The following is a 909,688-nucleotide window of genomic DNA, read 5'->3' on the forward strand; positions in this document are numbered from 1 at the left end:
TGCTCGACCTGACCTACAGCGCACGGATGCCGGCGGGCTCGCCGTACGCCGACACGGCCTTCCAGCCCGCGATCGGTCCGATCCACGCCGGTGACGACATCGACATCCTCGTGAACGACTCGCTGTACGGCTCCGACGTCCCGCCGATGTCGTCGTACTGGGTGCAGGTGAACGTCACCCACCCGCCGTCGAACACGACGGTGCCGCCGACCGGCCAGTACCACACCTACTTCCACCCCGACCCGGGACCGTGGGGCGGGTTCGACGACCCGGTGCTGGTCGCGTGGGGCACCGTGAACGTGCTGCGCGACAGCGCGTACGAGTTCACCGACCTGAGCGCCGGCGACGACATCGTGGTGCGGCATCCGTCCACCGCCACGGTGATCTCGTTCGATGTCATCTCGAACGTGGACGCGACCCTGACGAGCATGCGGTTCCCGCAGCTGTCGTACTCGACGCAGGACTTCGACGGCGAGATCACCCTTCTCACGAACGGCGAGATCTACGACTACGAGACGATCGCCGATCTGCGGGTGGGCACGATCACCTCGACGGCGGACGACGTCACGCTGCAGACCGCGCAGAGCACCGCGTCGATCCTCGACGAGGGCACGATCGACGACGGCACCCCGCGCGTCGCCGGGCGTGACATCGTGCTGATCGCTGGCCTCGACTCGGGACGCATCGGCGGCTACGACCTCGACGGGTTCTTCGACATCGCCCCCGACTTCCTCGAGATCCAGTCCTCGCTGTCGGGCCGCGGCAGCGTCACGGCATTCGCGGGCGGCGACATCCTGCTGGACCAGGTGGCGCGGAACCTCTGGGTGCGGTACGCGCTCGCGATCGACGGCGACGTGTCGCTGCGCACTCGCAGCGGCAGCATCCTCGCCGACGTCGAGGACGGCGCCACCCGCGTGGTCGCCGGAGACCTCGACGGCGACGGCGCCGGCGGCGCGATCGACCTCATCGCCGTGGGCGGCAGGATCGGCGACGACAGCCCCGACCGCTCGGCCGACCTCGTCATCGACACCGCCGACGGCGCGCGGCTCTACGCGCACTCGAGCGACGGCCGCACCGGCGTCTTCGTCACCGAGGCCACCGGGTCGCTCGTCGTGCTGCGCGCCGAGGCCGAGACCGGCGATGTGCGCCTCACGGTGCCGTTCACGGCCGGCGGCCCCGATGAGTCCCTGTTCCTCATCGTCGACCCCGACGGACGCACGATCGACGAGCTCGTCGACTTCGCCGAGGGGCGCATCGCGGCCGGCCGTCACGTGACGCTGCTCGTCGGCCAGGACGTGATCGCACCCGCCGACACTGTGATCGTGGGCGACACCGTGACCATCCGCGCCTCGTTCGGCAAGACGTCGCCGCTGCAGGGCGGATCGCTCCTCTACTTCGCCGGCGAAGTCACCGGGCACGCGACGCAGATCTTCGGCGGCATGGCCGACGACGACTTCCTCTTCGACGGCACGCTCCTGGGCGGGCACACGATCGTCTACGGCAGCGCGTCGAACAAGCCCGGCGACACCGACACCGGCGACCGCTTCTTCGTCTGGCGGCTGCAGTCGATGACGGGCAGCCACCTCGCGGCGCCGGGCGACGACTTCGCCGGCACCGAGGTGCGCGACGCGCTCGTGCTGTTCGGCCACGCGGGCGACAACACGTTCGAGATCCAGACGTGGGGTGCCGACGACCCCGTGGGCCACGACTACCGGGTGATCGTGCGGGGCGGCGGCGTGCGCTCCGGGATCGACACCCTCTGGATCGACGGCTCGACGGCGGACGACCTGTTCGTGTTCCGTGCGCTCGCCGCGATCGCCGAGCACCCCGACGCGCGCCGTCCGGGCGTCGTGGCGAGCGTGAACCTCGCCGCCGGCACGGTCGAGCGCATCGCGTACGACGAGGGCGTCAACGGACGGCTGACGGTCAACGGCGACGAGGGCGACGACCTGTTCGTCTTCGACGACAACAGCACGCTCACCACGGTGTACGGCGGCGACGGCGCCGACACGTTCGTCGTCGGCCAGTTCTTCGCGACGCCGCGCATCGAGCCCGACGTGCAGCCGGGCGACGCGTTCCCGACGGTCCACACCGAGCTCGGGCACGCGAGCATCGGCATCTCCTTCCCGGCGGTGCTGTACGGCGGCGCCGGCGACGACCGCTTCTTCGTCAACGGCCACGCCGCCGAGCTGCGGGTCGAGGCGACGACGGGCGCCGATCAGTTCCGCGTCCTCGCCGTGCGCCTCGCCGACGGTGCGACCTATCGCCCCAACGGCCTCCTGTCGCTGGACGGCGGCGCGCACATCTCGCTGGTGACGGTGCTGACGGCGGGGCTCGCCGCCGATATCTTGACGGATGCCGCTGCCGCGGTCACCGGCGGCGGGCTCGACATCGAGCTGCACGGGGTCGCCGCGCCGACGATCCTGGCGGCCCCGATCATCCCCGTCGCGCCGCGCGGGCTGCCGGGCGACGCGCTGCCCCCGCCCGTGCCGCTCGTGATCGTGCCGCCCGCCCAGCCAGGCGGCGCCGGCGAGGTCGTCATCGTCGAATCGGGTGGCGCGACCACCCTCGAGACCGGCGTGAAGGAGACGGACTCCTACACGATCGCGTTGACGACGCCGCCCACAGCGCGGGTGTACATCACGCTCTCGGCGAGCTACGCCGGCGGCACCCCGTATGCGCAGATCTCCATCGACGGCGGACTCACGTTTCACGACCGCGTCGTGCTGATCTTCGAGATCGGAGAGACCGGGCCGAAGACGGTCATCGTGCGCCTCGTGCCCACGACCGCACCCCACCCGTTCGAGCTGCTGGCGCTCGTGCCGACCGCGGAACCGGGCCCCGGCATGGTCACCGAGACCGTGAGCCACGCGGTGTGGAGCGAAGACCCGCTGTACGACCACGCCGCGGCGCGCAACGTGTACATCAACGGGGGAGCGGTCGAACCGGAAGAGCCGGAGGAACCGGGTGAGCCCGGCGAACCCGGCGAGCCGGGCCAGCCGGGCCAGCCCGGGCAGCCCGGCCAGCCGGGTCAGGGCACGAGCGGCCACCCCGCAGGCGCAGCGGGCGATCGTGGCGACGCGCTCGCCGAGACGGGCTCGGCGGGTCTGCCCGCCTGGCTGCTGCTCGCACTGGGACTGATGCTGCTGGGTGGCGGGCTGCTCGCCGCGCGCCGCCGCGAGGTGTGACGGCGCGTGCTCGCCGCCTCCGGGCCGACGTACGCTGGTGCCATGCCGCTGACCGGAGAGTACAAGCCGTCCACGTCCGAATGGGCCCGCAAGCAGGCCGAGACGTTCGAGCAGACCAACGGCGAGAAGGCCAACACCCTGCGCGGCGTGCCGATCATCGTGCTGACCACGGTGGGCGCGAAGAGCGGGGCCCTGCGCAAGACCGCACTCATGCGCGTCGAGCACGACGGCCGGTACGCCGTCGTCGCGTCGAAGGGCGGAGCACCCGACGAGCCCAAGTGGGCCGAGAACATGCGTCGCCAGCCCCACGTCGAGCTGCAGGACGGCGACGTCCGCCGTGACTACACGGCACGCGAGCTGTCGGGCGACGAGCGCACCGAATGGTGGGCGCGGGCGACCGCCGTGTGGCCGGACTACGACAACTACCAGACGAAGACCGACCGCCAGATCGCGATCTTCGTGCTGGAGCCCCGCGACGGGTGACCGACATCGAGCTCGCCCGCATCGCGGGCGGCACGGTGACGCTGCACGACGCGCGCCGGAAGGCCCGCTGGAGCGTCGACCTGGAGCCGTTCGAGCTCGGCGTGTATGCCGTGACGCAGGCGCAGCTCGCCGAGCTGCTGGGCGAGGCAGCGTCGCACCCAAGGCGCCCCGCGACCGACGTCAGCTGGCTGCGGGCGATCCGGTTCTGCAACGCGGCGTCGGAGTGGGAAGGGCTGGATCCGGCGTACACGTTCGACGGTGTGGACGTCACCTGGCACGTCGATGCCGACGGCTTCCGCCTGCCGACCGAGGCCGAGTGGGAGCACGCGTGCCGCGCCGGCTCCACCGGCCCGCAGTACGGGCCTCTGGCCGAGATCGCCTGGACGAGCGCCGACGGCGTGACCGCCCCGCAGAACGTCGGCGGCAAGCTCCCCAACCTCAACGGCCTGTTCGACACGCTCGGGAACGTGTGGGAGTGGTGCTGGGATCTGCTCGATCCGGCCCGATATGCCGATTACCGGGTGTTCCGCGGCGGCGGCTTCGCCGACGACGCCTGGAGCGTGCGAGCCTCGACCCGCCGCGGCGGCGCACCGCGCATGCACCACGACGATGTGGGCTTCCGTGTGGCGCGAGGCGGATTCGACGCCGTGGATGCCGCGCAGGGCTGGTCGGCGCAGGCCGACGCCGAGCGGGCCGCGTACGACGGCCCGACGCCGCCCGGCTGGACTCCACTGCGCTGACCCGCATCCGAGAGCCGTGGCAGCGGGGACGGCGAAGGGGACGGATGCCGCTGGTCGCGGCATCCGTCCCCTTCGGTGTCTCAGCCGAGCAGGGTCTCGAGCGGTCCGCGCGCGAAGTAGAGCACGAAGCCGGCCGCGACGATCCACAGCAGCGGGCTGATCTCGCGCGCCTTGCCCGACAGCGAGCGCACCACGACCCACGCGATGAACCCCGCGCCGATGCCGTTGGCGATCGAGTACGTCAGCGGCATGACCGTGACCGCGAGGAACACCGGCAGCAGGATGGAGAAGTCCGAGAAGTCGATGAACCGGATCTGCGACATCATCAGCGCGCCCACGATGACCAGCGCGGATGCCGCGACCTCGGTCGGGACGATCGAGACGAGCGGCGTGAAGAACATGGCGACGAGGAACAGCGCACCGGTCACGACGTTCGCGAAGCCCGTGCGGGCGCCTTCGCCGATGCCGGCGCCCGACTCGATGAACACGGTGTTCGACGAGCTCGACGTGAAGCCACCCGCCACCGCGCCGACGCCCTCGACGATCAGCGCCGACTTGATGCGGGGGAAGTCGCCCCTCTCATTGGCGAGGCCGGCCTCCTTCGACAGACCCGTCATGGTGCCCATCGCGTCGAAGAAGTTCGTGAACACGAGCGTGAAGACCAGCATCAGCGCGGCGAGCACGCCGATGCGCTCGAACGAGCCGAACGAGACCTGGCCGACGAGCGACAGGTCGGGCACGCTCACGAGCGACGCCGGCAGTTCGGGAACCGACAGGCCCCAGCCGCCCGGGTTGACCTCGTCGCCGTCGAACTTCGGGCCGATGTTCCAGATCGCCTCGACGACCAGGGCGACGACGGTGCCGGTGACGAGGCCGATGAGGATGCCGCCCTTGACCTTGCGGGCGACCAGGACGCCGGTGAGCAGCAGCGTGAAGACGAAGATCAGGGTCGGCACGGTGGCGACCGAGCCGTTGACGCCGAGGCCGACCGGGGGAGAGGAGGCCCCCGTCGAGGTGACGAAGCCGGCGTCGACGAAGCCGATGAAGGCGATGAAGAGGCCGATGCCGACGGTGATCGCGAGCTTCAGCTGGATCGGCACGGCGTCGAAGATCATGCGCCGGAGGCCCGTGGCGGCCAGCAGCACGATGATCAGGCCGTTGATGACGACGAGGCCCATCGCCTCGGGCCAGGTGACCTGGCCGACGACCGACACGGCGAGGAACGAGTTGATGCCGAGGCCCGCCGCGAACGCGAACGGCAGGCGGGTGACGAGGCCGAACAGCACCGTCATGACACCGGCGGTGAGGGCCGTCGTCGCGGCGACCTGGGCGAAGCCGAGGGTGTCGCCCGCGACATCAGTTCCGCTGGAGAGGATGATCGGGTTCAGGATGACGATGTACGCCATCGTCACGAAGGTCACCACACCGCCGCGGACCTCGGTGCCGATGGTCGAACCGCGACGCGTGATCTCGAAGAACCTGTCGAAGCCGTTCTTCGGCTGCGGAGACTCGGGGTTCTCGGGTGCTTCCGGCGCGTTCGATGCCGAGGACGGGGCTGTGCTCATGTCTGTGGACCTCCGACCTGAAACGTTAGTCGTTCGCGCGCGAAGCTGAGGATTCGCTGGACGGATGCCGCACCACGGCGCGGACGCGCCCGGGACGGCGCCGCCCCTCGAAGTAGGGTCGATGGCGCATGCATCGCCTCATCGTCGCCCTCCTTGCCGCCGTCGACGCCGCCATCGCGGTCGCCGTCGGCCTTGCCGCGACCCTCGCGCCGCTCACCCTGCTGTGGGTCTTCGGGTTCGGCGGCGAAGCGGACTGGGGAGTGCTGTGGCCGTCCGCGGTGTCGGTGTGGCAGCTGGGCAACCTCGTGCCCCTGCACATCGCCCTGCCGCCCGAGTACCTGGCGGCGACCGGCATCAGCGGGGACGCGGCACACTTCGTCCTGTCGCTCGCCCCGCTGGCGTTCGCCGGGTTCACGGCGATCTTCGCCGCCCGCTCGGGCGCCCGCGCCTCGCACGCGGACGCCTGGCTCACGGGCGTGGCGACGTCCACCGTCGTTTTCGCGGCCCTGGCGACGGGCGCGGCCCTGTCGGGCGCGAACGATGTCGCGCACGCCGAGACGTGGCAGGCGATCCTGATCCCGACGCTCGTCTTCGCCCTTCCCGCGCTCGTCGCGGCGGTCGTGACGGAGTGGTCGGAAGCCGGCTCCGGGGCGATCGCACGGCTGCGCGACCGGGCCGAGACCCTTCCCCATGGATGGGGCGCGGTGCCCGCGCTGATCGCGCGCGGCTCCGCCGTCGTGCTCGTGAGCCTCATCGGCGTGGGCGCCGCGATCGCCGCCGTGGCGCTGTTCGCGCGCGCAGGCCAGATCGTCGCGCTCTTCCAGGCCGGCGACGTCGATGCGCTCGGCGCCTCGGTGCTCACGCTGGCGCAGCTCGCCTACGTCCCGACTCTCGCGGTGTGGGGGCTGAGCTTCGTCGCGGGCCCGGGATTCGCGGTCGGCGAGGGCACCTCGGTGTCGCCCGCCGGCACGCAGGTGGGCGTGGTGCCGGGGCTTCCCGCACTGGGCGCCGTGCCGGACTCGACGACGTCGTGGCTGCTGCTGCTCGGGCTGCTGCCGGTCGCCATCGGCGCGTTCGCCGGGTGGATCGCACGTTCGCGGCTGCTGCACCCGAGCGGGACGTGGACGGAGAAGTCCCGCCAGCCCTCGACCTCGCCGGGAGCGACGGCATCCTCCCCTCTCGACCCGTCGCGGACGGCGGCTCTCAGCGGGCTGCTCTCGAGCTCGCTGCCGGCCGACAGGGTGCCGGCCGCCCCTGTCGATCGCGAGCCCCCTCCGGAGGATCCGATCGGCGCGCGCGTCGTCGTGACGGGGGGAATCGCCCTGGTCGCCGGCGGTGCGGCCGCGCTCCTCGCCTTCGCCGCCTCCGGCTCGCTCGGCCCCGGCCGGCTCAGCACGTTCGGGCCGGAGCCCGGCCCGGTCGCTCTGGCCGTGGGGCTGGAGGTGCTGCTCGGCGCCGCGATCCTGCTGCTCGCGCCACGGAGCGTGCGCGGAGAGCGCAGCGCGGCCGACGCGGCGCCCGCGCCTGCGGCGTCCGACGAGGCCACGTCCGTCGAGTCGCCGGCCGCAGGGGAACCGGCACCGTCGGCGCTCGCCGGCGCATGGACCGGTCGCCGTGCCGTCGACGAGGCGTCGGACCGGCCGACGACCGATGCGGGCGGCGAGGCCGCACCGCAGCCGATCCCCGGTGTCGCCGCGGCGGACGCGCGGACCGAGCCGATCGACCTGCCACCGCTGCCGCCACGCGGTGATCGGGACCGCTCAGAGTGACCCCGCCCGGCGCGCGAGATGGTTCCCACTAAACTAGGCGGGTGCTCACGGTCGCCGTCCTCATCTCGGGCACAGGGTCGAATCTGCGTGCTCTGCTCGACGCGGCGGCCGATCCCGAGTTCCCCGCCCGCGTCGTCGCCGTCGGCGCCGATCGTGAGGCCGAAGGCTTCGCGCATGCCGAGGAGTACGGCATCCCGACGTTCATGGTCCCGTTCTCGCGATTCGCGAGCCGCGAGGAGTGGGGGGCCGAGCTCGGCGCTCAGCTCGACGTCTGGCGGCCCGACCTCGTGGTGCTGAGCGGCCTGATGCGGCTGCTTCCCGCCGACCTGGTCGACGCCTGGTCGCCGCGCATCGTCAACACGCACCCGGCGTACCTGCCCGAGTTCCCCGGCGCGCACGGCGTCCGCGACGCGCTCGCGGCCGGAGTGGCGCAGACCGGCGCCAGCGTCATCATCGTCGACAACGGCGTCGACTCGGGGCCGATCCTCGCCCAGGAGCGCGTGCCCGTGCTTCCCGGCGACGACGAGCATGCGCTCCACGACCGCATCAAGCCCGTCGAGCGCCGCCTGCTCATCGACGTGGTGCGCCGCGTCGCGACCGGCGACCTCGATCTCGCGGCCGTGTCCGCCGACGCCCAGCTCTGAACCCCTATCCCACCGAGGAGATCCGCCATGGCCGGACCGAGCCACGACCCCGCCCTGTACCGCTCCCGCGACGTCGTCCCGGTGCGCCGTGCCCTCGTCTCGGTGAGCGACAAGACCGATCTGCTGGCCCTCGGCGAGGCGCTCGCCGGGGCGGGCGTCGAGATCGTGTCCACGGGCGGCTCGGCGACCCTGCTGCGTGAGGCGGGTCACCCCGTCACCGACGTGTCGAGCATCACCGGCTTCCCGGAGTCGCTCGACGGCCGGGTGAAGACGCTGCACCCGAGCGTGCACGCCGGCCTTCTCGCCGACTTGCGGCTCGAAGACCACGAGCGCCAGCTGGACGAGCTCGACATCGCGCCGTTCGAGCTCGTCGTGGTCAACCTGTACCCGTTCGTCGAGACGGTGCGCTCCGGCGCTCAGGGCGACGACGTCGTCGAGCAGATCGACATCGGCGGCCCGGCCATGGTGCGGGCCTCCGCGAAGAACTACGCCAACGTCGCGATCGTCGTGTCGCCGTCTTCATACCCGGCCGTCATCGAGGCGGTGCGCGCCGGTGGCACGAACCTGGTGCAGCGTCGCGAGCTCGCCGCCCGCGCCTTCGCGCACACGGCCGAGTACGACCGCGCCGTCGCGACCTGGTTCTCGGAGGGCACACTCACCCAGGCCGACCTGCCCGCCCACCTGACGATCAAGGCGGAGCGCCTGGCCACCCTCCGGTACGGCGAGAACGCGCACCAGCGTGCCGCGATCTACACCCGCAACGGCGGCCACGGGATCGCCCAGGCCACGCAGCTGCAGGGCAAGGAGATGTCGTACAACAACTACGTCGACGCAGACGCCGCGCTGCGCGCCGCGTTCGACATGGTCAAGCCCGCCGTCGCGATCATCAAGCACGCGAACCCGTGCGGCATCGCGGTCACGGCGCCCAACGCGCTCGACCCGATCGCCAGCGCGCACCTGCGCGCGCACGAGTGCGACCCGGTGTCGGCATACGGCGGAGTGATCGCGGCCAACGGCACCGTCACCCTCAAGATGGCGGAGAACCTCAAGGACATCTTCACCGAGGTCATCGTCGCCCCGTCGTTCGAGCCGGCGGCGCTGGAGGTCTTCAAGGCGAAGAAGAACCTGCGCCTGCTGCAGCTGCCCGAGGACTGGCAGCAGGAGCGCATGGACGTGCGCCTGGTGTCGGGCGGCCTGCTGCTCCAGGACGCCGACCGCTTCCCCGACGACATCGAATCGGTCGCGAAGGACTGGCAGCTCGTCTCAGGCGAGCGCCCGGCCGACGAGGACATGACGAACCTCATCTTCGCGTGGAAGGCGTGCCGCGCCGTGAAGTCGAACGCCATCGTGCTCGCGAAGAACTCCGCGACCGTCGGCATCGGCATGGGCCAGGTCAACCGCGTCGACTCGTGCCGGCTCGCGGTCGAGCGGGCCGGCGACCGCGCCGCCGGCTCGGTTGCGGCATCCGACGCGTTCTTCCCGTTCGCCGACGGACCCCAGATCCTGCTCGACGCCGGCATCTCGGCGATCATCCAGCCGGGCGGCTCCGTGCGCGACGACGAGGTGATCGCCGCGGCGAAGGCCGCGAACGTCACGATGTTCTTCACCGGGGAGCGTCACTTCTTCCACTGAGACCGCCGTCGCTCGCGACGCCGTCGGCGCCCGGTTCACGGCGGCATGGGTCCATTTCCCCATGTCCCCGCTCCGGGCGGGAGCCGCGCTGTCGGCCGGATAGGGTCGATGCGGAGCGTTCGCCAGGAGGATCCGGTGATTTGGGAGATCGACGACTCGACACACACCGTCGAGGGCCTCGATGGACGTGGTCGGCCGAGGCCGGAGTATGCCGCGTCCCTCGGGTTGCGCATGGCGCCCTTCGGGCGGCGCGTGCTGGCGACATCGATCGAGCTGGGCATCCTCGTGGTGCTCCAGCTTCCGCTGCTGCTCGTCTCGCTTCCGGTGCTCCTCGCCGCCGCCGCGTCCGCCGATCCGGCCGCGGCGCTCACGGACGCCGGCAACCTCGGCCTCGTCATCGCGTGCGCGGCCGTGTCATCGGCCCTGACGACCGCGTTCGTCGTCCTGCAGCTGATCCTCCACGGGCGCAAGGGCACCACTGTGGGCAAAGCCGCGACCGGCATCCGCTCGGTCAACGTGCGGACGCTGGAGCGGCCCGGATTCTGGCGGGGCGCGGTCGTGCGGTACCTGGTGCTCGGGGCCTGCTTCCTCGTCCCCGTCGTCGGGCCCGTCCTCGTGATCGCCTGCTCCCCGCTGTTCGACCCGGAGCGCCGCGGCCGGGGCTGGGCCGACATGGCGGGCGCCACCTGGTTCGTGGACGTGCGCAAGGGCCTCAACCCCTACGACGTGAAGCGCATGCGGATCGCCCGCAAGACGGCGGCGACGGATCTCGCCGACGAGCGCAATGAGCTGCCGTCCCTCGCGACCTCCGCGGTGGCCCCCGGCGCGGGCGCCTACATCCCCGTCACCCGCAGCAGCGGGGGTGTCGTCGGCGCGCCCCGCGGGGAGGCGCAACCCGCCGGCACCGCGCCGGGCGGAGCGGGTGCCGCGGCCGTCGCACCGGGCGCAGCGGCCGTGGATCCTGGTGCCCCCGCGGCGGGAGCTCCCGCACCAGGGACCCGTGCGCCGATCCCACCCACCGTCGCCTCGTCGGCGGCGGCAGCGGCGCCGGGCCCCGGTATCCCCTGGACACCGCCGCGGCTCATGCCGGACGCGGCGCCGCCCGCCGGGCCGCCGCTGCCCGCCGCGGCGCGTCCTGCCACGCCGGCACGCCCGGGCACGCCGCCCGTCGCCGCGCCGCTCGTGGCCGATGCGTCGTCCCCGGCCGTCGTGCTGGAGTTCGACACCGGCGCGCGCATCGCCCTCCCCGGCGCCGGCATCCTGATCGGCCGCGATCCCTCGCCCGCGGCGGGCGACAACGGGCTCACCCTCGTCCCGATCGAGGACCCGACCAAGTCGATCTCCAAGACCCATCTCGCGCTGCTGCGCACGGGCGGCGCCATCATCGCCGTGGACCGTGCATCGACGAACGGCAGCGCGCTCATCCGCGATGGCGCGGAGCACTCCCTTCCGCCCGGTCAGGGGGTCACGGTCCGCAGCGGCGACACGCTCCTGCTGGGCGACCGGCGAGCCCTCATCCGCATCGGCTGACGCAGACCCCGAGGACAACGCATGAGACTCAGACTCACACTCCAGCGGCGAGACGCGCAGCAGATCGACATCGTCGTCACCTCCGACACGACGGCGACCGTGCAGGACGTGGCCCGGCACATCGTCGAGACCGACCCGGCGCGCGAGACGTCCGCCTCTCCGCGTGACGTGCTGACGCTCAAGGTGGCACCGCCCACCTCGTCCACCTTCACCATGCTCGCTCCCGACATGCTGATCAGCGACGCCGCGGTCGGCTCGGGCTTCATCGCATCGATCGTGAACCTCGGAGAGGACTACGTGGCGTCGCGGGCGGTCGGCGGCCCGCCGGCCGCCATCCTCTCGGTCGTCGGCGGCCCGCTCGTCGGACGCGAGTTTCCGCTGCCGCGCGGCCACTTCACAATCGGGCGCGCCGCAGGCAACGACATCGTGCTCGATGACCCGCTGATCTCCAAGGTGCATGCGCGCATCGAGGTCGGCGGTTCGGTGGAACTCGTCGACCTGAACTCGGCCAACGGCATCGTGGTCGACGGCGGTCTGGTCCAGCGCCTCCGCGTCATCCCGGGGCAGCGGTTCTCGCTCGGCGACACCGACGTGGTCGTCCGCATGGTCCAGGACTTCGCCCCGGTCGAGCAGGACCCGGTGCTCGAGCGCGGCGGATCGCTGCTGTTCAACCGCAGCCCGCGCGTCGAGCCTCGCTACATCGGCGAAGAGCTCCCGGAGCCGCGGATGCCGAAAGATCCGGTCACGCGGCTGTTCCCGTGGCCGATGCTGGTCGCACCGCTCATCCTCGGGATGGCGCTGTACGCGATGAACGGCAACCCCCGGTCGCTCCTCGTCGTCATCATGTCGCCGCTGATGCTGCTCGGCAACTTCATCTCCCAGCGCACCCAGGTGGGCCAGCGCGCCCGCAAAGAGACGGAGATCTTCGAGCGCACGTTCGAAGAGCTCGAAGAGACGCTCTACCGCGAGCGCCCGCGCGAGCGCGAGATCCGCAACGCAGAGGCCCCGCCGGTGGCGGTGGTGTTCGAGGAGGCGATGCGACTCGGCCCGATGCTGTGGACACGACGCCCCGAGCACTGGAACTTCCTCTCGGTGCGGCTCGGCATCACCGAGGCCCCCTCGCGCACGACGGTCAAGCGGTCCGAGACGCCGGAGGCGCTGCAGGAGTTCGTCGATCGCGTCGACCGACTGCGCGACCGCTACCGCACCATCGACGGCGTCCCGGTGCTGGAGTCGCTGCAGAGCGTGGGGGTGATCGGCGTCGCCGGCGGGGATCGCGAGGCCGCCGATGCGCTGCGCGGCCTCTGCGTTCAGCTGTTCGGCCTGCACTCTCCCAACGAGCTGGTCGCCATCGCGCTGACCGAGCCCCGGTGGGCGACCCAGCTGGAGTGGCTGAAGTGGCTGCCCCACACCTCCAGCGAGCGCAGCCCGTTCCGCGACCTGCCGCTGTCGGACTCGGCGTCGAGCGGCGCGGCGCTGCTGTCGGGCCTGGAGGAACTGGTGATGCAGCGGTCGAAGGCGGCGTCGTCGCCCCGACTGCCCCTCGCCGACGACTGGGATCCGATGCGCTACGGCACCGACGTGCGCCGCGCCGCTGAAGAGGCCACCTTTCCCGGCCAGACGGCGGTGGTCGTCATCGTCACCGCCGACGCGCCCGTCGACCGGGCCCGACTGACCCAGGTGCTCGAGCGCGGGGCCGACGTCGGCGTGTACGGACTGTTCGTCGCCCCGATGGTCGATGCACTCCCGGCGGTGTGCCGGAGCTTCCTCGACGTCACGAACGGTCTCGAGCGCGCGCGCGCCGGGACGGTCCGCAGCGGCGTGGACTATCCCGACACGGCGGTGGAGGGCGTCTCGAACGAGCTGATGACGGTCCTCGCGAAGCGGCTCGCGCCGGTGGTGGACTCCAGCACCGTCATCGAGGACGCGTCCGACATCCCGAACTCCGTGATGTTCCTCTCCCTGGTCGGATCCGAGATGGCCTCGGACCCCGCGTTCGCGATCGAGCGCTGGCGCGAGAACAACACCATTCTGGACCGCTCGGGCGCCGCTCTGCCCCGGCTGAAGAAGGCGGGCACGCTGCGCGCGATCGTCGGCCAGGGCCCCACGGACGCGATGGCGCTCGACCTGCGGACACAGGGCCCGCACGCCCTGGTGGGCGGCACCACCGGAGCAGGTAAGTCCGAGTTCCTGCAGGCGTGGGTGCTGGGCATGGCGGCGGCTCACAGCCCCGACCGGGTCACGTTCCTCTTCGTCGACTACAAGGGCGGCTCGGCGTTCGCCGACTGCGTCGACCTGCCGCACTGCGTGGGCCTCGTGACCGACCTGAGCCCGCACCTCGTCCGCCGCGCGCTGACGAGCCTGCGCGCCGAGCTGCACCACCGCGAGCACCTGTTCAACCGCAAGAAGGCCAAGGATCTCCTCGAGCTGGAGAAGCGGCGCGATCCCGACACCCCGCCCGCGCTGGTCCTCGTCATCGACGAGTTCGCCGCGCTCGCAGGCGAGGTGCCGGAGTTCGTCGACGGTGTCGTCGACATCGCCCAGCGCGGCCGATCGCTCGGCATCCACCTGATCATGGCCACCCAGCGCCCCGCCGGCGTGATCAAGGACAACCTGCGCGCCAACACCAACCTGCGGGTCGCGCTGCGCATGGCCGACGAGTCCGACTCGAAGGACGTCGTCGGCGATCCGGTGGCTGCGCGCTTCGACCCCGGCATCCCCGGCCGCGGGATCGCCAAGACCGGACCGGGTCGTCTCGTGTCGTTCCAGTCCGCCTACGCCGGCGGATGGAGCAGCGATCAGGCACCCGCGGCGGACGTCGCCGTCGCACAGCTGCGGTTCGGGTCGGTGCAGCGATGGGAGCTCCCCGACTCGGGTGAGTCCGACTCGCACGACGTCGACCCCGGCCCCAACGACCAGAAGCGCATCGTGGCGACGCTCGTGGCGGCTGCCGACGTGGCGCGCATCCCCGCGCCGCGCCGCCCGTGGCTCGACGACCTCGAGACCACGGTCGACATCCGCCAGCTGCGGGCCGGGCGCTCCGGTTTCATCCTGCTCGGCAAGCGCGACGTCCCCGAGCGTCAGCTGCAGGAGCCGGTGTACTTCGAGCCCGACCGCGACGGGTCGCTCCTCGTGTACGGCACCAGCGGTTCGGGCAAGTCGACGGTGCTGCGCACCGTCGCGATCGCGGCGGCGACGGGCCGCCGCCCGGAGAACGTGGCCGTGTACGGGCTCGACTTCGGCGCCGGCGCGCTGAAGAGCCTCGAGGTGCTGCCGCACGTCGGCTCCATCATCCCCGGGGACGACGCCGAGCGCGTGCAGCGCATCATGCGCTCGCTGGGCGCCATCCTCGACGACCGGGGCAAGCGCTTCAGCGCCGCCAACGCTTCGAGCATCGCCGAATACCGCCAGCTGACCGGTCGCGACGAGGCGCGCATCATCGTGCTCCTGGACGGCCTGCCGCAGTTCCGCGCAGAGTGGGAGTCCACGACCGCACGGATGCCGTTCTACCAGGCGTTCATGCGCATCCTGGGCGAGGGCCGCCCCCTCGGTGTGCACGTCGTCGCCACGGCCGACCGGTCGGGATCGGTGCCGACCGCCATCAGCTCGAACGTGTCCCGCCGGGTCGTGCTGCGACTCTCGGACGAGAACGCCTACGCCCTGCTCAACGCGCCCAAGGACGTCCTCGACGAGCGCTCGGCGCCCGGGCGGGCCATCGTGGACGGCTTCGAGACCCAGATCGCCGTGCTCGGCGGCACGCCGAACGTGGCGGAGCAGACCAAGCTGCTCACCCAGTGGGCGCAGGATCTCCGTGCCGCGGGCGCCCGCGAGGTCGAGGAGATCGGGTCGCTTCCCACACGACTGCAGGCCACCGCCATGCCGGATCGCATCGGCGACTTCCCCGCGCTGGGTGTCGCCGAGGACACCCTCGCGGCGCGCGACTTCGATCCGATCGGCACCTTCGTGGTGACGGGACCGCCGCTGTCGGGCAAGACGAACGCGATGAAGGCGCTGATCACGTCGATGACCCGCTTCGACCCCGGCGTGCGGCTGTTCCACTTCGGCGGCCGCCGCTCGCAGCTCAAGGAGTTCGCGCCGTGGATGCGCAGTGCGACGACTCCCGACGAGGCGAAGGATCTGGCGACCGAGCTCGCCGACCTGGTCGGCGACGAATCGCTGGATGCCAGACTCCTGATCGTGATCGAGGACGTCCCCCAGTTCGCCGACACGCCGGCGGAGCGCCCGCTCAAGGCGCTGTTCCAGGCGGTCAACCGCAGCGAGCACCTGCTGATCGGCGATGCCGACGTCAGTCAGATCGCGAGCGGGTTCGGGCTCATCGGCGACTTCAAGGGCGGCCGCAAGGGCATCGTGCTGCGTCCGGACGCGTTCGACGGTGACGCCATCTTCAAGGTGCCGTTCCCGAAGGTCAAGCGCTCCGACTTCCCGGAGGGCCGCGGAATCTTCGTCCAGTCGGGGCGCGCCGTCACGGTGCAGATGCCGCTCGTCGAGGGAACCACCCTGGAGGTGCCGCAGACCGCGGTCCAGCGATGACCTGGGGACCGGCATGGGGAATGGTCCCCATCGTGGTCGCAGGCGGGGTTTCGCTAGCTTGGAGTCATCGGCCCGGGGTGGGTCGGGAATCTGAGTGAGGGAGTTGACGATGGCCGATTTCGGTGCTTCGTATGCGGAGATGGAGCAGGTGGCGTCGTCGCTGTCGCAGGCTCGTGATGACATCCAGGGCCAGTTGGATTCGCTGAAGAGCCAGGTGGACACGCTGCTGGGTGAGGACTTCAAGACGCAGCACGCTTCGGGCAAGTTCGGTGAGGGGTACTCGGAGCTGACGACGGGTCTGAAGGGTGCGGTGGACGGCATCAACGACATGTCGGAGTCGCTGCTCGGCATGATGCGCGCGATCCAGGACCTCGACCAGCAGCTCGCCGGCGGCTGAACCACCTCCATCGCCGGTGCGGCGGGCTTCGCGCCTGCCCGCCGCACGGCGACGGTGACCGCGGCGCACGAATTTGAGGAGAGACGGTGGGGGTCAAGGTCAGCTATGACGATCTCGGCGACCTGAGCACGCAGCTCAAGCACATCATCGACGAGTTCGAGAGCGCGGGCAGCAGGCGACGGGATCTCGAGGACGCTGTCGACACGCCGTACGACAAGGACGACCTGAAGGACGCGGCCCACGACTTCGAGGGTCGCTGGGACGACCGTCGCAAGCGGCTCATGGACAACTGCAAGGGCGTCGCAGAGCACCTCGACGGCGTGATCGCCGCCTTCAAGGGCTTCGACGAAGACGCGGCACGCAAGTCAGAGAACGGATGACGGAATGACCACGCCTTACATGCCGTCGCACACGCCGGCAGGCACCCTGATCGAGAAGCTGCGCGGCGACGCCGGAGACGTCCAGACGCGCGGCCAGCAGATCGTCGATCTCGCGAGCGACATGTCCAGCGCATGGAACCTCATCTCCCGGCTCGTCGATGACGGCGCCGACATGGAGGGGAAGTCGATCGAGAAGCTCCGCGAGCTGTGCGGCAAGGTCAGCAGCGATCTGTCCCAGGCAGCCGAGCTCTACGACTCCGTCGGGCCGCACATCCTCACCTACGGCAAGGAGCTCGAGACGTCGAAGGGCGTCATCGACCCGCTCGTGTCGGATCTGCTGGAGCTGTGGGAGGAGTACTACAGCCTCAGTCGCACCGCCGACACCGCCGAGGGCGCGGTGCCGAACGAGCCCGATGACGACGCGGACGCGGACGAGCAGTCGGCGTACGACACCGCCTCGGCGAACGCCGATGAGAAGCGGGGCCTCGCCACCGCGAAGCACGCGGACTGGGTCGAGAAGGCGGGGGAGTACGACACCGCCTGGGACAGCTGGTTCGAAGCCTTCGACACCGCCGCCAAGAACATCCGGGAGGGCGTGAGCGGCAAGATCGAGGACGACTGGAAGGACAACCTCCGCGGCGCGCTCGACTTCCTCGCGAACGTCCTGGCCGTCGCCGGGATCGTGCTTGCGGTCCTTGCCATCGTGATCGGCGGTCCGCTCATCCTGGCCCTCGCTGCGATCGTGGCGGTCGCGACCCTCGCCGTCGCACTCACCCGCAAGCTCGCCTTCGACGACGGCAGCTGGTGGGATGTCGCCTTCGGCGTGATCGGCGTCATCCCGTTCCTGGGCCCCGCCGCCCGCACCATCCGCGGCCTCGGCTCGGCATCCGGATGGAGCGCGCTGGGGACGAAGTTCGGCGACGATGCCGTGCGACTGGCCGGCTTGCGTGCCACGTCCTTCGAGGACTGGGGGTCGAGCCTCATCGGGCTGCGCGGCACGACATTCGCAGACAAGGCCGCGGACTTCTCGGCCCAGCTGTTCTCGGGCAAGCACGTCGACGACTGGGCGCGGATGGGCTCCACGGCCCGCGACGGGGCGGCCATCGTCGGCACCGTCTGGGTCGCACAGTTCCAGATCGTCGGCCAGATCAAGGATGCCGCGTCCGGTTCCTTCTCCGGCTCGTTCGACCCTGACCAGAACCCCTTCTCGTGACCGGCACCGTGCGGGATCGCACGGCGCGGATCGGGGAGCCGGTGATGGGAGACTTGTCGGGTGAGTGACCTGCGCGCTGAGTTGAGGGGCACGGTGTCCCCTGCCGTCCCGCAGTATCGGATGCTGCTGCCGCTGGGCTGGCAGTCGTACGACCTGACCGCGGATACCGAGCGAGAGCTGCTCGGCGCATCGCGGACGCGACTGGCGCAGGCCGGTCGACCGGATCTCGCGTCGGGTCTCGCCGTCCAGGTCGGGGACGCCCTGCGCAGCCTTCGCGCGCAGGACGCCTTCGCCTTCGCGCTGGCGGGCGAGACGGCGCCGTCCTGGGCGCTGGGGGCGGCGAGCCTCGTGGGGCTCCGGCGCAAGGCGACGCCCGAGATCCCGCTGGACGCCGTCGTCGAGGACGCCGTCCGCAACCGCGGCGGCATCGCGATCGGCGAAGGGCATCGCATGGTGCGCTGGACCGAGCGTCGCCCGGTCACCGTCGAGGGCGTCGCCGCCGTCTCGTTCCTCATCAACTACCTCATCCCGATCCCCGGAACCCGGCGGACGCAGGCCGTGCAATGGACCGCGACCGTCGCCCATGCGGCCGACATGGCCGAGGACGACCCGGTGCTGCTGGCGTGGGTGGCGCTCTTCGACCACCACGTCGCCACCTTCACGTGGAGCACGCGCTGACATGCAGATCAATCTTCGACACGATCCCGAGCGGAGCCTCCCCGTCCCGCACGTCGAGCAGTCCGCCGAAGAGCGCGCACGCTGGGCGCGGGAGACCGCCTACGCCTTCGCCGCGCGCGAGGGATTCGAGGATGCCACGGCCGAGCGCATCACCGCGGCGCTGAGCGACATCGCCGACGCGACCGGCGAGGACCGCCGGAACCTGCTCCTCATCGGGGCGGAGGGACGCGTCCTGGCGCCGTTCACGGTGTTCGCGGCATCCGAACCGCTGGCCGAGCCCGAGCAGGCCGCCTTCCTGTGGTCGGCCTCGGCGCTGCTGCCGCCGACCACCGAGGTGGTGGAGTCGGCGCAGCTGGGCGCCGGATTCTCGGTGACCCTGCTCGAGCGTCACGACGACCACGACTTCGGGTTCCGGCGCTGGCTCTTCGTCGGGCAGAACGCCACTCTCGGCGCCGTGCTCGGCCCCGTCGCCCCGTACGGCCTCCCCTTCGTGGAGGGTGTTGCCGGCGACATCCTGCACGAGTCGGTCCTCGAGGGCTTCCTGCCCGCCGCCGACCGCGCGCGGGTGGAAGCGCTCGACACCGCGGTGGTGCGAGCGGGAGAGGACTGGCCGCTGTGAGCGATCGCACCCTGACCAGCCTGGTCGACGAGACCGACGAGTGGGGTCCGCTCGAGTGGTGGCGGCTCGAGCTGCGCTCGTTCGCCAGGGCGCCGTACGCGCAGCACACACTCGTCATGCTGGCCCCGAAGGAGGCGGTGCGCGCGGAGCACCCGGGCATCAGCGCGGGGAGCTGCCTGCAATCGCTCGCATACATGTTCCTGCTGGTCGCCCCGCTCGTCGGCGCCGCGGCGATGCTCCGCTGGGTCGTCGGCGGAAGCGCTTTCGACTTCCCGCTGGCGTTCGCCGGCGTGCTCACGCTCATCTCGTTCCTCGCCACGGCATGGAGCCAGTACCAGCGCTTCCGTCGTCCGCGCGCCGTCTCGCAGGCGGGGATCCGCACCACCTCGCTGATGCACATCGTGCCCGGCCTGTTCACGGCGCTCGTCGCCATCACTGCGGGTCGCGAGCTGCTGGACGGCGGCACCTGGGTCTGGCTCGTCGTCGTCCTGGCCGACGTGGTCGCCTACGCGGCGATCCTCATTCGCGGCGCGACCATCAAGGGCGGTCCGCAGAACCCGCACGACAACGTCGACCAGAGCATGAAGGAGATCCCGCCCTCGACGCTGAGCGAGATCCTGGCCGAGCGGGATGCCGCGATCGACCTGCTCGCGGCGCGCGGCAAGATCACGCCCGACGTCGCGGCAGAGGCCCGTGCCACGGCACCGGGGCGGCTCGCGCTGACGGTCGCACCGGAGGGCGGCTCCGCCTACTACCGCCCTGATCAGGCCTGAATCGCCGCATGGGGAATGGTCCCCATGGGCTGATCGCGTCATGCCGGTTAGCGTGGAGTCATCGGCCCGGGGTGGGTCGGGAATCTGAGTGAGGGAGTTGACGATGGCCGATTTCGGTGCTTCGTATGCGGAGATGGAGCAGGTGGCGTCGTCGCTGTCGCAGGCTCGTGATGACATCCAGGGCCAGTTGGATTCGCTGAAGAGCCAGGTGGACACGCTGCTGGGTGAGGACTTCAAGACGCAGCACGCTTCGGGCAAGTTCGGTGAGGGGTACTCGGAGCTGACGACGGGTCTGAAGGGTGCGGTGGACGGCATCAACGACATGTCGGAGTCGTTGCTCGGCATGATGCGCGCGATCCAGGACCTCGACCAGCAGCTCGCCGGCGGCTGAGCCGCGCTCACGTCACAAAGCTCGAGAGCCTGACCGGAGCGCCGCGCGCAGCGGCCTCCGGTCAGGCCGTTTCGGAGGGAATGCGATGACCGATGTGCGGATCGACTTCGACGCGATGAGTGCGAGCCGGCATGCATACGCCAACATGCGGACGATGCTGGAAGACGCCACCGGCGCGCTCGCGAACGTGTCGGGTTCGGCGGTGCCGCAGGACGAGCTGCGTCGGCGACTGGAAGACCTTCACGGGTCGTGGGGCGGCGGCATGAAGAAGCTCGCGCGCTACGCGGAGGACGCCGGTGCCGGCCTCGAGGGCATCCTCGAGGCGTTCCAGGGACTCGACTCCGAGCTCGGCGCGAGCATGGTGCCGCAGGAAGGAAGCTCGGCGTGACCGATTTCACCGCGCTCGGCTTCGATCCCGCACCGGGCGACATCGCGACGCTCGAGGGTTATCTCGACGCACTGTCGGCGGGCTGCGACGGCGTCGACGACGCTCTGTCGACGCTCGACGGTGGCGACGACGCCGACTGGGTCGGCCTCTCCGCCACCGCGTTCCGCGCCTCGATGAGCGAGGATTTCCGGCCGCAGCTGTCGGACACCGGCGAGGCCCTGCGCACCTCGCGCGACGCGCTTCGCACCTGGACCACCCAGCTCACCTCCTTCCAGCAGCGCGCGCGCGTGCTCGCCGAAGAGGCGGATGCCGCCGCGAACCGGCTCGCGTCGTGCGAGAACGCGCATGCCACAGCGATGGAGCACAAGGACGACGACGACGCCGATCCCGACGCGGTGTCGGATGCGGCGCTCGCGCTCGGCAGCGCCGGCGCCGAGCTCGACGAGATCCGCGCCGCAGCGCGGTCTCTGAAGACCGAGGTCGATGACGAGGCCGCCGCGGCCGCTCGTTCTCTGAACGACGCGGGCGGGATCCTCGACGGCTACGCGGGCAACGCGTTCTCGAACTTCTTCGGCGACGCCGGGGAGTGGCTCGCCGACACCGGCGCCTGGCTCATGGACAACGTAGTGCCGATCCTCGAGGACATCCTCCGGGCGGCGCTTCCGGTCATCGCGATCCTGTCGCTCTTCTTCCCGGCTCTGGGCGCGGTCGCCCTGGTCATGTCGGGCATCCTGGTCGCGATCGACGGGCTTCAGGCGCTCACCGGGCGCGGGGACTGGACCGACTTCGCGGTCGGCGCTCTCGGCATGCTCGCGGGCGGCGCCCTCGGCATGGCGGCGAAGTCGCTCATCGGCCCCGGCGGGCAGGTGCTCATCCCCTCGATCCAGCGCATGACCCCTGCGCTGGCCGGCGGCGGGACCGCGGCCGGATCGCTCGCCGTCGCACTCAACGTCAACATGCAGAACCTGGTCTCGAACACCTACTGGACGATGTCGCAGGCCAAGGACGCGCACGACAACGGACAGAGCTTCGTCGAGAGCCTGAGCGGTCCGTGGCAGAACCTGGGGGAGCGCGTGGACAACACGATCCGCGGCAACGGGCCCCGCACCGACGAGGAGCTCTGATCCCATGACTCGGACGACTGGTGACCGGGTCTGGCAGCGGCTGCCGCAGGGCTGGATCGAGTTCCGGGCGTTCGGCGACCGCACCCCCGACGAATGGCTGGAGTGGTATCTCGCGAGCGGCGAGGGCTGGCTCCCCGAAGAGGCGCGGACGTCGATCGTCGAGGGCTTCCGTTCGGGCGTCGCCGCCTTCGCGGGAACCGACTTCGACTTCGCAGGCGTCTCGCTGACCGCGGGCGAGCGACCCGCCGCATCGTTCCTCTGCACCAATGTGGTGCGCGCGGCGCCCGGCGTCGACGTGCCGACCACGCCCTTCCACCGGCTGTTCCCCCTCGTGCGCTTCGGCGACGAGGCGGGCGCCGAGACCTTCACCGCGCCGGACGGCCGCGTCGGAACGGTCGCCAGCGGCCGGCTGGTCACAGGCGGCATCCCGAACGTGGTGACCGTCGGCGAGCTGCTCCTGCCGGATGACGGCGGCACCGTCCTCGTGATGGGCATGTGCTCGGATCCCTCGCAGCGCGCAGAGCTGGCGCTGCTGACCGCCTTCGCCCTGTCGACGACGCAGGTGCTGCCCGAGGGTGTCGAGCCGGCGCTGCCGCTGCCCGATTCCGGCTCCGCGCAGCGCACCGCGTAACCTGACGTGCATGGCTTTCACCCTCATCCGGCCGGAATCTCGCCCGTGGATTGGCGGCGCGACGGCGGATGACGTCACCGTGGCGGAGGCCGACCGCGTCGCGCTGCTGCTCCGCGGCGACTACGAACGGTGGTCGCGATGGGCCTTCGGGCTCGCCGCGTTCGTGGTCACGGCGGCCGGCGTGTTCGTCGGCCTGGGGATGGTCGATGCGATCGTGCAGCGGGGAGGTCCCCCGGCGCTCGTGGACGTGGTGGCGACGGTCGTCGCGGCGATCCTCGCCGCCGTCGCAGCGTTCGGGCTCGTGCGGCTGTGGCTCACCGGACGCGCGCTCACGACGAGCGCCACCGCGTGGCTGCGCGCACCGTTCCGGGCGGGTTCTCGGCAGCGCCGCGCCGGCGGGTGGGTGCAGGCGCGAACCGTCTACCTCGAACCGCGCAACCTCGTGAGGCTGCTGACGTCCTCGTTGGCGTTCCTCACCGCGATCTTCGGAATCGCGGCCGCGGTCCGCGACCTCGCGGCGGGTGACTTCAGCGGCCTGTCGGCCGCCGCCGGCCTCATCGGTGTGATCGCGCTCGCGTGCGGGCTCGGCCAGATGGGCGGTGTGCTCCGCATCGGCTCCGGTGTCGCCGAGGGCGATCCGCTCTGGCACCGCATCCGCTCCGCCTTCGCTCCGCGCTGAGCGTCGGCCCGTCCCGGAGCGGCCGAACAGCCGTGTCCGATTCCCGCCAGCGGGTGTCGGGGGAGCGTGTCAGGCTAGGGACATGAGCCTGACCATGACGGCCGACGCAGCGGGCGTGGCATCCATGTCATTCGATGAGCGCTACCGCGCGATCGACTCGCGTGACGTCCGCTTCGACGGGCAGTTCGTCACGGCGGTGCGCTCCACCGGGATCTACTGCCGCCCGAGCTGCCCCGCCCGCACCCCCAAGCCGTCGAACGTGACGTTCTACCCGACGAGCGCCGCCGCTCACGAGGCGGGTTACCGGGCCTGCAAGCGCTGCCTGCCCGAGGCCGCGCCGGGGTCACCGCAGTGGAACCTCCGCGGCGACACCGCCGGTCGCGCCATGCGGCTCATCGCCGACGGGGTCGTCGAGCGCGAGGGCGTCCCCGGCCTCGCTCGGCGGCTCGGATACTCGCCGCGGCACCTCACGCGACTGCTCACGACCGAACTCGGCGCCGGGCCCCTGGCGCTCAGCCGTGCGCACCGGGCGCAGACGGCCCGCATGCTGCTCGTCGGCACCGACCTGCCCGCCGCCGACGTCGCGTTCTCGTCGGGGTTCGCGAGCGTGCGTCAGTTCAACGACACCATCCGGGAAGTGTTCGGGATGCCGCCGCTCGAGCTGCGCGCGCGACGCCGGCCGGCGCGGCCCGGCGAGCGGCGCTCCGCCACCGCCGCACAGGCCGCGCCCGGGGTCACGATCGACCTCGCGCTCCCGCACCGGGGCGCGCTCGACGCCGCGGGACTGTTCGCGTGGATGGCGGCTCGCGCGGTGTCGGGTGCCGAGGCCGCGACCGCCTCGACCTTCGCCCGCACGCTGCGGCTGCCGCACGGGCCCGTGTGGTTCGAGCTCCGCCTCGACGATCTGGGCCGCGTGCGGCTGCGCGCCGCGCTGACGAACCTCGCCGACCTCTCGACCCTCGTCACCCGCGCGCGGCGACTGTTCGATCTCGATGCCGACCCCGACGCGGTGGACCAGTCGCTGTCGCGGCATCCCGCGCTCGCGCCGCTCATCGCCGCGCTGCCCGGCATCCGGGTTCCGGGCGCTGCCGATCCGCACGAGATGCTCATCCGCGCGATGGTCGGCCAGCAGATCACCGTCGTCGCCGCGCGCACCGCCCTCACGGCCCTGACCGCGGCGCTCGGGGAGGAGGTGCCCGTCTTCGCGAGGACGCTCCCGGCTGCCGGCGTGGCCGGCGCGAGTTCGACGAGCGCGGAGGCGCAGGCGGCGGGGGAGGCATCCACCCCCGTCCGCCTGTTCCCGACGATGGCGGCGATCGCGGAGCGCGGCCACGAGGTGCTGCGCGGTCCCGCCGCCCGCATCCGCGCGATCACGGGTGCCGCGGCCGCCCTCGCTGACGGCACGCTCACGCTCACCCCCGGCGACGACGGGGCCGAGCAGCGTGCCGCGCTCCTGGCGATGCCCGGCATCGGCCCGTGGACCGCGGACTACGTGCGCATGCGCGTGCTCGCCGATCCCGACGTCTTCCTTCCCGGCGACGTCGCCGTGCGCTCCGGGGCTGCCGCGATCGGCCTTCCTGCCGAGCCGCGCGCGCTCGATGTCTGGGCCGCCGGCACCGCGCCGTGGCGCAGCTACCTCACCGCGCACCTGTGGCGCGCCGTGCCACCCAGGGCACCCCACTCCCGCAAGAAGTCCGACCGATCCCTCAAGGCCGCCGGCTCATCCGAGAACAACACCGGCCCGTCCGACACCACCACCGGAGGCATGTCATGACCACCGCGACCATCCAGACCATCGACACCCCCGACGGGGCCTTCACGATCCTCTCCGACGACTCCGCGCGCGTGCTGGCCTCGGGCTGGACCGCAGACCCCGCCACGATCCTCGCCCGCCTCTCGGCGCGCGATCGTCCGTCGGTCGTCGAGAGCAGCGGACGGACGGATGCCGCCGCCGCCGTCCTCGCGTACTACGACGGCGAACTCGCCGCCATCGACGACGTCGCCGTGTCCCAGCGCGGCACCGCGATGCAGCTCGCCGGGTGGGGAGCGCTCCGCCGTATCGCTCCGGGTCGCCCGTTGACGTACAGCGAGTTCGCGGCTCTGCTCGGCTCTCCGAGCGCGGTGCGTGCCGCGGCATCCATCTGCGCCCGCAACGCCCCGGCGCTCTTCGTCCCCTGCCATCGCGTGCTGCGCACCGACGGCAGTCTCGGCGGGTTCGCGTGGGGACTGCCGGTGAAGCAGCGGCTGCTCGACCGTGAGGCGGGCGTGCCCGCGCTCGTCTGAGCCTCGGCGTCCCGGGCCGTCTGCCGACGGCCCGGGACACCGTGCGGGTGCGGCCCCGCGGGCTTCTTCCGGGGAGGCGGAAAGCGCTTGTTGCGCTCAGGGATTTCCCAGGTATAGGCTGGAGGGCTGGCGTGTCGTTTCGGCGATCGCCAGTCCCCGTCCCACGTTCAAGGAGGAAGCCATGTCTCAGGCCGTCGTCACCACGAAGCCGATTGTCTTCCTGCCTGTTCTCGGGACGCTGCGCGTCGCCCTCGAGGGATAGTCCCCGGGCCGACCTCCGCCGATCCGCCGCGTCCGCGGCGCCGCCGCTCGCCACACCGCGCGGCATAGGATCACGAGCTCCCGCGTTCTGGCACACAGGACGCCTCTCCGGCGACCCCGCACGCTGTCTGTGCGGTGCGCCGTCCCCCGCCGTTCCCGCGGCATCGAAGCACCCCCGCCACACCACTCGCCAAGGATCATGACTACGTCTTCCGCTGAGAGACTCTCCACTCCCCGCGCGCTCGCGCGCCTTCTTCCCTTCGCCAAACCCGTGCTGCCGCGATTGACGATGGGCGCCGTCAGTGCGCTCTTCGCCAGCCTGCTCGCGCTGGCCATCCCGCTCGTGCTCGAGCAGATCGTCCAGGGCCCCATCGCCTCGGGTGACGTCACCGCCATCTGGTGGGGGGCGGGAGCGATCCTGCTCCTCGGCCTCGCCGAAGCCGGCATGGTCTGGCTGCGCCGCTGGTTCGTGCTCGCGCCGGCGACGCTCGTCGAGTACGACCTGCGCCAGACCTTCTACTCGCGCCTGCAGCGCCTTCCCGTCGCCTTCCACGACCGCTGGCAGTCGGGTCAGCTGCTCAGCCGCATGATGCAGGACATCAGCATGCTGCGCCGCTGGCTGGCGTTCGGTCTCGTGCTGCTGGTGGTGAACGTCCTCACGATCGCCGTGGGAACGGCGCTGCTGTTCCGCTGGCACTGGCTGCTCGGCACCATCTTCCTCGTCACCTCCGCGCCGCTCTGGTACGCGGGCTACCGGTTCGAGAAGGCCTACGGCACGCTCGCACGGGAGTCCCAGGACCAGGCGGGCGACCTCGCCACGTCCGTCGAGGAGAGCGTCCACGGCATCCGCGTCCTCAAGGCGTTCGGCCGGGGCAAGCATGCGCTCCAGAACTTCACGCGCCAGGCCGAGACGCTGCGCGAGACCGAGCTGCGCAAGGCACGCGCGGTCGGCTGGATCTGGTTCTGGCTGGTGCTGCTTCCCGACATCGCCTTCGCGCTGTGCCTGGGTGCCGGGATCTACCTGACGGCGATCGGGCAGCTGCAGGGGGCGGAGCTCATCGCGTTCTTCGCGATGGCCACCGTGCTGCGCTGGCCGATGGAGTCGATCGGCTTCCTGTTCTCGTTCCTGCTGGACGCGCGAACCGCGACCGACCGCCTCTTCGAGGTGTTCGACGAGGAGAACACGATCGTCGACCCCGAAAACCCGGTCTCGATCGAGCGCCCGCAGGGCGAGCTCGCCTTCGAGGGCGCGCGCTTCCGCTACCAGGATGCGGCGTCCCACGAACGGGATCTGCTCGACGGCATCGACCTGGTGCTCCGTCCGGGCGAGACCATGGCGCTCGTGGGCCTGACCGGGTCGGGCAAGACGACGCTCACGACACTGCCGACGCGCCTCTACGACGTGACCGGCGGCCGGGTGACGCTCGACGGCGTCGACGTGCGCGACCTCACGCTGAAAGAGCTGCGCCGGCACATCGGCATGGCCTTCGAGGACGCGACGCTGTTCTCGCAGAGCGTGCGGGACAACGTGCTGCTCGGACGCGAGGACCTCGTCCCGCACAGCGACGAGGCCGAGCGCGTTCTGCGCGAGGCGCTCGGCGTCGCGCAGGCGGGGTTCGTCGACGATCTGCCCGACGGCGTCGACACGATCATCGGCGAGGAGGGGCTGTCCCTCTCCGGCGGTCAGCGTCAGCGGCTCGCGCTCGCGCGCGCCGTCGCGGCTCGTCCGGCGGTGCTCGTGCTCGACGACCCGCTGTCGGCGCTCGACGTCGACACCGAGGCCCTCGTCGAAGATGCCCTTCGCCAGGTCCTGTCTGAGACGACCGCGCTGGTGGTGGCTCACCGTCCCTCGACGGTGATGCTCGCCGATCGCGTGGCGCTGCTCGAGGCCGGGCGCGTGACGGCGGTCGGCACGCACTCCGAGTTGCTGCGCACCAGCAGCCACTACCGACACGTGATCTCGAGTCTCGAGGTCGAGGAAGCGCGCATGCAGGCAGCCCGACAAGCTCACGAACCGATGGGGGAGGTGACCCTGTGAGCACCACAGTGACCGGAACGAGCGGCGAAGACCGCTCCGACTACACCCGTGCCGAGAGCAAGGAGATCCGCCGGCGCTCGCTGCGCCTGCTGGGCTCGCTCATCACTCCGGTGCGCGGGCAGCTGATCCTCGCCGGCGTCGTGCTGGTGGTCTCGACGGCGCTCCGCGTCGCCGGTCCCTGGCTGATCGGCATCGGCATCAACAACGCCCTGCCCGCCGCGGTGGAGCGGATGGACTGGATGCCGACCATCCTCGTCGTGCTGGTCTACTTGGTGACAGCGATCGGCGGCGCGGCCCTCATCGGCTGGTATGTCGTGGTGGCCGCACGCCTCACGCAGGCGGTCATGCTCGACCTGCGCAAGCGCATCTTCCTGCACACGCAGCGGCTGAGCCTGGAGTTCCACGAGTCCTACACGTCGGGCCGCATCATCTCCCGTCAGACGAGCGACCTCGACACGATCCGCGAGCTGCTCGACGGCGGCCTGAACGAGCTCGTCTCGGGCATCCTGTACGGCGCGTTCACGCTGGCGGCGCTGTACATCGTGGACTGGCAGTCCGGCGTGATCCTGACCGTGATGGGCATTCCGCTGTACCTGCTGATGCGCTGGTTCTACTCGCGCTCGCAGCTGGTGTACCGCGAGTCGCGCGTCATCAGCGCCAAGGTGATCGTCAAGTTCGTCGAGACGATGACGGGCGTCCGCGCCGTGAAGGCCTTCCGCAAGGAGGATCGCAACGACGAAGAGTTCGGCGCCGTGGCGATGGACTACCGCGACGTCAACATGCGCTCGATCCGCCTGTTCGGCACCTTCGAGCCGGGGCTCATGGCCGTGGCATCGGTGACGCTCGCGGTCGTGATCGCATGGGGCGGCATCCGTGTCGTCGACGGGGCGATGGAGATCGGCTTCCTGCTGTCCGCCGTGCTCTACGTGCGGAACTTCTTCTCGCCGCTGCAGGAGGTCGCGTTCTTCCTGAACTCGTACCAGTCGGCGACGGCGGCGCTCGAGAAGGTGTCGGGCGTGCTGGAGGAGGAGCCCACGGTTCCCGACCCGAAGCACCCGGTCGACCTCTGGACGGCGAAGGGCCACCTCGAGTTCCGTGATGTGGAGTTCGGCTACGGCAACGGGCGCACCATCCTGCCCGACTTCTCGCTCGACATCCCCGCCGGGCAGACGATCGCACTCGTCGGCACGACGGGAGCCGGCAAGTCGACGCTCGCCAAGCTCGTGTCGCGGTTCTACGACCCGACGAGGGGCACGGTGACTCTCGACGACGTCGACCTGCGCTCGCTGCACCCGAAGGACCTCCGCCGTGCGATCGTCATGGTCACGCAGGAGGCCTACCTGTTCAGCGGCACGGTCGCCGACAACATCGCACTCGGCAAGCCCGACGCGACGCTCGACGAGATCAGGGCCGCCGCGAAGGCGGTGGGGGCGGATGCCTTCATCGAGGCCCTTCCCGACGGCTACGACACCGACGTGAACAAGCGCGGCGGCCGCGTGTCGGCGGGGCAGCGTCAGCTGATCTCGTTCGCGCGCGCCTTCCTCGCGAACCCGGCGGTGCTCATCCTCGATGAGGCGACGGCGTCGCTCGACATGCCGTCCGAGCGACAGATCCAGGATGCCCTGCAGACGCTGCTCGCCGACCGCACCGCGATCATCATCGCGCACCGTCTGTCGACGGTCGCGATCGCCGATCGCGTGCTCGTCATGGAGCACGGCCGCATCATCGAGGACGACGCCCCGGAGGCGCTGATCGCCGGCGCCGGCAAGTTCGCCCAGCTCCACAGTGCCTGGAGAGAGTCGCTGGTCTGACCCTCGAGTCCTCGCCCGGGAGGCGTTCGGCGGGCTCCGGCCAGCGACCCCGGGCCTGGAGGGAGTCGCTGGTCTGACCGGCCTCACTCCTCGCAAAGACCCGGATGCCCCGGCCCACCTGTCCACACAGGGCCGGGGCATCCGTCTTCGTCGTGGGCGGGCGTCAGACCTGCGCGACCGAGACGGCGTGGGCGAGCGGATGCCCCGCCTCGAGGCCCGCGAGGGCGACGGCGCCGTCGATGCCGAGGCCGCGGGGCTCGACGAGCGTGACGTCGAGTTCGCTCGCCCGGATGTGCGAGGCGAACGCCTCGTGCAGCTGCGGGGAGCGGAACACGCCGCCGATGGCGCACGCCGCGAAGTGCTCGTCAGGATCGTCGGAACGCACCCGCCGCAGCGCCGTCTCGACGCTGTGGGCGAGCTCTCCGCCGGCGCGCACGGTGATGTGCTGCGACACGGCGTCGCCGTCGGAGGCCAGCCGGGCGACCTGCTCGGCGAACGAGGCGACGACGCTCACGCGGTCGTCGGCGGACTGCAGGTGGATGTACGCCTGCCCGAGGTCGGGCCACCGCTCCTCGGCGACGGCGCGCAGCCGCGTCGCGGGACCGCGCCCGTCGAACTCGCGCATCACGGCGTCGAGCGCTTCGCGCCCGATCCAGTAGCCGCTGCCGGCGTCGCCCATGAGGTAGCCCCACCCGTCGACGCGGGCCACGCGCTCCGCGCCGACGGCGAGCGTCACGACGCCGGTGCCCGCGGCCACGACCGCGCCGCGGGTGTCGCCGAGAGCGCCGAGGAACGACGTCGTCGAGTCGTGCGCGAGGATGACCTCGCGCACCGTGGGATCGCCGATGCGGGCGAGGAACTCGGCGGCATCCGCCTCCTGGGTGGTGAGCCCTGACACCCCGGCGCTCACGACCGACACCTCGGCGCCCGTCCGCTCGATCGCGGCGTGCGCGACCGCCGTGAGCTGGGGCAGCAGCGGCTCGTGGGTGCGGATGCCGGGAAAGACCATGTCATGGCCCCGGAGGCGCACCTTGATGCCGGTCTGCCCGGCATCGATCGCCAGTACTGTGCTCATGCGGCTGTCGCCCCTTCTTCCCGCAGAGTCGGTCGTGCCCGTGCCGGCGCCGGCGCCCGACGCCGTGCCCTCGACGGAGCCGTCCCCGTCGTGCCGGCCGTCGCCGGCCGGCGTGGCCGGTGTCCCGTCCCAGGATGATGCTCCACCTGTCGGGGCCTCCGCGGATACCCCTGTCGCCGTGTGCTCGGTCATGGCAGCTGCGGCATCCTCGCCTGGCCCGCGCGCCGGCGGTACGCCTCGCGGAGGAACTCCCCGGCCGGCTTGCCGTACGGGCAGTAGTCGTCGTTGCCCGCCGCCGTCTCGGCGGCGTACAGCCGGGGCGGCCAGTCCCACAGCATGAAGCCGCGCACCCAGGGGCGTCCGTCGCACGCCGCGAACATCGCCTCGTAGTAGCGGAGCTGCTCGTCGCCCGAAGGGGCGCCCGGCAGCGACCAGTCGTTGGGGCGGTCGGGCGAGCCCTCGCGCGAGGGGCATCCGGCCTCCATGAAGAAGAACGGCTTGCCCGTCGCGGCCACGGCCCGCTCGATCCGGTCGAGCTCGGCATCCCAGCGGTCGATCGGGTAGTAGCCGCTGGACGTGACGACGTCCACGGCGTCCCACCAGCCCAGGCGGTCTTCCTGGTACTTGTCGCAGTTGTACGTCACGACGCCGGAGTAGACGGTGCGTACCGCGGCGACGAGCTCGCGCCACTCCGCCTCGCGGGCATCGGCGCGCACCATCTCGCAGCCGATGCAGAGCATCTCGCAGCCCTCGGCCTCGGCGATGCCGGCCGCGTGCAGGATGAACTCGCGGTACGAGGCGAACCACTCGCCCCACGTCGGCTCGCCCGGCACATCCCGGTCGAAGAACCCGATATGGGCGCGCCACGTTCCGTCGGCCACGTTCACCACGGGCTTCAGGCACACCTTCAGCCCGAGGGCCCGCGCTTCGCGGATCGCCCACACGATCTCGTCGTCGGTGACCGTCGGCTCCTCGCGGAACCGCACCTCGGTCGACTGCGCGGTCTCCTGCAGGGCCGAGTACGCGATCGCCGTCCAGTTCACGCCGTGGTCGGCCATCTCACGGAGGGACTCGGATGCCTCGGCCGTCGCCCACGTGCCGCGCACGCCCGTCCAACCCCAGGTCATCCCGGCCACGTACGGCTCGAGCGCCTGGGTGGGCTCGGCGGTCACGAGGCGACCAGTTCGTTGGCGGTCCGCAGGACCCGCGGATCCGAGAGCGCGGATGCCGCGAGCGGGTCGCCGTCGTGGCGTACGAGCAGCGTCGTGCTCTCGCCGGGCAGCAGGGTCACGAGCGCGTCGGACGCGACGGCGCCGGGGTCGACCTTGTCGACGAGCAGGGTGAGGTCCCGCACCAAGGAGCTCGCGGTGAGCGAGACGAGCGTGCCGTCCGCGGCCGGCTCCGTGCGGACCTCCACCTGCGCCGCGCCGAGCGCCGAGTCGCGCGGCTCCGCGAAGAACCAGTGGCCACGCAGCTCGCCGACGCCGGCGACGACGAGCTCGCTCGCCGCGTCGCCCGCCGCGGCGACCTCGGCGGGCAGGGGCACGGTGATCGTCTCCCGGGGCGCAAGCGTGATCGTCGAGGTGAACCGCGCGAGCTCGTCGCCCGAGAAGCCGACGCGGCGTGCCACGACCTCGCCGTCCCACGTGTCGGCGGTGTCGTTCACGAGCACGGCGGCGAGTCCGCCGTCGCGGGGCTGCACGGTCACGACCCGGGGTGCGAATGCGTTCTTCAGCGCGTAGTACAGCGGCTTCGGGCGCTCGTCGCCGTCGATCGCCGCCCATGAGGTGACCGGCCAGCAGTCGTTGAGCTGCCAGACGATGGCGCCCTGCGTGTGCGGCGCCCACGAGCGGAAGTGCTCGAGCGCGGTGCGCACGGCCAGCGCCTGGTTGAGCTGCATGGCCCAGTGCCAGTCCTCCATGGCCTCCGGCATCCGGAAATGCGGGATCAGCCCGTTCGTGAGCTTGGTGTTGCCCTCCATCGCCTTCTGGTGCACGATCATGCCGGGCGATTCGGGCGTGAGCGGGGCGTCCGAGACGGAGCGGACGAGCGTGCTCCACGCGGGCGGTCCCTGCCAGCCGAACTCGGCGACGAACCGCGGCCGGTGATCGCGGTAAGTGGGCCAGTCGAGCCGGTTCCACTGCTCCCACAGGTGCATCGAGCCGTGCTGCTCGTCGTTGGGATGGGGGCCCGTCTGAGCCTCGCCGTCCCAGCCGGCACCGGGGCTGAACGGGCTTCCGGGGGCATACGGCACGTGCGGGGCGAGCTCGGCCACGAGGGCCGGGAACAGCTCGTAGTAGTAGTGCGCGCCCCACGTCTTGCCGTCCAGGCGCAGCTTCCACCCCCAGTCCTCGTAGCCCCAGAGGTTCTCGTTGTTGCCGGTGAGCAGCACCAGCGAGGCGTGGTGACCGAGCCGCACGATGTTCTCGCGCGCCTCGGCCTCGATCTCGGAGCGCAGCGGCTCCTCCTCGGCATACGCGGCGCACGCGAACAGGAAGTCCTGCCACACGAGCAGGCCCATCTCGTCGGCGAGCTCGTAGAAGTCGTCGGACTCGTACAGTCCGCCGCCCCAGACGCGGATGAGGTTGAGGTTCGCGTCGAGCGCCTGCTCGAACCGGCGGCGCAGGCGGTCGCGCGTCACCCGCACGGTCAGGGCGTCGTCGGGGATCCAGTTGACCCCCTTCACGAAGATCGGCTGGTCGTTGACGACGAGCGTGAACGGCGTGCCGGCGTCGTCGGGCGTCGTGTCCCAGCGCACATCGCGGACGCCGACGACGCGGTGCGCGGCATCCAGCGGATCCGGGCCGTCGCCACCCTGCAGACGCACGTCGACGACGTAGAGCGGCTGCTCGCCGTAGCCCGCCGGCCACCAGCGCTCCGCGGAGGCGAGCTCGAGTCGGACCGTAGCCCGGTCGCCGGCGAGCTCGACGGTGGCCCCCTGCAGCTCCTTCTCGCTCACACCGGGCCCGTTCACCGTCGCGTGGACGGAGAGGGGAACGGATGCCGCACCCGGTGCCCGCTCGACCTCCACCTCGACGGTGATCGTGCCGCCGTCGCCCGCCGGCGTCGCGACCACACGCGTCTGCGCCAGGCGGGCCACCGACCAGGACTCCAGTCCGACCGGCTTGACGATGCCGCTGGTGTAGGTCGCGATGCCCCAGTCCCACCCGAAGCTGCATGCCGACTTGCGGATGGCGTCGTAGGGGAGGGGGTACGGACGCTGGCGTGCGCCCAGTGCGACGCTCTGCTCGTTGGCGTACTTGACGGGGGAGCGGAACCGCACCACGAGCTCGTTCTCGCCGGCGACGAGCGCGTCACGCACATCGAGCCGGTACGAACGGTGCTGGTTCGCGGTCGAACCGACCTCCCGACCGTTGAGCAGGATCGTCGTCACGGTGTCCAGGCCCTCGAACACCAGGTCTGTGCGGTCGGCGTCGTCCGGTGCCCACGTGAAGGATGTCGCGTAGGTCCAGTCGACCAGCCCGATCCACGCCAGCGCCGACTCATTGTCGTCGAGGAACGGGTCGGGGATCAGGCCGGCGGCGAGCAGGTCGGTGTGCACGCAGCCGGGGACGACGGCATCCACCGGCGCATCGAAGCCGTCCGGCGCGGGTCCGGCGGCGGCCCGGAGGGTCCAGCCCGAGTCGAGGGGGCGGAACGAGAGAGCAGTGGTCACTTGACGGCTCCTGAGGTGAGGCCCTTGTAGATCCAGCGCTGCAGCAGCAGGAAGGCGATGAGGGTCGGGATGATGACGAGGACGGTGCCGGCCGAGATGACCTCCCACTGCGCGCCGAACGGTCCCTTGAACCGGAACAGCGACGTCGAGATGAGCCCTTCGGACGGCAGATAGAGGAACGGGGCGTAGAACTCGTTGTACACCGCGATGCCCTTGATGATGACGACCGTCGCGATCGCGGGTCGCAGCAGCGGCAGCACGATGCGCCAGTAGATCGTCCAGCGGTTCGCGCCGTCGATCATCGCCGCTTCATCGAGCGAGACCGGGATCGACTGCATGAACTGGATGAACAGGTAGATCGCGATGATGTCCGTGCCCATGAACAGCAGGATCAGCGCGGCCTTGGTGTCGTAGAGGCCGAGCCCGTTGATGAGCTGGAAGGTCGCGACCTGGCTCGTGACGCTCGGGATGAGCGTCGCGACGAGGAACAGGGCGAACACGAGCTTCTTGCCCCGGAACGCGAACCGGTCGAGCGCGTAGGCGGCCATCGTGCCGATGAAGATCGTGCCGGCGAGCGACACGACGAGCACGATGGACGTGTTGACGAAGCCCTCGAGCATCTTGCCGCTCGTGAACGCGGTCACGAAGTTGTCGAAGTTGAGCCAGTTCTCGGGCGGGTCGAACGGCCCGGTCTGCGCGTACTCGGGCGCGGTCTTCAGGCTCGCGAACAGGAGCACCGACAGCGGGAGCAGGGTGAGGATCGACGCGATGATCAGGCTGAGGTACTTCGCGGTCGTCGCGCTGACGCCTCGGAGGCGCTCGCGCGCGGTCCGGCCCCGGATGGTGCGAGGCGGGCTCGTGCGCAACGGCATCGTCTGCAGCGGTTCGGTGGTGGTCATGTCAGGTCGACCTTCTCGTCGGGGAACACCTTGCGCTGGATCCACGTGATCACCAGCACGATCGCCAGCAGCACCACGGCCATCGCGGATGCGAGACCCACTTGCCGGAAGGTGAACGCGGTCTGCAGCGTCTGGATGACGAACGTGGCGGATCCGTTGGCGCCGCCGGTCATGATGAACGGGATCTCGAAGACGCTGAGGCTGCCGGCGATCGCCAGGATGAACGACAGGCCCACCACGCGGCGGATGCCCGGGAAGATGATCGCCCAGAACTGCTGCCAGCGGCTCGCGCCGTCGAGGTCCGCCGCTTCGTAGAGCTCGTGCGGGATGGACTGGATCGCGCCCAGGAAGAGCACGAAGTTCATACCGGTGTAGCGCCACACCGAGGTGCCGGCCAGCGACCAGTTGACGACGTCGGGATTGCCGAGCCACTGCGGGGGATCCGCGACGCCGAACCAGCTCAGCACCGTGTCGAGCGTGCCGCCGGGCTGGAAGAGGTAGAGGAACACGAACCCGATCGCGACCCCGTTGATGAGGTACGGGAAGAACAGGATGCCGCGGAACAGGTTCGAGAAGCGCGTCGAGAAGCTGAGCAGCGTGGCGAAGTACAGCGCGATCGCCATCTGCGCGAACGACGCGAAGAAGTAGTAGAGGCTGACGCCGAACACCGAGAAGATCCGCGGGTCGGTGAAGACCTGCACGTAGTTGTCGAGCCCGACGAAGTTCTTCTCGAGGTCGATGCCGTCCCAGTCGGTGACGCTGAAATAGAACAGGTTCAGCGCCGGCCAGTAGGTGAACAGCAGCAGCAGTCCCACTGCCGCGGCCAGGAAGAACCAGGGGGTGAGGTGCTGCAGGACGTTGCGTCCTGCGGAGCCGCCCCGCCGGCGGTCGGTCCGGCGGGACGACCCGCCGAACCGACGCGCCCGCGCGGGGGCCGAGAGGACGGCAGGGGCATCCGCCGGTGCCGCACCCGGAGTTGCGATGGCCATGTCTCTGCCGTCCTCCCGGTCAGCCTGCGAGCTTCTCGACCGAGGCGCCCCAGCGCTCGTTCAGCTCGGCGAAGTAGCTCTCCTTGTCGCCGTCGGCGGCGCCGCGGGCGATGTCGACGAGCTTCTGGCGGTAGATCGGACCGTACAGGTCGACCTGCGAGTCATCGGCGACGTTGTTGATGAGGCCTTCCTTGCCCGCCGGGGCGGGGTTGATCTCCATCAGCTCGACGCCCGCCTCTTCGAAGCCCTGCAGGTTCTCGGGAAGCGGCTTGTCGAGCACCGGCGAGATCATGCCCTGCGCCTCGGTGTAGCCCGAGTCCTCGACGACCCACTGGATCCACGCCCACGCGGCGGCCTTGGCCTTGGAGTGCTTGCTCACGGCCAGGTTGTAGTCGCCGCCGATGACAGCGAGCTGCGTGCCGTCCACGTTCGCCGGGAACGCCATGTAGCCGATGTCGTCCGCCGATCCGCCGTTCTCCTCGGCGGCGGCCTGCATCTGAGAGATCGCCCACGAACCGAGCGGCATGGTGGCGATCTTTCCGGTGCCGAGGTCGACCTTCGACTGCTCCCAGTTCGTGGTGAGCGGGTCGTCCTCGGTCAGGCCGGCCGCCACGGTGTCGTACAGCAGGCCGTCGATCGCGTAGACGTCCGTGCCCTCGGTCCAGGGGGCGGGGTCCTCCGCCATCGTGATCGGCGCGTCGGGGTCGTCGGTGATGGCGCCCAGGTTGCCGAAGCTCTGCGTGAGCGGCCAGCCGTCCTTGTAGTTGGTGTACATCGGGATGGCGTCGGTGTTGTCCTTGACCTTCTGCAGCGCGTCCAGCCACTCGTCGTGGCTCGTGGGAAGCTCGGTGACACCCGCCTCCTCGAAGATCTTCTTGTTGTAGACGACGCCGTTGGCGTTGCCGCCCCAGGCGATGCCGTACTGTGTGCCGTCGTAGCTCGCGGCCGGAAGGAAGCGGTACGTGTCCTCGAAGTCGGTCGTCTCGCCGAGCGGCTCGAGGAACTGCTCGTACTGGTCGGGCTTGATGGCCGGGATGCCGATGACGTCGCCGTAGTTCGTCGTGCTCATGCGGGTGAGCATCTCGCCCGCGTAGTCGGTGATGCCCTCGAACGTGACCTTGACGTCGGGGTACTCCTTGTTGAACTCCTCGGCGTACTTCTCGAACGTGCCGTCCTCGACCAGGTCGGTGCGCCAGGTGACGACCTTGATGTCGCCCTTGACCTCTCCGTCGATCGTGTTGTCCGCGTCGCTCGCGCCGCCGCCGGCGCAGCCGCTGATCGCGACCGCGGCCGTGGCCAGCAGCGCGATGCCCGCGAATGCCTTCTTCGCCATGTGATGTCTCCTTGTCAGGTTCGCCCTTGAACTGCCGGTGCGCGTCGTCGCACCGTTGCGTGGTTCGTCGCGCCGTCAGATTAGACACACTCGAAACGGTTCCGCAAGCGTTCGATGTCAGCGCTGTCTTGTCGTGTCCGATCCGAACAGGCGAACTGTAAAATGCCCTTTACCAGGCATAAATCCCGGGCAAGGAATCTCCAGCGTCGGCCAATGTCCGTGGAATGTCCCACGTGGACATTGCGGGCGATCCAGTGCTACCGTGAACCGGCACGGCAAGGAGGCCCAGACCGATGACGGTTCAGCAGCGCGCGACACTCGAAGACGTCGCCCGGCTCGCGGGAGTGAGCTCGAAGACGGTGTCCCGCGTCTTCACGCACCGCGACCTCGTCGCGCCCGACACCGTCGACCGCGTGCTCGCGGCGGCCAAGCGGCTGCGCTTCCGTCCCAACCCGCTCGCGCGCAACCTGCGCCGCGGGGGACCGACGAACACGATCGGCTTCATCATGGGCGAGCTGAGCAACCCGTTCTACTACAAGCTCGCCGCCGGCATCGAGCGCGAGCTGGCGGCGAGCGGGTACTCGCTCGTCGTCGCCACCACCGACGACACGGCGGAGGGCGAGGAGCGGGTCGCTGACGCGCTGCTCAGCCAGCGCCTGGGCGCGCTCCTGCTGATCCCCGTGGCCGACGACCAGTCCTATCTCGAGGGCGAGCGGCACCTCGGCACGCCGATCATCGCGATCGACCGTCCGGCACGCAACCTCGTCGCCGACTCGATCGTCCTCGAGAACCACAAAGGCGTCTTCGAGGCGACGACGCGCCTGCTCGAGCGGGGCCATCGCCGTATCGGCTACATCTGCAATCCGGCATCCGTCTACACGCAGACCGAGCGTCTGCGCGGCTATCGGGATGCGCTCGCCGCGTACGGCATCTCCGACTCGTCGAGGTGGGAGCGCCTGGCCGACGATCTCGCCACGCCTGCCGACGGCTTCATCGACGACCTGCTCGACCGGGACGACGCGCCGACGGCGATCATCACCGGCAACAACCGGGTGACGGTGGCTGCACTGCGAGTGCTGCGCGATCGGCACGACGCCGAGACGGCGCTGATCGGCTTCGACGACTTCGACACCGCCGATGTGCTCGGCGTGACCGTCATCAGCTACGACCCGCTGGCGCTCGGCCGCGCCGCTGCGACGCTCGCCATCGAGCGCATGCAGGACCCGGCCGGCTTCACGCGCCAGCTCGAGATGCCGACGTGGCTGGTGCCGCGCGGCACCGGCGAACGACCCCCCGCTGAGAGGACCACCGCATGACTTCCGGCTTCATCCGTCTCGAGAACGAGGGCGTCGGCGTGATCGTCGACGCCCGCGGCGCGGGTCTGCCGCGCGTGCTGCACTGGGGCGCGCCGGTCGGGCGGATCACGGATGCCGATGCCGAGGCGCTCGCCCACGCGCTGAGCCGGCAGAGCTCGCCGGGCAGCCTGGATGCCGCGTGGCAGCTGTCGCTCTCACCGCAGGAGGGCGACGGGTGGAGCGGCCGCCCGGGCATGCAGCTGCGCCGTGACGGCGTGCTGTATCACGCGCGCTGGAGGGTCGACGGGATCGAATCCTCCGACGCCGCGCTGACGGTTCAGGCCTGGGATGCGGCATCCGGTCTGCGGCTGTCGATCACGATCGGCATCGAAGCGGGCGGAGTCGTGTGGGTGGAGCACGCGCTGGCGCACGAGGGCGGAGCCGAGGCGGCGGCCATCGACGTCGATTGGCTCGAGGCGACGCTGCCGGTGCCGTCCACGACCGACACGCTGCTGACCTTCGACGGCCGCTGGACGCGCGAGAAGCGCCCCGTCGCGACCCCGATGCCCGCCGGCGCCACGGTGCGGCAGTCACGGCGCGGTCGGCCCGGACACGACAGCCCCGTCGCCGCGATCGCCGCGATCGGGGCGCCGCGCTGGCAGGACGGCGCTTTGTGGGGTGTGCACCTCGCATGGTCGAGCGATCTCACGACCCGCGTCGACCGCGTCACCGACGCGGTGACCCTGATCGGTGCCGGCGAGCTGCTGCGTCCCGGCGAGATCCGGCTCGCTCCGGGCGACGAGTACCGCACGCCGCGAGCGGCGTTCGTGCACAGCACCGCCGGGCTCGACGGTTTCTCGCACCGCGTGCACACATGGCTGCGGGCTCGGCCGCAGCATCCGTCATCGCCCCGGCCCCTCGTGCTCAACACGTGGGAGGCCGTGTACTTCGACCACGATCCCGCCCGTCTCGCCGCGCTCGCCGACCGCGCGGCCGAGGTGGGGATCGAGCGGTTCGTGCTCGACGACGGCTGGTTCCAGGGCCGCCGCGACGACTCGACCAGCCTCGGCGACTGGACCGTCGACCGGTCGGTCTGGCCGGACGGCCTGCGCCCGCTCGCCGAGCGCGTGCACGGGCACGGCATGCAGTTCGGCCTGTGGTTCGAGCCCGAGATGATCAGCCTCGACTCGGACGTCGCCCGCGCGCACCCCGACTGGCTGCTGCACGACCCCGGCCACTTCGATCACGACGAGGACATCTCGTGGCGGGGGCAGTACGTCATGGATCTGGCGAACCCGGATGCCTACGCCCACGTCTTCGGCCAGATCGACGCGCTCGTGACCGAGCTCGGCATCGACTTCATCAAGTGGGACCACAACCGCGACCTCGTCGAGAGCGTCCACGCCGGACGCCCCGGCGGGCACGCGCAGATGACGGCGGTGTACGCGCTGCTGGCCGAGCTGAAGGCGGCGCACCCGGCGCTCGAGATCGAGTCGTGCTCGAGCGGCGGCGCGCGCACCGACCTCGGGATCCTCGACGTCACCGACCGCGTGTGGGCGAGCGATTCCAACGACCCGGTGGAGCGGCAGGACATCCAGCGGTGGACCGGCCTGCTGCTGCCGCCCGAACTCGTCGGAGCCCACGTCGGCCCGACGACCTCGCACTCGTCGGGCCGCACCACGGCGCTGTCGTACCGCATGGCCACGAGCCTCATGGGCTCCGCGGGCTTCGAGTGGGACATCCTGTCGTGCGACGAGGCGGAGACCGAGGCGATCGCGCGCTTCGCGGCGCTCTACAAAGAGCTGCGGCCAGTCGTGCACGGCGGACGGGTGATGCACCCGGAACTGCGGGATCCGGCCTGGCGCGCGACGGCATTCGTCGGCGCGACGGCGGCCGTCGTGGTCGTAGCGACGGTGGCCAGTCTCGAGGACGCCCGAGCCGAGCGCCTGCGGCTGCCCGGCCTCGACCCGGACCGCCGCTATCGCGTGCGCGTGCGGCGGGAGATCGGCACGGCCGAGTACGGGTGGATCGCGCCCGAGTGGTTCACGGCCGGCGCGATCGAGCTGCCGGGCGCGCTCCTCGCCGAGGTGGGCCTGCAGCTGCCGACGCTCTGGCCCGTGCAGGCCTTCGTCCTCCACCTCGAGGCCGTCTGACGCAGCGCGCCGCTCGGAGACACCCTTTCGCGACTCCGCTGACCGGGAATCGAGAAAGGTTGTGTTTCCGCTTGCGTCAGAGGAGGTCGCCGAGGAAGGCGGCCTGCTTCGGGAACTGGAACGCCTGACCGCCCTCGTGGCCGTTGTGGGTGTAGACCTCGATGCGCTTGTCGTCCGTGTCGTGGCGGTTGAACGCGGCGTAGACGGTCGACGGTGGGCAGATGGTGTCCATGAGGGCGACGGAGTACAGGGCTGCGGCATCCGCCCGCTTCGCCATGTTCACGCCGTCGAAGTACGACAGCGTCTCGAACACGCGCTCGTCGGCGCCGCGGTGCACCGCCAGGTAGCGCACGACCTCCTGGTAGGGGTCGTCGCCGGTGAGGCCCACCGCGCGCTCGAAGTGGCAGAGGAACGGCACATCGGGCATGACGGCCACGAGGCCGTCGGAGAGACCTGCCGCCGCGATCGCGATGCCACCGCCCTGGCTGGCGCCGCACACCGACACCCGGTCGGCGTCGACCTGCGGGAGCGTGCGGACGGCGTCGACCGCGCGCACGGCATCCGTGAAGACCCGGCGGTAGTAGTACGTCGCGGGGTCCTCGATGCCGCGCGTCATGAAGCCGGACGACGAGGGGCCGGTGCCGTGCGGATCGAGCGTGTCTCCGCCCGAACCCCACATCGACCCCTGGCCGCGCGTGTCCATGAAGAGGTGGGCGTACCCGGCGGCGGCCCAGCCGATCCGCTCGCCGGGAAGACCGCGCCCGCCACCGTAGCCCTGGAACTCGACGACGGCCGGCAGCGGCCCCTCGGCGCCGGCCGGCAGGGTGAGCCACGCCTTGACCGGGTCGCCGTCGAAGCCGGGGAAGGTGACGTCGAAGACGTCGACCAGCGTGTACGGCGTGTCGAGCAGCGTGACCTCGGGTGCGGCATCCCACTGTCGCGACATCGCGATCGTGGCCGTCCAGAAGTCGTCGAAATCAGCGGGCTCGCGGACCTCGGGAGCGTAGGTCGCGAGGTCGGCGGGGGACAGGTCGAATCTCGGCACTGCCTCACACTAGCGGTTCGCCCGCAAGCGTTTCGACGAGGGAACGAGAAGGCGACGAGGCCTCGATGGGGGAGGGGTATTCGAGGCCCCGCCGCCGGTCTCTGGGGCGCCCGAGGGCGCTGCGTGGGGAAAGCTGTCGGTCTGTGTGTCAGAGACGGATCTCTGCAATGACTTCACCGTACTCGGTCTCGCCGACTGGTGTGAAGCCTACGCGCTCGAAGAATTGCTGCGGGCCGCCTTCTCCGGCTTCGTAGATGACGCAGAGGTGGTCCATGCCGCGGTTGCGCGCCTCTTCGATGAGGCCTTTCACGGCGAAGCGGCCGACGCCGCGGCCCTGGTCGTCGGCGTCGACGTTGATGCGCCACAGCACCGAGCGGAAGTGATCGACCGGGTTGTCGGGGTCGAAGTTGGCGCTCACGAAGGCGACCACCTCTTCGCCGTCGAGCACGACGCGCTGCCAGGTGGTCTGCGGGTTCACCACGGTCGCCGCGATGCCGTAGCTGACGGGGGAGAGGTACTCCTCCTGGCCGGGCTTGAGCGACAGATTGTTGACCGCCACGATGGTCGCGGCGGACAGTTCGACGAGTCGCAGATCACCCATGGGGCCCAGGCTAGCCCGGATGACGACATCCAGCACTGTGCGGGTTCGGGATTTACACGGTGTTCACGCGAGACATCGGCTCGGTCTCGCGCGGTGACATCGGCCCGGAACCGCAGAAAGACGGCTGTGCCACGAGCAGAGATCTCTTGACGTCGAGATATCTCGAGTGCTTGCGATAGGCTGATGGCCGACCCGCAAGAAGGACGTGACAGGTGACCGACTCCACCATCATCTACACCTACACCGACGAGGCTCCGGCCCTCGCGACCGCATCGTTCCTGCCGATCGTGCAGGCCGTGACCCGCCAGGCGGGGGTGGATGTCGAGACACGTGACATCTCGCTCGCCGGCCGCATCCTCGCGGCGTTCCCGCAGAACCTGACGCCTGAGCAGCAGGTCGGCGACGCGCTCGCCGAGCTCGGCGGACTGGCGACGCTGCCCGAGGCGAACATCATCAAGCTGCCGAACATCTCGGCATCGATCCCCCAGCTGAAGGCCGCGATCGCCGAGCTGCAGTCGCAGGGCTACGACATCCCGGACTACCCGGACGAAGCGCAGTCCCTCGAAGACAAGGACGTCCGCGCGCGGTACGACCGCATCAAGGGCTCGGCTGTCAACCCCGTCCTGCGCGAGGGCAACAGCGACCGCCGCGCGCCGCTCTCGGTGAAGAACTACGCCCGCAAGCACCCGCACCGCAACAAGCCTTTCCCGCAGGGCTCCAAGACCCGTGTCGCCACCATGGGGCACGACGACTTCCGTTCGAACGAGAAGTCCTTCGTCTCCTCCGGCGACGACGTGCTCACCATCCAGCACGTGGCCGCCGACGGCACGGTCACCGAGCTCAAGACCGGTCTGAAGGTGCTGCCGGGCGAGATCATCGACGCGACCTTCCTCTCGGCCGCCGAGCTCGACGCGTTCCTGGCGCAGACGCTGAAAGATGCCGCAGCCGACGACGTGCTCTACTCGGTGCACCTCAAGGCGACCATGATGAAGGTCAGCGACCCGATCGTCTTCGGCCACGTCGTCAAGGCGTACTTCGCCGACGTGTTCGAGAAGTACGGCGACAAGATCGCCGAGGCGGGCCTGACGCCCAACGACGGCCTCGGCGCCATCCTCGCCGGCCTCCCGTCGGTCGAGGGCGGCGAAGAGATCGCCGCGGCCATCACGGCCGACCTCGAGCGCGGACCCCGCCTCTCGTACACGAACTCCGACAAGGGCCTCACGAATCTGCACGTGCCGTCCGATGTGATCGTGGATGCCTCGATGCCGGCGCTCATCCGCAACGGCGGAAAGCTCTGGGGCGTCGACGGCGGCGAAGACGACACGCTCGCCGTCATCCCGGACTCCTCATACGCGAGCGTCTTCCAGACGGTCATCGACGACGTCAACGCGCACGGGCCGCTGGACCCCGCGACGATCGGCTCGGTGCCGAACGTCGGCCTCATGGCCCAGGCGGCCGAGGAGTACGGCAGCCACGACAAGACGTTCGAGATCGCCGCCCCGGGCGTCGTGCAGGTGCGCAACGCCGCCGGCGACGTGCTGCTCGAGCACGACGTGCAGCCGGGTGACATCTGGCGCGCCACGCAGACCAAGGACATCGCCATCCGCGACTGGGTGAAGCTCGCCGTCACGCGCGCCCGCGCGAGCGGCGCCCCCGCGGTGTTCTGGCTCGACGAGACGCGCGCGCATGACGCGGAGCTCATCGCCAAGGTGAAGACCTACCTCGCCGACCACGACACCGAGGGCCTCACGATCGAGATCCTCGCCCCGGCGGCGGCGACGCAGTACTCGCTCGATCGCCTGCGCAAGGGCGAGGACACGATCTCGGTGACCGGGAACGTGCTCCGCGACTACAACACCGACCTCTTCCCGATCCTCGAGGTGGGCACGAGCGCCAAGATGCTCTCGATCGTCCCGCTGCTCTCCGGCGGCGGACTGTTCGAGACCGGTGCCGGGGGATCGGCGCCCAAGCACGTCCAGCAGCTCGTGGCTGAGAACTACCTGCGCTGGGACTCGCTCGGCGAGTTCTTCGCGCTCGCCGCATCGCTCGAGCATCTCGCCGACTACACCGGCAACGTGAAGGCGCAGGTGCTGGCCGACACGCTGGATGCCGCGACCGGCACGTTCCTCGAGAACGACAAGTCGCCGGGGCGCGCGCTCGGGACGATCGACAACCGCGGCAGCCACTTCTACCTGACCCTGTACTGGGCACAGGAGCTGGCGAAGCAGCAGGCCGACCCGGAGCTCGCGGCGACCTTCGCCCCCGTCGCCGAGGCGCTGGCTGCGGCCGAGGAGCAGATCGTCGAAGAGCTCGTCGCGGTGCAGGGCTCACCGGTCGACATCGGCGGCTACTACCGTCCCGATGCCGAGCTCGTGACCGGCGTGATGCGTCCGTCCGCCACGTTCAACGCGGTGATCGACGCTCTCTGACCCGCATGACATGAGAAGAGCGGATGCCCCGGCCCGGGGCATCCGCTCTTTTCATGTGTCGAGGTGCGTCGGTCAGGCCTGCACGCGCACCTCGGTGCCGTTCGGCGCCCACGAGTAGAGGGACTCCGCCGTGCCGAGGGGCAGGTTGACGCAGCCGTGGCTCATCCGGTTGCCGAAATTGTTGTGCCAGTACGTGCCGTGGAAGCCCTGATCGCCGTTGAAGTACATCACCCACGGCACGTCTTCGGTGCAGTAGCTGTTGACGGCGTTCGGGTTGTAGCAGAGGGCACCCATGTCCTGCACCCGGACGTGCGAATTGATGCGGAAGTTGCCGGTGTGCGTGGGGGTGGCAGCCGTACCCGACGAGATCAGGAAGCTGTTGACCACCTGCCCGTTCTCGTAGATGTAGGTGCGCTGCTCGCTGAGGTCGACGACGATGTTGCGCGCCAGCGTGGTCGTGCTGACCGGCACCTCGGCGACCGGCAGCTTGAACACGGCGTCGCCGGAGCCCAGCTGCGTGGCGAAGGCGGCGGCGATGCCCGTGGCGTCGCCGAGCTGCCGCCCGGACTGGCCTGCCGCGATCGTCTTGAGCACCTTGCCGCCGGTGTCGGTGATGACGACGGCGTTCTGGGGCGCGCGGTCCACCGCGGCCGCCAGGGTGTCGACGACCGGCTGGATCGCAGCGGGGTCGGCCGTGATCGCGAACTTGTCACCCTGAGGGGCGATGGAGAGCCAGGATGCCGCGACCGCGCGATCGACCGGCACCGTGCGCTCCTCGCCGATGTAGAAGCCGACCGTGTCGAGCATGCCGTTCAGCTGCGCCACCGTGGCGTCGGCGGTCTCGGTCGGGATGGCGGCCGGGATCGGGGCGGGGACGGGTTCCACCTGAACGCGTGTCTGGCCTGCCGCGAAGGCCGCCTGGATCGCCGCCTGGACGGTCGCGACGTCGACGCCGGCACCGGGGACGGCGGGCGTGGTCACGTACGACGCGGTCGCGGCATCGAAGGCGAGGGTCGCATCGACCGGATCGGTGTACAGCTGGGGGGCGGCATCGTGCAGTGCCTCGGTCGCCGTCGCGGCGTCGAGTGCGACTTCGGCCTCGTCGGCCGCGAACCACGCCGTCGGGTTCCACATCGGGTGCTCGGCGAAGGCCGCGTCTGCCAGCGCCTGGGCGTCCACTGTGGCGCCGAGCTCGGCGCCGGTGATCTCCGCCTCCTCGCCGGTGCCGGTCAGCACGACCGTGGTCTCGGCGAGTCGCTGTTCGATGGCCTCAGCCGCGGCGCCGGGGGTCATCCAGCCGACAGAGACGCCGGCCACGGCGGTGCCCGGGGCGATCAGCAGCAGTGACGTGACGACGAGGCCGACCACCACGACGCCTGCGGCCGCGCTGATCCAGAGTGCGGTGCGCTTCCGCTTCGGCTTCGGCTCTGCAGGGGCCCACGCGTACACGGAGCCATCCGCTGCCGTTCCGGCGGTCGGGGGGACGAATCCGGGGGAGGGCGTGGGGTTCGGAACGGTTGAGGGCGCAAGAGGGGCCACCCCCGCCGGGGCGAGCACGGCGGTCGCCATCGCGACCGTCTCGAGGTCGGCGCCGGAGGTGCTCTCGGCGTCCGCGGCGATGGAGTCGGTCTCGGCGTGGGCGTCGGCGTCGGCGTCGTCCGAGGTCGGGGCGTCGGCGGCTTCGGCTTCCGGCTCTGCGGCAGCTTCCGGCTCGGGCTCTGCAGTGCCTTCGGGCTCCGGCTCGGGTTCTGCGATGGCTTCGGGCTCGGCGTCGGCGTCCACGTCGGCTTCACCGACGGGAGCGTCGTCGTCGGCCGGAGCGGCCTCGGATGCCTCTGCCTCGGATGCCTCGGCCTCGGGCGCGTCCGCTTCGGCCGCGTCCGCCTCGGCCTCAGGCGCGTCAGCCTCAGCCTCAGCCGCAGGCGCGTCAGAGTCCGGTGCCGCGGCCTCGGGCTCAGGCGCGTCGGCCTCGGCTTCGGGGTCGTCTGCCTCGGGCGCCTCCGCCTCAGGCGCGTCGGCCTCGGGCGCATCCGCCTCAGGCACGTCGGCCTCGGGCGCGTCCGCCTCAGCCGCAGGCGCGTCAGCCTCCGGTGCCTCGGCTTCAGCCTCCGGCGCGTCGGACTCGGCCTCAGGGGCATCGGACTCGGCCTCAGCCGCGTGCGCCTCAGCGTGCGGCGCCTCCGCTTCGGCCTCCGACACGTCAGCCTGGGCGTCCGCGTCGGCCGCGGGGGGCACCTCGGAGCCCTCTGCGGGCGCGACGGAATCCTCCGTGACGGCGTCCGCCTGAGTCACGGCATTCTGTTCGTCCGAAGCGGCCGACGGCTCGAAATCGGCCGCGGCGGTCGCGTCCTTGTCGACGTCCTGCTCAGTGTCGACGGCGTCATCCCCGGACGCCTTTCCGGCATGTGGCTGGGTCGCCAGATCTGTCACGCCTCACCCCCGAATGTGATCAACGCGTTCCCTTATGGTAAGGGACGCGCACCCGTCCCGAGGTCACGGCCTCATCACAGACGAATCGCCGGTCACGCGGCGAAACCCGCGGACCGCGTCGAAATCTGGCGGGACACGCAGGTCACGGTTTTGTAAAGCATCCGTTCAAATGCGGTGGAAGACTTGCGAAAAGGGAGTTCGTAAGGTCTACTAACAAACATGTCACCCATGGAAGCGCAGCGCGGCCCTTCCCTCGTCCACGCGCCGCACACCGCGAATGCCCGAGCTTTCGCCCCCGGGCGCACCCTGCGTCAGGGTACGAAAGTACTTCCCGAGCACGCCCGCGGTCACAACCGTGCCCTCGTCCTGCAGACGCTGTTCCACCAGGGAGCGATGAGCCGGGCCGACCTGTCCCGCGAGACCGGGCTCACCCGCGTCACGATCTCCGATCTGGTCGCCGAGCTGATCGCGGACGGCTTCGTCGCCGAGATGGGTGTGCGCGAGGCGTCCGGCCCCGGCAAGCCGGCCATCCTCGTCGACCTCGACCACGCCGGGCACCGCATCATCGGGCTCGACCTGTCGGGCAGCGACACCTTCATCGGCGCGGTGCTGACGCTCGACGGCAGCATCGTCGCCCGTCGCGAGGTCGCCCTCCCCGCCGACGAGGACGTCGTCTCGACCGTGGTCGAGCTCGCTCGTGGTCTCGTCGCGGACTCCCACGCCCCCGTGCTCGGGATCGGCGTCGGCACGCCCGGTGTCGTCGACGACCGCGGCGTGATCCTCACGGCGCCGAACTTCGGCTGGGCGGGCTTCGATCTCGAGGGCGCGCTGCGCAGCGCCCTCGGCGTTCCCGTCCTGGTCGCCAACGACGCCAACGCGGCGGTGCTGGCGGAGTACACGTTCGGCGGCGCTCCGGACGACGTGCTGCTCGTCAAGGTCGGGCGCGGCGTCGGCTCGGGGCTGCTGCTCGCCGGCCAGCCCATGCGCGGCAGCCGCTTCGCGGCCGGTGAGATCGGCCACGTCACCGTCGGCACCGACGGCGGTCCCCAATGCGCGTGCGGGAAGGTGGGATGCCTCGAAGCCTGGCTGTCGGTGCCCTCGCTGTCGTCGCGCTTGGGTGCGGCATCCGATTCCGAAGCGCGTGAGGGGATCCTCCGCGATGCGGGGGAGCGGCTCGGCATCGCGCTCGCCCCCGTGGTCGGCGCACTCGATGTGTCGGAGATCGTGCTCTCCGGCCCCCCTGAACTTCTCGGCGGTTCCCTCGCGGAGCAGACCGTCGAGACCCTCCGCGCGCGCACACTCGCGCCGTCCGTCGACGAAGGCGTGCGCGTGCGGATGACGGAGCAAGGCCAGGACATCGTCCTGCGCGGCGCGGCCGTCATGGTCCTGTCAGGACAACTCGGGGTGTCCTGACGCAGCGCCATCGCTCCGGAGGTTCCCCAGGAAGCGACTGGTCACACCGTCCGGGCCGACGCCCGGAACCCCGGTTCCCCCCGGATGGGTCACCCGGCCCACCCGAACACCCACAGAAGACACGAAAGAAGACACCATGAAGAAGACGCTCGGAGCCGTAGCGCTCATCGGCGCCTCGGCACTGGTGCTCGCCGGCTGCGCCGGCGGGACCACCCCCGGTGGATCGGACGACGCCTCGGGGTTCGACCCCGAAGGCGCCGAGAACCAGGACATCACGTTCTGGGTCATGGGTGGCGACACCCCCGATGAGCTGCGCGAGTACCTGAAGGACGAGTACAACGCAGCCACCGGCGGCACCCTCACCATCGAGGAGCAGTCGTGGGGCGACGCGCTGACCAAGCTGGCCAACCAGCTTCCCGACGCCAAGAACACCCCTGACGTCACCGAGATCGGCAACACCTGGTCGCCGACCTTCACCACCTCGGGCGCCTTCAGCGACCTGAGCGGCATCTACGACGACCTCGGCGGCGACGACCTGCTCCAGTCGTTCGTCGACGTCGGCACGGTCGACGGCGCGCAGTACGCGCTGCCGTACTACTTCGGCTCGCGCTACATCACGTACCGCAAGGACATCTGGGAGGCCGCAGGCCTCGAGGTGCCCACCACGCTCGAAGAGTTCAACGAGGACGTCAAGACGCTCCGCACGGACGACCAGTCGGGCTTCTACATCGGCGGCGAGGACTGGCGCAACGGCGTCTCGTGGATCTTCGCGAACGGCGGCGAGCTCGCCACCAAGGACGGCGACAAGTGGGTCTCGACGCTGAGCGACGAGAAGACCATCACCGGCCTCGAGCAGTTCCAGGACCTGTTCCAGAACGCCTCGAACGCTCCCGCGACCGAGGACGACAGCACGCCGTGGGTCAACATCAACAACGACAAGACCGGCAACCCGCCGACGGCCGCCACGATCATCGCACCCGGCTGGGCGCACTGGTCGATCGGCGACTTCGTCGAGGAGAAGACCGCTGACGACGGCACCGTGTCGGAGGTCCGCGAGTGGAACGACGACACGTTCGGCGTCTTCCCGCTCCCCGGCACGACCGCGGGTGAGGCGGCTCCCGTCTTCGCCGGCGGCTCGAACGTCGGAGTCTCGGCGAAGAGCGAGAAGCAGGCGGGCGCCAAGGAGCTGCTGCGCATCATCTTCTCCGACGAGTACCAGCAGATGCTCGGCGAGAACGGCCTGGGCCCGGCGAACACGAAGTTCGTCGACTCGCTCGGCGACGACATCTTCGCCAACGCGCTCATCGACTCGGCGCTGAACTCGAAGCTCACCCCGGCCGCGCCCGGCTGGGCCGCGGTCGAGGGCCAGAAGATCCTCGAGGAGTTCTTCGGCAAGGTCGCGGCGGGTGGCGACATCCCCGCGCTGGCCGAGGAGTACGACGAGAAGATCGACGCCATCATCAACGGCTGAGACCTTCAGCAATCCCGGGGTCGCGGACACGCGTCCGCGACCCCGGTCCCCTGCGACACCCCTTGAAGGAGGCGGGCATGGCTGTTCCTGCCCCCACCACCCTGAAGCCGAAAGGCAAGCTCCGCGCCGGCCGCGTCGAGCACGGCGGCCCCTCCGACGAATCCGTCGGAGCCCGGCGCCGCACACCGGTTCCCCTCTTCCTGCTGATCCCGGCGATCGCCATCCTGCTGTTCGGCATGGGCTATCCCGTCGTCTGGCAGATCATCACGTCCTTCCAGAAGTACGGCGCCCTCCAGCAGCTCGGCGGCAAGGCCCCCGACTTCGTCGGCCTCGACAACTACATCGCTGTCGCCACGAGCCCCACGTTCTGGGAAGTCGCCATCCGCTCGGTGCTGTTCTGCCTCGTCACGGCGCTGATCACGGTCGTCGTCGGCATGGCGCTCGCCCTGCTGATGACCCGCGTCCCCTCGGGCGTGCGCATCACGCTGCAGATCGCCCTGCTGCTCGCCTGGGCGATGCCCGTCGTCGCGGCGATGACGGTGTGGATCTGGCTGTTCGACCGCCGTCGCGGCGTCGTCAACTACCTGCTCGACCTCATCCCGGGCGTCGACATGAACCAGTTCAACTGGATCGGCGGCGAGCCGTTCATCTTCTTCATCGTCGCCTCGATCATCGTGACGTGGATGTCGGTGCCCTTCGTCGCGTTCTCGGCCTACGCCGGTCTCACCCAGGTCTCGACCGAGATGGTCGAGGCCAGCCAGCTGGACGGCGCGACCGGCTGGCAGCGCCTGCGCTTCATCGTGCTGCCGATCATCCGCCCGGTCATCATGATCGTGCTGCTCCTCAACCTCATCTGGGACCTGCGCGTGTTCACGCAGATCACGATGCTCCAGGACGCCGGGTCGAACTCCAGCGACTACGACCTGCTGGGCACCTACATCTACAAGATGGGCGTCGCCGGCCTGAACTTCGGTCAGGGCGCCGCGATGGCGATCTTCGTGCTCGCCCTGACGATCGTCCTCAGCTGGTTCTACATCCGCAGTCTCTTGAAGGAGGACCAGGTCTGATGTCCGCGTCCGCACAACTCGCGTCTCCGCCGAGGCCCACCCGGCCGGCAGCCACCCGGGCCTCCGCACCGGCTCCGAAGCGTCGGCGCCGCGGCTCGGCCGCGACCTGGGGCTGGAGCATCCTCGCGATCCTCGTCGCCCTGATCTGGGTGTTCCCGGTCTACTGGATGGTCAACTCGTCGCTGCTGTCGTCGGCCACCCTGGAGTCGTTCACGCCCACGTTCCTGCCGTTCGGCGGCTCGTTCGCCAACTACCGCGGCGTCGTCGACGGCTCGTTCTTCGGCGCGCTCGGCATCAGCGTCGCCGTCACGCTGATCGCGGTGTTCTTCTGCCTGCTGTTCGCGTTCCTCGCGTCGGTCGCGATCAGCCGGTTCCGCTTCCGCGGCCGCACCACCTTCGTGCTGGCCATCCTGATCATCCAGATGCTGCCGGCCGAGGGCCTGTTCATCGCGCAGTACAAGATGATGAGCGAGCTGGGGCTGCTCTCCAACGTCTTCGGCCTGAGCCTGCTCTACATCGCGGCCGTCGTGCCGTTCACGGTGTGGATGCTCCGCGGCTTCGTCACGGGTGTTCCGGTCGAGCTGGAGGAGGCGGCGATGGTCGACGGCCTCAGCCGCACCCAGGCCTTCATGCGCATCACACTGCCGCTGCTCGCACCGGGGCTCGTGGCATCCGGCGTCTTCGCCTTCCTGCAGTGCTGGAACGAGTTCACGGTCGCGCTGGTGATCATGAACGCCGAGAACCAGACGCTGCCGCTGTGGCTGCGCGGCTTCGTGCAGCAGAGCTCGAGCCGCGCGATCGACTGGGGCGAGGTGATGGCCGCATCGACCATCGTCGCGATCCCGGTCATCGTGTTCTTCGTGATCGTCCAGGGCCGCATGACCAGCGGACTCGTCGCGGGGGCGGTCAAGGGCTGATGCGCGCGCAGCAGGACACGGCCTCCCGTGGGGAGGCCGGCCGATGAAGGTCGGGCTGGACATCGGCGGCACCAAGACCGACGCGGTCGCGGTCGACGGCACGGGGGCGATCGCCGGACGCATCCGCATGGCGACCGGCTGGGGACCGGATGCCGTGGGTCAGACGGTCGTCGACGCGGTGCGCTCGCTCGGAACCCAAGCAGGTGTGGACCTCTCGGCCGTGCGGTCGGTGGGCGTCGGCATCCCCGGTCAGATCGAGCCCGGTTCCGGTCGCGTCGTGCACGCGGTGAACCTCGGCGTCGACGAGATGGACCTGGCGGCCATGGTCGCGCCGCAGCTGCGCGCTGTCGCCCCGGGACTGCGGCTGCCCGTGCAGGTCGAGAACGACGTCAAGGCGGCCGCCCTCGGCGCACAGGCCCTGCACACCCGCAACGGCTCGCCGGCGCCCGGTTCGATGGCCTACCTGAACCTCGGCACCGGCATCGCGGCGGGAATCGTGTCGGACGGCGTGCTGTGGCGCGGCGCGCGCGGCACCGCCGGCGAGGTCGGGCACATCTCGGTGGACCCGAACGGCCCGCTGTGCCGCTGCGGTCAGCGCGGCTGCATCGAGGCGTTCGCGGGCGGGGGAGCGATCGCCGAGCGGTGGGCGAAGCGTTCGGCGCTGCCGGTGCGCGACGTCTTCGACGCCGCCGATGAGGGCGATCCGTCGGCCCGGCAGCTGCGGGCGGGGCTCGCACGCGGCGTGGCGGCCGCGGTCAGGGTACTGGTGCTGACGGCCGACGTCGATATCGTGGTCCTCGGAGGGGGTGTGACGGCCTTGGGCGATCGACTGATGACGGATGTCGCAGCCGAGCTGTCTGCCAGTGCCGAGGCATCCCCGTTCATGCGCTCGCTGCATCTGACCGACCGGGTCGAGCTGCTGCCGCCGGGTTCACCGGCCGCGGCTCTCGGCGCGGCACTGGTGGGTGCGGAGGGTGACGCCACACACGACGCCCAGGAGGCATTGGTTCATGGCTGAGATCGTCATCGTCCGAGACAAGGCAGCCGCGGGGGCGCTCGTCGCCGACCACATCGCGGGTCTGCTCCGCGCGAACCCCGAGTCGGTGCTGGGCCTTGCCACCGGCTCGACGCCGGTGCCGGTCTACGAGGCGCTGCGCTCACGCCTCGAGGGCGTCGACGTGTCACGTGTGCGCGGGTTCGCGCTCGACGAGTACGTGGGCATCGACCCGGCACACCCCGAGAGCTACCGCTCGGTCATCACGCGCGAGGTCGTCGAGCCGCTCGGACTCGACCCGTCGCGCATCCGCACGCCGGACGGCACGCCCGAGGGCATCGAGCACCACGGCGAGGAGTACGAGGCTGCCATCCGCGAGGCGGGCGGCATCGACCTGCAGATCCTCGGCATCGGCACCGACGGCCACATCGGGTTCAACGAACCCGGTTCGTCGTTCGCGTCGCACACCCGCGTCAAGACCCTGACCGAGCAGACACGCCGCGACAACGCGCGCTTCTTCGACTCCATCGACGATGTGCCCATGCACTGCATCACGCAGGGCCTCGGCACCATCCTCCGTGCGCGGCACCTCGTGCTGCTGGCGTTCGGCGAGGGCAAGGCCGCCGCCGTCGCGGGAGCCGTCGAGGGCCCGCTGTCGGCGTCGCTGCCCGGTTCGGCGATCCAGCTGCACCCTCGCGCGACCGTGGTGGTCGACGAAGCCGCGGCGTCGCAGCTCACACGCGCCGACTACTACCGCTACGCCTACGACAACAAGCCCGACTGGCAGGGCATCTGAGTCGTAGGCTGACGGCATGACGGATGCCGCCGACGGCGTGACGGTCCCCCCACCCGTTCCAGAGGACACCGGCGCGCCGGGAGATGTCGCCGGCCCGACGGGCCCGGCGCGGGCGCGGCCCGGGCTGGGGCGGACCCTCATGGTCGGCGGTGTGCTCCTCATCGTGAGTGCTGTCGCCGCGTTCGCGGCCCCGAATGCGTTCGGGGCGAGTCTGCCGTTCCACACCGTCCTCTACTGGGCTGCGGTCGTCGCGTTCTCGATGAGCGTGCTCGTCTTCGCCTTCGGAATCGGGCGCGGCGGCAGCATCGTCGAACGACGCCCACTGGGCGTGACGGCTGCGCTCGTCCTCGCGCTGTGGCCGTTCGCGGAGCGACTGCTGACGTGGGCGATGCCCTTCGAGGAGAGCACGACCGAGTTCTATCAGGTCTGGGGCTACGTCTCGCTGACCGTGAAGATCGCGGCGGCGATCGTGCTCGTGGTGCAGATCGCGCGCGCCGGAGTCGTGACCGGACGGTTGCGCTGGGCACCCGCGTGGGCGCTCGCCGCCGTCGTGGTGCCGCAGATCCTCGCCCAGGTGCTGCTGATCGCGATGGGGATCGACCAGAGCAGGACCGAGGTCGACGGGGTGATCCTGCTCTTCGGGGTGGGACAGCTCGCCTCGTTCGCGGCGCCGGTGACCCTCGGCATCCTGGCCATCGTCCTTGCGCAGCGTGCCCCGGCACCGTCCGGCGAACCCGTGCAGATCTATCCGCCCGCAGCGTGACGCGCAGCGCTCGCGCCGCCCGGTGAACGCCGGCTGCGGGGTCAGGGGGCGAAGACCTTGCCGGGGTTGAGGATGCCCTGCGGGTCGAAGACGCGAGCGATCTGCCGCTGCAGCTCCCACTGATCGTCGCCGAGCTCGTCGGCGAGCCAGCGGCGCTTCAGCACACCCACGCCGTGTTCGCCGGTGAGGGTGCCGCCCAGGCGCAGTGCCGCGCGGAAGAGGTCGTCGGCAGCGGCCCAGATGTGCTCGGGCGCCTCGACGACGCCGAACTCGTCGGGCTCGCCCGCGAAGATGAAGTTCGGGTGCAGGTTGCCGTCGCCTGCGTGGGCGACCGTCGGGATGACGATGCCGTGCTCGCGCTCCACGCGCGCGATCTCGTCGAACATCTCGGGAAGGGCGCTGCGCGGCACCGAGACGTCTTCGATGAGCGCCGTGCCGAGCGACTCCATGGCGGGGTGCATCGCGCGGCGGATCGCGAGCAGCCTCTCACCCTCCGCAGGGTCGTGCGAGACGGCCACGTTCCCGCCGGCGCTGCGCAGCACCGCGGCGATGGCGTCGGCCTCGGCGACCGCCGCCGCCCCGTCCGTCTGGATCGTGAGCTGCGCGGCACCCGGCGTGGGCGCGTCCAGCGACAGCAGTGCGTGCACGGCCGCCAGGGAAGCGGCATCCATCAGCTCCATGATCGCCGGCTGCGCGCCGGACGCGGTGACGGCGGCGGATGCCTCGGCCGCCGTACGCACGTCGGGGAAGGTCGCAGCGATCGTGCAGACCTGCCCGGGCACCAGTCGGCGCAGCTTCAGCGTCGCGCCGACGACGACACCGAGTGTGCCCTCGGAGCCGATGACGAGCGACGTCAGGTCGAGACCGGTCACGCCCTTCACGGTGCGGTGTCCGAGGCGCAGCAGGCGGCCGTCGGCGAGCACCAGATCGACGCCCAGCACCGCATCGCGCACCACGCCGTACTTCGCGCAGAGGAGGCCGCCGGCGCCGGTCGCGATGTTGCCGCCGACCGTCGAGATCGCCCGGCTCGCGGGGTCCGGCGCCCACCAGAGTCCGTGCGGCTGGAGCGCGGCGTTGAGATCGGCGTTCAGGATGCCGGGCTCCACGACGGCGAGGAGGTCGTCGGGACGCACCTCGACGATGCGGTCCATGCCGCGCACCGAGAGGGCGATCTCGCCGTGTCCCGCGTTCGCGCCGCCTGCGAGTCCGGTGCCGGCGCCGCGCGTGACGACCGGTGTGCCGGTGCGGCTCGCGATGCGGAGGGTGTGCTGCACGTCTTCGACGCTGCCGGCATGGACGACGGCGATCGGCTGCCCGGATGCCGCGTGCCCCGACTTGTCGGCGCGTGCGGCGGCGAGCGACGCCGGCGACGTGTCGACGCGGTCGCCGAGTGCCGTGCGCAGCTGGGCGAGCGCGTCCGCGCGCGGAATCACGACAGGCGGCGGCGGCCGGCGATGACCCCCGCGGTGACGGCGACGACACCGAATGCGACGCCGATCCAGGCGTTGCCCATCGACCACCACGCGATCGTCGCCGACGCGTACACGAGCAGCTCGACGATCGCCCGTACGAACGGGTGCACCGCGAACACCGCGCGCGGCGACACGAACAGCGCCCAGAGCAGGATGGCGACCGCCGGTGCCGCGATTCCGGCGACGATGTTCCACGGGAAGGGCCACATCGTGAAGCCCCACAGCGCGAGCGTGCCGAAGGCGAGGATCTCGCAGACGAAGGCCACCAGATCGACCGCCGAGAGCGGTGCGCGGGTTCCCGGTGCCGGTTCGGCAGGGGGGACGGGCGTGACATTCGGCGTGTCGGACATGGCCTCCAGTCTACGGCGGCGGGCTAGCGCGTCGCGGCCTCGGGGAGCTCGGGCAGCACTGCGGCCGAGTGGACGGCGCCGTCCTCGAGGGGTGCCGCGGCCGTCGGCAGAACCGCCGCAGCCGCGGGGGCGCCGGGGTCGGAAGCCCGGGTCCGGGACGCCGCCACGGACGCGGCTGCGGAATTCTCGCTCTCCGACGGGATCGGAGTCGCGGGTGCGGCAGAGGCTCCCTCGGCAGCGGGGGTCGCTGGGGCGGCCGGCTCCGCCGGTTCGGCGGGTGTCGCCGGGATGGCCGGTGTCGCGGGAGTCGCGGGAGTCGCGGGGGTGGCCGGAGTTGCGGCCGCAGCGGGGGTCGCCGGGGTCCCGGCTGAACCGGGTGCGGCCGGTGTGGCGGTCGCCGGGTTCGCCGAGTTCGCCGGGGAGGCCGTTGCCACGGGCGTCGTCGGGGCTGCCGGCGTGGTGGCGCGGCCGGAGGCGGCGAAGGCTGAGCGCGTCGCGGAGCGGCCGGCTGCGGCATCCGTGCTCGCATCCTCCTGAGGAGGACCGACCGGCGCCGCCGTCGTCGCTGCGGCAGCTGCGCCAGGTACGGCGGTACGGGTGGAACGGAGCCCCTGCGTGGAGCGCAACGCGCGGGGCGTGGCCGTGGTGTCGACGGAGAGGATCACGGCGTCGGTGTCGGTCGTCGCCGGCGCGTCGGGCACCGCGGCCATCCCGTACGCGTTCGCGTGGCCGCTGCTCATCCGCGACGCGTGAAGCTTGCCGTTCACCGCGCCGCTGCCGGTGTTCGTCGGGGGCGTGCCCTTGCCGGTCGTGCCGTCCTTGCCGGTGGTCCCGTCGTTGCCGGTGTTCCCGCCGTTGCCGTTGCCCGTCCCGTTCGGCGGCGTGCCGTTGCCGGTCGTGCCGTCGTTGCCGGTGGTCCCGCCGTTGCCGTTGCCCGTGCCGTTCGTCGGCGTGCCGTTGCCGGTGCCCCCGCTCTCGCCGGTCGCGCCGTTGCCGCTCCCGGTTCCCGGGTCGGTGACAGCGTCGGCATCGTCACCGCCGTCGCCGTTCTCCGCCGCCGGTGCTTCACCGCCGGCCTTCGGACCGCCCGAACCGCGAGTGTCGCTCGGGCCGATTCCCGCGCCCTTTCCGCCCGCGGTATCGCTGTCGGTGATCACCGGGATGTCAGCGGGGCCGGGGCCGGGCTCGGAGAGCTCGAGCGGCGACTCGGAACTGTCGTCGGTGATTCCGGGCACTCCGGCCGGAGTGGGCGCGGTGACGTCGACCTTGCTCGTGGGGGCGGGCTCCGGGGTCGTCGGTGGGAGGGCCACGGCCGCCGCGACGACGCCGCCGACCACGACGAGACTCGCCGCTGCCAGCCCGGATGCCGCTCCGATTCCCGCGAACGCCGCTCCGCCCGCCGCCGCCGCCGTCACCGCCGTCGTACCGGCCGCGGTCGCCGCCGCGCCGGCTCCGGCGGCAGCGCCCGCTCCGGCGGCGGCGGCGCCGGCTCCGGCGCTCGAGCCGATCGCGGCCGCACCGCCACCGATGCCGGAGCCTGCGGCGGCTGTGCTGCCCGCGGCAGCACCGGTGCCCGCGACGGTGGTCGATCCTGCCGCGCCGACCATGCCCACCGGGCTGCCCGCGGCCGCGCCATGCACGACCGCCGACGGCATCGCCGGCATCGACGCCAGCGCGACCAGCGGGGCGCCGCCGCCCTGCACGCTCGCCAGGTACCCGGCGGTGCCGGCGGCGCCGAGAGCGAGGGGGAGGAGCACCAGCGCCAGGCGGCCCGACACCTCTTTGGCCTCGCTCGCGACGATCGAGCAGCGCACGCAGCCGGCGAGGTGGTGCTCGAGCTTCGCGTGGTCGCGGCGGCCGAGATTGCGGCGGGCGTAGGCGCCGAGGCGCTCGATGGTCCACTGGCAGTCCGACCCGTCCGCCACCGAGCGCAGGTGCGCCTGGATCCACGCTTCACGCAGCCCCTCGCGCGCGCGGAACGTGAGCTGGGCGACCGCGGTGGGCTTCATCCCCAGGAGGGGCGCGATCTCGGCGGGCTTCATCTGCTCGATCTCGGAGTACCAGAGCACTTCCTGCCAGCGCGTCGGAAGGCTCCGGAACGCCCGATGCGTGAGGCTGCGGTCGAGTGCGGCCTCGCTCTCGTGCTCGACGGCCGACAGGTCCTCGACGCCGTCGAGCTCGTCGTAGGCCGTCTCGCGTCGCGCGCGGCCCCAGGCTGCGGCGGTGTTGCGGATGCTGGTGAAGAGGTACGCCCGGAACGACCCGGTCGGGCCGCCGCCGTTGATGATGGAGTGATAGATCCGCGTGTACGCCTCTTGCACGAGGTCGTCGGCATCCAGGCTCGAGGTCATGTTGCGGGCCACGGTGACGCCGGCGCGGTAGTGGCGCCGCCACAGCTCGCCGAATGCGGAGGTGTCGCCCGAGCGCGTGCGCAGCACCAGGTCGGTGTCTGCGACGACGTCGGGATCGTGCTCGCGCACTTCCTCGTGATCCATGGGTCCCCCAGCTCGGCGGGCGCTCGCGATCGCGATGCACACCGGGTTCGCGACGCGATGCGCGGCGCGATCGTTCCATTGTCGTCGCCACCGTGCGATTTGGCCAGTGGTCTGCGATTGTCGGCACCGCTGCCGTCGGAGCGGCCCCCGGCGTCGGCTCCAGAAAATTCTCAGGAACTCGCGTAATAGAACCGCGGTCGCGCGGTCTCTTTCGTCAGAGTGGCTGGCCGCCCATTGTGTGGGGCACGACGGCGGCCGCCCTACCGCGTCGAATTCGCGGGCTTGGCGGGGCTCGAAGGTATCTCGGGGGAGGGACCTTCGGCCCCGCCTTCACGTGTCCGCGTGACGCGATCGTCAGAGGTCGCGGCCGGCCACCCACACCCGACGCACTGTCAGGTCATCGTTCAGCAGCACCGCGTCCGCCAGTGCGCCGATGTCGAGGCGCCCGAGGTCGTCTCGCCCGATCGCGTGCGCAGGCTGGGCGCCGAGCGCGTGCGCGACGACCTCGAGGGGCACTCCCGCGCTCGCCACGTTGCGCAGCGCCACGTCCTGCGTGAGGGTCGAGCCCGCGATCGCGCCCCCCTGCTCCAGTCGCGCCACGCCGTCGGTCACCTGCACGGCGAGACCGCCGAGATCGTAGCGGCCGTCCTGTGATCCTGCGGCCGCCATCGCATCCGTGATGAGCGCGATCCGGTCGCCGGCGACGGCGAAGAGCGTCGCGATCAGCTCGAGGTCGACGTGCACACCGTCGGCGATGACCTCGAGCGTCACGCGGTGGTCGCGCAGGGCCGGGACGACCGGACCCGGAGCGCGGTGATGGATGCCGGGCATCGCGTTGAACGCGTGCGTGAGCAGCGTCGCCCCGGCGTCGAACGCCCGGCGTGTGGTTTCGGCATCCGCGTCGGTGTGCCCGACCGCGACCTTCACACCCGCCTCGACGAAGCGGTGGATCGCTTCGAACGCCCCCGGTCGTTCGGGTGCCAACGTCACCTGGCGGATCGTGCCGCGCCCCGCCTCGAGGAGTCGGTCGACGGATGCCGCATCCGGCGCCCGCAGCAGGGACTCGGTGTGCGCGCCCTTGTGGCCGGGGTCGAGGAAGGGTCCTTCGAGGTGCGAGCCGAGGATCGTGGGATCGGCGTCGCAGAGATCGGCGACCATGGACACGCGCGCCGCGAGCACGTCGATCGGCGCGGTGATGAGCGACAGCACGGCGCGGGTGGTTCCGTGTGCACGGTGGATGGCGCGCGCGGCGGCGATGGCTTCCGGACCGTTGTCGAAGCCCGCCCCGCCACCGCCGTGCCCGTGGATGTCGATGAAGCCGGGGACGAGGCATCCGCCCCCGCCGTCCACCGTCTCGTCGGCGCGCGGGGGTGTGCCGCTGGTGCCCGTCGCCGCGACTCGGCCGTCGTCGAACAGCGCCCACGAATCGCCCCGATCGCTGTCGACCGACGCAGAACCGAGCAGGCGGATGGCGTGGACGAGGGTGCTCATGCGGTGCTCCGGATCACTCGGTGGTGGTGGCGGCGAACGTCATTCGGTGGCCCAGGGGATCTCCTCGGACGGGTGGAAGCCGACGCCCATGCTGGTCCACAGGGGACCGAGCGCGCCGACGCGTTCACGGAAGGATGCCCACGTGCGCAGGTCGCTGGCGCCGGTCGCCGGCGACCAGGCGGCCTCCGCCGCGGCCGCGGCACGGGGGAAGGCCATGGTGTCGATGTCGGCCGCGGTGCGGATCGTCTCGGTCCACAGCGGCGCCTCGACGCCGAGGATGCCCGAATCGTCGACCCCGGCGACGATGTCCGACGGCTCCCACGTGTAGGCGCGCTCGATGCTCGTCGGGCCGTTGGCCCACGTGAGGCCGAGTTCCGGACCGTTCGGGTACTTCATGTCGAGGTAGATCGCGTCGGCGGGGGAGAGGATCAGCTGCCCGCCGTTGTCGACGAACGCGCGGGCCTTGTCGGCCACGCCTTCCTGCGGGGCGAGGAAGCCCCAGTACTGCCCGATCGTGGTGTCCGTGAGGCCCGTTGCCGCTCCGGCCTCGTGCCACGCGACCGGCGTCTTGCCGAGGTCCGCGATGATCTGACTGGTACGGGCGACGAAGACCGCGAAGTCCTCGTCGGTGGTCGAGAGCGACTCGTCGCCGCCGAAGTGGAGGTACGGTCCCGGTGTCATGGCGGCGAGCTCGCCGAACACGTCCGCGACGAAGTCGTACGTCGCCTCGTCACGCGTCTTCAGCGACGAGAAGCCGACAGCCATGCCCTCGTACGGAACGCCGGGGCGCGGCTCCTCACCGCCGTAGTCGCGGATGATCTCGCGCATGTGGTCGCTGATGGTCGGCTCTTCGGCGAGTTCGGGGTAGGCGAGGCCGACCGCATGTGTATGGCCCGGCATGTCGATCTCGGGCACCACGATCATGTGACGGGATGCCGCGTACTCGACGATCTCGCGATAGTCCGCCTTCGTGAAGAAGCCACCGGGCGTGCCCTGGCCCTCGGTGCTGTCTCCGCCCACCGACGTGCCCGAGGCCCGTTCGGTGAGCTCCGGCCGCGACTCGAGCTGGATGCGCCATCCCTGATCGTCGGTGAGGTGCAGGTGCAGCGCGTTCAGCTTCAGCGACGCCGCGCGGTCGATGTAGCCCTTGACCGTCTCGACCGGGTGGAAGTGGCGGGCGACGTCGAGCATCGCACCGCGGTAGGCGAAGCGCGGCGCATCTTCGATCGTGACCGCCGGCACCGTCCACTCGGCATCCTGCTGGCCGCCGGCGCTGTCGCGGGCGATCAGCTGGCCGAGCGTCTGCACGCCGTAGAACAGGCCGGCCGCGTCGGCGCCGGTGACGACGACGGATGCCTCATCCACGGCGATCCGGTAGGACTCCGCCGCACCCGACCCCGGGTCGATCCGCAGGTCGATGCCGGATTCGCTTCCCTCCGTCGCCGGCGTCAGGGCCGTGCGGGCTTCGACGATCGCCGCGAGGGCGGCCACAGCATCCGCTTCTCCGGTCACCGTCGTATCTGAGGTGAGCCGGAACGGCGCACCGGAACCCGCATCGATGGAGGCGGGAGCGGGGACCACGGCAGGAAGCGACACAGTGTCTCCATTCTGTGCGACCGGCGCGCAGCCGGCCAGCAGCGAGGCGGCGAGGATCGCCACCGTGGCGGTGCGTCCTCGTCGACGATTCATGTAAAGAGTCCTAACAAAAGGAATGGGACTCAGCCTAGCGGGTCGTGTTCGGTTATGCTCGGGTTGTCGCGACTGGCGTTGAGGTGGGTCACCACCGGGGAGCGACGGACTACGGCATTCGACCGCACGCCTGGGCCGATGTGATTCCCGGCACCCCGTGCCGCGCACCCCGAAAGCCGCAGTCAAGGAGATCGTCATGACCGATCAGTACTTCAACGCCCCGCTCGCCGAGGTCGATCCCGAGATCGCGCAGGTGCTCGAGCGCGAACTCGAGCGTCAGCGCGGCTACCTCGAGATGATCGCCTCCGAGAACTTCGTTCCGGTCTCGGTGCTGCAGTCGCAGGGATCGGTGCTCACCAACAAGTACGCCGAGGGATACCCGGGCCGTCGCTACTACGGCGGGTGCGAAGAGGTCGACGTGGCGGAAGAGCTCGCGATCGAGCGTGCCAAGTCGCTGTTCGGCTCCGAGTTCGCCAACGTCCAGCCGCACTCCGGCGCCTCGGCCAACGCCGCCGTGCTGCACGCGATCGCGCGCCCCGGCGACACGCTGCTCGGCCTGTCGCTCGACCAGGGCGGCCACCTCACGCACGGCATGAAGATCAACTTCTCGGGCCGTCTCTACAACATCGTCGCCTACGGCGTGAATCCCGAGACGAGCACGATCGACATGGACGAGGTGCGCCGTCTCGCGGTCGAGCACCAGCCCAAGGTCATCATCGCGGGATGGTCGGCCTACCCGCGTCAGCTCGATTTCGCCGCGTTCCGCGCGATCGCGGACGAGGTCGGGGCGCTGCTCTGGGTCGACATGGCACACTTCGCCGGCCTCGTCGCGGCCGGGCTGCACCCGAACCCGGTACCCCACGCCCACGTCGTCTCGTCGACCGTGCACAAGACGATCGGCGGCCCCCGCTCGGGCTTCATCCTCACGAACGACGCCGACATCGCGAAGAAGATCAACTCGGCGGTGTTCCCGGGCCAGCAGGGCGGTCCGCTGATGCACGTGATCGCCGCCAAGGCGACCGCGTTCAAGCTCGCGGCGACGCCGGAGTTCAAGGAGCGCCAGGAGCGGGTGCTCAGCGGTGCGCACATCATCGCCGAGCGGCTGTCCCAGCAGGACGTCAAGGATGCCGGCATCTCGATCCGCTCCGGCGGCACCGACGTGCACCTCGTGCTCGTCGACCTCCGCAACGCCGCGATCGACGGCAAGCAGGCCGAGGACCTCCTGCACGAGATCCACATCACCGTGAACCGCAACGCGGTGCCGAACGACCCGCGGCCGCCCATGGTCACCTCGGGCCTGCGGATCGGCACCCCCGCTCTCGCGACGCGCGGCTTCGGCGACGCGGAGTTCACGGAGGTCGCCGACGTGATCGCGCTGGCGCTGCTTCCCGGCGCCGACGTCGAGGCGCTGCGCAGCCGCGTGGCCGCCCTGACCGCCGCCTTCCCGCTCTACCCGGGGCTGCAGCAGTGACCGCGCAGAAGCTCGACGGGCGCGCCGCCGCGGCCCGGATCAAGGAGGAGCTGCGCGAACGCGTCGCGGCGCTGCAGGCTCGGGGCATCACCCCCGGCATCGCCACGGTGCTCGTCGGGGCCGACCCGGCGTCGCAGCTGTACGTCGGCATGAAGCACCGCGAGTCCGAGTCCATCGGCATGAACTCGATCCAGCGCGAGCTGCCCGCGGACGCCACGCAGGCCGACGTCGAGGCGCTGATCGACGAGCTCAACGCCGACCCCGAGTGCCACGGCTACATCGTGCAGCTGCCGATGCCGAAGCACATCGACACCGACGCGATCCTCGAGCGCATCGACCCCGCGAAGGACGCCGACGGCCTGCACCCGACCAACCTCGGCCGACTCGTGCTCAACGTCAACGGCCCGATCACGACGCCGCTGCCGTGCACGCCGCGCGGCGTGATCGAGCTGCTGCTGCGCAACGACTACGACCTCAAGGGCAAGGATGTCGTCGTCGTCGGACGAGGCGTCACGATCGGCCGGTCGATCGGGCTGCTGCTGACCCGCCGCGAGATCAACGCGACGGTCACCCTGACCCACACCGGCACGACCGACCTGTCGCACCACCTGCGTCAGGCCGACGTGATCGTGGCGGCGGCGGGCGTCAAGCACATCGTCCGCCCCGAGGACGTCAAGCCCGGCGCGGCCGTGCTCGACGTGGGCGTCACCCGTGAGGAAGACCCCGAGACCGGCAAGTCCAAGGTGTACGGCGACGTGCATCCCGACGTCGCCGAGGTCGCGGGCTACCTGTCGCCCAACCCGGGTGGCGTCGGGCCCATGACGGTGGCGCTGCTGATGACGAACGTCGTCGAGGCTGCGGAGCGCGCATGACGCCCCGCGCGGGCCTGTAAGGAGAGCGCGTGCGCGCGGTGGTCTACGAACGATACGGCGGCCCCGAGGCTCTCACGCTGCGCGAAGTCCCCACACCGATTCCGTCGCGCGGTGAGGTGATCGTCGAAGTCGTGGCGACCTCGGTCAATCTCTCGGATTGGGAGGGACTGCGCGGCCGTCCCGGCTATGCGCGCATCGGCGGACTCATCCGACCCGTGCATCAGACTCTGGGTTCCGACATCGCCGGTCGAATCGTCGCCGTCGGCGATGGCGTGAGCCGTTTCGTCGTCGGCGACGAGGTGTTCGGCGACAACCTCGCACGCAAAGGGGGATTCGCCGAGTACGCGGTGGCGCCGGAGTCTGCGCTGACACACAAGCCGAAGGAGCTCTCGTTCGCCGAGGCGTCGACGATCCCTCAGGCGGGGGCGATCGCGTCGCAGGCCGTTGCCCTTGCGACTCCCGGGTCGCGAATGCTGATCAACGGCGCCGGCGGCGGGTCGGGCTCGTTCATGGTTCAGCTGGCGAGCGCGAAGGGAGTGCACGTCACGGCGGTCGACAATGCCGGCAAGCAGGACTTCCTGAGGGTGCTCGGCGCCGACGCGACCCTCGACTACCGACGCGATGACTTCACACGCACGGGTCCGTACGACCTGATCGTCGACCTCGTCGCCAGTCGATCGATCTTCGCTTTTCGGCGCGCGCTCGCGAAGGGCGGGCGCTGCGTCGTGATCGGCGGCACCAGCCGCGCCGTTCTCCGGATGGTCACGGTCGGGCGGCTGCTCGGCGTGCTGACCCGCGCGCAGCTCGGCCTGCTCATCGTTCGGCAGGGTCCCGCAGGCTTCGCTTCGGTGGCGAGATCATGCGCGAGCGGTGAACTCGACATCCACATCGATCGGGTCTTCAGTCTGAGCGAGGTGCCTGCTGCGCTGGCCTGGCACGGAGAAGGGCGAGCGCGCGGAAAGGTCGTCGTAGCCGTTCGAGAAGGCTGAGGCCCCCGGGAGGCTCGTCCGGCGCACGTCACGCCGGGACGAGCTCCTCGCTCTCGCGCGCGACCACGGTTGCGGCATCCGTCGCCCCGAGGGAAGCCATGCCGCGCACCCAGCGCTCGCGGTCGGCATCGCTGCGGTGGCGTACCTCGGCGAGCCGCGTGACGCCGCGCACGCGGATGCCGCAGAACTCGAGAGTCGCGTTGCGCAGCGACCGGACGGCAGCGTTGCGGTAGACCCAGGCGTTCCAGATCTTCGGGGAGTCCATCGTCATCACGATGCGCGCCGTGCGGCCGGCGAGCAGCTTGTCCCACAGGCGCCCCGTGGCGCGGTAGCGGTAGGCGAAGCCCGACAGGAAGACCCGGTCGATCCAGGTCTTGAGCGCTGCCGGGTACGAGCCCCACCACTGCGGGAAGAAGAAGACCAGGTGATCCGCCCAGTCGACGTCGGCGACGTAGGCGGCGACCGCGGGGGTGAGCGGAACGTCGGAGTCGGTGCGAGGGAGGCGGACCTCGTTGCGCTCTGACGGATGCGCCGGGACGGTGTCGCGGGCGAGGTCGATGAGGCGCACCTCGGCGCCCGCGGTGCGCGCGGCGTCGGCGTACGAGTGTGCGAGCGCGTGGTTGAGGCTGCCGGCGAGCGGCGTGCCGATCACCACGAGGATGCGAGGGGCGTTCATGCGGGGATCTCCTCGGGGATGGCCGTGCGCCCGCTGGGCGACGGCCGCTGCTTGATGAAGGCCGTGAGGGCGACGAGCTGTGCGTTCAGACGGGGCGCGTCGATCGGGTCGTCGCCGAGCGCCGGGTCGGTGAGCATCGCAGCGAAGTGGCGCTCGAGCGCAGCGCCCGCGTCTCGCACCAGTTCGGTGCTCTTGGACGTGAGGGACAGCAGGATGCTGCGGCCCGCGCCCCGCGGGGACTGCGCCGTGATCCATCCGTCCTCGACGAGGGCGGGGACGCGCTTGCTGACCGCGGCCTTCGTGACTCCGAGGCAGTGCGCGAGCGTCGTCATGTCGGCGGGCTCCGCGTCGTACAGCACGGCGAGGAACTGGAAGTGGTTGAAGGTGACGCCGTAGCCGGATCGCAGTGCGGAGTCCGCGAAGGCGTCGAGCTCCGCGAGGAGCTCGTGGAGGGTGAAGGTCAGCCGGTCGGACACGCTACTGAGTAAACCAGTTGACTCGCTGTGAGTCAACATGTTTACTCATTCACTCACGGGCTGACGTGAGCACCGGCCGTGGGAGGGGAATGGATGCCGGGTCCACCGCGTCAGCCCAGCCTGGCCTCCGCGGCGGCCAGCGCGGCCCGTGCACCGTCCGTCGGTGCGATGGCGACGAGGCCGCGGTAGAGCTTCACCAAGGCCTCGACGTCCACCGCGCCGGTGCGGGCGCGGTCGCAGTGCACCGCCTGGATCGCCGCCTCGAGCTGGAAACGGCCGAGCGGGCGCCCGAGGGCGGAGGCGCGCCGCAGCAGCGCGGCGCCCTCGGCGATGAGCGCGCGATCCCAGAGCGCCGGATCCTGCTGATCGAGCGGCGGCCACGGCGCCTCCGCTCGCGCGGGTGCCCGTGACTGCGCGTACGTGAGGAGCGCGGCGAGCCCCCACGCCTCCGGCTCGTCGCCGAGGAGCGTCGCGGTGAGCACCGCGAGCCAGCGCGCCTCGTCGGCGAGGGATTCGCGCGGCTCCTCGCCCTGGTCGAGCCAGCCGATCGCGTAGGCGCCGTAGATCGCCTCGAGCACCGCGGGCAGCCGTGCGGGCATGTCGGTGCGCGTGGGGATGCGGAACGGGATGCCGGCGTCGCGGATGCGGCGCTTCGCCCGCACGAGGCGCTGCGCCATCGCCCCCTGTTCGACGCCGAACGCGCCCGCGATGGCGGCGGCGTCGAACCCGAGCACGGACTGCAGCATGAGCGGGGTGCGGACGCTCGGGTCGATCGCCGGGTGCGCGCACGCGAAGAGCAGCTCCAGCCGTCTGTCGGGGATGGCCTCGCTCTGCTCGAGCGCCGTGAGTGCATCGACAGCGCGCTCGTCGGCACGAGCCGCGGCGATCCCGTCGTCGAGCGGAACACCGCGGCGGTGCGATGCCGAGCCCAGTGCGTCGCGCAGGCGGTTGCGAGCCACGGTGACCAGCCACCCTTCGGGATTGGCGGGGATGCCGGCATCCGGCCACGTGCGCAGGGCACGCTCGAAGGCGTCGGCCAAGGCGTCCTCGGCGAGCGAGAGGTCGTTCGTCTGAGCGGCGACGACGGACAGGATGCGGCCGTAGGACGCCCGTGCGGCGCGCTCGGCGGCCGCGCGGGCGTCCTCGGCGGTGGGCATCAGTGGGCGAAGGCGGTCCAGGCGCCGTCGCGGAAGTAGGTCGCGCTCGGACGCACCTCGACGGCGCCCCAGCCCGCCGACGGCGCCTTGCCCGCCCATTCGATCGCGGCATCGAGGTCGGGCACCTCGATGATGAAGCTGCCCCCGAGCTGCTCTCTGGTGTCGGCGAAGGGGCCGTCCTGCACGCGGAGGCTCCCGTCGGCCGCGGTCACGGTGGTGGTGACCGCTGAGGGCTGGAGCACCTCGGCGGAGATCAGCACGCCGGAGGCATCGAGCGCCTTCGCGTACTCGTCGAACTCGCGCATGCCTTCGGCCAGCCCTTCAGGGCCGAGCTCCTCAGGGGTCATCTCGGGGTAGTGCAGAAGCAGTGCGTACCGCATGGCGTCGTCCTTTCTGGTGGGATCACGACACCCCTATGACGATCTCCGCCGTCTCCGATCGACAGGTCCGATCGAATCAGCCCTTGCCGAGTTCGTCCAGCATGCGGCGCTGCTCGTCGGTGAGGCCGTCGTCGAGCTCTCGCCGGCCTGCGTCGGTCGCCGGCGCCGCACCCGGATAGGCGCGTGACGTGCCGGCCGGGGAGGCCGAGGTCGCGGCATCCGTTGTCACGGTCTTCGTCCCCGTCGCCCGGTCGTAGAGGGCGCCCGCGTGACCTTCCACCTTGTCGTCGATGGCGCCGTAGATCGCCCAGCCGATGAGGAGGAAGACCGGGGGCAGCACCCAGCCCCAGAAGGCGCCGAAGATGCCGCCGCCGATCGAGACGCCGGTGAAGACCACCGTGGCGATCCACACCAGGAAGGCGACGGCGAAGGCGAGGAAGAACTCCACCAGCTTCTCGCCGGCCTTGGTGCGCTGCCCGGACGACTTGGACGCCATCGAGCGGAACCACTTCTCGACGAGCGGCTTGATCCAGATGACGAGCGCGGTCAGGACGATGCCGGCCCACACCGCGGCCCAGCCCACGCGGGCGGGCGTGAGCCAGCCGACGACCAGGAGCACGAGGATGTTGAACACCAGCAGCGACGCGAACCGCACGACCCACTTCTTCATGCGTTCACTGTGCCACGTTCCGTCGGCAGGACGGAAACGCCGGGGTGCGGATGCGCGAAAGGTTCGATCTCCGCCGCTCCAGCGTGCGGAAGACCGCCCGTTCGCGATGGCCGGCGGCGATCAGTACGACGAGCGCTTGTCGTCGTCGGATGCCGCGACCCAGCGGGCCGCGAGGGCTTCGGACCCGCGGGCGAGGAGCGCGACGTCGGCGCCGACGAGGATGAAGTCTGCACCGGCCTCGAGGTACGCGTCGGCGGCGGCGGGGTCGAACGCGTTGACCCCGACCTTCTTGCCGGCGCCGTGCACGGCGTCGAACGTCCGGAGCGCGGCGGCGACGACATCCGGATGCGTCTGCTGACCGAGGACTCCCATCGACGCCGCAAGGTCGGACGGCCCGACGAAGACGCCGTCCACGCCGTCGACCGCGGCGATCCCGGCTGCCGCCTCGACGCCGGCGGCCGTCTCGATCTGGACGAACAGCGACACGTGCGCGTCGGCGTCGGCCAGGTACCCGTCGACCCGGTTCCACCGCGCCGACCTGGCGAGTGCCGAGCCCACGCCCCTCGTGCCCCGTGGGGGGTAGCGCACGGCGGCGACGGCGGCCTCGGCATCCGTCTTCGAAGAGACCATGGGCACGAGCAGGTTCTGGGCTCCGAGGTCGAGCACCTGCTTGATCGTCACGACGTCGCCGATCGGCACGCGCACCACCGGCGTCACCGGGTAGGCACCCACCGCCTGCAGCTGCGCGAGCACCGACTCCAGACCGTTGGGCGAGTGCTCCATGTCGATGAGCACCCAGTCCAGACCCGACCCGGCGCAGATCTCGGCGACGAGCGGCGACCCCGAGCACACCCACATGCCCGCGAGGGGACGGGATGCCTCGGCCAGCGTCGCGCGGAAGGTCGGGCTCAGACGAAGCGACATGTGATGGTTCCCATCGGTCCGTAGTCGCACAGCACGCTATCGCCTCGCGACACCCACATGGGGCGGGTGAACGATCCGGCGAGGATGATCTCGCCCGCCTCGAGCCGTCCGCCGTGCTGATGGAACTTGTTCGCGAGCCACGCCACGCCGGTCGCCGGGTGGCCGAGCACGCCCGCGGCCACCCCGGTCTCTTCGATCTCGCCGTTGCGGCTCAGGACCCCCGGGACCCAGCGCAGGTCGATCTCGTCGGGCCGCTTGCGCACGTCGCCGAGCACCATCGCGCCGTACGCGGCGTTGTCGGCGATCGTGTCGACGATGGTGCGGCCCTCGAGCTCGATGTGGGAGTTCAGCACCTCGAGCGCCGGAACGGCGTAGTCGATCGCGGCGAGGGCGTCGTCGAGGGTGCAGTCGGGGCCCTCGAGCGGCGCCTTCAGCACGAACGCGAGCTCGACCTCGATGCGCACGTTCGAGAACTGCGCGACCGGGATCTCGGCGCCCGAGTCGTACACGGTGTCGTCGAACATCACGCCGTAGTCCGGCTCGGTGATGCCGGTCGCCTGCTGCATCGCCTTGGACGTCAGCCCGATCTTGCGCCCGACGAGCCGGCGGCCCGCGGCGACGTTCGCATCGCGCCAGACGCCTTGGATCGCGTAGGAGTCCTCCACGGTCGCGTCGGGGTACCGCGCCGTGATGCGCGGGATCACGCCGTGCGTGCGGTCGGCCTCGGCCAGCTCATCCGCGAGCTGCCGGATCACCTCGGGTGGAAGCATCCGTCTCCCTTTCGTGTCTTGTGCGCTCGAGTCGTTTCGTCTCGCTCGTTCCTCGCTCGCTCAACGACCGGAAGCGAGGCATCGGGCGGTCCGTCTCACTCGCTCAACGATCGAGATCCCGGTCGTTGAGCGAGCGAAGCGAGACGAAGCGCGTCACAGCTGGTGGCCCAGCTTGTACTCACCCTGCTTCCAGCTGGGCAGCTCCTCGGCCTTGTCGTCGGGGCGGGTGTACGAGAAGCCGTCGGCGCCGATCGTCACCGCCATCTCGGACGCGTCGGTGCGCGCCACGACGGGCTGCGGGTTGCCGTCCAGGTCGAGCACGAGGGATGCCTCGGTGTACCACGACGGCACCACGGGGTTGCCCCACCAGTCGCGGCGCTGGTTGTCGTGCACGTCCCACGTGACCACCGGGTTGTCGGGGTCGCCGGTGTAGTAGTCCTGCGTGTAGATCTCGACGCGGTGTCCGTCGGGGTCGCGCAGGTACAGGTAGAACGCGTTCGAGACGCCGTGGCGGCCGGGGCCGCGCTCGATCGCGTCGGAGCGGCGGAGCGCCCCGAGCTTGTCGCAGATCGCGAGGATGTTGTGCTTCTCGTGGGTGGCGAACGCGACGTGGTGCATGCGCGGACCGTCGCCGCCGGTCATCGCCGTGTCGTGCACGGTCGGCTTGCGGCGCATCCAGGCGGCGTAGACGGTGCCCTCCTCGTCCTGGATGTCTTCGGTGACGCGGAAGCCCAGCGACTGCATGAAGTTCACCGCGCGCGGCACGTCGGGGGTGACCTGGTTGAAGTGGTCCAGCCGCACGAGCTCACCCGGGGTGTGCAGGTCGTACCGCCACGACAGCCGCTCGACGTGGTCGGTCTGGTGGAAGAACTCGTAGGGGAAGCCGAGCGGGTCGGTCACGCGCACGGCGTCGCCGATGCCCTTCACGAAGCCCTCCGCGCGGCGCTCGACCCGGCACCCGAGCTCCTCGTAGAACGCGACCGCCTTGTCGAGGTCTTCGGGCGTCCGGACGCGGTACGAGAACGCGGCGACGGCGGCCACCGGGCCCTGCCGCAGCACGAGGTTGTGGTGGATGAACTCCTCCGTCGAGCGCAGGTAGATCGCCTCGCCGTCCTCTTCGGTGACGTAGAGGCCGAGCACGTCGACGTAGAAGGTGCGCGACGCGGCGAGATCGGTGACCACGAGCTCCATGTACGCGCAGCGCAGGATGTCGGGGGCCGGGCTCGTCGGCGTGGGCACCGGGTCGTCGGTGTGGATGGGCGCCTCCTGGCTCACGTAGAAGCCCGAGGAGGTGAGGGTCATGTCGTCACGGTGGGTCATGTCGCGTCCTTGCGTTGCTCGGATGGTCGGGGCGTTTCGTCTCGCTCGTTCCTCGCTCGCTCAACGACCGAGATCGCGGTCGTTGAGCGAGGGAGCGAAGCGACCGAGACGAAACGTCAGCGCGGGTCGGGATCGTCGAGGTCGGTCGGCTCGTGTGGGTCGGCCTTGCCGAAGGTCGGGTTGTGCGCCGGACCGAGCGTGATGTGCACGGCCTGCTGGTCGGTGTAGAAGTCGATCGAGCGGTAGCCGCCCTCGTGGCCGAGGCCCGAGGCCTTGACACCCCCGAACGGCGTCCGCAGATCGCGGACGTTGTTCGAGTTGAGCCAGACCATGCCGGCTTCGATCGCCTGCGAGAAGTTGTGCGCGCGCTTGAGGTCGTTCGTCCAGACGTAGGCCGCCAGTCCGTACTTCACGCCGTTGGCAAGCTCCAGCGCCTCTTCGTCGGTGTCGAAGGGTGTGATCGCCACCACCGGTCCGAAGATCTCCTCCTGGAAGATGCGGGCGTCGGGCGCGACATCGGCGAACACCGTCGGGCGCACGAAGTTGCCGCCGTCGAACCCCTCGGGGCGGCCGCCGCCGGCCACCAGGCGGGCCTCGCGCTTGCCGATCTCGATGTAGCTCATCACCTTGTCGTAGTGCTCGGGGTGCACGAGCGCCCCGACCTCGGTCTTCGGGTCGTGCGGGTAGCCGACCACGACGCGCTCGGCCTGCGCGGCATAGCGCTCGACGAACTCGTCGTACACCGACCGCTCCACGAGGATGCGCGAGCCGGCGGTGCAGCGCTCGCCGTTGAGCGAGAAGACGCCGAAGATCGTGGCGTCGATCGCCGCCTCGAGGTCGGCGTCCGCGAAGACCACCGCGGGGGACTTGCCGCCGAGCTCCATCGACAGCCCCTTCAGGAACGGCGCGGCGTTGCCGAAGATGAGCTGGCCGGTGCGGCTCTCGCCCGTGAACGAGATGAGCGGGACGTCGGGATGCTTCACCAGCGCGTCGCCGGCATCCTCACCCAGTCCGTTCACGAGGTTGAACACGCCCTGCGGCAGCCCCGCCTCTTCGAAGATGCCGGCCCACAGCGACGCCGACAGCGGCGTGAACTCGGCGGGCTTGAGCACGACGGTGTTGCCGGTCGCGAGGGCCGGGCCGAGCTTCCAGGACTCGAGCATGAACGGCGTGTTCCACGGCGTGATGAGCCCGGCGACGCCGATCGGCTTGCGGTTGACGTAGTTCATCTGACGGCCCGGCACCTTGTAGGCGTCGTCGGCCTGCGCGACGATCAGGTCGGCGAAGAACCGGAAGTTCTCGGCCGCGCGCCGCGCCTGTCCCAGCGCCTGCGTGATCGGCAGCCCCGAGTCGAAGGACTCCAGCTCGGCGAGCCGGGCGTCGCGGGACTCGACGATGTCGGCGATGCGGTGCAGCACGCGCGAGCGTTCGCGTGGCAGCATCCGCGGCCAGGGTCCGTCGGTGAACGCGCGCCGCGCGGCGGCCACGGCCCGGTCGATGTCGGCCTTCTTGCCGGCAGCGGCCCGCACGTACGTCTCGTTCGTCACCGGGTCGAGCACGTCGAACGTGTCGCCGTCGGCCGAGTCGACGAACGCGCCGTCGATGTAGTGCTGGATGCGCTCGGGCAGGCCCTCGGGCACGCGGCGCGTCTCCGCGGTGGTGGCGGTGTCGGTCATTGCTGCTCCTTCGTCGGAGGTCGTGATCCGGATGCCGGTGGTTCCGGCAGCCGGAAGGTTCAGAACGCCGGGAGGCCCAGGGCCTCGTCGGGGTGCTCGTGGATCATGTAGGCATCGAGCGTCGCCGAGCGATGCCGCCGCGCGGCCTTCTCGATCTCGCCGAGAGGTGCGCCGGTCTCGATCAGCTGCAGGATGTTCTCGTGCTCGCGCACCGATTCCGCCGCGCGGCCGGGGACGAAGCTGAACGTCGAATCGCGCAGGTGTCCGAGCCGGCCCCACTCCGCTTCGACGAGCTCGAGCATGCGCGGGTTCGCGCACTTCGAGTACAGCGCCGCGTGGAACTCCTGGTTCAGCCCGGTGAACGCGCGCGGGTCGAAGTGCTCGAGCGTCTCGATCATGAGCTCGTTGATCCGCCGTGCCGCACGCACGTCGTCGGCTGTGAGCCGGCGCGCCGCCAGGGCGGTGGCGGCGCCCTCGAGGATCGACAGCGACTGCATGCTCGAGCGGTACTGCGAGTCGTCGACCATGGACACCCGCGCGCCGACGTTGCGCTCGAACGTCACAAGCCCCTCGGCCTCGAGCTGGCGGATCGCCTCGCGCACCGGCACGACGCTCATGTCGAGGTCGCCCGCGATGCTGCCGAGCACGAGCCGGTAGCCGGGGGTGAACTCCTGACGCGCGATGCGCTCCTTGATCCAGCGGTAGGCGAGCTGCGATTTGCTGAGCGTCGCGGCGGTCTCGGGGGTCATCGTGCGGTCTCCCCGGCCTCGAGCGCTGCCGATTCCTGCGACGGCTGCGTCTGTGTCGACGAGCGCTCGCCCGAGATGGCTGGGGTGGCCTCGCGGTCGGCTTCGTACCGCGCCCGCCACTCGGCGTTCATCGGGAAGAGCCCGTCGACCGGATGCCCCTCCGCGACGCGCTCGGCGATCCAGGCGTCCTCGTCCTCCTGGGAGAGCGCCGCGTCGACGACCTCCTCGGCGATGTCCGCCGGGATCACCACGACCCCGTCGGCGTCGCCGACGATGACGTCGCCCGGCTGGACCGTCGCGCCGCCGCAGGCGATGGTGAGGTCGGCGTCCCACGGCACGTGCTTGCGGCCGAGGACGGCCGGGTGGGCGCCGGACGAGTAGACCGGGATGCCGACGGCCGCGACGGCTGCGGCATCCCTGACTCCTCCGTCGGTGACGATGCCCGCGGCACCGCGGGCGTGTGCGCGGATCGCGAGGATGTCGCCCAGGGTGCCGGAGCCGGCGTCGCCGCGCGCCTCGATCACGACGACCTCGCCGTCGCCGACCGCGTCGAACACGCGCTTCTGCGCGTTGTAGCCGCCGCCGTGCGAGGCGAACAGGTCTTCACGGTTCGGCACGAAGCGGAGCGTCCGCGCGGTGCCCACCAGCTTCGATTCCCTCTCCGGCGAGTCTGCAGCGCGCAGCGGCCGCACGCCGTCGATGTGCACGTTGTTCAGCCCGCGCTTGCGCAGCTGCGCCGAGAGCCCCGCGACCGGGACGGCCTCGAGCTTGGCTCGCAGAGCGGCGCCCAGAACAGGTGTTCCGGCGGAGGGAGGAGTTTCTGCCGCCGATGCTCCTGCGCTCGCCGGATCACCTGTTGCCGGCGACGCCGCGGCGGGGAGGCCGGCGGCCTCGCGGGATCCCCATGCCTCGGCGCGCTGCAGATCGTCGGCTTCGGGGAGCGAGCCGAGGTCGGGGTCGAACGGCTCCGACCCCTGCACGACGGTGGTGACGAGCCGGCCGGAGGACGGCCCGCCGGGCACGTCGACCTCGACCTCGACCACGTCGCCCGGCTGGGTGACCGAGGATCCGGCCGGTGTCCCGGTGAGGATCACATCGCCGGGCTCGAGCGTGAAGTGCTGCGACAGGTCGGCGACGAGCTGCGCGAGGGGGAAGATCATGCCGGCGGCCGTGTCGTCCTGAACCAGGGCGCCGTTCAGCCAGGTGCGCACGCGCAGGGCGTCAGGGTGGATCGCCCGGGCGTCGAGCAACGACGGGCCGATCGGCGTGTAGCCGTCGCCGCCCTTGGAGCGGACGTTCGACCCCTTGTCGTTGGCCCGCAGGTCGTAGAGCCCGAAGTCGTTCGCCGCGGTGACCCCCGCGACGTGCTCCCACGCCTCCGCGAGCGGCACGCGGTGGGCGGCCGAGCCGATCACGAGCGCGATCTCGCCCTCGAAGGCGAGCAGTTCGGTGCCGCCGGGCCGCTCGATGGTGCTTCCCGAGGCGGCGACAGAGCTCGACGGCTTGAAGAAGTACGACGGATGCTGCGGCCGGCGCCCGCGCTGATCCGCTCGCGACGCGTAGCTGAGGTGGACGGCGACGATCTTGCCGGGTCGGGCGGGGAGGGCCGCGAAGCGGGGATCGGCCGAGGATCCGGGCACCCCCGCGGCGACGGCATCCGTCTTCTCATCCATTCGAGCTCCCTCACTCTTGCGTCGTATGCGAAATCGTATATGATCGTCGCACATCCGGCAACCGCCTCAGTTCGCCGGAGACGATGACGTCACCCGACACAGGAGTCACGAATGAGCAGCTCACAGCCCCCACAGGGTTTCACGCCCACCGGCACCATCGCCAGCCCCGTCGATCGCCGTCGGGTGGTCTTCGCGACCGTCGTCGGCACCACCGTCGAGTGGTACGACTTCTTCATCTACGCCACGGCCGTCGGCCTGGTGTTCGGTCAGCTGTTCTTCGCGCCGCTGGGCGCGAACAGCGCGATCGTGGCGTTCGCGACCGTCGGCGTGAGCTTCCTGTTCCGTCCGCTCGGCGCGTTCCTCGCCGGCCACTTCGGCGACAAGTACGGTCGCAAGGTCGTGCTGATGTGGACGCTCATCCTGATGGGTGCCGCGACGGCCCTGATCGGCGTGCTGCCCACCTACGAGGCCATCGGTGTCTGGGCGCCGATCTTCCTGGTGCTGCTGCGCATCCTGCAGGGCATCTCGGCGGGCGGCGAGTGGGGCGGCGCGGTGCTGATGGCCGTCGAGCACGCCCCGCGCACCCGACGCGGCGCCTTCGGCGCCTCCCCGCAGATCGGCGTGCCGCTCGGCCTGCTGCTCGCCTCGGGCGTGATGGCGCTGATGGCGATGATCGCGCCCGGCGACGCGTTCCTGGTGTGGGGGTGGCGTGTGCCGTTCCTGCTCAGCGTGGTGCTGATCCTCGTCGGCTACTACGTGCGCCGCCGGGTCGAGGAGAGCCCGGTGTTCGCCGAGCTGGCGGAGCGCAAAGAGAAGGCACGGATGCCGATCATCACGCTGTTCCGCAAGCACACGCTGCTCGTCTTCATCGCCGCGCTGGTCTTCGCCGGCAACAACGCCGTCGGCTACATGACCACCGGCGGCTACATCCAGGGCTACTCCACCAACCCCGAAGGTCCGCTCGCCCTCGAGCGGGGACCCGTGCTCTGGGCCGTCGCCGGCTCCGCGGTGACCTGGCTGCTGTCGACCCTCGCGGCCGGTTTCGTGTCGGACCGGATCGGCCGTCGCACGACCTACATCATCGGCTGGATCCTGCAGCTCGTCGGCGTCTTCCTGCTGTTCCCGCTCGTGAACACCGGCAACATCTGGCTGCTGTTCCTGGGTCTGGCGATCCTCACGTTCGGCCTGGGCTTCACCTACGGGCCGCAGGCCGCGCTGTACTCCGAACTGTTCCCGGCATCCATCCGCTTCTCGGGCGTCTCGATCTCGTACGCGATCGGCGCGATCCTCGGCGGCGCGTTCGCCCCGACCATCGCGACGGCGCTGGTGCAGGCGACCGGCTCGACGGTGTCGGTCACCTGGTACCTCGCCGGCATGACCGTCATCGGCCTCCTCGCCACGCTGCTGCTGCGCGACCGCTCCGGCATCCCCCTCGGCCCCGACCACGAAGCCGAACAGTCCGTCAGCCCGATCTACGGCATGGCGAAGGCCTGACACTCAGCTCGGCGGATGCCGCGCCCCGAGCGCCTGTGCAGGCTCGGGGCGCGGCATCCGTCGTTCTTCGGTGCGGAAAGCCGGGTGGGGCGCGCTGCGGTCAGCGGGTGCGCATGCCGTCGAGGACCACCGTGACGACGTCTTGCGCGAGGCGCTCACGATCGACCGGGCCCGCGGGCCGGTACCACTCGACGATCGAGTTCACCATGCCGAAGAGGAGGCGAGTGGCGACCGCGCCGTCGACGTCGGTGCGCACCTGGCCGGCGCGTTGCGCCTCGACGACCAGCGCCGTGACGCGGTGGTCGAACGCGCGACGCCGCTCGAGCGCGGCCCGTTCGACGTCGCTGTTGCCGCGCACCCGGAGGAGGAGCGTGACGTAGGGGAGCTTGTCGACCAGCACCCGCACCGCACCGCGCAGCACGGCGGCGAGCCGCTCGGCCGGATCGTCGGTCTCGGCGTCCGAAGCGTCGAGCATGCCCTCGAGTTCTCCGAGCGCCTCGTCGAGGGCGAGCGCGAGCAGCTGCTCCTTCGAGTCGAAGTGGTGGTAGAGCGCCGACTTGGTGAGACCGAGCCGCGAGGCGAGGTCGGCGACCGACGTGGCGTCGTAGCCCTGCTCGTTGAAGAGCGCCACGGCGACCGCGAGCACCTGGTCGCGGTCGTAGCCCGGGCGTCCGCGCCGCGCGGGGGTCGGCTCTCCGTTCGCGGGGCTCGTCAGGGCGGACATGCGCCCCAGTCTGGCACCGCCGCCCGGGTCGGTGCGCAGGCTCGCGCCAGTCCGCCGGGATTACTGAACGATTGTTAGGTAATATGGGCGGCGACCGCGAGGGAGCGGATCGAGAGGATGCCGATGCCAGGGTGGAGTGCCGGGTCGAGTGGCGGGTCGGGTGCGGGGCCGCTGCAGATCCAGCGTCGCGCGGATCGCGTCGTCGCCACGCTGACGCGTCCCGAGGTGCGCAACGCCATCGATCAGGACATGATCGATCGGCTGCACGAGCTCTGCGAAGAGCTGGAGCGCGAGCCGCGCACCCTGATCCTGACCGGCTCCGACGGCGTGTTCGCCTCGGGCGCCGACATCGCGCAGCTGCGGGAGCGCCGCGGTGCCGATGCCCGCCGCGGCATCAACACCCGCGCCTTCCAGCGGGTGCGCAAGCTCCCGATGCCGGTGGTCGCCGCGATCGACGGCTACGCGCTCGGGGGAGGCGCCGAACTCGCGTACGCGGCCGACATCCGCATCGGCACGCCCGCACTGCAGATCGGCAATCCCGAGACGGGCCTCGGCATCATCGCGGCGGCCGGCGCCACGTGGCGGCTGCCCGAGATCGTGGGGGAGGCGCGGGCGGCCGAAATGCTGCTGACGGGCCGGATCCTGGATGCCGACACCGCCGTCTCCTGGGGGCTCGTGTCGTCGCTGTACGAACCGGCCGACCTGCTTGCGGCGGCCCACGCGATCGCGGACCGCATCGCCCGGAACGATCCCCTTGCGACCCGCTCCACGAAGACGGCGCTGCTGGCCCCCCGCGCCGCGCACCCCGAGATCGAGCTCGAACTGCAGGCGAAGCTGTTCGACAGCCCCGAGAAGGACCGGCGCATGGCCGCGTTCCTCGAGAGCCGCAAGCGATGAGCGTGCCGCAGCGCGTCGGGGTGATCGGCGGCGGCCGCATGGGCGCGGGAATCGCCCACGCGTTCGTGCTCGCCGGCGCCGAGGTGGTCGTCGTCGAGCGCGACGCGGACGCGGCGGCTGCGGCATCCGCTCGGCTGCTCGAGACCGTGCGGCGCAGCGTCGAGCGCGGCGCGACAGCCCGCGGGTACGACACGCTGGCCGCGGCGATCGAGACGGCGACGGATGCTGAGGCCCTCGCCGGGTGCCGGCTCGTGGTCGAGGCGGTGCCCGAGGAGAGGGATGTGAAGATCGCGGCCCTGGCGCGCGCGGAGCGGGTGCTCTCGCCCGACGCGGCACTGGCGACCAACACGTCCTCCATCTCCATCGACGACCTGGCGTCGACGCTGGCTCGGCCGGAGCGCTTTCTCGGGCTGCACTTCTTCAACCCCGTGCCCGCCTCGCAGCTCGTGGAGATCGTGACCGGTGCCGCCACCGAGCCCGGGCTCGTCGACGAGGCGCGGTCGTGGATCGACGCGCTCGGCAAGACGCCGATCGTCGTCCGCGACAGTCCGGGCTTCGCATCGAGCCGCCTCGGCATCGCCCTCGGGCTGGAGGCGATCCGGATGCTCGAGGAGGGCGTCGGCTCGGCCGCCGACATCGACGCGGCGATGGAGCTCGGCTACCGGCATCCGATGGGTCCGCTGCGCACCACCGACCTGGTCGGCCTGGATGTGCGGCTCGGGATCGCCGATGAGCTGCACCGCACGCTGGGGGAGCGGTTCGCGCCCCCGCCGCTGCTGCGGCGTCTCGTCGCCGAAGGACACCTTGGCCGAAAGTCCGGCCGCGGCTTCTACGAATGGAGTGATCAGCGATGATCGAGCAGACAGGGACCATCGAGCAGGCGGGGACGATCGAACCGCCCCGCACCGGCATCCTCCCCAGCTATCTGCGCGACGAGTGGTGGATCCCCGATACCGGCGACGACGCGACGCCCGTGCTCGACGCCTCGACCGGCGAGGTGGTCACGTACCTGAGCACGCAGGGCGTCGATCTCTCCGCGGCGATCGCCCACGCCCGCACCGTGGGGCAGGCGAACCTCGGTGCGCTCACGTTCCACCAGCGCGCGCTGCTGCTCAAGGAGATCGCCAAGGCCCTCACCGCGCGCAAAGAGGAGCTGTACGAGCTGTCGAAGCGCGCCGGCGCCACCGTGCGCGACTCGCTCAACGACATCGACGGCGGCATCGGCGTGCTCTTCACGTACTCGTCGAAGGGGCGCCGCGAGCTGCCGAACGGCCAGGTGTACCTCGACGGGCCGGTCGAATCGCTGTCGAAGGACGGCTCGTTCCTCGGTCGTCACGTCTACACGCGGCTGCCCGGCGTCGCCGTGCAGATCAACGCCTTCAACTTCCCCATGTGGGGCGCACTCGAGAAGTTCGCGCCGGCCTTCCTCGCCGGCGTGCCGACGATCGTGAAGCCGGCGTCACCGACCGCGTACGTCGCCGAGGCGTGGGTGCGCATCCTCGTCGAGACCGGGCTGCTTCCCGCCGGGTCGCTGCAGCTGGTGAGCGGTGCGGTGCCGGGTCTCTTCGAGCACCTCGGGCTCGGCGACCTGGTCGGCTTCACCGGCAGCGCCTCGACGGCGGAGCGACTGCGCGTACAGGCCGCGCCCGGGGTGCGCTTCACGCGCGAGACCGACTCCATCAACGCGTCGGTGCTCGGACCTGATGCGGCGCCGGGCACGCCCGAGTTCGATGCCTACGTGAAGCAGCTGATGGTCGAGCTGACGACGAAGGCCGGACAGAAGTGCACCGCTATCCGCCGTGCCATCGTGCCTGCGGACTCCGTCGAGCCGCTCGTGGAGGCGCTGCGGGCGAAGATCGCCGAGCGTGTCGTCGTCGGCGACCCGCGCGCCGACGCCGTCACGATGGGCCCGCTGGTCTCGCTCGCGCAGCGCGATGAAGTGCTGCGCGCGGTCGGCGCTCTCGAGACCGCCGGCGGCCGCATCATGCTCGGAACGACGGATGCCCCGGAAGTGACGCATGCCGACGGCACCACCGGCCCCGCCCCGGAGGGGGCGTTCGTCGTCCCGATCCTCGTCGGGTTCGACGGCCCGGCGGATGCCCTGCCCGACGCGGTGCACGACGTCGAGGCGTTCGGCCCGGTGGCCAGCGTGCTCGCGTACCGCACCGTGGACGAGGCTGCGGATCTCGTCGGCCGCGGTGGCGGGTCGCTCGTGACCAGCGTCGCCACCTCCGACCCCGCTGTCGCCGCCACCCTCCTGGCGCGCACGGCGGCGTACAACGGCCGGCTGCTGTTCCTCGACCGCGACGACGCCCGCACCTCCACGGGCCACGGCGCGCCCGTGCCGCACCTCGTCCACGGCGGTCCGGGCCGGGCCGGCGGCGGTGAGGAGCTGGGCGGCATCCGTGCGGTGCTGCACCACATGCAGCGCACCGCTGTGCAGGGCTCGCCCGCGATGCTGACCGCCCTGACCGGCGTCTGGCACCAGGGCGCGGCATCCCGATCCGACCGGCATCCGTTCCGCAAGTCGCTCGCCGAACTCGCCGTCGGCGACCAGCTCGCGTCGCCCTCGCGCGCCGTCACGCTCGCCGACATCGAGACGTTCGCGAACTTCACCGGCGACCTCTTCTACGCTCACATGAATGAGGAGGCCGCCGCCGCGAACCCGTTCTTCCCGGGCCGGGTCGCGCACGGCTACCTTCTCGTCTCGTGGGCCGCCGGGCTCTTCGTGGACCCGGATCCCGGCCCCGTGCTCGCCAACTACGGGCTCGAGAACCTGCGGTTCATGACCCCGGTGTCACCCGACGACGAGATCCGCGTCGTGCTGACCGCGAAGCAGATCACCCCGCGTGAGACGGATGAGTACGGCGAGGTGCGCTGGGACGCCGTCATCCTCAACCAGCGCGATGAGATCGTCGCGACCTACGATGTGCTCACGCTGGTGGCGAAGACGGCGGAGGCGCCGGACGCGGCAACCGCAGACCCCGTGTCGGCAGAGGCCGGGGCGTGACGGATCCTGCCGAGCACTTCGCCGGGCAGCGGCGCATGCTCCAGCGCGATCGCGCGTCGGCGGCGCTGGGCATGGTGGTCGAACGCGACGAGCCCGGAGAGGCGGTCGTGTCGATGCGCATCCGTGACGACATGACCAACGGCTTCGCGATCACGCACGGCGGATTGGTGTTCGCGCTCGCCGACACGGCGTTCGCGATGGCCTGCAACGCCGTGGGCACCGGCGAAGCGGACACGGATGCCGACATCACGGTCGCGGCCGGCGCCGACATCTCGTTCCTCAAGGCGACGCGCGCGGGGCAGACGTTGACCGCCCACGCACGCCGCCGCGCGCTCACCGGCCGCAGCGGGCTGTACGACGTGACGGTGACGGACGAGACCGGGGACGTGGTGGCGGAGTTCCGCGGACGCTCGTTCACCACCCGCCGCGCCGAGCCCGGTACCACCGGCTGACGGCGGCGGCGGCATCCGTCCTGGGTGAGAAGTCCCCATCGCGGCCGGGCGCCGTGGACGGGGCATCCGTCCTGGGTTAGACTTACTGAACGAACGGTCTGTAATCCTTCGACAGGCTCAGGAGCCGGAACGTCCAGGCGCCGGAGCTGGGGGGACACAGGCTCAGGATCCGGAACGGAGTCGATGATGACGACCGATGTGCTGATCGACGAGGCTGCCGAGCAGGCGGCTTTCGACGCGATCATCGAGGCCGACTCGCGCATCGAGCCGCGGGATTGGATGCCGCCGGCCTATCGCAAGACGCTGATCCGGCAGATCTCGCAGCACGCGCACTCCGAGATCATCGGGATGCAGCCGGAGGGCAACTGGATCACGCGCGCGCCGAGCCTCAAGCGCAAGGCGATTCTGATGGCGAAGGTGCAGGACGAGGCCGGGCACGGGCTGTACCTGTACTCCGCGGCGCAGACCCTCGGCATCACGCGCGACGAGATGACCGAGCAGCTCATCACCGGCCGGGCGAAGTACTCGTCGATCTTCAACTACCCCACCCCCACCTGGGCCGACATGGGCGCGATCGGCTGGCTCGTGGACGGCGCCGCCATCTGCAACCAGGTGCCACTCTGCCGTGCGTCGTACGGCCCGTACGGCCGCGCGATGGTGCGCATCTGCAAGGAGGAGTCGTTCCACCAGCGGCAGGGCTTCGAGATCCTGCTGACCCTCATGCAGGGCTCGCCGGCCCAGCAGCGAATGGCACAGGATGCCGTGGACCGCTGGTACTGGCCCTCGCTCATGATGTTCGGGCCCCCGGATGAGGCGTCGCCCAACTCAGCCCAGTCGATGGCGTGGAAGATCAAGCGCTTCTCGAACGACGACCTCCGGCAGCGGTTCATCGGGATGCTGGTGCCCCAGGCCGAGGTGCTGGGCGTGACGCTCCCCGACCCCGAGCTGCGCTGGGACGAAGAGGCGCAGCGCTGGCACACGAGCGAGATCGACTGGAGCGAGCTGCAGGAGGTGATCGCCGGCCGCGGCGCGATGAACGGCGAGCGCATCCGCAACCGGCGCAACGCGCACGAGGACGGCGCCTGGGTACGTGAGGCAGCCGCCGAATACGCCCGCAAGCAGGCCGGCATCCGCTCGCTGAGCGACGAGCGCGCCGCCGGACGCGACCCCCGGTCGTTGAGCGAGCGAGGAACGCGGTCGTTGAGCGAGCCCGCGAGTCGAAACGCAGAGACGAAACGCAGTGAGTCCGCGACGGACGTCGATCGCGTGTCGTCTGGCTTCGCTCGCTCAACGACCGGAGACGAGGTGGCGCGATGACGACCTCAGGCGCTTCGCCGCGCGAGTCCTGGCCCCTGTGGGAGGTGTTCGTCCGCGCCGGGCGCGGGCTCAGCCACGTGCACGCCGGCTCGCTGCACGCCCCCGACGCGGAGTTCGCGCTGCGCAACGCCCGCGACGTCTACACGCGTCGCGGCGAGGGCACCTCGATCTGGGTGGTGCCTGCCGATGCGATCACCACGAGCGACCCCGACTCCAAGGGCGCGTTCTTCGAGAGCCCCGCCGGCAAGAACTACCGTCACGCCACGTACTACACGGCGTCGGAGGGGGTGCCGCACCTGTGACCCTTCGACAAGCTCAGGCACCGGTCGGACCCGGCGGCGGCCAGCCCACCACCGATCCGCACGGCGAGGTGACCGTCGAGCGGGTCGAGCTGTCGGCCGAGCTCGCCGGCGGGGAGGGGCGTGCCGCCTCCGCCGACGTCGCGGAGTACGCCCTGTGGCTGGGTGACGACGCGCTGATCCTCTCCCAGCAGCTCGGAGCATGGATCGCGCGTGCCCCCGAACTCGAGGAGGACGTCGCGCTGGCCAACATCGCGCTCGACCTGCTCGGTCATGCGCGCTCGTTCCTGCGCTACGCGGGCACCTACGACGACCGCAGCGAGGACGACCTCGCCTACTGGCGCGACGAGCCGGAGTTCCGGTCCGCCTGGCTCTTCGAGCAGCCCAACGGAGACTTCGCGCAGACGATCGCGCGCCAGCTGGCGGCATCCGTCTATCTCTTCGAGCTGTACACGGCACTGCAGGGCTCGTCCGACGTGACGCTGGCCGCGATCGCGGCCAAGGCCGTCAAGGAGGTCGAGTACCACCGCGACCACGCCGTGCAGTGGACGCTGCGGCTCGCCGGCGGCACCGACGAATCGCGCCGCCGCATGATCCGGGCGGTGGGCGATGTCTGGCCGTACGTGGCCGAGCTGTTCCGCGACGAGCCGCTCATCGACCGGCTCGACGGCGTGGCCGTTCGCCCGTCGACGCTGCAGCCGGCGTTCGACGCGGTCATCGCCGCTGTGTTCGCCGAGGCCGAGCTGGAGTTTCCGACCGGGCCGACGTCTTCGGCCGGCGGGCGGAACGGGCATCACTTCTCGACGCTGGGCTTTCTCCTCGCCGAGATGCAGGTGCTCGCGCGGCAGCATCCGGGGGCGACGTGGTGATGCTTCGACAGGCTCAGCGACCGGTGGGGGCGGCTCGGCAACCGGTGGGGGCGGCTCGGCAACCGGCGGGGACGCAGCGGCCCGTTGCCGCGGATGCGGCGACCCGACGCGCGTGGCAGGCTGCGGCATCCGTTCTCGACCCGGAAGTGCCCGTGCTCACGATCGAGGACCTCGGCGTGCTGCGTGACGTCCAGGTGGTCGCCGACGAGTCCGGCGAGGCGCGCCGGGTCACGGTGACGATCACGCCGACCTACTCGGGCTGCCCGGCGATGGATGCCATCCGCGACGATGTCATGCTCGCTCTCACAGCCGCCGGGTTCGACGACGTCGACGTGCGTCTCGTGCTCGCGCCGGCGTGGACGACGGACTGGATGACGGATGCCGGCAAGCGCAAGCTCGTCGACTACGGCATCGCTCCGCCGAACGGGCGTGCCGCGGTCGCGGGTCCGATCCGTGTGCAGCTGTCGGTGCGGTGCCCGCGCTGCGGGTCGCTCGACACCCGAGAGCTCGCGCGGTTCGGCTCGACGTCGTGCAAGGCGCTGTACGAGTGCCGCGCCTGTCTGGAGCCGTTCGACCACTTCAAGGTGCACTGATGGAACGCGAGGGCAACCGCGGGCTGAATGACGAGGTCGCGGCGGGCGAGAACCAGCGCATCGCCGAGACGCTGCTCACCACCTCGGTGGGCGGACCGCGGGGCAGCCGGCATCGCGCGCGGTTCCACACGCTCCGGGTCGCAGCGGTCCGGCCGCTGACCGACGCCGCGGTCGAGGTGACGTTCGCGATCCCCGAAGAGGTGCGCGGCGAGTTCGACTACCTCGCCGGCCAGCACGTGGCACTGCGGACGGTGCTCGACGGGCAGGAGCTGCGCCGCTCGTACTCGCTGTGCCGTGCAGAGGATGCGGGCGGGGGCGGTGATGGTCCCCGCACGATCAGCGTCGCGATCAAGCGCGACCAGGGCGGCCGCTTCTCGACGTGGGCGCAGACCGAGCTGCATGCGGGCGACCGGATCGACGTCATGAGCCCGCAGGGCACCTTCACCTCGAAGCTCGCCGACCTCGACGGCGCGCATGTCGCCGGCATCGCGGCGGGCTCCGGCATCACGCCGCTCATGGCGCTCGCCGCGACGGTGCTCGCGCGGTCCGCCACGTCGCGGTTCACGCTCGTCTACACGAACCGTTCGAGCCTCGACGTGATGTTCCTCGACGAGCTCTCCGATCTGAAGGACCGGTATCCGACGCGGCTGGCGCTGCACCATGTGCTCTCGCGCGAGCAGCGCACGGCACCGCTGCTGTCGGGGCGCATCGACGAGCCGCGCCTGCGGCGCATCCTCGACGAGCTCGTACTGCCCGACACCGTCGACGAATGGTTCCTCTGCGGACCGTTCGAGCTGGTGCAGCTCTGCCGCGACACCCTCGCCGACATCGGGGTCGACTCCGCGCACGTGCGCTACGAGCTGTTCACCACCGGCGAGGGCGAGCGCGCCGAGCCGTCTGCCGGTCGCCCGGTGGTCGTCGCCCCCGACGAGCCCGTGCGTCGCATCGAGTTCACCCTCGACGGCCAGTCGCAGGCGGTCGAGAGCCCTGTCGCGGCGCACGAGTCGATCCTCAACGCGGCACTGCGTGTGCGCCCCGATGTGCCGTTCGCCTGCGCCGGCGGGGTCTGCGGCACGTGCCGCGCGAGGCTGCTGGAGGGCTCGGTGACGATGACCGAGAATTATGCCCTCGAGCCCGACGAGCTCGAGCGCGGCTACGTGCTCACCTGCCAATCCCACCCGACGACCGATACCGTCGTCGTCGACTACGACGTCTAGCCCTTTCGAACGCGGAGGAACGAGATGATCGAGCTGTCCATCACCGGCGATGTCGCCGAGGTCGTCCTGAACGCCCCCGAGAAGCTCAACGCCCTCTCACTGCGGGCGCTGGGGGAGATGGATGCCGCCTACCGCACCGCCGAGGAGTCCGGCGTGCGGGCGCTGCTGCTGCGGGCCGAAGGCCGGGCGTTCTGTGCCGGGCGCGACATCGCCGGCGTCGACCCCGAGACCGACGACGTGCCCGAGTACCTCGCGGGCGTCGAGACGCTCATGCGGCGGATCGCCGCGTTCCCCGCTCCGACCTTCGCGGCCGTGCACGGCGCCTGCCTCGGAGTGGGTCTGGGGCTCGCTATCGCGACCGACGTGGTCTACGTCGCCGACGACGCCAAGATCGGCTCGCCGTTCGCGAGCCTGGGCGCGATGCTCGACTCCGGCGGCCACGCCCTGCTCTACGAGCGACTCGGCGCGCACCGGGCGCTCGACCTCATCTACACCGGCGACATGCTGAGCGGCGCGGAGGCGGTAACGGCGGGCCTGTTCAGCCGCGCCATGCCCGTCGAGGAGGTGTTCGACTTCGCGTGGCAGCGTGCGACGGTGGCGGCATCCGGCCCCACCGCCGCGTTCCTCGCCTCGAAGCGGCTGATTGCGCGCCTTCGCGACGAGAAGCTGTGGGATGCCGTCGCCCAGGAGGCGCGCGGGCAGGAGGCGCTGCGCACCACCGCCGACTACCGCGAGGGCTTCGCCGCCTTCCAGCAGAAGCGCAAGCCCGACTTCACGGGGGAGTGACGCGCAGAGGCCGGTCGGACTCTCGCCGAGGGTCAGGAGTTCACGCGGATGATCTCGCGCTGATACGGCGCGACGACCTCGCCCGAGATGCGGCAGTCGAGCACCAGGAACGGGCGGGATGCCTCGGGCTCCGCCACCCACGTCGCCAGGCGCTCCAGATCATCGAGGCTGTGCACGACGACCCCTTCGGCGCCGACGCCCGCTGCGAGGGCGGCGAAGTCGACCTCCGGGATGCGCATGGGCTCCTCGGCGAGGCCCTTCAGCCCGTACAGGTGCACCTCGGCGCCGTACGCCGCGTCGTTCCACACGACGGCGAGCCCGCGGCCGCGCGCGACACGGACGGCAGTCTCGAGGTCGGCGAGCGCCATGAGCCCGCCGCCGTCGCCCGTCGTCAGCACGACCGTGGCTGAGGGCTTCGCGAGGGCGGCGCCGGGCACGGAGGGCCAGCCGAGTCCGATCGACTGGAAGGCGGTGCCGACCATCATCATCCGGTCGGGCGAGGCGACGGGCCAGAACATGTTCGCCCAGCCGATGAAGTGGCCGCCGTCCGACACCACGACGCGGTCCTCGGGCAGGAGCTCGGCGATGCGTGCGGCGACCGAACGCGGGTCGAGCCGGCCGTCGGGTGCCATCCCGTCCCCGGCGTCATGCCTGCGGGCCGCGGCTGCGTCGACCGACTCGCGCCAGTCGGTCGGCTCCGCTGCGATCCTCCGCACCTCGTGCCCGATCGCCTCCGCGACCAGGCGCGCGTCGCCCCGCACGTACCCGCCGACGTGGGAATGCGTCGCGGTGGGCGCGATGTCCACCTGGAAGACCCGCGTGCCGGGCGCGAACAGGTCCCCGAAGCGCATCGTGAACTGGTTGAGAGACGCCCCGAACACCACGGCGACGTCGGCCTCGCGCACGAGCTCCATCGCGCTCTCCGCCCCGAATCCGCCGGTCACCCCGAGGTCGAACTCGGCCTTCGGAAAGACGCCACGGCCGAGCGCGGTCGAGGCGGTGAGGGCTCCGGTCGCGTCAGCGAGGGCGCCGAGAGCGGCGCCGGCGCCCGAGATCCACGCCCCGCGCCCGGCGAGCAGGAACGGCCGGCGCGCGCCGGCGAGCGCCTCGGCGATCTCCCGCACCGCGGCGCGCGAGAACTCCCCGATCGGGGCGAGCGGAGCGGGAAGCCGCGGCTGCGGCGCCTCGGGCACCGGGCCGGCGTCGCGCGCGGCGACGTCGTAGGGGATCGCGAGCACGGTCGGCACCCGGTAGGTGAGGGCGTGCTCGATGGCGATCACCGTCGTGGCCGCGGCATCCGCTCGCCCGACGGTATAGGTGCGCGCACCGACGGCCGACGCGAGGGCGATCTGGTCGACGTCCCACGGGCGCGGACCCGAGGTCGGCTCGTCGCCGACGACGAGCACCAGTGGCACGTGCGCCTGCACCGCCTCGGCGAGGGCGGTGATGGTGTTGGTGAAGCCGGCGCCGTACGTGGCGGTTGCCGCAGCGAGACGCCCCGAGGCGCGGTGGTACGCGTCGGCGGCGACGACCCCGCCGGCCTCGTGCCGCACCGCGGTGAACTGCACGTCGGTGGACCGCTCGAGCGCGTCGAGGAAGTACGCGTTGCCGTTGCCCATCACACCGAAGACGTGGTCGATGTGGCGGGCGAGGGTGAGGGCGACGTGCGCGGAGACGGTGCTCAGAGCCGGATGGGCGGGCATGGCGAAGCCTTTCGAGACAGGGACGGATGCGGAAGCCGTATGTGTCTCGCGCGTGCGCGCTGCGTGCCCATTTTTCGAGCACCGGCGGGGTCGTTCCCGTCGGACGAGTCCGAGTATAGGACTTCCGCCAAGATGGGAGTCATGAAGACGATCCAGCTGCGCCGGTACACGCTCGTCGAGGGGGAGTACGACGCGTTCGTCTCCTGGTGGGGTGAGTGGATGCCGAAGGTGCGGCCCGCGGCGGGCTTCGCGATCGAGTTCGCCTACGGCCTCCCCGAGACGAACGAGTTCGTGTGGGCGGTCAGCGCCGAGGGCGACGAAGAGGCCTTCCTCGCGCTGGAGAAGGTGTACATGGCATCGGACGCACGCGCCGAGGCGTTCGCCGGCGTCCCGCAGCGCGTCGCCGAGCACAACATCCGCTTCGTGCAGGAGTTCTTCCCCGGTCGTTGAGCGAGCGAAGCGAGACGAAACGCCACGGGCCTGGCGCAGAGCAGGGTTCGTCGTGAGTTCGCTGCGTTTCGTCTCGCTCGTTCCTCGCTCGCTCAACGACCGGCAGACCGACGCCGGTCCTTGAGCAGAGCGAGACCTGACGGCTCACCCTCCGAGCGCGTCGCGGATCGCCGCCGACGACCCGGCCAGGCGCGCGGCGATCTCCTCATCGGTGTGCGCGCTCGCCACGAAGACGACGGCGATCGCCGCCGGCCCGCGCCCGCGCACGACCAGCGGCACGGCGACGGCCCGGAGGCTCGGGATGACCTCGTCGTGGCTGGTCGCGAAACCGCGGGCCGCGGCATCCGTCACCTCCGCAGCCAGCTGCGGCGACACACCGGTGGGCCAGGACGCCTCGGGCATGAGCGACAGGATCGCCTTGCCAGGGGCGCCGCGGGTCACCGGATGCCGCGTTCCCGGCCGCTGCGCCACCGGGTTCACGGCGTGGCGCGGCTCGACGCTCGACAGCGTCACGCACTCGTCGTGATCGAGCACGGCGAGGAAGCAGGTCATACCGAGGTCGCCGGCGACCGCCGTGAGCTCGGGCAGCGCCTCGGCCTGCAGGTCGTGCGCGACGCCCGCGGCCAGGGCCGCCATTCGCGCACCGAGTTCGATCAAACCGGCTGAGTCGCGCTCGACGAGCCCGTGGTCTTCGAGCGTGCGCAGCAGCCGGTACGCCACCGACCGATGCACGTCGAGCCGCCGCGCGATCTCGTCGATCGAGAGCGGTGCGCGCGCGTCGGCGAGCACTTCGAGGATCCGGATGCCGCGGCTCAGCGTCTGCGAAGCGGGAGCGGGGCGGTCCGTCCCCTGCCGAGACTTCACATATGTCATCGTGCGGGGTCCTTTCGCGGACATTCGTGAAGTTTCGCGCCCCGGGGACAGGGCGGCCTTGCCCACGACGGCACGGGTCGTATACGATCTGTTCAATAGTAGAACGGTGCGTTCGAATATAGAACACACGTCTCCCAGGCCACAAGCCCTCGACACCGTCGTCCGAGGAGGACACCGATGCAGTTCCACCACCACGGCTACGTCTCGGGTGACCCGCGCGTGCAGGATGGCGCCGGCACCGGCATCGACCGCCCGGCTGACCTCCCCGACGAGATGGACGTGCTCGTCGTCGGCTCGGGTCCCGCGGGCATGCTGCTCGCGGCGCAGATGTCGCAGTTCCCGGGCGTGACGACGCGGATCATCGAGCGCCGCGACGGGCGGCTCGTGCTCGGTCAGGCCGACGGCATCCAGCCGCGCAGCGTCGAGACCTTCCAGGCATTCGGGTTCGCGGAGCGCATCATCACGGAGGCGTACAACATCGCCTGGATGAACTTCTGGGGGCCCGACCCCGAGAACCCGCGCAACATCGTGCGCACCGCGCGCACCGAGGACTACGCGTTCAAGATCAGCGAGTTCCCGCACCTCATCGTCAACCAGGCGCGGGTGCTCGACTACTTCGCCGAGGCCGCGGCCAAAGGCCCGGGGCGGATCGTGCCCGACTACGGCATCGAGTTCGTCGGTCTCACGATGCACGACGGCGCCGACCCCAGCGCCGGGGAGTACCCGGTCGAGGTGCGCGTGAAGTACGTGGCGGGGCAGCGCGCCGGCGAGGAGCGCACCGTGCGCGCCAAGTACGTCGTCGGCTCGGACGGCGCGCGCAGCGGTGTGCGCGAGGCGATCGGCCGCAAGCACGTCGGGCAGTTCGCAGCCCACGCGTGGGGCGTCATGGACGTGCTCGTCAACACCGACTTCCCCGACTGGCGCACCAAGTGCGCCATCAACTCCACCGCCGGGAACATCCTCCACATCCCGCGCGAGGGCGGCTACCTCAGCCGCATGTACATCGATCTGGGCGAGGTGGCCGCCGACGACGACCACCGTGTGCGCCAGACCCCGATCGACGAGATCATCCGCCGCGCGAACGAGATCCTGCACCCGTACTCGCTCGACGTGAAGCAGGTCGCCTGGCACAGCGTGTACGAGGTGGGCCATCGCGTCACCGACAAGTTCGACGACGTCAACCCCGACCAGGGACACGCCCCGCGGGTCTTCCTCACCGGCGACGCGTGCCACACGCACAGTGCGAAGGCCGGCCAGGGCATGAACGTCTCGATGCAGGACGGCTTCAACCTCGGCTGGAAGCTCGGGCACGTCCTCACCGGCCTCAGCCCCGCGTCGCTGCTCGAGACGTACTCCGCCGAGCGGCAGCCGGTGGCCCAGCAGCTCATCGACTTCGACCGGGAGTGGTCGGCCCTCATGGCGCGCAAGCCCGAGGAGATCTCCGACCCGCAGGAGCTCGCCACGTTCTACCTCGGCACGGCCGAGTTCCCGTCCGGCTTCATGACCCAGTACGGGCCGTCGATGATCGTGACGGATGCCGCGCACCAAGGGCTCGCCGAAGGCTTCCCGCTGGGCAAGCGCTTCAAGTCGGTCGAGGTGGTCCGCGTGTGCGACGGCAACCCCGTCCACCTCGGGCACCACGCCCGGGCCGACGGGCGCTGGCGCGTCTATGCCTTCGCCGACGCGCGCGCGGCGGGGGAGGCATCCGTCCTCTCGGAGTGGGCCGCGTTCATGGCGTCACCCGAGTCGCCCGTCCTCCGGTGCACCCCGGAAGGCGCCGACGTCGACGGGGTGTTCGACGTGAAGGTCGTGTATCAGCAGCGGCATGAAGACGTGGACCTCACCCGGGTGCCCGAGTTCTTCCTGCCGAAGACGGGACCGCTCGGGCTCACCGACTGGGAGAAGGTCTACGCCGCCGCTCCCAGCGCGTGGACGACCGACGACATCTTCGAGGAACGAGGGCTGTCGCGCAACGGCGTGGTCGTGGTCGTGCGCCCCGACCAGTATGTCGCCGGGGTCTTCCCGCTCGAGGCGACGGACGAGCTGTCGGCGTTCTTCGCGCAGGCGTTCCTGCCTCAGCGGCAGACCGCCACCATCGCGGGCTGAGCAACTCCGCGACGGCGAAAGACCCTGCTCAGCTGTACAGCACGTATATCGGCCGCTCCGGCGGCGACGGGCAGAATTGCCCGTAGACATCGACAGGAGCGGATGCCGCAGGCAGCTCGCATCCGGAACCGACAAGGGAGTCCCCGTGACCACGACGATCACCGAAACCCGTGAGAGCGAACTGCTCGCGTCCGTGCCCGACGGCCTGTTCATCGGCGGCCGGTGGCGCGCAGCATCCGGCGACAAGACACTGAAGGTCTACGACCCCAGCAACGGCGAGGTCGTCAAGGAGATCGCGAACGCGTCGCCCGAGGACGGCAAGGCGGCGCTCGACGCGGCCGTCGACGCGTTCCCGGCATGGGCGGCGACGCCGGCGCGCGAGCGGGCCGAGATCCTGCGCCGCGCGTTCGACCTGCTGCAGGAGCGCAAGGAGGACTTCGCGCTGCTGATGACGATCGAGATGGGCAAGCCGTTGGCCGAGGCACGCGGCGAGGTCGCGTACGGCGGCGAGTTCCTGCGCTGGTTCAGCGAAGAGACCGCTCGCGTGCAGGGCCGCTACGGCGCGAACCCCGAGGGCACGGGCCGCATGATCGTGTCGCAGCACCCCGTCGGCCCCTGCTTCCTCATCACGCCCTGGAACTTCCCGCTCGCGATGGCCACGCGCAAGATCGCGCCCGCGCTCGCCGCCGGCTGCACCGTGGTGATCAAGCCCGCCGAGCTGACGCCGCTGACGACCCTGTTCTTCGCGAAGCTGCTCGAAGATGCCGGCCTGCCGAAGGGCGTCGTCAACGTCTTCACCACGTCGACCTCGGGCGCCGTGTCCGAGCCGATCATCCGCGACCCGCGCCTGCGCAAGCTGTCGTTCACCGGATCGACGCAGGTCGGTCAGCGTCTGCTCGAGCAGGCATCGCAGGGCGTGCTGCGCACGTCGATGGAGCTCGGCGGCAACGCGCCGTTCGTCGTCTTCGACGACGCCGACCTCGACAAGGCGGTCGACGGCGCGATGCTCGCGAAGTTCCGCAACATCGGCCAGGCCTGCACCGCGGCGAACCGCTTCATCGTGCACCGCTCCGTCGCCGACGAGTTCGCGCGGCGGGTGACCGAGCGCGTCAACGGCTTCACCGTCGGCCGCGGCACCGAAGACGGCGTGACCATCGGCCCGCTCATCGACGACCGCGCCGTCGCCAAGGCGTCGCAGCTGGTGCAGGATGCCGTCGACCGCGGCGCGAAGGTCGCCACCGGCGGCAACGAGATCGACGGGCCGGGAACGTTCTACGAGCCCACCGTCGTCACCGACGTGCAGCCGGGCTCCGACATCCTGCGCGAGGAGATCTTCGGGCCGGTGCTCGCCATCATCCCGTTCGACACCGAGGACGACGCGGTGCGCCTCGCGAACGACACCGAGTACGGCCTCGTCTCGTACGTCTTCACCGAGAGCCTCTCCCGCGGGCAGCGGATGATCGAGCGCCTCGAGACCGGCATGATGGGCCTCAACATGGGCGTCGTCTCCAACGCGGCCGCGCCGTTCGGCGGCTGGAAGATGTCGGGCCTGGGACGCGAGGGCGGCGCCGAGGGCATCCACGAGTACCTGCAGACGAAGTACACCCTGACGCCGAACCCGTTCTGAATCCCTGCCTGGATCGATGACATGAGATGAGCGGATGCCCCGGGAGGGGGCATCCGCTCATCTTCTCGTGGGGGAGATCGGCCCGCCGGCGGGTCGGTGTGTGGCGTGGCGGACGGCGTGCGCGGGCTGCGGTCGGCGAACACGGGATAATGGGGCGCATGTCTTCCTCCGTCGAACCCCGTTCCAATCCGACTGCTTGGGCCGCGTTCTGGTTCGCCCTCGCCGGCCTCGTGCTCATGCCCATCCCCCTGTTCATCGGGCTGATCGTGGGCGGCGGCCTTTCCATCATCGCCGCAGTCCTCGCGGTGATCGGCCTCCTCAAGGGACTGGCGCGCGGCGGCAAGGGCATCGCTCCCGTCGTCTTCGCCGCGATCTTCATCGCGCTGACGTGGGGCGGCATCTCGCTCGGCGGCGGCACCATCTGGTAAGTGCACCAGTCCCGTCGCGGCCGCCCAGCTTGCGTTTCGATGCCATGAGCCAGACGGACGTGGATCTAGCGCCGGGGCGGTCCAACGCGTACCGGCGGCTCGTCGCAGACGCCGCCTTTCGCTTTCGCGTGCTGACGATCGGCAATACGGCCAATGTGGTCGTCTCAGCCCTCGCTTGGGTGATGTCCATGGCTTCGGGGCCGTCGGAAGCGTGGGCATGGCTGCAGCTGCTCTTTCCTGTCGTGTGGGCGGCCGCCGGGGCTCCGATCCTCTGCGTCGGCATCACCGCATTCGCCGCCGGGATGTCGCTGCTGGCGCTGTTCAAGAGTCCACCCGGACAACGAGGGCTTGCGTGGTTGCGAGCGTTTACGGGGTGGGGTGCGGTCGTTCTGTCGCTTGCTTTTCTCCTCGGGGTGCTCCTCTTGTCGAGCCGAGCGCTGGAAACTCTCTAGGGTCCCTCCCTACTCGAGCTCAGCTGTGCCGCACCGTCATGATCACCGCTGGTGAAGGGAGCAGGCGTGGAGGTTGTCGACGGCCCGCGTCTCGAGCATCGGGGTTCGCGGCCCACGTTGGGGATCCGAATACGCACTCCGTTTCGGGGGATGCTCGCAGAACGCGATCGCCTGCTCGCCGAGCTGATCGACTGGATGACGGATCGCGGTGTCCAGCCGGCCGGTTCGTTCTATCTGCGGCTGCACACGGTCGACATGGCCGGCGAGATGGAGATCGAAGTCGGCGCCTTCGCGACAGCACCCGGTGATGAGAGGGTCACGCAAGGCGCGATGCCCGGCGGCGACTACGTCGTGCTGCGCTACATCAATCACTCGATGCGCGCGCACCGGCTCCTCTTCGAATGGGCGGAAGCGCAGCAGATCCGATTCGACATCGACGAATCGGATGTCGGCACCAGGTGGGCCGGGCGATTCGAGATCTACGTCACCGATCCGCGCACCGAGCCGCGCAAGACCCGGTGGGAGACCGAACTCGCGTTGCTCACACGCTGATGTGCGGACGAGCGGTGACCGCCTAAGCCGACGCGTCGTCGAGGAATCCGACGACCACGTCACGGACCAGGTCGGTTCGCGCGAGCCCGAAGAAATGGGTCGTGCCCGGGAACACCGCGAGCTGGGATGCCGGAACACCGACGAAATCGCCGTTCACGTCGCCGCCGCGAAGGCGCAGGAACTCGACGGCATGCTCGAGCGAGACCATGTCGGCGTCACCCACTGTGATGAGCGTCGGCGCCGCGATCGCGCGGATCTCGGCTTCGGTGCGATCCGGGAACCCGCCCGCGTAGGTCGCGCCGAGCTTGTCGAGGAGCACTTGGAGATGCTGAAGGTCGGGGTGTGGTGATTTCGCGAGATAGGCGGCTTCCATCGGCGTGCCGGCGATCATGTCGACGGTCATCCCGCCCACGGCATCCGCGTTCTCGGACCCGCGCATGCCGGACGCGGCGAACGACGTCGACGAGACGATGAGCTGCCTCACTCGTTCCGGGTGGTCGATGGCGAGGTCGAGCGCGACGGCCCCGCCGACGCTGAAACCGAAGATGTCCGCGCGCCCGATGCCGAGATGGTCGAGCACCCCCAGCACATCCTCCGCGAACGCCGCCGCCGAGAACGGCCGGTCGATGTCGTTCGTACGCCCGTGCCCCTGGAAGTCCACCGCCACGACTCCCCGCCCGACCGCGAGGTCGGGGATGAGCGCACCGAACTGCTGCTCGATGTCGAACAGACCGCCGTGGAGCAGTACCAGCGGCGTGCCGACGGCGACATCCCCGTGGACCTCGTAGTACATGCGAAGCTGCCCGAGTTCCACGTAGCCGGTCTCGGCCGTGGGACCGGAGGATGTCTGATCCGTCATGCAAGTACCGTCGCAGAGACCCGCCGGGACATCAACCTCCGCGCGGTTCCGCGCGGCTCCGCGCCTCGGCACTGCTTCAGCCCGCCGGTTCAGGTGCGCGGTGCGCGGGTCTTCGACAGAGAGAGCGCTCAGCCGGCGATCTACCTGACGCGCCGCAACCCGGTCACTTGTCGATGGAGACCATGTTGGCTTCGTCGTGTCGCTCTCCGGCAGCGGGTTCGAGCGCGGTCAGGCGGTCGGCCTGGTCCGCCGTGAGTTCCACCGTGTCGGCGGCGATGTTCTCCTCCACGCGCGCCACTCGACGAGTGCCCGGGATGGGGGCGATGTCGTCGCCGCGGGTGAGAATCCACGCCAGCGCCGTCTGCGCAGGAGTCGCGCCGATCTCAGCACCGATCGCACGGACCTCATCCACGAGGCGGAGATTGCGTTCGAAGTTCGCGCCCACGAACCGCGGGTTGGTCTTGCGCCAGTCATCGTCGGGAATGTCGGCTGCGGATCGGATCTGTCCCGTCAGCAGACCATGCCCGAGGGGCGAATAGGGGACGAAGCCGATGCCGAGCTCTCGGAGCACGGGCAGGATGTGCGCTTCCACGTCGCGAGTCCACAGCGAGTACTCGGTCTGCAGGGCTGAGACCGGCTGTACCGCATGTGCCCGGCGAATCGTAGCGGCCGACGCTTCAGAGAGGCCGAAGTGGAGCACCTTGCCTTCGGCGATCAGCTCGGCGACCGCGCTCGCGGTCTCCTCGATCGGCGTCTTCGGATCGACGCGGTGCTGGTAGTAGAGATCGATGTAGTCGGTCCCGAGGCGCCGCAGCGAACCCTCGACGGCGGCTTTCACATTCGCCGCGGCGCTGTCCGTCACGCCCGGTCCGCCGCCGGAGTGGGAGACGAGCCCGAACTTGGTGGCGATCTTCACCTGATCGCGGCGGCCACGGATGGCCTGGCCGACGATCTCCTCACTGAGGTTGGGGCCGTAGATCTCGGCGGTGTCGATGTGGGTGACGCCAAGGCCCAGTGCGCGGTGAATAGTGCGAATGGACTCGTCGTTGTCGAGGCCGCCACCGGTCGTGTACGTGCCGGCCATCGTCATGGCGCCGAGCCCGATACGGGATACTTCGAGGCTGCCGAGGTGTGCGTTCTTCATGAGGTGTTCTCCGTTCCGGACGTTCCGGGGCCCGCGAGGTGAGCATGGCCCACAGATTCGTGATGGTGAGAGTCAACGCTTCTCAGCCGGAGTCAGCGCGGCCCTACCTACAGGTGCCCCGACAGGGACCCCTTGCGTGCACCGAGTCGGCGTAGTTTCGATGGCATGGACACCTCGGACTCGATCAGCGAGTTCCTCACCACGCGGCGCGCGAAGCTCACTCCGTCGCAGGTGGGGCTGCCGGACTTCGGCGGTCGCCGCCGGGTTCCGGGATTGCGTCGGGAGGAGGTCGCGCTGGTGGCGGGTATGAGCGCGGAGTATTACAAGCGTCTCGAACGGGGTAACGCGGCCGGGGTCTCCGGAGCCGTCATCGAGGGCGTCAGCCGCGCTCTGCAACTGGATGAAGCCGAGCGCGCGCATCTGTACGACCTGATCCGCGCCGCCAACGCCGGCGCACACCCGCAGCGACGAGCAGGGGCCACCCGCAAGACGCAACTCACACCCGGCATGAGGCAGACCATCGACGCCATGTCGACGGTGCCCGTCTTCATTCAGAACGGCCGCCTTGATGCGGTCGCCACCAACCGGCTCGGGGCAGCGCTCTTCTCGGAGATGTTCGACGGCGCTCGCCCACCTGTCAACGCCGCGCGATTCATCTTCCTCGAACCGCGCGCCCAGATCTTCTACCGTGAATGGGAAGCGCAGGCCCGCCAGATCGTGGGCGTGCTCCGCGCCGAAGCGGGCCGCTCGCCGTACGATCGCCAGTTGACGGACCTGGTCGGCGAGCTGTCCACCCGCAGCGAACTATTCCGAAAGCTGTGGGGAGCCCACGACGTCCGCGAGCACCGCACCGGGCTCAAACTCGTCCACCATCCCGCGGTCGGCGACCTGGACCTCACCTTCCAGGCGATGGACCTCGCCTCCGACCGCGGGCTCCAGATGGTCGTCTTCTCGGCTGAAGCAGGATCAGCCAGCCAAGAACGCCTGCAACTCCTCGCGAATATGGCCGAAACGGCCGTGCCGAACGCGCACGTCTAGGTAGCGCCCGTCGAAACGCGACCCGAGCGCTTCAGCGCCTGGTTATCGTTGCTCGAGTGATCAGTGATAGCCGGTTGCGAGAGATGACAGACCAACTCGTCGGCGTGCGGGGCGTGCGGGCAGTGGCTCTGGGTGGGAGCCGCGCCCGCGGAACTCACCGTCCGGACTCGGATGTCGATCTCGGCCTCTATTACGACCGGGGATCGCTCGATGTCGATGCTCTCGCGGCTCTCGCACGACGCTGGGTCGGGGGTCGAGTCGACATCGCGCCGCCCGGAGATTGGGGGCCGTGGGTCGACGGCGGCGCGTGGCTTTCGGTCGACGGCGTGGACGTGGACTGGATTCTGCGCGATGTCGACCGCGTCCTCGAACAGTGTCAGCGCGCACGGGCGGGGGAGTTCGCGTTCTTCGCGCAGCCTGGTCACCCCTTCGGCTTCCTCGACGTCGCTTACGCCGGCGAAGTGGCGAATGCCATGCCACTCGAGGATCCGGACGCCATCCTGGCGGGCATGAGGGCACTGCTCACGCCCTTTCCCGCGGCGCTGCGATCAGCGTTACTCCGCAACCTCTGGCAGGTGGACTTTCTGCTGGACGGCGCGGCGAAGGGGGCGAAGCGAGGTGACGTCGCCTACGTGGCGCTCTGCGCGTCTCACGCCGTGATGCTCATCGCGCATGCGTGGCATGGCGCGGCCGGCGAGTGGGCGGTCAACGAGAAGGGACTCGTTCTCAACGTCGACCGTCTCACGATCGACTCCCGAGGATTCACGGGTTCTGCAACGGCCATCCTCCAGAATCTGGGGAGTGAACCCGCTCAACTCGCCCTCGCCATTCACGAGCTCCGCGAGCTTCCCCGGCCCGACTCCGCGGCTCGGTGACCGACCCGCCTCCGTCCGAGAATTCACGCTCCGGACCCTCGCCAGCGCATGGGGCGGCGCAATAGGATCACAGCACCCTGACCTAGAGTCCGGAAGCGACCGACCGGCCGTTCTCGGAGATCAATTGAAGGAGAGATCCATGGGTACGCAGAACCTCGCACTGGTAGTCGGCTCGTACGACGACACGGCCTCCGCGGCGGACGACTACCAAGCCCTCCGCAGCGGCCAGGACGCCGGCGGGTACGAGATCATCGGCGCCGTGGTGCTCGTCCGCGACAAGGACGGCAAAGTCGAAGTGAGGGAGCATGGCGACAAGTCCGTAGGACGCGGCGCGGCCTGGGGCGCTGGCGCCGGAGTGGTGGTCGGCCTGTTCGCGCCGCCGCTGCTGGCGGCCACCGCGGTCGGCGCCGGCATCGGTGCGATCCTCGGGAAGATCAAGAAGAACCGCGAGGAGAAGCAGTTCGGCGTCGATGTCGACGAGTACCTCGCGCCCGGGACCTCCGCCGTCGTGGCGGTCGTCGACGACAAGTGGGCCGACAACGTCGAGAAGGCCCTGACCAGGGCCGACAAGCGCATCAGCAAAGCGATCGACTCCGACGATTACGAGAAGCTGCGCAAGGCGATCGAGGAGTCGGCGGACGACGTCGTCGAGCAGATCAACTCCTGACTGCTGTTGAAGAGGCCCGGCGCGAGCGCCGGGCCTCTCTGTCGCCGCCTACGTGAGAAGCGCGACAATGGGAGGTGTTCGCGCACCGACTTCGACCACGTGACAGGAGGAGCGCGCCCGGCTCGGTAGAGTGCGTTCCATGACGACGGACGTGAGCCTCTACATCGGCCCGGAGACGGTTTACAAGAAGTTCCGGTTCACCGATGCGAAGGCGTGGCAAGCCGTTCACTCGCAGATCCTCGCTGCCATGAACGCGGGCAAGGGCACGATCGAGATCGCGTGGAAGGGCGACAAGATCGTCTACGTGTACAGCCCGTATCTCATGGTGACGTGGGTCGAGAAGGGCACGGAGTAGCAGCAGCCGCGGTCGCGTCGGCCGTTACGCCGGCTCGGTGGCGCGGATGAGGCCGCAGTTCACGCACGACCACGCGACGAGAAAGCGCTCGTCGTCGAGGATCTCGAAGCTCAGGGGATCGCCGCAGGTCGGGCAGACTCTCGGGTCCACAGCATCCGACGTCATTCCGTCAGCTTACGGACCCGCGCCGCGGCCCGGGTCGTCGGGGCCGAAGCTCTCACGGGCTAGCCGCAGTTCGGACGGCAGCCGCGCTGGGTGACGGCGTCGACCAGTACCGTGCCGATGTCGGTCGGCTGCAGCGCCTGATACGCCGCACCGTCGGTGGCCGCGGCGATCTGCTCCAGGGCGGCCTGGTCGGTGTCGGGCCCGTAGCCGATCGCGATGACGGCGACCGGTTTCGCGGGATCCCGCAGCGCCTCGAGCTGCGTGAGCAGGCCCGGCAGGTCGAGGCCGTCATCGTCCTCGTTGTACCCGTCGGTATTGAGCAGGACCAGGTTGATCTGACCCGGGACATACGCGTCGCGCATGTACTGCACCGCTGCCAGCACGCTGTCGTACAGCCCCGTCCCGCCGCCCACGAGGCTGTCGAGCCCGTTCGCCGTGTCGATCGTGCGCTGTTTGTGAGCCGGATCGCCCAGCGGACCGAACGGGACGATCTCCTGCCAGTCCTGGCCGCCGATCCGCCGGCTGGAGAACACCCACGTGGCAAGAGACGAGTCGGGCGAGAGGGAGTTGACGGCGCGGACCGCGGCCTGTTCGAACAGGTCGATGCGCCGCATGTCGGCGGTCGCCGGCTGGAGCATGGAGCCCGAGACATCGTTGAGGGAGAGCATCCGCGACGGCGCAGTGAGCACCTGCCAGGTGCGGAGCACCTCTGCCTGGTTCGCGCCGTCGCTCGGCTCGGCCGCTGCATCGGGGGCCTCGGCAGCTTCCGGGGTGGAGCCCGGAGCGTTGCCCTCCGCGTCCCGCAGTCCGTATTCGGCGAGCTGGTCTCCGGCGTCCGTGATGGCAGCGGCGAGTGCATCCACAGCCATGAGCGTGTCGCCCGACGCTTCGGCGAGCGTCACGAGCGGCACGCTCACCTCCGGCTTCACGTCGGCGGGGTAGACCGGCACGAGGGGCGCCGCCGCGTCATCGCCCTGCTCGAGCACCGCCTGTTCGGTCGTCACGGCGATCGTCGGCGTCGTTGCGGCCGAGGCCGTGGCGAGTGCGTCGGTCGTGGTGGGGACGACGCCGGTGTCGAGCGCGAGCGCGAGCGCGGTGAACGACCGCGCGTCTCCACCGAGCGCCGTCTGCAGAGCCAGCAGCGCGGCGGAGCTCGCAGCGACCGTCGCGGGGTCCGGCAGTACGGCGGCGACAGTCCGCCCGGCGAGGCTCGCGAAGCCCGCGCCCTCGGTCTGCAGCGCGGTCGCGGTGGGCTCGGTGGCCGCGAAGACGACCGGGGTGGTGGCCACGGTGGCTCCGACCACGAGGTCTGCCGCGTCGACGCCCGTCAGTTCCGCCTGGCCGGTCACCCGCGCCGGCCACATCGCGGAATCGGGAACCCAGACGTCGAAGTCCGGCGCCGATCCCGCGGCCAGCGCGGCCGCCGTGACGGCACTGTCCTCGGCACGGACCGTGACGTCCGGGCAGTTCGACCCGGACCCCGGCAGGTCGGCGACGATCGCCTCGAGCGCCTCGGCGACCGCGGGATCCGCGGTGACGCGAAGACCCGACGGCAGACACTCGTCAGCCGACGGGGGCGCTGTCTGGGGTTCATCCGCGGCTCCGCGCAGGAACAGGATGCCGAGCACGACGGCGATCGCGACGGCCAGCGACAGGATGACGGCCAGGAGGATCAGTGAGCGCTTCCGGTGCTGCGCGGCACGAGCGGCCGCGCGTGTGGGGATGTTCTCGCCGGCGGGCGTGTTCGGCTGCATTCGAACCACTGCACTCCGATGGACGGCGGGCGGGGGCCCGCTTGGGGGATACGACGTCGTATCGAGAGATACGGCATCGTACGTCGGGGGACTTCAGTGGAGTCTAGGCGACGGCGGAGGAGGGCCGAAAGGCACTGCGCGCCCAGTGGCCCGCGCTTCCCGGCACGACGCGTCGGTCGGGCGCGATGGGCGCAGTCCCGCGGCGATGGACCCCGCAGTGCGCCGCCCGGTGCGTGCTGTGCCGCTAGCCCAGGTGCCTGCCGAGAGCCTCGAGGAGGCCGCGCGTGCCTTCCTCTCGGTTGGGCGCGTCGGCCCAGAACTGGTCGAAGAAGACTCCGTGCTCGGCATGGGTGAGCCGGGTGCCCTCGGGGATCTGCTCGAACTCGAACGCCGCCACAGACGTCGACATGTGGGCCCCGTCCAGCCACATGTCGTAGGTCGTGACGATGCGGACGTGCTCGACAATGTCGGTGTAGACGGCCTCATACCGAGACACCGGCCCACCGTGGAACTGCGCCTCATCGATATCGCGCCCGCCGACTCGGAAGTCGAACGCCCACTCCCGGGGCTCGAAGGCGTCGCCGTCTCCGATCCAGTTGCGCTTCTGCTCTTCGTCGGCGAAGGCGCGCCAGACTCTTTCGACAGGAACGGGATAGTCGCGCGTGAGCGTGAACCCGGCGTGGGCGAGTCGCCGCTCGATCGTCATCGCCGTGCCTCTCGGGTGAAGGTGACGTGGATCGTGCCGCTCTCGGCGACCTCGGTCCGAACCGCGTGCGTGTGCTCGAGGCCGCGGAGGTCGTCCCAGACACGGTTGCCCCGGCCGAGCACGATGGGTGCGATCGCAACGTGCAGGTCGTCGACGAGCCCGGCGCGAAGGAACTCCTGGGCGGTGCGCACACCCCCGCCCACCCGGATGTCGCGACCGCCGGCCGCGGCGGTCGCCTCCGCGAGCACGTCCTCGAGGGCGCCGCTGCGGAAGTGGAACGTCGTGCCGCCGTCCATCGCGATCGACGGGCGGGGCGCCGCGTGGGTCAGCACGTAGACCGGGTAGCCGAACGGCGGCTCGTCGCCCCACCACCCCTTCCACTCCGGGTCGTCGGGATTCGCGTGCAGACCGAACATGGCTGCGCCCATGATCTCGGCGCCGACACCTGAGAAGTACGCGGAGGCATACGCCTCGTCGATGCCGGTCGTTCCTGCGCCGCTGGTGTCGCCGAGGACCTTCTGCCGGAACGTGCGCGTCGCTCCGTATGCCGCCGTGAGCGGTCCCCAGTCCTCGCCCATGGGATTGCCAGCGGACGGATCGGGCGCGGCGGTGTAGCCATCGAGCGATGAGAACAGGCCGATGCGAACTCGGGTCATTGCGAGGTCTCCTTGGTGATTGCGCGGGCGAGATGGATGCCGAGGCGGTCTGCCTGACGCTCGGCGGGCGTGCGCTGCTCGCCGAGCCACAGATGGAGCACGTCGAGCGAGCCTGGTCGCAGGCTCACGGTGCGGACTCGTCCCTGCTTGTTCGACGTGACGACTCCCGCGTCCTCGAGGATGCGCAGGTGCTGCAGCAGCGACGGCAGCGTCATCGAGACCAGTCCCAGGAGGTCGGACACGACCGCCGGAGACTTCGCGAGGCGCTCCACCACCGTCCGTCGCGTCGGATCCGCGAGCGCGCGCAGCACCGCATCCAACTCGTCGGAATAGTTAGGCATATGCCTAACTATTCCGCGCCGGAGGCGGCACGTCAAGAGAAGGAGATGAGCGGATGCCGCGGGCCGCGGCATCCGCTCACCCGACGTCCGCGGTCTGCGCCATGATGGGCGCATGATCCGCACGCCCTCTCCCGCGGCCGGAGCTTCCCGCGGCACAGGTCCGGTCTCGGCGCTGCGCAGCGAACGGCTGCGGTCGCATCGACTGAGCGCTCCGGCGTCGACCGTCGCTGAGGCGGCGCGCCACATGCTGGCCACGCAGGGGCAGGAGTTCTGGGGAGGGCGCTGGGCGATCGCGGCGCGTACGACCGGCCGCACCACCATCCGCGATGTCGACGCCGCGTTCGAGCGCGGCGAGATCGTGCGGTCGTGGACGATGCGCGGCACGATCCACGTCATCCCGGCAGAGGACCTGGCGTGGGTGCTCTCGATCACAGCGGAGCGGCAGCACCGCCAGGCTGCGGCGGTGCACCGGGCCGAACGCATCGACGCGTCGGAGGTGGACCGCGCCGAGACGGCGGTGCGCGCCGCCCTAGGCGGTGGCAATCGCCTCGCGCGCAAGGAGATCTTCGAGGTTCTCGAGCAGGCCGGCGTGTCGACGGTCAAGCAGCGCGGCTACCACCTGCTCGTCGCGATGTCGCTGCGCGGCGTCATCTGCCAGGGACCCGTCGTGCCCCGCGAGAGCGGCCCAAGCCGCGAGCAGTACTTCGTGCTCCTCGACGAATGGGTGCGCGAGCCTGCGACTCCCGCTGATCCGCTGAGCGAGTACTTCGTCCGCTACATCGCCTCGCACGGGCCTGCCGGCGCGCGCGACTTCGCATGGTGGTCCTCACTGCCACTCGGGACCGCCCGCACGGCGGCGGAGGCGGCATCCGATCGCCTTCTCGTCGTCGGCGACGAACCCGAGCCGCAGTACGTCGTGGCCGGCGCGCGGCCGCGGCGCAACCCGGCGGCGCCCGAGGTCGTCGCCCTCCCGCCGTTCGAGGAGTACTACATCTCGTACGCAGATCGCACGGTGGCCTGCGCGCCGGAGTTTCTCACGGCGATCGGTCCGTCGATGAACGGGATCGTGCGGCCCATCATCGTCGCCCGCGGCGAGATCGTCGGCGTGTGGACCCATTCGGTCGCGGTCGGCCGCCACGCCGATGATCCCGTTCCCGAGCTGTTCACGACGGATGCTGCCACCGACGCGGAAGTCGCCGCCGCACTGGACCGCTACCGCGACTTCATCACGGCCTGACGGCAGAGCGTGATCAACCGGGCTCCGCACCGAGTCGTGGGGCGAGGACGCAACGAGCGAGACGGAATCCGTGGCACTCAGGCGTGGCGGTCGAGGAAGTCGTAGACCTCGTTGTCGTCCACGCCGGGGAAGGCGCCGCGGGGGAGCGGCGAGAACATCTGCATGTGCACGCGCGCGCTCGGCCAGGCCTTGCCCGACCAGCGCTCGGAGACGTCGGAGGCGACGCGGCGGCAGCACGACTCGTCCGGGCAGGTGGAGGTGGCGCGCTTCTGCGTCTCGCGTCCGCGGAACCAGCGCGCGTCGTCGAACGGCACGCCCACGGTGATGGAGAACTCGCCGTCGGACGTGCTGCCCGTCTGCGTGGAGCACCAGTACGTGCCGGCAGGGGTGTCGGTGTACTGGTAGTGCTCGGTGGTGCGGTTCTGCTCCGAGAAGGCGGCGCGCGCCGAGAACCTGCGGCAGGCGATCTGCCCGTCGACGGCGCCGGTCACGTCCATGGGCAGCGGCAGGTCGTCGTTCTCGTACACCCTGGTGATCGCGCCCGACCCGTCGACCCGGAGGAAGTGCAGACGGATGCCGAGGTGCTGCGTGGCGAGATTCGTCAGCCGCATCCCCGCAGCCTCGTGCGTCACGCCGAACGCGTCGCGGAAGTCCTCCACCGCGAGGTTGCGGTCCTTCTTGGCCTGCTGCAGGAACCCGACCGACGCGGTCTCGGGCATGAGGCAGCACGCGGCGTAGTAGTTGATCTCGAGTCGCTGCTGCAGGAAGTCGGCGTAGTCGGTGGGCCGTTTGTGGCCGAGCAGCCGGTGCGCCATCGCCTGCAGCGCCATCGACCGCAGGCCGTGACCGCCGGGGATGGATGCCGGGGGCAGATAGATGCGGCCGTGCTCGAGGTCGGTCACCGAGCGGGTCGAGTGCGGCAGGTCGTTGACGTAGAGGAGCTCGAAACCGAGTTTCTCGGCCATGATGCTGACGGTGCGGTGGGTGAGGGCGCCCGAGACGTGCCCGGCGGCCTTGAGCTGCTTCTCGGCGAGCTTCTCGATGTCGGGCAGGTAGTTGTCGCGGTCGCGCATCATGAGCCGCAGCTCCGTGTTGGCCCGACGCGCCTCTTCCGGGGTCGCGATCGCCTCGCGCTCACGGCGCTGCAGCTCGCGGTGCAGGCCCAGGATCGACTCGATCGTGTCGTCGCTCATGCCCTTCGAGACCTTGATCGGCGGGACGCCCAGCTGACGGAAGACCGAGCTGGTCTGAGCGCGCTCGAGCTCGATCTCGAGCGCCGCACGACGATTCGGCGGCTCGGTCGACAGCAGGTCGCCGACATCCACGCCGGTCGCCGTCGCGATCGCCTGCAGTAGAGAGAGCTTCGGCTCGCGCTTGCCGTTCTCGATGAGGCTGAGCTGACTCCCGGCGACGCCGACCACGGCTCCCAGCTCATCGAGCGTGTAGCCATGGGCGAGACGCTGATGACGGATGCGGTGGCCCAGAGTCGACAGTTCGAGGGAGGTCGGCGGCATTCCTTGATGCTAGCGAAAGAATTGCAACTTTTGACACCAGATTTCGTGGGAAGAGGCATCCATCACGGCCGAAAGTAGAGGAAGAGCACGAATCTGCATCGTCGAAACCATCTGACGGTCGAATCAACGAGGAGCGACACCATGGCCCTTGCCGACATCTTCACCCGGACTGAAGGCGCTGGATCCGCACGTCCCACCGGCGCCCCCAGCGGCACCGTGCGGACGTATGGCGAACTGCCGACCGTTCAGGGCGAGGGCATGGTGGCACTGCGCGCCTGGGTCGACGAGATCGCCGCGCTCACCCGTCCTGCGCGGGTGCACTGGGTCGAAGGCTCTCGCGCCGAGAACGACGCGCTGCTGCGCGAGATGGTGGACGAGGGCAAGCTCATCAAGCTCAACCCCGAGTGGCGCCCCGGCTCGTACCTCGCGCGCTCCCACCCCAGCGACGTCGCCCGCACCGAGGCGCGCACCTTCATCGCCTCCGAGCGCGAAGAGGACGCCGGCCCGACCAACAACTGGGCCGCGCCCGACGAGATCCGTGCCACGATCACGCCGCTCTTCGAGGGGTCGATGGTCGGCCGCACGATGTACGTCGTGCCGTTCTCGATGGGCCCGGTCGGCGGTCCGCTGTCGCACATCGGCGTGCAGGTCACCGACAGCGCCTACGCCGTCACCTCGATCGGCATCATGACGCGCGTGGGCACCGAGGTGCTGCGCGAGATCGCCGGCGGCGCCCCGTGGGTGAAGACGGTGCACTCCGTCGGCGCTCCGCTGCAGCCGGGCGAGAAGGATGTCGCGTGGCCCTGCAACGACGAGAAGTACATCGTGCACTTCCCCGACACCCTCGAGGTGTGGTCGTACGGATCGGGCTACGGCGGCAACGCGATCCTCGCCAAGAAGTGCTTCGCCCTGCGAATCGCCTCGGTGATCGGCCGCAACGAGGGGTGGCTGGCCGAGCACATGCTGCTCATCCGCGTGATCGACCCCGCCGGGCGCGCGTACCACCTGGCCGCCGCCTTCCCGTCGGCGTGCGGCAAGACGAACCTCGCGATGCTCCGCCCGACGATCCCGGGCTGGCGCGTCGAGACCCTCGGCGACGACATCGCATGGCTGCGTCCGGGTGAGGACGGCCGCCTCTGGGCGATCAACCCCGAGGCGGGCTTCTTCGGCGTGGCGCCGGGCACCGGCGCCTCCACCAACGTGACGGCCGTCGAGACGCTCTGGGGCAACACGATCTTCACCAATGTCGCGCTCCGGCCCGACGGCGACGTCTGGTGGGAGGGCCTCACCGACGACCCGCCGGCAGAGCTCACCGACTGGGAGGGCAAGCCCTGGACGCCGGCATCCGGTCGTCCCGCCGCCCACCCGAACTCGCGCTTCACCGTCGCCGCCGCGCAGTGCCCGCAGATCGCGGACGACTGGGATGCCCCGCAGGGCGTGCCGCTCGACGCCATCCTGTTCGGCGGGCGGCGCGCCACCAACGTGCCGCTCGTCGTCGAGGCGACCGACTGGACGCACGGCGTGTTCATGGGCTCGAACGTGTCGTCCGAGCGCACCGCCGCCGCCGAGGGCACCGTCGGAGAGCTCCGTCGCGATCCGTTCGCGATGCTCCCCTTCTGCGGCTACAACATGGCCGACTACTTCGCGCACTGGCTCAAGGTCGGGCAGAAGCTGCGGTTCGACCGTGCGCCCCGCATCTTCCAGGTGAACTGGTTCCGCAAGGGCTCGGACGGCCGCTTCCTGTGGCCCGGGTTCGGCGACAACTCGCGCGTGATCGACTGGATCATCCGCCGCATCGAGGGTGAGGTCGGCGCCGTCGAGAGCCCGATCGGACGCCTGCCGCGCTCGGAGGACCTGGACATCTCGGACCTGGATGTCTCACAGGACGACCTCGACGAGCTGTTCGCGGTCGACCCGCAGCTGTGGCTGCAGGAGGCCGACCTCACCGAGGAGTTCTACCGCACCTTCGAGGGCCGCGTTCCGGCGCCGCTGTGGGCCGAGCTGGCCGCGCTGCGGTACCGCCTGCAGCGCGCCTGATCCCAGACCGGCGCCCGCTTCGTCTTCTTGGCAGAACGGGCGGGCGCCTGCACGACCCGGGGCATTTCCTGCCCACCGGTCGCAGCGGATGCCCCGGCCTCACTTGTGCGGTGGCCGGGGCATCCGTCATCGGTGCCCGCGCTCAGACCAGCAGCTGGTGCTTGGCGAGGTCGCGGTACAGCGGCGTGGTCTGCACGAGCTCGGAGTGCGTGCCCTGGCCGACGACCCGGCCGTGATCCATCACGACGATGTGGTCGCTGTCGACGACGGTCGAGAGGCGGTGCGCGATCACGATGAGCGTGCGGCCCGCGGCCACCGCGTCGATCGCCTCGCGCATACGCTGCTCGTTGAGCCCGTCGAGCGACGACGTCGACTCGTCGAGCAGCAGGATCGGGGGAGCGGCCAGCAGCGCCCGCGCGATCGCGAGGCGCTGGCGCTCACCGCCCGAGAGCATGACGCCGGCCTCGCCGACCGGCGCATCGACGCCGAGCGGGTTGCGGTCGAGGACGTCGCCGAGGTTCACGGCGCGCAGCACCGCCTCGCACTCGGGATCGGATGCCCCGGGCGAAGCGAGACGCAGATTGTCGCCGATCGTGCCGGCCAGCGTCGGGGCGTCCTGCTCGACATAGCCGAGCTGCGCACGCAGCGCGTCGCGGTCCAGCGCCCGCACGTCGGTGCCGTCCAGGAGGATCGCACCGTCCGTCGGGTCGTAGAAGCGCTCGATGAGCGCCAGGGTCGTGCTCTTGCCGGCGCCGGAGGGCCCGACGAGGGCGACGCGCGCGCCGCGCGGCACCGAGAACGACACGCCCCGGAGCACGTCGGCATCCGCGGAGCGCGAAGTCGCGGCATCCGCCCGTCCGTCGCCGTCCGCGGTCGCACCGGCGTCGCTGACGACGATGGTGGAGGTGTCGACATGGGCGTTCTCGAGCACCGCGCGCGCCTCGGACTCGGCCTTGCGACGAGCCTCGACGACGTTCTCGGGGTACCGGAACCGCACATCGCGGAACTCGATCGCCGCCGTGGCGCCGTCTGCCGGTCGCTGAGTCTGTCCGAGGGCCGACGCAGCGGCGACACGCGCGGCGACGGCGTCGTCGTCCTGCGACTCGGTCGGAAGATCCAGCACCTCCTGGATGCGGCCGAGCGCGCCGAGCGCCTGGCTCACCGACGTGATCGCGCCGAAGAACGAGCCGAGCGGGGCGATGAGCATGAACAGGAACATGATGAAGGTCACGAGGCTGGCGATCGAGAGCGCCCCGGTCGCGACGCGGAAGCCGCCGAGGCCGATCACGACGAGCAGCGAGACCTGCAGGGCGATGCCGGCGATCGGCACGACGAGCGCCGACACCTTGGCGATGCGGACGCCCACGGTGTAGGCATCCGTCGCCTGCGCGGTGACCGACTCGACCTCGCGCTCCGTCGCGCCCGACGCGCGCACGGTGCGGATCGACCCCACCGCGCGCTCGACGCCAGAGGCGAGTGCGCCCACCTTCTCCTGCTGCTCGGTGGACGCGGTGCGGATGCGGCCGCTGAGGGCCGTGACTCCGAGCACCGAGATGCCGATCACGAGCACGATGATGCCGAGCAGCACCGGATCGATGACCGCCATCGCGATCAGCGCGCCGGCGAACAGCAGCGCGTTGCCGACGGAGTCGGCGAGGCCCTGGGTGAGCGCCGAATAGAGGAGGGTCGTGTCGCTGCCGACGCGCGAGACGATGTCGCCGGTGCGACGGGCGTCGAACTCGCTGATCGGCAGATGCAGGATGCGGGCGATGAGCCGGCGCCGGCTCGAGTACACGACGGCGGTGCCGGTGCGCTGCAGCAGATAGTGCTGCCAGCCCGAGATGAGGGACGAGAGCACCACGAACCCGACGAGCGCCCAGATCAGCAGGCCGAGGTCGAGGTTCTCCTGCACCCGCGTGATGACTTCACCGACCAGCAGCGGCTGCACCAGCGACGTACCCGCGCTCAGGATGCTGAGCACGACCACCACGGCGAGGGTGCGCTTGTGCTCGAAGAGGTACGGCAGCAGCTGTCCGAAGCTGGCGCGGGGACCCTCGTCGGTCTTGCCGCGACGTCCGCGGCCGCGCGCGGCGCGAGGGGCGGGCGCCGCAGGTGCGGCGGCGGGGGCTTCGTCGAGTTCGGCGGAGGGCATGGGTGTACCTCGTTCGTGAAAGGGGCTTACCTTCGACCGTACTTCTTGTGGACGGCCTGTCTGCTCACGCCCAGGGCGCTCGCGATCGCCTGCCACGAGAAGCCGAGGTTGCGGGCCTTCCGCACCTGCACCTCCTCGGCGCGCGCTAGCTCGCGGCGCACCTCGGCGAGACGGTGCAGCTCGGCGAGCGGCTCGCGTGCGTCCGCGGCGCCGATCAGGGTGCGCAGGTCGTCTCCGCTCATCGCGTCGCCTCCCGTGGTGGCCGCCCATCGGACGATGAGCGGCCGGATCACGGATGCCGCGGCTGCGGCATCCGTCGTCAACCGTAGTTGACGCTCGAGCATCTGTCAACGTGCATTGACACTCCTGGCCCCACCGGGTCCGCTTGCCCGCCTCGCCCGCCTTGCCCGCCTCACCATCCCTGTTCACTTGCGCTAGATGTACACCGCGCTGGGCGTGTCGCGTACGTTTAGCGCAAGTCAACAGGTGCGGCGGGGGAGGTGCCGACGCTGTGCGGTGTCCGAACCGGGCGTTAGGGTAGTCCGGTGCCTGCGCCCGTGATCACCGCCGAGAACCTCGTCAAGGCCTACAAGGTCAAGGGGAAGCCCGACTTCCTCGCCGTCGACGGACTGTCGTTCGAGGTGGCGCCCGGCGAGTCGTTCGGCCTCCTCGGTCCGAACGGCGCCGGCAAGTCCACGACGATGAAGATGGTCGGCGCCGTCTCGACGCGCAGCAGCGGTGAGCTGTCGATCCTCGGGCTCGACCCCGACCGGTACGGCCCCGAGATCCGTTCGCGTCTCGGGGTGGTGCCCCAGCAGGACAACCTCGACGGCGAGCTCAACGCGCGCGAGAACCTCTACATCTACGGCCGCTACTTCGGCCTTCCCGGCAAGGTGTGCCACCAGAAGGCCGACGAGCTGCTCGCGTTCGCCCAGCTCGAAGACAAGGCGAAGAGCAAGGTCGAACAGCTCTCGGGCGGCATGAAGCGGCGCCTGACGATCGCGCGCGGCCTGATCAACGACCCGCGCATCCTGCTGCTCGACGAGCCGACCACCGGCCTCGACCCGCAGGCGCGCCACGTGCTGTGGGACCGCCTGTTCCGCCTCAAAGAGCGCGGCACGACCCTCGTGCTCACGACGCACTACATGGACGAGGCCGAGCAGCTCTGCGACCGGCTCATCGTCGTCGACAAGGGCCGCATCATGGCCGAGGGGACCCCCGCGTCGCTCATCCGGGAGCACTCCAGCCGCGAGGTGCTGGAGGTGCGCTTCGGCTCGGACCGCAACGAGCAGGTGGCGCCGCAGCTCGAGGGCATCGGCGAGCGCGTCGAGGTGCTGCCCGACCGCATCCTGGTCTACACCCGCGACGGCGAGGCGGCGCTCGAAGCCGTGACGCAGCGCGGCCTCACCCCGATCACGTCGCTCGTGCGGCGCTCCAGCCTCGAGGACGTGTTCCTGCGCCTCACCGGAAGGTCGCTGATCGAATGACCGCGGTACCCGAAGACGCTCACCCGTCGGGGGAGCCGGTGGAATCACGGATGCCGCTTCCCGGTGCGTCCGGCCGGCCCGGCGCGTCCGGCGGGCACGCATCGGCGACCGTCACGCAGCTGTCGCTCGACGAGCTGCGCGCCGAAGCGATGCAGTGGGGCCGCAAGCCCCGCGCGTTCGGGACGTTCTACGTCACCGAGCACATGGTGCGGGCGATGCGCGCCTACGGCTGGACCATCGTGGTCGGCGCCCTCGGGCAGCCGATCCTCTACCTGCTGGGTCTCGCCGTCGGCCTCGCGGCGCTCATCGACGCGCCCATCGTGCAGAACGGCGTCGAGGTGTCGTACCTCGTCTTCGTGGCGCCGGCCCTGCTCATGACGGCGGCGATCTCGGTGGCGTCCGAGGAGTTCTCGTACCCGGTGATCGCCGGGTTCAAGTGGCGCCGCTACTTCTTCGGCTTCAGTGCCACGGGCCTGTCGCCGGGCCAGATCGCCGGCGGCGTCGTGACCGGGGCGTCCGCGCGCATCGTGGTCGTCGTCCTCGCCTACTACCTGTTCCTCTGGCTGTTCCAGGCGGTGCCCGACCCGGCGACGGGCTGGCTCACCATTCCCATCGGCCTGCTCGCGGGCCTCGCCTTCGGCATCCCGTACATGGCGTACTCCGCGTCGATCACCGACGACAAGGGCCAGGTCGCCATGGTGCAGCGCTTCATCTTCATGCCCATGTTCCTGTTCTCCGGCACCTTCTACCCGCTGGACACGCTGCCGCTGTGGCTGCAGTGGATCGGATGGGTCTCGCCGCTGTGGCACGCGACCGAGCTCGGGCGCATCGCCACCTACGGCATGCCTGCCGAGCCGTTCGCCGTCGTGATCCACATCACCTACCTGCTCGTGCTGTCGATCGGTGCGTACCTGATCGGGCGGCGGGTCTTCCAGAGGAGGCTCGGCGAATGAGCGTCGCGACCGGAACCGAGACCGCCGTCAGGCGTGCCGGCGGCGTGCGCGCGCTGTGGGCGGGCAACCCGCAAGCCGTCGTGCAGCGCGGTGTCATCGCGGCGCGCTCCTCGAGCTGGGGCGTGGTGCTGTCGGGCTTCTTCGAGCCGGTGTTCTATCTCGCCTCGATGGGGATCGGCCTGGGCGCCCTCATCGGCGACGTGCAGACCTCGAGCGGGATCGAGGTGCCGTATGCGGCCTTCATCGCGCCCGCCCTGCTCGCCGTCTCGGCGATGAACGGCGCGATCTACGACTCCACGTGGAACGTGTTCTTCCGGCTCAACTACGGCAAGCTCTACGAGGGCATGCTGGCCACCTCGCTCGGCCCGCTGGACGTCGCCCTCGGCGAGATCCTCTACGCGCTGCTGCGCGGACTGCTCTACGCGACCGGGTTCATGGTCATCATGCAGATCCTGGGGCTCAACCTGGCGTGGACCGCGATCCTGGCGCTTCCGGCGGTGATGCTCATCGCCTTCGGCTTCGCCAGCGTCGGCATGGCGGTCACGAGCTACATGAAGACGTTCCAGCAGATGGACTGGATCAACTTCGTGCTGCTGCCGATGTTCCTGTTCTCGGCGACGCTGTACCCGATCACGATCTACCCCGAGTGGGTGCAGCACATCATCATGGCGTTCCCGCTGTGGCACGGGGTCGAGCTGGTGCGCGGACTGACCACCGGCATCCTGACCCCCGCCATGTGGTGGCACGTGCTCTACTACGTCGTCATGATCGCGATCGGCCTGGTGTTCACGACGAAGCGCCTGCGCGTGCTGTTCCTCGACTGACACCGTTCCGCGCAACGCAAGATGCCGCAGCCCATACCGGCTGCGGCATCTCGCGTTCGTAGGGCTGAGGGTCAGAGCGAGCCGGTCGCTCCCACACCCAGGTCGGCGTCGTAGTCGATGTCCTTCGTCTCGGGCGCCAGGATCAGCGCGATGAAGGTGAGCACGCTCATCGCCGACAGGTAGAGGCCGACCAGCACCGGGCTTCCGCCCGCCGACGCCCACAGCCACACCGCGACGATCGGCGCGAGCGCGGCGCCCAGGATCGACGACACGTTGTACGAGATGGCCGAGCCGGAGTACCGCACGTTCGTCGGGAAGAGCTCCGGGAGCACCGCGCCCATCGGGCCGAAGGTCGAGCCCATCAGCATGAAGCCGAACACCAGGAACGCCTGGACGAGCGCGCCGGTGAACTTCGGGTCGACCTGCGGCAGCAGGAAGATGTTGAAGGTCAGGCCGAACACGATGATGAGTCCGGTCACCCACAGCAGCAGGCGTCGTCGCCCGATCGCGTCGGCGATCGGGCCCGACAGCAGCGTGAAGATGCCGAAGAACACCACGCCGATGATCTGCATCACCACGAAGTCGGTGTAGCCGAAGCCGAGGCCCGGGTAGAACTGGGCCGCGAACGCGGAGGCGTCGAACGGGTTGCCCGCCGCTTCTGCGGCGGCCTGGGCGGCGGCGGAGGCCGTCTCGAGGTCGGCCGCCTTGGTGCCGTACGAGAGGGTGAAGTTCGTCATCAGGTAGAACAGCACGTACGTCGCCAGCATGATGAACGTGCCGAGGATCAGGTGCCACCAGTGGTGGCGGAGCACGGTGCCGAGCGGGAACTTGCGGATCGCGCCCTTCTCCTCCGCTTTCACGAACGTCTCGGACTCGACGAGGCGCAGTCGCACCCACAGGCCGATGATGACCATGACGGCCGAGAACAGGAACGGCACGCGCCAGCCCCACGCCAGGAACTCCTCCGACCGCTGCCCGGCGCCGTCGGGGTGGGGGAGCAGGTAGTTGATGGCGAGGAACACCGAGTTCGCGATGATGAAGCCGAGGGGCGCTCCGAGCTGGGGGAACGTGCCGTACCAGGCGCGCTTGCCCTTCGGGGCGTTCTCGGTCGCGACGAGTGCGGCACCCGACCACTCGCCGCCGAGCGCGAAGCCCTGCGCGAGGCGCAGCACGAGCAGCAGCACGGCCGCCCACACGCCGATCTCGTTGTAGGTGGGCAGGCACCCGATGAGGAAGGTCGCGATACCCATCGTGAGGAGCGAGGCGACCAGTGTGGCCTTGCGGCCGAAGCGATCGCCGAAGTGACCGAAGACGATCGCACCCAGCGGGCGGGCGACCATGGCCGCACCAAACACGCTGAACGAGAGCAGCAGCGACGTGGTGTCGTTGCCAGTGGGGAAGAAGAGGATGGGGAAGACCAGGACGGCGGCGGTCGCGTAGACGTAGAAGTCGTAGAACTCGATCGTCGTGCCGACGAGGCTGGCCAGGATGACGCGGGAACGGGGATTGGCGGGGGCCGCGGGGGTGGCGGCGGTGGTTGAGGAGGAGGTCAATTTTCACCTGGGCATGCGCGGGGCGGGGCATCCTGGTGGGATGCGGCGGTGGGCGTCCGCAAGGCGCAGGGTGACGCGTCAGGCGGCACTGCACTGGATCACCGTGGGCGCGGGCGTTGTCGCCCGGCACGAGCATCGAGTCTACTCCGGCGAATCGGCGGCGGCTCCGGATGCGGAAAGCGGATGCCGCGGCACTGGGCGACTGCTCAGGGCCGCGGCATCCGCTCGCACTTCTGCGGGTGGTGTCAGCGCCAGATGACCGCGATGGCGGCGTTCGTGAGCGTCAGCACGCCGACCGCCCAGAACATGGCGGGCGGAAGCGTTCCGGTCTTGCGCTGGCGGCCGCGGCCGATGCCGAGGAGCGCGCCGATGATGACCAGGATCACGAGCTTTACGCCGAGCTTGACGTAGTTGAGGTCGTACTCGATGCCCCACGGCGCGGCGAGGATGAGTCCGGCGACGGCGGCGATGGCGAGACCCCAGTCCATCACGCGGGTGAAGCGCCGCTTGCCGTTCACCGCCTCCACCACCCAGGCGCCGAACAGCACGGCGAAGCCGACCAGGTGAATGAGCACGACGACGTGGCGGAGGGTTTCCATGCCATCAGTCTAGCTGAAGGTTGGCCGATCACCAGGGGCCCGGTCGTTGAGCCAGCGAGGAACGAGTGAGACGAAACGTCCCAGGCGTTTCGTCTCGCTTCGCTCGCTCAACGACCGACGTGCGTCAGGCGCGAAGCTCCCGCAGCACGACGGCGGTGCGGATCGCGGCATCCGCTGCTTCATGACCCTTGTCTTCGATCGACCCGGGAAGGCCCGCGCGTGCGATGCCCTGATCCTCGTCGTCAAGCGTCAGCACGCCGAAGCCGACCGGCTTGCCGGTGTCCAGCGCCACGCGCGTGAGGCCGTCGGTGGCTGCGTTCGAGACGAACTCGAAATGAGGTGTCCCGCCGCGGATGATGACGCCCAGCGCGACCACCGCATCGGCGCCGGCATCCAGTGCCGCCTTCGCGACGACGGGCAGCTCGAAGGATCCGGGCACCCGCACGATGCGGTGTGACGCGCCGGCGGCCTTCACGGCGCGCTCGGCACCGGCGATGAGGCCGTCGGTGATGGTCTCGTGCCACGTCCCCGCGACCACGACGACGTCGAGTCCCGTGCCGTCGACGGTGCCGGTGGCCTGGGGTGCGCCCTTGCCGCTCATCGTTATGCTCCCTCGTGCATGTGGGCGATCGCGTCGGCGAGGTCCGCCTCCGCGATGATGTGACCCATGCGGTCACGCTTCGTCGCCAGGTACTGGTGGTTGTTCGGGCCGACGCCGACCAGCAGGGGTACCTGCTCGACGATGTCGAGGCCCAGTTCGCGCAGCTGCTTCACCTTGTCGGTGTTGTTGGTCAGCAGGCGCACGCGCTCGACGCCGAGATCCGAGAGGATGCCGGCAGCCGCTGCGTAGTCCCGCGCGTCGGCGGGAAGGCCCAGCGCGAGATTGGCGTCGACGGTGTCGAGCCCGCGCTCCTGCAGCGAGTAGGCGCGCAGCTTGTTGATGAGCCCGATGCCGCGGCCCTCGTGACCCCGCATGTAGATGACCACGCCGCCGTCCTGCTCGATCGCGTCGAGCGCCGCCTCCAGCTGCGGACCGCACTCGCACTTGAGAGAGCCGAACGCTTCGCCGGTCAGGCACTCGGAGTGCACGCGGACCAGCGGCGCGTCGCCCAGCTCGCCCGACACGACAGCGATGTGGTCGGTGCCCGTGACGCGGTCCTTGTACGCCAGGAACCGGAAGGCGCCGTGCGAGGTGGGCACGTTCGCCTCGGCGCGCAGGCTCACGCGACGCTTGTGGGCGTTGCGCGTCGCGGGGTCGCAGGGGTCGTGCTCGTCGAGGTACGCCGTCAGCAGCTCGATCGTGATGACCGGGATGTCGTACTCGGCGCCCAGCTCCTGAAGCGCCGGCAGGCGCATCATGCTGCCGTCATCGGCGACGACCTCTCCGATCACGCCGACCGGCGCGAGACCGGCGAGCTTCATGAGCTCGACGGCGGCTTCGGTGTGGCCGGCGCGCTCGCGCACGCCGCCGTCGACGGCGCGCAGCGGCAGGATGTGGCCGGGACGGATCACGCTCGAGGGCTTCGACTCGGGGTCGGCCAGCACGTTGAGCGTGTGCGCACGGTCGGTGGCGCTGATGCCGGTCGAGACCTTGTCCGCCGCGTCGACGCTGACCGTGTAGGCCGTGCCCCGCGCGTCTTCGTTGACCTCGACCATCGGCGGCAGATCCAGCCGGTCCGCCCAGTCCGCGGGCATGGGGGCGCACAGGAACCCGCTCGTCCATCGCACCGTCCACGCGACCCACTCCGGACTGGCGAGCTGGGCCGACAGGATGACGTCGCCCTCGTTCTCGCGGTTCTCATCGTCGGCGACGATGACCGGCCGTCCGGCGCGCAGCGCCTCGATGGCCTCGGGGATGGTGGAAAGGCTCATTCGGAGCCTCCTTCCGTCGGTGCGGACGCGTCCGCGGGGAAAGCACTGTCGGCGGAACCGGGCGCGGGTGCGGCCGGAGCCGGGAATGCGAGCAGCCGCTGCACGTGGCGCGCGAGGATGTCGGTCTCGAGGTTGACGCGGTCGCCGGGCGCACGAGCGCCGAGGGTGGTGGCGGCGAGGGTCTCGGGGATGAGCGACACCTCGAACCATGCCTGCGCCGGGGCTCCTGAGCTTGTCGAAGGCGCAGGGCTCGCATTGCTGACCGTGAGCGAGACGCCGTCCACGGCGATCGATCCCTTGTCGACGACGAGCGGTGCCAGCTCCGCGGGAAGCGAGATGCGCAGCACCTGCCACTCGGCCCCGGGACGCACGTCGAGCACCTCGCCGGTGCCGTCGATGTGGCCCTGCACGATGTGCCCGCCGAGGCGGCCGTGGGCGGCCATCGCCCGCTCCAGGTTCACGACGCGACCGGGGGCGACGCCGTCGAGCGTCGACATGTCGAGCGTCTGCTTCATGACGTCTGCGGTGAACCAGTCGTCGCCCTGCCCGACCACGGTGAGGCACACGCCGCTGACCGAGATCGAGTCGCCGTGTCCGGCATCCGACACCGACTTCGGTCCGCGCACCGTCAGGCGCACGCCGTCGCCCGACGGCTCCACGGCGGTGACCTCGCCGATCTCTTCGATGATTCCGGTGAACATCACTCGTCTCCTTCCGACGACGGGGTACCCACGCGTCCGCGCTCTGCGCGCGGCGCGCCTGCGCCGGCGAGATCGGGCGTGGGATGGGCGACGAACAGCAGATCGTCGCCGAGTGGGGTGACGGATGCCACGGCCAGGCGCTGCGCTTCGCCGATGGTCGTGACGCCGATGTCGTGCAGCGCGAGTCGCTCGCCGCCGAGCAGGACGGGTGCGACGTAGACGAGCAGCTCGTCGGCGAGCCGTTCGCGCAGGAACGAGGCCGCGACGGTCGGGCCGCCTTCGACGAACACCCGCTGCACGCCGCGCCGGCGCAGGTCTTCGAGTGCGGCGGCCAGTCCGCCCGACGCGGGGTCGCCCGGATACTGGAGGAACGCGTGAGGGTGTCGCCGCAGCGCCGCGCCGTCGGGGACCGGCCGGGTGCCGATCACGACGGGCACCGGCTGGTGGGGCAGCAGCGATCCGGCGTCGTCGCGCGCGGTGAGGGCGGGGTCGTCGGCCAGCACGGTGCCGGTTCCCGCGACGATGGCATCGGCCTGGGCGCGCCGGCGATGCACATCGGAGCGTGCCGTCGGTCCGGTGATCCACTGGCTCGTGCCGTCCGATGCCGCGGCCCGGCCGTCGAGGCTCTGCGCCCACTTGACGGTGACGTGCGGGCGTCCGAGCCGCTGGACGGTGAGCCACGAGTCGAGGAGCGCCGTCGCCTCCTCGGCGAGGACACCCGCCTCGACGTCGACGCCCGCCGCCCGCAGCCGTGTGCCGCCGCCCGAGGAGTGATCGCCCGGATCGGCGATCGCGTAGACGACCCGCGTCACGCCGGCGGCGATAAGGGCCTCGGAGCAGGGACCGGTGCGGCCGGTGTGGTTGCAGGGCTCGAGGGTGACGATCGCCGTCGCGCCGCGCGCCGCGCCCGGGGCGAGCTGCGACAGCGCGTCGACCTCGGCGTGCGGCGTGCCGGCGCCCCGGTGCCAGCCCTCGGCGATGATCTCGCCGTCGGGCGAGAGGAGCACGGCGCCCACCTGCGGATTCACACCGCGCGGACCGCGCAACGCGTTCGCGAGTGCCCGACGCATCGCGTCGTGTTCCGCCGTGCCGGCCATCCGCCCCTCGTCTCGTGATCTCGAGGCTCCGGGGCAGGGGAAGCGGCGACGCGCGCGGCGTCGCTGTGTGCTGCCTCCCATCCGGACTAGCGACCACGCTCCCGAAGGAACCACGTCGCATCACCGTCGGTTCCGGAATTCCACCGGATCGGCCAGGGCGTCATCCGAAACGGATGCTGAAGCCTTGGCTCGCGGACTGTCACCGCCGGTTCGGATTCTCACCGACCCCGGAGCACGTTGATGCTCTCGAGTGTAGTCAACGCGGCATCCGCCCAGACATTCCATGTCGGTGCATGAAGTGCCGGAGCGCGCATACGACCGGTGTCGCGCGTCCCGATGTCCCTGCGCGGACGTAGCCTGGGAGGGGATGGTGAGGCGATGAGCACGGTGGGTCCGATGCGGGCATTCGAAGAGCTGAAGGCGCGTCCGTATGCCGACGTGCTGATCATCGGCGGCGGCATCAACGGACTCGCCACCTTCCGGGATCTCGCACTGCAGGGCGTCGATGTCGCGCTCGTCGAGCGCGACGACTTCATCAGCGGCGCCTCCGCCGCGTCGTCGCACATGATCCACGGCGGCATCCGCTATCTCGAGAACGGCGAGTTCCGCCTCGTGCAGGAGGCCGTCACCGAGCGCAACGCCCTGCTGAAGACCGCGCCCCACTACGTGCGTCCGCTGCAGACGACCATCCCGATCTTCTCGACCTTCTCGGGTGTCCTCTCGGCGCCCCTGCGCTTCCTCCGTCACGGCGGGGGGAAGCACCGCGAGCGCGGAGCGGTGCTGATCAAGGTCGGGCTCGTGATCTACGACTCGTTCTCGCGCGGCGGCGGGCTGTTCGGAACCGCAACCGTGCCGCGGCACACGTTCCACGGACGCCGGCGATCGCTCGCTCAGCTGCCGCAGCTGAACCCCGACGTGAAGTACACCGCGACCTACTGGGACGCCTCGCTGCACGACCCCGAGCGCCTCGCGATCGACGTGCTGCGCGACGGGCGCTCGGCCGGCGGCGCCCGCGCCCGTGCGGCGAACTACACCGCAGCGGTGGGCGTCGAGGACGGCGGCGTGCTGCTGCGTGACGCCGTCACCGGCGAGAAGACACGGTTCGCGGCATCCGTCATCGTCAACGCCAGCGGCCCGTGGACGGATGAGACCAATCTCGCGCTGGGGGACCCCACCCGCTACATGGGCGGCACGAAGGGATCCCACATCGTGCTCGACCATCCGGAGCTTCTCGCGGCGACGGGCGGGAGAGAGCTGTTCTTCGAGAACGAGGACGGCCGCATCGTGCTCATCTATCCCCTGAAGGGGCGCGTGCTCGTCGGCACGACCGACCTCGAGCACGACATGGCGGAGCCGATCGTCTGCACCGAGGCCGAGGTCGACTACTTCATCGAGCTCATCGGGCAGGTGCTTCCCGCGATCCCGGTGGAGCGTGCGCAGATCGTCTACCGCTTCGCCGGGGTGCGGCCGCTGCCGGGCCACGGCGAGGTGTCGCCGGGCTTCGTCTCGCGCGACTACCGCGTCGAGTCGGCGCCGCTCGGCGACGACGACGCCCCGGCGCCGGGGACGGTCTCTCACCGCACGAGCGCGACCGTGCTGAGCCTCGTCGGGGGCAAGTGGACGACGTTCCGGTCCTCGGCCGAGCACCTGGCCGACCGCGTCCTCGCGCTGCTGGCGATGCCGCGCCGCCGCTCGACCAGAGGTATGCCGATCGGCGGGGGCCGCGGCTATCCCACGACCGAACGCGCCCGCCAGCAGTGGATCGCGGCGCACGCCGTCGACCTGCCGGCTGCGCGCGTCGCGACGCTGCTCGACCGCTACGGCACGGTGGCGGAGGCGGTGGTCGACGCCGTCGCCGCCGATCCCGATGACGCCTCGCTGCGGTTCCTCCCCGACTACAGCTCGGGGGAGCTGCGCCACCTCGCGGCGACCGAGGACGTGGTCCATCTCGCCGACATCCTGCTGCGGCGCACCAGCATCGCCTTCATCGGCGCCGCGACGGAGGAGGCGCTGGCCGAGGTGGCCGATGCGATCGCGCCGGTGCTCGGCTGGGATGCCGACCGGGCAGCGATCGAGGTCGTCCGCGCGCTCGACCACGTCCACGCCGCGGACCCGACGTGGTCCCCGGCGTCCGCGCGATAGCCTGACCGCACCCGCGCCCCGCGCGCGACCACCGCGGGCGCCGCCGCCCGCCGAGGAAGGAGACGACGGTGCCCGAACACGTGCTGTCCATCGATCAGGGCACGACATCCACGCGCGCGATCCTCTTCGATGCCGCGGGTGCCGTCGTCGCCGTCTCGCAGCGCGAGCACGAGCAGATCTTCCCCCGCGCGGGGCAGGTGGAGCACGACCCGGTGGAGATCTGGACGAACACCGAATGGGTGATCGCCTCATGTCTGACGCGCGCCCGGATCAGCGCAGCCGACGTCGCCGGCATCGGCGTCACCAACCAGCGCGAGACGGCCATCGTCTGGGAGAAGCGCACGGGCCGGCCGGTGCACAACGCGCTCGTCTGGCAGGACACGCGCACGCAGCCGCGCATCGACGAGATGACGAAGGCCGGCGGGCCCGACCGGTTCGCCGACACGACGGGACTGCCGCTGGCGACGTACTTCTCGGCGTCGAAGGTCGAATGGATCCTCGACCACGTCCCCGGTGCACGCGCGGCGGCCGAGGCCGGCGACCTGCTGTTCGGCACACCCGACACCTGGGTGGTGTGGAACCTCACCGGCGGCGCCCGCGGCGGGATCCACGTCACCGACGTGACGAACGCCTCGCGCACGCTGCTGATGGACCTGCGCACGCTCGACTGGTCCGACGAGCTTCTGGAGACCTGGCGCATCCCGCGGGCGATGATGCCCGCCATCCGTTCCTCGTCCGAGGTCGTCGGGCATTCGCAGCTGCCGTCGGTGCTCGACGGCGTGCCGATCGCGGGCATCCTCGGCGACCAGCAGGCGGCGACGTTCGGGCAGGCGGCGTTCGACGCGGGCGAGTCGAAGAACACCTACGGCACCGGCAATTTCCTCCTCGTGAACACCGGCACCGAGATCGTGCGCTCGCGCAGTGGCCTCATCACCACGGTCGGCTACCGGATCGGCGACGAGCCCGCGCGGTACGCGCTCGAGGGCTCGATCGCGGTCACCGGATCGCTCGTGCAGTGGCTGCGCGACAACCTCGGCATCATCCAGCGGTCGGAAGACGTCGAGACCCTGGCCGCGACGGTCGACGACAACGGCGGCGCCTACTTCGTGCCCGCGTTCTCGGGGTTGTTCGCCCCGTACTGGCGGCCCGACGCGCGCGGCGCGCTGGTCGGCCTCACGCGGTACGTCAACAAGGCGCACATCGCGCGCGCAGCCCTCGAATCCACGGCGTTCCAGACCCGGGACGTCATCGAGGCGGTCGTCGGCGACACCGGCCGCACGCTCGACGAGCTGCGCGTCGACGGCGGCATGACGCGCGACGACCTGCTCATGCAGTTCCAGGCCGACATCCTCGGCATCCCGGTCGTCCGTCCCAAGGTCGTGGAGACGACCGCCCTCGGCGCCGCCTACGCGGCCGGGCTCGCGACGGGCGTGTGGAGCGGCCTGGACGAGCTGCGGGCGCACTGGCAGGAAGACGTGCGCTTCGAACCGCGGATGCCGGAGGACGAGCGTGAGCGGCGGTTCCGGCAGTGGCGCAAAGCCGTGTCGAAGTCCCTGGACTGGGTCGACGACGATGCGCGGATCCTCATGGACACCGTCGAGGGCTGAGGCGTTCCGAACGAGCAACGCGTCGCTCCCGGTTCGGGCGCCGGTCGTTGAGCGAGCGAGGAACGCGGTCGTTGAGCGAGCTTGCGAGTCGAAACGCAGAGACGAAACGCCCCGGGCACTCCCGCCTACTTCAGCAGTCGCGACAGCCGGCGGTCGGCGAGGATCTTGCCGCCGGTCTGGCACGTCGGGCAGTACTCCAGCGAGTTGTCGGCGAAGAAGACGCTGCGCACCTCGTCGCCGCAGACCGGGCAGGTCTCACCGCGACGGCCGTGCACCTGCATGCCCCGACGCTTGGCATCCTTGAGCTCGGCCGGGGGCTTGCCGGATGCCTCGGCGACGGCGTCCGCCAGCGTCTCGGTCATCGCCTCGAAGAGCCGGGTGACCTCGTCGTCGGTGAGCGAGGTCGCGAGGGCGTAGGGCGACATCTTCGCCGCGTGCAGGATCTCGTCGGAGTACGCGTTGCCGACCCCCGCGATCGTCGCCTGGTCGCGCAGCACGCCCTTGATCTGCGTGCGGCGTCCCTCCAACAGCCCGGCGAGCGTGTCGCGCGTGAAGGCCGGGTCGAGCGGGTCGGGCCCGAGTCGTGCGATACCGGGGACGTCGGCGGGGTCTCGAACCACATACACCGCCAGCGACTTCTTGGTGCCCGCCTCGGTGAGGTCGAATCCGGCCCCGTCCGAGAGCGCGACGCGCAGGGCGATCGGCGTCTTGCCCGGCCGGATGATCGTCTTCGGCAGCTCGTCGTACCAGCGCAGCCACCCCGCCTTGGCGAGGTGAAAGACCAGATGCGGACCCGTGGTCGAGAGGTCGACGAACTTGCCGTGTCGCGCAGCGCCGGTGATCTCGGCATCCGCCAGCGACTCGATCGGCGGGTCGTACGTCTTCAGCGCCGCGATGTTGGCGACCGTCGCCCGGGTGATGCGCACCCCGGTCAGCCGCTCGCGGAGGAAGTCGACGAGCCCCTGCACCTCGGGCATCTCGGGCATGCGCTCATCCTGCCACGCGGCGGCGACACGTGGCATCCCACGGGGGAGGCGGTGGTCCGCCCTGCGGTGGTCAGTCCAGCATGGGCCAGGGTTGCGGCAAGCGGTCGTCGGTGGCGAGGACGCCGGCGATCCAGCCGTCGTCGCGGCCGTGCGAGCCGACGAGCGCCTGCCGCAGCGTGCCCTCGTAGCGGAAGCCGAGTGTGCGCGCGGCGCGTGCCGAGCCGATGTTGCCCACGACGGCACGCCACTCGATGCGATCGAGGCCCAATCCGTCCGGCGAGAAGCCCCAGTCGATCACAGCGCGGGCGGCCTCGACCGAGAGACCGCGCCGGCGCGACCACGGCGACACCCAGTATCCGAGTTCCCCGGAGCCGCGTCCGTCGAGGCGGTACAGCCCGATCATGCCGGCCAGCACCGAGCCCTCCCGCATCGCCCAGCTGACATGGGCTCCGCTGCGCCAGTCGGCGGCGACACGCGGTACGAACTCCTCGGCGTGCCGGCGTTCGTAGGGCGAGGGAACCGGCGTGTAGCGCTGGATCTCGGCATCCTGGCACGCCTCGTAGATCGCGTCGACGTCGCCGTCAACCGGCAACGACAGTTCGAGGCGGTCCGTTCGCAGGATGGAGGGCTCCATCCCGCCCACGCTACCGGCCCCGCGCCCTGGCTCAGCGGGCCCGGCGGAGGAGGCCGACCTTGTCGTAGACGTCGTTGAGCGTGCGGTTCGCGACCTCTTCGGCCTTGGCCGCGTTCGCGGCCAGCACGCGGTCGAGCTCGGCCGGATCGTCGAGCAGCTGCAGGGCACGCTCGCGGACGGGACCGAACTCGTTCACCACGACCTCGGCGAGGCCCTTCTTGAAGTCGCCGTAGCCGCGGCCGGCGTACTCGTCCTCGATCGAGGGGATCTGCCGGCCGGTGAGGGCCGCGTAGATCACCAGCAGGTTCGAGACGCCGGGCTTGGCCTCGCGGTCGTAGCGCACCGAACCCTCCGAGTCGGTGACGGCGCGCATGACCTTCTTCGCCGACACGGCCGGGTCGTCCAGCATCCACAGCACGCCGGCATCCGACTCCGCCGACTTCGACATCTTCGCCGTCGGGTTCTGAAGGTCGTAGATGCGCGCGGTCTCCTGCTGGATCACCGGCATCGGAACGGCGAACGTCCGGCCGTAGCGGCTGTTGAAGCGCTCGGCGAGGTCACGCGTGAGCTCGACGTGCTGCTTCTGGTCGTCGCCGACCGGGACGATGTCGGTCTGGTAGAGCAGGATGTCGGCCGCCATCAGCACCGGGTACGTGAAGAGCCCGACCGAGGTGACGTCCGAGCCGTAGCGCTGCGACTTGTCCTTGAACTGCGTCATGCGCCCGGCCTCGCCGAAACCCGTGACCGTCGACAGGATCCACGCCAGCTCGGCGTGCGCCGGCACGTGGGACTGCACGTACAGCGCCGACTTCGACGGCTCGATGCCGGCGGCGATGTACTGCGCCGCGGTACGGCGCGTCTTCTCTCGGAGCTCCGCCGGATCGTTCGGCTGCGTCAGCGCGTGGAGGTCGACCACGGAGAAGAACGCGTCGTAGGACTCCTGCAGATCGCGCCACTGCATGAGCGCCCCGATGTAGTTGCCGATCTGGAGCGAGTCGGCGGAGGGCTGCATGCCGGAGTACAGGCGCGGTTTGCTCATCCGTCAAGTCTATTGAACGGATGCCGCGGCCCCGCGCCGGCCGGGGGCCGGGCGGCGCACCTCGGCGCCGGCCGCCGCGGACGGGGCGCTCAGTGCCCGATCGTGTAGTCCGCCACGACGGGGGAGTGGTCGCTCCAGCGGGTGTCCCACGACGGTGCGCGCACGACGCGGTAGTCGACGACCCGCCCGCCGAGCTCCGGCGTCGCGAGGTGGTAGTCGATCCGCCACCCGGCGTCGTTGTCGAACGCGCGTCCGCGCATCGACCACCAGGTGTACGGGCCGTCGACGTCGCCGTGGAAGCGGCGTCCGATGTCGACCCAGCCGAGACCGGCGCCCCGGGATCCGTCGGCACCGGTCACTTCGGCGCCCTCCTCGCCGAAGAAGCGATCGAAGTACGCGCGCTCGCGCGGCAGGAAGCCGGCCTTCTTGATGTTGCCCTTCCAGTTGCGGATGTCGAGCTCGCGGTGGCCGACATTGAGGTCGCCCATGACGAGCGCCAGTGGCGACGCGGCCTTGAGCTGCGGCATCCGCTTCTCCATCGCGTCGAGGAAGGCCCACTTCGCGTCCTGCTTGGGAGTGTCCGCCTCACCGGTGTGCACGTAGGCGCTCACGACGATGAGCCGTTCGCCGTCGATGTCGAAGTCGGCCTCGATCCAGCGGCCGGCGCTGTCCAGGACTTCTGCTGCGTCCTCCGCGGCCGGTCCGAGCACGCGGCGCACCTCGATCGAGGGGATGCGGCTGGCCACGGCGACGCCGGCCCGCCCCTTCGAGAGGGCCTCGTCGTTGACGATCTCCCAGCCGGGCAGGGCCGCCCGCAGCTCCTCCTCGGTGGCCCGCACCTCCTGCAGGGCCATCACGTCGATGTCCGCGGCATCGAGCCAGTCGTTCATGCCCTTGCGGGTGGCGGCACGGATTCCGTTGACGTTGACAGAGGCGATGCGAACACGGCGAGACACGACGGCAAGACTATCCGCCACCGCCGACACTCATTCGAACAGGCTGCCGGCCTTCTTCTTGCGTGCCGGGGGAGTGGCGGCCTCGACCTGCGCCAGCTCCTGCTCTGCGGCACGAACCGCACGGTCCGCGGCGAACAGGCGGTACCACGGCGCGGTCTCGCGCGCCTCGCGCGCGGTGCGCAGGCGCACCCGGGCGGCCACCAGCAGCGCGGCATGCTCCTCCGCGAGCCGGTCGGCCTCGGTCTGGGGGAGCAGCGGGACCTCGTCGTCCTTCGCCGCGACCGCGACCCATGCGGCCGCGACGAGCATGATGATGCCGATGATGCGGAACCAGAGCAGGAGGCCGACGAAGATCGCGAAAGTGGCCAGCAGCGCGTTGGTCGGCGTGTAGACGAACAGCCAGCCGGTGAACAGCTGCAGCACGGTGATCGCTCCGCCGCCGAGGAGGGCACCCGGCCAGATGCGCCGCCACGGCAGTTGGGTACCCGTGAGGTACCGGATCAGCCCGGCGAGCGCCGCGCTGAAGATCACGAACGAGATCAGGATGGATCCGACGCTGGTGGTGACTCCCACCCAGCGCGACGCATTGCTCCACCCGAGCAAGGAGAACAGCCAGTTCAGCGCCCATGTGCCGAGCGTCGTCGCGGCGAATCCGACCACGAGGGCGAGCGCGAAGACTCCCGCGCCGATGAGATCGCGCGCCTTGAGGTAGAAGTAGCTGCGCAGGTCGGGTGGCAGGCCGAAGATGTCGCGCACCGCGCGGCGCGTGAAGGTCACGAAGCCGATGGCCGTCCAGATGAGGGTGCCGAGGGCGATGATGCCGGTGACGCCGAGCACGCCGGCATTGCTCGTCGCGACCTCGGTGACCTGCGCGGGGGTGAACAGCCCGTCTTCGCTGATCAGGCCCGGGATGTAGCTGTTGATGAGGCTGATGAGCCCGGCGACGGCCTCCGAGCTTCCGCCCAGCCACAGCCCGGTGATCGCGAATGCCACGTAGATCGCGGCGAACGTCGCGAACAGCGCCTGGTAGCTCACGCCCGCGGCGAGCAGGAACCCGTTGTGCTGCAGGAAGTGACGCCACACCCGCACCGGGAACCACGCGAGGGTGCGCTGGGTGATCGCGGTCGCCCTGCTGATGGGCTGGTCGAAGCGCTCCCGCAGGCCCTCCTGCGTCGCCTCCCAGCGGGCGCGGAGAGACTCCTCCTCCCGCTGTGCGGCATCCGCCTGATCCCGGGCCACCTCGTGGCCCTGAGCGCGAGTGGGGCCTCGGCCGTCGGAGTCGTCCCGTTCACTCACGGAAGTCACACTATCGACAGACGGATGCCGCATCGCGCTGCGATGCGGCATCCGTCTGTGAAAGCTGTCGAGGTGCTTACGCGCGTCCGCGCAGGACCGCCTGCTTGACCTCGGCGATCGCCTTCGTCACCTCGATGCCGCGGGGGCACGCCTCGGTGCAGTTGAAGGTGGTGCGGCAGCGCCACACGCCCTCCTTGTCGTTGAGGATGTCGAGGCGCACGTCGCCCGCGTCGTCGCGCGAGTCGAAGATGAAGCGGTGCGCGTTGACGATCGCGGCAGGGCCGAAGTACTGGCCGTCGGTCCAGAACACGGGGCACGACGACGTGCACGCTGCGCACAGGATGCACTTCGTGGTGTCGTCGAAGACCTCGCGGTCGACGATCGACTGGACGCGCTCCTTGCCGGGCTCGGGCTTCGAGCTCGCGATGAGGAAGGGCTGCACCTCGCGGTACGACGCGAAGAAGGGCTCCATGTCGACGACGAGGTCCTTCTCGAGCGGCAGGCCCTTGATCGCCTCGACGTAGATCGGCTGCGAGATGTCGAGATCCTTGATGAGCGTCTTGCAGGCGAGCCGGTTGCGGCCGTTGATGCGCATCGCATCGGACCCGCAGATGCCGTGGGCGCACGAGCGGCGGAACGTCAGCGACCCGTCGACCTCCCACTTGATCTTGTGCAGGGCGTCCAGCACGCGGTCGGTCGAGTACAGCTCGACGTCGTAGTCGACCCAGCGCGGCTCTTCGTCGACCTCCGGGTTGAACCGGCGGATGATGAAGGTGACCAGGAACGATTGGATGCCGGTGTCGTTCGCGGACTCCTCCGCGCGGACGGGTGCGTCGGCGTCGGTGCGCTCGATGACGTCGGTGACCGAGGTCGACATCAGTACTTCCTCTCCAACGGTGGGTAGCGCAATTCGCCCGCCTCGTTCTTCGTGAAGACGACGGGTTTCCAGTCGAGGCGGATGTGGTCCTCCGAATGCGAGGACCCGGGGTCGCCCGACAGGTACGCCATGGTGTGCTTCATGTAGTTCTCGTCGTCGCGCGTGGAGTAGTCGTCGCGCATATGACCGCCACGGCTCTCCTTGCGGTTCTTCGCGGTCACGACCACGACCTCGGCGATGTCGAGGAGGAACCCGAGCTCGACGGCCTCGAGCAGGTCGGTGTTGAACCGCTTGCCCTTGTCGTCGACGTGCACGTTCTTGAAGCGCTCGCGCAGCTCGGAGATGACCTCGAGCACCTCGCTCAGCGACTCGTCGGTGCGGAACACCTGGGCCTTGCGGTCCATCTCGTCCTGCAGCGTCTTGCGCAGCACGGCGATGCGCTCGGTGCCCTGGTTGTTGCGCAGGCCCTCGATGAGGGTGCGCACCTCGGCGGCCGGGTCATCGGGCAGCGCGACGAAGTCGGCGGTCTTGACGTACTCGACGGCATTGCGCCCGGCGCGCTTGCCGAACACGTTGATGTCGAGCAGCGAGTTGGTGCCGAGGCGGTTCGAGCCGTGCACCGAGACGCACGCGCACTCGCCGGCGGCGTACAGGCCCGGCACGACGGTCGTGTTGTCGCTCAGCACCTGCGCGTCGTTGTTGGTCGGGATGCCGCCCATCGCGTAGTGCGCGGTCGGCATGACGGGCACCGGCTCGACCACCGGGTCGACGCCCAGGTACGTGCGCGCGAACTCGGTGATGTCGGGGAGCTTGGTCTCGAGCACCTCGGCGCCCAGGTGCGTGCAGTCCAGCAGCACGTAGTCGCGGTGCGGGCCGGCGCCGCGGCCTTCGGCGACCTCCTGCACCATGCAGCGGCTGACGATGTCGCGCGGCGCCAGGTCTTTGATGGTCGGCGCGTAGCGCTCCATGAAGCGCTCGCCCGAGGCGTTGCGCAGGATCGCGCCTTCGCCGCGGGCGCCTTCGGTGAGAAGGATGCCGAGCCCGGCCAGGCCGGTCGGGTGGAACTGGAAGAACTCCATGTCTTCCAGCGGCAGGCCCTTGCGCCAGATGATGCCCACGCCGTCACCGGTGAGGGTGTGCGCGTTGGAGGTGGTCTTGAAGATCTTGCCGAAGCCGCCGGTCGCGAAGATCACGGCCTTGGACTGGAAGACGTGCAGCTCGCCGGTGGCGAGCTCGTAGGCGACGACGCCCGCGATCTGCTGGTCCTTGCCTTCGCCCACCGTGATGAGGTCGAGCACGTAGAACTCGTTGAAGAAGTTGATGCCGAGCTTCACGCAGTTCTGGAAGAGCGTCTGCAGAATCATGTGACCGGTGCGGTCGGCGGCGTAGCACGCGCGGCGCACGGGAGTCTTGCCGTGATCGGCGGTGTGGCCGCCGAAGCGGCGCTGATCGATCTTGCCCTCGGGCGTGCGGTTGAACGGCAGGCCCATGTTCTCGAGGTCGATGACCGCGTCGATGGCCTCTCTGGCGAGGATCTCGGCGGCATCCTGGTCGACGAGGTAGTCGCCGCCCTTGACGGTGTCGAAGGTGTGCCACTCCCACGAGTCCTCTTCGACGTTGGCCAATGCCGCCGCCATGCCGCCCTGGGCAGCACCCGTGTGCGAGCGGGTGGGGTACAGCTTCGAGATGACCGCCGTCCGTGCTCCGGGGCCGGCCTCGATGGCCGCCCGCATGCCGGCGCCGCCGGCGCCCACGATGACGATGTCGAACTGGTGGTAGTGGACGCCATCCTTGACGTAGCTTGCAATGCTCTCGGTGCCGGCAGGGGTCTCAGTGCTCACGCTGGATGCTTTCGGTGGTCGATGCTCGGGGGACGCGCCCGAACGCTAGGCGCAGATGCTGACGATGAGGTCGGACGCGGTCTCGGCGTCGAAGCCGAGGCAGGGGTCGAAGGTGAAGACGACCAGCGTGCCGAGCACGATGAGGAACGCCGCGGCGAGCCAGAGGGCCCACACCAGCACGCGGCGCGTCGTCGGGTGGGTGACGTAGTCGTTGACGATCGTGCGCATGCCGTTGGCGCCGTGGATCAGTGCGAGCCACAGCATCAGCACGTCCCACCACTGCCAGAACGGCGTGGCGAACTTTCCGGCGACGAAGGCGAAGTCGATGCCGTGGATGCCCTCGCCGAGCATGAGGTTGACGAAGAGGTGGCCGAAGATGAGGACGACGAGCAGCACGCCGGAGGCGCGCATGTAGATCCAGCCCCACTTCTCGAGGTTGGGGCCCTTGCGCCGGGCGGGGGCGTGCGGGGCGCGGGGTTCGGCGATGGCGGTCATCAGTGGCCTCCTCCCGGAGCGAACGCGAGCATGAGGTGGCGCGGCGCGAAGCCCAGCATCGTCACGACCCACAGGCCCAGGACGCCCCACCACAGCTGGCGCTGGTGCCGCGTGGCCCACGACCAGAAGTCGACCAGGATGATGCGCAGGCCGTTGTAGGCGTGGTACGCGATGGCGCCGACGAGGGCGACCTCGCCGAGGGCCATCACCCAGTTCTTGTAGGTGCCGATCACCGCGTCGTACGCCTCGGGGGAGACCCGGATGAGAGCGGTGTCGAGGATGTGGACCAGCAGGAAGAAGAAGATCGCGACGCCGGTGATGCGGTGCAGCACCCACGACCACATGCCTTCGTTTCCGCGGTACAGGGTGCCGCGGGGAACTCGGGAGGTGGTCTCGGATACCGACGGTGTGACGCGTGCTGGTGCAGACACGGCCGTCCTCCTTGGATCGAAACACGGTGGGGCCGGCCTCGACTGCTGAGGACGTCCCCCGAAGTGGGCCCGGAACAAGTGCGCTTCGGGCCGTCGGCGTCACGCGGGCGCTGCGACCATCCTATTCCCGTCGCGCGGGCATGGGTGATTAGGCGGGCCTAACTTCTCTCGACATCGAGAGATCTCGGCTGCTGCGGCGCCCATGGTGGAAAACGCTCCGAAACCTTTTGCCCTTGCCGGAAGCCCCGCCTAGCGTTTGTTGCACGCAAGAACATATGTGCCGCACAGGCGGCTCACATGTGCCGACAACGATGTCAGGAGTTCCCATGCGCCGATCGATCCGATCACTTCTGGTGGCCACCGCCGCCGCCGCCCTCGTGCTGCCCCTGTGGGGCGCGACCGCGGCCGGTGCCGCCCCGCCCGGAATCAGCAACGCCGACAAGGACGCCCTCCGCAACCAGGCGCCGCGCGACCTCGCCATCGGCAGCGCGGTCTGGGGCCAGCGCGACCTCATCGAGTACGACCGCTCCGCCCCCACGGAGTACCAGCAGGTGCTCAGCGCGCAGTTCTCGTCTCTCACGCCCGAGAACGACATGAAATGGGATGCCGTTCACCCGGCTCCGGACGTGTACGACTTCACCTCCGCCGATGCGCTCGTCGCCTTCGCCGAGGCGAACCACCAGCAGGTGCGCGGTCACACGCTGCTCTGGCACAGCCAGAACCCGGCGTGGGTCACCGCGGCGAGCCAGACATGGACGTGCGACCAGGCACGTGCCGTGCTCGAGGACCACATCCGCACCGTGGTGGGCCACTTCAAGGGCCAGATCTACGAGTGGGACGTCGCGAACGAGATCTTCCAGGACACGTGGGACAACGGCGGCGTGCGTCTGCGCACCGAGGCCAATCCGTTCCTGCGGGCGTGCGCCGACGACCCCATCGCGCTCATCGAAGACGCGTTCCGCTGGGCGCACGAAGCCGACCCCGACGCGGTGCTGTTCCTCAACGACTACAACGCGGAGGGCATCAACGAGAAGACGGACGCCTACTACGCGCTGGCGCAGCGGATGCTGGCCGACGGCGTCCCGCTGGGCGGCTTCGGCGCCCAGGGCCACCTCAGCCTCCTGTACGGCTTCGACACCTCCATCCAGGCGAACTTCGAGCGCTTCGCGGCACTCGGCCTGAAGGTCGCCGTGACCGAGGCGGACGTGCGCATCCCGCTGCAGGCCGGCGAGACGGGGCCGACGCCCGAGCAGGTGGCGGTGCAGGCCGAGCGCTACGACGCGATGCTCGAGGCGTGCCTCAACGTGCCGGCGTGCTCGTCCTTCACGGTGTGGGGCTTCCCGGACGCGAACTCCTGGGTCCCCGACGTCTTCCCGGGTGAGGGCTGGGCGACGATCTTCGAGGACGACTTCACCCCGAAGCCCGCCTTCGACGCGATGCTCCAGTCGCTGACCGACGCCACACCGGGCACCTCCCCGCGGCGCGGCTGATCCAGGCGCGACGATGGCGGGGCGCGAGGCGCCCCGCCGTCGTCGCACGGAGGATCTGCGGGTAGCCTCGACAGCATGTCAGGACCCATCGACGACTTCTACGCCGTGATCCCCGCCGGCGGCATCGGCAGCCGACTCTGGCCGCTGTCGCGTGCCGACGCACCGAAGTTCCTCCACGACCTCACCGGGTCGGGGCAGACGCTGCTCCGCGACACGTGGGACCGCCTGGCACCCCTCGCCGGCACCGACCGCATCGCCGTGGTCACCGGGCGCGCGCACCGCGGAGCGGTCGAGCGGGAGCTGCCCGGCATCGCCGACAAGAACGTCTTCCTCGAGTCCGAGCCGCGCGACTCGACGGCGGCGATCGGCCTGGCCGCCGCGATCCTCTCGCGACGCGAGCCCGACGTCATCATCGGCTCGTTCGCCGCAGACCACGTCATCCGCGTGCCGCAGCTGTTCGAGTGGGCCGTGAACCAGGCGGTCGCGACGGCGCGCCAGGGATACATCTGCACCATCGGCATCCAGCCGTCCGAGCCGTCCGTCGGATTCGGCTACATCAAGAAGAGCGACGCGCTGTCTGTGGAAGGAGCGCCCGAGGCGGCTCTCGTCCAGAGCTTCGTGGAGAAGCCGGATCTCGACACCGCGAAGGAGTACTTCGCCGACCGCAACTACCTGTGGAACGCGGGCATGTTCATCTCCCGCGCCGACGTGCTGCTCGCCGAGATCGCCGAGAACGAGCCGGAGCTCTACGCCGGGCTCATGGAGCTCGCCGAGGCGTGGGACGACCGCGAGGAGCGCGGGCCGGTCGTGGACCAGGTGTGGCCGACGCTCAAGAAGATCGCGATCGACTACGCCGTCGCCGAGCCCGCGGCCGCGAAGGGTCGCCTCGCTGTCATCCCGGGCCATTTCGACTGGGACGACGTGGGCGACTTCGCGAGCCTCGCCAAGCTCAACTCGCACGGCCGCATGAACGATCTGGCGATCCTCGGCGAGAACGCCCGCATCCTGTCCGACGCCGCCAGCGGCATCGTGGTCAGCCAGACGCGGCGCGTCATCAGCCTGATCGGCGTGCGCGACATCGTCGTGGTCGACACCGAGGACGCGCTCCTCGTGACCACGAGCGAGCACGCCCAGCGGGTGAAGGGCGTCGTCGACGCGCTCAAGCTGAGCGGGCGCGGCGAGGTGCTCTGACGGATGCCGCGGCGGCGGCATCCGTTTTCCTCATCGACTTCTCATCGCGCCGCAGATTGCGTCTTTGTAACCTTTCGCGCACAGGGCCCCCTGGAGCAGGCAACCGCGCCGTCACAGTAGGTAACTTTGTCCAGTCCCCGTGAAGGACGCGGGCGAACGTAGTGGAGGCTGAGTTGACCATCTCACGCACCAAGAAGCTCATCGGCGTCACAGCCGCCGCGGGCCTGCTGATCGCACTCGCGGGCTGCGGCTCCGCTCCGGAGGAGACGGATCCGACCGGTGACGCCGGCAACGTCGTCGACGGCTTCACGCCCTGTCTCGTCTCGGACGACGGCGGGTTCAACGACAAGTCGTTCAACCAGTCGGCCCTCGAGGGCATGGAGCGCGCGGCCGAGGAGCTCGGCGTCGAACCGATCGAGGTGGAGTCCAGCTCGGCCAACGACTACGCGCCCAACCTCGAGAACCTGATCGCCGAAGGCTGCACGTTCATCGTCTCGGTCGGCTTCAAGCTCTCGGCCGACACGATCGCCTCTGCGAACGCGAACCCCGACGTGAACTACGCGATCATCGACGACTGGGCCGACAACACCGGCGCCAAGGACGACGACGGCAAGGACATCGGCGACGGCGAGACCGACGCCCCCAACATCAAGCCGCTCATGTTCGACACGGTCCAGGCCGCGTACCTCGGCGGCTACGCCGCGGCCGCGTGGTCGGCGCAGGCCGGCGTCAACAAGGTCGGCACGTTCGGCGGCATCCCGATCCCGCCGGTCACCATCTTCATGGACGGCTTCGTCGACGGCGTCGAGAAGTACAACGAAGACAAGGGCGGCACCGTCGAGACCTACGGGTGGGACGTCGCGGCGCAGCAGGGCTCGATGACCGGTGGCTTCCAGGCGAACGACACCGCGAAGCAGACCGCGCAGGGCATCCTCGACCAGGGTGTCGACGTGATCCTGCCCGTCGGCGGCCCGATCTACCAGAGCGCGCGTGACGCGATCACCGACGGCGGCACCGGCACCGTCATGCTCGGCGTCGACTCCGACCTCGCCGCGGCCGACCCGTCGGTCGCCGACATGGTGCTCGTCTCGATCATGAAGCGCATCGACGAGGCCGTCTACCAGGCCACCCTGGAGGCCTCGACCGGCGAGTTCGACGTCACGCCGTACATCGGCACGCTCGAGAACGAGGGCGTCGGCCTGTCCGGCTTCGGCTCCTTCGAGGCGGAGCTGCCGGAGGGCCTGACCGACGAGCTCGACGCGCTGCGCGAGCAGATCATCTCGGGCGAGCTCGAGGTCACCTCGCCCAGCTCGCCGTAACGGCAGCACGACGACAGGACGCGGCCGGGTGGACGAAACTCCACCCGGCCCGCGTTCGTCCGGCGCGGTGATGCCGATGAGCCGCGGCCGATGGGATGGGCGGCGCCGCCGCCCCGGATATTTCTGCCGCGGCCTCCTGGATATATATAAGGTGCAGTTATGAAGCTCGAGCTCCGTGGCATCACGAAGCGTTTCGGGTCTCTCGTCGCGAACGACCACATCGATCTCGTGGTCCAGCCCGGTGAGATCCACGCCCTTCTCGGGGAGAACGGCGCCGGCAAGTCCACGCTCATGAACGTGCTCTACGGCCTGTACCAGGCCGACGAGGGGGAGATCCTCCTGGACGACGACGTCCAGCACTTCCGCGGACCCGGTGACGCCATGAACGCGGGCATCGGCATGGTGCATCAGCACTTCATGCTCATCCCCGTCTTCACCGTCGCCGAGAACGTCATGCTCGGGCATGAAGACACCAAAGCGCTCGGCGCCCTCGACCTCGCCAAGGCGCGTCAGCACGTGCGCGACGTCGCCGACCGGTTCGGCTTCGAGGTCGACCCCGACGCGGTCGTCGGAGACCTTCCCGTCGGGGTGCAGCAGCGCGTGGAGATCATCAAGGCGCTCTCGCGCGACGCGAAAGTGCTCGTGTTCGACGAGCCCACCGCCGTGCTGACGCCTCAGGAGACCGACGAGCTCATGGCCATCATGCGCCAGCTGCGCGACGAGGGCACGTCGATCGTCTTCATCACCCACAAGCTGCGCGAGGTCCGCGCCGTCGCGGACCGCATCACGGTCATCCGCCTCGGCAAGGTCGTCGGCGAGGCCGCACCCACCGCGTCCAACGCGGAGCTGGCCTCTCTCATGGTCGGACGCGCCGTCGAGCTGACCGTGCACAAAGGCCCGCCGAATCCCGGGGCGGGCGGCCTCGAGGTGCGTGACCTGCGTGTCGTGACCACGAACGGCACAGTGGTCGTCGACGACGTGAGCTTCGATGTCCGCCCGGGTGAGATCCTGGCGGTCGCAGGAGTCCAGGGCAACGGCCAGACCGAGCTGATCGAGGCGATGGTCGGACTGGCGGACCGGGTCAGCGGCTCCATCGAGCTCGACGGGATCGAGCTCGTGGGCAAGAGCGTGCGCGGCATCCTCGACGAAGGCGTCGGGTTCGTCCCCGAGGACCGCACCGAGGACGGCCTCGTCGGCACCTTCTCGGTGGCCGAGAACCTCATCCTCGACCGCTCCGGCGACTCCGCGTTCGTCTCCGGCGGAACGATCCGCCGCGGCGTGCTCGACGACTTCGCCAAGGCGCGCATCACCGAGTACGACATCCGGACGCAGGGCCCCGACGTCCCGGCCGGCACGCTGTCGGGCGGCAACCAGCAGAAGGTCGTCATCGCGCGCGAGATGAGCCGCGAGCTCAAGCTGCTCGTCGCCGCGCAGCCCACACGCGGCGTCGACGTCGGCTCGATCGAGTTCATCCACAAGCGCATCGTCGAGACGCGGGATGCCGGCATCCCCGTCGTCGTCGTCTCCACCGAGCTGGACGAGGTCGCCGCCCTCGCCGACCGCATCGTCGTGATGTACCGCGGCGCGATCGTGGGCATCGTCCCCGGCGACACCCCCCGTGACGTTCTCGGCCTCATGATGGCCGGCGAGAAGCCAGAGGAGGCGGTCGCGTGAGCGGTCAGATCCCCGCCGCGAGCGGCGAACCGCTGAAGGGCCTGCCACCCGAGCAGCTCCCGAGCGTCTCGGGGCCCCTCACAGGCTCACCGGACGTCCCCGCGCCCACCCCCGACGCGCCCGGCGCCGTCGACGGCGAGGTGCCGCCGCCACCGCGGCAGAACGTCTTCATCAAGGACCTCCTGCGCAGCAACTGGGTCACGACGGTCCTCGCGATCGTCGTGGCGATGATCGTCGGCGGCATCCTCATGGCGCTCACCGACGAAGACGTCCAGGAAGCCTCGGGCTACTTCTTCGCCCGCCCCGGCGACACCTTCGGCGCCATCTGGAGCGCGGTGTACGGCGGCTACGAGGCGATGTTCCGCGGTGCCGTCTTCAACCCCCGCGCCAACGACTTCGCCACGCAGATCCGGCCGCTCACGAACACGCTCGGATTCGCCGCGCCGCTCATCGCGGCCGGGCTGGGTGTCGCGCTCGCCTTCCGCGTGGGCCTCTTCAACATCGGTGGCCGCGGTCAGATCCTGATCGCGTGCGCGACCGCGGCGCTCCTGACGTTCAACCTGAACCTGCCGATCTTCCTCCAGCTGCCGCTGACGCTCGCCGCGGGTATCGCGGGCGGTGCGATCTGGGGTGGCATCGTCGGTGTGCTGAAAGCCCGCACCGGCGCGCACGAGGTGATCCTCACGATCATGCTCAACTACGTCGCGTTCTACCTCGTGACGTGGATGGTGCGCACCCCCGGCATCCTGCAGCGTCCCGCCGGCGATCAGCCGATCTCCGAAGGCACCCCCGCCAACGCCCAGTTCCCCGAGCTTCTCGGGCCCCGCTTCCCGCTGCTGGATTGGGGCTTCATCATCGTGATCGGCGCCACCGTGTTCGTGTGGTGGCTGGTCGAGCGCTCGAGCCTCGGCTTCCGCCTGCGGGCGGTGGGCGAGAACCCGCACGCAGCCCGGGCATCGGGCATCTCGGTGCAGCGGATGTACATCTACGCGATGCTGTTCGCCGGAGGCCTGGCGGGCCTCGCCGGCATGAATCAGATCCAGGGGTCGGTGACCACCGGCTTCGACGGCCTCATCGACGCCGGCATCGGCTTCGACGCCATCACGGTGGCGCTCCTCGGCCGCAGCAGGGCATGGGGCGTGTTCGCAGCCGGCATCCTGTTCGGCGCGCTCAAGGCGGGCTCGTTCACGATGCAGGCGTCGCAGGGCATCCCGGTCGACATCGTGCTCGTTGTGCAGTCGCTCATCGTGCTGTTCATCGCGGCCCCGCCGCTCATCCGCACGATCTTCTTCCTGCCGAAGACCGATGCCGAGAAGGCCGCCAAGGCGAGAGCCAAGGCCGCGAAGAAGGCGGTGTCCGCATGACCACGCTCGCTCCCGCGCCGGCCGCCGGCGGAACGATCCAGCTCGCCACCGTGAAGGTGCGCCACTTCAAGCTGCCCGTCACCCTCGCGATCGCGACGGCGCTGGTCGCCCTGCTGTTCCTCCTGGTTCCGCGTGACGGCGTCAGCACGTTCCGCCTCGGCGACCCCGGATCGTCGATCGCACTGCCCAACGTGAGCGTTCCGACCGCGCTGACCTGCTGGATCGTGGTCGCGCTGCTGGTCCTGCTCACGCTGTGGGCGTTCTGGGACGCGATCTCGTACCGCCGCACCGGGATCTGGCTGCCGATCGTGTTCGGCTTCCTCGCCATCTTCGCGTTCCTTGTGTGGGCTTCGGCGGGCGGTCTGGTGCCGGTCACCGGGCTGCTGTTCGGTTCGCTCTCGCTCTCGGTGCCCCTCATCTTCGGTGCGCTGGGCGGTGTCATCGGCGAGCGGGTCGGCGTCGTCAACGTGGCGATCGAGGGGCAGTTCCTCTTCGGCGCCTTCAGTGCCGCACTCCTGGCGAGCATCACGCAGAACCCCTTCGTCGGGCTCATCGGCGCGATGATCGGCGGCGTGCTGGTCGCGTTCGTCCTGGCGGCGTTCTCGATCAAGTACCTCGTCGACCAGGTGATCGTCGGCGTCGTGCTCAACGTTCTCGTCACCGGTCTCACCGGGTTCCTCTACGGTGCGCTGCTCGTTCCGAACGAGGCGGAGCTGAACCGGCCGGTGCGCTTCACCCGTTGGGAGATCCCCGTCCTCAGCGAGATCCCCATCATCGGCCCGGTGCTCTTCAATCAGACCTTCATCGTCTACCTCATGTACGTCACCGTGGCGCTGGTCGCGTGGGGGCTGTACCGCACGCGCTGGGGCCTGCGCCTCCGCGCCGTCGGCGAGCACCCGCAGGCAGCCGACACCGTGGGCATCAAGGTCAACACGAGCCGCTTCTGGAACGTCTCGCTCGCCGGCGCGATCGCCGGCATCGGCGGCGCCTACTTCACGCTCGTATCGGTGGGGCAGTTCACCAAGGAGATGACCGCGGGCCTGGGCTTCATCGCCTTGGCGGCTGTGATCTTCGGTCGATGGGATCCGATCCGGGCGACGCTCGCCGCCCTGCTCTTCGGCTTCGCCACGAACCTGCAGAACCTGCTGACCGTGCTGCGGACGCCGATCCCCAGCGAGTTCATGCTGATGCTGCCCTACGTCGTGACGATCATCGCCGTCGCCGGTTTCGCAGGCCAGATCCGCGGCCCTGCGGCGGCCGGCAAGCCCTATATCAAGGGCTGACCATGCCCGCCGAGACCCTGACGAGGGACGGATGCCGAGCCGCGGCATCCGGACCCGCCGTCGCCGACCCTCCGGATACCGGCGCAGTCGGGCGCTTGCCCCGACGGGCTCGACGGAACGGCGGCGGACCCCTGTGACGCTTTCCCTCACCGTGAACGGAGTCCTGAAGTGACCGATATCGACTGGGACGAGCTGCGCGCCGCGGCGACCGAGGCCATGCAGCGCGCCTATGCGCCCTACTCGCGCTACAAGGTGGGCGCGGCCGCGCTCGTGACCGACGGCCGCATCGTCACCGGCTGCAACGTCGAGAACGCGTCGTACGGCGTGGGACTGTGCGCCGAGTGCGGCCTGGTCAGCGAACTCCAGATGTCGGGCGGGGGAGGCCTGGTGGCCTTCGTGTGCGTCAACGGCCACGGCGACACGATCATGCCGTGCGGCCGCTGCCGGCAGCTGCTCAACGAGTTCGCGATGCCGGGCATGCTGCTCGAGACCGTGTCGGGCATCCGCACGATCGATGAGGTGCTCCCCGACGCGTTCGGGCCCCGCGACCTCGAGGAGGCGGCGCGATGACGGATGCCGCGGCGGAGCCGCTCAACGCCGTGGAGCCGTTCGACGCGGTGGATGTCATCCGAGCCAAGCGTGACGGCGGTGCGGTGCCCGAGCAGGCGCTGCGCTGGATGGTCGACGCCTACACCCGCGGCTACGTCGCGGATTCGCAGATGGCGGCGTTCGCGATGGCGGTGCTGCTCAACGGCATGGCGCGTGACGAGATCCGCGTCATGACCGACGCGATGATCCGTTCCGGGGAGCGTATGGGCTTCGCAGGCCTCGGCAAGCCGACGGTCGACAAGCACTCCACGGGCGGCGTCGGCGACAAGATCACGCTGCCGCTGGCCCCGCTGGTCGCCTCGTTCGGCGTCGCGGTGCCGCAGCTCTCGGGCCGCGGGCTCGGCCACACCGGCGGCACGCTCGACAAGCTCGAGTCCATTCCCGGGTGGCGCGCGGCGCTGTCGAACGACGAGATGTTCGCGCAGCTGCGCGACGTCGGCGCGGTCATCTGCGCCGCGGGGTCCGGGCTCGCGCCCGCCGACAAGAAGCTGTACGCCCTGCGCGACGTCACCGGCACCGTCGAGGCGATCCCGCTCATCGCGTCGAGCATCATGTCGAAGAAGATCGCCGAGGGAACCGACTCGCTCGTCCTCGACGTGAAGTTCGGCTCCGGTGCGTTCATGCGCGACGTCGACAAGGCGCGCGAACTGGCGCGCACGATGGTGGCGCTCGGCACCGACTCGGGCGTGGCGACGACCGCGCTCCTCACCGACATGAACACCCCGCTCGGTCTCGCCATCGGCAACGCGAACGAGGTCCGCGAATCGGTCGAGGTGCTCGCCGGCGGCGGCCCCGCCGACGTGGTCGAACTGACGGTCGCGCTCGCACGTGAGATGCTCGCGCTCGCCGGGCAGCCCGACGCGGACGTCGAGGCGGCACTGCAGGACGGCCGTGCCATGGACGCCTGGCGCGCCATGATCCGCGCACAGGACGGCGACCCGGATGCCGCCCTCCCGGCCCCGAACGAGACCCACACGGTCACCGCCGCGCAGGCCGGATACGTGACCGGCATGGAGGCGCTGCCGTTCGGCATCGCCGCATGGCGTCTGGGCGCCGGGCGTGCGCGGGCGCAGGATCCCGTGCTGCACGCCGCCGGCATCGACCTCCACGTCAAGCCGGGCGACGAGGTGGCGGTCGGACAGCCGCTGTTCACCCTGCTCGGCGAGGATGACTCGCGCTTCGAGCGTGCGCTCGAGGCGGTCGACGGCGCGCTGCGGATCGGCGCCCAGGCGCCGGCTGCCGCTCCTCTCGTCCTGGAACGCATCACCGCCTAGGCTGGGTCAGTCCCGCGCCGGGGCTCCGGTGCGGCGCCGGGTCGCGGCATCCGTCCCACATCCCCACTCGCGATCGCAACGAGGAGAAATCCATGCCCATCGACCAGCACGGCGACGCCATTCTCGATGGCGTGTCGCTCCGCAGCCTGCCCAAGGTGTCGCTGCACGATCACCTCGACGGTGGTGTGCGACCGGCGACGATCATCGAGCTGGCCGACGCGATCGGGCTCGAGGTGCCGCAGTCCGAGCCGGACGACCTGGCGGACTGGTTCGCCGAGAAGAGCGACTCGGGTTCGCTGGTCGAGTACCTGAAGACCTTCGACCTGACGACCGGCGTGATGCAGACCCGCGAAGGACTCACGCGCGTCGCACGCGAGTTCGTCGAGGATCTGGCCGCCGACGGCGTGATCTACGGCGAGGTGCGGTGGGCGCCCGAGCAGCACCTGACGCGCGGGTTGTCGCTCGACGAGGTCGTCACCGCGGTCCAGGAGGGCATCGAGGAGGGCGAGGATGCCGCGGAGCGTCGCGGGCACGACATCCGCGTCGGGCAGCTCATCACCGCGATGCGCCACACCGACCGGTCGCTCGAGATCGCCCGGCTCGCCGTCGAGTGGCGCAACCGCGGGGCGGTCGGCTTCGACATCGCCGGACCCGAGGACGGCTTCCCGGCTTCGAACCACCGCGACGCCTTCGACTACCTGGCGTCCGAGTTCTTCCCGGCGACCGTGCACGCCGGTGAGGCGGCCGGGCTCGAGTCGATCCGTTCGGCGCTCATCGACGGCCGTGCACTGCGTCTCGGTCACGGCGTGCGCCTCGCCGAAGACCTCGAGGTCGTGTCGCGCGCGGGCGAAGAGGTGCTGGTGCAGTTCGGCGACCTCGCGCGCTGGGTGCGCGACCGTGAGATCCCGCTGGAGCTGTCGCCGTCGTCGAACCTGCAGACAGGCGCGATCGAGCGCTGGGGCACCACGATGGAGGACCACCCCTTCGACCTGCTGTACCAGCTCGGCTTCTCGGTGACCGTGAACGTCGACAACCGCACGATGAGCCGCACGTCGCTGACGCGCGAGCTGGCGCTGCTCTCCGAGACCTTCGAGTACGGCCTCGACGACCTCGAGACCTTCCAGCTCAACGCCGCGGCCGGCGCCTTCCTCCCCGTGGAGGAGCGCGAGGAGCTCATCGACCTCATCGCCGAGGGCTTCGAGGCCTAGCCGCCGGCGCCCCGCTGCCGGGTTCACCTGCAGAACTCCACGGGATCAGTGCGCGGCGCGCCTCGACACTGAGCCCAGGGGCGCTACCCCCACGGATTGCGTGGATTTCTGCAGGCGAGGGTGACTCACCACCGCCTTCATCGTCGCGAGGACTTCGTCGGGGCGGTAATAGATGTCCTCGGCGAGCGGGCGCACAGTGGTGTAGCCCAGCGCGGCTGCCGCGAGGTCGCGACGACGGTCGCGCTTCTGTGCGTACCAGCCCTCGTGAAAGGCCTGGCTGTCGCATTCGACGATGAGCCATCCATCCACCATGAGATCCACGCGTCCGACGCCCGGGACCTTGACCTGAATCTCGACTCGGCAGCCGAGCCCGCGGAGCAGCAATCGCATCAAGGTCTCCGCGCCCGATTCGCTGCGGCGATCGAGCAGCTGCCGCAGTGACCTGTACCGGCGGGGGAGGCGGGCGAAAATCTCAGCAATGGCCTGCTCGTCCACAAGCCCGTGATGCCATGCGCTGTCGAGCGTCGCCACCGCATCGCGCGGCGTCAGGCAACGGCAAGCTTGCGTCAGTGCCTCGGTCAATTCGGCCGCGAGACCGGCACGCTCGCCTGACGTATGGCGCCAGTGCGCTGTCACCCCCATGGGTCGCGGTGGGAGGCGCGTCGTACCCGGCGTGAACTGCACGTGCGGTGCCGTCGGCTTGTGGCGGACGAAGACCCCGATCGCCGAGAGGAGGGACACGCAGTCGAGCCTTCCTCCGAGTCGACCCGCCGTCACCAGATCAGGGTGCAGATCAGCCGGGATGTACCGACCGTTGCGAAGCCTGACAAGCCGGCCGTCTTTCACCAGGCAGCTGACCCGATATCGGCCCAGTCCCATCGCGGTCAACGCCGCGGGGCTCAGAAAGGTTGCCGGCAGGATGAGGCGCGCCGCATCCCAGATCTCCCCCGTGGCCATACGTCGATGAGACGCCCTCTGATGCGGGGCCGTGCGGTTCGAAGGCCGGTCCGTGGAGAAGGCGACCCCGACCGGCGCTGTGGAGGAACCTGCAGAACTCCACGGATGCTGAGCTGCGGGCGGGTGTCCGCCCCTCTTGAGCTGCCGAAGGCTCGGGATCCGTGGAGTTTCGCAGGCGCGTCACATGAGTCAGGAGCGGCGGGCGACGCCGGGGTGGGTATCGAGGTAGGCCTCGAACGCCTCGGCCGAGGTCTTCGCGGGCGTGTAGCCGAAGTCGCGCTTGAGGGCGTCGTTCGCGAGCACCGGGCGGTAGCGCAGGAAGCCCACCTGCTCGGGCCCGTGCACAGTCAGGCGCAGCATCCGTCCGATCCGCAGCGCGAATCCGAGAAGCCCGGCCGACACGGTCACGACCGGCTTGCCGAGGCGGCGGGCGATCTCGGGCACCGTCACGCGCCCGTCGCCGGCCACGTTGTAGACGCCGGAAGGCCCGTCGGTCGCGGCGCGGGCCATCGCGCCGGCGACGTCGTCGACCCACACGAACACGAACGGCGACACCGAGCCGCGCACCGCCAGCACCGCACGGCCGTTCCAGAGTGCCGTGATCTGGTTCTGCACGGTCGGTCCGAGGATCGTGCCGATGCGGAACACCACCTGCTCGAGCTCGGGGTGCGCGACGCGGTAGGCGGCGAGCAGCTGCTCGACGAGGCGCTTGTGCTTGGAGTAGGCGAACTCGTCGTTGCCGCGCACCGGGTCGGACTCACGGAGCCACTCGGGGCTGTCGGGGTGGTAGCCGTAGGCGGCGCCCGATGACGACACCACGATGCGTCGCACGCCCGCCTCCACGCAGGCCTCGAGCACGTGGCGGGAGCCGTCGACGTCGACGCGGTACTCGAGCTCGTGGTCGCGGCCGGGGTTCACGATCGCGGCCAGATGCACGACCACGTCGATGCCGTGGCGCTCGAGCAGCGGCACCAGCCCGGCGGCGCGGGTCACGTCGCACTCGTCGTAGACGACGCCCTCGATCGGATGCTCCGGCCGCCGCACGTCGCCTGCCACGACCAGCTCCACGTCGGGGCGGGCGACGAGCGCTGCGGCCACGTGGGATCCGAGGAACCCGGCGCCTCCGGTGACCAGCACCCGCACGCGCTCGTTCGCGGACTCCCGCGTGGCGCGATCGACGACCGTGATCGGCTGGGTCGAGAGACTGCTGAGCGCGGCCGCGGCGCGCGCGGCACCGGTGTGCCCTGTGCGGCTCACTCCGGCGCTCCCGTGGGTGCCTCGGAACCCGCGCCGGACCCCGAGCCGGACCCCGAGCCGGAACCCGCGCCGGACCCCGACCCCGCGTCCGAGTCCCGGCCCACGGCATCGGTTGCCCGGCGTGAGGCGTCGCCCTTGGCGGAACCGGTCCGGCGGCGGGTGTGCCGGGCCCACAGCGCGGCGACCGCGAGGCCGGCGATGATGTCCCAGATGCCCCACCAGCCGGCGACGATGGCCATGCCGCCGAGGCCGCCGAAGAAGGTGAAGACGAGCCCGAGGCCGAGGCCGGCGTTGCGGATGCCCACCTCGAACGTCATGGCCTTGCGCTCGCGCGTGCCGAGGCCGCCGACGACGGCGGTGGTGTAGCCGATGCCCAGGGCGACCGCGTCGTGGATGGTGACGACCAGCACGATGATGCCGAGGAACGCCACGAAGAACGTCCAGTTGCCGGCGAGGGCCGCCACGATGAAGCCGACGAGCGCGAGCAGCGAGAACCACTTCACCCACGGCTGCACCCTGCGGGCGAAGGCGGGGAAGCGGTGCCGGATGAACAGGCCGAGGGCGAACGGCACGCCGATGATGAGCAGGATGTCGCCGAGCATCACCCAGGGGTTGAGCTCGACGGCGACCAGCAGCTCGCTCGCGGTCGGGTGCAGCGACCCCCAGAAGGCGACCGAGAGCGGCAGCACGAAGATGTAGAGGAGGTTCGACACCGCCGTCATCGACACCGACAGGGCGACGTTGCCGCCGGAGCGGTGCGTCAGCACCTGCGAGATGTTCCCGGGCGGGCAGCACGCGACGAGGATCATGCCGAGCGCCATGGACGGCGTCACCGGCAGGATCAGGGTGAGCCCGAACGTCACGGCCGGCAGCACGACGAGCTGAGCGATGATCGCGATGACGAACGGCTTCGGCTTGCGGGCGACGACCTTGAAGTCGTCGATCGTCGTGTCGAGTGCGATGCCGAACATGATCAGCCCGAGCACCACGTTGAGCAGGACGAGCGTGCCCGGATTGAAGTTGAGGAGCACGTCGTCCGGGTTCATGCCGTCACCTTCTTCGAGGAGGGCGTGCGCATGGACGCCGACTTCGTCCGGTGCCTGAGCCTGTCGAGGGCGCCGCGCCGCGACGCCGGCGCTGCGGCATCCGTCTTCAGCATCCGCGTGGCGGCGCGCACCGCACCGCGGTAGGCATCCTTGTTCACGTAGTACGACATGCGCTCGAGGCCGAGGTAGCGGTAGCCGCCGGTGAGGTCGGGCCACGGCTCGTCGGCGACCCGCCTGCGGAAGGCCGCGGCACGCTCGGGGTGCTTCTCCAGCGCCGCAAGGTACGCGGCGATGAGCTCGGCCTGCTCGTAGCGGCCCTGCCAGCCGATTCCGGATGCCTCGATCATGCCCATCACGTACAGCCCGTTGAACAACGGGGTGAACGCGTTGAGGTACAGGTGCGGCGCCATGCCGGTCCAGGCGAGCTCGCTGCGAGCGACGAACGGGTAGTCGAGCTTGTAGCCCGTCGCGAGGATCACCGTGTCGTACTCCGCGGAGGACCTGTCGCGGAAATGGACTGTGGATCCGTCGAAGCGGTCGATGTCGGGCACGATGCGCAGGTCGCCCTGGCCGAGGTGGTTGAGGATCAGGGTGTTGACGATGGGGTGCGACTCGTAGATCTTGTAGTCGGGCTTCGGGAAGCCGAACCGCACCGGGTCGCCCGTGAAGGCACGGAGCACGCGGGTGTCGACGAACTGCTTGATCCGTGCGGGCAGCGGTCGTCCCTGGTTGAGCGTGTCGGACGGCTTGCCGAAGAGGTACCGCGGCACGAAGTAGTAGCCCCGGCGCACACTCATGTCGACGGAGGCCGCGTGGTGCACCGCGTCGACCGCGATGTCGCAGCCGGAGTTGCCGGCGCCGATGATGAGCACGCGCTTGCCGCTGAGCTGCGACGCCGACTTGTACGCGCTGGTGTGCAGCAGCTCGCCGGTGAACTCGCCTCGGAAAGAGGGGACGTTCGGCTCGGCGAGCGTGCCGTTGGCGAGGATGACGCCCTCGTAGCGCTGCTTCACCGGCTCGACGGCGCCGGAACCGGAGGCGGGACCGGTGGCTTCCAGCATCCATCCGCCGTCGTCGGTGCGTTCGAGGGAGGTGACCTTCGTGTCGAAGCGGAACCGCTCGGTGAGCCCGAAGCGGTCGGCGAAGTCGCGGAAGTACGCGATGAGCTCGCGGTGGCTCGGATAGTCGGCGGTCGTCCGCATGGGGAACTCGGCGAACTCGGTCGTGGTCCGCGACGAGATGAGGTGGGCCGACTCGTACATGGTCGAGCGCGGGTTCTCGATGTCCCAGAGGCCGCCGACCCCGCGGGACGACTCGAAGCCGTCGAACTCGATGCCGGCCTTCTGCAGGGCACGGGCAGCAGACAGGCCCGAGGGGCCGGCGCCGATGACGGCGTAGCGATGGTCGCTCATTGATCCTCACGTTCGTCGATGCGCACGTCCTCGTGCCGGCGTGACGATTCCGCCGACAGAACACTAAGCGTGAAGCGGCATTAACCGAAATCGACGGTGCTCACGCCGAAGCTCGTTCGGCATGGCCGGCGTCGGATGCGGAACCGGTCATAGGAAGAGTGCCAGGATGCCGCGCACCAGCACCACTGTCGCTCCGGCCCAGGCGAGCACGAGCATGGCGGCTCGGGCGATCCGCGGCGAGACGTTGCGGGAGAGGATCGTGCCGATCGCGATGCCGGCGATCGTCGCGACGACGAGGGTGCCGACATCCTGGGCGGGGGAGACCGGAAGCCCGCGCAGCGCCACGGACACCACGCCGAATACGGTGAAGATCAGCTGCGAGCTCGCCGCGAAGCTGCGCTGCGGCCAGCGGTCGCCGACCGCATAGGCGGCGAGCGGCGGACCCGACAGGCCGCTCGCGACGTGCATGAACCCCGCCGCCGAGCCCGAGACCACGGCGCCCATGCGTCCCGTCAGCGACGCGGAGAGGGCGGAGATGCGTCCCGCCAGCAGCGCGAGGAACGCCATCGCCGCGATGAGGAGCAGGAGGGCGGCGTCGGGCAGCAGGTGCACGAGCAGCGCACCGAACGGCGCCGCGACGATACCGGGCCAGATGAGCCACCACGAGCGGCCCCAGTCGATCTGCCGCCACACGAGCGGGATGGCGACGAGCGACGCGACCAGTGCGAGCAGCACGGCGAGGGTGACCCCCTCGACCGGTCCGTACAGCAGGACGATGGGGCCGACCAGCACCAGCACGAAGCCGAGCCCGGTGATGCGCTGGATGACGGCAGCGACGAAGGCTGCGATCGCCGCGAGGATGACGGTCACGGGATTCCAGTCTAGGCGGGGGCTGCCGGTCGTCGAGCCCGCTGTAGCGCGTCGGCTCAAGGCGTTTCGTCTCGGTCGCTGGCGCTCCCTCGCTCAACGACCGGGACCTTTCCTGCCGGTCGTTGAGCGAGCGAGGAACGAGCGAGACGAAACGCCCTGGACGCGGTCGAGACGTCAGCCGTTTCAGTTTCGGGCGCGAAAGCGCCTTCCGGTCAGCGACCGCCGGTGGCCAGGGCGAACGGGCCGACGAGTTCGGTGAGCTCGTCGCGCATGTCGTCGTCCGCGATCGTGGGAGTGCCGTCGCCCGGCTGCGGGCCGTAGTCCCCGAACGACGCGTGGCTCGCACCCTCGATCTCGTGCATCTGCGCGTCGTCGGGGAGCAGGGGCCGCGCGTCGGCGATCTTGTCGGGCGTCGACAGCCCGTCCTCGCTGCCTGCGACGCTGATCACCGGCAGTCCCGACGCCGAGAGGTCGTTCGCGCAGTACGACCCGAACAGGGCGAGGCCGTCGGCGTCGGCCGCCAGCTGGCACGCCCGCACGCCGCCGAGCGAATGCCCGCCCACGAGCCAGGTGTCGACGCCCGTGGCGAGGTCCGTGAAGGCCGACAGCGGCCGCAGGTCGAAGAACGCGAGATTCAGCCACGGCTTCGTGATGACGACGGTGAGGCCGTCCTCGGCGACGAGTCCCGAGAGCTTGTCGGCGTAGGCCCAGGGGTCGACCTTCGCGCCCGGCACGTAGACGAGGCCGACGTCGGCCGACTCCCCGGCGGGTGCGAGCACGATGCCCGTGTCGGTGTCGGTGATCTCGATCGCGGCGTTCGACCGTACCTCGGCGAGCGGCTCGGGCTCGGCGGCCATGACGCCGATCTGGCTCCAGATGACGATGCCGACGATGCCGAGCACGATGAGGCCGCCGAGAGAGCCGATGATCCACCAGAGCACCCGGAGGCCGCGCCGGCGGGTCTTGACGACGGCGACGGCTGCGGGGGCGGCGGATCCCGTGTGCACGTCGGGTCGGGTATCGGTGGAGGGGGCGCTCGGGGTCACCGGAAGAGCGTAGCCGCGCCCGAGCGGCCGAACCTGCGAACGCGGTCAGCCTGCGAGTTCGGCCTGCCGCGCCGCGACGACGGCCTCGACCCTCGGGAAGAGCGGATGCCCCGGCTCGAGGCCCGTGACCGACGCGGTGAAGGTCGCGGCATCCTGTTCACGCAGCATCCGCTGCAGATCCACTGACTGAGCGTCCTCACTGTCGTCGAACGCCAGCGCTGCGCCGATCGCGGCGACGAGCGCATCGACGCCGAGTCCGCGCTCCGCCGCTTCGGCGGCGGGACCGACGAACCGCTCATGCCGCGACAGTTTGCGCAGCGGCTGCCGGCCGACGCGCCACACCGTGTCGGGGAGGGCCGTGTTGCGGAAGCGGCTCAGGATCGTGGCGCGGTATGCGGCGAGCTCGTCCGCGTCGAGCCCGTGCTTGGCTTCGAGGAGCGCCGAGGTCTCTTCGAGAGCCGCCTCCACTCGCGCGGCGAGCGCGGGGTCGGACAGCGCCTGGGCGATGCCCTCGACCCCCGCCTGGGCGCCGAAGTACGCGGTCGCGGCGTGCCCGGTGTTGACCGTGAACAGCTTGCGCTCGATGTAGGGCGCCAGGTCGTCGACGAAGTGGGCACCCGGGATGCGCGGCGGGTCGTCGCCGAACGGCGGCCGCTCGATCGCCCATTCGAAGAACGGCTCGACCGTGACGTCCACCCCTCCGCCTTCGGGCTGAGCGGGCACGATGCGGTCGACGGCCGTGTTCGCGAACACGGCGCGCGAGGCGAGCGCGTCCCACGCATCGCCGGCGAGCAGCCTGACCTCGTCACGGAGCAGGTCGGTGGCGTTGATGGCGTTCTCGCAGGCCATGATCTGCAGCGGCGGACTCGACGGATTGCGCAGCGCCAGCCCGGCGACGATGTGAGGCGCGACGAACTTCAGGATCGTCGGCCCGACCGCCGTCGTGACGACGTTCGCGCTCGCGACCTCCTCGACGACGGGTTCGGGCTGCTCGGCGCTGTTGATCGCCCGGAAGCCGGTGACGACGGTGTCCCTGCCGCCCTCGCCCACCTCGTGCACCGTGTAGCGGGACGCGTGGTTGATCGCGTCGACGAGCGGGGCGGCGACATCCGAGAAGACGAGCTCGTACCCGCCCTCGTGCAGCAGCAGGCCGACGAAGCCGCGGCCGATGTTGCCGGCGCCGAAGTGGACGGCCTTCATCAGACGCCTGCCGCGGACACCAGGCCGTACAGCTCTTCCGGCGTCTGCGCCTGCTTGAGGCGGGCGACGTCGTCCTCTTCCGAGAAGAGGATCGCGATCTGCGACAGGATCTCGAGGTGCTCGTCGCCCTTGCCGGCGATGCCGACGACGAAGGTCACCGGATTGCCGTCCCAGTCCACGCCGCCGTCGTAGCGCACCACCGACAGCGCGGACTCGAGGATCTCGCCCTTCGTCTCGTTCGTGCCGTGCGGGATGGCGAGCTCGTTGCCCATGTACGTCGACACGGTCTGCTCGCGCTGCAGCATGGCGTCGTAGTACGCCCCCGTGACGGCGCCGGCGGTCTGCAGGATGTCGGCGGCCTCCTTCATCGCCTCGTTGCGCGTGGCGCTGCCGGAGTGGATGCGCACCTGGCCGATGCTCAGAACGTCGCGTGCCATGTCTTCGCCTTTCCCGCTGTCTTGTCGTACTGGCTGTCGTGTTCGCTTGTCATGCTCGGAGGAGCGGATGCCGCCCCCGCCGTTCGCCCCGGCGGCCGAGTGGCGGCGCGGCCGGAGCGAGGGCGATGGGGCCGAGGGCATGAAGCGCCCGCCCGGCCCCACCGCGGTCTCAGTTACGCACCATCCTCGTGCTGCGTGCGGACCAGGTCCACGACCTCGTCGTAGCGGGGCGAGTTCATGAAGTTGTCCACCGACACGTGCACCGCGCCGGGCGTCTTCTGCCGCGCCCGGTCGGTGAGCTGGTTCTGCGTGATGACCAGGTCGGCCGAGGCATCCAGGTTCGCGATCGCCTTGTTGACGACCGTGACGTCCTCGATGCCCGCCTTCTTGATCTTGTTGCGCAGCACGCTGGCGCCCATCGCCGACGAGCCCATGCCGGCGTCGCACGCGAACACGATGCTCTTGATCTCGCGCTCGGTCATCGTCGCCGGCTCGATGCCGCCGTCGACTCCGCTCGCGGCACCGCCGCGCAGCCCCGCGAGGGCGTCGGAGGACTTGCCCTTGGCCGCCTCGGTCTGCGTGATCGCGGCGCCGAAGGCGTCGTCGGTCGCCGCCATCGCCGCGAGGTCGCGTTTGCGCGAGGCCCGCAGGATGAGGGCGGCGATCAGGAACGTGACGGCAGCCGACAGGACGACCGACAGGATCACCGCGAAGTATGCACCCTGCGCGGTCTGTGCGAGCACCGCGATGATGCTGCCCGGGGCCGCCGGCGCGCGCAGCGCACCGCCCAGCAGCATGTTGGTGGTGACACCGGTCATGCCTCCGCCGATCAGGGCGAGGATCAGGATCGGCTTCATCAGCGCGTAGGGGAAGTACACCTCGTGGATGCCGCCGAAGAACTGGATCACGGCCGCGCCCGGTGCCGAGGCGCGTGCGGCGCCGAGGCCGAAGAACGTGAACGCGAGCAGCAGGCCGACACCAGGTCCGGGGTTCGCCTCGAGCAGGAACAGGATCGACGAGCCGGTGTCGGCGGCTTCCGAGACGCCGAGCGGCGTCAGCACGCCGTGGTTGATGGCGTTGTTCAGGAAGAACACCTTCGCCGGCTCGATGATGATGCTCGTGAGCGGCAGCAGGTTGTAGTCGACCAGCCAGTTCACGGCGTTGCTGAGCACCTGCATGATCCCGTTGACGAGCCAGGCGATCGGGTAGAACCCGACGATGGCCATCACGAAGCCCCAGATGCCGGCCGAGAACATGTTGACGAGCATCTCGAAGCCCGCCTTGATCTTGCCCTCCCACACGCTGTCGAGCCACTTCATGGAGTAGGCGGCGATCGGCGCCATGATCATCGCGCCGATGAACATGTGCACCTGGCCGAGCTGGTTGTCGGCGGGCAGGTCCGCGTTGATCTGCGCGATCAGCAGGTCGGAGCCGGCGATCGCGCCCATCGTGGCGATCGACGCCACCACGCCGCCGCGGATGCCGTAGATGATGCTTCCGCCCGTGTAGGCGATCAGCAGCGGAAGCAGGTAGTGGATGAACGGTCCGACGATCGTCGCGAGGTCGGCGTTCGGCGTCCAGCCGACTCCGATGAAGAACGCCGTGAAGATGCCCCACGCGATCAGCGCGGGGATGTTCGGCATGATCATGCCGGACAGGAACGTGCCGAAGCGCTGGACTCCGACCCGCGCCTTGCTGGTGCCCGATGCGGGCACTGACGCCGTTGTCATTTTGCTGTCTCCTTCTCTCGTTGCCGCAGTTGCGGGCGGCCTATCGGGTGGCCGCCGTCTGGGCGGTGGTGGGGATGGTGCCGCTCGCAGCCTGTTGCGCGGCGAGCCGAGCGGATGCCGCGTCCGACGCGGCGACGGCGGCGGCGGCGATGTCGCGCGCCTGGTCGAGGGTGTGCTTCAGCAGGGTGGCGCGCACGTCGGCGAGCGCCGTGGGAGCCATCGACAGGCTCGTGGCGCCAAGGCCCACGAGCACCACGGCCAGGAGCGGATCCGCCGCCGCCTCGCCGCAGATGCCGACGGGCTTGCCGTGCGCCCGGCCGGCGTCGCCGACCTCCCGGATGAGCCGCAGCACGGCGGGGTGCCACGGGTCCTGCAGCGCGGCGACCGAGCCGAGCAGCCGGTCGGCGGCCATCGTGTACTGCGTGAGGTCGTTGGTGCCGATCGACGCGAAGTCGGTGTACGACAGGATCCGGTCGGCGAGCAGCGCGGACGAGGGCACCTCGACCATGACCCCGGCGGTCTTGATGCCGTAGTCGCGGGCGACGTCGGTGAAGTACTCGGCCTCTTCGACGGTCGCCACCATCGGCGCCATCACCCAGAGGTCGGCGTCGGTGGCGGCATCCGCGTCGGCCAGTGCCGTGAGCTGCTCGCGCAGGATGTCCTCACTGGCCCGCAGGGCCCGGATGCCGCGGAGCCCGAGCGCCGGGTTCTCCTCGTGGGCGTCGTTGAGGAAGGCCAGCGGCTTGTCGGCGCCGGCGTCGAGCACCCGCACGACCACCTTCTTGCCGGGGAACGCGGAGAGGAGCTTCGTGTACGCCTCGCGCTGCTGCTCGACCGTGGGAGCCTGCGCCGAGCTCAGGAAGAGGAACTCCGTGCGGAACAGCCCGACCCCCTCGGCGCCGAGCGCGACTGCGTCGATGGCGCCCTCCGGCTTGCCGAGGTTGGCGAGCAGCGGCACCGGCGTGCCGTCCGCGAGCGCGCCGTCGGTGATCGGCGCCGACGACGCGGACGCGCGGTCTTCGGCGCGGCGCAGCGCCCGCTCGAGCTCGTCGGGCGTGGGCGCGGTCGTGACGACGCCGGCCGCGGCATCCACGATCACCGTCTCGCCGTCGCGGAGGTCCTTGGCGTCGACCGCGCCGACGATCGCGACGATCGACTTCTCGCGGGCGAGGATCGCCGTGTGAGAGGTCGGGCCGCCCTCGGTGGTCACCAGGGCCAGCACCTTGTCGAGGTCGAGGAGGGCGGTGTCGGCCGGTGCGAGATCCTTCGCGACGAGGACGAACGGATGCCCCGGGTCGGGCACACCGGGAGCAGGCTCGCCGCGCAGCCGGGCGATGACGCGCTGCGCCACGTCGTCGAGGTCGGCCGCGCGCTCGCCGAGGTAGCCGCCGAGCGCCGTGAGCTGATCGCGGAACGACGCGAAGGCGTCGAACACGGCGAACTCGCCCGTCTTGCCCTGGGCGATGCGGGCGTCCACCTCGTCGGCGAGGCTGGGGTCCTCGGCCATCATCGCCTGCGCCTCGAGCACCTCCTGCGCGGCGCCGCCGGCCTGCTGGCCGCGCGCCTCGAGCTCGCGCGCGACGGTGGCCACGGCATCCGCCACCCGTGCCTTCTCTTCGTCGGCGCTCAGCGTGCTGGGCGCGTCAGTCGGAGCCGGCGCCGGCTCCGCCATGCGTGCGACAGGCCCCTGGGCGACGCCCAGGCCGATTCCCACACCTCGCAGCTCGGTCATGGTCACGCCTCCGCGTCGTGGTCGGTGGTCAGGAGTTCGGCGAGCGTGTCGAGCGTCGCCTCCGCGTTGTCGCCGTCGGCGGTGAGCGTCACGTAGTCGCCCCGCTCGACGCCCAGCGCGATCACGCCGAGGATGCTCGCCGCGTTCACCGGGCTGCCCGCATCCTTCGCGATCGTGATCGGGATGCCGGCGTCCTTCGCCGCCTGCGCGAACAGCTTCGCCGGCCGGGCGTGCAGGCCGTGCGCCGATCCGATGCGGACGGTGCGGGAGATGGGTGGCATGTCGTCGACCCCTTTTCTGGATTCTGGTTCAGGACTGCTCTGTCGGTGCGGGTCTGTCTGCGCGCTGTGTCTGGGCGGTAGGTCAGTCCGGGCCTTCGCGCCCTGCCGCGTCCGCGGCCGGGAGCGGCCCCCCGGAGCTGCCGGTGGCGGCGCGGACCAGCGCGAGGGTGCGGGTGCCGTCTCGATCTCCGAAGATGTCGGACGGAAGCAGCACCACCGTCGTGCCCCGTGCGGCGGCATCCCGTTCGATGCGCTCCAGCGCATGCGCGAGATGAGGCCCGACGAGGACGACGTCCGCGGCATCGAGGTCGATGGGCAGCGACTGCTCGGTGCCGGCGAAGGCGGAGTAGTCGAGGCCCTCGGCATGCGCGGCATGGCGCACACGCTGAGCGACGAAGGTGCTCGAGGCACCCGCTCCGCAGACCACAAGGATCCTCATCGACCCGCCTCCTCAAGGGCCATTCTTGTGAGAACGCTGGGAGGGGACAACCACTCCTTCTTCCGCGGGGGAGGAAACGCCGCCATGCGGAGCACCGCGCAGCCGCCGTTCCCGCGCCGGAGCATGGCAGCCGTGGTTGACTGGGCAGGTGACCCGGGCCCGGCAGGATCGTGTGCTCGGACTGCTCCTGCGCGACGGCGACTGGGTGACCGCATCCGCCCTCGCGGACGCCCTCGGCGTCACCCCTCGCAGCATCCGGTCGTACGTGACCGCGGCGAACGCCCGCGTCGCCCCGGGGGTCGCGGTCGAGTCGGGTCCGCAGGGATACCGGGCCGGTTCCGAGGCCGCCGCCGCGCTCCGGGCGGGCAGCGACGCCGGCACGCCGCGCGACCGCCTGCACACGCTGGTGCGGGCGCTCCTCGACGCGGCCGACGGCATCGATGTGTTCGAGACCGCCGATACCCTGCACGTCTCGCCGGCGACACTCGACGCCGACCTCGCGCGGGTGCGTGGCCTGCTCGGCGGAACAGAGCTGACCCTCGAGCGCTCCGCATCGCGCGCCCGGCTGCGCGGCACCGAGGGTGCCCAGCGCCGGCTCCTCAGCAAACTCGCGCATGACGAGATGGATGCCGGATCCTTCGACCTCGCGGCCCTCCGGCGCACGCTCGGCGAGGGGTCGGTCGGTGCCCAGGCGTTCGGGCCGTTCAAGACCGAGCTCGTCGCGCGACTGGGGGAGCTGGGCTGGTTCGTCAACGAGTTCGGCATCGCCGACGTGGTCATGCACATCGCGATCGCGGCCGACCGCACCGCGCGGGACCGCCCGCTCGACGCCATCGGCACCGAGGGCGCTGCCGCCCGTGACCGGCCTACGCAGACCCAGGTGGCGGCGATCATCGCCGACCTGTCGGAGCGGCACCTCCAGGTGCACCTCGGCAGTGCCGACCTGCAGCATCTCGCCACCCTCGTGCTGACCCGGGTCGTCGCACCGGACGGGCTCGAGGGCGCGGCATCCGCCACCGCGCCGTCCACCCTCGATCCTGAGGTCGAGGCCGCGGTGCACGACGTCGTGACCGCCGCCGCCGAGGAATTCCTCGTCGACATCGCCCACGACGACTTCGTAGCGCGGCTGGCCCTGCACGTGCAGAACCTGCTGCACCGCGCCCGCGAGCAGGCCTGGTCGCGCAACCCGCTCACGCGGTCGCTCAAGTCGACGTACCCGATGATCTTCGAGGTGGCGGTCTTCATCGCGAGCCGCCTGCAGCAGCGCCTGGGCATCCCGCTGCCCGACGACGAGATCGCCTACATCGCGATGCACGTCGGCGGCCGCCTCGAGCGCAGCCGCCGCGCCGACCAGCTGCTGACCGCGACCATCGTGTGCCCGGGCTACTACGACCTGCACGAGTTGCTGCGCTCGAGCGTCGACCGCTCGCTCGGCCAGGCCATCGAGGTCGTCGGCGTCGAGACGCGCGTCGATCCGGACTGGGCGTCGATCGACACCGACCTGGTGCTGACGACCATCGATCCGCCCGTGACGAACGAGCGGATCGTCCGCATCCAGCCGTTCCTGACCGACACCGACGTCGAACGCGTGCAGGCGGCCGCGGGCCGCATCCGCCGCTCGCGGCGGCTGGCGCGGCTGCGGGCCGAGCTCGAGCGCTACTTCGAGCCGTCGGCCTTCCTGCGAGGGCTCGACGACGCGGCGGTCGCCGGCGAGGAGGGCGTGATCCGGACGCTCGGCGCGCTGCTCCTGGAGCGCGGTGTCATCGACGCCGAGTACATCGAGCGCACGATCGAGCGCGAGCGGCTCTCGTCCACGGCGTTCACCGATGCCCTGGCCGTGCCGCATGCGCTCGAGATGACGGCATCCCGCACCGCGATCGCCATCGGCATCGCCGACCCCTCGATCGCGTGGGGCGACGGGCGCGTGCAGGTCGTGGCCCTCGTCGCCTTCTCCGAGACCGACCGCGAGGCGTTCCAGACCGTGTTCGAGCAGTTCGTCGAGGTGTTCAGCGAGCGCGACAGCGTGCAGCGCATCGTCCGCCGCGGAACGGACTTCAACGCCTTCCTGGACGAGCTCGTCGCCGTCATCGACGGCTGACCCCATCGCATCCGCGGTTCTTCTCAGGTTCGGGGCGCATTTCCTCCGTCGGGGCGCAGAGTCTGCGCCCCAACGGAGAGAACGCGCCCCGAACCTGGTGAGTAGGGGCGAGCGGTCCGGTCCGTGGGCGGCGGCGGGCTCAGCACAGAGGGTGGATGCCGAACGCCGCGAGCCGTGCGCCCAGGTGGGCGGCCGTGCGCAGGTGCGGCCACCCCCAGCGGGCGAAGCGGCGCTGGGTCGTCCCGCGGATCCAGTCCTCTCGCTGCTTCTCTTCATCGAGTGCCTGCGACGACGTGCGCCCGTCGAGGAGTCGGCCGTTCACGTACTTGATCGCACCGTCGAACTCTCCGAGCGCGGCGATGTCCTCAAGGCCGAAGTCGACGAAGTAGGCCGTGTTCCGTGGTCCTGCCACCGCCACCTGCAGCTGAATTGCTCGGAACCCCAGGTCGTGCAGGCGGATGCGACTGATGCTCTCGCCCGGAAGCTGCGCACGCCCGTCGGCGAAATCGAGCACACGCCGTGCGCGCGTCTGCCCGTGCGCTGCTCGTCGCACGATCTCGAACACCCTCTGCCGGAAGTCCTCGGCGCCGTCGAAGTCGTACCGACCGGGGCCGGTGACGAACTGCTGGCGCAGCGCCGCGTCGGTGATGGTCACCCCCTGCTCGAAGGTGGTGGTGCGCGCGACATCGGCCACCGTGCGCAGGAGCGAGGTGACGCGCATGCCCTCCAGCACGACGACGTGGTCGTCGGGGAGTTCCCCGCGATGGCGTACGACCCCTGCGGCGGCACCAGGGCGCCCGGTGGCGGCGATCACATGGACGCGATCCCGGTCATCCGCGCGATACAGGGGCAGACCGTGCACAGCGGCCGCCGTCTCGTGGGACACGACCGGCGGGGTCGTTGAGACCGCCGTCAGTGCCTGGGCCCGTGCCACGGAGCGGGCTTCGGGTTTGGCTGCGTTCCACGCGTCGCCGCGCACGAACACCCCGGGCCGAACCTTGACCACTGATCCCGCACGAAGCGCGGCCGCCAGCCGGCGCGGGCTCATACCGAGCAGGACGAGATCGTGGTGACGGAGCAGGCGCATCGGTGGCATGCGTCGAGCCTGCTCACAGCCCGCGCGCGGTGCGGACTCCCGTGGCGCCGACCGTGGAGAAGCGGCCGACGAGCCGCGAATGGCCGGGGTCGGGAGGAGCGGGTGTTGCGGTGGCGGGGCGCAGCATCCGTCCCTCCTCTGGTTCGGGGCGCAAAATCTCAGTTGGGGCGGAGATTCTGCGCCCCAACGGAGAGAACGCGCCCCAAACCCGACAAGGTCCCGGGGGAGGGGCCGAGGAGGCGAGGAAGGGCCGGGCGGGACGGATGCCGGTGCGGCGGGTCAGCCGCGGGCGAGGCGCTCGGTGAGGCCGAGGCGCACCGCCGGCCACTCGTGGGGGAGGATCGAGAAGACCACGGTGTCGCGCAGCGTGCCGTCGGGCCCGAGGCGGTGGTTGCGCAGCACGCCGTCCTGTCGGGCACCGAGGCGGGCGATGGCCGCGCGCGACTGGAGGTTGTGCCAGTGGGTGCGAAACTCGACAGCGATCGCATCGCACGCCTCGAACGCATGGCCGAGCAGCAGCAGCTTCGACGCCGTGTTCACCGCGGTGCGCTGCGCCTCTCGTCCGATCCAGGTGTGGCCGATCTCGACGTGGCGGTTGGGCTGGTCGATGTTGCAGAAGGTGGTGGTCCCCACCACGCGTCCGGTGTCGAGGTTGCGCACCGCCCAGGGATTCATATGGCCCTCGTCGCGCCATGCCAGACGCCGCGCGATGTCGGCGCCGACCCCCTCGGCACGCGGCACCGAGGTGTACCAGGTGTGCTCGAGGCCGACGGCCGCCGCCGCGAGATCGGCTTCGTGCTCGGGCGCGAGCGGCTCGAGGCGCACGTACTCGTTCTCCAGCGCGATGGGCAGGGTGAGCAGCATGCTCCGAGCCTAGGGCTCGATGTGCATGTCACAGCGCCGACATACTTCGCAATTGTTCTGCCGATCGAAGCCTCGCTCGCACGGGCCGACCTAGGCTCGAACGGTGCGTTCATTCGGGCGCATGCACAGCGAAGAGGACTCGAACCACGATGAAGACCCAAGAGCTCGTAAAGACGAGACGGCGAGTGATCGCCCCCATCGCACTGGCACTGGCGGCGACCATCGGACTGGCCGCGTGCGCGCAGGGCGACGCGGCACCTGAGACGACCGGCGCCGAGGCGACCGGCCAGCTCACCTACGCGATCGCGAGCGACCCGACCTCGCTCAACCCGATCAATGTCGCCGACCGCTGGGGTCTGACCGTCACCAACCTCGTCTACTCGCCGCTCGCGCGGGTCGAGGGCGACGGCACGGTCGTGAACGAGCTGGCCGAGTCCATCGAGCCGGCCGATGACGGCCTGTCGGTCACGGTCACCCTCAAGGAGGACCTCAAGTGGTCCGACGGAGAGCCCCTGACCGCCGACGACGTCGTCTTCACCTACACGAACAAGGCGGTGCGTGAGAACGGCAACGCCGACCTGCTGTACGTCGGCGACCAGCCCATCACGGCCGAGGCGGCCGACGAGCGCACCGTCGTCTTCAACCTGCCGAGCGTGAGCGCGGCGGCCCTCAGCAACATCGCGACCGAGACGTACATCATCCCCGAGCACGTGTACGGCGACGTCACCGACTTCTCGGTGTCGGAGCTCGACCCGATCGCGGTCGGCTCGGGACCCTACAAGCTCACGGAGTACGAGCGCGGCCAGTACCTCACGTTCGAGGCGAACGAGAACTACTACGGCGAGGCGCCGAACATCCCCGAGGTCACGCTGCGGATCGTGGCCGACGCCGACACGGTCAAGACGGCGTTGCAGACCGGTGAGGTGGACGCCTCGTTCGCGACGCCCGCCCAGATCACCGAGCTCGAGGGCGCCGGCCTGAACGTCTACCCGTACGCAGAGGGACGCGTCGCCTACGTCGGCCTCAACGCCGCCAAGCTCACCGACCCGAAGGTGCGCCAGGCGATCTTCTTCGCCCTCGACCGCGAAGAGATCAACACCGGGGCGTTCCTGAGCGACGAGTACTACGAGAACGCGTACACGATCCTCCCGCCGAGCAACGCGTTCGCGACGGAGGACGTCGAGAAGTACGAGCAGGACACGGATGCCTCGGCGGCCCTCCTCGAAGAGGCCGGCGTCTCGGACCTCTCGATCACGCTGGCGTACGCCGGTGCAGATCCGGCGCAGACCACGGAGGCGACGCTCATCCAGCAGCAGCTGCAGGATGCCGGGATCACGGTCGAGCTCGCCGGCATCGAGCCCGCGGCGGTCTTCGAGGAGATCCAGAAGGGCGCCGAGTCGCAGTACGACGCATTCCTCGGCGGTTACATCATGGGTCAGGACCCCGACGCGTACAGCCTGCTGTACCGCACCGGCGCCTCGGCCAACTACTTCTCGTACTCGAACCCGGCCACGGACGCGCTGTTCGACCAGGGCGCCGTCGAGCTCGACCCCGAGGCCCGCGCGGCGGTCTACGCCGAGCTGCAGGCGCAGATCGCCGAGGACGCGGTGGTCTTCCCGCTCGCCGACAACCTCAAGATCCTCGCGGTGAACCCGCGGATCGGCGGCGTCGACGAGGCGAAGCTCGTGCCCATCTACACGCTGGAGAACTTCGGGCTGCTCACCGAGCAGTAAGGGACGAATGGATGCCGGCGGCCGAGGTTCGGCCGCCGGCATCCGTTTCATCGTCCGCCCGAAAGGAGAACCGATGGCGGTCTACATCCTGCGCCGTCTGCTGCAGGTCCTTCCGATGCTGCTGCTGGTGACGTTCGTCGTCTTCCTGCTGCTGCACGCGGCGCCGTACGACGTCGTCGACACGATCACGACGCCGCAGATGTCGGAGGAGACCCAGGCGGCGATACGCGCCCGCTACGGTCTCGACCAGCCCATCGTCGTGCAGTACGGGCTCTGGCTGGCCAACGTGGTGCAGGGCGATCTCGGCTACTCGCTGGTGAGCCGGCAACCCATCGCCGAGGAGCTGGCCGCCCGCATCCCGAACACGATCCTGCTCGTGGCTCCGGCCTACTTCGCCGCTCTTGTCATCGCCGTGGTGCTCGGCCTGATCGCCGGCTCCCGTCGCGGCACCCTCGTCGACAAGACGATCGACGGCATCGCCGGCATCGGCATCGCCACACCGTCATTCTGGTTCGCGCTGCTGGTCATCTACGTCTTCGGGTACCAGCTGCGGTGGTTCCCCATCATCGGCATGCACTCCGTGGGCAAGCAGGGCGACCCCGTCGACTTCCTCCTGCACTTCGTGATGCCGTTCCTGGTGCTCGTGGTGGCGTTCTTCCCCGAGCTCGCCCGCTACGTGCGGGCGGCCACGATCAGTCAGCTCTCGCAGGACTACGTGCTCGTGCAGCGCGGTTTCGGCGCTTCGCGTGGTCAGGTGCTCACGCGCCATGTCGGCCGCAACGTGATGCTTCCGATCATCACCCAGCTGGGCCTCGCCCTCCCGATCCTCGTGACCGGTGCCATCGTCACCGAGTCGATCTTCGGCTGGCCGGGGATCGGGCCGTACTTCCTGACCGCGACCCGCAGCCTCGACTACCCGGTCGTGCTCGCCGTGCTGCTGCTGTCGGCGGTGCTCGTGATCCTGGGCAACCTCATCGCCGACATCCTGTACGTGGTCGTCGACCCGCGCATCCGGATCGGAGGGGGCTCATGACCGCCACCACGCCCAACGTCGCCGCCGCCATCGATGCGACTGCCCTGGTGCACCGCACCCGCTCGTTCCGCTCGGTCGCGTCGCTGCTGGCGATCGCGTTCCTCGTCGTGGTCGGTGCCGTGTCGCTCCTCGCACCGCTGCTCCCGCTGGATCCGACCTCGACCGACCTTGCGATCCGCTGGCAGCCGCCGAGCGCCGCCCACTGGTTCGGCACCGACGAGCTCGGCCGCGACTATTTCTCGCGCGTCGTCTACGGCGGGCGCATCTCGCTGACCGTCGGCATCCTGGCGATGACGGCGGCCACCGCGATCGGCGTCGTCGTGGGTCTCGTCGCAGGATACGCCGGCGGGCGGATCGACGACCTCCTCATGCGGTTCGTCGACTTCCTGTCGTCGATCCCATGGATGGTGCTCGTGATCGTCGCCAGCGTGTTCCTCAAGCCGGGGCTCTGGACCATCATCTTCGTGATCGGCGTGTTCTCGTGGATGGCGACGGCCCGCCTCGTGCGCGCCGAGACGCTGACCCTGCGGGAGCGCGCGTTCGTGCGGTACGCCCGCTACATCGGCGTACGACGCGAGCTCGTGATGTGGCGGCACGTGGTGCCCGATGCCGCGCCGACGATCATCGTCGCCGCGACGGCCAGCATCTCGACCGCGATCCTCACCGAGTCGGCGCTGAGCTTCCTCGGCCTCGGCATCCAGCCGCCGATGGCGTCGTGGGGGAGTCTCCTCGAATCGGCACAGGGCAGCCTGCAGACCGCGCCGTACCTGGCGCTGATCCCCGGCATCCTGATCCTGCTCACGGTGCTGTCGTTCAACGTCCTCGGCGATGCCCTGCGGCAATCGGTCAGCGAAGGAGGAGCGGCATGACGGTCCCCGATCCCGCGACCGCGCCGACGGGTGCCCACGGCGCAGCCGACGACGTGCTGCTGAGCGTCGAGGGGCTCGACGTCGATCTGCCCGGCCGCACCGGCGGCCGCGTCCGCGTCCTCGACGACGTCTCGTTCGCGGTGCCGCGCGGCCGCGTCGTCGGGATCGTCGGCGAGTCCGGCTCGGGCAAGACGATGCTGCTGCGCGCGCTCCTCGGCATCCTTCCCGACGGCGCGACGCGCGGGTGGCGGCGCGTCGTCCTCGACGGCCGTGACATCACCGCCGCGGCGTCGAGCGAGCGGCTGCCGGCGGCGATGGTCTTCCAGGACCCGATGACCTCGTTCAATCCGCTCGTGCGGATCGGTGCGCATCTGGTCGAGGTCGCGCGGCGATTCCAGCGGGTCGGGCGCCGCCAAGCGACGGCGCTCGCGCGCGAGGCGCTCGTCGCGGTGCGCATCCCCGACCCCGACCGCGTGCTCTCGCGCTACCCGCACGAGCTGTCGGGCGGCATGCGCCAGCGCGCGATGATCGCGATGGCGCTTCTCGCGCAGCCGGAGCTGCTCCTCGCGGACGAGCCGACGACGGCGCTGGATGCCACGATCCAGGCGCAGATCCTCGCGCTGCTGCGCGCGCTGCAGGCCGAGCGCGCGCTGACCGTGCTCATCGTGACGCACGACCTGGCCGTCGTCGCCGCCGTGTGCGACGACGTGCTCGTGATGAAGGACGGCCGCATCGTCGAGTCGGGCGACGTGGATCGCGTCTTCCGCGAGCCGCAGCATCCGTACACCCGAGAGCTGCTGGATGCCGCACCGGGCGGACCGTCGACGCTCGGGGAGGAGGACGCATGAGCGCGCACATGACAGACGACCTCGTGCGGGTCGACGGGCTCGTCAAGACCTTCCCCGTTCGCAACGCGTGGGGTCGCACGACCGGGACGGTCCGGGCCGTCGACGGCGTCGACCTCACCATCCGCCGCGGCGAGACCCTCGCCCTGGTGGGGGAGTCGGGAAGCGGCAAGTCGACGCTCGGGCGCAGCATCCTGCAGATGGAAGAGCCGACGAGCGGCACCGTCACGTACGACGGCGTCGACCTCACCTCACTCCCGCGCGCCCGCCGAGCGCCGTACCACCGATCGATGCAGGTCATCTTCCAGGACCCGTTCTCGTCGCTGAACCCGCACCGCACCGCGCTGCAGAACGTCATGGAGCCGCTCACCGTGCTCGCCCCCGACGCCGACCCTCGCGCGCAGGCGATCGAGGCGCTCGCCGCGGTGGGGATCGACGGGGATGCCGTCCACCGGCGCCCGCGCGCGTTCTCGGGAGGTCAGCGCCAGCGCATCGTGATCGCGCGCGCCATCGCCGTGCGCCCCGGGTTCGTCGTGTGCGACGAGCCGCTCTCGGCCCTCGACATGTCGATCCAGGCGCAGGTCACCGAGCTGCTGCTGCGGCTGCAGCGGGAGCTGGCGCTCACCTACCTCTTCATCTCGCACGACCTCTCCGTCGTGCGCGAGATCGCCACGCGCACCGCGGTCATGAACCGCGGGCGCGTGGTCGAGCTCGGGCCGACGGCGGAGGTCTTCGCGTCGCCGCAGCACGCCTACACGCGCCATCTGCTCGATGCCGCGCTGTCGACCGACCCGGCGCAGGCACGGCGCCGGCTGGAGCGCATCTCGACGCGACCCGAGCCGGTCGGCCTCGAGCCCGACGGCACCGAGCTCGCCGAGGTCTCACCCGGTCACTTCGTCCTCCGCTGACTCCTCCCGCGCGGTCGTCGGGCGTGTTTCGTCTCGCTTCGCTCGCTCAACGACCGGGGGTGAAGTTCCGGGTCGTTGAGCGAGGGAGCGCAGGCGACCGAGACGAAACGCGCTGAAGTCTTCGTGATCGTCAGCGGCGTTTCGTCTCGCTCGTTCCTCGCTCGCTCAACGACCGGAGTCGGCGCGTCAGCCGCCGTACTCGGCGAGGAGTGCCCGGGCGCCGTCCGCGAGCGCCCCGATGCGTGCCCCGGCGTCGTCGCGAGACTCGCCGCGCACGTCGAGGTACAGCTTGAGCTTCGGCTCGGTGCCGCTCGGGCGCACGACGACGCGCGAGCCGTCGGCGAGCCACAGCCGCAGCACGTCGCCGGGCGGCAGGTCATCGACGCCTTCTTGCAGGTCGTCGACGCGATCGACCGCGACCTGTCCGACGGATTCCGGATGCCGCGCCCGGAGCGCGGCCATGATGCCCGAGATCTGCGACACGTCGTCGACGCGGATCGAGATCTGGTCGCTCGCGAAGGCGCCGAACTGCTCTTCGAACTCGGCGAGGAGGTCGGCGAGCGTCGCGCCCCGGCCGCGCGCCTCGGTCACCATGCCGAGCATCGCGACCGCCGCAGAGATGCCGTCCTTGTCGCGCACGGTGCCGGGGTTCACGAGGTAGCCGAGCGCCTCCTCGAACCCGAACACGAGGCCGGGAGCGCGAGAGATCCACTTGAAGCCCGTGAGCGTCGCGTGGAAGCCGAGCCCGTAGTGCTCCGCGACGGTCTGCAGGCCGGGCGAGGAGACCAGCGAGCAGGCGAGAGACGCACCCTCGGGCGTCGCGCCGCCGGCAGTCGCAAGCTGCGCCGCTCGCCAGCCCAGCAGCAGCCCGACTTCGTTGCCGGTCAAACGCCGCCAGCCGCCCTCGGCCGACTCGTCGGGCAGGGCGACCGCGAGCCGGTCGGCGTCGGGGTCATTGGCGATCACCAGCTCCGCGCCGGCCTCGCGCGCGGCTTCGAAGGCGAGGTCCATCGCGCCGGGTTCCTCGGGATTCGGGAACGCCACGGTCGGGAACTCGCCGTCGGGCTCCAGCTGCGCCGGCACCGGCACCGGTGCGGGGTAGCCGGCCGCGTCGAGGATGCGCGACAGGGTCTCCCACCCGACGCCGTGCATCGCGGTGTACACCCAAGTCAGGCCGTCCGCGCCGGCGGGAGCCGGAGCGACGGCCGCGGTGGCCGCGACGTACTCGTCGACGACGCCCTCGGTGGCCAGCTCGAAGGCGAGCGAGCGGGGGAGCGTGCTGATGTCGGCGCCCTCGGCGACCCGGGCGATGTGCGCCGCGATGTCCGCGTCGGCCGGCGACACGATCTGCGAGCCGTCGTCGTCTCCGCCGAGGTACACCTTGTAGCCGTTGTCGGCCGGCGGGTTGTGGCTCGCCGTGACCATGACACCGGCGGCGGCGCCGAAGTGGCGGACCGCGAACGCCAGCACCGGCGTCGGCAGCAGGCGCGGGAGGAGGATCGCGCGCAGCCCCGCGCCGGCGAAGATCTCGGCAGAGTCGCGGGCGAACACGTCGGAGTTGCGGCGCCCGTCGTACCCGATGACGACGATCGGCGCATCGTCGAGGATCCCGGGAACCTCCGGACCCTCCGCCTCGAGCGCGTCCGCCGAGGGTGCGTCGGTGAGCTCGGGCGCGTCCGGCAGATCGGAGGCCGCGTGCTGAGCCCCGTCCGTCGCCGGCGATCCGCCCTCGGTGCCTGCACCCCCGTCGGCTGACTCCGTCGTCGGCACGGCGACATCCGGGTCGGACGACGCATCGTGTGCCGCGGCGCCGGGCTCGGCATCCGTGCCGGCGTCCGGGCCCTCCCCAGGCGTCTCGGCTCGCGCCGCATCCGCCGTACCGGGCTCCGCCTCGGCATCCGCCGCACCAGCCTCAGCTTCGGCGTCTGTCGCACCCTCGCCCGGCGCTTCCGCGCGTGCATCCGCGTCCGGCGCTTCTGCGCCCAACGGAGGCAGCCCGGCCTGCTCGCGCACGTAGGCGGCCAGCCCCGCGGCGGCCTGGGCGACCAGGACGCGGTTCATGCGGTTGCTGCCGGCGCCCAGCGCGCCTCGGAGCCCGGCGGTGCCGAACGCGAGCCGCGTCGAGAATCGGTCTTCGAGTTCGTCCGCGGCGAGCTGGTCGCCGGCCTCGGCGGCCTCGATCAGAGCACGCAGCTCGGTGCGGGTCTCGCCGTCGGGGTCCTGCGCGAGCCACGCGCGCGCGCGTTCGAGGATGTCGGCGGCGGCGTCCGAGCCCGCCGGGACCTTGTCGGGTGCCGGCTCCTGCACGTCGGGGCTGGCTGCCGGCACCTCCTCCGCGCCGTTCACAGCGCGCCGATCACGCGCGCGAGGAGCGACGAGATGACCGGCTCGGCCTCGCGGCCGGCGTCGAGCACCTCCTGGTGGCTGAGGGGAGTCTTCTGGATGCCGGCGGCCATGTTCGTGATGAGCGAGAAGCCGAGGATCTCCATGCCGGCCTGGCGTGCGGCGATCGCCTCGAGAGCGGTCGACATGCCGACGATGTGCCCGCCGATCGCCTTCGCCATCTGCACCTCGGCCGGAGTCTCGTACTGCGGCCCCCGGAACTGGCAGTAGACGCCCTCGTCGAGGCTCGGGTCGATGGAGCGCGCGAGGTCGCGCAGGCGGAGCGAGTAGAGGTCGGTGAGGTCGATGAACGTCGCGCCCTCGAGCGGCGAGTCGCCGGTGAGGTTGATGTGGTCGCTGATCAGCACGGGTCGCCCCGGCGTCCACGTGTGCTTGATGCCGCCCGCGCCGTTGGTGAGCACCATCGTGCGCGCCCCCGCGGCGGCCGCGGTGCGCACGCTGTGCACGACCCGGCGCACGCCGTAGCCCTCGTAGTAGTGGGTGCGGGCGCCGATCACCAGCACGCGGCGGCCCTTCGGCGTGACGATGCTGCGCAGGGTGCCGACATGACCGCTGAGCGCCGGAGCGCTGAAGCCCGTCACCTGGGTGGCGGGGAATGTCGCCGTCGTCTCGCCGAGCAGCTCCGCGGCCTTGCCCCAGCCGCTGCCGAGGGTCAGCGCGATGTCGTGGCGCTCGACGCGGGTGATGCGGGCGATGTCCTCCGCGGCGGCGGCGGCGACCGCGAAGGGGTCGGCCGTGGGGTCGTCGAGAGGATTGCCGGTGGTGTCTGACATGCCACCACTTTAGGAACCCCCGGGTCCAAGAGCCAGCGCGGGCGCTTCCGCCCCGCAGCCGGGAGTGTCGCCGGATGTGTCGTGGTGGCGTCGTCCGGCAGGGAAGAATGGAATCCATGTCGATCAGCTTCGAGACCACCCAGAGCGTCGCGATCCTCGGCGGCGGCCCCGGAGGCTACGAAGCGGCGCTGGCCGCCGCCCAGCTCGGAGCCGAGGTGACGGTGGTCGAGCGAGCCGGCATCGGCGGCTCTGCGGTCATCACCGACGTCGTTCCGTCGAAGTCGCTCATCGCGACCGCCGACGCGGCCGTCGCGATCGCCGGCGCCGGCGACCTGGGCGTGCAGCTGTTCGCCAAGGGCAAGGACGGCAAGCCGCTGAAGCCCGAGATCGCGATCAACCTGAGCGCCGTCAACAAGCGCCTCCTCACCCTTGCGCGGCAGCAGTCCGACGACATGCGCGCCTCCCTGGTCGAGGCGGGCGTCCGCATCATCTCCGGCCACGGGCGGCTCGAGGGCGACCACGCCGTCGTGGTATCGACCGGCCCCGGCGGCACGGACTTCGACCGCATCGAGGCCGACACGCTCGTCGTCTCCACCGGCTCCTCGCCGCGCGAGCTGGCGAGCGCCAAGCCCGACGGCGAGCGCATCCTCACCTGGACGCAGCTGTACAACATGAGCGCGCTGCCTGAGCACCTCATCGTCGTGGGATCGGGTGTGACCGGCGCCGAGTTCGCCGGCGCGTACATGAACCTGGGCGCCAAGGTCACGCTGGTGTCCAGCCGGGACCAGGTTCTTCCGGGCGAGGACAAGGATGCCGCGGCCGTCCTGGAGCGCGTCTTCAAGCGCGGCGGCATGAAGCTGCTGTCGAAGTCGCGGGCCGCGAAGGTCGAGAACACCGGCGACCAGGTCGTGGTGACCCTGTCGGACGGCCGCACCGTCGAAGGCAGCCACTGCCTCATGGCCGTCGGCTCGGTGCCGAACACCGCGGGCATCGGCCTCGAAGAGGCGGGCATCCAGATGACCGAGTCGGGCAACATCCAGGTCAACCGCGTGGCACGCACGTCGGTGCCCAACATCTACGCCGCCGGCGACTGCACCTCCTTCGTGCCGCTCGCCTCGGTCGCCTCGATGCAGGGCCGCACGGCCATCTTCCACGCGCTGGGCGACGTCGTCATCCCGCTCGAGCACCGCCGCATCACATCGAACATCTTCACCGCCCCCGAGATCGCGACGATCGGCTGGCAGGAGAAGGACATCGAGGACGGCCACATCAACGGCGTCGTGCACAAGCTGCCGCTCGCGGCCAACCCGCGCGCCAAGATGATGGGCATCAAGGACGGCTTCGTGAAGATCATCGCCCGCGAGGGCAGCGGCACCGTCATCGGTGGCGTCATCGTCGCCCCGCGCGCCTCGGAGCTCATCTACCCGATCGCGATCGCGGTCGAGCGCCGCCTCACCGTCGACCAGGTCTCGCGCGTCTTCGCGGTCTACCCGTCGCTGTCGGGCAGCATCACGGACGCCGCCCGCGCCATGCACGTCGTCGACCACAACGTCTACGGCGGCTGACCTCGAGCGGTCCCCGAGCCTGTCGAAGGACGGATGCCGCGGCCTGCGGCATCCGTCTTCGTCTCGCTAATCGAGTCCGGTGCTGGCGGCCCAGAGCTCTGCGGCACGGTGCGCGCCCGCGTCGACGAGTGCGCGCAGCTCGGGCCGGTCGGGCATCGCGAAGGACACGTACGCTCCCCGCCCACCCGCGACCGGGCGGCCGTAGGCCTTGACCGCCAGGCTGTGGTCCGGCAGCAGCCGCACCGTCAGGGTCTGCAGCTCGAACTCCTCGCCGCGCCGGGTGTCGTGCCAGCGCAGCTCGGGCGGGATCACGACGTTGATCGCCGCCGCAGACACTTCGGGAGAGGGGGGTGAGGCATCCATGCCGCCATCCTGCCCCGGGCACGTGCCCGGGGGGAACGGGCGTCAGGAGATCGTCAGGAGCTGGTGACCGGCCGACACCGTCGTGCCGGGGTTCGCGTTGATCGCACCGATGACGCCGTCCTTGTGCGCCTGGATCGGCTGCTCCATCTTCATCGCCTCGAGCACCACCACGAGGTCGCCCTTGACGACCTGCTGGCCCTCCTCGACGGCGAGCTTGACGATCGTCGCCTGCATCGGGGACTTGACCGCGTCGCCCGAGGCGCCGGCCACGACCGTCGGAGCGTGCGAACGCCGCGACGGCGGCACGGCGGCGGGACGCCCCGCGACACCGGGCGCGGCGACCACGCGGTCGGGAAGGCTCACTTCGAGGCGCTTGCCGGCGACCTCGACGACGACGGTGTGCCGCGCCTCTGCCGGCGCCGGGGCGTCGAGCTCGCCGTCCCACGGCGGGATGTCGTTCACGAACTCGGTCTCGATCCAGCGCGTGTACACGCCGAATCGGCCGTCCTCGGCGGTGAATGCGGGGTCGCGCACGACCGCGCGGTGGAACGGGAGGACGGTGGGGAGCCCCGAGACCTCGAACTCGTCGAGGGCCCGGCGCGAGCGCTCGAGCGCCTCGGCGCGGTCGCGGCCGGTGACGATGATCTTCGCGAGCAGTGAGTCGAACGCCCCCGACACGCTGTCGCCCGCGGTGACGCCGGAGTCGAGACGGATGCCGGGACCGCCGAACGTCTTGAACACGTGGATCGGCCCGGGCTGGGGGAGGAACCCGCGGCCCGGGTCTTCGCCGTTGATGCGGAACTCGATCGAGTGGCCCTCGGGCTTCGGGTCGTCGTAGCCGAGCTCGGCGCCCTCGGCGAGGCGGAACTGCTCGCGCACCAGGTCGATGCCGGTCACTTCCTCCGACACCGGGTGCTCCACCTGAAGGCGCGTGTTCACCTCGAGGAACGAGATGGTGCCGTCCGCGCCGATCAGGAACTCGCAGGTCCCCGCGCCGACGTATCGCACTTCGCGCAGGATCGCCTTCGACGAGTCGTAGAGGATCCGGTTCTGCTCGTCGGAGAGGAACGGCGCCGGCGCCTCTTCCACCAGCTTCTGGTGACGGCGCTGCAGCGAGCAGTCGCGCGTGGAGACGACGACGACGTTGCCGGCGGCATCCGCGAGGCACTGCGTCTCGACGTGACGCGGCTGGTCGAGGTACTTCTCGACGAAGCACTCCCCACGACCGAAGGCGGTGATCGCCTCGCGCGTCGCGGATTCGAACATCTCGGGCACCTCGTCGATGGTGCGTGCGACCTTGAGGCCTCGCCCGCCGCCGCCGTACGCCGCCTTGATGGCGATGGGAAGGCCCACCTGCTCGGCGAACGCGACGACCTCGTCGGCGCCCGCGACGGGCCCGGGAGTGCCCGGTGCGAGGGGGGCTCCGACCTTCTCGGCGACCGCACGGGCGGTCACCTTGTCGCCGAGGGCCTCGATCGCTTCGGGCGAGGGGCCGATCCACACGAGCCCCGCCGCGATCACGGCGCGGGCGAAGCCGGCGTTCTCGGCGAGGAATCCGTAGCCCGGGTGCACGGCGTCGGCGCCCGAGCGGCGCGCGACCGAGAGGATCTTGTCGATCGACAGGTACGTCTCGGCGCTGGTCGAGCCGTCCAGGGCGTACGCCTCGTCGGCGAGGCGGGTGTGCAGGGCGTCGCGGTCCTGGTCGGCGTAGACGGCGACAGACGACTTCCCGGCATCGCGGGCGGCGCGTATGACGCGGACGGCGATCTCGCCGCGGTTGGCAATGAGAACCTTGGCGATCTGGGGCATGGATGCCAGCCTACCGACGGCATCCCGGCTGCTTTTGAGCGGTTCATACAAGAACCGATCAGAAACGTGGGATTCCTACTACAAGCCCGGTCGGCCATCGGAGGCGGCACCGTGACGGCGGTCCCGCCGGCGTGCGCTCTCCCACACGAGGGTCGTCAGAGCGTGGGCGGCTCGGTGTCCGACGGCCGGAGCGACGGATCGGTGACGTTCCACAGCGACGCCCAGTCGACCCCGACCTCGCGCACCAGCCGGCGCAGCGTCGACACCGACATGCCGACCACCGTCGAGGGGTCCCCTTCGACGCGCTCGATGAACGCGCCGCCCAGGCTGTCGACGGTGAAGGCTCCGGCCACGTGCAGCGGTTCGCCGGTCGCGACATACGCCTCGATCTCGGCATCCGTCACGTCCTCGACGAACGAGACGGATGCCGCAGCCGTCCCGTGCACCTCGCGCGGGGGCGCGCCCGGCTCGATGCGCACGACGGCGTGGCCCGAATGCAGCACGCCGGTGCGACCGCGCATCGCCTGCCACCGGGCGACGGCGTTCTCGGCGGTGTAGGGCTTACCGAGCACCTCGCCGTCGAGCTCGAACATCGAGTCGCCGCCGATGACGATGCCGTCGAAGTCGGGGATGTCGTCGCGCAGCCGCGCCGCCACATCGGCGGCCTTCCGCCGAGCGAGCAGCAGCACATGCTCGTCGGGCTCCAGGACGCGGCCCTCGGCCGCCTCGACCGCGGCGATGACTTCCTCTTCGTCGACGTCGGGGGCGATGGTGAGGGGACGGATGCCGAACTGCGCCAGCAGCATGAGCCGGGCGGGCGAGGTCGAGGCGAGGCAGACGCGCATGCCCCCACGGTACGCGGCCGAGCCGTAGGCTCGACGGATGAGCGGAACCGGCGACCTCCTCGACCTCGACATCACGGGCGTCGCCCACGGGGGCGTCTTCGTCGCCCGGCACGAGGGCCGGGTGGTGTTCGTGCCCGACACCATCCCGGGGGAGCGGGTGCGCGTGCGGCTCACCGACACGGCCAAGAGCTCGTTCTGGCGCGCCGAGACGCTCGAGGTGCTCGAGGCCTCGCCGCATCGCCAGCTGCACGTGTGGCGGCAGGCCGACGTCGACGTTCCGCCCGAGCAGCGCCCGGGTGGCGCAGACTTCGGGCACATCGACCTCGCACATCAGCGCGCCCTCAAGCTCGAGGTGCTGCTCGACGCGCTGCAGCGCTTCGGCGGCATCGCCGTGCCGACCGCGACGATGAGCCCGGTCTCAGCCCCGCCGACGGCCGGCTCGGACGCCGGCGACGAGGACGCCGACGGCGAGACGGTCGACGGCACCGCGTGGCGCACGCGCGTCAGCCTGCACGTCGACGACGACGGCAACGTCGGCCAGTACGCCGCGCGCAGCCACCGCGTCGTGCCGCTCGAAGACCTGCCGCTCGCGACCGCGGCGGTCGAGCGGATCGCGCTCGAGCTGCGTGGCGGCGAGCCCGGACGCATCGATCTCGTCCAGCCCGCCGACGGTCGCGTGCGCGTGCTGCCGCGTCCCCAGATCGATCGGGATGCCAACGCCCGTCGCGGGCGCGGCGCACGGCCGGCGTCCGCCAGGCGCGGCAAGGCCCCGACGCGCGAAGTGGTCGTCGAACGCGTCGGCGGACGGGAGTTCCGCGTCGACGCCGGGGGCTTCTGGCAGGTGCACCGCCTCGCGGCGCACACGCTCACGACCGCGGTGTCGGCCGCGCTCCGGGGTGAGCCGGGAGGGTCTGCCGTCGACCCCGAGGCCTCGCACCTGGACCTCTACGGCGGGGTCGGCCTGTTCGCCGCGACGCTCGGCGAGCTCGGCGGACCGTCGACGCGTGTGACCAGCGTCGAGTCCGACCCGCGTGCCACCGAGCACGCCGGCGAGAACCTCGCCGAGTGGGTCGGCGCACGTGCCGAGACCGGTCGCGTCGACCGGTGGCTGACGCGGCTCGGGGCCGAGGCATCCGCTTCCGAACGCGAACGGCTGTCGCGAGGCGTCGTGCTCATCGATCCGCCCCGCTCGGGCGCCGGGCGAGAGGTCGTGGAGCAGATCACGGCGCTCTCGCCGGCCGCGGTCGTGTACGTGGCGTGCGATCCCGTGGCGCTGGCGCGCGACATCGCGACCTTCCGGGCAGGGGGCTACGACCTCGCCCGGGTCGACGCGCTGGATCTCTTCCCCAACTCGCATCACGTCGAAGCCGTGGCGGTTCTCACCCGCGGGTGACGCACGTGGCTAGGCTGGCGGAATGACGCGCGTGGCCTTCATCGACGACCACGAGTCGGTACGGCTCGGGCTCGAGGCGGCCTGCCTCCGCGCGGACGCGATGAACGTCGCGTTCTCGGGCAGCACGGTCACCGAGTACGTCGACTGGCGTGCCTTCTCGCGCCAGCCCCCGGCCGACGTCGTCGTGCTCGATCTCACCCTCGGCGACGGCACCACGGTGACCGAGAACGTCCGGCGTCTCGTGCTGGACGGGTCGAGCGTGATCATCCACAGCGTCGCCGACCGGCCCGCAGCGGTGCGCGAGGCGCTCGCCGCGGGGGCGGCCGGCGTCGTGAGCAAGTCCTCGCCCATCGGCGACGTGATCGCGGCCGTGCGCACGGTGGCGCGTGGCGAGCCGCTCAACAACGTGGAGTGGGCCAGCGCCGTCGAGGGAGACCGTGCGTTCGCCGACGCCCAGCTCTCGGCCCGCGAGCGGGACGTGCTGCGGCTCTACGCCGCCGGGCTCCCGCTGAAGGTCGTCGCCGACCGCCTCGGGGTCGCGTACTCGACGGCGAAGGAGAACATCACGCGCATCCGCGTCAAGTACGTCGAGGTCGGGCGCCCCGCTCCGACCAAGATCGACCTGCTGCACCGCGCCGTCGAGGATGGGATCCTCGTCGAGCCGTCGGCGGACCCGGGAGACCGCCCGCGTGGCCGTTGACGCCCAGACCGGCCTGCTCGACACGGCGTGGGGTCAGATCCCGCACTCACCGCAGGCCACCGCGGGTATCGGATCGTTCACGCGATCCCGGGTGGAGCGCATCATCTCGCTCGTCGGCGGCGCGTTCAGCCCGCTGGTCCTCGGCCTGCAGGCGTTCCTGACGGGCTTCGGCTCGACCGACGAGCGGCCGGGCTGGCACGAGGCCCTGATGATCTCGGTGTTCGGCACCCTGGCGGTCATGATCCTCGCCTGCGTGATCGGACGCGGCGTCCGCGTGGCCGCCGGCGCTTTCGCGCTCGTCTACGTGCTCGCGCTGGTCGCCTGGCCGATCGCGACTGCGGAGATACCGCCCACGTCCGGCGAGGAGCCGTGGATCTGGTATCTGCTCAATCTGTCGACCCTCGCGGCCGTGCTGGCCTTCCCCTTTCCGCTGCAGATCGGGTGGACGATCCTCGCCCCCGTCCTCTTCGGGGTGGTCCGGCTGATGCAGCTGGGCTTCTCCAGCGACTACTGGGTCACCGTCGGGCTGGACGTGTCGTTCGCGCTGATCCTCGGCGGTGTCATCGTCACCCTCGGGTGGCTGTTCCGCTCGATGGCGGTCAACGTCGACGAGACGCGTGCCCGAGCGGTCGCCTCGTACGCGCGGGCGGCGGCGGCGGATGCTGCGGAACAGGAGCGCGTCGCAGTGGCGGCGCTGATGCACGACAGCGTGCTCGCGGCGCTCATCGCCGCAGAGCGCGCGAGCACGCCCCGTGAGCGCACGCTCGCGGCGTCGATGGCGCGCGAAGCGCTGACCCGGCTGGCCAACACCGAGCAGGATGCGCACGAGGGCACCGACGAGCCGTGGGACGTCGCGGCGCTCGCGGCCGAGATCGATGCCGCCGCCGGCGAGCTCGGCGTCGACGTCGACGTGCAGCGCGAGTTCGACGATGCCGGCTCGCTGATCCCCGGACGCGTCGCCCGCGCGCTCGCGCTGGCCGCCACGCAGGCGGTGGCGAATGCGCTGCAGCACGCCGGGGGAGCGGGGCTCGGTGTCGCGGTGATGGAGGCGGGCGGCCGCGTGCGCGTCGAGGTGCACGACGCCGGCGAGGGCTTCGACCTCGAAGCCGTCCCGGACGACCGGCTGGGCATCCGCGCCTCCATCATGGCGCGCGTCGCCGCCGTCGGCGGGCATGCCGACCTCGAGACGGGCCCCCACGGCACGGTCGTGCGGCTCACCTGGCAGGAGACCGCCGCGTGATCAGCGTCAAGAATGTGCTCGTCGTGCTCGCGGTCGCCTTCACGGCCTATCTCGCGGCGCGCGGTCTGTCGTGGACCGGGACGGTCGCGCAGCCCCTCGTCGTCGTCATCACCCTCGCCTTCTACCTGGCGACCACCTGGCTCTGCATCTTCTGGGAGCCGGCGTCGGTCCGTGACGCACCCCGTGCGGGTGAGGCGCAGGCCCCGGGAGCGCACACGGAAGACGGCGCGAAGGCGCTGGTCGACGGCATCCGTGGTCCTGTTCCCCTTCCTGCGATCGCCCAGATCCTGGCCCTTTCGTGCGCGGTCCTCGTGCCGAGTGCGATCTCGGTCGCGGTGGGGGCGGCGTCGCGCACGGCGCCGTTCGCCACCTGGTACCTGGGCGGGATCGGCGCCCTCATGACGATCGTCATGGTGCGTCGCCGGCCCTGGACGGCATGGACCGGGATCCTCGCGCTCACTGTCGCGTCGATGCTCTGGATGGGTCCCCTCAACGCTCTCGCGCTCGGGCTGGTCGGCTCGATCGTGTGGGTGACCTGCGCTCAGCTGCTCGTGTACTCGATGGACCGGGCGGCCCGCGACACCTCGCGTCTGACCCGGTTGCAGCGCGCCGCGACCGGGTGGCAGACGTCGCAGGTCGTCCGCCAGCGCGAACGCCGCGTGCAGGTGCAGAAGGCCCTGGCCGTCGCCGGCCCCGTGCTCACGCGCACGGTCGCGCACGCGGGCATGCTCACCGACGCCGACCGTCTGGAGGCGCGGATCGCCGAGGGCAAGCTGCGTGACGAGATGCGTGGGCCCCGGCTGCTCGACGACGAGGTGCGTGGGGAGCTCGAACGCCTACGCCGTCGCGGCGCCAACGTCACGGTGCTCGACGAGGGCGGACTCGACGACGTCGACGAGGATCAGCTCGGCGTCATCCGCGCCCAGCTCGCCGACGCGCTGCGGTCGGCGGCATCCGATCGGCTCTATATCCGCACGTCGCCCGACGAACGCGTCGCCGTCACCGTCGTCGGGCGTTCACCGTCGGTGGGCGGGCCGAGCGACGAGGACTCGGTCGACCTGTGGCTTGAGATCCCGCATCCCGGCAGGGTCTGAGGCGGTACTGCCCGGCGGCATCTCGCTCCCCGCCCGGAGGGGGAGGGATACCAGGCGGGGAACGGAATCGAAGGAGGCGAGGGGCGGCGAAGCCGCCCGCCCCTCGCCTGCGCGGACGGTTACCCGAAAACCGTCCGCATGGCCGGATCCGAGGAAGCCGCAGAGCGGATTCGGATCGGCCGAACGCAGAAGCGTTCCAGCGGATCCAGTATCTCCAGACCGCAAGTGGTGTGTCTGTAGGTATTTCGGGGGACAAAACCGACGAAGGCGTCCCCCACCGCTTCAGCCGAAGCGGCCCCAGCCCAGATCCCGGTCGAGCGGCTGCCGGAGCGCGCGCTGCGAGAGTTCCCAGCCGGTGCGACGCACGCGATCCTCGGCGACCGCTTCCGCGGCCTCGCCGGTGTAGGCCTCGGTCACGACCGCGATCAGCGCCGCAAGCTCCTCCTCGGTGGGAGTGCCGCGCAGCACGTCGATCGCGATGCTCTCGCGCGCAGACGAATCCGTGCCGGCCGTCGGCGCCGTCTCGCCGTCCGCGGCGCTCACAGCGGGATGTTCCCGTGCTTCTTGGGCGGCAGGCTCGCGCGCTTGCCGCGCAGCGCACGCAGCGCCTTGGCGATCGACACGCGCGTCTGCGCCGGCTCGATGATGCCGTCGAGCTCGCCCCGCTCCGCGGCGAGGAAGGGCGAGGCCACGTTGTAGGTGTACTCGTTGGCGAGGCGCGTGCGTACCGCCGCGACATCCTCGCCGGCCTCTTCCGCGCGCTTGATCTCGCCGCGGTAGAGGATGTTCACGGCGCCCTGGCCGCCCATGACGGCGATCTCGGCCGTCGGCCACGCGAGGTTCACGTCGGCGCCCAGCTGCTTGGAGCCCATCACGATGTAGGCGCCGCCGTAGGCCTTGCGGAGGATCACGGTGACCAGCGGCACGGTCGCCTCGGCGTAGGCGTACAGCAGCTTCGCGCCGCGGCGGATGACACCCGTCCACTCCTGGTCGGTGCCGGGAAGGTATCCCGGCACATCGACGAGCGTCACGATCGGGATCGAGAACGCGTCGCAGAAGCGCACGAACCGGCTGGCCTTCTCGCCCGCTTCGATGTTGAGCGTGCCGGCCATCTGCGACGGCTGGTTGGCGATGATGCCCACCGAGCGTCCCTCGATGCGTCCGAAGCCGATCACGATGTTGGGCGCGAACAGCGGCTGCACCTCGAGGAAGTCCTCGGAGTCGACGATGCCGCGGATCACCTGGTGGATGTCGTACGGCTGGTTGGGCGAGTCGGGGATGATCGCGTTCAGTGCGCGGTCGGCATCCGTCGTCTCGAACTCGAAGCCGCTCTCGTAGACCGGCAGCTCCGCCATGTTGTTGTCGGGGAGGAAGCCGAGCATCGAGCGGACGTAGTCGATCGCGTCGTCCTCGTCCTCGGCGAGGTAGTGCGCGACGCCCGAGCGGGTGTTGTGCGTGTAGGCGCCGCCGAGCTCCTCCATGCCGACGTCCTCGCCGGTCACGGTCTTGATCACATCGGGTCCGGTGACGAACATCTGGCTGGTCTTGTCGACCATGACCACGAAGTCGGTCAGGGCGGGGGAGTAGACCGCACCGCCGGCGGCCGGTCCCATGATGATCGAGATCTGCGGGATGACGCCGGACGCCCGGGTGTTGAGACGGAAGATCTCGCCGTACTTGCCGAGGGCGACGACGCCCTCCTGGATGCGGGCGCCGCCGGAGTCCAGGATTCCCACGATGGGGATGCCGGAGCGCAGCGCGAACTCCATGACCTTGATGATCTTCTCGCCGGCGACCTCGCCGAGCGATCCGCCGAACGTCGAGAAGTCCTGGGAGTACACCGCGACGGTGCGGCCGTGGATCGTGCCGACGCCGCTGACGACCGAGTCGCCGTAGGGGCGCGAGCGGTCCATGCCGAAGGCGGTGGTGCGATGGCGCACGTATTCGTCGAGTTCGACGAAGCTCCCGGTGTCGAGGAGCATGTCGATGCGCTCGCGCGCGGTGCCCTTGCCCTTGGCGTGCTGCTTCTCCTTGGCGACCTCCTCGGGATCGAGGACGGCCTCCTGGAAGCGTGCGCGGAGGTCGGCGATCTTGCCGGCGGTCGTCGAGAGGTCGGGCTGATCGGTCACGGATTCCACCCTATCGGCGGGTTCGAGGGATCTGTTGGAGGGTTGGTACAAGGGGTCGCGACATCCACTGTGTGTCCTCGGCGAAGGATCTGCCGGGATCTCGCGCCGACCGGCTCGCGGCGCCGCCGGCAGGCGTAGCCCGTGTCCGGCGGCGGCCTGCGCCGGGCCGCGCCGGGCGCGTAGCGTGAGCACCATGTCCTACTCGTCCGAGGGGTTCCCGCTCACCGCCGCCGTGAGCCCGCGGGTCCAGGTCGTGGAGACCACCGACTCCACCAACGCCGATGTCGTGCGTCACGTCGTCGATGCGCCGCACGAGTGGCCCCATCTGTCGCTGCTGCTCACCACCGACCAGCGCGCCGGGCGCGGACGCCTCGACCGCACCTGGGTGGCGCCGCCGGGCACCGCGCTCGCCGTCTCGGTCGTCGTCGACGCGTCCGCGATCCCGGCAACGGCGCGCGGCTGGGTCCCGCTGCTGGCCGGCGCCGCCATGACCCGCGCGATCGCCGCGCAGCTCACCGGCACCGTGCACACCGCCACACTGAAGTGGCCGAACGACGTGCTGCTCGATGGCGGGAAGGTCTGCGGCATCCTCGCGGAGGTGGTGCCGGCGCATCCCGATGTCGTCGTCATCGGAGCGGGTGTGAACACACGGATGCCGCGCGCCGATCTTCCCGTCGACACGGCGATGTCGTTCGCCGCCGTCGGCCTGACGTGCGACGAGGACCGCCTGCTGGCCGACTACCTGACCGCGCTCGACGAGCAGCTGACGGCGATCGCCACCGCCGGAGGGGACGCCGCCGCGTCGGGCGTGCTCGCCGAGGTCGAAGCGCTCTGCAGCACGCTCGGAAGCGACGTCGCCGTGTCGCTGCCGGACGGCCAGACGCTGTGGGGGCGCGCGCAGCGCATCGACAGCGACGGACGCCTGGTGGTCGTGCAGGACGGCGAGTACGAGAGCGTGGTGTCGGCCGGCGACGTCGTGCACGTGAGGGCGCGTCCCGTCGCCTCTTGAGACCCGGTCGTTGAGCGAGCGAGGAACGAGCGAGACGAAACGCCTGCACCGGCGCACACGCCGGGCCCGAGGCATCCGGTGTCCCGGTCGTTGAGCGAGCGAGGAACGAGCGAGACGAAACGCCTGCACCCGGCGCACACCCGGGCCCGAGGCATCCGGTGTCCCGGTCGTTGAGCGAGCGAGGAACGAGCGAGACGAAACGCCTGCACCCGGCGCACACGCCGGGCCAGGTATCCGGATCCCAATCTTGAGCGGGCGCGAGCGGGACAAAACGACCCGGCATGACGGAAAACGGCGGGTGCGCCCCGAAGTGTCTGCGGCTCGTCGCACAATGGGGACATGACGCAGCCGACGAGCTACGGCGGCAGACCGCTCACGCCGGCCCCCGGCGCACCGACGCCGGAGCTGCTCGTCGCGCGGTTCCGCCCGCACGCGCGGCGGCTCGCGTGGTCGGCGCTGGTGCTCATGGCGGTGGCCGCCGCCTGCGGGTACTTCTACGGCAACCTTCCGGCGCCCTTCGAGAACTGGATGCTGCTGGCCGCGGCTGCGAGTGTCGTGCTGGTGCTCGTCATCCTTCCGTATCTCGTGTGGTCGGGGCACGTGTACACGATCACGACGCGACGCGTGATGGAGCGTCGCGGGGTGTTCGCGGTGAAGCGCCGCGAACTCGCCCACGTGCGGGGGTACACGCTCAAGGTGCACCGCGGTCTGCTCCAGCGCATCTGGGGTGCCGGAACGATCACCCTCAGCAACGGCATCGACGAGCCGCTGCGGCTCGCCAACATCCCCAGCGCCGACCTCGTGCACGAGGCGCTCGTCGATCAGGTCGAGGTGAACCAGATCCTCGCGCACCGCGACGCTCAGCCGTTGCCGCCGGGCGCGCCGCCCGCAGTTCCGCCGCGGCCGCCCCTCCCGCGGGCCTGACCTCGGCTCGTCGCTCGCCCCACCGTGCGGGATGATGGAGGGAGCTTCAAGCCGAGAGGGAGAGTGCATGGCGCTGCGAGTCGGAGTCGTCGGGGGCGGGCAGCTGGCCCGCATGATGATCGCGCCGGCGGTCGAGCTCGGAGTCGAGCTGCGGGTGCTCGCCGAAGACCAGGGGATGTCGGCGTCCCTCGCCGCGACCGCTGTCGGCGACTACCGCGACGCCGACACCGTGCTCGCGTTCGCGCGCGACGTCGACGTCGTGACCTTCGACCATGAGCACGTTCCGCAGGACGTCCTCACCGCCCTCGTCGGCGAGGGGGTAGCGGTCCACCCCGGCCCCGACGCACTGAAGTTCGCGCAGGACAAGCTCGTCATGCGGGCCCGCCTGCAGGAGCTCGGGATGCCGCAGCCCGACTGGGCGGCCGTCACCGACGCCGACGAGCTGCAGGCCTTCATCGACGATCACGGCGGCCGCGCCGTCGTCAAGACCCCGCGCGGCGGCTACGACGGCAAGGGCGTCCGCGTGGTGTCGACGGGCACCGAAGCCGACGACTGGTTCGCGACGCTCGCCGAGGACGCCCACGGCGGCGCCCTTCTGGTCGAAGAGCTCGTCGACTTCACGCGCGAGCTCGCTCAGCAGGTGGCCCGGCGACCTTCCGGCGCGATGAGGGCATACCCGGTCGTCGAGACCGTGCAGCGCGACGGCGTCTGCGCCGAGGTGATCGCGCCGGCGCCGCACTCGAGCGGACGGCTGCAGCAGGTGGCCGCCGGCATCGGGGCGTCCATCGCCGAGGGCCTCGGCGTGACCGGGATGCTGGCGGTCGAGCTGTTCGAGACCACCGACGAACGCCTCCTGGTGAACGAGCTGGCGATGCGCCCGCACAACAGCGGGCACTGGAGCCAGGACGGCGCCGTCACGAGCCAGTTCGAGCAGCACCTCCGCGCCGTGCTCGACCTTCCGCTCGGCGGGACCGAGCCGGTCGCCGAGTGGGCGGTGATGGTGAACATCCTGGGGGGCCCGAGCGAGGATCCTCTCGACGCGCGCTTCACCGCGGCGATGCAGGAGCACCCGCAGGCGAAGGTCCACACCTACGGCAAGGCGCCCCGCCCGGGGCGCAAAGTCGGGCACATCAACGTCGTCGGCGACGACCTCGATGATGTGGCGTACCAGGCCCGGGCGGCGGCATCCTTCTTCCAGGACTGATCCCGCGGCGGGCAGAAGCGCGCCGTTGCGGGGATCTTCCAGCCTTCGCCCCTACCCTTGACGAGTGACTGCGCCCTCTGCTGAATCGCGGCCCCTCCATTCCTCCGAGACGCCGCTCGTCGGCGTCGTCATGGGCTCCGACTCGGACTGGCGGGTCATGAGCGACGCCTCGCAGGCGCTCACGGACTTCGGGATCCCGCACGAGGTCGAAGTCGTCTCGGCGCACCGCACCCCCGACAAGCTGCTGCGTTACGGCCGTGACGCGCGCTCGCGCGGCCTGCGTGTCATCATCGCCGGCGCCGGCGGGGCCGCACATCTTCCCGGCATGCTGGCCTCGCTCACCGCACTTCCCGTCGTCGGCGTCCCCGTGCAGCTCGCGACCCTCGACGGGATGGACTCGCTGCTCAGCATCGTGCAGATGCCCGCCGGCATCCCGGTCGCCACCGTCTCGATCAACGGCGCCAAGAACGCCGGACTGCTCGCCGCTCGGATCCTCGGGGCCGCCGACGACGCCATCGCTGATCGCGTCGAGGCGTATGCCCGAGACCTCGAAGCGCAGGTCGAGCAGAAGAACCGGCGGCTCAAGGAGTCCCTGTGAGCGTGACGAGCCCGCCGAGCGCCCAGGCACGCCCGGTTCGACCGGGCGTCGTCGAGGAGCGTCCGATGCGGAATCCGGATGCCTCCTCCCGCGCGCTCATGACGCGCCGCGGGTGGTGGCTGGTCGCGCTGAACTTCCTCATCCCCGGGTCCGCGCAGGTGCTCGCCGGCAACCGCAGGCTCGGACGCTTCGGCATCGGTGCGACGCTGCTGATGTGGGTGCTCCTCGTCATCGCCGTGCTGTTCGCGCTGCTCGCCCCGACCGCGGGACTGAGCATCGTCACGAGCGCGTGGCTGCCGGACTGGCTTGCGCTGCTGCGACCGATCCCGCTGCTGCTCGCGCAAGGTCTGCTCATCGGGTACGCCGTGCTCTGGGCTGTGCTCACGATCGACACACTGCGCCTCGTGCGCTTGGTCAAGACCGGGCGCCGCGCCCGCTTCGCGATCGCCCTCGTGGCCATCGGGCTGATGGTGGTCGCCAGCGGAACCGCGGGGTACGCCGCGACCACCGTCGGCGCGGTGCGCAGCACCATCAGCACCGTCTTCGGCGCCAGCGGGCCGACCGTGGCGCCGTCCAACGGCTACTACAACATCCTGCTGCTGGGCGCCGACAGTGGCGAGGGCCGCGACTCGATGAGGTTCGACAGCATCTCGGTGGTGTCGGTCAACGCCGAGACGGGCGCGACCACGATCACCGGCATCCCTCGGGACATGCCGAACTTCCCGTTCGCGGAAGGGCCCCTGCAGGACAGGTACCCCGACGGCCACGAGGGCCACGCCGACCCGACCTGCGGGTGGGGGAGCGGGATCAACCAGCTCCGCACCGAGGTCGAGGTCTGCGAGGACGGGAAGACGCTGTATCCGGATGCCGAGGCCCAGGGCTCGGAGCCGGGCATCGAGGCGACGAAGGACGCCGCCGAGGGGATCCTCGGCATCGAGATCCCGTACTACGTCTTCGTCGACATGCACGGCTTCGCAGCGCTCGTGGATGCGCTCGGCGGCGTCGACATCAATGTCACCGAGCGCCTGCCGAAGGGCGGTGGCCCTTCATACCCCGGTGAGCCCGCGGAGGATTGGGCGATCGGCTGGATCGAGCCGGGTCAGCAGCGCATGGACGGCGACACGGCCCAGTGGTACGCCCGCTCGCGTTACACGACCAGTGACTTCGATCGCATGAGGCGTCAGCGGGAGCTGCAGGAGGCGATCCTCGCGCAGTTCACGCCGCAGGTCGTGCTCACGCGGTTCCAGGATGTCGCCACCGCGGGATCGGACCTCGTCAAGACCGATCTGCCGCAGTCGTTCATCCCGACGCTCGTCGACCTCGGATTGAAGGCCAAGGAGCAGCCGGTGCAGACCATCGAGCTGACCCCCGCGGAGGGCATCGACGAGTTCAACCCCGACTACGCGTACATCGCCGGCCTCGTGCAGACGACCCTCCACCCGCCGACCCCCACGCCGGAGGGCTGACCCGTGGTGGCAACGCTGCGCGTCGTGCTCGACCAGCTCGTCGCGCCGACCGAGCCCGAGCTCGCCGAGGCGTCGCGCGAGCTCGCGCGGGCGCTCGTGATCGGCGCGCCCTCCGGCTGCGAGGTCGAGGCCATCGCGCCGGCCGGCGGTTCGGATGAGGCCTTGGCCGCCGTCACGGGGCTGGCGGGTGTGCGACGCACAGCGCTGCCCCGTCGCGAGCTGTCGGCCGCGCTGCAGCTCGGGGTGGGAACCGGCATCGGCGGCGGCATGATCCACGCGCCGTCGCTCTTCGCGCCGCTCGTGCGTCATGACCGCCTGCACGACAACGATCAGACCGTGGTGACCGTGTGGGATCTGCGCCCCTGGGAATCGCCCGCTGAGCTGCCGCGCCCGGTCGTCGCGTGGCACAAGGCGATGCTCAAGCGCGCGGTGAAGCACGCCGACGCCGTGGTGGTGCCGACGCACTCGCTCGCGGGCCGGCTGCTCGAGATCGCGCCCCTCGGTGACCGCGTGCGGGTCATCTCCGGCGCGTCGCCACTGGGCTTCTCCGTCCCGACGGACGAGGTCGGCCGCCGCCGCGAGCTGGGCCTGCCGGATGGGTTCATCCTCTTGGCCGGTGGGCCGCTGGGCTCGGAAGGGCTGGATGCCGGACTCGCCGCAGTGGCGGCATCCGGTGTCGATCTGCCGGTCGTGGTGATCGACGTCGAAGAGGGGCACGAGCCGGCGGTGGCGGATCTCGCCTCAGCTGCCGGGATCCCCGAACGCGCGCTGCACGTGCGCGGAGTGCTGTCGGCGGTGGACCGTGCCGCGGTGTTCGGCGCGGCCGTCGCGTTCGTCGCGCCGTCGCGGCGAGCGGCATTCCCCTGGCGCGTCGTCGACGCACTGACGCTGGGCGTGCCGGTCATCGCCGCGTCCTCCGCGGTGCACAGCGACGTCGTCGCCGAGGGCGGGGTCCTCATCGCGGGCACCGATGCGTCGAGCCTTGTCGACGGCCTGGGCGCGGCGCTGTCCGCGTCGCTCGGGTCGACGGCGGCCGCGGAGCGGCTGGGCGTGCTGGCGGGTGACCGCGGGCGCGCGTTCTCGTGGCGTGAAGCCGCCGACAAGGTGTGGATGCTGCACGCGGAGCTGTAGCGGTTCGACCGGTCGATTCACCGGATTCCACCGTGCACTGGTCAGAGTGAATCACATACGCCACACTGGTCACATGCCGGGGGGTATGAAACACCGCTTTGCCCAACGATCTCGATCGACGATCGCGTTGATTGCGACGCTCGGGTTGCTCGTCGGGGTGGTCCCTGCCCTGACGGCGGTTGCGACGCCGGCGGCCCCCGCCGCAGCCGTGGTGGCGTCCGACTTCCACGCTGAGACAGGAGTCGTCCGGGCCGCGGATCTGTCGCTGTTCCAGTCAGGGAACATCATCGCTGACGCGGTGTTCTTCAATCGCGACACGATGACTGAGGCGCAGATCCAGACCTTCTTGGAACAACGGGTCCCGCGCTGCGAAGCCGGCTATACGTGCCTCAAGGACTGGTACGACACGTCGCGCACGACGAACCCCGATGCCATGTGCGGTGGATATTCCGGGGGCATGCGCGAGCGCGCCTCTCGGATCATCTATCGCGTAGCGCAGGCGTGCGGCATCAACCCGCAAGTGATCCTCGCGACGCTTCAGAAGGAGCAGGGTCTCGTCAACCACGTCTGGCCCAGTGACTGGCGCTACACGATCGCGATGGGGCAAGGTTGCCCCGATACCGCCGCCTGCGACACCCGGTACTACGGCTTTTTCAACCAGGTGTACGGCGCCGCATGGCAGCTCAAGCGCTACGCGAACCCGCCGGGAACGAGCCAGTACTTCACCTGGTACGCGCCTGGCAAGACGTGGAACGTGCGTTGGCATCCGAACGCCGCGTGCGGCTCGTCGCCGGTTCACATCCAGAACCAGGCGACTGCGAACCTCTACTACTACACGCCCTACCAGCCCAATGCTGCGGCGCTTCGCGCCGGGTACGGCGAGGGCGACGGATGCTCCAGCTACGGCAACCGGAACTTCTTCCAGTACTTCACGGACTGGTTCGGATCGACTCAGGCCCCGAATCCGTGCCAGCCGCCGCCAGACAGTCAGGTCACCCCCGCAAGCGGCGAGTACATGGTGAACGTTGCTTCCCTCAATGCCCGCAAGGCACCGACCCAGAGTTGCGGCGAGGGCGTCGTGAGCCTCGCTCAGGGAACGAAGGTGCTCAAGCTCGGCGAGTACGGCTCGTGGTGGAAGGTGAGTGTGAATGGGGGTGCCTACTGGGTTGCCTCCGAATACCTTCTCTATGTCACGCCGAAGGATGTCGACTCATTCCTCCAGGCCGTTTACATCGATGTGTTGGGGCGGCAGGCAGGGACGGGGGAGCGGGCGGGATGGGGTCAGGCGATCGCCAACGGCATGCCGCGTCTGCAGGTCGTGTACGGCTTCGTCAACAGCGATGAGTTCCGCATGCTGAAGATCACCGAGGCATACCGTGAGGTCCTGGGGCGGGCTCCCGAGGACGGCGGCATGACGGCCTGGCTGAACGGGATGCGAGGGGGCGTGCTCGCACCCGACGATGCGTACCGCGCCTTCCTGCGGTCCGATGAGTACTACATGTTGACCGGGGGAACCGACGCCCGGTTCGTCGCGGCAGTCTACGAGAAGATCCTGCATCGCGCGGCGGGTCAGGAGGAGATCGAAGGATGGTCTCGGGTTGTGGCTGCTGTCGGTCGAGCAGCCGTGGTCGACAGCATATGGACTTCAGTGGAGACGGCTCGAGCGCGCGTGGCCGTGATGTACAGGGCCTACCTGGGGCGCGAGCCGGACCAGGCCGCCCTGGAGGGCTGGGGCGACCATGATCTGCGATATGGGCACAACGCCGTCCGAATGGGGATCCTCGGCAGCGCCGAGTACCAATCCCGAGCAGCGACCCGGTTCCCCTGACGCGTCAGGGGAACCGGGTGCGGATGTCATTCGAATCCGCGGAGCCGTTTCTCGTCGAGCAGGCTCGACTCGATCCGCTCGTTGAGCAGTTCCTCACCTGGCGTTCCCTCGAAGTCGTAGATGGTGAAACCGGCGCACTCCTGCACGGACTTCGGCGGTCCGAGCGGTGCGACCGAGTCTTCAGTGACGAAGCCCCACGGGTCTGCCACGACGAAGGTGAAGCGCTGGTCATCGTAGCTCGCCAGGTTGATCATCCACGGATACACCGTCAGGTCGGAATTGACCTGAAGAATCGCTTCATCGTGTGTGCCGTAGAGATCCCAATTGCGCGTCAGCCAGAATGTCCCTACTCCAGACTCGGCGTCCGCGGGAAGATCGGCCGTACAGCTGGCGCCGGAGCGTTCCTCCGAGAACGCCAGCACCGAAGCTCGGTGGACGGACAGCGCTCCTCCGATGATGATCAGAAGACCCATCCCCGACGCGAAGATCATTCCGTACACGACGAGGCTGCGCCTCACGCGCTCATCGCGTACCGATGCGAGGGTCAGTCGCAGGAACCGCACCGCCTCGTAGGAGGCGGAGAGCAATGGGAAGACGAAGAACGGTTCGAGGTAGCGCGTCGTCATCGTGCCCGTGACGACCATCCCGACGAGCAGCGACGTCACGCTCGCCCACGAGAAGATGGCGAGGATCAGCTCGGCAGACGTGACGTGCCAGCGAAGATCTGAGTGACGCGAGCCGATCAGAGCTCTGGCGATGGGCAGCGCGGTGATGAGCAGCGCCACCGAGGCGATGAGAAGCTTGAGGAAACCGTGCGGGGTGGCGAGCAGGTCACCGGTGACCCGGTTCAGCAACGCGAGCGATTCTCCGATCATCGAAGGATTGAAGTAGCTGCCTACACTCCGCGAGCCGAAGCGTTCCAGGAGCTGGCGGAGAACGTACCCGGCCATCACAGTGGCGACGATGACGATGGCCAGCGTCCAGAACCACCGGCGCGGGATCCGACGAAGCAGCACAGCGATGACCAACGTGACGCTGAAAGGCGCGAGAACCTGCATCCAGAACAGAGGGTTGGAGGCGCCCGTCAAGGCGCCGAGCACCACGAACAGCACTGTGAACACTGCCGTTCGAGGCGCGCGCACGGGTGGATCGGTGAAGCTGTGTGTCACCCAGAGGGTGAGGCCGATCGCCGTCAGGCCGGAGAGGACCACACCCGGGTAGTACGAGACGAGCAGGAAGAGGCTCGCAATCGCCGTCCCGTTGATGTCGGAAACCGGCTCCAGCAGCACGTAGACGATGTACGTGGCCGTCGCGCCCAGCGCGACGCACACCTCCACGAGGCGGTGTCGAGAGTGCCGGAAAAGAAGCCGTGTGCACCAACGAAGGAGTACGTAGAGCAGGACGAGATTCAGCACCGCGAGCCCCGCGAGCGCGGCACGCGGGTTGTCGGTGAAGCTGCTGACGATCCAATAGAGCACGCCCTCGGGAAAGAGGAACAACTGCGACGAGAACACCCACTCGAAAGGCTCGCCCGCCAGCACGGACTCTCGGAGCAGAGGAAGCACGAGTGAGTCACCGCTATAGAGGAGGTTGATCTCCCAGTCGGTATTGATCCATCGGGCGAGGATGATCAAGCTCGCCGCGATGACGATCACGACCGCGAGAAGTTCGACGCCCGCGCGCGCCCACCACGGGAACCGGGGTGGCGCAGGTGAGAGGGGTGGTCTGACAGCAGTCTCGCTAGACATTTCCGCGCGCCGCCCGGATACGCGGGACCAGAACGAAGTTCTGGATGAGCGTGTTGCGCGGGATCTTCGATTCCCCATTGGTCCTGTCGAAGAAGACGATGGGGAGTTCGACGACTCGCTTCGCGGCGAGCAGCGCACGGTACTTCAGCACGAGGATGAATCCGTAGCCAGTCGCCGATATGGTCTGCGGCTGGATGCGGCGCAGGACCTCACTCGAGAACATGTTGAACCCGCCGGTGTAGTCGGTGATCTGCCGGCTGAGCACAGTCCGGGCATAGATGTTTCCTCCGCGGCTGAGGAACTTGCGACGAAACGACCAGTCGGGCGTGCCGCCCCCGGGGATGTATCGGGAGGCGACGACGAACGGTGTGCCTGCCTGCGCCTGGTGGATGAACCCCGAAATGTACTTGGGGTCGTGGGAGAGGTCAGCGTCCATCTGTAGGATGTGGTCGAACTCCTCACTCAGGATGAGCGCGAAGCCGTGGATATAGGCTGCTCCGAGTCCTTCCTTCGTCGGCTTCACGATGACTCGCACAGCGAAGTTGTCCCGCTCGAGGGACGGGGCCACTTGTTCGACGAAGGAGGCAGTGCCATCTGGGGAGGAATCATCCAGGACGAAGAGCGTGATCGAGGTGTCGGGATGCTGAGAACTGACGCGCGAGATCGACTCGATCAGCGCCTCAACGTTGTTGACCTCGTTGTACGTGGGCACGGCGATGGCGAGCTTGAGCATGGTTGTGAAGGATACCCCAATAGGTGAAGAGGCTTCTGTCGAACGAGAAGGTTCGATTCCTGGTGGCGGGGTGTGTCAACACGGCGCTCGACTTCGTGCTACTCAACGTGCTGGTGTTCGCCTTCGGGACCCCGACCCTCGTCGCGAACGCGATCTCGGTCACGGTCGGCATCTGCGTCTCCTATCTGTTGAATCACTTCTTCGTCTTCCGCTACCAGGAGCCGATCTCTCTGAAGCGATTCGGGATGTTCTTCCTGGTGACGGGGTTCAGCTCGCTCATCCTGCAGAATGCGGTCATCCTCGGGTTCGAGCTCCTGTTCGACACAGAGTTCGGTCGTTCACTTCTGTTCCTGCCGAGTGAGGACGGCAAGCACTTCGTCGCGATCAACATCGCGAAGGCGGCCGCCGTGCTGCTCGGCCTGATCTGGAACTTCCTCTTCTACAAGTTCGTCATCTTCCGCTCTCGACAGGCGGCCTCTTCAGAGGAGCCCGCCGTCGAGGCGGCGCCCGCAGCCGGCACGGCAGTCGCCGATCCGCCCGCCGTGTGATCGACGCGCTCGCACTCCTCGTATAGTGGTCCCCGTGCTTTTTTCCTCGCGCGGCGCAATCGCGCCGCGCGATCGTGCAGCCGCAGTCCGCGGGCACGGCGGGCGCTCGGTGGCGACGCAGCTCGGGCTGGCCGCAGCCACCGGCGTCATTGCGCTCGTCGTGGCGTGGTTCGCGCTCGGGCTCACCTTCGATGTCATGGCGATGCGGTGGGCCTCGGGCGCCACCGGCGACCAGATGCTGCACTACATCGTCTCTGCGGCCGCCGTCGACCATTCGCTGCTCACGCCGAACCCGCGGCTCGGATTCCCGGAGTACCAGAATCTCTTTTTCGCGCCGATGTACGACTTCGCATCGGCTCTCGTGCTGGCGGCCGGCTCACTTCTCATCCAAGACCCCGTCGTCCTACTGAACGCATACCAGCTCCTCGGCTTCTTCATGACGGGGTTCGCCGGTTTCCTGATGTTCCGCGCGCTTCGCCTGCGGAACATCACGGCGGTCGTCTTCGGCACCGTGTTCGCGCTCGCCCCGTTCCACTTCGAGCGGGTCGCCCTCGGCCATGCGTTCGTCGCGAACTACTGGGGTGTCGCAGTCCTGGTGGTGCTGGTGCTCATCGCAGGTGGACAACGCACAGACCCCATCGCTGCATGGGCGGATGCGGCGCCGACGCGAGCCGGGAGAATCACCCGCCGACTCGTCCCCATCCTGGTGATGACGCTGGCGCTCTCTCTGACGAACTCCTACTATTTCGTCTTCGCCGCGATCATCCTCGGATGCGTGATCGCGGTCCGCGCCATCGTCTGCCTGATCTGCCGTGACGGCCTGCGCGGACTGCTGTGGCCCGTCGTCACGCTCGGTTCCCTTGTCGTGTTCGTAGCGATCCAGCTCGCAGTCCTCTCGCTCAACTTCGGTGACCGCTACCAGAAGTACTTCTCGGAACGGAGTCCGATCGAGTCCGAGCAGCATTCCGGCAAGATCACGACTCTCCTTCTTCCATGGCCCGGGTCGGGCATCCCGGGAGTCGGCGATCGCGTACGCGCGTACGCGGCGCAGACAACGGTGTCTCCGTACGCGGAACCTACGGGGATGTCTGCGCTGGCGATCGCCGGACTCGTGCTGCTCGTCGTCTGGACGCTCGCCCGGCTCGTCGTCCCGCTCGGCGAGCGTCGTCCGCAGGCGTTGGCGGATCAACGATTGTCGGTTCTCGCGCTCTCGTTCTGGGTCGGTTTGCTCTTCTACGCAGTGGGCGGTCTGGGGTTCTTGTTCGCAGCCCTCGTCACGTCCGAGATCCGAGCCTGGGTGCGGATGAGCATCGTGCTCGCGACCTTCGGACTTGCCGTCCTCGCCATCCTCATCGAGACGGCCTTCAGGCGGCATCTGTCGCTCTGGATCGCGCTGGGGCTGGTCGTGATAGTCGCGTTCGTGGACCAGATCGCCGGCGTGGGCGAAGAGGTCGATCTGCAGCCGACAGCCGATGCCGAGCTCCGGAGCCTGATCTCGAGCGCCGACGTGGCACTCGACCCCGAGTGCGGTCTCGCCCAACTGCCGGTGAAGAGCTTCCCCGAATCCGGTCCGATCGGCGGCCTCGGCGACTATGACCTGGCACTGCCGTACGTGGTCGGCGGCGACCAGTCGACGCTCCGATGGAGTTACGGCGCAGTCTCGGGAACACGTGCCGGTGATTTCTGGAGCGAGGCGCAATCGCCTGCGTTGTTCGCGGATGCGGTCGACGCGTCCGACGCGTGCGGCGTCTACATCGACCGTCGTGCATACGCGGACGACTCGGAGTGGCTCCCGTTCGTCGAGGCGGCGTATGGCGAGGACTGGACTTTCTTGGGCTCATCGACCGGGGCTCAGGTCATCGTCATCCCGCGGTAGGGAGGGCTCGCAACCCGCCGCGCCGGGTTCCACCTTGTGTCGAGGACCCCAACGATGTCGGGTCGATGCCGGTTTGGCAATGCAACGGCGATGCTCAAGACTAGAGGGATGCGCGGCATCATCCTCGCCGGTGGCACCGGCTCCAGGCTTCACCCGATCACACGGGGCATCTCGAAGCAGCTGGTTCCGGTCTATGACAAGCCGATGATCTATTACCCGCTCTCTACCCTGATCCTCGCGGGTATCCGAGACATCCTGGTCATCACGACCCCTCAAGATGCCGAGCAGTTCCGTCGTCTTCTCGGCGACGGCACGGTATTCGGCGTGTCGATCACGTACAAGACCCAGCCGTCACCCGATGGCCTTGCGCAGGCGTTCATCCTCGGCGAGGAGCACATCGGATCCGAACCCGTGGCTCTCGTGCTCGGCGACAACATCTTCTACGGACAGGGAATGGGCACCCGGCTGCGCCAGTATGCCGATCTCCAGGGTGGTGTGGTCTTCGGATACTGGGTGGATGACCCCAGTGCGTACGGCGTCGTGGAGTTCGACGCCGACGGCCGCGTCGTGTCCCTCGCGGAGAAGCCGGCGTCGCCGAAGAGCAACTACGCGGTTCCGGGTCTGTATTTCTATGACAACGACGTCATCGAGATCGCAAAGGGACTTTCGCCGTCTCCGCGCGGTGAGCTCGAGATCACCGACGTGAATCTCGCGTACCTCCATCGTGGCGACCTGAAGGTGGAGCTGCTGCCCCGGGGTACCGCATGGCTCGACACGGGAACGTTCGACTCGCTGAGCGAGGCGACCGACTTCATCCGCACCGTCGAGAAGCGGCAGGGGCTCTCGATCGGCTGCCCTGAGGAGGTCGCGTGGCGAATGGGATTCCTCACCGACGACGAGCTTCGTGAACGGGCCGAGCCTCTCGTCAAGAGCGGTTACGGCGCGTACCTGCTGAAGGCTCTCGAGCAAGGTCGCGCGTGAACGTCGGAGTCTCCTGATGCCCGCTACGGGCAGCGGGCCGCTCGTCGACGACGTCCATACGGGCCTGCGCAGGCTGATCGTCTACGTCATCTGGGACCGACGCGGTGACGTCGAGGACTATGTCGCCCATGCACTGGGAGGTCTCCGGGAGCACGCCGCTCACATCATGGTGGTCGTGAACGGTGCCCTGACAGACGCGGGGCGCGCCACGCTCGAGCCTCTGGCAGACGAGATCCTCGTTCGCGAGAATCGCGGGTTCGATATCTGGGGCCATAAGCACGCCCTCGACCATCTCGGACCCCGCATCGAAGAGTTCGATGAGCTGATCCTGACCAACGACACGTGGTTCGGGCCTGTCCGCCCCTATGGTCCGGTCTTCACGCGGATGGATGCGAGTCCCGTCGACTTCTGGGGCATGACGGATCACGCGCGAGAGGAGCCGAACCCGTTCACCGGCGAGGGTGTCCTCTTCTATCACCTGCAGTCGTTCTGGATCGCGGTCAGGCGCAGGATGTTCATGTCCGCGCAGTGGGGTGCCTATTGGCAGCGACTGCCGGAGATGCCGGGCTACTTCGATGCCGTTCTGCGGCATGAGGCGATCTTCACCGAGCACTTCGCGAACGCGGGCTTCCGCCATGACGTCGCGTTCCCCTCGGCCGAGTATCCGACGGATCATCCGGCGCTCTTCAACCCCGACCTTCTGCTCCGTGATGGATGCCCACTGCTCAAGCGCCGGCCGTTCTTCCACTACCCCCCGTTCCTCGATCGCCACGCGGTGATCGGCCGAGAGCTGCTCGGCGAGGTGGAAGGCTATGGATACCCGACCGGGGTGATCTGGCAGGATGTCGCGCGCAACGTGGCTCCGAGAGTCGCGAACACGAATGCCGGAGCCCTCGAGGTCCTGTGGGATCGAGCCCTGCCGGACGAGACGGTCAGCGCCGTTCCACGGCTCGCCGTGATCGTCCACGTCGTCGACGAACAGGCGCTGGACGACATCGGTGCCCATGTCCGGAATCTCCCGGCATCGAGCGATCTGATCGTCACGGCTCCGCCGCACATCGATTCGGCGCGTATCCGCGAGCGGCTCGGGCGCGATGGCGCCCCGCGGTTCGCGCGCATCGACGTACGCACGCTACCCCGTCCGGAAGTGAACCATATGAGCGCGTTGCTCATCGGATGTCGCGACGTGCTGCTCGATGGAAGCTACGACATCGTGGTCAAGCTCATCGCGGCCAGTCCTCGTCGCAGATCGTTCAACGCGGACCGCTATCTCGCTCGGCATCAGTTCGACAATCTGCTGAACTCGCCTGGCTACGTGGCCAATCTCATGGCTCTGTTCCGGCGCGAGCCGGGGCTTGGCGCGGTCTTTCCGCCGACGGTGTTGCTCGGAAGCTCACACTTGGGCGCCGGATGGGGGCGTCTTCGGCCACGCGCAGAGTCGCTCGCGAAGAAACTGCGGATCAGCGTGCCGTTCGACGACGTATCGCCGCTTGCTCCCTTCGGCGGGATGATGGTGTTCCGACCGGAGGCCCTCCGGCTTCTCACGGAGCATGCCTGGCAGTACTCCGACTACGCGCCCGCCTCCCCGTTCCCGGACGCACCGCTCGCCGACACGCAGGAGCTCCTCATCGCCTACGCCATGGGTGAGCGGGGATTCCACTGCCGGACCGTCCTCGCGAGGGAGTATGCCGACATCAGCCATACCGCGCTGGAGTTCACGCTCGACCAGCTGTCCTCGACCACACCGGGATACCCCGTCGAGCAGATCCAGTATCTCCACCGCGCGGGACGGGTGGGTCGCGGGAGTGCGCTGGATCTCGCGCGCATGTATCTTCGCCTGAACCACCCGCAGGCTACCGCTGCGGTCGCCTCGGCGGCCCGCAGCGCTGTCCATCGGCTGACATCGCTCGGGCGACGCAGAGGAGATGTCCGATGACCGACGCCGATCTGGCCGGGACGCGCCCCCGCCGTCTCGTCGTCTATGCCGTGTGGGATAGACGGGGTGGGATCGAGGACTTCATTCCGTATGCGTTGGCGCGGTTGCGTCCTCATGCGGAGCGGATCGTCGTCGTCGTGAACGGCTCGCTCACGGCTGCCGGCCGGGCGAAGCTCGCCGACGTGTGCGACGAGGTGCTCGTCCGAGAGAACCGCGGCTATGACATCTGGGCTCATAAGCATGCGATCGATCACCTCGGCGCCCGAATCGACGAATTCGACGAGGTGATTCTGACCAACGACACCTGGTTCGGGCCCGTCCGTGAGTTCGATTCCGTCCTCGAACGCATGGATCTCAGCAGCGCGGACTTCTGGGGCATGACGGATCATCCGCGCGAGGCGCCGAACCCGTTCACGAAGTCAGGTGTGCTCCCGTATCACCTGCAGTCGTATTGGATCGCCGTCCGTCGCCGCATGGTCCGGTCCGAGGCGTGGGCGAAGTACTGGCGGGATCTTCCGCAGATGCCCGACTACCTCGACGCCGTCCTCACTCATGAAGCAGTCTTCACCGAGCACTTCACAACCCGGGGCTTCACCTCCGATGTCGCATTCCCGACGACCGCGTATCCGACGAACCATCCGGCCCTCTTCAATCCCGATCTGCTTCTGCGAGACGGATGTCCGACGCTCAAGCGACGGCCGCTCTTCCACTGGCCGCCGTTCCTCGACCGGCACGCCGTGGTGGGTCGATGGATCATCGAGCAAGTGGAGCAGTACGGCTACCCGGTCGAGCTGATCTGGAGAAACCTCGCTCGCACGGTGGAGCCGAGAGTGCTCAACGCCAATGCCGCACTGCATGAGGTGCTCCCGGATACCGACGTCGCATATGACCCGGCGAGTCCTTTCCGCATCGTTGCGCTCCTGCACATCTTCTATCCGGAGATGACGGACGAGATGCTCGACTTGGCGGACAATCTGCCCGGCCGATATGACCTGGTCATCACGACTCCTGATGCCGGAAGGGCGGCCGAGATCAGCGACATCGTCTCGCGCAGGGAGCAGCGCGGAGACGTCGACGTGCGGGTGCTTGCCTCCAACGACGGCAGAGACCAGAGCGCCTTCCTGATCGGGTGTCGGGATGTGCTTCTCGGCGATCGCTACGATCTCGTGGTCAAGCTGCACTCGAAGAAAACGCCTCAAGACGGCTTCAACGTCGGCCGTCACTTCAAGCGCCAGCAGTTCTCGAACCTTCTCGCAAGCCGGGGATACGTCGCAAATCTGCTCGCCCTCTTCCAGAAGGAGCCTGGGCTCGGACTCGTGTACCCGCCCATGATCCACATCGGCTATCCGACGATGGGACGAGGATGGTGGTCGAACAAGCCGGGCTTCGCGAAGTACTGCGAACGTCTGGGGATCCACGTGCCGCTCGATGAGATCTCTCCCTTGGCGCCTTTCGGCTCCATGTACATCGCCCGCCCGGAGTCGCTGCGTCTTCTCACCGAGCACGACTGGACGTACGGCGACTTCGGTGGCGCCGAGGCATACCGCGACGGGGGACTGGCCCATATCCTCGAACGCATGCCGTCCTATGCGGCGGCGGAGCTCGGCTACCACACGCGCACAGTCTCCACCGCGGAATACCTGTCGATCAGCCACACGTCGATGGAGTTCAATCTCGATCATCTCTCGGCGACCACCACAGGTGACAGCGTCGACAGGATCATGCTGCTCAAGCAGGCCGGGTATGTCGGAACCGGGCGCCCAGGAGACTTCGTGCGCATGTACTTCGGTTTGCACCCTCGAGTCGGCCGGCTGCTGGGATGGAGCATCGCCGGGGCAGTCCGCGGCAAACAGGCCGTGAGCAGGCTTCGGTCGCGGAGAGGCTGACGGATGCGATCTGCGCGCCGATGCTGTGAGGTCCCGCGATGATCGTCGCCGTGGTGGCGACCGAGTCGTGCGCTTCGGCTGCGCGCGAGACCGTCCGGGCGGTGCTGGCCGCGGATCCTGACAGCCGGTGCGAGGTGCTCGATCTGGACGGTCGGTATCGCCCCAACGGGCCCGAGAAGGTCCGGACCCCCGACGATGCCGGCCTTCATCTCGGGGCGATCCGCCTCACGCATGACGACGAGACGCTCCTGACCTCGCTGACCGCGGTCTGGAGTGCTCATCTCCTCGACAGCGGCGAACCGGTGCTCGGGGTCGTCGCCGGGGTCATGCTCCGAGGCCGACCTGACTGGGACGCCGACCCGAGCATCACCGTCGGCCTCGCCAGGGCCGTCGATCCGACCTCGATGGGGGAGCCCCAGGCATCCATCCTCGCGAACGAGCTCTTCATACTCGGCACGGACGCACTCCCGCACCGGTCGGATCTCCACCGACTCGCTGCCGATTGGCGCACGGCGGACCGGTGGCTCGATCTCTTCATCGCGCGCGTCCCCCACCGGATCGTGGTCGACGACGCCGCATTCGTCTCGAGCGCCAACTCGGGACCGGAGACGATCCTCGGCATCGACGACGACGGCCGGCTCGTGCGGGCCGGCAGACCTGTCGTGGCGCTCGACCTCGTCGGCCTGATCCCGAATCGGCCGTGGCTTTTCGACGGTCGCCCCGGCCGCTCGTCGGGTCCGCTCCTGAGTCGCAACCCGGCGCTCGTGACGTTGTTGGACGACCTCGCGTCACGCCAGGCGCCCGACATCGTCTCAGCCGAGGTTCGACGCCCCGATCGGAATGTCATCCGAGACATCGCCAGAACCGCGGCGGAGGCCGGAGAGACTCTGGATCAGGCGCTCTCGGATCTCGATGAGTGGCTGCTTCAGCTGCTCTCTCCCGATGACCGGACACCTGTCACCCGATATCTCGCCGGAGTGCATCGAGCACGGCCCGATCTCGTTCGCACGTTCCCCGATGTGCCGGGCAGGGACGCGGGTAAGCTCGCGCGCTGGGCCCTGGACCACGGCGTCCACGAGCCGGGCTACGATCCCGATCTGCTCCGTCGCGCAGCCGACCTCACGCTCGCCGCCCAGCCGGCGCCGGAGAAGACCAACAACAAGCGGCCGCGAGGTGTCAACCTCGTCGGTTATCTTTCCGGCGAGCTGGGGATCGGCACGTCGGCACGTCTGATGGACGCTGCCCTCGAAGCGGCTCACATTCCGACCAGCACATTCTCGGCCAGCGTGCATCTTCAGTCGCGAGCCACCGCTGCCTATCGACGGTCGGATGGCACTCGCTATGACACGTCGCTGATCGCGGTCAATGCCGACCAGACGCAGACGGTGGCAGAGTCGCTGGCGGACGTCGTGGCCAGGAGCTACCGCATCGGCATGTGGTACTGGGAGGTCGAGTCGTTTCCCGCTTCGCGGGACGCCGCCTTCTCCCATGTCGACGAGGTCTGGGTCGCGACGGATTTCATACGGGACGCGATCGCCCAGCGCGCCACCGTACCCGTGCGGACGGTGACGCCTCCTCTTCCGCAGCGAACGTCTGTCTCACCGCCCGAAGTCGCCCCCCGGCTCGGAATTCCGGTCGATAGGCCTTGGTTCTTCTTCGCGTTCGACTACCTGAGCACGATCGAACGCAAGAATCCGCTCGGCCTGATCGAGGCATTCGCGCGCGCCTTCTCGCCGGACGACGCCGAGGGGCCGGTTCTCGTCATCAAGACCCTCAACGCCGGCCGCCGGGTGGGGGACGCAGAGCGACTTCGTCTCGCCGCCGCGCGTCGACCCGACGTCATCGTGATCGACGAGTATCTGGAACCCGACGAACTCACGGCGCTCATGGCGAGGTGCACCGCATACGTGTCCCTGCACCGGGCAGAGGGCCTCGGGCTCACGATCGCAGAGGCCATGGCCTGGGGGCGACCAGTGGTCGTGAGCGCCTATTCGGGCAACATGCAATTCACGAACAGTCGGAATGCGTTCCTCGTCCCCTGCACGATGACGACCATTCCGATGGACGCCGAGCCCTACCCGCCCGGAACCCGGTGGGGCGATCCCGATCTGGATCAGGCAGCCGCGGTACTTCGTCGAATCATCGACGAGCCGGCGGCCGCATCGGCGGTGGGCGTTCGAGCCGCAGAAGACGTGCGCGTCCTGCACTCGCCTGCTGCCGCGGGGGAGCGTGTGAACGAGGCGCTTCGTGCCGCATGGGACCGACGCGACCGACTGCGCGCCCGCAGGGCGCTCGCCCCGCTGCGGGCGTACCTGCGCCGGCTGCGGTCACGGGTTCTCCGCGCGTAGCCCGGCGCTCACAGGACCGGCGCCGCCGCTACCGCCTGCCGATCCCTGCGAGCGCGAGAACCGAGTCGATCGAGTTCGTCGGCACGGTGGCTACGCTGCCGCTACTACGGCAGCATCGCATTCCACAGCTCGCGCGAGTACTGATCCCAACTCGTTCGCGGACGGCTCTCCGCCTCGCTTCGCAGGCGGTCGAGGGTGTCTTCCTCGGTGAGCAAGGTGCGCATGGCGGAGGTCAGGTCATCGTCGTCACGCGGATCGACGAGGATGGCACCGCCGTCTTCAGCGATCTCGGCGGTGCTTCCGAAGTCGGACGTGATGACCGGCGTTCCCACCGCCAGGGATTCCGCCACGGGCAGCCCGAAGCCTTCGTTGAGGGAGGGGAAGACGGTGAAGCGCGCAAGTCGATAGGCCGCCCAGAGCAGAGTGTCGCTGGCCCGGGTGATCGACTCGACGGGACGTCCTTGGTCCTGCAGCTGCCTGAGACGATCGTGGTATTCGTCGCCCCGCCACGAACGACTCCCGATGAAGCTCAGCGAGAACGAGTGACCCTCCCTCCACAGGATCTCCGCCGCCTGGAGGATGGCCAGGTGGTTCTTGCGCGGTTCATGGCTGCCCACCACGAGTATCAACGGCATCCTGCCGATGACCAGTCTCTCCCTCGCCGCATTCAGCGCCGCGTCGTCGGAGTCGCCGACTGACGCGGGCAGCAGCACCGGAACGATGTCGGGTCCGGGCACGCCTGCTGCGGGAAGCATCTCGCGCCACCCTCGATACTCGACGGCTGTGGCCCGCGAGATGGTCGAGACACGATCGAAGTACTTGAGGGCGGCCATGTAGTGCGCGAACACGCCGGTCATCCCCGGCGAGGCCGTTTCGCTCGAGGTCACCGGGATGAGGTCGTAGCACAGCGCCGCAGTCCGGCACCCACTGAAGCGAGCCAATGCGCGGATGCGTTCGGAGCGCGGCGGCTCGGCCGAGACCTCCAGCAGAATGTAGGTCGTGCGCCAGGGGACGACGACGACGTCGGCGATCGCCTCATCCTCGTCCTCCGTGCGCGGGGCCCCGCGCTGGATCCGCCCCATCTCCGATGCTTCGAGGTCGCGCAGCGATTGCCAGTCCTTCGTCCAGCCGGTGAAGCGCACGGTTTCGATCGCGGCCCACCGTTTGGCGACTTCACGAACGACGCGCTGAATCCCCGTTGCGAGCGTCGACGTCGACGTGTCGGCCACGTCGACGAGAGTCTTCTCACGCTCGACGACGACCTTCCACGCGGCGCTCTCTCGGGTGGTCTCGCGGCGAACCGCTTGGAAGAGCGCGCGGGGGTCGATCTCGGATGAGCGGGCGGTCTCGAGGACGAGCGATTCCCCGGGGAAGCGGCCGGTGAGCACGGACAGGGCGAGCCACACCTCGCTGCGATCTCTGGCGTTGATCAACGCACCGAGGGCCGCCGCGAAACTCGCCTCATCCCGAGCGGGGAGGTGGTCACGGCCCAACGCCTCCGCAAGGCTCGGCAGACGCGAGAGCCAGACCGCGACCATCGGCGTGGATCGTCTGCGCGTGATCACGTCGTCACCTCCAGATCGGCGACGAGGAAGTCCCAGAGCGCGGTGGCGTACTCATCCCACGAAACTCGCGGTCGTTCGCCTGCTTCGAGCGCCAGCGATTGCCGCAGTTCGGGTTCGGTGACCAGACGGCGCAGCGCAGTCACGATGGACTCCTCATCTCGGGGGTCCGCCGTCAGACAGCCTCCGTCACGGGCGATCTCTCCCTGGCTCCCGTACGACGTCGTCAGCACCGGCGTGCCGACCGCGAGTGCTTCGACCACGGGCAGTCCGTAGCCCTCGTGAAGCGAAAGGAACACGACAGCGTCGGCATCCGCCAGCTCGTTCCAGAGATCCTCCTCGGACACTCTGCCGAGGTCGACGAGCGAGCGTCCCGCCGCCTTGAGGCGGGTGATGGTGTCACCGAGGTGGCGGTCGGTCCAGCCATTGCCGCCCACCAGGCGGATCTCGAAGTCCAATCCTTCTTCCCAAAGACGCTCTGCCGCGTACAGAACGGCATCGTGGTTCTTGTGCGGCTCACGGGTGCCCGACACGACGATGCGCGGGGTGGCGTGGGCGACCCGCGCCGCCCGCGTGAACCAGCTCGGCGGCATGGTTGCGGGGAGTCGGATCTCCTCCACCTCTGGACCCGGAAGTCCTTGTGCCGAGAGCATCCGCGCGAACCCTTTGAACTCGGCCGTGGCCGAACTCGAGATCCCCGCGATGCGGTGGGCGCTCTTCAGCGGCACGAGCCACTCGCCGGCGGCCGTCGACTCGTGCAGCGGTCGCGTCTCGGCGCTCGTGATCGGGATCAGGTCGTACCCGATCGCAGTGAGCAGATTTCCGGAGCACTGGGCGATTCCGGTGAGCACCTCGGCAGGGCTGCCGAGCGGAACATCGGGCAGCACGACGACGGTGTCCCAGGGCACGATCAACTCCTGCTCGTACGGTGCGTCGTCGACGCCGGCGATGAATTCACCGCCGAATCGGGTCACACGCCCGACTTCACGAGGGGCTGCGGATCGCATGACCTTGTGCGTGTCGTCCCAGATGGCGAGCTCGACGGTGTGCTGCTGAACCCAGCGGGAGACGGTCTCGCGAACGACGCGGTGAATCCCGGACTGATAGTCGGATCGCCCCGACGTGTCGACGTCGATGACAGGACAGGTGACGATCCGCATGGGCAGATCGATCCGGCTCCTGCTCGCCGTCTCGGTCGCTATGGACAGCACGAGGCGCTCGACCTCTTCGGGTGGGTCGAGCCGGAGCGACCTCCGAACACGGCGCACCGTGTCGGCCGCAGGGAATCTGCCGGTGACGGCGGTCAGGATCAGCCACATCGCCGGCTGACTCATGGTCGCCCTCGCGTGGTCGAGTAACTCGGGAAGCAGGGTCGCGGTCGCGTAGCCGGGGGCACGGCCCGACTCGAGGGATCGAGTCGGCAACAGGACCTGCGACGCTGCGGCGACGCGCTGATCCACGGCCTCCAGGAGACGCTCGGACGCAGACGATCCTGCGCTCAAAGTACGCGCCCGATCATTCGGCGCGCCGATCGCAGCGGCTCAGTGACGCGCCAGGACAGGCTTCCGTGCAACCCATCCAGCTCGCGGGCGATGCGCTCGCTGTCCGCCGTGGCGGCGGCGGCGATCTCCGCCCATTCGATGAGTGCCTTGTGCCGCCATCGGGTGAGCTGGCGCTCTGCGTCCTCAAGCTGATCCTGAAGCTGTTCGATGTCGCGCTGCAGCTGCTCCTGCTTGAGAGGGATGTAGTGGTCGAGCACGCCCGCGGGGTACGACAGCGACGCCTCCAAGGTCTCCCGATGCTCGGCGGCGACGTAGAACCTCGACAGGCCGTCGAACAGGCAGAACGAATATCCGGCCGCGATCAGGGAATCCTCCCACTCCTCATGGGTGGGAACCATCGAGTTCGGTTGAGTGGCTTCGACCACGAGGATCCAGGGTCGCCATCTCTGCAGGTCGAGTCCGCTCAGCGCTTGCCCCTCGGCGCCCTCGAGGTCGATGACCATGAAGTGGATCTCGTCGAAGTCATCGCCGGCATCGTCGAGAATCCGCGTCAGCGTCCGCGCTTCCACCTCGATGTCCTCAACCGTCCAACCGTCCATCCGATTGCGCTCGTCCACCTCATTCACGATGGTCGAAAGCCCGGTGCCGGGCACCGAATGGAGGGTCATCGCGTCGGAGTCGGCTTCGGCCGCGGCCGCCTGCACTTGGATGTCGCGTGGTCGCTCGGCACGCTGGAGGGCCACGAAGTCACCCAGCGGCTCGACGGTGATGCCTCGCCAGCCTCGCTCGTAGAACGCTCGGGTGACCGAGTCGGTGCGGGGGTGGTTCGCGCCCACATCGACGTAGCGACCCTCCTTGACGTGCCCGAGAGTACGCCAGAGGACGACATCTTCCGCGTTCTGGGCGTACGAAACGAATGGGATGTCCGACATGACGCCGATCATATCCGGGCGCGATGTGAGGTCTTCGTCAGCGCACGGCTCTCCGCCCGGTGCGAGCATCGTCTGGTATCGACCAGCCGACACGACTCGAGCTCCTTCGGTCTCGAATCCCCGTGACGGCCGCCCGGTGATGACGTCGGGGAGTGCATCCATCGCCGCCACGTTCGCAGTACAGCTCCGGCAAGGGCTCTCGCTAGGCTGGAGTGATGCGCAGACTCGTCGTCACCGGCGGCGCCGGATTCATCGGCTCCAACTTCGTCCATCATGTGATCGAGCACACAGACGACCATGTGACGGTGCTCGACAAGCTCACCTACGCGGGCAACCGTGCATCGCTCGACGGCCTTCCGGAGGACCGTCTCACGTTCGTGCACGGCGACATCGCCGACGCGTCCGTCGTGGACGAGCTCGTCGCCGACGCCGATGCGGTCGTGCACTACGCCGCGGAGTCGCACAACGACAATTCGCTGCACGACCCCCGCCCGTTCCTCGACACGAACATCATCGGCACGTACACGCTCCTTGAGGCTGTGCGCCGCCACGGCACCCGCTTCCACCACATCTCCACCGACGAGGTCTACGGCGACCTCGCGCTCGACGATCCGGCTCGCTTCTCGGAGTCGACGCCCTACAACCCCTCCAGTCCTTACTCCTCGACCAAAGCGGGCAGCGACCTCCTTGTGCGCGCCTGGGTCCGTTCCTTCGGAGTGCAGGCGACCATCTCGAACTGCTCCAACAACTACGGTCCTTACCAGCACGTCGAGAAGTTCATCCCGCGGCAGATCACGAACGTCATCCGAGGCATCCGTCCGAAGCTCTACGGCGCGGGTGAGAACGTGCGCGATTGGATCCACGCAGAGGACCACTCGTCGGCCGTCCTGACGATTCTCGACAAGGGGGTCATCGGCGAGACGTATCTGATCGGTGCCGACGGCGAGAAGGACAACAAGACCGTGGTGGAACTGATCCTCGAGCTCATGGGGGAACGTGCCGATGCGTACGACCATGTGACGGATCGGGCCGGCCACGACCTCCGGTACGCGATCGACTCGACGAAGCTGCGCACCGAGCTCGGATGGACACCGAGGTTCCGGGATTTCGAGGCCGGTCTCGCCGACACGGTCCGCTGGTATCGCGATCATGAGTCCTGGTGGGCGGGTGCCAAGGACGGCGTCGAGGCGTTCTACGCAGCGAAGGGTCAGTGATGACCGAATTCCGCAAGGCGCTGTCCGCCGCGCCGACGGGAATCCCAGGGCTCGTCATCTGGGAGCTCCCCGTCCACGGCGACAGCCGCGGCTGGTTCAAGGAGAACTGGCAGCGGGAGAAGATGACGGCAGCCGGTCTTCCCGACTTCGGGCCGGTGCAGAACAACATCTCCTTCAACGATGCGGTGGGAACGACGCGCGGCATCCACGCCGAGCCCTGGGACAAGTTCGTGTCTGTCGCGACCGGCCGGATCTTCGGCGCCTGGGTGGACCTCCGCGAGGGACCCACGTTCGGTGCGGTGTTCACGGCCGAGATCGATCCGTCCCGGGCGATCTTCGTTCCCCGCGGCGTCGGCAATTCCTACCAGACCCTCGAGCCGGACACCGCTTACGCGTATCTCGTCAACGACCACTGGTCGCCGGATGCGGAGTACACCTTCCTCAACCTCGCGGACGAGACGGTGGCGATCCCCTGGCCGATTCCTCTCGACCAGGTCGAGATCTCGGAGAAAGACCTCGCGCACCCGCGTCTCGGCGATGTCGTTGCGATGACCCCGCGCAGGACGCTCGTCGTGGGCGCGAACGGCCAGCTCGGGCGGGCGCTTCGCGCAGAATTCGCGGATGCCTCGCACGTCGAGTTCGCCACGCGCGACGACCTCGATCTCGCTTCGGCGGATTTCGCGACGGCGCGCCGGTGGCGTGACTACGACACGATCATCAATGCGGCGGCGTACACGGCGGTCGACGTGGCCGAGACGCCCGCGGGTCGTGCGGATGCGTGGGCAGCCAATGTCGGCGGCGTGACCGCTCTGGCGCGCGTCGCCGCGGCGAACGACATCACGCTCGTGCATGTTTCGAGCGACTACGTGTTCGACGGGACGGCCGACCGGCCGTACGCCGAAGAGGATCCGCTCGCGCCCCTCGGCGTATACGGCCAGACGAAGGCGGCGGGCGACGCGGTCGTCGCGACCGTGCCCCGCCACTACATCGTGCGCACCTCCTGGGTGATCGGCGACGGGAAGAACTTCGTCGCGACCATGGCCTCGCTCGCCGAGCGCGGCATCGATCCGAAGGTGGTCGACGATCAGATCGGACGACTCACGTTCACGGATGAGATCGCGCGAGGCATCCGACACCTGCTGGAGACCGATGCCTCGCCTGGCGTCTACAACCTGACCGGCTCGGGAGACCCGCTGTCGTGGGCAGACGTCGCGCGCCACGTATTCAACCTCTCGGGACACGATCCGGCGCGGGTCAGCGGCGTGACGACCGACGAGTACTTCTCGACGGCGGCGGGGCCGGTTGCGCCACGCCCGCGCAACAGCGTCCTCAGCCTCTCGAAGATCGAGGCAGCGGGGTTCGTCACGCGGGATCATCGTGACGGGCTGCGCGAGTACCTCCAGCACTAGAGGGACCGGGCGGGGGATCGAAATCCCTCGTGCCTGAGGGCGAGCCGACGTCGAGGCTAAGATGTTCTGGGCCTATTCGAATCTGGAGACACACCAATGGCAGACACACGCCGCGCGCTGATCACGGGAATCACAGGACAGGACGGCGGACATCTCGCGCAGTTGCTCCACGAGAAGGGCTACGAGGTATTCGGCCTCATGCGGGGGCAACACAATCCCCGGAGATCAGAGGTCGAGCGCGACATGCCGTTCGTCCACCTGATCGAGGGCGACCTGACCGATCCCACGTCGCTGGTTCGTGCCGTCGAGACGAGTGATCCTGACGAGCTCTACAACCTCGCGGCCGTGAGCCATGTCGGATACTCGTTCAAGAACCCGTCTCTGACCGCCGACGTGACGGCGAAGGGTGTCCTGAACGTTCTCGAAGCCGTACGCGTCACCGGACGCGAGCGAACCACTCGCATTTATCAGGCGTCCACGTCTGAGATGTTCGGGGGCCTCGACTACAACCGTCCCGGTGCCGGCTACAACGAGAACTCGCTTTTCCACCCGCGCAGCCCTTACGGCGTCGCGAAGCTCTACGGACATTGGATTGCGAAGAACTATCGCGAGAGCTACGGCATGTTCGTCTCCTGCGGCATCCTCTTCAACCACGAGGGCGAGCGACGCGGCGTCGAATTCGTCACTCGCAAGATCACCCACGCCGTCGCGCGAATCAAGCTCGGGCTGCAGCCGAACATCGAACTCGGAGATCTCTGGCCGAAGCGCGACTGGGGCTACGCGGGCGACTTCGTCGAGGGCATGTGGCGGATGCTGCAGCACAGCGAGCCGGACGACTTCGTGCTTGCGACGGGTGAGACCCACTCGATCGAGGAGTTCCTCACGCTTGCCTTCGCAGAGGTCGACATCGACGACTGGCGTCCGTATGTCGTGCAGAACCCGGCTTTCATGCGACCGGCGGAAGTCGACATCCTCCTCGGCGATCCCTCCAAGGCGGAGCAGGTGCTCGGCTGGGAGCGCAAGGTCGACTTCCCTGGACTGGTGAGTCTCATGGTGGCCCATGATCTCCGCGTCGCGGAGATTCAGCGACAGACGGTATGACCCGTCGCCTGGTCGTCACGGGGGTAGACGGGTTCGTCGGGCGACACCTCGCCCGCATCGCCGCTGAGTCCGGACTGGACGTGTTCGGCATCTCTCGAAATCCCGAGCCCGACCCCGACCTGCTCGCGACCCTCGCCGGCTACACGGGCGCCGATCTGCGCCAGGAGTGGCCGCAGGGGCTGCCTCAGGATGCCGATGTCATCCACCTTGCCGGGCTCGCGGCGGTCGGCCCGTCGTTCGATCGACCCCAGGACTACATCGCGGGCAACAGCGCCATCGTGACGAACATGTGCGAAGGGCTCGTTGCTTCGGGCTTCACGGGTCGCGTCGTCGGCGTCTCGACCGGTGCGGTATATGCGCAGAAGGAGGGTGAGGACCCGCGCACCGAGCGCGACGCCGTCGCTTACACATCCCCTTATGTCGTCAGCAAGATCCTGGTCGAGAATCTGCTCGCGTACTATTCGCGACGGGGCCTGCGGACCGTCGTGGCGCGCCCGTTCAATCACATCGGCCCCCACCAGGGGCCGGGCTTCCTCCTGCCGGATCTTCTTCGCCAGTTGCGCTCGTCTCCACCGGATCGACCCCTCCGGGTCGGCAACCTCGAGACGCGTCGGGACTACACCGACGTGCGAGACGTCGCGAGGGCGTATGTCGCTCTCGCAACCGCGCCCGAGCTGACCCACGATGTGTACAACGTGGCGTCCGGCTCGTCGCACTCCGGCCTGGAGATTCTCGAGGCGTTGTCGGCTGCGCTGGGCAGACCGACCCCACCCCTCGAGGTCGACGAGTCGCTCATCCGGGCAACCGACCCGCCCATCATCGTCGGGGATGCCTCGCGTCTCAGATCTGACACCGGCTGGTCGCCGACGGTGCCGTTCGCTGCGACGATCGCCGATACGGTCGCCGCAGCTTCCTGACGCCGGCCGGATCCGCCTGCGGAAAGTAGAGGGGTATCGATCAGGGAGAATGGGGGAGTGGATTCCGACCCGAAATTTCATGTCGCGGCTGTGGTGCTGACGTATCAGCCCGACCCAGACGTCGTGTCCAACATCGATGCCGTGTCTGCTCAAGTCGCGCGAGTGTACGTCGTGAACAACTCTCCCGGAGACGCGTCCGCCCGGATCCTCAGCCCCCTCTCGGGGCGAGACGATGTCGTCATCCTCGACCAACCGGGGAACGTGGGTGTCGCGACAGGGTTCAACGCCGGCATCCGGGCCGCGCTCGCGTCGGGTTTCGACGACGTGTGGATCTTCGACCAGGACAGCACCGTGACGGACGGCTCCCTGCGGCGACTGCTCGAAGCGCGTGATGCGGCGGGCGACCGCGCCGGGATAGTTGCTCCGGCGCTGCGTTCGAATGCGACAGGCGTCGTCTACGCACGCGAGACCGGTGTCGGCGCAGAGGAGGTCGATGTGCTGATCAGCTCCGGCTCGCTCTTCTCCCGGTCGCTTCTGGACGAGATCGGCCTGCATGACCAGCCACTCTTCATCGACTATGTCGACCACGACATCTGTCTTCGCGCTCGCGGGCGAGGCTTCCGCAACTTCAAGGTCTACGACGCGATCTTGGACCACAGCTTCGGCGACTCCGACCCCGTGACGATCTTCGGTCGCCGCGTGTACCGTGCGAACTATTCGCCGATGCGGCACTTCCATGCAGCCCGCAACCGCATCATCGTCATCCGCCGCCACGGATTCGGGCGCTGGTTCTGGGAGGATGTCTGGTTCACGTCCAAGGCATGGGCCAAGGTCCTTCTTCTGGAGCGTGACAAGCGCCGGAAGATCGCCGCCGCACTCCGAGGCGCGTGGGCGGGGCTGCGTTATCCCGCCCGCGAGCTGAGATGGTGATCGCGGCCCTTGACTTCGGGGTGCGAAGGGGCGTGTACGAGCGCCCGCATCACTGGGGGGATTCGCACATCCGTGCAGGTATAGTGAGTCGCTGTTCTCAGCAAGAAAGTCAAGGTATCAATTGACCGACAGTGCTCTCAACCGGTTCGAGCGACTCAGTGAACAGCCGTTCATCGCTCCAACGGGCAAGGTGGGGATCGTAGGCACCTGGGGTGCGATGAAGGCGGTCTTCGACCACCGTCAGCTGCTCAGCCTTCTTGTACGGCGAGACGTCAAGGCCCGCTACAAAGACAGTGCGCTCGGCGTGCTGTGGACGCTGATCAATCCGATCGTCCAGCTGGTCGTCTACTACGTCGTGATGGGGCAGATTCTCGGCGCCGCGCGCGGCATCGAGGACTTCGCGATCTACGTCTTCTCCGGTCTGACGATCTTCGGCCTGATGTCCGAGGCGTTGACGGGCACGACGGGCTCGATCATCGCGAACGCCGGGCTCGTGAAGAAGGTCTACGTGCCTCGCGAGGTCTTCCCGCTGGCTTCGATGGGCTCCGCGCTGTTCACGTTCAGCGTGCAGGTCGTCGTTCTCATCGCCGGTTGCCTGATCCTCGGGGCGCCTCCGTTCACGTCGGGATTCGTCTACTTCATCCCCGCGGTCGCTCTCATCGTGCTGTACGCCGCGGCGATGGGCATCCTCTTCTCCGCTCTCAACGTCTATCTGCGCGACATCCAGTACCTCGTGCAGATCCTCTTGACGCTCTCGATGTGGGCCGCACCGATCGTCTACGGATGGAAGATGGTGCAGGACGTGTTCGCGCTCTACAACCTCCCGAGCTGGCTGCTGGAGGTCTACACGAACAACCCGTTGACGTTGGCGGTACTCGGGTTCCATCGAGCTTTCTGGACCGCCGGTACGGACGCCGACTACCCGCCGAATCTCGGCCTGAGGATGCTCGTGGCGTTCTTGGTCGGCCTCGTGGTCCTTTGGCTCTGCCAGCGTGTGTTCGCCCGCTTGCAGGGCAACTTCGCGCAGGAGCTGTGAATATGTTGACAACTGATCGTGGCAAGGATGCCGAGGGCCCCGAGGTCGTGCGCGTGGATCACGTCTCGAAGTCGTTTGTCATCCGAAAAGACAACTCGCTCAAGGAGCGGGTGGTGACGCTCGGCCGACGCGGCCGTGCTCATCAGGAGTCGTTCGACGCACTCAAGGACGTGTCCTTCTCGATCCGGGCAGGTTCCTCCATCGGCCTCCTGGGCTCGAACGGCTCCGGAAAGAGCACACTGCTGAAGGTCATCGGCGGCATAATCGACCCTTCGTCGGGATCCGTCGAGCGCCGCGGTCGCCTCGCCGCCCTCCTCGAACTCGGCGCGGGCTTTCATCCTGATCTTTCGGGGCGCGAGAACGTCTACCTGAACGCCGCGATTCTCGGGCTGTCGAAGGAGGAGACCAACGCGGAGTTCGAGAGCATCCTCGCGTTCTCGGAGATCGGTGACTTCATCGATACACAGGTGAAGTTCTACTCCTCGGGGATGTACGTCCGGCTGGCGTTCGCCGTCGCCGTCCACACCAATCCCGACGTGCTCCTGGTCGATGAGGTGCTCGCCGTGGGAGATGAGGCATTCCAGCGGAAGTGCATGGACAAGATCCGGCAGTTCCAGCGGGAGGGGCGCACCATCGTCTTGGTCTCGCACTCCGCTGAGCAGGTCATGGAAGTCTGCGATCGAGGTCTCGTGCTCAGCCACGGAGAAGTGGCCTTCATCGGCTCCGCGGTGGAAGCGACTCGGGTGCACCGTGAGATTCTCGAGGGCAACCGCAAGTCCGTTGCCGAGGCCGCCGCAGCCGGCGCCGAGGCCGCCGTGGTACCCCAGATCAAGTCGATCGCTGTCCGCAACGCGGCAGGCGAGATCGTCGAGAGCGCCTCGACGGGTGATGAACTCTCGATCGATGTCGAAGTCGAACTCCCGCATGACATCGACGAGTGGCACTCGAGCCTCAGCATCGACACGCCCAACGGTCAGCAAGTGTTCGGCACAGGTACCCGCCGACACGAGACGAGTCATGGGCCCAACGTCGCCGGGCAGATCACGGTGAGCTACAAGTTCCCGAGTCTTCCGCTCGCGGGCGGAAAGTACTTCGTCAATGCGGAGGTGCTCGCCGCCGACGGTCACCCGTTCGACATCCAATGGCAGGGAGCGACGTTCTCCGTGCCGGCGTCGCCGACCCAGACGGGATCCGTGTTCGCGGACGCGGCGATCTCGGTCGGATAGGTGTGCAGACGAAGGTGCGGGTGATGGCCCCTCTCGGCGGAAGCGCGCCGATCTGCGCGCCTAGACTCATTCCGTGATGATAGCTACGGTCGGCGCGCCCGGATCCCCCCGACGCTATCTCCACTCACTGTGGCTGCTCTCGGCACGTGATCTGCGCGTGCGCTACGCGACCAGCGCATTGGGCTATCTGTGGTCGGTGCTGGATCCGCTCGTCATGAGTGCGATCTACTGGTTCGTCTTCACGCAGATCTTCCAGCGCACCGTCGGCCACGAACCGTACATCGTGTTCCTCATCACGGCCCTGCTGCCGTGGGTCTGGTTCAACGCCGCGGTCTCGGACTTCACGAAGGCGTTCAGCAAGGACGCGCGACTGGTTCGGTCGACCGCCATCCCGCGCTCGATCTGGGTGAACCGCATCGTGCTGTCGAAAGGGATCGAGTTCCTCTGCTCGCTCCCCGTGCTCGGACTCTTCGTCGTGATCGCGCAGGTGGGCGGCTCTACGCCCCTCCACCTCAACTGGGGACTCTTGTGGTTCCCGGTGGCGGTCCTGTTGCAGACGGTGCTGCTGGTGGGGTTGGGGCTGCTGGTGGCGCCCCTGTGCGTGCTGTTCACGGATCTCGAGCGCACGACGCGGCTCATCCTCCGCGCGCTCTTCTATGCGTCGCCCGTGATCTACGGAGTCTCCGACCTGCCCGGTGCGTTCGAGACCCTCGCAGCATTCAACCCGCTCGCGGGCATCTTCGCCCTCTACAGAGTCGGGTTCTTCCCCGAGGAGTGGGACCCGTGGGTGGTGGGCATCGGCGCCGTCATGTCGCTCGTCATCCTCGCCCTCGGGCTGTGGGGCTTCCGCAGCCTCGAGCGACCCGTACTGAAGGAGCTGTGATGTCGGACGCTCCCGCCATCGTCGTCGAGCGGCTCGGCGTGCAGTTTCGTCGCAACCGCCGCGGACGCCGCAGCTTCAAGGACCTCTTCGCGGGATCGGCACGCCGAGCCCGCCCCGACGCGTTCTGGGCGCTTCGTGACGTCACGTTCGATGTCTCGCCCGGGGAATCGATCGGTGTGGTCGGGCGCAACGGGCAGGGCAAGTCGACGCTCCTGAGGCTGGTGGCCGGCGTCCTGCTGCCAGACGAGGGGAGCGTCACCGTACACGGCGGCGTTGCGCCCCTCATCGAGATCACCGGCGGCTTCGTCGGCGACCTCACGGTGCGCGAGAACGTCCGCCTGACGGCAGGGCTGCATGGGATGCCGCGAGCCGAGGTGGCGCGTCGGTTCGATGACATCATCGGTTTCGCCGAGCTCGCCGATTTCGTCGACACTCCTTACAAGCACCTCAGCAACGGCATGAAGGTGAGACTCGCGTTCTCGGTCGTGTCACAGCTCGAGGAACCGATCCTCCTCGTCGACGAAGTGCTCGCCGTGGGCGACAAGGCGTTCCGCGAGAAATGCTATCGCCGGATCGATGAGCTGCTCGCCGACGGCCGCACGCTCTTCTTCGTTTCGCACAGCGAGCGGGACCTCCGCCGCTTCTGCACCAGAGGCCTCTATCTCGACAAGCACAGGCTCGTGATGGATGCCCCGATCGCCGAGGTGCTGGACCGTTACAACGCCGACCATCCAGCGGGGTGAGCAGAGGCGGATTCACCCGCGTGGATGCGACGCTTACACGCGGGAGAGGGCGGGTTCCCCAACGGTGGACGGCAGTGCCGCGGTGCGCCGCTCGCGGGTCGGGCGTCGTTTGACGATCCAGATCGAGACGAGCATCGCTCCGAACGCGACGGAGCCGGCGACCCAGACGACCAGCGGCTCCGGGGCACCGGCCCACCACCACCCGGCAGACGCGCCCGTATCGACGGCGTCGTCGCCGCCGCCCGAGGTGTAGCGAGAGATGTTCTGGCGCATCGCGATCGTCAGAGCGATCCACAGGCACGCGGCCGCGGCGGCGAACCGGAATCCATCCCAGGCTCGCTCCGCGTCCGGTCGCAGGCTGGCGACGCCGACGGCGATCAGCATCAACGGCAGCAGGTAGCGCGGTTGAACGGTGTTCCCCACCACGGCATTCGACTGCGCCAACATGACGAACGGAACCGCCCACATCGCAAGCAATGACAGCGTGATCGCGATCATCCGGCGACGGGTCGGTCGGCGGATGCCGACGAAGAGCGCTCCCGCGAATGCCGTCGTCGCAAGCACCCACACGGCGGCCGACATCCGCGTGTCGAACCAGCCGAGGTTCGCCTGGCCGAGGGCCCCCGTCCAGAGCGCGGGGATCTCGAGCAGGTTCCAGATGTGCTGAGAAAGGGTCAGAGGGTTCTGCGAAGGGTCGAGTCCGCCGAAGGCGGCTCCACCCTGCCCGGCGCTGAGATAGAAGGCGGCGCTGATGATGCAGATCAGGATTCCGGTCGCGATCGGCACCATCTGGCGCCGTACCGTCCGCACACCGAGCAGCAGCGCGAGAGCGACGCCGTAGACAGCGAAGATGGCCGCGTCGGCTCGTGCGCCGGCGCCGAGGACAGCACCGATCACTGCCAGCGCACACAGCACCCAGCGACGCCTGCCCGACGCCCTGGTGGCGCCGTACAGCGAGGTCCACACGGTGGCAGCCGACAGCATCGCCCACGACGATGGATTGGTCGAGGCGTAGATGAAGACCCCGAGCGGAACGGATGTGGCGAGAACCGAGATGAGGAGCGCGGGTCGCACCGAACGAGGCAGGGCGAAGCAGACCGCGCTGAGGAAGGCCACAGCGAAGGCGGAGTTGGCGAGGCGGATCGCGAGCACCGACAACTGGGGGTCGCTGCTCGCGAACACCGAGGCCGCCGAATAGAACAGCGGCGGATACAGGTTGTCGACGTTGGCGCGGGCGACGAGCGCCAGCTCTTCGACCGTCGGGTCCCAACAGCTCGCAGCCTGCTCGGGCTTGAATGCGAAGCAGGGCGCATTCACCAGCGCGGCCGGAACCAAGCGCGATGTCGGCTCGGCATCCGACTCATCGGGAATCTCACACAGTCCTGGCCGCTCTCCGAGCCCGCACCAGATCGAAGCGAGATGGAAGTCGTCGTCCGGGCTGGAGCCGACGGGAGACGCGAAGGACCATGCGCACAGCGTGAGGAAGGCGAACAGGGGGATCGCGACGATCGCCAGCCACCTCTGCGAGGGTCGAGGCACTGATTTCACTGCACCATCGTAGTCGGCCGGGGTTCCCGGCTCAGTCACGCGTGAACCGCCCCATAGAATGGCGGATTGTGACACAACAGACCCGATCCGTATTGGTCATCGTGCCGGCATGGAACGAGGAGAAGAACGTCGGTCACACGGTCCGCGAGATCCTGACGGCCGGGGACGATTATGACGTCGTCGTCGTCGACGACGGCTCGACCGACGGCACGGCGACCGTGGCCCGCGACGCGGGTGCGACCGTCGTCTCGCTCCCGTTCAACATGGGCGTCGGCGGGGCCATGAAGACCGGCTTCACTTACGCTCAGCGGCACGGCTACCAGAGCGCCGTGCAGGTGGATGCGGACGGGCAGCATAATCCTGCGGATATCGCGAAGGTCCTGGAAGGACTCGACCGCGCCGACATCTCGATCGGTGCTCGATTCGCCGACGTCGGGAACTACGAAGCTCGCGGCCCTCGGCGATGGGCGATGGTGTTCCTCGCGACGGTGCTGACGAACGTCGCGAAGGTACGGCTTACCGATGTCACGAGCGGTTTCCGTGCCGCGAACGCCCGTGCGATCGATCAGTATGTCGTGTATTACCCGGCCGAGTATCTGGGAGATACCGTCGACTCGCTCGTCGCCGCCATCCACGCGGGGCTGTCGGTGACGCAGATCCCGGTCGCGATGCGTGCGCGAATGCACGGTCGCCCGAGTCAAGGTGCGATCGGCTCGACGATCTACCTCCTCAGATCGGTGTTCGCGCTCGCACTGGCTCTGATGCGCGGTGGCCTGACGAAGAAGTTGCGATCGTGATCGTCGTTCTCGGCATCGCCTTCGCGCTCGGTGTGCTGGGCGTGATCTTCTGGCTCCTGCTGACGCGCCGGCTCCGCGAGAAGTATGCGGTGCTCTGGTTCATCATCGGTCTCGCCATTCTCGTCCTCACGGTCTTCCCCGGACTTCTCGACGGCCTGGCGACGCTGGTCGGGGTGGAGCTGCCGGCGAATCTGCTCTTCATCCTTGCTCTCGCCCTCCTCATCGGCGTGACGCTGCACCAGTCCTGGGAACTCTCGACCGCAGAGGATGAGATCAGAAGGGTTGCGGAGGAGGTGGCGATCCTCCGCGCGGAGGTCGAGCGGCTCGATCGCGTCCTTGATGAAGCGCCCCAGCGTGGTGGTGACGAAGGTGGTGACCACCGGTCGGACTGAATCGCGCGGTCTGGTTCTGATCCTCGGCGCGACAGCGCTGGCAGGTGTCAGCGGATACGCGATCCAGCTGCTCGCCGCCGCCCTCATCCCGTCAGCCGACGGCTACGTCCTCTTCAGTGCGTTCTGGTCGGCCATGTTCCTGCTCGGCTCCGCCGTGGGTGGCGTCCAGCAGGAAGTCGCGCGCGCAACGCACGTCTGGACTGAGGGCGACGAGCCCCGGAGATCCTTGAAGCCGTTCCTGCTCGGCGCCGTCGTCGTCGTTGCCGTGGTGGGAGGCGTTCTCGCCGTCCTGACAGGCCAGATCGCATTCACGACCGACCATGTGATGCTCGATCTGGCCATGGTGACGGGCTTGGTCGGATATGTCCTCACTTCGATCGCGACAGGGCTCTTCTACGGGGTGCACCGCCTGGCTGCGGTCGCTGCGCTGGTGGCCATCGATGCCGCCGTTCGAGGCGTCGCCGTCGTGACGGGGTTGATCGTCGGGGCGCCCCTTTCCGTCCTGGCCTTCGCGATCGCGGTGCCGTTCGGGCTGGCGGTGGGAGCGGTGTGGCTCGCAGTTCGATCTCGGTTGCGCGGCAGATACACCGTCGACGTCTCCACCCGGAGGCTCGCGCGCAACGCGCTCCACACGGTCGTCGCAGCGGCGGCGATCGGCCTGATGGTGACCGGGATGCCGCTCGTGTTCCGGGTCGCGCTCGCGGACGCGTCCGCAGTGACGGTCGCTTCCCTGACGCTGCTCGTCACGCTTTCTCGAGCGCCGTTCATCATCCCGGTGATGGCGCTGCAGAGTTACCTCATCGTGTCCTTCCGTTCATCGGACGCTCGTGGCCTTCTGCCGCCTCGCTGGTGGGTCGCGATCGCAGCGGGTGCCGTCGCCGCGGTGGCGCTCGCGTGGTTCGTCGGGCCGTGGGCCGTCAGTCTCGTGTCCTCCGGTCAGTACGACGTCGACGGGCTCACCAGTTCGCTCGTGGTCTTGAGCGCGGTGCTCGTAGGGCTCATGTGCGTCACCGGGCCCGCCCTCCTGGCCCGGAGCGATCACCGCGTCTACGCCCTCGGCTGGCTGCTCGCAGCCGCGTCGACGTTGGCATGCTTCCTGCTCCCGCTCGAGCCGGTGGCACTCGTCCTCGTGGCGCTGATCACAGGCCCCGTGGTCGGTCTCGTCGTGCATGGTGTGGCGATCGTGCGGGGTCCCGCATCCCGTGCCGACACCGGATCCCGTCGATGACGGGTGGTTCAGCGGCCTGCGGCCAGTAGCCAGGTGGCCCTTCTCGAGGCGGTCGACCCGGCCGTGATCGTCTGAGGCAACTGCGTCAGCGCATGCAAGCGGGACATCGGCCGAAGGCGTGCCGCCGCGGCCGCTCGACGCCAGCCGCGGGCTTCGGCGCGAGCTGCGGTCTCACGATAGAAGCGGCGCTCGTCCTCGAAGCGGGTCCCGTCGCGCAGCGTCGTCTGGGAGAGGCTTGCAGCGTGGCGGCGATATGCGAAGCATTCCACGTCCGTGTAACGCAGTCTGCCGCCTGCGAATGCGATGTCGATCAAGAGCGCGAGGTCGAGGATGATCGGCAGTCCATCGCGGAATCCGATGCTCGACGCCGTCTCTGTTCGGAGGGCGAGCGACGGCCAGTACAGCCAGTTGCCCCGCAGAAGCGTTGCGGCCATCGACTCGCCTTCGAACTCCGTCGGATGCTTCGGCGTCAGGAGACCGAGCTTCACCGCGTCAGCGAGTGAGCGCGCCGGTTGACCGTCACCGTCGATGACCCGCACCCTCGGCTGGATCACGTCGACGAGGGGATCCTCCGCGATGGTCGCGCGGATGTGCTCGACATATCCCGGGAGCAGGAGGTCATCCGATCCGAGCACCACGACGTGAGAACCCTCGGCAGCGGCGATCGCGCGCCGGAAGTTCTCGATGATCCCCGCATTCAGGTGGTTTCGCCGATACCGGATCCGCGGATCTGCGATCGATGCGACGTGTTCGGCGATCGCCTCTCCCGGATAGCCGTCGTCGATGATCGTGAGCCGCCACCGAGGATCCGTCTGCCTTCTGACCGACTCGATGGTCCGGATGAACATCGCCGGATCGCCCCAGTAGGGAACGCAGATGTCGAGGTCCATACGACCATCTTCGCTCACCGACCCGAGCTGCCGTCACGGATACAATTGCCAGGCAACCGTTGGTCACCCCCCCAATCCCAGATCGGTCAGAGCCATGGATCTCCTCATCGTCGGCTCCGGCTTCTTCGGTCTCACGATCGCCGAGCGGGCAGCGGCATCCGGTCGGAAAGTGACCGTCATCGATCGTCGGAACCACATCGGCGGGAATGCGTACAGCGAGAAGGAGCCCGAGACGGGCATCGAGGTGCACCGTTACGGAGCACACCTGTTCCACACGTCGAATCCCTCCGTGTGGGAGTACGTCAACCGCTTCACCGCCTTCACGAGCTACGTCCATCGCGTCTACACGACGCACAAGGGCGTCGTCTATCCCTTGCCGATCAATCTCGGCACGATCAACCAGTTCTTCCAGGCCGCCTACTCACCCTCGGAGGCCCGCGCTCTCGTGCACGAACAGGCGGGCGAGTACGACGCGCAGCATGCCGCGAACCTCGAGGAGAAAGGCATCGCGCTGATCGGGCGGCCGCTGTACCAGGCGTTCATCCGCGACTACACCGCGAAGCAGTGGCAGACCGAGCCGACGGAGCTCCCGGCGGAAGTCATCAGCAGGCTGCCCGTGCGTTACACGTACGACAACCGGTACTTCAACGACACGTGGGAAGGGCTCCCCGTCGACGGTTACACGGCGTGGCTCGAGCGGATGGCCGATCACCCGAACATCGACGTGAAGCTCTCGACGGACTTCTTCGACGACGCGCAACCGCTCAACAAGCAGGCGACCGTCGGGCAGGTCCCCGTGGTCTACACGGGTCCCGTGGACCGGTACTTCGACTACGCCGAGGGCGCGCTGTCGTGGCGGACCCTCGACTTCGAGCAGGAGGTCCTGCAGGTCGGCGACTTCCAGGGGACGTCGGTGATGAACTACGCGGATGCCGACACGCCCTTCACCCGCATCCACGAGTTCAAGCATTTCCACCCCGAGCGCGCCGACCGATACCCCACGGACAAGACGGTCATCGTCCGCGAATACTCGCGCTTCGCCGGGACGGGCGACGAACCGTACTACCCCGTCAACACGCCGGCAGATCGCAACGGTCTGCTCGCGTATCGGGAGCTTGCGAAGAGCGAGCAGGGCGTCCTGTTCGGCGGCCGACTCGGCACGTATCAGTATCTCGACATGCACATGGCCATCGGCTCCGCGCTCTCGATGTGGAACAACCAGCTCAGCTGACTTGGAGCGCCTGCGGGATCGTCTACCCTGTTTGAGGTCGTCAGCGCCTGATAGGCCGCAGAATGCCGCCATCAGAGGAGAGCGCACGTGTCCGGAGTCACCCCACCCTGGGCACGCATCGCGTGGATGGCATCTGCGGCGTCCCTGCTGGTGGCGGGACTGCTCCTCTTCGTGCTCGGCATCACGCCGTGGCTCGCGCCATTCGCGGTGCTGTTCTGCCTCTTTCTCGCGATAGGCCAGCGGACGTCATGGCCCTTCGCGATCGCGGCCAGCGTGATCGTCGAGATCGCCCTCATCGCTCTCATGGTGCGGTTCGCACCGTCGCTCGGGCTCGGGTTGGTGCCGGGTGCGGCGATCATCCTCGGACTTCTGGGTGTGGCCGGCCTCGTGGCGTTCGCCGTGGTCCGCTCCCCACGCGTGATCGGCGGGAGGGCCCTGCGGGTGGGCGTGCCGATCATCGTGGTCCCGGTGGCGCTGATGGTCGTCGTCGCCGTGCGAAGCGTCAACTCGGGCGATCTCGAGTGGGCCATGCACAACGATGCGGTGTGGAATCTGATCTCCACGCGGCTCATCGTGGCGGACGGCGGACTCGACGCGATCGCGCACCCGAACCCGTCTCCGCTGACCCCTGGACTGCTCGCGGTGGCCATCGCAGTCGGACGCGACGCGGTCGCACCGGCTGATCTCCTCCGTCACGACGTCTCCGGTGTCGCGGTCTTCTGGCTGCTTGCGAGTCTGGGTGCGGCATTGCTGGCGGCGCTCATCGGCGCGCGGAGCGTTCACGGCGGCACACGGACCGCGCGAATCGCCGGCGCGGTCATCGCGGCATTGATGCCGCTGACATGGTTCACCTTCGGCTTCGCGTCGCAGTTCGGCTTCTACAACGCGACTTTCACGCTCCTGCTGCTTCTTGCGAGCTGGCTCGCCTGGCTCGAGGCTCGCGTCGCGCCCATCGCCGCCGCCGCCACGTTGAGCCTCGCGACCGTCGCGCTCCTCTCGACCTGGGCGCCGCTCGCCATCATCCCGTTCGCTCTCGCGGCGGTCGCGATCGTTTCGCGGACGGCCTCGCTTCACCGGTCTCGGACCGGGGATCGTCGGTGGTTCGCACTGGTGCTCGCGGTCCTCCCCGTGCCGCTCTACGTGGCCTTCGTGACCTTGCCCGATCTGCGCCGCGACGGCGCGGCGCTCGCAGTGGACGGCGGCATCATGCAACTGCGTCCGGCAGTGGTTCTGGCCATCATGAGCGTGACGGTCGCGGTGGCGATCCTCAACGCCGTGCAGCGCGGTCAACGGCACAACCTCGTCGGTGTGCTCGCGGTCTGCGCGGGCGCGGTCGTCGCGGGAGCGTATCTCATCGGTCAGCGCGCGGGCGCCGGAGCCTCGCTCTGGGGCTATTACCCGGTGAAGTTCGCGTGGCTGTTCGTATCGCTCCTGATCGTGGTGCTCGCTGCCTCGCTCGCGGGAGAGATGGCGGGCCTGCGCGGTCGACCGATCGCCGCATCCGGGGTCGCAGTCGCCGCGCTCGCGGTCCCGACATCACTCATGCTCCTCGTCCCGCCGCCGACGCAGCTCTTCCACTCCCTGCTCACGCCGGTCGCGATTGCGACCGCCTCCGGGACCGCAGGGGGATCACCGGCCGCTCGTACACTGTTCGATCTGGCGGAGCCCGGTCACCCGACCATCGCGGTCGATCATCTGGGACCGTCCGGCGACAGGTTCCTCAACAGCTGGCTGCTCCAGCTCGAGTCCACGTCGGCGTCCGAGCCGATCCGTCTCTACTCCTACATCCTCGACCCGGAGAACCCTGCCCAGGCGTGCGAAGCGGCCGCATCCTGGGGTCGCCAGGTGCGGATCGTCACGAGTGCCGAGAGCACAGCGGACGAGCTCTCCGAGCTCTGCACGGACGCTGACGTCGTGATCGAGGTTCGTCCGTGAGCGCTCCTCGATCCCACGCCGGTGCCTGAGGCGACGCGCTTCCCTCAGGCCACCGCCTCGAGCGGCGGCATGGGGCGCCACGAGGCATCCTTCGCGATCTTCTTCCCATCGCGCAGGCCTCGGAACAGATTCGACGTGCCGCGGAAGGTGTGCTCCACAGCGACGAGACGGATGAGCTCCTTGCCGAAGGTCAGGGCCGTGCCCAGCCCGAAGGCCACCGGGTTGTAGATCCCGACCGACCGGTAGTACTGCTTGATGTGCGCGCGGTTGCGCATGATGTAGTACCGATAGGCGTTCGAGGATGCGTTCATGTGGCGGATGCCCATGTCCCACTGCTTGATCTCGCGGGTGCGACGCAGCACGAACTCGTCGACGATCACCGCCTTCGTCTTGCGTGAGGCGAGCCAGCCGTACGTCTGGTCGTCCCAGTAGATGAAGAAGCGCGGGTCGGGCAGGCCGATCTGCTGCACGATGTCGCGGTGGATGAACATGCCCTCGAAGCATCCGGAGTTCATCGGCTTGAAGCCCGACTCGTCGAACGCGGCGGGAGCGAAGGGGATCGGGATGCCGAGGGGCTCGGCGATGCGGTACTGCCAGTAGAACTCGCTGCCGTCGTAGTCATAACGGCGGCCCTGGATGCTCTTGAACCGAGGTGCCCACTTGCCCATCTTCGCGAGGCCGTCCGGCAGCACCTCGACGTCGTCGTCCATCAGCCAGATCCACTGGGAGCCGAGCTCGTATGCGACCCGCATTCCCTCGCTGAACCCGCCGGAGCCGCCGGTGTTGGTCTCCATGCGACGGTAGACGAGCGTGGCGGGCTCGAGGCTCTCACGGAACGACTCGACGACGTCGGTCGTGTCGTCGGTCGACGCGTTGTCGATGATCACGACGTGACCGGGCTTGGGATCCATCTCCGTGATGCTGGTGAGCAGGCGCGTCAGAAGTCCCGAGCGGTTGTAGGTCACGACGGCGATGGTCGCGGTGGCGGGATCGAACTGCACGGAGGCGGACGGAACGTGGGTCACGGGGGCTGATCTCCGGAGAAAGGCGGCGGGCGCCGAGACGTCGGGCCGGAGAGAAGCCTACCTTGCCGCACTCTCCCATCCCTGAGCCAGACGTCACCCTTGGGCCTGCGGCGGCTCATCCGGGGCGTGAGGAAGCCCCGCCGCCCCTTCTCCCTGGGCATGCGGCAACCCGGACGCCTCCGCAGGCCCGCCGCCGCCGGCATCCGTGCCGCTGTCCAGCCGCTCGCGCCACGACCGCGACTGTCCCGCCCGCACCGCGCACAGCACGAGCATGAGCCAGCCGAGCCCGCTCAGCACGAAGCTCTCGAACATGGAGTCGATGAGAAGGGTGACGAGAATGAGCGGCGTCCAGGCGTAGACGACGGAGCGGCGCTCGCCGGCGACGAGCCAGGATCGCGCCAGTGCCAACGCCCCGACCGCGAGGAACAGCACGAGACCCAGCCACCCGAGTTGCAGCGCCACGTCGAAGTAGGCGTTGAGGCCCGTGGCGTGGTCGGTGCCGAGCCAGAAGTTGATGGCGTTGAACGGGTACTCGCGCTGGTTCCAGACGCCGAACCAGCCGAAGCCCTGCACCGGCTTCTGACGGAGGATGTCGACCATGAAGTTCCACAGTTCGACGCGCATCGAGAAGTCGGTGCCGGCGCCCAGCAGCGCGATGATCGGATGCCGCGCGGCGTAGCCGACGAACACCCCGACGACGACGAGAGCGCCGAGTGCGAGCTGCAGGGCGGCACGGCGCTCGGCGCGAGCGTGGCGCACGAGCGCGAGGGCGCCGACGGCGAGGCCGACGCCGAGCGCGAGCACGACGACGGTGGGGGAGTCGCTGAGCGCCGCCAGGCCTCCGGCCAGCACGACCGAGGCCACCGAGACGCCGGGCCGCACCGACTGCGTCCGGTACTCGATGAGGAAGGTGATGAGCGCGATCACGGCGACGAAGCCGAGCAGGTTGCGGGTGCCGAAGATGCCCTGCACCGGCCCCAGCTGGGCGATGTTGCCCTGGATCCCGAGGAAGGTGAAGGGGATGTCCAGAAGCACGCCCGACAGCACCTCGACTGCGAGCGAGAGGCTGAGGAGCAGCCGCAGGACGTCCCCGAGCGCGCGGACGGTCTGCAGGGTGTCCCGCACGTGTCCGATGACGACGGCGAGGAACGCCAGCGCCGCCATCGACACCCAGCTCCAGAACGATGCGCTCGCGTCGCTGCTCCACGCGACGCTGGCGAGTGCCCACCCGATGAAGATCAGCACGGTCGTGGGCACCAGCCGCAGCAGCGAGATCTCGCGGCGGCGGGCGATCATGACCGCCAGACCCAGGACGCACAGTCCGGCCACGATGGTCACGTAGGTGACGTGGCCGGCGATCCGCTCGATCGCGTGAGCGGAGAAGACGGTGGCGAAGACGATGAGGGTGAAGGCGCGGGCGAAGGATGCCGAGTCCAGCAGCGCGCCCAGCCACCCGGGCGATCCGGAGCGCGGTGTGTCGGTCACGCGTCGCGCCCTGCCGGGCGGCTTCCCGCCGTCATCGCGCCGGCCCCGGAGCCGGGCTCCCTGCCGGCGGGCTCGTCGCGCTCGACGGCGTCGCCGCGCTCGATCGCGGCGCTCTGCTCGGCGGGTCCCACGCCGACGTGCGGGGACTGCTTGATCTTGGCGCCGAGCATGACGACGAAGAGCCACCCCCAGAGCAGCAGCGGGCTGGACTCGGCGAGGCCCTGCACGAGAAGGATCGCACCGACGAGCGTGGGCAGGAGCGTGAGGGGCGAGTAGGGGCGGTCGGCGCGGAGATCCCAGCGCGGCCGGTCGACCGCGAAGAACCAGGCGCGCCACACGAAGGCGAGGTAGAGGAGCGCCAGCAGCACGACGCCGATGATCCCGAGCTGCATCCTGACGTCGACCCACATGTTGTGGGCCTGCATGACGGTCTGACCGTGGTCGATGATCCATTCGTCGAACGCGGGATCCGAGGGCACCCACGGCGTCGCGAATCCCCAGCCGGTCCAGGGACGCTCGGCCGCGCGGGCGAGAACGTCCTCCCAGATGCCCTCCCGGCCGGTCAGGTCGCCGCTGCGGCCGAGGGCGGTGAAGATCGCATCGCGCAGCAGCCACAGTCCGAGGAGCCCGCCGATGCCGACCACCGCGTAGCCGACGTAGTACTTGGTGCGCTCACCGGGCTTGGTGGCGGTGCGCATGAGGAGCACCGTGACGAGGACGACGGCGACCGCGCCGGCGGTGAGGTAGGCGGTCGCCGATCCCGCGCGCAGGAACAGGAACGCCGAGAGCCCGATCCAGATCCACAGGAACGTCCGCCGGGGCGCCCCGGAAGCGAGACGGATGCCGAACACGATGATCGCGAGCAGCGCCACGGGAGCCAGCAGATTGGCGTTGCCCATGATGCCCTGGATGCGCTTGTCCCACTCGAAGAGGTTGTTGCGCGACCAGTACTCGATCGGGTCGTCCGCCGTCTCGACGACGAAGCCGGGCATCAGCGGTGCGCGCACGAAGACCCACACCCACAGCTCGAACAGGAACGACAGCGCCATCGTCCACTTGAGCGCCGATGCGACCGCGCGCACGAGCTCGCGCCAGGTGAGCACGCTGCCGACGAACATCGCCTGCAGGGTCGTGATCCACAGCAGCAGAAGGGTGAGTGCACTCGCCGCCGGCCACGCCGACCAGGCGATCGACAGCGTCGCCCACGCCACGTACGCGACCACGAACCAGGGGAGGCGCCGCCACTGCACGGGAGGGCGCACGATGATCCACAGCACGGCCGACAGCACGCCGCCGGCGATGGTGATCACGGTGGCGGTGAGTTCGCCGAACGCGTGCACCCAGGCGGTGCCGGACAGCGACATGAACAGCACGAAGATGCACCAGCCGCGCAGCATGAGGTGGCCGGTCTTCTCGCGGACCGGCGGTCCCGGCGGCGCCGACGCCGGATGCTTCGAGTGGACGGCCATCGCTCTCAGGGTACAGCGCGGCCCTGGCGTATCCGGGTCGTCGAGCGAGCGAGAGACGGGTGAGACGAAGCGCGCTGAGCCGTCGAGGAAGCCCGGGCGTATCGAGTCGCTTCGCTCGATCGGCGACCAGACGCAGACGAGTGCCCCGTCATAGGCTGTCCGGGTGCTGATTCCGCTTGCCAATGACCCCCGCGACTACGCATGGGGCTCGCTCTCCCTGCTCGCCGAACTCGAGGGACGCGCGGCGTCCGGCCGCCCCGAGGCGGAGGTGTGGTTCGGGGATCACCCGGGCGACCCGGCCGAGACGCCCGACGGCCGCACGCTCGACCGCTGGATCGCCGACGACGGGGCGGCATCGGGCATCGAGGAGCCGCTGCCGTATCTGCTGAAGCTGCTGGCGGCGGCATCCGCTCTCTCCATTCAGGCCCACCCGTCGAAGACGCAGGCCGAGGCCGGCTTCGCGCGCGAGGAGGCCGCGGGGATCCCGCGCGACGCCGCCGACCGCACCTACCGCGACGCGAACCACAAGCCCGAGCTGATCGTGGCGCTGAGCGACACGTTCCGCGCGCTGGCCGGGCTGCGCGAACTCGATGCCACGCGCCGCCTCGTCGCCGGGCTCGGAACGCGTGCGGTGCCGCTCGCGCAACAGCTGGAGGGGGCGGATGCCTCGCTCTCGGCCGTCATCGGCTGGCTCCTGTCCGATGGTGCCGACGCCGCGCGCGAGGTGATCGCCGCCGCTGTCGCGGCCGAGTCCGACGAGTTCGCCGCCGAGCTGGAGCTGGCACGGACGCTGGATGCCGGCTTCCCCGGCGATCCCGGGATCGTGGTGGCGCTGCTCATGAACCTCGTGACGCTTCGTCGCGGTGAGGGGCTGTTCGTGCCCGCCGGCGTCCTGCACGCCTACCTCGACGGTCTCGGGGTGGAGCTGATGGCAGCGAGCGACAACGTGCTGCGGGGCGGTCTCACGCCGAAGCACGTCGATGCGGCCGAGCTCGTGAGCGTGCTCGACCCCACACCGGGAGTGCCGCCCGTGATCCACGCGCGGGCGCTGGGTCACGGCATCCGTCAGTACGACGTGCCCGTCGAGGACTTCGCGCTGCTCGCCGTGACCTCTGCCCCGGAGGGTGTCGAGGTGCCGCTGGCCGGACCGGCGATCGCCGTCGCCACCAGCGGGACACCGCAGGTGACGGGCCTGGCATCGGGCGGCGTCGCCGCGTTGGCTCCGGGGGCGGCCGTCCTCGTCACCCCCGACGAAGGTGGCCTCCGGGTGGCGGGGCAGGGTGAGCTCTTCATCGCTCTCCCGGGGCGCTGACCGCGCGCTCGACGCGCTTTCTCATCGGACCGTTATCACAGCGCGACACGCCGTCGGCGCGTCGTGAAGGTTCAAGACTTGGTTGAGCGTTTAGTATCTGCGACTTGACCTCGGTGAACTACACGGGTGTAATTATCCGTACACGCACCAGCGTGGAGCAGGATCACGGGGGGTGAGAACGACATGACGGTTTCTCAATACCGTTCCGGCGTTCCCGACGACTGGTTCGTCGATCCGGTTCAACTGGGGGTACCGGGGGTTCGCCGCAACATCGACGCGGAAGAGGACAATCCGCTCGCATGGCAGACCGACGCACTGTGTGCGCAGACCGATCCGGAGGCGTTCTTCCCTGAGAAGGGCGGCTCCACGCGTGATGCGAAGCGCATCTGCACGTCGTGCGACGTGCGAGGCGAATGCCTCGAGTATGCGCTGCAGAACGACGAGCGGTTCGGCATCTGGGGCGGTCTCAGCGAGCGCGAGCGTCGCAAGCTCAAGCGTCGAGCGGGCTGAAACGCACGCCGGTCGGCCGGTTCGATCCGGCCGACCCGGCGCGTTCGCCCGGGGTGAGGGACCAGCGCGCCTAGGCTGACCAGGACATGCCCACCGCTGCACCGACCCCTGTGCCGCCGACCAGTCCGTCGTCGGACGGTGACACGTCGAACGCGTTCGCGCAGCGCAACGGCTCCTCGGAGACCGCCCGCTCCGCTGCCGCCCCGTCGCGTGCCGAGGGGTCGAATCGGATTCACGCCGTTCTCGTGGTGCGACCGGACGGACGCACGCCCGCGGCGTTCCACCTGCGACGCACTCTCGCCGCGGTCGCGGACCAGTCGCGGCCCGTGGACGTCCTCACGATCGTGGTCTGCGGCGGCGACGACCATCTTTTCGAGCTCGCGGATGCCGCGGGCGCCGAGTCCGTCGTGAGGGCGCCGGCCTCGACGGGCTTCGCCGCGGCGACCGCCCTCGTGCCACCTGGCGGCGAGGACGCCGCGTTGTGGCTGCTCGCGCAGGACACCGCGCCGGAGCCGGACGCGCTCGCGCGGCTGGCGGGGGCGCTCGAGCTCTCGCCGTCGGTCGCCTTCGTGGCGCCGAAGCTGGTGCGCTGGGACGACCGCTCCGAGATCGTCTCGCTGGGCGTGAGCATGACCCGGTTCGGCCGCACGGTGGGTCTCGCCGACGACGAGCTCGACCAAGGTCAGCACGACGCCCAGGAGGATGTGCTCGGCGCGGACGTGCGCGGCATCCTCGTCCGCGCCGACGCCTGGCACCGGCTCGGCGGGCTGGACCGCGGGCTGGCCGGCGCCGATGAGGGCCTCGACCTCGGTGTGAGGGCGCGACTGGCCGGCGGCCGCGTGTCGCTCGTGCCGAGCGCCCTCGTCGCCACGGCGGGCGACGGTGTCGCCGGCCTGCCCGTGCCGCTCACCCCGCAGCGCCGACGACGTGCGGTCTACGCCGAGCGGGTCGCCCAGCTGCGTCGACGGTTGGCGTACGCACCGGGCTTCGCCACACCGTTGCACTGGCTGTCACTGCTGCCGCTCGCCCTGTGGCGCACGATCGTCGACCTGGTGCGCAAGCAGCCGGGCCGCATCCCCTCGGAATGGGCTGCCGCGGCGGTGGCCCTCATCGGCATCGTGCCGGTATGGCGCGCCCGTCGGCGGATCGCGCACGCCCGTGCGGCGTCGTGGGCGCAGCTTGTTCCGCTGCGGACGACGCAGGCGGAGCTGCGTGAGAGGCTCGACGACGATCCCGAGGTCACGATCGGCGGCCATCGGCGCAGCGACCTGCGGTTCTTCGCCGGCGGCGGCGCATGGCTCGTCCTCGCTGCGCTCGCCGTCTCGGTCGCCGCGTTCCCGGCGCTGTTGGCCTGGCCCGTGCTCGGCGGGGGCGCGCTCCAGCCGCTCGCGACGACGGTCGGACAGCTGTGGAACGACGCCGCGTACGGGCAGCGCGCACTGGGACTCGACACGATCGGGCCGGCTGATCCGTTCTCGGCGGTGGTAGCCGTGCTCGGTTCGCTCTGGCCGTGGGCGCCCTCGCGGGCACTCGTGCTGCTGTGGGTCCTCGCGCTTCCGCTCGCGGCGCTCGGCGGATGGTTCGCCGCGACCCGTGTCACCGAGCGGCCGAGCCTGCGGTTGCTCGGCGGCGCGGTGTGGGCGCTGTCGCCCGCGCTCCTCGTCGCACTCACCCAGGGGCGCTCCACCGGCGTGCTCCTTCACCTGCTGCTGCCCTGGCTGTTCTACGCGGGTGCCGTCGCGCATCGGTCGTGGGCCGGCGCCGGTGCGGCCTCCCTCCTGCTCGCCGCGGTGCTCGCGACCGCACCGTCGCTCGCGCCGGCGACGCTGGTGCTGTGGTTCGGTGCCGTGCTCCTCGCCGTCTTCTATCGGGCCGGCCGCGGCGTCGCCCGGCTCGTGTGGACGCTCATCCCCACCGTGGCACTGGCGCTCCCGCTCGTCTGGAACGCGCTGGAGCATGCCGGCGCGTGGGGGCTCGTCGCGGATCCCGGTGTGCCATGGCCGGGACCTCAGGTCGCCCCGGACGCCTCGGGCCGCGCCCTCCTGGCCGCCGGCATCCCCACCTCCGACCTCGCGGGATGGGCGACCCTGCTGCCGGAAGGGCCGACGTGGTGGGTGCCGCTGCTGAGCGTGCCGCTCGCCTTGCTCGCGCTCGCCGCGCCGTTGACGCAACGGTGGGCAGCCGGCATCGGGCTGCTGGTGATCACGGCGCTCGGCCTCGGCACGGCGTTCGCCGCGGTGGGGGTGTCGGTGTCGTTCGTGCAATCGCTCACCGTGCCGCTGTGGCCCGGAACCGGGCTCAGCCTGGCGTGGCTCGGCGCGCTCGGAGGCGCCCTCGTCGCTCTCGACGCCGGCCTCGCCCCGCGGGTCGCGCTGGTGCGGGGCCTCGTGGCCACTCTCGTCTTCGCCGCCGCTGTGACCCTCGCGATGCCGTCGCTCACGGCGTTCGCACGCGGCACCGCGACGATCGCGAACGGCCCGGCGAGCACGCTTCCCGCCTTCGTGGCCGCCGAAGGACGCGAGGATCCGGATGTGGGCACGATCGTGCTCACGCCGCAGCCGGACGTCGGGATCGCCGCCCAGGTCGTGTGGGGTGCGAGCGAGACCATCGGCGGTCAGACCACCACGCTGTCCACGCGCACCACGCCGACCCCGCAGGACGAGGAGCTCGCCGCACTCGCCGCCGATCTGGTCACGCCGTCGTCGGAGGATGTGGTGGCCGAGCTCGCCGACCGCGGCGTCGGGTTCATCCTGCTGGCGCCGACCACACCGCCCGAGAGCGATGCCGCCCGTACGATGCGGCTGTCGGCGACGACGGCGCTCGCTCAGCGCGACACGCTCGTCGTCGTCGGCGACACCGCGAAGGGCGAGCTCTGGCGGGTCGTGGACCAGATTGCGCCGCGACCGGAGGAACCGGCATCCGTCACCGGCCTTGGGCGCTGGATCGCATTCGGCCAGCTCGCGATCCTCGGCATCGCCCTGCTGCTCGCGCTGCCGACGGCGACCTCGATCCGCGAGGCCCGGCGGACGCCGCGCGTCGTGGGACCTCACTGGCAGGAGGGTCGATGAGCGACCGACGCGTGTTCCGCTGGGCGACGACGAGCGCCCGCCTGCTCATCGGCACCGCTGTGTCGATCGTCGCGGTCATCGCCGTCGTCACGGCCGTCTCGGTGCCCTGGCCGACGCTGGTGCGCGAACCGCTGAGTGTGCCGGCCACTCCGGCGCCTGCGGCGTCGGTGATCGCCTGCGACGGCGCCCTGCTGGCCATCGGGCGCAATCCGGCGGATGCCGCCGCCATCACGGTCGCCGCCCCCCAGTCCGTCGTCGTCGGGGTGGGCGAGGGCCCGCCGCCGGCGGAGCAGCGGCTCGAGACGACCGACGTCGGGCCCGGCCCCCTGGCGTTCACCGCCCCGCCGATCGGCGAGCGGGCGATCGACGTGGCGGCGATCGGCGCTGCGACGGCATCGGCCGACGACCTTTCCGGCTTCGCAGCCTCTGCATGCCGCCCGCCGCTCCTGGACTCATGGCTTGTCGGCGGCTCGGGTGCCACCGGCGCCGCCGACCTCGTGCTTTTGACGAACCCGGGGACGGTTCCGGCGACCGTGCAGCTGACGGTGTACGGCGCAGCCGGGGCGCAGACCCCGCCGGGAGGTGTGGATCTCGTGATCCCGCCCGGCACGCAGCGCGTGGTCCCGCTCGCGGGCATCGCGCTCGGCGAGGAGACGCCGGTGGTGCGCGTCTCCGCCGTGGGCGCGCCGATCCGGGCCTCGTTGCAGGCGAGCATCACCCGCACGCTCACGCCCGGGGGTGTCGATCAGGTCGGTCCGGTCGCGCAGGCCGCGACATCGGACGTCATCACCGGCATCACCGTGGTGCGTCGGTCGGCCGAGGAAGGCGCGGCCGGCGACGAGGGCGGCGCCCTGGACGCGGCGGCCGACGACGTGACGGTGCTGCGGATGCTGGCGCCTTCGGCCGCGGCGACGGCCCGTGTCACGGTGACCGCAGTGGGCACCGGCGAGCCGGTGCGGGAACCCGAGGAGGTGGCGCTCGAGGCCGGCAAGCCGCTCGAACTGGCGCTGAACGCCCTTCTCGCAGGGTCGTACACTGTCGCGATCGACGCCGACGTGCCCGTCGTCGCCGCGGTGCGGCAGGCGACCGGCGTCCGCGCGGGCGACGACTTCGCCTGGTACACGCCGGCGCCTGAGGTATCGGTGGGATCCCTGTTCGCCACGCCCGGAGGGCCGACGCCGTCGCTCTCCGTGGTCAATCCGTCGGGCGAACCGGTCGCCGTCGCGGTCACCGCGATCGACGGCGGGTCGCCGATCACGCTCACGGTGCCCGCTGAGGGGTCTATCGCGGTGAGACTCTCGCCGCGCACCGTGTACCGGCTCGAGCCCGAGGCGCCGGTGCATGCCGGCCTGTCGTTCGCGGGCGACGGCGCGCTCGCGGGCGTGCCGGTATGGCCCGCGGACATCGCGACTCCCGAGGTCGTCGTCTACCCCTGAGGCGAGCTTCCCGGCGCCCCGCCGTCGTGGGTTTCGACTCGCTTCGCTCGCTCAACCTTGACCCGGCTCGCATCGACGCTCGCTGGCGCTCGCATTGATCCGGGCCGCGTCAAAAGTACCGGAAGCGCTCCGGGCCGAGGTCCCACGGGTCGCGATCGAGGTACTCGGCCGCCGCCCGGAAGACGGCGCCCTCGACGAGCATGCGCCGGTGCAGTTCGTCATCGCGATGCAGGTGGCTGAGGCGCTCGATCGGCAGGCGGTACAGGATGATGCGGCCCGCGTCGGGCAGCACCGTCCATCGGGGGATGCCGTCGTCGTCCGTCGCGGCCGGCATGTCGGCCACCTCGAACCGCACGTCGCGCAGTTCCGGCCACGCCGAGCGGAGGAACTCCGCCGCAGTGCCGACCGAGAGGTCGAAGCGATCGACCCGTGTGTCGAGCGGTGGCAGGGGAGGCCGCACGACGGGGCTGCGTCCTTCCCGGCCGTGGCGTCCGTGACGGGACGCACGCGGCTGCGTGCGTTCGCTGGTCCGGGTACGCCGCCACGCCATGCTCCCCATCCTAGAACCGGTCCGCCGACCTGCTCCGTCCGGCTCAGGCCCAAGGTCTCCGAGCTGTCCGAGAGGTGGGCCGGGGACGCTGCGGCGCGGCATCCGTCCCCGCGTCACCTGTGCACGATAGCGTCGACCCGATGCGCGAGAGAGTCTGCTCCAAGGTCGGCTGCGCCCGTGAGGCGGTGTCGACGCTCACCTACGACTACGGCGACCAGATGGCGGCTCTGGGGCCGCTCGGCGCCGGGGGAGATCCTCACGCGCACGACCTCTGCGCCATCCACACCGACCGCCTGTCGGTGCCCAAGGGCTGGGTGGTCGTGCGGCACGAGACGCTCCGCGCCTGAGCCGGCGTGGGAGAATGGGCGGATGCCGACCCACACGCCTGCCGCCACGCTCTCCACCTCTGCAGTCTCCGACTCCGTTGAGGGGTTCGAGTACGAGGTCGCCGATCTCTCGCTGGCCGAAGCAGGACGGCATCAGCTGCGCCTCGCCGAGAACGAGATGCCGGGCCTCATGGCCCTGCGCGAGGAGTTCGGTGCGTCGCAGCCGCTGAAGGGTGCGCGGATCGCCGGGTCGCTCCATATGACCGTGCAGACCGCGGTGCTCATCGAGACCCTCGTCGCTCTGGGCGCCCAGGTGCGGTGGGCGAGCTGCAACATCTTCTCGACGCAGGACGAAGCCGCCGCGGCCGTGGTCGTCGGCCCGGACGGCACGGTCGACGCTCCGGCCGGCGTGCCGGTGTTCGCGTGGAAGGGCGAGACCCTCGAGGAGTACTGGCGCCTCGCCGACCGCATCTTCGACTGGTCGGCCGAGGGCTTCGACGGTCCGAACATGATCCTCGACGACGGCGGTGACGCCACCCTCCTCGTGCACAAGGGCGTCGAGTTCGAGAAGGCGGGCGCGGTTCCGGATGCCGTCGCCGACGACAACGCCGAGTACCGCATCATCCTCGACACGCTGCGCGTCAGCCTCGCCCGCGACCCGCAGCGCTTCACGCGCATGGCGGCGGACCTCCTCGGCGTGACCGAGGAGACGACCACCGGCGTCCACCGGCTGTACGAACTGGCGGCGGCAGGCGAACTGCTCTTCCCCGCGATCAACGTGAACGACTCGGTCACGAAGTCGAAGTTCGACAACAAGTACGGCATCCGCCACTCCCTTCCCGACGGCATCAACCGCGCCACCGACGTCCTCATGGGCGGCAAGGTGGCCTTCGTGTGCGGCTACGGCGATGTCGGCAAGGGCGCTGCCGAGGCGCTCCGGGGCCAGGGCGCGCGCGTCATCGTGAGCGAGGTCGACCCGATCTGCGCGCTGCAGGCGGCGATGGACGGCTATCAGGTGGCGCGCCTGGCGGATGTCGCCGGCCAGGTCGACATCGTCATCACGGGGACCGGAAACAAGGACGTCGTCACCACCGACGATCTGCTGAAGCTCAAGCACCTCGCCATCGTCGGCAACGTCGGCCACTTCGACAACGAGATCGACATGGCCGCGCTGGAGTCGCTCTCCGGCGTCGAGAAGGTCGAGATCAAGCCGCAGGTGCACGAATGGCGCCTGCCGAACGGACGCAGCGTGCTCGTGCTGAGCGAAGGCCGGCTGCTGAACCTCGGCAATGCGACGGGGCATCCGTCGTTCGTCATGAGCGCCTCGTTCACGAACCAGGTGCTCGCCCAGATCGAGCTGTTCACCAAGCGCGACGAGTACCCGACCGCCGTCTACACGCTGCCCAAGCACCTCGATGAGAAGGTCGCGCGACTGCACCTCGACGCGCTCGGCGTGCAGCTCACGGAGCTGACCCCCGAGCAGGCGGCCTACATCGGCGTGCCGGTCGAGGGCCCGTACAAGCTCGACCACTACCGCTACTGACGGCTCACCCGGTCGCCCTGCGGGCGCCGGGAGGCGCCTCACCGCTCCGGGAACCCGCGCGGCGCGGACCCCACGGGACCCGCCAGCGCATCCGCACGCGCGGTCTCGAGCTGCAGCGCCCGCAGCTCTCGCTCGCGTCGCACGGCGACGACGCCGATGAGGAACGTCTCGTCGTCGACGGCCGGCACAGGTGACACGTGCTCGGCCGCCTCCTGCGCGAGGGATGCCGCGACCCGCGCGCGTGCGGACGGCTCCATGTTCACCGCCGAACGTGCGAACTGCGCCAGGCGCCGCGAGAGCCGCTCCGGCAAGCGTGCGACGTCCGCCACCGCCGCCCACTCGGCGAGGATCGGAGGGATGCCGAGGTTGACGTCGGGCAGTCGCGGGGTTCGCGTGCGCTCGGAGTAGGTGCCGGCGAGCAGGTCGCCCAGCCGCTGCGAGCGCGGTGTGAAGGCGCCGACCAGCGCGGCGACGGCGCCGACCGTGAACCACAGCTCGAAGACGCCGACGAGTGCCCGGATGAAGGCGTGGCGAAAACCCGCCGCTCCGCCGTCGACGCGGACGATGCGCCCGCCGACCGCGAGGCGTCCGAGGCTGCGCCCGCGGGTGGTCGTCTCGACCACCGTGGGAATCACGACCATGACCAGCACCAGGACGACGATCGTGAGGATCGGCACCACGGCGGGATCCACGGCGTCCATGCTCAGCAGCCATCCGACGCCCCAGGCGAACAGGAGCAGCACGACGACGCCGAGCACCATGTCGATCAGCACGCCGAGCGCCCGAAGGAAGTAGCCGAGCGGCTGCACGTCCAGCGCGACGGCCTCGCCGGTGAGCACCTCGTCCTGATGGATGTCGACGATCGCGGGGCGCTCAGCGGTCATGGCTACAGTGAAACACATGGATCTCGACGCGCTCACGGCCGCCCGCCGCGAGGAGTGGGAGCGACTCGACGAACTCAGCCGATCCCGGCGTCTCTCGGGCGCAGAGGTCGACGAGCTCGTCACGCGCTATCGAGCGGCATCGGCCGACCTGGCCGACGCGAAGACATCGGCGGGACGCAGCATCCAGGGCGACCACATCTCGACCATGCTCGGGCGGGCGCGGCTGCGACTCACCGGCGCACCCGAGAACGTCATGCGTCAGATCCCGCGATTCTTCGCGCTGCAGCTCCCGGCCGCGTTGTACCGCGTGCGCTGGGCGACATTGGCCATCGCTCTGGGTTTCGTGGCGGTCGCCGGCGTCGTGGCGCTGTGGGTGGCCGGCGACCCGGCGCTGGTCGCGAGTCTCGGCAGCGAGGCCCAACTCGAGCAGTACGCCGAGAACGAGTTCACGGAGTACTACAGCGAGAACCCTGCGGCGGTGTTCGCCGGCACGGTCTGGACCAACAACGCCTGGATCGCCGCGCAGTGCGTGCTGTTCGGCATCACCGGGGTGTGGCCCGTCATGGTGCTCGTGCAGAACGCGGTCGGCGTCGGCACGGCCGCGGCGATCATGACCGCCTTCGATCGCGGTGACGTCTTCGTGCTGTACATCCTCCCGCACGGCCTGCTCGAGCTCACCTGCATCTTCGTGGCCGGGGCGGCAGGGCTGCAGATCTTCTGGGCCTGGGTCGCGCCGGGTCCGCGCTCGCGGGGCGAGTCGCTGGCGGCGGCGGGCCGGTCGCTCGCGACGATCGCGATCGGGCTCGTCATCGCCCTCGGCGTTTCGGGCATCATCGAGGGCTTCGTGACCGCGCAGCCGTGGCCGTGGCCGCTCAAGATCGGGATCGGCGCGGCGGCGCTCGCGCTGTTCCTCGTCTACATGCTGGTGGTGGGCCGCCGCGCGCACCGCCTGGGTGAGAGCGGCGACCTCACCGAGTACGAGGCGGGCACCCCGACCCTCGTCGCGGGCTGACTCCCGGCATCCATGCGCCACCACTTCCCACCCGCCGCCTGCGGCCTTCATCCCTGTTCACTTGCGCTGAACGTACGCTCCGCGGCGGGAATCGCGTACGTTCAGCGCAAGTGAACGCCCGGGGGAGGGGCGACGAATGGCGCATATCACTGTTTTGAATGGATCAAAACAACGGTAGGCTGAAGGCATGCCCGCCCACTCCACCGTCGACAGCCACGCGGTCGACACGGCGGCACGACTGCGCGCGGCCGGGCTGCGGGTCACCGAGTCACGGCGCGCGGTCGTCGAGGCCCTCGTCGAGCGCCCTCACGCGAGCGCCGACGAACTGTTCGGCATCGTGGCGCGGACGATTCCCGGCACGAGCCTGCAGTCGGTGTACAACGCGCTCGGCGACTTCGTCGACGCCGGGCTCGCGCGCCGCATCGAGCCCGCGGGCCGCCCCGGCCTGTTCGAGCTGCGCGTCGACGACAACCACCACCACCTCGTCTGCTGCGAGTGCGGCGCCGTGCAGGACGTCGACTGCGTCGTGGGCGAGGCGCCCTGCCTGACGCCGTCCGACGCGCACGGCTACGCCCTGCAGGCCGCCGAGGTGACTTTCTGGGGCGTGTGCCCCGCCTGCGTGACGGCCCGGGCGAGCGCCACGGAGCCGGTCGCCGCCACGCGCCCCTGACACCCTGCCCGACCCTCTGATAGCCCATCCCGATTGGAAGGAAGCTCATGACCGACACCAACGACACGATCCCGGAGATCGGCGAGAACCCCACCGACGCCGACCAGGCGGTCACGCCGATCGACACGCCGGTCGACGAGCGCGCGGACGGCGAGACGCGCCCGCGCCCGAACGAGTCCGAGAGCTGCCCGGTGATCCACGGCGGTCAGCCGCACCCGACCACCGGCAACGCGAACAGCGTGTGGTGGCCCAACCAGCTGAACCTCAAGATCCTGGCCAAGAACCCCGCGGTCGCGAACCCCCTCGGCGAGGACTTCGACTACAAGGCGGCGTTCGAGGCGCTCGACCTCGCTGCGGTCAAGGCCGACATCGCCCAGACGCTCACCACGTCGCAGGACTGGTGGCCCGCGGACTTCGGCAACTACGGTCCGCTCATGATCCGCATGGCCTGGCACAGCGCCGGCACCTACCGCGTCACCGACGGTCGTGGAGGCGGCGGGGCCGGTCAGCAGCGCTTCGCTCCGCTCAACAGCTGGCCCGACAACGTCAACCTCGACAAGGCCCGCCGCCTGCTGTGGCCCGTCAAGAAGAAGTACGGCCAGTCCCTGTCGTGGGCCGACCTCATGATCCTCGCGGGCAACGTCGCGCTCGAGTCGATGGGCTTCGAGACGTTCGGCTACGCGGGCGGTCGCGTCGACGTGTGGGAGCCCGACGCCGACGTCTACTGGGGCCCTGAGACCACCTGGCTGGACGACGAGCGATACTCGGGCGACCGGGAGCTGGAGAAGCCTCTCGCGGCCGTGCAGATGGGCCTGATCTACGTGAACCCCGAGGGCCCCAACGGCAACCCCGACCCGCTGGCCTCGGCCCGCGACATCCGTGAGACCTTCGGCCGGATGGCGATGGACGACGAGGAGACCGTCGCGCTCATCGCGGGCGGCCACACGTTCGGCAAGACGCACGGCGCCGCACCCGACACGAACATCGAGGACAACCCCGAGGCGGCCGGCCTCGAGCAGCAGGGCCTCGGCTGGAAGAACAACCACGGCACCGGGCACGGCGACGACACCATCACCTCGGGCCTCGAGGTGACGTGGACCTACCACCCCACCCGCTGGGACAACGAGTTCTTCCACATCCTCTACGCGTACGAGTGGGAGCTCATGCGCAGCCCCGGCGGCGGTCACCAGTGGCGCCCGATCAACAACGGCGGCGCCGACATGGTGCCGCTGGCGCACTCGAACGGCCGTCGCGAGCCGCGCATGCTGACGAGCGACCTGGCTCTCCGCACCGATCCCGCATACGACGCCATCTCGCGCCGCTTCAAGGACGACCCCGAGGCGTTCGCCGACGCGTTCGCCCGCGCCTGGTTCAAGCTGACGCACCGTGACATGGGTCCGATCGACCGCTACCTCGGACCCGAGGTGCCGGCCGAGGAGCTGCTGTGGCAGGACCGCGTTCCCGCCGTCGAGCACGACCTGATCGACGCCGACGATGCGGCGGCGCTCAAGGCGCAGATCCTCGCGTCGGGCCTGAGCATCTCGGAGCTCGTCGAGACGACGTGGGCGGCGGCATCCTCGTTCCGCGGCAGCGACAAGCGCGGCGGCGTCAACGGCGCCCGCATCCGCCTGGCCCCGCAGAAGGACTGGGAGGCGAACAAGCCCGCTCAGCTGCAGACGGTGCTGGCGAAGCTCGAGCAGATCCAGGCGTCGTTCAACGACGGCCGCACCGACGGCAAGAAGGTGTCGCTGGCCGACCTCATCGTGCTCGCGGGCAACGCGGCGGTCGAGAAGGCAGCCGCGGACGCGGGCGTCGAAGCGGAGGTGGTCTTCCACCCGGGCCGCACCGACGCCACGCAGGAGCAGACCGACGAGCAGTCGTTCGCGTTCCTCGAGCCGATCACCGACGGTTTCCGCAACTACTACGGGCCGCGCGCGTTCATGCCCGAGGAGCACCACCTCATCGACCGGGCGAACCTGCTCACGCTGAGTGCTCCCGAGCTCACGGTGCTCGTCGGCGGCCTCCGCGTGCTCGGCGCGAACTGGGACGACTCGGACTACGGCGTCTTCACCGACCGCAAGGGCGTGCTGACGAACGACTTCTTCGTCAACCTGCTCGACCTCGGCACCACGTGGAAGCCGCTGGACCCGGGAGCCCACGCGTTCTCGGGCGCCAAGGACGGCTCGGGCGAGCCCGTCGGCATCGGCACCCGCGTCGACCTGCTGTTCAGCTCGAACTCCGAGCTGCGCGCGGTCGCCGAGGTGTACGCCTCGGACGACGCGAACGAGAAGTTCGTGCGCGACTTCGTCAAGGCATGGGGCAAGGTGACCGAGCTCGATCGCTTCGATCTCGTCTGACCTCGCGTCACGCAAGAGCGGCCCGTCCCCGGAAGGGGACGGGCCGCTCTGCGATGCGTGCCGTGCCTAGGGGAGGCGCGCGGTGGCCTGCACCGGCGGCAGGGTGCCCTTGGGCTCGAAGAGCGCGCGGTGCAGGACGCCGGCGAGGAGGCCGCCGACGATCGGGAATACGATGAACACCCACAGCTGCGAGAGCGGCTCGAGGCCGCCGTAGATCGCCGCCGCGATCGAACGTGCCGGGTTCACCGACGTGTTGTCGATCGGGATCGAGATGAGGTGGATGAGGGTGAGCGTCAGGCCGATGGCGAGAGGTGCGAGTGCCGCGGTGCCGCGCGTCGAGTGGGTGACACCCAGGATGATGAGCACGAAGATCGCCGTCAGCAGCACCTCGGCGATGATGGCAGCCCCGAGACCGAAACCGCCGGGGGAGCCGAATTCGCCGGTGCCGTAGCCGTTGGAGGCGAACCCGCCGTCCTGGGCGTTCGCGAGCCAGTCGTCCGTGCCGAAGATGCCGATCAGCACGATGAGCGTCGTGCCGAGCGCGCCGCCGATCAGCTGCGCGATGATGTAGCCGATCGTGTTCTTCCACTCGAAGCGGCCGGCGGCGGCGAGTCCGAGCGTGATCGCGGGGTTGAAGTGGCCGCCCGAGACCGGACCCCACGCGTAGGCACCGACGACGACGGTCAGGCCGAACGCGAGCGCGACGCCGACGAACCCGACACCGAGCGGGTTGCTCTCGGCGTCCGCCGGGAAGTTGGCCGCGAACAGCGCGGTGCCGACACCGCCGAAGACGAGCAGAAACGTTCCCAGAGCCTCCGCGACGAGCCTGTTCACCGCGGTGGGCGGGATGGTGGTATCCGACATGGCGGACTCCTTTCCTCGTCGTGAGGCTAGCGTTCCACCCAGCGGATTCCCAGGAACCGCGCGCGGAGTGTCTGAGTGTGGCGCGTGATCTCGCCAGTTTTCCCATCGTGTTCAGGCATTCGTCGCCGGCTGTTCGGCGTCCTTCCGCGTTTGGGGCGCGTGAGAGGCGTTCGGGGCGTGGGTCGTGCGCCCCAAACGTGCGCGGCGCGCCCCAAACGGGTGATCGGATACGAACCGCCCGGTCGCCGACTCAGAGGCGTCCGGCCGCCTTGAGCGCGAGGTAGCGGTCGGCGATGCGGGGTGGCAGGTCCTCGGGCGTGGCGGCGATGGCCTCGCCGCCTGCACGGCCGATCGCCGCAGCGACGACGGCGGCATCATGCGCCGCGCGCTCGATCGCCGCGGCGCGATACACGTCGGTGGCGTCCGGCCGCTCGGGCAGCGGGTCCTGCTCGTCGGTGACCGCGCCGACGAGCACGTGCGCGCCGTGGGCGAGCGCCGGCAGCGACCCGAGGAAACCGCGGGCGGCCTCCGCGGCGTCCTGCGCCGTCAGGAGCACGACGAGCGACGGGCGGGAGGTGAGCAGCCGCACCTGGGCGAACGCGGCGTCCCAGTCGGTGTCGATGAGCTGCGGCTCCACCGGAGCCATGGCGTCGACGAGCGCCGGCAGCAGACCCGGGCCGTCGACGCGCGTGACGCGGGCGCGGATGGTGCGGTCGAACATCAGCAGGTGGACGTGGTCGCCGGCCCGCGTCGCGAGGGCGGCCAGCAGCAGCGCCGCCTCCATCGCGGCATCCATCCGCACGCCGTCGCCGACCCGGGCGGCCGCGGTGCGTCCCGTGTCGATCACGATCACCACGTGTCGGTCTCGCTCGGGGCGCCAGGTGCGCAGCATCGTCGTGCTCGACCGCGCCGTCGCGCGCCAGTCGATCGAGCGCACGTCGTCGCCGCGCACGTACTCCCGGAGGGAGTCGAACTCGGTACCCTGTCCGCGCACCTGCACGCTCGTGTTGCCGTCGAGCTCGCGCAGCCGTGCGAGCCGCGAGGGAAGATGACGCCGCGCGGTGAACGGCGGGAGCACTCGCAATGCGCCGGGCTCGTCGAGCCGCGCCTGGCGTCCGGCGAGCCGCAGCGGGCCGTCCGAGCGCACCACGACGAACCGCGAGCGCAGTTCGCCGCGACGGCGGGGCAGCAGCGGGATGGCGATCGTCCGCGACTCGCCCGGCGGGATGTCGATCGCCGGGCGCTCCGCCGGCGCACCGGCGGTCGGCTGCCAGGCATCACGCACGCGCCCGCGCACGGCGCGGCCGCTCGCGCTGGTCTGATCGGCACCGTTGCGCAGCACCAGCTCTGCGCGCACGGCCTGGCCGAGAAGCACGCGGCGCGGCAGCCGTCGCTGCACCGTGATCCGGCGGGGGTCCGGCGCTGCCGCCGCATCTGCGAGCGCCGCCACCAGGCACAGCAGCATCCACCCTGCCGCCGCGAGCCACGCGTCGACGCCCGCCGCCGAGAGCAGCACGACGGGCACCGCTCCGACGGCGAGGAGCAGCGGCAGGCGACCGGTCAGGTACATCAGGCGTCGTTCCGTTCGGCGCGTTTCGTCTCGCTCGTTCCTCGCTCGCTCAACGACCGGCTCCTAGATCGGGACGCGCGTCTGCTGCAGGACCGAGCCGAGTACGGCGTCGACCGAGACGCCCTCGAGCTCCGCGTCGGGCCGCAGCCGGATGCGGTGCCGCCAGGTCGGCAGCAGCATCGTCTGCACGTGGTCGGGGGTGATCGCGGGATACGCGCCGAGCCACGCCCAGGCCTTCGACGCCGCGAGGAGTGCGGTCGCCGCCCGCGGGCTGACGCCGAGCTGCACCGAAGGACTGCTGCGGGTGGCCTGTGCGAGATCCACGATGTAGCCGAGCACGTCGTCCGAGACGGTGACGGATGCCGCGGCCCGCTGCGCCGCGCGGATCTCGGCGGCGCTGGCGGCGCGGCCGAGACCCGCGCCGGCGAGGTCACGGGGGTCGAAGCCGCTCGCGTGGCGGCGGAGGACCGCGAGCTCGGCATCCCGTGCCGGCACGTCGACGATGAGCTTCAGCAGGAAGCGGTCGAGTTGGGCCTCAGGCAGTGTGTAGGTGCCCTCGTGCTCGATCGGGTTCTGCGTGGCCGCGACGAGGAACGGGTCGGGGAGCGACCGCGTCACGCCGTCGGTCGAAACCTGACGCTCCTCCATGGCCTCGAGCAGTGCGGCCTGCGTCTTGGGGGGCGTGCGGTTGATCTCGTCGGCGAGCACGACGTTCGTGAAGACCGGGCCCTCTCGGAACTCGAATTCGCCGGTCTTCGCGTCGTAGACGAGCGAGCCCGATACATCGCCCGGCATCAGGTCGGGCGTGAACTGGATGCGCGTGGTGCCGAGGCCGAGCGCGGTCGAGAACGCCCGCACGAGCAGTGTCTTGGCGACACCCGGAACGCCTTCGAGCAGCACGTGCCCGCGCGCGAGCAGGGCGATCAGGAGGCCGGTCACGGTGCCGTCCTGGCCGATGACCGCCTTGCCGACCTCGAGGCGCACGCGGTTCATCGCCTCGCGGAGCGCGGCGTCGTCGAGCGCCTCAGGTGCGGGCGTGCGGGCGGGCCCGTCGGGGGTGGTCGTGCTCGGCGCCGGTGGCGTATCCGTCATCGGGGACTCCTTTCGGGGCGGACGGCCGCGCGGGCGGCGTCCTCGAGGTCTCTCAGGCGTGTGCTCAGGGCGACGAGGTCGGCGTCGCTGCGGGGGATCTCATCGAGCAGGATGCCCCGCACCGCCCGGCGATCGAGGCCGGTGCGGCCGGCGACGGCGTCGGCGATCTCGGGGGCGGCGGCGTTCGCGGCCAGCCCGAGCAGGGTGGCGAGGCGCCGCAGCGCGCCGATCCGGAGCCGGTCCGCGGCGTGCAGAGGATCTCCGGCGCGGGCATAAAGGCGCGCGCGGCCCTCGGTCGTCTCGGACGCCCGGACCGTCACCGGCAGGCGCTCGGCGACGAGCGGGCCGAACCGGCGGCCGCGCCAGATGCCCGCGGCAACGCCCGCGACGAGCAGCAGCACGATCACGGGGCTCACCCACGGCGGGGTGAGATCACCCAGAGACGGGTTCGCGTCGGCGAGGTCGGTGTCGCCCAGGCCGGGGATGTACCAGACGACGAGCGGATGCCGCCCCATCAGGTTCGCGGCGAGTGCGGCGTTGCCGTTCTCGGCGAGGTGCTCGTTCGTGAAGAGGGCGGCCGCGTCGACGGCGGCGACGCGGCCGCCGTCGCCCGTCCGGACGAGGAGGCCGAAGCCGTCGGCGGCCGGATAGCAGGCGGCTGTGCCGTCGCCCGCGCTGTAGAGGCCGCCCGGGGTCACGGGGCCGGCACGGACGGCGTCCTGCACTTCGCAGTCCGGCTCGAGGCTCGCGGCATCGGCGCCGCCCGGAGCGACGCCGGCAGGTGCCGAGCCCGGCAGCAGGAGGTCGAGCGTCCGCGCCCGCGGTTCGATGAGCACGACATCGTCGGCGGCCCCGGCGAGGCCGGCCACGGCGTCATCGGACAGTGCGGGCGCGTCGGGCAGCACGAGGCTCGCCGGGCCCCCTTCGAGGGCCTCGGACGCCGCCGCCCGATCGCGCGCGACGACGACGTCCACGCCGTGATCGCGCAGGACCTCGACGATGCCGCGCATTCCGTCGGGGCCGCTGGAGTCGGGGTCCAGTGCACCGCGCTGGGCCCACTGATTCGCCGCCGACACCGCGCCGCCGATGCCGCCCACCACGAGAAGGACGAACGCGATGGCGACCCATGCCGTTACCCGGCGGCGGCGGGAGGGCGCCGGCGGGGCGGTGGCGCCGGGCAGCCCGGTGTCGGGCAGCGGGGGAGTGGCCGTCGCGCTCACGCCGGCACCTCCTCACGCGCCGCCGGTCGCGCCGAGACGACGGCGTCGTCGACGGCGGCGACGAGGCGGTAGAGCTCCGCCGTGCCGGGGCGCCGCAGGTAGCGGACATCGTCGAACGCCGCCGCGGCGTCTTCGAGTCGGGTGGCGAGCGCAGGGAAGGCACGTGCCGCTGCCCGCGCGAAGGCGTGCACGGTCGCGCCGGGGGGCGGGTCGACGACGCCGCGTTCCAGGCAGCCGCGGGCGAGGGCGCGGAACCTCAGCACGATGGCCACGTCCCAGTCGGACGCCCGGGCGCGCTCGGCGGCGGCGCCGCGCAGCTCGGCCGCAGAGCGGTGCTCGGTGTCGCCGAACAGCAGGGGCGTGCGCGGGGCCGAACGGCGGGTCACCCGCGGCACGCCCCACACCAGGAACGCCGCGACGATGATCACCACGACCACGATCGCGGCGACCAGCGCGAAGGTCGAGCCCCACCCCCCGGACACATCCGGGTTCAGCAGCGAGCCGATGAAGTCGCCGATCGCACGCGCGATCCGGTCGAACGGCGTCGGCTCGGCGATGTCATAGGAAGGGTCCGACAGTTCCTCCTCCGCCCAGCGCCGCGCCTCGTCGCCGTCCGGCGTCAGCGGCGGCACGGCGTCGGTGGGACGCTGCAGCGCCGACCGTGCGGAGGTCAGGCTCACGGCGCGTCGCGGTCGGTGCCGCCGGGAGCTGCGCCAGGAGCGGTCCAGGCGGTGGACGAGGGCGGCTCTGCGGGCGGGACGGCGTCGGGGGAGTCCGCGGTCGCGTCGGCCGGCAGACCGGAGCCCTCGGTCTGAGCCCTGTGTACGGGAGGCGTCGGCGCTGCGCCGTACGCCGGTGGCGGCCCATAGGCGGGCGGTGCCCCGTAGGCGGGCGGTGCCCCGTAGGCGGGCGGTGCCCCGTAGGCGGGCGGTGCGCCGTAGACCGGCGGTGCGCCGTACCCGGGGTGGGGCCCATAGCCGGGCTGCGTGCCGGCGGGCGGCGTTCCGTACGCGGCCGTGGAGCCCGGAAGCGGGTATCCGGGCGGATACGGGTACCCCGCGTACCCGGGGAACGTGCCGGGAACGCCGCGCGGCGCGATCGCACGCCCGATGTGCTCGCGATAGGGGTCGGCGAGGCCGGGGGCTCCGGCATCCCGTCGCTCCACATACGCCAGCAGGTCGAGATCGAGTCCTTCGCGCCGCATGCGGCAGTCGATGTAGATGAGGGCGGTCGCGGTCGACTGCACGACGACCGCGACGGACTGGAGCAGCAGGGTGAGCACCTGCGTCAGCAGGGCCGCCGCGATGAAGCCGATGATCGCGGTCGGCTCGGGGTCTCCGGTCGGCGCGATGATCGTGGTCAGGCCCATCGACAGGAAGCTCATCGGCAGGCTCACGACCTGCGCCACGGCGGCGAAGATGACGCTGATGACGATGATGACCCCGAGGGCGGGCCAGAAGCGCCGGCGCGTCAGCGTCCAGGATCGCGAGACGGCCTGCAGGATCGTGGCGTGCTCGATGATGATCACCGCGGGCACGAGCAGCAGCTTGATCATGAGCCACCACGTGAGCGGGATCGCCGCGAGGATGACCAGGATCGTGAGCCCGATCGCCGCAGGCAGCGCGGCCATCGCGATGCCCACGATCGCGAGCACGACGACCGTGACGAGAGCTGCGACGGCGAGGATCACCAGCAGCGAGTACCCGATGAGCCGCCACGCGATCGGCTTGACCTGTCGCCACAGCGCGCCGAGCGAGAGCTTCTCCGCGACCGCCGCATGCGTCACTTCGACGACCACGATGCCCTGCACGATGACGCTGAGGGCGCCGGCCGCGAGCGACAGCACGATGCCCGCGATCGCGGTCAGGGCGATCGAGCCGGCCAGGATCGTGTCGTACTCCTCGGTGCCCTCCGGCACCGTGTCCAGGCGCGAGAACGTCGCCCACGTCACGGCGAGCACTCCGCCGAGGACCACCACGTAAGCCAGGGTCTGCACCACCAGTGCGAAGCCGAGGAGCACGCGCGGGTTCTGGCGCAGGGCAGCGAACGAACGGCCGAGGATCGTGCCGAACGACAGCGGGTGCAGTGGGATGATCCCGGGGCGGGACGCCGGCGTCCAAGCCGGGTACGCGGTCACGGTTCCCCTCTCCGTCGGCGCCGGGCGGTCGGTGCGCGGCGATGGTCGGCTTGTTCCCTATCGTTCCACATCGACCGGATGCCGCACCCGCCGCGCGCGAGGCACTCCCGGCGTGTGTTCGGGCGAGGTACGGCCGGTGCACAGGCCGTGTCGACTACTCTGTGTGAAGCGCATGGGGACGGCGCGTGCCGTCTGTGCCTGGAGAGAAGGAACGAACGCGCGCGATGACTTCACGCATCCTGGTGGTCGACGATGACACCGCCCTGGCCGAGATGATCGGCATCGTGCTGCGCACGGAGGGATTCGAGACGGTCTTCTGCGCGGACGGCGCCCAGGCGGTCGACGTCTGGCGCACCGAGCGGCCAGACCTCATCCTGCTCGATCTCATGCTTCCCGGCATCGACGGCATCGAGATCTGCACCCGCATCCGCGCCGAGTCCGGCATCCCGATCATCATGCTGACCGCGCGCACCGACACGGCTGATGTCGTGAAGGGCCTCGAGTCCGGCGCCGACGACTACATCGTCAAGCCGTTCAACCCGAAGGAGCTGGTCGCGCGCATCCGCACGCGGCTGCGTCCCGCGAGCCAGCAGTCCAACGACTCGCTGCGGATCGGCGACCTCACCGTCGATGTCGCCGCGCACGAGGTCCGTCGCGGCGACGGCCCGATCGCGCTCACGCCCCTCGAGTTCGAGCTGCTCGTCGCGCTCGCATCGAAGCCGCAGCAGGTGTTCTCGCGGGAGATGCTCCTCGAGCAGGTCTGGGGCTACCACTACAAGGCCGACACCCGCCTGGTGAACGTGCATGTGCAGCGCCTGCGGGCGAAGGTCGAGAAGGACCCCGACAATCCCAAGATTGTGACGACGGTGCGCGGCGTCGGATACCGCGCCGGCGCCGTCGTCTGAGGAACATGGTGACGGCGCCGATCACGGGCGTGAGCCAGACGCGTGCGCGCGTCGCGTGGTGGCGCCTGTGGCGGGCGTGGCCGGGCGACATCGCCGGCCTCTGGCGACGATCGCTGCGCTTTCGAACCCTGCTCGTGACCATCGGCCTCACCGCGCTCGCCGTGGTCGTGGCGTGCGTCTGGATGGGGCTGGCGATCCAGAACGACCTCTTCGCGTCGCGCAAGGACCAGGTGCTCATCGACGCCGAGCAGGCGCGCGCGGCGGCGCAGCGCACGCTCGATGCGGCGGTGCAGAGCGACGCCGTGCAGATGCAGAACGTGATGACCCTCGCGTTCACCGCTCTGGGCAACCAGTCGTCGGCCGACATGGTCGCCGCGTACCGGATCGGGCCGCCGGTGCCCAACGCGCCCCAGGACTTCAGCACCGCCGAGGCTGTGATGCCCGACCTGCTGACGTCGTCCATGCGCGCCCTCGTGCGGACGAACCCCGACCAGCAGATCTGGCAGTCGGTCGCGCTTCCCGACGGCGCCGACACGAGCGTGCCCGGCATCATGGTGGGCCAGCAGCTCACCATCGAGGGCGTCGCCTCGTACGAGCTCTATCTCGCCTACGACCTGGCGAACGCGCCCGAGACCCTCACCTTCGTGCAGCGGACCCTGTGGGTCGTGGGCATCGGTCTGGTGCTGCTGATCAGCGGCATCGCGTGGTTCGTGCTGCGATCCGTGACCGCCCCGATCAGCGAGGCGGCCGACACCAGTGCGAAGCTGGCGGCCGGGCAGCTCGACGTGCGACTCCCGGTGCACGGCGAGGACGAGCTCGCGACCCTCGGTCGTTCGTTCAACGCGATGGCCGACAGCATCGAGTCGCAGATCAAGGAGCTGGCCGAGCTGTCGCTCGTGCAGCAGCGCTTCGTCTCGGACGTGTCCCACGAGCTGCGCACCCCGATGACCACGATCCGCCTGGCCGCCGACATGATCAACGACCAGCGCGACGACTTCGACCCGGCGACCGCCCGCGCGGCGGAACTGCTGAACGCCCAGGTGCAGCGGTTCGAGACGCTCCTGACCGACCTGCTCGAGATCAGCCGGTACGACGCCGGATCGGTGCAGCTCGAGCTCGAGCCGACGAGCCTCGCGCACCTCGCCGAGGACGTCATCGGGTCGATGGAGCACCTGGCCGAGCAGCACGGCACCGACGTGCGTCTCGTCGCGCCCGGAGGGTACTCGCCCGTCGAGATGGACCCGCGGCGCGTACGCCGCATCGTCCGCAACCTGCTCGGCAACGCGATCGAGCACGGCGAGGGGCGCCCGATCGTGGTGACCGTCGACAGCAACCAGCAGGCGGTCGCCATCGGCGTGCGCGACTTCGGTCTGGGCATGAAGTCCGAAGAGGTCGAGCACGTGTTCGACAGGTTCTGGCGTGCCGACCCGTCGCGCAAGCGCACGATCGGCGGCACCGGCCTCGGCCTGTCGATCGCGCTGGGCGATGCGAAGCTGCACGGCGGCGAGCTGGCCCTGTGGTCGGAGCCCGGCCGGGGCACCAACTTCGTGCTCACTCTGCCGCGGCAGGGCACGCCCCTGGACGGAGCGTCGCCGATCCCCGTCGATCCGGGCGACGACGCGGTCGCGCCCCTCGAAGACCTCGGGCTCACCGCGCCCATCGAGGTGCCGCACCGCGTCGGGCCCGGAGGCGCCGGCGACCCGGGACAGACCGCGCCGCAGGGAGGAATCGCATGACCCGCGCTCGCGGCATCCTGGCCCTCCTGCTGGCGGTGTGCGCGGTGGTCGTGACCGGCTGCGCGGGCTTCGCGACCGGCGGGCCGCCCGAATACGGGCTGCAGAACGGCGAAGCCGACAACGGCTCGCAGAACCTCGTCTTCATCCCGAACCGCCCGCAGCCGGGCGCCACGCCGCAGCAGATCGTCGAGGGCTTCATCGACGCCGGCTCCGGACCGGGTGTCGCCGGCAACTGGACCGTCGCCCGCGAGTTCCTCGCCCCCGAGATCCGGGACGACTGGATGCCGGAGGCAGGCGTCATCATCGATGAGCGCGCTGAACGGGATTATGTCGAGACGCAGGAGGGCGTGGTCGACTTCGCCTCGGAGGTCGTCGCGTCGGTCGACGACAAGGGCGCGTACCAGCGTGCGGACATCTCGCCGGGGAGCTGGCCGTTCCGCCTCGAGAAGCAGTCGGACGGCGAGTGGCGCATCACCGAGGCGCCCCCCGGCATCTGGCTCGATGAGGCGCAGTTCCCGAGGGTCTTCAACCGCTACCCGCTGATGTACTTCGATCCGTCGTGGCAGTTTCTCGTGCCCGATGTGCGCTGGTTCCCGGTGACGAACGCGGCGGGCAGCATCGCGGCCGCGCTGGTGAACAAGCCGCGGACCGAGTGGCTGGCGGAATCCGTCGACTCCGCCTTTCCCGACGGTGTGACCGCAGTGCCCTCCGTCCTCGTCGACGACGAGGGAGTGGCCGAGGTCGCACTCACGGAGGAGCTGCTCAGCGCGAATCCGGAGGCGCTCGACCGCATGCTCACGCAACTGGAGGAGAGCCTGAGGACGGCGGGCGTGACCGAGGTCGTGATGACCGTGGACTCGACGCCGGTCGACGCCCAGCCGGTGGCGGTGCGCTCGACGCGCGTGCCGGCCGCGCCGCTCGTGCTGACCGAGGCGGGATTCGGCTTCCTGACGGGCGACGAGATCGACCAGATCCCCGGGCTCTCGGCGGCCGTGCAGACAGCGGCCCCCGTGAGCGTGCAGGTCGGTGCGGAGCGCGACCTCGCCGCGGCGAAGCTCGCCTCGGGGCAGGTCGTGCGGCTGAACGCCGCCGGCACGGATCCGGAGCCTCTCGACGCGCGTGCCGGACTGGTGGACCCCGTCATCGACAACGCCGGCGCGGTGTGGAGCGTTCCGCAGGAGCAGCCCTCCGCGCTGCGGGTCTTCCTGCCGAACGGGGATGCGATCGACATCGCCGACGCCTGGAGCGGTGCGACCGCCATCGGGGGCATGGCGCTCTCGCGCGACGGCACCCGTATCGCCGCCGTCGTGAGCGAGGGCGGCCGCAGCGTGCTGTCGGTGGCCGGCGTGATCCGCGAGGACGGCGTGCCCGTGCGGCTCGGTCAGCCGATGCAGCTGGCTGCCGTCGGCGGCGCGGTGGTCGGCGTCACGCAGATCGGCGTCACCTGGATCGATGACGCGAACGTCGGAGTGCTCGCGGGTGCGGAGTCCGACTCCACCGTCGTGGAGCAGGTCGTCGGCGGACCGACATCGCTGTCGACGACGGCCTCGGGCATGGCGTCGATCGCGGGCGGCACCGGCATCTCGACCCTGCGCCTGCGGGCCGAGGATGGCACCCTCTACGTGAAGCGCGGCACGGCCTGGCAGCCGACCGCGACGGGCATCCTCCTCCTCGCGACGCAGCAGGGCGCGCCGCAGTAGGCCTCCTCCCCAACGAGACGGTCGGCCGGATTCTCCACCGGTGGCCGCGATCGGCCACCCACGTGCGGCCGCCGGTGGCCAGGCTGATCCCGTGATGAGGGAATTCGTGACCGCGCTGCGCGAGGGGTGCGCCGACACGCTGGCGCTGCTCCTGCCGGTCTGGTGTGCGGGCTGCGACGAGCCCGACGTCGCGCTCTGCGAGCGCTGCGCGCTCGCCCTGCAGCCCGACGTCCGCCGTCGGGTCGTGGCGGCGCCCGGGGGAGCGGTCGACGTGTGGAGCGGGCTCGTGTTCGACGGTGTCGCCGCGCGGGTGCTGCGGGCGATCAAGGAGGACGGCCGCACCGGGCTCGCCGCCGCACTGGCGCCGCCGCTCGCCGCGGCGCTGGATCGGGCCGGCGCGGCCGGCTGCCTGGTGGTGCCGATGCCCACCTCGCGTGCGGCGTACCGCCGGCGCGGGTACCGGGTGCCCGAGCTCCTCCTCCGCCGTGCAGGGCGCCCCGGCCGTCGGCTGCTGCGCCACGCCCGCCGTACGGCCGACCAGCGCGGCCTCGATCGCGACGCGCGGCGCCGCAACGTCGCGCACAGCATGGTCGCGACCATGTCCGCGATGACGTCGCTGCGTGGCGCGATCCCGGAGGAATCCGAGCACGCCGCGTCGCGAGCGCCCCTGAGGGTGGTGGTGTTCGACGACGTCGTGACGACGGGTGCCAGCCTCGCCGAGGCGGTGCGGGCGCTGCGAGCGGCGGGCATCGAGGTGGTCGCAGCGGTCGCCCTCGCAGCGACCCCGCGGCGGCAGGGCATACCCGGATGAACGGGTTCCGTCGCATTCGAAACTCACAGGTGACAGAGTCCGGACGCGGGGCTACCGTGGGGAAGACAAGGCGACTGATGGTCCGCCCTTGGCCGGGCGGACCGGAACAAGGAGGCAGGTATGGAAACCAGCATCGTCGGCGTGGGAGTGGGGATCACGGATCGCTTCCGCGGGGTCGTCGAAGAGAAGGCCGCCCGCATCGAGAATCTCGCCCCCCGCGCGCAACGCGTGGATGTCAAGGTCACGCATCGCGCCTATCACAACGGCCGCGTCGAAGACGAGACAGTGGAGCTCACCGTCAACGGCAAGGGCCCCGTGATCAGGGCGGAGGCGACGGACGGCGACAAGTTCACCGCTCTGGACCTCGCGGTCGACAAGTTGTGCGAGCAGCTGCGTCGTGCGAAGGACAAGCGCGTCGACGCGCGCAATCACCCTCGCGGAGCCAAGTTCGAGAAGGGCAGCGGCGCGATCCAGGGGATCGATCTGCAGCCGGCGTCCGTCGATGTGCTCCGTGCCGTCGCGACCGGCGAGATCCCGATCGTCACCGGCAACGAGGAAGAAGAAGGCTACACGCCGGTCGTCATCCGGACGAAGGAGTTCCACCCGGAATGGATGTCGGTGGAGGAGGCCGTCGACCGCATGGAGCTGGTCGGGCATGACTTCTTCCTCTTCATCGATGCCCGCAGTGACCACCCGAGCGTCGTATACCGCCGCAAGGGCTGGGACTACGGTGTCATCTCGCTGACCACGCAGGCGCAGCCCGAGGAGCTGGCCTCCTGAGCCGGCGCCGGTCCATCGGACCGGCGGTGTGCTGAGGGCGGAACGACCTGACGGAGAATGAAGGGGTGCGGCCGGTTCGGCCGCACCCCTCGCGCTGTCGGCGCACGCGGACCCGGCCTCAGGCCGCACCGCCGCCGGCGGCATCCCCTTCCGGAAGGACTCTCCGTGATCATCCGCAACGCGCGCCCGTGGGGCGCTGACGCCGCCGACATCGTCATCGAAGGCGGCCGCATCGCCGCGATCGCGCCTCACGACGCGTCGACGGGACCGGCGACGGACGACGTCGACGGGCGGGGACGCCTGGTCCTCCCATCGTTCAGCGACGTGCACGTGCATCTCGACTCCTCGCGCATCGGCCTCCCCTTCCGTCCGCACACCGGGGCGCCGGGCGTGTGGGGGATGATGCTCAACGACCGGAACAACTGGCGTCACACCGACGTGCCGCACGCCGAGATCGTGGCGGGCACGCTCGAGCAGATGATCGCGAAGGGCACGACGCGCGTGCGCACGTACGCGCAGGTGGATGTCGACTGCAAGCTCGAGAAGTTCGACTCGGTGCTGGCCGCGAAGGAGAAGTTCCGCGGCCACGCCGACGTGCAGATCATGACGTTCCCGCAGGCCGGCATCCTGCGCGAAACCGGCACGGTGGACTACCTCGAGGAATCACTCAAGCAGGGTGCCGACGTCATGGGGGGCATCGATCCGAGCCAGCTCGACCGTGACCCGGTCAGGCACCTCGACATCGTGTTCGGGCTGGCCGAGAAGTACCAGGTGGAGGTCGACATCCACCTCCATGAGCCGGGCGCCCTCGGCGTGTTCAGCACGGAGCTCGTGCTCGAGCGCACGCGTGCGCTCGGCATGCAGGGGAAGGTGACGATCTCGCACGCCTACGACCTCGGTTCGGTGTCGGAGGCCGTGAGCCGGCGTCTCATCGACGAGTTCGCCGAGCTGGATGTCGCGATGGCCACCGTCGCCCCCTCGACGACCGGGCACCTGCGTCTGATCGACCTGGTCGAGGCCGGGGTTCGTGTGGGGCTCGGCGAAGACGGTCAGCGCGACTACTGGAGCCCTTACGGCAACTGCGACATGCTCGACCGCACGTGGCAGCTCGCGTTCGTCAACGGCTTCCGTCGCGACGACCACATCGAACTCGCGCTCGCCGTCGCCACGATGGGCGGGGCCTCGATCATGAGCCATGCCTCGCCGCGGGTGACGGGCGTCGGCGATCGTCCCGGCGTCACGGTCGGCGACCGCGCCGACCTCGTGCTCGTCGACGGCGAGACCCCGACGAGCGCCGTGATGGATCGCAGTGCCGACCGCACCGTGCTCCACGACGGCCGGGTGGTCGCCGACCGCCTGCGCGTCGTCCCGGTCTGACCGGCGGCGCGACGTCGTGGATGGCGGCTGAGCGGACACGCTCGAAGATTCGCGCCGTGCGCCGGCGCTCCCCTGTGCGGGCGGTCAGTCGATGAAGCCGTCGAGGAGGCTGCCGATCACCAGACCGCCGAGGATGCCCCCCATGAGGTCGCTGCCGCCGCTGCGGCGGCCGCCGCCCCAGCCCTGCTGGCCGTAGCCCTGCTGACCGAAGCCCGGCGCGCCCCACTGCTCGGGCTGCGGTCGGGCGGCGTCGATGTCGCGCTGGGCCAGCTGCAGTGCCTCGCTCGCGAGGAACGCCGCGCGGCGGGCCATGGCGAACGCCTGTTCGCGGTGGTCCTCGTCGATCGCCGTGACGGCGGCGGCCGAGGCGCCGAGGTAGCGATCGAGGTCGAGGCGCACGCGCTCGGCCTCCGCGAAGCGGGTACGGGCATCGGCGCCGATCCAGCCGCGGTGCCCTGCGATCACGTCGCGCGACACGGCCAGCTGGCGGTCGGCGTCGTCGATCGCGTGCCGCACGTGCTCGAGCGGAGGAATCGGGCGCGCGGCGCGCTCGCGGGCCTTCGCGATCGCGGCGTCCAGCCCGGCATTCGCCTCTCGCAGGAGGGTCAGCTGCTCGAACGGATCGGTGTTGACCCCGGCAGCGGGCAGTGCGGCGAGGGCGGCCTGGAGCTCGCTGATCGCGGCGCTGACAGCGGGGGACTGGGGCTCTCTGAGGGCGACCACGAGGTCGCCGCGCGAGTCCTCGACGATGGCGGCGAGCGTCGACTCGGCGCGCAGCGCCTCGACCTCGAACGTCTCGACGGCGTCGAGCAGCGTCTCGGCTCGGCGCACCGACTCGGTGGCGGCCTCGAGGGCCATGTTCGCCTGCTCGCGCTGCCCGGCCTCGCGGCGCCGCTCGGCCACGCCGGCGCTGTGCTCGGCGAAGCCGAGCAGCTGCTCCGCCTCCGCCGGGTTCGCGTCGATCTGCGCGAGAGCGTGCGACGAGTAGCGGACCGCCAGGCGCTCGACGGTCGAGCGGGCATCCGGAAGACGCAACCGCAGCCGCGCGGCATCCGCACGTACCCGCGCGATGATCTCGGGAGCACGACGCGCCCGCTCGATCTGCGCCGCGAGCGTCTCTGTCCGGTCGTCGAGCAGATCCTCGGCCCACTCGCAGAGCTGGGCGATGCGCGCGTTGCGCGTCCGGAGCTCTTCGGGGGTGTCGGGGATCTCGTCGTGGTTGAGCTGGTGCAGGTGGAACGCCTCCTGCAGGTGCGTGCGCACGGCCTCCACCGCCTCGCGGAGATCCGACGTGGGACCGGCGCCGAGTTCGGCCTCGGCGAAGGCGAGCTCGTCGGTGGTGAGTCGCAGGCGCTCGTCCGCAGCGACCAGCGCCTGCTGCGCCCGGCGCGCCAGATCGGCGTCCTGCGTGTTCAGCTCTTCCAGCTCGCGCTTGCGTTTGCCCCAGAATCCGGCCATGGATCGATCCTACGGGCGCCGCTGGGAGCAACCTGAAGCGGGCGGGGCCGCGGGGTGGGATGTTCGCGCACAGCGTGGGGGAACGGCATCGGGACGGGCGTTCGGCGACGGCTGCGGCATCCGTCGCCGTCCGTTGTATCAATCCGTGGCCGGGAACACTCTCGCAACCGGGTGGGGCGCGTCCGTGCGCCCCCGGGGAGAAACGGAAACACCATGATCCGCAAGATCATCGGGGCCACGGCCCTGAGTGCCGCGCTCGTCTTCGCCGGCGCGGGCGTCGCATCGGCGCACGAGTGCTACATCCCGCACCGCTCCGACGAGGGCAACGCGGCTGCCGGCCATTCGAAGAACTGGGTGACGCTCGACATCTCGGAGCTGTTCGTGGGCGCGCATGAATTCCTCGGCGGGGAGGCGCTCACGCCCGAGCAGGTGCAGGAGGCCGTGGCGATGACCGCGGCACAGGGCATCCCGACGTCGCTCACGACGTTCGCGCGCGACACCCTGCCCAAGGGCAATGCGCCGGAATCGCACTCGACCGACGGGAAGGGCATCGACCACTACTTCCACGCGTTCGAGGACGACCTGATCAACATCTTCTTCACGGTGCGCGGCGACATCTGACGCGACGACGCGAAAGGCGGGCGGGGCCATGTGGTCCCGCCCGCCTTTCGCGCGCTGTCGCGCACGGCGTGACTCCTCGCCCGATCCGCCGTCACGTACGGGGATGGACGACGGATGCCTCAGCCGTCGGTGCGCTTGTGCCGGGGCTTGCGCGCCGGACGGTCGTCGTACGAGCCGCGTGCCGCCGAGTCGCCGTAGCCGCGGCTGCTGGAACCGCGGTCGTCGCGGGGGCGGGACGCCCCATCGGTCCGGCGCTGCGGGCGCCCGCTGTCGGGACGCAGCTCGATGAGCTGCCCCGAGATGCGGGTGTCGGCCAGCCGGTCGAGAGCTTCACGCGGCAGGTTCGCGGGCAGCTCGACCAGCGAGAAGTCGGGCATGATCTTGATCGCGCCGAAGTCGTCACGGCGGAGGCCGCCCTCGTTCGCGAGCGCACCCACGATCTGGCGGGGCTCGACGCGCTGACGCTTGCCGACGGCGATGCGGTACGTCGCGAAGCCCTCGCGCGGCGGGCGGCGCTCGCCGCGCTCGGGACGGTCGCCGCGGTCGGGGCGCTCGGTGCGCTCTCGCGGCGCGGGCGCGGCGTCGGGCTCGAGGAGCAGCGGCGTGTCGCCCTGCGCCACCACGGCGAGGGCGGCGGCCACGTCGGCCTCGGGCACGTCGTGGTTGCGGACGTAGTGGGCGACGATGTCGCGGAACGCCTCGATGCGCTCGGCCTCGCCGAGGGCCGCGGTGATGCGGTCGTCGAAGCGTGAGAGACGCGTCACGTTGACCTCGTCGACGCTCGGCAGCGGGATCTCGGTGAGCTGCTGACGGGTGGCGCGCTCGATCATCTTGACCAGGCCGCGCTCGCGCGGCGTGACGAAGCTGATGGCGTCGCCCGTGCGGCCGGCGCGACCGGTGCGGCCGATGCGGTGGACGTAGGACTCGGCATCCGTCGGGATGTCGTAGTTCACGACGTGCGAGACGCGCTCGACGTCGAGGCCGCGGGCGGCGACGTCGGTCGCGACCAGGATGTCGAGCTTGCCCGACTTCAGCTGGTTGACCGTCTTCTCGCGCTGCGGCTGGGCGATGTCCCCGTTGATGGCGGCGGCGGAGTAGCCGCGGGCGCGGAGCTTCTCGGCGATCTCTTCGGTGACGCTGCGCGTGCGGCCGAAGACGATCATGCCGTCGAAGTTCTCGACCTCGAGGATGCGCGTGAGGGCGTCCATCTTCTGCTGCCACGCGGTGATGAGGTAGCGCTGCGAGATGTTCGCCGAGGTCTGGGTCTTGGACTTGACCGTGATCTCTTCGGGGTCGCGAAGGTACTGGGACGCGATGCGTCGGATCTGGGCCGGCATGGTCGCCGAGAAGAGCGCGACCTGCTTGGTGGCGGGAGTCTCGGCGAGGATGGTCTCGACATCCTCGGCGAAGCCCATCTTGAGCATCTCGTCGGCCTCGTCGAGCACCAGGTACTGGAGCGCGGAGAGGTCGAGGGTGCCCTTCTCGAGGTGGTCGATGATGCGGCCGGGCGTTCCGACGACGATGTGCACGCCGCGTCGGAGGGCCGACAGCTGCACGCCGTAGCCCTGGCCGCCGTAGACGGGGAGGACGTGCACGTCCTTCAGGTGGCCGGCGTACTTCTCGAACGCCTCGCACACCTGCAGCGCGAGCTCGCGCGTGGGGGCGAGCACGAGGGCCTGCGGGGTCTTCTGCGACAGGTCGAGGCGATCGATGATCGGCAGCGCGAACGCGGCGGTCTTGCCCGTTCCGGTCTGCGCCATGCCCACCACATCGCGGCCGCCCAGCAGCGTCGGGATGGTCGCCGCCTGGATCGCCGAGGGAGTCTCGTAGCCGATGCCCTTCAGCGCCTTGAGGACGGGCTGGCTCAGCCCGAGGTCGGAGAAGGTCATCGCTGCGGGCTCGGTCTGAGCCTCGTCTTCGATCTGGTCGGCGTTCGTGTGCACAGTTAAGCGTAGCGGGACGCGCCTGTGAGGCGACAGGATGCCGCACCATCAGGCGATCTCAGCGGCCTGAGGCCCGGCATCCGCCGTATCGGTGCGAGCGTGGGGCGAACGCCGTCACGTGATCGCGGTGCGGCGGGTGAGGTCGGGGCGCCGCGGCGGCACGAGCCAGTTGACGAGTGCGATCGCCAGCGACAGGCCGACGCAGAACAGCCCCAGGATCTGCCAGGGGATGTCGCCGAGCAGAAGCGTGCCCCGCGACTGGATCGCGAAGCCGATGGGCGGAAGCACACCGGCGATGGCGCCGGCCATGGTGCCGAAGCCGGCGATGATGAGGCCCTGCCAGAATCCGATGTTCCGCCGAAGAACCGGCGTACCGCCGACCGCGGAGAGGGTCGCGTCGTCGGGCCGGCGCTCGAAGCGGGCGAGGCCCAGCGCCACGGCGCTCGCGCCGAGCACGAGGACGCCGACGACCGACAGCAGAGGGACCATCCACGTGGCGTCGCTCGGCGGCCCGGCCTCGAAGCTGTGCGACAGCATGAAATCGTCACCGCTCGCGAGATCGACCTGCGCCTGCAGGCGATCGCGCTCCTGGGTCGACGGCGGCGCCTCGAGCGAGGCGATCACGCGCTCGGGAACGGCGGCGAGGCCCAGCCGGGCTGCGGTCGCGGGGGCGATGGCGATCGCGGTCGGCTGCATCGGGGCGTCGACGACGATCGCGTCCATCCGCTCCTCCCACGCCGGGTCGGCGATGCGCTGACCGGTCCAGGGGATCCACACGTTGCTGGGCATCCCGTCGACCAGGTCGCCGCCGGACCACGCCGCGATCGAGATCTCACCGTCCGTGACGAAGCGGCGGTCTGCGACGATCGCCGCGCCGTCGCGGTAAGCGGCACGCTCGCCGGGTGTCAGCGTGATGCCGAGCACCGTCTCGAGGTCTTCGGGGCGCACCACCGACAGCGGATTGTCGGGATCCTGGCCGTTCGAGGTGAAGCTGTCGTCGATCTCGGGGTCGAGCAGGTGCTCCGCCGGAAGCAGTGCGATCGCGAGAGTGAGCTCGTCCGGCACCTCCTCGGCCGAGCTGTAGTTCCAGTGGGTGGGCTGCTGTCGCGCGATGACGGCGGTCCCGGTGGCTCCCGCGCCCTCCGCCACGTCGAGCGCGGCGGCCGCACCGGTCTGGGCAGCATCCGGGTCGACCACCCCCATCGTGCTGCCGGCACCCGGCCAGATGCTGATCGAGAGACTCCCGAGCGGGGCCGCGTAGTACCAGGTGCGGGCGTTCTGAGCCGTCTGCATCGAAGACTGCCCGACCGCGAACACCCCGATGAAGACCGTCGCCGCGATCGCCGCGAAAGCCGGCACCGTGCGACCCGCGTTGGCCGCGGCATCCCGGGACGCGATCCTGGCCGCGAGTCCGACGCGCGAGAGGAGGCGTGACGTCGTCCACAGGAGCCAGCCGCCCGACATGAGGATGCCCACCTGGGTGAGGATCGGACCGACGACGATGCCGAGGGCGGGGATGTATCGCAGCGGGGAGTCGCCGGTGAGGTCGGAGACGTTCACAGCTGCGACGACGAAGGCGCACGCGATCGTCGTCACGATGCCGACGAGCAGCACGATGGATCCCCACACCGGCCGCGCCACTCCCGGCTTCTGCGGGCGGCGGGCGCCTCGCAGCGCGCGGAGCGGGTCGGTGCGTGCGACCGTGCGCGACGGAACCAGGGCGGACGCCGTGCCGACCACCACCGCGAAGACGAAGATCGCAGCGAGGCCCGGCCAGGGCACGTGGAAACCCCAGTACTGCGTGGCGCTGCCGTCGGCCGTGACGGCGACGACCAGCGCGGCCACTCCGACGCCGAGGATCAGTCCCGTCACGCCCCCGAGGGCGCCGAGGGTCGTGCCCTGGAGGAGGACGATCCGCGACAGGTCGCCGCGATTCGCCCCGACGCTGGCTGCCACGGCGAGCGACCGCTGCTGACGGCGCGCCGCGACCGCGAAGGCGGCGCCGGCCAGCATGACGACCACGTACGCGGCGAACAGGCCGCCGGCCGCCACGACGAGGACGGTGGGCCAGACGCTCGCCCACTGGTCGAGCACCGAGCCACGCACCTCTTTGCGCAGGGCGGTCGGCGGATCGAGCACGACGGCACGCGAGTAGGCCACGACGCCCTCTTCGTTGAGCGCCTGCACGTCCTCCCACGACAGGGCGGGCTCGGGCAGATACCACCTTCGCTCGCCGCCGATCACGCCGCGCAGTTCGGCGGTGCCCGGCAGGAACACCCCGCTGGCGGAGTCGGGCAGGGTCGCGGCATCCAGCGTTCCGACGATCTCGAAGGTCCCGCCGCCTTCGGCGAGCGTCAGGTCTCCGCCGATCAGGACGCCCAGCCGCTCGAGGGTCGCGGGGGTCACCATCGCCTCGGTGGCGCGGGTGGGACGCTCGCCGTCGACGAGGTCGAAGGCGCCGGAGAATCGAGGATCCCAGGCGTCGCCGGTCCACGCGGCGACGAGGCCCAGGCCGTCGCGCGTCTCGACGCGAGCCGTGGCGCTCGTCAGCAGGATCGTCTCGGTGCCCGGCGGCAGCGCGCCGATCGGGTCGTCGGGGATCGTGCCGTCGGGCACCTCCCAGCTGTCGTCCGCGCCCGCCGGATATCCGGTCCACTGCGGCTGGGTGGGAGCCTGCCAGAACCCCTCGCCCGGGACGCCCGCCGGGGTGATCCAGGCCTGCATCGCACCCAGTTCGGCCCGCACCCGGTCTTCCGGTGTGCCGAGGGTGCTCGCCGCGAAGACGCCGTAGGCGGTCATCGCCGCGATGGGAAGCGCCACGAGTATCACGACGAGCAGGCTCGAAAGCTTCGTGCGGACCACCTGCCGGCGGGCGAGCCGGATCGCCACGCGCCACCGGCCGGCGGCGGAGCCGAGGGTCGCGGTGACCGGCCGTGCCGGCGCGCCGCTCACCTTCGGCGCCTCGAGCACCGCGGTCACCGGGCCGTCCGTCACCGCACGCCCGACAGCAGCGTCTCGGCGCCCTGACGGCGCGACTCGTCGATGATCCGCCCGTCTCGGAGGAACACGATGCGGTCCGCGAAGGCGGCATGGCGGGCTTCGTGGGTGACCAGGATGCCGGCCGCTCCGGCATCCACTCGCGCACGCAGCACCTTCAGCACCATCTCGCCCGTGACCGAGTCGAGTGCGCCGGTCGGTTCGTCGGCGAGGATCAGCCGCCGCCCGCCGACGACGGCGCGCGCGATCGCGACGCGCTGCTGCTGACCGCCCGACAGGTCGTCGGGGTACGCGTCCGCCTTGGCTTCGAGCCCCACCGAGGCCAGCGCATCGCGGCCCGCGCGGCGGGCGACCCGCAGGCGGAAGCCGTCGAGCTCGAGGGGGAGCGTCACGTTCTCCAGCGCCGTGAGCGTCGGGATGAGGTTGAAGTCCTGGAAGACGAAGCCCAGCGACCGCCGCCGCAGCCGGGCGAGCTCCCCTGGCGACTGCTCGCTGAGATAGGCGCCCTCGATCACGACCTCGCCCGTCGTCGGGATCGCCAGCCCGCCGGCGATCGTGAGCAGGGTCGACTTGCCGGACCCGGAGGGCCCCATCACGGCGACGAGCTCGCCCGGCTGCACCTCGAAGTCAACGCCCGACAGTGCCGAGACCGCGGTCGCGCCGGTGCCGTACTGCTGCGTCACGCCGATCAGGCGCAGCACCGGATCCTGTGCCTCGACGGGCTCCTCAACCGGTCGGAGGGCGGTCATCGCCCCGCGCCCGTGGCCGTCGGGGTGTCGTCGCGCTTCGCTCGCCCGACGACGGCGGGCTCCTTGACGGGGCGTCCGCGCTTGGGCTTGTCGGTCGACAGCTCCAGCGCCATGGCGTGATCGGGATGCAGCGCCAGGCGCTGCTCGGAGTGATCCAGCCAGCGCACCTCGGCCTCGGCGGCGAAGATCATCGAGTCGACGACGAGCGACCAGGCGAGTTCCTCCGGGCCGTCCGGATTGGCGCCGGCGTACTTCGCGCGGTTGAGCTCCTGCAGCTGCGCGAGCGACGCCCGGCGCTGCGTCTGGACGATGTCCGCCACGTCGACCCCCGGCAGCGTCGCCGCAACGGCGAGCTTGATCGCCAGCTCGTCGCGCGTGCCGTGCCCGCGCTGGACCGGCGAGGCCAGCCACGACCGCACCTCGTCGGCCCCGGCATCCGTGATCTCCCAGTAGACGTGACCGTGCTCGTCGATGTCGCCCTTCTCGACGAGGCCGTCGCGTTCGAGGCGGTCGAGCGTGTTGTAGATCTGCCCGACGTTGAGCGGCCACGTCGAGCCGGTGCGGCGGTCGAACTCCGCGCGCAGCTGATAGCCGTAGCACGGCCCCTGATCCAGGATGGCGAGCAGACTCTGACGAACGGACATGGGGTTCTCCTTCGGGATGGAGCGTCGGCGCCTCCGCTAGAAGCGCAGCGCGTCGATCACGTTCGAGCGGACGGCGACGAGGGCGGGGATGAAGCCGGCGAGGGCGCCGATCGCGACGGCGGCGACGAGGCCGATGACGGCGGCGCGCATCGGGAACGGAGGGATGTCCTGCATGCCCTGGAACATGTCGAGGACGAACGGGGCCTTCAGGATCGCGACCGCGATCGCGATGCCCACGATGCCTGCGACCGCGGTCGCCACGACGGACTCGAGCATGACCGACGAGAAGATGCGGCTTCCGGTCGCCCCGAAGCTGCGCCGCACGCCGATCTCGCGGATGCGCTGGCGCATGGCGACGAGCTGGATGTTGACGAGCCCGAGCCCGCCGAGCAGAAGCACGAGCCCCGCGATCCCGCCGGTGACCAGCTCGAACGTCTGGGCGTACTGGGCCTGATCCGGTCGAGATGCCCAGTCGGTGCGGCTCACCATGACGTCGACGCCGTCGAGACCCGCGCGGAGATCGGCCGCCAGTGCCGGGCCGATCTCCGCCGCCATGTCCTCGGGCACCCACGCCTCCCACATGACCCCCATGTCGGGGGGAAGGATGCCACGGCGCGCGGTGTAGTCGCCGTACAGCATCGTCACGTGCTTGTCCTCGTCGCCGACGTACTCCCGCGGCGTCACGCCGACCACGGTGTACGACCCGCCGACGTCACCCTGGATCTGCAGCGCGAAGCCCGTGGCGAGCGAGGGCCTGCCGTACACGTCCCACAGTGACTCGGTGATGACGACCGGGGGAGAGGCGAGGTCGGTGTCGGCCTCGGTGAACCAGCGCCCCTCGAGGAGCGGCGTGCGGTGGATCACCGGATAGGCCGGGTCGACGAGGCGCGTCGACACCTGTCGCACCTGCTCCGGAGTCTGCAGCGGCAGCATGACGGGGTCGACGATCCGAGTGAAATGCGAGAACTCGTACCGCTCGGCCACACGATCGACGTGGGCCCCGAACTCCTCCCAGTCCATCGGCGCGCCGTCGGTGCTGTTCGCCATGAACTGGATGGTCGCGGGACGACCGCCGAACCGGTCGGACTGCTCCGTCATCTGCTGCTGCTGGTACTCGCTGAGCGCGACGACCGCGGTGATCGCCCCGACCGAAACCGCGATGCCGATGAGGCTCAGCAGCACGCGCAGCTTGTGATGGCGGATCTCGGACCACGCCTCGCCCAGGGCGCCGACCAGGCCGCTCACGAGGCCACCTCGAGCGGGTGTGCCGTGAGTCCGGGGTCGGGCTCTGCGCCGTCGGGGCCGGGCTCGGCGCCGTCGGGCTGGGGCTCGGCGCCCGGCCGCTCCTCGACGCTCGCGGAGAGCCCCGACGCGTCCGCTGCGGCGGCGTTGGCGGGCAGGTCGAGCGCGAAGGCGGTGAGCACGCCGGCGTCCAGGCGGTAGTGGCGACGGGCGCGGGCGGCGACGTTCAGGTCGTGGGTGATGGTGACCAGCGCGGCGTCGACCTCGGAGGCGATCTCATCGAGGAGGGACATCACGGATGCCCCGGTCTCGACGTCGAGCGCACCGGTGGGCTCGTCCGCCAGGATGAGCGCCGGCCGGCGCACCAGTGCCCGTGCGATCGCGACGCGCTGCTGCTCGCCGCCGGAGAGCTGCTCCGGGGTGGATTCGATGCGGTGGCCGAGGCCGACGCGCTCGAGCATGCGGGTCGCGGCCGTGCGGCGCGTCCAGAAGTCGCGACCGCGGGCGTACCCGAGCGGCATCATCACGTTCTCGAGCGCGGTGCGGCCGGCGAGCAGGTTGAACTGCTGGAAGACGAAGCCGACGTTGCGTCCGCGCAGCCGGTCGAGCCGGGCCTTGCGCATGCGCCGCACCGGCTCGCCGCGGAACGCGACGCTGCCCTCCGAGGGCGCGTCGAGCATGCCCATCAGGTTGAGGAGGGTGGACTTGCCCGAGCCGCTGCGTCCGACGATGGCCACGTGATCTCCCGCCGCGATCTCGAGGTCGATGTCGCGGAGGATGTCGAGGCGCGAGTCGTCGGGCAGGATGACGTGCTTGGCGACCCCCTCGAGCCGGACGAGGCTCACCAGTTCCATCCCTGCGGCTCGCAGTACTCGCCGCCCATGCCGTCGTCATAGCAGACCGGTTCGTCGTCGGCGGCGATCCCGGGCACGTATTGGCGTACCTGCTCGCCCTCCTGCAGGCCGCTCGTGACCTCGACGATGGTGCCGTCGTTCACGCCGAGCGCGACATCCCGCTCCTCCAGCTCACCCTCGCCGGCGTCGACCCACACGACTCCGGTGCCGTCGCCGCCCTTCACCGCGGTCGTCGGGACGACCAGCACGTCCGACACCGTGCCGAGGTCGATGTCGAGCTGCGTCTGGAGCCCCGCGAACACGGTCTGATCGGCGGGCACCGCGCACGTCACGGTGGTGGTGCCGTCCTCGGCGACCTCGACCCTCAGCCCCGTGCAGGTGAACGGCGCGGGCCCGCCCTGGATCGTCACCGACCCCTCGGCAGGCGCTCCCTGCAGGCGGTACAGCTGCACCGGCTCGACCGTGGCCTGCACGTGGTAGCGCGCCGGCGTGAGCTTCGCCAGCTCACCCCCGATCGACGCGGGCTGGCCCTTGACGACGGCGAGCTCGCTCACGTCTCCCGCCTCGGCCGCGACGACGTCGACGTTCTTCACGGGGTCGGCCTGCTTGATGGTGAACAGCTTCTGCCCGGCCGCGACCGCCTGGCCGTTGGCGACGTGCACGGCGGTGACCGTTCCGTCGATCTCGGAGCGGACCGGGTAGGCGGCATCCCTGGCGATCGTCCCCGGCAGGGTCAGCGCGTTGGCGACCTCGGCGCGCTCCACGGCCACCACCGGATCGGCGATCTGCGCCGAGGGCGTGACGGCGGCGGCCGGTGCGGCATCCGGGAAGAACGCGATCTTCACGAGGGCGGCAGCTGCCGCCCCGAGGATGACCACCATCAGGATCGGGAAGATCCATCGCCGCCAGACAACCATGTCGTACCTTTCGGTCAGGGCATACCCAGTATGTAGTCACCGAGTATATGCATACCCGGAATGCAATGACATCGCGGGATTCCCGGCGCGTCGCGCGGCGGAGGACGAGTCCACACCCAGCGCACACCAAGGTCACGGGTGGATAACATAGGCAGGTATGCCTGGGGCCATGCGCCCGGGCAGCATCGGCGGCGTCGCAGCCGCACCCCGAAGCCTGAAGATGGAGACACTCCGTGGCCAACCCCCTCGAGAAACTGCTTCGCGCCGGTGAGGGTCGCATCCTCCGGCGGCTCCAGCAGGTCGTGAAGGCCGTCGGCGCCCTGGAAGAGGACTACGAGCACCTCACCGACGAAGAGCTCCGGGGCGAGACCGCCGAGCTGCGGGCCCGATACGAGGCCGGCGAGACACTCGACCAGCTCATGCCCGAGGCGTTCGCCGCCGTCCGCGAGGCGGCCAAGCGCACGCTGGGCCAGCGCGCCTACGACGTGCAGATCATGGGCGGCGCGGCACTGCACCTCGGAAACATCGCCGAGATGAAGACCGGTGAGGGCAAGACGCTCACCGGCGCCTTCCCCGTCTACCTCAACGCGATCGCCGGCCAGGGCGTCCACGTCGTCACCGTCAACGACTACCTCGCGTCGTACCAGTCCGAACTCATGGGCCGCATCTACCGCGCGCTCGGCATGACCACCGGCACGATCGTCGCCGGGCAGACACCGGAAGTGCGCCGCGAGCAGTACAACTCGGACATCACCTACGGCACCAACAACGAGTTCGGCTTCGACTACCTGCGCGACAACATGGCGTGGCGCAAGGAAGACCTCGTGCAGCGCGGGCACTTCTACGCGATCGTCGACGAGGTCGACTCGATCCTCATCGACGAGGCGCGCACCCCGCTCATCATCTCGGGTCCGTCGTCGGGTGAGGCGAACCGCTGGTTCGTCGAGTTCGCGAAGATCGCCAAGACCCTCGAGGCGGGCGTGGACTACGAGGTCGACGAGAAGAAGCGCACGATCGGCGTCCTCGAGCCCGGCATCGAGAAGGTCGAGGACTACCTCGGCATCGACAACCTGTACGAGTCGGCGAACACGCCGCTCATCTCGTTCCTGAACAACTCGATCAAGGCGCTCGCGCTCTTCAAGCGCGACACCGACTACGTCGTCATGAACGACGAGGTCATGATCGTCGACGAGCACACCGGCCGCATCCTGGTCGGCCGCCGCTACAACGAGGGCATCCACCAGGCGATCGAGGCCAAGGAGGCCGTGCCGGTCAAGGCCGAGAACCAGACGCTCGCCACCGTCACGCTGCAGAACTACTTCCGCCTGTACGACAAGCTCGCCGGCATGACCGGTACCGCCGAGACCGAGGCGGCCGAGTTCATGTCGACCTACCAGCTCGGCGTCGTGCCGATCCCGACGAACAAGCCGATGATCCGCAAGGACCAGGCCGACCTCGTCTACAAGAACGAGACGGCGAAGTTCGCCCAGGTCGTCGAAGACATCGCCCGCCGGCACGAGTCCGGCCAGCCGGTGCTGGTCGGCACCGTGAGCGTCGAGAAGAGCGAGTACCTGTCGCGACTGCTCGCGAAGAAGGGCATCAAGCACGAGGTCCTGAACGCGAAGAACCACGCGCGCGAGGCCGAGATCGTCGCCCGCGCCGGGCGCCTGGGCTCCGTGACCGTCGCGACCAACATGGCCGGCCGCGGCACCGACATCATGCTCGGCGGAAACGCCGAGTTCCTGGCGGTGCAGGAGCTCAAGGCCAAGGGGCTCGACCCGGAGGAGACTCCGGAGGAGTACGAGGCTGCGTGGGGCTCCGTCTACGAGGCGACCCGCGACCTCGTGGCGTCCGAGGCGACCAAGGTCGTCGAGGCCGGCGGCCTCTACGTGCTCGGCACCGAGCGCCATGAGTCGCGCCGCATCGACAACCAGCTGCGCGGTCGCTCCGGCCGTCAGGGCGACCCGGGCGAGAGCCGCTTCTACCTCTCGCTGACGGACGACCTCATGCGGCTGTTCCAGTCGGGCGCGGCCGAGGCGATCATCGCCCGCACGAACTTCCCCGACGACGTCGCGATCGAATCCGGCATGGTCACGCGCGCGATCAAGTCCGCGCAGAGCCAGGTCGAGGCGCGCAACGCCGAGATCCGCAAGAACGTCCTCAAGTACGATGACGTCCTCAACCGGCAGCGCGAGGCGATCTACTCCGACCGCCGCCACATCCTGCAGGGCGACGACATCGCCGACCGCGTGCAGCACTTCATCGAAGACGCGATCAACACCGTCATCGACGACCACACCGGGTCGGGTCACAGCGAGAACTGGGACTTCGACGCGCTGTGGACCGAGCTGAAGACGCTCTACCCGGTCGGTGTGACGATCGACGAGGTCGTCGCCGAGGCCGCGGGACGCAAGGGCGGCATCACGGCGGAAGGGCTCAAGCGCGAGATCCTCTCCGACGCGCGCATCGCGTACGAGACGCGCCAGAACACGCTCGGTGAGGCGGCGACCCGTGAACTCGAGCGCCGCGTGGTGCTGCAGGTGCTCGACCGCCGCTGGCGCGACCACCTGTACGAGATGGACTACCTCAAGGACGGCATCGGCCTGCGCGCCATGGCCCAGCGCGACCCGCTGATCGAGTACCAGCGCGAGGGCTACCAGATGTTCCAGGCCATGATGGGGCAGATCAAGGAGGAGTCGGTCGGCTACCTCTACAACCTCGAGGTCGAGGTGCGCCGTCAGGGCGAGGCCGGCGCCGAGCAGGTCACCCAGGTCGAGGCCAAGGGCCTCGGTGCGCAGCCGGTCGAGAGCCAGCGCCTGCAGTACACCGCGGCGAACGACGCCGGCGAGGTCGAGGTGCGCAACGACCGCGGGCAGGTCGAGCAGGCGGCGACGCGGCTGCGTCAGGCCGCGGCCGCTGCTGCCGCCACGCCGGCGCAGCAGCAGGCCCCCGCGGCCGAGCCGCAGCGCGGCGCCTTCGGCCAGCGGACGGATGCCGACGCCCCGGCGGCGCAGCAGGCTCCGCTGAACCGCGCCCAGCGCCGCGCTGCCGAGCAGCGCAAGAAGTAGCGGCGTCGCGGCCCGGCGTGAACGCCGGGCCGCGGCATCCGCTCGCCCGCAACAGGTGTTCCGGCGTAGGCAGGACGATCTCGCGCAGAGCGACGTGTACTCGCCGGAACACCTGCTCTCGGTGAGGGGCGTGGGCGTCGGCCGAGCCACGGGGCGTCCATTGGCCCTCGGCGGCCGCGGATATCCTGAAGCGATGAGTCCCCTCCGCACCCTCGATCAGTCGAGCAAGCTCCAGAACGTTCTCTATGAGATCCGTGGGCAGGCGCTGGCCGAGGCCGACCGGCTGGAGGACGAGGGCTACACGATCCTCAAGCTCAACACCGGCAATCCGGCGGTGTTCGGCTTCGAGGCGCCCTTCCAGATCGTGCGCGACATGATCGAGGCGGTCCCGCACGCCCACGGCTACAGCGACAGCAAGGGCATCATGTCGGCCCGGCGCGCCGTCGTCTCTCGGTACGAGCAGGTGCCCGGCTTCCCGCAGTTCGACCCCGACGACGTGTACCTGGGCAACGGCGTCTCCGAGCTCATCACGATGACGATGCAGGCGCTGCTCGACGAGGGCGACGAGGTCCTCATCCCGGCGCCGGACTACCCGCTGTGGACCGCGATGACGAGCCTCGCCGGCGGCACGCCGGTGCACTACCGCTGCGATCCCGACGACGACTGGCAGCCCGATCTCGAGGACATCCGCGCGAAGGTGACGCCGCGCACCAAGGCGATCGTGGTGATCAACCCCAACAACCCCACGGGCGCGGTGTACACCCGCGAAGTGCTCCAGGGGATCGTCGAGATCGCGCGCGAGAACTCGCTGCTGCTGCTCTCGGACGAGATCTACGACCGGATCCTCTTCGACGATGCAGAGCACATCCCGCTCGCCACGCTCGCGCCCGACCTCCTGTGCCTGACCTTCAACGGCCTCTCGAAGACCTATCGGGTCGCGGGCTATCGGTCGGGCTGGCTCGTGATCACCGGCCCCAAGAGGCATGCGGCGGGTTTTCTCGAGGGCATCCAGCTGCTCGCCTCGACCCGGCTGTGCCCGAACGTCCCCGCTCAGCACGCGGTGCAGGCGGCCTTGTCGGGGGTGCAGTCGATCGACGCGCTCATCGCCCCCGAGGGCCGGCTCCACGAACAGCGGGATGCCGCGTGGGCAGGCCTCGAGCGCATCCCCGGCGTGACCTGCTCCAAGCCGAAGGGCGCGCTCTACGCCTTCCCCCGTCTCGACCCGAACGTGTATGAGATCCGCGACGACGCCAAACTCGTCTACGACTTCCTCGTCGCCGAGCATGTGCTCCTCGTGCAGGGGACGGGCTTCAACTGGCCCACCCCCGATCATCTGCGCATCGTCACGCTCCCGGAGGCCCGGGTGCTCTCGGAGGCGATCGAGCGGCTCGGCAACTTCCTGTCGTCCTACAAGCAATGAGGCTGCGGGTCTGCTCGGCGAGCGGGCCCGCAGATGAGCTGGGGGAGAGGATGCCGCGGGCCGCGGCATCCGTCAAGAGCCTCGCCGACAGCCGGCCGTCGACATAGCGTCGCAGCATGTCCATCGAACTGAACCAGCCGGCGCTGCGCCACGCGCGAGCGCTCATCCGGGACGGCAAGGTCGTGCGCGACGAACGCGACGATTGGTCGGAAGCGGCACCCACAGCCGACGAGGAGAACTCGTTCATCGAGCGAGAAGGATGGACCCAGTACTCCCACTGGCATCTCGGGGTCGACCGACGTGAGAACGATGAGACCAAGAAGGCGTACTCGTTCCCCTTCGGCGACTTCACGCGCGTGCATCGATCCGGCGTGATCTCGGCCGAGAGCCGCGCCGGCCAATACGACCACTACGAGATCCGCGACGCGCTGCGGGCGCTCCTCGAGCTCATCGACAAGGACAAGGGGGACTGACGGCGGGGCCGGCCGCATCGTCGAGGCCGGCTCCGCCGCCGGGTCAGCTGCCGCGTGGTCCGCGGCGGAGGGTGCGCGCTCTCAGAGGAGCGCGAGCGATGTCGCGCGCCAGCGCCCGTCCATGCCCTCGATGCGCACCGCGAGCGCTCGAGTGCGCGCGGGACCCCGCACGACGACGACCGCTTCGATGATGCCGTCGGCGGGCGAGGACTCGTGCACCGACAGGATCGTGTGCACCGGTCGCCTGGCCGCGACGCCGCGCGCGCTGCGCGCTCTGGCCGCCAGGTTCGCCCGGGCGACGAGCTTGCGGTACGCGTCCTCGGTGAGCCAGCGTGCCAGCTGGTCGACCTCGCGTACACCGGCGAAGACCTCGAGCACGCCGACGGTGAGGTTGCGCAGGAAGGGCTCCGGCACGGGGAGCGCTGTGGAGGGCGTCCGCTGCGGCGCGAAGAACTCCGCGAGCTGCGTACTGCGGAACGCGTGGGGTGCGCGGGCGGGGCCCGCGGGCATCGTTGCCATGGGTTCCTATCTCGACAGGGGGGATGTCTTCCGCACAGTAGAACACACGGCGAACTCACAGGAAAATCGGCCCGGCTCGCCTGTGGATAACTCGCCGGGCGAATCCGTGGCCTGCCCTACTCTCACTGAGTGCGCTGGGACCGATTCTTCGACGACCTCGAGGATCAGCTCGCGTCCGAGTGGGAGGCCGAGCGCGCCGCCCTCGATACGGAGGCCGAGCGTCTGCGTCTCTCGCGCGTGCAGCTCGCGGAGCGGCTGACCCTGCTCACGGCACGGGACACGCCCGCCCCTGTCGTGGCGTCGTTCGACCTCGCGGACGGCGCGACCGTGCGCGCCGTGGTCACGGGAGTGGGCGCCGACTGGGTGGCGCTTGCGCTGGCGGAGGGTCCCGGCGGCGCGGTGATCGTGCCGTTCCCGGCGATCTCGTCGATCGGGATGCCGCATGCCGACCTCCTTCGCACCGCACGGCCGGCGCCGCCTCGATCGCCGCTCGCCGACCGGCTGACCTTCGGGTTCGTGCTGCGCGACCTCGTACGGCGCCGTGCCGGAGTTGCCGTGCACCTCGTCTCGGGGCGCCTGCTCACGGGCACGATCGATCGCGCCGGCGCCGACCACCTGGACCTGGCGCTGCACGAGGCCGGAGCGCCACGGCGGAGCGACGCCGTCGCGGGCTACCGCCTGGTGCCGTTCAGTTCGATCGCCTGGATCCGGGCCGACGAGGCGCCCTCGCTTCCCTGACCGACCATCGGATCGCCCCCGGGCGGCGTCGGCAGCCACACCGGGAGATGCGCCGCCTCAGTCCTGCTTGCGGACGAAGCCGCTGCCCCACAGTTCCGGGAAGCTGGCGGTCTGCGACTGCCGCCACAGCGCCATCCGCCGCGCCTCCTCGGCCTGCTCGTCGAGGTATTCGCTCACGCTCGCCGCCTCCACGCGCCAGCGTGCGGGAGCACCCACCCGAAGGCCGCGCAGGCGACCTTCCAGCACGAGTGCCATGACCTCGTCGACGGAGACGCCGAGCACCTCGCCCACCTGGGCGGGGGCGAGCAGACGCACGTTCGACGTCGGGTCATCGGACATGCCCCCATTATGGACCCGCCTCCTTGATGAGGCTCCGGGCCCCCGCGCCCTGTGGATAACGGCCGACGTCGTCTGGCCGAGTCGAGGACGATGGATCCATGACGGCCCACAGCGACCCTGTCCGAACCCCGCGACGCGCCTTCTGGGGCGACGCGCGCTTCTTTCTCGGCGTGCTCCTCGTGGCGGCATCCGTGATCGGCGTGTGGCTCGTGGTCTCGGCCGCACGGCAGACGGTGCCGGTGTACGCGGCCGCCCACACGATCGTGCCCGGCGAGGCGATCGGCGCCGGCGACTTCACGGTGGTCGACGTCGCGCTCGGGCCGCTGGCGGGCACCTACCTCACCGCCGACGACCTCGACGGGGCGCAGGTCGCGACGCGCACGATCGAGGCGGGCGAGCTGGTGCCGGCGGCATCCGTCGGCGATCCGTCCGACGCGCGCACCACGAGCGTCGTCGTCCGCAGCGCCGTCGACGTGCCGGCGTCCGTCGAGGCAGGCACCGTCGTCGAGCTGTGGTCCGCTCCGCTCCTCGAGCAGGGCGCCTACGACGAGCCGCGCATCCTCGTCGCGGATGCGACCGTGGTGTCGGTGACGCGCGACGAGTCGATGATGGGCGGCGGTGCTGCCGCGCTCGAACTGGTCATCCCCCGGGCGGACGTGCCGGCGACGCTCGCCGCGATGTCCGACGAGTCGGCCCTCTCGATCGTGCCGACCATGGGCGCCGGCTCATGAGGGTCGTCGTGGCGGTGGACGACGCGGGGCTGCTGGTCGACGGACTGCGCCGCGAGGGCATCGACGTGATCGCGGTGGTCGCGGCCGCGGCACCCGCCCTCGCCGCGGCGGACGGGATGCTGGGCATCGACGCCGAGACGCTGCTGCGCGCCCTCGCCGACGCCGACGCCCTGGTCGTCTCGGTGTCGCGCGCGACCATATCGCCGACCGTCGTCGCCCTCTGCGACCGTGCGGGCACGCGCGTTCTGCCGCTGGTCGAGGATGCGGCGGGGGAGCGGGTCGCCGCGGCGTGCGGGCTGGAAGCCCCGCTCAGCAGGCAGATCGAGCCGTGGCGCATCGCCGAGGCGCTCTCGGCCGCACCGGCTGCGTCGGCGCCCTCGCCCGCACCCCGCGCGCAGCCGCGCGTGATCGCCGTCTGGGGAGCGGCCGGCGCCCCCGGGCGTTCCACGGTCGCCACCGAGCTCGCCGTCGAGCTCGCACGCGGGGGCCGCCACGTGGCGCTGGTCGACGCCGACACCCACGCGCCGTCGCTCGCGCTCACGCTGGGCCTCGCCGACGAGGGGCCGGGCTTCGCCGCGGCCTGCCGGCAGGCCGAGCTCGGCGGCCTCGACGCCCGCGAGCTCACCCGCATCGCGGTGCCGCTCGGCCGCACCGGTGTCGACGTCCTCACCGGCATCAACCGACCGTCGCGCTGGCCCGAGCTGAGCGACCGGCGCGTGGCCGCGGCGCTCGCCGCCTGCCGCGAATGGGCGGACTACACGGTGGTCGACGTGGCATCGTCGCTCGAGCGCGACGAAGAGATCGTGAGCGACCTCGACGGTCCCCGGCGAAACGCCGCCACCCTCGCCGCGTTGCGCAGCGCGGATCTCGTCGTCGCGGTCGTGGCCGCCGATCCCGTCGGCATCGCCCGGTTCCTGCGCGGTCACGCAGATCTGCGCGCGACCATCGGGGCGACCCCTGTGGCCGTCGTGGCGAACCGCCTGCGGCCTGGCACCCTCGGCATCGACGCCCGCGGGCAGGTGCGGCGCACCCTCGACCGGTTCGGCGGCATCGAAGACGTCTGGTTCCTGCCGCAGGATGCCAGATCGACGGATGCCGCGATCCTCGCATCGCTGCCGATCGCCGAGGTCGCGCCGCGCGCGCCGCTCACCCTGGCGGTGCGTCGCTTCGTGGGCGAGGCGGTCGTGCCCGCGCCCGAGCCGCAGCGGGCGGCGAGCGGCGGCCGCCGCGGCGTCGGCAGGGGGCGCAGCCGTCGCGCCGCGCGGCCCGGCGCCGACGAGGTCGCTCGTGTCGGCGCGCCGGTGGGGTGAGTCCGGCGCTCTAGGCTGGATGCGTGTCGACCCTCAGCGATCTCGTCTACGCCCAGGGCCGCTCCAGCGAAGAAGACGTGGAGTGGCTGCACCGTCTCGCGGGGGATGGTCAGCTCCTCGCCGATCTGGCGTTCGCCGACATCGTGCTCTGGGTGCCGACATCCGACGACTCGTTCGTCGCCGTCGCCCACACTCGGCCGGGGGGCGCGGCCACGCTCTTCTACCGCGACATCGTCGGCGACCGGGTGCGGCCGCAGTGGCGCACGCAGGTGCGCGAGGCGTTCCAGTCCGGCGGCATCGTCGACTCCTCCTCGCCCGACTGGTTCGAAGAGACGCCGACGCGGGTGCGCGCCGTTCCCGTCACGCGCAAGCGCGGCACAGCCGCGATGGTGATCGGGGTGCTCACCCGGCACACGAACCTCGGCGAGGCGCGCATCCCCTCGCGCCAGCAGATCACGTTCAACGACTGCGCGGACGACCTGTTCGGGATGATCGCGTCGGGCGACTTCCCCGACCTCGCCGCGCCCACTTCGCCGCGCCGCGGCGCCCCTCGCGCATCCGACGGCCTGGTGCGGCTCGACGTGGACGGCATCACGACGTTCGCGAGCCCCAACGCGCTGTCGGCCTTCAACCGGCTCGGGTTCGACGATGAGCTCGAGGGGGAGTCGCTCGTCGAGGTCGTCACCGCCATCCTGCCGACGAAGCGCCAGTTCGACGAGTCGCTGCCGGTCGTCGTGACCGGCCGCGCGCCCTGGCGCGCCGACCTCGAGGCACGGGGCGTGACGGTGTCGCTGCGCACCATCCCGCTGCGCGATCACGGCACGCGAATCGGCGCCATCGTGCTGTGCCGCGACGTGACCGAGATCCGCCACCAGGAGCAGGAGCTCATCACCAAGGACGCCACGATCCGCGAGATCCACCACCGCGTCAAGAACAACCTGCAGACCGTCGCGTCGCTGCTGCGCATCCAGGCGCGTCGCTCGCATTCCGAAGAGGCGCGCGAAGCGCTCACGCAGGCGATGCGCCGCGTGTCGGCCATCGCCGTCGTGCACGACACCCTGTCCGAGGGACTGGCGCAGAACGTCGATTTTGACGAGGTGTTCGCCCGCGTCCTGAAGCTCGTGGCCGAAGTCGCGGCGGCTCCCAACACTCGGGCCCGCACGCACTCGTCCGGACGCTTCGGCACCCTTCCGAGCGAGTACGCCACGCCCCTCGCACTCGCCCTCACCGAGCTCGTCACCAACGCGGTCGAGCACGGGCTGGCCGGCCAGGAGGGCGACGTCGAGATCATCGCCGAACGCGGCGACGAGCGGCTCGAGGTGCGCGTGCGCGACACGGGCTCGGGGCTTCCGGAAGGCCAGGTCGGCCGGGGTCTCGGCACCCAGATCGTGCGCACGCTGATCCAGGGCGAGCTCGGCGGCACGATCGACTGGCACACGATCATGGGCAGCGGCACCGAAGTGACGATCGACATTCCGCTGCGCTACATCGACCGCACCCCCGGCTGAGCGCGAGAAACGGATGCCGCTGCGCCCGGTGGCGCCGCGTTCGGCGAGCCTCGGGCCGGCGTGGCACGACCCCGGTGTGCCAGCCCGGCGTCAGCCTGCGCCGCCGGCATCCGTCGGTGTTGGTTCTCCTCACCGAGCCAGGGGATGAGCGGCGAGACCCGGGACATCGCCCTCGGTTTGGACGGAAATCTCCGGGTTCGCCAAGCAGCGGCCTCGGCAGCAGGAGCGTGGACGCTCCGGTGCGCGCCGGCCGCACACGCGACGACACCCGGCCGCCGAGGCGGCCGGGTGTCGTCGTGAGAATGCGTCAGGAGGCGCGGCGGGCGCGAGCGGCGCGGCGCTTCAGGGCGCGGCGCTCGTCCTCGGAGAGGCCTCCCCACACGCCCGAGTCCTGTCCGGTCTCGAGGGCGTATTGCAGGCAGATCTCGGTGACTGTGCATCGAGCACACACCGACTTGGCCTTCTCGATCTGATCGACGGCCGGACCGGTGTTCCCAACGGGGAAGAACAGTTCGGGGTCGACGGTCAGGCAGGCGGCCTTGTCGCGCCAGTCCATGGTGGTGCTCCTTGTAACAGAGGGGTGGGATTCGGGTTCGGTTCGGGTCCGATACCCTGTGGGATGTGCGAGATTGACTCGCCCCACGTCGCTGTGGGAGCACACGGCTTCACCAATCGTCCCATAGCGGTTTACCTGAATCAAGGGTTGATCGGCGGGTTTGTGTAGGACTTGCTGAGTGTTCCCCATGTGGTGTGGAGGGTTCGCACAAATCACTGACCGGCGCGAGAGGGAGTCGACGGAGAATGCGGACAAACGTGTCCGGAAGGATCGCCGCGGTGCTGGTCGGGCTCGAGGGACTGGGCCTGACGGCGCTCACGGTGCGCGAGATCGTCGCGATCGCGGCGGGCGACACCGGCTCGATCGCGAGTGCGATCGCGCTCGCCGTGCTGACACTCGTGGGCGCCGCGGCCGTGCTCGCCTTCGCCGTGGCCATCTGGCGCGGCCAGTCGTGGGGTCGCTCCGGCGGCATCGTGACACAGCTGCTGATCCTGGCGGTCGCCTTCGGTGCCGCCACCGGCAGCTTCGCCGATCCGTCGACAGCTTGGGCGCTCGCCATCCCGGCGCTCATCGTGCTGGTGCTGCTCGTGCTGGCCGTGCGCGACGCCGGACGTGCAGCACGCCGGCAGGACGGCCGCGAGACCGACGGCGATGCGCCGAGTGCGGCATCCCGCTGATCCCGGCACCGCACCGACGGCTCTGCCGCCGTCGCGCAGAGTGAGGCGTCAGACGCCGAGGAGTGCGCGGACGCGAGCCACGTGACCGGTCGCGCGCACGTTGTACAGCGCGTGTGCGATGCGTCCCTTCTCATCGATCACGAAGGTGGAACGGATGACCCCCATGAACGTCTTGCCGTAGTTGACCTTCTCGCCCCAGACGGCGTACTTCTCGTGCACCTTGTGGTCGGGGTCGCTGAGGAGGTCGTAGGTCAGGCGGTCGCGCTCGCGGAATCGCCGGAGCTTCTCGGGCTGGTCGCGCGAGATGCCGAGGATCGTGTAGCCGGCCGCCTGCAGCGGAGCGAGGCTGTCGCGGAAGTCGCAGGCCTCCTTGGTGCAGCCGGGCGTCATCGCCTCGGGATAGAAGAAGAGGATCACCGGCCCGCCCCGGAGGTCCTTCAGCGTCACGGCCCGCTCATCCTGGTCGACGAGGGTGAAGGCGGGGGCGAGGGAGCCGGGTTCGAGGCGCGTCGTGGTCACCGTTCCACTCTAGGCGCGGGCCCGTCGGCGAATGGCTGAGCCGGCCGGGGAGGTGGGGCGGCCGCCTACGAGCTGGTCTTGTGCGACTTCTCGGCGAACGTCTCGAGGAGTCGCTGCAGGGAGTCGAGGCGTGCCGGCCCGCCGGGGCCGAGACGTCCCTCTTCGACGGCCTCGACGATGGCGCAGTCGGGGGCGTCCGGCAGGTGCGTGCAGCCGCGGGGGCACTCCTCGGCGACCTCGGCGAGGTCGGTGAACGCGCGCAGGATGTTGGCGGGATCGACGTGGCCGAGGCCGAACGAGCGGACCCCGGGTGTGTCGATCACCCAGCCGTTGCCGCCCTCGCCCCGATAGCGCAGCGACACGGTGGAGCTGGAGGTGTGACGCCCGCGCCCGGTCACCACGTTGACGTGTCCGGTCGCGCGTCGCGCGTCCGGCACGAGGGCGTTGACGAGCGTCGACTTGCCGACGCCCGAGTGCCCGACGAACACGGTCGAGTGCCCCTCGAGCGCTGCGCCGATCCGCCCGAGGGGCATCTCGTCGCGCCCGCTCGTGAACACCACGAGGTCCAGCCCTTCGAAGTGCGAGAGGAACGCCGCGGGGTCGGCGATGTCGGTCTTCGTCACGACAAGAAGCGGACGGATGCCGGCATCCAGCGCCGCCACGAGGTAGCGGTCGACGAGCCGCGGGCGGGGTTCGGGGTCTGCGGCGGCGACCACGACGAGCATCTGGTCGGCGTTGGCGACGACGACGCGCTCCACCTGGTCGGTGTCGTCGGCGCTGCGCCGCAGCAGCGATGTGCGCTCCTCGATGCCGACGATGCGCGCGAGGGTGCCCTCGTCGCCCGTGGCGTCGCCCACGACGCGAGCACGGTCGCCCGTGACGATCGGGCTCTTGCGCAGCTCCCGCGCGCGGACGGCGAGCACGGTCCGCTCATCGGGCAGGTCCTCGTCGAGGAGAACCGTGTAGCGACCGCGGTCGACGCCGAGTACGCGGGCGATCTGGGCGTCGCTGTGCGCCGGCCGCCGCTTCGTGCGAGGGCGGTTGGCCTTGGGGTTGGGTCGCACCCGGATGTCGGCCTCGTCGAACTCGGAATCGTCGTCGTCGTCGAGGTCGTCGAGCCAGCTCATGCCGTCGTCCTGGGTCGCTTCACCGTGTCACCCCGATCGCTCCGCCACCGACTCCGCTGCCGCTCACGAGGCGCGCATCGTCTCCTCGGAGACGCCGTCCGCGTGCTCGCCGTCGAGCATGCGCTGCCAGATCTGCGGGAACTCCGGCATCGTCTTCGCCGTGGTGCCGATGTCGTCGACCTCGACGCCGGGCACGGCGAGTCCGATGAGCGCACCGGTCGTCGCCATGCGGTGGTCGTGCATGGCATGCCACACGCCGCCGCGCAGCGGCCGCGGCACGATGCGGATGCCGTCGGGCAGCTCTTCCGCCTCGCCGCCGAGGCCACGCAGTTCGGCGACCAGTGCCGCGATCCGGTCGGTCTCGTGCCCGCGGATGTGACCGATGCCGTGGAGGGTCGAGGGCGACTCGGCGAAGGCCGCGAGCGCGAAGATCGTCGGGGTGAGCTCGCCCGCCGCCGACAGGTCGAGGTCGACGCCCTGGATGCCGGTGCCCCCGGTGACGGTGAGTGCGCCGCCGCGACGGACGACGCGGGCGCCCATCAGCGACAGGATCTCGGTGAGCATGGCGCCGGGCTGGGTGGAGTGGGCCGGCCAACCGGTGACCGACACGGATCCGCCGACGATCATCGCCGCAGCGAGGAACGGCGCCGCGTTGGACAGGTCGGGTTCGATCGCGACATCCTTGCCGCGGACGGGACCTGCCGGCACGATCCACTCGCCGACGCCCGGACGCTCGACGTGCACACCGCGGTGCGCGAGGGCCTCGACGGTCATGTCGATGTGCGGAATGCTCGGAAGCCGCTCGCCCGCGTGGCGCAGCTGCAGACCGACGTCGAAGCGCGGCGCGGCGAGCAGCAGGCCCGAGACGAACTGGCTCGAGGCGCTGGCGTCGATGGTGACCTCGCCCCCGCGCACGTGGCCGTGCCCGCGGATGATGAAGGGCAGGGCCCAGTGGCCGCCGTCGTCGATGTCGACGCCGACGTCGCGCAGCGCGGTGATCATGGCGCCCATGGGGCGGTGGAGGGCGCTCTCGTGCGCGGTGAGCGTGACATCGCCGCGGGCGAAACCGCCCAGCCCGGCGACGAACCGCATGACGGTGCCGGCCTGACCGCAGTCCACCTCGGTGTCGCCGTGCATCGGCCACACCGGGGTCACCTCGATGTCGTCGCCGTACAGTCCGGTGCCGGGAACGAGCTCGATGCCGACGCCGAGCGAACGCAGGGCGTCGATCATGCGCGCCGAATCGTCGGAGTGCAGCGGCGCGATGAGGCGGCTCGGGGCGTCGGCGAGTGCGGCGAGGATGAGCTCGCGATTCGTCAGGGATTTCGAGGCGGGGACGGTCACCGTCGCATGCAGCGGGCCGTCTGCGACGGGAGCGTGCCAATGGCCGCGCTCGATCGGCGCGGAGGTCGGGGAATACGCGTCGGCTGTCATCGGGTTCTACCCTACTGAACGGCTCCGGAACGACGCGTAATGCACGTCGACACGGGCCGCGAGCCACCCACCGAACGGAGCTGGATGTTCGCCACTCTCGACCGCCTCGACCTCGAGGCGCCGCTGCTGCACAGCGGGCCCGTCGCGCCGGTCCCCGGCGGCCTGGAGGCCGCCGCCGTAGACTGGCGCGTGATGAGCGACCCGATCGACCAGACGGACCAGGTGCAGGATCCGCGCGCGCAGTTCGAAGAGCAGGCACTGCCCTTCATGGACCAGCTGTACGCCGCCGCCATGCGCATGACTCGCAACCCCGCGGACGCGGCCGACCTCGTGCAGGAGACCTTCGTCAAGGCTTTCGCCTCGTGGAAGACGTTCACGCAGGGCACGAACCTCAAGGCGTGGCTGTACCGCATCCTGACCAACACCTACATCAACACCTATCGCAAGAAGCAGCGCGAGCCGTACCAGGGCACGATCGATGACCTCGAGGACTGGCAGCTCGGCGGTGCCGAGTCGACCACTGCGTCGAGCACCCGCTCGGCCGAGGCCGAGGCGATCGACCACATGCCCGCGTCGGTCGTGAAGGACGCGCTGCAGTCCATCCCGGAGGATTTCCGGCTGGCGGTGTACCTCGCCGACGTCGAGGGCTTCGCCTACCAGGAGATCGCCGACATCATGAAGACCCCCATCGGCACGGTCATGAGCCGTCTGCATCGTGGCAGGCGGATGCTTCGTGAACTGCTGGCCGACTACGCAAAAGAGCGCGGCATCGCGACTGCCGCCACGAGGAGCACGAAATGACCGACTGCGGCTGTGAGAAGGCCCGGCGCGACCTGGAGGAGTACCTGCGCCACGAGGTCTGCAAGACCGAACAGGGCGACATCGCCGAGCACCTCGAGAACTGTGCGAGCTGCCGCGACGAGGCTCTCGTCGCACGGACCCTGACCGAGGTGGTCGCCCGGGCCTGCAAGGAGAGCGCACCCGAAGAGCTGCGCGATCAGGTGCTGGCCAAGCTGCGGGCGGTTCAGGCGACGCACTGACGGCTGGCGTTCGCCGCGGTGCGGCGGGCACGGTGGTGCCGGCCGTCAGCCGGCCGGGGTGAAGATCGTGAGCGCGCCGGGCACCACGTCGACCCTGAGCGGCAGGGCCCCTATGGGGTCGCCGTCCGCGTACGCGGTGACGCCCGGCGAAGACAGTCGCACCGCGCGCACGCGCCGGATCGACACCTCGGCAACCCCGCCGTGCGTGCCGCGGTACACCCGCGGCAGCAGCCGAAGCAGACGCAGGCGGCCGGCGGGGCGCACCAGCACCAGATCGAGCAGCCCGTCCGCCGGGTCGGCGTCCGGGCAGATCGGGATGCCGCCCCCGTAGGTGCGCCCGTTGCCGACCGTCGCCATCACGAGGTCGCCGCTCAGGTTTTCTCGTGTGCCGTCGGCCAGCTCGAGTTCGACCTCGTACGGGATGCCGGCGAGCGTCAGGAACTCGACGAGGATCGCGATGTTGTACCGCGAGCCGCCGCGCGGCCATCGCATCGCGTTGGCGCGGTCGTTGACCTTCGAATCGAAGCCGCTGGCCAGCACCGAGCCGAAGTACTGCGTCGAGCCGTCGCTGCGGGTCACGCGGGCGAGGTCGACCCGCCGAGTGCGACCGCCGGCGATGGTGTCGGCCGCAGCCGTGACGTCGAGTTCGCGCAGCCCCAGGGTGGCCGCGAAGTCGTTGCCGCTGCCGGAGGGGACGATGCCCAGAGGGATGCCGGTCCCCGCGACCTCCTGGATCGCGAGGTTGACGGTGCCGTCGCCCCCCGCGACCGCGACGGCGTCCACGCCGACCTGGATCGCGGCGCGCAGCAGGGCGGAGGACTCGGCCGCGCTGCCGCCGCTCAAGATCGATGTCTGCACACCGCGGGTGCGCAGGTGCTCGGCCGCGCGCGTCGCGGCGCCCGTGTGCGCCCCGGCGCGTGCAGCGGGATTGACGAGAAGCGCGACCTTCATGCGCGGTCGGCCGGTTCGGCCGCCGGGGTCACGAGGGCGCCCGGGTTCATGATGCCGGTCGGATCGAGGACGCGCTTCACCGCGCGGAGCACCTCGACCCCGAGTGCGCCGATCTCCGCCTCGAGGTAGGGGCGGTGGTCGCGCCCTACGGCATGGTGGTGGGTGATCGTGCCGTGCGTCTCTCCGATCGCGCGGGACGCGGCATCCTTCGCCCTCGCCCACCGGGTCTGCGGATCATCGGTGAGTGCGGCGACGACGGTGAAGTACAGCGAGGCGCCTGCCGGATAGACGTGCGAGATGTGGCAGAGCACGAGGGGCTTGGTGCCGGTCGCGGTGAGACTCTCGGTCAGCGCGGCCGTGACGGCGTGCTTCAGAGCGGGCAGGTGCGTCCAGGTCGCCGCGGTCTCGAGGGTCTCGGCGAGGATGCCGCTGTCCATGAGGGTGTCGCGCAGCGCCGGAGAGGCGAAACGGCCGCGCTCCCACGATCGGGCAGGGTCTTCGCCGCGCGAGGTGGCGCCGTGTGCGGTGCACACCGCGGCGAGGTCGTCTCGCGTGGCTTCGGCCTCGGCGGGGGCCGCGCCCTCGAAGGTCGCGACGGCCAGGCATCCGCGCAGACGGGTGAGATGGCCGCCCAACGCGGCGTTCACGCGCGTCTCGGTCTCGTCGCTCAGCCGCAGCACGGTGGGACGGATGCCGCGCTGCGTGGCTTCGCGGAACGCCGACGCGCCACTGGCGAAGTCCGGGAAGGACCATGCGCCGTAGGCGGTCGCCGCCGGGGTCGGGCGGACGCGGACGGTGACCTCGGTGAGAACGCCGAAGGCACCCTCGGATCCGAGGAAGAGCTGGCGGAGGTCGGGGCCGGCGGCGCTCGCGGGGGAGCGGCCGAGGGCGAGATCACCGGCCGGCGTGGCTACGCGGAGCGCGTGGACGAGGTCGTCGAAGCGGCCGTAGCCGCGCGACGCCTGACCGCTCGACCGCGTCGCCGCATACCCGCCCAGCGAGGCGTAGGCGAAGCTCTGCGGGAAGTGGCCGAGGGTGAGGCCGCGCGCTCCGAGCAGCTCCTCGGCCTGCGGACCGGTGGTGCCGGCGCCGAACGTCGCGAGGAGCGAGACCTCGTCGAGCGCGAGGAGGGCGGCGGTGCGGGTGAGGTCGAGCGCGATGACGGCGCGGTGCTCTCCCCTCGCGGGGTCGACGCCGCCGACGACCGACGTGCCCCCGCCGAAGGGGATGACGGCGATGCCGCGCTCCGCGCAGACGCTCAGCACCGCGGCGACCTCGTCGTGGTCGGCGGGCGAGGCGACGGCGTCGGGAGCGGCCTGGGGGTCGTCCAGCCGGCGGTGCAGCAGGTCCGCGGTGCTCTTGCCTCCGAGGTGCAGCAGCCGCACCTCGTCGTCGCGCGTCACGTGATCGCGGCCCACGACCCGGGCGAGGGCGTCGAGGTCGGCGTCCGACAGCAGCGGCGGCGTCAGGGCCGGCACGGCGCGCCGTCGCACGGGGTGCGCCTTGCCGGGGAGGACGGTCGCGATGATCGCTTTCGCCGCGGCGGGCAGGCGGGCGGCTTCCGAGCCCCAGGCGTCCCACGCACCGCGGGGTCGCAGCGTGGGCACTGCGAGGGGACGCGCCGGGGGAGCAGGTTCGCCGGGAGGATCGGTGTGCGCCATCGCAGCCATGGCGACAGTATGACACGTTCTGTATGGTTGTCACATGGCCGATGGAGTGCCCGACACCGAGACCGCGATCCTCGACGCTGCGCTCGCCGAGGTGCTGGCGCACGGGATACGCCGGACGACGGCATCCGATATCGCCCGCCGCTGCGGGATCGCGCGGCAGACGCTCTACCGCTATTGGCCGGACGCGCAGGCGGTGTTCGCCGCGCTCGTCACCCGCGAGCTGGTCGCGGCGCTCCCCGCCGAGCAGGGGGAGTGCGCCGATCTCGACGAGCTTGCCGGCCTTCTCGCCGAGACCGCCGACCGCGTACGCCGGCTGCCCCTGGTCGATCGGCTGCGCGACACGGATCCCGAGCTCTTCGCGCGGTACATCCTCGACCGGCTCGGAGCGAGCCAGCGCGCGATCCTCGCCGAGACCGCGCGGCGCATCGCCGCGGGGCAGCGGGCCGGGTTCGTGCGCCCGGCAGATCCGCAGCAGCTCGCCGCGATGGTGCTGCTGATCGCCCAATCCGCGGTGCAGTCCGCACCGCTCGTGGCCGAGTGGCTGCCTGAGGGCGCATGGCGCACCGAGCTCGGGCATGCGCTGCGCGGGTACCTCGGATACGGGACCGAGGCGGCGTGAACGCCAGGAGGCCGGGGCTGCATCATGTAGCCGAAATACTGTGTTCGATATTCACCATGTCGAGTCCTGAGCGATGAACGCGCGCATCGTCGGGCGCACGCCCTTCCCCTCGGCCCTCACCGCCGCGCGGCGCGCGCGAGAACTCGAGGCGCTCGCCGACGAGCGCGAGATCGATCTGCTCGTCATCGGCGGCGGAATCACCGGGGTGGGGATCGCATTGGATGCCGCGAGCCGCGGCCTGCGCACCGTCCTGGTCGAACGGCACGACCTCGCGCACGGCACGAGCCGCTTCAGCTCGAAGCTCGTGCACGGGGGCCTGCGCTACCTCGCCTCCGGGCAGGTGGGCATCGCGCGTGAGAGCGCGCTCGAGCGGCACATCCTCCTCACCCGCACGGCGCCGCACCTCACGCGCGCGCTCGCGCAGGTCGTGCCGCTGCACGGGCGGGGCCATGTCGCACGCGGCGCCTACATCGGCCTCGGCTACGAACTGGGCGACGGCCTGCGCCGCGCCGTCGGGACGCCGGGCGCGCTCCTGCCGGGCCCCGGCGCGATCAGTCCCGGCGAGACACTGCGACTCGCCCCCGCCGTGCGCGCAGATGACCTGCGCGGCGGCGTGCGCGGCTGGGACGGTCAGCTCATCGACGACGCCCGGCTCGTCGTCGCCGTCGCGCGGACGGCCGCCGGGCACGGGGCATCCATTCTCACCCGCGTCGAGGCCGTCTCGGTCACAGGCCGGACGGCGACGCTGCGCGACCGAGTCACCGGCGCGTTCGTCGACCTCCGTGCTCGTGCCGCCGTGAGCGCGACCGGCGTGTGGGCGGGAGAACTCGACCCCGAGGTGCGGCTGCGGCCCAGCCGCGGCACCCACCTCGTGGTGTCGACCGCGCGGCTCGGCGGCTCAGACGTCTCGCTGACGGTGCCGATCCCCGGGTCGACGGGCCGCTTCGTCTTCACCCTGCCGGCCCAACACGGACGCACCTACATCGGCCTCACCGACGTGCCCGCCGACGGGCCGATCCCGCAGGTGGCGCACGCGACCGAGGCCGAGATCGACACGCTTCTGGGCACCGTGAACACGGTCCTCGCCGATCCGCTCGACCGCGGGGACGTGCTCGCGACGTTCGCCGGCCTGCGTCCGCTGCTGGCGGGTGCGGACGACGACACCAGCGACCTCTCGCGCCGTCACGCGATCATCGAGTCGACGTCGGGCGCGCTCAGCATCGTCGGCGGCAAACTCACCACCTATCGACGTATGGCCGAGGATGCCGTCGATGCCGTGATCCGCCGCGATCCGGGCCTGCCCTCGCGTCCCTCGCGGACGCGCGCGATCCCGCTCGTCGGAGCGTGGCCCCGGCACCGGCTGGGCGAGATCGCGGCGCCCGGCCGCCTGGTGCGCCGGTTCGGCGCCGAGGCGCCGTATGCGGCGTCGCTCCCCGACGGCCCCGGCGGGGCGCGCGGTGTGACGGCGCAGGAGCTTCAGTGGGGCGTCGCGGTCGAGGGCGCACTGGGCATCGCGGATCTGATCGACCGTCGCACGCGTCTCGGCCTGGTCCCGACCGACGGCGAAGAATCGACGGATGCCGCGGCCGCCGCCTTCGATCGCGCCGGCGTGGAGCCGATCGAGGAGTGAGCGGAGCCGCCGTGGCGCGATCCTCAACCGAGGACTTGAGCAGAGATACGGGGCGACGCGCCGGATGAGGATCCTCATCTCGGCTCAGCTCCTCATTCGAGGACGGGACCGTTCTCCTCGAGCGAGGAGACGGCGGCACCGGTGTGACGACACCGGCCCCGGACGCACCCGCGAAGAGGGGCGTCCGGGGCCGGACCGACGGAACGCGTCGCTTAGACGGTGAGCGCCTGCTGCATGATGGCGGCCTGCTCGGCGGCGTGCACCTTCGGCGAACCGGTGGCGGTGGATGCCGCGGAGGCACGGGAGACGCGGCTGATGGTGCGACCGCGCAGATGCTTGACGACCTCGAGCGCGATGAACGGCCAGGCGCCCTGGTTCTCGGGCTCGTCCTGCACCCACACCAGCTCGGCGTTCGGGTACGAGTCGATGACGGCGTTGAGCTCGTCGACCGGTGCCGGGTAGTACTGCTCGAGCCGCACCAGCGCAACTGCGGGGTTCGGGTTCTTTTCGAGCTCGGCGCGCAGATCCCAGTGGATCTTGCCGGCGTGCAGCAGCACCCGCTTGACGGCCGACTTGTCCAGGGCGCGACTGTCGTCGAGCACCGGCTCGAACTTGCCGTTGAGGAAGTCCTCGACGGGGCTGGTCGCACCGCGCAGGCGCAGCATCGCCTTCGGCGTGAAGACGATGAGCGGGCGGCGGGGGCGGGCGTACGCCTGGCGGCGCAGCAGGTGGAAGTACGACGCCGGCGTCGAGGGGCGCGCGACGGTCATGTTGTCCTGCGCGCACATCTGCAGATAGCGCTCGATGCGGGCCGACGAGTGGTCGGGGCCCTGGCCCTCGTAGCCGTGGGGCAGGAGCAGCACGACGCTCGACTGCTGGCCCCACTTCTGCTCCGCCGACGAGATGAACTCGTCGACGACCGACTGCGCGCCGTTGCCGAAGTCGCCGAACTGCGCCTCCCACAGCACCAGCGAGTCGGCGCGCTCGACCGAGTAGCCGTACTCGAACGCCATCGCCGCGTACTCGCTGAGCAGCGAGTCGTAGATGTAGAAGCGACCCTGATCCTCGCTGAGGTTCGTCAGCGGGATCCACTCCTGGCCGTTCGAGCGGTCGTGGAGCACGGCGTGGCGCTGCACGAAGGTGCCACGACGGGAGTCCTGGCCGGCAAGGCGGACGTTGGTCTTCTCGAGCAGCAGCGAGCCGAACGCCAGCAGCTCTCCGAAGCCCCAGTCGATCGAGCCGTTCCGGCTCATGTCGAGGCGCTTGTCGAGCAGCTGCTGCAGCTTGTTGTGCACGGTGAAGCCGCCGGGCTTGTTCACGAAGGTCTCGCCGATGAGGCCGATCATCTCGCGCGAGACGCCGGTGGTCTCGGGCTCACCGGCCGCCGGCTCTTCCGCGGCATCCGGGACGACCACCGGTGACGACCCGGTCTCGGCCGCGTGCGTCTCGGCGAAGGCGATCTCGAGGCGGTTCTGGAAGTCCTGCTTCGCCTTCTGGTACTCCTCCTCGGTGATGTCACCGCGGCCGACGAGGGCCTCGGTGTACAGCCGGCGGACCGAGCGCTTCGCCTCGATGAGGTTGGTCATGAGCGGCTGCGTCATCGACGGGTCGTCGCCCTCGTTGTGTCCGCGGCGGCGGTAGCAGACGAGATCGACGACGACGTCGCGGTGGAAGCGCTCGCGGTACGCGAAGGCCAGCTGGGCCACGCGCGTCACGGCCTCGGGGTCGTCGCCGTTCACGTGGAAGATCGGCGCCTGGATCGTCTTCGCGACATCGGTGGCGTAGACCGAGGTGCGCGCGTCGGTGGGCGTGGTGGTGAAGCCGACCTGGTTGTTGACGACCACGTGCACCGTGCCGCCCGTGCGGTAGCCGCGCAGCTGCGACATCTGCAGCGTCTCGACCACGACGCCCTGGCCCGAGAAGGCGGCGTCGCCGTGCACCAGGATCGGCAGCCAGGTGAAGGTGCCGATCGGCTTGCGATCCTGCTTCGCCCGGACGATGCCCTCGAGCACTCCGTCGACCGTCTCGAGGTGCGAGGGGTTCGCGGCGAGGTACACCGGCAGTTCGGACTTGTTGTCGGCGACGAACGTGCCCTCGGTGCCGAGGTGGTACTTCACGTCGCCCGACCCGCTCTTCGAGCCGATGGCGACGGATCCCTCGAACTCGCGGAAGACCTGGCCGTAGGTCTTGCCCGCGATGTTGGTCAGCACGTTGAGGCGGCCGCGGTGGGCCATGCCGATCGCGGCGCCGTCGAGACCGGCTTCGGCCGCGCCCTGCAGGATCTCGTCGAGGAGGGGGATCAGCGACTCGCCGCCCTCGAGGCTGAAGCGCTTCTGCCCGACGTACTTCGTCTGCAGGAACGTCTCGAACGCCTCGGCCTGGTTGAGCTTGTCGAGGATGCGCAGCTGCTCGTCGTGACCGGGCTTCTGATACTTGATCTCGACGTTCTCCTGGAACCACGCACGCTGCCCGGGGTCCTGGATGTGCATGTACTCGATGCCGATCGTGCGGCAGTACGAGTCGCGCAGCACGCCGAGGATGTCGCGGAGCTTCATCTGGCGCTTGCCGCCGAACCCGTTCGTGACGAACTCGCGGTCGAGGTCCCAGAAGGTGAGCCCGTGGTTCTCGATCTCGAGATCCGGGTGGGTGCGCTGCACGTATTCCAGCGGGTCGGTGTCGGCCATCAGGTGGCCGCGCACGCGGAAGGAGTTGATGAGCTCCTGCACGCGGGCGGTCTTGTCGACGCGCTCGGCGAGGTCGACGTTGATGTCGGCGGCCCAGTGGATCGGCGCGTACGGGATGCGCAGCGCCGCGAAGATGTCGTCGTAGAAGCCGCGCTGGCCGATGAGCAGCTCGTGCACCTTCTTGAGGAACTCGCCCGAGCCCGCACCCTGGATGACGCGGTGGTCGTAGGTGCTGGTGAGCGTGATCGTCTTGCCGATGGCGAGTTCGTTGAGCGTCTTGTCGCTCGCGCCCTGGAACTCGGCGGGGTACTCGAGGGCGCCGGCACCGACGATGCAGCCCTGGCCCTTCATGAGGCGCGGCACCGAGTGGACGGTGCCGATGCCGCCCGGGTTGGTGAGCGAGATCGTGGTGCCCTGGAAGTCCGCTGCGGTGAGCTTGTTGCCGCGGGCGCGGGTGACGAGGTCCTCGTACGTCGTGAGGTACTCGTTGAACGTCAGCCGGTCGGCGCGCTTGATGCTCGGCACCAGCAGCGCCCGGGTGCCGTCGGGCCGCGGCAGGTCGATCGCGATGCCGAGGTTGATGTGCGCCGGCGCGACGACCGACGGCTTGCCGTCGATCTCGGCGTAGAACACGTTCTGGCTGGGGAACTCCTTGAGCGCCTGGATGATCGCCCACCCGATGAGGTGCGTGAAGCTCACCTTGCCGCCACGCGTGCGCGCCATGTGGTTGTTGATGACGATGCGATTGTCGATCATCAGCTTCGCCGGGACGGTGCGGACGCTGGTCGCGGTCGGGACGGTCAGCGACTCGTCCATGTTGGCCGCGAGGGTCTTCGGCATGCCGCGCAGTGTCGTGACGACGTCGGCCTCGGCCTCGGCCTCGGCCTGCGACGGCTGGGACTTCGGCGCCTGCGCCGGGATGGGCTGCGGGGCGGCCGGCCGAGCCGTGGTGCGTGCCACGGGCTGCGCGCCGATCACCGGAATCGGCGCGGTCACCGGACGGGGCTCGGATGCCGCAGCCGGCGCTGCCGGCGCTGCCGCAGGCGCTGCGGCTGCCGCAGGCGCTGCGGCTGCCGCAGCTGCCGCGGGCGCGGCTGCTGCCGGCGCTGCTGCTTCCGGCGCGGGGGGCGCCGTCGGTGCTGCGCCGTCGGCAGGGTGGTAGGCCTCGAGAACGGGCCACCACGCCTTGTCGACGGAGTTCCGGTCGATTTTGAACTGTTCGTACAGTTCCTCGACGAGCCACTCGTTGGCTCCGAACTCTCCCTCGTTCGAAACCCCGACGCCCGTCACCTGGCTCGACACGCTGAATCGCCTGCTTTCATCGGTGAAGTTCTGGGATGCGCGCGGGGCTTGCGAGCCCGCACACGCGACGGTTAAGCCTAGCCCAGTCTGCGCAGGCCGTTCCGGCCTGAAGGGGTGAGGCTGCTGAAAGAACCCGCATGATTATCCGCACAGGAACTGTCACTACCCTTGGCGGTCATGGAGTTCTACGGCGAAACACCCGACGTCGACCTGACCTACTCGGACGTCTTCCTGGTCCCCCGGCATTCGGCGATCACCAGCCGCCTCGACGTCGACCTCTCGCCCGGCGACGGCACGACGGCCACGCTGCCGCTGGTGTCGGCCAACATGAACTCCGTCACCGGTGCACGCCTGGCAGCCACCCTGGCTCGTCGCGGCGGTCTCGGCGTGCTGCCGCAGGACATGCCGCTGCAGGAGCTGGATGCCGCGATCCGCTGGGTGAAGGCGCAGCCGGTCGAGTGGGACACGCCCCTCGTCCTGCCCGCCGATGCGACGGTCGCCGATGCCGCCCGGCTGCTGCCCGCGACGGACGGCCACGGCATCGTGGTCGCCGACGCCGCCGCCGGGCGGTTGGACGCGGACGACATCCTCGGCATCGTTCCGGCCACGCGGCTCGGCACGGCCCTGCCCGACGCGCGCCTGGGCGACCTCGCACGCGGGCGCGCGGCATCCGTCGACGCCGAGGACATCGAGAGCGCGCGCCACGCGTTCGACGTCATCGTCGCCGCCGAGGCGGAGACGGTGTGCGTGCTGCACCACGGCCACCTGGTCGGAACGCTCTCGCGCCGCAGCGCCCTGCGCTCGACGCTCTACCGGCCCGCGGTCGACGCATCGGGCCGCCTCATCGTCGCCGCCGCGGTCGGCATCAACGGCGACGTGGCCGCGAAGGCTCGAGCGCTCGCCGCGGCCGGGGTCGACGTACTCGTCGTCGACACCGCGCACGGGCACCAGGAGGGCATGCTGCGCGCGCTGCGCACGGTGGCGGACCTCGACCTCGGCATCCCGATCGCCGCCGGCAACGTCGTGACCGCCGAGGGCGTGCACGATCTCGTCACCGCCGGTGCGACGATCCTCAAGGTCGGCGTCGGACCGGGCGCGATGTGCACGACCCGCATGATGACGGCCGTCGGCCGGCCGCAGTTCTCGGCCGTCCTCGAGACGGCCGAAGCCGCGCGGCTGATGGGCGCGCACGTGTGGGCGGACGGCGGCGTGCGGTACCCGCGCGACGTGGCGCTGGCGCTCGCGGCGGGCGCGGCATCCGTGATGATCGGCTCGTGGTTCGCCGGCACCATCGAGGCGCCGGGCGAGCTGCAGGTCGACGAGGCCGGCCGCTCCTACAAGGAGTCGTGGGGCATGGCCTCGACGAAGGCCGTCCACGAGCGGTTCGGCCGGCTCGACCCCTACGAGCTCGCCCGCAAAGAGCTGTTCGCCGAGGGCATCTCGTCGTCGAAGATCTACCTCGACCCGTTGCGTCCGGGCCTCGAGGACCTCCTCGACATGATCACCTCGGGGGTGCGCTCGTCGTTCACCTACGCCGGTGCGTCGACCGTCGCGGAGTTCCACGACCGGGCCCGCGTCGGTCTGCAGTCCGCCGCCGGCTACGAAGAGGGCAAGGCGCTCCCCGTCAGCTGGTGACACTGCGGACCCGGTCGCCATCACGTCCGGCCGGGATTGCGGCCGGCCTCCTCCGCGCCGCGATCGCGCCGTCGGTCCTGATCGGTGTCGCCGTCGCCCGCTGAATCTTCGTCGTCTCCGTACTGACTGCGGATGGCGCGGCCTTCCTCGACGTCCTTGCGTGCCTTCTCGGCGGCCTTGTCGCTCTTGCGCGTGTCGCGGGGCGGCAACTGGATGTCCTCTTCGGCGGCGATGCCCGCCTGCAGCTGCCGGCCTCGCTCCAGCTCAGCATCGAACTCCGCGCCGAACAGCAGGGCGATGTTCGCGATCCACAGCCACAGCAGGAAGACGATGACGCCCGCGAGCGAACCGTAGGTGCGGTCGTAGTTCGAGAAGTTCGCGACATAGAGGCCGAAGGCCACCGACGCGATGACGAGGACGAGGATGGCCAGAAGCGACCCGAGGCTGATCCACCGGAACTTCGGCTGCTTCGCGTTGGGGGTGGCGTAGAAGAGGATCGCGACCATCACCACGACGATCGCCGCGAGCACCGGCCATTTGACGATCTCCCACACGGTCGTGGCGACCTCCCCGAGCCCGAGTGCCGACCCGACGGCGTCGGCCACCGGCCCCGACACGACGAGGATCACCAGGGCGACGACGATCAGTGCCACGCCGATCAGGGTGATGAGGATCTGCGCCGGCTTCAGTTTCCAGAACGGTCGGCCCTCCTCGATCTCGTAGACGCGGTTCATCGCGCGGCTGAAGGCGCCCACGTACCCGGATGCCGACCAGATCGCCAGCGCCAGGCCGAGGATGAGGCCCCAGCCTGCGGCGGGGGAGTCCGCCGCCTGCTCGAGCGGACCTCGCAGGGTGTCCGCCGCATCGGGTGCGACGCCGTCGACGATGCCGATGAGCGCATCGGTGGCCTCGCCGTTGCGGGCGATCAGCCCGAAGATCGAGAACACCGCGACCAAGCCCGGGAAGATCGCCAGCACCGAGTAGTAGGTCAGGGCGGCGGCGATGTCGGTGCACTCGTCGGCCGAGAACTCGCGTGCGGTCTTGACGAAGACGTACTTCCAGGATCGCTTCTTGATCTCACGCGGGGTGTCGGGTTTGTCGGCGTGCTCGGGATCGGGTGCGCGGCGCCCATCGCGTTCCTGGTCCGTCGTGGTCATGGCGTCCTCATCCCTTCTGCCCACCGGCGCGAACCGCCGGAAGGGCCATCGTGCGAGGGCACGGCGAAGGCGGCGAGGGGCTTGACAGCGGCCCGTCGGGCGCCGCACCCCTGCCGTAGACTTGTCGGCACGATGGACGACCCTCCTAGTTGCAGACAATCGCCCCACCGACCCGCTTCCCGATCCCAGGGGGGTGATGCGTGATGGATTACGTCATGTTGGGCGTGGGGCTTCTGCTCACGATCGGCACCGGCCTCTTCGTGGCGAGCGAGTTCGCGCTCGTCAACCTCGACCGGGCCGATCTCGAATCCCGCCAGGAGGCGGGCGAGACCCGGCTCTCGCTCACGATCAGCGCGCTGCGGATCACATCCACCCACCTCTCCAGCGCGCAGCTGGGCATCACGCTCACCACGCTCCTGACCGGTTACACGATGGAGCCGGCGATCTCGAACCTGCTGGCGCCCGTCTTCGACGCGTGGGGCATCCCCTCCGGCGTGGCACGGCCTCTCGCGGCCGTCATCGGCGTGTCGATCGCGACGGTGTTCTCGATGATCCTCGGCGAGCTCGTGCCCAAGAACTTCGCGCTCGCGATTCCGCGCCAGACCGCGAAGCTCGTCATGCCGTTCCAGGTGGCGTTCACGACGGTGTTCCGTCCCGCGGTGGTCGTGCTCAACGGCAGCGCGAACGGCGTGCTGCGCGCGGTCGGCATCGAACCCAAGGAGGAGCTGTCGGGCGCCCGCACGGCCGAGGAGCTGTCGAGCCTGGTCCGGCGCTCGGCCAGCGCCGGCGTGCTCGAGGAGGACACCGCGTCCCTCCTCGACCGCAGCCTCACCTTCGCCCGCCTGTCGGCGGCCGATGTGATGACGCCGCGGCCCAGCATCCACGCCCTCGCGGCCGACGACTCGGCCGAGGACGTCATCCAGCTCGCCCGCCGCACCGGGCACAGCCGGTTCCCCGTGTACGGCGAGGATATGGACGACATCACCGGCATCGTGCACCTGAAGGCCGCCGTCGGCGTGCCCCGCGAGCGCCGGGCCGACGTTCCGGCCGCCGCGCTCGCGACCGAGCCGCTGCGCTTTCCCGAGGCGGTCCACCTCGATGCGCTCGTCGCCGAGCTGCGCGCCCGGGGGTACCAGATGGCCGTCGTCGTCGACGAGTATGGCGGCACCGCCGGCGTCGTCACGCTCGAGGACCTCGTCGAGGAGATCGTCGGCGAGGTGCTCGACGAGCACGACCGCCGTCGCGCGGGCATCGTGCGGGTCGACGACACCGTCATCTTCCCCGGCGAGCTGCGGCCCGACGAGGTGCGCGATCGCACCGGCATCCGCATCCCGGAAGGCGATGTCTACGACACCGTCGGCGGCTACATCATGAGCGTGCTCGAACGCATTCCCGTGGCGGGCGACACCCTCGAGATCGAGGACGGCTCTCTCGAAGTGCAGCGGATGGAAGGACGCAGGGTGGACCGCGTGCGGTTCACGCCCACGCCGATGCCGAACGACGGCGCGACCACCGAGGCGGGTGATCGCCGATGAACGACTGGGCCGGAATCGCCTGGCTGGTGGTGCTGCTCATCGCCAACGCCTTCTTCGTCGGCGCCGAGTTCGCCGTCATCTCGGCTCGCCGCTCGCAGATCGAGCCGCTCGCCGAGAAGGGCTCGCGGTCGGCCAAGACCGCGCTGTACGCGATGGAGCACGCGACGCTCATGCTGGCGACGAGCCAGCTCGGCATCACGATCTGCTCGCTGCTGATCCTGAACGTGTCGGAGCCCGCCATCCACCACCTGCTCGCCGAGCCCTTGGGTCTCACCGGCTGGTCGGAGGCCGTCGTGGACGGCGTCGCGTTCGCCGTGGCGCTCGTGGTGGTGTCGTACCTGCACGTCGTGTTCGGCGAGATGGTGCCGAAGAACCTCGCGTTCTCGGTGCCCGATCGCGCGGTGCTGATGCTCGCGACGCCGCTGGTATGGGTGTCGAAGCTGTTCCATCCGATCATCGTGAGCCTCAACTGGATCGCGAACCACGTGGTGCGCCTGTTCGGTGTCGAGCCGAAGGACGAGGCCGCCTCGACCTTCACGCTCGAGGAGGTCGCGACGATCGTGAACCAGTCGCGCATCGAGGGTGTGCTCGACGACGCGGCGGGCACCGTGTCGGCCGCGCTGGAGTTCACCGACAAGAAGGCCGCCGACGTCGCGGTGCCCCTGTCGCAGCTCGTGACGCTGCCCGAGACCACGACCCCCGCCGAAATCGAACGCGCGGTCGCCAAGCACGGCTTCTCGCGCTACGTGATCGTCGACGAGGGCGGTGTGCCGGTCGGCTACGTGCACCTCAAGGACATCCTGCGGGCGGCGGAAGGACCGGATGCCGCGACCGACGTCACCCTCCCGATCCCGACCAAGCGCATCCACCACATGGTGCCCGTGCTCGAGTCGACCGATCTCGAGGACGCGCTCGCGGTCATGCGCCGCGCCGGCCGTCACCTCGCGCAGGTGCGCGACGAGGCCGGAGAGATCACCGCGGTGCTCTTCCTCGAGGACATCATCGAGGAGCTCATCGGAGAGGTGCAGGACGCGACCCGCCGACGCGGCTTCTGAGTCCGCGACCGGTCGTTGAGCAAGGAGCTCAGCGACGTGACAAACGCCCCGAGCCCGGCGCACTGCGCCGGGCTCGGGGCGTTTCTCTCGCACGTTCCTCGCTTGCTCAACGACCGAGGTCATGGTCGGGGGCGGACGGGCTCAGCGCCGGGCGCGGAGGTACTGCTTCGGCCAGTAGTCGATGTCGGCGCCGAGCTCCGCGGCGGCCCGCAGCGCGTAATGCGGGTCACGCAGCCATTCGCGGCCGGCCATGACGGCGTCGGCCGCGTCCTCGGCGAGCACGCGCTCGGCGTGGGCGGCGTCGTCGATCATGCCGACGGCGTTCACCGGCACGCCGGCTTCGCGTCGCACCCGGGCGGCGAGGTCGACCTGGTAGCCCGGACCGGTGGTGAGCTGCTGGTGGGCGACGAGTCCGCCGCTGGAGATGTCGAAGAAGTCGGCGCCCCGCTCGGCCGCCCAGCCCGCGACGGTGGCGGTCTCGTCGGCATCCCACCCGCCGTCGGCCCAGTCGGTGGCGGAGAATCTCACGATCACCGGAACGCCGGGGGCGGCATCCGTCACCGCATCCAGCGCCCGCAGTACGAGCCGTGCGCGGTTCTCGAGCGAGCCGCCGTACTCGTCGTTACGGTGGTTCGACAGGGGCGAGAGGAACTGGTGCAGCAGGTAGCCGTGCGCGGCATGCAGCTCGAGCACCTGGAACCCCGCGGCCACGGCGCGGCGGGCCGCCGCGGCGAAGTCGGCGACGACGCGGTCGATGCCGTCGAGGTCGAGGGCGACCGGCTCGGCGAAGCCGTCGAACGCGATCGCCGACGGGGCCACGGTCGTCCAGCCGCCGTCCGACGCTGCCACGCTTCCGCGCCGGCCCGAGAACGGCGGCCAGGTGGAGGCCTTGCGTCCGGCGTGCGCGAGCTGCACGCCAGCCACTGCGCCGCGGCGGCGTATCGCGTCGACGATCGGCGCCCACGCGTCGCGCTGCTCGTCGTTCCACAGGCCGGTGTCGTCGGCGGAGATCCGACCCTCCGGCGACACCGCCGTCGCCTCGGCCACGATGAGCCCCGCGCCGCCCGACGCGAACTGCGCGAGATGGGTGTGGTGCCACTCCAGCGGCACGCCCTCGACCGCGCTGTACTGGCACATCGGCGAGACCCACAGACGGTTGCGCACCGTCACGTCGCGCAGGCTGAGAGGGGTGAAAAGGCGGCTCATCGGGTCTCCGGATCGGATCGGGGGCGCGGTACTGTGACCACATGGTGAGGACGTGGACGCGGGCGGACGCCGCCCACGCCCTGCGCAGGCCAACGGCCGACGACGACAAGTATTCCCGAGGCGTACTGGGTATGCGGACGGGCTCCCAGCCGTATCCGGGTGCGGCGGTACTCGGTGTCGAGGCCGCGTGGCGCACCGGAATCGGCATGGTGCGGTACCTCGGCCCCGATCGTCCGAGCGATCTGGTGCTCGCCCGCCGGCCCGAAACGGTGACGGCGGACGGCCGCGTACAGGCGTGGGTGATCGGATCGGGAACGGATGCCGCCGCCCGGCCGCCCGGCGAAGCGGATGCGCTGCGGTCCCTGCTGTCCGACACCGACCCCGTCGTGGTCGACGCGGGCGCGCTGGATCTGGCCGCCGAGGCCACCGCGCCGCGCATCCTCACGCCGCACGACCGCGAGCACGCGCGGCTGCGATCGGCTCTCGGGCTCGGGCACGCGCCCGCGGATCGCGCCGCTGCGGCGCGCGAGACGGCTGAAGCCACCGGCGCGGTCGTGCTGCTCAAGGGTGCGGTGACGGTCGTGGTCGCGCCCGACGGCTGGACCGCGACCATCCAGTCGGGCACGCCGTGGCTCGCCACGGCGGGCACGGGCGACGTCCTCGCCGGGGTCATCGGCGCGCTGGTCGCCGGCGCTGTCGCGCGCGGGGAATCGACGGACGCCGCGTCTCTCGCGGCCCTCGCCGCCTCCGGTGCCTGGCTGCACGGGCGAGCGGGGGCCGTCGCGGCCACCGGTGCGAGCGTCGCCCGCGCGCCGAGCTCGCCGCCGTTCGGCGACGGACCCATCACGGCGCTGGACGTCGCGGAGGCGTTGCCGCGCGCCGTCGCCGAGACGCTCGCGCACTGAGTCGCCCCGCCGGCCACGCAGCGCCCCGGGTCTGCGGGAGGCGCCGGGTCGCGGCATCCGGAATCGCCTGCCGCCTGCGATCCGATTCGGTGTGTCGTCGGCGTGGCGGGCGGCACGGCGGCGCGTCCCTAGGATGGTGGGGTGTCTCGGCGGGCGGTGGTGTGGATCGCGTTCGCCCTCGTGCACGCCGTGGTGATCTGGCTCGGCTTCGCGGGCGATCACGCCGCCTCGTGGGACGTCGACCAGCTGTACCGGTGGTGGGCGGGGCGCGCACTCACGGGCGAGGCGGTCCTCGGCATCACCGAGGACTGGATCTACCCGGCACTGGCGCTCGTGCCGATCGTCACGGTCGGCGCGCTCTCTCCGCTGCTCGACTACACGCTCGGCTGGGGCCTGCTCATCACGGCCCTCGACGCTGCGGCGTTCGCGGTGCTCGTCGGTCGAGGGCGGTCTCGCGGTCGGATGCTCGCCGCATGGTTCTGGCTCGCCGCGATCCTGGCGCTCGGCGGTGTGGGCATGTTCCGCCTCGACGCCGTGACCGTGCCGCTCGCCGTCGCGGGCTCGCTCTGGCTCGTCGGTCGTCCGTGGCTCGGATCGGCGCTTCTGGCGGTGGCGACCTGGATCAAGGTGTGGCCGGCGGCGATCCTGGCGGCCGCGGTGATCGCCGTACGCCGGCGGCTGGCGATCCTCGGCGGCGCGGCGATCGTGTCAACCGCCGTCGCTGCCGCCGTCGTCATCGCCGGCGGCGGCGCCCATCTGCTCAGCTTCGTCGGCGACCAGACGTCGCGCGGGATTCAGATCGAGGCGCCCGTCGGCACGGTGTACATGCTGCTGGCGGCGGCAGGACGGTCGGGCGCGGCGGTCGTGTACGACGCGGATCTGATCGCGTTCCAAGTGGCGGGCCCCGGCACGGAAGCGGTGATCGCGGCGATGACACCGCTGCTCATCGCCGGGATGCTGGCGATCGCCGCCGTCGGTGGCGTCAAGGCCTGGCTCGGAGCCACGTTCGTCGCGCTGTTCCCTCCGCTCGCCGCGGCGCTCGTGCTCGGTTTCATCGTGCTCAACAAGGTCGGGTCGCCGCAGTACATGACCTGGCTGATCGCCCCGGTCGTGGTGGGTCTCGTCCTCGACCGGCGGCGCTGGCTGCGCCCGGCGGTGCTCACGGTGGTGATCCTCGCCCTCACGCAGCTGATCTTCCCGTTCTGGTACGACGCCATCCTCGTGCTGATGCCCGGCGCGGTCGCACTCCTCGTCGTTCGCAACGTGCTCCTCGTCGCGCTCTTCGTCTGGGTCGTGGTGCGTCTCGCGCGCGTCGGCGTGCACCGGCCGGCGCGATCGCGCGTGCCAGAGTAGACGTCGGCGGCGGCATCCGTCGCCGCCCTGAAAGCCCCCTCGAGAACCGGAGGTTCGCCATGCTCGTCGCCTTCTCCGTCGCACCCAGCGGAACCGGCAACGCCGACGGATCGGTGCACGACGCCGTGGCCGCCGCGGTGCGGGTGGTCCGCGACAGCGGTCTGCCGCATCGCACGACCTCGATGTTCACCGAGATCGAAGGGGAGTGGGACGAGGTCTTCGACGTCGTCAAGCGCGCCACCGACGCCGTGGCGCCCTACGGCTCGCGGGTGTCGCTCGTGCTCAAGGCCGACATCCGCCCCGGGTACTCGGGCGAGCTCGACGGCAAGATCGAGCGCCTCGAAGCGGCGGTGGACCGGCAGCAGGCCGCAGGCGAGCTCGGCTGACCGCCGGCGGCATCTCTCGGCGCCCGTGACGTCCGGTTCCGAATCGATTCGACAGCGGACGATGCCGCCGCTAACGTGACGGGGTGCCCTCCTCGAATCTGACGACTCCCGCGCTGTCGAAGAAGGCGGCGATGTGGGCGCTCCTCTCCCTCGCCGTGGGCAGCTTCGGCATCGGGATGACGGAATTCGTCGTCATGGGCCTGCTGCCGAACATCGCGGAGGACCTGCTGCCGTCGCTGTGGGCGACGCGGTCCGAAGACGCGATCGCGCAGGCCGGCTGGCTCATCTCGCTGTACGCGCTCGGCGTCGTGGTCGGTGCGCCGACGATCGCGGGCGCGGTGGCGAAGTATCCGCGTCATCGCGTCATGATCGGGCTCGCGCTGGCGCTCACGGTGTTCAACGCACTGACATTCCTCGCGCCGACGTTCGAATGGGTCGCGGCATCCCGCTTCCTCGCCGGACTGCCGCACGGCGCGTACTTCGGCATCGGCGCTCTGGTCGCCGCCGAGGTGCTCGGCCCCGGCATGCGGGCGAAGGGCGTGGCGTTCGTCCTGACCGGCCTCACCGTCGCCAACGTGGTGGGCGTGCCGCTCGGCACCTACCTGGGGCAGCAGGTGGGCTGGCGCGCCGCGTTCATGGTGGTCGCGGCGATCTTCGCCGCGGCGACGATCCTCATCGCGTTCTTCGTGCCGGAGCACCCCGGCGACCCGAGCCGGACCATGCGTGCCGAGCTCAAGGTCTTCCGGATCGGGCAGGTGTGGCTCGCGCTCGGTGTCGGCGCGATCGGCTTCGGAGGCTTCTTCGCGGTCTACAGCTACGTGGCTCCGCTGGTGACCGAGGTCGCGGGCTCGCCCGAGTGGGTGGTGCCCATCGTGCTGGTGGTCATGGGCCTCGGTATGACCGTCGGAAACCTCGTCGGCGGACACCTGGCCGACGTCGACCTCAAGCGCACCCTGGTCGGCGGCCTCATGGGGCTCGCCGTCGTGCTGGCCCTCCTGGCCCTGACGGCGCCGTGGATCTGGGCTCTCGGGTTCTTCGTGTTCGCGACCGGTTTCGTCGCGTCGGCGCTCAGCCCGACGATCCAGACCCGTCTGATGGACGTCGCGCAGGACAACCAGTCGATCGCTGCGGCGCTCAACCATTCCGCGCTCAACATCGGCAACAGCCTGGGCGCGTTCCTCGGCGGCGTCGTGATCGCCGCGGGCTGGGGCTTCATCGCGCCCGCGTGGGTGGGCGTGGCGCTCGCCGGTGCCGGTCTCGTGCTCGCCGTGGCGAGCATCGCGGCCGAGCGGCGCCGAGCCCTCGTCGCGGTCTGAGGCCCCCGCCGGCCGCGCCCCTCGCAGCGAGCGTGCTGAGTAGAGTGAGCGGATGCCGCAGCCGACGCCCGCCGACCGCGCGCTGCAGGCGCTGAACGACTCGATCGGCGGCGCCCGCACGCGTCGTCCCGCGGACGCGACCGACCCCGCGATCCCCGTCGCCGCGACGGTGGTGCTGCTCCGCGACAGCAGTCGCGGGCTCGAGGTGCTCATGATCGAGCGGCCCGACCGCGGGTCCTTCGCCGGTGCCTGGGTGTTTCCGGGCGGCAAGCTCGAGGTCGACGACCGCGGCGCGGCGGACGAACCCGAAGAGGCGACCGCGCGGGCGGCGGCCGTGCGCGAGACGCGCGAGGAGACCGGCCTCGCCGTCGACCCGGGCACGCTCGTGACGCTGTCGTGCTGGGACCCGCCGCCGGGACTGGCGCTGCGGATCCGCACCTGGTTCTTCGTGGCGCCGGCCGCGGTGGGCGTGCTCGCGCTGTCGCCCGACGAGGCGGTCGCGTCCGAGTGGGTGCGTCCTGCCGACGCGCTGGCACGGCACGGCCGCGGCGAGTTCACGCTCTACCCGCCGACGTGGGTGACGCTGCACGGCCTGGCCGGTCACTCCGACACGGCTTCGGTGCTCGGTGCCGCGCGGCTGGGCGGCGTCCAGCGCTTCGAGACGGTCGCGCACCGCGGCGGCGACGGACCCGTGCTGCTGTGGCAGGGGGACGACGAATGGGACCCGGATGCCGCGGCTGCGGCATCCGGATCCCGTCATCGCCTCGAGATCGGCGCCCTTCCGTGGCGCTACGAGCGCACGGACGGAGCCGGCCTCAGGCGCCGATGATGTCGGCGACCCGGACGAGGTCGGCGAACGTGAACGCTCCGGGCGCGGCGCCCCGCGTCGGGATGAACGAGACGTTCAGCATCGAGAGCGCGTCACGGCGCAGCAGGGTGACGAACGTGTCGGCCACGATCTTCGCCCCGAGGGGTCCCAGATGCTCGCCGCCCGTGGCGACCATCGCCTCGCGCAGCACGTAGTACCAGAGCGGGGTCTTCTCGAGGAGCAGGCCGTTCTGCTGCTGCAGCACCGCGATCTCGTCGGCGGGGAGCCCGTCGGTGAGCTGCGCCTCGCTGAGCACCGGCACCCCGAACGCCGCCGCCGTCGCCTGCCCGCTGGGCAGACCCAGCACGAGGCCGCGCAGCAGGTTGCGCGTCGCGAGGATGCTCATGAGCGCGTTGGTACCGCTGCCGTCGAGGTCCTCGAGTGCGCTGGCGAGGACGCTGTCGATCTTGCGCGCGTTGTTGAACACGGGAACGGCGAAGCCGGTCTCGAAGAACGCGTTGAAGTCGACGACCCAGTTCGAGCGGACCGGCAGGTGCGGTTCGTGGATGAACGCGAAGACGTCCGACATGGGCTTGTTGCGCAGCTCGAAGTTCAGCCAGTACTCGTCGCGGATCATGCTGTGCCCGAACCGGTACGCGGCGACCGAGAACTCCACGGGCATCTGGAACGGGCTGTTCGGCTTCGCCTTGACGTTCGCCAGGGCGTCATCGACCGCAGCCTGACCGCAGATGCGCGGCAGGAAGTCGTGCAGCACGGCCCACTGATAGTGCAGCGTCGCCTCCCGCTTCGCCTCGACGAAGATGTCGCCGGTGAACCCGGAGGCGATCAAGTCGTCGACGATCGCGTTGTGGAAGCGCAGCATCGCGTGGTGCAGCTGCGACACGATGAGGTTCTCGTTGTTGCGCGGGTCGCCGATGATCGCCGTGAGCGCCGAGGTGCGCGGCACGTCGAAGTCGGTGTGCGCGATGATGCCGTTGCCGCCGGACGCTCCGCCCGCGCCGCCCGGGCCGCTGGGCAGATTCGTGCCGAGCAGCATCCGGAACGCGGATGCCGGTTCCCCGGGCGCCGGCGCGGCGTAGAGGAACGCGTCGACCGCGGGACCCCGGCCGTAGACGCTGTCGAGATCGAGCATCGGCGAGCGCATGTTGTTGATGACGCTCGCGTCGACGAGAGCCGGTGCGTCCAGCGCCGACGACACGTCGAGGGTGATGTCGTGGTCGACGAACTGCCCGACGTAGGTGTACCCCGACGGTGTCGCCGAGTCCGCGGCGGTCTCGCGGCCGCTGTTCGCCATCAGGTCGCCGAGCTGGCTCAGCAGGGCGCGCGTGGCGTCGTCCAGCGGCAGCCGGCTGGCAGCGCGCACCTTGGCCTTCGTCATGTACCCGAACTTGTCGGCCGCCGACGAGAACACCTCGTGCGCGGGGAAGTACCCGAGCGAGAACTTCGCGCCGTGGAACCTCCCGTGCTCCGGTCGTACCGCCTCCAGCGACGAGCGGATGTCGACGGGAAGGCGCGGCGCCTGCCGCTTCTCGCCCGGCGACCTCTCGCGTGTGCCGTTCAGGCCGAGCTGCTCTCGCAGGAAGGGCTGCGCGGCGAAGGCGTCTTCGGGCGACTCGGCACCCGATCTGGTATCAGTGCTCATGATTCCCTCCTTGGGACATTGCCCAGTGGGAGGACCGCGTTGCGGGCGCTGATACCGCCGTGACGGGATTCAGGACTCGAGCAGGCGCCGCAGGTGCGCGCCCACGGCGTGCGTCTCGATGAGGAAGCCGTCGTGGCCGAAGTCGCTGGAGAGCACGACGGCGCGATCGCCGTCGAGCGTGTGACGGATGCCGCGCGCGATCCGGTGCTGTCCGTCGATGGGGAACAGCCGGTCGCTGTCGATGCCGAGCACGAGCGTCGTCGCGGTGACGCGGGCGAGGGCGTCCTCGACGCCGCCGCGGTCGCGGCCGACATCGTGCGAGTTCATCGCCTCGACGAGCGTGATGTAGGAGTTCGCGTCGAAGCGGCGCGTGAACTTGTTGCCGTGGAAGTCGAGGTAGGACTCGACGGCGAAGCGCCCGCCGTGGCCGAGCGGGCTCACGCCGGACTGCCAGCTGCGCTGGAACCGCTGGTTGAGCTCGGTGGGGGAGCGATAGTTCAGCAGAGCCATGCGACGCGCCAGTGCCAGACCGCGGTTCGGGCCGTCGCCGTCGCCGGCGTCGTAGTACTCGCCGCCCTGGAAGCGCGGGTCGATCCGGATGGCCTCGAGCTGCACCGAGTTGAGCGCGACCTGGTCGGCGGTGTTCACCGGAGGCGACGACAGGATGCCGACACGCGCCACGCGCTCCGGATCCATGACGGCCCACTCCAGCGCATGCATACCGCCCATGGAGCCGCCCACCACGGCCGCCCAGACGTCGATGCCGAGCGCATCGGCGAGCCGCCGCTGGGCCGAGACCTGGTCGCGGATCGTCAGGTAGGGGAAGCGCGAGGCCCACTCGTAGCCGTCGGGACCGATGGATGCCGGACCCGTCGATCCCTGGCATCCACCGAGCATGTTCGGGGCGATGACGAACCAGCGGTCCGTGTCGATGGGAGCGCCCGGGCCGACGATGTCGTCCCACCAGCCCGACGTCGGATGCCCCGCACCGGCCGGCCCGCGCAGGTGGCTGTCGCCGGTGAGGGCGTGGAGCACGAGCACGGCGTTGTCCCGCGCGGCGTTGAGCTCGCCCCACGTCTCGTACGCGAGGCGATAGGCGGGAAGCTCGCGACCGCCCTCGGTGCGGAAAGAGCCGAACGCGGCGAAATGGCGCTCGCCGACCGGATCGCCGTCGCGCCAGGCGCCGGTCGCCGGCGGGCGGCCGAGCAGTAGCCGGGCATCGGCCTCCGTCACGGGTGCGCTCGGCACCGTGTCTTCGGAGGTCTGCCAGTCCATCCGTCCATTCTCGCTTGCCGGTGGGGCGGCATACGGTCTGTTACGGGTGGGTGCAGGCCCGCCGACATCAGCCGTGCACCCGCGCATGCCAGAATGCGCGCATGTCCAGCGCTGAGCCCTTCATGCCCGCCCACGAGCCTCGGGCACCGCTTCCTCCGCAGGAGCACGACATCGACCACGACGTCGACGTCCTCTTCGATCCGGCCGGGCCCGGCGCCGGTGGCGGCGAGCCGGCAGAGCCGTGGCACACCGACGCCGCGGCGTCGCCGCTGCGGCGTCCGGTGCCGGGCGAGCACCTCACGGCTGAGCAGCTCGCCGCCGACCTCGCCGCCGACCAGGCGGAATGAGTGATGCCGTGTCCCGACGCAGTGCGTCGGGACACGGCATCCGCTCTTCGACAGGCTCAGGGACCGTCGAGGAGGAGGGCTGTCAGGCGCGAGCGGCCTCCGACACGCGCCGGGCCGCCGCGAGCGCCTGCTCGAGGTCGGCCTTGAGGTCGTCGATGTTCTCGAGGCCGACCGAGAGGCGCACGAGGCCCGGCGTCACACCGGTCGTGAGCTGCTGCTCGGGCGTGAGCTGCGAGTGTGTCGTCGACGCGGGGTGGATGACGAGCGAGCGCACGTCGCCGATGTTGGCCAGGTGGCTGAAGAGCGAGAGCGAGTTGACGAACTCGCGTCCCGCCTCGACACCGCCCTTGAGCTCGAACGACAGCACCGCGCCGACGCCCTTGGGCGCGTAGTTGTTGGCGGCGGCGTACCACGGCGAGGTCGGCAGGCCGGAGTAGTTGACCGACGCGACGTCGGCGTGGTTCTCGAGCCACTCCGCGATCTCCTGCGCGTTCTGCACGTGGCGCTCGACGCGCAGCGACAGCGTCTCGATGCCCTGGATGAGCAGCCAGGCGCTGTTCGGCGAGATCGCGGCACCGAGGTCGCGCAGCAGCTGGACGCGCGCCTTGATGATGTACGCGAGACCGTCGCCGACCGCCGCGGTGTACGACGCGCCGTGGTACGACGGGTCGGGAACCGTGAGGCCCGGGAACTTCTCGACGTTCTTCGACCACTCGAACGTGCCGCCGTCGACGATCACGCCGCCGATGGTGGTGCCGTGGCCGCCGAGGAACTTCGTCGCGGAGTGGACGATGATGTCGGCGCCGTGCTCGAACGGCTTGATGAGGTACGGGGTGGCGATCGTGTTGTCGACGATGAGCGGCACGCCGTTCTCGTGCGCGACGTCGGCGACGGCGCGGATGTCGAGCACGTTGATCTTCGGGTTGCCGATGGTCTCGGCGAAGAAGAGCTTGGTGTTCGGCCGCACGGCGCGGCGCCACTCCTCGGGGTCGTCCTGGTTCTCGACGAACGTCGTCTCGATGCCGAGCTTGGCCAGCGTGTACTTGAAGAGGTTGTAGGTGCCGCCGTAGATCGAGCTCGACGACACGATGTGGTCGCCGGACTCCGCGATGTTGAGGACGGCGGAGGTGGCGGCCGCCTGGCCGCTCGCGAGCAGCAGCGCACCGGTGCCGCCCTCGAGTGCGGCGAGGCGCTCCTCGACGACGGCCTGCGTCGGGTTCTGGATGCGCGTGTAGATGTTGCCGAACTCCGCGAGCGCGAAGAGGTTCGCCGCGTGGTCGGCGTTGTCGAAGACGTACGACGTCGTCTGGTAGATCGGGGTCGCGCGAGCCTTCGTCACCGGGTCGGGCTGGGCGCCCGAGTGGATCTGCTTGGTCTCGAAACGCCAGTTCTCGGGTGCGGACATGGCTTGCTCCTGCGGGTTCGGATGCCGGGAGCAGGCGCCCCCAGCCGCGTTCGACAGTACGGACCGCGCCGTGTTGTCAACAACATGCGGGAAATGTGACGTAACCTCCCCGCTTGCCTTCCCCACCCTCGCGAGCGAACGAGTGTGGGCGCAGGCACCCGGGTGGGTAGCGTGGAGGCATGGCGAACAGGCGTGCAGTGGTGACCGGCGCGAGCTCGGGGATCGGCGAGGCGGCGGTGCGCGCGCTGCGCGACACCGGGTGGGACGTGGTCGGGGTCGCGCGACGCGCCGACCGCCTCGCCGCGCTCGAGGCCGACACCGGTGCGGTCGCCTTCGCGGCCGACCTCACGAGCGACCCCGACGTCGAGGCGCTCGCCGGCTTCCTCGCCGAGACGGGGCCGGTCCACGCGCTCGTCCACGTCGCCGGTGGCGCGCGCGGTACCGATCGCGTCGAGGACGGCCGCGTCGAGGACTGGCAGTGGATGTTCGACGTCAACGTGCTCTCCGCCCAGCGGCTGGTCTCGGCGCTGCTGCCCCAGCTGCGGCGAGCCGCGGCATCCGACGGCCACGCCGACACCCTCTTCGTGACCTCGACCGCCGCGCAGACGGCGTACGCCGGCGGCGCCGGCTACAACGCGGCGAAGGCGGGCGAGGCGATGCTCGCGCACGCGCTGCGTCTCGAGCTCAACGGCGAGCCGATCCGCGTCGTGGAGGTCGCGCCAGGCATGGTGCAGACGCCGGAGTTCACGCTGAACCGGCTCGGCGGCGACAGCGCGGCCGCGGAACGCGTGTACGACGGCGTGGAGAATCCCCTGACGGCGGGCGACGTGGCCGATGTCATCGCCTTCGCACTGAACGCGCCCGGCCACGTCAATCTCGACCTCGTCACGATGCGGCCCGTCGCCCAGTCGGCGCAGTTCCTGCTGGCGCGCGGCCCGCTCCGTTCGCGCAGCACGGAGGAGCTCTGATGCCCACCGGCACAGTGCGCGTCCGCAGCGCCGCGCTCGGCACGGTGACGGCGATCCGGGCACGGGTGTGATGGCGCTGACACTGCCCGAGCTCGCCGACGCCGGCCTGATCGACCCGGACTGGTCGACGGCGCTCGCGCCCGTCGGCCCCGACATCGCCGCGCTGGGCGACCGGCTGCGTGCCGAGGTCGCCGAGGGGCGCCCGTACCTGCCGGCGGGCGACCGCGTGCTGCGGGCGTTCCAGCGCCCGCTGCCGGACGTCAAGGTCCTCATCGTCGGACAGGACCCGTACCCGACCCCGGGGCATCCCATCGGACTCTCGTTCGCCGTCGACGCCGACGTGCGGCCGCTGCCGCGGAGCCTTGCCAACATCTACCAGGAGCTCGAGGCCGACCTCGGCATCCCGCGGGCGGCCCACGGCGACCTGTCGGCGTGGAGCGACCAGGGCGTCATGCTGCTGAACCGCGTGCTGACCGTGGCGCCCGGGGCGCCGGCGTCCCACCGCGGGTGGGGCTGGGAGAAGGTGACCGAGCACGCCATCCGCACGCTCGTGGCGCGTGACCGGCCGCTCGTCGCGATCCTGTGGGGGCGGGATGCCGCGAATCTGCGGCCGCTTCTCGGCACGACGCCGATCATCGAATCCGCCCACCCGTCTCCGCTGTCGGCCACGCGGGGGTTCTTCGGTTCGCGACCCTTCTCGCGCGCCAATGAACTGCTCGCGGAGCAGGGAGCACCGCCCGTCGACTGGCGGCTGCCCGGCTAGGGCGCGACGCACACAACCCAGGAGGAGTGCATGCTCGAGGAGGAATACGAGAAGGATCGGCGCCGGCTGCCTCGCCATCTGCAGCGCCAGCCCGAGCCCGAGCGCCCCTTCGCCTTCACGATCCGGCCCGTCGAAGACCGTGACATTCCCGACATCCGAGAGATCTACAACTACTACGTCACCAACTCGGTGGTGACGTTCGACGAAGAGATCTGGTCGGTCCGCCAGTGGCGCAAGAAGCGGGACGGCCTTGCCGCGCAGGGGTTGCCGTTCCTCGTGGCCGAATCCCCGTCCGGTCAGATCCTCGGCTACGCGCTGGTGCAGCCGATGTCGAGCAAGTCGGCCTATCGGTTCTCGGTCGAGAACTCGATCTACCTCGGGCAGGCGGCCACCGGAAAGGGCCTCGGCAAGGCCCTGCTGGAGGCGCTCATCGAGGCGAGCGAGGCGGTCGGCATCCGTCAGATGGTCGCGGTGATCAGCGACAAGGGCGCCGATGGCTCCATCGCCCTCCACGAGAAGCTCGGGTTCGTCGAGGTGGGCCGGATGGGCCGGGTGGGGTTCAAGTTCGGCCGGTGGCTCGGAACGATCTACATGCAGAAGGCTCTCAACCCGGTCAAGAAGAAGGGCATCTTCACCCGCTGAGCATCAGCGACCGGCACGCTCGGATCCGGAGGACCCGCTCTGGCGGCTCCAGTCGCGGACCGCGTCGACGAGCTCGCGCCAGGCGCCGACGAGCGCGTCGTCGGGCAGTTCCGCCTCCCGCGGATCCGCCCCCGACCACGTGGCCCGGATGATCCACACGAAGCCGTCCGGCATCGGCGTGCGCGCCGGCGCGGTCGGCGAGGACGGCGTGTCCTCGGCAGCGGCCGGTGCATCGGTCGTGCTCAGCGGTCGATCCGTCGCCGGGGCCCTCGCGGCCCGATCCTCCGCTGGGGCGTCGTCCGCGCCGGCCGGGGAGGGCGCCTCGCTCCACGGGCAGCGGTCGATGAGCGAGATCCACTCGGATGCCTCGGACTCCGGCGGCTGGGCCGACCACCGGCGCGTGATGCCGGCGATGCCCCCGGTGCGCGCGACATCGACCTCGACGGCGGGCGTCGGGTCGGTCGCGTGAGGCCCGTCGTGGCTGGGCGCGTCAGGGTTGGGTAACTGTGTCATCCGGGATCACGCCGACCCCCGCCCACCCGGCGCGGACGGCGTCGACCTCCTCCGAGTTCTCACCGTACTCCGCGGCCGCCGCCGTCAGGGTGGCGCGGGCGAACGTCGTGAAGTCCGCCGTGGACGGGAGGGTGCCGGCGGTCAGCGTGCGGTACCAGATGAGTCCGGCACGCTCCCAGGCGCGGCCGCCCAGCGCGGTGGCCGCGAGGTAGAAGGCGTGGTTCGGGATGCCGGAGTTGATGTGCACGCCGCCGTTGTCGTCGCGCGTGAGGACGAAGTCGCGCATGTGCGCCGGCTGCGGATCCTTGCCGAGCACGTCGTCGTCGTACGCTGTGCCGGGCGCGGCGAGGGATCGGAGCGCGCGCCCCTGCACGGCATCCGTGAAGATGCCCTCGCCGATCAGCCAGGTCGCCTCGTCTGCGGCCTGCCCTTCGTGGTGCTGCTCGGCGAGGGCGCCGAAGACGTCGGAGATCGACTCGTTGAGCGCACCCGACTGCCCGCGGTAGAGCAGCCCGCCCTCGTCCTCGACGACGCCGTGGGCCAGCTCGTGGGCGATGACGCTGAGCGACCCGGTGAAGCCCCGGAACACTTCGCCGTCGCCGTCGCCGAACACCATGCGCTCGCCGTTCCAGAACGCGTTGTCGTAGTCGCGGCCGTAGTGCACGGTGGCCAGCAGCGAGCTGCCCGACCCGTCGATGCTGTCGCGGGCGAACGCGTCCCACCAGAGGTCGTAGGTCGCTCCGAGCCCGTCGAACGCCTGGTCGACGGCCGCGTCGCCGGTCGCCGGATCGTCTTCGCCGCGCACCCGGACGCCGGGAAGGACCTCGCGCTGCTGCGCGTCGGAGACCTCACGGTCGGGCGCAGGCGTGGTCTCGGCGACGAGCGTTCCCGGCTCCTGGATCGACAGGCGCAGCCGCGACCTCACCGGGCGGTACTCGCGGGGCGCGTCGAGCGTCGAGCGTGCCGCCTCGGCGGCGCGCGCCCAGCCCTCCTCCTGCGCGGCGGCGATGCGGGCGAGCAGGTACGGCGGAACGATTCCCGGGGACATGCTCCGAACCTATCGGCGACCGCCGACGCACGCTCCCGCCCCGCCGACGCGCCCCGACACATCCCTGTGCCGCGCTACGCCTCACCGGATCGCCGCACGTTTTGGCGAGTCGCCAAGAGCTGCCGGCATCTTCGTCGTTCTTGGCGAGTCGCCCGGGTCGACCCGAGGTACACGCGGCCGAGTCGCCAAGGATGGCGGGCTTGGGCCCACCTTGTTGGCGAGTCGCCAAAAAAGGGGCCGAGGCCGGGGTGGGTGTTCAGGGGTCGGGGGCGGGCAGCCGCGGCCGACTCTCCAGGGTCGACCCGAGGCACACGCGGCCGAGTCGCCCGGGTCGCCCCTAGGTACACGCGGCCGAGTCGCCAAGGATCGCGGGCTGGGGCCCACCTTGTTGGCGAGTCGCCAAAAAAGGGGGGCCGGAGGCGGAGCGCGTGGGGCGGGGCGGCAGGGGCCTAGCTCAGGGCGCGCCCGCGTCGATGACGGGGATGGATGCCAGCAGCCGGCGCGTGTACGCCACCTGGGGCTGCAGCAGCACCTTCTCGGTCGGTCCCTCCTCGACGATGCGGCCGTCCTTCATGACCACGACCTCGTCGCACAGGTTCTGCACGACGCCGATATCGTGCGAGACCAGGAGCAGTGTGAGCCCGTCGCGCCGGCGCAGTTCACCCAGCAGCTCGAGGATCTGCGCCCGCACCGTGACATCGAGCGCCGACAGCGGCTCGTCGCCGACGAGCAGACGGGGGCGGTGCACGATCGCGCGCGCGAGCGCGACGCGCTGCCGCTGACCTCCCGAGAACTCATGAGGGAACCGGTCGGCCATCCCCGCCTCGAGTCCGACGTCCTCCAGCACCTCGCGCACGCGGGCGCGCCGATCGCCGTCGATCCCCAGCGCCCACAGCGGCTCGCCGACGATGCGCCCGACGCTCATGCGCGGGTCGAGTGACGCGTAGGGATCCTGGAACACGATCCCCGTCTGCCGGCGCAGCCAGTGCAGCGACCGCGCCGAAGCCCTCGCGTCCACCGGGCGTCCGTCGAACTCGACGGTGCCGGCCGAGGGCGTGTCGAGACCCAGCAGCAGGCGCATGAGGGTGGACTTGCCCGAGCCCGACTCGCCGATGAGCCCGACCGACGAGCCCTCGCGCACGTCGATGTCGGCATCCTCCAGCCCCGTCGTGAAAGCTCGTCTGCCGAACAGCTGCGCCTTCGGAGCAGGGTAGCGCCGCGTCAGCGCACGCCCACGGATCAGCACCGTCATGCTGTGCCCTCCGTGATCCCGCCTCGGGCCGGCGGCTCGTCGGCGCGGCCCTCCGGGCGCCACAGCGTGGCGGTCGCGTCGCGCAGCAGTTCCTGCGTGACGACGGATGCCGGTGCCGAGAGCAGCTGCGCCACGGGCGCCTGCTCGACAACCCGTCCGTGCTCGAGCACCACGCCGTGCGTGGCGATCTGCGACAGCACGGCGAGGTCGTGCGTGATGAAGACCAGGGACATGCCGTCGTCGCGCGCGAGCGACAGCAGGAGCTCGAGGATCTCGGCCTGGATGGTGACGTCGAGCGCCGTGGTCGGCTCGTCGGCGATGAGCAGCCGGGGGCGGCAGGCGAGGGCCATCGCGATCGCGACGCGCTGTCGCTGCCCGCCCGAGAGCTGATGCGGGTAGCGGCCCACCAGGCGGTCGGGATCGGGCAGGGAGACACGGGATGCCTCGGCCACGGCGCGCGCGGCGGCATCCCGTTTCGACAGTCCCTGGTGGATGCGGATCGACTCGGCGATCTGCCGGCCGACGGTGCGGATGGGGTTGAGCGCCGTCCGCGGCTCCTGGAACACGATGCCGATCTCGTCGCCGCGGAGCTGTGCGAGCTCGGCGTCGGCGAGGCCGAGGATCTCGCGGCCGTTCCAGCGCACGCTGCCTCCGGCGGCGGCCCCGTCGGGGAGGAGCCCCAGGATGGCGAGGGCCGTCAGCGACTTGCCCGACCCGGACTCGCCGATGAGGCCGATCCGCGCGCCGTCGGGCACTGCGAAGGAGACGCCGTCGACGACACGGCGCCCGCCGATGTCGATCGTGAGGTCATGCACCTCGAGGCTCATGACACCACCTCGGGGATGTGCAGGCGCGCGCGCCGCGTCGCGAAGGGGCTGCGCGAGAGCGTGGGGTCGGTCGCCTCGCGCAGGCCGTCGCCGAGCAGGTTGAGGCCGAGCACGGTGAGCGTGATGGCGAGACCGGGCCACACCACCGACAGCGGGTGCACCGCGATGAACTGCTGCAGCTGCGCCAGCAGCAGGCCCCAGGACGGCTCGGTCACCGGCGCGCCGAAGCCCAGGTACGAGAGTCCCGCCTCGGCGAGCACGGCGACCGCCATGCCCCACGACAGCTGCACGATGAACACCGGGGCGACGTTGGGGAGGAGGTGGCGCCAGAGGTTCTGCGCAGGGGTGAGACCCGATGCCCGGCCCGCGAGCACGAAGTCGCTCTGCAGCACGCGTCGCAGCTCCGGCCGGGTCACCCGCGCGATGTTCACGCCGAACCCGATGCCCACCGCCCAGATCACGACCCAGAGCGACCCGCCCCAGACCGCCGAGATCATCATCGCGATGATCAGCACCGGGAAGGCGATGAGGATGTCGACGAACACCGCCACCGACTCGCGGACCCACCGCACGGTGAGCGCGCCGAGCGCGGCGAGCGAGATGCCGATCACGGTGGCGACGATGCCGGCGCCGACGGCCACCCACACCGTGGTGCGGGCACCGGCCATCAGCAGGCTCAGGATGTCGCGGCCCGATCCGTCGGTGCCGAGCAGGTGCGGCCAGCCCGGCGGCTCCCAGCGCTCCGAGATCTCGACCTGCTGCGGATCGAAGGGCGTCCAGAACCGGGCGACGACGGCGGTGAGGACGACCACCGCGACGACGATCAGACCGAACCGGCCCGTCGACAGCGCCCAGAGGCGTCGTAGCCACGCCCAGCGGGACGGACGCCGCGAGGGCGACGGCGCCGGGGCTCCGGCATCCGTGTCCGCTCCATGTCCCGAATCCCTCACCGCATGTCCCGAAATCGATCGATCCGCATCACCCGGAGCGACCGAAACGGGGACAGGGTCCTCGTGGCCACCGGTCCCTGAGCTCGTCGAAGGGCTCACGACGCCTCCCGCTGACGGGGATCGATCACGCGGTGCAGCAAGTCGACGACGAAGCCGACGATCAGCACGAACCCGGTGAGCGCGAGCAGCTCGCCCTGCACCTTCGGCAGGTCGCGGGCGGCGACGTCGGCGACCAGCATGCGGCCGATGCCGGGGAGCGAGAACAGCTGCTCGATGACGACGGCGCCCACGATGATCCCGGCGACCTGCAGCCCGAGCACGGTGATCACCGAGAGGCCGACCACCGGCAGGCCGTGGCGGATGAGGGCCTGGTCGCGGGTGAGCCCCTTCGCCGCGGCGGTGCGCACGAAGTCCTGCCCTACCGCCTGCAGGGTCGCGCTGCGCACGAATCGCAGCAGCATGGCCCCTTCGACGATGCCGATCGTGAGCGCCGGCAGGATCAGGGAGCGCAGCGCCGCCCACGGATCGTTCCAGCCGGCGCGCGGGAACCCCTGCGCGGGCAGCCACCCGAGCCAGACCGCGAAGACCACGACGAGCATCATGCCGGCCCAGACGACGGGGACGGCGGCCAGCGCCTGCGCCCCGACGCTCAGCGCCGTGCCGTCGGCGCGTCCCCGGCGCATCGCCGAGAGCACCCCGAGCGGCACGCTGATCACGACGGCGATGAGAAGCGACAGGATGCCGAGGGGCACCGTCACCTCAGCCTTCTGGGCGAGTTCGTCGACGACGCTGGTGCCCGTGAGGAGCGATGTTCCGAGATCGCCCCGGAACAGGCCGCCGATCCAGTCGAGGTACTGCGCCGGAAGCGGCCGGTCGAGGCCCAGCCGCTCCCGGATCGCGTCCTGCTGCTCGGTGCTGGAGCCGACGCCCGCGATGAGCGACGCGATGTCACCGGGGAGCACCCGGAGGGTGACGAAGATCAGCACGCTGGCGACGAGAAGCCCGAGCAGAAGCAGGGCGAGTCGGGTCAGCGTGTACCGGATCACCCGTTGCTCTTGGCGATCTCGACGATGCTGAGGCGCTCGTTCACGTTGATCGAGGGCATACCGGTGATGTTAGTGCCGACCGCGATCACGGACGCGCCGTTGTACAGCCAGTCGGCGGCGTGGTCTTCGGCGACGAGGCGGCCCGCCTGCTGCAGCAGATCGGCGGCCTCCGCCTCGTCGGTGGCCGCGAGCGACTGGGCGTACAGGTCCTGCACCTCGGGGTTGTCGTAGGTGAAGTAGTAGTCCGGGTCGGCCCAGTTCTCGAAGTCGCGCGCCTCGGTGTGGAGCACGAAGCTCAGCTCGTAGTCCTTGTTCGTGTAGACGTCGGTGAGCCAGGTCGTGAAGTCGACGGAGTTCACGTCGAGCGTGATGCCGACCTCGTCGAGGTCCGACACGAGGATCTGCGGAATGGTCGTCGAGTAGAAGCTCGGGATCGTGAGCGTGAGCTCGAGGTCCTCGGCGTCCGCCTCGGCCAGCAGCTCCCGGGCGGCCTCGGGATCGTAGGGGGCGACATCCGACAGGTCCTCGTAGCCGGGGTCGAGCTCGGGGATCGGCCCGTACTGGGTCTGTCCCGACGCGAGCGCCTCGATGATGGCGTCGTGGTCGATCGCCTGGCGGATGGCCTGGCGCACGCGCTTGTCGGCGAGCGGGCCCGAGGTCTGGTTGAACGCCAGCGTGCCCTTGTCGGTGGACTGACCGAGCTCGAGGGCGAAGTCGCCGTTCGCCTCGACCTGCTCCTGCAGGTTCGCGTCGAATCCGGTGAGCACGTCGACCTCGCCCGCCAGCGCCGCGTTGAGGGCCGCCTGGTTGTCGGGGATGTAGTCGAACACGACCTCCGCGGCCGCCGCGGGGTCGCCCCAGTAGGCGTCGTTCCGGGTGAAGACGATGCTGTCGCCTTGGCGCCAGTCCGAGAGCACGAACGGGCCGGTGCCGTTCGCCTTGGTCTTGTAGTCGACGGTGTCGCCCTCCTTGAGGACGATGCCGGCGCGCCCGGTGAGGTTCCACAGCAGCGTCGAGTCGGGTGCGCTCAGCGTGAGGCTGACGTCCTGCCCATCGGCCGCGATCGAGGTCACGTTCGCGAGCCGAGCCGAGTCGCGCCAGCCGGGGGTATCGCGGCGGGTGGTCAGCGACCAGACGACGTCCTGCGGCGTCAGCGGCTGCCCATCGTGGAAGGTGACGCCCTCGCGCAGCGTGAACGTGTAGGTCAGACCATCGGGTGACACTGTCCAGTCACTCGCGAGCGCGGGCACGATGTCCTGCTCCGGGGTGCGGGCGACGAGTCCCTGGTAGATGTTGTCGACGAGGATCTGATCCAGCGCCGAGCCCGCCGTCTCGCGGATGTCGAGGTTGCCCGGCTCCAGCACCAGCCGGATCGCGACCGATGCATCGGGGTCGGGCTCGCCCGTCGACGTGGGCGCGGTTTCGCCGCCGCCGCCGGTGCAGGCGGTGAGGGCGAGGAGGCCGGCGGCCAGGAGCGCGGCGGTGGCGAGAGTGGTGCGGCGGAGCATGAGGTCCTTTCGGGAGGGTCCCGGTGCTGTGCGGCGACTGCTGGTATGCGGTGACGGGCCGATCGGGGCGGCACCGTGCGGGTAACAGCCTAGGGATATCGCGGGGCGAGGCGAGAACCCGCTACCCGCAACGCAACAGAAGCGTTAGGGCTTCCCGAGCGCTGGGAGCGGCTCCTGCGTCCCGGTCGTTGAGCGAGCGAGGAACGAGCGAGACGAAACGCCTGCACCCGGCGCCGACCGTCAGTTCGGGGCGTTTCGTCTCGGTCGCTCGCGCTCCCTCGCGCAACGACCGGAGCGAGACGGGTCCCGGTCAGCTCTCGCCGGCCAGCGTCCGCAGGCGCCCGCCGAGCTCGAGGGGGATCTCCTCCTGCACGTTGTGCCCCGACGGGACGGTGACGACGGATGCCTCGGGGACGCGTCGCAGGAACTCCGCCGCATCCTCTTCCGTCACGTAGCCGCGGTCGCCGCGGATGAGCGTCGTCGGCACCGCGACGGTGGCGAGATCCTCCCAGCCGGCCTCGCCGAGCACCGAGGCGACGGCATCCTGCCCTTCGACAGACTCCGGGGTCGAAGGCTGCTCGGATACGGGTCGCTGAGCCTGTCGAAGCGCGGGAGCGGCCGACGCGGCGTTCGCCAGGTGCGCGAAATGGTGCTTCCACTCCACGCGACCGTCCGGGCGCACACGCGAGTTGAAGTACACACCGCGCTCGGCCTTGCGCCTGGTGCCGCCGCCGAGCCCGAACGACAGGGCCCGGTCGACGAGTTCGTCGCGCGAGGCCCAGTCCACCGGTCCGGCGAAGAAGTCGCGGATCTGCGTCGGACCCGCGTTCGAGTCGATGCCGGGCGTGATGTCGATGACGACCAGCTCGCGAACGAGATCCGGACGGGATGCCGCCACCGCCGCCGCGGTCAGCCCGCCGAGCGACTGACCGACGATCAGCTGCGGCGCGTCGGTCCACGTCGCGATGCCCTCGGCCACATCCGGGGCGAGCACACGGGCGACGTAGGCCGCGTCGTCGCGCCAGGACGAGTCGCCGTGACCGGGCAGGTCGAGCGCCAGCGCGGGCAGGCCGAGCGCCAGGATCGTCGTGTCCCAGGTGTGGGCGTTGAGGCCGGCGCCGTGCAGGAAGGTCACGACGGGTGCGGCATCCGGCGCATCGGCGGGGGAGTAGCGCAGCGCGCTCAGCGTGCGGCCGCTGGCAAGGGAGAGGGTGAGGCGCTCGCCGCGGGGAGGAGGAGCGTCGATGCCGGCCTCGGCCGCCTGCTCGGAAAGGAACGAGAACTCGTCGATGGGGTCGCTCACCCGCTCATCATGCCGCACAGCGAGGGCGTTCGGCCCGGCGCCGCCCGCCCGTCGGTAGTCTGGCGTCATGACGGCAGAACACCGCGTGCACCTCTCGCGAGCGGCGCGACCCGCCTACCAGGCGCTCTCCGCGTTCTCGAAGACCGTGGGCGGCATCGCCGCCGAGAACGGCATCGACGACCGGCTCAAAGAGCTCGTGCAGATCCATGCCTCGCAGCTCAACGGCTGCGCCTACTGCGTGCGCGTCCACGTCGAGCGGGCCGTCGCCGCCGGGATCACCGCCGACGACATCGCGCAGCTCCCGGTATGGCGCGAGTCCGGCGTGTTCTCCGATCGGGAGCGGGCGGGGCTCGAGCTCGCCGAGGCCTACGTGTACATCCACGACGAGGGCATCCCCGACGAGGTCTACGACAGTGTCGGCGGCGTGCTGAGCGAGAAGGAGTACGTCGCGCTCAGCTGGATCCTCGTGTCGATCAACGCGTTCAACCGCATCGCGATCGCGGGCCGCTACAGCACTCCGCCGCGCGACGACCTCGTCGGCGAAGACAAGGACGCCGCCGCGGGCGCCGCGTGGTGACAGAACCTGTGCCCGGCGACGCCCCGCCGCGGGACCCGTTCGTCTCCGGCGCGATGAACCTCCGCGACGTCGGCGGCCTGCGCGCAGGATCCGGGTCGACGCGCCACGGCGTGCTGTTCCGGTCGGGCAACCTCGCACGGCTGGATGCCAAGGGCACCCGTGCGCTCGCGGAGCTCCGGCTGCGGCGCATCATCGACCTGCGCGCCGACGACGAGGTGGAGCGTGAGCCCAGCCGCATCGCCGGGCTCGACGTCGTCACCCAGCGCGTGCCCCTCTTCCTCGGTTCGGTCGAGTCGTTCTTCCGCGACGACCTCAGCCTCGACGAGATGTACCGGCGCCTCGTCGACGACTCGTCGGAGGGCGTGGTCGCGGTCGTGCGCGGCATCCTCGCCGATCAGCCGGTGCTGGTGCACTGCACCGTCGGCAAGGACCGCACCGGCGTGACGATCGCGCTGACGCTCGCTGCCGCGGGCGTCGACCCCGAAGCCGTCGTGGGGGACTACGCGCGCACCGAGGGCCTGCTGCCGCCCCGTCGCAACCGCCGCATCGTCGAGATGCTTCGAACGATGCACCCGGAGGCGGTGCACCTCGAGGACCTCGCGACGCGTTCTCCGGCGCCCGTCATGCGCGCTCTGCTCGACGATGTGACCCACCGCTACGGATCGGCGGAGGAGTACCTGCGCGCCCACGGGCTGGCCGACGACGAGATCGTCGAGCTCCGCCGCGTGCTGCTGAAGTCCGGCGCCTGAGCCGCGGCATCCGGCCGCGTGTGTCGCGGTGTATCACGAACGGTGTATCAGTGAGGTAAGGCAACCCTTCTTAGTGCGTATACTGGAGGAGCCATGCCCCACACCACCCAGCCTCAGGCCGTCGCGCACAACGCGTCGGCGTGCCGTGCGTCGCGTCACACGCGCGTGCAGCACCTGATCACCGCCGACGAGTCCTCGCTGGCCGAGCTCGAAGCCGTGCTGGCGACCCTGCCGATCTGCTCGACGGGCCGGGTCTTCGTCGAGATCCCGGACGCCTCGTGGCAGGCCGACATCACCGCGCCGAGCCGAATGGTCGTGACGTGGCTCGATCGCTCGCAGCGCTCCGGCGCTCCCGGCACGGGCCGCGGGTGCGGATCGGGCGAGGCGCTCTCGCGCGCCGTGACCGCCTGGGCCGACGAGATGCTCTGCGCCGAAGAGGACCAGACGCGCATCCACCTGCTCGGCGGCTACCTGGGCACGGCCGACATCGTCGACCACCTCGTCGATCTCGGCGTCCGTGCGGAATCGATCCACGCGCCCGAGCAGTACGGTCTGACGACCGCCCGCTGACCCTCTCGCGCGCAGCGCTTCCTCTTGAAAAGAGGCCCGCAGAGGAGTTCGATGGCCCCGCGGGCGACCGCGCCCGCTGATCCACAGGGGGAGGGGTGCATCATGCGTAGGAAGTTCATGCTGGGCGTCGCGGTGGGGGCCGTGCTCGTGCTCGGCTCCGCGGGCGGGGCGTTCGCGGGAGAGTTCAACGGGAACGGCGAGCCGACGGGAGGACCCAGCCACGCGAATTCTCCGTGCGCGTATTCCGGGTTGGAGGACCACGAGACCGACGGCTCTGGGGTGGAGCCTGGCTCCACGCAGAACTGGGGTCAATTCGACCAGGCAGACCGCAAGGCTTTCAGCGAGCGGGGAGGTGGCGCTTCCGACGTCCTCATCCCCGGACTCGGGGAATGGGGCTGCAACGCCAACCTTCACGGAATGAAGTGATCATCTAGGCGCGACCGGAAACCCGAACCGGTCGCGCCGGATCAGGCGTCGCCGCGGGGAACGTAGTTGCCGTCGGCCAGCCCGGCCTCGATCTCGAATCGGTTCCGGAGCGGATTCCGTCCTGCCAGCAGATACAGCAGCGGCATCAGCAGCCCGTAGCGCTGCCATTGACGCTTGTGCGCGGCTTCGTGGCGCAGCAGTGCATCGCTGAGGCGGCCGTCGCCGGTGAGGAAGCATCCGCCGACGCACGAGCCGCCCCGCGGAAAAGTCCACCGCGGCATCCCGCGGAACACCCACAGCCCCTCGCGCTTCTCGATGGGGCCGGTGCTCCAGAGCGTCCCCCAGATCCACCCGACGGCGCAGCCGTACCAGTACCCGACGCGGCTGATGGGCGAGTCCAGCAGGAACGAGGGGATGAGCTCGTCCAGGCGCCGGCCGCGGAGCACGGCGCGCTCGGCGGCAGCGCGCCAGCCCGGCGGCGGCGTGGCGATCGGACTCACGCAAGCGCTCCGATCACGCGCAGGATCGCCCCGAGATCGTCGGTGGCTGCTGCTGCCGACGCGGGGGAGTAGCCGGCGAGGGATGCCCCCACCATGGGCACCCGCGCACGTAGGCGGGCGATCGCCGAGGTCAGCTCGACGACGGTGACGCCGAACGGCTCGGGGTGGGCGTTCCCGGCGATCTCGGCCGGATCGAGGGCGTCGATGTCGACGTGGATGTAGACGGCGTCGGCACCGGTGGCGAGCACCGCATCCGCGAGGGCGTCGGTATCGCGCAGCGCCTCCACCGTGAGCGCGGTGATGCCGAACTCCTCCACGGCGGCGAGTTCCGGATCGTCGTACGAGCGCGCCCCGCCGACGACCACCCTGTCGCCTCCGACCGCCCCGTCCAGTGAGAGCTCCGGAACCCCATCGCCGATCACCGCGCGCAGCACCATGCCGGCGAACGCGCCGGACGGCGACGTGTCGGGCGAGTTGAGATCGGGGTGGGCGTCGATCCACACCACCGCCAAGCCGGGCGAGCGGCGTGCCGCGTGCGCGATCGGCGCGAGGGCGACGCCGCAGTCGCCGCCGATCGTGAGGACGGGCTCCTCGGGAGCGTCCGCGTCATGCGCGGCCAGCGCGTCGGCCACGAGCCCCCGTACGCGCTGCAGGGCGCTGAGACGGTGGATGCCGGTGCCCAGCGCCTCGCCGGCCTCCATGGGCACGTCCAGCACGGTGGTCGAGGATCGGGGCAGGTCTCCCGCGATCGCGTGGGCGCCGTCGATGAGCTGCATCGCACGGGAGGACGGGCTTCCCTGCCACTGCGGAACCACGAGATATTGCGTCATCCCCTCATCTTCGCGCACCGCGCCGGCCCGCGGCATTCGTATCCCGCAGCAGCCGCACGCTGCCGGCGAACAGGCCCCGGCCCCGCACGCCGAAGGGCGCCGGATCCGTGCGGACCCGGCGCCCTTCTCGTTGAACGGGAATCAGTTCTCGATGGCAGCCTGCACCGGCGCACCGCCGGTCTTGAGCGCCGCGAGACGCGCCTCGACCTCGGTCAGCTCGCCGACGTCCTCGAGGGCGTTGAACTGCGCGTCGAGGCTCGACGCGGCGAGCTCCTGCTTGCCGGCGGCCAGGGCCTCCTGGCGACGCACCTTGTCTTCGAACCGGCCGAGCTCGCTCGTCGGGTCGAGCACGTCGATCGACTTGACCGCGTCGTGCACCTTGTTCTGCGCCTCGGCGGTCTTGGCACGCGCGAGCAGCTCGGAGCGCTTGGACCTCAGCTGCTCGAGCTTCTGCTTCATGCCGTTGAGGCCCTCTTTGAGCTTCTCGACGACCTCGTTCTGCGTCGCGATGGTCGGCGCGATCGCCCGCGCCTCGTTCTCCTCGCTGATCTGGCGCTGCAGCGCGATCTTGGCGAGGTTGTCGAACTTGTCGGCGTCGGTGGTGTTGCCGGCCTTGCGCAGCTCGTCGGCCTTGCGGCTGGCGGCGAGGGCCTTGTTGCCCCACTCGGTGGCCGCCTGGACGTCCTCCTGGTGGTCGCGCTCGAGCAGGCGCAGGTTGCCGATCGTCTCGGCGATGGCCGACTCGGCGTCGGCGATCGAGTTCGTGTAGTCGCGCACGAGCTGGTCGAGCATCTTCTGCGGGTCCTCGGCAGAGTCGAGGAGTGCGTTGATGTTCGCCTTCATGAGGGTCGAGATGCGACCGAAGATGGACTGCTTCGCCATCGGATTTCCTTCCTATCGGACTTCAGTTCCAGGTGTGTGGTGAGTCTGTGCGGTGGTGAGTCTGGTCTGGGGATGGATGCCGCGCGCCACGCGTGCGGTCGGCTCCGGGTGGAGGGGTCAGAAGCGGCCACCTCCTCGACGGGCGCGTGTGCCGCCGCCTCCGAAGCTACCGGGTCGCATCCCGCCGCCGGAGGATCGGCCGCCGCCGCCCAGCATGCCGCCGAGCCCGCCGAGCCCGCCGCCGGAGGAGCGGCCACCGCTCAGCACGGAGTTGAGCACGATGCCGCCCAGTACCGCGCCGAGCATGCCGCCGCCGGACTGACCGCCGCCCTGCGGGCTGCCGAACATGCCGCCCATGCCTCCGCCGTCGAAGGCGCCGACGTCGTTCTGCGCGAGCTGGATCGCCTGTCCTGCGAGCTGATCGGCGCGCTGGGCCTGCAGCAGCGCCTGCTGCGGGTCGCCCGCCTGGAGTGCGTGCGCACGGGCGAGCGAAGCGCCCGCCTCCGCGAGACGCGTGCGGGCCTGTGCTCCGACCGCGCCGCGGCGCGCGGTGATGTAGTCCTCCGCGGCCGACACCTGGGCTTGAGCCTGCATCATGACCTGGCCGACCATCTGGCGTGCGCGCTCGGCCTGGGCTGCGGCATCCCGCACCCCCTGCACGAGCGAGTCGATCTGGGCGTTGGCCGCCTCGAGGCTCTGCAGCGCGGCGAGCGGTCGCCGTGCGGTGCCGGTCAGCTGCGTGCGTGCGGCGTCGAGCTGCTGCCGCGTGGCGGCGATGACGCTCGCGATGCGCCCGTCGGCGTCGGGGAGGGCCGCTGCCGCGGCGATGTCGCTTTCGAGCTCGGCGACCAGCGCCGTCGCATTGCGCTCACCGGCGGAGAGATCGGCCGCGAGCTTCTCGATGGCGTCCTCGAGGAGTGTGGCCTGCCCGACCGCCTCTTCGGCGGCTCGGATGCCGACCGCGGCCTCACCGCCGTCGCCGGCGCCGATCGCGGTCTGCGCGGCGCCGAGCTGCTCGTCGGCGAACGCCAGGCGCTGCCGCGCCTGCGCGGGATTGTCGACGACCGTCGCGAGCGCCTCGGGCGCGTAGGCCGACTGCAGCTGCTGCAGCTGCGCGGTGGCTTGATCCAGGGATGCCGCGGCCTTCGCCCGCTCCTCCTGCACACGTGCGAGCGCCTCGGGCGCGTTCTGCTCGAGCTTGCGCAGCTCGTCGAAGGCGGCCGCCTTCTCGTCGAGCAGGGTGTTGGACGCCTCGCAGAGCGCGATGATGCGCTCGTTCCAGGCGCGGGTGTCGGCCTCGGAGTCGGGATCGGCGTCGTCGAGCTTCTGCTTGAGCCCGAACGCCTCGTCGAGGTTCTGCTGCGCGGTCGCCAGCGCCGCCTCGAACTCCGCGGTGGCGGCATCGCCGAACTGCGCCTTGGCGAACCCGAGCTCCTGGCCGCTGGTCTTGAGCGCGTCGTCGGTCTCGACGAGGAGCGACGCCGCGCGCCTCTCGAGCTCTTCGATGCTCGGCTGCGGCGGGCCGCTCGGTGAACCCGGCACCGCGGCGCGCGTGCGCCGGCGGCGCAGGAACATCACGAGCAGCACGACGCCCACCCCGACGGCCACGATGACGAGGAGCCACGTGATCCACGATCCGCCGCCCGAGGTGCCGGAGTCGAGGGCGCCCGACCCGCCGCCGGCGGCGTCGGTGACGCCGTCGGCCGCGGCATCCACCGCACCGAGCCAGTCGTCCTGCGCGAGCGCCGGCTGGATCCGCTGCTGCTCGATCGCGGCGACCTGGTCCTCGCTGAGAGGACCGGCCGGGTCGGCCGAGAGGTAGTACTGGCGTCCCTCGGTGGCGACGGCGAGAAGGTACTGCGTGACCCCGAGTCCGTTGTCGTCGGCGGTCTGGTTCGCCCAGTCCGCCGCGTCGGCGGGGTCGGTGAAGTCGTCGACGTAGACGACCCAAAGGTCGAGGCCGGTGTCGGACTTCAGCTGCTCGAGGCGGCTCTGCGCCTCGGCCTCCTCTGTCGCCGACAGCACGTCCGCGTCGTCGAGCACGAAGCCCGAGGGGAGCGAAACGGGTGGAGTCGCCTGCGCGATCCCGCCGCCGATCGCCGTGACCGCGACCACCGCAACGGACGCCAGCGCTGCAGCCCATCGCAGTCGCATCGATCCCCCCTCTGGGATTCGGGTTCCCCTCCGGCGAGTCTATTCAGCCGCGGGGATACGACGATAGCCCACGGCCCCCTTCGCGGATGTGTGTTCGCCGTGAACGTACCCGTCCACCCCAGCCCTCTGCGACGCCGCCGCACCTCCGCACCCCTGCGCTCGTTGAGTTGTCGTACATGTACGCCGAACCCGGCGTGTCGCGTACATCTGGGGCAGGTCGACCGCGAGCTGCGTGCGGCCGGGCGCCGGGGTGCGGGTCGCTGCCGGCCCCGGCGCCCCGCTGCGGGTAGCCTGCCCATCCGGAGGAGGACCATGGACGATCGCTACAGCGGGGATGTGCTCGCCGCGGGCTGGAAGGGCCACGGGGTGCGCGAGGTGCCGCGGGTGCCGGCATCCCGCGATCTCGTCGTCGAGGTGGCGGACGACGGATTCTGCGGCGCTGTGGTCGGCGTCTCGGGCGGGCTGGTCGAGCTGGAGGACCGCACCGGTCGACGGCGCCTGTTCCCGCTGGGCCCCGGGTTCCTCATCGAGGGCAGGGACGTCGTGCTCGGCCCGCCCGTCGCCGCACCGGTGCGCACCGGCCCGCAGCGGACGGCGTCGGGGTCGTTCGCCGCCGCCGACGCCCGTGCGCGCACCGCGCGCGCCAGCCGCATCCTGGTGGAGGGCCGGCACGACGCCGAGCTCGTGGAGCGGGTGTGGGGCGACGACCTGCGAGCCGAGGGCGTCGTCGTGGAGTACCTCCAGGGCATCGATCTGCTGGATGCCGCACTCGACGAGGAGCCGCCCTCTGCGCAGCGCCGCTACGGCGTGCTCGTCGACCACCTGGTGCCGGGCTCGAAGGAATCGCGTGTCGCCGACGCCATCGCGCGAGGCCGCCACGGTGCGCACGTGCTGATCGTCGGTCACCCGTGGATCGACGTGTGGCAGTGCGTCACCCCCCGCGCCATGGGCATCGAGCGCTGGCCCGAGGTGCCGCGGGGCATCGAGTTCAAGGTGGGGGTGTGCCGCGCGCTCGGCTGGCCCGCGCAGGACCAGGCCGACATCGCGCGCGCCTGGCAGCGCATCCTGGCGTCGGTGAAGACCTACCGGGACCTCGAGCCCGCGTTCCTCGGCCGGGTCGAGGAGCTCATCGACTTCGTCACCGTCCCGCAGTAGAGCGGCGCCGGCTTCCCGTCCGTGACCGCGCACGTCTCCGCGACGGCTGCGTCCGGGACCGCCGCGCTCGCCGGGCGCTGCCGCGCACGACGGAGCGGCGGCGTCGGGCGGGCTGGGTAGCCTGGTGGGGTGACCGATGCCGCCACGCCGACCCCTGAGCCCCGTGCCTTCCGCGAGAAGCCGGTGTCGTTCGTGCGCCGGAGCGGCCGGATGTCGGAGGCGCAGGACCGCGCCTGGAGCGAGCTCGCGCCGCATTACGTGATCGACGTGCCGCGCGATCTGGCGGTGACCAGCATCCTGCCCGGATCGCCGATCGACCCGGTCGCGGTGTGGGGACGCGAGGCGCCCCTCATCGTCGAGATCGGATCGGGCCAGGGGCACGCCATCGTGCACGCCGCGACCTCGCGGCCCGGTGACGACTTCCTCGCGATCGAGGTCTTCCGGGCGGGGCTCGCCCGCACCATGCTCGATGCCGACCGCGCCGGCGCGCGCAATCTGCGGCTGGTCGAGGCGAACGCGCCCGAGGTGCTGCAGCACCTGCTGCCGGCGGCATCCGTTGACGAGCTGTGGGTCTTCTTCCCCGACCCGTGGCACAAGAAGAAGCACACGAAGCGCCGCCTCGTGGCCGAGGGGTTCGCCGAGATCGCGGCGACCGCGCTGCGGGACGGCGGCGTTCTGCGCCTCGCCACCGACTGGGAGGACTACGCCCTGCAGATGCGCGCGGTCCTGGCCGCGGCGCCGGAGTTCGAGCCGACCTTCGAGGGGGAGTGGGCTCCCCGCTTCGAGGGCCGGGTGCTCACGGCGTTCGAGCGCAAGGGCGCGCGCGTGGGACGCGACATCCGCGATCTGTCGTACCGCCGCGCCGCGAGGTCATGAGCGCCGGCCCGGGGCCCGCGACGGGGCCGGTCCCAGGGCCCGATCCGATGCCCGATGTCGCGCCGGCCCCTCGCCGCGACCGCTGGCGGTTCGTGCGCCCGCTCGCGCACCGCGACTTCCGCATGCTGTTCGGCGCGGTCGTGCTGTCGATCTTCGGCGCCGGCATGTGGGCCGTCGTGATGGTCTACACCGTGATCGACGCGGGCGGCGGTCCGGTGGATCTCTCGCTCGTCGCCGCGGCGAACGCCGTCGGGCTGCTGGTGTGCGCGATCCCGGGAGGCATCGCCGCCGACCGCATACCCCGGCGCCTGCTGCTGCGCGTGGTCGAGCTGCTGAACCTCGTCGCCATCACATCCGTCGCGGCGGCCGGCGTGCTCGGGGCCGTGACGATCCCGCACCTCGCGATCGTCGCCTTCGTGCTGGGAGCCGGCGCCGGCTTCTTCTTCCCCGCCTACAGCGCGATCCTGCCCCGCATCCTGCCGCCGGCTCAGCTGCTCGCGGCGAACGGGCTCGAGGGTGCGATCCGCCCGGCGCTGCAGCAGGCCGCCGGCCCCGCGGCGGCGGGCATGATCGTGGCGGCCGTCCTCGCACCCGCCCACGCGGCGTGGGGCGTGGTCGCCGCGCATGCGCTGGCGCTGGTGCTGCTGATGTTCGTGCGGCCGGAGCCGCCCGTCGCGGAGGGCGAGGAGCACGAGCCGGCCGCCGGCGTGCGGGGCGTGCTGCACGACCTGCGCGAAGCCGTCGCGTTCACCGTGCGGACGCCCTGGCTGCTCTGGACCCTGCTGTTCGCGACGGGCTGGGTGCTGGTGTTCCTCGGACCCGAGGAGGTGCTGCTGCCGTTCCTCACCCGCGAGCGGATCGGCGAGGACCCGCGGCTGTTCGGGTTCCTCCTCGCGATCTACGGCATCGGCGGTGTGCTGGGCTCGATCGTGGTGTCGTCGATGAAGCTGCCCCGGCGCTACCTGACGGTGATGATCGGGGTCTGGTCGGTCAGCACGCTGCCCTTCGCCGTCGTGGGCGTCACGCACGAGTACTGGGTGATGGCTCTGTGCCTGTTCCTCGTGGGGTTCGGGTTCAGCTACGGGAACGTGATCTGGGGCACGCTGCTGCAGCGGCGCGTGCCCCGCCGCATGCTCGGACGCATCTCGAGCCTCGACTTCTTCGTGTCGCTCGCGCTGATGCCGCTGTCGATGGCGCTCGCCGGTCCTCTCGCCGAGGTGGTGCCCATCGAGGCGATCTTCATCGCGGCGGGCGTGATACCGCTGGTGCTCGGCGTGCTGGCGTACCTCGTGGCGCGGATGCCCGAGGATGAGATCGCGCACCCGCTCGATCGCTGATTCCCCGACTCCGGAGCCGCCCCGCATGCCTGCACACCCCGACGCCCCACCCGCGCCGGTCGTCGCCGCGTGGTCGTGGCGACTCGTGCCCGCCCTCCTCGTATGCCTGGCCGCCCCGGCCTTCTTCGTCGTGCGCGTGCCGTGGCTCGGCTGGCTGCTGCTCGCGGCCGGGCTCGCGACCGCGCTGCTGATAGAGCGGACGCTCCCCACGCCCTCTCCACGCATCGCCGGCGCACCGCGTGGAGCCTCCGAGCGCCTGAGCCCCGGCGCAGCCGCGGCGCCGGCCGACGCGGTGCATGCGGGCTCGAGGGTGGACACGACGACGGCCACCGGCATCCGTCCGCCATCGCTCTTGCGCGACCTGTCGCTTATCGCCGTGGGGCTGCTCATCGTGAGCGCCATCCCGCTCAAGGCCGAGCTCGACAACCTCGCGATCCTGCGGTTCGCCCTCGCGCTGGGCGGCGCCGTAGCAGTGCCCTACGTCATCTCGCGGTGGGTGTACCGGGACGGAGCCGCGCAGCGGGGGGCGATCCGCTTCCCCTGGCGCGGCGGCGGGCGGTGGACCAGATTCCAATGGACCTGGCTGGTCGCGGTCCTGCTCCTCGGCTGGCTGATCCTTCCGTTCTACTTCATCACCTCAGGGGTGTACCTCAACTGGCCCGTCGTGAACACCCCTGAGCTCATCGCGCGGCTCTTCGTGGGCGTGGGTGCGGTGGGCATCTGGGACGAGCTGTTCTTCATCTGCACCTGCTTCGCGCTGCTGCGTCGGCACTTCCCGTTCTGGCAGGCGAACGTGCTGCAGTCCGTGGTGTTCGTCTCGTTCCTGTGGGAGCTCGGGTACCAGGCGTGGGGCCCGCTACTCACGATCCCGTTCGCGCTGCTGCAGGGCTTCATCTTCATGAAGACGCGCTCGCTCGCCTACGTGGTGACGGTGCACCTGCTCTTCGACGCCGTCGTGTTCCTCGTGCTCGTGCACGCGCACAACCCGGGGATGCTCGACGCGCTGTTCCTGGTGTGACCGCTGCCCAGGGCGTGCCCAGGGGGAGCGGCTAGGGTGGGTCGTGGATCCTCGACCGGATCCCCGGACGACGGATCAGTACCCGGTGGGCGACAAGACTGGCCAGGAGCACAGTCATGTCGTGGGTCGTTCTCATCGTCTCCGGAATCCTCGAGGCCGTCTGGGCCACCGCGCTGGGTAAGAGCGAGGGCTTCACCAAGCTCTGGCCGACCGTCGTCTTCGGCGTCTCGCTGCTGCTGAGCATGGGCGGTCTCGCGTGGGCCATGCGCGACATCTCCACCGGCACCGCGTATGCGGTGTGGGTGGGGATCGGTGCGTCGCTCACCGTCGCGTACGCCATGATCACGGGCGACGAGGCGTTCTCGATCGTCAAGATGCTGCTGATCCTCGGGCTGGTGGGCTGCGTCGTCGGCCTGAAGCTCGTGGGGCACGAGTAGACCCCGCTCCGTATCACGACACGACGGACCGGATGCTACGGCATCCGGTCCGTCGTCTTCCGAGGGCGTTCCCGGATGAGGGCTGGATGAATCCGCCCGCAAACCCTGGCACTCCGCGACGCAGTGTGGGAGCATCCCCGGAAGAATGCCGATGCCAAGGGGTCATCGGCGGAAAGGCACCACCATGCCGAAGAGAACCAGGCGCACCTGGGCCATCGCCACCGCGGCGGCCCTGACCGGCGCCGTCGCACTCGCAGGCCCCGCGTACGCGGCACCGAACAACAATTCGGTGGAGAAGATCACGAAGGCCGTGACGCTCGACGGCGTCATGGATCACCTCGAGGCATTCCAGGCGATCGCCGACGAGCACGGCGACCGTGCCGCCGGACGGCCCGGCTACGCGGCATCGCGCGACTACGTCGTCGCGCAGCTCGAGGCGGCGGGGTACACGCCCGAGGTGCAGGCGTTCCCCTTCGAGTACTTCGACGAGAACAACGTGCTCACCCGCACCGTGGGTGGGACGACCACGACGTACGTCGACGGCGACGACTTCGTGCGCAACCGGTTCGACACCGGCAGCCCCGAGGGGACCGCGACCGGGACGCTCGTCCTCGTCGACCTGCCGTCGGCAGACAACACGAGCGGCTGCACCCTCGGCGACTACGGCATGCTTCCGGCGAATTCCGTGGTGCTCGTCCAGCGCGGCGGCTGCGGCTTCGCCGTGAAGGCTGTCACCGCGCAGCAGGCGGGCGCCGCAGCCGTCATCGTGATGGGCAACGACAACGACGAGACGCTTATCAACATGATCGGCGCGGCAGCCGGACTGACCATCCCCGCGGTCTTCGTGCCGTACTCCGTCGGCGCAGACCTCGCCTCCACGCCGGGGGCGACGGTGACGGTCACCGTGGACTACGACGCCGAGATCCGCACCACCTGGAACGTGCTGGCCGAGACCGCGAACGGCAACGACGACAACGTCGTGATGGCCGGAGCGCACCTCGACAGCGTGCAGGACGGCGCCGGCATCAATGACAACGGCTCCGGCAGCGCAGGGCTGCTGGAGACGGCGATCCAGATGCAGAAGACCAAGCCCAACAACACCGTGCGTTTCGCATGGTGGGGCGCCGAGGAGGAGGGTCTGGTCGGTTCGGAGCACTACGTCGGTGCACTGTCGGAGGACGAGGTGGACGACATCGCGCTCTACCTCAACTTCGACATGATCGCGTCGCCGAACTACATGTTCGGCATCTACGACGGTGACAACTCGGGCGGCACCGCCGCGCCGGGCTTCATCCCGGAGGGTTCCGCAGAGATCGAGGACGTCTTCGAGGCGTTCTACGACAGCCGCGGGCTGGCTTCGCAGGACAGCGAGTTCTCAGGACGTTCGGACTACGGTCCGTTCATCGCCGTCGACATCCCGGCGGGAGGACTGTTCACCGGAGCCGAGGTGCAGAAGAAGCCCGCTGAGGTTCTGCTGTACGGCGGTGTGGCGGGTGCGTCCTACGACCCGTGCTACCACCAGCCGTGCGACAACCTCACGGGGGCCGGCCAGAACGTGGCGCTGTACGACGCGCTCCGCGAGGACTACGACCTCGTGGGCAACATCAACACGTTCGCGCTCGACGTGAACGCGGATGCCGTCGCCGCGGCGGTCGTCACGTTCGCATTCGACACATCGACCGTCAACGACGTCCAGACGCCGGGGAAGTCTCACGGTGCGGGCAAGAGCATGGACGCGATGAAGGAGCGCTTCGCGGAGTGACGCGGCTACGGTGCGTCGCGCACCGCTGACCATGCGTAAGACGACCGCCCCAGGCCATCCCGGGGCGGTCGTCTGCGCGGCGCCTGCCGGCGGGCGCCGGATTCCTCACCCTCAACCTCACGTCGACGTGACTTGCGCGTGAACGCTTGACGGCACCCGTGGCGGGGGAGGACATTCGGTGGCTGTGCGCCAGCGTCGCCGGGGCTCGAGTACGAAGCCGGAGCCCCGGCGAGGCTGGCTCGGCGGCGCGCCCTGCGCCCCTATCCTGACGGGGTGGATTTCAGCACCTTCCTGAGCACGCCGATCACGTGGTGGCAGGTGCTCTGGGCGGTGCTGTCCCTGGTCGCGGGCTGGGTCGCCTCGCGGTTCGCCAAGCGCGGCGTCGTCGATCTGATGGGCCACGTGCCGACGGCCACGCCTGCGGCCACGCGGTTCGCCGCCCGCCTCGCGCAGTACACGCTGCTGCTGCTGGGCGTCGGCGTCGCCCTGGCGTTCCTCGGCGCCAACGTGCAGCCGGTGCTCGCCGTCGTGCTGGTGCTGGCGGTCGTCGCGGCGCTGGTGCTGCGCGGCGTGGCCGACAACTTCGCCGCGAGCGTGCTGATCGCCACCCGCAAGCCCGTCGTGCTGGGCGAGGAGATCACGGTGGAAGGGCCCGACGGCGAGCCCCTGACCGGCACCGTCATCGAGCTGAACTCCCGCGCCGTGGTCTTCACGACGCCCGACGGACGCACCGCCCACGTGCCGAACGCGAAGCTGCTCGCCGAGACGCTCGTCAACAACTCCCGGCACGGGGGCCGGCGCAGCGAGGTGCAGGTGCGCGTGGAACGTGCCGATGCGAGCCTCGCCGACATCACCGTGGCGCTGACGGATGCCGCAGCCGCCGTCGACGGCGTGCTCCCCGAGCCCGCGGCGGTCGTGCTGGTGTCCGCCGTCTCCGACGCGCGCGTCACCGCACGAGTCCAGTTCTGGCACGCGGCGACGAGCGGGCTCGGCGTGACGTCGGCGGTGGTGGCGGCCCTGACCGCGGGCCTTGCGGACCGGGGATGGACGGCGACCGTCACCAGCGAGGCCGTCGGTCCGCCGCTCGTGCCGGGCGATCGGGTGTGATGCGGCCCCGCCGTGCCAAGGTGGAGACGATCGTTCCCTCCCCACGCCCCTCAGGAGCCGGCATGCAACGACCTCTCGCGGGGTTGACCAGGCACAATCTCGTCACGGAGCTGACGGCCGGCGTCACCCTTCTCGCGATCGCGATCCCCCTGAACATCGGATACGCCCAGATCGCGGGGCTCCCGCCGACGGCGGGCCTGTACGCGCTCATCGTGCCGACGATCATCTATGCGCTCATCGTGTCGTCGCGGCAGCTGGTCGTGTCGCCGGATGCCGCCGCCGCGGCGCTCGTGGCCTCGTCGATCGGCGGTCTCGCGGCCGCAGGCAGCGCCGGATACGCGACCCTCGCCCTGGCGCAGGCCATCATCAGCGGCATCCTGTTCCTGCTCATGGCCGTGTTCAAGCTCGGCTTCCTCGCAAGCTTCCTCTCCAAGCCGATCCTGGTGGGCTTCGTCGGCGGCCTCGCGCTGGACATCATGGTGAGCCAGATCGCCAAGATGCTCGGGGTGAAGATCGACTCCGGCGGCGAGTTCGTCGAGAAGGTCGCGGGGCTCATCCTGGGGCTGAACACATTCAACCCGTGGTCGCTCGGCGTCGCCGCCGCCTCGGTCGCGGTGCTGCTGCTCGGTCGACGCTTCGTGCCGAAGATCCCGTGGGCCCTGGTGGTGCTGATCGTCTCGACGATCGTCGTCGTGGTGGCGGATCTCGACGACCGGGGCGTGGACGTGCTGGGCGCGGTGCCGGCGGGTCCGCCCGCGCTGACGTGGCCCGTCCTCGACTGGACCATGTGGTTCGCACTCGTCCCGTCCGCGATCGCGCTCACCCTGGTGACCACCGCCGAGGGCCTTCTCGTGTCGCGCTCGTACGCCGAGAAGCGCGGCTATCCGTTCCACGCGAACCGCGATCTGCTCGCGTTCGGCCTCGGCAACATCGCGGCCGGCGCCCAGGGCAGCTTCGCGATGGGCTCCTCGACATCCCGCACCGCGGCGATGGACCAGGCCGGCTCCCGCACTCAACTGCCGTCGCTCGTGCTCGCCGTCGGAACGCTGCTGCTGCTGCTGTTCGGCACGGCGCTGCTCGCCGACATCCCGTCGCCGGCCATCGGCGCCGTGGTCGGCGTCGCGATCCTGCCGCTGCTGGGCATCCGCGAGTTCCGGCAGCTGTGGCGTCAGGACCGCTTCGAGTTCGCCGTCGCGGCGACATGCTTCCTCGTCACCCTCTTCGTCGGCGCGATCCCCGGCATCCTGGTCGCATTCGTGCTCGCGCTCATCAACCTCGCCCAGCGCGCGGCGAATCCGACGATCGACGTGCTCGAGGCGAACGACGACGCCAAGCAGTCCCTGCTGGAGGATGCCCCCCACGGGGCCACGACCGCGCCCGGCCTTGTCGTCATCCGGATGGCCGCCCCACTCTTCTTCGCCAACGGCGCCGTCTTCACCTCGGCGGTCAAGCGCGCGGTCACCGGCGCCGACCAGCCGGTGCACCACGTGGTCATCGACATGGAAGCCGTCACCGACATCGACGTCACCGGCGCCGAGGCGTTCGAATCCCTCGAGCACTGGCTCCGCGACCACGACGTGACGCTCGCGTTCAGCCGTGTCCGGCCGCCCACCAGAGCCCGCCTGGAGGAGCTCGGACTGCTCGCTGACCAGGCATTCTTTGCGACCAACCGGGCGGCCGTCACGGCGCTTGCCGACCGCGACGAGAAGCCGCAGGACTGACGAGGCCGCAAGACTGAGCATCGGTCGCCCGACCGGCAGGAAGGGGAGAAGCACATGCAGCAGCGCGAACCGGAAGCGTCGATCAGGCAGGCCCACCGACACGCCGCTGCAGCTGACACTGTCGAAGACGCGCCTGATCCAGCTGGCGGGTGGTGACACCGAGAGCGCGGGCGTCGAGGTGCGCGGCGATGCGGGCGTCCTGCAGCAGATCCTCGGCGTGCTCGACCAGGCCGATCCGAATTTCGAGATCGTCCTCCCGTAACCCGCTCCCGGATCGCCGGCATCGCCACCGCGATGCCGGCGATTTGCGATAGCAGTCACCGCAGAAGGGGTCAAGGCGCTCCCCGCCTCCCGCCCCACCCGCAAGACTCGAAGCATGAAGCGGTGGCGACGCGTGTGCTGCGTGCCCCTGCTGGTGATCGCGCTGAGCGCGGCAGGATGCGGCGTCACGGTGCCGACCGACCCCCAGGGCACTCTGGAGCGCGTCCGCGGGGGAGTGCTTCACGCGGGCGCCTCGGCGTCCGGCGAACTCGTCACCATCGACGGCCCGGAGGTGGGCGGCACGCTCGCCGAGATCGTCGAGGACTTCGCGGAGACGGTCGACGCGCGGGTCGAATGGACAGTGGGCAGCGAGGAGGACCTCGTCGACGGGCTCGAGAGCGGCGACCTCGACGTGGCGATCGGCGGGATGACCGACGCCACGCCGTGGTCGGATCGCGTCGCGGTGACGCGTTCCTATGACACCATCCCCGGATCGCGCGGTCCCGTCGTGCTGCTCGTGCCCTTGGGTGAGAACGCCTGGCAGGCGCAGCTCGAGGGCTATCTCGACCGCGAGGTGGCGCCGTGAAGTCGATGGGACGCACGGATCTGCCGCCGGAACAGCAGAGGGCGCTGCGCAGCGCCATCCGCTGGGAGTGGTTCACCATCGGCTACACCGTGGTGACGATCGGCCTCATCGCCCTCGTCGTGGGCGGATCGCAGGCGATGAAGACCGCGTGGATCGAGGACATGCTGTCGCTGATCCCGCAGATCTCATTCCTCGTCGCCCTGATCTTCATCCGTCGCCGTCCGACCCGCGCCTTCCCGTTCGGGTTGCACCGCATGATGGGGGTCGGGCATCTGGTCGCCGGCGTCGCGCTGCTCGCGGTCGGCGGCAACCTCGCATACGAGGCGATCAGCGGACTCGTCCGCGCCGAGCATCCCTCGATCGGCACGGTGTTCCTGTTCGGCCAGACGATCTGGCTCGGCTGGTTCATGGTGGCGGTGATGAGCGTGATCGTCATCGGCCCGTTGTTCTACGGGCGCGCGAAGGCGAAGCTGGCACCCACGCTGCACAACAAGGTGCTGTACGCGGATGCCGACATGGCCAAGGCCGACTGGACCTCCACGGTCGCCTCGATCGTCGGCGTGCTCGGTGTCGGCATCGGCCTGTGGTGGCTCGACGGCGCCGCCGCGCTGTTCATCTCGCTCGGGATCATGTGGGACGGCTGGCGCAACTCCCGCGGGGCGGTGCGCGATCTGATCGATCAGCGCGCGCGCACCGAGGACGACGCCCGCCCGCATCCCCTCATCGCGCGCATCGCCGACCGTGTGCAGGAGTTCGGATGGGTGCGTGAGAGCGGCGTGCGCATGCGCGACATGGGTCAGGTGTTCCACGTCGAGGTCTTCGTGGTGCCGACCCGCGACGAGGTCCGTCTGGATGAGATCGAGGACGTGCGCGCGGCGGTCGCGCAACTCGACTGGAAGGTGCAGGACGTCGTGGTGATCGTGACCGCCAGCCTGCCGGACGAAGCCGAGCCGGCCACGCGACAGGAATCGCACAGCGACGCCTGAGCGGCATTCGCCGGGGCTACGGCATCCGCCCCGTCGTTCTGCTGTTCAGTCGGTCACCTGGGGAAGGCCGTCGGACCACTCTCCATCCGGCGAGGCTGCGGGATCCTCCTCGGGCACCGGAACGACGGCCAGCGGAACGCCGGGAGACAGCAGCAGCAGAGCCCTGCGCATCGCGCCCTCGCCGTCGTTGACCTCGAGCCAGTAGGTTCCCGCCGCGAGCCCTGCCTCGATCTCCGCTCGGAGGTCTTCGATTCGGCGCCCGCCGACGCTGTAGTGATCGCCGCCGTAGTAGATGTCGATCCGTTTCATGATCGCTCCCATCTGCGGCTCCACCGTCGCACCGGAGGCGGGGCGACGGCCAAAGCCTTGACAAAGCCCGTGGGTTGCCGTAGCTCGGTTCAGCCGAGCAGTTCCTGCTCCGGCTCATGCTCCGGTGCGGCCACGGGTGCCGGCTGAGCAGGTTCGGGCACCAGGTACAGTCCGGACGGCGAGTTCGCCGTGTGGGTGAGAGCGTCGATCCAGGCGGGGTTCAGCTGGGGAGTGCGACTGCCGTAGAACTTGTAGACGAGGGAGCAGCGGGGGTGCACCCAGATGGTGGTGCGGCCGTCGCCGATGCTGACGTCGTCGCGCCACGTGAAGTGGAAGGGTTCGCCGCGCCGGAGCTTGGTGCCGATCACCAGCTGCAGATGTGCGAGGGTCCGATCATCGAAATCGACCTTCACCGTCCCCTCGTAAGTGAGTTTGCCCATCGTGCGCCTCCGCTCTGGGGATGCCGGCGAACGTAGCGCTGGGGTGGCTCAGGGGCGGACGCCGATCACGAACACCTTCGATCCTCGCGGGTGGGCGTCGTCGCGGGCCAGGCCTTGACAGCCGTCGTCGGATGCACCAAGGGGCGCCCGTTCCGATGCGCCGGCGTCGGGGTGCTCGAGCGGATCGCGGCGCTGTGCGCAGCGGCGACCGCCGTGAAGGACCGCGCCGCCGGGATGGTAGTCTCGATCGGCACGCCTCCGTAGCTCAGGGGATAGAGCGTTGGTTTCCGGTACCAAAGGTCGCAGGTTCGATTCCTGTCGGGGGCACGAAAAAGAATCCCAGGTTCGCCTGGGATTCTTCGTTTCCCGGTGGCGCCCGAGCTGACCACGCCGGTCAGGGTGCGACGGGGTCCTCGTCGTGCGGGGCATCCGCCACGATCGCGGGCTGGAGCTCCATCGCCTCGATCGCGTCGGCGACCCGAGCCGCGAGGTAGGCGTGGCCGTCCGTCGAGGGGTGGTCGCGACCGATCGGGCCGGTGTCGATGACCTCGAGGTAGTTGGCCGCGGTGATCCAGCCCTCGGCGATCGGCGAGATGTACCACCAGCCGCGCGCGGCGGCGAGCTCGGCCAGCTCCGTGTCGATGCTGCTGGTCGGGCTCTCGACCGGCAGCACCTGCGGCGAAGGACCGAGGATGACGATCGCGGCGTCGGGGTAACGGGCCTCGAGTGCGTCCCACGCGGCGGTGACGGCATTCCGATATCCCGCCGGGTACAGCCTGCGGTCGTTGATGGACCCCTCGACGACGATCAGGTCCGGATCGAGCGCCGGGTCGAGTGCGGCGATGCGCTCGCCGTATGCCGGACCATCGAGCCCGGGCTTGAGATAGCCGCTGCCGCGAACCCCGTCCACGACGGTCTCGACGCCGAGCTCGTCGGCGAGCCGGTACGCGAAGCCGAGTGTCGGCACGGTGGCGGCGGAGCCGTAGACCCACGAGTCGCCGAAGACGAGCACGCGCGCGCCTTCTTCGAGGACGAGGGGCGCGGGCGGGACGGATGCCGCGACGGCCGCATTCCCTTCGGCGACGGCGACGGGGGCCACCGGTTCAGGTGCGCCCCAGGGGCGGAGCACGGCCACGGCGCACACCGCAGCCACGGCGAGCGCCGCGCCGAGGAGGGCGAGCCATCCCCGCACCCCTGCCACCCGCGGCCGGCGCGCCCAGCGGGGCGCCTGGGCGCCTGGGCCCAGCCGCCGTGCGCGGAAGCGGCCGGGCGCGTGCATGAGAAGAGGGTAAGTCATCGATCGGCGAACACCGAACACAGGCCCTGAACTGGGCAATATGCGCGGCGGATCCCGAGGTTCGGACCCTCTTCGCGGTGCCCGCGGGCGACCCTGTGGACGTCCGCACGGCGCAGTCATCGGGGCATGCGAGGATACTTCGGTGCAACGCATCGTGACCGCTGAGATGGACCTCGAACTCGGGGCATCCGTCGACCTCATCTTCCAGATCGCAGCCGCTCAGGCGGTGCCGATCTCGAATGAGCAGCTGACGTTCACGCAGGGCGATCGTGTGTACACCCCGACCGAGATCGTCGACCAGTCGGGAAGCCGGCTGCACCGCCTGACGGGCGAGCCCGGACCCCTCGAGATCCGGTACGAGGCGACGGTCGACGGCCAGGCCGCCACGAGTCGCACCAGCGACCTGGAGGCGATCACGTACCTCCGTCCGAGCCGGTATGCGCAGTCCGACGAGGTGTTCCAGCAGGCGCGCCGTCAGTTCAAGGGGCTCTCGGGTCACGACCTCATCGCGGCGGTGTCCGAGTTCGTCTCGACGAGCACGACCTACACGCCGGGACTCAGCCAGGGCACCGACAGCGCGGTCACCACTCTCATGACCGGCCAGGGCGTCTGCCGCGACTACGCGCACGTCGTCATCGCGCTGCTGCGGGCGATGGACATGCCGGCGCGCTATGCCGCGTGCTTCGCACCGGGGCTGCAGCCGATGGACTTCCATGCCGTGGCGGAGGCCTACCTCGACGGCTCCTGGTACGTCATCGACGCGACGCGTCTGGCGAATCGCCGCTCGCTCGTGCGCATCGCGACCGGACGCGATGCCGCCGACTGCGCGTTCCTCAGCTACCACGGCGGCTACGTCGGGCTGCAGCGGCTGCGCGTCGACGCCTGGGTCGTTCCGGATGCCGCCACCGGCGAGGGGCTCGAGCCGGCCGCGGATGGCGCCTATCCGCATCAGGATCCTTTCGACCCGTCGCTCGACGACTTCACCGCCCTGGTGCAGCTGGCCTGACGTCCTCGGCCGGATATATCAGGCCTTGTTTATATCATCAGGCGCTGATATGAATGGGCTATGCACGCACTCGATGTCCTGGGAGACCCGGTCCGGCGACGACTCGTCGAGCTGCTCGCCCGCGGTGATCGCGCATCGGGGGACCTCACCGAGGTGATCCGCGCCGAGTTCGGCATCAGCCAGCCGGCGGTGTCGAACCATCTCCGGGTGCTCAGGGAAGCGGGCTTCGCGCACAGCAGCGCCGAAGGGTCGCGCCGCATCTACTCCCTCGACGGGGAGCGGATGACCGAAGTGCAGGACTGGGTCGAGGAGCACCTCGGCTTCTGGACGAATCGACTCGACGCGCTCGGGACCGAGCTGCGCCGCAACCGCACGGAGGAACGATGAACACCGCAGACCCCTTCATCCGAGCACTCACCGGCGACGAGGCCGAGCAGACCGTCACGCTGGTGCGCAGCTACCCCGCCGCCGCCGCGGACGTCTGGAACGCACTGACCACCCCGGAGCGGATCGCGAGGTGGTACGGCACGATCGTCGGCACGCCGCCGCGCGCGGTCGGCGACGAGTTCGAGGTCGAGATCGGCCAGGGGATGGTCCGGAGGGCGCACCTCGAGAGCTGCGCGGCGCCGTCCGGGCTCTCGTACACGTGGTGGTCGGGCGACGGCGATCCCGGCCTCGTGACCATCCGGCTCGACGCGATCGCCGATGACGAGACGCGCCTGACGGTCCAGCACGACCGACTGCGACCGCACCGCATGACCCAGTACGGCGGAGGGTGGGAGCAGAACCTGGTCGCCCTCGCGGACGTGCTCGGTGCAACGGGCGAGGCCGACGAGGACGGCGACGCGCGTGTCGGCCGGTGGGAGCTGCTGGGCGATCGTCCGCTGGATGTCCGGCTCGCGATCGACGCACCGGTGGAGCGGGTGTGGCGGGCATGGTCCAGCGCCGAGGGGCTGGCCTCCTGGTGGTGGGCGCACTGGGGCGACGTCGCCGTGGCGGCCGATGTCCGCGTCGGCGGCGAATACCGCATCGAGGCGCCGGGGCAGGGGCTCGCCGTGGCGGGGGAGTACCTCGTGGTCGAACCCGGGCGCCGGCTCGCGTTCACGTGGACGTGGACGGACGATGAAGGCCAGAGCCGCGATGAAGCGGTCGAGGTGCGGTTCACCGCAGCGGATGCCGGCACCGTCGTCTCGGTGCGGCACACCGGTCCGTGGGAGGACGAGGCGCCCGTGGACGCGTACCGGCAGGGGTGGGGATTCGTGCTGGCCCAACTCGCGAGCTCTGTGCACTGAGCCCCGCGCAGCCGGGCGCGCGATCCCGGCGAATAGACTGGTGCGGTTATGAATCCTGAAGCCCTCTCCGCCGCCCTGCTCGCCGTTGTCGCCCCGCTCGCCGAGGCGCGACGCCCCGGTGCGACGGATGGGCTCACCCCGGCGGACCTGCCGCTCGAGCGCCCCAAGAACCGCGATCACGGCGACTGGGCATCGAATGCGGCGCTGAAGCTCGCGAAGGCCGTCGGCGCGAACCCGCGCGAGTTCGCCGCGGAGATCGCCGCCGGGCTCGCCGAGGTCGACGGTGTCGCGGGTGTCGAGGTGGCCGGTCCCGGATTCATCAACATCCGGCTGGATGCCGCAGCCGCCGGTGCGCTCGCGAAGACCATCGTCGACGCCGGCGCGGCCTACGGCACGAATGACTCACAGCGCGGCAACACGATCAACCTGGAGTTCGTCAGCGCGAACCCCACAGGTCCGATGCACATCGGCCACACCCGGTGGGCCGCACTCGGCGACTCCATGGCGCGCCTGCTGCTGGCCAGCGGCGCGACGCTCGTCCGCGAGTTCTACGTCAACGACGCCGGCGCGCAGATGGATCGATTCGGCCTTTCCGTACTGGCAGCGGCCAAGGGCGAGCCCACTCCCGAGGACGGCTATCCGGGCTCGTACATCGACGACCTCGCTCAGCGGGTCCTCTCCGCGGTGCCGGACCTCCTGTCGCTCCCGGCCGACGAGCAGCTCGTCGTCGCGCGTGACCGGGCGTACGCGTTGCAGCTCGGGGACCTGCAGGCGTCCTTGGAGAAGTTCAACGTCCACTTCGACGTCTTCTTCAGCGAGCGGACGCTCCACGCCAAGGGCTCGAACGGCGAGCCCAGCCTCGTCGACGAGGCCGTCGACCGCTTGCGGGAGCAGGGTCACGTCTTCGACGAGGACGGCGCGGTGTGGGTGCGCACGACCGACTTCGGCGATGACAAGGATCGCGTCATCCGTCGTTCCAACGGCGAATACACCTATTTCGCCGCTGACGCCGCCTACTACCTCAACAAGGGCGACCGCGGCTTCGCGCACAAGATCTACCTGCTCGGCGCCGACCACCACGGCTACGTGCACCGCCTCAAGGCGCTCGCCGGCGCGGCCGGGGACGACCCCGACAAGGACATCGAGGTGCTCATCGGGCAGCTCGTGTCGATCAACGGCGCGCGGCTGTCCAAGCGCGCGGGCAACATCATCGAGCTCGATGACCTCCGCGAGTGGATCGGCACCGACGCGCTGCGCTACTCGCTCGCGCGGTATCCCGCTGACTCGCCGCTGACGCTCGATCCCGAGATCCTCCGCAAGCGCACGAACGACAACCCCGTCTTCTATGTGCAGTACGCCCACGCGCGCACCCACAACGTCGGACGCCATGCCGCGGCATCCGGCGTCGACCGCTCGGCGTTCGCCCCCGAGCTGCTCGCGCACGAGACGGAGTCCGCGCTCCTCGGCGCGCTCCAGGAGTTCCCGCGCATCGTCGGATTCGCCGCCGAGGTGCGCGAGCCCCACCGCGTCGCCCGCTACCTCGAGGAACTCGCCGGGCTCTATCACCGCTGGTACGACAACTGCCGCGTCATCCCGCTCGGCGACGAGCCCGTCGAGCCCGTTCACCGCACCCGCCTGTGGCTCAACGACGCCACCGGGCAGGTGCTGCGCAACGGCCTCGATCTGCTGGGCGTCACCGCCCCGGAGCGGATGTAGACATGGCCTACGGCGACACGCAGGCGACCGAGCCGCTCCCCGACGACATGCTGCCTGCGCCGCCGCCACTGCGTCGCCGCCGGGCATGGCCCTGGATCGTGGCCTTCGCCATCGTCGCGGTGCTGGCGGTCGCCGCGTGGTTCGCCGCTGAGGCGATCGCCCGTCAGATCGTCACCGGCGTGGTGCGCGACCAGGTGCGCACGCAGCTGGCGCTGCCCGCCGACCAGCAGATCGATGTCGAGATCGCCGGTGCCGTGCTCCCGCAGCTCATCGGAGGCAGCCTCGACGAGCTCACGATCGCTTCGGACGACGTGACCCTCGGTGAGGTCACGGGCGATGTCACCGTCATCGCCCACGATGTGGCGGTGCGAGGCAGCGGCGAGATGAGCGGCGCAACGGCGACCGTGTCGCTCGATCAGGCTCAGCTGCAGACGCTGCTGGCGACCATCGATGAGTTCCCCGCTGACACGGTCGCTCTCGACGCACCGAACGTCACGATGTCGCTCGATCTGACGCTGTTCGGCGCCGCGATTCCCGTCGGCGTCGCCCTCACTCCGTCGGCGGCGGAGGGCGAGATCGTGCTGACGCCCGCGTCGTTGCAGCTCGGGGGTTCCGAGGTCACCGCCGATGCGCTGCGCGACCAGTTCGGCAGGCTGTCCGACGCGGTGCTCCAGGACTGGAACGTGTGCGTCGCGCAGTACCTGCCCGCGGGCGTCACCCTCACCGGCGTCGAGGTCGACGGGACGCTGCTCGTGGCGGACTTCGACGTCGACGGCGCCTTCGCCACGGATCTCGCGCTGCAGGAGAACGGCACCTGCGCCTGAGACGCCGCGCGGCGTCACACGGCACGGGGGCCCCGAGCCGCGTGCCCTAGACTTCTAGCACCGCTGGAGATCCGTGTCGCTGCCAGAGCGTGACCTCTCCGGCCGGCAGAGCCGTACCACCATCCCCGGACGGCCACGCGTCGCAGCTCCCACCGATTGGTCCACCGTGTCCGCCGACCCGCATACCCGTTCCGTCGCTCCTGCGTGGCTCGAACGTCCCGCCGACGCGAACGGGCTCGCCCCGGCCGTCTGGCCGATCTCGGCGAGCCGCGACGACGCCGGTGTGCTCACGCTCGGCGGCATCCCGGCGACCGCGCTGCGCAGCCGCTTCGGCACACCGCTCTACGTCATCGACGAGGACGAGGTGCGTGCCACCGCACGGCGCACGCTCGACGCCTTCCGGGCGGCCGCCGCCCTCCACGGCGTGCAGGCGCGCGTGTATTACGCCGGCAAGGCCCTGCTGACGACCGAGGTCGTGCGCTGGGTCACCGACGAGGGACTCGCGGTCGACGTCTGCACCGGCGGTGAGCTGGCCGTGGCGCTGGCGGCGGGCGCGGATCCCGCGCGCCTCGGCTTCCACGGGAACAACAAGTCGGTGGCCGAGCTCGAGCGCGCCGTCGACGCGGGCGTCGGGTCCATCGTCATCGACAGCCTCATCGAGATCGAGCGGCTCGCGGCGATCGTCGGGCGCCGCGGTGCAGCGCAGGCGGTGCTGCTGCGGGTGAACAGCGGCGTGCACGCCGAGACGCACGACTTCCTCGCGACGGCCCACGAAGACCAGAAGTTCGGCTTCACGCTCACGGATGCCCCCGCCGCGGTCGCCCGCATCCGCGAGCTCGAGGGCCTCGAGCTCGTGGGTCTGCACTGCCACATCGGGTCACAGATCTTCGGCACCGCCGGCTTCGAGGAGTCCGCGGCGCGGATCGTCGAGCTGTACGCAGAGCTTCGCCAGGGCGGCGAACTGCCGGTGCTCAACCTCGGCGGCGGCTTCGGCATCGCCTACACCTCGGTCGACGACCCCACCCCCATCGAGCAGCTGGCGGCGGGCATCGCGGAGGCCGTGGCGCGCCAGTGCGAGGTGCGCGGCATCCCGGTTCCGAATCTCGCGTTCGAGCCGGGCCGCGCCATCGTCGGCCGCGCCGGCGTGACCCTGTACGAGGTCGGAACGACCAAGCCGGTGGCGCTCGGCAGTTCTGACGACACTGCCGACGAAGCCCCCGGTGACACGCGCCTGTACGTCAGCGTCGACGGCGGGATGAGCGACAACGCCCGCCCTGCCCTGTACGGTGCGCAGTTCTCGGCGAGGATCGCGTCGCGCACGAGCGACGCCGAGCCGGCGCTCGCGAGGGTGGTCGGAAAGCACTGCGAGTCGGGTGACATCGTGGTCGACGCCGAGTACCTTCCTGCCGATGTGTCGCCCGGCGACCTGCTCGCCGTCCCGGCGACCGGCGCCTACTGCTTCTCGCTCGCGAGCAACTACAACTACGTGCCCCGCCCGCCCGTCGTGGCGCTGCGCGGGGGAGAGGCCCGCGTCATCGTGCGCGGCGAGACGATCGACGATCTTCTCGCCCGCGACGCCGGCGTCGATACCGCTGTGTTCGAAGCTGGGCGCCCCTCCGGGGGCGCACCGATGGAAGGGAAACAACGTATGCCCGTACTGAGCGAGCGAAGCGAGTCGAAGTGACCGACTACCGCCGCCTCCGCGTCGCGCTGCTGGGAGCCGGAGCCGTGGGCTCGCAGGTCGCGGCGCTGCTGCGCCAGCACGCCGACGAGCTCGCCGACCGGGCGGGAGCGCGACTGGAGCTGGTCGGCATCGCGGTGCGCGACGTCGACGCCAAGCGCGACGTCGAGCTGCCTCAGGAGCTCTTCACGACGGACGCCGACGCGCTCATCGTCGGCTCCGACATCGTCATCGAGCTGATGGGCGGCATCGAGCCGGCACGTACCTACCTGCTGCACGCGATCAACTCGGGCGCCGACGTCGTGACCGCCAACAAGGCGCTCCTGGCGACGCACGGCCCTGAGATCTTCGACGCCGCCGACCAGGTGGGCGCCGAGGTCTACTACGAGGCCGCCGCCGCCGGCGCCATCCCGATCATCCGCCCGCTGCGCGACTCGCTGGCCGGCGACCGCGTGCAGCGCATCATGGGCATCGTCAACGGCACCACGAACTACATCCTCGACCGCATGGACACCGAGGGCGCCGAGTTCTCGGACGTGCTCGCCGACGCGCAGCGCCTCGGGTACGCCGAGGCGGATCCGACGGCCGATGTCGAGGGCTACGACGCCGCCCAGAAGGCCGCGATCCTCGCGAGCCTCGCCTTCCACACGACGGTGCCGCTCGAGGCGGTGCACCGCGAGGGCATCACCGCGATCGACTCGTCGATGATGGATGCCGCGCGCCACGCCGGCTACGTCATCAAACTGCTGGCGGTCTGCGAGCGGCTGACCGAGGAATCCGGCGAGTCCATCTCGGTGCGCGTCTATCCCGCGCTCATCGACCGCGCCCACCCGCTCGCCAGCGTGCACGGAGCCAACAACGCGGTGTTCGTGCAGGCCGAGGCCGCCGGCAACCTGATGTTCTACGGCGCGGGCGCCGGCGGCGTGCAGACCGCATCCGCGGTGCTCGGTGACGTCGTGTCGGCGGCCCGCCGCCACATCGCCGGCGGTGTCGGCGTCGGCGAGTCGACGCTGGCCAACCTCCCCATCGTGCCCGTGGGCCGCGTCACGACGCGCTACCAGATCACGCTCGAGGTCGACGACCAGCCGGGCGTGCTCGCGACGGTCGCCGGCATCCTCAGCGACGGTCGTGTCTCGATCGCCACCGTCGAGCAGACCGTCGAGCAGACGGTGGCGCAGGCAGTCGGGGACGCGCGCGACAGCGAGGGCGGCGTCGCGCGACTGGTGATCGGCACGCACAAGGCGTTGGAGCAGGACCTGAGCGAGACGGTGGACCGACTGGCCGCCAGCGGCGTCGTGGAGCGCGTCGTCTCGGTCCTGCGGGTCGAAGGCAATTGAGGGTCTGAAGGAGACTGACATGGCACATGTTTGGCGCGGAGTCCTCCGCGAGTACGCAGATCGTCTGGGCGTGACGGATGCCTCGACCGTGGTCACCCTGGGTGAAGGCGGGACGCCGCTCCTGCCCGCCCCGGCGCTGTCGCGCCGCACCGGCACGGACGTGTGGGTGAAGTTCGAGGGCATGAACCCCACCGGCTCGTTCAAGGACCGCGGCATGACCGTCGCGGTGTCGCGTGCGATCGATCACGGCGCCAAGGCGGTGATCTGCGCGTCGACCGGCAACACGTCCGCCTCGGCCGCGGCCTACGCCGCGCACGCCGGCATCACGGCCGCCGTGCTCGTGCCCGAGGGCAAGATCGCGATGGGCAAGCTGAGCCAGGCCGTCGCCCACAACGGCCGCCTCATCCAGATCCGCGGCAACTTCGACGACTGCCTCGAGATCGCCCGCGAACTGGCCGACAACTACCCCGTGCACCTCGTCAACTCGGTCAACCCCGACCGCATCGACGGCCAGAAGACGGCCGCGTACGAGGTCGTCGAGCAGCTGGGCGACGCGCCCGACTTCCACTTCATCCCCGTCGGCAACGCCGGCAACTACACCGCCTACACGCGCGGCTACACCGAAGAGGCCGCGGCGAACGTCTCGACCCGCGTGCCGCGCATGTTCGGCTTCCAGGCCGAGGGCTCGGCACCGCTCGTGCGCGGCGAGGTCGTGAAGCACCCGGAGACGGTGGCGAGCGCCATCCGCATCGGCAACCCGGCGTCGTGGGACCTCGCGCTCGAGGCCCGCGCGGCGACCGACGGCTACTTCGGGGCCATCGACGACGACCGCATCCTCGCGGCGCAGAAGCTCCTGTCCGGTGAGGTCGGGATCTTCGTCGAGCCGGCGTCGGCCATCAGCGTGGCAGGGCTCCTGGACCGCGTCGAGGCGGGCGTCGTGCCGCAGGGCGCGCGCGTCGTGCTGACGGTCACGGGCCACGGGCTCAAGGACCCGCACTGGGCGCTGCGCAACGCGGACGGCTCGGAGGTCGAGCCCACCGTCGTCGACGCGACCACGTCGGAAGTGGCATCCGTTCTCGACCTCGTCCGCGCCGCCGAATCCGTCGACGCGCCGGGACCGCGCGCGTGACTGCAGCCGTCGTGCCCGCGCCCGTCACGGACGCCCGCGAGGGGCGCCGGGTCGTGGTGCGGGTTCCGGCGACGAGCGCCAACCTCGGGCCCGGTTTCGACACCCTCGGCCTCGCGCTGAGCGTGTACGACGAGCTCGATGTCACGGCGCTCCCCGAAGGGCAGCTCGAGATCGAGGTCGAGGGGGCCGGCGCGGCCGACGTTCCTCGCGACGCCTCGCACCTGGTGGTGCGGGCCATCGCGTACGCCTTCGAATCCGTGGGACGGCGGATGCCGGGGCTGCGCCTCGTCGCCAGGAACGTCATCCCGCACGGGCGCGGACTGGGCTCGTCGGGCGCGGCGGTGGTGTCGGGCCTGCTGGCCGCGAAGGGCCTGCTCGAGGGCGACGTGGAGCTCGGCCCGGACGCCCTGCTGCGGCTCGCGACCGAGCTCGAGGGACACCCCGACAACGTCGCGCCGGCGCTGTTCGGCGGTCTCACGATCGCCTGGGTCGACGACGGCGGCCCGCAGCACAAGAAGCTGCTGGTGCACCGCGGCGTGTCGCCCCTCGTGCTCGTGCCGGAGTTCACCATGTCGACGCAGCTCGCCCGGAGCCTGCAGCCCACGCAGGTGCCCCGTGAGGACGCCGTCTTCAACGTGTCCCGCTCGGCGCTGCTCATCGCGGCGCTCACGCAGAGCCCTGAGCTGCTGCAGGCGGCCACCGAGGACAAGCTCCACCAGAACTACCGCGCGAGCGCCATGCCCGACACCGACGCCCTCGTGCGGACGCTGCGCGCCCAGGGCTTCGCGGCGGTCGTTTCCGGAGCGGGCCCGAGCGTGCTCGTGCTCGCCGACGGACCCGGGCGACGGCTCGAAGCGGCGGCGCTCGCCGCGGCCACGACCGACACCCCGTGGGAGGCGCTCATGCTCGCCGTCGACTTCAAGGGTGGTACAGTGAGGGAGTACGCGGAGGGTTCCACGTAATACGTGAATCTGGCCTCCGTCGCAAATCTGCGAAACCACCGCACGGCATTCTGACCTGCCGACGTCCGCTGAGCACCCTCGCGGTCCCTCACCCCGTCGGCGGGAGTTTCGACAGGCGTGACAACTGATCGAGACGGGCAGACGCCACCCGCAGTGCTGTGCGAGTCGTGCACATTCGTTCGTTTTTCACAAGGGAGAACTCGTGGAGTCCATCTCCGAGGTCCATGCCGACGTTCCGGCCGACGAGCGCGCGGAAGCGCCCGAGGCTGTCGAGAACGCCGAGACCATCGAAGCCGCGGCTGAGGAAGCCGTGATCGAGGCCGTCGTGGCCGACACCGTCGCCGATGAGGCCGTCGTCGAGGCCGTCGCTGCAGAGGAGGCCGCCGAGGAGGCGGTCGCCGAGGCGATCGTCGCCGAGGACGCCGGTGACCCGGCGGCCGCCGCGGCTGCCGAAGCCGTCGCCGAAGAAGCCGTCGCCGAGGCCCTCGTGGCCGACGCCGTCGCCGAGGAAGCGGTCGCCGAAGCGGTCGTGGCCGACGCCGTGGCGGCGGAAGTCGTCGCGGAGGAGGTTCCGGCGGCACCGGTCAAGGCGCCGCGCAAGCGCGCGCCGCGCCGTGCCAAGAGCACCGACGTCCCGCCGGCCGAGCCCGTCGAGGCACCGGCCGAGGCTGCTGCCACCGAGACGCCGGCCGAGACCGCACCTGCCGAGGCCGCGCCGGCCGAGAGCGCACCCGCCGAGGCGGCGCCTGCCGAGGGCGACGCCCAGGCAGCAGATGACGCTGCGGAGGCGGCATCCGCCCCCGCAGGCGACGCCGAGGCACCCGCCGAAGCAGCCGAGCAGTCCGCCGAGGGCGAGGCCGAGGGCACCGACACGCCGGCTCGTGGCCGCAGCCGCAGCCGCAGCCGCAGCCGCAACCGGAACGCGCAGGGCGGTCAGAACCAGAACGCCCAGAACTCCAACGCCCAGGGCGGTCAGGGCGCGCAGGCGCAGAACGCCCAGGGCGGTCAGAACCAGAACGCGCAGCCTGCCGTGGCCGAGCCCGCCAAGGCCGAGACGCCCGAGGACGACCAGCAGTCGCAGGGCAACGGCCGGGGCCGCCAGCGCAACAAGCGCCGTGGCACCCAGACGACCGGCGACGAGTTCGACACCGAGATCGGCGAGGACGACGTCCTCATCCCGATCGCCGGCATCCTCGACGTGCTCGACAACTACGCGTTCGTCCGCACCTCCGGCTACCTGCCCGGCCCGAGCGACGTCTACGTCTCGCTCGGCCAGGTCAAGAAGTACAACCTCCGCAAGGGCGACGCCGTCGTCGGCGCCATCAAGCAGCCGCGCGAGGGCGAGCAGTCCAGCCGCCAGAAGTACAACGCGCTCGTCAAGGTCGATGCCGTGAACGGCCTCTCGGTCGACGACGCCGCGACGCGTGTCGAGTTCGGCAAGCTGACGCCGCTGTACCCGCAGGAGCGCCTGCGCCTCGAGACGGGTCCCGAGAAGCTGACCCAGCGCATCATCGACCTGGTCGCGCCGATCGGCAAGGGGCAGCGCGGACTCATCGTCGCCCCGCCGAAGGCCGGCAAGACGATCGTGCTGCAGCAGATCGCCAACGCGATCTCGATCAACAACCCCGAGGTCCACCTCATGGTCGTGCTGGTCGACGAGCGGCCCGAAGAGGTCACCGACATGCAGCGCACGGTGAAGGGCGAGGTCATCGCCTCGACCTTCGACCGTCCCGCCGAGGACCACACCACGGTCGCCGAGCTCGCCATCGAGCGCGCCAAGCGCCTCGTGGAGCTCGGTCGAGACGTCGTCGTTCTCCTGGACTCGATCACGCGTCTGGGCCGTGCGTACAACATCTCGGCGCCGACCTCGGGCCGCGTGCTCACCGGTGGCGTCGACGCGTCGGCGCTGTACCCGCCCAAGCGCTTCTTCGGCGCCGCGCGCAACATCGAGAACGGCGGATCGCTCACGATCCTCGCGACCGCGCTCGTCGAGACCGGCTCCAAGATGGACGACGTCATCTTCGAGGAGTTCAAGGGCACCGGCAACAGCGAGCTGCGCCTGTCGCGCCAGCTGGCCGACAAGCGCATCTTCCCGGCCGTCGACGTCAACGCGTCGAGCACCCGCCGCGAAGAGATGCTGCTGTCGCCCGACGAGGTCAAGATCACGTGGAAGCTGCGTCGCGCGCTGGCGGGTCTCGACCCGCAGCAGGCCCTCGAGGTCGTGCTCGGCAAGCTCAAGGAGACGTCGTCCAACGTCGAGTTCCTCGTGCAGATGCAGAAGTCGATCCCGGCTCCGACCACCGGTCACAGCGGCGGACGCAGCCACGCGGACGACAACAGCATCCGCTGATCCCCCATGGGCGAACCCGCGATGTTCGATTCCGTCCGGGCGCTGATCGACGAGCACCGCGCGGTGCAGGAGGAGCTCTCCGACCCCGCGGTGCACGCCGATGCGGCGCGCGCGAAGCGGGTCAACCGGCGCTACGCCGAGCTGTCGCGCATCGTGAAGGCGCACGAGGACTGGCTGGCGGCATCCGATGATCTGGATGCCGCCCGCGAGCTCGCCCGTGAAGACGAGGCGTTCGCCGAAGAGGTGCCGGCACTCGAGGCGCGCCTGGTTGAGGCGCACGAACGACTGCGACGGCTGCTGATCCCGCGGGACCCGGACGACGCGCGCGACGTGATCATGGAGATCAAGCAGGGCGAGGGCGGCGCCGAATCGGCGCTGTTCGCGGCCGACCTCCTGCGCATGTACCTGCAGTACGCCGCGTCGAAGGGCTGGAAGACGGAGCTCCTCGAGCGCAACGAGTCCGACCTCGGCGGCTACAAGGACGTCCAGGTCGCGATCAAGGGCTCCTCATCCGATCCCGCGCAAGGGGTGTGGGCGCACCTGAAGTACGAGGGCGGCGTGCATCGCGTGCAGCGCGTGCCGGCGACCGAGTCGCAGGGGCGGATCCACACCTCGACCACCGGCGTGCTGGTGTTCCCCGAGGTCGACGAGCCCGAAGAGATCCACATCGACCCAAACGACCTCAAGATCGACGTGTTCCGGTCGTCGGGTCCCGGCGGGCAGTCGGTCAACACGACCGACTCCGCGGTGCGCATCACGCACGTGCCGACGGGGATCGTGGTCTCGATGCAGAACGAGAAGTCGCAGCTGCAGAACCGCGAGGCCGGCATGCGCGTGCTGCGTGCGCGCCTGCTCGCCAAGCAGCAGGAGGAGCTCGACGCGGCGGCATCCGACGCCCGCCGCTCACAGATCCGCGGCATGGACCGGTCCGAGCGCATCCGCACCTACAACTTCCCCGAGAACCGCATCGCCGACCACCGCACCGGCTACAAGTCGTACAACCTCGACCAGGTCATGGACGGCGCGCTCGAGCCGATCATCGAGTCGGCGATCACCGCCGACGAAGAGGCGCGGCTCGCCGCCCTCGGCGGCGACGCCTGACCCCGGTCTTCGGCCACGCCCCCGCCCCCCCCGCGCGCCTCGCCTTCCCCCGCGCGCCTCGCCTTCCCCCGCGGGGACCGTTCAACCCTGTTCACTTGCGCTGAACGTACGCGAAATCGGGCGATCGGTGTACGTTCAGCGCAAGTGAACTGGATCGGATCGCCTGCGGAGCGGCCAAGCGACGGGGACTGTGGATAATTCAACGGATGCCCCGCCGCGAAGTGGCAAGGTTCACAGATGCCCGCGATCGACGGTCCGGCCTTTCGTGTCGGGGATGCGCTCCGTTCTGGCATGCCGCGTCGAGCGGTGGACGCCCGCACACTTGACCGGCCGTTCGCCGGGCTGCGGGCGCATCCCGCCGCTGATAGCGACCAAGAGGGGCGGCATCCGCTCGAGGTCGCGCGAGACGCGCATCGCCGCGCAGCGCGGCAGTTCACCACGCACATGCATGTCCACGAGTTCTTCTCGCACGCCACGGCGGCGCTGTTGTGGGACCTGCCCCTGCCGTCGGTGCCGGATGGCATCGACGTGTCGGTCATCGCCCCCCATCGCGCGCCATCAGGCCGAGGGGTGCGAGGTCACCAGCTCGCCGGCGCGCAGGTCACGACGACAGAGCACGACGAGGGTTTCTCGATCACCTCTCCCGGGTCGACATGGGCGCAGCTCGGCGCGGCCGTCAAGCACCCGTACGACCTCACAGCGCTCGCGGACGCGGTGATCCGTACGCCGCGCATCCCCGGTCCGCACGGGCGTCTGCTGAGAGCCGCGCACTCGACGGTCGCCGAGCTCGCCGTCGAACTGGGACGGGGCCGGCGGATCGGAATACGCAGCCTCGAGGAGGCCCTGCACCGCGCGCGGCCCGGCGCAGCGTCGCGCCCTGAGACGTGGACCCGGCTGACCATCGTCGACGCGGGGTTGCCGGAGCCGACGCTCGACCATGACGTGTACGACGAGCGGGGCGTCTTCATCGGCTGCGTCGACCTCGCCTACGTCGCGCTGAAGATCGCCATCGAGTACGAGGGCGACCACCACCGCGTCGAGGCTGCGCAGTGGGCGCGCGACATCCAGAAGCACGATCGACTCGCAGAGCTCGGATGGCGGGTGATCCGCGTCACCCGGGCGGACGTGTTCGAGCACCCAGGAGAACTGGTCGGCCGGGTCCGCAGCGCCCTCCGTTCACGCGCCTGACGCGCCCGACTGCGCGCCCGGCCGCCATCAGCGGAGCATCGTCGCAGTTCACTTGCGCTGAACGTACGCAGAAACGGGCCTCCGGCGTACGTTCAGCGCAAGTGAACCATGCCGCGGAGGAAGCACCGCGCGCGGGGACGGACGCCGGGGCACGGATGCCGGGGGCGGGGGATGCCGCGGCGCTAGGCTTCGAGCGTGCTCACGTTCCTGATCCGCGCTCTGATCTTCCTCGTGTCGGCGGCACTCGGCCTCATCGTGGCCGACCTGATCCTGCCGGGCTTCTCGCTGCACTGGGACGACTGGTGGGGGATCCTCCTCGCGGTGGTGATCTTCGCGGTGCTGCAGAGCATCCTGGCGCCGTGGCTGTTCAAGATCACCCGGCGGCATGCCAACGCGCTCATCGGCGGCATCGGCCTGCTCTCGACGTTCGTCGCACTGCTCATCGCGGTGCTCATCCCGGCGGCCGGCATCGGCATCGACGGGCCGGTGGCGTGGATCATCGGCACGCTGATCGTCTGGCTCGTCACGGCGCTCGCGACGTGGCTTCTGCCACCCCTGTTCATCAAGAACAAGGTGCAGGACCGCCGCGGCTGACGACGCGAAGATAGGGATTTCGCCCGATCCGCCCCGAGCGCCGGGGGCACCAGGCTGGTGGGATGATGGGCGGTATGCAGATCGGCCGGGTTCCTCTCGTCGGCCGTCAGGCGGATCTCGACGCGCTGCGCGCGGAGATCGCCGCCGTGGATGCGCACGGACGCGCCGTGGTGGTGTCGGGCGACGCGGGTATGGGCAAGACGCGCCTGCTGCGCGATTTCACGGAGGGCCTCGACGACGACGTCGTCGTCGTCCGCGGCGCCTCGGTCGACTCCGGCTCGGGCCCCGCCCCGCTGACCGCGATCACCGACCTCGTGCGCGACCTCGTGGATCAGCTGGGCCCGGAGGCGGTGCGCGAGGCGGCGGGCCCCGCGGTCGACGCGCTGGGCGTGCTCGTCCCCACGCTGGCGGAGGCTCCGGGCGATACCGAGCGGCTCGCCGATGTCGTGGTGGAGCTGTTCTCGAACCTCGCGCGGACGCATCGCCTGGTCGTGATCATCGAGGACCTCCACTGGTCCGACAGCACCACGTGCGAGATCGCGGCACGCCTGGTGCGCCGCACTGCCGCCCTCCCGCTGTTCGTGCTGGTGTCGTACCGCACCGATGACGTGGGCCGCGGGCACCCGCTTCGCCCTGTCCTCGCTGAGCTCGACCGCGCGCGACTGCTGACGCATCGCCCGCTCGCACGGCTCAGCCCGGCCGAGGTGGGTGCGCTCGCCACGGCGGTGCATGGCGACACGCTCGCCGCCGAGGTGCTGAACGACATCGCGGCCCGCAGCGACGGCATCCCGTTCTATGTCGAAGAGCTGGCGAGCTTCTCGGGCGAGCGGCTGCCGGTTTCGCTGCGCGACGTCCTGCTGCTGCGTTACGAGCGATTGGATGCCGAGGCCCGCCGTTTCACCCGCGTGCTGGCGACCGGCGGGGTCGAGGTGCCCGACCCGGTGCTCCGGGCCGTCTTCGATGGCAATGAGCCGGTGCTGGAGTCGGCGGTGCGCTCCGCCGTCGACGCGCAGATCGTCGTGATCAGGGGCGATGCGTACGCGTTCCGCCACGCGCTCATGCAGGAGGCGGTGTACGCCGAGCTGCTTCCGACGGAGCGTACGCGGCTGCACACCGCCTACGCGGTGGCGCTCGAGGCGGCCGCCCCCACCGCGCGCGTGCTCGCCGACATCGCCCACCACTGGCGGGCTGCCCACGTCCCCGACCGGGCGCTGGCTGCTGCGGTCGCCGCGCAGCGTGCCGCGAGCGGAGCGTCGGCGTGGTCGACGGCTGCGGAGGCGGGGGAGCGGGCCATGGAGCTGTGGGATGCCGTGCCCGATCCCGAGACGGTCAGCGGGATGCCGCGCGTCGATGTGCTGCGGAGCACCTCTGCGGCGCTCCTCGCCGCCAACCGGAACGATCGCGCGCTCGCGTTCGCGCGGGAGGCGGTCGGCCTCTGGCCGGAGGAGGACGTCGTCGGGCGCGCGGAGATGCTCGGGGACCTGGCCACGATCGAGTTCCAGGCCGGTGTGTCGGACGGGGTGGAGAGCCTCGACCAGGCGCTCGCAATCCTCGGCGACGATCCGCGACACGATGTGCAGCGTGCCGGGCTCCTGCTCAGCTCTGCCCGAGCCCACATGCTCAACGGGCGCCATGGCCTGGGCACCGAGGTGGCGGCGCGCGCCGGTGCCACCGCTGAGGCTGCCGCCGCGGCCGGAGACCGAGACGCCGCCGAGATCCTCGTACAGGCGCTGCTCATCGCGGCGACCTGCCGGACCACCACCGGCGACGTCGGCGGTCTCGCGCTGTTCGAGCAGGCCCGTGCGCGTGCGGACGGGTTCGTCCGCGCCATGATGCGGTACTTCATCAACTGCTCCAACGCCCTCATGCTGCTCGGTCGGTATGACGACGCGGTCGCGGTGGCGCAGGAGGGGCAGGAGTACGGCCGCACCCACGTGGCGGACCTCGGCCCGCTCATGATGATCCAGGCCAACATGATCGAGGCGCACATCTACGCCGGCCGGCTGCGCGAGGCGGAGGAGCTGGGAGGGCTGCTCCCGCTGGTCGAGCCGGGCCTGTACTCGGCCTTCCTGCGCGAGCGCCTGGTATGGCTCGCGATCTGGCGGGGGCATGTCGACGACGCCCAGGCCGCGCTCGCGTCCGCCCGCCGCGAGCTCGACATGTTCGGCGCCTACGAGTTCCAGACCCGGTTCGGCATGGCGTACGACCTCGGCGAGCTGGCGCTCGCGCGCGGCGACGCGCACGAGGCGCTGTCGCACGCGCGGGCCGCGTGGGAGACGCCCGCCGGCGGCGTGCTCGCACTGCCGCTGACGGCCGTCGCGGCGCGTGCCGTCGCGATGCTCCGCGAGAGCGGCGAGGGCGGCGAGGACGCCGACATCGAGCCGTACCGCGCGGTGTTGGGCAGGTTCGCCGACTGGCCGGTGACGCCGCTGTGGGCGGCCGTGTTCGCGGCGGAGCTCGGCGAGAATTCCTGGGCCCCGGCCGTCGACGCCGTCGGCCCGGCGTACATCCGCGCCTATGCCCGCGTGCGGCACGGCGAGGAACTGCTGGCCGAGGGCGACCGGACGGCGGCGCGCGAGGCGCTCGCGGCGGCAGCATCCTTCGCCGAGGAGCTCGGCGCGGACGGCCTCGTCGCGCGTGCCCGCGCGGTGATGACGGATGCCGGACTCGCCGGCGAGACGCCGCGCTCCCTGCTCACCTCGCGCGAGGAGCAGGTGCTCGAGCTGGTCGCCGAGGGACTCACCAACGGCCAGATCGCGGAGCGCCTGTACATCAGTGTGAAGACCGTCTCAGTGCACGTGTCGGCAATCCTGCGCAAGCTCGACGCGCCGTCACGCACCGCCGCCGCGGCGATCCATCGGCGCAACGCGGCCTGACCCGGCCGGCTCACGCCCGGCACGACGATCGCGCCGGCGGCGAGTGGCTCGGCGCCGCCAGGGCCCCCGGGCAGCGCCCGCGTCAGATGTGGTACTCGGGTGTCGTCAGCAGGGCGCGCGTGTCCTCGCCGCTGCGGCGGGCTCGCGGCTTGGCGGGCACGCCGACCAGCACGGAGTCGGCCGGAGCGTCCTTGGTCACGACGGCATTGGCGCCGACGACGGATCCCGCGCCGATCGTGATGGGCCCAAGGATCTTCGCGCCCGCGCCGACGGCGACGCCGTCCTCGAGCGTGGGGTGCCGCTTGCCACCCTCGCGCTGCCGGCCGCCGAGCGTCACGCCGTGGTAGAGCATGACGTCGTCGCCGACCTCGGCGGTCTCGCCGATCACGACGCCCATGCCGTGGTCGATGAAGAAGCGGCGGCCGATGGTGGCCCCGGGGTGGATCTCGATGCCGGTGAGCCAGCGCGTGACCTGGGAGCCTGCACGGGCCACGAACCGCACGTCCCGGGACCACAGGGCGTGCCACACCCGGTGCGCCCAGATGGCGTGCAGGCCCGGGTACAGCACGGCGATCTCGAGGCCGCCGCGTGCGGCGGGATCGCGCAGCTTGGCTGCGGCGACGTCCTCGCGCACGCGCGCGACGAATCCGATGCGCTCGTCGGTCATTTCGACTCCTCCTCGGGGTCGCGCAGGTGCGCATACAGTGCCGTCGACAGGTAGCGCTCGCCCGAATCGGGCACGATCACGACGATGCGCTGACCGGCGGCCTCGGGGCGTGCCGCGATCTGGAGTGCGGCCCACACGGCCGCGCCCGCCGACATCCCACCGAGGATGCCCTCGCGGGTTGCCAGCTCGCGCGCGACGCTGATGGCGTCGTCGAACTCCACGTCGAAGATCTCGTCGACGACCGAGCGGTCGAGCACGTCGGGCACGAAGTTCGGGCCGATGCCCTGGATGCGGTGGCCGCCCGCGCGGCCCTCGGTGAGGACGGGGGAGTCCTTGGGCTCGACGAGGACGATCTTGACGGCGGGGTTGCGCTCCTTCAGCACCTGGCCGACGCCGGTGATCGTCCCGCCCGTGCCCGAGCCTGCGACGAACCAGTCGACATGGCCGTCGGTATCGCGCCAGATCTCCTCTGCCGTGGTCTGTCGATGGATCGCCGCGTTCGCCTCGTGCTCGAACTGGCGGGCGAGGATCGCGCCGGGCGTCTCATCGACGATGCGCTTGGCGGCGTCGACCGCCTCGGTCATGCCCTTGTACGGGTCGGTCAGCACGAGCTCGGCGCCGAAGGCCTTCAGCAGCGTGCGGCGCTCCTTCGACATCGAGGCGGGCATCGTGAGGATGACCTTGTAGCCGCGGGCCGCGCCGATGAGGGCGAGCGCGATGCCGGTGTTGCCGCTGGTGGACTCGACGATCGTGCCGCCCGGCTGCAGTTCTCCGGACGACTCGGCGGCCTCGACCAGCGCGTAGCCCAGACGGTCCTTCACCGACGAGCCGGGGTTGTAGAACTCGAGCTTCGCGAGCACCTCCGCGCCGAGACCCTCCGTGAGCGCGTTGAGGCGCACGAGCGGGGTCTCACCGAACGCGGTGGTGATGTCGGGATGGATGCCGGGCACGTGGTGCTCCTCGGTTCGGGCGGCGCGGGGACGACGGCGACGGCGCGCCGGCACCCGAACGGGTCGGGGTGCCGGCGCGCCGTCGTGACGTGTCAATCTTCGCGCAGATCCTCGAACAGCGCGGTCGAGAGGTAGCGCTCGCCGAACGACGGGATGATGACGACGATGTTCTTGCCCTCGGCCTCGGGGCGGGCGGCGACCTGGAGGGCCGCCCAGATCGCGGCGCCGGACGAGATGCCGACGAGGATGCCGTCCTTCTCGCCCACCGCACGAGCAGTGGCGATGGCGTCGGGGAATTCGACGTCGATGACCTCGTCGATGACGCTCTGGTCGAGGATCTCGGGGATGAAGTTCGGACCGATGCCCTGGATCTTGTGAGGCCCCGGGGTGCCCTTGGTGAGCAGCGGCGAGTCGGCTGGCTCGACGGCGATGACCTTGGCTCCCGGCACGCGCTCCTTGAGCACCTGCCCGACGCCGGTGATGGTGCCGCCCGTGCCGATGCCGGCGACGAAGTAGTCGACCTGGCCGTCGGTGTCGCGGAGGATCTCCTCGGCGGTGGTCTTGCGGTGGATCTCGGGGTTCGCCTCGTTCTCGAACTGCCGCGCGAGCACGGCGCCGGGGATGTCGGCGACGAGCTCCTCGGCCTTCGCGACGGCGCCCTTCATGCCGCCGGCGGGGTCGGTCAGCACGAGCTCCGCGCCGTAGCCCTTGAGCAGCAGGCGGCGCTCGATCGACATCGAAGAGGGCATGGCGAGCACGACGCGGTAGCCGCGGGCGGCGCCGACCATGGCCAGTGCGATGCCGGTGTTGCCGCTGGTCGCCTCGACGATGGTGCCCCCGGGCTGCAGCTGGCCCGATGCCTCGGCCGCGTCGACGATGGCGATGCCCAGGCGGTCCTTCACGCTGGAGGCCGGGTTGTAGAACTCGAGCTTCGCCAGGACGGTCCCGCCGACACCCTCCGCGATGCGGTTCAGGCGCACGAGCGGCGTGTTGCCGAAGGCGGAGGTGATATCGGGATGAATGCCGGTCATTTCGGGGCCTTTCGCGGGTTCACGGCTGGTCGAGCAACAGCCTATGGTGCACGTTTTCCTGTGAGTCCTTCTGTGACGACGGGCTGGTCTCACGGGGGTACCCTTCCCGCCCCGCCTTCACCCGAGGGGTCGGGATCTCCCGCGGCGCGGGGAGTGCCGCATCCCGAAATAGAGTGGACCGGTCATGAACACCCCCGCACCGTCTGTCGCCGACGCGCTCCGCTCCGCCGCCGATCGCCTCGCCGCGGCCGGCATCGCCGACCCGGCGGTCGACGCCGAGCTGCTCGCCGCCTTCGTGCTCGGCAGCGGGCGCGGGGGAGTGCAGGCCGCCGCCATCCGCGGCGACGCGCTGACGCAGGCAGACTCCGACCGCCTCGAGCAGCTGGTCACCCGGCGCGCCACCCGCGAGCCGCTGCAGCACATCACCGGCACGGCGCCTTTCCGCCACCTCGAGCTGCGCGTCGGGCCGGGCGTGTTCGTGCCGCGCCCCGAGACCGAGATGGTCGCGCAGCTGGCGATCGACGCGCTGCGGGCCGCGGCATCCGCTTCTCCCGTGGCCGTCGATCTCGGCACCGGCAGCGGCGCGATCGCCCTCGCGATGGCGACCGAGGTGCCCCACGCGCAGGTGTTCGCCGCCGAGAACTCCGTCGACGCCTACGTCTGGACGAAGGAGAACTTCGCGCACGTCGGCGCCGACAACGCGACCCTCGCCTTCATCGACCTCGCCCACGCGTTCCCCGAGCTCGACGGAACGGTCTCGGTCGTGGCATCCAACCCGCCGTATGTTCCGGATGCCGCCATCCCGCGCGACCCGGAGGTGCGGTTCTTCGACCCGCCGGCCGCTCTCTACGGCGGTGAGGACGGCCTCGACGTCGTCCGCGTGCTGAGCCGGGTGGGCCTGCGCCTGGCGCACCCGGGCGGCACGCTCGTGATCGAGCACGGCGAGTGGCAGGGCGAGGCGATCCGCGCCATCCTGACCGCCGACGGCTGGCGCGCGGCGGCGACGCACCCCGATCTCACGCAGCGCGACCGCGCCACGACCGCCCTGCGCCCCTGACCACGCCGTCTCGCATCGTTCCTGCCGGACGCCCAATTAGACTGTCGGGCGACATGTCCCCCATCTTCGACTGCCGTGACGAGGCGCAGCTTCTCACCGGCATGCGCCAGGCGCGCCAGGCCATCGCCCGTGGCGAGCTCGTCGTCGTTCCCACCGACACCGTCTACGGTGTCGCCGCGGACGCCTTCGACCATCAGGCGGTCGCCCGCCTGCTCGCCGCGAAGGGTCGGGGGCGCCAGTCGCCGCCCCCGGTGCTCGTCGCCGGGATCACGACGCTCCGCGCGCTCGTGGCCGAGGTGCCCGAGCCGGTCGAGCGCCTCGTCCAGGAGTTCTGGCCGGGCGGGCTCACCATCGTGCTGCCGTCGCAGCCGTCGCTGTCCTGGGACCTGGGCGAGACGCGGGGAACCGTCGCCGTGCGCATGCCCGCCCACCGCATCGCCCTCGAGCTCCTCGAAGAGACCGGGCCGCTCGCCGTCTCGAGCGCCAACCTCACCGGCATGGCCGCCGGCATCACCGCCGAGGACGCACAGGGGATGCTGCAGGACAGCGTCGCCGTCTACCTCGGCGACGGCCCCTCGAAGACCGGCATCCCGTCGACGATCATCGACGCCACCAGTCTGGTCGGCGGGGACGAACCGCGCGTGCGCGTGCTGCGCGAGGGCGCCGTGAGCCGAGCGCAGCTGCGCGACGTGCTCGGCGACCTGCTCGAGCCCGACCCCGGTACTGAGCCGGAGTCCGAGCCGGAGCGGGACGGCGGGTCCGTCTCCGAACCCGAGTCCGAGCTCGAGCGCGACGGGGGCTCCTCCGAGCCTGGTGAGTCCGTCTCCGGGTCGCAGGATGAGACCGGCTCCGGGCCCGAGACCGGCGACGCCACGGAGACGCCTGCCGTGCCCGGTGCGGCCCCCGTTTCGGAAGCGGCGGCCGCGTCCGAGGCGCCGGAACCCGGTCGCTCGTGAAGCAATACGTCTTCACGATCCTCCTCACGGCGGCCGTCACCTTCATCCTGTCGTGGGCGGTGTGGCGACTCAGCCTGAGATACAAGCTGTATCCCGGCATCCGCGAACGCGACGTCCACAAGACGCCGACACCACGCCTCGGCGGCATCGCCATGTTCCTCGGCGTGCTGGCGGCGTTCGCCATGTCGTCGGCGCACCCCTACTTCTCCATCGTCTGGTCCAACCCCCAGCAGATGTATGCGCTGCTGGGCGCGACTGCGCTCATCGTGGTCGTCGGCGTGCTGGACGACCTGTGGGACCTGGACTGGATGATCAAGCTCGGTGCGCAGTTCCTCGCCGCCGGCGTGATCGCGTGGTTCGGGCAGCTGCAGATCTACACCTTGCCGCTCGGCGGCATGACGATCTTCTCGAGCTGGGCGAGCTTCACCCTCACCGTGTTCTCGATCGTCGTGGTGATGAACGCCGTGAACTTCGTCGACGGGCTCGACGGTCTCGTCGCCGGCGTGTGCCTGATCGCGAACGCGGTGTTCTTCGCGTACTCGTACATGGTCTTCCGCGACTTCGGCTCGAGCACCTACTTCACGCTGTCCTCCCTCATCGCGGCGGTGCTCGTCGGCGCGTGCATCGGCTTCCTCCCGCTGAACTGGAGCCCCGCGCGACTGTTCATGGGGGATGCCGGCGCCCTCATGCTGGGTCTCCTCATGGCGTGCTCGGCGATCTCGATCACGGGCAACTTCGACCCCGCGATGGTCGCCGACAACGACGCGTTCGGCCGCTCGCAGCTGCTCGGTGCGTTCATCCCGATCCTGCTGCCGGTCGTGGTGGTGCTGCTGCCGCTGCTGGACTTCGGCCTCGCCGTGGTGCGGCGCATGAGCCGCGGCAAGTCGCCGTTCTCGCCCGACCGCAAGCACCTGCACCACCGCATGCTCGACATGGGGCACACCGACCGCGCCGCCGTGCTGATCTTCTACGCCTGGACCGCGCTGGTCAGCCTGTCGGTGCTGCTCATGTACATCGGCACCACCCTCGAGTGGCCGGGGGACTACCTCTTCGGCGTGCTCTACGGCGCGGTCGGCATCGCCGCCTGCCTCGTCGTGACGTTCCTTCCCTCCCACCGCCGTGCCGCGCGTCCGTCGCCCGCGCCCGCATCACCCGAACCGCAGCCCGATCCTGCGCCCGCCCAGGAGGACGCCCGATGAGCGCCAGCCCCGTATCCAGCACCCCGATCCTGCGCACCGTCCTGGTGTGGTCCGGGGCCGTGACGGCGGTCCTCGCCGTCGTCGGCGCCGTCGTCGGCTTCCTCGTCGCCGGCACCGACGGCCTGTGGAGCGCGCTCGCCGGAGTGGTCATCGCGGCGCTGTTCCTCGCGATCACCGCGGCCAGCATCCTGATCGCGAACCGCTGGTTCGGAGACGCGCTCTACGTGCCGATCTTCTTCGGCATCGTGCTCGGCGGATGGATCCTGAAGTTCGTCGTCTTCCTCATCGCGCTGTTCGTGCTCCGTGACCAGCCGTGGATCGTCGGCCCGGTCTTCTTCCTCGCCCTCGTCGCGAGCGTCCTGGCGTCGCTCGCGATCGATGTCGTGGTCCTGATGAGGATGCGGGTGCCGCATGTGAGCGATGTCGCGCTTCCGACGGATCCGGATGCCGGCGACCGCAGGGACGACGCGCCCGGCGCGATCTGAGCCCGCCCCGCGCGGATTCAGCGTGCTCACAAGTTTGATAGGCTGAACGAGCGCCCGCCCGCTCGCCTTGTGAGCGCTTGCGGAGTGACGCTCACCGACCATCGTCGCAACGGTCTTTACCGGTGCCCCGAAGCTGGAGCCAGCGCTGTCTATACATGCTGCGACCCTGATCGCCCCCTTTGCCGCGGATGAACCGCCCGTGTTCCACGGACCTTCCGTCGAAGAGTTCTTCCCTGAGGTCCTCTTCAACGCGTTCGGTGTTGTTCCCGTCACGCGCATCCACCTGATCCAGTTCCTGGCGACGATCGCCATCGTGGTGATCTTCTGGCTCGGCACGCGGCGCATGCGCGTCGTCCCCGGCCGGTTCCAGAGCCTCGTCGAGATGGGCCTGGACTTCGTCCGCGTCAACATCGGCGAAGACCTCCTGGGCAAGAAGGACGCCCAGCGCTTCCTTCCGATCCTCACCACGATCTTCTTCATGGTGCTGTTCATGAACATCACGGGCATCATCCCGTTCCTGAACATCGCCGGCACGAGCATCATCGCCGTGCCGCTCACGCTCGCCGTCGTGAGCTACGTCACCTTCATCTACGCCGGCATCAAGAAGAGCCCGGCGAACTTCTTCAAGAACTCGCTGTTCCCGTCGGGTGTGCCCTGGCCCATCTACATCATCGTGACGCCGATCGAGCTCATCTCGACCTTCATCATCCGGCCGGTCACGCTGACACTGCGACTCCTGATGAACATGATGGTCGGCCACCTGCTGCTGGTGCTGTTCTTCGCCGCGACGCAGTTCTTCATCGTCGACCTCGGCGGCTGGTGGACCGTGCTCGGCGCGGGCAGCCTCGCGTTCGGCTTCGTCTTCACCCTGTTCGAAATCCTGGTGGCTGTCCTCCAGGCGTACGTCTTCGCCCTTCTCACCGCGGTCTACATCCAGCTCGCGGTCGCCGAAGAGCACTGATACGGGACGGCCGGAAGGCCGCCCACAACCGAAAGGAAACACCCCCGTGGACGCAACTACGGTTCTCGCAGAGCTCAGCGGCAACGTCGCGACGATGGGCTACGGCCTCGCCGCGATCGGTCCCGCCATCGGCGTGGGTATCGTCGTCGGCAAGACGATCGAGGGCGTCGCCCGTCAGCCCGAGCTCGCCGGTCGCCTGCAGGTGCTCATGTGGATCGGTATCGCCTTCACCGAGGCGCTCGCCTTCATCGGCATCGCGACCTACTTCATCTTCGTCTGATCGCCGATACACAGTCCTAAGGAGACAGGATGCTGAACGCTCTTGTCGCGTACGCGGCGGAAGAGGGGGAGACTCACAATCCCCTCATCCCCGCCTGGTACGACATCATCTGGTCGTCGGTGTGTTTCATCGTCATCCTCTTCATCTTCTGGAAGGTCGCCCTTCCCCGCATGAAGAAGCTGCTCGATGAGCGCTCTGCGGCGATCGAGGGCAACATCGCCAAGGCCGACGAGGCTCAGCGAAAGGCCGAGGCGGCACTGGTGGAGTACACCGCCCAGCTCGCCGAGGCTCGCCAGGAGGCCGGTGAGATCCGCGATGCCGCCCGTGAGGACGGCAAGAAGATCGTCGCCGAGGCCAAGGAGACCGCTGCGGCGGAAGCCACGCGCCTGACGACCACGGCACACGCCCAGATCGAGGCCGAGCGCCAGACCGCTCTCGTCTCGCTGCGCAGCGAGGTGGGCACGCTCGCCCTCGACCTCGCCGGCGGTGTCATCGGCGAGACGCTGTCCGACGACAAGAAGGCCCAGGCCGTCGTCGACCGCTTCCTCGCCGAGCTCGAAGAGTCCGAAGGGGCGAAGGCGTAATGGGCAGCGCGTCCACTCAGGCCCTGGCGGCGACGACCGCGGCGCTGCGCGCCGCGTCGGGCGTCGACCTCGACGTGGCAGGCGAGCTGTTCGCCGTGGCGCGCGCCGTGGGCGACTCGTCGCAGCTGAGCGGCGCGCTCGCCGACTCCGCCGCGCCCGACGAGGCCCGCCGACAGGTCGTCGCCGACGTGTTCGGCGCGGCCGTGAGCCCCACGACCGCGTCGCTGCTGACCACCGCCGTCGCACAGCGCTGGTCGTCGGCCGACGACCTCGTCGACGCCATCGAGGAGCTCGCGGTGCGGGCAGCTGCGGTGGCGGATGGGCAGGCCGACGTCGAGGCCGAGCTCTTCGCCTTCACGCGCACCGTGGCCGACAACCCCGAGCTCGAGCTGGCGCTGGGAAGCCGGCTGGGCGACCCGGCAGCGAAGGGGGCGCTCGTCGAGACCCTGCTGCAGGGCCGCGCGAGCGCGGGGGCGACGCTCATCGCGTCATCCCTGGTCCGCGAGCCGCGGGAGCGGCGCGTCCGGCAGCTGCTGACGCGCGCGACGCGAATCGTCGCCGATCAGCGCAACCGCGCGGTGGCGACGGTCGTCGCTGCCGCGCCCCTGAGCGCCGCACAGAGCGAGCGGCTCACGGCGGCGCTGTCCAAGCGCTACGGCACCCCGGTGTCGCTGAACACCATCGTCGACCCGACCGTCGTGGGCGGCGTGCGCGTGCAGATCGCGGACGACGTGATCGACGCCAGCGTGTCGGCGCGACTGGCCGACCTCCGTCAGCGGCTCGCCGGCTGACACAGACTTCCCGCACGGGGCCGAGACAGGAACCGCGCGGAGCTTTCGGGGCCGAGGCCCCATGAACGAAGGAAAACAATGGCAGATCTCTCTATCAGCCCCGACGTCATCCGTGACGCGCTGAAGGACTTCGTCGCCGCTTACGAGCCCACCGGGGCTGCGGCCACCGAGGTCGGCACCGTCGTCGACGCCGCGGACGGCATCGCCCACGTCGAGGGCCTGCCCGGCGTCATGGCGAACGAGCTCGTGACGTTCGCCGACGGCACGAGCGGCCTCGCGCTGAACCTCGACGAGCACGAGATCGGTGTCGTCGTCCTCGGCGAGTTCTCGGGCGTCGAGGCCGGCCAGCAGGTCACCCGCACGGGTGAGGTGCTCTCGGTCGCCGTCGGCGACGGCTACCTGGGCCGCGTCGTCGACCCGCTCGGCAACCCGATCGACGGACTCGGCGAGGTCGCCACCGTCGGCCGTCGCGCCCTCGAGCTTCAGGCGCCCGGCGTCATGCAGCGCAAGAGCGTGCACGAGCCGCTGCAGACCGGCATCAAGGCGATCGACGCGATGATCCCGGTCGGCCGCGGCCAGCGCCAGCTCATCATCGGCGACCGCCAGACCGGCAAGACGGCCATCGCGATCGACACGATCATCAACCAGAAGGCCAACTGGGAGTCGGGCGACGTCAGCAAGCAGGTCCGCTGCATCTATGTCGCGATCGGCCAGAAGGGCTCCACGATCGCGGCCGTCAAGGGCGCCCTCGAGGACGCCGGTGCGATGGAGTACACCACCATCGTCGCCGCCCCCGCGTCGGACCCCGCCGGCTTCAAGTACCTGGCGCCGTACACCGGCTCGGCCATCGGCCAGCACTGGATGTACGAGGGCAAGCACGTCCTCGTCATCTTCGACGACCTGACCAAGCAGGCCGAGGCCTACCGTGCCGTCTCGCTGCTGCTGCGCCGCCCGCCGGGCCGCGAGGCCTACCCGGGCGACGTCTTCTACCTGCACTCGCGTCTGCTCGAGCGCTGCGCGAAGCTGTCGGACGAGCTGGGTGCGGGCTCGATGACGGGCCTGCCCATCATCGAGACGAAGGCCAACGACGTCTCGGCGTACATCCCGACCAACGTGATCTCGATCACCGACGGCCAGATCTTCCTGCAGTCCGACCTCTTCAACGCCAACCAGCGCCCCGCGGTCGACGTCGGCATCTCGGTGTCCCGCGTCGGCGGCGACGCCCAGGTGAAGTCGATCAAGAAGGTGTCGGGCACGCTCAAGCTCGAGCTCGCCCAGTACCGCTCGCTCGAGGCGTTCGCGATGTTCGCGAGCGACCTGGATGCGGCATCCCGTCGCCAGCTCGCCCGCGGCGCGCGTCTGACCGAGCTGCTCAAGCAGCCGCAGTACTCGCCGTACCCGGTGGAGGAGCAGGTCGTCTCGATCTGGGCCGGCACCAACGGCAAGCTGGACTCGATCGAGGTCGAGGACGTGCTGTCGTTCGAGCGCGAGCTGCTGGACTACCTCCGCCGCAACACCACGATCCTCGACACGCTCCGCGACACGAACGTCCTCGACGACGACACCGTCGCCGAGCTCACCAAGCGGACCGACGACTTCATCCTCGAATTCCAGGCCGGCAAGGGCCAGGCGATCGGCAAGCCGGGGCACGAAGAGGTCGCGGCAGCCGAGGCCGAGGACGTCAACCAGGAGAAGATCGTCAAGGGCCGCCGCTAAGGCGACACCGGACTACCACAATGGGCGCACAACTCCGGGTCTACAAGCAGAAGATCAGCACTGCTCAGACGACCAAGAAGATCACGAAGGCGATGGAACTCATCGCGGCTTCGCGCATCCAGAAGGCGATGGCGCGCGTGCGCGCGTCCTCGCCCTTCGCGCGGGCTGTGACGCGTGCCGTCTCCGCCGTGGCGACGCACTCCAACGTCGACCATCCGCTCACCGTCGAACGAGAGACGATCCGCCGCTCCGCGGTCGTGATCTTCTCGTCCGACCGCGGCCTCGCGGGCGCATTCAACTCGCAGATCCTCCGCGAGGGTCTCGAGCTGGCTGAGCTGATCCGCCGGCAGGGCAAGGAGCCGGTGTTCTACCTCGTCGGGCGCAAGGCCGTCGGCTTCTTCCAGTTCCGTCGCATGGAAAGCGCGGCGGAGTGGACGGGCGACACCGACACGCCGCACTTCACGACGGCCGAGGAGATCGCCGCCACCCTGCTCGACGCGTACGACCGCGGCGGCGACGAGAACGGCGTCGACGAGATCCACCTCGTCTACAACCGCTTCGTCAGCATGATGACGCAGTCGCCCGAGACGGTCCGCCTGCTTCCGCTCGAGGTCGTCGAGGCCGAGGAGCAGTCGTCGGCGCAGGTGTACCCGCTGTACGAGTTCGAGCCGGACGCCGAGACCGTGCTCGACGCGCTGCTGCCGGTGTACATCCAGAGCCGCGTCTTCAACGCCCTCCTGCAGTCGTCGGCCGCGAAGCACGCCGCGACGCAGAAGGCGATGAAGTCGGCCAGCGACAACGCCGACAAGCTCATCACCGACTACACCCGCCTGCGCAACAACGCGCGCCAGGCCGAGATCACGCAGCAGATCGCCGAGATCGTCGGCGGCGCCGACGCCCTTTCCTCGGGCAAGTAGCGCTGCTGCGACGTCAGACCACACGAAAGAGAAGAAGCCATGAGCCTCACCGCTGACAAGACCGAGACGGCGGTCGTCGGGCGCGTCGCCCGCGTCACCGGCCCCGTCGTCGACATCGAGTTCCCGCACGACTCGATCCCCGACATCTACAACGCGCTGAAGACGACGATCGCGATCGGCGACGAGCGCACCGAGATCACGCTCGAGGTCGCGCAGCACCTCGGCGACGACCTCGTCCGCGCCATCTCCCTGAAGCCGACCGACGGCATGGTCCGCGGCCAGGAGGTGCGCGACACCGGCGGCCCCATCACGGTCCCCGTCGGCGACGTCACCAAGGGCAAGGTGTTCAACGTCACGGGTGACGTGCTGAACGGTGCGCCGGGCGAGACGATCGAGGTCACCGAGCGCTGGGGCATCCACCGCAAGGCCCCCGCGTTCGACCAGCTCGAGTCGAAGACCGAGATGTTCGAGACCGGCATCAAGAGCATCGACCTGCTCACCCCGTACGTGCAGGGTGGAAAGATCGGCCTCTTCGGCGGTGCCGGCGTGGGCAAGACCGTCCTCATCCAGGAGATGATCCAGCGCGTCGCGCAGGACCACGGTGGCGTGTCGGTGTTCGCCGGTGTCGGCGAGCGCACCCGTGAGGGCAACGACCTCATCGGCGAGATGGAGGAGGCGGGCGTCTTCGACAAGACCGCACTCGTCTTCGGCCAGATGGATGAGCCGCCGGGCACGCGTCTGCGCGTCGCCCTCTCGGCCCTCACGATGGCGGAGTACTTCCGCGACGTGCAGAAGCAGGACGTGCTGCTCTTCATCGACAACATCTTCCGCTTCACGCAGGCCGGTTCCGAGGTCTCGACGCTGCTCGGCCGCATGCCGTCCGCGGTGGGCTACCAGCCGAACCTCGCCGACGAGATGGGTGTGCTCCAGGAGCGCATCACGTCGACGCGCGGTCACTCGATCACCTCGCTGCAGGCGATCTACGTGCCCGCCGACGACTACACCGACCCGGCGCCGGCCACCACGTTCGCGCACCTCGACGCGACCACCGAGCTGTCGCGCGAGATCGCGTCGAAGGGCCTGTACCCGGCCATCGACCCGCTCACGTCGACGAGCCGCATCCTGGACCCCCGCTACATCGGCGACGACCACTACCGCGTGGCCACCGCCGTGAAGCAGATCCTCCAGAAGAACAAGGAACTGCAGGAGATCATCGCGATCCTCGGTGTCGATGAGCTGTCCGAAGAGGACAAGATCGTCGTGTCCCGTGCGCGCCGCATCCAGCAGTTCCTGTCGCAGAACACGTACATGGCGAAGAAGTTCACCGGTGTCGAGGGTTCGACGGTTCCGATCAAGGAGACCATCGAGTCGTTCGACGCGATCGTCAAGGGCGACTTCGACCACGTCGCCGAGCAGGCGTTCTTCAACGTCGGCGGCATCTCGGACGTCGAAGAGCAGTGGGCGCGCATCCAGAAGGAGAACGGCTGACATGCCGCTCAAGGTGAGCCTCGTCTCCGCGGACGCGGAGGTCTGGTCGGGTGAGGCGTCGCTCGTCGTCGCCAAGACCGTCGAGGGCGAGATCGGCTTCATGTCCGGTCACGAGCCGGTGCTCGCGATCCTCGCCGAGGGTCAGGTGCGCATCACCGAGACCTCGGGCACCAAGATCATCGCCAACGCGCAGGACGGCTTCCTGTCGATGGAGGGTGACGACCTCACCATCGTCGCCGGAAACGCCGCGCTGATCTCCTGACACACCAGCGTTCGAACTCGGCCGGTCCCCTCGGGGGCCGGCCGAGTCGTTTCCCCGCATCGCCGTCCGTCGCGTCGGCGCGCACGACCCACGGAGAGTCATGCTGATCCTTCTCCCACCGTCCGAGACCAAGCGGGCGGGTGGTTCGCGGCGCCCCCTGGACGCGGCGGGCCTGGCGCTTCCGCAGCTGACGGCGCAGCGCGAAGCGGTGATCGCCGCGCTCGTCGGCCTGTCCGCCGACGCCGACGAGGCGGCCCGCGTGCTGAAGCTGGGCCCGACCCAACGCGGCGAGATCGCCGTCAACGCCGCGCTGCGCGAGGCGCCGACGATGCCCGCGATCGATCGCTACACCGGTGTGCTCTACGACGCGCTGGATGCGGCATCCGTCTCGGCCGCCGGTCGTCGCTGGCTGGGTGCGCACGTGCTCGTGCATTCGGCCCCGTTCGGCCCCGTGGGCGCCCTCGACGCCATCCCGGCCTACCGCCTCGGCGCCGCCACCTCGGTGCCGGGCATCGCGCCGCTGCGGCGGCTGTGGGCGCAGGGGGTCTCCGCCGCGATCGAGGGTCTCGACCCCCGCTTCGTCCTCGACCTCCGCTCCGAGGCGTACGTGGGACTCGGGCCGGTACCGGCCGGCACCGCGTCGCGCTACGTCCGCGTCGTGAGCGAGGCACCCGACGGTGCGGTGCGCGCGCTGAACCACTTCAACAAGCACGCCAAGGGGGCACTCGTGCGCCGGCTCGCCGAGGATCGCCCGCGCATCGGGTCTGCCGCGGCTTTCGTACGGTGGGCGGATGCCGCGGGTCTGCGTGTGCGCGACATCGGCGGCGGTGAGCTCCAGCTCTTCGCCTGAGCCCGGCTACGCCGGCGTGCGCACCGCAGCGAACCGGTTGCGGCGCCGCAGCGCGAACCCGAGGCGCTCATAGGCCGCGATCGCGCCGACGTTGGACGCGGCGGCGTGCAGCAGCGCCCGATCCCCGCGTTCCTGGATGTGGAAGGCGACGTCCAGCACCAGGCGCGACCCGAGGCCCTGCCGTCGGTGATCGGCATCCACGGCGACGGCGCTGATCTCGGTCCACCCCTCGGGATGCAGACGCTCGCCGGCCATCGCGATCAGCCGACCCTCCCGGCGGATGCCGACATAGCGGCCGAGTTCGTAGGTGCGGGGCCGGAACGGGCCGGGCTGGTTGCGCTCGACGATGGCGAGCATGTCGGCCACGTCATCGGCCCCCAGCAGGATCGCCTCGGGATCAGGGCGCGGCCGGAGCGTGTCTGTCTCGACCAGCTGCACGCCCTCGCCCTCTCCGACGACCTCCCAGCCGTCGGGGAGGTCGCCGTCATACCCGGACAGGCCGATCTCGGTACCGGGACCGACGAGCTCGGCGAGCGCCGGCCAGACGCGCGGATGGTCCCAGGTGCGCACCGCGACGAAGGGGGCGACCTCCTCGGGGTACCGGCGCACCAGGTCGTCGCCGATCGCTAACGAGGCGTGCGGCCCCGTCAGCGCGTGCCAGGGCGCGTTGTCGAGAACCGTGGCGTCGGCGTGGGGAACGTCGAGGATCGTGGCGGGGGCGGGATCAGGCATCCGTCCACTCTGCACCTCCTGCCCGAGGGTCGCAAAACGCCGCCCGTCGCCGCCCGGGGTGGGCGTCTCTGCCGCGGGGGCGAGGACGCTGCCGCGGGGCGACGACGAGGCGGTGGACCAGCGTGCGGCGCTCAGCGCCGGGTGTGCTGTGCGGTGCGCTCGGTGTTCTCGGCGATCGCGATGAGGGCGACCACGGCCTCGATGATGAACCGGAGCATGATGATCGCGAGGAACGTCAGCACCGGTACGACGATGATCGTCGCGACGAGGCCGCTGATGCCGGCGCCGACGTCGAACCACATGATCGAGACGGCGCCCATGATCCCGCCGACGAAATAGACGATGAAGCCGATGGCGATGGCGATCAGCCCCACGAAGTAGAACACGCTGGCGAGGCGCCGCGTGATGAACGTGCGGAACGACAGGTCGAACAGGGCCGCGAAGAAGCCCTTGCCGACGTCGGCCGCCTCGCCGCGGACGGTCGGGACGCCGGTGTCGTCGGGGTCGGCGCCGCGGGCCGCCTCCGCGGCGGATTGCGGCGGCAGCGGCGGGGGAGTGGGAGCGGAAGGAGTCTGGTCGGTCATGGCGGCCCTTCGATCGGGTTGTGTGCTCAGGCTATCCACCGGCACCCGAGGGGGTCATCCCCCCGATATGACCTCAATGCTGACAGGAAGCTGTGAGCGTCGCTAGCATGTGTCGAGCGGAGCAGGGGCTCCGCGGGCGCGTCCCGATGCGTCACGAATCGACTCTCTCGGAGGTCGCTCCACCATGGCCATGGACTACAACGACGGCGGCGGCGCGGGAGCGCTCATCGCCTGGCTCGTGCTCGCTCCCTTCTTCTTCCTGCTCGCCATCGCCGGATACGTCATCGGCTCGTGGTTCCTGATGAAGATCTTCGACAAGGCGGGAGTGCAGGGCCGCTGGCGCGCGTGGGTGCCGGTCTACAACACCCTGATCTTCGTCAAGCTCGGCGACCTCAACCCGTGGTGGCTGCTGGTGCTGTGGGGTGGCGGGATCGTGCTCGGCTGGGTGCCGGTGCTCGGCTCGCTGATCGGCCTCGCCGCCTTCCTCTACACGCTCCTGGCCGCCTGGCGGGTGGGGCTGAAGCTGCAGAAGGAAGCCGTCTGGCTGATCCTCTACTTCTTCCTGGCCATCGTCTGGCTCGGCATCAACGCGTTCGACCGCTCGCGGTGGAACACCGCCATCCCGGCGGCGCCGTGGGCGGGCAACTTCCTCGCCGACACCACCGTGTGGTCGGGCGTCCCCTCGCAGACATCGGCCGCGGGCTACCCCGCCGCCCCGGCGAGCGCGCCCGGCTACGGTGCTCCTGCGGGCTACCAGCCGCCCGCGGGATACACCCCGCCGCCGGCCCCGCCGGCCGGGTACACCGCGCCGCCGGCCCCGCCCGCCGGCTACACGCCGCCGCCCGCCGCTCCGGCTGCGCCCGCTGCACCGGTGCCGCCACCCGCCGCTCCGGCCGCGCCGCCCGCGGCTGCGGAGCCGCCCGTGTCTCCGCCCACCCAGCCGGACGCACCGTCCGCTCCCGAGCCGCCGGCCACCCAGCCTCCGGCACCGGAGGCTCCCAAGCAGTAGCACTCCACGACAGCCCCCGCCGCCCGGCGAGGGGCTGTCGTGCTGTGCGCCGCCGGCGGTCGGCACGGGGGATCGGCCGGTCGGAGCTGTGCCTGTCGTCCGCGCCCGGGCAGCGGCATCCGTGTGCGGGGATAACGTGGACGCATGACCTCGACTGTTCCGCTGCGCCGGGCCGGCGCGTCCGGCCTCCTCGTCTCCGCTGTCGGCCTCGGCTGCAACAACTTCGGGCGCGACGGCACGCGCACCGAGACGCTCGAGGGCACCCGCGCCGTGCTGGATGCCGCGATCGACGCCGGCGTGACCTTCCTCGACACGGCCGACATGTACGGCGGCGAGCCGGGCCAGTCCGAGACCCTCATGGGCGAGGCGCTCCGCGGCCGTCGCGATCAGGTCACCCTGGCGACCAAGTTCGGGCATCCCGGTCGCGACATGGGCTACCCGCCGTCGGGTGCGAAGGGCTCGCGGTCGTACGTGCGGCGCGCGGTCGAGGCATCCCTCACACGTCTGCAGACCGACTGGATCGACCTGTACCAGCTGCACGTGCCGGACGACGACACCCCGCTCGAAGAGACCCTCGACGCGCTCGGCGACCTGGTGCGGGAGGGCAAGGTGCGCTACATCGGCCACTCGAACTTCGCGGGGTGGCAGATCGCCGAGGGACACTTCGCCGCGCTCATGCGCCACGGTGTGCCGTTCGTCTCGGCGCAGAACCAGTACAGCCTGCTCTCGCGCGGCGCGGAGCGCGACGTGCTGCGCGCGGTCGAGCGGTACCGCCTGGGGTTCTTCCCCTACTTCCCGCTGCACAACGGACTGCTGACGGGCAAGTTCACGCGGGATGTCGCACCCGCCGACACGCGCATCATCCGGCAGCGCCGCCACCTCTACGACGACGCGCCCTGGGACGCGCTCGAGGCGTTCCAGGCGTTCTGCGACGACCGTGGCATCACGATGCTCGAGGCCACCTTCGGGTGGCTGCTGTCGCACCCCGCGCTCTCGAGCGTCATCGCCGGCGCGACGACACCCGAGCAGGTGCGGGCCAACGCGGCAGCGGCCTCGGCATGGACGCCGTCGCAGGCCGACCTCGACGCGATCGACGCGCTGTTCCCGGTTCCCGAGAGCACCTGACCGCCACGACGACGGCGCAGATCGTCGTGGAAGCACTCGCCGAGTCCGAGGACGCCGCGGAGTAACCCACTAGTATGTGATGACGCGGGGGCGAAGGGCCACCGTGCACCGGACGGGGAGGACACCGCGTGCCCGAGGTTTCCACCGAGTCTCTCGCCGTCCCGGTTCCCGGTGGTGTGTTGGAGCTCTCGTGGGCCGCCGTGACCGACACCGGTCGCCGGCGCGAGGTGAACCAGGACGCGATGTTCGCGTCGTACCCGCTCTTCGTCGTCGCCGACGGAATGGGCGGGCACGTCGGCGGCGAGATCGCCAGTGCGAGCACGATCGATCGCCTCCGCGCAGTCGCCGACGGCGGCCAGGTGTCGCCGAAGACGATCGAGAAGGCGCTGGCTCGGGCGGTCAAAGACATCGCGTCGCATCCGGAGGCCACCGACGACGGCACCGGCACCACCGTGACGGGGGTCTTCCTCGACACCACGGGGGAGGCCGCGCACTGGGTGACCCTCAACATCGGCGACTCGCGCGTGTACCTGCTCCGCGACGGTGCGATCGTCCAGATCACGACCGACCACTCCGTCGTGCAGGAACTGGTTGCGGCCGGCCGGCTCAGTCCGGAAGAGGCCGAGAACCATCCGTACGGCAACGTGATCACGCGCGCCGTGGGGCCGAGCGAGGGCGTCACGCCCGACTACGTCCGCCTCGACGTGACCGAGGGCGACCGGTTCGTCATCTGCTCGGACGGGCTGACGAAAGAGCTCACCGACTACGGCATCCGTCACTTCCTGGAAGAGAATTCCGATCCCGCCGACGCCGCGTCCGCCATGCTCGAGGCGGCACTCGAGAACGGCGGGCGCGACAACATCACGATCATCGTGCTCGACGTCGGTCGTCCGGTGGATGCCGCGGCCCAGCGCGATTCGACGGCTGACGACGACTCCTCCCCAGCGGGGGAGTGAGCAGGGGGATCCACAGATCCCCGTCTTCGCCGTCCACGGCAGCCGTGGCGGCGATGGACTGGGCGCATGCGCTCGACCGCTTTCCCGACCCTCGGGGCCGCCACCGCCACCGCCACGGGCACCGCTGCCGTCTCTGTCGCCGACGACGAACCGCTGACGCTTCCCGCAGCATGGCGGCCGCCCGCACGCCCGCCGCTGCCCATCGTGGCGGCCGTCGTCCCCGTGGTCGGCGCGGTGGCCCTCTGGCTCGTCACCGGCTCGGTGTACTCGCTCTGGTTCGCACTGCTGGGGCCGGTGATCGCGGCGGCGACGGTGCTGGACGCACACCGCGCAGCCAGAAAAGACGGCAGGCGCGCCGCGGCAGAGGCCGCCCACGCCCGCGACGCCGTCGCATCGGCCGTCGCCGCGCGCCACACCGGCGAGCGTGCGCAGTTGTGGACCCTGCATCCCGATGTCGCCCGCCTCGTCGCCGGCGGCGGCGACATCTGGCGCAGCGGTCGCGCCGCCTCGATCGTGGTGGGCGAGGGGGAACGCACGAGCAGCGTGCGCGTCACCGGCGGCGACGGAGACCGGGATGCCGCAGACCTGCGCCGCCGCGCCGGTCGCTTGACGGGTGCGCCTGTCACGCTGCCGCTCTCGGCGGGAATCGCCGTCGTCGGCGGCGAAACGCTCGCCGTCGCGGTGCAGCGGGCCCTGGTGCTGCAGCTGTGCCTGGCGCTCGCGCCGGGCGATCTGCGCATCGTGGGAGCGCTCGGCCCGGCGCTCGAGTGGATCGAGGCGCTTCCACATCGCGGCGCAGGCGGCGGTGCGGCGCTCGCGGTGATCGGTCCGGGCGAGCTCGCGCCGGCTGAAGCCGACATCGTCATCGCACGATGCCGCCCGGGCGAACCGCTGCCGCCGCGGTGCCAGGCGGTCCTGACCGTGGCCGCACCGGGTGTCGCGCGGATGGAACACGCCGGCGAGGCGCTGCCGTTGCACGTCGAGGCCGTCGCCCGGGCACAGGCGGAGGACATCGCCGCTGACCTCGCAGCCCGGGCGGAGAGCAGTCTCGGCCTCGTCCGCGACGGCGGCGAACCCCTCGCGCTCGCGCCTCTTCTCGAAGGCGTTCCCCAGACGACGCGAGGTCTTCCCGCGCCGATCGGCGTCGGCGGTGGGCGGACGGCCGTCATCGATCTCGTGGCGGACGGGCCGCATGCGGTGGTCGCGGGGGTCACCGGCGCAGGCAAGAGCGAGCTGCTCATCACCTGGATCCTCTCGCTGTGCGCGACCCGCACCACCGACGAGGTGACCTTCCTGCTCGCGGACTTCAAGGGCGGCACCGCCTTCGACGGCCTCGCCGGCGTGCCGCACGTCACCGGCGTCATCACCGATCTCGACGGCTCGGGAGCGCGACGGGCGATCGACAGCCTGCGAGCCGAGCTGCGCCGCCGGGAGGCCACCATCGCCGCGGCCGGGGCCCGCGACATCGCGGACCCCCGGGTGCGGCTCCCGCGGCTGGTGGTTGTGGTCGACGAGTTCGCCGCGCTGCTCGCCGACCAGCCCGAGCTGCACGGGCTCTTCGCCGACATCGCGGCGCGCGGCCGCGCGCTCGGCATCCATCTCATCCTCGGCACGCAGCGGGCTGCGGGTGTGATCCGCGACAATCTGCTCGCGAACTGCCCCTTGCGGATCAGCCTGCGCGTCACGGATCCCGCCGACAGCCGGGCGCTGCTGGGCACCGACGACGCCGCTCGACTGCCGGGCGGAGCGGCCGGGCGGGGAGCCGCGTTCGTGCGGCGCGCCGGCGACGCCGCGCCGCAACAGGTGCGCATCGCCCTGTCGGATGCCCGGGACGTCGCGGCCGCGGCTCTCCGCACCGGGCATCGCGCCCCCACGCGTCCGTGGTTGCCCGCGCTTCCCCCGCTGATGACGGTCGACGAGCTCGCCGCACGCGCCGCGACGGGCAGGGAGGCTCCGCCACCGGGAGGCGTGGTCCTCGGCCTGGCGGACGAGCCCGAGCGCCAGCGGCAGCCGGTCGCCTTCGTGGGTGCGGCCGACCGCGCGCTGCTCGTGCTCGGCGGACCGGGATCCGGCGTCTCCAACGTGCTCGAGGTCATCGCGATGCAGACCCAGGGTCACACCGTGCGGGTGCCGGCACACCCGGAACGCCTGTGGGACGCGGTCTCCGCCCTGCACGACGAGCTGCCCCCGCCGGGGTCCGTCGTGCTGATCGACGACCTCGACGCCGTCGCGCTGCGCCTGCCCCCCGAGTACGCGCACGTGGTGCTCGAACGCATCGAGGGTCTCGTCCGCCGCGCCGGCGACGCCGGGGTGCTCGTCGTGGCCGGCGCCCACCGCATGACAGGCCCGGTGTCGCGGCTCGCCGAACTCTTCGCGCGACGGCTCGTGCTGCCGTACCCCACGCGCGTCGACCACGCCGCAGCAGGTGGCGATCCCTCGACGTTCGACCCTGCGGCGCCGCCGGGCCGCGGGCGGCTCGACGGGCGTGCGGTGCAGATCGCCGCGGCCCCGGCGGCGTCGCCCCTGCCTGCGCCCGTGGAGGAGCAGTGGATGCCGGCGGCCCGGCTCACCGGTGTGGTCGCGCGCCGATCACCGGCGGGCCGGCGGGCGCTCGCCGTCTGGCGGCAGCAGGGCGTGCGGGTGCTGGAGGTCGACGACTACGTGGTGGATCCGGCATCCACGGCGGACGCGCGCGTCGTCATCGTGGGCGAGCCGGACGACTGGCAGCGCCATTGGCGTCTGCTCGCCGATGTGCGGGGCGACCACGACCTGGTCATCGACACGTCCTGCGCCGCGGAACTGCGGGTCGTTGCGGGGTACCGCGGCGTGCCGCCCTACTGCGAGCCCGGCGCGGGGCGCGCCTGGCTCATCGCGGCGGGAGCGGAGCCCGTGCGCATTGTCCTTCCCTCCGGCGATGTCCGGCCGAACCGTCGGGGCGCTGTGTTGACCGGCTCTTCGCCCACCGCTTAGCGTCGCTCTGTGGCTACAACCCCGATCGATCTGCAACGGCCTGAGGGCAAGGGACTCGCCGCCGGCACGCTGGGTCTGTGGGGCTCCACCGTCATCGGCCTCGCGTCCACCGCTCCGGTCTACTCCCTGGTGGCGACCCTCGGGTTCGTCGTCCTCGCCGTCGGGGCCCAGGCGCCCATCGCGTTCGTCATCGCGTTCATCCCGATGCTCTTCATCGCGTTCGCCTACCGCGAGCTCAACAACGCCGTGCCGGACTGCGGCACCACGTTCACGTGGGGCACGAAGGCGTTCGGTCCGTGGGTGGGCTGGATGGGCGGATGGGGCGTCGCCGTCGCGGGCATGGTCGTGCTCGCCAACCTCGCGCAGATCGCGGGCATCTACTTCTGGGCGCTCGTCGACGGGATCGTGGGCAGCGCCGAGGACGCACTCCTCTCGGACAACGTCCCCCTCGTCACGGCGACCGGTGTCGCGTTCATCGCGGCGATGACCTGGGTCAGCTGGCGCGGGGTCGAGATCGGCGAGCGGATCCAGAACATCCTGCTCGGCATCCAGTACCTCGCTCTGGCCATCTTCGTCGTCGCCGCGCTGTGGCACTTCTTCGCCGGCACCGCTCCGGACCCGACCCCGTTCGACTGGTCGTGGTTCAACCCCTTCGCGTTCACCGAGTGGGGCGGATTCGTCGAGTCGATCCTCCTCGCGCTCTTCATCTACTGGGGCTGGGACACCTGTCTCGCGCTCAACGAGGAGACCAAGGACCCCAAGCGCATCCCCGGTCGGGCGGCGCTGCTGACCACGGTGATCCTGCTGGTGACCTACGTCGGTGTCACCGTCGCAGCGATGATGTACGCCGGGCTCGGCAGCGAGGGCACGGGCCTGGGCAACGAGGCGAATGCCGACGACTTCTTCCTTGCGATCAAGGACGGACTCCTCGGCCCCCTCGGCTGGGTGCTGGTGGTCGCGGTCATGATCTCGGCGATCTCGTCGACGCAGACCACGATCCTGCCCACGGCGCGGGGAACGCTGTCGATGGCGGCCTACAAGGCGCTCCCGCGGCGGTTCGCCTCGGTGCACCCGCGGTACAAGACGCCGTCGTTCTCCACGCTCGTCATGGGCATCGTCGCCTCGCTCTACTACATCGGGATGACCCTGATCAGCGACAACATCCTGCAGGACTCCATCCTCTCGCTCGGACTGGCCATCGCGTTCTACTACGCGATCACCGGCTATGCCTGCGTCTGGTACTTCCGCCGCGAGCTGTTCACGTCGGCGCGGAACTTCTTCTACCGGTTCCTGTTCCCGCTGCTGGGGGCGCTCATGCTGACCTACGCGTTCGTGCAGTCGGCGATCGACATGTACGACGTCGACTACGGCTACACCGTCCTCCTCGGAATCGGCGGCACGTTCGTCCTCGGAATCGGCTCACTCGCGTTCGGCGTGCTGCTGATGTTCCTGTGGTTCGCCTTCCCGCGCGCCAAGCCGTTCTTCCGCGGCGAGAGCCTGAACCGCGACACCGAGGTGCTCGTGCCGGAGGATCCCGCCGATTTCTCCCGGTCGATCGACGGCGGGCTCGCCTGAGCTGAGTGGGAGCCTGGCCCCGCCGGTCGCGGGGCGCAGCGCGTCGGCGTCCCGGGGGGCGTGACGGCCGGGGCGTCAGGGGCCGAGGTGCGCTCCGCAGCCCACGTCGTACGCCTCGCGCAGCCAGGAGGCGACGGTCTCGTCGAACTCGCTCTCGTCGGCGAGGCGGAACTGGTGCACGAAGAGTCGCCGCCCGTAGGGTGAGGCGCCGAGGATCCTCGGGTCGGGCGGCAGTTCGCGCATCAGGTCGAAGTAGCCGCGCACCCCCTGGCGCATCGGCCGGGCGCCCGCGAACCCGCGCCGAGGACCGCGGAAGGTGATCGTGGTCTTCGCCACCGAGTGCGTCACCGGGCCGAAAGAGCCGATCAGCTCGTCGATGCGGTGCCACAGGCGAACGGCGTCGGGATCGGCGCCTCGCAGATGGTCCTCCACCGTCCATTCCCGGTCGTCCGTCATCACACCAGTGTCGCGCGAGCCACCGACGTAGGCAGCCCGCCGCGGACCTCGGCGCAGCCCGCCGCGGACCTCGGTGCCCGCGACGGCACAGGCAGGAGCACCGGACGGACAGAGCAGAAGCCCCGGACGCGAGGCATCCGGGGCTTCTGCTGTGCGCTCAGACGAGTGCGACGTCCAGCGGTGCGAGCTCGAGATCGTGCGCCGTCGCGACGCCCGCGTTCGCGACGTGGCCGCCGACGGTGTTGAGGCCCGCCGCGAGGGCGGCGTCCGACCGCAGCGCCGCCTGCCACCCATGCCGGGCGATCTGGCGGACATAGGGGAGCGTCGCGTTCGTGAGCGCCGAGGTCGACGTGTTCGGGACGGCGCCGGGCATGTTGGCCACGCAGTAGAAGATGCTCCCGTGCACGGGGAACGTCGGGTCGGCGTGCGTCGTCGGGTGCGTGTCTTCGAAGCAGCCGCCCTGGTCGACCGCGATGTCGACGAGCACCGACCCCGGCCGCATGCGCGCGACCATGTCGTTGGTGACGAGCTTCGGGGCCTTGGCCCCGGGGATCAGCACGGATCCGATGACGAGGTCCGAAGCCACGACCGCGCGGTCGAGATCGAGCGGGTTGGAGGCCGCGGTCTTCACCCGGCCCTGGAAGTGGTCGTCGAGGTAACGGAGCCGCTGGACGTTGGTGTCGAACACGGTGACGTCGGCGCCCAGCCCGACTGCGATGACGGCCGCGTTCGCGCCCGCGACACCGCCGCCGATGACGGTCACCGTCGCCGGCCGCGTGCCGGGCACTCCCGACATCAACAGGCCGAGGCCGCCCGCGGAGCGCATCAGCGTCGCGGCGCCGACGGTCGGTGCGAGCCGGCCGGCGACCTCGCTCATCGGCGCGAGGAGCGGCAGCCCGCCGCCCGGAAGCTGCACCGTCTCGTACGCGATGGCGGTGACCCGGTCGGAGACCAGGCGCTCGGTGAGCGGGCGGTCGGCGGCGAGGTGCAGGTAGGTGAACAGCACGAGGTCGTCGCGGAAGTAGCCGTACTCGCTCGCGATCGGCTCCTTGACCTTCAGCAGCAGCTCCGCCCGCGCCCACACCTCCGCGGCCTCGTCGAGCATGACCGCTCCGGCCGCCTCGTACTCGGCGTCCGGCATGGACGAGCCCGCGCCGGCGCCGCGCTGCACGAACACCTCGTGGCCGGAGGCCACCAGATCGTGCACTCCCGCGGGGGTGAGGGCGACCCGGTATTCGTTGTTCTTGATCTCGGTGGGGACGCTGATCCGCATCGTGTGATCCTTTCCGCTCCGCCGTTGGAGCGCTCGGGCTCCTCGTGGGAGCGCCTCTAGAAGGCGGGGCGGATGGCCCCGACGTCCTGTCCGCCGCCGGTGACGGTCAGCGGAAGCTTCGACAGCGTGTCGGCGACGTCGGCGGACGCGAGCGCGCCGTGGCGCTCCAGCAGCCGCAGAGCGACGGCGGTCGCGGCGCGACCGCTGCCGTCCAGCATCTTGAGCGTCACCGTGGTGCCGTTGGGGGCCACCATCACCATGACGCCCTCGGCCCCGCCCTTGGCGAAGACGCCCAGCCGCTCGATGGCGATCGTGTCGGCGCGTCCGGGCCCGTCGATCGTCCAGGGGTTCGCGCGCACGGCGTCGACGAGCGCGCCGGCGCTGCGATGCAGCGCGAACGGCGAGGTGGTCGAGGAGTTGCCGATGCGGTGGATGGCGCGGGCCAGCCCGAAGAGGGTCGTGGCGTACACGGGGGCCCCGCAGCCGTCGACGGCGGTGGCGGCGATCTTCTCGCCGATGAGACGCTCGATGGTCTCGCGGATGAGGATCTGCACCGGATGCCCCGGCGCGAGGTAGCCGTCAGTATCCCAGCCGTTCACGACGCTGGTGAGGAGCATGGTGGCGTGCTTGCCCGAGCAGTTCATGCGGATGCGTGCCGGCTGACCGAGCTCGCGCACCAGCTCGTCGCGGGTGGCGGTGTCGCCGGGCCACGCGGGCGGACACCCGAGATCCTCCTCGCTCAGCTGGGCGAGCGAGAGGATGTCGCGCACGACCGCGACGTGACGGTCGGTGCCCGAGTGGCTCGCCGTGGAGAGTCCGAGCTTCTCGCCCTCCAGCGGCGCGCCGGCCGAGAGGCACGCGAGCGCTTGGAGGGGCTTGAGGCTCGAGCGGGGGAGGATCAGTGCCGACGGATCGCCCAGCTTCTCGGCGATGGTGCCGTCGGCGGCCAGCACGATGGCGATGCCCGCGTGTCGCGACTCGATGAAACCGCTGCGTTCGACAACGGCGAGTTCGACGGCGTCGGCTGCGGCGAAGGTCTGCGGCACCTCGTCAGCCTACCGCCGGAGTCGACCTCGGCCTGCATGACAGACTGTGCTCATGTGGGGCGAGCATCGATACTCCGTCCGGACGACCTGGACGGGTGACCGCGGCACCGGCACCTCCGGCTACCGGGACTACGACCGGGCCGTGACGATCGAGATCGACGGCAAGCCCGCCCTGCAGGCCTCTGCTGACAAGCCGTTCCGGGGCGATCCCTCCCGCTGGAACCCCGAGGACATGCTGCTCGCCGCTCTCAGCGAGTGCCATCTGCTGTCGTATCTCCACGCCTGCGTGCAGGCGGGCGTGGTGGTCGTCGGCTACGAGGACGAGGCATCCGGTCTGATGGTCGAAGACGGCCGCGGGGGCGGCGCCTTCCGTGAGGTCGTGCTGCGGCCTCGCGTGACCGTCGCGGATGCATCGATGACGGATGCCGCGACCGCCGCGCATGCGCAGGCGAACGAGTGGTGCTTCATCGCGAACTCGGTGAACTTCCCGGTGCGCCACGAGCCCACGACCCTCGTCGCCGGCGCCTGACTGCCGGCCGCCGCGCTCGACGACCGGTGGGATCGGCCGGGGGAGCCACGCCTCAGCGTCGCTCGTGCGGGAGGACCTGCTTGATGCGGTCGATCGGGTTCTGCGCCGGGACCTCGTTGTAGGCGTTGGCGAGCTCCTGCCCCGACAGGGCGTGGATCGCGGCCATGATCTCGTCGGTGGCGAGCCGGCGGGCCTTGCCCGACGAGGCCGGCCCGTGGTGTGCCAGGTCGAGCGGTTCGCCGAACCTGACCGTGATGCGGTGGCTGAGCGAAGGCATCTTCGCACCGACCGGCATCACGTCGTCGGTGCCGATGAGTCCGACGGGGACGACCGGCGCGCCGGTCTGCAGCGCGAGGAAGGCCACGCCCGTCCGCCCCTTGTAGAGGCGGCCGTCCAGCGATCGCGTGCCCTCGGGGTACAGCGCGACGGCGCTGCCCTCTTCGAGCAGGGTGCGCTGCTGATCGAGAGCGTCGAGCGCCGCCTGCCCGGCGCCGCGCTGGACCGGGATGGCTCCGATGGCGGTGAAGAACCAGCGGGAGAGGCCCGTCTCGAAATAGCTCGCCTTGGCAAGGAAATGCACGGGCCGGGGTGAGGCCACGGGGATCGCGATCGAGTCGATGAACGACAGGTGATTGCTGGCGAAGATGACCGGTCCCGACTTCGGGACGTTCGCCTTCCCGTCCACACGAGGGCGGTACACGATGCGCGCGAGGGGCCGGATGATCTGGCGTCCCAGAGCGTAGGTGAAGCCCATCCGGCGAGCCGGAGCGGCGGAGGATTCGGGCGCTTCCGGCGATTCGCCGGCGTTGTCATCGGCGCCGGGTACGAGGTCGGAAGTCACCCGTAGAGGGTACCCCCGATTGCATTCCGGTATCGGCATAGGGCTTTCTCAGCGCGAACGGAGCAAAGATGCGAAAAGATGGAGACTTCCCTTCCACGTCTCGAGGTTGTTCCGTGCGCATTCGCCCGCTCGCCGCCCTGTCCGTCGCCGCGATGTCGGCCCTCCTGCTGGCCGGCTGCGCCGGCTCCGCCGAGCCGGACGCCACTCCCAGCCCGTCGTCGAGTGCGGCCGCCTCGGACTGCGGACTCGATCCGCAGCCCGGCGCCGACTCCGACGCGATCACCGTCTCCGGAGCCGCCCCCGAACTCGCGGCCGAGGTCCCGGCCGATCTCGAGTTCGCGGAGCTCCAGCGGACCATCGCGGAAGATAGTGACGGTGAAGAGCTCGCGGTCGGGGAGCTCGTCTCCGGCCAGTACCTCATCATCGACCCGGCCACGGGCGAGGTCCTGCTCGACTCGGCCACCACCACGCCTGACGACTCGGGCCTGGTTCCGATCATCGTCGACGGCAACGGCATCTTCGGCAGCAGCGTGCTCTGCACGCCGCTCGGCTCCTCCACGGCGTTCACCATCCCCGGCTCCATGCTGGGCGAGGGCGCCGCCAATGCCGTCGTCATCGCGCAGTCGATCGACCAGCTGCCCACCGTCGCCACCGGCGCGGAGCAGGACCCGGTGGAAGGGATGCCGGAGGTCGAGCTCGACGATGACGGCGCGCCGACGATCACGGTTCCCGACGAGGAGCCGCCGGCCGAGGTGCAGATGGCCGATCTCAAGCTCGGTGAGGGCGCGACCGTGGAGTCGGGCGACACCGTGTTCGTCCAGTACCGCGGCGTCAAGTGGTCGGACGGCACCGAGTTCGACTCCAGCTGGAGCCGCGGAACGCCCGCGCAGTTCCAGACGACCGGCGTGGTCGCGGGCTTCCAGCAGGCGCTCGAGGGTCAGACGGTCGGCTCGCAGGTGCTCGTGGTGATCCCGCCGGCGGCCGGCTACGGCGAGGGCGAGATCAACGACCAGGACCTCAAGGGCGAGACGCTCGTCTTCGTCATCGACATCCTGGGCGTTCAGCGCGCCGCCGCCGCCGAGTAGTCGACCCGCAGAGACGGCGACCGCATCCGGCCCGGCGATAGGCTGGCCGGATGCGGCGCGTCCTGATCCTCGGCTCGACCGGTTCCATCGGCACGCAGGCGCTCGACGTCGTGCGGGCCAACCCCCGGCGGTTCGAGATCGTCGGCCTGGCTGCGGGCTCGGATCGCGCCGGGCTCGACGCGCAGGCGGCTGAGTTCGGAGTCGACAGCACGGCCCTTGGCGCGGTGGAGGCCGAGCAGCTGGTCCGCGATGTCGAGGCCGATGTCGTGCTCAACGGCATCACCGGCTCCGTCGGCCTCGGCCCGACTCTCGCGGCCCTCGAGACGGGCCGCATCCTCGCGCTCGCGAACAAGGAGTCGCTGATCGTGGGCGGCGACCTCGTCACCGCACTCGCGCGCCCCGGACAGATCGTGCCGGTCGACTCCGAGCACTCGGCGATCGCACAGGCGCTGCGGTCCGGCGAGCGCGGCGAGGTGCGCCGGCTCGTGCTGACGGCATCCGGCGGTCCGTTCCGGGGCCGCAGCCGCGCTTCGCTCGACGCCGTCACGCCCGCCGAGGCGCTCGCACATCCCACCTGGGACATGGGCCGCGTCGTGACGACGAATTCGGCGACGCTCGTCAACAAAGGGCTCGAGGTGATCGAGGCGCACCTTCTCTTCGGCGTCTCCTACTCGGACATCGACGTGGTGGTGCACCCGCAGTCGATCGTGCACTCGATGGTCGAGTTCGTCGACGGATCCACGATCGCGCAGGCCTCGCCGCCCGACATGCGCCTGCCGATCTCGCTAGGGCTCGACTGGCCGAACCGCATCGCGGGTGTCGGCCGGCCGCTGGACTGGACGACGGCGACCTCGTGGACGTTCGAGCCCCTCGACGGCGCCGCGTTCCCCGCGGTGCGCCTGGCGAAGCAGGTCGGTCGCGCCGGCGGAACCTACCCCGCCGTGTTCAACGCCGCCAACGAGCAGGCCGTGGATGCCTTCCACGAGGGCCGGCTGAGCTTCCTCGGGATCATCGATGTCATCGAGCGCGTCGTCGACGCCCACGACGCACCTGACGCGCTGACGCGGGCCGCGCTCGCCGACGCCGAGGATTGGGCTCGCCGCGCCGCCGACAAGGCGATCGCCGCAGCAGCCTGATCCCACGTCTCCAGAGAGGGGAAGGGAACGCCTCAGGCGTCGGGATACACCGGGCGGAGGGGGTCGGATGCCGGGGTCTCGTGCTCCGGGTACGGCACCGACCAGTGCGGCTCGGGCACGGGCCAGCCGGCCTCGCGCAAGGCGCGACGGGCCAGCTCCCGCGCCGAGTAGGGCGTGCGGACGCCGCGGATGTCGCGATAGTCCTGGTGTCCGGGTCCGGCCCACAGGATCGCGTCGCCGTCGCCGACCAGGGCGACGGCCTCGATGATCGCGCGCTCGGGTGGGGAGTACTCGTGGATCTCGGCATCCGGCTGCGCCCGGCGTGCGCCCTCGACGAGGGTCGCGCGGATCGAATCGGGATCCTCGTGGCGCGGGTGGTGGTCGGTGATGACGAGGATGTCGCTGCCCTCGACCCCCGTGCGCCCCATGTCGTGCCGCTTCGTGGCGTCGCGGTCGCCGTCGGCGCCGAACAGCATGACGACCTTGCCGGGTGTCACCCGGCGCACCGCGGCGAGCGTCTTCTCGAACGCGTCGGGCGAGTGCCCGAAGTCGACGTAGACAGCCGGGCCCGTCTCTCCCGAGACCAGCTCGGTGCGCCCCGGCAGGTAGGCCTCGATGCGCTCGCCGTCGAGCGCCGCCACGAGCCGCTCCCATGCGTAGCCGCCCTCCAGGATCATCACGATCGCGAGGCCGGCGTTGGCGGCCATGTGGCGTCCGATCACCGGGACGAGGGTCGTCAGGGTGCGGCCGTCGCGGGCCGTGAGGCGGAACTCGGTGCCGACCTGTCGCTCGTCGAGGATGTCGACGACCCAGTCCGCGGCGGCCGCGGCATCCGGATCCGAGGCGAGGGCGGGCGTGCCCACCGTGACCGTCGGTACCTCGCTGCGCGCCACGACCTCCGCGCCGGGTTCCGAGTCGATGCAGACGACGGCGCGGCGCGCGCGGTCGGGACGGAAGAGCGGCAGCTTCGCCTCGAAGTACTCGCGCATGTCGGCGTAGTCGTCGAGGTGGTCGTGGGTGAGGTTGGTGAAGCCGGCCACGTCGAACACGATGCCGTCGACGCGACGGCGGCTGAGCGCCTGCGCGCTCACCTCGACCGCGACGGCCTCGACGCCGCGCTCGCGCATGAGGGCGAGGAGGGCGTGCATCTCGTAGGCCTCGGGCGTCGTCAGCCGCGAGACCACGATCTGGCCGGCGATGTGGCGTTCGGCGGTGGAGGAGAGGCCGGTGGTCGCCCCGAGCTGGCCGAGGATGCCCTCGAGCAGGTGCGAGACGCTCGTCTTGCCGTTGGTGCCGGTCGTGCCGAACAGGAGGGGCAGGTCGTCGTCGCGGCCCGTGCTGTACACCCACGCCGACAGCTCGCCGAGCAGACCTCGGGGGTTGTCGACCAGCACCACCGGCAGCCCGCTCGCGGCGGCGACGTCGGCGCCGGCGGCGTCGGTCACGACCGCGACGGCGCCCTTCTCAGCCGCCATCGCGGCGAACTCCGCGCCGTGGCGATTGACGCCCTGGACGGCGACGAAGACGTCGCCCGGGCGAAGATCGGCGGTGGCGAGGGTGATGCCGGTGAGTGCGACGTCGGCGAGGTCGCCGCGGACATCGACGGCGAAGCGCGCCGCGAGATCCGCGAGGGAGTGAGTCGGCGGCGCGTCGGGGCGGAGTACCGGGGGCAGGTTGGAAGGCGCGTCGGTCGGCATGGCGCATCCATCTTCGCACGGCGCCCGCGCCCCGACGGGCGTCGGATCGAGGGCGTGGGGGAGGCGGCGAGACAAAACGCCTCGAGTCAACGGACTGCGCCGGGTGCGGGGCGTTTCGTCTCGCTCGTTCCTCGCTCGCTCAACGACCGGGGCCAGTTGCAGCGTCTCGTTTCGCTCGCTCAACGACCGGGGCCCGTGCAGCGTTTCGTCCCCCCGCCCGACGACCGGGAAGCCCCCGCGGGCCACGGCGTGGCACCGCGGGGGCTCGGGCGGGTCAGGCCTTTCGGCGTCCGCGCACCAGGACGATCACGAGCGCTGCGAGTCCGGCGGCGAGCCCGCCGGCGGCGAGCCAGCGCGCCACCGGGTCGGGGGAGGAGACGGATGCCGCATCCCCCGTACCCGACGAGGCCGCGGCATCCTCGTCGGACGTGTGCTCGGTGGCCCCGGCGGTGTCGTGGCCGGTGTCGGCCGCGACGGCGCCCACCTCGACCAGCGGCGCCGGCGCGTCGAGGTCGTCAGGATCCTCCCCCTCTTCGGCGATCTGCGTCCACGCCGTCTCGCCCTCGGCGCACGTCTGGGTCACCGGGAAGGCGAGCGTCGTGCCGGCCGCGTCCTCGGTGAAGAGCACATCCATCGAGACGGTCGCCTTGAGGCCGTCCTCGACGGGAGTGGCGGCGGTGTAGACGACGCGGGTCGGCACGCCGTCCGCGCCGAGTTCGCGCGTGATGCTCCAGCCGCCCTGGACAGCCGGCGTCACGTTGCCGACTCCGTCGGGGATGTCGATGGCAAGCGCGGTCGTGGGGGAGCCGTCGCAGCCGTGCGAGAACGAGAACGCGAGCGTCTCGGTGCCGCCGGCGGACGCCGTCCCGGGGTTCACGTGGACGTGCGCGGAGGCGGCGAGCGGAACACCGAGCGCCAGGGCGAGACCGGCGGTCGCACCGATCGCGATGCGGCGGCTGCGGGACAGGGGGGAGTGCATGGTCATGAGTGTGCTTTCGTCTTTCGTCGGGGTGGTCGGCGCGGACGGCCGACCGACGCATCGCGGCGAGTGCGCGTACGCGAGTGAACCCGGCGCGCGCATCGGACGCGGCCGGCGACGGGTGCGGCGCGCGAGGCGCCGCTCAGACGAAGGCGGGCGGTCCGCGCCGGGAGACGTCGGACAGGAGGATGCGCGGAGGCGCGCCGAGGGCGCGTGACTGCGAGGCAGTGAGCCTGGGCGCGGCCACGCGCGGCGCGATGCCCCGGAGCCGCGTGAAGATCGATCGGATGCCGCTGCCCAGGGCGCGCAGCATCCGCTCTCCGCCGTGGAGTGCCAGGAGGGTGCCGAACGCGGCGAGCACATGGGCGGCGAGCATCGGGGCGTCGGGGACGACGACGGCGCTCAGATCGCCGCCGAGGTGGGTCACATGGTGCCCGTGCAGGGCCGCCGCATCCGCGTCTGCCGTGACGGCGAAGGCGAGGTGGAAGAGCGCCTGGCTCGCCAGCACGGTCGCACCCACCCGCCACGCGGACAGGCGCCGCCCGATCACGCCGACCGCGAACGGCGAGGCGAGGACGCCGACGGCGGCCACCAGCGCGGGGGAGGGCGCTCCGCCGCCCGCGAGCGTGTGGGCGGTGGCGGCGACGACGGTCGCACCCCAGGCGGCGGCAGTGCCGCGCAGCGCGCGCACATGGCGTGGGGTCACGGCTCCTCCTCGTCTCGAGCCTAGGGGAGGAGCGCGACACCGCTCGCGTGCACCGTCACACCCAACTCAAAGCATCACGCGGGTACCGTGGGCGTGTGGAGATCCTCGCGTTCGTCATCGGTGTCGTGCTCATGGTCGTGGGCCTCGCCGTGTCGATCGCGCTGCACGAGCTCGGCCACCTGTGGCCCGCCAAGAAGTTCGGCGTCCGCGTCGGTCAGTACATGATCGGCTTCGGGCCCACGCTGTGGTCGCGCCGCTTCCGCGGCACCGAGTACGGCTTCAAGGCCTTCCCGCTGGGCGGCTACATCTCGATGGCGGGGATGTATCCGCCCTCTCCCCAGGCCGCGACCCGAGGTGGACGCGCCGCCGGCGGCTTCTTCGCCACGATGGTGCAGGACGCCCGCGACGCCAACGACGAAACGGTGCACGGGGACGACGACGCACACGTCTTCTACCGGCTGCCCGTCTGGAAGCGCATCGTCGTGATGCTCGGCGGCCCGACCATGAACCTCCTGTTCGCGATGGTCCTGTTCGCGATCCTCCTGACCGGCATCGGCGTGCAGACCGCGACGACCACCGTGGCCCGGCTCTCGGAGTGCGTCCCGACGACGAGCTCGAGCGAATGCGCCGAGTCCGCGCCGGCCGCCCCCGCCGAGGAGGCGGGCATCCAGGCCGGCGACACGATCGTGTCCATCGACGGGGAGCCGGTCGCCGACTTCGACGAGGCGTCCGCCATCATCCGCTCCTCACCCGGCGAGCAGCTGACGTTCGTCGTCGAGCGCGACGGCACCGAGCAGACCCTGCAGGTGACGCCCGCGACGATCCAGGCCGAGGTGACCTCAGCCGACGGCACGACGACCACCGAGGAGGTCGGCTTCGTCGGCATCGGCCCATCCGTCGACTACGTCACGCAGCCGATCTGGGCCGGACCGCAGATGGCGCTGCAGAACGTCGGAGCCGTCGCGGGGATCATCTGGCAGCTTCCCGCGAAGGTGTGGGAGACGGGCGTCGACCTCGTCACCGGCGAAGAGCGCGACCCGAACGGCCCGCTCAGCATCGTGGGGGCCGGGCGGCTCTCGGGCGAGGTGGCCGCAGCGGACTCGCCGGTCCTGAACCGGGTCGCCGGCTTCCTCTCGCTCCTGGCGTCGCTCAACATCGCCCTCTTCGTCTTCAACCTCATCCCGCTGCTGCCGCTGGACGGCGGGCACGTCGCCGTCGCGCTGTGGGACGGTCTCAAGCGCGCATGGGCGAAGCTGTTCAACCGGCCGCCGCCGAAGCCGGTCGATGCGACCAAGCTCGTGCCGGTCACCTTCGCCGTCTTCATCGCGCTGCTCGTCATGGGCGGCATCCTGATCCTCGCCGACCTCTTCAACCCGGTCTCGCTGATCTGACGCCGGGTGCCTCGGCCTTCCTGAGGATCTTCGCCTGCGTTCTGAGGAATCTTCGTCGTCCTGTCGAAATCGGCCTTGTCCGTTCGCTGTGGGGATGCAACGGTTCCACTGATGAAAGGACGACGACCGTGAAGTACGTGATCATGTTCACCTCGACACCGGAGCTCGACGACGCCGTGCCCGAGGAACGCGCCAAAGAGGTGTACGGGCGGATCTGGGACTGGTTCCAGACCAACTCCGACAAGATCTCCGACGGCGGCGCCGAGCTGATGCCGGTCTCGACGGCGACGACCGTGAAGTACGGGCCGGACGGGCCGGTCGTCGTCGACGGCCCGTTCTCGGAGGCCAAGGAGGTCGTCGGCGGGTTCAGCGTGCTGGACGTTCCCGACCTCGACGACGCGATCGCCCTGGTCAAGACCTGGCCCTCGATGGAGCTGCCCGGCATCGCGATCGAGATCCGCCCCATGGTGACCGACTACAGCCAGTTCGAGTGATGGCCGAACGGGTCCCCGCGCCTCCTCCGGACGCCGCCGGCGCGCCGTACGGAGATCCCGGGCGCGTGGGCCCGGCCGCGGTCGGCCCGCACGCGGATGACCCGGACGCGGGGGAGCACGTCGCGGCATCCGACCGCCTGCTCGCCGCGGTGGTGCGCGAGGAGTCCGCGCGCATCACCGCGGCGCTCACCCTGTCGTTCGGCAGCTTCGACATCGCCGAGGAGGCCGTGGCCGAGGCGGTGGAGGAGGGGCTGCGCGACTGGCGGGCGCGGGGCATCCCGCCGAAGCCCGGCGCCTGGCTGATGCAGGCGGCACGGCACAACGCGCTGGATCGGGTCCGCCGGGACCGCGTGCTGCGAGACCGCGTGCTGCCGGACCGCGCCACGCTGCTCGCACCGGGGACGTCGGCCGGCGGGGCGGCGGCCGACGAGCGGCTGCCGCTGCTGTTCGGCTGCTGCCACCCGGCGCTCGCACCTGATGCGCAGCTCGCCCTGACCCTGCGGGCGGTGTGCGGGCTGACCACCGCGCAGATCGCCCGGGCGACGTTCTCGACCGAGGCGACCACCGGACAGCGGATCTCGCGCGCGAAGCGCAAGATCGCCGCCAGCGGCATCCCGCTGCGGGTTCCCGAAGGGGCGGACGCCGCCGCGCGGCTCGACCTCGTGCTCACCATCGTGTCGGTGATGTACAGCGAGGCGCACTTCGTGCCGGGAGCGGATGCCGCGGCCGACCGCGATCTCGCCGATGACGCGCTGTGGCTGGCGCGGGTGGTCGCCGAGGCCCTGCCGCGTGCCGCCGAGGCGCAGGGCGTCCTGGCGCTCCTGCAGTTCCATCGCGCCCGGGAATCCGCGCGGTCGGTGGACGGGGAGCTGGTGCTCCTGGCCGACCAGGACCGCTCGCGGTGGGACGCCGCACTCCTCCGGAAGGCGCATGAGTCCCTCGAGCGCGCCGCACGGCTGCGCCGTCCGGGACGCTGGCAGCTGCACGCGGCGATCGCCGCGTGCCACGCGGATGCCCCGGACGCACCGTCGACCGACTGGCTGCAGGTGCTGACGCTCTACGACATGCTGCTCGCCTACGATCGCTCGCCGGTGGTGCGGCTCAATCGCGCCGTCGCGCTGGCCCGGGTCGAGGGGCCGGCCGTCGCACTCGCCGAGGTCGAGGGGCTGGAGGCTCCGCTGGCGCGGTCGCACCTCTGGCACGCCCTGCGCGCGTCGCTGCTGCGGGAGCTCGGCCGCGACGACGAAGCTCTCGCTGCGGACGTCCGCGCGCTCGAGCTCACGGCGAACGAGGCCGAGCGGCGCCTGCTCGCAGCCCGCGCCGGCCGCTGAGCCGCGGCATCCGTCTGCCTCGCGCGTCGTCGGCGCGCACGACCGGGGCCGAACGGACGGCGGATGCCTCGGCTCAGGCGCTGACGGGCGTGAGCGCCTGTGCGACCAGGCGCTGCAGCGTCGTCATGCCGTCGCGCGACAGGATCGACTCCAGGTGGCCCTGCACGGACGCGAAGCCCGGTCCGCGCAGCGCGTAGACATCGCCCATGGCATCGGCCGCGATCTCCGCCTCGCCGGCGCGCGTGGTGCCGGCGGGCACACGGGCCGTGAAGGTGTTGTAGAAGCCGATGGATGCCGGCGTCCCGAAGACGTCGACGGACTTCTGCAGTCCCTGGTGCGGCGCGTCGAGCGGTGCGAGACCGATCCCGAAGGTGTCGGCGAGGATCTGGTGGCTGAGGCACACGGCGAGGAGCGGCCGGCCGGCTTCGCGTCGTCGCGCGACGACCTCCCGCATACGACGGATGCGAGGGCTCGACGCGTCCCGCGGGTCGCCCGGCCCCGGTCCGGAGACCAGCAGCTCGGCGCCATCGACCTGGGAGTCGGTGACCGCGTCCCACGGCGCGATCTCGACGTCGAGTCCGAGATGGCGGAGCTGGTGCGCGAGCATCGTGGTGAAGCGATCCTCGGCGTCCACGACGAGTGCCGACCGGCCCGCGAACGGTGCGGGGCCGTCGGCGCCCTGCGGGTTCAGCCAGAACTCGGCGAGGCGCCCGTTGCGCGAGGCCAGCAGCTCGGCGATCGCCGGGTCGTCTGCGAGCCGGCGCGGGGCGGGAGCAGGGGCGTCCTCGTCGATGACGTAGGCCGCCGCCGCATCCGCCACGGCGACGTTCGTCACCGCGGCGACGGCGGCTTCTGCCGCCGCGTCACGGGGAACGGCGCCGATCGCGCCGAGCACTCCGGCCGCCTTCCCGTGCGTCTCGCCGACCTCGCCGTAGGGGTCGGAGTGGCGGACCAGCGTCGCGCCCACCGGGACGCGCAGGCGGCCGTCCTGGAGGTAGGCGGTGCGGATCAGGATCGGGGCGTCGAGGTCGTGCGTCGCCTCGTCGGCGGCGAGTGTCAGGCGCGGGGTGAACAGCGCCGCCACGCCGGAGTAGTAGCCGCGGGGCGTCGTCTCGTGCCGGCTGATGACGGTGCAGGCGTTCTGCATCGGGGAGCCGGTCACGGTCGGCGCGAACATCGTCTCGCGGAGGATGTCGCGGGGATCCAGCCGGCTGCGTCCCCGCAGGACGTACTCGGTGTGTGTGAGCCGCGACATCTCCTTGAGATGCGGGCCGGTGATGCGGCCGCCGTCGGAGCAGACGGCGCTCATCATCTTGAGCTCCTCGTCGACGACCATGAACAGCTCCTCGGTCTCCTTCGTGGAGCGGAGGAACTCGGTGAGCGTCTCGGCGGTCGCGCCCCCGGCCGGGTGGCGGAACGTCCCCGAGATCGGGTTCATGGTGACGACGCCGTCACGGGCGCTGACATGCGCCTCGGGGCTCGCGCCGACGGCGACATGGCCCGGGGTGACGACCGCGAAGGTCCAGTAGGCGCCCCGCTCGTGCTCGAGGAGAGCCCGGAACCACGTGAGGGCGGCGGTGGCGGCATCCGTCGACACGCCCGCGGTGAAGTCGCGGCGGATGACGAAATTGGCGCCCTCGCCCCGCCCGATCTCGTCGGCGATCACCCGCCGGACGATGTCGGCGTACTCCTCGTCGGCGATGTCGAAGCCCGCGTCCTGCAGGGCCACCGGCTCGGTCGGCAGCTGCGCGAGCGCCTCCTCACGGGGGAGCGCCGTCCGCTCGCGGACGATGAGGCAGCGCAGCGGCGCGCCGTCGTCGTGGCACTCGAACCCGCGCTCGCGGACTTGGCGGAACGGCACCAGCGCCAGCACCTCTCGGGGTGCTCCCGTGTCATCGGCGAGCGGGATGTCGGACAGCAGGTCGACGTCGACGACGTCTCCCGTGAGCAGCTCGACGGTCGCGTCATCACGGGCGATGAGGGCGAAGGGGATGCCGCGGTCGGCGATCTCGCGGAGCGAGGGGTGGGCGGGCCCGGTCATGGCTGTGGTTCTTTCGTCGTGGGGGAGGCATCCCTTACGAAGAAGAAGACCGCCCCGAGGGCGGTCTGGGTCGCGCGAAACCCACCGCCTATGCGGTGAGCCACCAGGTGGTGAGGCGTGCGGACATGCGCCGAACCTACCACACCGCCCATGGCCCTCGTCGGCCGCCGTCGCGGACGTCACGTCTGCCGCGCGCGCTCCAGGATCTCGGCACCGTGACGCCAGCCGATCGTCTCGTAGCCGACCACCACCACGGCGGGCGCGCACGCGATGAGCAGCAGCGCCACTCCGAGTGACGCGCCCGCCAACACGGCGATGACGCTCGCGGCGAGGAACGCGACCGAGCCCACGTAGAGCCAGATGTGGAACGGATCGAACTGCATGACGGTCAGCGCGTAGATGCCGAACAGGAACGTCTCGTAGACGAGCACCGGGATCGCGATGCTCAGCACGGCGAACGTCTCATCGACGTGCGCGTGGTGTGAGATGACGTTCGCGGCGACGTGGAGTCCGGCGCCGACGGCGATCAGCGACCCGAAGACGAAGAGGTGCAGATATCCCCACGGGAACCCGCGCCAGCGATGATGCGTGAGCACCTCGCCGAACGGGATGACGAAGTAGCTCCACCACATGCCGAACGCCAGCGCGGTCCCGGCGAAGGCGATGAGGGCGGCCTCCATTGACCAGACGTCGTCCTGCACGACGGCGGAGATCGCGAGGATGGTGCCGAGGATCACCTCGCCCAGGGTGATGATGACGAGCAGGCCGTAGCGCTCCGCGATGTGGTGGGCATGCCAGGGCGTGGGTCCGAACCGCTTCTCGGCGAACAGCGGTCCCGCGAGTTCGAACAGCATGAGCAGCGTGGTGAACACCAGCGTCGTGCCGACGGGCAGGTTCAGGAAGATCAGCACGATCCAGCCGAGTTGGGCGATCGACACGTTGACGATGTACGCCAGACAGGTCTTGCGGCGCTTCTCGTCCTGCACGGCAGCGCGGATCCAGAGCGCGATGGTCGCCACGCGCATGACGACGTACCCGACCACCATGACGGTGTTGTCCAGGTAGTGGCCCTCGTCGATCGAGTGGAACACGTCCGGCACGCCGAGCGCCACGATCAGCACGCCGACCATCACGACCAGCGTCGAGACGCGGAAGTAGGCGTCGTCGGTGTCGTAGGCCGACGCCAGCCACGAGTAGTTGATCCACGCCCACGTGACGGCGAATGTCGAGAAGGCGAAGCCGATGAGGGCCGACGAGACGTGGCCGAGCTCCAGGTAGTGGGCCATCTGCGACGAGATCTGGCTGAAGGCGACGACGAACGTCAGGTCGAACAGCAGCTCCAGCGGGGTCGCTGCCCGATGGGCCTCGTTCGGGTCCCTGCCGGTCATGCGTCCGAGGTGGTGGCTCAGGCTCATGGCGGGAAAGATACACCGTCTGCGCGACGCACCTGCACGCGAGCGGGTCTCGTCGATCGCGGCATCCGCTCAGCACTTCGGCAGGCTCCTCCCCGGCGACGCCGGGCCTGGCGGGCTCCGCGCCGCGTAGGCTGGGGGCGTGCCAGCCGTCAATCTCGGGATGCCCAAGGTCCCCGAAACGCTCGCCCCCCGCCGCAAGACCCGCCAGATCAAGGTGGGCAAAGTGCTGGTGGGCGGCGACGCCCCGGTGAGCGTGCAGTCGATGACGACGACGCCCACGACCAACATCAACGCGACGCTCCAGCAGATCGCCGAGCTCACCGCCTCGGGCTGCGAGATCGTGCGCGTCGCGGTGCCGTCGCAGGACGACGCCGATGTGCTGCACATCATCGCGGCGAAGAGCCAGATCCCGGTGATCGCCGACATCCACTTCCAGCCCAAGTACGTGTTCCAGGCCATCGACGCCGGCTGCGGCGCGGTGCGCGTGAACCCGGGCAACATCCGCAAGTTCGACGATCAGGTGGGTGCGATCGCCGCCGCGGCGAAGGCCGCCGGGGTGTCGCTGCGCATCGGCGTCAACGCCGGTTCGCTCGACCGGCGCCTGCTGGAGAAGTACGGCAAGGCGACTCCCGAGGCGCTCGTCGAGAGCGCCGTGTGGGAGGCGTCCCTCTTCGAGGAGCACGACTTCCACGACTTCAAGATCTCGGTCAAGCACAACGACCCGATCGTCATGGTGAAGGCCTACCGGCTGCTCGCCGAGCGGGGCGACTGGCCGCTCCACCTCGGCGTGACCGAGGCCGGCCCCGCATTCCAGGGCACCATCAAGTCCGCGACGGCGTTCGGCATCCTGCTCTCCGAGGGCATCGGCGACACGATCCGGGTCTCGCTGTCGGCGCCGCCCGCCGAAGAGGTCAAGGTCGGCCACCAGATCCTGCAGTCCCTCAATCTGCGCGAGCGCAAGCTCGAGATCGTCTCGTGCCCGTCCTGCGGGCGTGCCCAGGTCGACGTCTACACGCTGGCCGACAACGTCACCGAGGGCCTCAAGGACATGACCGTGCCGCTGCGCGTGGCCGTCATGGGCTGCGTCGTCAACGGGCCGGGCGAAGCGCGCGAGGCCGACCTCGGCGTCGCCTCGGGCAACGGCAAGGGCCAGATCTTCGTGAAGGGGCAGGTCATCAAGACCGTGCCCGAGGCCGACATCGTCGCCACCCTCATCGAAGAGGCGAACCGCCTCGCCGCCGAGATGGGGCCTGACGCGGCGATCGGCACGGCGCAGGTCGTCACGTCCTGACGGTCTCGGCGAACTGATGGGCCTCGACCGGCTGTCGCTCGTGCAGCGGAGTCTGGTCGACGAGTGGATGCCGGGAGCCGAGGTCGTCGCCGACCTCAGCTGGAACCAGGTGGAGACGGTCGTCCTCCGGGTCCGCCACGGCGAGCGGGACCTGATCGTCAAGGCGTCCGGCGACGCCGACCACCACCTGGGCCGCGAGCTCGACGCTCACGAGGGCGGCTTCGTCGCGCCGTGGCAGCACGGCGGCGATGCGGCGCGTCTGCGGCACGCCGACCGCGCAGCACGTGTGCTGGTGCTCGACTGGCTGCCCGGCGTGCTCGCGTACCGGACGCCCGCGGGAGTGGACCCCGAGGTGCACCGGCGTGCGGGAGAGCTCCTGCGGCGGTTCCACGATCAGGCTTGCCGCCCGTCGGACGGAACGGATGCCGCGGCCACGCGCCGCGCCCTGCTCTGGCTCGACACAACCGACGCCATCGAGCCGGACATGCAGGTACGGCTGCGTCACGCGCTCGCCGCACTGCCGCCGGCCGAGGACGACCTCGTTCCGACGCACGGGGACTGGCAGCCTCGCAACTGGCTCGTCGACGGCGGCGTCGTGCGGGTGATCGACTTCGGGAGGTTCGCCTTCCGCCCCGCCGCGACGGACTTCGTGCGGCTCGCGGCACAGGAGTGGCGTGAGAGCCCCGCCTGCGAGACCGCGTTCTTCGAGGGATACGGCGACGATCCGAGGTTCGGCTCCGGCGCGTCCGACCGAGCCTCCGGGACGCCGCACTGGCTCCTCCTGCGGCTGCGCGAAGCCATCGGCACCGCCTGCTGGGCGCACCAGGTGGGCGACGCGGCGTTCGAGGCGCAGGGTCACCGGATGATCGCCGACGCGCTCGCCGAGTTCGAGCGCTGACGTCCGCTCTCGCTCCGCAGCCGTGGCATGATCCGAAGGTGCCCCTCGACCGGATCGCCGTCATCTCCGACGTCCATGGCAACCTGACTGCGCTGGAGGCGGTGCTCGGCGACATCGCCGGGCGCGGCATCCGACAGATCGTCAATCTCGGCGACAACATCGGCAAGGGCCCGCGGGGTGCGGCGGCCACCGACCGGGTGCGCGAGGCGTGCGAGGTCAACATCCGCGGCAACTGGGACGACTTCATCGATGCCGTCGGCGACGACCAGCCGGAGGAGATGCGCTGGTGGCGGGACGAGCTCTCGGTCGACCAGCGGCAGTGGCTCGGTGGTCTCGCGCTCAGCCACGACCTCGTGATGAGCGGCCGGCGCATCCGGCTGTTCCACGCGTCGGCCGAGAGCCCGCATGTCCGGGTGCACTTCCATCACACCGACGAGGAGTTCGACGGCATGTTCCGCGCCACCCCGATGACCGGCGACGGCCCCGCGCCGACGGTCGTCGGCTACGGCGACATCCACGATGCGTACATCGAGTCGCGCGACGGCCGCACCCTCTTCAACACCGGAAGCGTCGGCAATCCGCTCGACGAGCCGACGCCGAGCTATGTGATCCTCGAGGGCATCCGCGGCGCGACCGCCCCCGCGCCGTTCGAGGTGCGCTTCGTGCGGGTGCCGTACGACGTCGACGCCGAGATCGCCGTCGCGCACCAGGTCGGGATGCCCGCACGCGACGTCTGGGAGGTCGAGCTCCGCACCGCCGTCTACCGCGGACGGCAGAACGCATGAGCACCGCCGTGCCCGCGCCCCCGGACGCCGGCGCGCCGCTCTCGCGCCCCATCGTCGCGGGCATCGTGACCGCGCTGGTGGGTGTCACGAGCTCGTTCGCGGTCGTGCTGACGGGACTCGACGCTGTCGGCGCCACGCGTGCCCAGGCGGCGAGCGGACTGCTGGTGCTGTGCCTCACCATGGGCGCCTCAGCCATCCTGCTCGCCTGGCGGTACCGGATGCCGATCACGGTCGCCTGGTCCACGCCCGGGGCCGCCGTGCTCGCCGCGACGGGCTCGGTCGAGGGAGGATGGCCGGCGGCCGTGGGAGCCTTCCTCGTGACGTCGGCGCTCATCCTGCTGACGGCGCTGTGGCCGCAGTTGGGCCGGCTCATTGCCCGGATCCCGCCGTCCATCGCCCAGGCGATGCTCGCGGGTGTGCTGCTGCCGCTCTGCCTGGCACCGGTCAGCGGAATCGTGGTGAATCCGTGGGGCGTCATCCCCGTCCTGATCACCTGGCTGGTGTTCGTGCGGATCGCCCCCCGATGGGCCGTGCCGCTCGCGTTCGTCGCGGCATCCGTCGTCGTGGGAGTGGATGTCGCCCTCACGGGCGCGACGATCGACCCGGCGCTCCTCGTGCCGCGGCTCGAGTTCACGGCGCCCACGCTCACCTTCGGAGCCGTCGCCGGGCTGGCGCTGCCGCTCTTCCTCGTGACGATGGCATCGCAGAACGTGCCGGGTGTCGCGATCATGCGCAGCTTCGGCTATGCGGTGCCGTGGCGGCCGGCGATGCTCGTGACCGGCGTCGGCACCGCCATCGGCGCGACGGCGGGCGGGCACGCGATCAACCTCGCGGCGATCAGCGCCGCGCTCGCCGCGGCGCCCGACGCCGATCCCGACCCGAAGCGACGGTGGGTCGCCGGTGTGTCGACCGGTGCCGCCGGCATCGTGCTCGGCGGGCTTTCGGCGGCGCTGGTCGCGCTGGTGGTGGTGGCTCCGGCGGCCGTGATCCCGGCGGTCGCCGGCATCGCGCTGTTCGGTGCGTTCGGCTCGGCGGTGCAGCAGGCGATCGACGACCCGGGGGAGCGGCTGCCGGCTGTGGTGACATTCCTCGTCGCCGCATCGGGCATCGCGATCGCGGGCGTCAGCGCGGCGTTCTGGGCGCTGGTGGGCGGGCTCGTGGTGCGCGAAGTGCTCCATGCGGGGCGCCGCTCGCGCTGACGGCGGCGGGCGTCAGTGGAGCGTGCCGCCCGGCGTGGCGGCGTCGGCCGCCACCTCGACGCTCGTCCGCACGGCGATCTCGAGCCCCTGGGCGATGTCGGCGAGGGGGAGAGCGGCGGAATCGGCCGCCGGCGCGTGCTCCGCCGACCAGGGGACATGGACGAATCCGGCGCGGGTTCCGGTTGCCGCCGCTTCGAGCGCCGTGAAGAACACGTGGTTGCAGACGAACGTGCCCGCCGAGTACGACACCTCGGCAGGGATCCCCGCGGCGGCGATGCGCCGAGCGATCTCCTTCACCGGCAGCGTGGCGAAGTGCGCCGCCGCGGCGCCCGGCACGCTCGGCACGTCGACCGGCTGCTCGCCGTCGTTGTCGGGGATGCGGGCATCCACCAGGTTCACGGCGACCCGCTCCACCCCGATCGCTGCTCGTCCACCGGCGAGGCCGGCGCCGAGCACGATGTCGGGTCGGTGCGCGGCGAGGAGCTCCCTGAGGCGCCCCGCCGCACCGGCGAAGGTGACCGGCAGAACGGCGGTGACGAGCACGTCGGGTCCCTCCCAGCGGGAGGCGACGCGGTGGACCGCCTCCCCGGACGGGTTGACGGCGTCGCCGCCGAAGGGCTCGAACCCGGTCAGCAGCACGGTGGTCACGACACCACGCTAGGCGCTCGGCTCCAGGACGATCGCACCCGTCGCGATCGAGGCGCTTGTGAGACGCAGGTGCACGGTCTCTCCCGGAGCGGCGTCGAGCCCGCTCACCTTCGCCGTCACCGGAGGATCGGTCAGCTGAACGCGGGCGCCGTCGTTGCGCCGACCGAGCACCACCGCCTCGAAGACCTGCCCTTCATGCCGTGAGAGCAGCGCGGCCTCGACCCTGTCGAGCGTGGCGGCATCCAGCCGGTTCGCCACGCCGTCGCTGCGCGCCATGATCTTCGGAACGCTGGGAAGGCTCTCGCGCACCCACGCCGGAACCTCACGTTCATTCGCCAGCGCTTCGCACGTGACGAGAGACCAGCGATCGACCAGCCGGCGCAGGGGAGCGGTGGCGTGCGCGTACGGCGCGCCGATCGCGGCCTGCAGCGGGTCGGCGGGCGGTTCGCCGTCGAATGACACGTACCCGGCGCCGCGGAAAAGTCCGGCGGCGGCGTCCAGGATCGCCAGCGCGGCGGGCAGATCCCGGTCGAGCGCACGCAGATAGTCGCCGTACGAGACGTCTGCCGGCCAGGGGATGCCGAGCGCCACCGTCTGCGCACGGAACGCGGTGACGTCCTCGGGCTCGGCAGCAGGCATGGTGCGGAGGATGCCGACGCCGCCCCGGAGCATGAACTCTGCGGCCGCCATGCCCGTCAGCAGGGAGGCCTGCGCGTTCCAGTCCTCCACCGCCAACGGCGCCTCCCGTTCGAGGCGGTAGCCATCATCGTCGGCGACGATGCGGGCTTGCGGCACGTTGAGGCTCACACCGCCGCGCTCCGCCTCGCGTTCCCGGCGCAGCGGCCCGAACCAGGCGAGCGCCCGCAGCGCTTCCGGTGCGGTACCCGTGTCGATCGCGGCCTGCGCATCCACGTAGGTCCACTGAGCGCGCGAGCGGATCACCGCGCGGCGCAGGGTGGTCTCGACCGGTCGTGCGCCGTCGTCGAGCACGAAGCGCCAGACGAACGCGCGCCGCTCCCGCCCGGGCAGCAGCGAGGCGGCGTCCTCGCTGAGGGCGACGGGATGCAGCGGGATCCTGCCGTCGGCCGCGTACAGCGTCTGCCCCCGCAGACGCGCTTCGCCGTCGACGGCGCCGCCCGGTGTCACGAACGCCGGCAGATCGGCGATGGCGTAGTGGAGCACCGCCCCGGTCGCCGTGCGCTCGAGATGCAGCGCCTGATCGAGATCGGTGGAGCCCGCGGGGTCGATCGTGAGGAACTCGACGTCGCGCAGGTCGTCGAGGTGCGCGAGGGCCGGTTCGGTCGGGACGCTTGCCACCGCCTGCTGTGCCTCGGCCTCGACCTCCACCGGGAAGCCGGCCAGGAGATCGAGCTCCGTCCGCAGCTGCGCGAGCGATTCGATCAGGTCGTCGTGGGCCCGTGCCGGGACCACCCTTGGGCGACGTGCGGTCACCCGCTCAGTGTAGGCAGACGACAGGCCGCGTGCCTCCGCACCCTGCGGGTGGCCCAGCAGTCTGCGCTCGTCGCTCGGTGGGATATGAACCATCCACGCGAACGCGGACACTACAGAGTATGGAAGATGACGACGCCTCCCTCTGGGAGCGGGTCCTCGCCGGCGACGAGGCCGCGCTGGCGATGCTGTTCGACCGCCATGAGGCACGTCTCTTCCGGCACGCCCGCCGTCTGCTGACCGCGCGGGAGGATGCCAAGGATGCGGTGACTCTCGGGTTCTTCGAGCTCTGGCGCAAGCGCGAATCGGTGCGCCTCGTGGACGGCTCGCCACTGCCGTGGCTGCTGAACACCGTCTCGAACTGCGCCCGCAATCTCGAGCGCTCCGGCCGCCGCTACCGGTCGCTCCTGGCCCGGACGCCGGTCGCCGCGAACCCCGGAGCACCCGATGGACCGGACGAGACCGGTGTGCTCGCCGCCCTGAAGAGGCTGCCCGCCCGCGAGCAGAGCGTCGTCGTGCTGACCGTCCTCGAGGGTTATCCCGACCGGGCGGCGGCGGAGACGCTCGGCATCCCTGTGGGCACCGTGAAGTCGCGGCTGGCCCGCGCCAAGGCCAAGCTACGCGAAGACATGGCTTCGATCGAGGGAGCATGGGCATGAACGACGACCTCACCCCGAGCGAGCGCATCGAGATGCGCGATCTCGTTCTGGCGGGCGCCCAGCGCATCCGCCCCGCGGGCAAGCGCCAGATGCGCATCGCCGCCGGCGCGATCGCGCTCGTGCTGATCGGCGTCGTGAGCGGGGGAGCCATCACGACGGCCGCACTGCTCGGCTCGGACGCGCGGCCGGCGCCCGCGCCCACGACGAGCGAGACCCGGCCGGCGCCGTCTCCGTCTCCGTCGCCGACCCTCGAGACGACGCCCACCCCGACCCCCACTCCGACACCCGCACCCAGCACTCCGGCGGCACCGGCCGCCGGCGTCACTCCGTTCGGCGGAGAATGTGGGAATGCCCTCGAGGAGGCGGACGTGGAGGCGGTCGCCAAGATCGACATGATGCTGTCGGACTACCGCTGGAAGACCGGCGCCAACGAGGTTCTCGGGGGAATCGACTGCGTCTGGGTCTCGGACGGCGTGTACCTGGCGGCCACCGCACACCTGATGGCCTATCCCGAGGCCGTGGTCGGCGACGCTCTGCGGTCGGGCACTGCGACCGGGTGCGTGCCCGTCACGGCGGACGGGACGCGCGTCGAGTGCACGGAGGCGGGCGTCGTCGGCGGCACATGGATGGTCGTCCGAGCCGGCGGCGAGAAGGATTCCGTGACGGCGGCTGGTGTCGCCGGGCTCTTCGGCGAGGCGTCGCGCAGGCTGGCCGATCACCCGGCCCCGAGCCCCGCGGCCCGCACGGCCGAGTGGTGGGCGCTGCCCGACTGCACCGCGATCGCCGCAGCGATCGACCCGGCGGTCTACGGCTTCGAGCGGATCGCACTGCTCGGGCAGAGCAGTGCCGGCGAGGCGACCGAGCGACTGGAGGGCATCGCGCTGTTCGCGGGAGTCACGAACTGGTGCGAGCTGCATTTCACCTCGGGGAGCGGAGACGCGACCTCGGGTGAGGTGGTTCGGATCGACGTCGTCCCCGGCGGCGCGATCGCCTTCCAGACGGCGCTCGATGCGACGGACGCTCAGCCGGTGACGGTCGACGGGGCACAGGGCGCCGTCGTCGCCCCCGGACTCGACCGTTACGAGGGATCCGGCTCCGTGATCGTCGCGACCGACGGCGTCAACGTCCTCATGGTGACTCCCGACATCATCCGGAGCACGACCGACGCACTGCCGCTCACCGCGGCGGTGCTCGCGCTGATGCGTCCCTGACTCCGGGAGGCGCCGAGGCGTACCCGCGGTGCGGGGAGAGGCCGCGGCATCCGCTCGCCCTAGACTTGACCCTCGTGGTCACCCGTCTGTCGCACTTCTTCCTCCGCACGCTCCGTGAAGACCCCGCCGACGCGGAGGTCACGAGCCACCGGCTGCTCGTGCGCGCCGGCTACATCCGGCGGGCCGCGCCCGGCATCTTCACCTGGCTGCCGCTGGGGCTCAAGGTCAAGGCCAAGATCGAGAAGGTCATCCGCGACGAGATGACCAGCGCGGGCGCCTACGAGGTGCACTTCCCGGCTCTGCTGCCGCGCGAGCCCTACGAGGCCTCGGGCCGCTGGACCTCCTACGGCGACGGCATCTTCCGGCTGCAGGACCGCAGAGGCGCCGACTATCTCCTCGCGCCGACCCACGAGGAGATGTTCACGCTCCTCGTGAAGGACCTGTACTCGTCGTACAAGGACCTCCCGCTGACGATCTACCAGATCCAGGACAAGTACCGCGACGAGGCCCGCCCTCGCGCCGGACTCCTGCGCGGCCGCGAGTTCACGATGAAGGACGCGTACTCGTTCGATTACACCGACGAGGGACAGGATGCCTCGTACCAGTCGCAGCGCGACGCCTACGAGCGGATCTTCCAGAAGCTCGGACTGGAATACGTCATCGTCGCGGCCGACAACGGCTTGATGGGCGGCGCGCGGTCGGAGGAGTTCCTGCACCCGACCCCGGTCGGCGAGGACACCTTCGTCCGCTCAGCCGGCGGCTACGCCGCCAACGTGGAGGCCTATACGACGACCCCGCCCGCGTCGATCCCGTTCGACGGGCTGGGCGCACCGGTGATCTTCGACTCGCCCGACACGCCCACCATCCAGACGCTCGTCGACCACGCCAACGCCCACCTCGACGACCCCGCGTCGGGGATCGCCGGACCGGCGACCGACGGCGCCCAGTCGTGGACGGCGGCGCACACCCTCAAGAACGTGGTGCTCGCCCTCACCCACCTCGACGGCACGAGGGAGCTCGTGATCGTCGGCGTGCCCGGTGATCGCGACATCGACGACAAGCGCGCCGAGGTCGCCTTCGCGCCCGCCGCCGTGGAGCCCGCCACCGACCAGGACTTCGAGAAGCACCCGCTGCTCGTCAAGGGCTACATCGGCCCGTGGTCCGAGACCGGCGCGGTGCTCGGCGAGGAGTCGGCCACCGGCATCCGCTTCCTGCTCGACCCGCGCGTGGCGGACGGCACCGCGTGGATCACCGGCGCCAACATCGACCAGAAGCACGTCCACACGCTGGTGGCCGGACGGGACTTCGCCGGCGATGGCTTCGTCGAGGTCGCGAACGTGCGCGCGGGGGATCCCGCACCCGACGGTTCCGGCCCGGTCGAGCTCGCTCGCGGCATGGAGATCGGGCACGTCTTCCAGCTCGGCCGCTTCTTCGCCGAGACGCTGGGCCTCAAGGTCCTGGACGAGAACGGCAAGCTCGTCACCGTCACGATGGGCTCTTACGGCATCGGCGTCACCCGCATCCTCGCGATCATCGCCGAGCTCAACAACGACGACAAGGGCCTCATCTGGCCGGCGTCGGTGGCGCCGTTCGACGTCCACGTGGTCGCTGCAGGTCGCGACGCTGTCGTGTTCGACGTCGCTGCGCAGCTGTCGGCCGATCTCGAGGCATCCGGTCTGGACGTGCTCTACGACGACCGCCCCAAGGTCTCGCCGGGTGTGAAGTTCGGCGATGCCGAGCTCGTCGGCGTGCCGAAGATCGTCATCGTCGGCCGCGGGGCCGCCGAGGGGCAGGTCGAGCTCTGGGACCGCAGCACCGGTGACCGCGAGGTCGTTCCGGCCGCCGAGGTCGTCGCCCGCCTCCGCGGCTGATCCGCACCGCCTGATCAGCGGCGGCTGATCAGGTCGGCGTCGCGCCGCGGCATCAGGAATCGGTGGACCCCTGGCGCGCGGTCCTCGCGACCCGCCAGGATGACCACCATGGGTAGGTTCCTGCTCACCGCGATGCCGTTCACCGGGCACGTCGCACCGCTGACGGCGATCGCGCGGCAGCTGGTGGAGCGCGGGCACGATGTGCGCTTCTACACGGGATCCCGGTTCCGCTCTCGGGTGGAGGCGACGGGTGCGCGCCTGGTGCCGTGGCGCGAGGCACCCGATTTCGACGAGAACGACGTGTCCGCCACGTTCCCGCGCCTCGTGGGCAAGAAAGGCATGCGGCAGCTCTTCATCAACGTGATCGACTGCTTCATCGGTACCGCCCCGGCGCAGGTCGCCGACCTCACGGGGGAGTGGGAGCGTGAGCCGTGGGAGGTGCTCGCCGCCGACGAGATGTCGCTCGGCGCGGTGCTCTTCAGCGAGCGGATTCGGATGCCGTGGGCCACGGTCGCGGTGCTCCCGCTGAATCTGCCCGGGCCGGCCGGCCCGCCGAGCGGCATGGGGCTGCGGCCGGGGACCAACGCTCTCACGCGGGTGCGCGACGCCGCGCTGCGCGGGCTGGTTCCGCTCATCTCGCGGCCGCTCACCGGCGCGATCGCCGACGCCGAGCGCGCGGTGGGGCTCACTCCACGCGGCCTCACCATGGACCGGCTGGTCTTCTCGCCCACGCTCATCGCGGCGAGCGGCGCGCCGGTCCTCGACTATGGGCGCACCGATCGTCCGAGGCACGTCCATTTCGTCGGCGAGCTGGCGGGGCGTTCGGCGTCGGCGGGGCCCGACGGGCTGCCGTCGTGGTGGGGTGATCTGGACGGGCGCCGCGTCGTGCTGTTGACCCAGGGCACGCACAACATCGACCCGGAGGACCTCGTGCGCCCGGCCCTGGAAACGCTGAAGGAGCGCGACGTGCTCGTCGTGGCGACGACCGGGGTGGCCGGACGTGACGCGTTCCCCTTTCCGGTGCCGTCGAATGCTCGCGTCATCGGGTTCGCCCCGTTCGCCGCCCTGCTGCCGCGTGTCGAGCTGGCGATCACGAACGGCGGGTGGGGCGGCACGATCGCCGCGCTCAGGCAGGGCGTCCCGCTCGTCATCGCCGGCGGCGACCTGGACAAGCCCGAAGTGGCGTCCCGGGTGGCGTGGAGCGGGGCAGGTGTGAACCTCCGCACCGGCACGCCGTCTGCGGCGGCGGTCGGCGCGGCGGTCGACCGCGTGCTCGCCGCCCCGTCGTTCCGCGAGTCGGCCTCCCGCGTCCGCGCCGAGCTGCAGTCGCTCGGCGGCGCCGCGCGCGCCGCGGAGCTTCTGGAGAGCATGCGCTGATGCCGGCGCCGGCTGCAACGGGCTCGAGCCCATCCCGCCGGCCGCGTGCAGATTCGACCTCACCGGCACGCGAATTCGCGGTGCTGCGGCATCCGTTGTTCAGACGTCGCTCACCGCGCAGCCGCTGATCGTGGCACGCTGGCGTCATGGGCCAGAGCGACACGGGAACCATCTCGCACACCGTCACCGAGGAGCTGCGCGCGACCATCGCCGCGGCGGGGATCACCGAGAACGAGGATCTCATCGCGAGGATCCTCGCGACCGGCATCGGCCTGGGGCTGGACCACGCCGACCGGCTCGATCTGAAGATCGCAAGCTCCGCGCTCACCGAGATGCGCGCAGCCTTCCGGCTCTTCGCACCCTATGAGGACGTGCCGAAGGTCACGATCTTCGGATCTGCCCGCACGCTTCCCGAGGACGCGCTCTACCGGCAGGCGTCGGATGTCGCGGCGGCGCTCGCCCAGCACGGCTGGATGGTCGTCACCGGCGCCGGCCCCGGCATCATGCAGGCCGCGGCGGAGGGCGCGGGACCGCACAACTCGCTCGGCGTCTCGATCCGGCTGCCCTTCGAGGAGAAGCCGAACGCGATCGTCGGCGAGAACGCCCGCAACGTCGCGATGAAGTACTTCTTCACCCGCAAGCTCATGCTCGTGAAGGAGTCGAGCGGCTTCGTCTGCGTGCCCGGCGGCTTCGGCACGCTGGATGAGATGTTCGAGCTGTTGACTCTCCAGCAGACCGGCAAGGCGGATCCCACGCCCATCGTGCTGCTCGATGCCCCCGGCGGCACGTTCTGGTCGGGACTGCGGCGCTTCATCGACGACCACCTTCGCCCGGGCGGCGTCATCTCCGACGGCGACTTCGATCGCGTGCTCGTCACCGATTCGGTGACGGAGGCGGTCGAGGAGCTCTCCGGGTTCTACCGCAACTACTCGTCGCTGCGGTGGGTCGGCAAGCGGCTCGTGCTGCGGCTGAAGGCCGAGCCGACGGATGCCGAGGTCGAGGCGCTCAACGCCGCGTTCGGCGATCTCGTGATCGAGGGCGCCATCGAACGGCGCGGACCGCTGCGGGTCGAGGTCGAGGACGAGGACCAGCTCGAGCTGCCTCGCCTGGTGCTGCGGCTCAACCAGTTCCGTGTGGGCGAGCTTCACCGTCTGATCCGGGCGATCAACGCGCTCCCTTCGGCGCCTCAGGACTGATCCGCGGGGCAGGCCACCTCTGCCGCGGCATCCGTCGTCGATGAGTCCGTTCTCATCCGCTGGTCGCCCGTCGTTCATCTGCGGTTACCGCGGGTGTCGCCGCACCGGACGATGCTGGCGCCACCCCGACCGACCGTCATGCACGCAGAGAGGACGATCGTGAGCATCGTCGAAGGATTCCGCCGTTCACTTCCCATGGCCGACCACGTGCGCGGCAAGCGACTCGCCGCCACCTGCCAGTACAAGTGCGCCAACGCGTGCCTCGGCCCCGAGTGCAACTCCTCGCACAACGAGACCTTCCAGGAGGTCGCCGCGGCCGCACTGTCGCGCCGCGCGCTGCTCGGTCTCGGTGCGGCCGGTGCCGTCGCGATCGCCGTGGGCGGGCTGCGGCAGCCGGCCCCTCTGTCAGCGCCCGGCTCGGCCGGTGTCGGCGGCGCCGGAGCCGCGTTCGCGCGTCCGGCCGGCGGCAGCCTCCCGTTCGACGCGATCGCGCCGGTGAACCGCTTCGTGGACGACTTCGTCGTTCCCCAGGGGTACCGCTGGCAGCCCATCATCCGCTGGGGCGACCCGCTCTTCTCGAATGCGCCGGTGTTCGACTTCAACGGCCAGACCCCCGCCGCACAGGCGCTGCAGTTCGGCTACAACGCCGACTACCTCGACATCGTCGCCGACCCGAGCGGCAAGACCGGCGTGCTCGTGAACAACCACGAGTACTGCAACCCCGGCATCATGTTCCCGCCCTCGAGCGACCCCGCGGAGCTGCAGCGGCGCGGCGACATCTTCAAGGCGGCGCAGGGCATGTCGGTGGTCGAGATCACACGCAAGCGCACCGGCGCGCCCTGGTCGTACGTCGTCGACGGCAAGCGCAACCGCCGCATCACCGTCGAGACCGTGTTCGAGCTCACCGGCCCGGCCGCCGGCAGCGACCTCGTCAAGACCGCCGCGGACCCCGAGGGCCGCTGGGTGCACGGCACGCTCGGCAACTGCGCCGGCGGCACGACCCCGTGGGGCACGATCCTCTCGGGCGAGGAGAACTTCAACGGCTACTTCGCGTGGGCTGCCGACACCCCCGCGCAGAAGCGCTACCAGTCCACGTCGTCGACCTCGACCGAGACGGGCTGGGACAAGTACGACCCCCGCTTCAACGCGCACAACCCGGACTTCGTCAACGAGCCCAACCGCTTCGGATACATCGTCGAGATCGACCCGCAGGATCCCACCTCGACGCCGCGCAAGCACACCGCGATGGGCCGGTTCAAGCACGAGGGCGCGAACGTGATCGTCGGCGAGGACGGCCATGTCGTCGCCTACATGGGCGACGACGAGCGCAACGACTACCTCTACAAGTTCGTGTCGAAGAACAAGATCTCGGGCTCGCGCAAGAAGAACCTCGAGCTGCTGAGCGAGGGCGACCTGTACGTCGCGAAGTTCGCGGGCAACTCCCCGGCCGGGGAGATCCTCGGCACGGGTGCGCTCCCGGCGGACGGCGCCTTCGACGGCTCGGGCACCTGGATCCCGCTCACCCGCAACGGCGAGTCCGTCGTCGCAGGCTTCACGACCGAGCAGGTGCTGGTCTACACGCGTCTCGCGGCGGATGCCGTGGGCGCGACGAAGATGGACCGCCCCGAGGACGTCGAGCCCAGCCCCCAGACCGGCAAGGTCTACCTGGCGCTCACGAACAACTCGGCCCGCTCTGTCGCCACCCTGGACGAGGCCAACCCCGTCACCGGCAACCGCTACGGCCACGTCATCGAGATGACGGAGACCGCGGGCCAGTCCGGCACGACGTTCGGCTGGAGCATCCTCCTCCTCTGCGGGGACCCCGCGGTGTTCGCGAACACCTACTTCGCGGGCTTCCCGAAGGAGCTCGTCTCGCCGATCTCGTGCCCCGACAATGTCGCGTTCGACTCGGCGGGCAACCTGTGGGTCTCGACCGACGGCGCGCCCAGCACGATCGGCTACAACGACGGACTGTTCCTCGTCCCGCTCGAGGGTGCGGAACGCGGACACGTGCAGCAGTTCCTCGCGGTCCCGCGCGAGGCCGAGACGTGCGGCCCCGTGATCCACGACAAGGACGGCATGGTCTTCGTCGCGGTCCAGCACCCGGGCGAGGGCGGCACGTTCGCCGCGCCGACGTCGCTGTTCCCCGACTACGGGTCGGCAGAGCCCGGCGACGCGCCGAACGCGCCGCGCCCGTCGGTCGTGCAGGTCTATCGCGCCTGACCCCGCCCCGGCGGATCCCCGTGACGACGCCGCGCCGCCCCTCAGCAGGGCGGCGCGGCGTCGTTCTTCGAGACCGAGTCAGGAGGCGCCCGGTGCTCGGGGATCGGCGATGCCGGTGCCGCCGGGCGTCAGGATTCGGGGTTGGGGTCGCCGAGGATCCACGGTGGGCCGAGGGGCACCACGCGGCGTCCGATGGTGCGCCAGTAGAACTTCTCGACGAGAAGGTACGCCGCGAGCGCCGACGCCACGAGCAGGATGATCGAACCGGTGATCGCGAGGGCTTCGGCGTCGGCGAACGCCGCGACGGACTGGAAGCCGAGTCCCAGCGAGACAGCCAGCAGCGTGACGGGCAGCACGGTGTTGTGCACGGCGCCCGCGGGCGTGAACAGCAGGGCGAGGATCGCGAACACGAGCGAGAACAGTCCGCGCGCCTGAGCGGTGACCTCGAAGAAGCCCAGCTCCTCACCGAGGAGGAAGCCCGGCACCACGATCCAATACCACCCGAACGCGTTGTACACGATGAAGTGGAAGTTGTCGCCCGCGAAGTACGACAGCATGCCGGCCGTCACCTGCACGACACCGCCGAAGACGGCGCCCACCCAGAACACCGGGGCGTCGTCCTGCAGGCCCAGATGAGCGAGCTGGGCGGTCACCGTGGCGATCACGAAGCCCAGCAGCCCGATCAGCCCGGGATCGGCGACCCGCAGTCCGCCGCCGGGGGGCACGCGCAGGGCGTCGGTGATGGCGATGTTGGTCGTGCCGTCGGTCATGGTGTGCCTCTCGTGCGTCGTCACCCGCGTCTCGCCCAGTATGGCGAGGACGCGGGGCTGCGCCGGGTCGGCTCGCGGCGGCCGATGGGTGTCAGCAGGTGACCTTGCCGTGCGACATCGTGTCGTCGGGCGTGTCCTTCGTCACCAGCGCCTTCAGCATGCCGGCGGCTGCGACGAGCTTGCCGTGCTTCGGCTCCCAGAACTCGCACTCCACCGGGGTCACGCGCAGCAGAACGATCCCAGGGGTGTCCAGGCCGTCCTCGAACCAGATGTCGAGGTCGGGGGAGTAGAGCTCCTTCATCTTCGCCTCGTCGCGGATCACTTCGGCGCGACCCGCGACCGAGACATAGCGGTGACCCTTCGGGTCCAGGTACGACAGACCGACATCGTGCTGGGGGTCGGCCTGGGCCTCGGCGACCTTGGCGGTTCCGGCGAGGGTGAAGAACCAGATGTCGCCCGCGTCGTCCATCTGCCGCGTGCTCATCGGCCGGCTGACGAGATTTCCGGAGGCGTCCCGGGTGGTCAGCATCGTGAAGTCGATGTCTTCGACGAGTTCCTTGACCCGGGCGATCGCCTCGGGGCCGGTGACGAGATCTTCCTCTGTGTGCGTCATACCCCCAGCCTCGGCGCCGCGGCGTGCCGTGGCCAGACCATTGACAGCACGGATGCCGCCCCGCAAGGTTCGCTCCCGTGCGATCACATCCGCGCGAACCGCGCGCGGGCGACGGTGAAGACCGCGTAGGCGAGGAAACCGAGGCCGACCATCCAGGCGAGCGCAGGACCCAGGAACAGGTCGAGGAGCGCGTCCACCGCGCCGTCCAGCCCGCCGGCGACGTCGGAGTCGGTGCCCACCGCTGCCACCAGGAGCAGCACTCCCACGATGATGAGGGCGATGCCCTTCGCGACGAAGCCGACGATCCCGAGCACCGTGATGCCGCGTCCGAGCTTGCCGTCGGGAGTGCGGATGCGGTTGCGGAAGCTCCGTCGCACCCCCATGACGACGAAGGAGATCCCGCCGATGCCGATGCCGAGCCCGATGAGCCCGAGGACGATCGACCCACCCCAGATCCGGAGCAGCACCTCGCTCGCGGCCTCGGCGGCCTCCTCGCCGTTCGGCCGTGCTCCCATCGCCACCGCCGCCGAGATCGCCCCGAGCGCGACGAACACCAGGGCCTGCCCCCAGTCGGCGAGCCGCCGCCCCCACTTGCGTGCAGCGCCCTTGACGTCGCCCGACAGATCGCGGGCGAGGAGCCCTTCGGCCGTGCGCCACACAGCCAGCGCCCACAGTCCGATCGCGACGAGCCACAGGACGACGAAGCCCGCGGGCGCTCCGGCGACCGCCTTCATCGCGCCCGCCTGGTCGCCCTCGCCGTCCCCTCCCGCCGCGATCACGATGACGATGACCCCGATCAGGGCGTGGATGACGCCGTTGGCGACGTACCCCGCACGAGCCATCGCCTCGAAGACGGAGTTGGCCTCCGCTTCGCGGGCAAGCTGCTTCGCGTTCGCTTTCACGCCCTCACGCTAGACTGCCGGCCCGCCGCAGAGAGGGGGTTGACGCGGACCACGCGTGACGGCGGGCGTCCGCGTCAGCCTCTCGAGCCTGCGAGGAGCGCGCTCACGTGAGCCTCGGAACGCGCATCTATGATGGGGCGGATGATCCGCGAGGGCCGTCGACCTCCCGTCTCCGGGTGGAGCGTGGTGCCGCGGCTCGTGCGCGGGGCTCCTCCGGTGGTGCTCGTCGTGGTGGGCGCGCTGGCGCTGCTGGTCGGTCTTCTCATCGTCACCCGCCCCCTCACGTCTCTGGTCCTGCTGACGGTCTATGTGGGGCTCAGCGCCATCTTCTCCGGCATCGCACGGATGCTGGCCGCCCCCGAGACCGCGCTGTGGTCGCGGATCGGCTTCGGGTCGCTGTGGATCGCGCTGGGCCTCGCGATCCTCCTCGGTCTCGGGCGAACCCTCGAGCTCCTGCCCGAGATCATCGCGGTGCTTCTCGTGCTCGGCGGCCTGGCATCGATCTACGACGCGGTGCGGCGCGGCAGCGTCAGCCAGCGTGTGCTGGCCGGCGTCTGGGGCGGGGCTCAGATCGCGTTCGGCATCCTGTCGTACGCGTGGCCCGATGTGACCGTGCTCGTGGTCGCCCTGATCTTCGGCGTCCGCACCGTGATCTTCGGCGCGTCGCTGCTCGTCCGCGCGGTGCGGGCGTTCGTCGAGGGGCGGCGATCGGTCCCGGCGACGGGGGAGCCCGTCCAGGACACCGGGGGGACGGATGCCGCGGCCCCCGTTTCCGCGTCCGGGGCAGCCGAAGCGGCCCGGCGCCGTCGGGCGCGCGCTGCCTGGCTGGCCACCGGGCGCTACGCCCTCGCCTCGCTGCTCGTGGCGCTCGCCGTGGGCGGGTGGTGGGCGAACTCGTGGTTCCAGGACGGCGCCCAGGTCGTGGACGCGTTCTACGATCCGCCTGCCGTCGTGCCGTACGAGCATGGGCACCTCATCCGCACGGACGACTTCTCGGGACAGAAGCCCGCCGGCGCCGACGTCCGGCGGATCCTGTACACGACCCGCGACGCCAATGGTCAGCCGGCGGTGGCGAGTGCACTCGTGATCATGCCGCGTGAGGCCCCGCCCGGGCCGCGTCCGGTCGTCTCCTGGAATCACGGGACGACCGGTGTCGCGCGGGGCTGCGCGCCGAGCCTGCGTGACGCGTCGGCGACCAGGTGGGCGATCCCGGGTCTCGACGAGGCGATCGCCCGGGGATGGGTGGTCGTCGCCTCGGACTACTCGGGTCAGGGCGCACCGGGCGTGTTCCCGTACCTCATCGGTCGAGGTGAGGCGCGATCGTCCCTCGATGCGGTGCTGGCCGCGCGCGAGATCGAGGGCCTCAACCTGTCGCGTCGCACCGCCGTGTGGGGGCACTCGCAGGGGGGCCACGCCGCCCTGTGGACGTCGCAGATCGCCGGCGACTACGCGCCGGACATCGATGTGCGCGGAACCGGGCTGCTGGCACCCGTCGCCGAGCCGATCGCGCTCGCCGAGGAGCTCACCAGTGGCGAGGCGAACGTCATGCTGTCGATCCTCATCTCCTGGGTGCTGGTGCCGTACGCGGACACCTACGCGGACATCGACCTCACGCGCTACATCGCGCCCGGCTCCGAGGCGATCGTGCGCGAGATGACGCAGCGCTGCCCCTCCGAGCCGGGCGTGATCGTGTCCGTGGCGACGGCGCTCGGCGTCTCGGAGGACCGCCCGCTGTTCGTGGGCAACCTCACCGCGGGCGCGCTCGGCCGCCGGCTGGCGGACAACACGCCGACCGGTCCGTGGGTCCAGCCGATGCTCATCGGCTGGGGCGACGAGGACGAGGTCATTCCGCCGCACCTCCAGCACGAGTTCGTCGAGCAGCTGTGCGCCGACGGCAACCAGGTGCGGTTCCTCGAGTACCGCGGCTACGACCATCTGGGCGTCCTCCTGCCCGGATCCCACTTCGTCCCCGTGCTCGTCGACTGGACCGATGCGAGGTTCCGTCACGCCGACACGCACGTCGACGACTGCCCGGCCTGACCACGATCAGCGGCGCCGACGGATGCCGGAACCGTGCGCCGCGGCATCCGGTAATGTTGGAGGGTTCCGGCGTGCGTCGACGCGCCGGTGAGAGCTGAATACGGAGGCCACTGTGGACATCGATCTCGGACTGCTGCGAACTGTCGAGCGCGAGAAGGAGATCCCCTTCGAGGAGCTCGTGCGCATCATCGAACAGGCGATCCTGACCGCCTACGCCAGGCACACCTCGCCCACCGGCGAGCTGCCCGAGGGCGCGCGCTCTGAACTGGATCGCAAGACCGGTCACGTGGCCGTGTTCATCCCGCTGCTCGACGACGAGGGCGCCGTCATCGGCGAAGAGGAATCGACCCCCGAGGACTTCGGTCGCATCGCGGCGTTCGCCGCCAAGCAGGTCATCAGCCAGCGGCTGCGCGACATCGCCGACGACGCCGTGCTGGGGGAGTTCCGCGGCAAAGAGGGAGACATCGTCGCCGGCATCGTGCAGCAGGGCCCCAACCCCCGCATGGTGCACGTGGATCTGGGCTCGGTGGAGGCGATCCTTCCCCCCGAGGAGCAGGTGCCGACCGAGGACTACGCGCACGGCGCCCGCCTGCGCGTCTACGTGACGTCGGTGGCCAAGGGCACCAAGGGGCCGCAGATCACCGTGTCGCGCACCCACCCGGGGCTCGTGCGCAAGCTGTTCGCGCTCGAGGTTCCCGAGATCCCCGCCGGACTCGTCGAGATCGTCTCGCTCGCTCGCGAGGCCGGCCACCGAACGAAGATCGCGGTGAAGGCCAACGACCCGTCGATCAACGCCAAGGGCGCGTGCATCGGCGAGCTCGGCCGCCGCGTGCGGGCCGTCACCGAGGAGCTCGGCGGCGAGAAGATCGACATCGTCGACTACGACCCCGAGCTGGCGAAGTTCGTCGCGAATGCGCTGTCGCCCGCCAAGGTGACGTCGAGCTTCGTGCTGGATGCCTCGAACAAGGCCGTCCGCGCGCTCGTGCCCGACTACCAGCTGTCGCTCGCCATCGGCAAGGAGGGCCAGAACGCCCGCCTGGCCGCCAAGCTCACCGGCGCCAAGATCGACATCCAGCCCGACAGCATCCTCGAGGAGAACTGACCCGCGGGCGCTCACCTCAGTCGCTCGCTGCCAAGAAGGGGTCCGAGGCCTATCGCCCCGGTGGTATCAGAAGGGGGTCCGGGGCATACCGCCCCGGTGATAAGATGGAACCTGTACGAACGTGCGTCGGATGCCGCACGCGTGCTCCCCGGTCCGCCCTCCTCAGGGTGGTCTCCATCGATTCCGTCCTCGTCCTCGACGAGCGCGCATCGATGCCCGGACGAGGCGCGTGGGTGCACAAGACGCCGGAGTGCATGGATGCCGCGCTTCGGCGCCGTGCCTTCGTACGAGCATTGCGTGTGTCAGGCCCGCTTGACACGCAGACCATCGACCAGTACCTACAGCGAACAAAAGGCTGAACGGCTATGGAAACAAAGTGAACGGCTCGAAATGAGACCCGTCCGCGATTAACGGTCTGCCCTGTCTGGGTGGACCCAGACAGGAGAATTTGTGGCTGCCAAACCACGCGTGCACGAGATCGCTTCCGAGCTCGGCGTCGACAGCAAGGTCGCGCTCGAGAAGCTGAAGGCGCTCGGCGAATACGTCAAGAGCCCCTCGTCCACCATCGAACCCCCCGTGGCGCGAAAGCTTCGCGCCGCTCTCGAGGCCGACGGCCAGAGCAAGTCGGCTGACGCCGCACCTGCGGCCAAGCCGGCGGCGTCGCCCGCCGCAGGCGGAGCGAAGCCCGGTGCATCCGCGGCCAAGCCCGGTCCCGCGGTGAAGCCCGGTCCGGCGCGCCCGGCCGCCGCTCCGGCGGCGCCCGCCGCACCGGCCCCCGCCGCCGCACCTGCTCCGGCTCCTGCGGCGAAGGCTCCGGCGGCTCCGGCCGCTCCGGCGGCTCCGGCCGCGGACGCTCCCGCCGCTCCGGCTGCTCCCGGCGCCCCCAAGCCGGGCCCCGGCGCACCGACGCCGGCCACGCCCGCCTCGCAGGCGCCGCGTCCGGGCGGCACGCCGCGCCCCGGCAACAACCCCTTCGCGTCGTCGCAGGGCATGGGTCAGCGTCCCGCCGGCCCCCGTCCGGGCAACAACCCCTTCGCGTCGGCGCAGGGCATGGGCCAGCGCCCGAGCCCCGGCAACATCCCGCGTCCCCAGGCTCCGCGCCCGGGTGCTCCTCGCCCCGGCGCTCCGCGTCAGGGTGGTGCGGGTCGCCCCGGTGGCGGCGGTCGTCCCGGCGCGCCGTTCCAGCAGCGTCCCGGCGGTCCCGGTCGTCCCGGCGGTGCCGGCGGCGGTGGCTTCCAGCGTCCCGGCGGCGCTCCCGGTGGAGCGCCCGCGGGCGGCTTCGCCGGTCGTCCCGGCGGTGGTGGCGGTCGTGGCCGTGGCCCCGGCGGTGGCACCGCGGGTGCCTTCGGCAAGGGCGGCGGCAAGTCGAAGCAGCGCAAGTCGCGTCGTGCGAAGCGGCAGGAATTCGAGATGCGGTCGGCGCCGGTCGTCGGCGGCGTCAACGTCTCGAAGGGCAACGGCGAGATCATCCGCTTGCGCCGCGGCGCATCCATCGCCGACTTCGCCGACAAGCTCGAGGCGCTGCGCGGCTACACCGTGCAGCCCGGCACGCTCGTCACCATCCTGTTCAACCTGGGTGAGATGGCGACCGCGACCGAGTCGCTCGACGAGGCCACCTTCGAGGTGCTCGGCGCCGAGCTGGGCTACAAGATCCAGATGGTCTCGCCCGAGGACGAGGACAAGGAGCTCCTCGAGGGCTTCGGTCTCGATCTCGAGGCCGAGCTGGAGGCGGAGAACGAGGAAGACCTCGAGATCCGGCCTCCCGTCGTGACCGTCATGGGTCACGTCGACCACGGTAAGACGCGACTGCTCGACGCCATCCGCCAGACCAACGTGGTCGCGGGCGAGGCCGGCGGCATCACGCAGCACATCGGTGCGTACCAGGTCTGGACCGAGCACGAGGGCATCGAGCGCGCGATCACCTTCATCGACACCCCGGGTCACGAGGCGTTCACCGCCATGCGTGCCCGCGGTGCGCAGGTGACCGACCTCGCGATCCTCGTGGTCGCCGCCGACGACGGCATCATGCCGCAGACGGTGGAGGCGCTCAACCACGCCCAGGCGGCGAACGTGCCGATCGTGGTCGCGGTGAACAAGGTCGACAAGCCCGACGCCAACCCGGCCAAGGTGCGCCAGCAGCTCACCGAGTACGGGCTCGTGGCCGAGGAGTACGGCGGCGACGTCATGTTCGTGGATGTCTCTGCTCGTCAGAACACCGGCATCCAGGAGCTCCTCGACGCGGTCCTGCTGACCGCGGACGCGGGTCTGGACCTCACGGCGAACCCGAACAAGGACGCGCGCGGTGTCGCGATCGAAGCGAAGCTCGACAAGGGTCGCGGTTCGGTCGCCACGGTGCTCATCCAGTCCGGAACGCTGCGGGTCGGTGACGCGATCGTCGCCGGTACGGCCTACGGTCGTGTGCGTGCGATGGCCGATGAGAACGGCGACGCCGTCGAAGAGGCCTACCCGTCGCGTCCCGTGCAGGTGCAGGGTCTGAACTCGGTGCCGCGTGCCGGCGACACGTTCATCGTGACCGAAGAGGACCGCACGGCCCGCCAGATCGCCGAGAAGCGTGAAGCGGCCGAGCGCAACGCCCAGCTGGCCAAGGCCCGCAAGCGCATCTCGCTCGAGGACTTCACCCGTGCTCTCGAAGAGGGCAAGGTCGAGTCGCTCAACCTCATCATCAAGGGCGACGTCTCGGGTGCCGTCGAGGCCCTCGAGGAGTCGCTGCTCAAGATCGAGGTCGACGACTCCGTCCAACTGCGGATCATCCACCGCGGTGTGGGTGCGGTCACCGAGTCCGACATCAACCTCGCGACGATCGACAACGCGATCGTCATCGGCTTCAACGTCCGTCCCGACACGAAGGCGCGCGAGCGCGCCGCCCGTGAAGGTGTGGATGTCCGGTTCTACTCGGTCATCTACAACGCGATCGACGATGTCGAGCAGTCGCTCAAGGGCCTGCTCAAGCCGGAGTACGAAGAGGTCCAGTCGGGTGTCGCCGAGATCCGCGAGGTGTTCCGCTCCTCGAAGTTCGGCAACATCGCCGGTGTCATCGTCCGCTCGGGCACGATCACGCGCAACGCCAAGGCGCGCGTCATCCGCGACGGCGTGGTCCTGGCCGATGGCCTGGCCATCGAGTCGCTGCGCCGGTTCAAGGACGACGTCACCGAGGTCCGCACGGACTTCGAAGCCGGTATCGGCCTCGGCAAGTTCAACGACATCCAGGTGGGCGACGAGATCGAGACCACCGAGATGATCGAGAAGCCCCGCGGCTGAGTCCGCGTGACGTGATTCCGGATGCCTCGCGCCGAGGCATCCGGAATCATCCCCTTAAGGAGCAATCATGGCCAGCGAACGTCAGGCCCGGCTGGGCGACCGTATTCGTGTGATCCTCGCCGAACGGCTCGAGAAGGGCCTGCGCGACCCGCGGCTCGGATTCGTGACCATCACCGATGTGCGCGTGACCGGTGACCTTCAGCACGCCTCCGTGTTCTACACGGTGCTGGGTTCCCCCGAGGAGCGCGAAGGATCGGCGGCGGCGCTGAAGTCGGCGACCGGGATGCTGCGCTCGGAGGTGGGCAAGCACCTCAACGTGCGTCTCACCCCGTCGCTCGAGTTCATCCCCGACGCGATCCCCGAGAACGCCGGTCACATCGCCGACCTGCTCCGCGAAGCGCAGGAGCGGGATGCCGCAGTGGCAGGTCTCGCCTCCTCGGCGACGTACGCCGGCGAAGCCGACCCGTACGTCAAGCCGCGCGAGCTCGACGGCGAGGACTGACTCCTCGCCGGATTCGACACGCCGCGACCGGTCCGCCGGTCGCGGCGTCTGTCGTCTGACGGGTTCCCCGGCCTGAGTTCGTGCTCAGTAAGAGTGCTCAGCGCGGCAGCCGCAGGAGACCCTCGGAAGCCTCGGCCAGCCCGTCGGCGATGAGCGAGTCGATGGCGCGGTCGCGCTGGAGAGGATCCGGCCAGTCGGGCACCACCTCGGCGAGCGGGACCGCGTGGGCCGCGGCATCCCGCAGGATCTTGAGCACCGCCCCGCGGGCCTGCCGGTCGCTGCCTTCGTAGCGTGCCTGCTTGCGGCGCTCGTCGCCGGTGTCGGGGAACCCCGCCGCCCGCCATGCGCAGCGGTCCCGCAGCGGGCACGCGTCGCAGCGCGGTGTCCGGGCGATGCAGACGACCGCTCCGAGCTCCATCGCGGCCGCATTCACCACGGCGGCCGTCTCGCGCTCACGGGGGAGCATCGCCGCCATCGCCTCGAGATCGCGCCGCGACGGCGGGCCCGGCTGAGACCTGCCGTCGATCGCGCGCGCCAGCACGCGCCGCGTGTTGGTGTCGACCACAGGATGCCGGTCGCCGTAGGCGAAGACGGCCACCGCGCGTGCGGTGTAGTCGCCGATGCCGGTCAGGGCGAGGAGCTCGTCGACGTCACGCGGCACGACCCCGCGGTGGCGGTCGCGGATCTCGACGGCCGCGCGATGCAGCCACAGGGCCCGCCGCGGATAGCCGAGGTTCGCCCACTGCCGCACCGCGTCGGCGGGCGCGGCGGCGGCGAGATCCGACGGCGTCGGCCACCGGGCGAGCCACGCCTCGAGATGGGGGATCACCCGGTTCACCGGCGTCTGCTGCAGCATGAACTCGCTCACCAGCACGCCCCACGCCCCGAATCCCGGCCGACGCCAGGGCAGGTCCCGGGCGTTCGCTCCGTACCACTCCACGAGCGGGGGAGCGAGATCAGGCATGCGCTCCAGCGTAGGCGCGCGGCGGAGCCGGCGGTGTCGTCGCCGTAGGCTGGATGCATGCGCCTTCCCGTCACGCCGACCACGACGCTGTGGCGGGGACTGCGCGACCGTGTGCGGCGGCAGAACGCCGGGGGCCGCGTGATCGTGGCGGTCGACGGCCTGGACGGCGCCGGCAAGACGGTGTTCGCCGACGGGCTCGCGGAGGTGTTCGCCGAGACCGGCGATGCGGTCTTCCGCGCAAGCATCGACGGCTTCCACCGTCCCCGGAGCGAGCGCTACCTCCGCGGCCGCAACAGCCCCGAGGGCTTCTACCGTGATTCGTTCGACTATGCGACCTTCCGGCGCGTGCTGATCGACCCGTTCCGCGACGGCGCGCAGACCGCCGGCACAACCGGCTTCCAGCTGGCGGCGTTCGACGTCGTCCGCGATGCTCCCGTCGAGTCGCAGTGGGTCACCGCGCCTCTGGATGCGGTGCTCGTGGTGGACGGCGTCTTCCTGCACCGGCCCGAGCTTCGAGACCTGTGGGACTGGTCGATCTGGCTCGAGGTGCCGTTCGAGGTGTCCTACGCCCGCATGGCGCTGCGCGACGGCAGCGATCCCGACCCGGACGCGCCCTCGAACTCCCGCTACCGGGAGGGACAGGAGATCTACCTGCGCGAGGCGCGACCTCGGGAGGCGGCATCCGTCATCGTCGACAACGCCGACCTCGCTCACCCACGGATCGTCGGAGGCGGCTGATGGCGGCACCCGGACTGCTGCTGGTCGACAAACCCGGCGGCATCACCTCGCACGACGTGGTCGCCCGGGCGCGGCGCGCGCGGGGCACGCGCAAGATCGGCCACGCCGGCACGCTCGACCCGATGGCGACCGGCCTGCTGGTGCTGGGCGTCGAGGGCGCGACGCGGCTGCTCACGTTCATCGTCGGTCTCGACAAGACCTATGAGGCGACCATCCGGCTGGGCGTCGCGACCGACACCGATGACGCAGAGGGGCAGATCGTGGCGGTGACGGATGCCTCGTCCCTCGAGTCCCCGGCCATCGCGCCCGGCATCGCGGCTCTCACCGGTCGCATCTCGCAGGTTCCCAGCACGTATTCGGCGATCAAGGTCGACGGGCGCCGGGCGTACGACCTCGCCCGCGCGGGCCAGGAGGTGCAGCTCAAGGCCCGCGAGGTCACGGTGTCGCGGTTCGAGGTCCTCGCCGAGCGACGCCTCTCGACGGGCTCGGAGGCCGGGCCCGCGACAGCGGGTTCGGCGATGCCGGGCGTCATCGACCTCGATGTCGTCGTGGACTGTTCGAGCGGCACGTACATCCGTTCGCTCGCCCGTGACCTGGGCGCCGCGCTCGGCGTGGGCGGGCACCTCACGGCTCTGCGGCGCACCCGCATCGGCCCGTTCGAGGTGGCGGGAGCGCCCGGCGTCGCAGACCTCGCCGACGCGACGCTGCTGAGCCCTGCGACGGCAGCGGATGCGGTGCTGGGCCGGTTCGACGTGTCCGCCGACGAGGCGCGAGACCTTCGTCACGGCAAGCGGCTGCTCGGCGCCGCCGAACGGCTGCTCGCGACGCCGGCGGCGGCGATCGATCCCGACGGCCGGCTGGTCGGCGTCGTCGAGCGCCGGGGTGACGACGTGAAGAGCGCGATGAACATGCCCGAGGAGGCCGCCCGATGATCCTGTGGTTCACGATCGCCCAGGTGATCGTCGCGGTCGCGGCGGGTCTCTTCTGCGTCATCGCCGGGCTCGCCGGCCGGCGTCCGAGCGACTGGACCGTCGGCTCGCTCGCCCTGGTCGAACTCCTGCTCCTGGCTCAGGTCGTCATCGCGATCGTCGCGCCGTTCGCGGGCAATCCGCCGTCGGGGAGCCTGCTGGAGTTCTGGGTCTACCTCGTCTCGGCTGTGCTGCTGCCCGTCGCCGCCGTCGCGTGGGCGCTGCTCGAGCGCAGCCGGTGGAGCACCGTGATCATGGGCATCGCCGCGCTCTCCATCGCGGTGATGGTGTGGCGCATGCAGGTGATCTGGACCGTTCAGGTCGCCTGAGCGCCGGCGGGCACGGCAAGCGTCCGCGGCAAGAACTAAACTCGTCTGGTTATGTCGTCTTCCGCCCGCCCCCGCATGACCGGCATCGGCCGCGTGCTCGTGATCGTCTACGCGATCATGGCCCTCGGTGCCACCGGTCGGTCCTTCGTGCAGATCGTCGAGCGCTTCGACGAGGCGCCGCTCGCCTATACGCTGTCCGCGCTTTCGGCGCTCGTGTACATCGTGGCCACGCTCGCGCTGGTGTTCGCGGGCAGCCGCGGGTGGTACCTCGTGGCGTGGGTGGCGATCGTGTTCGAGCTCGCGGGCGTGCTGATCGTCGGCACCCTGAGCTTCGTGATGCCCGAGCTGTTCGCGCATCCGACGGTGTGGTCCTGGTTCGGCTCCGGCTACCTGTTCGTGCCGCTCGTGCTGCCGTTCCTGGGCCTCTGGTGGCTGGCGACGCATCGTCCCGTCGCGCAGCCCGCGTCGACGGCACCGGCGGCGGTGGCATCGTGATCGTCTTCCGGGATCCTCGCGACGTGCCCGCGGGCTTCGGCCCGTCCGTCGTCGCGATCGGCAAGTTCGACGGCGTCCACTCGGGGCACCGCGCGGTCATCGACCGGGCACGGGTGGATGCCGAGGCCTCCGGCGCGCGCGTCGTCGCCGTGACGTTCGACCGCAACCCGCTGGCGCTGCTGCGGCCCGAGCTGTGCCCCGCGAGCCTGGTCGGCGTCGACCAGAAGCTGCGCCTCCTCGCCGATGCGGGTGTGGACGCGACGCTGATGCTGACCTTCGACCGCGCACTGGCCGACCTGGGTGCCCGCGAGTTCGTCGAGCATGTGCTCGTCGGCGCACTGGGCGTGCGGATCGTGATGGTCGGCGCCGACTTCCGCTTCGGCCGCGGCGGTGCGGGCAACCCCGAACTCCTCCGCGAACTGGGTCGCGAGTTCGGCTTCGACGTCGACGTCGTCGACGACGTGCGTGCGATCGACGCCGGGCGCCGCGTGTCGTCGACGTGGGTGCGCGAGCTTCTCGATGCCGGAGATGTCGCCGGTGCCTCCCGCCTGCTCGGGCGCCCGCACGCCGTGCGCGGCGAGGTGGTGCACGGGCTCAAGCGGGGGCGCGACCTCGGCTTCCCCACGGCGAATCTGTCGCCGGCGCTCGAGGGCTTCGTGCCCGCCGAGGGCGTCTACGCCGGTTGGCTGGTCGACGAAGGGATGCCGCAGGACGGCGCATCCGCACCGCGGAGCAGCGTGCGCTACCCGGCCGCGATCAGCATCGGCACGAACCCCACGTTCGACGACATCGATGTGCGCCAGGTCGAGGCGTACGTGCTGGACGAGACGGACCTCGACCTCTACGGACACGTCGTCGAGATCGAGTTCGTGGCGAGGATTCGCGGTATGGTCGCGTTCGAGGGGGTCGAGCCGCTCATCGAGACGATGACCGCCGACGTCGCGAAGGTGCGTGAGGAGCTGACATGACGGATCCGGCGGGCCGGACGCGAACGCCTGTGTCGCTCGCCCGCCGTGTCATCGTCGCCGTCATCGTCGTGTCGTTCGGCGTCGCCGCCATCAGCGGCATCGTCGTGCTGCTCGGCGCCGAAATGGGGCCCACGGCGTGGCGGGTTCTCAGCACGACCTCCGTAGTGGGGGCGTTCAGCGTCGCTGTGCTGTGCTGCGTCTCCCTCGTGGGGCGGCGTCTGCAGACGTTCGGTTTCGTCGGGGCGGGCGTCTCGGTCGTCGGGGCGGTGCTCGTGCTCGTCGCCCTGTGGGCCCAGCCCACGTGGGAGGCGGAGGCGTTCTGGGATTCGCTGTGGACGGCGGTGGCGGCATCCGTCGGCTTCTCGTTCGCCTCCTTGCTCCTGCTGCTGGCGGACCGGCGCAGGACTGCGGTTCGGGTGGGACTCATCGTGACGCTCGCGCTCTTCGCGATCGTCTTCGTGATGGTGATCTTCCCGGTGTGGACCGACGAGTACGGAGGGGAGTACTACGCCCGCGTCCTCGGGATCGTGTCGATCCTCGCCGCACTCGGTGCCATCGTGCTCCCCGTGCTGTCACTGCTCCTGCGCGACCGCCAGAGCCCCGCGGGCGACGGGACGGGTGACGCCTCGCTGTCGCCTGCGTCGTTCGAACTGCTGCGAGCGGAGGCCGAGCGGCGCGGCGTCACGCCTGACGAACTGGTGGGCGCGTTGCTGCGACCGGTGTCCGTGGGTGCCGCTCCTGCGTACGAGCAGCCGCCGGCGTACGAGCCGCCTCCCGCGTACCAGCCGCCTCCCGCGTACGAGCCGCCGCCCGCGCAACGCCCGTAGACGGCGTAGGTGGTCCGCCCTACGATCGAGGCGTGCACGCGCTGGTCCTGATGGCCGCCGACGCCGCGGCCTCCGACTCCCCGAACATCTGGGGCGCCCTCGGGTGCGCGGTCGCGTTCTCGGCGTCCCTGTTGGCCACCCTCGACGCGTTCGCCGACCTGATCCTCGCCCGCGGCGACTCGCCGGCAGGTCGCCTCACCCCTGGGATCGGTATGAAGTTCGCGTCCAAGCTGATTGCCGCTGCCATCGCGGTGGTGTCTGCCGCGATTGTGCTCGCACTCGATGACAACTGGTTCGCCTTCACGACGCTGTCGATCGCCTTCGTGGTCGTCGTCGGCATCGGCGTGATCGTGCTGCTGCGTCAGGCGAAGGCGGCCGCCGCCGCGCCGGCCGCCGCCCAAGCCGGTGGATGAAGTCGCGGTCCGGGCATCGACCAGCGCGAGGTGCGGGCGACAGAAAGCCGATCTCACGGCTGCTCATCTGAGCAAGATTCGTGCAGATGTTGGCGCGCCGCGCCTCCGTGTGTCAGCCTTGTGGAGGACGACGGAGGGAGGATCGTGGACGCCGTCGACGAACTTCTCTCGATCCGGGCCGCCGAGCTCTACTACGAAGAGAACCTCACGCAGGAGGAGATCGGCCGCAATCTGCAGATCACCCGCTGGAAGGTGGGGCGCCTGCTCACCCAGGCCAAGGACGAGGGATTCGTCCGCATCGAGATCCTGCATTCCCGCGCTCGCCGTCCGCAGCTCGAGCGGCGCCTCCGCGACGAACGCGGCGTCGCGGCGATCGTGGTCTCGCGCGCGGGGGTCCGCAACGAGGACGAGCTGCAGCAGCGCGTCACGCAGGCGGCGGCCGACCACCTCACGGCGCTGCGGCCGAGCCCGCGCGTGCTCGGTGTCAGCTGGGGACGCACGCTGTCCGACATCGCGCACCACCTTCGCGACGGCTGGTCCTCGGGCACGGACGTCGTGCAGATCAACGGCGGTGTGAGCATGAGCCAGCGCCCGGGCACCGCGGCCGCCACGGCGGTCAGCATCGCGCAGAAGGGCGGCGGCGCCGCGGCACTGCTGCCGAGTCCCGCGATCCTCGAGCACCGGGCGACGAAGGAGGCGATCGAGGCCGACCGCGTCGTCGCCCGCATCCTCGAGACCGCAGGGTCCGCCGACGCGTACCTGTTCAGCGCCGGTGCGGCCGATCACCGCTCGGTCCACGTCGACAGCGGCTACCTCACGCCGAACGACATCGACCGCCTGGTCGCGGCCGGTGCGGTCGGCGACGTGGTCGGGCGCTACATCGGCGCCGACGGCCGCATCGTCGACCACGACCTCGATGCCCGCACCGTCGGCATCTCCCTCGACGCCCTCCGCCGCGCCGACGTGGCCATCGCCGTCATCGCGGGCGAGGCCAAGCGCGCGATCGCGGACGCCGTGGTCGCCTCGGGCCTCTGCTCGCTGCTCGTCACCGACGAATCGACGGCACATCACCTGCTCGACAGGTGACGCCGAGCCGCGGCATCCGTTTTCACATCCCTTCCCACGAAAGCCAGGTCAGCACATGTCAGGCACCTCCATCGTGACGCTCCCCGAGCGGGCCGTCGAGCTGCTCGGCGGGCAGCCCGACGACACCACCCTCCGGCGCTATCTGCACGGTCTCCCCGGCGTCGACGCCGTCGGCCTCGAGCAGCGGGCCGCCTCGCTCGGCACCCGCTCGATCAAGACCACCTCCAAGGCGTGGGCGCTCGACAAGATCATCGAGCTGATCGACCTCACCACCCTCGAGGGCGCCGACACACCCGGCAAGGTGCGCTCGCTCGTCGCGAAGGCGCTGAACCCGGATGCCTCCGACCCGACCTGTCCGCGCGTGGCGGCCGTCTGCGTGTACGGCGACATGGTGCCCTCCGCGGTGGAGGCGCTCGGATCGGCGCACGGCGACCCCGATGAGGGGGGAGTGAGTGTGGCCGCGGTCGCCACCGCGTTCCCGAGCGGTCGCGCGTCGCTCGACATCAAGCTCGCCGACACCGCCGATGCCGTCGCCCACGGCGCGGACGAGATCGACATGGTCATCGACCGCGGGGCGTTCCTCGCCGGGCGCTACGGACTCGTCTTCGACCAGATCGCGCGGGTCAAGCAGGCCTGCCGCCGCGAGGACGGCACGTACGCCTCCCTCAAGGTGATCCTCGAGACGGGTGAGCTCAACACCTACGACAACATCAAGCGCGCGTCGTGGCTGGCCATCCTCGCGGGCGGCGACTTCATCAAGACCTCGACCGGCAAGGTGCAGCCGGCGGCGACCCTGCCGGTCACGCTCCTCATGCTCGAGGTGGTGCGCGACTGGCACCGTGCGACCGGTGAGAAGGTCGGCGTCAAGCCGGCGGGCGGCATCCGCACGTCGAAGGACGCCATCAAGTACCTCGTGACCGTCGCCGAGACCGTGGGCGAGGAATGGCTGCAGCCGCACCTGTTCCGCTACGGGGCATCGAGCCTCCTCAACGACGTACTGCTGCAGCGCCAGAAGCTGAAGACCGGTCACTACTCCGGTGCCGACTACGTGACCATCGACTGAGCCGGGAAGAAGACATGAGTTTCCTCGAATACGCGCCCGCCCCCGAGTCCCGCGCGATCCTGTCCCTCAAGCCCGAGTACGGGCTGTTCATCGACGGTGACTTCCGCGCCGGGTCGGGCGAGCCGTTCGCCACGATCTCGCCGGCGGACGAGAAGCACATCGCCACGATCGCCTCGGCGAGCGAAGCGGATGTCGATGCCGCCGTCGCCGCGGCGCGCCGCGCCTACGACAAGACGTGGTCGAAGATGAGCGGGCGCGACCGCGGCAAGTACCTCTTCCGGATCGCCCGGCTCGTGCAGGAGCGCGCGCGGGAGCTCGCCGTCGCCGAGAGCCTCGACAACGGCAAGCCGATCAAGGAGAGCCGCGATGTCGACGTGCCGCTCGTCGCCGCATGGTTCTTCTACTACGCCGGGTGGGCCGACAAGCTCGACTACGCGGGCCTCGGCGCCGACCCGCGAGCCCTCGGGGTCGCCGGGCAGATCATTCCCTGGAACTTCCCGCTGCTGATGCTGGCGTGGAAGATCGCCCCGGCGCTCGCCGCCGGCAACACCGTCGTCCTGAAGCCCGCCGAGACGACGCCGCTGTCGGCGCTCATCTTCGCCGAGATCCTGCAGCAGGCGGACCTGCCGCCGGGCGTGGTCAACATCGTGACAGGCGCCGGGCCGACCGGTGCGGCCCTGGTGCGGCATCCCGACGTGAACAAGGTCGCCTTCACGGGTTCCACCGCCGTCGGGCGCGAGATCGCGAAGGCGGTAGCCGGCACCGACAAGAAGCTCACCCTCGAACTCGGCGGCAAGGCCGCGAACATCGTGTTCGAAGACGCGCCGATCGACCAGGCGATCGAGGGCATCGTCAACGGCATCTTCTTCAACCAGGGGCACGTGTGCTGCGCCGGCAGCCGTCTGCTGGTGCAGGAGTCGGTCCACGACGAGGTCGTCGATCGCCTGAAGTCCCGCCTGTCGACGCTGCGCCTGGGCGACCCGCTCGACAAGAACACCGACATCGGTGCGATCAACTCGCGCGCGCAGCTCGACCGCATCCGCGAGCTCAGCAAGGTCGGCGAGGACGAGGGCGCCGAGCGCTGGAGCGCGCCGTGCGTCATTCCCGACAACGGCTTCTGGTTCGCCCCGACGATCTTCACGAACGTGCAGGCCAGCCATCGCATCGCCCGCGACGAGATCTTCGGACCGGTGCTGTCGGTGCTGACCTTCCGCACGCCCGCCGAGGCGATCGAGAAGGCGAACAACACCCCGTACGGCCTCTCGGCCGGCATCTGGACCGACAAGGGCTCGCGCATCCTCGCCGTCGCCGACCGCCTGCGGGCCGGTGTGGTCTGGGCGAACACCTTCAACCGGTTCGACCCGTCGTCGCCGTTCGGCGGCTACAAGGAATCGGGCTACGGCCGCGAGGGCGGTCGCCACGGGCTGGCGGCGTATCTCAAGGGCGCGGCATCCGTATCCCCCCGGTCGTTGAGCGAGCGAGGAACGAGCGAGACGAAACGCGAATCCGCCCGCTCGAAGAAGGAGGTCTCCGCATGAGCAAGCGACTGACCGTGCCGAAGACGTACAAGCTCTACATCGGCGGTGCCTTCCCCCGCAGCGAGTCAGGGCGCACCTACGAGGTCGCGACGCCGAAGGGCGACTTCCTCGCGAACGCCGCACTCGCCTCGCGCAAGGATGCCCGGGATGCCGTCGTCGCCGCGCGCGGCGCCATCAAGGGCTGGTCGGGGGCCACCGCCTACAACCGCGGCCAGGTGCTGTACCGGGTCGCGGAGGTGCTCGAGGGCCGTCGCGCCCAGTTCGTGGACGAGATCGTGCAGCAGACGGGGGCTTCGGCATCCGTCGCCGCCGCCGAGGTCGACGAGGCCATCGACCGCTGGGTCTGGTACGCCGGCTGGTGCGACAAGTTCGCTCAGGTCGTCGGCAACGGCAACCCCGTCGCCGGACCGTACTTCAACATCTCGGTGCCCGAGCCCACCGGCGTCGTCGGGGTCATCGCCCCGCAGGACACGGCGCTCGTCGGACTCGTGTCGGCGATCGCCCCGGCTCTGGTGGCCGGCAATGCGGTGGTCGTCGTGGCGTCGCAGCGCTACCCGCTGTCGGCGATCTCGCTCGCCGAGGTGCTGGCCACGAGCGACGTGCCCGGGGGAGTGGTCAACGTGCTGACCGGCTCGCCCGCCGAGATCGCCCCGTGGCTGGCCTCCCACCCCGACGTGCACGCGCTCGACCTCGTGGGCGCGGGCGATCTCGACTGGGTCGACCTGCAGATCGCCGCGGCCGAGACGCTCACCCGCGTGCTCCCACCCGAGAACGGCACGGATGCCGCGGCCCCGAGCCTCTCCCGCATCACGGCGTTCACCGAGACCAAGACGGTGTGGCACACCAAGAGCCTCGTCTGACGCCAGTCGAGGGACCCGACGAAACGCCTCGGACTCCGCTGCCGCGGAAGTTCGAGGCGTTTCGTCTCGCTCGTTCCTCGCTCGCTCAACGACCGGGGTGAGGGGAACCGGTCGTTGAGCGAGGGAGCGCCAGCGACCGAGACGAAACGCCTCGGACGTGGCGCAGACCTCGGCCGCCGCTCCTACTCGAGCGCGAGTCCGCCCCACTCGCCCGGGTTCGTCAGCTCGCCGTAGTGGACGTCCACGTCGCCCGCTGACACCGATGCCACGCAGGCGAGGAGCGACAGCGTCGGGTAGCCGTAGGGGCGGTTGTCGCGGATGATGGCGCGGTCGTCGGTGGCGGGGAGTTCGGCGGATCGCTCGAGCACCTCGACCCACGGCATCCACCAGCGTCCTTCGTCCGAGGGCTCGGCCGACCGGAACTCGCCCAGCCAGCGGGCGATGCGCGGGGTGCCGGTGTCGTCGACGTCGTCGTGGGCGATCATGTGGGTTCCGGGTTCCAGCTCGACCGTGCGCAGCGTGACGCCGTCCCACGTGAGCACCCGCGCGTGCGCTCCGTCGACCTCGACGAGGTTGAAGCCGTGGGTCGGCGGCTCGCCGCCCGGCGAGCGGCCCGCGACGGAGTCGAGCACGATGCCGCCCCGCGAGACCAGCTCGGACTCGGGGCGCGTCGACTCGTCCGCGCGGTTGAGGAGCACGGCGAGCCGGCCGGCAGCGGGGTCGGCCGCGAGCCACGCGCCGCCGGCGCGGACGTCGCGCACCCCCACGACCCCGTCGTGCGCTTCCGGCCACCAGCGGCCGAGCGGATTCCACGGCCGCTCCGGATCCTCGTCGCGGATCGCGAGCACACGTGTGGGCTCGTCGGCCGAGGCCGGGACGCGGATCACAACGGTGCACATGCAGATGCTCCTCGGGGGTGTCATCCGGCCGGTGGAGCCGGGGAGTCGGGCGGGCGTGCCAAGATCGGAGGGTGTTCGTCGTAGTCGGGGTCACGGGTGGCATCGCCGCCTACAAGACGGTGCAGCTCGTGCGCCTGCTGGTCAAGGCGGGGCACGAGGTGCATGTCGTCCCGACGGACGACGCCCTCCGGTTCGTCGGGCTGCCGACGTGGGAGGCGATCAGCCGTCATCCCGTGACGACCTCCGTCCACGATGACGTCGCGCGGGTCCGTCACGTCGCACTCGGCCAGGCGGCCGACCTCGTGATCGTGGCGCCCGCGACGGCGAACACCCTGGCGAAGATGACCGCAGGACTCGCGGACGACCTCCTCGGAACGACCCTACTCGCCACCACGGCACCGGTCGTCGTGGCTCCGGCGATGCACACCGAGATGTGGCGCCACCCCTCGACCGTCCACAACATGGCGACCCTGCGCGAGCGCGGGGTCATCGTGGTCGGCCCCGAGAGCGGTGAGCTGACCGGCGGCGACAGCGGACCGGGACGGATGTCGGAGCCCGAGGCGATCCTCGACGCCGCGCTCGCCGCGGCCCGGGGCCGCGCCGCCGACCTCGACGGGCTCCGTGTGGTGGTGAGCGCCGGTGGCACGCGGGAGCCGATCGATCCGGTGCGCTACATCGGCAATCGCTCGAGCGGCCGCCAGGGCGTGGCCGTGGCGCTGTCGGCCGCCGAGCGCGGCGCAAACGTCGTGCTCGTCGCCGCCCATGTCGACGACGGCGTGCTGGCCGCGGCATCCGCTGTCCCGCGTATGCGGGTCGTGCGCGCCGGTACCGCGGCGGAACTCGGTGCCGCCGTCGAGGCGGAGGCCGGCGCCGCCGACGTCATCGTCATGGCAGCCGCCGTCGCCGACTACCGCGTGGCCGAGGTGTCACCGCTCAAGCGCTCCAAGGAGTCCGCCGGAGGCGACGGGATCACCCTCGACCTCATCGAGAACGACGACATCCTCGCCGGACTCGTCCGCCGCCGCCGGGAGGGCCAGACCATCGTCGGGTTCGCCGCCGAGACGCCCGGCGACGGTGAGACGCTGCTCGACCGCGGACGACGCAAGGCCGCCCGCAAGGGCACCGACCTGCTGGCGGTGAACGAGGTCGGCTGGGCGAAGGGATTCGAGGCCGCCGACAACGCGGTGACCGTCATCGACGTCGGCGGCGAGGTCGTCGCGGCGCGCCGGGGCAGCAAGAGCGACGTCGCCGAGGCGCTCTGGGATGCTGTGCTCGTCGTGAGGCGAACCAGCGGGAATCCAAAGTAACGAAACAGTAACGGCGCATGTAGAGTGGTCCGCACCCCGTCGACGGCGACGTGGTGTACGACCCTCGGAGGACATGCCCGATGCCCTACCCCGCGGCACCCGATCGCGCCCGCGACCGGACCCACGCCCTGTCCGTCATGTGCGTGCTCGCCATCGCGAGCGTCGTCATCGCCATCCTCGGTGCCACGCCCGCACGCGTCAGCTCGAGCGAGCTCATGGGCGACGAGCGGACGCCCGGTGATGCCGCGTTCATCGCGAGCCATCGCGGCGGGGCCGCCACCGCGCCCGAGAACACCCTGCCCGCCGTCACCGCCGCGCTCGACGCCGGCTTCGAGTACGTCGAGGTCGACGTCGCCCTCACCGCCGATCGCCACCCGGTGCTGATGCACGACAAGTCCGTGGACCGCACCACCGACGGCCGCGGGCGCCTCGCCTCTCTCACGCTCGCCGAGGTGCGCGCGCTGGATGCGGGCTCCTGGTTCGACGCCGTCTACGCGGGGACCCCGGTGCCGACCTTCACCGAGTTCCTGGACGTGCTCGTCGCGGCCGATGCCCGGGCCATCGTGGAGCTGAAGGGCGGATGGGATGCCGCCGCCATCGACGCGGCGGTCGCCGAGGTCGCCGCCCGCAGTCTCGAGCGGCGCATCGTGTTCGCCAGCTTCGACGCTCGCACCCTCGCCCTGACCGCGGCGGAGTCGGAGGTGCTGTCGCGGCTGCTGATCCTGAAGCACCTGCCCTCCGACGTCGTGAGTGCGGTGGCCGAGTCCGGCGCGCGCGGCGTGGTGGTGAGCCGCAAGGCGGTGCTGGCGCGCCCGGGCATCGTCGACGAGCTGCACGCGGTGGGGGCGCGCGTCGTCGTGTACACGCTCAACAGCGACACGCAGTGGGATGCCGTCACCGCGCTCGGAGTCGACGGCATCGTGACCGACGACCCCCACACGCTCTCCGAGTGGCAGAGCGCCTACGCACGACCCTGAGCGCCGGCGACCTTGGTGCGCCGTGCGGCGTGGCCGCCGGCATCCATTCGTCCTCGTCATTAGGGTCGGTATCGCGCACCTGCGGGTGGCGCGAGAGGATGGTGACGTGGGAACGGTCGAGCAGAGCCGGTGGAAGCGGGTCGCGGTCGGGTGCGTCGCGCTGGTCCTGCTCGCGTCGGTCGTCACGGGGTGCCGCCCCGAGCCCGCCGTCACTCCCTCCAGCAGCCCGTCGCCCTCGCCCACGATGAAGGACACGACGCCCGGGCCGTCGGTCTCGCCGATCGAGACCGAGGAGCCGCAGTCCTCGTTCGAGCTGCCCACCGCGTGCGAGCAGATCTACTCCGCGTCCATGCTCGCCGGGCTGCAGTCCGCCAATCCGCCTCTCAACGATCCCGGCGTCACGATGCTGTCCACCGAGAACGCCGAGCTGCTCGAGATCATCCACGGTGGCGCCCCGACGCTGCGGTGCTCGTGGGGGCAGCCCAGCGAGTACGGCCTGGCGACCAACGTGACCGAGATCGACGGCGGCCAGGCGACGGCCATCCTCGAGGCGCTGCCGGCTGCCGGATTCGGCTGCGAGGCGCTCGGCGACGGCACCGTGTGCCGCATCGAGCAGAGGGGCGTCACACTCGATGACGAGGAGTACACCCGCGGTGAGACGCACTACGTCGGCGACGGCGCGGTGGTGACCACGGCGTGGATCAACTTCGCGCCCGAGGGCTACACGGAAGACGTGGTCGCGACCCTCTGGGGTTGAGGCCCTCAGCCCCTTATCTCGAATACGCATCCGTTCGGCGGGCCTACTTCCCCGGATGGGGGAGTCGTCCCGTAGAATGGCTCCAGGGAAGAACCACCGACGACGTCGCAGCTCGCAGAAGCGAGTGCCCGCGACCGCCGGCGGAGAGTCCCCGATCCCGCGTTCGCGACGGCGTTCGCGCCGCCCGCGGGAGCACGCACAACCATCGGTGTCATCCGATCTTCGCCGGTCCCGAGCCGGCACTCACGCTCAGGAGGAGCATGCCGCCCACGGCAACCGCCCAGACGGCGCAGCGTCGCCGCAAGACCTCGTCCGCGCGTCGCGACGACGAGGCCCCCATCATCCCGATCCTCGCCCGCAAGGTGCGCGAGGTCGAGGCCAAGGCCCAGCGCGGAAAGCTCGGGCCGACCAACCGCGTCAAGTTCCAGGTCATCGCGTTCCTGGTGCGCGAAGAGCGCGCCCGGGTGAAGGGCGACACCGAGCTGACGGATGCCGCCCGCGCCGAGCTGCTGAAGCGGCTCGACGGCGTCGCGACCATCCTCGCGAAGACCGCTGCCCGCGACACCTCTCTCATCCAGCTGCTCGAGGTCGATCAGGCCGCCTCGCCCGTCGCGCGCCGCATGCGCCGCGACTGGCTGCTGGAGTCAGGCGCCGAGCTCGCCCCCGACGAGCTCATCATCACCGACGTCGCGCCCGTCTCGGCGCCGGTCGTGCCGGCCGCGCTCGTCGAGCGCCAGGTGGTGCCGCAGCAGGTGGTGGCGCGCCGCGAGGCGAACCCCTTCCTCGCGCCCGACCTCTCGGCTCGCCCCTCCAAAGAGACGCCGCGTCGGCGCCTGGACAGCTGGGAGCTCATGGGCCCGCTCTACAAGGCGTTCGAGACCGGCGCCGGCGGTGGCAGCGCCACCATGGACCTGCCGCCCGTCCCCGAGTTCGATCGGCTGTCGCCCAGGGGCCTCGAGGTCATGCCGCACCAGTCGCGGTTCCTCGAGTCCGTGCGCGCCGGTCACCGTGCCTTCCTCCTCGCCGACGAGCCGGGCCTCGGCAAGACGGCGGAGTCGGTGCTCGCGGCATCCGTCGCGGGCGCCTACCCGCTCCTCGCGGTCGTCCCGAACGTCGTGAAGATGAACTGGGCGCGCGAGGTGGAGCGGTGGACGCCCCAGCGCCGCGCCACGGTGATCCAGGGCGACGGCGAGAACATCGACGCGTTCGCCGACGTGTTCATCGTCAACTACGAGATCCTCGACCGCCACCTGTCATGGCTCAGCTCGATCGGGCTGAAGGGCATGGTCGTCGACGAGGCGCACTTCATCAAGAACCTCGGATCGCAGCGGTCGCAGAACGTGCTCGCGCTGGCCACCCGCATCCGCGAGCAGGTGCGCGATCCGCTGCTGCTGGCCCTCACCGGCACGCCGCTCATCAACGACGTCGAGGACTTCGACGCGATCTGGCGCTTCCTCGGATGGACCAACGGCGAGAAGCCCGGCCCGGTGCTGATGGAGAAGCTCGACGAGACTGGTCTGACGCCGGCCGACAAGGCGTTCTATCCCGAGGCCCGCGACGCGGTCATCTCGATGGGCATCGTGCGGCGCAAGAAGAAGGATGTCGCGGCCGACCTTCCCGACAAGCTCATCGCCGACCTCCCCGTGGAGCTCGACGACGAATTCGGCCGGTCGATCCGCCAGGCAGAGCGCGAACTCGGCGAGCGGCTCGCGGCGAAGTACCGTCGCATCATCCAGGCGCGTGGCGACCGGGGCCTCGCTCCCGGCGAGGTGGACGAGGACATCGTCCGGCTGGTCGCGCACAACGAGCTCGAGGAGTCGAAGGCCGCCGGCACGGGGTCGGAGAACGTCTTCACCATGGTGCGCAAGATCGGCCAGGCCAAGGCCCTGCTCGCCGCGGACTACGCGGTGCAGCTGCAGCGCTCGGTCGGCAAGGTCGTGTTCTTCGCCAAGCACATCGACGTCATGGACGCCGCCGAGGCGCACTTCGCCGCGGCGGGACTGAAGACGGTGTCGCTGCGCGGCGATCAGGCCACGGCCGCCCGCCAGCAGGCGATCGACGAGTTCAACAACGATCCCGCCGTCGGCATCGCAGTCTGCTCGCTGACCGCCGCCGGCGTCGGCGTGAACATGCAGGCGTCGTCGAACGTCGTGCTCGCCGAGCTGTCGTGGACGGCGGCCGAGCAGACGCAGGCGATCGACCGCGTGCACCGCATCGGTCAGGACGAGCCGGTCACCGCGTGGCGCATCATCGCGGCGCACACGATCGACACCAAGATCGCCGAGCTGATCGACTCGAAGCAGGGGCTCGCCGCACGGGCCCTCGACGGCGAGGCCGTCGATCCGCAGTCGAGCGACTCGGTGCAGCTGTCGGCGCTCATGCATGTGCTGCGGCAGGCGCTCGGCGCGGCGTAAAGCCCGTATCGGGGGAGGGCGGCGCGAATTCGCGCCGCCCTCCGTCGTCTCCGCGGACCCGCCAGGCGTGTGGCAGCCGGACGCGTCCGGCACTAATGTCGGGGGAGGCAGCGTCGCCGACTCTCTTCACCCGACAGCGAGGAACACAGCTATGAAGATCGGCATCCTGACGAGCGGCGGCGATTGCCCCGGGCTCAACGCGGTCATCCGCGGCGTCGTGCTCAAGGGGACGACGACCTACGACCTGGAGTTCGTCGGCATCCGCGACGGCTGGCGCGGTGTGGTCGACGGCGACTTCTTCCCGCTCACGCGGCACGAGGTGAAGGGGCTGTCCAAAGTCGGCGGCACCATCCTCGGCACCAGCCGCACCAACCCGTACGAGGGCCCGCGCGGCGGCGCCGAGAACATCGCCAAGACGATGTACGGCCACCGCATCGACGGCATCATCGCGATCGGCGGCGAGGGCACGCTGGCAGCCGCGAACCGCCTTGCGAACGACGGCATCAACGTGCTGGGCGTCCCGAAGACGATCGACAACGACCTGCGTGCGACGGACTACTCCTTCGGCTTCGACACCGCCGTCAACATCGCCACCGACGCGATGGACCGCCTGCGCACCACCGGCGACTCGCACCAGCGCTGCATGGTCGCCGAGGTCATGGGACGCCACGTCGGCTGGATCGCCCTGCACGCCGGCATGGCCGCCGGCGCGCACGCCATCTGCATCCCCGAGGTGCCCATGTCGATCGACGACATCTGCGCCCAGGTGACGAAGGCGCACGACCGCGGTCGCGCGCCGCTGGTCGTGGTCTCGGAGGGCTTCACACTCACCGGCATGGACGAGGCGTTCAGCGACAAGGGCCTCGACGCCTTCAACCGTCCGCGCCTCGGCGGCATCAGCGAGGTCCTCGCGCCCGAGATCGAGCGCATCACCGGCATCGAGACGCGCTCCACCGTCCTCGGCCACATCCAGCGCGGCGGCTCGCCCTCGGGCTTCGACCGTGTGCTGGCGACCCGCCTGGGCCTGCACGCCGCCGACGCCGTCGTCGACGGCGCCTGGGGTCAGATGGTCGCCATGCGCGGCACCGACATCGTGCGCGTGCCCTTCGCTGAGGCGCTGGGCGAGCTCAACACCGTCCCCCTCTACCGCTACGAAGAGGCCGCCGCCCTCTTCGGCTGACCCCAGCAGCTGCAACCTCAAGCCTCCCGACCTTGCAACGTTTGCCGAGAACAGGTGTTCTGGCGAGCGCAGGGCGTTTCGGCATCCATCGTCCTGTGTGCGCCGGATCACCTGTTGTGGGCAAACGGTCAGTCCTGACGGATGCCACGGACGCCGGCTCGCGGGCTGGCTCCGGTTGCCGGGAAAAGGTGTTCTGGCGGGGACAGGGCGTTTCGGCATCCGTCGTCCTGTGTGCGCCGGATCACCTGTTGTGGCCAACGGGTCTCCGGTGCGCGCCCTGTGCGATGGCGGTGAGCACGGTGTCCAGCACCTGGTCCCAGTCGAAGAGGATCTGCTGATAGTCGAACCGGAGGACCACGTAACCGCGGGTGATGAGTCGGGCGTCCGCCGCGAGGTCACGGCGGCGATCCGCCGCGGAGCTGTGATGCGCGAACCCATCGATCTGAATGACCAGTGACTCGCCGATGAGGCCGTCCGCGGGATGGCCGTCGACCCAGACTTGCTGATTCACCGTCACTCCAGCGGCGCGCATTCCGTGCGTGAAGCGGGTCTCCAGGCCGGAATCCGAGAGAGAAGAGACCAGTACCGCGATCTCGGCTGCGGCGGCGCGACGCCACGCGACCCGCCGCAGCACCGCCGCGTCGGTGAGTCCCTTCTTGACTGCCGAGTCCCATACAGCGAGGGCGTCCCGTAGGGGCAGGCAGTGTGCGACGTGGAAAAGGACGTTCAGTATCGGCTCTTCTGTCATGTTCCTTCCCGTTGGTGCCGGACCCGTCGCCCAATGCAGGATGGAGCCATCGGATCCGTGCCGTGATGAGGTTCCCGGAACAGCCACGTGAACAGGGTCAGCGCCGGCGGGCTCGAGGGGAGGTGGCATCCATAGTCCGAGCTGCGCAGCAGCGCTCACGCACGTCACGCGGCCACCGTGGGATGCGGCGACGACGCGCCTGCGATCGCACTCCGGCGTGACGAGCCAGGATCGGCGGACCCGGCGGAGATCGCCCGCGTCGACCGCAGCGGCGACCTCGTAGCGGCTGAAACCCGCCGCTCTGGCGTCGGAGCTGTGCGAAACACCATGCCTCCGACCGATCCACGAGATCAAAGCGCGACGACGAGCGACGAGATGCGTTTCGGTGATCTGCAGCACGCTCCGACCCTCGCGCTTCGCCCAGCCCTCAGACGCGCACAGCTCGGCATCCGTGGATGGAAGCCGGAGCCGACGGTGCTGTGGAGGAGCCGTTGTGGCTGACGCGGGTTGCTGAAAACAGGTGTTCTGGCGAGGACAGGCTGGCTTGACGGCTGTCGTCCTGTCTACGCCAGAACACCTGTTTTGGGCGAGGGGTGGGGGCTAACGGTCGAGCTCGACGACGACGGCAACGACGGCAACGACGACGACGGCGAGGCGACGGCGAACGGATGCCTCGGTCCGAGGCATCCGTTCGCTCGGCGCAGGGGCGCTCGGCCGGCCAGCAGGACGTCTAGCCCGGCATGTCCCACTGTGGTTCGCGTAGCCGACGCCGTGAGGCACAAAGTGGGACGACGGCGCGAAAGCGGGACACGCTCAGGCGTCGGCGACGCCGAGCACGTCCAGCAGCCAGGCGAGCTCGAAGGCGCGCTCGCGCCAGGCGTTGTAGCGTCCGCTGACGCCGCCGTGGCCGGCGACCATCTCGCACTTGAGCAGAGCGTCGGCGCCCACTTCGCGCAGGCGCGCCACCCACTTCGCCGGCTCGACGTACAGCACGCGGGTGTCGTTGAGCGACGTGACGGCGAGGATGCGGGGGTACTCGGCATCCGTCCGCACGTTCTCGTACGGCGAGTACGACTTCATGTAGGCGTAGACGTCGGCGTTGTGCAGCGGGTCGCCCCACTCGTCCCATTCGATGACCGTGAGCGGCAGCGACGGGTCGAGGATCGTGGTGAGCGCGTCGACGAACGGCACGTCGGCGAGGATCCCGGCGAAGAGCTCGGGCGCGAGGTTCGCGACGGCGCCCATGAGCAGCCCACCCGCCGAGCCGCCCTCGGCGACGAGGCGATCGGGCGTCGTGTAGCCGTGGTCGATCAGGTGCAGGGCGCAGTCCACGAAGTCCGTGAAGGTGTTGCGCTTGCTGAGCAGCTTGCCGTCCTCGTACCACTGGCGGCCCATCTCGCCGCCGCCGCGCACGTGCGCCACCGCGAACACGACGCCCCGGTCGAGCTCCGACAGGCGGGCGACGGAGAAGCCGGGCTCGATCGAGTGCTCGTACGACCCGTAGCCGTACAGGTGCACCGGCCGCGGCGCGGCGCCGGCGTCGCCGAACGACCGCTTGTACACCAGCGAGATCGGGACCTGCGTGCCGTCCTGCGCGGTCGCCCAGACCCGCTCCTGGGCGTACTCCGACGGCTCGTACCCGCCGAGCACCGGCTGGCGCTTGCGCAGGTGCAGCTCGCGGGTCGCGACGTCGAGGTCGTACACGGTGCCGGGCGTGACGAAGGAGCCGTAGCCCAGCCGCAGCAGCGGGGGAGCCCACTCCGGGTTGCCGCCGGTGCCCACGGAGTACAGCGGCTCGTCGAAGACGATCTCGCTGACCTCGTCGGTCGAGTAGTCGAGCATGCCGAGGCGGGCGAGACCACCGCGGCGGTAGCCGACCACGCCCCAGTCGCGGAACGTCGACACGCCCAGCAGACGCTCGCCGGGACGGTGGGGGATCACGACCGCACGCTCTCCGGACGGGTCGGATGCCGCCACCCGCACCAGCTCGAAGTCCAGGGCGCCGTCGTTGTGGAGGATGAATAGCACGTCCTCGCCGTCGACGACCGCATGCTCGGAGTCGTACTCGACCCCTTCGGTGCGCGGCCACACGACGCGCGGCTCGCCGCGCAGGTCGTCGGCATCCAGCAGCCATTCTTCGGAGGTGATCGACGACCCGAGTCCGATCACCAGGAAGCGGTCGCTGCGCGTGAAGCCCGCGCCGACCCAGAATTTCTCGTCGGGCTCGTGGAAGAGCTTCGCGTCGTCGGCGACCGCCGTGCCCAGCTCGTGCAGCCACACGGTGTCGGGGCGCCACGCGTCGTCGACGGTCGTGTAGACGATGAAGCGGCCGTCGGGCGAGAAGGTCGCGCCGGCGAACGTGTCGGGGATCTCATCGGCCAGCTGCTCGCCGGTTGAGAGATCGCGCACGCGCACCGTGTAGCGCTCGTCGCCGGCCACATCCACGCCGTAGAGCATGAGGGTGCCGTCGTTCGAGACCTCGAAGCTGCCGAGCGAGAAGAACTCGTGACCATCCGCCTCGATGTTGCCGTCGAGCAGGACCTGCTCGCCGGGCACCTCGACGTCGGGGGAGAGCTCGGGCGGCGTCCAGTCGTCGGGCGAGGCGAGCGGCGCGCGGCACTGGATGCCGTACTGCTTGCCCTCGACCGTGCGGCCGTAGTACCACCAGTCGCCGCGGCGCGTCGGCACCGACAGGTCGGTCTCGAGCGTCCGGCCCTTGATCTCGCCGAAGATCCGCTCGCGGAGGCCCTCCAGATGGGCGGTGCGCTGCTGCGTGTAGGCGTTCTCGGCCTCGAGGTGGGCGATGACCGCCGCGTCCTCCTTCTCGCGGAACCACTCGTAGCGGTCCTCGACGTCGTCGCCGTGGTGCGAGCGCACGGTGATTCTGCTGTCGGCGACCGGAGGGATACTGCTGTCGGCGAGCGGGGGACGGATGCCGGCGGCCGGGGTGGACGCGGCGGGTACGGAGTCGCTGAGAGTCACCGTTCCACGCTAGTCGCCTCCGAGTTGACCGTCAGGGTCGCCGATGTAGGATTCTTCTGGCCGGTTGCCGGTTCCTGAATTCTTGGTGAACTGTTCGTTCGTCGCGCCGATCCCGTCGGCACCATCTCTCCACTCCTCCTCACCGAAAGCGAACGGTGGAAACCGCAACCCTCATCACCGTCGTGCTGGTGATCGTCCTGGCGCTGTTCTTCGACTTCACGAACGGGTTCCACGACACCGCCAACGCCATGGCGACGCCCATCGCCACCGGCGCCCTCAAGCCGAAGACCGCGGTGCTGCTCGCGGCCGCGCTCAACCTCGTCGGCGCATTCCTGTCGACTGAGGTCGCGAAGACCATCTCGGGCGGCATCATCTACGAGGACCAGATCTCGGAGTCGGTCTTTCCCGCCGTCATCCTTGCGGGGCTCATCGGCGCCATCACCTGGAACATGCTCACCTGGCTGCTCGGTCTGCCGTCGTCGTCGTCGCACGCGCTGTTCGGCGGGCTGATCGGCGCCACGATCGTCGGTGTCGGCTTCTCGGCCGTCAACTTCGGCGTCGTGATGTCGAAGGTCATCCTTCCCGCGCTGATCGCGCCGGTGACCGCGGGCATCATCGCGTTCACGGTCACCAAGCTCGCGTATGTCCTCACACGCCGCTACGACAGCAAGCCGGACGGTCGCGACGGGTTCCGCGTGGGACAGATCTTCACGTCGTCGCTCGTGGCGCTTGCTCACGGCACCAACGACGCGCAGAAGACGATGGGGATCATCACGCTCCTGCTGATCACGGTCGGACTGCAGGACCACCCCGAGCCCGAGTTCTGGGTGATCTTCGCGTGTGCCTTCACGATCGCGCTGGGCACCTACATGGGCGGTTGGCGCATCATCCGCACCCTCGGCAAGGGCCTCACCGAGGTCAAGCCCGCGCAGGGATTCGCCGCTGAGAGCTCCACGGCATCCACCATCCTCGCCTCGAGCGCACTCGGGTTCGCGCTGTCGACCACGCAGGTCGCCTCGGGCTCGGTCATCGGCTCGGGCCTCGGCCGCCGTGGCTCGCAGGTGCGGTGGCGCACCGCCGGACGCATCATGGTCGGCTGGATCCTCACGCTTCCCGCCGCGGGCGGCGTCGGCGCCCTGGCCGCGCTCGTCGTCACCTGGCTCGGATTCTGGGGCATCGTCATCGACTCGGCGCTCGCAGCAGCCGTGATCCTCGCCATCTTCGTGCGCTCGCGCCGCAACGAGGTGACGGCATCCAACGCGATGAGCGAGGTCGCCGAGTCCGGCCGCGCGGTCAAGGTGAAGCGCAACCCGCCGCCCACCCGCCGCCAGCGCGCGATCGCCCGCGAGGAGGCACGCCGCGAGGCCGCCGCCGCCGCGGCCGCGAAGCGAGCAGCGAAGGCGGACAAGGCTGCGAAAGCAGGCAAGGGTGCGCCGGCCGGAGGCCCCGCTGCGACGGGTGTCACAGAGAAGCCGACGAAGCAATCGCCCTCGCGCTCGACGGACGGAGGTGCGCGATGACCATCGACTGGTTCGCCTTCGTGCAGGTGTTCCTGGCGGCGATCACCGCGGCGGTGCTCGTCGTCGGGTTCTACGCGCTGGGCCTGCGGCTCCTCGTGCGTGCCGGCCGGGCGCCGGTCGTCGCCCCGGCCGAGTTCACCGACGCCATCACCGTGATCTCCGAGAAAGAGGCACGCCGCGCCGAGAAGGCCGCAGCGAAGGCCGCCAAGCGCAGTCCGCTGACCGATGCCCAGAAGCGCGTGGCGCTCGCGGCCGCCTACCTCTGCTTCGCGGTGTGCGCGGCCGCCGTCCTCGGCGGGCTCCTTCTGATCGTCTTCAACCACTGAGGTCGCCCCGATCACAAGCGCCTGAGCCCGTGCGCCGCGTGAGGCCTGTCGGAGCGAGCGCCTAGGCTGAGGCCATGGTGTCCACGACCCCTGCCGGCGCTGCCGGCGCGTCCCCCGGAGCATCGGTCCGGGTGGGCCCGGCCGTGCCCGTCCAGTTCGGTCAGCACCCGCCGGCGCGGCGCACGCTGCTGCACGTGAGCGACACGCATCTGCTCGCCGGCCACGCGCTCCTCGGGGGACGCTTCGACACCGCTGCCAATCTCGCCCGGACGCTCGACGCCGTCGAGGCCATCGGCATCCGTCCCGACGCGATCGTGTTCACCGGCGACCTCGCCGATCTCGGTGAGCCCGAGGCGTACGCCGCGCTGCGTGCGGCGGTCGAACCGGTCGCGGAGCGGCTCGGGGCGCCCGTCGTGTGGCTGGCCGGCAACCACGACGAGCGGCCGGCGATGCGCCGCGACCTGCTCGGGCTCGAGCCGACGCAGGAGCCCGTCACCGGCGTGTGGGATCTCGGCGGGCTGCGCCTGATCGGGCTGGACTCGACGGTGCCCGGCTGGCACCACGGCGATCTGGACTCCGCGCAGCTCGACTGGCTCCGCGACGAGCTCGCGACGCCCGCCCCGCTGGGCACGCTCCTCGCCCTGCATCACCCGCCGCTGCCGTCCCACGTGCCGCTGTTCGACATCCTCGAGCTCCGCGACCAAGGCCGCCTCGCCGAGGTCATCGCCGGCACCGACGTGCGCGCGATCCTCGCCGGCCACCTGCACTATTCGACGAGCGGCACCTTCGCGGGCGTTCCCGTGAGCGTCGCCGCCGCCACCTGCTACACGATGAACCTGGCGCGGGCCGCCGTCGACGTGAACGGCATGGACGCCGGCCAGTCCTTCCACCTCGTGCACGTGTACGACGACACGATCACCCACGCCGTCGTCCCGGTCGTCGATGCTCCCACCGCCGACGTGTTCTCGGCGGAATGGGTCGAGCGGATGTCGCGACTCACGCCCGAGCAGCGGCTCGAGGCGTTCTCGCGCAAGCCCCACTGACACGGCTCGAGCGCCTCGTCGCAGCCGCCCGCGTGTACGCCGGGGCCCGGGTCGCTGTACGCGGCGTATAGGTCGGCGGGTCGGGGTCGCGAGTAGGCTCGAAGCATCCCGGCACACCGCTGTGAACGACCCACGAGGACACCACACACATGGCACTGGACGCAATGACGCGCACCCGCATCGAGACCGATTCCCTCGGATCCCTGGAGATCCCCGCCGACGCGTACTGGGGCATCCACACCGCTCGCGCGCTGGAGAACTTCCCGATCTCGAAGCGGCCCATCTCGGTCTACCCCGACCTGGTGCGAGCGCTGGCGATGGTGAAGCAGGCCTCCGCCCGCGCCAACCGCGAGATCGGGGTCCTGGATGCCGCGAAGGCCGACCTCATCGATCGTGCGGCGCAGCTCGTCATCGAGGGGCAGTTCCACGACCAGTTCGTCGTCGGTGTGATCCAGGGCGGCGCCGGCACCTCGACGAACATGAACGCGAACGAGGTCATCACCAACATCGCGCTCGAGCTCGCGGGGCGGCCGAAGGGTGACTACGCGTTCCTGTCGCCGATCGACGACACGAACCGGAGCCAGTCGACCAACGACGTGTACCCGACCGCGGTGAAGGTGGGCCTCGGTCTCGACCTCAAGACCCTGCTCGAGGAGCTCGACCTGCTGCGACGGGCGTTCCTGGCCAAGGCGGTGGAGTTCCACGACGTCCTGAAGGTCGGCCGTACGCAGCTGCAGGACGCCGTGCCGATGACCCTCGGCCAGGAGTTCAACGGCTTCGCGACCACGCTGGGCTACGACCACCAGCGCCTCACCGAGAACGCGTACCTCCTCTATGAGATCAATATGGGTGCGACAGCCATCGGAACGGGCATCACCACCGACCCGTCCTACGCGCCCGCGGTGCTGCGGCATCTGCGGGAGATCTCGGGCCTCGATCTCGCCACGGCGAACGACCTCGTGGAGGCGACGAGCGACACCGGCTCGTTCATGTCGTTCTCGGCCTCGCTGAAGCGCAACGCCATCAAGCTCTCGAAGATCTGCAACGACCTGCGGCTGCTGTCGTCGGGCCCGCAGGCCGGCTTCGGCGAGATCAACCTGCCCGCGCGCCAGGCAGGGTCGAGCATCATGCCCGGCAAGGTCAACCCGGTCATCCCCGAGGTCGTGAATCAGGTCGCGTTCGCCATCGCGGGCGCCGACCTGACCGTGACGATGGCGGTCGAGGGCGGCCAGCTGCAGCTGAACGCCTTCGAGCCGGTCATCGCGCACTCGATCTTCCAGTCGATCACCTGGCTGCGACAGTCCATCCTCACCCTCCGGGTCAACTGCGTCGAGGGCATCACCGCGAACCGCGAACGGCTCGGGGCCATGGTGGGCAACAGCGTTGGTGTGATCACGGCGCTGACGCCGTTCATCGGCTACGCCGCCGCGGCGGCGCTCGCCAAGACCGCCCTGCTGACCGGCCACAGCGTCGCCGACCTCGTCGTCGAGGCGGGCCTGATGTCGCGCGACGAGGTCGCCAAGCAGCTGTCACCTGCGCGGCTGTCGGGGCTCGAGACGGTGACCGCAGCCATCCCGATCCAGCAGGCGCCGGAAGACGTCGTGGTCGAGAGGCGCGCCGAGTCTCGTTGAGCGGTTGCCGCGGGCGGCTCCCGATCGATAACGTCGGGGAGACTCGAACGAAAGGCGAGAAATGACCGATCCGCAGAACCCGGCCGCACCCGAGCCGCCTCAGCAGCCCGCGGGAGAGCCGACTGCGACTCAGCCGCCCGCCGATGCGTACCCCGCAGCGGCCCCCGCCGAGCCCGAGTACACCGCCCCGGCTGCTGAGCCCGAGTACGCGGCCGCGCCGGCGGCCGCCCAGCCCACGGGCACGACACCTCCCCCCGCGTACGAGGCGGCCCCGCCCGCGTACCCCGCAGCGGCCCCCGCCTACCCGACCGCACCGCCGGCGGCGTACGGCGCACCGGCCGACGCTCCCGTCCCGGGCAAGACGCTCGGCATCGTCGCGTTCATCCTGTCGTTCTTCGTCTCGCTGGTCGGCCTCATCCTCGGCATCGTGGCGCTCGTGCAGAGCCGCAAGGCGGGCGTCAAGAACGGCTGGGCGGTGGCGGCGATCATCGTGGGTGCCGTGCTGCTGGTGCTCAGCATCATCTTGACCGTCGTCATCGTGTCGCTCGTGGTGGGCGGCCTCGCCGCGGCCTGCGCCGAACTCGGCCCGGGCGTCTGGGATCTGGAGAACGGCGGCACGATCACCTGCAACTGACGCAGGCGACGGCAGCCGGCTGAAACCGCCGACGAGGGGCGGGTCCGCATCGCGGATCCGCCCCTCGTCCGTCCGCCGGTCGGCCTCAGTCGAGAATGCGGCAGTGGGTCGTGAGGGCGCCGATGCCGTCGATCCCCACGGTCACCGTCGAACGGTCGCGCAGGAACACCTGCGGATCCCGCGAGTAGCCGGCGCCGCCGGGGCTGCCGGTCGAGATGAGGGTGCCGGGCAGGAGCGTCGCCGACTTCGACAGATGCGAGATGAGCGCCGCCACAGGACGCACCATCTGGCCGGTGGTGGCGTCCTGCAGCGTGCTGCCGTCGAGCACCGTCCAGATGTGGAGGTCCTGCGGGTCGGGAACCTCGTCGGCCGTGACCACGAACGGGCCGGTGGGCGTGAAGCCGTCGAACGACTTGCAGCGCGACCACTGGGCTTCGGAGTACTGGATGTCGCGCGCGGTGATGTCGTTGACCACCGTGTATCCCCACACATGGTCCAGGGCATCGTCCGGCTCGACGTCCTTCGCCGGTGTGCCGATGATGACGCCGAGTTCCGCCTCGTAGTCGACCGACTCGCTCAGCGAGCGCGGCCAGGTCGTCGTGTGGTCGTGGCCGGCGAGCGAGTTCGGCCACAGCACGAACACGGTGGGCGTGGAGTCGGTCTTGAGCCCCAGCTCGCTGGAATGCGCCGCGTAGTTGAGGCCGATCGCGAGGATCACGGGCGGGGTGAGGACTGCTGACGCGAAGCGCATCGAGTCGAGCGGATGCCGTGGCCCCTGGCCGACGGCATCCCTGACTCGTGCCAGCATCGCGTCGCCGCCCGCGATCAGCTCCTCCAGCACGCGAGGGGCCCCGTCGAACAGCGTCTCGACGATGACAGCCTCGTCGCCGTCGATCAGTGCGAGCCTCGGCCCGCCCGACTCCGGCGGCACGACATGGGCGAAGCGCATTCCCCCAACCTAGCCGGAGGGGTGCGCGGGAGGGCCACGGCGGCGTGCGCGACGCATGAGTCCTGTGCAGCCTTAGGCTGTGCGCATGACGCACGACCCCGGTGCCGCCAGGCCGCGGCCCTCGCTCACGCCGCCCGAGTTCGCCTCGGCTCTCGCGCAGCCCCGGCACGCCGCCGCGGCGCCGATCACGCCACCTGCGACCTCGCCCGCTCCCGTGCAGATACCGACCACCGCGGTGCCCCGCAGGGGACGCACGGCGTCCATCTGGATCGTCGGGGTCCTCGTGCTGATCCTGATCGGACTCGTCGGATACTTCCTGAACGCCCTGGGTCCCGGTGCCTCGCTGATCGGGATGCTGCTGGCACTGGTTCCGCTCGTCGGCGTGCTGTTCGCCGTGCGCATCGTCGACCGCTGGGAGCCGGAGCCACGCGGACTGCTGGTGCTGGCGATCGCGTGGGGCGCCATCGCCGCCGTGGGCATCGCGCTCGGGATCGACCTGCTCCTGTCGATCGTGTTCGGCCCCGCCACCGGCGCCCGCGAGGTGCTGCAGACGGTCGTGCAGGCGCCGGTCGTCGAGGAGTTCGCGAAGGGGCTGGGGGTGTTCCTCATCTTCGCGACCGCACGCCGCGCGTTCGACGGCCCGGTCGACGGCATCGTGTACGGCGCGCTGGTCGGCGCCGGCTTCGCGTTCACCGAGAACATCCAGTACTTCGCGGTGAGCTTCATCCAGGGGGGAGCGGCAGAGACCTCCATGACGTTCTTCCTGCGCGGCATCCTGTCGCCCTTCGCCCACGTGATGTTCACGAGTGTCACCGGCTTCGTCCTCGGCCTCGCCGCGCGACGCGGACTTTCGACGGGTCAAGCGATCGGCCCGTGGCTCGTGGGGCTGGCCGGGGCGATCGCGCTGCACGCGTTCTGGAACGGCTCCGCGGTGTTCGGCGACTTCTTCGCGCTCTACCTCACGCTGCAGGTGCCGCTGTTCATCGGCTTCATCCTCGGCATCGTCGCCCTGCGGCGCGAGGAGTCCCGGCTCACCCGGCGCCGGCTGGGCGACTACGCCGCCGCGGGATGGTTCACACCGCAGGAGGTCGACATGCTCGCCACCTCCGCCGGGCGCAAGGCGGCGCTGGCCTGGGCCCGCACGCTGCGGGGCGATCGCACAGCGCTCATGAAGAGCTTCATCACCGACGCCACCGCGCTCGCCGCGACGCGCCAGCGCGCCATCACCGGCCGCGATCCGCACGCCGCAGCGGAGGAGCAGGAGCTGCTGGCGAAGGCGGCGACGACCCGGGCGGCGATGTTCGCGCCCTGACCCGACAGCCACCCACGACAAGACTCAGCGCTCGGTGCCGCGGCGATGCCTGCGTGTCAACCGAGCGCTGAGTTGGTCTGCGACCAGGATGCCGGGGGCGCGCGCGAGTGTCAAGAGAGCCGCCGCCGGTTCCCCTGACGGCGAACTCCCTGGGCCTCCGGGACCGCGGGATGGTTGGATGGGTGTCATGACTGACGACCGCACCAAGCCCGAGATCGACGCACCTGCCGGCCCGGCGCCGGCAGATCTGGTCGTCCGCGACATCGTCGTGGGCGAGGGTGCCGAGGCGAAGCCCGGCGACACCGTGACCGTCCACTACGTGGGCGTCGAGTACGAGACCGGCGAGGAGTTCGACTCGTCCTGGAACCGCGGCGAGAGCATCCAGTTCCCGCTCCGCGGCCTCATCCAGGGGTGGCAGGACGGCATCCCGGGCATGAAGGAGGGCGGTCGTCGCGAACTCGTGATCCCGCCCGACCTCGCCTACGGCCCCGCCGGCGGCCACTTCCTCGGCGGCAAGACGCTGATCTTCGTCATCGACCTCGTCAAGGTCGGCTGAGCCCTTCGAAGCCTGACGTCGACATTCAGGGAGCGGATGCTGCGGCATCCGCTCCCTTCGTCATGTCCGGCGTCTCTCGCGCTCGACCGATCGGCATGCGTGACAAATCTTTCATTCACGGGAATAGATCTGCCCGCGCGCCGCGTTTACACCCATCGAGCCCGTCGCCGCGCCCGCAGCGACCCATCAACCACGGAGGACGACCATGACCGACACCACCACGATCGACGTTCCCGGCTACAAGGCCGGCACCTGGGTGCTCGACCCCGCGCACAGCGAGGTGACGTTCAGCGTCCGCCACATGATGATCTCGAAGGTGCGCGGCACCTTCGGCATGAAGAGCGCCACGCTGATCGCCCCCGAGAACCCGCTCGACGCGCAGGTCGAGGCGAGCGTCGACGTGACCTCGGTCGACACCAAGGACGAGGGTCGCGACAACCACCTCCGCTCCGGTGACTTCTTCGACGTCGAGAACCACCCCACCATGGAGTTCCGCTCGACCGGCGCGCGCATCGCGGACGGCGACTTCCTCGTCGACGGCGACCTCACCATCCGCGGTGTCACCAAGCCGGTGACCTTCGAGTTCGAGTTCGGCGGCTTCGGCACCGACCCGTGGGGCAACTACAAGGCCGGCGCGACCGCCAAGACGGTCGTCAACCGCGAGGACTTCGATCTCACGTGGAACGCCGCGCTCGAGACCGGCGGCGTCCTGGTCGGCAAGGACGTCACCATCACGCTCGACCTGCAGGGCGCGCTCCAGCAGGACTGATCCCCCAACCGCCGAAGAAGAGCGGATGCCTCGACTCGAGGCATCCGCTTTTCTCGGCTTTCGGCCGTTCCGTGCGGCGTCTCAGCCCGAGACGGAGACCGTCTCGCGCACCCGGCCGGGATTCTCGACGAGCTCCGCATGGACCTGCGCCACGCCGCGCCGTGCCACCTTGTTGCGACGGATCGTGCCGTCGGTCGACGAGAAGTGCTCGGGCGAGTCGCCGTCGGTGAGGTACACCGGCTGCACGATGGTCCAGTCGAGTTCCGATCCCCGCAGCACGCCCTCCTGGATCTCGGAGTCGATGATCTGCGGGCGGATGAGCAGCGCGAACATGATGCGGTCGGTGAGGCGCAGCAGGGAGCGCGTGTCGCCGACCCCGTAGGAAGACTGCACCACGAGCCGGCGCACGCCCGCACGGCGAGCGGCCGCCACGATCGCCGCGGTGCCCTTCGAGCGGACGTCGTCGGGCGTGCTCTTCGCGCCGCGCAGTCGCACGCGCATGACCGGCTCGGAGATGCCGAGGGTCACGACGATGGCGTCGTGTCCCGGGAGGACCGCGTCGAGCACGGACGCCCGGGTGGCATCGCCGTCCACGCGGTCGAGGCCCGCACGGGCGGGAAGCGACGAGGCGTGCCGGGCGAGCGCGGTGACGGTGTGGCCGCGCTCGAGCAGGGCGTCGCAGACGGCACGGCCGGATCCGCCGGTGGCTCCGATGACGAGGATGTTCATGGGGTGCTCCCTTCGTTGGTGATCCCACCCTCGCAGCGACGGTCAGGATGATCTATCGTCAGAAGTACGCATTTCTTGATCGATCGTCCGGAGGGCGCCATGACCGTCATGCCGTGGGACAGCGAGGACGCACTCACCGCCGCCCTCTACCAGGTGCGCATGCGCGGCGCGTTCTACTCGTGGACCGAAGCGTCGGTGGAGTGCTCCGTGGCGATGCCGCAGTTCCCCGGCACCTTGAGCTTCCACATCGTGGCCCACGGCACGGCGTACCTCGAGGTCGACGGCGCCGAGACGGTCCGGCTGGATGCCGGGAAGCTCGCTCTCGTGCCCCGGGGGATCGGCCATCGCGTCTCGACCGCGCCGGGTGCCCAGGTCGTGGGGCGGGCCGATCTGCTGCCCCAGGCCATGCTGGGCGATGCCTTCTCGGTCCTTCGGATCGGTCCCGAGGGGTCCGACCCACCACTGGCGATGCTGTGCGGCGTCGTGGCCTTCGATTCGCCGGCCGTCGACGACATGCTCGCCGTACTGCCGCCGATCGTGACGGTCGACTCCGCGCGCCATCCCGTCATGGCCGCGCTGCTGCCGCTGCTCGCGCGCGAGCTCCGCGAGCCGATGCCCGGCGGTGACGCGGTCGCGACGCGCTTGGCCGATGTGCTCGTGGTGGAGACGATCCGCGCCTGGCTGGCCGATGAGCAGGCGGAGTCCGGCGGGTGGCTCGCGGCGCTGCGCGATCCACAGCTCGGTGCGGCCCTTGCCGCCGTCCACCGCGACCCGGGGCATCCCTGGACTCTCGAGGCGCTCGCGCGCCGGGCGACCATGTCGCGGTCGGCGTTCTCGGCCCGGTTCACCGCCGTGGTCGGCATGCCGCCGATGGCCTACGTGTCGGCGGCGCGTATGCGCGCGGCGCGAGCGATGCTCGCCGAGGGGCGCAGTGTCGCGGCCGTCGCGGCCGCGCACGGCTACGGCTCGGAGGCCGCGTTCAGTCGCGCCTTCGCGCGGGTCACCGGTGAGACCCCGGGGCGCGTCCGCCGCAGTGCGGCGTGAGGCGCCCGCGGGTCTTCGTCAGGGTCGAGCCCGCCGGCGGAGTCGATCCTGGGCGAGGAGGATGCCCAGGAAGACGACGAGCGCGCCGATCGGCTCGTTCCACGTGATCGTCTCGCCGAGGATCAGGATGCCGAGGATGACGCCCACCACGGGGGTGATGTAGGTCACGGTCGAGGCGCGGGTGGGCCCCCAGGCGCGCACGGTGTTCTGGTTCCAGACATATGCGATCCCGGTGCCGAGGCATCCCAGCAGCACGAGGCTGACGACGATCGGCGCGTCCAGTCGCACTGGCGTCAGCACGAGGAACGGCGTGAGCACGACCATCACCGCGCCGGCCATGGCGATGTAGCCGAACGTGAACGCGAGGGCCGACATCCCGGTGTTCGACACGAACCGTCGCATGTAGGCGAGGCTGAAGCCGTAGCTCGCGGTCGCGCCGAGGATGGCGAGCTCGGCGACCAGGCTGCCGTCGAAGGCGATGCCCTGCCACGGAGCGATGATGACGACCACGCCCAGGATGCCGACGCCGATGCCGGCGACCTGCACGTTCTTGAGCTTCTCCACGCGGAAGACGAGCCAGGCCATGATCGCGGTCATGATCGGCGTGGTGGCGTTGAAGATGCTGGCGACGCCCGAGGTGACATACTGCTGCGCCCACGAGAACAGCAGGAACGGGATGACGCAGAACGTGAGGCCCAGCACGAGAAGGTGCGCCCACACGCGGAGACTGCGCGACAGTCGCTCGCGGCGCAGCAGCACGAGAGCTCCAAGCGTGAGGGCGCCGAGGAGGATGCGGGTCCACGCCACCTGCGCGGGCGAGATGCCGGTCAGCGACACCTTCATGAAGAGGAAGCTCGCTCCCCACACGGTGCCGGCGAGCACGAACTGCACCGTGATCCAGCGCGCGGAGGGCAGTCGATCTGCGCGCGTCACCGGGGTCGTGTCGGTCGTCGTAGCCACGTGGCCACCCTACGGTCGCCCTACGACGCAGAGTCGCGCCGTCGGGTGCGACGTCCGAAATCCGCCGGTCTGCGACGGTTCGGCTACGGTGTCGTGCCGGTCAGGGCGCGGGGTTCTCGGCATCGTACGCGCGAAAGCGCGGGCTGGCGCGCACCAGCATCGCCACCAGCGCGATGATCACGAAGCCGCCGAGCAGCGGTGGGAACCACAGCGCCGTGAGCGTCGCGAGCGTGCCCGCGTAGAGGGCGCCGAGGCGCGGGCCGCCGGCGACCACGACGATGAAGATGCCCTGCAGCCGGCCACGGATCGCATCGGGCACGGCCGCCTGCACCATGGTGTTGCGGAAGATCGAGCTGATGTTGTCGGCGGCACCCGACACTGCGAGCACGATGCACGCGAGTGCGATGAGAGCGACGTTCGGGGTATCGGCATCGACCCCGACCGGAGCCAGCCAGCCGAGTGCGGCCGCCCCGAGCACCATGCCGAGCGCGGCGATCGAGACGCCGTACACGATGATGGCGCGCTCGATGCCCAGCCCCTGGCGGCGGATCGCGCCGACGCGGCCCGAGAACAGGCTGGACGCGAACGCGCCCGCGGCGACCGAGGCGGTGAGGAGGCCCGTGGTGATCGGCCCGCCGCCGAGCAGCACGGCGCCGATGGCGGGGAACAGCGCCAGCGGCTGGCCGAACGTCATCGCGATGATGTCGAGGATGAACTGCAGACGGATGTTCGATGCGCGCCGGAGGAACCGCCACCCGTCTCGCAGCGACTCGAGTCCGGGGCGGACGACGTCGCCCTCCGGACGCAGGGACGGCAGGGTCCACAGGCCCAGGAACAGCGAGGTCATCAGGATCACGTCGAGCGTGTACGTCCAGGCGTAGCCGGTCAGCGCCACCAGCACGCCGGCGAGCGCGGGACCGGCCATCACCATGATGCCGACGGTGATGCCGCCGAGGGCGGACGCGGCCGGCAGCAGCTCGCGGGGGAGCAGGCGCGGCACGATCGCCTGGCGGGTCGCCAGCACGATCGAGTTGGCGGCGGAGTTGACGATGCTCAGCGCGTACAGCCACCACACGGTCTCGAGGTTCGCCCAGGTGAGGGTGGCCAGGACCGCCGTCGAGCCGAAGGTCACCGTGGCGGCGATCAGCGCGACGGCCCGGCGGTCGAAGGCGTCGGCGAGCATGCCGCCGTAGATCCCGGCGATGATCATCGGCACGAGGCCTGCGACGGCGATCATCGAGACGGCGAATGTCGACTCGGTCAAGTCGTACATCTGCAGCATGATCGTCACGATGGTGAGCTGGCCGCCCAGGCCGGCGAGCGTCGATCCGATCCACAGCCGCGCGAACGCAGGACTGGAGCGGAAAGGGCGCAGGTCGATGAAGTGGCTGCGGTGCTGCTCGGCGGTCACTCGCCGACCTCGGCCGGTGCTCCGCGGCGGCTCGGCGGCTCTACGCGGAGGGGGTGGGACACGGATTCGAGCGTACCCGGGCGCAGCGGGAGCGCGTTCGCCGCGGCATCCGTTCGCTGGTAGACTCTTCAGGTTGCCGTTGGATCGGCCGCGGAGAAAGAGAGCTCGCACATCGGGTGACGGGCACCGCGCAACAAGCAGAGAGGGGATCACCTATGGCACTGGAATCAGACGTCAAGAAGGCGATCATCGAAGAGTACGCGACGCACCCCGGTGACACCGGATCCCCCGAGGTGCAGGTCGCGATGCTGACGCAGCGCATCAAGGACCTCACCGAGCACCTCAAGGAGCACAAGCACGACCACCATTCGCGTCGTGGGCTGTTCCTGCTCGTTGGTCAGCGCCGTCGTCTGCTCGGCTACCTCCAGGACATCGACATCAACCGTTACCGGTCGCTGATCGAGCGTCTCGGACTCCGCCGCTAATCGCAGCCAGCGTACAATCGCGCGGAACATTCTTGGAAGGCCTCCCCACGGTGTGGGGAGGCCTTCACCTTTTCCCGCTCACGACGTGCCAGGCGAGCCGGCGGTTCGTGACAGGCGCGCGGATGCCGCGGCCGCCTCGAACCCCAGCGGAAGCTGTGACACGGGGTCGAGCCCGGTGAGGGTCACCCAGCCGTCGGCCAGGAGTGCGGCGTCGCTGCCCGGCTCGGGGGTGTTGGGCAGGTCCTCGACGGCCAGGCGGATGTGGCCGGCGTCCCGCTCGCTCAACGTCGTCTGCACGATTCCGAACGGGGCGAGAGCCGCCTCGACGATCCCGCGGTTCGCCGCGGAGTTCGGCGCGTTGAGGTTCAACACTGTGCCCCGCGGCCGCTCGAGCAGGAACGGCAGGACGCCGATCGTGGCCGTGGCCGCGGCATCCCAATGGAACTGCGTCGGATTCATGCCGACGTCCAGCGACACCGCGACAGCCCACGCACCGTTCAGCCCGCCGGTCAGCGCGGCGCCGACGGTGCCGGAGTGCAGGATGGCCCGGCCGACGTTGGCCCCGTGGTTCACCCCCGACAGCACGAGCTCGGCCGGGTCGCCGAAGGCGCCGTGGGCCGCGATGAGCGCGATGAGGCCCGGCCCGCCGCGCACCGCGTAGGCCGCGATGCCCTCGAGCCCGGTCAGTTCCCGCCGCTCGATCGCGATGCGTCCGTCCTCCTCGGCGGCGATGATCGACGCGCTGGATCCGCTGGACTGCCGCGCCGGCGCCGCGATGATGACCTCGAGGCCGGCGTCACGGGCGGCGCGGGCGAGGACGTGCAGCCCCGGGGCGTCGATGCCGTCGTCGTTGGTGATCAGGGTGCGCGTCATCGCTGCGCTCCTGGCTGCTCAGGCGCCGCCGGCTCCGCGAGGGCGGCGAGCCCGTCGGGACTGACATGGCCGGTCACCGGCTGCGCCATCCCCGCCTCGGCATCGTCGACGAGCTCCCGCACCGTCACGGCCGCGCGCAGTGCGGCGATGGTCTCGGGGTCGCCGGTGCCGAGGCCGTGCCGGGTCACGTTGAGGGCTGCCGCGGCGGCGCCGGTCACGATCGCCTCCCGCACGCTCTCGCCGCGGGCGATGCCGGCCGCCACGCCGGCGGTCAGCGAGTCGCCGGCGCCGCGGGTGTCGGCGACCTCCAGACGGGGAGCGTTCACCTCCAGGAGTCCGGCCGCGTCGAGCAGGAGCGCCGGCTCGGACGAGCGCGAGACGATCACCGCGCCCGCTCCGCCGTCGTGCAGTCGACGCATCGCGGCGATGATCGCGGCGGGGGAGTCGTCGGCGACCCGCCCGTCGTGCACGAGCTCGTCGCCACTCACCTTGAGCACGTCGACGCCGCCTTCCAGCGCCGCGTCGAGGCGGGCGCCGGCGAGATCGACGACGACCTTCGCGCCGCCGGCCCGCAGGTCGGCCGCGAGCCTGCGGTAGGTGTTGGCGGGGAGCGCTTCGTCGCCGGCCGGTCCGCTCAGGATGGACAGCCCCGAGGCGAGCCCTTCGCGCAGGGTCACGCCGTAGAGTTCGTCGAGGTCGTGGCGCGCCAGCGGCTCGCCCCCTGTCTCGGCGATGATCTGGCGCTCGCCGCCCCGGCGGTCGTGCACGTACGCAGAGCCCTTCCCCGGTCGCTCGACGCCGGCGACGGTGACACCTTCGTCTTCGAGGAGGTGGCGCAGCATCCGTCCGATCTCGCCGGTGAGGCTGCAGCACACGGTCACCGAGGCTCCCAGCCGCAGCAGCATGCGCGCCTGCCAGACGCCCTGGCCGCCGGCGTGCACATGCACGTCGGGCTGCGCGTCGTGCTCCTCTACGGTCACGGTGAGCGTCGGGGAGGGCGCGAAGATCGTCACGTCGCTCATACCGCCACGCTAGGCAGGGCGTCGAACGCTCCGGCACCCCCTTGCACCGGCGGGGGAGACCTGCAAGAAGGATGTCAGGCGGATGCCGCAGCCCGGGCCGCGACGAGATCCGCATGGTGGATCGCGGCGACGTCGGGATGCGCGCGCAGTCGCGACTTGAGTGCGTTCTCGCCGTACAGCGCGTGGATCGGGTTCGCCGGGTCCTGCGTGACCCCGCGTGCCTGCGCCGCGAGCTCGGCCGGGAGCTCGATCAGCGGCAGGCGCTTGTCGAGCGCCGGGTTGAAGAAGAACGGGACCGAGATGCGGTCGTCGGGGTACGTCGGAGAGATGACCCGGTGCTTCGTGGCGATCAGGTAGCCCTGCGTCGCATACTCGAGCAGCTCGCCGATGTTGACGACGAATGCGCCGGGAACCGGGGGAGCGTCGACCCAGTGGCCATTCCGCTCGACCTGGAGCCCGCCCTTGCCGGGCTCGACCCAGAGCAGCGTCAGCACGCCGGAGTCCTTGTGCGCGCCGACGCCCTGCTGGGGCGTGGGGTCCTCTTTGCCGGGGTACCGGACGATCTTGATGAGGGTCGACGGCTCGCCGAAGTGCTCGTCGAAGTAGTTCTCGGGGGCGCCGAGCGACAGCGCCCACGCCCGCAGCAGCCGGCGCGCGACGCCCGACAAGTGGTCGTGCCATTCCGAGACGACCTCCCGAAGCTCGGGGTGCGCGTCGGGCCAGAGGTTCGGGCCGATGAGCCGCGCGAAGTCCGGGGCGTCGGCATCCGACACCGCCTCTCGCTCGGGGCCGATGTCGATCTGCTCCCGCCAGTCGACCTTGCCCTGCGTGCGCTCGCCGCCGATGCGCGTGTAACCCCGGAAGTGCGGGCTGTTGACGTTCTCGATGGCGAGCTTGTCGGCTTCGGGGAGGGCGAAGAAGTCGCGCGCGGCGCGGTGCAGGCGCGCTTCCAGCTCGGGTGACACGCCCGTCCCGGTCAGGTAGAAGAAGCCGACGTCGTGCGTCGCCGCGCGCAGATCGTCGCGGAACTGCGCGGCCGCCTCCGGTCCTTCGTCGAGCCGCGAGAGATCGAGGATCGGCAGGTTCAGCTCGGTCATGAGGCGAGGGTAGACGGATGCCGAGGCATCCGCTCTGTTTGTTGCCTCCCGTTTCCTCGCCGTACGCGGTGCCGTCTGCTTCCCGCGTTCACTTGCGCTGGATGTACGGCACGGCGGGCGTGTCGCGTACATCCAGCGCAAGTGAACGTGAGGCGGAGGGAAGCGCGGGGAATCAGGGGCGGGCGAAGAAGGCGCGGATGTCGCCGACCACCAGCTCCGGAACCTCGAGGGCGGCGTAGTGGCCACCCCGTTCGAAGCGGCTCCAGTGGACGATGTTCGAGTTGTCGCGCTCGGCGAACACCTTGATCGTCTGGAAGTCGTCCTTGAAGACGGCCACGCCGGTGCGCGCGCCGCTCACCCGGGGCTCGGCCTCCGCCAGCGCGTTGTCGCGGTAGGCGCGGCTCATCCCCGCCGACGCGTTGGCGAACCACGCGACGCTCACCTCGGTGAGGATCGCGTCGAGCGGCACGAGAGCGGTGCCGTTGCCGAACGAGTTGAAGAGCTCGGCGTACGCGAGGTGACCGACGGGGGAGTCCGACAGCGCGGCGGCGATCGTCTGCGGACGGGCGGCGTTCATCGTGTTGTAGGCGCCCACCGACTGGAACCACTGCATGTGCTCGAGGCCGGCGTAGTCCTGCGGCTCGAGCTTCTCGAACTCGGCCGGGTCGCCCGACGGGAACGAGAACAGCTGCAGCACGTGCAGGCCGAGGAACCCCTCAGGGTCCAGGAGGCCGAGCTCGCGGGCGACCATCGCCCCGTTGTCGCTGCCGTGGATGCCGTAGGACTCGTAGCCGAGCCGGCGCATGAGCGTGTCGTACGCTGCGGCGACCCGGCCGACCGTCCAGCCGGAGTCGGTGACCGGCTGGCTGAAGCCGAAGCCGGGCGCGTCGGGCACGACGACGTCGAAGGCGTCCTCGGCGCGGCCGCCGTGCGCGACCGGGTCGACGAGCGGCCCGATCATGTCCAGGTAGTCGACGAAGGATCCCGGGTAGGTGTGGGCGAGGATCAGCGGCGTCGCGCCCTCGTGCGGGGAGCGGACGTGCAGGAAGTGGATGATCTGCCCGTCGATCTCGGTGGTGAAGTGCGGGAACTCGTTCATGCGCGCCTCGGCGGCACGCCAGTCGAACCCGTCCCGCCAGCGCTCGACGGCTTCGGTGAGATACGAGTTCGGCGTTCCCGAGTCCCAGTCGTCGGACGGCGCGGGCTGGGGCAGACGGGTGCGTGCGAGGCGGTCGGCGAGGTCATCGAGCGCTGCCTGCGGCACGTCGATGCGGAAGGGGCGGATGTCGGCGGTGGAGGTGGTTGCGGTGTTCATGTCTTCGACATTACGGTCGAAACAGGCACGTTCTCTTCCTGTTATCTCCCTCCGTCGAATCGAGTTCGTGATGGCCGACACATCCGCCCGGATGCTTGCCCTGCTTGCCCTGCTCCAGAGCCGCCCGCGGTGGCCGGGGCCCGAGCTCGCCGCCCGCCTGGACGTGTCGGCGCGGACCGTCCGCAACGACATCGAGCGGCTGCGCACGCTCGGCTATCCGGTGGAGGCGGAGCGCGGCCGCGCCGGGTCGTACCGGCTCGCGGCCGGCGGCAAGCTGCCGCCGCTCCTGCTCGACGACGACGAGGCGGTCGCCGTGGCGATCGGACTTCGGGTGGCGCGCGGCGTGGCGGGCGTCGAGGAGGCCGGCGCCCGCGCCCTGGCGAAGCTGCTGCAGGTGCTGCCCGAGCGGCTGCGGCCGACCGTCGACGCGGTCGCCGCCACGGTGGACAGCGGTCCCGAGAACATCGGGACGGACGCACCGGATCCGGAGGTCGACCCGCATGTGCTCAGCGCCGTCGCCCAGGCCGTGCACGCTCGGGAATGGCTGAGATTCGACGATCGCGGTGTCCCGCGAAGGGTCGAGCCGTACCGCCTGCTCAGCTGGCAGCGCCGCTGGTACCTCGTGGCGCGCGATCCCGACACCGACGAGTGGGAGACGTTCCGCCTCGACTGGATCGAGCCGCGAATGCCCACTCGGCGCCCCTTCGAGCCGGTGCCGGTGCCGGGCGGCGATTTCACCTCGTTCGCCCTGCGGTCCATCGCGGCGGGCGGCTGGAAGGTGCACGCGCGCCTGCGGATCGCGGCGCCCGCCGACAGGGTGATCGCACGGATCAATCCCACGGTCGGCGTCGTGGAGGCGGTGGATCCGGCGACCTCGGTGCTCGTGACGGGTGCCGACAGCCTCGAGACGATCGCCGCGTACATCGGCATGCTCGGCATGGACTTCACCGTCGACTCGCCGGCAGAACTGGTGCCGCATCTTCTGCGCCTTGCCGACCGGTACACACGGGCGGCCGGCTGAGCGTCGGGGCGTCGTCACGGAATGGACAATGCGCCACAGTGTCCGGTAGCGTCCAAGGTAAGGCTCACCTTACGTTGAACCGCCGCGTGCACGAGACCGCAGGACTGCCGAGGCGCAACGGGGCGCCGCTTCCGCCGCATCCATCTTGGGAAACCCGTTGCTCGCCACCTTCCTCATCGGCCTGCGTGAAGGCCTCGAGGCCGCGCTCGTCGTCGGCATCCTCGTCGCCTACCTCTCGAAGCTGGGCCGTCGCGACGTGCTGCCGCGCCTGTGGGCGGGCGTCGGGCTCGCCATCGCGCTGGCCCTCATCATCGGCGCCGTCCTCACCTTCGGCGCCTACTCACTGACGTTCGAGGCGCAGGAGCTGCTCGGCGGCACGCTGTCCCTGCTCGCCGTGGCCATGGTCACCTGGATGATCTTCTGGATGCAGCGGACCGCCCGGACGCTGAAGCGCACGCTCGAGGGAGGTGTCGACCGCGCGCTCGCCACCGGCGGGTTATGGGGCCTGGTCGCCATCGGCTTCGTTTCCGTCGCGCGCGAAGGCGTTGAAACGACCCTGCTGCTCTGGTCGATGGTGCAGTCCTTCGGCGATGCGCCCGCGGCGCTCGCGGGCGCGCTGCTGGGCCTCGCGGCTGCGGTGATCCTCGGCTGGGCGCTCGCCCGCGGCATGCTGCGACTGGACCTGCGCGTCTTCTTCGGCTGGACCGGCGCCTTCCTCGTGATCGTCGCCGCCGGCGTGCTGGCGTATGCCATCCACGACCTGCAGGAGGCGGGCGCCCTTCCCGGGCCGTTCACCACGGCGGCGCCGATCGACCCGGCCACCGGCGATGTCGCGGTCGGGTGGGCGGCATTCCCGTTCGGCTGGGCCTTCGACGTCACCGCCGCCATCCCGCCCGGGGGTCCGCTCGCCGCGATCCTGCAGGCCACCGTCGGATTCATGCCGCGCATGTCCTGGCTGCAGGTCGTCGCCTGGGTGCTCTACGTGGGCATCGTCGGCGGCATCTGGCTGCGCGGCCAGCTGCGCTCGCGCCCGGCCGCCCGACCGGCGCCCGTCGAGGCCGCATCCGCCCACCCGGCGGCCGCGTCGCCGGTCACTGTTCCTCCGGGCTCGCCCACCATCCCATCCCCACAAGGAGAAGCATGACCCCCCGTCGTCTCATTCCGGCATTCGCCTTCGCCGGCCTCGGCGCCCTCGTTCTGTCCGGTTGCGTCGCCAAGAGCGACGTCGCCTCGGCCGACACCCTCGCGGTGTCGTCGACCGCTGCCGGCTGCGAGGTGTCGGGCGACTCCGCGACCAGCGGGACGCTGACCTTCGACGTTCGCAACGACGGCGACGAGGTGACCGAGTTCTACCTGCTCGCCGATGACGGGCTCCGCATCGTGGGCGAGGTGGAGAACATCGCGCCGGGCGCGTCACGCACGCTCACGGTCGTCGCGCAGCCGGGCGACTACTACACGCTGTGCAAGCCCGGCATGATCGGCGACGGCGTGGGCCGCGCCGGATTCGCGGTGTCCGGCGATGCGGTCGAGCTCTCGGGCGAGGATGCCGAGCAGAAGCAGCAGGCGGTGGACCTGTACGCCGCCTTCGTCAAGGACCAGGTAGGGCAGCTCGCGCCCGCGGTCTCCGAGTTCGTCGCCGCGTACGAGTCCGGCGACGACGAGACCGCGCGCTCCGCGTTCCCCGTCGTCCGTGCCTACTACGAGCGCATCGAGCCGGTCGCCGAGGCGCTCGGCGACCTCGACCCGCGCATCGACTACCGCGAGGTCGACGCGGTTGCCGAGGGGCTGGACTGGACCGGTTTCCACCGCATCGAGAAGGACCTGTGGGTGCCTGCCGCGGACGCGCTGAATGCGGACGGCGAGACGCCCGCGTGGCAGGAATGGGCGCCCTCCACCGAGACGGAGCGTGCGGCGTTCGGCGACCAGCTGATCGCCGACGTCCAGGAGCTGTACGACTACGTGCACTCCGCCGACTTCCAGGACTCGCTGGACGCGCAGGGCATCGCGGGCATCTCCAACGGTGCGATCGCGCTCCTCGACGAAGTCGCCACCGGCAAGATCCAGGGCGAGGAGGACTGGTGGTCGGGCACTGACCTCTCGGACTTCGCCGCGAACGTCGAAGGCTCGAAGATGGCGTTCTCGCTGGTGCGCGACTTCGCCGCGGCGCAGGGCGACGAGGGCGCCGCGCTCGCCGAGGAGATCGACGGCGGGTATGCCGACCTCGAGGAGGCTCTGGCGCAGTACGGCTCGCTCGAGAGCGGCTTCGTGGTGTACACCGCGCTCACTGACGACGACAAGCGCGAGCTGACAGACCTGATCAACGCGCTCGCCGAGCCCCTCGCGCAGCTCACGAACACGGTGCTGGCGTAACGTGACCGACCCCTCGTCGACCGCGCCCGCCGGTGCTCCCGCCCCCGCGGAGGCGCCAGCGGGTGCGGGACTGTCGCGTCGCGGCGTTCTTGGGCTCGCACTCGGCGCGGGCGCCGCAGGCCTCGCGCTCGGCGCGGGAGCCGGCGCGACCGCGGGGGTCGCCGTCGGGCGGGCGCGGGAACAGGATGCCGCAGCATCCGTCTACGACTTCTACGGCCCCCATCAGGCCGGCGTGACCACCCCCGTGCAGGACCACCTGCACTTCGCGTCGTTCGACATGACGGCCCGCACGGACCGCGACGACCTGGTGACGCTCCTCGAGGACTGGTCGTACGCATCGGCTCGCATGACGCAGGGGCTCGACGTCAGCGCGACCGGGGCCGTGGGCGGCCCGCCGGAAGCTCCGCCGGACGACACGGGCGAGGCGCTGGGCCTCGCCGCGAGCGGCCTCACGATCACCTTCGGCTTCGGCCCGTCGCTGTTCGAGAACGACGAAGGCGATCGCTACGGCATCGCGGCGCAGCGGCCGGCGCAGCTCGAGAAGCTGCCGGCGTTCCTCGGCGACGACCTCGACCCGGCGCTCTCGGGTGGCGACCTGTGCATCCAGGCGTGCGCCGACGACCCGCAGGTCGCGGTGCACGCGATCCGCAATCTCAGCCGCATCGCCTTCGGCCGTGCGCGGCTGCGGTGGTCGCAGCTGGGGTTCGGTCGCACCTCCCGCACGACGGCGGCGCAGGCGACGCCGCGGAACTTGTTCGGGTTCAAGGACGGCACTGCGAACGTCCTGGCCACCGACGATGTTTCGCTCGCCGACCACGTGTGGGTGGGCGCGCCGGACCAGCCGGCATGGATGGTGGGCGGGTCCTATCTCGTCGCGCGCAAGATCGCGATGCTGATCGAGACGTGGGACCGCGTGCGGCTGTCGGAGCAGGAATCGATCGTCGGCCGCACGAAGGGTGCGGGGGCGCCGCTCTCTGGCGGCGACGAATTCACGGAGCCCGACTTCGAGGCGACCGGCACGGACGGCACGCCGGTGCTCGCGGCGACGAGCCACGTGCGGCTCGCCCACCCGGACTCGAACGACGGGACGCGGATCCTGCGCCGCGGGTACAACTTCGTCGACGGCAACAACGAACTGGGCCGTCTCGATGCGGGCCTCTTCTTCCTGTCCTACCAGCGCTCGCCGGAGCAGTTCGTGCGGCTGCAGCGGTCGCTGTCCACAGACACGTTGAACGAGTACATCCGTCACGTCGGCTCAGGTCTGTGGGCGGTGCCCGCGGGTGCGCAGCCCGGCTCGTTCGTCGGCGCCGGCCTCTTCTCCTGAACCCCGCCGCTGGATCCGGCACAGAATCGGAGGTCCTGTGCGACACGCCGCCAAGGGCGGTCTGCCGCACGGCGTGTCACCGAAACCTCCGACGCTGTGACCCCAGCGGTGAGCCGCCCGCACGTGCGTCCGGGGGCCCCCATGCCGGGCGTCGGAAACGAAGGCTCAGCCGTTCTGGCGAGGGTCTGGCCGTGGCATCCGCGGTTCCTCCCGCGGCCGGCGCGAGCCTGTGGGGTCGCTGCGCCGGCCCTCTCGTCGCGCGAGCGTGGGATCGGCGAACAGCCACGCGGGGCGCGGCTCGACGAGCGGGCGGAACAACCGCCGCACGGGTCTGGTGGCAAGTCCCAGGGCGATGAGCACCGACCCCACGATCACGAGCGGCAGCCACAGCCACGTCGGCTCGGCGTTGCGCAGCAGGCCGCTCTCGCGGAACGGATAGAGCACGAACGAATGCAGCAGATAGACGTACATCGTGTACTGACCGAAGTGCGTCCACCAGTGGGTGCCGCGCGGCAGGAGCGCGAAGAACGCCGTCGACAGCAGCACCGCGACGATCATGAGCGCCAGCCTCACGCCGCCGGCCCACCACTGCGTGCCCCCGATGGAGGCGTAGTTCTCGTCGTAGAACAACCATTCGCGCAGGTTCATCGCGCGCCACTCGTCGACGAAGAACCAGGCGGCCCACGCGGCGACTGCGAACAGGCCCAGGCCGCCTGCGAACACCCACCACGGGCGCCGGTCCAGGAGGCGCAGACGCGCGACGATGTCGTGCTCGCGCAGCCACCAGCCGAGCGTGAAGAACGGGAGCAGGCCGAGCGTCCGCGACAGCGAGAACGTCGAGTCGATGTTGGGCAGATACCCGGCGCCGATCGAGATCACGACCGTCCACACGAGCGGCCAGCGCAGCAGCGCGAGGTAGGGGAGTACGACGCGGAAGATGCCGAGCGCCAGCAGGAACCACAGCGTCCACGACGGCTGCGTGAGGTTGGGGTTCGCCTGCCCCTCGACGAGCCACTTCGTGAGCGTCCACAGCCCCTCGAAGACCACGTACGGCACGAGGATGTCGGTGATGACGCGAGCCATCTGCCTTCTGGTCGGCGCGTCGGACTTCGAGAAGTACCCCGAGATCACCGCGAACGCCGGCATGTGGAAGGCGTAGACGAGGAGGTAGAGGCTGAGCGCGATATCGGAGTCGTAGATCAGCCGCTGCACGGCGTGGCCGAGCACCACGAGGACGATGCACGCGAACCGCGCGTTGTCCCAGAACGGCGTGCGCCGTCGCGGGCGGGCGACCTGCCCCGCCGGGGTGGTCGCCGTGGGGGGAGCGCTGCTGCCGGTCATCGTCACCTCTCGCCGGGGCGCTGACCAGACTAGCCGGGCCGACCCGGCTGCACCCTCGCTTGACACTGAGTGCCGCACTGGCTGAGTCTGAGTGCGAGCGTGCGACGGTGCCCGCCAAGAGGGGATGACATGACGGATGCCGCGACCGAAGCCCCGTCCGCCACGCCCGCGTCGGCAGCGCCCGTGGTCACGGTGAGCGGGGGCACCCTCCGCGGCACCCGCGAGGGCGGGATCGACCGCTTCCTCGGCATCCCGTACGCGGCTCCGCCGGTCGGCGATCTGCGCTTCGCTCCTCCGGTGCCTCCACCCGCATGGGACGACGAGCGGGATGCCTCCTCCTTCGGTCCCACGGCGCCGCAGCGCCCGTACGCACCGGCGATCGCGACCTACCTCGCCACCGTCGAGGTGCCGGGGGACGACATCCTGACGGTCAATGTGTGGACGCCCGCCGATCGCCCGCCGGCGGCGGCGCTTCCGGTGCTGGTGTTCGTGCACGGCGGCGCGCTGACGCGCGGCACAGCGGCGCTGCCCACCTACGACGGCGAGCGGTTCGCCCGCCACGGCATCGTGTTCGTGTCGATCCAGTACCGCCTCGGCCAGGAGGGCTTCGCGGTGCTCGACGACGTGCCGCAGAATCTCGGCGTCCTCGACCAGGAGGCGGCGCTGCGCTGGGTGCGCCGCGAGATCGCGGCGTTCGGCGGAGACGCGGGCCGGGTCACCGTCATGGGGCACTCCGCCGGCGCCAACACGCTGACCGCGCTCCTCGCGCAGCCGTATGCGAAGGAGCTGTTCGACCGGGCGATCCTCCAGTCCGGGCCACTGGTCGCGCAGCCCCCGAAGAGGGCCGGGCGCATGACGCGCGAGATCGCGAAGCGGCTCGACGTCGCGGCGACCCGTGCGGGGTTCGCCGCCGTGCACGCGGACGATCTGGTGGCGCAGCAGACGGCGGTGGCGGCGGGAGGATCGCCCCTCGGCGGCGGTCCGACGGTGGCCCTCGCGATCGGGGGCGAGGCCGTGCCGCGCAATCCGCTGGACGCGCTGCTGGCGGGGGCGGGTCGCGGCATCCCGGTCCTCATCGGGTGCACGAGCGAGGAGTACCGGCTGTGGCTCGTGCCCTCGGGTGCGGTCGACAAGGCGACGTGGCTCACCGTGACCGTGGCGCGGCTCGCGGCCCGGGTTCCCGCGCGCATCGTGCGTGCGCATCGCGCGCGACGGCCGGATGCCTCGCCGGGTGAGGTGCTCGGCGAAGTGATGACCGACATGCTGCTGCGGGGGCCGATCACGCGGTTCGCCGACAGTCGGGTGTCGGTGGGCGATTCAGCGACCTGGGTCTACGAGTTCCGGTGGCGGAGCCCTGTCGACCGGCTCGGCGCCGCGCACGTCATGGAGCTCGGGTTCGTGTTCGACCGCCTCGGGCAGGCGGATGCGATCGGCATCGGCGGTCCGGACGGTCCCCAGGTGCTCGCCGATGCCATGCACCGCGCCTGGGTCTCGTTCGTCGTGGGCGGCGACCCGGGCTGGGAGGCGTGGTCGTCGCGCCGACCGGTGCAGGCGTTCGACGCCGACGGCGGCCACATCGACTACGCGCCGCGTCAGGAGGAACTCGACGGCCTTCCCGAGCGGTAGTCTCACAGTCGCGATGACGACGATCGACGACGCGCTCGAGCGCGACCAGGGCATCCCCGACCTCGACTGGCATCTGTTCCCCGCCGGCACCGAGCGCGATGTGTTCGCCGCCCCCAGTGGCGGTCTCGCGCGGGTGCGCCTGGGCGACAGCGACGCGCCGCGCGTGGTGCTCGTCCCCGGTGTCGTCGGGTCCAAGGAGGACTTCGTCCTCCTCTTCCCGTTGCTGGCGGCGGCCGGCTATCGCGTCGAGTCCTACGACATCGCCGGTCACTACGAGTCCATCGGCGCCGGGCCGCAGCACCTCGATCCGCCGCGCGAATCCTACGACTACCCGCTGTTCGTCGACGACCTCATCGCGATCCTCGAAGACGGCGGAGGGCCGGCGCACGTGCTCGGCTACAGCTTCGCGGGCCTCGTCACCGAGCTCGCGCTCGTCGCGCGCCCCGACCTCTTCCGCAGCCTCACCCTGATGGCGGCACCGCCGGCGACCGGCCAGGTGTTCCGCGGGGTCAAGCACATCGGGCCCATCTCCGACATGACGCCGCACCGGGCGGCGGGGCTCATCCTCTGGGGCATCCGCTACAACCTCAACCGCACGCCCCCGGGGCGCATCGCGTTCGTGCGCGAGCGGCTGGCGGTGACCGGGCGCGACTGCATCGACGACGTCGTCGGGCTCATGATGGCGACCCCCGACTTCGCGGAGGACGTGGCGGCGATCGACATCCCGAAGCTCATCGCCGTCGGCGAGCACGACCTGTGGCCGCAGGCGCAGCACGACGCCTATGCAGCGCGCATCGGCGCCCGCGTCGCCACCTACGCGACCGGGCATGCGCCCTGCGAGACCGCGCCGCATCAGCTCGTGCGGGACATGCTGCACCTGTTCGCCGACGCGGCGTAGTGTGACGGGATGGCAGCGGCCGAGACTCCGAACGACCCGCCCGCGTGGTGGACCGGCGCCGTCGTCTACCAGATCTATCCGCGCTCGTTCCAGGACTCCGATGGCGACGGCGTCGGCGACCTGCGGGGCGTGCTGCGCCGCATCGACCATCTCGTGGAACTCGGCGTCGACGTGGTGTGGTTCTCGCCGATCTACCGCAGTCCGCAGGACGACAACGGCTACGACATCAGCGACTACCGCGACGTCGACCCGCTCTTCGGCACACTGGCCGACCTCGACGAGGTCATCGCCGCGCTGCATGAGCGGGGCATCCGCGTCGTGATGGATCTGGTGGTCAATCACACCAGCGACGAGCACCCGTGGTTCGTCGAGTCGCGATCGTCGAAGGACTCCGCCCGGCGCGACTGGTACTGGTGGCGCCCGGCGCGCGAGGGCATGGAGCCGGGGGCACCCGGCGCCGAGCCGACGAACTGGGCCTCCGCGTTCTCGGGCCCTGCCTGGGAGCTCGACGAGGCGACAGGGGAGTACTACCTGCACCTGTTCAGCCGCAAGCAGCCCGACCTCAACTGGGAGAACCCCGATGTGCGGGCAGCCGTCTACGACATGATGCGGTGGTGGCTCGACCGCGGCGTCGACGGCTTCCGGATGGACGTGATCAACTTCATCTCGAAGGTCGTCGGCGAGGACGGATCGCTCGCCGACGGCGTGGTCGTCGAGGGCCGCTTCGGCGACAGCCGTCTCCAGACGGTCAACGGCCCGCGGCTGCACGAGTTCCTGCAGGAGATGCACCGCGAGGTGTTCGAGGGTCGCCGAGAGGCGCTGCTGCTGGTGGGCGAGACTCCCGGTGCCACCGTGGAGGACGGCCGCCTGTTCACCGACCCGTCGCGCCTCGAACTCGACATGGTGTTCACGTTCGAGCACGTGCACATCGACCACGGCCCCGGCGGGCGGTTCGACCTGCAGCCCCTCGACCTGCGAGAGCTCAAGGCCACGATGGCGCGCTGGCAGCACGGGCTCTTCGATGCCGGCTGGAACGCGCTGTACTGGGAGAACCACGACCAGCCCCGCAGCGTGTCGCGGTTCGGCGACGACGGGGCGTATCGCCGGGAGTCGGCGACGATGCTCGCCACGGTGCTGCATCTGCACCGCGGCACGCCGTACGTCTACCAGGGCGAGGAGCTCGGGATGACGAACGCGCACTTCCGTGAGCTCTCGGACTATCGCGACATCGAGTCGCTCCGATTTGCGGCCGAGGTGCGCGCCCATGGCCGCTTGACCGACGCGCAGCTGGTCGACGCGCTCGGCAGCGGCAGTCGCGACAACGCCCGCACGCCGGTGCAGTGGGATGCGACCGCGGCGGCCGGCTTCACGACCGGCGAACCATGGATCGGGGTGAACCCGAACCATGTGACCGTCAATGCCGAGGCCGAGCGTGCGGACGCGGCATCCGTGTTCCATCACCATCGCCGGCTCATCGCGCTGCGCCACGAGGATCCGGTCGTGCGGCTCGGCGACTTCGCGCTCGTCGCACCGGAGCACCCGCATGTGTACGCCTTCACCCGATCAGGTGGCGGGCCGACGCTCTTCGTCGCCGGCAACTTCACCGGCGACCCGCAGCAGGTCGAGATCGCCGGCGTCGAACCCGACACAGCCGAACTCGTCACCGGCAATTACGACGGCGCCCCCGATGTCGCCGGCGATGTGCTGCGGCTTCGGCCGTGGGAGGCCGTGGTGCTGCGTGCGGGGGCCGCTCGGCAGGGGTGATCATGGAGGGGGAGCGGATGCTGAGTCTTCGGCATCCGCTCGGGAATAACATCGGTGCGCACGCGTTGCACGAGATACATTCATTTGCATAGATTCGCCCGCGACGGAGATCCCGCACGGCGAAAGAGCGGAGAAGCGATCGTGAGCGACAGCACCACGTGGTCGGGAATGCAGTTCGGCATCTTCACGGTGAGCGACATCACCCAGGACCCGACGGACGGCACCACGCCCAGTGAGGCCGAGAGGATCCAGGCGACGCTTCGCATCGCCAAGCACGCCGAAGAGGTGGGCCTCGACGTCTTCGCGCTGGGCGAGCACCACAACCCTCCGTTCTGGTCCTCCTCGCCGACGACGACCCTCGCCTACATCGCCGCGCAGACCGAGCGCCTCATCCTCTCGACCGCGACGACCCTCATCACGACGAACGACCCGGTGAAGATCGCCGAGGACTACGCGATGCTCCAGCACGTCTCGGGCGGTCGCACCGATCTCATGATCGGCCGCGGCAACACCGGCCCGGTGTACCCGTGGTTCGGCAAGGACATCCGCCAGGGCCTGCCCCTCGCGATCGAGAACTACAACCTGCTGCACCGCCTGTGGCGCGAGGACGTCGTCGACTGGGAAGGCCAGTTCCGGACGCCCCTGCAGGGCTTCACCTCGACCCCGCGTCCGCTGGACGGCGTCGCCCCGTTCGTGTGGCACGGCTCCATCCGCACTCCCGAGATCGCCGAGCAGGCCGCGTACTACGGCGACGGCTTCTTCGCGAACAACATCTTCTGGCCGAAGGAGCACTACCAGCGCCTGATCCAGCTGTACCGCCAGCGCTACGCGCACTACGGCCACGGCACGCCCGAGCAGGCGATCGTCGGTCTCGGCGGCCAGGTGTTCATGGCGGCGAAGTCGCAGGACGCGGTGAAGGCGTTCCGCCCGTACTTCGACAACGCGCCGGTCTACGGCCACGGTCCGTCGCTCGAGGACTTCAGTGAGATGACCCCGCTCACAGTGGGGTCGCCGCAGCAGGTCATCGACCGCTACGCCGCCATGCGCGACACGTACGGCGACTACCAGCGTCAGCTGTTCCTCATGGACCACGCCGGCCTGCCGCTGAAGACCGTGCTCGAGCAGCTCGACATCCTCGGCGGCGAGGTGGTGCCGGTGCTCCGCAAGGAGCTGCAGAAGAACCGGGCGCCGGAGGTTCCGGATGCCCCGACGCACGCGAACCTCGTCGCCGCGGCCTACGGCGACCAGGCGCCTCGCCAGGCGGTGCCGGGAGCCAACCGCGGCGACAACCTCGTGGGCGCGAGCCCGTACCAGGACAGCGCAGCGCCCGCGGGCGCCGCGTTCGGCCTCGGCCGGAAGGAGGCGTGACATGACCGCTCGTCGCATCGCGGTGATCTCGGCAGGTCTGTCGAACCCGTCCTCGACGCGCATGCTCGCCGATCGGCTCGCCGCGGCGACGACGAAGCAGCTGTCGGAGCGCGGCATCGAGATCGAGGTCGACGTGTTCGAGCTGCGCGACTACGCGCACGACATCACGAACAACCTCCTGACGGGGTTCGCTCCGCCGGCCCTCGAGTCCGTGATCAACGCCGTCGTCTCGGCCGACGCAATCATCGCGGTCACGCCGATCTTCTCCACCAGCTACTCGGGGCTTTTCAAGTCGTTCATCGACGTGCTCGACCCCGATGCCCTCACCGGCAAGCCGGTGCTGATCGGCGCGAACGCCGGCACGGCCCGCCACTCCCTGGCGATCGACTACGCGATCCGCCCGCTGTTCACGTACCTGCACGCCGAGCCGGTCTCGACCGGCGTGTTCGCCGCGTCGAGCGACTGGGGGGCCTCGGCCGACAACATCGCCCCGCTCGCCGAGCGGATCGACCGCGGGGCGCGGGAGCTCGCCGAGGCGATCGCGCGTCGGGAGCCCGCCACGGACTCCGACCCGTTCGACCCCGCCAACTACCTCGGCGAGGGCCGCTCGTTCGGACACCTGCTGGGCGGTCTCGCGGGGGAGTAGCCCTCAGCCCAGCACGATGTCCTCCGGTGCGCGGAGGGGACGCCAGGCGTCCTCTCCGCGCACCGGTCGGTCGGTGAGCCTGTTGAAGCGCGGCAGCACGTCGGCCGCGACGAGCGCCCCGAAGTCGACTCCGGCAAGGGCCTCGATGTCCGCGATCGGCACCTGGAAGGTGCGGAACGCGCCGAGCGGCGGCACCGCGAGCGCCCCCTGGCTCACGTCGATGAGCTCCGACTGGTCGAGGAGGAAGCCGGCGGCCGCCAGGCTCGGAGACCCCGCATCCCCGGGCGCCCACGCGGCGACCTTGAAGAAGCGACGGGGAATGCGGATGCCGCGGTACGGCGGGTCGTCGTCGGCGAGCACCGGTGCGGTGAACACGCTGAGCCGCTCATCGGTCGTGTCGGCGAACCCCAGCACGTGGTCCTCGAGGCCGAGCCACAGCTCCTTCGACTGGTTGAACCCGCTCGCCTGCGGCGCCGCGTTGGGATAGGTGAAGGTGGCCTCCATCGCGCGGCGGGCCTCCGCCGTCGAACCCCATCCCGGATCGCGGCGGCGCACCAGGTGCCCGCGGTCGAGGTCGTTCGAGGCATAGACGGCCGGCCCCGCCTGCTCGGCAGCGGGGATCCGCGCATCCAGCTCCCACTCGCCCGTCCGCGGCAGATCGTGCAGCGCCGAGCCGTCGATGTTCACCGCCGTCACGACGGCGAGCCGCCGCTCCGGCTCGAGCAGCACCGTGAACCGCGGGTATGTCAGGTCGCGTACCTCTCGGCCGTCCGCGGGACGGGGGAGCGGAAGCGGGATGCCGAGGAAGAAGTCGTCGTATGCGTCGGGGTTCGGGTCTGCCACGCCTCCATCCTGACTGCAGTCCGGCCCGCGCCGCGCACCATCGGATCCTCTGGCGCGCAGATCCCCGCCGACATGCGGGTGCGGGCTGCCATGCCCCGGCGTGTCGCGGGCGCGGGCCGCTGCTGCGGACCCGACGTCGTGCACGAAGCTGTCGGTCACCGGCCGCTGCGCAGACGCCGGGCGAGCACCGCGTCGATCGCGAGGCCGAGCCCGACCGCCAGTGCGACAGAGGCGACGACGGCGACCACCGGGCCGCCGGGAAGGATCGCGGCCACCACCGCGCCGATCAGCGCCTGGTACGCCGACCACGCAAGGGCCGCGAGCCCCGCGATCGTCAGGAAACGCGGTGCGGTGACTCCGGTCGCGCCCGCGGTGAGGTTGACGGCGAGCCGCGCGAACGGGATGAACCGCGCGGTGAAGAGCACGAGCGCGGCGCGCCGCTCGAGCCGTGCGCGCGCCCAGGCGAACGCGGTGCGCACGCGGGGCGTCCGCATCCAGCGCCACCGTTCGAGTCCCACGGTCCGCCCGATGACGTAGCACGCGGCGTCGCCGGTGACCGCCGCCACCGCGGCGACGACGATCACGGCTCCGACGGCGGGCTCACCCTGCGACACCGCCAGCGCGCCCATGGCCGTCACCGCGGCCTCGCCCGGGATCACCACGAGGAACGCGTCGCCCACCACGAGCACGAAGAGCAGCGGCAGCGCCCACGGACTCCGCGCGACCTCGGCCAGCAGTTCCTCGACCACCCCTCCTTGGTAGCCGCCCGCGGTGAACGGCGACGGAACGGGGCACGTCCGGTGACCTGCCGCGGTGCATCGGGTGAACACTTGCGCGCAGGCGCCGGTTCGCGGCTTCCGTCCGTGTCTGCGCCGTCACCCTGGAGGCGTGAGAGTCGCACTGCTCGCCGAATCGTTCCTGCCCCACATGAACGGGGTGACGGGGTCGGTGCTCCACGTGCTGCGCCATCTCGCGGCCGAAGGCCACGAGACGCTCGTCATCGCGCCGCGCGCCGGAGAGATCACCACCGACCTCCACGGCGCCCGCACGGAGCTGCTGCGGTCGACGCCGCTGCCGTCGTATCCCGAGGTGCGCATCGTCTTCGCCCGAGCCGCACGGCTGACGGCGATCCTCCGCGAGTTCCGGCCGGACGTCGTGCACCTGGCATCGCCGTTCGTCCTCGGCTGGCAGGGTCTCGCGGCGGCCGATGCGCTCCGCGTTCCCGCCGTCGCCGTGTACCAGACGGACGTCGTCGCGTACGCGCAGAAGTACGGGATGCCGCAGGCAGCAGTGCTCGTCGGCCGCCACGTCGCCCGGCTGCACCGGCGGGCGACCCTCACTCTGGCTCCGTCGACGGCATCCCTGCAGCAGCTCGAGGCCCTCGGCGTGGATCGGCTGCGGCGATGGGGGCGCGGGGTCGACACCGCCCGCTTCGGGCCGGAGCGGTGCAGCGACGCATGGCGCGCGCGTGTCGCGCCGGGCAGGACCATCGTCGGGTACGTCGGTCGTCTCGCGCCCGAGAAGCAGGTCGAAGACCTCGCGGCGCTCGCCGGTCTCGACGGCACGCGACTCGTGATCGTCGGCGACGGCCCGGCGCGGCCGGCGCTCGAGCGAGCGCTGCCCGATGCGGTGTTCACGGGCCACCTCAGCGGCGGCGCGCTCGCCGAGGCGCTGGCCGGCTTCGACGTGTTCGTGCACCCGGGCGAGAGCGAGACGTTCGGCCAGACGATCCAGGAGGCGCTCGCCAGCGGCGTCCCGGTGGTGGCGACCGGCACCGGGGGACCGGTCGACCTGGTGCGCTCGAGCGTGGACGGCTGGCTCTACCGCCCTGGCGATCTTCGCGACCTGCGGGCACGGGTCGCCGACCTCGCGGGAGACCCGGGCAAGCGCCGTGCCTTCGCGGTCGCGGCACGGGAGTCGGTGCGGGACCGTTCGTGGGATGCCCTGTGCCGTCAACTCGTCAGTCACTACGAGGACGCACGGATGCTGCGCCCCATCGACGACGCGCAGCGCCGGCGAGCCGGCATCCGTCCGTCCACGCCCACGGTCGCGGCTGACGCACCACCGCGCTGGACGCGGTACGTGGCGCTCGGCGACTCGCTCACCGAGGGGCTCTGCGACACGTCGCGGATGCCGGTGGGACAGTACCGGGGATGGGCGGACCGGCTGGCGCAGCTGCTCGCGCACGAGGCATCCGGCCGTGAGCCGTTCCGCTACGCGAACCTCGCCGTCCGCAGTCGCCGTGTGAGCCACCTGACCGCCGAGCAGCTTCCGCAGGCGCTGGCCCTGCGGCCCGATCTCGTGTCGATCCTCATGGGGGCCAACGACCTCGTCGGCCGGCGTGTCGACATCACCCGGCTCGCCGCCGAGGTCGAGGCAGCCGTCCGCGCGCTGCGAGACGCCGGCGTCGACGTGCTCCTCGTCACGCCGTTCCTCCCGCGCCGCCGCGCGGCGGTGGTGTTCGAGCGCAGGTTCGCCGCCTTCGCCTCGGAGCTCCGGCGCATCGCCGCCGCGACGGGAGCCATGCTGCTCGACCTCGACGCGATGCCGGCGATCGGAGACCTCGACCTCTGGGCGTCCGATCGGGTGCACCTGCGCTCGCGGGGGCACCGCTTTCTGGGCTATCGCGCCGCCGAGGTGCTGGGCGTCCGCGACGCCGAGGCACTCGGCGGACTGGATGCCGCCCTGCACGCCGACGACGACCCCGTGGCGCACGGAACCTGGCTCAGCAGGGACGTGCTCCCGTGGGCCTGGCGGCGCCTGCGCGGACGCACGGCGGGTGACGGCATCGCACCGAAGCACACCGGCTACGTCGTCATCGGCGGCCGCGGCGACGTGCGCGCGCCGACCCGGGCATAGCGCCGTCCGTCCTTCGAGGGGAGCCGGCCCGTCCCGACGGTGCGCCTCACGCCTCGTCGCGCCAGGCGTATTCCGACTCGGGTCGTCCGGGAGCGCCGTAGCGCGGTGAACGGCGGAGGCGCCCGGCCTCGACGAGATGCTCGAGGTACCGGCGCGCGGCGACCCGCGACATCCCGAGCCGTGCGGCGCATTCCACGGCCGACACGGGGCCGTACGCGCGGACGTCCGCGGTCACCTTCGCCAGGGTCTCGGGCGAGAGGCCCTTGGGCAGCGCCACCGGGACCGAGGGACGGAAGGCGCCGAGCAGCGCATCGATCTCGGATTGGGTCGGTGTCCCGGCCGCCTCCGCCGCGCGCTCCCGGTAACCGCGGTACTGCTCGAGCCGTTCCCTGAAGACGCTGAACGGGAAGGGCTTCACGAGGTACTGGAAGACGCCGAGGCTCACCATCTGCCGCACGACGTCGGCATCGCGCACCCCCGTGACGGCGATGACGTCGACGTCGGACGCCCGTGCGCGGAGGTGCCGGAGCACGTCGAGGCCTGAGCCGTCGGGCATCGTGACGTCGAGCAGGACGAGGTCGATCTGGCCCGGCCGTTCCAGGATCGCGGCGACCGCGGCCCTCGCCCCGCTGCACTCGGCCACCACGCGGAAACCTTCCAGCCTCTCGACGTACGTGCGATGCAGTTCGAGCGTCAGTGCCTCGTCATCGACGAGCAGCACGCCGATCACGGTCGCCTCGCGGGGAGGAGGACTGTGAACGTCGTCGGGGCGAAGGCGATCGAGACGACGCCGCCCGCATCCCGAACGATCGAGCGTACGAGGCTGAGCCCGACGCCGCGTCCGTCGGCTCCCGCCGGCTTCGTCGAGAACCCGTGCTCGAAAACGCGCTCGAGGAGCTCATCCGGGATGCCGGACCCGCTGTCCGACACGACGATCCGAAGCACGTCGGGCTCGGCCGGCTCGAGCGCGACGCGCACCCAGCGCGGCGGCTCACCCGCCGTCGCGGCATCCAGGGCGTTGTCGATCAGGTTGCCGACCACCGAGACCGCGTCCACGGGGGAGAGCACGCTGCGCGGTGCGGCGGGATCGATCTCGGCGCTCCACTGCACGCCGTGCTCGCGCGCCTGTGCGGCCTTGCCCAGCAGCAGCGCGCCCACGGTCGGATCGCCGTCACGCCGTGCGGCGACCTGGTCGACCAGGGCCTGACTCTGCCGCGACGTCTCGGTGAGGATGTCGATGGCCTCGCGCGTGCGGCCGAGCTCGAGCAGTGACACTGCCGTGTGCATGCGGTTGCCGTGCTCGTGGGTCTGCGCGCGGAGCGCCTCGCCCAGGGTGCGGACGGACTCGTACGATGCGACGGCATCGCGGATGCTGCCGGCGGGCAGGTCACCGGCGAGCCGGCGTGTCGTGCGCCTGGCGATGAGCGCCCCGGCGAGACCGGCGACGAGCACCGCCAGCGCGATCACGACGATGAACGGCAATCGGGGAACGAGATCCGACGCGATGCTGCCCACCGTGCGGCCCACCGACACCCAGCCGACGAGCTCACCGTCGGTCTCGATCGGCACGATCGTCCGCACCGACGGACCCAGTGTCCCCGTGAACTCCTCGGTCAGCGGCGTCCGCTCCACGGGGATCGTGCCGAGGTAGGCCCGCCCGATCTCGCCAGGATCGCGATGGGCGACGCGGATGCCGTCCGGCGTCATGATCGTGACGAAGTCCACGCCGGCATCCGTCATGATGTCGTGGGCGAGCGGCTGCAGGCTGACGGTCGGCTCGTCATCGCCGAGCGCGGCGGCGACGGACGGCGTCACGGCGATCGAGGTCGCCACGCCGCGGGTCACCTCCTCGGCCTCGACGCGCGCGGACCGCTGCGCGTCGAGCACGAGGAGCACGGCGAGCACCACCACCAGGATCGCCACCGCGGCGGCCACGGCGAAGAAGACGAGCGAGGCGGCGCTCGCTCGGCGGGCGTCTGCGCGCATGCGACCTCCTCGTTGCGGTGCTGGCTCCATCCTCCCCGGTCGAGGGTGAGTCCGGGCCGGGCGTCCTGCGACCAATACGACCACAACTCGCCCGCTGTCGAGGCGGCGCGCACTCTGAGGACACGGCCGACCCGATCGGGTTCGGCATGGACAACGGCTGTTCACCTCAGGAGGCGATGATGGCTCTTTCGACCCGGACGACTTCGTTCACCCTTCCCGGCTTCAACTGGCGCCGCGGCAAGCAGGCATGGGACAAGCACACCTGGCTCTACCTGGCGGTGATCCTCGCGGTCGTGCTGGGCGCCGCCGTGGGGCTCATCTGGCCGGACGTCGGCGTCGCGCTCAAGCCGCTCGGCGAGGCGTTCGTGGGCCTCATCAAGATGATGATCGCCCCGATCATCTTCTGCACGATCGTCGTGGGCGTCGGCTCGATCGCCAAAGCGGCGACCGTGGGGAAGATCGGCGGGCTGGCGCTGCTGTACTTCATGGTGATGTCGACGTTCGCGCTCGCCATCGGCCTCGTCGTCGGCAACCTGCTCCATCCGGGCGAGGGCCTCAACATGGCGAATTCGACCTATGAGGCGACCGCGGAGGCCAAGACGACCCAGGAGTTCATCCTCGGGATCATCCCGACCACGTTCTTCTCGGCCTTCACCGGCGAGAGCGTGCTGCAGGTGCTCTTCATCGCCCTGCTCGTCGGCTTCGCGCTCCAGCAGATGGGCGAGAAGGGCCAGCCGATCATGAACGCGGTCAAGCACCTGCAGGCGCTGGTGTTCCGCATCCTCGGCATGATCCTGTGGCTCGCCCCGGTCGGTGCCTTCGGCGCCATCGCCGCGGTCGTCGGCAACACCGGGATCGCCGCGATCTGGGCGCTCGGCGCTCTCATGATCGCGTTCTACATCACCTGCCTCGTGTTCATCGTCGGCGTGCTCGGCACGCTCCTGTACGCCGTCACACGCGTCAACATCTTCAGCCTCGTGAAGTACCTGGCACGCGAGTACCTCCTGATCGTGGGCACGTCGTCGTCCGAGTCGGCGCTGCCGCGCCTGATCGCCAAGATGGAGCACCTCGGCGTCTCCAAGCCGGTTGTGGGCATCACTGTGCCGACCGGATATTCGTTCAACCTCGACGGGACGGCGATCTATCTCACGATGGCCTCGCTGTTCATCGCGAGCGGCATGGGCGCGCCGATGTCGATCGGCGAGCAGATCGGACTGCTGGTCTTCATGATCATCGCGTCGAAGGGCGCGGCGGGCGTCACCGGCGCCGGACTGGCCACGCTGGCCGGGGGCCTCCAGGCCTACCGCCCCGACCTCGTCAACGGCGTGGGGGTCATCGTGGGCATCGACCGCTTCATGTCCGAGGGCCGGGCGCTGACGAACTTCACGGGCAATGCCGTCGCGACGTTGCTGATCGGATCGTGGACCAAGGAGTTCGACGCGGGGCGCGCCCGCCGGGTTCTCGCGGGCGACCTCCCGTTCGATGAGAACACGCTGTCGGGCACCGATCACGACGGCATGTCGGCGGCGCCCGATGCCGTCGGCGTCCAGGGACTCGAGGAGGCCGCCGTCGCCGAGGCCGACGCCAAGCAGCGGCGTGCGCGCGAGCGCGAGGCTCAGTTCACCGGCTGACCGGCCACGTCTGCGTCCCGTCGCCCCGGCGTCGGGGCGCAGACGCGTCGGCGGCGGGGTAGGATGGGGGTGATAGGCGAACTCTCATTCGTCTCGCCCCGGCTGTGTGGTAACGGTCGGGGCTTCCTTTTTGCCCTCGCACTGTGCGAGCGCGTCGCCGACAACGTGGACGTCGTCATGCCCGGCCATGGCCCAGTGGACAGGGAAGAAGAACGCGGGCAGGCCGGCGCTTACGCGTCGGTGTCGATCTCGCCGGACTCGATCGCCGACTCCCGCTCCTCGAGATCGAGCTCGTCGACCTGCTCCTCGACGGACTCCATCGGATCGAGCGTCGCGGGAGGCAGCTCGAACTCGGCGTCGTCGTCGAGCGGGACGTCGCGGTCGTCGTCGGGGATCCGCTCACGGAAGTCGCTCATGGTCGCCTTCGACCGTCAGCCGCTCTTGCGGCGGAACTCGCGCTTCGTCACGGCCCCGTGGGTCCCGTGGATCGAGGAGTCGCCGTCGAGGTGCGATTCTCCTTCGCGGTGCTGCGCGTTCTTCTTGTCGAGTGCTTCCTTGAACTTGCGCTTCATCTCATCGGACGCCGCGCCCGCCGGCTTCTCGTCGGTGCTCATGACTCCCACCCTACGCACGCCCGACGACGATGTCATGCGGTGGTTCCCGGTGGTGCCACCGGCAGTGGGGCCGGGAGGGGCACCACTGATAGGATCGGACAGGCTGCCCTCGGGCATCCGCTCAATTCAACATGAGCTCACGGAGCAGGCCGGCAGCTAGCTGGTCCCCTGTGGTGGTCTCCTCGTCGCGTCGGCGCCGGGTGGATTTCTACTGGTGGCCAGTGCTGGCGCGAATCGCGGCACAGCCGCGCGCCGAGATCTGCCTGTTCCTGCTCCTTCGCACAAGCTCGTGCGCGAAACGCGCGTGCGAGCCTAAACAAAGAAGGAGAGACCTCTTGGAAGGTCCTGAAATCACCGCCGCTGAAGCCGTTCTCGACAACGGCCGCTTCGGCACCCGCACCGTCCGGTTCGAGACCGGGCGACTCGCGCAGCAGGCACAGGGTGCCGTCGCCGCGTACCTCGATGAGGAGACGATGCTCCTCTCGGCCACCAGCGCCGGCAAGCACCCGCGCGAAGGCTTCGACTTCTTCCCGCTGACCGTCGACGTCGAAGAGCGCTCGTACGCCGCCGGCAAGATCCCCGGCTCGTTCTTCCGTCGCGAAGGTCGTCCCTCGACCGAGGCGATCCTCGTCTGCCGTCTCATCGACCGCCCGCTGCGTCCGTCGTTCGTCGACGGCCTCCGCAACGAGGTGCAGATCGTCGTGACCGTGCTCTCGATCGCACCCGGCGAGTTCTACGACGCGCTCGCGATCAACGCGGCCTCGCTGTCGACGCAGATCTCGGGTCTGCCGTTCTCCGGCCCGATCGCCGGTGTGCGCCTCGCGCTGATCCCCGGCCACGGTGACAACGCCGATCAGTGGATCGCGTTCCCGACCGTCTCGCAGCTCGAGGAGGCCGTCTTCGACCTCATCGTCGCCGGTCGCGTCATCACCGACGCCGACGGCAACGAGGATGTCGCGATCATGATGGTCGAGGCCGAGGCCACCGAGGGTTCGTGGAACCTCATCAAGGCCGGCGCCGTCAAGCCGAACGAGCAGGTCGTGGCCGAAGGCCTCGAGGCCTCGAAGCCCTTCATCAAGCAGCTCGTGGCCGCGCAGAACGTCGTCGCGAACACCGCGGCGAAGGAGATCAAGGAATTCCCGGTCTTCCTGCCGTACAGCCAGCAGACCTACGACTTCGTCGCCCACCGCGCCTACGACAAGCTCGTCCCGATCTACCAGATCGCCGACAAGCAGGACCGTCAGAACGCCGACGACGAGCTGAAGGATGCCGTCAAGGCAGAGCTGCTCGCCGCCGTCGAGTCGGGTGAGCTGCCGTCCGTCGCGACGCTCGAGTTCTCGGCCGCGTACAAGTCGGTCACCAAGACGATCGTCCGCGGTCGGATCCTCGCCGAGGGCGTCCGCATGGACGGCCGCGGCCTGGCCGACATCCGTCCGCTCGACGCCGAGGTGCAGGTCATCCCGCGCGTCCACGGCTCGGCGATCTTCCAGCGCGGCGAGACCCAGATCCTGGGTGTCACCACGCTGAACATGCTCAAGATGGAGCAGCAGATCGACTCGCTGTCGCCGGTCACGCACAAGCGCTACATGCACCACTACAACTTCCCGCCCTACTCGACCGGTGAGACCGGCCGTGTGGGTTCGCCGAAGCGTCGCGAGATCGGGCACGGCTTCCTCGCCGAGCGCGCGCTCGTGCCGGTGCTGCCCAGCCGCGAGGAGTTCCCCTACGCGATCCGTCAGGTGTCCGAGGCTCTCGGCTCCAACGGCTCGACGTCGATGGGCTCGGTCTGCGCGTCCACGCTGTCGCTGCTGAATGCGGGTGTGCCGCTGCGCGCCCCCGTCGCCGGCATCGCGATGGGTCTCGTGTCGGACGAGGTGGACGGACAGACGCGCTACGCCGCACTGACCGACATCCTCGGCGCCGAGGACGCCCTCGGTGACATGGACTTCAAGGTCGCCGGCACGAGCGAGTTCGTCACCGCGATCCAGCTCGACACGAAGCTCGACGGCATCCCGTCGTCGGTGCTGACCGCCGCGCTGCAGCAGGCTCGCGAGGCCCGCCTCACCATCCTCGGCGTGCTCAACGCGGCGATCGACGGTCCTGATGAGATGGCGCCCACCGCGCCCCGCGTCATCAGCGTCCAGATCCCCGTCGACAAGATCGGCGAGCTGATCGGCCCGAAGGGCAAGACGATCAACGCCATCCAGGACGAGACCGGCGCGCAGATCTCCATCGAGGAGGACGGCACCGTCTACATCGGCGCGACCGACGGCCCGTCGGCCGAGGCCGCCCGCGCCCAGGTCAACGCGATCGCCAACCCCACCAACCCGGAGGTCGGCGAGCAGTTCCTCGGAACGGTCGTGAAGATCGCGACGTTCGGCGCGTTCATCTCGCTCCTGCCCGGCAAGGACGGCCTGCTGCACGTCAGCGAGGTCCGCAAGCTCGCCGGCGGCAAGCGCGTCGAGAACGTCGAAGACGTGCTCGGCGTCGGTCAGAAGCTCCTCGTGAAGATCACGAAGATCGACGACCGCGGCAAGCTCTCGCTCGAGCCCGTGCTCGAAGAGGCTGCGGACCAGGAGGGTCGCGCCGCGGCCAGCGAGGGCCCGGAGGCTCCCGCCGAAGGCTGAAAGTTCCCGCCCCACGGCTCTTCCGCCGGCTGAATCCGTTCAGCAAGGTCGAGACCGAAGGCTCACGGATGCCCGCCCCTCACCGAGGGGCGGGCATTCGTCGTCCGGTCGGCGAAACGCCCCGACTTGTCCCCCGAATGGGGGACAAAACCGCGAGGTTCAGCGGTTCGTGATCAAAGCGTTATGTAATGTTTATCGACAGTTCGCCTCAGTGACCGGAGTGCTGTCCGGACTGTCCTAGCCTGTGAGTACGCGCCGGGGGGCGCGTGGACAGTGATCACGAAGCCCCGCGGGGAATCGTGGGGGGTGGCACATGGCGTACTTCGGCGTTGACTCGACGCTCCCGCCGGCGAGCCCCGATGCCGCCGTCGCCGCGCCCCAGGCTCCCACGGTGCCGGGCCAGCACCCGTCTGCGCCGATCCCGGTGCAGGGTCCCGCCGTCGGCAGCAGCATCCGTGTCGCGCTCGGCGAGAGCGGGGCCGACGTGTTCCCGCTGATCCTCGGCGGCGCCGAGTTCGGGTGGAACGTCGACCTCGAGTCGAGCCACGCGATCCTCGATGCCTACGCCGAACTGGGCGGCAACGCCGTTCACACCGCCGACAGCTACTCGAGCGGCCGGAGCGAGCACATCATCGGCCAGTGGCTGCAGTCGCGCGGGCTGCGCGACGACATCGTGCTCGCGGTGCGAGTGGGCGGCCACGCCGACAATCCCGGCCTCGGTCCGGTCAATCTCGTGCGCGCGGTCGAGGCGTCGCTGACACGGCTGCACACTGACCGGATCGACGTGCTCTACCTCGACGCGACGACAGACCCGGGCTCATCGCTCGAAGACACCCTGGCCACCGCCGAGTGGCTCGTGGGGGCCGGCAAGGTCCGAGCGATCGGCGTGATCGGCTACAGCGCCGCGCAGCTGGTCGAGGCGCGGATCTTCGCGTCGGCGGGCTATCCGCGCATCACCGTGCTCGACGTCCCCTTCAACGTGCTGCGCCGGCATGAGTTCGACGCCGACCTGCGCCTCGTCGCGGGTGCGCAGGGGATGGCGGTGACGCCGTCGCATGCGCTCGAGCACGGGTTCCTCGCGGGCCGGCAGCGTTCCCGGCTCCGCGGCGCCCTGTCGGTGCGCGGCGCCCAGCTGGCGGCGAATCTCAACCGTCGCGGCAACCGCACGCTGCGCGCGCTCGACGCCGTCGGCGCCGAGCTCGGCGTGCCCGACGCGGCCGTCGCCCTGGCATGGCTGCTCGCGCAGAAGCTCGTCGTCGCACCGATCGTGAACGCGTACGCTCCGCAGCACGTCGAAGAGCTCGTGCAGGGTGTCGGGGTTCGCCTCAGCCGCAGTCAGCTGTCCGACATCGCTCGCGCATCGGAATAGGACCCCGGCGCACGCACCTCGGCCGACGCGCCCGTCCACCACAGCTCATGGGCGGCGGCGACGCGGTGTCGTAGTGTGGAGGAGGTGCCTTTCCCCCGGGCACGTGACCCCGACGGAGTGAGCTGCGTGACGCACTACATCTATCTCGTGCGGCACGGCGAACATCAGGACGCGCAGCACGGACTGGTCGACGGACCGCTGTCGCCGCGCGGACGCCGGCAGGCGGCCCTGCTCGCCGACCGGCTGTCGGGAGTGCCGTTCGACGCGGTGTGGCACTCGCCGCTCGAGCGGGCGAGCCAGACCGCACGCGCCGTCGCCGAGCGGATGCCGTCACTCTCGCCTGAGCCGTCGGCGCTGCTCTTCGACTGCGTGCCCACCGGCATGACCGACGCGACCCCGGCGGCTTTCGAGCCGTTCTTCGGCTCGGTGACGGAGGCCGAGGTCGAGGCCGGTCGAGCGCAGATGTCGGATGCGACGAGCGAGTTCCTCGCGCGAAAGCGCGGCGACGTGCACGAGCTGCTCATCACCCACAACTTCGTGATCGCGTGGTTCGTGCGAGAGGTGCTGCAGGCTCCGGAGTGGCGCTGGATGACGCTGAACCAGGCGCACTGCGGCCTGAGCGTGATCGCCCAGAAGCAGGGCCGACCGTGGACGCTGCTGTCCCACAACGACATGGGCCATCTGCCGGTCGAACTGCGCACCGGCCTCCCTGAGGTCTACCCGGTCTGACGCGCGCGGTGGCTCAGAGCGCCTTGCCGTACCAGCGGGAGGCGTTCGCATCTGTTAGATTCCGTACCCATGGGGACACATGAGGTTCGAGCGGCGCTGTATCTGCGCATCTCGAAAGACGATGCGCAGACAGGACTAGCGGTCGAGCGTCAGCGCGAGGAATGTATGCGGGTCATCGAGCGCGAGGGATTCGAGCTTGTCGAGACGTACGCGGACAACGGAGTATCGGCGTACTCGCGGAACGTGAAGAGGCCAGCGTTCGACAGGATGACCGGGGACTACGAAGCGGGCAGGTTCGATGTCGTCGTGTGTTGGGACATGGACAGGTTTAGCCGTCAGCCGATCCAGCTTGAGCACTGGATCGAGCTAGGGGAGACGCGCGGACTGCGCATCCTCACGCCGACTGAGACAACGGACCTAGGCACCGACAACGGACGCATGTTCGCCCGCATGAAGGCGACTATCGCCCGTGCAGAGGTTGAGCGGAAGAGCGCCCGTCAGAAAGCCCAGACCGCTCAAGCCAAAGCCAACGGCACATTCAGAGGCCGGATCGGCTACGACGATTCCGACGTGATCCGGCGCATCTTCGCCAGCCTGCTGGGCGGCACAGGTCCCTATCAGATCGCGAAGACGCTCAACGCTGAAGGGCGAACCACAGTCCCCGGCAATCCGTGGTCAGGGCAGGCTGTGCGCCGCGTAGCGATGTCAGGGCGGCACCGGGGGAGCCTCATCCCAGAATCAGACTTCGACGCCGTACAGGCGATTCTGAAGCGTGGTCAGCGCGTCGGCGCGAAGGCTAAGGGACGGTACTCCGGGGTCGCGCGGTGCGTCACCTGCGATGCGGCGATGACGGCATCCGGGGATCGGTACGTCTGTTCGTGGGCGACAAATCATCCGGGGGAGCACGGGCACATGACAGTGCCCCGGAAAGCTATGGATGCCGTCATCGATGCCGCGCTCACGGATGCTCTCGTGGGCGGTGCGTTCCTGCTGGATGAGGACCCCGCGAGCGCCAATCTGGCGAGCGTGCAGGCGCAACTAGCCCGCGTGATCCGTGACAAGGAAGAGACCACGGAGAACCGACGCAAGTACAACTTGCCGTGGTCGGCGGTCGCGCCGGACCTTGACCGGCTGGACCGGGAAGAGAAGAGACTGACCGCTCAGCGGGATCGGATTCTCGCCCAGTCCACGCACGCGGCGATCCTGGCGGGCATCGTGAGCGACACGCTCGGGGATGACGGCGTGCGACTGCTCACGATGCCGCCCAGTGAGGCGACGGGGACGATTCTCATGCGCGTGCACCTGCTGGACGCGGACAAGCGCCGAGACCTGGCGCGCGGCCTGCTGGATGTTCGTATCGTCGCCGGTCGGGGAGCGGAGCGCGTGAAGGCTAAGCGCCGGAAGGAAGCGAAGAGCGCCGACACGGTGACAACTACAGCCGGGCTTACGACACGCGGATAGCTGAGAGCTTGCCGCGAGAATTTTCCACAGCCCAAACCCAGAAATTACTGCTCAGGGCAAAGAAATTGTCAGGAGCGATCACTTCGTGGCCATATGTGGACATCGGGGTTACACGGGCGTAGTTATCCACAGGCCTACCCACATGGTGCGACCCTGCAATGTCCGACAGGTCATCTATCGTCGTAATCGCAGGCATGAGAAAAGACCCCGGCTCACTGACAAGGGCGAAACACGGGGCCTATCTCAACTGAAGTCAGCCGTGACGGCTGGCGGGCGACCTTTGCCAACAGCGGTGCGCGCTGGCGGCAGGGCCACTGAACCCCCTGGGAGCGCCAACTCTCGGGGGGTTCTGTTTTGTTGTGCGTGATCCGCTGTGGATCACGGTAACCCTAGGTTACGACATTGCCTAGGTGGGTGGCTGTAGTGATCGGCGGTCCCCCCTGCCAGGGGTTCATCGTCAAGGAGGGCCGCGCCGACCACAACAACCAGTGGGCCGACATCATGCCGCAGTGCTTCAAGTACTACGGCGAGATGATCGAGTTCTACTTGAGAACGTCCCCGGCATAGCCGACATCCTCAAGCGGCGTAGACACTCACCTAGCCTTCGATGTCGGATCGCACTCATACTCTGGTTGCGTGTCGGAAACTGTCGCGGTCGCGCTCATCACTGGTGGCTTCACCCTCGTATCCGGCATCATCGCCGTTGCGCTGACCCATCGGTACTCGAAGGCGCAGGCAGATGCCACGCGCCGGGAGGATCGTAGGCGCGATGCGCGTGCCCTGATCGCGTCCCTTGTAGAGGCGGGCACGCAGTGGGCGTCCATGAACGAAACCCTCGTCCCCTCCTACTACAAGGCGGCGACTGACAAGGCTTTCTGGTTGGAGTGGCCGGACACTGATTCCGGAAAGGCTCTTCGCGAGCACGCCCTCACCATTGGGAGGACCGCCGGGGAGCTTCGTCTCATCCTCAGCGATGATGTGCTCTTGGACCGCATCTCAGCGGCGCAGGCTCTCATGACAGACGGCAGTGCGATGCAAGCCCTCCTCGATGAGGGCAGACGTACGAACGGGGGTACCTGGGAGGGCGATGTCATGGTGAACGCCTTCGCGTATCACCGACGCGTCGGGAACGCATTCCGTGCCGTGGAGTCTCGTGCCGCTGAACTCCTCAGAGGAACGCTCTAGTAGGCGCTGTACGGCTTCAGAGCGTCGCGATCACCCGGTAGAGGGTGGCGGGAGAGATGTCCACCATGCGCGCGATGTCGGCGCGACTGTGGTCCCCGGACGCCACAAGCTTCTTGATCGTCGCGAGCTTCTTTGCATCCACCACGGACGGACGCCCGCCGATTTTGCCCTTTGCCTTCGCGGCCTGGAGTCCCGCGCGGGTGCGCTCTGCGATGGTGTCGCGCTCAAGCTGGGCGAATGCGGCCATGATCGTGAGCATCGCCTGTCCCATCGGGCCTGACGTGTCGATCTGCTCCGTCAGGCTACGGAACGTAGCTCCCTTGTCCGTGATGGTCTTCACGGCTTCCAGGACGTTCATCGTGTTGCGTCCGATCCTGTCGAACTTCCAAACGATGACCTCATCGCCCTCTTCGAGTCGATCAATCAGCCGGTCCCAGTCCGGACGGGATGCCAGCGTGCCGCTTACGCCTTCGTCAGCGTAGACGCGCTTGATCCCGTCGATCTTGGCGATTGCATCTCGCTGAAGGTCGGCGTTCTGATCCTTGGTGCTGGTGCGGATGTAGGCGTAGCGGCTCATGTCTCAATACTCTCAAAACCCATCTGTCTTAACAAGAGGTTGTGAGAGCTATTTTTGAGATAGTGAGTTGGACCTAGTCGCGGGTATCAGCACGCTCTCACCCGACCATCGTTTTTGATAGAGACATCCCCCGTCCGGGCGATGAACTAGAAGGACCGGACGGGGGATGCTTTGCCGCTCCCTGCGAGGCGGCAGTCTGATTAGCCGCTCCGAGCTTCCTCGGCGGCGATCCTGCTGAGTCGATCTACCTCGCCGCGCTCCTCGGCGGTGTAGATGTGGTGTTCACCACGGAGGAGGCGCTCCGACTCTGGATTGTCGAAAATGCCTCGGATGGCTTCCTCCGTCCAAGACTCGCCGGCAGGCGTGTAGTCCGCTTCGATAGCCCTCATGTCTGCGATGAGCGCTCGTAGCTGTGCGTTCTCGTCGGCGCTCATGGTCTTTCCCCGGCAATCCTGGCGAGCGTGTAAAGCGCGCGATTCAGCGCTTCAACATCGGAAAGGGAGAGTCGAAGCTCGCCCGCGTGGATTTCATCGAGCACATCGAGGAGGGCCAACATCGCTTCGTCAGTGCGTCTCGTCTTCGGGGTCGTGTTTTGGAAACCGCTGGCAAGATTCACGGCCAGATACTCTCTCATCTCAAAATCCTGTCGAGGTCTGGGCGATTGGGCGGAGGACCGATCCGTATTCGGCGCTCACCTCGGCAAGCGCGGCGGCACGCTCGGCAGGGTCGCTGATCTGCTGGGCATACTCGCGAGCGGCAAGACCCTGCTTATAGCGGTAGCCCTCATCGTCATCACCTACAGCGATGTCGTCAGGGCGAGTCCCCGGCAAGAACTTGATATGGCCGTAGCGGCGCGTCTGCTCCTCGGGCGTGAGGTCGAGCCAACTCTCCCCGTTGCGGTCGAGCGTTTCGGCGTACAACTCGGGCGTCACTTCAAACTCCTCACCGCGCCTCAGGACGCGGCCCGTTGCCGTGCCTCCAGACGCGGCAGGGACGCCGGGTAGCGTGAGCCCACTGGCGTTGACGTAGTAAATGCCTGTTGCGGTCATCGTGTCTTCCTCAATCTGCGCTGGAGCGCGTCTACGAGTTGGGCGAGGGCAGGATGCGCCCTCATGGTCCGCAGGAGTGAGCGAGTGCTGTCCGGGTCGCTCGTCGCGTGGTCGGCCAGCGCTTCGAGGAGAACTTGCGTCTCCTCGAATGTCTTCTCGGCGGCAGTGTCATCGATCCCGAGCCGGTCAATCACGACTGTGAGCGCTTCGGCCTCAACCTTGATTGCCCTCGCGCGAGCAACAGGCGTCGCGTTGAGTTGCTTCGTTCGGCGTCGAAGATCGCGAGCGTCATCCGCAATCTCGATGCTGCGGAGGATCACATCAGTGGTGCTCGGCTCCCCATCTACGAGCTTCGCGAGGTCGGACTTTCGAGAAATTGCGAAGCGGCTCAAGCTGGAGACAGACAGCCCTGTCCAGGTGCGAATGGACTCGTATGTTTCGCCAGCGTCTAGAGCCTCTTCGATCCGTCCGCGAAGAGCGTGCGTCTCCACAGATGATGGTCTTCCCGTCCTGCTCATACCCGTACTTCCCTTGAAATCTGTGGCGTAGTAGTGCAGAGAAGCCCAGTTTTCGACCAGCACATCGTTAAGGAGTTCCTACGAAACACGATGTGATCGACGCTCTGCACTACCCGCCATTAGTTACTATCGCACTTTCGAGAAGTGCCTCAATTCTCGGTTTGTTTCGCGAACGGAATAGGCACAGGTGTGCTTAAGCCCTAGGCGAAGAGTGCATTCATCACATCTCATTCTCATGATTTGAACGAAGATTCATTTTCATGTTCTGAGGGTTTCTATCGGGTGCTCAAGGTGGTGATAATCCCCCCTGTGATGAATCAACAAGAGGATTCATCACAAGAGGGATGCAGAGCTTCAAGTCTGGAGCCAGCACCCCGCGTCAGTAGACGCCCTACGGGTACACGTGCCTCAAATCATGTCGGTGCGTGGATGCTGGGTAGGCGGGGCAACATCCGATCTGAGGCTCAGTGAACGATGCCCCTCTAACGGACACCCTCACGAGTATTAATCGTGGCTCTTTTGATAATGCGGAAGACCTACCGCAGGCAATGCACCTGTGGCCGATTTGGGTCTGGCCGGACCTACTGGAGTTTTCTCAACAGTTTGTCTGGGACCTGGCGATGCCCGGGAGCTAGTCGGAGGGTAAAGCTTGTCAATTCCATTGTGACGACTCTGAGAGGCGGCACGGCCGGAACTAGATTAGAAAACCTGCGACATCTCTCATAAATGGCGCAGGTATGCGTGTATTCATTATCGAGAAATGAAGAATCTCCCGCGCTGAATTGGTGACAAGCCTTACCCGCGCGGGAGATGCCTCCATTGTACGCGACGCGCGACTATTCCTCGCCCGATTCTGCATCTTTGTTCATTCGCGCCTTCCTCATCTGCCCGTAGTCGCGCATTGCGGCAGTGCAAGGCTCACACCGACAGCCCCAGTTGTATGTACCGAGGATTCCGTGCCTCCGGTTTTTACCGATCCCCTCTGCGCGCTTCCGCTTTGTCCCGGCATCCGGATTGCGGGGCTTCACGTAGCGCACGCGCACCGGGCGGGGTTCAGGGAACCGCATGCCGTCCGCGTCCACGACAGAGCGCGAGAGAGGCGCTGGAGGCTTCTGCGGGGCATCCTCCTCGGCCTCCCGCGCGCGCATTGCGGCCAGGCGAGTGCTGTAGTCGGCGCTCACCGCGTCCCGCGCCGCGTCCTCTTCGGCGCGTGCTCGATACACGATGCGGCGAACTTCGGCAGGGTCGGGAGTCGCCTGGATGCGGCGGCATAGCTCGGCGCGCCGCTGTGCGGGGAGGTCGAGGGAACGGAGGGCGGCTAGGGCATCTTCATGGTTCACGTAGATACATATCGATCAAAGCGCCATAGCCTCCTGTATGCGCTGAGATTCACGCACACGTGCGCCTATGTATGCCCTGGCGGGCGCGCACTGCCGCTAGGCGAGAACCTTACGTAACCACACAGAAGCGTTGGGGTTGTCGTTGTAGGGCTCGATCGCTGCGAAGCCGGTGCGTGCGTAGAGGGCACCGGCCGCCTCGAGTGAGTGGTGCGTGTCGAGCACAAGCTCGGCCGCGCCGAACTCGCGGGCGCGCCGCTCGAGGTCTTCGACGAGCAGGCGTCCCCAGCCCCGGCCGCGTGTCGCGGGGCGGAGGTAGAGATGCTTGAGCTCGTAGCGGGTGCCGAGCGGCCCTTCCGGGATGAGACGGATGCCGCCGCAGCCCTGTGCGACCCCCTCGCCGTCGTCGAGCACGACGAACACGCCTGCGGGCGGGACGAACGCGGCGGGGTCGGGAAAGGTTGTGCGATACGTGACGCCCTGAACCGCGAATCCCTCGGTGCGGATCTGGAAGTACTCGGCCAGCAGGACGTGAGCATCGGGTGCGTCGACGGGGGAGGAGCGCAGTTTCACCACCCTTCCAGGGTAGGCGGCCGCGGGGGCGCCACCGGCCGGGAGGGGCCTACGGGACCCGCCTAGGATGGATCCATGACGACACGCGTGGCCATCGTGGGCGGCACCGGAAAGCTCGGCGCGATCATCCGCGACGTGGTCGATGCCGAACCGGGGTTCGAGGTCTCGGGTGTGCTGTCGTCGCGGTCCGAGCTGTCAGAGCTCGAGGGCGCCGACCTCGTGGTCGACGCCTCGACGCCGGCGGTGTCGATCGACGTCGTGCGTGCGGCGATCGAGCGGGGCATCAACGTGCTGGTCGGCACCTCCGGCTGGTCGTCCGAGCGCATCGCGCTCGTCCGCCCGCTCGTCGAGGCCGCCGGCACCGGCGTGGTGTTCATCCCCAACTTCTCGATCGGCTCGGTGCTCGGCTCTGCTCTAGCCGCGGCCGCGGCCCCGTTCTTCCCCTCGATCGAGATCGTCGAGGCCCACCGCGAGACCAAGATCGACTCGCCGAGCGGCACGGCCGTGCGCACGGCGGAGCTCATCGCGGCCGCACGGACATCGGTCGGGCCCGTCGAATCGCCCCACGTCGACCAGCGTGCCCGCGGTCAGCAGGTCGCGAGCGTGCCGATCCACTCGCTGCGCCGCCCGGGCGTCGTCGCCCGGCAGGAGACGATTCTCTCGGGGATGGGTGAGTCGCTCACGATCGTGCACGACACGGTGGAACCGGCCCAGGCGTATGGCCCCGGCATCCGTCTCGCCCTCGCGGCAGCGCGCGACGCCACGGGCGTGGTCGTCGGCCTCGACAGCCTGATCGACATCGGCATCGGCCGCCGCACCGCGCCGACCGAGGCTTCGCCTGTCGACGAGGGCGGAGTGCCCGGCCAGGTCGCTCGCACCACCGGCGCATGACCGCCCGCATCGGCGTCGTCATCATGGCGGCGCTGCTCGCGCTGTACATCGTGCTCGTCGGGCAGCGGGCGTGGCTGTTGATCGTGAGCGGCGATCCGATCGGCGTCACGATGGGCATCGCGCTCATCGTGCTGCCGGTCATCGCCGCGTGGGCGCTCGGCCGCGAGCTGTGGTTCGGCGTGCGGGCCCAGCAGCTCGGACGGCGGCTGGAGTCCGAGGGCGGACTGCCGGCGGACGAGGTTGCGGTGCGCCCGAGCGGGCGCGTGATGCGCGAAGACGGGGATGCCGTCTTCCCGGCGTACCGCGCCGATGCCGAAGCCCACCCCGACGACTGGCGGGCGTGGTACCGGCTGGGCCTCGCGTACGATGCGGCGGGCGATCGGCGCCGCGCACGCGAGGCGGTGCGCACCGCCATCCGTCTCGAGCCCGGCGACCGCACTCCAGGCCGCGGCTGACGCGCCGTCCACGTGCCGCCGCCGCGAGCCGCGGCTGAGCCGGTCAGGATGCGGCGGGCACGACCGCCGCGACGGCATCCTCGACGGTCGGGTGCGAGAACACGAAGCCCGACTGCTGGAGCACCTCGGGGACGACATGCGCGTCTGTGGTGAGGAGGGCATCGGTGGCGTCGGGTCCGAGCACGAGCTTCATGCCCCAGACCGGGGCGCGCAGCAGGAACGGCCGGTTCATCCGCACCGCGAGGGCGAAGCCGAGATCGTTCGCCGTGGCGCGGGTGGGGCCCGTGAGGTTCACGGCGCCGGTGAGGCGCGCGGCGATCACGTGGCGGATCGCGCGCACCTCGTCGTCGAGCGAGATCCACGGCCAGGCCTGCGTCCCCCGTCCGATCGGCCCGCTGAGCCCGGCCTTCGTGAGCAGGAGCAGCGGTTTCAGCACGCCCTGTGGATGCACGATCGGGGCGGTGCGGAGCACGGCCACCGCGGCATCCTCGCCCGCGCCGAACGCTGCGGCTTCCCACTCCCCGCACAGATCCGCGAGGAACGACTCGCCGCGCGCAGCATCCTCGTCGAGCTGCACGCCCGGCCGGGAGCCGTAGTAGCCGACGGCCGAGGCCGACACGAAGTGCGGGGCATCCGCTCCCAGTTCACGCACGGCGCGGGCGAGCGCGCGGGTCGGCGAGATGCGCGACCACAGCAGCGTGTTCTTGTACGAGCCTGTCCAGGGGAAGCGGCCGATGCTCGCGCCGTTGAGTCCGACGACGGCGTCGGCGCCGGCGAGCACCGCCGGGTCGAGCGGCTCGGCCGTCGTCAGCCACTCGACTTCGTCGGCGGCTTCGGCCGGCCGGCGCACGAGGGTCGTCACCGAGAAGCCGTCGGCGCGGAGGCTCTCGACGAGAGCCCCGCCGATGAGTCCGGACGCCCCCGCGACGACGATCCGCCGACCGCCGTCAGCGGGCGGTCGGCTCTCCGTCGAGCGGCCTTCAGGCAAGCGTCGCCTCGAGGGTGATCTCGATGCCGGCGAGCGCCTGCGAGACCGGGCAGCCGACCTTCGCACCCTGCGCGATGCGCTCGAAGTCCTCCGGCTCGAGGCCCGGCACGACGGCGTTGACGTTGAGGTGGCTGCCGGTGATGCCGGTGCCCGGCTTGAACGTCACCGACGCGGTGGTGTCGATCGACTCCGGGGGAGTGCCGTTCTCGGCCAGCGCGAGCGACAGCGCCATGCTGAAGCACGAGGAGTGCGCTGCGGCGATGAGCTCCTCGGGCGTGGTGACCGAGGTGGATCCCTCGCTGCGCGCCTTCCAGTTGACGGGATAGGTGCCGAGGCCCGATGACACGAGGCTGACCTCGCCGGATCCGTCGAACAGAGCGCCCTTCCAGGCGGTGCTGGCTTCGCTGGTGACGGTCATGAGGGCCTCCTCGCTCGCGGTGCGCCCGGGTGGTGGGCGTCTCGCGTCAGCCTAAAGCGTCGGATGCCGCGCCGCGACGGTTCGTTCGGCTCGTGTCGCGACGCTCTTGTCCCTCTTCGACAAAGGCCGTCAGGCTCGCCTCCTCCGACGCCGGGCGTCAGGCCGCGGCGGGACGCGCGCGTCCGACGATCCCCGCACGCTGCAGCAGGAGGTAGAGCTGGCAGCCGAGGCAGAGCCCGAACACGGCGTTGAGGAAGGCGGCGACGAAGGCGGCCGCAGCCGCGATCGTGAGACCCCACGGAACGCCGAGCAGGTGCAGCACGAGCCCGATGACGGAGACGAACAGCCCGACGCCCTGCGCGAAGCGCGGCGGGCGCGGATCTTCCAGCTCAGTCGGCGGTGAGAGACGCGGCGCCACCACCTTGCGGTACAGCACGCCCCACGGTGCGGTGCGCGGCGACACGACTCCCCACAGGAACAGGAGTGCGACCACGAGCAGGAGAAGGAAGGCGGGGTCGAAGAACCGCTGCGCCGGGGAGGTGAACGTGATGAGCCAGGGGATCCCGCCTGACACGAACGCGAAGTCGACCGACTGGTCGCCCAACCAGCCGAAGGGAACCAAGACGGGTCCCATGAGGTGTGCCGTCGACAGTCCCGTCAGCCCGAGGAACACCACGACGAGCAGCAGCACCGAGGTGATCGCCGCGGCGAAGCGGGGGCCGCGGGGATCGATACCGCGCGGGGCTGCGGCATGGGTGTCAGACACTCGCGTCCTCTGCGATCAGCCGGTTGAGCTCGAGCTCCAGCACATCGCGGCTCGGAGCGCCGCCGAAGCGGGTCTGCACGACGCCGTCGCGGTCGAGCACGAGCGTGGTCGGCGTCTGCAGCACGTGGAAGTGCTTGGCGATGTCGGGGCGATGCGTGAGATCGACGTCGAGGTGGCGCACACCGACGTGACCGTCGGCGATGTCGGAGAGCGTGCGGTGCACGCCGGGGCAGCGCGCGCACATCTCGGTGCTGAACTGCAGGAGCGTCGCGACTTCGCCGAGCCCGTCGGCGCCGAGGCGGGCGGGCTCGATGACCTCGTGCTCGACGTTGTGGCGCGCGTGCGACTGGCGCCAGTTCAGGAAGACGCCGAGCGCCACCGTCGCCGCGAGCAGCACGGCTAGGGCGATGAGGGCTCCGACCAGGGTCACAGCAGATCAGGCTAACCCTTTTCGCCTGTCAAGGGGCCGTATGTGTGTGAATAAGTCCCGTTCGCCACAACACGGCGGTCGTGTCGGCCGGCGCGGCGCGGCCCCGGCCCGCACGCCGTGGGGCGCGGGTATCGTGGCAGCCGTGACGACGCCGATCCCCACTCCGTACGAGGACCTGCTGCGAGACGTGCTCGAGAACGGCACGCACAAGGACGACCGCACCGGCACCGGCACGACCAGTGCGTTCGGCCGGCAGATCCGGTTCGACCTGTCCGAGGGGTTCCCCCTCATCACCACGAAGCGCGTGCACTTCAAGTCGATCGCGTACGAGCTGCTGTGGTTCCTGCGGGGCGAGTCCAACGTCGCGTGGCTGCAGGAGAACGGCGTCTCGATCTGGGACGAGTGGGCGGATGCCGCGGGCGAGCTGGGCCCCGTCTACGGCGTGCAGTGGCGCTCCTGGCCGACGCCGTCGGGCGAGACCATCGATCAGATCGCGCTCGTGCTCGACCAGATCCGCGCGAACCCGGACTCCCGGCGGCTGATCGTCTCGGCGTGGAATCCCGCCGACATCCCCGACATGGCGCTCGCGCCCTGCCACGCGCTGTTCCAGTTCTACGTCGCCGACGGCAAGCTGTCGTGCCAGCTCTATCAGCGCAGCGCCGACCTGTTCCTCGGCGTCCCGTTCAACATCGCCTCCTATGCGCTGCTGACCCTCATGGTGGCGCAGCAGGCCGGGCTCGAGCCGGGCGACTTCGTCTGGACCGGCGGCGACTGCCACATCTACGACAACCATCTCGAGCAGGTGCGAGAGCAGTTGACCCGAGACCCGTACCCGTACCCCACGCTGCGCATCGCCCGCACGCCGGACTCGATCTTCGAATACCGCTACGAGGACTTCGTGGTCGAGGACTACCAGCACCACCCCGCGATCCGCGGCGCCGTCGCGGTATGACGACGCCCATCGCGCGGGAGGACAGAGGTGCAGGCCGCATCGGCGTCCGCCGGATCGGCCTGATCTGGGCCGAGGCGCACCACGGCGTCATCGGCGCGCAGGGCGGCATGCCCTGGCACGTTCCCGAAGACCTCGCCCACTTCAAGACCCTGACACTCGGGGCGCCGGTCGTCATGGGCCGCCGCACCTGGGAGTCGTTTCCGGACCGATTCCGCCCGCTGCCGGGCCGGCGCAACATCGTGATCACCCGGCGGTCCGACTGGAACGATGCCGGTGCCGAGCGCGCGGCGTCGCTCGAGTCGGCACTGGCGCTGGCCGCCGAGGGCGACCCGGAGCGGATCTGGGTGATCGGCGGAGGCGAGCTGTTCCGCGAGGCGATCGATCTGGCCGACCTGCTGGAGGTCACCGAGCTCGACCTCGAGGTCCCGGGCGACACGCAGGCGCCCGACCGCGCCGGCTGGTGCACGATGTCGACGGACCCGGTGGAAGGGTGGCACACCTCGAGCTCCGGCATCCGTTATCGGTTCCTGCGACTTGCGCCGCCCGACCCGCCGTCCGAAGGCCCTCGCCAATAGGCTGACGCGCATGGCGAAGACGGCGCTCATCACCGGTGCGAGTTCGGGGCTCGGCGCCGAGTACGCGAGACAGCTGGCGGCGAGGGGCGCGCACCTGGTGCTCGTCGCCCGCGACAAGCAGGCGCTCGATCGGCTCGCGGTGGGGCTGCGGTCGACGTACGGGGTGGAAGTCGAGGTCGTCGTCGCCGACCTGTTGAAGCCTCGCCAGCGCGAGCGGGTGGAGGCACGCGTCGCCGATGAGGCGCGGCCGATCGAGATCCTCGTGAACAATGCCGGGTTCGGCCTGCCGCTGGCGTTCGAGCGCAACGACGTCGACGACGAGGTCCGGCATCTGCAGCTGCACGTCGAGGTGCCGATGCGGCTGACCCATGCCGCACTAGGCCCCATGCTGGCGCGCGGCCACGGCCGGATCGTGAACGTGGCGTCGGTCGCGGCGTTCATCCCGCGCTCGACGTACGGCGCCTGCAAGGGCTGGCTCGTGAGCTTCAGCCGGTGGGCGAACGGGCGGTACGGCCCTCGCGGCGTGACCGTCACCGCGGTGTGCCCGGGGTACACGCACACGAACTTCCACGAGCGGCTCGGGCTGCCCCGCGGCGAGGGGGCGTGCCCGATCGGATGTGGCTCGACGCCCGCGATGTGGTGACGGATTCGCTGCGCGACGTCGCCCGCGGCCGGGCGGTGTCGATCCCGTCGCGCCGCTACAAGGCTCTCGTCGCGCTGGCACGCTTCGCGCCGTCGTCCCTGGTGGCCCGCATCGGCGAGCGCGGCCGGTAGGTCACGCGGCGTCCTCTTCATCGTCGTCGGGGAGGGGCCGGCGCTGCGATCGACGCAGCACGTCGGAGAGGGCGGTGGGCACGGACGACGTCCCTCCCACCATCAGGCGGTAGCCGACGCCGCGCACCGAGACGATCCGAATGCCTGGACGCCCGGCGAGACGGCGACGGAGCCTCTTGATCGCGGAGTTCACGTGCTCGCGATCCCCCAGGTAGTCCGTTTGCCAGACCTGTGCCGTGAGGTCTTCGAACGACCAGACACGGTGGGTGTCGGAGGCGAGGGCGGCGAGCAGGTCGAATTCCTGCGCCGATAGGTGCACACGGATGCCGGCCACGGACACCTCACGGGAGGCCGACGCGATGCGCAGCGTCCCGATGATGAGCGGTGCCGCGGGGCCGGCGGCGGGGGTGTCGAATGCCGAAGGGACGACCGCGGGCGGTGGCTGAGCTGCCGGATCGGCCTGATCGGCGTGGACGTCCCCCAGCAGCGTGAGCGCGCCCTCGACATCGGGTGCCGCAACGACGACCGCGAGGTCGCGGAGGAGCTTCGCGAGCTCTCCGACATGCCGGAGCGGCATTCCCACGCAGAGCACCATCACCTCGTCCGCCTCCTGCACCACTCCGCTCGACACGCCACGTCCTTTCCGCCGATGAAGACCTGACCTGTCTAGCAGTCGAGTGTTTCATCTGCCTCATGCCACATTCCCGCGGGTTAACGATTCCATGAGAGCGCTCTCATGGACCGGCGGCGACAGAAAGTTTTCGCCCACGAGCCGACCCCGAACCGCCCTTGTCGCCCGACTCGCGGCGGGCCCAGCATGAGCGTCATCCCCTCAACCGGATTCGCCGTCGGCGCCGCGCATCGTCGGCGCCCCGACCGAAGGACCCTCGTGCGTCATCCCCTCCAGCGCAGACCACGCGCGGCCGCCGCCGTCCTCGCCGCCGCGACCCTCGTCGCCACCCTCCTCGGATCGCCGCCGGCCGCGGCGACCCAGCCGTCTCCGCCCGTACTGCCGGACGGTCAGGCGGGGGCGGACGCATGGCGGCACGGCATCCTGCCCGACGCCGGCACGCCGACGGACGACGCGGCGCTCGAGAAGCTGACCGACGAGGCTGAATCGCAGCTGACCGAGGCGGGGGCCGCGTCGTTCTGGGTGCGCTTCGCCGACCGAGCGGACCTCGCAGCAGCCTCGGCCATCGCGGACTGGGACAAGCGGGGTGCCGCGGTGCGGGACACGCTGCGCGCGCACGCCGAGGAGTCTCAGGCCACGGTGATCGCGGAGCTGGATGCGGCCGGCGCCGCCTACACATCGTTCTGGGTGTCGAATGCGGTGCTGGTCACGGGCGGTGATCTCGCGCTCGCGACGACGCTCGCTGCGCACAGCGAGGTGTCGCAGATCCGCGAGGTCACGACCTACGCCCACGCGGAGCCGGTCGAATCGGTCCCGGCCGCGGCAGGCGAGGGCGCGAACATCGACGGCGTCGCATGGGGCGTCGACGAGATCGGCGCGCCTGCCGTCTGGGAGCAGGGGATCACCGGCGAGGGGATCGTCGTCGCCAACATCGACAGCGGCGTCGATGTGACGCATCCATCGCTGCACGACCGCTTCCGCGGGCTGCAGGCCGACGGGTCGATGGAGCTCGACTACAACTGGCTCGACATCGACCGCTGGTGCGGGTCGGCGTACGGGCCGTGCGATCCCGACGGTCATGGTACGCACACCATGGGGACGATCACCGGGGACGGCGGCGAGGGTGAACGCATCGGCGTCGCACCCGGAGCCACCTGGATCGCGGCCAACGGCTGCGTCAAGTGCACGCAGACGGGTCTCATGCTCTCGGCGCAGTGGATGCTCGCCCCGACCGATACCTCCGAGGACTGGGCGAACGGCGACCCGTCGAAGCGGCCGCACATCGTGAACAACTCCTGGGGCGACCCCGCGTCGAAGGACCCGTTCTTCGACGACATCATCGCGGCGTGGAACGCGTCCGGCATCTTCAGCGCGTGGTCGGTCGGCAACTCCGGCCCGGCGTGCGACACCGCCGGCAACCCCGGCTCGCAGCAGGTCACCTACTCGGTGGGCGCGTACGGGGAAGACGGCGACATCGGCTACTTCTCCTCCCGTGGCCCCGGGCAGGACGGCGACGTGAAGCCGAACATCTCCGCGCCGGGCGTGCGGATCCGCTCGGCCGCGGTAGGGGGCGGCTACCGTCTGGAGACCGGCACGTCGATGGCCGCACCGCACCTGGCGGGCGCCGTCGCGCTGCTCTGGAGCGCCGCGCCGGCGCTCGTGGGCGACATCCCTGCCACTCGTGAACTGCTGGATCGCACCGCGCGTGACGTGGACGACACGCGCTGCGGCGGCGACGCCGACGACAACGCGGTGTGGGGTGAGGGCAAGCTGGATGCCGCGGCGCTCATCGCCGCCGCTCCCACCGGCGCCGGCACACTCGCGGGCACGGTGACGGATGCCGACGGTGCGCCGCTGGTGGGCGTCGACGTCGTGGCCGACGGCGAGTTCGGCCGCGCGACGAAGACGGCGGACGACGGCACGTTCGCTCTGCCGCTGGTGCCGGGCGCGTACGACGTCACCCTCGAGTCGTTCGGCTACGCCGCCCGCACCGTCGAGGTCACCATCGCCGACGGCGAGACGTCGGACGCCTCGGCGAGCCTTGCCGCAGCGACCCGTCACACCGTCTCGGGCACGCTGACGGATGCCGCGGGCGACCCGATCGCAGGGCTCGAGGTCGCGCTGAACGGGCCGCTCCCGGCCTCGACGACCGACGCCGCCGGCCGGTACCGGATCGAGGACGTGCCGACCGGTTCGTTCACGCTCACCACGACCGGAGATCGCTGCGTCGCGCCACTGGAGCGGACTCTCGTGGTCGACGGCGAAGAGACGGTGGATGCCGCGCTCGAGCGCGTCGCCTTCTCGGGCGGGTACTCGTGCACGTCGACCGAGGCCCCGCTCCCCACGGGAAGCCAGGTGCTCGACATCCGCGCGAACGGGGGCTCCACGGCGATCGAGCTGCCGTTCGCCTTCCCCTCGTTCGACGACCGCTACTCGACCGCCTACGTCTCCGCGAACGGATTCCTCTCGTTCGCGTCCTTCGAGGGGGAGTGGACCGGGCAGCGACCGATCCCGTACCCGGGTGGCGTCATCCCCGGCGGTGTCATCGCGCCGTTCTGGATGCTCCTCGATCTCGACGGCGCCTCCGCTGTCCTCTCGGCCGAGACGACCGTCGACGGCACACCCGCGGTGACGATCGAGTGGCGCAACGTGTTCCTCATCTTCTCTCCCGACCAGCGGCTCACCTTCTCGACGACCTTGGTCGCGAACGGCGACGTCCTGTTCTCCTACGGGGAGGGCGTGGGAGCCGACGCCGAACGCGCCGGCTGGAACGCGTCGGTCGGTATCGAGGCCGAGGGCTCCCAGGTCGGCGCCCAGTACTCGCGGTACGAGCCCGTCCTGCAGGCGGGGCGGCAGATCCGCTTCACCCGAGACGAACGGGCCTGGCTCACGGGCACGGTGACCGACGCGAACGACGGCGCTGCCGTCGCCGGCGCCACCGTGGCCGCCGCGGGCGCGGACGGAACGACGGTGACCGCATCGACCTCGGGCGACGGCACGTACGAGCTCGCCGTCCCCGTCGGCACCGTGGAGGTGACCGTGACCGCGCCGAACTACGCGGCCGACTCGCAGACCGTCGAGTCGGCCTCGTGGAAGGATGCCGCATCCTTCTCGCCCGCACTGAAGACCGGCGTCGTGACGCTGTCGACGTCGCAGCTGTCGCTCACGTCCGATGGGCGCGGGAACGACTCGGTCGAGGTCACCGTGAAGAACTCGGGCTCCGCGCCGCTGCACCTGTCGTTCGACGAGATGCCGCGCGATCCGCAGCTCTCTGCGCCGGAGGCGGGCATGCCGGTCGAAGGCGTCTGGACCGCCATGCCGGTCTCGAGCGCCTTCGGTGTCGGGTACGACGGCCGGCTCTGGGTCTCGGACTGGAAGGAGCAGCGCAACGCGCTCTACTCCGTCACCGGGGAACGCCTCGGCGACGCCCCGCACGTCGCCGAGATGGACGGCGCCGACCGGCTCGAGCTGGCGTTCGACAGTCGATCGGGCGACATGTGCCAGATCGTGAACGGCGGCGACTGGAGCATCCACTGCTTCGATCGTGCGTCCGGAGACCAGACAAGGGTCATCACGGGGTATTGGGCCGATCAGCAGGCCTACAACGCGCTCGCCTACAACCCGGTCGACGACGTGTTCTACCTCGGCAGCGGCTACGTCGGCACCGTGCTCACCGTCGCGGGGTCCACCCATGCCCAGCCGGGCAAGGTGGTGAACGCCTGTGCCGTGCCCGAGCCGGCGCTCGGGTTCGCCTACAACGTCGGTTCCGACACGCTCTGGTACTCCACCTTGGGCGGGGAGGCGCCGCAGTTGGTGCAGATCGATCCGGACTCGCCGGCGACGTGCACGCGGTATCGCACCGTCGACACCTTCCTCTCTCCGCAGGGCGCCGCCGGCATGGAGTTCGACGAGGCGGGCAACCTCTGGGTCGTCGACATGAACAACGCCCTCATGTGGCGGCTCAATGTGGAGGATCCCACGTTCGCGGACGTCCCGTGGATCGATCCGAACCAGGACGCCGCGACCCTCAAGCCCGGCGGCAGCAAGACGTTCAAGGTCAAGGTCCAGGGCTCCCTCGCGGCGACGGGCGCCAACGCGGCGACCCTGCTCGTCGACTCGGACGCGGGCCGCGCGAGCCGCACCTATCTGCCGGTCGACCTCACCCGGTCGGCTCGGTGACCGCCGGCGAACCCGCCGGCAGCTTCCACCCCACAACTGGAGGAAAAATGCAACGCCCCGCGAAACTCGCCGCGTGCTCGGCGCTGGTGGGCACGGCTCTCGTGCTCGCCGCCGTCGTCCCCGCCGCGGCATCCGGTCCTGCCCCTTCCGCGGCCGCCGCTCCGGCCGCCTCGGCGCCGGAGTCCGACACGCCGAAGCTGATCGACGGCATCGCCGAGCCGACCGACGCCCAGGGACCCGCCGACAAGGCCGCCCTGGCACACCTCAAGGCGAAGAAGGACCGCTACCACATCCCGTCGGCCGAGACGAATCTCGTCGTGACCGACGTGACCGAGGTCGGCAGCGACGAGACCGTGCGCTTCACACAGCAGCACGGAGGCGTCGAGGTGCTCGGCGGACAGTACATCGTGCGCATGAAGAAGAAGGATGCCGAGCGGATCGTCACGGGAACCTCGGGGCAGTACTTCACCGACCTGACCGTCGGCGTCGAACCCAAGATCTCCTCGGAACTCGCCGTGGCGCGTGCGGTTCAGGCGGTGCAGTACGGCGGGAAGGCCGCGGGCACCGTCGGCGGCGAGACGAAGGCTACGCTCACCGGGTCGGACCAGGGTCTGGTCGTGCTGCCGCAGGGTGCGGGCGTCCTCACGCGACACGTGACCGTGCGCGGCACGGATGCCACGGGCGCCCCGGTCGTGCAGGAGGTGTACATCGAGGCGACGACCGGCTTCCCGACGCTGCAGTACAGCGGCATCCAGACCTTCGGAATCGCGGGGGCCGCCGCCCCCGCCGCTGCGGTCACAGCCGCGACCGACGAGGGCACCGGGGCGGACGGCACGGGCACGCTGCTCACCGGTGTCGATGTGCCGGTCAACCTCACCCAGGACGCGGCGAGCGGCGCGTTCCTGCTGCGCGACACGACCCGCCCGGGCACCCCCATCGAGACGTACGACGCCTCGGGCGTCGTGGGCTACTCGTACCCGAACGGAACGATCCCCGCCGGTGCCGCGCTCGCCTCGTCGCCGACGGCAGCGCTCGGGGCCGAGCTGACCACCATGGGGGCCGTCGATGCCCACTGGGGCGCCGGTCAGGTGTACGACTACTTCAAGAACCGCCTCGGGCGCGACAGCATCGACGGCAAAGGCCAGGAGATCCGCTCGATCGTCGGCCTCGTCGAGTGGGAGGGCGGGACGACCTGGAACCAGGCCTACTGGGACGGGTACCAGATGGCGTACGGCGCCGGCGACGGCTGGAGCTTCAAACCGTTCACGGCCGACCTCGACGTGCAGGGCCACGAGCTCACCCACGGCGTCGTCCAGCACACGGCGGGACTCGTGTACGTCGGTCAGTCCGGTGCCCTGAACGAGGCGTTCGCCGACTACTTCGGCAATGCGATCGACGTCGATGCGACGGGCACGCCCCTCAGCGACCCGAACGCGAGCCTCCTCGGCGAAGACCTCTGCTACGCCGCGTCGCCGACGGCGTGCGCGCTGCGCGACCTCGACGACGGCGCCGGCATCGACAACTTCGCCGGCTACCCGTACTTCTACGATGCGGGCGGCGTCCACCTGAACTCGACGATCTTCGGCGGCGCGCTGTGGGACATCCGCGAGGCGCTCGGCGGCGAGACGGCGGACCCGATCGTGTACCGCGCCCTCACGGACTACCTGACTCCGCTCGACGGATTCACCCAGGCCCGCGATGCCGTGCTCGCGGCGGCGAAGGCTCAGGGTCTGAAGGGCAAGAACCTGAAGTCGGTGCAGGCGGCGTTCGACTCCCGGGGCATCGTGACCGGCTGGGAGAAGGAGCTCGGACGCGACGGGACCGTCCTCTTCGAGAACCTCACCGACTACCGGGGGGTCTCGTGGGCGGGGGCCGGCGGCGGCTGGTGGACCATCGCGGACGTGCCGAGCCTCGACGGCTCGGGCTATCTCGGCATCTACGCGGGCACGATCGACCGCAAGGTCAAGCCGGCCCTCGTGAGCACACCCGGAGAGTGGACCGATGTCTACCCCGACACCGACGGCAAGACCGTCGTGTGGATCCGGTTCTCGCCGGCAGGATCCCAGGTGATGGCGAAGTCGCTCGCGGGCGGCCCCGAGCGGGTCGTCTACACGACCCCGACGACCCTGTTCAATGTGCGCGTATCCGACGGTGTCGTGGCGTGGGACGGCCTCGACGAAGAAGGGGCCCGCCGAGTGGGCTTCGCGAAACTCGGCAGCGGCACCGCCACGCTCCTGCCCGGCACCGCGACCGGAGTGCCCGACATCACGGCCGGCAAGCTCGCGTACGCTCGCGAGTTCCCGACCGAGGTGTCGCTGCCCGACGGCACCTACACGCGGATCTTCACCGCGGTGGAGGTGCTCGACGTCAACACCGGCGCGGTGATCGAGGTCGGCCCCCGGACGCAGGGGTCGATCATCCGTCCGACCATCGCGGGCGAGTCGGTCGTCTGGGGTGCCGACGACCGCAACGACCCCTACAGCGCGATCCGCAAGGCCCCGGTCGCGGGCGGCACGTGGAGCGACATCGTGCCGGAGAGCAACGTCGGCGGACTGCACATCCACGATCTCGTCGCGACGTCGACGACGATCACGGTGACGTCCGAGGGTGACAGCGAGCGCCTGGGCGGCGGGGTTCCGGCCCTGCTGCAGTACACGCTCGACGGAAAGTCGCTCGGCAAGGTGACGTGCAGCTCGGGCTTCACCGACCGTGCCGCCGCCGATACCGGCTCGACGGTCGTCTGGGTCGACACGGCCACGTCGTACGACACGCTCGTGATGCGGACCACTCCGGCAGGCACCTGCTCCTGATCCGCTGACACCGGAGGGGATGGATGCCGCGCCCCGCGGCATCCATCCCCTTCGCATGCGTGCGGGCACGCAGACCGAGGGAGGAGTGGCGAGCCTCCGAGCCGATAACCTGAAGGCATGACGCATACGGGAAACCCATTCGGACAGGTTCTCGTCGCGCTCGTCACTCCGATGACGGCCGACGGCGAAGTCGATTGGCCCGCTGTCGAGAAGCACATCGACGACGTCATCGGCGCGGGCGCCGACGGCATCGTCGTCACCGGCACCACGGGCGAGACGTCGACCCTCACCGACGCGGAGAAGATCCGTCTCGTCGAGGTCGGCAAGGATGTCGCAGCGGGGCGGGCCAAGATCATCACCGGCGGCGGCTCCAACGAGACGGCGCACGCGATCGAGCTCTACAAGGCCAGCGAGAAGGCCGGCGCCGACGCCATCATGATCGTGACGCCGTACTACAACAAGCCCACGCAGGCCGGAATCCTCACGCACTTCCGCCTCGTCGCCGACGCCACCGATCTGCCCGTGATCCTCTACGACATCCCGGGCCGCACGGGCGTGCCGATCCGGTACGAGACGATCCTGCGCCTCGCCAAGCACCCGAACATCCTCGCCATCAAGGATGCCAAGGGCGACTTCAGCGAGGTCAGCCGCGTGCTCAACCAGACCGACCTGATGTACTTCTCGGGCGACGACCCCAACGTGCTGCCGCACCTCGCGATCGGCGCGGTGGGTCTCATCGGCGTCACCGCGAACATCGCGCCGGCGCCGTACCGTGCCATCGTCGATGCCGTGAACGCCGGCGACCTGAAGACGGCGACCGCGGCGCACATGCAGCTCGAGCCCCTCGTGCGCGCTGTCATGACGCACGTGCCCGGCACCGTGTCGGCGAAGTACATCCTGCACGGCCTCGGCCGCATCGGCAGTCCGCGCGTGCGCCTGCCGCTCGTGGGGCCGGAGGAGTGGGAGGCCGCCAAGATCGAGGACGAGCTCGCCCTCGTGACGGGTGTCCCCGGCGCAGATTTCTCGAATTTCCGTCCCGACCGCAACGCCGCCGCCGGCGGCGCCCTGCCGAAGGTCTCAGGCACGACGAGATGACGAAGTGCCGTCGCCGATCGGGCGACGGCGCGATGATGAACGGATGCCGCGGCATCCGGAGGAGGCTTCACAATGCCCACCACCCCGTACGACCCGCCGGAGCTCGAAGCGGGCACCCTCCGGGTCGTCCCGCTCGGCGGCCTCGGCGAGGTCGGCCGCAACATGACCGTCTTCGAGTACGGCGGCAAGCTGCTGGTGGTCGACTGCGGCGTGCTGTTCCCTGAGGAGCACCAGCCCGGCGTCGACCTGATCCTGCCGGATTTCGAGCCCATCAAGGGGCGCCTCGACGACATCGTCGGCGTCGTGCTCACGCACGGCCACGAGGACCACATCGGCGCCGTGCCCTACCTGCTGAAGCTCAAGAGCGACATCCCCATCGTGGGCTCGGGCCTGACCCTGGCGCTGACCGAGGCGAAGCTCAAGGAGCACCGTATCCGGCCCTACAGCCTCACGGTCGCCGAGGGCCAGCGCGAGAACCTCGGCCCGTTCGAGCTCGAGTTCATCGCGGTGAACCACTCGATCCCCGATGCACTGGCCGTCGCGATCCGCACCCCCGCGGGCACCGTGCTCGCGACCGGCGACTTCAAGATGGACCAGCTGCCGCTCGACGGCCGCCTCACCGACCTGCGCGCGTTCGCGCGGCTGGGGGAGGAGGGCGTGGACCTGTTCCTCGTCGACTCCACGAACGCCGACGTTCCCGGCTTCACGCCGCTGGAGCGCTCGATCGGGCCCGTGCTCGACCAGGTCATCGGCAAGGCGCCGCGCCGGGTGATCGTGGCGAGCTTCTCCAGCCACGTGCACCGCGTGCAGCAGGTTCTCGACGCCGCGGCCGCCCACGGCCGGCGCGTGGCCCTGCTCGGCCGCAGCATGCTCCGCAACATGACGATCGCCGAGGACCTCGGCTACCTGCACGTGCCTGAGGGCGTGCTCATCGACTACAAGAAGGCGCGCGACCTCCCCGACGACCGGATCGTCTACATGTCGACCGGCTCGCAGGGCGAGCCGATGGCCGTGCTCAGCCGCATGGCGAACCTCGACCACGCGATCGAGCCCGGTCCGGGCGACACCGTCATCCTGGCGTCGAGCCTCATCCCGGGCAACGAGAACGCGGTCTACCGCGTCATCGACGGCCTCACCAAGCTGGGTGCGAACGTCGTGCACAAGGGCAATGCCAAGGTGCACGTCTCCGGCCACGCCGCCGCCGGCGAACTGCTGTACTGCTACAACATCCTGAAGCCGAAGAACGTGCTGCCCGTGCACGGCGAGTACCGCCACCTCATGGCGAACGCGCGCCTCGCCCAGGACACCGGTATCGCGCCCGAGCGCACTCTGCTCGCCGAGAACGGCACCGTCATCGACCTCAAGGACGGCGAGGCCCGCATGGTCGGCCAGCTCGACCTCGGGTTCGTCTACGTCGACGGGTCGACCGTCGGCGAGATCACGGATGCCGACCTCAAGGATCGCCGGATCCTCGGCGAAGAGGGCTTCATCTCGGTGATCGTGGTGGTCGACGCCTCGACCGGCAAGGTCATCTCGGGTCCCGAGATCCACGCGCGCGGGTTCGCCGAGGACGATGCGGTGTTCGAAGCCGTCAAGCCGAAGATCGCCGCAGCCCTCACCGAGGCTGCTCAGTCGGGCGTCCGCGATCCGCACGCGCTGTCGCAGATCGTGCGCCGCACGATCGGCCGCTGGGTCAACCAGTCCCTGCGCCGCCGGCCGATGATCGTCCCGCTCGTGATCGAAGCGTAGCGAGATCACCATCGGGCGGAGTATCGAAGCGTAGGCCTCGGCCTCGCCGAGACCGGGGATTCTCGCCGAGACAGAGGGCGTCGCCCTCGGTCTGGCCCGGATTCCCCGGTCTCGGCCGCGGCGACGTCGCCACGAGTGTCATCGCCTGTAACACACGCGCCGTAGCATCAGCCTCGTGGCCTCTTCGTTCCGCATCCGCCCCGCCGTGGCGGCCGACGGCGCGTTCCTCGGCGACATGGTGGTCGAGGCCGCGAACTGGCGCCAGGGCGGTGCGCGACCGCGACACGAGGTGATGGACGGCGCGGATCACCGTCGCTACGTCGCCGGCTGGACACGGCCCGGCGACGCGGGGTTCGTCGCGGAGGACTCCATCGGGCAGCCGGTGGGGGCGGCGTGGTACCGGATGCTGCCCCGCAGCGACCCGGGATTCGGATACGTCGGCACGGGTGTGCCCGAGCTCATCATCGGCGTGCGCCCCATCTGGCGGGCGCACGGCGTGGGTCGTGCCCTGCTGCAGGAGCTCTGCGAGCACGCGCGATCAGCCGGCTACGCGCGCATCAGCCTGAGTGTCGAGCGGGGCAACTTCGCGTCGACGCTCTATCGCAGCGAAGGCTTCGCGGTCGTCCGCAGCGGCGTCGGCCGCGACACGATGGTGAAGCGTCTGCGCTGAGAATCCGCGGCATCCCGGCGCCCCGCGGGGTCGCGGGTCGGGCGGCGTGGTTGCCGCCGAATGTCGGCGGACCGGCCTACCGTGGGGGGATGGCCAGGAGCTCAAGCCCGACCAAGGGGTCGCGCGCGTCTTCGAGCGCATCGACGAACACGCGCGCGAGCGCGTCGTCGACCGCGCGCAAGCCCGCCGCGAAGCCGGCACCCGCGCCCAAGCGCTACGTCGATCAGCCGGAGCGGCCTCCCGTCATCGTGCGGGCCTGGCTGGGGCTCGCCCATGCGACCGGCGGCCTCTTCCGTGCGTTCGGTCCCGAGACCCTCGAGAAAGAACAGCGCCGCGACGGCTTCCCGTTCCTGCTCGTGCTGCTGGCGATCGCCGGCGCCGTCGACGAGTGGTTCTTCATCGGCAACGAGGTCGCCGCGACCATCAGCGCCTACACGGTGGGTGCGGCCCTCGGCCGCGAGGCGTTCGTGCTCCCGGTGCTCCTGCTCATGCTCGCCGGCTGGATGTTCCGCCATCCGTCGTCGGTGCACGACAACGGGCGGGTCGGCATCGGCTTCGGGCTGCTCCTGGTCACGATCGCCGGCTTCTGCCATGTCGCCGGGGGCCGTCCCCAGCCGAATGCGGGACTCCCGGCGCTGAGTGAGGCGGGCGGGCTGTTCGGCTGGATGCTGGGCGAGCCCCTCGCTCTCATGCTCACCGACGTGGGCGCCTACATCGTGCTGTCGGTGCTGGCGGTGCTCAGCATCCTGATCATCACAAAGACGCCGCCGAATCGCATCGGCCGCCGCCTGGGCGAGCTGTACTCCTGGATGTTCGGCGCCGAGCTGCGGGAAGAGAAGTCGCCGGATGCCGCCGCCGCGGTGTCGGAAGACGAGGGCGACCCGTCCCTCCCGTTCTGGCGCCGCAACAAGACGGGCCGCGAGAAGGACCCGGTGGGCGGGCTCGGATCCCAGGATCTCACCGAGCTGCTGCCGGCGGGTGCGACCCAGGGCGGCTTCGAGCAGGCGATCGTGCCGCCCGTCACGCCTCCGCCCGCGCCGGCGACCGACGCGCTCACCGAGGTCATCGACCCCGCGGTGCTGTCGGCCGCCAAAGCGGCCACCTCGTCGCGCACGTCGCTGCGCGACGACGCCCAGATCATCGAGGACGACGGCACGCTTCCGGGCCTCGACGGCATCGGCTCCGCCACCGCGGTCGATTCGCCCGCAGCCCCGTATCGGCTGCCTTCGGTCAACTCCCTCGCCGCCGGCTCGCCTCACGTGGCGCGCTCGCAGGCGAACGACGACACGGTGCGGGCGATCACGAGCGTGCTCGATCAGTTCTCCGTCGACGCGCGGGTGACGGGCTTCTCGCGCGGACCGACCGTGACGCAGTACGAGATCTCACTCGGCCCCGGCGTCAAGGTCGAGCGCATCACCGCGCTCACCAACAACATCGCGTACGCGGTCGCGTCGAACGAGGTGCGCATCCTCGCGCCCATCCCGGGCAAGAGCGCCATCGGCGTCGAGATCCCGAACGTCGACCGTGAGATCGTGACGCTCGGCGACGTGCTGCGCTCGACCACCGCCGCCAACCAGACGCACCCGATGACCATCGGCGTGGGCAAGGACGTGGGCGGCGGCTACGTGGTCGCGAACCTGGCCAAGATGCCCCACCTGCTCGTCGCGGGGTCGACCGGCTCCGGCAAGTCGAGCTTCGTGAACTCGATGATCACAAGCCTCCTCATGCGCGCCAAGCCCGCCGACGTGCGCATGGTGCTCATCGACCCCAAGCGGGTCGAACTGACGTCGTACGCGGGCGTGCCGCACCTCATCACCCCCATCATCACGAACCCCAAGAAGGCCGCCGAGGCTCTGCAGTGGGTCGTGAAGGAGATGGACATGAGGTACGACGACCTCGCGTCCTTCGGCTTCCGTCACATCGACGACTTCAACAAGGCGGTCGTGGCGGGCGAGATCACGCTGCCTCCGGGCAGCGAGCGGGTCCTGAAGCCGTACCCCTACCTGCTCGTCGTCGTCGACGAGCTCGCCGACCTGATGATGGTCGCGCCGCGCGACGTCGAGGACTCGATCGTCCGCATCACCCAGCTCGCCCGGGCCAGCGGCATCCATCTCGTCCTCGCGACGCAGCGTCCGTCGGTCGACGTCGTCACCGGCCTCATCAAGGCCAACGTGCCGTCGCGGCTCGCGTTCGCGGTGACGAGCGTCACCGACTCCCGGGTCATCCTCGATCAGCCCGGCGCCGACCGTCTGATCGGCCAGGGCGACGGCTTGTTCCTCCCGATGGGCGCGTCGAAGGCGATCCGCGTGCAGGGCGCGTGGGTGAGCGAGAAGGAGATCGAGTCGGTCGTCAAGCACGTGACGATGCAGGCGCGCCCCGAGTACCGCGCGGACGTCGCCGCGGTGACCGAGAAGAAAGAGATCGATGCCGACATCGGCGACGATCTCGAGCTGCTGCTGGCCGCCGCCGAGCTCGTGGTCTCGAGTCAGTTCGGCTCGACCTCGATGCTGCAGCGCAAGCTCCGCGTCGGCTTCGCCAAGGCAGGCCGACTCATGGACCTGCTCGAGTCGCGCGAGATCGTCGGGCCGTCCGAGGGCTCCAAGGCGCGGGACGTGCTGGTGACCGTCGAGCAGCTGCCGTCGGTGCTCGCGCGCATGCGCGGCGACGACGTGCCGGCGGCGGCGCCTGCTCCAGCGGTGCCCCCGCCGGCGGACGACCCCTATGGGACGGATGCCGTGACCTCGCAGTACGACGGCTATCCCGTGGTCGAGAGCGACGATGGCTCCGAGGACGCCTGGGGACTCACCGGCCGAGACTGAGGCGCTGTGCAGCGTCCGGCGCGGCCGGCGCCCTGCGCGCCGATAGGCTCGGGCCATGGCCATCCCGCGGCAGCTGCCCAACGCGATCACGATCGTGCGCATCCTGTGCGCGCCGGTCTTCCTGTGGCTTCTCCTCGCCGACGGGGGAGCGGACGGCGCGCTGCGCTGGTGGGCGGCGGCACTGTTCATCGTCGCTATCGCGACCGACGGGATCGACGGCTATCTCGCCCGCCGGCATGACATCGTCACGGATCTGGGCAAGCTGCTCGATCCCATCGCCGACAAGGTCCTCACCGGGTTCGCATTCGTCGGACTGTCGATCCTCGGCGAGCTTCCCTGGTGGATCACGATCGTCGTCCTCATTCGCGAGATCGGCATCACGGTGTACCGGTTCATGGTGGTGAGCGACCACGTCCTCGCTGCGGCGTGGATGGGCAAGCTCAAGACACTCGCCCAGGGCATCGCGCTGTCGCTCGCGCTGCTGCCGCTGTGGACGCTCGTCGGCGAATGGATCTTCTGGGTGAACGGTGTGCTCATGACGATCGCCGTGATCCTCACGATCGCGAGCGGCATCGACTACATCGTGACCGAGCTGCGTGCCGCGCGCGCGAAGCGGAGGAACGCGTGACGGATGCCTCGTCGCCCGGCACGGTGGACGAGCATGGCGTCGGTGAGACGCCGCCTCGCCCCGACGCCGTCGCGGTGCTGCGGGGCCTCGACGGACGCGGCTGGTCGATCGCCGCGGCCGAGTCGCTCACCGGCGGCCGCGTCACGGCTGCGCTCGTCGACGTGCCGGGGGCCTCGGCGCACGTTCGCGGAGGAATCGTCGCGTACGCGACCGATGTGAAGGCGAGCCGGCTGGGCGTCGATGCCGAGCTCCTCGCGGCACGCGGCCCGGTAGATCCGGACGTGGCCGTGCAGATGGCGCAGGGCGTGCGAGGCGCGCTGCGCGCGGACGTCGGCCTCGCGACGACCGGCGTCGCCGGCCCCGACCCGCAGGACGACAAGCCCGTCGGCACGGTGCACATCGCCGTCGCGACGCCCGAGACGGTGGTCGTCTCATCGCTCGCCCTCTCCGGATCGCGTGACCAGATCCGCACGCAGACCGTGCAGCGCGTGCTGGAGCTGGCGCTCACCGTGCTGTGAGGCATCCGGGGTCCGTGGTCGTTCGGGCCGGGAACAGACGGTGTTTCGTCTCGGTTACATTCGGTGATTCCCACCCATTGCCCAGTTGTCGGGATTAGATTGGCATCATCCGGTGCTGTACTGTTGGGCACCCGGAAGACGGTGGAATCAGAAGTGAGGAGGGGCCCTGATGATCCTGGTACGTCAAGAGATCGGTGAAGTGCTTCGTGATTTCCGCCAGCAGAAGGGACGCACCCTCCGCCAGGTCGCGGGACGCGCGAGCGTCGCACTCGGCTACCTGAGCGAGGTCGAGCGCGGCCAGAAGGAGGCCTCGAGCGAGATCCTCGCCTCGGTGGCCGAAGCGCTGGACGTCCCCATCTCGACGATCATGCGCGAAGTGGGCGACCGCATCTCGGTGCTCGAGGGAATCCAGACCTTCCCCGACGTGGTTCCCGACGACCTCGTGGCCTCGGTCGACGCCGAGCTCTCGCTGCGCTGACACCGTTCCGTCCTCGAGGAACCGTCGATCGCCATGCGTCGCAGTGAGTTCGACCGCGCTGTCGCGGACGAATTCGGCGCGCGTGCGAACGCCGTCGTGACCGATCTGTTCCTGTCGCAGGTCGGCGGGCGCACCGCCGCCGAGGCGATCGCGGCGGGTGTCGATCCGCGCGAGGTCTGGCTCGCACTCTGCGACGAGCTCGACGTCCCGCCCGAGCGCCGCTACGGCGTGGGACGACTGGAACCGCGTCGTCGCTGAGCGCTTCGGCGCCGTTCTCCGTTCGCGCGGCGGTCGTCGCTTCGTGCGATGACACGCGGCGTGTCATCGAAGAAGTGTTCGAGAACGGCGTAGGCTCCTGCACAGCAGGTGTCGAGAGCGTGTTTTCCACGGACGCGGGGGGAGCGAAGGCCGATGTCGGAGCCCTTCCCTAACGTGAACAGCGTCGAACGACACCTCACGCCTTGTCGCAGCATCCGTCCCACCGGGCCGGAGCGCGACAGCCTACAGGCGACGGAACGCGAGCATAGAGGAGCACGTCATGCCATCACCCGTTGACCGCGAGAAGGCCCTGGAATCGGCCCTCGCCCAGATCGACCGGCAGTTCGGAAAGGGCTCGGTGATGCGCCTCGGCAGCGACGAGCGCGCCCCCGTCGAGGTCGTGCCCACCGGCTCGATCGCCCTCGATGTCGCGCTCGGCATCGGCGGACTCCCGCGCGGCCGCATCATCGAGATCTACGGTCCGGAGTCGTCGGGTAAGACGACGCTCACGCTCCACGCGATCGCCAACGCGCAGCGCGCCGGCGGCATCGCCGCGTTCATCGACGCGGAGCACGCACTCGACCCCGACTACGCGCAGAAGCTCGGCGTCGACATCGACGCCCTGCTCGTGTCGCAGCCCGACACCGGCGAGCAGGCGCTCGAGATCGCCGACATGCTGGTGCGTTCCGGCGCCATCGACCTCATCGTGATCGACTCGGTCGCGGCGCTCGTGCCCAAGGCCGAGATCGAGGGCGAGATGGGCGACTCGCACGTGGGTCTGCAGGCGCGCCTCATGTCGCAGGCGCTCCGCAAGCTCACGGGTGGCCTCAACCAGACCAACACCACGATGATCTTCATCAACCAGCTGCGCGAGAAGATCGGCGTGTTCTTCGGCTCGCCCGAGACCACCGCGGGCGGCAAGGCGCTGAAGTTCTACGCGTCGGTGCGTCTCGACATCCGCCGCATCGAGACCCTCAAGGACGGCACCGAGGCGGTCGGAAACCGCACGCGCGTCAAGGTGGTCAAGAACAAGATGGCACCGCCCTTCAAGCAGGCCGAGTTCGACATCCTGTACGGCGTGGGCATCTCGCGCGAGGGCAGCCTCATCGACTTCGGCGTGGAGCACGCCATCGTCAAGAAGTCCGGTGCCTGGTACACCTACGAGGGCGAGCAGCTCGGCCAGGGCAAAGAGAACGCGCGCAACTTCCTCATCAAGAACGAGGATGTCGCGACCGAGATCGAGTCGAAGATCAAGACGAAGCTCGGCATCGGCGTTCCCAAGGGTGCCGTCGAGGGCTCGGTCGAAGACGAGCTCGCGGCACGCCGTCCGGCCTGATGGTCCGATTCGTCGATAGCGGGGACGAGTCCGACGTCGGAACCGACGACGGACTCGCCCCCGTGACGCCGCTCTTCGGCGGTGGGGGAGCGCGCTCCTATCCCGCGACCGCCGCCGAGGTTCAGCGGGCGCTCGAGGATCGTCTCCAGACGAGCATCGACGCCGTACCCTCTCCGCGCTCGGTAGCGGGGGCATGGACAGATCTGATGCCCGAGGATGTCCCGCCGCTGACGCCGGATGTCACGCCGGCCTCCGAGAGCGCCGCGCCGATCGACCTGGCCGCCGAGCGGACCGACCGGGCGAACTCGGCCGGACGCGGCCGGCGACGCGCGCCCGCCGGCGCAGGTGCCGGTGACGATGCCGACGAGGTGGCGATCGCCGAGCGGGGTCTCGTGAAGAAGCTCCGCGGGCGGCAGCTGTCCGTGTCGGAGGCCAAGACCTACCTCGGCCAGTACGACCTCGATGCGGACGCCGTCGCGGCCCTCCTCGACGCCTTTCTCGAGCGCGGGTATCTCGACGACGCGCGCCTGGCCGAGCAGGTCGTGCATTCCGGCGTCGACCGAAAGGGCCAGGGGCGCCAGGTCATCTCCCAGAGCCTCGCCAAGCGCGGCGTGCCCCGCGACGTGGCCGACGCGGCGCTCGCGGAGCTTCCCGATGACGATGCCGAGCGCGCACTCGAGTTCGCCAGGTCGAAAGCCGGCTCACTGCGTGGGCTCGAACGCGATGTCGCGCTCCGCCGACTGGCGGGGCAACTCGCCCGGCGGGGATACGGCGGCTCCATGGCGCTGAACGCCGCGCGGACGGCTCTCGAAGAGACCATGCGTCCCGCCGGCCGGGTGAGGTTCGAAGAGACCTGAGCCGGTGCCGTCCGAGACAGTCACCGTCGGGGCGCGGTGGCCGCTGCCTGGCAGCGACGCGCGGTGACGCTGGGCATCCGCGGGCGCGCCGGGGCCGGCATCCGTCCACAGTCTCCGTGCCGGCGCACGGCTCGTAGAATGGCGGGATCATGTCTTCGCCTTCCGCTACTCCGACTCTCATCGCGCCGTCACCGGCTGCGAACGACGTCGACGGCCGCGCCCGCACCTACGAGGTGCGCACGTTCGGCTGCCAGATGAACGTGCACGACTCCGAGCGCCTCTCCGGTTCGCTCGAGAGCGCGGGCTACGTCCGGGCAGAGGCGGGCGAAGAGGCCGACGTCGTCGTCATCAACACCTGCGCCGTCCGCGACAACGCCGCAGGCAAGCTGTACGGCACGCTCGGTCACCTCAAGTCCCGCAAGGACAAGCACGAGGGCATGCAGATCGCCGTCGGCGGATGCCTGGCGCAGATGGACAAGGACACGGTGCAGCAGAAGGCGCCCTGGGTGGATGTCGTCTTCGGCACCCACAACATGGGATCGCTGCCGAGCCTGCTCGAGCGTGCACGCCACAACGGCGAGGCGGAGCTCGAGATCCTCGAATCGCTCGAGATCTTCCCTTCGACCCTTCCCACCAAGCGCGACAGCATCTACAGCGGGTGGGTGTCGATCTCGGTCGGCTGCAACAACACGTGCACGTTCTGCATCGTGCCCAGCCTGCGTGGCAAAGAGAAGGACCGTCGCCCCGGCGACATCCTCAACGAGATCCGCCTCCTGGTCGACGACGGCGCGATGGAGGTCACCCTCCTCGGCCAGAACGTCAACTCGTACGGCGTCGAGTTCGGCGACCGCCAGGCGTTCGGCAAGCTGCTGCGTGCCGCGGGCGCGATCGAGGGCCTGGAGCGCATCCGCTTCACCAGCCCGCACCCTGCCGCGTTCACCGACGACGTCATCGATGCGATGGCCGAGACGCCCGCCGTCATGCCGCAGCTGCACATGCCGCTGCAGTCCGGCAGTGACCGCATCCTGAAGGCGATGCGCCGGTCGTACCGCAGCGAGCGGTTCCTCGGCATCCTCGATCGGGTGCGCGCGAAGATGCCCGACGCGGCGATCACCACCGACATCATCGTCGGGTTCCCGGGCGAGACCGACGAAGACTTCGAAGACACCATGCGGGTCGTGGAGCAGGCGCGCTTCGCCAGTGCGTTCACCTTCCAGTATTCGATCCGCGAGGGCACACCGGCGGCCACGATGCCCGACCAGGTGCCCAAGGAGGTCGTGCAGGAGCGCTACCAGCGCCTGATCGCCCTCCAGGAGCGCATCTCGCTGGAGGAGAACGAGAAGCAGCTCGGCCGCGAGCTGCAGGTGCTCGTGTCCTCGGCCGAGGGCAAGAAGGACGCCGAGACCCACCGGCTCACCGGCAGGGCCGAAGACAACCGTCTCGTGCACTTCGAGGTTCCGGCGGGCTCCGTGGTCCCTCGCCCGGGCGACGTCGTGTCGGTGGTGGTGACGCATGCCGCGCCGTTCCACCTGCTCGCGGACGCGTCCGACGGCGCGCCGCTGCGCATCCGCCGGACGCGGTCGGGCGACGCGTGGGACCGTGCGCAGGCCGAGTCGTGCGCCGTGCCCGCGCCGGCGGGCTCAGCAGGCGCACCGCGCTCCGTGTCGCTCGGACTGCCGACGCTCCGCCTCGGCGTCTGAGCCCCACGGTGAGCCCCCGGCCCCCGGAGGACGAAGCCGCGGCCGCGCAGCCGCAGCTGTGGGCCGTGGTCGGCGCCACGGGTACCGGCAAGACCGCGCTGTCGCTCGACCTCGCCGAGGCTCTCAAGGCCCGCGGGCGGCCGGCGGAGATCGTCAATGCCGATGCCATGCAGCTCTACCGCGGCATGGACATCGGCACCGCCAAGCTGCCCGAACGCGAGCGGCGCGGCATCCCGCATCACCTCTTCGACGTGCTCGAGGTCACCGACGACGCGGCGGTCGCCTGGTATCAGGATGCCGCGCGCACCGCCATCCGCGAGATCCACGGCCGCGGCGCCGACGCCGTGCTGGTGGGCGGGTCGGGGCTGTACGTGTCGAGCGTGCTCTTCGACTTCCGCTTCCCGCCCCGCGATGAGCTGTTGCGAGCGCGGCTGGAGGCGGAACTGGACGCGCACGGTCCCGGTGCGCTGTACACGCGGCTGCGAGAGATCGACCCGGCCACGGCGGCCAAGGTCGACCCGCGCAACGGCCGCCGGGTGGTGCGGGCCCTCGAGGTCCTCGAGCTCGGCGAGCACACACACGGCGCGGTGCTGCCCGAGGAGCCCGTGCTCTGGCACGACGCCACCCGGATCTTCGGCGTGGCCGTGCCCCGCGAGGAGCTCGTCGCCCGCCTGGACACCCGCGTCGAGGGGATGTGGCGCGACGGAATCCTCGACGAGGTGCGCGCGCTGCGCGACCAAGGGCTCGAGCGAGGCGTCACCGCCCGCCGCGCGATCGGCTACGCGCAAGCCCGCGCCCAGCTGTCGGGGCAGATGGCCGAAGGCGAGGCGATCGCGGAGACCCAGGCGCTCACACGCCGGTATGCCCGCCGCCAGGTGTCGTGGTTCCGCCGCTACGCTGCGCTGCGCTGGGTGGAATCCGGAGTGGATGCCGCAGTGCTGGCAGACTCGTCGGCATGAGCATCGCGATCCGGTCCTTCGCCCTGGCCGACACCGAAGCCGTCGTCTCGCTGTGGCAGGCGACGGGGCTGACCCGCCCGTGGAACAACCCGTACCAGGACATCAGCCGCAAGCTCTCGGTCCAACCGGAGCTGTTCCTCGTCGGCGTCGATGCCGGCTCGATCGTCGGTTCCGTCATGGCCGGATACGACGGACACCGCGGGTGGCTCTACTACCTGGCGAGCGCTCCTGACCGGCGGGGGCAGGGCATCGGCAGGCTGCTGGTCGAGGAAGCCGAGGAGCGTCTGCTCGCGATGGGGTGTCCGAAGGTGCAGCTCATGGTGCGCCCCGACAACAACGCCGCGCAGGGCTTCTATCGCGAGCTCGGTTATGAGCCGTTCGAGACCTGGACGACCGGCAAGCGGCTCATCGCCGACTGATCGGACCGACGACCTCCCGACTGCTGTCACCTGACTCCTCCTCGGCGCGCTCGGGCTCGAGGGGGCCTCCGATGTAGTAGCTGCGCAGACTCTGACGCAGCCGCTGTGCCAGCGGGCCGACAGTGCTGCCGGTCGCCCGGCGATCCGCCGGCGGCGCACCGTCGGGCGTGGCGAGCCGCGCCCGCTCGGTCTCGTCGAGCGGCTGGTGGATCTCGACGTACTCACCGCCGGGAAGGCGGACGATCCGCCCCGTCTCGTAGCCGTGGCGGAGCAGTCCGGCGTCCTTCCGCTGCAGGCCGAAGCAGATGCGGCGAGCCACCGTGAAGGCCACGAACGGCCCGACGACGAGTGCCACTTGCAGGGCCGTGATCACGTGCTCGATGCTCATCGAGAACGCCGTGGCGATGATATCGGCGCCGCCCGCGGCCCAGAGGACGCCTACGAATACCAGGCCGGCGACTCCGAGCCCGGTGCGCGTCGGGGCGTGGCGCGGCCGGTCCAGGAGGTGGTGGTCGCCGCGGTCGCCCGTGACCCCCTCCTCGAGGAACGGGTAGGCGGCGACGAACGCGAAGAAGGCGCCGACGATGGCCAGCGGGGCGAGGATAGCCAGCGTCCACGTACGGCCCAGCCACACGACCTCCCAGCCGGGCGGCACGAGGCGCAGGGCGCCGTCGAGGAACCCGGTGTACCAGTCCGGCTGGCTCCCCGCCCCGGCGTTACCCGGGTCGGCAGGGCCGTAGAGCCAGATGGGGCTCACCGTGACCGTCGCCGAGATGAGCAGCAGCAGGCCGGTGACGACGAGGAACAGCCCGCCCGCCCGCGTGACGGCCGTCGGGATGAGTGCGACGCCGACGACGTTCTCGGGAGTACGACCCCGCCCGGGGAACTGCGGCGGGCCGTGCTGCCACGCCCCGAGGGCTCGCAGCGCCACCAGCAGGAGGAGTGCGCCGGGGAACACCACGACGTGCAGCGGGTACAGGTTCTCGATGATGCGGCCGGGAAAGGGCCCGCCGAAGAGGACCGACGCGAGCCACGTGCCGATGACGGGGATGCCGAGGAGAATGCCCTCGACGATGCGCAGGCCGGTGCCGGAGAGCATGTCGTCGGGCAGCGCGTAGCCGCTCCATCCGCTCGCGAGGGCGGCGATCAGGGCGAGGAGCAGCAGCACCCACAGGGCGCGCCGCGGCCGCCGGAAGGCGCCGGTGAAGAAGGTCGCCGCCAGCTGGACGACGATCGCTGCGGGCAGCAGCAGCGCGGCCCAGTGATGCGCTTGTCGCAGCACCACGCCGCCGGGCACGTCGAACGTCACCCGCATCGTCGAGGCGAACGCCTGCGACACCGTGGCGCCGTGCAGCGGCGCGTACGACCCGTCGTACACGGTGGCCTCGCTCGAGGGCGTGTAGAAGAACATCAGCAGGATGCCGGTCACGGTCACGACGACGATGGATGCCACGGTGACGATGCCGAACAGGTTCGTCCAGTGAGTGGGGACGCGGCGCCGCCGGAGTGCCGCCCACGTGTCATCGACGCGGTGACCGAGCACCGTGATCCTCCCGATGCGCTCGGCGGCTCGGTCCGTCACGGATCGACGGCGCCGACCCCGGTCGCCCGTCCGCTCGGTCTCGCTCGCGATCCTGCGCATGCCGTCTCCTCGTGATGGTCCTATCCACAAGACACCGCGGGGCTGCCGGATGTGACAGCGGCCACCTCCGGCGCCGAGGAGGAGGGTGCGCCGACGACCGTAGACTGTGACGATGCCGCAGACGATCGCGTTCACCAAGGGCCACGGCACGGGCAACGACTTCGTGATCGTCCCCGACCCCGATGGGACGCTCGATCTCACCGACGACCAGGTCGCGGTGCTGTGCGACCGGCGCTTCGGCATCGGCGGCGACGGCATCCTTCGAGTGGTGCGCGCGAGCGCGATCGCCGAGGGGGCCGAAGCGGCGGGCTTCGGCGCCGAGTGGTTCATGGACTACCGCAACGCCGACGGCTCGAAGGCCGAGATGTGCGGCAACGGCATCCGGGTCTTCGTGCGCTACCTCGTGGACGTCGGATGGGCCGATGTCGACGCGGCGCCGCTCGCCATCGGCACCCGGGCGGGCGTCAAGACCGTCACCCGCAGTGACGGCACACTCGGCGAGAAGGGCTTCGAGGTCGACCTCGGCCGTTTCGCCGTCGACGACTCGGGGGTGCTGGTGCGCACCCGTGCCGGGGGTGCTCCCCGTCCCGGGATCGGGATCGACGTCGGCAACCCGCACGTCGTCGTGGCGCTGCCCGACGACGCGGAACTCGAGGGCCTCGACCTCGCGGCCCAGCCGCAGCTGCACCCCGAGCCGCCGCACGGCGCCAACATCGAATTCGTGGTCCCCAGCGACCCGCTCGTGCACGAGGGCGTCGGATCGATCCGTATGCGCGTGTTCGAGCGGGGGGTCGGCGAGACGCTCAGCTGTGGCACGGGCGTCGCCGCGGCGGCGCTGGCAGTGCGGCATTGGGCGGGCCCCGCGGCCCCCGACCACTGGGTCGTGGATGTGCCCGGCGGCACCCTCGGCGTGCGGATGCCGGAGGTCGACGGCGAGCGGCACGTGCTGCTGTCCGGGCCGGCGACCCTGGTCTACACCGGCGAAGTCACCCTCGCCTGACGGCTCTCAGATCTCCGGCAGCGAGATCGGCTCGCTCTGGGGCGAGCCGTGGCGCCGCACCTTGAGCACGCGGAACCCGCGGGCGGTGGCCGCACGGTACACGCTGAAGCGGCGATCGAGCGTCGATGCGAGCCATCGCTGCAGCGAGTCCGAGCCGAGATTGCGCTGCACCACGAGCCAGGCGTCCGCCCGCTCGTCGAGGCGGGGAATCCACCGCTCGAGCAGTCCGTGCAGCTCGTTCTTGCCGACGCGGATAGGCGGATTCGAGCGGATGGTGCGGAAGACGATGTCGTCGGGAACATCGTCGGGCAGCGCGGCGTTGACATTGTCGAGTCCGAGGTCGGCGGCATTGCGTCGCACGAGGTCCAGTGCTCGCTCGTTCACGTCGACGGCCCACACGGTCGCGTGCGGGGCGTCGAGTGCCAGGGTGAGTGCGATCGGTCCCCACCCGCAGCCGAGGTCGAGGAAGTTCCCGCCGGCCGGTGGCGGGGGAGTGTTCGTCAGCAGCACCGCGGTTCCCGCATCCACGTGGTCGGGGCTGAAGACGCCCCCGGCGGTCGTGACTTCGAGGTCGCGTCCGGCGAGCGAGACGCGGATGCGGCGCAGGTTCTCGGGGCTGGCGGGCGTCGCACTGAAGTAGTGGTCGCTCCCCATGGCTGACGAGCCTAGCGGAGGTGCTCCCCGGGAGGGGAGCGTAGAATTCACGGACGCCGCGAACCGGCCGATGAGCGCCGGAAAAGGCATCCCGAAAGGAACACATGACGGATACGACGACACCCCAGAGCACCGACGATACGCCGGTCGACCCGGTGGATCGCGTGCTGGCGCGCGCTGAAGCGCGCTCGGGGGTGCACGTCTTCGGAGCCGCCCAGGCGCTCCAGGACGAGACCACGATCGGGCGTGCGGACACCGACGGCGAGCAGTGGGACCGCGAGGAGCGCGCCGCGCTGCGTCGCGTTCCCGGGCTGTCCACCGAGCTCGAGGACGTCACCGAGGTCGAGTACCGACAGCTGCGACTCGAGAACGTCGTGCTGGTCGGCGTGCACGCGCAGGGCGAGACGGAGGATGCCGAGAACTCGCTGCGCGAGCTCTCGGCGCTGGCAGAGACCGCCGGCGCCGTCGTGCTCGACGGCGTGCTGCAGCGGCGGCCCCACCCGGACCCCGCGACCTACGTCGGCCGCGGCAAGGCCGAGGAGCTGCGCGACATCGTGGCCGCGGTCGGCGCGGACACGGTGATCGCCGACACCGAGCTGGCGCCCAGCCAGCGACGTGCGCTCGAGGACGTCGTGAAGGTCAAGGTGATCGACCGCACCACCGTGATCCTGGACATCTTCAGCCAGCACGCCAAGAGCCGAGAGGGCAAGGCGCAGGTCGAACTCGCCCAGCTCGAGTACCTGCTCCCGCGCCTGCGCGGATGGGGTGACTCGATGAGCCGGCAGGCCGGTGGCCAGGTCGGTGCCGGCGGTGCGGGCATGGGTTCGCGCGGACCCGGTGAGACGAAGATCGAGCTCGACCGCCGCCGCATCCGCACGAGGATGGCGATGCTGCGTCGCCAGATCCGCGAGTTCACGCCCGCCCGCGACGCCAAGCGAGCCGAGCGCAAGCGGAACACGATCCCGTCGGTCGCGATCGCCGGGTACACGAACGCCGGCAAGTCGTCGCTGCTGAACCGGCTGACGAGCGCCGGGGTGCTGGTCGAGAACGCGCTGTTCGCGACGCTGGATGCCACCGTCCGGCGCAGCGAGACGAGCGACGGCCGCGTCTACACGCTGACCGACACCGTGGGCTTCGTGCGCAATCTGCCTCACCAGCTGGTCGAGGCGTTCCGCTCGACGCTCGAGGAGGTCGGCGACGCCGACGTCATCGTGCACGTCGTCGACGGGTCCCACCCCGACCCCGCCGCACAGCTCGCGACGGTACGGGATGTCATCGGCGATGTGGGAGCGCGTGACGTTCCCGAGCTGATCGTGTTCAACAAGGCCGATCTCGTCGACGACGACACGCGTCTGCTGCTGCGCGGTCTCGAGCCGAAGGCGATCTTCGCGTCGTCCCGCACCGGCGAGGGCATCGACGAGCTGCGGACCGCGATCGAGGAGGCGCTGCCGCTCCCGGCCGTGGAGGTGCATGCTCTCGTGCCGTACGACCGCGGCGACCTCGTGTCGGCGATCCACGAGCAGGGCATGATCCTCTCGCAGGCGCACGAAGAGGGCGGCACGGCCGTGCACGCCCGCGTGGGGCAGCATCTCGCCGCGCGTCTCGCACCTTTCGAGGTCTGAGAGCCGACGCTTCTCGTCGGTCCGGGGCGTTTCGTCTCGCTCGTTCCTCGCTCGCTCAACGACCGGGACTCAGAGCTCGCTCGCTCAACGACCGGGACGCAGAGCTCGCTCGCTCAACGACCGGGACTCAGAGCTCGCTCGTTCGACGGCCGGACTCAGAGCTCGCTCGCTCGACGACCGGGACTCAGAGCCCGCTCGCTCAACGACCGGGACTCAGCGTCCCGGTCGTCGAGCGCGGCGTGCGCGCTCGCGCCCGGCGACGACACGCAGGAGCGCGGCGTACGCCTCACTCCAGCTCGAGCGGCGGCACCCCCGGCGTCTCGAAGCCGAGCACCTGACCGAGGAACGCGAGCTCGGCCTCCATCGTGCGGACGAGGGTCGCAGCGCCGCGGAATCCGTGCCCTTCGCCCTCGAAGGCCAGATAGGCGTGGGCGATGCCGTTCGCGGCGAGGGCGTCCCGCACCGCCTCCGACTGCGACGGCGGCACGACCAGGTCGTCGAGGCCCTGCTCGATCAGCAGCGGCGTCCGCATCCGGTCGAGGTGCGTCAGCGGTGACCGCTCGACGTACAGCGCCTCGGCCGACGGCAGCGGCCCCACCATGCCGTCGAGGTAGCGGGCCTCGAAGTCGTGGGTGTCCGCGGCGAGGCGCCGCAGATCCGCGACGCCGTAGCGACTGATGCCCGCGGCGAAGACGTCGGAGTTCGCAAGCGCGCACAGCACGGTCCAGCCGCCGGCCGAGCCGCCGGCGATCGCGAGCCGGCGGGCGTCGGCCGCTCCCGAGGCGGCGAGCCCCTGCGCCGCGGCGACGACGTCGTCAACGTCCACGACACCCCACTGCCCCAGCAGACGCTCGCGGTAGACGCGGCCGTACCCGCTCGAGCCGCCGTAGTTGACGTCGAGCACGCCGATGCCGCGGCTCGTCAGGTAGGCGATCTTCCCGGATGCCGCGCCGCCGACATGGTCGGTGGGCCCGCCGTGGACGAACACGACGTAAGGGGGCTTCTCGTCATCGGGTCCCACCACGCCCGGGTTCGTCGGCGGGTAGTCGAAGGCGTGCACCGGGCCGTGCGGCCCGGGCATGGTGACGGCGCGGGGCTGCGGCATCCATTCCGCGCCCCAGGGCGAGCCGCCGCCGGCGATCAGCTGCGTCGCAGCCGGGTCGTCGACGTCCAGCTCCCAGAGCCCGGCGCCGCCGGAGCCTGCGCCGGAGATCAGCACGCGCCGCCCGCGGGCGTCCTCGATCGAGAGCCGCGTGACGGCATCGAGCGGCAGGATGCGCGTGGCCCCGGTGGGCTCGATCAGCACGAGGTGGTCGGCGCCGTTCGTGCGGGCGGCGACGACCCGCCCATCGTCCAGCGCCGCGAACCAGCGGGTCCCGAGCACCCACAGCGGGCCGCCGGTGTCGGCATCGGCCGGCGCGAACGGCTCGTGGTGCAGGTCGGCCGTGAGCCGGAGGCGCCAGAGGTTCCACCTCCCGGTCGGATCGTCGGCGTAGAGCAGGTCGTCGTCGCCGACCCACACCGGCTGCAGCGGGGAATGGAAATCGCCGTCGGACGACTCGCCCCCGGCCACGGTGGTCCATTCCACGACCTCGCCGTCCTCGAGCCGGCCGATCCGAAGCTCGGCGCGGTCCCACGCCATGTGCGGGTGATCCCAGGCGATCCACGCCAGGCGGGTGCCGTCGGGCGACAGCGCGGGATGGGCGACGAAGTCGCTGCCGCCGGCCAGCGATGTCAGCCGTGAAGGATGCTCCGCTGCCGAGCCGTCGAGCGGAACGTCGACGATGTCGCGCACCGGCGCGGCTCCCGCCCTGTGGTCTTCGCGCACTGCCAGCAGTCGGCCGTGCTGCAGCGTCAACCCGCCGTAGCGGACATCGCCGGCATCGGGCGTGAGGGGGCGCGGCTCCTCACCCCGGGCGAGACTCCAGATGCGCTGGTCGGCCTTCTCCACGAAGAGCAGCACGCCATGGTCGTCGGCGGTCCAGGATCCGCCGCCGTACTCGTGCACCCGCGATCGCGCACTCCACGGGGCGGGAAGGACATCCACGACCGCTCCGGATGCCTCCCGCCGGCGCACGGTGGAACGGCCGCCCTCCTCGGGCACCGACTCGCCCCACCACACGTCGCCCCGCCTCGTCCGGGCCGCGGCGCCGCCGGTCTCCCCGGGCCGCACCTCACCGGCGCGGACGAAGCGGGCGCCTTCGATGCGCGACGACCCCGCCGACACCTCGGCGGCGGAGATGGGGGATGGCCAGCTGCCATAGGGAAGAACATCGCGGGTCGTCACGCCCCCACGCTACGACCAACGGGTGCGCGATGCGATCGAAACAGTACGTCACAGGCGGTTCCGCACGGACATGCTCCGCTACCGTGGACGCATCGACGCCCGGTCGTCCGCGAGGACGCCCCCGAACCTCGGGGTGCCGGGCAGGAGCGACAGCCGAGCCCGGCACCCGCCCGCGATGACACCCCTTCTGCCACGCATGTCATGAACAGCGCGGCGGAGGAGAGGTGCCGCGGCCGACCGGGTCCTCCCGTTCGGCTGAGCCCGATTCCGATCCTGAGAAGCAGGCCCATGTCCATCGACCTGAGCACTCCTCCCGTGCCGATCTCGTTCGAGGTGTATCCGCCCCGATCCGAGGCCGGCGTCGCCGCGCTGCACGAGACCATCCGCCATCTGGCGTCGGTGGACCCCAGGTTCATCTCCGTCACGTACGGCGCGGGCGGATCCACCGGCGGCCGGTCCCTGGAGCTTCTGACCCACATCCTCCGCGAGACCCACGTCGAGCCGCTCGCCCACCTCACGTGCGTGGGGAACACCTACGCCGGCGCCAACACGCTGATCCGCGAATTCCTGGATGCCGGGATCACGAGCTTCCTCGCCCTCCGCGGCGACCCGCCGGCCGGGGCATCCGAGGACGACGCCTTCCTGGGCGATCTCGCAAGCGCCGCGGAGCTCGTGCAGCTGATCGACCGCGTGCAGGCGGAGCGCGAGCCGTACACCGAGGCACCCATCCCGGGCGTGCCCGGCGCCGCGCGGGTCGAGAAGCGGCCCCGGGTCGACATCGCGGTCGCCGCGTTCCCGAACGGACATCCCCGCTCCCGCCACGCGTTCGAGGACATCGACGCGCTCCTCGCGAAGCAGGCGGCGGGCGCCACCCTCGCGATCACCCAGCTGTTCTTCCACGCCGACGACTACCTCGCGTTCGTGGCGCGTTCGCGCGACGCCGGCGTCACCATCCCGATCCTGCCGGGCATCATGCCGATCACCTCCAGCACCCGGCTGCGGCGCGTGCTCGAGCTCAGCGGCGAGGCGCTTCCGGCCGACCTCGCGATCGCGCTCGACGTCGAGCCGACGGTCGAGGGGCAGCGCGACATCGGCATCGCCCATGCCGCGCGCCTCGCCCGCGAGGTTCTCGACGGCGGTGCTCCGGGCATCCATCTCTACGCGTTCAACAACCACGACACGGTCCTCGCGGTGCTGCGCGAAGCCGGCGTGCTCGTCTCGGCGACGCGAATGTCCCACGCCGTCCACTGATCCGGACGCCACGATCCGTCGGCTGGCCCGACGGTCTCTTCGGCGACCCCGAAACCCCAGTCCCAGATCCACGAAGCGAAAGAGAGAGCACGATGACCGAACCCCGCATCACCTTCCCCCACGGCACGATCCTGGGCTATCCCCGGATCGGGCGCCGCCGCGAGCTGAAGCGCGCGGTCGAGGCGTATTGGGCCGGCAGGACCGACGCCGAGACCCTCGAGCAGACGGCGGCCGACCTGCGCCGCGCGACGCGCGAGCGCCTCGCCGAGCTCGGCCTCGGCCGCGACGACTCGTCGATCCCGGAGTCGTTCTCGTTCTACGACCAGGTGCACGACGCGGCCGTCGCGGTCGGCGCGCTGCCCGACCGGTTCGCCACGCTTCGCGATGCCGACGGCGGCATCGGCCTGGACGCGTACTTCACCGCCGCGCGCGGCGCGGGCGAGGACGCACCCCTCGAGATGACCAAGTGGTTCGACACGAACTACCACTACCTCGTGCCCGAGGTCGGCCCCGAGACGGTCTTCGCCCTCTCGAGCGACCGCTTCGCGCGCCAGGTGGCAGAGGCGAAGGCCGACGGATTCACCGTTCGTCCGGTGATCGTGGGCCCGGTGACGCTCCTCGCGCTCGCCAAGGCGACGGATGCCGCGCCCCAGGGCTTCGACCCGCTCAGCCGGCTCGACGACCTGCTGCCGGTGTACACGGAGCTGCTCGCGAGTCTGCGGGCCGCGGGTGCGGAGTGGGTGCAGCTGGACGAGCCTGCGCTCGTCAGTGAGAGTCTGCGGGCCGATGCGGCCACGCTGGCAGATGCCGCGGCCCGCGCATATGCCGCGCTCGGGGTTCGTGGTGACCGGCCCGCGATCCTGGTCGCGGCCGGCTACGCGCAGCTGTCGACCGAGGCGTGGACGGCGCTCGCGGCGGCTCCCATCGAGGCGGTCGCCATCGACCTGACCCGTGGTGCGGTGCCCGAGGCCGCGCCGGGACTGGACCGCAAGACGCTCGTGGGCGGGGTCATCGACGGACGCAACGTGTGGCGAGGCGATCTCGACGCCGCGTGGGAGCGACTGCAGGCGCTGAACGCGCTCGGAGCGTCGGAGATCAGCACCGGCACCTCGACCTCGCTGCAGCACGTGCCGCACGACGTCGCCGACGAGTCGGCCCTGGATCCGCGCCTCGCGTCGTGGCTCGCGTTCGCCGACCAGAAGGTCGGGCAGGTGGTGACCCTCGCGCGCGGCCTGGTCGACGGCCGTCCCGCCATCGCGGAGGCGCTGGCCGAGGCATCCGCCGCCCTCGCCGACCGTCGCCATGCGCCGGGTGTCCGCGACGGGGCGGTGCGGGAGAGGGCGTCGGCGCTCGCCGCGGACGACTTCGCCCGCGGCGACTACGACGATCGGGTCGCCGCTCAGGAGGCCGAGCTCGCGCTCCCCGTGCTGCCGACGACCACGATCGGATCGTTCCCGCAGACCGGCGAGATCCGGCGCGCGCGTGCGCGCCACGGCCGTGGCGAGCTCAGCGCCGACGAGTACGAGAGCTTCCTGCGCGACGAGATCGCGCAGGTGGTGACGCTGCAGGAGGACATCGGCCTCGACGTCCTGGTGCACGGCGAGGCCGAGCGCAACGACATGGTGCAGTACTTCGCCGAGAACCTCGACGGCTTCGCCGTCACCGAGAACGGCTGGGTGCAGTCGTACGGCTCGCGGGCGACCCGTCCGTCGATCCTCTGGGGCGACGTCGCACGTCCCGAGGCGATCACCGTCACATGGTCGGCGTTCGCGCAGTCGCTCACCGACAAGCCGATGAAGGGCATGCTGACCGGCCCGGTGACGATCCTGGCGTGGTCGTTCGTCCGCGACGACCAGCCGCTGGGGGAGACCGCGAACCAGGTGGCCCTCGCCCTCCGCGACGAGATCGCCGACCTCGAGGAGGCGGGCATCCGCGTCATCCAGGTCGACGAGCCGGCGCTGCGCGAACTCCTGCCGCTCAAGCGCGCCGATCAGGCCGCGTACCTGGAGTGGTCGGTCGGCTCATTCCGCCTCGCCACTGCAGGCGCTGCCCCGGCCACACAGGTGCACACCCACCTCTGCTACTCGGAATTCGACGTCGTAATCGAGGCGATCGCGGCGCTGGACGCCGACGTGACCTCGATCGAGGCCGCGCGCAGCCGCGGCGAGGTGATCGGGGACATCGCCACGTCCGGCTTCGCCGCCGGCATCGGACCCGGCGTGTACGACATCCACTCGCCGCGCGTGCCGTCCGTCGGCGAGATCACCGAGCTCCTCGACCGCACGGTTGCCGAATTGCCGCTGCGCCGCGTCTGGGTCAACCCGGACTGCGGGCTGAAGACCCGCGGGTACGACGAGACCGTCGCGTCGCTGAAGAACCTCGTGGCGGCGACGCAGGCGGTGCGCGCGGTGGTTCCGGCCTAGGGGCGCTTCTTCGATCCGGGTGCCGCGGCCGTCTCGGTCGCGGCACCCCTCGTCTCGGGCGTGAGGTCGCGCGTCGGGGTCTCGTCGGCGAGCAGGATCTCCACCGTGGGATTGGCGTCGTCGGCCCCGATGGGTACGCCGCTGTAGAGCAGGTCCGTGTCGCTGACCGCGGTCACCTCCTCGGGGCGTCGCTGCAGCAGTTCGAGGATCCAGGCGACGCCGAATGCGACGACAGCCACGAGTACGATGTCGCCGACCGACAGCGGCCGCAGCAAGAAGAGCCAGATCACCGCGAGCACGGCGATGAGGGTCCGCACCAGGACGCGCTGCCGGCCGAGCCACAGGCCGAACGAATCGGTGTCGAGTCCTCGCCGGGCCAGCTCGCGCCGCCCCGACGCATTCATGCTGTCGATGGCACTGCGCACGCCGCGTGCCGGAGCCGACCTGCCGGTCACCCAGCCCAGAATCGCGATGAAGACACCGAGGAACGCGACGACGAGCGCGGTCTGCTGCATGTTGCCGACCAGCTGTTCGTAGATGACGTTCAGCGCGTCGGGAGAGAGGCCGAGTACCCCCGCCGTGACGCCCATGGCGGAATCGCCGATCGCGAGCATGATGGCCAGGGCCACGCCGCCAAGGGCTAATCCGATGCCCGTCCCGAGGACGGCGGCGCTGCGGCGGCGGGCGATCAGGATGCCGAGCCCGAACAGCGCGATCGCGATGATCGGCAGCCAGAGCCCGAGCGTGTTCGCGGCGGCGTAACTGGTGCGGATCGTCGCGAGGTTGTCGCCTTCGCCGAGGATGATGACGCGATCGACGGTGGGGATCAGCTCAGCGGCACCCAGGCCCCGATCGACGAGGTTCTGCTTCACGCGCTCGACGACCGCGCCCAACTGGATCCCCACCCCCTCGTCGGTGCGGACGATGAGTCCGCCGCCGTCGGACGTGGACACGCCCACCAGGGCGCGATGGGCGGCGCGCGTCGCAGTGGCCCACACTTCAGCGAAGGCATCGGACTCGACCACTCGAGTGACCGTCGTCGTCACGAGGCTCTCGAGGCCGTTGGCAGCCGGCGCCTCCAGGAGCTGGAGGGCGTCGGCGGCGCGGGGCGGAAGTCCGAGGCCGGCGATGCCGTCGAAGACGTCCGCGGTGATCTGGTCGAAGTCGACCTGGGCGTTGACCGCCTCCATGGACTCGTCGATGATCATCGACTGCACCGCGGGATCGTCCACCAGCGGCGCCAGCGTGGCGACGAAGGCGTCCTCGTCGGTCAGCTGTACACGGGCCCACGCGCCGACGATCGACACCGGGACGAGGATGGCGGCGATGGTGATGCACAGAGCCGAGAGCAGCGAGCGCCACCATCCATTGCGAGTGCGTGAGGGGGGTGCGGCCTCATCCGGAGCGACCGCGCCCGCCCGGAGTGCTTCGTTCTCGGCCCGCAACGCGGCGAGTTCGGCCTGCAGGTCGACGGTGACTGGCTCGCTCATGAGGCCTCCTCTAGCCGGATGCACTCATTGTGTCGTAGATGCAGCGTCCGGCATCACCCATTCCGTTGGGAATCGTCCGACGCCGGTCAGACGGCTCGCAGCACCGCCACGACCTTGCCGAGCACGGTGGCTTCATCGCCGAGGATCGGCTCGAACGCGGAGTTGCGCGGGAGCAGCCAGGTGTGACCGTCGCGCTGGCGGAACGTCTTGACGGTCGCCTCGCCGTCGAGCATCGCGGCCACGATCTCACCGTTGTCGGCCGTCGCCTGCGACCGGACGACGACCCAGTCGCCGTCGCAGATGGCGGCGTCGATCATCGACTCGCCCGAGACCTTCAGCATGAAGAGGTCGCCCTTGCCCACCAGCTGGCGGGGGAGAGGGAAGATCTCCTCGACCTGCTGCTCGGCCGTGATGGGAACGCCGGCGGCGATGCGCCCGACGAGCGGGACGAGGGCGGCATCACCCACGGAGGGGGAGGCGTCCGCCGGGCTCTCGGTCGCCGTGCCGGGCAGGTCGATCAGCACTTCCATCGCGCGCGTCTTACCCGCATCGCGCCGCAGGTAGCCGCTCAGCTCCAGCTGGTTGAGCTGGTGAGTGACGCTGGAGAGCGACTTCAGGCCGACGGCGTCGCCGATCTCCCGCATGCTCGGCGGGTAGCCGTGACGCGCGATCGAGCGCTGGATCACCTCGAGGATCGCCAGCTGCTTGTCGCTCAGGCTCTTGCGCCGACGAGTCTGGGGCTTTTCGCGCCCGGCCGCGTCGCTCATCTTCCGGCTCCGTCCTGCGCTCGGCGAGGGAGCGCTGTTTCTTCGAATGTCGGAGGCCCGTGGTGGGGTTCTCTTATCGAAACCGTATCCGGATCGCGGGCTTCTGGGGAACATCTCAGCCGCGTGTCGCGTTCGAGAGATCGCCGCCCGGAACCGGTATTGACATCGTACAGACTCGAAGATAGCTTCGGAAGAGAGATTCGCATTCACCGCTCCCGGCCGAGTGGTGAATGCGAATCTCTCCCCAGCACGAGGAGCCCAGCATGACCGCGATCGACTTCACGACCTCCGTCCCGTCGCCGTCCCGCGCCGCGCGTGTCGCGGTGCAGCGGGTGCACAGCTCGGCGCGACAGCTGGCCGGCGGTGCTCCTGTGCCGCTGGGCGCGCAGTCGGCGTCGGGGCGCTCCACGCGGCTCCGCCTGACCCTGCGCGGGCGACGTGTCCTCGCCGTCCTCGCCGCACTGCCGGCCGTGATCGCGCTGACCGCCGCCGTGATCGGCGGGGGAGCGGCACTCGCCTCCCGTGAAGCGGGAGCCCCGGCGGGCTCCTTCCGCACGGTGACGGTGGCTGCCGGCGACTCGCTCTGGAGCATCGCCGAAGAGGTCGCGCCCGAGCGCGATCCACGCGACGTGGTCGACGAGATCGTGCGGTTGAACGCGCTCGACACCGTGGTCGTGCAGGCCGGTCAGAGCATCGCGATCCCCGCGGCGTACGACGACGGCCGCTGACGCGCCGGCGGCTCCGGCGGCTGCCCGCACGGCGATCGACCATCGGACCACGCCTGCCTGTCCCGCCACGTCACGCGGGCCTGCCCGGTCTCGCGACGTCACGCCGGCCTCGCCTGTCTCGCGACGTCACGCGGCGCCGGCGCAGTCGGCCGCGGGCCTAGCATGGGAGAGGTGAGTGCACGTCTCGAAGACCTCCCCTTGCGCGCCGATCTCCGCGGTCAGAAGCCGTACGGTGCTCCGCAGGCGCCGTTGCCGGTGGCCCTGAACGTGAACGAGAACACGCATCCTGTTCCGGCGGAGGTCGCGGACGACATCCTCGACTCGATCGCCCGGGCGCTGAGCGACGTGAACCGCTACCCCGACCGTGAGTTCACGGCACTGCGCGAGGGCTTCGCCGACTATCTGGGTCACGGTCTCACGCGCGACGAGATCTGGGCCGCCAACGGCTCGAACGAGGTCCTGCAGCACATCCTGCAGGCCTTCGCAGGACCGGGCCGGACGGCATTCGGCTTCACGCCCACGTATTCGATGTACCCGCTGCTCACCCGCGGCACGGGCGCCGAGTGGATCTCCGGCACCCGATCGGCTGAGTATTCGATCACGGCGGACGATGCGGCATCCCAGATCGCGGATGCCGCGCCCGACGTGGTGTTCCTCTGCTCGCCCAACAACCCCACCGGCACCCCGCTCGGGCTCGACGTCGTCGAGGCAGCCTACGAGGCGACGGACGGGATCGTGATCGTCGACGAGGCCTATTTCGAGTTCGCTCCGCACGACGAGCGGTCGGCGCTCACGCTGCTGCCGGGACGTGAGCGGCTCGTGGTCTCCCGCACGATGAGCAAGGCGTTCGCCTTCGCGGGCGCCCGCGTCGGGTACATGGCCGCCGACCCCGCGCTCATCGACGCACTTCGCCTGGTGCGCCTGCCGTACCACCTGAGTGCGCTCACGCAGGCCGCCGCGACGGCCGCGCTGCGCCACGCGCCCATCATGCTGGGCATGGTCGACGAGATCGTCACGCAGCGCGACCGCATCTCGGCGACGGTCGAGGCACTGGGCTACACGGCGCACGAGTCGTGGACGAACTTCGTCCTGTTCGGGGGAGTGGCCGATCCTGCCGCCACATGGCAGGCGCTCTACGACCAGGGCGTACTCATCCGCGACGTCGGGATCCCTGCGCACCTGCGGGTGACGGCGGGCACGGCGGACGAGACGACGGCCTTCCTCGACGCGCTGGCCTCGGTAGGATCGGCGGCATGAGCGCCGCACCACGCACCGCAACGCTGCGACGGGCGACGAGCGAGTCGACCGTCGAGCTCGAACTCGATCTGGACGGCACCGGCCGCAGCCGCATCGACACGACGGTGCCGTTCTTCGATCACCTGCTGACGGCGTTCGCGAAGCACTCGCTGACGGATCTGACGGTGCGCGCATCCGGCGACACCGACATCGACGCCCACCACACCGTCGAGGACATCTCGATCGTGCTCGGCCAGGCGATTCGCCAGGCACTCGGAGACAAATCCGGCATCGCGCGCTACGGCGATGCGCTGGTTCCGCTCGACGAGGCGCTGGCCCAGGCCGTCGTCGACATCAGCGGCCGCCCCTACCTCGTTCACGAGGGCGAGCCCGCGGGCTTCGAGCACCACCTCATCGGCGGGCACTTCACGGGTTCGCTGGTGCGGCACACGTTCGAGGCGATCGCGCACAACGCCGCCCTCACGGTGCACGTGCGCGTGCTGTCGGGGCGCGATCCGCACCACATCGCCGAGGCCGAGTACAAGGCGCTCGCGCGGGCGTTCCGCCAGGCGAAGGCGCTCGACCCACTGGTCGAGGGCATTCCCAGCACGAAAGGCGCCCTGTGAGCGAAAGCGCGCCCATGGAAGGCGACCGGCCGCTCGTCGCCGTCCTCGACTACGGTTCCGGGAACGTGCACTCGGCGGTGAAGGCGCTCATCGCCGCCGGCGCCGACGCGCGGCTGACCGCCGACCGCGGCCTCGTCCGCGACGCCGACGGGCTCTTCGTCCCCGGCGTGGGCGCGTTCCGCGCCGTCGCCGAGGCGCTCCGGGCCAGCCGCGGCGACGAGCTCATCGAGCGCCGTCTCGCCGGTGGACGCCCGGTTCTCGGCGTCTGCGTCGGCATGCAGATCTTCTTCGAGCGCGGCGTGGAGCGCGGCGTCGACACCGAGGGGCTCGGTGAATGGCCGGGCGTCGTGACAGAGCTCGACGCTCCGGTCCTGCCGCACATGGGCTGGAACACCGTCGAGCCGGGCGAGGGCACGCGCCTCTTCCGCGGCATCGAGCACGAGCGGTTCTACTTCGTCCACTCCTTCGCCGCGCAGAAGTGGCTGCTCGACGTGCAGCCGCCGTTCCCCGAGCCTGTCCTCACGTGGTGCGACTACGGCGCGCCGTTCCTCGCCGCGGTCGAGAACGGGCCGCTTTCTGCCACCCAGTTCCACCCCGAGAAGTCGGGGGATGCCGGCATCCGTCTGCTGACGAATTGGATCGACGGGCTTCGCAGGGCTACCCTCTGAGACCGTGCCATCTGCGGGAGCGCGTGCTTCCCGGATCCGCCACCCACAGTTTTCGATGCCTGAGCCAGGAGCCATGAACGATTTCGCGTCCACACCCAAACTCGTCCTCCTGCCCGCCGTCGACGTCGCCGACGGCAAGGCCGTCCGCCTGACGCAGGGCGAGGCGGGCACCGAGACGAGCTACGGCGATCCCGTCGACGCCGCGCTGGACTTCGCGCGGCAGGGCGCCGAGTGGATCCACCTCGTCGACCTCGACGCCGCGTTCGGCCGCGGCAGCAACGCGGGGGTCCTCCGCAAGGTCATCAAGCAGGTCAAGGGCGTGCAGGTCGAGCTGTCGGGCGGAATCCGCGACGACCGCACGCTCGAGGCGGCGCTCGAGAGCGGCGCGTCCCGCATCAACCTGGGCACCGCGGCGCTCGAGAACCCCGAATGGGCCGCGGACGTGATCGGTCGCTACGGCGACGCGATCGCCGTGGGTCTCGACGTGCGCGGCACCACGCTCGCCGCCCGCGGCTGGACGCGCGAGGGCGGCGACCTGTGGACGGTCCTCGACCGGCTCGAGTCGGCGGGCTGCAGCCGCTACGTGGTCACCGACGTCACCAAGGACGGCACCCTTCAGGGCCCGAACCTCGACCTGCTGCGGGAGCTCACCGCGCGCACGCCGAAGCCGATCGTGGCGTCGGGCGGCGTGTCGAGCCTCGACGACATCGTGGCGCTCCGCGACCTCGTCCCGCTCGGCGTAGAGGGCGCGATCGTGGGCAAGGCGCTGTACGCCGGCGCGTTCACGCTCGCCGAGGCGCTGGATGTCGCCGGATACTGACCCTCACGCCGCCGGTCACGGCCACGCGCACGGCCACGGACCGGGCGGCGACTCCGCGGGCGTGCCCTGGGAGGGACGCAGCTTCCAGGCGAACCCGCATGCCTCGGACGACGGCTCCGCGGACCCCGCGCTCCTCGCCGCGCTCATGGCGTTCCGCGCCGGTGCGGGCGGCCAGCGCGAGGTGATCGACGCCTACCGCTCTGCGCGGCTGCTGATCCCGCTCGTCGCCGAGAAGGGCGAGCACGGCATCGGCGCGCACGGCCTCGAAGTCGACAAGACGCAGGAGCTGTCGATCGTCACCGTCGCCGCGCCCGACGGGCGTCGCGTGCTGCCGGTCTTCTCGTCGGTCGAAGCGATGCGGCGATGGGATGCCGCGGCCCGGCCGGTTCCCGCCGACGGCGTCCGCACTGCGCTGTCGGCCGCCGCCGACGACACCGACCTCATCGTGCTCGACCCGGGATCGCACACCGAGTTCGTCATCCGTCGCCCGGCGGTCTGGGCGATCGGCCGAGGGCAGCCCTGGGAGCCGAGCTTCCTCTCGCCCGAGGTGTTCACCGGCCTCCAGGACAGCGTCGGGGGAGAGCTCGCTGTCATCGACCTCTCCGTGGAGCCCGGGGATCCCGACGCCCGCCTGCGCGGGCCCGAGCTCGTGGTGCGCCTGCACCTCATGGACGGACTCGAGAAGGCCGAGCTCGATGCGGTGCTGGCGCGGCTCGCGGCGCGCTGGGCTGCCGACGACCGCATCGCGGTGCTCGTCGACTCGCTCACCGTGAAGCTCGTCCGGGCCTGAGACGCGACGCATCTCACGGCACACTTCGCCGCTCGCCGGCAGGGGACGCTTGCGGCGCGCCCCGCAGCGGCGGATGATCGGCTCCGCGGAGGTGGCTCGATGGACGACGATGCGATGGACGAGTCCGCGACGGACGACCCCTATCGAAGCGCGTTGGAGGCCGCGCACGACCGCGCGCTGAGCTGGCTGGATTCGCTCGCCGAGCGCCCGATCCGGCCGGAGCTCGATGTCGATGGCGTGCTGGGGCGGCTCGACGTCCGCCTCGGCGATCAGAGCACGGACCCGCGTGCCGTCGTCGAGGAGCTGGCCGCGGCATCCGAGCCCGGACTGATGGCGATGGGTTCGCCGCGCTTCTACGGCTTCGTGATCGGGGGGACCTATCCGGCCGCGCTGGCGGCCGACTGGCTCGTGTCGGCGTGGGACCAGAACACCGGATCGCGGCAGCCCACGCCGGCGACCGCCGCGGTCGAGGAAATCGCGGGCGCGTGGTTGCTCGACCTGCTCGGTCTCCCGCGCGAGAGCGGCGTCGGATTCGTCACGGGCGGGACGATGGCCAACTTCTCGTGTCTGGTCACCGCCCGGGATTCGGTCCTGCGCCGAGCGGGAGCGGATCCCGCACGGGGGCTGCAGCACGCCCCGCCGATCCGCTTCCTGGCTGGCGACGCCGTCCACACCTCGATGGTGCTGGCGGGCCGGCTCGCCGGTCTCGGCGCGCCGACGACCGTCGGGGCCGACAGCGAGGGCCGCATCGACGTCGTCGGGCTCGAGCGCGCGCTGGCCCGGGGCGACGGCCCGGCGATCGTCGCGCTCCAGGCGGGTGACGTCCACTCCGGGGCATTCGACGACTTCGCCGCTGCGGTCGGCGTCGCCCACGGTGCAGGGGCGTGGGTGCACGTCGACGGCGCGTTCGGCCTCTGGGCGGCCGCCAGTCCGCGGCTGCGGCACCTGGTCGCCGGGCTCGCGGACGCCGACTCGTGGGCGACCGATGCGCACAAGACCCTCAATGTGCCCTACGACTGCGGGGTGGCGATCGTCCGCGACGAGGCCGCCATGGCCGCCGCGCTCGGCGCGCATGCGGCGTACCTTCCGGCGGTGGCCAGCATCTCCGACCCCTACGACCGCACACCCGAGCTCTCCCGTCGCGCCCGCGGGGTCCCGGTGTGGGCGGCGCTGCGGTCGGTCGGCAGGGCGGGCGTCGTGGGTCTGGTCGAAGGGCTGGCGGATGCCGCGACCGGCCTCGCGACCGGGTTCGAGGGCATCGCGGGCCTCGAGGTGCTCAACGACGTCGTCTTCACCCAGGTGTGCGTGGCCGCGCCGACGGACGCCGAGACGGCGGCGCTGGGGGAGTGGCTGCGCGAGGAGGGCACGGTGTGGGCGTCGTCCTCGACGTGGCGAGGTCGCACCGTGGTGCGCTTCGCCGTGAGCAACCGCGGCACCGACGCCGAGGCGGTGCGCCGGACGGTCGACGCCGTGGCGCGCGGCGTGGCCGCGCTGGGCATCGACGGGCGAGCCGGCATCGCGCGTCCCCCGGGCTAGCTAGCTGTGCTGTCCAGGCAGGTTGGTCAATCTGCTGATGGGTGGGTGGCCGCCGATCGCGGTGTGGGGCCTGTGGTGATTGTAGGAGTGCAGCCAGGTCGGGAGCGCGTTGCGGCGGGCTGACTCGGAGTTGTAGTGCCGTGAGTAGGCCCAGCCGTCGGCGAGCGTGCGGTGGAATCGTTCGATCTTCCCGTTCGTCTGTGGCCGGTAGGGGCGTGTGCGTTTCGGTCGAATGCTGAGTTCGGCGCAGGCGTCCCGCCAAGCGAAGGAGCGGTACGCGGAGCCGTTGTCGGAGAGGACGCGCTCGACGGTGACGCCGCGGGCAGCGAACCAGCCGACCGCGCGTCGCAGAACAGCGACGGCTGTGGCTGCGGTCTCGTCGTCGTGGATCTCGGCGTAGGCGACGCGGGAGTGGTCGTCGATGACGGTGTGGATGAACGCTGTCCCGGTGACCATGTCGCCGGCGATGCCACGTCTTCCGGTCCGTTTGGCGGTGACCGCTCGGTTGCGGTCGCCTTGGAACCGGCCGACGTAGCGCCACCCGCCGCCGTCGGGGATGTTGCCGAGCTTCTTCACGTCGACGTGGATCAACGAGCCGGGATGCTCGTGCTCGTAGCGGCGGGCGGGCTCGCCGGTGCGAACGTCGACGTGGCTGAGCCGATTCACCCGGCAACGCGTCAGGATCGCATGGACGGTCGACGCCGGCATCCCCAGCTGAGCGCCGATTCCGACCGGACCGAGCCGCTTCTTCCACCGCAGATGCACGACCTTCCGCACCACCGGCCGGGGCGTCCTGTTCGGACTCGAGTGCGGCCTGGAGGAGCGGTCCTGCATCCCCGCCTCACCCATCTCGACATAGCGGCGCGCCCACCGTTCCGCGGTCCGCCACGACACCCGGAAGTAGCTCGCAGCCGCAGCGACGGACCAGCCGTCATCGACGACCTGTCGGGCGAGCCGGAGGCGTTGGCGAGGGGTCAGCGCAGCGTTAGCGTGGGTCACGAGGACCTCCTTGGTCTCGAGTGCGGGAACTAGACAGCTCCACTCTCGACCGGGAGGTCCTCACCCGTCTATCGCGTCACACCTCAACCAACGTCCCTGGGCAGCACAGCTAGCGGGCGCTGATCAGGTGGTCCGTGTCCCGAAATCCGCCGTGTGGACGCCCGTTCGCGGCCGAATCCGGAACATGAAGGCTGGAAAGTGGGACACGGGGGCGGGGGTGGTCAGGTGACCGGGCCCGTCCACTTCTCGCCCGGACCCTTGCCGATCGGGTCGGGAATCACGGATGCCTCGCGGAAGGCGAGCTGCACCGAGCGCAGCCCGTCGCGCAGCGAGCGGGCGTGCATGTCGCTGATCTCCGGGGCGCCGGCCGTGATGAGGCCGGCCAGGGCGTTGATGAGCTTGCGGGCCTCGTCGAGGTCGGTCTGCGTCGCGGGATCGTCGGCGAGCCCGACCTTGACGGCGGCGGCGCTCAGCAGGTGCACGGCGGCGGTCGTGATGACCTCGACGGCCGGCACCTCGGCGATGTCGCGCGAGGCCGATGCGGCCGCACGCTCCTGCTCCTCCCAGCGGGCCTGACGCTCGGCATCCACCGCCGTCGTGCTCGTCGTTTCGCCGTCCTGGTCTCGAATCGTGTCCACGCCGTTCTCTCTGATAGACTGCTGCGGTCTCCGGTGCGTTCTGTACCGGATCGGAAAGTGGATCACATCCCACCCGCGCTTGCCGTTCCAGGCTACCGGGTCATGCACTCCGCCCCGACCGTCCTGCGGCCACGCAGATACGGGAGGGGTAGCCGCCAGGGCAACCGCGCGGGAGCTCCGTCACCGGAGAGGGTGCAGGAAGTCGGCGCTCGAAGCGTCTGACGGGTGGAGTGGATCTTCCTCCGCCCGCGACATGAACATGTGTCGCGGTGGTCCAGCCCATAAACCCAAGGAGTTCCGCATCAGCGATCCCCGCACCAACGACCGCATCCGCGTCCCCGAGGTCCGCCTCGTCGGACCCGCGGGTGAGCAGGTCGGCGTCGTCCGCATCGAGGTGGCGCTGCGCCTGGCCCAGGAGGCCGACCTCGATCTCGTCGAGGTGGCCCCGAACTCGAAGCCCCCCGTGGTCAAGATCATGGACTACGGCAAGTTCAAGTACGAGGCTGCGCAGAAGGCCAAGGAAGCGCGTCGCAATCAGGCGAACACCGTCCTCAAGGAGGTCCGGTTCCGTCTGAAGATCGAGGCCCACGACTACATCACCAAGCTCAAGCGCGCCGAGGGCTTCCTCCAGGCGGGCGACAAGGTCAAGGCGATGATCCTGTTCCGTGGCCGCGAGCAGTCGCGCCCCGAGCAGGGTGTCCGTCTCCTCCGCAAGTTCGCGGAAGACGTCGCCGAGTTCGGCACGGTCGAGTCGAACCCGACGATCGACGGCCGCAACATGGTGATGGTGGTCGCCCCGCACAAGAACAAGTCCGAGGTGAAGACCGAGCAGAACGCGCAGCGTGCCGCCAACAAGGAGGCAGCGCGTTCCGCCCGCACCGGCAGTGGCCCGCAGGGCGACGCCGACTCGGGCAGCTCCGACACCGCAGCCGAGACCCCGGCCGCCGAGTCCGAGACCGCCACGGCCGAATAGGCCCCCACACACTCCCGCACCGCGGGATACCGACTCCCGCCTGGGCGGGAAGTGAAACGAAGGAAGAAGAGATGCCGAAGCAGAAGACCCACTCGGGCGCCAAGAAGCGCTTCAAGGTCACAGGCAGCGGGAAGCTCATGAAGCAGCAGGCGAACCTTCGCCACAACTTCGAGGGCAAGTCCAGCCGCCGCACCCGTCGCCTGTCGCAGGAGCAGGTCCTCGCGAAGGGCGACGCCAAGGTCGCCAAGAAGCTCCTCGGTATCTGAGCGCCGACGCAGGAATAGGAATCAATCGAAATGGCTAGAGTCAAGCGGGCCGTCAACGCCCACAAGAAGCGTCGCGTCATCCTCGAGCGCGCCTCCGGTTACCGGGGCCAGCGCTCGCGTCTGTACCGCAAGGCGAAGGAGCAGGTCACCCACTCGCTCGTCTACGCGTACCGCGACCGTCGCAAGCGCAAGGGCGACTTCCGCCGTCTGTGGATCCAGCGCATCAACGCCGCTGCCCGTCAGAACGGCATCACGTACAACCGCTTCATCCAGGGCCTCGGCCTCGCGGGTGTGCAGGTCGACCGTCGCATGCTCGCCGAGCTCGCGGTGAACGAGCCCAAGACGTTCGCGTCGCTCGTCCAGACCGCCAAGAAGGCGCTGCCCGAGAACGTCAACGCTCCGAAGAGCGCCTGACCCGCGGCATCCGCTGTCTCGAAAGAGGCGCCCTCCTCACGGAGGGCGCCTCTTTTCGTCTCGCCGGGGTGCCGGTTCGTGCAGAATGCGTGCCGGGGGACGGATGCCGCGACCCTAGACTGATGCCGTGCTCGAGAACCCTCGCTCTCCGCGTGTCCGCGCCGTCGCGAAGCTGACCAAGCGCAGCGCGCGGCAGGAGACCGGGCTCTTCCTCCTCGAAGGTCCGCAGGCCGCGCGCGAGGCGCTCGCGTACCGGCCCGACACCCTCGTGGAGCTGTTCGCGACGCCGTCGGCGCTCGAGAGGCATGCCGACGTGCGCGATGCCGCGAAGGATGCCGGCCTCGAGGTCGTCTACACGACCGAGGCCGTGCTCGACGCGATGGCCGACACGGTGACGCCGCAGGGGATCGTCGCGGTGGCACGGCAGTCGCCCACGTCGCTGCGCGACATCTTCGCGGCCGAGCCCCGGCTCGTCGCGATCTGCGAGGAGGTCCGCGACCCGGGCAACCTCGGCACCATCATCCGCGCGGCCGACGCCGCGGGAGCGGACGCCGTCATCCTCACCGGTCGCACCGTCGACCCGTACAACCCGAAGGTGGTGCGCGCCACGACCGGTTCGCTCTTCCACGTTCCGGTCGCCGTCGGCGTCGACCTCGCCTCGGCCGTCGAGAAGGCCCGGGCCGCCGGCGTGCGCGTCATCGCCGCCGACGTCGGGGGAGGCGACTTCCTCGCCGCAAGAGACGTGCTCGCCGAGCCGACCGCCTGGCTCTTCGGCAACGAGGCCCGCGGTCTGGACGACGAGGCGCTGGCGCTCGTCGACCTCTCGCTGCGGCTGCCGATCTTCGGCGCCGCGGAATCGCTGAACCTGGCGACGGCCGCCAGCGTGTGCCTCTACGAGACCGCGTTCGCGCAGCGCGCCGCCGGCTGAGCGGCGCGCGTTCCGACCCTGTTACGGAACGGTAAAGGCTCGCGGGTCCACTGGCAGTGTGTCGCCGCTCGCCCCTAGGGTGAGGGACATGGCGACACCTGATGCCCCGGCGCCGGCGCCCCGGACTTCCAACATCTCGGTGCGACGAGGTGAGCCGCTCGTGGTCGTGGATCACGTCGACAAGCACTTCGGCGACCTGCACGTCCTGAAGGACATCAACACGGTGGTCAATCGCGGCGAAGTCGTCGTCGTCATCGGCCCCTCCGGATCCGGCAAGTCGACGCTCTGCCGTGCGATCAACCGACTCGAGACGATCGACTCGGGCAAGATCACGATCGACGGCCACCCGCTGCCGGAAGAGGGCAAGGCGCTCGCGCACCTGCGCGCCGATGTCGGCATGGTGTTCCAGTCCTTCAACCTCTTCGCGCACAAGACCGTGCTCGAGAACGTCACGCTCGGGCCGATCCGTGTACGAGGCATGAAGAAGAAGGATGCCGACGACAAGGCGATGCAGCTGCTCGACCGCGTCGGCGTGGCCAACCAGGCCAAGAAGATGCCCAGCCAGCTCTCCGGCGGGCAGCAGCAGCGTGTCGCCATCGCGCGATCGCTCGCGATGACGCCCAAGCTGATCCTGATGGACGAGCCTACGAGCGCGCTCGACCCCGAAATGATCAACGAGGTGCTCGACGTGATGATCGGTCTCGCGGCCGACGGCATGACCATGATCGTCGTCACGCACGAGATGGGCTTCGCCCGCAAGGCGGCCGACCGCGTCCTCTTCATGGCCGACGGCGCGATCGTCGAAGAGGCGACGCCCGAGGAGTTCTTCACGAATCCGCAGAGCGAGAGGGCGAAGGACTTCCTGTCCAAGATCCTCGAGCACTGATCCGCACGTCCGGCCGTCGCAGCAATACGGCCGGGATCCGAGAGGCCGTCACGAGCGGTCCCCACAGCAAAGGACGAAAACATGAAGCGAATGCGACTTCCGCTGATCGCGCTGGCAGCAGCCGGCGCGCTCGCGCTGTCGGCGTGCGCCACCGGTGGCACCCCGGGCGGCGAAGAGACGACGACCCCTGAGCCCGAGCCCACGTTCGAGGCCGGCACGACGATGGCAGAGCTCGCCGAGGCAGGCTCGATCACCATCGGCACCAAGTTCGACCAGCCGCTGTTCGGTCTGATGGGACCGTCGGGTGTGCCGGAGGGCTTCGACGTCGAGATCGGCAAGATCATCGCGTCCGAGCTCGGCATCGCCGAAGACGACATCGAGTGGAAGGAATCGGTCTCCGCCAACCGCGAGCCGTTCATCCAGAACGGCGAGGTCGACATCGTCATCGCGACGTACACCATCAACGACAAGCGCAAGGAGGTCGTCTCCTTCGCGGGCCCGTACTACATGGCCGGACAGTCGATCCTGGTGCTCGCGGACAACGAGGACATCGAGAGCGAAGACGACCTGGTCGGACAGCCGGTGTGCTCCGTGACGGGCTCCACGCCCGCTGCCAAGCTCGCCGAGCTCGGCGCGGAGCCGGTGCTGACCGACACGTACTCGAACTGCCTCGAGCCGCTGCGCAACGGGCAGGTCGTCGCCGTCTCGACCGACAACGTCATCCTCGCCGGCCTGGCCGCGCAGAACGAGGGCGAGTTCAAGGTCGTCGGAGAGCCCTTCACCGAGGAGCCCTACGGCATCGGACTGGCGCTCGAAGACACCGAGTTCCGCGACTGGATCAACGACGTGCTGGAAGAGGCGTACGAGGACGGCCGCTACGAAGAGGCATGGAACTCGACGGCCGGCACAGTGCTGCCCTTCGTCGACCCGCCGACGCCCGATCGCTACTGACGATCATCGCCGACCCGGTCCGTCCACGAGGCGGACCGGGTCGGCGTCAGCCCCCGTACCACGAGCAAGGAAGGAGAGCCCATGGAGCAGCTCTGGTCGCTGATGCCGACGTTCCTCGAAGGCTTCCGCGTGACGCTCATCCTCCTGCTGGTGTCGGGAGTGAGCGCGCTGGTGCTCGGCACCGTCATCGCTGCGATGCGGATCTCACCCGTCGGCGCGCTGCGCGGGTTCGCCGCGTTCTGGACCGAGATCGCGCGGAACACCCCGCTCACCCTGGTGTTCTTCTTCACCGCATTCGTGATGCCGATGCTCGGTCTTCGTGCTCCGTACCTCCTTCTGGCATTCGTCGCACTGACCTACTACACCTCCCCGTTCGTGGCCGAAGCCCTCCGCTCGGGCATCAACGGGGTACCACTGGGTCAGGCCGAGGCTGCGCGCAGCATCGGCCTCGCGTTCGGGCAGACGGTCTCACTGGTCGTGCTTCCACAGGCTTTCCGGATGACGATCCCGCCGCTCATCAACGTCTTCATCGCCCTCACGAAGAACACGTCCGTCGCCGGCGGCTTCTTCGTCGTCGAGCTCTTCGCCACCACGCGGCAGCTGGCGAACGACAACGGCAACATCGTGATCCCGATCCTCCTCACCGCCGCCGCCTTGTACCTCGTCATCACCATCCCCCTCGGCTTCCTGGCCGGCCGACTCGAGAAGCGCTGGGTGGTGAAGCGATGAGCACGTCCGTCCTGTTCGACGCGCCGGGGCCGCGCGCGCGCCGGTTCTCACTGATCCTCTCGCTGGTCTCGCTGGTGCTCATCGCGGCACTGGCCGTGTGGGTCTTCATGCTGCTGGCCGCCCCGAGGGAGTCGGGAGGCATCACGCTTCCCGGCATGTTCGACGCGAGCCGGTGGGACATCTTCGCCGATCCCGAGGTCTGGGCCTCGATCGGCCGCGGCGTGATCGCCACACTCCAGGCGGCGGCTGTCGCGGCTGTCGGCGCGATCATCCTCGGCATCCTCTTCTCGCTGCTGAGAAGCTCGGCCATCGGCTGGGTACGCGTACCGACGGCGTGGCTCATCGAGTTCCTGCGCGGCATGCCCGTGCTGCTGATGATGCTGTTCATCCTGCTCGTCGCTTCCACGGGTGCCTTCTGGGCCGTCGTCATCGCGCTCATCCTCTACAACGGCACGCTCATCGGTGAGATCCTGCGCGCCGGCCTGGTCGCCCTCCCGCGCGGTCAGCGCGAGGCGGCGCTGAGCGTGGGAATGCGCGAGTTCCAGTCGAAGATGCTCGTGGAGTTCCCGCAGGCATTCCGGCAGATGCTGCCGATCATCGTCGCCCAGTTGGTCGTCCTGCTGAAGGACACCTCGCTCGGCTACATCGTGGGCTACAACGAGATCATCCGTAACAACATGAACAACCTGCTGAGCTTCTTCGGCAACCGGTACATGTTCTCGATGTTCGTCGTGACGCTCGCGATCTACCTCGTCATCAACCTCTCGCTCTCGTGGTTCGCGCGCTGGCTGGCGCGGCGGACCGCAAGCGGGACCGGCAAAGCGCGTCGCGGCAAGGCGATCGATCCGATGAACCCCGCTGCGCTCCTCGAGGTGGAGGCGAAAGCGGACCTCATGGCGGCGAACAAGGGACTCGGCCGGCACGACGGCACCGCGGTATAGCGTCGGGCCGGGGCACTGCGCCGCCGTCGGTAGACTCGACTCTCGTGTCAGACGCTCCCGAGAACACCGAGATCACGCCCGAGGCGGTGAACGCCGCCGTCGACGCCGCCCTCGCCGCGATCGCCGGCTCGGCCGACACCGCGGCGTTGAAGGCCGCACGGTCCGCGCACGCCGCCGAGGGCTCGCCGCTGGCGAAGCTCAACGCGCGCCTGCGCGACGTGCCGAACGACAAGAAGGCCGAGTTCGGCAAGCTCGTCGGGCAGGCCCGCGGCCGGGTGAACCAGGCGTTCGCAGCACGCGAAGCGGAGCTCGCCGCGGCGGAGACCGCCGCTCAGCTCGAGGCAGAGCGCGTGGACATCACCGCCTTGGCCGCCCGCGCGCGCGTCGGGGCGCGGCATCCGATCTCCCTGCTCCAGGAGCAGATCGCCGACATCTTCGTAGGCATGGGCTGGGAGATCGCGGAGGGCCCCGAGCTCGAGCACGAGTGGTTCAACTTCGACGCGCTGAACTTCGACGTCGACCACCCGGCGCGTCAGATGCAGGACACGTTCTTCGTCGACCCGGTGGAGCGCCACCTCGTCATGCGCACGCACACGAGCCCTGTCCAGGTGCGCTCGATGCTCGAGCGCGACCTGCCGCTCTATGTGCTGTGCCCCGGTCGCGTCTACCGCACCGACGAGTACGACGCGACGCACCTGCCGGTATTCACCCAGTTCGAGGGCATCGTCGTCGACAAGGGCATCACCATGGCGAACCTCAAGGGCACGCTCGACCACGCCGCCAAGGTGCTGTTCGGCCCCGAGGCGAAGACGCGGTTCCGGGCGAACTTCTTCCCCTTCACCGAGCCGTCCGCCGAGCTCGACCTCTGGCACCCCACGTTCAAGGGCGGCGCCCGGTGGATCGAGTGGGGCGGTTGCGGCATGATCAACCCGAACGTGCTCCGCGCCGCCGGGATCGACCCTGAGGAGTACTCGGGCTTCGCATTCGGCATGGGCGTCGAGCGGACGCTCATGTTCCGCAGCGATGTCCAGGACATGCGCGACATGGCCGAGGGCGATGTCCGCTTCAGCGAGCAGTTCGGAATGGTGGTCTGATGCGCGTCCCGCTCTCATGGTTGCGTGAGTACGTCGACGTTCCGGCGGATGCCTCGCCCGAGGACGTCCTCGCGGCGCTCGTGCGCGTCGGCTTCGAAGAGGAGGACGTCCACCGCTTCGAGCTGCAGGGTCCCATCGTCGTCGGCGAGGTGCTCGAGTTCGTCGAGGAGCCGCAGTCCAACGGCAAGACGATCCGCTGGTGCCAGGTGCGCGTCGCGCCTGAGGGCGAGACGGCGGCCGACGGCGGCGACGCCGTGCACGGCATCGTCTGCGGCGCCCGCAACTTCTTCGCCGGCGACAAGGTCGTGGTGACGCTTCCGGGCGCCGTGCTTCCGGGACCGTTCCCGATCGCCGCGCGCAAGACGTACGGTCACGTGTCGGACGGCATGATCGCCTCCGCCCGCGAGCTTGGGCTGGGGGAGGAGCACAACGGCATCCTGCGCCTCGTCGAGCTCGGCATCGACGCGCCCGTCGGCACCGACGCGATCTCGCTGCTGGGCCTCGACGATGTCGCCGTCGAGATCAACGTCACCCCCGACCGCGGCTATGCGCTGTCGATCCGCGGTGTCGCCCGCGAGTACTCGCACTCGACGGGCGCGGCGTTCCGCGACCCCGCGGAGCGACCGTGGGACGAGGTCGCGCCGGGGCAGGGCTTCACCGTCACCGCGGAGGACCTCGCCCCGATCCGCGGTCGTGCGGGCGTCACCGAGTTCGTGGCGCGCGTCGTGCGCGACGTCGACCCGACGAAGCCCACGCCGGCATGGATGATCGCGCGCCTGTCGCTCGCGGGCATCCGTTCGCTCGGCATCCTGATCGACATCACCAACTACGTGATGCTCGAGCTCGGCCAGCCCATCCACGGCTACGACCTCGACAAGCTGCAGGGCGGGATCACGGTGCGCCGCGCCACTGCCGGCGAGAAGCTCGAGACGCTCGACGGCAAGGTGCGCACGCTCCACCCCGAAGACCTGCTGATCACGGACGATTCCGGGCCGATCGGTCTGGCCGGTGTCATGGGCGGCGGCGCCACCGAGATGGGCGACGCGACGCGCAACGTGCTCATCGAGGCTGCGACGTTCGACACCGTGTCGATCGCCCGCACGGCTCGTCGGCACAAGCTGCCCAGCGAGGCCTCCCGTCGCTTCGAACGCGGCGTCGACCCCCTCGTGCCCTTCGTCGCCGCGCGCCGCGTGGCCGACCTGATGGAGGAATACGCCGGCGGCACGAGCGACGACGCCTACGGCGCCGCGCTCTTCGCCGAGGTGTTCATGCCCGGCATCGAGCTTCCGCCGCTTTTCGTCCAGCACCTCATCGGCGTCGACTACACGCCCGGGCAGATCGAGGCGGCGCTGCGCCTCATCGGCTGCGAGGTCGTGCCCAACGAGGATGACGCCGCCGGCTGGCAGGTCATCCCGCCGTCGTGGCGCCCCGACCTCACCGACAAGTGGACGCTCGCCGAGGAGGTCGCCCGCATCGAGGGCTACGACCGCATCCCGTCGGTGCTGCCGCTGCCGCCGTCGGGTCGCGGCCTGACCCCCGCCCAGCAGGGACGGAGCCGGGTGGCCAACGCGCTCGCCGCCGCCGGCTACGTCGAGACGCCGTCCTTCGGATTCACCACTGAGGAGCAGAACGACCTGCACGGCTCGCCTTCCGGCGCGCACGTGCCCAGCATCAAGCTCGCCAACCCGCTCGACGGTCAGTCGCCGTTCCTGCGCCGCTCGCTCGTGCCGGGGCTGCTGCAGGTCGCGCACCGCAACGTGTCGCGCGGGCTGACCGATCTCTCGCTATTCGAAACCGGCGTCGTGTTCCTCCCCGAACCCGGCGTGCAGTACGGCACGCCGCACGTCCCGCCGTTGGCGGTGCGGCCGGATGCCGCCAGCCTCGCCGAACTCGACGCATCGATCCCGCCGCAGCGCCGGCACATCGCGGTGCTGCTCACCGGCAACCTCGTGGCCAAGCAGCCCGGCGTCGCGCCGGTGACCGCCGGCCTCGGCGACGCGCTCGACGCCGTCCGGACCATCGCCGCCGCCGCGGGCGTCACGATCGACGTCGTGCAGGGCGAGCGAGCGGCGCTGCACCCCGGCCGCACCGGCGTGCTGTCGGTCGCCGCGACCACCTCGTCGGCCCCCGTCGAGGTGGGCTACGTCGGCGAGCTGCTGCCGGCGGTGGCCGAGGCATCCGATCTTCCCGGTCGTGTGATCGTCGCCGAACTCGATCTCGATCTCGTGCTGTCGCTGGCGGGTGAGAAGGTCGTCGCCGCGTCGCTGTCGGGCTTCCCCGCCGCGACCCAGGACGTGTCGCTCGTGCTGCAGGCCGACGTGCCGGCCGCCGAGGTGCAGGCGGCGCTCGCCGAGGGCGCGGGGGACCTGCTGGAGTCCGTGCGGCTGGTGGACGACTACCGCGGCCCGGGAGTGCCCGAGGGGCAGAAGAGCCTGACGTTCGCGCTGCGCTTCCGCGCCGTGGACCGCACCCTCACGGCCGCCGAGGCGACCGAGGCCAAGCTGGCCGGCGTCGCCGTGGCATCCGAGCGCTTCGGAGCGACGCTGCGCGAGTAAGCGCCCCGCCGTCCGCACAGATCGGTCGAGAGCCCGTGTTCTCACCGAACGCCCACGTTCTGAACCGAGGACGACGTGGGCTTTCGGTGGAAGCTCGGGCTCTCACCGTTCCGGATGAAGATGTCGCCAGCAGACCGTCACCCAGCGATCGGTCCGGAAGCTACGGTCGCGGAGTCGCTGCGGCGATCACGGCGCCGAGGCGCAGGATCGCCTCGACGACGGCCTCGTCGTCGATGTCGCCGAAGCCGAGGACGAGGGCGGGCGGGAGGTCGCGCCGGTGACGGGTGAACGCCGCCAGGCCGGTGACGCGGAGGGAGGCGTCCCCGGCGGCTGTGACGACGCGATCTTCGGAAACCCCGGGCGGAAGCGGCAGGACACCGTGGAATCCGGCCACCAGGCCGGTCAGGGTCAGGCCGGGAGAGACCCGGTCGAGCGTCTGGAGGACGACTGCTCGGCGCGCGGCGTACACGCCGCGCATGGTGCGCACGTGGCGATCATGGCGCCCGGACTGGAGCAGTGCCGCGAACGCCAGCTGGTCGATCACCGGTCCGCCGCGGTCCGCCGCGACCCTCCGCACGGCCAGATCGCCGACCAGCTCGCCCGGAACCGCCATCCACGCCACCCGCACACCAGGCGCATGCGTCTTGCTCGCCGAGCCGATCAGCACGACGCGGTCGGGTGCGAGGCCCTGGACCGCGCCGATCGGCTGACGGTCGTACCGGAACTCCGAGTCGTAGTCGTCCTCGATGATCCATCCGTCCCTCCGGCCGGCCCACTCCACCAGCTCCACGCGCCGGGAGGCCGACAGGACGACCCCGGTGGGGGACTGGTGCGCCGGAGTGACGAGCACCGCGTGGGCGCCCGCCGAGCCGAGCAGGTCGGTGCGGATGCCGTGCGCGTCCACCGGGATGGGCGCGAGCTCGATCCCGGCGACGGCGGCCGCCTCGTCGACGGCCCGGTCACCCGGGTCTTCCACGGCGAGCACACGGACCCCCCGCGCGGCGAGTGTGGGCAGGACGAGGGCGAGCCCCTGGGCGAAGCCTTGGCAGAGGACGACATGGTCGGCATCGGTCGACGCAGCGCGGATCCGACGGAGATGGCCCGCGACAGCCTCGCGCGCTGCCGGATGCCCGAGCCCGTCGCCGTAGTCAAGATCGTGCGAGCCGGCGCTGCGCGCCGCCCTCGCGTAGGCCCACGCCCAATCATCGGCGGGAAACCGGCGAAGATCCGAGATCCCGGGGCGCAGATCCGCGCCGGACGGAGCCGCCGCCCGCGGCGAGGGAGGAGCGCCGCCCGGCGGGACGGCACGCGACGAGACACGCGTGCGGCCGCCCGGGCGGGCGACGAGGTAGCCCTCGGCGCCGAGCTGCTCGTAGACACGGACGACGGTGCCGCGCGCGACTCCCAACGCTGCGGCGAGGTCACGCGTGGACGGCAGAGAGTCGCCGTCATCGAGCACGCCCCGCCGAACCGCATCCCGCAGCGCGGTCTGCAGCCGCTCGCCGGGCCGTCGGCCGGGTGGAAGCGCCAGTGCGAGCGCCAGATCGGAAGTGGTCCAACTCTGAGCCATCACGCTGGACCATATCACTGGGCCACTTTCGCCATACGCTCCTGAAAGCCGGACCGACCGGCGGTATTCGGAAGGAACGGCTCATGGGTTCGACGGTGCTGTACGTCTCGGTTTCGGTCGATGGATACGCGGCCGCGCCCGGCGACGACCTCTCGCGGATCCACCGCTGGCTCGAGGACACCGCCCCACCCGACGAGGACGACGTCGCCGTGGAGCTGATCGAGCGATTCCGCAACGCGGGCGCGGTCATCTTCGGGCGACGCACCTGGGACGCCGGCCAGGAGCCGTGGGGCGACGACGACGTGTTCTCGAGTCCGGTCTTCGTGATGACGCACGAGCAGCGGCCGCCCGAGGTGAAGAACGGGACGGTCTTCACCTTCGTGTCCGGGGAGCCGGCGGCGGCGCTCGCGCTGGCACAGGAAGCCGCCGGAGGGGGCGAGGTGATCATCATGGGCAGCCCGAACACCGCCCAGCAGTTCCTCCGCGACAAGCTCGTCGACGAGCTGCTGCTGCACATCGTGCCCGTCCTCCTCGGGGGAGGCATCCCGCTCTTCGACGGGTTGCCGGCACCTGCCGAGCTGCGGCTGCTCTCGTCGCGTCGCGCCCGGGAGGTGACGGCCGTGAACTTCGCGGTGCTCTCGGACGCGCTCCACTGACCCGCATCCGCCGTCGGCGGCGACGGATGCCGCGACCCGGCGCGTCTGGTTGGCTGGTGACATGACCGACGTACTGGTGCTGGGCGGGACGGGCTGGCTGAGCGGGCGCATCGCCGAGAGATGGGCGGATGCCGGAGCCGCCGTCACCTGCCTGGCCCGGGGTGGACGCGAAGCGCCGTACGGCACGACGCTCGTCGTCGCCGACCGAGACCATCCCGGCGCGTACGACGCGGTCGCCGGTCGCGACTGGGATGCGGTCGTGGACATCTCGTCGAACCCCGTGCACGTCGCGGCAGCCGTGACCGCTCTGGGGGAGCGCGCCAAGCACTGGACCTACGTCTCCACCGTGTCGGTGTACGCCGCGAACGACGACCCCGGTGCCGACGAGACCGCAGAGCTGCTGGCGCCGGCCGGCCCGGACGAAGAAGACGACTACGGGCAGGCGAAGGTGCGGGCCGAGGCATCCGTCCGTGCCGCGCTCGGCTACCGCGCCGCCATCGTTCGCCCCGGCCTGATCGTGGGCCCCGGCGATCCCACCGACCGGTTCGGCTACTGGGTCGGGCGTCTCGCGCTCGCCGCAGACGGCGACGTGCTGGTGCCCGACACGACGGACCGCGGCGCGCAGGTGATCGACGTGGACGACCTCGCCGAGTTCGTCCAGGCGATCGGCCGAGAGCGGTGGACAGGGGTGGTGAACGCCGTCGGAGACCCGATGGAGTTCGCCGAGGTGCTGAGGCTCGCCCGCGAGGTGGCCGGCCACACCGGCGCCCTGGTCACCGCATCCGACGAGTGGCTAGAGGCGCACGACGTGGCCTACTGGGCCGGCCCCCGGTCGCTTCCGCTCTGGCTTCCCGCCGGTATGCCGGGCTTCTGGACGCGATCCCACGCCGCCTTCCGCCTTCTCGGCGGTCGCCTGCGTCCGCTGCGCGCGACGCTCGAGCGCACGCTCGACGACGAGCGGTCACGTGGTCTGGACCGCGACCGTCGCGCGGGCCTCACGCGGTCCGACGAGCTCGCGCTGCTCACCGAGCTCGTCGCGTAGTCTCCTCCGCCGAGATCGTGTGCGCTCGCCGAATCGACATGATCGGCGAGCCACGAGACGTGTGATCTCGACGAGAGCACATGACGTCCGGCGTCACGTTGATTTGCGGATGCCGCGGGCGGGCGGCTATCGTCGGCGCATGCCTTCGGCTGCCCAGGGATTCGCGACGCTCGTTCCGAGCGTCGTTCCCGCGCGCCGACGCCGTCTGGGCGACCGCCGACTCTAGGCGACCCTGCGCACCTTCTGAGGAGGGCAGCTGCGGGCGTCGCCGTCTCCGGCCCCTGCACCCAGACTCTAAGGTGGAATCCATGACATATTCGGTCGCCGTCTCCGGCGCATCCGGCTATGCGGGCGGCGAGATCCTGCGGATCCTCGCCGCGCATCCCGACGTCGAGATCCGCACCGTGACCGCGCACTCCAACGCGGGACAGCCGCTCATCCAGCACCAGCCGCACCTGCGGTCGCTCGCTCACCTCACCCTCTCCGAGACGACGCCGGACGTGCTCGCGGGCCATGACATCGTCTTCCTGGCGCTGCCGCACGGACAGTCCGGGCAGTACACCGACGCGCTCGGCGACACGCCGCTCGTGATCGATGCCGGCGCCGACCACCGTCTCGAGTCGGTCGCCGACTGGGACAGCTTCTACGGCGGCGACTTCCACGACCCCTGGGTGTACGGCGTCCCGGAGCTCCCGGTCGCGGGCTCGAAGCAGCGTGACCGGCTCGTCGGCGCGACGCGCATCGCCGCCCCCGGCTGCAACGCCTCGACGGTGAGCCTCAGCCTCGCTCCCGGCGTCGCCGCCGGCGTCATCGATCCGTCCGACATCGTGACGGTGCTGGCGGTGGGCCCCTCGGGCGCCGGCAAGAGTCTCAAGACCAACCTCCTCGCCAGCGAGGTCCTGGGCACGGCCAACCCCTACGCGGTCGGAGGGACGCACCGGCACATCCCCGAGATCCGTCAGGCGCTCGCCGCCGCGCGCCCTTCGACCGGCTCAGGGACCGAGGGGACGGATGCCGCGGACCAAGGCATCCGCATCTCGTTCACGCCCGTTCTGGTCCCGATGTCGCGGGGCATCCTCGCGACGTCCACGGCACCCATCGCGCCCGGCGCCACCGACGCCGAGATCCGCGCGGCGTGGGAGGCCGCCTACGGCGACGAGACCTTCGTGCAGCTGCTGCCCGAGGGCCAGTTCCCCCGTACGGCCGACGTGCTGGGCGCGAACACGGCGCTGCTGGGTCTCGCGATCGATCGCGCCGCGAACCGCGTGGTCGTGGTGACCGCCGTCGACAACCTCGTCAAGGGCACGGCCGGAGCGGCCGTCCAGTCCCTGAACATCGCACTGGGCCTCGCCGAAGGCACCGCGCTCACCGTGAACGGAGTCGCCCCGTGAGCGTCACCACGCCCCAGGGATTCGCCGCAGCCGGCGTCGCCGTCGGACTCAAGTCGTCGGGCAAGCCCGACGTGGCCGTCGTCGTCAACCGCGGCCCGCTCAAGGTGGGCGCGGCCGTCTTCACGAGCAACCGCGCGAAGGCGAACCCGATCCTCTGGTCGCAGGAGGTCGTCCGTGACGGCGTCGTGGAGGCGATCGTCCTCAACTCCGGCGGGGCGAACTGCTTCACGGGCTCGTTCGGCTTCCAGACGACGCACCAGACCGCCGAGAAGGCGGCGGAGCTGCTCGACGTGAGCGCGGGGGACATCCTGGTGTGCTCGACCGGTCTCATCGGCACGGGCGACGAGGTGTTCCGTGCGAAGGTCCTGGCCGGCACCGAGCAGGGTATCGCCGAGCTCTCCGCAGACGGCGGGGAAGCGGCATCCCTCGCAATCATGACGACCGACTCCCGTCCCAAGCGCTCCGCCGTGACGAAGGACGGCTGGTCGATCGGCGGCATGGCGAAGGGCGCGGGGATGCTCGCGCCCGGCCTCGCGACGATGCTCGTGGTGATCACGACCGACGCGGTCCTCGACGCGGCGCAGGCCGACGCCGCGCTGCGTCGGGCCACCGGTCGCACGTTCGACCGGCTCGACTCGGACGGCTGCATGTCGACGAACGACCAGGTCACGCTCATGGTCAGCGGTGCCTCGGGCATCACCCCCGACGCCGACGCGTTCGCCGCTGCGCTCGCCGAGGTCTGCCAGGATCTCGCGAAGCAGCTGCAGGGCGATGCCGAAGGCTCGAGCCACGACATCACCATCGAGGTCGTCAACGCGGCCTCCGAGGAGGACGCCGTGGAGGTCGGCCGCTCGGTCGCCCGAAACAACCTATTCAAGGCGGCGGTCTTCGGCAACGACCCGAACTGGGGCCGCGTGCTCGCGGCGATCGGGACCACCCAGGCGGCCTTCGACCCGTATGACGTCGACGTGTGGATGAACGGCGTGCGTGTGTGCAGCGCCGGCGGCCCCGACGCGCCCCGCGAGGCTGTCGACCTGACGCCCCGCGCCACCGACCTCGTCATCGACCTGAAGGTCGGCGTCGCGACGGCGACGATCCTGACCAACGACCTCACCCACGATTACGTTCACGAGAACAGCGCGTACTCCTCATGAAGAAGCAGGCCTCATGACTGATCTGCAAGAGACCGATCCCGGCAAGGCCAGCGCGCGGGCCGTGACGCTCATCGAGTCGCTGCCCTGGCTCAAGCGCTTCCGCGACCAGATCGTCGTCGTGAAGTACGGCGGCAACGCGATGGTGAGCGAGGAGCTGCAGGATGCCTTCGCCGCCGACATCGCCTACCTCCGCTACGTCGGGGTGAAGCCGGTCGTCGTCCACGGCGGTGGCCCTCAGATCTCGTCGATGCTCGACCGCCTGGAGATTCCGAGCGAGTTCAAGGGCGGCTACCGCGTCACTTCCACCGAGGCGATCTCGGTGGTGCGCATGGTGCTCACCGGGCAGATCAACCCGCAGCTCGTGTCGAAGATCAATGCCCACGGCCCGGTGGCCACCGGTCTCAGCGGCGAGGATGCGGGCCTGTTCGGCGGACGCCGCCGCGGCGTCGTGATCGAGGGCGTCGAGCACGACCTCGGCCGGGTCGGGGACGTCGTCGAGGTGGATCCGCAGCCGGTGCTCGACCAGATCGCCGCCGGCCGCATCCCGGTCGTGTCGAGCATCGCGCCCGACCTCGACCACCCGGGGCACTCCTTGAACGTGAACGCGGATGCCGCGGCATCCGCGCTCGCCGTGGCGCTGGGAGCCGCGAAGCTCGTGGTGCTCACCGACGTGGCCGGGCTCTACGCCGACTGGCCCAACCGCGACTCGCTCGTGTCGCACCTGACCTCGACCGAGCTGCGCGCGATGCTGCCCACGCTCGAGTCGGGCATGATCCCGAAGATGGCGGCGTGCCTGGAGGCCGTCGAGGGCGGCGTCGAGACCGCGGCCATCATCGACGGGCGGGTGCCGCACTCGGTGCTCGTGGAGATCTTCACCAGCAAGGGAATCGGAACAGAGGTGGTGCACGGATGAGTTGGCACGATGACGCAGGACGCGATCTCGTCCGCAGCTTCGGCGAGCGGATGGCGTTGTTCGTCCGAGGCGAGGGCTCCTACCTTTGGGACGCCGACGGCAAGCGGTACCTCGACTTCCTGGCGGGCATCGCGGTGGACTCGCTGGGTCACGCCCACCCGGTGTTCGTGGACGCCATCGCGACCCAGGCGGCGACGCTGGCGCACGTGTCGAACTACTTCGCGACGCCGCCGCAGCTCGCGCTCGCGTCGACGCTGAAGCGTCTCGCGGGCACCGGCGACGAGGGTCGCGTGTACTTCGGCAACTCCGGCGCCGAGGCGAACGAGGCGGCGTTCAAGCTCGCGCGCCTGCACGGAGGCACCGAGCGCCCGCGGATCCTTGCGCTGAAAGACGCCTTCCACGGCCGCACGATGGGCACGCTCGCCCTCACCGGCAAGCCGTACATGCAGGAGCCCTTCCTGCCGATGACGCCGGGCGTCGAGTTCATCGACTCCACGGTCGAGGCGCTCGAGGCGGCGATCGACGACCGCGTCGCGGCGCTGTTCGTCGAGCCCGTCAAGGGCGAGGCGGGCGTGCTGCCGCTGCCAGAGGGATACCTCGCCGCGGCCCGCGAGATCACCGAGCGCCAGGGAGCGCTGCTGATCATCGACGAGATCCAGACCGGCGCCGGTCGCACGGGGGAGTGGTTCGCCTTCCAGCACGAGGGCATCACCCCCGACGCGATCACGGTCGCCAAGGGCATCGGCGGCGGGTTCCCGATCGGCGCGCTGATCACCTTCGGCAGCGCCAGCGACCTGTTCTACCCGGGCACGCACGGCTCGACCTTCGGCGGCAACGCGCTCGGCACCGCCGTCGCCGGCGCCGTCCTCGGTGAGATCGAGCGCGCCGACCTCGTCCGCAACGCCGCCGAGCGCGGAGCGCAGCTGCGCGAGGCGATCTCGGGCATCGACTCGGAGCTGATCACCGGATGCCGCGGCGCGGGGCTGCTGATCGGCGTGGGGCTGCGGCATCCCGTCGCCAAGGCGCTCGTCGCGGCCGCGCAGGAGCACGGCCTCGTCATCAACGCGCCCAACGACGAGACCATCCGGCTGGTTCCCGCCCTCACGATCGGCGACGTCGAGATCGACGAGTTCGTCGAGCTCTTCACGGCTGCGATCCGCACGGTGGAAGACGCCCTGGTGCTCGAGACCCCCACGGAGGTTCCCGCATGACCCGCCACCTGCTGCGTGACGACGACCTGACGCATGCCGAGCAGGACGAGATCCTCGATCTCGCCGTCGCGCTGAAGAAAGATCGCTGGAAGCTCAAGACGCTCGAGGGCCCCCAGACGGTCGCGGTCATCTTCGACAAGTCCTCGACGCGGACGCGCGTCTCTTTCGCCGTCGGCATCGCCGATCTGGGCGGCTCGCCGCTGATCATCTCGACCGCCAACAGCCAGCTCGGCGGCAAGGAGACGCCCGCCGACACGGCGCGCGTGCTCGAGCGCCAGGTCGCGGCCATCGTCTGGCGCACCTACGCACAGGCAGGGCTCGAGCAGATGGCCGAAGGCACGCGCGTGCCGGTCATCAACGCGCTCAGCGATGACTTCCACCCCTGCCAGCTGCTCGCCGACCTGCTCACCATCAAGGAGCACAAGGGCGACTTGAAGGGCCTGACGCTGGCGTTCTTCGGCGACGGCAAGTCCAACATGGCGCACTCCTACGTGCTGGCCGGCGTCACCGCGGGCATGCACGTGCGCGTGGCTTCGCCCGAGACGTATGCGCCGCGCGACGACGTCATCGCGGACGCGGATCGACGGGCGGCGGAGACCGGCGGATCGGTCACCCTCTACACCGACGCCAACGAGGCGGCCGCCGGAGCCGACGTGATCGTCACCGACACGTGGGTGTCGATGGGCAAGGAGGAGGAGAAGCTCGAGCGGCTGCGCGACCTGGGCGGGTACAAGGTGACCCAGGAGCTCATGGCGCTCGCGCAGGACGACGCGATCTTCATCCACTGCCTGCCCGCCGACCGGGGCTACGAGGTCGACGCGGAGGTCATCGACGGACCGCAGAGCGTGGTCTGGGATGAGGCCGAGAACCGGCTGCACGCCCAGAAGGCCCTGCTCGTCTGGCTCCTCCGCCAGGACTGAGCGCGGCGGCGCGGAAGAGCCCCGGTCGTTGAGCGAGCGAAGCGAGACGAAACGCGCCGAGCCGCGCCACGACGGCTGGCTCGGGTCGCGCTGGGGGCGTCTCAACGGTCCGAGCCGCGTCGCCGGCGTCGATCTGGCGCGAGGGCTCGCGGTGCTCGGCATGTTCGCAGCGCACCTGCTGTGGATCAGCGGGCCCTTCGACGCGACGCAGCCCGACACCTGGATCACGGTGGTTCAGGGCCGCTCGTCGATCCTGTTCGCGACGCTCGCCGGCGTCTCGATCGGCCTCATGACGGGCGGGCGGGTCCCGCTGCCGGCGTCCCGCATGGCGACGGCACGCGGGCGGCTCGCCGTGCGAGCGGGCCTGCTGTGGGTGCTCGGCATCCTCCTCATCGCCACCGGCGTGCCGGTGTACGTGATCCTCCCCGCGTACGCGCTGATGTTCCTGCTGGCGCTCCCGTTGACGTCCCTGCCTGCCCGCGTGCTGCTGCCGCTCGCGGGCGCGCTGGCCCTGATCATGCCGTTCGTGCAGATCGTCCTCGACGCGCCGCTGTTCTGGAGCACGCCCGTCGGCAACGCGGTGTCGGTGGGACTCGGCTGGCACTACCCGTTCACCACTTGGATCGCGTTCGTGGTGGCCGGACTCGGCGTCGCCCGCGCCGACGTGACGCGACTGCGCACGCAGGTGTGGCTGGTCGTCGCCGGCGCATGCCTCGCCCTGGTCGGCTACGGAACGGATGCCGCCACCGGCGCCGGTCCAGAAGCCGAGACGGCGTCGTACCTCGGGGCGCTGTGGACGGCCCGCCCCCACTCCACGGGGCTGCTCGAGGTCATCGGGTCGGGCGGCTTCGCGCTCGCGGTACTCGGGGCCTGCCTGCTGCTTTGCCGCACCGTACTCAGGTGGGTCGTGCTGCCCCTGCGCGCCGTCGGTGCGATGCCGCTGACCGCCTACACGCTGCAGCTCGTGGTGTGGGCGGCGATCGCCGCCGCGACGCTCGACCGCGTCGGCGACCTCTCCGGCTTCCGCGCGCTGGAGCCGTTCTGGCCGCTGACGATCGGCACGATCGTGCTGTGCACCGCGTGGGCGCTTCTGGTGGGCCGCGGCCCGCTCGAGACGGCACTGGATGCCGCGTCCCGCTTCGCGGTCCCCGGTGACCGCCGACCCGTGGGTCCGGCGACGTCGCCCACACGCTGACAGAGGCCGGATGAGCCCTCGATCGCCGCTGACACGGAGCGAGTGCGCGGGGGACCGGCGGATAGGCTGGTCGGGTGAGTGAATCGAAGGCTGACGGCACCAACGAAGGCGCACTGTGGGGAGCCCGTTTCGCGACGGGACCGTCCCCGGAGCTGGCCGAGCTCAGCCGATCGACGCATTTCGACTGGGATCTGGCGCTCTACGACATCGCCGGCTCGCACGCCCACGCCAAGGCGCTCGCCGCCGCGGGCTACCTCACCGCCGACGAGGAGCGCGCCATGCACGACGGGCTCGATGTGCTCGCACGCGGCGTGACCGACGGCACACTCCGCCCCGCGGCATCCGATGAAGACGTCCACGGCGCTCTCGAGCAGGCGCTGATCGGCGTCGTCGGCGCCGAGCTGGGCGGCAAGCTGCGCGCCGGACGCAGTCGCAACGACCAGATCGCCACGCTCGTGCGCATGTATCTGCTCGACCACTCGCGCACCATCGCGCGGGAGATCCTCCGCCTCGTCGACGCCCTCGTGGCGCAGGCCGAGGCGCACCCCGAAGCGGTCATACCGGGCCGCACCCACCTGCAGCACGCGCAGCCGGTGCTGCTGGCCCACCATCTGCAGGCTCACGCGTGGCCGCTGGTGCGCGACCTGGAGCGCCTGCGCGACTGGTCCGCGCGAGCCGCGGTCTCTCCGTACGGCGGTGGCGCGCTCGCCGGCTCGACGCTGGGCCTCGATCCGCAGCTGGTCGCCCGGGAACTGGGGCTCGACCGCCCCGCCGAGAACTCGCTCGACGGCACGTCGGCGCGCGACGTCGTCGCCGAGTTCGCGTTCATCACGGCGATGGTCGGCATCGACGTCTCGCGCTTCGCGGAGGAGATCATCCTCTGGAACACGCGCGAGTTCGGCTTCGTGACCCTCGACGACGGGTATTCGACCGGCTCGAGCATCATGCCGCAGAAGAAGAACCCCGACATCGCTGAACTGGCGCGCGGCAAGGCCGGGCGGCTCATCGGCAACCTCACCGGACTGCTCGCCACCCTCAAGGCGCTCCCGCTCGCGTACAACCGCGACCTGCAGGAGGACAAGGAGCCGGTGTTCGACTCGGTGCGCACGCTCGAGACGGTGCTGCCCGCCTTCGCCGGCATGGTCGCGACGCTGCGCTTCGACACCGACCGCATGGCGGCGCTCGCACCGCAGGGCTTCTCCCTGGCGACGGACGTCGCCGAGTGGCTCGTGAAGCGCGGCGTGCCTTTCCGCGATGCGCACGAGATCTCCGGCCACTTGGTGCGGGTGTGCGAAGAGAACGGGATCGAGCTGCACGAGGTCACCGATGAGCAGCTCGCATCGGTCTCGCCGCACCTCACGCCCGAGGTGCGGGACGTGCTGACCGTCGAGGGCTCCGTCGCGAGCCGCACCGGCGCAGGCGGGACGGCGCCGGTCAGGGTCGCCGAGCAGCGTACCGAGCTGATCGAGCGCGTGCAGGCGGCCGCGCACGCCCTCGGGCTCTAGACCGCTCCAGTCAGGGCGACGCGGCGGCGATCACCAGATCGCGAGGCGCACCAGCGCGGCGACGATGCATGCCCAGACCAGGCTGGCGAGCGTGCCGATGATGAATCTCTCTCGCGCTTCGGCGCTGGCCAGCTCCGAGAATCGGCCGATGCCCTTGAGCGCGACCACCACGGCGATCGCCTCGGGGAAGCCGGCGATGATCCCGAGCGCCACCGCCACGCGTTCCAGATAGCCGATCGTGGTACCTCCGCGCATCACCTCGCGTACGACGCCTTCGCCGGCGACCGCTCCGGGCAGGGACGGCGCACGGAGCAGAATGCCGCCGTTGTCGCCTTCTTCCACACGACCGTGGCTGGCGATGTCGAGCACCCGGCGGGTGACGGGGTTGCCGCCGAGCACGGCCAGGGCGGTTCCCAGCAGGGCGATGCCGAGTCCGATGAGCAGCGGGACGTTCACCGGTGACACCGTCACGGCGAGCAGGCACAGCACCACCAGCACGCCCGCGACGATGAGCGGGATGTCGGTCGGCTTCCGCAGGCTGAGGACCACCAGCACGAGTGCTCCGCACAGGGCGACGAACAGGAAGATCGACAGCACGGCGACAAGGAGCACGTCCGGGAAGACCATGGCGTCAGTCTGACACGGCGTCCGGATCGAGGCCGGAGAGCACGCGGATCAGGGCGGGCACGGAGGCTTCCTCCGTCCGCAGTCCGGCGGACCTGACGCGCAGGCTGACCGCGGCCTCCGAGATGCCGAGCCGCGCCGCCGCCTCGCGCTGCGTGATGCCCTCGGCAAGGAGGTCGTACACCTCCCAGCCTTCGGCGGTGCGGCGATCGCGCAGCTCGATGAGCAGGCGCACCAACGCCTCAGCATCCGCACCACCCTCCGGCGCAGTGATCGCGACCCGTGTCGTGGCCTTCTTGGCGCGGTCCACGGCGTCGCGCGCGTTGAGGAACGCCTCGCCCCTGGCCGCGCGGACGCTGTCCGGCAGCGGGGTCTCTACGTCGCCGACGCCCACGCCGACACTCCACCGGCCGGCCCGCGTGAGGTCGAGGAGGATCGCGAGCACGGCCGCGGCGTCGGTGACCGCCACCTGCACCTCGTCGCCCGCCGTCCGCTCGGGCGCGAGCGCGGCGCCCCTGGGGGCGTGCGTCGCGACCGCCGAGAGGGCCGCGGGCACCAGATCGGCGCTGGTGCGGCTGTCGCGCTGATCACTGGTGATCACGTACATGGCTCCACCCTTATGCATCAGAACTTAATTCATGCACACTTTAGTCTGTGCGCTTCAGTCAAACAAGGCTATGGACTGAAGTCGAACGACTTCAGTCCATAGCCTCAACGCGGCCGGTGCGATCACGCCGGACCTGCCTCGAAGCGCGCGCCGCCGACCTCGGGGCGGGTCGCCGGCGAAAAAGCGCCGCCATCCGCGCTGATAGCCTGGCTCGCGTGTCAGAAACCGTCGTGAGCACGACTGCGCCCGCGATCGACCCCTCATTCGAGAATGTGTGGGACGAGATCGTGTGGCGTGGACTCGTGCATGTGTCCACCGATCAGGAGGCGCTGCGCGCCCTTCTCGCCGGGGACCCGATCACGTATTACTGCGGCTTCGACCCGACTGCGCCGAGTCTGCATCTCGGCAACCTGGTGCAGCTGCTCACGATGCGCCGCCTGCAGCTCGCCGGCCACCGTCCGCTGGGCCTGGTCGGCGGATCGACCGGCCTCATCGGCGACCCCCGCCCGTCGGCCGAGCGCACGCTGAACACCAAAGAGACGGTCGGGGAGTGGGTCGGCTACCTGCAGTCGCAGGTCGAGCGGTTCCTGAGCTTCGACGGGGACAACGCCGCGCGCATCGTCAACAACCTCGACTGGACGGCGCCGATGAGCGCCATCGACTTCCTCCGCGACATCGGCAAGCACTACCGGGTCGGCACGATGCTCAAGAAGGATGCGGTCGCGGCGCGCCTGAACTCCGAGGCCGGCATCAGCTACACCGAGTTCAGCTACCAGATCCTGCAGGGCATGGACTACCTCGAGCTGTACCGGCAGTACGGCTGCGTGCTGCAGACGGGCGGCAGCGACCAGTGGGGCAACCTCACCAGCGGCACCGACCTCATCCACCGCGTCGAGGGCGTCTCGGTCCACGCGATCGGCACGCCGCTGATCACGAACAGCGACGGCACCAAGTTCGGCAAGAGCGAGGGCAACGCGATCTGGCTCGACGCCGCGATGTGCAGCCCGTACCGGATGTACCAGTTCTGGCTCAACACCGACGACGCCGACGTCATCGAGCGTCTCAAGATCTTCACCTTCCTCACGCGTGCCGAGATCGAGGAGTACGAACGACTCGTCGCCGCGGAGCCGTTCCGTCGCGCCGCGCAGAAGCGCCTCGCGATGGAGGTCACCGGCCTCGTGCACGGGGTGGATGCCGCGGCCGCCGTGATCGCGGCATCCGAGGCCCTCTTCGGTCAGGGCGACCTCGCGGCGCTCGATGCGACGACGCTCCGTCACGCGCTGGAGGAACTGCCCAACGCCACGGTCGCCGCCGGCACGCCGGTGGTGCAGGCGCTCATCGACACCGGGCTCGTCTCGAGTCTGTCGGAGGGCCGGCGCGCGATCGCCCAGGGCGGGGTCTCGCTGGACGGTACGAAGATCGAGGACGATGCGGCGACGGTGTCGGGCGCACTGCCCGGCGGGGTCTCTGTGCTCCGGCGCGGCAAGAAGACGCTCGCGGGCGTATTCGTCGGCTGACGGGCGGCTTGTGACCACGGCCATCGCGCCGACAGAGGAGTGACGGATGCCGTTCACCCCGAGTCATGCGGTGATCGCGCTGCCGTTCGTGCGCACGCCCCTTGTTCCGGCGGCGATCGCCATCGGGGCGATGGCGCCGGACCTGCCGTTGTTCGTCCGCGGGCTGCCGTTGCACTACGGGGTCACCCACTCGCTCGCGTGGCTTCCTGCGACGGTCGCCCTGGCGCTGGCGCTGCTGGTCGTCTGGAGGTGCGTGCTTCGGCCGGCCGCGCGTGAGCTCTCACCGCGATGGCTCGCGGCGCGACTGCCGGCGCAGTGGGATGCCGGTGCCGGCGCCGCGCTGCGCGAGACGTTCGCCGGATCTCCGGCGGGCGAGCAGCGTGTGTCCCTGCGGGGGATGCTGCTCCTCGTCGTCTCGTTGCTGCTCGGCGTCGTGAGCCACATCGTGTGGGACCTCTTCACGCACGAGGGCCGGTGGGGCACGACGGCGATCCCCGTGCTGGGGGCAGATTGGGGACCGCTGCCCGGGTACAAGTGGCTCCAGCACGGCTCGAGCGTCATCGGGCTCGCGATCCTCGCCGTGTGGATGCTCCTGTGGATGCGTCGGCGTAGCGCCGAGGCATCCGTCCCGCGCGTGCTGCCCGATGCGGTCCGCTGGATCTGGTGGGCGTCGCTGCCTCTCGCGCTCGCACTGGCATGGGCATGGGGCATGGCCGTCCTGGGTCCCCTGGATGCCGAGTTCACCGCCGCGCATCTCGCGTACCGCGTGCTGCCGCCGGCGTGCGCGGTCTGGGGCGCCGCGACCGTGTCGCTCTGCATCGCGGTGCAGGTGATGCGCGCACGATCTGTCGCGAACGTGTGACCGACGGCGTCCGGTCGCCGGGCAGCTGACCGCCGGTCTCCGCGCGGCGCCCAAGCGCTGTGGTCGCGTGATTCCTCATGCGCCGATCGGCCGGCGGCGCGCGCACGATACCGCGCTCGACGGCATCGGGCCAGGGTCTGCGCTGTCGGCCGGGGTGGTCGTAGCGTGCCGGCATGGACGTGGAACGGCCCGGTGCGGAGCAGTGGGTGCCGGCGGACGCCGACGTCGACCACCTGCGCGAGGCGGTGCAGGGATGCCGCGGCTGCGAACTCTGGTGAGACGCGACACAGGCGGTGTTCGGTGACGGGGAAGCGCCGGCGCGGATGATGCTGGTGGGGGAGCAGCCAGGCGACAAGGAGGACCTCGCCGGCGAGCCGTTCGTCGGACCGGCCGGACGCGTGCTCGCGCAGGCGCTCGACGAAGCGGGAATCCCGCGGGAGCGCGTCTACCTCACGAACGCGGTGAAGCACTTCCGGTTCGAGCAGCGGGGCAAGCGCAGGATCCACCAGCGCCCTGATGCAGGGAACATCTCGGCGTGCCGGCCGTGGCTCGAGGCGGAGTTAGCCGCCGTCCGGCCGGCAGTCATCGTCTGTCTCGGTGCGACGGCGGCCAGAGCGGTCCTCGGCAGGGTGGTGAAGATCGGCGCAGAACGAGGGCGTCCGATCGAGGCCGAGGGGAGGACGGTTGTGATCACGATCCATCCGTCCGCCGTGCTGCGCTTGCGCGATTCGTCCGAACGAACCGCGGCCGTGGCCGCGCTCGCGGCCGATCTGAGGACAGCGGCGAAGGTGGCGACGAGCGCACATTCCGCGTGATTCCGGGGGTGTGGGGGTGCGACACGCCCGGGGTGCGGGCTGGATTCGACGGGTGGCGGCGTCGCACGTAAAGTATTACTTGTTCGCCCCAAAGGGTAGAGCGGAAGGCCGGAAGGCCTGGCTCCCCTCAAGCAGTGAACAACCCCATCCGATGTGCTCCTGGTGAGTCGGCCGGTTTCGGCTTAGGATGGGTGTCTTCCACTTTCGTGTGCGTCGGTCTGCGACTGCGGTGGGGTCTTGTGCCTCGCCGCTTCGATTTGACAGGCGGGACGGGATGTGTAAGATAGAGAAGTTGCCCAGCGGCGAAGGTTGAGAGACCGGAACGCTGGTGCGTCCGATCTTTGAGAACTCAACAGCGTGCACTTGTCAAATGCCAATTTTTGTATCCTCGCTGACCTTTTGGTTGGTGGGGGTCCTTTTTGGATCAATTCATGGATGTCAGTTTGATATTCGTTTTTGGTCATGGTTGAACTCGCTGCTTTCGACTCGTTTTCCCGGGTTGTGAGTGGTTTTCATTTTTTATGGAGAGTTTGATCCTGGCTCAGGATGAACGCTGGCGGCGTGCTTAACACATGCAAGTCGAACGGTGAAGCCCAGCTTGCTGGGTGGATCAGTGGCGAACGGGTGAGTAACACGTGAGCAACCTGCCCCTGACTCTGGGATAAGCGCTGGAAACGGCGTCTAATACTGGATACGAACCACAGTCGCATGGCTGGTGGTTGGAAAGATTTTTTGGTTGGGGATGGGCTCGCGGCCTATCAGCTTGTTGGTGAGGTAATGGCTCACCAAGGCGTCGACGGGTAGCCGGCCTGAGAGGGTGACCGGCCACACTGGGACTGAGACACGGCCCAGACTCCTACGGGAGGCAGCAGTGGGGAATATTGCACAATGGGCGCAAGCCTGATGCAGCAACGCCGCGTGAGGGATGACGGCCTTCGGGTTGTAAACCTCTTTTAGCAAGGAAGAAGCGAAAGTGACGGTACTTGCAGAAAAAGCGCCGGCTAACTACGTGCCAGCAGCCGCGGTAATACGTAGGGCGCAAGCGTTATCCGGAATTATTGGGCGTAAAGAGCTCGTAGGCGGTTTGTCGCGTCTGCTGTGAAATCCCGAGGCTCAACCTCGGGTCTGCAGTGGGTACGGGCAGACTAGAGTGCGGTAGGGGAGATTGGAATTCCTGGTGTAGCGGTGGAATGCGCAGATATCAGGAGGAACACCGATGGCGAAGGCAGATCTCTGGGCCGTAACTGACGCTGAGGAGCGAAAGGGTGGGGAGCAAACAGGCTTAGATACCCTGGTAGTCCACCCCGTAAACGTTGGGAACTAGTTGTGGGGTCCTTTCCACGGATTCCGTGACGCAGCTAACGCATTAAGTTCCCCGCCTGGGGAGTACGGCCGCAAGGCTAAAACTCAAAGGAATTGACGGGGACCCGCACAAGCGGCGGAGCATGCGGATTAATTCGATGCAACGCGAAGAACCTTACCAAGGCTTGACATACACGAGAACACCCTAGAAATAGGGGACTCTTTGGACACTCGTGAACAGGTGGTGCATGGTTGTCGTCAGCTCGTGTCGTGAGATGTTGGGTTAAGTCCCGCAACGAGCGCAACCCTCGTTCTATGTTGCCAGCACGTAATGGTGGGAACTCATGGGATACTGCCGGGGTCAACTCGGAGGAAGGTGGGGATGACGTCAAATCATCATGCCCCTTATGTCTTGGGCTTCACGCATGCTACAATGGCCGGTACAAAGGGCTGCAATACCGTGAGGTGGAGCGAATCCCAAAAAGCCGGTCCCAGTTCGGATTGAGGTCTGCAACTCGACCTCATGAAGTCGGAGTCGCTAGTAATCGCAGATCAGCAACGCTGCGGTGAATACGTTCCCGGGTCTTGTACACACCGCCCGTCAAGTCATGAAAGTCGGTAACACCTGAAGCCGGTGGCCCAACCCTTGTGGAGGGAGCCGTCGAAGGTGGGATCGGTAATTAGGACTAAGTCGTAACAAGGTAGCCGTACCGGAAGGTGCGGCTGGATCACCTCCTTTCTAAGGAGCACTTGGACCTCTTCGGGGGTTCCAGGACCCAGTACCACACCGTTCGTGTGTGGCTGGGGCTCGTGGGTGGAACATTTGACATGGCGTCAGCGCAGCTGGGGTCCACTAGTACGCCGCATCCTTTCGGGGGTGTGGTTGGAGGGTGGGTTCTGGTGAGCGGGGCGCCGGCACGCTGTTGGGTCCTGAGGGACCGGACGCTGCTTCTGCTGCCTTTCGGGGTGGTGGGGGTGGGGGACACTCCTCTTGGGCCTTCTGATTCCTGCGCCGTTTGGCGGGTGGGGTTGGGGGGTACCGCCCGTACTTTGAGAACTACACAGTGGACGCGAGCATCTTCGAGATGATCCTTCGGGGTCGTCTTGTTATAGATGATCTTAAAGATCATTAGTCAATTTCGCCCGGACCTTTTGGTTCGGGTTCGATTCTTGATGAAACTCATGTGATTTCAAGTCTTTAAGAGCAAACGGTGGATGCCTTGGCATCTGGAGCCGAAGAAGGACGTAGCAATCTGCGATAAGCCTCGGGGAACTGATAAGCAAGTTTTGATCCGAGGGTGTCCGAATGGGGAAACCCCGCCAGGGCGCGTGCGTACCTGGTGACTCCCGCCTGAATATATAGGGCGGGTAGAGGGAACGTGGGGAAGTGAAACATCTCAGTACCCACAGGAAGAGAAAACAACAGTGATTCCGTGAGTAGTGGCGAGCGAAATCGGATCAGGCTAAACCTCATGTGTGTGAGAGCCGGCAGGCGTTGCATGTGGGGGGTTGCGGGACTTTCCGGACCATTCTGCCGAGTGGTCGACGTGACAGAAGCGTATAGACGAACCGTCTTGAAAGGCGGGCCAGAGTGGGTGACAGCCCCGTAGTCGAAATGCGTGTTCTGACGTGGAGAGTATCCCAAGTATCACGGGGCCCGAGAAATCCCGTGTGAATCTGTCAGGACCACCTGATAAGCCTAAATACTCCCAGATGACCGATAGCGGACAAGTACCGTGAGGGAAAGGTGAAAAGTACCCCGGGAGGGGAGTGAAATAGTACCTGAAACCGTTTGCTTACAAACCGTTGGAGCCTCCTTAGTAGGGGTGACAGCGTGCCTTTTGAAGAATGAGCCTGCGAGTTAGCGATATGTGGCGAGGTTAACCCGGGTGGGGTAGCCGTAGCGAAAGCGAGTCTGAATAGGGCGATTCAGTCGCATGTCCTAGACCCGAAGCGAAGTGATCTATCCATGGCCAGGCTGAAGCGACGGTAAGACGTCGTGGAGGGCCGAACCCACTTAGGTTGAAAACTGAGGGGATGAGCTGTGGATAGGGGTGAAAGGCCAATCAAACTTCGTGATAGCTGGTTCTCTCCGAAATGCATTTAGGTGCAGCGTTGCGTGTTTCTTGCCGGAGGTAGAGCTACTGGATGGCCGATGGGCCCTACAAGGTTACTGACGTCAGCCAAACTCCGAATGCCGGTAAGTGAGAGCGCAGCAGTGAGACTGTGGGGGATAAGCTTCATAGTCGAGAGGGAAACAACCCAGACCACCATCTAAGGTCCCTAAGCGCGTGCTAAGTGGGAAAGGATGTGGAGTTGCTTAGACAACCAGGAGGTTGGCTTAGAAGCAGCCACCCTTGAAAGAGTGCGTAATAGCTCACTGGTCAAGTGATTCCGCGCCGACAATGTAACGGGGCTCAAGCACGCCACCGAAGTTGTGGCATTGACATTATTGGTAGGCCTTCGTGGTCCAGCCGTGTTGATGGGTAGGAGAGCGTCGTGTGGCGAGTGAAGCGGCGGGGTGACCCAGCCGTGGACGCCACACGAGTGAGAATGCAGGCATGAGTAGCGAAAGACGTGTGAGAAACACGTCCTCCGAAAGACCAAGGGTTCCAGGGTCAAGCTAATCTTCCCTGGGTAAGTCGGGACCTAAGGCGAGGCCGACAGGCGTAGTCGATGGACAACGGGTTGATATTCCCGTACCGGCGAAGAACCGCCCAAACTAATCCAGTAGTGCTAAGTGTCTGAATCCCATTGACGGATCCCTTCGGGGTGAAGCTGTGGGCCTAGCGCACGACCCCATTCTGGTGCGGTTAGCGTATTAACAGGTGTGACGCAGGAAGGTAGCCCATCCCGGGCGATGGTTGTCCCGGGGCAAGTGCGTAGGCCGAGTCATAGGCAAATCCGTGACTCATACAGGCTGAGACACGATGCGGATGAAAAGTGGGTGATCCTATGCTGCCAAGAAAAGCATCGACGCGAGGTTCTAGCCGCCCGTACCCCAAACCGACTCAGGTGGTCAGGTAGAGAATACCAAGGAGATCGAGAGAATCGTGGTTAAGGAACTCGGCAAAATGCCCCCGTAACTTCGGGAGAAGGGGGGCCATCCACTTATATGAGCTTGCCTCAAAAAGGGTGTGGTGGCCGCAGAGACTAGTGGGTAGCGACTGTTTACTAAAAACACAGGTCCGTGCCAAGTCGCAAGACGATGTATACGGACTGACGCCTGCCCGGTGCTGGAAGGTTAAGAGGACCGGTTAGCCGCAAGGCGAAGCTGAGAATTTAAGCCCCAGTAAACGGCGGTGGTAACTATAACCATCCTAAGGTAGCGAAATTCCTTGTCGGGTAAGTTCCGACCTGCACGAATGGCGTAACGACTTCCCAACTGTCTCAACCGCGAACTCGGCGAAATTGCATTACGAGTAAAGATGCTCGTTACGCGCAGCAGGACGGAAAGACCCCGTGACCTTTACTACAGCTTGGTATTGGTGTTCGGTGTGGCTTGTGTAGGATAGGTGGGAGACTGTGAAGCGGATACGCCAGTATTCGTGGAGTCATTGTTGAAATACCACTCTGGTCACTCTGGATATCTAACTTCGAACCGTAATCCGGTTCAGGGACAGTGCCTGGTGGGTAGTTTAACTGGGGCGGTTGCCTCCCAAAAAGTAACGGAGGCGCCCAAAGGTTCCCTCAACCTGGTTGGCAATCAGGTGGCGAGTGTAAGTGCACAAGGGAGCTTGACTGTGAGACTGACAGGTCGAGCAGGGACGAAAGTCGGGACTAGTGATCCGGCAGTGGCTTGTGGAAGCGCTGTCGCTCAACGGATAAAAGGTACCTCGGGGATAACAGGCTGATCTTGCCCAAGAGTCCATATCGACGGCATGGTTTGGCACCTCGATGTCGGCTCGTCGCATCCTGGGGCTGGAGTAGGTCCCAAGGGTTGGGCTGTTCGCCCATTAAAGCGGTACGCGAGCTGGGTTTAGAACGTCGTGAGACAGTTCGGTCCCTATCCGCTGCGCGCGTAGGAAGTTTGAGAGGATCTGACCCTAGTACGAGAGGACCGGGTTGGACGAACCTCTGGTGTGCCAGTTGTACTGCCAAGTGCACCGCTGGTTAGCTACGTTCGGGATGGATAACCGCTGAAAGCATCTAAGCGGGAAGCCGGCCTCAAGATGAGACTTCCATACCTTCGGGTGAGAGGCTCCCAGCCAGACTACTGGGTTGATAGGCCAGATGTGGAAGCGCAGCAATGCGTGCAGCTGACTGGTACTAATAAGCCGATGACTTGATAACACACCGTTTCTGGTGCTTGCGTCCACTGAGTGGTTCCCGATGTACGGTCGGGAACACAACAGAACATAGATTTTTTCACGTTGTGAAGACTGAAACATCAAGAGAGTTTCGGCGGCCATAGCGAGAGGGAAACGCCCGGTCCCATTCCGAACCCGGAAGCTAAGCCTCTCAGCGCCGATGGTACTGCAGGGGGGACCCTGTGGGAGAGTAGGACACCGCCGGACACCCATTCACGTAATGGCCACCCCCCAAGGGTGGCCATTACGCGTTAACACGGTGGATTGCCGAGGCAGACCACATCCAGGAGGATCGAATAATGGCAGAGCAGGAGCCGCGCGACGACAGACGCGCGCCGCGCGAACGATCCGACGGGAAGCAGTCGCCGGCAGGAGCCGATCGCAAGCCGTACCAGAAGCGTGACGGCGACCGGAAGCCGTACCAGAAGCGCGAGGGCGACCGTCCGTACGCACCCCGCGACGGTGATCGGAAGCCGTATCAGAAGCGTGACGGTGACCGTCCGTACGCTGCTCGCGACGGCGACCGCAAGCCGTACCAGAAGCGTGACGGTGACCGTCCGTACGCTGCTCGTGACGGCGACCGCAAGCAGTACCAGAAGCGTGATGGCGACCGCCCATACGCCCCCCGCGATGGCGACCGCAAACCGTACCAGAAGCGCGACGGTGACCGTCCGTACGCGTCTCGCGACGGTGAGCGCAGCTACACCCCGCGTGAGGGCGGTGACCGCAAGCCGTACCAGAAGCGTGATGGCGACCGCCCGTACGCACCGCGCGACGGCGATCGCAAGCCGTATCAGAAGCGTGACGGTGACCGCCCGTACGCCCCCCGCGACAGCGACCGCAAGCCGTACCAGAAGCGCGACGGCGACCGCCCGTACGCGCCTCGAGACAGCGAGCGTTCTCATCCGCCGCGCGACGGCGGTGACCGGAAGCCGTACCAGAAGCGTGATGGCGACCGTTCTTACGCACCCCGCGACGGCGACCGGAAGCCCTACACGCCGCGCGACGGCGGGGACCGTAAGCCGTACCAGAAGCGCGACGGCGACCGTTCGTACCCTCCGCGCGACGGAGACCGCACTTACGCACCCCGCGACGGCGACCGCAAGCCTTACACGCCGCGCGACGGCGGGGACCGGAAGCCCTACCAGAAGCGCGAAGGCGACCGCACGTATGCACCTCGCGACGGCGATCGGAAGCCCTACACGCCGCGCGACGGCGGAGACCGCAAGCCTTACCAGAAGCGCGACGGCGACCGTTCGTACCCTCCGCGTGATGGCGACCGCAAGCCCTATGAGCGCAGCGCGCGTCCGACGCGCGGCGGTGCCAATCGGCCCGATCGGGAGGTCCGCGAGGGGGAGATCCGTGCGGTCCGCGTTCGGCACGACGACCCGTTCATCCCGGATGACGTCACTCCGCAGGACCTGCCGACGGCCGCGCGCAACGAGCTGAAGACGCTGAGCAAGGAGAACGCCGACGAGGTCGCGCGCCACCTGGCGATGGCGTCGGAGCTCATCGACGAGGACCCTGCGCTGGCGCACCAGCATGCACTGTCGGCGTCTCGACGTGCCGGGCGCATTGCGATCGTCCGGGAGACGCTCGCGATCACGGCCTATGCGACGGGCGATTTCGCTCTCGCGCTGCGTGAGCTGCGCACATATCGGCGCATCTCGGGACGCGACGACCAGATCGCACTCATGGTCGACAGCGAGCGGGGCGTCGGCCGCGCCGACCGCGCCCTGGAGGTCGGACGCTCGGTGGACCGCGCCACGCTGGACACTTCGGTCCGCGTGGAGCTGGCGATCGCCATGTCTGGGGCTCGTCTCGACCTCGGCGAGCCCGAGCGCGCACTTCAGGAGCTGGACATCCCTGAGCTCGACCCCGATCGCGCCTTCGAATGGAGCCCGGGGCTGTTCGCTGCGCGCGCGGCCGTGCTCGAAGAGCTGGGTCGCACCGACGAGGCGGCGCAGTGGCAGCATCGCGCGGTCGTCGCTGGAGAGGCCATCGACGCGGCGGCGGGTCTGGACGACCTGGAGACGATGCTCGTCGAGGAAGTCATCGAGGAAGACATCGACGACGTGGTGGACGAGGACGAGTCGTTCCAGGACGACCGGGACGACGAACACGACGCCCAGGACGACGACCAGGACGACGACGACGATCAGGGCGACGACGACCACGATGACCGGGACGACGAGGTCGACCTGGAAGACCAGGTCGAGGCGTCCGACGAGGCCGACGACATGGCCGCGGCTGAGGCGGAGCTGGAGCTGAGCCCCCAGGAGGAGCTCTCGGTCGCCGACGAGGTCGCCGAGATCCTGGTCGAGGCCGGCGTCGACGAGCCACAGCCCGAAGCCGACGCAGCCGCGGACGCGGAGGCGGACGCCGACACCGACGAGGCCCAGCGCTGATGGCGCTGTTCGGGCGGCGGGCTGTGACGCCCGCCCCGCTCGACGGCGTGGATGTCGTGCTCGCCGACCTCGACGGCGTCGTCTACGCCGGCCCCGGAGCGCTGCCGCACGCGGTCGAGAGCCTCAATCGTGCGCGGGACGGCCGTGCCATCGCCTACATCACCAACAACGCGGCACGCACGGATGCCTCGGTGGCGGCGCACCTGAGCGAGCTCGGCCTGGCGACGGCTCCGAGTGATGTCGTCACCAGCCCGCAGGCGGCGATGCGGCTGCTCGCCGAGAAGATCGCCCCGGGGTCGACCATCCTCGTCGTCGGCGGCGACGGGCTCGTGGTCGAGGTCGAGAAAGCTGGATTCGTCGTCACGCGCAGCGCGGACGACGCACCGGCGGCCGTCGTGCAGGGATTCGCTCCTGAGGTCGGCTGGACGCAGCTCGCCGAGGCCGCCTTCGCGCTCAAGACGCCCGAGGAGGAGGGCGGGATCCCGTGGGTCGCCACGAACACGGACTGGACCATCCCGCAGTCCCGGGGCATCGCTCCCGGCAACGGCACGCTCGTGTCCGCCGTGCACACGGCGGTGGGCCGGCTCGCCACGGTGGCCGGTAAGCCCGAGACGCCGATCTTCCAGGAGGCCGTCGCGCGGTTCGGCGCGCAGCATCCGCTCTTCCTGGGCGACCGGCTCGACACCGACATCCTCGGGGCGAACCGCGCCGGCATCGCATCGGCGCTCGTGCTGACGGGGATCGACCGACCTAAGCACGTGCTGGCCGCCCCGGAGAATTCTCGGCCGACGTACATCCTGGGTGACCTGCGCGAACTGCACGAGCCATATCCCGAGGTGCACGTGAAGGACGGCGTCGCCACCGTGCGCGACGCGCGCGTGGCGATCGACGGCGCCGACATCCGGATCCTGAGCGAGGGCGGTCGCCCGATCGATCTGGTGCGAGCCGGTGCCGCAGTGGTCTGGGCGAGCGGTCGGGCGATCTTCGGCTTCCGTGTGCCGGAGCGGCTGTACGCCGACCCGTTCCACCGCCCCTGACCCGTCACGCCGCCTCGAATCCGGACGACTGTCGCGGTGCCCCCGTAGTCTGGGTGAATGGACCAGGCCAGCCCGCGTGACGACGAGACCGGCGACCTCCTCTCGACTCTCGAAGTGATCGAGGCGCAGCCGCTGGCCACTCGCGCCGACGCGTACGACTCCCTGCACGACACGCTCGCCCGTCGCCTCGAGGCGACGCCCGGCTCCCCGTCATGACGAGCCGGCTCGACGCCGCTCTCGCCGCCCGCGGTCTCGCGCGCTCCCGCACGCACGCCGCGACACTCATCGCCGAAGGACTGGTGACCGTCGACGGCCGCCCGGTGGTGAAAGCCTCGACCCCGGTAGGCGACGAGACCGTGATCGAGGTGGCCGGTGCCGATCACTACGTCAGCCGCGCGGCGCACAAGCTGATCGCCGGCCTGGACGCCTTCGACCTCGACGTGCGGGGCCGCGTGGCGCTCGACATGGGCGCCTCCACCGGCGGGTTCACGCAGGTGCTCCGCGAGCGCGGCGCCGAGCCGGTGATCGCGGTGGATGTCGGACACGGCCAGCTTGCGGCATCCGTCGCCGACGACCCCGGCGTCATATCGATCGAAGGGTTCAACGTCCGCTACATGACTCCCGACTCGCTTGCCGAGGCGAGCGGCGTGGCGGCCGCACCGTCGATCGTGACGGGCGATCTCTCGTTCATCTCGCTGTCGCACGTGCTGCCGGCCGCCCGGGCGGTGGCGGCGTCCGATGCGGATCTCGTGCTGCTCGTGAAGCCGCAGTTCGAGGTCGGCCGCACCGCGGTGAAGGGCGGACTCGTGACCAACCCGGTGCTGCGAGCCGACGCAGTCGCGCGCGTGCTGTGGGCGGCGTGGGACGTGGGGCTCGGCACATGCGGCCTCGTCTCCTCCCCGATCGCCGGCACGCACGGCAATTCCGAGTTCATCGCGCACCTCGCGCCGGGCCGGGGGAGCAATCCGACAGAATGGTCAGGCACTGTGAACCGACTGGCGGGGAGCCGATGAACAACGCCGACGCACCGCACGACCTGCAGGTTCAGGCGCAGACCGGGCGCAGCATCCTGGTCGTGGCCCACGCGCATCGCGCGGAGACCGTGACCGCCGCCGAGCGCGTCGTGGCCGCCCTCCGAGCCGCAGGCGCGCAGCCGGTGTTCGCGCCGGACGATGCCGAGGAGCTGCTCGCCGCGGGCGCGTCGATCGGCGACGTCGCGCTGCTGGGCGCGGATGCCCCGGTCGGCGAGATCGAGCTGGCGATCGTGCTCGGCGGAGACGGCACCATCCTGCGCGCCGCGGAACTCGTCAGGGACGGTCGTGCCCCGGTGCTCGGGATCAACATGGGCCACGTCGGCTTCCTCGCCGAGACGGAGCGGGATGACATGGACGAGGCCGTTCGCCGCGTCATCGCCCGCGAATACGAGGTCGAGGAGCGCATGGCGCTCCAGGTGCGGGTGAAGGACACCGCCGACTCCGTGATCTACGAGACGTGGGCTCTCAATGAGGCGACGGTCGAGAAGGCGAGCCGCGAGCGCATGCTCGAGGTCGTCGTCGAGATCGACGGGCGACCGCTGTCGACATTCGGGTGCGACGGCATGGTGGTGTCGACGCCCACCGGCTCGACCGCCTACAACTTCTCGGCGGGCGGTCCGGTCATCTGGCCGACGGTCGAGGCGATCGCCGTGGTGCCGCTGTCGGCGCACGCGCTCTTCGCCAAGCCGCTCGTCGTCGGACCCGAGCACTCGGTCGCGATCGAGGTGCTCGAACGCACGAACGGCACCGGGATCCTCTGGTGCGACGGTCGTCGCTCGCACGACCTGCCCCCCGGCGCCCGCGTGGTGGTGCGACGCTCCGATCGCCCGGTGCGTTTGGCCCGTCTGCATCCCGCGCAGTTCACCGATCGCCTCGTGCGCAAGTTCCGTCTTCCCGTCGAGGGCTGGCGCGGGCCTGCGGCGATCACCGGGCTGCTGCCCGTCACGTCCGAGGTGGCGCCGTGATCGAGGAGATGCGCCTGCGCGACCTCGGTGTGATCGCCGAGGCGACACTGCCGATCGGCGCGGGCTTCACGGCGATCACGGGGGAGACCGGCGCGGGCAAGACGATGGTGGTCACCGGTCTCGGCCTGCTGCTCGGCCAGCGGGCCGACTCGGGCGCCGTGCGGGCGGGCGCGTCCCAGGCCACGGTGGACGGCGTGTGGATCGTGCCCGAGGACGGGCCCGTCGCCGCACGCGTGCGGGAGGCCGGCGGCGACGTCGAGCCCATCGGCGGCGGACGGGCCGAGCTGTACATCGGGCGCTCCATCTCGAGCGAGGGACGCGGGCGCGCCTCCGTCGGCGGGCGTGCCGCGCCGGCCGGGGTGCTCGCCGACCTCGCCGACGAGCTCGTCGTGGTGCACGGGCAGTCCGACCAGCTGCGACTGCGCTCTGCCGCGGCGCAGCGCGACGCGCTGGACCGCTTCGGCGGCGAGACCGTCCAGAGCGCCCGAGACGCGTACCGGCGCGCGTTCGAGCACTGGCGCGCGATCGACCGCGAGCTGTCGCAGCTCACAGACGATCGCGACGCGCGTGCCCGTGAGGCCGACGACCTCCGGATGCAGCTCGCCGAGATCGAGCAGGCCGCCCCGCAGCCGGGCGAGGATGCTGAGCTGGCCGCGCGCGCGGAGCGCCTCGCGAACGCCGAGGAGCTGCGGGTCGCCGCCGCGACCGCCCACGACGGCCTCTCGGGCGAAGGCGACGAGCCCGACGCAGCCATGCTGCTCGCCGAGTCGCGCCGCGTCCTCGAGCGCGTTCACGATCCGGTGCTGGAAGAGCTCGCGGGCCAGCTGGCCGACCTCGGCTATCGCGTCGCAGATGTCGCCGCCGCACTCGCCGGCTATCTCGCCGACCTCGACGAGTCGGGCCCGCACGAGCTGGCCGCCGTCGAGGAGCGGCGCGCGGTGCTCGCGGGACTCGTGCGCGCGCACGGCACGCTCGACGCCGCGATCGAACTGCTCGACACGGGGTCTGCCCGCCTCGCCGAGCTCGACGACGACTCCGGGCGCATCGAACGGCTGACCGAGGAGCGGGATGCCGCGGCCGCCGCCCTCGACGAGACCGCCGCCGTGCTGACCGCGGCGCGGACCGAGGCGGCCGCGCGCCTGGGCGCGGCGGTGACCGCCGAGCTGCGGGCCCTGGCGATGCCGGACGCCCGACTCGAGGTGGCCGTCACCGCGGGGGCCGAGACGGCATCGGGCCGCGACGACGTCGCGATCCTGCTCGCGCCGCACCCCGGCGCCGAGCCGCGCGCGGTCTCCCGCGGCGCCAGCGGGGGAGAGCTGAGCCGCGTCATGCTCGCCATCGAGGTCGTGATCGCGGCCGTCGACCCGGTGCCGACATTCGTGTTCGACGAGGTGGATGCCGGCATCGGCGGCGCCGCGGCGATCGAGGTGGGACGGCGCCTCGCCCGTCTGTCGGAGTCGTCGCAGGTGATCGCCGTGACCCATCTCGCGCAGGTGGCTGCGTTCGCCGCCAACCACCTGACCGTCGTGAAGGCGAACGACGGCTCGGTCACGGCATCCGATGTCCGCCGCCTCGACGGAGCGGATCGCGAGGCCGAGATGGCACGCCTGCTGTCGGGCATGCCCGACTCCGACGCCGCACTGACACACGCCCGCGAGTTGCTGGGCCTTCGCACCGAAGTCGACTGATAGGATAAAAGCCCGTGATGCAGACTTCTGGTTCTTCCCGCGGCGACAATTCGAACGACACCACCAAGCACATCTTCGTGACGGGTGGTGTCGTTTCCTCTTTGGGTAAGGGCCTCACTGCCGCGAGCCTCGGAAACCTTCTGACGGCGCGGGGACTTCACGTCGTGATGCAGAAGCTCGACCCGTATCTGAACGTGGATCCGGGCACGATGAACCCGTTCCAGCACGGCGAGGTCTTCGTGACCGACGACGGCGCCGAGACCGATCTCGACATCGGGCACTACGAGCGCTTCCTCGACATCGAGCTGAGCCAGGCGGCCAACGTCACGACCGGCCAGATCTATTCGCAGGTGATCGCCAAGGAGCGTCGCGGCGAGTACCTCGGCGACACCGTGCAGGTGATCCCGCACATCACCGACGAGATCAAGCGCCGCATGCGTCTGCAGGCCGACGAGTCGCCCAAGCCGGACGTCATCATCACCGAGATCGGCGGGACGGTCGGCGACATCGAGTCGCAGCCGTTCATCGAGTCGGCCCGCCAGATCCGTCATGAGCTCGGCCGCAACAACGTCTTCTTCGTGCACGTGTCGCTCGTCCCGTTCATGGGGGCGTCGGGTGAGCAGAAGACGAAGCCCACGCAGCACTCCGTGGCCACGCTCCGCTCCATCGGCATCCAGCCCGACGCGCTCGTGCTGCGCAGCGACCGCCCCGTCACCGAGGCGAACAAGCGCAAGATCGCGCTGATGTGCGACGTCGACGAGGGCGCCGTCGTGAACGCCGTCGACGTGCCGAGCATCTACGACATCCCGTCGATGCTCAACGAGCAGGGGCTCGACGAGTACATCGTGCGCACCCTCGGCCTGTCGAAGGCCGACGGCGTGGACTGGTCTCGCTGGGAGCGTGTGCTGAACGCGGTGCACAACCCCAAGCACGAGGTCACTATCGGCCTCGTGGGCAAGTACATCGACCTGCCGGATGCCTACCTCTCGGTCACCGAGGCGCTCAAGGCCGGTGGATTCGCGCAGGAGACGCACGTCAACATCCGGTGGATCCCGTCCGACGAGTGCCAGACGCCGGAGGGCGCCGCCAAGGCGCTCGCGCCGCTCGACGGCATCGTCATCCCCGGCGGCTTCGGCATCCGCGGGATCGAGGGCAAGATCGGCGCACTGAAGTTCGCACGCGAGCAGGGCATCCCGACGCTCGGCATCTGCCTCGGACTGCAGTGCATCGTCATCGAGTACGCGCGTCACGTCGCCGGCATCGAGGACGCGTCGTCGAGCGAGTTCGATCCCGACACCGAGCACCCCGTGATCGCGACGATGGAGGAGCAGGTCGACATCCTCGACCGCGGCGACATGGGCGGCACGATGCGCCTCGGCCTCTACCCGGCCGAGCTGGCGGAAGGCTCGATCGCCGCCGAGGTGTACGGCTCGAGCCGCGCATCGGAGCGCCACCGCCACCGCTACGAGGTGAACAACCGCTATCGCGACCGGATCGCCGAGGCCGGCCTGGTGTTCTCGGGGATCAACCCGGATCTCGACCTCGTCGAGTACGTGGAGCTGCCCCGCGACGTCCACCCGTACTACATCGCGACCCAGGCGCACCCCGAGCTGCGCTCGCGCCCCACGGACGCCAACCCGCTCTTCCGCGGACTGGTCGGCGCGGCGCTCGAGCGTCACCGCTCGAGCGAGCTGTTCGAGGTGGAGCCGTTCGAAGAGCTCGCGGGCCGCTGACGTGACCGACGAGCGGTCGCCCCGGCCGGGCGCTCCGGCGACTCCCACGCCGGCGCTCCTCGCAGACGAGCCCGTCGATGCCCCCATCCTCGAGAGCGAGCTGGTCTACGAGGGACGCGTCTGGGACGTGCGCAGCGACACCGTCGCATACGGCGACGGCCGGATCGTGCGCCAGTACGTCGATCACCCGGGGGCCGCCGCGGTGGTCGCGGTGGATGAGGACGGCCGGGTGCTGCTGATCCAGCAGTACCGGCATCCGATCCGCCTTCGCGACTGGGAGATCCCGGCGGGGCTGCTCGACATCGCCGGCGAAGCGCCGCTCGAGACGGCGCGCCGTGAGCTCGCCGAGGAGGTCGACCTGGTCGCCTCCTCGTGGGAGCCGCTGGTGAGCATCTTCACCACGCCCGGCGGAAACGACGAGATCGTCCACCTCTTCCTCGCACGCGGCCTGTCGCCGGCCGACGACGTGCACGCACGGGAGGACGAGGAGGCCGACATCCGCCTCGAGTGGGTGCCGATCGCCGATGCCGTCGCGGGCATCTTCGCCGGGCGGCTGCGCAACGGGATCCTCGCCGTGGGCGTCCTGGCCGCAGCCGAGCGTCTTCGAGGCGCCACGGAGCAGTCGGTCGGCTGACATGAAGATCGCCTGACGTGAAGATCGCCTGACATGGAAATCGATCGTGCGGTGGACGCCTACCTGCGCCACGTCGCGATCGAGCGCGGCCTGTCGGAGAACACGGTCGCCGCGTACCGGCGCGATCTCGCCGGCTATGCCGGCTGGCTGCGCGAGCAGGGGATCGCCGAGACCAGCGCGGTCACCTCGGTGACCCTCGCCAGCTTCATCGCCGACCGGGCGGCCGGCGACCCTCCGATCGCGGCGTCATCGCTCGCCCGGCTGCAGTCGTCGGTACGGGGACTGCACCGGTTCCTCGCACGTGAGGGCATCGAGCAGGCCGACCCGTCGTCGAACCTGCGGCCGCCGAAGCAGGCGCGGCGCCTTCCGAAGGCGCTCACGATCGAGCAGGTCGAGAAGCTGCTGGATGCCTCCGGTCCGGCGCCGTCGACCGATGCCGACGTCTCGGGCACCGGGGGCGGCGCGGCGGGCGACGTGGTCGGCACGCGAGATCGGGCGCTCCTCGAGCTGCTGTACGCGACCGGCGCCCGTGTGTCGGAGATCGTGCAGCTGGACGTCGACGACGTCGCTCACGGCGACGTGCTGCGTGTGCGCGGAAAGGGCTCGAAGGAGCGGATCGTGCCGGTCGGCTCGTACGCCCGCGCCGCCGTGGACGCCTACCTCATCCGCGCCCGACCCGAGCTGTCGCTTCGCGGCCGCGCCACGCCGAAGCTGTTCCTCGGGGCGCGGGGGGCGCCCCTGTCGCGGCAGAGCGCCTGGCTGATCATCCAGGCGGCGGCCGACCGTGCCCACCTCACCGCACACGTGTCGCCGCACACCCTTCGGCACTCGTTCGCCACGCACCTGCTGCAGGGCGGCGCCGACGTCCGCGTCGTGCAGGAGCTGCTCGGGCACGCTTCGGTGGCGACCACCCAGATCTACACGTATGTGTCGGTCGAAGCGCTGCGCGACGTGTACGCCACATCGCACCCGCGGGCGCAGTAGGGGGTCTCCGACGGGCTGATGTGGCGGACATCTCCTGATGCCGCGGCGCTTTGCTGAAGGATTTCGCCTACGGCCCACTAGGATCGAGCGAGCACGAGGAAGCGGGAGCACGGTGGCTGACAGCACGGCGAAGACCAGATCGGGGAAGGCCTCGGAGTACGAGGTTCCCATCGGGCCGACCGGGCGTCCCTACCAGGGGTTCCCTACACCGCCGAAGCTCGACGGTCACGGGCCGGCTCGCATCATCGCCCTCTGCAACCAGAAGGGCGGCGTCGGCAAGACGACGACCACCATCAACCTGGCCGCCGCGCTCGCGAACTACGGACGCAAGGTGCTCGCGGTCGACTTCGACCCGCAGGGCGCGCTCTCGGCGGGTCTCGGCATTCAGACGCACGAGATCCCCACGATCTACGACCTGCTGCTCGACAGCAAGCGCGATCCCCACGAGGTCGTCGTCCACACGCGCGTGCCGAACCTCGACGTGATCCCGGCGAACATCGACCTGTCGGCCGCCGAGGTCCACCTCGTCAACGAGGTCGCCCGCGAGCAGACGCTCTCTCGCGCGCTGCGGAAGGTCAGCCCCGATTACGACGTGGTGCTCATCGACTGCCAGCCGTCGCTGGGCCTCCTCACCGTCAACGCGCTCACCGCCAGCCACGGCGTCGTCATCCCGCTCGAGTGCGAGTTCTTCGCCCTCCGCGGCGTCGCGATGCTGATCGAGACGATCGACAAGGTGCGCGACCGCCTCAACCCGACGATCACGCTCGACGGCGTGCTCGCGACGATGTACGACGCGCGCACCCTGCACTCGCGCGAGGTGCTCGAGCGTGTGGTCGACGCGTTCGGCGACGACGTCCTCGAGACGGTCATCGGCCGTACCGTCAAGTTCCCGGATGCCTCGGTCTCAGGCATGCCGATCACCGAGTTCGCGCCCGAGCACGCTGCCGCGCAGGCCTACCTGCGGCTGGCGCGAGAGCTGGTCGCCCGTGGCGCTGTCGCCTGACCCTTCGACAAGCTCAGGGACCGGTGAGGGCTCAGGGACCGATGGGGTCTCCGCGGCCGAGCCCGGGTTCCGGGTCGCGCTGTCCAACTTCGACGGACCCTTCGACCTGCTGCTGACCCTGATCTCGAAGCACGAGCTCGACATCACCGAGGTCTCGCTGTCGCTGGTGACCAACGAGTTCATCGCGTACCTGCGCGAACTGGGTCCGGACGAGGACCTGGACGAGGCATCCGAGTTCCTCGTCGTCGCCGCGACCCTGCTCGACATGAAGGTCGCGGGGCTCCTGCCGCAGGGCGAGCTGGTCGATGCCGAGTCGGTCGCGCTCCTCGAGGCACGCGACCTGCTGTTCGCGCGCCTGCTGCAGTATCGCGCGTTCAAAGAGGTGTCGACGTGGTTCGAGCGGTGCCTCCGGCGGGAGAGCGTGCGGCACACGCGTGCGGTGCGGCTCGATGAGAAGTACCGTCAGGCCGTCCCCGAGCTGGTGTGGTCGCTGAGTCCCGACGATTTCGCCGCACTGGCGCTGGTGGCGATGACGCCCAAGGAGCTTCCGCGCATCGGGTTCGACCATCTGCACGCCCCGCTCATCAGCATCCGCGAGCAGGCGGCGATCGTGGTGACACTGCTGAGGGATGCCGGTTCGCTGACGTTCCGCGAGCTCATCGCCGGCGTCGCGCAATCCGGCGTGGTCGTCGCACGGTTCCTCTCGGTGCTCGAGCTGTACCGTCACGCCGCGCTGTCGTTCGAACAGCTCGAGCCGCTCGGCGAGCTGACCCTCCGCTGGAGCGCGCAGCGCTGGAGCGATGAGAACCTCGCCACTTTGGGAGCCGACTATGACCGATGATGCTTCGACAAGCTCAGCAACCGGGGGTGGGAGCTCCGCAGCCGCGGGTGCGCCCCCCGCTGTGACGACCACCGATGTCGCGCGACGGCTGGAGGCGATCCTGCTGATCGTCGAGGAGCCGCAGAGCCTCGTGAGCCTCGCGGCGGCGGTCGGCGCGCCCGTGCCGGCGGTGCGCCAGGCGATCGAGTCGCTCGTCGACGACTACGACGGCAAGTCCGCCGGGCCGGTGCGCGGCTTCGAGCTGCGCGAGGTCGGCGGCGGCTGGCGGCTGTACGTGCGCGAGGAGCTCGACGACCTCGTCAGCGAGTTCGTCGGCGGGCAGGCGCCGTCGCGGCTGTCGCAGGCGGCGCTCGAGACACTCGCCGTGATCGCGTACAAGCAGCCGGTCACGCGCAGCCAGGTCGCGTCCATCCGCGCGGTCAACGTCGACTCGGTCGTGCGCACGCTGCTCGCGCGCGGGCTCATCACCGAGCTGTTCGCGGATGCCGAGACCGGCGCCATCAACTACGGCACCACCGATGCGCTGCTCGTGCATCTCGGCATCAACTCCCTGGATGAACTGCCCCACATCTCCCCGCTCTTGGACGGTGCCGATGAGGTGTCGAGGGCGGATGAGGTCGGCGGCGGCCTGGACGAAGGGATACGCCGATGAGATCGACGAACGCCCGGTCCGCAGCATCCATGTCCCGATCCTTTGCCCTGATGTCCCGATTCCGGTCGTTCCCGGCCGCGGGAGCGACCGAAAGTGGGACACGATGACCTCGCACGACAAGACCGCGACCGGCTCGGGCGGTGACGCCGAGGGCGTGCGCCTGCAGAAGGTCCTCGCGAACGCCGGCGTCGCGTCCCGACGCGTCGCCGAGGATCTCATCGTCGCGGGCCGGGTGCGCGTCAACGGCGAGGTCGTGACAGAGCTCGGCTCACGCATCGATCCCGAGAACGACCTGGTCGACGTCGACGGCACCGCCATCCAGCTCGACCAGTCGAAGCGCTACGTCATGCTCAACAAGCCCACCGGCGTCGTGAGCTCCATGAAGGACGACCGCGGTCGCCCCGATCTGCGCCGCTTCACGAAGGACTGGGACGAGCGGCTCTACAACGTGGGCCGATTGGATGCCGAGACCAGCGGCCTGCTCGTGCTCACGAACGACGGCGAGCTCGCGCATGTGCTCGCCCATCCCTCGTTCGGCGTCACCAAGGTGTACATCGCAAAGGTGGAGGGGCGCGTCACACCGCAGACCATCCAGAAGCTCCTGCGCGGGGTCGACCTCGAGGACGGCCCGATCGCGGCCGACAAGGCCCGTTTGCTGTCCTCGTCCGCTGAGGGCGGGGGGTCGCTCGTCGAGCTCACCCTGCACTCCGGGCGCAACCGCATCGTGCGGCGGATGATGGCTGCGGTGGGGCATCCGGTCGTCGAACTCGTCCGCCGGCAGTTCGGGCCGCTCCACCTGGGAACCCTGCCAGCCGGGCGCGCCCGCGAGTTGACTAAAGTGGAGCGGGGCGCTCTGCTGACTCTCGCGCGCAGTGCGACATCTTCCACGCTGGCGGAGGACGCGCCCGACTCCCGCGATGGCGATCCGTCTGCGGAGTGAAGATGCCTCCCTGCGGGGCGAACAGGAGACGCAAGTGACCGACACGAGGCCGACCTCGGCGCGCGAGCGCGCCGGTGAGTCCGCGCTCGCCCCGCGCGTGCGGGGCACGGTGCGGATCGTCGGCGCAGGGCTCCTCGGGGCCAGCATCGGTCACGCGCTGACCGCTCGCGGCGTCGACGTCGCACTCGACGACACCTCGCCGTCGCAGCTGCGCCTCGCCGTGGACTACGGCGCCGGTCGTCACGCCACCGACACCGACGACCCGTCGCTGGTCGTCGTCGCAGTGCCGCCGGACGTCACGGCGGACGTCATCGAGCGCGAGCTCGCCCGCTACCCGCGCGCGGTCGTCACGGATGTCGCGAGCGTGAAGCTCGAGCCGCTCCACACGCTGCGCGAGCGCGGCGTCGACCTCACGCACTACATCGGCTCGCACCCGCTGGCCGGACGCGAGCGCGGGGGAGCGATCTCGGCGCGCGCCGACATCTTCGTCGGGCGGCCGTGGGTGGTGTGCCGCGACGAGGAGACCCCGTCGGCCGACCTCGCCCTCGTCGAGGGCCTCGCGCTCGATCTCGGTGCGACGCCGCTCGAGATGACCCCCGAAGACCACGACCGCGCGGTCGCACTCGTCTCTCACGTCCCGCAGCTGGTCGCGAGCCTGCTCGCCGGGCGCTTCGTCGACGCGCCCGACGGCTCGCTGCGCCTCGCGGGCCAGGGCGTGCGCGACACGACCCGCATCGCGGCATCCGCCCCCGAACTGTGGGTGCAGATCCTCGGCGCCAACGCGGCGCCCGTCGTCGACGTCCTCGACCTGCTGGCCGCCGACCTCACCGCCGTCGCCGACGCGCTGCGCGCGCCCGACGCCCCCGGCTCTCGTCGCGCCGTCGCCGACACGATCCGCCGCGGCAACGACGGCGTCGAGCGCCTGCCCGGCAAGCATGGACAGAACCGCCGCTTCGAGCAGGTCGTCGTCATGGTCGACGACACCCCCGGCCAGCTGGGTCGTCTTTTCGGCGAGCTCGGCGACCTCGGCGTCAACGTCGAAGACCTGCGCCTCGAGCACTCGCCGGGCGCCCAGTTCGGCCTCGCCGAGATCAGCGTCGTGCCGAGCGCGGTCCGCCGCGCCGTGGACGGCCTCGAATCGCGCGGCTGGAAGATTGCGAGCACCACCAATGACTGACCCTTCGACCCCCTCGGCAGGTTCGGGGAGCGACGCGGGTACCGGAAGCGGGCCGGCTGACGCACCCCGGCCGGTCGTCGTCGCGATCGACGGGCCGGCCGGCAGCGGCAAGTCCAGCGTCTCCAAGCAGGTCGCACGTCACCTCGGCTACGGCTACCTCGACACCGGTGCCGCGTACCGGGCACTGGCGTGGCACGCCCTCGAGCACGGTATCGACACGTCGGACGCGGCATCCGTTCTCGACGTCGCGAGCGCTTTCGACTACGCGATCTCGCTCGATCCCGATGCCTACTGGGTGCGCGTCGGCCCCGCCGACGTGACGGACGCCATTCGCGAGCCGCGTGTCTCGGATGCCGTCAGCGGCGTCGCGCGCGTGCCCGCGGTGCGTGAATCGGTGAACCGGCTGTTCCGTTCGCTGGTGGACGCCTCCGGGCGTCCCGGCGTCGTCGTCGAAGGCCGCGACATCACGACGGTGGTCGCCCCCGACGCCCCCGTGCGCATCCTCCTCACGGCGGCACCGGAGGTGCGGGCGGCGCGTCGCAGCGCCGAAGTGACGACGCAGGATGCCGCAGCCGTCGCCGCCGCGCTCCACCAGCGGGACGCCTCGGACTCGGCCGTCGTCGACTTCCTCACCGCCGCGCCCGGCGTCGAGGTCGTCGACTCGACCTCCCTTGATTTCGACCAGACCGTGGACGCCGTGCTCGGCGTGATCCGGGCGGCAGAGTCCGCCCCGATGATCCGGAGCACGCCCGCGGTCGACCCCCAGCAGACAGGAGCCTGAGATGGCCGCTGACAACACCACCGATTTCGACGAGTTCGAAGAGACCGGCGACGACCAGCTCGCCGAGAACCTCGCCGCACTCGACGACGACCTCGCCGACCAGCGTGCCGCCGCTCTGCGCGCCGGCCTCGAGGACTACGACCTCGACGAGGAAGACGCCGAGCTGCTCGAGGGTCTCGTGCGCGGCGAGGACGGCATCGAGTTCCTCCCGGCGCTCCCGGTCGTCGCGATCGTCGGCCGGCCCAACGTCGGCAAGTCCGCCCTGGTGAACCGCATCCTCGGCCGCCGCGAGGCGGTCGTCGAGGACACTCCCGGCGTGACCCGCGACCGCGTCACGTACAAGGCGGAGTGGATGGACCGCCGGTTCACCATCGTCGACACCGGTGGCTGGGAGCCCGACGCCAAGGGCATCGACCGCTCCGTGGCGCTGCAGGCCGAGGTCGCCATCGACCTGTCGGACGTCGTCATGTTCGTCGTCGACGCGATGGTCGGCGCCACCTCGACCGACGAGCACGTCGTGCGTCTGCTGCGCAAGGCCGGCAAGCCCGTCTTCCTGGTCGCCAACAAGATCGACGACGCGCGCCAGGAGCCCGAAGCCGCCGCTCTCTGGAACCTCGGCCTCGGCGAGCCGTACCCGGTCTCGGCGATCCACGGTCGCGGTGTCGCCGACCTGCTCGACGAGATCGTCAAGGTGCTCCCCGATGTGTCGGCGGTCGCCAAGCACGAGATCGGCGGCCCGCGTCGCGTCGCGATCCTCGGGCGCCCCAACGTCGGCAAGTCGTCGCTGCTGAACAAGGCCGCGGGCGAAGAGCGCGTCGTGGTGAACGAGCTCGCCGGCACCACCCGCGATCCCGTCGACGAGATCGTCGAGGTCGGCGGCAAGCTGTGGCGCTTCGTCGACACCGCCGGCATCCGTCGCCGCGTGCACCTGCAGCAGGGCGCCGACTTCTACGCCTCGCTGCGCACGTCGGCCGCACTTGAGAAGGCGGAGGTCGCGGTCGTGGTGCTCGACGTCACGCAGCCGCTCAGCGAGCAGGACGTCCGCATCATCGACCTCGTGCTCGAGTCGGGACGCGCGCTCGTGCTGGCGTTCAACAAGTGGGACCGCCTCAACGACGACGACATGGACGGGCAGGACCGCCGCCGCTACCTCGAGCGCGAGATCGAGCAGGACCTCGCGCACGTCGCCTGGGCGCCTCGCGTGAACATCTCCGCGCGCACCGGCCGCCACCTCGACAAGCTCGTGCCTGCGCTTGAGACCGCGCTCGAGTCGTGGGATCAGCGCATCCCCACGGGCAAGTTCAACGCCTTCCTGTCCGAGCTCATCGCCGAACACCCGCACCCGCTCCGGGGCGGAAAGCAGCCGCGCATCCTGTTCGGCACGCAGGCCTCGACCCGCCCGCCGACCTTCGTGCTGTTCACGACGGGCTTCCTCGACCCGGGCTACCGCCGCTTCATCCAGCGACGCCTGCGCGAGCTCTACGGCTTCGAGGGCACGCCGATCGTCATCAACATGCGGGTGCGCGAGCGCCGCCAGCGCTGATCGCGGGACATCACCGTCACCCGCCGGTGCGGTGGGCGAACGCCGGCCGCACCATGGCGGTCTGGTCCGGCTCGGCGAAGCCGAACTGCCGGTACAGGCCGTGCGCGTCGCCGGTGAACAGCGTCCAGCGCAGATCGCGGCCGGGACCGTCGTCGATCATGAGCTGCAGCAGCCGCTTGCCGAGGCCGTGCCCGCGGTGCGCGTCGAGCACGAAGACGTCCGCGAGGTAGGCGAACGCGACGCCGTCCGACACGGCACGGGCGAAACCGACCTGCTCGCCGGTGTCGCGGCGGTACGCGCCGACGACGCGCCACGCATTGTCGATCTGCGTCTCGACATCGGCACGGCTGCGCCAGCGTCCCCAGTAGGCCTCGGTCGAGAGCCACGCCCACACGACGTCGTGCTGTATGCGCGAGGGTTCGTCGTCGACGTCGTAGTCCATGGGCTCTATTGTGGCGAGTCATCGCGTGACGGCCGGCGGTCCGGTCCTCGGCCGGTGGCTCGGTGGTATGACAGGCTGGCGGTGAACGAAAGGCCGGCACTGTGACGATCGAGCCCCCCGCTCCTGGAGAGCCCCGGCGCCCCCACGGGCCGCGCGATTCGGGCGACGCCTGGGTGGTCGCACCCACGGGGGAGCGGTACTGGGGTCGCTTCGGTGCCGCCGGCCTGCTCGCGGTGGATGCCGAGCGCGGCGTGCTGCTGCAGCACCGCGTGTCGTGGAGCCATTTCGGCGACACGTGGGCACTGCCCGGAGGAGCGCGCCACGAGGGGGAGTCCGCATGCGACGGCGCCCTGCGCGAAGCCGCTGAGGAGGCAGGTGTTCCCGACGCAGCGGTGCAGGCGCGCGTGCTGAGTGTGCTCGACCTGGGCTACTGGAGCTACACCACGGTCGTCGGCGATGTCATCCGGCCGTTCGAGCCCGTCATCAGCGATCCCGAGAGCCGAGAGCTGGCGTGGGTGCCGGTCGGCGACGTCGACGCGTATCCGCTCCACCCCGGCTTCGCAGCATCCTGGGAGGGGCTGCGAGGCCTGCTCGACGTGCGACCGGCGGTGATCGTCGACGTCGCGAATGTGATGGGGTCGGTCCCCGACGGCTGGTGGAACGACCGTGCGGGGGCGGCGTCGCGTCTCATCGGGCGCATCGCGGACCTTGCGGTGCGCGGAGTGCCGGCATCCGTTCTCGAGCTGCCCGAGCACACGTGGTACCCCGAATGGACGGCGGTCGTCGAGGGTCAGGCGCGAACGGCCGCAGACGGTGACGGTGTCGACGTGGTGCGGGCCGAGGCATCCGGTGACGACGCGATCGTCGCCGCCGCACAGCAGGCGGTCGCGCGAGGACGTGTCGTGACGGTCGTCACGAGCGATCGCGAGCTTGCGCAGAGGTCGACGGATGCCGGAGCCGCCGTCCGCGGTGCGCGCTGGCTGCTCGACCTGCTCGAGACCTGACGAACCTGTCGGCACGCCATCCGCGCCGGACGGAAGGTCTCGACGCGGCTCGCGCCTTGCGGCGGGCGTCTCGGCGGCGGTACGTTTCGCGCAGGATCCGGCGGGCGCCGGCCCGAGGTCGCGACACGACCGACGGGGGAGCGACATGATCATCTCCAGCGACGTGGACGCCGGTCGAAAGGCGGCGGCGGATCGCCGCTGGGCGGACGCACTGGAGCTGCTCGCGCGGGTCGATGCGCGCGGTCAGCTCGGGGCATCCGATCTGGAAGTGCTCGCGACGGCGGCACTGCTCCGCGGTGAGCCCCGAGCAGCCGTCGACGCGCTGTCGCGGGCCTACTCGGCGCACCTGGGTCTGGAGGACACTGCTGGCGCTGCGCGCTCGGCGGGGTGGCTGGCGCTCGACCTCATCGAGCAGGGCGACTTCACCAACAGCGTGATGTGGGCCGCGCGCGCGATGCGGATCGTGGGGGCGATGGCCGAGCCCGGCGCCCTGGCCGGCTTCGTCCGGCTGGCGCCGGCTGTCGGGCAGCTCGGCAGTGGGAACGCCGCCGAGGCGATCCGCTCCTTCGAGGAGATCCTCGATGTCGCCGAGCGCGCGGACGACCGGGAGCTTGCGGCGTTCACGAGGCTCGGTCTCGGCAAGTCTCTGATCGAAGCGGGGTCCTCGGTCGACGGCTTCGCATGCCTGGACCTGGCGATGGGTGCCGTCGCAGCTGGCGACGTCCCGCCGCTGCCGAGCGGGGTGATCGCCTGTGCCTCCATCTCGGACGCCCTGCTCGCCTTCGACGTGGAGCGCGCGGAATCGTGGACGGCTGTGCTCGACCGGTGGTGCGGCGAGCAGCCGCAGCTGATCGCCTTCAGCGGCCAGTGCCAGGCGCTCGAGGCGGCGCTGTTCCTGGTGCGGGGTGAGTGGGCGGAGGCGTCGACGGCCGTCGACTTCGCCCTGGCGCGCTTCCGAGCAGGGGACTACCGCGCGATCTGGGGCGCGCCCTACCAGGCGGCGGAGCTCGCTCGGCTGCGCGGCGCCTTCCACTCCGCCGAGGAGTCGTACCGCCGCGCAGCCGAGTCCGGATGGGAAGCGCAGCCCGGCGTCGCCCTTCTGCACCTCGCACTCGGGCGCACGGCGAGGGCGCAGGAGGAGATCCGTCGGAGCGTGGCCGGCGCCGACCCCGTCACCCGACGGTCCCTGCTGCCCGCGCTCGTCGAGATCGAGGTCGCAGCGGGTGATCCCGTATCCGCGCGTCGCGCGGTGGAGGAGCTTCGGCATGCGACACCTGGCACGGCTACCCCGATGCTCGACGCCACCGTCGACACGGCGGACGCGAGGGTGCTGCTCGCGGACGGCCGCGCAGCGGACGCGCTCGAGGCGGCACGAGCCGCCGCGCACGCGTGGAAGGTGGTCGGCGCGCCGTACGAGGCAGCCCGCAGCCGAGTGCTGGCGGGGCGTGCGCTTCGCGCGCTGGGAGAGGCCGAGGACGCAAGAGCGGATCTCGAGGCGGCACGCGCGGTGTTCGTCGAGCTCGGTGCGGAACCCGCTCTCGCGGACCTGGCCGCGCTGATGGGTGATCGCCGCGCGGGCGCCCTTACCCCGCGGGAGCTCGAGGTGCTCCGCCTCGTGTCCACGGGCCTCACGAACCGGGGCATCGGCGCGAAGCTGTCGCTGAGCGAGAAGACGGTCGCACGGCACCTGGCCAACATCTTCGGCAAGCTCGGCATCTCCAGCCGCGCCGCCGCGACCGCCTACGCGTACGAGAACGGGCTGGTCTGACCGGTCGGGCCCCGGCAGCGGATCTACACACAATGACCCATGCGCCGCACCCGGCGAAGATGGGCTCTTCGCCCGACGCGGCGCGCGGACCCCTGCACCTATCGTGGCGCTATGGACATCCCGCTGATCGCAGGCACGGTCTCGACCGTCGTGTTCGCAGTCAGCAACCTGCCCATGCTCCGCAAGGCCCTGCGCACAGGCGACGTCTCGTCGTACAGCCTGGCGAGCATCGCGATGATCAACGCCGCGAACGTCGTCTACTCGCTCTACGTCTTCAGCCTGCCGCTCGGTCCGATCTGGGCGCTGCACACGTTCTACGTCGTCTCGTGCGCCATCATGCTGGTGCTGTGCCTCGTGCAGCGCCGCGCCGCCGGAAGGAGCGAGGCGTCGAGTGGCGTATCGGTGATTTCCGTCACGGAGGGTGTGGAGCGGCTCACTCGCGTCCCCGGAGGCGGTCGATCTCGCGCCGTTCGCGCTTCGTCGGACGCCCGGCGCCGCGATCGCGCTGCGCCATGATCGGCGTCGGGTCGCGCGGGGGTGTGCGGTCCTCCATGGCGGTGGCGACGAGCGGGGCGCCGACGCGCTTCGAGATCGGCTGCTTCACGACGAGCATCCGGTCGAACCCGTCGATGCGCACGCGGATCTCGTCTCCGATCCGCACCGGCTGCGCCGCCTTCGCGCGCTCGCCGCCGACCCGCACGTGCCCCGCGCGGCAGGCGGTCGTTGCCGCCGAGCGGGTCTTGTAGATCCGCACCGCCCAGAGCCAGGCATCCACCCGCACGGCCTTGCCCGCGGGCGCCGCATCGGTCATGCCGTCACCGGCGTCACGGCCGCGTGCCGTGCGCGAACGCTGACCAGCACGCCCGCGGCGATGAGTCCCTGGCCGAGGCAGTACGTGAGCATGACGAGCGGGCTCGTCCAGCCCGGCATGGCCTCTGGCAGGAAGAGCCGGAACGCGAGCACGGAGTCGGACGCCAGGAAGAACACGCTGCCCCAGACGACGAGCGGATGGCAGCGGGATGCCGCGACCGCCGTGCCGCCGAGCACCAGTCCGTATGCGGCGACGGCGACGGCGAGCCCGCCGAGGTGCGGCCACAGCACGGCGAGCAGCGCGATCCACCAGACGCCGTAGACCGCCGCCCACGGGGGTACCCGACGGGCGGCGAGCCTCCGCCAGAACAACCAGATGTAGCAGAGGTGCGCGAATCCGAAGAAGAGCAGCATCATGGGCACGGTGGGCAGCCACGGCACGAAGACCCCGGCGCCGTCGCCGAGCCAGGAGAGCATGATCGCCGCGACGAGGAGCGTGTGCGACGCCGTCCATCCTGTCCCTCGCGCGCCCCAGGCGACGGCGAGGAGCAGCAGCGGCATGAGTGCGAGCTTGGTCGGCGCGGCGATGGCCGGGGAGTCGGCGGCGAGCGCCGACACGTGGACGATCGACACCACGATGTACGGCACGAAGCCGATCCACAGCCGATGCATGATCCTCCTCGAAACGCCGGCAGACACCATCGTCGCACGAGGCTGCCGCACGCCCTGACGGCGTCGGCGTCGCTCAGGCCGCGAGATCGAGTGCGACGATCGCGACGTGGGGCTTGGGTCGTGCCACTTCGCGGAACCCGGCCTCCTGGAACGTCGACAGCACGCCGTGATAGAGGTCGTTCGCGGGGATCTTCCTGCCCGCGTCCGGGTCGAGCGGGTATGCCTCGATCACACGTGCCCCGCTCGCGCGGGCGTACTCGATCGCGGCGTCGAGCAGGCGCGCATTGAGGCCCTGCTTGCGCTGCTCTTTGCGGACGACGAAGCAGCTCACCGTCCAGACCGACTCGTCGTCCCACGGCTCTTCCGAGTTCGCCGCGTAGTCACGCGTCCGCGCGAGACGAATCTGTCGGGTGCGCGGGCCGACCCTCACCCAGCCGGCCGCCTCGCCGTCGACGTAGGCGATGAGTGCGGGGAAGGGGGTCGCGTCCATCTCGTCGCGGAGCATGCCCTCCCGCTGCTCTCTCGACGTCTTCTGCCACTCGCTGTTCGGCATCATCCACCACTGGCATTGGCAGCCGTACCCGTCGCCGCCGCCGCTGAGGGCGTGCTGCGCGTCGTCGAAGCGATCTGCAGTGGCCGGTTCGATGGTGATGGTGGTCATGCCGCGACGCTACTGGCTCCCGCAGACACCGGCAAAGGACGGATGCCACGCCCGGGCGCACGCCGGTTCGCGACGCCACCGCTGAGCGGGTAGGATGGGGGAGTTGTCCACGCGTCAGCGGGGCCAACGGGATGTGGCGCAGCTTGGTAGCGCACTTGACTGGGGGTCAAGGGGTCGCAGGTTCAAATCCTGTCATCCCGACAGTTCAAAAAAATCCCCGGTGAGATAGCAAAAATCTCACCGGGGATTTCTCATTCCTGAGAGTGTTGCTGGTTGCACTGCATGTGAATCTAAGCAACCCGTGGTGTTGCGGCCCTTGGAGTGCCTCGCTTCCGCGATTCCGGGGGAGAAGGTGGAGCAGCGGAAGCCCGGCGTTCCACGTCGCGATGCGAGGTGGGGAGAGTCCGTGCTTCCCGGAGGGATGCGAACAGGCGCTCGCCGTGAATGACGTGGGCATCTGCGAGGTGATGCCGCCGACACGATTCTGAGACGTCCGAAATGGCGTCACACAGGTGGCTCCTGATCAACGCTCGGTGTTGCGATCAATCGCATGAAGACCTCGAGCAGCGGCAGCACGTCCTGATCGGGATCCATCAGTGCCTGGATGCGGAGGCCGTCGATCATCGCCGCCAGCATCGTGACCTTGTCGTCGGCGCTGAGTTCCTCGCCGTCCTCGTCCGTGCCGAAGCGTCGGCTCGACAGGTGTAACCGCATCCGCTCGCGCCGCGCGACGAAGAAGTCGTGGGCGGGATGCTCGGGATTGGTCGCTGCGACGGTGATCGCCAGCCAGTTGCGCCCCTGCTCGGGGTGGGAGAACTCGTTCCTCAGAACGGCGGACAGCACCTGCTCGGCGGGGACGCGCGATTCCATGATGCGTCGTGCGAACTCCTCGTCGTCGGCGTCGCGCTGGGCGAGTGCCGCGACGAGGAGTTCGCCCTTGTCAGCGAAGTGGCGCAGCAGTGCGGCATGCGTGACGTCGGCGCGAGCGGCGATGTCGCGGAGCGAGGCTCGCTCGTAGCCGTGCTCGGCGATGCTCGCGAGGGCCGCGCGCACGATCTGCGCTCGCCGCGCAGGGGTCGTCGCGTATGGGCCTCGCCTGCGAGGCTGTTCGCTCGCGGGCGCCGTCGCCGAGGCATCCATGCCGTTCATCTCCACCCTCCCGAGTGTTCCATCCCAACGGTCGGCTTGCTAATTGTAACCGGGATGGTTACTCTTCAGGAAAGATAACCATGGCGGTTACATTTGGCGAACCCTGGCTTGCCCGCGATCACGCGCGGCAGCGGGATCGGATCACACGATGAAGGAGTCACGGTGACCAACAACCTCACGGAGCGGGACGAGGCGACTGCTCCCGGCGGACCCGGATCCGAGCCCCAACAATCGATGAGCCGGAGCTACATCCTCTGGCTGATGCTCGCCAGCTTCGGCGCCTCCATGGCGATGATGGTCCCGCTGTCGTACGGCATCGCGGTGCGCATCACCGAGCTCGCCCCGGGCCACGAAGAGGTGCTGGGCTACATCACGGGCTCGGCGCAGCTTGTCTACCTCGTCATCAGCCCGCTCATCGGGATCTGGAGCGACCGCACCCGCTCGCGGTTCGGGCGGCGCACCCCGTTCCTCTATCTCGGCACGGCGATCGGCCTTGTGGGCCTCGTGGTGATCGGCCTCGCGCCGAGCCTCTTGATCGTCGGCGCCGGCTGGGTCCTCGGAATGACCGGCTGGTCGATCGCGGGCGCCGCGCTCCAGACCCTGCAGGCTGACAAGCTTCCCGAGGCCCAGCGCGGAAAGGTCTCTGCGCTCACCGGGCTGATGACCCAGATAGCTCCCGTGCTCGGCATCGGTGTCGCCTACGCGGTGTCCTCCAGCACCCTGCTGATCTTCGTCGTCCCCGGTGTCATCGGCGCACTGCTGCTCGCCCTGTTCCCTCTCATCAAGCCCGAGGGCAGTTCGAAGGACCTTCCCGACGCGGACCACGTCACCGTGAAGTCTGTCGTGACCAGTTACGGCTTCAATGTGCGCAAGTACCCCGACTTCGCCTGGAACTGGCTCGGCCGCTTCGTGTTCTTCGTCGGTCTGTACTTCAACACGACGTTCGGCACCTTCTTCTACGCACAGCGCCTCGACCTGCCCGTGCGCGAGGTGGCGGGAATCGTCGCCACCGTCGGCATGATCGGCGTCCTCGCCGCTGCCACGGGCGCCCTCGTCGGCGGCTTCCTCTCCGACAAGCTCCAGCGCCGTCGCCTGTTCGTCATGATCGCCGCGCTGCTGTTCGTGGTCGGTGCCGTCGCCGAGGCGACCGCGTGGTCGCTGCCGCAGATCATCATCGGTGCCGTCCTGATGCAGTTGGCCATCGCGGTGTTCGCGACCGTCGACCAGGCGATCGTCTACGCGATCATTCCCGACCGCGATCAGGCGGGCCGCTACATGGCGGTGATCCAGTTCGCGCAGAAGATCCCCAGCGCCGTCGCCCCGCTCATCGCGGGAGTCGTGATCACGATCGGCGCGGTGGGTGATGTGAAGAACTACACACTTCTCTACCTGACCGGTGCCGTCTTCGCCCTGATCGGCGGACTCATCATCCTGCTCAAGGTCAAGTCTGTCCGCTGATCCACCCCGTCGGAGGAAGCACCCTCATGTCGCGCAACGCCCCCTCTGCCCTGTCGGTCGACAGTGGCGGCGATGAGTTCGTCGTCACCGGCGATCGCCCCCGTCTGTCGTTCGTGAGCGCCGGCTCGGACAGTCACGTCATCGAGGCATCGATCGACGGTGGCGCCCCGGTCACCGCCGAGATCACCGGTCACCGTTTTGTGGAGTGGCCGTTCGAGCCGCTGCGCAGCGGCGCCCGCGTGACGTGGCGAGTAAGGCGAGCTGTCGCGGATGGTGCATGGTCGAAGCGTGCCGTGTTCGAGGTGGGTCTTCTCGACGCCGATTGGACGGCCGAGTGGATCTCGCCGGTCGAAGCGGCTGACCCCGGATACGGCGAGCGTCCCACGCACGTGCTCGCGGGGACGTTCGCCCTCCCTTCGAGGATCGAGTCGGCGCGTCTGTACGCGACAGCGCTCGGCGTCTACACCGCGACGGCGAACGGATCCCGCGTGGGCGGCGACGAGCTCGCGCCCGGGTCGACGTCGTACGACCGGACGCTCTACGCCCAGGCGCACGACGTCACCGCACTCCTCGAGGTCGGGGCGAATCGACTCGAGATCGAACTGTCGGACGGCTGGTACCGCGGCCAGGTCGGCGCCTTCCGGCTGCCCGCCGGCTGGGGAACCACGCTCGGTGTGCGGGCGGAGCTGCATGTGCGGCTCGCCGACGGCGTGACGCAGGTGATCGTCACCGACGGCAGCTGGACGAGCGCGCCGACGACTACGACCCGTGCGGACCTCATGGCAGGTCAGACTGTCGACTTCACCGCGGCGCCCGGCACTCCGACCGCGGCACGCGTCGGTGCCGTCGTCGACGCGCCGGCGATAGCCTGGTCGCCGGCTCCGCCCGTGCGCGTGCTCGAATCGCGCGCCCCCGTCGCTGTCGCCCAGGTCGCCGAGGGCGTCACCGTCGTGGACTTCGGCCAGAACGCCTCCGGCTGGGTGCGGCTCACCGATCTCGGTGCTCCGGGCACGCGCACGGTGATCGAGTACGGCGAGTACGTGGATGCCTCGGGCGACCTGTCGACGACCCACCTCGACTCCGAGCGACCAGAGGGCCGCATGGCCTTCGTTCAGCGCGACGAGGTCGTGGCGGGCGCTCCAGGTGAGGTGTTCGAGCCGCGCCACACGGTGCACGGCTTCCAGTACGCCCGCATCACACGCACGGGCGCACCGCTGGACGCGGCATCCGTGACCATGCAGATCTTGCACAGCGACCTGAAGCGAACGGGCTCGTTCGAGAGCAGCGACGAGCACCTCAACCGTCTGCACGAGATCGCCGAGTGGAGCTTCCGCGGCAACGCCGTCGACGTGCCCACCGACTGCCCGACGCGCGAGCGTCTCGCGTGGACCGGCGACTACCAGGTGTTCGCGCCGACGGCGACGCGCCTGTACGACGTGCTCGGATTCACCCGCAAGTGGCTGCAGTCGGTGCGAGACGACCAGCTCGACGACGGACGCATCGCGAACTTCTCGCCCGACGGACGCCGGATCAAGCACCACCTCGACGACCAGTTCGCCATGATGACGGGGTCTTCGGGGTGGGGCGATGCGATCGTCGCCGTGCCGTGGGAGATGTACCTGACGTACGGCGACCGCGCGGTGCTCGAGGAGAACTACGACGCCATGGTGCGCTGGGTGGAGTGGGCGCTCGAGAAGGCGCGCACCACGCGACACCACGCCCGCGTGCAGGCCTCTCCCGAACCCGAGCCGTTCGAGCAGTATCTGTGGGACGGCACGTTCCACTGGGGTGAATGGACCGAGCCCCGGGAGCGGGATGCCGAGGGCAACCGCATCGACCCCATCAAACACAACCCGATGGCCTGGTTCATGGCGGACAAGGGAGAGGTCGGCACGGCATACCTGCACCGCTCGACTGCGATGCTCGCCCGGATCGCCGAGATCATCGGACTGGAGACGCATGCTGCGCGCTACGCCGAGACCGCCGAACGGGTCGCCGACGCCTGGCGCCAGGCGTACCTGAATAGCGACGGCACCACGGTGACTGACACTCAGGCCGCATACGTGCGTGCGCTCGCGTTCGGACTCGTGCCCGCCGACCTTCGCGCCGCCGCGCTCGGCCGGCTCGTCGAGCTGATCGAGGCGAGCGACACGCACCTGGCCACCGGCTTCCTCGCGACGGCCGACCTGCTCCCTGTGCTCGCAGACGGCGGCCGCGCCGACGTCGCATACGCACTGCTCGCCCAGCGCACTGCGCCTTCATGGATGTACATGGTCGACCGCGGTGCGACAACGATCTGGGAGGACTGGGAGGGGATCGACGAGAACGGCGATGCCCACGAGTCGCTAAACCACTACAGCAAGGGCGCGGTGATCCGGTTCCTTCACACCCACACGCTCGGGCTCCGGCAGGATGCCGACTCGATCGCGTGGGAGAAAGTCACGATCGCTCCGCTGCCTGCGCCCGGCATGACCTGGGCGCGGGGAGCGCATAACGGCCCGCAGGGCGAGATCGCCGTCGAGTGGCGCATCGAGGGCGACAGCATCCGCATCGCCGCTGACATCCCCGCCGGCACCACCGCGCGCATCGTCTTCCCCGACGGCACCGTCCACGCCGCGGGTCCGGGCCGTTTCGACCAGATCATCGCACTACCGGCATCCACCCTCGCCGTCGCCGCCCGGTGACGCGCATCCGACGCATCGACGCGAAAGAGAGAACGACATGACCAGCTTCCCCGACGGCTTCCTCTGGGGTGCGGCTACCGCCGGCCACCAGATCGAGGGCAACAATGTGAACAGCGACTGGTGGGCGCGCGAGCAGATGATGCCGGGCATGGAGCTGTCGGGCGACGCCGTCGACAGCTACCACCGCTACCGCGAAGACATCCAATTGCTCGCCGATGCCGGTCTCACCTCGTACCGGTTCAGCCTCGAATGGTCGCGCATCGAGCCGGTGCGCGGGCACTTCTCGAAAGCCGAGCTCGCCCACTACCGCCGCATGATCGACTTCTGCCTCGAGCGGGGTGTGACCCCGGTCGTCACGCTGCAGCACTTCACCACCCCGCAGTGGTTCGCAGCCCTCGGTGGGTGGGACGGCCCCGAGGCGCAGGAGCTCTTCTGCGCGTTCGTCGAGCAGGCCTGCACCATCCTCGACGGGGTTGAGTGGGTCGTCACGATGAACGAGCCCAACATGCAGGCCGCCATCATGACCGCGATGCGCCACCTCGCGGCCTCCGGCGGCGAGTGGACGAGCCCGACCGTCGAGGCTGAGGGTGACCAGGAGAAGAAGCAGACTCACAGCGAGTTCCTCACCTACGCCGACCCCGAGATCGGCCGTCTGTTTACGCGCATCCACCACGCCGCCCGTGCGATCGTCCGCGACCGCACGGGTGCGAAGGTCGGCTGGACCATCGCCGCCGGCGCCCTCACCGCAGCCCCGGGCGGGGAGGAAAAGCTTCTCCAGATCCGCTACGGCAAGGAGGACGTGTACTGGGAGGGCAGCCGCGGCGACGACTTCGTCGGCGTGCAGGCCTACAGCTCGCAGCAGGTCGACGCCAACGGGCTGGTCCCTCACCCGCCGCACCCTGACAACACCCTCGTCGGCACGGCCTTCCGTCCCGACTCGCTTGCGATGGCCGTGCGCCACGCATGGGAGGTCAGCGAGCACACGCCGATTCTGATCACCGAGAACGGCATCGCCACGGCTGACGACACCCAGCGCATCCGCTACACCGACGAGGCGCTCCAGGGCCTGCTCGGCACGATCGCCGACGGCATCGATGTCCGCGGGTACCTGCACTGGTCACTGCTCGACAACTTCGAGTGGGGCCACTGGGAGCCGACCTTCGGTCTCATCGCCGTCGACCGTGACACGTTCGCACGCACAGCGAAGCCCAGTCTCGGCTGGCTCGGCGAGGTGGCGCAGCGCAACGCGCTGTCGCGGGAGGGCTGACCGATGAAGATCTCGGGCAAGACGTTCGTCGTCACCGGCGCCGGTAACGGCATCGGCCGCGAGGTGACGCTTCAACTCCTCGCCGCCGGCGCTTCGGTCGCAGGCGTCGACCTCAATGAAGCCGGACTTCAGAAGACCGCAGAGCTCGCCGATGCCGGTTCCCGGTTCACGGCGCATGTCGTGAACATCACTGACCGGGACGCCGTGGAGGCACTGCCTGCGCAGGTCGAGGCTTCCCAGGGCCCCGCCGACGCCGTGATCAATGTCGCCGGGGTGATCCAGAAGTTCGTGAAGGTCGCCGATCTGCCCTACTCGGAGATCGAGAAGGTCATGAACGTGAACTTCTGGGGGACCATGAACATGGTCAAGGCGTTCCTGCCCGTTCTGACCTCGCGTCCTGAAGCCGCTCTCGTGAATGTCGCCAGCATGGGCGCCTACGCACCGGTCCCCGGCCAGGCCGTCTACGGCGCCTCCAAGGCGGCCGTCAAGGTGCTCACCGAGGCGCTCTACGCCGAGCTTCTCGACACGTCCGTCGCGGTGACGGTGATCTTCCCGGGCGCGATCGGCACAGATATCGCCGCGAACTCGGGCGTTGCGCTGTCGGACGGGTCGCAGGACGCGCCCGCGTACAAGACGACCCCGCCTTCTGCTGCGGCGGCGGTCATCGTCGACGCCGTGATCAAGGGCAGGTACCGCGCGACCATCGGGGGCGACGCGGCGGCGATGGACAAGCTCTCGCGCCTCAGCCCCAAGCGGGCCACCACGCTCATCGCCAAGCAGATGGGAGCTCTGCTCAACTGACGACATCGGGCGCCCGACGAAGGGCTCGCCGGGCGCCCGACCTCGAGCCCTCAGACCACACCGCTGACCACAGCACGCAAAGGAGCACACATGTCTTTCCCGTTCGCCGACGTTTCGGACCGTCCGCTTTCCGATCTTCTCTCGCTGGGCGGGCGGCGCGCCGTCGTGACCGGTGCTGCCCAGGGCCTGGGCAAGGCCATCGCCTCGCGCCTGGCTGAGGCCGGCGCTGACCTTCTGCTGATAGACCTCAATGCCGACGCCGCCGATGCCGCGGCCGCGGAACTGTCGGAGCGGTACGGGGTTCGGGTGGTGAGCACGGGCGCCGACGTCGCCGATGCCGCGTCCGTCGCCGCCGCGGCCGACCTCGCCGTCGCCGAACTCGGCGGCATCGATGTCTGGGTCAACAACGCGGGAATCTTCCCGAACGCGCCCGTGACGATCATGCCCGACGAGATGTGGGATTCCACCTTCGCCGTCAACGCCCGCGGTGTCTTCCTCGGAGCACGTGAGGCCGCACGACGGATGTCGGCGGACGGTTCGGGCGGGGTCATCGTGAATATCATCTCCACGGCGGGCGTGCAGGTGGCGTTCCCGGGAATGGCCGCCTACGTCGGCTCGAAGCACGCGGCGCTCGGCATGACCAAGTCGCTCGCGGTCGACCTCGCCCCCCTCGGCATCCGCGTGCTCGGCGTGGCGCCGAGCTTCGTGCCGACCGAGGGCAACCTCGCCGCTGCGAAGGCCGGCGCCGAGGCGGCTGCCGCGGCGGGCATCGAGATGCCCCCGCTGGAGGTCATGAACAAGAGCATGATCGGCCGAATGGGCACCCCCGACGACATTGCCCGCGTCGTGCTCTTCGCCGCCAGCGACCTCTCTATGATCATGACGGGCAGCACCCTCATGGCCGACGCCGGCGAGACGATCTAGGGTGACAGCCTCCGGGCGGCCGCTGCGCGCGATCCAGCAGATCCAGATCGGCCAGGTCACCTCCACCGAAAGCCAGGCACGTGACACCCTCGCGCGACTGGCGTCCGCCGGGTACGAGGGGATCGAACTCAACGGCTTCATGACCCGCCCGACGCCGCTCTTCGTGCGCGCGCTCACGAAGGCCGCCGGCATGCCGGTCGGGCGCGGTGGGCGGCTGGACTGGCCGCGCCTGGTCGCGGAGTCGGGGTTGTCGGTCGTCGCGGTGCACGAGGATCTTGGCGCCATCGAGTCCGAGACGATGGCGGTTGCCGCTCGGGCCGCCGGGTTCGGCACTCGCACCGTCGTGGTCACCGGCATGTATCGGTTCGACTACGGCGACGACAGCGCTGTCACGCGGCTGGCGCGGCGGTTGGACGCCGCCGGTCGTGCTCTCGCCGCCGAGGGCATGCGCCTGCTCTACCACAACCACACGGCGGAGTTCCGGCGCCTCGGCTCGGGTCGCGCCGCGTGGGAAGTGCTGGTGGAGCAGACCGATTCCGATGCCGTGGGGTTCGAGCTCGACTGCTTCTGGGCGGTCACTGCGGGCGCTGATCCGCTGGCGCTGCTCGATCGGTTCGGCGAACGGGTGCGCCTGCTCCACATCACCGACCGCGGCTCGCGCGTCACCGGACCCACGATGACCCCGATCGTCAAGGTCGACAGCGTGGAGCTGGGTACCGGCAACATGGCCGTCGACGCGATCATCACGCGCTCGGCATCTCTACACGTCGATGCTGTCGTGGTCGAGACCCACAAGAACTGGATCGACGGGTCGCCGCTGCGCAGCGCCGAGGTCAGTGGCGAAGTGCTTCGGCGCCTCCTTCCCTGACACGCTCAACCGACACCGACCCGAATCCAGCGGCGCCCAAGGCGTCAGGACGAAAGGAGCGTGGATGCTCACATGGGGGATCATCGGCACAGGCGACATCTCCGAGCGGCTGGTGGCCGACCTCGCCGCGCTGCCGGGCGCAACCGTCACCGCGGTGTGGGGGAGGTCGGCCGAACGCGCCGACGACTTCGCACGGGCTCACGCCATCGCGTTCGCGACGGTGTCGCGCGACGAGCTCTTCGCCCGCGAGGACGTCGACGTGGTCTACATCGCCACGCCGGCGCACACGCACGCCGACATCGCGGTCGAGGCGCTCCGGGCCGGCAAGCATGTACTCATCGAGAAGCCGATCGCCACGAGCGCCGACGAGGCCGAGCGCGTGTACACGGCGGCGACGACGGCCAGGCGCTTCGCGATGGAGGCGATGTGGATGCGGTTCAATCCGCTCCATGTCGAGGTGATCGACCGCGTTCGCGGCGGGCTCCTCGGCCCCGCGAACAGCGTTCGCGCGAGCTTCGGGACACCGTTTCAGGCACGCGGACGCGTGCTCACACCGGCGCAGGGCGGCAGCATCCTCAGAGATCGAGGCATCTACCCCGTCACCCTCGCGCACTGGTTCCTCGGCGAGCCGACCTCGCTTGCGGCATCCGGTGTCTTCGATGACGGCACCGACATCGAGGGCCACGCCACGCTCGAATACCGCCTGGCCTTCGCGCAGCTCGCGTGGTCGGGTATCCGCTTCCTCGATCTCACCGCGACGGTCAGTGGAGACCGGGGGTGGATCACCATCGACCCGATGTTCTGGGCCGGATCGCGCGCACGCGTGCACGCAGGATCGGCGGAGCGGATCTTCGGCGCCCCCGAGGTGATCGAGTATCCCCGCCAGGGGAACGGCTACGGCCCGATGCTCGCCGCGGTCACCGACGCCATTGGGAGCGGGCGTCTCGAGCATCCCTGGCACTCGCATGCGGACTCGCTCGCGATCACCCGCACGCTCGACGCGGTGCTGGCGGGGATGTCGGCCGCACGCTGAGCTGCGACGTAGCCGAACACGCGCGCCGCATTGCTGCTGTTCGTGACGATTCAGTTCTATTCCGCGTGTGATGAGGCGTCTTAGCATTGCGGTCGTCTCAGACGCCCGACGTGGATCGACTCCCGTCTTCGGCCGTGAGAGTATCCCCAAAGGAGTGTGAAACGCGATGGCGCGTAACCCGAAACCGACAGCCAGCGAAGCCGACGGCGTGACGTACCGTCGTGCCCGCACCTGGGAGATCGCCTTCTCACAGTTGAACAACGGCTCGGCGATGATCTTCTATGTCCTGGTCGGCCTGATGAGCTACCTGCAGAACGCGGGCTACGGCATCGCCGTGGCCGTCGCCGGCATCATCCTGACCGTCACCCGCGTCTTTGACGGCGTGATCGATCCGCTGGTCGGCCTCGTCATCGAGAAGGTGCGCTTCCGGTTCGGCAAGCTGCGATTCTTCATGCTCACCGGCTGGGCGATCCGATCGCTCGCGATCCTCATGCTGTTCGTCTGGGGATCGAACGCCGGCCTCGGCGCTGTGTTCTTCATCGCTCTGTATCTGGTGTACATCATCGGGTCCTCGATGAACGACATCGCCGGTCAGATGTCGGGTCCTGTCCTCACAAACGATCCTCGCCAGCGGCCGACGGTCCAGGTGTGGGCGACGGTGTACGCCTACTTGATCCCCTCGATCTTCACGATCGTGTCGACCGTCGTCTTCCTGCCGCGTCATGGCAACGAGTTCACGGTCGGGATGCTCAGCGAGACCGCCATCACCTACGTGGCCTGCTCCCTCGTCTTCCAGATCCTCGCCTGCATCGGCGTCGCGCGCGTCGACAAGCCGGAGAGTTTCGTCCACCTCGCGGTGACGAAGGAGGATGCCGAGGTCTCGGTCCGCGACATGTGGAATGTGCTCGCCCACAACGGCTCGTTCATGCGATACCTCGTCAGCGGCGCGTCCGACAAGCTCGCTCAGGTGGTGAAGTCGCAGGCCGTGATCGGAACCCTGATGTGGGGCATCCTGCTTGGCAACATGCAGCTGGGCACGACTCTCAGCCTGATCGCCATCCTTCCGGGCATCGTGTTCGCGATCTTCGGTGCGCGGTACACGGGCAAGCACGGGTCGAAGGCCGCGACTGTGACGTGGACATGGATCTGCATCATCCTCGCCCTCGTGCTCGCCGCGTTCTGCCTGGTCGTGGACCTGAGCTCGGTGCTCGGCAGCCTGCCCCTCACCATCGTGTTCTTCCTCGTGTACCTGCTCCTCAATGGCGCGTCGATGGTTGTCACGGTGGCCTCGGGTGCGATGCGCGCCGACGTCATCGACTACGAGCTCGACCGCTCCGGTAAGTTCCTTCCTGCGACTGTCACCGCCACCTACAACTTCGTGGACCAGATCATCTCGTCGCTCGGCTCGACCCTTGCACTGGGAGCCGTCGCGCTGATCGGCTTCTCGACGGTCATGCCGCAGCCGACCGACAGCCCGAACACGGCGATCCTCCTCATGACGATGCTGCTCTTCTTCGGGCTGCCGATCCTCGGCTGGGTCTGCACGCTGATCGCCATGCACGGCTACAAGCTGAACCGCGGCGAGATGATCGCCGTTCAGAAGCGCATCGCCAGCCGCAAAGCTGAGCTGACGACGGACGTCCCGGCGGAGGCGCTGGCCTGATACGCCGTAGTTCCGAGATGACGGCCCTGGGTGCCGGCGTGGCAGCGCCGGTACCCAGGGCCATCGTCATGTCCCGTGCTGGTCGCGATACGCTGTCGGCGTCATGCCATATTCGGCACGGAACACCTTGACGAAGTAGTTGGCGTCGTCGTACCCGACGAACATCGCGATGTCGCGCACACCCTGCGTGGTCGTGGCGAGCAGCCGCGCGGCGCGCTCGGCCCGCCGCTGGGCGACATACCCGGCGACGGTCGTCCCCGTGGCTTCTTTGAACCGCCGCGCCAGCGTCGAAGCCGACACCCCGAGGCGCTCAGCGAGTTCGGTGGTTGAAACCTGATGGCTGAGATGCAGTTCGATCTCGTCGGTCACGCGCCGCACAAGGGCAGGGTAGCCGCGCAGTCGATGGCGTCTCACCGCTTCGCAGAAGTCGGTGACCATCTGGGAGATGAAGCCCAGCGCACGTCGCGTGTCGGAGCTGTGGCCGACCCGGTGCAGCCGCTGGGCGTACTCCTGCGAGATCGCGTCGATCGTCACCGGCGGCAGGCCCCCACGCTGGGCGGCGACCCGGGCCATGATGCGGAGGATCGTCGCTCCGAGGAACGGGGTGTTCAGATAGCCGCTGATGCGCGGCATCCCCGATAGGCCCTGAAGTGCGGCGAGCGCCCGATCGGTTGCGCCGTCGGCGACGGCATCCATGAAGTCCTGCTCGTGGCGATAGCGCTCCTCGATCACGGCGAACGACGCGGACTGCGGGGCGTCGCCCAGGCCAGGCGAGATGGATCCGCCCTCCGCCTTCACATGCTGGAGGGTACCTGCGGTGTCCTCGCCACCGCCTGCACGCAGGATCGCGGAGGCGCTGCGATGCACGTACTCGGCGTCGACGATCGCGTAGCGGGTGCGATAGAGCTTGTACAGGGACAGGTGGGCGGTCGGGATCCCGAGCCGACTCATCACCTCTTCGGCGGTCCCGGGATACATCGGCGTGTGCGTGTACGGGCCGATGAGGAGGAGCCGATCGTCCCAGCGCGCGACGGCCACCGCCATCCCGAGCGGCTCCTCGACCTCGTGGATGACCTGCGCGGGCATTGCGAGAACGAATTCGCGGAGTGCGGCGGCGGTGAACGCCGGCTGGATCTGCGGGTTGAGGCAGTGCGCGTCCTGGAACGCCGTCAGCGCGTCGGCGATGTCGGAGGTGACGGTCACCGAGCAGCTCAGCACGTCCGCGAGGACGCCGACGATCGTACCGAGGCCGTCGGGGGCCCCTGTGGTTCTCGCCGTCGTCATCATGATCCTTGGTTGGCGTTTCACTCGTGCGCAACGAGTGCTGTTCCTGCTTTTCCAGTTCTATTGTGGACCCTCCGTGTGGTCATAACGTGAAACGAGCCCGGCACCTGCCGGTGCGCTGTGCGCCGAAGGAGACCACAATGACGCAGCCTCCCACCCCTTCCCTCCGCCGGGTCACGTCCCTCCTCGAGGACTGGGCTTACGCCCCTGAGGCGCTGCCGGATGCGAGCTGGGACGAGGTCGCCGCGGCCGGGTCGACGGTCAGCCTGCCGCACACGTGGAACGCCGCGGACGGGTACGCGGGCGGCGGGTACCGACGCGGCCGCTCGACGTATGCGCGGCGGGTGACCGCCGACGTCGGCGCCATCGAGACGTGGGTCGAGTTCGCCGGAGTGAACTCGACAGCCGAGGTGCACGTCGACGGCCAGCTCCTGGCACGCCACCACGGCGGATACTCCACGTTCCGCGTGAACGTGACCGAGTATCTCGTCGAGGGCGCCGCGACCATCGTGGTCGTCGTCGACAACACGGCGAACGAGAGCGTCTACCCGCAGCAGGCCGACTTCACCTTCTACGGCGGCATCTACCGGGAGGTCCGGCAGATCAGCGTCGGCGCGACGCACTTCGCCCTCGACGGAGACGGCGGACCGGGACTGACGGTCACGCCGCGTCTCGCCGATCGGGGCGCCGTCGTCTCGGTGAACGCCGGCGTGTCCGGGGTCGCTGCCGCCGAGGCATCCGTTCGCTTCGTCATCGACGGCGAGGTTGCCGTCACGGTGCCCGTCATCGGTGGTGAGGCCCAGGCTGATCTGACGATCGAGCAGGTTCGCCGGTGGCACGGCCTGCGCGACCCGCACCTCTACACGGCCCGCGCCGAGCTCCTCGACGGAGATGTCCTCGTCGACGTGGTCGAGCTGCGATTCGGATGCCGGGAGTTCGAGGTCAACCCGCAGCGCGGGTTTCTGCTCAATGGGGAGGAGTATCCGCTCCGCGGCGTCTCGAGGCACCAGGACTTCGAGGGTGCGGGCAATGCGATCACCGAAGCGATGCAGCAGACCGACCTCGCCCTGATCCGCGAGATCGGGGCGACCACCGTCCGGCTCGCGCACTACCAGCACGACCAGCGCTTCTACGACCTGTGCGACGAGGCAGGGCTCGTGGTGTGGGCCGAGATCCCGCAGATCACGGTGTTCCTGCCCGGTGCCGTCGACAACGCCCGCGACCAGCTCACCGAGCTGATCGTGCAGAACCGCCACCACGCGAGCATCGTCTGCTGGGGCCTGTCGAACGAGATCACCCTCGCCGGTGCCGGCGACGACGTGGTGGCCGCGCACCGCGATCTCAACGACCTCGCCCATCGCCTTGACCCCATGCGTCTGACGGCCATGGCGAACCTGTTCCTGCTCGAGACCGACCACCCGCTCGTCACGCTGCCGGACGTCATGTCGTACAACCTCTACTTCGGCTGGTACGTCGGAGATTCCGCCGACAACGACACGTGGCTCGACGACTTCCACACCGCGTACCCCGGCATCGCGATCGGTCTCTCGGAGTACGGAGCCGACGCCAACCCGCAGTACCAGTCCGCCGACCCCGCGAAGGGCGACTACTCCGAGACCTATCAGGCGCTCTACCACGAGCACATGGTCGAGATGATCGAAGAGCGGCCGTGGCTGTGGGCCACGCACGTGTGGAACCTCGCCGACTTCGGCTCTGCCGGCCGTGACGAGGGCGGCGTCGCCGGGCGCAACCAGAAGGGTCTGGTCTCGTTCGACCGCACGCTCAAGAAGGACGCGTTCTACGTCTACAAGGCGGCATGGGCGACCGAGCCCTTCGTCCACGTGGCCGGGCGGCGCCGCGCAGAACGTGCGGAGGAGGTGACCGAGGTCGTCGTGTACTCCAACCAGCCCGAGGTGACGCTGCTCGTCGACGGCGCCGAGGTGGGCACCGTCGCGGGTTCGCGGGCTTTCCGGTTCGAGGTGCCGCTCACCGGCGAGCACGAGGTCACCGCCCGCGCTGGCGACAAAACTGACACGATCAGCCTGCGCAAGGTCGACGAGGTGCCAGAGGCATCCATCATGCCCACCACCGCCATAGCCAACTGGTTCGACGCCGCGCCACTGCCGGCACCAGAGGGTTTCTTCTCGATCCAGGACTCGCTGGGCGACATCAAGCGGTCGGAGGAGGGAACGCGCGTGATCGCGTCCGTGCTCGAGGCGGTCTCTACCAGCCGCGGCGAAGTGGGGCGCGGGGTTGAGATCCCGCCCGCGATGCAGGCGATCGTCGACCGCATGAGCGTCCAGAAGCTCATCACGCAGGCCGGGGGAGTGCCGATCGAACAGGTCGCGGCGCTCAATGCCCAGCTCAACCTCATCTCGAAATGAAACCTCCGTCGGTGGACCGTCGACTCTTCCCCTCGGATGAGAGGGTGCGCGAACTTGCGGCCGAACTGCACGCCGAGGTCGCAGACGCCCCCATCATCTCGCCGCACGGACATGTCGATCCGCGGCTGCTCGCCGAGGACATCCCGTTCAGCGACCCCGCCGACCTGTTCCTCACGCGCGATCACTACGTGACACGCCTCCTGCACGCGAGCGGGGTGCCCCTCGGTGACCTCGGTCTCGACTGCGATCGCGCCGTCGATCCGCGCGAGGCCTGGCGCATCCTCGCGGCGAATTGGCACCGCTTCGCCGGGACAGCCAGCGGATATTGGTTGACCGGCGAGCTCGCGACGCTCTTCGGCGTCCACGACGAGCTCTCCGCGGAGACCTCCGATCGCATATACGACCGCGTGGCCGCAGCGTTGGCCGAGCCCGGGTTCCGACCCCGCGCCCTCTTCGACAGGTTCCGTATCGACGTGCTCGCCACGACCGACGACCCCCTCGACGATCTGGCACCGCACACACGGCTCGCCGCCGATCCGGCCGTTCGCGGACGAGTACTCCCGACCTTCCGCCCGGATGCGTATCTGGATCCGGAGGCGCCCGGGTTCGTCGACCGGGTCGGCCGGCTGCTTGCGGCGACCGGACGGCGGGCGACTTTCGCGGGGTATCTCGAGGCGCTGCAGGCGCGTCGAGACTACTTCATCGACCACGGGGCGGTCTCTGCGGACCACGGGGTGGTCGAGCCGTTCACGACGGATCTGGATCCGGGGACCGCTGAGGAGCTGTTCCGGACGGCGCTGGCCGGGACGGCGGATTCCGCGGCCGCCCGGGTGTTCCGGGGACACATGCTGTTCCAGATGGCCCGCATGAGCGTCTCGGACGGGCTCGTCATGACGGTGCACCCCGGAGTGCACCGCAACCACCATCGGCCGACGTTCGAACGATTCGGACCGGACACGGGACACGACATCCCGGTGCGCACCGAGTACACCCGGAACCTTCGCCCGCTGCTGAACGCCTTCGGCACGGCAGCGGGATTCCACCTCGTCCTGTTCGCCGTGGACGAGACCGTGTACTCGCGAGAGGTGGCACCGCTCGCTGGCTTCTACCCGAGCGTGTTCATCGGTGCACCATGGTGGTTCCTCGATGCGCCGGACGCGATCCAGCGGTGGCGGTCCGCGGTCACCGAGACCGCGGGCTTCTACCGGTCGAGCGGCTTCATCGACGACACGCGCGCCTTCCTGTCCATCCCCGCGCGGCACGACACGGCACGCCGATCGGACGCTGCGTTCCTCGCGCGACTCGTCGTCGAGGGGCGCGTCAGCCTTCCGACCGCGCGCCGGATCGTCCGGGACCTCGTCGACGCGATCCCGCGAGAGGTCTTCAAACTGTGAGCCCCACACCTCTCACCCGCGACGAGCTCGCCCGACGCAGCGGCGACGCGGCCGCCACCCCGGCTCCGGTGCGGATCGTCCATCTGGGCCTCGGGCACTTCTTCCGCGCTCACCAGGCCTGGTACACCGCCCATGCTGCCGATGCAGCGCGATGGGGGATCGCAGCATTCACCGGGCGCAGCATCGCGAGCGCCGAGGCCCTCAACCGGCAAGACGGACTCTTCACGCTGGTCGAGCGTGGCCCCCACACCGATCGACTCGAGGTGATCGGAAGCGTCGTGGAGGCCGTCGCGGGGCAGGACGTGCAGCGCCTCGAGGCTCTTGCCCGTGACCCGCAGGTTGCCGTCATCACCCTCACCGTGACCGAGAGCGGCTACCGGCTGACCACCGCCGGGCTGCCCGATCTCGACGACCCGGACGTGCGCGCAGACCTCGAAGCGCTGCGCGCCGGCGCGTCGGCCGCGTCGACGGTGCTCGGCCGATTGACGACCGCCTTCCGTGCACGACGCGACGCAGACGCAGGGCCGATCGCGGTCGTTCCCTGCGACAACATCCCCGGCAACGGCGAGTTCGTCGCCCAGGGCGTCATCGCGTTCGCTGAGCGGGTCGACCCGACCCTCGCCGCGTGGGTCACGGCGAACGTGTCGTTCGTGAGCACATCGGTCGACCGCATCACTCCCCACACCAACGAGGTCCCCGCTGTCGTGTCGAGTGCGGGCTGGCTCGACGACCTGACGGTGATCACCGAGCCGTTCTCGGACTGGGTGCTCGCGGGCGACTTCCCCGCGGGAAGGCCCGACTGGGAGAGCGCCGGTGCCCGGTTCGTCGACGACATCGAACCGTGGGAGAACCGGAAGCTGTGGCTGCTCAACGGCGCCCACAGTCTCCTCACGTTCGCGGGGATGCCGCGCGGGCTCCATACGGTCGCCGAAGCGATCGCCGACCCCGAGTGCCGTGCCCTCGTCGAGTCCTTCTGGGACGAAGCCGTCGCCTGCCTTCCCGACGGCACGGAGCACGTGCAGTACCGGAGCCAGCTCATCGAGCGCTTCGCGAATCCTCGAATCGTCCACCGGCTCGCGCAGATCGCCGCCGAGGCGACGACGAAGGTGGAGTTTCGATTCGCGGCCGTCGCCGAGCGCTCGATCGCAGCAGGTCGGGACACCTCGGCAAGCGCGCGCGCTCTCGCGACATGGATCGCCTGGCTGCGAACGGATCCCGGCGCCGTCGACGTGCGAGCCGACGCGGTCGCCGCTGCCGAGGCATCCGACGACCCCGTCTCGTCGCTCGTCGGACTTGTCTCACCGAAACTCGCAGCCCTTCCCGGCTTCGTCGATGACGTCCGGCAACTCGTCCCGGACGTGTCCACAGATCAGACTCCCGCTCTCGGTCGATGACCGAACAGGGCATGCGCTCATTCCACTGTTCTAAAGGAGAACCCCATGATCATCGAAAAGGCTGAGGTCATCGTGACCAGCCCTGATCGCAACTTCGTCACGTTGAAGCTGACGACCGACGAAGGGCACACGGGTCTCGGCGACGCAACCCTGAACGGGCGTGAACTGGCGGTCGTCGCGTATCTCACCGAGCACGTGGTGCCGCTTCTCATCGGGTCGGATGCCTCGAAGATCGAGGACACCTGGCAGTTCCTTTACCGGTCGGCGTACTGGCGACGTGGCCCGGTGACGATGGCGGCCAGCGCAGCGGTCGACATGGCGCTGTGGGACATCAAGGGCAAGGCCGCCGGGATGCCGGTGTACCAGCTGCTGGGTGGCGCGAGCCGCAGTGGGCTGATGGCGTACGGGCACGCGTCCGGCAAGGAACTCCCCGAGTTGTTTGACTCGATCCGCGCGCACCAGGAGCAGGGCTACAAGGCGATCCGGGTGCAGACCGGCGTGCCGACGCTGAAGGCGATCTACGGCATCGCGGCGCAGGGTGCCGACGTCGGCGACGCGACAGTCCGGTACGACCACGAGCCCGCCCGCCGCGGTGCGAAGCCGGTGGAGGAGGACTGGGACACCCGGGCCTACCTCAACCACCTCCCCGGCGTCTTCGAGGCCGTCCGCAACGAGTTCGGCCCCGACATCCCGCTGCTCCACGACGGTCACCACCGGATGACGCCCATCCAGGCCGCCCGGCTCGGCAAGGACCTCGAGCCGTACGACCTGTTCTGGCTCGAGGACTGCACGCCTGCCGAGAACCAGGAGGCGCTGCGGCTGGTGCGCCAGCACACCACGACGCCGCTGGCGATCGGCGAGATCTTCAACACCGTTTGGGACTTCAAGGACATCATCCGCGATCAGCTCATCGACTACGTGCGCGGCGCCGTCACCCACATGGGCGGGATCAGTCCCCTCAAGAAGACGCTCGACTACGCCGCGATGTACCAGATCAAGTCGGGCATGCACGGACCCACTGACATCTCCCCGGTCGGCATGGCCGCTGCGATGCACCTGGGGCTCAGCATCCACAACTTCGGCATCCAGGAGTACATGCGCCACGGTGCGAAGACCGATCAGGTCTTCGAGCAGTCCTTCACCTGGACGGACGGTTACCTCCACCCCGGCGAGAACCCTGGCCTCGGCGTCGAGCTCAACGTCGATGAGGCAGGCAAGTATCCGTACGAGCAGGCGTACCTGCCCTACAACCGCCTGCTCGACGGCACCGTCCACGACTGGTGAGCGACACGGATGCCGCGGCTGGCGCGCCGGAATGGCCGGTTGCGGTCGTCGTGATGGGGGTGGCGGGCGCCGGAAAGTCGACGCTCGCCGTCGCCATCGCGGAACGACTCGACGCGGCCTTCATCGAAGCTGACGATCTTCACTCTGCGGAGGCGAAGGCGCAGATGGCGGCGGGGGTGCCGGCGAGATGCTCCAACGTTGCCAGCTGCGAGGCGAGCATCGATGCGGGCATGAAATGCCCCGTTCGCTCAACGCGAGATCTGCGCGTCTGTCGTCGCCGCGACGACATCTCCGCGATCAGCTGGGCCGTGTCAGAGTACGGGGCCCAGCCGGCGCGAGTCGCGCTCCGCGGCAATCGGGGGTGAGGCGGAGGCGTCATGCCGCGGGCATCGCGGCATGACCATCGCGTTCAGAGCACGCTGACCAGCTGGTCGAGGTCGTCGTTGGGCAGTTCGTCGGCGACGGCGGTGACAGAGATCTCGACGAGCTCGGCCCTGCCCGACAGGACGTTGAGGAAGGCGGTGTCGGCCGCATCCCGGCCGGTGGCGATTCTGACGAGCGTCGACCGCGGCGCGAGGGCGCTGGCGTCGACCGCCCGCCACGCACCATCCACCCACGCCTCGGCGACGGCGTGGAAATCCATCGGGTCCAGCCCGGGCGCGTACACGGCCACAGATCTAGCCGGCACACCTTGTGCGCGGAGCAGTGCCACGCACAGGTGCGAATAGTCACGGCACACGCCGCGCCGGGCGAGCAGCGTCCGCACCGCACCGTCGGTCGGGAGGGAAGAGCCCGGCATGTAGCTCAGGCGCGTCCCGACCCACGATGACACCGCCGTCAGCAGCTCGGCGGCACCCTGGATGCCGCGGAACTCGGCTGCGGAGGTCTCGGCGAGCGCGTCCGACTCGGCGTATCTGCTGGGGCGCAGATAGGTCAAGAGCTCGACGTCGTCGCGGGCCATCGGCGACGCCGTGCCCTCGATGGTGGCGTCGTAGCTCATCACCAGCCTGCCGACGCCGCTCTGCACCCGATGCAGCCGGGTGGCGTGGACGTCGGTGAGCTCGGCGATCGAGACGGGTGCCCCGTCCAGGGTCGCGGTCACGTGCTCCGTGCTGAGGTCGTAGTCGCCGGCCGCCGCGATCGAGAAGACCAGGTCGGCGGGTTCGGTGATGTCGAGGACGATGGTGCTGCTGACCGTGCGCTGCATTGCCCAAGCCTGCCCTGAACGCGGCGAGAAAGCGAAAGCTTCGGCGAACGCTCAGGTCCAGGCGGTCTCGATCGGGATGTCGTACCCCAGCACGCGCGACGCTACGCGGTGTCCGGAGCACATCGCCGCGGTCACGGTTGCGGGGTCGTCGGTCCACGTCGCCTCGCCCGCGAGGTGCAGGACGCCCCCGATCGGCGTGGCGAGGTCGTCGTGGTCGGCGGTCGTGGATCCGACGGTCATGTAGGCGTAGGAGCCGTGCGACCACGGGTCGTCCTGCCAGTCCGTGACATGCACATGCGTCGGCCGGTCCACGCGATCGCCGTACAGGCGACGCAGCTGCGTGAGCACCGAGTCGACGATCTCCTCCTCGGTCCAGTCGCGGGTCTCGATGGCGGCCGGCCCGGCCGCGAACGTCAGCAGGGTCGGCGTGTCGTGCAGCGCCGTGAGGTCGTACCACGAGTGCCACCAGCGGCTCTCGGGGCCTTGCTGCCGGATCGCATAGACGTCGTCGTCCCAGAACTTCGTCGGAAACCGCAGGAACACCTTCTCGAAGGCGTTCATGCTCAGCCGGGCCAGGGCTCCGGAGACCGGCTCGGGCAGGGCCGGCTCGATGACGAAGTCGTCGGACTGGAGCACGCCGACCGGCACCGTGACGATCGCACCGTCGGCGGCGAAAGCACCATGGTCGGTCGTGACGACGACGCCCTCGGCAGACCACTGCACGCGAGAGACGACATGGATGAGGCGGATGTCGAGCCCCTCGGCGAGTCGCCGGGGAAGGCGGTCGTACCCATCGGGGAACACCACCTCGTCGCCCTCGACGACATCGTCGTCGAGGCCGTGCGCGGCGAGGTCCTCGATCCACACGCCGTACTGCTCCTCGGACCGGTGCTCGAAGTACTCCCGCACGCGCTGCGTCCGTTCGGCGTCCCACCCCTGCGCGGCGAGCGCCACCTCGGTGACGTCGCGATACGAGGCGTCCGGAGCGGACGCGGCGACCGCGTCGAGCAGCGCGGCATCGGCGGCGTGGATGTCGGCGATGAACGCCTGGGCTGCGGCATCCGTCAATCGCCTCCCATCGGGGCCGTAGTACGCGATCGGCCGGCTGTCGGGCTGGTAGCCGCCGACGGTGAACTCGACGGCGGGCATGCCGAAGGCCTCCGCTGCGGCAGCCACCGGCGAGTCCGTGATGCCGTGGATCCAGGATGCACCCATGTCGGTGGCGAGGCCGAAGCGCCGGTCGGTCGACACGCGCCCGCCCACGCGGTCGCGGGCTTCGAGCACGACGACATCGCGCCCCGCCTCGACGAGCAGCCGGGCCGCGGTGAGCCCCGCGACCCCCGCGCCGACGATGATCGTGTCGAAATGATCCATGTGCACCGTCCTCCTGCGCGCAGCGCCGCGCGCTCCGACGCTATCGGCACGGGGGCGGGGGCGCGAACGGAATCCGGGCGAGACACCGCTCTACCCCTCGTCGGGGCCCGGTGGGACGATGAACCATGGCGACTGGGGCCGAGCACTTCGACGACGCCGGCGAGGCCCGCGGCGACGCGGCGCTCGCCCGCAGACTGCAGATCCTCGCCACCGAGCACTGGGGACTGCTCGCCGCGCGCAGCACCGCGCAGAACGAGGTGCTCACCCGCATCAGCATCTACCTCACGCTCGTGTCGGCAGGCCTCGTCACCATCGGCCTGCTCGGGCAGGCCACCGAGTTCGGATCGTGGTTCCCGGTCGCCGCGCTCGCGATCCTCGGCTTTCTGACCGTGGTCGGCCTGCTGACTTTGATCCGCATGCTCACGGTCTCCGAGGAGGACATGATGTTCGTCCTCGCGATGAACCGGATCCGGGGCGGCTACGCCGACGTCGACCCGGCCGCAGCCGAGTACTTCCTCGCTTCCACCCACGACGACTTCGTCGGAATGGCCGTCACGTATTCGTTCCTCCGGCATCGCGGCGGATTCGAGCAGGTGCTCGGCTCGTCTTTGATCATGAGCGCGCTCGTCACGGGCTCCGTGGGCGGGATGTTCGCCGGCGGCCTGTGCGCCGCGCTGGGCATGCCCACCGGCGGGGCCGTGACCATCGGCATCATCGTGGGGCTGGCGATCGTCGCCGCCACCGCATGGTACGGCGGCTATCGCTTCAGGGGGGCCTGGCAGACCTACACCCCGCGGCGCCCGAGCGCGGGGCTGCCGGCGCAATGGGGATCGCGCTGAGGCCACCGCCCACCGCCCACCGCCCACCGCCCACCGCCCACCGCCCCGCGAGGCCGTGGGACTCACGAGGCCGTGAGGGTGTGGTGCCCGTGGCATCGCCTGCTCCGCTCCCGTCGCACGGCCCGGCTCTCGTCATCCGCCAGGAGGAGCGAGCGGATGCCGAGGCCGACCTCGAGCGATCCGTCGAGCTCCTGCGCGCCGTCGCCACGGGCGTGATCGCGCACGATCGCGTGGTGCGGCTCTACGCCCCTGCGCCCACCGTCGCGATGAGCCGGCGAGAGAGCCGGCTGCCCGGCTTCGCGACGGCATGCCAGACGTCGATCGAGCGCGGCTTCGCGCCGGTCATCCGCCCCACCGGCGGCCGCGCCGTCGCCTACGACGAGACGTGCATCGTGTTCGACGTGATCGCCCGCGAGGAGGACGGCGCCATCGACCAGGTGCGGTTCTTCCGTGAGATCGGCGAGGCGCTCGCCGCGGCGCTGCGCGGGCTCGGCGTGGACGCCCGGGTCGGCGACGTGCCGGGGGAGTACTGCCCGGGCGAGTTCAGCATCAACGCGCGCGGCGCGGTGAAGCTGATCGGCACCTCGCAGCGGGCGGTGCGCGGTGGGCGGCTGCTCAGCGGGATGCTGCCGCTCGCCGGAGTCGAGCGCTTCACCGACGTGCTCCTCGCGGTCAACGCGGCCCTCGGTCTGGACTGGGACCCGGCGACCTTCGGCAGCCTCGGCGCCGAGACGGCGGGGATCCCGCGCGCCGCCGCGGAGGACGCGCTGATCGCCGCGCTCGCCGAGGGGTGATCGGCCGGTCCGCGCCGATCGAGCCGAGCGACCGCCGGACGTCACCGGCGGGACGGAGTGCCCGGGCGCGATCCTCCCGACTCCCCGACGCCGTCCCGTGATTCGGCCGACGTCACTAGCGCGGTGATCCGGCATCGTCAACCGGGTCGATGCGCGGGAACGCCCGACCTAGCGTCGGACACCGAGGAAAGGAGTCGACATGAGCGATGCACAGCGAGGCAACACGAAGCACGGACCGAACCTCGACGAGCAGCTCGAGCAGGAGACACGCGGGATGGTGCAGGGCCACGGCGGTGCCGCGCACGCGGAGCCCTTCCGCGAGACCGAGCCGCTGCCCGACGACACCGACGCGCCTGACACGGAGCGGGCCTTCCGGCACGATATGCCCGACGGGAGCCCGCATGACTGACCGCAGCGACTTTGCGGAGCTGCTGGCCCAGCCCGGCCCGTGGACCTCCGCCTACATCGACGGTCCTGGTGATCAGCCGACGGGGACGGAGGAGTCCCGACAGCGATCGGTCCGCGAACGCCTGCGGGAGGCGGGTGCGCCTGAGGCCGATGTCGAGGCGATGGCGGACGTGCTCGGCGCCTCGACGGGCGTTCCGAGCCCTTCCGCGCGGTGCGTGCTGGTCCGTGCGGGGCGTGTCGAGGTGGACGAGTCCTTCGCCGACGCGCGCCGCGGCCCGGAGCGGTTCCACCACGGACCGATTCCGGAGGTGCTGCCGCTCCTGCGCCATCGTGAGACGGAACTCGCCTATCTCGTGGTCGAGGCGGGGCGCGAGGGCGCCGAGATCCGCCTCGAGAGAGCGGGGCGGCGCGCGCCGGAAGAGGAGATCGAGGTCGAGGGCGACACCGGCAGGCTCGCCAAGGTGAAGGCCGGCAACATGTCGCAGGCTCGGCTGCAGCGGCGTGCGGAGAACGTGTGGATGCACAACATGGCGGAGGTGGCGGATGCCGTCGACCGGCTGGTGCGCGATCACCGGCCGTCGTTCGTCGTCTTGGCCGGCGACATCCGTGCACGACAGCTTCTCCGAGAGCGCCTCGCCCCGGCGAGCAGTGAGCTGGTCGTGGACGTCGACGCCCACACCCGCGCGCCGGGTGCGGACGACGACGCGCTCGAGGAGACGATCGCAGCCAGCGTGAACAGCCGGCTCCAGGAGCGGATCTCGGAAGCGGAGGATCGTGCGGCGGCCGACGGCGGCAGCCGCGGCGCTCGCGGTACCACGGCCGTGCTGGCCGCGCTGCAGCAGGCCCAGGTCGACGAGCTGCTCCTCGACGCGAAGCTGCTGGATTCCGGCGAAGAGCTCGAGGCGCTCGATGCGCCGCCGTGGCTGGCGGATGGGAGCGGATTCGCCGGCGAGGCCACGAGCCTGGGTGCCGTCCCCGCGGCCGAAGCGCTCGCCCGCGCGGCGCTGGTGACCGGGGCGAGCGTGCTCGTGGTGGAGGAGGACGAGCCCGATCCGGGCGAGGAACGCGACGAGCGACCGCCCCGCGAGCCCGTGGCCGTGCTGCGCTGGCCGAAGGACGAGTCGGCGCCGGCGTAGGCCGGCGGTCGGGGTGCGCGCGGTCAGGCGCCGGTGGATCCGAGCGGCTGCGGGATGCCGCCTCCCGCCGGCCGCAGCGTGCGCGCGTAGTCCTCCTTGAGCACCGCGAGGTGGAACCACGCCTCGACGTTCGCCACGCCGGGGATCGCCCGGATGCGTTCGAGGCTCGCGTACAGCGCGCCGGCGGAGGGCTCGACGAGCGTCGTGACCACGTCGAAGCGTCCGAGCGTGCGCGCAGCGAAGTCCACGCCGCGCCAGGTGCGCAGGGCCTCGGTCACACGATCGTCCGCCCCGGCCAGATTGAGGCCGACGCCCATGGAGAGCTGCCGGTGCGCGAGCCCGCGAGCCTCGACCGCGCTGATCTTGATGACGCCGCCGGTGACGAGCCGCTGCACCCGGGTCGTCACCGCGGAGGGCGAGAGGCGCACGGCCTCACCGAGCGCGCGATAGCTCGTGCGTCCGTCGCGCTGCAGCTGCTCGATGAGCGCGGTGTCGATGGCGTCGATGGTGACGTCGCCGTGGTACTCCGAGACGAAGAACCCCTTCACCACGTCGGTGTAGATGAGCGTGTTGATGTCGGCTACCCCGGGAAGGGCGCGGATCTCGGCCAGCAGATCGTGCAGGGCCGGCATCGAGCCGAGCCGCACCTCGGTGACGAGGTCGTGGGCTCCGCCGACGGCCGACACCAGCACCGTCTCGCTGAGACCGCGCAGGTGCTGCGCGACGGGCTCGACGCCGCCGCGGGTGCGGATCGACACGTGTGCCAGCACGTGCTGCCCGAGGAACACCGGGTCGACGGCGGCGACCACTCGCACCGTGCCGTCGGCCAGCATCGCGTTCAGGCGCGCCGATACCGCGGCGCGCGACTGGCCCAGCCGCCCCGCCAGCGCATGGATGCTCGCCCGGCCGTCGATCTGCAGCTCACGGATCAGCTCGGCGTCGAAATCCATGGCGATCCTCGATTCGGCGATTTTCCCGCGATCGCACGCGGTGATGTGCAGAAGTCGAGTGTAGGCCGCTTTCGGCACGATGTCATGTGGTGATGTGTGCGATTCGGTCGACAGAACCCCAGTTCGACGGGCGGATGGCTGGAGTTCTGCCCTTGCCAGCGGCATCCGTCGTCCCTAGCATCGCTCCCATCCCGACACATCCGCAAAGGAGCGGTCATGACAACCACCAGCAGCAGGGCGCGGCGCGCCGGCATCGCCGCCTTCGTGGGGACCACCATCGAGTGGTACGACTTCTACGTCTACGCGACCGCGGCGGCGCTCGTGTTCGGACCCCTGTTCTTCCCGAGCGGCGACCCCCTCGCCGAGACGGCTGCGGCGTTCGCGACCTTCGCGGTGGCGTTCCTCGTCCGCCCGCTCGGCGGCATCATCTTCGGTCACATCGGCGACAAGCTCGGGCGGCGCGTCTCGCTCGTGATCACGCTGCTGCTGATGGGCATCTCGACGGTGCTCGTCGGCTGCCTTCCGACCTACGAGACGATCGGCATCGTCGCCCCGATCCTGCTGATCCTGCTGCGGGCGATGCAGGGCCTCGCCGTCGGCGGCGAGTGGGGCGGCGCGGTGCTGATGAGCGTCGAGCACGCGCCCGAGGGCAAGAAGACGTTCTACGGCGGCTTCACGCAGCTGGGCAACCCCGCCGGCGCGCTGCTGGCCTCCGGCATCTTCGCGATCATGTCGCGCTTCGGCGACGACTTCATCATGAGCGGCGGCTGGCGCATCCCGTTCCTCCTGTCGATCGTGCTGATCGCCGTCGGCTTCTGGGTGCGCTACCGCGTCGAGGAGTCGCCGGTGTTCGAGCAGAAGGTCGAGGGCCGCAAGCAGAGCATGCCGCTCGCCTTCGCGCTGCGCGTCAACTGGAAGCCGATCCTCCTCGGCATCGGCCTGCTGCCGATCTCGACCGGCGGCTACTACCTCGCGACGACGTTCGCGACGGCGTACGCGACCGGCGAGCAGATCGGCATGAGCTCGCAGCTGATCCTCGACGCCATGACGATCGCATCGTTCATCGAGTTCGTGGTGACCTTGCCGGTGGCGTGGCTCGGCGACAAGTGGGGCCGCAAGAACGTCATGTACATCGGACTGGTGACGTCGGTGCTGACCTTCGTGCCGTTCATGCTCCTGCTGCCCGGCAAGATCGAGCCGGTCATCTTCCTCATGGCGTCGCTGGTGCGCATCGCGATGAGCTTCACCTACGCCCCGATCGCCGCGATCCTGGCGCAGATGTTCCGTCCGCAGGCCCGCTACACCTCCATCGCGCTGTCGTACGGCGTGGGGGCGGCGATCTGGGCCGGCTTCTCGCCCTGGTTCGCGACGCAGCTGATCGCGTGGACGGGCAGCATCTGGTCGGTGCTCGCGATGTTCACCGGCATGGCTCTTCTCGCCGGGCTCTGCACGTGGCTGGCGCCGCAGCACTCCGACGAGGCCCCGGTGACGGACTCGTTCACGCCGCGCACCGACACCACGGCATCGCGCACCGCCTGAGACGGCGCCGCGGCGCGCCCGACAGATCCCTCCCGGCACGACCCGACACCCGAGGAAGACATGCGCAAGCTCGTCCCGTTCGACCGCCCCGCGCAGCAGACCCCGCGTCTGCTGACGGCGGCCGCGATCCACACCGTCGACGCGCGCGATCGCACGGCCACCGCGATGCTGACCGATCGCGGCCGGATCGTCGCGATCGGCACGGCGGAGGAGATGCGGGATGCCGCGGCCGCCGCGGGGCTGGACCCCGAGGTGGTCGACCTCGGCGACGCGGTCGTCGTGCCCGGCTTCGTCGACGCGCACGCCCACCCGCTCATGTACGGGCAGCTCATGACGTGGGTGGATTGCGGGCCCGAGAAGGCCGGCAGCATCCCCGAGATCGTGGCGCTGCTGCAGGCCGCCGCAGCCGACCTGCCCGAGGGGCGGCCGGTGCGCGGGTACGGCTACGAGCACCGCAACCTCGCCGAGCAGCGGCATCCGACCCGGTTCGAGCTCGACGAGGTCGCGAGCGACCGCGAGGTGTACCTCATGAACGCGTCGGGCCACGGCGGGGTCGTGAACTCGTACACGTTCGAGCGGAACGGCATCGATCGGGATACCCCGAGCCCGGACGGCGGCGAGATCTTCCGCGACGCCGACGGGGAGCTGACCGGCGAGATCTCGGATGCCGCGTGCAACATGCTCACGGGCGTGCACGGCGTGAAGATCGGCCACCACGGCCCGAACTTCCATCTCGCCGACGAGCCGGAGGAGCACCTGCGACAGTTGGATGCCGCGACGCAGCGCTTCCTCGCCGGGGGAGTGACGACGCTGGGCGACGCGCAGGTGTCACGACGCGAGTTCGACATGTATCTGCGGCTCGCTGAAGCCGGGCGTCTGGACCTGCGGGTCTCGATGTACCTGCTGTCGCACCTGCTCGACGAAGCGCTCGAGATGGGCCTCGTCGGCCAGTTCGGCAACGCGCATCTGAGCTTCGCCGGCATCAAGCTCTACGCCGACGGCACCCTCGGCGGCTGGACGGCGTACTTCCCCGACGGCTACGTCGGCGACCCGTGCCGCACCGGCCAGCTCTACCACGAGCCCGCCGAGTACGCCGAGCTGATCCGCAAGGCGCACGCGGCGGGGCTGCAGACGGCCACGCACGCGCAGTCCCCGGCGGCGATCGAGATGGTCGTGTCGGCGATCGAGGCGGCCCTCGCCGAGCGGCCCGACGACGACGCGCGCCACCGCATCGAGCACTGCGGGCTGCCCACACCGGAGCAGATCCGGCGGATGGCGGCAGCCGGCATCCGTCCCGTGAACCAGACCCAGCACTACTTCAACTGGGGCGAGGGTGTGGAGCAGGCGATCGGCACGCCGGGGGAGCGGTTCAACCCGCTCGGTGAGTTCGAGGTGGCGGGCGTGCCCTTCACCATCTCGTCGGACGCGCCGGTCGCCGAGCCGATTCCGCTCGAGGCGATCCAGACCGCCGTCACGCGGGTCACCCGCCGCGGCCACATGCTCGGGCCGGACGAGCTGCGGGTCTCGGCGCGCGCCGCATTGCGCGCGCACACCATCGAAGGCGCCGTGTCGCTCGGCCGCGAGGACGACCTCGGCTCGCTCGAGGCCGGCAAGTACGCCGACTTCGCGGTGCTCGGCGGCGACCCGCTCGCCGTCGAGGCATCCGCGATCTCGCAGATCCCGGTGCTCGAGACGTGGGTCGGCGGCGAGCGCCGGTTCGCGGCATCCTGAGGCGAGGGGGAGACATGCATGTGACTGACACCGACGCACCCGGCGGGCGCACACACGACTCGCACGCAGGCGAGGACGTCGCCGCGCCGTACGCCGACACGACCGGTCGGGCGGTGCTCGAGACGGTGCGCAACTACGGCGTGACAGCCGTCTTCGGCATCCCCGGCACGCACAACCTCGAGCTTTACCGGCCGCTCGCAGACCTCGGCATCCGCGCCGTCACCAATCGGCACGAGCAGGGCTCGGGGTACGGTGCCGACGGGTGGGCGCAGCAGACGGGCTTGCCGGGCGTCGTGATCACCACGTCCGGACCGGGGCTGCAGAACGCGATGAGCGCTATCGGCACGGCGTTCTGCGAGTCGCGGCCACTGCTGGTGATCTCGCCCGGCGTGGCGCTCGGCGCCGAGTTCCGCGACGTCGGCACCCTCCACGAGACGAAGGATGCCACCGCGATGGTCGGCGCGATCGCGGAGTGGTCGCGACGCGTGGCGAGCGGGGCGGATGCCGTCGACGCGGTGCACGACGCGTTCGCGCTGTTCCGCACCGGGCGCCCCCGGCCGGTGCACATCGAGATCCCGCTGGACGTCCTCGAGTCCGCGGCGGACGTGCCCGCCACCGCCCGCGCGGCCCGGCCCGAGCCGGCTCCCGCGCGCGGCGATGAGGCGGCGGTGGAGGCCGCGGTTGCACTCCTCGCCGGTGCCGAGCGCCCCGTGATCGTCGCCGGCGGCGGCGCCACGCGCGCCGGCCGTGCCGTGACGGCGCTCGCCGAGCGTCTCGGAGCGCCGGTGCTCACGACGCTCAACGGAAAAGCGACAGTGGACGAGCACCACCCGCTGTCGCTCGGGTCGAATCTGCGGCTGGAAGCGGCCCGATCGGTCGCCGAGGACGCCGACGTGCTCCTCGTGCTCGGGTCGAAGCTGGGCGAGGCGGAGCTGTGGGCGCCTGCGCTCGCCGCGCGCGGCGCCGTCGTGCGGGTCGACATCTCGCCGGCGCAGCTGCACAAGAACCTCGACGCGGCCGTGGGTATCGTGGGCGACTGCGGAGCGGTCGTCGAGGATCTGCTGGCCGCGCTGCCCGGCACCGGCCGGAGGCCGCGGGGTCTCGAGGCGGAGCGCGCCGCGATCGCCGAGGAGACCCGGGCCATCCTTCCCGAGACCGTCGCGCTCGCCGAGGCCATTGCGTCCGCGCTGCCGCGCGACGCCATCGTGGCCGGCGACTCCTCGCAGATCGTCTACATGGCGCTGGCCAACGTGCTGCGCCAGTCGCGTCCGCACTCGCTGCTGTACACGCCGACCTACGCGACCCTCGGCTACGGGCTTCCCGCCGCGATCGGCGCGCGTGTCGCGCAGCCGGCCGGCGCCGGCCGGCACGTCGTCGCCGTGGTCGGCGACGGTGCGCTCATGTTCTGCGTCAACGAGCTGGCGACCGCGGTGGAGCAGCGCCTCGATCTCACCGTGGTGTGCGTCGACAACGGCGGATACGCCGAGATCAAGCAGAACGAGGTGGACCGCGGCATCCGTCCCATCGGCGTCGATCTCGTACAGCCCGACTGGGTCGCGCTCGCGAACGCCTTCGGGGCGACGGGGCGACGCGCCGAGACGCCGGACGAGATCGAACCTGCGCTCGTCGCGGCGATCGCGGCCGGCGGCGTGCAGTTGGTGCACCTTCCTCAGACCCTCGGTGCTCAGAGCGCCGCCCCCGCCACCCCCGCCACCCCGAGAGGTGATTCATGACCGAGCACGACGAGAACCCGCAGCCCCACGAGCCCGTCGGTCCGGTCGACGCCTCGGTCAACCCGCGCTACGCGGGCATCGCGACGTTCGCACGCCTGCCCCGCATCGAGGACGTGCCGCGCGCCGACGTCGCGATCGTCGGCATCCCGTTCGACACCGGCGTGAGCTACCGGCCCGGCGCACGGTTCGGCCCCTCGCACGTGCGCGAGTCGTCCCGGCTGCTGCGCCCCTATAACCCGGCACAGGACGTCTCGCCGTTCGCCGAGGCGCAGGTCGTCGACGCGGGCGACATCCCGGCGAATCCGTTCGACATCGGCGAGGCGGTCGCCGACATCGAGACCGCGGCGACCGACCTCGGCGCCCGCGTCGACCGCATCGTCTCGGTCGGCGGCGACCACACGATCGCCCTCCCGCTGCTGCGGGCCCTGACCAAGAAGCACGGCCCCGTCGCCGTGCTGCACTTCGACGCGCATCTCGACACGTGGGACACGTACTTCGGCGCGCCCATCACGCATGGCACCCCCTTCCGGCGGGCGAGCGAGGAGGGTTTGATCGACCTCACCGCGAGCTGCCATGTCGGCACGCGCGGCCCGCTGTACTCGAAGCAGGACCTCGACGACGATGAGCGTCTCGGGTTCTCGATCGTCTCGAGCGTCGACATCGAGGAGCGCGGGATCGAGGCGGCGATCGAACGCGTGCGGCGCCGTGTCGGCGACCGGCCGCTGTACATCTCCATCGACATCGACGTGCTCGACCCCGCGCACGCCCCGGGCACCGGAACACCCGAGGCCGGCGGCATGACGAGCCGGGAACTGCTCCGGATGCTGCGTGCCCTGAGCGATCTCGACGTCGTCGGCGCGGACGTGGTCGAGGTGTCGCCCGCGTACGACCACGCACAGCTCACCGGCATCGCGGCGAGCCATGTGGTCTACGAGCTGGTCACCCTGATGGCGGCCCGGGTCGGCGCCGGCCGACGCGGCGGCAGCCAGGGCTAGCGTGCCCGCTCCTCGTCTGCAACCCCCTGCACACGCCGCGGCGCCGGTCAGAGGGTGGAAGCACATGCAGAGGAGGGCGCAATGAGCGGCTATGCAGACGATGCGCGCAACCCGGACCAGACCATGGGCACCGGCGACGCGACCAGGGGCTCGACGGGCGCCGAGGAGTACGCGGCGACGACCCGCGCCTCGGACGCGACCGCGGGTGTGACGCGAGACCCGTCGAGCGGTGTCACACCCGGTGAGACGCCGACGGCGATGACAGGCGCGACGACGGAGACCCACGAGTACAGCGGCACGACGGATCATGAGCTGATCCGCAGGTGGGCCGAAGATCGGCACGCGACACCGGCGACGGTCGGCGGCGAGGAGGGCGACGGCGTGACCGGCGAGCTCCGTCTGGACTTCGACTTCGGCAACGATCTCGAAGACCTGCGCGAGGTCACCTGGGACGAGTGGTTCAGGGCCTTCGACGAGCGCGGGGTGGAGTTCGTCTACCAGGACACCACGCGCGCGGACGGGTCACGCTCGAACGACTTCCACCTCGAGCAGCGCCGCGCCGTCTGAGCGGAACCGACATCCCGGCCCTGACTGACGCTGCGGTCCGGACATCGCAGGAATCTCGCCTTGCGGGGCCTGCGATACCTGGACCGCGCCCGTCGTCCGGGTCCGCTGGCGCGCTGCGCGGGTCGGTCGACGGATGCGGGGCCGGCAGGCTGGTGCGCAAGACTGAGGGCATGGGTTTCACGCGCGCCGAACTGCAGTCGTACCACGGGCGCAGCATCCCCGACATGATGCCCGAGCATCCGCGGCTCGTGTTCGCGGGGATCAACCCGGGCCTCTGGACCGCGGCGACCGGCGTGCCCTTCGCCTACCCCGGCAACCGCTTCTACCCGGCGCTGTTCGCGGCCGGCATCATTCCGCGGATGCCGCACATCGACGTCGACGGCATGGCCGAGGCCGATCGTCGGATGATCCTCGACGCGGGTATCGGGATCACGAGCGTCGTGCGCCGCGCGACCGCACGGGCCGACGAGCTCACCCGGGCGGAACTGCGCGAGGGTGCCGAGAGGCTGGCACGCGACGTTACCGGCTGGCGGGCCAGCGTCGTGGCGATCGCCGGGCTCACGGCGTACCGGCAGGGGTTCGAGCGCCCGCGCGCGGTCGCCGGCCGGCAGACGGAGCGCCTGGGCGATGCAGAACTCTGGGTGGTTCCCAACCCGAGCGGCCTGAACGCCCACGCCACCGTGGCCACGCTTGCCGCAGCCTATGCGGAACCCGCCCGCGCGGCCGGAGTCATCGCGTGAGCGCCGATATCGGTGGTGCCGGAACGCCCCCGACCGACCCGGATGCTCGCATCAGCGCCGACATCGAGGACGCGAGCACGGCGCCGGGCCCGCGGCCCGGCATCCGCCGTCGTGTGATCGCGGCCGTGCTGCTGATCGCGACCATCGGTGCCGGACTGCTCGTGCACGCTGCACTGCCGGATACGGCGGCGACCGACATCGCGGGCGACGCGCTGTACGCCGTCGCCGCGTACCTCGCCGTGGTGCTGGTCGCCCCGCGGCTGCCACCTCTGGTCGTGGGCGCGATCGCGGCGGCCTGGTGCACGGCGGTCGAGCTGTTCCAGCTCACCGGTCTGCCGCTCGCCTGGGGCGCGCAGTTCTCGCCCGTCATGCTCGTGCTCGGCACCGTGTTCGATGTGCGTGACCTCGTCGTGTATCTCGTGACGATCGCCCTGGTCACGGCGCTCGACGCCGGCATCCACGCAGCCCGGCACGCCCGCCGCTGAGTCTTCCCGCGCGCCTGACCCGGTCGCGAGCGCTTCGGGCGGTGAACGGGCGGATGCGGCGGCTCAGGGTGCGGCATCCGTCCCCGTGGGTGCCGCGCGGGCGCGTGCGACCACGATTCCGCGCTGTGACGTCGGGAACCGGTCGAGCATCGCGCGGAGTTCTGCCGCGTCGACATCGGCGCCGAACGCCTCGGCGCCCGGCTCGAGCATGATGCCGGCGGAGAGGGGGCCGGCGAGCACGGGGTCGAACCCCACGTCGTCCACGAGGCGCATGACCGCCGCGACGGCGGCCGGGTCGTCGCCGGCGATCCCGATCGCCTTTCGTCCCGTGGCTCCGGCCGGCCGCGCCTCGTCGTCGAGGTCGCGGTAGCCCATGTGGTTGAACGCCTTCACCACCTGCGCGTCCGGAAGGAAGCGCTGCACGGTCTCGCTGGTCGAGGTGCGCAGGTCTCCGAAGTCCGACCGGAGTCCGTCGACCTCCCACCAGTAGTTCATCGCATCGATGACGAGCGCGCCCCGCAGTGCGTCGACGGGGAGGGTGTGGTGCTGGGGGAGCGGCAACGCAAGGAGGACCGCATCGGCGTCGCGTGCGACGACGGATGCCGAGGCCGCCGTCGCGCCGGGAGCAGCGGCGGCGAGGGTGGCGGTGATCCGGGCGGGGTCCCCGGATCCGGCGACGAGCACCCGGTACCCGGCGGCGGTGGCGAGGCGCGCGAGCACCAGGCCCACCCGTCCCGCTCCGATGATGCCCAGGACGCGGATCGTGCGTTCTCCGCCGTCAGTGCTCACCGGCTCAGGCTAACGACAGGCGCGCGGTTGCGGCATCCATCATCGCGGCCGACCATGGAGAAATGGGGGATGCCGAGACAGACGACCCGACCGCGGTCGGGGCCGTCGAACCCCGGGGGGAGCCGGAGGCTCGGGCAGCCGAACCGGCGAACGCGGAGGTGCCGGCGGACGCGACGCCGACGCGCTCGCGCCGGCCGGTGCGCGTCTGGCTGCTGGCCGCGCTCGCCGCGGTGGTGGTCGCCGGCGGGCTCGCGGCGGTGTGGCTGCTGCTGCCACCCATGACCGAGGCATCCGCTCCTCCGGTGCCGTCGGCGACGACCGCGGCGACCGCCGATCCCACTCCGACGACGACCCCCACGCCGACGCCCACCGCCGCCCCGACGCCCGCCGGCTTCGCGGCGAACACCGCGGCGTACGACGTGACGACCCTGCCGCAGGTCAATGTGTTCGCCGTCGTCCCCGGGCTGCCCGTCGACGATGCCGCCTTCGCGGCCCCACTGCCCGCGCAGGCGACCGCCCACGGCATCGGCGCTCCGATCTGGGCCGATCCGACCGGGCAGCCGGTGGCGTACCTGCCTCACGAGTTCCCGTACGACGGCACTGCCGTGCCGGTCGTCGAAGAGCAGGAGCACTGGGTGAAGGTGCTGCTGACCGGGCGCCAGGCGGTGCCGTCGCAGGGCAACCCGGCGCAGGTCAGCGGGTGGCTGCGCAAGAGCGACGTGCAGCTCGCGCCGAGCGACACGAGCGTCGTGGTGAGCATCTCGGGCCGCACGATCGACATCGTCCGCGGTGGGGTGGCGGAGCGGGTCGCGACCGACTTCGCCTGGGGCACGGACCGCACGCCGACCCCGCTCGGTCGCGCGTTCATCATGACCACCCGGGTCGTGCCCGAATACGGGTACACGCGCGGGCACCCCATCGTTTACCTGTCGGTGCAGTCGCCGACCCTCGACGGCTTCGGCGGGGCGGATGTCGCGGTCACGGCGTTCCACTATCACGATGCCCGCTCGGGCCCGATCTCCAACGGGTGTCTGCGGGTCGACCCGGCGGCGATCACCAAGCTCGCGGAGCTGCCCCTCGGGACGCCGGTGATCGTCAATCCGTGAGCCGACCGCTCCCGGTCGCGGGCGGGATCAGACGAACGGTCGAGTGACGTCGATGATGCGGCGCAGGCACAGCTCGACCGCGGCGCCCGCGGCCAGCTCGGTGCGGCTTCCCGCCGCCGGGGTGCCCAGCGCGCTCTGATACTCGGCGAGGGCCTCGCTCGCGCCGCGGAACCGATCGGATGCCGCCGGGTCGCCGAGCGGAGTGGCGATGAGATCGGCGGATTGCCGGATCGCATGGGCGAGGCGGTCGCGCACGGCGTCGGTCAGCGCGACGTCGTCGGACGACTCCAGTTCGACCAGCAGGTCGATGAGCTCGCGGGTGAGGAACGCCGTGCGCTCGAGTGCGGCCATGCGGCGCGCGTTCTCTTCCCGCTCGTCCTGGTGGCGCCGGCGGCGGGGATTCGCGCGAGCGCTCTCGTCCGCTTCGTCGACCGCTTCGGTCACCGCCGACCGCGTGAGGCCGAGATCGTCCAGCGCCGCACGGAAGCGGTCGGGATCCAGTCGGTCGTCGGCCACGGCATCCGCCGCGTCCCGCAGCAGCGTCGTGACGGTGTCGCGCAGCGCCGACAGCCGCTCGCTCGCGCGGCGGAGATACAGGGGCGGCACGACGATGAGGTTCACGGCGATCCCCACCACCACACCGAACGCCGTCGTGCCGAGGTACGAGATCGAGAAGCCTTCGGGGTCGCCGCCGGCCGCCAGCAGGACGAAGAGCGCTGCAAGAGCCACCCAGTCGGCGCCGGCTCCGAGCAGCCGCCACCCGCCGAGCAGCACGCCGACGCCGATCACGACGCCCAGCACCACACCGCTGGGCACGCCGAGCCGGAGAGCTGCGATGCCGCACAGGCTGAGCGCGATGCCCAGTGCGAGTCCGGCCAGCACCTGAACGCCCACCTGTGCGGAGCGTGCGATCGTCGGGTGCATCGTGACGAGTGCGCCGAGGGGTGCGTAGTACGAGTACTGATCCTCGGTGAACGGGATGAGCGGCGCCAGATACCACGCGAGCACCGCCGCGAGAGACGTCTTGATCGCGAGCAGCAGGCGCGGCTGATCGGCGAGTCGCGCGGTGTAAGAGACGGCGCGGCGCAGCGGCCGGGTGTGCTCGGCGATGGCAGCCTCCTGAGGTGGGTCGCAGGCAAACGTACCCGCTGCCGCAAACTGCGTACCGGACTTGCGCCGACCGGCGCCTGCCGGTAGCCGGTGGAGTGCGTCGCCGCCCGGCTCCACCCCCTCGCACCGTGGGATGCTGGAGGCATCCCGTTCCGCACTCGAAGGATCCTCATGCAGCAGCGCGCACTCGGCCGCACCGGACGCTCCGTCTCGGCCATCGGCCTCGGCACCTGGCAGCTCGGCGCCGACTGGGGCGCGGTGTCGGAGGAGGACGCGACCGCGGTGCTCGCGGCATCCGCCGACAACGGCGTCACCCTCTTCGACACGGCCGATGTCTACGGCGACGGACGGAGCGAGTCGATCATCGGCCGGTTCCTCGCCGCACGGCCGGATCACGGCATCACCGTCGCCACCAAGATGGGTCGGCGCCTGGCGCAGGAGCCCGAGAACTACACGCCCGAGAACTTCCGCGCGTGGACGGATCGCTCGCGCCGCAACCTCGGCGTCGACACGCTCGATCTCGTGCAGCTGCACTGCCCGCCCACCGCGGTGATCGAAGCCGACGCGACCTACGACGCCCTCGACGAGCTCGTCGAGAGCGGTGCGATCGCCGCCTACGGTGTGTCGGTCGAGACGGTCGCACAGGCGCTCGCCGCGATCTCGCGACCGAACGTCACCAACGTCCAGATCATCTTCAACCCGTTCCGGCTCAAGCCGCTGGATGAGGTGCTGCCGGCGGCAGAGGGAGCGGGCGTGGCGATCTTCGCCCGCGTGCCGCTCGCGTCGGGCCTGCTGTCGGGCAAGTACACGGCGCAGACGACGTTCGCCGCCGACGACCACCGCACGTACAACCGCCACGGCGCGGCGTTCGACCGCGGCGAGACGTTCTCGGGCGTCGACTTCGAGACCGGTGTCGCCGCGGCGGCCGAGCTCGCCGCCGCCCTGCCCGACGGAGTTTCGCTGCCGGCGGCGACCCTCGCGTGGATCGCTGCGCAGCCGGGCGTGACGAGCGTCATCCCCGGCGCGCGCAACGTGCGCCAGGCGTCATCGAACGCGGATGCCGCAGCCCTCCTCGACGGTCCGCAGCAGCAGAACGGCTTCGACCTCGCCGCATTCGACCGCGTGATCCGCGACGTGTACGACCGCGACCTGCGGGAAGCCATCCACCCGCTCTGGTGAGCTCCGGGCGTTTCGTCTCGCTTTGCTCGCTCAACGACCGCCTGAGTTCCGGTCGTTGAGCGAGCGAGGAACGAGCGAGACGAAACGCCTCGAGTGTCCGCGAGGCGCCCGGCGCGTTTCGTCTCGCTTCGCTCGCTCCACGGCCGGCGCATCCGGCCTGCTCCGCGCGTCAGGTGCGCTTCATCTCCCGGCCGTGCACGATCAGCGCGTAGATCACGATGATGTCGAGCAGGATCATGATGAGGGACCACAGGGGCTGAACGCCGAGCAGTCCCATCTGGCTGATCGCGTTGATCGACACGAGCACGACGCCGACCATGCGCGCCCAGGTGGCGCCCCGCAGCACGAAGACGCCGACCAGGACGATGGCGGCGCCGATGATCAGGTGCCACCAGCCCCAGCCCGCCGCGTCGAGCAGGATCACCGCTTCATCCGTGAGGAACAGGTACTCGTTCGAAGGCAGCAGGATCGCCGTCAACCCCAGGAGGGCATCGAACGCGCCCGCGATGATCATGACGATCCCGCCGAACATCACCCATCCGGTCCAGTTCTGCTCGTCCACAGCGGCCATGGCGTTCTCCGTTCCCGAAGGCCCGCGCGACTGTGTGCGGGCGGTTGCTCGAATGGTAGATCCGAACCGCCCCGCCGCACAGGATGACGGATGCCTCGGCCCTCGCGTGTCGCGTGGGCCGAGGCATCCGTTCCGGTCGTTGAGCGAGCGAGGAACGAGCGAGACGAAACGCCCTGGGCGTGCGAGGGGCGCCTGCGGCGTTTCGTCTCGCTTCGCTCGCTCAACGACCGAGCCGGTTACGGCAGCGGGTAGTCCACCACGAACTGTGGGGTGCCCGTGTTCGTGTTGTCCGCCTGCCCGCCGATGCCGTTGACGACGTGCTGGACCGTGCCCGCCGACAGGTTCACCGTCATGATGTGGTGCAGCTGCACGCCCGGCGTCTCGGGCACCTCGAACCCGTTCGCCGTCAGGATCGACGGGTTGTTCTGGTTGAACACGTAGACGCCGGCGCCGTCGAGACGGTGCGTGGTGACGTCGTCCGCGACCTTGTACCCGGGGTAGCCGAGCGTGCCGTTCGGCTGCGTCCAGTCGGCCTGCGTCGGCGGGTCGTACGGCAGCTCGTTCTGGTACAGCACGACGCGGCCGTTCTCGCCGTTCCAGAGCGTGTTGTACGTCTGGAAGTGCTCGACGAACAGCCCGGTCGCGGTGACGTCGTCGCCGTTGACGATGACGCCGACCGTGCCGGTGTTGGTCGCCCAGCGCTGGTTGTCGCCGTTGACGCCGTCGTTCGGGTCGAAGCCCTCGACTCCGTGGTCGCCGCGCCACACCCACGTGTGGTCGATGAGCACGTCGTCGGCGTTCACCTCGAGCGCAGTCGTCGTCTTGCCGATGTGCGGCCCGCCGACGCGGAAGTACACGTCGCTGAGCGTGATCGGGTTGGCCGGGTCGAGCACCTTGTCGCTGTCGGCCGCGCCGACGCGCAGCAGCACGGGCGAGAGCTCGGTGCCGGCGTCGATGGTGACGCCCGCGACGACGATGCCGTCGGCATCTTTCACCTCGAGCGGAACCGCGCCGCCCACGGCCGTGAGCGTCGCGTGGCCGAGGCCGAGCACCACCGTGTTCTCGCGCTTGACCTTGATCGTCTGGTCGACGTCGTACACACCGGGCGTGAGGATCAGGTGCTGACCGCGCGCGAGCGCGTTGTTGATGTCCTGCACCGAGTCGTCCGGCGTCGCGATGAAGAACTCCGTGATCGGGATGCTGCGGCCCGCGGTCTCGCCGTCGGCCCAGGTGATTCCGCGCGAGTCCTGCTGCGCCGCGGGCACGCGCACGTTGTAGCGGCCCTCGTCGTCGACGTACAGGTAGGGCTTCTCACGGCTGAGCGGGGTCTCGTCGAGGGTCGTGTACGGCGGGTCGGGGAAGGTCGCGTCATCGGGTGCCCCGACGACTCCCGAGAACACCTGGTTCCAGACGGCGTTCGTCCAGTTGCCGACGACGCTGTTGCGGGTGAGCCACTGCTGCTGCGAGCCGTTGATCACGGTGGGCATCCGCGAGTCGGCGATGAATCCGCCGCTCGCGTACTGCGGGCCGGCGGTGCAGTAGTCCATCAGCGACAGGTTGCCGCCCGAGACGTCGAGGCGGCGCATCGAGACCGCCTGCGACACGGCCCAGAAGTTGGTGCCGGTGCGGCAGCCGCGGTCGGCGGCCTGGATGTCGATCGACAGATTCGAGATCGTGCGCCAGAAGTTGACGAGCGCGAGGCAGTTGCCTGTGCCGCCGTCGGCGAGGCAGCGGTTGTAGACCTCCACCGCGCCGTGGACGGTGACGTCCTCGGGCGAGGCGCCCAGGCCCGAGATCTCGGTGTAGTAGCCGACCTTCACCTGCAGGGGGTCGGCGGCCGAGCCGTACTCGCCGGGCAGGAAGTACACCGCCTGGCGCTCTGCGCTCATCTCGGCATCGACCTGCTGTGCGTGCAAGGCGTCGAGTTCGGCACGGATGTCGGCGACCGGGGTGTCGGGGGAGTAGATCGTGACGTTGGGGCCGAAGTCCGGGTCGAACGGGTCGACCGCGCGTGGTGGCGCCGCGGTCGCAGGTGCGGCCAGCAGGGCGCTCGCGATGAGCGCGGTGCCGGTGGCCACCGCGGCGATGCGCACGATTCGCGCGGTTCGCCCGGTGCGCGCGATCGGCGCCGTGGAGCGGGGAACGGGTGCGGGCATGAGAAGTCCTCTCCGTTGAGGGATGACCGCGGCGGATGCCGCTTACTTACCGGACTGTAACCAAACGTGAGAGCGGTCTCAACCACCAGTTTCGGGAGAGCGGTTGCTGTGTGTCAGAAGTCGAGGCGCATGACGAGACGCCGCTTGGTCGGGTGCGACACCTCGCGGAAGCCGGCCGCGAGGAACGGGCCGAGGGGTCCCACGTTGAGCTCGTCCCAGGTGACGTTGCCGCCTCCGGTCAGCAGCGGGTAGCCCTCGACGGCCGACGCGCCGCGGGAACGGGCGTGCTCGGCCGCCGCCGCGACCAGCGGATACGTGAGACCCTCGCGCCGATGACCTTTGCGCACGATCAGGCACGCGATGGCCCAGACGGTCTCGTCGTCGGGGTCTTCGTCACGTCCCTGCCAGGGCACGGGTGACCCGCGCAGGCGTCCGTACACGCCGCGCCGGTCGACCGCACACCATGCGACGGGCTCGTCGTCCTGGTAGCCCACGATGCCGATCGTCTCGGTGGCACGCGGGTCGTCGCAGTGGGTCTCCGCACGGAGGATCGCGGCGCGTTCCGATTCGGGCATGTACCACCAGTCGTGGTCTCCCAGGCGCTGGCGCTGACATTGACAGCGTCCCGCGACGCCCGTGAGGATCGCCTGCAGGTCATCCCAGGACGCCTCGTTCGCGGGTATGAAACGCAGTCCGCTCATGTCGGCACAGTAGCGCCGCGCGCCGACAGCCCGGGAGTAGGGTGTCGCTTGTGTCCCTCCCCCCTCGCGTGGCCGTGGTCATTCCGTGCCGGAATGACGCGGAGTATCTCGATGCGTGCCTGTCCGCCCTTGCCGTGCAGACGCACCCGGCGGACGTCGTGATCGTCGTCGACAACGCCAGCACGGATGCCTCCGCCGCCGTCGCCCGCGCGCACGAGGCGGTCGTCGTGCACGAGTCGTCGATCGGCATCTGGCCGGCGGCGGCGCGCGGGTACGACGAGGCGCTGGAGCGGGCCGACATCATCGGGCGGCTCGACGCCGACTCGCGGCCGCATCCCGACTGGATCGCGAAGCTGGTGCGCGCGTTCGTCTCCGATCCGACGCTCGGGGTGCTGACCGGCGGCGCGGAGTTCTACGGCGGCACGCCGCTGCAGAACTACCTGGGCGAGCACTGGTACATCGGCGGCGGGCATTACTGGATCAAGAAGTGGCTCGGCATCCCGCTCGTCTTCGGGTCGAACTTCGCGATGCGCGCGCGGGTATGGGAGCGGGTGCGCGAGCAGGTCGACCGCGACAACGCCCGCATCCATGACGACCTCGACCTGACCATCCGCCTGCGACCTTCCGACGGCGTCCGCTATGACCCGCAGCTGCGCATGCCGGTGTCGGCGCGTCCGGTGCAGACGGTCTCGGGCCTGTCGCGTCGGGTCTTCAAGGTCGCGTCGACCTTCGCCGTCAGCTGGCCGGAGGGTGCGGCATGGCGTCGCGCACAGCCTTCGGCGACCGGTGCCGCACCGGCTGCCGAGTGGATCCGCGACGGCGACGATTGGGCGCCAGGCTACGGTCGCTGACCCTTCCCGTCCGCGGCATCCACGCGCTGATCCGGGAGCGCCCGACGCAGAGTTGTCAACCCCCACTTCTCGCCGTCGGGTGCGGACGTAGCGTCAGGCGTGGGAGGGGTCTTCGGCGTTCACGGACACATCGCGTGCGCGTCGAGCACGCGGCGTCGGCGACCTCGGGGGAGGGAAATCCGATGTCATACGTTGGCATGAATTCACCACGGCGGGCTCGTAGAGTGCGCGCGGCGCATGCGATACGCGAGGACTGTCGCGGTCCGAGTGTGAGATCTATCGCGCAGGGCGGTGGGGCACTCGCGATAGCTGCGGCGCTGGTGTTCTCGGGGATGTCTGTCGCGTCCGCCGACGAGGGCGCCGAAGGCGCCGGGGTCACTTCGGCGCAGGTCGCGGCGGGGGAGTCGTCCGGTCCACCCGAGGGTGCTCCGGGCGGAGCTGCGCCGCCGGCCGGTCCGCCTGCGGCGCCGCCGGCTGCGGAACCCGCTGAGCCACCCACTGCCGAGAGCGGGCCGCCTGCCGACGTGGGCGCCGCGCCTCCGGCAGAAGAGACGGGGGGATCGGTCGAGACGGCGGGGCCGCCCGCCGATGTGACCGAAGCGGTGCCCGGCGGCGACCAGCCGGCCGGGCCGCAAGTGGTGGTCGAAGACACGGCCGCGGACAAGTCGCAGAAGGCGCCGGTCGCAGTCCAGGCTGACAACGACCAGGTGTGCGAGGGCCTCAGCACAGGCAAGCAAGACGTTGACGGCAATCAGACCTCGATCACGATCACCGCACCGGAAGGCCAGCTGATCGACAGGTACTGCGTGAAAGCCGGTTCTGCTGAGCAGGGCGAAGGGCCGCTATACGTGGAGGTAGTACCTCCGGCCGCGTCGGTGACGATCACCTACCCGGGAGGCAAGGACATCTCGCACTACTCCGTGTCGTACGTCGCGAAGCCTCCTGTGACCCCGCCCCCGCCTCCGCCGCCTCCGCCGGGTCCGCCGCCTGCGGGTCCGCCGCCTGCCGGTCCGCCGCCGGCTGGACCGCCCGCGGCCGCACCGCCTGTGGCCCCGCCCGTGGCCCCGGCACAGGCTCCGGTGACGGCAGACGCTCCGGTGACGCAGCCGCTCGCCGCAACCGGCGCGACGATCACATGGGTGCGCCTGGTCGCTGCCGCTGCGACGCTGCTGCTGGCGGCCGGCGTCATGCTGATCGTGCATGCACGCCGAGCAGCGGTCGAGCGGATCTGAGTGAAGACCGTTCGGGCGTCACCGCAGGCGGCGCCCGAACGGACACCCACCGGTCGTGAGAACGGCGACCCCGGGGCGGAGCATCCGATGCTTCGCACCGGGGTCGTTCTCCGCGAGGTGGGCAGAAGCGATCGCCGTGTGATGGTCAGGCCAGAGGTGGGCCGGCCGCGGTGTACACGGCGGCCGCGAGCACGAGAACGTTCACTCCGACCGTGCCCCAGAACGCGCGCCGGAACGACCGCTTGCGGGTCTTGTGACGGAACAGCTGCTGCGCGACCAAGGCTCCCGGCCATCCGCCGACGAGTCCGAGCAGGAGCAGCGTCTGTTCCGAGATGCGTGTGGCCCCGCGTCGGGCGGCGGACTTGTCGATGCCGTAGGCCGCGAACGTGACGAGGCTCGCGGCGCCATAGAGAACCGGCACCCACCATGCCAGGCCGAGCACGAGGTACGCGACGGCGAATCCGATGGCGAAGACGAGCAGCGTGGTCCAGCTCAGTGCCGGCGGCAGCGGCTTCGAGAGGTCTCGACCCGGCCGGTCGGGTGTCGCGAGGGTTGGCCGGGGGTGCGCGTTCGACATGCGCTCGATCCTAGGGGGAGGGGGCGGCGTACCGTGTGAGCATGCATGAGCTCACGGAAGAGGCGCTGGTGGCGGCATCCGTCGATGTCGTGTGGCACGAGTTCACAGTCGCCGACCGGCTCGCGGAGTGGTTCTGGCCGTCGCGCTTCGAGACCGCCGCTGTCGTCGAGTTGCGCGAGCTAGGCCGTTGGGAGGTGCGGTCGCTCGCCGCCGACCTCACCGTGGAGGCGACCGTGCTCACCTTCGAGGCGCCGCGCGCGCTGCGGCTCGCGTGGCGGTGGGAGGGCGAGGAGCACCCGACCGACGTCGAGATCGAGCTGCAATCGGCAGCGGATGCCGCGACCCGCGTGATCGTGCGTCAGTCGGGTTTCGCGAGTGCCGAGGAGCGGGATCTGCACGTGGACGGCTGGTCGACCTGCCTGCAGCGCCTGGTGGACCGGCATGGTGGGGCTCCGGGGGAGCATCTGTGACGCATTCCGAAGTCTGCGAGTGCCGGCCCGATGGCGGCGTCGGGCTGACGGCTGTCGTGTGTCGCGACTTCGTAAGCGATAACAAGGACGACTCTTAGTATCAGTTATTGACGTATCTGATGATAAAGTCGCGATGTGACTGCAGATGTTCGGCCACGAGAAGGCGAGACGCCGATCGAGGTTCCCGCCGTGCAGTGGCAACGCCACGACTGGCGGCCGCGCGCACCCGAGATCTTTTCCAGGGCCCAAGTCGCGCGTCAAACGGGGGTCTACGAGTCGGCCGTCCCGGGATCGCTCGCGTCGTGGTCTCCCCGGGTGGGAACGGAGGACGCCGCGGACTTCGAGGACGCAACCCTGGCCATCCACGAGTTCGATCGGTACGCACTGGGCCGACTGGGGTCGAGCGATCCGGCATTCGCCCCGATGTCGGCGATCCTGCTGCGAACCGAGAGCGCCTCGAGCAGTCAGATCGAACAGCTCACGACATCCGCGAAGCAGTTGGCGCTCGCCGAGATCGACGAAGGCGACAAAGCGAACGCGCTGACGGTCGTCGGCAACGTCCGCTCGATGGAAGCCGCGCTGCGCCTGGCCGACAGGCTCGATGAGGCCAGCGTGCTCACGATGCATCGCGAGTTGATGTCGACGCAGGTCGGCATGGAACACGAGGCCGGACGGTTCCGGCGTGAACTGGTCTGGATCGGAGGGCGAGACAACGCCGGCCCGATCGGCGCCGACTTCATCGCCCCTCAGCACGACCTCGTGCCGTCAGCCATGCGCGATGTTCTCGCATTCGCGCAGCGCGTCGACGTGCCGATTCTCGCCCAGATCGCCGTGGCACACGCGCAATTCGAGACCATTCACCCGTTCGTGGACGGCAATGGCCGGACGGGGCGAGCACTGGCGCAGGCGATGCTCCGTGCGAAAGGACTGTCGGTGCACACCGCCATCCCGATCTCGGCCGGCCTGCTCGCGGACCTCTCCGGATACTTCCGCGCCCTCACCGCTTTTCGCAACGGAGACTCCGGCCCCATCATCCGGCGATTCGCCGATGCATCCCGTTTCGCCGCCGTCACCGGCCGCGTGCTCGTCGACGGACTGGTCGACCAGGTGGAGTCGTCTCGCGAAAAGCTCGCGGGCGTGCGTGCCGATTCCACGGCGTGGAAAGTGCTCCCGCGACTCGTCGGCCAGCCGATCGTGAACACGAAATACCTGGTGTCGGCCTTGGGGCTCAGTCGGCTCGCGGCCCTGCGTGCGGTAGACGCCCTGGTCGACCGAGGTGTGATGAGCGAGCGCACGGGGCGTGCGCGCAACCGCATCTGGCAGCACGACGGCATCCTGGGCGTGCTCGACGACTACGCCGCGACGATTCGACGCAGCCTGCACCACTGACCTGGCCGGGGCGAGGTCAGCGGGGTCAGCCCGTGCGTGTCGCCGGCCGGCGGTAGCGTCGGTGGGGTGATCATCGAGTTCGACAGCGATGTGTTCCGCTGGGCGGCGCGGGAGGACTCCTCCTGGTTCTTCACCGCCGTTCCGCCCGAGCTGAGCGAGGAGATCCGCGAGATCCCGCGGCCGTACCGCGGATTCGGCTCGGTGCGCGTGCGAGCGCGGGTCGGTGGCAGCGAGTGGACGACATCGATCTTCCCGTCGTCGGACTCGGGCTCGTACGTGCTGCCGCTGAAGAAGGCGGTGCGGGATGCCGCGCAGCTCGTCGACGGTGGCCCGGTGACCGTGCGCCTCGAGGTGCTGGACGGCTGAGTCCGGCAGAGGCGCGCACACCCGCAAGGTGCCAGCGTCTCCCGTGATACTGCCAGTCCCATTGGTCCGGTAAGTTGGCCCCGGGGAGAATCATTCTGCTGGGGAGCATGATGTCGGACGGGTCTCAGGGGAGACCACTGCCGGGCTGGTACACGGACGCGTCGCGCGCCGACCACCTGCGGTGGTGGGACGGCGCTGCCTGGACCGACGACTTCCGTCCGGCGATGACGGATGCCGCAGCCGCCGCCGAGCCGGTGGTCGAGGCTTCGTTCGCCCCGGTACCGACCAGGCGGGTGCGGCGCGGGGTTTTCCCGGCTCCCACCACGGGAACGGAGCCCCCGCCTGCGGACGCCGCGCCTGCGGAGCCTCCACCGGTGGGGCCTCCACCGGTGGGGTCGGATTCGAGCCCGTCGACCCGTCGCAGTACGCGGTCGCGCCCGACGGCGGCGGAGGAGCCGAGCATCACGCTCGAGGCAGATGGGCCGCAGACCGTTACGGCGGCGGAGCCTGTCGCGTCGATCGACGCCTCGCGGGCTGAAGGGGTCCCGCACGCTGCGCACGTGTGGCCGGCGCCTTCGTCCCTGGCGGACGCGGCCGCACCGGGCGACTCGGCAGCTGTCACTCCTGACGCCGCGGTGTCGGTATCCGGATCCTCTGCGGCTGACGTCCCCGTGCCGGACGCCGCCTCTTCGACACCCCGGACCCGGCCGGGTCTGCCCCGGCGGGCGAGCACCGACTCCTTCCCCGACCAGATCGTGCAGCGCCGGCCGCCGCCGTCTGTGGATCGGCCGGCGACGCCGATCGTGTACCAGCCGGTCGCGAGTTCATCCATCGGGGCGATGCGGCCGCCGCCGCCCGAGGCTCGTCCGCGCAACGTGCCGGCAATCGCGTCGATCGTGCTGCTGGCCCTGGCTGCGATCGGCGGGCTTGCAGTGGTGATCAGGCTGGCGGGCTGGAATCAGACGATTGCCGGACTGGTCAGTCTGGTGAGCATCGCGTTCGCTGCCGGCGCGTTCTTCCTCGCGATCGGCGGGCTGATCGTCGCTGGCCAGCGCCGCACCGGTCGGGCGATGTCGGCCGTAGCGCTTGTGGTGTCCGTCGTACTTGTCGCCTGGCTCGCGTTCGTCGCTACTGAACAGGCGCTCGCCATTCTCAGATGATGAAAAGAGGAAGCTTCCGCTGGGCTCCGCGGGGTGGTGGCTACAGCTCGTCAACCGACCGCACGGTGATGTCGTCGTGGCTGATGTCGCATGCTTGGGCGAGCTCCTTTCGGACGGCGTCGGGAGCTCGCGTGTAAATCGTCACGCCAGGCATGCGCGCGAGCACGGTGCACACCTGGACAGGCTCCACGCCCGGATAGTCAACGGAAGCACGCCGTCCTTGATAGCCGGGGAAAGCCACCATGCGCAGCGGGATGTCCCCGTACGCATTACCACCGTTGGTGACGATCACGCGGTAGTCGACGATGGCTTCGTCGGGGTTGCCTGAGCGCCAAAGGAACCCGAGGTGGTCGGGCTGTGCGAGTTTGAGAAAGAGATCGACCGACTTCTCGCCTTCGGCCCACTGTGTTCCCGCGAGCACCGCCACGGGCGGCTGTCTGCGCCAGGTGGAGTCATCGAGCCCCGGAGCGGTGGGTGCGATCGCGGCCGCGATCACCAGCGCAGTAGTGACGGCCACAGCGGAACCTATTGTTGCGACGGAACGAACTCGGACTCGACTGAGCAGGCCGACCACGACGGCCGCTGCGATGGTGAACATCACCGCGCAGAGGAAGTACATCAGTTTGGTCGGGTAATACCCACTGAGCGCGTCGGCATCCCCGACGGTGAAGACGAGCACAACCGACATCGCCACGGCCGCGCCGGCCACGACGCTGACCGATGACGGCAACACCCACGACGGCAGCAGTCGCCGGCCGAAGATTGCTCCCGCGACCGCAGTTACTGAGGCGAGCACAAGCCCTAGCCACATCGATGGCAACCCATGTCCTTCGATGGTCAGCGCGTTGCCGGCGCTGGAGGTTCTGTTGAGGTAGTTGGATCCGAAGATCAGCAGGAACTGCGAAACAGCAGCGCACACGACGACGAGCCGGAAGCCGCGAAGGTGACGCACTTCCCGACGAACGCGCCATGCGATCGTCAGCGCCGCGACACCAGGAAGCGCGGCGAGAGGCTCCCAGCTCAACCAGAGGACACTCATGACAACGGCGAGAACGACGATCGTCGCGAAGGGGCGGCGGCGCGACTCGCTCAGCGCCAGCCATGTCAGCAGAGCCACGGGGATCGCAACGTTGGCGTTGACGTAGCCCCACTCCATTGCCAACCCGCCCATGAGCGCAGTCAAGGGCAGCATGGATCCCGCCGCCGCGACCACCACGGTCGTGGTGCGGGATGTCGACGGAACCAGTCCCGACATCACGCCGCCGGCGATGATGCACCACATCGCGAGTTGAAGTGCCCATGCCAGAACGAGCGCGTAGACCTCGCTGCCGATAGTTTCCCCGGACAACTCGATTGCTCCGAACGGAGACGCCGTCAGGGTGAGAATCGCATAGGGGATCCTCGCCAATCCGGGCTCGGGCTGCGCCAGGCTTCGTCCCACAGCTTCGAGCTGCAGCAAACCGTCGCCGTTCAGCACCCACCCGATGCGCGCCGCCCCCGGCAGGATCTGCGAGATTGCCACGACCGCAACCCACAGAATCCCGCCGGCGGATGCTGAAACCCACGTGCGTGCGATGTCTCGCGACCACCCCACCCGGCGGCGCCGCGCGATCAAGAGAGCGAGCCCCGAGACAAACAGAAGCAGAACGACACCACCGTGCATCACCGCCAGCGGAGCGTCTAAGAGCGCTGCCAGCGGCCGCGGTGCGGTCAACGACAGTAGTGTGCCCGCTGTTGCGCCCGCGACCGCCAACCGGTGTGGCACCCACGTGCCGAGCACGAACGACCACACCACGATCGTCGCTACTAGCGCGACCGTCATCCCCAGAGCCCCAGCGATCATCGGCGCAACTGTAATCGACGAACAACGCGCAAACTGACCGTGGCGAACCCGAGCATCCCAGGCCTTACCAAGTCGTGAGGGTCGGTTGTTCCTTGAGCAATTCTTGAGCGAACGCTATATGCGCGCGCATTGACACCGAGTTTGTCAGGTCGCACGCTCGTACTTGGGAGGGGATTCACGCCTGCGCGTGTGTCTCGAACCCAGCTCTGATAGAAGCTGGGCATTCATTACTGGGGATGTTCAAGCGCGGCGTTTGGTGCGTCGGTTGGTCGGAGCTGACCTGTTCAATTCACACTGGGGAGACAACGCGCCATGCGTGCAACCATCAAGAACTACATCGAGGCCGCCAAGCGCCGCCACGAAGAAGAGGGCGACGCCGAGGGTGGCTTCTCCCTCATCGAGCTCATTATCGTCGTCGTGATCCTCGGCATTCTCGTCGCCATCGCGATTCCCGTCTTTGGTTCGATCCAGACAACCGCTCGACAGAACGCGCTGTCGGCTGCCGCAGCGAACGCTGCCACGGCCGTGGCAGCCGCTATCGCGGATTCTGACGCTACTTCGACGCAGGCAGACGCGCTCACAAACGCGTCCGCTGGCGAGTTTGCGGTGGCGACCATCCCCGCTGGCTCTACATTCACTAACGTCGACGACATCTGTGTTCGAGCAGTGCCGGACGGTTCAGCGACGACTCCGTGGGCCCAGGCCGGTCCGGGTTGCACGGGCGCCGCTCACAGTTGGACGCCTTGATCTAGGTCTCACCACGACACGAGGGCCGACGCAAACGTATCGGCCCTCGTGTCATGATTGGCTCGGGGCTTCTGCCACTGGGGAGGTGGGCGGATGAGGGTTCGTGGTGCTGATGCTGCGGGGTTCAGCCTTGTCGAAGTAGTCATCGCGATGTTTCTGTTGGGCATCATCGCTGTGGCGATCCTTCCTGCTCTGTGGCAGGGAATCACGTACTCGTCACAGCAGTCCGCAGTCGCGACCGCGACTCGGCATCTCAACGGGCTCATAGAGCAGGCTCGCCAAGACGCCGCTTGTGGCCGCACCGTCCTGCGACCGGCTTCAGCTCCTCCGAGCGTCCCGGCCGATATTCCCGCCGTCCCGAACGCAGCGGCGTTCCTGGCGTTGAACTCTGCATGGAATGGGGTCGACTTCGAGGATGGAAAGGGCGAGGCATACACCGTCGTAGCTCACGGGGCCGTCGGCGCGGGCGGAGTTCGAGCTTCGTACGCCTGCGTGCCGAACGCGATTACAGAGATCGAACTTCAGGCGCTCGACTCGGCTGGGCGTGAGGTCGCGGTTGTGACGGCCAAGATCCTGATGGGCCCGTGATGCAGGCACCATCCTTGACTCCCTGCCACGAGGAATCCGGCCTCACCCTCATCGAACTCATCATCGCGCTGGTCGTGTCAGCCATCGTCGTCGCTGCTGCGGCGACAATCCTCGTGAACTCCTGGCTTGCCCAAGAGGATGTCACTTCCACCACCGAAGCGACGACCCGCGGCCAGCTGATGGGCTCAACGATCGAACGCGCCATGCGCAACGCGAAGGACTTCACCGTCGCGCCGAACGATGATGACGGAACCGAGTTGCGTGTTTGGACATCCCTGGGCGGCAGCCTCACCTGTCAGGGGTTTCAACTCGCCGTTGGAGAAGCGCGCATCGCTACGTCCTCTGGCAGTCTCCCCGTCGTCGGCAACTGGGGAGTTTGGGATGTGGGCGTCGCCAAGCAGGGATCGAAGCCCTTCCTTCAGCGGTCGGGTAATACCGTCACGTACAGCTTCGAACTCGCCACCGATTCGGCACCTGTGCCGATCTCCGGCCAGGCGAAGATGAGAACCATCAAGGACTCGGGAGAGGTTTCGCCATGCTGGCCATAGTCAGGCCCCCGCACCGACCCCGGCGTGATGAAAACGGCGCGGTGCTCGTCACGATCGTCATAGTGATGCTCGTCGGATTTGTGATCGCGAGCATCATCGCGGCGTCTGTGCTGTTCACGATCCGGGCCAATGGCAGCAACCGAAGCCAGACTCAGGCCTTCATCGCCGCCGAGTCTGGCCGAGACGTGGCGGTTGCCGCGATTCCGACATGTGCGGCGACCACGCACTTCATTGGCACCGCACCGACGTATGACACGACGATCTACAAGTCCGACACCGATGGCATCCGGCCGGCGACGTCCGACGGCTTGATCGAAGGGTGCCCTACGGCCGCGACGGATTACGTCGTGATCAAGTCGAAAGGGACGGGCCCAGACGGGTCGACAATGACCATCGACGCCGTCTATCCGTGGCAGGTCACGTACTCGCAGCAGCCGGGGGGAGTCGTCACGTACTTCTCCGGCGGATTCACAGCCGGAGTATCTCACTACACCGGTGACCTGGTGCTCCGCGACGGCGACTACACCTGCAACAACTCCGGGACGCTGACCGGCGACCTGTACGTCTTGGACGGCTACGTCAAATTCAGCAATGACTGCGTGATCCAGGGAGACATCTGGGCGGACGGCTACGTTGAGAATGGCAGCCAGAGCGCCCAGATCACCGGTTCGATTACTACAAATGGGTACGTGTCGCTGAGTGCGAACGGGTCGACATCCGTCGACGGCGACGTGAACGCGCTGGGTGACGTAACACTGACTGACCAGGGAAACAATGCGGCTTCTGTCGGTGGAGCAATACGCAGCCGGACTACGCCCAGCGTCGGATCTGATTGGACCGTGGGTGGCGTGGCGAACCCGGCGATCGCAGCGATTCCCGGCTTTACGCCAACGTTCGAGCCGACCCTGGACTGGCTCAAGGCCGCGACGAAGTGGATCGACCTGAACAACACGTCGAACTGGGGCGCCAGCCCGAGCGCCGCTTACCCGACACCGTGCAGTCTCCTGGCGAACAACGCCAACCCGACATTCAAAAGCGTTCTGGAGACGGTCGGTCCGAGATTGGTTCTCGACTTCACGAACTGCGGTGGTGGTGGCAACGGCCAGGTGACTATCGACATCGCACTGGAAAACGTGTCGCTGGTGCGGGACGCGGTATTCATCGTCAAGCCCAGTGCCACCATGAAGGTCGCCTTGACAGGGCAACTGTCGTCCACAACGGGCACACGCCAGCTGATGTTCATCCATTCCGACAGCTCGACCGCCTACACCAACGGCGAACCGGCGCCCGATTGCGGCAACGGCGGCAACGGCACAGGTATGAAGAACGACACGTTCAACGTCAGCGGCACGCAAACCGGAGACGTTCGCGTAATGGTCTACTCGCCCTGCGGTCTCACCGGGACAGTGACGTCGTCCTTCAGTGGTCAGCTGTACACGAACCAGAGCGTCAATCTGCACTCCGCCGGCAATATCCAAACGGCGTACACGTGCAAAGACATGTCGTGGTCTCCCTCCTTCGATCAGCTCGGATGCAAGATCAAGGGCTCTGGCGGGATCGGCCAGGCAACGATGGTCCAGAGGCTCGGCCAACTGGTCTTCCAGACAGAGCGCTAGCGGATGACGCCACTCACCATCTTCCTCGTCGTCGTCGCAGGGATCCTCGGACTCCTCATCGGATCGTTCCTCAACGTCGTCGCCTACCGCGTGCCTGCAAAGATCTCGCTGGTGCGCGAGAGTCGCTGCCCGCACTGCGACGCGGTCATCAAGCCGTGGCATAACGTTCCGGTGATCGGCTGGCTCGCCCTGCGCGGCAAATGCGCGAACTGCAAGGCCCCAATCTCTGCGCGCTATCCGATCGTCGAAGCCCTGACGGGCGTCACATTCGCGGTCGTGACCTGGTGGGGGCTCGCGGTCTACGCCCCTTCGACAGGCTCAGGGACCGGTGGGGGCGAGACGTTGGTGACGTACCTCGAGTCACCCGCCTGGGACGGTATCGTCTACCCGGCCGACGTCTGGACCTACGTCCTCGTGATCGTCGCGTTCCTGTACTTCGCGGCGATCTCGATCGTGCTGACGCTCATCGACCTTGACACGCACCGGCTGCCGAACAGCATCGTGCTGCCCAGCTACCTCGTGGCCGGCATCCTGTTCACCATCGCCGCCTGGCTGACCAACGAATGGGAACTGCTGCTGCGTGCCGCGATCGGCATGGTCGTGCTCTATGCGTTCTATGCGCTCCTGCGGTTCGTGCGCCCTGGTGGGATGGGCGGGGGAGACGTAAAGCTCGCCGGAGTCATCGGCATCTATCTCGGCTGGTTGGGCTGGGGAGCCCTCGCCGTCGGCGCGTTCGCCGCATTCCTCTACGGGGGAGTGTTCGGGCTCGCACTGCTGCTTCTGCGCCGCGCAGGGCGCAAGACCGCCATCCCGTTCGGTCCGTGGATGATCCTCGGCGCCTGGACCGGGGTGTTCGCCGGCGAAGCCGTCGGCCGGTGGTACGTGAATCTTTTCGTCGGCGCCTGAGCGCCGACGGTCTTGGGGAAGGGAAGATCATGGCGAAGACGATCGTGGGGCTGGAGGTGACCGAAGAGAGCGTCCGCGCTGCGGAACTCTCACTCGGTCGCAAGCCCCAGCTCATCGCGTACGGCGAGGTGCCGTTGCCACCTGATGCTGCGAAGGACTCGGAGGTGCTCGACGCGGGCGCCGTCGCCGTAGCACTCCGGCAGCTGTGGACCGGCGCGAGATTCAAGAGCAAGGATGCCGTGCTCGGCGTCGCCAGCCGCCGCATCCTGGTGCGCGAATACACGACCCAGGCGATGCGGCCCGATCTGCTGCGGGAAGCCTTGCCGTACCAGGTGCAGGACCTGCTGCCGGTTCCCGCCAGCCAGGCGGTGCTGGACTTCTTCCCGCTGTCGCAGCAGGGCGACCAGGTGTCGGGCCTGCTCGTCGCCGCCGTGTCGGAGAGCATCGAGCAGATCATCTCGACGCTCGCCAAAGTCAAGGTGCGCGCCCAGGCGGTCGACCTCGCCGCCTTCGGACTCGCCCGTGCCACGGCTTCACTCGCCGCACCGGACGAGGTCGTGGCGACCATCAACATCGGCGACCACACCACGCAGGTCGTGATCTCGCGCGGCGGCGTACCGCTGTTCGTGCGTCTGCTGCCCATCGACGTCGCGACCGCCGCAACGCGCCGGCACAACGCGGAGATCGCCGAGCCGGAACTCCAGCTCGCGGCCGCGACGGGTAACGGCGCCGGCGTCGCGGCTGCGGGACGCACCCGTGGCGCCATGCGCGCCGCCACACCCCCCGGAGCCTCCGACCTCGCCGCCCGCGTGCGCAGCACTCTGGCGTTCTTCGGCAGCCGATCCGGCGCCGCCCCGCTGACGCGAGTCTTCGTCACGGGGGCCGGTGCCGCAGTCGAAGGCGTGATGGCGGCGCTCACTGCGGCCATCGACACCCAAATGACCATCGTGTCGGCCGGCGACGTCGTCGCGATCGTAACGCCGCCGCCTGCCGGCGACGTGTCGCTGAACCTCGTCGGCACCATCGGTATCGCACTCGGGGAGGCCGGCCGATGACCGTCATTCCTGTGGCCGCTCCGGTCGCTGTTCCCGCACCCGTCCCGTTCTCGGGAGTACCCCGCGTCAACCTCATGCCGCGCAGCGAGGTCGTTCGCCGCGAACGCGACAAGCTGGTGCGCCTGTGGGTGTGGATCGTGCTCGGCGCCATCCTCGTCGCGTGTCTCATCATCGCGGGCGCCTTCGCCTTCAAATTCCTCGCCGACCAACGCTTGGCGGCTGAGCAGACACAGACGAACGCCCTCCTCACCGAGATCGCCGCGCTCTCCGAGGTCAGCCAGGCGCTGGCGACGGAGTCGGAACTGACCGACTACCGCACCGAGGCCATGGTCGCCGACCTCGCCTGGACGCCCGTGATCGCCAAGATCTTCGGCATCCTGCCAGCGGAGACCACCCTGACGGGCTTCGACTTCACCGTCGGTGGCGCCGCGCAGGGCGACGACCCGACCGCCGAGCAGGGCATCGTCGGCACCGTCACCATCGACAGCCTGACGCCGCTCGACATCGTCGCGATCATCCGGTCGCTCCGCGGCGTCGAGGGCGTGCTCTACGCCGACGGCCAGTCGGTGACGTCGAGCCAGGTCTCGGCGGATCGCTTCGCCTACCTGCTCAACGTCGAGTTCGACCAGACCGTCTACTCGAACGAGTACGCGGCCGAAGAAGGGAGCGAGTGATGCCCAAGCAGCTCGTCACCGTGCTTGGACTCGTCGCCTCGCTGGGCGTCATCGCCCTCGGCGTGTTCCTCGTCGCCCTGCCGCTGTACTTCCAGGCCGTCGGCGTCGACGCGCAGACTGCCACGGTCGCGAACACCAACGCGATCTTCCAGGCGCAAGTCGACAACCTCACCGCCGAGGCGGAGAACCTCGATCAGATCAACGCGGACGTCGCCGGACTGCGCTCGCAGATTCCCGCGAGCGGGCAGCTCGACGACGTCTTCGAGGTCGTCGCACGTGCAGCCGAGGCATCCGGAGTATCCCTCACCGCGATCACCGCCGGCGAGCAGGTCGCGTTCACGTCCCGCACAGGCGCGACCGAGGGCAATGCCGCTGTGGTCGCCCCCGCCCCCGAGCCGACGCCGGCGCCAACAGAAGGGGCGACCGACCCCGCGACAGGAACGACGGATGCCGCAGCCCCGGTCGACCCGATCGTCAACGCCGGGCGTCAGCAGGTCGATTTCGTGATCAGCGCGCAGGCGGCCGACATTGCCCAGGCCACCGCGTTCCTCGACGCGCTGCGCGCTGGACCCCGCCTGCTCAACAGCATCACAGCGACCACGACGCAGAGCGGCGAGGGCACGTTCGACGTGCAGATCTCGGCGCTGACCTTCGTGGACGCGGAAGGGTGACGGCCATGGAAGACCTGGACTTCGATACGCTCCTCGCGCGCGGCGCGCGCCACCGCGCGTCGGACGTGCACATCACCGCGGGCGCGCCTCCGCTGTTCCGTGTCGACGGCGACCTCGTGCCCGTGCCCGGCTACCCCGACGCGCTGTCGGAGGAGTGGGTGGAGCGCACGGCGTTTGAACTCATGGGCGATGGTCAGCGCCAGGAGTTCCTGGAGCACGGCGAGGTCGACCTCGCCCACGCCACGGCCGGCATCGGACGCTTCCGCACGAACGTGTACCGGCAGCTCGGGTCGATCGCGATCGCGCTGCGCTACATCCCCGACCGCGTGTACTCGCTCGAGGAATTGGGGGCTCCGGCGATCGCCCGCGACCTCGCGCTGCGCCCTCGGGGGCTCGTGCTGCTGACGGGCCCCACGGGATCCGGCAAGTCGACGACCCTCACGGCAATGGTCGACATCGTCAACCAGCTGGTGCCGGCGCACATCATCACGATCGAAGACCCGATCGAGTTCCACCACCAGTCCAAGCGCGCACTGATCCATCAGCGTGAGGTGGGGCGTGACACCAATTCGTTCGCCGAGGCCCTGCGTCGCGTGCTGCGACAGGACCCCGATGTGGTGCTCATCGGCGAGCTGCGCGACCCCGAGTCGATCTCGACCGCCCTCTCGGCCGCCGAGACAGGCCACCTCGTGCTCTCGACCCTGCACACCCAGGGCGCCGCAAAGAGCATCAACCGCATCATCGACGTGTTCCCCGCCGACCAGCAGCACCAGATCCGCACCCAGCTGGGCGACACGCTGCAGGGCATCATCAGCCAGACGCTGCTGCCGCTCGCGCAGACGAACGGCCGCACGATCGCCACCGAGGTGCTCATCAACACCCCGGCGGTCGCCAACATGATCCGCGAGGGTCAGGTCGCGCAGATCTACTCGGCGATGCAGGCGGGTTCGGAGCTCGGCATGCACACGCTCGATCAGGACCTGCGCCGCCTCGTCTCCGAGGGCACCATCGCCCGCAACGTCGCGATGGACTTCGCGGTCGACCCCAAGAGCCTCGACGGCGTCTACGTCAGGCCGCGGGAACTCGACGCCGAGGAGTGGGCGCACCACGCCGGCGAATGGCGGCAGGCGGATGCCGCGGCATCCGTCCCCGCGAATGCCGCCGCCGGAACGGGCATCGGCATGGGCTCGCGCTTCGGGTCGCCGACGGTGGGCGGCCGCGTCGACCCGACCGCACGCGACGTCGACTGGTCCGGCTCTGACGACGAGGCGTATCTGAACGATGCCGACTCGTGGGCCGAACTAGGCCTGCCGGCGCCCGAGAAGGAGGCCTGAGATGGCCGTCGTACAGGAGTTCGTCTACCGGGCCGTCGATCCGCGCGGCGGATCGGTCGTCAAGGGCACGATCGAGGCGGCCAGCGAGTCCGCCGTCACCGGCAAGCTCAAGGCGCAGGGGCTCACGCCCCTCGAGGTCACACTCAAGTCCAACACAGGGCTGAATCGCGACATCAAGCTGCCTGGAGCGACCAAGACCGTCTCGGCACGCACACTCGCCGTGTTCTCGCGCCAGATGGCCGGCCTCATCAACGCCGGCCTGCCGCTCATGCGGACGCTGGCGATCCTCATCGAGCAGACCGACGACAAGCGCCTGCAGCCCGCGCTCGTTCAGGTGCAGGCCGATGTCGAATCGGGCTCGTCGTTCTCGGCGGCGCTCGCGAGGCATCCGCAGACCTTCCCGCCCCTCATGCTCAGCATCGTGAAGGTGGGTGAGGCCGGCGGCTTCCTCGGCAGCGCCCTGACGTCGATCGCCGACAACTACCAGCGCGACGCCGAGCTGCAGAACAAGATCCGCGCGGCCATCACCTACCCTGCGATCGTCCTCTTCATCGCGATTGTCGGCGTGCTCGTCATGGTGACGTTCGTCGTGCCGATCTTCGAGGGCATGTTCAAGGGGCTGGGCAGCTCGCTGCCGCTGCCGACGCAGATCCTCGTGACCATCTCGAACAACATGTGGTGGATGATTCCCGCCCTCGTGCTCGTTGTGATCGTCGCGGTGATCTGGTGGCGCACCAATCGCCACACGCTGCAGTACCGGAAGGTCGTCGACCCCATCAAGCTGAAGATGCCGGTCTTCGGCAAGCTCACCACCAAGATCGCGGTCGCGCGCTTCGCGCGCAACCTGTCGATGATGCTCAACGCGGGTGTGCCGATCATCCAGGCGCTCTCGATCGTCGGACAGGCGTCGAACAACTGGAAGATCGAAGAGGCTGTGCGCGACGTGCAGGAGTCGATCCGTCAGGGTCGCTCATTCGCTGCACCTCTCGCGAAAGCCGACGTGTTTCCGGCGATGGTGCCGCAGATGGTCTCGGTCGGCGAGGAGTCGGGCACGCTCGTCGACATGCTGTCGTCGATCGCCGACTTCTATGAGGACGAAGTCGAGACCGCGACCGCGCAGCTCTCGTCGACCATCGAGCCGATCCTCATCGTGGGGCTCGGCATCGTGATCGGCGGCATGGTGATCTCGCTCTACCTGCCGATCTTCACCCTCTACGGCGAGCTCGCCAACCAGTAGCAGCGGGCGTTTCGTGGGGCCAGACGACTGCGCCAGATGCGGGCGTTTCGTCTCGCTCGTTCCTCGCTCGCTCAACGACCGAAACCCCGGTCGTTGAGCGAGGGAGCGGCAGCGACCGAGACGAAACGCGTCGGACCGCGAGTCTGCGCCGGGTGCGGGCGTTTCGTCTCGCTCGTTCCTCGCTCGCTCAACGACCGGGGGAGAGGTCGTGGTGCTCCGGGTCACACGGTGACGCGGAGCACCTCTTCGATCGTGGTGAGGCCCTGCGTGACCTTCGACCAGCCGTCCTGACGCAGCGACACCATGCCCTGCTCCAGGGCGACCTGGCGGATCTCGCTGCCCGTCGAACGGGTCACGACGAGCGTCTCGATCTCGTCGCTGAGCGTCATGATCTCGTGGAGTGCGACGCGCCCGCGGTATCCGGTGCTGGAGCAGGCGGGGCATCCCACCGCCTTGTACAGCTGCGGGGGATCGGCCGGGTCGTGCGGAAAGTCCAGACTTGTCAGCACTTCGCTCGTCTCGACGAGCGGCTCGCGGCACCGCATGCACAGTCGGCGCGAGAGCCGCTGCGCGATTACGGCCGACAGCGCGGTGGCGACGAGGAACGGCTCGCAGCCGATCTCGGTCAGCCGCGTGAGCGCTGACGGCGCGTCGTTGGTGTGGAGCGTCGAGAGCACGAGGTGACCGGTGAGGGCCGCCTCGATCGAGATGTTGGCGGTCTCGAAGTCGCGGATCTCACCCACGAGCACGACGTCGGGGTCGGAGCGGAGGATCGACCGCAGCGCCGTCGCGAACGTCAGGCCGGCGCGGTTGTTCACCTGTACCTGGTTGATGCCGCCGATGCGGTACTCGACCGGGTCTTCGACGGTGATGACGTTGATCTTCGGGTTCGCGATCGAACGGAGCGCCGTATAGAGCGTCGTCGACTTGCCCGAACCGGTGGGGCCGGTGGCGAGGATCATGCCGTGAGGCTTCGTGATCGCCTCGCGGAACCGCTTCTCGTTGGTGGGCGAGAACAGCAGGTCGCGCATCCCCATGGTCTGACCGGTGTTGTCGAGGATGCGCATGACGATCTTCTCGCCCCACACGGTGGGAAGCGTCGCCACGCGAAGGTCGACGGTGCGGTTCTCGTGCGTGACCGAGAGGCGGCCGTCCTGCGGCTTGCGCTTCTCGGCGATGTCGATCGACGACATGATCTTGAGGCGCGAGATGATGCCGTCCTGGATCGCCCGGTCGGCCTTCTGCATCTCGTGCAGCACGCCGTCGATGCGGAACCGCACGGTGAGCTGCTTCTCGCCCGGCTCGACGTGGATGTCGCTCGCACGGTCGTTGATCGCCTGCGCGATGAGCAGGTTCACGAAGCGGACGATCGGTGCGGTGTCGTCCTGCTCTTCGAGGCTCTCGGTGAAGGCGGTCTGATTCGCCTCGCTCGACTCCTCGATCGACGTCGAGAGCTCGCTGAGCTCCTCGTCTGAGCGCAGGAACCGCTCGAACATCTGCGTCAGCGCGTCCTCTGCGACGACGACCGGTTCGACGAAGAGATCGGTGATGCTGGCGACGTCGTCGAGGGCGACGATGTCGGTCGGGTCGAGCACGCCCACGGTGAGTCGTTCGCCGCGGAGGTCGACGGGAATGAGACCGTACTTGCGGCACAGATTGCCGGGTACCAGCCCGACCACGTTCGGGTCGAGCGGCATGTTCGCGAGGTCGACGTAGCGGTGCCCGGTGTGCAGGGCGATCGCCTCGGCGAGCTGCGCCTCGGTCACGAGCCTCGCGTTCACGAGTGCGCGCTGCAGCTCCGGTCCATCACCCACCTCCGCCATCGCGGCGGACACATCGGCGGCTCGTACGGCTCCGGTGAGCACGAGCGTCTGTGCAAGACCTCTCACGGCAATTCCCCAATCCCCACTCGACATACTATGTGCCGCACGTCAACCCTGCGCCTCACCCCGAATCGCACTCGATAGGGTGGCGCCATGGCGGACCTGATCGCGAGGCTGACGGCCTGGGCCCTGTCACTGCGACTGGTGCGGATGTGGCTGCACTACGCCGAACGCCGCGGTCCCATGCTGTCGGACAGCATCACCTACCGCTCGCTGTTCTCGGTGTTCGCCGGTGTCCTCCTCGGCTTCTCGTTCGCGGCGATCTGGCTCCGCGACAACCCCGCGGCATGGCAGTCGCTGGTGGAGGCGGTGGATGCTGCGATTCCGGGCCTCGTCGGCGAGGGCGGGCTCGTCGACGTCTCTGCCATCGAGGCACCGGCAGGGTTGACCGTCGCGGGGATCATCGCCCTCGTCGCCCTGGTCGGAGCGGCGATCGGCGCGATCGGATCGCTCCGGGTCGCCCTGCGGACCCTCGCCGACAGGGTGCACGACGACGTCTTCTTTGTCTGGGTGCTGCTGCGCAACCTGTTGCTCGCCATCGCCATCGGCGGCGGTTTCGTGCTCTCGGCGGGCGCGACGTTCGTAGGCACCTCGTTCGTCGGTGCGGTGCTCGACTGGGCGGGCATCACACAGGACGCCTTCGCGACCTTCGCGACCCGCAGCGTGTCGATCATCGTCGTGTTCCTGCTCGACATGGCGCTCGTCGCGCTCGCTTTCGTCACGCTGAGCGGCGTGCGGGCGCGTGCCCGCACCCTGTGGACCGGCGCTCTCCTCGGCGCGGTCGGACTCATCGTCCTGCAGCAGCTGTCGGGGCTCTTCGTCTCGGGGGCAGGGTCGAACCCCCTGCTCGCCACGTTCGCCAGCCTCATCGCGCTGCTGTTGTGGCTCAACCTGTCGGCCCAGGTGATCATGCTGGCGTCGACCTGGATCATCGTCAGCGAGCGCGAGCATGTCGATCGCGTGCGCGAGCGGTTCGGCTCGCCGACGTTCGTGCTGCGGCGGGTGCGGCAGGCGGAGGATGCCGTGCGCGTCGCCACCGAAGAGCTCGAGCACGCTCGCGCCGACGCCGAGAAGGAACGCGCCGCGCGGCAGAAGGCCGACGAGAAGGCCGCCCGCTCGAAGGCGAACGAGGGAACGGCCGGAAAGGAGCCCTCGTGAGCGCGCGCGTGCCGATCTATACCGCGGAGCAGATCCGCGCTGCCGAACGCCCACTGCTCGAGGAAGGGGTGCCGCTCATGCAGCGCGCCGCTGCCGCCCTCGCGGCTGTCGTCCGCGATGAGCTGGCGACGCCGCACATCGACCCGACGATGACCGGCGCGCTGGAACCCGTGGCCTCGGACGACCCCGGCGATCCACGCCCCCGCGTGCTGATCCTCGTCGGCAGCGGCGACAACGGCGGCGACGCCCTCTACGCCGCCGCCCAGGTGACCGACGTTGCCGACGTCGATGCGCTGCTCGTCTCCGACCGCTTCCACGAGGCGGCTCTGGCGGCTGCCGTCGGTGCGGGCGTGCGTCGGGTGGATGTCACCGAGATCGCCGACGTGGGGCGCCACTACACCCTCGTCGTCGACGGCATCCTGGGCATCGGAGCCTCGCGCGAACCGGCGCTCCGCGGCACCGCGCGGGAGGCGGTGACGGCGCTGCTCTCCATCGCGCGCAGCGGCGGGCGGATGCCGCGGGTCGTGGCCGTCGACATCCCGAGCGGCCTGCACCCCGACACCGGCGCCGCGGACGACGCCGTGCTCCCGGCATCCGTCACCGTCACGTTCGGCGCTGTGAAAGCCGGACTCGTGGGTGGACGCGGGCCCGAGTACGCGGGAGACATCGTGCTCGTCGACATCGGGCTCGGCGCGGCCCTGGCGTCCGCCGAACCGGCGGGCGAGGCATCCGTGTCTCGAGTCGTGGTGGCGCCGACCGGCTGAGAGCCGTCGCCCCAGACGCGGCGCCCGTCCTTCGCGGTGCTACTCGCCCTCGTCCCGCCCGCCGTTGTTGCCGGGGAAGTCGGGGGAGTCCTTGTCGTGCCCGAAGGCGTTGCCGCGGCCATTGTTCCCGGGTCCGTCGGCGTGCTTCTCGTCCTTCGCGTCGCGGTTGCCCGGGAAGTCGGGGGAGTCCTTGTCGTGCCCGAACGCGTTGCCGTTGCCCCGGCCGTTCCCTTCGCCCTCGTCCCCCTTGTTGCCGGGGAAGTCGGGGGAGTCCTTGTCGTGCCCGAACGCGTTCCCGCGCCCGTTGCCGGGTCCGTCGTCGGGTGCGACCTCGGTGGATACCGGGAAGACCTGCGGAAGCGGTGCGCCCGCCGCGACGCTCGGCACGACGATCGCGGCCGCAGCCACGACGGCGATCGCGGCACCCGCGAGGAGCAGTTTCTTCGAACCCATGACACACCTCGGTTTCCGGCGGCGGAGGCAGCCGGTGCCCGGAGCGTACCACCGCCGAGGCGCCCTGCGTAGGGCTGGGCTCAGCGGGCGTAGCGCGTGACGAACGTCCGCAGCATGCGGCTCGGGTGCGAGACCGCCGCCCGCCGCACCGCGGCGAGGGTGAGCTCGAGCTCGTCGGCGGCGAAATAGCCGTGGCCGGCGTACGCGTGGATGCGCGTCGTGATGCCCTCGACGTCGAGCTCGGGGTGGAACTGCGTCGCGTAGACGTTCTCGCCGACCCGGAACATCTGCACCGGGCATCCGGGCGAAGAGGCCAGCAGCGTCGCTGACGCCGGCAGCTGCGAGATCGCCTCCTTGTGTCCGACGAACGCCTCGAAAGTCTCCGGTATCCCTTCGAGCAGGGGATCGGATTCCCCGGCCGCCGTCGTCGTCACGGGCACCACGCTGATCGGCTCGCCGTGGCGGCGGTCGATCACCGCACCCTGGTGGGCGCCGAGCGTGCCGATGCCGTAGCAGGCGCCGAGGAACGGGAAGTCGCGTGCCACGACCTCGTCGAGCAGCGTCGCGAACTCGGCCTCGACGCGTCGCTGAGCCGCCGACTTCTTCTCGAGCGGATCCGACGCGTTGAACGGCCCGCCACCCACGAAGATCCCCGACAGGTCGTCGAGGTCGAAGCGCGGCATCGGCTCCGCCTCGAGTCGCACCCGCACGAGCTCGTCGGGCGAGAGACCGGTGTACCGCAGGAAGAGCGCGTACTCCTCGTCGGCCGGCCCGTCCTCGGCCCGGGTCGCAAGGAGGACGAACGGCTTCACCGCACCAGCCTACGTGCGCGGCGCAGGACGTTTCGTCGCGCTTCGCTCGCTCGACCGAAGTCCCGGTCCCTCTACCCGCGGTCGTTGGGCGAGTGAGCGCCAGCGACCGAGTCGAAAGGCGCCGAGCCGACGCGGTGCGCCGGGTGCAGGCGTTTCGTCTCGCTCGTTCCTCGCTCGCTCAACGACCGTTCCTTCACCCCGCGGTCGTTGAGCGAGGGAGCGCCAGCGACCGAGTCGAAACGCGCCGAGCCGACGTGGTGCGCCGGGTGCGGGGCGTTTCGTCTCGCTTCGCTCGCTCAACGACCGGTCCCTCGACCCGCGGTCGTTGAGCGAGGGAGCGCCAGCGACCGAGTCGAAACGCGCCGAGCCGACGTGGTGCGCCGGGTGCAGGCGTTTCGTCTCGCTCGTTCCTCGCTCGCTCAACGACCGTTCCTTCAACCCGCGGTCGTTGAGCGAGGGAGCGCCAGCGACCGAGACGAAACGCGTCGAGCCGACGTGGTGCGCCGGGTGCGGGACGTTTCGTCTCGCTCGTTCCTCGCTCGCTCAACGACCGGTCCCTCGACCCACGGTCGTTGAGCGAGGGAGCGCCAGCGACCGAGTCGAAATACGCCGAGCCGACGTGGTGCGCCGGGTGCAGGCGTTTCGTCTCGCTCGTTCCTCGCTCGCTCAACGACCGGTTCCTCGACCCGCGGTCGTTGAGCGAGGGAGCGCCAGCGACCGAGTCGAAACGCGCCGAGACGATGCACAGCGGCCGGGTGCAGGCGTTTCGTCTCGCTCGTTCCTCGCTCGCTCAACGACCGGGAGGACAGTCTTCGGAGTGTCCTCCACAGGTGAGGCAATCCGGCGGCACTCCACCGACTCGGTCGGTCGGCGTCTCGTCGGACAGATCCGGCGAGAGCATGCTCGCATGGCATTCGCATACGTGCTCCGGTGCGTCGACGGGACGTACTACGTCGGCAGCACGATCGACCTCTCTCGGAGGATCGAGCAGCACAACGCCGGATGCGGTTCCGCGTACACGCGGAGACGACTCCCCGTGGAGCTCGTCTGGTCTGCGGATTTCGACGGCATCGCGGAGGCGTTCGCCTGGGAGAAGCGGATTCAGGGCTGGAGCCACGCGAAGCGCGAAGCGTTCATCGAGGGCGGCATCGACGCGGTATTGGGCTGGAGCAAGCGCGAGCGCCTGCGACGCACCGACAATTGACGACCCGCCGTCGCGTTTCGTCTCGCTTCGCTCGCTCAACGACCGGTCCCTCGACCCGCGGTCGTTGAGCGAGGGAGCGCCAGCGACCGAGACGAAACGCGCCGAGCCCCCCGCGTGCGCCGGGTGTGGGGCGTTTCGTCTCGCTTCGCTCGCTCAACGATCGGGGGAGGTGGGAAGACGGATGCCCCGGCCCGGCGCAGTGCGCCGGGCCGGGGCATCCGTTCGCCCTTGTGTCAGTCGTCGGCGCTGAACGCGTGCGTCCAGGTCGACACCGCACCGGCGGCGACCGCGAAGCCGGCCTTCGGCACCGCCGTCACACGGACGTCCGAACCGGCGGGCACCTTGACGAGCGGCTTCTCGGCCTTCACGCCGTTGACGTAGTAGTCGAACGACGGGTCGGGCGCGACCACCACATGGTCGGATGCCGAACCGCTCGGGTTCACGAACTTCGGCTCGTGCGGGGTCGCCGCGGTCGTGCGAACCGGCACGTTCGCGAAGTCCATGTCGCTGGCGAGGTAGTAGCTCGTGTACGACGGCTGGTTGTAGGTGGTGTTTTGGCGGGCGACCTCGGCACGGTACTGCACGTCGTGCATCAGCGTCGGCAGCTTGTGCGCCGTCACCTCGCTGCTCGTGAAGATGCGCAGCGCGCTCGAGTCGGCGGTGCGCACGAGCAGCTCCTCACGCCAGTCGCCCAGCACGTCGGCGACGAGCGAGGGGTTGCCCTTCGTGCCGTTGTTCGTGCGGGTGCCGTCGGCGGTCAGCAGCCGGCCGCGCGTCCAGTCGTCGATCATGACGTTCTGGTCGCCGCTGCCGTTGACGATCTGCGTCGTGAGGTCGGCGGCCCAGCGGATCGACTGGTTCGTGCCCGGAATCGCCGAGCCGAGGATTCCTCCCGACGCGCTCAGCAGTCCCGAGGCCTCGGTGCCGCCCGGCATGCTCGCCCAGACCTCGATCCCGGGCACGTCGGCACGGACGTCGCCGATCATGCTGCGTCCCGTATCGCGGCCCGAGTACGCGCCGAACAGCACCTCGCCGGTGGCGGCATCCCTCATCGCCGACCCGTAGGGAGCGAACGTTCCGCCCTCGTGCGCGGTCCAGATCTCGAGGCCGGGACGGTTGGGGTCGATGTCGGTGACGTGCATCGCATCGCCGTGGCCGAGGCGCACGGTCTCGCCGGGGGCGGCGCTGCCGGCGGGCAGCTCGTCGAACGAGCTGTACAGCAGTCCGCCGTCGTCGTCGATCGTGGCCGCGCCGTAGACGATCTCGTGCTTGCCGTCGCCGTCGACGTCGGCAGCGCTCAGGGAGTGGAAGCCCTGCGTCGTGATGGTGCCGAACTCGGGGTCGGTGCCGTCACGGCCGTGAGGGCCGTCGTTGAACGGGTTGGTCATCGGCACGTGGCCGCTGTCGACGAACCAGCGGGTGCTGAGGTGCTCGCCGTCCCAGTCGTACGCCGCGATCGTCGAGCGCGTGTAGTAGCCGCGGGCGAAGACCGCCGACGGGTGCGTGCCGTCGAGATAGGCCACGCCGGCGAGGAAGCGGTCGACGCGGTTGCCCGGCTCGATGCGGGCCATCGCGTAGTCGCCCCACAGCAGGCCGTCGTCGTCGCGACCCGGCTCGTAGCGGACCGTCTCGAGCTCTTCGCCCGTCGCCGAATCGAACACCGTGAGGTACTCCGGCCCGTCGACGATGAAGCCCTCGAAGTTCGTGAGGTCGTTGCGGGCGCTCCGCGACGGAGCGTAGGTGGTGATGAAGTAGTCCACGAGCTCGGTGGCCGACGCCTCCGAGAGCGGGTACTCGTGCGCGATCGGGATGCCGAACGCCTCCTCGAGCGTCGCGGGCCAGTTGCCGGCGACGACCTCCGGGTGCTCCGACCAGCCTTCGAAGACCTCGATGAGGTGCGCGCGGTAGTCCGCGGCGCTCATGCGGTAGTCGTCGGTGTGCTTGTACCCGGCAGCGAGGTCTTCGGCGAGCATGGTGATGTTCACCGGCGCCTGCGCCGTGCCGTCGGCGTTGTAGCGGGTGGAGGTCGTGCCCGGTGCCGTCTTGAGCATCGTCTCGGACCGGCCGTCGCCGTCGAAGTCGTAGACCATGAACTGCGTGTAGTGCGCGCCTGCGCGGATGTTGACACCCAGATCGATGCGGTTGAGCAGCGTGCCGTCGAGCTCGTACGTGTCGACGTACACCGGACCGGTGTAGCCCTTCTGCGACACGTCCTTCGAGTTCGACGGATCCCACTTCACGACGAACTCGTACGCGCCGTCGCCGTCGACGTCGGCCACCGCAGCGTCGTTCGCGGAGTAGGTGTACGGCTCGCCGGCAGGAAACGCCACACTCTTCGGCGCGACGCCGTCGGCGGGCTTCTGCAGCGGCAGGTCGTAGAACCCGTCGCCCCACACCGACACCGGTGCGGACTGCTCGCCGGTCACGTCGTGCCATGCCGGGGCGACCGTGTAGACGGATGCCGCAGACCCGGCCGGATCGGCATAGTTCGTGCTGTCGTCGACCGTGGCGATGCGCTCACCGTCGCGGAACACCGCGAACGACGGGCCGCTGACACCGCTCTCGGTCGACGGTCCCGCCTCGGTCGCGAGGAGGCGCCAGCTGAGGAACACGCCTTCGCCGGTCGACACCGCGACCAGGCCGCGATCGAGCGCTTCGAGCTGGGCCCCGGCGGGTGGGACCTCTTCGGCCAGCGCCGGTTGCGCCAACCCCAGGCTGAGCGCGCAGGCCGCGGCGCCGGCCGTGACTGCGCGGATGCAGGTGTTGCGGAGGTTCATCGTCGAATCGCTCTCCCGAGTCGGTGGCCGCGTGGGGTGCGAGCCGTGCGTCGTTGCAAACGTAGGGAATACGTTTTCCGCAGCGACGGTAACCCCGATGCGCGGGTCGGGTCAAGGATTCGGGCGAGATTATTGGAACGATTTAATGCAGGATGGCCCGTTTCACCGGGCGCGAGCCTTTCGACTCGCTTCGTTCGCTCAACGACCGAAGCCCCCGGTCGTTGAGCGAGGAGCGCCAGCGACCGAGACGAAACGCGTCGGACATCGCGTGTGCGCCGGGTGCGGGCGTTTCGTCTCGCTCGTTCCTCGCTCGCTCAACGACCGGGGAAGAGCTTCGGTCGTTGAGCGAGGGAGCGCCAGCGACCGAGACGAAACGCCTCGGACCTCGCGTGTGCGCCGTGTGCGGGCGTTTCGTCTCGCTCGTTCCTCGCTCGCTCAACGACCGGGGGCGTGTGCGGGCGTTTCGTCTCGCTCGTTCCTCGCTCGCTCAACGACCGGAGGCCGAGGCATCCGTGATCCGTGTCTTACGAGGCGTAGGTGACGAGCCCGAGCTCGACCGGCGACACCAGCTGCGGGTGCGTCGGTCGCACGCGGACGGTGTACCCGAAGGTGCCCGTCACCGTGAGCGGCAGCGTGCCGGTGAAGGTGCGCACCCCGTCGACGCCGTCGGCGGGGGAGAGGCGGTGCACGGAGTGCTCGCCTGCGAGCGCGTCGTCCTCGTCGGTGCGGCCGTACAGCAGCTCGACGGCGACGTCGTCGGGCGAGAGCCCGTCGAGGCGGACGTCGGCGCGGACCTCGAGCGCATCGCCGGCCTGCGCCTGCGCCGGGATGCCCGAGCTGTCGACGCTCGCGATCGAGATGCGGCCCCAGGCGCTCCGGACGCGCCCGACGAACGCGGCGACCTGGCGCGCCTGGGCGAACCCGTCGGCGCGCAGCGCCACGTCGTGAGCGGCAGCCGGCACGTACAGTCGCCGGACATAGTCCTGCACCATGCGGTCGCTCGTAGCCTTCTTGCCGAGCTCGGTCATGGTGTGGCGCACCATGCTGAGCCACGCGGTGGGGATGCCGCCCTCCCGCTCGTAGAACTTCGGCACGAGCTGGTGCTCGATCAGGTCGTACAGGGCGGCCGCCTCTGCATCGTCGCGCTCTTCATCGTTCGCCGCGGTGTCGGCGGTGGGTATGGCCCAGCCGTTCTCGCCGTCGTACCACTCGTCCCACCACCCGTCGAGGATCGACAGGTTGAGCGCGCCGTTGAGCGCGGCCTTCATGCCGCTCGTGCCGCACGCCTCGAGCGGGCGCAGGGGATTGTTGAGCCAGACGTCGCAGCCGGGGTACAGGTCTTTCGCGAGGGTGATGTCGTAGTCGGGCAGGAAGACGATCCGTCCGCGCACCTTCGGATCGCGGCTGAACCGCACGAGCTGCTGGATGAGGATCTTGCCCGAGTCGTCGGCCGGGTGCGACTTGCCGCCGATGACGATCTGCACGGGGCGCTCGGGATCGGTCAGCAGTCGTGTGAGCCGCTCGGGATCGCGCAGCATCAGCGTGAGCCGCTTGTACGTCGGCACGCGTCGCGCGAAGCCGATCGTGAGCACCTCGGGGTCGAGCAGATCCTCGACCCACGATGGCGTGTGCCCGTTGCCGATGGATGCCGCGACCCGCCGCCGCGCCTCCGCGACGAGCCCGCCCTTCATCTGCTGACGCACGCCCCAGAGCTCGGCATCCGTCACGGCCGCACGGTCGGTCCAGTCGTGCGTGTCGGTGTGCGCGTCGCCCCACGCCCGCTCGCTCACGGCCTTGAGCGCAGGGTGCACCCAGGTCGGAGCGTGGACGCCGTTGGTGATCGACGTGATGGGCACCTCGGCGGTGTCGACGCCGGGCCACAGCATGCCGAACATGCCGCGGCTCACCTCGCCGTGCAGCACCGAGACGCCGTTGGCGTGCTGTCCGAGGTGCAGGCCGAGGACGGCCATGTTGAAGACCCCCTGGTCGCCGCCGTCCCACGTCTCGAGGCCGAGCGCGATCGCGCGGCCGGCGTCCAGACCCTGGAAGAGCCCGCTCGTGAGGAAGTCCGCGATGAGCTCGCGAGAGAAGCGGTCGATGCCGGCCGGCACGGGAGTGTGGGTCGTGAAGACCGTGCCCGCTCGCACCTGCGCCAGGGCCTCGTCGAAGTCGAGGCCGTCGTGCATGATGAGCTCCGACATCCGCTCCAGACCCTGGAATCCGGCGTGGCCCTCGTTCGTGTGGTAGACGTCCGGACTGGGACGGCCGGTGAGGTCCGAGAAGGCCCGCACCGCCCGCACGCCGCCGACGCCGAGCAGCAGCTCCTGCAGCAGGCGGTGCTCGCCGCCGCCGCCGTACAGACGATCGGTGACGCGGCGCATCTCGTCGGTGTTCGACGGCGTCTCGGAGTCGAGCAGGAGCAGGGGCACGCGGCCGATGTCGGCAACCCAGACGCGCGCATGCAGGCGACGGTCGCCCGGCAGGTCGAGCGCGATCTCGACCGGCGCGCCCGCGCGGTCGCGGAGCAGCGTCAGTCCGAGGCCGTACGGATCGAGCAGGGGATAGGCCTCGCGCTGCCAGCCGTCGTCGCCGATCGACTGGCGGAAGTACCCGGCGCGGTAGAAGAGGCCGACGCCGGTGAGCGGAACGCCCAGGTCGGACGCGCTCTTGAGGTGGTCGCCGGCCAGGATGCCGAGGCCGCCGGAGTACTGCGGCAGCGAGCCGTCGACGCCGAACTCGGGGGAGAAGTAGGCGATGTGCACCGGCTTGTCGCCCTCGAGCCGCTGGAACCAGCGGTCGCCGCCGAGGTATGCGGTGAGGCGCTCATCTTCGTCGCGAACGCGGGCGACGAATTCGTCGTCGCGGGCGAGCTCGTCCAGGCGCGTCTGGCCCAGGGCACCCAGCATCCGGGCGGGGTTGGCGCCGATCTCCTCCCACAGGGCGGGATCCATCGACGCGAAGAGCGCGTGGGTCGCGCGGCTCCACGACCAGCGCCAGTTCGAGGCGAGGCGATCGAGCGGGGCGAGGGGTTCGGCCAGCACAGGGCGGACCGTGAACGTTCGGATGGCCTTCACGCTCGCGATTCTAGGGGCACAAGCTGGAAGCGCTTGCACGGATGCCTCTGCACGGACCGGAACCGCGTAGGTGCACCGCCACCCGCCGACGCACCGAGCCGCCGTCGCCTGACATGTCTCGTTTCGATCCGCAAGGTGCGGGTCGGTGCGCGGCACCGGGGCTACGCTGGGGCCCATGGCCATCGCACGACTGCACGGAGGCCCGCTCGACGGGCAGCTCCTCCCGCTCGAAGACCCCGACCTCGACCGCCTGATCGTCCCCTACAGCGAGACGCAGGTCGTCTACGAACGCAAGGGCGCGCCCGAGAACACGGGCGACGGCGATGGGCCCACCGAGGCCGAGTTCTGGTTCATCGAAGCCGAGGACGACATCGATCCCTACAGCGACACCGCACGTGAGCGCCGCTGACCAGCACCCCGCCGATCCCACCGGCCCGACCCGCTCTCTCGAGGTCGAGCTGAAGTTCGACGTCGACGACGACACCCCGCTGCCCGACTGGTCGGGACTGCCGGGGGTGTCGTCCGTCGGCGCGGCCGAGCAGCGCGCGCTGGACGCCGTGTACCTGGACAGCGACGACCTCGCCCTCGGGCACGCCGGCTATGCGGTGCGCCGACGTACCGGCGGCCCTGACGAGGGCTGGCACATCAAGGGTCCGCGGGCGGCCGGCGGCGGTCGTGTCGAGCTGCACTGGCCCCTCGGCACGGACGAGCGGATTCCGGATGCTGTCGCCGACGCCCTCCCGGCGGCAGCGACGGCCGCGTCGCTGAGCCCCATCGCGCGGATCCGCAACCAGCGCACCGCCTACGCCCTGCAGGACGCCGAGGGGGGCGTCGTTGCGGAGTTCGTCGACGACCGCGTCCGGGCGATCGACGAGCGCGCCGGTGTGGAGCGCACCTGGCGCGAATGGGAGTTCGAGCTCGGACCGGCAGCCCCCGCCTCGGCGGACGACCGCGCCGTGCTCTTCGCCGCTGCCGAAGAAGCCGTGCACGCCGTCGGCGGCCGGGAAGCGGCATCCGATTCCAAGCTCGCCCGCACGCTCGGCGCCTGAGGAGTCGTCGCGCGTTTCGTCTCGCTTCGCTCGCTCAACGACCGTTGAAGACGCGTTTCGTCTCGCTTCGCTCGCTCAACGACCGGTGGAGAGGCGTTTCGTCTCGCTTCGCTCGCCCAACGACCGTTGAAGACGCGTTTCGTCTCGCTCGCGCGCGACGGAACGGGGCTCCCGGTCGTTGAGCGAGGAGCGCCAGCGACGAGACGAAACGCCCCGGACCTTCGAAAAGGTCCGGGGCGTTCGACGTCTTGCGGTGATCAGAGGTTGATCATGTGACCGGCGAGGCCGTGGAAGGCCTCCTGCACGGCCTCCGACAGCGTCGGGTGCGTGTGGACGTTGCGCGCGGCCTCGAGGGCGGTGAGGTCCCACTTCTGCGCGAGCGTGAGCTCGGGCAGCAGCTCCGAGACGTCCGGGCCGATGAGGTGACCGCCGAGCAGCTCGAGGTGCTCGCCGTCCGCGATGAGCTTGACGAAGCCGATGGGCTCGCCGAGGCCGTTCGCCTTGCCGTTCGCCGAGAACGGGAACTTCGCGACCTTGACGTCGTAGCCGGCGTCCCGCGCCTGCTGCTCGGTGAGGCCGAACGAGGCCACCTGCGGCGAGCAGAACGTCGCGCGCGGCATCATGCGGTAGTCGCCGAGGGTCATCGTCTCGGCCTTGCCGATCGTCTCGGCGGCCACGACGCCCTGGGCCTCGGCCACGTGGGCCAGCTGCAGCTTGGCGGTGACGTCGCCGATGGCGTAGATGTGCGGCACGTTGGTGCGCATGTGGTCGTCGATGTCGATGGCGCCGCGGTCGGTCAGCTTCACGCCGGTGGTCTCGAGTCCGAAGCCCTCGACGTTGGCGGCGAAGCCGATCGACATCATGACCTTGTCGGCGTCGATCGAGCCGGTGGAGCCGTCCTTGGCGGTGTAGGTCACGGTGACCTTGTCGCCCTGGTCGTTCACGGTCTCGACCTTGGTCGACGTCAGGATGTCGACGCCGTAGCCCTTGTACTGGCGCGCGATCTCCTTGGAGACGTCGGCGTCCTCGTTGGGCAGGGCGCGGTCGAGGAACTCGATGATGGTGACCTTGACGCCGTAGTTCACCATGACGAAGGCGAACTCCATGCCGATGGCGCCGGCACCGACGATGACGATCGACTTCGGCAGGTCGCGGGCGAGGATCTGCTCCTCGTACGTGACGATGTTGCCGCCGATCTGCACACCCGGCAGCAGGCGGACCTTCGAGCCGGTCGAGATGATGGCGTTGTCGAAGGTGACGTCCTCGGTGGAGCCGTCGGCCTTGGTCACGCGGATCGCGTTCGGGCCGGTGAACGAACCGCGTCCCTCGTACTCGTCGACCTTGTTCTTCTTCATCAGGTAATGGATGCCCTTGACGTGGGTGTCGGCCACCTTGCGGCTGCGATCCCACGCGACCCCGAAGTCGAAGTGCACGTCACCCGAGATGCCGAAGAGATCGGCCTTGTGGTGGAACTGGTGCGCGAGGTCGGCGTTCTTGAGCAGTGCCTTCGAGGGGATGCAGCCGACGTTGAGGCAGACACCGCCCCAGTACTTCTCTTCGATGATCGCGACCTTGAGGCCGAGCTGAGAAGCACGGACGGCCGCGACGTACCCGCCGGGCCCCGCGCCGAGGATGGCGACGTCGTAGTGAGGCATGCTTCCAGCCTAGTGGTCGGCTGAGGGCGGGGAGCCGGGCTGCGAGGGGCCGCCGGCGGTGCCCTGCGCCCCGTCCGCGAGGGCCTTCTCACGCCGCGAACGCGACACCAGCAGGTAGACGACGGCGCCGATCAGCGCGAGGGCCAGCAGGCCGGCGATGACCCACGGCAGCGCGCTCGACCCGTCCGACGCGGCGGGCTCACCGGTCACCGTCGGGGTGGGCGTCGCCGTCTCGCTGGGCTCAGCGGTGGCGCTCGGGGTGGGCGCGGTGGTCTCGGTGGCGGTTGCCGTGGGCGTGGGGGCTCCGGTGACCGTGAACGAGAACTCGCCCGAGATGGGGTGGCCGTCGCTCGAGACCACCTTCCACAGCACCTTGATGGCACCTGCTGCCTCGCCCGACAGTGCCTGGGTGACCAGGTTGTCGCGGACGGTCGGCGTGCCGACGGCGAGCGCCGTGCCCGCGGCATCCGTCACCTGCACGACCGAGGCGCCGTCGTCGTCGGCGATCTCGGCGCTGAACGTGAGCGTGAGCTGGCCGGGAAGTGCGTCGATCGTGGCGTTCGCGGCCGGGTCGCTGCCCAGCAATTCGTCGTGCGCGTGGGCGGGGGATGCCGGCACGAACAGCATCGCGAAGGCGACGAGCAGAGCGGCCGCGACGAGCGCGAGACGGGGGGTGAGTCGGGAATCGCGGGGTCGAAGGGCTTCCACCCGATCGAGCCTAGCCGGTACGTTTCGTCCATCCGGTCGCAGCGAGGCGGGCGGAAACACGGCGTTCACGAGCGGTCCCGCCGTGGAAACAGAAGGGTGCCACGCTGGCGCCGGGCCGGTCGGCTCGCGCTCGTGGTCGCGGGCGCCCACCGTCGAGAAAAGGAAGTCATGAGACTCTTACGCTCCATCGCGGTCATCGGCGGCGTCGCCGTCGCGGCCGCCTCGTTCACGAGCGGTGCTGCGTTCGCAGCACCCGTTCCCGCCATCGCGGTCCCCGGCATCTCGGCTGTCACGGAAGACCCCGGCGGCCGCGGGCCGGAGCGCGATCCCGGCTCCGAGACGTCCACGTCGTTCGCGGATCTCGTCAAACTGGCCAAGACGGGGCCGGCCGCCAAGGCGACCGCCGGCGCGATCGACATGCCCACGTCGTACCCGTTCCAGCCGACCCTGACGGTCTACCCCGCGGACAGCCCGGACGCGACCGACCTGAACCAGACGATCGCCTTCTCGGAGCTCGCGCCGCGGCTGAACCAGCTCATGGCCGAGAGCGACCGGGTCTCGACGCAGCTCGTCGGCCAGTCGACCGCTGGACGGGACCTGTACCTGGTCACCGTCACGGCGCCGGAGAGCACGGGTGAGACGGCGCGGCAGTCGAAGTGGCGGGACGAGATCCGCACCGCGCCCGCCAAAGCGGCGAGCGATCCCCAGCTCGCGGCGGAGTACAAGACGCCGATCTGGATCAGCTCGAACATCCACGGCAACGAGTGGGAGGGCACCGACGCGGCGATGCAGTTCATCGAGCAGCTCGCCGTCTCGGAGGACCCGGCGACGGTGGCGGCGCTCGAGGACCACCGCCTCTACTTCTCGCTGACGCTCAACCCCGACGGTCGGACGCTCGCCACGCGCGCGACCTCGCTCTCGCTCGACGCCAACCGCGACATGGTGACGCTCACCACACCGGAGGCGCGGTCCTTCGTCGCGACGGCACAGGCCCTTCAGCCGCTCTACGCGGCCGACTTCCACGGCTACACCAGCGTGCTGCAGGTGGAGCCCTGCGGTCCGCCACACGGTGAGAACTACGAGTACGACCTGTTCATCCCGCACGGCTACGCCGCCGCGCTGCAGGTCGAGGCCGATGTCGTGGCCGCGGAGATCCCGGGCAACACCTACTACGACCGGGCGACCGGTGGCGTCACGAACACCAACACGGGCAACATTAAGATCCCGTACCGCGACACCCCGTCGGGCTGGGACGACTACCCGCCCATCTTCACGGCGCAGTACGCCGCGTTCCACGGCGCCGTGACGTCGACCGTCGAGCTGCCCCGCGGGCGTACCGGATCGACGACGACGCCGGCGAACGCCGTCATCAACACCGCGGTCGCCAAGGCGACGATGGAATCGATGGTCCGGTATGTCACCGAGAACTCGGACGTGATGCTCGCCGACCAGATCGAGTCGTTCCGCCGCGGACTCACCGGCGCCCCGAAGGACTCGCTCACCGCCGCAGACGTCGCCGCGGTCCCCGGCCCGGACCAGTGGAAGGAGCACTGGGACGTCGCGGACGACCAGGATCCGGTTCAACTGCCGCGCGCCTACGTCATCCCGCTCGGGGATGCGCAGCGCTCGACCTCCGACGCCGAAGCCCTGGTCGACACGCTGCTCTTCCACGGCATCGAGGTCGGCACGCTGGCGCGCACCACGACCGTCGGCGGAGTCACCTATCCGGCGGGCTCCTTCGTGGTCGACATGCACCAGCCGCGCCGCGGTCTCGCCAACGCGCTGCTCGATCTCGGCACCGACATCTCCGGGAAGGTGCCGTCGATGTACGACATCTCCGCGTGGAGCCTCGCATACCTGTGGGGCGCGACGGTGGACAAGGTCGGATCGACGACGGATGCCGCGATCGGCGCCGTCGTGCCGCTCCACCGCGTGCCGCAGGATGGTGTGCTGCCCAAGAAGTCGGCCTACGTGGCGTTCGACGTCGCGGGGGTCGAGGACTACCGCGCGCTGAACTCGCTGCTCGAGGCCGAGGCACCGGTGTGGCTGCTGGACGACGGACGCGCCGTCGTCGGCGAAGCCGGCCTGTCGGCCGCCGCGAAGGCCGTCGTCGACTACGACATCGCATTCGAGGCGGTCTCGGCCGCCGACGTCGCAGCACTCGACGAGGCCACCGAGCTGGAGCAGCTCACGATCGCGGTGGCGGGAAGCCAGGACGACGCCCTCGCGCTCGCCGAACTGGGGTTCACCGACATCACGCGCGTGACCGCGGCGGATGTGCAGAACGGAGCGGCGACAGGGACGACCGGGCTCGAGGACGCGGACCTGCTCTGGGTCGGCTCATCCTTCTCGCTCGCAGCGGGCTCGACCGGCCGCACCTACGTGCAGCAGTGGGTCGATGCCGGCGGGTCGATCGTGGGACGCACCAACCAGGCGTTCGCCGTGGCCTCGACGTACGGCCTGGTGTCCGGCTCCGTCGTCGCGGGCAACGGCTCCGGCAACGGCATCGTGGATGTGGACACGCCGGAGGGGTCGATCTTCTCCGCGCACCCGCAGGACGCGTCGTTCATCTACCCCGCATACTGGTTCACGAACCTCGGCGCGGGCACGACCGCCGAGGTGCGATACGCCGACGACGTGCTCCTCGCCGGTCACTGGCGTCCGAGCGGCGCCGGGACCAACGGGCCGGCGGCGGCCGCCGGTCAGGCGGCGGTCATCTCGGGCGAGTCCGCCTCCGGTTCCCGTGCGGTCGTGTTCGGCACCTCGCCGTTCTTCCGGACGCACCCGAAGGGCGCGATGAGCCAAGCCGCGCAGGCCATCTTCTGGGCGGCAGCCGGCGACTGACGGCCGGCGACGACGCCCGTCCCCTCGGGCGAGGGGGCGGGCGTCGTCGTGCGCAGAGGGGTTTGTGAATTCCTTGTGACAACGCCCGATCGGCCCTCGCCGAGGCTTCAAACGGCGCCGTCGCGCGAGTAGCCTGAGCCGCAGGCGGGCACTCCTGCTCGCGGACGAACCCAGGGAAGCGAGGTGGGCAGATGGACTCCATGATGATGGACGCCATGTCAAAGGACATGATGTCGATGCCCGGCATGGACACCATGGACATGTCGGTGATGCAGGCCTGTATGGACGCCTGCTCGGCCTGCGAGCAGGCATGCACGGTGTGCTCCACGCAGATGATGTCGTGCGCCCCCGCGTGCATGAACTGCGCGGACATGTGCAACACGATGATGCGGTCCATGCTGCGCATGCAGGGCATGAACCCGGCGACCATGATGTCGATGCTGGATGCGTGCATCGCGATGTGCCAGCTGTGCATGGACGAGTGCATGGAGCACGCCGACCACAGCGAGGTCTGCAAGATGTGCGCTCAGGCCTGCCAGGCGTGCATGGACGCCTGCATGGCGATGAAGAACTCGATGATGGCGATGGGCTGAGGCCCGTCGCCTTCTCTCATTCGTGCGCGATCGATCGCGCACGAATGCCGCCGGCTCGCGGCGGGGCCTCAGGCTTCGACGAGCTCCGCGCGGAGGACGTTGTAGCGCGCGCCGCCGACGGCCAGCACGTGGTAGCGCTCGTGCAGCGCCACCGGCGTGCCGGGCGTCGCCGTCGCGGCGGCGCCGACGCCGTTCCACAGCACGATCGACGTGGCATCGGTCAGCGTCCGCACGATCACGAAGCCGGATCGCTCGTCGGACTCCTCGACGATCGCGTCCGCCCATTCGGACGGCGTCGCCGCGGCCAGGCGCGCCTGGATGAGGTGCAGCGCGTGCCCGGGGGCGAATGAGGAGCAGCTGGCACCGTGGTCGCACATGCACGCCGCACGCTCACGCACCTGGAGGGGCGGGATGTGGCTGTGCGGGCTGGACACGATGTTCTCCTTCTCATGCGACGAATCGTCTGCGGTCCTGCCAGGCTAGGGGGGCACGCGTGTCAAGGCATCTCGGGTGACACGCGGCGAAACATTGCGACAGCCGCCGTTTCGGGGGTGCGCGGGCCTGGCCCGAGCGCCCCGCCATGCCGGACCCCTCGGGCCTCGGTGCCGACGATCCGCTGCCGCAACCGCCAAAACGGCCTCTTCCGAGCCGAGGGTGATCGGATAGGCTGGCCGAGCAGAGGAGGAAACCGTGGAGCACGACCGCCGACCCGATGAGGGCGACATCCGCCGCGCCGCAGGAGCCGCCGCGCACGAGTCAGACCGTGCCGCCGACACCACGCAGACGTTCGGCCACGATTCCGATCTGTCGTTCGTGCCGTTCGGCAGCGAGCTCGGGGATGCGGAGCTCGACGCGATCGATGCTCTCCCGTCCGGTGCTGCGCTGCTGCTCGTCCGTTCCGGACCCACCGCAGGCGCCCGCTACCTGCTGGATTCCGACGTGACGACCGTCGGACGGCATCCCGAAGCAGACATCTTCTTCGACGACGTCACCGTCTCGCGCCGCCACGCCGAGATCACCCGCTCGGGCACGACCTTCGAACTGGTCGACCAGCGCTCGCTCAACGGCACCTACGTCAACGGCGAGCGGGTCGACAGAGCCACGCTCACCAATGGCGCCGAGGTGCGCGTCGGAAAGTTCCGCCTCAACTTCTTCGTCTCGCCGGCCGACCTCGCCCGGGCGGCGGACGCCTGATGCCCGCGGCTTCCGCCCGTGAAAGGGCGTCGTCCGCGGGTCTTCTCAGCATCGGGCAGGTTCTGGCGCGACTGTCGCCGGAGTTCCCGTCCCTCACGTCCAGCAAGCTGCGCTTCCTCGAGGTGCAGGGCATCGTCACGCCGCTGCGCACCGAGTCCGGCTACCGCAAGTTCTCGCAGGACGACCTCGAGCGGCTGCGGCTCGCACTGACGCTGCAGCGCGACCACTACCTGCCGCTGTCGGTCATCCGCGACTACCTCGAAGACGTCGACGCCGGCCGCGATCCGGCCACGCCGACCGCGGTGCCGCCGCCCTCGATCGTGCCCGCCCCGCGCCGCTACCGCCGGGACGAGATGCTCGCTGCCGCCGGCGCCGCGCCGCAGCTGCTCAACGATGCGATCAGCACCGGGATCCTCGCCGGAGCGGAGTCCTACACCGAGCAGTCCGTCACGCTGCTGCGCGCGCTCGTCGCCCTCGACCGCCACGGCATCGAGCCCCGTCACGTCCGCGCGCTGCGCCAGAGCGCCGAGCGCGATGTCGCCCTCGTCGAGTCGGCCCTCGCGCCGTTGCTGCGGCGGACGGATGCTTCGTCGCGCGGTCGCGCCGGCGAACTCGCGCCCGAATTGACCCGGCGCCTCGATGACGTGCGCGCGATCTTCGTGCGTGCCGCGCTCGACCGCATGCTCTCTTGACACGGCGCGGACGCCGTCGGCAGGGGGCCTGCCGAAGCGAAGCGTGCGACACGCCGACCTCCGAACAGCGGATGTCATTGCCGCGAGGGGGAGGCTGATCTAGCGTTGAGGTATTCGATTCCGGAGGGGGGAACGAGCATGACCGGAGACCTGGCTGCAGGTGAGCCGTTCGGCGCAGAACTCCTCTTCACCGACGGACTTCCCGCGATGGACGACGAGGTCGGCTACCGCGGAGCGGTGGCGGCGAAGGCTGCCGGCATCACGTACCGTCAGCTCGACTACTGGGCTCGTACCGAGCTCGTCGAGCCGACCGTCCGGGGCGCCAGCGGGTCCGGCTCCCAGCGCCTCTACGGATTCCGCGACATCCTCGTGCTGAAGCTGGTCAAGCGCCTGCTCGACACCGGCATCTCGCTGCAGCAGATCCGCACCGCGGTCGACCAGCTGCGTGCCGCCGGCATCCGCGACCTCGCGGGCACGACCCTCATGAGCGATGGCGCCTCCGTGTACCTGTGCACGTCGAACGACGAGGTGATCGACCTCGTCAGCCGCGGTCAGGGCGTGTTCGGCATCGCGGTCGGCAAGGTGCTGCGCGAGGTCGAGTCGGAGCTCGTCGAGTTCGAGGTCGAGAAGCTCGACGCGATGGACGAGCTCGCGGTTCGCCGCGCCGCCCGCACCGCCTGACTCACGCCCGCGCCGTCTCCACCCGGTCTCGTGCCTCCGTGCTCGCGGTGAACGCCTGAGCCAGGTCGGCGATGAGGTCGGCGGGGTCTTCGAGCCCGATCGACAGCCGCACCAGAGCGTCGGACGGCTTGGCCTCCGACGCGACGGGGCGGTGCGTGAGCGCCGCGGGGTGCTGGATGAGCGAGTCGACGCTGCCCAGCGACACCGCGTGGGTGAACAGCTCCACCTCGGCCGTCAGCGACGACGCCGCCGCGAACCCGCCGGCGAGCTCGATCGCGATCATCGCGCCCGGACCCGCCTGCTGCGTGCCCACCAGGCCCTGCGGGTCACTCGCCGCGAAGCCGGGGAAGTGCACGCGGGCGACCTCGTCCCTCGTCGTGAGCCAGTCCGCGACGATGCGCGCGCCCTCCTGCTGCGCCCGCATGCGCACCGGCAGCGTCGCGAGGCCGCGGTGCAGCAGGTAGGCCGCGAGCGGGTGCATGATGGCGCCGGTGATGGCGCGCGTGCGGCGCAGGGCCGCGGCGAGCCGCGCATCGCAGGCGACGACGCCGCCGACGACATCGCCGTGGCCGCCGAGGTACTTGGTGGCACTGTGGAGCGACAGGGCGGCGCCGAGATCGAGCGGATGCTGCAGCATCGGCGTGGCGAACGTGTTGTCGACCAGCACCGGCACGTCGCCCGCCGCCTCCACCACGGCGGCGATGTCGACGAGTTCCAGCGTCGGGTTGGCCGGGGTCTCGAGCACGACGAGCGCGGTGTCGTCCCGCATCGCCGCCGCGACGGCGTCGGGGGCGCAGAACGTCGTCTCGACGCCGAGCAGCCCCGATGCCAGCAGATGGTCGGTTCCGCCGTAGAGCGGGCGGACCGCCACGACGTGGCGGCGCTGCGACTCGTGCGTCAACGCCAGCAGCACCGCGGTGACCGCGGCCATGCCGGACGAGAAGGCCACAGCCTCTTCGGCGTGCTCGAGGCGCGCGAGCGCCTCTTCGAACCGGGCGACCGTGGGATTCCACAGTCGGGCGTAGACGTTCGAGCCCCCTTCGAACGGGTGGCCGCCGGTGGCGAGCACCTCGTAGGACATGCCGCCGAGGTCGATCCCGGGCAACGGGTTGGTCGACGAGAGGTCGAGGGGGAGTGCGTGGACGCCGAGGCTCGCGAGATCGTCGCGGCCGGCGTGCACGGCGAGGCTGTCAGGGTGCAGCGTCATCGATGCCATGGCGATATGGTCAGTGATCGCGAGGCGAATAGCAAGTCGTGATCACCGACTGGTGCACGATCTATACAAAGTGACCATCAATTGAGACGGCCGTCACCGAGTGGATGCCGGTGCCACCGGCATCCGTCATCGTCAGGAGCGCGTGTCTTCCGCGACCGGGATGCGACCCGTCCGCATGACGCGGTCGAGCAGCGAGTCGAAGTCGGCGGCGAGCTCCTGCGCGGAGTCGCCGGGCCAGATGTGGAGCGGCTTCGCGGCGCCCTGCGCCTGCTGCAGTGAGGTGCGCTCCGGCAGCTGCGGGCTCAGCACGAGGGGGCCGAACATGTCGCGCAGCTCCTTGATGCGGAACTGGTGCTCGATCGACTGCGGGCGCACGCGGTTGACCACGATGCCCAGCGGCTGCAGGCGAGGGGAGAGGCCGCGGCGGATCTCCTCGATCGCGCGGAGCGCACGGTCGGCGGCGGCCACCGAGAAGAGGCCGGGCTCGGTCACGACGATCACGCGGTCGGACGCCGCCCACGCGGTGCGCGTAAGGGCGTTGAGCGAGGGTGCGCAGTCGATGAGCACGAGGTCGTAGTCGGCCTCGATGGTCGCCAGCGCCTCCTCCATCTTCCACACGTCGCGGACGCTCGGGTGCGGACCGTCGAAGTTGATCGCAGACGGGCTGCCGATCATCACGTCGATGGTGCCCGGATGCACCTTCGCCCATCCGCTGGAGGTGATGGCCTGACGGACCGTCTTCTCCTTCGGGTTGGCGAGGACATCTGCGACATTCAGTCGACCGGCGACTTGGATGTCCATGCCCGTCGATACGTCGGACTGCGGGTCGAGGTCGACGACGAGCGTGCGGACACCGCGGGCGAATGCCGCCGACGCGAGTCCGAGAGTCACGGTTGTCTTGCCGACCCCACCCTTGAGCGAGCTGACGGATAGGACGTGCACAAGGCACAACGTTACCGTCCCCTAGGCTGAGAGCACACTCAGCCTGTTCCCCGGGCCCGCCTGCGCCGCCGCACACGGAGGTCGAATGTTCCGCAAGATCCTGGTCGCGAACCGAGGCGAGATCGCCATCCGGGCCTTCCGCGCCGCATACGAACTGGGGGCCCGCACGGTTGCGGTGTTCCCGTACGAAGACCGCGGCTCGCTGCATCGGCAGAAGGCCGACGAGTCGTACGAGATCGGCGAGAAGGGGCATCCCGTCCGCGCGTACCTCGACGTCGACGAGATCATCCGCGTGGCGAAGGATGCCGGCGCGGACGCGATCTATCCGGGCTACGGCTTCCTCTCGGAGAACCCCGAGCTGGCGGAGAAGGCGGCGGCCAACGGGATCGCCTTCATCGGTCCGCCCGCGAAGGTGCTCGAGATGGCCGGCAACAAGGTCACCGCGAAGCACCACGCGGTCGCCGCGGGCGTGCCCGTGCTGCGCTCGACCGAGGCGTCCGACGACGTCGACGCCCTGCTCGGCCAGGCCGACGACATCGGCTTCCCGATCTTCGTCAAGGCGGTCGCCGGCGGTGGCGGACGCGGGATGCGGCGCGTCGAGCGCCGTGAAGAGCTCGCCCCCGCGCTGGCCGAGGCGATGCGAGAGGCGGGAAGCGCCTTCGGCGACGCCCGCGTGTTCCTCGAGCAGGCCGTGCAGCGGCCGCGCCACGTCGAGGTGCAGATCCTCGCCGACGCGACGGGCGAGACCGTGCACCTGTTCGAGCGCGACTGCTCGGTGCAGCGCCGTCACCAGAAGGTGATCGAGATCGCACCCGCGCCCAACCTCGACCCCGCCGTCCGCGACGCGCTCCACGGCTACGCCGTCGCCTTCGCACGGTCGATCGGCTACGAGAACGCCGGCACGGTGGAGTTCCTCCTGGAGACGGCGGGCCCCCGCACCGGCGAGGTCGTGTTCATCGAGATGAACCCGCGGATCCAGGTCGAGCACACCGTCACCGAGGAGGTGACGGATGTCGATCTCGTGCAGTCGCAGATGCGCATCGCCGCCGGGCAGACGATCGCCGAGCTCGGTCTGACGCAGGACAGGATCCAGCTGCGTGGCGCCGCCCTCCAGTGCCGCATCACGACCGAGGACCCGTCGCAGGGGTTCCGCCCCGACACCGGCCGCATCACCACGTACCGCTCGCCGGGCGGCGCCGGCATCCGGCTCGACGGCGGCACGACCGCAGCGGGCTCGCAGATCAGCCCGCACTTCGACTCGATGCTCGCGAAGCTCACGTGCCGCGGCCGCGACTTCCCGGCCGCCGTCGCCCGTGCACGCCGGGCGCTCGCGGAGTTCCGCATCCGCGGCGTCTCGACCAACATCCCGTTCCTCCGGGCGGTGCTCGACGACCCGGCATTCGTCGCCGGCGACGTGAGCACCTCCTTCATCGACGAGCGCCCCCAGCTGCTCACCAGCAACCCGTCACGAGACCGGGCGACCAAGCTGCTGAACTGGCTCGGCGACGTGACCGTCAACCGGCCCTACGGCGACAAGCCGCTGTCGGTGTCGCCGGGCAGCAAGCTGCCCGGCATCGACCTCACCGCCGCCCCGCCGGCGGGGACGCTCGCGAAGCTGCGTGCGCTCGGCCCCGAGGGCTTCGCGCGCGCTCTTCGCGCGCAGAGCGCACTCGCCGTCACCGAGACGACGTTCCGCGACGCCCACCAGTCGCTGCTGGCCACCCGCGTCCGCACCCGCGACCTGGTGCGGGTCGGCCCGCACGTGTCGCGCATGACGCCGGAGCTGCTGTCGGTCGAGGCGTGGGGCGGTGCCACCTACGACGTCGCGCTGCGCTTCCTTGCGGAAGACCCGTGGGAGCGCCTCGAGGCGCTCCGCGAGGCCATGCCCAACATCCCGATCCAGATGCTGCTGCGCGGCCGCAACACGGTGGGCTACACCCCTCGCCCCGTCGAGGTCACCGACGCGTTCGTGCGCGAAGCCGCGGCCACCGGCGTCGACATCTTCCGCATCTTCGACGCGCTCAACGACGTGTCGCAGATGCGCCCGGCGATCGACGCCGTGCGCTCCACGGGCACCGCCATCGCCGAAGTGGCGCTCTGCTACACCTCCGATCTGCTCGATCCGGCGGAGCAGCTCTACACGCTCGACTACTACCTCCGCCTCGCCGAGCAGATCGTCGAGTCCGGCGCGCACATCCTGGCGATCAAGGACATGGCCGGTCTCGTGCGACCAGCCGCCGCCGCCAAGCTGGTCACGGCGCTCCGCGAGAACTTCGACCTCCCGGTGCATCTGCACACCCACGACACCGCGGGCGGGCAGCTGGCGACGCTCCTGGCGGCCAGTGCGGCGGGCGTCGACGCGGTGGATGCCGCGGCCGCACCGATGTCGGGCACCACGAGCCAGCCCTCGCTCTCGGCTCTCGTGGCCGCGCTCGCGCACACCGACCGCGACACCGGACTCAGTCTGCAGGCGGTGAGCGACCTCGAACCGTACTGGGAGGCCGTGCGCCACCTCTACCGCCCGTTCGAGTCCGGGCTCGCCTCGCCGACGGGCCGCGTGTATCACCACGAGATCCCGGGCGGACAGCTCTCGAACCTCCGTCAGCAGGCGATCGCACTGGGCCTCGCCGACGACTTCGAGCTCATCGAGGACATGTATGCCGCCGCCGACCGCATCCTCGGCCGCATCCCCAAGGTGACGCCCTCGTCCAAGGTCGTCGGCGACCTGGCGCTCGCGCTCGTCGCGGTGCGCGCCGACCCCGCCGACTTCGAGGCGAACCCGCAGAGCTACGACATCCCGGACTCGGTGGTCGGCTTCATGGCGGGCGAGCTGGGCGATCTGCCGGGCGGCTGGCCCGAGCCCTTCCGCACCAAGGTGCTCGAAGGCCGCACGGTCTCGATCGAGGTGCCTCCGCTCACGGAGGAGGAGCACGAAGGTCTGGCCGGCGACCGGGCGCTCCGCCGCCGCACCCTCAACCGGCTGCTGTTCCCCGGCCCGGCACGCGAGTTCGAGAAGAACCGCGAGGCGTACGGCGACCTCACTGCTCTCGGCACGCCGGACTACCTCTACGGCTTGAAGCCGGGGGAGGAGCACATCGCCGAGATCGACCCGGGCGTGCAGCTGTACGTCGGACTCGAAGCGATCGGCGAAGCCGACGACAAGGGCTTCCGGACCGTGATGACGACCCTCAACGGACAGCTGCGGCCGGTGTTCGTGCGCGACCGCAGCATCAAGGTCGAGACGCGCCCGGCTGAGAGGGCCGACACCTCGAAGCCGGGGCAGGTCGCTGCGCCCTTCTCCGGCGTCGTCACGCTGAAGTCGGCCGTCGGCGACGCCGTCGCGGCCGGGCAGCCGGTGGCTTCGATCGAGGCCATGAAGATGGAGGCCGCCATCACCGCGCCTGTCGACGGCGTCGTCGAACGCCTCGCGATCGCCGCGACCGCACAGGTCGATGCGGGCGACCTTTTGGTCGTGATCCGTCCGGCCCAGTAGCCTGGAAGGCGGCATACGCCCGAATATGCGCCCGCGGCACCCGAACAGGCGCCATCTTCCCAGGAGAACTTCGCAGTGACGCCCGATCGCACCGAACACACGCCCGACGAACCCGAGAACGGGGTGCTCTCCGAGACCGGCAGCATCGACACGACCGGTCTCGGCATCCTGGGCGGTGCAACGGCGCAGGTGAACGTCCAGCTGCCGTCCGAATCCGAGGACGACCTCGCCGACGACGGTGTCATCGACGACGAGGTGCCCTTCGTCATCGAGATCCCGGCGGACGCCGACCTTCCCGTCATCGCCCCCGCGCCTGCCGACGAGTATCCCCTCGAGACAGCCCAGGCGGAGATCGTGGAGACGCCCGCGGAGCTCGAGGAGTGGACGGTCGAGGGCGAGGGCTTCGCGCCGGCAGCGCCGGTGGAGGACATCGCCGACGCGGATGAAGTCTTCGAGGCGCTCCCGGTCGAGGAGCCGCGCGACCGCGACGGCGACGCCGAGGTGATGGTCGAGGACGCGGCCGACCTGCACGAGCAACCCGAGGCCGAGGCCGAGGTCGCCCCGGAGGCACCCGCGCCGGCCGCTGTCTCGCCCGCGGTGCAGGTCGAGATGCAGGACGAGGTGGGCACGGAGCCGCCTGCAGCAGCCGATTCCGCCGAAGACGAGTTCGACATCGTGGACTTCGACGTCGCCGAATTCGAGGACGCGGACTTCGACGAAGAGTTCGATCCCGCCGAGTTCGACCGCGTCCTCGCCGAGGGCATCGACGATGTCGAAGGCGAAGCCGCTCTGGCGGAGAACGCCCCGACGGGAGACGATGTCATCGCGACCGACGACACCGCGGAGGAGCCCATGATCGCCAAGACCCCGGCCGACGACGGCAAGGACGCCGGCAAGGACGCCGGCAAGACGGATGCCGCGGCCGCGGCATCCGCACCCAAGACGTCGCCCGCACCGAAGTCGCCCGCACCGCCGTCCGTCTCGGCGAGCGCCGCGGCGGCGAAGACTGCGACCGGCTCGACTCCCGCGACCCGTCGGCAGGCGAACCACACCGGTGCCCAGCCCGTCATGGAGCGCTCGGCCGTGGAGCGGGCTGCGTTCGCCCGCTCCGACGTCGCTCTCGCGTCCAAGCGCCTGGGCGAGTTCGAGGCCGACCGTGAGACCGCCGATCTGCTCACCGCGGATCGGCTGCTCGACCCGCACCAGGTGGTCCGCCCCGAGCCCGAGGGCGCGTGGCAGCACTTCGTCTACTCGATCTCGGGCAGGCGCATCAACCTCGGCGACAGCAAGCGCGCGAGGGCCCGCAAGGAGCTCGACCGCCGCATCGCGGCGCCGCTTGTCGGCGGCGCGCGCTTCGTGCCGGTGCTCTCCCGCAAGGGCGGAGTCGGCAAGACGACCGTGACCACGCTGCTCGGCATGGCTCTCGCCGGCGCCCGCGACGACCGCGTGATCGCGGTGGACGCCAACCCCGACCGTGGGACGCTCGCCGAGCGGATCTCGGGGGACAGCGGCAAGACCGTCCGCGACCTGGTGCGCATCAGCCCCGAGGTGGTCGGCTTCAACGACCTCTCGAACATCGTCGCGCGCGACGAGACCCGCCTCGACGTCGTCGCCTCCGATTCCGACCCACGCGTCTCGGAGGCGTTCAACGACGCGGACTACCGGGATGTCGCGGCCCTTGCCGCGCACTATTACTCGGTGGTCCTCACCGACACCGGCACCGGCATCGTGCACTCCGTCATGGGCGCCACCCTCGACCTGGCCGACCAGCTCGTGATCGTCGCAGGCCTCAGTGTCGACGAGGCACGCCTCGCGTCCGAGACTCTGACGTGGCTCGAGACGAACGGCTACTCCGACAAGGTGCGCAACGCCGTCGTGGTGCTCAACAACGCGCGACCCGGGCATCCGCTCGTGCAGCTCGACGAGCTCGAGTCGCACTTCCGCACGCGCGTGCGCGCGGTGGTGCGTGTGCCGTACGACGCGCACATCGCGGCCGGCAGCGCCATCGTCTTCCGCGAGCTGCAGCCCGCCACGCGGGACGCTGCGCGCGAGCTCGCCGCCACGGTGGTCGAGGGCCTTCGTTCGCTCGCTTCGGCGGCCTGAGGCGACAGATGGCTGTTCGTCCCATCCGTGTCTTCGGCGACCCCGTTCTGAAGTCGGTCAGCACCCCCATCGAGACCGTCGACGAGGGTGTGCGCGCCCTCGTGCGAGACCTGGTCGACACCGTCGAGCTGCCCGGGCGCGCCGGCGTCGCGGCGCCGCAGATCGGCGTGGGCCTGCGGGCCTTCAGCTACAACATCGACGGCGACATCGGGTACGTGCTGAATCCTGTCCTCGTCGAGGTCTCGGGGGAGCCCGAGGCGATCGGCGAGGGATGCCTGTCGGTGCCGGGACTCTGGCACGAGGCCGTCCGGTACCCGCGTGCGAAAGTCGTCGGGATCGATCTCGACGGCAACGAGATCGTGCTCGAGGGGGAGGGGCTGCTCGCGCAGGCGCTGCAGCACGAGACCGACCACCTCGACGGCATGCTCTACCTGGAGCGGCTGACGCCCGAAGAGCGCCGCGTCGCGATGCGCGAGATCCGCGAGTCCGACTGGTTCTGAAGTCCCGTTCCCCCTGGAACCGCTGGTTCCCGCGCCAGTGAACTCGGAGCACCAGACAGCCAGACGGAACACGACGAAGCCCCGGACCCCTGAAGGGGTCCGGGGCTTCCGGCATCCATCGCGCTGCTACGGGAGCGAGACGTTCGTCGTGTTGACGGGGACCGCGTAGATCTCCTCGATGTCGCCCGCGAAGTCGGAGAGGATCACGTTGCGCTTGATGCTCATCTTGGGCGTCAGATGACCGCTGCCCTCCGTCCACTCGGTGGGGAGGATCGTGAACTTGCGGATCGATTCGGCGCGCGACACCGACGTGTTCGCACGATCGATCGCCTTCTGGATCTCGGCGCGCACCGCCTCGTTCTTCGCCGCGTCCGTCAGCGACAGGTCGGCAGGCAGGTTGTTGTTCGCCAGCCACGCCGGCAGCATCTCGGGGTCGAGGGTGACCAGCGCCGCGATGAACGGCTTCTGGTCGCCCACGACGACGACCTGGCCGACGATCGGGTTGGCGCGGATCGGGTCCTCGAGCGCGGCGGGGGCGACGTTCTTGCCACCCGCGGTGACGATGATCTCCTTCTTGCGGCCGGTGATCGTGAGGAAGCCCTCGTGGTCGAACGAACCCAGGTCGCCCGTCTTGAACCAGTCGCCGTCGAACGCCTCGGCCGTGGCCTCGGGGTTGCGCCAGTACTCCTTGAACACGTTGACGCCGCGCACCTGGATCTCGCCGTCGTCGCCGAGCCGGATGCCGACACCGGGGATGACCGGTCCGACCGTGCCGATCTTCGACTTGCGCGCCTGGTTCACGGTCGCGGGGGCGGTGGTCTCGGTGAGACCGTAGCCTTCGAGGATCGTGACGCCGAGGCTGTGGAAGAAGTGGCCGAGGCGGGGTCCGAGCGGGGCCGAGCCCGAGACCGCGTACGCGATGTTCCCGCCCATGGCGGTGCGCAGCTTGCTGTAGACCAGCCGGTCGAACAGCGCGAACTTGATCTTCGTGCCGAGCGGGACCTTCTTGCCCTCCTGCTGCAGGCGAGAATGCTCGACCGCGGTATGCGCGGCGGCGCGGAAGATCTTGCCCTTGCCGCCGGCCTCTGCCTTCTGCTCGGCCGAGTTGTAGACCTTCTCGAACACGCGCGGCACGGCGAGGAGGAACGTGGGCTTGAAGGAGCCCAGTGCGGGCAGCAGCTGCTTCGTGTCGGGCTGGTGACCCGTCTTGACGCCGGCGTGGATGTTGAGGATCGAGATGAACCGCGCGAACACGTGCGCCGTGGTGATGAACAGCAGGGTCGACGCTCCCGGAGTGGCGAAGACCTCCTGGTTCGACAGCGTCGCGTTGCGGGTGAGCTCGACGAAGTTGCTGTGGGTGAGCACGCAGCCCTTGGGGCGGCCCGTGGAGCCCGACGTGTAGATGAGCGTGGCGATGTCGGCGCCGTTGGCGAGGTTGCGTCGCCGCTCGATCTCGTCGTCGGAGACGCCCGCACCCTCGGAGACCAGCCGGTCGAGGTCGCCGCTGTGCATCTCCCACGCGGAACGGATGAGGGGCAGCTCGCCACGCGCCTCCGCGAAGCGGGCGGTGTGCTCCGGCGACTCCGTGATGAGCGCGATCGCACCGGAGTCGGTGAGGTTCCACGCGATCTGACCGGTCGAGCTGGTCTCGTAGATCGGCACCATCACGGCGCCGGCATAGAACAGCGCGAAGTCGACCAGCGTCCAGTCGTAGGTGGTGCGGGCGATGAAGCCGACCTTGTCGCCCGGCTCGATGCCGCCGGCGACGAACCCCTTCGCGAGGGCGATGACCTGCTTCTGGAAGTCGGCGGCGCTGATGTCGCGCCACCCCTCGCCGTCGGGCACGGCGAACAATGCACGGTCGGGCGTCGCCTTGACGCGCTCGACCAGCAGGTCGGTGATGTTTGCCTGCGGATCGGCGGGGACGATGGCAGGGACTTCGAACTGGACCACGGCAGCTCCTTCGGTACCGGACGACTGAATCTCGGGCGGATCTGACATGAGTCTAATCGGCTGACACCTCCCCGCCGATGGGGGGTGTGGACGAGGACCGCCTGGATAGACTGCAAGGCGCTGTCGTACGTGCGGCGGCCGGAGAGGGAGATCGTGCTCAAGGTCGGTATCGACATCGGCGGAACCAAGATCGCGGGAGGCGTCGTAGATCCAGACGGCCACATCGTCGAGCAGCTCCGCGTCGACACCCCGAGCGACACCGACGCGCTCGCCCAGGCCGTCGTCGACATGGCGCGCTACTTCCGGGGAGCGCATCAGGTCGCCGCCGTCGGGGTCGCGGCTGCCGGCTTCATCGACCGCGACCGTGCCACCGTCATCCACGCGCCGAACATCGACTGGCACAACGAGCCGCTGAAGGCGACGCTCGAGGACGGCATCGGCCTTCCGGTCACCATCGAGAACGACGCGAACGCCGCCGGCTGGGCCGAGTTCCGCTTCGGCGCCGGGCGCGGCGTCGACCACATGATCATGCTCACCATGGGCACGGGCGTCGGCGGGGCCATCGTGCTCGACGGGAAGCTCTTCCGCGGCGGGCACGGCATCGCGGCAGAGCTCGGCCACATCCGGTTCATCCGCGAGGGGCGACTGTGCGGCTGCGGTCAGCACGGATGCCTCGAGCAGTACGCCTCCGGCCGCGCGCTGCAGCGCGAGGCCGGTGAGATCGCCGACGCGGGCGGCATCGGCGCCGCGCTGGCGGCCCACCGTGCGGAGCACGGCTCGATCAGCGGACCGGCCGTCTCGCGACTCGTCCTCGCCGGCGATCCCGGCGCCGCCGAGGCGCTGCGCCGCGTCGCTACCGCGCTCGGCGAGGCGTGCGGCGGTTTCCAGGCCGTGCTCGACCCCGAGCTGTTCGTCATCGGCGGGGGCGTCGCCCAGCTCGGCGACGCGCTGCTGGAGCCCATGCGGGTGGCCTACGAGCGTTCGCTCCCGGGCTACGGCGACCGGCCCATCGCGACCTTCGCGATCGCGAGGCTCGTGAACGACGCGGGCCTCATCGGCGCCGCCGACCTCGCGGGGACCGAGGCGTAGCGGTGTTCTACTGGCTGATGAAGTACGTGGTGATCGGGCCGATCGTCAAGGCCATCTGGCGCCCGTGGATCGTCGGCCGTCGCAACATCCCCGCGGAAGGGGCCGCGATCCTCGCCAGCAACCACCTCTCGTTCATCGACTCCGTGTTCCTGCCGCTCATGATCGACCGGCCCATGTCGTTCCTCGCCAAGAGCGACTACTTCACGGGCAAGGGCCTCAAGGGCTGGGCCACCCGGATGTTCATGAAGGGGACCGGGCAGATTCCGATCGATCGCACCGGCGGCAAGGCGTCCGAGGCATCCCTCAACACGGGTCTGCAGGTGCTGGGTCGCGGGGATCTGCTGGGCATCTACCCCGAGGGCACCCGCAGCCCCGACGGCAAGCTGTATCGCGGCCGCACCGGCATCGCGCGCATGGCGCTCGAGGCGCACGTTCCGGTGGTGCCCGTGCTGATGGTCGACACCGACACGATGATGCCGATCGGCACAACCGTCCCGCGCATCGTGCGGGTCGGCATCGTGGTCGGCGAGCCGCTCGACTTCTCGCGCTTCGCGGGCATGGAGGGCGACCGCTACATCCTCCGCTCGATCACCGACGAGATCATGGTGGCGCTGCAGCGGCTGGGGGAGCAGGAATACGAGGACGTCTACGCGTCGTCGGTCAAGGATCGCCTCAAGAAGAAGAGTCGCTGACCTCCCGGCGAACGGGCGTCACGCGGCGCCGGCGCCGAGTCCGCCACGGCTAGACTCGAGGGATGCTTCAGCAGCTCGACGCACTCGACCACTGGCGGACCCTGCCCATCAAGCAGCAGCCGCAGTGGTATGACGCCGAGGCGGCGGTTGCGGCATCCGCAGAGCTCGCGACTCTGCCCCCGCTGGTCTTCGCCGGCGAGGTCGACAACCTCCGCGACCGCCTTGCCCGTGCCGCCTCCGGCCGCGCGTTCCTGCTGCAGGGCGGCGACTGCGCCGAGACCTTCGCGGGTGCCACCGCCGAGCAGATCCGCAACCGCATCAAGACGGTGCTGCAGATGGCCGTGGTGCTCACGTACGGCGCGTCGATGCCGATCGTGAAGATGGGCCGCATGGCGGGTCAGTTCGCGAAGCCCCGCTCCAGTGACACCGAGACGCGCGGCGAAGTGACGCTGCCCGCCTACCGCGGCGACATCGTGAACGGCTACGACTTCACCGAGGGCTCGCGCCAGGCCGACCCGCAGCGGCTGCTGAAGGGCTACCACACGGCCGCGTCGACCATCAATCTCATCCGCGCGTTCACGCAGGGCGGCTTCGCCGACCTCCGCGAGGTCCACTCCTGGAACAAGGGGTTCGCACAGAACCCCGCCAACCAGCAGTACGAGCGTCTCGCCACCGAGATCGACCGCGCGATCAAGTTCATGGAGGCCGCCGGCGCCGACTTCGACGAGCTGAAGCGCGTCGAGTTCTACACCGGCCATGAGGGCCTGCTCATGGACTACGAGCGGCCCATGACGCGCATCGACTCGCGCACCAACACGCCGTACAACACCTCGGCGCACTTCCTGTGGATCGGGGAGCGCACGCGCGACCTCGACGGGGCGCACGTCGACTACTTCTCGAAGATCCGCAACCCCATCGGCGTGAAGCTGGGCCCCACGACCACGCCCGAGACGGCACTCGCGCTCATCGACAAGCTCGACCCGAACCGCGAGCCGGGCCGCCTCACGTTCATCACGCGCATGGGCGCGGGCAAGATCCGCGACGCGCTGCCGCCGCTGCTGGAGGCCGTGCGCGACTCGGGAGCCACCCCGCTCTGGGTCACCGACCCGATGCACGGCAACGGCATCACCACGCCCACCGGCTACAAGACGCGTCGCTTCGACGACGTCGTCGACGAGGTGCGCGGGTTCTTCGACGCACACCGCGCCGTCGGCACGTTCCCGGGCGGCATCCATGTCGAGCTCACCGGAGACGACGTCACCGAGTGCCTCGGCGGGTCGGAAGAGATCGACGAGGCCGCGCTCGCGACGCGCTACGAGTCGCTCTGCGACCCGCGACTCAACCACATGCAGTCGCTCGAGCTGGCGTTCCTCGTCGCTGAAGAGCTCGAGAAGCTGACCGCTCGCGCCTGACACGCAGAGGATCCCGGATGCCTCGGCCGAGGCATCCGGGATCTTCGTCGTCTGCGGTGCGCGAGACTTCACGAATGTCGGGGTTTAGCGGCGCTTCGGCGACATTCGTGAAGTCTCGGCCGCGGGTGCGCCGCCGACCCCGGCCGGGCCTCAGCGCGCGAGACTTCACGAATGTCGCGGTCTGGCCGTGGGTGAGCAACATCTGTGAAGTCTCGACCGCGCGGGTGCGACCCCGACCGGGCCTCAGGCCGCGCGAGACTTCACGAATGTCGAGGGTTGGGCGTGTTTGAGCGACATTTGTGAAGTCTCGGGCTCGGGCGCGGGGGCTGTGGACAAACTCGTCGGCCGCTTGGCGGATCGCGTGAAGATCGGTGGATGCCGCAACCGCCGTCTCCGTTGCCCTTCCCGCTGTCGGGGGGACCGTTCCGCTACTCCGAAGCCAAGGTCGCCGGCATCGGGCGCGGCAGGCTTCGGGCGGATGACATCGACCACCCGCATCATGGGCTGTACGCGCCGACCGCTGCCGACGACATCGTCGCCCGGTGCGAGAACCTCGTCCCGCTGCTTGGGGAGCACGCCTGGTTCAGCCACCTCACCGCCGCGCGGCTCTGGGGCATGCCGCTGCCGTTCGCGTGGAAGGCCGACGAGTCCCTGCACGTGCTGACCCTTGCGGCCGCGCCTCCGATGCGCCGACGCGGGGTCATCGGCTGGGAGACCAGCCACACCGAGACGCCCCGCGAGATGATGGGCCTGATTCCCCTGGTGTCAGCATCCGAGGTGTGGGCGCAGCTCGCGGTGCCCGGTTCGACCGGCGTCGACCCTGAGACCGGCGCGAAACGGAGGCTGTCTCGCGAGTGGCTCACCGCCGTGGGCGACTACCTGCTCACAGGGCCGAAAGTCGACGGCACGCGGCATCCGCTCTGCACGGTCGCGGAGCTGACCGAGTCGGTGGCACGACGTCGGCGCGCCCGGGGCGTGGTCGACTTGACGTGGGCGCTGGAGCTGGTTCGGGCGCCCGTGCACTCGCCGAAAGAGACCGAGATGCGACTGGGTTTGGTGGCCTGCGGTCTGCCCGAACCCGATGTACAGGTGCCCGTGATGACGTCCGCGGGCCTGCGGCATGCCGACCTCGGCTACCCGGGCGCGCGGCTGCTCCTTGAGTATCACGGCGATCAGCATCGGACGGATCGCGTGCAGTGGCTTGAGGATCTCACTCGGCGGCAGCTCTTCGAAGATGCCGGCTACCGCGTCATGGAGGTGGGTGCGGCGGACCTCAAGCCGAACTGCCACGCGTTGGCAGCGCGCGTTCGCCGCGCGCTCGACGGGAGCGCCTTCGCCGCGCCCGCGTAGCACGGGCGCCCGCCCTCGATGGCCGAGACTTCACGAATGTCGCCGCGGGGCGCGAAATGCGGACATTCGTGAAGTCTCGGCGGGCAAGGCTGCTGGCGCAGGCATCGCTGTTGGTCCCGCGCGACCGTGCCGGTGGACCGGTCAGCCCGTGACGGTGAGCTGGATGTATACGCGCGTGCCGCGGACCTGGAACTCTCCTGCGGCCGGATCGGATGCCGTCACCTCGGTGATGTCGTTGGGCACGACGCCGAAGAACGCGGCGTAGTCGACCTGGAATCCTGCGGCTTCGAGCTTCTCGATCGCCTCGTCCCGGCTGTCTCCGACGACGTCGGGAACCTCGAACAGCGGGGGACCGGTCGACACGACGAGGGTGACGGTGTCACCGGGCGCCCACGCCCGATCCTCCGGACCGTTGACCCCGATGACGCGCCCCTCTTCGATCGACTCGCTGGTGTCGGTCGCACTCTCTTCGGCGACGATCAGTCCGACACCCTCGAGCTCACTCCGGGCCGAGCCTTCGCTCTGGTCCACGACGTCGGGCACCGGGCCCACCGACACCGACAGGCGCGCGGTGTCGCCCTCGTGCACGACGCATCCGTCCAGGCAGGCGACGTCCTGCGACCCGTCCTCCGGTCCGCCGGCGGGGCGGATCGACACGGCGAGGACGATGTCGGGTGCCTGGTCGCTGAAGAACTCGCTGTTCTCGTCGACGGTCTGCACGGACTTCTCGCTCAGGACTGCGCGCGCGTCGGCTTCTGACATGCCGGCGAACGATGCGAAGGTCGCCTCAGCGGGACCGAGCGAGACGAACACGTTCACCTCGGTGTCCTTGTCGACGCGGGTGCCCTGGGGCGGGTTCGTGCGGATGACCTGTCCTGCGGCGACCTCGAGGCTGTTCTCGCCCTGTTGCACGGCCCGGAGGGAGTCCGCTGCGAGGATCTCGGATGCCTCTTCGAACGTCTTCCCCGTGACATCGGCGACGGCGACCAGAGACCCGGGTCCCGAGCTGAACCACCATCCGAGGCCGCCCGCGAGTGTCGCGAGCAGCAGCACGAGCACGATGAGCCAGGCGCCCCGCGAGCGGCGGCGCTGGGTGGCGCGACGAAGGCGACCGGCGTTGTCGACCTCGTCCATCGCGGTCGTGGGTCCGGTGGCGGTGCTGGGCAGCACGGCGGTGAGCTCGCCGGTGGGCGCGGTGTCGTCGCGCACGATGCCGATCGGACCGGTGCGTGCGACGACGGGGGAGACGCCCAGCTCGCGCTCGATGTCGCGCAGACGCTGCAGCATCTCGCGCGCGTCGAGCGGCCGCTCATCGGGGGACTTCTCCGTCGCCCAGAGCACCAGTTCGTCGAGGGGCTCGGGAACCCCGGGGTTCTTCACGCTCGGCCTGGGCACAGAGTCGGTCGCGTGCTGGAAGGCGATCTGCATCGGCTGCTCGCCCTTGTAGGGCTGCTCCCCGGTGAGCATCTCGTAGAGCATGATGCCGATGGCATAGATGTCGCTGCGCGCGTCTGCGGTGCCGCGGGTGACGAGCTCGGGGGCGAGGTACGCGATCGTGCCCAGCAGCTGCGCGCCCGACGCGGTGTTCGCGGTGGTGGCACGCGCCAGCCCGAAGTCGCCGATCTTGATGCGCCCGTCCTCGGCGAGGAGCACGTTCTCGGGCTTGACGTCGCGGTGCACGATGCCGGCCTTGTGTGCGGCGGCGAGGCCCGACAGCACGGCGTCGAGGATCGAGATCGCCTGCGGCACGGTCAGCCGCCGCTGCTCGCGCAGGAGTTCGCGCAGCGTGATGCCGGGGAGGTACTCCATGACGAGGTACGCCATGTCGCCGTCCTGGCCCTGGTCGAACACGTTGACCACGTTCGGGTCGGCCAGGCGGGCGGCCGCGCGGGCCTCCTGGATGAACCGACTCTGGAACACGGTGTCGTCGCTCAGATGACCGTGCATCACCTTGAGCGCCACACGGCGCTCCAGACGCAGATCTGTCGCGACGTAGACGGTCGCCATGCCCCCTCGGGCGATGCGAGCACGCACCCGGTACCGGCCGTCGACGAGACGGCCGATCAGCGGGTCCGTCTGCTGACTCGTGCTCACGCTGAGAGTCTACGGACGCGGGCCTGCGAGGATGCGGAGCGCCTCACCTCACGAGATCGTAATGTGACGGTTCCGCATCCACTCACCCGAGTGCCGCGAGCCACGCGTGCGCCGGCGCCTCCCACTTCGCGTACGCGTCGGGGTATGCCGAGATCTGCACGGCCTGCGCCGCCTGCGTGAACGTCAGGGACTCCCAGCCGGGGATGTCGCGCAGGCCGCGGGTGCGCGAGCCGTTGGGGTCGCCGGACCCGCCGAAGAAGGCGCGGGTGGCGCGTGCGGCATCCTGAACCTCCGCCTCGGTGCCCCACCCGTGGCTCGGGCGCTGCTGGAACAGGCCGAGCGAATCGCGGTCGCCCCACGTCACGTTGCGCAGCGAAGACTCCTGCATCGCGGTGCCGAGGGCGATCGCGATGGCGCGGTCCGACACGCCCAGCTCCCGACCGATGCGGACGATCAGCTGCGCGTTGCCGACCTGCTCGGCGGTCAGCCCGGGGACGGAGGGGGCGGATGCCGGGATCTTGAGTGTCTGGCCGGGGTAGATGATCGAGGACCAGCCGAGCCCGTTGGCCGAGAGCACGGCGTTGACGCTGACGCCGTAGCGCTTCGCGATCCCGCTGATCGTGTCGCCTGCGGCGATCGTGTGCGTTCCGGCGGCCGGCGCGCTCGGGGCCGGAGCAGGGGCCGGCGCGGGCGCCGGAGCAGGGGCGGGAGCGGATGCAGCGGGCGCAGCCGCACCGGGAACCGTGAGCGTCTGGCCGGGGTAGATGATCGATGACCAGCCCAGCCCGTTGGCCGACAGCACGGCGTTGATGCTCACGCCGTGACGCTTGGCGATGGCGCTGATGGTGTCTCCGCGCTGGACGGTGTACGCGCCGCCGGTCGGCGCCGGTGCGGGGCTCGCCGGCGCGGGCGCGGCGGCGGCGGCGCCGAGTTTCAGCACCTGGCCCGGGTAGATCGTCGACGACCACCCCAGTCCGTTGAGTGCGAGCACGTCACCGGTGCGCAGCCCGAAGCGCGCGGCGATGCGGCTCACGGTGTCTCCGCGCTGGACGGTGTAGGTCGCGGGTGCGGCCTGGGCTGCCACCCGGGCGACGGCCGCGGCGGCCGCGCCCGAAGCGGCGGCCGGGAGGGGACCAAGCGTGCGGGGTGCCGATGCGGTCGCCGGCTGGGGCGCCGCCCCGCGAATGCCGGTCGGCGTGTCGGCCGCCCGGACGGCGTCCAGTGCGCCTGCGCCCACTGCGGTGACCGCCTGCGGTGTCGCGGCCTGCGCGGGAGCGGCTGAAAGCGTCAGCGCGATCGAGCCGGCGACGGCCACCGGGACTCCGGCGATCAGCGCCCGCGACGGGCCGGCGCTGCGATGGACGGTATTCCTGGTACTCCGCACCTGTCGCACGAGTTCCCCCCTCAGTCGACTTCGAAAAACCGTGTCACGGAAGTCGATTGGTGTCAACGGGTGCTATAAGACGAGGCTGGTGTGACCGGAGTGGCCAGAGTGAGAGCACGTTCGGTCCGAGGTCATCTGAGATAGTTGTCTTCGTGACATCTGACGACGCTCCCCGCTTCGAGACCGACTGGCTCACCCTTCCCGACCTCGTGGAAGTGCTCGGCGAACCTCTCGGCCGCGTGCGTCGGATGCTCGACGAGTTCCAGCTCGTCGGGTCGAAGCGCGACGGCGTCCTGAAAGTCCCCTCCGTCTTCATCGTCGACGGGCATCCGCTGCCGTCGCTGCGCGGCACCGTGTTCGTGCTCCACGATGCCGGCTTCTCGGACGACGAGGCGATCGACTGGCTGCTCAGCCCCGAAGAGTCCATCGGCATGCCGCCGATCGAGGCCCTTCTTGCGGGTCGCAAGAGCGAGGTGCGCCGGGTCGCACGCACGGTGGTCTGAGCCGGCGCAGCGGAGCCATCAGCGGGCGCAGTCGAGCCGGCGCCCGCGGCGATGGCCAGTCGCCCTGCGGGCCGGTGCTCAGGTCGTGCGAACCGTCGCGGCGCGGGCGAGATCGCGCAGCTCGCCGACCGCGGCATTGCCGAGGCGTGCCCCCGACAGTGCGCGGTCGGCCTCGCGGGCGTAGTCGGCGATGAGGCCCTCGATGCGGTCGAGCGCCCCGGTGTCGACGATCGTCTGCTGCAGTGACGCGATCTGCCCGGCGTCGAGGTCGGGCTGTCCGATCATCTCATCGACGATGCGTCGTGCTCCGGGAGGGAGCGCCTCACGGGCGTACGCGACGAGCACGGTGCGCTTTCCCTCGCGAAGGTCATCCCCCGAGGGCTTGCCGGTCGCCGACTCGTCGCCGAAGACGCCGAGCACGTCGTCGCGCAGCTGGAACGCCATGCCGAGCGGATGCCCGAACGCGGCCAGGGCGGCCGCCTGAGCGGCATCCGCTCCCGCGAGGGCCGCGCCGATCGCGAGCGGCTGCTGCACGCTGTACCGCGCGGATTTGAAGGATGCCACGCGCAGTGCCCGCTCGGCGTGCCGCTCGTCGGGCTCGGTCGCGAACGCCGATTCCTCCGCGATGTCGAGGAACTGGCCCAGGGTGACCTCGCGGCGCATGATGGCGTACTCTCGACGCGCCGCAGCCGCGCGCTCGGGCGTGGTCTCGGCGAGCCCCTCCTCGAGGAGGTCGTCGCTCCAGGCGACGAGGAGGTCGCCGAGCAGGATCGCACCCGATCGACCGAAGGCATCGGCGTCGCCGAGCCAGCCGGAGTCGCGGTGCCCGGTCTCGAGCGCGCGGTGCGCCGCGGGGCGGCCGCGGCGGGTGTCGGAGTTGTCGATGAGGTCGTCGTGGACGAGAGCGGCGGCGTGGAACACCTCGAGCGCCCCGGCTGCCGCGACGACCGACCGCGGAGCGCTGCCGGCAGGCGTCGACGCCTCCTCCACAGCCCTCCACCCGGCGATGCAGAATCGCCCTCGCAGGCGTTTGCCGCCTGTCGCCGCATCGGCTGCGGCGGAGACGAACCGCGCCGCCTCGGCGCCGGCATCCATCACGTCCTCGCGCTGAGCCGAGATGAACATGTCCACTCGCTGGGAAATGGCTTCGATCGGTTCTGCGGGCGCGGACACGGGCCTAGCCTAGTGAGGAACGGCACGCGTACAATCGAGCCACCGAAGTACAGAGGGGGATGCATGCCACTCTCCGAACAGGAGCAGCGCCTGCTGGACGAGATGGAGCGCCATCTCATGCGCAACGACGCGGATGTCGTCAGCGCGCCCCGCGACGGACGCACTCTGAGCTATCGCAACATCGTCTACGGCACGATCCTCGTGCTGCTGGGGCTCGGCGGTCTGATCGTCGGGGTCTCGCAACAGCTGATCGTCGTCGGCGTCATCGGCTTCGTCGTGATGCTGGGCGGAGTCCTCCTCGCCGTCACGCCGGGCCGCGGTCCCGGCAAGATGCGCGTCGAACCCGACCGACCTGCAAAACCGCAGAATGCCTCGTCGTTCATGGATCGCATGAACGACCGGTGGGACAAACGGCAGGGCGAGCGCTGAGCGTCGACGCCGGCTGAGTCCGCACGAGAAGCACCGACCTTCGGGTCGGTGCTTTTTTGTTGCCCGAAGACCACCTCGAATCCCATGCCCGCGGCCGTACAGGAGCGGATTGTCATCGAATCGATAGCAAAGTGGAGGAGAGTGGAGTAAAGTGGCGGATAACCCGGGGGGGCCGGACGAAGGGGGTGTGATGTACCGATGCTTTTGGGCACGCACACACCCAAGCTCGATGACAAAGGTCGCGTCATCCTCCCGGCGAAGTTCCGCGACGATCTCGGTGGGGGTGTCGTCGTGACGCGCGGGCAGGATCGCTGCCTGTACGTGTTCAGCGAGAAGGAGTTCGAACGGGTGCACGACCGCATCCGCGAGGCTCCGCTCGCCAACAAGCAGGCGCGCGACTTCCTGCGCATGTTCCTCTCGGGTGCCAGTGCCGAGAAGCCCGACAGTCAGAACCGCATCACGATCCCCCCTCCGCTGCGCGCATACGCCGGCCTGGAGCGCGACCTCGTCGTCACCGGCGTCGGCGCCCATGCCGAGATCTGGGACGCCACGGCATGGAACACCTATGCCGAGGCCAACGAAGAGACCTACGCCGAGCTGGAGCAGGAGGTGATTCCGGGCCTGTTCTGAGGCTCTTGTTCCCTGAGCCCTGACTCCCAGCCGCTCCCGCCCTGTCGCCACTTCCCCGGTGCCAGGTCAGAGCGGATGGGGATCAGGACCCAGGGCACAAGACCCCAGAGGCCCCGACGACCATGAACCTGCGCGACATCCACACCCCGGTCATGCTCGAGCGCTGCATCGAGCTGCTGGCCCCCGCCCTCCAGCGCGAGGGCGCCGTCTTCGTCGATGCCACGCTCGGCATGGGCGGCCACTCCGAGGCGTTCCTCGAGCGCTTCCCGAACCTGCACCTGGTCGGTCTCGACCGCGACACCGATGCGCTGCGCATCGCGGGGGAGCGGCTGGCCCGCTTCGGCGATCGCATCACGCTCGTGCACACCGTCTACGACGGGATCGCGGATGCCGTCACCTCGAGCGGTTTCGCCGCGGCAGACGGCATCCTGTTCGATCTCGGAGTCTCGTCGCTGCAGCTCGACGTCGCCGACCGCGGCTTCGCCTACGCGCAGGATGCCCCGCTGGACATGCGCATGGACCAGTCGGCGGGCACGACCGCGGCCGACATCCTCGCCACCTACGGCGAGGGCGACCTCAGGCGCATCTTCGAGCGCTACGGCGAGGAGAAGCTCGCCGGCCGCTATGCCCGGGCCATCATCGCCGCCCGCTCGCAGGCGCCGATCGAGCGGTCGGGTCGGCTGGTCGAGATCCTGCAGGCGGCGACGCCCGCCGCCGTGCAGCGGGCGGGCCATCCCGCCAAGCGCGTCTTCCAGGCGCTGCGCATCGAGGTCAACCGCGAGCTGTCGGTGCTCGAGCGCGCCATCCCCGCGGCCCTGGACATCCTCCCGGTCGGCGGGCGCATGGTCGTGCTGTCGTACCAGTCCCTCGAGGACCGGCTGATCAAGCGCGCCTTCGCCGAGGCATCCGCATCCACCGCGCCCGCGGGCCTGCCCGTCGAGCTCCCCGAACATGCCGCCAAGTTCCGACTGCTCGTCAAAGGCGCCGAGCTCGCCACCGAAGAGGAGCGCGCGGTCAACCCGCGCGCGACACCGGTACGCCTGCGCGCCGCTGAGCGCGTCAGGCCCGAGCACGCAGGAGGTGCGTCATGAGCACGATCGCGAACGCCACGACGGCGGCCGGCTTCTCGGGATCCGCCGTGCGCCGACCCGTCGGCAGCGCCGCACCTGACCGAGCGGATGCCCCGCGCCGGCGTCTGCAGGTCGTCGATGCGCCGGCGCGGCGGCGTCGACCCAAGCTCTTCTACGGGATCGTCGCGGTCATGGGGGCGTTCCTCATCGCCGCGGCGCAGATGTCGCTGTCGATCATGACGACGCAGGGCACGTACGAGATCGCGGCCCTGACCAAGGAGCAGCGCGACCTGACGTACGAGAAGCAGATCCTCTACGACGACGTCGCCGGACTGAGCTCGCCGCAGTACCTCGCCGCGAACGCCGCCGCACTCGGCATGGTGATCAACGAGGCGCCGAGCTACCTGCGGCTGAGCGACGGCGCGATCCTCGGCCCGTCGGAGGTGGCGATGGGATCTTCGTCCGTCGACGCGATCGGCCGAGGTGCGGTGGCCAACGCGCTCATCACGGACACCCCGCTGGTCACGGTGCCGGACGCGACCATCGACGGCGTCCCCGTGGACGTGGGCGAGGTGCCCACCGGCGGAGTCGGCGACACTCCGCCGCCCCTCACCGACGGACTGCCCACCCCGAGCACACACTGAACCGACGGCAGCCGATACGAGAACGCGAGATCAGAGCACGAGACGGACATGACGACACGAAGCACGAGAAGTCCCCGCCGCCGCACCGTCGTGGCTCTCGCCGTCGTCCTGGCCGTCCTCGCCGGCTTCATCGTGCGACTCGTCGACATCCAGGTCGTGAACGCCGACGACCACGTCAAGGATTCGCTCGACACCGCCTTCGCCGGACAGCAGAAGCTGTACGGCGCACGCGGCACGATCATCGACGAGACGGGTCAGACACTGGCAGGAAGCATCCTGCGCTACGACTGCCAGCTCGATCCGCTTCTCCTCACGCAGACCGATGCGGACGTCCTCGCGAAGAAGTCGAAGTCGCGCCTCTGGGCGGACGTGTCGAACGACGTGGCAGAGATCACCGGCCAGACCCCCGAAGAGGTGCGCACGATCGTGGGCACCGCCCTCGCCGAGGACCCGGGAACGCGGTACGCCAAGCTCCAGAACGGCGTGTCGACGGAGCAGTTCCGCGCCCTGGCCGACCTCAAGATGCCCTACATCACCTGCAACTCCCATCCCGCGCGCGCCTACCCGGACGGGGCCGTCGCCGGCAACCTGGTCGGATTCATGGGAACCGACGGTGAGGCTCTGGAAGGGTTCGAGCAGTCCCAGAACGACTGTCTGGCGGCGACCAACGGCGAGCGCCTCTACGAGCGCGGCAAGGACGGCGTCGTCATCCCGGGCACCGAGACCGAGACCCCGGCGACGGACGGCGGCACGCTGGAGCTGACGATCAACCGCGATCTGCAGTGGTACCTGCAGCAGCTCATCGCCGAGCAGACGCAGAACATGGCCGCGCAGCACGGCTCGATCCTCGTGTACGAGGTCAAGACCGGAAAGGTGCGGGCGGCGGCGGAGTACCCGACCGTCGACCCCAACGACGTGGACGCGACCGCCGCGGACGATCGCACGAGCCAGATCCTCCGCGGGACGTTCGAACCCGGGTCCACCTTCAAGGGCCTGACGGCGGCGACCGTCATCGACGCGGGGGGACAGTCACCGGATTCCACCGTCGTGGCGTCGGGGCTGGAGAACTTCCCCAACGGCGCGCGGGTGCGTGACTCCTTCCAGCACCCGGCGCACACCTACACGCTCACCGGCGTGCTGATCGACTCGTCGAACGCCGGAATCTCGAAGTTCAGCGAGAAGGTCGACAATCAGACCCGCTACGACTACTTCCAGCGCTTCGGCATCGGTCAGGGCGCGTCGACCGGGTACCCGCAAGAAGCGAACGGCCTGATCCACCCCGTGGAGGAGTGGGGCGCGCAGACGGCGTACAACACCTCGTTCGGTCAGGGCGTCACCACGACGATGCCCGAGCTGGCGCGTGCCTACGGCGCGATCGTCAACGGCGGCGTCAGGATGCCGCTGCAGATCGTCGAGTCGTGCACCAAGCCCGACGGCACGGTGATCGAGCCGGAACTCGCCGAGCCGGAGCGCGTGATCAGCGAGAGCACGTCGGCGCAGATGCGCGAGATGCTCGAGAACGTGTTCCTGCAGGCCCCCTACGCCAAGACCGTCGAGATCCCCGGCTATCGGATCGGCGGGAAGACCGGCACCGGCGAGAAGTCCGACGGCAACGGCGGGTACAAGCAGGGCGTCTACTACACGACGATGGTGGGCTTCGCGCCGGCCGACGACCCGCAGTACGTGGTGGTCGTCACGCTGGACGAGCCGACGAAGGTAACATCGTCTGCGGCCAACGCGACGGCGTTCCAGAAGGCCATGACCCAGGTTCTCAAGACCTACCGCGTCATGCCCTCGACGACGTCGCCGGAGCTGCTGCCCAAGTTCGGGTAGTCCTGTGCCGGATTGCTGCTGAGGGCCGGAGTACCCCCAAGATGATCGCGCTCACCATCGCCCAGATCGCCCACGCCCTCGCGGGCGAGGCGCACTTCGCCGACGGCGACACGCCCGACACGCTCATCTCGGGAGCGGTCGACACCGACTCCCGGCTCATCGCCCCGGGCGGCGTGTTCGTCGCCAAGCCGGGCGATGAGACCGACGGGCACCTCTTCGTCGAGGCCGCGGTCGAGAAGGGCGCGGCGCTGGCGATCGTCGAGCGCCGCGTCGACGCCCGCGTCACGCAGATCGTCGTGTCCGACGCCGTCGCCGCCCTCGCCGACCTCGCGCGCGAGGTCGTGAAGCGGGTCCGGGATGCCGGTGTGCTTCGAGTGGTGGGCATCACCGGGTCCAACGGCAAGACGACCACGAAGAACCTGCTGGCCCGCATCCTCGAGGGCGAGGGCGAGACCGTCTCGCCGAAGGCGTCGTTCAACAACGAGGTCGGTGCGCCGCTCACGATGCTGCGCGTCACCGAGACCACGGAATTCCTCGTGAGCGAGTTCGGCGCGAGCGCGCCGGGCGAGATCGCGCGCCTCGCAGGCCTCGTCGACCCCGATGTCGGCGTCGTCCTCATGGTCGGCATGGCCCACGCCGGCGGGTTCGGCGGCATCGAGGCCACCTTCCACGCCAAGTCCGAGCTCATCCGGGCACTGAGCGCCGGGGGAGTGGCGGTGCTCAACGCCGACGACGCCCGCGTCGCCGCGATGGCCCCCATCGCCGCTGAGCAGGGCGCAGCCGTGCGCTGGTTCGGCCGCGGCCCCGCCGCCGATGTCCGTGCCGACGACGTCGTGGTGTCGGCATCCGGAACGTCCTTCACGGTGACCGCCGACGGCATCTCGCTGCCGCTCCGCCTACGCGTACTGGGCGAGCACCACGTCATGAACGCGCTCGCCGCCATCGCCGCGGCGACCACCCTCGGTGTCTCGCTCGCCGACGCGGTCGCGCGTCTCGAGACCGTGGAGATCGCCGAGCGGTGGCGCATGCAGCCGCTCGGGTCGGATCGCGTCCGCATCATCAACGACGCCTACAACGCGAGCCCCGACTCGATGTCGGCCGCCCTGCGGACCCTCGCCCAGATCACCGGTCCCGGGGAGCGCACCGTCGCGGTGCTCGGGGCGATGAGCGAGCTCGGCGAATACGCGGAGGAAGAGCACGACCGCGTCGGTCTGCTCGCGGTGCGGCTCGGCATCCAGCGCATCGTCGTCGTGGGCGACGCCGCGCGCCGGATGTACCTCGAAGCCGTCGCCCAGGGCTCGTGGGACAACGAGGCCGTCTTCTTCGCGACGGCCGACGAGGCTTTCGACTACCTGCAGGGTGAGCTGCGCGACGGCGACCGTGTGCTCGTGAAGTCGTCGAACTCGGCGGGACTGCGGTTCCTCGGCGATCGTCTGGGAGAATCGTTCTCGTGAGATCTCTCCTGACGGCGGCGGCGATCTCGCTGGCATTCACCCTCTTCCTCACCCCCGTCTTCCTGCGGCTGTTCCGCAAGTGGGGCTGGGGCCAGGTCATCCGCACGCCGGAGGACATCCGCAACCCGAATCACCACACCAAGCGCGGCACGCCCACGATGGGCGGCACGATCTTCATCGTCGGCACGATCGTCGGCTACCTCGTCGGCTGCTACGTGGGCAACAACCCCCCAACCGTCTCGGGCCTGCTGGTGATGTGGATGATGGTCGGGCTCGGCGCCGTCGGCTTCATCGACGACTACATGAAGGTCCGCCAGCAGAAGTTCATGGGTCTGAGTGGCTGGCGCAAGATCGTCGGTCAGGTCATCGTGACGGTGCCGTTCGGCATCGTCGCCCTGAACTTCCCCAACCAGTTCGACCAGACGCCGGCCTCGCCATACATCTCGGTGTTCCGAGATGTGCCGGTGCTCGGCTTCATGACGCTCGGGCTCATCGTCGGCTGGATCCTCTACCTGGCGTGGGTCACCTTCATCGGCGTGGCTTTCTCGAACAGCACGAACGTGACGGACGGCCTCGACGGCATGGCTGCCGGCGCCGGGATCTTCGTCATCGGCGCCTACAGCCTCATCGCGTTCTGGCAGTTCAACCAGGCGTGCTGGGGTGGCGAGGGACTCTCGGCGGCCGCCAAGGCCGCGTGCTACCCGACGCGCGACCCCTTCGACCTGGCCATCATCTCGGCGTCGTTCGTGGGCGCGCTCGTCGGGTTCCTCTGGTGGAACGCGCCGAAGGCCAAGGTCTTCATGGGCGACGTCGGATCGATGGCCATCGGCGGCGTCATCGCCGCGATGGCGATCCTCACGCGCACCGAGCTTCTCGCCGTGCTCGTCGCCGGCGTCTTCATCATCGGCCCCGGCTCGGTGATCCTGCAGCGCCTCTACTTCAAGATCACGCGCGGCAAGCGGCTCTTCCTGATGAGCCCGTTCCACCACCATCTCGAGCTCCGCGGCTGGTCGGAGGTCACCATCGTCGTGCGCATGTGGATCATCGCGGGCCTCCTCGCGGTGTCGGGCGTCGGCTTCTTCTACGTCGAATGGCTCTCGCGCACATGACCTCGGAACGCCTGTCCACCCTCACCAGCTGGAACGCCGACTGGAAGGGGCTGCGGGTCGCGGTGCTCGGGATGTCGGTCACCGGCTTCTCCGTCGCCGACACGCTCGCCGAGCTCGGCGCCGAAGTGCTCGTCGTGACGGAGAGCGCCGAGGAAGAGTACGAGCGCCTGCTGCCGGTCATCGGGGCGCGGCTCTGGACCGGCGGCCTCGACGCCGTGCCGGCCGAGCTCGCGGACTTCGCGCCCGAAGTCATCGTGGCGTCGCCGGGCTTCGCGCCGCGGCATCCGGTCATCTCGTGGGCACGTGAGCACGACATCGCCCTGTGGGGTGACGTCGAGCTCGCGTGGCGGGTGCGCGACAAGGTGGTGCGGGCGGACGGCACGCCCGCGGACTGGATCCTGATCACGGGCACCAACGGCAAGACCACGACCACCCGACTCACCGCGACCATGCTCGTCGCGGGTGGGCTGCGGGCCGCCCCCGTCGGCAACATCGGCACTCCCGTGCTCGACGCGGTGCGCGACCCCTCCGGCTTCGACGCGCTCGTGGTCGAGCTCTCGAGCCACCAGCTCTGGTACCTCGGGCTCCAGGACTCGCCCGACCCGGTGTCACCGTGGGCGGCGGTGTGCCTCAACCTCGCCGACGATCACCTCGAGTGGCACGGCTCGTTCGACGCCTACCGCGCCGCGAAGGCGCAGGTGTACGACAACACGCGCGTCGCGTGCGTGTACAACAAGGCGGATGCCGCGACCCAGCGCATGGTCGAGGACGCCGAGGTCGTCGAGGGGGCGCGCGCGATCGGCTTCGATCTGGGCGTGCCGGGTCCGAGCGACCTCGGGGTCGTCGAGGGCATCGTCGTCGACCGTGCCTTCCTCGACGACCGGCGCACCAGCGCGCTGGAGCTCACCACCGTGGACGAACTGGCCACGAAGGGCCTCGCCGCTCCCCACATCGTCGCGAACATCCTGGCCGCGGCCGCGCTGGCGCGGTCGATGGATGTCGCACCCGCGGCGATCCGCGATGCCCTGCGCGGCTTCCGGCTCGACCCCCACCGCATCGAGGTCGTCGCACAGCACGAGGGCATCACCTGGGTCGACGACTCCAAGGCCACCAACCCGCACGCCGCGGCTTCGTCGCTCGCGGCGTACCCCGGCGCCGTCTGGGTCGTCGGCGGCCTGCTCAAGGGCGTCGACGTGTCGGAGCTCGTCTCGGGCCGGGGCGCCGGCACCAAGGCGGCCATCGTGATCGGCGTCGACCGTGCGGCGGTGGTCGCCGCGTTCGAGCGACACGCGCCCGCGGTGCCGGTGTTCCAGGTCGAGGCCGTTGAGACTGAAGAGGTCATGGCGCAGGTCGTCGAACTGGCGGCAGGGGTGGCGCGTGACGGGGACGTGGTTCTGCTCGCTCCCGCTGCGGCATCCTTCGACCAGTTCGCCTCCTACGCGGACCGTGGTCGCAGATTCGCTGCCGCGGTGAGGGATCGGATCGGAACGGGGGAGCAGCGTGACCACGACGCAGCCGCCGCGGACCCGGCAGACCCCGACGCCGCCTGAACCACCCGCCCGCCGCGGTCTCGCCGCCCGGGTGTCGCTCGGCCGCGTCTTCGCGCCGGTGCCCAGCGAGTTCCTGCTCATCGCCTCGACGGCGCTCCTGCTGACGGTCTTCGGGCTCGTCATGGTGCTGTCCGCGACGTCAGCGATCGCGACGTCCCGTGGGGTGGCACCCTGGGAGGACGTCATCAAGCAGGTCGCCTTCGCTGCGATCGGCATCCCGCTGATGTTCATCGCGAGCCGTCTGCCCGTCGCCTTCTGGAAGAAGATCGCGTGGCCGGCACTGATCTTCGGCGTCGCGTTCCAGCTGCTGGTGTTCACGCCCCTCGGCCACAGCGCCGATGGCAACCGCAACTGGATCACCATCGCGGGTTTCCAGGCGCAGCCGTCGGAGTTCCTGAAACTGGGGCTCGCGCTCTGGGTCGCGTACGTGCTGTTCCGCAAGCGGTCGCTGCTGACGAAGTGGCAGCACGTCTTCATCCCACTCGTGCCCGTGGCAGGAATGGCGATCGCGACCGTGCTCGCCGGTGACGATCTCGGCACGGCCATGATCCTCGTGCTCATCGTGCTCGGCGCGCTGTTCTTCTCGGGCGTCAAGCTGCGCATCTTCATCCTGCCCGCGATCGCGGCGGCGGCGGCTGTCGCATTCCTCGCGGTCACCAGCCCCGACCGCATGCGCCGCTTCATGAGCTTCCTCAACCCCAACTGCCTCGACGACTACTTCAACGACTGCTATCAGCCGTTGCACGGCATCTGGGGTCTCGCGAGCGGAGGCATCTTTGGGCTCGGCCTCGGAAACTCGCGCGAGAAGTACGACTGGCTCCCCGCCGCGGCGAACGACTACATCTTCGCCATCGTCGGCGAGGAGCTCGGACTCATCGGCTGCGCCGTCGTGCTCAGTCTGTTCGCCCTCTTCGCAGTGGGTGCGTTCCACGTCATCCGCAAGACCGATGACCCCTTCGTGCGGATCGCCGCCGGCGGTATCACCGTGTGGATCGTGGGGCAAGCGCTCATCAACATCGGCGTCGTCCTGCGCGTCTTCCCGGTGCTCGGTGTGCCGCTGCCGTTCATGTCGCAGGGCGGCACATCGCTCTTGTCGGTGCTGATCGCCGCGGGCGTGCTGCTGTCGTTCGCGCGGTCGCTGCCGGCATCCATCGCCCGTCGTGAAGCCGCGATCGCCGACGCCCGCGCTGCCCGCGAGCGCGCGAAGCTCCGCGCCGTCCGCTGAGCCGAGGCATCCGTCGCATTGCGTGCCGTGCGGTCACGTTCGGTGTGTGCCGGGGCTTGGGGCGCGCCGCGACCGCTCGGGGCGCGTGCAGTGCGCCCCGAACGGCCGCCGCGCGCCCCAAACAACCCGTGGGCCACGGGGTACGCCGGGTAGGCTCGGGGAGTGACGACGTACCTCCTGGCCGGCGGCGGTACCGCCGGACACGTCAACCCGCTCCTGGCCGTCGCCGATGCCCTGCGGGCCCGCGACCCCGAGGCCGAGGTGCTCGTGCTCGGCACGCGCGAAGGACTCGAGGCGCGGCTCGTGCCCGAGCGCGGCTACGAGCTGCTGTTCGTCGACAAGGTGCCCTTCCCGCGCCGCCCGAACCCGGCCGCGGCCGCCTTCCCCGCGCGGCTGCGCCGTGCGATCGCCCAGGTGAGGTCGCACATCTCCGCCCGCGGCGTCGACGTCGTCGTCGGCTTCGGCGGCTACGCGGCGGCGCCCGCGTACCTGGCGGCGCGCCGCGAGCGCGTGCCGTTCGTCGTGCACGAGGCGAACGCGCGTCCGGGGCTGGCGAACGTGCTGGGCGCACGCTCGGCTGCCGGCGTCGGTGTCGCCTTCGAGGGCACGCCGCTGAAGCGCTCTCGTGTCGTCGGGATGCCGCTGCGCCGCGAGATCGTCACGCTCGACCGCGACGCGCTCCATGCCGAGGCCGCCGCGCACTTCGGTCTCGATCCGGCGAAGCCGGTGCTGCTGGTGTTCGGCGGATCCCTCGGTGCGCAGCGCCTGAACGCGGCGTTCGGCGAAGGCCACGGCGCCGCCTGGCGCGATGTGCTCGACGCCGGCTGGCAGCTGCTCCACGTGACCGGCGAGCGTTCGGAGCTGCCCGACCCGGGCGTCACCGGCTACGCCGTGCGCCGCTACGTCGACCGCATGGACCTCGCCTTCGCGCTGGCGGACTTCGTCGTGTCGCGGGCCGGAGCGGCAACCGTCAGCGAGCTCAGCGCGCTCGGCATCCCGACCGTCTACGTGCCCTACGCCGTCGGGAACGGCGAGCAGGCGCTCAACGCCTCGTCCGCGATCCGCGCCGGCGCCGCGGTGCTGATTCCGGATGCCGAGTTCACCGGCGACCGTGTGCGCGCGGAGGTCATCCCGCTGCTGTCGGACGAGGCCCGGCGCGCCGCGATGGCGGAGGCGGCGGCATCCGTCGGCACCCGCACGGGCACCGAGAACGTCGTCGCGATGATCGACGAAGCGCTCCAGGATTCAGGACGCGGGTGACGCCTCGCTCCCACGCAGCGCGGCGGTGACGATCGCGAGGGCTTCGTCGGCGTCGAGGCGCAGGTCACGCACCTGGGCCGCGAAGGCGGCGGCGGCGCGCTGAAGCTGCTGACGTGCTGGGTCGGGGTCGAACGCGACGAACGTGCCGTTGCGACCGCGGGTCTCGATGACCCCGGATACCTCCAGCTCGCGGTACGCGCGTGCCACCGTGCCCGGTGCGATGCCCAGTTCTTCGGCCAGGCGCCGGACGGTGGGAAGCCGTTCGCCGGCGCCCAGCTCCCCGGATGCGACGGAGTCGACCAGGCCGGCGCGGAGCTGTTCGAACGGCGGGACGGGAGAGGACGGGTCGATGAGGATCATGCGGGGCTCCCTTCGGGGGCGACGGGCCGGCGGAGCCACTCGGGATAGAGGTTCGTGCGAAGCCGGCGTCCCGTGCTCGGGTAGATGAATGTGAGCGCGATGAGACCCCATGTGGGCACCTGGCTTGCGAAGGTGCTGAAGAGGACGTCTGCTCCGAGCCACAGGGCTCCCAGTGCGAGCGCGCACGCCAACCACGCGGACAGCGCCGCTGAGAGTCGGAGCGCACTGAGCGCGGTCGTGCGGAACGCGTCGTCCCATGCGAGTTCGAGAGTGTCGGAGGCCGGCTGCGGCTGCGTGAGCACGAGTCGTTCCACGGCCGGCAACGCTGCGAACACGACCACGCTGACGACCGCGGCGAACACTGCGGCGGCAGCGAATGCGTCGTCGACGCGCGCGGGCTGGCGAACCCATTGCAGCGCGAGCGCCGTGAACGCGAGCGCCGCGGCGACGGCGAGAACCCAGGGAAGCACCAGCCGGAACCGATCGAGGTAGTCGACCGCGCCGAGCGCCCGCGCGCGGGCGACTCGCGGTGCGTCGGGGGCGGGCCGGAACAGTCGCTCCCGGACGTTGACGACGGCCGAGGCGAACCCGGTGGCGACGAGCAAGGGGATGACGACGATGATCGGGAATGCCGGACTGGCGGCGACGGGAGTGAGCAGGAGCGGCGACAGGACCACCGTCGTCACGAGCATTGTGATCGCGGTCGTGAGGCTGCTGACGCGACCGCGCCGAGCCACCGAATCGCGGGTTGCCGTGGTGCCGTACGGTAGGCGCACGCGCAGGGAGAATCGGTCCGCACGCGCGTACGCGGATGTCTTCGACGACATTGCGACGACGAGTCCGATGCACAGCACCAGCATCGCCAGGAGGAATGCCCCGCTGAAAGCCCGCACGGTCTCTGGATCGATGTTCACGTCTCCTTTGTACGGGTTCTGTACCAATGTGTCAACACAAAGCCATGGGTGACAGCCGTGTGTGCCAGCGCGCCGGGGCCGCGGAGACCGTCACCCAACTTAGGATTGACGGGCCATGATCAGACCCGATCTCAGTCTTCCCATCCCCGACGACATCACCGCCGCCCACTTCATCGGAATCGGCGGATCCGGCATGTCGGGGCTCGCCCGCATGTTCCTCGAGCGCGGCATCCGCGTATCGGGGTCCGACCGCGCCGACAGCAAGGGGCTGCGCGAGCTCGCCGAGCTCGGTGCGACGGTCCACGTCGGCCACGACGCCGCGAATCTCGCCGATGACGTCGACACGGTCGTGCACACGGGTGCCATCTGGCCCGAGAACCCCGAGTTCCTGCTGGCCAAAGAGCGCGGTCTGCACGTGATCCACCGCTCGCAGGCGCTCTACTGGCTGATCGGCGGACGCCGGCTCGTGTCGGTCGCGGGCGCTCACGGCAAGACCACCTCGACGGGCATGATCGTCACGGCGCTGCGCGACCTCGGGGTGGACCCGACATTCGTCAACGGCGGCGTCATCGCACAGCTCGGCGTGTCGAGCGGAAGCGGGCGGGACGACCTCTTCGTCATCGAAGCCGACGAGTCGGACGGCACATTCCTGCTGTACGACACGTCGATCGCGCTCATCACCAACGTCGACCCCGACCACCTCGACCACTGGGGCACGCGCGACGCCTTCTACGCCGCGTTCGCCCGGTTCGCGAACGAGGCGCGCGAGGCGGTCGTGATCTCGTCCGACGACGCCGGCGCCCAGCTGGTGACGGCGCAGCTCACCCACCAGCACGTCGTCACGTTCGGCGAGGCAGAGGGGGCGACCGTGCGCGTCACCGACATCGTCACCGAAGGCCCTGTGTCGTTCCGCCTCACCCACGACGGTGTCACGGTCGATGCGCAGCTTCCCATCCCGGGCGCCCACAACGCGATCAACGCGGCCGGCGCCGTCGCGGTGCTCCTCACGCTCGGCCATGCGCTCGAGACGGCCGTGCGCGCCGTCGAAGGGTTCGCGGGCACGGTCCGCCGCTTCGAGCTTCACGGCGTCGAGCGGGGCGTGAGCGTCTTCGACGACTACGCTCACCACCCGACCGAGGTCGCCGCCGCCCTCGCCGCGGCGCGGACGGTCGTCGGCGACGGGCGCATCATCGCGATCCAGCAGCCCCACACCTACTCCCGCACGAAGGATATGTACCAGGAGTTCGCCGACGTGCTCGAGCGCTACGCCGACCACACGGTCATGCTCGACGTGTACGGCGCGCGCGAAGACCCCGTGCCGGGAGTGACCGGCGAGCTGGTGAGCGATGCCTTCGCCGACCCGTCGCACGTGCACTTCGTGCCCGACTGGCAGGAGGCCGCCGACTACACCGCGTCGGTCGCCCGCGCGGGCGACTACGTCATCACCCTCGGCTGCGGCAATGTGAACCTGATCATCCCGCAGGTGCTCGAGGCGCTCGGCCGCCCCGGCGGCGGCGCGACGAGCCCGGATGTCTTCACGCCCGCCCGGCCTTCCGGCCTGGCCGACCCGTCGAGTACCGCGAAGTAGGACCCCATGCGCCGCCCGTCGCCGTTGCCGCAGCCGCCGGTCGCCTCGCGCGCCCCGGCGCGTTCGGGTGCGCCGACTTCGCCGGCCGACGACCGCGAGGCCGATGACCACGGCGCCGACGTCGCCCCGGCCGACGACGACGCCATCGCGGATCGCCTGAGCGAGGACCGTCCGACCGAGGATCTCTCCTTCCTGCGTGATCGTACGCTTCGTCCGGCTGAACGCGCGCACGAAGTTCAGCCCGGCGGCTCGGACTCCGCCCCGGCAGACGGGAACGACACCGCCCCGGTGATCCCGCTCTCGTCGCCGAGCGCCCTGCCGGGCGCAGCTCCCACGGCGGACTCCGGACGGGCCTCCGCAGCTGCCGAGAAGACGGATGCCGGGGACGTCGGCTTCCGCGAGGTCTGGCGGGCATCGCGTGCCCGGCGCAAGGCGCTGCGCGCCGAGATCCGTCGCTTCACGGTGCGCCAGCGACGGCGGCGCGCCATCTGGCTCGGGGTCGCGGCATCCGTTCTGCTCCTGGCGCTCGGAACGCTCGGCGCGGCGTACAGCCCGCTCTTCGGTGTGGAGAGGATCTCGGTGTCCGGTGCGCAGCAGCTCGCGGCGGACGACATCTCGGACGCGCTGGCCGACCAGCTGGGCACGCCGCTGCCGCTGGTGGACGAGAGCGCCGTGAAGGCCGCCCTCGTCGCCTTCCCGTTGATCGAGACGTACGCGCTCGAGGCGCGACCGCCGCACGAGCTGGTGGTGCGGATCGTCGAGCGCACGCCGATCGGCCTGATCGAGTCCCGCGCGGGCTACACGCTCGTCGACGCCGCAGGCGTTGCGCTGTCGACGGCTGCGACGCCGAGCGCGGGCGTTCCCGTCCTCGCGATCACGGGCGGCATCGACTCCGACGCCTTCGTGGCGGCCGGACAGGTGATGCGGGCTCTGCCCGACGACATCCGCTCACAGGTGACGGAGGTGACCGCGTCGACTCCCGACGACGTGACTCTCACCCTCGGCGGGTCGAATGCGCAGGTCGTGTGGGGGAGTGCGGACCGCTCGGCGGACAAGGCGCTGAACCTCGCCAAGATGATGGCCCAGCGTCCGCCGTCGGACGTCACGACCTACGACGTGACATCGCCCGAGGTCGTCGTCGTCCGCTGAGCCTTCTCCTGACGGCCACTTCCAGGGCCGGATGCCGCGACACGCCGTTCCGTTGCGGCCGAGCGCGCGGTGTCCGCTTACTTTCGAGTCAAGGAATTGCATACCGGGCAATTCTTTATACCTCTACTAGAGGTTGAAGGTTAAAAGGTCCAGGGCTACGGAGGCCGGCATGAGCCAGAACCAGAACTACCTCGCCGTGATCAAGGTCGTCGGCGTCGGCGGCGGCGGCGTCAACGCGGTCAACCGCATGATCGAACTCGGCCTGCGCGGGGTCGAGTTCATCGCCATCAACACCGACGCCCAGGCGCTGCTGATGAGCGACGCCGACGTCAAGCTCGACGTGGGACGCGAACTGACCCGAGGGCTCGGCGCAGGTGCCGATCCCGAAGTGGGCCGACGCGCCGCCGAAGACCACGCCGAAGAGATCGAAGAGGCGCTTCGCGGCGCCGACATGGTCTTCGTGACCGCGGGCGAAGGCGGCGGCACGGGCACGGGCGGCGCGCCCGTGGTCGCGAAGATCGCCAAGTCGATCGGCGCCCTCACCATCGGTGTGGTGACCAAGCCGTTCTCGTTCGAAGGCCGCCGCCGTCAGCAGCAGGCCGAGACGGGCGTCGCCAAGCTCAAGGAAGAAGTCGATACCCTCATCGTGGTGCCGAACGACCGGCTCCTCGAGATCAGCGACCGCGGCATCTCGATGATCGAGGCGTTCGCCACGGCTGACCAGGTGCTCCTCGCCGGTGTGCAGGGCATCACCGACCTCATCACGACGCCGGGTCTCATCAACCTGGACTTCGCCGACGTCAAGTCGGTCATGCAGGGAGCCGGATCCGCCCTCATGGGCATCGGCTCCGCGCGCGGCGCGGATCGTGCCATCAAGGCCGCCGAGCTCGCGGTCGAGTCGCCGCTGCTCGAGGCATCGATCGAGGGCGCGCACGGCGTGCTGCTGTCGATCCAGGGCGGGTCGAACCTCGGCATCTTCGAGATCAACGACGCCGCGCAGCTCGTCAAGGAGGCGGCACACCCTGAGGCGAACATCATCTTCGGAACCGTCATCGACGACACGCTCGGCGACGAGGTGCGGGTCACCGTCATCGCGGCGGGCTTCGACGGCGGCGAACCGGAGAAGCGCATCGAGCCGATCGCGGCCGCACGCGTGGTCTCGACTCCGGCGGTGCCGGCCACCCCGGCCGACGAGGCGGCGAAGGATCGCGACGTCGTCGAGCAGGTGCCGGTCCCCGTCTCGGTCGGCGCGGTCACGGAGTCGTCGTACGACACGGCGTTCGGCGACGACGATCTCGACATCCCCGACTTCCTCAAGTAAGCGGTCGGCTCGCTCGGCCGTGGCAGATCTTCTCGCACGTCTCGCGGCGATCGATGAGCGGATAGCGGATGCCGCACGCGCGGCAGGCCGCGATCCGGCAGAGCTCACGCGCATCGTCGTGACCAAGTTCCACCCCGCCTCGCTCGTCGAGGAGCTCTACGCGCTCGGCGTGCGGGACGTGGGCGAGAACCGCCAGCAGGAGTTCAGCCGCAAGGTCGTCGAGGTGGGCGATCTCGCGGGCCTGCGCTGGCACTTCATCGGGCAGGCGCAGACCAACAAGGCTCGAGCGATCAGGGCTGCGGCATCCGTCGTGCATTCGCTCGACCGCACACGGCTTGCTGACGCGCTCGACGCGGCAGGCGAGCCGGGGGAGCCCCCGCTCGACGTGCTGCTGCAGGTCAACCTCACCGACGACCCGGGCCGCGGGGGCGTCGCCCCCGGCGAACTCGAGGCCCTCGCGTCGCATGCGGCCGCCCTGCCCTCTCTGCGCGTGCGCGGCGTGATGGCGGTCGCACCGCTCGACGAGCCCCCGGCGGCCGCATTCGCCCGGCTGAACGCCCTCGCGGGCACCGTGCGCGCGGTCGTGCCCGAGGCGGATTGGATCTCCGCCGGCATGACGGCGGACTTCGCCGAAGCGATCGCGGCGGGCGCGACACACCTACGCATCGGTTCAGCAATCACCGGCCCCAGGCCACAACGCGGTTAACCTCGGAACAGATGAGCACTACGGAGGATCAGATGTCGAACCCGCTCAAGAAGACCATGGTGTACCTCGGACTCGCAGACGAGGAAGAGGTCTACGAGGAGCCGGCTCCCCAGCCGCGTGCTCGCAAGTCGGAGCAGGTCGTCGACAAGCCGGCCGCTCCCATCACGCCGATCCACCGGCCCGCCGTCGTGCGCCAGCCGGCGCCGGCGACGATCAACGAGATCCTGACGGTGCATCCCAAGCAGTACCGCGACGCGCAGGTCATCGCTGAGAACTTCCGTGACGGCATCCCCGTCATCATCAACCTCTCTCAGATGAGCGACGCCGACGCGCGCCGCCTGATCGACTTCGCCAGCGGCCTGTCGCTGGGGCTCTACGGGCGCATCGAGCGTGTCACGAGCAAAGTCTTCCTGCTCTCGCCCGAGAACGTCGCCGTGTCGGGCGACGGGGCCGTTGCACAGGCGGATCCGGAGTCGGTTCCCTTCACGCAGCCGTAGTCTGGCTACGTGGCAGTCGTCCAGATCATCGCAGCGATTCTCAACCTCGCGCTGCTCCTCTATGTCTTCGTGTTGCTCGCGCGGCTGATCCTCGACTGGATCCCGTTCTTCAACCGCGAGTGGCGCCCGCGTGGCGCCGGGCTCGTGGTCGCCGAGCTCATCTACACCGTCACGGATCCGCCTATCCGGCTGTTCCGGCGCTTCATCCCGCCGTTGCGCGTGGGTGCCGTCGCCATCGACTTCGGGTTCGCGCTGACGATGCTGGGATGCTTCATCCTGCTCAGCATCACGCGCACGCTCGCGGGCTGAATCGGCGACCCGCTGAGAAGCGGGCTCCGCCTTCGACACTCCCAGAACCGATGACTATGCTTTGCTGATACGAACGGCCGCCAGCCGGCGGTCGCCCCGACATCGGCCAGCGACCAGACGCTCGAAAGAGGAATCACCATGGCATTGTCCCCCGATGACGTCGTCACCAAGCAGTTCCAGCACGTCCGCTTCAAGGAGGGTTTCGACCCCGACGAGGTGGACGATTTCCTCGACGAGATCGTCGTGGAGTGGCGCAAGGCTCTCACCGAGAACGAGGAGCTGAAGGCCAAGCTGGCGGCGTACGAGTCGGGTGCTGCACCCGCACGAGCCGCGGAGCCCGCTCCGGCTCCCGTCGCCGAGGCTGCACCGGTCGGCGGTGCCGCCCCCGCCGCGAGTGCGGGCATCATCGAGCTGGCCCAGCGCCTGCACGACGAGCACGTCGCCGAGGGCATCGCGCAGCGCGACCAGCTCATCTCCGACGCCAAGTCGCAGGCGGCTTCGATCGTCTCCCAGGCCGAGACCCGCGGCCGCGAAGAGCTCGCGAAGCTCGACCGCGAGCGCACCACGCTCGAGGGCCGCATCACCGAGCTCCGCAACTTCGAGCGCGACTACCGCGCTCAGCTGCGCAGCTACATCGAGGGCAAGCTGCGCGACCTCGAGACCACGGCGACGACGTCCGGCGCACAGCCGGTCTCGGCGCTGGGCCTCTAGGCCTTGACGCGTCGACCTCCCCTTCGTCAGGCGGCGGCCGGCACCATCATCGCGATTCTCGCGGTCCTGGTGCTGGCCGCCGACCAGTTGGCGAAGTACCTCGCGCTCGAGAACCTGCCGTTCCAGGAGCCGGTCGAGGTCCTCGGCGACTTCCTGAGCTTCTACCTCACGCGCAACCCCGGCGCCGCCTTCTCGCTCGGCGAGGAGGTCACGTGGATCTTCACGATCGCACTTGCCGCCGTGGCGGGCGTCATCGGCTGGCTGGCTGCGACGCGGGTGCGTTCGCGGCTCTGGGCCGTCACGCTCGGGCTTCTCCTGGGCGGCGTCCTCGGCAACCTCACCGACCGGCTCTTCCGTGACCCCGGGTTCGCCGTCGGGCACGTCGTCGACTTCATCAACACGCCGTGGATGTGGTTCTTCCCCGGCATGTCGCCGGCGATCTACAACATCGCCGACATCTTCATCGTGTGCGACATGATCGCGATCGCACTGCTGGTCCTCGTCGGCGTGCACATGGACGGCTCACGCGATCGCGGCCGTGACGACGATGAGACGCAGCCGAGCGCCGAGGGTGACCCGTCGGCGCCGGTCGGTGTCGTGGCGGGATCCGCCAGCGAGTTCCCCGTAGCGGACGCCGATGCCGGGATCCCGGCCGACGAGCGCGGTCTGCCGCCACTGACGGCGAGCGAACAGCTCGCGGTCGAGGAAGCGGCCCAGCGCCAAGCGGATGACTTCCCGGCCGAGCCGGAGACCCGGCGACCCGGGTGCGACGCCGAGATCTGACATGGAATCCCGCAGCCTCCCCGTTCCCGACGGGCTCGACGGCGCTCGCGTCGATGCGGCGCTCGCGAAGATGCTCGGCTTCTCGCGCACCTTCGCGGCCGACGTGGCCGATGCCGGCGGCGTGTCCATGGACGGGCGCACACTCTCGAAGTCCGACAAGCTGCGGGGCGGTGCCTGGCTCGACGTGGCGTGGACCCCCAAGGAAGAGCCCCGCGTGATTCCGGTCGAGGTGCCCGACCTCGGCATCGTCTACGACGATGACGACATCGTCGTCGTCGACAAGCCCACCGGTGTGGCCGCGCACCCTTCGCTGGGATGGGAGGGACCGACGGTGCTGGGCGCCCTCGCCGCCGGCGGCTACCGTATCGCGACGACGGGCGCTGCGGAGCGTCAGGGCGTGGTGCACCGCCTCGATGTCGGCACCAGCGGGCTCATGGTGGTCGCGAAGACCGAGTCCGCGTACGTCGCGCTCAAGCGCGCTTTCAAGGAGCGCGAGGTCGAGAAGATCTACCACGCTGTCGTGCAGGGTCACCCCGACCCGCTCGCCGGCACGATCGACGCGCCCATCGGGCGGCATCCTTCGCATTCGTGGAAGTTCGCCGTCACGCCCGACGGCAAGGATTCGGTCACGCACTACGAGACGCTCGAGGCCTTCCGCGGTGCGTCGCTGCTCGAGATCCATCTCGAGACGGGTCGCACGCACCAGATCCGGGTGCACATGGCTGCCCATCGGCATCCGTGCGTCGGCGATCCGCTGTACGGCGCCGACCCGACGATGTCAGCGAGACTCGGCCTCACGCGTCAGTGGCTGCATGCGCACGAGCTCTCATTCGCCCACCCGGCGACGGGGGAGTGGGTCACTTTCACGTCGCCCTACCCCGCCGACCTCGCCCACGCGCTCGAGGTGCTGCGCGGCGACTGACCGCGCGCGCACCGCACGCCTCGGGGCGGTGCGGGCGACCGGTCAGAGGCCGCCCTCGAACCGGGCGACGTGCTCGTCGAGCAGCGCGTACTCGATACGCCGGCGCATATCGGGAAGCTCGAGCGCCGGCAGCGCATCGACGTCGTACCAGCCGACCTCGGTCATCTCGCCGTCTGCCGGGAAGGGGTCTCCGGACACCCACGTGCAGCGGAAGGTGAGGTCGAGGTAGTCGGACTGGTCGCCGTTCGGGTACGTCACCCGCGGGATCTGGTGCACCCACGCGAGCCGCTCGACGCGGCACACGACGTCGGCCTCCTCGAGCGTCTCCCGCACCGCGGCATCGGCGGGCTCCTCGCCCGGGTCGACGATGCCCGTCACCGGTGTGAGGTGCCCGTTGTCACTGCGGCGGCCGAGCAGCACCTGTCCCTCGCGCAGCACGACGGCGGTCACACCGACGAGCGGCAGCGGGCGCGTGCCGACGAATCGGCGCAGATCGAGGACGAAGTCGGGGGTCGGCATGCCCCCACCGTATTGCCGCCCGCCGCGTCGTCATGGGCGCCGCGACGGCGGTGTCTGCGGCTGGCGGATGTCGGATGCCGTGGGCACACTGGTCGCATGGCGATCGAGGTGCGACCGGCCACGGTGTTCGAGGACGTGGCGGCTCTGGTGGGGCCGAAGAACCCGGAGTCGAACGTGTGCTTCTGCCTGAGCTACCGCATCCCGGCCAAGGAGGCGACCGCCCTGCGTGGGCCGGAGCGCGCGGAACGCGTGCGGCGGCTCATGCACGAGGAGGGGCCGATCGGCGTCCTCGCGTACGACGGCGAAGAGCCCGTCGGCTGGGCGGCGGTGGCACCGCGCACCCGAACGCACTTCGCGACGTTCCGTAAGATCCCGCACGTCGATGACCTCGACGTGTGGTCGCTGTGGTGCTTCCGCGTGCGTCCCGGCCACCGCAAGAAGGGTGTGATGCATGCGCTGATCGACGGAGCCGTCGACTTCGCGCGGCAGAGCGGCGCGCCCGCGATCGAGGGGTACCCGGTCGACAACGGCGATGCCAGGGTGGACCTCACGATGGCCTACGTCGGCACGCGGCGCCTGTTCGAGCAGGCCGGGTTCGCCAAGGCGGCCGACACGACGTCGGTGCTCTCGGGATTCCCGCGTGTGCTCATGCGGCGCGACCTCTAGCGTGGACGCGTGAACCACCTCCTGCAGCGCCGCCTCGAACGTGCGAACACGCTCTATCTCGACTTCCTCGACACGATCCCGACCGAGCACCTCGGCTCGCATCTGCGCGACCTGCCGTCGGACACGATCGGTCACCAGCTGTGGTGCGTGCTCGGCGCGCGCGAGAGCTACCCGAAGGCCGCCCGCGCGGGGGAGTGGCAGGGCTTCACGAGCCCCGTCACACGCGACGGGACGACGGATGCCGCGGCCCTCCGCGCCGCCTTCGTCCAGACCGCCGCCGACGTCGATGAGTGGGTCGCCGGCATCGACGCCGGCGACGAGGACTCGCTCCGCTACGTCCTCGCCCTCCTCGAGCACGAGACGCAGCATCAGGGCCAGCTCATCCGATACCTCTACGGCCTCGGCATCGACCGACCGCACTCGTGGCAGCAGCAGTACGCGCTCGATGAGGACTTCTGAGCGACCGAGTTTCTGAGAGACCGAGTTTCTGAGATTCCGTGAACCGTCCGAGCGGCATACGGCAATACCCGTTGTGAGTACAGACAGCGACATCATCTGCCGTTCGGTCGACGTCCCCTCCGCCTTCGCGGAGGTGTTCGAGCGGCACGCGCGGGTGATCGGCGCGTTCGCTGCGCGGCGCGTGGGAACGGATGCCGCGCAGGACGTCCTGAGCGAGACCATGCTCGTCGCGTTCCGGCGTCGGCGGGACTTCGACGCCACCTGGGATTCGGCGAAGCCCTGGCTCCTCGGCATCGCGTCGCGCGTGATCAAGAAGCACCGCGCCGACGAGGCCCGGCAGTGGCGCTCGTTCGAGGCATCCGTCTCGCGCGGCGATCACACCAGCGACGGCGCGATCGAGGCGGCCGGCGACCGGGCGGATGCCTCGTCCGCTGTGCGTGCGCTGGCACCGCGGATCGCGGCGCTGGCCGCGCGCGACCGCGAGACGCTGCTCCTGTACGCGTGGGGCGACCTCACCTACGAGGAGATCGGCATGGCGCTCGGGGTTCCCGTCGGCACCGTGCGATCGCGCCTGAACCGGGTGCGGCGCAAGCTCGCGCCGCCGGGGTCGCACGCGTCCGTCCGACTCACGTGGATCGCGAAGGAGGAGACCGATGGAGCTTATGGAACGAGTGCGTGACCTGGGGCGGGACGCCCCGCCCCTGCCCGACGAGGGGATCGGCGCCGCACGGCGGGCGCTGCTCAGCGAGATCGCCCGGCAGGAGCGAGCGGATGCCGCGGCCACCCGCCGCCGCACCGTCCGCTGGATCGGCGGCTCGGCGCTGGCCGGCGGGCTGGCGGCGACGGCACTGGTGATCGGGTTCGTCGCGGTGCCGGCCACAGCGCCGACAGCGTCGGCTGCGGCACAGGTGCTGGAGAAGGCGGCGGCAGCGAGCATCCGGGCCGCAGAGGAGGTCGTGCCGGCCGGCAGCTACACGCGGGTCGACACCGCATTCACGTCGCTCACGACCTACGACGAGCAGATGCCTGCCGGTGCGAGGTTCAACAACGCCTTCCGCGCGGAGGCGGAAGCCGTGATCCTCATCGAGGATGAGTCGAGCGTCTACGTGCCCGCGGACCCCGAGGGTGAATGGGTGCGCGAGCGGAGTCCGTACCATGTGGCGGAATCGGTCGGCCCGCGTGCCGCGGAGGCCGCCGAGGCGTGGAGTCGTGAGCTGAACCCCGGGTTGGGATCGGCCGGCATCACCCGGTACCCCGCCGGCGTCGCCGAGGGCGGTCGCGATGGTGACGTGGTGACGTACTACCTGGACGGCCGCGAGACCTACGAGGACATGCCGACGGATCCCGACGGGGTGGTCGCATGGTTCGAGGAGCGGTACGGCGCGGAGGGCGAGCCCGACGGCATGGCGCACTTCTTCATCGAGACCATCGGCGACCTGATGTCGTTCAACCTGGCACCTGCGACAGCGCGCGCCGGGATGCTCAGAGCGTTCGCGTCCCTCCCGGGTGTGGAAGTCGTCGCGACCGACGGTGACCTGACCACACTCGCATACGAGCGGGACTTCGAAGCGGGACCGGCTCGCGTGGAGTTCGTGCTCGACACCGCGCGCGGCTACGTCGTGCAGTCGACCAACTGGGGGATGGGGGAGTACGACGAGCCCGTGGCCTTCGAGGGCGTCCCCGATTGGCAGAGCCGTACGGTGTCGACCGTCTCGATCGTCGATTCGGCGCCCTGACCCCGGATGAGAAGCCGGCTGTGAGGCGCCGGGCGGAGGCATCCGCTCGGCGCCTCGCGCATTGCAACGACCTTCAGCACAATGACCTTCAACTGGAAGGTGAGATCACCTCGCCAGGAGAGTCCGCGGACTCGCCACGGCCGTGGCGAGAGTGTCCGAGACCGTACCTAGACTCGATCCGTGGCATCCGACTCCTTCGTTCATCTGCACGTGCACAGCGAGTACTCGATGCTCGACGGCGCCGCCAAAATCGGCGCCATGACCCAGGCGGCGGCGGACTACGGCATGCCGGCGATCGCCGTCACCGACCACGGGAACACCTTCGCCGCGTTCGAGTTCTACAACGCCGCCAAGGCTGCGGGCGTGAAGCCGATCATCGGCCTCGAGGCCTACGTGACCCCGGGCACGCACCGCAGCGACAAGTCGCGCGTCCAATGGGGTTCACCCGAGCAGAAGAGCGATGACGTGTCGGGCTCGGGCGCCTACACCCACATGACGATGTGGAGTCAGAGCACGGAGGGCATGCACAACCTCTTCCGGCTGAGCTCGCTGTCGAGCATGGAGGGGTACTACTTCAAGCCGCGCATGGACCGGGAGCTGCTGGAGACCTACGGCAAGGGTCTCATCGCGACGACGGGCTGCCCGTCCGGGGAGGTGCAGACGCGCCTGCGGCTCGGCCAGTACGACGCCGCGCGCGCGGCGGCCGCGGAATTCCAGGACATCTTCGGCAAGGAGAACTACTTCGCCGAGATCATGGACCACGGGCTCTCGATCGAGCGCCGCGTCATGACCGACCTGATCCGCCTTTCGAAGGATCTCGGCATCCCCCTCGTCGCCACCAACGACTCCCACTACACCCACCAGCACGAGGCCGACGCGCACGCTGCGCTCCTCTGCGTGCAGTCCGGCTCGACGCTGGACGACCCGAACCGATTCAAGTTCGACGGCGACGGCTACTACATCAAGACGGCGCAGGAGATGCGGCAGATCTTCCGGGAGCACCCGGAAGCGTGCGACAACACCCTGCTCATCGCCGAGCGCTGCGAGGTCGAGTTCAACACGAGCGCGAACTACATGCCGCGCTTCCCGGTGCCCGACGGCGAGACCGAAGACAGCTGGCTCGTCAAGGAGGTCGAGACGGGACTGCACTACCGCTACCCCGACGGCATCCCCGACAAGGTCCGCAAGCAGGCCGAGTACGAGACCGGGATCATCCTCCAGATGGGCTTTCCCGGCTACTTCCTCGTCGTCGCCGACTTCATCAACTGGGCGAAGGACAACGGCATCCGAGTCGGCCCCGGCCGTGGCTCCGGTGCCGGCTCGATGGTGGCCTACGCCATGCGCATCACCGATCTCGACCCGCTCGAGCACGGCCTCATCTTCGAGCGGTTCCTCAACCCGGACCGCGTCTCGATGCCCGACTTCGACGTGGACTTCGACGACCGTCGCCGCGGCGAGGTGATCGACTACGTCACCGAGAAGTACGGCTCCGAGCGCGTCGCGCAGATCGTGACCTACGGGACGATCAAGTCGAAGCAGGCCCTGAAGGACGCGGGGCGTGTGCTCGGCTTCCCGTTCAGCATGGGCGAGCGTCTCACGAAGGCGATGCCGCCTGCCGTGATGGGCAAGGACATGCCGTTGAACGGCATGTTCGACCCGCAGCATCCGCGGTTCAAGGAGGCGAGCGAGTTCCGCGCCCTCATCGACACCGATCCCGATGCGAAGACGGTCTTCGATCGCGCGCTGGGGCTCGAGGGGCTCAAACGTCAATGGGGCGTGCACGCCGCCGGCGTCATCATGTCCAGCGAACCGCTGCTCGGCATCATCCCGATCATGCGCCGCGAGCAGGACGGCCAGATCGTCACGCAGTTCGACTACCCGTCGTGCGAGACGCTCGGGCTCATCAAGATGGACTTCCTGGGGCTGCGCAACCTCACGATCATCTCCGACGCGCTCGACAACATCCGGATGAACCGGGGCGAGGAGCTCGACCTCGAGCATCTCGCGCTCGATGATCGCGACGCCTACGACCTGCTCACCCGCGGCGACACCCTCGGCGTGTTCCAGCTCGACGGTGGCCCGATGCGGTCGCTCCTGCGCCTTCTGAAGCCCGACAACTTCGAGGACATCTCGGCCGTCATCGCGCTGTACCGACCCGGCCCGATGGGTGCCAACTCGCACATCAACTACGCCCTGCGCAAGAACGGTCAGCAGGAGATCACGCCGATCCACCCCGAGCTCGAAGAGCCGCTGAGGGACATCCTCGACACCAGCTACGGCCTGATCATCTATCAGGAGCAGGTCATGGCGATCGCGCAGAAGGTCGCAGGCTTCTCGCTCGGCCAGGCAGACATCCTCCGCCGCGCGATGGGCAAGAAGAAGAAGTCCGAGCTCGACAAGCAGTACGAGGGCTTCTCCGGCGGCATGAAGGAGCGCGGCTTCGGCGATGACGCCATCAAGGCGCTGTGGGACATCCTGCTGCCCTTCTCGGACTACGCGTTCAACAAGGCGCACTCGGCCGCGTACGGCCTGGTCTCGTACTGGACCGCGTACCTCAAAGCGCACTATCCCGCCGAGTACATGGCGGCGCTGCTGACCAGCGTCGGCGACTCCAAAGACAAGATGGCGGTATACCTCAACGAATGCCGCCGCATGGGCATCAAGGTGCTGCCGCCTGACGTGGGCGAGTCGATCCGATACTTCGCGGCAGTGGGGGAGGACATCCGATTCGGACTCGGCGCCGTCCGCAACGTCGGTGCCAACGTGGTCGACGGCATCGTCACCGCACGCAAGGATGCGACGTTCGCGTCGTTCCACGACTTCCTGGTCAAAGTCCCGATGCATGTGGCCAACAAGCGCACCATCGAGTCGCTCATCAAGGCCGGTGCGTTCGACTCCATGGGCGACACTCGCCGTGCTCTGCTCGAGGTGCATGAGGATGCGACCGAAGCGGCCGTCGACCGCAAGCGGAACGAGGCGCAGGGCGCCATCGGGTTCGATTTCGACAGCCTGTACGACGCCGTCGAAGAGGTCGCGCCGCCGAAGGTGCCGCCGCGTCCGGAGTGGACCAAGAAGGACAAGCTCGCCTTCGAGCGCGAGATGCTGGGCCTCTACGTATCGGATCACCCGCTCGCGGGTCTCGAGATCCCGCTCGCCAAGCACGCCTCGACGAGCATCCACGACCTGCTGGCGTCGGAAGACATCGGCGACGGCGACCAGGTGACGATCGCGGGCCTCGTGACCAGCGTGCAGCACCGCGTGGCCAAGCAGAGCGGCAATCCCTACGGCATGATCACGGTCGAGGACTTCGACGGCGAGATCACCGTGATGTTCATGGGCAAGACGTACACCGAGTTCCAGCACATGCTCGTGGCCGACTCGATCCTCGTGGTGCGCGGGCGGGTGTCGCGACGCGACGACGGCATGAACCTGCATGCGCAGTCGGCGTTCACCCCCGATCTCGGCACGGTCGACGACTCGAGCTCTTTGGTGCTCGTCATGCCCGAGCGTCGCGCGAGCGAAGCCCTCATCGGCGAGCTGCTGCTGACCCTGACCCGCCACGCGGGTGACACCGAGGTGTCGCTCAAGCTCCACAGCGGCACCGTGGCGAAGGTCTTCGAGGTGCCGCACACGGTGCGGATCACCCCTGATCTGTACGGCGAGCTGAAAGGTCTTCTCGGGCCGCAGTGCCTGGGATGACGCGGTGACGCGAAGGCGACGACGAATGTCGCCGTGTCACGCGTGGTCTCATCGCGGTCTCATGGGCCGTGGGTAATATCGGGTCGACGCGGGCCTCAGTCCGCCGGAAGGGACGATCGTGACGGACGAGAAGCAGGACGGGAACATCGACGAGGCGGTTGCGACCGAAGAGCCGCCGCAGTACGGAGTGGGGCCGTTCTCGATCCGCGAGGTCGCCCTCGCGGGCACGTGGCTCGTCGCATTCGTGGTGTCGTTCTTCCCGATCTACGGAGACCTGGGCGAAGGTCCGTCGGTCTGGAGCAGCGGGATCGACTGGGTTCTCACCGTGGGCGTGCCCACGGTGGCGGTGTTCCTCATCGTGTTGCGCCGGCTCTCGCCGCAGGGCATCCGCCGGGTCGGATCCCTCGGGATCGACCAGTTCGCGTCCGTCGCGTTCTCGGTCGCCACCGTGCTGTGGCTCACCATCATCTGGAACTCGTTCATCCGGCTCGCCAATCAACGCGAGTTCCTCGGCACCTGGGTCGTGTGGGTGGAGTTCTTCCTCATGCTCGCCGGCGTCTTCCTTACCGTGCTGGCGCCGTTCATCGCGCCCTTCGCCCAGGACTTCCGCGGTCGCCCCGAGGTTCCGGCCCATCGCAGCGCCCGTCCGGTGCTGCCGGTTTCGCCCCGCCCGGCGTTCGTGCGACAGGAGCCCGCCGCCGACGAGTACGCGCCCTACGCCGACAGCGACAGCACCGACGACAACGCTTATGGAGCCGCCCCGGCGTACGCCGCTCAGGCACCCGCGACGCCGTACGCCGACTCTTCTACGAGCCGGGAGGCCGAGGCCGCGGGCGTCGACGAGACGCCCCGCGCCGCGGCCGATGACGCCGAGACCACGGTCCTCCCGCTCGACGAGCACGACGCCGACGCCGATGTGCGCGCGGACGCCGCCGCGCCGGCGACCGCGACCACCGTCGTCGCCGAGGAGCCCGCGGCGACCGAGCCGGTCCACGCGCGCGAGTCGTTCGAGCACGTCGAGAATCCGTCGTCGACGGTCGAGCCGGCTGCAGCGACCGCGCCTCAGCACCAGGCGTTCTGGGCCCTCGTTCCGGAGGAGCGCGACATCGTGGACGAGATCGGCATCCCGGTGTTCCGCATCGGACCGACCGCCTGGGCGCTTGTCATCGAGGATCGCGGCGACGCCTTCGTGGTGCGCCACGAGGACGGTCGCATCGGTTACCTGCACGACGTCTCGGGCGTCACGCGCGGCTGAGCGCGTCCGCCCGCGCGGTACCGTAGACGGATGCTCCGGACGATCGACCTGCGCGGGCGCACGCTCTCGCCCGCTGAACTGCTCGCGACCGTTCCCCGTGCCGCCGCGGCGCGGGAGGAGGCCCTCGCGACGGCGGCGCACATCGTCGACGACGTCGCGGCTCGCGGCGAGACAGCTCTGCGCGAGCAGGCCGAGAGATTCGACGGCGCCACGGACCACGACATCCGGGTTCCCGCCGCGCACCTCGACGAGGCCCTTGCGGCGCTCGACCCGGGGGTGCGTTCGGCACTCGAAGAAGCCATCGCGCGCGTCCGGGTGGCGTCCGCAGCCCAGGTTCCGGCGCCGACGGTCACCGACCTCGGACCCGGCGCGCGGGTGACGCAGCGGTGGCAGCCGGTGCGTCGCGTCGGCCTGTACGTCCCGGGCGGCAAGGCGGTCTACCCCTCGAGCGTCGTGATGAACGTCGTGCCCGCCCAGGTGGCCGGCGTGAGTGAGATCGCGCTCGCCTCGCCGCCGCAGCGCCAGTTCGGCGGCCGGGTGCACCCGGTGATCCTCGGCGCCGCGCGCCTCCTCGGCGTCACCGAGGTGTACGCGATGGGCGGGGCGGGGGCGATCGGCGCGCTCGCGCACGGCGTCGCGTCGCTCGGCCTCGAGCCGGTGGACGTCGTCACCGGCCCCGGCAACAACTTCGTGGCCGCCGCCAAGCGCGCGGTCGCGGGTCTGGTCGGGACGGATGCCGAAGCCGGCGCCACCGAGATCCTCGTGGTCGCCGACGACACGGCCGACGCGCGCCTGGTCGCCGTCGACCTCATCAGCCAGGCCGAGCACGACGAACAGGCCTCCGCCGTGCTGGTGACGACCTCCGAGCGCCTGGCGGACGAGGTGCGCGCGGCGATCGCCCCGCGGGCGGCGGTGACGCGGCACGCCGAGCGCGTCGCCACGGCACTCGCCGGCCCGCAGTCCGCGATCGTGCTCGTCGACGACCTCGCAGCGGCCACGGCGTTTTCGAACGCGTATGCGCCGGAGCACCTCGAGCTGCACCTGGCCGACCCCCGCCCAGGGGACTTCGTCCACGCGGGCGCGGTGTTCGTGGGGCCGGACTCGCCGGTCAGCCTCGGCGACTACCTCGCCGGCAGCAACCACGTGCTGCCCACCGGCGGCCAGGCGCGCTACGCGGCCGGACTGTCGGCCGCGACCTTCCTGCGCCCGCAGCAGGTCATCGAGTACGACCGCGACGCGCTCTCGGTCGTCCGCGACGCGATCGTGACTCTGGCCGAGGCGGAGGCTCTCCCCGCCCACGGCGAGGCGATCACAGCCCGGTTCCAGGACTGAGACCGGATTCCCGGCGTAGGCTGTCTCTGCCATGCACTGCCCGTTCTGCCGCCACGCCGATTCGCGCGTCATCGACTCGCGCACCAGCGACGACGGTCTCAGCATCCGTCGCCGTCGTCAGTGCCCCCAATGCGGTGGCCGCTTCACGACGATCGAGACCGCCAGCCTCAACGTCATCAAGCGCTCCGGCGTGATCGAGCCGTTCAGCCGCGAGAAGGTCATGTCCGGCGTGCGGAAGGCCTGTCAGGGTCGTCCGGTGACGGAAGCGGATCTTGCGGTGCTCGCCCAGACGGTGGAGGAGAGCATCCGTCAGACCGGCGCCTCGCAGCTCGACGCCAACGAGATCGGGCTGGCCATCCTCGGACCACTGCGCGACCTGGACGAGGTGGCGTACCTGCGATTCGCGAGCGTCTACCAGGCGTTCGACTCGCTCGAGGACTTCGAGACGGCCATCGAGCAGCTGCGCGTGGACCACGGCCGCGCCCGCTCCGCGGACGAGGACGCAGCGGTCGCGGGGGAGTGACCGGATAGCCTAGGAGGGATGTATCCCCTCCTCTTCCGCACCGTGCTGTCGCGCATGGATCCCGAGTCCGCCCACCACAGTGCGATGGTCGTGATCCGGGTGCTGGGGGTCCGGCCCTTCTCGTGGGTCGCGCGCTCGATCACCCGGCCCGCCCCCCGACTTGCGACGACCGCGCTCGGTCTCGCGTTCGACTCGCCGTTCGGTGTCGCGGCAGGATTCGACAAGGACGTGAAGGGTGCGGCGGGGCTTCACGCCCTCGGTTTCGGTCACGTCGAGGTCGGCACCGTGACGGCGATCCCGCAGGAGGGAAACCCGCGCCCGCGGCTCTTCCGCCTGATCCCGGACCGCGCGGTCGTCAACCGCATGGGGTTCAACAATCACGGCGCCGAGGCTGCGGCCACCCGGCTGCGCCGGCTGCGCCGCCGCTCGCGGCGCACGGTGCTCGGTGTCAACATCGGCAAGAGTCGCGTCGTCGAGGTCGCCGACGCCACCGCCGACTACGTGCGCAGCGCGACGCTGCTCGCGCCGCTCGCCGACTACCTCGTCGTCAACGTGTCGTCGCCGAACACGCCGGGACTCCGCGGGCTGCAGGCCGCAGAGACGCTGCGGCCGCTGCTGGAGGCCGTGCGCCAGGCGGCGGGCACCACGCCGCTGCTGGTCAAGATCGCGCCCGACCTGCCCGACGACGAGGTCGTCGCGATCGCGCACCTCGCCGTCGACGCAGGACTGGCGGGCATTATCGCCACGAACACGACGATCTCGCGCGACGGGCTGGTCACCGATCCCGCCGTCGTCGCCGCTGCCGGAGACGGCGGTCTGTCGGGAGCCCCGCTGAAGGCGCGCGCGCTCGAGGTGCTGCGGCTGCTGCGCGAGACGGTTCCCGCCGGCTTCTGCGTCATCTCCGTCGGCGGGGTGGAGACGGCCGACGACGTGCAGGAGCGGCTGGATGCCGGAGCCACCCTGGTGCAGGGGTACACGGCTTTCCTCTACCGCGGCCCGCTGTGGGCCCGGCAGATCAACCGAGGGCTGGCGAAGCAGCGCTGACCCAGCCGGTGCCGCCGGCGGGGTCGGGCTTCTCGCCGCCGGGGATCAGGCCGGCTTCTGGCCGCGCTTGACCTGGGGCTTGGGCAGCCGCAGGAAGCGCATCTGGACGGTGCGCATCGCCGCGTACCAGCCCAGGCCCTTCTCGACCTTGCCCTCGCCGAACTTCTTCTTCGCGGCGCGCTTGACGGTGATGGACGTGATGACCATGTCGCCGATCACGAAGAAGATGAAGATCCACAGACCCACGAAGGCGTAGTACTGCACCGCCGGGAGGGGCAGGAACGTCGCGAGGATGACGAGCACCATCGCGGGCATGACGGCTTCACCGAGGTGCCAGCCGCCGTCGACCCAGTCGCGCACGAACTTGCGCTGCGGGCCCTGGTCACGCGCCGGCAGATAGCGCTGCTCGCCGTTGGCCATGCCGATGCGGGCCTTCTCCCGCTGGGTGGCGAGGTCGGCCTTCGCGCGCGCCCTCGCTTCCTTGGTGTCGGCCACGAGGGGGCGCTTGCGGGCGGCCTCCTGCTCGGCGCGGGAAGGAGTGGGGCGTCCCTTGGGCGAGGGACCGCTGAGGGGGACGCCGTTCAGCGTGGTGCCCTCCGACGGTGCGTCGTTGGACGAGGGTGCTGCAGGTGTCTTGGCCACGGATGATCCTCGATGTGCGGAGTAGGGGTGCACTTAAGATTACCCGCATGACCCCTGAGCTCTCCCGACAGGATGCTGTGCGCGATGCCGCGGCATCCGGCATCCCGTCCGCCCTCGCCGATCTCGGCACGCTGGTGCGCATTCCGTCCGTCGCCTTCCCCGGGTTCGACCCCGAGCAGGTGCAGCGCAGCGCAGAGGCGGTCGCCGCACTCGTGCGCGAGACCGGGCTCTTCGAGACGGTCGAGATCCGCACGGCGTCGGTGCCGGAGACGGGGGAGCAGGGCAACCCGGCCGTGCTCGCCACGCGGCCGGCCCGCAACGGCCGGCCGACGATCCTGCTGTACGCCCACCACGACGTGCAGCCGGTGGGCGACGAGTCGCTCTGGGAGTCGTCGCCCTTCGAGCCGACCGTCCGCGGTGGTCGTCTGTACGGGCGCGGCGCGGCCGACGACAAGGCGGGCATCATGGCCCACCTCGCGGCACTGCGCGCGCTGAAAGAGGGCATCGGCGACGACTTCGACCTCGGTGTCGCGCTGTTCTTCGAGGGCGAGGAGGAGGCGGGATCCCGCTCGTTCGCGCAGTTCCTCTCCGACAACGCCGACGCGCTCCGCGCCGATGTGATCGTCGTGGCCGACTCGGGGAACTGGGATGCGAAGACTCCCGCGCTGACGGTGTCGCTGCGGGGAAACACCCGCTTCACGCTGCGCGTGCGCACGCTCGAGCACGCGTCGCACTCCGGGATGTTCGGCGGTGCCGTCCCCGACGCCATGATGGCCACCGTCAAGCTGCTCTCGACGCTCTGGGACGACGACGGCGCCGTCGCCGTGGCGGGGCTGACGGAACGGGATGCCGACACCCCGCCGTACAGCGAAGAGACGCTGCGCGACGAGGCGGGGCTGCCCGCCGGCGTCTCGCCGATCGGCCGCGGAACGATCCTCAGCCGCATCTGGAACAAGCCGTCGATCACGGTGACCGGAATCGACGCGCCGAGCGTCGTCAATGCCTCCAACACGCTCAGCCCCGAGATCTCGGTGGTGATCAGCGCCCGCATCGCCCCCGGGCAGCGTGCACGTGACGCGTACGCCGCGATCGAGGCGCACCTGCGCGAACACGCGCCTTTCGGCGCGCAGCTCTCGTTCAGCGACCAGGACTTCGGCGACGCGTTCCTCGTCGACACCTCGGGCTGGGCGGTGGCGGCCGCGCGCGAGGCGCTCCACGAGGGCTACGGCGTCGAGTCCGTCGACATCGGCGTGGGCGGATCCATCCCGTTCATCGCGGACCTCGTGCGGGAGTTCCCCGGCGCGCAGATCCTCGTCACGGGCGTCGAGGATCCGCATTCGAAGGCGCACAGCCCGAACGAGTCGCTGCACCTCGAGACGTTCCGCAACGCCGTGCTGGCCGAGGCGCTGCTGCTCGAGAAGCTCGACGCCCGCACCTCGCAGGCGTAGGCGCCTCTCCGGGATCGGCGTGGACACGCCGATCTCGGAGCCTCCTCTCGGCGGGCACGCGTAGAATCGAGGCATCCCGCCGCCTGCAGTGGATGATCGATCCGGGCGGCCCTTCCGGAGGAGTGCCATGACCGACACCGCACTGACGACAGAGCAGACCGCGAACGAACACGGTGTGCTGCTGACCGACGCCGCCGCCGTCAAGGTGAAGAACCTGCTGAACCAGGAGGGGCGCGACGACCTCCGTCTGCGCGTCGCCGTGCAGCCCGGCGGATGCAGCGGCCTGATCTACCAGCTCTACTTCGACGAGCGGTACCTCGACGGTGACAAGACGGTCGACTTCGACGGCGTCGAGGTCATCGTCGACGACATGAGCGTCCCGTACCTCGACGGTGCCACGATCGACTTCAAGGACACGATCTCGGAGCAGGGGTTCACGATCGACAACCCCAACGCGGCGGGCTCCTGCGCCTGCGGCGACAGCTTCCACTGACAGGTCGGCGCTCCGACACTTTTCCGGCGGGTCCGGCACGCTTTGAAATAGCGGCCGGGCCCGCCTTTTTCGGTCTGTACGGCGCGATTCAACCTGGGCGGATGGCCTGAATCCCCTGGGCGCTTGCCCTAGACTGGCGAGAGTCCTGTTCGTGATCGGAAAGGTGCACAGTGCCTTCGAAACGCCGTATCCGCTGGGCCGTTCTCCCGCTCGGGATCGCAACGGCAGCAGTCCTCGCCGGATGCACCCCGACCGAGCTGCACGGCTTCCTCCCCGGGTTCACCGAAGACGGCCAGCCGGCCACCAACCGCACCGACATGGTCGCGGGTCTGTGGGTCAACTCCTGGATCGTCCTGCTCGCCGTGGGTGTCGTCACCTGGGGTCTCATGGGCTGGGCCGCGATCGCGTACCGCCGTCGCAAGGGTCAGATGGGCCTTCCGGTCCAGCTGCGCTACAACATGCCGATCGAGATCTTCTACACGATCGTGCCCCTCATCCTGGTGATCGGCTTCTTCGCCTTCACCGCGCGCGACCAGACGATCCTCGAGACGCAGTACGACGAGCCCGACGTGTCGATCACGGCGATCGGCAAGCAGTGGGCCTGGGACTTCCAGTACGACGGCGAGTCCGACGACGACACCGTCTGGACCATGGGCGTCCAGGCGCAGAGCGCTGCGAACGGCGACCGCGACGAAGCGGCCCTGCCGACGCTCTACCTGCCGGTCGACCAGACGGTGAAGATCAAGCTGCAGTCGCGCGACGTCATCCACTCGTTCTGGATCATCGACTTCCTGTACAAGAAGGACATGTACATCGGCAAGGACAACTACTGGTCCTTCACGCCGACCCGCGAGGGCACGTATGCCGGCAAGTGCGCCGAGCTCTGCGGCGAGTACCACTCGGCGATGCTGTTCAACGTGAAGGTCGTGAGCGAGAGCGAGTACGAGGATTACCTCGAGTCGCTCCGCGACGCCGGTCAGACCGGTGACATCAACGACGCGTACGACCGCCTGCAGAACGCCCCGGGAACGGGTGCCACCGGCGAGGCGTCAGACGAAGAGGGAGACCAGTGATCATGGCGACGACGCTTCCGCTCCAGGAGACGACGCAGGGTCGCCCGACGACCCTGCCGCCCCGCCAGGCCGCACTGCTCAGCGCTTCGCGCGTCGAGCAGAAGGGCAACATCATCGTCAAGTGGATCACCTCCACCGACCACAAGACGATCGGCTACCTCTACCTCATCTCGTCCGTCATCTTCTTCCTCCTCGGTGGAGTGATGGCGCTGATCATCCGTGCGGAGCTCTTCGAGCCCGGCATGCAGATCATCCCGACGAAAGAGCAGTACAACCAGCTGTTCACGATGCACGGCACGATCATGCTGCTGATGTTCGCGACGCCGCTGTTCGCCGGCTTCGCGAACGCGATCCTGCCGCTGCAGATCGGCGCACCGGACGTCGCGTTCCCGCGTCTGAACGCGTTCGCCTTCTGGCTGTTCCTCTTCGGCTCGACGATCGCCGTCGCCGGCTTCCTCACCCCGCAGGGCGCGGCGTCGTTCGGCTGGTTCGCCTATCAGCCGCTCGCGAATGCCAGCTTCTCTCCCGGCGCGGGAGGAAACCTCTGGATGCTCGGCCTCGGCATGAGCGGTTTCGGCACGATTCTCGGCGCGGTGAACTTCATCACCACGATCATCACGATGCGCGCGCCCGGCATGACGATGTGGCGCATGCCGATCTTCTCGTGGAACACGCTGATCACCAGCATCCTGGTCCTGATGGCCTTCCCGGTGCTGGCAGCCGCGATCCTCGCCGCTGCCGCGGATCGCGTGCTCGGCGCCCACATCTACGACCCCGCGAACGGCGGCGTCCTGCTGTGGCAGCACCTGTTCTGGTTCTTCGGCCACCCCGAGGTGTACATCATCGCGCTGCCGTTCTTCGGCATCGTCTCGGAGATCTTCCCGGTCTTCAGCCGCAAGCCGATCTTCGGCTACAAGACGCTCGTCTACGCGACGATCGCGATCGCTGCGCTGTCGGTCGCGGTGTGGGCTCACCACATGTACGTGACCGGCGCCGTGCTGCTGCCCTTCTTCGCCCTCATGACGATGCTCATCGCGGTGCCGACGGGCGTGAAGATCTTCAACTGGATCGGAACGCTCTGGCGAGGGTCTGTGACGTTCGAGACGCCCATGGTCTTCGCCCTCGGCTTCCTCGTGTCGTTCGTCTTCGGTGGTCTCACCGGCGTGATCCTCGCATCGCCGCCGCTCGACTTCGCCCTGTCGGACTCGTACTTCGTCGTGGCGCACTTCCACTACGTCGTCTTCGGCACGGTCGTCTTCGCGATGTTCGCCGGCTTCTACTTCTGGTGGCCGAAGTGGACCGGTCGGATGCTCAACGAGCGCCTCGGCTACGTGCACTTCTGGATGCTCTTCATCGGCTTCCACATGACCTTCCTCATCCAGCACTGGCTGGGCGTGGACGGCATGGTCCGCCGCTACGCCGATTACTCGGAGGCGGACGGCTGGACCTGGCAGAACCAGGTGTCGACGATCGGTGCGATCCTTCTGGGCGCTTCGATGATCCCGTTCCTCTTCAACGTCTGGATCACGTCGCGCAGGGCGCCGAAGGTGACCGTCAACGACCCGTGGGGCTACGGCGCGTCGCTCGAATGGGCGACCTCTTGCCCGCCGCCGCGGCACAACTTCACCTCGATCCCGCGCATCCGCAGCGAGCGGCCCGCGTTCGACCTGAACCACCCCGAGGCGGGCATCCCCGTGGGCGTCGGCCCGGCGAAGGACGCCCCCGAAGCCCCGGTTGCCGACCTCGCCGAGGGAGAGGTGAAGTAAGTGCGCACCAACACCGGACTCTGGTGGCTCCTCTCCGTATTCTTCCTGCTCGTCGGGGTGGTCTACACCGCGTGGAACCTGCTGTCGAACTGGGACACGAACGCCACAGGCGGACAGCAGCTGTGGGAGACGGTCACCCTCTCGATCGAGTGGGTCGGCAGCATCGCGCTGCTGTTCACGGCGATGATGGCCGCCCTCATCGCGTTCTACATCGGCCGCGTGCACAGCGCCCAGGGCGGTGAGCTGCCTGAGGACCGCCTCACGGCCGACATCGACGACGGCGACCCGGAACTCGGTGAGTTCAGCCCGTGGTCGTGGTGGCCCATCGTGCTCGCCTTCTCGGCAGCGCTCGGCATGATCGGCCTCGCGGTCGGCGCCTGGCTCATGCCCATCGGCATCGGGGTCTTCGTGGTCGCGATCGTCGGGTGGGTGTACGAGTACTACCGCGGATACTTCGCCCGCTGATCGTCGATATGACGCTTCGCGTGGCTCACCACGCACCGTGCCCGGGGGCCTGTCGATGACGGGGACCCGGGCACGTCTTCGTGCGGCCGCGTTCTCCGACATCGGTCTGCATCGCGCGACCAACCAGGATGCCGCTTTCACGTCGACCTGGGGAGCCGCCGTGGCCGACGGCGTCGGCGGGGGACCTGCCGGCGACCTGGCCTCGGCGACCTTCATCCACCGCCTCGCGGCGGGCCGGCTGGACGGGCTCGAGCCTCTACAGCTCGCGGACAGCGTGCGGTCGGCGAACTGGGATCTGCGCGCCCACGTCGAGCGTGATCCGTCGCTCCTCGGCATGGCAACGACGTTCACCGGCATCTTCGTGGCGCGCGACGGCGGCGTCCTGCTCGCGCACACCGGCGACTCCCGCGCCTACCGCCTGCGCCGCGGGCAGCTGGTGCAGGTGAGCCGGGACGATTCGCTCGTCCAGGCGCTGGTGGACCAGGGCCTCGTGTCGATCGCAGAGGCAGCCTCACACCCTCGACGCAACCTCATCACCGCCTCCCTCAGCGGTGCTGAGCGTGACGGCGCTGCGGTGATCGCCTTCGATGCGCCGGTGGGGGACCGTTGGCTGCTCTGCAGCGACGGGCTCACCGACTACGTTCCGGATGCCGACATCCGTGCGCTTCTGGTGGGCATCCCGGATGCCGCGGCAGCGGCTGAAGCGTGCGTCACCCTCGCCCTCGACGCCGGCAGCCGCGACAACGTCACCGTGGTGGTGTGCGACATCGTCGATCCTGAGCTGCTGCGGCGCACACGCGGCCTGGCGGCCCGCCGGGCGGAGCTGGCACCGACGTCGTTCTACGGCGCGGCAGCCACGCGCTTCATGGAAGGGCTCGAGTCGTCGGCCTGACCCGGCCGATCAGCCGGCGACCTTCGCGCGCACGACCATCACCTGGGCGTCGAACACGCGGGGGAGCTCACCTTCGTCGTTCTCGGTCGGCTGGCCCTCGCGCACCCAGTATTCGTACCCGCCGATCATCTCCTTGACGGCGTAGCCGAGCTTCGCGAACTCGACGGCGCCCTTCGCGCCGGCGTTGCAGCCGGGGCTCCAGCAATAGACCACCACGCGGCTGGAGGGATCGATCTCGCGCGGTGCACGCTCGGCGATCTCACGGTAGGGCATGTGGATCGCGCCCTTGATGCGTCCCTGCGCCCACGCCTCGTCGCCGCGCACGTCCACCAGGACGAACGCCTCTCCGTCCTTCTGTGCGGCGTACACGTCGGAAGCGTCGGTCTCGACGGCGAGCTTGGCGGAGAAATACGCGAGTGCATCGGTCATGTCTCCACGCTACGACGGCGACGAACTCCACGGCCCTGGAAGCGCGGTCAGATCCCGTTCGATTCCTGCCGATGCCGAGGAATGCTTCGCGGTTCTGACTGTCATCACGTCCCGGGGAGTGCCATCTATGCCCGGGCACGTGACGAGAACGACGGATGCCTCGGCGCGATCGTGAAGATCGCGCCGAGGCATCCGTCTGCGAAGCGGTCTCGACCTACTGGTCGGACTCCTTCTCGCGGTTCCTGGGTGACTTCGTCCCCGGCTCGGGGTCGGGCACGATCACGTTCGAGGGGCGGACCGCCGTCTCGGAGTTGTGACCGTCGTCGATCGGCTTGTGCGGGGCATCGGGAACACCGGCGCGCTCATGTGCGCCCTGCAGCTCCAGATCCTCCTCGGCCGCGATGTGGTCGAGGTCGTGGTGCTGGTGAGCCAGTGCCGCATCGAGCTCCGCCTGCGAGACCGGGGTGAGCCGATCCTCGAAGAACCAGCGCGAGATGGACGCGCGGACGTTCTCATGCCACGGGATGCGGCCCTGGGCGTTCGGGCGGACCACGAGCGGCTCGTAGGTGTCGAAGTCGGCAAGCTTGAAGCGCTCGTACTCGTCGACGGGCTGGTGCACCTCGATGTACTCGCCACCGGGGAGGCGCACGATTCGCCCCGACTCGTAGCCGTGGAGGGCGATCTCGCGGTCCTTCCGCTGCAGCGCGATGCACATGCGCTTCGTCACGAAGTACGCGACGATCGGGCCCAGGATCAGCAGCGCCTGGAGCGTGTGGATCACGCCTTCCATCGTCAGCCAGAAGTGCGTGGCGATGATGTCGGAGGCTGCCGCGGCCCAGAGCACCGCGTAGAACGTGACGCCGGCGGCGCCGATGGCGGTGCGGGTCGCTGCGTTGCGGGGGCGCTGGGCGATGTGGTGTTCGCGCTTGTCGCCCGTCACCCACGCCTCGATGAACGGGTAGATCAGCACGAGGACGATGAACAGACCCAGCCCGACCAGCGGCACCAGGATGTTGAACGACCAGGTGCGGTCCAGGAAGACGAACTCCCAGCCCGGGGGCACCAGTCGCAGCGCGCCGTCGGCGAAGCCGATGTACCAGTCGGGCTGCGTGCCGGCCGACACGGGGGACGGGTCGTAGGGGCCGTAGTTCCAGATCGGGTTGATCGTGAACAGCGATGCGATCAGCACGATCACGCCGAAGGTGATGAACAGGAAGCCGCCCATCTTCGACATGTAGACGGGCATCATCGGGTAGCCCACGACGACGCTGTTGGTGCGACCCGCACCGGCGAACTGCGTGTGCTTGTTGATCACCATCAGCATGAGGTGGACGACCAGCAGGCCGACGAGGATGGCGGGCAGCAGCAGGATGTGCAGCGAGTACAGGCGGCCGACGATCGCCGTGCCGGGGAACTCGCCGCCGAACAGCAGGAACGAGGTCCAGGTGCCGATCAGCGGGATTCCCTTGACCATGCCGTCGATGATGCGCAGACCGTTGCCGGAGAGCACGTCGTCGGGGAGCGAGTAGCCGGTGAAGCCTTCGCCCAGCGCGAGGATGAACAGGATGAAGCCGATGACCCAGTTGAGCTCGCGCGGCTTGCGGAATGCACCCGTGAAGAACACGCGGAGCATGTGCACGCCGATGCCGGCGACGAAGACGAGCGCCGCCCAGTGGTGCATCTGGCGGACCAGGAGGCCGCCGCGCACGTCGAACGAGATCTCGAGGGTCGACGCCATCGCCGCCGACATCTCGATGCCGCGCATCGGGAGATAGGCCCCGTTGTAGTGGGTCTCGACCATCGACGCCTGGAAGAAGAACGTCAGGAACGTGCCCGACAGCAGCACGACGACGAAAGCCCACAGGGCGATCTCGCCGAGCATGAACGACCAGTGGTCGGGGAAGATCTTGCGGCCGAGCTCCTTGACGAAGCCCGAGAGGCTCGTGCGTTCGTCGATGTAGTTCGCGGTGGCGCCGATGAAACGGCCGCCGAGGGGCTTGTCGCGACCGTTCGGCGAAACGGGCGTCCCGGGAGCCTCAGGCTGCTCGGTGACGGTTGAGGTGCTCAATGACGCTCCCAGAAGCTCGGGCCGACGGGCTCGTTGAAGTCGCTCCTCGCGATGAGGTAGCCCTCGTCGTCGACGGTGATGGGCAGCTGCGGCAGCGGACGCGCAGCCGGGCCGAAGATGACCTTGGCTTGGTCGGTGACGTCGAACTGCGACTGATGGCACGGGCACAGCAGGTGATGCGTCTGCTGCTCATACAGAGCAACCGGGCAGCCGACGTGGGTGCAGACCTTCGAGTACGCGACGATGCCGTTGTACGACCACTCCTTGCGATCCTCCGGCTCCACGAGGTCCTCGGGCAGCAGGCGGACGAGGAGCACCAGGGCTTTGGCCTTCTCCTCGAGATAGCCGTCGCTGTGCGACACCTCCGCCAGCGCCTCGGGAATGACGTGCACGGCGGAGCCGAGCGTGAGGTCGGCAGCGCGGATGGGCTCGCCCGAAGGGTCGTGCGCCAGGCGCATGCCCTCTTTCCACATGGTGTGCTGGAGGAGGTACACGGGGTCGCCCGCGTTCGGGTTCTCGGGCGAGCTGAACGGCGCGAGTCCGCGGAACAGCACGACGCCCGGCACGACGGATGCGACGAGCGCGGCGATCAGCGAGTTGCGGATCATGACGCGGCGGCCGAAACCGGACTCTGCATCGGCGTCGGCGAACGCCTTGATGGCGGCCTCACGCGTCGTGTCGCGGCCGCGCGTGGCATGGCGCGGCTCCACGAACTCGCGGTCGGACATGACCGCCTTGGACCAGTGGATCGCGCCGATGCCGATGGCCAGCAGGGCGAAGGCGATGCCGAGTCCGATGAAGAGGTTGTTGTTGCGGATGTCGACGATCCGCCCGCTCTCGATCGGGAACAGCATGTAGGCCGCGATGGCCCAGATGCTTCCGGCGATCGAAAGGTAGAAGAGCGTGTAGACGCCGCGCACGGCGCGCTTCATCGAAGCGGGGTCCTGGTCGGTCATCCGCTCGCGGTGCGGGGGGAGGCCAGGGTTGCGCACCGGGTCGGGGACCGCGACGGCGAGCCCGGGGGAGGGCTTCCAGGAAGCCCTCTCGTGCTCGAGCGGGTCGTCCTCGTGGGCCATGCTGCTCCTCGTCAGTGTTGCGTGTGTCGTACGTAGATCAGTTGGACTTCGCCGTGATCCACACGGTGATGGCGATCAGCGAGCCGATGCCGAAGATCCAGATGAAGAGGCCCTCCGAGACGGGGCCCAGCGAGCCAAGCGAGAATCCGCCTGCCGACTCGTTGTCCTGCAGATAGAGCAGGTAGGTGATGATGTCGCGCTTCTCTTCGGTGGTCAGCGTCATGTCGTTGAACACCGGCATGTTCTGCGGACCGGTGACCATCGCCGCGTACATGTTGAGCGGAGTGGTGGTGTGCAGGGCCGGGGCGTACTTGCCCTCGGTGAGCGCGCCGCCGGCTCCGGCCACGTTGTGGCACATGGCGCAGTTGATGCGGAAGAGCTCGCCTCCCTCGGAGGCGTTCCCCTCGCCGTCGAGCACCTCGTCGTCGGGGTAGCTGGGACCAGGGGCGATCGACTGGATGTACTCGCCGATCGCGGCGATCTGCTCGTCGGTGAACTGCACCGGCTTCTGCGGTGCCTGCGGTCCCTGCATCTGCAACGGCATGCGACCGGTGCTCATCTGGAAGTGCACCGCGAGCTCGCCGACGCCGTACAGCGAGGGGCCGTCGTCCGTGCCCTGCACGTCCAGGCCGTGACAGGTGGCGCAGTTGGCCTGGAACAGCTTCTTGCCGTCTTCGACGGTGAGGGCGGAGTTCGTCACCGTCTCGGGCGTCGTCGCCGCCATTGCGGCGGATGCCCCGGCGTAGACGCCACCGGTGATGAGCAGGCCGATGCCGATCAGTGCGGCTGCGGCCCAGGGGCTGCGGCGGCCTTTTGAGCGGCGCGTGGTCTCTCGTGCCATGTCGGGTTACAGCTCCGCTCTCACTTGAGGAAGTAGATGACGAGGAAGAGGGCGATCCAGACCACGTCGACGAAGTGCCAGTAGTACGACACGACGATCGAGGAGGTCATCTCTTTGCGCCCGAAGTTTTTGACGGCGTACGCGCGGCCGATCACGAGGAGGAATGCGATGAGCCCGCCGGTGACGTGGAGGGCGTGGAAGCCGGTGGTGAGGTAGAACGCCGACGCGTACGAGTTCGCGCTGATCGGCAGGCCCTCGGCGACGAGCTGGGCGTACTCCCACACCTGGCCGGAGACGAAGATCGCGCCGAGTGCGAAGGTGAGCCAGAACCACTCGACCATGCCCCAGCCGAGCCAGCCGCGCTTCTTCAGCGAGTAGGGCTGGAACCGCTCAGCCGCGAAGACGCCCATCTGGCACGTGACCGACGACAGCACGAGGATGATCGTGTTCACGGTCGCGTAGGGAACGTTCAGCAGCTGCGTGCTCTCGGCCCACAGTTCGGGAGAGGTGCTGCGCAGGGTGAAGTAGATCGCGAACAGGCCGGCGAAGAACATCACCTCGCTGCCGAGCCACACGATGGTTCCGACAGCGACCGGATCCGGCCGCTTGACGGACCGCATGGCCTGGGAGTAGGTCGCTGTGGAGGTCGTCACGCTCCCCATTATGGCCGATTCGGGGCCCCGATTTTCGCATCGGAGGCCATCTCTTTGCCCGTGCGGGAACTTAGGGCAACCTAAGAGGACCCTGCGACTCCGCCGTGAACACGTGGTGAAGACGCAGAATCGCTCGGCGTGGGACGCCGTGTCACGAAAGGGTTCCGATTCGCGCGCCGGGCTAGGCTTCTCGGTTATGGCGGAGCTGTACACCTGGCCGGGAATCCTCACCACGCTGCTCGAGCGGCGCGACCTCAGCGTCTCGGAATCTACGTGGGCGATGCGGCAGATCATGTCGGGCAGCGCCACGCCGTCCCAGCTCGCGGGCTTCCTGGTCGCGCTGCGCGCGAAGGGCGAGACCGTCGACGAGATCGTCGGCTTCCGCGACGCCATCCTGGAGGCGGCGCTGCCGCTTCCGGTGGACGCGGCGGTGCTCGACATCGTGGGCACCGGAGGGGACCGCTTCGGCACCGTCAACGTCTCCACGATGGCCGCGCTCGTGGCCGCGGCATCCGGGATCCCGGTGGTGAAGCACGGCAACAAGGCCGCCAGCTCGTCGTCGGGGTCGTCCGACGTGCTGGGCGCGCTGGGCGTCGACCTCGCGCTGTCTCCGGACGCGGTCGCCGAGACGCTCTCGCGGGCGGGGATCACGTTCGCGTTCGCCGCGGCGTTCCATCCGGGCTTCAAGCACGCCGGCGCGACGCGCAGCGAGCTCGGGGTGCCGACCGTGTTCAACTTCCTCGGGCCGCTCTGCAACCCTGCGCGCGCCGAGGCGAACGCGGTCGGCGTGGCGCACCTCGACCGCGTGCCGCTGATCACCGGCGTCTTCCGCACGCGCGGCGCGACGGCGCTGGTGTTCCGCGGCGACGACGGGCTCGACGAGCTCACCACCACCGGGCACAGCCGGCTCTGGGAGGTCAGCCGCGGCGACATCCACGAGCACGACCTCGATCCGCGCGACCTCGGCATCCCGGTGGCCGACATCGACGATCTTCTCGGGGGTGACCCCGCGCACAACGCCGCGGTCGTGCACCGCGTGCTCGGCGGCGAGGAGGGCCCGGTGCGCGACATCGTCCTGCTCAATGCGGCCGCCGGCATCGTCGCCTATCGGCTGTTCCGCGACGCCGCAGAGGTGCAGCGGCCGATCCTGGAGCGGCTCGCCGAGGCGCGCGACGCCGCGGCGGCCGCGATCGATTCGGGAGCGGCCACGGCGACGCTCGAGCGCTGGGTCGAGACCACGAAGGCGCTTTCGCGCTGACGGGCTCCGCCCCGCCTTCGTGCGGCTCCTGGTTTTGCACGGCGCGCGCTCTTCCGCGGCACCGGCGCCCGCCGATAGCGTGTGCCACAACGCACCCGTGATCGAGGAGGACGCATGAGCCAGGAAGAGCCCCGCACCGCCGACGTGATCGAGCCGCCCGAGAAGAAAGTCGGCCTGGTCAAGGCGGTCGGCATCCTCGGCATCGTGGGCGGCATCCTGCTGATCATCGTCGGCGTGATCGCGTGGATCGGCGTGACCAACCAGCTGTCGGCCGAGAACATCACGATTCCCGACGACGCCGCGGCGTTCCAGGGTCAGCAGGTGACGGGCCCCTTCACCGCCTTCGTGCAGGCCGACATCATCAACCACCACGCGCTCGAGGCATCCGGTGGCAAGACCTACGCCGAGCTCGACCAGGACGACCCGGTGCGCGCGACGGTGATGCAGGCGTCGTTCCTGCGCGCCTCGCTGTTCACCTCGATCGTCGCGTACGGCGTCGCGCTGTTCGCCGCAGGCATGGGCGTGCTCGCGATCCTGTTCGGCTGGGCGATCCATCGGCTCGCGAGCGTGCCGGTGGTGATCAAGCGGACGAACGTCGTCTGATCAGGCGGCCGCACACGACGTGAACCCTCACGACGCCCTCAGCGAGATCGCGACGCTCCTCGAACGGGAGCGGTCGTCTCGGTACAAGTCGAAGGCGTTCCGGGCCGCCGCCGACGCCATCGAGGGACTGACCGACGCAGAGCTGCGGGATTCCGCAGCCCTTCGTCGGCGCAAGGGCATCGGCGAATCCACCTTCGCGGTGATCCAGCAGGCGCTGGGCGGAGAAGTCCCCGGGTACCTGGTCGATCTGCGCGAGCGCGCCGGCGTGCAGCGCGCCTCGACGCTGCGGCCGCTGCTGCGCGGCGATCTTCACGCGCACAGCGACTGGTCGGACGGTCTGACCTCCATCGACCTGATGGTGGATGCCGCCCGCGCGCTCGGCCACGAGTACCTTGCTTTGACGGACCACTCGCCCCGGCTGCGGGTCGCCAACGGCCTCTCGTCCGAGCGGCTGCGCGCTCAGCTCGAGGTGGTGGCGGGGATGAGCGGCGACGGGTTCACGCTGCTGTCGGGCATCGAGGTCGACATCCTCGAGGACGGCACGCTGGACCAGGAGAGCGAGATGCTCGATCGGCTCGACGTCGTGGTCGCCTCGGCGCACTCGAAACTGAGGATGGAGCGCGGGCCGATGACCCGTCGGCTCGTGGCGGCGGTGTCGGATCCGCACACCGATGTGCTCGGCCACGTCACCGGCCGGCTCGTCGAGGGCTCCCGGGGAACGCGGCCGCCCTCGACGTTCGACGCGCGTGCGGTGTTCGAGGCGTGCGAGGCGCACGGCGTCGCGGTCGAGATCAACTCCCGTCCCGAGCGCCAGGATCCGCCCGACGAGCTGATGGCGCTCGCGCTGGAGATCGGATGCCTCTTCTCGATCGATTCGGACGCGCACGCGCCCGGGCAGCTGTCGCTGCTCGACTACGGTGCCGAGCGCGCCGAGCGGCTGGGAGTGCCTCCCGACCGGATCGTCACGACCTGGCCGCTGTCGCGGCTGCGTGAGTGGACAGGACGCGAGCGCCGCGCCTGATCCGCTGCCGGTTCCGCCCCGCCGGGCGGGCGGCGCGTCACGGCTTCGTCAGACGGCGTCGAGCGCGTCGATGATGCGGGTCATCGCCGTGCCGAGCGCCCACCGCTCGGCGAGGGCTGCGGCATCCGCCTTCGCGTGCTCGTCGAGAGGGCGCAGGCGCGGGTCGGACACCTCCAGCGGGAGATCGCGGACGACGGCGACCACCTGCGGGGCGACGGCGAGATAGGGCAGTCCGGCGAGCACCTTCGCGCGCACGCCGGCGGCCATGCCCTCGCCCAGCTCTGCCGCCTCGACGATTCCTGCGAGGTCGCCGTAGGTCGCGAGCAGTCCGGCCGCGGTCTTGTCGCCGATCCCCGCCACGCCGGGGAGGCCATCCGACGAGTCGCCGCGCAGGGTGGCGAAGTCCGCGTACTGCGAGGGGAGGATGCCGTACTTCGCGACGACCGCGGCGTCGGTGAGGACCTCGAGGTTGCTCATGCCGCGCGCGGTGTAGACGACGCGGACGTCACGGGCGTCGTCGACCAGCTGGAAGAGATCGCGGTCGCCGGTGACGATGTCGACCGGCATGGTCGCCGTCGTCGCCAGGGTGCCGATGACGTCGTCGGCCTCGTGCTCGGCGGCGCCGACGACGCGGATGCCGAGGATGCCGAGCGCCTCTCGGATCACCGGGACCTGCACCTCGAGCGGGTCGGGCACCTCCTCGACGTCGGGGCCGCCGGCGACCACCTCGGCGACGCGGTGCGTCTTGTAGGTGGGGATGAGGTCCACCCGCCACTGCGGCCGCCAGTCGTCGTCCCAGCACGCCACGAGATGGGTCGGGCGGTAGGTGGTCACGAGCCGCGTGATGATGTCGAGGAAGCCGCGGACGGCGTTGACGGGCGTGCCGTCCGGTGCGCGCACCGTGTCGGGCACCCCGTAGAACGCGCGGAAGTAGAGGGACGCGGAGTCGAGCAGCATCAGGCGGTCGGTCACGCGTTCATCCTGGCATGCGGCTCCGACGCCCGCCGGGCGACCCGAGCGCCACCCGCCGTTCACCTGCGCGACGGATGCCGGTCGCACGTCGGCACCCGTCTCGTTCACGTCTCGCGCCCACCGTGGGGAGACAGTCCTGGACTGACACACGGGCGGGATTTCCGCGAGAGGAGGCGCCATGGGTCGCGAAGACGTGCTGGCGTGGGTCGAGTCGCCCCTGCAGCTGATCGGCGCCGCAGAGTGGGCGGCGTCGCACGGACGGACGGTGCCGGTGGCCGGGCGGCTGACGCCTCAGATCTCGGCCACGGCCGACGAGCTGCTCGCCCGCGGCGCGCGCTTCGGCGAGTTGGCGCCCTACCTCGGCGTGCCGTGGAGTCTGCTCGCCCGTCACGGCCACTGGCTGGTCGGCGACGGGTTCTCGGGCCAGTTCCGCCTCGCCGCCGCGGCGCTGCGCCCGCACCGCGTCACGTTCCTGGACGACGGCGCGTACGCGATCGCATACGCCGACGCGCTGCTCGGCCGTCGTCCCTACGCGCGGCCGAATGTCGCCGAGCGCGGTCTCACCACCGTCGTCGCGCCGTTCGCCGCCGAGCTCGTGCATCGGCGCGCCGCCTCGCGGCGCGCCGGCTTCTTCACCGCGTTCGACCTCGGCGCCGACCGCCTCGACGGGCTTGCCGACCGCGGTTTCGGCATCCGTCGCCACGACTTCTCGTGGACCCGCGCGACCGCGCCCGCGGCGCCCGCGCTCGGAAGGCGCATCGTGCTCGGCAGCGCGCTGCCCGTGGACGGCCGCATGATGCTGGTCGACTACGTGCGGTGGGTGCGGGATGCCGCAGCCGGCGGCGCCGTGTACCTCCCGCATCGCCGCGAGACCGCCGAGCAGCTGGACGCGGTGGCGACGGTTCCCGGTCTGCGGATCCACCGGACCGGCCTGCCGGTGGAACTCGTGCTGGCCGGGGCGCGGCATCCGCTCGACGTCCACACCCTCCCATCCAGCACCACCACGACGCTGCCGCTCGTGCTCGCGGGCACCGGCGCACGGGTGCTCACGGATGTCGTGGGCCGGAACGGCGGCGCCCGCCGCTCGGCACGGACGGCCGCCGCATGAGCGAGGCGGTCGCCATCATCCCCGCGCGCGGCGGCTCGAAGGGCATCGCGCGCAAGAACCTGCAGCGGGTCGGGGGCGTGCCTCTCGTGGCGCGTGCCGTCGACGCGGCGCGCCGGTGCCCGGCCATCGACAGGGTCGTCGTGACGACCGACGACGCCGACATCGCGGCGGTCGCCGCCGAGTGGGGTGCCGAGATCATCGAGCGGCCCGCTGAGCTGTCGGGCGACCAGGCGTCCAGCGAAGGGGCGCTGCTGCATGCACTCGACACGCTGGAGGCGCGCAAGGTCGATGTGGGCGTGCTGGCGTTCCTGCAGGCCACGTCGCCCTTCATCGACGTCGATGCGCTCACCGCAGCCGTGCAGCTCGTGCGATCCCGCCGGCGTGACAGCGTCTTCTCGGCGGTGGAGACGTACGGCTTCCTGTGGGAGAAGGGTCTCGGCGACGCCGCCGAGCCCATCAATCACGAGATCGACGTGCGCCCGCGCCGACAGGATCGCGAGCCGCACTACCTCGAGACCGGCGGCTTCTACGTCATGCGCGCCGCGGGGTTCCGCGCCGCCCGGCACCGGTTCTTCGGGAGCGTCGGCATCGCCGAGGTCGCACCGCGCACGGCGATCGAGATCGACACGCCGGACGAGATGGAGCTCGCACGGCGCCTCGCGCCGCTCGCCGACCGTGACAGCCGGGGCGATCGCGCGGTCGCCGTCGACGCCGTGGTGACCGACTTCGACGGGGTGCACACCGACGACACCGTGCGCGTCGACCAGAACGGCCTCGAGTCGGTGACCGTGAGCCGGTCGGACGGCATGGGGGTCTCACTGCTGCGGGCCGCCGGCATCCCGTTCCTCATCCTCTCGACCGAGGCGAACCCGGTGGTCGCGGCGCGCGCACGCAAGCTGGGCGTCGACGTGCGACAGGCAGCCGCCGACAAGGCCGCCGTGCTGCGGGAATGGGCCGAGGACCACGGCATCCCGCTGTCGCGGATCGCGTACCTCGGCAACGACGTCAACGACCTCGCCTGCCTCGAACTCGTCGGGTGGCCCGTCGCGGTGCCCGAGGCCCACCCGCTGGTCCTCTCGGCCGCGCGCGTCGTCCTCGACAGCCGCGGCGGAGACGGCGCGGTGCGGGATCTGGCTGAGCGCGTACTCGCCGCGCGGCCGTCCGCGGCCGCCCCCGCTCCGCACGAGGCCGAGCGACCCGGCGGGCGCAACCCTGCAACCGATCACCCCACAGCACCACTGGAGGCATCATGACCGTCACCATCGGATCCCGCGTCGTCGGAGGCGGGCGCCCCGCCTACGTCATCGCCGAGATCGGGCTCAACCACAACGGCGACGTCGACCTCGCCAAGCGGCTCATCGACGTCGCCGCCGACGCCGGGGCGGACGCCGTGAAGTTCCAGAAGCGCACGCCCGAGATCGCCACGCCCGAGCACATGCGCGACATCCCGCGCGACACGCCGTGGGGGCGCATGACGTACCTCGAGTACCGTCGCCGGGTCGAGTTCGACCGCGACCAGTACATCGAGATCTCGGAACACGCCCTGCTGCGGGGGCTCGAGTGGTTCGCTTCGCCCTGGGACGTGCCGAGCGTCGCCTTCCTCGAGGATCTCGGCGTGGTCGCGCACAAGGTCGCGTCGGCGTCGCTCACCGACATCGAGCTGCTCGAGGCCCTGCGCGAGACCGGCAAGCCCGTCATCCTGTCGACCGGCATGTCGACGAGCGAGGAGATCGACGCGGCCATCCAGGTGCTCGGCACCGACCGCCTCGTGCTCATGCACGCGACCTCGACGTACCCGATGGAGCCGGAAGAGGCGAACATCCGCATGATCCCGGCGCTGCGCGATCGCTACCCCGGGGTGCCGGTGGGCTACTCGGGACACGAGCGCGGACTGCAGATCTCGCTGGCCGCCGTCGCGCTCGGCGCCGTCGCCGTCGAGCGCCACATCACCCTCGACCGCACGATGTGGGGATCGGACCACGCGGCCTCGCTCGAACCGGCAGGTCTGCAGCACCTGGTGCGCGACATCCGCGTCATCGAGGCGGCGCTCGGCGACGGCGTCAAGCGCGTGTACCCCGGCGAGCTCGCGCCCATGGCGAAGCTGCGCCGCGTTCCCGCGTGAGTCCGCACGCGCCCGCCGACGGCAGGCCCCGCGTCGTCGCGATCGCCGATACGGACTCGTATGTGAAGTGGGCGGCGGCGCTCCTCGGCGGGTTGACGGTCGGCGACGCGGCGGAGCGATGGGATGCCGCACTGCTGGTGCTCGACACACCCCTGGTGGTCAGCGACGGCCAGCTCGCCTCGGCGCTCGCCGGCAGTCGCCTTGCGCGAGACCGCGTGGAACGGATCGCGTACGGCCGGCTGACCGCGCGACTCGCCGAGCTGCGAGCCGACGTCGTCGTGATCGGAGCGCGAGGCCCCCTGGTCCGCGTGCTCGCGCGCGACCTCGCCGCCCTCCCGCACCGGCCGGTCGTCGTGACGGGGCTGCCGGGCATCTCGATCCCGGCGACCCGCCGCGCCGTCGTCTACCGGCTGCAGTGCGACCTCTTCGTGGTGCATTCGCGGCGCGAGCTGCGGGAGTTCGCGGCGCTGTCGGCGCGCACCGGGTACGCGCATCGGTACGCGCTGGCGACCCTGCCGTTCGCCCGAGGCGCTCGGGTGGCTGCCGGTGGGGCGGGCGCGCCGACCCCGGCCGGAGGCGACCTCGTCTTCGCGGCGCAGGCCAAGGTTCCGGCCGAGCGAGCGGACCGCCTCGGGATCGCCCGGATGCTCGTCCGCGCCGCCGAGGCGGACCCGTCGCGGCGGGTCGTGGTGAAGCTGCGCGCAGAGACCGGCGAGCACCAGACGCACGTCGAGCAGGACGGCTATCCCGAGCTGCTCGCGTCGCTGGGTCCGCTGCCGCCGAACCTGGTCACCTCGACGGGGCCGATGCGCGATGCGCTGACCATGGCGGAGGGGCTGGTGACGGTGAGCTCGACCGCGGCGATCGAGGCGATCGCGCGCGGCATCCCGGTCATCGCCCTCGACACGTTCGGCGTCTCGCCGCAGCTCATCAACGAGACCCTCGCCGACGCCGATCTGCTCGCGGGCGAGGAGGATGTCGTGGCACGCCGGTTCCGGCATCCGGATCCGGAGTGGCTCGACGACAACTACTTCCACCACCCCGAGGCCGACGACTGGACCGAGCACGTCGAAGCGCTGCTGGCTCAGCGATCAGCGGCTCGCCTGCCGCCTCGCGCGGGATTCGCACGGCGCGGCGGCGGGCTGCGCGACGCCTGGGAGCGCCGGGTCGCCCTGGGACGCGGCGACACCTCCGCCGCCGGTGCGGTCGCGTATGCGGTCGGCGTCCCGCTGCGAACGACCGTGCGGCTCGTGCATCGCGCGCGCCGGTTCGTCGCCGGCGAGTATCAGCAGCCGGGACCGGTGGGATCCTCGTCGCACGTGCGGTCTACGAGCGCCGTCCGCACCTCGACGACGCGCACGTCGTAGCCCGCGGCCGCGGCGCGCACCACACCGGGCACGGGGCGCCAGATACCGCTGCCGAAGTCGACGGATGCCGCGTACTCGACCGTCACCGACGCCCCGTACGTTCCCCGCTCGCCGTACACATGGCTGGTCGCGGTCGGGGTGAACTGCCCCTGCCCGAGGCTCGTCCATGACGACCCGCCCGTGGCAGCGCGCGTCGTCGTACCGTCGCCGTTGTCGAACACGTATGCGACCGGCTCGAAGCGCACGGTCACATCCCAGCCGAGCACGGTGCCCGGGATGCGCTCTTCGGATGCCGACGCGAGCAGGTTCGTCGGCATGCCCACGACACCGAAGCCCGCCGGCTCGCCGGCGAGGGTCGGCGTTGCGGGACGGAACGACGCCAGGTCGGCGAGGGTGACATCGGGGACGGCGTTCGTGACGACGGTCAAGCCGCCGCAGCGGTTGAGGGGGCCGCAGTCTCGGGGTGGGGGCGTGGGCGCCGGCGCGTAGCCATCCGGTTCTCGCGGGCCCGTCTGAGAGGCGCCTCCCCGTTGTGACTGGCTCGCACTGACGTCGACCTGGGATCCGTCGTTCGAAACATCTGGGCACCGCCCAAGCTCCTGCAGTTGGAACGAGCATTCGACGGAATTCACCTGCGGCGCGGCGGGAAGCAGCAGGGCCGTAGCCAAGGCGAGGACGGTTAGCATGTGGCGTTTGCGTCTTGCTGCGTCGAAGCGATCACCATGACTTTCGACATGACCTCGAACTGAACCCTCAGTGCATACGTCTCTGCGCGGTCCGCTGGGGTGACATCCGCGCCTGTTACATCGTGGACCGTCGTCCCGCTTGAGTCGACGCAGATGGTGAGCTCGACTTCACCACGCTGTGGCTCCCAGTTCACACCTTTGACTGCGGTGACCACCGTCCTACCACTAATGGATAGACCCTCCGCGGTCTTGATGTTCTCTGCGCTGATCTCGGCTTCGAGCGCATCGGCGATAAGAAAGTCGGTGGGCGGCGGCACGGCGGTGGGATCTTCTCTGCGCGCGTTCACGGCATCGACATATGCCCGGTACGTAGCCTCCGCGGCGGCGAAGGCTTCCTCCTCGCTGGCGAATGCGGACGTCGGCGTCGGTGTCGGGTCCGTAGGCCCCGGCGTGGTGCAGCCTGCGAGCGTCAGCAGCATAAGAGCGCCGAGCGCCGCAGCCGTGACTCGAGTCCTCACGCCCCCACGTTAACCGGTGCCACCCGCCCGCCGACCGAGTTATCCACAGCAGGGGCGGGGGAAGCCGACGATCACGCCCGGGGGTGCGGATCGCCGGCTTCGGGGCGGGCCGATGGGACCGCCCCTCGTGCCCTTCGGGTAGGGCACGAGGAGTGGACCCGGCGACGCATCGCCGTGGGGTCTGCGCGAGCCGGAACGTGTTCCCGCTCCCCGCATGGCATTCAGCTTCCGTATCCCACCTGGGAGTTCCTTATCGCCCGCCCGCGTGAACGCCACACGCCTGCCGTGCAGGCGCTGTGCGCTCCTCATGACGCCCGGGGTCATCGCCCGGCCCCTGTGGCTCAGCGCGTGCGCCCTGTGGCGGCATCCGGCATGGCTGCGGCGTGGCCGTGACAACCGGGCGTATCCTCTTGCGATGACCACCGCCGCGAGCCGGACCGAGCTGCGAGCGCTCCTGGATGAGCTGCATGATGCGGCGACGGCGCGCGTCGCGGCGATGGACGAGAACCTGGCAGAGCTGCGTGCCGACCGCCGTGGCGACGTCGCCGACGACGAACACGATCCCGAGGGCGTGACCCTGTCGGGGGAGTGGGCCCGCGCTGTGGCGCTCGAAGAGGCTGCACGCCGCGAGATCGCCGAGATCGACGAGGCCGTCCGGCGCTGGGAGGGCGGCACCTACGGTGTCTGCGTGGACTGCGGTCGCGGCATCCCGATCGCGCGTCTGCGGGCGCGTCCCTTCGCGACCCGCTGCGTCTCGTGCGCCGAGAAGGCCGGCGTCTGACGTGTCGTTCGGCGCCGCGGCATCCCGAGCCGCCGGCGGGGGCTTCCCGCGCGTGGCAGGCGCAGATCCGTGCCCCTGCGGCAGTGGCGATCGCTTCGACGGATGCTGCGCCCCCGCGCTGCAGGGAACCTCTCCGCCGACGGCCGAGGCGCTGATGCGCTCGCGCTACACGGCGTTCGTCGTGGGCGATGAGCGTCATCTCGTCGCGACGTGGCATCCCGGAACCCGGCCCGAGGAGCTGTCGCTGGATCCGGCCCAGCGGTGGACGGGCCTCGACATCGTGGAGGTGGAGGCCGGCGGAGAAGGCGATGCACGCGGGGTCGTCGAGTTCCGCGCGGCCTGGCGCCACGGACACGAGCAGGGCGTGCTGCACGAGCGCAGCCGGTTCCTCCGCCGCGGTGCGCGCTGGTGGTACGTGGACGGCGAGATCCTGCCGTCCTGACGGTCTTCGAAGGGTCGTGGCGCCGATAGCGTGACATGCATGACCACTCAGGCTGAGAAAGCACAGACCCTCGCGCAGCTGCACGCCGCGCCCGAGATCCTGCGCGTCGTGAACGTGTGGGACGCCGTGTCGGCCCGCACCATCGCCGCCCTTCCCGAGACGCGCGCCATCGCGACCGCGGGCCACGCGATCGCCGCGGCGTTCGGCTACCCCGACGGCGAGATCCCGCTCGACATCACCCTCGACATGGTCGGCCGCATCGTCGAGGCCGTGGGTGATCTGCCCGTCACCACCGACCTCGACGACGGCTACGGCGACGCAGGCGAGACCGCGCGCCGCGCGATCGGCAAGGGCGTCGTGGGCGCCAACGTCGAGGACCGCCTGCGCCCGCTCGACGAAGCTGTGGCGAGCGTCGAGGCGATCGTCGCGGCGGGCGCCGCCGAGGGCGTGCCGTTCGTGCTGAACGCGCGCACCGACGCGTTCGTGCGGGCGGGCAAGCGTCCGCTCGACGAATCGATCGCCGACGCGATCGAGCGCGGCCGCGCCTACCTGGCGGCAGGAGCCGACCTCGTGTTCGTCCCCGGCATCCTGAACGCCGACATCACGCGGCGCCTCGTCGAGGGCATCGGCGAGCGCAAGGTCAGCGTCATCGGCCTGCCGGGCGCCCTGGCGGCGGGGGAGTACGAGGCGCTGGGCGTCGCTCGCATCTCGTACGGACCGATGCCGCAGCGCGTCGCGCTCACTGCGCTGCAGGATGTCGCCGCCGACCTGTACCGCGACGGCGTGATCCCCGCGTCCACGCGCGCCCTCAACTGAGGTCGCAATTCACCATCTGTCCATCCGGCCCGCGGGAATCCCCGTGGGCCGGATGCTGTTGAGCCCGGCATGGAGCCCGCAGCCGTCGACGTCGTCGTGATCGGCGCGGGGCAGGCGGGGCTCTCGGCCGCCTACCATCTGCAGCGCCGCGGCTTCGCAGCGGCGCAGCGCGCCAACGGCGCCGAGCCGACGTTCCTCGTCCTCGACTCCAATCCCGCGCCCGGAGGCGCGTGGCAGCACCGCTGGCCGTCGTTGCGGATGGCGACGGTCAACGGCATCCACGAGCTGCCGGGGTTCGAGGTGCCGCCGGCCGACCCCGTCGCCGCGAGCCGCGACATCCTCCCGGCGTACTTCGCCGACTACGAGAAGCGGTTCGCCCTCGACGTCCTGCGGCCGGTGAAGGTGAAGGGCGTGCGCCGCGCCGACGACGACCCGCGCGGGCGGCTCGTGGTCGAGACCGACGGCGGAACCTGGACGGCACGGTACGTGATCAATGCGACCGGCACGTGGACGCGACCGTTCCGGCCGCACTATCCCGGGCAGGAGCGCTTCCGCGGCCGCCAGCTGCACGTCGCCGACTACGTCTCGGCGGAGGAGTTCCGCGGGCAGCGAGTGATCGTGGTCGGTGCCGGCGTCTCGGGGGTGCAGCTGCTGGACGAGATCTCGCAGGTGGCCGACACGTTCTGGGTGACGCGCCGCGAGCCGGAATGGGTCGAGGCGGATTTCGACATCCCGGCACGTGTCGCGGCGATCGCGGGCGTCGAGGACCGCGTGCGCCGGGGACTCCCGCCCGGGAGCGTGATCTCGGTCACCGGTATGCACTGGACCCCGTGGGCGCGGGCGGCCGAGGCACGCGGCGTGCTGGTGCGGCATCCGATGTTCGCCTCGATCGAGGAGGACGGCGTGCGGATGCCGGACGGGTCGTTCGAGCCCGCCGACGTGATCCTCTGGGCCACGGGCTTCCGCCCCGCGCTCGACCACCTGGCCCCGCTGCGGCTGCGCACGCCGGAGGGCGGCTTCCGCGTCGAGAACGGGCGCTCGATCGACGAGCCCCGGCTCTTCCTCATCGGGTACGGACCGTCGCAGTCGACCGTCGGAGCCAACCGCGCCGGCCGTGACGCCGTCCGCGCGATCATGGCCGACCGCGTCGCCCTCGCGGCCTGAGCCTGCCCGCCTGTCGCCGACCGCCGGAGCCGCTAGTGGGTGGCGCCGCACCCCGAGGCGGGAGGACGCGCGCTCGCGCCGCGCGGTCCTAGACTCGCGTGCAACCACGGTCGCCGACGAGAACGGACGAAATGAGCCTGGCCCGAGAACTGTTCCGGCGGAAGCCCGTGGCGCCGCCCGCGCCCTCGCCCGGAGGGCTCACCCGTGGCATCGGCACGTTCCAGCTCGCGATGCTCGGCGTCGGTGCCACCGTCGGCACCGGCGTCTTCTTCGTGATGCACGAGGCCGTGCCGCTCGCCGGCCCCGCCGTGATCGTGGCGTTCCTCGTGGCGGCGATCGCCGCCGGGCTGTCGGCCGTCTGCTACGCCGAGATGGCCTCCGCGGTGCCGGTGTCGGGCTCGACCTACTCCTACGCCTATGTGACGCTCGGCGAGATCGTGGCCATGGGCGTCGCCGCGTGCCTCATGCTCGAGTACGGCGTCTCGACCGCTGCGGTCGCATCGGGGTGGAGCGGCTACCTCGACCGCCTCGTCGGCGACCTCTTCGGGTGGGACATCCCCGCCGCGCTGTCGGCCGGCCCCCTCGAGGGCGGCATAGTGAACCTGCCGGCGGTGATCCTCGTCGGGCTGTGCGCGCTCCTCCTCATTCGCGGGACACGCGAGTCGGCAGCCGTGAACACCGTCATGGTGATCATCAAGCTCGGCGTGCTGCTCATGTTCGCCGCGATCGCCGTCACCGCATTCCAGACCGACAACTTCGCCGACTTCGCTCCGCACGGCGCTGCGGGGGTCACGGCGGCCGCGGGGACGATCTTCTTCACGTTCATCGGCCTCGACGCCGTCTCGACCGCGGGCGACGAGGTGCGCGACCCGCAGCGCTCGCTGCCCCGGGCGATCCTGATCGCGCTGGCGACGGTCGTCGCCGTCTACCTCTTCGTCGCGATCGCGGCGGTCGGCGCGCAGCCGTGGACGGACTTCGAAGACGCCGGCCAGCAGAGCGCCGGCCTCGCCGTCATCCTCGGCGACGTGCTGGGCGCCGCATGGCCCGCGACGGTGCTCGCTGCGGGCGCGGTGATCTCGATCTTCTCGGTCACTCTTGTGACGCTCTTCGGCCAGACCCGGATCCTGTACTCGATCGGCCGGGACGGGCTGATCCCGCAGGCGTTCGCCCGCGTCGACCCGCGCACCCACACGCCGGTGTTCTCGACGGTCGTCGTCGCGATCGCCGTGGCGCTTCTGGCCGGCTTCATCCCGCTCTCGAGCCTCTGGGACCTGGTCTCGATGGGAACACTGGTCGCGTTCATCGTCGTCTCGATCGGCGTCATGGTGCTGCGACGCACACGCCCCGATCTGCCGCGCGCGTTCCGGGTGCCGGGCTATCCGGTGACTCCGGTGCTGTCGATCCTCGCCTGCCTGTACCTGATCACCGGCCTCGGCTGGTCGACCTGCGCCTGGTTCGCGGTGTGGGTGGCGGTCGTGCTGGCCTTCTATCTGCTGTGGGGCCGGCGGCACAGCCTGCTCGCACGAACGGAGCGCGAGACGGATGCCGCCACCGCCGGTAATCCGGCATCCGCCGGCGTCGACCCGGGCACAGGCGGCTCCGCCACCTAGCACCGCAGCGGCTCGGGCGTATCGTGGCAGGCGACGGAGGGAGACCCGATGGCACGCATCCTGATCTTCGGCGGACACGGCAAGGTCGCACTGCTGCTCGAGCCGATGCTCGTGGCGCAGGGGCACACCGTGACAGCCGTCATCCGTGACTCCTCGCAGGAGGCCGAAGTGGCCGCGACCGGCGCGCAGCCGGTGGTCGCCGACGTCGAGATCCTCGACCTCGACCAGCTGACCAACCTCGTCGCCGGCAACGACGTCGTCGTGTGGTCGGCGGGCGCGGGCGGAGGCAGCCCCGCGCGCACCTACGCGGTGGACCGCGACGCCGCGGTGCGCTCGATGGACGCCGCGGCGGCGGCCGGCGTGCTCCGCTACGTCATGGTGTCGTGGATCGGGTCTCGCGCCGACCACGGCGTCGCCCGGGAGTCCTCGTTCTTCGCCTACGCCGACGCCAAGTGGGCGGCGGACGCCCACCTCGCCCAGAGCGGACTGGACTGGACGATCCTCGCGCCGGGCACGCTCACGCTCGATCCGCCCACGGGGCGCATCGCGCTCGACCCGGAGGGCGCAGGCGAGGTGCCTCGTGCAGACGTCGCCGCTGCGATCGCCGCGACGATCGCCGACGACCGCACCATCGGACGCACCATCCGGTTCGGCGCCGGCGACGAGCCCATCGGGCACGCGATCGCCGGCTGACCTCAGTCCTCGCTCGAGTGCAGCCCCCGCCGCACCGACAGCAGCGTGAGCTCGGGGCGGTCGGCGACCAGCCGTTCGGCGCGATCGAGCACGTCCCGCACGTGCGACGACTCCGCCGCGACGACCGACACGCCGATGCCCGCCCTCCGGTGAAGGTCGTGCTCGCCGACCTCGGCGGCGGCCGCCTCGGTACGGCGGCTGAGCTCGGCGATGAGGGGTCGCAGCACGCTGCGCTTCTCCTTCAGCGAGCGGATGTCGCCGAGGAGCGGGTCGAACTCGATCCACCCGATCCACATGCGTCCATGGTGCCAGCGGCGCCGCGCAGGCGCTGGCGGTTCTAGGCTCGATCCATGCTCGCCACCGTCATCCATGCTGCCCGCGACATCCGCGTCGAGAACGTGCCCGACCCCGTGCTGTCCACCGGCGCCGACGCCATCGTGCGCGTCGTCGCGTCCTGCGTGTGCGGCTCCGACCTCTGGCCGTACCGCGGTGTCACGCCCACGAACGAACCGCATCGGATCGGGCACGAGTTCGTCGGCATCGTCGAGGAGGTCGGCGGGGACGTCCGTGTCGTCCGGCCCGGCGATTTCGTGATCGCCCCGTTCTACGTCTGCGACGGCACCTGCGCGAACTGCCGGAACGGGGTCAGCACGTCGTGCCTGCACGGCGGCTGGTGGGGGAGTGACGACCGTTTCGGCGGACTCGCCGACGGCGGCCAGGGCGAGCGGGTGCGCGTCCCGCTCGCCGACGGCACCCTCGCCGTCGTGCCGGGGCCGGTGGGCGATGACGAGATTCCCGGCCTGCTGACGCTCAGCGACGTCATGGGCACCGGCCACCACGCCGCGGTGTCGGCGGGTGTCGGCCCGGGCGATGCCGTGGCGGTCGTGGGCGACGGCGCGGTGGGCCTCTGCGCCGTCATCGCCGCCCGGCGGCTCGGCGCCACGACGATCATCGCGATGTCGCGGCATCCGCAGCGCCAGGCGCTCGCCCGCGAGTTCGGCGCCACCCACATCGTCGAGGAGCGAGGGGATGCCGGCGTCGAGGCGGTGCGGGCGCTCACCGGCGGCATCGGCGCCGACCGCGTGCTCGAGTGCGTCGGCACGAAGGAGTCGATGGACCAGGCGCTGCGGTCCGCGCGCCCCGGCGGCATGGTCGGCTACGTCGGCGTGCCCAACGGCGGCCCCGAGCTGCCCGTGCGGCAGATGTTCAACCGCAACGTCGGCGTCAACGGCGGGGTCGCGCCCGTCCGCGGCTACATCGAGGAGCTGCTGCCCGACGTCCGGTCCGGCGCGATCCGGCCCGGCCTGGTGTTCGATCTCGAGCTGCCGCTCACGGAGGCCGCCGAGGCGTACGCCGCCATGGACGAGCGCCGCGCCACGAAGGTGCTGCTGCGGCCCTGACGCGCGGGCGCACGGGGTGAACGGTCCTCGCGTGATCGGCGACGCGCCCGCGCGCCTGCGCACACAACGCCCGCCGTGCGGTAGAACAGCAGAAGTCGAAGGGAACCCCGGACCGTGAAGCTCGTCAAGCGCATCGTCGTGGTGCTCGTCATCGCGTTCGCGGCGTTCTACCTCATCACCCGCCCGCAGGACGCGGCGAACGCCGTCCAGGGCGCGATCGGCGCCGTGTGGGGCGCCGGTGCCGCCGTGGTCGACTTCTTCATGGCTCTCGCCGCGGGCTGACCGTGTTCGATCCGCGGATCGAGAAGCACCTGATCACCGATCAGGGCGAACGCATCGTCGACGAGGTCCGCAAGCACTGGGCGGCCACCGTCTCGGCGGTCCTCGAGCTGTTCGGCGGAATCGTCGTGCTCCTCCTGTCGTTCTTCGTGCCGGCTCAGGCCTGGTGGGTTCCGGCGCTCCTCGGCGCCGCGGTGACGGGTCACGCGATCTGGCGGTACTTCGAACAGCACACCGACCGGTTCGTCATCACGAACATGCGCGTCTTCCGCGTGCACGGCATCCTGTCGCGGCGGATCGCCACGATGCCGCTCGCGCGCATCCTCGACATCTCGGTGTACAAGCCGATCGTCGGCAGGATCTTCGGCTACGGTCACTTCGTCTTCGAGTCCGCGGCGCAGGAGCAGGGGCTCCGCGAGATCCGCTACGTCGGCGACCCCGACGAACGCGGACTGACGATCCAGCGTGTCATCCAGCAGGCGGGCCTCCGTGGTGCCGCCGGCCGCGGCGATCAGTTCGGCGGCGCGCACCTCGCGCCGCCGATGCCGCCCGAACCCGCGGCATCCGTCACGACGGCGGAGCCGCGCCGCGACGACAACCCCACCGCCCCGGTGCCCGAGGTGCGTCCCGCCGCGAACCCATCGGGATGGGACTGGCTCGCCGACGCGCAGCGGCGCGAGGACGAGCGGCTCGCCCAGCTGCGAGGGGAGCCCTCGTCGGCGCCGGAACCGTTCGACCCCGACCGCACGAACACCGCTCCGATCCAGCTCCCGCGCTGATCGGGCGCCGCAGCCGACGGTCCCCGCGCCCCCTCGCCGCGCCGCCGACGGCTCGCGCGGAGCCTCCTCGCCAGGGGTTTCAGGCAGCTCGCCGCGGCCCCGATTTCGGTCCGCAAGGGAACATCGCGGTCGACCCGGCCGTTCTGTTACCCTGGAGTGTCACTCGTGTGGCTGTTTCGCCACGCTCGGGTACCGGTTTGCACCGGCTTTCCGCATCCCGCAAGGGTCCGGGTGACATCGCTGGAAAATCCGCTTCGCCTCGGCTCGAGGCATTCGTTCGCCCTCGCGCGACGATGTCGCTGAAAGCCGGAGCCCGACACCAAACCCAACAAGGACAACCCACTACATGACTACCGCAACGACCGCCCCGGCCACCAAGCAGGTCGCGATCAACGACATCGGATCTGCCGAGGACTTCCTGGCCGCGGTCGAGAAGACCCTGAAGTTCTTCAACGACGGCGACCTCATCGAGGGCACCGTCGTGAAGATCGACCGCGACGAGGTGCTCCTCGACGTCGGTTACAAGACCGAGGGCGTCATCCCCTCGCGCGAGCTCTCCATCAAGCACGACGTCGACCCCAACGAGGTCGTCAAGGTCGGCGACGAGGTCGAAGCCCTCGTTCTCCAGAAGGAGGACAAGGAAGGCCGCCTCATCCTGTCCAAGAAGCGCGCGCAGTACGAGCGTGCCTGGGGCGACGTCGAGAAGATCAAGGAGAACGACGGTGTGGTCACCGGCTCCGTGATCGAGGTCGTCAAGGGTGGTCTGATCGTCGACATCGGCCTGCGCGGCTTCCTGCCCGCTTCGCTGATCGAGCTCCGCCGCGTCCGCGACCTCACGCCGTACCTCGGCCAGGAGATCGAGGCGAAGATCCTCGAGCTCGACAAGAACCGCAACAACGTCGTGCTGTCGCGCCGCGCCCTGCTCGAGCAGACGCAGTCCGAGTCGCGCACGACGTTCCTCAACAACCTGCACAAGGGCCAGGTCCGCAAGGGCACGGTCTCGTCGATCGTCAACTTCGGTGCGTTCGTCGACCTGGGCGGCGTGGACGGCCTCGTGCACGTCTCCGAGCTCTCGTGGAAGCACATCGAGCACGCGTCCGAGGTCGTCGAGGTGGGCCAGGAGGTCACCGTCGAGATCCTCGAGGTCGACCTGGACCGCGAGCGCGTGTCGCTCTCGCTCAAGGCGACGCAGGAGGACCCGTGGCAGGTCTTCGCCCGCACGCACGCGATCGGTCAGGTCGCGCCGGGCAAGGTCACCAAGCTCGTTCCGTTCGGTGCATTCGTGCGCGTCGCGGACGGCATCGAGGGCCTCGTGCACATCTCGGAGCTGTCGGGCAAGCACGTCGAGCTCGCCGAGCAGGTCGTGTCGGTCGGCGAAGAGGTCTTCGTCAAGATCATCGACATCGACCTCGAGCGTCGCCGCATCTCGCTCTCGCTGAAGCAGGCGAACGAGTCGGTCGACCCCAACGGCACCGAGTTCGACCCGGCCCTCTACGGCATGGTCACGGAGTACGACGAGAACGGGGAGTACAAGTACCCCGAGGGCTTCGACCCCGAGACCAACGCGTGGCTCGAAGGCTTCGACGAGCAGCGCGAGAAGTGGGAGCAGGAGTACGCCGCTGCCCACGCTCGCTGGGAGGCTCACAAGGCCGCCGTCACGAAGGCGCTCGAGGCCGAGGCTGCCGCCCCGGCCGAGACGGGCTCGTCCTCGTACTCGTCCGACACCGGCTCCGGTGGGACGCTCGCGGACGACGAGGCTCTCGCGGCTCTGCGCGAGAAGCTCTCGGGTCGCTGATCCTGAGTTGAGCCGCCCGGTTCGCTGAACCGGACTGCAGAAGGGCCGTCACCACCGACCGCGAGGTCGGGGTGGCGGCCCTTTCGCGTCCCCCCGAGGGTCACGGCGTCGGTGGTCGCGGGTACTGTCGCCGTGTGTCCTCGAAGCTCGCGTCCGCCCGTTGCCTGATGGACGACGACGGATGCCGCGGCCCCGTGCCCGCCGACAGCCCTGTCGCCCTCTGCGAGCGGCACCTCGCCGCCGCGTCCGAGTGGTGCGACTCCCAGTACGGCGTCACGGACGCGCTGCCGTCACCCTGCGGCGTCTGCGGCTCGCGGCTGGGCGTGCGGTATCCCTCGGGGTGGCTGTGCGCGGTGTGCGAATGGCGCCACGGCGACGTTCCCGACGCCGAGTTCGCGCCGCCGCGCGTCGACGTCGTGTACTACCTGGGATACGCGGACCGCGTGAAGATCGGCACGAGCTCCAACCCGCGGCAGCGCCTCGCCGCACTCTGGCACGACGACCTGCTGGCGTTCGAGCGCGGCGGTCGTGCCCTCGAGCAGCGGCGCCACCTGCAGTTCGCCGACGACCGCTATCCGCGGACCGAGTGGTTCCGCCGCTCCGAGGCCCTCATGGCGCACATCGACGAGCTGGCCGCGGGCGTCGACGATCCGTGGGCGCTGCACACCAGGTGGCTCAGCGAGGCGATCGCGGCCCGAGGATGACGGCCCTACGCTCTCGGAGAACGACCGCGATCCTCCAGCAGGCTTGGAGGATCCGCCCCTAGCCTCGGAGTCCACCGGCATCCACACACGACGGAGCAGACCATGGGAATCTTCGATCGACTCTTCGGAGGCGCGGACGACGGGCGCCAGGCGCCGCCCGTGCCGCAGAACACCTACGGCGCGCAGCCGGCGCCTCAAGCGTCGGGCACTCAGACCCCGGGGATGCAGCCGCCGCGCAGCGAGGACGAGATCGCCATCGAGCGCTACCGGTACCTGCTGCGCACCGCACCGCCTGAGACGATCGAGCAGGTGCACGCCGAGGCGTTCGGCAGGCTCACCGAGCCCCAGCGTCAGCAGGTGCTCGCCGAGCTCTCTGCAGGACTGCCCTCCGCCGAGCAGCCCCGCTCCAGCGATCCCCAGACGATGGCCCGTGCAGCGACACGAGCCGAGTACCTGAACCCCGGCTTCATGGAGCGCACGCTCGGACCCCAGCGTCAGGGGCCGTCGTTCGGCTCGATGCTGGGTTCGTCGATCCTCGGCACCGTGGTCGGCTACGTCATCGGCTCGGCGCTGGTGAGCTCGTTCCTCGCCCCGACCTTCGCCGACGACCAGAGCAACCAGGACGGGTCTTCCGAAGAGGGAGCGGATGCCGGCGGCGCAGACGGCGAGACCGGCGGTGAGGCCGGTGCGACCGACGCCGGCTGGGGCGACAGCGGCTCCGGCTGGGGCGACAGCGGGTCCGGTTGGGGCGGCGACGCGGCGGCCTCGGACGCCGGCGGATTCGGGGACTTCGGCGGCGACTTCGGGTTCTGACGCCCCGGCACGGCGGCCCCCGAACGGGGAAGCCGAGCGCGCCCTTGCCAGCGGCGGGGCGCGGCATCCGTTACCGTCGCGGTATGACCGCCGCGATGCCGGGCGACGCGGGCGCGCCCGCGGTGCGCTCCCGCCCCGGTGTGACCGCACCCGAGGCGGCTGACCGCACCCGGGGCCGCACCGCGATGCTCAACCAGCTGCTCCTCGCGGCCGTGGTGTTCGTGCTGGGCGTCCTGGTCGCCGTCGGACCGTTCACCGGAGAGCCGGTGCTGTTCTTCAGCGGCGTAGTCGTGGTGGTCGTCGTCACCGCGGCGACACTGGTGGTGCCGTGGAGTCGCCTGCCGTACGGGTGGCTCGCGGTCGTGCCCGCGCTCGACATCCTGGCCATCACACTCATGCAGGTCGCGGCGCCCGACACCGTGCTCGGCCTGTTGTGGATCTTCCCCACGATGTGGCTCGCCGGCGGGTTCGGATTGCTGGGGCTGTTCGGCGTGATCGTGGCGATCGCGGGCATCGTCAGCGTGCTGACCGCCCTCAGCGCCACCGCGGTGACGTACCGCACGCTGCTGCTGCCCCTCGTGCTCTTCGCCGTCGCCGCCACGAGCCACCTCAATGCCCGTCGCTCCGATGCCCAGCGCATGCTCCTGGCGAAGCAGTCGCAGCTCCTGCAGAGCATCCTCGCGCGCACCCGACGTCAGGAGCAGGTCGTGACCGAGGTACTCGACGCGGTCGATTTCGGTGTCGTCCGCATCAGCCCCGCCGGACGCGTCGCCGTCACCAACGAGGCGCACGGCAGGCTTCAGCAGGGCTTCGAGCCGGACGACGACCGCGCCGAGGTTCCGGCGTTCCGCGACGACGGCAGCTCACCGCTGCCGCCCGACGAGCTTCCGCTCGAGCGTGCGCGCCGCGGCGAGGCGTTCGACGACCAGGTGGTGTGGTTCGGGGTGGAGCCGGGTCCGCGCCGTGCGCTCACCATCACCGCGCGGCGGCTCACCGATCCCGACGGCGCCGACGCCGGCGCGGTGGTCGTCTCGAGGGACGTGACGGCAGAGCTCACCGCGCTCCGCGCGCGCGACGACCTGGTCGCGTCCGTGTCGCACGAGCTGCGCACACCGCTCACCGCGATCCTCGGCTACCTCGACCTCGCGATGGAAGACCCCGACACCCCCGCTGCGGTGCGCGCCAACCTCGACGTCGCCGAGCGCAACGCCGAACGGCTGCTGCGCATCGTGGCCGACATCCTCGCCGCGTCGAGCTCATCAGCATCCTCGGTGGAGGCATCCCTCGCTCCGCAGACCATCGACGCGCGCGAACTCGTGGCCGCCGCTGCCGCCGATGCGCTGCCGCGCGCCGCGGGGCGCGCCATCACGATCGACGTGACCGGCCTGGAACCCGCCACCGCGTGGGCGGACCCGCTTCGGCTGCGCCAGGTCGTCGACAACCTCGTCTCGAACGCCATCGCCTACAACAAGGACGGCGGCACCGTCTTCGTCGGCACCACGACCGACGGCACCTCGAGCTGGATCCTGGTGCGCGACACCGGCGTGGGCATCTCCGACGCGGATCGCTCCCGGCTCTTCCAGCGCTACTACAAGGCGGGCGCGGATCGGCGCACCGGCACCGGTCTCGGTCTTGCCATCACCCGCGACATCGTGCGCGCGCACGGCGGCGAACTCGCCCTGCACAGTGCGCCGGGAGTGGGGTCGACCTTCATCGTGAAGCTGCCCGCGATCGCCCCGGAAGGAGACGCACCATGATTCTGGATCTGGCGAGCGTCCACATCATGACCGCGCTGGTCGTCAACGTCAGCGGCGTGCTGTTCATCCTCGAGACGCTGCTGCGTCGCGACGAGGGAGCGGGACGCATCTGGTCGATCGGGTTCCTCTCGGCGATGCTCACGACACTCGCGTACACCGTGTGGGTGCAGTCCGACGGCGCCTGGTGGGCCATCGCTGTCGGCAACGCCGCCTTCGTGGCCGGTACCGGATGCATGTGGCTGGGATGCCGCCGATTCAACGGGCGCCGCATGCGCTGGTCGGCGCTCCTCGTGGCGGGCGCCGTCGTCGCGGCCGCGCTCGGCGTGGCGTTCGCGGGTCCGGACGGCGGCGACTGGGCAGGCGCGCTGTGGATGTTCGTGCCGCTCCTCGGCTTCGCCGGCGCCGGCGCGGTCGAGTGCCTCCGCGGCGAGATGCGCGAATCGCGCACGGCCTGGGTACTCGGAGCGGTGCTGGGGTTCCAGTCGCTGTACTACGTGTCGCGCACCACCGCCTTCGTCACCTCCGGACCCGACAGCGCCCTGTTCCAGACGGCGTTCGGCACGGTGAGCACGAGCTTCCTCACGGTGACGCTGACCATCGTGGCCGTGGTCGTGACGTCCGTGCTGCGTGCGAGCCGGGCGCCGATGCGCGGCTACCTGCGCGACGCGCGGGCGGTCGACCAGGAGCAGGGCATCGTGAGCGAGGAGTCGTTCGCCGTCCTCCTCGAGGGCATCTGCCGGCGCGCGGCACGTCGACATGAAGCGGTCGCGGTGACGGCCCTGCGCCTCGACGACCTGGATCCCATCTCGACCGCTTTCGGCAGCGACGTGGCCGGGTCGGTCGCGGCGACCTGGCGGTCCGGCGTGCGCCGCCACGCCCCGACCAACGCTGTGGTGGGGCAGGACGGTCCGACCGGACTCGTCGTCGGGATCGCCGTCGCGTCCCCGCAGGAGGCGCGACGTCAGGCCGGCGCCATCTACCGCGGCCTGTTCGACGACCTCGGCAAGGTCGGCGGGGGAGTGATCCCCGTCGTCGGCGTCGGCGTCGCGCTGAGCGAGACGGCCGGCTACGACCCGGCCGAGCTCATCCGGGCGGCGCGAGAGGCCGCGAGCCGTGCGGCCGTGGACGTCGAGACCTCCGTGCTGATCGACGACGGCGAGTAGCGGCTCGGCGAGGCGCCTTCGGCCCCGCCGCGGTGTGACCGGCGGGGATCCGCCATCCCGGTTCAGGCGGTCAGTCGGTAGCCGACACCGCGGACCGTCTCGATCCAGCGCGGCTGTGCCGGCGACTCGCCGAGCTTCCGGCGCAGGTTCGCCATGTGCACCTCGATGGCGCGCGCGTCGCTGTCGGACACGAAGTCGCTGACCGCGTACTGGTCGCCGCGCAGCATGAGGGCGAGGTCCGACTTCGCCCGCACGCGCCGCCCTGCCACCAGCAGGTCGGCGAGGATGTCGAACTCGCTGCGCGTCAGCTCGACGTCCTGGCCGTCGACGGTCACCACGTGGATGGCGGCGTTCAGACGCAGCCCGTGGTGCTCGAGCCAGAAGTCCTCGGATGCCGCCGGCGCCACCGCGGTGTCGCCGTCGGGCGGTGCGACGTGGCGCGGGCGTCGCAGCATGGCGTCGATGCGCGCCCGCAGCTCTCGCGGGCGGAACGGCTTCGCGACGTAGTCGTCGGCGCCGGCTTCGAGCCCCTGCAGGGCGTCGATCTCCTCGCTGCGGGCGCTCAGCATCACGATGTAGGTCGAGCTGATGGCGCGGATGCGCTTGGCGGTCTCGAAGCCGTCGATGCCGGGCATGTTCACGTCGAGTGTCGTGACCAGCGGCTTATGGGTGCGGACCAGCTCGACGCCCGCTGCGCCGTCGGCTGCGCCGTGCACTTCGAATCCAGCCTGGGCCAGAACCGTCGACAGGAGCGAACGGATGTCCTCTTCGTCTTCGATGACGACGGCGACGCGCGCTTCTTCCACCGCTCCACCCTCCGGATCCGGGTGTGCCGACGGATCCTGGACGTCGGTCATGATATCCCAGAACGCACGGCGGAACGGGTGCGACGGTGCGGCGGTCACGCAGCGTGTCCGCACCGGTACGGCGTGAGGCGCATGCCCGGCGACCGGCTGCACGTGGCCGCCGCGGAGATGCGGGCCGCGCGTAGGGCGGGAGATCTCCCCACATCCCGCCCTGCGCGCGTCCTCGGTGCACGGACCCCGGTCGCCATCGTCCCCACGCGGGCGACCGGTCCGCACCTCAGGACGATCCACCTGCCACCGTCGTCGCGAAGACGGCGGGTGCGGTGCGCGCAGCAGGACGCTGAGCTGTCGCGCGCCACACTGTCGTGATCAACAGTGTCGCGTCCGACGTTCACTTGCGCCCTTCCCCAGCTGCACGGGTGGACTGTCCCTCGGGTGTCCCGAGGCTATCGCCACCTCCTCAGGGCACGCTCAGCCCCGCCTCAGGAACCGGTCAAGGACTCCGCGTGGCATGCTCGATGCATGCCCCTCGTCGCGCTCACCGGAGGCATCGCCTCGGGGAAGTCCACCATCGCCCGCCGCCTGACGGAACACGGCGCCGTGGTCGTGGACGCGGATCAGCTGGTGCGCGAAGTCCAGGCGCCGGGCACTCCGGTGCTCGCCGCGATCGCAGAGACCTTCGGCGAGCGGATGCTGCGCCCCGACGGCTCCCTCGATCGCGCAGCCCTCGGCACCCGCGTGTTCGGAGACCCGGCGGCGATCGCCCAGCTCAACGCGATCGTGCATCCTGCGGTGCGCGCCGAATCCGCTCGCCGCTTCGCGGCGGCGTTCGCGGCCGACCCCGATGCCGTCGTCGTCTACGACGTGCCGCTGCTCGTCGAGGCGCGCGTGGACGACCCGTGGGAGCTCGTCGTGGTGGCGCACGCCCCGGCCGAGGTGCGCGTCGAACGGCTGATCCGACTGCGCGGGCTGAGCCCGGCCGATGCTGAGGCACGCATCGCGTCGCAGGTGCCGGACGAGGCGCGACTGCGGATCGCCGACGTCGTCATCGACACCGCGGGCACTCTCGACGACACGATCCGCCAGGTGGACGAGCTGTGGGAGCGCCTCGACGAGCACGTGGCGCGACGCGCGGAACGCCCGTAGCGGCCTTCTCCACCATTCCGCCTCCGGGCTGCGCGGACTACCCTGGAGTGAGACCGAAGGAGGTGTCGCATGGGTGTTCTCTCGAGGTTCCGGCGGCGTCGCGGCCCTTATCGCGCGGCCTCGGAGGAAGAACGCATCTCGCGCTACGTCTACCTGCTCGGCACCCTCCCGGCGTCCGTGATCGAGAGCGCTCACGCCTCGGCGTTCAAGGACCTGCCGCCGGAGCGCCGCCGCGAGATGTTCGAGCAGCTGCGGCCGTTCCTCGCGGAGTCGGAGCGCGACGTCGCTGCCGAAGATCCGTCCGTGATCGCGAAACTCGTCCGTCGTGCCGAAGAGCACCGTGCGGCGCGCGCGGCGAACGCCGGGACGGATGCCGCGGCCCGAGCCGCCGCAGATCCCGCGCGCACCGCGGTCGCGGTCGACGACGGCGATCCCCGCGACGGCGTGGATCTGCAGCGGCTGCTCCTGAACGTCGGCGTCATGACGATCGTGGCGCAGCAGTTCCTCCTGTCGAGCTCAGTCGCGGCGTACTACACGGTCGGCGCCGGGTCGATCGGCATCGGCTCCGAGCCGGCGTGGATCGGCGAGACCTATGACCCGGGCGCCGTCGGCTTCGACGGCGGCGGCGCGGGCGGCTACGACGCCGGTGGCGGCGGATACGACGGCGGGGCGTTCGGCGGCCTCGACGCGGGCGGCCTCGGCGGCGGATTCGACGGCGGCGGCTTCGGAGGCTGAACCCCGCGCGTCGGCCGGGTCGCGGCATCCGCTCGTCGCGAACGCCGCCCCGATGTCGGGGGCGCCGCCTACGCTGGAACGGTGCAGACCACTCGATCCGTGCGGCCGTTCGAGGTCGTGAGCGAATTCGCCCCGTCGGGCGACCAGCCGCAGGCGATCGCCCAGCTGGCGGCGCGCATCAACGCCGGTGAGACCGACGTCGTGCTGCTGGGTGCGACGGGCACCGGCAAGTCGGCGACGACGGCCTGGCTGGTCGAGGCCGTGCAGCGGCCGACCCTGGTGCTTGCGCACAACAAGACGCTGGCCGCGCAGCTGGCGAACGAGTTCCGCGAGCTCATGCCGCATAACGCGGTGGAGTACTTCGTCAGCTACTACGACTACTACCAGCCCGAGGCGTACGTCCCGCAGACCGACACCTTCATCGAGAAGGACTCCTCGGTGAACGCCGAGGTCGAGCGGCTGCGCCACTCGACGACCAACTCGCTGCTCAGCCGGCGCGACGTCATCGTGGTCAGCACCGTCTCGTGCATCTACGGCCTCGGCGCGCCCGACGAGTACCTGCGGGCGATGGTCGCGCTGCAGGTCGGCGAGGTGTACGACCGTGACGCGCTGATCCGCAAGTTCATCGCGATGCAGTACAACCGCAACGACGTCGACTTCTCGCGCGGCAACTTCCGTGTGCGCGGCGACACGATCGAGATCATCCCGGTGTACGAGGAGTACGCGATCCGGATCGAGATGTTCGGCGACGAGATCGAGGCGCTCTTCATGCTGCACCCGCTCACCGGCGACGTGGTGCAGCGGCTCGACAGCGTGCCCATCTTCCCGGCGTCGCACTACGTCGCGGGCACCGAGACGGTGCAGCGCGCGATCGGCACCATCGAGGACGAGCTGGCCGAGCGGCTGAAAGAGCTCGAGTCGCAGAACAAGCTGCTCGAGGCCCAGCGTCTGCGCATGCGAACGACGTTCGACCTCGAGATGCTGCAGCAGCTGGGATTCTGCTCGGGCATCGAGAACTACTCCCGCCACATGGACGGCCGCGCCCCCGGGGAGCCGCCGCACACGCTGCTGGACTTCTTCCCCGACGACTTCCTCATGGTCATCGACGAGTCGCACGTCACCGTCCCCCAGATCGGGGCGATGTACGAGGGGGATGCCTCGCGCAAGCGCACCCTGGTCGAGCACGGGTTCCGGCTGCCGAGCGCGCTCGACAACCGGCCGCTGCGGTGGGACGAGTTCAAGAACCGCGTCGGCCAGACCGTGTACCTGTCCGCGACGCCGGGCCGCTACGAGATGGGGATCGCGGACGGTGTCGTCGAGCAGATCATCCGTCCGACCGGCCTCATCGACCCGGAGATCGTGGTGAAGCCCTCGAAGGGGCAGATCGACGACCTCCTCGAAGAGATCCGCCTACGCGCATCGCGCGACGAGCGGGTGCTGGTCACGACGCTCACCAAGAAGATGGCCGAAGAGCTGACCGACTTCCTGGGCGAGCACGGTGTGCGGGTGCGCTACCTCCACTCCGACGTCGACACGCTGCGCCGTGTCGAGCTGCTCAGCGAGCTGCGAGCCGGCGTCTACGACGTGCTCGTCGGCATCAACCTCCTCCGCGAGGGCCTCGACCTGCCCGAGGTGTCGCTGGTGTCGATCCTCGACGCCGACAAGGAGGGGTTCCTCCGCAGCGGCACCTCGCTCATCCAGACGATCGGTCGCGCGGCGCGCAACGTCTCGGGCCAGGTGCACATGTACGCCGACACGATCACGGACTCGATGGCGAAGGCCATCGACGAGACCGACCGTCGTCGCGAGAAGCAGATCGCCTACAACACCGCGAACGGCATCGATCCCCAGCCGCTGCGCAAGCGCATCGCCGACATCACCGAGGTGCTCGCGCGGGAGGCTTCCGACACCGATCGGATGCTGCGGGGCAAGGCGGCGGCGAAGACCAAGTCCGGCATGGGCAAGAGCCCGACGCCGCAGCTGCGACGCGAGGGCATCGCCGCCGAGGGCGCCGAGCAGCTGGAGGCCACGATCGCAGACCTCAGCCAGCAGATGCTCGCCGCCGCCGGCGAGCTCAAGTTCGAGCTCGCCGCGCGACTGCGCGACGAGGTGCAGGACCTCAAGAAGGAGCTGCGCGCCATGGAGCGCGCGGGGCACGCGTAAGGCATCCGGCGGAGGCCGCATCCATTCTGGTGCGGGGCTTCGACGACTACGACGCGAGTGCCGCGGTCATCAGCCGATCCGCCATGCGCGGCACGTGTGCCGCGCGCCCGAGGGTCAGGGGCAGTGCATGAGGGGCTTCGGGCCCGAACGGTCGAAGGTGTGCCGGGTGAGGGGCGCGCCGCATAGCGGGCAGGCGCGTTCGGCCCGTTCGGCGGCGCTGGGCGGAGGAGCCGTCTCGTACGGCCCCACCGCCGCGGGACCTGCCACGCGGATCAGGTTCGCGTTGAGGAAGGCGTACCAGCCGCCGGCCTCGCGCACCCGTTCGCGGAGGGGGCGGCGGGCGTCGGGGGAGGCATCCTGATCGGGCATGTTACTTAGTGTACTAACGATTAGTGCGATATAGGATGACTCCGTGACATCGCCCACCTCCTCTCCGCCGCCCGCCCCAGCGTCGAGCGGAGTCTCCGGAGACGGGACGGTGGCTGCTCTCAGCCCTGACGACCTGCTCGCGCTCGACAACCAGGTGTGCTTCGCGCTCGTGACGGCCGCCCGCAACGTGGTGGGTCTGTACCGGCCGATCCTCGAGCCGCTCGGCCTCACGCATCCGCAGTACCTGGTCATGCTCGCCCTCTGGGAGAGGTCACCTCGATCGCTGCGCGAGCTCGCCGCCGAACTGGCGCTCGAGCCGGCCACGCTCTCACCGCTCGTCAAGCGGCTCCAGTCGCAGGGCCTCGTGACGCGTGCCCGCCGCGGCGGCGACGAGCGCGTTCTCGACGTGGGCCTGACCGATGCGGGGCGGGCGCTGCGCGAGCGGGCGCTCGACGTTCCCGGTCAGGTGATGGCGCGCGCGGGCACGGACGCCGATGCGCTCTTCGCCCTGCGTGATGCGCTGCGGCCCTTCTCGGGCGCGCGCTGATCTCGCGACAGCGCGGCGGAAGGGCCTGCGAGGCGATCCCTGCGAGGGCACCGCGGCGCGTGACCGGGGGAGCGGGATGGTGGTCTTCGCCCACGGCGAACGGCTCCCAGGCCTCATGTCGGAGGCCCCGCCTACACTTGACTGGTGCCCATCGTCCCTGTCGCCCTGCCCGCGAACCTGCCCGCAAAGACCGTCGGGGGCACCAGCGGAAAGCTGAGCGTCCGCGGTGCCCGCGTGCACAATCTGAAGGACGTCGACCTCGACATCCCGCGCGATTCGCTCGTCGTCTTCACCGGTCTGTCCGGCTCGGGCAAATCGAGTCTCGCGTTCGACACGATCTTCGCCGAGGGTCAGCGCCGCTACGTCGAGTCGCTCAGCGCCTACGCGCGCCAGTTCCTCGGCCAGGTCGACCGACCCGACGTCGACTTCATCGAGGGGCTGAGCCCCGCGGTGTCGATCGACCAGAAGTCGACCAACCGCAACCCGCGCTCGACGGTCGGCACGATCACCGAGATCCACGACTACATGCGCCTGCTGTGGGCCCGCATCGGGGTGCCCCACTGTCCCGAGTGCGGCGAGGTGATTCAGCGCCAGACGGTGCAGCAGATCGCCGACCAGCTCATGGAGCTCGAGGAGCGCACGCGCTACCAGATCGTCGCGCCGGTGATCACGCAGAAGAAGGGCGAGTTCGTCGACCTCTTCAAGGAGCTCGGTGCGAAGGGCTACGCGCGGGCGATCGTCGACGGCGAGCTGATCCAGCTGGCCGAGCCGCCGGTGCTCAAGAAGAGCTACAAGCACGACATCGCGGTCGTGGTCGACCGTCTCGTCGCGGCACCCGGCATCCTCGATCGGGTCACCGACTCCGTCGAGACCGCTCTGTCGCTCGCGGGCGGCGTGATGCAGATCAACTTCGTGGACGAAGAGGGGGATGCCGCGTGGCAGTCCTTCTCCGAGAAGCTCGCCTGCCCGAACGGCCACCCGCTGCAGCTGACCGAGATCGAGCCCCGCACGTTCTCGTTCAATGCGCCCTTCGGCGCCTGCCCGGCCTGCTCGGGCCTCGGCACCCGCATGTCGGTCGATGTCGAGCTGATGCTCGCCGACGACGAGCTGTCGATCCGCGAGGGTGTGCTCATCCCGTGGACGACGCAGGGCAAGGGGCTCTTCCAGTACTACGAGCGCCTGCTCGAGGGCCTCGCGAATGACCTCGGCTTCTCACTCGACACGCCGTGGAAGAAGCTGCCGTCGGACGTCCGCGAGGCGGTGCTGCGCGGAGAGAACTACAAGGTCACCGTGCGGTGGAAGAACCGCTACGGCCGCGAGATGCGCTACTCGTCGGGTTTCGAGGGCGTCGTGCCCTACATCGAACGGCAGTACACGCAGGCCGAATCCGACACGCAGCGTCAGCGCTGGTCGGAGTACCTGCGGGAGGTCCCGTGCCCGGTGTGCGACGGCGCGCGGCTCAAGCCGGAGGTGCTGGCCGTGCAGGTGCACGGGCATTCGATCGCGGATGCCTCGCGCCTGAGCCTCGGCGAGGCACGGGAGTACTTCGCGCAGCTCACGCTGACCGAGCGCGAGGCCACGATCGCCGCCCAGGTTCTTCGCGAGATCCGCTTGCGACTGGACTTCCTCATCCGCGTCGGTCTCGACTACCTCAGCCTGAGCCGCGCGGCGGCGACCCTGTCGGGCGGCGAAGCGCAGCGCATCCGCCTGGCGACGCAGATCGGATCGGGCCTCACCGGCGTGCTCTACGTGCTCGACGAGCCGTCGATCGGTCTGCACCAGCGTGACAACCGCCGGCTCATCGAGACGCTGGTGGCCCTGCGCGACCTGGGCAACACGCTCATCGTCGTCGAGCACGACGAAGAGACGATCCACGCCGCGGACTGGGTCGTCGACATCGGCCCGGGCGCCGGCGTCAACGGCGGCGAGGTCGTCCACTCCGGTCCGATCGAGGAGCTCCTCGCCGACCGCGCCTCGATCACCGGCGACTACCTGTCGGGTCGGCGCGCGATCCCGACGCCGCAGAAGCGCCGCAAGATCGACAGGAAGCGCCAGGTCACCGTCGTCGGCGCGCGCGAGAACAACCTCAAGAACGTGACGGTCGACTTCCCGCTCGGCGTGCTCACCGCCGTGACCGGCGTGAGCGGCTCCGGCAAGTCGTCCCTGGTCAACGGCATCCTGTATCAGGTCCTCGCGACGCGTCTCAACGGCGCGCGCCGCGTGGCGGGCAAGCACACGCGCGTCACCGGTCTCGAGAACCTCGACAAGGTCGTGCACGTCGACCAGGCGCCGATCGGCCGCACGCCGCGCTCCAATCCCGCGACGTACACCGGCGTGTTCGACCGCATCCGCACGCTCTTCAGCGAGACGCCCGAGGCGAAGGTGCGCGGCTACCAGCCGGGCCGCTTCAGCTTCAACGTCAAGGGCGGACGCTGCGAGGCCTGCTCGGGCGACGGCACGATCAAGATCGAGATGAACTTCCTGCCCGACGTGTACGTCGACTGCGAGGTGTGCCACGGCAAGCGGTACAACCGCGACACGCTCGCGGTGCACTACAAGGGCAAGAACATCGCCGAGGTGCTCGAGATGCCGATCGCCGAGGCGGCGGAGTTCTTCGAGCCCATCCAGGCGATCCACCGCTACCTCAAGACGCTCGTCGACGTCGGCCTCGGGTACGTGCGGCTGGGCCAGTCCGCCACGACGCTGTCGGGCGGCGAGGCGCAGCGCGTGAAGCTCGCCACCGAGCTGCAGCGGCGCACCAACGGTCGGTCGATCTACGTGCTCGACGAGCCGACGACGGGCCTGCACTTCGAGGATGTACGCAAGCTCCTCGAGGTGCTGAACGGCCTCGTCGACAAGGGCAACACCGTCATCGTGATCGAGCACAACCTCGACGTGATCAAGTCCTCGGACTGGGTGATCGACCTCGGACCCGAGGGCGGCGCCGGCGGCGGCGAGGTCTTGGCGACAGGCACGCCCGAGCACGTCGCGCGCGTCGAGGGCAGCCACACCGGAATGTTCCTCGCCGAGGTGCTGGGAGTGAGCGCCCCCGCCGAGCTCGTCGAGGCCCGCAAGGCCGGCTGAGCGGCATGGCGCGTCCCGCTCCCACGGTCCCGTACAAGCCGAATCCGGGCGAGATCCCCACGAATCCGGGGGTCTACCGGTTCCGCGATCGCGACGGGCGCGTGCTGTACGTCGGCAAGGCGAAGAACCTCCGCGCGCGCCTGTCGAATTACTTCGCTCCGCTGCACACGCTCCACGAGCGCACCCGCCGCATGGTGACGACAGCGGCCTCCGTGGAGTGGACCGTCGTCGCGACCGACGTCGACTCGCTGCAGCTCGAGTACCAGTGGATCAAGGAGTTCGATCCGCCGTTCAACGTCCGCTACAAGGACGACAAGTCCTACCCGTTCATGGCGATCACGCTCGCAGATGAGGCGCCGCGGGTGATCGTGACGCGCAACCGCCGCATCCCCGGCGCGAAGTACTTCGGTCCGTACCCGAAGGTGTGGGCGGTGCACGACACGATCGACCTGATGATCAAGGTCTTCCCGATCCGCACCTGCAGCGACGCGTCGTACAAGAAGGCGATGTCCACCGGCCGCCCGTGCTTTCCGGGCCAGATCGGACGCTGCGGCGGGCCGTGCTCGATGAAGGTGACGATCGAGGAGCACCGCGCGATCGTCGACGACTTCATCGCGTTCATGTCGGGCGGCGATCAGCGCTTCACCAAGGAGCTGATGGCCCGCATGCGCGAGGCCTCGGCGGCGATGGACTACGAGGCAGCCGCCGTGTACCGCGACCGCCTGCACTCGATCGACGCGGTGCTGAACAAGAGTGCGCTGGTGCTCGCAGCCGACACCGACGCCGACCTGTTCGGGATCGCCGAGGACGAGCTCGCCGCCACGGTGCAGCACTTCGTGATCCGCGGCGGCCGCGTGCGCGGTGTGCGCGCCACGACGATCGAGAAGGAGATCGACATCTCCGACGGCGATCTCGTCGACCAGGTGATCCAGCGCACATACGGCAACGCGACGGGCGCCGACATCCCGAAGCAGGTGCTGGTGCCGTCGATGCCCGACGACGCGGCCGATCTCGAGGAGTGGCTGCGGGCACGGCGAGGCAAGAGCGTGACGATCCAGGTCGCGCAGCGGGGTCGCAAGGCCGACCTCATGCGCACCGCCACGCTCAACGCCCAGCAGGCGCTGATGCTCCACAAGACGCGGCGCACCAGCGACTACGTCGCCCGCAGCCAGGCGCTCACCGACCTCCAGGAGGCGCTCGACCTCGTCGAGGCGCCCCTGCGCATCGAGTGCTTCGACGTCTCGCACCTGAGCGGCACCAATGTCGTGGCGTCGATGGTCGTCTTCGAGGACGGCCTGCCGCGCAAGGATCAGTACCGCTCGTTCGGCGTCCCCGAGACCACCGACGACACCGACTCGCTCTACCAGGTGCTGACGCGACGTCTCGCGTACCTCGACCGCCCGGAGGAGAACGAGACGTCGGCCGTGCCCGACGTGACCTCCGACGAGACCGTCGTCACCGAGCGGCGTCGTCCGCGGTTCGCCTACCGCCCGCAGTTGCTCGTCGTCGACGGCGGCAAGCCGCAGGTCGAAGCGGCGGCTCGCGCGCTGCGCGACGCCGGCCACGAGGAGATCGCCCTGTGCGGCATCGCGAAGCGGCTGGAGGAGGTGTGGCTGCCGGGCGAGGAGTACCCGGTCATCCTGCCCCGCACTTCGGAAGCCCTGTATCTGCTGCAACGCCTGCGCGACGAGGCGCATCGCTTCGCGATCACCCACCAGCGCAAGCGCCGGCGCCGCGACATCCAGAGCGTGCTGGCCGAGGTTCCCGGTCTCGGCGAAGCCCGCATCAAGGCGCTGCTGCGGCATTTCGGCTCGGTCGCGGCGCTGCGCAAGGCGACTCCCGAAGAGATCGCGGAGCTGCCGGGCGTCGGGCCGAAGCTCGCGGCGGCGATCCACTCCCACCTGGCGGAGCCTGCCCCCGTCGCCAGTGGGTAGGCTGGGCTCGACGGGGGTGGTCATGGGCGAGGGGACGCGGCACGACGTCGGAGAAGTGCTGATCGTCACGGGGATGTCGGGGGCGGGGCGATCGACCGCGGCGAACTCGCTCGAGGACCTCGACTGGTACGTGGTCGACAATCTGCCGCCGCAGATGCTCAAGCCGCTGCTCGACCTGACGGAGCTGGCCGGGGGAGTGCTGCCCCGGGTCGCCGTCGTCGTCGACGTGCGCGGACGCGACCTGTTCTCCGACCTCCCCGCGGCGATGCGCGCGCTCCGCGAGCGCCGGCAGATCCGGGTCATGTTCCTGGATGCCTCGGACGAGGCGCTCGTCCGCCGTTTCGAGGCGGTGCGGCGCCCGCACCCCCTGCAAGGCGGCGGGACGATCCTCGACGGCATCCGTCGCGAGCGTGCGCGCCTCGCGGCTGTCCGCGAGAGCGCCGACATCATCATCGACACCTCGTCGTACAACATCCACCAGCTGGCGACGAAGGTCGCCGACCTGTTCACCGAAGAGGGGTCGGCGCGCCATACGCTCACGCTGCAGAGCTTCGGCTTCAAGTACGGGCTGCCCCCGGATGCCGATCTCGTGGCGGACATGCGGTTCCTGCCGAACCCGTTCTGGGACGAGAACCTCCGGCCGTTCACCGGCGAGGACGCGGAGGTGCGGGACTACGTGCTCGCGCAGGAAGGGGCCGCCGACTTCCTCGACGCGTACAGCGCGGCACTGCGACCCGTACTCGAGGGATACCAGCGCGAGAACAAGAGCCACTCGGTGGTCGCCGTCGGTTGCACCGGCGGCAAGCACCGGTCGGTCGTGATGGTGCGCGAACTCGCGGAGCGCCTCGCGGCGGTGCCCGGCGTGGCCGTGCGCATCACGCATCGCGATCTCGGTCGGGAGTGATGACGCCACCGGCCGGACCGGCCGGTAGGGTGGAGGGTCGTTCCCGAAAGACCCGCGAAGGAGTCCCGTGTCGCTGACCGCTGACGTGAAGGCCGAGCTGATCACCGTGCGAGACCCGCGCCCCACCGCGCGGGTCGCCGAGCTCACGTCGCTGCTGCGATTCTCGGGAGGCCTGCACTCGATCGCGAACCGCGTCGCGGTCGAGGCCGAGCTGGACTCCGACATCCTCGCCCGGCGCACCGCCCGCGACCTCGTCGAGCTGTACGGCGTGCGGCCCGAGCTCGTGCACGTCCAGGGCTCGGGTGCCCGCACCGGCAGCCACTACGCCGTGCGCGTCATCGAAGGCGGCGAGACGCTCGCCCGCCAGACCGGCCTGCTCGACCAGCGGCGGCGACCCGTCCGCGGGCTTCCCAACAAGCTCACCACGGGCTCGCGCGGGGATCTCGCCGCCATCTGGCGGGGCGCGTTCCTCGCCGCCGGCTCGCTCACCGACCCCGGCCGCTCCGCCGCCCTCGAAATCACCTGCCCGTCGTCCGAGGCCGCGATGGCGCTCGTGGGCGCGGCCCACCGCCTCGGCATCGCAGGCAAGGCCCGCGAGGTTCGCGGCATCCCGCGGGTCGTCGTGCGCGAGGGAGAGGCGATCCGCGCCGCCCTCGCCGCCATGGGCGCCATGCGCGCCGCGGCCGAGTGGGACCAGATGCGTCAGCGCCGCGAGGTGCGCGCGGGCGTCAACCGGCTCGTCAACTTCGACGACGCCAACCTCCGCCGCTCGGCGCAGGCCGCCGTGGCCGCCTGCGCGCGCGTGGAACGGGCCCTCGCCATCCTCGGCGACGAGGTGCCCGAGCACCTGCGTCAGGCGGGCGATCTGCGACTCGCGCACCGGGATGCGAGCCTGGACGAGCTGGGACACCACGCGGACCCGCCGCTGACGAAGGATGCCGTGGCCGGCCGCATCCGCCGGCTCCTCGCGATGGCCGACAAGAAGGCCGAGATCGAGGGTCTGCCCGGCACCGAGTCCGCCGTGCCCGCGGGCATCGAGGACTGATCCCGCGCGATCCGCGGCCGGGCCATCGCACCCGAGGCTCCGCGCAGCGCGAGGCGATGCGTGGACGGGCGTGGGGACTATGTTCCACACGTCACAGTGGGAAGCAACCCCGTCGCCCGGACGTTGCCGCTCAGTAGGATGATTCCGTCACCCTCGCAGCGCCGGGGAATTCGGCGCGCGCCGACAGGAAGAAGAGAACATGGCGAAGTACACCTTGCCCGACCTCCCTTACGACTACGCCGCCCTGGAGCCGCACATCAGCGGCAAGATCATGGAGCTGCACCACAGCAAGCACCACCAGGCGTACGTCACCGGCGCGAACACCGCGCTGGAGCAGCTGGCCGAGGCGCGTGATTCCGGCAACCTGGCGAACGTGAACAAGCTCGAGAAGGACCTCGCGTTCAACCTCGGCGGGCACGTCAACCACTCGATCTTCTGGACCAACCTGTCGCCCGAGGGCGGCGGAGAGCCCGAGGGCGAGCTGCGTGCCGCGATCGACGAGTTCTTCGGCGGCTTCGACAAGTTCCAGGCGCACTTCACCGCCGCCGCGACCGGCATCCAGGGTTCCGGCTGGGCCGTCCTCAGCTGGGACGCGATCGGCGAGCAGCTCATCATCCAGCAGCTGTTCGACCAGCAGAGCAACACCGCGCAGGGCACGATCCCGGTGTTCCAGCTCGACATGTGGGAGCACGCCTTCTACCTCGACTACCTCAACGTCAAGGCTGACTACGTCAAGGCCGTCTGGAACATCGCCAACTGGCAGAACGTCGCCCAGCGCCTCGACGCCGCCCGTCAGAAGACGTCGGGCCTGCTGGTACTGTCCTAATAAGCGCGGCCGTCCCGGCGGGACTGCCCGCCGGGACGCCGTTGTCCTCGTTCGCATCGCACCAACCGCGCACTCGCGCACGACACATCTCAGGAGAAACTCCGTGACTGTCAAGATCGGCATCAACGGCTTCGGCCGCATCGGACGCAACTACCTCCGCGCGGCTCTCGCGCAGGGTGCGGACCTCGAAATCGTGGCGGTGAACGACCTCACCGACAACAAGACGCTCGCCCACCTGCTGAAGTACGACTCGGTCGGCGGCCCGCTCAGCGAGTCCGTCTCGTACGACGGCGACTCGATCACCGTCGGCGGCAAGGCCATCAAGGTCTTCGAAGAGCGCGACCCCGCGAACCTGCCCTGGGGCGAGCTCGGCGTCGACATCGTCATCGAGTCGACCGGACGCTTCACCAAGGCCGACGACGCCAAGAAGCACATCGCCGGCGGCGCCAAGAAGGTGCTCATCTCCGCTCCGGCGACCGGCGACGACGTCACCATCGTGATGGGCGTCAACGAGGGCGAGTACGACCCCGAGAACCACGTGATCATCTCGAACGCGTCGTGCACGACGAACTGCCTCGCACCCCTGGCGAAGGTCTTCAACGACGCGTTCGGCATCGAGCGCGGCTTCATGATGACCGCTCACGCCTACACGGCCGACCAGAACCTGCAGGACGGCCCCCACAGCGACCTGCGCCGTGCCCGCGCCGCCGCGATCAACATCGTGCCCGCGTCGACCGGTGCGGCCAAGGCCATCGGCCACGTGCTGCCCGAGCTGAACGGCAAGCTGAGCGGCTCCTCCTACCGGGTGCCGGTGCCGACCGGCTCGATCGTCGACCTGACGATCGTCACGCCCACCGAGGGCCTCACGGTCGAGCAGGTCAACGAGGCGTACAAGGCGGCTGCCGCCGAGGGTCGTCTCGCCGGGTACCTCGAGTACACCGAGGACCCGATCGTCTCCAGCGACATCCAGCTGAACCCGCACTCGTCGATCTTCGACTCGGAGCTGACGAACGTCAGCGGCAACCTGGTCAAGGTGTCGGCCTGGTACGACAACGAGTGGGGCTACTCCAACCGTCTCGTCGACCTCACCGAGTACGTGGCCGAGCGCCTCTAAGCGATCTCCCATGGCTCTGCGCACCCTCGATTCGCTGGGTTCGCTCGCAGGCAAGCGCGTCATCGTCCGCTGTGACCTCAACGTTCCTCTCAAGGGCGCGGTCATTGCGGACGATGGCCGTGTGCGGGCATCCCTTCCCACGCTCAACGCCCTGATCAACCAGGGTGCACGGCTCGTCGTCTGCTCGCACCTCGGCCGCCCCGAGGGCGCGCCGGACGCGAAGTACAGTCTCGCCCCGGTCGCACAGCGGCTGGCGGAGCTGCTCGGCAAGCCCGTCGCCTTCGCCCGCGACACCGTCGGCGAGTCGGCCCACGAGGCCGTCGCGGCCCTCGAGGACGGCGACGTCGCGGTCATCGAGAACCTCCGGTTCAACCCGGGCGAGACCTCGAAGGACGAGGGGGAGCGCCGCGCCTTCGCCGAACAGCTCGCCGGACTCGGCGACGCCCTCGTCTCGGACGGCTTCGGTGTCGTACACCGCAAGCAGGCCTCGGTGTACGACCTCGCAGAGATCCTGCCGTCCGCGGCCGGCCTGCTGATCGCCACCGAGCTGGACGTCCTCGATCGCCTCACCGAGAACCCCGAGCGGCCGTACACCGTCGTCCTCGGCGGCTCGAAGGTCAGCGACAAGCTGGGCGTCATCTCGCATCTGCTCCCGCGCGTCGACCGGCTGCTGATCGGCGGCGGAATGCTCTTCACGTTCCTCGCCGCGCAGGGGCACAAGGTCGGCTCGAGCCTGCTCGAGGCAGACCAGCTCGACACCGTCCGCGAGTACATGCGCCGCGCCGAGGAGTCGGGCGTGGAGCTCGTGCTGCCGACCGACGTCGTGGTGGCCTCGAAGTTCGGCGCCGACGCGGAGCACGTGGTGACGCGCGCCGATCAGATCGAAGAGACGCCGTTCGGCGCATCCGGTCTGGGGCTCGACATCGGTCCCGACACGGCGGCTCGCTTCGCGGACCTCGTCCGCGGGTCGAAGACGGTCTTCTGGAACGGCCCGATGGGCGTGTTCGAGCTCGCGCCCTTCGCGGCAGGCACCAAGGCCGTCGCGCAGGCGCTCACCGAGGTCGACGGCCTGTCGGTCGTCGGCGGTGGAGATTCCGCCGCGGCCGTCCGCCAGCTCGGGTTCGCCGACGACGCCTTCGGTCACATCTCGACCGGCGGCGGCGCCAGCCTCGAGTTCCTCGAGGGCAAGAAGCTTCCCGGACTGGAGGTCCTCGGATGGCAGTAGACAGCGCTGGTTCAACGGCTGCTGCGCAGACCAGGCGCACCCCGCTCATCGCCGGCAACTGGAAGATGAACCTCGACCACCTGCAGGCGGTCGCGTTCGTTCAGAAGCTGCACTGGACGCTTAAGGACGCGAAGCACGAGGACGGCTCGGTCGAGGTGGCGGTCTTCCCGCCGTTCACCGACATCCGCACGGTGCAGACGCTCCTCGACGCCGACAAGATCCCGTTCGCCCTCGGCGCGCAGGACATCTCGTCGCACGACTCCGGCGCCTACACCGGCGAGATCTCGGGCGCCTTCCTCGCGAAGCTCGACAACCGCTACGTGATCATCGGCCACTCCGAGCGCCGCGAGTACCACCACGAGGGCGACGACCTCGTCGCCGCGAAGGTGCAGGCAGCGCTGAAGCACGGGCTGGTCCCGGTGATCTGCGTGGGCGAGACGGCTGAGGACCTCGAGAAGCACGGCGCCAGCGCCGTGCCGGTGGGCCAGCTCCGGATCGCGCTCGAAGGCGTGAAGCCGGATGCCGACATCGTCGTGGCCTACGAGCCGGTCTGGGCCATCGGGTCCGGTCAGGCGGCGACGCCCGAGCAGGCGCAGGAGGTCTGCGCGAAGCTTCGCGAGGTCATCGCCGAGAAGCTCGGACCGGATGCCGCGGCCCGTACCCGCGTGCTCTACGGCGGGTCGGTGAAGGCCGCGAACATCGCGAGCTTCATGCGCGAGCCGGACGTGGACGGTGCGCTGGTCGGCGGGGCGAGCCTCGTCGTCGACGAGTTCGCGGCCATCATCCGGTACCAGAAGCACGTCGGCGTCTGACGCCGTTGCCGGTGGGCGGCGGGGGATTCCTCGCCGCCCGCCGGCGTACACGTATACTTGACCCTTGTGCGACCGGCGACCGATCGCAGCGAAAGGCTTCAACGACTGTGCAGATCCTCGAGTTCGTCCTGCAGGTGCTTCTCGGCATCACGAGTCTCCTGCTGACCCTTCTCATCCTGCTCCACAAGGGCCGCGGTGGCGGCCTCTCCGACATGTTCGGCGGCGGCATGACGTCCGCTCTCGGCTCGTCGGGCCTGGCAGAGCGCAACCTCAATCGCTTCACCGTGGTGCTCTCGCTGGTGTGGTTCGCGTCCATCGTGGCGCTCGGCCTGATCACGAAGTTCCAGGCCATCTGATGGCTACCGGAGGCAACGCGATCCGCGGCACCCGTGTCGGTGCCGGTCCGATGGGCGAGCAGGATCACGGCTACCACGCCGAGCGCGTGGCCATCTCGTACTGGGACGCCCTGGGCAACGAGACGGTCCGCTACTTCGCGGCGGGCATCCCCGAAGAGGAGATCCCCGAGACGATCGACTCGCCGCACTCCGGTCTGCCGGCCGGCCGCGACAAGGAGAACCCTCCCGCTGTCGCCAAGAGCGAGCCGTACAAGACCCACCTCGCGTACGTGAAGGAGCGCCGCACCGAAGAGGAAGCCGAGACGCTCCTTGACGACGCGCTGCAGCAGCTGCGCGAGCGGCGCGGTCAGGGCTGACCGGCCACGCAGACAGACAGAGAGACGAAGAAGAGCGGATGCCGAGGCATCCGCTCTTCTCCATTCACGAGGGTTGCTCGTGGGTTTCGACTCGCTCCGCTCGCTCGACCTTGACCCGCCTCGCATCAACGCTCGCTGGCGCTCGCATTGATCCGAGTCGCGTCAATACTCGCGGTCGATGAGCTCCGGCGGCACCTGGGAGGCGGCGGCCTGGTCGACGAAGAACGTCGTGCGCTTGCGACCCTTCGCACCGGCGGCGGGGACGCTCGCATAGCTGGCACCGGCCAGAGCGAGACCCAGCGCGGCCGCCTTGTCGGTGCCCGACAGCACGAGCCACACGCGCTTGGAGCTGTTGATGACCGGACGGGTCATCGAGATCCGCTCCGGCGGAGGCTTGGGGGAGTCGCGCACCGCGACCACCGAGCGATCCGTGATCTGGATCTCGCCGCGGTCGGGGAACAGTGACGCGATGTGGCCGTCCGGACCGACGCCGAGGAAGCAGACGTCGAACGAGGGCCACGCGCCTTCGCCGCCGGGGAAGCGGGCGAGCTCGTCGGCATACGCGGCGGCGGCGGCATCCAGATCCACGCCGTCATCGCTGCTGAGCATGGTGTGGATGTTCTCCGCCGGGATGTCCAGACCGTTCAGGAACGCCTCACGCGCCTGGTGGTCGTTGCGATCGGCGTCGGCGCGGGGGAGGAACCGCTCGTCGCTCCACCAGAAGTGGACGCGCGACCAATCGATGCGGGCCGCGCGCGGACTGCGTCCTGCGGCGCCGAGCACGGCGGCGCCCATCGCCCCGCCCGTCAGGGAGATGTGGGCGAGCTTGCCCTCGTCGACGCGCTTGGCGACCCGGTTCAAGAAGCGCGGAGCGACGGAATCGACGAGCGCAGCGGGATCGGAACTGATGATGACGCGTTTCTCGGCCCAGCCCTCAGGCATTCGTCTTCGTCCTGTCCGTCACCCGCGCACCGTCCATCAGGCCTGCGTCCCCTTCGTCGCCGGAGGGTTGAGCAGCTGCCAGCCCTCGGTGATGACTCGACCATACAGGACGTCCGGGTCGAGCCGACGGAGCTCCTCGGCCAGGCACTCACGCAGTGTCCGGCGCGGGAACGCCAGGTCGTGCGTAGGCTGTCCGGGCTGCGTGAGGATCGCCACGCCGGGCGTCGGGCGCTCCAGGAGCACCTCGCCGCTCGGGCGCACGAGCGCGACGGACTTGATGCCGTGGGGCCACTCCTCGGCATCGAGATACGCCCAGTCGACGGGCACGTCGAGGGTGAGGCGCAGCCAGGCCGCGAGGAGCGCGGTCGAGGGCGAGTCGGCCGCGCCACGCACCCGGACGCCGACGACGGGCTCGTAGGGCGGCTGGTCGAGGATCGCGGCCAGCTGCTCGCGCCAGCGCGTCAACCGCGTCCACGCGAGGTCGGTGTCGCCGGGCGCGTACTGCTCGCCGAGGTCCGCGACCCAGGCTGACGGGTCGGACTTCGTGGCGGCATCCGTGATCCGGCGCTGCGCGATCCGACCGATGGAGGTCTTCGAGATGTGCTCGGGCGTGCGATTCGGCCACCACACCACGACGGGCGCGTCGGGCAGCAGAAGCCCCGTCACCAGGCTCTCGAGGTTCGAGTGGCCCGCATCTCCATAGGCCCGCAGCATCACGACCTCGCTGGCGCCGGCGTCGCCGCCGACCCGGATCTGCGCGTCCAGGCGCGGCTCCGCGTCGTAGCCGTCGGGGATCAGCAGCACGATCACCCGCATCGGGTGCTCGCGCGACGCGTCGTTCGCCGCCTCGATGACCTCTTCGACCGCTCCCTCACGGGTGAGGATGACGAGGGTCAGCACGCGGCCGAGCGCGACCGCGCCGCCCTCCTCGCGCACGTTGACGAGCGCACGCGAGATCTTGCTGACAGTGGTGTCGGGAAGATCGACGATCACGGGCGCCTCCAGGTCCGTCCGTCGCGGGCGAGCATCTCGTCCGCGGAGTCCGGGCCCCACGACCCGGGTGAGTACTGTTCGAGCGGGCCGCCCTGGGCGTCCCAGAACTGCTCGATCGGATCGAGGATCTTCCACGAAAGCTCGACCTCTTCGTGCCGCGGGAACAGCGGCGGGTCGCCGAGCAGCACGTCGAGGATGAGACGCTCGTAGGCCTCGGGGCTGGCCTCGGTGAACGCGTGCCCATAGCCGAAGTCCATCGTGACGTCGCGCACCTGGGCGCCCGCACCGGGCACCTTCGAGCCGAAGCGGATCGTGACGCCCTCGTCGGGCTGCACACGGATCACCAGGGCGTTCTGCCCCTGGCCCGAGGTCTGGCTGCGTGAGAACAGCAGCTCGGGCGCGCGCTTGAAGACCACGGCGATCTCGGTGACGCGGCGGCCGAGGCGCTTGCCGGTGCGGAGGTAGAACGGCACGCCCGCCCAGCGACGGGTGTTCACCTCGAGGGTGACGGCGGCGTACGTCTCGGTCGTCGAGCGAGGGTTCATGCCGTCCTCCTCGAGGAAGCCGAGCACCTTCTCGCCGCCCTGCCAGCCGCCTGCGTACTGACCGCGCGCGGTCGAGCGGGCGAGGTCCTCCGGTAGGGTGACGGCGGCGAGCACCTTCTCCTTCTCGGCGCGAAGATCCTTCGCGTCGAACGAGATGGGCTCCTCCATCGCCGTCAGCGCCATGAGCTGCAGCAGGTGGTTCTGGATCACGTCGCGCGCGGCGCCGACGCCGTCGTAGTAGCCGGCACGGCCGCCCACGCCGATGTCTTCGGCCATCGTGATCTGCACGTGGTCGACGTAGTTGCGGTTCCAGATCGGCTCGTACAGCTCGTTGGCGAAGCGCAGGGCCAGGATGTTCTGGACCGTCTCCTTGCCGAGGTAGTGGTCGATGCGGAAGATCGAGTCCGTCGGGAACGCCGAGCGGAGCACGTCGTTGAGGGCCCGTGCCGACTCCTGGTCGTGCCCGAACGGCTTCTCGATCACGACACGGCGCCAGCGGTCGGGCTGGTCGGCGGTGTCGTCGACGAGACCCGAGGACTTCAGCTGCTCAGCCACCAGCGGGAACGCCTTGGGCGGGATCGACAGGTAGAACGCGTGGTTGCCCATCGTGCCGCGCTCGGTGTCCAGCCGGTCGACGGTCTCCCTGAGGCGGCGGAACGCGTCGGGGTCGTCGAACTCGCCCGACACGAAGCGGATGCCCTGGAGCAGCTGCTGCCACGTCTCGTCACGGAACTCGGTGCGCGCATGCTGGCGCACCGCGTCGTAGACGACCTGGGCGAAGTCCTGGTCCGCCCAGTCGCGGCGCGCGAAGCCGACGAGCGCGAACCCGGGAGGCAGCAGACCGCGGTTCGCGAGGTCGTAGACGGCGGGCATGAGCTTCTTGCGGGAGAGGTCTCCCGTGACGCCGAAGATGACGAGTGCGCTCGGACCGGCGATGCGGTTGAGGCGACGGTCTTCGGGGTCGCGCAACGGGTTGTGCCCGCGCGAGATCTCGACGGTCATGTGGGGCTCGAACTCCTACTGGGCCGCTTCGAAGAGCGAGAGCACTTCGATCTGGGGATCGGTGAGGGTCAGGGTCACGACGGGTCGGCCGTGGCCATCGGCGAGAACGGCCGCATCTCCGGCAGCCTGCGCCTGGATGAGCTGACCGAACGTGAACGGCCGGCCCGGGATCTCGAGGTCGACGTCGGTCTGCTCGAGGATCTGCACGAAGACGCCGTTCGCGGGGCCGCCCTTGTGGAACTGGCCCGTCGAGTGCAGGAACCGCGGTCCCCAGCCGAACGTCGTGGGCCGACCGGAGTCGGCCGCGACCAGCTCGCGCAGGCCCGCGAGCTGCGACAGCTCGAGCCGGTTGACGTACGCGTGGATCGCGACGTAGCCGTCCTCGGGCAGACGTGCCCACAGCGCGTCGAGCACGCCGGCGACGGTTCCGGATGCCGCGAGCGCCGGCTCCGACACGCGCACCTCGACGCCCTCCACAGCGAACGCCGGCGCGGTGGGTGCGGGACGCGCGTCGAGAAGGCCGCGCGCAGCCACCTTGGCGGACTCGACATCGGGCTGATCGAAGGGATTGATGCCGAGCATCCGTCCCGCGATCGCCGTGGCGTACTCCCAGACCACCAGCTGCGCACCGAGCGAGCCGCTCACGAGCAGCTCGCCCTCGTGGTGCTCGAACAGGTGGAACTGCTTCGCCTCGTCGACGAACCGGACGATCTGCAGATCGGCCGGCTTCGCGTCGACCTCCGGAGAGACCGGCAGCAGGACGACGGGAAGGATGCCGGTGCCCTCCTTGCCGGTGGACTCGGCGACGAGCTGCTCGATCCAGTCCGGCAGGCCCACGATGTGGGTGCCGTCGGTGACCAGGCCCAGCTTGTCCTTGCGAGGCTGGCCGCCGGCGATCGCGGCCGCGAGCACCAGTGCGGGGTTGTCGGGGCTGTCGATGGACACCTCGAGCAGCGTCGCCTCGGCCTCGTCGAGGAGCTCGGAGATGTCGGCGCCCGCGAGACCCGAGGGCACCAGCCCGAAGGCGGTGAGGGCGGAGTAGCGGCCGCCGACGGTCGGGTCGGCGTTGAAGACGGTGTAGCCGTCCGCGCGGGCCTCCTGGTCGAGCGGCGAGCCCGGGTCGGTCACGACGATGATGCGCTCGGCGGGGTCGATGCCCAGGTCGCGGAACGCGGCCTCGAACGCCCGCTTGGCGGAATCGGTCTCGACCGTCGATCCCGACTTCGACGAGACGACCAGAGCGGTGCGGGTGAGGTCGCCGGCCTGGGAGTCGCCGTCGATCGCGGCGAGCACCTGACCGGGAGCCGTGGAGTCCAGGATCACCAGCGGCACGCCGGATGTCTGCGCGATGACCTCGGGGGCGAGCGACGAGCCGCCCATTCCCGCGAGCACGATCCGTGTGACGTTGCGCGAGCGCAGCCGCTCGCGGAGCGCCAGGATCTCCGGCACCAGCGGGCGCGAGACGCTGACGGCCTCGACCCAGCCGAGGCGGCGCGAGGCCTCGTCCTCGGCGTCGGGACCCCACAGCGACGCGTCGCCGCCGGTGATGCCCGACGCCACGAGGCTCGAGACGAGCTCGGGCAGCGTGGCCTCGACGACCGACTTGACGTGTCCGCTGAGGTGGATGTCGAAGCTCATCGGGTGGCCTGGAGCGCGTCCTCGAGCGCCGTCTTCACGGTGCCCTGCAGGTCGTGCCAGGAGGCGATGAACTTGTCGACCCCTTCGTCTTCGAGCACCTGGGTGACGTCGGCGAAGTCCACACCGACGGCGGCGAGGCGGTCGAAGACCTCGTGCGCGGCCGTGTAGGTGCCGGTGACCGCGTCCCCGGCGATCTGGCCGTGGTCGAAGGTCGCCTCGAGCGTCTTCTCGGGCATCGTGTTGACGGTGCCGCGGGCGACGAGCTCCGTCACGTAGAGGGTGTCGGGCAGCGAGGGGTCCTTGACGCCGGTCGAGGCCCAGAGCGGCCGCTGGACGTGGGCGCCGGCATCCGTCAGCGCCTTCGCGCGGTCGCTGGCGAACTCCTGCTCGAACAGCTCGTACGCGAGGCGCGCGTTCGCGACGCCGGCGAGCGACTTGAGCGCGGTGGCCTCGTCCGTGCCGACGGCGACGAGCCGCCTGTCGACCTCCGTGTCCACGCGCGAGACGAAGAACGACGCGACCGAGTGGATCTTGGAGATGTCGTGGCCGTTCGCCTGGGCCTGCTCGAGACCCGACAGGTAGGCGTCGATGACCTCGGAGTAGCGCTCCAGGCTGAAGATCAGCGTGACATTGACCGAGATGCCCTCGGCCAGCACCGCGGTGATGGCCGGCAGGCCGGCCTTCGTCGCAGGGATCTTGATGTGCACGTTGGGGCGGTCGACCTTCGCCCACAGCTCCTTGGCCTGCGCGATCGTCGCGTCGGTGTCGTGGGCGAGGTCGGGGGAGACCTCGATCGACACGCGACCGTCGATGCCGTCGGTCGCGTCGTAGACCGGGCGGAAGATGTCCGCCGCGTCGCGCACGTCGTCGGTGGTCGCGGCGAAGATCGCGTCGTCGACCGATGCGCCGGCCGCGGCGAGCTCCGTGATCTGGGCGGCGTACGCGTGACCGCCGCCGCCGATGGCGCCCTGGAAGATCGTCGGGTTCGTCGTGACGCCGCTGACGTTGCGCGTCGAGATGAGCTCGGTCAGATTGCCCGACGTGATGCGCTCGCGCGACAGGTCGTCGAGCCAGATGCTCACGCCTTCGGCGACCAGCTTCTCGGTGGGGGTGCTCATGCTGCCTTCTCCTCGTGCTTACTCTGCCGACGAAGCGGCCGCGATGGTGGCGCGGGCGGCTTCGACGACGGCGTCGGCGGTGATGCCGAACTTCTGGAACAGGGTCTTGTAATCGGCCGACGCACCGAAGTGGTCGATCGCGACGGAGCGGCCGGCGTCGCCGACGATGCCGCGCCAGGTGAGCGCCGAGCCGGCCTCGACCGACACGCGCGCCTTCACCGCGGTGGGGAGCACCTGCTCGCGGTAGGCGGCATCCTGCTCGTCGAACCACTCCAGCGACGGCGCCGACACCACGCGGGCGTTCACGCCCTCGGCGGCCAGCGTCTCGCGGGCGGAGACCGCCAGCTGCACCTCGGAGCCCGTCGCGATGAGGATGACGTCGGGCGTGCCGCCCGGCGCCTCGGCGAGGACGTACGCGCCCTTCGCGACGCCGTCCGTCGACGCGAAGACGTCGCCGTCGGCCTCGCCCGTGCCCCGCTCGAACACCGGGATGTTCTGACGGGTGAGCGCGATGCCCACGGGTCCTCCCTGGCGACGCACGATCTCGAGCCATGCGGCCGAGGTCTCGTTCGCATCGGCCGGGCGCACGACGGTGAAGTTCGGGATGGCGCGCAGCGTCGCGAGCTGCTCGACCGGCTGGTGGGTCGGTCCGTCCTCGCCGAGCGCGACCGAGTCGTGCGTCCACACGAAGATCGACGGGATGTCCATCAGCGCGGCCAGGCGCACCGAGGGGCGCATGTAGTCGCTGAAGATCAGGAACGTGCCGCCGAACGGGCGGGTCGGACCGTGCAGCTTGATGCCGTTGACGATCGCGCCCATCGCGTGCTCGCGGATGCCGAAGTGCAGCACCCGGCCGTACGGGTCGCCCGACCACTCGTGCGTCGACCACTCGGACGGAATGAACGACTTCGCGTCCTTGATCGTCGTGAGGTTCGACTCGGCGAGGTCAGCGGAGCCGCCCCACAGCTCCGGCAGCTCGGCGGCGAGGGCGTTGATCACGACGCCCGACGCGGCGCGCGTGGAGACGTCCTTGCCGGCCTCGAAAGAGGGGAGAGCGGATGCCACATCATCGGGCAGGTCGCCGGCCTCGAGACGGTCGAACAGCGCCTTGCGCTCGGGGTTCGCGGCCGCCCAGGAGTCGAACGACTCCTGCCAGGCCGCGCGCTCCTCGGCGGCGCGGTCCTTCAGCGAGCGCGTGTGCGCGAGGATGTCGTCGGCGACGACGAAGGACTGCTCAGGGTCGAATCCGAGGACCTTCTTCGTCGCGGCGAGCTCGTCGCCGCCCAGCGCGGAGCCGTGGATCTTGCCCGTGTTCTGCTTGCCGGGCGAGGGCCAGCCGATGATGGTGCGGAGGATGATGAGCGACGGCTTCGCCGTCTCGCCCTTGGCCGCCTCGAGCGCCGCGTGCAGTTCGGCGACGTCCTCGACGTACTCGCCCGTCTTCTTCCAGTCCACGACCTGCACCTGCCAGCCGTAGGCCTCGTAGCGCTTGGCGACGTCCTCGGTGAAGGCGACGTTGGTGTCGTCCTCGATCGAGATCTGGTTCGAGTCGTAGATCGCGATGAGGTTGCCGAGGGCCTGGTGACCGGCGAGCGACGACGCCTCGGAGGTGATGCCCTCCTGCAGGTCGCCGTCACCGGCGATCACGTAGATGTGGTGGTCGAACGGCGACGTGCCGGCGGCGGCGTCCGGATCGAACAGGCCGCGCTCGTAGCGCGCGGCGTAGGCGAAGCCCACGGCGGACGCGAGGCCCTGGCCGAGGGGGCCGGTCGTGATCTCGACGCCCTTGGTGTGCCCGTACTCCGGGTGGCCGGGCGTGAGCGAGCCCCAGGTGCGCAGCGCCTTCAGGTCGTCGAGCTCGAGCCCGAACCCGCCGAGGTAGAGCTGCACGTACTGGGTGAGCGAGGAGTGCCCGGCCGACAGGATGAACCGGTCGCGCCCGACCCAATGGGTGTCGGCGGGGTCGTGCCGCAGCACGCGCTGGTAGAGCAGGTACGCCGCCGGCGCCAGGCTCATCGCGGTGCCGGGGTGGCCGTTGCCGACCTTCTCCACCGCATCCGCAGCCAGGACGCGGGCAGTGTCCACCGCGCGCCGATCGATCTCATCCCAACGCAGTTCCGACACCGGGCCGCCTTTCTCGAGGAGGTGCGCCCAGAATGTGGCCGGATCGCGGCCCTTGTCCGGATGGAGAAGGGGGAATCGGCGACGGGCGCGCGTGTTTCTCAGCATAGCGAAGGGGTGGGCCACCGAGGCCATGCGAGATCTGTATGTGTCGCAGTCTTGCGAAGGCCGCCACGCCGTCGATGACATCCCGGTGTCGCGGGGGTCACGTTCTGCTCACCACGGGCTGCGCGGCGATGTGATCCTCCGCGGGAGGGTCGAGGGGTCCCGGCGCGGGGCGCGACACGCCGATGCCCTAGACTTGGCGGGAATCTGCAGGCGGCGATTGCGGGGGTCATGGACAGCACGAAGACGGCCGGGGCTGCGGCCGTTCCCACTCCTGTGGGGACCCTCGACACACCCCGCCGGCCTCGGCAGAGCTTCGGTCGCACCGTCCGCGCCTATGTCGCGCTGATGAAGCCGCGCGTGCTCGAACTGCTGCTCGTCACCACCGTTCCGGTGATGATCCTGGCGCAGGGCGGCTTCCCCGACGTCTGGCTCGTCGTGGCGACCGTCATCGGCGGCACGGCCAGCGCCGGCTCGGCCGCCGCCTTCAACATGTACCTCGACCGCGACATCGACGCGCACATGCAGCGCACGGTGAACCGGCCCCTCGTGACCGGAGAGGTGTCGCCCCGGGGCGCGCTGATCTTCGCCTGGTCGCTCGCGGTGTTCTCGACGGTGTGGCTCTGGCTCACCACGAACTGGCTCGCAGCGACGCTGTCCGCCGTCGCCATCTTCTTCTATGTCGTGATCTACACGATGATCCTCAAGCGCCGCACCGAGCAGAACATCGTGTGGGGCGGCATCGCCGGCTGCTTCCCGGTGGTGATCGGCTGGACGGCCGTGACGGGTTCGCTGGCGTGGCCCCCCGTCATCCTGTTCGCTCTCGTCTTCCTCTGGACGCCGCCGCACTACTGGCCGCTGTCGATGAAGTACAGGGAGCAGTACGAAGGCGTCCAGGTGCCGATGCTCGGCGCGACCCGCGGCGGTTCGCAGGTCGGCCTTCAGGTCATCCTGTACGCGTGGGCCACCGTCGTCTGCTCGCTGCTGCTGATCCCCGTCGCCGGCATGGGGCTGGTGTACACGGTGTCGGCCGTGGTCTTCGGCGGCTGGTTCATCTACGAGTCGCACGTGCTCTACAACCGCGCGGTGCGGGGAACCGAGCCGCGTCCGATGCGCGTGTTCCACGCCTCGATCACCTATCTGACGCTGCTCTTCGTCGCCATCGCGGTCGACCCGCTGCTGCCGTTCTGATCCCGAGCCCCTGTCGATTGCGGCGGGGGCTCGTTCGTCGGATCAATGAGGGGCACAATGCCTCTCGACGACGAAGGAGGACGACATGGCGCAGTATCTGATCCTGATCTACGGCGACGAGGCGCAGTGGGATGCCCGCAGCGACGATGAGAAGCGGGCGGTGGATGCCGCGCACGGCGCGTTCCGCGAACGGGCCGGGTCGGCGATCGTCGCCTCGGGTGAACTCGAGTCGAGCCGTATGGCGACCACCCTGCGAGCCAGGGGAGACAGGCCGCTCGTGACCGACGGCCCGTTCCTGGAGACGAAGGAGGTCCTCGGCGGGTTCTACGTCGTCGACGTGCCCGACCTGGATGCGGCGCTCGGTCTCGCCGGACTGCTGCACGAGACCACCGAGGGCCACGGCGGCGTGCAGGTGCAACCGCTCGTCGATCACTCCTGAGCGATGGTGCCCACGTCTCCTTCATCCGGCGCCGGCGCGCTCGGGGGAGCTCCCGGCCGCGCGGGCCGGGCTGCTTCGCCGACCGCTCCTGCCGCGCAGGTCGGTGCCGCCCTCGCCGATGCGCACCGCGCCGAGTGGGCGGCGGTCGTCGCGTCGACGGCCCGGCTGACCGGCGACCTGGACCTCGCCGAGGAGTGCGCGCAGGAGGCGTTCGCGAGGGCCGTCGAGGTGTGGCCGAGGCGCGGCATCCCGGATCGTCCCGGTGCCTGGCTGACGACCGTCGCGGCGAACCGTGCAAGAGACGTGCTGCGGCGGGACGCGGCGCTTCGGCGCCGGCTTCCGCTGCTCGTCCGCGAGGCTCCGACGGACGACGGCGCGTCGTGGCATTCGGACGATCGGCTGCGGCTGATCTTCACCTGCTGCCACCCCGCCCTGGCGCGGGAGGCGCAGGTCGCCCTCACGCTGCGCCTGGTGTGCGGCGTGTCGACCGGCGACGTCGCGGCGGCCTTCCTCGTGGGGGAGTCGGCGATGGCGGCACGCGTGACGCGCGCGAAGCACAAGATCGCCACCGCGCGCATCCCATTCCGGGTGCCCGACGCGTGGGAGCTGCCGGACCGTGTGGCGGTGGTGTGCGACGTCCTCTACCTGGTCTTCACGGTGGGGCACGCGCCTCCTTCCGGAGACGCCGTCGTGCGCGCGGACCTCGTGGAGGAGGCCGTCGCGCTCACCCGCCTGCTGCACGGTCTGCTCCCCGCCGATCGCTCGGTGGCGGGTCTGCTGGCCCTCATGCTCCTGATCGACGCCCGGCGCGCCACACGCGAGGAGCTGCTCGCCGACCAGGATCGCTCGAGGTGGGATTCGGCGCTCATCGACGAGGGGATCGCCCTTCTCGCGACGGCGTCGGCGGGAGCGGTGGACCGCTTTGCGATCTCGGCGGCGATCGCCGCCGAGCACGCGCAGGCGCCGACGTGGGGCGACACCGACTGGGCGAGGATCGCCGACCTGTACCGGCTGCTCGCGCAGGCCTGGCAGAGTCCCGTCGTCGCGCTCAACAGCGCGGTCGCCGTGGGCATGCGCGACGGGCCTGCCGCGGGCATTGCCGCCGTCGACGCCGTCGCCGACGACCCCGCGCTCGCGCGGTATCCGTATCTTCCCGCGGCGCGAGCCGCGTTCCTCATGGACCTCGGCCGTTGGGACGAGGCGGCGGACGCCTACGCCGCTGCCGCCCTCCTCGCCGGGACCGAGGCGGAGCGGCAGCGGCTGCGGGGGCAGGCGGCGCGGGCGCGTTCGTCCGCCTGAGGTCGCGTCGGGGCCGGACACGCCGAAGCCGCAGGGAGTACGGGACTCCCTGCGGCTTCGAGGTGGTGTCAGCGCGAGGCGACGGGTGCGTCGACCTTTTCGGCCGGCTCCGCCGCGACGGCGGGCTGGGCGTCGGTGCTGACGGCTCCGGTGGTGTCGGCCTCGGAGTCCCAGTCGATGGGCTCGACGACCTCGACCGGCGCGTGCGGGCGCAGCGTCGAGAGAGCGGCGATGCCGAGCGAGAGGAGGATGCCGACGATGCCGGCGCCGATGAGGATGCCGCCGAGCTGGGCCATCGACTGGCCGACGTACACGTCGACACCGGTCGCGGTGCCGTCGGTCAGCGTCGACGTCATCGAGGCGATCTTGTCGGTGGTGATGAACCAGCCGCCGGCGACGGTCGCCAGCGAGACGACGACGAGGCCCCAGAACGGGATGCTGCGGGTGAGACGGGGACGGGTGGACATGTGTCGATCACTCCTCGGGATGCGCGACCCGTGGTGGCCGCGGCATCCCACCCTGGCAAAGGACTCCGTGCGGCGCCAATCGGGTTGCTATGGATCAGCTGTGGACGGCCGCGGCTGCCGGCGCCTTCAGATGCATGACCACGGCGGTCATCGCCGCGACGAGTCCGACGGCGAGCACCATGTGGATGTTGACCAGCACGATCGGCAGACCCGTGCGCGCCTGCCAGAGCCCGATGACGATCTGCACGAGCTCGACCGCGAGGAGCAGCAGCGTCCAGAGGCGCAGGCGCAGGGCAGGGGGAGTGCGCCACGAGCCGGCCACGAGCACCAGCGTGAGCGCGAAGGTGATGTACCCCGGCCAGGCGTGGATGTGCTGCATCAGCTCGGGGTTCAGCCCGTTGCGTGCGGCGCCGCCGTCCCCCGCGTGCGGGCCGGAGCCGGTCACGAGGATGCCGACCACGACCGTCAGGAGCACGAAGGCCGTCGTGATGTGCGTCACCGCCGCGTACCAGCGGGGCACGGCGAGCACGCGCGGGCCGGGCTCGGCGTACACGCGCACGACGAGGACGGTCGCCAGCGCGACCAGCAGCACCGAGGCGAAATAGTGCAGACCCACCACGTAGGGATTGAGGTTCGTGAGCACCGTGATGCCGCCGATGACCGCCTGCAGCGGCACGTAGAGGCCGATCAGCAGCGAGAGCCAGAAGAGGTCGCGGCGCTCCCGGCGCATCCGCACGACGAACAGGAACATGATGATCGCGACCGCGACCAGCACGAAGGTCAGCAGGCGGTTGCCGAACTCGATGAAGCCGTGCACCCCCGACACCTCGGGGACGGGGACGAACGAGTCCTCGGTGCAGCGGGGCCAGGTCTCGCAGCCGAGTCCCGAGCCGGTCAGGCGGACGAGCCCGCCGGTGCCGACGATGCCGATCTGCACCACGAGCGTGGCCCACGCGGCGGCGATCACGCGCCGGTCGACCCGATCCGGCAGCCAGCGCCAGATGCGCTGCCCGATTCCGGGGGCGGTCGTCGTGGACTGATGCGCGGACATGCGGGTGGTCGCCTCCTGGCAGAGGCTCCGAATGCCGTGCGAGACGCACGGGGCGCGTCCGCGCCGGGGTGGAACCTGTAGAATCGAGGGGTCGGTGGCGGTGCAGTTCAAGGCACCGCGCACCACTGACAGTCTAGGCGCGATGATCGGCGCCGCTTGAGAGGGCCCGAGAAGCGGCATCCCCCCTCCGGTATCTCCACCGGAGAACACGGATGCCGGGGCGGATCACACCGCTAGGACCCGGAGGAGAACGTGACGATGTCTGATGTGCTGATCGACCGCCCGGAGCTGGACAGCCTGGGTGTCTACGAGTTCGGGTGGCATGACGCCGACGCCGCGGGCGCCGTGGCGAAACGCGGCATCGACGAGGGCGTGGTGCGCGGCATCTCGGCGCTCAAGAACGAGCCCGAATGGATGCTGAAGACCCGTCTGAAGGGCTACCAGCTGTTCGGCCGCAAGCCGATGCCGACGTGGGGTGCCGACCTCAGCGACATCGACTTCGACAACATCAAGTACTTCGTGCGCTCCACTGAGAAGCAGGCGCAGTCGTGGGAGGACCTCCCCGAGGACATCCGCAACACGTACGAGAAGCTCGGCATCCCGGAGGCCGAGCGTCAGCGCCTGGTGGCCGGCGTCGCCGCCCAGTACGAGTCCGAGGTCGTGTACCACCAGATCCGCGAGGACCTCGAGGCGCAGGGCGTCATCTTCATGGACACCGACACCGCGCTGCGCGAGCACCCCGAGTTCTTCGAGGAGTACTTCGGCACCGTCATCCCGGCCGGCGACAACAAGTTCGCCGCGCTCAACACCGCGGTGTGGTCGGGCGGCTCGTTCGTCTACGTCCCGCCGGGCGTGCACGTCGAGATCCCGCTGCAGGCGTACTTCCGCATCAACACCGAGAACATGGGCCAGTTCGAGCGGACGCTCATCATCGCCGACGAGGGCTCGTACGTGCACTACATCGAGGGCTGCACCGCCCCGATCTACAAGAGCGACTCCCTGCACTCGGCCGTCGTCGAGATCATCGTGAAGAAGAACGCGCGCGTTCGGTACACGACGATCCAGAACTGGTCGAACAACGTCTACAACCTCGTCACCAAGCGCGCCATCGCCCACGAGGGCGCGACCATGGAGTGGATCGACGGAAACATCGGGTCCAAGGTCACGATGAAGTACCCGTCGATCTTCCTGGTCGGCGAGCACGCCAAGGGCGAGACCCTCTCCGTCGCCTTCGCCGGCCCGGGACAGCACCAGGACGCCGGCGCGAAGATGATCCACATGGCGCCCTACACGCAGTCGTCGATCGTCTCGAAGTCGATCGCCCGCGGGGGCGGCCGTGCGGGCTACCGCGGCGAGGTCCGCGTGGACGCCAACGCGCACCACTCGGCCAACACCGTCCGCTGCGACGCGCTGCTGGTCGACACCATCTCGCGCTCCGACACGTACCCCGCGATCGACATCCGGGTGGACGACGTGCAGCTCGGCCACGAGGCCACGGTCTCGAAGGTGAGCGAGGAGCAGCTCTTCTATCTGATGAGCCGCGGCATGCCCGAGGACGAAGCCATGGCCATGATCGTGCGCGGCTTCATCGAGCCGATCGCGCGTGAGCTGCCCATGGAGTACGCGCTCGAACTCAACAAGCTCATCGAGATGGGCATGGAAGGATCCGTCGGCTAGATGAGCCCCACCACTGAGGCCCCCACCATTCCCGGCGCGAAGGGCCACACCGACGGTGCCGGCGCGTTCGTGCCGGTTCAGACCCGCTCCGAGCGTCCCTGGTCGTTCGACCCCGCGGACTTCGAGGTGCCCACCGGCCGCGAGGTCAACTGGAAGCACACGCCGATCGCCAAGGTCCAGCCGCTGTTCGCGGACGAGGCCGGTCCCCACGGCATCATCCAGGTCGAGGTCGACGCCCCGGCCGGTCTGGTGCAGGAGCGTCTGACGATCGGCACCGCGCCCCGCGGCGAGGTGTTCCGCCCCGAGGATCTGCCGAGCGCGATCGCCTGGAAGCAGGAGACCGAGGCGCCGCTGCTGCGCATCCCGGCCGGCGCCGAGTACACCGAGCCGATCGTGGTGTCGCTGACCGGCACCGGCGGCCTGGCGCACGCGCACGTCGTCGTAGAGGCGCAGGCGAACTCGCACGCCACGGTGGTCTTCCGTCACAGCGGCACCGCCCACCATGCGCAGAACGTCGAGATCATCGTGCGCGAGGGCGCACACCTCGAGCTCGTGACCGTGCAGCGGTGGGACGACGACGCCGTGCACGTCGCCTCGCACCAGGCGCGCGTCGAGCGCGACGCGACCCTCCGTCACGTCGTCGTCAGCTTCGGCGGCGGCGTCGTGCGCGTCAACCCGACCGTCGAGCTCGCCGGCGCCGGCTCGCGCGCCGAGCTCTACGGCCTCAGCTACTCCGACTCGGGGCAGCACCTCGAGAGCCAGGTGTACCTGCACCACAAGGGCGCCGAGACCTCCGGCGACGTGCTCTACAAGAGCGCGCTGCAGGGCGCGGCGGCGCGCACCGTGTGGATCGGCGACGTCCTCATCGGATCGGATGCCGTGGGCACCGACTCGTACGAGGCCAACCGCAACCTCGTCCTGACCGAAGGCGCGCGCGCCGAGTCGATCCCGAACCTCGAGATCGAGACCGGCGACATCCGCGGCGCAGGCCACGCGAGCGCCACCGGGCGCTTCGACGACGAGCAGCTGTTCTACCTGCAGGCGCGCGGCATCGCCGAGGACGAGGCGCGACGGCTCGTCGTGCTCGGCTTCCTCGCCGAGATCGTGCAGAAGATCGGTGTCGCAGACCTCGAGGCGGAGCTGTTCGCCGCGATCGAGGAAGAACTCGCCAAGGAGGCCGGCCGATGACCGCGCAGCGCGTGTGCGCCCTCAGCGACCTCGTCCAGGACGAGGCCCGCCGGGTCGAGGTGGACGGCGTCGCGATCGCCCTCGTGCTGGACTCCAGCGGCGAGGTGCACGCGATCGGCGACGTCTGCACCCACGGCGACATCTCGCTCTCCGAAGGCTTCGTCGACGGCGAGTCGCTCGAATGCTGGGCTCACGGCTCGGCGTTCTCGCTGCGCACCGGCAAGCCCCTCAATCTCCCCGCGTACGAGCCGGTCCCGGTGTTCGCGGTCACCGTCGACGGCGATGACGTGCTCGTCGACGCGACCGTCACGCTCGAAGTGAACTGAAGAAGGTACTGAAGAATGTCTGTTCTCGAGATCCGCGACCTCCATGTGACGGTCGAGACGGATGCCGGCACCACGCCGATCCTCAACGGTCTGTCGCTCACGATCCGCACGGGTGAGACCCACGCCATCATGGGCCCCAACGGCTCGGGCAAGTCGACGCTCGCCTACACGATCGCCGGTCACCCCAAGTACACCGTCACGAGCGGCACGATCACGCTCGACGGCGAGGACGTCCTGGCGATGTCCGTGGACGAGCGTGCGCGTGCCGGTCTGTTCCTGGCGATGCAGTACCCGGTCGAGATCCCGGGCGTCACCGTCACGAACTTCCTCCGCACCGCGAAGACCGCGATCGACGGCGAGGCGCCCTCGATCCGCACGTGGACGAAGGACGTCAAGGCGTCCATGAAGAACCTGCGCATGGACCCGAAGTTCGCGCAGCGCAACGTCAACGAGGGGTTCTCGGGCGGCGAGAAGAAGCGCCACGAGATCCTCCAGCTCGAGCTGCTGCGTCCGCAGATCGCGGTGCTCGACGAGACCGATTCGGGTCTCGACGTCGACGCTCTGAAGGTCGTGTCGGAGGGCGTGAACCGCGCCAAGGCCGACAACGACCTCGGCGTGCTGCTCATCACGCACTACACCCGCATCCTGCGCTACATCCACCCCGACTTCGTGCACGTCATGGTGCAGGGTCGCATCGTCGAGGAGGGCGGCCCCGAGCTGGCCGACCGCCTCGAGGACGAGGGATACGATCGCTTCCTGCCTGCGGGCGAAGAAGAGCCGGCCGGGGCCCCCGTCGCCGGCGAAGCGTAGGATCGACCTATGACGGCGACCCTCACTTCCGAGAAGTACGACGAGGTGACCGAGGCTCTCAAGGACGTCATGGATCCGGAGCTCGGGATCAACGTCGTCGACCTCGGCCTCATCTACGACCTCGCCTGGGACGACGAGAACGACGCGCTGGTCATCCACATGACCCTCACGTCGGCCGGCTGCCCGCTCACCGACGTGCTCGAGGAGCAGACCGCACAGGCCCTGGACGACGTCGTCGAGCGGTTCCGCATCAACTGGGTGTGGATGCCGCCGTGGGGCCCGGAGCGCATCACCGATGACGGGCGCGACATGATGCGCGCGCTCGGCTTCGCGATCTGACGCACCGCCACACCTATTCCTCGAGGTAGCGCCGCCCGGTCAGCGCCATGGACGCGTTCCACAGCGCGACGGCTGCACGCCCGTCGGTGGCCACCGGCGCGAACGGCACGCCCTCGACGTCGGGCCGGGTCCTCGAGCCGACCGGGCCCCAGAACAGGTCCGGCGTCACGTCCGCGGCGGTGGCGGCGGCGAGGATGCCCGCATCGGCAGGCTCCGGCTCACGGCCGATGGCACGGGCCAGCAGCGCGGTGACGGCGCGGGTCGTCGCTGACGGGTACGTCCCGTGCAGCGGTGTCCTCGCCATGCCGGGGTGGGCGGCGAAGCTGCGGATGCTGCTCTCCGCCCGGCGGAGCCGGCGCTCGAGCTCCGCCGCGAACATCGTGTTCGCGAGCTTCGCGCGCAGGTATCCGCGCCCGGGGGAGTACCCGGCGGCGTCTCCCAGCCGATCGAGGTCGAGGCTGCCTCTCGTGTACAGCGCCGAGGAGACCGTCACGACGCGCGCGTCCGCGCCCGCTTCGAGCTGATCGAGCAGCTGACCGGCGAGGGCGAAGTGACCGAGGTGGTTGGTGGCGAACTGGCTCTCGACACCTTCCCGGCTGGTGCGGAACGGGACGCTGCTGCTCGCGGCGTTCAGCACGAGCAGATCCACCGGTGCGGCGCCGGCGACGCGTCCGAATCGATCCACGGAATCGAGGTCGAACAGATCCAGGCGCGCGACCGTCACCCGGTCAGCCGAGAGCCCGAGGTCGTCGAGGAGGCGCCGACGCACCTCAGTGGCGCGCTCGACATCGCGCGCTCCGACGACCACCGAGGCACCCCAGGCGGCGAAGGCGCGCGTCGTGACGAGGCCGAGGCCGCTCGTGCCGCCGGTGACCACGGCGCGACGACCGCTGAGATCCGGCTGGCTGAGCGGGGTGGTGAGGCGGGTGCGCGAGGGCGATGCGGGGCGTGATGTCGTCGTCATGTCGGCAGGCTAGAGTCTGACATCAGTGTCAGGGTCAAGCCGGGCATCAGGACACGAGGAGGGGCCGTGCAGATCGGAGAGCTGAGCAGTCGCACCGGGGCGAGCGTCCGGTCGCTGCGCTACTACGAACAGCAGGGGCTGCTGACGTCGGACCGATTGCCCAACGGCTACCGCGTGTACCCCGACAACTCGGTCGCGATGGTGGAGACCATCCGTTCCCTCCTGGACATCGGCCTTCCCACCGCGTTGATCGCGGGTGTGCTGCCCTGCACCGTGGGAGAACGATCGGAAGCGGCATGCCCGGCACTGCTCGAGCAGATCGAGGCGCTGCGCGCCGATGTCCGCGCGCGCGCCGAGCGGCTCACGACGATCGAGAAGTCGCTCACCTCGTATCTCCTCGCCAACGCCTGACGACGGGCCTTGCCCATACCGGGGCCGGCGGCGCCGTCGTTTCGCACGGTGACACGCGGCGGCGCCATGTCATCGCGGCTCGATAGGGTCGAATGGTGAGCGCCACCCCCCTGCACGCACTGCCCCTCGACGAGCTGCGCCAGCGCACCAGCACGAAATGGCGGAAGTACGGGGAGGACGTGCTGCCGTTCTTCGTGGCCGAGACCGACTACGCGCTGGCTCCCGAGATCACGCGCGTGCTGACGCGCGCGGTGCAGCTCGGCGACACCGGCTACACCCCGCCCGACCCCGGCGTCCGTGAGGCCTTCGCAGGATTCGCCGAGCGTCGCTGGGGGTGGAACGTCGATCCGTCCGACGTGTTCTGGACGGGTGACGTCATGATGGGCGTCGTCGAGATCCTCCGCAAGGTCATCGAGCCCGGTGACCGCGTCGTGGTCATGCCGCCGGTGTACCCACCGTTCTACGACACCGTGGAAGAAGCCGGTGGCGTCGTCGAGCGTGTGCCACTCGCGGCGAGCGACGCCGGCTGGAAGATCGACCTCCCCGGTGTCGAGGCGGCCCTCGCGGGGGGCGCGCGCGCCGTGCTGCTGTGCAACCCGCACAACCCGACGGGCACCGTGCACACGCCCGAGAGCCTGGCGGCGCTCGCGGATATCGCCGAGGGGTTCGGCGCGACGGTGATCAGCGACGAGATCCACGGACCGCTGACCCATGCACCGACGGTCTTCACGCCGTTCCTCACCGCGTCGGAGGCGGCGCGGCGGGTCGGCTACGCGGTGACCAGCGCCAGCAAGACGTTCAATCTCGCCGGCCTGAAATGCGCGGTGATGGTCGCCGGCGGTGACCCGCAGCGCTCGGCGCTGCGCTCCCTGCCCTGGGAGGTCGAGTGGCGCACCGGCCTGTTCGGCGCGCTCTCGAACGTCGCGGCCTTCTCACCCGAGAGCGACGAGTGGCTGGAGAGCCTGCTGGCCGCCCTTGCCCACAATCGCGTGCTCCTGGCCGAGCTCCTCGCCGAGCACCTGCCGCACGCGCGCTACCTGCCGCCCGACGCCGGCTTCCTCGCGTGGGTCGACCTGTCGGCGTACGGCTGGGGCGACAACCCGGCGGTGAAGGTGCTGCGCGACGCGAAGGTGGCACTGCATCACGGGCCTCTCTTCGGCACCGAGGGCACGGGGCACGTCCGCATCAACTTCGGCTGCGCGCCCGAGCTGCTCCGCGAGGCGGTGGAGCGCATCGGCGCCCTGGCGCGATCGTGACCACCGCGTCCGAGCCCGCAACGGGCATCTGGCAGGGCCGGTTCGTCTGGGTGACGGTCGGCGCCGTCGCCTTGATCTTCCTCGCGGCCATCCAGTCCCTCGCCGTGACCACGGTGATGCCGGTGGTGAGCGCCGATCTGGACGGCGAGCGCCTCTACGCGGTGGCCTTCGCGGGAACGCTCGCCACGAGCGTCATCGGCATGGTCGCCGTCGGCGCGTGGTGCGATCGCGGCGGTGTGCTCGCACCGCTGAGCACCGCGGTGGTGCTGTTCGTCGCCGGGCTGCTCATCTCGGGCCTCGCCCTCTCGATGCCGACGCTCGTCGTGGGACGCCTCGTGCAGGGCCTCGGCACCGGAGGGCAGACGGTGGCGCTGTACGTGGTGGTCGCCCGCGTGTATCCGAGCGCCCTGCACGGCCGCGTCTTCGCCGCCTTCTCGGCGGCCTGGGTCGTGCCCTCGCTCATCGGCCCGTTCCTGGCGGGTGCCGTCACGGAGTTCCTGCACTGGAGGTGGGTGTTCCTGGGGGTGGCCGCACTGACCGTCGTCGCATTCGCGATGGTGGTGGCGCGCCTTCACGGTCTCCCGCTCCATACCGATGAGCCCGCCACTTCACGCGTCGCGCCGCGGCTGGCGTGTGCGATGGCGGTCGCCATCGGAGCCCTGGGCCTTAGCCTCGCGGGCGAACTGGGGGCGTGGGCGTGGGCGGCGGTGGCGGCATCCGTCGGCGTCATCGCGCTGGCGTCGCGGCCCCTGCTGCCCCGCGGCACCCTTGTCGCCGGACGCGGCCTGCCGAGCGTCGTGCTGATGCGCGGGCTGATCGCGGGCGCGCTGTTCGGCGCCGAGATCTACGTGCCCTACCTGCTGATCGACGAGTATGGTTTCTCGCCGACGTGGGCGGGACTCGGCCTCACCGCCGCCGCGTTGGCATGGGCCGCCGCCGCGGACGTGCAGGGCAGGTTCGGCGACCGCATCGGCAACACCCGCATCACGCTGATCGGCATCGCGCTGCTCGTGGCCTCGCTGGCGGTGGCGGCGGCGACGGCGCTGCTCGGTCTGCACCCGGCCGTGCTGATCGCGGGATGGGGTCTCGCCGGAGGCGGCATGGGTCTCATGTACCCACGGCTGACCGTGCTGACGCTCGCGTACTCCACCCCGAAGAACCAGGGCTTCAACTCGTCGGCGCTGTCGATCTCGGACGCCGTGGGCTCGGCATCCTCGATCGCGGTGATGGGACTCGTCTTCACTGCGCTGGCGGGGACGGATGCCGGATTCCCGGCCGTCTTCGCCATCGCCGTGGTGCTCGCCCTCGCGGCCCTCGTGCCGGGGCTCCGCCTCGGCCACGCCCACGAGGTCTCACCGGCGCGGTAACGCATGCTCGGTGCTGAGGGGTTTCGACTCGCTTCGCTCGCTCAACCTTGAGTCGAGCTGCATCAACGCTCGCTGGCGCTCGCATTGATCCAGCTCGACTCAATTCTCGGCGCGGCCGAGGCGCCAGTAGCCCATGAAGGCCACGGCGCGACGGTCCACGCCGCGCTCTGACACGAGGTGGCGACGAAGTGCCTTGATCGCCCCCGCCTCGCCGGCCAGCCACGCGTAGAGCCGCGCGCTCTTCAGCGCGGCTCCGCCCTTGGCCGTACGCGGCACCTCCCAGAGGATGTCGGTGTCGACGTCGACCTCTTCGACCTCCGAGCCCGTGCCGGCGGGTGCCAGCCGGGCTGCGGCGTCCGTCACCGACTCGACCAGGTGGGCGTGACGATCGCCGTCCCCCCGCGCCCCGATCCGGTATTCGAAGCCCGGGTGCTGCGGCAGATACGCGGCGTCGTCGGCGTGCGGAAGCTCGACGGCGACCACCCCGCGGGCGTCCGCCGGCAGCTGCTCGAGGATCGCGGCGATGGCCGGTGCGGCCGTCTCGTCGCCGGCGAGCAGGATGGCGTCGACGCGCGCCGGCGGCACGAAGTCGATGCCGAAGCTCACGCCGCTGTGCGCGGCCGTCGGCGCGAAGATCAGCACCTCGTCGTCGACACGGGCGCGGGCGATCCAGTCGGATGCCGGTCCGATCACGTCGTGCGAGACCATGTCGACATCGACCTCGTTGAGGTGGTTGCGCACGTAGCGGGTCGTGTAGGTGCGGAACGGCAGGCGCCGCTCGTGGGGGAGGTCGCGCCACTGCGCGTACCAGTCGTCGCCCGTCGGCATCGCGTCGAGGCCCAGAGTGCGCGTCGGGAAGACGATCTTCACGCGCTGATCGAGTCCGGGGTCGCCGTAGTCGCCGAGGTCGTCGCCGCCGAAGGTGAAGCGGCGGAAGCTCGGCGTCACATCGGCGATCGCCGTCACGCGGGCGCGGAAGAAGCGGTAGGGCACATCGGCGTCAGACAATGGGGACTCCTGTCAGGAAGAGGCGGGGACGCCGAAGGACGCCGTAGCGGGCTGTGCGGCGGAGACGTGATGGCGACCACGGGGAAGGACGATCGGCGAGCCGGACACCGGATCGGGCACGACGAGGGCGTCGAGGTCGAACACCTCGCGAATGAGCTCGCTCGTCATGACGTCGCCGGGTGCGCCGTTCGCGATGATCCGTCCGGCGCGCAGCGCGAAGAGGTGGTCGGAGTAGCGCGCGGCGAGGTTCATGTCGTGCAGCACCATCACGATCGTCGTGCCGCGTTCGCGGTTGAGGTCGGTGAGCAGGTCGAGCACCTCCACCTGGTGCGCGACGTCGAGGAAGGTGGTCGGCTCGTCGAGCAGGAGGATGTCGGTCTCCTGCGCGAGCGCCATCGCGATCCAGGCGCGCTGACGCTGGCCGCCCGACAGCTCGTCGACCGAGCGGTCGGCGAGATCCTCGATGCCGGTGGCGGCGAGCGCCCCTGCGACCACCTCGTAGTCGTGGGCGCTCCATCGTGCGAGCAGCTTCTGATGGGGATGGCGTCCGCGCCCGACCAGATCGGCGACGGCGATGCCCTCGGGCGCGAGGGGGCTCTGCGGCAGCAGGCCGAGCGTCCGCGCGATCTCCTTCGTCGGGCGGCCGTGCAGCGCCTTGCCATCGAGGACGACCTGACCCGCGCGCGGCGAGATGAGACGCGCGAGCGCGCGCAGCAGCGTGGACTTGCCGCAACCGTTCGCTCCGACGATAGCGGTGATGCTCCCGGGCGGGATCGCCAGGTCGAGGTCCTCCACGATGGTGCGGTCGCCGTAGGACAGCGTCAGGGCTTCGGCCGACAGGCTGTGTGATGCGGTCATAGCGAGCCTCCCGCTCGATTCGTCTTGATGAGGAGGTAGATGAGGAAGGGTGCGCCGAGCACGCCGGTGATCACCCCGACGGGGTAGCGGCTGTCGAACGCGAACTGGCCGACGAGATCGGCGAGCTGCACCAGCAGCGCCCCGACCAGGGCGGACGGCAACAGCAGCGACCCGCCCGGCCCGACGATGCGCGCCGCGATCGGGCCCGCCATGAAGGCGACGAAGGCGATCGGCCCGGTGGCGGCGGTCGCGAAGGCCAGCAGCGCGACGGCCGCGACGATCGTGATCACCCGGGTGCTCTGCAGGCGTACTCCGAGGCTGGCGGCCGCGTCGTCGCCGAGGCGCATGACGTTCAGGTCGCGTCCCCTCGACAGCAGCGCCGGCACGAGGAAGAGGCTGGCCAGCGCGAGCGGCAGCACCGCCGACCACGTGGCGCCGTTGAGGCTGCCGGTGAGCCATCGCATGGCGGCCTGCAGGTCGTAGGAGGCGGCCTTCGAGAGGACGTACGTCACGACGGCATCGAGCATGGCGGCCACGCCGATGCCGATGAGGATCAGACGCGTTCCTGCGAAGCCGCCCTTGTTGGAGAGCAGGTAGATCGCCAGGGCCGTGAGCAGACCGCCTGCGACCGCGAGGATCGAGACGGCGGTGTCGTTCAGCGACAGGATGACGATGCCGAACACCGCAGCCGCGCTCGCGCCGGCGGTGATGCCGATGATGTCGGGCGACGCGAGCGGGTTGCGCAGCATCGTCTGGAAGGTGACGCCGGCGATGCCGAAGGCGGCTCCCTCGAGGATCGCCAGCACCGCCCGCGGCAGGCGCAGCTCGCCGACCGTGAACGAGGCGCCGGGCACGGTCTCACCGAGGATGACGCGCACGACGTCGTCGAGGCCGTAGAAGGTCTTGCCGATCATCAGCGAGGCCGCGAAGACGAGCACCACGCCCACGGCGAGCGCGACGGTCACCGCGGTGCGCCGGCGCGCACGACGGCGGCGGCCGGTGATCACGGCCTGCGTCGCCGCAGGGGAGAGGGCGTGCGTGCCCGCGGGCCTGGTGCTCGCTGTCTGAGCGCTCACAGCTCCCTCACCTTCTGGCGACGCACGATCCAGATGAAGAACGGGGCGCCGATCAGTGCCGTCAGGATGCCGACCTCGATCTCGTCGGGCCGGGCGATGACGCGGCCCACGACGTCGGCGGCGACCAGCAGTGCGGCTCCCGCCACGGCAGAGAAGGGCAGCAGCCAGCGATGGTCTGTGCCGACGAGCAGGCGGCAGAGGTGCGGGATGATGAGCCCGACGAACGCGATGGGGCCGGCGATGGCGGTCGCGGCGCCGCAGAGGATGACGGCGCCGGCCGCCGCGATCAGGCGCGTGCGCATCACGTGCTCGCCGAGACCCGTCGCCACGTCGTCGCCGAGCGCGAGCGAGTTCATGCCGCGGCCGCAGGCGATCGTGACGACGGCGCCGATCAAAAGCACCGGGAGGATGGTGGCGATGCGATCCCAGGTGGCGCCGCCGACGCCGCCGATCTGCCAGAACCGGAAGGTCTCGAGCAGATCGACGCGGGGGAGCAGCACGGCGCTCACGAGCGACATGAACGCGGCCGACGTCGCCGCGCCGGCCAGGGCCAGCTTCAGCGGCGTCGCGCCGCCGCGGCCCAGGGAGCCGACCGTGTACACGAAAACCGCGGCGCCGCCCGCGCCGATGATGGATGCGGCGATGAACGCGTACGGGTCGGACATGCCGAAGAAGGCGATGCCGATCACCACGGCCAGCGCCGCCCCGCCCGAGATGCCCAGGATGCCGGGATCGGCGAGAGGGTTGCGGGTGACGGCCTGCATGGCGGCGCCCGACATCGCGAGTGCCGCGCCCACGGCGATGGCGAGCACGGTCCGCGGCAGTCGGGCCACCACCGCGGCCTGGGCGACACCGCTCGTGTCGCCGGCGAGACCGGCGACGATGTCGCCCAGTCCGACATCGCGGACGCCGAATGCCACCGAGGCGACGCACAGCGCCGCGAGCACCACCAGGCACACCGCGAGCCACGCCAGCCGCACCGCCGCCGGACGCCGCAGGGTTGCGGCATCCGGCGCCGGAGCGGAGGTCTCGATGACGGCCACCGATCAGACTCCGGGGCGGATCAGTCGAGCGCGCCGGCGAGCAGCGCGAAGTACTCGTCGATGCCCCAGCCGATCGAGAGCGGCGACGGGTTGGCCGAGGCGGCCAGCGGCGTCGACTCCTCGAGGATCGCGATGCGGCCCGCGGCGATGGCGGGGATCTGCGAGAGCAGCGGGTCGGCCTGGAGCTGCGGGATGATCGATCCGCTGGCGTCGCCGTAGGTGACGAAGACGTCGACGTCGGCGAAGCGGTCGGCCTGCTCGGCACTCACCGTCGTGTAGAAGGCCACTCCGTCCGACTCCTCGCCCACCACGGTCGGCACCGGGAACCCGAGGCTCTCGAGGAAGCCGGGACGCGTGTCGGTGCTCGTGTAGAAGCCGACCTGACTGAAGTCCGACGGGTCGATGTACGAGAAGAGCACGCGGGACTCCGCCAGCTCCGGGTAGTTCGCCAGCGCGGCGTCGACCTCGCCCTGCAGCTCTTCGATGAGGGCGTCGCCTTCCTCGGCCAGGCCGAGAGCCTGCGAGTTCAGGCGGATCATGTCCTCGTACGAGGTGCCCCAGGCGGCACCCGGGTATGCCACGACCGGCGCGATCTTCGACAGCGTGTCGTACTCCTCCTGCGTGATGCCGGAGTTGGCGGCGAGGATCACGTCGGGCTGCGTGTCGGCGACGGCCTCGAAGTCGATGCCGTCGGTCTCGTCGAAAAGCACCGGGGTCTCGGCGCCGAGCTCCTCGAGCTTGTCCTCGACCCAGGGCAGCACGCCGTCGGCGTCGTCGTCGCCCCACGTCACCTCTGCCATGCCGACGGGCACGACACCGAGCGCGAGCGGCACCTCCTGGTTCGACCAGGCGACCGTCGCGACGCGCTCGGGCTTCGACTCGATCACGGTCTCGCCGAACGCGTGCTCGATCGTGACGGGGAAGCCGTCGCCCGACGAGGATCCTGTCGTGGTGGCTGCGTCGTCGGCGGCCGCACCGGCGCACCCGACGAGGGTGAGCGCGGCGATGGCGAGCATCGCAGTGGCGGCGACGGGGCGGTTGGGGCGCACGGAATCCTCCGGAAGATTTTAGGTAAGGATGCCCTTATTCGGGCGGAGTAAGGCCAACCTTACCCAGCCGTTTTACAGAATGCCAATCCGATCCGACACACACCGCACAACGGCGACAGCCCCGGCCGATGGGGCCGGGGCTGTCGATCACGGATGCCGCGTGAGGCGGCATCCGTTCACTCCTTGGTCTTGTCCGCCTTGCGCACGAGAGCCCAGGCGCCGGGGATGATGGCGGCCGCGAGCGCCGCCTTCACCAGTCCGCCGACGATGAACGGCAGCAGGCCGGCCGCCAGCAGGGCGGAGAACGAGTAGTCGAGGCCCATCACGACGTTGAGGATGAACGCCATGTACGGGATGCCGAAGAGGAACGGCACCGCACTGGCCGCGGCGAAGCCGAGGAACGCGAGCCCGGGGCGTCGATCCCACGCCCGCTCGGCGAACCAGCCGGCGACGAACGCCGAGAAGATGAAGCCGATGACGAAGCCGAAGCTCGGCTTGCCCACTGCGGCGAGGGTGCCCGTGAAGCCGGCGAAGACCGGGAGCCCCGCGAGGCCGACGAGCATGTAGGTGGTGAGCGCCGCCGCTCCGCGCCAGGCGCCCAGGGCGGCGCCGACGACGATCACGCCGAGCGTCTGACCCGTGATGGGGACCGGCCAGAGCGGGATCTCGACCTGGGCGAGGAGCGCCACGATGGTCGCGCCGGCGATCACGAGACCGGCGTCGAGGGCGAACGCGCGAGCGCGCGAGGACGGGCGGGCGATGACGTCGGCGAGCACGCGACGGGTCCCTGCGGAGGCGGTCGGGGCGGCGGCGATGGATGACATGGCACTCAGCCTAGGGGGCGTGGGAGAGGGGTACTTGGACGCCGTCCACCAATGATCGGCCGATCCGCTGTCCGCGTTCTACGACGGCGGCGAGACCCCTCGAGGCGCGGAACGCCAGAGACGCGATCATGCGAGTGCGATGCGGGGCACGCCCGCCACGGGCCCGCGGGCAGTCCGCAGGGCCACTCCCAGCAGCGCGACGGCGATCGCGGCGGTGACGACGGAGGTGCCCGCGACCAGCAGCATCGCTACCGCCGCCGTTCCTGCGACGGCGGCCATGCCCACCCGCCATGCGCCACGCGCGGGCGCCGGTGCCGGCAGCGCCTCGATCGGGGCGAGCCGCCGCGCGACGAGAGCCGTGAACACGAGCGCCGCGGCGAGCCACAGCGGACGGGTGAGCCACCAGGACGGACTGTCCAGCGCGGGCAGCGGCAGTCCGCTGATCATCGCGCCCGCCGCGCTCAGTCCGGCGAGACACAGCAGCACCGGCATGTGCCAGAGGTACACCGTCATCGCACGGGGCGTCACGAACGCGGTCAGCGCGGACGGCAGGCGCCCCGCGGCGAGTCGATCCAGCGGGCGACGGAACAGCGACAGCAGGGCCGTGTGCGCGATGCCGACCAGCAGCAGCGCCGTCGTGGGCGGGTTGATGTTGGCGACCAGATCGGGGGAGTGGATGCCGCTGGAGAAGGAGAGCGCGAGAGCCGCCACCGCTCCGGCGAGCCAGAGCACGCGCGCGCGTCGCGAAAGTGCGTCGATCCGGCCATCGGCGAGGAAGAACCCGAGCTGCTGCATCGCCAGCCACACGAACGCGAGGTTGAGGAAGCCGAGCGCTTCGAGTCCCGTCGTGAGGCGCGCGATGTCGACGAGGGCCGCCGCGGCGGCGAGCGCCGCGATGCTGCGCAGCGGCGCCTTGTCGTGGAGTCGCAGCAGCGCGGGGAGCAGCGCCTGGCAGATCAGGAAGACGCCGAGGAACCACAGCGGCTGCGCGAACCGGAAGCCTGCCAGCGTCACGAGGTCGGAGGGCGCCCCCGACGCGGCGAGGAGCGCCAGCATTCCTCCGGCCGCACCGATCGTCACGAGCGCCGGAAGGAGCAGTCGGTGGATGCGGCCGGCGACGAAGCCCACGCCGTCGACGCCCCGTGCGCGGGCCCTGCGGAACGCGGTGGCCCCCGAGAAGCCGCCGATCACGAAGAACAGCGGCATGACCTGCAGCGCCCAGCTGAGGGGCACGACCCATGCGGTGCCGTCGCTGGCGTTGACGAACGACGGGCCGGCATCGGTCACGGTGACGCCGACCATCATCGCGTGCAGCACCACCACGGCGCTGATGCAGAGGGCACGGACCAGGTCGACCGCGCGGTCTCTGCCCGCGGGGATGGTCGCGGCGACCGCGGGGGCGGTGGGTCGGACGATGGTCATGAGGCCTCCTCGGGGGTGCGTCCCGGAAGGCTATGGAGACGGTGACGCCGACGGCATCGCCCCGTGGTGCCGTCGTCGTCTCACCCCGTGGGGTGATCAGGAGGCGGGTTCGACCAGCCCCGCGTCGTAGGCGAAGATGACGGCCTGCACGCGGTCACGGGCGCCGAGCTTGGCGAGGACCTTGCCGACGTGGGTCTTCACGGTCTGCTCCGAGATGAACAGGTCCCGGGCGATCTCGGCGTTCGCCCGGCCGCGGCCGATGAGGGTGAGCACCTCGCGCTCACGATCGGTGAGCTCGTGGAGGGTCGCCGTCGCGCGTCCTGCACGGGGCCGGCGCGCGGCGAAGTGCTCGATCATCCGGCGGGTGACGCTCGGCGCCAGCAGTGCATCGCCCGCGGCGACGACGCGCACCGCATGCACGAGGTCCTCCGGCAGCGCGTCCTTGAGGAGGAAGCCGCTCGCTCCGGCTTCGAGCGCGTCGTAGACGTAGTCGTCGATGTCGAAGGTCGTGAGCATGAGGATGCGCGGCACGCGGGCGGCGGGATACGTCGGGCCCAGGATGCGGCGGGTCGCGGCGATGCCGTCGAGCTCCGGCATCCGCACGTCCATCAGCACGACATCGGGGTTCAGCCGCGCGGACAGCGAGACGGCCTCCGCGCCGTCGGCTGCCTGGCCGACCACGCGGATGTCCTCCTGTGCGTCGAGCAGGGCGGCGAAGCCGGCTCGCACCATGGCCTGGTCGTCGGCGATGAGCACGCTGATCGTCACTGCGGGCCTCCTGTGGCGGGGTCGGTGGATCTGACGGCCGTGGGGTCGCCCGCGATGGATCCGATCGGCGGTGCGGTGAGGGGGAGGACCGCGCGGACGGTCCAGCCGCCGTCGTCGTCGGGCGCGGCACGGACGGTGCCGCCGACGAGTGCGGCGCGTTCGCGCATCCCCAGCAACCCGTGCCCGCGCTGTGACGGAGCACCCGAGGTCATCTCGGCGGCAGCGGGAGGCCCGTTGCGGACGACGACGCGGACGGCCGCGGCATCCGCCTGCATCGAGAGCGCGATCCGCGCGTGCGGAGCGTGTCGCACCGCGTTGCTCAAGGCCTCCTGCACGATGCGGAAGGCGGCGATGTCGACCGCGCTCGGCACGCCTTCCGGCGAAGGAGCGAGGTCGGCGTCGATCTCCGCACCCGCGCGGCGCAGGGCCTGCACGAGCTCAGGGATGTCGCGCAGCCCCTGCTGCGGGGCGAGGTCGGCCTGCTGATCCTCGGTGCGCAGCACGCCGAGCAGTCGTCGCATCTCGGTCAGGCCTTCACGCGCCGTCTGCGCGATCTCGTCGAACTCGTGCCGCGCCTCGTCGGAGAGCGCCGGCACGCGGTAGCGCGCCGTCGACGCCTGAACCTGGATGAGCGACATCCCGTGCGCCACGACGTCGTGCAGTTCCCGCGCGATGCGGGTGCGCTCCTCGACCAGCACCCGCCGGGACTGCTCGATCGCGGTGAGCTCCCGCTCGCGGGTGAGCTCGGCCCCGACCCGCAGCCGGCTCGCCACCAGCACCGCGACCAGCAGCGCGGCACCGGATACGGACGTCACGATCACGAGGTTCACGATCCCCGCGACCACGGGGACGGTGCCCGACGATGCGATGACCACGATCAGGGTGCCCGCGATGGCCGGCAGCCACGCGGCGAGCGCGAGGCGCCAGCCGTGCACGATCGCGAGCACGCCGACGAAGACGATGAGCACCAGCATCGCCGGGACCGACCAGGGCCAGGGCCAGACGGCGGCACCCGCTTCGGCGACAGGAAGCGGCAGCGCGACCGCAGACACGGTGAACAGGGCGATCGACCACCGCGGGAAGCGCACCGCCAAGAGGGGGGCCGCGCAGAGCATCGCCCCGAACAGGAACGCGAGCGGTGCCGGCTGCAGGTAGAGCGTGATGTGGACGGGAACGAGCACTGAGAAGAGCGCGACCAGCGCCAGTGCGAGCGCACCGAAGGCGAATGTCCGCGGGTTCAGCCGTCGGCCGCTGCCGGGAGCGGGCGGTGCGGGCGGGGGAGTGTCGTGCACGGTGTCATCCTGTCAGCCGGCAGCCATCAGACGGATGCCGCGACACGGCGCGTGCGCCGGGCGACGACGCGATCGACCACCAGACCGATGGCGAGGGCGAGGACGATGCCGAACACGGCGCTCAGGAGCGGCTGGTCCTTCAGCCACGCCCCGGCCAGCAGGCCGATCGCGATGCTGTACGCCGACCAGCAGAGGCCGGCCGCCACCGTCAGCAGGGCGAACCGCCGCCACGGATAGCGCAGCGCACCTGCCGAGAGATTGACCGCCACCCGCCCGACCGGGATGAAGCGCGCGCCGAGGATGAGGCCGGCGCCGCGCCTCTCCAGCGCCGTGCCCGCCCACGCGAACGCCCCCGCCACGCGGGGGCGCCGCATCCACGCGAACCTGGTGGGGCCGGTGCGTCTTCCGATGGCGAACGCGATGTTGTCGCCGACCACGGCTCCGGCGGCGGCGACGACACCCAGCAGCGCCAGATCCGGTCCGCCGGTGGATGCCGCCACTGCCGCCGCCGCCACCAGCACGGTCTCGCTCGGCACCGGCGGGAAGAAGCCGTCGACGACCGCCACGACGAACATGGCGAGGTAGAGCCACGGCGACGAGACGGCCTGCAAGACGATGTCGGTGATGAGATCCACTCCCGCAAGCTATGCGGCGGGTGCAGGGCGAGGCATCCCTCTGCGGTATAGACCGTGTCACCCCGTGGAGGTATCCCTGAGGAGAACTCGGGCTGCCCCGGGCGGATGACGCCGCCCCGTATACTGGATGGCTGGCCACTCGGCCATTCCCCCACTCCACCGACGGAACGGACATCCGCTGTGCTCGCCGTGCACGACCTCGAGATCCGCGTGGGCGCTCGCGTGCTCATGACGGACGTCTCCTTCCGCGTGTCGGACGGCGACAAGATCGGACTGGTCGGCCGCAACGGCGCCGGCAAGACCACACTGACCAAGGTGCTCGCCGGAGACCTCATCCCGGCCGACGGCAAGGTCGATCGCTCGGGAGAGCTGGGCTATCTGCCCCAGGACCCGCGTTCGGGCGACCCCGAGATGCTGGCTCGCACCCGCATCCTCGACGCGCGCGGACTGGGCACGCTCGCGATCGGCATGCACGACGCCTCGCTCGCGATGGCGAGCGAGGACGAGGCGGTGGCCGCGCGCGCGATGCGCAAGTACGCCAACCTGACCGAGCGGTTCGAAGCGCTCGGCGGCTACACGGCCGAGGCCGAAGCGGCCTCGATCGCGCACAACCTGTCGCTGCCCGACCGGATCCTCGACCAGCCGCTGAAGACCCTGTCGGGCGGTCAGCGCCGTCGCATCGAGCTGGCCCGCATCCTGTTCTCGGACGCCCAGACGATGATCCTCGACGAGCCGACCAACCACCTCGACGCCGACAGCGTGGTATGGCTGCGCGAGTTCCTCAAGGGCTACAAGGGCGGCCTGATCGTCATCAGCCACGACGTGGAGCTCGTCGGCGAGACGGTGAACCGCGTGTTCTACCTCGACGCGAACCGACAGGTCATCGACGTCTACAACATGAACTGGAAGAACTACCTGCGTCAGCGGGTGGCGGACGAGGAGCGCCGCAAGAAGGAGCGCGCCAACGTCGAGAAGAAGGCGACCGTCCTGCAGCAGCAGGCGGCGCGGTTCGGCGCCAAGGCGTCGAAGGCCGCCGCCGCGCATCAGATGGTCGCACGCGCCGAGAAGATGCTGGCCGGCCTCGACGAGGTGCGCCAGGAGGAGCGCGTGGCCAAGCTGCGCTTCCCGAAGCCGGCGCCCTGCGGCAAGACGCCCCTCATGGCGTCGGGGCTGTCGAAGTCGTACGGCTCGCTCGAGATCTTCACCGACGTCGACCTGGCGATCGACCGGGGGTCGAAGGTCGTCATCCTCGGTCTCAACGGTGCCGGAAAAACGACGCTGCTGCGCATCCTGGCCGGCGTCGACCAGCCGGACACCGGTCAGCTGGAGCCCGGCCACGGGCTCAAGATCGGCTACTACGCGCAGGAGCACGAGAACCTCGACGTCTCGCGGTCGGTGCTTGAGAACATGATGTCGGCCGCTCCCGACATCACCGCGACCGAGGCGCGCAAGGTGCTCGGCTCGTTCCTGTTCACCGGCGACGACGTGCTCAAGCCCGCCGGTGTGCTGTCGGGTGGCGAGAAGACCCGCCTGTCGCTGGCCACGCTGGTCGTGTCGTCGGCGAACATGCTGCTGCTCGACGAGCCCACCAACAACCTCGACCCCGCGTCGCGCGAGGAGATCCTCGGCGCGCTCGCGCACTACGAGGGCGCCGTCGTGCTCGTGTCGCACGACGAGGGCGCGGTCGAGGCGCTCAACCCCGAGCGCGTGCTGATCCTCCCCGACGGCGTCGAAGACATCTGGGGCCGCGACTATGCGGACCTCATCGCGCTCGCCTAGGGCCGGCGAGCGCGGGTAGGCGCGCACAGAGTCGGAGATTCCGGCAAACGCGTCGCGGACGGATGCCTCGCCCCGGCGTTTCGCCGATGATCTCCGCTGCGGCGTTCTCGGCGGCCTGCCCGCGGTCAGCGGCCGGCGGCGTCGAGGAGTGCGTCCTCGTCCTCGGCGTCGCGGTCGCGGCTTCTCCGCGGGGCCTGAGCGACCCCTGGAGCGGCATCCGTTCCCTCCGCTGCGAGTTCGGCGGCCTGGGCGTCCTCGGCGTCTTCGCGGCGGTGCCGCCGCTCGGTGCGGATGACGTAGCCGATGAAGATGAAGCCCATCACGGCGAAGAGGATCCACTGGATCGCGTACGAGAGGTGCGGGCCGGGGTCGTCGGAGGGCGGCTCGAGAGCGCGCGGCGCGGCCGCCGGCGCCGGGTCCTCCGAGACCATCACGCCGTAGGCGCTCTGCTCGAGGGCGTCGCCGGCGTCGGCGGGGAGGGCGTCGGCGACGAGCCCCAGATTGATCGTCGGCACCTGCCCCTCGGGCGCGGAGCGTCCCGACGACGGCAGCGCCTCACCGGGGCGCAGCCGCACGATGACGGTCGCCTCGCCGGACGGGGGAGCGGGCACCGCATCGGGCTCGGGCTGATCCTTGCCGGGCGCCACCCAGCCGCGGTCGACCAGCAGCACCCGGCCGTCGTCGAGGCGGAACGGCACGAGCACCTCGAACGCCGAAGTGCCGCCGTGCGGACGGTTGCGGGCGAGAAGCTCGTCATCGGCCAGATAGGTTCCGGTGAGGACCACCGGACGCCACTCGTCCTGCGGATCGAGTTCGCCGCCCGTGGGGATGAGGTCGGCGAGGGGCACCGGCGGGGCGTCGTAGTTCTCCGCGACCAGCGCGAGCTGCCCGGAGCGCTCCTGATTGCGCGTGAACTGCCAGTTCGACAGGAATGCGCACGCGATGGCGAAGACCACCGCCAGCGCGATGTAGATCGCCCAGCGCCCCGCGCGGGGAAGACGCTGCATGCTGACCGAGCGGCCGCTCATCGCGTCGTCTCCGTCTCGGCGGGGGACAGCGGTGCTACCCAGACGGGGAAGTCGCGGGCGGCGAGGAACTCGCGCAGGTACCCGACGTGCTCATCGCATGCGACCCACGTCTTGCGCCGATCGGCGGCGTGGATCCGTGGGTTTCGCCAGTCGATGCGCCAGCCCGCCACGGCACGGCAGCCGGCCCGCGAGCAGGTCGCGTCGACGCCCTGCCCGTGGGCGAGGTCGCTCATGCGGCCCCGTCCCGCGCGCCGTCGGCGCCTGGCCGCGTCTCGTCGATGCGGATCACGCGCACCTCAGGTGCGGCGGGTGCCGAGGGCTCCGAGGGCGCTGCGGGAAGAGCGGCCTCGGGATCCTCGCGCCGGTTGCGCCGCCCCTCGTGGCCGACGTTCGCCGAGACCACGGCGACGTAGGGGAGGAAGATCGCGGCGGCGCCGAACACCCAGGTGTACCAGCCGTAGGGAGTGATCACGACCATCAGGACGAAGCACGCGATGCGGATGCCCATCGTGACGAGATATCGCACCGAGCGCGCGTCGACGTCGTCGCGCGGTGCGCGCGGCAGGGACGTGGCCGATGGGGCGTGGCTCGAACTCTTCACGGTACTTCCAGGGTACGCCGCTCCCGCCGCGTGGGCGCCCCGGAAACGTGTCCGGGGCGCTGGGATTCAGGACGTGCCGCCGCTTTCCTGGTAGACCGCCAGGAAGAATCCGAAGAACGCGATCGCCGCGATGATGCCGAGGATCGCGAGGCCGAGACCGACCCAGCCGACGATGGTGCCGGCGAGCGCCATCCCGCGGCCCTGCTCGCCGCTCGTCTTGAGCTGGTTGAGCGACATGTGGCCGGTGATCACGCCCACGATCGACCCGACGAACGGCACGATGATGAAGGCCGCGATCGAGGCGATGAGCGAGACGATCGCGAGCGTGTTGGTCTTCGCCTGCGCGCCGTAGCCATACCCCGCAGCGGTGCCGTAGGCGGGCGCCGCCCCGTAGGCGGGGGCTGCGCCGTACGACGGAGCCGCGGTCGATTCGGAAGCGCCGTAGGCGGGCGGGGGATAGGCGCCCTGAGCGGGCGGCGGGTACGCGCCCGGCGCGGCGGGAGGCGCCGGCTGCGCGGCTGCCGGCGCGGGCGGAACCGGCGGGTATGCGCCGGGCTCGGGTGCGGGGTTCTGGGGGTTGGGGTCGCTCACGGCGGGCCTTTCGTCGATGTCTGTGCCCAGCGTCCCAGCGGGGCACGAGGGTGTCAAACGAGCCGGGGGCGCTTCCCTGCCGCCGATAGGCTGGTGCGGATCCGCCACAACCCCCGGGAGTGCCACCATGTCCACCGATCGCGTCGTCCTCGTCACCGGCGGAAACCGCGGCATCGGCCGTGCCATCGCGGAGCGCTTCGTCGCCGAGGGCTACCGGGTCGCCGTCACCGCACGTTCCGGGGAGGGTCCCGCGGGCACGCTCACCGTCCGGGCGGACGTGACGGATGCCGCGGCCGTCGACGCGGCGTTCACCGAGGTCGAGAAGGCCCTCGGCCCGGTCGAGATCGTCGTCGCGAACGCCGGCATCACGAAGGACACCCTCCTGCTGCGCATGACCGAGGACGACTTCGACAGCGTCGTGGCGACGAACCTCGGCGGCGCTTTTCGAGTGGTCAAGCGCGCGTCGAAGGGCATGCTGCGCGCACGCTGGGGCCGCGTCGTGCTCATCTCGAGCGTCGTCGGCCTCTACGGCTCCGCCGGGCAGATCAACTACGCCGCCTCGAAGAGCGCGCTCGTGGGCTTCGCCCGCTCGCTCACGCGCGAACTCGGCGGACGCGGCATCACCGCCAACGTCGTGGCGCCGGGCTTCATCGAGACCGACATGACGGCCGAGCTCTCGGACGAGACGCAGGCCGAGTACAAGAAGAACATTCCGGCGGGACGCTTCGCCTCGGCGGAGGAAGTGGCCGGCGTCGTCACCTGGATGGCGTCCGACGACGCCGCCTACATCTCGGGCGCCGTGATTCCGGTCGACGGCGGCCTCGGCATGGGTCACTGACCCCGACGCACCTCTGCGCTTCGACAGGCTCAGCGACCGGGCCAAGCGGTCCCTGAGCCGGTCGAGGGTCAGCCGAGCGCGCGCAGGATCGCCTCGGCGACCGCACCGGGCCGGGAGAACTGCGGCCAATGGCCCGTGGCGTCGCCGGGTGCCCCGAGTTCGATCACGTCGAGATGCTGCAGTGCGGCGAGCTCGGCCGCCCACGGTGGGGCCTGCTGGACGATCTCCCTGATCTGCGCCGCGGGCACCGTTCCCGTGATGATGGTGGCGGGCACGGCGCGTCGTCGCTCGTCCGTGAGCCGGATCGGGTCGGTCGGCACCCGCTCCGGCACCGACTGGGCGCGAGCGGCGACCTCCGCCCGTGTCTGCGGGTCGAGGTCGGCGACGTCGGACTCGTCGAAGAAGTCCCAGCCCGGGAACGGGATCACCCCGTCCACGACGGGGAACTCCGAGATGGAGCCGCCCTCTCCCGGCGGGAAGGTGTCGAGGAACACCACGCGCTGGACGCGGTCGGGACGCGCGTCGACCGCGCCGTAGGCGACGTTTCCGCCGCCGGAATGGCCGACGACGGCCACGTCGCCGTCGAGGCGGTCCAGCTCCTCGACCGTCGCGGCGACCCAATCGGCGATTCCGATGCCGGCCGACTCGGCGCCCGATGCGCCGACGCCGGGCATGGTCAGCGCGTGGGTGCGGTGTCCCGCGGATTCGAGGGCAGGGGCGACCTCGCCCCAGGAAGACGCATCGAGCCACAGCCCGGGTACGAGGATGATGTGCATGACTCGACCGTAGTGAGGGTGGCAGACATCCGGAGCCTCCCCGCGGCTCCCCGTCACGCCGGCGAGATTCGGCCTACGGCAGCAGGGCGATGACCTCGGCGAGGTCGACCGGCCCGACGACCAGGTCGGCGCGGGCGCGCACCGCGGGCTTGGCGTTGAAGGCGACCCCGAGCCCGGCGGCGGCCATCATATCGAGGTCGTTCGCCCCGTCGCCGATCGCGATGGTGCGGGTGACGGGCACGCCGCGTTCGGCGGCCCATTCGCGCAGCGCGGCGGCCTTGCCCGCGGCATCCACGATCACGCCGTCCACGACGCCGCTCAGCGCGCCGTCGCGCGTCGCCAGCCGGTTCGCGCGCCAGACGTCCACCCCGAGGTCGGGGGCGACGGTGTCGAGGATCTCGTGGAATCCGCCCGATACGACGCCGACCGCGCCGCCGCGCTCGTGCACCGCGGCGATGAGCTCGCGCACTCCCGGGGTCGGCTCGATGCGCGACAGCACGCGGGCGAACGCCGTGAGCGGCACGCCTTCGAGCGCCTCGACCCGCGACCGCAGGCTGCTCGCGAAGTCGACCTCGCCGCGCATCGCGGCCTCGGTCGCCGCCGCCACCTCGGCCCCGCGCCCCGCCTCGTCGGCAATGAGCTCGATGACCTCGTTGCGGATCAGGGTCGAATCGGCGTCGAGCACCACGAGGAAGCGGGCGGGGGCAACGGGCATCCCTCCACGCTAGCGAAAGCGGGGAGCCGCACCCGACCGTGCGTCATCGCTCGACGCGGAACCCCTTGCCCACGACGGTGATGCCGCTGTCGGTGATCGTGAACCCGCGGGAGAGGTCCTTCTCCCGGTCGACGCCGACGGTCGCGCCCTCGTCGAGGACCACGTTCTTGTCGAGGATCGCACGGTGCACCCGCGCGCCCGCGCCGACGTGGACGTGGTCGAACAGCACCGAGTCGGTGATCGTCGAGCCGCCGCCGGCGAGCGTCCACGGGCCCACCACGCTGCGCTCGAGGTGCGTGCCCGACAGGACGGAACCGAGCGACACGATCGAGTCGATCGCATTGCCGATGCGGCCCACCGAGTCGCGCACGAACTTCGCCGGCGGCGAGTTGACCGCCTGGGAGTGGATCGGCCAGTCGGTGTTGTACAGGTTGAACACCGGCAGCGTCGAGATGAGGTCGCGGTGCGCGTCGAAGAACGAGTCGATCGTCCCCACGTCCCGCCAGTAGTACCGGTCGCGAGGCGTCGACCCCGGCACGTCGTTGCGGTTCATGTCGTAGACGCCGGCCTCGCCGCGCCCGACGAAATAGGGGATGATGTCGCCGCCCATGTCGTGGTTCGACGTCGGCAGCTCTCCGTCCGCCTCGACCGCCTCGATCAGCGCGTCGGTGTCGAAGATGTAGTTGCCCATCGACGCCAGCACCTGATCGGGGGCATCCCCGAGGCCCACGGGGTTCTGCGGCTTCTCGAGGAACTCGCGGATGCGCATGGGGTCTTCGGGATCGACGTCGATGACGCCGAACTGGTTGGCGAGCGAGATCGGCTGACGGATGCCGGCGACCGTGGCCCGCGCGCCCGACTCGACGTGCGCGGCGAGCATCTGCCGGAAGTCCATGCGGTAGACGTGGTCGGCCCCGATCACGACGACGATGTCGGGCTGCTCGTCGTTGATGAGGTTGAGGCTCTGCAGGATGGCGTCCGCCGATCCCGAGAACCAGCGCTTGCCGAGTCGCTGCTGCGCGGGAACCGAGGCGACGTACGAATCCAGGAGCGCCGACATCCGCCACGTCTGCGAGATGTGCCGGTCGAGGCTGTGCGATTTGTACTGGGTGAGCACGACGATCTGCCGCAGGCCCGAGTTGATGAGGTTGGAGATGGCGAAATCGATGAGCCGGTACTGCCCGCCGAAGGGAACGGCGGGCTTGGCGCGATCCGCGGTCAACGGCATCAGCCGCTTCCCTTCGCCGCCGGCGAGGATGATTCCGAAGACCTTGGGTGCAGCTGGCATGGCCCCCACACTATGACGCGTTCCGGGCCGTGTACTAGCGTTCGAGGCATGCGAGTCGACATCGTCACCAAGGAGTACCCTCCGGAGATCTACGGCGGCGCCGGCGTGCACGTGACGGAGCTCGTGAAGGCGCTGCGGTCGACCATCGATGTGCGCGTGCGCGCGTTCGGGGCCGAGCGCGACGAAGCGGGCACGACGTCGTACGGCGTGCCGGCCGAGCTCTCCGGTGCGAACGCGGCGGTGCAGACACTCGGCACGGACCTCGAGATCGTGTCCGATGTGGCCGGCGCCGACGTCGTGCACAGTCACACCTGGTACGCGAACCTCGCCGGCCAGCTCGCGTCGCTGCTCCACGGCATCCCGCACATCGTGACCGCCCACAGCCTCGAGCCGCTGCGGCCGTGGAAGGCCGAGCAGCTCGGCGGCGGCTACGCCGTCTCGAGCTGGATCGAGAAGTCGGCGTACGAGGGCGCCGCGGCGATCGTCGCGGTGAGCAACGGCATGCGCGAGGACATCCTCCGCAGCTACCCGGCGCTGGATCCGGAGCGGGTGCGAGTCATCTACAACGGCATCGACGTCGAGGCGTGGCACCCGGTCGAGGATCCCGCGCTGCTCGCAGAGCTCGGCATCGACCCGGCGAGGCCCTCGGTGGTGTTCGTCGGCCGCATCACACGACAGAAGGGCCTGCCGTACTTCCTGCGCGCCGCGGAGCGGCTGCCGGCCGACGTGCAGGTGATCCTCGCCGCCGGCGCTCCCGACACCCCGCAGATCATGGCCGAGGTGGAGGGCCTCGTGCGCGGGCTGCAGGACACCCGAGCCGGTGTCGTCTGGCTCGACCGGATGCTGTCGCGCCACGAGCTGTGCACCATCCTCAGTGCGGCCACGACGTTCGTGTGCCCGTCCGTGTACGAGCCGCTGGGCATCGTGAACCTCGAGGCGATGGCCTGCGGTGCGGCCGTCGTCGGGACGGCGACGGGCGGCATCCCGGAGGTCGTCGTCGACGGCGTCACGGGGCGGCTCGTCCCGATCGAGCAGGTGCAGGACGGCACGGGCACGCCGACCGACCCCGAGCGCTACGTGGCGGATCTCGCGCGCGTGCTCACCGAGGTCGTGAGCGATCCGGAACGGGCACGCGAGTACGGCGCCGCCGGACGCCGGCGTGCGACGGAGGATTTCAGCTGGCAGCGCATCGCCGATCAGACGGCTGCGCTCTACGCGGAGGTGGCCGCCGGCGGCCGTTAGGCTGGTCGCATGCCACAGGTGCTCGAGTTCTCCGACGTCGTCGTCCGCCGAAACGCCAGGAACATCGTCGACCACCTGAACTGGACCGTCAACGACGACGAGCGCTGGGTCGTCCTCGGACCCAACGGTGCCGGCAAGACCACGGTGCTCCAGATGGCCGACACGCTCCTGCACCCCACCTCGGGAACGGTGACGATCCTCAGCGAACGGCTGGGGCGCACGGATGTGTTCGAACTGCGCCCGCGGATCGGGTTCGCATCGTCGGCGATGGCGCGTCGCGTGCCGCCCGAGGAGACCGTGCTCAACGTCGTGCTCACCGCCGCCTACTCGGTGCTGGGCCGCTGGCGCGAGGACTACGAGGACATCGACGAGCGCCGCGCGCTGCGGGTGCTCGCGGAGTGGAAGCTCGACCACCTCGCCGACCGCACCTTCGGCACGCTCAGCGACGGCGAGCAGAAGCGCGTGCAGATCGCACGAGCCGTCATGACGGACCCCGAGCTGCTCCTGCTCGACGAGCCGACCGCGAGCCTGGATCTCGGGGCGCGCGAAGAGCTGCTCATCCTCTTGGGCGGCTACGCCCAGGCCCCCACGACTCCCGCGATGATCATGGTCACGCACCACGTCGAGGAGATCCCGGTCGGCTTCACCCACGTGCTGCTGCTGCGCGACGGACAGGCGGTGGCATCCGGTCCCGTCCGCGAGACCCTCACGTCCGAGACGCTCACCGACACGTTCGGCGTCCCGATCCGCCTCACCGAAGACGGCGGCCGCTACGCCGCACGCGCGGCGCACTGACGCCCGCAGAGACTGGTTCGGCAACCGGCCGGGAGCCTGGTAGAATCTTTCTTTGGTGCGCTCGCACCCCAGACTTTGACCGCGCTGGCAAAATCCAGGGCATCACCCTCAAAGGACCATCATGAAGACTGACCTCCACCCGGACTACCAGGCCGTCGTGTTCCGTGACCTCGGCTCGGGCGAGACGTTCCTCACCCGCTCGACGGTGAGCAGCGACAAGAAGATCGAGCTCGACGGCGTCGAGTACCCCGTCATCGACGTGGAGATCTCGTCGGCCTCGCACCCGTTCTACACGGGCAAGCAGCGCATCATGGACTCGGCCGGCCGCGTCGAGAAGTTCAACCAGCGCTTCAAGAACTTCGGCGGCGCTTCCAAGTAAGCCCCCCGCGCGTTCGACGGCGCTCGACGACCGGTCAGCGGTCCGCCTCGGATCAGAAGACCCCGCTACGGCGGGGTCTTCTGCGTTTCCGCCGCTCAGCGGATAGGCCAGCGGCCGTCGAGCTGCTCGTCCGCATCGAGCCGGCCGATGCGGACGAAGTACTCGGTGAGGCTCTCGGCCTGCGCGCGTGCCCAGCCGATCTGGCGGGTGTGGAGTTCGTGGACGGTGTCGGGCAGCCACGGCGCGTAGCGCTCGGCGAGCGCCTGGGCGACCCGCCCGGCCGCCACGGCGTCTGCGGAGGCCTCGTGGGCGGCGTCCAGCCTGACGGCGTAGTGCGCCGCCACCACTTCCAGCGTGCGCTTGCCCTTGCGCCAGCGGTCGTACGCCTTGTCGACGACGAGCGGGTCGATCACCGGGGACGGTTCGTGGATCGGCGCGATGTCGTGGCGCAGCGACTCGTACTTCAGCAGCGAGAAGTCGAACGGCGCGTTGTAGGCGACGACGGGGATGCCGGCGTCCAGCAGCGCGCGCACCGCCTCGACGACCTCGCTCACGACCTCGGCGGCCGGGCGCCCCTGTGCGCGCGCGTGTGCGGTCGATATGCCGTGGATCGCACTCGCGCCCTCGGGGATGTCGACGCCGGGATCCGCGAGCCAGTCACGCGCGCGGATCACCCGGCCCGCGGCATCCAGCAGTCCGACGTGGGCCGTGACGATGCGGTCGGCGGTGACGTCGATGCCCGTGGTCTCGAGGTCGAACACCCCGATCATGCGCACCCAGTCCGGTACATCCCACAGCGGCAGCTGTTCGGGACGCGGGCGGCTCATGCCGATCACGGTATGCGCCGCTTCCGACATCGCGGCGCAGGCGCTCCGCTCACACCGGAGGCGAAGCCGCGCCTCGTAGACTCGACGGGTGACCGCCCCGAATCCGTACGCCCCGCTGCTCGACGTGATCCCGGTCGAGCGGCGTGAGGTCGACGTGCTCGGCGGCGTGACGGCGTACTGGGTCTACGGCCCCGCCGACGCGGCCGTCACGCTCGTGGCGGTGCACGGCTTCCGCGGCGAGCATCACGGCCTCGAGCCGGTGGTGGCGCACCTCCCGTCGGTGCGGGTGATCTCGCCCGACCTGCCGGGGTTCGGCGAGACGGCGCCCGTGCCGGGGCGCCGGCACGACCTCGACCTCTACGCCGAGTGGCTGCGCGAGTTCGCGGCGGCCGTGTCTCCGGGCGCCGTGATCCTCGGCCACTCGTTCGGCTCGATCGTGGTGGCGGCCGCCGTCGCCGGCGGGCTCGCGACGCCCCGCGTCATCCTGGTGAACCCGATCGGCGCACCGGCGCTCGAGGGACCGCGCGGCGTGCTCACGCGACTGGCCGTCTTCTACTACTGGGCTGGGGCGAAGCTGCCGAAGCGCCTCGGCGACGCGCTGCTGCGCAACGGCCTCATCGTCCGGGTGATGAGCGTGTCGATGGCGAAGACCAAGGACCCCGGCATCCGTCGATTCGTGCACGATCAGCACGACACCTACTTCTCGCGCTTCGCGGACCGGGATGTGCTGCACGACGCGTTCCTCGCCTCGGTGTCGAACGACGTGCGCGCGTTCGCGCCGCGCATCGCGCAGCCGACGCTGCTCGTCGCCGCGCAGCGCGACGACATCACGCCGATCGAGGCTGAGCGACGGCTGGCCAGGATGTTCCCCGATGCGGAGCTGGTGGAGATCCCCGACGTCGGGCACCTGATCCACTACGAGACGCCGGCTCCCGCCGCCGACGCGATCACGCGCTTTCTCGCGCCTTCCGACGCCGATACGCGTTGACGTTCATACGGTTGCCGCAGTTGCCGATGTCGCAGTAGCGCTTCGAGCCGTTCTTCGAGAAGTCCACGTAGACACCGTCGCAGTCGTCGGCGGCGCAGATGCGCACGCGGTCGTATTCGTCGGCCCGGATGACGTCGACGAAGGCCAGCGCCGCCTCGACCATGATGCGGGTCGCGAGCGGCGCGTCGTCGCTCGTCGCGTGGATGTGCCAGTCGAATCCGTCGTGGATGACCAGGCGGGGGAGCGCGTGGCCGTCGCGGAGCATCTCGTTGACGAGCGGCACGGCACCGTCGCGGTCGACTTCCCACAGCTGCCGCAGCCGGGGCCGGACGGCGCGGATCGCGGCGAGCTCGGCATCATCCCGCCGGATCAGCCCGGTGTAGGGGTTGACGCGCAGGTAGTCCTCGAAGTCCTCGAGGGTCGACAGGGTGTCTTCGTCGTCGTAGCCGGGCAGGGTGTTCACGAGGTACGACGCCGCGCGCAGATTCTGCTCCGTGTCATGAATGAAAACCATGTTGACTCCTGACATACCCCTCGGCTACTGTCACCAGTGTAAGCATGTTTCACCCCTGACGGACGGATGTCGCCATGGCCGCCTCGACCGCAACACGCCCGGCAGCGATGCTGGGCGTGGCTCCCCGCCCGAGTGCGCGACTGCGCACCAGCGGATTGGTCATGGGTGTCGCCTCCGCCCTGGCGTTCTCGTCGAGCGGGCCGTTCGTCAAGCCGCTCCTCGAAGCCGGCTGGTCGCTGGGAGCCGCCCTGCTCGTGCGCATGGGCGTCGCCGGACTCGTCCTGTCGCCGGCGCTGTTCCTGGCGATGAGGCGGCAGCGCGGCTTCCTCCGCCGCCACTGGCGGCTGATCGCCGGCTTCGGCCTGATGCCCGTGCTGGGCTGCCAGCTGTTCTTCTTCTCGGCGATGCAGCGGATGCCGGTGGCCGTCGCCCTGCTGATCCAGTACCTCGCCCCGGTCATGCTCGTCGTGGCCGTGTGGGTGCGCACCCGCAAGGCGCCGTCGGCGCTCGTGCTGTGGGGGTCGCTGGTGGCCATCGTCGGACTGGTGCTCGTGGTGGACATCTCAGGAGCGTCGTTCGATCTGATCGGCACGCTGCTGGCCCTCGCCGCGGCCGTGTGCGTGTGCGCCTACTTCGTGATCTCGGAACGAGCCGGCGACGATCTGCCGCCGCTGGCGCTCGCGGCGAGCGGGCTGCTGACGGGCGCGATCGTCATGGGGATCCTCTGCGCCACCGGCATCATGCCGTTCCACGCGCCCGCGGTGTCGGTCGTGCTCGCCGGGGTGTCCGTGCCGTGGTGGATGCCGCTGCTCTGGGTGGCCGGCATCGCGACGACGCTCGGCTATGCGCTCGGCGTGATGGCGGTTCCGCGTATCGGCTCGCGCGTCGCGTCGTTCGTGGGGCTGTCGGAAGTGCTGTTCGCCCTCATGTTCGCGTGGATCTTCCTCGCCGAGGTGCCGGCGCCCGTGCAGTTCGCGGGCGGGGCGCTCATCCTGGTCGGGGTCGTGCTGGTGCGCGCCGACGCCTCGTCGACGGTCACCCCACAGCTCGCTCCCGCCGTGCCTACTCCTGCCGCGCCAGGTCCATGAGCGGGGTGACGCGGTGGGGGATGACCTCGCCCATCACCAGGGACGTCTCGGTGCGCTCGACGCCTTCGATGGCGAGGATGCGCGCGTCGGTGTCGAACAGGTGCTGCGTGTCGCGGCAGGCGACGCGCACCAGCAGATCGACCTGACCCGACAGGCCGTGGGCCTGCACGACCTCGGGCACACGCGCGAGTTCGATCGCGATGCGGGGGAGATCGGCCTGCCGCACGATGACGCTGATGAACGCCTCGATCGGGAATCCCAGCGAGGCGGATGAGATGGCCCGCTCGTACGACAGGAACACGCCCGCCTTCTCCAGACGAGACATGCGCGCCTGAACCGTGTTGCGCGAAAGTCCGAGGCGCTCCGCGAGGGCGACGACGGTGGCTCGGGGATCGGCGGAGAGCGCGGCCAGCAGTTCCAGGTCGACATGATCGAGGGCACTCATAGTGCGAAACGCTAGCACGCTATGGGTGCTCATTACTTATCAACATGCTCAAGCAGATCACGAATGCTTGAGCGAGGTGCGATGCGGACGTAGCCTCGATGTAGTCGGCGACGAAGCCGGCGCACGCGAAGCGGCTCCTCACGAGGGAGCCCGCAACGAGGAGTGATGACGATGACGCACACCCTGACACCGACAGCGGATCTCGCCACCGACATCGACGATGTCGCGCGACTGCTGACGCCCGACGGCGAACGGATCGCCGACCCCGAGCTCGACCGCTGGATCGGCGACATCGATGCCGGGACGCTGCGCGGCCTGTACCGCGACATGGTTCTCCTGCGACGCATCGACACCGAGGGCGTCGCGCTCCAGCGACAGGGTCAGCTGGCCTTGTGGCCGCCCTGCCAGGGCCAGGAGGCGACGCAGATCGGCACCGCGCGAGCGCTGCGAGCCGACGACTTCGCATTCCCGAGCTACCGCGAGACGGGCGTGGTCTACGCCCGCGGCGGCAAGCCCGCCGACTTCGTGCTGGCGTGGCGCGGCGAGGAGCACTCGACCTACAACCCGTACGACATCAACACCGCGACGCAGCAGATCATCATCGGCGCGCAGGCGCTGCACGCGGTCGGCTACGCGATGGGCGTGCAGCGGGACGGCACCGACCAGGTCTCCGTGGCGTACTTCGGCGACGGTGCGTCCAGTCAGGGCGACGTGAACGAGGCGATGGTCTTCGCCGCCTCCTTCGGCGCCCCGGTCGTCTTCGTGTGCACCAACAACCAGTGGGCGATCTCCGAGCCCGTCAGCGTGCAGGCGAAGTTCCCCATTGCCGGGCGGGCGCCGGGCTTCGGCATCCCGAGCATGCGTGTGGACGGCAACGACGTGCTCGCATGCTTCGCCGCGATGCGCTGGGCGCTCGACAACGCCCGCCGGGGCAACGGGCCGGCCTTCATCGAGGCGGTCACGTATCGCATGGGCCCGCACACCACCTCGGACGACCCCACGCGCTACCGCGACAAGGACGAGGTCGAGAAGTGGCGCCGCCGTGACCCGATCACGCGCCTCGAGGCGCTGCTGCGCGCACGCGGCGAGTTCGACGAGGCGTTCGTCGCCGCCGTCGAGACGGATGCCGATGCCCTCGCCGTGGCCGTCCGCGAGGCGGCGATGACGGCGACGACCCGACCGCCGCTGACGGTCCTCGACAACGTCTACGCCGAGCCGCATTCCGGACTCGAGGAGCAGCGCGCGTGGTTCGGCGCCTACCTCGACGGATTCGCTCCCGCGGCCGAGGGGGTGTGACGATGGCGCAGCTCACGATGGCGAAGGCCATCAACGAAGGACTCCGACGAGCCATGGCGGACGACCCCAAGGTGCTCGTGATGGGCGAGGACATCGGCAAGCTCGGCGGCGTGTTCCGCATCACCGACGGGCTCCTCGATGAGTTCGGGGCCCAGCGGGTCGTCGACACCCCGCTCGCCGAGGCGGGCATCATGGGCACCGCGGTCGGGCTCGCCTTCCGCGGGTATCGACCCGTCGTCGAGATCCAGTTCGACGGCTTCGTGTACCCGGCGTTCGACCAGATCGTGTGCCAGGTGGCCAAGCTCCACTACCGCACGCGCGGCAACGTCACGATGCCGATCACCATCCGCATCCCGTGGGCGGGCGGGGTCGGCGCGGCCGAACACCACTCGGAATCTCCGGAGGCGTACTTCGTCCACACCTCGGGACTTCGCGTGATCGCGGTCTCGAACCCTCAGGACGCGTACGTCATGCTGCGGCAGGCCATCGCCTCGAACGATCCCGTGGTCTACTTCGAGCCGAAGCGCCTGTATCACTCCAAGGGCGAGGTCGACCTCGACGTGCCGCTGGCCGACGCACCGCCGATGGGCCTGGCGCGCATCGCCCGCGAGGGCAGCGACGTGACGCTCCTGACCTACGGCTCGCAGGTCGCGACCGCCATGGATGCCGCCACCGCCGCCGAGGACGACGGCGTGTCGATCGAGGTCATCGACCTGCGATCGATCTCGCCGGTCGACTACCGCACGGTGACGGCATCCGTCCGCAAGACCGGCCGCGTCGTCGTCACCCACGAGGCGGCTCGCGAGGCGGGCGTCGGCGCCGAGCTCATCGCCAGCGTGACCGAGCGCTGCTTCAACTATCTGGAGGCGGCGCCGCAGCGCGTCACCGGGCACGACATCCCGTACCCGCCCGCGAAGCTCGAGAAGCACCACCTCCCCGATCTCGACCGGATCCTCGACGCCGTCGATCGCGTCATGGACCGGCCGAACAGCCTGAGCGGGGTGCTCGACTGATGGCGCAGGACTTCCGTCTTCCCGACCTCGGCGAGGGTCTTCCCGAGGCCGAGCTCGTGCAGTGGCTCGTCGCCGTCGGCGACACCGTCGCCCTCAATCAGACCATCGCCGAGGTCGAGACGGCCAAGGCGGTCGTCGAGCTGCCGTCGCCGTATGCGGGCACCGTCACGGCGCTCCACGCCGAGGCGGGCGACGTCATCGCCGTCGGCTCGGTGCTGATCTCGTTCGACACCGGTGCGACTGCACCGACGCCGCCGGCACCTGCCGCGCAGGCCGAGGCATCCGCTGCCGACGCCGCTGCGAACGGCACGGCGGCCGCGCCTGCCGCCCCGGCCGCCGAGCCGAACCTCGTCGGCTACGGCGCGGCGCCCCGCGGAACCGCGCGGCCGCAGCGTCGCGCCCGCGTCGCGGCGTCGCGGGCGGCAGCATCCGACACCGCCGTGCTGGAGGCCGCGCCGCACGACGCGATTCAGTTCGCCGATGTCGTCGAGCGACCGCTCGAGCGTCCGCGTTCGACCCCGCCCGTGCGCAAGTTCGCGAAGCAGCTGGGCGTGGACCTCGCCCTCGTCGAGGCGACCGGTGCGTCCGGCGTGATCACCCGCGCCGACGTCGAGGCGTACGCCGAACGGGTGGGAGCGGTCGCCGCCCCGGGAGTCGCCTCCGAATCGGGCGAGCCGGCCGAGCGGTTCGATCTGCCCGCACCGGACAGCGGGGGAGAGCGCACGACCCGCACGGCGATCCGCGGCGTCCGGCGCATGACCGCGGAGGCGATGGTGCGCAGCGCCTTCACGGCGCCGCACGTCACCACCTTCCTGACGGTCGACGTCACGGCGACGAGCGAGCTCATCGCCTCGCTGCGCGCCGACCGCCAGCTGCAGGATCACCGGATCGGCGTCATGGCGGTCGCCGCGAAGGCCGTGTGCCTCGCGCTGGCGCGCCACCCCGGCCTCAACTCGAAGTGGGACGAAGAGGCCGGCGAGATCGTCGAGCACCACTACGTGAACCTCGGGATCGCGGCGGCCACGGGGCGGGGACTGGTCGTGCCCAACATCCGCGACGCCCAGGAGCTGAACCTGGTGGAGCTGGCCGACGCCATCCGCGGCCTCGCCGAGACGGCACGCGCGGGCAGGACGGCGCCGGCCGACATGATGGGCGGGACGTTCTCGATCACCAACGTCGGCGTGTTCGGCGTCGATGCCGGCACGCCGATCATCAACCCCGGGGAGGCCGGCATCCTCGCGATCGGCGCGGTGCGGCGTCAGCCCTGGGAGCACCGCGGTGAGATCGCCCTGCGCGACGTGATGACGCTCGCACTGTCGTTCGACCATCGCCTGGTCGACGGCGAGCAGGGCTCGCGCTTCCTCGTCGACGTGGCCGACATCCTCCGCGAGCCCGGGCGGGCGATGCTGCTGCGCTAGCAGGCCGCTGACCGGCCGGCACCATTGGGCCGGCCGGTCAGCTCTTCTTCGGGTAGAAGAGACCGAGGCCGTGCTGCTGGAGCACGTCGTACGCCTCGGCGTACGTCTCGGGCTCGGCTGCGTCCGGCGGTCCGTACCGCGCGAGCAGGAGCCCCAGCAGCCCGCGCCCGGGAGGGCTGAGCGGCTTGGCCTTGTGCGCGCCGTCACGAAGGTCGATGTGCTCTTCCTCGTGCGGATTGGGCGGCACGTACATCGGGTGCACGACGGGCCACGTGGACGGGTCTCGCGGGGTCTCGAGGTTGACCACAGAGAACAGGTCGCCCGCCGTCGCGTCGCGACGGGTGAGCGGGCGCAGGCCGTGCAGTCGGGCGAGGGTCGCGATGACGGCGCCGTGATGCATCTCGTCGTGCACGATGGTGCCGCTGCGCGTGTACGCCGAGACGGCGATCGCCGGAACGCGGACTCCCAGGCGGTCGAACATGAAGCCCATCTCACCGGGTGCGTCCTCGGCGACGGGTGGCACGGCGGACGGAGGCGGGACATGGTCGTACGTGCCCCCGTGCTCGTCGAACGTGATCAGCAGGAGCGTGTTCAGCGCGTTCGAGCCGTCCGGCGTGGTGCCGGCCTTGACGGCGTTGTAGACGTCGGCGATGAGCTTCTCGCCGGCGCGCACATCCGAGACGGCGGAATCGAGCACCGGCGTGCCGTCGACCTCGCTCTCGCGGTACACGCCGAAGGGCGGGTGGAAGTCGTTGTGGTTGTAGACCATCCGCGGCTCGATGAACGCGTACGCGGGCAGCCGACCGGCGGCGGCGTCGTCGAAGAACTCCGACATGTGGCCGAAGCGGCCGGTGCGCCAGTACTGCTCGACAGCCGGCGCGTGCATCATGCCGGTGAGTGAGACGAGCTGCATCTCGTCGAAGTACACCTTCCACGGGATCCCGGCCTCTTCGAGGCGGTTGAAGATCGTGGGCGCGGCGGGTGCGTCCAGCCATTTGTCATAGCCGCCGCCATGCTTGTTCGTGACGAAGCCGTGCGACGTGGACGCGTGGAAGAAGGACCGGTTGCAGTAGGTCTGCGAGGGGACCGCGGCGAACCAGGCGTCGAAGACCGCGAAGCCCTTCGCGAGAGTGGAGAGCACCGGCAGCTGCTCGGGTGAGAAGCCGCCCATGATGTGGGAGGCCTCCTCCACCGTCGGCGCCTTCCCGTGACGCAGCCGCTCGACGTTGTTCCAGTAGTCGCGGACGAAGCCGTCCATCGTCGGCACGGTGCCGCCGGGCGGTGCATTGAAGGGCGCCGCCATGTCGCCGACCTGGCTGGTCGCATTGGTGGCGGGCGTCACGGTGTCGAACAGCTGCGTGTTGACGTGCGGGAACTCTTCGCCGGGATCGGGGTTCGGGCGGCCCATCACCTCGTCGGTGGGGCCGCTGTAGGTGTGTGCGGCGATGCGCTCGCCGCCGGGCGCCGAGTTGGCGTAGTCCCCGAACGCGAGCCCATCGAACGTCTCGCCGTCCGGGAGGGTGTCGGGCGTGTAGAGCCACCCGAGCAGGTTGTCGAACGAGCGATTCTCGCCCATCACGACGACCACGTGATCGAAGCCGGGTTCGGAGCGCGCGGGCATGGCGGCCAGATCGAGCGAACCCTCGCGCACACCGAGCTCGTGCCCGATGGCGGCGCCCGCCGCCGCTCCGACCGCTCCACCGACCACGAGCCCTGCGGTCGCGATGCCGCCGAGCTTCAGGAAGTCGCGCCGCGAGCTGTCCAGGCCGTCGGGGTGCCGGCGCGCGACGTCGCTCGCTTCGCCGTTCGTCGCCGGCTGCGCGTCGTCCGTCTGGCCGTCCCCCGCCATGGTGGATCCAGATTAGGGCACGTGGGGATCAGGCGGTCAGCGAGGCGTGGGCCATCGAGTGGAGGATGCCGCGGAGGTCGCGTTCGCCGGGGCGAGAGCGCGACGCGTGCACGGTGTGGGGCGTCGAGTTGATGAGCCCGAAGCACGCGTGCGCGCGCACGCGCAGATCGTCCTCGTCGCGGTCCGGATGGATGGTGGAGAGGATGCCGATCCACACCTCGACGTATTCGCGCTGGAGGCGGCGCACGGTGTGCCGGTCGTCGTCGCTGAGGCTGGCGAGATCGCGATCCTGGACGCGGATGACGTCGGCGTCGCGGAGGGCGAACTCGACGTGGAACGCGATGATGGCGTCCAGCTGGTCGGCCGGCTGCTCGTGCGCGGACAGCACGGCTCGCCCTCCCGCCAGCAGCCGTTGGCTCACCTCGACGAGGATGGCACCGAGGAGCGCCTGCTTGTTGGCGAAGTGCCGGTACAGGGCGGGCCCGCTCACGCCGACAGCGCCGCCGATGTCTTCCAGGCTGACGCCGCTGAAGCCGCGCTCGGCGAACAGGGTGGCCGCCTCGCGGAGGATGGCCGCGTGGCGGTCCGCCTTCGCGCGGTCGCGGTCGGTGCCGGCGCTCGTCATTTCCGTACTCCGCTGGTCGTTCCCGTGAGGGCTTGTCATTTCAGTTAAGGATCGCTAACCTGAACCTCAGTTAGTGAACACTAACCAATCCGATCGCGTCCGACAACGGGCGTGATCCGATCGTGACGTCGACGCAGACGACACGGGAGGGCGCAGATGACCGTGCTGAGCACCGCGGCGGTGCGTGATGACGCCTTCGCACGCGCCCATGCCGCCCAGCAGGAGCTGGCCGACGGACTGCGCGCGAGACTGGCCGCGGCCTCCCTCGGCGGCCCGGCCGCCTCACGGGAGCGCCACGTCGCCCGCGGCAAGCTGCTCCCGCGTGACCGTGTCGCGCGGCTGCTCGACGAGGGGAGCCCGTTCCTCGAGGTCGCGCCCCTCGCCGCGGAGGGTCTGTACGGCGGGGACGCCCCGGCGGCCGGCGTCATCGCGGGCATCGGGCTGGTCCACGGACGCCAGGTGATGGTGGTGTGCAACGACGCCACGGTCAAGGGCGGCACGTACTATCCGCTCACCGTGAAGAAGCACCTGCGCGCGCAGGAGATCGCGTTCGAGAACCGCCTGCCGTGCGTGTACCTGGTCGACTCGGGGGGCGCGTTCCTGCCGATGCAGGACGAGGTCTTCCCCGACCGCGACCACTTCGGGCGCATCTTCTTCAACCAGGCGCGTCTCTCGGCCGCCGGCATCCCGCAGCTCGCCGCGGTCCTCGGCTCGTGCACCGCCGGCGGCGCGTATGTCCCTGCGATGAGCGACGAGACGATCATCGTCCGGGGCCAAGGCACCATCTTCCTGGGCGGTCCGCCGCTCGTCAAAGCAGCGATCGGCGAGGTCGTCACCGCCGAGGAGCTCGGCGGGGGAGAGCTGCACGCCCGCCGCTCGGGCGTCGTGGACCACCTCGCGGAAGACGACGAGCACGCCCTCGAGATCGTCCGCGACATCGTCGCCACCCTGCCGCTGCCGGTTGCGCCCGCGTGGGACGTCGTGCCGAGCGTGCCGCCGGCGGTCGACCCGTCCGACCTGTACGGGGTCGTCCCCGTCGACGTCAACCAGCCGTACGACGTGCGCGAGGTCATCGCGCGCCTCGTCGACGGCAGCGAGTTCCACGAGTTCAAGCGGGAGTACGGCGACACGCTGGTCACCGGCTTCGCCCGCCTCCACGGGCACCCTGTCGGCATCGTCGCAAACAACGGCGTGCTGTTCAGCGAGTCGGCGCAGAAGGGCGCGCACTTCATCGAGCTGTGCGACCAGCGCGGCACGCCGCTGCTGTTCCTGCAGAACATCTCCGGATTCATGGTGGGTCGGGATGCCGAGGCCGGCGGCATCGCGAAGGACGGCGCCAAGATGGTCACCGCCGTCGCCACCACGCGCGTCCCCAAGCTCACCGTCGTGATCGGCGGCTCGTTCGGCGCCGGCAACTATTCGATGTGCGGCCGGGCGTACTCGCCGCGATTCCTGTGGACCTGGCCCGCGAGCCGCATCTCGGTGATGGGCGGGAACCAGGCCGCCTCGGTGCTCTCGACCGTCAAGCGCGACCAGCTGGAGGCCCGCGGCGAGGACTGGTCGCAAGCGGACCAGGCGGCGTTCGAAGCGCCGATCCGTGCCAAGTACGAGGAGCAGGGGAGCCCCTACTACGCCACCGCCCGGCTCTGGGACGACGGCGTCGTCGACCCGCTCGACACCCGCGACCTGCTCGGACTCGCGCTGGACGTCGTCTCGCGCACACCGCTGCCCGAACCGCGCTTCGGCGTCTTCCGGATGTGATCCCCGTGACTCCTGCTCCGACCATCGAGCCCGCCGGCGGCCCGCCCTTCGAGACGGTGCTGGTCGCGAATCGCGGCGAGATCGCACGCCGGGTGATCCGCACGCTGCAGCGGCTCGGCATCCGCTCGGTCGCCGTCTACAGCGATGCCGACGTCGCTGCGCCCCACGTGCGCGAAGCCGACGTCGCGGTGCGGATCGGGCCGGCGGCGGCATCAGCGTCGTATCTCGACATCGCCGCGGTGATCGCCGCCGCCCGCGAGACCGGCGCCGAGGCCATCCATCCCGGCTACGGGTTCCTCTCCGAGAACGCCGGCTTCGCGCGCGCCTGCGCCGACGCCGGGATCGTGTTCATCGGTCCGGGGGAGCGCGCGCTCGACGTGATGGGCGACAAGATCCGCGCCAAAGAGCACGTGAGCGCGCACGACGTGCCGACCGTGCCCGGCTTCAGCGCCGTGAGAGACGACGGCACTGCGATGACGGATGCCGACATCGCCGCGGCTGCGGACGACACGGGCTACCCGCTCCTGGTCAAGCCCTCCGCGGGCGGGGGCGGCAAGGGCATGCAGGTGGTGCGCGCGGCGACCGAGCTGCCGGAGGCGCTGGCCACGGCCCGGCGGGTCGCCGCCGCGGCGTTCGGCGACGACACGCTGCTGCTGGAGCGTCTCATCGAGCGCCCGCGTCACATCGAGGTGCAGGTGCTCGCGGACGCGCAGGGCACCGTCATCCATCTCGGCGAGCGCGAGTGCACGCTGCAGCGCCGGCATCAGAAGGTCATCGAGGAAGCACCTTCGCCAGTGGTGGATGCCGCCACCCGCGAGCGCCTCGGAGCGGCCGCGTGCGCGGCCGCCGCGAGCGTCGACTACCGCGGCGCCGGCACCGTCGAGTTCCTCGTGGCGGGCGACCGGCCCGACGAGTTCTTCTTCATCGAGATGAACACGCGACTGCAGGTCGAGCATCCGGTGACCGAGCTCGTGACCGGCGTCGACCTCGTCGAGCAGCAGCTCCTGGTCGCCGCCGGCCGTCCGCTCGCTCTCGCGCAGGAGGACATCCGCCTCGACGGGCATGCGATCGAGGCCCGTGTGTACGCCGAGAGCCCCGCGCGCGGCTTCCTGCCCGCCTCAGGTGACGTGCTCGTGTGGCGTGAGCCCCGCGGGGTGCGGACGGACGCCGCTGTCCAGTCGGGCAGCGTGGTGTCATCCGACTACGACCCGATGATCGCCAAGGTCATCGCCCACGCCGGCGACCGCGCCGAGGCGATCGCGCGGCTCGACGCCGCCCTCGCCGAGACGGTGCTGCTCGGCGTCGACAGCAACCTCGGATTCCTGCGCGCGCTGCTGGCCGATCCCGGCGTCCGCGCCGGCGACATGGACACCGGACTCATCGACCGGATGCCCCCCTACACGGCTCCGAAGCCGGGGGAGGCGGCGCTCGCCGCGGCAGCCGTGGCGGGCGAGCTCACTCGCGTGCGGGGCGGGGAGCCGGTGCGATCGGCGGCCGGCCCGCTGTGGCTCGCCGGCACCGGCTGGCGCGCGGGAAGCGCACCGGTCGGCCGAACGGTCGCGATCGAGGAGGAGGGTGGTGCCGTGGTCGCCGTCGCCGCTCCCGACCTCGCCCCGGCGTCGTTCTCCGCCATGGATCCGCGGCGAGTGAGCGGGTCGCCGGAGGGTGACGGCGCCGAGGCCGCCCACCGCGTGCCGTCGAACGCCGCCTCCACGGGGCACCACACCCTCCCCGGCGTGACGGTGGCGACAGATCCCACAGGATGGATCTGGGTGCACGCGGACGCCGCGACACATCGGCTTCGCCCCCTCACCCGTCGCCAGGCGATGGAGAAGCGCCTCGCCGCGCGTCAGCGCGATGCCGCCGCCACGGATCCCGAGCTGCGCGCCCCGATGCCGGGCGCGGTCGTCGCGCTCCACGTCGCCGACGGCGCGACCGTCGCTTCCGGCGACCGCATCGTGACCATCGAGGCCATGAAGATGGAGCACCCCGTCGTCGCCCCCCACCCGGGCGTCGTGCGCCTCGACGTCTCCACCGGTGACCAGGTGCGCCGCGACCAGGTGCTGGCGCACGTCACCGCCGCAGAACCCGCCCACGAGGCATCCGACACCCCCTCCTGAAACCCGAGGAAGCCATGGACCACTCCAACCTGACCGACGACGAGCGAGAGCTCGCCCGCACGGTGCGCGACTTCGCCGACCAGGTCGTCGCGCCGCAGGCCTACGAGGCCGACCGCACGAAGACGCTGCCGATGGACGTCGTCGCCCAGATGGGGGAGCTGGGCCTGTTCGGGCTGCCGTTCCCCGAGGAGTACGGCGGGCAGGGCGGCGACTACTTCGCCCTGTGCCTGGCGATCGAGGCGCTCGGCCGCGTCGACCAGTCCCTGGCGATCACGCTCGAGGCCGGCGTGAGTCTCGGCGCCATGCCGGTGTTCCGCTTCGGCACCGAGGAGCAGAAGCAGGCGCTGCTGCCCGATCTGCTGGCAGGCCGCGCGCTCGCCGGTTTCGGGCTGACCGAGCCGGAGGCGGGCTCGGACGCGGGCGCGACCCGCACCACGGCGACGCTGGACGGCGGGGAGTGGGTGATCAACGGCTCGAAGCAGTTCATCACCAACTCGGGCACGTCCATCACCCGGTTCGTGACCGTGACGGCGGTCACGGGGGAGCAGGACGGCCGCAAGCAGATCTCGACGATCATCGTGCCGTCCGGCACCCCGGGGTTCACCGTGGAGCCCGGCTACGACAAGGTCGGCTGGCACGCCTCCGACACGCACCCGCTGACCTTCCAGGACGCGCGGGTGCCCGAGGCGAACCTCCTCGGCGAGCGCGGTCGCGGCTTCGCGAACTTCCTGCACATCCTCGACGAGGGACGCATCGCCATCGCCGCGCTGTCGACCGGCGCCGCGGAAGGATGCCTGGAGGCCGCCGTCGACTACGCCAAGAAGCGCACGGTGTTCGGCGACGCGCTGGCGACCCGACAGGGCATCCAGTTCCTGCTCGCACGCATGCAGCTGCGCGTGCACAACGCGCGCCTGGCGTGGCACCACGCGGCTCGTCTGCGTGACGCCGGCAAGCCCTTCAAGACCGAGGCCGCGATCGCCAAGCTCACGGCGAGCGACGCCGCGATGGACAACGCCCGCGACGCGACCCAGGTGTTCGGGGGCAACGGGTTCATGAACGAGTACCCGGTCGCGCGGCACTACCGCGACTCGAAGATCCTCGAGATCGGCGAGGGCACGAACGAGGTGCAGCTGCTCGTGATCGCGCGGGCGCTCGGAGTGGCGTGAGGGTAGCGTGACAGGCGTGACCGACGAGATGCGCGCGATCATCCAACGCGGCCTGTACTACGACGAGCTCGAGCTGGGCGCCCGCTACCTGCATCGGCCCGGTCGAACCGCCACCGAGGCCGACAATGTGCTGTTCTCGTCGCTGACGATGAACACGCAGGCCCTCCACCTGGATGCCGCGTTCTCCGAGTCCCAGCCGTTCGGTCAGCGCCTCATGAACTCGATGTGGACGCTCGCGACGATGGTCGGGGCATCCGTCTCGCAGATCACGCAGGGAACGCTGGTCGCGCAGCTCGGCCTCACCGACATCTCGTTTCCCGCACCACTGTTCCACGGCGACACGCTCTACACCGAGACCGAGGTCGTCGACAAGCGGCTCTCGGCATCGCGACCGGGGCAGGGGATCGTGACCCTGCGCCACACCGGCCGCAACCAGCGCGACGAGATCGTCGCCGTCGCCACGCGGACCGCCCTGATGTGGTGCGCGCCGTCGACCCCGGAGAGGACACCATGAGCTTCGACCTCGGCCCCGCACTGCTGTTCTGCCCGGCGGACCGTCCCGAGCGTTACGCCAAGGCCTTCGATCGCGCCGACGCCGTCATCCTCGACCTCGAGGATGCCGTCGCACCCGGCGACAAGACGGCGGCGCGCGGCCACCTCATCGAATCGGAGCTCGACCCCGCCCGCGTCGTCGTGCGGGTGAATCCGCCGGAGACGGATGCGTTCATCGCCGACATGGCGACGCTCTCGCAGACCGACTACCGGCGCATCATGGTGGCCAAGTCCGAGTCGCCGAAGCGGATCGCCCGCATCGATGCGCGCTTCGAGGTCGTCGCCCTGTGCGAGACCGCGAAGGGCGTCGCACAGGCCGACCGCATCGCGGCGCTCGACAACGTCGTCGCGATGATGTGGGGTGCCGAGGACCTCGTGGCGAGCTTGGGCGGCACCTCCAGCCGCAAGCCCAACGGGCGCTACCGCGACATCGCGCGATACGCACGGTCGCGCGTGCTGCTGGCGGCTGGCGCACGCGGCAAGGCGGCCATCGATGCCGTGCACCTCGACATCGACGACGTGAAGCGCCTGGCCATCGAGGCGGCGGATGCCGCGGCATCCGGATTCCGTGCCACCGCCTGCATCCATCCGAGCCAGGTGCCGGTCATCCGCTCCGCGTACCGTCCCGATGAGAAGACCGTGCGGTGGGCGCGCGCGGTACTCTCGGCCGCCGAGTCGGAGCGCGGCGTGTTCTCGTACGAGGGGCGCATGGTCGACGAGCCGGTGCTGCGCCACGCGCGCGGCGTGCTGGCCCGCGCCGACGCATGAGCGCCGAATCCGAGCTCACCCCGCGCCTGGGCAAGGTCGCTCGGCGAGCGCTCGCCCTTCACAGCATCACCCGGTACGACCAGGTCGGCGCCCGCTCGCGCGCGGAGCTGCTCTCGATCCACGGCGTCGGCCCCAAGGCGATCCGGATCCTCGACGAGGAACTCGCCGCCCGCGGTCAGTCCTTCGCGGACTGACGCACCCGCTCGTCGGCGACCTCACGTGCCACACGGCCGAGCAGGTCGTACGGGATGTCCTTCGCATGCGGGAAGACGACCGAATCCTTCTCGGCACGGTAGGGGGCGATCTCGGACTCCAGCGGGTCCGGGAGGCGCGGCACGGGGTACAGCCCGATGTGCTTCTTCCAGCCGGCGAAGTGCAGCGCGTAGCGGCCGCCGAGCATGATCGCGGCGATGCCGTAGCGCATCTTCTCTTCGGGCCGGCTGCCGGATGCCGCCGTGACGGCGTCCACGATCTCGGCGCGGACACGGGTCAGCCGTGCCGCGACCTCGGGCGGAAAGCCCGCGATGTACTCGTCGACGGTGGCGGGAGCGGCCATGACGCTGAGCCTAGGCGACGAGTCCGGTGTAGGCGACGAGCCGCAGGTGATCGCGCTCGTAGACGAAGTCGTGGGCGGATCCGTTGAGCAGCCGCTCGCCCGCGGGAGGAAGCTCGTCGGCGGTGGCGTGGCGGATCATCTCGCGGATGAGCGCACCGTGGCTGACGACGATCAACGAGGACGCGGCGGGCGCCGTCGCGCGGCGGTGATCCCGCACGGCGCGGCCGAGCGCCGCGATGCCGCGGGTGCGCAGCTCGGCCCACGGCTCGGCGCCGGGCACCTCGGCCGTGTACGAGTCGCCCCACCGCTCGCGGAACTCGTCGAGACCCACGCCTTCCGCCTCGCCGTACGACCGCTCACGGAGCCCGCGGTATGCCCGTGGATCGGCCAGGCCCAGCTCGCCGGCGATGATCTCCGCCGTCTCCCGCGCCCTCGCGAGATCGCTCGACACGATGGTGGCGGGAAGCGAACCGTCCAGTCGCTCGCGGAGCAGCGCGGCGGTCGCACGCGCCTGCTCGCGCCCGGTGTCGTTGAGAGGGATGTCCGTCGCGCCCTGAATGCGCCGGTCGCGGTTCCAGTCGGTCTCGCCGTGGCGGATCAGGATCAGGGCGGTCACCCTCCGAGCCTACCCGGGCGGGATCAGGCGAGCTCCGGCAGCCGGTCGGCGAGCGCGCGGAGCACCTCGCTCGTGCCGGCGTCGATCTTGACCGTGGCTCGGGCGTCGGCGCGCGTCGCACCGCGGTTCACGATGATGACGGGCAGGCGGCGGCGTCGCGCGCGCTCGAGGAGGCGGATGCCCGAGTTCACCACGAGCGAAGACCCCGCCACGATGAGCGCCTCGCTGGTGTGCACGAGCTGCTCGGCCTCGCGGAACTTCTCGGCGGGGATGAACTCGCCGAAGAACACGACGTCGGGCTTCAGCATCCCGCCGCAGACACTGCACTCGGGGATGCGGAAGCCCTCGGTGCTCTCGGGGAGCACGTCGCCGTCCGGGCCGAGGGGAACGTTCTCCGGCACCCGGATCCACGGATTGTCGTCCTCGACCCGGCGTGCGAGATCGCGTCGGTCGAACACCTGACCGCAGTGGGTGCAGAAGACGCGGCGCATGGTGCCGTGGAGCTCGACCACGCGCCGGCTGCCGGCGCGCACGTGGAGCCCGTCGACGTTCTGCGTGATCACCCCGGTAGCCAGCCCGCGCGCCTCGAGGTCGGCGAGAGCGCGGTGCCCGGCGTTCGGCTCGGCCGCCGCGAACGCCTTCCAGCCCAGGTGGCTGCCCACCCAGTACCGCCGTCGCGACGCGTCGCTCGAGAGGAACTGCTCTACGGTCATCGGGGTGCGCACCGGGGCGCCCGCTCCGCGGTAGTCGGGGATCCCGGAGTCGGTGGAGACGCCGGCACCGGTCAGCACCGCGATCCGGCGGCCGGCCAGCGTGGCGATCGCCTCGGCGACGGCATCCGTCGCACGGGCGTCGAATCCGGTCGCGATCGTCGTCACGGTGCACCCCCTTCGGGGTCGAGTGTAGGCCCCGAGGTTTTCGGGGATGTTACGCCGGAGCGCCGCGTGCCAGGATGTGCGCGTGGGCAGCTTCCAGGGCGTCAGCGCCGAGGAGTACGCACGGTTCATGGGACGGTTCTCGACGCCCCTGGCGGTGCCGTTCGCCGCCGCCGGGCTCGACGGCATCGCATCGGATGCCCGTGTGCTCGACGTCGGGTGCGGACCGGGGATGCTCACGACGGAGCTGGTGCGGCGCCGCGGCGCGGCGGCGGTGAGCGCGGTCGATCCGGAGCCCGTCTTCGTCGCGGCGACGGCGGGGTCGTTTCCGGGAGTGGACACGCGCGTCGCCGGGGCGGAGGACCTGCCGTTCGAGGCCGGCGAGTTCGGTGCGGCCCTGGCCCAGCTCGTCGTGCACTTCATGGCGGATCCGGTGCGCGGCGTGTCGGAGATGGCGCGCGTGACCGCGTCAGGCGGGCGCGTGTCGGCGTGCGTGTGGGACCACGGCGGCGGCGGCGGACCCCTCTCGGGCTTCTGGCGCGTCGCCCAGCGGCTCGACCCGACCGCGCGCGGAGAAGCCTCGCTCCAGGGTGCGTCGGAGGGCCAGCTCGTCGAGATCTTCGAGCGGGCCGGACTCGCCGACGTCACGCAGCAGGTCATCGAGAGCACGGTGGCGTTCGAGGACTTCGACGACTGGTGGCAGCCGTTCCTCTTCGGCGTCGGGCCCGCCGGTCGCTACGTCGCCACGCTCGACGAGGCCGGTGTCGCGCGGCTGGAGCGGGCCCTGCGAGACGAGCTCGGCGACGGCGCCTTCTCGATCACCGCACGCGCCTGGACGGCGGTCGGCGTCGTCGCATGAGCACGGTCGGCCCCATGCGACGATGGGACGCGATGCGTGCGACCTGGATCACCGACCCCGCCGACGACCGGCTCGCGGATTACCGCGATCTCACGGATGTCGCCCTCCGGCGCGTGCTCGAGCCCGAGGGCGGTCTGTACATCGCCGAGTCGGCCAAGGTCATCGCGCGGGCGATCGCGGCCGGGCACCGCCCGCGGTCGGTGCTCGTGCAGGAGAAGTGGCTCGCCGACATCGAGGAGCTGGTGACCGACACCGTGCCCGTGTACGTGGTCAGCCCCGGCATCGCCGAGGCGCTGACGGGGTATGCCGTGCACCGCGGCGCGTTGGCGGCGATGCATCGGCCGGTGCTCCCCGCCCTGGCCGAGGTCGTGTCCGGCGCTCGGCTCGTCGTCGTGCTGGAGGACATCGTCGATCACACCAACGTCGGGGCGATCTTCCGCGCGGCGGCAGGACTCGGCGCCGACGCCGTGCTCGTCAGCCCGCGGTGCGCCGATCCGCTGTACCGGCGGAGCGTGCGGGTGAGCATGGGCACCGTGTTCCAGGTGCCGTGGACGCGCCTGCCCGAGTGGAGCGAGGCCCGCGGCGCCCTGCACGACGCGGGCTTCGAACTCGCGGCCCTCGCGCTCGCCGACGGCGCGGTCGCGCTCGACGAGTTCAGCGCGCGCCGTCCGGAGCGTGTCGCCCTCATTCTCGGGGCCGAAGGAGACGGCCTCTCTCGGAAGGCGCTCGAGGCTGCCGATACGGTGGTGACGGTCCCGATGGCCGGCGGAGTCGACTCGCTCAACGTCGCGGCGGCGAGCGCGGTCGCGCTGTGGGAGCTCCGCGTGCGCTGAACCGGCGCTCGGCCGGTCCAGGTGGTCAGGCGCCGGGGCGGACGGTCACCTCAGTGAGCTCGGCGTCGCGCGGCAGGTCGAGCGCCGCCAGGATCGTCGTCGCGACCGACGCGGGGTCGATCCAGCGGGAAGCGTCGTAGTGCGCCCCCTCCTGCTGGTGCACCTTCTCCTGCATCGGGGTCGCCGTGCGGCCCGGGTACACCGTCGTCACGCGGATGCCGTTCGCCCGCTCCTCCTCGCGCAGCGCGTCGGCGATCGCGCGGACGGCGAACTTGCTCGCGGCGTAAGATCCCCACTCCGCGCTCACGCGAAGCCCAGCGCCGGAATTGACGAAGACCACCTGCCCGCGCGCCATGCGCAGGGCATGGATCAGGAGGCGGGTGACCTCGGCGGGGGCGATGGCGTTCACGGCGAGCTGCTGCTGCCATGTGGCGACGGGCGTCTCGGCGACCGCGCCGAGCTCGACGACGCCGGCGACGTGGATGAGCGCGTCCAGCCGGGCAGGAGTGCTCTGATGGCTGAACGCCCACGACAGCCGCGCGGGGTCGGCGAGATCGCCCACCAGCGTCTGCGCGCCCGGGAACCGCTCGCGCAGCTGGGCTGCCCGGCCGGCGTCACGTGCAAGGAGCCACAGGTCGTCGCCGCGCGCGGCCAGACGGTCGGCGAGCGCGGCGCCGATGCCGGAGCCCGCTCCGGTGACGAGATGCGTCGCCATGTCAGTCCTCCTCGTCGCGGGAGGCGGCCGCCCCCGGGCTGAGCGAGGGGAGCGACGAGGCATCGGGCCGGGGGGTCAGGGTCGTCACCGGGAGCGGATCAGGGCGCTTCGCGGTGACGGTGTCGCCCGAGGACTGGTGGCGCAGACGCCGAAGGACCCAGGGCACCAGATGCGCGCGCGCCCACACCAGGTCGACGGCGCGCGCCTCGCGCCAGGTGCGGATCGGGAGCGGGCCGGGCTGCATCGGCTGGAGGTCGTTGGGAACGTTGAGCGCGCGCAGCACCATGCGCGCGACCTCGTGGTGACCGAGCGAGTTGTAGTGGAGGCGGTCGTCGTCGAAGAAGCGCATGTCTTGCACTTCTTTGAGCGCCCATTGGTCGGCGACGATGCAGTCGTACCTGTCGGCGATCGAGCGGATGTTCTCGTTGTAGATCGCGACCTTGCCGCGGATGCCGCGGAACACCGGGGTGAACGCCGTGTCGATGCCGGTGAAGACCACGACCGTCGCCCCGTCGCGCGAGAGCCGCACGACCGCGTCCTCGAACAGCTGCGCCACCTTGTCGGGATCGCCGCTCGGACGGATGACGTCGTTGCCACCCGCCGAGAACGTCACGAGATCGGGTTTGAGCGCGATCGCCGGCTCGATCTGCTCCCGCACGATCTGCCCGATGAGGCGCCCGCGGATCGCCAGATTCGCGTACGCGAAGTCGTCGACCTGTTCCGACAGCACCTCCGCCACGCGGTCGGCCCAGCCGCGCAGACCGTTCGGCGCCGCAGGCTCCGGGTCGCCGACGCCCTCGGTGAACGAGTCGCCGATGGCGACGTAGCGCCGCCACGGGTGCGGCCCCGCATTGTCGGCGTAGTCGGCCGTATGGGCATCTTGTGTCGTCGGCATCCGTCCTCCGTTCCTCGGCTCCCGGGCCGGTGCCCAGGGTATCGCGCACGGCGGACGCCTGACGGCGCCGAGCGCTCGTCCGCGTGCGCCGCGGCGTCGCAGAGGATTCACGCGTAGCACGGCCGCCGACCCGGGCGTCGGGCTCCCGATGTCGTCCCGGTCGTCTATCGTGGTGACTCGTTGTCTACGGGGGAGGTGCATTCGGTGACGGACGAAACGGTGGTCGAATCGCCGCCCGCGCTCACCGAACCGCCGACGCACGACCGCACCGCATCGCGCACCGCCGAGTCCCACTCCTCTGCGCCGCACGCTGCTGAGCCCCGCATTGCTGAGCCCCACACTGCTGATCCCCACGCCGCGCAGCCCCACAGCGCCGAGCCCCACATCGGCAGCTTCGCCGCGGAGCACCTGTCGCCCACCTACCCCCAGCGTGCGCCGTGGGGCACGGCGCAGCGCCTGCGCGCGTGGCAGGCCGAGGCGCTCGACCTGTACTTCGGGATGGACGGCCCCGACGGGCCGGGGGGCGGTCCCCGCGACTTCCTCGCGGCCGCGACGCCCGGCGCCGGCAAGACGACGTTCGCCCTCCGCCTGGCGAGCGAGCTCCTCCGGCGCCGCATCGTGAACCGCATCGTCGTGGTGGCGCCTACCGAGCACCTCAAGACGCAGTGGGCGGATGCCGCGGCCCGCGTCGGCATCCGCCTCGATCCTGCCTTCAGCAATCGGCACGTCGCCCCCGCCCGCCAGTACCACGGCGTCGCCGTGACCTATGCGCAGGTCGCGGTGAAGGCATCCGTCCACCAGCGCCTCACGATGGACGCGCGCACCCTCGTGATCCTCGACGAGGTGCACCACGGCGGTGACGCGCTGAGCTGGGGCGAAGCGCTGCGCGAGTCGTACGCGCGGGCGACACGCCGGCTGCTCCTCAGCGGAACGCCCTTCCGCAGCGACACCGCCCCGATCCCGTTCGTCGAGTACCACCCCGACCCGAAGGGCATCCGGGTCTCGCGCAGCGACTACGCGTACGGGTACAAGCGCGCGCTCGAAGACGGCGTGGTCCGCCCCGTGATCTTCCTCGTGTACGCCGGCCACATGCGCTGGCGCACCAAGACCGGCGACGAGATGGAGGCGCATCTCGGGCAGGACAACACGAAGGACATCACCTCGCAGGCGTGGCGCACCGCGCTCGACCCGGAGGGCGACTGGATTCCCGCGGTGCTGCGGTCGGCCGACCGGCGCCTCACCGAGGTGCGGGAGCACGTTCCGGATGCCGGCGGCCTCGTGATCGCGACCGATCAGACCGCCGCGCGGGCCTACGCCGCGATCCTGAAGGAGATCAGCGGCGAGGCGCCGACCGTCGTGCTGTCGGACGAGGCCGAGGCGTCGAGCCGCATCGAGGAGTTCTCCGCGTCGACGAGCCGGTGGATGGTCGCGGTGCGGATGGTGTCGGAGGGGGTGGACGTGCCGCGCCTCGCCGTGGGGGTCTACGCGACGAGCGCGTCGACCCCGCTGTTCTTCGCCCAGGCGATCGGCCGCTTCGTGCGCGCCCGCCGACGCGGCGAGACGGCGAGCGTGTTCCTGCCGAACGTGCCGCAGCTGCTCGCGCTCGCCAACGAGATGGAGCGGCATCGCGACCACGCGCTCGACCGCGACTCCGACGGCGAGGACGAGTGGAACGCCGAAGAAGACCTGATGGATGCGGCCGAGCGCGAAGACAAGGCGTCGGACGCGCTCACCGAGGAGTTCACGTACCAGGCGCTCGGCTCGCGCGCGCACTTCGACCGCGTGCTGTTCGACGGCAAGGAGTTCGGTCAGCTCGCCGTTCCCGGCACGCCCGAGGAGGAGGAGTTCCTCGGCATCCCCGGCCTGCTCGAGCCCGAGCACGTGCACGAGCTGCTCATGCAGCGCCAGTCACGGCAGACGCGCCACCGTCACGTCCGCGAGGCCCACGAGGCATCCGCGCCCCCGGACGAGGAGCCCGCCCTGCCGCAGGCCCTGCACCGGACCTTGAAAGAGCAGCGGCAGCTGCTCAACAGCCTGGTCGGGCTCTATGCCCGCCAGGCGGGCGAGCCGCACGGGCTCGTGCACGCGGAGCTGCGTCGCATCTGCGGCGGTCCCGCCGTCTCGCACGCCACGGTCGCCCAACTGCAGTCGCGCATCGATGTGCTGCGCAAACGCGTCCACTCCTGACGCGGGCCGGACGCATGCCCGCTGTTCGGATCCCCGAAATGCTGGCAATCCTCGGTTTCGCGGGGGTCGAGCCCCGCGCGCTGACTAGCGTTGACGGGTCCCGCACCGCCGACTGGAGGCTCGAGTGAGCACGCCCCCCGCACCCACCGACCGCGATCGACGCCGCTGGGCCAGCTACCTCGTGAACGAGCGGGCCGAGGCGCACGTGTACCGCGAGCTCGCCGGCCGCCGAACCGGCGAGGAGCGGGAGATCCTCCTCGCTCTCGCCGAGGCCGAGGGCCGCCACGAGGCGCACTGGCTCGAGCTGCTGGGTGCAGAGCCCGCCCGGCTGCCGCGACCGGACGTGCGTACGCGGCTGCTCGGCGCGATGGCGAAGAGCTTCGGGTCGATCTTCGTGCTGGCCCTCGCGCAGAACGCCGAGGCGCGCTCGCCCTACGACGACGAGCCGTACGCCACCGCGACGATGGCTGCCGACGAGAAGGTGCACCACGAGGTCGTGCGCGGCCTCGCCGCCCGCGGGCGACGCCGCCTGTCGGGCACGTTCCGGGCCGCCGTCTTCGGCGCGAACGACGGGCTGGTGTCCAACCTCGCGCTCGTCATGGGCATCGGGGCGACCGGGGTGTCGAGCCAGTTCGTGCTGTTCAGCGGCATCGCCGGCCTTCTCGCGGGCGCCCTGTCGATGGGGGCGGGGGAGTTCGTCTCGGTGCGGTCGCAGCGCGAGCTGCTGACGGCCACCGAGCCGAGCGACTTCGCCGACAGCGGCATCCCGCACCTCGACATCGACGCCAACGAGCTGGCGCTCGTGTACCGGACGCGAGGGATGCCGGAGGCCGAGGCATCCGCTCGCGCCCGGCGCGTCGTCGAAGCCGCACGGACGGCGGGCAAGGGCCGCGCGGACACCGGGCCGATCGCCGTCCCCGACCACGGCGAAGTGGTGGGCAGCGCCTGGGCCGCGGCGCTGTCGAGCTTCCTGTTCTTCGCCTCCGGCGCGATCATCCCGGTGCTGCCGTGGATCTTCGGGCTCTCCGGCATCACCGCCGTCGTTGTCGCACTGGTCCTGGTCGGCATCGCGCTCATGTCGACGGGGGCTGCAGTGGGCGTCCTGTCGGGCGCGCCGCCGCTCCGCCGTGCCCTGCGTCAGCTCGCGATCGGGTTCGGCGCGGCCGCCGTGACGTACGCCCTCGGCCTGCTCTTCGGCGTCTCGATGGGGTGACGCGCCCGGGTGCCCCGCGATTCGTTGAACGTCGGGTGACGTGGTAATGTCATTCCTCGGTTGCGAAACCCGAAATCACCTGCGCGGGTGGCGGAATAGGTAGACGCGCTAGCTTGAGGTGCTAGTGCCCGTATAGGGCGTGGGGGTTCAAGTCCCCCCTCGCGCACAGAACGAAGAAGGCCCCCGAAAGGGGGCCTTCTTCGTTGCGGGGAGACGCTGTTCGGTTTCAGATCCAGCCGCGCTCCTCGGCCATCAGGACGGCCTGCTGACGTGTGCTGACCGCGAGCTTGCTCAGCACAGCCGACACGTGGTTGCGCACGGTTCCGGGCGCGAGCGAGAGCGTGCGCGCGATCTGCCCGGTGGTCTCGCCGCGACGCCCGGCGCGGAGGACATCGAGCTCGCGATCGGTCAGCGGGGAGCGTTCGTCGCTCAGCGCGTCGGCGGCGACCTCCGGGTCGACATAGCGTCCGCCTGCCGCGACACGCCGGATGACCTCCGCCACTTCGTCGGCCCCGCGCGACTTGGGGAGGAATCCCGACACACCCGAGGCCAGTGCCCGCCGCAGCACGCCGGGGCGTGCGTGCCGCGTCACGACGATGCAGCGCGTGGCGACGGCGCGCGTCACCCGCGCGGCGACCTCCACGCCGTCGAGGCCGGGCATCTCGAGGTCGAGGAGGCAGACATCGGGGGAGAGGCGCAGGGCGGAGGCGAGGGCCTCCTCTCCGTCGGCGCACTCCGCGACGACGTCGATGTCGGGCTCGAGGCGCAGCAGGGCCGCCAGCGCGGAGCGGATCATCGCCTCGTCGTCCGCGAGGAGCACCCGGATCACCGCGATCCCTCCGGCGACACCGGGACGCGCACCACAACGGCGAACTCCTGCCCGCCGCGCCGTGTCTCGACGGTCCCGCCGCCGTCCTCGACTCGACGGGCGATGCCCTCCAGTCCCGCGCCGTCGGCGCTCGGAAGCGCCTCCGCGGCGTCGTTCTCGATCTCGTAGCGCCAGGCGTCCGCGTCGCGCGTGAGCGAGAGGCGCGCCCACCGGCCGCCGCCGTGGCGCAGCGCGTTGGTGGTGGTCTCGCGGATGACAGGACCGAGAACGGATGCCGGAGCCTGGTCCGCGTCGGCATCCACCGTCACCTTCACCGACGTGCCTGCGGCACGCAGCAGGTCGGCGGCGTTCGCGACCTCATCCGGAAGCGGCACCGAGCGGAAGCGCAGGGCGAGGTCACGGGTGCCCTGGCGCGCCGCGTCGACACTGCGCCGAGCCGCCTGCAGCTGCGTGAATGCCGCGTCCGGGTCGTTCGTCATCAGGCGCTCGGCGAGCTCCAGCTGAAGTGCGATCACCTGCAGGTGGTGACCCTGCAGGTCATGGACGTCGGTGGCCACGCGCAGGCGCTCCTGCGTGGCTGCGAGCCGGGATTCGGAGGCGCGGGCGCGGTCGACCGTGATGAGGACGTCCCACCACCACAGCGTCAGCACCGTCATCGAGGGAAGGGACACCGAGAAGAACCCCGACAGCCACCAGGCCGACCCGGCACCAGGAGGAACGACCAGACGGCCGTCGATGAACCAGAGCACGACGAGCAGCGCGGTCGCGGCGATGACCACGCGCAGCCGCACCCCGGAGGGCCAGTTGAGGAACATCGACGTCTGGATGAGGGGGACGACGCCCAGGAGCCAGAGTCCCGACACGAGCCCGGCGATGAGTCCGAAGCACGCGGCGATCAGCAGCGAGACCAGGACCAGGGGGCGGGGGACGAACTGCTCGTGCTCGGTGCGCTGACGGTAGTCGCGCATCAGCAGGAAGGTCGAGACCCACCATACGAGGCCGCCGAGGCCGACCGCCGCGATCGCGGCGGTGCTGCGACCTGCTCCGGCGAGCGCCCCCGTCCAGACCGCCACGAGCATGAACTCGAGGAATACGACCGCAGAGACGGTGTACCACCAGGTCGCCGTGATCCCGCGCGACAGGCGCAGCCGTCCGCGTCGCTGCGCCGCCGTCTCGGTGTCCGCTGCCTGCACAGGGGAGGTGCTCATGCGTCCCACCATAGGTCCATGACACATGTCACCCCCGGGACGTGCGAACCGCACGGAGAGCGGTGACAGCACGGCACTTCCGGCATCCGCGGTGCCCCGGTGGACTGGTCTTGCGACGGAGAACCCCGGGCACCGTCGCCATCAGCATCAGCCCGCATCGACCATCAGGAGCACGTCATGAGTCTCGTCGACACCTTCCAGGACCTCGTCGCCCAGGTGCCGGACCTCGTCCAGCCGCTCATCGTCGCCGCCGCCGGCGCCGTCCCCTTCATCGAGGGCGAGGGCGCGGCGGTCATCGGCATCATCGGCGGCATCCACCCCGCGATCGCCGCTGCGGCGGGCATCATCGGCAACTTCGTGTGCGTCACCGTGCTCGTGCTGCTGACGGCGCGGACGCGCTCGGCCGTCGTCACACGCACCCGCACCCGCCGTCTCGTCGCCGCCGGCGGAGGCGACGCCGGCGAGGTCCCTTCGCCGGAGGTCGGCGGCGAGCGCGGGTCGGCGCGCAGGGCCAAGTTCCAGCGGGCGTTCGAGCGCTACGGCGTCCCCGGCGTCAGCCTGCTCGGACCGCTGCTGCTCCCCACGCAGTTCACGGCGACGATGCTCGCCGGTGCGGGCGTGAAGACCGCACGCATCCTCTTCTGGCAGGGACTGGCCATCGTCGCGTGGACGACCTTGCTGACCTTCGTCGTGGGCGGCGCGATGTACGTCGTCCACTGATCCGCGACGCGCGGGGTGGTTTCGAGGCGGCGCCGCAGGCGACCGCCTCGAAACGCGTCGGTCACGCGGTCCGGTAGGTTTGTCCGCATGCCTTCACCCGATCTCGGCCTCCCCGAAGTCGCTTCGGTGGCACGGGATCTCATCCGCTTCGACACGACGAACCATGGTGGCGGGCGCGCCGCGGGCGAGCGCGAGGCAGCCGAGTACGTCGGCGCCTATCTGTCGGATCTCGGACTGCAGCCCGAGTTCTACGAGCCGATCCCGCGTCGCACGAACGTGATGGCGCGGGTGCCCGGCCGCAACAGCGACAAGCCCGCCCTCGTGCTGCACGGCCACCTCGACGTCGTCCCCGCGATCGCCGAGGACTGGAGCGTCGACCCGTTCGAGGGCGTCGTCCGCGACGGGATGCTGTGGGGCCGCGGCGCCGTCGACATGAAGGACATGGACGCCATGATCCTCACGTCGGTCGCCGACCTCCTCCGCGCCGGAGAGCAGCCCGAGCGCGACCTCGTGCTGGCGTTCTTCGCCGACGAGGAGAACGGCGGGGTCGAAGGCTCCGCGCTCGTCGTCGAGCACCGCCCGGACTGGTTCACCGGAGCGACCGAGGCGATCAGCGAGGTCGGCGGATACTCCATCCCGCTCGGCGATCGCCACGCGTACCTCCTCCAGGTGGGGGAGAAGGCCCTCGTGTGGATCCGCCTCGTCGCGCGCGGCCGCGCCGCCCACGGCTCCAGCTTCCACTCCGACAACGCGGTGACCCGGCTCGCCGAGGCCGTCGCGGCGCTCGGACGCACCGCGTGGCCGGTGACGCTCACCGACACCACCCGCGAGATGACCGAGCGCCTGGCCGAGCTCACCGGCCAGACCCCCGACGACCCGGACGCGGTCGCCGCCGCCACGGGCGCGGCATCCGGATTCCTCCGCTCGACGCTGCGCACCACGACCAACCCGACCGGCCTGGTCGCGGGTTACAAGCACAATGTCATCCCCGATCGCGCCGAGGCGCTCATCGACGTGCGCGTGCTGCCCGGCACCGAGGATGCGGCCCTGGCCGACATCCGCCGTGTCGTCGGCGACGGCGTGGACGTCGAGGTGGTCCACCAGGACATCGGCCTCGAAGTCCCGTTCTCTGGAGACCTCGTCGACGCCATGGTCGCCGCACTCGGACGCCACGATCCGGGAGCACCGGTCGTGCCGTACCTCATGGGCGGCGGAACCGACAACAAGGCGCTCGCGACGCTCGGCATCGCCGGGTACGGCTTCGCGCCGCTGCGCCTGCCGGCCGACCTCGACTTCACGGGCATGTTCCACGGTGTCGACGAGCGCGTGCCGATCGACGCGCTGGTGTTCGGCCAGGCCGTGCTCACCGATCTGCTCCGCACCTACTGAACACCCGACGGGTGCCGCGGCTCGCGGCATCCGCCGTGCCCGGCTGAAAGGCGTCCATGCTTCTCGAAGCGATCATCCTCGGCTTCGTCCAGGGATTGACCGAGTTCCTCCCGATCTCGTCGAGCGCGCACCTGCGCATCCTCGGCGAGTTCCTCCCGTCGGCGCAGGACCCGGGTGCGGCGTTCACCGCGATCACGCAGATCGGCACGGAGGCGGCGGTCGTGGTCTTCTTCTGGCGCGACATCGTGCGCATCATCGGCAACTGGTTCCGGGCGCTGGCCGGTCGCATCCCACGCAACGACCCCGACGCGAAGCTCGGCTGGCTCATCATCATCGGCTCGATCCCGATCGTCGTGCTGGGTCTGCTCTTCCAGGACCAGATCGAGACCGTGCTGCGGTCGCTGTGGATCACGGCAGGCATGCTGATCTTCTTCGGCGTGCTGCTCGGCATCGCCGACCACGTGGGCGCCAAGAAGCGCAAGCTCCAGGACATCACGATCGGCCACGGCGTGATCTACGGCTTCGCGCAGTCGCTCGCCCTCATCCCGGGCGTGTCGCGCTCCGGCGGCACCATCACCGCCGGGCTCTTCATGGGCTATGAGCGCGCCGCCGCCGCCCGGTACGCGTTCCTGCTCGCGATCCCGGCCGTCTTCGGCAGCGGGTTCTTCCAGCTGTTCAAGAGCCTCGGCGAGCCGGGCGTGTTCACGCTCGGTGAGACGGCTGTCGCCACGGGCATCGCGTTCATCGTCGCTCTCGGTGTGATCGCGTTCTTCATGAACTGGATCTCCAAGCACACCTTCCTGCCGTTCGTGCTCTACCGCGTCGCGCTGGGCTCACTGCTCCTCGTGCTGCTGAGCATGGGCGTCATCAACCCCTGACGTCGATCTCGGTCGTCGAGCGAGCGAGGAACGAGCGCGACGAAACGCCTGCACCCGGCGTTCGGCGTCGGTTCGAGACGTTTCGTCTCGCAAGCTCGCTCAACGACCGAAAGCGGAGAAGGGATGCCGCTCAGCGGCGCGGGTCGTCGCGGCCCGGCTTGCTCGGCCCGTCGCCCGGCTTGCCGTCGGAGCGACGGAGGTACCGCTCGAACTCCTGCGCGATCGCGTCGCCGGACGCCTCGGGCGAATCCCACGTGTCGCGGGTCCGCTCGAGCTGGCGGATGTAGTCGGTCATCTCCTCGTCGTCCGCGGCGGCCGCGTCGATGGAGGCCTCCCAGGCCGCAGCCTCGGTGGCGAGGTCGCCGCGCGGCACCGGCGCGCCGGTGAGGTCCTCGAGCTTGTCGAGCAGCGCGAGCGTCGCCTTGGGCGACGGGGTGTGGCCGGCGACGTAGTGCGGCACGCTCGCCCAGAGGCTCGCCGTCGGGATGCCGGCGCGCTCCGCCGCGTCTCCGAGCACGCTGAGGATTCCGACCGGACCCTCGTACGAGCTGCGCTCGAGCTCGAGGGTGCTCCGGAGGTTCTCGTTGTCGCTGCCGGCGAAGACGGAGATGGGTCGCGTGTGCGGCACGTCCGACATCATCGAGCCGATCGCGATGAAGCCGGTGATGTCCTCCCGCAGCGCGATGTCGATGAACTCGGACGAGAACGCCTGCCAGGCGCGGGCCGGCTCGACGCCGGTGAGCAGCCACAGCTGCGTGCCGCGCGTCGCGCGCGCGGGGCGCAGCAGCGATGCCTCCGGCCAGCGGAGGGTGCGGCGGCCGTCGCCGTCGGCGGCGATGTGGGGACGGGTGTACTGGTAGTCGAAGTAGAGCTCGGGGTCCACCGAGAAAACGGTCTCGTACGAGCCGCCCTCGCGCAGCTGCGTGATCGCGGAGGACGCGGCTTCGCCCGCGTCGTTCCATCCGTCGAATGCAGCGACGAGAACACGACGACCCAGTCCGTCCACGGGACCCCCTCCGCCCGCATCGGCCGCGGGCTCCCTCCAGGATATGCCCCCCTCTCGACGGAGGGCCGGAGCCCCGTCGGTAGGATTGCACGGTGAATGCGCCCCGACTCTCCGCCGTCCTGTGGGATATGGACGGCACGCTCGTCGATACCGAGCCGTACTGGATGGCGGCGGAGACGCCCCTCATCGAGAGCTTCGGCGGGACGTGGTCGCACGAGCAGGCACTCGGCCTCGTGGGTCTGGGACTGGAGGATTCCGCGCGCATCCTGCAGGCGGCCGGGGTGCGCATGAGCGCCGATGCGATCATCGACCACCTCACCGACCATGTCATGCGGGAGCTCACCGTCACCGGTGTGCCGTTCCGTCCCGGGGCGCGCGAATTGCTCGCGAGTCTGCGGGAGGCGGGCATCAAGACCGGCCTGGTGACGATGTCGATGCGACGCATGGCGCAGACGGTCGTCGACCTCATCGACTTCGAGGCGTTCGACGTCGTGATCGCGGGCGACGATGCGACGCGCCCGAAGCCGTTCCCCGATCCGTACCTCCAGGCCTGCGAGGCACTTGGAGTCGCGCCCCACGAGACGGTGGCGATCGAGGACTCCCCGAACGGCCTGCGCTCCGCGGTCGCATCCGGTGCCGCGGTCATCGGCGTCCCGCTGATGGTGTCGCTCACCGGCGCCGGTGCGCACACGCTGTGGGACACGCTCGACGGACGCAGCGTCGACGACATCGTCGACTTCCACGCGGCGCATCGTGCCCGCGCATCCGATCCGGCCGAGGAGATCGCCCGATGACGCACACCCTCGCACCCACTGTGGATCGTCCGAGCGGCCCGTTCCGCCTCGGCGACCGGGTCCAGCTCACCGGCCCGAAGGGCCGCCTGCACACCATCACGCTGCGCGAGGACGGCGAGCTGCACACCCATCACGGCGTGCTCAAGCACACGCAGCTCATCGGCCAGCCGGACGGCTCCGTGGTCGCCAACAGCGGCGGCCACGAGTATCTGGCGCTGCGGCCGCTGCTGCGCGACTTCGTGATGTCGATGCCGCGGGGCGCCGCGATCGTGTATCCGAAGGATGCCGCGCAGATCCTCGCCGAGGCCGACATCTTCCCGGGGGCCACCGTGGTCGAGGCCGGGGTCGGCTCCGGCGCGCTGTCGCTGTGGCTCCTGCGCGCGATCGGCGCCACGGGACGCCTGGTGTCGTTCGAGCGCCGCGACGACTTCGCCGCCGTCGCCCGCGCCAACGTCGAGACCTTCATCGGAGAGGTGCCGCCGAACTGGGACGTGGTCGTCGGCGATCTGGCAGAGGAGCTGACCGACGCGGTGGCGGCGGCATCCGTCGACCGCGTCGTTCTCGACATGCTCGCCCCGTGGGAGTGCATCGACGCGGTCGCCGAGGCCCTCACTCCCGGCGGCGTGGTCGTCTGCTACGTCGCGACCGCGACGCAGCTCAGCCGCGTGGCGGAGTACATCCGTGGCACCGGGCTCTTCACCGAGCCCGACGCGAACGAGACCATGGTGCGGGGCTGGCACGTCGAGGGGCTCGCGGTGCGTCCCGACCATCGCATGGTCGCGCACACCGGCTTCCTCATCTGGGCGCGCCGGCTGGCGCCGGGCGCCGTCGCGCCCGAGGTCAAGCGCCGCGCCTCGAAGTCGAGCTACGGCGACGAGGACGTCGAACTGTGGACGCCCGGCGCTGTCGGCGATCGGCAGATCACCGACAAGAACCTTCGCAAGCGCGTCCGCGAGGCGGAGCGCGCGGCCGAGGGCGCCCGCCAGGCGGCTGGGCGTTCAGACGCCTCCGACGAGTCCGCCTAAACTGATCCGGTGCGCAAGATCCCCGCTGCCCTCGTTGTCCTGGGACTGGTGACCGTCGGCCTGACCGGATGCTCGCTGCCCGGCTCGTCCGACTGCTCCCGTCCCGCTGTCTCCAACGCCGACGTGATGGACCTCATCGACGTCACCGGCGACAGCGGCGACCAGCCCGAGGTCGACGTGTACACGCCGCTGCACGCCTCGCAGCTGGGCTACGAGGACGTGGTGACCGGAGACGGAACCGCGATCACCGCGCAGAACCAGCTCATGGTCATCGATGTCGCCCTGTTCAGCGGTGCGACCGGTGAGCCGATCGTCGCCACGGCCTACGACGGCGATCTGTCGACCGTCTCGTCTCCGTCGCAGTGGACCACGAACTTCGTCGGCTTCGAAGAGGCGCTGCAGTGTGCGACCGAGGGTTCGCGCGTCGCTGTCGCCCTGTCACCCGGCGACATGGCGGACGGTGTCGCAGAGGGATTCGGACTGGCCGAGGATGACACCGCCGTCGCGGTCATCGACGTGCGCAAGGTCTACCTCGCCGCCGCCGACGGTCAGAACCAGTTCAACAGCGGATTCGGCCTGCCCAGCGTCGTGCGCGCTCCCGACGGACGGCCCGGCCTGATCATCCCCGACGGCACCCCGCCCGAGGACGTCGTCGTCCAGACGCTCAAGAAGGGCACGGGCGAGACCGTGACCGGAGACCAGCCGGTGCGCGTCCACTACACCGGCGTCGTCTGGGGCGAGGACGAGGCGTTCGACAGCAGCTGGGACGGCGAGCCCGCGTCGCTGACGCTCGACGGCGTCGTGCCCGGCTTCGCCCAGGCTCTCGAGGGCCAGACGGTGGGTTCGCAGGTCATGGTCGTGGTGCCGCCCGACCAGGGTTACGGCGATCAGGCGCAGGGCGCGATCCCCGCGGATTCGACGCTCGTGTTCGTGATCGACATCCTCGGTCTGGACGTCGCCGCCGAGGAGTGACGCGGGGTTCAGCTGCGGTGCCGCGCGCGGCCCTAAGATAGCTGGGTGCCCGCCACCGCCGCCGCGAAGATCCCACCCGAGGAGCGTCTCGTCAACCTCGTGGTGGCCCTCATCGCGACCGACCAGGGGCTGACGAAGGACACCATCCTGACGTCCGTCGCGGGTTATCGCGAGCAGAGCGAGGCCGGGGCATCCAAGGATGCGCTCGAGAAGATGTTCGAGCGCGACAAGGAGTCGCTGCGGGGCCTCGGTGTGCCGATCGAGACGATCGGGGACTGGGCAGACCCCGACGACCTGCGCGAGGCGCGATACCGCGTGCCCACCGCCGAGTACGAGCTTCCCGAAGACATCGAGTTCACTCCTGCCGAGCTGGCGCTGCTGACCCTTGCGGGCGGTGTGTGGAGTCAGAGCTCCATGTCCGACGACGCACGCAGCGGGCTGCGCAAGATCCGGGCGCTCGGCGACCTCGTGGACGAGCCCATCATCGGCTTCTCACCCCGCCTGAGCCTGCGCGACCCCGCCTTTCCCGCACTGCAGCAGGCGATCGAGTCCAGCGGCGTCGTCACCTTCCCGTACCTCAAGCCGGGGGAGGACGCGCCGCGCACGCGTCGCATCCAGCCGCTGGCGCTGATCGAGTACGAGGGCCGATGGCACGTGTTCGGCATCGATCTCGACGTCGCCGCCGATCGCACCTTCCTCCTCCAGCGCATCGTCGGGCCGGTCTCGCAGACGCGGGCCTCGTTCGACCCTGCGCTCCGCGAGGGAGCCGGCGAACGCGCCCTCGCCGGTCTCGACGAGGTCGCCGCGCGCAACTCCGCTCTCCTGGAGGTCAACCCCGGCACCGAGGCCGCACTGCGGCTCGCCCGCCGGGCGCAGCCGGCCGAGCAGGGCATCCGCGTGCCCTACGTCGATGTCCACATCTTCGCCGACGAGCTCGCCTCGTACGGACCGGAGGTGCGCGTCGTCGCACCGGTGGAGCTGCGCGATCGCGTGATCGATCGCCTCGCGGCCACCCGTGCGCTGCACGACGGCGGCGGCATGAACGCGGGGAGCCCGTCATGACCGCCAAGCGGCCGCTCGTGGCGACGGATCGCGCCGCCCTCATGCTGCAGCTCGTGCCGTACCTCATCGGCAAGGGCGAGGTGTCGCTCGCCGAGGCCGCCGACGAATTCGACGTGTCGCCCGAGCAGATGCGCTCGATGGTCGAGAAGCTCACCGTCATCGGCCTGCCCGGCGACCGGGGCTACTGGCAGATGTCGAACGACCTCTTCGACATCGACTGGGACCTCCTCGACGAGCGCGACCTCATCGTCATCACGAACGCGGTCGGGCTGGAGAGGTCGCCGAAGCTCACCGCCCGCGAGGCGGCCGCGCTGCTCGCGGGGCTGCAGCTGGCGCGCTCCATCCCGGGCGTGGGCGACACCGACCTCTATGCGGGTCTCCTCGCGAAGCTCTCTCGCGGAGCCTCCGGCACCCCCGCCGAGGTGATCCTCGCCCCGGAGCCCGTCGACGCGGTGCGCGACCTCGTGGCCGACGCCCTGCGGCGAGGCGTTGCCGTCTCGTTCACCTACAAGGCCCCCGATGCTGGTCCCACGACCCGCACCGTCGACCCCGTCAAGGTGCACATCGCGAGCGGGCAGTGGTACCTGCAGGGCTGGTGCCATCTCCGCGAGGCGATGCGCACGTTCCACCTCGACCGCGTGAGCGATCTGGAGCTCACCGGCATCCCGAGCACGCACGCGGGGGAGCAGGCGCCGGACTGGTTCGACACCGACGCCGGTGACGTGGTCGCCCGCATCCGCTTCGCGGAGGATGTCGCGCCCCTGCTGGGCGACTACCTCGACCGTGCGACGCTCGCGACGTCCGACGGCGTCACGATCGCCACCATGCGCGTCGCGGACGAACTGAGTCTGCGGCGCCTCGCTGCGCGCCGGGGCGGCGCCGTCGAGGTGCTCGAACCCGCTGCCGCGCGCCGTGCGGTCGCCGACTGGGCCGAAGCCGGATTGGCGCAGTACCGGTGAGGGCGACTCGGAGTCGCCGCGACAGGGTTACACTGGACCAACATCCGCACCGACAAGGAGACTCCGCATGGGCGCATTCGGATGGCCGCATCTTCTGATCATCCTCGCGGTGATCCTGCTCCTCTTCGGGGCTGCGAAGCTCCCGGCCCTCGCCAAGAGCGTCGGTCAGTCCGCTCGGGTTTTCAAGGGCGAGATGAAGGCGATGAAGGACGACGACACGACGGGCAAGCCGAAGGCCGAGAACGTGGCGTCGGAGACTCCGAAGGCCGACATCCCCACGAGCCCGAGCAGCAGCACCGCAGACCCGTCCTCCTGACCCGGCGTGGTCACCACGGAGCCACCGCGCATCGAGGAGCCCGATCAGCCTCGGCGCGATAAGCGCATGTCCCTCGGGGGGCACCTGCGCGAACTGCGGAAGCGATTCTTCATTGCTGCGGCCGGCCTCGTGGTCGGCATGGTCATCGCGTTCATCATCAGCGGCTGGGTGATCGATCTCCTCGCGCAGCCGATCGTGCAGATCGCGGCGGAGCGGGGCGAGCAGGACATCGCCCTCAACTTCACGACCGTAGCGAGCGGTTTCGACCTGCACATGCGGATCGCGTTCGCGATCGGCCTGCTGATCTCTGCGCCGGTCTGGCTGTGGCAGATCTGGGCGTTCATCATGCCCGGGCTCACCCGCAAGGAGGTCCGCTACACGATCGGCTTCCTCCTGGCCGCGATCCCGCTGTTCATGGCCGGCCTCTTCGTCGGCTGGCTCATCATGCCGCACATGGTCGTGCTGATGGCGAACTTCGTGCCCGACGACCAGGGCATCGCCCAGTTCTACGACTACGCCACGTACTACGACTTCGTCTTCAAGCTTCTGCTGGTGATCGGGGTGTCCTTCGTCACCCCGGTCTTCCTGGTCGCCCTGAACCTCGCGGGCGTGATGTCGGGCCGCGACATCCTCAAGGGCTGGCGAGTGGCGATCATCGTGATCACGATCTTCGCAGCGATGGCGACTCCCGCCGCGGACGTCACCTCGATGCTGCTCCTCGGAGGAATCCTCTGCGTGCTGTACTTCGCCGCGGTGGGCCTGTCCATGCTGTTCGACCGGCGCAAGGCGAAGCGCGATAAGGCTGCGGGAGTCCTGCCGCCCGAGGTGACGTGACCGACCCCGCTCCCGCCGAGCGCTATGCACGAGCGACCGACGCTGCCCGGCTCGACCGCACCCACCCGCTCACGGCCGCGTTCGCAGCATCGCAGCGGTTCACCCTCGACCCGTTCCAGATCGAGGGATGCCGCGCGCTCGAAGACGGGCGCAGCGTCCTGGTCGCCGCGCCCACCGGCGCCGGCAAGACCATCGTCGGCGAGTTCGCCGTGCACCTGGCCATGCAGACGCCCGGAGACAAGGCCTTCTACACGACGCCGATGAAGGCGCTGTCGAACCAGAAGTTCCGTGAGCTGCAGGACGTCTACGGACCCGACGACGTCGGTCTCCTCACCGGCGACACGAACATCAATGGGAACGCGCGCATCGTCGTCATGACGACCGAGGTGCTGCGCAACATGCTCTACGCCGACTCTCCGGCGCTGCGCGGCCTCCGGTACGTGGTCATGGACGAGGTGCACTACCTCGCCGACCGCTTCCGCGGCGCGGTGTGGGAGGAGGTCATCATCCACCTCGCGCCGAGCGTGCGGCTGGTGTCGCTGTCGGCGACCGTGTCGAACGCCGAGGAGTTCGGCGACTGGCTCGACACCGTGCGCGGGGGCAGCGACGGCGATCCCGCGGTAGAGGTCATCGTGTCCGAGACCCGTCCGGTGCCGCTCGAGCAGCACGTGCTCGTCAGGGGCGACCTCCTGCCGCTGTTCGACGACCGCGCCGGCATCGCGACCGCGCAGGTGAACCAGGAGCTGATGCGGATCCGCTCGTTCAAGGGTCCGACCTTCGAGAACAACCGACGCGCTCAGCAGCTGCGCAGCGGCGACCGCGGTGAACGCGCCCACTACGCCGGCGGCGGGTACGAGGCATCCCGCCGGCGTCCGAGCCGGGGCAACAAGCGGCCGGTGCGCTCGGCGAACGTGCAGCGCATCGAGCGGCTGGATCGCCCCGACGTCGTCGAGCTGCTGTCGCGGGCGAACCTGCTGCCCGCCATCTTCTTCATCTTCAGCCGGGTCGGCTGCGACGCGGCCGTGCAGCAGGTACGGCGGGCGGGCGTGCGGCTGACGTCACAGGAGGAGCGGCTCGAGATCAGGGCCGTCATCGAGGAGCGCACCCGCAGCCTGCTCGAAGAGGACCTCGCGGTGCTGGGCTTCTGGGAGTGGCGTGAGAACCTCGAGCGCGGCGTCGCGTCGCACCACGCGGGACTGCTGCCGGCCTTCAAGGAGGTCGTCGAGGAGCTGTTCCAGCGCAAGCTCGTGAAGGTCGTGTTCGCCACCGAGACGCTGGCGCTCGGCATCAACATGCCCGCCCGCACCGTCGTGCTCGAGAAGCTCGAGAAGTTCAACGGCGAGGCGCGCGTCGCGATCACCTCGGGGGAGTACACCCAGCTCACCGGGCGCGCCGGGCGCCGGGGCATCGACGTGGAGGGCCACGCGGTCGTCCAGTGGACCGAGGCCCTCGATCCGCAGGCCGTCGCCGCGCTCGCGTCGCGGCGCACCTATCCGCTCAACTCCAGCTTCCGCCCGACCTACAACATGGCCGTGAACCTCATCGACCAGTTCGGCCGGGCGAGAGCGCGAGAGATCCTCGAGTCGTCGTTCGCGCAGTTCCAGGCAGATCGTGCTGTCGTGGGGCTCGCTCGGCAGGTGCGCGAGCAGGAGGACTCGCTCGCCGGCTACGAGAAGGCGATGACGTGCGATCGCGGGGACTTCGCGGAGTACTCGGGCATCCGCCGTGAGCTGAGCGACCTCGAGAAGGTGAACCGCAAGGACGTCAGCGCCGCACGGCGCACCCGCGACGAGCGGCAGCGACGGATCGCGAGCCTGCGCAAGCGCATGCTGCGGCATCCGTGCCATCAGTGCCCCGACCGGGAGCACCATGCGCGCTGGGCCGAGCGCTACTGGAGGCTCAAGCGCGAGATCGACAAGATCCGCCGTCAGATCGACACCCGCACCGGCACGGTGGCTCGGATCTTCGATCGCGTCGTCGACGTGCTCGCGGCACTCGAGTATGTCGTGGTCGCCGACGACGGGGCGACGACACTCACGCCGTCGGGGCGCACGATGCGCCGGATCTACGGCGAGCGTGATCTGCTGGTCGCGGAGTCGCTGCGCCGGGGGATCTGGAAAGATCTGGATGCCGCATCCCTCGCGGCCCTCGCCTGCTCGCTCGTGTACGAGCCGCGGCGCGACGACGCCGGTCCAGGGGAGCGGGGTCTGCCTCGCGGCGCATTCCGGCCGGCCTTCGACGCCACCATCTCGCTGTGGCAGGAACTCCAGGACCTGGAGGAGGAGAACCGCCTTCCCGGGACTGAGCCTGTCTCGGCCGGTCTGGCGCTGGCGATGCACTCGTGGGCGCGCGGCGGCACGCTCGACCGCGTGCTGACCGAGGCGGACATGGCGGCGGGAGACTTCGTGCGGTGGGCGAAGCAGACGATCGATCTGCTCGACCAGCTGTCGATCGTCGCCGACCAGCCGATCGCCGGAACCGCACGCAGGGCGCTGGATGCCGTACGGCGCGGCATCGTCGCCTACTCCACCGTCTAGGGCGTCCGACGCGGGCGAGGGTCTCCTCCAGGCTCGCCTAGGGTGGAATCCGTGCCACCCGACGCGCCGTCCCGTCCACCGCTGCCGCGCCCGCTGATGCCGCTCTGGGCCGCCCTGGTGGTGTCGGGCATCGGCGGAGCGCTCCTGGACGTCGCCCTTCCCTCGCTGGCGTGGTGGCCGATGGCGTGGGTCGCCGTCGCTCTGGCGCTGGTGTCGCTGATCGGCCGGCGCGTCGGCGCGGCCCTGCTCACCGGACTCGTCTTCGGCCTCGCGTTCTACCTGCTCAACCTCGACTTCACGGCGGCCTGGGTCGGCCCGATTCCGTGGCTGGCGCTGTCGGGCTTGGAGGCGCTGTTCGTCGCCGGCGGCGCGGCGCTCATCGCCCTGGCCTACCGGTGGGTGCCGCGGACAGTGCCGCGCCGGGGCCGCGTGCTGGTGACATCGCTGCTGGTCGCGGGGCTTTGGACGGCGCGGGAGGCGGTCTCCGGCGGATTCCCCTATGGAGGCTTCCCCTGGGGACGCGTGGGTACCTCACAGGTGAACGGTCCCTTCGCCGAGGTCGTCTCGTGGACGGGCACCGCCGGACTGACGTTCCTCGTGGTGGCCGTCGTCGCCGCCGGGGTCGAGCTGGCCCGTGCGCCGCGTCGGCGCGGGGCCCGCGGCGTCCGATGGCTCCTGCCGGTCGCCGTGCTCGCGCTGATCGCCACCGCGATGCTGGCCGTCCCGGCCTGGGCGACCACGCCGGCCGGCACCATGCGCGTCGCCAGTGTGCAGGGCAACGGCCCGGCAGGCTATTTCGACGTGCGCGATGCGGGCGATGTGCTGGAGTCGCAGTACGACGCCACCAAGCCGCTGTTCGGCTCGGAGGACGTCGACGTCGTGCTGTGGCCGGAGGGAAGCGTCGACCTCGACCCCGAGGGCTCGGTCGCCGCCGCGGCCGCGCTGGACCGGGTCACGCGTCAGCTGGGTGCACCGCTGGTGGCGAACCGGGTCGATCAGCGCGGCGACGAGTACTTCAACATGTCGTTCCTCTGGCGGGACGGCACGGGGATCGAGCAGACGTACGACAAGCGCAATCCCGTGCCCTTCGGCGAGTACGTGCCGGACCGCGAGTTCTACGACGCGATCGCCCCCGACCTCATCGGCATGATCGGCCGGGACTACACGCCGGGCACCAACGCGCCTGTCTTCGACATCGACGGCACCATCGCGGGCCTCGCCATCTGCTTCGACGTGATCTACGACGCGCTCATCTGGGAGGGCGCCGCGGACGGCGCCCAGGTCTACCTGTTCCAGACGAACAACGCCGACTTCCGCGGCACCGACGAGAACCTCCAGCAGCTCGCCGTCGCGCGGCTGCGCGCCATCGAGACCGGACGCGCGGTCGTGAACCTCTCCACGGTCGGCACGAGCCAGGTGATCGCACCGGACGGCACCACCATCGACGGGCTGGTGGCTGACGCGCCCGGGCACATGCTCACCGATGTGCCGCTGCGGACCGGCCTCACTCCCGCGGTGGTGATCGGGCCATGGATCAACGCCGCCCTGTCGTGGGGCAGCGTCATCGTGCTCGCCGGCCTGGGCGTCGTGGCCGGAGTGCGCGCCCGCGGAAACGCGAAAACGCCGGCCCCGTAGGGCCGGCGTCGCGTGGATCGCGGCTCAGGCGCTGAGCTTGTCCGCCGTGACGTTCTCGCCTGCTCCGCGGCGGGCGCGCACGTAGGCGAGACGCTCTTCCAGGAGCTCTTCGAGCTCGGGAAGCGTGCGGCGCTCCAGCAGCATGTCCCAGTGGCTGCGGGGGGTCTTGTCACCGGAGTGATCGACGGTCGCAGTGCCGTCACCCACCCGCAGCAGCGCCTCGGCGCCGCACGTGCGGCACTCCCAGGCGGGCGGAACCTCGGCGTCGGCCGCGAAGGTCAAAGTCGTGTCACGTCCACACACGGTGCAGGTGTAGATGTGCTGTGCGCGTTCATGGAACACGACGCCCTCTTCGCTCTGTAGGCTCTGGGCGCCGAGTCGGATGCCGCGCAGACTGCGGTCTGCCATTTTGTGGTCCTCTCGTCGCTGTATAGGTATAACGAAGTGACCTGAGCGGATCATCCGAAGCACCCCTGTTCATCGACCTTTCACAGTGGATGCACAGCGGGGCAGACGCCCGGTCACCGGGTCGTGCTAAGTGAGTGCGGCCAGCGCGACGTCTGCCCGGTCGGTGACGATGCCGTCGACGCCCATCGCGACGAGGCGCCGCATGTCGTCGGGCTCGTTGACGGTCCAGACGTGCACTTCGACGCCGTGGCGGTGGGCGGCGGCGACCAGCCGTGATGTGACGATGCGCACTCGGCCCTGGCGCTCCGGAACCTGCAGGGCGTCGATGCCGCCCAGGGCACGGGCCACGAGGCGGTCCGACCGCGCTGCGACGGCGGCGAGCACCCGGGCGATGGTGCCACGGCCGCCGGAGGTCGCAGGGCGCACCCCGCCGCCGGCGGCGGCAGCCGCGAGCAGCGCGGCTCGCCGGCGTTCGTCCGAGAAGCTCGTCACCAGCACGCGATCCCCGAAGGGCGCGACCGTCGTGCCGACCGCGGATGCGGCATCCGTCGCCTTCACGTCGAGGTTGAACCTCAGGGTCGGGAAGGCGTCGAGAGCCTGAGCGAGCGTGATCAGTCCTCCGCGGCCCGTCATGAGCCTTTCGAGCTCACGCACGGAGACGGCGGCGACCTTGCGCGGGTCGCCCGTCACGCGCGACAGATCGTCATCGTGGAAGAGCACCACCGTGCCGTCGGCGGTGAGGTGGCAGTCCGACTCCACGTAGAGAGCGCCGGCGGAGTGCGCGGCGGCCACGGCGGCGAAGGAGTTCTCGACCACGCCGCTGTGCGCGGCGTCCGGCGTCACGAGCCCGCGGTGCGCGAGAACGCGCGGCGTCGCAACGCCGGCGAACCACGGGTGGGTCACGGGGTGGGCGGGGTTACTGCCGGCGGCGGACCGCCCAGTGCGGCACCACCCGAGGCGGCACCGCCCGGCGCGGTGCCTGTGGACTGCCCGCGGCCCTTGGCCGCGGCATCCGTCATCACACCGGCGAACGACCCCGTCAGACCCTTGAGCGCCTCGGTGAACTCGCTCGGGATGATCCACAGCTTGCTCGAGGCGCTGTCGGCGATCTTCGGCAGCGTCTGAAGGTACTGGTAGGCCAGCAGCTTGTCGTCGGGATTGCCGGAGTGGATGGCGTCGAAGACGGTCTGGATCGCCTCGGCCTCGCCCTGCGCGCGCAGCACGGCGGCCTGCTTGTCGCCCTCGGCCTTGAGGATCTCGGCCTGCCGGCGGCCCTCGGCCTCGAGGATCTGCGACTGCTTCGAGCCTTCGGCGGTGAGGATCGTCGCGCGGCGCTCGCGCTCGGCGCGCATCTGCTTCTCCATCGAATCCTGGATCGAGTGGGGCGGGTCGATGGCCTTCAGCTCGACACGGGAGACGCGGATGCCCCACTTGCCGGTGGCCTCGTCGAGCACGACGCGCAGCTGCCCGTTGATGTTGTCGCGGCTGGTGAGCGCCTCTTCGAGGTTGAGCCCACCGACGACGTTGCGGAGCGTCGTCGTCGTGAGCTGCTCGACGGCGCCCAGGTAGTTCGCGATCTCGTAGGTCGCGGCGCGGGCGTCGGTGACCTGGAAGTAGACAACGGTGTCGATCGACACGACGAGGTTGTCCTCGGTGATCACCGGCTGCGGCGGGAACGACACGACCTGCTCGCGCATGTCGATGAGCGGGCGCAGCCGGTCGATGAAGGGGACGAGCAGGTTCAGACCCGGCATGAGGGTCTTGTGATAGCGGCCGAGGCGCTCGACGACGCCGGAGCTGGCCTGCGGGATGATCCGGATGGAGCGGAAGATCACGACCAGCACGAAGATGAAGACCGCGATCGCGAGAATCCATCCGATCGCGGTGGGGATGACCGAACTGACGTCGTTCATGCGAGCGGGTCCTCAGGTGTGGGGGGAAGGGGAGTGGGGGAGTCCGAGCGGACCACCGCCGTCGCGCCCTCGATGCGGCTCACGCGCACCGGCGTGCCGGGGTCGAGGTCGCCGGACTCGGTCCGGGCGGTCCAGATGTCGCCGTTGGCGAGCTTGACCTGCCCGCCGTGCGCGCCGATGGAGGAGACGACGGTGCCCCGTAGGCCGATGAGGGCATCGATGTTCGACGGAGTCGGGTCCTCACCGCGTCGCAGCCGCCGCAGCAGAGGGGGCCTCAACACCAGCAGGAGGATCGCGGAGACAGCGGCGGCGATGATCACCTGCAGCCAGATGGGTGCCCCCAGCAGGTCGGCGACCAGGCCGGCAACACCACCGATGCTCAGCATCAGGAAGGTGAAATCGAGCGTCAGCATCTCGATCACGAGGAAGACCAGGATCAGCACCAGCCAGCCGATCCATGCCCACTGTTCGACCGTCTCGATGAGCTCCACGATGCGCCTCCTGTGCTCTCGAACCTAGCAGGTAGGGTCTACACGTGACTGAGACATCCACCCCGCTTCCCGAGAGCTCGCTGAGTGGCAAGACCGCCCTCGTGACAGGCTCGTCCCGCGGCATCGGAGCCGACACCGCGCGCTACCTCGCGCAGGCCGGCGCGAACGTCGTCATCAACTACCGCAACAAGGCTCCGCGGGCCGAGAAGCTCGCGACGGAACTGCGCGACCTCGGCGTCGAGGTGCTGGTGGTCGGCGCAGATCTCACCGACGCGGCATCCGTCCAGGCGATGTTCGACGAGGTCGCCCGCACGTTCGGCACCCTCGACATCCTCGTGCTCAACGCCTCGGGCGGTATGGAGTCCGGCATGGCCGAGGACTACGCGCTGCTGCTCAACCGCGATGCACAGGTGAGCGTCCTCGAGACCGCGCTGCCGCTGCTGGGTGAGGGCTCGCGCGTCGTCTTCGTCACGAGCCACCAGGCGCACTTCATCCGCACGACCCCGACGATGCCCGAGTACGAGCCGGTCGCGCTGTCCAAGCGCGCCGGCGAGGACGCACTGCGCGAGCGCATCCCCGCGCTGACCGAGCGCGGTGTCGAGTTCGTGGTCGTCTCGGGCGACATGATCGAGGGCACCATCACCGCGACGCTGCTCGAGCGTGCGAATCCGGGGGCGATCGCCGCCCGTCGCGAGGACGCGGGCAAGCTCTACAACGTGTCGGAGTTCGCCGCCGAGGTCGCCCTCGCCGCTCTCGAGCCGGTGCCCGCCGACAATACGCGTCTGGTCGGCGACGTCGCGTCGTTCGGGACGGAGTGATCGGTGCGGGCACACGACATCGAAACCCTCGTCTCCGTCGGACGCCCCGAGATCGCCGCTGACGGCTCGTTCGCCGTCTTCGCTTCCTCTCGCCCCGACATCGCCGCCAACCGGGCTGTCGGCCAGCTCTGGCGCGTGGAGCTTCCGGAGGGCGCGCCCCGTCGCCTCACCCGCGGCATCGCCGACGGCTCTCCGAAGCTGTCGCCCGATGCGTCGCGCATCGCGTTCGTGCGCGGCGACGCCAAGGGCAAGCCCCAGGTGCACGTCGTGGCGGCGGGCGGCGGCGAGCCGGTGCAGGCCACCGACGCGGTGCTGGGTGTCGAGGACTTCGCGTGGTCGCCCGATGGTGCGACGATCGCCTACCTCGCCCGTGTGCCCGAGACGGGCCGCTACGGCAGCGTGGAGGGGTTGGATGCCTCGGCCGAGGCGCCCCGGCACATCACGGGTGTGCGCTGGCACGCGAACGGCCTCGGCTACCTCGGCGACCGCCCTGCGCACATCTTCGTGATCGCCGCACCCCAGCCGGACTCGGAGCCGTTCTACGAGCCCGCCGCGGCCGTGCGCCCCGACGACGAGACGCCCCCGAAGAAGATCGTGGTGGCCGCCGAGGCGCGCTCGCTCACCGACGGGGCGACCTCCCACAGCGGCCTGGTGTTCACGAAGGACGGCCGTGAGCTGCTGACCGTGCCCGACGAGATCGAGCCGGACCGTCGTGACCTCCGCAATCGCGTCATCGCGGTGGCTGTCGACGGATCCGGCGAGCGTGAAGTGCTCTCGGCAGACGCCGGGCTGTCGCTGTCGGCGCTCGACGTCGCTGACGACGGCACCATCGCCCTCTTGGCCAACGAGGTGGGCGAAGGCGTCGACTTCGTGGCGCCCGGCGTCGGCCTGTGGCTGCTCGACGAGGGCAGCCCGGTGCGCCTCACGGACGTCGACGACATCGATCTCGGCGAGATGGGCAGCCACATCACGGCCGTCGGCGACGCCTTCCTCGTGCAGGACCGTACGCGCGGACGAGTGCGGCTGATCCGCGTCGCCCGCGACGGCGCCATTTCCGAGATCCTCGGCGGCGACCTCGAGGTGAACGGCCACGCCGCCGTCGGCGATCGCGTCGTCGCCGCCGTGGCACGCCCCGACTCCTTCGGCGAGCTCGTGCTCGTCGACGACGGCGTCGCGCGCACCCTGACGTCGTTCGGCGCGCGGGCTGCGGCATCCGGGATCGCGCTGCCGCGCGAGCTGACCGTCACCGGTCGCGACGGCTACCCGGTGCACGGCTGGGTCGCCACGCCCGAGGGCGACGGTCCGTTCCCGGTCATCCTGCAGATCCACGGCGGTCCGTTCGCGTCGTACGGGGTGCACCTCTTCGATGAGACGCAGGTGCTGGTGGATGCCGGCTACGCCGTGGTCTACTCGAACCCCCGCGGCTCGGCGGGGTACGGGCGCGCCCACGGGCGCAGCATCCGTCAGCAGATGGGCACCGTCGACTTCGCCGACGTCATCGACTTCCTCGAGGGCGCCATCGCCGCGGACGACCGGCTCGACGGCGACCGCGTCGGCGTCCAGGGCGGCTCCTACGGCGGGTACCTCACCGCCTGGGTGATCGCGCACGACGATCGCTTCGCGGGCGCGATCGTGGAACGGGGCTTCCTCGAGCCGGTCTCGTTCCAGGGCACGAGCGACATCGGATCGTTCTTCGGCGACGAGTACGTGGGCATCTCAGCCGACGACATCGCCCGCCAGAGTCCGATGGCCGTCGTCGGCCAGGTGACGACGCCGACGCTCGTGATGCATTCCGAGCTCGACTTCCGCTGCCCGCTCGAGCAGGCGACGCGGTACTACTCGGCGCTGAAGCGCCAGGGCACCGAGGCCGAGCTGCTGGTGTTCCCCGGTGAGAACCACGAGCTCACCCGCTCGGGCCAGCCACGCCACCGCGTCGAGCGGTTCGCCGCCGTGCTCGACTGGTGGCGCCGGCACCTGCCCGTCGACTGACGACGTGACCAGAACGACGACGGCCCCGGGAGCGATCGCTCCCGGGTCCGTCGTCGTGGGTGACCTCTGATCAGAGGTCACCCTTGAAGGTGAACGCGCGCACGATGTTGATGATGCCGAGGACGATGAGCGAGATGCCCAGGATCCACCAGAGCACGATGACGCCCCAGATCGGCGAGAACAGCACGATGATGCCCGCGATGATGCTCAGGATGGCGAAGAAGATCGACCAGCCCTTCGACGCGGCGTCACCGAGCGTCGACAGCGCGACGATTCCCTCGACGATCCACATGATGCCGATGAGGATGCCGAGGAACAGCGCGAGCCACGCGGTCGTCTGACCGATGTTGAACAGCGCCACGACGCCCGCGATGATGAACAGGATGCCGAGGGCGATGTGGCCGACACGCGCCCACCCGCCCTTGGTCTTGGAGAAGATCCCGAGTCCGGCGTAGACGAGCCCGGCCGCGATCGCGTAGATCGCGATGATGACGGTGACGACCGCCGCGGTCTTGCCCGGCCAGACCAGGATCAGGATGCCGACGATGAGTGCGAGGACGCCGCCGACGCCCAGCGCCGTGCGGATGCCGTTGACGGCCGACTTCTCGGCTTCGGATGCAGTAGACATGGGGGCCTTTCTGAGAGTTCCCTGTATGCGGTGCGGCTAAAGCTTAGACCCGTCGTCGAACTTCGCAACGAGCGTGAACGTGTGTTGCCCAATGCCCATCGCACGGGCGGGGCGCACCGCGCTAGCGTGAGCGTGCGTGACCGTGACGATGTGCGCGCCGCAAGGCGCAGGAGGAGGGTTTCGATGGCCGTCGTTTCGAGGGGATTCGGAGCGCGGCGTCGCGAGAGCGATCCGCGGCTGCCGCCGGGTCAGTACCTGACCGAGGACTTCCCGGTGCTGTCGGCCGGGCCGACGCCTCGTATCGATCTGGATCAGTGGCGCTTCGCCATCCGGAGTGAGACCGGCAGCCAAGTCTCGTGGACATGGGACGAGTTCCAGGCCCTTCCCATCGAGGACGTCGACACCGACATCCACTGCGTCACCCGCTGGTCGAAGCTCGGTACGTCGTGGCGGGGTGTCTCGCTCGACACGCTTCTCGAATCCGTCGAATCCGAGGCCGAGTACGCCATGGCGCACTCGTACGGCGGCTACACGACGAACATCCCGCTCGACGAGCTGCGCGACGGCCAGGCGTGGGTCGCGTTCGAGTTCGACGGCGAGCCGCTCGACCCCGAGCATGGAGGACCCGCCCGTCTGCTCGTGCCGCACCTCTACTTCTGGAAGAGCGCGAAGTGGGTACGCGGCCTCACGCTGATGGACGACGACGAGCCGGGCTTCTGGGAGCAGAACGGCTACAACATGCACGGCGACCCCTGGACCGAGGAACGGTATTGGTGACGGTCGGGGGCTGGCAGCCCGCTCGAGTGGTCGAGGCCGTCGGTGCCACGCCGTCTGCTCGACTCCTGCATCTGCAGGTACCCGGGTGGCCCGGGAACGAAGCCGGCCAGCATGTCGACATCCGGCTCACCGCCGAGGACGGCTATCAGGCGGTGCGCTCGTATTCGATCGGATCGTATGGACCGGGCGAGACCATCGAGCTCGCGGTGGACGAGATCCCCGACGGCGAGGTCTCTCCGTACCTGGTCCGCGATGTGCTGCCCGGCGACGAACTCGAGGTCAAGGGTCCGCTGGGCGGCTACTTCGTGTGGCGACCCGGGGGAGCTGCGCCCGTGCAGCTCATCGCGGGCGGCTCGGGCATCGTGCCGCTGATGGCGATGGTGCGGGCGGCGACGGACGCCGGGGCCGCGGCATCCGTTCGACTGCTGTACTCGGTGCGGACGCCCGAAGACGCGATATATCGCGACGAGCTGGAGCGGACGGCGACCGACGGGGGAGTGGGGCTGACCTGGCGCTACACACGGGCGGCGCCGGACGGCTGGACCGGACACGTCGGGCGGGTGGACGACGACGTGCTGCGCGCGGCAGTGTGGGAACCCGGACGCGAGCCGATCTTCTTCGTGTGCGGCCCGACGGGTTTCGTCGAGCACGTCGCCGACGCTCTCGTCGGGTTGGGCTATCCGTCCGCCCGGATCAGGACCGAACGCTTCGGAGGTGGATGATGCGCGCTGAGATCGCGAGCAGCACGGTCGACGGCAATGCCGCCGCAGGCTTGCTGTGGGACGTGTTCGAAACCGATGTCACGGCGTTGACCGCGGTGTGCGGCGGATGTCGTGAAGGGGCGCCGGTCGCGGAGGCGGTCGTCGAGATCGATGACACGGCCGCCATCGTGCGCTGTCGCACCTGCACGCACACGCTCTTCACCGTGCTCCGGCACGAGGGCGGCGTGCGGCTCGTGATCGGGACGCTGCACGAGATCGTCCGGCCCTGACGGGGGAGCAGCCGGTCTATCCCAGCAGCAGCGTCACCAGGATCAGCACGGGCACGCAGCCGATCGTGGTCAGGAACACGGTGTCGCGCGAGATCGTCTCGCCCACGTCGTAGCGCTGGGAGTAGTTGAAGACGTTCTGCGCGGTGGGAAGCGCGGCGAGCACGGTCACCACCAGCACGTCGTGTGCGGCCAGGCCGAAGGCGAACGCCGCCAGGGCCCAGGCGATCACCGGCATCGCCACGAGCTTCAGGCTGATTGCGAGCACGATGTCCCGCCGACGGCCCGAAGGCCCGAGCACACGCTGCCCGTGCAGCGAGATGCCGTACGCGATCAGCATGATCGGCACGCACGCGTTCGCGATGAGCATCGCGGGCTCCATCACGATCGGCGGCAGCCGCACGCCCGAGACGGAGACGATCGTGCCCAGCAGCGAGCCGAGCACGATCGGGTTCGTCGCGACACGCCCGATCGCGCGCCAGAGCGACGCGCGGGCGGTGGTGACGGCATCCAGGATCGCCATCGTGATGGGGGTGAAGACCAGCAGCTGCAACAGGATCACCGGCGCCGGATACGCCGCACTGCCGAGCAGGTAGAGCGACAGCGGGATGCCGATGTTGTTGGAGTTCACCTGACCGGCGCTCAGGGCCCCGATCACGGTCTCGCCGACCGAGCGCTTCCAGGCGACCCGTGCGACGAGCGTGTAGACGAGGATGACGGCGACCGCCGCGATCGCCGACACGGGCAGGAGCGCCGAGAACAGCGTCTGGACGTCGGCCTGCGCGAGCACGACGAAGAGGAGGAACGGTGACAGCACGAAGAACGTCAGCCGGGCCAGCACGGGTCGCGCATGCTCTCCGAGGAGGTCGATGCGGCCGAGGATCCATCCCACGAGGATCGCCACGCCCACCACGACGAATCCGGTGAGCGACTCCAGCATGCTCCGAGCCTAGGAAATCGTTCTCTCGGTGGCGAATCGCGCGTCGCCGTCTGACAGACTGGCACGCGCTGGACGAAGGGAGACACGGATGCCGGAACCCCGTGACCGCGTGACGCGGAAGGCCGATCTGCTCGCCGCGCTGACCGCGCCCGCCGCTGACGTCTGGGTGGCGACCGCGTCGGCCGAATCGGCGCCGTACCTGGTGCCGCTGTCGCTGGCGTGGATCGATGATCGCGCCGTCATCGCCCTCGAGGAGCGCTCGGTGACGGCCCGCAACCTCGCTGCGTCAGGCGTCGCTCGTCTCGCGGTCGGCCCGACCCGCGATGTCGCGCTGATCGATGTCGTGCTCGAGCGGTCGGTGGGAGTCGACGACGACGAGCCGCTGGGCGAGGCGTACGCGGCGCAGGCGGACTGGGACCCGAGAGGAGTCCCGGGCTACGTCTTCCTCGTGCTGCGGCCGACCCGCATCCAGGCCTGGCGCGAGTCGAATGAGCTGTCCGGTCGCGTCCTCATGCGTGACGCCACCTGGCTCATCTGAATCCGTCCTGCCGGCGCCCCCGGCGCGGGGGAGGGATGCCGCGTCCGGCATGTCTCTCGACGCCGACACGCTGCGCCGCTATCGTCAGCCCTGACAACGACGTCTGATGCCGGGGGGTTCCGATGGAGACCGTGATCGTCATCCTTCAGGCATGCGTGGTGATCGGCGCGATCGTCATGGGCGTTCGCACCGGCGGCATCGGCCTGGGCCTCTGGGGCGTCGTGGGCACGGCGATCCTGGTGTTCGTCTTCCGCCTCGAACCGGGCTCGCCGCCTGTCGACGCGTTCTTCATCATCATCGCCGTGATCACGGCGTCGTCGGCGATGCAGGCCGCGGGCGGCATCGACTACCTCGTCGCCATCGCCTCGAAGATCATCCAGCGCAACCCCGGGCGGCTGACTTTCGTCGCACCCCTCGTCGCCTTCGTCTTCACGGTGCTCTCCGGGACGTCGAACATCTTCTTCGCGCTGATCCCGGTCATCTACGAGACCGCGTATCGCAACGGGCAGCGACCCGAGCGGGCGCTTGCGGCCTCGACGGTGACGTCGGGGCTCGGCATCACGGCCAGTCCGGTGTCGGCGGCGATGGCTGCCTACCTCGTGCTGATGGAGGGGACCGGCTACGGCCTGCCGCAGATCCTCGCCGTGACGGTACCCGCCGCGATCGTCGCGTGCATCGCCACGTCGTTCGTGCAGCAGCGGATAGGCAAGGACCTGGTCGACGACCCGGTGTTCCGCAAGCGCGTCGAGCAGGGCGTGGTCGAGGTCCCGGCGCCGCTGAAGGCGGCCTATGCGGCACGCAGCGCGGGTGGCGGCAGCGCCGCCGGCGGCCGCACCACCTCGGCCGGCGGACGGGCCGTCGAGGTGCAGCCCGTTGTGCACACAGTGCCCCCGGGAGGTGCGACCGCGGCGTGGATCTTCCTCTCCGGAACGTTCCTCGTCGTGGCGCTCGGTCTGTTCTCGGGGCTGCGTCCGGCATTCCCCAATGACGAGGGCGAGCTCGTGCCGATCGGGATGTCGGTGGTCATCGAGATGGTGATGTTCACCGTCGCACTCGTGATCATCCTCGTTCGCAAGGTCAAGCCGTCGCTGGTGGTCGAGCAGCCCCTGCTCCGTGCCGGCTACGTCGCCGCCGTCGCCCTCTTCGGCATCGCGTGGATGGCGGACACCTTCATCTCCGCCAATGAGGAGACGATCATCGAGCCGCTCGGCGCGATGATCGAAGCGAACCCGCTGCTGCTCGCCGTCGCGTTGTTCCTGGTGGCCGGCCTGACGACGAGCCAGTCCGCGACGACCAACACGCTCATTCCCATCGCACTCGCCGCGGGGCTCGCTCCCGGAGTGATCACGGCGATGTGGCCTTCGCTCATCGGCGTGTGGCTCTTTCCTGCGAACGGCTCGCAGATCGCCTCGGTCGAGACCGACCAGACCGGATCCACCAGGCTCACGCAGGTGCCGGTCTGGCACTCGTTCACCATTCCGATGCTGGTGTCCTGGGTGGCGGTGGTCGCCTCAGGTCTCCTGATCCAACTCATCATCCCGGCCTGATCGTCCGGCTGCGTCATCCGCAGCCCGTTCCTGCGACGAAAGGAGCAAACATGTCCGACACGTCGGCGACGGCGGAGGGCGCCGCGGCGCTCATGCCCGAGGTGATCGAGCGGCTCGAGGCCCTCGTACGCATTCCCTCGGTCGCGTTTCCGGGCTTCGACCCGGCGCCTGTGCATGAGATGGGCCGAGCGGTGGTCGACCTGTTCGAGGCGGCGGGTGCGGCGGGCGTGTCCCTCGTGGACGTGCCCGATGGGTATCCGTGCGTGTTCGCCGACCTGCCAGGACCGGAGGGCTCGCCGACGGTGCTGCTGTACGCGCACTACGACGTGCAGCCGGCACCCGAAAGCCAGGAATGGACGACGCCGCCGTTCGAGCCCGTCACCAAGGAAGACGGGCGCATCTACGGGCGGGGCGCCGCCGACGACAAGTCCGGGCTGGTCATCCACTACGCCACGCTGAAGCTCCTCGGCGCCGATCGGCCGTGCCGCGTCAAGATCCTCGTCGAGGGGGAGGAGGAGACCATCTCCCACCTCGAGGCGTTCGTCGAGGCGAACCCCGACATGTTCGCTGCTGACGCGTACGTGATCGCCGACATCGGCCCGCAGTCACCTGGTCGACCGGGGCTCACGACCGCGCTGCGCGGCGACGTGGCGTGCACCGTCACCGTGCGGACGCTGGCGAACCCGGTGCATTCTGGCGAGTTCGGGGGAGCGGCACCGGATGCCCTCACGGCGATGATCCGCATCCTCGACACGCTGCACGACGAGAACGGCGACACCGTCATTCCTGGCGTCGACAGTGGCGCGTGGGACGGTGCGGAGATGGACGAGGACGTCTATCGGGCCGGCTCCGCGATCCTTCCCGGCGTGGAGTTCCTCGGCACCGGATCGCTCTCGGACCGCATTTGGGCGAAGCCTTCGGTCACCGTCCTCGGCATGGACCTGCCGAACACCGCTGAGGCCTCCAACGTGCTGCTGAACCAGGTGAAGGCCAAGCTCTCGATGCGCATCATCCCCGGCTCGGACGGCGATGCGCAGCTCGAGGCGCTCATGTCGCACTTGCGCGCCCAGCGCCCGTGGAACTGCGAGGTGGTCGTCGAAAAAGTGAAGGTGGGGCATCCGTTCGCGGTCGACGAGTCCCACCCGGCCATCGTCGCTGCGGAAGATGCGCTGCGCGAGGCCTACGGCGCCGAGGTGGAGGCGATCGGCAGCGGAGCATCCATTCCGCTCGTGGCCTCGTTCAAGAAGATCGCGCCGGACGCCGCGATCGTGCTGTGGGGCGCGGAGGACACCGCACAGGCGCGCATCCACGCGTCCGACGAATCCGTGGACCCCAAGGAGATCGAACGGATGATCGTCGCGCAGACGCTGTTCATCCGCGAGTTCGCCGACTGAGGACGTTTCCTGGCGCGCCGCGTCGTGTCGGCTTTTCTTTTACAAGCGGCGGCGCCGGCGTCGCTTCTCGATGCTCGCTCGTCCCAGTTGGTCGCGTATGCCAGAAGTGGTTGCTGCCAGGGGGTCTTCCGCGGAAATGCGGCTCGGTTGCCACGGGACGCGGCCACTCTCCAGTAACGCCGATAATGCACATTATGTCAGTTCGAGGCTCGACGATCTACGCGATTCGCACCGAGGACGAATCGGGCACACAGCCAAGCACTCCCCTGGAATCGGGCTTCGGCCTGGCCTTATTGCGCATCGCACGCGACGGCGACTTCTGGCTGCTCTGTAGCTGTGAAACGGGCAGCGGGCTTTTTCAGCTCTTGACGCCATCTGCATCGGTCCGACCATGACGGCTGCGCGTCGCCGGCGAGTGCGTCGCCCGCTTCCCGACGCATTCCCCGCCGCGACCGCCGGAGCACGGTGGTGAACCGCGCAGAAGGCGGGCAGTCATCCGGGCGCTCGTACCAGATCACCTTCTGGAATGCTGGCGGGAACTACCTACGCGGACCTGGGCTCACGAGCACGCCTCCACCACTCCACCCACTCCCCTCCCCCACGACCAGCGGCTCGCACTCGAACGAGCCCACGACCGCACGCTGTACCTGGCGGGCGCGGGACCTCATGGCTCGCCGTCGCATCGCGTGTCGCTCCCAGCCGCTGTTGTCCGCTAAGGCGGATGTGCGCGTCGCGGAGTGGTTTCGCGCCCTCCCTCAGCGGATGGTCCACCCGCCGTCGACGACCAGCGTCTGCCCGGTGATGAGGGACGCCGCGGGAGAGCAGAGAAACACCACAGCTCCGGCTACCTCGCTGGGCTTGCCGATCCGGTGCAGCGCCGCTATCCGGTCGATGACGTCGGCGCGGAACGTGGGGTCAGACAGCGCCTCGGCCGTACCGTCGGTTTCGATGAACGTGGGAGCGACCGCGTTGACGCGGATGCCCCGCTCGCCCCACTCGACCGCATGACAGCGAGTCATATGCAGCATCGCTGCCTTTGCGATGCAGTACGACGACTCGCCGGGCAGCGCCACGATGCCTGCTTGCGACGCGACATTGACGATTGCGCCGCCGGATGGCATCGAGCGCGCGACGTGCTGCGAGAGGAACAGTGCCGAACGGACGTTCAGCGACCACACCGCATCGAAGTCCGCCTCCGTAACGTCGATCGCCGGCGCGTTTATCCCGCCGCCGGCGTTGTTCACCAGGATGTCGAATGCGCCATCATCGGATGCCGCATCGAGCGACGCTCGGGCGCTCTCAAGCTGCGTGACATCGAGGGCGATCAAGGACGCGGAACCGCCCTCAGCCCGAATCGCCCGGAGTGGCGGTTCCGCGCTTTCCGGATCGCGGACGCCCAGGACCACGTGGGCGCCTGCCGCTGCGAGCGCGTGCGCGATCGCAAGACCCAGACCGCGATTGCCTCCAGTGACCAGAGCTCGCCGGCCCGTCAGATCGAAGTACTCCATGTCGCTCCTCAGTCATTCGCTCCGGAGGCCGCCGAGTCATGCCCCTGATTCGGTCACTCCGCGCCCGAGACTAGTAGGCCGGGGTGCCAGATCCCCGCGCTGGCCGCGACCGGTGAGCGAGCTGCGTGCCGGGGGGCGCCCTCACGTGCCGATCGTGGAGACCAGCACGCCGCCCTCGGCCGGCAGCACCCGCCAGACGCTGCCATTGCCCTCGACCCGGAGCCCGCCATCGTCCACGATGAGGGCCGTGCGCTCATCGACGCCGAGCCCGCCCTTGACCAGCCCGGACTCGACGGCGGCCACCAGTCGGGACAGCATGCCGCGCTGGGCGACGTGCACCTCGATGGCCACGTCGACAAGGCCGATACCCGCCTCGATCTCCAGTTCGTCGCCCGCTTCGCCGGGTTCCTCAGGTGAGACGACCACGCCGCCGATGCGCGAGCCGCCTCCGAGCGAGCCCTCTGCCGCGATCATCGCTCCGGCCGAGACGCCGAGGTACGGCACACCGCCGGCAACCAGCCGGCGCAACTCGCCGAATACCGGCTCGAGCCCGGCGCGCACGTCTTCGACGACGCCGCCCCCCACCGCGATGCCGTCGACATCGGCGATCGCGCCGAGCCCGATCGGCTCGCCGGGCCGCCCCGCGGTCAGGTGCACCTCGATCCCGCGTCCCGTTGCGGCCTCGGCCAGAAGCTCGCCAAGCGCCGCCGCCTTCTCCTCGGCTTCGGGATGCAGTGAGATCACGGCGATGCGCGGCAGGGAGCGGCCCGCATCGCCCGCTCGCCGTGCCGCTTCGTCGACGAACGGCGCGTAGAGCGGGGCATCCGCACCCGTGGTCGCGCCGCCGCCGATGAGGTGCACGCTCACGCGGCACCATCCCCCGCTGCGACGGCGAGCGATGCTGCCGCATCGTGCAACTGGTCCCAGGTGAGGCTCTTGCGGCAGATTCCGCCGATGCCGGTGCCTACATCGTTCGCATCGAAAGTCATCCGACGAGCCTACGGGTGAGAGTTCAGGCGTGCCGGGCGCCGGGACCCATGGTCGGTGCCGACGCGTAGGAGCCGCCGCGGTTCTGGCCCCGCTGCGCGATCCACGGCACACGTGCGAGCTCGCGGCCTGATGGACGACCTCGGGGTGCGCAGCCGACCGCAAGCAGGTCGTCATCGGGCAGCGGTGGGCAACGCATCCCTTGCCCGCCGAGATGCCTGAACGCAACCCGTTTGTCGACGCGGCAAGGCTGCACTAGCGTGCATGAAGGCGATGGGCGCGTGCCCGCGCGTCGAACGTCCAGGGTGGAGGCTTGAGCATGTCGGTGGGTTTGCTCGCAGTAGTGGACGACATCCTGACCGCCGCTGTCAAAGCGAGCGCGAAGACGGCTGGCGTGGTGATCGATGACGCGGCAGTCACCCCGCAGTACGTACAGGGCGTTCTTCCCGCGCGCGAGTTGCCGATCGTCGGCAAGATCGCGCTGGGCAGTCTCGTCAACAAGTTCGTCATCATCATCCCCATCGCTCTGCTGCTGACCGCTTTCGCGCCTTGGGTACTCCCCTGGTTGCTGATCGTAGGCGGCTCCTACCTCTGCTTCGAAGGCGCTGAGAAGGTCATGGAGTGGTTCGGCGCCGAGCATGGTCCTGGTCAGGATGAACCCCGGAACGAGCGCAAGCTCGTATTCGGGGCGATTCGCACAGACCTGATCCTGAGCACCGAGATCATGCTGATCTCCTTGGCCAGCCTCGACGCGGGCTTCGGTCTGTGGATGACGTTCGGCGCCCTGGCCGTGATCGCTCTCGCTATGACGCTGCTCGTCTACGGTGCCGTCGCGCTCTTGGTCAAGATCGACGACATCGGCCTGGGCATGTCGAGGAGCTCCGCGGCGCGTGTGCGCAGCACCGGGGAGCGGATCGTGCGATCGATGCCTACGGTGTTCCGCATCATCAGTGTCATCGGCACAGTGGCGATGCTCTGGGTCGGTGGCCATCTGGTGATCGCAAATCTGGCGGAGACCTTCTGGGCGGCCCCGTACAACGCATTGCACGCCGCGACGCACGCGGTCGAGTCGCTCGGCCCGGTCGTCGAGTGGATCGTCGACACGGCGCTGTCGGGGTTGTTCGGCCTGGTGCTCGGGCTGATCATCGCAGGGATCGTATTCGTAGTGATGAGGGTTGTGAAGCGCAAGGCGCCGGTCGGCGCCTCGCATTGAGCGGCGTGACCGCAAACGAACTGCGGTGCCTGACGGTCTAGGATCCGTCCGAAGTGATTGCCGTCAGCCACTCCCCCGCTCTCGGGCGGACCAGCCGATGCGAATCAGGCGAAGAGTTCGTCGAACTCGTCCGTGCGCACGCGCGGCGCCGCGACGGCCCGCTTGATCGCAGGCGCGGGGTCGACGGCGGCGGTGCTGACCGACTCCATCAGAGCGCGGGCGGGCTCGGTCAGGAACCTGCTGGGCTTGGCGGCGACGTGCTTGGCCAGGAACGCGGTGGGATGCGTGGGCAGTTGCGAGGGCACGTACACGTCGAGCGCGTCGCGTGCGCGGGTGAGCGCGACGTAGAAGAGGCGCCCCTCCTCGGCGAGGCCGGCGGATGAGGTGAGTGCCATGTCCGAGGGCATCGCGCCGTCGTTCGCGCGCAGCAGGTGCACCGTGTCCCATTCCAGGCCCTTCGCGGAGTGGATCGTGGAGAGGGTCAGCCAGTCCTCGTCGAGTTGTGGCTGCTTCGCCCAATCGCCGGCGACGTTCACCGGGTCGATCGCCTGCTCGCTCACGAACGTGCGCAGATCGCGTTGTCGAGCGGCGGCCTCTGCGATGCCATCGACTTCGGTCACCCGACGCTGCCAATCCGGGTAGTGCGCGCGCAGCAGTGGATCCACCGCGCCTCTGCATGCCTCGACCAGCTCCGGTACGGCGGTCGTGGAGTCGACAGAGCCGAGCAGGGACAAGGTGGACGCGAGCCCGGTGCGCGCCTTCGCCGGTGCCGCCGCGACCGCGTCGGCCGCGCGATCGACGCCCCCGTCCGCGAGGATCCAGGCGAGGCTGCGCGCACTCGCCTTGCCGATCGCACGGTGCCGCGTGAGCAGCCGGTACCAGGACACCTCGTCTGCCGGATTGAGCACCACTCGGAAGCTCGCCAGCAGGTCGCGCACATGCGACGTCTCGAGGTAGCCGATCCCGCCGAACTTGTGGAACGGGATCCCCCGCACCTTGAGCTCGACCTCGAGCTGCGCGCTGTGGGATCCGGCGCGCATCAGCACGGCCTGCGAACGCAGTGGCGTGCCATCGACGTGCGCGGCGAGGATGCGGTCCGCGATCGTGCGAGCTTCGTCGTCGGCGTTGCGGCAGGTGACGAGGGTCGGCCGGGCGCCCGGCTGCGAACGGTCGGCGACGAGCCGGAGCCTCAGTTCGCCGGGGCGCACCTGGTTCGCGAGGTCAAGGATTTTCTGTGTGGAACGGAAGTTGCGTTCGAGGCGCACGAGGGTGGCGTCAGGGTACGCCTCGATGAGCTCGAGCAGGTGCCCGGCGTTCGCCCCCCGGAACGCGTAGATCGCCTGTGCGTCGTCGCCGACGACGGTGAGCCCGCGGCCGTCGGGGCTGAGCCCGCGCACGATGTCGACCTGGAGTTGGTTGACGTCCTGGTACTCGTCGACCAGCACCCAGTCCCAGCGCGCCCGCAGCCGCGCTCCGACATCGGGATCAGTCACCAGCGCCCGCCACGCGATGAGCAGATCATCCAGGTCGAGCAAGCCGCGCTCACGCTTGCGGTCCCGGTAATGGCGCAGCAGGCCGGCGATCGCGTCGGCCTGCTCGAGCGCCCAGGGAAACTGCTCTTCGATGACGGCGCGGGCCGGGGTCGCGGTGTTGATCGCGCGGGAGGCGATGTCCGCGATCGTGCGGGTCGTGGGCAGCCGGACCTCGGTGCCGTCGAGCCCGTGCTCCGCGCGCAGCAGGTCGATCAGGTCGATGACGTCGTCGGGATCGATGACCGTCACGTCCTCCAGCGCCAGATGCTGTGCGTGCTCGGCGACGATGCGATGCGCGACGGCATGGAACGTGCCTCCGGCGATGCGCTGCGCAGCCTGCGCGTCGCCGCACATCACCGCAGCGCGAGAGAGCATGGCGGATGCCGCGCGCCGGGTGAACGTCAGCAGCAGGATCCGTTCAGGCGGGACACCCGCCTCGAGCAGCCGCGCAACACGTGCGGTGAGCACCCGCGTCTTCCCGGTGCCGGCGCCCGCCGCGACCACAAGCGGCCCATCGCCGTGCTCGACGGCCTCAACCTGCGCCGGATCCAGCCCGGCGAGCGCATCACGTACTGCCACAGGGGCGACGGTAACGAGACCCCCCGACATCCAGCCGTCAGCATTCCACGCCCGGCGATGATCCGGTCGAACAAGCTACGGGCCATCTCCGACAGTGCCCGGAGGCGGGTCCTGCTGCGCCTCTCAGGTGTCCACAGGGATCGGCGCTTCGGTGGGGCTATCCGCGCCGACGCCAGCGGTGAACAGCGACTGCGAGCATCGCGCTTGTGATGCCGACGAGCGGTATCGGAGCTTGGAGGATCAGCGTCGCGGATACCCCAGCTATCGCCGTCACGAGCACTGCGTCGAGGGCCCAGATGAGTCGAATCGCCGCCCCTAGGTCGCCCATCGGGGTGGGGATGGGTGCGAGGAGGGCGGGTTGGAGTGGGCCTTTGAGGGCGTTGCTGACTCTTGCGACCAGGGTGAGGAGTGCGAGAGTCAAAGCGCTCAGAAGCGGTGGGATGACTGCGATTCCCGTGATGGCCGCGCATACCGAGACGGCGGTTACCAGGACGATCGCGGTCACGATCAGTGGAAAGAGAAGATGGTTCGTCAGTAGGTGCGCGTCGCTGATCCCGTACAGCGGGAGGTCTGATGCGACGTAGGCGGCGTGGCGCATCCCGTCGGTGAGGGGTCCGAGTCCTGTGAACAGAAGCACGCCTGCCACGGCCCCGAGAAGGAGGCCGGGTGTGGTGGGCACGAGAGCAAGCACGATGAGTGCACCTGCGCCGGTGAGGGCAAGGATGCCGGCGATCAAGCGGCCCGGTGTGCGCGTCGCTCCGACGGCGTCGCGGATGAAGAACGTCACGGCCAGCCGATTCATCGGTCGAACGGCGCGAAGGCGGCGGCCTCGGTGTGGTCTTGCCTGGTAGGTCGCGGCGGCGGTGCTGAAGTCCATGCCGGCGGCGTGAATCGTGGCGGAATCCCAACGCGCCGCCTGCGCTGCGAGTTCTGCGTGACTGAGACGGTTCATCAGTGCCGGGAGCGAGGCGGCGAGTGCGATGGCGAGCGCGCATGCCGCGGCGGTGGCGGACATTGAACCGATACCTGGGTAAGCGAGTGCGACCCATCCCCAGGGAGTGAACGGTCGTGTACTGGGGAATGTCGCGGTGGCTGCGCCGAGTGCCAGCGAGCCAAGGGCCAGCGGGATGGCGGCTCGGGAAAAGGCTTGGCCGATGAGCCAGAAGGCGGTTGTGACGACTCCGACTGCCGCTCCGACCACGGTGAACGCCAGCGCGTGAAGCGGCTCAACCAGGCCACGGCTTGCAAGACTGCTCGCAACGACGCCCGCTGCGATCGTCGTCGACGCCGTCACTATGGCGGCGGCGCGCAGTACCGGGCCGGCGAATGTGTCCGATCGGGGCAGGTCGGTTGTCGCCAGCGCATGGGTGAGGAACGGGGGAAGCAGGGCGGGGCCACGTTCGCGACCCAGCAGCAGTGCCCCTGCCCACACGCACGCAACAACGAGCGCGGTCATCGCCGGCGCCGCAGCGGACGCGAACAGGGCTGCCCCTTCCGTGCTGAACGCGCTCAACCACACGGCGCGCGCAACGGGCGCCGCGACCACAACCGTGACCATGAGGAACATGTAGACCACATATCCGCGGTCGCGGACGGTGCGAGCGCCACGTGCGCGCCATACGCGAACCGCGGCTTCCGAGCGTGCGCTCATGCCGCGGCATCCAGCCAGACGGTCTGCCCGCCCACCCGGTCCGCAAGTGCTGAGCTGTGCGTGGCAAGCACCAGGGTTGCGCCCCGCTCGCGACGAGCGCGCAAGACGCGGGCCATCGTCTCAACGTGCTCAGGATCCAGCCGTTGCTCCGGTTCATCGAGGATCAACACGTCAAAAGGGCGGGCAAGAGTCATCGCGAGACCAAGCAACTGCATCTGACCAGACGAGAGCTCATGCGGGAAACGCTCACTCAGCCCGCTGAGCCCAAGCTCCGCCAGTACGTCATGGGTGGTAGCCACCGCCGTCCCCGGTGTGCGCGCCCAAGTAGTGGCGACCAGCAGGACATGGTCGTAGAGGGTGAGGTCAGGCGCCATCGGTGGCAGCCCGATCATCGCCGCGACCCGGCGCCGGAACTCAAGATCCCGCTCAGCCACGTCCGCACCCCCGATGCGTACGAGCCCCGCCGTCGGCTTCCGGACACCGGCAAGCACTCGCAAGAAGGTCGATTTCCCTGCCCCGTTCCGACCTCGCACGATCAGAGCGTCACCCCGCCGCGCCCTCACGGAGACGGAAGCGAGAAGCGTCACGTCACCCGTCGTCACGCAGACGTCGTCCATCTCGATCATGAATCCACTCTCCCAGATACCGCAGGAACGCACGGGGTCACGGGCGGGCGCGCGTGAGCTTCAAGCAGTAAGCCGCGCTCGTCGTCGCTTTCGTTCTTCCGCACAAAAGGCGTTCGGTAGCCGGTCCGCCAGCGGGCGGGCGAGCGGGTGCCCGACGGCTTGCGGCCGTGGCGGGGTTCATTGGCTTCCTGCCCATCTATGCTACGAGCCGTGCGATTCGTAACTTGGAACGTGTTGTGGCGGTTCCAGCCCGATTGGAGGGCGCGGGAAGACGCCATCGTGACAACTCTCGAACAACTCCAACCCGACATTCTCGGGCTGCAGGAGTGCTGGTCCGTAGGCGAGGACTCGCAGGCGCACGTCATCGCCCGACGACTCGGCCAGCATGCAGCGTTCGACGGTCCGTCGTTGCCACCGGTTCCCGACCCGCCGGAGCATCCCGATCAGGAGGGGACACGTCTGGGTGTCGGCCTCGTCAGCCGGTGACGCATCGCCAGGTCGCACCGGTGGCGCTTGAGGCGGAGATACAGCATCCCGACGGGACGTTTCGTGTCATCGTCGCAGCGACCGAATGGGAACCCGACTACGCCGACGACCACCTCGCTCAGACCGCAGCGCTCGCGCGACTGCTCGTCCCCACGCCGAAGCGAAATGAGCCGGCAGTCGTTCCTGCCTTCCTGCTCGCCGACCTCAATTGCGATGCAAGTCAGGCCGAGTACGCGCCACTCGCGGAGGTAGCAGACGACACCTGGGACCTCGGCGGCGGCGATCCGGATGCCGTGACCCTCAGCTCTGCCGTGCCTTTCGCACCACTCGAAGCGGCGAAGGAGATCGATCGACGCATTGATCACATCCTCGTGGCGCGGGGCGCTGGAGTCTCCGTCCGGAAGGCCTTCACGGTCAGTTCGGCCGTGGGCGACGTGTACCCATCGGACCACTTCCCCGTCGTCGCCGATGTCCGGCTTGGACCAGCCAGATGAGGCCGGCCGGTGAAACTACTCGCGGAGCTTCGCGCCGAGCGGGCGCTTGCCCGAGTCAGATCGCCATCGCGAGTTCGCCGTATCCCATTGCGATGAGGAACGACAGCGCGGCCAGGGCGGCCGACATCGGCACCATCGTGTAGCGCTCTGGCTTGCTGCGCGAGATCGCGTTCATGCCGATGCCGAGCACGAAGTACGCGAAGATCACCCACATCGCGACCTCGGAGAACAACGGAGCGAACACGTCGATGGCGCCCACGCGATCCCAGGCGATCACCACGATGAGTCCGTAGATGAGGATCGAGACCGCGCTGCCGATCCGCAGTCGTGCGGGCAGCACTCGATGTTGGCCGCCCCAAGCGAAGGCACCCAGTGGCGCGCCGAGGATGAGTGCTAATTGGAGAAGCGTCAAGAGCGCGAGAAGGACGGTGAGCGCGAGGGCGAAGGGCACGCAAGCCAACGTAGCGCGAGGCGTGGTCGAGGCAGCGGTGCCAGCGTGCCGCGCCTCCCCCGTCTACTTGGCGAAGTGCTTCCACTGACCTTCTGTGACGACATCCGTGCCGTTGTCGGTCACCATCAACGCCGTCTGGTCGTCGATGGCGTAGGACGAGGGGCGGATGCCGGCAGCCCAGTTCTTCGCAGCGGCGAGGGAGTTGCCGGGTTCACCGTCGGCCGCAAGATGCGGACAGATCGAGAAGTCGACGATCCCGAGCGCACTGTCATCGCCAGTCGGCGGCTTCCAGCCCACGAATTCCCGGCCGATCTGCGGCGTCATCACCATGCTTCCCGCGCTCATTCCCACCCACACCGTCTCCGCCAGCGAAGGAAACATGTCCGCCAGTCCGGACTCTTGCATCCAGTGGCTGAGGTAAAGCGCGTCGCCGCCGGCGGCCAGTAATGCGTCAGCCTCGAGTACGAGCGGCTTCCACCGCTCTTCATCGATACTCGGCAGTGCCGTGAGCTCCAGCACGCCGACGGATCTCCAACCCAGATCGACCATGGGATGCTCGGATGTTCCGCTGATGAACTCCCAAGCTCCGACGCCGGGTCCCAGCCAGGGATGGCCGTACTGGGCGGTGGGTATGCACAGTGCGGTGGACTCGCTGATCGGCTTGCCGAGCAGGTCTTCGAGTGCATGCCGGATGGTCGGATTGGTGACTCCCGCCGAGGTGAGAAGAAGCTTCATGATCCCTTCCCGGCGGCGTGGACTCGTCGCGCCCGTCTCGTTCGTTGTCGCTGTGTTGACTGGCGTCCATCGGATCCGGCCAGCCTAATCGTCACGCGTCCTCACATCGCGGGGCGATCCTCCGAGCCGGTGAGCAGGTCAGCCTCGGGGCATGCCTTCGCCGAATTAAGCAGGGTACGGCGGTCCGGCTGAACTTTCGGATGTCACCAACGGAGGAATCCGGCGCTTTTCAGACCCCGCTCCATCTGGTAGCCATGACCATGACTTTCATGGCAAACGAGTCCCCCACGGATGTCGCGCGTCGCATCATCGACGAGAACTCCTACGCAACTCTCGCGACCGCTGACGTGGAGGGGCGCCCGTGGGCGACACCGGTCTGGTTCGCGGAGCGCGGTCTGCGCCAGTACGTCTGGGTGTCCCGAACCACACGACGGCACTCGCAGAACGTTGCACAGCGAGCGCAGATCGCGCTCGTCGTGTTCGACTCGACTGTCCCGGTGGGCTCCGGGAGCGCGGTCTACGTCGAGGCGGCCGCAGCACAGGTGCCGGACCACGAACTCGCGGCTGCGCTTCCGGTCTTCAACACGAAGTGCGAGGCATCCGGACTCTCGACGTGGGACAGGTCGAAGGTCTCGGGAGACGCCCCCCACCGCCTGTATCTGGCGACAGCAGCGCAGGTGTGGGTCCTCGATGACCACGAGAACCGGGTCCCCGTGCTTTAGGTCGCGCAGGCTCGCGGCATCAGAAGCCGACGGCGAGTAGTCCGACCGAGTCGTTGTCGCGAAGCCACACCAAGGCGGTGCGTTCATAGGCGGGAATCTGCGGGGGCAGGTCCATCAGATCGAACCACCCCAGCTCGGCGCACTTCTCCGGCTCCATGATGGAGGGCTCCCCGCTCCACGAGGAGCAGGTGAAGAACCAGTCGACGCGTTGCTCCCTCGGATCGGACGTTCCGTCCGTGCGCTGCATGACGGCTGAAGGAACAAGCTCACTGGCCGGCACGCGGACGCCGAGCTCCTCAGAGAGCTCCCGAGTGGCCGCCTGCACGGCGGTCTCCCCCGGTTCCAGATGGCCCGCCGCGCCGGCGGTCCAGAAGCCGTCCATGTACCCGGTGTTGTGCCGCAGCTGCAACAGCACCCTGCCGTCGCGCACCAGGTAGACATACGCCGCCGGAATCAAGCTGTAACGAGTCACCGGACGACCATAGCGCCCGCGCCAGGGGCCGCCGCGCGACCCCATCCCCCGCATGTCTCTCGGGGAGGCGAGAACGGGGGTGGCGTTCGGTTCAAGGGGTACTTGATTCACGTATCCATGTACTATCCGACTCATGGCAACCGCGACAATCGCCCACACCGCCGCGCTCGCCAGGCTCGGCTACGCCCTGTCGGATGCCACACGCACCGGCGTACTGCTCGCGCTGCGCAGCGGACCCGCCTACCCGTCCGACCTCGCCTACGCCATCGGCGTCTCCCGACAGGTGATGTCGAATCAGCTGGCCTGCTTGCGCGGATGCGGACTGGTCGAGGCCGTCCAGGAAGGGCGTCGCTCGTCCTATCGGCTCGCGGACGAGCACCTCGCGCCCGCTCTCGGGGAACTCCTGCAGGTGGTGCTGTCGGTCGACCCCGAGTGCTGCGCCGGTGAAAGCTGCACCTGCGCATGACGACGTCACTGATGCCCGAGCGTCGCGAGACGCTGCAGCGCCGGATCCGGTGGATCGTCGCCGTCACGATCGGCTACAACGTCATCGAGGCGGTGGTCGCCATCACGGCCGGTACCGTCGCATCCTCCGGCGCGCTCATCGCGTTCGGGCTCGACTCCACCATCGAGGTCGTCTCCGCGGCCGCCGTCGCATGGCAGTTCACCCGCCGTGATCCGGAGCGCTGGGAAAGACCCACCCTCCGCGTCATCGCCATCGCCTTTTTCGCCCTCGCTGCCTACGTCATCACCACGTCCCTGCTCACCCTCATCGGCCGGGTAGAGGCCGAGCACAGTGCTCTCGGCATCCTCATCACCGCGCTCAGCGTCATCGTGATGCCGCTCCTGTCCGTCGCCGAGCGGCGCGCGGGCCGCGAGCTCGGCTCCGCCACAGCGGTCGCCGATTCCCGACAGACCTTGATCTGCACCTACCTGTCGGCCGCCGTCCTGATCGGGCTTCTCCTGAACACGGGGCTCGGTTGGTGGTGGGCCGACGCGATCGCCGGCCTCGTCATCGCCGGATTCGCCGTCCGCGAAGGCAGAGAAGCATGGCGCGGCGATGCCTGCGCCACCTCGGTAGGCATGCTCCTCGAAGACGAGCCCGACGACCACGCTGCGCATTGAGCAGCCGCGCATCGTCCGCCGAGCGCGGGCGCCCGCGGCCGGGAGGCCGGATACTCGTGGTCCCTTCGCCGAGGATCGCGCGGCCGTGTTCCGGCTGCTTGCCGATCTCATGCCGGCCGTTCCCGAGGTCTGGTCCGACACCGGCCCAGTGACTCTGGCAGACTTCCGGGATGCCGCACTCCGACGCGCTCGCCCGGCTCTGGCCCGCTTCTGCCGTACGTGTGCGTGCCGGCGACCTTGAGTTGCGCTGGATCGACGACGACCTCCTGGTCGAGCTGGCCGAGCTGGCCGGACGCGGCATCCATGATCCCGACCGGATGCCGTTCGAGCACCCTTGGTCCCGCGGCTCGGCCGACGAGGTCGCGCGCAGCGTGCTGACGTACCAGTGGGGAGTCCGCAACCGGCTCTCGCCCACGACGTTCGCCCTGGAGCTTGCCGTCGTGCACGATGGCGTGCCGGTGGGGATCCAGGGCATCACCGCGAACGACTGGTCCGTGCTGCGGCGCATCACGACCGGGTCTTGGCTCGGACGGGAGCACCAAGGCCGCGGCGTCGGCACGCGGATGCGGATGCTTGCTCTGCACCTCGCGTTCGAGGGCCTGGGCGCGCGGGAGGCGACGTCCGGGGCATTCGCCGACAACGTGTCGTCCAACGCCGTCTCGCGGCGCGTCGGCTACGACTCCGACGGTGCGTTCCACGTCGCCCGCGAGGGCGAGGCGGCGCTTCATCATCGATACGTCATGTCGCGTGAGCGCTGGGAGTCGCTCCGCGCCGACCATGCCACCCGGCTCGGCTCGGTGATCGAGCTGGAAGGGGTCGACGGCCTCCGCACGCAGCTCGAGACTCCTCCGTCGGAGCCCCAGTCCGCACACGCCTGACCGCGGGCGCCGAGGCACCCGCGGTCAGAGGTTGCGTCTGGGTGTGGTCAGAGTCCGGCGGCGTCGTCCGTCGTGCTCGTGCTGCGGCGGGTCACCTGCTCGTTGACGTTCGGGTCGACGGCGGAACGCGTGACGGATTCCGACCGGCGCCGGCGCGCCAGCAGGACGATGCCGACGATGAAGATGACGGCTCCGGCACCCATGAGGATGTAGCCGATCATGTCGAGATTGACCCATTCCACCTCGACGTTCACCGCGAAGGCGAGGATGGCGCCGATGGCGAAGAGGGCAATGCCTGCTCCGATGCTCATGCGAGGTGTCCTTTCCGGGGCGCGGCGATCAGCCCTCCCCTATTCCGGGACGCGTGGTCCCAGAGCTACCCTCCCGCATCCGCCGTCATCCGAAGAGGGGCTTGACAGATGACGGATGCCCTTCCCGCGGCTGCAGGAACCGCTTCTCCCCCGCCCGGTCCACGGCCCGCCACGGGCCTCGATCGTGCCCTGGCCGGCGGCCGCGGCATCCGTCTCCGTGACTACTGTGGAATGGTGCCCAGCCTGTCCCGTCGCCTCGTGACGGGGCCGGGGATGCGCGCCTGGCTGATCTGGACGGTCGGCGTCGCCGCATATGTCCTCGCGATCACGAACCGCTCATCGCTGAGCGCCGTCGGGGTGGACGCGGCAGCCCGGTTCGACGCGGACGCGGCCACCCTGTCGCTGTTCGCCGTCGTGCAGCTCGCCGTCTACGGAGGCATGCAGATCCCGGTCGGAGTGCTCCTCGACCGTTACGGCGCACGGCCGATCATGACGATCGGGATGCTGCTGATGGCGCTGGGGCAGCTGACCATGGCGCTCTCCCCCAGCGTCGGCGTCGCGATCCTCGCCCGCATGCTGCTGGGTGCCGGCGACGCCGCCATCTTCCCCGGGGTGCTGCGCCTCATCGCGACGTGGTTCCCCGCGCAGCGCGCACCCGTCATGGTGCAGCTCACGGGCATCGTCGGGCAGGCGGGGCAGCTGGTGGCGCTGCTCCCCCTCGCCGCGCTGCTGCACGCCACCTCGTGGACGATCACGTTCGGCAGCATCGCCGGACTCGGGGTGCTGTTCGCGATCCTCGTGTTCCTCCTCATCCGCAATCACCCGCCGGACCGCGACGAGGACGTGTCGGTGGACACCGACACCGGGGCTATCCGGGTCGTGACCTCGTCTGTCGACACCGGGGTCGGCATCCGTGCCGCGTGGGCACATCCAGGCACTCGCCTCGCCTTCTGGTCGCACTTCACGACGCCGTTCGCGGGCACCGCGTTCGTGCTGCTGTGGGGTATGCCCTTCCTCACCGCGGGCGAGGGGCGCACGACGGCCGAGGCGGCCTCGATCATGTCGCTGTACGTCGTCGTAGGCATGGCGCTGGGGCCGATCATGGGTGAGCTCTCGCGACGCGTGCCGCACCTGCGCTCACGTGCGCTCGTGCTTCCCACCGTGGCGGTGCAGGCGGTCGCCTGGCTCGCCGTGATCGCGTACCCGGGGCCCGCTCCTCTCTGGCTGCTGCTGGCGCTGGCCGTCGCGCTGGCCACCGGAGGACCCGCCTCGATGATCGCGTTCGACCACGCGCGCACCCACAACCCGTCCCACCGCCTCAGCACCGCCACCGGCGTGACGAACGCCGGCGGCTTCCTGGCGGCGCTGCTCGCCATCCTCCTCATCGGTCTGGCCCTCGATCTGCAGGGCGCCGGCACCCCGGCGACCTACAGTCTCGATGCCTTCCGCATCGCCTTCCTCATGCAGGTGCCGCTCTGGCTCGTCGGCAGTGCGTTCATCGTGATCGAGCGCAAGCGCACCCGCATCCGCCTGGGAATGGATCCGCCGCGCGCACGGCGCCCCCGGCGCTGACCGCTCCGGAGCGCCGAACCGGCCGACTCGGCCCGTCGCGGCATCCGATCGGTACTCTGAGCGTATTCGGCTCGTCAGCTGGGCCGGATCGAAAGGATTCCCGTGTCCGCTCCCCTCGCGATCGCCGCCGAGGTCCGGGACGCCGTCGCGAGCGGCGAGCCGGTGCTCGCGCTCGAGTCCACGATCTTCACCCACGGCCTCCCTCGCCCACGCAACCTCGATGTCGCCCTCGAGGCCGAGGCGCGCGTCCGCGCACTCGGGGTGGTGCCGGCGACCATCGGCGTCATCGACGGGCGCGTCACCGTCGGACTCTCCCCCGACGAGATCGAGCGGCTCTCGACCGCCGACGGCGTCGTCAAGGCGAGCGTCCGCGACCTTCCCGTCGTCGCGGTGAAGGGGCTGAGTGCCGGGACCACCGTGGCGGCGACGGGATACCTCGCCGCACGTGCCGGGGTGAGGGTGTTCTCGACCGGCGGGCTCGGCGGCGTGCATCGGGGTGCAGCCCAGACCTTCGACGAATCCGCCGATCTTCCGACCCTCGCCGGCCTGCCGCTCGTCGTGGTGAGCGCCGGCGTGAAGTCGATCCTCGACATCCCGCTGACGTTGGAGCGGCTCGAGACGCTCAACCTCGCCGTGGTCGGCTACCGGACCACTGACTACCCCGGCTTCTACATCGCCGATTCCGGGCACGACATCGAGTACTCGGTGGACTCGCCCGCCGAGATCGCCGCGATCGCGCGGACGCGCGACGACCTCGGCATCGCATCGACGCTGCTCGTCGCCAACCCCGTCGCCGTCGATCATCAGCTCGACCCGGCCCTGCACGACGCCGTCCTCGCGCGGGCGCTGTCGTCGGCGCAGGCGAACGGTGTCTCGGGGCACGACACGACGCCGTTCCTGCTCGACTTTCTCCAGCGCGAGACGCGCGGACGCAGCCTCGACGTCAACGTCGAGGTGTACCGCGGCAACGTCGCTCTCGGCGCACGCATCGCCGTGGCCCTCGCTGGCCCGGCCTGATGCTGGTCGTGATCGGCGACCTCGTCGCCGACCTGATCGTGCTCGGAGGCGCGGCGCTCGAGCGCGGCACCGACAACCCCGCCGAGGTGCGCCTCACCCGGGGCGGGAGCGCGGCGAACGTGGCGGCCGCCGCGGCGCCGCGGCATCCCTCACGCTTCATCGGGCGCGTGGGAGACGACACCCTCGGGCACGCACTCGTGGCCGAGCTCGCAGCGGCGGCGGTCGACGTGAAGGTGCAGCGCGGCGGTCGCACCGGATCGATCGTCGTGCTCGTCGACGCCGTGGGCGAACGCACCATGATCACCGACCGCGGCGCCGCCGCGGAACTCGGACCGATCGACCCTGGGTGGCTCACCGGCGCCGATTGGGTGCATCTGCCGCTGTACGGCTTCGCGTCAGCGGGCTCCCGCCGGGCGGTGACGGATGCCGCGACCAGCGCCGCTGCGGACGGCGCACGCGTCAGCCTCGACCTGTCGAGCGTGGCGACGATGCGCGAACTGGGTGATGCCGAGCTGCGGCGGATCCTCACGGAGGTCCGGCCCGACGTCGTCTTCGCGAACCAGGAGGAGGCGCAGACGGCGTCCCAGCTCGACCTGGCTCCGGAAGGTGTTTACGTGATCAAGCGCGGGCCGGCGCCGGTCCTCGTCGGCGTGGACGGACAGACGGCCGCCGTGCCCGTCGACAGGGTCGACGACGTCCTGGACTCGACAGGAGCCGGCGACGCCTTCGCCGCCGGCTACATCGTGGCTGCGTTGGCCGGCGCCGACCCACGTGAGAGCGCCCGGGCGGGCAGCGCGCTCGCGATGAGTGCGCTGCGCCGCCCGGGCGCTCTGTGATCAGACCGCTCGTCGCGGGCCATCCCGGGGTCAGACGGTCTGGAGGTTCTCCAGCACGTCCTCGATGTCGTCGATGAACGCGTTGTAGCCGGCGATGGTGGCCGCGACCTGCTCGTCGGTGAAGTCGCTGCGGTCCTGACGGATGGTGAGCACCGTGCCGTCGCCGGTCTCTTCGAGATCGAACAGCACCGGCAGTCCCGCGTCGTCGCCGGGCTGGTCGGTCAGGGTCATCGCGAGGTGCGACGGCGGTTCGACCACCTGGTACTCCCCCGCCCAATCGATGCGGTTGCCATCGGGCAGCAGCATGACGGCGCGGAAGGCGCCGCCGGGGCGCACCTCCATCGTCAGGCTCTCCTGCGGCACTTCCACGGCCGCCGTGCCGAACCACACGGCGAAGTGCTCGGGCTTGGTCAGCGCCTCGAACACCAGTTCGCGGGGGGCCCGCAGGGTGCGCGTGACGGTGAAGTACTCAGTCATGGTCGTTCTCCTTCTCGGTGGATGCGGTGGCGTCGCCACCCGTCGGTCTGCTGGTGGGGTCGCCCAGCTGCTGGAGGGCGTTGAGATAGTGATCGAGGGCGCCGAGACTGTCATCCCAGAACTGGGCGTAGCCGCCGATCCAGTCGGATGCCGCCGCCAGCGGTCGTGCGTCCAGCCGCGCCGGCCGGTACTGCGCGTTGCGGCCCCGCGTGACCAGCCCCGCCCCCTCGAGGACGCGGAGGTGCTTCGACACAGCGGCGAACGTCATGTCGAACGGTGCGGCGAGCTCCCCCACCGTCGCATCGCCTTGGCTCAGCCGCGCGAGGATGGCACGGCGGGTGGGGTCGGCGAGGGCCGAGAACGTCATACTCAGTGAATCCGACACGGCGTCCCTTCTTGTTCAACTGATTAGTACAGTACCGATCGGTTGAATGAGTGTCAACCGGGTGTCGGATGTCCGCACTACGGTGGCGGCATGCCTCGTGTGATCTTCTATACGGCCACCACGCTGAACGGCTTTCTCGCCGACGACCACGACTCGCTGGAGTGGCTCTTCGCTGCTCCGGGAGGCGAGGGCGGCGATGACGACTTCCAGCGCTTCCTGTCCGGCATCGGCGTGCTCGTCCAGGGATCCTCCACGTACCGGTGGGTGCTCGAGCACGAAGATCTCGTCGCACACCCCGAGAAATGGCCGTCGTACTACGGCGAGCGTCCGACGTGGGTGTTCTCGAGCAAGGACCAGCCGGTGGTGCCGGGTGTCGACATCCGCTTCTCATCCGGGGACGTCCGCGAGGTGTGGCCGCAGATCCGCGACTCAGCCGGCGACGGTGACGTCTGGATCGTGGGAGGGGGAGACCTCGCCGGCCAGTTCGCCGACGCCGGCCTGCTCGACGAGATCCGTGTCTCGATCGCACCCGCGACGCTGACGTCGGGCAAGCCGCTCCTCCCCCGCAACCTCGGCCCCGACCGGCTCGAACTGACCTCGGTGCGGCAGGCGGGCGCGTTCGCCGAGCTCACCTATGCGGTGTCCGGCAGGGCGCAGTCGTGATGAGGCTGGTTCAGCGCCCGGCGGGCGCGACCTCGCTCCACTGAGCGAACTTGGGCTCACGTCCGTCGCCCGATGAGGTGCCGGTGAGTCGCCGGCGCACCCAGGGACCGACGTGCTCCCGGTAGTAGGCCGCTCCCCGCGCGCCCATCGGGGGCAGCGGCGGCAGCGACCACCACGCCGGCTGCGGCTCGATACCCAGCTCGGTCAGCACGCGCGCGGCGACGCGGTGATGGCCCCGCGAGTTCATGTGCAGACGGTCCTCGGACCAGAACGGCGGGCTCGCGAGCTCCTCGTCGAACCAGTTGTACGCCTGCACGACGTCGGTGCGCGACGCCAGGCGCTTTTCGACAGCGTGGGACAGCAGGTCGCCGCGGCGCTGGATGACGCGCCGCATGGGCAGCTGTCGCGTCGGGTTCGCGCCCGACAGCACGATGAGCCGCACGCCTTCTTCGTCGCAGCGCCGCAGCACGGTCTCGAACGCGGCGACCACGTGGGCGAGGCTCGTGCGAGGACGCAGCATGTCGTTCCCGCCGCCGTTGAACGACAGGTGGGTCGGATTCAGGGCGAGCGCCGGCTCGAGCTGCTGCTCGACGATGGGCCAGACGAGCTTGCCGCGGATCGCGAGGTTCGCGTACTCGATCGACTCCCCCCGCGCATCCGCCCAGCCCTGTGCCACGAGATCGGCCCAGCCGCGCACGTGGCCGTCGGGAAGCTCGTCGCCCACGCCCTCGGTGAAGGAGTCGCCGATGGCGACGTATCTCACGGATGCCACGGGTCGATCAGCTGCCTCGCGTCGAACGGATGCCACGGACCCCAGCCTATGTGCGCTGCGGCGACCGCCTGGCCGCCTCAGCGATCGTCGAGCGCCGCGCCCCGGCGGTCGACCAGCCCCCACGCGGCCGCGGCCGCCACGGCGAAGAACACCGCGAACACGACGAACAGCACCGGTGCGCCGCCCGCGATGAGCAGCGGCGGCACCACCAGGGGTGCCACGATCGATGCGATGCGCCCGACGCCTGCGGCCCATCCGGTCCCGGTGGCGCGGAGCGACGTCGGATACATCTCGGGGGTCACCGCGTACAGCGCGCCCCAGGCGCCGAGGTTGAAGAACGACAGCGCCATCCCGGCGGCGATGATCGCTCCGGGGCCGCTCGCCGTGCCGAAGAAGATGGCCGACACCGCAGAGCCGACCAGGAACACCGAGAGTGTGGCCCGGCGTCCCCACACCTCGATCAGCCACGCGGCGACCGCGTAGCCCGGCAGCTGGGCCAGCGTGATCACCAGGGTGAAGCCGAAGGAGCGCACGAGGTCGTACCCCTGCGCCACCAGGATCGACGGAATCCAGATGAACGCGCCGTAGTACGAGAAGTTGACGCAGAACCACACCAGCCAGAGGCACGCGGTGCGAACCCGGAACTCCTTCGCCCAGAGGGCGCCCAGGCGCTGACCGAGGGATGTCGCCGCCGCGGGCGGGACGTCGGCGCGCGTGGGCGCGACCGTGGGGACGGTTCCGGCGGCATCCTCGAACCTGCGGACGACGGACTCCGCCTCGGCGAAGCGTCCGCGTCGCTCCAGCCACCGTGCGGACTCGGGCAGACCCCACCGCACGATGAGCGCATAGGCCGCGGGGATCGCCCCGAGTGCGAACGCCCACCGCCAGCCGTTCTCGGAGGCCGGGATCACGAAGTATCCGATGAGCGCGGCGAGCGTCCAGCCCACAGCCCAGAAGGCCTCCAGGATGACGATGAGCCGCCCGCGTATGCGCGCCGGTGCGAACTCGCTCACATAGGTGCTGGCGACGGGCAGTTCGGCGCCGAGTCCCAATCCGACCAGGAATCGCAGGATGAGCAGTGCGGCCAGCCCGCCGACGAGGGCGCTCGCCCCCGTGGCCAGGCCGTAAACGAGCAGCGTGAGCGCGAACACCTGCCGGCGGCCGAAGCGGTCCGCCAGCAGGCCGCCCACGCTGGCGCCGATCGCCATCCCCACGAAGCCGATCGATGCGATCCACGCCGTCTCGCTCGGCACCAGGTCCCACTGCGCCGCCAGGGCGGCGATCACGAACGAGATGAGCCCCACGTCCATGGCGTCCAGGGCCCAGCCGATCCCTGACCCCGTGAGCACCCGCAGGTGCGGGCGGGTGAACGGCAGGCGGTCGAGGCGCTCCGAGAGCGTCGACGAGGTGCGGGTTCCGGCATCCGTCATAGCGTCATGCTACGGATGCCGGAGCCCTCGCGGGCGCTGCGACAGCACGCCACGCCCGCGGCGGCGCTACGACAGCATGTCGCGGACGCGCGGGGCCACCTCGGTGCCGAACAGCTCGATGGATCGCAGCATCCGCTCATGCGACAGCGTGCCGGTCGAGAACTTCATGTCGAAGCGTGAGGCGCCCAGCGTCTGGACGGTGTCGGCGATCTTGCGCGCGACTGTCTCGGGCGACCCGACGTACAGCGCGCCCTCCGGCCCGACGTCGTGCTGGAAGCGGAGCCGGTTGTAGGTGGGCCAGCCGCGCTCGCGGCCGATCGAGTTGTTCATCGCCTCGAATCCCTCGTAGGCCTCGTCCCACGCCTGCTGGTCGGTCTCCGCGATATGACCTGGGGAATGCACCCCGACCGGCAGCTGCGGCTGATCGAAGGTGTCCAGCGAGCGGCGGTAGAGGTCGGCGAACGGCCGGAAGCGCGCTGACGGGCCGCCGATGATGGCGAGCATGAGCCCGTAGCCGTAGCGTGCGGCGCGGACCGCGGACTCGGGCGTGCCCCCGACGCCGACCCACGCGCGCAGCCCGTTCTCGGTCTTGGGGAAGACATCGGCCGCGTCCAGTGACGCGCGCAGGCTGCCGCTCCAGGTGACGGGCTTCTCGGTCAGCAGCTGGGAGAAGAGATCGAGCTTCTCGTCGAAGAGCGCCTCGTAGTCGCGCAGGTCGTAGCCGAACAGCGGGAACGACTCGATGAACGATCCGCGCCCGAGGATGACCTCCGCCCGGCCGTTGGACACGGCGTCCAGCGTCGAGAACCTCTCGAACACGCGCACCGGGTCGTCGCTCGAGAGCACGGTGACGGCCGTGCCGAGGTGGATCTGCTCGGTGCGCGCGGCGGCAGCGGCCAGCACGATCTCGGGGCTGGACACGGCGAACTCCCGCCGGTGGTGCTCCCCCACCCCGAAGAACGAGAGCCCGACGCGGTCGGCGAGCACCGCCTGCTCGACCACGTTGCGGATGGTCTGCGCGCCGCTCACGAGCTCGCCGGAGGCATCGCGCGTCACGTCGCCGAAGGTGTCCAGGCCGAGTTCGAGGGTCATGGGGTCGATGGAGGTCATCGCTTGCTCCTTCTATTCGGTTGCATGAACCTGCGCTGCCGCCGCGGCATTCCCGAGACGCACAGTCGTCGCGAGCGTAGCGTGGAGGCATGGCCCTCTTCGCGGATCGGCGGGCCGCCGGCCGAGTGCTCGCCGCAGAGCTCGCAGACTGGCGGGGAACGGATGCTGTGGTCCTCGGCATCGCCCGGGGCGGCGTCGTGGTCGCCGCCGCGGTGGCTGAGGCGCTGGAGTTGGACCTTGACGCCGTGGTGGTGCGGAAGCTGGGAGCGGCCGGCCACGAGGAGTTCGCCGTCGGAGCGATCGCCGACGGCGTGCGGATCGTCACGCCCGACGCCATGCGGTGGGCGGGCATGTCAGCGGAAGACCTGGAACGCGTGGAAGCCGCGGAGCGCGACGAGCTGGTGCGGCGGACGGACGTGTACGGGCCGCACGCTCTGGATCTGGCCGGCCGCACCGCACTCGTGGTCGACGACGGTGTGGCGACGGGTGCGAGCGCGCTGGCCGCATGCCGGGCCGTGCGTGCACGCGGCCCGGAGCGGGTCGTACTCGCGGTACCCGTGGCCCCGGACCGGTTCGTGCCGCCGGCGGACGTGGTCGACGACTACGTCTGCCCGCACCGCGAATCCGATTTCTGGGCGGTCGGCGAGTACTACGACCACTTCGGGCAGACCGGCGACGCAGAAGTCCTGCGGCTGCTCGGTACCGCCGATCCCGGTCGTTGAGCGAGGGAGCGCCAGCGACCGAGACGAAACGCATTGGGCCGACGGGCTGCGCCGGGTGCAGGGCGTTTCGTCTCGCTCGTGCCTCGCTCGCTCAACGACCAGGACGCCGAGTCAGTGCGCGAGCGCCATGCGCAGCGTGTCGAGACCCACACCGCCGATGTCGAGCGCGCGCTTGTGGAACTGCTTGATCGAGAAGGCGTCGCCTTCGCGCTCGGCGACCTCGTCGCGCAGCTGCTCCCAGATGCGCTGGCCCACCTTGTACGACGGGGCCTGTCCCGGCCAGCCGAGGTAGCGGTTCACCTCGAACTTGACGAACTCCTCCGGCATGTTGACGTTGCGCAGCATGAAGTCGAGTGCGAAGTCGGCGTCCCACGTCCCCTGACCATCGGGGCGCGGCTTGCCGAGGTGCACGCCGATGTCGAGCACGACACGGGCCGCGCGCATGCGCTGGCCGTCGAGCATCCCGAGCCGGTCGGCCGGATCGGACAGGTAGCCGAGCTGCTCCATGAGCCGCTCCGCGTACAGCGCCCAGCCTTCGGCGTGACCCGACGTTCCGGCGAGCAGGCGACGGTAGGTGTTGAGCTGTGCCCGGTTGTAGACCGCCTGCGCGATCTGCAGGTGGTGGCCGGGGACGCCCTCGTGGTACACGGTGGTGAGCTCGCGCCAGGTGTCGAACTCCTCGACGCCCTCCGGCACCGACCACCACATGCGGCCGGGACGCGAGAAGTCATCGGTCGGTCCGGTGTAGTAGATCCCGCCTTCCTTGGTGGGCGCGATCATGCACTCGAGGCTGCGGATCGGCTCGGCGATGTCGAAGTGGGTCTTGCCGAGTTCGGCGATCGCGCGATCGCTGGTCTCCTGCATCCACTTCTGCAGCGCGTCCGTGCCGTACAGCTTGCGGCTGGCGTCGTGCTCGAGGAAGGCCACGGCCTCTTCGACCGAGGCGCCCGCCTTGATCTCGTCGGCGATCGACTCCTGCTCGGCGACCATGCGGGCGAGCTCCTCGACCCCCCAGTCGTACGTCTCGTCGAGGTCGATCGTCGCGCCCAGGAACCGGCGGGAGTGCAGGGCGTACAGCTCGCGCCCGACCGCGTCCTCGTCGCTCGCCGCAGGTGTGAGTTCTCCGGTGAGGAAGGTCGCGAGCTCGTCATAGGCGACCCGCGCCGCGTTCGCGTTGTCGGCCAGCTCGCGGGCGAGCGAGGCGGGCAGCTGCCCCTCTGCAGGGGCTGCCTCGGCCGCGAACGTCGAGAAGAATCCACCGTCGGCCGTGTAGCGGGCGATCTGGGTGGCGACCTCGGTCACCTGACGGCGCGCGGGGACGACGCCCTGGGAGATGCCTTCGCGCAGGGTGGCGACGTAGCCGTCGATCGCGCCGGAGACCGCGCCGAGACGCGTCGCGATGACCGACCAGTCGTCGGCAGTCGCCGTCGGCATGAGGTCGAACGCGGCACGGATGTCCTGCGCGTGCGAGGCGATCACGTTGATGTCGCGCAGGTGCCACTTCGCATCGTGCAGGTCGAGCGCCAGCCGGATCTCGCGCGAGAGGTCGTCCTTCGTCACGGCGTCGACGTCGTCGGCGGTGTCAGCGGCATCGAGTGCGGCGAGGGTCTTGCGGCCCTCATCGGCGAGAGCCTCCTGACCGGCCGGGCTGTAGTCGCCGAAGCGGTCGTTGTACTCCGACCGACCGATGTAGGTCGCGAGCGTGGGCTCGAGTTCGGCGAGGGTGTCGACCCACGCATCAGCGATCTTGTCGATCTGCGTGGGCGTGCGGGTTTCGTCTGTCATGGCTCCGAGCCTAGGCATGAGACGCAGTGCCGACAAACGAGAGTCCCGGTCCGAACTTCGGATCGCTCCGGGCCGGTCAGTGCCCGGCGGCGTTCCAGTCGTCGCCGCGGCCGATCTGCACGTCGAGAGGCACCGTGAGCTGCGCCGCGTCGCCCATGCGCGCGCGGACGATGCGCTCCGCCGCGTCCCACTCGCCCGGTGCGACTTCGATGACGAGCTCGTCGTGGATCTGCAGCAGCACGCGCGAACGCAGCTGCTCGACGGCGAAGTCGTCGTGGATGTGGAACAGCGCGATCTTCATGATGTCTGCGGCACTGCCCTGGATGGGCGCGTTGAGCGCCGCGCGCTCCGCGTTCTCTCGCAGCACGCGGTTCGGGCTGGCCAGGTCGGGGAACGGACGCCGGCGGCCGAAGATCGTCTCGGTGTAGCCGTCGATGCGAGCCTGCTCGACCGACGAGCGGAGGTAATCGCGCACCGCGCCGAAGCGGGCGAAGTACTCCATCATGAGCTGCTTGGCCTCGGCCTGCTCGATGCGCAGCTGCTTCGACAGCCCGAATGCAGAGAGGCCGTAGACGAGACCGTACGACATCGCCTTGACCTTGGTGCGCATGGCCGGGGTGACGTCCTCGGGAGCGACTCCGAACACGCGCGAGCCGACGAAGCGGTGCGTGTCTTCTCCGGAGTTGAACGCCTCGATCAGGCCGGGATCCTCCGAGAGGTGCGCCATGATCCGCATCTCGATCTGCGAGTAGTCGGCGGTGAGCAGCGTCTCGTACCCCTCGCCCACCATGAACGCGGAACGGATGCGGCGGCTCTCCTCCGTGCGGATGGGGATGTTCTGCAGGTTCGGGTCGGTGCTCGAGAGGCGGCCGGTCTGGCTGCCGGTCTGCACGTAGGTCGTGTGGATCCGGCCGTCGGCCCCGCTCGTCCGATCGCCGCCGATGGCGCTGTCGAGCGACTCGATGATCTGCCGCAGCTTGGTCGCCTCGCGGTGCTGGAGCAGCAGATCGAGGAACGGATGCGGGTTGGTCTCCTGCAGATCGGCGAGGACCGCGGCATCCGTCGAGTAGCCGGTCTTGGTCTTGCGCGTCTTCGGCAGCTGCAGCTCTTCGAACAGGACCTCCTGCAGCTGCTTCGGCGAGCCGAGGTTCACCTCCCGGCCGATCGCCGCATACGCCTCGAGGGCGAGGGCGTCCGCCCGTGCGGCGAGTTCGCCGGAGAACGCCGACAGCCTGTCGTGCGAGACCGCCACCCCGGCGAGCTCCATGTCGGCGAGCGTGTGCAGCGTCGGCAGCTCGATGTCGGTGAGGACCGTCGAGACGCTGTCGGGCAGCTCGGCCCGCACCGCACGGACGACGCGCACCAGGTACCACGACAGCTGGCCGGTGGTGGCACCCTCGGTCTCGGGCACCAGCTGCGCGGGGTCGGCTTGGGGAAGCTTCTCGTCGAGGTAGCGGTCCACCAGATCGGCGAGCGTCTTGTCGGGGAAGCTCGGTCGCAGCAGCCAGCCGGCGATGATCACATCGAAGGTGAGTCCGCCCACACGCAGGCCGGCGCGGCGGAGCGCCTTCACCTGCGGCTTGGCGTCGGCGAAGGCCTTGGGGGCGTCGGACGCGAGCCACGGCTCGAGCGCGGCGGCGAGTTCCGGGGTCCAGGATGCCTCGGCCGCGGCATCCGCGGTCGCCACGCCGATGCGCGACGGAAGGCCGCCCTCGACGGCGATCGTCACACCGACCTCAGCGGTCTGGCTCGTGAGCCACGCGGCGAAGTCCGCCGGGGCGAGCTCGGCTGCGACGGGTGCGAGCTCGGCGGCGGCCGATGACACCGCCGCCATCTGCTGCTCGATGCCCGCGAGCTCGGCGACGCGCGGGATGAGCGTCTTGAACTCGAGGCGCGAGAAGATGTCGCGTACGGCCTGCGCATCCATCGGCTGCACCTCGAGGTCGTCGGGGCCGAGCGGCAGCTCCACGTCGGTCATCAGCCGGTTCAGACGGCGGTTGCGACGCACGTCTTCGACGTGGTCGCGCAGGTTGCCGCCCACGACGCCCTTGATGCTGTCGGCGCCGTCGAGGAGCGCGTCCAGCGAGCCGAACTGGTTCAGCCACTTGACGGCGGTCTTCTCGCCCACCTTCGGCACGCCGGGGAGATTGTCGCTCGTCTCGCCGACGAGCGCCGCGACGTCGGGGTACATCTCGGGCGGCACGCCGTAGCGCTCGATGACGGCGTCGCGGTCGTAGCGCTTGAGCTGCGAGACACCCTGCACGTTCGGATAGAGCAGGACGACGTCGTCGTTGACCAGTTGGATGGTGTCGCGGTCGCCCGAGCACACCAGCACACGGAAGCCCTTCGCGACGCCCTGCGTGGCGAGCGTCGCGAGGATGTCGTCGGCCTCGATGTCCTCCTGCTGGAGGACACGGATGCTCATCGCGGCGAGGCAGTCCTGCAGGAGCGGGATCTGGCCCTTGAACTCGGACGGGGTCTCGGAGCGATTGGCCTTGTACTCGGTGTACTCGCGGGTGCGGAACGACTGGCGGGACGTGTCGAAGGCCACGGCGAGGTGGGTCGGCTTCTCTGCCTTGATCAGGTTGATCAGCATCGCGAGGAACCCGTAGATCCCGTTCGTGTGCTGCCCGTCCTTCGTCGAGAAGTTGTCGACCGGGAGGGCGTAGAAAGCCCGGTATGCCAGCGAATGGCCGTCGACGACGAGAAGGGTAGGCTTTGCGGAGTCCGTCACCCTGCAAGCCTAGCCAGGGCAGACGACAGCCGATTTCCACGCAGCACCCGCCGGCTGCCGCCCCGATGCGAAGGTGTGCCATGCCCGACCACTCCCCCGCCGCCGTCGACGGAATCGAGTGGGCGCTGGGCCGCGGGATCGGCGCTCTCGCCGAGAAGATGGGCTTCGAATGGCTGGAGTTCACGCCCGAGCGCGCCGTGGCCCGCATGCCGGTCGAGGGCAACACGCAGCCCGTCGGCCTGTTCCACGGCGGCGCGTACGTGGTGCTGGGCGAGTCGCTCGGGTCGATGCACGCGAACTTCCATGCCGGTCCCGGACGCCTCGCGGTCGGCGTCGACATCAACGCCACGCACACGCGGTCGGCGACCTCCGGCTACGTCACCGGCGTGTGCACGCCGATCCACCTCGGTCGCAGTCTCACCGTCCACGAGATCGTCGTGACCGACGATGAAGGGCGCCGGTGCTCGACCGTGCGCATCACGAACCACATCAAGGCGCTGCCGGCCCCCGGCCGTTGAGCCTGTCGAAACGAGAAGCGGATGCCTCCGGTGGAGGCATCCGCTTCTGCAATTCGTAGAGCGATCAGCCCTTCTTGGGGGCCAGCTGCTCGATGATCGCTTTCGCGACGTCCTGCATGGTGAGCCGGCGATCCATGGACGCCTTCTGGATCCAGCGGAACGCCTCGGGCTCGGAGAGGCCCATCTTCTCGTTGAGGAGGCCCTTGGCGCGATCGACGAGCTTGCGGGTCTCGAAGCGCTCGACCATGTCGGCGACCTCGGCCTCGAGCGTGATGATCTGCTCGTAGCGGGCGAGGGCGATCTCGATCGCCGGCAGCAGGTCGTTCGGCGTGAACGGCTTGACGACGTAGGCGAGGGCGCCCGCCTCGCTCGCGCGCTCGACGAGCTCCTTCTGGCTGAAGGCGGTGAGCAGCACGACCGGGGCGATGTGGTTCTTGCTGAGCTTCTCGGCGGCCGAGATGCCGTCGAGCTGCGGCATCTTCACGTCCATGATCACGAGATCGGGACGCAGCTCGGTGGCCAGGGCCACCGCGGTCTCACCGTCTCCGGCCTCTCCCACGACGTCGAATCCGTTGTCGCGGAGGATCTCGACGATGTCGAGCCGGATGAGCGACTCATCCTCCGCAACGACGACTCGACGGGGGGTGGATGCCGTCGATGCGGCGGTCTGCTCCTGCTCAGTCACCATTGAATCCTACGGTATGGTCGTTCGCGGACGCGCGGCATGCCGCGCGGGCCGGTGTGGCGGAATGGCAGACGCGACCGACTCAAACTCGGTTGCCCGCAAGGGCGTGTGGGTTCGACTCCCACCACCGGCACCAGGAACCATCCCCAGGAGCGGATGCCTCGATGAGAGGCATCCGCTCTTCTGTGTTTTCAGCCCGCGAAAGAAGTTCGGTATTCGGTGTTGCTAAGTACCGGTACCTAGTGTTACTGTCTACCGGTAGTCAACATCACTGAGTAGATCAAGGAGGTGCGCGATGGGCAAGCAGGAGACCGAGATGCTCAAGGGCACGCTGGAGGGCATCGTGCTGGCGATCCTCTCCGGCCGATCCGCCTACGGGTACGAGATCACCTCGTGGCTGCGCGACCAGGGCTTCTCCGACATCGCCGAGGGCACCGTGTACGCCCTGCTGGTCAGGGTCGAGCAGCGTGGCCTCGTCGACGTCGAGAAGGTTCCGTCCGAGAAGGGACCGCCGCGAAAGGTGTACTCCCTCAATGCGCAGGGCCGCGACCAGCTCGCGGAGTTCTGGAGGACGTGGACCTTCCTCGCAGAACGCATCGAACAGCTTCACCACCAGAACGCAGACAACAACCCCACCACCAAGGAAGAGGACTGATCATGGCCGCCAAGTGGTACGAGATCGTCACCGGCTCGCTCGAGCAGAAGAAGCAGTACCGCCAGTACAAGGCCCGCATCGAGGCTCTCCCCGAGCCGTACCGCGCGGCCGCGAAGGCGCTGGACCGCTACTTCATGTACTCCGGCGGGATGACCGACGGCGAGACGATGATGCAGATGCTCAGCGACTCCGCCGACCTCTGGGAGCGCGCCGCCGCCGACGGCACGCCGGTGCGCGACATCGTCGGCGACGAGCCCTCGACGTTCGCCGAGGAGTTCACCGCCGCATACTCCGGCAAGCAGTGGATCGACAAGGAGCGCGCTCGCCTCAACAAGGCGATCGACGAGGCAGAAGGAGAGCAGAGATGACCACCGACACCGCCATCAAGGTTCAGGGGCTCGAGAAGTCCTACAAGGACCTCCACGTGCTGCGCGGCGTCGACTTCGAGGTGGCGCGAGGAAGCATCTTCGCGCTCCTCGGGTCGAACGGCGCGGGCAAGACCACGGTCGTGCGCATCCTGTCGACGCTGCTGAAGGCCGATGCCGGATCAGCCGAGGTCACCGGGTTCGACGTCGTCTCCCAGGCCCAGAAGGTACGCGAGACGATCAGCCTCACCGGGCAGTTCGCCGCCGTGGACGAGATCCTGAGCGGCCGCGAGAACTTGGTGCTCATCGCCCAGCTGCGGCACCTGCCCGACCCCGGCGGCATCGCCGACGGACTGCTCGCCCGCTTCTCGCTGACGGATGCCGGCTCCCGCAAGGTGTCGACGTACTCCGGCGGCATGCGCCGGCGCCTCGACATCGCGATGAGCCTCATCGGCAACCCGCCGGTGATCTTCTTGGACGAGCCCACGACGGGCCTCGACCCGGCGGCGCGCCTGGAGGTCTGGGGCGCCGTCAAGGAACTGACCCGCAGCGGCACGACCGTGCTGCTGACCACCCAGTACCTCGAAGAGGCCGAGCATCTCGCCGACCGCATCGGGATCCTCCACAAGGGGCGGATCATCGTCAACGGCACCCTGAGCGAGCTCAAGCAGCTGCTGCCGCCGGCGAAGGTCGAGTACGTCGAGAAGCAGCCCAGCCTCGAGGACGTCTTCTTCGCACTCACCGGCGAGGAAGAGTCCGCAGAATCCGGAGACGCCGAGAGCGGCGCTCCCACGACACGGAAGGAAGGACGATGACCGCTCACACCATCCGCGATACCGCGGTCCTGACCAGCCGGTCGCTGCGCCACATCCTGCGCAGCCCCGACACCATCATCACCACCGCGGTCACGCCCATCGCTCTGATGCTGCTGTTCGTCTACGTCTTCGGCGGGGCGATCGACACCGGCACCCTCACCACGGGGTCGTACATCGACTACATGCTGCCCGGCATCCTGCTCATCACGATCGCCTCCGGCATCGCCTACACGGCGTACCGGCTGTTCCTCGACATGCAGAGCGGGATCTTCGAGCGCTTCCAGTCCCTGCCGATCGCGCGGTCCGGAGTGCTCTGGGCACACGTGCTGACGTCGCTCGTATCGATCCTGGTGTCCCTGGCCGTCGTGATCGGCGTGGCCCTGCTCATGGGGTTCCGCACGGGTGCCGGCTTCGGCGCCTGGCTGGGCGTCATCGGCATGCTCGTCCTCTTCACCGTGGCGCTCACGTGGCTCGCAGTGATCGCGGGACTGTCGGCGAAGACGGTGGACGGCGCGAGTGCGTTCTCGTACCCGCTCATCTTCCTCCCGTTCATCAGCTCCGCCTTCGTCCCGACCGAGAGCATGCCGGGGCCGGTTCAGTGGTTCGCCGAGAACCAGCCGGTGACGTCGATCGTCGACTCGATGCGCGCACTCTTCGCGGGTGAGCCTGTCGGAACCGACATCTGGGTGGCCATGGCGTGGCTGGTCGGCATCCTCGTCGTCGCGTACTTCATCTCGATGTCGATCTATCGCAAGAAGATCAGCTGAGCACGGACCCGTCGCACACACAGCAGAGCGGATGCCTCGAAACGAGGCATCCGCTCTGCTGTCGTCGTCCTGCTACGCGCCGAAGTACTGGTTGCCCAGCGCCTTGCTCTTGAGGGCGTCGAACTCACCCTGCGAGATGGTTCCGGCGTCGAGCAGCGCCTTGGCCTTCGCGATGTCCTCCGCGGGGCTGACAGACGCGCTCGGGCGATAGTCGTCGGATTCGGCGACCACTCCCCCGCGCGAAGCCTGGGCGCGAGCGGCCATCCCCTTGCCGCGCGCGATGATGTAGACGATCGCCGTGAGGAACGGCACGAACACCAGGGCGATGATCCACAGCGCCTTGAGCCAGCCGTTGAGGTCGTCGTCGCGGAACAGGTCCGTGATGATCACGATCACCACGTACAGGTAGGCGATGAAGTAGAAGCTCCACAGCAGGAACCACCAGAAGTCACCGAAGAACATCGGCGTCACCTTTCTCGAAAAAGCCGGGACGGCTGCGACCACAGTAGTGGTCGCAGCCGTCCGCTGGAGAGAGGTGTCACTCCCGTGTCTTGTAGATCGGCGCCTTGCCGTGCACCGCGTCGCCCACCTTGTGGATGCGGATGTCGTTCGTGGAGCCGATGATTCCGGGAGGGGATCCCGAGATCACGACCACCTTGTCGCCGACCTTCGCGAGGTCGTTCGACAGCAGGTAGTCGTCGACCTGGATGAACATCAGGTCGGTGTGCGCGACATGCTCGACGAGCGTCGACTGCACGCCCCACGTCAGCGCCATGCGGCGACGGATCGCGGGTTCGGGCGCGAAGCCGATCATGGGGATGCGCGGCCGCAGCCGTGACATGCGGCGCGCGGTGTCGCCGGACTCGGTGAAGATGCAGACGAACTTCGCGTCGACGAACTCGGCGACCTCCATCGCGGCGAGCGTGATGGCGCCGCCCTGCGTGCGGGGCTTGGTCGTGAGCGGCAGGATGCGATCCAGCCCGTGCTCCTCGGTCGAGTCGACGATGCGCGCCATCGTCTCGACGACGACGACCGGGTACTTGCCGACGCTCGTCTCGCCCGAGAGCATGACCGCGTCCGCGCCGTCGAGCACGGCGTTGGCGACGTCGCTGGTCTCGGCGCGGGTCGGGACCGGGTTCTCGATCATCGACTCGAGCATCTGCGTGGCCACGATCACGGGCTTCGCCATGCGACGGCAGAGCTCCACCGCACGCTTCTGCACGATCGGCACGGCCTCGAGGGGCAGCTCGACGCCCAGGTCGCCGCGGGCGACCATGATGCCGTCGAACGCGTCGATGATCTCCTCGAGGTTGTCGACGGCCTGCGGCTTCTCGATCTTCGCGATGACCGGGATGTGGCGCCCTTCCTCGGCCATGATCACGTGGACGCGCTGGACGTCCTTCGCGTCACGCACGAACGACAGCGCGATGAGGTCCGCGCCGGCGCGCAGGCCCCAGCGGAGGTCGGCCTCGTCCTTCTCCGACAGCGCGGGCACGTTCACGGCCACGCCGGGGAGGTTGATGCCCTTGTTGTTCGAGACGGGCCCCGCGACGATCACCTTGGTGGTGACGACGGTGTCGTCGGTCTCGATGACCTCGACGCGCACCTTTCCGTCGTCGATCAGGAGGAAGTCCCCCGGCTTGACGTCGTGCGGCAGTCCCTTGAACGTCGTGCTGACGATCTCTTTGGTGCCCAGGATGTCGTCGGTGGTGATCTTGAAGATGTCGCCGACAGCGAGCTCGTGGGGTCCGTCCTCGAACTTGCCGAGGCGGATCTTGGGACCCTGCAGGTCGACGAGGATCGCAACCGCTCGTCCCGCGTCGTCGGCGGCCTTGCGCACGTTGGCGAAGTTGTTGTCGTGGACCGAGTAGTCCCCGTGGCTCAGATTGAAGCGGGCGACGTCGACGCCGGCATCGATGATCGCGCGGACCATCTCATATGTCGACGTGGCGGGCCCCAGGGTGGCGACGATCTTGGCGCGTCTCATCCGTGGTATCTCCGGGTGGGTTGAAGGTGGCGAGTGCCTCGGCAAGCCTACGCGGGCTGCATGCCGATGGCGACATCGGTCGGGCGGACCGGAGCAGGCAGCTCCGTCTCCCCCATGAGGAAGCGGTCGACGCTGGCTGCGGCGGCACGTCCCTCGGCGATCGCCCATACGATGAGCGACTGCCCGCGGCCGGCATCGCCGGCCACGAACACGCCCGGGGCGGTCGTCTGGTAGTCGTCCTCGCGGCGCACGTTGCCCCGCTCGGTGAAGCGGGCGCCGAGCTGCTCCTCGAGGAGCGCACGCTCGGGACCGGTGAAGCCCATCGCGATGAGCACCAGGTCGGCGGGGATCTCGCGCTCGGTGCCGCTCTTGGGCACACGGCGGCCGTCGACGAACTCGGTCTCGGCGACGCGCAGGGCGCGCACCTCGCCCGCGCCGTTCGCCAGGAACTCGACGGTCGAGGCGAGATAGGTGCGCTCGCCACCCTCTTCGTGGGCGGATTGCATCTCGAACACGAGGGGGTCCATCGGCCACGGCTGGTGCTCGGGACGCTCGCCCGGAGGACGGCGACCGATCGCGAGGTTGGTCACGCTCAGCGCGCCGTGACGGTGGGCGGTGCCGATGCAGTCGGCGCCGGTGTCACCGCCGCCGATCACGACGACGTGCTTGCCCTCGGCCGTGATCTGGTTCGGCACGGAGTCTCCGGCGACGGCCTTGTTGGACTCGACGAGGTACTCCATCGCGAAGTGCACGCCTGCGAGGTCGCGCCCCGGGATGGCGAGTTCGCGCGGAACGGTCGAGCCGGTGGCGATGACGACCGCGTCGTAGCGGGCGCGGAGGTCCGCCCACGAGATGTCGCGGCCGATCTCGACTCCCGCGCGGAAGCGGGTGCCCTCGTCCTGCATCTGGCGAAGACGCGACTCGAGGTGCTTCTTCTCCATCTTGAAGTCAGGGATGCCGTAGCGCAGGAGTCCGCCGATGCGGTCATCGCGCTCGAACACGGCGACGGTGTGACCGGCGCGCGTGAGCTGCTGAGCAGCGGCGAGACCCGCTGGACCGGAACCGACGACGGCCACGGTCTTGCCAGTGAGGCGCCCCGGGGGCTCGGGCTCGATCCAGCCGTTGGCGAAGGCCTCGTCGGCGATCGACACCTCCACCTGCTTGATCGTCACCGCGGGCTGGTTGATGCCCAGCACGCAGGCGCTCTCGCACGGCGCCGGGCACAGCCGCCCCGTGAACTCGGGGAAGTTGTTCGTCGCGTGCAGACGCTCGCTGGCGGCGCGGCCCTCGCCGCGCCACGTCAGGTCGTTCCACTCCGGGATGAGGTTGCCCAGCGGGCACCCCTGGTGGCAGAACGGCACGCCGCAGTCCATGCAACGACCCGCCTGGCGGCGGAGCACGGCGCCGTCACCCGGCTCGTAGACCTCTTTCCAGTCCATGATGCGCACCGGCACGGGCCGCCGCGGGGGCAGCTCGCGCTCGGTGACCTTGAGAAAGCCTTTCGGGTCAGCCACCCGTCACCTCCAGAATGCGCGTCCAGACGACATCGCCGTCGGGGTCGAGCCCCTCCGCGACGGCCGTCTGGCGGGTCTGCAGCACCGCGGCGTAGTCGCGCGGCATGACCCTGACGAAGTTCGCCAGCTCAGCCTCGAAGTCGTCGAGGAGAGCCTGGGCGAGAGTCGATTCGGTCTCGGCGACGTGCTGCTGGAGAAGGTCGCGGAGGATCTCCGCGTCTCCCGAGCCGAGTTCGCCGAGTTCCAGCTCGCCGGAGGCGAGGGCCTCGCGATTGACGAGCTTGCTGTCGAGCCGGTACACGTAGGCGGTGCCGCCGGACATGCCGGCCCCGAGGTTGCGTCCGGTCGCGCCGAGGATCACGGCGAGGCCACCGGTCATGTACTCGAGGGCGTGGTCTCCCACTCCCTCGACGACCGCAGTGGCGCCGGAGTTGCGGACGAAGAAGCGCTCGCCCACCACCCCGCGCAGGAACATCGTGCCCAGGGTCGCGCCATAGCCGATCACGTTCCCGGCGATGACGTTCTTGGAGGCGTCGAAGGTGGCGCCGCGCGGCGGCCGCACCACGATCTGACCGCCCGAGAGGCCCTTGCCGACGTAGTCGTTGGAGTCACCCTCGAGACGCAGCGTGATGCCCGACGGCATGAACGCGCCGAAGGACTGACCCGCCGACCCTGTGAGGTTGACGACGATGCTGCCGGATCGGAGGCCGTTCTCGCCGCGTGCCTTGGTGACGTGATGGCCCAGGAGCGTGCCGACCGCCCGCTCGGTGTTGCGGATCGGCAGATCGATCGTGATCTCGCCGCCCTTCGCGATCACATCCTGCGCGCGCTCGATGAGGGCGACGTCGAAGTGCTCGTCGAGTTCGTGCAGCTGCGCCGTGGTGTTGCGACGCGGCTCGTCCTCGGCGAAGACCGGGCCCTCGAGAACGGGCGCGAGGTCCAGGCCGTTCGCCTTCCAGTGCGTGACCGCACCGTCGACGTCGAGCAGGTCGCTCCGGCCGATCGCCTCGTCGAGCGAACGGAAGCCGAGCGCGGCCAGGTACTCTCGCACCTCTTCGGCGATGAACTCCATGAAGTTCACGACGAACTCGGGCTTGCCGTTGAACCGGGCGCGAAGGACCGGGTTCTGCGTGGCCACGCCCACCGGGCAGGTGTCGAGGTGGCAGACGCGCATCATGATGCAGCCCGACACCACGAGCGGTGCCGTCGCGAAGCCGAACTCCTCGGCTCCGAGCAGAGCGCCGATGATGACGTCGCGCCCGGTCTTCAGCTGGCCGTCGACCTGCACCACGACGCGGTCGCGCATGCCGTTGAGCATGAGCGTCTGCTGGGTCTCGGCGAGCCCCAGCTCCCACGGGGTGCCGGCGTGCTTCAGCGAGTTCAGCGGGCTCGCGCCCGTGCCGCCGTCGTGGCCCGACACCAGGATGACGTCGGCCAGCGCCTTGGCGGTGCCTGCTGCCACCGCGCCGATGCCTGACTGGCTCACGAGCTTGACGTGCACGCGAGCGCCGGGGTTGGCGCGCTTCAGATCGTAGATCAGCTGCTTCAGGTCTTCGATCGAGTAGATGTCGTGGTGCGGCGGCGGCGAGATGAGACCGACGCCGGCGGTCGCGTGACGTGTGCGGGCGACCCACGGGTACACCTTGGTCGGCGGCAGCTGGCCGCCTTCGCCCGGCTTCGCACCCTGGGCCAGCTTGATCTGGATGTCGTCGGCCTCGGTGAGGTACAGGCTCGTGACGCCGAAGCGCCCCGAGGCGACCTGCTTGATCGAACTGCGCCGCTCCGGGTCGAGCAGACGGTCTGCATCCTCGCCGCCCTCGCCGGTGTTCGACTTGCCGCCGATGCGGTTCATCGCGATCGCCAGGGTCTCATGAGCCTCGCGTGAGATCGAGCCGTAGCTCATCGCGCCGGTCGAGAAGCGCTTGACGATCGACGAGACCGACTCGACCTCGTCGATCGGCACCGGCGTGCGGCCCTCGGTCTTGAGCGCGAACAGGCCGCGCAGCGTCTTCAGCTCGCTCGCCTGGTCGTCGACGAGCTTGGTGTACTCGCGGAAGATGTCGTACCGGCGGGTCCGCGTCGAGTGCTGCAGCCGGAACACCGTGTCCGGGTTGAACAGGTGGGGCGAGCCGTCGCGGCGCCACTGATACTCGCCGCCCGTCCAGAGCCGCTCGTGCGCGCGGACGGCGGCATCCTGCGGGTACGCGTACGCGTGACGCGCGGCGTTCTCGGCCGCGATGACGTCGAGGCCGACGCCGCCGAGCTTGGACTCGGTGCCGGTGAAGTAGGTGTCGACGAGGTCGTCCGACAGACCGACGGCCTCGAACACCTGCGCGCCGGCGTACGACGAGACGGTCGAGATGCCCATCTTCGACATGATCTTCAGCACGCCCTTGCCGAGCGCGTAGATCAGGTTCTTGACGGCCTTCTCGGGGGCGATCCCGGTGATGAAGCCCGCGCGGACGAGGTACTCCACGGTCTCCATCGCGAGGTACGGGTTGACGGCGGATGCGCCGTACCCGATCAGCGTCGCGACGTGATGGACCTCGCGCACATCGCCGGCCTCGACGACGAGGCCGCACTTCATGCGCGTCTCCTTGCGGATGAGGTGATGGTGCACGGCGGCCAGCATGAGCAGCGAAGGGATGGGCGCGAGATCCTTGTTGGAGTCGCGGTCGGAGAGCACGATGAACTCCGCGCCGTCCTCGATGGCCTGGTCGACCTCCTGGCACATCTGCTCGAGGCGCTTCTTCATGCCCTTGTGGCCGGCCTCGACGCGGTACAGGCCGCGGATCGTGACCGAGGTCCGCCCGGGAAGCGCGGTGTC

At 70.1% G+C, this 909,688-nt stretch carries 830 protein-coding genes, 4 tRNA genes, 3 rRNA genes, 4 pseudogenes and 2 riboswitches (2 of these 843 cut by a window edge); of the genes and pseudogenes, 538 read left to right on the forward strand and 303 right to left on the reverse strand.

The window, feature by feature from the left end; all coding sequences use genetic code 11:
• The 3 genes in view from ABG085_RS04785 to ABG085_RS04795 are tightly spaced (at most 42 nt apart) and all read left to right on the forward strand, a layout consistent with a single transcriptional unit that may run on beyond the window.
• Positions 1-3,188 carry the end of a hypothetical protein gene (locus ABG085_RS04785; protein WP_347978287.1) on the forward strand. Its footprint begins 29,488 nt before the window's first position, so 3,188 of the gene's 32,676 nt are visible here — the last part of the coding sequence; its start codon lies beyond the left edge, outside the window; the stop codon is at positions 3,186-3,188.
• A 42-nt stretch (positions 3,189-3,230) separates the two neighbouring features.
• Complete coding sequence (locus tag ABG085_RS04790) at positions 3,231-3,671, forward strand: nitroreductase family deazaflavin-dependent oxidoreductase (RefSeq protein WP_347978288.1); 441 nt, start codon at positions 3,231-3,233, stop codon at positions 3,669-3,671.
• The gene (locus tag ABG085_RS04795) at positions 3,668-4,411 is read left to right on the forward strand and encodes an SUMF1/EgtB/PvdO family nonheme iron enzyme (protein WP_347978289.1); all 744 of its coding nucleotides are present in this window, start codon (positions 3,668-3,670) and stop codon (positions 4,409-4,411) included. Before ABG085_RS04790 ends, ABG085_RS04795 begins: the two co-directional genes overlap by 4 nt.
• 80 nt (positions 4,412-4,491) lie before the next feature.
• Here the strand turns inward: ABG085_RS04795 and ABG085_RS04800 are convergent, their stop codons facing one another.
• Complete coding sequence (locus tag ABG085_RS04800) at positions 4,492-5,976, reverse strand: NCS2 family permease (RefSeq protein ID WP_347978290.1); 1,485 nt, start codon at positions 5,974-5,976, stop codon at positions 4,492-4,494.
• A gap of 128 nt (positions 5,977-6,104) precedes the next feature.
• Between ABG085_RS04800 and ABG085_RS04805 the strand changes: the two genes are divergently transcribed.
• The 20 genes from ABG085_RS04805 (at position 6,105) to ABG085_RS04900 (ending at position 29,768) form a co-directional block, all read left to right on the forward strand.
• Entirely contained in the window at positions 6,105-7,745 is a 1,641-nt protein-coding gene (locus tag ABG085_RS04805) for a DUF6350 family protein (protein WP_347978291.1), read from the forward strand.
• A 41-nt stretch (positions 7,746-7,786) separates the two neighbouring features.
• Complete coding sequence (purN, locus tag ABG085_RS04810) at positions 7,787-8,389, forward strand: phosphoribosylglycinamide formyltransferase (RefSeq protein WP_347978292.1); 603 nt, start codon at positions 7,787-7,789, stop codon at positions 8,387-8,389.
• Positions 8,390-8,416: 27 nt separating this feature from the next.
• Positions 8,417-10,021 carry a bifunctional phosphoribosylaminoimidazolecarboxamide formyltransferase/IMP cyclohydrolase gene (purH, locus tag ABG085_RS04815; protein WP_347978293.1) on the forward strand — a complete coding sequence of 535 codons (1,605 nt, stop codon included), beginning with the start codon at positions 8,417-8,419 and terminating at the stop codon, positions 10,019-10,021.
• Positions 10,022-10,156: 135 nt separating this feature from the next.
• A complete protein-coding gene (locus tag ABG085_RS04820; protein WP_347978294.1) occupies positions 10,157-11,551 on the forward strand; it encodes an RDD family protein in 1,395 nt (464 codons plus the stop codon).
• 21 nt (positions 11,552-11,572) lie between these two features.
• On the forward strand, positions 11,573-16,102 hold the full coding sequence (locus ABG085_RS04825; protein ID WP_347978295.1) for an FtsK/SpoIIIE domain-containing protein: 4,530 nt from the start codon (positions 11,573-11,575) through the stop codon (positions 16,100-16,102).
• A 109-nt stretch (positions 16,103-16,211) separates the two neighbouring features.
• Positions 16,212-16,499, forward strand: a complete 288-nt coding sequence (locus tag ABG085_RS04830) for a WXG100 family type VII secretion target (RefSeq protein ID WP_106816895.1) — start codon at positions 16,212-16,214, stop codon at positions 16,497-16,499.
• An 86-nt stretch (positions 16,500-16,585) separates the two neighbouring features.
• Positions 16,586-16,879: a hypothetical protein gene (locus tag ABG085_RS04835; protein ID WP_347978296.1), complete on the forward strand. Its 294-nt coding sequence runs from the start codon at positions 16,586-16,588 to the stop codon at positions 16,877-16,879.
• 4 nt (positions 16,880-16,883) lie between these two features.
• Entirely contained in the window at positions 16,884-18,092 is a 1,209-nt protein-coding gene (locus tag ABG085_RS04840; protein ID WP_347978297.1) for a hypothetical protein, read from the forward strand.
• A 60-nt stretch (positions 18,093-18,152) separates the two neighbouring features.
• Positions 18,153-18,770, forward strand: coding sequence for a hypothetical protein (locus ABG085_RS04845; RefSeq protein WP_347978298.1), 618 nt, complete (start codon positions 18,153-18,155; stop codon positions 18,768-18,770).
• 1 nt (position 18,771) lies between these two features.
• The gene (locus ABG085_RS04850) at positions 18,772-19,389 is read left to right on the forward strand and encodes a hypothetical protein (protein WP_347978299.1); all 618 of its coding nucleotides are present in this window, start codon (positions 18,772-18,774) and stop codon (positions 19,387-19,389) included.
• On the forward strand, positions 19,386-20,162 hold the full coding sequence (locus tag ABG085_RS04855; RefSeq protein ID WP_347978300.1) for a hypothetical protein: 777 nt from the start codon (positions 19,386-19,388) through the stop codon (positions 20,160-20,162). Before ABG085_RS04850 ends, ABG085_RS04855 begins: the two co-directional genes overlap by 4 nt.
• 103 nt (positions 20,163-20,265) lie before the next feature.
• A complete protein-coding gene (locus ABG085_RS04860) occupies positions 20,266-20,553 on the forward strand; it encodes a WXG100 family type VII secretion target (protein WP_106816895.1) in 288 nt (95 codons plus the stop codon).
• Between the two features lie 85 nt (positions 20,554-20,638).
• Entirely contained in the window at positions 20,639-20,941 is a 303-nt protein-coding gene (locus ABG085_RS04865) for a hypothetical protein (protein ID WP_347978301.1), read from the forward strand.
• Complete coding sequence (locus tag ABG085_RS04870) at positions 20,938-22,065, forward strand: hypothetical protein (RefSeq protein WP_347978302.1); 1,128 nt, start codon at positions 20,938-20,940, stop codon at positions 22,063-22,065. The genes ABG085_RS04865 and ABG085_RS04870 overlap by 4 nt, the downstream gene beginning before the upstream one ends.
• 4 nt (positions 22,066-22,069) lie before the next feature.
• Positions 22,070-22,696, forward strand: coding sequence for a hypothetical protein (locus ABG085_RS04875; RefSeq protein ID WP_347978303.1), 627 nt, complete (start codon positions 22,070-22,072; stop codon positions 22,694-22,696).
• Between the two features lie 10 nt (positions 22,697-22,706).
• Positions 22,707-23,375 (forward strand): hypothetical protein, encoded by a 669-nt coding sequence (locus tag ABG085_RS04880; RefSeq protein ID WP_347978304.1) that lies wholly within the window; start codon positions 22,707-22,709, stop codon positions 23,373-23,375.
• A gap of 82 nt (positions 23,376-23,457) precedes the next feature.
• Entirely contained in the window at positions 23,458-25,149 is a 1,692-nt protein-coding gene (locus tag ABG085_RS04885; RefSeq protein ID WP_347978305.1) for an Ada metal-binding domain-containing protein, read from the forward strand.
• Positions 25,146-25,658 carry a methylated-DNA--[protein]-cysteine S-methyltransferase gene (locus ABG085_RS04890; RefSeq protein ID WP_347978306.1) on the forward strand — a complete coding sequence of 171 codons (513 nt, stop codon included), beginning with the start codon at positions 25,146-25,148 and terminating at the stop codon, positions 25,656-25,658. The genes ABG085_RS04885 and ABG085_RS04890 overlap by 4 nt, the downstream gene beginning before the upstream one ends.
• A gap of 460 nt (positions 25,659-26,118) precedes the next feature.
• Complete coding sequence (locus tag ABG085_RS04895) at positions 26,119-27,957, forward strand: ABC transporter ATP-binding protein (protein ID WP_347978307.1); 1,839 nt, start codon at positions 26,119-26,121, stop codon at positions 27,955-27,957.
• Positions 27,954-29,768 carry an ABC transporter ATP-binding protein gene (locus ABG085_RS04900; RefSeq protein WP_347978308.1) on the forward strand — a complete coding sequence of 605 codons (1,815 nt, stop codon included), beginning with the start codon at positions 27,954-27,956 and terminating at the stop codon, positions 29,766-29,768. The genes ABG085_RS04895 and ABG085_RS04900 overlap by 4 nt, the downstream gene beginning before the upstream one ends.
• A 163-nt stretch (positions 29,769-29,931) precedes the next feature.
• Here ABG085_RS04900 and ABG085_RS04905 read toward each other — a convergent pair whose 3' ends face one another.
• The 6 genes from ABG085_RS04905 to ABG085_RS04930 form a co-directional block, all read right to left on the reverse strand.
• Positions 29,932-30,843, reverse strand: coding sequence for a BadF/BadG/BcrA/BcrD ATPase family protein (locus ABG085_RS04905; protein WP_347978309.1), 912 nt, complete (start codon positions 30,841-30,843; stop codon positions 29,932-29,934).
• 188 nt (positions 30,844-31,031) lie between these two features.
• Positions 31,032-31,970 carry a 1,4-beta-xylanase gene (locus tag ABG085_RS04910; RefSeq protein WP_347979277.1) on the reverse strand — a complete coding sequence of 313 codons (939 nt, stop codon included), beginning with the start codon at positions 31,968-31,970 and terminating at the stop codon, positions 31,032-31,034.
• 41 nt (positions 31,971-32,011) lie between these two features.
• Entirely contained in the window at positions 32,012-34,519 is a 2,508-nt protein-coding gene (locus ABG085_RS04915) for a glycoside hydrolase family 2 protein (protein WP_347978310.1), read from the reverse strand.
• Complete coding sequence (locus ABG085_RS04920; RefSeq protein ID WP_347978311.1) at positions 34,516-35,418, reverse strand: carbohydrate ABC transporter permease; 903 nt, start codon at positions 35,416-35,418, stop codon at positions 34,516-34,518. Before ABG085_RS04920 ends, ABG085_RS04915 begins: the two co-directional genes overlap by 4 nt.
• Positions 35,415-36,407 carry a sugar ABC transporter permease gene (locus tag ABG085_RS04925; RefSeq protein WP_163617555.1) on the reverse strand — a complete coding sequence of 331 codons (993 nt, stop codon included), beginning with the start codon at positions 36,405-36,407 and terminating at the stop codon, positions 35,415-35,417. Before ABG085_RS04925 ends, ABG085_RS04920 begins: the two co-directional genes overlap by 4 nt.
• Positions 36,408-36,426: 19 nt before the next feature.
• On the reverse strand, positions 36,427-37,740 hold the full coding sequence (locus ABG085_RS04930) for an ABC transporter substrate-binding protein (RefSeq protein WP_347978312.1): 1,314 nt from the start codon (positions 37,738-37,740) through the stop codon (positions 36,427-36,429).
• Between the two features lie 293 nt (positions 37,741-38,033).
• Here ABG085_RS04930 and ABG085_RS04935 point away from each other — a divergent pair, with 293 nt between their 5' ends.
• Both ABG085_RS04935 and ABG085_RS04940 read left to right on the forward strand, forming a co-directional pair.
• Positions 38,034-39,056 carry a LacI family DNA-binding transcriptional regulator gene (locus ABG085_RS04935; RefSeq protein WP_347978313.1) on the forward strand — a complete coding sequence of 341 codons (1,023 nt, stop codon included), beginning with the start codon at positions 38,034-38,036 and terminating at the stop codon, positions 39,054-39,056.
• The gene (locus tag ABG085_RS04940; protein WP_347978314.1) at positions 39,053-41,188 is read left to right on the forward strand and encodes an alpha-galactosidase; all 2,136 of its coding nucleotides are present in this window, start codon (positions 39,053-39,055) and stop codon (positions 41,186-41,188) included. The genes ABG085_RS04935 and ABG085_RS04940 overlap by 4 nt, the downstream gene beginning before the upstream one ends.
• A gap of 76 nt (positions 41,189-41,264) precedes the next feature.
• On the opposite strand, the gene ABG085_RS04945 is transcribed toward ABG085_RS04940, so the two are convergent.
• The gene (locus tag ABG085_RS04945; RefSeq protein WP_347978315.1) at positions 41,265-42,233 is read right to left on the reverse strand and encodes an acetylxylan esterase; all 969 of its coding nucleotides are present in this window, start codon (positions 42,231-42,233) and stop codon (positions 41,265-41,267) included.
• 148 nt (positions 42,234-42,381) lie between these two features.
• Positions 42,382-42,834, reverse strand: coding sequence for a GNAT family N-acetyltransferase (locus ABG085_RS04950; RefSeq protein ID WP_163617560.1), 453 nt, complete (start codon positions 42,832-42,834; stop codon positions 42,382-42,384).
• Between the two features lie 212 nt (positions 42,835-43,046).
• Between ABG085_RS04950 and ABG085_RS04955 the strand changes: the two genes are divergently transcribed.
• On the forward strand, positions 43,047-45,263 hold the full coding sequence (locus tag ABG085_RS04955) for an NADP-dependent isocitrate dehydrogenase (RefSeq protein ID WP_347978316.1): 2,217 nt from the start codon (positions 43,047-43,049) through the stop codon (positions 45,261-45,263).
• A gap of 72 nt (positions 45,264-45,335) precedes the next feature.
• Here ABG085_RS04955 and ABG085_RS04960 read toward each other — a convergent pair whose 3' ends face one another.
• Positions 45,336-47,693 carry a L,D-transpeptidase family protein gene (locus ABG085_RS04960; RefSeq protein WP_347978317.1) on the reverse strand — a complete coding sequence of 786 codons (2,358 nt, stop codon included), beginning with the start codon at positions 47,691-47,693 and terminating at the stop codon, positions 45,336-45,338.
• A 219-nt stretch (positions 47,694-47,912) separates the two neighbouring features.
• Between ABG085_RS04960 and ABG085_RS04965 the strand changes: the two genes are divergently transcribed.
• From ABG085_RS04965 to ABG085_RS04995, 7 genes are all read left to right on the forward strand, one after another.
• Entirely contained in the window at positions 47,913-49,106 is a 1,194-nt protein-coding gene (locus ABG085_RS04965) for an ROK family transcriptional regulator (RefSeq protein WP_347978318.1), read from the forward strand.
• A 136-nt stretch (positions 49,107-49,242) separates the two neighbouring features.
• Entirely contained in the window at positions 49,243-50,577 is a 1,335-nt protein-coding gene (locus tag ABG085_RS04970) for an extracellular solute-binding protein (RefSeq protein WP_347978319.1), read from the forward strand.
• A 77-nt stretch (positions 50,578-50,654) separates the two neighbouring features.
• Positions 50,655-51,644, forward strand: a complete 990-nt coding sequence (locus ABG085_RS04975; protein WP_347978320.1) for a sugar ABC transporter permease — start codon at positions 50,655-50,657, stop codon at positions 51,642-51,644.
• Complete coding sequence (locus tag ABG085_RS04980; RefSeq protein WP_347978321.1) at positions 51,644-52,561, forward strand: carbohydrate ABC transporter permease; 918 nt, start codon at positions 51,644-51,646, stop codon at positions 52,559-52,561. The genes ABG085_RS04975 and ABG085_RS04980 overlap by 1 nt, the downstream gene beginning before the upstream one ends.
• A 43-nt stretch (positions 52,562-52,604) precedes the next feature.
• On the forward strand, positions 52,605-53,579 hold the full coding sequence (locus tag ABG085_RS04985; RefSeq protein ID WP_347978322.1) for an ROK family protein: 975 nt from the start codon (positions 52,605-52,607) through the stop codon (positions 53,577-53,579).
• A complete protein-coding gene (locus ABG085_RS04990; RefSeq protein WP_347978323.1) occupies positions 53,572-54,351 on the forward strand; it encodes a glucosamine-6-phosphate deaminase in 780 nt (259 codons plus the stop codon). Before ABG085_RS04985 ends, ABG085_RS04990 begins: the two co-directional genes overlap by 8 nt.
• 16 nt (positions 54,352-54,367) lie before the next feature.
• The gene (locus tag ABG085_RS04995) at positions 54,368-55,114 is read left to right on the forward strand and encodes a hypothetical protein (RefSeq protein ID WP_347978324.1); all 747 of its coding nucleotides are present in this window, start codon (positions 54,368-54,370) and stop codon (positions 55,112-55,114) included.
• A 41-nt stretch (positions 55,115-55,155) separates the two neighbouring features.
• Here the strand turns inward: ABG085_RS04995 and ABG085_RS05000 are convergent, their stop codons facing one another.
• The 5 genes from ABG085_RS05000 to ABG085_RS05020 form a co-directional block, all read right to left on the reverse strand.
• Entirely contained in the window at positions 55,156-56,547 is a 1,392-nt protein-coding gene (locus tag ABG085_RS05000) for an FAD-linked oxidase C-terminal domain-containing protein (RefSeq protein WP_347978325.1), read from the reverse strand.
• On the reverse strand, positions 56,544-56,936 hold the full coding sequence (locus ABG085_RS05005) for a YrdB family protein (RefSeq protein WP_347978326.1): 393 nt from the start codon (positions 56,934-56,936) through the stop codon (positions 56,544-56,546). Before ABG085_RS05005 ends, ABG085_RS05000 begins: the two co-directional genes overlap by 4 nt.
• A gap of 23 nt (positions 56,937-56,959) precedes the next feature.
• Entirely contained in the window at positions 56,960-59,431 is a 2,472-nt protein-coding gene (locus ABG085_RS05010; RefSeq protein ID WP_347978327.1) for a sigma-70 family RNA polymerase sigma factor, read from the reverse strand.
• A 354-nt stretch (positions 59,432-59,785) separates the two neighbouring features.
• Positions 59,786-60,922 carry an N-acetylglucosamine-6-phosphate deacetylase gene (nagA, locus tag ABG085_RS05015; RefSeq protein WP_347978328.1) on the reverse strand — a complete coding sequence of 379 codons (1,137 nt, stop codon included), beginning with the start codon at positions 60,920-60,922 and terminating at the stop codon, positions 59,786-59,788.
• A gap of 39 nt (positions 60,923-60,961) precedes the next feature.
• A complete protein-coding gene (locus ABG085_RS05020) occupies positions 60,962-62,611 on the reverse strand; it encodes a family 20 glycosylhydrolase (protein WP_347978329.1) in 1,650 nt (549 codons plus the stop codon).
• A gap of 58 nt (positions 62,612-62,669) precedes the next feature.
• Positions 62,670-62,754, forward strand: a riboswitch (ZMP/ZTP riboswitch).
• A 53-nt stretch (positions 62,755-62,807) separates the two neighbouring features.
• On the opposite strand from ABG085_RS05020, the gene glyA reads away from it, so the two are divergent.
• Genes glyA through ABG085_RS05035 form a run of 3 tightly spaced genes read left to right on the forward strand, consistent with a single transcriptional unit; the run spans position 62,808 to position 65,943 of the window.
• Complete coding sequence (glyA, locus tag ABG085_RS05025) at positions 62,808-64,082, forward strand: serine hydroxymethyltransferase (RefSeq protein WP_347978330.1); 1,275 nt, start codon at positions 62,808-62,810, stop codon at positions 64,080-64,082.
• Positions 64,079-64,954, forward strand: coding sequence for a bifunctional methylenetetrahydrofolate dehydrogenase/methenyltetrahydrofolate cyclohydrolase (locus ABG085_RS05030; RefSeq protein ID WP_347978331.1), 876 nt, complete (start codon positions 64,079-64,081; stop codon positions 64,952-64,954). The genes glyA and ABG085_RS05030 overlap by 4 nt, the downstream gene beginning before the upstream one ends.
• Before the next feature lie 29 nt (positions 64,955-64,983).
• Positions 64,984-65,943, forward strand: coding sequence for an NAD(P)-dependent alcohol dehydrogenase (locus ABG085_RS05035; RefSeq protein ID WP_347978332.1), 960 nt, complete (start codon positions 64,984-64,986; stop codon positions 65,941-65,943).
• A gap of 28 nt (positions 65,944-65,971) precedes the next feature.
• On the opposite strand, the gene ABG085_RS05040 is transcribed toward ABG085_RS05035, so the two are convergent.
• The 11 genes from ABG085_RS05040 to ABG085_RS05090 all read right to left on the reverse strand — a co-directional run bounded on the left by ABG085_RS05040 (position 65,972) and on the right by ABG085_RS05090 (position 76,414).
• Positions 65,972-66,619 (reverse strand): NAD(P)H-dependent oxidoreductase, encoded by a 648-nt coding sequence (locus ABG085_RS05040; RefSeq protein WP_347978333.1) that lies wholly within the window; start codon positions 66,617-66,619, stop codon positions 65,972-65,974.
• Positions 66,616-67,095 (reverse strand): MarR family transcriptional regulator, encoded by a 480-nt coding sequence (locus ABG085_RS05045; protein ID WP_347978334.1) that lies wholly within the window; start codon positions 67,093-67,095, stop codon positions 66,616-66,618. Before ABG085_RS05045 ends, ABG085_RS05040 begins: the two co-directional genes overlap by 4 nt.
• Before the next feature lie 110 nt (positions 67,096-67,205).
• Positions 67,206-68,252, reverse strand: coding sequence for a DUF6596 domain-containing protein (locus ABG085_RS05050; protein ID WP_347978335.1), 1,047 nt, complete (start codon positions 68,250-68,252; stop codon positions 67,206-67,208).
• A complete protein-coding gene (locus ABG085_RS05055; RefSeq protein WP_347978336.1) occupies positions 68,252-68,632 on the reverse strand; it encodes a YciI family protein in 381 nt (126 codons plus the stop codon). Before ABG085_RS05055 ends, ABG085_RS05050 begins: the two co-directional genes overlap by 1 nt.
• Before the next feature lie 76 nt (positions 68,633-68,708).
• Positions 68,709-69,302: a hypothetical protein gene (locus ABG085_RS05060; RefSeq protein WP_347978337.1), complete on the reverse strand. Its 594-nt coding sequence runs from the start codon at positions 69,300-69,302 to the stop codon at positions 68,709-68,711.
• 120 nt (positions 69,303-69,422) lie between these two features.
• Positions 69,423-70,226, reverse strand: coding sequence for an aldolase/citrate lyase family protein (locus tag ABG085_RS05065; RefSeq protein WP_347978338.1), 804 nt, complete (start codon positions 70,224-70,226; stop codon positions 69,423-69,425).
• Complete coding sequence (locus ABG085_RS05070; protein ID WP_347978339.1) at positions 70,211-70,996, reverse strand: fumarylacetoacetate hydrolase family protein; 786 nt, start codon at positions 70,994-70,996, stop codon at positions 70,211-70,213. The genes ABG085_RS05065 and ABG085_RS05070 overlap by 16 nt, the downstream gene beginning before the upstream one ends.
• Before the next feature lie 153 nt (positions 70,997-71,149).
• Entirely contained in the window at positions 71,150-72,316 is a 1,167-nt protein-coding gene (hpaD, locus tag ABG085_RS05075) for a 3,4-dihydroxyphenylacetate 2,3-dioxygenase (protein WP_347978340.1), read from the reverse strand.
• Between the two features lie 116 nt (positions 72,317-72,432).
• Positions 72,433-73,992, reverse strand: a complete 1,560-nt coding sequence (gene hpaE / locus ABG085_RS05080; protein ID WP_347978341.1) for a 5-carboxymethyl-2-hydroxymuconate semialdehyde dehydrogenase — start codon at positions 73,990-73,992, stop codon at positions 72,433-72,435.
• A 59-nt stretch (positions 73,993-74,051) separates the two neighbouring features.
• Complete coding sequence (locus ABG085_RS05085) at positions 74,052-74,741, reverse strand: GntR family transcriptional regulator (RefSeq protein ID WP_347978342.1); 690 nt, start codon at positions 74,739-74,741, stop codon at positions 74,052-74,054.
• Positions 74,738-76,414: a fumarylacetoacetate hydrolase family protein gene (locus tag ABG085_RS05090; RefSeq protein WP_347978343.1), complete on the reverse strand. Its 1,677-nt coding sequence runs from the start codon at positions 76,412-76,414 to the stop codon at positions 74,738-74,740. Before ABG085_RS05090 ends, ABG085_RS05085 begins: the two co-directional genes overlap by 4 nt.
• 111 nt (positions 76,415-76,525) lie before the next feature.
• Here ABG085_RS05090 and ABG085_RS05095 point away from each other — a divergent pair, with 111 nt between their 5' ends.
• The gene (locus tag ABG085_RS05095) at positions 76,526-77,908 is read left to right on the forward strand and encodes an MFS transporter (RefSeq protein WP_347978344.1); all 1,383 of its coding nucleotides are present in this window, start codon (positions 76,526-76,528) and stop codon (positions 77,906-77,908) included.
• A 100-nt stretch (positions 77,909-78,008) separates the two neighbouring features.
• On the opposite strand, the gene ABG085_RS05100 is transcribed toward ABG085_RS05095, so the two are convergent.
• A complete protein-coding gene (locus ABG085_RS05100) occupies positions 78,009-78,632 on the reverse strand; it encodes a TetR/AcrR family transcriptional regulator (RefSeq protein WP_347978345.1) in 624 nt (207 codons plus the stop codon).
• Positions 78,633-78,755: 123 nt separating this feature from the next.
• Between ABG085_RS05100 and ABG085_RS05105 the strand changes: the two genes are divergently transcribed.
• From ABG085_RS05105 to ABG085_RS05150, 10 genes are all read left to right on the forward strand, one after another.
• Positions 78,756-79,529, forward strand: a complete 774-nt coding sequence (locus ABG085_RS05105) for an enoyl-CoA hydratase/isomerase family protein (RefSeq protein ID WP_347978346.1) — start codon at positions 78,756-78,758, stop codon at positions 79,527-79,529.
• Positions 79,526-80,383, forward strand: a complete 858-nt coding sequence (locus ABG085_RS05110) for a 3-hydroxyacyl-CoA dehydrogenase family protein (protein ID WP_347978347.1) — start codon at positions 79,526-79,528, stop codon at positions 80,381-80,383. The genes ABG085_RS05105 and ABG085_RS05110 overlap by 4 nt, the downstream gene beginning before the upstream one ends.
• Positions 80,380-82,539: a phenylacetic acid degradation bifunctional protein PaaZ gene (gene paaZ / locus ABG085_RS05115; RefSeq protein WP_347978348.1), complete on the forward strand. Its 2,160-nt coding sequence runs from the start codon at positions 80,380-80,382 to the stop codon at positions 82,537-82,539. Before ABG085_RS05110 ends, paaZ begins: the two co-directional genes overlap by 4 nt.
• Before the next feature lie 35 nt (positions 82,540-82,574).
• A complete protein-coding gene (paaI, locus tag ABG085_RS05120; protein ID WP_347979278.1) occupies positions 82,575-82,991 on the forward strand; it encodes a hydroxyphenylacetyl-CoA thioesterase PaaI in 417 nt (138 codons plus the stop codon).
• 183 nt (positions 82,992-83,174) lie between these two features.
• Positions 83,175-84,308: a 1,2-phenylacetyl-CoA epoxidase subunit PaaA gene (paaA, locus tag ABG085_RS05125; RefSeq protein ID WP_347978349.1), complete on the forward strand. Its 1,134-nt coding sequence runs from the start codon at positions 83,175-83,177 to the stop codon at positions 84,306-84,308.
• Positions 84,305-84,610, forward strand: a complete 306-nt coding sequence (gene paaB / locus ABG085_RS05130; protein WP_163617592.1) for a 1,2-phenylacetyl-CoA epoxidase subunit PaaB — start codon at positions 84,305-84,307, stop codon at positions 84,608-84,610. Before paaA ends, paaB begins: the two co-directional genes overlap by 4 nt.
• A complete protein-coding gene (gene paaC, locus ABG085_RS05135) occupies positions 84,607-85,476 on the forward strand; it encodes a 1,2-phenylacetyl-CoA epoxidase subunit PaaC (RefSeq protein ID WP_347978350.1) in 870 nt (289 codons plus the stop codon). The genes paaB and paaC overlap by 4 nt, the downstream gene beginning before the upstream one ends.
• A complete protein-coding gene (gene paaD, locus ABG085_RS05140; protein ID WP_347978351.1) occupies positions 85,470-86,069 on the forward strand; it encodes a 1,2-phenylacetyl-CoA epoxidase subunit PaaD in 600 nt (199 codons plus the stop codon). The genes paaC and paaD overlap by 7 nt, the downstream gene beginning before the upstream one ends.
• Positions 86,069-87,286, forward strand: coding sequence for a 1,2-phenylacetyl-CoA epoxidase subunit PaaE (paaE, locus tag ABG085_RS05145; protein WP_347978352.1), 1,218 nt, complete (start codon positions 86,069-86,071; stop codon positions 87,284-87,286). Before paaD ends, paaE begins: the two co-directional genes overlap by 1 nt.
• A 24-nt stretch (positions 87,287-87,310) precedes the next feature.
• Positions 87,311-88,072: an enoyl-CoA hydratase-related protein gene (locus ABG085_RS05150; protein ID WP_347978353.1), complete on the forward strand. Its 762-nt coding sequence runs from the start codon at positions 87,311-87,313 to the stop codon at positions 88,070-88,072.
• Between the two features lie 32 nt (positions 88,073-88,104).
• Here ABG085_RS05150 and ABG085_RS05155 read toward each other — a convergent pair whose 3' ends face one another.
• The gene (locus ABG085_RS05155; protein ID WP_347979279.1) at positions 88,105-89,757 is read right to left on the reverse strand and encodes a thiamine pyrophosphate-binding protein; all 1,653 of its coding nucleotides are present in this window, start codon (positions 89,755-89,757) and stop codon (positions 88,105-88,107) included.
• 159 nt (positions 89,758-89,916) lie between these two features.
• On the opposite strand from ABG085_RS05155, the gene ABG085_RS05160 reads away from it, so the two are divergent.
• Positions 89,917-90,225, forward strand: a complete 309-nt coding sequence (locus ABG085_RS05160) for a hypothetical protein (RefSeq protein WP_347978354.1) — start codon at positions 89,917-89,919, stop codon at positions 90,223-90,225.
• Positions 90,226-90,369: 144 nt separating this feature from the next.
• Here ABG085_RS05160 and ABG085_RS05165 read toward each other — a convergent pair whose 3' ends face one another.
• The gene (locus ABG085_RS05165; RefSeq protein WP_347978355.1) at positions 90,370-91,098 is read right to left on the reverse strand and encodes an IclR family transcriptional regulator; all 729 of its coding nucleotides are present in this window, start codon (positions 91,096-91,098) and stop codon (positions 90,370-90,372) included.
• A 177-nt stretch (positions 91,099-91,275) separates the two neighbouring features.
• On the opposite strand from ABG085_RS05165, the gene ABG085_RS05170 reads away from it, so the two are divergent.
• The 5 genes from ABG085_RS05170 to ABG085_RS05190 all read left to right on the forward strand — a co-directional run bounded on the left by ABG085_RS05170 (position 91,276) and on the right by ABG085_RS05190 (position 96,263).
• A complete protein-coding gene (locus ABG085_RS05170; protein WP_347978356.1) occupies positions 91,276-93,204 on the forward strand; it encodes an FAD-dependent monooxygenase in 1,929 nt (642 codons plus the stop codon).
• A gap of 157 nt (positions 93,205-93,361) precedes the next feature.
• Positions 93,362-94,831 carry an NAD-dependent succinate-semialdehyde dehydrogenase gene (locus ABG085_RS05175; protein ID WP_347979280.1) on the forward strand — a complete coding sequence of 490 codons (1,470 nt, stop codon included), beginning with the start codon at positions 93,362-93,364 and terminating at the stop codon, positions 94,829-94,831.
• 158 nt (positions 94,832-94,989) lie between these two features.
• Positions 94,990-95,259, forward strand: coding sequence for a hypothetical protein (locus ABG085_RS05180; RefSeq protein ID WP_347978357.1), 270 nt, complete (start codon positions 94,990-94,992; stop codon positions 95,257-95,259).
• Positions 95,260-95,303: 44 nt separating this feature from the next.
• Positions 95,304-95,711, forward strand: coding sequence for a hypothetical protein (locus ABG085_RS05185; RefSeq protein ID WP_347978358.1), 408 nt, complete (start codon positions 95,304-95,306; stop codon positions 95,709-95,711).
• Between the two features lie 150 nt (positions 95,712-95,861).
• Positions 95,862-96,263, forward strand: a complete 402-nt coding sequence (locus ABG085_RS05190; protein WP_347978359.1) for a GyrI-like domain-containing protein — start codon at positions 95,862-95,864, stop codon at positions 96,261-96,263.
• 22 nt (positions 96,264-96,285) lie between these two features.
• Here the strand turns inward: ABG085_RS05190 and ABG085_RS05195 are convergent, their stop codons facing one another.
• Both ABG085_RS05195 and ABG085_RS05200 read right to left on the reverse strand, forming a co-directional pair.
• Positions 96,286-97,122: an alpha/beta hydrolase gene (locus ABG085_RS05195; RefSeq protein ID WP_347978360.1), complete on the reverse strand. Its 837-nt coding sequence runs from the start codon at positions 97,120-97,122 to the stop codon at positions 96,286-96,288.
• A 163-nt stretch (positions 97,123-97,285) separates the two neighbouring features.
• The gene (locus ABG085_RS05200) at positions 97,286-98,266 is read right to left on the reverse strand and encodes an aldo/keto reductase (protein ID WP_347978361.1); all 981 of its coding nucleotides are present in this window, start codon (positions 98,264-98,266) and stop codon (positions 97,286-97,288) included.
• A gap of 165 nt (positions 98,267-98,431) precedes the next feature.
• On the opposite strand from ABG085_RS05200, the gene ABG085_RS05205 reads away from it, so the two are divergent.
• From ABG085_RS05205 to ABG085_RS05220, 4 genes are all read left to right on the forward strand, one after another.
• Entirely contained in the window at positions 98,432-99,304 is an 873-nt protein-coding gene (locus ABG085_RS05205; protein ID WP_347978362.1) for a helix-turn-helix transcriptional regulator, read from the forward strand.
• Between the two features lie 83 nt (positions 99,305-99,387).
• The gene (locus tag ABG085_RS05210; RefSeq protein ID WP_347978363.1) at positions 99,388-100,179 is read left to right on the forward strand and encodes a nucleotidyltransferase domain-containing protein; all 792 of its coding nucleotides are present in this window, start codon (positions 99,388-99,390) and stop codon (positions 100,177-100,179) included.
• Between the two features lie 139 nt (positions 100,180-100,318).
• Positions 100,319-100,846, forward strand: a complete 528-nt coding sequence (locus ABG085_RS05215; RefSeq protein ID WP_347978364.1) for a DUF1269 domain-containing protein — start codon at positions 100,319-100,321, stop codon at positions 100,844-100,846.
• Between the two features lie 139 nt (positions 100,847-100,985).
• Positions 100,986-101,201: a hypothetical protein gene (locus ABG085_RS05220; RefSeq protein ID WP_347978365.1), complete on the forward strand. Its 216-nt coding sequence runs from the start codon at positions 100,986-100,988 to the stop codon at positions 101,199-101,201.
• A 24-nt stretch (positions 101,202-101,225) separates the two neighbouring features.
• On the opposite strand, the gene ABG085_RS05225 is transcribed toward ABG085_RS05220, so the two are convergent.
• From ABG085_RS05225 to ABG085_RS05245, 5 genes are all read right to left on the reverse strand, one after another.
• Entirely contained in the window at positions 101,226-101,366 is a 141-nt protein-coding gene (locus ABG085_RS05225; protein ID WP_347978366.1) for a hypothetical protein, read from the reverse strand.
• A gap of 59 nt (positions 101,367-101,425) precedes the next feature.
• The gene (locus ABG085_RS05230; protein WP_347978367.1) at positions 101,426-103,120 is read right to left on the reverse strand and encodes a hypothetical protein; all 1,695 of its coding nucleotides are present in this window, start codon (positions 103,118-103,120) and stop codon (positions 101,426-101,428) included.
• Between the two features lie 244 nt (positions 103,121-103,364).
• Entirely contained in the window at positions 103,365-103,826 is a 462-nt protein-coding gene (locus ABG085_RS05235) for an SRPBCC domain-containing protein (RefSeq protein WP_347978368.1), read from the reverse strand.
• Entirely contained in the window at positions 103,823-104,482 is a 660-nt protein-coding gene (locus tag ABG085_RS05240) for a dihydrofolate reductase family protein (protein WP_347978369.1), read from the reverse strand. The genes ABG085_RS05235 and ABG085_RS05240 overlap by 4 nt, the downstream gene beginning before the upstream one ends.
• Positions 104,479-104,823, reverse strand: coding sequence for a metalloregulator ArsR/SmtB family transcription factor (locus ABG085_RS05245; RefSeq protein ID WP_347978370.1), 345 nt, complete (start codon positions 104,821-104,823; stop codon positions 104,479-104,481). The genes ABG085_RS05240 and ABG085_RS05245 overlap by 4 nt, the downstream gene beginning before the upstream one ends.
• 112 nt (positions 104,824-104,935) lie before the next feature.
• On the opposite strand from ABG085_RS05245, the gene ABG085_RS05250 reads away from it, so the two are divergent.
• Entirely contained in the window at positions 104,936-106,060 is a 1,125-nt protein-coding gene (locus ABG085_RS05250; protein WP_347978371.1) for a winged helix DNA-binding domain-containing protein, read from the forward strand.
• A 77-nt stretch (positions 106,061-106,137) separates the two neighbouring features.
• Here the strand turns inward: ABG085_RS05250 and ABG085_RS05255 are convergent, their stop codons facing one another.
• Complete coding sequence (locus tag ABG085_RS05255) at positions 106,138-107,574, reverse strand: helix-turn-helix domain-containing protein (RefSeq protein WP_347978372.1); 1,437 nt, start codon at positions 107,572-107,574, stop codon at positions 106,138-106,140.
• Positions 107,575-107,715: 141 nt separating this feature from the next.
• On the opposite strand from ABG085_RS05255, the gene ABG085_RS05260 reads away from it, so the two are divergent.
• Positions 107,716-109,611: a phosphoenolpyruvate carboxykinase (GTP) gene (locus tag ABG085_RS05260; RefSeq protein ID WP_347978373.1), complete on the forward strand. Its 1,896-nt coding sequence runs from the start codon at positions 107,716-107,718 to the stop codon at positions 109,609-109,611.
• Positions 109,612-109,753: 142 nt separating this feature from the next.
• Here ABG085_RS05260 and ABG085_RS05265 read toward each other — a convergent pair whose 3' ends face one another.
• Both ABG085_RS05265 and ABG085_RS05270 read right to left on the reverse strand, forming a co-directional pair.
• On the reverse strand, positions 109,754-111,763 hold the full coding sequence (locus tag ABG085_RS05265; RefSeq protein ID WP_347978374.1) for an ABC transporter ATP-binding protein: 2,010 nt from the start codon (positions 111,761-111,763) through the stop codon (positions 109,754-109,756).
• Between the two features lie 26 nt (positions 111,764-111,789).
• Complete coding sequence (locus tag ABG085_RS05270) at positions 111,790-112,086, reverse strand: AsnC family protein (protein ID WP_347978375.1); 297 nt, start codon at positions 112,084-112,086, stop codon at positions 111,790-111,792.
• Positions 112,087-112,308: 222 nt separating this feature from the next.
• Here ABG085_RS05270 and ABG085_RS05275 point away from each other — a divergent pair, with 222 nt between their 5' ends.
• The 3 genes from ABG085_RS05275 (at position 112,309) to ABG085_RS05285 (ending at position 115,027) form a co-directional block, all read left to right on the forward strand.
• On the forward strand, positions 112,309-113,250 hold the full coding sequence (locus tag ABG085_RS05275; RefSeq protein WP_347978376.1) for an ABC transporter ATP-binding protein: 942 nt from the start codon (positions 112,309-112,311) through the stop codon (positions 113,248-113,250).
• Positions 113,251-113,399: 149 nt separating this feature from the next.
• Positions 113,400-114,203 (forward strand): ABC transporter permease, encoded by an 804-nt coding sequence (locus ABG085_RS05280; RefSeq protein ID WP_347979281.1) that lies wholly within the window; start codon positions 113,400-113,402, stop codon positions 114,201-114,203.
• On the forward strand, positions 114,200-115,027 hold the full coding sequence (locus ABG085_RS05285; protein ID WP_347978377.1) for an ABC transporter permease: 828 nt from the start codon (positions 114,200-114,202) through the stop codon (positions 115,025-115,027). The genes ABG085_RS05280 and ABG085_RS05285 overlap by 4 nt, the downstream gene beginning before the upstream one ends.
• A gap of 71 nt (positions 115,028-115,098) precedes the next feature.
• On the opposite strand, the gene ABG085_RS05290 is transcribed toward ABG085_RS05285, so the two are convergent.
• The 6 genes from ABG085_RS05290 to ribD all read right to left on the reverse strand — a co-directional run bounded on the left by ABG085_RS05290 (position 115,099) and on the right by ribD (position 120,849).
• Positions 115,099-116,580, reverse strand: coding sequence for an MFS transporter (locus ABG085_RS05290; protein ID WP_347978378.1), 1,482 nt, complete (start codon positions 116,578-116,580; stop codon positions 115,099-115,101).
• A gap of 245 nt (positions 116,581-116,825) precedes the next feature.
• Positions 116,826-117,179, reverse strand: a complete 354-nt coding sequence (locus ABG085_RS05295; RefSeq protein ID WP_347978379.1) for a Fe-S protein — start codon at positions 117,177-117,179, stop codon at positions 116,826-116,828.
• Positions 117,180-117,303: 124 nt separating this feature from the next.
• On the reverse strand, positions 117,304-117,780 hold the full coding sequence (gene ribH / locus ABG085_RS05300; protein ID WP_347978380.1) for a 6,7-dimethyl-8-ribityllumazine synthase: 477 nt from the start codon (positions 117,778-117,780) through the stop codon (positions 117,304-117,306).
• A gap of 2 nt (positions 117,781-117,782) precedes the next feature.
• Positions 117,783-119,051, reverse strand: a complete 1,269-nt coding sequence (gene ribA, locus ABG085_RS05305) for a GTP cyclohydrolase II (RefSeq protein ID WP_347978381.1) — start codon at positions 119,049-119,051, stop codon at positions 117,783-117,785.
• Positions 119,048-119,752: a riboflavin synthase gene (locus tag ABG085_RS05310; protein WP_347978382.1), complete on the reverse strand. Its 705-nt coding sequence runs from the start codon at positions 119,750-119,752 to the stop codon at positions 119,048-119,050. Before ABG085_RS05310 ends, ribA begins: the two co-directional genes overlap by 4 nt.
• Positions 119,752-120,849 carry a bifunctional diaminohydroxyphosphoribosylaminopyrimidine deaminase/5-amino-6-(5-phosphoribosylamino)uracil reductase RibD gene (gene ribD, locus ABG085_RS05315; protein ID WP_347978383.1) on the reverse strand — a complete coding sequence of 366 codons (1,098 nt, stop codon included), beginning with the start codon at positions 120,847-120,849 and terminating at the stop codon, positions 119,752-119,754. Before ribD ends, ABG085_RS05310 begins: the two co-directional genes overlap by 1 nt.
• Positions 120,850-121,227: 378 nt before the next feature.
• On the opposite strand from ribD, the gene ABG085_RS05320 reads away from it, so the two are divergent.
• Together ABG085_RS05320 and glpK are read left to right on the forward strand one after the other, a co-directional pair.
• Entirely contained in the window at positions 121,228-122,991 is a 1,764-nt protein-coding gene (locus ABG085_RS05320; RefSeq protein ID WP_347978384.1) for a glycerol-3-phosphate dehydrogenase/oxidase, read from the forward strand.
• A 68-nt stretch (positions 122,992-123,059) separates the two neighbouring features.
• Complete coding sequence (glpK, locus tag ABG085_RS05325; RefSeq protein ID WP_347978385.1) at positions 123,060-124,598, forward strand: glycerol kinase GlpK; 1,539 nt, start codon at positions 123,060-123,062, stop codon at positions 124,596-124,598.
• A gap of 125 nt (positions 124,599-124,723) precedes the next feature.
• On the opposite strand, the gene ABG085_RS05330 is transcribed toward glpK, so the two are convergent.
• The 9 genes from ABG085_RS05330 to sdhC all read right to left on the reverse strand — a co-directional run bounded on the left by ABG085_RS05330 (position 124,724) and on the right by sdhC (position 133,153).
• Positions 124,724-125,584 (reverse strand): DNA-formamidopyrimidine glycosylase family protein, encoded by an 861-nt coding sequence (locus ABG085_RS05330; protein WP_347978386.1) that lies wholly within the window; start codon positions 125,582-125,584, stop codon positions 124,724-124,726.
• Positions 125,585-125,654: 70 nt separating this feature from the next.
• Positions 125,655-126,218, reverse strand: a complete 564-nt coding sequence (locus tag ABG085_RS05335) for a GNAT family N-acetyltransferase (protein WP_347978387.1) — start codon at positions 126,216-126,218, stop codon at positions 125,655-125,657.
• Positions 126,219-126,249: 31 nt separating this feature from the next.
• The gene (gene trpS / locus ABG085_RS05340; RefSeq protein ID WP_347978388.1) at positions 126,250-127,257 is read right to left on the reverse strand and encodes a tryptophan--tRNA ligase; all 1,008 of its coding nucleotides are present in this window, start codon (positions 127,255-127,257) and stop codon (positions 126,250-126,252) included.
• An 89-nt stretch (positions 127,258-127,346) separates the two neighbouring features.
• A complete protein-coding gene (locus ABG085_RS05345) occupies positions 127,347-128,213 on the reverse strand; it encodes an exodeoxyribonuclease III (RefSeq protein ID WP_347978389.1) in 867 nt (288 codons plus the stop codon).
• A gap of 30 nt (positions 128,214-128,243) precedes the next feature.
• Positions 128,244-129,509 carry a YhjD/YihY/BrkB family envelope integrity protein gene (locus tag ABG085_RS05350; protein WP_347978390.1) on the reverse strand — a complete coding sequence of 422 codons (1,266 nt, stop codon included), beginning with the start codon at positions 129,507-129,509 and terminating at the stop codon, positions 128,244-128,246.
• Positions 129,510-129,585: 76 nt separating this feature from the next.
• Positions 129,586-130,386, reverse strand: a complete 801-nt coding sequence (locus tag ABG085_RS05355; protein WP_347978391.1) for a succinate dehydrogenase iron-sulfur subunit — start codon at positions 130,384-130,386, stop codon at positions 129,586-129,588.
• Positions 130,386-132,227 (reverse strand): succinate dehydrogenase flavoprotein subunit, encoded by a 1,842-nt coding sequence (sdhA, locus tag ABG085_RS05360; protein ID WP_347978392.1) that lies wholly within the window; start codon positions 132,225-132,227, stop codon positions 130,386-130,388. Before sdhA ends, ABG085_RS05355 begins: the two co-directional genes overlap by 1 nt.
• A gap of 45 nt (positions 132,228-132,272) precedes the next feature.
• Positions 132,273-132,722, reverse strand: coding sequence for a succinate dehydrogenase hydrophobic membrane anchor subunit (locus tag ABG085_RS05365; protein ID WP_347978393.1), 450 nt, complete (start codon positions 132,720-132,722; stop codon positions 132,273-132,275).
• Positions 132,722-133,153: a succinate dehydrogenase, cytochrome b556 subunit gene (sdhC, locus tag ABG085_RS05370; protein WP_163620584.1), complete on the reverse strand. Its 432-nt coding sequence runs from the start codon at positions 133,151-133,153 to the stop codon at positions 132,722-132,724. Before sdhC ends, ABG085_RS05365 begins: the two co-directional genes overlap by 1 nt.
• A gap of 326 nt (positions 133,154-133,479) precedes the next feature.
• Here sdhC and ABG085_RS05375 point away from each other — a divergent pair, with 326 nt between their 5' ends.
• From ABG085_RS05375 to ABG085_RS05415, 9 genes are all read left to right on the forward strand, one after another.
• Positions 133,480-134,643, forward strand: a complete 1,164-nt coding sequence (locus tag ABG085_RS05375) for an endo-1,4-beta-xylanase (protein WP_347978394.1) — start codon at positions 133,480-133,482, stop codon at positions 134,641-134,643.
• A 75-nt stretch (positions 134,644-134,718) separates the two neighbouring features.
• Complete coding sequence (locus ABG085_RS05380; protein ID WP_347978395.1) at positions 134,719-135,834, forward strand: mannose-1-phosphate guanylyltransferase; 1,116 nt, start codon at positions 134,719-134,721, stop codon at positions 135,832-135,834.
• 173 nt (positions 135,835-136,007) lie between these two features.
• Entirely contained in the window at positions 136,008-137,153 is a 1,146-nt protein-coding gene (locus tag ABG085_RS05385) for a BMP family ABC transporter substrate-binding protein (protein WP_347978396.1), read from the forward strand.
• Between the two features lie 159 nt (positions 137,154-137,312).
• Complete coding sequence (locus ABG085_RS05390; RefSeq protein ID WP_347978397.1) at positions 137,313-138,827, forward strand: ABC transporter ATP-binding protein; 1,515 nt, start codon at positions 137,313-137,315, stop codon at positions 138,825-138,827.
• Positions 138,824-140,191 carry an ABC transporter permease gene (locus ABG085_RS05395; protein ID WP_347978398.1) on the forward strand — a complete coding sequence of 456 codons (1,368 nt, stop codon included), beginning with the start codon at positions 138,824-138,826 and terminating at the stop codon, positions 140,189-140,191. The genes ABG085_RS05390 and ABG085_RS05395 overlap by 4 nt, the downstream gene beginning before the upstream one ends.
• A complete protein-coding gene (locus ABG085_RS05400; RefSeq protein WP_347978399.1) occupies positions 140,188-141,474 on the forward strand; it encodes an ABC transporter permease in 1,287 nt (428 codons plus the stop codon). The genes ABG085_RS05395 and ABG085_RS05400 overlap by 4 nt, the downstream gene beginning before the upstream one ends.
• A 168-nt stretch (positions 141,475-141,642) precedes the next feature.
• Positions 141,643-142,044 carry a cytidine deaminase gene (locus ABG085_RS05405; RefSeq protein ID WP_347978400.1) on the forward strand — a complete coding sequence of 134 codons (402 nt, stop codon included), beginning with the start codon at positions 141,643-141,645 and terminating at the stop codon, positions 142,042-142,044.
• Positions 142,041-143,357, forward strand: coding sequence for a thymidine phosphorylase (locus tag ABG085_RS05410; protein ID WP_347978401.1), 1,317 nt, complete (start codon positions 142,041-142,043; stop codon positions 143,355-143,357). The genes ABG085_RS05405 and ABG085_RS05410 overlap by 4 nt, the downstream gene beginning before the upstream one ends.
• A 92-nt stretch (positions 143,358-143,449) precedes the next feature.
• Positions 143,450-144,565: an adenosine deaminase gene (locus ABG085_RS05415; protein ID WP_347978402.1), complete on the forward strand. Its 1,116-nt coding sequence runs from the start codon at positions 143,450-143,452 to the stop codon at positions 144,563-144,565.
• A gap of 45 nt (positions 144,566-144,610) precedes the next feature.
• On the opposite strand, the gene ABG085_RS05420 is transcribed toward ABG085_RS05415, so the two are convergent.
• The 12 genes from ABG085_RS05420 to ABG085_RS05475 all read right to left on the reverse strand — a co-directional run bounded on the left by ABG085_RS05420 (position 144,611) and on the right by ABG085_RS05475 (position 156,972).
• Positions 144,611-145,522, reverse strand: coding sequence for a hypothetical protein (locus ABG085_RS05420; protein ID WP_347978403.1), 912 nt, complete (start codon positions 145,520-145,522; stop codon positions 144,611-144,613).
• A 189-nt stretch (positions 145,523-145,711) separates the two neighbouring features.
• Positions 145,712-146,779: an SDR family oxidoreductase gene (locus ABG085_RS05425; RefSeq protein ID WP_347978404.1), complete on the reverse strand. Its 1,068-nt coding sequence runs from the start codon at positions 146,777-146,779 to the stop codon at positions 145,712-145,714.
• Complete coding sequence (locus tag ABG085_RS05430) at positions 146,776-147,825, reverse strand: bile acid:sodium symporter family protein (RefSeq protein ID WP_347978405.1); 1,050 nt, start codon at positions 147,823-147,825, stop codon at positions 146,776-146,778. The genes ABG085_RS05425 and ABG085_RS05430 overlap by 4 nt, the downstream gene beginning before the upstream one ends.
• Positions 147,822-149,237, reverse strand: coding sequence for an NAD(P)/FAD-dependent oxidoreductase (locus ABG085_RS05435; protein WP_347978406.1), 1,416 nt, complete (start codon positions 149,235-149,237; stop codon positions 147,822-147,824). The genes ABG085_RS05430 and ABG085_RS05435 overlap by 4 nt, the downstream gene beginning before the upstream one ends.
• Before the next feature lie 147 nt (positions 149,238-149,384).
• Positions 149,385-150,107, reverse strand: coding sequence for a TSUP family transporter (locus ABG085_RS05440; RefSeq protein WP_347978407.1), 723 nt, complete (start codon positions 150,105-150,107; stop codon positions 149,385-149,387).
• 212 nt (positions 150,108-150,319) lie between these two features.
• Entirely contained in the window at positions 150,320-151,153 is an 834-nt protein-coding gene (locus ABG085_RS05445) for an alpha/beta hydrolase (protein ID WP_347978408.1), read from the reverse strand.
• A 45-nt stretch (positions 151,154-151,198) separates the two neighbouring features.
• Positions 151,199-152,353: a mannitol-1-phosphate 5-dehydrogenase gene (locus ABG085_RS05450; RefSeq protein ID WP_347978409.1), complete on the reverse strand. Its 1,155-nt coding sequence runs from the start codon at positions 152,351-152,353 to the stop codon at positions 151,199-151,201.
• Positions 152,353-152,790 (reverse strand): PTS sugar transporter subunit IIA, encoded by a 438-nt coding sequence (locus ABG085_RS05455; RefSeq protein WP_347978410.1) that lies wholly within the window; start codon positions 152,788-152,790, stop codon positions 152,353-152,355. The genes ABG085_RS05450 and ABG085_RS05455 overlap by 1 nt, the downstream gene beginning before the upstream one ends.
• Before the next feature lie 173 nt (positions 152,791-152,963).
• Positions 152,964-154,520, reverse strand: coding sequence for a PTS mannitol transporter subunit IICB (locus ABG085_RS05460; RefSeq protein ID WP_347978411.1), 1,557 nt, complete (start codon positions 154,518-154,520; stop codon positions 152,964-152,966).
• A gap of 40 nt (positions 154,521-154,560) precedes the next feature.
• Positions 154,561-156,252, reverse strand: coding sequence for a phosphoenolpyruvate--protein phosphotransferase (ptsP, locus tag ABG085_RS05465; RefSeq protein ID WP_347978412.1), 1,692 nt, complete (start codon positions 156,250-156,252; stop codon positions 154,561-154,563).
• A gap of 2 nt (positions 156,253-156,254) precedes the next feature.
• Complete coding sequence (locus ABG085_RS05470; protein WP_347978413.1) at positions 156,255-156,533, reverse strand: HPr family phosphocarrier protein; 279 nt, start codon at positions 156,531-156,533, stop codon at positions 156,255-156,257.
• Between the two features lie 82 nt (positions 156,534-156,615).
• Positions 156,616-156,972 (reverse strand): PTS sugar transporter, encoded by a 357-nt coding sequence (locus ABG085_RS05475; protein ID WP_347978414.1) that lies wholly within the window; start codon positions 156,970-156,972, stop codon positions 156,616-156,618.
• A gap of 148 nt (positions 156,973-157,120) precedes the next feature.
• Between ABG085_RS05475 and ABG085_RS05480 the strand changes: the two genes are divergently transcribed.
• Positions 157,121-159,070: a PRD domain-containing protein gene (locus tag ABG085_RS05480; RefSeq protein WP_347978415.1), complete on the forward strand. Its 1,950-nt coding sequence runs from the start codon at positions 157,121-157,123 to the stop codon at positions 159,068-159,070.
• Between the two features lie 139 nt (positions 159,071-159,209).
• Here the strand turns inward: ABG085_RS05480 and ABG085_RS05485 are convergent, their stop codons facing one another.
• Together ABG085_RS05485 and ABG085_RS05490 are read right to left on the reverse strand one after the other, a co-directional pair.
• Positions 159,210-160,166 (reverse strand): hypothetical protein, encoded by a 957-nt coding sequence (locus ABG085_RS05485; RefSeq protein WP_347978416.1) that lies wholly within the window; start codon positions 160,164-160,166, stop codon positions 159,210-159,212.
• A 279-nt stretch (positions 160,167-160,445) separates the two neighbouring features.
• Entirely contained in the window at positions 160,446-161,030 is a 585-nt protein-coding gene (locus ABG085_RS05490) for a GNAT family protein (RefSeq protein WP_347978417.1), read from the reverse strand.
• Between the two features lie 185 nt (positions 161,031-161,215).
• Here ABG085_RS05490 and ABG085_RS05495 point away from each other — a divergent pair, with 185 nt between their 5' ends.
• The 5 genes from ABG085_RS05495 (at position 161,216) to ABG085_RS05515 (ending at position 166,418) form a co-directional block, all read left to right on the forward strand.
• On the forward strand, positions 161,216-162,763 hold the full coding sequence (locus ABG085_RS05495; RefSeq protein ID WP_347978418.1) for an ABC transporter substrate-binding protein: 1,548 nt from the start codon (positions 161,216-161,218) through the stop codon (positions 162,761-162,763).
• Positions 162,764-162,836: 73 nt separating this feature from the next.
• Positions 162,837-163,796 (forward strand): ABC transporter permease, encoded by a 960-nt coding sequence (locus ABG085_RS05500; protein WP_347978419.1) that lies wholly within the window; start codon positions 162,837-162,839, stop codon positions 163,794-163,796.
• Positions 163,793-164,665: an ABC transporter permease gene (locus ABG085_RS05505; protein WP_347978420.1), complete on the forward strand. Its 873-nt coding sequence runs from the start codon at positions 163,793-163,795 to the stop codon at positions 164,663-164,665. The genes ABG085_RS05500 and ABG085_RS05505 overlap by 4 nt, the downstream gene beginning before the upstream one ends.
• Positions 164,662-165,513, forward strand: a complete 852-nt coding sequence (locus ABG085_RS05510; protein ID WP_347978421.1) for an ABC transporter ATP-binding protein — start codon at positions 164,662-164,664, stop codon at positions 165,511-165,513. Before ABG085_RS05505 ends, ABG085_RS05510 begins: the two co-directional genes overlap by 4 nt.
• Positions 165,510-166,418 carry an ATP-binding cassette domain-containing protein gene (locus ABG085_RS05515; protein WP_347978423.1) on the forward strand — a complete coding sequence of 303 codons (909 nt, stop codon included), beginning with the start codon at positions 165,510-165,512 and terminating at the stop codon, positions 166,416-166,418. The genes ABG085_RS05510 and ABG085_RS05515 overlap by 4 nt, the downstream gene beginning before the upstream one ends.
• Positions 166,419-166,604: 186 nt before the next feature.
• Here the strand turns inward: ABG085_RS05515 and ABG085_RS05520 are convergent, their stop codons facing one another.
• Positions 166,605-168,725: a phospho-sugar mutase gene (locus tag ABG085_RS05520; RefSeq protein ID WP_347979282.1), complete on the reverse strand. Its 2,121-nt coding sequence runs from the start codon at positions 168,723-168,725 to the stop codon at positions 166,605-166,607.
• Positions 168,726-168,760: 35 nt separating this feature from the next.
• A complete protein-coding gene (locus ABG085_RS05525; protein ID WP_347978424.1) occupies positions 168,761-169,594 on the reverse strand; it encodes a purine-nucleoside phosphorylase in 834 nt (277 codons plus the stop codon).
• Positions 169,595-169,701: 107 nt separating this feature from the next.
• Between ABG085_RS05525 and ABG085_RS05530 the strand changes: the two genes are divergently transcribed.
• Positions 169,702-171,159: an NAD(P)H-quinone dehydrogenase gene (locus ABG085_RS05530; RefSeq protein ID WP_347978425.1), complete on the forward strand. Its 1,458-nt coding sequence runs from the start codon at positions 169,702-169,704 to the stop codon at positions 171,157-171,159.
• Positions 171,160-171,225: 66 nt separating this feature from the next.
• On the opposite strand, the gene ABG085_RS05535 is transcribed toward ABG085_RS05530, so the two are convergent.
• The 3 genes from ABG085_RS05535 to ABG085_RS05545 form a co-directional block, all read right to left on the reverse strand.
• Positions 171,226-171,522: a hypothetical protein gene (locus ABG085_RS05535; RefSeq protein WP_347978426.1), complete on the reverse strand. Its 297-nt coding sequence runs from the start codon at positions 171,520-171,522 to the stop codon at positions 171,226-171,228.
• 42 nt (positions 171,523-171,564) lie between these two features.
• Entirely contained in the window at positions 171,565-173,331 is a 1,767-nt protein-coding gene (locus ABG085_RS05540; protein WP_347978427.1) for a biotin carboxylase N-terminal domain-containing protein, read from the reverse strand.
• A gap of 155 nt (positions 173,332-173,486) precedes the next feature.
• Positions 173,487-174,176: a Maf family protein gene (locus ABG085_RS05545; protein WP_347978428.1), complete on the reverse strand. Its 690-nt coding sequence runs from the start codon at positions 174,174-174,176 to the stop codon at positions 173,487-173,489.
• Between the two features lie 37 nt (positions 174,177-174,213).
• Between ABG085_RS05545 and ABG085_RS05550 the strand changes: the two genes are divergently transcribed.
• The 4 genes from ABG085_RS05550 to ABG085_RS05565 are packed head-to-tail and all read left to right on the forward strand — an operon-like array spanning position 174,214 to position 178,603.
• Positions 174,214-175,569 carry a TRAM domain-containing protein gene (locus ABG085_RS05550; RefSeq protein ID WP_347978429.1) on the forward strand — a complete coding sequence of 452 codons (1,356 nt, stop codon included), beginning with the start codon at positions 174,214-174,216 and terminating at the stop codon, positions 175,567-175,569.
• A 22-nt stretch (positions 175,570-175,591) separates the two neighbouring features.
• Positions 175,592-176,269 carry a response regulator transcription factor gene (locus ABG085_RS05555; RefSeq protein ID WP_347978430.1) on the forward strand — a complete coding sequence of 226 codons (678 nt, stop codon included), beginning with the start codon at positions 175,592-175,594 and terminating at the stop codon, positions 176,267-176,269.
• Complete coding sequence (locus ABG085_RS05560; protein WP_347978431.1) at positions 176,259-177,509, forward strand: ATP-binding protein; 1,251 nt, start codon at positions 176,259-176,261, stop codon at positions 177,507-177,509. Before ABG085_RS05555 ends, ABG085_RS05560 begins: the two co-directional genes overlap by 11 nt.
• Positions 177,506-178,603, forward strand: coding sequence for a hypothetical protein (locus tag ABG085_RS05565; protein WP_347978432.1), 1,098 nt, complete (start codon positions 177,506-177,508; stop codon positions 178,601-178,603). Before ABG085_RS05560 ends, ABG085_RS05565 begins: the two co-directional genes overlap by 4 nt.
• Positions 178,604-178,885: 282 nt before the next feature.
• On the opposite strand, the gene ABG085_RS05570 is transcribed toward ABG085_RS05565, so the two are convergent.
• Both ABG085_RS05570 and ABG085_RS05575 read right to left on the reverse strand, forming a co-directional pair.
• On the reverse strand, positions 178,886-179,146 hold the full coding sequence (locus tag ABG085_RS05570; RefSeq protein ID WP_347978433.1) for an acyl-CoA carboxylase subunit epsilon: 261 nt from the start codon (positions 179,144-179,146) through the stop codon (positions 178,886-178,888).
• Positions 179,143-180,741, reverse strand: coding sequence for an acyl-CoA carboxylase subunit beta (locus ABG085_RS05575; protein WP_347978434.1), 1,599 nt, complete (start codon positions 180,739-180,741; stop codon positions 179,143-179,145). The genes ABG085_RS05570 and ABG085_RS05575 overlap by 4 nt, the downstream gene beginning before the upstream one ends.
• Before the next feature lie 184 nt (positions 180,742-180,925).
• Between ABG085_RS05575 and ABG085_RS05580 the strand changes: the two genes are divergently transcribed.
• The 7 genes from ABG085_RS05580 to ABG085_RS05610 all read left to right on the forward strand — a co-directional run bounded on the left by ABG085_RS05580 (position 180,926) and on the right by ABG085_RS05610 (position 188,892).
• Complete coding sequence (locus ABG085_RS05580; RefSeq protein ID WP_347978435.1) at positions 180,926-181,741, forward strand: biotin--[acetyl-CoA-carboxylase] ligase; 816 nt, start codon at positions 180,926-180,928, stop codon at positions 181,739-181,741.
• A 339-nt stretch (positions 181,742-182,080) separates the two neighbouring features.
• Positions 182,081-182,665, forward strand: coding sequence for a PH domain-containing protein (locus ABG085_RS05585; protein ID WP_347978436.1), 585 nt, complete (start codon positions 182,081-182,083; stop codon positions 182,663-182,665).
• A 67-nt stretch (positions 182,666-182,732) separates the two neighbouring features.
• Positions 182,733-183,869, forward strand: a complete 1,137-nt coding sequence (locus ABG085_RS05590; RefSeq protein ID WP_347978437.1) for a 5-(carboxyamino)imidazole ribonucleotide synthase — start codon at positions 182,733-182,735, stop codon at positions 183,867-183,869.
• A gap of 130 nt (positions 183,870-183,999) precedes the next feature.
• Complete coding sequence (gene purE / locus ABG085_RS05595) at positions 184,000-184,467, forward strand: 5-(carboxyamino)imidazole ribonucleotide mutase (protein ID WP_347979283.1); 468 nt, start codon at positions 184,000-184,002, stop codon at positions 184,465-184,467.
• On the forward strand, positions 184,464-185,933 hold the full coding sequence (locus ABG085_RS05600) for an LCP family protein (protein WP_347978438.1): 1,470 nt from the start codon (positions 184,464-184,466) through the stop codon (positions 185,931-185,933). The genes purE and ABG085_RS05600 overlap by 4 nt, the downstream gene beginning before the upstream one ends.
• A 3-nt stretch (positions 185,934-185,936) precedes the next feature.
• Positions 185,937-187,064, forward strand: coding sequence for a glycosyltransferase (locus ABG085_RS05605; protein ID WP_347978439.1), 1,128 nt, complete (start codon positions 185,937-185,939; stop codon positions 187,062-187,064).
• 73 nt (positions 187,065-187,137) lie between these two features.
• Positions 187,138-188,892, forward strand: a complete 1,755-nt coding sequence (locus tag ABG085_RS05610) for a DUF4214 domain-containing protein (RefSeq protein WP_347978440.1) — start codon at positions 187,138-187,140, stop codon at positions 188,890-188,892.
• Between the two features lie 26 nt (positions 188,893-188,918).
• On the opposite strand, the gene ABG085_RS05615 is transcribed toward ABG085_RS05610, so the two are convergent.
• Entirely contained in the window at positions 188,919-190,547 is a 1,629-nt protein-coding gene (locus ABG085_RS05615; RefSeq protein ID WP_347978441.1) for a hypothetical protein, read from the reverse strand.
• A gap of 85 nt (positions 190,548-190,632) precedes the next feature.
• Entirely contained in the window at positions 190,633-191,373 is a 741-nt protein-coding gene (locus tag ABG085_RS05620; RefSeq protein ID WP_347978442.1) for a polyprenol monophosphomannose synthase, read from the reverse strand.
• A gap of 23 nt (positions 191,374-191,396) precedes the next feature.
• On the opposite strand from ABG085_RS05620, the gene ABG085_RS05625 reads away from it, so the two are divergent.
• The 6 genes from ABG085_RS05625 (at position 191,397) to ABG085_RS05650 (ending at position 200,948) form a co-directional block, all read left to right on the forward strand.
• Positions 191,397-191,921, forward strand: coding sequence for a GtrA family protein (locus ABG085_RS05625; protein ID WP_347978443.1), 525 nt, complete (start codon positions 191,397-191,399; stop codon positions 191,919-191,921).
• A gap of 34 nt (positions 191,922-191,955) precedes the next feature.
• Entirely contained in the window at positions 191,956-193,797 is a 1,842-nt protein-coding gene (locus ABG085_RS05630; protein WP_347978444.1) for a hypothetical protein, read from the forward strand.
• Positions 193,798-193,905: 108 nt separating this feature from the next.
• Positions 193,906-194,778: a glucose-1-phosphate thymidylyltransferase RfbA gene (gene rfbA, locus ABG085_RS05635; protein ID WP_347979284.1), complete on the forward strand. Its 873-nt coding sequence runs from the start codon at positions 193,906-193,908 to the stop codon at positions 194,776-194,778.
• A 166-nt stretch (positions 194,779-194,944) separates the two neighbouring features.
• The gene (locus ABG085_RS05640; protein ID WP_347978445.1) at positions 194,945-196,714 is read left to right on the forward strand and encodes a rhamnan synthesis F family protein; all 1,770 of its coding nucleotides are present in this window, start codon (positions 194,945-194,947) and stop codon (positions 196,712-196,714) included.
• Positions 196,711-198,600: a rhamnan synthesis F family protein gene (locus ABG085_RS05645; protein ID WP_347978446.1), complete on the forward strand. Its 1,890-nt coding sequence runs from the start codon at positions 196,711-196,713 to the stop codon at positions 198,598-198,600. Before ABG085_RS05640 ends, ABG085_RS05645 begins: the two co-directional genes overlap by 4 nt.
• 662 nt (positions 198,601-199,262) lie before the next feature.
• Positions 199,263-200,948 carry a glycosyltransferase family 4 protein gene (locus tag ABG085_RS05650; RefSeq protein WP_347978447.1) on the forward strand — a complete coding sequence of 562 codons (1,686 nt, stop codon included), beginning with the start codon at positions 199,263-199,265 and terminating at the stop codon, positions 200,946-200,948.
• Positions 200,949-201,052: 104 nt separating this feature from the next.
• Here the strand turns inward: ABG085_RS05650 and ABG085_RS05655 are convergent, their stop codons facing one another.
• The 3 genes from ABG085_RS05655 to ABG085_RS05665 all read right to left on the reverse strand — a co-directional run bounded on the left by ABG085_RS05655 (position 201,053) and on the right by ABG085_RS05665 (position 205,106).
• A complete protein-coding gene (locus ABG085_RS05655) occupies positions 201,053-202,177 on the reverse strand; it encodes a glycosyltransferase family 1 protein (protein ID WP_347978448.1) in 1,125 nt (374 codons plus the stop codon).
• Between the two features lie 332 nt (positions 202,178-202,509).
• Complete coding sequence (locus tag ABG085_RS05660; RefSeq protein WP_347978449.1) at positions 202,510-203,970, reverse strand: glycosyltransferase; 1,461 nt, start codon at positions 203,968-203,970, stop codon at positions 202,510-202,512.
• 38 nt (positions 203,971-204,008) lie between these two features.
• Positions 204,009-205,106 carry an FkbM family methyltransferase gene (locus ABG085_RS05665; RefSeq protein ID WP_347979285.1) on the reverse strand — a complete coding sequence of 366 codons (1,098 nt, stop codon included), beginning with the start codon at positions 205,104-205,106 and terminating at the stop codon, positions 204,009-204,011.
• A gap of 53 nt (positions 205,107-205,159) precedes the next feature.
• Between ABG085_RS05665 and rfbB the strand changes: the two genes are divergently transcribed.
• The 9 genes from rfbB (at position 205,160) to ABG085_RS05710 (ending at position 214,403) form a co-directional block, all read left to right on the forward strand.
• Positions 205,160-206,158, forward strand: coding sequence for a dTDP-glucose 4,6-dehydratase (gene rfbB / locus ABG085_RS05670; protein ID WP_347978450.1), 999 nt, complete (start codon positions 205,160-205,162; stop codon positions 206,156-206,158).
• Positions 206,158-207,567, forward strand: coding sequence for a dTDP-4-dehydrorhamnose reductase (gene rfbD / locus ABG085_RS05675; protein WP_301114708.1), 1,410 nt, complete (start codon positions 206,158-206,160; stop codon positions 207,565-207,567). The genes rfbB and rfbD overlap by 1 nt, the downstream gene beginning before the upstream one ends.
• A gap of 96 nt (positions 207,568-207,663) precedes the next feature.
• On the forward strand, positions 207,664-208,668 hold the full coding sequence (locus ABG085_RS05680) for a GDP-mannose 4,6-dehydratase (RefSeq protein ID WP_301114709.1): 1,005 nt from the start codon (positions 207,664-207,666) through the stop codon (positions 208,666-208,668).
• The gene (locus tag ABG085_RS05685) at positions 208,665-209,585 is read left to right on the forward strand and encodes an NAD-dependent epimerase/dehydratase family protein (protein ID WP_347978451.1); all 921 of its coding nucleotides are present in this window, start codon (positions 208,665-208,667) and stop codon (positions 209,583-209,585) included. Before ABG085_RS05680 ends, ABG085_RS05685 begins: the two co-directional genes overlap by 4 nt.
• Before the next feature lie 57 nt (positions 209,586-209,642).
• Positions 209,643-210,515 carry a glycosyltransferase family 2 protein gene (locus ABG085_RS05690; protein WP_347978452.1) on the forward strand — a complete coding sequence of 291 codons (873 nt, stop codon included), beginning with the start codon at positions 209,643-209,645 and terminating at the stop codon, positions 210,513-210,515.
• A 190-nt stretch (positions 210,516-210,705) separates the two neighbouring features.
• Positions 210,706-211,551 (forward strand): ABC transporter permease, encoded by an 846-nt coding sequence (locus ABG085_RS05695; RefSeq protein WP_347978453.1) that lies wholly within the window; start codon positions 210,706-210,708, stop codon positions 211,549-211,551.
• Positions 211,494-212,777, forward strand: a complete 1,284-nt coding sequence (locus ABG085_RS05700) for an ABC transporter ATP-binding protein (protein ID WP_347978454.1) — start codon at positions 211,494-211,496, stop codon at positions 212,775-212,777. Before ABG085_RS05695 ends, ABG085_RS05700 begins: the two co-directional genes overlap by 58 nt.
• 73 nt (positions 212,778-212,850) lie before the next feature.
• Positions 212,851-213,660 (forward strand): ABC transporter permease, encoded by an 810-nt coding sequence (locus ABG085_RS05705; protein WP_347978455.1) that lies wholly within the window; start codon positions 212,851-212,853, stop codon positions 213,658-213,660.
• Positions 213,660-214,403 (forward strand): ABC transporter ATP-binding protein, encoded by a 744-nt coding sequence (locus tag ABG085_RS05710; RefSeq protein ID WP_347978456.1) that lies wholly within the window; start codon positions 213,660-213,662, stop codon positions 214,401-214,403. Before ABG085_RS05705 ends, ABG085_RS05710 begins: the two co-directional genes overlap by 1 nt.
• A gap of 33 nt (positions 214,404-214,436) precedes the next feature.
• Here the strand turns inward: ABG085_RS05710 and ABG085_RS05715 are convergent, their stop codons facing one another.
• Entirely contained in the window at positions 214,437-216,026 is a 1,590-nt protein-coding gene (locus tag ABG085_RS05715) for a DUF2142 domain-containing protein (RefSeq protein ID WP_347978457.1), read from the reverse strand.
• On the opposite strand from ABG085_RS05715, the gene ABG085_RS05720 reads away from it, so the two are divergent.
• Genes ABG085_RS05720 through ABG085_RS05730 form a run of 3 tightly spaced genes read left to right on the forward strand, consistent with a single transcriptional unit; the run spans position 216,020 to position 218,368 of the window.
• Complete coding sequence (locus tag ABG085_RS05720; RefSeq protein WP_347978458.1) at positions 216,020-216,748, forward strand: glycosyltransferase family 2 protein; 729 nt, start codon at positions 216,020-216,022, stop codon at positions 216,746-216,748. The genes ABG085_RS05715 and ABG085_RS05720 overlap by 7 nt on opposite strands.
• On the forward strand, positions 216,745-217,140 hold the full coding sequence (locus ABG085_RS05725) for a DUF2304 domain-containing protein (RefSeq protein WP_347978459.1): 396 nt from the start codon (positions 216,745-216,747) through the stop codon (positions 217,138-217,140). Before ABG085_RS05720 ends, ABG085_RS05725 begins: the two co-directional genes overlap by 4 nt.
• The gene (locus ABG085_RS05730) at positions 217,088-218,368 is read left to right on the forward strand and encodes a hypothetical protein (RefSeq protein ID WP_347978460.1); all 1,281 of its coding nucleotides are present in this window, start codon (positions 217,088-217,090) and stop codon (positions 218,366-218,368) included. Before ABG085_RS05725 ends, ABG085_RS05730 begins: the two co-directional genes overlap by 53 nt.
• A gap of 8 nt (positions 218,369-218,376) precedes the next feature.
• On the opposite strand, the gene ABG085_RS05735 is transcribed toward ABG085_RS05730, so the two are convergent.
• On the reverse strand, positions 218,377-219,258 hold the full coding sequence (locus ABG085_RS05735) for a glycosyltransferase family 2 protein (RefSeq protein WP_347978461.1): 882 nt from the start codon (positions 219,256-219,258) through the stop codon (positions 218,377-218,379).
• Between the two features lie 94 nt (positions 219,259-219,352).
• On the opposite strand from ABG085_RS05735, the gene glf reads away from it, so the two are divergent.
• Both glf and ABG085_RS05745 read left to right on the forward strand, forming a co-directional pair.
• Positions 219,353-220,489 (forward strand): UDP-galactopyranose mutase, encoded by a 1,137-nt coding sequence (glf, locus tag ABG085_RS05740; RefSeq protein ID WP_347978462.1) that lies wholly within the window; start codon positions 219,353-219,355, stop codon positions 220,487-220,489.
• Between the two features lie 87 nt (positions 220,490-220,576).
• Positions 220,577-222,424, forward strand: a complete 1,848-nt coding sequence (locus ABG085_RS05745; RefSeq protein WP_347978463.1) for a hypothetical protein — start codon at positions 220,577-220,579, stop codon at positions 222,422-222,424.
• Positions 222,425-222,468: 44 nt separating this feature from the next.
• Here ABG085_RS05745 and ABG085_RS05750 read toward each other — a convergent pair whose 3' ends face one another.
• The 3 genes from ABG085_RS05750 to ABG085_RS05760 all read right to left on the reverse strand — a co-directional run bounded on the left by ABG085_RS05750 (position 222,469) and on the right by ABG085_RS05760 (position 226,403).
• A complete protein-coding gene (locus ABG085_RS05750; protein ID WP_347978464.1) occupies positions 222,469-223,449 on the reverse strand; it encodes a glycosyltransferase in 981 nt (326 codons plus the stop codon).
• A 93-nt stretch (positions 223,450-223,542) separates the two neighbouring features.
• Entirely contained in the window at positions 223,543-224,934 is a 1,392-nt protein-coding gene (locus tag ABG085_RS05755) for an O-antigen ligase family protein (RefSeq protein ID WP_347978465.1), read from the reverse strand.
• On the reverse strand, positions 224,931-226,403 hold the full coding sequence (locus ABG085_RS05760; protein WP_347978466.1) for an O-antigen ligase family protein: 1,473 nt from the start codon (positions 226,401-226,403) through the stop codon (positions 224,931-224,933). Before ABG085_RS05760 ends, ABG085_RS05755 begins: the two co-directional genes overlap by 4 nt.
• Before the next feature lie 163 nt (positions 226,404-226,566).
• Here ABG085_RS05760 and manA point away from each other — a divergent pair, with 163 nt between their 5' ends.
• From manA to ABG085_RS05780, 4 genes are all read left to right on the forward strand, one after another.
• Positions 226,567-227,715, forward strand: a complete 1,149-nt coding sequence (gene manA, locus ABG085_RS05765) for a mannose-6-phosphate isomerase, class I (protein ID WP_347978467.1) — start codon at positions 226,567-226,569, stop codon at positions 227,713-227,715.
• Positions 227,716-227,898: 183 nt separating this feature from the next.
• Positions 227,899-228,225 carry a WhiB family transcriptional regulator gene (locus tag ABG085_RS05770; RefSeq protein WP_163616798.1) on the forward strand — a complete coding sequence of 109 codons (327 nt, stop codon included), beginning with the start codon at positions 227,899-227,901 and terminating at the stop codon, positions 228,223-228,225.
• A gap of 86 nt (positions 228,226-228,311) precedes the next feature.
• Positions 228,312-231,293: a glycosyltransferase gene (locus ABG085_RS05775; protein WP_347978468.1), complete on the forward strand. Its 2,982-nt coding sequence runs from the start codon at positions 228,312-228,314 to the stop codon at positions 231,291-231,293.
• Positions 231,290-232,729, forward strand: coding sequence for a DUF5719 family protein (locus tag ABG085_RS05780; protein WP_347978469.1), 1,440 nt, complete (start codon positions 231,290-231,292; stop codon positions 232,727-232,729). The genes ABG085_RS05775 and ABG085_RS05780 overlap by 4 nt, the downstream gene beginning before the upstream one ends.
• Positions 232,730-232,838: 109 nt before the next feature.
• Here ABG085_RS05780 and ABG085_RS05785 read toward each other — a convergent pair whose 3' ends face one another.
• Positions 232,839-233,279: a metallopeptidase family protein gene (locus ABG085_RS05785; protein ID WP_204318952.1), complete on the reverse strand. Its 441-nt coding sequence runs from the start codon at positions 233,277-233,279 to the stop codon at positions 232,839-232,841.
• Between the two features lie 140 nt (positions 233,280-233,419).
• Here ABG085_RS05785 and ABG085_RS05790 point away from each other — a divergent pair, with 140 nt between their 5' ends.
• Positions 233,420-233,626 (forward strand): DUF3499 family protein, encoded by a 207-nt coding sequence (locus ABG085_RS05790; protein WP_163616793.1) that lies wholly within the window; start codon positions 233,420-233,422, stop codon positions 233,624-233,626.
• 22 nt (positions 233,627-233,648) lie between these two features.
• On the forward strand, positions 233,649-235,148 hold the full coding sequence (gene ahcY, locus ABG085_RS05795; RefSeq protein ID WP_347978470.1) for an adenosylhomocysteinase: 1,500 nt from the start codon (positions 233,649-233,651) through the stop codon (positions 235,146-235,148).
• Positions 235,149-235,186: 38 nt separating this feature from the next.
• On the opposite strand, the gene ABG085_RS05800 is transcribed toward ahcY, so the two are convergent.
• Positions 235,187-236,032: an RDD family protein gene (locus tag ABG085_RS05800; RefSeq protein WP_347978471.1), complete on the reverse strand. Its 846-nt coding sequence runs from the start codon at positions 236,030-236,032 to the stop codon at positions 235,187-235,189.
• Between the two features lie 16 nt (positions 236,033-236,048).
• Here ABG085_RS05800 and ABG085_RS05805 point away from each other — a divergent pair, with 16 nt between their 5' ends.
• From ABG085_RS05805 to katG, 3 genes are all read left to right on the forward strand, one after another.
• Positions 236,049-237,044 (forward strand): stage II sporulation protein M, encoded by a 996-nt coding sequence (locus tag ABG085_RS05805; protein WP_347978472.1) that lies wholly within the window; start codon positions 236,049-236,051, stop codon positions 237,042-237,044.
• Positions 237,045-237,231: 187 nt separating this feature from the next.
• Positions 237,232-237,714, forward strand: a complete 483-nt coding sequence (locus tag ABG085_RS05810; RefSeq protein WP_347978473.1) for a Fur family transcriptional regulator — start codon at positions 237,232-237,234, stop codon at positions 237,712-237,714.
• A 47-nt stretch (positions 237,715-237,761) separates the two neighbouring features.
• Complete coding sequence (gene katG / locus ABG085_RS05815) at positions 237,762-240,071, forward strand: catalase/peroxidase HPI (RefSeq protein ID WP_347978474.1); 2,310 nt, start codon at positions 237,762-237,764, stop codon at positions 240,069-240,071.
• Positions 240,072-240,137: 66 nt separating this feature from the next.
• Here the strand turns inward: katG and aqpZ are convergent, their stop codons facing one another.
• From aqpZ to ABG085_RS05845, 6 genes are all read right to left on the reverse strand, one after another.
• On the reverse strand, positions 240,138-240,935 hold the full coding sequence (aqpZ, locus tag ABG085_RS05820) for an aquaporin Z (RefSeq protein ID WP_347978475.1): 798 nt from the start codon (positions 240,933-240,935) through the stop codon (positions 240,138-240,140).
• Positions 240,936-241,185: 250 nt separating this feature from the next.
• Positions 241,186-242,505, reverse strand: a complete 1,320-nt coding sequence (locus ABG085_RS05825) for a DUF58 domain-containing protein (RefSeq protein ID WP_347978476.1) — start codon at positions 242,503-242,505, stop codon at positions 241,186-241,188.
• Positions 242,506-242,568: 63 nt separating this feature from the next.
• Positions 242,569-243,498 carry a MoxR family ATPase gene (locus ABG085_RS05830; protein WP_347979286.1) on the reverse strand — a complete coding sequence of 310 codons (930 nt, stop codon included), beginning with the start codon at positions 243,496-243,498 and terminating at the stop codon, positions 242,569-242,571.
• A gap of 95 nt (positions 243,499-243,593) precedes the next feature.
• Positions 243,594-244,817 (reverse strand): DUF4350 domain-containing protein, encoded by a 1,224-nt coding sequence (locus ABG085_RS05835; protein ID WP_347978477.1) that lies wholly within the window; start codon positions 244,815-244,817, stop codon positions 243,594-243,596.
• Complete coding sequence (locus ABG085_RS05840) at positions 244,814-245,497, reverse strand: DUF4129 domain-containing protein (RefSeq protein WP_347978478.1); 684 nt, start codon at positions 245,495-245,497, stop codon at positions 244,814-244,816. The genes ABG085_RS05835 and ABG085_RS05840 overlap by 4 nt, the downstream gene beginning before the upstream one ends.
• On the reverse strand, positions 245,494-246,954 hold the full coding sequence (locus tag ABG085_RS05845; RefSeq protein WP_347978479.1) for a glycerophosphoryl diester phosphodiesterase membrane domain-containing protein: 1,461 nt from the start codon (positions 246,952-246,954) through the stop codon (positions 245,494-245,496). Before ABG085_RS05845 ends, ABG085_RS05840 begins: the two co-directional genes overlap by 4 nt.
• A 224-nt stretch (positions 246,955-247,178) precedes the next feature.
• Between ABG085_RS05845 and mtrA the strand changes: the two genes are divergently transcribed.
• The 6 genes from mtrA (at position 247,179) to ABG085_RS05875 (ending at position 254,263) form a co-directional block, all read left to right on the forward strand.
• Complete coding sequence (mtrA, locus tag ABG085_RS05850) at positions 247,179-247,859, forward strand: MtrAB system response regulator MtrA (RefSeq protein WP_347978480.1); 681 nt, start codon at positions 247,179-247,181, stop codon at positions 247,857-247,859.
• A 5-nt stretch (positions 247,860-247,864) separates the two neighbouring features.
• Complete coding sequence (gene mtrB / locus ABG085_RS05855; protein WP_347978481.1) at positions 247,865-249,595, forward strand: MtrAB system histidine kinase MtrB; 1,731 nt, start codon at positions 247,865-247,867, stop codon at positions 249,593-249,595.
• Positions 249,592-251,295 carry a GerMN domain-containing protein gene (locus ABG085_RS05860; RefSeq protein WP_347978482.1) on the forward strand — a complete coding sequence of 568 codons (1,704 nt, stop codon included), beginning with the start codon at positions 249,592-249,594 and terminating at the stop codon, positions 251,293-251,295. Before mtrB ends, ABG085_RS05860 begins: the two co-directional genes overlap by 4 nt.
• Positions 251,296-251,389: 94 nt before the next feature.
• A complete protein-coding gene (locus ABG085_RS05865) occupies positions 251,390-252,106 on the forward strand; it encodes a phosphoribosyltransferase family protein (protein ID WP_347979287.1) in 717 nt (238 codons plus the stop codon).
• A 120-nt stretch (positions 252,107-252,226) separates the two neighbouring features.
• Positions 252,227-252,886: a ribosome-associated translation inhibitor RaiA gene (raiA, locus tag ABG085_RS05870; protein ID WP_163616768.1), complete on the forward strand. Its 660-nt coding sequence runs from the start codon at positions 252,227-252,229 to the stop codon at positions 252,884-252,886.
• A 165-nt stretch (positions 252,887-253,051) separates the two neighbouring features.
• Complete coding sequence (locus ABG085_RS05875; RefSeq protein ID WP_347978483.1) at positions 253,052-254,263, forward strand: amidohydrolase family protein; 1,212 nt, start codon at positions 253,052-253,054, stop codon at positions 254,261-254,263.
• An 84-nt stretch (positions 254,264-254,347) separates the two neighbouring features.
• Here ABG085_RS05875 and ABG085_RS05880 read toward each other — a convergent pair whose 3' ends face one another.
• Complete coding sequence (locus ABG085_RS05880; protein ID WP_347978484.1) at positions 254,348-255,721, reverse strand: hypothetical protein; 1,374 nt, start codon at positions 255,719-255,721, stop codon at positions 254,348-254,350.
• Between the two features lie 213 nt (positions 255,722-255,934).
• Between ABG085_RS05880 and ABG085_RS05885 the strand changes: the two genes are divergently transcribed.
• Positions 255,935-256,342, forward strand: a complete 408-nt coding sequence (locus tag ABG085_RS05885; protein WP_347978485.1) for a hypothetical protein — start codon at positions 255,935-255,937, stop codon at positions 256,340-256,342.
• Between the two features lie 119 nt (positions 256,343-256,461).
• On the opposite strand, the gene ABG085_RS05890 is transcribed toward ABG085_RS05885, so the two are convergent.
• The 7 genes from ABG085_RS05890 to ABG085_RS05920 all read right to left on the reverse strand — a co-directional run bounded on the left by ABG085_RS05890 (position 256,462) and on the right by ABG085_RS05920 (position 265,688).
• Positions 256,462-258,231, reverse strand: a complete 1,770-nt coding sequence (locus tag ABG085_RS05890; RefSeq protein WP_347979288.1) for a DEAD/DEAH box helicase — start codon at positions 258,229-258,231, stop codon at positions 256,462-256,464.
• A 168-nt stretch (positions 258,232-258,399) separates the two neighbouring features.
• Complete coding sequence (locus ABG085_RS05895) at positions 258,400-261,264, reverse strand: FtsX-like permease family protein (RefSeq protein WP_347978486.1); 2,865 nt, start codon at positions 261,262-261,264, stop codon at positions 258,400-258,402.
• 11 nt (positions 261,265-261,275) lie between these two features.
• Positions 261,276-262,031 (reverse strand): ABC transporter ATP-binding protein, encoded by a 756-nt coding sequence (locus ABG085_RS05900; RefSeq protein ID WP_347978487.1) that lies wholly within the window; start codon positions 262,029-262,031, stop codon positions 261,276-261,278.
• Positions 262,028-262,675, reverse strand: coding sequence for a PadR family transcriptional regulator (locus ABG085_RS05905; protein WP_347978488.1), 648 nt, complete (start codon positions 262,673-262,675; stop codon positions 262,028-262,030). The genes ABG085_RS05900 and ABG085_RS05905 overlap by 4 nt, the downstream gene beginning before the upstream one ends.
• Before the next feature lie 36 nt (positions 262,676-262,711).
• On the reverse strand, positions 262,712-263,920 hold the full coding sequence (locus ABG085_RS05910) for an ABC transporter permease (RefSeq protein WP_347978489.1): 1,209 nt from the start codon (positions 263,918-263,920) through the stop codon (positions 262,712-262,714).
• Positions 263,917-264,771, reverse strand: coding sequence for an ABC transporter ATP-binding protein (locus tag ABG085_RS05915; RefSeq protein WP_347978490.1), 855 nt, complete (start codon positions 264,769-264,771; stop codon positions 263,917-263,919). Before ABG085_RS05915 ends, ABG085_RS05910 begins: the two co-directional genes overlap by 4 nt.
• Positions 264,759-265,688 (reverse strand): biotin/lipoyl-binding protein, encoded by a 930-nt coding sequence (locus tag ABG085_RS05920; RefSeq protein WP_347978491.1) that lies wholly within the window; start codon positions 265,686-265,688, stop codon positions 264,759-264,761. The genes ABG085_RS05915 and ABG085_RS05920 overlap by 13 nt, the downstream gene beginning before the upstream one ends.
• Positions 265,689-265,921: 233 nt before the next feature.
• Here ABG085_RS05920 and secA point away from each other — a divergent pair, with 233 nt between their 5' ends.
• From secA to ABG085_RS05935, 3 genes are all read left to right on the forward strand, one after another.
• Positions 265,922-268,756 carry a preprotein translocase subunit SecA gene (gene secA / locus ABG085_RS05925; RefSeq protein WP_347978492.1) on the forward strand — a complete coding sequence of 945 codons (2,835 nt, stop codon included), beginning with the start codon at positions 265,922-265,924 and terminating at the stop codon, positions 268,754-268,756.
• 193 nt (positions 268,757-268,949) lie between these two features.
• Positions 268,950-270,176 carry a pyridoxal phosphate-dependent aminotransferase gene (locus tag ABG085_RS05930; protein ID WP_347978493.1) on the forward strand — a complete coding sequence of 409 codons (1,227 nt, stop codon included), beginning with the start codon at positions 268,950-268,952 and terminating at the stop codon, positions 270,174-270,176.
• A gap of 116 nt (positions 270,177-270,292) precedes the next feature.
• Positions 270,293-270,649 carry a hypothetical protein gene (locus tag ABG085_RS05935; protein ID WP_347978494.1) on the forward strand — a complete coding sequence of 119 codons (357 nt, stop codon included), beginning with the start codon at positions 270,293-270,295 and terminating at the stop codon, positions 270,647-270,649.
• Between the two features lie 81 nt (positions 270,650-270,730).
• On the opposite strand, the gene ABG085_RS05940 is transcribed toward ABG085_RS05935, so the two are convergent.
• Positions 270,731-271,168: an Rv3235 family protein gene (locus ABG085_RS05940; RefSeq protein ID WP_347978495.1), complete on the reverse strand. Its 438-nt coding sequence runs from the start codon at positions 271,166-271,168 to the stop codon at positions 270,731-270,733.
• Positions 271,169-271,297: 129 nt separating this feature from the next.
• On the opposite strand from ABG085_RS05940, the gene ABG085_RS05945 reads away from it, so the two are divergent.
• Positions 271,298-271,906 (forward strand): hypothetical protein, encoded by a 609-nt coding sequence (locus ABG085_RS05945; RefSeq protein ID WP_347978496.1) that lies wholly within the window; start codon positions 271,298-271,300, stop codon positions 271,904-271,906.
• A 57-nt stretch (positions 271,907-271,963) separates the two neighbouring features.
• Here the strand turns inward: ABG085_RS05945 and ABG085_RS05950 are convergent, their stop codons facing one another.
• Complete coding sequence (locus ABG085_RS05950) at positions 271,964-272,245, reverse strand: helix-turn-helix domain-containing protein (protein WP_347978497.1); 282 nt, start codon at positions 272,243-272,245, stop codon at positions 271,964-271,966.
• A gap of 98 nt (positions 272,246-272,343) precedes the next feature.
• On the opposite strand from ABG085_RS05950, the gene ABG085_RS05955 reads away from it, so the two are divergent.
• From ABG085_RS05955 to ABG085_RS05965, 3 genes are read left to right on the forward strand one after another with little or no spacing between them, the layout of a single operon-like run.
• A complete protein-coding gene (locus ABG085_RS05955) occupies positions 272,344-272,976 on the forward strand; it encodes an SAF domain-containing protein (protein ID WP_347978498.1) in 633 nt (210 codons plus the stop codon).
• Positions 272,973-274,286: a P-loop NTPase gene (locus tag ABG085_RS05960; RefSeq protein ID WP_347978499.1), complete on the forward strand. Its 1,314-nt coding sequence runs from the start codon at positions 272,973-272,975 to the stop codon at positions 274,284-274,286. The genes ABG085_RS05955 and ABG085_RS05960 overlap by 4 nt, the downstream gene beginning before the upstream one ends.
• Positions 274,287-274,309: 23 nt before the next feature.
• Positions 274,310-275,794, forward strand: a complete 1,485-nt coding sequence (locus ABG085_RS05965) for a histidine kinase N-terminal domain-containing protein (protein WP_347978500.1) — start codon at positions 274,310-274,312, stop codon at positions 275,792-275,794.
• A gap of 307 nt (positions 275,795-276,101) precedes the next feature.
• On the opposite strand, the gene ABG085_RS05970 is transcribed toward ABG085_RS05965, so the two are convergent.
• A complete protein-coding gene (locus ABG085_RS05970; protein ID WP_018171995.1) occupies positions 276,102-276,350 on the reverse strand; it encodes a WhiB family transcriptional regulator in 249 nt (82 codons plus the stop codon).
• A gap of 257 nt (positions 276,351-276,607) precedes the next feature.
• Between ABG085_RS05970 and ABG085_RS05975 the strand changes: the two genes are divergently transcribed.
• On the forward strand, positions 276,608-277,027 hold the full coding sequence (locus ABG085_RS05975; RefSeq protein ID WP_347978501.1) for a histidine kinase: 420 nt from the start codon (positions 276,608-276,610) through the stop codon (positions 277,025-277,027).
• Positions 277,028-277,075: 48 nt separating this feature from the next.
• Here the strand turns inward: ABG085_RS05975 and bcp are convergent, their stop codons facing one another.
• The 3 genes from bcp to aroA form a co-directional block, all read right to left on the reverse strand.
• Entirely contained in the window at positions 277,076-277,546 is a 471-nt protein-coding gene (gene bcp / locus ABG085_RS05980; RefSeq protein WP_347978502.1) for a thioredoxin-dependent thiol peroxidase, read from the reverse strand.
• A gap of 65 nt (positions 277,547-277,611) precedes the next feature.
• Complete coding sequence (rsgA, locus tag ABG085_RS05985) at positions 277,612-278,673, reverse strand: ribosome small subunit-dependent GTPase A (protein ID WP_347978503.1); 1,062 nt, start codon at positions 278,671-278,673, stop codon at positions 277,612-277,614.
• A gap of 63 nt (positions 278,674-278,736) precedes the next feature.
• A complete protein-coding gene (gene aroA, locus ABG085_RS05990) occupies positions 278,737-280,107 on the reverse strand; it encodes a 3-phosphoshikimate 1-carboxyvinyltransferase (RefSeq protein ID WP_347978504.1) in 1,371 nt (456 codons plus the stop codon).
• Between the two features lie 192 nt (positions 280,108-280,299).
• Between aroA and ABG085_RS05995 the strand changes: the two genes are divergently transcribed.
• Complete coding sequence (locus tag ABG085_RS05995; RefSeq protein ID WP_204259993.1) at positions 280,300-280,908, forward strand: sigma-70 family RNA polymerase sigma factor; 609 nt, start codon at positions 280,300-280,302, stop codon at positions 280,906-280,908.
• Positions 280,905-281,147: a zf-HC2 domain-containing protein gene (locus tag ABG085_RS06000; protein ID WP_347978505.1), complete on the forward strand. Its 243-nt coding sequence runs from the start codon at positions 280,905-280,907 to the stop codon at positions 281,145-281,147. Before ABG085_RS05995 ends, ABG085_RS06000 begins: the two co-directional genes overlap by 4 nt.
• Before the next feature lie 45 nt (positions 281,148-281,192).
• Here the strand turns inward: ABG085_RS06000 and ABG085_RS06005 are convergent, their stop codons facing one another.
• Positions 281,193-282,098, reverse strand: coding sequence for a diacylglycerol kinase (locus tag ABG085_RS06005; RefSeq protein ID WP_347978506.1), 906 nt, complete (start codon positions 282,096-282,098; stop codon positions 281,193-281,195).
• Complete coding sequence (locus ABG085_RS06010; protein ID WP_347978507.1) at positions 282,095-283,768, reverse strand: FAD-binding oxidoreductase; 1,674 nt, start codon at positions 283,766-283,768, stop codon at positions 282,095-282,097. The genes ABG085_RS06005 and ABG085_RS06010 overlap by 4 nt, the downstream gene beginning before the upstream one ends.
• A gap of 34 nt (positions 283,769-283,802) precedes the next feature.
• On the opposite strand from ABG085_RS06010, the gene ABG085_RS06015 reads away from it, so the two are divergent.
• Complete coding sequence (locus tag ABG085_RS06015) at positions 283,803-284,387, forward strand: helix-turn-helix domain-containing protein (protein ID WP_347978508.1); 585 nt, start codon at positions 283,803-283,805, stop codon at positions 284,385-284,387.
• A gap of 73 nt (positions 284,388-284,460) precedes the next feature.
• The gene (locus tag ABG085_RS06020) at positions 284,461-286,017 is read left to right on the forward strand and encodes a glycerol-3-phosphate dehydrogenase/oxidase (protein ID WP_347978509.1); all 1,557 of its coding nucleotides are present in this window, start codon (positions 284,461-284,463) and stop codon (positions 286,015-286,017) included.
• Positions 286,018-286,229: 212 nt separating this feature from the next.
• Here the strand turns inward: ABG085_RS06020 and ABG085_RS06025 are convergent, their stop codons facing one another.
• Positions 286,230-290,003, reverse strand: a complete 3,774-nt coding sequence (locus ABG085_RS06025) for a multifunctional oxoglutarate decarboxylase/oxoglutarate dehydrogenase thiamine pyrophosphate-binding subunit/dihydrolipoyllysine-residue succinyltransferase subunit (RefSeq protein ID WP_347978510.1) — start codon at positions 290,001-290,003, stop codon at positions 286,230-286,232.
• Between the two features lie 177 nt (positions 290,004-290,180).
• Between ABG085_RS06025 and ABG085_RS06030 the strand changes: the two genes are divergently transcribed.
• Positions 290,181-291,638, forward strand: a complete 1,458-nt coding sequence (locus ABG085_RS06030) for a GuaB1 family IMP dehydrogenase-related protein (RefSeq protein WP_347978511.1) — start codon at positions 290,181-290,183, stop codon at positions 291,636-291,638.
• Positions 291,639-291,658: 20 nt separating this feature from the next.
• On the opposite strand, the gene ABG085_RS06035 is transcribed toward ABG085_RS06030, so the two are convergent.
• A complete protein-coding gene (locus tag ABG085_RS06035; protein ID WP_347978512.1) occupies positions 291,659-292,795 on the reverse strand; it encodes a YihY/virulence factor BrkB family protein in 1,137 nt (378 codons plus the stop codon).
• A gap of 203 nt (positions 292,796-292,998) precedes the next feature.
• On the opposite strand from ABG085_RS06035, the gene ABG085_RS06040 reads away from it, so the two are divergent.
• Together ABG085_RS06040 and ABG085_RS06045 are read left to right on the forward strand one after the other, a co-directional pair.
• On the forward strand, positions 292,999-294,330 hold the full coding sequence (locus tag ABG085_RS06040) for a hemolysin family protein (RefSeq protein ID WP_347978513.1): 1,332 nt from the start codon (positions 292,999-293,001) through the stop codon (positions 294,328-294,330).
• Entirely contained in the window at positions 294,327-295,385 is a 1,059-nt protein-coding gene (locus ABG085_RS06045; protein ID WP_347978514.1) for a hemolysin family protein, read from the forward strand. The genes ABG085_RS06040 and ABG085_RS06045 overlap by 4 nt, the downstream gene beginning before the upstream one ends.
• A 141-nt stretch (positions 295,386-295,526) precedes the next feature.
• On the opposite strand, the gene ABG085_RS06050 is transcribed toward ABG085_RS06045, so the two are convergent.
• A complete protein-coding gene (locus ABG085_RS06050; protein ID WP_347978515.1) occupies positions 295,527-296,591 on the reverse strand; it encodes an NADH:flavin oxidoreductase/NADH oxidase in 1,065 nt (354 codons plus the stop codon).
• A 41-nt stretch (positions 296,592-296,632) separates the two neighbouring features.
• Between ABG085_RS06050 and ABG085_RS06055 the strand changes: the two genes are divergently transcribed.
• The 5 genes from ABG085_RS06055 (at position 296,633) to ABG085_RS06075 (ending at position 301,380) form a co-directional block, all read left to right on the forward strand.
• Positions 296,633-297,496 (forward strand): ADP/ATP-dependent (S)-NAD(P)H-hydrate dehydratase, encoded by an 864-nt coding sequence (locus ABG085_RS06055; protein WP_347978516.1) that lies wholly within the window; start codon positions 296,633-296,635, stop codon positions 297,494-297,496.
• 141 nt (positions 297,497-297,637) lie between these two features.
• Positions 297,638-298,849, forward strand: a complete 1,212-nt coding sequence (locus ABG085_RS06060; protein ID WP_347978517.1) for a hypothetical protein — start codon at positions 297,638-297,640, stop codon at positions 298,847-298,849.
• A gap of 59 nt (positions 298,850-298,908) precedes the next feature.
• Positions 298,909-299,235 carry a thiamine-binding protein gene (locus tag ABG085_RS06065; protein ID WP_347978518.1) on the forward strand — a complete coding sequence of 109 codons (327 nt, stop codon included), beginning with the start codon at positions 298,909-298,911 and terminating at the stop codon, positions 299,233-299,235.
• Positions 299,236-299,366: 131 nt separating this feature from the next.
• Positions 299,367-300,551, forward strand: coding sequence for an MFS transporter (locus tag ABG085_RS06070; protein ID WP_347979289.1), 1,185 nt, complete (start codon positions 299,367-299,369; stop codon positions 300,549-300,551).
• 52 nt (positions 300,552-300,603) lie between these two features.
• The gene (locus tag ABG085_RS06075) at positions 300,604-301,380 is read left to right on the forward strand and encodes an NUDIX hydrolase (RefSeq protein ID WP_347978519.1); all 777 of its coding nucleotides are present in this window, start codon (positions 300,604-300,606) and stop codon (positions 301,378-301,380) included.
• Here the strand turns inward: ABG085_RS06075 and ABG085_RS06080 are convergent.
• Positions 301,367-303,022 (reverse strand): heme peroxidase family protein, encoded by a 1,656-nt coding sequence (locus ABG085_RS06080; protein WP_347978520.1) that lies wholly within the window; start codon positions 303,020-303,022, stop codon positions 301,367-301,369. The two genes, ABG085_RS06075 and ABG085_RS06080, sit on opposite strands and share 14 nt — an antisense overlap.
• 69 nt (positions 303,023-303,091) lie before the next feature.
• Positions 303,092-304,297: a homoserine O-acetyltransferase gene (locus ABG085_RS06085; RefSeq protein ID WP_347978521.1), complete on the reverse strand. Its 1,206-nt coding sequence runs from the start codon at positions 304,295-304,297 to the stop codon at positions 303,092-303,094.
• A gap of 101 nt (positions 304,298-304,398) precedes the next feature.
• On the opposite strand from ABG085_RS06085, the gene ABG085_RS06090 reads away from it, so the two are divergent.
• Complete coding sequence (locus ABG085_RS06090; RefSeq protein ID WP_347978522.1) at positions 304,399-304,644, forward strand: hypothetical protein; 246 nt, start codon at positions 304,399-304,401, stop codon at positions 304,642-304,644.
• An 82-nt stretch (positions 304,645-304,726) separates the two neighbouring features.
• Here the strand turns inward: ABG085_RS06090 and ABG085_RS06095 are convergent, their stop codons facing one another.
• Positions 304,727-306,049 carry a bifunctional o-acetylhomoserine/o-acetylserine sulfhydrylase gene (locus ABG085_RS06095; protein ID WP_347978523.1) on the reverse strand — a complete coding sequence of 441 codons (1,323 nt, stop codon included), beginning with the start codon at positions 306,047-306,049 and terminating at the stop codon, positions 304,727-304,729.
• A 179-nt stretch (positions 306,050-306,228) separates the two neighbouring features.
• On the opposite strand from ABG085_RS06095, the gene ABG085_RS06100 reads away from it, so the two are divergent.
• The 3 genes from ABG085_RS06100 to ABG085_RS06110 all read left to right on the forward strand — a co-directional run bounded on the left by ABG085_RS06100 (position 306,229) and on the right by ABG085_RS06110 (position 308,422).
• Positions 306,229-307,017: an SDR family oxidoreductase gene (locus ABG085_RS06100; RefSeq protein ID WP_347978524.1), complete on the forward strand. Its 789-nt coding sequence runs from the start codon at positions 306,229-306,231 to the stop codon at positions 307,015-307,017.
• A 70-nt stretch (positions 307,018-307,087) separates the two neighbouring features.
• Entirely contained in the window at positions 307,088-307,780 is a 693-nt protein-coding gene (locus ABG085_RS06105; protein WP_347978525.1) for a uracil-DNA glycosylase, read from the forward strand.
• A 30-nt stretch (positions 307,781-307,810) separates the two neighbouring features.
• Positions 307,811-308,422 carry an N-acetyltransferase family protein gene (locus tag ABG085_RS06110; protein WP_347978526.1) on the forward strand — a complete coding sequence of 204 codons (612 nt, stop codon included), beginning with the start codon at positions 307,811-307,813 and terminating at the stop codon, positions 308,420-308,422.
• Positions 308,423-308,425: 3 nt separating this feature from the next.
• Here ABG085_RS06110 and ABG085_RS06115 read toward each other — a convergent pair whose 3' ends face one another.
• The 8 genes from ABG085_RS06115 to ABG085_RS06150 all read right to left on the reverse strand — a co-directional run bounded on the left by ABG085_RS06115 (position 308,426) and on the right by ABG085_RS06150 (position 316,869).
• Positions 308,426-308,935, reverse strand: coding sequence for a hypothetical protein (locus tag ABG085_RS06115; protein WP_347978527.1), 510 nt, complete (start codon positions 308,933-308,935; stop codon positions 308,426-308,428).
• On the reverse strand, positions 308,913-309,983 hold the full coding sequence (locus ABG085_RS06120) for a M4 family metallopeptidase (protein ID WP_347978528.1): 1,071 nt from the start codon (positions 309,981-309,983) through the stop codon (positions 308,913-308,915). Before ABG085_RS06120 ends, ABG085_RS06115 begins: the two co-directional genes overlap by 23 nt.
• 454 nt (positions 309,984-310,437) lie before the next feature.
• Positions 310,438-311,235: an ATP-binding cassette domain-containing protein gene (locus tag ABG085_RS06125; RefSeq protein ID WP_347978529.1), complete on the reverse strand. Its 798-nt coding sequence runs from the start codon at positions 311,233-311,235 to the stop codon at positions 310,438-310,440.
• On the reverse strand, positions 311,232-312,062 hold the full coding sequence (locus tag ABG085_RS06130; RefSeq protein WP_347978530.1) for an ABC transporter ATP-binding protein: 831 nt from the start codon (positions 312,060-312,062) through the stop codon (positions 311,232-311,234). Before ABG085_RS06130 ends, ABG085_RS06125 begins: the two co-directional genes overlap by 4 nt.
• Positions 312,059-312,910 (reverse strand): ABC transporter permease, encoded by an 852-nt coding sequence (locus tag ABG085_RS06135; RefSeq protein WP_347979290.1) that lies wholly within the window; start codon positions 312,908-312,910, stop codon positions 312,059-312,061. Before ABG085_RS06135 ends, ABG085_RS06130 begins: the two co-directional genes overlap by 4 nt.
• Positions 312,911-313,107: 197 nt before the next feature.
• Positions 313,108-314,058, reverse strand: a complete 951-nt coding sequence (locus tag ABG085_RS06140; protein WP_347978531.1) for an ABC transporter permease — start codon at positions 314,056-314,058, stop codon at positions 313,108-313,110.
• Complete coding sequence (locus ABG085_RS06145; protein WP_347978532.1) at positions 314,055-315,566, reverse strand: ABC transporter substrate-binding protein; 1,512 nt, start codon at positions 315,564-315,566, stop codon at positions 314,055-314,057. Before ABG085_RS06145 ends, ABG085_RS06140 begins: the two co-directional genes overlap by 4 nt.
• A 310-nt stretch (positions 315,567-315,876) precedes the next feature.
• Positions 315,877-316,869 carry an alpha/beta hydrolase gene (locus ABG085_RS06150; protein ID WP_347978533.1) on the reverse strand — a complete coding sequence of 331 codons (993 nt, stop codon included), beginning with the start codon at positions 316,867-316,869 and terminating at the stop codon, positions 315,877-315,879.
• Positions 316,870-316,936: 67 nt separating this feature from the next.
• Here ABG085_RS06150 and ABG085_RS06155 point away from each other — a divergent pair, with 67 nt between their 5' ends.
• The 4 genes from ABG085_RS06155 to ABG085_RS06170 all read left to right on the forward strand — a co-directional run bounded on the left by ABG085_RS06155 (position 316,937) and on the right by ABG085_RS06170 (position 319,191).
• Positions 316,937-317,446 carry a carboxymuconolactone decarboxylase family protein gene (locus ABG085_RS06155; protein ID WP_347978534.1) on the forward strand — a complete coding sequence of 170 codons (510 nt, stop codon included), beginning with the start codon at positions 316,937-316,939 and terminating at the stop codon, positions 317,444-317,446.
• Complete coding sequence (locus tag ABG085_RS06160; RefSeq protein WP_347978535.1) at positions 317,443-318,195, forward strand: tyrosine-protein phosphatase; 753 nt, start codon at positions 317,443-317,445, stop codon at positions 318,193-318,195. The genes ABG085_RS06155 and ABG085_RS06160 overlap by 4 nt, the downstream gene beginning before the upstream one ends.
• 93 nt (positions 318,196-318,288) lie before the next feature.
• Entirely contained in the window at positions 318,289-318,765 is a 477-nt protein-coding gene (locus ABG085_RS06165) for an SIP domain-containing protein (protein ID WP_347978536.1), read from the forward strand.
• Positions 318,766-318,867: 102 nt separating this feature from the next.
• Positions 318,868-319,191, forward strand: coding sequence for a hypothetical protein (locus ABG085_RS06170; RefSeq protein ID WP_347978537.1), 324 nt, complete (start codon positions 318,868-318,870; stop codon positions 319,189-319,191).
• A gap of 41 nt (positions 319,192-319,232) precedes the next feature.
• On the opposite strand, the gene ABG085_RS06175 is transcribed toward ABG085_RS06170, so the two are convergent.
• From ABG085_RS06175 to ABG085_RS06190, 4 genes are all read right to left on the reverse strand, one after another.
• Positions 319,233-319,691 (reverse strand): Fe-S oxidoreductase, encoded by a 459-nt coding sequence (locus ABG085_RS06175; protein WP_347978538.1) that lies wholly within the window; start codon positions 319,689-319,691, stop codon positions 319,233-319,235.
• Entirely contained in the window at positions 319,688-320,521 is an 834-nt protein-coding gene (locus tag ABG085_RS06180; RefSeq protein ID WP_347978539.1) for an arginase family protein, read from the reverse strand. The genes ABG085_RS06175 and ABG085_RS06180 overlap by 4 nt, the downstream gene beginning before the upstream one ends.
• Before the next feature lie 141 nt (positions 320,522-320,662).
• Positions 320,663-321,403, reverse strand: a complete 741-nt coding sequence (locus ABG085_RS06185; RefSeq protein ID WP_347978540.1) for a PspA/IM30 family protein — start codon at positions 321,401-321,403, stop codon at positions 320,663-320,665.
• Between the two features lie 117 nt (positions 321,404-321,520).
• The gene (locus tag ABG085_RS06190) at positions 321,521-323,557 is read right to left on the reverse strand and encodes a TPM domain-containing protein (protein WP_347978541.1); all 2,037 of its coding nucleotides are present in this window, start codon (positions 323,555-323,557) and stop codon (positions 321,521-321,523) included.
• 312 nt (positions 323,558-323,869) lie between these two features.
• Here ABG085_RS06190 and ABG085_RS06195 point away from each other — a divergent pair, with 312 nt between their 5' ends.
• The 11 genes from ABG085_RS06195 to ABG085_RS06245 all read left to right on the forward strand — a co-directional run bounded on the left by ABG085_RS06195 (position 323,870) and on the right by ABG085_RS06245 (position 334,803).
• Complete coding sequence (locus ABG085_RS06195; protein ID WP_347978542.1) at positions 323,870-324,712, forward strand: DUF3097 family protein; 843 nt, start codon at positions 323,870-323,872, stop codon at positions 324,710-324,712.
• Positions 324,713-324,922: 210 nt separating this feature from the next.
• Complete coding sequence (gene trmB, locus ABG085_RS06200; protein ID WP_347979291.1) at positions 324,923-325,588, forward strand: tRNA (guanosine(46)-N7)-methyltransferase TrmB; 666 nt, start codon at positions 324,923-324,925, stop codon at positions 325,586-325,588.
• Positions 325,589-325,635: 47 nt separating this feature from the next.
• Positions 325,636-326,925 (forward strand): MFS transporter, encoded by a 1,290-nt coding sequence (locus ABG085_RS06205; RefSeq protein WP_347978543.1) that lies wholly within the window; start codon positions 325,636-325,638, stop codon positions 326,923-326,925.
• A gap of 25 nt (positions 326,926-326,950) precedes the next feature.
• Complete coding sequence (locus ABG085_RS06210) at positions 326,951-327,943, forward strand: CPBP family intramembrane glutamic endopeptidase (protein ID WP_347978544.1); 993 nt, start codon at positions 326,951-326,953, stop codon at positions 327,941-327,943.
• 41 nt (positions 327,944-327,984) lie between these two features.
• Positions 327,985-328,050: riboswitch (guanidine-III (ykkC-III) riboswitch) on the forward strand.
• A gap of 9 nt (positions 328,051-328,059) precedes the next feature.
• Positions 328,060-328,380, forward strand: a complete 321-nt coding sequence (locus tag ABG085_RS06215; protein ID WP_347978545.1) for a multidrug efflux SMR transporter — start codon at positions 328,060-328,062, stop codon at positions 328,378-328,380.
• A 184-nt stretch (positions 328,381-328,564) separates the two neighbouring features.
• Positions 328,565-330,142 carry a M28 family peptidase gene (locus ABG085_RS06220; RefSeq protein ID WP_347978546.1) on the forward strand — a complete coding sequence of 526 codons (1,578 nt, stop codon included), beginning with the start codon at positions 328,565-328,567 and terminating at the stop codon, positions 330,140-330,142.
• Between the two features lie 273 nt (positions 330,143-330,415).
• Positions 330,416-331,249 carry a mechanosensitive ion channel domain-containing protein gene (locus tag ABG085_RS06225; RefSeq protein WP_347978547.1) on the forward strand — a complete coding sequence of 278 codons (834 nt, stop codon included), beginning with the start codon at positions 330,416-330,418 and terminating at the stop codon, positions 331,247-331,249.
• Positions 331,250-331,311: 62 nt separating this feature from the next.
• Positions 331,312-332,970: a SulP family inorganic anion transporter gene (locus ABG085_RS06230; RefSeq protein ID WP_347978548.1), complete on the forward strand. Its 1,659-nt coding sequence runs from the start codon at positions 331,312-331,314 to the stop codon at positions 332,968-332,970.
• Positions 332,939-333,232: an alkyl sulfatase C-terminal domain-containing protein gene (locus ABG085_RS06235; RefSeq protein WP_347978549.1), complete on the forward strand. Its 294-nt coding sequence runs from the start codon at positions 332,939-332,941 to the stop codon at positions 333,230-333,232. The genes ABG085_RS06230 and ABG085_RS06235 overlap by 32 nt, the downstream gene beginning before the upstream one ends.
• Positions 333,233-333,346: 114 nt before the next feature.
• Positions 333,347-333,817, forward strand: coding sequence for a hypothetical protein (locus tag ABG085_RS06240; RefSeq protein ID WP_347978550.1), 471 nt, complete (start codon positions 333,347-333,349; stop codon positions 333,815-333,817).
• A gap of 5 nt (positions 333,818-333,822) precedes the next feature.
• Positions 333,823-334,803, forward strand: a complete 981-nt coding sequence (locus ABG085_RS06245; protein WP_347979292.1) for a cation diffusion facilitator family transporter — start codon at positions 333,823-333,825, stop codon at positions 334,801-334,803.
• Between the two features lie 45 nt (positions 334,804-334,848).
• On the opposite strand, the gene ABG085_RS06250 is transcribed toward ABG085_RS06245, so the two are convergent.
• Positions 334,849-335,112: a hypothetical protein gene (locus ABG085_RS06250; protein ID WP_347978551.1), complete on the reverse strand. Its 264-nt coding sequence runs from the start codon at positions 335,110-335,112 to the stop codon at positions 334,849-334,851.
• Positions 335,113-335,201: 89 nt separating this feature from the next.
• A complete protein-coding gene (locus ABG085_RS06255; RefSeq protein ID WP_347978552.1) occupies positions 335,202-335,552 on the reverse strand; it encodes an ATP-dependent DNA ligase in 351 nt (116 codons plus the stop codon).
• A gap of 254 nt (positions 335,553-335,806) precedes the next feature.
• Between ABG085_RS06255 and ABG085_RS06260 the strand changes: the two genes are divergently transcribed.
• Positions 335,807-335,879: transfer RNA gene (locus ABG085_RS06260), tRNA-Arg, on the forward strand.
• Between the two features lie 67 nt (positions 335,880-335,946).
• On the opposite strand, the gene ABG085_RS06265 is transcribed toward ABG085_RS06260, so the two are convergent.
• On the reverse strand, positions 335,947-336,831 hold the full coding sequence (locus ABG085_RS06265) for an SGNH/GDSL hydrolase family protein (RefSeq protein WP_347978553.1): 885 nt from the start codon (positions 336,829-336,831) through the stop codon (positions 335,947-335,949).
• Between the two features lie 160 nt (positions 336,832-336,991).
• On the opposite strand from ABG085_RS06265, the gene ABG085_RS06270 reads away from it, so the two are divergent.
• The 11 genes from ABG085_RS06270 to prfA all read left to right on the forward strand — a co-directional run bounded on the left by ABG085_RS06270 (position 336,992) and on the right by prfA (position 350,247).
• Positions 336,992-337,855 carry a transglutaminase family protein gene (locus ABG085_RS06270; protein ID WP_347978554.1) on the forward strand — a complete coding sequence of 288 codons (864 nt, stop codon included), beginning with the start codon at positions 336,992-336,994 and terminating at the stop codon, positions 337,853-337,855.
• Between the two features lie 60 nt (positions 337,856-337,915).
• On the forward strand, positions 337,916-338,242 hold the full coding sequence (locus ABG085_RS06275) for a metalloregulator ArsR/SmtB family transcription factor (RefSeq protein WP_347978555.1): 327 nt from the start codon (positions 337,916-337,918) through the stop codon (positions 338,240-338,242).
• On the forward strand, positions 338,239-339,147 hold the full coding sequence (locus tag ABG085_RS06280; RefSeq protein ID WP_347978556.1) for an SRPBCC family protein: 909 nt from the start codon (positions 338,239-338,241) through the stop codon (positions 339,145-339,147). Before ABG085_RS06275 ends, ABG085_RS06280 begins: the two co-directional genes overlap by 4 nt.
• Positions 339,148-339,195: 48 nt before the next feature.
• On the forward strand, positions 339,196-340,863 hold the full coding sequence (locus tag ABG085_RS06285; RefSeq protein WP_347978557.1) for an arginine--tRNA ligase: 1,668 nt from the start codon (positions 339,196-339,198) through the stop codon (positions 340,861-340,863).
• 2 nt (positions 340,864-340,865) lie between these two features.
• On the forward strand, positions 340,866-341,687 hold the full coding sequence (locus ABG085_RS06290) for a DUF2993 domain-containing protein (protein WP_347978558.1): 822 nt from the start codon (positions 340,866-340,868) through the stop codon (positions 341,685-341,687).
• Positions 341,688-341,853: 166 nt separating this feature from the next.
• Positions 341,854-343,371 carry a diaminopimelate decarboxylase gene (gene lysA / locus ABG085_RS06295; protein WP_347978559.1) on the forward strand — a complete coding sequence of 506 codons (1,518 nt, stop codon included), beginning with the start codon at positions 341,854-341,856 and terminating at the stop codon, positions 343,369-343,371.
• Positions 343,368-344,705, forward strand: a complete 1,338-nt coding sequence (locus ABG085_RS06300) for a homoserine dehydrogenase (RefSeq protein ID WP_347978560.1) — start codon at positions 343,368-343,370, stop codon at positions 344,703-344,705. The genes lysA and ABG085_RS06300 overlap by 4 nt, the downstream gene beginning before the upstream one ends.
• Positions 344,706-344,724: 19 nt before the next feature.
• Positions 344,725-345,834, forward strand: coding sequence for a threonine synthase (gene thrC / locus ABG085_RS06305; protein ID WP_347978561.1), 1,110 nt, complete (start codon positions 344,725-344,727; stop codon positions 345,832-345,834).
• A complete protein-coding gene (gene thrB, locus ABG085_RS06310; protein WP_347978562.1) occupies positions 345,831-346,796 on the forward strand; it encodes a homoserine kinase in 966 nt (321 codons plus the stop codon). The genes thrC and thrB overlap by 4 nt, the downstream gene beginning before the upstream one ends.
• A 202-nt stretch (positions 346,797-346,998) precedes the next feature.
• Positions 346,999-349,146, forward strand: a complete 2,148-nt coding sequence (gene rho, locus ABG085_RS06315) for a transcription termination factor Rho (protein WP_347978563.1) — start codon at positions 346,999-347,001, stop codon at positions 349,144-349,146.
• A gap of 21 nt (positions 349,147-349,167) precedes the next feature.
• Positions 349,168-350,247, forward strand: a complete 1,080-nt coding sequence (gene prfA, locus ABG085_RS06320) for a peptide chain release factor 1 (protein WP_347979293.1) — start codon at positions 349,168-349,170, stop codon at positions 350,245-350,247.
• Positions 350,248-350,478: 231 nt separating this feature from the next.
• On the opposite strand, the gene ABG085_RS06325 is transcribed toward prfA, so the two are convergent.
• Positions 350,479-350,703, reverse strand: a complete 225-nt coding sequence (locus ABG085_RS06325; protein WP_347978564.1) for a hypothetical protein — start codon at positions 350,701-350,703, stop codon at positions 350,479-350,481.
• Between ABG085_RS06325 and ABG085_RS06330 the strand changes: the two genes are divergently transcribed.
• From ABG085_RS06330 to ABG085_RS06340, 3 genes are all read left to right on the forward strand, one after another.
• Positions 350,692-351,435 (forward strand): DUF559 domain-containing protein, encoded by a 744-nt coding sequence (locus tag ABG085_RS06330; RefSeq protein WP_347978565.1) that lies wholly within the window; start codon positions 350,692-350,694, stop codon positions 351,433-351,435. The two genes, ABG085_RS06325 and ABG085_RS06330, sit on opposite strands and share 12 nt — an antisense overlap.
• Before the next feature lie 195 nt (positions 351,436-351,630).
• Positions 351,631-352,029, forward strand: a complete 399-nt coding sequence (locus tag ABG085_RS06335; RefSeq protein WP_347978566.1) for a hypothetical protein — start codon at positions 351,631-351,633, stop codon at positions 352,027-352,029.
• A 74-nt stretch (positions 352,030-352,103) separates the two neighbouring features.
• Complete coding sequence (locus tag ABG085_RS06340) at positions 352,104-354,905, forward strand: AAA family ATPase (protein WP_347978567.1); 2,802 nt, start codon at positions 352,104-352,106, stop codon at positions 354,903-354,905.
• Positions 354,906-354,987: 82 nt separating this feature from the next.
• On the opposite strand, the gene epsC is transcribed toward ABG085_RS06340, so the two are convergent.
• The 3 genes from epsC to cysK (ABG085_RS06355) all read right to left on the reverse strand — a co-directional run bounded on the left by epsC (position 354,988) and on the right by cysK (ABG085_RS06355) (position 357,553).
• The gene (gene epsC, locus ABG085_RS06345) at positions 354,988-355,572 is read right to left on the reverse strand and encodes a serine O-acetyltransferase EpsC (protein WP_347978568.1); all 585 of its coding nucleotides are present in this window, start codon (positions 355,570-355,572) and stop codon (positions 354,988-354,990) included.
• Entirely contained in the window at positions 355,569-356,522 is a 954-nt protein-coding gene (gene cysK / locus ABG085_RS06350; protein ID WP_347978569.1) for a cysteine synthase A, read from the reverse strand. Before cysK (ABG085_RS06350) ends, epsC begins: the two co-directional genes overlap by 4 nt.
• Positions 356,523-356,614: 92 nt before the next feature.
• On the reverse strand, positions 356,615-357,553 hold the full coding sequence (gene cysK / locus ABG085_RS06355; RefSeq protein ID WP_347978570.1) for a cysteine synthase A: 939 nt from the start codon (positions 357,551-357,553) through the stop codon (positions 356,615-356,617).
• A 184-nt stretch (positions 357,554-357,737) separates the two neighbouring features.
• On the opposite strand from cysK (ABG085_RS06355), the gene prmC reads away from it, so the two are divergent.
• From prmC to yaaA, 13 genes and pseudogenes are all read left to right on the forward strand, one after another.
• Positions 357,738-358,610 carry a peptide chain release factor N(5)-glutamine methyltransferase gene (prmC, locus tag ABG085_RS06360; protein ID WP_347978571.1) on the forward strand — a complete coding sequence of 291 codons (873 nt, stop codon included), beginning with the start codon at positions 357,738-357,740 and terminating at the stop codon, positions 358,608-358,610.
• Positions 358,611-358,663: 53 nt separating this feature from the next.
• Positions 358,664-359,329: pseudogene (locus ABG085_RS06365) on the forward strand (L-threonylcarbamoyladenylate synthase); the annotation flags it as partial.
• Positions 359,330-359,562: 233 nt separating this feature from the next.
• A complete protein-coding gene (locus ABG085_RS06370; RefSeq protein WP_347978572.1) occupies positions 359,563-360,765 on the forward strand; it encodes an MraY family glycosyltransferase in 1,203 nt (400 codons plus the stop codon).
• A complete protein-coding gene (locus ABG085_RS06375) occupies positions 360,762-361,250 on the forward strand; it encodes a hypothetical protein (protein WP_347978573.1) in 489 nt (162 codons plus the stop codon). The genes ABG085_RS06370 and ABG085_RS06375 overlap by 4 nt, the downstream gene beginning before the upstream one ends.
• A 199-nt stretch (positions 361,251-361,449) precedes the next feature.
• Positions 361,450-362,211, forward strand: a complete 762-nt coding sequence (gene atpB / locus ABG085_RS06380) for a F0F1 ATP synthase subunit A (protein ID WP_347978574.1) — start codon at positions 361,450-361,452, stop codon at positions 362,209-362,211.
• Between the two features lie 46 nt (positions 362,212-362,257).
• Positions 362,258-362,491: an ATP synthase F0 subunit C gene (gene atpE / locus ABG085_RS06385; protein ID WP_045274135.1), complete on the forward strand. Its 234-nt coding sequence runs from the start codon at positions 362,258-362,260 to the stop codon at positions 362,489-362,491.
• A 29-nt stretch (positions 362,492-362,520) separates the two neighbouring features.
• Complete coding sequence (locus ABG085_RS06390) at positions 362,521-363,075, forward strand: F0F1 ATP synthase subunit B (RefSeq protein ID WP_347978575.1); 555 nt, start codon at positions 362,521-362,523, stop codon at positions 363,073-363,075.
• A complete protein-coding gene (locus tag ABG085_RS06395; RefSeq protein WP_347978576.1) occupies positions 363,075-363,866 on the forward strand; it encodes a F0F1 ATP synthase subunit delta in 792 nt (263 codons plus the stop codon). Before ABG085_RS06390 ends, ABG085_RS06395 begins: the two co-directional genes overlap by 1 nt.
• A 78-nt stretch (positions 363,867-363,944) precedes the next feature.
• Positions 363,945-365,582 (forward strand): F0F1 ATP synthase subunit alpha, encoded by a 1,638-nt coding sequence (gene atpA, locus ABG085_RS06400; RefSeq protein ID WP_347978577.1) that lies wholly within the window; start codon positions 363,945-363,947, stop codon positions 365,580-365,582.
• Between the two features lie 20 nt (positions 365,583-365,602).
• On the forward strand, positions 365,603-366,499 hold the full coding sequence (locus ABG085_RS06405) for a F0F1 ATP synthase subunit gamma (protein ID WP_347978578.1): 897 nt from the start codon (positions 365,603-365,605) through the stop codon (positions 366,497-366,499).
• A gap of 39 nt (positions 366,500-366,538) precedes the next feature.
• Positions 366,539-367,987: a F0F1 ATP synthase subunit beta gene (gene atpD, locus ABG085_RS06410; RefSeq protein ID WP_163616520.1), complete on the forward strand. Its 1,449-nt coding sequence runs from the start codon at positions 366,539-366,541 to the stop codon at positions 367,985-367,987.
• 1 nt (position 367,988) lies between these two features.
• Entirely contained in the window at positions 367,989-368,249 is a 261-nt protein-coding gene (locus ABG085_RS06415; protein ID WP_347978579.1) for a F0F1 ATP synthase subunit epsilon, read from the forward strand.
• A gap of 100 nt (positions 368,250-368,349) precedes the next feature.
• On the forward strand, positions 368,350-369,099 hold the full coding sequence (gene yaaA / locus ABG085_RS06420) for a peroxide stress protein YaaA (RefSeq protein WP_347978580.1): 750 nt from the start codon (positions 368,350-368,352) through the stop codon (positions 369,097-369,099).
• Positions 369,100-369,105: 6 nt separating this feature from the next.
• Here yaaA and ABG085_RS06425 read toward each other — a convergent pair whose 3' ends face one another.
• A complete protein-coding gene (locus ABG085_RS06425; RefSeq protein ID WP_347978581.1) occupies positions 369,106-369,831 on the reverse strand; it encodes a GNAT family N-acetyltransferase in 726 nt (241 codons plus the stop codon).
• Between the two features lie 131 nt (positions 369,832-369,962).
• Complete coding sequence (locus ABG085_RS06430; protein WP_347978582.1) at positions 369,963-370,415, reverse strand: DUF4282 domain-containing protein; 453 nt, start codon at positions 370,413-370,415, stop codon at positions 369,963-369,965.
• Between the two features lie 190 nt (positions 370,416-370,605).
• On the opposite strand from ABG085_RS06430, the gene ABG085_RS06435 reads away from it, so the two are divergent.
• The 5 genes from ABG085_RS06435 to ABG085_RS06455 all read left to right on the forward strand — a co-directional run bounded on the left by ABG085_RS06435 (position 370,606) and on the right by ABG085_RS06455 (position 378,050).
• On the forward strand, positions 370,606-371,424 hold the full coding sequence (locus ABG085_RS06435) for a large exoprotein (protein ID WP_347978583.1): 819 nt from the start codon (positions 370,606-370,608) through the stop codon (positions 371,422-371,424).
• Between the two features lie 144 nt (positions 371,425-371,568).
• On the forward strand, positions 371,569-372,549 hold the full coding sequence (locus ABG085_RS06440) for an aldo/keto reductase (RefSeq protein ID WP_347978584.1): 981 nt from the start codon (positions 371,569-371,571) through the stop codon (positions 372,547-372,549).
• A 128-nt stretch (positions 372,550-372,677) separates the two neighbouring features.
• A complete protein-coding gene (locus tag ABG085_RS06445; protein ID WP_347978585.1) occupies positions 372,678-373,505 on the forward strand; it encodes a protein phosphatase 2C domain-containing protein in 828 nt (275 codons plus the stop codon).
• 66 nt (positions 373,506-373,571) lie between these two features.
• On the forward strand, positions 373,572-376,475 hold the full coding sequence (locus ABG085_RS06450; RefSeq protein ID WP_347978586.1) for an FtsK/SpoIIIE domain-containing protein: 2,904 nt from the start codon (positions 373,572-373,574) through the stop codon (positions 376,473-376,475).
• A 9-nt stretch (positions 376,476-376,484) separates the two neighbouring features.
• Positions 376,485-378,050 (forward strand): APC family permease, encoded by a 1,566-nt coding sequence (locus tag ABG085_RS06455; protein ID WP_347978587.1) that lies wholly within the window; start codon positions 376,485-376,487, stop codon positions 378,048-378,050.
• Positions 378,051-378,125: 75 nt separating this feature from the next.
• On the opposite strand, the gene ABG085_RS06460 is transcribed toward ABG085_RS06455, so the two are convergent.
• The 3 genes from ABG085_RS06460 to ABG085_RS06470 all read right to left on the reverse strand — a co-directional run bounded on the left by ABG085_RS06460 (position 378,126) and on the right by ABG085_RS06470 (position 380,825).
• Positions 378,126-378,506 (reverse strand): DUF5655 domain-containing protein, encoded by a 381-nt coding sequence (locus tag ABG085_RS06460; protein ID WP_347978588.1) that lies wholly within the window; start codon positions 378,504-378,506, stop codon positions 378,126-378,128.
• A gap of 157 nt (positions 378,507-378,663) precedes the next feature.
• The gene (ald, locus tag ABG085_RS06465) at positions 378,664-379,779 is read right to left on the reverse strand and encodes an alanine dehydrogenase (protein WP_347978589.1); all 1,116 of its coding nucleotides are present in this window, start codon (positions 379,777-379,779) and stop codon (positions 378,664-378,666) included.
• A 56-nt stretch (positions 379,780-379,835) separates the two neighbouring features.
• Positions 379,836-380,825, reverse strand: a complete 990-nt coding sequence (locus ABG085_RS06470; RefSeq protein WP_347978590.1) for an asparaginase — start codon at positions 380,823-380,825, stop codon at positions 379,836-379,838.
• Positions 380,826-380,877: 52 nt separating this feature from the next.
• On the opposite strand from ABG085_RS06470, the gene ABG085_RS06475 reads away from it, so the two are divergent.
• The gene (locus ABG085_RS06475; protein WP_347978591.1) at positions 380,878-381,354 is read left to right on the forward strand and encodes an OsmC family protein; all 477 of its coding nucleotides are present in this window, start codon (positions 380,878-380,880) and stop codon (positions 381,352-381,354) included.
• Between the two features lie 52 nt (positions 381,355-381,406).
• On the opposite strand, the gene ABG085_RS06480 is transcribed toward ABG085_RS06475, so the two are convergent.
• Positions 381,407-382,108 carry a lysophospholipid acyltransferase family protein gene (locus tag ABG085_RS06480; protein WP_347979294.1) on the reverse strand — a complete coding sequence of 234 codons (702 nt, stop codon included), beginning with the start codon at positions 382,106-382,108 and terminating at the stop codon, positions 381,407-381,409.
• A 200-nt stretch (positions 382,109-382,308) separates the two neighbouring features.
• Here ABG085_RS06480 and ABG085_RS06485 point away from each other — a divergent pair, with 200 nt between their 5' ends.
• Together ABG085_RS06485 and dxr are read left to right on the forward strand one after the other, a co-directional pair.
• Complete coding sequence (locus tag ABG085_RS06485; RefSeq protein ID WP_347978592.1) at positions 382,309-383,280, forward strand: FKBP-type peptidyl-prolyl cis-trans isomerase; 972 nt, start codon at positions 382,309-382,311, stop codon at positions 383,278-383,280.
• A gap of 50 nt (positions 383,281-383,330) precedes the next feature.
• Positions 383,331-384,416, forward strand: a complete 1,086-nt coding sequence (dxr, locus tag ABG085_RS06490) for a 1-deoxy-D-xylulose-5-phosphate reductoisomerase (protein ID WP_347978593.1) — start codon at positions 383,331-383,333, stop codon at positions 384,414-384,416.
• A gap of 32 nt (positions 384,417-384,448) precedes the next feature.
• On the opposite strand, the gene ABG085_RS06495 is transcribed toward dxr, so the two are convergent.
• The 3 genes from ABG085_RS06495 to ABG085_RS06505 form a co-directional block, all read right to left on the reverse strand.
• The gene (locus ABG085_RS06495; protein WP_347978594.1) at positions 384,449-386,113 is read right to left on the reverse strand and encodes a UDP-N-acetylmuramoyl-L-alanyl-D-glutamate--2,6-diaminopimelate ligase; all 1,665 of its coding nucleotides are present in this window, start codon (positions 386,111-386,113) and stop codon (positions 384,449-384,451) included.
• A gap of 274 nt (positions 386,114-386,387) precedes the next feature.
• Complete coding sequence (locus tag ABG085_RS06500) at positions 386,388-387,092, reverse strand: YcnI family protein (RefSeq protein WP_347978595.1); 705 nt, start codon at positions 387,090-387,092, stop codon at positions 386,388-386,390.
• A gap of 142 nt (positions 387,093-387,234) precedes the next feature.
• Complete coding sequence (locus ABG085_RS06505; protein WP_347978596.1) at positions 387,235-387,798, reverse strand: hypothetical protein; 564 nt, start codon at positions 387,796-387,798, stop codon at positions 387,235-387,237.
• 95 nt (positions 387,799-387,893) lie between these two features.
• Here ABG085_RS06505 and ABG085_RS06510 point away from each other — a divergent pair, with 95 nt between their 5' ends.
• The 3 genes from ABG085_RS06510 to ABG085_RS06520 all read left to right on the forward strand — a co-directional run bounded on the left by ABG085_RS06510 (position 387,894) and on the right by ABG085_RS06520 (position 391,014).
• Positions 387,894-389,189 (forward strand): site-2 protease family protein, encoded by a 1,296-nt coding sequence (locus ABG085_RS06510; RefSeq protein ID WP_347978597.1) that lies wholly within the window; start codon positions 387,894-387,896, stop codon positions 389,187-389,189.
• Between the two features lie 128 nt (positions 389,190-389,317).
• The gene (locus ABG085_RS06515; RefSeq protein WP_347978598.1) at positions 389,318-389,683 is read left to right on the forward strand and encodes a YciI family protein; all 366 of its coding nucleotides are present in this window, start codon (positions 389,318-389,320) and stop codon (positions 389,681-389,683) included.
• The gene (locus tag ABG085_RS06520; RefSeq protein ID WP_347978599.1) at positions 389,683-391,014 is read left to right on the forward strand and encodes a DUF6596 domain-containing protein; all 1,332 of its coding nucleotides are present in this window, start codon (positions 389,683-389,685) and stop codon (positions 391,012-391,014) included. Before ABG085_RS06515 ends, ABG085_RS06520 begins: the two co-directional genes overlap by 1 nt.
• Positions 391,015-391,087: 73 nt before the next feature.
• Here the strand turns inward: ABG085_RS06520 and ABG085_RS06525 are convergent, their stop codons facing one another.
• Together ABG085_RS06525 and ABG085_RS06530 are read right to left on the reverse strand one after the other, a co-directional pair.
• Complete coding sequence (locus tag ABG085_RS06525) at positions 391,088-393,055, reverse strand: chorismate-binding protein (protein WP_347978600.1); 1,968 nt, start codon at positions 393,053-393,055, stop codon at positions 391,088-391,090.
• A gap of 179 nt (positions 393,056-393,234) precedes the next feature.
• Positions 393,235-394,470, reverse strand: a complete 1,236-nt coding sequence (locus tag ABG085_RS06530; RefSeq protein WP_347978601.1) for a low temperature requirement protein A — start codon at positions 394,468-394,470, stop codon at positions 393,235-393,237.
• Between ABG085_RS06530 and ABG085_RS06535 the strand changes: the two genes are divergently transcribed.
• The 5 genes from ABG085_RS06535 to ABG085_RS06555 are packed head-to-tail and all read left to right on the forward strand — an operon-like array spanning position 394,469 to position 398,643.
• Entirely contained in the window at positions 394,469-394,600 is a 132-nt protein-coding gene (locus ABG085_RS06535) for a hypothetical protein (protein WP_347978602.1), read from the forward strand. The two genes, ABG085_RS06530 and ABG085_RS06535, sit on opposite strands and share 2 nt — an antisense overlap.
• 9 nt (positions 394,601-394,609) lie before the next feature.
• Entirely contained in the window at positions 394,610-395,761 is a 1,152-nt protein-coding gene (ispG, locus tag ABG085_RS06540; RefSeq protein ID WP_347978603.1) for a flavodoxin-dependent (E)-4-hydroxy-3-methylbut-2-enyl-diphosphate synthase, read from the forward strand.
• A gap of 16 nt (positions 395,762-395,777) precedes the next feature.
• Positions 395,778-396,659, forward strand: a complete 882-nt coding sequence (locus ABG085_RS06545; protein ID WP_347978604.1) for a phosphotransferase — start codon at positions 395,778-395,780, stop codon at positions 396,657-396,659.
• Between the two features lie 38 nt (positions 396,660-396,697).
• Positions 396,698-397,444 carry a metallophosphoesterase family protein gene (locus ABG085_RS06550; protein WP_347978605.1) on the forward strand — a complete coding sequence of 249 codons (747 nt, stop codon included), beginning with the start codon at positions 396,698-396,700 and terminating at the stop codon, positions 397,442-397,444.
• Positions 397,441-398,643, forward strand: coding sequence for a benzoate/H(+) symporter BenE family transporter (locus tag ABG085_RS06555; RefSeq protein ID WP_347978606.1), 1,203 nt, complete (start codon positions 397,441-397,443; stop codon positions 398,641-398,643). Before ABG085_RS06550 ends, ABG085_RS06555 begins: the two co-directional genes overlap by 4 nt.
• Positions 398,644-398,655: 12 nt before the next feature.
• Here ABG085_RS06555 and pcp read toward each other — a convergent pair whose 3' ends face one another.
• Both pcp and ABG085_RS06565 read right to left on the reverse strand, forming a co-directional pair.
• Positions 398,656-399,291, reverse strand: a complete 636-nt coding sequence (pcp, locus tag ABG085_RS06560) for a pyroglutamyl-peptidase I (protein ID WP_347978607.1) — start codon at positions 399,289-399,291, stop codon at positions 398,656-398,658.
• A 9-nt stretch (positions 399,292-399,300) separates the two neighbouring features.
• Positions 399,301-400,743, reverse strand: coding sequence for an RNB domain-containing ribonuclease (locus tag ABG085_RS06565; RefSeq protein ID WP_347978608.1), 1,443 nt, complete (start codon positions 400,741-400,743; stop codon positions 399,301-399,303).
• Between the two features lie 119 nt (positions 400,744-400,862).
• Here ABG085_RS06565 and ABG085_RS06570 point away from each other — a divergent pair, with 119 nt between their 5' ends.
• The 6 genes from ABG085_RS06570 (at position 400,863) to ABG085_RS06595 (ending at position 409,277) form a co-directional block, all read left to right on the forward strand.
• The gene (locus ABG085_RS06570) at positions 400,863-401,399 is read left to right on the forward strand and encodes an RNA polymerase sigma factor (RefSeq protein ID WP_347978609.1); all 537 of its coding nucleotides are present in this window, start codon (positions 400,863-400,865) and stop codon (positions 401,397-401,399) included.
• Positions 401,396-402,610, forward strand: coding sequence for a hypothetical protein (locus tag ABG085_RS06575; RefSeq protein WP_347978610.1), 1,215 nt, complete (start codon positions 401,396-401,398; stop codon positions 402,608-402,610). Before ABG085_RS06570 ends, ABG085_RS06575 begins: the two co-directional genes overlap by 4 nt.
• A gap of 74 nt (positions 402,611-402,684) precedes the next feature.
• Complete coding sequence (locus ABG085_RS06580; protein WP_347978611.1) at positions 402,685-404,481, forward strand: proline--tRNA ligase; 1,797 nt, start codon at positions 402,685-402,687, stop codon at positions 404,479-404,481.
• Between the two features lie 108 nt (positions 404,482-404,589).
• Positions 404,590-405,858: a nucleotide disphospho-sugar-binding domain-containing protein gene (locus ABG085_RS06585; RefSeq protein ID WP_347978612.1), complete on the forward strand. Its 1,269-nt coding sequence runs from the start codon at positions 404,590-404,592 to the stop codon at positions 405,856-405,858.
• Positions 405,859-406,004: 146 nt separating this feature from the next.
• Positions 406,005-407,054 carry a TIGR00730 family Rossman fold protein gene (locus ABG085_RS06590; RefSeq protein WP_347978613.1) on the forward strand — a complete coding sequence of 350 codons (1,050 nt, stop codon included), beginning with the start codon at positions 406,005-406,007 and terminating at the stop codon, positions 407,052-407,054.
• 195 nt (positions 407,055-407,249) lie between these two features.
• Positions 407,250-409,277, forward strand: coding sequence for a PhoX family phosphatase (locus tag ABG085_RS06595; protein WP_347979295.1), 2,028 nt, complete (start codon positions 407,250-407,252; stop codon positions 409,275-409,277).
• A gap of 128 nt (positions 409,278-409,405) precedes the next feature.
• Here the strand turns inward: ABG085_RS06595 and ABG085_RS06600 are convergent, their stop codons facing one another.
• The 3 genes from ABG085_RS06600 to ABG085_RS06610 form a co-directional block, all read right to left on the reverse strand.
• On the reverse strand, positions 409,406-410,047 hold the full coding sequence (locus ABG085_RS06600) for a GPR1/FUN34/YaaH family transporter (RefSeq protein WP_347978614.1): 642 nt from the start codon (positions 410,045-410,047) through the stop codon (positions 409,406-409,408).
• Positions 410,048-410,138: 91 nt separating this feature from the next.
• Positions 410,139-410,660, reverse strand: coding sequence for a pyridoxamine 5'-phosphate oxidase family protein (locus tag ABG085_RS06605; RefSeq protein WP_347978615.1), 522 nt, complete (start codon positions 410,658-410,660; stop codon positions 410,139-410,141).
• 83 nt (positions 410,661-410,743) lie between these two features.
• Positions 410,744-411,562, reverse strand: coding sequence for a DUF1206 domain-containing protein (locus ABG085_RS06610; protein ID WP_347978616.1), 819 nt, complete (start codon positions 411,560-411,562; stop codon positions 410,744-410,746).
• A 141-nt stretch (positions 411,563-411,703) separates the two neighbouring features.
• Here ABG085_RS06610 and ABG085_RS06615 point away from each other — a divergent pair, with 141 nt between their 5' ends.
• The 5 genes from ABG085_RS06615 to rbfA all read left to right on the forward strand — a co-directional run bounded on the left by ABG085_RS06615 (position 411,704) and on the right by rbfA (position 418,485).
• Positions 411,704-413,602: a lipase family protein gene (locus ABG085_RS06615; RefSeq protein WP_347978617.1), complete on the forward strand. Its 1,899-nt coding sequence runs from the start codon at positions 411,704-411,706 to the stop codon at positions 413,600-413,602.
• Between the two features lie 112 nt (positions 413,603-413,714).
• A complete protein-coding gene (gene nusA, locus ABG085_RS06620) occupies positions 413,715-414,704 on the forward strand; it encodes a transcription termination factor NusA (protein WP_347978618.1) in 990 nt (329 codons plus the stop codon).
• A 104-nt stretch (positions 414,705-414,808) separates the two neighbouring features.
• On the forward strand, positions 414,809-415,063 hold the full coding sequence (locus tag ABG085_RS06625) for a YlxR family protein (RefSeq protein WP_347978619.1): 255 nt from the start codon (positions 414,809-414,811) through the stop codon (positions 415,061-415,063).
• Between the two features lie 91 nt (positions 415,064-415,154).
• Complete coding sequence (gene infB / locus ABG085_RS06630; protein WP_347978620.1) at positions 415,155-417,983, forward strand: translation initiation factor IF-2; 2,829 nt, start codon at positions 415,155-415,157, stop codon at positions 417,981-417,983.
• A 67-nt stretch (positions 417,984-418,050) separates the two neighbouring features.
• Positions 418,051-418,485 carry a 30S ribosome-binding factor RbfA gene (gene rbfA, locus ABG085_RS06635; protein ID WP_163617944.1) on the forward strand — a complete coding sequence of 145 codons (435 nt, stop codon included), beginning with the start codon at positions 418,051-418,053 and terminating at the stop codon, positions 418,483-418,485.
• Between the two features lie 97 nt (positions 418,486-418,582).
• Here rbfA and ABG085_RS06640 read toward each other — a convergent pair whose 3' ends face one another.
• Positions 418,583-419,449 (reverse strand): A/G-specific adenine glycosylase, encoded by an 867-nt coding sequence (locus tag ABG085_RS06640; RefSeq protein ID WP_347978621.1) that lies wholly within the window; start codon positions 419,447-419,449, stop codon positions 418,583-418,585.
• Between the two features lie 57 nt (positions 419,450-419,506).
• Between ABG085_RS06640 and ABG085_RS06645 the strand changes: the two genes are divergently transcribed.
• The 11 genes from ABG085_RS06645 to ABG085_RS06695 all read left to right on the forward strand — a co-directional run bounded on the left by ABG085_RS06645 (position 419,507) and on the right by ABG085_RS06695 (position 428,734).
• Positions 419,507-420,187 carry a uridine kinase gene (locus ABG085_RS06645; RefSeq protein WP_347978622.1) on the forward strand — a complete coding sequence of 227 codons (681 nt, stop codon included), beginning with the start codon at positions 419,507-419,509 and terminating at the stop codon, positions 420,185-420,187.
• Positions 420,187-421,119, forward strand: a complete 933-nt coding sequence (truB, locus tag ABG085_RS06650) for a tRNA pseudouridine(55) synthase TruB (protein WP_347978623.1) — start codon at positions 420,187-420,189, stop codon at positions 421,117-421,119. Before ABG085_RS06645 ends, truB begins: the two co-directional genes overlap by 1 nt.
• Positions 421,116-421,484 (forward strand): hypothetical protein, encoded by a 369-nt coding sequence (locus tag ABG085_RS06655; RefSeq protein ID WP_347978624.1) that lies wholly within the window; start codon positions 421,116-421,118, stop codon positions 421,482-421,484. Before truB ends, ABG085_RS06655 begins: the two co-directional genes overlap by 4 nt.
• A 51-nt stretch (positions 421,485-421,535) precedes the next feature.
• Positions 421,536-421,979: a hypothetical protein gene (locus ABG085_RS06660; RefSeq protein ID WP_347978625.1), complete on the forward strand. Its 444-nt coding sequence runs from the start codon at positions 421,536-421,538 to the stop codon at positions 421,977-421,979.
• Positions 421,976-422,947 carry a bifunctional riboflavin kinase/FAD synthetase gene (locus ABG085_RS06665; RefSeq protein WP_347979296.1) on the forward strand — a complete coding sequence of 324 codons (972 nt, stop codon included), beginning with the start codon at positions 421,976-421,978 and terminating at the stop codon, positions 422,945-422,947. The genes ABG085_RS06660 and ABG085_RS06665 overlap by 4 nt, the downstream gene beginning before the upstream one ends.
• The gene (locus tag ABG085_RS06670) at positions 422,944-423,774 is read left to right on the forward strand and encodes a hypothetical protein (RefSeq protein WP_347978626.1); all 831 of its coding nucleotides are present in this window, start codon (positions 422,944-422,946) and stop codon (positions 423,772-423,774) included. Before ABG085_RS06665 ends, ABG085_RS06670 begins: the two co-directional genes overlap by 4 nt.
• A gap of 32 nt (positions 423,775-423,806) precedes the next feature.
• Positions 423,807-424,187: a hypothetical protein gene (locus ABG085_RS06675; protein WP_347978627.1), complete on the forward strand. Its 381-nt coding sequence runs from the start codon at positions 423,807-423,809 to the stop codon at positions 424,185-424,187.
• Between the two features lie 144 nt (positions 424,188-424,331).
• Positions 424,332-425,273, forward strand: coding sequence for a sugar-binding domain-containing protein (locus tag ABG085_RS06680; RefSeq protein ID WP_347978628.1), 942 nt, complete (start codon positions 424,332-424,334; stop codon positions 425,271-425,273).
• Between the two features lie 55 nt (positions 425,274-425,328).
• Positions 425,329-426,336, forward strand: coding sequence for a deoxyribose-phosphate aldolase (gene deoC, locus ABG085_RS06685; protein WP_347978629.1), 1,008 nt, complete (start codon positions 425,329-425,331; stop codon positions 426,334-426,336).
• Between the two features lie 14 nt (positions 426,337-426,350).
• Positions 426,351-427,874, forward strand: coding sequence for an aldehyde dehydrogenase family protein (locus ABG085_RS06690; RefSeq protein WP_347978630.1), 1,524 nt, complete (start codon positions 426,351-426,353; stop codon positions 427,872-427,874).
• Positions 427,871-428,734: an aldehyde dehydrogenase family protein gene (locus ABG085_RS06695; RefSeq protein ID WP_347978631.1), complete on the forward strand. Its 864-nt coding sequence runs from the start codon at positions 427,871-427,873 to the stop codon at positions 428,732-428,734. Before ABG085_RS06690 ends, ABG085_RS06695 begins: the two co-directional genes overlap by 4 nt.
• Positions 428,735-428,916: 182 nt before the next feature.
• On the opposite strand, the gene ABG085_RS06700 is transcribed toward ABG085_RS06695, so the two are convergent.
• Positions 428,917-429,633 carry an NRDE family protein gene (locus tag ABG085_RS06700; protein WP_347978632.1) on the reverse strand — a complete coding sequence of 239 codons (717 nt, stop codon included), beginning with the start codon at positions 429,631-429,633 and terminating at the stop codon, positions 428,917-428,919.
• 71 nt (positions 429,634-429,704) lie between these two features.
• Here ABG085_RS06700 and coaBC point away from each other — a divergent pair, with 71 nt between their 5' ends.
• The 5 genes from coaBC (at position 429,705) to ABG085_RS06725 (ending at position 436,268) form a co-directional block, all read left to right on the forward strand.
• Complete coding sequence (gene coaBC / locus ABG085_RS06705) at positions 429,705-430,940, forward strand: bifunctional phosphopantothenoylcysteine decarboxylase/phosphopantothenate--cysteine ligase CoaBC (protein ID WP_347978633.1); 1,236 nt, start codon at positions 429,705-429,707, stop codon at positions 430,938-430,940.
• Between the two features lie 80 nt (positions 430,941-431,020).
• Positions 431,021-431,917, forward strand: coding sequence for a glycerophosphodiester phosphodiesterase family protein (locus tag ABG085_RS06710; protein ID WP_347978634.1), 897 nt, complete (start codon positions 431,021-431,023; stop codon positions 431,915-431,917).
• Positions 431,918-432,023: 106 nt separating this feature from the next.
• Positions 432,024-432,674 carry a hypothetical protein gene (locus tag ABG085_RS06715; RefSeq protein WP_347978635.1) on the forward strand — a complete coding sequence of 217 codons (651 nt, stop codon included), beginning with the start codon at positions 432,024-432,026 and terminating at the stop codon, positions 432,672-432,674.
• Positions 432,675-432,934: 260 nt separating this feature from the next.
• Positions 432,935-435,088, forward strand: coding sequence for a DEAD/DEAH box helicase (locus ABG085_RS06720; protein ID WP_347978636.1), 2,154 nt, complete (start codon positions 432,935-432,937; stop codon positions 435,086-435,088).
• A gap of 151 nt (positions 435,089-435,239) precedes the next feature.
• Positions 435,240-436,268: an ATP-dependent 6-phosphofructokinase gene (locus ABG085_RS06725; protein ID WP_347978637.1), complete on the forward strand. Its 1,029-nt coding sequence runs from the start codon at positions 435,240-435,242 to the stop codon at positions 436,266-436,268.
• 241 nt (positions 436,269-436,509) lie between these two features.
• Here the strand turns inward: ABG085_RS06725 and ABG085_RS06730 are convergent, their stop codons facing one another.
• Together ABG085_RS06730 and ABG085_RS06735 are read right to left on the reverse strand one after the other, a co-directional pair.
• Positions 436,510-437,415, reverse strand: a complete 906-nt coding sequence (locus tag ABG085_RS06730; RefSeq protein ID WP_347978638.1) for a type IV toxin-antitoxin system AbiEi family antitoxin domain-containing protein — start codon at positions 437,413-437,415, stop codon at positions 436,510-436,512.
• A 414-nt stretch (positions 437,416-437,829) separates the two neighbouring features.
• Entirely contained in the window at positions 437,830-439,950 is a 2,121-nt protein-coding gene (locus ABG085_RS06735) for a S9 family peptidase (RefSeq protein WP_347979297.1), read from the reverse strand.
• Between the two features lie 203 nt (positions 439,951-440,153).
• On the opposite strand from ABG085_RS06735, the gene ABG085_RS06740 reads away from it, so the two are divergent.
• The 5 genes from ABG085_RS06740 to ABG085_RS06760 all read left to right on the forward strand — a co-directional run bounded on the left by ABG085_RS06740 (position 440,154) and on the right by ABG085_RS06760 (position 445,152).
• Entirely contained in the window at positions 440,154-441,518 is a 1,365-nt protein-coding gene (locus ABG085_RS06740; RefSeq protein WP_347978639.1) for an inorganic phosphate transporter, read from the forward strand.
• Positions 441,515-441,844 (forward strand): peptidase, encoded by a 330-nt coding sequence (locus ABG085_RS06745; protein ID WP_347978640.1) that lies wholly within the window; start codon positions 441,515-441,517, stop codon positions 441,842-441,844. Before ABG085_RS06740 ends, ABG085_RS06745 begins: the two co-directional genes overlap by 4 nt.
• A 131-nt stretch (positions 441,845-441,975) precedes the next feature.
• Complete coding sequence (locus tag ABG085_RS06750; RefSeq protein WP_347979298.1) at positions 441,976-442,887, forward strand: phosphodiesterase; 912 nt, start codon at positions 441,976-441,978, stop codon at positions 442,885-442,887.
• Between the two features lie 149 nt (positions 442,888-443,036).
• Positions 443,037-444,518: an aspartate ammonia-lyase gene (locus ABG085_RS06755; RefSeq protein ID WP_347978641.1), complete on the forward strand. Its 1,482-nt coding sequence runs from the start codon at positions 443,037-443,039 to the stop codon at positions 444,516-444,518.
• Between the two features lie 61 nt (positions 444,519-444,579).
• Positions 444,580-445,152, forward strand: coding sequence for a DUF4190 domain-containing protein (locus tag ABG085_RS06760; RefSeq protein WP_347978642.1), 573 nt, complete (start codon positions 444,580-444,582; stop codon positions 445,150-445,152).
• Between the two features lie 85 nt (positions 445,153-445,237).
• Here the strand turns inward: ABG085_RS06760 and ABG085_RS06765 are convergent, their stop codons facing one another.
• Entirely contained in the window at positions 445,238-446,101 is an 864-nt protein-coding gene (locus tag ABG085_RS06765; RefSeq protein ID WP_347978643.1) for a fumarylacetoacetate hydrolase family protein, read from the reverse strand.
• An 85-nt stretch (positions 446,102-446,186) separates the two neighbouring features.
• Between ABG085_RS06765 and ABG085_RS06770 the strand changes: the two genes are divergently transcribed.
• From ABG085_RS06770 to ABG085_RS06780, 3 genes are all read left to right on the forward strand, one after another.
• The gene (locus tag ABG085_RS06770) at positions 446,187-447,413 is read left to right on the forward strand and encodes a PrsW family intramembrane metalloprotease (RefSeq protein ID WP_347978644.1); all 1,227 of its coding nucleotides are present in this window, start codon (positions 446,187-446,189) and stop codon (positions 447,411-447,413) included.
• Positions 447,414-447,600: 187 nt separating this feature from the next.
• Positions 447,601-447,969 carry an FKBP-type peptidyl-prolyl cis-trans isomerase gene (locus ABG085_RS06775; protein WP_347978645.1) on the forward strand — a complete coding sequence of 123 codons (369 nt, stop codon included), beginning with the start codon at positions 447,601-447,603 and terminating at the stop codon, positions 447,967-447,969.
• Positions 447,970-448,174: 205 nt separating this feature from the next.
• Positions 448,175-448,738 carry a YceI family protein gene (locus ABG085_RS06780; RefSeq protein ID WP_347978646.1) on the forward strand — a complete coding sequence of 188 codons (564 nt, stop codon included), beginning with the start codon at positions 448,175-448,177 and terminating at the stop codon, positions 448,736-448,738.
• Positions 448,739-448,819: 81 nt separating this feature from the next.
• Here ABG085_RS06780 and ABG085_RS06785 read toward each other — a convergent pair whose 3' ends face one another.
• Entirely contained in the window at positions 448,820-449,467 is a 648-nt protein-coding gene (locus ABG085_RS06785) for an NAD(P)-binding oxidoreductase (protein WP_347978647.1), read from the reverse strand.
• Between the two features lie 99 nt (positions 449,468-449,566).
• On the opposite strand from ABG085_RS06785, the gene ABG085_RS06790 reads away from it, so the two are divergent.
• Complete coding sequence (locus ABG085_RS06790; RefSeq protein WP_347978648.1) at positions 449,567-450,511, forward strand: AraC family transcriptional regulator; 945 nt, start codon at positions 449,567-449,569, stop codon at positions 450,509-450,511.
• An 18-nt stretch (positions 450,512-450,529) separates the two neighbouring features.
• Here the strand turns inward: ABG085_RS06790 and ABG085_RS06795 are convergent, their stop codons facing one another.
• Positions 450,530-451,471, reverse strand: coding sequence for a DMT family transporter (locus ABG085_RS06795; protein WP_347978649.1), 942 nt, complete (start codon positions 451,469-451,471; stop codon positions 450,530-450,532).
• Between the two features lie 100 nt (positions 451,472-451,571).
• Entirely contained in the window at positions 451,572-452,882 is a 1,311-nt protein-coding gene (locus ABG085_RS06800) for an MFS transporter (RefSeq protein ID WP_347978650.1), read from the reverse strand.
• Positions 452,883-453,097: 215 nt separating this feature from the next.
• On the opposite strand from ABG085_RS06800, the gene rpsO reads away from it, so the two are divergent.
• Positions 453,098-453,367 (forward strand): 30S ribosomal protein S15, encoded by a 270-nt coding sequence (rpsO, locus tag ABG085_RS06805; RefSeq protein WP_347978651.1) that lies wholly within the window; start codon positions 453,098-453,100, stop codon positions 453,365-453,367.
• A 78-nt stretch (positions 453,368-453,445) separates the two neighbouring features.
• Here the strand turns inward: rpsO and ABG085_RS06810 are convergent, their stop codons facing one another.
• The 4 genes from ABG085_RS06810 to ABG085_RS06825 form a co-directional block, all read right to left on the reverse strand.
• Positions 453,446-454,240 carry a 5'/3'-nucleotidase SurE gene (locus ABG085_RS06810; RefSeq protein WP_347978652.1) on the reverse strand — a complete coding sequence of 265 codons (795 nt, stop codon included), beginning with the start codon at positions 454,238-454,240 and terminating at the stop codon, positions 453,446-453,448.
• The gene (locus ABG085_RS06815) at positions 454,237-455,262 is read right to left on the reverse strand and encodes a PfkB family carbohydrate kinase (protein WP_347978653.1); all 1,026 of its coding nucleotides are present in this window, start codon (positions 455,260-455,262) and stop codon (positions 454,237-454,239) included. Before ABG085_RS06815 ends, ABG085_RS06810 begins: the two co-directional genes overlap by 4 nt.
• A gap of 74 nt (positions 455,263-455,336) precedes the next feature.
• Positions 455,337-456,359 (reverse strand): 2-oxoglutarate and iron-dependent oxygenase domain-containing protein, encoded by a 1,023-nt coding sequence (locus ABG085_RS06820; RefSeq protein ID WP_347978654.1) that lies wholly within the window; start codon positions 456,357-456,359, stop codon positions 455,337-455,339.
• 172 nt (positions 456,360-456,531) lie between these two features.
• Positions 456,532-457,674, reverse strand: coding sequence for an epoxide hydrolase (locus tag ABG085_RS06825; protein ID WP_347978655.1), 1,143 nt, complete (start codon positions 457,672-457,674; stop codon positions 456,532-456,534).
• Positions 457,675-457,744: 70 nt separating this feature from the next.
• On the opposite strand from ABG085_RS06825, the gene ABG085_RS06830 reads away from it, so the two are divergent.
• The 4 genes from ABG085_RS06830 to efeB all read left to right on the forward strand — a co-directional run bounded on the left by ABG085_RS06830 (position 457,745) and on the right by efeB (position 462,389).
• A complete protein-coding gene (locus ABG085_RS06830; protein WP_347978656.1) occupies positions 457,745-458,695 on the forward strand; it encodes a WYL domain-containing protein in 951 nt (316 codons plus the stop codon).
• 157 nt (positions 458,696-458,852) lie between these two features.
• Positions 458,853-459,839, forward strand: coding sequence for an iron uptake transporter permease EfeU (gene efeU, locus ABG085_RS06835; protein ID WP_347978657.1), 987 nt, complete (start codon positions 458,853-458,855; stop codon positions 459,837-459,839).
• On the forward strand, positions 459,836-461,065 hold the full coding sequence (gene efeO, locus ABG085_RS06840; RefSeq protein ID WP_347978658.1) for an iron uptake system protein EfeO: 1,230 nt from the start codon (positions 459,836-459,838) through the stop codon (positions 461,063-461,065). Before efeU ends, efeO begins: the two co-directional genes overlap by 4 nt.
• A gap of 1 nt (position 461,066) precedes the next feature.
• Complete coding sequence (efeB, locus tag ABG085_RS06845; RefSeq protein ID WP_347978659.1) at positions 461,067-462,389, forward strand: iron uptake transporter deferrochelatase/peroxidase subunit; 1,323 nt, start codon at positions 461,067-461,069, stop codon at positions 462,387-462,389.
• Between the two features lie 165 nt (positions 462,390-462,554).
• Here the strand turns inward: efeB and ABG085_RS06850 are convergent, their stop codons facing one another.
• The gene (locus tag ABG085_RS06850; protein ID WP_347978660.1) at positions 462,555-463,730 is read right to left on the reverse strand and encodes an acyltransferase family protein; all 1,176 of its coding nucleotides are present in this window, start codon (positions 463,728-463,730) and stop codon (positions 462,555-462,557) included.
• Positions 463,731-463,859: 129 nt separating this feature from the next.
• Here ABG085_RS06850 and ABG085_RS06855 point away from each other — a divergent pair, with 129 nt between their 5' ends.
• The 5 genes from ABG085_RS06855 to ABG085_RS06875 all read left to right on the forward strand — a co-directional run bounded on the left by ABG085_RS06855 (position 463,860) and on the right by ABG085_RS06875 (position 470,032).
• On the forward strand, positions 463,860-465,356 hold the full coding sequence (locus tag ABG085_RS06855; RefSeq protein ID WP_347978661.1) for a carboxylesterase family protein: 1,497 nt from the start codon (positions 463,860-463,862) through the stop codon (positions 465,354-465,356).
• A gap of 13 nt (positions 465,357-465,369) precedes the next feature.
• Positions 465,370-466,254: an alpha/beta fold hydrolase gene (locus ABG085_RS06860; RefSeq protein ID WP_347978662.1), complete on the forward strand. Its 885-nt coding sequence runs from the start codon at positions 465,370-465,372 to the stop codon at positions 466,252-466,254.
• A gap of 9 nt (positions 466,255-466,263) precedes the next feature.
• Positions 466,264-468,018, forward strand: a complete 1,755-nt coding sequence (locus ABG085_RS06865) for an alpha-glucosidase (RefSeq protein ID WP_347978663.1) — start codon at positions 466,264-466,266, stop codon at positions 468,016-468,018.
• Positions 468,019-468,186: 168 nt separating this feature from the next.
• Positions 468,187-469,386 carry an LLM class flavin-dependent oxidoreductase gene (locus tag ABG085_RS06870; protein WP_347979299.1) on the forward strand — a complete coding sequence of 400 codons (1,200 nt, stop codon included), beginning with the start codon at positions 468,187-468,189 and terminating at the stop codon, positions 469,384-469,386.
• A gap of 1 nt (position 469,387) precedes the next feature.
• Complete coding sequence (locus ABG085_RS06875; protein ID WP_347978664.1) at positions 469,388-470,032, forward strand: FMN reductase; 645 nt, start codon at positions 469,388-469,390, stop codon at positions 470,030-470,032.
• Between the two features lie 3 nt (positions 470,033-470,035).
• Here the strand turns inward: ABG085_RS06875 and ABG085_RS06880 are convergent, their stop codons facing one another.
• Entirely contained in the window at positions 470,036-470,875 is an 840-nt protein-coding gene (locus ABG085_RS06880) for a DNA/RNA non-specific endonuclease (protein ID WP_347978665.1), read from the reverse strand.
• A 155-nt stretch (positions 470,876-471,030) separates the two neighbouring features.
• The gene (locus ABG085_RS06885) at positions 471,031-471,624 is read right to left on the reverse strand and encodes a VTT domain-containing protein (RefSeq protein ID WP_347978666.1); all 594 of its coding nucleotides are present in this window, start codon (positions 471,622-471,624) and stop codon (positions 471,031-471,033) included.
• Positions 471,625-471,763: 139 nt separating this feature from the next.
• Here ABG085_RS06885 and ABG085_RS06890 point away from each other — a divergent pair, with 139 nt between their 5' ends.
• Positions 471,764-473,734, forward strand: coding sequence for a glycosyltransferase (locus tag ABG085_RS06890; RefSeq protein WP_347978667.1), 1,971 nt, complete (start codon positions 471,764-471,766; stop codon positions 473,732-473,734).
• Between the two features lie 46 nt (positions 473,735-473,780).
• On the opposite strand, the gene ABG085_RS06895 is transcribed toward ABG085_RS06890, so the two are convergent.
• Both ABG085_RS06895 and ABG085_RS06900 read right to left on the reverse strand, forming a co-directional pair.
• Positions 473,781-474,464, reverse strand: coding sequence for a response regulator (locus tag ABG085_RS06895; RefSeq protein WP_347978668.1), 684 nt, complete (start codon positions 474,462-474,464; stop codon positions 473,781-473,783).
• Positions 474,461-475,720 carry an ATP-binding protein gene (locus tag ABG085_RS06900; protein ID WP_347978669.1) on the reverse strand — a complete coding sequence of 420 codons (1,260 nt, stop codon included), beginning with the start codon at positions 475,718-475,720 and terminating at the stop codon, positions 474,461-474,463. Before ABG085_RS06900 ends, ABG085_RS06895 begins: the two co-directional genes overlap by 4 nt.
• Before the next feature lie 179 nt (positions 475,721-475,899).
• Here ABG085_RS06900 and ABG085_RS06905 point away from each other — a divergent pair, with 179 nt between their 5' ends.
• Positions 475,900-477,351, forward strand: a complete 1,452-nt coding sequence (locus ABG085_RS06905; RefSeq protein ID WP_347978670.1) for a cation:dicarboxylase symporter family transporter — start codon at positions 475,900-475,902, stop codon at positions 477,349-477,351.
• Positions 477,352-477,581: 230 nt separating this feature from the next.
• Here ABG085_RS06905 and ABG085_RS06910 read toward each other — a convergent pair whose 3' ends face one another.
• Positions 477,582-477,767 (reverse strand): hypothetical protein, encoded by a 186-nt coding sequence (locus tag ABG085_RS06910; RefSeq protein WP_347978671.1) that lies wholly within the window; start codon positions 477,765-477,767, stop codon positions 477,582-477,584.
• Between the two features lie 15 nt (positions 477,768-477,782).
• The gene (locus ABG085_RS06915) at positions 477,783-477,965 is read right to left on the reverse strand and encodes a DUF5302 domain-containing protein (protein ID WP_163617896.1); all 183 of its coding nucleotides are present in this window, start codon (positions 477,963-477,965) and stop codon (positions 477,783-477,785) included.
• Positions 477,966-478,300: 335 nt separating this feature from the next.
• Here ABG085_RS06915 and ABG085_RS06920 point away from each other — a divergent pair, with 335 nt between their 5' ends.
• The 6 genes from ABG085_RS06920 (at position 478,301) to ABG085_RS06945 (ending at position 485,336) form a co-directional block, all read left to right on the forward strand.
• Positions 478,301-480,592, forward strand: a complete 2,292-nt coding sequence (locus ABG085_RS06920) for a polyribonucleotide nucleotidyltransferase (protein ID WP_347978672.1) — start codon at positions 478,301-478,303, stop codon at positions 480,590-480,592.
• A gap of 313 nt (positions 480,593-480,905) precedes the next feature.
• Positions 480,906-481,961 (forward strand): aldo/keto reductase, encoded by a 1,056-nt coding sequence (locus tag ABG085_RS06925; RefSeq protein ID WP_347978673.1) that lies wholly within the window; start codon positions 480,906-480,908, stop codon positions 481,959-481,961.
• Between the two features lie 126 nt (positions 481,962-482,087).
• Positions 482,088-482,690 (forward strand): histidine phosphatase family protein, encoded by a 603-nt coding sequence (locus tag ABG085_RS06930; protein WP_347978674.1) that lies wholly within the window; start codon positions 482,088-482,090, stop codon positions 482,688-482,690.
• Between the two features lie 69 nt (positions 482,691-482,759).
• Positions 482,760-484,151 carry a recombinase family protein gene (locus tag ABG085_RS06935; protein ID WP_347978675.1) on the forward strand — a complete coding sequence of 464 codons (1,392 nt, stop codon included), beginning with the start codon at positions 482,760-482,762 and terminating at the stop codon, positions 484,149-484,151.
• Between the two features lie 414 nt (positions 484,152-484,565).
• The gene (locus ABG085_RS06940; protein WP_347978676.1) at positions 484,566-484,718 is read left to right on the forward strand and encodes a hypothetical protein; all 153 of its coding nucleotides are present in this window, start codon (positions 484,566-484,568) and stop codon (positions 484,716-484,718) included.
• 69 nt (positions 484,719-484,787) lie between these two features.
• Positions 484,788-485,336 (forward strand): hypothetical protein, encoded by a 549-nt coding sequence (locus tag ABG085_RS06945; protein WP_347978677.1) that lies wholly within the window; start codon positions 484,788-484,790, stop codon positions 485,334-485,336.
• 16 nt (positions 485,337-485,352) lie between these two features.
• Here ABG085_RS06945 and ABG085_RS06950 read toward each other — a convergent pair whose 3' ends face one another.
• The 6 genes from ABG085_RS06950 to ABG085_RS06975 all read right to left on the reverse strand — a co-directional run bounded on the left by ABG085_RS06950 (position 485,353) and on the right by ABG085_RS06975 (position 489,393).
• Positions 485,353-485,913: a recombinase family protein gene (locus ABG085_RS06950; protein ID WP_347978678.1), complete on the reverse strand. Its 561-nt coding sequence runs from the start codon at positions 485,911-485,913 to the stop codon at positions 485,353-485,355.
• Between the two features lie 200 nt (positions 485,914-486,113).
• A complete protein-coding gene (locus ABG085_RS06955; RefSeq protein ID WP_347978679.1) occupies positions 486,114-486,347 on the reverse strand; it encodes a hypothetical protein in 234 nt (77 codons plus the stop codon).
• Positions 486,344-486,547 carry a hypothetical protein gene (locus ABG085_RS06960; protein ID WP_347978680.1) on the reverse strand — a complete coding sequence of 68 codons (204 nt, stop codon included), beginning with the start codon at positions 486,545-486,547 and terminating at the stop codon, positions 486,344-486,346. The genes ABG085_RS06955 and ABG085_RS06960 overlap by 4 nt, the downstream gene beginning before the upstream one ends.
• A 1-nt stretch (position 486,548) precedes the next feature.
• Positions 486,549-486,962 carry a hypothetical protein gene (locus tag ABG085_RS06965; protein ID WP_347978681.1) on the reverse strand — a complete coding sequence of 138 codons (414 nt, stop codon included), beginning with the start codon at positions 486,960-486,962 and terminating at the stop codon, positions 486,549-486,551.
• A complete protein-coding gene (locus ABG085_RS06970; RefSeq protein ID WP_347978682.1) occupies positions 486,959-487,543 on the reverse strand; it encodes a hypothetical protein in 585 nt (194 codons plus the stop codon). The genes ABG085_RS06965 and ABG085_RS06970 overlap by 4 nt, the downstream gene beginning before the upstream one ends.
• A gap of 1,373 nt (positions 487,544-488,916) precedes the next feature.
• Positions 488,917-489,393: a GNAT family N-acetyltransferase gene (locus ABG085_RS06975; RefSeq protein WP_347978683.1), complete on the reverse strand. Its 477-nt coding sequence runs from the start codon at positions 489,391-489,393 to the stop codon at positions 488,917-488,919.
• 72 nt (positions 489,394-489,465) lie between these two features.
• Here ABG085_RS06975 and ABG085_RS06980 point away from each other — a divergent pair, with 72 nt between their 5' ends.
• Both ABG085_RS06980 and ABG085_RS06985 read left to right on the forward strand, forming a co-directional pair.
• Entirely contained in the window at positions 489,466-490,281 is an 816-nt protein-coding gene (locus ABG085_RS06980) for a dihydrodipicolinate reductase C-terminal domain-containing protein (protein WP_347978684.1), read from the forward strand.
• A complete protein-coding gene (locus ABG085_RS06985; RefSeq protein WP_347978685.1) occupies positions 490,278-490,736 on the forward strand; it encodes a tetratricopeptide repeat protein in 459 nt (152 codons plus the stop codon). The genes ABG085_RS06980 and ABG085_RS06985 overlap by 4 nt, the downstream gene beginning before the upstream one ends.
• A gap of 43 nt (positions 490,737-490,779) precedes the next feature.
• Here the strand turns inward: ABG085_RS06985 and ABG085_RS06990 are convergent, their stop codons facing one another.
• The 4 genes from ABG085_RS06990 to ABG085_RS07005 all read right to left on the reverse strand — a co-directional run bounded on the left by ABG085_RS06990 (position 490,780) and on the right by ABG085_RS07005 (position 493,338).
• On the reverse strand, positions 490,780-491,724 hold the full coding sequence (locus tag ABG085_RS06990; RefSeq protein WP_347978686.1) for a TIGR01777 family oxidoreductase: 945 nt from the start codon (positions 491,722-491,724) through the stop codon (positions 490,780-490,782).
• Positions 491,717-492,142, reverse strand: a complete 426-nt coding sequence (locus tag ABG085_RS06995; RefSeq protein ID WP_347978687.1) for an OsmC family protein — start codon at positions 492,140-492,142, stop codon at positions 491,717-491,719. Before ABG085_RS06995 ends, ABG085_RS06990 begins: the two co-directional genes overlap by 8 nt.
• Positions 492,143-492,299: 157 nt before the next feature.
• Complete coding sequence (locus ABG085_RS07000) at positions 492,300-492,908, reverse strand: DUF4395 domain-containing protein (RefSeq protein WP_347978688.1); 609 nt, start codon at positions 492,906-492,908, stop codon at positions 492,300-492,302.
• Positions 492,901-493,338, reverse strand: coding sequence for a thioredoxin family protein (locus ABG085_RS07005; protein WP_347978689.1), 438 nt, complete (start codon positions 493,336-493,338; stop codon positions 492,901-492,903). Before ABG085_RS07005 ends, ABG085_RS07000 begins: the two co-directional genes overlap by 8 nt.
• 142 nt (positions 493,339-493,480) lie before the next feature.
• Here ABG085_RS07005 and ABG085_RS07010 point away from each other — a divergent pair, with 142 nt between their 5' ends.
• From ABG085_RS07010 to ABG085_RS07020, 3 genes and pseudogenes are all read left to right on the forward strand, one after another.
• Positions 493,481-494,290: a thymidylate synthase gene (locus tag ABG085_RS07010; RefSeq protein ID WP_347978690.1), complete on the forward strand. Its 810-nt coding sequence runs from the start codon at positions 493,481-493,483 to the stop codon at positions 494,288-494,290.
• Positions 494,287-494,865 (forward strand): dihydrofolate reductase, encoded by a 579-nt coding sequence (locus ABG085_RS07015; RefSeq protein ID WP_347978691.1) that lies wholly within the window; start codon positions 494,287-494,289, stop codon positions 494,863-494,865. Before ABG085_RS07010 ends, ABG085_RS07015 begins: the two co-directional genes overlap by 4 nt.
• A gap of 10 nt (positions 494,866-494,875) precedes the next feature.
• A pseudogene (locus ABG085_RS07020) lies at positions 494,876-495,639 on the forward strand (SDR family oxidoreductase).
• Between the two features lies 1 nt (position 495,640).
• Here the strand turns inward: ABG085_RS07020 and ABG085_RS07025 are convergent.
• Positions 495,641-496,270 carry a winged helix-turn-helix domain-containing protein gene (locus tag ABG085_RS07025; protein WP_347978692.1) on the reverse strand — a complete coding sequence of 210 codons (630 nt, stop codon included), beginning with the start codon at positions 496,268-496,270 and terminating at the stop codon, positions 495,641-495,643.
• A gap of 258 nt (positions 496,271-496,528) precedes the next feature.
• On the opposite strand from ABG085_RS07025, the gene ABG085_RS07030 reads away from it, so the two are divergent.
• The 15 genes from ABG085_RS07030 to ABG085_RS07100 all read left to right on the forward strand — a co-directional run bounded on the left by ABG085_RS07030 (position 496,529) and on the right by ABG085_RS07100 (position 516,745).
• Complete coding sequence (locus ABG085_RS07030; RefSeq protein WP_347978693.1) at positions 496,529-500,449, forward strand: S8 family serine peptidase; 3,921 nt, start codon at positions 496,529-496,531, stop codon at positions 500,447-500,449.
• Between the two features lie 47 nt (positions 500,450-500,496).
• Entirely contained in the window at positions 500,497-503,259 is a 2,763-nt protein-coding gene (locus tag ABG085_RS07035; protein WP_347978694.1) for a M4 family metallopeptidase, read from the forward strand.
• Between the two features lie 117 nt (positions 503,260-503,376).
• Positions 503,377-504,354 (forward strand): 4-hydroxy-tetrahydrodipicolinate synthase, encoded by a 978-nt coding sequence (gene dapA / locus ABG085_RS07040; RefSeq protein WP_347978695.1) that lies wholly within the window; start codon positions 503,377-503,379, stop codon positions 504,352-504,354.
• 72 nt (positions 504,355-504,426) lie between these two features.
• Positions 504,427-506,103, forward strand: coding sequence for a ribonuclease J (locus tag ABG085_RS07045; RefSeq protein ID WP_347978696.1), 1,677 nt, complete (start codon positions 504,427-504,429; stop codon positions 506,101-506,103).
• Between the two features lie 175 nt (positions 506,104-506,278).
• Positions 506,279-506,773: a GNAT family N-acetyltransferase gene (locus ABG085_RS07050; protein ID WP_347978697.1), complete on the forward strand. Its 495-nt coding sequence runs from the start codon at positions 506,279-506,281 to the stop codon at positions 506,771-506,773.
• 89 nt (positions 506,774-506,862) lie between these two features.
• A complete protein-coding gene (locus ABG085_RS07055) occupies positions 506,863-509,592 on the forward strand; it encodes a DNA translocase FtsK 4TM domain-containing protein (protein WP_347978698.1) in 2,730 nt (909 codons plus the stop codon).
• Between the two features lie 55 nt (positions 509,593-509,647).
• A complete protein-coding gene (pgsA, locus tag ABG085_RS07060) occupies positions 509,648-510,220 on the forward strand; it encodes a CDP-diacylglycerol--glycerol-3-phosphate 3-phosphatidyltransferase (protein ID WP_347978699.1) in 573 nt (190 codons plus the stop codon).
• 74 nt (positions 510,221-510,294) lie between these two features.
• Positions 510,295-510,738 (forward strand): CinA family protein, encoded by a 444-nt coding sequence (locus ABG085_RS07065; protein ID WP_347979300.1) that lies wholly within the window; start codon positions 510,295-510,297, stop codon positions 510,736-510,738.
• Between the two features lie 169 nt (positions 510,739-510,907).
• Complete coding sequence (locus ABG085_RS07070; protein ID WP_163620678.1) at positions 510,908-511,216, forward strand: helix-turn-helix transcriptional regulator; 309 nt, start codon at positions 510,908-510,910, stop codon at positions 511,214-511,216.
• A gap of 33 nt (positions 511,217-511,249) precedes the next feature.
• On the forward strand, positions 511,250-511,474 hold the full coding sequence (locus tag ABG085_RS07075) for a DUF3046 domain-containing protein (protein WP_347978700.1): 225 nt from the start codon (positions 511,250-511,252) through the stop codon (positions 511,472-511,474).
• Between the two features lie 280 nt (positions 511,475-511,754).
• Entirely contained in the window at positions 511,755-512,810 is a 1,056-nt protein-coding gene (gene recA / locus ABG085_RS07080; protein WP_163620680.1) for a recombinase RecA, read from the forward strand.
• A 206-nt stretch (positions 512,811-513,016) separates the two neighbouring features.
• Positions 513,017-513,667, forward strand: coding sequence for a regulatory protein RecX (locus tag ABG085_RS07085; protein ID WP_347978701.1), 651 nt, complete (start codon positions 513,017-513,019; stop codon positions 513,665-513,667).
• 149 nt (positions 513,668-513,816) lie between these two features.
• Entirely contained in the window at positions 513,817-515,367 is a 1,551-nt protein-coding gene (gene miaB, locus ABG085_RS07090) for a tRNA (N6-isopentenyl adenosine(37)-C2)-methylthiotransferase MiaB (protein ID WP_347978702.1), read from the forward strand.
• An 8-nt stretch (positions 515,368-515,375) separates the two neighbouring features.
• On the forward strand, positions 515,376-516,326 hold the full coding sequence (gene miaA / locus ABG085_RS07095; protein WP_347978703.1) for a tRNA (adenosine(37)-N6)-dimethylallyltransferase MiaA: 951 nt from the start codon (positions 515,376-515,378) through the stop codon (positions 516,324-516,326).
• A complete protein-coding gene (locus ABG085_RS07100; RefSeq protein WP_347978705.1) occupies positions 516,323-516,745 on the forward strand; it encodes a GNAT family acetyltransferase in 423 nt (140 codons plus the stop codon). The genes miaA and ABG085_RS07100 overlap by 4 nt, the downstream gene beginning before the upstream one ends.
• Here the strand turns inward: ABG085_RS07100 and ABG085_RS07105 are convergent.
• Positions 516,732-518,387 carry a cytochrome b N-terminal domain-containing protein gene (locus ABG085_RS07105; protein ID WP_347978706.1) on the reverse strand — a complete coding sequence of 552 codons (1,656 nt, stop codon included), beginning with the start codon at positions 518,385-518,387 and terminating at the stop codon, positions 516,732-516,734. The genes ABG085_RS07100 and ABG085_RS07105 overlap by 14 nt on opposite strands.
• A gap of 112 nt (positions 518,388-518,499) precedes the next feature.
• On the opposite strand from ABG085_RS07105, the gene dapF reads away from it, so the two are divergent.
• Positions 518,500-519,387 carry a diaminopimelate epimerase gene (gene dapF / locus ABG085_RS07110; protein WP_347978707.1) on the forward strand — a complete coding sequence of 296 codons (888 nt, stop codon included), beginning with the start codon at positions 518,500-518,502 and terminating at the stop codon, positions 519,385-519,387.
• Positions 519,388-519,393: 6 nt separating this feature from the next.
• On the opposite strand, the gene ABG085_RS07115 is transcribed toward dapF, so the two are convergent.
• Positions 519,394-520,041 (reverse strand): methyltransferase, encoded by a 648-nt coding sequence (locus ABG085_RS07115; protein ID WP_347978708.1) that lies wholly within the window; start codon positions 520,039-520,041, stop codon positions 519,394-519,396.
• A 104-nt stretch (positions 520,042-520,145) separates the two neighbouring features.
• On the opposite strand from ABG085_RS07115, the gene hflX reads away from it, so the two are divergent.
• The gene (hflX, locus tag ABG085_RS07120) at positions 520,146-521,663 is read left to right on the forward strand and encodes a GTPase HflX (RefSeq protein WP_347978709.1); all 1,518 of its coding nucleotides are present in this window, start codon (positions 520,146-520,148) and stop codon (positions 521,661-521,663) included.
• A gap of 286 nt (positions 521,664-521,949) precedes the next feature.
• On the opposite strand, the gene ABG085_RS07125 is transcribed toward hflX, so the two are convergent.
• Positions 521,950-523,950, reverse strand: coding sequence for a prolyl oligopeptidase family serine peptidase (locus ABG085_RS07125; protein WP_347978710.1), 2,001 nt, complete (start codon positions 523,948-523,950; stop codon positions 521,950-521,952).
• A gap of 288 nt (positions 523,951-524,238) precedes the next feature.
• Between ABG085_RS07125 and ABG085_RS07130 the strand changes: the two genes are divergently transcribed.
• Positions 524,239-525,201, forward strand: a complete 963-nt coding sequence (locus ABG085_RS07130) for a methylenetetrahydrofolate reductase (protein WP_347978711.1) — start codon at positions 524,239-524,241, stop codon at positions 525,199-525,201.
• Positions 525,202-525,293: 92 nt separating this feature from the next.
• The gene (gene metE / locus ABG085_RS07135; protein WP_347978712.1) at positions 525,294-527,624 is read left to right on the forward strand and encodes a 5-methyltetrahydropteroyltriglutamate--homocysteine S-methyltransferase; all 2,331 of its coding nucleotides are present in this window, start codon (positions 525,294-525,296) and stop codon (positions 527,622-527,624) included.
• Here metE and ABG085_RS07140 read toward each other — a convergent pair.
• Positions 527,621-529,114 (reverse strand): hypothetical protein, encoded by a 1,494-nt coding sequence (locus ABG085_RS07140; RefSeq protein ID WP_347978713.1) that lies wholly within the window; start codon positions 529,112-529,114, stop codon positions 527,621-527,623. The two genes, metE and ABG085_RS07140, sit on opposite strands and share 4 nt — an antisense overlap.
• An 86-nt stretch (positions 529,115-529,200) precedes the next feature.
• Positions 529,201-529,881 (reverse strand): transcriptional repressor LexA, encoded by a 681-nt coding sequence (lexA, locus tag ABG085_RS07145; protein WP_163620398.1) that lies wholly within the window; start codon positions 529,879-529,881, stop codon positions 529,201-529,203.
• Between the two features lie 263 nt (positions 529,882-530,144).
• Here lexA and ABG085_RS07150 point away from each other — a divergent pair, with 263 nt between their 5' ends.
• The 7 genes from ABG085_RS07150 to ABG085_RS07180 all read left to right on the forward strand — a co-directional run bounded on the left by ABG085_RS07150 (position 530,145) and on the right by ABG085_RS07180 (position 536,285).
• Positions 530,145-530,609 (forward strand): LysM peptidoglycan-binding domain-containing protein, encoded by a 465-nt coding sequence (locus tag ABG085_RS07150; protein ID WP_347978714.1) that lies wholly within the window; start codon positions 530,145-530,147, stop codon positions 530,607-530,609.
• Between the two features lie 162 nt (positions 530,610-530,771).
• Positions 530,772-531,866 carry a histidinol-phosphate transaminase gene (locus tag ABG085_RS07155; protein WP_347978715.1) on the forward strand — a complete coding sequence of 365 codons (1,095 nt, stop codon included), beginning with the start codon at positions 530,772-530,774 and terminating at the stop codon, positions 531,864-531,866.
• Positions 531,863-532,471 carry an imidazoleglycerol-phosphate dehydratase HisB gene (gene hisB, locus ABG085_RS07160; RefSeq protein ID WP_347978716.1) on the forward strand — a complete coding sequence of 203 codons (609 nt, stop codon included), beginning with the start codon at positions 531,863-531,865 and terminating at the stop codon, positions 532,469-532,471. Before ABG085_RS07155 ends, hisB begins: the two co-directional genes overlap by 4 nt.
• Positions 532,472-532,485: 14 nt before the next feature.
• Positions 532,486-533,139 (forward strand): imidazole glycerol phosphate synthase subunit HisH, encoded by a 654-nt coding sequence (gene hisH, locus ABG085_RS07165; protein ID WP_347979301.1) that lies wholly within the window; start codon positions 532,486-532,488, stop codon positions 533,137-533,139.
• Between the two features lie 73 nt (positions 533,140-533,212).
• A complete protein-coding gene (priA, locus tag ABG085_RS07170; RefSeq protein WP_347978717.1) occupies positions 533,213-533,959 on the forward strand; it encodes a bifunctional 1-(5-phosphoribosyl)-5-((5-phosphoribosylamino)methylideneamino)imidazole-4-carboxamide isomerase/phosphoribosylanthranilate isomerase PriA in 747 nt (248 codons plus the stop codon).
• The gene (locus tag ABG085_RS07175) at positions 533,943-534,749 is read left to right on the forward strand and encodes an SseB family protein (RefSeq protein ID WP_347978718.1); all 807 of its coding nucleotides are present in this window, start codon (positions 533,943-533,945) and stop codon (positions 534,747-534,749) included. Before priA ends, ABG085_RS07175 begins: the two co-directional genes overlap by 17 nt.
• Before the next feature lie 99 nt (positions 534,750-534,848).
• Entirely contained in the window at positions 534,849-536,285 is a 1,437-nt protein-coding gene (locus tag ABG085_RS07180) for a pyridoxal-dependent decarboxylase (protein WP_347978719.1), read from the forward strand.
• On the opposite strand, the gene ABG085_RS07185 is transcribed toward ABG085_RS07180, so the two are convergent.
• Together ABG085_RS07185 and ABG085_RS07190 are read right to left on the reverse strand one after the other, a co-directional pair.
• Positions 536,286-537,284 (reverse strand): IS481 family transposase, encoded by a 999-nt coding sequence (locus ABG085_RS07185; protein ID WP_347976106.1) that lies wholly within the window; start codon positions 537,282-537,284, stop codon positions 536,286-536,288.
• A gap of 221 nt (positions 537,285-537,505) precedes the next feature.
• On the reverse strand, positions 537,506-537,874 hold the full coding sequence (locus ABG085_RS07190) for a DUF1844 domain-containing protein (RefSeq protein ID WP_163620451.1): 369 nt from the start codon (positions 537,872-537,874) through the stop codon (positions 537,506-537,508).
• 301 nt (positions 537,875-538,175) lie between these two features.
• On the opposite strand from ABG085_RS07190, the gene infC reads away from it, so the two are divergent.
• The 10 genes from infC (at position 538,176) to pheT (ending at position 547,659) form a co-directional block, all read left to right on the forward strand.
• On the forward strand, positions 538,176-538,895 hold the full coding sequence (infC, locus tag ABG085_RS07195; RefSeq protein ID WP_347978720.1) for a translation initiation factor IF-3: 720 nt from the start codon (positions 538,176-538,178) through the stop codon (positions 538,893-538,895).
• Between the two features lie 71 nt (positions 538,896-538,966).
• A complete protein-coding gene (gene rpmI / locus ABG085_RS07200; protein ID WP_163620411.1) occupies positions 538,967-539,161 on the forward strand; it encodes a 50S ribosomal protein L35 in 195 nt (64 codons plus the stop codon).
• Between the two features lie 30 nt (positions 539,162-539,191).
• A complete protein-coding gene (rplT, locus tag ABG085_RS07205) occupies positions 539,192-539,575 on the forward strand; it encodes a 50S ribosomal protein L20 (protein WP_045297244.1) in 384 nt (127 codons plus the stop codon).
• A gap of 127 nt (positions 539,576-539,702) precedes the next feature.
• Entirely contained in the window at positions 539,703-540,503 is an 801-nt protein-coding gene (locus ABG085_RS07210; RefSeq protein ID WP_347978721.1) for an RNA methyltransferase, read from the forward strand.
• An 88-nt stretch (positions 540,504-540,591) separates the two neighbouring features.
• Complete coding sequence (locus ABG085_RS07215; protein WP_347978722.1) at positions 540,592-541,389, forward strand: amino acid ABC transporter ATP-binding protein; 798 nt, start codon at positions 540,592-540,594, stop codon at positions 541,387-541,389.
• A gap of 81 nt (positions 541,390-541,470) precedes the next feature.
• Complete coding sequence (locus ABG085_RS07220) at positions 541,471-542,340, forward strand: glutamate ABC transporter substrate-binding protein (protein WP_347978723.1); 870 nt, start codon at positions 541,471-541,473, stop codon at positions 542,338-542,340.
• A gap of 81 nt (positions 542,341-542,421) precedes the next feature.
• The gene (locus tag ABG085_RS07225) at positions 542,422-543,069 is read left to right on the forward strand and encodes an amino acid ABC transporter permease (RefSeq protein WP_347978724.1); all 648 of its coding nucleotides are present in this window, start codon (positions 542,422-542,424) and stop codon (positions 543,067-543,069) included.
• Entirely contained in the window at positions 543,066-544,010 is a 945-nt protein-coding gene (locus ABG085_RS07230; protein WP_347978725.1) for an amino acid ABC transporter permease, read from the forward strand. The genes ABG085_RS07225 and ABG085_RS07230 overlap by 4 nt, the downstream gene beginning before the upstream one ends.
• A 44-nt stretch (positions 544,011-544,054) precedes the next feature.
• Positions 544,055-545,104, forward strand: a complete 1,050-nt coding sequence (pheS, locus tag ABG085_RS07235; RefSeq protein WP_347978726.1) for a phenylalanine--tRNA ligase subunit alpha — start codon at positions 544,055-544,057, stop codon at positions 545,102-545,104.
• Positions 545,104-547,659 (forward strand): phenylalanine--tRNA ligase subunit beta, encoded by a 2,556-nt coding sequence (gene pheT, locus ABG085_RS07240; RefSeq protein ID WP_347978727.1) that lies wholly within the window; start codon positions 545,104-545,106, stop codon positions 547,657-547,659. Before pheS ends, pheT begins: the two co-directional genes overlap by 1 nt.
• 160 nt (positions 547,660-547,819) lie before the next feature.
• Here the strand turns inward: pheT and ABG085_RS07245 are convergent, their stop codons facing one another.
• Entirely contained in the window at positions 547,820-549,229 is a 1,410-nt protein-coding gene (locus ABG085_RS07245; RefSeq protein WP_347978728.1) for a PLP-dependent aminotransferase family protein, read from the reverse strand.
• A gap of 83 nt (positions 549,230-549,312) precedes the next feature.
• Between ABG085_RS07245 and ABG085_RS07250 the strand changes: the two genes are divergently transcribed.
• From ABG085_RS07250 to argH, 9 genes are all read left to right on the forward strand, one after another.
• Positions 549,313-549,885, forward strand: a complete 573-nt coding sequence (locus tag ABG085_RS07250; RefSeq protein ID WP_347978729.1) for a dihydrofolate reductase family protein — start codon at positions 549,313-549,315, stop codon at positions 549,883-549,885.
• A 61-nt stretch (positions 549,886-549,946) separates the two neighbouring features.
• Positions 549,947-550,927, forward strand: coding sequence for an NAD-dependent epimerase/dehydratase family protein (locus ABG085_RS07255; protein ID WP_347978730.1), 981 nt, complete (start codon positions 549,947-549,949; stop codon positions 550,925-550,927).
• A 308-nt stretch (positions 550,928-551,235) separates the two neighbouring features.
• Positions 551,236-552,318 (forward strand): N-acetyl-gamma-glutamyl-phosphate reductase, encoded by a 1,083-nt coding sequence (gene argC, locus ABG085_RS07260; RefSeq protein ID WP_347978731.1) that lies wholly within the window; start codon positions 551,236-551,238, stop codon positions 552,316-552,318.
• Complete coding sequence (gene argJ / locus ABG085_RS07265; RefSeq protein WP_347978732.1) at positions 552,315-553,472, forward strand: bifunctional glutamate N-acetyltransferase/amino-acid acetyltransferase ArgJ; 1,158 nt, start codon at positions 552,315-552,317, stop codon at positions 553,470-553,472. The genes argC and argJ overlap by 4 nt, the downstream gene beginning before the upstream one ends.
• 13 nt (positions 553,473-553,485) lie before the next feature.
• A complete protein-coding gene (argB, locus tag ABG085_RS07270; protein WP_347978733.1) occupies positions 553,486-554,385 on the forward strand; it encodes an acetylglutamate kinase in 900 nt (299 codons plus the stop codon).
• A complete protein-coding gene (locus ABG085_RS07275; protein ID WP_347978734.1) occupies positions 554,382-555,596 on the forward strand; it encodes an acetylornithine transaminase in 1,215 nt (404 codons plus the stop codon). The genes argB and ABG085_RS07275 overlap by 4 nt, the downstream gene beginning before the upstream one ends.
• Complete coding sequence (gene argF / locus ABG085_RS07280) at positions 555,593-556,516, forward strand: ornithine carbamoyltransferase (RefSeq protein ID WP_347978735.1); 924 nt, start codon at positions 555,593-555,595, stop codon at positions 556,514-556,516. Before ABG085_RS07275 ends, argF begins: the two co-directional genes overlap by 4 nt.
• 28 nt (positions 556,517-556,544) lie before the next feature.
• The gene (locus ABG085_RS07285; RefSeq protein ID WP_347978736.1) at positions 556,545-557,711 is read left to right on the forward strand and encodes a heparan-alpha-glucosaminide N-acetyltransferase domain-containing protein; all 1,167 of its coding nucleotides are present in this window, start codon (positions 556,545-556,547) and stop codon (positions 557,709-557,711) included.
• Between the two features lie 74 nt (positions 557,712-557,785).
• Positions 557,786-559,216 carry an argininosuccinate lyase gene (gene argH / locus ABG085_RS07290; RefSeq protein ID WP_347978737.1) on the forward strand — a complete coding sequence of 477 codons (1,431 nt, stop codon included), beginning with the start codon at positions 557,786-557,788 and terminating at the stop codon, positions 559,214-559,216.
• 30 nt (positions 559,217-559,246) lie between these two features.
• Here argH and ABG085_RS07295 read toward each other — a convergent pair whose 3' ends face one another.
• Together ABG085_RS07295 and ABG085_RS07300 are read right to left on the reverse strand one after the other, a co-directional pair.
• A complete protein-coding gene (locus tag ABG085_RS07295; protein ID WP_347978738.1) occupies positions 559,247-559,843 on the reverse strand; it encodes a hypothetical protein in 597 nt (198 codons plus the stop codon).
• 4 nt (positions 559,844-559,847) lie between these two features.
• Positions 559,848-560,447 carry a DNA-binding protein gene (locus ABG085_RS07300; RefSeq protein ID WP_347978739.1) on the reverse strand — a complete coding sequence of 200 codons (600 nt, stop codon included), beginning with the start codon at positions 560,445-560,447 and terminating at the stop codon, positions 559,848-559,850.
• A gap of 215 nt (positions 560,448-560,662) precedes the next feature.
• On the opposite strand from ABG085_RS07300, the gene tyrS reads away from it, so the two are divergent.
• From tyrS to rrf, 6 genes and pseudogenes are all read left to right on the forward strand, one after another.
• Positions 560,663-561,964 carry a tyrosine--tRNA ligase gene (tyrS, locus tag ABG085_RS07305; RefSeq protein WP_347978741.1) on the forward strand — a complete coding sequence of 434 codons (1,302 nt, stop codon included), beginning with the start codon at positions 560,663-560,665 and terminating at the stop codon, positions 561,962-561,964.
• Between the two features lie 46 nt (positions 561,965-562,010).
• Positions 562,011-562,826, forward strand: a complete 816-nt coding sequence (locus ABG085_RS07310; RefSeq protein ID WP_347978742.1) for a DUF4184 family protein — start codon at positions 562,011-562,013, stop codon at positions 562,824-562,826.
• Positions 562,827-563,116: 290 nt separating this feature from the next.
• Positions 563,117-563,641, forward strand: a pseudogene (locus tag ABG085_RS07315) (UdgX family uracil-DNA binding protein); the annotation flags it as partial.
• A 518-nt stretch (positions 563,642-564,159) separates the two neighbouring features.
• Positions 564,160-565,682 (forward strand): 16S ribosomal RNA (locus tag ABG085_RS07320).
• Between the two features lie 449 nt (positions 565,683-566,131).
• Positions 566,132-569,236, forward strand: a 23S ribosomal RNA gene (locus ABG085_RS07325).
• Between the two features lie 107 nt (positions 569,237-569,343).
• Positions 569,344-569,460: ribosomal RNA gene (gene rrf / locus ABG085_RS07330) — 5S ribosomal RNA — on the forward strand.
• The 16S, 23S and 5S rRNA genes sit together here, the layout of an rRNA operon.
• 44 nt (positions 569,461-569,504) lie before the next feature.
• On the opposite strand, the gene ABG085_RS07335 is transcribed toward rrf, so the two are convergent.
• The gene (locus ABG085_RS07335; protein WP_347978743.1) at positions 569,505-570,743 is read right to left on the reverse strand and encodes a hypothetical protein; all 1,239 of its coding nucleotides are present in this window, start codon (positions 570,741-570,743) and stop codon (positions 569,505-569,507) included.
• 6 nt (positions 570,744-570,749) lie between these two features.
• Here ABG085_RS07335 and ABG085_RS07340 point away from each other — a divergent pair, with 6 nt between their 5' ends.
• From ABG085_RS07340 to der, 16 genes are all read left to right on the forward strand, one after another.
• Positions 570,750-571,661: a hypothetical protein gene (locus ABG085_RS07340; protein WP_347978744.1), complete on the forward strand. Its 912-nt coding sequence runs from the start codon at positions 570,750-570,752 to the stop codon at positions 571,659-571,661.
• Positions 571,661-572,698: an HAD-IIA family hydrolase gene (locus ABG085_RS07345; RefSeq protein ID WP_347978745.1), complete on the forward strand. Its 1,038-nt coding sequence runs from the start codon at positions 571,661-571,663 to the stop codon at positions 572,696-572,698. The genes ABG085_RS07340 and ABG085_RS07345 overlap by 1 nt, the downstream gene beginning before the upstream one ends.
• 57 nt (positions 572,699-572,755) lie before the next feature.
• Positions 572,756-572,914 carry a hypothetical protein gene (locus ABG085_RS07350; RefSeq protein ID WP_204260159.1) on the forward strand — a complete coding sequence of 53 codons (159 nt, stop codon included), beginning with the start codon at positions 572,756-572,758 and terminating at the stop codon, positions 572,912-572,914.
• Positions 572,911-573,711, forward strand: a complete 801-nt coding sequence (locus tag ABG085_RS07355; protein WP_347978746.1) for a TlyA family RNA methyltransferase — start codon at positions 572,911-572,913, stop codon at positions 573,709-573,711. Before ABG085_RS07350 ends, ABG085_RS07355 begins: the two co-directional genes overlap by 4 nt.
• Positions 573,708-574,697 carry an NAD kinase gene (locus ABG085_RS07360; RefSeq protein WP_347978747.1) on the forward strand — a complete coding sequence of 330 codons (990 nt, stop codon included), beginning with the start codon at positions 573,708-573,710 and terminating at the stop codon, positions 574,695-574,697. The genes ABG085_RS07355 and ABG085_RS07360 overlap by 4 nt, the downstream gene beginning before the upstream one ends.
• Positions 574,694-576,385 carry a DNA repair protein RecN gene (gene recN, locus ABG085_RS07365; protein WP_347978748.1) on the forward strand — a complete coding sequence of 564 codons (1,692 nt, stop codon included), beginning with the start codon at positions 574,694-574,696 and terminating at the stop codon, positions 576,383-576,385. Before ABG085_RS07360 ends, recN begins: the two co-directional genes overlap by 4 nt.
• A 17-nt stretch (positions 576,386-576,402) precedes the next feature.
• Positions 576,403-578,118 carry a CTP synthase gene (locus ABG085_RS07370; protein ID WP_347979137.1) on the forward strand — a complete coding sequence of 572 codons (1,716 nt, stop codon included), beginning with the start codon at positions 576,403-576,405 and terminating at the stop codon, positions 578,116-578,118.
• A gap of 1 nt (position 578,119) precedes the next feature.
• Complete coding sequence (locus tag ABG085_RS07375) at positions 578,120-578,752, forward strand: NUDIX hydrolase (RefSeq protein ID WP_347978749.1); 633 nt, start codon at positions 578,120-578,122, stop codon at positions 578,750-578,752.
• A gap of 33 nt (positions 578,753-578,785) precedes the next feature.
• The gene (gene xerD, locus ABG085_RS07380; RefSeq protein WP_347978750.1) at positions 578,786-579,736 is read left to right on the forward strand and encodes a site-specific tyrosine recombinase XerD; all 951 of its coding nucleotides are present in this window, start codon (positions 578,786-578,788) and stop codon (positions 579,734-579,736) included.
• A 112-nt stretch (positions 579,737-579,848) separates the two neighbouring features.
• A complete protein-coding gene (locus ABG085_RS07385) occupies positions 579,849-580,739 on the forward strand; it encodes a ParA family protein (RefSeq protein ID WP_347978751.1) in 891 nt (296 codons plus the stop codon).
• Positions 580,729-581,580 (forward strand): ScpA family protein, encoded by an 852-nt coding sequence (locus tag ABG085_RS07390; protein WP_347979138.1) that lies wholly within the window; start codon positions 580,729-580,731, stop codon positions 581,578-581,580. Before ABG085_RS07385 ends, ABG085_RS07390 begins: the two co-directional genes overlap by 11 nt.
• 61 nt (positions 581,581-581,641) lie before the next feature.
• Positions 581,642-582,232, forward strand: coding sequence for an SMC-Scp complex subunit ScpB (scpB, locus tag ABG085_RS07395; protein ID WP_347978752.1), 591 nt, complete (start codon positions 581,642-581,644; stop codon positions 582,230-582,232).
• Positions 582,233-582,335: 103 nt separating this feature from the next.
• Positions 582,336-583,172 (forward strand): pseudouridine synthase, encoded by an 837-nt coding sequence (locus ABG085_RS07400; protein ID WP_347978753.1) that lies wholly within the window; start codon positions 582,336-582,338, stop codon positions 583,170-583,172.
• Positions 583,173-583,269: 97 nt separating this feature from the next.
• Entirely contained in the window at positions 583,270-584,349 is a 1,080-nt protein-coding gene (locus tag ABG085_RS07405) for a prephenate dehydrogenase (RefSeq protein ID WP_347979139.1), read from the forward strand.
• Positions 584,342-585,130, forward strand: a complete 789-nt coding sequence (cmk, locus tag ABG085_RS07410) for a (d)CMP kinase (RefSeq protein ID WP_347978754.1) — start codon at positions 584,342-584,344, stop codon at positions 585,128-585,130. Before ABG085_RS07405 ends, cmk begins: the two co-directional genes overlap by 8 nt.
• Before the next feature lies 1 nt (position 585,131).
• Positions 585,132-586,673 (forward strand): ribosome biogenesis GTPase Der, encoded by a 1,542-nt coding sequence (der, locus tag ABG085_RS07415; RefSeq protein ID WP_347978755.1) that lies wholly within the window; start codon positions 585,132-585,134, stop codon positions 586,671-586,673.
• Between the two features lie 16 nt (positions 586,674-586,689).
• On the opposite strand, the gene ABG085_RS07420 is transcribed toward der, so the two are convergent.
• Complete coding sequence (locus ABG085_RS07420) at positions 586,690-587,115, reverse strand: GNAT family N-acetyltransferase (protein ID WP_347978756.1); 426 nt, start codon at positions 587,113-587,115, stop codon at positions 586,690-586,692.
• Positions 587,116-587,216: 101 nt separating this feature from the next.
• Between ABG085_RS07420 and ABG085_RS07425 the strand changes: the two genes are divergently transcribed.
• The 3 genes from ABG085_RS07425 (at position 587,217) to ABG085_RS07435 (ending at position 590,403) form a co-directional block, all read left to right on the forward strand.
• Positions 587,217-588,119 carry an NUDIX hydrolase gene (locus ABG085_RS07425; protein WP_347978757.1) on the forward strand — a complete coding sequence of 301 codons (903 nt, stop codon included), beginning with the start codon at positions 587,217-587,219 and terminating at the stop codon, positions 588,117-588,119.
• 145 nt (positions 588,120-588,264) lie between these two features.
• Positions 588,265-589,887 carry a LuxR C-terminal-related transcriptional regulator gene (locus ABG085_RS07430; RefSeq protein ID WP_347978758.1) on the forward strand — a complete coding sequence of 541 codons (1,623 nt, stop codon included), beginning with the start codon at positions 588,265-588,267 and terminating at the stop codon, positions 589,885-589,887.
• 111 nt (positions 589,888-589,998) lie between these two features.
• Positions 589,999-590,403 carry a hypothetical protein gene (locus ABG085_RS07435; RefSeq protein WP_347978759.1) on the forward strand — a complete coding sequence of 135 codons (405 nt, stop codon included), beginning with the start codon at positions 589,999-590,001 and terminating at the stop codon, positions 590,401-590,403.
• Here ABG085_RS07435 and ABG085_RS07440 read toward each other — a convergent pair.
• The 3 genes from ABG085_RS07440 to ABG085_RS07450 all read right to left on the reverse strand — a co-directional run bounded on the left by ABG085_RS07440 (position 590,321) and on the right by ABG085_RS07450 (position 592,030).
• Positions 590,321-590,698, reverse strand: a complete 378-nt coding sequence (locus tag ABG085_RS07440) for a S4 domain-containing protein (protein WP_347978760.1) — start codon at positions 590,696-590,698, stop codon at positions 590,321-590,323. The genes ABG085_RS07435 and ABG085_RS07440 overlap by 83 nt on opposite strands.
• On the reverse strand, positions 590,695-591,369 hold the full coding sequence (locus ABG085_RS07445; RefSeq protein ID WP_347978761.1) for a lysoplasmalogenase: 675 nt from the start codon (positions 591,367-591,369) through the stop codon (positions 590,695-590,697). The genes ABG085_RS07440 and ABG085_RS07445 overlap by 4 nt, the downstream gene beginning before the upstream one ends.
• Before the next feature lie 73 nt (positions 591,370-591,442).
• A complete protein-coding gene (locus ABG085_RS07450; protein ID WP_347978762.1) occupies positions 591,443-592,030 on the reverse strand; it encodes a GNAT family N-acetyltransferase in 588 nt (195 codons plus the stop codon).
• Positions 592,031-592,157: 127 nt separating this feature from the next.
• On the opposite strand from ABG085_RS07450, the gene ABG085_RS07455 reads away from it, so the two are divergent.
• Positions 592,158-592,231 (forward strand) — tRNA-Pro (locus tag ABG085_RS07455).
• A 303-nt stretch (positions 592,232-592,534) separates the two neighbouring features.
• On the opposite strand, the gene ABG085_RS07460 is transcribed toward ABG085_RS07455, so the two are convergent.
• The gene (locus ABG085_RS07460) at positions 592,535-593,179 is read right to left on the reverse strand and encodes a TetR/AcrR family transcriptional regulator (protein ID WP_347979140.1); all 645 of its coding nucleotides are present in this window, start codon (positions 593,177-593,179) and stop codon (positions 592,535-592,537) included.
• Positions 593,180-593,341: 162 nt separating this feature from the next.
• Between ABG085_RS07460 and ABG085_RS07465 the strand changes: the two genes are divergently transcribed.
• The 8 genes from ABG085_RS07465 (at position 593,342) to ABG085_RS07500 (ending at position 603,877) form a co-directional block, all read left to right on the forward strand.
• The gene (locus ABG085_RS07465) at positions 593,342-594,637 is read left to right on the forward strand and encodes an MFS transporter (RefSeq protein ID WP_347978763.1); all 1,296 of its coding nucleotides are present in this window, start codon (positions 593,342-593,344) and stop codon (positions 594,635-594,637) included.
• Between the two features lie 26 nt (positions 594,638-594,663).
• Complete coding sequence (locus ABG085_RS07470; RefSeq protein WP_347978764.1) at positions 594,664-597,321, forward strand: family 78 glycoside hydrolase catalytic domain; 2,658 nt, start codon at positions 594,664-594,666, stop codon at positions 597,319-597,321.
• Between the two features lie 37 nt (positions 597,322-597,358).
• Positions 597,359-598,588, forward strand: coding sequence for a family 1 glycosylhydrolase (locus ABG085_RS07475; protein ID WP_347978765.1), 1,230 nt, complete (start codon positions 597,359-597,361; stop codon positions 598,586-598,588).
• Between the two features lie 3 nt (positions 598,589-598,591).
• Positions 598,592-599,389 (forward strand): SDR family NAD(P)-dependent oxidoreductase, encoded by a 798-nt coding sequence (locus ABG085_RS07480; RefSeq protein WP_347978766.1) that lies wholly within the window; start codon positions 598,592-598,594, stop codon positions 599,387-599,389.
• 90 nt (positions 599,390-599,479) lie between these two features.
• Positions 599,480-600,313 (forward strand): SDR family oxidoreductase, encoded by an 834-nt coding sequence (locus ABG085_RS07485; RefSeq protein WP_347978767.1) that lies wholly within the window; start codon positions 599,480-599,482, stop codon positions 600,311-600,313.
• A 1-nt stretch (position 600,314) separates the two neighbouring features.
• Positions 600,315-601,181, forward strand: coding sequence for a sugar phosphate isomerase/epimerase (locus ABG085_RS07490; RefSeq protein ID WP_347978768.1), 867 nt, complete (start codon positions 600,315-600,317; stop codon positions 601,179-601,181).
• Between the two features lie 64 nt (positions 601,182-601,245).
• Positions 601,246-602,214 carry a Gfo/Idh/MocA family oxidoreductase gene (locus ABG085_RS07495; protein WP_347978769.1) on the forward strand — a complete coding sequence of 323 codons (969 nt, stop codon included), beginning with the start codon at positions 601,246-601,248 and terminating at the stop codon, positions 602,212-602,214.
• A gap of 208 nt (positions 602,215-602,422) precedes the next feature.
• Positions 602,423-603,877: an MFS transporter gene (locus tag ABG085_RS07500; protein ID WP_347978770.1), complete on the forward strand. Its 1,455-nt coding sequence runs from the start codon at positions 602,423-602,425 to the stop codon at positions 603,875-603,877.
• Positions 603,878-603,943: 66 nt separating this feature from the next.
• On the opposite strand, the gene ABG085_RS07505 is transcribed toward ABG085_RS07500, so the two are convergent.
• Positions 603,944-605,161, reverse strand: coding sequence for an AraC family transcriptional regulator (locus tag ABG085_RS07505; protein ID WP_347978771.1), 1,218 nt, complete (start codon positions 605,159-605,161; stop codon positions 603,944-603,946).
• A 140-nt stretch (positions 605,162-605,301) separates the two neighbouring features.
• On the opposite strand from ABG085_RS07505, the gene ABG085_RS07510 reads away from it, so the two are divergent.
• From ABG085_RS07510 to ABG085_RS07530, 5 genes are read left to right on the forward strand one after another with little or no spacing between them, the layout of a single operon-like run.
• Entirely contained in the window at positions 605,302-607,545 is a 2,244-nt protein-coding gene (locus ABG085_RS07510) for a glycoside hydrolase family 2 TIM barrel-domain containing protein (RefSeq protein WP_347978772.1), read from the forward strand.
• A complete protein-coding gene (gene uxaC, locus ABG085_RS07515; protein ID WP_347978773.1) occupies positions 607,542-608,939 on the forward strand; it encodes a glucuronate isomerase in 1,398 nt (465 codons plus the stop codon). Before ABG085_RS07510 ends, uxaC begins: the two co-directional genes overlap by 4 nt.
• Positions 608,936-610,333: a mannitol dehydrogenase family protein gene (locus tag ABG085_RS07520; RefSeq protein ID WP_347978774.1), complete on the forward strand. Its 1,398-nt coding sequence runs from the start codon at positions 608,936-608,938 to the stop codon at positions 610,331-610,333. Before uxaC ends, ABG085_RS07520 begins: the two co-directional genes overlap by 4 nt.
• 45 nt (positions 610,334-610,378) lie before the next feature.
• On the forward strand, positions 610,379-611,617 hold the full coding sequence (manD, locus tag ABG085_RS07525) for a D-mannonate dehydratase ManD (protein WP_347978775.1): 1,239 nt from the start codon (positions 610,379-610,381) through the stop codon (positions 611,615-611,617).
• Positions 611,614-611,982, forward strand: a complete 369-nt coding sequence (locus tag ABG085_RS07530; RefSeq protein ID WP_347978776.1) for a shikimate kinase — start codon at positions 611,614-611,616, stop codon at positions 611,980-611,982. Before manD ends, ABG085_RS07530 begins: the two co-directional genes overlap by 4 nt.
• A 44-nt stretch (positions 611,983-612,026) precedes the next feature.
• On the opposite strand, the gene ABG085_RS07535 is transcribed toward ABG085_RS07530, so the two are convergent.
• Complete coding sequence (locus tag ABG085_RS07535; protein ID WP_347978777.1) at positions 612,027-612,824, reverse strand: transglutaminase family protein; 798 nt, start codon at positions 612,822-612,824, stop codon at positions 612,027-612,029.
• Between the two features lie 51 nt (positions 612,825-612,875).
• Positions 612,876-614,198 (reverse strand): NAD(P)/FAD-dependent oxidoreductase, encoded by a 1,323-nt coding sequence (locus ABG085_RS07540; protein WP_347978778.1) that lies wholly within the window; start codon positions 614,196-614,198, stop codon positions 612,876-612,878.
• A gap of 125 nt (positions 614,199-614,323) precedes the next feature.
• On the opposite strand from ABG085_RS07540, the gene ABG085_RS07545 reads away from it, so the two are divergent.
• From ABG085_RS07545 to ABG085_RS07560, 4 genes are all read left to right on the forward strand, one after another.
• The gene (locus tag ABG085_RS07545) at positions 614,324-615,037 is read left to right on the forward strand and encodes a hypothetical protein (RefSeq protein ID WP_347978779.1); all 714 of its coding nucleotides are present in this window, start codon (positions 614,324-614,326) and stop codon (positions 615,035-615,037) included.
• A gap of 89 nt (positions 615,038-615,126) precedes the next feature.
• The gene (locus ABG085_RS07550) at positions 615,127-615,831 is read left to right on the forward strand and encodes a lipoate--protein ligase family protein (RefSeq protein ID WP_347978780.1); all 705 of its coding nucleotides are present in this window, start codon (positions 615,127-615,129) and stop codon (positions 615,829-615,831) included.
• Positions 615,832-616,030: 199 nt separating this feature from the next.
• Positions 616,031-616,240: a hypothetical protein gene (locus ABG085_RS07555; protein ID WP_347978781.1), complete on the forward strand. Its 210-nt coding sequence runs from the start codon at positions 616,031-616,033 to the stop codon at positions 616,238-616,240.
• Complete coding sequence (locus tag ABG085_RS07560; protein WP_347978782.1) at positions 616,233-617,375, forward strand: Vms1/Ankzf1 family peptidyl-tRNA hydrolase; 1,143 nt, start codon at positions 616,233-616,235, stop codon at positions 617,373-617,375. Before ABG085_RS07555 ends, ABG085_RS07560 begins: the two co-directional genes overlap by 8 nt.
• A 23-nt stretch (positions 617,376-617,398) precedes the next feature.
• On the opposite strand, the gene ABG085_RS07565 is transcribed toward ABG085_RS07560, so the two are convergent.
• The gene (locus ABG085_RS07565) at positions 617,399-618,325 is read right to left on the reverse strand and encodes an Lrp/AsnC family transcriptional regulator (protein ID WP_347978783.1); all 927 of its coding nucleotides are present in this window, start codon (positions 618,323-618,325) and stop codon (positions 617,399-617,401) included.
• Between the two features lie 216 nt (positions 618,326-618,541).
• Between ABG085_RS07565 and ABG085_RS07570 the strand changes: the two genes are divergently transcribed.
• The 7 genes from ABG085_RS07570 (at position 618,542) to ABG085_RS07600 (ending at position 626,115) form a co-directional block, all read left to right on the forward strand.
• On the forward strand, positions 618,542-619,864 hold the full coding sequence (locus tag ABG085_RS07570; protein ID WP_347978784.1) for an MFS transporter: 1,323 nt from the start codon (positions 618,542-618,544) through the stop codon (positions 619,862-619,864).
• A 60-nt stretch (positions 619,865-619,924) separates the two neighbouring features.
• Positions 619,925-621,595 (forward strand): amidohydrolase, encoded by a 1,671-nt coding sequence (locus tag ABG085_RS07575; protein WP_347978785.1) that lies wholly within the window; start codon positions 619,925-619,927, stop codon positions 621,593-621,595.
• A 14-nt stretch (positions 621,596-621,609) separates the two neighbouring features.
• On the forward strand, positions 621,610-623,328 hold the full coding sequence (locus tag ABG085_RS07580; protein WP_347978786.1) for a thiamine pyrophosphate-dependent enzyme: 1,719 nt from the start codon (positions 621,610-621,612) through the stop codon (positions 623,326-623,328).
• On the forward strand, positions 623,325-624,323 hold the full coding sequence (speB, locus tag ABG085_RS07585) for an agmatinase (protein ID WP_347978787.1): 999 nt from the start codon (positions 623,325-623,327) through the stop codon (positions 624,321-624,323). The genes ABG085_RS07580 and speB overlap by 4 nt, the downstream gene beginning before the upstream one ends.
• An 81-nt stretch (positions 624,324-624,404) precedes the next feature.
• Complete coding sequence (locus ABG085_RS07590) at positions 624,405-624,890, forward strand: hypothetical protein (protein ID WP_347978788.1); 486 nt, start codon at positions 624,405-624,407, stop codon at positions 624,888-624,890.
• Between the two features lie 170 nt (positions 624,891-625,060).
• Positions 625,061-625,630 carry a mismatch-specific DNA-glycosylase gene (locus ABG085_RS07595; RefSeq protein WP_347978789.1) on the forward strand — a complete coding sequence of 190 codons (570 nt, stop codon included), beginning with the start codon at positions 625,061-625,063 and terminating at the stop codon, positions 625,628-625,630.
• Positions 625,627-626,115 (forward strand): DUF2809 domain-containing protein, encoded by a 489-nt coding sequence (locus ABG085_RS07600; protein ID WP_347978790.1) that lies wholly within the window; start codon positions 625,627-625,629, stop codon positions 626,113-626,115. The genes ABG085_RS07595 and ABG085_RS07600 overlap by 4 nt, the downstream gene beginning before the upstream one ends.
• A 63-nt stretch (positions 626,116-626,178) precedes the next feature.
• Here ABG085_RS07600 and ABG085_RS07605 read toward each other — a convergent pair whose 3' ends face one another.
• The gene (locus ABG085_RS07605) at positions 626,179-626,904 is read right to left on the reverse strand and encodes an NAD(P)-binding domain-containing protein (RefSeq protein ID WP_347978791.1); all 726 of its coding nucleotides are present in this window, start codon (positions 626,902-626,904) and stop codon (positions 626,179-626,181) included.
• A 62-nt stretch (positions 626,905-626,966) separates the two neighbouring features.
• On the opposite strand from ABG085_RS07605, the gene ABG085_RS07610 reads away from it, so the two are divergent.
• Complete coding sequence (locus ABG085_RS07610) at positions 626,967-628,010, forward strand: L,D-transpeptidase (RefSeq protein WP_347978792.1); 1,044 nt, start codon at positions 626,967-626,969, stop codon at positions 628,008-628,010.
• A gap of 27 nt (positions 628,011-628,037) precedes the next feature.
• On the opposite strand, the gene ABG085_RS07615 is transcribed toward ABG085_RS07610, so the two are convergent.
• Positions 628,038-629,237, reverse strand: a complete 1,200-nt coding sequence (locus tag ABG085_RS07615; RefSeq protein WP_347978793.1) for an FUSC family protein — start codon at positions 629,235-629,237, stop codon at positions 628,038-628,040.
• A 54-nt stretch (positions 629,238-629,291) separates the two neighbouring features.
• Between ABG085_RS07615 and ABG085_RS07620 the strand changes: the two genes are divergently transcribed.
• Positions 629,292-630,299: an aldo/keto reductase gene (locus ABG085_RS07620; protein ID WP_347978794.1), complete on the forward strand. Its 1,008-nt coding sequence runs from the start codon at positions 629,292-629,294 to the stop codon at positions 630,297-630,299.
• A gap of 169 nt (positions 630,300-630,468) precedes the next feature.
• Here the strand turns inward: ABG085_RS07620 and ABG085_RS07625 are convergent, their stop codons facing one another.
• From ABG085_RS07625 to ABG085_RS07635, 3 genes are all read right to left on the reverse strand, one after another.
• On the reverse strand, positions 630,469-630,870 hold the full coding sequence (locus ABG085_RS07625) for a hypothetical protein (protein ID WP_347978795.1): 402 nt from the start codon (positions 630,868-630,870) through the stop codon (positions 630,469-630,471).
• 236 nt (positions 630,871-631,106) lie between these two features.
• The gene (locus ABG085_RS07630; RefSeq protein ID WP_347978796.1) at positions 631,107-633,026 is read right to left on the reverse strand and encodes a glycosyl hydrolase family 28-related protein; all 1,920 of its coding nucleotides are present in this window, start codon (positions 633,024-633,026) and stop codon (positions 631,107-631,109) included.
• A gap of 113 nt (positions 633,027-633,139) precedes the next feature.
• Positions 633,140-633,727, reverse strand: coding sequence for a GNAT family N-acetyltransferase (locus ABG085_RS07635; protein ID WP_347978797.1), 588 nt, complete (start codon positions 633,725-633,727; stop codon positions 633,140-633,142).
• Positions 633,728-633,777: 50 nt separating this feature from the next.
• On the opposite strand from ABG085_RS07635, the gene ABG085_RS07640 reads away from it, so the two are divergent.
• Positions 633,778-634,578 (forward strand): glycosyltransferase family A protein, encoded by an 801-nt coding sequence (locus ABG085_RS07640; RefSeq protein ID WP_347978798.1) that lies wholly within the window; start codon positions 633,778-633,780, stop codon positions 634,576-634,578.
• Between the two features lie 332 nt (positions 634,579-634,910).
• Positions 634,911-635,810 (forward strand): hypothetical protein, encoded by a 900-nt coding sequence (locus ABG085_RS07645; RefSeq protein ID WP_347978799.1) that lies wholly within the window; start codon positions 634,911-634,913, stop codon positions 635,808-635,810.
• A 145-nt stretch (positions 635,811-635,955) separates the two neighbouring features.
• Here ABG085_RS07645 and ABG085_RS07650 read toward each other — a convergent pair whose 3' ends face one another.
• Positions 635,956-636,387, reverse strand: coding sequence for a DUF1294 domain-containing protein (locus tag ABG085_RS07650; protein WP_347978800.1), 432 nt, complete (start codon positions 636,385-636,387; stop codon positions 635,956-635,958).
• A gap of 41 nt (positions 636,388-636,428) precedes the next feature.
• On the opposite strand from ABG085_RS07650, the gene ABG085_RS07655 reads away from it, so the two are divergent.
• The 4 genes from ABG085_RS07655 (at position 636,429) to ABG085_RS07670 (ending at position 639,772) form a co-directional block, all read left to right on the forward strand.
• The gene (locus ABG085_RS07655) at positions 636,429-636,857 is read left to right on the forward strand and encodes an SRPBCC domain-containing protein (RefSeq protein ID WP_347978801.1); all 429 of its coding nucleotides are present in this window, start codon (positions 636,429-636,431) and stop codon (positions 636,855-636,857) included.
• 315 nt (positions 636,858-637,172) lie between these two features.
• A complete protein-coding gene (locus tag ABG085_RS07660; RefSeq protein ID WP_347978802.1) occupies positions 637,173-638,246 on the forward strand; it encodes a Fic family protein in 1,074 nt (357 codons plus the stop codon).
• A gap of 66 nt (positions 638,247-638,312) precedes the next feature.
• Entirely contained in the window at positions 638,313-638,612 is a 300-nt protein-coding gene (locus ABG085_RS07665; protein WP_347978803.1) for a DUF1905 domain-containing protein, read from the forward strand.
• Between the two features lie 671 nt (positions 638,613-639,283).
• Complete coding sequence (locus ABG085_RS07670; protein ID WP_347978804.1) at positions 639,284-639,772, forward strand: hypothetical protein; 489 nt, start codon at positions 639,284-639,286, stop codon at positions 639,770-639,772.
• Positions 639,773-639,812: 40 nt separating this feature from the next.
• Here the strand turns inward: ABG085_RS07670 and ABG085_RS07675 are convergent, their stop codons facing one another.
• Complete coding sequence (locus tag ABG085_RS07675; RefSeq protein WP_347978805.1) at positions 639,813-641,615, reverse strand: hypothetical protein; 1,803 nt, start codon at positions 641,613-641,615, stop codon at positions 639,813-639,815.
• A 312-nt stretch (positions 641,616-641,927) separates the two neighbouring features.
• Here ABG085_RS07675 and ABG085_RS07680 point away from each other — a divergent pair, with 312 nt between their 5' ends.
• The 10 genes from ABG085_RS07680 (at position 641,928) to ABG085_RS07725 (ending at position 650,991) form a co-directional block, all read left to right on the forward strand.
• Positions 641,928-642,362 (forward strand): type II secretion system protein, encoded by a 435-nt coding sequence (locus tag ABG085_RS07680; protein WP_347978806.1) that lies wholly within the window; start codon positions 641,928-641,930, stop codon positions 642,360-642,362.
• Between the two features lie 93 nt (positions 642,363-642,455).
• Positions 642,456-642,950 (forward strand): type II secretion system protein, encoded by a 495-nt coding sequence (locus ABG085_RS07685; protein ID WP_347978807.1) that lies wholly within the window; start codon positions 642,456-642,458, stop codon positions 642,948-642,950.
• Positions 642,950-643,498, forward strand: a complete 549-nt coding sequence (locus ABG085_RS07690; RefSeq protein WP_347979141.1) for a prepilin-type N-terminal cleavage/methylation domain-containing protein — start codon at positions 642,950-642,952, stop codon at positions 643,496-643,498. Before ABG085_RS07685 ends, ABG085_RS07690 begins: the two co-directional genes overlap by 1 nt.
• On the forward strand, positions 643,486-645,114 hold the full coding sequence (locus ABG085_RS07695) for a hypothetical protein (RefSeq protein WP_347978808.1): 1,629 nt from the start codon (positions 643,486-643,488) through the stop codon (positions 645,112-645,114). The genes ABG085_RS07690 and ABG085_RS07695 overlap by 13 nt, the downstream gene beginning before the upstream one ends.
• Before the next feature lie 3 nt (positions 645,115-645,117).
• Positions 645,118-646,020, forward strand: a complete 903-nt coding sequence (locus ABG085_RS07700) for a prepilin peptidase (RefSeq protein ID WP_347978809.1) — start codon at positions 645,118-645,120, stop codon at positions 646,018-646,020.
• Between the two features lie 29 nt (positions 646,021-646,049).
• Positions 646,050-647,075, forward strand: coding sequence for a pilus assembly protein PilM (gene pilM, locus ABG085_RS07705; protein ID WP_347978810.1), 1,026 nt, complete (start codon positions 646,050-646,052; stop codon positions 647,073-647,075).
• A complete protein-coding gene (locus ABG085_RS07710) occupies positions 647,072-647,749 on the forward strand; it encodes a hypothetical protein (protein WP_347978811.1) in 678 nt (225 codons plus the stop codon). The genes pilM and ABG085_RS07710 overlap by 4 nt, the downstream gene beginning before the upstream one ends.
• Positions 647,749-648,420 carry a hypothetical protein gene (locus tag ABG085_RS07715; protein ID WP_347978812.1) on the forward strand — a complete coding sequence of 224 codons (672 nt, stop codon included), beginning with the start codon at positions 647,749-647,751 and terminating at the stop codon, positions 648,418-648,420. Before ABG085_RS07710 ends, ABG085_RS07715 begins: the two co-directional genes overlap by 1 nt.
• A 5-nt stretch (positions 648,421-648,425) precedes the next feature.
• Positions 648,426-649,754 carry a type IV pilus twitching motility protein PilT gene (locus ABG085_RS07720; protein WP_347978813.1) on the forward strand — a complete coding sequence of 443 codons (1,329 nt, stop codon included), beginning with the start codon at positions 648,426-648,428 and terminating at the stop codon, positions 649,752-649,754.
• 1 nt (position 649,755) lies between these two features.
• Entirely contained in the window at positions 649,756-650,991 is a 1,236-nt protein-coding gene (locus ABG085_RS07725; RefSeq protein WP_347978814.1) for a type II secretion system F family protein, read from the forward strand.
• A 221-nt stretch (positions 650,992-651,212) separates the two neighbouring features.
• Here the strand turns inward: ABG085_RS07725 and ABG085_RS07730 are convergent, their stop codons facing one another.
• Positions 651,213-652,880 carry an ATPase, T2SS/T4P/T4SS family gene (locus ABG085_RS07730; RefSeq protein ID WP_347978815.1) on the reverse strand — a complete coding sequence of 556 codons (1,668 nt, stop codon included), beginning with the start codon at positions 652,878-652,880 and terminating at the stop codon, positions 651,213-651,215.
• 87 nt (positions 652,881-652,967) lie between these two features.
• Between ABG085_RS07730 and ABG085_RS07735 the strand changes: the two genes are divergently transcribed.
• Both ABG085_RS07735 and ABG085_RS07740 read left to right on the forward strand, forming a co-directional pair.
• A complete protein-coding gene (locus ABG085_RS07735) occupies positions 652,968-654,032 on the forward strand; it encodes a YihY/virulence factor BrkB family protein (protein WP_347978816.1) in 1,065 nt (354 codons plus the stop codon).
• Positions 654,029-654,796 carry an NAD(P)H-hydrate epimerase gene (locus ABG085_RS07740; RefSeq protein WP_347978817.1) on the forward strand — a complete coding sequence of 256 codons (768 nt, stop codon included), beginning with the start codon at positions 654,029-654,031 and terminating at the stop codon, positions 654,794-654,796. The genes ABG085_RS07735 and ABG085_RS07740 overlap by 4 nt, the downstream gene beginning before the upstream one ends.
• Before the next feature lie 39 nt (positions 654,797-654,835).
• On the opposite strand, the gene ABG085_RS07745 is transcribed toward ABG085_RS07740, so the two are convergent.
• Both ABG085_RS07745 and ABG085_RS07750 read right to left on the reverse strand, forming a co-directional pair.
• The gene (locus ABG085_RS07745; RefSeq protein WP_347978818.1) at positions 654,836-655,249 is read right to left on the reverse strand and encodes a hypothetical protein; all 414 of its coding nucleotides are present in this window, start codon (positions 655,247-655,249) and stop codon (positions 654,836-654,838) included.
• A gap of 80 nt (positions 655,250-655,329) precedes the next feature.
• Positions 655,330-656,061 (reverse strand): glutamine amidotransferase, encoded by a 732-nt coding sequence (locus ABG085_RS07750; RefSeq protein WP_347978819.1) that lies wholly within the window; start codon positions 656,059-656,061, stop codon positions 655,330-655,332.
• A 907-nt stretch (positions 656,062-656,968) separates the two neighbouring features.
• On the opposite strand from ABG085_RS07750, the gene ABG085_RS07755 reads away from it, so the two are divergent.
• Entirely contained in the window at positions 656,969-657,265 is a 297-nt protein-coding gene (locus tag ABG085_RS07755; protein ID WP_347978820.1) for a GIY-YIG nuclease family protein, read from the forward strand.
• A 233-nt stretch (positions 657,266-657,498) separates the two neighbouring features.
• On the opposite strand, the gene ABG085_RS07760 is transcribed toward ABG085_RS07755, so the two are convergent.
• Together ABG085_RS07760 and glgP are read right to left on the reverse strand one after the other, a co-directional pair.
• Entirely contained in the window at positions 657,499-660,042 is a 2,544-nt protein-coding gene (locus tag ABG085_RS07760) for a rhamnogalacturonan lyase (protein ID WP_347978821.1), read from the reverse strand.
• 524 nt (positions 660,043-660,566) lie between these two features.
• Entirely contained in the window at positions 660,567-663,116 is a 2,550-nt protein-coding gene (gene glgP, locus ABG085_RS07765) for an alpha-glucan family phosphorylase (RefSeq protein WP_347978822.1), read from the reverse strand.
• Between the two features lie 175 nt (positions 663,117-663,291).
• On the opposite strand from glgP, the gene ABG085_RS07770 reads away from it, so the two are divergent.
• The gene (locus ABG085_RS07770) at positions 663,292-663,525 is read left to right on the forward strand and encodes a response regulator (protein WP_347978823.1); all 234 of its coding nucleotides are present in this window, start codon (positions 663,292-663,294) and stop codon (positions 663,523-663,525) included.
• Positions 663,512-664,165 carry a CYTH domain-containing protein gene (locus ABG085_RS07775; protein ID WP_347978824.1) on the forward strand — a complete coding sequence of 218 codons (654 nt, stop codon included), beginning with the start codon at positions 663,512-663,514 and terminating at the stop codon, positions 664,163-664,165. The genes ABG085_RS07770 and ABG085_RS07775 overlap by 14 nt, the downstream gene beginning before the upstream one ends.
• Before the next feature lie 257 nt (positions 664,166-664,422).
• Here the strand turns inward: ABG085_RS07775 and lpdA are convergent, their stop codons facing one another.
• Together lpdA and ABG085_RS07785 are read right to left on the reverse strand one after the other, a co-directional pair.
• On the reverse strand, positions 664,423-665,820 hold the full coding sequence (gene lpdA / locus ABG085_RS07780; protein WP_347978825.1) for a dihydrolipoyl dehydrogenase: 1,398 nt from the start codon (positions 665,818-665,820) through the stop codon (positions 664,423-664,425).
• Positions 665,821-665,829: 9 nt separating this feature from the next.
• On the reverse strand, positions 665,830-666,528 hold the full coding sequence (locus tag ABG085_RS07785) for a copper resistance protein CopC (protein ID WP_347978826.1): 699 nt from the start codon (positions 666,526-666,528) through the stop codon (positions 665,830-665,832).
• A gap of 168 nt (positions 666,529-666,696) precedes the next feature.
• On the opposite strand from ABG085_RS07785, the gene ABG085_RS07790 reads away from it, so the two are divergent.
• The gene (locus ABG085_RS07790; RefSeq protein ID WP_347978827.1) at positions 666,697-669,372 is read left to right on the forward strand and encodes a M14 family zinc carboxypeptidase; all 2,676 of its coding nucleotides are present in this window, start codon (positions 666,697-666,699) and stop codon (positions 669,370-669,372) included.
• 191 nt (positions 669,373-669,563) lie between these two features.
• Positions 669,564-669,965 (forward strand): hypothetical protein, encoded by a 402-nt coding sequence (locus ABG085_RS07795; RefSeq protein ID WP_163620808.1) that lies wholly within the window; start codon positions 669,564-669,566, stop codon positions 669,963-669,965.
• 68 nt (positions 669,966-670,033) lie between these two features.
• Here the strand turns inward: ABG085_RS07795 and ABG085_RS07800 are convergent, their stop codons facing one another.
• Entirely contained in the window at positions 670,034-670,399 is a 366-nt protein-coding gene (locus ABG085_RS07800) for a hypothetical protein (protein WP_347978828.1), read from the reverse strand.
• 256 nt (positions 670,400-670,655) lie between these two features.
• On the opposite strand from ABG085_RS07800, the gene ABG085_RS07805 reads away from it, so the two are divergent.
• The 3 genes from ABG085_RS07805 to ABG085_RS07815 all read left to right on the forward strand — a co-directional run bounded on the left by ABG085_RS07805 (position 670,656) and on the right by ABG085_RS07815 (position 672,532).
• Positions 670,656-671,159, forward strand: a complete 504-nt coding sequence (locus tag ABG085_RS07805; RefSeq protein WP_347978829.1) for an FHA domain-containing protein — start codon at positions 670,656-670,658, stop codon at positions 671,157-671,159.
• A complete protein-coding gene (locus ABG085_RS07810; RefSeq protein WP_347978830.1) occupies positions 671,159-671,851 on the forward strand; it encodes a MerR family transcriptional regulator in 693 nt (230 codons plus the stop codon). The genes ABG085_RS07805 and ABG085_RS07810 overlap by 1 nt, the downstream gene beginning before the upstream one ends.
• 138 nt (positions 671,852-671,989) lie before the next feature.
• Positions 671,990-672,532 carry a MerR family transcriptional regulator gene (locus ABG085_RS07815; protein ID WP_347978831.1) on the forward strand — a complete coding sequence of 181 codons (543 nt, stop codon included), beginning with the start codon at positions 671,990-671,992 and terminating at the stop codon, positions 672,530-672,532.
• A gap of 1 nt (position 672,533) precedes the next feature.
• Here ABG085_RS07815 and ABG085_RS07820 read toward each other — a convergent pair whose 3' ends face one another.
• Together ABG085_RS07820 and ABG085_RS07825 are read right to left on the reverse strand one after the other, a co-directional pair.
• A complete protein-coding gene (locus ABG085_RS07820) occupies positions 672,534-673,748 on the reverse strand; it encodes an aminotransferase class I/II-fold pyridoxal phosphate-dependent enzyme (protein ID WP_347978832.1) in 1,215 nt (404 codons plus the stop codon).
• Positions 673,749-673,880: 132 nt separating this feature from the next.
• A complete protein-coding gene (locus tag ABG085_RS07825; RefSeq protein ID WP_194415853.1) occupies positions 673,881-674,690 on the reverse strand; it encodes a ParA family protein in 810 nt (269 codons plus the stop codon).
• An 85-nt stretch (positions 674,691-674,775) separates the two neighbouring features.
• On the opposite strand from ABG085_RS07825, the gene ABG085_RS07830 reads away from it, so the two are divergent.
• The 3 genes from ABG085_RS07830 to def all read left to right on the forward strand — a co-directional run bounded on the left by ABG085_RS07830 (position 674,776) and on the right by def (position 680,786).
• Positions 674,776-678,183, forward strand: a complete 3,408-nt coding sequence (locus ABG085_RS07830; RefSeq protein WP_347978833.1) for a pyruvate carboxylase — start codon at positions 674,776-674,778, stop codon at positions 678,181-678,183.
• Positions 678,184-678,258: 75 nt separating this feature from the next.
• A complete protein-coding gene (locus ABG085_RS07835; RefSeq protein WP_347978834.1) occupies positions 678,259-680,286 on the forward strand; it encodes an AAA family ATPase in 2,028 nt (675 codons plus the stop codon).
• 8 nt (positions 680,287-680,294) lie between these two features.
• Entirely contained in the window at positions 680,295-680,786 is a 492-nt protein-coding gene (gene def / locus ABG085_RS07840; protein ID WP_347978835.1) for a peptide deformylase, read from the forward strand.
• 126 nt (positions 680,787-680,912) lie between these two features.
• On the opposite strand, the gene ABG085_RS07845 is transcribed toward def, so the two are convergent.
• A complete protein-coding gene (locus ABG085_RS07845) occupies positions 680,913-682,739 on the reverse strand; it encodes a long-chain fatty acid--CoA ligase (RefSeq protein WP_347978836.1) in 1,827 nt (608 codons plus the stop codon).
• Between the two features lie 153 nt (positions 682,740-682,892).
• On the opposite strand from ABG085_RS07845, the gene ABG085_RS07850 reads away from it, so the two are divergent.
• The 4 genes from ABG085_RS07850 (at position 682,893) to ABG085_RS07865 (ending at position 687,282) form a co-directional block, all read left to right on the forward strand.
• Positions 682,893-683,828 carry an ROK family glucokinase gene (locus ABG085_RS07850; RefSeq protein ID WP_347978837.1) on the forward strand — a complete coding sequence of 312 codons (936 nt, stop codon included), beginning with the start codon at positions 682,893-682,895 and terminating at the stop codon, positions 683,826-683,828.
• Between the two features lie 2 nt (positions 683,829-683,830).
• Entirely contained in the window at positions 683,831-684,520 is a 690-nt protein-coding gene (locus tag ABG085_RS07855) for a lysophospholipid acyltransferase family protein (protein ID WP_347978838.1), read from the forward strand.
• 62 nt (positions 684,521-684,582) lie between these two features.
• Positions 684,583-685,932, forward strand: coding sequence for a 3-deoxy-7-phosphoheptulonate synthase class II (locus ABG085_RS07860; protein WP_347978839.1), 1,350 nt, complete (start codon positions 684,583-684,585; stop codon positions 685,930-685,932).
• A 375-nt stretch (positions 685,933-686,307) separates the two neighbouring features.
• Positions 686,308-687,282, forward strand: a complete 975-nt coding sequence (locus ABG085_RS07865) for a hypothetical protein (protein WP_347978840.1) — start codon at positions 686,308-686,310, stop codon at positions 687,280-687,282.
• Between the two features lie 141 nt (positions 687,283-687,423).
• On the opposite strand, the gene pknB is transcribed toward ABG085_RS07865, so the two are convergent.
• Together pknB and ABG085_RS07875 are read right to left on the reverse strand one after the other, a co-directional pair.
• Complete coding sequence (pknB, locus tag ABG085_RS07870; protein ID WP_347978841.1) at positions 687,424-689,376, reverse strand: Stk1 family PASTA domain-containing Ser/Thr kinase; 1,953 nt, start codon at positions 689,374-689,376, stop codon at positions 687,424-687,426.
• An 82-nt stretch (positions 689,377-689,458) separates the two neighbouring features.
• Positions 689,459-690,691 (reverse strand): LysM peptidoglycan-binding domain-containing protein, encoded by a 1,233-nt coding sequence (locus tag ABG085_RS07875; RefSeq protein ID WP_347978842.1) that lies wholly within the window; start codon positions 690,689-690,691, stop codon positions 689,459-689,461.
• A 221-nt stretch (positions 690,692-690,912) separates the two neighbouring features.
• Here ABG085_RS07875 and ABG085_RS07880 point away from each other — a divergent pair, with 221 nt between their 5' ends.
• The gene (locus tag ABG085_RS07880) at positions 690,913-691,263 is read left to right on the forward strand and encodes an Rv2175c family DNA-binding protein (protein ID WP_347978843.1); all 351 of its coding nucleotides are present in this window, start codon (positions 690,913-690,915) and stop codon (positions 691,261-691,263) included.
• Positions 691,264-691,341: 78 nt separating this feature from the next.
• Here ABG085_RS07880 and ABG085_RS07885 read toward each other — a convergent pair whose 3' ends face one another.
• The gene (locus ABG085_RS07885; protein ID WP_347978844.1) at positions 691,342-692,436 is read right to left on the reverse strand and encodes a polyprenyl synthetase family protein; all 1,095 of its coding nucleotides are present in this window, start codon (positions 692,434-692,436) and stop codon (positions 691,342-691,344) included.
• A 63-nt stretch (positions 692,437-692,499) separates the two neighbouring features.
• Between ABG085_RS07885 and ABG085_RS07890 the strand changes: the two genes are divergently transcribed.
• From ABG085_RS07890 to ABG085_RS07935, 10 genes are all read left to right on the forward strand, one after another.
• Positions 692,500-692,865 carry a DUF3040 domain-containing protein gene (locus tag ABG085_RS07890; RefSeq protein ID WP_163620261.1) on the forward strand — a complete coding sequence of 122 codons (366 nt, stop codon included), beginning with the start codon at positions 692,500-692,502 and terminating at the stop codon, positions 692,863-692,865.
• Between the two features lie 198 nt (positions 692,866-693,063).
• Entirely contained in the window at positions 693,064-693,495 is a 432-nt protein-coding gene (mraZ, locus tag ABG085_RS07895; RefSeq protein WP_163620259.1) for a division/cell wall cluster transcriptional repressor MraZ, read from the forward strand.
• A gap of 122 nt (positions 693,496-693,617) precedes the next feature.
• Complete coding sequence (gene rsmH, locus ABG085_RS07900) at positions 693,618-694,586, forward strand: 16S rRNA (cytosine(1402)-N(4))-methyltransferase RsmH (RefSeq protein ID WP_347978845.1); 969 nt, start codon at positions 693,618-693,620, stop codon at positions 694,584-694,586.
• The gene (locus ABG085_RS07905; protein WP_347978846.1) at positions 694,583-695,209 is read left to right on the forward strand and encodes a hypothetical protein; all 627 of its coding nucleotides are present in this window, start codon (positions 694,583-694,585) and stop codon (positions 695,207-695,209) included. Before rsmH ends, ABG085_RS07905 begins: the two co-directional genes overlap by 4 nt.
• A gap of 48 nt (positions 695,210-695,257) precedes the next feature.
• Positions 695,258-697,042, forward strand: a complete 1,785-nt coding sequence (locus ABG085_RS07910; RefSeq protein ID WP_347978847.1) for a penicillin-binding protein 2 — start codon at positions 695,258-695,260, stop codon at positions 697,040-697,042.
• 41 nt (positions 697,043-697,083) lie between these two features.
• Entirely contained in the window at positions 697,084-698,496 is a 1,413-nt protein-coding gene (gene murF / locus ABG085_RS07915) for a UDP-N-acetylmuramoyl-tripeptide--D-alanyl-D-alanine ligase (protein WP_347978848.1), read from the forward strand.
• Positions 698,493-699,605 (forward strand): phospho-N-acetylmuramoyl-pentapeptide-transferase, encoded by a 1,113-nt coding sequence (mraY, locus tag ABG085_RS07920; RefSeq protein ID WP_347978849.1) that lies wholly within the window; start codon positions 698,493-698,495, stop codon positions 699,603-699,605. Before murF ends, mraY begins: the two co-directional genes overlap by 4 nt.
• Positions 699,602-701,155: a UDP-N-acetylmuramoyl-L-alanine--D-glutamate ligase gene (gene murD / locus ABG085_RS07925; RefSeq protein WP_347978850.1), complete on the forward strand. Its 1,554-nt coding sequence runs from the start codon at positions 699,602-699,604 to the stop codon at positions 701,153-701,155. Before mraY ends, murD begins: the two co-directional genes overlap by 4 nt.
• Positions 701,106-702,380 (forward strand): putative lipid II flippase FtsW, encoded by a 1,275-nt coding sequence (gene ftsW / locus ABG085_RS07930; protein WP_347978851.1) that lies wholly within the window; start codon positions 701,106-701,108, stop codon positions 702,378-702,380. Before murD ends, ftsW begins: the two co-directional genes overlap by 50 nt.
• 162 nt (positions 702,381-702,542) lie before the next feature.
• Positions 702,543-703,640, forward strand: coding sequence for a glycosyltransferase (locus ABG085_RS07935; protein WP_347978852.1), 1,098 nt, complete (start codon positions 702,543-702,545; stop codon positions 703,638-703,640).
• On the opposite strand, the gene ABG085_RS07940 is transcribed toward ABG085_RS07935, so the two are convergent.
• Positions 703,626-704,000, reverse strand: a complete 375-nt coding sequence (locus ABG085_RS07940) for a GntR family transcriptional regulator (protein WP_347978853.1) — start codon at positions 703,998-704,000, stop codon at positions 703,626-703,628. The two genes, ABG085_RS07935 and ABG085_RS07940, sit on opposite strands and share 15 nt — an antisense overlap.
• Positions 703,997-704,914, reverse strand: a complete 918-nt coding sequence (locus ABG085_RS07945; protein WP_347978854.1) for a hypothetical protein — start codon at positions 704,912-704,914, stop codon at positions 703,997-703,999. Before ABG085_RS07945 ends, ABG085_RS07940 begins: the two co-directional genes overlap by 4 nt.
• A gap of 115 nt (positions 704,915-705,029) precedes the next feature.
• Between ABG085_RS07945 and murC the strand changes: the two genes are divergently transcribed.
• The 9 genes and pseudogenes from murC (at position 705,030) to ABG085_RS07990 (ending at position 712,900) form a co-directional block, all read left to right on the forward strand.
• A complete protein-coding gene (gene murC, locus ABG085_RS07950; RefSeq protein ID WP_347978855.1) occupies positions 705,030-706,502 on the forward strand; it encodes a UDP-N-acetylmuramate--L-alanine ligase in 1,473 nt (490 codons plus the stop codon).
• Between the two features lie 6 nt (positions 706,503-706,508).
• Positions 706,509-707,651, forward strand: coding sequence for an FtsQ-type POTRA domain-containing protein (locus tag ABG085_RS07955; RefSeq protein ID WP_347978856.1), 1,143 nt, complete (start codon positions 706,509-706,511; stop codon positions 707,649-707,651).
• A 169-nt stretch (positions 707,652-707,820) separates the two neighbouring features.
• Positions 707,821-708,972 carry a cell division protein FtsZ gene (gene ftsZ, locus ABG085_RS07960; RefSeq protein ID WP_163620240.1) on the forward strand — a complete coding sequence of 384 codons (1,152 nt, stop codon included), beginning with the start codon at positions 707,821-707,823 and terminating at the stop codon, positions 708,970-708,972.
• Between the two features lie 19 nt (positions 708,973-708,991).
• Positions 708,992-709,678: a YggS family pyridoxal phosphate-dependent enzyme gene (locus tag ABG085_RS07965; RefSeq protein WP_347978857.1), complete on the forward strand. Its 687-nt coding sequence runs from the start codon at positions 708,992-708,994 to the stop codon at positions 709,676-709,678.
• Between the two features lie 32 nt (positions 709,679-709,710).
• Positions 709,711-710,175: a cell division protein SepF gene (sepF, locus tag ABG085_RS07970; RefSeq protein ID WP_347979142.1), complete on the forward strand. Its 465-nt coding sequence runs from the start codon at positions 709,711-709,713 to the stop codon at positions 710,173-710,175.
• A 9-nt stretch (positions 710,176-710,184) separates the two neighbouring features.
• Positions 710,185-710,484 carry a YggT family protein gene (locus ABG085_RS07975; RefSeq protein WP_163620236.1) on the forward strand — a complete coding sequence of 100 codons (300 nt, stop codon included), beginning with the start codon at positions 710,185-710,187 and terminating at the stop codon, positions 710,482-710,484.
• 138 nt (positions 710,485-710,622) lie between these two features.
• The gene (locus ABG085_RS07980) at positions 710,623-711,195 is read left to right on the forward strand and encodes a DivIVA domain-containing protein (RefSeq protein ID WP_347978858.1); all 573 of its coding nucleotides are present in this window, start codon (positions 710,623-710,625) and stop codon (positions 711,193-711,195) included.
• Between the two features lie 3 nt (positions 711,196-711,198).
• A pseudogene (gene lspA / locus ABG085_RS07985) lies at positions 711,199-711,729 on the forward strand (signal peptidase II); the annotation flags it as partial.
• A gap of 250 nt (positions 711,730-711,979) precedes the next feature.
• Entirely contained in the window at positions 711,980-712,900 is a 921-nt protein-coding gene (locus ABG085_RS07990) for an RluA family pseudouridine synthase (RefSeq protein WP_347978859.1), read from the forward strand.
• A 42-nt stretch (positions 712,901-712,942) separates the two neighbouring features.
• Here ABG085_RS07990 and ABG085_RS07995 read toward each other — a convergent pair whose 3' ends face one another.
• On the reverse strand, positions 712,943-713,419 hold the full coding sequence (locus ABG085_RS07995) for an NUDIX domain-containing protein (RefSeq protein ID WP_347978860.1): 477 nt from the start codon (positions 713,417-713,419) through the stop codon (positions 712,943-712,945).
• A 96-nt stretch (positions 713,420-713,515) separates the two neighbouring features.
• Between ABG085_RS07995 and ABG085_RS08000 the strand changes: the two genes are divergently transcribed.
• The 9 genes from ABG085_RS08000 (at position 713,516) to ABG085_RS08040 (ending at position 724,133) form a co-directional block, all read left to right on the forward strand.
• The gene (locus ABG085_RS08000) at positions 713,516-714,085 is read left to right on the forward strand and encodes a GNAT family N-acetyltransferase (protein ID WP_347978861.1); all 570 of its coding nucleotides are present in this window, start codon (positions 713,516-713,518) and stop codon (positions 714,083-714,085) included.
• 9 nt (positions 714,086-714,094) lie between these two features.
• On the forward strand, positions 714,095-714,544 hold the full coding sequence (locus tag ABG085_RS08005; protein ID WP_347978862.1) for a hypothetical protein: 450 nt from the start codon (positions 714,095-714,097) through the stop codon (positions 714,542-714,544).
• Between the two features lie 73 nt (positions 714,545-714,617).
• A complete protein-coding gene (locus ABG085_RS08010) occupies positions 714,618-715,223 on the forward strand; it encodes a sigma-70 family RNA polymerase sigma factor (RefSeq protein ID WP_347978863.1) in 606 nt (201 codons plus the stop codon).
• Complete coding sequence (locus tag ABG085_RS08015; protein WP_347978864.1) at positions 715,198-716,280, forward strand: hypothetical protein; 1,083 nt, start codon at positions 715,198-715,200, stop codon at positions 716,278-716,280. The genes ABG085_RS08010 and ABG085_RS08015 overlap by 26 nt, the downstream gene beginning before the upstream one ends.
• Before the next feature lie 180 nt (positions 716,281-716,460).
• Positions 716,461-719,979, forward strand: coding sequence for a DNA polymerase III subunit alpha (gene dnaE, locus ABG085_RS08020; RefSeq protein WP_347978865.1), 3,519 nt, complete (start codon positions 716,461-716,463; stop codon positions 719,977-719,979).
• Between the two features lie 118 nt (positions 719,980-720,097).
• A complete protein-coding gene (locus ABG085_RS08025) occupies positions 720,098-721,234 on the forward strand; it encodes a hypothetical protein (protein WP_347978866.1) in 1,137 nt (378 codons plus the stop codon).
• A 30-nt stretch (positions 721,235-721,264) separates the two neighbouring features.
• Positions 721,265-722,566: a histidinol dehydrogenase gene (gene hisD, locus ABG085_RS08030; protein WP_347978867.1), complete on the forward strand. Its 1,302-nt coding sequence runs from the start codon at positions 721,265-721,267 to the stop codon at positions 722,564-722,566.
• 31 nt (positions 722,567-722,597) lie between these two features.
• Positions 722,598-723,089, forward strand: coding sequence for a transcriptional regulator NrdR (nrdR, locus tag ABG085_RS08035; RefSeq protein ID WP_347978868.1), 492 nt, complete (start codon positions 722,598-722,600; stop codon positions 723,087-723,089).
• A gap of 18 nt (positions 723,090-723,107) precedes the next feature.
• Entirely contained in the window at positions 723,108-724,133 is a 1,026-nt protein-coding gene (locus tag ABG085_RS08040; RefSeq protein ID WP_347978869.1) for a quinone-dependent dihydroorotate dehydrogenase, read from the forward strand.
• 45 nt (positions 724,134-724,178) lie between these two features.
• Here ABG085_RS08040 and ABG085_RS08045 read toward each other — a convergent pair whose 3' ends face one another.
• Positions 724,179-724,775 (reverse strand): DUF3043 domain-containing protein, encoded by a 597-nt coding sequence (locus tag ABG085_RS08045; RefSeq protein ID WP_347978870.1) that lies wholly within the window; start codon positions 724,773-724,775, stop codon positions 724,179-724,181.
• Between the two features lie 47 nt (positions 724,776-724,822).
• Here ABG085_RS08045 and ABG085_RS08050 point away from each other — a divergent pair, with 47 nt between their 5' ends.
• The 6 genes from ABG085_RS08050 (at position 724,823) to ABG085_RS08075 (ending at position 730,912) form a co-directional block, all read left to right on the forward strand.
• On the forward strand, positions 724,823-726,223 hold the full coding sequence (locus ABG085_RS08050) for a dipeptidase (protein WP_347978871.1): 1,401 nt from the start codon (positions 724,823-724,825) through the stop codon (positions 726,221-726,223).
• 127 nt (positions 726,224-726,350) lie between these two features.
• Positions 726,351-726,716, forward strand: coding sequence for an iron-sulfur cluster insertion protein ErpA (erpA, locus tag ABG085_RS08055; RefSeq protein WP_347978872.1), 366 nt, complete (start codon positions 726,351-726,353; stop codon positions 726,714-726,716).
• 170 nt (positions 726,717-726,886) lie between these two features.
• Entirely contained in the window at positions 726,887-727,789 is a 903-nt protein-coding gene (coxB, locus tag ABG085_RS08060; RefSeq protein ID WP_347978873.1) for a cytochrome c oxidase subunit II, read from the forward strand.
• Positions 727,790-727,791: 2 nt separating this feature from the next.
• A complete protein-coding gene (ctaD, locus tag ABG085_RS08065) occupies positions 727,792-729,555 on the forward strand; it encodes a cytochrome c oxidase subunit I (RefSeq protein ID WP_347978874.1) in 1,764 nt (587 codons plus the stop codon).
• Complete coding sequence (locus ABG085_RS08070; protein ID WP_347978875.1) at positions 729,556-730,020, forward strand: cytochrome c oxidase subunit 4; 465 nt, start codon at positions 729,556-729,558, stop codon at positions 730,018-730,020.
• A gap of 55 nt (positions 730,021-730,075) precedes the next feature.
• Positions 730,076-730,912 (forward strand): protein phosphatase 2C domain-containing protein, encoded by an 837-nt coding sequence (locus ABG085_RS08075; RefSeq protein ID WP_347978876.1) that lies wholly within the window; start codon positions 730,076-730,078, stop codon positions 730,910-730,912.
• Between the two features lie 9 nt (positions 730,913-730,921).
• Here ABG085_RS08075 and ABG085_RS08080 read toward each other — a convergent pair whose 3' ends face one another.
• From ABG085_RS08080 to ABG085_RS08100, 5 genes are all read right to left on the reverse strand, one after another.
• Positions 730,922-731,341, reverse strand: a complete 420-nt coding sequence (locus ABG085_RS08080; protein ID WP_347978877.1) for a rhodanese-like domain-containing protein — start codon at positions 731,339-731,341, stop codon at positions 730,922-730,924.
• Positions 731,342-731,555: 214 nt separating this feature from the next.
• Positions 731,556-733,319, reverse strand: coding sequence for a ubiquinol-cytochrome c reductase cytochrome b subunit (locus ABG085_RS08085; protein WP_347979143.1), 1,764 nt, complete (start codon positions 733,317-733,319; stop codon positions 731,556-731,558).
• Positions 733,320-733,405: 86 nt separating this feature from the next.
• Complete coding sequence (locus ABG085_RS08090; RefSeq protein WP_347978878.1) at positions 733,406-734,485, reverse strand: Rieske 2Fe-2S domain-containing protein; 1,080 nt, start codon at positions 734,483-734,485, stop codon at positions 733,406-733,408.
• A 37-nt stretch (positions 734,486-734,522) separates the two neighbouring features.
• The gene (locus ABG085_RS08095) at positions 734,523-735,326 is read right to left on the reverse strand and encodes a cytochrome c (RefSeq protein WP_347978879.1); all 804 of its coding nucleotides are present in this window, start codon (positions 735,324-735,326) and stop codon (positions 734,523-734,525) included.
• Positions 735,327-735,346: 20 nt separating this feature from the next.
• The gene (locus ABG085_RS08100; RefSeq protein ID WP_163619375.1) at positions 735,347-735,988 is read right to left on the reverse strand and encodes a heme-copper oxidase subunit III; all 642 of its coding nucleotides are present in this window, start codon (positions 735,986-735,988) and stop codon (positions 735,347-735,349) included.
• Between the two features lie 187 nt (positions 735,989-736,175).
• Between ABG085_RS08100 and trpD the strand changes: the two genes are divergently transcribed.
• The 3 genes from trpD (at position 736,176) to ABG085_RS08115 (ending at position 738,861) form a co-directional block, all read left to right on the forward strand.
• Positions 736,176-737,237 (forward strand): anthranilate phosphoribosyltransferase, encoded by a 1,062-nt coding sequence (gene trpD, locus ABG085_RS08105; protein WP_347978880.1) that lies wholly within the window; start codon positions 736,176-736,178, stop codon positions 737,235-737,237.
• Positions 737,238-737,351: 114 nt separating this feature from the next.
• A complete protein-coding gene (locus ABG085_RS08110) occupies positions 737,352-737,840 on the forward strand; it encodes an aromatic ring-opening dioxygenase LigA (protein WP_347978881.1) in 489 nt (162 codons plus the stop codon).
• Positions 737,841-737,859: 19 nt separating this feature from the next.
• Entirely contained in the window at positions 737,860-738,861 is a 1,002-nt protein-coding gene (locus ABG085_RS08115) for a PHP domain-containing protein (RefSeq protein WP_347978882.1), read from the forward strand.
• 48 nt (positions 738,862-738,909) lie between these two features.
• Here the strand turns inward: ABG085_RS08115 and ABG085_RS08120 are convergent, their stop codons facing one another.
• Entirely contained in the window at positions 738,910-739,833 is a 924-nt protein-coding gene (locus ABG085_RS08120; protein WP_347979144.1) for a 5'-3' exonuclease, read from the reverse strand.
• Between the two features lie 178 nt (positions 739,834-740,011).
• On the opposite strand from ABG085_RS08120, the gene ABG085_RS08125 reads away from it, so the two are divergent.
• The 4 genes from ABG085_RS08125 to ABG085_RS08140 are packed head-to-tail and all read left to right on the forward strand — an operon-like array spanning position 740,012 to position 744,430.
• Entirely contained in the window at positions 740,012-740,941 is a 930-nt protein-coding gene (locus tag ABG085_RS08125; RefSeq protein ID WP_347978883.1) for a hypothetical protein, read from the forward strand.
• Complete coding sequence (locus ABG085_RS08130) at positions 740,938-742,194, forward strand: acylneuraminate cytidylyltransferase (RefSeq protein WP_347978884.1); 1,257 nt, start codon at positions 740,938-740,940, stop codon at positions 742,192-742,194. Before ABG085_RS08125 ends, ABG085_RS08130 begins: the two co-directional genes overlap by 4 nt.
• The gene (locus ABG085_RS08135; RefSeq protein WP_347978885.1) at positions 742,191-743,063 is read left to right on the forward strand and encodes an N-acetylneuraminate synthase family protein; all 873 of its coding nucleotides are present in this window, start codon (positions 742,191-742,193) and stop codon (positions 743,061-743,063) included. Before ABG085_RS08130 ends, ABG085_RS08135 begins: the two co-directional genes overlap by 4 nt.
• Positions 743,060-744,430: a DUF6716 putative glycosyltransferase gene (locus ABG085_RS08140; RefSeq protein WP_347978886.1), complete on the forward strand. Its 1,371-nt coding sequence runs from the start codon at positions 743,060-743,062 to the stop codon at positions 744,428-744,430. Before ABG085_RS08135 ends, ABG085_RS08140 begins: the two co-directional genes overlap by 4 nt.
• Here ABG085_RS08140 and ABG085_RS08145 read toward each other — a convergent pair.
• Positions 744,349-744,858 (reverse strand): hypothetical protein, encoded by a 510-nt coding sequence (locus ABG085_RS08145; RefSeq protein WP_347978887.1) that lies wholly within the window; start codon positions 744,856-744,858, stop codon positions 744,349-744,351. The genes ABG085_RS08140 and ABG085_RS08145 overlap by 82 nt on opposite strands.
• Positions 744,859-745,109: 251 nt before the next feature.
• Positions 745,110-745,634 (reverse strand): hypothetical protein, encoded by a 525-nt coding sequence (locus ABG085_RS08150; RefSeq protein WP_347978888.1) that lies wholly within the window; start codon positions 745,632-745,634, stop codon positions 745,110-745,112.
• Between the two features lie 415 nt (positions 745,635-746,049).
• Here ABG085_RS08150 and ABG085_RS08155 point away from each other — a divergent pair, with 415 nt between their 5' ends.
• From ABG085_RS08155 to ABG085_RS08180, 6 genes are all read left to right on the forward strand, one after another.
• On the forward strand, positions 746,050-746,415 hold the full coding sequence (locus ABG085_RS08155; protein WP_347978889.1) for a TraR/DksA family transcriptional regulator: 366 nt from the start codon (positions 746,050-746,052) through the stop codon (positions 746,413-746,415).
• Position 746,416: 1 nt separating this feature from the next.
• Positions 746,417-746,857 carry a YchJ family metal-binding protein gene (locus tag ABG085_RS08160; protein ID WP_347978890.1) on the forward strand — a complete coding sequence of 147 codons (441 nt, stop codon included), beginning with the start codon at positions 746,417-746,419 and terminating at the stop codon, positions 746,855-746,857.
• Between the two features lie 39 nt (positions 746,858-746,896).
• Positions 746,897-747,673, forward strand: coding sequence for an isocitrate lyase/phosphoenolpyruvate mutase family protein (locus ABG085_RS08165; RefSeq protein WP_347978891.1), 777 nt, complete (start codon positions 746,897-746,899; stop codon positions 747,671-747,673).
• Positions 747,674-747,742: 69 nt separating this feature from the next.
• Positions 747,743-748,837 (forward strand): NAD(P)-binding domain-containing protein, encoded by a 1,095-nt coding sequence (locus tag ABG085_RS08170; protein WP_347978892.1) that lies wholly within the window; start codon positions 747,743-747,745, stop codon positions 748,835-748,837.
• 131 nt (positions 748,838-748,968) lie between these two features.
• Positions 748,969-750,447, forward strand: coding sequence for an amino acid permease (locus tag ABG085_RS08175; RefSeq protein WP_347978893.1), 1,479 nt, complete (start codon positions 748,969-748,971; stop codon positions 750,445-750,447).
• 48 nt (positions 750,448-750,495) lie between these two features.
• Positions 750,496-751,140 carry an SDR family oxidoreductase gene (locus ABG085_RS08180; RefSeq protein WP_347978894.1) on the forward strand — a complete coding sequence of 215 codons (645 nt, stop codon included), beginning with the start codon at positions 750,496-750,498 and terminating at the stop codon, positions 751,138-751,140.
• Between the two features lie 2 nt (positions 751,141-751,142).
• Here the strand turns inward: ABG085_RS08180 and ABG085_RS08185 are convergent, their stop codons facing one another.
• Positions 751,143-751,436, reverse strand: a complete 294-nt coding sequence (locus tag ABG085_RS08185) for a DUF503 domain-containing protein (RefSeq protein ID WP_347978895.1) — start codon at positions 751,434-751,436, stop codon at positions 751,143-751,145.
• A gap of 54 nt (positions 751,437-751,490) precedes the next feature.
• Here ABG085_RS08185 and ABG085_RS08190 point away from each other — a divergent pair, with 54 nt between their 5' ends.
• From ABG085_RS08190 to ABG085_RS08225, 8 genes are all read left to right on the forward strand, one after another.
• On the forward strand, positions 751,491-752,540 hold the full coding sequence (locus ABG085_RS08190) for a zinc-dependent alcohol dehydrogenase family protein (RefSeq protein ID WP_347978896.1): 1,050 nt from the start codon (positions 751,491-751,493) through the stop codon (positions 752,538-752,540).
• A gap of 114 nt (positions 752,541-752,654) precedes the next feature.
• Complete coding sequence (locus tag ABG085_RS08195) at positions 752,655-752,822, forward strand: hypothetical protein (protein ID WP_204260153.1); 168 nt, start codon at positions 752,655-752,657, stop codon at positions 752,820-752,822.
• A gap of 2 nt (positions 752,823-752,824) precedes the next feature.
• On the forward strand, positions 752,825-753,598 hold the full coding sequence (locus ABG085_RS08200) for a PH domain-containing protein (RefSeq protein WP_347978897.1): 774 nt from the start codon (positions 752,825-752,827) through the stop codon (positions 753,596-753,598).
• Between the two features lie 346 nt (positions 753,599-753,944).
• Positions 753,945-755,393 carry a 30S ribosomal protein S1 gene (rpsA, locus tag ABG085_RS08205; protein WP_347978898.1) on the forward strand — a complete coding sequence of 483 codons (1,449 nt, stop codon included), beginning with the start codon at positions 753,945-753,947 and terminating at the stop codon, positions 755,391-755,393.
• 167 nt (positions 755,394-755,560) lie between these two features.
• Positions 755,561-756,097 carry a GIY-YIG nuclease family protein gene (locus ABG085_RS08210; protein WP_347979145.1) on the forward strand — a complete coding sequence of 179 codons (537 nt, stop codon included), beginning with the start codon at positions 755,561-755,563 and terminating at the stop codon, positions 756,095-756,097.
• 102 nt (positions 756,098-756,199) lie between these two features.
• Complete coding sequence (locus ABG085_RS08215) at positions 756,200-756,910, forward strand: hypothetical protein (protein ID WP_347978899.1); 711 nt, start codon at positions 756,200-756,202, stop codon at positions 756,908-756,910.
• 83 nt (positions 756,911-756,993) lie between these two features.
• Positions 756,994-758,667, forward strand: a complete 1,674-nt coding sequence (locus ABG085_RS08220; RefSeq protein WP_347978900.1) for an ATP-binding protein — start codon at positions 756,994-756,996, stop codon at positions 758,665-758,667.
• Positions 758,664-759,830: a hypothetical protein gene (locus ABG085_RS08225; RefSeq protein WP_347978901.1), complete on the forward strand. Its 1,167-nt coding sequence runs from the start codon at positions 758,664-758,666 to the stop codon at positions 759,828-759,830. Before ABG085_RS08220 ends, ABG085_RS08225 begins: the two co-directional genes overlap by 4 nt.
• 62 nt (positions 759,831-759,892) lie before the next feature.
• On the opposite strand, the gene ABG085_RS08230 is transcribed toward ABG085_RS08225, so the two are convergent.
• Positions 759,893-760,687 (reverse strand): response regulator transcription factor, encoded by a 795-nt coding sequence (locus ABG085_RS08230; RefSeq protein ID WP_347978902.1) that lies wholly within the window; start codon positions 760,685-760,687, stop codon positions 759,893-759,895.
• Positions 760,688-761,158: 471 nt separating this feature from the next.
• Here ABG085_RS08230 and coaE point away from each other — a divergent pair, with 471 nt between their 5' ends.
• The 3 genes from coaE to uvrB all read left to right on the forward strand — a co-directional run bounded on the left by coaE (position 761,159) and on the right by uvrB (position 764,680).
• Entirely contained in the window at positions 761,159-761,782 is a 624-nt protein-coding gene (gene coaE / locus ABG085_RS08235) for a dephospho-CoA kinase (RefSeq protein WP_347978903.1), read from the forward strand.
• Positions 761,783-761,851: 69 nt separating this feature from the next.
• On the forward strand, positions 761,852-762,517 hold the full coding sequence (locus ABG085_RS08240; protein ID WP_347978904.1) for a hypothetical protein: 666 nt from the start codon (positions 761,852-761,854) through the stop codon (positions 762,515-762,517).
• An 81-nt stretch (positions 762,518-762,598) separates the two neighbouring features.
• Positions 762,599-764,680 (forward strand): excinuclease ABC subunit UvrB, encoded by a 2,082-nt coding sequence (gene uvrB, locus ABG085_RS08245; protein WP_347978905.1) that lies wholly within the window; start codon positions 762,599-762,601, stop codon positions 764,678-764,680.
• A 114-nt stretch (positions 764,681-764,794) separates the two neighbouring features.
• Here uvrB and ABG085_RS08250 read toward each other — a convergent pair whose 3' ends face one another.
• Positions 764,795-765,049 carry a hypothetical protein gene (locus ABG085_RS08250; protein WP_347978906.1) on the reverse strand — a complete coding sequence of 85 codons (255 nt, stop codon included), beginning with the start codon at positions 765,047-765,049 and terminating at the stop codon, positions 764,795-764,797.
• Between the two features lie 133 nt (positions 765,050-765,182).
• Between ABG085_RS08250 and ABG085_RS08255 the strand changes: the two genes are divergently transcribed.
• The 11 genes from ABG085_RS08255 (at position 765,183) to ABG085_RS08305 (ending at position 777,252) form a co-directional block, all read left to right on the forward strand.
• On the forward strand, positions 765,183-765,596 hold the full coding sequence (locus ABG085_RS08255; protein WP_347979146.1) for a MarR family transcriptional regulator: 414 nt from the start codon (positions 765,183-765,185) through the stop codon (positions 765,594-765,596).
• 177 nt (positions 765,597-765,773) lie between these two features.
• The gene (uvrA, locus tag ABG085_RS08260; RefSeq protein ID WP_347979147.1) at positions 765,774-768,680 is read left to right on the forward strand and encodes an excinuclease ABC subunit UvrA; all 2,907 of its coding nucleotides are present in this window, start codon (positions 765,774-765,776) and stop codon (positions 768,678-768,680) included.
• 5 nt (positions 768,681-768,685) lie between these two features.
• Positions 768,686-770,614 carry an excinuclease ABC subunit UvrC gene (gene uvrC / locus ABG085_RS08265; protein ID WP_347978907.1) on the forward strand — a complete coding sequence of 643 codons (1,929 nt, stop codon included), beginning with the start codon at positions 768,686-768,688 and terminating at the stop codon, positions 770,612-770,614.
• Between the two features lie 22 nt (positions 770,615-770,636).
• Positions 770,637-771,518 (forward strand): RNase adapter RapZ, encoded by an 882-nt coding sequence (gene rapZ, locus ABG085_RS08270; protein ID WP_347978908.1) that lies wholly within the window; start codon positions 770,637-770,639, stop codon positions 771,516-771,518.
• Between the two features lie 67 nt (positions 771,519-771,585).
• Entirely contained in the window at positions 771,586-772,563 is a 978-nt protein-coding gene (whiA, locus tag ABG085_RS08275) for a DNA-binding protein WhiA (protein WP_347978909.1), read from the forward strand.
• A gap of 199 nt (positions 772,564-772,762) precedes the next feature.
• The gene (locus ABG085_RS08280) at positions 772,763-773,389 is read left to right on the forward strand and encodes a Fe-Mn family superoxide dismutase (protein WP_347978910.1); all 627 of its coding nucleotides are present in this window, start codon (positions 772,763-772,765) and stop codon (positions 773,387-773,389) included.
• Positions 773,390-773,492: 103 nt separating this feature from the next.
• Entirely contained in the window at positions 773,493-774,503 is a 1,011-nt protein-coding gene (gap, locus tag ABG085_RS08285; RefSeq protein WP_163619434.1) for a type I glyceraldehyde-3-phosphate dehydrogenase, read from the forward strand.
• A gap of 10 nt (positions 774,504-774,513) precedes the next feature.
• Positions 774,514-775,728, forward strand: coding sequence for a phosphoglycerate kinase (locus ABG085_RS08290; protein ID WP_347978911.1), 1,215 nt, complete (start codon positions 774,514-774,516; stop codon positions 775,726-775,728).
• On the forward strand, positions 775,719-776,540 hold the full coding sequence (gene tpiA, locus ABG085_RS08295) for a triose-phosphate isomerase (RefSeq protein WP_347978912.1): 822 nt from the start codon (positions 775,719-775,721) through the stop codon (positions 776,538-776,540). Before ABG085_RS08290 ends, tpiA begins: the two co-directional genes overlap by 10 nt.
• 107 nt (positions 776,541-776,647) lie before the next feature.
• The gene (gene secG / locus ABG085_RS08300; protein WP_163619440.1) at positions 776,648-776,896 is read left to right on the forward strand and encodes a preprotein translocase subunit SecG; all 249 of its coding nucleotides are present in this window, start codon (positions 776,648-776,650) and stop codon (positions 776,894-776,896) included.
• Positions 776,896-777,252: an RNA polymerase-binding protein RbpA gene (locus ABG085_RS08305; RefSeq protein ID WP_347978913.1), complete on the forward strand. Its 357-nt coding sequence runs from the start codon at positions 776,896-776,898 to the stop codon at positions 777,250-777,252. The genes secG and ABG085_RS08305 overlap by 1 nt, the downstream gene beginning before the upstream one ends.
• Positions 777,253-777,414: 162 nt before the next feature.
• On the opposite strand, the gene pgl is transcribed toward ABG085_RS08305, so the two are convergent.
• From pgl to tkt, 6 genes are read right to left on the reverse strand one after another with little or no spacing between them, the layout of a single operon-like run.
• Positions 777,415-778,194: a 6-phosphogluconolactonase gene (gene pgl, locus ABG085_RS08310; protein ID WP_347978914.1), complete on the reverse strand. Its 780-nt coding sequence runs from the start codon at positions 778,192-778,194 to the stop codon at positions 777,415-777,417.
• 36 nt (positions 778,195-778,230) lie between these two features.
• Positions 778,231-779,187, reverse strand: coding sequence for a glucose-6-phosphate dehydrogenase assembly protein OpcA (locus tag ABG085_RS08315; RefSeq protein WP_347978915.1), 957 nt, complete (start codon positions 779,185-779,187; stop codon positions 778,231-778,233).
• Positions 779,184-780,734: a glucose-6-phosphate dehydrogenase gene (gene zwf, locus ABG085_RS08320; RefSeq protein WP_347978916.1), complete on the reverse strand. Its 1,551-nt coding sequence runs from the start codon at positions 780,732-780,734 to the stop codon at positions 779,184-779,186. The genes ABG085_RS08315 and zwf overlap by 4 nt, the downstream gene beginning before the upstream one ends.
• A gap of 15 nt (positions 780,735-780,749) precedes the next feature.
• On the reverse strand, positions 780,750-782,372 hold the full coding sequence (locus ABG085_RS08325) for a glucose-6-phosphate isomerase (RefSeq protein WP_347978917.1): 1,623 nt from the start codon (positions 782,370-782,372) through the stop codon (positions 780,750-780,752).
• Entirely contained in the window at positions 782,369-783,490 is a 1,122-nt protein-coding gene (tal, locus tag ABG085_RS08330; protein ID WP_347978918.1) for a transaldolase, read from the reverse strand. Before tal ends, ABG085_RS08325 begins: the two co-directional genes overlap by 4 nt.
• 18 nt (positions 783,491-783,508) lie before the next feature.
• Positions 783,509-785,614, reverse strand: a complete 2,106-nt coding sequence (gene tkt, locus ABG085_RS08335) for a transketolase (RefSeq protein WP_347978919.1) — start codon at positions 785,612-785,614, stop codon at positions 783,509-783,511.
• 333 nt (positions 785,615-785,947) lie between these two features.
• On the opposite strand from tkt, the gene ABG085_RS08340 reads away from it, so the two are divergent.
• The 3 genes from ABG085_RS08340 to ABG085_RS08350 all read left to right on the forward strand — a co-directional run bounded on the left by ABG085_RS08340 (position 785,948) and on the right by ABG085_RS08350 (position 788,645).
• A complete protein-coding gene (locus ABG085_RS08340) occupies positions 785,948-786,907 on the forward strand; it encodes a heme o synthase (protein ID WP_347978920.1) in 960 nt (319 codons plus the stop codon).
• A gap of 85 nt (positions 786,908-786,992) precedes the next feature.
• Positions 786,993-787,346, forward strand: coding sequence for a YciI family protein (locus ABG085_RS08345; protein WP_347978921.1), 354 nt, complete (start codon positions 786,993-786,995; stop codon positions 787,344-787,346).
• Between the two features lie 3 nt (positions 787,347-787,349).
• A complete protein-coding gene (locus ABG085_RS08350; protein ID WP_347978922.1) occupies positions 787,350-788,645 on the forward strand; it encodes a DUF6596 domain-containing protein in 1,296 nt (431 codons plus the stop codon).
• A 68-nt stretch (positions 788,646-788,713) separates the two neighbouring features.
• Here the strand turns inward: ABG085_RS08350 and ABG085_RS08355 are convergent, their stop codons facing one another.
• Both ABG085_RS08355 and ABG085_RS08360 read right to left on the reverse strand, forming a co-directional pair.
• The gene (locus ABG085_RS08355; RefSeq protein ID WP_347978923.1) at positions 788,714-789,112 is read right to left on the reverse strand and encodes a dinucleotide-utilizing enzyme; all 399 of its coding nucleotides are present in this window, start codon (positions 789,110-789,112) and stop codon (positions 788,714-788,716) included.
• Between the two features lie 94 nt (positions 789,113-789,206).
• A complete protein-coding gene (locus ABG085_RS08360; protein ID WP_347978924.1) occupies positions 789,207-790,163 on the reverse strand; it encodes a COX15/CtaA family protein in 957 nt (318 codons plus the stop codon).
• Between the two features lie 258 nt (positions 790,164-790,421).
• Between ABG085_RS08360 and sufB the strand changes: the two genes are divergently transcribed.
• Genes sufB through ABG085_RS08385 form a run of 5 tightly spaced genes read left to right on the forward strand, consistent with a single transcriptional unit; the run spans position 790,422 to position 794,503 of the window.
• Positions 790,422-791,840, forward strand: coding sequence for a Fe-S cluster assembly protein SufB (gene sufB, locus ABG085_RS08365; RefSeq protein ID WP_347978925.1), 1,419 nt, complete (start codon positions 790,422-790,424; stop codon positions 791,838-791,840).
• Positions 791,841-793,028, forward strand: coding sequence for a Fe-S cluster assembly protein SufD (gene sufD / locus ABG085_RS08370; RefSeq protein ID WP_347978926.1), 1,188 nt, complete (start codon positions 791,841-791,843; stop codon positions 793,026-793,028).
• Entirely contained in the window at positions 793,025-793,354 is a 330-nt protein-coding gene (locus ABG085_RS08375) for a non-heme iron oxygenase ferredoxin subunit (protein ID WP_163619466.1), read from the forward strand. Before sufD ends, ABG085_RS08375 begins: the two co-directional genes overlap by 4 nt.
• Before the next feature lie 15 nt (positions 793,355-793,369).
• Positions 793,370-794,164: a Fe-S cluster assembly ATPase SufC gene (gene sufC / locus ABG085_RS08380; RefSeq protein WP_347978927.1), complete on the forward strand. Its 795-nt coding sequence runs from the start codon at positions 793,370-793,372 to the stop codon at positions 794,162-794,164.
• 9 nt (positions 794,165-794,173) lie between these two features.
• Positions 794,174-794,503 carry a metal-sulfur cluster assembly factor gene (locus tag ABG085_RS08385; RefSeq protein WP_163619470.1) on the forward strand — a complete coding sequence of 110 codons (330 nt, stop codon included), beginning with the start codon at positions 794,174-794,176 and terminating at the stop codon, positions 794,501-794,503.
• A 13-nt stretch (positions 794,504-794,516) separates the two neighbouring features.
• On the opposite strand, the gene ABG085_RS08390 is transcribed toward ABG085_RS08385, so the two are convergent.
• Positions 794,517-795,467: an SDR family NAD(P)-dependent oxidoreductase gene (locus ABG085_RS08390; RefSeq protein WP_347978928.1), complete on the reverse strand. Its 951-nt coding sequence runs from the start codon at positions 795,465-795,467 to the stop codon at positions 794,517-794,519.
• Between the two features lie 66 nt (positions 795,468-795,533).
• On the opposite strand from ABG085_RS08390, the gene ABG085_RS08395 reads away from it, so the two are divergent.
• From ABG085_RS08395 to ABG085_RS08405, 3 genes are all read left to right on the forward strand, one after another.
• Entirely contained in the window at positions 795,534-795,878 is a 345-nt protein-coding gene (locus tag ABG085_RS08395) for a MerR family transcriptional regulator (protein ID WP_347978929.1), read from the forward strand.
• Positions 795,879-795,973: 95 nt separating this feature from the next.
• Positions 795,974-797,134, forward strand: coding sequence for an aminotransferase class I/II-fold pyridoxal phosphate-dependent enzyme (locus tag ABG085_RS08400; RefSeq protein WP_347978930.1), 1,161 nt, complete (start codon positions 795,974-795,976; stop codon positions 797,132-797,134).
• Positions 797,131-798,501, forward strand: a complete 1,371-nt coding sequence (locus ABG085_RS08405; protein WP_347978931.1) for an MFS transporter — start codon at positions 797,131-797,133, stop codon at positions 798,499-798,501. Before ABG085_RS08400 ends, ABG085_RS08405 begins: the two co-directional genes overlap by 4 nt.
• A gap of 99 nt (positions 798,502-798,600) precedes the next feature.
• Here the strand turns inward: ABG085_RS08405 and ABG085_RS08410 are convergent, their stop codons facing one another.
• The 10 genes from ABG085_RS08410 to ABG085_RS08455 all read right to left on the reverse strand — a co-directional run bounded on the left by ABG085_RS08410 (position 798,601) and on the right by ABG085_RS08455 (position 808,476).
• Complete coding sequence (locus tag ABG085_RS08410) at positions 798,601-799,509, reverse strand: siderophore-interacting protein (RefSeq protein WP_347978932.1); 909 nt, start codon at positions 799,507-799,509, stop codon at positions 798,601-798,603.
• 12 nt (positions 799,510-799,521) lie between these two features.
• Positions 799,522-800,367 carry an ABC transporter ATP-binding protein gene (locus tag ABG085_RS08415; protein ID WP_347978933.1) on the reverse strand — a complete coding sequence of 282 codons (846 nt, stop codon included), beginning with the start codon at positions 800,365-800,367 and terminating at the stop codon, positions 799,522-799,524.
• Entirely contained in the window at positions 800,364-801,374 is a 1,011-nt protein-coding gene (locus ABG085_RS08420) for an iron chelate uptake ABC transporter family permease subunit (protein WP_347979148.1), read from the reverse strand. The genes ABG085_RS08415 and ABG085_RS08420 overlap by 4 nt, the downstream gene beginning before the upstream one ends.
• A 65-nt stretch (positions 801,375-801,439) precedes the next feature.
• Complete coding sequence (locus tag ABG085_RS08425) at positions 801,440-802,486, reverse strand: iron ABC transporter permease (RefSeq protein WP_347978934.1); 1,047 nt, start codon at positions 802,484-802,486, stop codon at positions 801,440-801,442.
• 20 nt (positions 802,487-802,506) lie between these two features.
• Entirely contained in the window at positions 802,507-803,535 is a 1,029-nt protein-coding gene (locus tag ABG085_RS08430; RefSeq protein ID WP_347978935.1) for an iron-siderophore ABC transporter substrate-binding protein, read from the reverse strand.
• Between the two features lie 176 nt (positions 803,536-803,711).
• The gene (locus tag ABG085_RS08435) at positions 803,712-804,359 is read right to left on the reverse strand and encodes a biotin transporter BioY (RefSeq protein ID WP_347978936.1); all 648 of its coding nucleotides are present in this window, start codon (positions 804,357-804,359) and stop codon (positions 803,712-803,714) included.
• Positions 804,360-804,485: 126 nt separating this feature from the next.
• A complete protein-coding gene (locus ABG085_RS08440; protein ID WP_347978937.1) occupies positions 804,486-805,781 on the reverse strand; it encodes an acyltransferase in 1,296 nt (431 codons plus the stop codon).
• A gap of 96 nt (positions 805,782-805,877) precedes the next feature.
• On the reverse strand, positions 805,878-806,549 hold the full coding sequence (locus tag ABG085_RS08445; RefSeq protein WP_347978938.1) for a response regulator transcription factor: 672 nt from the start codon (positions 806,547-806,549) through the stop codon (positions 805,878-805,880).
• On the reverse strand, positions 806,546-807,841 hold the full coding sequence (locus ABG085_RS08450) for a sensor histidine kinase (protein ID WP_347978939.1): 1,296 nt from the start codon (positions 807,839-807,841) through the stop codon (positions 806,546-806,548). Before ABG085_RS08450 ends, ABG085_RS08445 begins: the two co-directional genes overlap by 4 nt.
• Before the next feature lie 26 nt (positions 807,842-807,867).
• The gene (locus ABG085_RS08455; protein WP_347978940.1) at positions 807,868-808,476 is read right to left on the reverse strand and encodes a VTT domain-containing protein; all 609 of its coding nucleotides are present in this window, start codon (positions 808,474-808,476) and stop codon (positions 807,868-807,870) included.
• Positions 808,477-808,656: 180 nt separating this feature from the next.
• Between ABG085_RS08455 and ABG085_RS08460 the strand changes: the two genes are divergently transcribed.
• Positions 808,657-810,255 (forward strand): ABC-F family ATP-binding cassette domain-containing protein, encoded by a 1,599-nt coding sequence (locus tag ABG085_RS08460; protein ID WP_347978941.1) that lies wholly within the window; start codon positions 808,657-808,659, stop codon positions 810,253-810,255.
• A 125-nt stretch (positions 810,256-810,380) separates the two neighbouring features.
• Here ABG085_RS08460 and ABG085_RS08465 read toward each other — a convergent pair whose 3' ends face one another.
• The 4 genes from ABG085_RS08465 to ABG085_RS08480 all read right to left on the reverse strand — a co-directional run bounded on the left by ABG085_RS08465 (position 810,381) and on the right by ABG085_RS08480 (position 812,475).
• Complete coding sequence (locus tag ABG085_RS08465; RefSeq protein ID WP_347978942.1) at positions 810,381-811,283, reverse strand: SURF1 family protein; 903 nt, start codon at positions 811,281-811,283, stop codon at positions 810,381-810,383.
• Positions 811,280-811,516, reverse strand: a complete 237-nt coding sequence (locus tag ABG085_RS08470; RefSeq protein ID WP_347978943.1) for a hypothetical protein — start codon at positions 811,514-811,516, stop codon at positions 811,280-811,282. The genes ABG085_RS08465 and ABG085_RS08470 overlap by 4 nt, the downstream gene beginning before the upstream one ends.
• Entirely contained in the window at positions 811,513-811,884 is a 372-nt protein-coding gene (locus ABG085_RS08475; RefSeq protein ID WP_347978944.1) for a DUF3099 domain-containing protein, read from the reverse strand. The genes ABG085_RS08470 and ABG085_RS08475 overlap by 4 nt, the downstream gene beginning before the upstream one ends.
• Positions 811,885-811,950: 66 nt before the next feature.
• Complete coding sequence (locus ABG085_RS08480) at positions 811,951-812,475, reverse strand: DUF4190 domain-containing protein (protein ID WP_347978945.1); 525 nt, start codon at positions 812,473-812,475, stop codon at positions 811,951-811,953.
• Between the two features lie 127 nt (positions 812,476-812,602).
• Between ABG085_RS08480 and fabG the strand changes: the two genes are divergently transcribed.
• The gene (gene fabG / locus ABG085_RS08485) at positions 812,603-813,313 is read left to right on the forward strand and encodes a 3-oxoacyl-ACP reductase FabG (RefSeq protein ID WP_347978946.1); all 711 of its coding nucleotides are present in this window, start codon (positions 812,603-812,605) and stop codon (positions 813,311-813,313) included.
• 68 nt (positions 813,314-813,381) lie between these two features.
• On the opposite strand, the gene ABG085_RS08490 is transcribed toward fabG, so the two are convergent.
• The 3 genes from ABG085_RS08490 to ABG085_RS08500 form a co-directional block, all read right to left on the reverse strand.
• On the reverse strand, positions 813,382-814,089 hold the full coding sequence (locus tag ABG085_RS08490) for an alpha/beta hydrolase (RefSeq protein WP_347978947.1): 708 nt from the start codon (positions 814,087-814,089) through the stop codon (positions 813,382-813,384).
• Positions 814,090-814,162: 73 nt separating this feature from the next.
• Positions 814,163-814,804 carry a phosphoserine phosphatase SerB gene (gene serB / locus ABG085_RS08495; RefSeq protein ID WP_347978948.1) on the reverse strand — a complete coding sequence of 214 codons (642 nt, stop codon included), beginning with the start codon at positions 814,802-814,804 and terminating at the stop codon, positions 814,163-814,165.
• 43 nt (positions 814,805-814,847) lie between these two features.
• Positions 814,848-816,092 (reverse strand): glucose-1-phosphate adenylyltransferase, encoded by a 1,245-nt coding sequence (locus ABG085_RS08500; RefSeq protein WP_347978949.1) that lies wholly within the window; start codon positions 816,090-816,092, stop codon positions 814,848-814,850.
• Positions 816,093-816,140: 48 nt separating this feature from the next.
• Here ABG085_RS08500 and glgA point away from each other — a divergent pair, with 48 nt between their 5' ends.
• The 3 genes from glgA to ABG085_RS08515 all read left to right on the forward strand — a co-directional run bounded on the left by glgA (position 816,141) and on the right by ABG085_RS08515 (position 818,508).
• A complete protein-coding gene (gene glgA / locus ABG085_RS08505; protein WP_347978950.1) occupies positions 816,141-817,334 on the forward strand; it encodes a glycogen synthase in 1,194 nt (397 codons plus the stop codon).
• Between the two features lie 9 nt (positions 817,335-817,343).
• A complete protein-coding gene (locus ABG085_RS08510; RefSeq protein WP_347978951.1) occupies positions 817,344-818,129 on the forward strand; it encodes an ABC transporter ATP-binding protein in 786 nt (261 codons plus the stop codon).
• Positions 818,130-818,250: 121 nt separating this feature from the next.
• Positions 818,251-818,508, forward strand: coding sequence for a type B 50S ribosomal protein L31 (locus ABG085_RS08515; RefSeq protein ID WP_163619513.1), 258 nt, complete (start codon positions 818,251-818,253; stop codon positions 818,506-818,508).
• A 95-nt stretch (positions 818,509-818,603) separates the two neighbouring features.
• Here ABG085_RS08515 and ABG085_RS08520 read toward each other — a convergent pair whose 3' ends face one another.
• Positions 818,604-819,335: an exonuclease domain-containing protein gene (locus tag ABG085_RS08520; protein ID WP_347978952.1), complete on the reverse strand. Its 732-nt coding sequence runs from the start codon at positions 819,333-819,335 to the stop codon at positions 818,604-818,606.
• A gap of 88 nt (positions 819,336-819,423) precedes the next feature.
• Here ABG085_RS08520 and ABG085_RS08525 point away from each other — a divergent pair, with 88 nt between their 5' ends.
• On the forward strand, positions 819,424-820,323 hold the full coding sequence (locus tag ABG085_RS08525) for an alpha/beta hydrolase (RefSeq protein WP_347978953.1): 900 nt from the start codon (positions 819,424-819,426) through the stop codon (positions 820,321-820,323).
• Here the strand turns inward: ABG085_RS08525 and ABG085_RS08530 are convergent.
• Positions 820,283-820,837 carry a CGNR zinc finger domain-containing protein gene (locus tag ABG085_RS08530; protein ID WP_347978954.1) on the reverse strand — a complete coding sequence of 185 codons (555 nt, stop codon included), beginning with the start codon at positions 820,835-820,837 and terminating at the stop codon, positions 820,283-820,285. The two genes, ABG085_RS08525 and ABG085_RS08530, sit on opposite strands and share 41 nt — an antisense overlap.
• Before the next feature lie 74 nt (positions 820,838-820,911).
• Here ABG085_RS08530 and ABG085_RS08535 point away from each other — a divergent pair, with 74 nt between their 5' ends.
• Complete coding sequence (locus ABG085_RS08535) at positions 820,912-821,925, forward strand: DMT family transporter (RefSeq protein WP_347978955.1); 1,014 nt, start codon at positions 820,912-820,914, stop codon at positions 821,923-821,925.
• Here the strand turns inward: ABG085_RS08535 and ABG085_RS08540 are convergent.
• Positions 821,900-822,370 carry an Lrp/AsnC family transcriptional regulator gene (locus ABG085_RS08540; RefSeq protein ID WP_347978956.1) on the reverse strand — a complete coding sequence of 157 codons (471 nt, stop codon included), beginning with the start codon at positions 822,368-822,370 and terminating at the stop codon, positions 821,900-821,902. The genes ABG085_RS08535 and ABG085_RS08540 overlap by 26 nt on opposite strands.
• Before the next feature lie 165 nt (positions 822,371-822,535).
• Here ABG085_RS08540 and pdhA point away from each other — a divergent pair, with 165 nt between their 5' ends.
• The 3 genes from pdhA to ABG085_RS08555 are packed head-to-tail and all read left to right on the forward strand — an operon-like array spanning position 822,536 to position 826,097.
• Positions 822,536-823,666 (forward strand): pyruvate dehydrogenase (acetyl-transferring) E1 component subunit alpha, encoded by a 1,131-nt coding sequence (gene pdhA / locus ABG085_RS08545; RefSeq protein WP_347978957.1) that lies wholly within the window; start codon positions 822,536-822,538, stop codon positions 823,664-823,666.
• A gap of 2 nt (positions 823,667-823,668) precedes the next feature.
• On the forward strand, positions 823,669-824,679 hold the full coding sequence (locus tag ABG085_RS08550; protein WP_347978958.1) for an alpha-ketoacid dehydrogenase subunit beta: 1,011 nt from the start codon (positions 823,669-823,671) through the stop codon (positions 824,677-824,679).
• Entirely contained in the window at positions 824,679-826,097 is a 1,419-nt protein-coding gene (locus ABG085_RS08555; RefSeq protein WP_347978959.1) for a dihydrolipoamide acetyltransferase family protein, read from the forward strand. The genes ABG085_RS08550 and ABG085_RS08555 overlap by 1 nt, the downstream gene beginning before the upstream one ends.
• 37 nt (positions 826,098-826,134) lie before the next feature.
• On the opposite strand, the gene ABG085_RS08560 is transcribed toward ABG085_RS08555, so the two are convergent.
• The gene (locus tag ABG085_RS08560; RefSeq protein WP_347978960.1) at positions 826,135-827,946 is read right to left on the reverse strand and encodes an alkaline phosphatase family protein; all 1,812 of its coding nucleotides are present in this window, start codon (positions 827,944-827,946) and stop codon (positions 826,135-826,137) included.
• Positions 827,947-827,974: 28 nt separating this feature from the next.
• Positions 827,975-828,571, reverse strand: coding sequence for a TetR/AcrR family transcriptional regulator (locus ABG085_RS08565; RefSeq protein WP_347978961.1), 597 nt, complete (start codon positions 828,569-828,571; stop codon positions 827,975-827,977).
• A gap of 156 nt (positions 828,572-828,727) precedes the next feature.
• Here ABG085_RS08565 and ABG085_RS08570 point away from each other — a divergent pair, with 156 nt between their 5' ends.
• Genes ABG085_RS08570 through ABG085_RS08595 form a run of 6 tightly spaced genes read left to right on the forward strand, consistent with a single transcriptional unit; the run spans position 828,728 to position 835,132 of the window.
• The gene (locus ABG085_RS08570) at positions 828,728-830,332 is read left to right on the forward strand and encodes a carboxyl transferase domain-containing protein (RefSeq protein ID WP_347978962.1); all 1,605 of its coding nucleotides are present in this window, start codon (positions 828,728-828,730) and stop codon (positions 830,330-830,332) included.
• Between the two features lie 5 nt (positions 830,333-830,337).
• A complete protein-coding gene (locus ABG085_RS08575) occupies positions 830,338-832,452 on the forward strand; it encodes a biotin carboxylase N-terminal domain-containing protein (RefSeq protein ID WP_347978963.1) in 2,115 nt (704 codons plus the stop codon).
• A gap of 14 nt (positions 832,453-832,466) precedes the next feature.
• Positions 832,467-833,618 carry an acyl-CoA dehydrogenase family protein gene (locus tag ABG085_RS08580; RefSeq protein WP_347978964.1) on the forward strand — a complete coding sequence of 384 codons (1,152 nt, stop codon included), beginning with the start codon at positions 832,467-832,469 and terminating at the stop codon, positions 833,616-833,618.
• Positions 833,619-833,646: 28 nt separating this feature from the next.
• Entirely contained in the window at positions 833,647-834,132 is a 486-nt protein-coding gene (locus tag ABG085_RS08585) for a MaoC family dehydratase (protein WP_347979149.1), read from the forward strand.
• A complete protein-coding gene (locus tag ABG085_RS08590) occupies positions 834,129-834,938 on the forward strand; it encodes a CoA ester lyase (protein ID WP_347978965.1) in 810 nt (269 codons plus the stop codon). Before ABG085_RS08585 ends, ABG085_RS08590 begins: the two co-directional genes overlap by 4 nt.
• Positions 834,935-835,132, forward strand: a complete 198-nt coding sequence (locus ABG085_RS08595; RefSeq protein ID WP_347978966.1) for a hypothetical protein — start codon at positions 834,935-834,937, stop codon at positions 835,130-835,132. Before ABG085_RS08590 ends, ABG085_RS08595 begins: the two co-directional genes overlap by 4 nt.
• Here the strand turns inward: ABG085_RS08595 and ABG085_RS08600 are convergent.
• The 3 genes from ABG085_RS08600 to ABG085_RS08610 are packed head-to-tail and all read right to left on the reverse strand — an operon-like array spanning position 835,114 to position 836,979.
• Positions 835,114-835,494: a DUF1801 domain-containing protein gene (locus ABG085_RS08600; RefSeq protein ID WP_347978967.1), complete on the reverse strand. Its 381-nt coding sequence runs from the start codon at positions 835,492-835,494 to the stop codon at positions 835,114-835,116. The two genes, ABG085_RS08595 and ABG085_RS08600, sit on opposite strands and share 19 nt — an antisense overlap.
• A 10-nt stretch (positions 835,495-835,504) precedes the next feature.
• Entirely contained in the window at positions 835,505-836,110 is a 606-nt protein-coding gene (locus ABG085_RS08605; protein ID WP_347978968.1) for a histidine phosphatase family protein, read from the reverse strand.
• A 23-nt stretch (positions 836,111-836,133) separates the two neighbouring features.
• Positions 836,134-836,979 (reverse strand): Sir2 family NAD-dependent protein deacetylase, encoded by an 846-nt coding sequence (locus ABG085_RS08610; protein WP_347979150.1) that lies wholly within the window; start codon positions 836,977-836,979, stop codon positions 836,134-836,136.
• A 91-nt stretch (positions 836,980-837,070) separates the two neighbouring features.
• On the opposite strand from ABG085_RS08610, the gene ABG085_RS08615 reads away from it, so the two are divergent.
• Together ABG085_RS08615 and ABG085_RS08620 are read left to right on the forward strand one after the other, a co-directional pair.
• Positions 837,071-837,844, forward strand: a complete 774-nt coding sequence (locus ABG085_RS08615) for a class I SAM-dependent methyltransferase (RefSeq protein ID WP_347978969.1) — start codon at positions 837,071-837,073, stop codon at positions 837,842-837,844.
• Between the two features lie 32 nt (positions 837,845-837,876).
• Positions 837,877-838,677 (forward strand): RNA methyltransferase, encoded by an 801-nt coding sequence (locus tag ABG085_RS08620; protein ID WP_347979151.1) that lies wholly within the window; start codon positions 837,877-837,879, stop codon positions 838,675-838,677.
• Positions 838,678-838,702: 25 nt separating this feature from the next.
• Here ABG085_RS08620 and ABG085_RS08625 read toward each other — a convergent pair whose 3' ends face one another.
• Positions 838,703-839,392 (reverse strand): SDR family oxidoreductase, encoded by a 690-nt coding sequence (locus ABG085_RS08625; protein WP_347978970.1) that lies wholly within the window; start codon positions 839,390-839,392, stop codon positions 838,703-838,705.
• Between the two features lies 1 nt (position 839,393).
• Positions 839,394-840,287, reverse strand: coding sequence for an SGNH/GDSL hydrolase family protein (locus ABG085_RS08630; protein WP_347978971.1), 894 nt, complete (start codon positions 840,285-840,287; stop codon positions 839,394-839,396).
• A gap of 384 nt (positions 840,288-840,671) precedes the next feature.
• Between ABG085_RS08630 and ABG085_RS08635 the strand changes: the two genes are divergently transcribed.
• The 3 genes from ABG085_RS08635 (at position 840,672) to ABG085_RS08645 (ending at position 843,853) form a co-directional block, all read left to right on the forward strand.
• Complete coding sequence (locus ABG085_RS08635; RefSeq protein ID WP_347979152.1) at positions 840,672-842,474, forward strand: DEAD/DEAH box helicase; 1,803 nt, start codon at positions 840,672-840,674, stop codon at positions 842,472-842,474.
• 124 nt (positions 842,475-842,598) lie between these two features.
• Positions 842,599-843,687 (forward strand): VIT1/CCC1 family protein, encoded by a 1,089-nt coding sequence (locus ABG085_RS08640; RefSeq protein WP_347978972.1) that lies wholly within the window; start codon positions 842,599-842,601, stop codon positions 843,685-843,687.
• A gap of 81 nt (positions 843,688-843,768) precedes the next feature.
• A tRNA-Leu gene (locus ABG085_RS08645) sits at positions 843,769-843,853 on the forward strand.
• A gap of 60 nt (positions 843,854-843,913) precedes the next feature.
• On the opposite strand, the gene ABG085_RS08650 is transcribed toward ABG085_RS08645, so the two are convergent.
• Together ABG085_RS08650 and ABG085_RS08655 are read right to left on the reverse strand one after the other, a co-directional pair.
• Positions 843,914-844,516, reverse strand: coding sequence for a response regulator transcription factor (locus tag ABG085_RS08650; RefSeq protein ID WP_347978973.1), 603 nt, complete (start codon positions 844,514-844,516; stop codon positions 843,914-843,916).
• On the reverse strand, positions 844,513-845,724 hold the full coding sequence (locus ABG085_RS08655) for a histidine kinase (RefSeq protein ID WP_347978974.1): 1,212 nt from the start codon (positions 845,722-845,724) through the stop codon (positions 844,513-844,515). Before ABG085_RS08655 ends, ABG085_RS08650 begins: the two co-directional genes overlap by 4 nt.
• Positions 845,725-845,901: 177 nt before the next feature.
• Between ABG085_RS08655 and ABG085_RS08660 the strand changes: the two genes are divergently transcribed.
• The 3 genes from ABG085_RS08660 to ABG085_RS08670 all read left to right on the forward strand — a co-directional run bounded on the left by ABG085_RS08660 (position 845,902) and on the right by ABG085_RS08670 (position 848,711).
• Positions 845,902-846,444, forward strand: coding sequence for a small multidrug efflux protein (locus ABG085_RS08660; RefSeq protein WP_347978975.1), 543 nt, complete (start codon positions 845,902-845,904; stop codon positions 846,442-846,444).
• An 87-nt stretch (positions 846,445-846,531) separates the two neighbouring features.
• On the forward strand, positions 846,532-847,833 hold the full coding sequence (locus tag ABG085_RS08665; protein WP_347978976.1) for a M20/M25/M40 family metallo-hydrolase: 1,302 nt from the start codon (positions 846,532-846,534) through the stop codon (positions 847,831-847,833).
• A 56-nt stretch (positions 847,834-847,889) separates the two neighbouring features.
• Positions 847,890-848,711, forward strand: coding sequence for an undecaprenyl-diphosphate phosphatase (locus ABG085_RS08670; protein ID WP_347978977.1), 822 nt, complete (start codon positions 847,890-847,892; stop codon positions 848,709-848,711).
• Positions 848,712-848,841: 130 nt separating this feature from the next.
• Here the strand turns inward: ABG085_RS08670 and ABG085_RS08675 are convergent, their stop codons facing one another.
• On the reverse strand, positions 848,842-849,717 hold the full coding sequence (locus tag ABG085_RS08675) for a PAC2 family protein (RefSeq protein ID WP_347978978.1): 876 nt from the start codon (positions 849,715-849,717) through the stop codon (positions 848,842-848,844).
• A 92-nt stretch (positions 849,718-849,809) separates the two neighbouring features.
• On the opposite strand from ABG085_RS08675, the gene ABG085_RS08680 reads away from it, so the two are divergent.
• From ABG085_RS08680 to lnt, 9 genes are all read left to right on the forward strand, one after another.
• Positions 849,810-850,511, forward strand: a complete 702-nt coding sequence (locus ABG085_RS08680) for an HAD family phosphatase (protein WP_347978979.1) — start codon at positions 849,810-849,812, stop codon at positions 850,509-850,511.
• Complete coding sequence (locus ABG085_RS08685) at positions 850,508-851,536, forward strand: tRNA (adenine-N1)-methyltransferase (RefSeq protein WP_347978980.1); 1,029 nt, start codon at positions 850,508-850,510, stop codon at positions 851,534-851,536. Before ABG085_RS08680 ends, ABG085_RS08685 begins: the two co-directional genes overlap by 4 nt.
• Before the next feature lie 9 nt (positions 851,537-851,545).
• Positions 851,546-852,508 (forward strand): FKBP-type peptidyl-prolyl cis-trans isomerase, encoded by a 963-nt coding sequence (locus ABG085_RS08690; protein WP_347978981.1) that lies wholly within the window; start codon positions 851,546-851,548, stop codon positions 852,506-852,508.
• A gap of 45 nt (positions 852,509-852,553) precedes the next feature.
• Positions 852,554-853,570, forward strand: coding sequence for a WYL domain-containing protein (locus ABG085_RS08695; protein ID WP_347978982.1), 1,017 nt, complete (start codon positions 852,554-852,556; stop codon positions 853,568-853,570).
• Complete coding sequence (locus ABG085_RS08700) at positions 853,567-854,529, forward strand: WYL domain-containing protein (RefSeq protein ID WP_347978983.1); 963 nt, start codon at positions 853,567-853,569, stop codon at positions 854,527-854,529. Before ABG085_RS08695 ends, ABG085_RS08700 begins: the two co-directional genes overlap by 4 nt.
• A gap of 67 nt (positions 854,530-854,596) precedes the next feature.
• Entirely contained in the window at positions 854,597-854,845 is a 249-nt protein-coding gene (gene tatA, locus ABG085_RS08705) for a twin-arginine translocase TatA/TatE family subunit (RefSeq protein WP_347978984.1), read from the forward strand.
• A 66-nt stretch (positions 854,846-854,911) separates the two neighbouring features.
• Entirely contained in the window at positions 854,912-855,679 is a 768-nt protein-coding gene (gene tatC, locus ABG085_RS08710) for a twin-arginine translocase subunit TatC (RefSeq protein ID WP_347978985.1), read from the forward strand.
• Entirely contained in the window at positions 855,676-858,216 is a 2,541-nt protein-coding gene (locus ABG085_RS08715; protein WP_347978986.1) for a DEAD/DEAH box helicase, read from the forward strand. Before tatC ends, ABG085_RS08715 begins: the two co-directional genes overlap by 4 nt.
• 51 nt (positions 858,217-858,267) lie before the next feature.
• Positions 858,268-859,851, forward strand: coding sequence for an apolipoprotein N-acyltransferase (gene lnt / locus ABG085_RS08720; protein ID WP_347978987.1), 1,584 nt, complete (start codon positions 858,268-858,270; stop codon positions 859,849-859,851).
• Positions 859,852-859,875: 24 nt separating this feature from the next.
• On the opposite strand, the gene ABG085_RS08725 is transcribed toward lnt, so the two are convergent.
• The 4 genes from ABG085_RS08725 to ABG085_RS08740 all read right to left on the reverse strand — a co-directional run bounded on the left by ABG085_RS08725 (position 859,876) and on the right by ABG085_RS08740 (position 862,663).
• Positions 859,876-860,259 (reverse strand): RNA polymerase-binding protein RbpA, encoded by a 384-nt coding sequence (locus tag ABG085_RS08725; RefSeq protein ID WP_347978988.1) that lies wholly within the window; start codon positions 860,257-860,259, stop codon positions 859,876-859,878.
• A gap of 126 nt (positions 860,260-860,385) precedes the next feature.
• Positions 860,386-861,162: a glycerophosphodiester phosphodiesterase family protein gene (locus ABG085_RS08730; RefSeq protein ID WP_347978989.1), complete on the reverse strand. Its 777-nt coding sequence runs from the start codon at positions 861,160-861,162 to the stop codon at positions 860,386-860,388.
• A complete protein-coding gene (locus tag ABG085_RS08735; protein ID WP_347978990.1) occupies positions 861,159-862,172 on the reverse strand; it encodes an SPFH domain-containing protein in 1,014 nt (337 codons plus the stop codon). Before ABG085_RS08735 ends, ABG085_RS08730 begins: the two co-directional genes overlap by 4 nt.
• Positions 862,169-862,663: an NfeD family protein gene (locus ABG085_RS08740; RefSeq protein ID WP_347978991.1), complete on the reverse strand. Its 495-nt coding sequence runs from the start codon at positions 862,661-862,663 to the stop codon at positions 862,169-862,171. Before ABG085_RS08740 ends, ABG085_RS08735 begins: the two co-directional genes overlap by 4 nt.
• Before the next feature lie 44 nt (positions 862,664-862,707).
• Between ABG085_RS08740 and ABG085_RS08745 the strand changes: the two genes are divergently transcribed.
• Positions 862,708-863,481, forward strand: a complete 774-nt coding sequence (locus tag ABG085_RS08745) for an SDR family oxidoreductase (protein ID WP_347978992.1) — start codon at positions 862,708-862,710, stop codon at positions 863,479-863,481.
• 3 nt (positions 863,482-863,484) lie between these two features.
• Positions 863,485-865,470, forward strand: a complete 1,986-nt coding sequence (locus ABG085_RS08750) for a S9 family peptidase (protein WP_347978993.1) — start codon at positions 863,485-863,487, stop codon at positions 865,468-865,470.
• Positions 865,471-865,540: 70 nt separating this feature from the next.
• On the opposite strand, the gene ABG085_RS08755 is transcribed toward ABG085_RS08750, so the two are convergent.
• Entirely contained in the window at positions 865,541-866,098 is a 558-nt protein-coding gene (locus ABG085_RS08755; protein ID WP_347978994.1) for a DUF308 domain-containing protein, read from the reverse strand.
• Between the two features lie 183 nt (positions 866,099-866,281).
• Between ABG085_RS08755 and ABG085_RS08760 the strand changes: the two genes are divergently transcribed.
• From ABG085_RS08760 to ABG085_RS08770, 3 genes are read left to right on the forward strand one after another with little or no spacing between them, the layout of a single operon-like run.
• The gene (locus ABG085_RS08760; protein WP_347978995.1) at positions 866,282-866,875 is read left to right on the forward strand and encodes a sulfite oxidase-like oxidoreductase; all 594 of its coding nucleotides are present in this window, start codon (positions 866,282-866,284) and stop codon (positions 866,873-866,875) included.
• Positions 866,872-867,597, forward strand: a complete 726-nt coding sequence (locus ABG085_RS08765; protein WP_347978996.1) for a ferredoxin reductase — start codon at positions 866,872-866,874, stop codon at positions 867,595-867,597. The genes ABG085_RS08760 and ABG085_RS08765 overlap by 4 nt, the downstream gene beginning before the upstream one ends.
• On the forward strand, positions 867,597-867,866 hold the full coding sequence (locus ABG085_RS08770) for a DUF6510 family protein (RefSeq protein ID WP_347978997.1): 270 nt from the start codon (positions 867,597-867,599) through the stop codon (positions 867,864-867,866). Before ABG085_RS08765 ends, ABG085_RS08770 begins: the two co-directional genes overlap by 1 nt.
• A 16-nt stretch (positions 867,867-867,882) precedes the next feature.
• Here the strand turns inward: ABG085_RS08770 and ABG085_RS08775 are convergent, their stop codons facing one another.
• Complete coding sequence (locus ABG085_RS08775; protein WP_347978998.1) at positions 867,883-868,803, reverse strand: AEC family transporter; 921 nt, start codon at positions 868,801-868,803, stop codon at positions 867,883-867,885.
• An 88-nt stretch (positions 868,804-868,891) separates the two neighbouring features.
• Here ABG085_RS08775 and ABG085_RS08780 point away from each other — a divergent pair, with 88 nt between their 5' ends.
• The 3 genes from ABG085_RS08780 (at position 868,892) to ABG085_RS08790 (ending at position 872,282) form a co-directional block, all read left to right on the forward strand.
• A complete protein-coding gene (locus tag ABG085_RS08780; RefSeq protein ID WP_347978999.1) occupies positions 868,892-869,341 on the forward strand; it encodes a pyridoxamine 5'-phosphate oxidase family protein in 450 nt (149 codons plus the stop codon).
• A 122-nt stretch (positions 869,342-869,463) separates the two neighbouring features.
• On the forward strand, positions 869,464-870,888 hold the full coding sequence (locus ABG085_RS08785; protein ID WP_347979000.1) for an anaerobic C4-dicarboxylate transporter family protein: 1,425 nt from the start codon (positions 869,464-869,466) through the stop codon (positions 870,886-870,888).
• A gap of 50 nt (positions 870,889-870,938) precedes the next feature.
• Entirely contained in the window at positions 870,939-872,282 is a 1,344-nt protein-coding gene (locus ABG085_RS08790) for a M20/M25/M40 family metallo-hydrolase (protein ID WP_347979001.1), read from the forward strand.
• A 755-nt stretch (positions 872,283-873,037) separates the two neighbouring features.
• On the opposite strand, the gene ABG085_RS08795 is transcribed toward ABG085_RS08790, so the two are convergent.
• The 3 genes from ABG085_RS08795 to ABG085_RS08805 form a co-directional block, all read right to left on the reverse strand.
• On the reverse strand, positions 873,038-873,790 hold the full coding sequence (locus ABG085_RS08795) for an SDR family NAD(P)-dependent oxidoreductase (protein ID WP_347979002.1): 753 nt from the start codon (positions 873,788-873,790) through the stop codon (positions 873,038-873,040).
• A gap of 141 nt (positions 873,791-873,931) precedes the next feature.
• Complete coding sequence (locus ABG085_RS08800) at positions 873,932-874,657, reverse strand: Type 1 glutamine amidotransferase-like domain-containing protein (RefSeq protein ID WP_347979003.1); 726 nt, start codon at positions 874,655-874,657, stop codon at positions 873,932-873,934.
• Positions 874,654-874,779 (reverse strand): hypothetical protein, encoded by a 126-nt coding sequence (locus ABG085_RS08805; protein WP_347979004.1) that lies wholly within the window; start codon positions 874,777-874,779, stop codon positions 874,654-874,656. Before ABG085_RS08805 ends, ABG085_RS08800 begins: the two co-directional genes overlap by 4 nt.
• 317 nt (positions 874,780-875,096) lie before the next feature.
• Here ABG085_RS08805 and ABG085_RS08810 point away from each other — a divergent pair, with 317 nt between their 5' ends.
• On the forward strand, positions 875,097-875,990 hold the full coding sequence (locus tag ABG085_RS08810; protein ID WP_347979153.1) for a DUF808 domain-containing protein: 894 nt from the start codon (positions 875,097-875,099) through the stop codon (positions 875,988-875,990).
• Positions 875,991-876,094: 104 nt separating this feature from the next.
• On the opposite strand, the gene ABG085_RS08815 is transcribed toward ABG085_RS08810, so the two are convergent.
• The 3 genes from ABG085_RS08815 to ABG085_RS08825 all read right to left on the reverse strand — a co-directional run bounded on the left by ABG085_RS08815 (position 876,095) and on the right by ABG085_RS08825 (position 880,378).
• A complete protein-coding gene (locus tag ABG085_RS08815) occupies positions 876,095-878,101 on the reverse strand; it encodes an ATP-dependent helicase (RefSeq protein ID WP_347979005.1) in 2,007 nt (668 codons plus the stop codon).
• Positions 878,102-878,258: 157 nt separating this feature from the next.
• Entirely contained in the window at positions 878,259-879,668 is a 1,410-nt protein-coding gene (locus ABG085_RS08820) for a hypothetical protein (RefSeq protein ID WP_347979006.1), read from the reverse strand.
• 80 nt (positions 879,669-879,748) lie between these two features.
• A complete protein-coding gene (locus tag ABG085_RS08825) occupies positions 879,749-880,378 on the reverse strand; it encodes an ABC transporter ATP-binding protein (protein ID WP_347979007.1) in 630 nt (209 codons plus the stop codon).
• 506 nt (positions 880,379-880,884) lie between these two features.
• Between ABG085_RS08825 and ABG085_RS08830 the strand changes: the two genes are divergently transcribed.
• Positions 880,885-881,358, forward strand: coding sequence for a hypothetical protein (locus ABG085_RS08830; protein ID WP_347979008.1), 474 nt, complete (start codon positions 880,885-880,887; stop codon positions 881,356-881,358).
• 55 nt (positions 881,359-881,413) lie between these two features.
• Here ABG085_RS08830 and ABG085_RS08835 read toward each other — a convergent pair whose 3' ends face one another.
• The gene (locus ABG085_RS08835; protein WP_347979009.1) at positions 881,414-881,809 is read right to left on the reverse strand and encodes a hypothetical protein; all 396 of its coding nucleotides are present in this window, start codon (positions 881,807-881,809) and stop codon (positions 881,414-881,416) included.
• Between the two features lie 63 nt (positions 881,810-881,872).
• The gene (locus ABG085_RS08840) at positions 881,873-882,544 is read right to left on the reverse strand and encodes a Type 1 glutamine amidotransferase-like domain-containing protein (RefSeq protein ID WP_347979010.1); all 672 of its coding nucleotides are present in this window, start codon (positions 882,542-882,544) and stop codon (positions 881,873-881,875) included.
• A gap of 269 nt (positions 882,545-882,813) precedes the next feature.
• Between ABG085_RS08840 and ABG085_RS08845 the strand changes: the two genes are divergently transcribed.
• Positions 882,814-883,266, forward strand: a complete 453-nt coding sequence (locus ABG085_RS08845) for a pyridoxamine 5'-phosphate oxidase family protein (protein ID WP_347979011.1) — start codon at positions 882,814-882,816, stop codon at positions 883,264-883,266.
• A gap of 19 nt (positions 883,267-883,285) precedes the next feature.
• On the opposite strand, the gene ABG085_RS08850 is transcribed toward ABG085_RS08845, so the two are convergent.
• The gene (locus ABG085_RS08850; RefSeq protein ID WP_347979012.1) at positions 883,286-883,738 is read right to left on the reverse strand and encodes an NUDIX domain-containing protein; all 453 of its coding nucleotides are present in this window, start codon (positions 883,736-883,738) and stop codon (positions 883,286-883,288) included.
• A 133-nt stretch (positions 883,739-883,871) separates the two neighbouring features.
• On the opposite strand from ABG085_RS08850, the gene ABG085_RS08855 reads away from it, so the two are divergent.
• The 3 genes from ABG085_RS08855 to ABG085_RS08865 all read left to right on the forward strand — a co-directional run bounded on the left by ABG085_RS08855 (position 883,872) and on the right by ABG085_RS08865 (position 885,741).
• The gene (locus ABG085_RS08855; protein ID WP_347979013.1) at positions 883,872-884,204 is read left to right on the forward strand and encodes a metalloregulator ArsR/SmtB family transcription factor; all 333 of its coding nucleotides are present in this window, start codon (positions 883,872-883,874) and stop codon (positions 884,202-884,204) included.
• On the forward strand, positions 884,201-884,863 hold the full coding sequence (locus ABG085_RS08860; protein WP_347979014.1) for a cation transporter: 663 nt from the start codon (positions 884,201-884,203) through the stop codon (positions 884,861-884,863). Before ABG085_RS08855 ends, ABG085_RS08860 begins: the two co-directional genes overlap by 4 nt.
• Positions 884,864-885,033: 170 nt before the next feature.
• Positions 885,034-885,741 carry a GNAT family protein gene (locus ABG085_RS08865; protein ID WP_347979015.1) on the forward strand — a complete coding sequence of 236 codons (708 nt, stop codon included), beginning with the start codon at positions 885,034-885,036 and terminating at the stop codon, positions 885,739-885,741.
• A gap of 47 nt (positions 885,742-885,788) precedes the next feature.
• Here ABG085_RS08865 and ABG085_RS08870 read toward each other — a convergent pair whose 3' ends face one another.
• Positions 885,789-886,052, reverse strand: a complete 264-nt coding sequence (locus tag ABG085_RS08870; protein ID WP_347979016.1) for a DUF6458 family protein — start codon at positions 886,050-886,052, stop codon at positions 885,789-885,791.
• A 273-nt stretch (positions 886,053-886,325) separates the two neighbouring features.
• Here ABG085_RS08870 and ABG085_RS08875 point away from each other — a divergent pair, with 273 nt between their 5' ends.
• The 3 genes from ABG085_RS08875 to ABG085_RS08885 all read left to right on the forward strand — a co-directional run bounded on the left by ABG085_RS08875 (position 886,326) and on the right by ABG085_RS08885 (position 889,477).
• Positions 886,326-887,624 (forward strand): MFS transporter, encoded by a 1,299-nt coding sequence (locus tag ABG085_RS08875; RefSeq protein WP_347979154.1) that lies wholly within the window; start codon positions 886,326-886,328, stop codon positions 887,622-887,624.
• A gap of 102 nt (positions 887,625-887,726) precedes the next feature.
• The gene (locus tag ABG085_RS08880) at positions 887,727-888,641 is read left to right on the forward strand and encodes a pseudouridine-5'-phosphate glycosidase (protein ID WP_347979017.1); all 915 of its coding nucleotides are present in this window, start codon (positions 887,727-887,729) and stop codon (positions 888,639-888,641) included.
• Entirely contained in the window at positions 888,641-889,477 is an 837-nt protein-coding gene (locus ABG085_RS08885) for a PfkB family carbohydrate kinase (RefSeq protein ID WP_347979018.1), read from the forward strand. The genes ABG085_RS08880 and ABG085_RS08885 overlap by 1 nt, the downstream gene beginning before the upstream one ends.
• 30 nt (positions 889,478-889,507) lie before the next feature.
• Here ABG085_RS08885 and ABG085_RS08890 read toward each other — a convergent pair whose 3' ends face one another.
• Both ABG085_RS08890 and ABG085_RS08895 read right to left on the reverse strand, forming a co-directional pair.
• Positions 889,508-889,954, reverse strand: coding sequence for an SRPBCC domain-containing protein (locus ABG085_RS08890; protein ID WP_347979019.1), 447 nt, complete (start codon positions 889,952-889,954; stop codon positions 889,508-889,510).
• Positions 889,947-890,339 carry a metalloregulator ArsR/SmtB family transcription factor gene (locus tag ABG085_RS08895; RefSeq protein ID WP_347979020.1) on the reverse strand — a complete coding sequence of 131 codons (393 nt, stop codon included), beginning with the start codon at positions 890,337-890,339 and terminating at the stop codon, positions 889,947-889,949. Before ABG085_RS08895 ends, ABG085_RS08890 begins: the two co-directional genes overlap by 8 nt.
• Positions 890,340-890,429: 90 nt before the next feature.
• Here ABG085_RS08895 and ABG085_RS08900 point away from each other — a divergent pair, with 90 nt between their 5' ends.
• Positions 890,430-891,002 carry a dihydrofolate reductase family protein gene (locus ABG085_RS08900; RefSeq protein ID WP_347979021.1) on the forward strand — a complete coding sequence of 191 codons (573 nt, stop codon included), beginning with the start codon at positions 890,430-890,432 and terminating at the stop codon, positions 891,000-891,002.
• 10 nt (positions 891,003-891,012) lie between these two features.
• Here ABG085_RS08900 and ABG085_RS08905 read toward each other — a convergent pair whose 3' ends face one another.
• From ABG085_RS08905 to ABG085_RS08915, 3 genes are all read right to left on the reverse strand, one after another.
• Positions 891,013-891,774, reverse strand: a complete 762-nt coding sequence (locus ABG085_RS08905) for an SGNH/GDSL hydrolase family protein (protein ID WP_347979155.1) — start codon at positions 891,772-891,774, stop codon at positions 891,013-891,015.
• 77 nt (positions 891,775-891,851) lie between these two features.
• Positions 891,852-893,204, reverse strand: a complete 1,353-nt coding sequence (locus ABG085_RS08910) for an MFS transporter (protein ID WP_347979022.1) — start codon at positions 893,202-893,204, stop codon at positions 891,852-891,854.
• A 66-nt stretch (positions 893,205-893,270) separates the two neighbouring features.
• On the reverse strand, positions 893,271-894,296 hold the full coding sequence (locus ABG085_RS08915; RefSeq protein WP_347979156.1) for an LLM class flavin-dependent oxidoreductase: 1,026 nt from the start codon (positions 894,294-894,296) through the stop codon (positions 893,271-893,273).
• 107 nt (positions 894,297-894,403) lie between these two features.
• On the opposite strand from ABG085_RS08915, the gene ABG085_RS08920 reads away from it, so the two are divergent.
• Positions 894,404-895,036 carry a phosphoribosyltransferase family protein gene (locus tag ABG085_RS08920; protein ID WP_347979023.1) on the forward strand — a complete coding sequence of 211 codons (633 nt, stop codon included), beginning with the start codon at positions 894,404-894,406 and terminating at the stop codon, positions 895,034-895,036.
• 111 nt (positions 895,037-895,147) lie between these two features.
• Here the strand turns inward: ABG085_RS08920 and ABG085_RS08925 are convergent, their stop codons facing one another.
• Complete coding sequence (locus ABG085_RS08925; RefSeq protein WP_347979024.1) at positions 895,148-896,821, reverse strand: DUF885 domain-containing protein; 1,674 nt, start codon at positions 896,819-896,821, stop codon at positions 895,148-895,150.
• Between the two features lie 76 nt (positions 896,822-896,897).
• A complete protein-coding gene (gene polA / locus ABG085_RS08930; RefSeq protein ID WP_347979025.1) occupies positions 896,898-899,555 on the reverse strand; it encodes a DNA polymerase I in 2,658 nt (885 codons plus the stop codon).
• An 80-nt stretch (positions 899,556-899,635) separates the two neighbouring features.
• Here polA and ABG085_RS08935 point away from each other — a divergent pair, with 80 nt between their 5' ends.
• Positions 899,636-900,073, forward strand: a complete 438-nt coding sequence (locus ABG085_RS08935; RefSeq protein WP_347979026.1) for a hotdog fold thioesterase — start codon at positions 899,636-899,638, stop codon at positions 900,071-900,073.
• Between the two features lie 64 nt (positions 900,074-900,137).
• Here the strand turns inward: ABG085_RS08935 and ABG085_RS08940 are convergent, their stop codons facing one another.
• Positions 900,138-900,758 (reverse strand): response regulator, encoded by a 621-nt coding sequence (locus ABG085_RS08940; protein WP_056368239.1) that lies wholly within the window; start codon positions 900,756-900,758, stop codon positions 900,138-900,140.
• A gap of 50 nt (positions 900,759-900,808) precedes the next feature.
• Here ABG085_RS08940 and ABG085_RS08945 point away from each other — a divergent pair.
• From ABG085_RS08945 to ABG085_RS08965, 5 genes are all read left to right on the forward strand, one after another.
• Positions 900,809-900,894 (forward strand) — tRNA-Leu (locus ABG085_RS08945).
• Positions 900,895-901,053: 159 nt separating this feature from the next.
• A complete protein-coding gene (locus tag ABG085_RS08950) occupies positions 901,054-901,413 on the forward strand; it encodes a PadR family transcriptional regulator (RefSeq protein WP_347979027.1) in 360 nt (119 codons plus the stop codon).
• 2 nt (positions 901,414-901,415) lie between these two features.
• Positions 901,416-901,781 (forward strand): DUF1048 domain-containing protein, encoded by a 366-nt coding sequence (locus ABG085_RS08955; RefSeq protein ID WP_347979028.1) that lies wholly within the window; start codon positions 901,416-901,418, stop codon positions 901,779-901,781.
• Positions 901,778-902,593 (forward strand): ATP-binding cassette domain-containing protein, encoded by an 816-nt coding sequence (locus ABG085_RS08960; protein WP_347979029.1) that lies wholly within the window; start codon positions 901,778-901,780, stop codon positions 902,591-902,593. Before ABG085_RS08955 ends, ABG085_RS08960 begins: the two co-directional genes overlap by 4 nt.
• Positions 902,590-903,360 carry an ABC transporter permease gene (locus tag ABG085_RS08965; RefSeq protein WP_347979030.1) on the forward strand — a complete coding sequence of 257 codons (771 nt, stop codon included), beginning with the start codon at positions 902,590-902,592 and terminating at the stop codon, positions 903,358-903,360. Before ABG085_RS08960 ends, ABG085_RS08965 begins: the two co-directional genes overlap by 4 nt.
• A gap of 72 nt (positions 903,361-903,432) precedes the next feature.
• Here ABG085_RS08965 and ABG085_RS08970 read toward each other — a convergent pair whose 3' ends face one another.
• The 4 genes from ABG085_RS08970 to gltB all read right to left on the reverse strand — a co-directional run.
• A complete protein-coding gene (locus ABG085_RS08970; protein WP_347979031.1) occupies positions 903,433-903,822 on the reverse strand; it encodes an SHOCT domain-containing protein in 390 nt (129 codons plus the stop codon).
• 76 nt (positions 903,823-903,898) lie between these two features.
• On the reverse strand, positions 903,899-905,347 hold the full coding sequence (pyk, locus tag ABG085_RS08975; protein ID WP_347979032.1) for a pyruvate kinase: 1,449 nt from the start codon (positions 905,345-905,347) through the stop codon (positions 903,899-903,901).
• 47 nt (positions 905,348-905,394) lie between these two features.
• Positions 905,395-906,861 (reverse strand): glutamate synthase subunit beta, encoded by a 1,467-nt coding sequence (locus tag ABG085_RS08980; protein WP_347979033.1) that lies wholly within the window; start codon positions 906,859-906,861, stop codon positions 905,395-905,397.
• On the reverse strand, positions 906,854-909,688 hold the 3' portion of the coding sequence (gene gltB / locus ABG085_RS08985; RefSeq protein WP_347979157.1) for a glutamate synthase large subunit. 1,686 nt of this gene lie beyond the right edge of the window; the window shows 2,835 of its 4,521 coding nt (coding positions 1,687-4,521); its start codon lies off the right edge, out of view; it ends in the stop codon at positions 906,854-906,856. Before gltB ends, ABG085_RS08980 begins: the two co-directional genes overlap by 8 nt.

The sequence above is a fragment of the Microbacterium sp. ProA8 genome (assembly GCF_039905635.1).
GTDB classification, from domain to species: domain Bacteria; phylum Actinomycetota; class Actinomycetes; order Actinomycetales; family Microbacteriaceae; genus Microbacterium; species Microbacterium chionoecetis.

What these genes read in the sequence shown, in the direction of transcription:
- ABG085_RS08435 (WP_347978936.1), bottom strand. Translation starts at nt 804,359, where the DNA reads ATGTCATCCATCGCCGCCGCCCCGACCGCCTCCGCAGGGACCCGTCGC.
- ABG085_RS08155 (WP_347978889.1), top strand. Translation starts at nt 746,050, where the DNA reads ATGACCACCGCCGCGAGCCGGACCGAGCTGCGAGCGCTCCTGGATGAG.
- ABG085_RS06170 (WP_347978537.1), top strand. Translation starts at nt 318,868, where the DNA reads ATGCGTAGGAAGTTCATGCTGGGCGTCGCGGTGGGGGCCGTGCTCGTG.
- ABG085_RS06775 (WP_347978645.1), top strand. Translation starts at nt 447,601, where the DNA reads ATGACTGACGACCGCACCAAGCCCGAGATCGACGCACCTGCCGGCCCG.
- ABG085_RS07370 (WP_347979137.1), top strand. Translation starts at nt 576,403, where the DNA reads ATGCAGACTTCTGGTTCTTCCCGCGGCGACAATTCGAACGACACCACC.
- ABG085_RS07590 (WP_347978788.1), top strand. Translation starts at nt 624,405, where the DNA reads ATGAGCGGCTATGCAGACGATGCGCGCAACCCGGACCAGACCATGGGC.
- ABG085_RS08220 (WP_347978900.1), top strand. Translation starts at nt 756,994, where the DNA reads ATGACCGCCGCGATGCCGGGCGACGCGGGCGCGCCCGCGGTGCGCTCC.
- ABG085_RS07495 (WP_347978769.1), top strand. Translation starts at nt 601,246, where the DNA reads ATGCTCACATGGGGGATCATCGGCACAGGCGACATCTCCGAGCGGCTG.
- lexA (WP_163620398.1), bottom strand. Translation starts at nt 529,881, where the DNA reads ATGAGCGACGCGGCCGGGCGCGAAAAGCCCCAGACTCGTCGGCGCAAG.
- ABG085_RS06725 (WP_347978637.1), top strand. Translation starts at nt 435,240, where the DNA reads ATGAAGATCGGCATCCTGACGAGCGGCGGCGATTGCCCCGGGCTCAAC.
- ABG085_RS07995 (WP_347978860.1), bottom strand. Translation starts at nt 713,419, where the DNA reads ATGCCGACCCCCGACTTCGTCCTCGATCTGCGCCGATTCGTCGGCACG.
- ABG085_RS04975 (WP_347978320.1), top strand. Translation starts at nt 50,655, where the DNA reads ATGGCTGTTCCTGCCCCCACCACCCTGAAGCCGAAAGGCAAGCTCCGC.
- ABG085_RS08565 (WP_347978961.1), bottom strand. Translation starts at nt 828,571, where the DNA reads ATGACGAGCGCCGGCACCGACCGCGACCGCGCGAAGGCGGACCGCCAC.
- rpmI (WP_163620411.1), top strand. Translation starts at nt 538,967, where the DNA reads ATGCCGAAGCAGAAGACCCACTCGGGCGCCAAGAAGCGCTTCAAGGTC.
- ABG085_RS08840 (WP_347979010.1), bottom strand. Translation starts at nt 882,544, where the DNA reads ATGAAGCTTCTTCTCACCTCGGCGGGAGTCACCAATCCGACCATCCGG.
- erpA (WP_347978872.1), top strand. Translation starts at nt 726,351, where the DNA reads ATGACCGACACCGCACTGACGACAGAGCAGACCGCGAACGAACACGGT.
- paaI (WP_347979278.1), top strand. Translation starts at nt 82,575, where the DNA reads ATGCTCCAGCGCGATCGCGCGTCGGCGGCGCTGGGCATGGTGGTCGAA.
- ABG085_RS07980 (WP_347978858.1), top strand. Translation starts at nt 710,623, where the DNA reads ATGGCATTGTCCCCCGATGACGTCGTCACCAAGCAGTTCCAGCACGTC.
- ABG085_RS08130 (WP_347978884.1), top strand. Translation starts at nt 740,938, where the DNA reads ATGAGCGAGGCGGTCGCCATCATCCCCGCGCGCGGCGGCTCGAAGGGC.
- ABG085_RS05460 (WP_347978411.1), bottom strand. Translation starts at nt 154,520, where the DNA reads ATGACAACGGCGTCAGTGCCCGCATCGGGCACCAGCAAGGCGCGGGTC.
- ABG085_RS05010 (WP_347978327.1), bottom strand. Translation starts at nt 59,431, where the DNA reads ATGGATCACGAGGAAGTGCGCGAGCACGATCCCGACGTCGTCGCAGAC.
- ABG085_RS07570 (WP_347978784.1), top strand. Translation starts at nt 618,542, where the DNA reads ATGACAACCACCAGCAGCAGGGCGCGGCGCGCCGGCATCGCCGCCTTC.
- ABG085_RS08385 (WP_163619470.1), top strand. Translation starts at nt 794,174, where the DNA reads ATGACGGCGACCCTCACTTCCGAGAAGTACGACGAGGTGACCGAGGCT.
- ABG085_RS07105 (WP_347978706.1), bottom strand. Translation starts at nt 518,387, where the DNA reads ATGCGCAGGATCGCGAGCGAGACCGAGCGGACGGGCGACCGGGGTCGG.
- ABG085_RS08790 (WP_347979001.1), top strand. Translation starts at nt 870,939, where the DNA reads ATGTCCGACACGTCGGCGACGGCGGAGGGCGCCGCGGCGCTCATGCCC.
- ABG085_RS05240 (WP_347978369.1), bottom strand. Translation starts at nt 104,482, where the DNA reads ATGACCCGAGTTCGCATCGGCCTGTTCTCATCGCTCGATGGCTACACC.
- ABG085_RS08230 (WP_347978902.1), bottom strand. Translation starts at nt 760,687, where the DNA reads ATGACCGACGTCCAGGATCCGTCGGCACACCCGGATCCGGAGGGTGGA.
- ABG085_RS07575 (WP_347978785.1), top strand. Translation starts at nt 619,925, where the DNA reads ATGCGCAAGCTCGTCCCGTTCGACCGCCCCGCGCAGCAGACCCCGCGT.
- ABG085_RS07795 (WP_163620808.1), top strand. Translation starts at nt 669,564, where the DNA reads ATGGACTCCATGATGATGGACGCCATGTCAAAGGACATGATGTCGATG.
- ABG085_RS08350 (WP_347978922.1), top strand. Translation starts at nt 787,350, where the DNA reads ATGGTGCCCACGTCTCCTTCATCCGGCGCCGGCGCGCTCGGGGGAGCT.
- ABG085_RS06495 (WP_347978594.1), bottom strand. Translation starts at nt 386,113, where the DNA reads ATGCCGACCGACGCGCCTTCCAACCTGCCCCCGGTACTCCGCCCCGAC.
- ABG085_RS07180 (WP_347978719.1), top strand. Translation starts at nt 534,849, where the DNA reads ATGGACGACGATGCGATGGACGAGTCCGCGACGGACGACCCCTATCGA.
- ABG085_RS06250 (WP_347978551.1), bottom strand. Translation starts at nt 335,112, where the DNA reads ATGAAACGGATCGACATCTACTACGGCGGCGATCACTACAGCGTCGGC.
- ABG085_RS08340 (WP_347978920.1), top strand. Translation starts at nt 785,948, where the DNA reads ATGGACAGCACGAAGACGGCCGGGGCTGCGGCCGTTCCCACTCCTGTG.
- ABG085_RS05475 (WP_347978414.1), bottom strand. Translation starts at nt 156,972, where the DNA reads ATGAGGATCCTTGTGGTCTGCGGAGCGGGTGCCTCGAGCACCTTCGTC.
- ABG085_RS06085 (WP_347978521.1), bottom strand. Translation starts at nt 304,297, where the DNA reads ATGGACTGGCAGACCTCCGAAGACACGGTGCCGAGCGCACCCGTGACG.
- ABG085_RS08175 (WP_347978893.1), top strand. Translation starts at nt 748,969, where the DNA reads ATGAGCCTGGCCCGAGAACTGTTCCGGCGGAAGCCCGTGGCGCCGCCC.
- ABG085_RS06865 (WP_347978663.1), top strand. Translation starts at nt 466,264, where the DNA reads ATGGCAGCGGCCGAGACTCCGAACGACCCGCCCGCGTGGTGGACCGGC.
- ABG085_RS06090 (WP_347978522.1), top strand. Translation starts at nt 304,399, where the DNA reads ATGTCCAGCGCTGAGCCCTTCATGCCCGCCCACGAGCCTCGGGCACCG.
- ABG085_RS08955 (WP_347979028.1), top strand. Translation starts at nt 901,416, where the DNA reads ATGGCCGCCAAGTGGTACGAGATCGTCACCGGCTCGCTCGAGCAGAAG.
- ABG085_RS05530 (WP_347978425.1), top strand. Translation starts at nt 169,702, where the DNA reads ATGGAATCCATGTCGATCAGCTTCGAGACCACCCAGAGCGTCGCGATC.
- ABG085_RS05525 (WP_347978424.1), bottom strand. Translation starts at nt 169,594, where the DNA reads ATGTCAGACACCACCGGCAATCCTCTCGACGACCCCACGGCCGACCCC.
- ABG085_RS07560 (WP_347978782.1), top strand. Translation starts at nt 616,233, where the DNA reads ATGACTGACCGCAGCGACTTTGCGGAGCTGCTGGCCCAGCCCGGCCCG.
- ABG085_RS08665 (WP_347978976.1), top strand. Translation starts at nt 846,532, where the DNA reads ATGCCTTCACCCGATCTCGGCCTCCCCGAAGTCGCTTCGGTGGCACGG.
- ABG085_RS05680 (WP_301114709.1), top strand. Translation starts at nt 207,664, where the DNA reads ATGGCAGACACACGCCGCGCGCTGATCACGGGAATCACAGGACAGGAC.
- ABG085_RS05090 (WP_347978343.1), bottom strand. Translation starts at nt 76,414, where the DNA reads ATGGATGAGAAGACGGATGCCGTCGCCGCGGGGGTGCCCGGATCCTCG.
- ABG085_RS06045 (WP_347978514.1), top strand. Translation starts at nt 294,327, where the DNA reads ATGAACGACTGGGCCGGAATCGCCTGGCTGGTGGTGCTGCTCATCGCC.
- ABG085_RS06955 (WP_347978679.1), bottom strand. Translation starts at nt 486,347, where the DNA reads ATGAGCGCCGACGAGAACGCACAGCTACGAGCGCTCATCGCAGACATG.
- ABG085_RS06500 (WP_347978595.1), bottom strand. Translation starts at nt 387,092, where the DNA reads ATGCACTCCCCCCTGTCCCGCAGCCGCCGCATCGCGATCGGTGCGACC.
- ABG085_RS05915 (WP_347978490.1), bottom strand. Translation starts at nt 264,771, where the DNA reads ATGGAACTGGTGAGCCTCGTCCGGCTCGAGGGGGTCGCCAAGCACGTC.
- truB (WP_347978623.1), top strand. Translation starts at nt 420,187, where the DNA reads ATGGCGGCACCCGGACTGCTGCTGGTCGACAAACCCGGCGGCATCACC.
- ABG085_RS08700 (WP_347978983.1), top strand. Translation starts at nt 853,567, where the DNA reads ATGACCGCCAAGCGGCCGCTCGTGGCGACGGATCGCGCCGCCCTCATG.
- ABG085_RS08670 (WP_347978977.1), top strand. Translation starts at nt 847,890, where the DNA reads ATGCTTCTCGAAGCGATCATCCTCGGCTTCGTCCAGGGATTGACCGAG.
- ABG085_RS07545 (WP_347978779.1), top strand. Translation starts at nt 614,324, where the DNA reads ATGGCGACTGGGGCCGAGCACTTCGACGACGCCGGCGAGGCCCGCGGC.
- ABG085_RS06440 (WP_347978584.1), top strand. Translation starts at nt 371,569, where the DNA reads ATGACCTCGACTGTTCCGCTGCGCCGGGCCGGCGCGTCCGGCCTCCTC.
- ABG085_RS06000 (WP_347978505.1), top strand. Translation starts at nt 280,905, where the DNA reads ATGACCGACTGCGGCTGTGAGAAGGCCCGGCGCGACCTGGAGGAGTAC.
- ABG085_RS05665 (WP_347979285.1), bottom strand. Translation starts at nt 205,106, where the DNA reads ATGGATGCACTCCCCGACGTCATCACCGGGCGGCCGTCACGGGGATTC.
- ABG085_RS05685 (WP_347978451.1), top strand. Translation starts at nt 208,665, where the DNA reads ATGACCCGTCGCCTGGTCGTCACGGGGGTAGACGGGTTCGTCGGGCGA.
- ABG085_RS05710 (WP_347978456.1), top strand. Translation starts at nt 213,660, where the DNA reads ATGTCGGACGCTCCCGCCATCGTCGTCGAGCGGCTCGGCGTGCAGTTT.
- ABG085_RS06875 (WP_347978664.1), top strand. Translation starts at nt 469,388, where the DNA reads ATGACCGCTCGTCGCATCGCGGTGATCTCGGCAGGTCTGTCGAACCCG.
- ABG085_RS07130 (WP_347978711.1), top strand. Translation starts at nt 524,239, where the DNA reads ATGTCCATCGACCTGAGCACTCCTCCCGTGCCGATCTCGTTCGAGGTG.
- murF (WP_347978848.1), top strand. Translation starts at nt 697,084, where the DNA reads ATGATCGCGCTCACCATCGCCCAGATCGCCCACGCCCTCGCGGGCGAG.
- ald (WP_347978589.1), bottom strand. Translation starts at nt 379,779, where the DNA reads ATGCGGATCAGCGTCCCCACCGAGATCAAGAACAACGAATACCGGGTC.
- priA (WP_347978717.1), top strand. Translation starts at nt 533,213, where the DNA reads ATGAACGATTTCGCGTCCACACCCAAACTCGTCCTCCTGCCCGCCGTC.
- ABG085_RS08770 (WP_347978997.1), top strand. Translation starts at nt 867,597, where the DNA reads ATGCGCGCTGAGATCGCGAGCAGCACGGTCGACGGCAATGCCGCCGCA.
- murC (WP_347978855.1), top strand. Translation starts at nt 705,030, where the DNA reads ATGATCAGACCCGATCTCAGTCTTCCCATCCCCGACGACATCACCGCC.
- ABG085_RS06925 (WP_347978673.1), top strand. Translation starts at nt 480,906, where the DNA reads ATGGCGTACTTCGGCGTTGACTCGACGCTCCCGCCGGCGAGCCCCGAT.
- ABG085_RS06425 (WP_347978581.1), bottom strand. Translation starts at nt 369,831, where the DNA reads ATGCCTGATCCCGCCCCCGCCACGATCCTCGACGTTCCCCACGCCGAC.
- pgsA (WP_347978699.1), top strand. Translation starts at nt 509,648, where the DNA reads ATGGCCATCCCGCGGCAGCTGCCCAACGCGATCACGATCGTGCGCATC.
- ABG085_RS04980 (WP_347978321.1), top strand. Translation starts at nt 51,644, where the DNA reads ATGTCCGCGTCCGCACAACTCGCGTCTCCGCCGAGGCCCACCCGGCCG.
- ABG085_RS08655 (WP_347978974.1), bottom strand. Translation starts at nt 845,724, where the DNA reads ATGAGCACCTCCCCTGTGCAGGCAGCGGACACCGAGACGGCGGCGCAG.
- ABG085_RS05265 (WP_347978374.1), bottom strand. Translation starts at nt 111,763, where the DNA reads ATGCCCTCCGCCGAACTCGACGAAGCCCCCGCCGCCGCACCTGCGGCG.
- ABG085_RS06050 (WP_347978515.1), bottom strand. Translation starts at nt 296,591, where the DNA reads ATGAGCCGCCTTTTCACCCCTCTCAGCCTGCGCGACGTGACGGTGCGC.
- ABG085_RS07690 (WP_347979141.1), top strand. Translation starts at nt 642,950, where the DNA reads ATGCAGGCACCATCCTTGACTCCCTGCCACGAGGAATCCGGCCTCACC.
- ABG085_RS08855 (WP_347979013.1), top strand. Translation starts at nt 883,872, where the DNA reads ATGGCAACCGCGACAATCGCCCACACCGCCGCGCTCGCCAGGCTCGGC.
- ABG085_RS08360 (WP_347978924.1), bottom strand. Translation starts at nt 790,163, where the DNA reads ATGTCCGCGCATCAGTCCACGACGACCGCCCCCGGAATCGGGCAGCGC.
- pheT (WP_347978727.1), top strand. Translation starts at nt 545,104, where the DNA reads ATGCGCGTCCCGCTCTCATGGTTGCGTGAGTACGTCGACGTTCCGGCG.
- ABG085_RS06590 (WP_347978613.1), top strand. Translation starts at nt 406,005, where the DNA reads ATGGGCCAGAGCGACACGGGAACCATCTCGCACACCGTCACCGAGGAG.
- ABG085_RS07215 (WP_347978722.1), top strand. Translation starts at nt 540,592, where the DNA reads ATGGCGACACCTGATGCCCCGGCGCCGGCGCCCCGGACTTCCAACATC.
- ABG085_RS07075 (WP_347978700.1), top strand. Translation starts at nt 511,250, where the DNA reads ATGCGTCGCAGTGAGTTCGACCGCGCTGTCGCGGACGAATTCGGCGCG.
- hisD (WP_347978867.1), top strand. Translation starts at nt 721,265, where the DNA reads ATGCTCCGGACGATCGACCTGCGCGGGCGCACGCTCTCGCCCGCTGAA.
- ABG085_RS06130 (WP_347978530.1), bottom strand. Translation starts at nt 312,062, where the DNA reads ATGAGCCTCGAGGTGCATGACCTCACGATCGACATCGGCGGGCGCCGT.
- ABG085_RS05505 (WP_347978420.1), top strand. Translation starts at nt 163,793, where the DNA reads ATGACCGCCACCACGCCCAACGTCGCCGCCGCCATCGATGCGACTGCC.
- ABG085_RS06475 (WP_347978591.1), top strand. Translation starts at nt 380,878, where the DNA reads ATGTGGGGCGAGCATCGATACTCCGTCCGGACGACCTGGACGGGTGAC.
- ABG085_RS05785 (WP_204318952.1), bottom strand. Translation starts at nt 233,279, where the DNA reads ATGGCGTGGCGGCGTACCCGGACCAGCGAACGCACGCAGCCGCGTGCG.
- ABG085_RS05610 (WP_347978440.1), top strand. Translation starts at nt 187,138, where the DNA reads ATGCCGGGGGGTATGAAACACCGCTTTGCCCAACGATCTCGATCGACG.
- ABG085_RS05430 (WP_347978405.1), bottom strand. Translation starts at nt 147,825, where the DNA reads ATGAACCCGGACGACGTGCTCCTCAACTTCAATCCGGGCACGCTCGTC.
- ABG085_RS07435 (WP_347978759.1), top strand. Translation starts at nt 589,999, where the DNA reads ATGGACATCCCGCTGATCGCAGGCACGGTCTCGACCGTCGTGTTCGCA.
- glf (WP_347978462.1), top strand. Translation starts at nt 219,353, where the DNA reads ATGGATCTCCTCATCGTCGGCTCCGGCTTCTTCGGTCTCACGATCGCC.
- ABG085_RS07905 (WP_347978846.1), top strand. Translation starts at nt 694,583, where the DNA reads ATGAGCACGATCGCGAACGCCACGACGGCGGCCGGCTTCTCGGGATCC.
- dxr (WP_347978593.1), top strand. Translation starts at nt 383,331, where the DNA reads ATGCGGCGCGTCCTGATCCTCGGCTCGACCGGTTCCATCGGCACGCAG.
- argB (WP_347978733.1), top strand. Translation starts at nt 553,486, where the DNA reads ATGACTGATCTGCAAGAGACCGATCCCGGCAAGGCCAGCGCGCGGGCC.
- ABG085_RS06245 (WP_347979292.1), top strand. Translation starts at nt 333,823, where the DNA reads ATGGGACGCACGGATCTGCCGCCGGAACAGCAGAGGGCGCTGCGCAGC.
- mraZ (WP_163620259.1), top strand. Translation starts at nt 693,064, where the DNA reads ATGCTTTTGGGCACGCACACACCCAAGCTCGATGACAAAGGTCGCGTC.
- epsC (WP_347978568.1), bottom strand. Translation starts at nt 355,572, where the DNA reads ATGACCGACGAGCGCATCGGATTCGTCGCGCGCGTGCGCGAGGACGTC.
- ABG085_RS06960 (WP_347978680.1), bottom strand. Translation starts at nt 486,547, where the DNA reads ATGAGAGAGTATCTGGCCGTGAATCTTGCCAGCGGTTTCCAAAACACG.
- ABG085_RS08570 (WP_347978962.1), top strand. Translation starts at nt 828,728, where the DNA reads ATGACCGTGCTGAGCACCGCGGCGGTGCGTGATGACGCCTTCGCACGC.
- trpS (WP_347978388.1), bottom strand. Translation starts at nt 127,257, where the DNA reads ATGAGCAAACCGCGCCTGTACTCCGGCATGCAGCCCTCCGCCGACTCG.
- ABG085_RS08965 (WP_347979030.1), top strand. Translation starts at nt 902,590, where the DNA reads ATGACCGCTCACACCATCCGCGATACCGCGGTCCTGACCAGCCGGTCG.
- ABG085_RS06670 (WP_347978626.1), top strand. Translation starts at nt 422,944, where the DNA reads ATGACGGATCCGGCGGGCCGGACGCGAACGCCTGTGTCGCTCGCCCGC.
- ABG085_RS04825 (WP_347978295.1), top strand. Translation starts at nt 11,573, where the DNA reads ATGAGACTCAGACTCACACTCCAGCGGCGAGACGCGCAGCAGATCGAC.
- ABG085_RS07555 (WP_347978781.1), top strand. Translation starts at nt 616,031, where the DNA reads ATGAGCGATGCACAGCGAGGCAACACGAAGCACGGACCGAACCTCGAC.
- aroA (WP_347978504.1), bottom strand. Translation starts at nt 280,107, where the DNA reads ATGACAGCCGACGCGTATTCCCCGACCTCCGCGCCGATCGAGCGCGGC.
- rsgA (WP_347978503.1), bottom strand. Translation starts at nt 278,673, where the DNA reads ATGAGCTGGCTCGACGACCTCGACGACGACGACGATTCCGAGTTCGAC.
- ABG085_RS08910 (WP_347979022.1), bottom strand. Translation starts at nt 893,204, where the DNA reads ATGACGGATGCCGGAACCCGCACCTCGTCGACGCTCTCGGAGCGCCTC.
- ABG085_RS08355 (WP_347978923.1), bottom strand. Translation starts at nt 789,112, where the DNA reads ATGTCCACCCGTCCCCGTCTCACCCGCAGCATCCCGTTCTGGGGCCTC.
- ABG085_RS05775 (WP_347978468.1), top strand. Translation starts at nt 228,312, where the DNA reads ATGCCCACCGCTGCACCGACCCCTGTGCCGCCGACCAGTCCGTCGTCG.
- ABG085_RS07695 (WP_347978808.1), top strand. Translation starts at nt 643,486, where the DNA reads ATGCTGGCCATAGTCAGGCCCCCGCACCGACCCCGGCGTGATGAAAAC.
- ABG085_RS05050 (WP_347978335.1), bottom strand. Translation starts at nt 68,252, where the DNA reads ATGCCCACCGCCGAGGACGCCCGCGCGGCCGCCGAGCGCGCCGCACGG.
- ABG085_RS08050 (WP_347978871.1), top strand. Translation starts at nt 724,823, where the DNA reads ATGACCCCTGAGCTCTCCCGACAGGATGCTGTGCGCGATGCCGCGGCA.
- ABG085_RS08935 (WP_347979026.1), top strand. Translation starts at nt 899,636, where the DNA reads ATGCCCGACCACTCCCCCGCCGCCGTCGACGGAATCGAGTGGGCGCTG.
- ABG085_RS08805 (WP_347979004.1), bottom strand. Translation starts at nt 874,779, where the DNA reads ATGACTTTCGATGCGAACGATGTAGGCACCGGCATCGGCGGAATCTGC.
- ABG085_RS05375 (WP_347978394.1), top strand. Translation starts at nt 133,480, where the DNA reads ATGCGCCGATCGATCCGATCACTTCTGGTGGCCACCGCCGCCGCCGCC.
- ABG085_RS06695 (WP_347978631.1), top strand. Translation starts at nt 427,871, where the DNA reads ATGAGCAAGCGACTGACCGTGCCGAAGACGTACAAGCTCTACATCGGC.
- ABG085_RS05920 (WP_347978491.1), bottom strand. Translation starts at nt 265,688, where the DNA reads ATGGTTGTCTGGCGGCGATGGATCTTCCCGATCCTGATGGTGGTCATC.
- ABG085_RS05645 (WP_347978446.1), top strand. Translation starts at nt 196,711, where the DNA reads ATGACCGACGCCGATCTGGCCGGGACGCGCCCCCGCCGTCTCGTCGTC.
- speB (WP_347978787.1), top strand. Translation starts at nt 623,325, where the DNA reads ATGACCGAGCACGACGAGAACCCGCAGCCCCACGAGCCCGTCGGTCCG.
- hpaD (WP_347978340.1), bottom strand. Translation starts at nt 72,316, where the DNA reads ATGACCCACCGTGACGACATGACCCTCACCTCCTCGGGCTTCTACGTG.
- ABG085_RS07830 (WP_347978833.1), top strand. Translation starts at nt 674,776, where the DNA reads ATGTTCCGCAAGATCCTGGTCGCGAACCGAGGCGAGATCGCCATCCGG.
- ABG085_RS07595 (WP_347978789.1), top strand. Translation starts at nt 625,061, where the DNA reads ATGGGTTTCACGCGCGCCGAACTGCAGTCGTACCACGGGCGCAGCATC.
- dapA (WP_347978695.1), top strand. Translation starts at nt 503,377, where the DNA reads ATGACGCATACGGGAAACCCATTCGGACAGGTTCTCGTCGCGCTCGTC.
- ABG085_RS07860 (WP_347978839.1), top strand. Translation starts at nt 684,583, where the DNA reads ATGCTTCAGCAGCTCGACGCACTCGACCACTGGCGGACCCTGCCCATC.
- ABG085_RS05585 (WP_347978436.1), top strand. Translation starts at nt 182,081, where the DNA reads ATGACGCAGCCGACGAGCTACGGCGGCAGACCGCTCACGCCGGCCCCC.
- ABG085_RS07055 (WP_347978698.1), top strand. Translation starts at nt 506,863, where the DNA reads ATGGCCAGGAGCTCAAGCCCGACCAAGGGGTCGCGCGCGTCTTCGAGC.
- ABG085_RS05245 (WP_347978370.1), bottom strand. Translation starts at nt 104,823, where the DNA reads ATGCCTAACTATTCCGACGAGTTGGATGCGGTGCTGCGCGCGCTCGCG.
- ABG085_RS05320 (WP_347978384.1), top strand. Translation starts at nt 121,228, where the DNA reads ATGAGCACGGTGGGTCCGATGCGGGCATTCGAAGAGCTGAAGGCGCGT.
- ABG085_RS05890 (WP_347979288.1), bottom strand. Translation starts at nt 258,231, where the DNA reads ATGACCTTCTCCGACCTCGGGCTGAGCCAGCCCGTCCTCAAGGCGCTG.
- cmk (WP_347978754.1), top strand. Translation starts at nt 584,342, where the DNA reads ATGACTGACCCTTCGACCCCCTCGGCAGGTTCGGGGAGCGACGCGGGT.
- ABG085_RS06115 (WP_347978527.1), bottom strand. Translation starts at nt 308,935, where the DNA reads ATGACACAGTTACCCAACCCTGACGCGCCCAGCCACGACGGGCCTCAC.
- ABG085_RS06660 (WP_347978625.1), top strand. Translation starts at nt 421,536, where the DNA reads ATGTCGTCTTCCGCCCGCCCCCGCATGACCGGCATCGGCCGCGTGCTC.
- hpaE (WP_347978341.1), bottom strand. Translation starts at nt 73,992, where the DNA reads ATGACCGACACCGCCACCACCGCGGAGACGCGCCGCGTGCCCGAGGGC.
- ABG085_RS06585 (WP_347978612.1), top strand. Translation starts at nt 404,590, where the DNA reads ATGGGTAGGTTCCTGCTCACCGCGATGCCGTTCACCGGGCACGTCGCA.
- ABG085_RS05365 (WP_347978393.1), bottom strand. Translation starts at nt 132,722, where the DNA reads ATGACCGCCATCGCCGAACCCCGCGCCCCGCACGCCCCCGCCCGGCGC.
- ABG085_RS07035 (WP_347978694.1), top strand. Translation starts at nt 500,497, where the DNA reads ATGCAACGCCCCGCGAAACTCGCCGCGTGCTCGGCGCTGGTGGGCACG.
- hisH (WP_347979301.1), top strand. Translation starts at nt 532,486, where the DNA reads ATGGAAGGCGACCGGCCGCTCGTCGCCGTCCTCGACTACGGTTCCGGG.
- ABG085_RS05310 (WP_347978382.1), bottom strand. Translation starts at nt 119,752, where the DNA reads ATGTTCACCGGAATCATCGAAGAGATCGGCGAGGTCACCGCCGTGGAG.
- ABG085_RS04830 (WP_106816895.1), top strand. Translation starts at nt 16,212, where the DNA reads ATGGCCGATTTCGGTGCTTCGTATGCGGAGATGGAGCAGGTGGCGTCG.
- ABG085_RS05355 (WP_347978391.1), bottom strand. Translation starts at nt 130,386, where the DNA reads ATGTCGACCTCGGTCACCGACGTCATCGAGCGCACCGACGCCGACGCA.
- ABG085_RS06265 (WP_347978553.1), bottom strand. Translation starts at nt 336,831, where the DNA reads ATGCACGCGCCCGGCCGCTTCCGCGCACGGCGGCTGGGCCCAGGCGCC.
- sufC (WP_347978927.1), top strand. Translation starts at nt 793,370, where the DNA reads ATGTCTGTTCTCGAGATCCGCGACCTCCATGTGACGGTCGAGACGGAT.
- ABG085_RS05180 (WP_347978357.1), top strand. Translation starts at nt 94,990, where the DNA reads ATGTCTTCCTCCGTCGAACCCCGTTCCAATCCGACTGCTTGGGCCGCG.
- ABG085_RS07445 (WP_347978761.1), bottom strand. Translation starts at nt 591,369, where the DNA reads ATGCATCGGCTGTGGATCGGCTTCGTGCCGTACATCGTGGTGTCGATC.
- ABG085_RS05810 (WP_347978473.1), top strand. Translation starts at nt 237,232, where the DNA reads ATGCCCGCCCACTCCACCGTCGACAGCCACGCGGTCGACACGGCGGCA.
- ABG085_RS07045 (WP_347978696.1), top strand. Translation starts at nt 504,427, where the DNA reads ATGCCCACCACCCCGTACGACCCGCCGGAGCTCGAAGCGGGCACCCTC.
- manD (WP_347978775.1), top strand. Translation starts at nt 610,379, where the DNA reads ATGATCATCGAAAAGGCTGAGGTCATCGTGACCAGCCCTGATCGCAAC.
- ABG085_RS08960 (WP_347979029.1), top strand. Translation starts at nt 901,778, where the DNA reads ATGACCACCGACACCGCCATCAAGGTTCAGGGGCTCGAGAAGTCCTAC.
- ABG085_RS08595 (WP_347978966.1), top strand. Translation starts at nt 834,935, where the DNA reads ATGAGCGCCGAATCCGAGCTCACCCCGCGCCTGGGCAAGGTCGCTCGG.
- ABG085_RS06070 (WP_347979289.1), top strand. Translation starts at nt 299,367, where the DNA reads ATGTGGGCGCTCCTCTCCCTCGCCGTGGGCAGCTTCGGCATCGGGATG.
- fabG (WP_347978946.1), top strand. Translation starts at nt 812,603, where the DNA reads ATGTCCACCGATCGCGTCGTCCTCGTCACCGGCGGAAACCGCGGCATC.
- tatA (WP_347978984.1), top strand. Translation starts at nt 854,597, where the DNA reads ATGGGCGCATTCGGATGGCCGCATCTTCTGATCATCCTCGCGGTGATC.
- ABG085_RS07535 (WP_347978777.1), bottom strand. Translation starts at nt 612,824, where the DNA reads ATGCAGCGCACGGTCAGCAGCACCATCGTCCTCGACATCACCGAACCC.
- ABG085_RS06815 (WP_347978653.1), bottom strand. Translation starts at nt 455,262, where the DNA reads ATGAGCGACGTGACGATCTTCGCGCCCTCCCCGACGCTCACCGTGACC.
- uvrC (WP_347978907.1), top strand. Translation starts at nt 768,686, where the DNA reads ATGGCGCGTCCCGCTCCCACGGTCCCGTACAAGCCGAATCCGGGCGAG.
- ABG085_RS07440 (WP_347978760.1), bottom strand. Translation starts at nt 590,698, where the DNA reads ATGACCGATGCGGCGCCCGCGGGCAAGGCCGTGCGGGTGGATGCCTGG.
- ABG085_RS06120 (WP_347978528.1), bottom strand. Translation starts at nt 309,983, where the DNA reads ATGTCCCCGGGAATCGTTCCGCCGTACCTGCTCGCCCGCATCGCCGCC.
- paaB (WP_163617592.1), top strand. Translation starts at nt 84,305, where the DNA reads ATGACGACCTCAGGCGCTTCGCCGCGCGAGTCCTGGCCCCTGTGGGAG.
- ABG085_RS05190 (WP_347978359.1), top strand. Translation starts at nt 95,862, where the DNA reads ATGCTCGCAGAACGCGATCGCCTGCTCGCCGAGCTGATCGACTGGATG.
- rfbB (WP_347978450.1), top strand. Translation starts at nt 205,160, where the DNA reads ATGCGCAGACTCGTCGTCACCGGCGGCGCCGGATTCATCGGCTCCAAC.
- ABG085_RS05515 (WP_347978423.1), top strand. Translation starts at nt 165,510, where the DNA reads ATGAGCGCGCACATGACAGACGACCTCGTGCGGGTCGACGGGCTCGTC.
- ABG085_RS08440 (WP_347978937.1), bottom strand. Translation starts at nt 805,781, where the DNA reads ATGACCATCGTCCGACCCACCGCCCCCGCGGTCGCCGCGACCATCCCC.
- ABG085_RS06185 (WP_347978540.1), bottom strand. Translation starts at nt 321,403, where the DNA reads ATGGCGAAGCAGTCCATCTTCGGTCGCATCTCGACCCTCATGAAGGCG.
- ABG085_RS08540 (WP_347978956.1), bottom strand. Translation starts at nt 822,370, where the DNA reads ATGAGTGCCCTCGATCATGTCGACCTGGAACTGCTGGCCGCGCTCTCC.
- ABG085_RS05250 (WP_347978371.1), top strand. Translation starts at nt 104,936, where the DNA reads ATGATCCGCACGCCCTCTCCCGCGGCCGGAGCTTCCCGCGGCACAGGT.
- ABG085_RS08820 (WP_347979006.1), bottom strand. Translation starts at nt 879,668, where the DNA reads ATGTTCCTCATGGTCACGGTTGTGGTCGCGGCGCCCGTTGCGCGCGCC.
- ABG085_RS06605 (WP_347978615.1), bottom strand. Translation starts at nt 410,660, where the DNA reads ATGACGCACACAGAGGAAGATCTCGTCACCGGCCCCGAGGCGATCGCC.
- ABG085_RS05060 (WP_347978337.1), bottom strand. Translation starts at nt 69,302, where the DNA reads ATGAAGAAGTGGGTCGTGCGGTTCGCGTCGCTGCTGGTGTTCAACATC.
- ABG085_RS08920 (WP_347979023.1), top strand. Translation starts at nt 894,404, where the DNA reads ATGGCCCTCTTCGCGGATCGGCGGGCCGCCGGCCGAGTGCTCGCCGCA.
- ABG085_RS05760 (WP_347978466.1), bottom strand. Translation starts at nt 226,403, where the DNA reads ATGGCCGTCCACTCGAAGCATCCGGCGTCGGCGCCGCCGGGACCGCCG.
- ABG085_RS05225 (WP_347978366.1), bottom strand. Translation starts at nt 101,366, where the DNA reads ATGACGTCGGATGCTGTGGACCCGAGAGTCTGCCCGACCTGCGGCGAT.
- ABG085_RS07345 (WP_347978745.1), top strand. Translation starts at nt 571,661, where the DNA reads ATGGCGCTGTTCGGGCGGCGGGCTGTGACGCCCGCCCCGCTCGACGGC.
- ABG085_RS05780 (WP_347978469.1), top strand. Translation starts at nt 231,290, where the DNA reads ATGAGCGACCGACGCGTGTTCCGCTGGGCGACGACGAGCGCCCGCCTG.
- ABG085_RS05730 (WP_347978460.1), top strand. Translation starts at nt 217,088, where the DNA reads ATGAAGCGCCCCAGCGTGGTGGTGACGAAGGTGGTGACCACCGGTCGG.
- trmB (WP_347979291.1), top strand. Translation starts at nt 324,923, where the DNA reads ATGTCGGAGGCGCAGGACCGCGCCTGGAGCGAGCTCGCGCCGCATTAC.
- ABG085_RS06095 (WP_347978523.1), bottom strand. Translation starts at nt 306,049, where the DNA reads ATGTCCGCACCCGAGAACTGGCGTTTCGAGACCAAGCAGATCCACTCG.
- ABG085_RS05415 (WP_347978402.1), top strand. Translation starts at nt 143,450, where the DNA reads ATGCCCATCGACCAGCACGGCGACGCCATTCTCGATGGCGTGTCGCTC.
- ABG085_RS08555 (WP_347978959.1), top strand. Translation starts at nt 824,679, where the DNA reads ATGGCGCAGGACTTCCGTCTTCCCGACCTCGGCGAGGGTCTTCCCGAG.
- ABG085_RS06415 (WP_347978579.1), top strand. Translation starts at nt 367,989, where the DNA reads ATGCCGCTCAAGGTGAGCCTCGTCTCCGCGGACGCGGAGGTCTGGTCG.
- ahcY (WP_347978470.1), top strand. Translation starts at nt 233,649, where the DNA reads ATGCCGACCCACACGCCTGCCGCCACGCTCTCCACCTCTGCAGTCTCC.
- ABG085_RS06645 (WP_347978622.1), top strand. Translation starts at nt 419,507, where the DNA reads ATGCGCCTTCCCGTCACGCCGACCACGACGCTGTGGCGGGGACTGCGC.
- ABG085_RS06855 (WP_347978661.1), top strand. Translation starts at nt 463,860, where the DNA reads ATGACGGATGCCGCGACCGAAGCCCCGTCCGCCACGCCCGCGTCGGCA.
- ABG085_RS05450 (WP_347978409.1), bottom strand. Translation starts at nt 152,353, where the DNA reads ATGAAGGCCGTCCACTTCGGCGCCGGCAACATCGGCCGCGGCTTCGTC.
- glyA (WP_347978330.1), top strand. Translation starts at nt 62,808, where the DNA reads ATGACCGATCAGTACTTCAACGCCCCGCTCGCCGAGGTCGATCCCGAG.
- ABG085_RS06965 (WP_347978681.1), bottom strand. Translation starts at nt 486,962, where the DNA reads ATGACCGCAACAGGCATTTACTACGTCAACGCCAGTGGGCTCACGCTA.
- ABG085_RS06230 (WP_347978548.1), top strand. Translation starts at nt 331,312, where the DNA reads ATGCAACGACCTCTCGCGGGGTTGACCAGGCACAATCTCGTCACGGAG.
- ABG085_RS06075 (WP_347978519.1), top strand. Translation starts at nt 300,604, where the DNA reads ATGCCGCAGCCGACGCCCGCCGACCGCGCGCTGCAGGCGCTGAACGAC.
- ABG085_RS07350 (WP_204260159.1), top strand. Translation starts at nt 572,756, where the DNA reads ATGGACCAGGCCAGCCCGCGTGACGACGAGACCGGCGACCTCCTCTCG.
- ABG085_RS07420 (WP_347978756.1), bottom strand. Translation starts at nt 587,115, where the DNA reads ATGGACTACGACGTCGACGACGAACCCTCGCGCATACAGCACGACGTC.
- ABG085_RS06690 (WP_347978630.1), top strand. Translation starts at nt 426,351, where the DNA reads ATGAGTTTCCTCGAATACGCGCCCGCCCCCGAGTCCCGCGCGATCCTG.
- ABG085_RS08585 (WP_347979149.1), top strand. Translation starts at nt 833,647, where the DNA reads ATGCGCGCGATCATCCAACGCGGCCTGTACTACGACGAGCTCGAGCTG.
- ABG085_RS07645 (WP_347978799.1), top strand. Translation starts at nt 634,911, where the DNA reads ATGTCTGTCGCGTCCGCCGACGAGGGCGCCGAAGGCGCCGGGGTCACT.
- murD (WP_347978850.1), top strand. Translation starts at nt 699,602, where the DNA reads ATGACCTCGGAACGCCTGTCCACCCTCACCAGCTGGAACGCCGACTGG.
- ribD (WP_347978383.1), bottom strand. Translation starts at nt 120,849, where the DNA reads ATGGCCGGCACGGCGGAACACGACGCGATGCGTCGGGCACTCGCGAAC.
- ABG085_RS06625 (WP_347978619.1), top strand. Translation starts at nt 414,809, where the DNA reads ATGGAACCTGTACGAACGTGCGTCGGATGCCGCACGCGTGCTCCCCGG.
- infC (WP_347978720.1), top strand. Translation starts at nt 538,176, where the DNA reads ATGAACATGTGTCGCGGTGGTCCAGCCCATAAACCCAAGGAGTTCCGC.
- ABG085_RS08215 (WP_347978899.1), top strand. Translation starts at nt 756,200, where the DNA reads ATGGGAATCTTCGATCGACTCTTCGGAGGCGCGGACGACGGGCGCCAG.
- ABG085_RS06450 (WP_347978586.1), top strand. Translation starts at nt 373,572, where the DNA reads ATGCGCTCGACCGCTTTCCCGACCCTCGGGGCCGCCACCGCCACCGCC.
- cysK (WP_347978570.1), bottom strand. Translation starts at nt 357,553, where the DNA reads ATGACCGGCATTCATCCCGATATCACCTCCGCCTTCGGCAACACGCCG.
- ABG085_RS05095 (WP_347978344.1), top strand. Translation starts at nt 76,526, where the DNA reads ATGAGCAGCTCACAGCCCCCACAGGGTTTCACGCCCACCGGCACCATC.
- ABG085_RS06005 (WP_347978506.1), bottom strand. Translation starts at nt 282,098, where the DNA reads ATGAAGGTCGCGCTTCTCGTCAATCCCGCTGCACGCGCCGGGGCGCAC.
- ABG085_RS04840 (WP_347978297.1), top strand. Translation starts at nt 16,884, where the DNA reads ATGACCACGCCTTACATGCCGTCGCACACGCCGGCAGGCACCCTGATC.
- ABG085_RS07565 (WP_347978783.1), bottom strand. Translation starts at nt 618,325, where the DNA reads ATGGATTTCGACGCCGAGCTGATCCGTGAGCTGCAGATCGACGGCCGG.
- ABG085_RS08530 (WP_347978954.1), bottom strand. Translation starts at nt 820,837, where the DNA reads ATGGTTTTCATTCATGACACGGAGCAGAATCTGCGCGCGGCGTCGTAC.
- ABG085_RS07140 (WP_347978713.1), bottom strand. Translation starts at nt 529,114, where the DNA reads ATGAGCGAGCCAGTCACCGTCGACCTGCAGGCCGAACTCGCCGCGTTG.
- ABG085_RS05860 (WP_347978482.1), top strand. Translation starts at nt 249,592, where the DNA reads ATGACCCGCGCTCGCGGCATCCTGGCCCTCCTGCTGGCGGTGTGCGCG.
- ABG085_RS08925 (WP_347979024.1), bottom strand. Translation starts at nt 896,821, where the DNA reads ATGACAGACGAAACCCGCACGCCCACGCAGATCGACAAGATCGCTGAT.
- ABG085_RS08090 (WP_347978878.1), bottom strand. Translation starts at nt 734,485, where the DNA reads ATGGCCCACGAGGACGACCCGCTCGAGCACGAGAGGGCTTCCTGGAAG.
- ABG085_RS08885 (WP_347979018.1), top strand. Translation starts at nt 888,641, where the DNA reads ATGCTGGTCGTGATCGGCGACCTCGTCGCCGACCTGATCGTGCTCGGA.
- ABG085_RS05410 (WP_347978401.1), top strand. Translation starts at nt 142,041, where the DNA reads ATGACGGATGCCGCGGCGGAGCCGCTCAACGCCGTGGAGCCGTTCGAC.
- ABG085_RS06195 (WP_347978542.1), top strand. Translation starts at nt 323,870, where the DNA reads ATGGACGATCGCTACAGCGGGGATGTGCTCGCCGCGGGCTGGAAGGGC.
- ABG085_RS07810 (WP_347978830.1), top strand. Translation starts at nt 671,159, where the DNA reads ATGCCCGCGGCTTCCGCCCGTGAAAGGGCGTCGTCCGCGGGTCTTCTC.
- ABG085_RS08810 (WP_347979153.1), top strand. Translation starts at nt 875,097, where the DNA reads ATGTCGGTGGGTTTGCTCGCAGTAGTGGACGACATCCTGACCGCCGCT.
- ABG085_RS06915 (WP_163617896.1), bottom strand. Translation starts at nt 477,965, where the DNA reads ATGAGCACCGACGAGAAGCCGGCGGGCGCGGCGTCCGATGAGATGAAG.
- ABG085_RS08225 (WP_347978901.1), top strand. Translation starts at nt 758,664, where the DNA reads ATGATTCTGGATCTGGCGAGCGTCCACATCATGACCGCGCTGGTCGTC.
- ABG085_RS05070 (WP_347978339.1), bottom strand. Translation starts at nt 70,996, where the DNA reads ATGCTTCCACCCGAGGTGATCCGGCAGCTCGCGGATGAGCTGGCCGAG.
- serB (WP_347978948.1), bottom strand. Translation starts at nt 814,804, where the DNA reads ATGCCCGTTGCCCCCGCCCGCTTCCTCGTGGTGCTCGACGCCGATTCG.
- ABG085_RS04950 (WP_163617560.1), bottom strand. Translation starts at nt 42,834, where the DNA reads ATGGGTGATCTGCGACTCGTCGAACTGTCCGCCGCGACCATCGTGGCG.
- ABG085_RS08110 (WP_347978881.1), top strand. Translation starts at nt 737,352, where the DNA reads ATGAGCCAGGAAGAGCCCCGCACCGCCGACGTGATCGAGCCGCCCGAG.
- ABG085_RS08560 (WP_347978960.1), bottom strand. Translation starts at nt 827,946, where the DNA reads ATGGCGGGGGACGGCCAGACGGACGACGCGCAGCCGGCGACGAACGGC.
- ABG085_RS07155 (WP_347978715.1), top strand. Translation starts at nt 530,772, where the DNA reads ATGGGAGAGGTGAGTGCACGTCTCGAAGACCTCCCCTTGCGCGCCGAT.
- argC (WP_347978731.1), top strand. Translation starts at nt 551,236, where the DNA reads ATGACATATTCGGTCGCCGTCTCCGGCGCATCCGGCTATGCGGGCGGC.
- ABG085_RS07510 (WP_347978772.1), top strand. Translation starts at nt 605,302, where the DNA reads ATGACGCAGCCTCCCACCCCTTCCCTCCGCCGGGTCACGTCCCTCCTC.
- ABG085_RS06755 (WP_347978641.1), top strand. Translation starts at nt 443,037, where the DNA reads ATGGCACTGGACGCAATGACGCGCACCCGCATCGAGACCGATTCCCTC.
- ABG085_RS05170 (WP_347978356.1), top strand. Translation starts at nt 91,276, where the DNA reads ATGCAGTTCCACCACCACGGCTACGTCTCGGGTGACCCGCGCGTGCAG.
- def (WP_347978835.1), top strand. Translation starts at nt 680,295, where the DNA reads ATGGCTGTTCGTCCCATCCGTGTCTTCGGCGACCCCGTTCTGAAGTCG.
- ABG085_RS07720 (WP_347978813.1), top strand. Translation starts at nt 648,426, where the DNA reads ATGGAAGACCTGGACTTCGATACGCTCCTCGCGCGCGGCGCGCGCCAC.
- sepF (WP_347979142.1), top strand. Translation starts at nt 709,711, where the DNA reads ATGTCGAACCCGCTCAAGAAGACCATGGTGTACCTCGGACTCGCAGAC.
- ABG085_RS06520 (WP_347978599.1), top strand. Translation starts at nt 389,683, where the DNA reads ATGGCCGAACGGGTCCCCGCGCCTCCTCCGGACGCCGCCGGCGCGCCG.
- ABG085_RS06935 (WP_347978675.1), top strand. Translation starts at nt 482,760, where the DNA reads ATGGGGACACATGAGGTTCGAGCGGCGCTGTATCTGCGCATCTCGAAA.
- ABG085_RS05805 (WP_347978472.1), top strand. Translation starts at nt 236,049, where the DNA reads ATGGATCTCGACGCGCTCACGGCCGCCCGCCGCGAGGAGTGGGAGCGA.
- ABG085_RS07225 (WP_347978724.1), top strand. Translation starts at nt 542,422, where the DNA reads ATGGAGCAGCTCTGGTCGCTGATGCCGACGTTCCTCGAAGGCTTCCGC.
- ABG085_RS06525 (WP_347978600.1), bottom strand. Translation starts at nt 393,055, where the DNA reads ATGACCGGGCCCGCCCACCCCTCGCTCCGCGAGATCGCCGACCGCGGC.
- ABG085_RS05215 (WP_347978364.1), top strand. Translation starts at nt 100,319, where the DNA reads ATGGGTACGCAGAACCTCGCACTGGTAGTCGGCTCGTACGACGACACG.
- ABG085_RS08465 (WP_347978942.1), bottom strand. Translation starts at nt 811,283, where the DNA reads ATGAGCGGCCGCTCGGTCAGCATGCAGCGTCTTCCCCGCGCGGGGCGC.
- ABG085_RS07610 (WP_347978792.1), top strand. Translation starts at nt 626,967, where the DNA reads ATGGGGGATGCCGAGACAGACGACCCGACCGCGGTCGGGGCCGTCGAA.
- ABG085_RS07760 (WP_347978821.1), bottom strand. Translation starts at nt 660,042, where the DNA reads ATGAACCTCCGCAACACCTGCATCCGCGCAGTCACGGCCGGCGCCGCG.
- ABG085_RS06210 (WP_347978544.1), top strand. Translation starts at nt 326,951, where the DNA reads ATGCCTGCACACCCCGACGCCCCACCCGCGCCGGTCGTCGCCGCGTGG.
- ABG085_RS06535 (WP_347978602.1), top strand. Translation starts at nt 394,469, where the DNA reads ATGGCGGGAAAGATACACCGTCTGCGCGACGCACCTGCACGCGAGCGG.
- ABG085_RS06905 (WP_347978670.1), top strand. Translation starts at nt 475,900, where the DNA reads ATGGCTCTTTCGACCCGGACGACTTCGTTCACCCTTCCCGGCTTCAAC.
- ABG085_RS05580 (WP_347978435.1), top strand. Translation starts at nt 180,926, where the DNA reads ATGTCCTACTCGTCCGAGGGGTTCCCGCTCACCGCCGCCGTGAGCCCG.
- ribA (WP_347978381.1), bottom strand. Translation starts at nt 119,051, where the DNA reads ATGAGCCTTTCCACCATCCCCGAGGCCATCGAGGCGCTGCGCGCCGGA.
- ABG085_RS04875 (WP_347978303.1), top strand. Translation starts at nt 22,070, where the DNA reads ATGACTCGGACGACTGGTGACCGGGTCTGGCAGCGGCTGCCGCAGGGC.
- ABG085_RS05455 (WP_347978410.1), bottom strand. Translation starts at nt 152,790, where the DNA reads ATGGCACGCGACGTTCTGAGCATCGGCCAGGTGCGCATCCACTCCGGC.
- ABG085_RS07940 (WP_347978853.1), bottom strand. Translation starts at nt 704,000, where the DNA reads ATGATCCTCATCGACCCGTCCTCTCCCGTCCCGCCGTTCGAACAGCTC.
- ABG085_RS04850 (WP_347978299.1), top strand. Translation starts at nt 18,772, where the DNA reads ATGCAGATCAATCTTCGACACGATCCCGAGCGGAGCCTCCCCGTCCCG.
- dapF (WP_347978707.1), top strand. Translation starts at nt 518,500, where the DNA reads ATGCCGCAGACGATCGCGTTCACCAAGGGCCACGGCACGGGCAACGAC.
- ABG085_RS08520 (WP_347978952.1), bottom strand. Translation starts at nt 819,335, where the DNA reads ATGAGCCGCCCGCGTCCCGAACAGCTGCCGCTGTGGGATGTACCGGAC.
- ABG085_RS05490 (WP_347978417.1), bottom strand. Translation starts at nt 161,030, where the DNA reads ATGCTGCTCACCCTGCCCATCGCGCTGGAGAACGAGTACGTGCGCCTC.
- ABG085_RS06330 (WP_347978565.1), top strand. Translation starts at nt 350,692, where the DNA reads ATGCATGTCCACGAGTTCTTCTCGCACGCCACGGCGGCGCTGTTGTGG.
- ABG085_RS08625 (WP_347978970.1), bottom strand. Translation starts at nt 839,392, where the DNA reads ATGGCGACGCATCTCGTCACCGGAGCGGGCTCCGGCATCGGCGCCGCG.
- ABG085_RS04885 (WP_347978305.1), top strand. Translation starts at nt 23,458, where the DNA reads ATGAGCCTGACCATGACGGCCGACGCAGCGGGCGTGGCATCCATGTCA.
- ABG085_RS08845 (WP_347979011.1), top strand. Translation starts at nt 882,814, where the DNA reads ATGGCAAACGAGTCCCCCACGGATGTCGCGCGTCGCATCATCGACGAG.
- ABG085_RS06030 (WP_347978511.1), top strand. Translation starts at nt 290,181, where the DNA reads ATGGAGTTCTACGGCGAAACACCCGACGTCGACCTGACCTACTCGGAC.
- ABG085_RS08375 (WP_163619466.1), top strand. Translation starts at nt 793,025, where the DNA reads ATGACCGCGCAGCGCGTGTGCGCCCTCAGCGACCTCGTCCAGGACGAG.
- ABG085_RS04985 (WP_347978322.1), top strand. Translation starts at nt 52,605, where the DNA reads ATGAAGGTCGGGCTGGACATCGGCGGCACCAAGACCGACGCGGTCGCG.
- ABG085_RS06555 (WP_347978606.1), top strand. Translation starts at nt 397,441, where the DNA reads ATGAGCACCGCCGTGCCCGCGCCCCCGGACGCCGGCGCGCCGCTCTCG.
- ABG085_RS08470 (WP_347978943.1), bottom strand. Translation starts at nt 811,516, where the DNA reads ATGAGCGACCTCGCCCACGGGCAGGGCGTCGACGCGACCTGCTCGCGG.
- prmC (WP_347978571.1), top strand. Translation starts at nt 357,738, where the DNA reads ATGAACACCCCCGCACCGTCTGTCGCCGACGCGCTCCGCTCCGCCGCC.
- katG (WP_347978474.1), top strand. Translation starts at nt 237,762, where the DNA reads ATGACCGACACCAACGACACGATCCCGGAGATCGGCGAGAACCCCACC.
- ABG085_RS05160 (WP_347978354.1), top strand. Translation starts at nt 89,917, where the DNA reads ATGAAGACGATCCAGCTGCGCCGGTACACGCTCGTCGAGGGGGAGTAC.
- ABG085_RS08890 (WP_347979019.1), bottom strand. Translation starts at nt 889,954, where the DNA reads ATGACTGAGTACTTCACCGTCACGCGCACCCTGCGGGCCCCCCGCGAA.
- ABG085_RS08280 (WP_347978910.1), top strand. Translation starts at nt 772,763, where the DNA reads ATGGCGAAGTACACCTTGCCCGACCTCCCTTACGACTACGCCGCCCTG.
- rbfA (WP_163617944.1), top strand. Translation starts at nt 418,051, where the DNA reads ATGGCCAGCGAACGTCAGGCCCGGCTGGGCGACCGTATTCGTGTGATC.
- ABG085_RS06460 (WP_347978588.1), bottom strand. Translation starts at nt 378,506, where the DNA reads ATGACGGACGACCGGGAATGGACGGTGGAGGACCATCTGCGAGGCGCC.
- ABG085_RS05330 (WP_347978386.1), bottom strand. Translation starts at nt 125,584, where the DNA reads ATGCCCGAGATGCCCGAGGTGCAGGGGCTCGTCGACTTCCTCCGCGAG.
- ABG085_RS06765 (WP_347978643.1), bottom strand. Translation starts at nt 446,101, where the DNA reads ATGCGCTTCGCCCATGTCGTGCCGCCGGAGTCGGGCGGGCCGAGGCTC.
- ABG085_RS08535 (WP_347978955.1), top strand. Translation starts at nt 820,912, where the DNA reads ATGGCCGCCTCGACCGCAACACGCCCGGCAGCGATGCTGGGCGTGGCT.
- ABG085_RS08760 (WP_347978995.1), top strand. Translation starts at nt 866,282, where the DNA reads ATGGCCGTCGTTTCGAGGGGATTCGGAGCGCGGCGTCGCGAGAGCGAT.
- ABG085_RS06275 (WP_347978555.1), top strand. Translation starts at nt 337,916, where the DNA reads ATGCACGCACTCGATGTCCTGGGAGACCCGGTCCGGCGACGACTCGTC.
- ABG085_RS06825 (WP_347978655.1), bottom strand. Translation starts at nt 457,674, where the DNA reads ATGAACACCGCAACCACCTCCACCGCCGACATCCGCCCCTTCCGCATC.
- ABG085_RS08590 (WP_347978965.1), top strand. Translation starts at nt 834,129, where the DNA reads ATGAGCTTCGACCTCGGCCCCGCACTGCTGTTCTGCCCGGCGGACCGT.
- ABG085_RS05865 (WP_347979287.1), top strand. Translation starts at nt 251,390, where the DNA reads ATGAGGGAATTCGTGACCGCGCTGCGCGAGGGGTGCGCCGACACGCTG.
- argF (WP_347978735.1), top strand. Translation starts at nt 555,593, where the DNA reads ATGACCCGCCACCTGCTGCGTGACGACGACCTGACGCATGCCGAGCAG.
- ABG085_RS07175 (WP_347978718.1), top strand. Translation starts at nt 533,943, where the DNA reads ATGTCGCCGGATACTGACCCTCACGCCGCCGGTCACGGCCACGCGCAC.
- ABG085_RS05535 (WP_347978426.1), bottom strand. Translation starts at nt 171,522, where the DNA reads ATGGATGCCTCACCCCCCTCTCCCGAAGTGTCTGCGGCGGCGATCAAC.
- ABG085_RS08100 (WP_163619375.1), bottom strand. Translation starts at nt 735,988, where the DNA reads ATGGGGAGCGTGACGACCTCCACAGCGACCTACTCCCAGGCCATGCGG.
- ABG085_RS05935 (WP_347978494.1), top strand. Translation starts at nt 270,293, where the DNA reads ATGTCCATCGAACTGAACCAGCCGGCGCTGCGCCACGCGCGAGCGCTC.
- ABG085_RS07540 (WP_347978778.1), bottom strand. Translation starts at nt 614,198, where the DNA reads ATGGATCATTTCGACACGATCATCGTCGGCGCGGGGGTCGCGGGGCTC.
- ABG085_RS05065 (WP_347978338.1), bottom strand. Translation starts at nt 70,226, where the DNA reads ATGTCGCTTCGTCTGAGCCCGACCTTCCGCGCGACGCTGGCCGAGGCA.
- rsmH (WP_347978845.1), top strand. Translation starts at nt 693,618, where the DNA reads ATGAACCTGCGCGACATCCACACCCCGGTCATGCTCGAGCGCTGCATC.
- nagA (WP_347978328.1), bottom strand. Translation starts at nt 60,922, where the DNA reads ATGAGCACCCTCGTCCACGCCATCCGCCTGCTCGGTTCTGCGTCGGTC.
- ABG085_RS05950 (WP_347978497.1), bottom strand. Translation starts at nt 272,245, where the DNA reads ATGTCCGATGACCCGACGTCGAACGTGCGTCTGCTCGCCCCCGCCCAG.
- ABG085_RS07340 (WP_347978744.1), top strand. Translation starts at nt 570,750, where the DNA reads ATGGCGTCGGAGCTCATCGACGAGGACCCTGCGCTGGCGCACCAGCAT.
- ABG085_RS04790 (WP_347978288.1), top strand. Translation starts at nt 3,231, where the DNA reads ATGCCGCTGACCGGAGAGTACAAGCCGTCCACGTCCGAATGGGCCCGC.
- pgl (WP_347978914.1), bottom strand. Translation starts at nt 778,194, where the DNA reads ATGCCTGAGGGCTGGGCCGAGAAACGCGTCATCATCAGTTCCGATCCC.
- trpD (WP_347978880.1), top strand. Translation starts at nt 736,176, where the DNA reads ATGGCGGAGCTGTACACCTGGCCGGGAATCCTCACCACGCTGCTCGAG.
- rapZ (WP_347978908.1), top strand. Translation starts at nt 770,637, where the DNA reads ATGGGCGAGGGGACGCGGCACGACGTCGGAGAAGTGCTGATCGTCACG.
- ABG085_RS04895 (WP_347978307.1), top strand. Translation starts at nt 26,119, where the DNA reads ATGACTACGTCTTCCGCTGAGAGACTCTCCACTCCCCGCGCGCTCGCG.
- ABG085_RS07955 (WP_347978856.1), top strand. Translation starts at nt 706,509, where the DNA reads ATGCGCCGCCCGTCGCCGTTGCCGCAGCCGCCGGTCGCCTCGCGCGCC.
- ABG085_RS06285 (WP_347978557.1), top strand. Translation starts at nt 339,196, where the DNA reads ATGAATCCTGAAGCCCTCTCCGCCGCCCTGCTCGCCGTTGTCGCCCCG.
- ABG085_RS05500 (WP_347978419.1), top strand. Translation starts at nt 162,837, where the DNA reads ATGGCGGTCTACATCCTGCGCCGTCTGCTGCAGGTCCTTCCGATGCTG.
- ABG085_RS06785 (WP_347978647.1), bottom strand. Translation starts at nt 449,467, where the DNA reads ATGAACATCCTCGTCATCGGAGCCACCGGCGGATCCGGCCGTGCCGTC.
- ABG085_RS08210 (WP_347979145.1), top strand. Translation starts at nt 755,561, where the DNA reads ATGGACGACGACGGATGCCGCGGCCCCGTGCCCGCCGACAGCCCTGTC.
- ABG085_RS07685 (WP_347978807.1), top strand. Translation starts at nt 642,456, where the DNA reads ATGAGGGTTCGTGGTGCTGATGCTGCGGGGTTCAGCCTTGTCGAAGTA.
- ABG085_RS06205 (WP_347978543.1), top strand. Translation starts at nt 325,636, where the DNA reads ATGCCCGATGTCGCGCCGGCCCCTCGCCGCGACCGCTGGCGGTTCGTG.
- aqpZ (WP_347978475.1), bottom strand. Translation starts at nt 240,935, where the DNA reads ATGTCGGATACCACCATCCCGCCCACCGCGGTGAACAGGCTCGTCGCG.
- purH (WP_347978293.1), top strand. Translation starts at nt 8,417, where the DNA reads ATGGCCGGACCGAGCCACGACCCCGCCCTGTACCGCTCCCGCGACGTC.
- metE (WP_347978712.1), top strand. Translation starts at nt 525,294, where the DNA reads ATGACCGAACCCCGCATCACCTTCCCCCACGGCACGATCCTGGGCTAT.
- ABG085_RS04805 (WP_347978291.1), top strand. Translation starts at nt 6,105, where the DNA reads ATGCATCGCCTCATCGTCGCCCTCCTTGCCGCCGTCGACGCCGCCATC.
- ABG085_RS07220 (WP_347978723.1), top strand. Translation starts at nt 541,471, where the DNA reads ATGAAGCGAATGCGACTTCCGCTGATCGCGCTGGCAGCAGCCGGCGCG.
- ABG085_RS07470 (WP_347978764.1), top strand. Translation starts at nt 594,664, where the DNA reads ATGTCGCGCAACGCCCCCTCTGCCCTGTCGGTCGACAGTGGCGGCGAT.
- ABG085_RS05260 (WP_347978373.1), top strand. Translation starts at nt 107,716, where the DNA reads ATGGCCCTTGCCGACATCTTCACCCGGACTGAAGGCGCTGGATCCGCA.
- ABG085_RS08390 (WP_347978928.1), bottom strand. Translation starts at nt 795,467, where the DNA reads ATGACGACGACATCACGCCCCGCATCGCCCTCGCGCACCCGCCTCACC.
- ABG085_RS08755 (WP_347978994.1), bottom strand. Translation starts at nt 866,098, where the DNA reads ATGTCTACTGCATCCGAAGCCGAGAAGTCGGCCGTCAACGGCATCCGC.
- ABG085_RS04935 (WP_347978313.1), top strand. Translation starts at nt 38,034, where the DNA reads ATGACGGTTCAGCAGCGCGCGACACTCGAAGACGTCGCCCGGCTCGCG.
- ABG085_RS07655 (WP_347978801.1), top strand. Translation starts at nt 636,429, where the DNA reads ATGCATGAGCTCACGGAAGAGGCGCTGGTGGCGGCATCCGTCGATGTC.
- ABG085_RS04910 (WP_347979277.1), bottom strand. Translation starts at nt 31,970, where the DNA reads ATGACCTGGGGTTGGACGGGCGTGCGCGGCACGTGGGCGACGGCCGAG.
- ABG085_RS06870 (WP_347979299.1), top strand. Translation starts at nt 468,187, where the DNA reads ATGCAGTTCGGCATCTTCACGGTGAGCGACATCACCCAGGACCCGACG.
- ABG085_RS08510 (WP_347978951.1), top strand. Translation starts at nt 817,344, where the DNA reads ATGCCACAGGTGCTCGAGTTCTCCGACGTCGTCGTCCGCCGAAACGCC.
- ABG085_RS05150 (WP_347978353.1), top strand. Translation starts at nt 87,311, where the DNA reads ATGATCGAGCTGTCCATCACCGGCGATGTCGCCGAGGTCGTCCTGAAC.
- rfbD (WP_301114708.1), top strand. Translation starts at nt 206,158, where the DNA reads ATGACCGAATTCCGCAAGGCGCTGTCCGCCGCGCCGACGGGAATCCCA.
- rpsO (WP_347978651.1), top strand. Translation starts at nt 453,098, where the DNA reads ATGGCACTGGAATCAGACGTCAAGAAGGCGATCATCGAAGAGTACGCG.
- ABG085_RS05285 (WP_347978377.1), top strand. Translation starts at nt 114,200, where the DNA reads ATGAGCGTCGCGACCGGAACCGAGACCGCCGTCAGGCGTGCCGGCGGC.
- ABG085_RS05640 (WP_347978445.1), top strand. Translation starts at nt 194,945, where the DNA reads ATGGTGGTCGTGAACGGTGCCCTGACAGACGCGGGGCGCGCCACGCTC.
- ABG085_RS05105 (WP_347978346.1), top strand. Translation starts at nt 78,756, where the DNA reads ATGCCAGGGTGGAGTGCCGGGTCGAGTGGCGGGTCGGGTGCGGGGCCG.
- ABG085_RS08825 (WP_347979007.1), bottom strand. Translation starts at nt 880,378, where the DNA reads ATGATCGAGATGGACGACGTCTGCGTGACGACGGGTGACGTGACGCTT.
- ABG085_RS06980 (WP_347978684.1), top strand. Translation starts at nt 489,466, where the DNA reads ATGACGACACGCGTGGCCATCGTGGGCGGCACCGGAAAGCTCGGCGCG.
- ABG085_RS06600 (WP_347978614.1), bottom strand. Translation starts at nt 410,047, where the DNA reads ATGACCGACGGCACGACCAACATCGCCATCACCGACGCCCTGCGCGTG.
- ABG085_RS07865 (WP_347978840.1), top strand. Translation starts at nt 686,308, where the DNA reads ATGCCGCAACCGCCGTCTCCGTTGCCCTTCCCGCTGTCGGGGGGACCG.
- ABG085_RS08170 (WP_347978892.1), top strand. Translation starts at nt 747,743, where the DNA reads ATGGAGCCCGCAGCCGTCGACGTCGTCGTGATCGGCGCGGGGCAGGCG.
- ABG085_RS06655 (WP_347978624.1), top strand. Translation starts at nt 421,116, where the DNA reads ATGATCCTGTGGTTCACGATCGCCCAGGTGATCGTCGCGGTCGCGGCG.
- ABG085_RS06700 (WP_347978632.1), bottom strand. Translation starts at nt 429,633, where the DNA reads ATGTGCACCGTTGTGATCCGCGTCCCGGCCTCGGCCGACGAGCCCACA.
- ABG085_RS04890 (WP_347978306.1), top strand. Translation starts at nt 25,146, where the DNA reads ATGACCACCGCGACCATCCAGACCATCGACACCCCCGACGGGGCCTTC.
- ABG085_RS07150 (WP_347978714.1), top strand. Translation starts at nt 530,145, where the DNA reads ATGACCGCGATCGACTTCACGACCTCCGTCCCGTCGCCGTCCCGCGCC.
- ABG085_RS08080 (WP_347978877.1), bottom strand. Translation starts at nt 731,341, where the DNA reads ATGACCGATGCACTCGCGTATTTCTCCGCCAAGCTCGCCGTCGAGACC.
- rplT (WP_045297244.1), top strand. Translation starts at nt 539,192, where the DNA reads ATGGCTAGAGTCAAGCGGGCCGTCAACGCCCACAAGAAGCGTCGCGTC.
- ABG085_RS04930 (WP_347978312.1), bottom strand. Translation starts at nt 37,740, where the DNA reads ATGGCGAAGAAGGCATTCGCGGGCATCGCGCTGCTGGCCACGGCCGCG.
- ABG085_RS07630 (WP_347978796.1), bottom strand. Translation starts at nt 633,026, where the DNA reads ATGCCCGCACCCGTTCCCCGCTCCACGGCGCCGATCGCGCGCACCGGG.
- ABG085_RS05905 (WP_347978488.1), bottom strand. Translation starts at nt 262,675, where the DNA reads ATGTCCGTTCGTCAGAGTCTGCTCGCCATCCTGGATCAGGGGCCGTGC.
- ABG085_RS08775 (WP_347978998.1), bottom strand. Translation starts at nt 868,803, where the DNA reads ATGCTGGAGTCGCTCACCGGATTCGTCGTGGTGGGCGTGGCGATCCTC.
- ABG085_RS07910 (WP_347978847.1), top strand. Translation starts at nt 695,258, where the DNA reads ATGACGACACGAAGCACGAGAAGTCCCCGCCGCCGCACCGTCGTGGCT.
- ABG085_RS04940 (WP_347978314.1), top strand. Translation starts at nt 39,053, where the DNA reads ATGACTTCCGGCTTCATCCGTCTCGAGAACGAGGGCGTCGGCGTGATC.
- ABG085_RS06530 (WP_347978601.1), bottom strand. Translation starts at nt 394,470, where the DNA reads ATGAGCCTGAGCCACCACCTCGGACGCATGACCGGCAGGGACCCGAAC.
- ABG085_RS06105 (WP_347978525.1), top strand. Translation starts at nt 307,088, where the DNA reads ATGGCGCTGACACTGCCCGAGCTCGCCGACGCCGGCCTGATCGACCCG.
- ABG085_RS06240 (WP_347978550.1), top strand. Translation starts at nt 333,347, where the DNA reads ATGAAGCGGTGGCGACGCGTGTGCTGCGTGCCCCTGCTGGTGATCGCG.
- ABG085_RS08290 (WP_347978911.1), top strand. Translation starts at nt 774,514, where the DNA reads ATGGCTCTGCGCACCCTCGATTCGCTGGGTTCGCTCGCAGGCAAGCGC.
- ABG085_RS05335 (WP_347978387.1), bottom strand. Translation starts at nt 126,218, where the DNA reads ATGGAGCCCTCCATCCTGCGAACGGACCGCCTCGAACTGTCGTTGCCG.
- ABG085_RS08125 (WP_347978883.1), top strand. Translation starts at nt 740,012, where the DNA reads ATGGGTCGCGAAGACGTGCTGGCGTGGGTCGAGTCGCCCCTGCAGCTG.
- efeO (WP_347978658.1), top strand. Translation starts at nt 459,836, where the DNA reads ATGACCCCCCGTCGTCTCATTCCGGCATTCGCCTTCGCCGGCCTCGGC.
- ABG085_RS04800 (WP_347978290.1), bottom strand. Translation starts at nt 5,976, where the DNA reads ATGAGCACAGCCCCGTCCTCGGCATCGAACGCGCCGGAAGCACCCGAG.
- ABG085_RS08180 (WP_347978894.1), top strand. Translation starts at nt 750,496, where the DNA reads ATGGCACGCATCCTGATCTTCGGCGGACACGGCAAGGTCGCACTGCTG.
- ABG085_RS05485 (WP_347978416.1), bottom strand. Translation starts at nt 160,166, where the DNA reads ATGCCACCGATGCGCCTGCTCCGTCACCACGATCTCGTCCTGCTCGGT.
- ptsP (WP_347978412.1), bottom strand. Translation starts at nt 156,252, where the DNA reads ATGACCGAGCTGCGAGGTGTGGGAATCGGCCTGGGCGTCGCCCAGGGG.
- ABG085_RS07070 (WP_163620678.1), top strand. Translation starts at nt 510,908, where the DNA reads ATGATCCTGGTACGTCAAGAGATCGGTGAAGTGCTTCGTGATTTCCGC.
- ABG085_RS05470 (WP_347978413.1), bottom strand. Translation starts at nt 156,533, where the DNA reads ATGCCACCCATCTCCCGCACCGTCCGCATCGGATCGGCGCACGGCCTG.
- ABG085_RS08780 (WP_347978999.1), top strand. Translation starts at nt 868,892, where the DNA reads ATGCCGGAACCCCGTGACCGCGTGACGCGGAAGGCCGATCTGCTCGCC.
- ABG085_RS08040 (WP_347978869.1), top strand. Translation starts at nt 723,108, where the DNA reads ATGTATCCCCTCCTCTTCCGCACCGTGCTGTCGCGCATGGATCCCGAG.
- ABG085_RS06810 (WP_347978652.1), bottom strand. Translation starts at nt 454,240, where the DNA reads ATGACGCGCACCCTGATCACCAACGACGACGGCATCGACGCCCCGGGG.
- ABG085_RS08870 (WP_347979016.1), bottom strand. Translation starts at nt 886,052, where the DNA reads ATGAGCATCGGAGCAGGCATTGCCCTCTTCGCCATCGGCGCCATCCTC.
- ABG085_RS06280 (WP_347978556.1), top strand. Translation starts at nt 338,239, where the DNA reads ATGAACACCGCAGACCCCTTCATCCGAGCACTCACCGGCGACGAGGCC.
- paaA (WP_347978349.1), top strand. Translation starts at nt 83,175, where the DNA reads ATGATGACGACCGATGTGCTGATCGACGAGGCTGCCGAGCAGGCGGCT.
- ABG085_RS05165 (WP_347978355.1), bottom strand. Translation starts at nt 91,098, where the DNA reads ATGACATATGTGAAGTCTCGGCAGGGGACGGACCGCCCCGCTCCCGCT.
- ABG085_RS08250 (WP_347978906.1), bottom strand. Translation starts at nt 765,049, where the DNA reads ATGCCCGATCAGGATGCCTCCCCCGACGCCCGCCGCCCCCTCCGCGAA.
- ABG085_RS08240 (WP_347978904.1), top strand. Translation starts at nt 761,852, where the DNA reads ATGGGTGTTCTCTCGAGGTTCCGGCGGCGTCGCGGCCCTTATCGCGCG.
- ABG085_RS06405 (WP_347978578.1), top strand. Translation starts at nt 365,603, where the DNA reads ATGGGCGCACAACTCCGGGTCTACAAGCAGAAGATCAGCACTGCTCAG.
- ABG085_RS06430 (WP_347978582.1), bottom strand. Translation starts at nt 370,415, where the DNA reads ATGACCGACCAGACTCCTTCCGCTCCCACTCCCCCGCCGCTGCCGCCG.
- ABG085_RS07700 (WP_347978809.1), top strand. Translation starts at nt 645,118, where the DNA reads ATGACGCCACTCACCATCTTCCTCGTCGTCGTCGCAGGGATCCTCGGA.
- sufD (WP_347978926.1), top strand. Translation starts at nt 791,841, where the DNA reads ATGAGCCCCACCACTGAGGCCCCCACCATTCCCGGCGCGAAGGGCCAC.
- ABG085_RS07755 (WP_347978820.1), top strand. Translation starts at nt 656,969, where the DNA reads ATGGCATTCGCATACGTGCTCCGGTGCGTCGACGGGACGTACTACGTC.
- ABG085_RS05550 (WP_347978429.1), top strand. Translation starts at nt 174,214, where the DNA reads ATGAGCGGAACCGGCGACCTCCTCGACCTCGACATCACGGGCGTCGCC.
- ABG085_RS05900 (WP_347978487.1), bottom strand. Translation starts at nt 262,031, where the DNA reads ATGACCGCCCTCCGACCGGTTGAGGAGCCCGTCGAGGCACAGGATCCG.
- ABG085_RS05620 (WP_347978442.1), bottom strand. Translation starts at nt 191,373, where the DNA reads ATGCTCAAGCTCGCCATCGCCGTGCCCACGTACAACGAGGTCAACAAC.
- ABG085_RS06055 (WP_347978516.1), top strand. Translation starts at nt 296,633, where the DNA reads ATGGTGAGGACGTGGACGCGGGCGGACGCCGCCCACGCCCTGCGCAGG.
- hisB (WP_347978716.1), top strand. Translation starts at nt 531,863, where the DNA reads ATGAGCGCCGCACCACGCACCGCAACGCTGCGACGGGCGACGAGCGAG.
- ABG085_RS08185 (WP_347978895.1), bottom strand. Translation starts at nt 751,436, where the DNA reads ATGTGGATCGGGTGGATCGAGTTCGACCCGCTCCTCGGCGACATCCGC.
- ABG085_RS06010 (WP_347978507.1), bottom strand. Translation starts at nt 283,768, where the DNA reads ATGGCTGCGATGGCGCACACCGATCCTCCCGGCGAACCTGCTCCCCCG.
- ABG085_RS08795 (WP_347979002.1), bottom strand. Translation starts at nt 873,790, where the DNA reads ATGGAGTACTTCGATCTGACGGGCCGGCGAGCTCTGGTCACTGGAGGC.
- ABG085_RS06830 (WP_347978656.1), top strand. Translation starts at nt 457,745, where the DNA reads ATGGCCGACACATCCGCCCGGATGCTTGCCCTGCTTGCCCTGCTCCAG.
- glgA (WP_347978950.1), top strand. Translation starts at nt 816,141, where the DNA reads ATGCGAGTCGACATCGTCACCAAGGAGTACCCTCCGGAGATCTACGGC.
- ABG085_RS06395 (WP_347978576.1), top strand. Translation starts at nt 363,075, where the DNA reads ATGGGCAGCGCGTCCACTCAGGCCCTGGCGGCGACGACCGCGGCGCTG.
- ABG085_RS07295 (WP_347978738.1), bottom strand. Translation starts at nt 559,843, where the DNA reads ATGGTCTTCCCGGACGTGCTCCTTGTCGCCGTGCTGTCGATCTTCCTG.
- ABG085_RS06850 (WP_347978660.1), bottom strand. Translation starts at nt 463,730, where the DNA reads ATGACCGGCAGCAGCGCTCCCCCCACGGCGACCACCCCGGCGGGGCAG.
- ABG085_RS08580 (WP_347978964.1), top strand. Translation starts at nt 832,467, where the DNA reads ATGGACCACTCCAACCTGACCGACGACGAGCGAGAGCTCGCCCGCACG.
- ABG085_RS08190 (WP_347978896.1), top strand. Translation starts at nt 751,491, where the DNA reads ATGCTCGCCACCGTCATCCATGCTGCCCGCGACATCCGCGTCGAGAAC.
- deoC (WP_347978629.1), top strand. Translation starts at nt 425,329, where the DNA reads ATGTCAGGCACCTCCATCGTGACGCTCCCCGAGCGGGCCGTCGAGCTG.
- ABG085_RS06155 (WP_347978534.1), top strand. Translation starts at nt 316,937, where the DNA reads ATGACGGCAGAACACCGCGTGCACCTCTCGCGAGCGGCGCGACCCGCC.
- pyk (WP_347979032.1), bottom strand. Translation starts at nt 905,347, where the DNA reads ATGAGACGCGCCAAGATCGTCGCCACCCTGGGGCCCGCCACGTCGACA.
- ABG085_RS05885 (WP_347978485.1), top strand. Translation starts at nt 255,935, where the DNA reads ATGATCCGCAAGATCATCGGGGCCACGGCCCTGAGTGCCGCGCTCGTC.
- ABG085_RS04860 (WP_106816895.1), top strand. Translation starts at nt 20,266, where the DNA reads ATGGCCGATTTCGGTGCTTCGTATGCGGAGATGGAGCAGGTGGCGTCG.
- ABG085_RS06745 (WP_347978640.1), top strand. Translation starts at nt 441,515, where the DNA reads ATGACCATCGACTGGTTCGCCTTCGTGCAGGTGTTCCTGGCGGCGATC.
- ABG085_RS07735 (WP_347978816.1), top strand. Translation starts at nt 652,968, where the DNA reads ATGGCGGACCTGATCGCGAGGCTGACGGCCTGGGCCCTGTCACTGCGA.
- ABG085_RS07710 (WP_347978811.1), top strand. Translation starts at nt 647,072, where the DNA reads ATGACCGTCATTCCTGTGGCCGCTCCGGTCGCTGTTCCCGCACCCGTC.
- ABG085_RS05255 (WP_347978372.1), bottom strand. Translation starts at nt 107,574, where the DNA reads ATGCCGCCGACCTCCCTCGAACTGTCGACTCTGGGCCACCGCATCCGT.
- ABG085_RS05510 (WP_347978421.1), top strand. Translation starts at nt 164,662, where the DNA reads ATGACGGTCCCCGATCCCGCGACCGCGCCGACGGGTGCCCACGGCGCA.
- ABG085_RS07250 (WP_347978729.1), top strand. Translation starts at nt 549,313, where the DNA reads ATGGGTTCGACGGTGCTGTACGTCTCGGTTTCGGTCGATGGATACGCG.
- ABG085_RS06640 (WP_347978621.1), bottom strand. Translation starts at nt 419,449, where the DNA reads ATGCCTGATCTCGCTCCCCCGCTCGTGGAGTGGTACGGAGCGAACGCC.
- ABG085_RS04990 (WP_347978323.1), top strand. Translation starts at nt 53,572, where the DNA reads ATGGCTGAGATCGTCATCGTCCGAGACAAGGCAGCCGCGGGGGCGCTC.
- ABG085_RS08490 (WP_347978947.1), bottom strand. Translation starts at nt 814,089, where the DNA reads ATGCACATCATCCTCGTACCCGGGCTGTGGCTCGATGCGTCTTCCTGG.
- ABG085_RS08865 (WP_347979015.1), top strand. Translation starts at nt 885,034, where the DNA reads ATGCCGCACTCCGACGCGCTCGCCCGGCTCTGGCCCGCTTCTGCCGTA.
- ABG085_RS05960 (WP_347978499.1), top strand. Translation starts at nt 272,973, where the DNA reads ATGAGGGTCGTCGTGGCGGTGGACGACGCGGGGCTGCTGGTCGACGGA.
- ABG085_RS05995 (WP_204259993.1), top strand. Translation starts at nt 280,300, where the DNA reads ATGAGCGACCCGATCGACCAGACGGACCAGGTGCAGGATCCGCGCGCG.
- ABG085_RS07725 (WP_347978814.1), top strand. Translation starts at nt 649,756, where the DNA reads ATGGCCGTCGTACAGGAGTTCGTCTACCGGGCCGTCGATCCGCGCGGC.
- ABG085_RS06790 (WP_347978648.1), top strand. Translation starts at nt 449,567, where the DNA reads ATGACCGTCATGCCGTGGGACAGCGAGGACGCACTCACCGCCGCCCTC.
- recA (WP_163620680.1), top strand. Translation starts at nt 511,755, where the DNA reads ATGCCATCACCCGTTGACCGCGAGAAGGCCCTGGAATCGGCCCTCGCC.
- ABG085_RS05005 (WP_347978326.1), bottom strand. Translation starts at nt 56,936, where the DNA reads ATGTCCGACACGCCGAATGTCACGCCCGTCCCCCCTGCCGAACCGGCA.
- tatC (WP_347978985.1), top strand. Translation starts at nt 854,912, where the DNA reads ATGTCCCTCGGGGGGCACCTGCGCGAACTGCGGAAGCGATTCTTCATT.
- coaE (WP_347978903.1), top strand. Translation starts at nt 761,159, where the DNA reads ATGCCCCTCGTCGCGCTCACCGGAGGCATCGCCTCGGGGAAGTCCACC.
- ABG085_RS08515 (WP_163619513.1), top strand. Translation starts at nt 818,251, where the DNA reads ATGAAGACTGACCTCCACCCGGACTACCAGGCCGTCGTGTTCCGTGAC.
- ctaD (WP_347978874.1), top strand. Translation starts at nt 727,792, where the DNA reads ATGGCGACGACGCTTCCGCTCCAGGAGACGACGCAGGGTCGCCCGACG.
- ABG085_RS07890 (WP_163620261.1), top strand. Translation starts at nt 692,500, where the DNA reads ATGCCACTCTCCGAACAGGAGCAGCGCCTGCTGGACGAGATGGAGCGC.
- ABG085_RS07450 (WP_347978762.1), bottom strand. Translation starts at nt 592,030, where the DNA reads ATGACCACCATCACCATCGAACCGGCCACTGCAGATCGCTTCGACGAC.
- ABG085_RS06950 (WP_347978678.1), bottom strand. Translation starts at nt 485,913, where the DNA reads ATGAGCCGCTACGCCTACATCCGCACCAGCACCAAGGATCAGAACGCC.
- ABG085_RS06435 (WP_347978583.1), top strand. Translation starts at nt 370,606, where the DNA reads ATGGACTACAACGACGGCGGCGGCGCGGGAGCGCTCATCGCCTGGCTC.
- ABG085_RS05295 (WP_347978379.1), bottom strand. Translation starts at nt 117,179, where the DNA reads ATGGAAACCCTCCGCCACGTCGTCGTGCTCATTCACCTGGTCGGCTTC.
- ABG085_RS07990 (WP_347978859.1), top strand. Translation starts at nt 711,980, where the DNA reads ATGGAATCCCGCAGCCTCCCCGTTCCCGACGGGCTCGACGGCGCTCGC.
- ABG085_RS04925 (WP_163617555.1), bottom strand. Translation starts at nt 36,407, where the DNA reads ATGGCCATCGCAACTCCGGGTGCGGCACCGGCGGATGCCCCTGCCGTC.
- ABG085_RS04920 (WP_347978311.1), bottom strand. Translation starts at nt 35,418, where the DNA reads ATGACCACCACCGAACCGCTGCAGACGATGCCGTTGCGCACGAGCCCG.
- ABG085_RS06375 (WP_347978573.1), top strand. Translation starts at nt 360,762, where the DNA reads ATGAGCGCCAGCCCCGTATCCAGCACCCCGATCCTGCGCACCGTCCTG.
- ABG085_RS06545 (WP_347978604.1), top strand. Translation starts at nt 395,778, where the DNA reads ATGGGCCTCGACCGGCTGTCGCTCGTGCAGCGGAGTCTGGTCGACGAG.
- ABG085_RS08620 (WP_347979151.1), top strand. Translation starts at nt 837,877, where the DNA reads ATGCGTGCGACCTGGATCACCGACCCCGCCGACGACCGGCTCGCGGAT.
- ABG085_RS05380 (WP_347978395.1), top strand. Translation starts at nt 134,719, where the DNA reads ATGTCAGGACCCATCGACGACTTCTACGCCGTGATCCCCGCCGGCGGC.
- ABG085_RS08950 (WP_347979027.1), top strand. Translation starts at nt 901,054, where the DNA reads ATGGGCAAGCAGGAGACCGAGATGCTCAAGGGCACGCTGGAGGGCATC.
- pilM (WP_347978810.1), top strand. Translation starts at nt 646,050, where the DNA reads ATGGCGAAGACGATCGTGGGGCTGGAGGTGACCGAAGAGAGCGTCCGC.
- ABG085_RS07360 (WP_347978747.1), top strand. Translation starts at nt 573,708, where the DNA reads ATGAACAACGCCGACGCACCGCACGACCTGCAGGTTCAGGCGCAGACC.
- ABG085_RS06570 (WP_347978609.1), top strand. Translation starts at nt 400,863, where the DNA reads ATGGAAGATGACGACGCCTCCCTCTGGGAGCGGGTCCTCGCCGGCGAC.
- ABG085_RS06110 (WP_347978526.1), top strand. Translation starts at nt 307,811, where the DNA reads ATGCTCGAGGAGGAATACGAGAAGGATCGGCGCCGGCTGCCTCGCCAT.
- ABG085_RS06780 (WP_347978646.1), top strand. Translation starts at nt 448,175, where the DNA reads ATGACCGACACCACCACGATCGACGTTCCCGGCTACAAGGCCGGCACC.
- ABG085_RS04865 (WP_347978301.1), top strand. Translation starts at nt 20,639, where the DNA reads ATGACCGATGTGCGGATCGACTTCGACGCGATGAGTGCGAGCCGGCAT.
- ABG085_RS07430 (WP_347978758.1), top strand. Translation starts at nt 588,265, where the DNA reads ATGATCATCTCCAGCGACGTGGACGCCGGTCGAAAGGCGGCGGCGGAT.
- ABG085_RS08550 (WP_347978958.1), top strand. Translation starts at nt 823,669, where the DNA reads ATGGCGCAGCTCACGATGGCGAAGGCCATCAACGAAGGACTCCGACGA.
- ABG085_RS06390 (WP_347978575.1), top strand. Translation starts at nt 362,521, where the DNA reads ATGCTGAACGCTCTTGTCGCGTACGCGGCGGAAGAGGGGGAGACTCAC.
- ABG085_RS04970 (WP_347978319.1), top strand. Translation starts at nt 49,243, where the DNA reads ATGAAGAAGACGCTCGGAGCCGTAGCGCTCATCGGCGCCTCGGCACTG.
- ABG085_RS06480 (WP_347979294.1), bottom strand. Translation starts at nt 382,108, where the DNA reads ATGGGCTTCACCTACGCTCTGGGACGCCAGATCATCCGGCCCCTCGCG.
- ABG085_RS06015 (WP_347978508.1), top strand. Translation starts at nt 283,803, where the DNA reads ATGGCCGATGGAGTGCCCGACACCGAGACCGCGATCCTCGACGCTGCG.
- ABG085_RS05825 (WP_347978476.1), bottom strand. Translation starts at nt 242,505, where the DNA reads ATGTACCTGACCGGTCGCCTGCCGCTGCTCCTCGCCGTCGGAGCGGTG.
- ABG085_RS04905 (WP_347978309.1), bottom strand. Translation starts at nt 30,843, where the DNA reads ATGAGCACAGTACTGGCGATCGATGCCGGGCAGACCGGCATCAAGGTG.
- zwf (WP_347978916.1), bottom strand. Translation starts at nt 780,734, where the DNA reads ATGACCGTCGAGATCTCGCGCGGGCACAACCCGTTGCGCGACCCCGAA.
- ABG085_RS06615 (WP_347978617.1), top strand. Translation starts at nt 411,704, where the DNA reads ATGATCCGCGAGGGCCGTCGACCTCCCGTCTCCGGGTGGAGCGTGGTG.
- ABG085_RS08915 (WP_347979156.1), bottom strand. Translation starts at nt 894,296, where the DNA reads ATGACCCTCGAACTCGGCCTGGACACCTTCGGCGACGTGACGCGCGAT.
- ABG085_RS07505 (WP_347978771.1), bottom strand. Translation starts at nt 605,161, where the DNA reads ATGACGACGGCGAGAACCACAGGGGCCCCCGACGGCCTCGGTACGATC.
- ABG085_RS05545 (WP_347978428.1), bottom strand. Translation starts at nt 174,176, where the DNA reads ATGCGCGTCTGCCTCGCCTCGACCTCGCCCGCCCGGCTCATGCTGCTG.
- paaZ (WP_347978348.1), top strand. Translation starts at nt 80,380, where the DNA reads ATGATCGAGCAGACAGGGACCATCGAGCAGGCGGGGACGATCGAACCG.
- hflX (WP_347978709.1), top strand. Translation starts at nt 520,146, where the DNA reads ATGACGGATACGACGACACCCCAGAGCACCGACGATACGCCGGTCGAC.
- thrC (WP_347978561.1), top strand. Translation starts at nt 344,725, where the DNA reads ATGGCACATGTTTGGCGCGGAGTCCTCCGCGAGTACGCAGATCGTCTG.
- ABG085_RS07085 (WP_347978701.1), top strand. Translation starts at nt 513,017, where the DNA reads ATGCCCGAGGATGTCCCGCCGCTGACGCCGGATGTCACGCCGGCCTCC.
- ABG085_RS07015 (WP_347978691.1), top strand. Translation starts at nt 494,287, where the DNA reads ATGACGACGCCCATCGCGCGGGAGGACAGAGGTGCAGGCCGCATCGGC.
- ABG085_RS05185 (WP_347978358.1), top strand. Translation starts at nt 95,304, where the DNA reads ATGAGCCAGACGGACGTGGATCTAGCGCCGGGGCGGTCCAACGCGTAC.
- ABG085_RS05205 (WP_347978362.1), top strand. Translation starts at nt 98,432, where the DNA reads ATGGACACCTCGGACTCGATCAGCGAGTTCCTCACCACGCGGCGCGCG.
- ABG085_RS05555 (WP_347978430.1), top strand. Translation starts at nt 175,592, where the DNA reads ATGACGCGCGTGGCCTTCATCGACGACCACGAGTCGGTACGGCTCGGG.
- ABG085_RS07230 (WP_347978725.1), top strand. Translation starts at nt 543,066, where the DNA reads ATGAGCACGTCCGTCCTGTTCGACGCGCCGGGGCCGCGCGCGCGCCGG.
- ABG085_RS08630 (WP_347978971.1), bottom strand. Translation starts at nt 840,287, where the DNA reads ATGCCGACGACACAAGATGCCCATACGGCCGACTACGCCGACAATGCG.
- ABG085_RS05400 (WP_347978399.1), top strand. Translation starts at nt 140,188, where the DNA reads ATGACCACGCTCGCTCCCGCGCCGGCCGCCGGCGGAACGATCCAGCTC.
- ABG085_RS06860 (WP_347978662.1), top strand. Translation starts at nt 465,370, where the DNA reads ATGACGACGATCGACGACGCGCTCGAGCGCGACCAGGGCATCCCCGAC.
- ABG085_RS05770 (WP_163616798.1), top strand. Translation starts at nt 227,899, where the DNA reads ATGACGGTTTCTCAATACCGTTCCGGCGTTCCCGACGACTGGTTCGTC.
- ABG085_RS06760 (WP_347978642.1), top strand. Translation starts at nt 444,580, where the DNA reads ATGACCGATCCGCAGAACCCGGCCGCACCCGAGCCGCCTCAGCAGCCC.
- ABG085_RS07245 (WP_347978728.1), bottom strand. Translation starts at nt 549,229, where the DNA reads ATGGCTCAGAGTTGGACCACTTCCGATCTGGCGCTCGCACTGGCGCTT.
- ABG085_RS07745 (WP_347978818.1), bottom strand. Translation starts at nt 655,249, where the DNA reads ATGGGTTCGAAGAAACTGCTCCTCGCGGGTGCCGCGATCGCCGTCGTG.
- ABG085_RS07300 (WP_347978739.1), bottom strand. Translation starts at nt 560,447, where the DNA reads ATGTACGTGATCACCAGTGATCAGCGCGACAGCCGCACCAGCGCCGAT.
- ABG085_RS07580 (WP_347978786.1), top strand. Translation starts at nt 621,610, where the DNA reads ATGCATGTGACTGACACCGACGCACCCGGCGGGCGCACACACGACTCG.
- ABG085_RS07650 (WP_347978800.1), bottom strand. Translation starts at nt 636,387, where the DNA reads ATGTCGAACGCGCACCCCCGGCCAACCCTCGCGACACCCGACCGGCCG.
- ABG085_RS07815 (WP_347978831.1), top strand. Translation starts at nt 671,990, where the DNA reads ATGACCGGAGACCTGGCTGCAGGTGAGCCGTTCGGCGCAGAACTCCTC.
- ABG085_RS06165 (WP_347978536.1), top strand. Translation starts at nt 318,289, where the DNA reads ATGCCCCACACCACCCAGCCTCAGGCCGTCGCGCACAACGCGTCGGCG.
- ABG085_RS05955 (WP_347978498.1), top strand. Translation starts at nt 272,344, where the DNA reads ATGACGGCCCACAGCGACCCTGTCCGAACCCCGCGACGCGCCTTCTGG.
- ABG085_RS07790 (WP_347978827.1), top strand. Translation starts at nt 666,697, where the DNA reads ATGAGACTCTTACGCTCCATCGCGGTCATCGGCGGCGTCGCCGTCGCG.
- ABG085_RS06255 (WP_347978552.1), bottom strand. Translation starts at nt 335,552, where the DNA reads ATGGGCAAACTCACTTACGAGGGGACGGTGAAGGTCGATTTCGATGAT.
- ABG085_RS06340 (WP_347978567.1), top strand. Translation starts at nt 352,104, where the DNA reads ATGCAGATCGGCCGGGTTCCTCTCGTCGGCCGTCAGGCGGATCTCGAC.
- paaE (WP_347978352.1), top strand. Translation starts at nt 86,069, where the DNA reads ATGGAACGCGAGGGCAACCGCGGGCTGAATGACGAGGTCGCGGCGGGC.
- ABG085_RS07715 (WP_347978812.1), top strand. Translation starts at nt 647,749, where the DNA reads ATGCCCAAGCAGCTCGTCACCGTGCTTGGACTCGTCGCCTCGCTGGGC.
- ABG085_RS05880 (WP_347978484.1), bottom strand. Translation starts at nt 255,721, where the DNA reads ATGGCCGGATTCTGGGGCAAACGCAAGCGCGAGCTGGAAGAGCTGAAC.
- ABG085_RS08165 (WP_347978891.1), top strand. Translation starts at nt 746,897, where the DNA reads ATGACCACTCAGGCTGAGAAAGCACAGACCCTCGCGCAGCTGCACGCC.
- ABG085_RS07770 (WP_347978823.1), top strand. Translation starts at nt 663,292, where the DNA reads ATGGCCATCGCACGACTGCACGGAGGCCCGCTCGACGGGCAGCTCCTC.
- ABG085_RS06220 (WP_347978546.1), top strand. Translation starts at nt 328,565, where the DNA reads ATGCCGAAGAGAACCAGGCGCACCTGGGCCATCGCCACCGCGGCGGCC.
- ABG085_RS06100 (WP_347978524.1), top strand. Translation starts at nt 306,229, where the DNA reads ATGGCGAACAGGCGTGCAGTGGTGACCGGCGCGAGCTCGGGGATCGGC.
- ABG085_RS07310 (WP_347978742.1), top strand. Translation starts at nt 562,011, where the DNA reads ATGCCGTTCACCCCGAGTCATGCGGTGATCGCGCTGCCGTTCGTGCGC.
- ABG085_RS08600 (WP_347978967.1), bottom strand. Translation starts at nt 835,494, where the DNA reads ATGGCCGCTCCCGCCACCGTCGACGAGTACATCGCGGGCTTTCCGCCC.
- rfbA (WP_347979284.1), top strand. Translation starts at nt 193,906, where the DNA reads ATGCGCGGCATCATCCTCGCCGGTGGCACCGGCTCCAGGCTTCACCCG.
- ABG085_RS05830 (WP_347979286.1), bottom strand. Translation starts at nt 243,498, where the DNA reads ATGAACCGCGTGCGCCTCGAGGTCGGCAAGGCGGTCATCGGCCAGGAC.
- ABG085_RS07620 (WP_347978794.1), top strand. Translation starts at nt 629,292, where the DNA reads ATGCAGCAGCGCGCACTCGGCCGCACCGGACGCTCCGTCTCGGCCATC.
- uxaC (WP_347978773.1), top strand. Translation starts at nt 607,542, where the DNA reads ATGAAACCTCCGTCGGTGGACCGTCGACTCTTCCCCTCGGATGAGAGG.
- ribH (WP_347978380.1), bottom strand. Translation starts at nt 117,780, where the DNA reads ATGAGCGGCAAGGGCGCACCCCAGGCCACCGGCACCGTCGACGGCACG.
- ABG085_RS07475 (WP_347978765.1), top strand. Translation starts at nt 597,359, where the DNA reads ATGACCAGCTTCCCCGACGGCTTCCTCTGGGGTGCGGCTACCGCCGGC.
- ABG085_RS07480 (WP_347978766.1), top strand. Translation starts at nt 598,592, where the DNA reads ATGAAGATCTCGGGCAAGACGTTCGTCGTCACCGGCGCCGGTAACGGC.
- ABG085_RS06595 (WP_347979295.1), top strand. Translation starts at nt 407,250, where the DNA reads ATGGCCGACCACGTGCGCGGCAAGCGACTCGCCGCCACCTGCCAGTAC.
- mtrB (WP_347978481.1), top strand. Translation starts at nt 247,865, where the DNA reads ATGGTGACGGCGCCGATCACGGGCGTGAGCCAGACGCGTGCGCGCGTC.
- ABG085_RS06040 (WP_347978513.1), top strand. Translation starts at nt 292,999, where the DNA reads ATGGATTACGTCATGTTGGGCGTGGGGCTTCTGCTCACGATCGGCACC.
- ABG085_RS08660 (WP_347978975.1), top strand. Translation starts at nt 845,902, where the DNA reads ATGAGTCTCGTCGACACCTTCCAGGACCTCGTCGCCCAGGTGCCGGAC.
- ABG085_RS08075 (WP_347978876.1), top strand. Translation starts at nt 730,076, where the DNA reads ATGACGGGGACCCGGGCACGTCTTCGTGCGGCCGCGTTCTCCGACATC.
- ABG085_RS07820 (WP_347978832.1), bottom strand. Translation starts at nt 673,748, where the DNA reads ATGGCATCGATGACGCTGCACCCTGACAGCCTCGCCGTGCACGCCGGC.
- ABG085_RS08900 (WP_347979021.1), top strand. Translation starts at nt 890,430, where the DNA reads ATGCCTCGTGTGATCTTCTATACGGCCACCACGCTGAACGGCTTTCTC.
- ABG085_RS08325 (WP_347978917.1), bottom strand. Translation starts at nt 782,372, where the DNA reads ATGAGCTTCGACATCCACCTCAGCGGACACGTCAAGTCGGTCGTCGAG.
- ABG085_RS05085 (WP_347978342.1), bottom strand. Translation starts at nt 74,741, where the DNA reads ATGACCCCCGAGACCGCCGCGACGCTCAGCAAATCGCAGCTCGCCTAC.
- ABG085_RS05540 (WP_347978427.1), bottom strand. Translation starts at nt 173,331, where the DNA reads ATGCCCCAGATCGCCAAGGTTCTCATTGCCAACCGCGGCGAGATCGCC.
- ABG085_RS08015 (WP_347978864.1), top strand. Translation starts at nt 715,198, where the DNA reads ATGGAGCTTATGGAACGAGTGCGTGACCTGGGGCGGGACGCCCCGCCC.
- ABG085_RS08000 (WP_347978861.1), top strand. Translation starts at nt 713,516, where the DNA reads ATGGCGATCGAGGTGCGACCGGCCACGGTGTTCGAGGACGTGGCGGCT.
- ABG085_RS06290 (WP_347978558.1), top strand. Translation starts at nt 340,866, where the DNA reads ATGGCCTACGGCGACACGCAGGCGACCGAGCCGCTCCCCGACGACATG.
- ABG085_RS06770 (WP_347978644.1), top strand. Translation starts at nt 446,187, where the DNA reads ATGACGCACGACCCCGGTGCCGCCAGGCCGCGGCCCTCGCTCACGCCG.
- ABG085_RS08305 (WP_347978913.1), top strand. Translation starts at nt 776,896, where the DNA reads ATGGCTACCGGAGGCAACGCGATCCGCGGCACCCGTGTCGGTGCCGGT.
- ABG085_RS05200 (WP_347978361.1), bottom strand. Translation starts at nt 98,266, where the DNA reads ATGAAGAACGCACACCTCGGCAGCCTCGAAGTATCCCGTATCGGGCTC.
- ABG085_RS06995 (WP_347978687.1), bottom strand. Translation starts at nt 492,142, where the DNA reads ATGACCGTCACCAGCGAAGCCAGCACCGCCTGGAAGGGCGCTCTGTTC.
- prfA (WP_347979293.1), top strand. Translation starts at nt 349,168, where the DNA reads ATGTTCGATTCCGTCCGGGCGCTGATCGACGAGCACCGCGCGGTGCAG.
- ABG085_RS08860 (WP_347979014.1), top strand. Translation starts at nt 884,201, where the DNA reads ATGACGACGTCACTGATGCCCGAGCGTCGCGAGACGCTGCAGCGCCGG.
- ABG085_RS06985 (WP_347978685.1), top strand. Translation starts at nt 490,278, where the DNA reads ATGACCGCCCGCATCGGCGTCGTCATCATGGCGGCGCTGCTCGCGCTG.
- ABG085_RS06900 (WP_347978669.1), bottom strand. Translation starts at nt 475,720, where the DNA reads ATGCGCGCAGACGCCCGCCGAGCGAGCGCCGCCTCGCTCGTCTTCTTC.
- ABG085_RS07460 (WP_347979140.1), bottom strand. Translation starts at nt 593,179, where the DNA reads ATGAACGGCATGGATGCCTCGGCGACGGCGCCCGCGAGCGAACAGCCT.
- ABG085_RS07680 (WP_347978806.1), top strand. Translation starts at nt 641,928, where the DNA reads ATGCGTGCAACCATCAAGAACTACATCGAGGCCGCCAAGCGCCGCCAC.
- ABG085_RS06065 (WP_347978518.1), top strand. Translation starts at nt 298,909, where the DNA reads ATGCTCGTCGCCTTCTCCGTCGCACCCAGCGGAACCGGCAACGCCGAC.
- ABG085_RS05800 (WP_347978471.1), bottom strand. Translation starts at nt 236,032, where the DNA reads ATGACCGCTGAGCGCCCCGCGATCGTCGACATCCATCAGGACGAGGTG.
- ABG085_RS06215 (WP_347978545.1), top strand. Translation starts at nt 328,060, where the DNA reads ATGTCGTGGGTCGTTCTCATCGTCTCCGGAATCCTCGAGGCCGTCTGG.
- ABG085_RS04880 (WP_347978304.1), top strand. Translation starts at nt 22,707, where the DNA reads ATGGCTTTCACCCTCATCCGGCCGGAATCTCGCCCGTGGATTGGCGGC.
- ABG085_RS07275 (WP_347978734.1), top strand. Translation starts at nt 554,382, where the DNA reads ATGAGTTGGCACGATGACGCAGGACGCGATCTCGTCCGCAGCTTCGGC.
- ABG085_RS07115 (WP_347978708.1), bottom strand. Translation starts at nt 520,041, where the DNA reads ATGGGGAGCGACCACTACTTCAGTGCGACGCCCGCCAGCCCCGAGAAC.
- raiA (WP_163616768.1), top strand. Translation starts at nt 252,227, where the DNA reads ATGGAAACCAGCATCGTCGGCGTGGGAGTGGGGATCACGGATCGCTTC.
- ABG085_RS06180 (WP_347978539.1), bottom strand. Translation starts at nt 320,521, where the DNA reads ATGACGCAATATCTCGTGGTTCCGCAGTGGCAGGGAAGCCCGTCCTCC.
- ABG085_RS06720 (WP_347978636.1), top strand. Translation starts at nt 432,935, where the DNA reads ATGCCGCCCACGGCAACCGCCCAGACGGCGCAGCGTCGCCGCAAGACC.
- lpdA (WP_347978825.1), bottom strand. Translation starts at nt 665,820, where the DNA reads ATGCCTCACTACGACGTCGCCATCCTCGGCGCGGGGCCCGGCGGGTAC.
- ABG085_RS05210 (WP_347978363.1), top strand. Translation starts at nt 99,388, where the DNA reads ATGACAGACCAACTCGTCGGCGTGCGGGGCGTGCGGGCAGTGGCTCTG.
- yaaA (WP_347978580.1), top strand. Translation starts at nt 368,350, where the DNA reads ATGCTGATCCTTCTCCCACCGTCCGAGACCAAGCGGGCGGGTGGTTCG.
- ABG085_RS06125 (WP_347978529.1), bottom strand. Translation starts at nt 311,235, where the DNA reads ATGACGGTGCTGATCCGTGGGCGTGCGCTGACGCGGCGCTACCCTGCT.
- tal (WP_347978918.1), bottom strand. Translation starts at nt 783,490, where the DNA reads ATGAGCACCCCCACCGAGAAGCTGGTCGCCGAAGGCGTGAGCATCTGG.
- ABG085_RS04965 (WP_347978318.1), top strand. Translation starts at nt 47,913, where the DNA reads ATGTCACCCATGGAAGCGCAGCGCGGCCCTTCCCTCGTCCACGCGCCG.
- ABG085_RS06145 (WP_347978532.1), bottom strand. Translation starts at nt 315,566, where the DNA reads ATGCTCCGCCGCACCACTCTCGCCACCGCCGCGCTCCTGGCCGCCGGC.
- ABG085_RS08415 (WP_347978933.1), bottom strand. Translation starts at nt 800,367, where the DNA reads ATGACCGCATCACACAGCCTGTCGGCCGAAGCCCTGACGCTGTCCTAC.
- miaB (WP_347978702.1), top strand. Translation starts at nt 513,817, where the DNA reads ATGTCTTCGCCTTCCGCTACTCCGACTCTCATCGCGCCGTCACCGGCT.
- ABG085_RS08685 (WP_347978980.1), top strand. Translation starts at nt 850,508, where the DNA reads ATGACGCACACCCTCGCACCCACTGTGGATCGTCCGAGCGGCCCGTTC.
- ABG085_RS05790 (WP_163616793.1), top strand. Translation starts at nt 233,420, where the DNA reads ATGCGCGAGAGAGTCTGCTCCAAGGTCGGCTGCGCCCGTGAGGCGGTG.
- ABG085_RS08785 (WP_347979000.1), top strand. Translation starts at nt 869,464, where the DNA reads ATGGAGACCGTGATCGTCATCCTTCAGGCATGCGTGGTGATCGGCGCG.
- ABG085_RS08875 (WP_347979154.1), top strand. Translation starts at nt 886,326, where the DNA reads ATGCGCGCCTGGCTGATCTGGACGGTCGGCGTCGCCGCATATGTCCTC.
- ABG085_RS05055 (WP_347978336.1), bottom strand. Translation starts at nt 68,632, where the DNA reads ATGCGGTACGCACTGCTTCTGCACTACCCCGAGATGACCCCTGAGGAG.
- ftsZ (WP_163620240.1), top strand. Translation starts at nt 707,821, where the DNA reads ATGAGCCAGAACCAGAACTACCTCGCCGTGATCAAGGTCGTCGGCGTC.
- ABG085_RS05100 (WP_347978345.1), bottom strand. Translation starts at nt 78,632, where the DNA reads ATGTCCGCCCTGACGAGCCCCGCGAACGGAGAGCCGACCCCCGCGCGG.
- ABG085_RS06035 (WP_347978512.1), bottom strand. Translation starts at nt 292,795, where the DNA reads ATGACCACGACGGACCAGGAACGCGATGGGCGCCGCGCACCCGATCCC.
- ABG085_RS05930 (WP_347978493.1), top strand. Translation starts at nt 268,950, where the DNA reads ATGAGTCCCCTCCGCACCCTCGATCAGTCGAGCAAGCTCCAGAACGTT.
- ABG085_RS06710 (WP_347978634.1), top strand. Translation starts at nt 431,021, where the DNA reads ATGCCCTACCCCGCGGCACCCGATCGCGCCCGCGACCGGACCCACGCC.
- ABG085_RS05970 (WP_018171995.1), bottom strand. Translation starts at nt 276,350, where the DNA reads ATGGACTGGCGCGACAAGGCCGCCTGCCTGACCGTCGACCCCGAACTG.
- ABG085_RS07100 (WP_347978705.1), top strand. Translation starts at nt 516,323, where the DNA reads ATGAGCATCGCGATCCGGTCCTTCGCCCTGGCCGACACCGAAGCCGTC.
- ABG085_RS05040 (WP_347978333.1), bottom strand. Translation starts at nt 66,619, where the DNA reads ATGAACGCCCCTCGCATCCTCGTGGTGATCGGCACGCCGCTCGCCGGC.
- ABG085_RS06575 (WP_347978610.1), top strand. Translation starts at nt 401,396, where the DNA reads ATGAACGACGACCTCACCCCGAGCGAGCGCATCGAGATGCGCGATCTC.
- mtrA (WP_347978480.1), top strand. Translation starts at nt 247,179, where the DNA reads ATGACTTCACGCATCCTGGTGGTCGACGATGACACCGCCCTGGCCGAG.
- ABG085_RS05195 (WP_347978360.1), bottom strand. Translation starts at nt 97,122, where the DNA reads ATGACGGATCAGACATCCTCCGGTCCCACGGCCGAGACCGGCTACGTG.
- der (WP_347978755.1), top strand. Translation starts at nt 585,132, where the DNA reads ATGGCCGCTGACAACACCACCGATTTCGACGAGTTCGAAGAGACCGGC.
- ABG085_RS05110 (WP_347978347.1), top strand. Translation starts at nt 79,526, where the DNA reads ATGAGCGTGCCGCAGCGCGTCGGGGTGATCGGCGGCGGCCGCATGGGC.
- ABG085_RS05435 (WP_347978406.1), bottom strand. Translation starts at nt 149,237, where the DNA reads ATGAGCGACCATCGCTACGCCGTCATCGGCGCCGGCCCCTCGGGCCTG.
- ABG085_RS07675 (WP_347978805.1), bottom strand. Translation starts at nt 641,615, where the DNA reads ATGATCGCTGGGGCTCTGGGGATGACGGTCGCGCTAGTAGCGACGATC.
- pdhA (WP_347978957.1), top strand. Translation starts at nt 822,536, where the DNA reads ATGACGATGACGCACACCCTGACACCGACAGCGGATCTCGCCACCGAC.
- ABG085_RS06190 (WP_347978541.1), bottom strand. Translation starts at nt 323,557, where the DNA reads ATGCGACTGCGATGGGCTGCAGCGCTGGCGTCCGTTGCGGTGGTCGCG.
- nrdR (WP_347978868.1), top strand. Translation starts at nt 722,598, where the DNA reads ATGCACTGCCCGTTCTGCCGCCACGCCGATTCGCGCGTCATCGACTCG.
- ABG085_RS06020 (WP_347978509.1), top strand. Translation starts at nt 284,461, where the DNA reads ATGAACGCGCGCATCGTCGGGCGCACGCCCTTCCCCTCGGCCCTCACC.
- ABG085_RS07355 (WP_347978746.1), top strand. Translation starts at nt 572,911, where the DNA reads ATGACGAGCCGGCTCGACGCCGCTCTCGCCGCCCGCGGTCTCGCGCGC.
- ABG085_RS05020 (WP_347978329.1), bottom strand. Translation starts at nt 62,611, where the DNA reads ATGAATCGTCGACGAGGACGCACCGCCACGGTGGCGATCCTCGCCGCC.
- ABG085_RS06910 (WP_347978671.1), bottom strand. Translation starts at nt 477,767, where the DNA reads ATGAGCGACTTCCGTGAGCGGATCCCCGACGACGACCGCGACGTCCCG.
- ABG085_RS08970 (WP_347979031.1), bottom strand. Translation starts at nt 903,822, where the DNA reads ATGTTCTTCGGTGACTTCTGGTGGTTCCTGCTGTGGAGCTTCTACTTC.
- ABG085_RS05420 (WP_347978403.1), bottom strand. Translation starts at nt 145,522, where the DNA reads ATGGCCACGGGGGAGATCTGGGATGCGGCGCGCCTCATCCTGCCGGCA.
- atpA (WP_347978577.1), top strand. Translation starts at nt 363,945, where the DNA reads ATGGCAGATCTCTCTATCAGCCCCGACGTCATCCGTGACGCGCTGAAG.
- ABG085_RS08345 (WP_347978921.1), top strand. Translation starts at nt 786,993, where the DNA reads ATGGCGCAGTATCTGATCCTGATCTACGGCGACGAGGCGCAGTGGGAT.
- ABG085_RS08095 (WP_347978879.1), bottom strand. Translation starts at nt 735,326, where the DNA reads ATGGCACGAGAGACCACGCGCCGCTCAAAAGGCCGCCGCAGCCCCTGG.
- ABG085_RS05235 (WP_347978368.1), bottom strand. Translation starts at nt 103,826, where the DNA reads ATGACGATCGAGCGGCGACTCGCCCACGCCGGGTTCACGCTCACGCGC.
- ABG085_RS07400 (WP_347978753.1), top strand. Translation starts at nt 582,336, where the DNA reads ATGACCTCGCACGACAAGACCGCGACCGGCTCGGGCGGTGACGCCGAG.
- ABG085_RS05230 (WP_347978367.1), bottom strand. Translation starts at nt 103,120, where the DNA reads ATGCAGCCGAACACGCCCGCCGGCGAGAACATCCCCACACGCGCGGCC.
- ABG085_RS04995 (WP_347978324.1), top strand. Translation starts at nt 54,368, where the DNA reads ATGACGGATGCCGCCGACGGCGTGACGGTCCCCCCACCCGTTCCAGAG.
- ABG085_RS08135 (WP_347978885.1), top strand. Translation starts at nt 742,191, where the DNA reads ATGACCGTCACCATCGGATCCCGCGTCGTCGGAGGCGGGCGCCCCGCC.
- xerD (WP_347978750.1), top strand. Translation starts at nt 578,786, where the DNA reads ATGGAAATCGATCGTGCGGTGGACGCCTACCTGCGCCACGTCGCGATC.
- ABG085_RS05390 (WP_347978397.1), top strand. Translation starts at nt 137,313, where the DNA reads ATGAAGCTCGAGCTCCGTGGCATCACGAAGCGTTTCGGGTCTCTCGTC.
- purE (WP_347979283.1), top strand. Translation starts at nt 184,000, where the DNA reads ATGGGCTCCGACTCGGACTGGCGGGTCATGAGCGACGCCTCGCAGGCG.
- ABG085_RS05590 (WP_347978437.1), top strand. Translation starts at nt 182,733, where the DNA reads ATGGCGCTGCGAGTCGGAGTCGTCGGGGGCGGGCAGCTGGCCCGCATG.
- ABG085_RS08735 (WP_347978990.1), bottom strand. Translation starts at nt 862,172, where the DNA reads ATGAACGACGTCAGTTCGGTCATCCCCACCGCGATCGGATGGATTCTC.
- rpsA (WP_347978898.1), top strand. Translation starts at nt 753,945, where the DNA reads ATGACTACCGCAACGACCGCCCCGGCCACCAAGCAGGTCGCGATCAAC.
- ABG085_RS07625 (WP_347978795.1), bottom strand. Translation starts at nt 630,870, where the DNA reads ATGGCCGCTGTGGACGAGCAGAACTGGACCGGATGGGTGATGTTCGGC.
- ABG085_RS06080 (WP_347978520.1), bottom strand. Translation starts at nt 303,022, where the DNA reads ATGAGCACTGATACCAGATCGGGTGCCGAGTCGCCCGAAGACGCCTTC.
- atpD (WP_163616520.1), top strand. Translation starts at nt 366,539, where the DNA reads ATGAGCCTCACCGCTGACAAGACCGAGACGGCGGTCGTCGGGCGCGTC.
- ABG085_RS08725 (WP_347978988.1), bottom strand. Translation starts at nt 860,259, where the DNA reads ATGGCAGACCGCAGTCTGCGCGGCATCCGACTCGGCGCCCAGAGCCTA.
- ABG085_RS07635 (WP_347978797.1), bottom strand. Translation starts at nt 633,727, where the DNA reads ATGAGCGGACTGCGTTTCATACCCGCGAACGAGGCGTCCTGGGATGAC.
- ABG085_RS05940 (WP_347978495.1), bottom strand. Translation starts at nt 271,168, where the DNA reads ATGGCAACGATGCCCGCGGGCCCCGCCCGCGCACCCCACGCGTTCCGC.
- ABG085_RS05220 (WP_347978365.1), top strand. Translation starts at nt 100,986, where the DNA reads ATGACGACGGACGTGAGCCTCTACATCGGCCCGGAGACGGTTTACAAG.
- ABG085_RS05735 (WP_347978461.1), bottom strand. Translation starts at nt 219,258, where the DNA reads ATGGACCTCGACATCTGCGTTCCCTACTGGGGCGATCCGGCGATGTTC.
- ABG085_RS07485 (WP_347978767.1), top strand. Translation starts at nt 599,480, where the DNA reads ATGTCTTTCCCGTTCGCCGACGTTTCGGACCGTCCGCTTTCCGATCTT.
- ABG085_RS07255 (WP_347978730.1), top strand. Translation starts at nt 549,947, where the DNA reads ATGACCGACGTACTGGTGCTGGGCGGGACGGGCTGGCTGAGCGGGCGC.
- ABG085_RS06820 (WP_347978654.1), bottom strand. Translation starts at nt 456,359, where the DNA reads ATGACCGAGCTGAACCTGCCGATCCTCGATCTCTCGCGGCTCGACGAA.
- ABG085_RS05280 (WP_347979281.1), top strand. Translation starts at nt 113,400, where the DNA reads ATGCAGTGGGGCCGCAAGCCCCGCGCGTTCGGGACGTTCTACGTCACC.
- sufB (WP_347978925.1), top strand. Translation starts at nt 790,422, where the DNA reads ATGTCTGATGTGCTGATCGACCGCCCGGAGCTGGACAGCCTGGGTGTC.
- tpiA (WP_347978912.1), top strand. Translation starts at nt 775,719, where the DNA reads ATGGCAGTAGACAGCGCTGGTTCAACGGCTGCTGCGCAGACCAGGCGC.
- ABG085_RS08500 (WP_347978949.1), bottom strand. Translation starts at nt 816,092, where the DNA reads ATGCCAGCTGCACCCAAGGTCTTCGGAATCATCCTCGCCGGCGGCGAA.